The 893878-nt window shown below is 53.7% G+C and carries 954 protein-coding genes, 25 tRNA genes, 14 pseudogenes, 3 CRISPR repeat arrays and 1 riboswitch (2 of these 997 only partly in view); of the genes and pseudogenes, 600 read left to right on the top strand and 393 right to left on the bottom strand.

The window, feature by feature from the left end:
- On the top strand, positions 1-718 hold the 3' portion of the coding sequence (locus TEU_RS04450; protein ID WP_050002639.1) for an MBL fold metallo-hydrolase. 185 nt of this gene lie to the left of the window's left edge; only the last 718 of its 903 coding nucleotides appear in the window; its start codon lies off the left edge, out of view; it ends in the stop codon at positions 716-718.
- Here the strand turns inward: TEU_RS04450 and TEU_RS04455 are convergent.
- Positions 710-1498 (bottom strand): SDR family NAD(P)-dependent oxidoreductase, encoded by a 789-nt coding sequence (locus tag TEU_RS04455; protein WP_050003934.1) that lies wholly within the window; start codon positions 1496-1498, stop codon positions 710-712. The two genes, TEU_RS04450 and TEU_RS04455, sit on opposite strands and share 9 nt — an antisense overlap.
- Before the next feature lie 97 nt (positions 1499-1595).
- On the opposite strand from TEU_RS04455, the gene TEU_RS04460 reads away from it, so the two are divergent.
- Complete coding sequence (locus tag TEU_RS04460; RefSeq protein WP_050002640.1) at positions 1596-2768, top strand: nicotinate phosphoribosyltransferase; 1173 nt, start codon at positions 1596-1598, stop codon at positions 2766-2768.
- 95 nt (positions 2769-2863) lie between these two features.
- On the opposite strand, the gene TEU_RS04465 is transcribed toward TEU_RS04460, so the two are convergent.
- From TEU_RS04465 to TEU_RS04475, 3 genes are all read right to left on the bottom strand, one after another.
- Positions 2864-3055 (bottom strand): ferredoxin, encoded by a 192-nt coding sequence (locus tag TEU_RS04465; protein WP_050002641.1) that lies wholly within the window; start codon positions 3053-3055, stop codon positions 2864-2866.
- 132 nt (positions 3056-3187) lie between these two features.
- Complete coding sequence (locus TEU_RS04470) at positions 3188-3718, bottom strand: metal-sulfur cluster assembly factor (protein ID WP_050002642.1); 531 nt, start codon at positions 3716-3718, stop codon at positions 3188-3190.
- A 62-nt stretch (positions 3719-3780) separates the two neighbouring features.
- Positions 3781-4521 (bottom strand): ATPase, encoded by a 741-nt coding sequence (locus TEU_RS04475; protein ID WP_050003935.1) that lies wholly within the window; start codon positions 4519-4521, stop codon positions 3781-3783.
- Between the two features lie 112 nt (positions 4522-4633).
- Here TEU_RS04475 and bpsA point away from each other — a divergent pair, with 112 nt between their 5' ends.
- Positions 4634-5689 (top strand): N(4)-bis(aminopropyl)spermidine synthase, encoded by a 1056-nt coding sequence (gene bpsA / locus TEU_RS04480; RefSeq protein WP_050003936.1) that lies wholly within the window; start codon positions 4634-4636, stop codon positions 5687-5689.
- Between the two features lie 46 nt (positions 5690-5735).
- Here the strand turns inward: bpsA and TEU_RS04485 are convergent, their stop codons facing one another.
- On the bottom strand, positions 5736-7478 hold the full coding sequence (locus tag TEU_RS04485) for a prenyltransferase/squalene oxidase repeat-containing protein (RefSeq protein ID WP_050002643.1): 1743 nt from the start codon (positions 7476-7478) through the stop codon (positions 5736-5738).
- A 39-nt stretch (positions 7479-7517) separates the two neighbouring features.
- On the bottom strand, positions 7518-9518 hold the full coding sequence (locus TEU_RS04490; protein ID WP_050002644.1) for a S8 family serine peptidase: 2001 nt from the start codon (positions 9516-9518) through the stop codon (positions 7518-7520).
- 493 nt (positions 9519-10011) lie between these two features.
- Between TEU_RS04490 and TEU_RS04495 the strand changes: the two genes are divergently transcribed.
- A tRNA-Lys gene (locus TEU_RS04495) sits at positions 10012-10089 on the top strand.
- Positions 10090-11489: 1400 nt separating this feature from the next.
- Positions 11490-12572, top strand: coding sequence for an AAA family ATPase (locus tag TEU_RS04505; protein WP_050002646.1), 1083 nt, complete (start codon positions 11490-11492; stop codon positions 12570-12572).
- Between the two features lie 101 nt (positions 12573-12673).
- Here the strand turns inward: TEU_RS04505 and TEU_RS04510 are convergent, their stop codons facing one another.
- The 11 genes from TEU_RS04510 to TEU_RS04555 form a co-directional block, all read right to left on the bottom strand.
- Positions 12674-13816, bottom strand: coding sequence for an RNA ligase (locus TEU_RS04510; protein ID WP_050002647.1), 1143 nt, complete (start codon positions 13814-13816; stop codon positions 12674-12676).
- Between the two features lie 114 nt (positions 13817-13930).
- The gene (locus TEU_RS04515; RefSeq protein ID WP_050002648.1) at positions 13931-14479 is read right to left on the bottom strand and encodes a 50S ribosomal protein L16; all 549 of its coding nucleotides are present in this window, start codon (positions 14477-14479) and stop codon (positions 13931-13933) included.
- A gap of 194 nt (positions 14480-14673) precedes the next feature.
- Positions 14674-15033, bottom strand: coding sequence for a hypothetical protein (locus tag TEU_RS11860; RefSeq protein ID WP_227738767.1), 360 nt, complete (start codon positions 15031-15033; stop codon positions 14674-14676).
- A 92-nt stretch (positions 15034-15125) separates the two neighbouring features.
- Complete coding sequence (locus TEU_RS11865) at positions 15126-15314, bottom strand: hypothetical protein (protein ID WP_227738768.1); 189 nt, start codon at positions 15312-15314, stop codon at positions 15126-15128.
- 104 nt (positions 15315-15418) lie between these two features.
- Entirely contained in the window at positions 15419-16060 is a 642-nt protein-coding gene (locus tag TEU_RS04525) for a hypothetical protein (protein ID WP_050002649.1), read from the bottom strand.
- 49 nt (positions 16061-16109) lie between these two features.
- Positions 16110-16442: a hypothetical protein gene (locus TEU_RS04530; protein WP_050002650.1), complete on the bottom strand. Its 333-nt coding sequence runs from the start codon at positions 16440-16442 to the stop codon at positions 16110-16112.
- Positions 16443-16457: 15 nt separating this feature from the next.
- Positions 16458-17054, bottom strand: coding sequence for a hypothetical protein (locus TEU_RS04535; protein WP_227738769.1), 597 nt, complete (start codon positions 17052-17054; stop codon positions 16458-16460).
- A gap of 5 nt (positions 17055-17059) precedes the next feature.
- Complete coding sequence (locus TEU_RS11870) at positions 17060-17257, bottom strand: hypothetical protein (RefSeq protein WP_227738770.1); 198 nt, start codon at positions 17255-17257, stop codon at positions 17060-17062.
- A 103-nt stretch (positions 17258-17360) separates the two neighbouring features.
- Entirely contained in the window at positions 17361-18569 is a 1209-nt protein-coding gene (locus tag TEU_RS04545) for a hypothetical protein (protein ID WP_050002653.1), read from the bottom strand.
- Between the two features lie 7 nt (positions 18570-18576).
- Complete coding sequence (locus TEU_RS04550) at positions 18577-19995, bottom strand: hypothetical protein (protein WP_050002654.1); 1419 nt, start codon at positions 19993-19995, stop codon at positions 18577-18579.
- Positions 19996-20087: 92 nt separating this feature from the next.
- Positions 20088-21245, bottom strand: coding sequence for an MFS transporter (locus TEU_RS04555; RefSeq protein ID WP_050002655.1), 1158 nt, complete (start codon positions 21243-21245; stop codon positions 20088-20090).
- Positions 21246-21407: 162 nt separating this feature from the next.
- Here TEU_RS04555 and TEU_RS04560 point away from each other — a divergent pair, with 162 nt between their 5' ends.
- A complete protein-coding gene (locus tag TEU_RS04560) occupies positions 21408-22562 on the top strand; it encodes a pyridoxal-phosphate-dependent aminotransferase family protein (RefSeq protein WP_050002656.1) in 1155 nt (384 codons plus the stop codon).
- 19 nt (positions 22563-22581) lie between these two features.
- Positions 22582-23319, top strand: coding sequence for a hypothetical protein (locus TEU_RS04565; protein ID WP_050002657.1), 738 nt, complete (start codon positions 22582-22584; stop codon positions 23317-23319).
- Here TEU_RS04565 and TEU_RS04570 read toward each other — a convergent pair whose 3' ends face one another.
- Both TEU_RS04570 and TEU_RS04575 read right to left on the bottom strand, forming a co-directional pair.
- Positions 23320-23901 (bottom strand): P-loop NTPase family protein, encoded by a 582-nt coding sequence (locus tag TEU_RS04570; RefSeq protein WP_050002658.1) that lies wholly within the window; start codon positions 23899-23901, stop codon positions 23320-23322.
- Positions 23902-23933: 32 nt separating this feature from the next.
- Positions 23934-25313 (bottom strand): ATP-binding protein, encoded by a 1380-nt coding sequence (locus TEU_RS04575; protein WP_050002659.1) that lies wholly within the window; start codon positions 25311-25313, stop codon positions 23934-23936.
- A 212-nt stretch (positions 25314-25525) separates the two neighbouring features.
- On the opposite strand from TEU_RS04575, the gene TEU_RS04580 reads away from it, so the two are divergent.
- The 3 genes from TEU_RS04580 to TEU_RS04590 all read left to right on the top strand — a co-directional run bounded on the left by TEU_RS04580 (position 25526) and on the right by TEU_RS04590 (position 27928).
- Positions 25526-26428: an asparagine synthetase A gene (locus tag TEU_RS04580; protein ID WP_050002660.1), complete on the top strand. Its 903-nt coding sequence runs from the start codon at positions 25526-25528 to the stop codon at positions 26426-26428.
- Positions 26429-26574: 146 nt separating this feature from the next.
- Positions 26575-27246, top strand: coding sequence for a DUF257 family protein (locus TEU_RS04585; protein WP_050002661.1), 672 nt, complete (start codon positions 26575-26577; stop codon positions 27244-27246).
- Positions 27233-27928, top strand: coding sequence for a DUF257 family protein (locus TEU_RS04590; RefSeq protein WP_050002662.1), 696 nt, complete (start codon positions 27233-27235; stop codon positions 27926-27928). The genes TEU_RS04585 and TEU_RS04590 overlap by 14 nt, the downstream gene beginning before the upstream one ends.
- 168 nt (positions 27929-28096) lie before the next feature.
- Here the strand turns inward: TEU_RS04590 and TEU_RS04595 are convergent, their stop codons facing one another.
- Genes TEU_RS04595 through nuoE form a run of 3 tightly spaced genes read right to left on the bottom strand, consistent with a single transcriptional unit; the run spans position 28097 to position 33210 of the window.
- Positions 28097-30949: an NAD(P)-binding protein gene (locus TEU_RS04595; RefSeq protein WP_050002663.1), complete on the bottom strand. Its 2853-nt coding sequence runs from the start codon at positions 30947-30949 to the stop codon at positions 28097-28099.
- 1 nt (position 30950) lies between these two features.
- The gene (nuoF, locus tag TEU_RS04600) at positions 30951-32753 is read right to left on the bottom strand and encodes an NADH-quinone oxidoreductase subunit NuoF (RefSeq protein ID WP_050002664.1); all 1803 of its coding nucleotides are present in this window, start codon (positions 32751-32753) and stop codon (positions 30951-30953) included.
- Positions 32746-33210 carry an NADH-quinone oxidoreductase subunit NuoE gene (gene nuoE, locus TEU_RS04605; RefSeq protein WP_050002665.1) on the bottom strand — a complete coding sequence of 155 codons (465 nt, stop codon included), beginning with the start codon at positions 33208-33210 and terminating at the stop codon, positions 32746-32748. The genes nuoF and nuoE overlap by 8 nt, the downstream gene beginning before the upstream one ends.
- A gap of 127 nt (positions 33211-33337) precedes the next feature.
- Here nuoE and TEU_RS11875 point away from each other — a divergent pair.
- The 5 genes and pseudogenes from TEU_RS11875 to TEU_RS04625 all read left to right on the top strand — a co-directional run.
- Positions 33338-34089: pseudogene (locus tag TEU_RS11875) on the top strand (nickel-dependent hydrogenase large subunit); the annotation flags it as partial.
- Between the two features lie 98 nt (positions 34090-34187).
- Entirely contained in the window at positions 34188-34859 is a 672-nt protein-coding gene (locus TEU_RS04610; RefSeq protein WP_050002666.1) for a DUF257 family protein, read from the top strand.
- Positions 34859-35563 carry a DUF257 family protein gene (locus TEU_RS04615; RefSeq protein ID WP_050002667.1) on the top strand — a complete coding sequence of 235 codons (705 nt, stop codon included), beginning with the start codon at positions 34859-34861 and terminating at the stop codon, positions 35561-35563. The genes TEU_RS04610 and TEU_RS04615 overlap by 1 nt, the downstream gene beginning before the upstream one ends.
- Positions 35560-35874, top strand: coding sequence for a tRNA-binding protein Pbp11 (gene pbp11, locus TEU_RS04620; RefSeq protein WP_227738771.1), 315 nt, complete (start codon positions 35560-35562; stop codon positions 35872-35874). Before TEU_RS04615 ends, pbp11 begins: the two co-directional genes overlap by 4 nt.
- Before the next feature lie 9 nt (positions 35875-35883).
- Complete coding sequence (locus tag TEU_RS04625; protein ID WP_050002668.1) at positions 35884-36732, top strand: TatD family hydrolase; 849 nt, start codon at positions 35884-35886, stop codon at positions 36730-36732.
- Here TEU_RS04625 and rtcA read toward each other — a convergent pair.
- Positions 36729-37757, bottom strand: coding sequence for an RNA 3'-terminal phosphate cyclase (rtcA, locus tag TEU_RS04630; protein ID WP_050002669.1), 1029 nt, complete (start codon positions 37755-37757; stop codon positions 36729-36731). The two genes, TEU_RS04625 and rtcA, sit on opposite strands and share 4 nt — an antisense overlap.
- A 90-nt stretch (positions 37758-37847) precedes the next feature.
- On the opposite strand from rtcA, the gene TEU_RS04635 reads away from it, so the two are divergent.
- Positions 37848-38438 (top strand): hypothetical protein, encoded by a 591-nt coding sequence (locus TEU_RS04635; protein ID WP_050002670.1) that lies wholly within the window; start codon positions 37848-37850, stop codon positions 38436-38438.
- On the opposite strand, the gene TEU_RS04640 is transcribed toward TEU_RS04635, so the two are convergent.
- Positions 38419-39261, bottom strand: a complete 843-nt coding sequence (locus tag TEU_RS04640; RefSeq protein WP_050002671.1) for a hypothetical protein — start codon at positions 39259-39261, stop codon at positions 38419-38421. The genes TEU_RS04635 and TEU_RS04640 overlap by 20 nt on opposite strands.
- A 13-nt stretch (positions 39262-39274) precedes the next feature.
- Complete coding sequence (locus TEU_RS04645) at positions 39275-39787, bottom strand: metallophosphoesterase (RefSeq protein WP_050002672.1); 513 nt, start codon at positions 39785-39787, stop codon at positions 39275-39277.
- Positions 39788-39977: 190 nt separating this feature from the next.
- On the opposite strand from TEU_RS04645, the gene TEU_RS04650 reads away from it, so the two are divergent.
- From TEU_RS04650 to TEU_RS04700, 10 genes are all read left to right on the top strand, one after another.
- On the top strand, positions 39978-40472 hold the full coding sequence (locus TEU_RS04650) for a hypothetical protein (RefSeq protein WP_050002673.1): 495 nt from the start codon (positions 39978-39980) through the stop codon (positions 40470-40472).
- Positions 40472-45418 (top strand): LAGLIDADG family homing endonuclease, encoded by a 4947-nt coding sequence (locus tag TEU_RS11485; protein WP_081947202.1) that lies wholly within the window; start codon positions 40472-40474, stop codon positions 45416-45418. The genes TEU_RS04650 and TEU_RS11485 overlap by 1 nt, the downstream gene beginning before the upstream one ends.
- A 46-nt stretch (positions 45419-45464) precedes the next feature.
- Complete coding sequence (locus TEU_RS04665) at positions 45465-45893, top strand: translation initiation factor IF-2 subunit beta (RefSeq protein ID WP_050002674.1); 429 nt, start codon at positions 45465-45467, stop codon at positions 45891-45893.
- A 122-nt stretch (positions 45894-46015) separates the two neighbouring features.
- Positions 46016-47584 carry a carboxyl transferase domain-containing protein gene (locus tag TEU_RS04670; protein ID WP_050002675.1) on the top strand — a complete coding sequence of 523 codons (1569 nt, stop codon included), beginning with the start codon at positions 46016-46018 and terminating at the stop codon, positions 47582-47584.
- 9 nt (positions 47585-47593) lie between these two features.
- Positions 47594-47977: an OadG family protein gene (locus TEU_RS04675; RefSeq protein WP_050002676.1), complete on the top strand. Its 384-nt coding sequence runs from the start codon at positions 47594-47596 to the stop codon at positions 47975-47977.
- 2 nt (positions 47978-47979) lie between these two features.
- Entirely contained in the window at positions 47980-48438 is a 459-nt protein-coding gene (locus TEU_RS04680; RefSeq protein WP_050002677.1) for an acetyl-CoA carboxylase biotin carboxyl carrier protein subunit, read from the top strand.
- Positions 48439-48444: 6 nt separating this feature from the next.
- Positions 48445-49584, top strand: coding sequence for a sodium ion-translocating decarboxylase subunit beta (locus TEU_RS04685; RefSeq protein WP_050002678.1), 1140 nt, complete (start codon positions 48445-48447; stop codon positions 49582-49584).
- A gap of 347 nt (positions 49585-49931) precedes the next feature.
- On the top strand, positions 49932-50774 hold the full coding sequence (locus tag TEU_RS04690; RefSeq protein ID WP_050002679.1) for a CBS domain-containing protein: 843 nt from the start codon (positions 49932-49934) through the stop codon (positions 50772-50774).
- 36 nt (positions 50775-50810) lie between these two features.
- Positions 50811-51812 carry a homoserine dehydrogenase gene (locus TEU_RS04695; RefSeq protein ID WP_050002680.1) on the top strand — a complete coding sequence of 334 codons (1002 nt, stop codon included), beginning with the start codon at positions 50811-50813 and terminating at the stop codon, positions 51810-51812.
- Between the two features lie 46 nt (positions 51813-51858).
- Complete coding sequence (locus TEU_RS04700; RefSeq protein WP_050002681.1) at positions 51859-52383, top strand: ASCH domain-containing protein; 525 nt, start codon at positions 51859-51861, stop codon at positions 52381-52383.
- Here TEU_RS04700 and TEU_RS04705 read toward each other — a convergent pair.
- From TEU_RS04705 to TEU_RS04745, 9 genes are all read right to left on the bottom strand, one after another.
- Positions 52374-53090 (bottom strand): ZPR1 zinc finger domain-containing protein, encoded by a 717-nt coding sequence (locus TEU_RS04705; protein ID WP_050002682.1) that lies wholly within the window; start codon positions 53088-53090, stop codon positions 52374-52376. The genes TEU_RS04700 and TEU_RS04705 overlap by 10 nt on opposite strands.
- A gap of 62 nt (positions 53091-53152) precedes the next feature.
- Positions 53153-53551, bottom strand: a complete 399-nt coding sequence (locus tag TEU_RS04710) for a cell division protein SepF (RefSeq protein ID WP_050002683.1) — start codon at positions 53549-53551, stop codon at positions 53153-53155.
- Between the two features lie 51 nt (positions 53552-53602).
- A complete protein-coding gene (locus TEU_RS04715; RefSeq protein WP_050002684.1) occupies positions 53603-53884 on the bottom strand; it encodes a hypothetical protein in 282 nt (93 codons plus the stop codon).
- 27 nt (positions 53885-53911) lie between these two features.
- On the bottom strand, positions 53912-54730 hold the full coding sequence (rrp42, locus tag TEU_RS04720; RefSeq protein WP_050002685.1) for an exosome complex protein Rrp42: 819 nt from the start codon (positions 54728-54730) through the stop codon (positions 53912-53914).
- Positions 54723-55472, bottom strand: coding sequence for an exosome complex exonuclease Rrp41 (rrp41, locus tag TEU_RS04725; protein ID WP_050002686.1), 750 nt, complete (start codon positions 55470-55472; stop codon positions 54723-54725). Before rrp41 ends, rrp42 begins: the two co-directional genes overlap by 8 nt.
- Positions 55456-56229 carry an exosome complex RNA-binding protein Rrp4 gene (gene rrp4 / locus TEU_RS04730; protein WP_050002687.1) on the bottom strand — a complete coding sequence of 258 codons (774 nt, stop codon included), beginning with the start codon at positions 56227-56229 and terminating at the stop codon, positions 55456-55458. Before rrp4 ends, rrp41 begins: the two co-directional genes overlap by 17 nt.
- Positions 56226-56936, bottom strand: a complete 711-nt coding sequence (locus TEU_RS04735; RefSeq protein WP_050002688.1) for a ribosome assembly factor SBDS — start codon at positions 56934-56936, stop codon at positions 56226-56228. The genes rrp4 and TEU_RS04735 overlap by 4 nt, the downstream gene beginning before the upstream one ends.
- An 11-nt stretch (positions 56937-56947) precedes the next feature.
- Complete coding sequence (gene psmA, locus TEU_RS04740; RefSeq protein ID WP_050002689.1) at positions 56948-57730, bottom strand: archaeal proteasome endopeptidase complex subunit alpha; 783 nt, start codon at positions 57728-57730, stop codon at positions 56948-56950.
- A 52-nt stretch (positions 57731-57782) separates the two neighbouring features.
- Positions 57783-58007 carry a hypothetical protein gene (locus TEU_RS04745; protein ID WP_050002690.1) on the bottom strand — a complete coding sequence of 75 codons (225 nt, stop codon included), beginning with the start codon at positions 58005-58007 and terminating at the stop codon, positions 57783-57785.
- A gap of 54 nt (positions 58008-58061) precedes the next feature.
- Between TEU_RS04745 and TEU_RS04750 the strand changes: the two genes are divergently transcribed.
- Positions 58062-58511, top strand: a complete 450-nt coding sequence (locus tag TEU_RS04750) for an HIT family protein (RefSeq protein ID WP_050002691.1) — start codon at positions 58062-58064, stop codon at positions 58509-58511.
- Here the strand turns inward: TEU_RS04750 and TEU_RS04755 are convergent.
- Complete coding sequence (locus tag TEU_RS04755) at positions 58501-58818, bottom strand: nucleotide pyrophosphohydrolase (RefSeq protein ID WP_050002692.1); 318 nt, start codon at positions 58816-58818, stop codon at positions 58501-58503. The two genes, TEU_RS04750 and TEU_RS04755, sit on opposite strands and share 11 nt — an antisense overlap.
- Positions 58819-58827: 9 nt before the next feature.
- Positions 58828-59115, bottom strand: a complete 288-nt coding sequence (locus TEU_RS04760) for a hypothetical protein (protein WP_050002693.1) — start codon at positions 59113-59115, stop codon at positions 58828-58830.
- Between the two features lie 92 nt (positions 59116-59207).
- Between TEU_RS04760 and TEU_RS04765 the strand changes: the two genes are divergently transcribed.
- From TEU_RS04765 to TEU_RS04780, 4 genes are all read left to right on the top strand, one after another.
- Positions 59208-59465, top strand: coding sequence for a hypothetical protein (locus TEU_RS04765; RefSeq protein WP_050002694.1), 258 nt, complete (start codon positions 59208-59210; stop codon positions 59463-59465).
- 87 nt (positions 59466-59552) lie between these two features.
- On the top strand, positions 59553-61457 hold the full coding sequence (gene iorA / locus TEU_RS04770; protein WP_050002695.1) for an indolepyruvate ferredoxin oxidoreductase subunit alpha: 1905 nt from the start codon (positions 59553-59555) through the stop codon (positions 61455-61457).
- A 110-nt stretch (positions 61458-61567) separates the two neighbouring features.
- The gene (locus tag TEU_RS04775) at positions 61568-62488 is read left to right on the top strand and encodes a DUF4855 domain-containing protein (RefSeq protein ID WP_050002696.1); all 921 of its coding nucleotides are present in this window, start codon (positions 61568-61570) and stop codon (positions 62486-62488) included.
- An 11-nt stretch (positions 62489-62499) separates the two neighbouring features.
- Positions 62500-63873: a hypothetical protein gene (locus tag TEU_RS04780; RefSeq protein ID WP_050002697.1), complete on the top strand. Its 1374-nt coding sequence runs from the start codon at positions 62500-62502 to the stop codon at positions 63871-63873.
- A 66-nt stretch (positions 63874-63939) separates the two neighbouring features.
- Here TEU_RS04780 and TEU_RS04785 read toward each other — a convergent pair whose 3' ends face one another.
- Both TEU_RS04785 and TEU_RS04790 read right to left on the bottom strand, forming a co-directional pair.
- On the bottom strand, positions 63940-64173 hold the full coding sequence (locus TEU_RS04785; RefSeq protein WP_050002698.1) for a hypothetical protein: 234 nt from the start codon (positions 64171-64173) through the stop codon (positions 63940-63942).
- A 21-nt stretch (positions 64174-64194) separates the two neighbouring features.
- Positions 64195-64878 carry a DUF4152 family protein gene (locus TEU_RS04790; protein WP_050002699.1) on the bottom strand — a complete coding sequence of 228 codons (684 nt, stop codon included), beginning with the start codon at positions 64876-64878 and terminating at the stop codon, positions 64195-64197.
- A 65-nt stretch (positions 64879-64943) separates the two neighbouring features.
- Here TEU_RS04790 and TEU_RS04795 point away from each other — a divergent pair, with 65 nt between their 5' ends.
- A complete protein-coding gene (locus TEU_RS04795) occupies positions 64944-65318 on the top strand; it encodes a hypothetical protein (protein WP_050002700.1) in 375 nt (124 codons plus the stop codon).
- A gap of 6 nt (positions 65319-65324) precedes the next feature.
- Here the strand turns inward: TEU_RS04795 and TEU_RS04800 are convergent, their stop codons facing one another.
- The gene (locus TEU_RS04800; RefSeq protein ID WP_050002701.1) at positions 65325-65642 is read right to left on the bottom strand and encodes a hypothetical protein; all 318 of its coding nucleotides are present in this window, start codon (positions 65640-65642) and stop codon (positions 65325-65327) included.
- A gap of 47 nt (positions 65643-65689) precedes the next feature.
- On the opposite strand from TEU_RS04800, the gene TEU_RS04805 reads away from it, so the two are divergent.
- The gene (locus tag TEU_RS04805) at positions 65690-66727 is read left to right on the top strand and encodes an AI-2E family transporter (RefSeq protein WP_050002702.1); all 1038 of its coding nucleotides are present in this window, start codon (positions 65690-65692) and stop codon (positions 66725-66727) included.
- Here the strand turns inward: TEU_RS04805 and TEU_RS04810 are convergent.
- Both TEU_RS04810 and TEU_RS04815 read right to left on the bottom strand, forming a co-directional pair.
- Positions 66663-67199 (bottom strand): nicotinamidase, encoded by a 537-nt coding sequence (locus TEU_RS04810; protein ID WP_050002703.1) that lies wholly within the window; start codon positions 67197-67199, stop codon positions 66663-66665. The two genes, TEU_RS04805 and TEU_RS04810, sit on opposite strands and share 65 nt — an antisense overlap.
- Before the next feature lie 49 nt (positions 67200-67248).
- The gene (locus TEU_RS04815; RefSeq protein WP_050002704.1) at positions 67249-67647 is read right to left on the bottom strand and encodes a DUF2240 family protein; all 399 of its coding nucleotides are present in this window, start codon (positions 67645-67647) and stop codon (positions 67249-67251) included.
- Positions 67648-67698: 51 nt separating this feature from the next.
- Between TEU_RS04815 and TEU_RS04820 the strand changes: the two genes are divergently transcribed.
- The 4 genes from TEU_RS04820 to TEU_RS04835 all read left to right on the top strand — a co-directional run bounded on the left by TEU_RS04820 (position 67699) and on the right by TEU_RS04835 (position 70695).
- Positions 67699-68115 carry a PaaI family thioesterase gene (locus TEU_RS04820; RefSeq protein WP_050002705.1) on the top strand — a complete coding sequence of 139 codons (417 nt, stop codon included), beginning with the start codon at positions 67699-67701 and terminating at the stop codon, positions 68113-68115.
- A 49-nt stretch (positions 68116-68164) separates the two neighbouring features.
- Complete coding sequence (locus TEU_RS04825; RefSeq protein ID WP_050002706.1) at positions 68165-68452, top strand: PadR family transcriptional regulator; 288 nt, start codon at positions 68165-68167, stop codon at positions 68450-68452.
- A gap of 2 nt (positions 68453-68454) precedes the next feature.
- Complete coding sequence (locus tag TEU_RS04830) at positions 68455-69621, top strand: MFS transporter (protein ID WP_050002707.1); 1167 nt, start codon at positions 68455-68457, stop codon at positions 69619-69621.
- An 87-nt stretch (positions 69622-69708) separates the two neighbouring features.
- Positions 69709-70695, top strand: coding sequence for an asparaginase (locus tag TEU_RS04835; protein ID WP_050002708.1), 987 nt, complete (start codon positions 69709-69711; stop codon positions 70693-70695).
- On the opposite strand, the gene TEU_RS04840 is transcribed toward TEU_RS04835, so the two are convergent.
- The 3 genes from TEU_RS04840 to TEU_RS04850 form a co-directional block, all read right to left on the bottom strand.
- Complete coding sequence (locus tag TEU_RS04840) at positions 70679-70891, bottom strand: hypothetical protein (RefSeq protein ID WP_050002709.1); 213 nt, start codon at positions 70889-70891, stop codon at positions 70679-70681. The two genes, TEU_RS04835 and TEU_RS04840, sit on opposite strands and share 17 nt — an antisense overlap.
- Positions 70892-70999: 108 nt before the next feature.
- On the bottom strand, positions 71000-71254 hold the full coding sequence (locus tag TEU_RS04845; protein ID WP_050002710.1) for a hypothetical protein: 255 nt from the start codon (positions 71252-71254) through the stop codon (positions 71000-71002).
- Positions 71255-71301: 47 nt separating this feature from the next.
- A complete protein-coding gene (locus TEU_RS04850; protein ID WP_050002711.1) occupies positions 71302-73524 on the bottom strand; it encodes a DHH family phosphoesterase in 2223 nt (740 codons plus the stop codon).
- 173 nt (positions 73525-73697) lie between these two features.
- On the opposite strand from TEU_RS04850, the gene TEU_RS04855 reads away from it, so the two are divergent.
- The 4 genes from TEU_RS04855 (at position 73698) to TEU_RS04870 (ending at position 78321) form a co-directional block, all read left to right on the top strand.
- Entirely contained in the window at positions 73698-75926 is a 2229-nt protein-coding gene (locus tag TEU_RS04855) for a methyl-accepting chemotaxis protein (protein WP_050002712.1), read from the top strand.
- Positions 75927-76010: 84 nt separating this feature from the next.
- A complete protein-coding gene (locus TEU_RS04860; RefSeq protein ID WP_169741389.1) occupies positions 76011-76550 on the top strand; it encodes a DUF2391 family protein in 540 nt (179 codons plus the stop codon).
- The gene (locus TEU_RS04865) at positions 76551-77579 is read left to right on the top strand and encodes a DUF3226 domain-containing protein (RefSeq protein WP_050002714.1); all 1029 of its coding nucleotides are present in this window, start codon (positions 76551-76553) and stop codon (positions 77577-77579) included.
- A 40-nt stretch (positions 77580-77619) separates the two neighbouring features.
- Positions 77620-78321 (top strand): HAD family hydrolase, encoded by a 702-nt coding sequence (locus TEU_RS04870; RefSeq protein WP_050002715.1) that lies wholly within the window; start codon positions 77620-77622, stop codon positions 78319-78321.
- A 13-nt stretch (positions 78322-78334) separates the two neighbouring features.
- Here TEU_RS04870 and TEU_RS04875 read toward each other — a convergent pair whose 3' ends face one another.
- Both TEU_RS04875 and TEU_RS04880 read right to left on the bottom strand, forming a co-directional pair.
- A complete protein-coding gene (locus TEU_RS04875) occupies positions 78335-82273 on the bottom strand; it encodes a DNA polymerase domain-containing protein (protein WP_050002716.1) in 3939 nt (1312 codons plus the stop codon).
- Positions 82270-82539, bottom strand: coding sequence for a hypothetical protein (locus tag TEU_RS04880; protein ID WP_050002717.1), 270 nt, complete (start codon positions 82537-82539; stop codon positions 82270-82272). The genes TEU_RS04875 and TEU_RS04880 overlap by 4 nt, the downstream gene beginning before the upstream one ends.
- A gap of 80 nt (positions 82540-82619) precedes the next feature.
- Between TEU_RS04880 and TEU_RS04885 the strand changes: the two genes are divergently transcribed.
- A complete protein-coding gene (locus tag TEU_RS04885) occupies positions 82620-83975 on the top strand; it encodes an RsmB/NOP family class I SAM-dependent RNA methyltransferase (protein ID WP_050002718.1) in 1356 nt (451 codons plus the stop codon).
- On the opposite strand, the gene TEU_RS04890 is transcribed toward TEU_RS04885, so the two are convergent.
- Positions 83972-84589: a TIGR00296 family protein gene (locus TEU_RS04890; RefSeq protein ID WP_050002719.1), complete on the bottom strand. Its 618-nt coding sequence runs from the start codon at positions 84587-84589 to the stop codon at positions 83972-83974. The two genes, TEU_RS04885 and TEU_RS04890, sit on opposite strands and share 4 nt — an antisense overlap.
- Before the next feature lie 95 nt (positions 84590-84684).
- On the opposite strand from TEU_RS04890, the gene TEU_RS04895 reads away from it, so the two are divergent.
- From TEU_RS04895 to TEU_RS04905, 3 genes are read left to right on the top strand one after another with little or no spacing between them, the layout of a single operon-like run.
- The gene (locus tag TEU_RS04895) at positions 84685-85011 is read left to right on the top strand and encodes an MTH1187 family thiamine-binding protein (RefSeq protein ID WP_050002720.1); all 327 of its coding nucleotides are present in this window, start codon (positions 84685-84687) and stop codon (positions 85009-85011) included.
- A complete protein-coding gene (locus tag TEU_RS04900) occupies positions 84986-86152 on the top strand; it encodes a DUF373 family protein (RefSeq protein WP_050002721.1) in 1167 nt (388 codons plus the stop codon). The genes TEU_RS04895 and TEU_RS04900 overlap by 26 nt, the downstream gene beginning before the upstream one ends.
- Positions 86106-87182, top strand: coding sequence for a coiled-coil domain-containing protein (locus TEU_RS04905; RefSeq protein ID WP_050002722.1), 1077 nt, complete (start codon positions 86106-86108; stop codon positions 87180-87182). The genes TEU_RS04900 and TEU_RS04905 overlap by 47 nt, the downstream gene beginning before the upstream one ends.
- 10 nt (positions 87183-87192) lie before the next feature.
- Here TEU_RS04905 and TEU_RS04910 read toward each other — a convergent pair.
- Positions 87193-88500: pseudogene (locus TEU_RS04910) on the bottom strand (RNA-guided endonuclease InsQ/TnpB family protein).
- A gap of 136 nt (positions 88501-88636) precedes the next feature.
- Here TEU_RS04910 and TEU_RS04915 point away from each other — a divergent pair.
- Complete coding sequence (locus tag TEU_RS04915; protein WP_050002723.1) at positions 88637-89482, top strand: deoxyribonuclease IV; 846 nt, start codon at positions 88637-88639, stop codon at positions 89480-89482.
- Positions 89483-89522: 40 nt separating this feature from the next.
- Here the strand turns inward: TEU_RS04915 and TEU_RS04920 are convergent, their stop codons facing one another.
- The 4 genes from TEU_RS04920 to TEU_RS04935 form a co-directional block, all read right to left on the bottom strand.
- Complete coding sequence (locus tag TEU_RS04920; RefSeq protein WP_050002724.1) at positions 89523-90062, bottom strand: GbsR/MarR family transcriptional regulator; 540 nt, start codon at positions 90060-90062, stop codon at positions 89523-89525.
- A 3-nt stretch (positions 90063-90065) separates the two neighbouring features.
- Entirely contained in the window at positions 90066-90293 is a 228-nt protein-coding gene (locus tag TEU_RS04925; protein WP_050002725.1) for an Lrp/AsnC ligand binding domain-containing protein, read from the bottom strand.
- A gap of 81 nt (positions 90294-90374) precedes the next feature.
- The gene (locus TEU_RS04930) at positions 90375-91982 is read right to left on the bottom strand and encodes a B12-binding domain-containing radical SAM protein (RefSeq protein ID WP_050002726.1); all 1608 of its coding nucleotides are present in this window, start codon (positions 91980-91982) and stop codon (positions 90375-90377) included.
- Between the two features lie 120 nt (positions 91983-92102).
- Positions 92103-93158, bottom strand: a complete 1056-nt coding sequence (locus TEU_RS04935) for a DmpA family aminopeptidase (protein ID WP_050002727.1) — start codon at positions 93156-93158, stop codon at positions 92103-92105.
- Positions 93159-93242: 84 nt separating this feature from the next.
- On the opposite strand from TEU_RS04935, the gene TEU_RS04940 reads away from it, so the two are divergent.
- From TEU_RS04940 to TEU_RS04950, 3 genes are all read left to right on the top strand, one after another.
- The gene (locus tag TEU_RS04940) at positions 93243-94868 is read left to right on the top strand and encodes an ABC transporter permease (RefSeq protein WP_050003938.1); all 1626 of its coding nucleotides are present in this window, start codon (positions 93243-93245) and stop codon (positions 94866-94868) included.
- The gene (locus TEU_RS04945; protein WP_050002728.1) at positions 94862-95863 is read left to right on the top strand and encodes an ABC transporter ATP-binding protein; all 1002 of its coding nucleotides are present in this window, start codon (positions 94862-94864) and stop codon (positions 95861-95863) included. The genes TEU_RS04940 and TEU_RS04945 overlap by 7 nt, the downstream gene beginning before the upstream one ends.
- An 84-nt stretch (positions 95864-95947) precedes the next feature.
- Positions 95948-97321 carry an NCS2 family permease gene (locus TEU_RS04950; protein WP_050002729.1) on the top strand — a complete coding sequence of 458 codons (1374 nt, stop codon included), beginning with the start codon at positions 95948-95950 and terminating at the stop codon, positions 97319-97321.
- Between the two features lie 76 nt (positions 97322-97397).
- On the opposite strand, the gene TEU_RS04955 is transcribed toward TEU_RS04950, so the two are convergent.
- Positions 97398-97784, bottom strand: a complete 387-nt coding sequence (locus tag TEU_RS04955) for a metal-dependent transcriptional regulator (RefSeq protein WP_050003939.1) — start codon at positions 97782-97784, stop codon at positions 97398-97400.
- A 140-nt stretch (positions 97785-97924) separates the two neighbouring features.
- Here TEU_RS04955 and dph5 point away from each other — a divergent pair, with 140 nt between their 5' ends.
- The 57 genes from dph5 to TEU_RS05230 all read left to right on the top strand — a co-directional run bounded on the left by dph5 (position 97925) and on the right by TEU_RS05230 (position 128661).
- A complete protein-coding gene (dph5, locus tag TEU_RS04960; RefSeq protein ID WP_050002730.1) occupies positions 97925-98719 on the top strand; it encodes a diphthine synthase in 795 nt (264 codons plus the stop codon).
- A gap of 40 nt (positions 98720-98759) precedes the next feature.
- Positions 98760-98837 (top strand) — tRNA-Val (locus TEU_RS04965).
- 437 nt (positions 98838-99274) lie between these two features.
- Positions 99275-100042: a putative RNA uridine N3 methyltransferase gene (locus tag TEU_RS04970; RefSeq protein WP_050002731.1), complete on the top strand. Its 768-nt coding sequence runs from the start codon at positions 99275-99277 to the stop codon at positions 100040-100042.
- 1 nt (position 100043) lies between these two features.
- Positions 100044-101084, top strand: a complete 1041-nt coding sequence (locus TEU_RS04975; protein WP_050002732.1) for a 50S ribosomal protein L3 — start codon at positions 100044-100046, stop codon at positions 101082-101084.
- 10 nt (positions 101085-101094) lie between these two features.
- Positions 101095-101862 carry a 50S ribosomal protein L4 gene (gene rpl4p / locus TEU_RS04980; RefSeq protein ID WP_050002733.1) on the top strand — a complete coding sequence of 256 codons (768 nt, stop codon included), beginning with the start codon at positions 101095-101097 and terminating at the stop codon, positions 101860-101862.
- A gap of 6 nt (positions 101863-101868) precedes the next feature.
- On the top strand, positions 101869-102129 hold the full coding sequence (locus tag TEU_RS04985; RefSeq protein ID WP_050002734.1) for a 50S ribosomal protein L23: 261 nt from the start codon (positions 101869-101871) through the stop codon (positions 102127-102129).
- Positions 102130-102140: 11 nt separating this feature from the next.
- A complete protein-coding gene (locus tag TEU_RS04990; RefSeq protein ID WP_042692804.1) occupies positions 102141-102860 on the top strand; it encodes a 50S ribosomal protein L2 in 720 nt (239 codons plus the stop codon).
- Positions 102861-102862: 2 nt separating this feature from the next.
- Positions 102863-103264 (top strand): 30S ribosomal protein S19, encoded by a 402-nt coding sequence (locus TEU_RS04995; protein ID WP_050002735.1) that lies wholly within the window; start codon positions 102863-102865, stop codon positions 103262-103264.
- A gap of 10 nt (positions 103265-103274) precedes the next feature.
- A complete protein-coding gene (gene rplV / locus TEU_RS05000) occupies positions 103275-103745 on the top strand; it encodes a 50S ribosomal protein L22 (protein ID WP_050002736.1) in 471 nt (156 codons plus the stop codon).
- Between the two features lie 5 nt (positions 103746-103750).
- The gene (locus TEU_RS05005; protein ID WP_050002737.1) at positions 103751-104380 is read left to right on the top strand and encodes a 30S ribosomal protein S3; all 630 of its coding nucleotides are present in this window, start codon (positions 103751-103753) and stop codon (positions 104378-104380) included.
- Positions 104367-104567: a 50S ribosomal protein L29 gene (gene rpmC / locus TEU_RS05010; RefSeq protein ID WP_050002738.1), complete on the top strand. Its 201-nt coding sequence runs from the start codon at positions 104367-104369 to the stop codon at positions 104565-104567. The genes TEU_RS05005 and rpmC overlap by 14 nt, the downstream gene beginning before the upstream one ends.
- A gap of 36 nt (positions 104568-104603) precedes the next feature.
- Entirely contained in the window at positions 104604-104870 is a 267-nt protein-coding gene (gene yciH / locus TEU_RS05015) for a stress response translation initiation inhibitor YciH (RefSeq protein WP_265100837.1), read from the top strand.
- Positions 104756-105133: a ribonuclease P protein component 1 gene (locus TEU_RS05020; RefSeq protein ID WP_081947204.1), complete on the top strand. Its 378-nt coding sequence runs from the start codon at positions 104756-104758 to the stop codon at positions 105131-105133. Before yciH ends, TEU_RS05020 begins: the two co-directional genes overlap by 115 nt.
- Complete coding sequence (locus TEU_RS05025) at positions 105130-105474, top strand: 30S ribosomal protein S17 (RefSeq protein WP_050002741.1); 345 nt, start codon at positions 105130-105132, stop codon at positions 105472-105474. Before TEU_RS05020 ends, TEU_RS05025 begins: the two co-directional genes overlap by 4 nt.
- A gap of 4 nt (positions 105475-105478) precedes the next feature.
- Positions 105479-105904 carry a 50S ribosomal protein L14 gene (locus TEU_RS05030; protein ID WP_011250482.1) on the top strand — a complete coding sequence of 142 codons (426 nt, stop codon included), beginning with the start codon at positions 105479-105481 and terminating at the stop codon, positions 105902-105904.
- Positions 105905-105914: 10 nt separating this feature from the next.
- Positions 105915-106280 carry a 50S ribosomal protein L24 gene (gene rplX / locus TEU_RS05035; RefSeq protein ID WP_050002742.1) on the top strand — a complete coding sequence of 122 codons (366 nt, stop codon included), beginning with the start codon at positions 105915-105917 and terminating at the stop codon, positions 106278-106280.
- Positions 106280-107011, top strand: a complete 732-nt coding sequence (locus tag TEU_RS05040; RefSeq protein WP_050002743.1) for a 30S ribosomal protein S4e — start codon at positions 106280-106282, stop codon at positions 107009-107011. The genes rplX and TEU_RS05040 overlap by 1 nt, the downstream gene beginning before the upstream one ends.
- Before the next feature lie 11 nt (positions 107012-107022).
- Positions 107023-107574, top strand: a complete 552-nt coding sequence (locus tag TEU_RS05045) for a 50S ribosomal protein L5 (RefSeq protein WP_050002744.1) — start codon at positions 107023-107025, stop codon at positions 107572-107574.
- A gap of 1 nt (position 107575) precedes the next feature.
- Complete coding sequence (locus TEU_RS05050) at positions 107576-107746, top strand: 30S ribosomal protein S14 (protein WP_011250478.1); 171 nt, start codon at positions 107576-107578, stop codon at positions 107744-107746.
- An 11-nt stretch (positions 107747-107757) separates the two neighbouring features.
- On the top strand, positions 107758-108150 hold the full coding sequence (locus tag TEU_RS05055; RefSeq protein ID WP_050002745.1) for a 30S ribosomal protein S8: 393 nt from the start codon (positions 107758-107760) through the stop codon (positions 108148-108150).
- Between the two features lie 10 nt (positions 108151-108160).
- Entirely contained in the window at positions 108161-108715 is a 555-nt protein-coding gene (locus tag TEU_RS05060) for a 50S ribosomal protein L6 (RefSeq protein WP_050002746.1), read from the top strand.
- A gap of 10 nt (positions 108716-108725) precedes the next feature.
- Positions 108726-109109 carry a 50S ribosomal protein L32e gene (locus TEU_RS05065; RefSeq protein WP_050002747.1) on the top strand — a complete coding sequence of 128 codons (384 nt, stop codon included), beginning with the start codon at positions 108726-108728 and terminating at the stop codon, positions 109107-109109.
- Positions 109109-109561 (top strand): 50S ribosomal protein L19e, encoded by a 453-nt coding sequence (locus tag TEU_RS05070; protein ID WP_174412694.1) that lies wholly within the window; start codon positions 109109-109111, stop codon positions 109559-109561. The genes TEU_RS05065 and TEU_RS05070 overlap by 1 nt, the downstream gene beginning before the upstream one ends.
- 10 nt (positions 109562-109571) lie before the next feature.
- Positions 109572-110177 carry a 50S ribosomal protein L18 gene (locus TEU_RS05075; RefSeq protein ID WP_050002749.1) on the top strand — a complete coding sequence of 202 codons (606 nt, stop codon included), beginning with the start codon at positions 109572-109574 and terminating at the stop codon, positions 110175-110177.
- On the top strand, positions 110174-110881 hold the full coding sequence (gene rpsE, locus TEU_RS05080) for a 30S ribosomal protein S5 (protein WP_050002750.1): 708 nt from the start codon (positions 110174-110176) through the stop codon (positions 110879-110881). The genes TEU_RS05075 and rpsE overlap by 4 nt, the downstream gene beginning before the upstream one ends.
- 11 nt (positions 110882-110892) lie before the next feature.
- Positions 110893-111360, top strand: coding sequence for a 50S ribosomal protein L30 (locus TEU_RS05085; protein WP_050002751.1), 468 nt, complete (start codon positions 110893-110895; stop codon positions 111358-111360).
- An 11-nt stretch (positions 111361-111371) separates the two neighbouring features.
- Entirely contained in the window at positions 111372-111818 is a 447-nt protein-coding gene (locus TEU_RS05090) for an uL15m family ribosomal protein (protein WP_050002752.1), read from the top strand.
- 29 nt (positions 111819-111847) lie between these two features.
- Positions 111848-113299, top strand: a complete 1452-nt coding sequence (secY, locus tag TEU_RS05095) for a preprotein translocase subunit SecY (RefSeq protein ID WP_050002753.1) — start codon at positions 111848-111850, stop codon at positions 113297-113299.
- Between the two features lie 70 nt (positions 113300-113369).
- Positions 113370-113960, top strand: a complete 591-nt coding sequence (locus tag TEU_RS05100) for an adenylate kinase (RefSeq protein ID WP_050002754.1) — start codon at positions 113370-113372, stop codon at positions 113958-113960.
- Positions 113953-114477 carry a DUF106 domain-containing protein gene (locus TEU_RS05105; RefSeq protein ID WP_050002755.1) on the top strand — a complete coding sequence of 175 codons (525 nt, stop codon included), beginning with the start codon at positions 113953-113955 and terminating at the stop codon, positions 114475-114477. Before TEU_RS05100 ends, TEU_RS05105 begins: the two co-directional genes overlap by 8 nt.
- Before the next feature lie 42 nt (positions 114478-114519).
- Positions 114520-114792, top strand: a complete 273-nt coding sequence (locus TEU_RS05110) for a 50S ribosomal protein L34e (RefSeq protein ID WP_050002756.1) — start codon at positions 114520-114522, stop codon at positions 114790-114792.
- A 10-nt stretch (positions 114793-114802) separates the two neighbouring features.
- Entirely contained in the window at positions 114803-115369 is a 567-nt protein-coding gene (gene cmk, locus TEU_RS05115) for a (d)CMP kinase (RefSeq protein ID WP_050002757.1), read from the top strand.
- Positions 115370-115382: 13 nt separating this feature from the next.
- On the top strand, positions 115383-115634 hold the full coding sequence (locus TEU_RS05120; RefSeq protein ID WP_050002758.1) for a 50S ribosomal protein L14e: 252 nt from the start codon (positions 115383-115385) through the stop codon (positions 115632-115634).
- A 143-nt stretch (positions 115635-115777) separates the two neighbouring features.
- Positions 115778-115948 carry a type II toxin-antitoxin system HicB family antitoxin gene (locus tag TEU_RS11625; RefSeq protein ID WP_144244822.1) on the top strand — a complete coding sequence of 57 codons (171 nt, stop codon included), beginning with the start codon at positions 115778-115780 and terminating at the stop codon, positions 115946-115948.
- Positions 115949-116037: 89 nt separating this feature from the next.
- Positions 116038-117042, top strand: a complete 1005-nt coding sequence (locus TEU_RS05125; RefSeq protein WP_050002759.1) for an RNA-guided pseudouridylation complex pseudouridine synthase subunit Cbf5 — start codon at positions 116038-116040, stop codon at positions 117040-117042.
- Positions 117043-117852: 810 nt separating this feature from the next.
- The gene (locus TEU_RS05130; RefSeq protein ID WP_050002760.1) at positions 117853-118923 is read left to right on the top strand and encodes a hypothetical protein; all 1071 of its coding nucleotides are present in this window, start codon (positions 117853-117855) and stop codon (positions 118921-118923) included.
- Positions 118920-119633 carry an ABC transporter permease gene (locus TEU_RS05135; protein WP_050002761.1) on the top strand — a complete coding sequence of 238 codons (714 nt, stop codon included), beginning with the start codon at positions 118920-118922 and terminating at the stop codon, positions 119631-119633. Before TEU_RS05130 ends, TEU_RS05135 begins: the two co-directional genes overlap by 4 nt.
- The gene (locus tag TEU_RS05140) at positions 119630-120073 is read left to right on the top strand and encodes a hypothetical protein (RefSeq protein WP_050002762.1); all 444 of its coding nucleotides are present in this window, start codon (positions 119630-119632) and stop codon (positions 120071-120073) included. The genes TEU_RS05135 and TEU_RS05140 overlap by 4 nt, the downstream gene beginning before the upstream one ends.
- Positions 120070-120795 (top strand): ABC transporter ATP-binding protein, encoded by a 726-nt coding sequence (locus TEU_RS05145; RefSeq protein WP_320407207.1) that lies wholly within the window; start codon positions 120070-120072, stop codon positions 120793-120795. The genes TEU_RS05140 and TEU_RS05145 overlap by 4 nt, the downstream gene beginning before the upstream one ends.
- Positions 120796-120891: 96 nt before the next feature.
- A complete protein-coding gene (locus TEU_RS05150; RefSeq protein WP_050002763.1) occupies positions 120892-121560 on the top strand; it encodes a hypothetical protein in 669 nt (222 codons plus the stop codon).
- Between the two features lie 243 nt (positions 121561-121803).
- Positions 121804-122391, top strand: a complete 588-nt coding sequence (locus TEU_RS11490; RefSeq protein WP_081947205.1) for a class I SAM-dependent methyltransferase — start codon at positions 121804-121806, stop codon at positions 122389-122391.
- Positions 122377-122463, top strand: a tRNA-Ser gene (locus TEU_RS05155). The genes TEU_RS11490 and TEU_RS05155 overlap by 15 nt, the downstream gene beginning before the upstream one ends.
- Before the next feature lie 43 nt (positions 122464-122506).
- On the top strand, positions 122507-122956 hold the full coding sequence (locus TEU_RS05160) for a 30S ribosomal protein S13 (RefSeq protein ID WP_050003941.1): 450 nt from the start codon (positions 122507-122509) through the stop codon (positions 122954-122956).
- Between the two features lie 10 nt (positions 122957-122966).
- Positions 122967-123509, top strand: coding sequence for a 30S ribosomal protein S4 (locus tag TEU_RS05165; RefSeq protein ID WP_050002764.1), 543 nt, complete (start codon positions 122967-122969; stop codon positions 123507-123509).
- Positions 123506-123928 (top strand): 30S ribosomal protein S11, encoded by a 423-nt coding sequence (locus tag TEU_RS05170; protein ID WP_050002765.1) that lies wholly within the window; start codon positions 123506-123508, stop codon positions 123926-123928. The genes TEU_RS05165 and TEU_RS05170 overlap by 4 nt, the downstream gene beginning before the upstream one ends.
- Before the next feature lie 29 nt (positions 123929-123957).
- Positions 123958-124740, top strand: coding sequence for a DNA-directed RNA polymerase subunit D (locus tag TEU_RS05175; RefSeq protein ID WP_050002766.1), 783 nt, complete (start codon positions 123958-123960; stop codon positions 124738-124740).
- 1 nt (position 124741) lies between these two features.
- Positions 124742-124829, top strand: a tRNA-Leu gene (locus TEU_RS05180).
- Between the two features lie 60 nt (positions 124830-124889).
- Entirely contained in the window at positions 124890-125255 is a 366-nt protein-coding gene (locus tag TEU_RS05185) for a 50S ribosomal protein L18e (RefSeq protein WP_050002767.1), read from the top strand.
- Between the two features lie 6 nt (positions 125256-125261).
- Positions 125262-125690, top strand: a complete 429-nt coding sequence (rplM, locus tag TEU_RS05190) for a 50S ribosomal protein L13 (protein ID WP_050002768.1) — start codon at positions 125262-125264, stop codon at positions 125688-125690.
- Positions 125691-125700: 10 nt separating this feature from the next.
- The gene (locus tag TEU_RS05195; RefSeq protein ID WP_050002769.1) at positions 125701-126108 is read left to right on the top strand and encodes a 30S ribosomal protein S9; all 408 of its coding nucleotides are present in this window, start codon (positions 125701-125703) and stop codon (positions 126106-126108) included.
- 35 nt (positions 126109-126143) lie between these two features.
- A complete protein-coding gene (locus TEU_RS05200) occupies positions 126144-126341 on the top strand; it encodes a DNA-directed RNA polymerase subunit N (protein WP_050002770.1) in 198 nt (65 codons plus the stop codon).
- Positions 126342-126359: 18 nt separating this feature from the next.
- Positions 126360-126437, top strand: a tRNA-Pro gene (locus tag TEU_RS05205).
- A gap of 58 nt (positions 126438-126495) precedes the next feature.
- On the top strand, positions 126496-126669 hold the full coding sequence (locus TEU_RS05210) for a DNA-directed RNA polymerase subunit K (RefSeq protein ID WP_050002771.1): 174 nt from the start codon (positions 126496-126498) through the stop codon (positions 126667-126669).
- A 6-nt stretch (positions 126670-126675) separates the two neighbouring features.
- Positions 126676-127701 carry a hypothetical protein gene (locus tag TEU_RS05215; RefSeq protein ID WP_050002772.1) on the top strand — a complete coding sequence of 342 codons (1026 nt, stop codon included), beginning with the start codon at positions 126676-126678 and terminating at the stop codon, positions 127699-127701.
- A gap of 15 nt (positions 127702-127716) precedes the next feature.
- Positions 127717-128322, top strand: a complete 606-nt coding sequence (gene rpsB / locus TEU_RS05220) for a 30S ribosomal protein S2 (protein ID WP_050002773.1) — start codon at positions 127717-127719, stop codon at positions 128320-128322.
- 39 nt (positions 128323-128361) lie between these two features.
- Positions 128362-128449 (top strand) — tRNA-Leu (locus TEU_RS05225).
- A gap of 56 nt (positions 128450-128505) precedes the next feature.
- The gene (locus TEU_RS05230; RefSeq protein ID WP_014122450.1) at positions 128506-128661 is read left to right on the top strand and encodes a 50S ribosomal protein L40e; all 156 of its coding nucleotides are present in this window, start codon (positions 128506-128508) and stop codon (positions 128659-128661) included.
- Here the strand turns inward: TEU_RS05230 and TEU_RS05235 are convergent, their stop codons facing one another.
- Positions 128662-128991 (bottom strand): PadR family transcriptional regulator, encoded by a 330-nt coding sequence (locus TEU_RS05235; RefSeq protein WP_050002774.1) that lies wholly within the window; start codon positions 128989-128991, stop codon positions 128662-128664.
- Between the two features lie 107 nt (positions 128992-129098).
- Here TEU_RS05235 and TEU_RS05240 point away from each other — a divergent pair, with 107 nt between their 5' ends.
- Together TEU_RS05240 and TEU_RS05245 are read left to right on the top strand one after the other, a co-directional pair.
- Positions 129099-129398, top strand: a complete 300-nt coding sequence (locus TEU_RS05240) for an FUN14 domain-containing protein (protein ID WP_050002775.1) — start codon at positions 129099-129101, stop codon at positions 129396-129398.
- Between the two features lie 25 nt (positions 129399-129423).
- The gene (locus TEU_RS05245; protein ID WP_050002776.1) at positions 129424-130746 is read left to right on the top strand and encodes a lipopolysaccharide biosynthesis protein; all 1323 of its coding nucleotides are present in this window, start codon (positions 129424-129426) and stop codon (positions 130744-130746) included.
- Here TEU_RS05245 and TEU_RS05250 read toward each other — a convergent pair.
- The 3 genes from TEU_RS05250 to TEU_RS05255 form a co-directional block, all read right to left on the bottom strand.
- The gene (locus TEU_RS05250) at positions 130718-131479 is read right to left on the bottom strand and encodes a metallophosphoesterase (protein ID WP_050002777.1); all 762 of its coding nucleotides are present in this window, start codon (positions 131477-131479) and stop codon (positions 130718-130720) included. The genes TEU_RS05245 and TEU_RS05250 overlap by 29 nt on opposite strands.
- Before the next feature lie 105 nt (positions 131480-131584).
- Entirely contained in the window at positions 131585-131707 is a 123-nt protein-coding gene (locus TEU_RS11970) for a hypothetical protein (protein ID WP_265100834.1), read from the bottom strand.
- Positions 131708-132000: 293 nt separating this feature from the next.
- Positions 132001-132078, bottom strand: a tRNA-Arg gene (locus TEU_RS05255).
- A 67-nt stretch (positions 132079-132145) separates the two neighbouring features.
- Here TEU_RS05255 and TEU_RS05260 point away from each other — a divergent pair.
- Positions 132146-132595 (top strand): Lrp/AsnC family transcriptional regulator, encoded by a 450-nt coding sequence (locus tag TEU_RS05260; RefSeq protein WP_050002778.1) that lies wholly within the window; start codon positions 132146-132148, stop codon positions 132593-132595.
- Here the strand turns inward: TEU_RS05260 and TEU_RS05265 are convergent.
- From TEU_RS05265 to TEU_RS05285, 5 genes are read right to left on the bottom strand one after another with little or no spacing between them, the layout of a single operon-like run.
- Entirely contained in the window at positions 132578-132907 is a 330-nt protein-coding gene (locus TEU_RS05265; protein WP_050002779.1) for a hypothetical protein, read from the bottom strand. The genes TEU_RS05260 and TEU_RS05265 overlap by 18 nt on opposite strands.
- A gap of 1 nt (position 132908) precedes the next feature.
- Positions 132909-133625 carry a phosphoribosyltransferase family protein gene (locus TEU_RS05270; protein WP_050002780.1) on the bottom strand — a complete coding sequence of 239 codons (717 nt, stop codon included), beginning with the start codon at positions 133623-133625 and terminating at the stop codon, positions 132909-132911.
- A gap of 55 nt (positions 133626-133680) precedes the next feature.
- Entirely contained in the window at positions 133681-134169 is a 489-nt protein-coding gene (locus TEU_RS05275) for a YkgJ family cysteine cluster protein (RefSeq protein WP_050002781.1), read from the bottom strand.
- Positions 134166-134414 carry an Lrp/AsnC family transcriptional regulator gene (locus TEU_RS05280; RefSeq protein WP_050002782.1) on the bottom strand — a complete coding sequence of 83 codons (249 nt, stop codon included), beginning with the start codon at positions 134412-134414 and terminating at the stop codon, positions 134166-134168. Before TEU_RS05280 ends, TEU_RS05275 begins: the two co-directional genes overlap by 4 nt.
- Positions 134411-135757, bottom strand: a complete 1347-nt coding sequence (locus TEU_RS05285) for a signal recognition particle protein Srp54 (RefSeq protein WP_050002783.1) — start codon at positions 135755-135757, stop codon at positions 134411-134413. The genes TEU_RS05280 and TEU_RS05285 overlap by 4 nt, the downstream gene beginning before the upstream one ends.
- A gap of 421 nt (positions 135758-136178) precedes the next feature.
- Here TEU_RS05285 and TEU_RS05290 point away from each other — a divergent pair, with 421 nt between their 5' ends.
- The 5 genes from TEU_RS05290 (at position 136179) to TEU_RS05310 (ending at position 140994) form a co-directional block, all read left to right on the top strand.
- Entirely contained in the window at positions 136179-137033 is an 855-nt protein-coding gene (locus TEU_RS05290) for a damage-control phosphatase (RefSeq protein ID WP_050002784.1), read from the top strand.
- A gap of 78 nt (positions 137034-137111) precedes the next feature.
- Positions 137112-137321 (top strand): hypothetical protein, encoded by a 210-nt coding sequence (locus TEU_RS05295; protein WP_050002785.1) that lies wholly within the window; start codon positions 137112-137114, stop codon positions 137319-137321.
- A gap of 81 nt (positions 137322-137402) precedes the next feature.
- Positions 137403-138704, top strand: a complete 1302-nt coding sequence (locus tag TEU_RS05300) for a hypothetical protein (RefSeq protein WP_050002786.1) — start codon at positions 137403-137405, stop codon at positions 138702-138704.
- A 42-nt stretch (positions 138705-138746) separates the two neighbouring features.
- Positions 138747-139550 carry an S-methyl-5'-thioadenosine phosphorylase gene (mtnP, locus tag TEU_RS05305; protein WP_050002787.1) on the top strand — a complete coding sequence of 268 codons (804 nt, stop codon included), beginning with the start codon at positions 138747-138749 and terminating at the stop codon, positions 139548-139550.
- A 106-nt stretch (positions 139551-139656) separates the two neighbouring features.
- A complete protein-coding gene (locus TEU_RS05310; RefSeq protein WP_050002788.1) occupies positions 139657-140994 on the top strand; it encodes an NAD(P)/FAD-dependent oxidoreductase in 1338 nt (445 codons plus the stop codon).
- A gap of 184 nt (positions 140995-141178) precedes the next feature.
- On the opposite strand, the gene TEU_RS05315 is transcribed toward TEU_RS05310, so the two are convergent.
- Both TEU_RS05315 and TEU_RS05320 read right to left on the bottom strand, forming a co-directional pair.
- Entirely contained in the window at positions 141179-142498 is a 1320-nt protein-coding gene (locus TEU_RS05315) for a TROVE domain-containing protein (RefSeq protein WP_050002789.1), read from the bottom strand.
- A 462-nt stretch (positions 142499-142960) separates the two neighbouring features.
- A tRNA-Gly gene (locus tag TEU_RS05320) sits at positions 142961-143037 on the bottom strand.
- Positions 143038-143148: 111 nt separating this feature from the next.
- Between TEU_RS05320 and TEU_RS05325 the strand changes: the two genes are divergently transcribed.
- A tRNA-Arg gene (locus TEU_RS05325) sits at positions 143149-143226 on the top strand.
- 111 nt (positions 143227-143337) lie between these two features.
- On the opposite strand, the gene TEU_RS05330 is transcribed toward TEU_RS05325, so the two are convergent.
- Together TEU_RS05330 and udp are read right to left on the bottom strand one after the other, a co-directional pair.
- On the bottom strand, positions 143338-144405 hold the full coding sequence (locus tag TEU_RS05330) for a hypothetical protein (RefSeq protein ID WP_050002790.1): 1068 nt from the start codon (positions 144403-144405) through the stop codon (positions 143338-143340).
- 1 nt (position 144406) lies between these two features.
- Complete coding sequence (gene udp, locus TEU_RS05335; protein WP_050002791.1) at positions 144407-145240, bottom strand: uridine phosphorylase; 834 nt, start codon at positions 145238-145240, stop codon at positions 144407-144409.
- 62 nt (positions 145241-145302) lie between these two features.
- Between udp and TEU_RS05340 the strand changes: the two genes are divergently transcribed.
- The 11 genes from TEU_RS05340 (at position 145303) to TEU_RS05390 (ending at position 155700) form a co-directional block, all read left to right on the top strand.
- Complete coding sequence (locus TEU_RS05340) at positions 145303-146355, top strand: pyridoxal-phosphate dependent enzyme (protein ID WP_050002792.1); 1053 nt, start codon at positions 145303-145305, stop codon at positions 146353-146355.
- Positions 146356-146389: 34 nt separating this feature from the next.
- Positions 146390-147265: an MEMO1 family protein gene (locus TEU_RS05345; RefSeq protein WP_050002793.1), complete on the top strand. Its 876-nt coding sequence runs from the start codon at positions 146390-146392 to the stop codon at positions 147263-147265.
- A 37-nt stretch (positions 147266-147302) separates the two neighbouring features.
- On the top strand, positions 147303-147677 hold the full coding sequence (gene mntA, locus TEU_RS05350; RefSeq protein WP_050002794.1) for a type VII toxin-antitoxin system MntA family adenylyltransferase antitoxin: 375 nt from the start codon (positions 147303-147305) through the stop codon (positions 147675-147677).
- A 49-nt stretch (positions 147678-147726) separates the two neighbouring features.
- Positions 147727-148731 (top strand): mevalonate kinase, encoded by a 1005-nt coding sequence (locus TEU_RS05355; RefSeq protein WP_050002795.1) that lies wholly within the window; start codon positions 147727-147729, stop codon positions 148729-148731.
- On the top strand, positions 148728-149519 hold the full coding sequence (locus TEU_RS05360; protein ID WP_050002796.1) for an isopentenyl phosphate kinase: 792 nt from the start codon (positions 148728-148730) through the stop codon (positions 149517-149519). Before TEU_RS05355 ends, TEU_RS05360 begins: the two co-directional genes overlap by 4 nt.
- Positions 149520-149560: 41 nt before the next feature.
- Entirely contained in the window at positions 149561-150313 is a 753-nt protein-coding gene (locus TEU_RS05365) for a hypothetical protein (RefSeq protein WP_144244823.1), read from the top strand.
- 32 nt (positions 150314-150345) lie between these two features.
- Positions 150346-151464 carry a type 2 isopentenyl-diphosphate Delta-isomerase gene (fni, locus tag TEU_RS05370; RefSeq protein ID WP_050002798.1) on the top strand — a complete coding sequence of 373 codons (1119 nt, stop codon included), beginning with the start codon at positions 150346-150348 and terminating at the stop codon, positions 151462-151464.
- A 139-nt stretch (positions 151465-151603) separates the two neighbouring features.
- A complete protein-coding gene (locus TEU_RS05375) occupies positions 151604-152950 on the top strand; it encodes an RNase J family beta-CASP ribonuclease (protein WP_050002799.1) in 1347 nt (448 codons plus the stop codon).
- 67 nt (positions 152951-153017) lie between these two features.
- Positions 153018-154049 (top strand): polyprenyl synthetase family protein, encoded by a 1032-nt coding sequence (locus TEU_RS05380; protein ID WP_050002800.1) that lies wholly within the window; start codon positions 153018-153020, stop codon positions 154047-154049.
- Between the two features lie 337 nt (positions 154050-154386).
- The gene (locus TEU_RS05385) at positions 154387-155268 is read left to right on the top strand and encodes a hypothetical protein (protein WP_144244824.1); all 882 of its coding nucleotides are present in this window, start codon (positions 154387-154389) and stop codon (positions 155266-155268) included.
- A gap of 18 nt (positions 155269-155286) precedes the next feature.
- The gene (locus TEU_RS05390) at positions 155287-155700 is read left to right on the top strand and encodes a hypothetical protein (protein ID WP_050002802.1); all 414 of its coding nucleotides are present in this window, start codon (positions 155287-155289) and stop codon (positions 155698-155700) included.
- Positions 155701-155719: 19 nt separating this feature from the next.
- On the opposite strand, the gene TEU_RS05395 is transcribed toward TEU_RS05390, so the two are convergent.
- From TEU_RS05395 to TEU_RS05415, 5 genes are all read right to left on the bottom strand, one after another.
- Positions 155720-156523: a class I SAM-dependent methyltransferase gene (locus TEU_RS05395; RefSeq protein ID WP_050002803.1), complete on the bottom strand. Its 804-nt coding sequence runs from the start codon at positions 156521-156523 to the stop codon at positions 155720-155722.
- A 120-nt stretch (positions 156524-156643) separates the two neighbouring features.
- Entirely contained in the window at positions 156644-159547 is a 2904-nt protein-coding gene (leuS, locus tag TEU_RS05400) for a leucine--tRNA ligase (RefSeq protein ID WP_050002804.1), read from the bottom strand.
- A gap of 373 nt (positions 159548-159920) precedes the next feature.
- The gene (locus TEU_RS05405; protein ID WP_050002805.1) at positions 159921-161636 is read right to left on the bottom strand and encodes an MGH1-like glycoside hydrolase domain-containing protein; all 1716 of its coding nucleotides are present in this window, start codon (positions 161634-161636) and stop codon (positions 159921-159923) included.
- A 430-nt stretch (positions 161637-162066) separates the two neighbouring features.
- On the bottom strand, positions 162067-163137 hold the full coding sequence (locus TEU_RS05410; RefSeq protein ID WP_050002806.1) for a M24 family metallopeptidase: 1071 nt from the start codon (positions 163135-163137) through the stop codon (positions 162067-162069).
- A gap of 25 nt (positions 163138-163162) precedes the next feature.
- Entirely contained in the window at positions 163163-163810 is a 648-nt protein-coding gene (locus TEU_RS05415; RefSeq protein WP_050002807.1) for a phosphatase PAP2 family protein, read from the bottom strand.
- Between the two features lie 119 nt (positions 163811-163929).
- Here TEU_RS05415 and TEU_RS05420 point away from each other — a divergent pair, with 119 nt between their 5' ends.
- Entirely contained in the window at positions 163930-164514 is a 585-nt protein-coding gene (locus tag TEU_RS05420) for a 50S ribosomal protein L15e (protein ID WP_050002808.1), read from the top strand.
- A gap of 5 nt (positions 164515-164519) precedes the next feature.
- On the opposite strand, the gene TEU_RS11630 is transcribed toward TEU_RS05420, so the two are convergent.
- The gene (locus tag TEU_RS11630) at positions 164520-164840 is read right to left on the bottom strand and encodes a transcriptional repressor (protein WP_144244825.1); all 321 of its coding nucleotides are present in this window, start codon (positions 164838-164840) and stop codon (positions 164520-164522) included.
- 117 nt (positions 164841-164957) lie between these two features.
- Between TEU_RS11630 and TEU_RS05425 the strand changes: the two genes are divergently transcribed.
- Positions 164958-165866: an AccI family restriction endonuclease gene (locus TEU_RS05425; RefSeq protein ID WP_081947207.1), complete on the top strand. Its 909-nt coding sequence runs from the start codon at positions 164958-164960 to the stop codon at positions 165864-165866.
- 11 nt (positions 165867-165877) lie between these two features.
- On the opposite strand, the gene TEU_RS05430 is transcribed toward TEU_RS05425, so the two are convergent.
- The gene (locus TEU_RS05430; protein ID WP_050002810.1) at positions 165878-167632 is read right to left on the bottom strand and encodes an N-6 DNA methylase; all 1755 of its coding nucleotides are present in this window, start codon (positions 167630-167632) and stop codon (positions 165878-165880) included.
- Between the two features lie 201 nt (positions 167633-167833).
- Here TEU_RS05430 and TEU_RS05435 point away from each other — a divergent pair, with 201 nt between their 5' ends.
- From TEU_RS05435 to asd, 9 genes are all read left to right on the top strand, one after another.
- Positions 167834-168292, top strand: coding sequence for an RNA-binding protein (locus tag TEU_RS05435; RefSeq protein WP_050002811.1), 459 nt, complete (start codon positions 167834-167836; stop codon positions 168290-168292).
- Positions 168289-168948 carry a Ribonuclease P protein component 3 gene (locus tag TEU_RS05440; protein WP_050002812.1) on the top strand — a complete coding sequence of 220 codons (660 nt, stop codon included), beginning with the start codon at positions 168289-168291 and terminating at the stop codon, positions 168946-168948. The genes TEU_RS05435 and TEU_RS05440 overlap by 4 nt, the downstream gene beginning before the upstream one ends.
- Positions 168949-169171: 223 nt before the next feature.
- Positions 169172-170269, top strand: a complete 1098-nt coding sequence (locus TEU_RS05445) for a cystathionine gamma-synthase family protein (protein ID WP_050002813.1) — start codon at positions 169172-169174, stop codon at positions 170267-170269.
- Positions 170269-171327, top strand: coding sequence for a methylenetetrahydrofolate reductase C-terminal domain-containing protein (locus TEU_RS05450; protein ID WP_227738773.1), 1059 nt, complete (start codon positions 170269-170271; stop codon positions 171325-171327). The genes TEU_RS05445 and TEU_RS05450 overlap by 1 nt, the downstream gene beginning before the upstream one ends.
- Positions 171324-172253 carry a uroporphyrinogen decarboxylase/cobalamine-independent methonine synthase family protein gene (locus TEU_RS05455; protein WP_050002815.1) on the top strand — a complete coding sequence of 310 codons (930 nt, stop codon included), beginning with the start codon at positions 171324-171326 and terminating at the stop codon, positions 172251-172253. Before TEU_RS05450 ends, TEU_RS05455 begins: the two co-directional genes overlap by 4 nt.
- A gap of 1 nt (position 172254) precedes the next feature.
- The gene (locus TEU_RS05460; RefSeq protein WP_050002816.1) at positions 172255-173265 is read left to right on the top strand and encodes a methionine synthase; all 1011 of its coding nucleotides are present in this window, start codon (positions 172255-172257) and stop codon (positions 173263-173265) included.
- Positions 173265-174332, top strand: coding sequence for an aspartate kinase (locus TEU_RS05465; RefSeq protein ID WP_050002817.1), 1068 nt, complete (start codon positions 173265-173267; stop codon positions 174330-174332). Before TEU_RS05460 ends, TEU_RS05465 begins: the two co-directional genes overlap by 1 nt.
- Positions 174332-175207, top strand: coding sequence for a homoserine kinase (locus TEU_RS05470; protein ID WP_050002818.1), 876 nt, complete (start codon positions 174332-174334; stop codon positions 175205-175207). The genes TEU_RS05465 and TEU_RS05470 overlap by 1 nt, the downstream gene beginning before the upstream one ends.
- 9 nt (positions 175208-175216) lie before the next feature.
- The gene (gene asd, locus TEU_RS05475; protein WP_050002819.1) at positions 175217-176221 is read left to right on the top strand and encodes an aspartate-semialdehyde dehydrogenase; all 1005 of its coding nucleotides are present in this window, start codon (positions 175217-175219) and stop codon (positions 176219-176221) included.
- 16 nt (positions 176222-176237) lie between these two features.
- Here the strand turns inward: asd and TEU_RS05480 are convergent, their stop codons facing one another.
- Positions 176238-177563 (bottom strand): TrpB-like pyridoxal phosphate-dependent enzyme, encoded by a 1326-nt coding sequence (locus tag TEU_RS05480; protein ID WP_050002820.1) that lies wholly within the window; start codon positions 177561-177563, stop codon positions 176238-176240.
- A 248-nt stretch (positions 177564-177811) separates the two neighbouring features.
- The gene (locus TEU_RS05485) at positions 177812-179158 is read right to left on the bottom strand and encodes a hypothetical protein (protein WP_050002821.1); all 1347 of its coding nucleotides are present in this window, start codon (positions 179156-179158) and stop codon (positions 177812-177814) included.
- A gap of 117 nt (positions 179159-179275) precedes the next feature.
- On the opposite strand from TEU_RS05485, the gene TEU_RS05490 reads away from it, so the two are divergent.
- Positions 179276-180277 (top strand): TIGR00341 family protein, encoded by a 1002-nt coding sequence (locus TEU_RS05490; protein WP_050002822.1) that lies wholly within the window; start codon positions 179276-179278, stop codon positions 180275-180277.
- Between the two features lie 9 nt (positions 180278-180286).
- On the opposite strand, the gene TEU_RS05495 is transcribed toward TEU_RS05490, so the two are convergent.
- From TEU_RS05495 to TEU_RS05505, 3 genes are all read right to left on the bottom strand, one after another.
- Positions 180287-180535: a hypothetical protein gene (locus TEU_RS05495; RefSeq protein WP_050002823.1), complete on the bottom strand. Its 249-nt coding sequence runs from the start codon at positions 180533-180535 to the stop codon at positions 180287-180289.
- Positions 180536-180602: 67 nt separating this feature from the next.
- Complete coding sequence (locus tag TEU_RS05500; RefSeq protein WP_050002824.1) at positions 180603-180809, bottom strand: hypothetical protein; 207 nt, start codon at positions 180807-180809, stop codon at positions 180603-180605.
- A gap of 137 nt (positions 180810-180946) precedes the next feature.
- Positions 180947-181390: a hypothetical protein gene (locus TEU_RS05505; RefSeq protein ID WP_050002825.1), complete on the bottom strand. Its 444-nt coding sequence runs from the start codon at positions 181388-181390 to the stop codon at positions 180947-180949.
- An 81-nt stretch (positions 181391-181471) separates the two neighbouring features.
- On the opposite strand from TEU_RS05505, the gene nikR reads away from it, so the two are divergent.
- Positions 181472-181888 (top strand): nickel-responsive transcriptional regulator NikR, encoded by a 417-nt coding sequence (nikR, locus tag TEU_RS05510; protein WP_042693005.1) that lies wholly within the window; start codon positions 181472-181474, stop codon positions 181886-181888.
- On the opposite strand, the gene rqcH is transcribed toward nikR, so the two are convergent.
- Together rqcH and TEU_RS05520 are read right to left on the bottom strand one after the other, a co-directional pair.
- Positions 181885-183837 (bottom strand): ribosome rescue protein RqcH, encoded by a 1953-nt coding sequence (gene rqcH, locus TEU_RS05515; RefSeq protein WP_050002826.1) that lies wholly within the window; start codon positions 183835-183837, stop codon positions 181885-181887. The genes nikR and rqcH overlap by 4 nt on opposite strands.
- Positions 183838-183886: 49 nt before the next feature.
- Complete coding sequence (locus TEU_RS05520) at positions 183887-184141, bottom strand: hypothetical protein (RefSeq protein WP_050002827.1); 255 nt, start codon at positions 184139-184141, stop codon at positions 183887-183889.
- Positions 184142-184305: 164 nt separating this feature from the next.
- Between TEU_RS05520 and TEU_RS05525 the strand changes: the two genes are divergently transcribed.
- On the top strand, positions 184306-186327 hold the full coding sequence (locus TEU_RS05525) for a 1,4-alpha-glucan branching protein (RefSeq protein ID WP_050002828.1): 2022 nt from the start codon (positions 184306-184308) through the stop codon (positions 186325-186327).
- A gap of 60 nt (positions 186328-186387) precedes the next feature.
- Complete coding sequence (locus TEU_RS05530) at positions 186388-186705, top strand: P-II family nitrogen regulator (RefSeq protein ID WP_050002829.1); 318 nt, start codon at positions 186388-186390, stop codon at positions 186703-186705.
- 12 nt (positions 186706-186717) lie between these two features.
- Here the strand turns inward: TEU_RS05530 and TEU_RS05535 are convergent, their stop codons facing one another.
- The gene (locus TEU_RS05535) at positions 186718-187452 is read right to left on the bottom strand and encodes a 30S ribosomal protein S20 (RefSeq protein WP_050002830.1); all 735 of its coding nucleotides are present in this window, start codon (positions 187450-187452) and stop codon (positions 186718-186720) included.
- A 150-nt stretch (positions 187453-187602) separates the two neighbouring features.
- Complete coding sequence (locus tag TEU_RS05540) at positions 187603-189111, bottom strand: sodium-dependent transporter (RefSeq protein ID WP_394297637.1); 1509 nt, start codon at positions 189109-189111, stop codon at positions 187603-187605.
- Between the two features lie 659 nt (positions 189112-189770).
- On the opposite strand from TEU_RS05540, the gene gdhA reads away from it, so the two are divergent.
- Positions 189771-191036: a glutamate dehydrogenase gene (gene gdhA / locus TEU_RS05545; protein WP_050002832.1), complete on the top strand. Its 1266-nt coding sequence runs from the start codon at positions 189771-189773 to the stop codon at positions 191034-191036.
- Positions 191037-191126: 90 nt separating this feature from the next.
- On the top strand, positions 191127-191705 hold the full coding sequence (locus TEU_RS05550; RefSeq protein ID WP_050002833.1) for a thermonuclease family protein: 579 nt from the start codon (positions 191127-191129) through the stop codon (positions 191703-191705).
- Here TEU_RS05550 and TEU_RS05555 read toward each other — a convergent pair.
- Complete coding sequence (locus tag TEU_RS05555; protein WP_050002834.1) at positions 191702-192877, bottom strand: hypothetical protein; 1176 nt, start codon at positions 192875-192877, stop codon at positions 191702-191704. The two genes, TEU_RS05550 and TEU_RS05555, sit on opposite strands and share 4 nt — an antisense overlap.
- A gap of 103 nt (positions 192878-192980) precedes the next feature.
- Between TEU_RS05555 and psmB the strand changes: the two genes are divergently transcribed.
- The 6 genes from psmB to TEU_RS05585 all read left to right on the top strand — a co-directional run bounded on the left by psmB (position 192981) and on the right by TEU_RS05585 (position 197087).
- Entirely contained in the window at positions 192981-193589 is a 609-nt protein-coding gene (psmB, locus tag TEU_RS05560; protein WP_050002835.1) for an archaeal proteasome endopeptidase complex subunit beta, read from the top strand.
- 10 nt (positions 193590-193599) lie between these two features.
- Positions 193600-195546 (top strand): beta-CASP ribonuclease aCPSF1, encoded by a 1947-nt coding sequence (locus tag TEU_RS05565; protein WP_050002836.1) that lies wholly within the window; start codon positions 193600-193602, stop codon positions 195544-195546.
- Between the two features lie 50 nt (positions 195547-195596).
- The gene (locus TEU_RS05570) at positions 195597-195980 is read left to right on the top strand and encodes a hypothetical protein (protein ID WP_050002837.1); all 384 of its coding nucleotides are present in this window, start codon (positions 195597-195599) and stop codon (positions 195978-195980) included.
- A gap of 4 nt (positions 195981-195984) precedes the next feature.
- Entirely contained in the window at positions 195985-196674 is a 690-nt protein-coding gene (gene rpiA / locus TEU_RS05575) for a ribose-5-phosphate isomerase RpiA (RefSeq protein ID WP_050002838.1), read from the top strand.
- Between the two features lie 52 nt (positions 196675-196726).
- A tRNA-Leu gene (locus TEU_RS05580) sits at positions 196727-196814 on the top strand.
- Between the two features lie 195 nt (positions 196815-197009).
- Positions 197010-197087: transfer RNA gene (locus tag TEU_RS05585), tRNA-Pro, on the top strand.
- A 697-nt stretch (positions 197088-197784) separates the two neighbouring features.
- On the opposite strand, the gene TEU_RS05590 is transcribed toward TEU_RS05585, so the two are convergent.
- Together TEU_RS05590 and TEU_RS05595 are read right to left on the bottom strand one after the other, a co-directional pair.
- Positions 197785-197861, bottom strand: a tRNA-Thr gene (locus tag TEU_RS05590).
- Positions 197862-197892: 31 nt separating this feature from the next.
- A complete protein-coding gene (locus TEU_RS05595; protein ID WP_050003942.1) occupies positions 197893-198489 on the bottom strand; it encodes an RNA ligase partner protein in 597 nt (198 codons plus the stop codon).
- 58 nt (positions 198490-198547) lie between these two features.
- Here TEU_RS05595 and TEU_RS05600 point away from each other — a divergent pair, with 58 nt between their 5' ends.
- The 16 genes from TEU_RS05600 (at position 198548) to dnaG (ending at position 211174) form a co-directional block, all read left to right on the top strand.
- Positions 198548-199756, top strand: coding sequence for a hypothetical protein (locus TEU_RS05600; RefSeq protein WP_050002839.1), 1209 nt, complete (start codon positions 198548-198550; stop codon positions 199754-199756).
- Between the two features lie 72 nt (positions 199757-199828).
- The gene (locus tag TEU_RS11495) at positions 199829-200026 is read left to right on the top strand and encodes a class III signal peptide-containing protein (protein WP_227738774.1); all 198 of its coding nucleotides are present in this window, start codon (positions 199829-199831) and stop codon (positions 200024-200026) included.
- A 178-nt stretch (positions 200027-200204) separates the two neighbouring features.
- Positions 200205-201023, top strand: a complete 819-nt coding sequence (locus tag TEU_RS05605; RefSeq protein ID WP_050002840.1) for a D-aminoacyl-tRNA deacylase — start codon at positions 200205-200207, stop codon at positions 201021-201023.
- 114 nt (positions 201024-201137) lie between these two features.
- Complete coding sequence (gene ftsZ / locus TEU_RS05610) at positions 201138-202262, top strand: cell division protein FtsZ (protein WP_050002841.1); 1125 nt, start codon at positions 201138-201140, stop codon at positions 202260-202262.
- Between the two features lie 30 nt (positions 202263-202292).
- On the top strand, positions 202293-202478 hold the full coding sequence (locus tag TEU_RS05615) for a protein translocase SEC61 complex subunit gamma (RefSeq protein ID WP_050002842.1): 186 nt from the start codon (positions 202293-202295) through the stop codon (positions 202476-202478).
- A 10-nt stretch (positions 202479-202488) separates the two neighbouring features.
- Positions 202489-202947, top strand: a complete 459-nt coding sequence (locus TEU_RS05620; protein ID WP_050002843.1) for a transcription elongation factor Spt5 — start codon at positions 202489-202491, stop codon at positions 202945-202947.
- A gap of 34 nt (positions 202948-202981) precedes the next feature.
- Positions 202982-203473: a 50S ribosomal protein L11 gene (locus TEU_RS05625; protein ID WP_050002844.1), complete on the top strand. Its 492-nt coding sequence runs from the start codon at positions 202982-202984 to the stop codon at positions 203471-203473.
- 79 nt (positions 203474-203552) lie between these two features.
- A complete protein-coding gene (locus tag TEU_RS05630) occupies positions 203553-204203 on the top strand; it encodes a 50S ribosomal protein L1 (protein WP_050002845.1) in 651 nt (216 codons plus the stop codon).
- A gap of 5 nt (positions 204204-204208) precedes the next feature.
- Positions 204209-205228: a 50S ribosomal protein L10 gene (locus tag TEU_RS05635; protein WP_050002846.1), complete on the top strand. Its 1020-nt coding sequence runs from the start codon at positions 204209-204211 to the stop codon at positions 205226-205228.
- 76 nt (positions 205229-205304) lie between these two features.
- Positions 205305-205625, top strand: a complete 321-nt coding sequence (gene rpl12p, locus TEU_RS05640; RefSeq protein WP_050002847.1) for a 50S ribosomal protein P1 — start codon at positions 205305-205307, stop codon at positions 205623-205625.
- Positions 205626-205807: 182 nt separating this feature from the next.
- Positions 205808-205885: transfer RNA gene (locus tag TEU_RS05645), tRNA-Arg, on the top strand.
- Positions 205886-207003: 1118 nt separating this feature from the next.
- Positions 207004-207483 (top strand): dCTP deaminase, encoded by a 480-nt coding sequence (gene dcd / locus TEU_RS05650; protein ID WP_050002848.1) that lies wholly within the window; start codon positions 207004-207006, stop codon positions 207481-207483.
- 275 nt (positions 207484-207758) lie between these two features.
- Positions 207759-207962, top strand: a complete 204-nt coding sequence (hpkA, locus tag TEU_RS05655) for an archaeal histone HpkA (protein WP_050002849.1) — start codon at positions 207759-207761, stop codon at positions 207960-207962.
- Between the two features lie 70 nt (positions 207963-208032).
- Positions 208033-209307, top strand: a complete 1275-nt coding sequence (locus TEU_RS05660) for a TIGR04013 family B12-binding domain/radical SAM domain-containing protein (protein WP_050002850.1) — start codon at positions 208033-208035, stop codon at positions 209305-209307.
- A 74-nt stretch (positions 209308-209381) separates the two neighbouring features.
- A complete protein-coding gene (locus tag TEU_RS05665) occupies positions 209382-209783 on the top strand; it encodes a toprim domain-containing protein (RefSeq protein ID WP_050002851.1) in 402 nt (133 codons plus the stop codon).
- Positions 209780-211174 (top strand): DNA primase DnaG, encoded by a 1395-nt coding sequence (gene dnaG / locus TEU_RS05670; RefSeq protein WP_050002852.1) that lies wholly within the window; start codon positions 209780-209782, stop codon positions 211172-211174. The genes TEU_RS05665 and dnaG overlap by 4 nt, the downstream gene beginning before the upstream one ends.
- Position 211175: 1 nt before the next feature.
- Here dnaG and TEU_RS05675 read toward each other — a convergent pair whose 3' ends face one another.
- From TEU_RS05675 to TEU_RS05685, 3 genes are all read right to left on the bottom strand, one after another.
- Positions 211176-211406, bottom strand: a complete 231-nt coding sequence (locus TEU_RS05675; RefSeq protein WP_050002853.1) for a hypothetical protein — start codon at positions 211404-211406, stop codon at positions 211176-211178.
- A 101-nt stretch (positions 211407-211507) separates the two neighbouring features.
- The gene (locus tag TEU_RS05680; RefSeq protein ID WP_050002854.1) at positions 211508-212815 is read right to left on the bottom strand and encodes an RNA-guided endonuclease InsQ/TnpB family protein; all 1308 of its coding nucleotides are present in this window, start codon (positions 212813-212815) and stop codon (positions 211508-211510) included.
- A 1-nt stretch (position 212816) separates the two neighbouring features.
- Entirely contained in the window at positions 212817-213302 is a 486-nt protein-coding gene (locus TEU_RS05685; protein ID WP_050002855.1) for an ATPase domain-containing protein, read from the bottom strand.
- 117 nt (positions 213303-213419) lie between these two features.
- Here TEU_RS05685 and TEU_RS05690 point away from each other — a divergent pair, with 117 nt between their 5' ends.
- Positions 213420-215138, top strand: a complete 1719-nt coding sequence (locus TEU_RS05690) for a glutamate--tRNA ligase (RefSeq protein WP_050002856.1) — start codon at positions 213420-213422, stop codon at positions 215136-215138.
- A gap of 1 nt (position 215139) precedes the next feature.
- Here TEU_RS05690 and TEU_RS05695 read toward each other — a convergent pair whose 3' ends face one another.
- The 3 genes from TEU_RS05695 to TEU_RS05705 form a co-directional block, all read right to left on the bottom strand.
- Positions 215140-216447 carry a sodium-dependent transporter gene (locus tag TEU_RS05695; RefSeq protein ID WP_050002857.1) on the bottom strand — a complete coding sequence of 436 codons (1308 nt, stop codon included), beginning with the start codon at positions 216445-216447 and terminating at the stop codon, positions 215140-215142.
- Between the two features lie 130 nt (positions 216448-216577).
- Positions 216578-219076: a maltodextrin phosphorylase gene (malP, locus tag TEU_RS05700; RefSeq protein WP_050002858.1), complete on the bottom strand. Its 2499-nt coding sequence runs from the start codon at positions 219074-219076 to the stop codon at positions 216578-216580.
- Between the two features lie 107 nt (positions 219077-219183).
- On the bottom strand, positions 219184-221058 hold the full coding sequence (locus tag TEU_RS05705; protein ID WP_050002859.1) for a phosphoenolpyruvate carboxykinase (GTP): 1875 nt from the start codon (positions 221056-221058) through the stop codon (positions 219184-219186).
- A 165-nt stretch (positions 221059-221223) separates the two neighbouring features.
- Here TEU_RS05705 and TEU_RS05710 point away from each other — a divergent pair, with 165 nt between their 5' ends.
- Together TEU_RS05710 and tmk are read left to right on the top strand one after the other, a co-directional pair.
- Positions 221224-221934 (top strand): phosphohexomutase domain-containing protein, encoded by a 711-nt coding sequence (locus TEU_RS05710; protein ID WP_050002860.1) that lies wholly within the window; start codon positions 221224-221226, stop codon positions 221932-221934.
- A 68-nt stretch (positions 221935-222002) separates the two neighbouring features.
- Positions 222003-222623 (top strand): dTMP kinase, encoded by a 621-nt coding sequence (gene tmk / locus TEU_RS05715; RefSeq protein ID WP_050002861.1) that lies wholly within the window; start codon positions 222003-222005, stop codon positions 222621-222623.
- 1 nt (position 222624) lies between these two features.
- Here the strand turns inward: tmk and TEU_RS05720 are convergent.
- A tRNA-Thr gene (locus TEU_RS05720) sits at positions 222625-222701 on the bottom strand.
- 97 nt (positions 222702-222798) lie between these two features.
- Between TEU_RS05720 and TEU_RS05725 the strand changes: the two genes are divergently transcribed.
- Both TEU_RS05725 and TEU_RS05730 read left to right on the top strand, forming a co-directional pair.
- A tRNA-Asn gene (locus tag TEU_RS05725) sits at positions 222799-222874 on the top strand.
- A 6-nt stretch (positions 222875-222880) separates the two neighbouring features.
- Positions 222881-222958: transfer RNA gene (locus tag TEU_RS05730), tRNA-Ile, on the top strand.
- A gap of 188 nt (positions 222959-223146) precedes the next feature.
- On the opposite strand, the gene gcvPB is transcribed toward TEU_RS05730, so the two are convergent.
- The 3 genes from gcvPB to TEU_RS05745 all read right to left on the bottom strand — a co-directional run bounded on the left by gcvPB (position 223147) and on the right by TEU_RS05745 (position 227460).
- Complete coding sequence (gene gcvPB, locus TEU_RS05735; RefSeq protein ID WP_050002862.1) at positions 223147-224655, bottom strand: aminomethyl-transferring glycine dehydrogenase subunit GcvPB; 1509 nt, start codon at positions 224653-224655, stop codon at positions 223147-223149.
- Between the two features lie 10 nt (positions 224656-224665).
- Positions 224666-226027: an aminomethyl-transferring glycine dehydrogenase subunit GcvPA gene (gene gcvPA, locus TEU_RS05740; protein WP_050002863.1), complete on the bottom strand. Its 1362-nt coding sequence runs from the start codon at positions 226025-226027 to the stop codon at positions 224666-224668.
- Positions 226028-226164: 137 nt separating this feature from the next.
- On the bottom strand, positions 226165-227460 hold the full coding sequence (locus TEU_RS05745; protein ID WP_050002864.1) for a phospholipase C: 1296 nt from the start codon (positions 227458-227460) through the stop codon (positions 226165-226167).
- 116 nt (positions 227461-227576) lie between these two features.
- On the opposite strand from TEU_RS05745, the gene TEU_RS05750 reads away from it, so the two are divergent.
- The 8 genes and pseudogenes from TEU_RS05750 to TEU_RS11880 all read left to right on the top strand — a co-directional run bounded on the left by TEU_RS05750 (position 227577) and on the right by TEU_RS11880 (position 232878).
- Positions 227577-228260, top strand: coding sequence for an HAD family hydrolase (locus TEU_RS05750; protein WP_050002865.1), 684 nt, complete (start codon positions 227577-227579; stop codon positions 228258-228260).
- A 42-nt stretch (positions 228261-228302) separates the two neighbouring features.
- Positions 228303-228875, top strand: a complete 573-nt coding sequence (locus tag TEU_RS05755) for a hypothetical protein (RefSeq protein WP_050002866.1) — start codon at positions 228303-228305, stop codon at positions 228873-228875.
- A 74-nt stretch (positions 228876-228949) separates the two neighbouring features.
- A complete protein-coding gene (locus TEU_RS05760; RefSeq protein ID WP_050002867.1) occupies positions 228950-229627 on the top strand; it encodes a metallophosphoesterase in 678 nt (225 codons plus the stop codon).
- Positions 229628-229673: 46 nt separating this feature from the next.
- Positions 229674-230378 (top strand): PrsW family intramembrane metalloprotease, encoded by a 705-nt coding sequence (locus TEU_RS05765; RefSeq protein WP_050002868.1) that lies wholly within the window; start codon positions 229674-229676, stop codon positions 230376-230378.
- On the top strand, positions 230369-230584 hold the full coding sequence (locus tag TEU_RS05770) for a hypothetical protein (protein ID WP_050002869.1): 216 nt from the start codon (positions 230369-230371) through the stop codon (positions 230582-230584). Before TEU_RS05765 ends, TEU_RS05770 begins: the two co-directional genes overlap by 10 nt.
- Positions 230585-230811: 227 nt before the next feature.
- A complete protein-coding gene (locus tag TEU_RS05775; RefSeq protein ID WP_227738657.1) occupies positions 230812-231162 on the top strand; it encodes a hypothetical protein in 351 nt (116 codons plus the stop codon).
- Positions 231163-231231: 69 nt separating this feature from the next.
- Positions 231232-232544: pseudogene (locus TEU_RS05780) on the top strand (RNA-guided endonuclease InsQ/TnpB family protein).
- A gap of 52 nt (positions 232545-232596) precedes the next feature.
- Positions 232597-232878 (top strand): hypothetical protein, encoded by a 282-nt coding sequence (locus TEU_RS11880; RefSeq protein ID WP_050002871.1) that lies wholly within the window; start codon positions 232597-232599, stop codon positions 232876-232878.
- A gap of 153 nt (positions 232879-233031) precedes the next feature.
- On the opposite strand, the gene TEU_RS05790 is transcribed toward TEU_RS11880, so the two are convergent.
- The 7 genes from TEU_RS05790 to TEU_RS05820 all read right to left on the bottom strand — a co-directional run bounded on the left by TEU_RS05790 (position 233032) and on the right by TEU_RS05820 (position 240603).
- Positions 233032-233379 (bottom strand): DUF1667 domain-containing protein, encoded by a 348-nt coding sequence (locus tag TEU_RS05790; RefSeq protein WP_050002872.1) that lies wholly within the window; start codon positions 233377-233379, stop codon positions 233032-233034.
- Complete coding sequence (locus TEU_RS05795; RefSeq protein WP_227738778.1) at positions 233376-234638, bottom strand: NAD(P)/FAD-dependent oxidoreductase; 1263 nt, start codon at positions 234636-234638, stop codon at positions 233376-233378. Before TEU_RS05795 ends, TEU_RS05790 begins: the two co-directional genes overlap by 4 nt.
- Positions 234638-236128 (bottom strand): NAD(P)/FAD-dependent oxidoreductase, encoded by a 1491-nt coding sequence (locus TEU_RS05800; protein WP_050002873.1) that lies wholly within the window; start codon positions 236126-236128, stop codon positions 234638-234640. Before TEU_RS05800 ends, TEU_RS05795 begins: the two co-directional genes overlap by 1 nt.
- A 159-nt stretch (positions 236129-236287) precedes the next feature.
- Entirely contained in the window at positions 236288-237769 is a 1482-nt protein-coding gene (gene glpK, locus TEU_RS05805) for a glycerol kinase GlpK (RefSeq protein WP_050002874.1), read from the bottom strand.
- 86 nt (positions 237770-237855) lie between these two features.
- Positions 237856-239097 (bottom strand): hypothetical protein, encoded by a 1242-nt coding sequence (locus tag TEU_RS05810; RefSeq protein WP_050002875.1) that lies wholly within the window; start codon positions 239095-239097, stop codon positions 237856-237858.
- A 41-nt stretch (positions 239098-239138) separates the two neighbouring features.
- Positions 239139-239885: a glycerophosphodiester phosphodiesterase family protein gene (locus TEU_RS05815; RefSeq protein ID WP_050002876.1), complete on the bottom strand. Its 747-nt coding sequence runs from the start codon at positions 239883-239885 to the stop codon at positions 239139-239141.
- 1 nt (position 239886) lies between these two features.
- Positions 239887-240603: a glycerophosphodiester phosphodiesterase family protein gene (locus tag TEU_RS05820; protein ID WP_050002877.1), complete on the bottom strand. Its 717-nt coding sequence runs from the start codon at positions 240601-240603 to the stop codon at positions 239887-239889.
- A gap of 107 nt (positions 240604-240710) precedes the next feature.
- On the opposite strand from TEU_RS05820, the gene TEU_RS05825 reads away from it, so the two are divergent.
- The 4 genes from TEU_RS05825 to TEU_RS05840 all read left to right on the top strand — a co-directional run bounded on the left by TEU_RS05825 (position 240711) and on the right by TEU_RS05840 (position 244990).
- The gene (locus tag TEU_RS05825; RefSeq protein ID WP_050002878.1) at positions 240711-242033 is read left to right on the top strand and encodes an SLC45 family MFS transporter; all 1323 of its coding nucleotides are present in this window, start codon (positions 240711-240713) and stop codon (positions 242031-242033) included.
- A gap of 70 nt (positions 242034-242103) precedes the next feature.
- Positions 242104-243360 carry an MFS transporter gene (locus tag TEU_RS05830; protein ID WP_050002879.1) on the top strand — a complete coding sequence of 419 codons (1257 nt, stop codon included), beginning with the start codon at positions 242104-242106 and terminating at the stop codon, positions 243358-243360.
- Positions 243357-244217: an alpha/beta hydrolase gene (locus tag TEU_RS05835; RefSeq protein WP_174412695.1), complete on the top strand. Its 861-nt coding sequence runs from the start codon at positions 243357-243359 to the stop codon at positions 244215-244217. The genes TEU_RS05830 and TEU_RS05835 overlap by 4 nt, the downstream gene beginning before the upstream one ends.
- Positions 244218-244252: 35 nt before the next feature.
- Positions 244253-244990: a DUF2334 domain-containing protein gene (locus TEU_RS05840; protein WP_050002880.1), complete on the top strand. Its 738-nt coding sequence runs from the start codon at positions 244253-244255 to the stop codon at positions 244988-244990.
- Positions 244991-245244: 254 nt separating this feature from the next.
- Here the strand turns inward: TEU_RS05840 and upp are convergent, their stop codons facing one another.
- From upp to TEU_RS05895, 11 genes are all read right to left on the bottom strand, one after another.
- A complete protein-coding gene (gene upp / locus TEU_RS05845) occupies positions 245245-245910 on the bottom strand; it encodes a uracil phosphoribosyltransferase (RefSeq protein ID WP_050002881.1) in 666 nt (221 codons plus the stop codon).
- A 33-nt stretch (positions 245911-245943) separates the two neighbouring features.
- Entirely contained in the window at positions 245944-247410 is a 1467-nt protein-coding gene (locus tag TEU_RS05850) for an MATE family efflux transporter (RefSeq protein WP_050002882.1), read from the bottom strand.
- Between the two features lie 39 nt (positions 247411-247449).
- Complete coding sequence (locus tag TEU_RS05855) at positions 247450-248145, bottom strand: DUF2334 domain-containing protein (RefSeq protein WP_227738659.1); 696 nt, start codon at positions 248143-248145, stop codon at positions 247450-247452.
- A 198-nt stretch (positions 248146-248343) separates the two neighbouring features.
- Positions 248344-249765, bottom strand: a complete 1422-nt coding sequence (locus TEU_RS05860) for an MATE family efflux transporter (RefSeq protein WP_050002884.1) — start codon at positions 249763-249765, stop codon at positions 248344-248346.
- A 62-nt stretch (positions 249766-249827) separates the two neighbouring features.
- On the bottom strand, positions 249828-250241 hold the full coding sequence (locus tag TEU_RS05865; RefSeq protein ID WP_050002885.1) for a type II toxin-antitoxin system VapC family toxin: 414 nt from the start codon (positions 250239-250241) through the stop codon (positions 249828-249830).
- A 9-nt stretch (positions 250242-250250) separates the two neighbouring features.
- A complete protein-coding gene (locus tag TEU_RS05870; RefSeq protein ID WP_050002886.1) occupies positions 250251-250472 on the bottom strand; it encodes an AbrB/MazE/SpoVT family DNA-binding domain-containing protein in 222 nt (73 codons plus the stop codon).
- Positions 250473-250570: 98 nt separating this feature from the next.
- A complete protein-coding gene (gene ppsA / locus TEU_RS05875; RefSeq protein ID WP_050002887.1) occupies positions 250571-252925 on the bottom strand; it encodes a phosphoenolpyruvate synthase in 2355 nt (784 codons plus the stop codon).
- A 134-nt stretch (positions 252926-253059) separates the two neighbouring features.
- Positions 253060-254490, bottom strand: coding sequence for an ArnT family glycosyltransferase (locus tag TEU_RS05880; RefSeq protein WP_050002888.1), 1431 nt, complete (start codon positions 254488-254490; stop codon positions 253060-253062).
- Entirely contained in the window at positions 254468-255535 is a 1068-nt protein-coding gene (locus TEU_RS05885; protein ID WP_050002889.1) for a hypothetical protein, read from the bottom strand. Before TEU_RS05885 ends, TEU_RS05880 begins: the two co-directional genes overlap by 23 nt.
- Positions 255522-256514 (bottom strand): hypothetical protein, encoded by a 993-nt coding sequence (locus TEU_RS05890; RefSeq protein WP_050002890.1) that lies wholly within the window; start codon positions 256512-256514, stop codon positions 255522-255524. Before TEU_RS05890 ends, TEU_RS05885 begins: the two co-directional genes overlap by 14 nt.
- Positions 256511-257185 (bottom strand): TrmB family transcriptional regulator sugar-binding domain-containing protein, encoded by a 675-nt coding sequence (locus tag TEU_RS05895; protein WP_050002891.1) that lies wholly within the window; start codon positions 257183-257185, stop codon positions 256511-256513. The genes TEU_RS05890 and TEU_RS05895 overlap by 4 nt, the downstream gene beginning before the upstream one ends.
- A 212-nt stretch (positions 257186-257397) precedes the next feature.
- Between TEU_RS05895 and TEU_RS05905 the strand changes: the two genes are divergently transcribed.
- From TEU_RS05905 to cdr, 4 genes are all read left to right on the top strand, one after another.
- The gene (locus TEU_RS05905) at positions 257398-261912 is read left to right on the top strand and encodes a S8 family serine peptidase (RefSeq protein WP_081947209.1); all 4515 of its coding nucleotides are present in this window, start codon (positions 257398-257400) and stop codon (positions 261910-261912) included.
- Positions 261913-261988: 76 nt separating this feature from the next.
- Positions 261989-262288 (top strand): DUF424 domain-containing protein, encoded by a 300-nt coding sequence (locus tag TEU_RS05910; protein ID WP_050002894.1) that lies wholly within the window; start codon positions 261989-261991, stop codon positions 262286-262288.
- A gap of 42 nt (positions 262289-262330) precedes the next feature.
- Positions 262331-263494 (top strand): 60S ribosomal export protein NMD3, encoded by a 1164-nt coding sequence (locus TEU_RS05915; RefSeq protein WP_050002895.1) that lies wholly within the window; start codon positions 262331-262333, stop codon positions 263492-263494.
- Between the two features lie 57 nt (positions 263495-263551).
- Positions 263552-264877: a CoA-disulfide reductase gene (gene cdr / locus TEU_RS05920; protein WP_050002896.1), complete on the top strand. Its 1326-nt coding sequence runs from the start codon at positions 263552-263554 to the stop codon at positions 264875-264877.
- 7 nt (positions 264878-264884) lie between these two features.
- Here the strand turns inward: cdr and TEU_RS11715 are convergent, their stop codons facing one another.
- Positions 264885-265031, bottom strand: a complete 147-nt coding sequence (locus TEU_RS11715; RefSeq protein WP_158506636.1) for a hypothetical protein — start codon at positions 265029-265031, stop codon at positions 264885-264887.
- Between the two features lie 88 nt (positions 265032-265119).
- Between TEU_RS11715 and TEU_RS05925 the strand changes: the two genes are divergently transcribed.
- The 4 genes from TEU_RS05925 to TEU_RS05940 are packed head-to-tail and all read left to right on the top strand — an operon-like array spanning position 265120 to position 269314.
- Positions 265120-266556, top strand: a complete 1437-nt coding sequence (locus TEU_RS05925) for a potassium channel family protein (protein ID WP_050002897.1) — start codon at positions 265120-265122, stop codon at positions 266554-266556.
- A 4-nt stretch (positions 266557-266560) separates the two neighbouring features.
- Positions 266561-267691, top strand: a complete 1131-nt coding sequence (locus TEU_RS05930) for an ATP-NAD kinase family protein (protein WP_050002898.1) — start codon at positions 266561-266563, stop codon at positions 267689-267691.
- A gap of 52 nt (positions 267692-267743) precedes the next feature.
- A complete protein-coding gene (locus TEU_RS05935) occupies positions 267744-268649 on the top strand; it encodes a hypothetical protein (RefSeq protein WP_050002899.1) in 906 nt (301 codons plus the stop codon).
- A gap of 59 nt (positions 268650-268708) precedes the next feature.
- On the top strand, positions 268709-269314 hold the full coding sequence (locus TEU_RS05940) for a hypothetical protein (protein ID WP_050002900.1): 606 nt from the start codon (positions 268709-268711) through the stop codon (positions 269312-269314).
- 76 nt (positions 269315-269390) lie between these two features.
- On the opposite strand, the gene TEU_RS05945 is transcribed toward TEU_RS05940, so the two are convergent.
- Positions 269391-270587 carry a cysteine desulfurase gene (locus TEU_RS05945; RefSeq protein WP_050002901.1) on the bottom strand — a complete coding sequence of 399 codons (1197 nt, stop codon included), beginning with the start codon at positions 270585-270587 and terminating at the stop codon, positions 269391-269393.
- Complete coding sequence (locus tag TEU_RS05950; protein WP_050002902.1) at positions 270584-270877, bottom strand: hypothetical protein; 294 nt, start codon at positions 270875-270877, stop codon at positions 270584-270586. The genes TEU_RS05945 and TEU_RS05950 overlap by 4 nt, the downstream gene beginning before the upstream one ends.
- A 124-nt stretch (positions 270878-271001) precedes the next feature.
- Here TEU_RS05950 and TEU_RS05955 point away from each other — a divergent pair, with 124 nt between their 5' ends.
- Positions 271002-271736 (top strand): ATP-binding protein, encoded by a 735-nt coding sequence (locus TEU_RS05955; RefSeq protein ID WP_050002903.1) that lies wholly within the window; start codon positions 271002-271004, stop codon positions 271734-271736.
- On the opposite strand, the gene hypE is transcribed toward TEU_RS05955, so the two are convergent.
- From hypE to TEU_RS05990, 7 genes are all read right to left on the bottom strand, one after another.
- On the bottom strand, positions 271733-272749 hold the full coding sequence (gene hypE / locus TEU_RS05960) for a hydrogenase expression/formation protein HypE (RefSeq protein WP_050002904.1): 1017 nt from the start codon (positions 272747-272749) through the stop codon (positions 271733-271735). The genes TEU_RS05955 and hypE overlap by 4 nt on opposite strands.
- Positions 272750-272751: 2 nt before the next feature.
- Complete coding sequence (locus tag TEU_RS05965) at positions 272752-273144, bottom strand: HEPN domain-containing protein (RefSeq protein WP_050002905.1); 393 nt, start codon at positions 273142-273144, stop codon at positions 272752-272754.
- A complete protein-coding gene (locus TEU_RS05970; protein ID WP_050003945.1) occupies positions 273141-273467 on the bottom strand; it encodes a nucleotidyltransferase family protein in 327 nt (108 codons plus the stop codon). Before TEU_RS05970 ends, TEU_RS05965 begins: the two co-directional genes overlap by 4 nt.
- A gap of 43 nt (positions 273468-273510) precedes the next feature.
- Positions 273511-275829, bottom strand: coding sequence for a carbamoyltransferase HypF (gene hypF, locus TEU_RS05975; RefSeq protein WP_050002906.1), 2319 nt, complete (start codon positions 275827-275829; stop codon positions 273511-273513).
- A gap of 91 nt (positions 275830-275920) precedes the next feature.
- On the bottom strand, positions 275921-277048 hold the full coding sequence (gene hypD, locus TEU_RS05980; RefSeq protein WP_050002907.1) for a hydrogenase formation protein HypD: 1128 nt from the start codon (positions 277046-277048) through the stop codon (positions 275921-275923).
- 1 nt (position 277049) lies between these two features.
- Positions 277050-277310 (bottom strand): HypC/HybG/HupF family hydrogenase formation chaperone, encoded by a 261-nt coding sequence (locus TEU_RS05985; RefSeq protein ID WP_050002908.1) that lies wholly within the window; start codon positions 277308-277310, stop codon positions 277050-277052.
- 45 nt (positions 277311-277355) lie between these two features.
- Positions 277356-277610, bottom strand: coding sequence for a HypC/HybG/HupF family hydrogenase formation chaperone (locus TEU_RS05990; protein ID WP_050002909.1), 255 nt, complete (start codon positions 277608-277610; stop codon positions 277356-277358).
- 261 nt (positions 277611-277871) lie between these two features.
- Here TEU_RS05990 and TEU_RS05995 point away from each other — a divergent pair, with 261 nt between their 5' ends.
- The 23 genes from TEU_RS05995 to TEU_RS11760 all read left to right on the top strand — a co-directional run bounded on the left by TEU_RS05995 (position 277872) and on the right by TEU_RS11760 (position 298164).
- On the top strand, positions 277872-278459 hold the full coding sequence (locus TEU_RS05995; RefSeq protein ID WP_081947210.1) for a TetR/AcrR family transcriptional regulator: 588 nt from the start codon (positions 277872-277874) through the stop codon (positions 278457-278459).
- 135 nt (positions 278460-278594) lie between these two features.
- Positions 278595-280658: a formate dehydrogenase subunit alpha gene (fdhF, locus tag TEU_RS06000; RefSeq protein WP_050003946.1), complete on the top strand. Its 2064-nt coding sequence runs from the start codon at positions 278595-278597 to the stop codon at positions 280656-280658.
- A gap of 10 nt (positions 280659-280668) precedes the next feature.
- Positions 280669-281166, top strand: a complete 498-nt coding sequence (locus tag TEU_RS06005) for a 4Fe-4S dicluster domain-containing protein (RefSeq protein ID WP_050002911.1) — start codon at positions 280669-280671, stop codon at positions 281164-281166.
- A 46-nt stretch (positions 281167-281212) separates the two neighbouring features.
- Positions 281213-282598 carry a proton-conducting transporter transmembrane domain-containing protein gene (locus TEU_RS06010; RefSeq protein WP_227738661.1) on the top strand — a complete coding sequence of 462 codons (1386 nt, stop codon included), beginning with the start codon at positions 281213-281215 and terminating at the stop codon, positions 282596-282598.
- A gap of 6 nt (positions 282599-282604) precedes the next feature.
- Positions 282605-284599: a proton-conducting transporter transmembrane domain-containing protein gene (locus tag TEU_RS06015; protein WP_050002913.1), complete on the top strand. Its 1995-nt coding sequence runs from the start codon at positions 282605-282607 to the stop codon at positions 284597-284599.
- 10 nt (positions 284600-284609) lie between these two features.
- On the top strand, positions 284610-285530 hold the full coding sequence (locus TEU_RS06020) for a respiratory chain complex I subunit 1 family protein (RefSeq protein WP_050002914.1): 921 nt from the start codon (positions 284610-284612) through the stop codon (positions 285528-285530).
- A gap of 2 nt (positions 285531-285532) precedes the next feature.
- Positions 285533-287332: a hydrogenase large subunit gene (locus TEU_RS06025; protein WP_050002915.1), complete on the top strand. Its 1800-nt coding sequence runs from the start codon at positions 285533-285535 to the stop codon at positions 287330-287332.
- Positions 287332-287937, top strand: coding sequence for an NADH-quinone oxidoreductase subunit I (locus TEU_RS06030; protein ID WP_050002916.1), 606 nt, complete (start codon positions 287332-287334; stop codon positions 287935-287937). Before TEU_RS06025 ends, TEU_RS06030 begins: the two co-directional genes overlap by 1 nt.
- Complete coding sequence (locus TEU_RS06035; RefSeq protein WP_050002917.1) at positions 287937-288773, top strand: NADH-quinone oxidoreductase subunit B family protein; 837 nt, start codon at positions 287937-287939, stop codon at positions 288771-288773. The genes TEU_RS06030 and TEU_RS06035 overlap by 1 nt, the downstream gene beginning before the upstream one ends.
- Before the next feature lies 1 nt (position 288774).
- The gene (locus TEU_RS06040) at positions 288775-289092 is read left to right on the top strand and encodes a hypothetical protein (protein WP_227738662.1); all 318 of its coding nucleotides are present in this window, start codon (positions 288775-288777) and stop codon (positions 289090-289092) included.
- Between the two features lie 32 nt (positions 289093-289124).
- Positions 289125-289565 (top strand): hypothetical protein, encoded by a 441-nt coding sequence (locus TEU_RS06045; RefSeq protein ID WP_050002919.1) that lies wholly within the window; start codon positions 289125-289127, stop codon positions 289563-289565.
- 145 nt (positions 289566-289710) lie between these two features.
- Complete coding sequence (locus TEU_RS06050) at positions 289711-291198, top strand: hydrogenase 4 subunit D (protein WP_081947212.1); 1488 nt, start codon at positions 289711-289713, stop codon at positions 291196-291198.
- Positions 291195-293084 carry a complex I subunit 5 family protein gene (locus TEU_RS06055; RefSeq protein WP_050002920.1) on the top strand — a complete coding sequence of 630 codons (1890 nt, stop codon included), beginning with the start codon at positions 291195-291197 and terminating at the stop codon, positions 293082-293084. Before TEU_RS06050 ends, TEU_RS06055 begins: the two co-directional genes overlap by 4 nt.
- A complete protein-coding gene (locus TEU_RS06060; protein ID WP_050002921.1) occupies positions 293081-293365 on the top strand; it encodes a monovalent cation/H+ antiporter complex subunit F in 285 nt (94 codons plus the stop codon). The genes TEU_RS06055 and TEU_RS06060 overlap by 4 nt, the downstream gene beginning before the upstream one ends.
- Positions 293362-293820, top strand: a complete 459-nt coding sequence (mnhG, locus tag TEU_RS06065) for a monovalent cation/H(+) antiporter subunit G (RefSeq protein WP_050002922.1) — start codon at positions 293362-293364, stop codon at positions 293818-293820. The genes TEU_RS06060 and mnhG (TEU_RS06065) overlap by 4 nt, the downstream gene beginning before the upstream one ends.
- Positions 293817-294074 (top strand): hydrogenase subunit MbhD domain-containing protein, encoded by a 258-nt coding sequence (locus tag TEU_RS06070; RefSeq protein ID WP_050002923.1) that lies wholly within the window; start codon positions 293817-293819, stop codon positions 294072-294074. Before mnhG (TEU_RS06065) ends, TEU_RS06070 begins: the two co-directional genes overlap by 4 nt.
- Positions 294071-294838, top strand: a complete 768-nt coding sequence (locus TEU_RS06075; RefSeq protein WP_050002924.1) for a Na(+)/H(+) antiporter subunit B — start codon at positions 294071-294073, stop codon at positions 294836-294838. Before TEU_RS06070 ends, TEU_RS06075 begins: the two co-directional genes overlap by 4 nt.
- Positions 294831-295217 carry a sodium:proton antiporter gene (locus TEU_RS06080; protein ID WP_050002925.1) on the top strand — a complete coding sequence of 129 codons (387 nt, stop codon included), beginning with the start codon at positions 294831-294833 and terminating at the stop codon, positions 295215-295217. Before TEU_RS06075 ends, TEU_RS06080 begins: the two co-directional genes overlap by 8 nt.
- A complete protein-coding gene (locus tag TEU_RS06085; RefSeq protein WP_050002926.1) occupies positions 295214-295714 on the top strand; it encodes a Na+/H+ antiporter subunit E in 501 nt (166 codons plus the stop codon). Before TEU_RS06080 ends, TEU_RS06085 begins: the two co-directional genes overlap by 4 nt.
- 9 nt (positions 295715-295723) lie before the next feature.
- Positions 295724-297301 (top strand): proton-conducting transporter transmembrane domain-containing protein, encoded by a 1578-nt coding sequence (locus tag TEU_RS06090; RefSeq protein WP_050002927.1) that lies wholly within the window; start codon positions 295724-295726, stop codon positions 297299-297301.
- Positions 297298-297873, top strand: a complete 576-nt coding sequence (gene mobA, locus TEU_RS06095; RefSeq protein ID WP_050002928.1) for a molybdenum cofactor guanylyltransferase MobA — start codon at positions 297298-297300, stop codon at positions 297871-297873. Before TEU_RS06090 ends, mobA begins: the two co-directional genes overlap by 4 nt.
- 5 nt (positions 297874-297878) lie before the next feature.
- Positions 297879-298013 carry a hypothetical protein gene (locus TEU_RS11975; protein WP_265100821.1) on the top strand — a complete coding sequence of 45 codons (135 nt, stop codon included), beginning with the start codon at positions 297879-297881 and terminating at the stop codon, positions 298011-298013.
- A complete protein-coding gene (locus tag TEU_RS11760) occupies positions 297997-298164 on the top strand; it encodes a hypothetical protein (RefSeq protein ID WP_162473103.1) in 168 nt (55 codons plus the stop codon). Before TEU_RS11975 ends, TEU_RS11760 begins: the two co-directional genes overlap by 17 nt.
- Before the next feature lie 501 nt (positions 298165-298665).
- Here the strand turns inward: TEU_RS11760 and TEU_RS06105 are convergent.
- The 8 genes from TEU_RS06105 to TEU_RS11890 all read right to left on the bottom strand — a co-directional run bounded on the left by TEU_RS06105 (position 298666) and on the right by TEU_RS11890 (position 303098).
- A complete protein-coding gene (locus TEU_RS06105) occupies positions 298666-299148 on the bottom strand; it encodes a hydrogenase 3 maturation endopeptidase HyCI (RefSeq protein WP_050002929.1) in 483 nt (160 codons plus the stop codon).
- Positions 299149-299180: 32 nt separating this feature from the next.
- Complete coding sequence (locus TEU_RS06110) at positions 299181-299639, bottom strand: DUF3368 domain-containing protein (protein ID WP_050002930.1); 459 nt, start codon at positions 299637-299639, stop codon at positions 299181-299183.
- Positions 299636-299878 carry a UPF0175 family protein gene (locus TEU_RS06115; protein ID WP_050002931.1) on the bottom strand — a complete coding sequence of 81 codons (243 nt, stop codon included), beginning with the start codon at positions 299876-299878 and terminating at the stop codon, positions 299636-299638. The genes TEU_RS06110 and TEU_RS06115 overlap by 4 nt, the downstream gene beginning before the upstream one ends.
- Positions 299879-299952: 74 nt before the next feature.
- Complete coding sequence (locus tag TEU_RS06120; RefSeq protein WP_050002932.1) at positions 299953-300693, bottom strand: Mrp/NBP35 family ATP-binding protein; 741 nt, start codon at positions 300691-300693, stop codon at positions 299953-299955.
- Positions 300690-301109 (bottom strand): hydrogenase nickel incorporation protein HypA, encoded by a 420-nt coding sequence (gene hypA / locus TEU_RS06125; protein ID WP_050002933.1) that lies wholly within the window; start codon positions 301107-301109, stop codon positions 300690-300692. The genes TEU_RS06120 and hypA overlap by 4 nt, the downstream gene beginning before the upstream one ends.
- Positions 301110-301416: 307 nt before the next feature.
- A complete protein-coding gene (locus TEU_RS11885) occupies positions 301417-301695 on the bottom strand; it encodes a hypothetical protein (protein WP_227738663.1) in 279 nt (92 codons plus the stop codon).
- The gene (locus TEU_RS06130; protein ID WP_227738664.1) at positions 301632-302825 is read right to left on the bottom strand and encodes a radical SAM/SPASM domain-containing protein; all 1194 of its coding nucleotides are present in this window, start codon (positions 302823-302825) and stop codon (positions 301632-301634) included. Before TEU_RS06130 ends, TEU_RS11885 begins: the two co-directional genes overlap by 64 nt.
- 39 nt (positions 302826-302864) lie before the next feature.
- Complete coding sequence (locus TEU_RS11890) at positions 302865-303098, bottom strand: hypothetical protein (RefSeq protein ID WP_227738665.1); 234 nt, start codon at positions 303096-303098, stop codon at positions 302865-302867.
- 145 nt (positions 303099-303243) lie between these two features.
- Between TEU_RS11890 and TEU_RS06135 the strand changes: the two genes are divergently transcribed.
- A complete protein-coding gene (locus tag TEU_RS06135; RefSeq protein ID WP_050002934.1) occupies positions 303244-303561 on the top strand; it encodes a hypothetical protein in 318 nt (105 codons plus the stop codon).
- A 78-nt stretch (positions 303562-303639) separates the two neighbouring features.
- A complete protein-coding gene (locus tag TEU_RS06140; protein WP_050002935.1) occupies positions 303640-304110 on the top strand; it encodes a GbsR/MarR family transcriptional regulator in 471 nt (156 codons plus the stop codon).
- On the opposite strand, the gene tdt (TEU_RS06145) is transcribed toward TEU_RS06140, so the two are convergent.
- A complete protein-coding gene (tdt, locus tag TEU_RS06145) occupies positions 304097-305098 on the bottom strand; it encodes a TDT family transporter (RefSeq protein WP_050002936.1) in 1002 nt (333 codons plus the stop codon). The two genes, TEU_RS06140 and tdt (TEU_RS06145), sit on opposite strands and share 14 nt — an antisense overlap.
- Positions 305099-305252: 154 nt before the next feature.
- Here tdt (TEU_RS06145) and TEU_RS06150 point away from each other — a divergent pair, with 154 nt between their 5' ends.
- Positions 305253-305990: a sulfite exporter TauE/SafE family protein gene (locus tag TEU_RS06150; RefSeq protein WP_050002937.1), complete on the top strand. Its 738-nt coding sequence runs from the start codon at positions 305253-305255 to the stop codon at positions 305988-305990.
- On the opposite strand, the gene TEU_RS06155 is transcribed toward TEU_RS06150, so the two are convergent.
- Complete coding sequence (locus TEU_RS06155; RefSeq protein WP_050002938.1) at positions 305980-306396, bottom strand: 4Fe-4S dicluster domain-containing protein; 417 nt, start codon at positions 306394-306396, stop codon at positions 305980-305982. The two genes, TEU_RS06150 and TEU_RS06155, sit on opposite strands and share 11 nt — an antisense overlap.
- Positions 306397-306530: 134 nt before the next feature.
- Between TEU_RS06155 and TEU_RS06160 the strand changes: the two genes are divergently transcribed.
- Positions 306531-307235 carry an ATP-binding cassette domain-containing protein gene (locus tag TEU_RS06160; protein ID WP_050002939.1) on the top strand — a complete coding sequence of 235 codons (705 nt, stop codon included), beginning with the start codon at positions 306531-306533 and terminating at the stop codon, positions 307233-307235.
- Positions 307214-308191 (top strand): SufB/SufD family protein, encoded by a 978-nt coding sequence (locus tag TEU_RS06165; protein WP_394297630.1) that lies wholly within the window; start codon positions 307214-307216, stop codon positions 308189-308191. Before TEU_RS06160 ends, TEU_RS06165 begins: the two co-directional genes overlap by 22 nt.
- Positions 308192-308201: 10 nt before the next feature.
- Here TEU_RS06165 and tdt (TEU_RS06170) read toward each other — a convergent pair whose 3' ends face one another.
- Both tdt (TEU_RS06170) and TEU_RS06175 read right to left on the bottom strand, forming a co-directional pair.
- On the bottom strand, positions 308202-309206 hold the full coding sequence (gene tdt / locus TEU_RS06170) for a TDT family transporter (protein WP_050002941.1): 1005 nt from the start codon (positions 309204-309206) through the stop codon (positions 308202-308204).
- A 69-nt stretch (positions 309207-309275) separates the two neighbouring features.
- Entirely contained in the window at positions 309276-309668 is a 393-nt protein-coding gene (locus TEU_RS06175) for a NifB/NifX family molybdenum-iron cluster-binding protein (protein WP_050002942.1), read from the bottom strand.
- 146 nt (positions 309669-309814) lie between these two features.
- On the opposite strand from TEU_RS06175, the gene TEU_RS06180 reads away from it, so the two are divergent.
- From TEU_RS06180 to TEU_RS06190, 3 genes are all read left to right on the top strand, one after another.
- Entirely contained in the window at positions 309815-310345 is a 531-nt protein-coding gene (locus tag TEU_RS06180; protein WP_050002943.1) for a GNAT family N-acetyltransferase, read from the top strand.
- A 179-nt stretch (positions 310346-310524) separates the two neighbouring features.
- The gene (dmpI, locus tag TEU_RS06185) at positions 310525-310719 is read left to right on the top strand and encodes a 4-oxalocrotonate tautomerase DmpI (protein WP_050002944.1); all 195 of its coding nucleotides are present in this window, start codon (positions 310525-310527) and stop codon (positions 310717-310719) included.
- Between the two features lie 95 nt (positions 310720-310814).
- Positions 310815-311282: a flavodoxin family protein gene (locus tag TEU_RS06190; RefSeq protein ID WP_050002945.1), complete on the top strand. Its 468-nt coding sequence runs from the start codon at positions 310815-310817 to the stop codon at positions 311280-311282.
- On the opposite strand, the pseudogene TEU_RS06195 reads toward TEU_RS06190, so the two are convergent.
- Positions 311272-311812 (bottom strand): annotated as a pseudogene (locus TEU_RS06195) (nitroreductase family protein). The gene TEU_RS06190 and the pseudogene TEU_RS06195 sit on opposite strands and share 11 nt — an antisense overlap.
- A 57-nt stretch (positions 311813-311869) precedes the next feature.
- Here TEU_RS06195 and TEU_RS06200 point away from each other — a divergent pair.
- Positions 311870-312181: pseudogene (locus TEU_RS06200) on the top strand (ferritin); the annotation flags it as partial.
- Between the two features lie 131 nt (positions 312182-312312).
- Positions 312313-312666: a hypothetical protein gene (locus tag TEU_RS06205; protein WP_050002946.1), complete on the top strand. Its 354-nt coding sequence runs from the start codon at positions 312313-312315 to the stop codon at positions 312664-312666.
- Here the strand turns inward: TEU_RS06205 and TEU_RS06210 are convergent.
- Positions 312663-313253 carry a SagB/ThcOx family dehydrogenase gene (locus tag TEU_RS06210; protein ID WP_050002947.1) on the bottom strand — a complete coding sequence of 197 codons (591 nt, stop codon included), beginning with the start codon at positions 313251-313253 and terminating at the stop codon, positions 312663-312665. The genes TEU_RS06205 and TEU_RS06210 overlap by 4 nt on opposite strands.
- A 73-nt stretch (positions 313254-313326) precedes the next feature.
- Positions 313327-313623 (bottom strand): hypothetical protein, encoded by a 297-nt coding sequence (locus tag TEU_RS06215; RefSeq protein ID WP_320407189.1) that lies wholly within the window; start codon positions 313621-313623, stop codon positions 313327-313329.
- A 39-nt stretch (positions 313624-313662) separates the two neighbouring features.
- On the opposite strand from TEU_RS06215, the gene TEU_RS06220 reads away from it, so the two are divergent.
- On the top strand, positions 313663-313866 hold the full coding sequence (locus TEU_RS06220; protein WP_227738669.1) for a low molecular weight phosphatase family protein: 204 nt from the start codon (positions 313663-313665) through the stop codon (positions 313864-313866).
- Here the strand turns inward: TEU_RS06220 and TEU_RS06225 are convergent.
- On the bottom strand, positions 313856-314194 hold the full coding sequence (locus tag TEU_RS06225) for a helix-turn-helix domain-containing protein (RefSeq protein WP_227738670.1): 339 nt from the start codon (positions 314192-314194) through the stop codon (positions 313856-313858). The genes TEU_RS06220 and TEU_RS06225 overlap by 11 nt on opposite strands.
- Positions 314195-314332: 138 nt before the next feature.
- Between TEU_RS06225 and TEU_RS06230 the strand changes: the two genes are divergently transcribed.
- The 7 genes from TEU_RS06230 to TEU_RS06260 all read left to right on the top strand — a co-directional run bounded on the left by TEU_RS06230 (position 314333) and on the right by TEU_RS06260 (position 320258).
- A complete protein-coding gene (locus tag TEU_RS06230) occupies positions 314333-315172 on the top strand; it encodes a sulfite exporter TauE/SafE family protein (protein ID WP_050002950.1) in 840 nt (279 codons plus the stop codon).
- Between the two features lie 39 nt (positions 315173-315211).
- The gene (locus TEU_RS06235; protein WP_050002951.1) at positions 315212-315526 is read left to right on the top strand and encodes a hypothetical protein; all 315 of its coding nucleotides are present in this window, start codon (positions 315212-315214) and stop codon (positions 315524-315526) included.
- Positions 315527-315671: 145 nt separating this feature from the next.
- Entirely contained in the window at positions 315672-316706 is a 1035-nt protein-coding gene (locus TEU_RS06240; protein WP_158506637.1) for an arsenic resistance protein, read from the top strand.
- A gap of 260 nt (positions 316707-316966) precedes the next feature.
- On the top strand, positions 316967-317437 hold the full coding sequence (locus TEU_RS06245; RefSeq protein WP_050002953.1) for a hypothetical protein: 471 nt from the start codon (positions 316967-316969) through the stop codon (positions 317435-317437).
- Positions 317438-317498: 61 nt separating this feature from the next.
- Positions 317499-318506 carry an SLC13 family permease gene (locus TEU_RS06250; RefSeq protein ID WP_265100822.1) on the top strand — a complete coding sequence of 336 codons (1008 nt, stop codon included), beginning with the start codon at positions 317499-317501 and terminating at the stop codon, positions 318504-318506.
- Positions 318507-318598: 92 nt separating this feature from the next.
- Positions 318599-319525, top strand: a complete 927-nt coding sequence (locus TEU_RS06255) for an ATP-binding cassette domain-containing protein (RefSeq protein WP_050002954.1) — start codon at positions 318599-318601, stop codon at positions 319523-319525.
- Entirely contained in the window at positions 319518-320258 is a 741-nt protein-coding gene (locus TEU_RS06260; protein ID WP_050002955.1) for an ABC transporter permease, read from the top strand. The genes TEU_RS06255 and TEU_RS06260 overlap by 8 nt, the downstream gene beginning before the upstream one ends.
- Here TEU_RS06260 and TEU_RS06265 read toward each other — a convergent pair.
- Positions 320251-320664: an OsmC family protein gene (locus TEU_RS06265; RefSeq protein ID WP_050002956.1), complete on the bottom strand. Its 414-nt coding sequence runs from the start codon at positions 320662-320664 to the stop codon at positions 320251-320253. The genes TEU_RS06260 and TEU_RS06265 overlap by 8 nt on opposite strands.
- Positions 320665-320832: 168 nt before the next feature.
- Between TEU_RS06265 and TEU_RS06270 the strand changes: the two genes are divergently transcribed.
- From TEU_RS06270 to TEU_RS06290, 5 genes are all read left to right on the top strand, one after another.
- Positions 320833-321102 carry a helix-turn-helix domain-containing protein gene (locus TEU_RS06270; protein ID WP_050002957.1) on the top strand — a complete coding sequence of 90 codons (270 nt, stop codon included), beginning with the start codon at positions 320833-320835 and terminating at the stop codon, positions 321100-321102.
- A gap of 163 nt (positions 321103-321265) precedes the next feature.
- A complete protein-coding gene (locus TEU_RS06275) occupies positions 321266-322117 on the top strand; it encodes an ABC transporter ATP-binding protein (RefSeq protein WP_050002958.1) in 852 nt (283 codons plus the stop codon).
- Positions 322114-322812 (top strand): fluoroquinolone export ABC transporter permease subunit, encoded by a 699-nt coding sequence (locus TEU_RS06280; protein ID WP_050002959.1) that lies wholly within the window; start codon positions 322114-322116, stop codon positions 322810-322812. The genes TEU_RS06275 and TEU_RS06280 overlap by 4 nt, the downstream gene beginning before the upstream one ends.
- A complete protein-coding gene (locus TEU_RS06285) occupies positions 322809-323513 on the top strand; it encodes an ABC transporter permease (protein WP_050002960.1) in 705 nt (234 codons plus the stop codon). Before TEU_RS06280 ends, TEU_RS06285 begins: the two co-directional genes overlap by 4 nt.
- Before the next feature lie 162 nt (positions 323514-323675).
- Positions 323676-324122: a hypothetical protein gene (locus TEU_RS06290; protein ID WP_050002961.1), complete on the top strand. Its 447-nt coding sequence runs from the start codon at positions 323676-323678 to the stop codon at positions 324120-324122.
- Positions 324123-324237: 115 nt separating this feature from the next.
- Here the strand turns inward: TEU_RS06290 and TEU_RS06295 are convergent, their stop codons facing one another.
- Positions 324238-325941, bottom strand: a complete 1704-nt coding sequence (locus TEU_RS06295) for a prenyltransferase/squalene oxidase repeat-containing protein (protein ID WP_050002962.1) — start codon at positions 325939-325941, stop codon at positions 324238-324240.
- Positions 325942-326263: 322 nt separating this feature from the next.
- Here TEU_RS06295 and TEU_RS06300 point away from each other — a divergent pair, with 322 nt between their 5' ends.
- Complete coding sequence (locus tag TEU_RS06300; protein WP_050002963.1) at positions 326264-327166, top strand: cation diffusion facilitator family transporter; 903 nt, start codon at positions 326264-326266, stop codon at positions 327164-327166.
- A 62-nt stretch (positions 327167-327228) separates the two neighbouring features.
- Here the strand turns inward: TEU_RS06300 and TEU_RS06305 are convergent, their stop codons facing one another.
- On the bottom strand, positions 327229-328188 hold the full coding sequence (locus TEU_RS06305) for a tetratricopeptide repeat protein (RefSeq protein ID WP_050002964.1): 960 nt from the start codon (positions 328186-328188) through the stop codon (positions 327229-327231).
- Between the two features lie 108 nt (positions 328189-328296).
- Between TEU_RS06305 and TEU_RS06310 the strand changes: the two genes are divergently transcribed.
- The 7 genes from TEU_RS06310 (at position 328297) to glmM (ending at position 335211) form a co-directional block, all read left to right on the top strand.
- Complete coding sequence (locus TEU_RS06310) at positions 328297-329241, top strand: ribonuclease Z (RefSeq protein WP_050002965.1); 945 nt, start codon at positions 328297-328299, stop codon at positions 329239-329241.
- Positions 329238-329951 carry a TraB domain-containing protein gene (locus TEU_RS06315; RefSeq protein WP_050002966.1) on the top strand — a complete coding sequence of 238 codons (714 nt, stop codon included), beginning with the start codon at positions 329238-329240 and terminating at the stop codon, positions 329949-329951. The genes TEU_RS06310 and TEU_RS06315 overlap by 4 nt, the downstream gene beginning before the upstream one ends.
- Positions 329935-330117, top strand: coding sequence for a KH domain-containing protein (locus tag TEU_RS06320; RefSeq protein WP_050002967.1), 183 nt, complete (start codon positions 329935-329937; stop codon positions 330115-330117). Before TEU_RS06315 ends, TEU_RS06320 begins: the two co-directional genes overlap by 17 nt.
- 71 nt (positions 330118-330188) lie before the next feature.
- A complete protein-coding gene (gene pgiA, locus TEU_RS06325; protein WP_050002968.1) occupies positions 330189-330755 on the top strand; it encodes a glucose-6-phosphate isomerase in 567 nt (188 codons plus the stop codon).
- A gap of 189 nt (positions 330756-330944) precedes the next feature.
- On the top strand, positions 330945-332306 hold the full coding sequence (locus TEU_RS06330; RefSeq protein WP_050002969.1) for an ADP-specific glucokinase: 1362 nt from the start codon (positions 330945-330947) through the stop codon (positions 332304-332306).
- 93 nt (positions 332307-332399) lie between these two features.
- Positions 332400-333797: a mannose-1-phosphate guanylyltransferase/mannose-6-phosphate isomerase gene (locus TEU_RS06335; RefSeq protein ID WP_050002970.1), complete on the top strand. Its 1398-nt coding sequence runs from the start codon at positions 332400-332402 to the stop codon at positions 333795-333797.
- Between the two features lie 43 nt (positions 333798-333840).
- Entirely contained in the window at positions 333841-335211 is a 1371-nt protein-coding gene (glmM, locus tag TEU_RS06340) for a phosphoglucosamine mutase (RefSeq protein WP_050002971.1), read from the top strand.
- A 125-nt stretch (positions 335212-335336) separates the two neighbouring features.
- On the opposite strand, the gene TEU_RS06345 is transcribed toward glmM, so the two are convergent.
- The 5 genes from TEU_RS06345 to TEU_RS06365 all read right to left on the bottom strand — a co-directional run bounded on the left by TEU_RS06345 (position 335337) and on the right by TEU_RS06365 (position 337706).
- A complete protein-coding gene (locus TEU_RS06345; protein WP_050002972.1) occupies positions 335337-336137 on the bottom strand; it encodes a proteasome assembly chaperone family protein in 801 nt (266 codons plus the stop codon).
- Positions 336134-336313, bottom strand: a complete 180-nt coding sequence (locus tag TEU_RS06350) for an RNA-protein complex protein Nop10 (RefSeq protein ID WP_050002973.1) — start codon at positions 336311-336313, stop codon at positions 336134-336136. The genes TEU_RS06345 and TEU_RS06350 overlap by 4 nt, the downstream gene beginning before the upstream one ends.
- Positions 336314-336315: 2 nt before the next feature.
- Positions 336316-337137 carry a translation initiation factor IF-2 subunit alpha gene (locus tag TEU_RS06355; protein ID WP_050002974.1) on the bottom strand — a complete coding sequence of 274 codons (822 nt, stop codon included), beginning with the start codon at positions 337135-337137 and terminating at the stop codon, positions 336316-336318.
- An 83-nt stretch (positions 337138-337220) separates the two neighbouring features.
- Complete coding sequence (locus TEU_RS06360) at positions 337221-337418, bottom strand: 30S ribosomal protein S27e (RefSeq protein ID WP_050002975.1); 198 nt, start codon at positions 337416-337418, stop codon at positions 337221-337223.
- Between the two features lie 3 nt (positions 337419-337421).
- Positions 337422-337706 carry a 50S ribosomal protein L44e gene (locus TEU_RS06365; protein ID WP_050002976.1) on the bottom strand — a complete coding sequence of 95 codons (285 nt, stop codon included), beginning with the start codon at positions 337704-337706 and terminating at the stop codon, positions 337422-337424.
- A 166-nt stretch (positions 337707-337872) separates the two neighbouring features.
- Here TEU_RS06365 and TEU_RS06370 point away from each other — a divergent pair, with 166 nt between their 5' ends.
- Entirely contained in the window at positions 337873-338436 is a 564-nt protein-coding gene (locus tag TEU_RS06370; RefSeq protein ID WP_050002977.1) for a hypothetical protein, read from the top strand.
- Here TEU_RS06370 and TEU_RS06375 read toward each other — a convergent pair.
- Both TEU_RS06375 and TEU_RS06380 read right to left on the bottom strand, forming a co-directional pair.
- Positions 338426-339007 carry a lysine exporter LysO family protein gene (locus tag TEU_RS06375; protein WP_050002978.1) on the bottom strand — a complete coding sequence of 194 codons (582 nt, stop codon included), beginning with the start codon at positions 339005-339007 and terminating at the stop codon, positions 338426-338428. The two genes, TEU_RS06370 and TEU_RS06375, sit on opposite strands and share 11 nt — an antisense overlap.
- A complete protein-coding gene (locus TEU_RS06380) occupies positions 339004-339240 on the bottom strand; it encodes a hypothetical protein (protein ID WP_050002979.1) in 237 nt (78 codons plus the stop codon). The genes TEU_RS06375 and TEU_RS06380 overlap by 4 nt, the downstream gene beginning before the upstream one ends.
- 231 nt (positions 339241-339471) lie before the next feature.
- On the opposite strand from TEU_RS06380, the gene TEU_RS06385 reads away from it, so the two are divergent.
- On the top strand, positions 339472-340671 hold the full coding sequence (locus TEU_RS06385) for a pyridoxal phosphate-dependent aminotransferase (protein WP_050002980.1): 1200 nt from the start codon (positions 339472-339474) through the stop codon (positions 340669-340671).
- Positions 340672-340707: 36 nt separating this feature from the next.
- On the opposite strand, the gene TEU_RS06390 is transcribed toward TEU_RS06385, so the two are convergent.
- Both TEU_RS06390 and TEU_RS06395 read right to left on the bottom strand, forming a co-directional pair.
- Positions 340708-340911 (bottom strand): MoaD/ThiS family protein, encoded by a 204-nt coding sequence (locus TEU_RS06390; RefSeq protein WP_050002981.1) that lies wholly within the window; start codon positions 340909-340911, stop codon positions 340708-340710.
- Between the two features lie 11 nt (positions 340912-340922).
- A complete protein-coding gene (locus TEU_RS06395) occupies positions 340923-341834 on the bottom strand; it encodes a hypothetical protein (protein WP_050002982.1) in 912 nt (303 codons plus the stop codon).
- 81 nt (positions 341835-341915) lie between these two features.
- Between TEU_RS06395 and topA the strand changes: the two genes are divergently transcribed.
- Positions 341916-344063 (top strand): DNA topoisomerase I, encoded by a 2148-nt coding sequence (topA, locus tag TEU_RS06400; protein ID WP_050002983.1) that lies wholly within the window; start codon positions 341916-341918, stop codon positions 344061-344063.
- Between the two features lie 42 nt (positions 344064-344105).
- Positions 344106-344906, top strand: coding sequence for a hypothetical protein (locus TEU_RS06405; RefSeq protein WP_050003949.1), 801 nt, complete (start codon positions 344106-344108; stop codon positions 344904-344906).
- On the opposite strand, the gene TEU_RS06410 is transcribed toward TEU_RS06405, so the two are convergent.
- Genes TEU_RS06410 through surR form a run of 3 tightly spaced genes read right to left on the bottom strand, consistent with a single transcriptional unit; the run spans position 344890 to position 346971 of the window.
- Positions 344890-346077 carry a geranylgeranyl reductase family protein gene (locus TEU_RS06410; protein ID WP_050002984.1) on the bottom strand — a complete coding sequence of 396 codons (1188 nt, stop codon included), beginning with the start codon at positions 346075-346077 and terminating at the stop codon, positions 344890-344892. The genes TEU_RS06405 and TEU_RS06410 overlap by 17 nt on opposite strands.
- The gene (locus TEU_RS06415) at positions 346074-346277 is read right to left on the bottom strand and encodes a DUF362 domain-containing protein (protein WP_050002985.1); all 204 of its coding nucleotides are present in this window, start codon (positions 346275-346277) and stop codon (positions 346074-346076) included. The genes TEU_RS06410 and TEU_RS06415 overlap by 4 nt, the downstream gene beginning before the upstream one ends.
- Positions 346270-346971 carry a sulfur metabolism transcriptional regulator SurR gene (gene surR / locus TEU_RS06420; RefSeq protein ID WP_050002986.1) on the bottom strand — a complete coding sequence of 234 codons (702 nt, stop codon included), beginning with the start codon at positions 346969-346971 and terminating at the stop codon, positions 346270-346272. Before surR ends, TEU_RS06415 begins: the two co-directional genes overlap by 8 nt.
- Before the next feature lie 138 nt (positions 346972-347109).
- Between surR and pdo the strand changes: the two genes are divergently transcribed.
- The 9 genes from pdo to rpsG all read left to right on the top strand — a co-directional run bounded on the left by pdo (position 347110) and on the right by rpsG (position 357442).
- On the top strand, positions 347110-347790 hold the full coding sequence (gene pdo, locus TEU_RS06425; protein WP_050002987.1) for a protein disulfide oxidoreductase: 681 nt from the start codon (positions 347110-347112) through the stop codon (positions 347788-347790).
- Between the two features lie 242 nt (positions 347791-348032).
- Positions 348033-348281, top strand: a complete 249-nt coding sequence (locus tag TEU_RS06430) for a DNA-directed RNA polymerase subunit H (protein WP_050002988.1) — start codon at positions 348033-348035, stop codon at positions 348279-348281.
- Positions 348282-348300: 19 nt separating this feature from the next.
- On the top strand, positions 348301-351672 hold the full coding sequence (locus TEU_RS06435) for a DNA-directed RNA polymerase subunit B (protein ID WP_050002989.1): 3372 nt from the start codon (positions 348301-348303) through the stop codon (positions 351670-351672).
- A 5-nt stretch (positions 351673-351677) separates the two neighbouring features.
- Positions 351678-354395 carry a DNA-directed RNA polymerase subunit A' gene (locus TEU_RS06440; RefSeq protein WP_050002990.1) on the top strand — a complete coding sequence of 906 codons (2718 nt, stop codon included), beginning with the start codon at positions 351678-351680 and terminating at the stop codon, positions 354393-354395.
- 5 nt (positions 354396-354400) lie between these two features.
- Complete coding sequence (gene rpoA2, locus TEU_RS06445; RefSeq protein WP_050002991.1) at positions 354401-355576, top strand: DNA-directed RNA polymerase subunit A''; 1176 nt, start codon at positions 354401-354403, stop codon at positions 355574-355576.
- Positions 355577-355589: 13 nt separating this feature from the next.
- The gene (locus TEU_RS06450; protein WP_050002992.1) at positions 355590-355898 is read left to right on the top strand and encodes a 50S ribosomal protein L30e; all 309 of its coding nucleotides are present in this window, start codon (positions 355590-355592) and stop codon (positions 355896-355898) included.
- Positions 355898-356335, top strand: coding sequence for a NusA-like transcription termination signal-binding factor (locus TEU_RS06455; protein WP_050002993.1), 438 nt, complete (start codon positions 355898-355900; stop codon positions 356333-356335). Before TEU_RS06450 ends, TEU_RS06455 begins: the two co-directional genes overlap by 1 nt.
- A gap of 10 nt (positions 356336-356345) precedes the next feature.
- The gene (locus tag TEU_RS06460) at positions 356346-356789 is read left to right on the top strand and encodes a 30S ribosomal protein S12 (protein ID WP_011250029.1); all 444 of its coding nucleotides are present in this window, start codon (positions 356346-356348) and stop codon (positions 356787-356789) included.
- A gap of 5 nt (positions 356790-356794) precedes the next feature.
- Entirely contained in the window at positions 356795-357442 is a 648-nt protein-coding gene (gene rpsG / locus TEU_RS06465; protein WP_050002994.1) for a 30S ribosomal protein S7, read from the top strand.
- A 116-nt stretch (positions 357443-357558) separates the two neighbouring features.
- On the opposite strand, the gene TEU_RS06470 is transcribed toward rpsG, so the two are convergent.
- The 4 genes from TEU_RS06470 to TEU_RS06485 all read right to left on the bottom strand — a co-directional run bounded on the left by TEU_RS06470 (position 357559) and on the right by TEU_RS06485 (position 360537).
- The gene (locus tag TEU_RS06470; protein ID WP_050002995.1) at positions 357559-358680 is read right to left on the bottom strand and encodes an alkaline phosphatase family protein; all 1122 of its coding nucleotides are present in this window, start codon (positions 358678-358680) and stop codon (positions 357559-357561) included.
- Complete coding sequence (locus TEU_RS06475) at positions 358677-359012, bottom strand: type II toxin-antitoxin system PemK/MazF family toxin (RefSeq protein WP_050002996.1); 336 nt, start codon at positions 359010-359012, stop codon at positions 358677-358679. Before TEU_RS06475 ends, TEU_RS06470 begins: the two co-directional genes overlap by 4 nt.
- A complete protein-coding gene (locus TEU_RS06480) occupies positions 359009-359206 on the bottom strand; it encodes a hypothetical protein (protein WP_050002997.1) in 198 nt (65 codons plus the stop codon). The genes TEU_RS06475 and TEU_RS06480 overlap by 4 nt, the downstream gene beginning before the upstream one ends.
- Before the next feature lie 65 nt (positions 359207-359271).
- On the bottom strand, positions 359272-360537 hold the full coding sequence (locus TEU_RS06485) for an Nre family DNA repair protein (RefSeq protein WP_050002998.1): 1266 nt from the start codon (positions 360535-360537) through the stop codon (positions 359272-359274).
- A gap of 189 nt (positions 360538-360726) precedes the next feature.
- Between TEU_RS06485 and aor the strand changes: the two genes are divergently transcribed.
- From aor to TEU_RS06590, 22 genes are all read left to right on the top strand, one after another.
- Positions 360727-362544, top strand: coding sequence for an aldehyde ferredoxin oxidoreductase (gene aor / locus TEU_RS06490; protein ID WP_050002999.1), 1818 nt, complete (start codon positions 360727-360729; stop codon positions 362542-362544).
- 72 nt (positions 362545-362616) lie between these two features.
- Positions 362617-362868 (top strand): MoaD/ThiS family protein, encoded by a 252-nt coding sequence (locus TEU_RS06495; RefSeq protein ID WP_050003000.1) that lies wholly within the window; start codon positions 362617-362619, stop codon positions 362866-362868.
- Between the two features lies 1 nt (position 362869).
- Positions 362870-364015 carry a tungsten cofactor oxidoreductase radical SAM maturase gene (locus TEU_RS06500; RefSeq protein WP_174412697.1) on the top strand — a complete coding sequence of 382 codons (1146 nt, stop codon included), beginning with the start codon at positions 362870-362872 and terminating at the stop codon, positions 364013-364015.
- A 49-nt stretch (positions 364016-364064) separates the two neighbouring features.
- Positions 364065-364150 (top strand) — tRNA-Ser (locus TEU_RS06505).
- A 20-nt stretch (positions 364151-364170) separates the two neighbouring features.
- Positions 364171-364245 (top strand) — tRNA-Cys (locus TEU_RS06510).
- Positions 364246-364372: 127 nt separating this feature from the next.
- Entirely contained in the window at positions 364373-365113 is a 741-nt protein-coding gene (gene cas6 / locus TEU_RS06515; RefSeq protein WP_050003002.1) for a CRISPR-associated endoribonuclease Cas6, read from the top strand.
- Positions 365094-366797: a hypothetical protein gene (locus tag TEU_RS06520; RefSeq protein WP_050003003.1), complete on the top strand. Its 1704-nt coding sequence runs from the start codon at positions 365094-365096 to the stop codon at positions 366795-366797. Before cas6 ends, TEU_RS06520 begins: the two co-directional genes overlap by 20 nt.
- Complete coding sequence (locus TEU_RS06525; RefSeq protein ID WP_144244827.1) at positions 366757-367065, top strand: hypothetical protein; 309 nt, start codon at positions 366757-366759, stop codon at positions 367063-367065. Before TEU_RS06520 ends, TEU_RS06525 begins: the two co-directional genes overlap by 41 nt.
- Complete coding sequence (gene cas7i / locus TEU_RS06530) at positions 367065-368243, top strand: type I-B CRISPR-associated protein Cas7/Cst2/DevR (RefSeq protein ID WP_050003005.1); 1179 nt, start codon at positions 367065-367067, stop codon at positions 368241-368243. The genes TEU_RS06525 and cas7i overlap by 1 nt, the downstream gene beginning before the upstream one ends.
- On the top strand, positions 368243-369076 hold the full coding sequence (gene cas5b / locus TEU_RS06535) for a type I-B CRISPR-associated protein Cas5b (protein WP_081947217.1): 834 nt from the start codon (positions 368243-368245) through the stop codon (positions 369074-369076). The genes cas7i and cas5b overlap by 1 nt, the downstream gene beginning before the upstream one ends.
- Positions 369076-371682 (top strand): CRISPR-associated helicase/endonuclease Cas3, encoded by a 2607-nt coding sequence (locus tag TEU_RS06540; protein ID WP_050003007.1) that lies wholly within the window; start codon positions 369076-369078, stop codon positions 371680-371682. The genes cas5b and TEU_RS06540 overlap by 1 nt, the downstream gene beginning before the upstream one ends.
- On the top strand, positions 371679-372233 hold the full coding sequence (cas4, locus tag TEU_RS06545; RefSeq protein WP_050003008.1) for a CRISPR-associated protein Cas4: 555 nt from the start codon (positions 371679-371681) through the stop codon (positions 372231-372233). The genes TEU_RS06540 and cas4 overlap by 4 nt, the downstream gene beginning before the upstream one ends.
- Before the next feature lie 9 nt (positions 372234-372242).
- On the top strand, positions 372243-373223 hold the full coding sequence (cas1b, locus tag TEU_RS06550) for a type I-B CRISPR-associated endonuclease Cas1b (RefSeq protein WP_050003009.1): 981 nt from the start codon (positions 372243-372245) through the stop codon (positions 373221-373223).
- A 199-nt stretch (positions 373224-373422) separates the two neighbouring features.
- Positions 373423-373770, top strand: a complete 348-nt coding sequence (gene csa5 / locus TEU_RS06555) for a type I-A CRISPR-associated protein Csa5 (RefSeq protein ID WP_050003010.1) — start codon at positions 373423-373425, stop codon at positions 373768-373770.
- The gene (gene cas7a / locus TEU_RS06560; protein ID WP_050003011.1) at positions 373770-374717 is read left to right on the top strand and encodes a type I-A CRISPR-associated protein Cas7/Csa2; all 948 of its coding nucleotides are present in this window, start codon (positions 373770-373772) and stop codon (positions 374715-374717) included. Before csa5 ends, cas7a begins: the two co-directional genes overlap by 1 nt.
- 1 nt (position 374718) lies before the next feature.
- Positions 374719-375462, top strand: a complete 744-nt coding sequence (gene cas5a / locus TEU_RS06565) for a type I-A CRISPR-associated protein Cas5a (protein ID WP_320407190.1) — start codon at positions 374719-374721, stop codon at positions 375460-375462.
- Positions 375446-376693 (top strand): type I-A CRISPR-associated protein Cas8a2/Csx9, encoded by a 1248-nt coding sequence (gene cas8a2, locus TEU_RS06570; RefSeq protein WP_050003013.1) that lies wholly within the window; start codon positions 375446-375448, stop codon positions 376691-376693. The genes cas5a and cas8a2 overlap by 17 nt, the downstream gene beginning before the upstream one ends.
- Positions 376690-378255 (top strand): CRISPR-associated helicase Cas3', encoded by a 1566-nt coding sequence (gene cas3, locus TEU_RS06575; RefSeq protein ID WP_050003014.1) that lies wholly within the window; start codon positions 376690-376692, stop codon positions 378253-378255. Before cas8a2 ends, cas3 begins: the two co-directional genes overlap by 4 nt.
- The gene (locus TEU_RS06580) at positions 378252-378914 is read left to right on the top strand and encodes a CRISPR-associated endonuclease Cas3'' (RefSeq protein WP_050003015.1); all 663 of its coding nucleotides are present in this window, start codon (positions 378252-378254) and stop codon (positions 378912-378914) included. The genes cas3 and TEU_RS06580 overlap by 4 nt, the downstream gene beginning before the upstream one ends.
- Entirely contained in the window at positions 378886-379563 is a 678-nt protein-coding gene (csa3, locus tag TEU_RS06585) for a CRISPR-associated CARF protein Csa3 (protein WP_050003016.1), read from the top strand. Before TEU_RS06580 ends, csa3 begins: the two co-directional genes overlap by 29 nt.
- A gap of 159 nt (positions 379564-379722) precedes the next feature.
- Positions 379723-379797 (top strand): hypothetical protein, encoded by a 75-nt coding sequence (locus TEU_RS11980; protein WP_265100838.1) that lies wholly within the window; start codon positions 379723-379725, stop codon positions 379795-379797.
- Entirely contained in the window at positions 379798-380487 is a 690-nt protein-coding gene (locus TEU_RS06590) for a CRISPR-associated protein Cas4 (protein ID WP_050003017.1), read from the top strand.
- Here TEU_RS06590 and cas2 read toward each other — a convergent pair.
- Both cas2 and TEU_RS06600 read right to left on the bottom strand, forming a co-directional pair.
- Positions 380480-380737 (bottom strand): CRISPR-associated endonuclease Cas2, encoded by a 258-nt coding sequence (gene cas2 / locus TEU_RS06595; protein ID WP_050003018.1) that lies wholly within the window; start codon positions 380735-380737, stop codon positions 380480-380482. The genes TEU_RS06590 and cas2 overlap by 8 nt on opposite strands.
- Positions 380738-381252: 515 nt before the next feature.
- Positions 381253-386036: direct repeats of the CRISPR family, unit length 30 nt; unit sequence GTTGCAATAAGACTCTAGGAGAATTGAAAG.
- A gap of 58 nt (positions 386037-386094) precedes the next feature.
- A complete protein-coding gene (locus TEU_RS06600) occupies positions 386095-386793 on the bottom strand; it encodes an acetate--CoA ligase family protein (RefSeq protein WP_050003019.1) in 699 nt (232 codons plus the stop codon).
- Between the two features lie 142 nt (positions 386794-386935).
- Here TEU_RS06600 and TEU_RS06605 point away from each other — a divergent pair, with 142 nt between their 5' ends.
- Complete coding sequence (locus TEU_RS06605) at positions 386936-388201, top strand: DUF4139 domain-containing protein (protein WP_050003020.1); 1266 nt, start codon at positions 386936-386938, stop codon at positions 388199-388201.
- On the opposite strand, the gene TEU_RS06610 is transcribed toward TEU_RS06605, so the two are convergent.
- A complete protein-coding gene (locus TEU_RS06610) occupies positions 388198-388434 on the bottom strand; it encodes a hypothetical protein (protein WP_050003021.1) in 237 nt (78 codons plus the stop codon). The two genes, TEU_RS06605 and TEU_RS06610, sit on opposite strands and share 4 nt — an antisense overlap.
- Before the next feature lie 91 nt (positions 388435-388525).
- Here TEU_RS06610 and TEU_RS06615 point away from each other — a divergent pair, with 91 nt between their 5' ends.
- From TEU_RS06615 to trmBL2, 3 genes are all read left to right on the top strand, one after another.
- The gene (locus TEU_RS06615; RefSeq protein ID WP_050003022.1) at positions 388526-389026 is read left to right on the top strand and encodes a hypothetical protein; all 501 of its coding nucleotides are present in this window, start codon (positions 388526-388528) and stop codon (positions 389024-389026) included.
- Positions 389027-389066: 40 nt separating this feature from the next.
- Positions 389067-392741, top strand: a complete 3675-nt coding sequence (gene rgy / locus TEU_RS06620) for a reverse gyrase (protein ID WP_050003023.1) — start codon at positions 389067-389069, stop codon at positions 392739-392741.
- 289 nt (positions 392742-393030) lie between these two features.
- Positions 393031-393828 carry an HTH-type transcriptional regulator TrmBL2 gene (gene trmBL2 / locus TEU_RS06625; protein WP_050003024.1) on the top strand — a complete coding sequence of 266 codons (798 nt, stop codon included), beginning with the start codon at positions 393031-393033 and terminating at the stop codon, positions 393826-393828.
- Between the two features lie 52 nt (positions 393829-393880).
- Here the strand turns inward: trmBL2 and TEU_RS06630 are convergent, their stop codons facing one another.
- The 7 genes from TEU_RS06630 to TEU_RS06660 all read right to left on the bottom strand — a co-directional run bounded on the left by TEU_RS06630 (position 393881) and on the right by TEU_RS06660 (position 398684).
- Positions 393881-394810 (bottom strand): CGP-CTERM sorting domain-containing protein, encoded by a 930-nt coding sequence (locus TEU_RS06630; protein ID WP_050003025.1) that lies wholly within the window; start codon positions 394808-394810, stop codon positions 393881-393883.
- A complete protein-coding gene (locus TEU_RS06635; protein WP_050003026.1) occupies positions 394795-395856 on the bottom strand; it encodes a CGP-CTERM sorting domain-containing protein in 1062 nt (353 codons plus the stop codon). The genes TEU_RS06630 and TEU_RS06635 overlap by 16 nt, the downstream gene beginning before the upstream one ends.
- A 417-nt stretch (positions 395857-396273) precedes the next feature.
- Complete coding sequence (locus TEU_RS06640; RefSeq protein WP_144244828.1) at positions 396274-396747, bottom strand: hypothetical protein; 474 nt, start codon at positions 396745-396747, stop codon at positions 396274-396276.
- Between the two features lie 68 nt (positions 396748-396815).
- Positions 396816-397277 (bottom strand): hypothetical protein, encoded by a 462-nt coding sequence (locus TEU_RS06645; RefSeq protein WP_050003028.1) that lies wholly within the window; start codon positions 397275-397277, stop codon positions 396816-396818.
- A gap of 144 nt (positions 397278-397421) precedes the next feature.
- Positions 397422-397634 (bottom strand): ArsR family transcriptional regulator, encoded by a 213-nt coding sequence (locus tag TEU_RS06650; RefSeq protein ID WP_050003029.1) that lies wholly within the window; start codon positions 397632-397634, stop codon positions 397422-397424.
- Positions 397631-397954 carry an Sjogren's syndrome/scleroderma autoantigen 1 family protein gene (locus TEU_RS06655; RefSeq protein ID WP_050003030.1) on the bottom strand — a complete coding sequence of 108 codons (324 nt, stop codon included), beginning with the start codon at positions 397952-397954 and terminating at the stop codon, positions 397631-397633. The genes TEU_RS06650 and TEU_RS06655 overlap by 4 nt, the downstream gene beginning before the upstream one ends.
- A 4-nt stretch (positions 397955-397958) precedes the next feature.
- Positions 397959-398684, bottom strand: coding sequence for an arginase family protein (locus tag TEU_RS06660; RefSeq protein WP_050003031.1), 726 nt, complete (start codon positions 398682-398684; stop codon positions 397959-397961).
- Between the two features lie 138 nt (positions 398685-398822).
- On the opposite strand from TEU_RS06660, the gene hxlAB reads away from it, so the two are divergent.
- The 13 genes from hxlAB (at position 398823) to TEU_RS06725 (ending at position 410481) form a co-directional block, all read left to right on the top strand.
- Positions 398823-400043 carry a bifunctional 3-hexulose-6-phosphate synthase/6-phospho-3-hexuloisomerase gene (gene hxlAB / locus TEU_RS06665; RefSeq protein WP_050003032.1) on the top strand — a complete coding sequence of 407 codons (1221 nt, stop codon included), beginning with the start codon at positions 398823-398825 and terminating at the stop codon, positions 400041-400043.
- A gap of 8 nt (positions 400044-400051) precedes the next feature.
- Positions 400052-400816: a hypothetical protein gene (locus TEU_RS06670; RefSeq protein ID WP_050003033.1), complete on the top strand. Its 765-nt coding sequence runs from the start codon at positions 400052-400054 to the stop codon at positions 400814-400816.
- The gene (locus TEU_RS06675; RefSeq protein WP_050003034.1) at positions 400797-401432 is read left to right on the top strand and encodes a TIGR02253 family HAD-type hydrolase; all 636 of its coding nucleotides are present in this window, start codon (positions 400797-400799) and stop codon (positions 401430-401432) included. The genes TEU_RS06670 and TEU_RS06675 overlap by 20 nt, the downstream gene beginning before the upstream one ends.
- Before the next feature lie 5 nt (positions 401433-401437).
- Complete coding sequence (locus TEU_RS06680) at positions 401438-401617, top strand: hypothetical protein (protein WP_050003035.1); 180 nt, start codon at positions 401438-401440, stop codon at positions 401615-401617.
- Positions 401614-402435, top strand: coding sequence for a glutamate cyclase domain-containing protein (locus TEU_RS06685; protein WP_050003036.1), 822 nt, complete (start codon positions 401614-401616; stop codon positions 402433-402435). The genes TEU_RS06680 and TEU_RS06685 overlap by 4 nt, the downstream gene beginning before the upstream one ends.
- 39 nt (positions 402436-402474) lie before the next feature.
- Positions 402475-403095 (top strand): HD domain-containing protein, encoded by a 621-nt coding sequence (locus TEU_RS06690; RefSeq protein ID WP_050003037.1) that lies wholly within the window; start codon positions 402475-402477, stop codon positions 403093-403095.
- 92 nt (positions 403096-403187) lie between these two features.
- The gene (locus tag TEU_RS06695; protein WP_050003038.1) at positions 403188-403700 is read left to right on the top strand and encodes a KH domain-containing protein; all 513 of its coding nucleotides are present in this window, start codon (positions 403188-403190) and stop codon (positions 403698-403700) included.
- Positions 403701-403780: 80 nt separating this feature from the next.
- The gene (gene aspS / locus TEU_RS06700; RefSeq protein WP_050003039.1) at positions 403781-405097 is read left to right on the top strand and encodes an aspartate--tRNA(Asn) ligase; all 1317 of its coding nucleotides are present in this window, start codon (positions 403781-403783) and stop codon (positions 405095-405097) included.
- Between the two features lie 76 nt (positions 405098-405173).
- Positions 405174-407216 carry a BatD family protein gene (locus tag TEU_RS06705; protein ID WP_050003040.1) on the top strand — a complete coding sequence of 681 codons (2043 nt, stop codon included), beginning with the start codon at positions 405174-405176 and terminating at the stop codon, positions 407214-407216.
- A 35-nt stretch (positions 407217-407251) separates the two neighbouring features.
- Complete coding sequence (pth2, locus tag TEU_RS06710; RefSeq protein WP_050003041.1) at positions 407252-407614, top strand: peptidyl-tRNA hydrolase Pth2; 363 nt, start codon at positions 407252-407254, stop codon at positions 407612-407614.
- Between the two features lie 3 nt (positions 407615-407617).
- Complete coding sequence (gene truD / locus TEU_RS06715) at positions 407618-408868, top strand: tRNA pseudouridine(13) synthase TruD (protein WP_050003042.1); 1251 nt, start codon at positions 407618-407620, stop codon at positions 408866-408868.
- 51 nt (positions 408869-408919) lie between these two features.
- On the top strand, positions 408920-409642 hold the full coding sequence (locus tag TEU_RS06720; protein WP_050003043.1) for a phosphoglycolate phosphatase: 723 nt from the start codon (positions 408920-408922) through the stop codon (positions 409640-409642).
- On the top strand, positions 409639-410481 hold the full coding sequence (locus TEU_RS06725) for a GNAT family N-acetyltransferase (RefSeq protein WP_050003044.1): 843 nt from the start codon (positions 409639-409641) through the stop codon (positions 410479-410481). The genes TEU_RS06720 and TEU_RS06725 overlap by 4 nt, the downstream gene beginning before the upstream one ends.
- On the opposite strand, the gene TEU_RS06730 is transcribed toward TEU_RS06725, so the two are convergent.
- Positions 410474-411625, bottom strand: coding sequence for a M20 metallopeptidase family protein (locus TEU_RS06730; RefSeq protein ID WP_050003045.1), 1152 nt, complete (start codon positions 411623-411625; stop codon positions 410474-410476). The genes TEU_RS06725 and TEU_RS06730 overlap by 8 nt on opposite strands.
- A gap of 122 nt (positions 411626-411747) precedes the next feature.
- On the opposite strand from TEU_RS06730, the gene TEU_RS06735 reads away from it, so the two are divergent.
- From TEU_RS06735 to TEU_RS06795, 13 genes are all read left to right on the top strand, one after another.
- Positions 411748-411825, top strand: a tRNA-Ala gene (locus TEU_RS06735).
- Positions 411826-411836: 11 nt separating this feature from the next.
- Positions 411837-411914 (top strand) — tRNA-Val (locus TEU_RS06740).
- Between the two features lie 338 nt (positions 411915-412252).
- Positions 412253-412513 carry a 50S ribosomal protein L37ae gene (locus TEU_RS06745; protein WP_050003046.1) on the top strand — a complete coding sequence of 87 codons (261 nt, stop codon included), beginning with the start codon at positions 412253-412255 and terminating at the stop codon, positions 412511-412513.
- Positions 412514-412540: 27 nt separating this feature from the next.
- Positions 412541-412690, top strand: coding sequence for a DNA-directed RNA polymerase subunit P (locus TEU_RS06750; protein ID WP_050003047.1), 150 nt, complete (start codon positions 412541-412543; stop codon positions 412688-412690).
- 51 nt (positions 412691-412741) lie between these two features.
- The gene (locus TEU_RS06755; protein WP_050003048.1) at positions 412742-413392 is read left to right on the top strand and encodes a ribosomal biogenesis protein; all 651 of its coding nucleotides are present in this window, start codon (positions 412742-412744) and stop codon (positions 413390-413392) included.
- Positions 413393-413501: 109 nt separating this feature from the next.
- Positions 413502-414107, top strand: coding sequence for a Na+/H+ antiporter subunit E (locus TEU_RS06760; protein WP_050003049.1), 606 nt, complete (start codon positions 413502-413504; stop codon positions 414105-414107).
- Positions 414083-414355, top strand: coding sequence for a monovalent cation/H+ antiporter complex subunit F (locus tag TEU_RS06765; RefSeq protein WP_050003050.1), 273 nt, complete (start codon positions 414083-414085; stop codon positions 414353-414355). The genes TEU_RS06760 and TEU_RS06765 overlap by 25 nt, the downstream gene beginning before the upstream one ends.
- Entirely contained in the window at positions 414352-414666 is a 315-nt protein-coding gene (mnhG, locus tag TEU_RS06770) for a monovalent cation/H(+) antiporter subunit G (RefSeq protein ID WP_050003051.1), read from the top strand. Before TEU_RS06765 ends, mnhG (TEU_RS06770) begins: the two co-directional genes overlap by 4 nt.
- Complete coding sequence (locus TEU_RS06775; protein WP_050003950.1) at positions 414647-414877, top strand: hydrogenase subunit MbhD domain-containing protein; 231 nt, start codon at positions 414647-414649, stop codon at positions 414875-414877. Before mnhG (TEU_RS06770) ends, TEU_RS06775 begins: the two co-directional genes overlap by 20 nt.
- Positions 414874-415116 (top strand): hydrogen gas-evolving membrane-bound hydrogenase subunit E, encoded by a 243-nt coding sequence (mbhE, locus tag TEU_RS06780; RefSeq protein ID WP_050003052.1) that lies wholly within the window; start codon positions 414874-414876, stop codon positions 415114-415116. The genes TEU_RS06775 and mbhE overlap by 4 nt, the downstream gene beginning before the upstream one ends.
- Positions 415113-415520, top strand: a complete 408-nt coding sequence (locus tag TEU_RS06785; protein WP_050003053.1) for a Na(+)/H(+) antiporter subunit B — start codon at positions 415113-415115, stop codon at positions 415518-415520. Before mbhE ends, TEU_RS06785 begins: the two co-directional genes overlap by 4 nt.
- Complete coding sequence (locus tag TEU_RS06790) at positions 415513-415803, top strand: cation:proton antiporter subunit C (RefSeq protein WP_050003054.1); 291 nt, start codon at positions 415513-415515, stop codon at positions 415801-415803. The genes TEU_RS06785 and TEU_RS06790 overlap by 8 nt, the downstream gene beginning before the upstream one ends.
- Complete coding sequence (locus TEU_RS06795; RefSeq protein WP_050003055.1) at positions 415794-417281, top strand: proton-conducting transporter transmembrane domain-containing protein; 1488 nt, start codon at positions 415794-415796, stop codon at positions 417279-417281. Before TEU_RS06790 ends, TEU_RS06795 begins: the two co-directional genes overlap by 10 nt.
- On the opposite strand, the gene TEU_RS06800 is transcribed toward TEU_RS06795, so the two are convergent.
- On the bottom strand, positions 417258-417665 hold the full coding sequence (locus tag TEU_RS06800) for an ACT domain-containing protein (RefSeq protein ID WP_050003056.1): 408 nt from the start codon (positions 417663-417665) through the stop codon (positions 417258-417260). The genes TEU_RS06795 and TEU_RS06800 overlap by 24 nt on opposite strands.
- 96 nt (positions 417666-417761) lie before the next feature.
- On the opposite strand from TEU_RS06800, the gene TEU_RS06805 reads away from it, so the two are divergent.
- The 15 genes from TEU_RS06805 to TEU_RS06870 all read left to right on the top strand — a co-directional run bounded on the left by TEU_RS06805 (position 417762) and on the right by TEU_RS06870 (position 427935).
- Complete coding sequence (locus TEU_RS06805) at positions 417762-418907, top strand: cation:proton antiporter (protein ID WP_050003057.1); 1146 nt, start codon at positions 417762-417764, stop codon at positions 418905-418907.
- Position 418908: 1 nt separating this feature from the next.
- Complete coding sequence (pcc1, locus tag TEU_RS06810; protein ID WP_050003058.1) at positions 418909-419157, top strand: KEOPS complex subunit Pcc1; 249 nt, start codon at positions 418909-418911, stop codon at positions 419155-419157.
- A gap of 280 nt (positions 419158-419437) precedes the next feature.
- Positions 419438-419836: a hypothetical protein gene (locus TEU_RS06815; RefSeq protein ID WP_227738671.1), complete on the top strand. Its 399-nt coding sequence runs from the start codon at positions 419438-419440 to the stop codon at positions 419834-419836.
- Between the two features lie 96 nt (positions 419837-419932).
- Positions 419933-420286 (top strand): prefoldin subunit beta, encoded by a 354-nt coding sequence (locus TEU_RS06820; RefSeq protein ID WP_050003060.1) that lies wholly within the window; start codon positions 419933-419935, stop codon positions 420284-420286.
- A gap of 27 nt (positions 420287-420313) precedes the next feature.
- On the top strand, positions 420314-420622 hold the full coding sequence (locus tag TEU_RS06825; RefSeq protein WP_050003061.1) for a DUF3194 domain-containing protein: 309 nt from the start codon (positions 420314-420316) through the stop codon (positions 420620-420622).
- 33 nt (positions 420623-420655) lie between these two features.
- Positions 420656-420979 carry a nucleotidyltransferase domain-containing protein gene (locus TEU_RS06830; protein WP_050003062.1) on the top strand — a complete coding sequence of 108 codons (324 nt, stop codon included), beginning with the start codon at positions 420656-420658 and terminating at the stop codon, positions 420977-420979.
- A complete protein-coding gene (locus tag TEU_RS06835) occupies positions 420969-421352 on the top strand; it encodes a HEPN domain-containing protein (RefSeq protein ID WP_050003063.1) in 384 nt (127 codons plus the stop codon). The genes TEU_RS06830 and TEU_RS06835 overlap by 11 nt, the downstream gene beginning before the upstream one ends.
- Complete coding sequence (locus TEU_RS06840) at positions 421349-422332, top strand: DHH family phosphoesterase (protein WP_050003064.1); 984 nt, start codon at positions 421349-421351, stop codon at positions 422330-422332. Before TEU_RS06835 ends, TEU_RS06840 begins: the two co-directional genes overlap by 4 nt.
- Positions 422333-422337: 5 nt before the next feature.
- Positions 422338-422673 (top strand): hypothetical protein, encoded by a 336-nt coding sequence (locus tag TEU_RS06845; protein ID WP_050003065.1) that lies wholly within the window; start codon positions 422338-422340, stop codon positions 422671-422673.
- Positions 422674-422874: 201 nt separating this feature from the next.
- Positions 422875-423966, top strand: a complete 1092-nt coding sequence (locus TEU_RS06850; RefSeq protein WP_227738673.1) for a hypothetical protein — start codon at positions 422875-422877, stop codon at positions 423964-423966.
- 97 nt (positions 423967-424063) lie between these two features.
- Positions 424064-425185 (top strand): tetratricopeptide repeat protein, encoded by a 1122-nt coding sequence (locus tag TEU_RS06855; protein WP_227738674.1) that lies wholly within the window; start codon positions 424064-424066, stop codon positions 425183-425185.
- Positions 425112-425837: a tRNA-binding protein gene (locus TEU_RS06860; RefSeq protein WP_050003067.1), complete on the top strand. Its 726-nt coding sequence runs from the start codon at positions 425112-425114 to the stop codon at positions 425835-425837. The genes TEU_RS06855 and TEU_RS06860 overlap by 74 nt, the downstream gene beginning before the upstream one ends.
- 91 nt (positions 425838-425928) lie before the next feature.
- Positions 425929-426096 (top strand): hypothetical protein, encoded by a 168-nt coding sequence (locus TEU_RS11720; RefSeq protein WP_158506638.1) that lies wholly within the window; start codon positions 425929-425931, stop codon positions 426094-426096.
- A 10-nt stretch (positions 426097-426106) separates the two neighbouring features.
- Positions 426107-426358, top strand: coding sequence for a hypothetical protein (locus TEU_RS06865; RefSeq protein ID WP_050003068.1), 252 nt, complete (start codon positions 426107-426109; stop codon positions 426356-426358).
- Between the two features lie 290 nt (positions 426359-426648).
- Entirely contained in the window at positions 426649-427935 is a 1287-nt protein-coding gene (locus tag TEU_RS06870; protein ID WP_144244829.1) for a hypothetical protein, read from the top strand.
- A 521-nt stretch (positions 427936-428456) separates the two neighbouring features.
- On the opposite strand, the gene TEU_RS06875 is transcribed toward TEU_RS06870, so the two are convergent.
- The 7 genes from TEU_RS06875 to TEU_RS06905 all read right to left on the bottom strand — a co-directional run bounded on the left by TEU_RS06875 (position 428457) and on the right by TEU_RS06905 (position 437127).
- Positions 428457-430313, bottom strand: coding sequence for an aldehyde ferredoxin oxidoreductase family protein (locus TEU_RS06875; protein ID WP_050003070.1), 1857 nt, complete (start codon positions 430311-430313; stop codon positions 428457-428459).
- A 91-nt stretch (positions 430314-430404) separates the two neighbouring features.
- Positions 430405-432060: a hypothetical protein gene (locus TEU_RS06880; protein ID WP_050003071.1), complete on the bottom strand. Its 1656-nt coding sequence runs from the start codon at positions 432058-432060 to the stop codon at positions 430405-430407.
- Complete coding sequence (locus tag TEU_RS06885; RefSeq protein ID WP_050003072.1) at positions 432048-433190, bottom strand: hypothetical protein; 1143 nt, start codon at positions 433188-433190, stop codon at positions 432048-432050. Before TEU_RS06885 ends, TEU_RS06880 begins: the two co-directional genes overlap by 13 nt.
- Positions 433183-434088 (bottom strand): hypothetical protein, encoded by a 906-nt coding sequence (locus TEU_RS06890; RefSeq protein ID WP_050003073.1) that lies wholly within the window; start codon positions 434086-434088, stop codon positions 433183-433185. The genes TEU_RS06885 and TEU_RS06890 overlap by 8 nt, the downstream gene beginning before the upstream one ends.
- Positions 434051-434896 (bottom strand): Ntn hydrolase family protein, encoded by an 846-nt coding sequence (locus TEU_RS06895; protein ID WP_144244830.1) that lies wholly within the window; start codon positions 434894-434896, stop codon positions 434051-434053. The genes TEU_RS06890 and TEU_RS06895 overlap by 38 nt, the downstream gene beginning before the upstream one ends.
- 86 nt (positions 434897-434982) lie before the next feature.
- A complete protein-coding gene (locus tag TEU_RS06900) occupies positions 434983-435813 on the bottom strand; it encodes an aldo/keto reductase (protein ID WP_050003075.1) in 831 nt (276 codons plus the stop codon).
- Between the two features lie 78 nt (positions 435814-435891).
- Complete coding sequence (locus TEU_RS06905; protein WP_050003076.1) at positions 435892-437127, bottom strand: 2,3-bisphosphoglycerate-independent phosphoglycerate mutase; 1236 nt, start codon at positions 437125-437127, stop codon at positions 435892-435894.
- A gap of 92 nt (positions 437128-437219) precedes the next feature.
- Here TEU_RS06905 and TEU_RS06910 point away from each other — a divergent pair, with 92 nt between their 5' ends.
- From TEU_RS06910 to TEU_RS06920, 3 genes are all read left to right on the top strand, one after another.
- Positions 437220-438152 (top strand): calcium/sodium antiporter, encoded by a 933-nt coding sequence (locus TEU_RS06910; protein WP_050003952.1) that lies wholly within the window; start codon positions 437220-437222, stop codon positions 438150-438152.
- 41 nt (positions 438153-438193) lie between these two features.
- Positions 438194-438688: an HIT family protein gene (locus tag TEU_RS06915; RefSeq protein ID WP_050003077.1), complete on the top strand. Its 495-nt coding sequence runs from the start codon at positions 438194-438196 to the stop codon at positions 438686-438688.
- 78 nt (positions 438689-438766) lie between these two features.
- On the top strand, positions 438767-438985 hold the full coding sequence (locus TEU_RS06920) for a TRAM domain-containing protein (RefSeq protein ID WP_227738675.1): 219 nt from the start codon (positions 438767-438769) through the stop codon (positions 438983-438985).
- 6 nt (positions 438986-438991) lie between these two features.
- On the opposite strand, the gene TEU_RS06925 is transcribed toward TEU_RS06920, so the two are convergent.
- The 4 genes from TEU_RS06925 to thyX form a co-directional block, all read right to left on the bottom strand.
- Positions 438992-439426 carry a hypothetical protein gene (locus TEU_RS06925; RefSeq protein ID WP_050003079.1) on the bottom strand — a complete coding sequence of 145 codons (435 nt, stop codon included), beginning with the start codon at positions 439424-439426 and terminating at the stop codon, positions 438992-438994.
- A gap of 403 nt (positions 439427-439829) precedes the next feature.
- On the bottom strand, positions 439830-440081 hold the full coding sequence (locus tag TEU_RS06930; protein ID WP_174412698.1) for a hypothetical protein: 252 nt from the start codon (positions 440079-440081) through the stop codon (positions 439830-439832).
- A 154-nt stretch (positions 440082-440235) separates the two neighbouring features.
- Positions 440236-441864, bottom strand: coding sequence for a Na+/H+ antiporter NhaC family protein (locus tag TEU_RS06935; protein WP_050003080.1), 1629 nt, complete (start codon positions 441862-441864; stop codon positions 440236-440238).
- Between the two features lie 234 nt (positions 441865-442098).
- A complete protein-coding gene (gene thyX, locus TEU_RS06940; RefSeq protein WP_050003081.1) occupies positions 442099-442833 on the bottom strand; it encodes an FAD-dependent thymidylate synthase in 735 nt (244 codons plus the stop codon).
- A gap of 213 nt (positions 442834-443046) precedes the next feature.
- Between thyX and argF the strand changes: the two genes are divergently transcribed.
- Positions 443047-443994 (top strand): ornithine carbamoyltransferase, encoded by a 948-nt coding sequence (gene argF, locus TEU_RS06945; protein WP_050003082.1) that lies wholly within the window; start codon positions 443047-443049, stop codon positions 443992-443994.
- Between the two features lie 170 nt (positions 443995-444164).
- Entirely contained in the window at positions 444165-445097 is a 933-nt protein-coding gene (locus tag TEU_RS06950) for an NOL1/NOP2/sun family putative RNA methylase (protein WP_050003083.1), read from the top strand.
- Positions 445098-445101: 4 nt separating this feature from the next.
- On the opposite strand, the gene TEU_RS06955 is transcribed toward TEU_RS06950, so the two are convergent.
- Together TEU_RS06955 and TEU_RS06960 are read right to left on the bottom strand one after the other, a co-directional pair.
- Positions 445102-446076, bottom strand: a complete 975-nt coding sequence (locus TEU_RS06955) for a hypothetical protein (RefSeq protein WP_050003084.1) — start codon at positions 446074-446076, stop codon at positions 445102-445104.
- Positions 446076-446654, bottom strand: a complete 579-nt coding sequence (locus tag TEU_RS06960; protein WP_050003085.1) for a metallophosphoesterase family protein — start codon at positions 446652-446654, stop codon at positions 446076-446078. Before TEU_RS06960 ends, TEU_RS06955 begins: the two co-directional genes overlap by 1 nt.
- A 60-nt stretch (positions 446655-446714) precedes the next feature.
- Here TEU_RS06960 and TEU_RS06965 point away from each other — a divergent pair, with 60 nt between their 5' ends.
- The 10 genes from TEU_RS06965 to TEU_RS07010 all read left to right on the top strand — a co-directional run bounded on the left by TEU_RS06965 (position 446715) and on the right by TEU_RS07010 (position 455701).
- On the top strand, positions 446715-447788 hold the full coding sequence (locus tag TEU_RS06965) for a saccharopine dehydrogenase family protein (protein ID WP_050003086.1): 1074 nt from the start codon (positions 446715-446717) through the stop codon (positions 447786-447788).
- Complete coding sequence (locus TEU_RS06970; RefSeq protein ID WP_050003087.1) at positions 447766-448425, top strand: 16S rRNA methyltransferase; 660 nt, start codon at positions 447766-447768, stop codon at positions 448423-448425. Before TEU_RS06965 ends, TEU_RS06970 begins: the two co-directional genes overlap by 23 nt.
- Before the next feature lie 101 nt (positions 448426-448526).
- Positions 448527-449906: a sodium-dependent transporter gene (locus TEU_RS06975; RefSeq protein WP_050003088.1), complete on the top strand. Its 1380-nt coding sequence runs from the start codon at positions 448527-448529 to the stop codon at positions 449904-449906.
- Positions 449907-450028: 122 nt separating this feature from the next.
- The gene (locus tag TEU_RS06980; RefSeq protein ID WP_050003089.1) at positions 450029-450439 is read left to right on the top strand and encodes a translation initiation factor IF-5A; all 411 of its coding nucleotides are present in this window, start codon (positions 450029-450031) and stop codon (positions 450437-450439) included.
- 90 nt (positions 450440-450529) lie between these two features.
- The gene (locus TEU_RS06985) at positions 450530-451075 is read left to right on the top strand and encodes a hypothetical protein (protein WP_050003090.1); all 546 of its coding nucleotides are present in this window, start codon (positions 450530-450532) and stop codon (positions 451073-451075) included.
- An 11-nt stretch (positions 451076-451086) separates the two neighbouring features.
- Positions 451087-452367: an ArsB/NhaD family transporter gene (locus TEU_RS06990; protein ID WP_050003091.1), complete on the top strand. Its 1281-nt coding sequence runs from the start codon at positions 451087-451089 to the stop codon at positions 452365-452367.
- A gap of 10 nt (positions 452368-452377) precedes the next feature.
- Positions 452378-452827 (top strand): universal stress protein, encoded by a 450-nt coding sequence (locus TEU_RS06995; protein WP_050003092.1) that lies wholly within the window; start codon positions 452378-452380, stop codon positions 452825-452827.
- A gap of 39 nt (positions 452828-452866) precedes the next feature.
- Entirely contained in the window at positions 452867-453724 is an 858-nt protein-coding gene (gene speB, locus TEU_RS07000; RefSeq protein WP_050003093.1) for an agmatinase, read from the top strand.
- Between the two features lie 175 nt (positions 453725-453899).
- On the top strand, positions 453900-454394 hold the full coding sequence (locus tag TEU_RS07005; RefSeq protein WP_050003094.1) for a CBS domain-containing protein: 495 nt from the start codon (positions 453900-453902) through the stop codon (positions 454392-454394).
- Positions 454382-455701 carry a cation:proton antiporter gene (locus tag TEU_RS07010; protein WP_050003095.1) on the top strand — a complete coding sequence of 440 codons (1320 nt, stop codon included), beginning with the start codon at positions 454382-454384 and terminating at the stop codon, positions 455699-455701. The genes TEU_RS07005 and TEU_RS07010 overlap by 13 nt, the downstream gene beginning before the upstream one ends.
- Positions 455702-455717: 16 nt before the next feature.
- Here the strand turns inward: TEU_RS07010 and TEU_RS07015 are convergent, their stop codons facing one another.
- Positions 455718-456188 carry a hypothetical protein gene (locus tag TEU_RS07015; RefSeq protein ID WP_050003096.1) on the bottom strand — a complete coding sequence of 157 codons (471 nt, stop codon included), beginning with the start codon at positions 456186-456188 and terminating at the stop codon, positions 455718-455720.
- Positions 456189-456262: 74 nt separating this feature from the next.
- Here TEU_RS07015 and TEU_RS07020 point away from each other — a divergent pair, with 74 nt between their 5' ends.
- The 10 genes from TEU_RS07020 to TEU_RS07065 all read left to right on the top strand — a co-directional run bounded on the left by TEU_RS07020 (position 456263) and on the right by TEU_RS07065 (position 467751).
- Entirely contained in the window at positions 456263-457984 is a 1722-nt protein-coding gene (locus TEU_RS07020; protein ID WP_050003097.1) for a chloride channel protein, read from the top strand.
- Between the two features lie 17 nt (positions 457985-458001).
- Positions 458002-459264: a TIGR00375 family protein gene (locus TEU_RS07025; protein WP_050003098.1), complete on the top strand. Its 1263-nt coding sequence runs from the start codon at positions 458002-458004 to the stop codon at positions 459262-459264.
- Between the two features lie 31 nt (positions 459265-459295).
- The gene (locus tag TEU_RS07030) at positions 459296-460249 is read left to right on the top strand and encodes a thiamine-phosphate kinase (RefSeq protein ID WP_050003099.1); all 954 of its coding nucleotides are present in this window, start codon (positions 459296-459298) and stop codon (positions 460247-460249) included.
- Between the two features lie 17 nt (positions 460250-460266).
- Positions 460267-461145, top strand: a complete 879-nt coding sequence (locus tag TEU_RS07035; RefSeq protein WP_050003100.1) for a lysylphosphatidylglycerol synthase transmembrane domain-containing protein — start codon at positions 460267-460269, stop codon at positions 461143-461145.
- Positions 461121-462266: a glycosyltransferase family 4 protein gene (locus TEU_RS07040; RefSeq protein WP_050003101.1), complete on the top strand. Its 1146-nt coding sequence runs from the start codon at positions 461121-461123 to the stop codon at positions 462264-462266. The genes TEU_RS07035 and TEU_RS07040 overlap by 25 nt, the downstream gene beginning before the upstream one ends.
- Positions 462259-462981, top strand: a complete 723-nt coding sequence (locus tag TEU_RS07045; protein ID WP_050003102.1) for a polysaccharide deacetylase family protein — start codon at positions 462259-462261, stop codon at positions 462979-462981. The genes TEU_RS07040 and TEU_RS07045 overlap by 8 nt, the downstream gene beginning before the upstream one ends.
- A gap of 26 nt (positions 462982-463007) precedes the next feature.
- Positions 463008-464057, top strand: coding sequence for an AmmeMemoRadiSam system radical SAM enzyme (gene amrS, locus TEU_RS07050; RefSeq protein ID WP_050003103.1), 1050 nt, complete (start codon positions 463008-463010; stop codon positions 464055-464057).
- A 2-nt stretch (positions 464058-464059) separates the two neighbouring features.
- Positions 464060-464893, top strand: coding sequence for a hypothetical protein (locus tag TEU_RS07055; protein WP_050003104.1), 834 nt, complete (start codon positions 464060-464062; stop codon positions 464891-464893).
- 189 nt (positions 464894-465082) lie between these two features.
- The gene (locus TEU_RS07060) at positions 465083-466918 is read left to right on the top strand and encodes an S-layer protein (protein ID WP_050003105.1); all 1836 of its coding nucleotides are present in this window, start codon (positions 465083-465085) and stop codon (positions 466916-466918) included.
- A gap of 116 nt (positions 466919-467034) precedes the next feature.
- Entirely contained in the window at positions 467035-467751 is a 717-nt protein-coding gene (locus TEU_RS07065; RefSeq protein ID WP_227738676.1) for a hypothetical protein, read from the top strand.
- Here TEU_RS07065 and TEU_RS07070 read toward each other — a convergent pair.
- A complete protein-coding gene (locus TEU_RS07070) occupies positions 467738-469486 on the bottom strand; it encodes a radical SAM protein (RefSeq protein ID WP_050003107.1) in 1749 nt (582 codons plus the stop codon). The genes TEU_RS07065 and TEU_RS07070 overlap by 14 nt on opposite strands.
- Positions 469487-469577: 91 nt before the next feature.
- On the opposite strand from TEU_RS07070, the gene TEU_RS07075 reads away from it, so the two are divergent.
- Positions 469578-470126 (top strand): ferritin-like domain-containing protein, encoded by a 549-nt coding sequence (locus TEU_RS07075; RefSeq protein ID WP_227738677.1) that lies wholly within the window; start codon positions 469578-469580, stop codon positions 470124-470126.
- Between the two features lie 71 nt (positions 470127-470197).
- On the opposite strand, the gene rsmA is transcribed toward TEU_RS07075, so the two are convergent.
- The 6 genes from rsmA to TEU_RS07105 form a co-directional block, all read right to left on the bottom strand.
- Positions 470198-471019, bottom strand: a complete 822-nt coding sequence (gene rsmA / locus TEU_RS07080) for a 16S rRNA (adenine(1518)-N(6)/adenine(1519)-N(6))-dimethyltransferase RsmA (RefSeq protein WP_050003109.1) — start codon at positions 471017-471019, stop codon at positions 470198-470200.
- Positions 471016-471639, bottom strand: a complete 624-nt coding sequence (locus TEU_RS07085; RefSeq protein ID WP_050003110.1) for a DUF655 domain-containing protein — start codon at positions 471637-471639, stop codon at positions 471016-471018. The genes rsmA and TEU_RS07085 overlap by 4 nt, the downstream gene beginning before the upstream one ends.
- Positions 471640-471711: 72 nt before the next feature.
- On the bottom strand, positions 471712-472080 hold the full coding sequence (locus tag TEU_RS07090) for an RNA polymerase Rpb4 family protein (RefSeq protein ID WP_050003111.1): 369 nt from the start codon (positions 472078-472080) through the stop codon (positions 471712-471714).
- A 3-nt stretch (positions 472081-472083) separates the two neighbouring features.
- On the bottom strand, positions 472084-472380 hold the full coding sequence (locus tag TEU_RS07095) for a 50S ribosomal protein L21e (RefSeq protein WP_050003112.1): 297 nt from the start codon (positions 472378-472380) through the stop codon (positions 472084-472086).
- 185 nt (positions 472381-472565) lie between these two features.
- Positions 472566-474062: a hypothetical protein gene (locus TEU_RS07100; RefSeq protein WP_050003113.1), complete on the bottom strand. Its 1497-nt coding sequence runs from the start codon at positions 474060-474062 to the stop codon at positions 472566-472568.
- A gap of 57 nt (positions 474063-474119) precedes the next feature.
- Positions 474120-475280 (bottom strand): tRNA pseudouridine(54/55) synthase Pus10, encoded by a 1161-nt coding sequence (locus TEU_RS07105; protein ID WP_050003114.1) that lies wholly within the window; start codon positions 475278-475280, stop codon positions 474120-474122.
- A 44-nt stretch (positions 475281-475324) separates the two neighbouring features.
- Between TEU_RS07105 and TEU_RS07110 the strand changes: the two genes are divergently transcribed.
- The 5 genes from TEU_RS07110 to TEU_RS07130 all read left to right on the top strand — a co-directional run bounded on the left by TEU_RS07110 (position 475325) and on the right by TEU_RS07130 (position 480127).
- Positions 475325-475618, top strand: a complete 294-nt coding sequence (locus TEU_RS07110) for a transcriptional regulator (RefSeq protein ID WP_050003115.1) — start codon at positions 475325-475327, stop codon at positions 475616-475618.
- Between the two features lie 62 nt (positions 475619-475680).
- Positions 475681-477000: a Glu-tRNA(Gln) amidotransferase subunit GatD gene (gene gatD, locus TEU_RS07115; protein ID WP_050003116.1), complete on the top strand. Its 1320-nt coding sequence runs from the start codon at positions 475681-475683 to the stop codon at positions 476998-477000.
- A gap of 5 nt (positions 477001-477005) precedes the next feature.
- Positions 477006-478898 (top strand): Glu-tRNA(Gln) amidotransferase subunit GatE, encoded by a 1893-nt coding sequence (gatE, locus tag TEU_RS07120; protein WP_050003117.1) that lies wholly within the window; start codon positions 477006-477008, stop codon positions 478896-478898.
- Between the two features lie 31 nt (positions 478899-478929).
- Positions 478930-479433 (top strand): hypothetical protein, encoded by a 504-nt coding sequence (locus TEU_RS07125; protein WP_050003118.1) that lies wholly within the window; start codon positions 478930-478932, stop codon positions 479431-479433.
- A gap of 103 nt (positions 479434-479536) precedes the next feature.
- Entirely contained in the window at positions 479537-480127 is a 591-nt protein-coding gene (locus TEU_RS07130) for a hypothetical protein (RefSeq protein ID WP_050003119.1), read from the top strand.
- Here the strand turns inward: TEU_RS07130 and hmgA are convergent.
- Positions 480124-481344 (bottom strand): hydroxymethylglutaryl-CoA reductase (NADPH), encoded by a 1221-nt coding sequence (gene hmgA, locus TEU_RS07135; RefSeq protein WP_050003120.1) that lies wholly within the window; start codon positions 481342-481344, stop codon positions 480124-480126. The genes TEU_RS07130 and hmgA overlap by 4 nt on opposite strands.
- Positions 481345-481360: 16 nt before the next feature.
- The gene (locus tag TEU_RS07140) at positions 481361-482104 is read right to left on the bottom strand and encodes a MinD/ParA family ATP-binding protein (protein ID WP_050003121.1); all 744 of its coding nucleotides are present in this window, start codon (positions 482102-482104) and stop codon (positions 481361-481363) included.
- Between the two features lie 193 nt (positions 482105-482297).
- On the opposite strand from TEU_RS07140, the gene tdh reads away from it, so the two are divergent.
- From tdh to truA, 4 genes are all read left to right on the top strand, one after another.
- Entirely contained in the window at positions 482298-483347 is a 1050-nt protein-coding gene (gene tdh / locus TEU_RS07145; protein WP_050003122.1) for an L-threonine 3-dehydrogenase, read from the top strand.
- Between the two features lie 70 nt (positions 483348-483417).
- Positions 483418-484917, top strand: coding sequence for a phenylalanine--tRNA ligase subunit alpha (gene pheS / locus TEU_RS07150; RefSeq protein ID WP_050003123.1), 1500 nt, complete (start codon positions 483418-483420; stop codon positions 484915-484917).
- 6 nt (positions 484918-484923) lie between these two features.
- Positions 484924-486630, top strand: a complete 1707-nt coding sequence (pheT, locus tag TEU_RS07155) for a phenylalanine--tRNA ligase subunit beta (protein ID WP_050003124.1) — start codon at positions 484924-484926, stop codon at positions 486628-486630.
- A gap of 247 nt (positions 486631-486877) precedes the next feature.
- Positions 486878-487681 carry a tRNA pseudouridine(38-40) synthase TruA gene (gene truA, locus TEU_RS07160; protein WP_050003125.1) on the top strand — a complete coding sequence of 268 codons (804 nt, stop codon included), beginning with the start codon at positions 486878-486880 and terminating at the stop codon, positions 487679-487681.
- Here truA and TEU_RS07165 read toward each other — a convergent pair.
- Complete coding sequence (locus TEU_RS07165; protein ID WP_050003126.1) at positions 487628-489016, bottom strand: DEAD/DEAH box helicase; 1389 nt, start codon at positions 489014-489016, stop codon at positions 487628-487630. The two genes, truA and TEU_RS07165, sit on opposite strands and share 54 nt — an antisense overlap.
- 72 nt (positions 489017-489088) lie before the next feature.
- Here TEU_RS07165 and TEU_RS07170 point away from each other — a divergent pair, with 72 nt between their 5' ends.
- The gene (locus TEU_RS07170; RefSeq protein ID WP_050003127.1) at positions 489089-490354 is read left to right on the top strand and encodes a UbiD family decarboxylase; all 1266 of its coding nucleotides are present in this window, start codon (positions 489089-489091) and stop codon (positions 490352-490354) included.
- Between the two features lie 11 nt (positions 490355-490365).
- Here TEU_RS07170 and TEU_RS07175 read toward each other — a convergent pair whose 3' ends face one another.
- The 4 genes from TEU_RS07175 to TEU_RS07190 all read right to left on the bottom strand — a co-directional run bounded on the left by TEU_RS07175 (position 490366) and on the right by TEU_RS07190 (position 494008).
- Complete coding sequence (locus tag TEU_RS07175) at positions 490366-491283, bottom strand: ABC transporter ATP-binding protein (RefSeq protein ID WP_050003128.1); 918 nt, start codon at positions 491281-491283, stop codon at positions 490366-490368.
- Positions 491284-491288: 5 nt separating this feature from the next.
- Positions 491289-492173 carry an ABC transporter permease gene (locus tag TEU_RS07180; protein ID WP_050003129.1) on the bottom strand — a complete coding sequence of 295 codons (885 nt, stop codon included), beginning with the start codon at positions 492171-492173 and terminating at the stop codon, positions 491289-491291.
- 78 nt (positions 492174-492251) lie between these two features.
- Positions 492252-493043, bottom strand: coding sequence for an N-glycosylase/DNA lyase (locus TEU_RS07185; protein ID WP_050003130.1), 792 nt, complete (start codon positions 493041-493043; stop codon positions 492252-492254).
- Positions 493040-494008 (bottom strand): beta-ribofuranosylaminobenzene 5'-phosphate synthase family protein, encoded by a 969-nt coding sequence (locus TEU_RS07190; RefSeq protein ID WP_050003131.1) that lies wholly within the window; start codon positions 494006-494008, stop codon positions 493040-493042. Before TEU_RS07190 ends, TEU_RS07185 begins: the two co-directional genes overlap by 4 nt.
- A gap of 44 nt (positions 494009-494052) precedes the next feature.
- Here TEU_RS07190 and TEU_RS07195 point away from each other — a divergent pair, with 44 nt between their 5' ends.
- Both TEU_RS07195 and folP read left to right on the top strand, forming a co-directional pair.
- Positions 494053-494382, top strand: coding sequence for a hypothetical protein (locus TEU_RS07195; protein ID WP_144244831.1), 330 nt, complete (start codon positions 494053-494055; stop codon positions 494380-494382).
- On the top strand, positions 494357-495175 hold the full coding sequence (folP, locus tag TEU_RS07200) for a dihydropteroate synthase (protein ID WP_050003133.1): 819 nt from the start codon (positions 494357-494359) through the stop codon (positions 495173-495175). Before TEU_RS07195 ends, folP begins: the two co-directional genes overlap by 26 nt.
- Here folP and TEU_RS07205 read toward each other — a convergent pair.
- Genes TEU_RS07205 through sppA form a run of 3 tightly spaced genes read right to left on the bottom strand, consistent with a single transcriptional unit; the run spans position 495156 to position 497617 of the window.
- Positions 495156-496157 (bottom strand): AI-2E family transporter, encoded by a 1002-nt coding sequence (locus TEU_RS07205; protein WP_050003134.1) that lies wholly within the window; start codon positions 496155-496157, stop codon positions 495156-495158. The two genes, folP and TEU_RS07205, sit on opposite strands and share 20 nt — an antisense overlap.
- Positions 496147-496626, bottom strand: coding sequence for a PH1570 family protein (locus TEU_RS07210; protein ID WP_050003135.1), 480 nt, complete (start codon positions 496624-496626; stop codon positions 496147-496149). Before TEU_RS07210 ends, TEU_RS07205 begins: the two co-directional genes overlap by 11 nt.
- A gap of 4 nt (positions 496627-496630) precedes the next feature.
- The gene (gene sppA, locus TEU_RS07215) at positions 496631-497617 is read right to left on the bottom strand and encodes a signal peptide peptidase SppA (protein ID WP_050003136.1); all 987 of its coding nucleotides are present in this window, start codon (positions 497615-497617) and stop codon (positions 496631-496633) included.
- Between the two features lie 92 nt (positions 497618-497709).
- On the opposite strand from sppA, the gene TEU_RS07220 reads away from it, so the two are divergent.
- Positions 497710-498516, top strand: a complete 807-nt coding sequence (locus tag TEU_RS07220; protein ID WP_050003137.1) for a sugar phosphate isomerase/epimerase family protein — start codon at positions 497710-497712, stop codon at positions 498514-498516.
- Here TEU_RS07220 and TEU_RS07225 read toward each other — a convergent pair.
- From TEU_RS07225 to TEU_RS07240, 4 genes are read right to left on the bottom strand one after another with little or no spacing between them, the layout of a single operon-like run.
- The gene (locus TEU_RS07225) at positions 498511-498885 is read right to left on the bottom strand and encodes a ribonuclease III family protein (RefSeq protein ID WP_050003138.1); all 375 of its coding nucleotides are present in this window, start codon (positions 498883-498885) and stop codon (positions 498511-498513) included. The two genes, TEU_RS07220 and TEU_RS07225, sit on opposite strands and share 6 nt — an antisense overlap.
- Before the next feature lie 26 nt (positions 498886-498911).
- A complete protein-coding gene (locus tag TEU_RS07230; RefSeq protein ID WP_050003139.1) occupies positions 498912-499199 on the bottom strand; it encodes a DNA-directed RNA polymerase subunit L in 288 nt (95 codons plus the stop codon).
- Positions 499189-499818 carry a DUF2067 family protein gene (locus TEU_RS07235; RefSeq protein WP_050003140.1) on the bottom strand — a complete coding sequence of 210 codons (630 nt, stop codon included), beginning with the start codon at positions 499816-499818 and terminating at the stop codon, positions 499189-499191. Before TEU_RS07235 ends, TEU_RS07230 begins: the two co-directional genes overlap by 11 nt.
- A complete protein-coding gene (locus tag TEU_RS07240) occupies positions 499815-500408 on the bottom strand; it encodes an exosome complex RNA-binding protein Csl4 (protein ID WP_050003141.1) in 594 nt (197 codons plus the stop codon). Before TEU_RS07240 ends, TEU_RS07235 begins: the two co-directional genes overlap by 4 nt.
- A gap of 111 nt (positions 500409-500519) precedes the next feature.
- Between TEU_RS07240 and TEU_RS07245 the strand changes: the two genes are divergently transcribed.
- Positions 500520-502400, top strand: coding sequence for a threonine--tRNA ligase (locus tag TEU_RS07245; protein ID WP_050003142.1), 1881 nt, complete (start codon positions 500520-500522; stop codon positions 502398-502400).
- Here the strand turns inward: TEU_RS07245 and TEU_RS07250 are convergent.
- The 4 genes from TEU_RS07250 to TEU_RS07265 form a co-directional block, all read right to left on the bottom strand.
- Complete coding sequence (locus TEU_RS07250; RefSeq protein WP_227738678.1) at positions 502368-502928, bottom strand: hypothetical protein; 561 nt, start codon at positions 502926-502928, stop codon at positions 502368-502370. The genes TEU_RS07245 and TEU_RS07250 overlap by 33 nt on opposite strands.
- Positions 502929-503120: 192 nt before the next feature.
- Entirely contained in the window at positions 503121-503798 is a 678-nt protein-coding gene (locus tag TEU_RS07255; protein ID WP_050003144.1) for a TBP-interacting protein, read from the bottom strand.
- A 68-nt stretch (positions 503799-503866) separates the two neighbouring features.
- On the bottom strand, positions 503867-504661 hold the full coding sequence (gene uppS / locus TEU_RS07260; RefSeq protein ID WP_050003145.1) for a polyprenyl diphosphate synthase: 795 nt from the start codon (positions 504659-504661) through the stop codon (positions 503867-503869).
- A 5-nt stretch (positions 504662-504666) separates the two neighbouring features.
- Complete coding sequence (locus tag TEU_RS07265) at positions 504667-505191, bottom strand: gamma carbonic anhydrase family protein (RefSeq protein WP_050003146.1); 525 nt, start codon at positions 505189-505191, stop codon at positions 504667-504669.
- Between the two features lie 72 nt (positions 505192-505263).
- On the opposite strand from TEU_RS07265, the gene hjc reads away from it, so the two are divergent.
- The 6 genes from hjc (at position 505264) to TEU_RS07295 (ending at position 510417) form a co-directional block, all read left to right on the top strand.
- Entirely contained in the window at positions 505264-505662 is a 399-nt protein-coding gene (hjc, locus tag TEU_RS07270) for a Holliday junction resolvase Hjc (protein WP_050003147.1), read from the top strand.
- Complete coding sequence (locus TEU_RS07275) at positions 505652-507211, top strand: COG1470 family protein (RefSeq protein WP_050003148.1); 1560 nt, start codon at positions 505652-505654, stop codon at positions 507209-507211. The genes hjc and TEU_RS07275 overlap by 11 nt, the downstream gene beginning before the upstream one ends.
- Before the next feature lie 157 nt (positions 507212-507368).
- Positions 507369-508406 (top strand): lysyl aminopeptidase, encoded by a 1038-nt coding sequence (locus TEU_RS07280; protein ID WP_050003149.1) that lies wholly within the window; start codon positions 507369-507371, stop codon positions 508404-508406.
- Positions 508407-508470: 64 nt separating this feature from the next.
- Positions 508471-509034 carry an archaemetzincin family Zn-dependent metalloprotease gene (locus TEU_RS07285; RefSeq protein ID WP_050003150.1) on the top strand — a complete coding sequence of 188 codons (564 nt, stop codon included), beginning with the start codon at positions 508471-508473 and terminating at the stop codon, positions 509032-509034.
- The gene (cyaB, locus tag TEU_RS07290; RefSeq protein ID WP_050003151.1) at positions 509031-509567 is read left to right on the top strand and encodes a class IV adenylate cyclase; all 537 of its coding nucleotides are present in this window, start codon (positions 509031-509033) and stop codon (positions 509565-509567) included. Before TEU_RS07285 ends, cyaB (TEU_RS07290) begins: the two co-directional genes overlap by 4 nt.
- Position 509568: 1 nt before the next feature.
- Positions 509569-510417, top strand: a complete 849-nt coding sequence (locus TEU_RS07295; RefSeq protein ID WP_050003152.1) for a hypothetical protein — start codon at positions 509569-509571, stop codon at positions 510415-510417.
- Here the strand turns inward: TEU_RS07295 and TEU_RS11510 are convergent.
- Both TEU_RS11510 and TEU_RS07305 read right to left on the bottom strand, forming a co-directional pair.
- Entirely contained in the window at positions 510320-511153 is an 834-nt protein-coding gene (locus tag TEU_RS11510; protein WP_081947220.1) for an energy-coupling factor ABC transporter ATP-binding protein, read from the bottom strand. The genes TEU_RS07295 and TEU_RS11510 overlap by 98 nt on opposite strands.
- Entirely contained in the window at positions 511150-512628 is a 1479-nt protein-coding gene (locus TEU_RS07305; RefSeq protein ID WP_050003154.1) for a TrkH family potassium uptake protein, read from the bottom strand. Before TEU_RS07305 ends, TEU_RS11510 begins: the two co-directional genes overlap by 4 nt.
- Positions 512629-512718: 90 nt before the next feature.
- On the opposite strand from TEU_RS07305, the gene map reads away from it, so the two are divergent.
- Positions 512719-513606: a type II methionyl aminopeptidase gene (map, locus tag TEU_RS07310; protein WP_050003155.1), complete on the top strand. Its 888-nt coding sequence runs from the start codon at positions 512719-512721 to the stop codon at positions 513604-513606.
- Between the two features lie 171 nt (positions 513607-513777).
- Here the strand turns inward: map and TEU_RS07315 are convergent.
- Both TEU_RS07315 and TEU_RS07325 read right to left on the bottom strand, forming a co-directional pair.
- Positions 513778-513864 (bottom strand) — tRNA-Ser (locus tag TEU_RS07315).
- 789 nt (positions 513865-514653) lie between these two features.
- On the bottom strand, positions 514654-515250 hold the full coding sequence (locus tag TEU_RS07325; RefSeq protein ID WP_050003157.1) for a hypothetical protein: 597 nt from the start codon (positions 515248-515250) through the stop codon (positions 514654-514656).
- 208 nt (positions 515251-515458) lie between these two features.
- Between TEU_RS07325 and TEU_RS07330 the strand changes: the two genes are divergently transcribed.
- Positions 515459-516313 carry a hypothetical protein gene (locus TEU_RS07330; RefSeq protein ID WP_144244832.1) on the top strand — a complete coding sequence of 285 codons (855 nt, stop codon included), beginning with the start codon at positions 515459-515461 and terminating at the stop codon, positions 516311-516313.
- Positions 516314-516329: 16 nt separating this feature from the next.
- Here the strand turns inward: TEU_RS07330 and TEU_RS07335 are convergent, their stop codons facing one another.
- The 3 genes from TEU_RS07335 to TEU_RS11515 form a co-directional block, all read right to left on the bottom strand.
- Positions 516330-516641, bottom strand: coding sequence for a hypothetical protein (locus TEU_RS07335; RefSeq protein WP_050003159.1), 312 nt, complete (start codon positions 516639-516641; stop codon positions 516330-516332).
- Between the two features lie 4 nt (positions 516642-516645).
- Positions 516646-517032, bottom strand: coding sequence for a hypothetical protein (locus TEU_RS07340; protein ID WP_050003160.1), 387 nt, complete (start codon positions 517030-517032; stop codon positions 516646-516648).
- Positions 517033-517181: 149 nt separating this feature from the next.
- Positions 517182-517355 (bottom strand): AbrB/MazE/SpoVT family DNA-binding domain-containing protein, encoded by a 174-nt coding sequence (locus TEU_RS11515; protein ID WP_158506639.1) that lies wholly within the window; start codon positions 517353-517355, stop codon positions 517182-517184.
- A gap of 177 nt (positions 517356-517532) precedes the next feature.
- Here TEU_RS11515 and TEU_RS07345 point away from each other — a divergent pair, with 177 nt between their 5' ends.
- The 29 genes from TEU_RS07345 to TEU_RS07480 all read left to right on the top strand — a co-directional run bounded on the left by TEU_RS07345 (position 517533) and on the right by TEU_RS07480 (position 532946).
- The gene (locus TEU_RS07345) at positions 517533-517724 is read left to right on the top strand and encodes a hypothetical protein (RefSeq protein ID WP_050003161.1); all 192 of its coding nucleotides are present in this window, start codon (positions 517533-517535) and stop codon (positions 517722-517724) included.
- A complete protein-coding gene (locus tag TEU_RS07350) occupies positions 517721-518014 on the top strand; it encodes a hypothetical protein (protein ID WP_050003162.1) in 294 nt (97 codons plus the stop codon). Before TEU_RS07345 ends, TEU_RS07350 begins: the two co-directional genes overlap by 4 nt.
- Positions 518011-518205, top strand: coding sequence for a hypothetical protein (locus TEU_RS07355; RefSeq protein ID WP_050003163.1), 195 nt, complete (start codon positions 518011-518013; stop codon positions 518203-518205). The genes TEU_RS07350 and TEU_RS07355 overlap by 4 nt, the downstream gene beginning before the upstream one ends.
- Positions 518202-518507: a hypothetical protein gene (locus TEU_RS07360; RefSeq protein WP_050003164.1), complete on the top strand. Its 306-nt coding sequence runs from the start codon at positions 518202-518204 to the stop codon at positions 518505-518507. Before TEU_RS07355 ends, TEU_RS07360 begins: the two co-directional genes overlap by 4 nt.
- A 3-nt stretch (positions 518508-518510) precedes the next feature.
- On the top strand, positions 518511-518720 hold the full coding sequence (locus tag TEU_RS07365; protein WP_050003165.1) for a hypothetical protein: 210 nt from the start codon (positions 518511-518513) through the stop codon (positions 518718-518720).
- Positions 518717-519235 (top strand): hypothetical protein, encoded by a 519-nt coding sequence (locus tag TEU_RS07370; protein ID WP_050003166.1) that lies wholly within the window; start codon positions 518717-518719, stop codon positions 519233-519235. Before TEU_RS07365 ends, TEU_RS07370 begins: the two co-directional genes overlap by 4 nt.
- Before the next feature lie 45 nt (positions 519236-519280).
- Positions 519281-519775: a hypothetical protein gene (locus TEU_RS07375; protein ID WP_050003167.1), complete on the top strand. Its 495-nt coding sequence runs from the start codon at positions 519281-519283 to the stop codon at positions 519773-519775.
- A complete protein-coding gene (locus TEU_RS07380) occupies positions 519772-522531 on the top strand; it encodes a minichromosome maintenance protein MCM (protein WP_050003168.1) in 2760 nt (919 codons plus the stop codon). Before TEU_RS07375 ends, TEU_RS07380 begins: the two co-directional genes overlap by 4 nt.
- Before the next feature lie 18 nt (positions 522532-522549).
- A complete protein-coding gene (locus tag TEU_RS07385) occupies positions 522550-522747 on the top strand; it encodes a hypothetical protein (RefSeq protein WP_050003169.1) in 198 nt (65 codons plus the stop codon).
- Positions 522737-522964, top strand: coding sequence for a ribbon-helix-helix protein, CopG family (locus TEU_RS07390; RefSeq protein WP_050003170.1), 228 nt, complete (start codon positions 522737-522739; stop codon positions 522962-522964). The genes TEU_RS07385 and TEU_RS07390 overlap by 11 nt, the downstream gene beginning before the upstream one ends.
- 553 nt (positions 522965-523517) lie before the next feature.
- The gene (locus tag TEU_RS11895; RefSeq protein WP_227738679.1) at positions 523518-523754 is read left to right on the top strand and encodes a hypothetical protein; all 237 of its coding nucleotides are present in this window, start codon (positions 523518-523520) and stop codon (positions 523752-523754) included.
- Positions 523751-524053, top strand: coding sequence for a hypothetical protein (locus TEU_RS07400; protein WP_144244833.1), 303 nt, complete (start codon positions 523751-523753; stop codon positions 524051-524053). The genes TEU_RS11895 and TEU_RS07400 overlap by 4 nt, the downstream gene beginning before the upstream one ends.
- A gap of 4 nt (positions 524054-524057) precedes the next feature.
- Positions 524058-524333: a hypothetical protein gene (locus tag TEU_RS07405; protein ID WP_227738681.1), complete on the top strand. Its 276-nt coding sequence runs from the start codon at positions 524058-524060 to the stop codon at positions 524331-524333.
- Complete coding sequence (locus tag TEU_RS07410; RefSeq protein ID WP_050003173.1) at positions 524333-524971, top strand: hypothetical protein; 639 nt, start codon at positions 524333-524335, stop codon at positions 524969-524971. Before TEU_RS07405 ends, TEU_RS07410 begins: the two co-directional genes overlap by 1 nt.
- Before the next feature lie 131 nt (positions 524972-525102).
- Positions 525103-525804, top strand: a complete 702-nt coding sequence (locus TEU_RS07415) for a helicase HerA domain-containing protein (RefSeq protein WP_050003174.1) — start codon at positions 525103-525105, stop codon at positions 525802-525804.
- The gene (locus TEU_RS07420) at positions 525801-526049 is read left to right on the top strand and encodes a hypothetical protein (RefSeq protein ID WP_227738683.1); all 249 of its coding nucleotides are present in this window, start codon (positions 525801-525803) and stop codon (positions 526047-526049) included. The genes TEU_RS07415 and TEU_RS07420 overlap by 4 nt, the downstream gene beginning before the upstream one ends.
- 20 nt (positions 526050-526069) lie before the next feature.
- Positions 526070-526420, top strand: coding sequence for a hypothetical protein (locus TEU_RS07425; protein ID WP_050003175.1), 351 nt, complete (start codon positions 526070-526072; stop codon positions 526418-526420).
- Positions 526421-526903: a putative toxin-antitoxin system toxin component, PIN family gene (locus TEU_RS07430; protein WP_050003176.1), complete on the top strand. Its 483-nt coding sequence runs from the start codon at positions 526421-526423 to the stop codon at positions 526901-526903. It abuts the gene before it with no gap.
- A 5-nt stretch (positions 526904-526908) separates the two neighbouring features.
- The gene (locus tag TEU_RS12105) at positions 526909-527067 is read left to right on the top strand and encodes a hypothetical protein (protein ID WP_162473104.1); all 159 of its coding nucleotides are present in this window, start codon (positions 526909-526911) and stop codon (positions 527065-527067) included.
- Between the two features lie 257 nt (positions 527068-527324).
- Positions 527325-528269 carry a hypothetical protein gene (locus TEU_RS07435; protein WP_050003177.1) on the top strand — a complete coding sequence of 315 codons (945 nt, stop codon included), beginning with the start codon at positions 527325-527327 and terminating at the stop codon, positions 528267-528269.
- Positions 528270-528421: 152 nt separating this feature from the next.
- Entirely contained in the window at positions 528422-529093 is a 672-nt protein-coding gene (locus tag TEU_RS07440) for a hypothetical protein (RefSeq protein WP_050003178.1), read from the top strand.
- Positions 529094-529097: 4 nt separating this feature from the next.
- Complete coding sequence (locus tag TEU_RS07445) at positions 529098-530039, top strand: hypothetical protein (protein WP_050003179.1); 942 nt, start codon at positions 529098-529100, stop codon at positions 530037-530039.
- 111 nt (positions 530040-530150) lie between these two features.
- Complete coding sequence (locus TEU_RS07450; protein WP_050003180.1) at positions 530151-530342, top strand: hypothetical protein; 192 nt, start codon at positions 530151-530153, stop codon at positions 530340-530342.
- A complete protein-coding gene (locus TEU_RS07455; RefSeq protein WP_050003181.1) occupies positions 530339-530590 on the top strand; it encodes a hypothetical protein in 252 nt (83 codons plus the stop codon). Before TEU_RS07450 ends, TEU_RS07455 begins: the two co-directional genes overlap by 4 nt.
- Positions 530587-530934, top strand: coding sequence for a hypothetical protein (locus TEU_RS07460; protein ID WP_050003182.1), 348 nt, complete (start codon positions 530587-530589; stop codon positions 530932-530934). The genes TEU_RS07455 and TEU_RS07460 overlap by 4 nt, the downstream gene beginning before the upstream one ends.
- A 5-nt stretch (positions 530935-530939) precedes the next feature.
- Positions 530940-531170 (top strand): hypothetical protein, encoded by a 231-nt coding sequence (locus TEU_RS07465; protein WP_050003183.1) that lies wholly within the window; start codon positions 530940-530942, stop codon positions 531168-531170.
- A gap of 13 nt (positions 531171-531183) precedes the next feature.
- Entirely contained in the window at positions 531184-532071 is an 888-nt protein-coding gene (locus TEU_RS07470) for a hypothetical protein (protein ID WP_050003184.1), read from the top strand.
- Between the two features lie 108 nt (positions 532072-532179).
- The gene (locus TEU_RS07475; protein ID WP_050003185.1) at positions 532180-532485 is read left to right on the top strand and encodes a hypothetical protein; all 306 of its coding nucleotides are present in this window, start codon (positions 532180-532182) and stop codon (positions 532483-532485) included.
- The gene (locus tag TEU_RS07480; RefSeq protein ID WP_050003186.1) at positions 532440-532946 is read left to right on the top strand and encodes a putative toxin-antitoxin system toxin component, PIN family; all 507 of its coding nucleotides are present in this window, start codon (positions 532440-532442) and stop codon (positions 532944-532946) included. The genes TEU_RS07475 and TEU_RS07480 overlap by 46 nt, the downstream gene beginning before the upstream one ends.
- Here TEU_RS07480 and TEU_RS07485 read toward each other — a convergent pair.
- Positions 532943-533989: an integrase gene (locus TEU_RS07485; RefSeq protein WP_050003187.1), complete on the bottom strand. Its 1047-nt coding sequence runs from the start codon at positions 533987-533989 to the stop codon at positions 532943-532945. The two genes, TEU_RS07480 and TEU_RS07485, sit on opposite strands and share 4 nt — an antisense overlap.
- 174 nt (positions 533990-534163) lie before the next feature.
- Here TEU_RS07485 and TEU_RS07490 point away from each other — a divergent pair, with 174 nt between their 5' ends.
- Positions 534164-535339: a CBS domain-containing protein gene (locus TEU_RS07490; protein ID WP_050003188.1), complete on the top strand. Its 1176-nt coding sequence runs from the start codon at positions 534164-534166 to the stop codon at positions 535337-535339.
- Here TEU_RS07490 and TEU_RS07495 read toward each other — a convergent pair.
- Genes TEU_RS07495 through TEU_RS07505 form a run of 3 tightly spaced genes read right to left on the bottom strand, consistent with a single transcriptional unit; the run spans position 535332 to position 538470 of the window.
- Positions 535332-536447, bottom strand: a complete 1116-nt coding sequence (locus TEU_RS07495) for a DUF835 domain-containing protein (protein ID WP_050003189.1) — start codon at positions 536445-536447, stop codon at positions 535332-535334. The two genes, TEU_RS07490 and TEU_RS07495, sit on opposite strands and share 8 nt — an antisense overlap.
- Positions 536444-537700: a bifunctional sugar-1-phosphate nucleotidylyltransferase/acetyltransferase gene (glmU, locus tag TEU_RS07500; RefSeq protein ID WP_050003190.1), complete on the bottom strand. Its 1257-nt coding sequence runs from the start codon at positions 537698-537700 to the stop codon at positions 536444-536446. Before glmU ends, TEU_RS07495 begins: the two co-directional genes overlap by 4 nt.
- The gene (locus TEU_RS07505) at positions 537697-538470 is read right to left on the bottom strand and encodes an undecaprenyl-diphosphate phosphatase (protein WP_050003191.1); all 774 of its coding nucleotides are present in this window, start codon (positions 538468-538470) and stop codon (positions 537697-537699) included. The genes glmU and TEU_RS07505 overlap by 4 nt, the downstream gene beginning before the upstream one ends.
- A gap of 63 nt (positions 538471-538533) precedes the next feature.
- Here TEU_RS07505 and TEU_RS07510 point away from each other — a divergent pair, with 63 nt between their 5' ends.
- Together TEU_RS07510 and TEU_RS07515 are read left to right on the top strand one after the other, a co-directional pair.
- The gene (locus TEU_RS07510; protein ID WP_050003192.1) at positions 538534-539343 is read left to right on the top strand and encodes an MBL fold metallo-hydrolase; all 810 of its coding nucleotides are present in this window, start codon (positions 538534-538536) and stop codon (positions 539341-539343) included.
- A gap of 131 nt (positions 539344-539474) precedes the next feature.
- Positions 539475-540548: an NOG1 family protein gene (locus TEU_RS07515; protein ID WP_050003193.1), complete on the top strand. Its 1074-nt coding sequence runs from the start codon at positions 539475-539477 to the stop codon at positions 540546-540548.
- Here TEU_RS07515 and TEU_RS07520 read toward each other — a convergent pair.
- Positions 540532-541461, bottom strand: coding sequence for a zinc ribbon domain-containing protein (locus TEU_RS07520; protein WP_050003194.1), 930 nt, complete (start codon positions 541459-541461; stop codon positions 540532-540534). The two genes, TEU_RS07515 and TEU_RS07520, sit on opposite strands and share 17 nt — an antisense overlap.
- Positions 541462-541544: 83 nt before the next feature.
- Positions 541545-541937 (bottom strand): 30S ribosomal protein S8e, encoded by a 393-nt coding sequence (locus tag TEU_RS07525; RefSeq protein ID WP_050003195.1) that lies wholly within the window; start codon positions 541935-541937, stop codon positions 541545-541547.
- Positions 541938-542045: 108 nt separating this feature from the next.
- Here TEU_RS07525 and TEU_RS07530 point away from each other — a divergent pair, with 108 nt between their 5' ends.
- Complete coding sequence (locus tag TEU_RS07530; RefSeq protein ID WP_144244835.1) at positions 542046-542909, top strand: hypothetical protein; 864 nt, start codon at positions 542046-542048, stop codon at positions 542907-542909.
- Here the strand turns inward: TEU_RS07530 and pyrG are convergent.
- The 3 genes from pyrG to TEU_RS07545 are packed head-to-tail and all read right to left on the bottom strand — an operon-like array spanning position 542903 to position 545234.
- Positions 542903-544501 carry a glutamine hydrolyzing CTP synthase gene (gene pyrG, locus TEU_RS07535; RefSeq protein ID WP_050003197.1) on the bottom strand — a complete coding sequence of 533 codons (1599 nt, stop codon included), beginning with the start codon at positions 544499-544501 and terminating at the stop codon, positions 542903-542905. The genes TEU_RS07530 and pyrG overlap by 7 nt on opposite strands.
- A 57-nt stretch (positions 544502-544558) precedes the next feature.
- Positions 544559-544936: a DUF555 domain-containing protein gene (locus TEU_RS07540; RefSeq protein WP_050003198.1), complete on the bottom strand. Its 378-nt coding sequence runs from the start codon at positions 544934-544936 to the stop codon at positions 544559-544561.
- A 10-nt stretch (positions 544937-544946) separates the two neighbouring features.
- Entirely contained in the window at positions 544947-545234 is a 288-nt protein-coding gene (locus TEU_RS07545) for a DUF357 domain-containing protein (protein ID WP_050003199.1), read from the bottom strand.
- Between the two features lie 297 nt (positions 545235-545531).
- On the opposite strand from TEU_RS07545, the gene TEU_RS07550 reads away from it, so the two are divergent.
- Both TEU_RS07550 and TEU_RS07555 read left to right on the top strand, forming a co-directional pair.
- Positions 545532-546134 (top strand): DUF4352 domain-containing protein, encoded by a 603-nt coding sequence (locus TEU_RS07550; RefSeq protein ID WP_050003200.1) that lies wholly within the window; start codon positions 545532-545534, stop codon positions 546132-546134.
- A gap of 514 nt (positions 546135-546648) precedes the next feature.
- Positions 546649-546975 carry a DUF4064 domain-containing protein gene (locus tag TEU_RS07555; protein WP_050003201.1) on the top strand — a complete coding sequence of 109 codons (327 nt, stop codon included), beginning with the start codon at positions 546649-546651 and terminating at the stop codon, positions 546973-546975.
- Between the two features lie 106 nt (positions 546976-547081).
- Here the strand turns inward: TEU_RS07555 and TEU_RS07560 are convergent.
- From TEU_RS07560 to TEU_RS07580, 5 genes are all read right to left on the bottom strand, one after another.
- Positions 547082-547158, bottom strand: a tRNA-Val gene (locus TEU_RS07560).
- A gap of 44 nt (positions 547159-547202) precedes the next feature.
- Entirely contained in the window at positions 547203-548942 is a 1740-nt protein-coding gene (tgtA, locus tag TEU_RS07565; RefSeq protein ID WP_050003202.1) for a tRNA guanosine(15) transglycosylase TgtA, read from the bottom strand.
- A gap of 32 nt (positions 548943-548974) precedes the next feature.
- The gene (locus tag TEU_RS07570) at positions 548975-549901 is read right to left on the bottom strand and encodes an inorganic phosphate transporter (RefSeq protein WP_050003203.1); all 927 of its coding nucleotides are present in this window, start codon (positions 549899-549901) and stop codon (positions 548975-548977) included.
- Between the two features lie 128 nt (positions 549902-550029).
- Positions 550030-551088 carry a glycosyltransferase gene (locus TEU_RS07575; RefSeq protein ID WP_050003204.1) on the bottom strand — a complete coding sequence of 353 codons (1059 nt, stop codon included), beginning with the start codon at positions 551086-551088 and terminating at the stop codon, positions 550030-550032.
- A gap of 25 nt (positions 551089-551113) precedes the next feature.
- The gene (locus tag TEU_RS07580) at positions 551114-551422 is read right to left on the bottom strand and encodes a hypothetical protein (protein ID WP_050003205.1); all 309 of its coding nucleotides are present in this window, start codon (positions 551420-551422) and stop codon (positions 551114-551116) included.
- Positions 551423-551512: 90 nt separating this feature from the next.
- Here TEU_RS07580 and TEU_RS07585 point away from each other — a divergent pair, with 90 nt between their 5' ends.
- Positions 551513-554110, top strand: a complete 2598-nt coding sequence (locus tag TEU_RS07585; protein ID WP_050003206.1) for an ATP-dependent helicase — start codon at positions 551513-551515, stop codon at positions 554108-554110.
- Here TEU_RS07585 and pepQ read toward each other — a convergent pair.
- On the bottom strand, positions 554107-555153 hold the full coding sequence (pepQ, locus tag TEU_RS07590) for a Xaa-Pro dipeptidase PepQ (protein ID WP_050003207.1): 1047 nt from the start codon (positions 555151-555153) through the stop codon (positions 554107-554109). The two genes, TEU_RS07585 and pepQ, sit on opposite strands and share 4 nt — an antisense overlap.
- Before the next feature lie 91 nt (positions 555154-555244).
- Here pepQ and TEU_RS07595 point away from each other — a divergent pair, with 91 nt between their 5' ends.
- The 4 genes from TEU_RS07595 (at position 555245) to TEU_RS07610 (ending at position 558542) form a co-directional block, all read left to right on the top strand.
- Positions 555245-555910 carry an HAD family hydrolase gene (locus TEU_RS07595; protein ID WP_050003208.1) on the top strand — a complete coding sequence of 222 codons (666 nt, stop codon included), beginning with the start codon at positions 555245-555247 and terminating at the stop codon, positions 555908-555910.
- Positions 555911-555944: 34 nt separating this feature from the next.
- Positions 555945-556211 carry a 50S ribosomal protein L35ae gene (locus TEU_RS07600; protein ID WP_050003209.1) on the top strand — a complete coding sequence of 89 codons (267 nt, stop codon included), beginning with the start codon at positions 555945-555947 and terminating at the stop codon, positions 556209-556211.
- A 41-nt stretch (positions 556212-556252) separates the two neighbouring features.
- Entirely contained in the window at positions 556253-557386 is a 1134-nt protein-coding gene (locus tag TEU_RS07605; RefSeq protein ID WP_050003210.1) for a tRNA (guanine(10)-N(2))-dimethyltransferase, read from the top strand.
- 61 nt (positions 557387-557447) lie between these two features.
- Entirely contained in the window at positions 557448-558542 is a 1095-nt protein-coding gene (locus tag TEU_RS07610; RefSeq protein ID WP_050003211.1) for a VIT1/CCC1 transporter family protein, read from the top strand.
- Here the strand turns inward: TEU_RS07610 and TEU_RS07615 are convergent.
- The 5 genes from TEU_RS07615 to TEU_RS07635 form a co-directional block, all read right to left on the bottom strand.
- Positions 558539-558943: a type II toxin-antitoxin system VapC family toxin gene (locus TEU_RS07615; protein WP_227738684.1), complete on the bottom strand. Its 405-nt coding sequence runs from the start codon at positions 558941-558943 to the stop codon at positions 558539-558541. The genes TEU_RS07610 and TEU_RS07615 overlap by 4 nt on opposite strands.
- Positions 558924-559145: a type II toxin-antitoxin system VapB family antitoxin gene (gene vapB, locus TEU_RS07620; RefSeq protein ID WP_050003213.1), complete on the bottom strand. Its 222-nt coding sequence runs from the start codon at positions 559143-559145 to the stop codon at positions 558924-558926. Before vapB ends, TEU_RS07615 begins: the two co-directional genes overlap by 20 nt.
- A 47-nt stretch (positions 559146-559192) precedes the next feature.
- A complete protein-coding gene (locus TEU_RS07625) occupies positions 559193-560593 on the bottom strand; it encodes an MATE family efflux transporter (protein ID WP_050003214.1) in 1401 nt (466 codons plus the stop codon).
- Between the two features lie 113 nt (positions 560594-560706).
- Positions 560707-560895, bottom strand: coding sequence for a 50S ribosomal protein L37e (locus TEU_RS07630; RefSeq protein ID WP_042690131.1), 189 nt, complete (start codon positions 560893-560895; stop codon positions 560707-560709).
- 16 nt (positions 560896-560911) lie between these two features.
- On the bottom strand, positions 560912-561142 hold the full coding sequence (locus TEU_RS07635; protein WP_050003215.1) for an LSm family protein: 231 nt from the start codon (positions 561140-561142) through the stop codon (positions 560912-560914).
- Between the two features lie 149 nt (positions 561143-561291).
- Here TEU_RS07635 and glyS point away from each other — a divergent pair, with 149 nt between their 5' ends.
- From glyS to TEU_RS07655, 4 genes are all read left to right on the top strand, one after another.
- Positions 561292-563004 (top strand): glycine--tRNA ligase, encoded by a 1713-nt coding sequence (gene glyS / locus TEU_RS07640; protein WP_050003216.1) that lies wholly within the window; start codon positions 561292-561294, stop codon positions 563002-563004.
- A 46-nt stretch (positions 563005-563050) separates the two neighbouring features.
- A complete protein-coding gene (locus TEU_RS07645) occupies positions 563051-563563 on the top strand; it encodes a DUF402 domain-containing protein (RefSeq protein WP_050003217.1) in 513 nt (170 codons plus the stop codon).
- Positions 563553-563843, top strand: coding sequence for a DUF167 domain-containing protein (locus TEU_RS07650; protein WP_050003218.1), 291 nt, complete (start codon positions 563553-563555; stop codon positions 563841-563843). Before TEU_RS07645 ends, TEU_RS07650 begins: the two co-directional genes overlap by 11 nt.
- Positions 563844-563947: 104 nt before the next feature.
- The gene (locus TEU_RS07655) at positions 563948-565075 is read left to right on the top strand and encodes an aromatic amino acid transport family protein (RefSeq protein ID WP_050003219.1); all 1128 of its coding nucleotides are present in this window, start codon (positions 563948-563950) and stop codon (positions 565073-565075) included.
- A gap of 121 nt (positions 565076-565196) precedes the next feature.
- Here the strand turns inward: TEU_RS07655 and TEU_RS07660 are convergent, their stop codons facing one another.
- Entirely contained in the window at positions 565197-566207 is a 1011-nt protein-coding gene (locus TEU_RS07660; protein WP_050003220.1) for a deoxyhypusine synthase, read from the bottom strand.
- A 71-nt stretch (positions 566208-566278) separates the two neighbouring features.
- On the opposite strand from TEU_RS07660, the gene TEU_RS07665 reads away from it, so the two are divergent.
- The 4 genes from TEU_RS07665 to TEU_RS07680 are packed head-to-tail and all read left to right on the top strand — an operon-like array spanning position 566279 to position 569478.
- Positions 566279-567085, top strand: a complete 807-nt coding sequence (locus tag TEU_RS07665; protein WP_050003955.1) for an SDR family oxidoreductase — start codon at positions 566279-566281, stop codon at positions 567083-567085.
- 23 nt (positions 567086-567108) lie between these two features.
- Positions 567109-567741: an isochorismatase family protein gene (locus TEU_RS07670; protein ID WP_050003221.1), complete on the top strand. Its 633-nt coding sequence runs from the start codon at positions 567109-567111 to the stop codon at positions 567739-567741.
- A complete protein-coding gene (locus TEU_RS07675; RefSeq protein WP_050003222.1) occupies positions 567723-568547 on the top strand; it encodes an NAD(P)/FAD-dependent oxidoreductase in 825 nt (274 codons plus the stop codon). The genes TEU_RS07670 and TEU_RS07675 overlap by 19 nt, the downstream gene beginning before the upstream one ends.
- Complete coding sequence (locus TEU_RS07680; protein WP_050003223.1) at positions 568531-569478, top strand: radical SAM protein; 948 nt, start codon at positions 568531-568533, stop codon at positions 569476-569478. The genes TEU_RS07675 and TEU_RS07680 overlap by 17 nt, the downstream gene beginning before the upstream one ends.
- 42 nt (positions 569479-569520) lie before the next feature.
- On the opposite strand, the gene TEU_RS07685 is transcribed toward TEU_RS07680, so the two are convergent.
- Positions 569521-570663: an amidohydrolase gene (locus TEU_RS07685; protein ID WP_050003224.1), complete on the bottom strand. Its 1143-nt coding sequence runs from the start codon at positions 570661-570663 to the stop codon at positions 569521-569523.
- Between the two features lie 109 nt (positions 570664-570772).
- The gene (locus TEU_RS07690) at positions 570773-571672 is read right to left on the bottom strand and encodes a M48 family metalloprotease (protein WP_050003225.1); all 900 of its coding nucleotides are present in this window, start codon (positions 571670-571672) and stop codon (positions 570773-570775) included.
- A 596-nt stretch (positions 571673-572268) separates the two neighbouring features.
- Here TEU_RS07690 and TEU_RS07695 point away from each other — a divergent pair.
- The 3 genes from TEU_RS07695 to TEU_RS07700 are packed head-to-tail and all read left to right on the top strand — an operon-like array spanning position 572269 to position 575275.
- The gene (locus TEU_RS07695) at positions 572269-573318 is read left to right on the top strand and encodes a radical SAM protein (protein ID WP_050003226.1); all 1050 of its coding nucleotides are present in this window, start codon (positions 572269-572271) and stop codon (positions 573316-573318) included.
- A complete protein-coding gene (locus TEU_RS12070) occupies positions 573309-573611 on the top strand; it encodes a hypothetical protein (RefSeq protein WP_394297631.1) in 303 nt (100 codons plus the stop codon). The genes TEU_RS07695 and TEU_RS12070 overlap by 10 nt, the downstream gene beginning before the upstream one ends.
- Positions 573608-575275: an ABC transporter ATP-binding protein gene (locus TEU_RS07700; RefSeq protein ID WP_050003227.1), complete on the top strand. Its 1668-nt coding sequence runs from the start codon at positions 573608-573610 to the stop codon at positions 575273-575275. The genes TEU_RS12070 and TEU_RS07700 overlap by 4 nt, the downstream gene beginning before the upstream one ends.
- 194 nt (positions 575276-575469) lie before the next feature.
- Here the strand turns inward: TEU_RS07700 and TEU_RS07705 are convergent, their stop codons facing one another.
- Together TEU_RS07705 and thsB are read right to left on the bottom strand one after the other, a co-directional pair.
- Positions 575470-576348, bottom strand: a complete 879-nt coding sequence (locus TEU_RS07705; protein WP_050003228.1) for a zinc metalloprotease HtpX — start codon at positions 576346-576348, stop codon at positions 575470-575472.
- Positions 576349-576462: 114 nt separating this feature from the next.
- Positions 576463-578118, bottom strand: coding sequence for a thermosome subunit beta (gene thsB / locus TEU_RS07710; RefSeq protein ID WP_050003229.1), 1656 nt, complete (start codon positions 578116-578118; stop codon positions 576463-576465).
- A 176-nt stretch (positions 578119-578294) separates the two neighbouring features.
- Between thsB and TEU_RS07715 the strand changes: the two genes are divergently transcribed.
- Positions 578295-578960, top strand: coding sequence for a Kae1-associated kinase Bud32 (locus TEU_RS07715; RefSeq protein ID WP_050003230.1), 666 nt, complete (start codon positions 578295-578297; stop codon positions 578958-578960).
- Between the two features lie 124 nt (positions 578961-579084).
- Here TEU_RS07715 and TEU_RS07720 read toward each other — a convergent pair whose 3' ends face one another.
- Together TEU_RS07720 and TEU_RS07725 are read right to left on the bottom strand one after the other, a co-directional pair.
- Positions 579085-580344 carry a methyl-accepting chemotaxis protein gene (locus tag TEU_RS07720; RefSeq protein WP_050003231.1) on the bottom strand — a complete coding sequence of 420 codons (1260 nt, stop codon included), beginning with the start codon at positions 580342-580344 and terminating at the stop codon, positions 579085-579087.
- 108 nt (positions 580345-580452) lie between these two features.
- Complete coding sequence (locus tag TEU_RS07725; protein WP_050003232.1) at positions 580453-582186, bottom strand: P-loop NTPase family protein; 1734 nt, start codon at positions 582184-582186, stop codon at positions 580453-580455.
- 133 nt (positions 582187-582319) lie between these two features.
- On the opposite strand from TEU_RS07725, the gene TEU_RS07730 reads away from it, so the two are divergent.
- Entirely contained in the window at positions 582320-583039 is a 720-nt protein-coding gene (locus TEU_RS07730; protein ID WP_050003233.1) for a DUF72 domain-containing protein, read from the top strand.
- Positions 583040-583127: 88 nt separating this feature from the next.
- Here TEU_RS07730 and gyaR read toward each other — a convergent pair.
- A pseudogene (gene gyaR / locus TEU_RS07735) lies at positions 583128-584134 on the bottom strand (glyoxylate reductase).
- 30 nt (positions 584135-584164) lie between these two features.
- Positions 584165-585352: an aromatic amino acid transport family protein gene (locus TEU_RS07740; protein WP_050003234.1), complete on the bottom strand. Its 1188-nt coding sequence runs from the start codon at positions 585350-585352 to the stop codon at positions 584165-584167.
- Between the two features lie 131 nt (positions 585353-585483).
- Here TEU_RS07740 and cobB point away from each other — a divergent pair, with 131 nt between their 5' ends.
- Genes cobB through TEU_RS07770 form a run of 6 tightly spaced genes read left to right on the top strand, consistent with a single transcriptional unit; the run spans position 585484 to position 589065 of the window.
- Positions 585484-586236, top strand: coding sequence for an NAD-dependent protein deacetylase (gene cobB, locus TEU_RS07745; RefSeq protein WP_050003235.1), 753 nt, complete (start codon positions 585484-585486; stop codon positions 586234-586236).
- Positions 586233-586634: a DUF3783 domain-containing protein gene (locus TEU_RS07750; RefSeq protein WP_050003236.1), complete on the top strand. Its 402-nt coding sequence runs from the start codon at positions 586233-586235 to the stop codon at positions 586632-586634. Before cobB ends, TEU_RS07750 begins: the two co-directional genes overlap by 4 nt.
- Before the next feature lie 33 nt (positions 586635-586667).
- Positions 586668-587396: a TIGR02253 family HAD-type hydrolase gene (locus tag TEU_RS07755; RefSeq protein WP_050003237.1), complete on the top strand. Its 729-nt coding sequence runs from the start codon at positions 586668-586670 to the stop codon at positions 587394-587396.
- Positions 587353-587934: an ASCH domain-containing protein gene (locus tag TEU_RS07760; protein ID WP_050003238.1), complete on the top strand. Its 582-nt coding sequence runs from the start codon at positions 587353-587355 to the stop codon at positions 587932-587934. The genes TEU_RS07755 and TEU_RS07760 overlap by 44 nt, the downstream gene beginning before the upstream one ends.
- Before the next feature lie 43 nt (positions 587935-587977).
- Entirely contained in the window at positions 587978-588607 is a 630-nt protein-coding gene (locus tag TEU_RS07765; RefSeq protein ID WP_050003239.1) for a phosphatase PAP2 family protein, read from the top strand.
- Positions 588604-589065 (top strand): COG2426 family protein, encoded by a 462-nt coding sequence (locus tag TEU_RS07770; RefSeq protein ID WP_050003240.1) that lies wholly within the window; start codon positions 588604-588606, stop codon positions 589063-589065. Before TEU_RS07765 ends, TEU_RS07770 begins: the two co-directional genes overlap by 4 nt.
- Before the next feature lie 78 nt (positions 589066-589143).
- Here the strand turns inward: TEU_RS07770 and TEU_RS07775 are convergent, their stop codons facing one another.
- The gene (locus TEU_RS07775; protein WP_050003241.1) at positions 589144-590220 is read right to left on the bottom strand and encodes a DUF835 domain-containing protein; all 1077 of its coding nucleotides are present in this window, start codon (positions 590218-590220) and stop codon (positions 589144-589146) included.
- Between the two features lie 229 nt (positions 590221-590449).
- Between TEU_RS07775 and TEU_RS07780 the strand changes: the two are divergent.
- Positions 590450-591762: pseudogene (locus TEU_RS07780) on the top strand (RNA-guided endonuclease InsQ/TnpB family protein).
- Positions 591763-591813: 51 nt separating this feature from the next.
- On the opposite strand, the gene TEU_RS07785 reads toward TEU_RS07780, so the two are convergent.
- Positions 591814-593136 (bottom strand): TldD/PmbA family protein, encoded by a 1323-nt coding sequence (locus TEU_RS07785; protein ID WP_050003242.1) that lies wholly within the window; start codon positions 593134-593136, stop codon positions 591814-591816.
- A 417-nt stretch (positions 593137-593553) separates the two neighbouring features.
- Here TEU_RS07785 and TEU_RS07790 point away from each other — a divergent pair, with 417 nt between their 5' ends.
- Both TEU_RS07790 and TEU_RS07795 read left to right on the top strand, forming a co-directional pair.
- Positions 593554-594840: a radical SAM/SPASM domain-containing protein gene (locus TEU_RS07790; protein WP_050003243.1), complete on the top strand. Its 1287-nt coding sequence runs from the start codon at positions 593554-593556 to the stop codon at positions 594838-594840.
- 19 nt (positions 594841-594859) lie between these two features.
- The gene (locus TEU_RS07795) at positions 594860-595993 is read left to right on the top strand and encodes an MFS transporter (protein WP_050003956.1); all 1134 of its coding nucleotides are present in this window, start codon (positions 594860-594862) and stop codon (positions 595991-595993) included.
- Between the two features lie 28 nt (positions 595994-596021).
- On the opposite strand, the pseudogene TEU_RS07800 reads toward TEU_RS07795, so the two are convergent.
- The 9 genes and pseudogenes from TEU_RS07800 to TEU_RS07840 form a co-directional block, all read right to left on the bottom strand.
- Positions 596022-596951 (bottom strand): annotated as a pseudogene (locus TEU_RS07800) (TldD/PmbA family protein); the annotation flags it as partial.
- A gap of 155 nt (positions 596952-597106) precedes the next feature.
- A complete protein-coding gene (locus tag TEU_RS07805) occupies positions 597107-597400 on the bottom strand; it encodes a MazG nucleotide pyrophosphohydrolase domain-containing protein (RefSeq protein ID WP_050003244.1) in 294 nt (97 codons plus the stop codon).
- A gap of 21 nt (positions 597401-597421) precedes the next feature.
- Positions 597422-597498: transfer RNA gene (locus TEU_RS07810), tRNA-Arg, on the bottom strand.
- A gap of 62 nt (positions 597499-597560) precedes the next feature.
- Positions 597561-599573, bottom strand: a complete 2013-nt coding sequence (locus TEU_RS07815; RefSeq protein ID WP_050003245.1) for a CGP-CTERM sorting domain-containing protein — start codon at positions 599571-599573, stop codon at positions 597561-597563.
- A 73-nt stretch (positions 599574-599646) separates the two neighbouring features.
- A complete protein-coding gene (locus TEU_RS07820) occupies positions 599647-600225 on the bottom strand; it encodes a DUF447 domain-containing protein (protein WP_050003246.1) in 579 nt (192 codons plus the stop codon).
- A 45-nt stretch (positions 600226-600270) separates the two neighbouring features.
- Entirely contained in the window at positions 600271-601335 is a 1065-nt protein-coding gene (locus TEU_RS07825) for an ABC transporter ATP-binding protein (protein ID WP_050003247.1), read from the bottom strand.
- Positions 601336-601348: 13 nt separating this feature from the next.
- A complete protein-coding gene (locus TEU_RS07830; RefSeq protein ID WP_050003248.1) occupies positions 601349-603193 on the bottom strand; it encodes an ABC transporter permease in 1845 nt (614 codons plus the stop codon).
- Between the two features lie 162 nt (positions 603194-603355).
- Positions 603356-604804 (bottom strand): ABC transporter substrate-binding protein, encoded by a 1449-nt coding sequence (locus TEU_RS07835; protein WP_050003249.1) that lies wholly within the window; start codon positions 604802-604804, stop codon positions 603356-603358.
- Positions 604805-604875: 71 nt separating this feature from the next.
- Positions 604876-605952: a CGP-CTERM sorting domain-containing protein gene (locus TEU_RS07840; RefSeq protein ID WP_050003250.1), complete on the bottom strand. Its 1077-nt coding sequence runs from the start codon at positions 605950-605952 to the stop codon at positions 604876-604878.
- A gap of 123 nt (positions 605953-606075) precedes the next feature.
- Between TEU_RS07840 and TEU_RS07845 the strand changes: the two genes are divergently transcribed.
- From TEU_RS07845 to TEU_RS07860, 4 genes are read left to right on the top strand one after another with little or no spacing between them, the layout of a single operon-like run.
- The gene (locus TEU_RS07845) at positions 606076-607203 is read left to right on the top strand and encodes a tyrosine--tRNA ligase (protein WP_050003251.1); all 1128 of its coding nucleotides are present in this window, start codon (positions 606076-606078) and stop codon (positions 607201-607203) included.
- A 27-nt stretch (positions 607204-607230) separates the two neighbouring features.
- A complete protein-coding gene (locus TEU_RS07850) occupies positions 607231-607746 on the top strand; it encodes an Lrp/AsnC family transcriptional regulator (protein WP_050003252.1) in 516 nt (171 codons plus the stop codon).
- Positions 607747-607775: 29 nt separating this feature from the next.
- Positions 607776-609035, top strand: coding sequence for an RNA-guided endonuclease InsQ/TnpB family protein (locus TEU_RS07855; RefSeq protein WP_050003253.1), 1260 nt, complete (start codon positions 607776-607778; stop codon positions 609033-609035).
- 58 nt (positions 609036-609093) lie between these two features.
- Positions 609094-611595, top strand: coding sequence for a DEAD/DEAH box helicase (locus TEU_RS07860; RefSeq protein WP_050003254.1), 2502 nt, complete (start codon positions 609094-609096; stop codon positions 611593-611595).
- A 103-nt stretch (positions 611596-611698) separates the two neighbouring features.
- Here the strand turns inward: TEU_RS07860 and TEU_RS07865 are convergent, their stop codons facing one another.
- Together TEU_RS07865 and TEU_RS07870 are read right to left on the bottom strand one after the other, a co-directional pair.
- On the bottom strand, positions 611699-613360 hold the full coding sequence (locus TEU_RS07865; protein ID WP_050003255.1) for an S-layer protein: 1662 nt from the start codon (positions 613358-613360) through the stop codon (positions 611699-611701).
- 170 nt (positions 613361-613530) lie between these two features.
- A complete protein-coding gene (locus TEU_RS07870) occupies positions 613531-614343 on the bottom strand; it encodes a DUF63 family protein (RefSeq protein ID WP_174412699.1) in 813 nt (270 codons plus the stop codon).
- Between the two features lie 41 nt (positions 614344-614384).
- Between TEU_RS07870 and TEU_RS07875 the strand changes: the two genes are divergently transcribed.
- Both TEU_RS07875 and TEU_RS07880 read left to right on the top strand, forming a co-directional pair.
- Positions 614385-614744, top strand: coding sequence for a hypothetical protein (locus tag TEU_RS07875; RefSeq protein WP_227738686.1), 360 nt, complete (start codon positions 614385-614387; stop codon positions 614742-614744).
- A gap of 38 nt (positions 614745-614782) precedes the next feature.
- Positions 614783-615454: a hypothetical protein gene (locus tag TEU_RS07880; protein WP_050003258.1), complete on the top strand. Its 672-nt coding sequence runs from the start codon at positions 614783-614785 to the stop codon at positions 615452-615454.
- On the opposite strand, the gene TEU_RS07885 is transcribed toward TEU_RS07880, so the two are convergent.
- From TEU_RS07885 to TEU_RS07900, 4 genes are all read right to left on the bottom strand, one after another.
- Positions 615451-616761 (bottom strand): RNA-guided endonuclease InsQ/TnpB family protein, encoded by a 1311-nt coding sequence (locus TEU_RS07885; protein ID WP_050003259.1) that lies wholly within the window; start codon positions 616759-616761, stop codon positions 615451-615453. The genes TEU_RS07880 and TEU_RS07885 overlap by 4 nt on opposite strands.
- A gap of 70 nt (positions 616762-616831) precedes the next feature.
- Entirely contained in the window at positions 616832-617632 is an 801-nt protein-coding gene (locus TEU_RS07890; RefSeq protein WP_050003260.1) for an energy-coupling factor transporter transmembrane component T family protein, read from the bottom strand.
- Positions 617629-618408, bottom strand: a complete 780-nt coding sequence (locus TEU_RS07895) for an energy-coupling factor ABC transporter ATP-binding protein (protein ID WP_050003261.1) — start codon at positions 618406-618408, stop codon at positions 617629-617631. Before TEU_RS07895 ends, TEU_RS07890 begins: the two co-directional genes overlap by 4 nt.
- Complete coding sequence (locus TEU_RS07900; protein WP_081947223.1) at positions 618408-619145, bottom strand: biotin--[acetyl-CoA-carboxylase] ligase; 738 nt, start codon at positions 619143-619145, stop codon at positions 618408-618410. Before TEU_RS07900 ends, TEU_RS07895 begins: the two co-directional genes overlap by 1 nt.
- A 57-nt stretch (positions 619146-619202) precedes the next feature.
- Between TEU_RS07900 and TEU_RS07905 the strand changes: the two genes are divergently transcribed.
- A complete protein-coding gene (locus TEU_RS07905) occupies positions 619203-619721 on the top strand; it encodes a biotin transporter BioY (RefSeq protein WP_050003263.1) in 519 nt (172 codons plus the stop codon).
- Here TEU_RS07905 and TEU_RS07910 read toward each other — a convergent pair.
- Positions 619696-620304 (bottom strand): molybdopterin-guanine dinucleotide biosynthesis protein MobA, encoded by a 609-nt coding sequence (locus TEU_RS07910; RefSeq protein ID WP_050003264.1) that lies wholly within the window; start codon positions 620302-620304, stop codon positions 619696-619698. The genes TEU_RS07905 and TEU_RS07910 overlap by 26 nt on opposite strands.
- Positions 620305-620420: 116 nt before the next feature.
- Between TEU_RS07910 and TEU_RS07915 the strand changes: the two genes are divergently transcribed.
- Together TEU_RS07915 and TEU_RS07920 are read left to right on the top strand one after the other, a co-directional pair.
- A complete protein-coding gene (locus tag TEU_RS07915) occupies positions 620421-620741 on the top strand; it encodes a hypothetical protein (RefSeq protein ID WP_050003265.1) in 321 nt (106 codons plus the stop codon).
- 63 nt (positions 620742-620804) lie between these two features.
- On the top strand, positions 620805-621266 hold the full coding sequence (locus TEU_RS07920) for a DUF1931 family protein (RefSeq protein WP_050003266.1): 462 nt from the start codon (positions 620805-620807) through the stop codon (positions 621264-621266).
- A 19-nt stretch (positions 621267-621285) separates the two neighbouring features.
- Here the strand turns inward: TEU_RS07920 and TEU_RS07925 are convergent, their stop codons facing one another.
- From TEU_RS07925 to TEU_RS07955, 8 genes are all read right to left on the bottom strand, one after another.
- Complete coding sequence (locus TEU_RS07925; RefSeq protein ID WP_050003267.1) at positions 621286-621579, bottom strand: hypothetical protein; 294 nt, start codon at positions 621577-621579, stop codon at positions 621286-621288.
- A complete protein-coding gene (locus TEU_RS07930; RefSeq protein WP_050003957.1) occupies positions 621576-621818 on the bottom strand; it encodes a hypothetical protein in 243 nt (80 codons plus the stop codon). Before TEU_RS07930 ends, TEU_RS07925 begins: the two co-directional genes overlap by 4 nt.
- Positions 621819-621850: 32 nt before the next feature.
- Complete coding sequence (locus TEU_RS07935; protein ID WP_081947224.1) at positions 621851-622534, bottom strand: multidrug transporter; 684 nt, start codon at positions 622532-622534, stop codon at positions 621851-621853.
- Complete coding sequence (locus TEU_RS07940; RefSeq protein ID WP_050003268.1) at positions 622531-623406, bottom strand: ABC transporter ATP-binding protein; 876 nt, start codon at positions 623404-623406, stop codon at positions 622531-622533. The genes TEU_RS07935 and TEU_RS07940 overlap by 4 nt, the downstream gene beginning before the upstream one ends.
- A complete protein-coding gene (locus tag TEU_RS07945) occupies positions 623403-624821 on the bottom strand; it encodes a radical SAM/SPASM domain-containing protein (protein WP_050003269.1) in 1419 nt (472 codons plus the stop codon). The genes TEU_RS07940 and TEU_RS07945 overlap by 4 nt, the downstream gene beginning before the upstream one ends.
- Before the next feature lie 52 nt (positions 624822-624873).
- The gene (locus tag TEU_RS11725) at positions 624874-625038 is read right to left on the bottom strand and encodes a hypothetical protein (RefSeq protein WP_158506641.1); all 165 of its coding nucleotides are present in this window, start codon (positions 625036-625038) and stop codon (positions 624874-624876) included.
- 27 nt (positions 625039-625065) lie between these two features.
- Positions 625066-626976 (bottom strand): S9 family peptidase, encoded by a 1911-nt coding sequence (locus TEU_RS07950; protein WP_050003270.1) that lies wholly within the window; start codon positions 626974-626976, stop codon positions 625066-625068.
- Positions 626977-627042: 66 nt separating this feature from the next.
- A complete protein-coding gene (locus TEU_RS07955; RefSeq protein WP_081947226.1) occupies positions 627043-631620 on the bottom strand; it encodes a DEAD/DEAH box helicase in 4578 nt (1525 codons plus the stop codon).
- 62 nt (positions 631621-631682) lie between these two features.
- On the opposite strand from TEU_RS07955, the gene TEU_RS07960 reads away from it, so the two are divergent.
- The 5 genes from TEU_RS07960 (at position 631683) to TEU_RS07980 (ending at position 638341) form a co-directional block, all read left to right on the top strand.
- Positions 631683-633506, top strand: a complete 1824-nt coding sequence (locus TEU_RS07960; protein ID WP_050003272.1) for a tRNA-guanine transglycosylase — start codon at positions 631683-631685, stop codon at positions 633504-633506.
- A gap of 59 nt (positions 633507-633565) precedes the next feature.
- Positions 633566-635995, top strand: a complete 2430-nt coding sequence (locus TEU_RS07965) for a tRNA(Met) cytidine acetyltransferase TmcA (protein ID WP_050003273.1) — start codon at positions 633566-633568, stop codon at positions 635993-635995.
- Positions 635996-636060: 65 nt separating this feature from the next.
- A complete protein-coding gene (locus tag TEU_RS07970; protein WP_050003274.1) occupies positions 636061-636597 on the top strand; it encodes a TIGR00288 family NYN domain-containing protein in 537 nt (178 codons plus the stop codon).
- On the top strand, positions 636578-637081 hold the full coding sequence (locus TEU_RS07975) for a TIGR00288 family NYN domain-containing protein (RefSeq protein ID WP_050003275.1): 504 nt from the start codon (positions 636578-636580) through the stop codon (positions 637079-637081). The genes TEU_RS07970 and TEU_RS07975 overlap by 20 nt, the downstream gene beginning before the upstream one ends.
- An 84-nt stretch (positions 637082-637165) precedes the next feature.
- A complete protein-coding gene (locus TEU_RS07980) occupies positions 637166-638341 on the top strand; it encodes a thiamine ABC transporter substrate-binding protein (RefSeq protein WP_050003276.1) in 1176 nt (391 codons plus the stop codon).
- A gap of 306 nt (positions 638342-638647) precedes the next feature.
- Here the strand turns inward: TEU_RS07980 and TEU_RS07985 are convergent, their stop codons facing one another.
- On the bottom strand, positions 638648-639802 hold the full coding sequence (locus TEU_RS07985; protein ID WP_050003277.1) for a bactofilin family protein: 1155 nt from the start codon (positions 639800-639802) through the stop codon (positions 638648-638650).
- A 1-nt stretch (position 639803) separates the two neighbouring features.
- Positions 639804-641906, bottom strand: coding sequence for a coiled-coil domain-containing protein (locus TEU_RS07990; protein ID WP_050003278.1), 2103 nt, complete (start codon positions 641904-641906; stop codon positions 639804-639806).
- Between the two features lie 440 nt (positions 641907-642346).
- Here TEU_RS07990 and TEU_RS07995 point away from each other — a divergent pair, with 440 nt between their 5' ends.
- The 13 genes from TEU_RS07995 to TEU_RS08055 all read left to right on the top strand — a co-directional run bounded on the left by TEU_RS07995 (position 642347) and on the right by TEU_RS08055 (position 659986).
- A complete protein-coding gene (locus TEU_RS07995) occupies positions 642347-642877 on the top strand; it encodes a hypothetical protein (protein WP_050003279.1) in 531 nt (176 codons plus the stop codon).
- On the top strand, positions 642864-644690 hold the full coding sequence (locus TEU_RS08000; RefSeq protein ID WP_050003280.1) for a hypothetical protein: 1827 nt from the start codon (positions 642864-642866) through the stop codon (positions 644688-644690). The genes TEU_RS07995 and TEU_RS08000 overlap by 14 nt, the downstream gene beginning before the upstream one ends.
- A 33-nt stretch (positions 644691-644723) precedes the next feature.
- Positions 644724-645323 (top strand): hypothetical protein, encoded by a 600-nt coding sequence (locus TEU_RS08005; protein WP_050003281.1) that lies wholly within the window; start codon positions 644724-644726, stop codon positions 645321-645323.
- Complete coding sequence (locus TEU_RS08010) at positions 645320-645934, top strand: SNF7 family protein (protein ID WP_050003282.1); 615 nt, start codon at positions 645320-645322, stop codon at positions 645932-645934. The genes TEU_RS08005 and TEU_RS08010 overlap by 4 nt, the downstream gene beginning before the upstream one ends.
- A 187-nt stretch (positions 645935-646121) precedes the next feature.
- Positions 646122-648023, top strand: a complete 1902-nt coding sequence (locus TEU_RS08015) for a serine/threonine-protein kinase (protein WP_227738687.1) — start codon at positions 646122-646124, stop codon at positions 648021-648023.
- A gap of 19 nt (positions 648024-648042) precedes the next feature.
- Positions 648043-649236 carry an ATP-binding protein gene (locus tag TEU_RS08020; protein ID WP_050003284.1) on the top strand — a complete coding sequence of 398 codons (1194 nt, stop codon included), beginning with the start codon at positions 648043-648045 and terminating at the stop codon, positions 649234-649236.
- 359 nt (positions 649237-649595) lie between these two features.
- The gene (locus tag TEU_RS08025; RefSeq protein WP_050003285.1) at positions 649596-650735 is read left to right on the top strand and encodes a serine/threonine-protein kinase; all 1140 of its coding nucleotides are present in this window, start codon (positions 649596-649598) and stop codon (positions 650733-650735) included.
- Between the two features lie 47 nt (positions 650736-650782).
- Entirely contained in the window at positions 650783-652939 is a 2157-nt protein-coding gene (locus TEU_RS11905) for a PP2C family protein-serine/threonine phosphatase (protein ID WP_227738688.1), read from the top strand.
- A complete protein-coding gene (locus TEU_RS08035; RefSeq protein WP_050003286.1) occupies positions 652936-653418 on the top strand; it encodes a hypothetical protein in 483 nt (160 codons plus the stop codon). Before TEU_RS11905 ends, TEU_RS08035 begins: the two co-directional genes overlap by 4 nt.
- On the top strand, positions 653415-654179 hold the full coding sequence (locus tag TEU_RS08040) for a PP2C family protein-serine/threonine phosphatase (protein WP_227738689.1): 765 nt from the start codon (positions 653415-653417) through the stop codon (positions 654177-654179). Before TEU_RS08035 ends, TEU_RS08040 begins: the two co-directional genes overlap by 4 nt.
- Positions 654173-658513: a PEGA domain-containing protein gene (locus TEU_RS11520; protein WP_081947228.1), complete on the top strand. Its 4341-nt coding sequence runs from the start codon at positions 654173-654175 to the stop codon at positions 658511-658513. Before TEU_RS08040 ends, TEU_RS11520 begins: the two co-directional genes overlap by 7 nt.
- A gap of 81 nt (positions 658514-658594) precedes the next feature.
- The gene (locus tag TEU_RS08050; protein WP_050003287.1) at positions 658595-659548 is read left to right on the top strand and encodes an SPFH domain-containing protein; all 954 of its coding nucleotides are present in this window, start codon (positions 658595-658597) and stop codon (positions 659546-659548) included.
- Positions 659549-659566: 18 nt separating this feature from the next.
- Positions 659567-659986 carry an NfeD family protein gene (locus TEU_RS08055; RefSeq protein WP_050003288.1) on the top strand — a complete coding sequence of 140 codons (420 nt, stop codon included), beginning with the start codon at positions 659567-659569 and terminating at the stop codon, positions 659984-659986.
- Here the strand turns inward: TEU_RS08055 and TEU_RS08060 are convergent.
- A complete protein-coding gene (locus TEU_RS08060; protein WP_050003289.1) occupies positions 659973-661226 on the bottom strand; it encodes an amidohydrolase family protein in 1254 nt (417 codons plus the stop codon). The genes TEU_RS08055 and TEU_RS08060 overlap by 14 nt on opposite strands.
- A gap of 221 nt (positions 661227-661447) precedes the next feature.
- Here TEU_RS08060 and asnS point away from each other — a divergent pair, with 221 nt between their 5' ends.
- The 8 genes from asnS to TEU_RS08100 all read left to right on the top strand — a co-directional run bounded on the left by asnS (position 661448) and on the right by TEU_RS08100 (position 668371).
- The gene (gene asnS, locus TEU_RS08065; protein ID WP_050003290.1) at positions 661448-662740 is read left to right on the top strand and encodes an asparagine--tRNA ligase; all 1293 of its coding nucleotides are present in this window, start codon (positions 661448-661450) and stop codon (positions 662738-662740) included.
- A 1189-nt stretch (positions 662741-663929) separates the two neighbouring features.
- Positions 663930-664430, top strand: coding sequence for a hypothetical protein (locus tag TEU_RS08070; RefSeq protein ID WP_050003291.1), 501 nt, complete (start codon positions 663930-663932; stop codon positions 664428-664430).
- A gap of 83 nt (positions 664431-664513) precedes the next feature.
- Positions 664514-664774, top strand: a complete 261-nt coding sequence (locus TEU_RS08075) for a hypothetical protein (RefSeq protein WP_050003292.1) — start codon at positions 664514-664516, stop codon at positions 664772-664774.
- Between the two features lie 9 nt (positions 664775-664783).
- Complete coding sequence (locus TEU_RS08080; protein ID WP_050003293.1) at positions 664784-665545, top strand: 7-carboxy-7-deazaguanine synthase QueE; 762 nt, start codon at positions 664784-664786, stop codon at positions 665543-665545.
- 9 nt (positions 665546-665554) lie between these two features.
- A complete protein-coding gene (locus TEU_RS08085; RefSeq protein ID WP_050003294.1) occupies positions 665555-665989 on the top strand; it encodes a hypothetical protein in 435 nt (144 codons plus the stop codon).
- A gap of 126 nt (positions 665990-666115) precedes the next feature.
- Positions 666116-667471 (top strand): RuvB-like domain-containing protein, encoded by a 1356-nt coding sequence (locus TEU_RS08090; RefSeq protein ID WP_394297632.1) that lies wholly within the window; start codon positions 666116-666118, stop codon positions 667469-667471.
- 70 nt (positions 667472-667541) lie between these two features.
- The gene (locus tag TEU_RS08095; RefSeq protein ID WP_050003296.1) at positions 667542-668183 is read left to right on the top strand and encodes a hypothetical protein; all 642 of its coding nucleotides are present in this window, start codon (positions 667542-667544) and stop codon (positions 668181-668183) included.
- Complete coding sequence (locus TEU_RS08100; protein ID WP_050003297.1) at positions 668180-668371, top strand: hypothetical protein; 192 nt, start codon at positions 668180-668182, stop codon at positions 668369-668371. The genes TEU_RS08095 and TEU_RS08100 overlap by 4 nt, the downstream gene beginning before the upstream one ends.
- Positions 668372-668462: 91 nt before the next feature.
- Here TEU_RS08100 and TEU_RS08105 read toward each other — a convergent pair whose 3' ends face one another.
- Genes TEU_RS08105 through TEU_RS08120 form a run of 4 tightly spaced genes read right to left on the bottom strand, consistent with a single transcriptional unit; the run spans position 668463 to position 670865 of the window.
- Positions 668463-669470: a PIN domain-containing protein gene (locus TEU_RS08105; RefSeq protein WP_050003298.1), complete on the bottom strand. Its 1008-nt coding sequence runs from the start codon at positions 669468-669470 to the stop codon at positions 668463-668465.
- Complete coding sequence (locus TEU_RS08110; protein ID WP_050003299.1) at positions 669451-669942, bottom strand: hypothetical protein; 492 nt, start codon at positions 669940-669942, stop codon at positions 669451-669453. Before TEU_RS08110 ends, TEU_RS08105 begins: the two co-directional genes overlap by 20 nt.
- Positions 669936-670391, bottom strand: a complete 456-nt coding sequence (locus TEU_RS08115) for a hypothetical protein (protein WP_050003300.1) — start codon at positions 670389-670391, stop codon at positions 669936-669938. Before TEU_RS08115 ends, TEU_RS08110 begins: the two co-directional genes overlap by 7 nt.
- 12 nt (positions 670392-670403) lie before the next feature.
- On the bottom strand, positions 670404-670865 hold the full coding sequence (locus tag TEU_RS08120; RefSeq protein WP_050003301.1) for a DUF2284 domain-containing protein: 462 nt from the start codon (positions 670863-670865) through the stop codon (positions 670404-670406).
- Between the two features lie 72 nt (positions 670866-670937).
- Here TEU_RS08120 and TEU_RS08125 point away from each other — a divergent pair, with 72 nt between their 5' ends.
- A complete protein-coding gene (locus TEU_RS08125) occupies positions 670938-671492 on the top strand; it encodes a YbhB/YbcL family Raf kinase inhibitor-like protein (RefSeq protein ID WP_050003302.1) in 555 nt (184 codons plus the stop codon).
- On the opposite strand, the gene TEU_RS08130 is transcribed toward TEU_RS08125, so the two are convergent.
- Both TEU_RS08130 and TEU_RS08135 read right to left on the bottom strand, forming a co-directional pair.
- Positions 671493-671750, bottom strand: coding sequence for a hypothetical protein (locus TEU_RS08130; protein WP_050003303.1), 258 nt, complete (start codon positions 671748-671750; stop codon positions 671493-671495). It abuts the gene before it with no gap.
- 101 nt (positions 671751-671851) lie between these two features.
- Positions 671852-672307 (bottom strand): tetratricopeptide repeat protein, encoded by a 456-nt coding sequence (locus TEU_RS08135; RefSeq protein WP_050003304.1) that lies wholly within the window; start codon positions 672305-672307, stop codon positions 671852-671854.
- 96 nt (positions 672308-672403) lie between these two features.
- Between TEU_RS08135 and TEU_RS08140 the strand changes: the two genes are divergently transcribed.
- The 4 genes from TEU_RS08140 to TEU_RS08155 all read left to right on the top strand — a co-directional run bounded on the left by TEU_RS08140 (position 672404) and on the right by TEU_RS08155 (position 674975).
- Positions 672404-673009, top strand: coding sequence for a glutaredoxin family protein (locus TEU_RS08140; RefSeq protein WP_050003305.1), 606 nt, complete (start codon positions 672404-672406; stop codon positions 673007-673009).
- 62 nt (positions 673010-673071) lie between these two features.
- A complete protein-coding gene (locus tag TEU_RS08145; protein WP_050003306.1) occupies positions 673072-673797 on the top strand; it encodes an electron transporter in 726 nt (241 codons plus the stop codon).
- Positions 673798-673915: 118 nt separating this feature from the next.
- On the top strand, positions 673916-674614 hold the full coding sequence (locus TEU_RS08150; RefSeq protein WP_050003307.1) for a hypothetical protein: 699 nt from the start codon (positions 673916-673918) through the stop codon (positions 674612-674614).
- An 82-nt stretch (positions 674615-674696) separates the two neighbouring features.
- Positions 674697-674975 (top strand): hypothetical protein, encoded by a 279-nt coding sequence (locus TEU_RS08155; RefSeq protein ID WP_050003308.1) that lies wholly within the window; start codon positions 674697-674699, stop codon positions 674973-674975.
- Between the two features lie 22 nt (positions 674976-674997).
- Here the strand turns inward: TEU_RS08155 and TEU_RS08160 are convergent, their stop codons facing one another.
- Positions 674998-675384, bottom strand: coding sequence for a transcriptional regulator (locus TEU_RS08160; RefSeq protein WP_050003309.1), 387 nt, complete (start codon positions 675382-675384; stop codon positions 674998-675000).
- 187 nt (positions 675385-675571) lie between these two features.
- Between TEU_RS08160 and hcp the strand changes: the two are divergent.
- The 4 genes and pseudogenes from hcp to TEU_RS08175 all read left to right on the top strand — a co-directional run bounded on the left by hcp (position 675572) and on the right by TEU_RS08175 (position 679071).
- Positions 675572-676912 (top strand): annotated as a pseudogene (gene hcp, locus TEU_RS08165) (hydroxylamine reductase).
- 210 nt (positions 676913-677122) lie between these two features.
- Positions 677123-677257: a hypothetical protein gene (locus TEU_RS11990; protein ID WP_265100823.1), complete on the top strand. Its 135-nt coding sequence runs from the start codon at positions 677123-677125 to the stop codon at positions 677255-677257.
- Between the two features lie 84 nt (positions 677258-677341).
- Complete coding sequence (locus TEU_RS08170; RefSeq protein ID WP_144244837.1) at positions 677342-678229, top strand: YraN family protein; 888 nt, start codon at positions 677342-677344, stop codon at positions 678227-678229.
- Positions 678230-678276: 47 nt separating this feature from the next.
- The gene (locus TEU_RS08175; RefSeq protein ID WP_050003311.1) at positions 678277-679071 is read left to right on the top strand and encodes a hypothetical protein; all 795 of its coding nucleotides are present in this window, start codon (positions 678277-678279) and stop codon (positions 679069-679071) included.
- A 115-nt stretch (positions 679072-679186) separates the two neighbouring features.
- On the opposite strand, the gene TEU_RS08180 is transcribed toward TEU_RS08175, so the two are convergent.
- The gene (locus TEU_RS08180; RefSeq protein ID WP_050003312.1) at positions 679187-679666 is read right to left on the bottom strand and encodes a DUF1858 domain-containing protein; all 480 of its coding nucleotides are present in this window, start codon (positions 679664-679666) and stop codon (positions 679187-679189) included.
- 111 nt (positions 679667-679777) lie between these two features.
- On the opposite strand from TEU_RS08180, the gene TEU_RS08185 reads away from it, so the two are divergent.
- The 11 genes from TEU_RS08185 to TEU_RS08235 all read left to right on the top strand — a co-directional run bounded on the left by TEU_RS08185 (position 679778) and on the right by TEU_RS08235 (position 689630).
- A complete protein-coding gene (locus TEU_RS08185; protein ID WP_050003313.1) occupies positions 679778-681118 on the top strand; it encodes a DUF438 domain-containing protein in 1341 nt (446 codons plus the stop codon).
- Positions 681119-681246: 128 nt separating this feature from the next.
- Positions 681247-682323 (top strand): M24 family metallopeptidase, encoded by a 1077-nt coding sequence (locus TEU_RS08190; RefSeq protein ID WP_050003314.1) that lies wholly within the window; start codon positions 681247-681249, stop codon positions 682321-682323.
- A gap of 276 nt (positions 682324-682599) precedes the next feature.
- The gene (locus TEU_RS08195) at positions 682600-682827 is read left to right on the top strand and encodes a FeoA family protein (protein ID WP_050003315.1); all 228 of its coding nucleotides are present in this window, start codon (positions 682600-682602) and stop codon (positions 682825-682827) included.
- The gene (locus TEU_RS08200) at positions 682814-683041 is read left to right on the top strand and encodes a FeoA family protein (protein WP_050003316.1); all 228 of its coding nucleotides are present in this window, start codon (positions 682814-682816) and stop codon (positions 683039-683041) included. Before TEU_RS08195 ends, TEU_RS08200 begins: the two co-directional genes overlap by 14 nt.
- Positions 683038-685032, top strand: coding sequence for a ferrous iron transport protein B (gene feoB / locus TEU_RS08205; protein ID WP_050003317.1), 1995 nt, complete (start codon positions 683038-683040; stop codon positions 685030-685032). The genes TEU_RS08200 and feoB (TEU_RS08205) overlap by 4 nt, the downstream gene beginning before the upstream one ends.
- Positions 685029-685442: a hypothetical protein gene (locus TEU_RS08210; RefSeq protein WP_050003318.1), complete on the top strand. Its 414-nt coding sequence runs from the start codon at positions 685029-685031 to the stop codon at positions 685440-685442. Before feoB (TEU_RS08205) ends, TEU_RS08210 begins: the two co-directional genes overlap by 4 nt.
- Complete coding sequence (locus TEU_RS08215) at positions 685430-686617, top strand: coproporphyrinogen-III oxidase family protein (RefSeq protein WP_050003319.1); 1188 nt, start codon at positions 685430-685432, stop codon at positions 686615-686617. The genes TEU_RS08210 and TEU_RS08215 overlap by 13 nt, the downstream gene beginning before the upstream one ends.
- On the top strand, positions 686614-687651 hold the full coding sequence (locus TEU_RS08220) for an ABC transporter substrate-binding protein (RefSeq protein ID WP_050003320.1): 1038 nt from the start codon (positions 686614-686616) through the stop codon (positions 687649-687651). Before TEU_RS08215 ends, TEU_RS08220 begins: the two co-directional genes overlap by 4 nt.
- Entirely contained in the window at positions 687652-688626 is a 975-nt protein-coding gene (locus tag TEU_RS08225) for a FecCD family ABC transporter permease (RefSeq protein ID WP_227738691.1), read from the top strand.
- A gap of 12 nt (positions 688627-688638) precedes the next feature.
- Complete coding sequence (locus TEU_RS08230; RefSeq protein WP_050003321.1) at positions 688639-689403, top strand: ABC transporter ATP-binding protein; 765 nt, start codon at positions 688639-688641, stop codon at positions 689401-689403.
- Positions 689403-689630: a hypothetical protein gene (locus tag TEU_RS08235; protein ID WP_050003322.1), complete on the top strand. Its 228-nt coding sequence runs from the start codon at positions 689403-689405 to the stop codon at positions 689628-689630. Before TEU_RS08230 ends, TEU_RS08235 begins: the two co-directional genes overlap by 1 nt.
- Here the strand turns inward: TEU_RS08235 and TEU_RS11525 are convergent.
- Positions 689583-689708, bottom strand: a pseudogene (locus TEU_RS11525) (Lrp/AsnC family transcriptional regulator); the annotation flags it as partial. The gene TEU_RS08235 and the pseudogene TEU_RS11525 overlap by 48 nt on opposite strands.
- A gap of 115 nt (positions 689709-689823) precedes the next feature.
- On the opposite strand from TEU_RS11525, the pseudogene TEU_RS08240 reads away from it, so the two are divergent.
- A pseudogene (locus TEU_RS08240) lies at positions 689824-690814 on the top strand (RNA-guided endonuclease InsQ/TnpB family protein).
- Between the two features lie 28 nt (positions 690815-690842).
- Here the strand turns inward: TEU_RS08240 and TEU_RS12075 are convergent.
- Positions 690843-691034, bottom strand: a pseudogene (locus TEU_RS12075) (Lrp/AsnC family transcriptional regulator); the annotation flags it as partial.
- A 33-nt stretch (positions 691035-691067) separates the two neighbouring features.
- On the opposite strand from TEU_RS12075, the gene TEU_RS08245 reads away from it, so the two are divergent.
- The gene (locus TEU_RS08245; RefSeq protein ID WP_050003323.1) at positions 691068-692369 is read left to right on the top strand and encodes a uracil-xanthine permease family protein; all 1302 of its coding nucleotides are present in this window, start codon (positions 691068-691070) and stop codon (positions 692367-692369) included.
- Between the two features lie 93 nt (positions 692370-692462).
- Here TEU_RS08245 and nuoI read toward each other — a convergent pair whose 3' ends face one another.
- From nuoI to TEU_RS08315, 14 genes are all read right to left on the bottom strand, one after another.
- Entirely contained in the window at positions 692463-693158 is a 696-nt protein-coding gene (gene nuoI, locus TEU_RS08250; protein ID WP_050003324.1) for an NADH-quinone oxidoreductase subunit NuoI, read from the bottom strand.
- Positions 693159-693163: 5 nt separating this feature from the next.
- Entirely contained in the window at positions 693164-694348 is a 1185-nt protein-coding gene (locus TEU_RS08255; protein ID WP_050003325.1) for an NADH-quinone oxidoreductase subunit D, read from the bottom strand.
- A 10-nt stretch (positions 694349-694358) separates the two neighbouring features.
- Positions 694359-694943 carry an NADH-quinone oxidoreductase subunit C gene (locus TEU_RS08260; RefSeq protein ID WP_050003326.1) on the bottom strand — a complete coding sequence of 195 codons (585 nt, stop codon included), beginning with the start codon at positions 694941-694943 and terminating at the stop codon, positions 694359-694361.
- Positions 694934-695524 carry a NuoB/complex I 20 kDa subunit family protein gene (locus tag TEU_RS08265; RefSeq protein ID WP_050003327.1) on the bottom strand — a complete coding sequence of 197 codons (591 nt, stop codon included), beginning with the start codon at positions 695522-695524 and terminating at the stop codon, positions 694934-694936. Before TEU_RS08265 ends, TEU_RS08260 begins: the two co-directional genes overlap by 10 nt.
- Before the next feature lie 10 nt (positions 695525-695534).
- The gene (locus tag TEU_RS08270; protein WP_050003328.1) at positions 695535-696428 is read right to left on the bottom strand and encodes a respiratory chain complex I subunit 1 family protein; all 894 of its coding nucleotides are present in this window, start codon (positions 696426-696428) and stop codon (positions 695535-695537) included.
- A complete protein-coding gene (locus tag TEU_RS08275; RefSeq protein ID WP_050003329.1) occupies positions 696429-698273 on the bottom strand; it encodes a proton-conducting transporter transmembrane domain-containing protein in 1845 nt (614 codons plus the stop codon).
- On the bottom strand, positions 698270-699757 hold the full coding sequence (locus TEU_RS08280) for a proton-conducting transporter transmembrane domain-containing protein (protein ID WP_050003330.1): 1488 nt from the start codon (positions 699755-699757) through the stop codon (positions 698270-698272). The genes TEU_RS08275 and TEU_RS08280 overlap by 4 nt, the downstream gene beginning before the upstream one ends.
- The gene (locus TEU_RS08285; protein ID WP_050003331.1) at positions 699754-700098 is read right to left on the bottom strand and encodes an NADH-quinone oxidoreductase subunit K; all 345 of its coding nucleotides are present in this window, start codon (positions 700096-700098) and stop codon (positions 699754-699756) included. Before TEU_RS08285 ends, TEU_RS08280 begins: the two co-directional genes overlap by 4 nt.
- A complete protein-coding gene (locus TEU_RS08290; RefSeq protein ID WP_050003332.1) occupies positions 700095-700802 on the bottom strand; it encodes a Na(+)/H(+) antiporter subunit B in 708 nt (235 codons plus the stop codon). Before TEU_RS08290 ends, TEU_RS08285 begins: the two co-directional genes overlap by 4 nt.
- A gap of 2 nt (positions 700803-700804) precedes the next feature.
- Entirely contained in the window at positions 700805-701089 is a 285-nt protein-coding gene (locus tag TEU_RS08295) for a DUF4040 domain-containing protein (protein WP_050003333.1), read from the bottom strand.
- Complete coding sequence (gene mnhG / locus TEU_RS08300; protein ID WP_050003334.1) at positions 701086-701484, bottom strand: monovalent cation/H(+) antiporter subunit G; 399 nt, start codon at positions 701482-701484, stop codon at positions 701086-701088. Before mnhG (TEU_RS08300) ends, TEU_RS08295 begins: the two co-directional genes overlap by 4 nt.
- Complete coding sequence (locus tag TEU_RS08305; protein ID WP_050003335.1) at positions 701481-701735, bottom strand: monovalent cation/H+ antiporter complex subunit F; 255 nt, start codon at positions 701733-701735, stop codon at positions 701481-701483. The genes mnhG (TEU_RS08300) and TEU_RS08305 overlap by 4 nt, the downstream gene beginning before the upstream one ends.
- A complete protein-coding gene (locus TEU_RS08310) occupies positions 701732-702265 on the bottom strand; it encodes a Na+/H+ antiporter subunit E (RefSeq protein WP_050003336.1) in 534 nt (177 codons plus the stop codon). Before TEU_RS08310 ends, TEU_RS08305 begins: the two co-directional genes overlap by 4 nt.
- A gap of 340 nt (positions 702266-702605) precedes the next feature.
- A complete protein-coding gene (locus TEU_RS08315; RefSeq protein WP_050003337.1) occupies positions 702606-703106 on the bottom strand; it encodes an ACT domain-containing protein in 501 nt (166 codons plus the stop codon).
- A 189-nt stretch (positions 703107-703295) separates the two neighbouring features.
- Between TEU_RS08315 and TEU_RS08320 the strand changes: the two genes are divergently transcribed.
- Together TEU_RS08320 and TEU_RS08325 are read left to right on the top strand one after the other, a co-directional pair.
- Positions 703296-704555, top strand: coding sequence for a radical SAM protein (locus tag TEU_RS08320; protein ID WP_050003338.1), 1260 nt, complete (start codon positions 703296-703298; stop codon positions 704553-704555).
- A 36-nt stretch (positions 704556-704591) separates the two neighbouring features.
- Positions 704592-705275, top strand: a complete 684-nt coding sequence (locus TEU_RS08325; protein WP_144244838.1) for a hypothetical protein — start codon at positions 704592-704594, stop codon at positions 705273-705275.
- On the opposite strand, the gene wecB is transcribed toward TEU_RS08325, so the two are convergent.
- Together wecB and TEU_RS08335 are read right to left on the bottom strand one after the other, a co-directional pair.
- Positions 705261-706394, bottom strand: a complete 1134-nt coding sequence (wecB, locus tag TEU_RS08330) for a non-hydrolyzing UDP-N-acetylglucosamine 2-epimerase (protein WP_050003340.1) — start codon at positions 706392-706394, stop codon at positions 705261-705263. The two genes, TEU_RS08325 and wecB, sit on opposite strands and share 15 nt — an antisense overlap.
- Complete coding sequence (locus TEU_RS08335; RefSeq protein WP_050003341.1) at positions 706391-707662, bottom strand: UDP-N-acetyl-D-mannosamine dehydrogenase; 1272 nt, start codon at positions 707660-707662, stop codon at positions 706391-706393. The genes wecB and TEU_RS08335 overlap by 4 nt, the downstream gene beginning before the upstream one ends.
- A 292-nt stretch (positions 707663-707954) precedes the next feature.
- Here TEU_RS08335 and TEU_RS08340 point away from each other — a divergent pair, with 292 nt between their 5' ends.
- Positions 707955-709055: a DUF354 domain-containing protein gene (locus tag TEU_RS08340; protein ID WP_050003342.1), complete on the top strand. Its 1101-nt coding sequence runs from the start codon at positions 707955-707957 to the stop codon at positions 709053-709055.
- Here TEU_RS08340 and TEU_RS08345 read toward each other — a convergent pair.
- Both TEU_RS08345 and TEU_RS08350 read right to left on the bottom strand, forming a co-directional pair.
- Entirely contained in the window at positions 709002-709547 is a 546-nt protein-coding gene (locus tag TEU_RS08345) for a stage II sporulation protein M (protein ID WP_227738693.1), read from the bottom strand. The genes TEU_RS08340 and TEU_RS08345 overlap by 54 nt on opposite strands.
- Before the next feature lie 5 nt (positions 709548-709552).
- Entirely contained in the window at positions 709553-709831 is a 279-nt protein-coding gene (locus TEU_RS08350) for a lipoate protein ligase C-terminal domain-containing protein (protein WP_050003343.1), read from the bottom strand.
- A gap of 69 nt (positions 709832-709900) precedes the next feature.
- Between TEU_RS08350 and TEU_RS08355 the strand changes: the two genes are divergently transcribed.
- Positions 709901-711823, top strand: coding sequence for an arginine--tRNA ligase (locus tag TEU_RS08355; RefSeq protein WP_050003344.1), 1923 nt, complete (start codon positions 709901-709903; stop codon positions 711821-711823).
- Here TEU_RS08355 and TEU_RS08360 read toward each other — a convergent pair whose 3' ends face one another.
- Positions 711824-712894 (bottom strand): AAA family ATPase, encoded by a 1071-nt coding sequence (locus tag TEU_RS08360; RefSeq protein ID WP_050003345.1) that lies wholly within the window; start codon positions 712892-712894, stop codon positions 711824-711826. It abuts the gene before it with no gap.
- Positions 712895-713144: 250 nt separating this feature from the next.
- Here TEU_RS08360 and TEU_RS08365 point away from each other — a divergent pair, with 250 nt between their 5' ends.
- Both TEU_RS08365 and TEU_RS08370 read left to right on the top strand, forming a co-directional pair.
- On the top strand, positions 713145-713363 hold the full coding sequence (locus TEU_RS08365) for a DUF5646 family protein (protein WP_050003346.1): 219 nt from the start codon (positions 713145-713147) through the stop codon (positions 713361-713363).
- Complete coding sequence (locus TEU_RS08370) at positions 713360-713632, top strand: type II toxin-antitoxin system RelE family toxin (RefSeq protein WP_050003347.1); 273 nt, start codon at positions 713360-713362, stop codon at positions 713630-713632. The genes TEU_RS08365 and TEU_RS08370 overlap by 4 nt, the downstream gene beginning before the upstream one ends.
- A 1-nt stretch (position 713633) precedes the next feature.
- Here TEU_RS08370 and prf1 read toward each other — a convergent pair whose 3' ends face one another.
- The 5 genes from prf1 to TEU_RS08395 form a co-directional block, all read right to left on the bottom strand.
- Complete coding sequence (prf1, locus tag TEU_RS08375; RefSeq protein WP_050003348.1) at positions 713634-714881, bottom strand: peptide chain release factor aRF-1; 1248 nt, start codon at positions 714879-714881, stop codon at positions 713634-713636.
- Between the two features lie 64 nt (positions 714882-714945).
- Complete coding sequence (locus TEU_RS08380) at positions 714946-715191, bottom strand: pro-sigmaK processing inhibitor BofA family protein (RefSeq protein WP_050003349.1); 246 nt, start codon at positions 715189-715191, stop codon at positions 714946-714948.
- Between the two features lie 10 nt (positions 715192-715201).
- Complete coding sequence (locus TEU_RS08385; protein ID WP_050003350.1) at positions 715202-715759, bottom strand: HEAT repeat domain-containing protein; 558 nt, start codon at positions 715757-715759, stop codon at positions 715202-715204.
- A 105-nt stretch (positions 715760-715864) separates the two neighbouring features.
- Positions 715865-716056, bottom strand: coding sequence for a class III signal peptide-containing protein (locus TEU_RS08390; RefSeq protein WP_050003351.1), 192 nt, complete (start codon positions 716054-716056; stop codon positions 715865-715867).
- 65 nt (positions 716057-716121) lie between these two features.
- Entirely contained in the window at positions 716122-716310 is a 189-nt protein-coding gene (locus TEU_RS08395; RefSeq protein ID WP_050003352.1) for a class III signal peptide-containing protein, read from the bottom strand.
- Positions 716311-716432: 122 nt separating this feature from the next.
- On the opposite strand from TEU_RS08395, the gene TEU_RS08400 reads away from it, so the two are divergent.
- Entirely contained in the window at positions 716433-716993 is a 561-nt protein-coding gene (locus TEU_RS08400; protein ID WP_227738695.1) for a hypothetical protein, read from the top strand.
- Here TEU_RS08400 and TEU_RS08405 read toward each other — a convergent pair.
- From TEU_RS08405 to TEU_RS08415, 3 genes are read right to left on the bottom strand one after another with little or no spacing between them, the layout of a single operon-like run.
- Positions 716986-718269, bottom strand: coding sequence for a site-2 protease family protein (locus TEU_RS08405; RefSeq protein ID WP_050003354.1), 1284 nt, complete (start codon positions 718267-718269; stop codon positions 716986-716988). The genes TEU_RS08400 and TEU_RS08405 overlap by 8 nt on opposite strands.
- A 40-nt stretch (positions 718270-718309) precedes the next feature.
- Positions 718310-718702, bottom strand: a complete 393-nt coding sequence (locus TEU_RS08410; protein ID WP_050003355.1) for a DUF126 domain-containing protein — start codon at positions 718700-718702, stop codon at positions 718310-718312.
- A gap of 9 nt (positions 718703-718711) precedes the next feature.
- Complete coding sequence (locus tag TEU_RS08415) at positions 718712-719872, bottom strand: aconitase X catalytic domain-containing protein (RefSeq protein WP_050003356.1); 1161 nt, start codon at positions 719870-719872, stop codon at positions 718712-718714.
- 303 nt (positions 719873-720175) lie between these two features.
- On the opposite strand from TEU_RS08415, the gene TEU_RS08420 reads away from it, so the two are divergent.
- The 3 genes from TEU_RS08420 (at position 720176) to TEU_RS08430 (ending at position 721729) form a co-directional block, all read left to right on the top strand.
- Complete coding sequence (locus TEU_RS08420) at positions 720176-720400, top strand: hypothetical protein (RefSeq protein WP_050003357.1); 225 nt, start codon at positions 720176-720178, stop codon at positions 720398-720400.
- Between the two features lie 334 nt (positions 720401-720734).
- Entirely contained in the window at positions 720735-721577 is an 843-nt protein-coding gene (locus TEU_RS08425; RefSeq protein ID WP_144244839.1) for an SLC13 family permease, read from the top strand.
- A 74-nt stretch (positions 721578-721651) separates the two neighbouring features.
- Positions 721652-721729, top strand: a tRNA-Met gene (locus TEU_RS08430).
- 199 nt (positions 721730-721928) lie between these two features.
- Here TEU_RS08430 and TEU_RS08435 read toward each other — a convergent pair.
- From TEU_RS08435 to TEU_RS08450, 4 genes are read right to left on the bottom strand one after another with little or no spacing between them, the layout of a single operon-like run.
- Entirely contained in the window at positions 721929-722924 is a 996-nt protein-coding gene (locus TEU_RS08435; protein WP_050003358.1) for an SPFH domain-containing protein, read from the bottom strand.
- A gap of 1 nt (position 722925) precedes the next feature.
- Positions 722926-723420 (bottom strand): hypothetical protein, encoded by a 495-nt coding sequence (locus TEU_RS08440; RefSeq protein ID WP_050003359.1) that lies wholly within the window; start codon positions 723418-723420, stop codon positions 722926-722928.
- An 18-nt stretch (positions 723421-723438) separates the two neighbouring features.
- Entirely contained in the window at positions 723439-724335 is an 897-nt protein-coding gene (locus TEU_RS08445) for a zinc ribbon domain-containing protein (protein WP_050003360.1), read from the bottom strand.
- 4 nt (positions 724336-724339) lie between these two features.
- Positions 724340-725329, bottom strand: coding sequence for a hypothetical protein (locus TEU_RS08450; RefSeq protein WP_050003361.1), 990 nt, complete (start codon positions 725327-725329; stop codon positions 724340-724342).
- A gap of 259 nt (positions 725330-725588) precedes the next feature.
- Between TEU_RS08450 and TEU_RS08455 the strand changes: the two genes are divergently transcribed.
- From TEU_RS08455 to TEU_RS08470, 4 genes are all read left to right on the top strand, one after another.
- The gene (locus TEU_RS08455) at positions 725589-726044 is read left to right on the top strand and encodes a hypothetical protein (RefSeq protein ID WP_050003362.1); all 456 of its coding nucleotides are present in this window, start codon (positions 725589-725591) and stop codon (positions 726042-726044) included.
- An 83-nt stretch (positions 726045-726127) separates the two neighbouring features.
- A complete protein-coding gene (locus TEU_RS08460; protein ID WP_144244840.1) occupies positions 726128-728683 on the top strand; it encodes a hypothetical protein in 2556 nt (851 codons plus the stop codon).
- Positions 728683-729180, top strand: coding sequence for a hypothetical protein (locus TEU_RS08465; RefSeq protein WP_050003364.1), 498 nt, complete (start codon positions 728683-728685; stop codon positions 729178-729180). The genes TEU_RS08460 and TEU_RS08465 overlap by 1 nt, the downstream gene beginning before the upstream one ends.
- Positions 729181-729225: 45 nt before the next feature.
- On the top strand, positions 729226-730242 hold the full coding sequence (locus TEU_RS08470) for a M42 family metallopeptidase (protein WP_050003365.1): 1017 nt from the start codon (positions 729226-729228) through the stop codon (positions 730240-730242).
- 5 nt (positions 730243-730247) lie between these two features.
- Here the strand turns inward: TEU_RS08470 and TEU_RS08475 are convergent, their stop codons facing one another.
- On the bottom strand, positions 730248-730952 hold the full coding sequence (locus tag TEU_RS08475) for a nucleotidyltransferase domain-containing protein (protein WP_050003366.1): 705 nt from the start codon (positions 730950-730952) through the stop codon (positions 730248-730250).
- An 81-nt stretch (positions 730953-731033) separates the two neighbouring features.
- Between TEU_RS08475 and TEU_RS08480 the strand changes: the two genes are divergently transcribed.
- Positions 731034-731456 carry a hypothetical protein gene (locus tag TEU_RS08480; protein WP_050003367.1) on the top strand — a complete coding sequence of 141 codons (423 nt, stop codon included), beginning with the start codon at positions 731034-731036 and terminating at the stop codon, positions 731454-731456.
- Here the strand turns inward: TEU_RS08480 and TEU_RS08485 are convergent.
- From TEU_RS08485 to minD, 6 genes are all read right to left on the bottom strand, one after another.
- A complete protein-coding gene (locus TEU_RS08485; protein ID WP_227738696.1) occupies positions 731443-732648 on the bottom strand; it encodes a hypothetical protein in 1206 nt (401 codons plus the stop codon). The two genes, TEU_RS08480 and TEU_RS08485, sit on opposite strands and share 14 nt — an antisense overlap.
- 37 nt (positions 732649-732685) lie before the next feature.
- The gene (locus TEU_RS08490; protein ID WP_050003369.1) at positions 732686-733705 is read right to left on the bottom strand and encodes an L-threonylcarbamoyladenylate synthase; all 1020 of its coding nucleotides are present in this window, start codon (positions 733703-733705) and stop codon (positions 732686-732688) included.
- 40 nt (positions 733706-733745) lie between these two features.
- On the bottom strand, positions 733746-734777 hold the full coding sequence (locus TEU_RS08495; protein ID WP_050003370.1) for a glycosyltransferase family 4 protein: 1032 nt from the start codon (positions 734775-734777) through the stop codon (positions 733746-733748).
- A gap of 22 nt (positions 734778-734799) precedes the next feature.
- Entirely contained in the window at positions 734800-736239 is a 1440-nt protein-coding gene (locus TEU_RS08500) for an asparagine synthase-related protein (protein WP_050003371.1), read from the bottom strand.
- A 96-nt stretch (positions 736240-736335) separates the two neighbouring features.
- Positions 736336-737076 carry an ATP/GTP-binding protein gene (locus tag TEU_RS08505; protein WP_050003372.1) on the bottom strand — a complete coding sequence of 247 codons (741 nt, stop codon included), beginning with the start codon at positions 737074-737076 and terminating at the stop codon, positions 736336-736338.
- On the bottom strand, positions 737073-737810 hold the full coding sequence (gene minD / locus TEU_RS08510) for a cell division ATPase MinD (RefSeq protein WP_050003373.1): 738 nt from the start codon (positions 737808-737810) through the stop codon (positions 737073-737075). Before minD ends, TEU_RS08505 begins: the two co-directional genes overlap by 4 nt.
- Before the next feature lie 69 nt (positions 737811-737879).
- On the opposite strand from minD, the gene TEU_RS08515 reads away from it, so the two are divergent.
- The 3 genes from TEU_RS08515 to TEU_RS08525 all read left to right on the top strand — a co-directional run bounded on the left by TEU_RS08515 (position 737880) and on the right by TEU_RS08525 (position 745231).
- A complete protein-coding gene (locus TEU_RS08515; RefSeq protein WP_050003374.1) occupies positions 737880-741470 on the top strand; it encodes an LAGLIDADG family homing endonuclease in 3591 nt (1196 codons plus the stop codon).
- Between the two features lie 170 nt (positions 741471-741640).
- Positions 741641-742201: a Maf-like protein gene (locus TEU_RS08520; RefSeq protein WP_050003375.1), complete on the top strand. Its 561-nt coding sequence runs from the start codon at positions 741641-741643 to the stop codon at positions 742199-742201.
- 456 nt (positions 742202-742657) lie between these two features.
- Positions 742658-744834: a CRISPR direct-repeat array (repeat unit 30 nt; unit sequence GTTGCAATAAGACTCTAGGAGAATTGAAAG).
- Between the two features lie 49 nt (positions 744835-744883).
- A complete protein-coding gene (locus TEU_RS08525; RefSeq protein ID WP_050003965.1) occupies positions 744884-745231 on the top strand; it encodes a 6-pyruvoyl trahydropterin synthase family protein in 348 nt (115 codons plus the stop codon).
- On the opposite strand, the gene TEU_RS08530 is transcribed toward TEU_RS08525, so the two are convergent.
- The 12 genes from TEU_RS08530 to TEU_RS08585 form a co-directional block, all read right to left on the bottom strand.
- A complete protein-coding gene (locus TEU_RS08530; protein ID WP_050003376.1) occupies positions 745228-745701 on the bottom strand; it encodes a DUF192 domain-containing protein in 474 nt (157 codons plus the stop codon). The two genes, TEU_RS08525 and TEU_RS08530, sit on opposite strands and share 4 nt — an antisense overlap.
- Positions 745702-745841: 140 nt before the next feature.
- On the bottom strand, positions 745842-746393 hold the full coding sequence (locus TEU_RS08535) for a 2-oxoacid:ferredoxin oxidoreductase subunit gamma (RefSeq protein ID WP_050003377.1): 552 nt from the start codon (positions 746391-746393) through the stop codon (positions 745842-745844).
- Entirely contained in the window at positions 746390-747235 is an 846-nt protein-coding gene (locus TEU_RS08540; protein ID WP_050003966.1) for a 2-oxoacid:ferredoxin oxidoreductase subunit beta, read from the bottom strand. Before TEU_RS08540 ends, TEU_RS08535 begins: the two co-directional genes overlap by 4 nt.
- On the bottom strand, positions 747235-748383 hold the full coding sequence (locus TEU_RS08545) for a 2-oxoacid:acceptor oxidoreductase subunit alpha (protein ID WP_050003378.1): 1149 nt from the start codon (positions 748381-748383) through the stop codon (positions 747235-747237). The genes TEU_RS08540 and TEU_RS08545 overlap by 1 nt, the downstream gene beginning before the upstream one ends.
- Positions 748380-748586 carry a DUF2283 domain-containing protein gene (locus TEU_RS08550; protein WP_050003379.1) on the bottom strand — a complete coding sequence of 69 codons (207 nt, stop codon included), beginning with the start codon at positions 748584-748586 and terminating at the stop codon, positions 748380-748382. Before TEU_RS08550 ends, TEU_RS08545 begins: the two co-directional genes overlap by 4 nt.
- Entirely contained in the window at positions 748558-748902 is a 345-nt protein-coding gene (locus tag TEU_RS08555) for a DUF4258 domain-containing protein (RefSeq protein WP_050003380.1), read from the bottom strand. Before TEU_RS08555 ends, TEU_RS08550 begins: the two co-directional genes overlap by 29 nt.
- A complete protein-coding gene (locus TEU_RS08560; protein ID WP_050003967.1) occupies positions 748899-749411 on the bottom strand; it encodes a 2-oxoacid:ferredoxin oxidoreductase subunit gamma in 513 nt (170 codons plus the stop codon). The genes TEU_RS08555 and TEU_RS08560 overlap by 4 nt, the downstream gene beginning before the upstream one ends.
- Before the next feature lie 3 nt (positions 749412-749414).
- Positions 749415-750269: a 2-oxoacid:ferredoxin oxidoreductase subunit beta gene (locus TEU_RS08565; RefSeq protein ID WP_050003381.1), complete on the bottom strand. Its 855-nt coding sequence runs from the start codon at positions 750267-750269 to the stop codon at positions 749415-749417.
- A complete protein-coding gene (locus tag TEU_RS08570; RefSeq protein WP_050003382.1) occupies positions 750269-751459 on the bottom strand; it encodes a 2-oxoacid:acceptor oxidoreductase subunit alpha in 1191 nt (396 codons plus the stop codon). The genes TEU_RS08565 and TEU_RS08570 overlap by 1 nt, the downstream gene beginning before the upstream one ends.
- Positions 751460-751461: 2 nt before the next feature.
- Complete coding sequence (locus TEU_RS08575) at positions 751462-751731, bottom strand: 2-oxoglutarate ferredoxin oxidoreductase subunit delta (protein ID WP_050003383.1); 270 nt, start codon at positions 751729-751731, stop codon at positions 751462-751464.
- Between the two features lie 145 nt (positions 751732-751876).
- On the bottom strand, positions 751877-752851 hold the full coding sequence (locus TEU_RS08580) for an archaeosine biosynthesis radical SAM protein RaSEA (RefSeq protein WP_050003384.1): 975 nt from the start codon (positions 752849-752851) through the stop codon (positions 751877-751879).
- Positions 752852-752941: 90 nt separating this feature from the next.
- Complete coding sequence (locus tag TEU_RS08585) at positions 752942-754000, bottom strand: hypothetical protein (protein WP_050003385.1); 1059 nt, start codon at positions 753998-754000, stop codon at positions 752942-752944.
- Between the two features lie 219 nt (positions 754001-754219).
- Here TEU_RS08585 and surE point away from each other — a divergent pair, with 219 nt between their 5' ends.
- From surE to TEU_RS08610, 5 genes are all read left to right on the top strand, one after another.
- Positions 754220-754993: a 5'/3'-nucleotidase SurE gene (surE, locus tag TEU_RS08590; protein WP_050003968.1), complete on the top strand. Its 774-nt coding sequence runs from the start codon at positions 754220-754222 to the stop codon at positions 754991-754993.
- A 126-nt stretch (positions 754994-755119) separates the two neighbouring features.
- The gene (locus tag TEU_RS08595; RefSeq protein ID WP_227738698.1) at positions 755120-755671 is read left to right on the top strand and encodes a hypothetical protein; all 552 of its coding nucleotides are present in this window, start codon (positions 755120-755122) and stop codon (positions 755669-755671) included.
- 115 nt (positions 755672-755786) lie between these two features.
- The gene (locus tag TEU_RS08600) at positions 755787-756146 is read left to right on the top strand and encodes a C39 family peptidase (protein ID WP_050003387.1); all 360 of its coding nucleotides are present in this window, start codon (positions 755787-755789) and stop codon (positions 756144-756146) included.
- 5 nt (positions 756147-756151) lie between these two features.
- Positions 756152-756568 carry a hypothetical protein gene (locus tag TEU_RS11640; RefSeq protein WP_050003388.1) on the top strand — a complete coding sequence of 139 codons (417 nt, stop codon included), beginning with the start codon at positions 756152-756154 and terminating at the stop codon, positions 756566-756568.
- On the top strand, positions 756540-757025 hold the full coding sequence (locus TEU_RS08610; protein WP_144244841.1) for a hypothetical protein: 486 nt from the start codon (positions 756540-756542) through the stop codon (positions 757023-757025). Before TEU_RS11640 ends, TEU_RS08610 begins: the two co-directional genes overlap by 29 nt.
- Positions 757026-757335: 310 nt before the next feature.
- Here the strand turns inward: TEU_RS08610 and TEU_RS11995 are convergent, their stop codons facing one another.
- The 3 genes from TEU_RS11995 to TEU_RS08620 form a co-directional block, all read right to left on the bottom strand.
- On the bottom strand, positions 757336-757461 hold the full coding sequence (locus tag TEU_RS11995; RefSeq protein WP_265100824.1) for a hypothetical protein: 126 nt from the start codon (positions 757459-757461) through the stop codon (positions 757336-757338).
- A 169-nt stretch (positions 757462-757630) separates the two neighbouring features.
- Positions 757631-758617 carry a signal recognition particle-docking protein FtsY gene (gene ftsY, locus TEU_RS08615; protein WP_050003390.1) on the bottom strand — a complete coding sequence of 329 codons (987 nt, stop codon included), beginning with the start codon at positions 758615-758617 and terminating at the stop codon, positions 757631-757633.
- 135 nt (positions 758618-758752) lie between these two features.
- Positions 758753-759202 carry a hypothetical protein gene (locus TEU_RS08620; RefSeq protein ID WP_050003391.1) on the bottom strand — a complete coding sequence of 150 codons (450 nt, stop codon included), beginning with the start codon at positions 759200-759202 and terminating at the stop codon, positions 758753-758755.
- A 125-nt stretch (positions 759203-759327) separates the two neighbouring features.
- Here TEU_RS08620 and TEU_RS12040 point away from each other — a divergent pair, with 125 nt between their 5' ends.
- From TEU_RS12040 to TEU_RS08640, 4 genes are read left to right on the top strand one after another with little or no spacing between them, the layout of a single operon-like run.
- Positions 759328-760614 (top strand): BMP family lipoprotein, encoded by a 1287-nt coding sequence (locus TEU_RS12040; RefSeq protein ID WP_050003392.1) that lies wholly within the window; start codon positions 759328-759330, stop codon positions 760612-760614.
- Between the two features lie 43 nt (positions 760615-760657).
- Positions 760658-762193 (top strand): ABC transporter ATP-binding protein, encoded by a 1536-nt coding sequence (locus tag TEU_RS08630; protein WP_050003393.1) that lies wholly within the window; start codon positions 760658-760660, stop codon positions 762191-762193.
- Positions 762177-763223 carry an ABC transporter permease gene (locus tag TEU_RS08635; protein WP_050003394.1) on the top strand — a complete coding sequence of 349 codons (1047 nt, stop codon included), beginning with the start codon at positions 762177-762179 and terminating at the stop codon, positions 763221-763223. Before TEU_RS08630 ends, TEU_RS08635 begins: the two co-directional genes overlap by 17 nt.
- On the top strand, positions 763220-764131 hold the full coding sequence (locus TEU_RS08640; RefSeq protein WP_050003395.1) for an ABC transporter permease: 912 nt from the start codon (positions 763220-763222) through the stop codon (positions 764129-764131). Before TEU_RS08635 ends, TEU_RS08640 begins: the two co-directional genes overlap by 4 nt.
- Before the next feature lie 75 nt (positions 764132-764206).
- On the opposite strand, the gene TEU_RS08645 is transcribed toward TEU_RS08640, so the two are convergent.
- A complete protein-coding gene (locus TEU_RS08645; protein WP_050003396.1) occupies positions 764207-765190 on the bottom strand; it encodes a metal ABC transporter solute-binding protein, Zn/Mn family in 984 nt (327 codons plus the stop codon).
- 112 nt (positions 765191-765302) lie between these two features.
- Between TEU_RS08645 and TEU_RS08650 the strand changes: the two genes are divergently transcribed.
- Entirely contained in the window at positions 765303-767108 is a 1806-nt protein-coding gene (locus tag TEU_RS08650; protein ID WP_050003397.1) for a DUF4932 domain-containing protein, read from the top strand.
- Here the strand turns inward: TEU_RS08650 and TEU_RS08655 are convergent.
- The 6 genes from TEU_RS08655 to TEU_RS08680 all read right to left on the bottom strand — a co-directional run bounded on the left by TEU_RS08655 (position 767087) and on the right by TEU_RS08680 (position 772148).
- A complete protein-coding gene (locus tag TEU_RS08655) occupies positions 767087-767416 on the bottom strand; it encodes a hypothetical protein (protein ID WP_050003398.1) in 330 nt (109 codons plus the stop codon). The genes TEU_RS08650 and TEU_RS08655 overlap by 22 nt on opposite strands.
- 9 nt (positions 767417-767425) lie before the next feature.
- Positions 767426-768073, bottom strand: a complete 648-nt coding sequence (locus tag TEU_RS08660; protein WP_050003399.1) for a phosphoribosyltransferase — start codon at positions 768071-768073, stop codon at positions 767426-767428.
- Between the two features lie 114 nt (positions 768074-768187).
- On the bottom strand, positions 768188-769429 hold the full coding sequence (locus TEU_RS08665; RefSeq protein WP_050003400.1) for a sugar phosphate nucleotidyltransferase: 1242 nt from the start codon (positions 769427-769429) through the stop codon (positions 768188-768190).
- Positions 769430-769665: 236 nt separating this feature from the next.
- Positions 769666-769920 carry a hypothetical protein gene (locus tag TEU_RS08670; RefSeq protein ID WP_050003401.1) on the bottom strand — a complete coding sequence of 85 codons (255 nt, stop codon included), beginning with the start codon at positions 769918-769920 and terminating at the stop codon, positions 769666-769668.
- Positions 769921-769922: 2 nt separating this feature from the next.
- Positions 769923-771911 (bottom strand): ferrous iron transport protein B, encoded by a 1989-nt coding sequence (feoB, locus tag TEU_RS08675; protein ID WP_050003402.1) that lies wholly within the window; start codon positions 771909-771911, stop codon positions 769923-769925.
- Positions 771912-771920: 9 nt separating this feature from the next.
- Positions 771921-772148, bottom strand: a complete 228-nt coding sequence (locus TEU_RS08680; protein ID WP_050003403.1) for a FeoA family protein — start codon at positions 772146-772148, stop codon at positions 771921-771923.
- 202 nt (positions 772149-772350) lie between these two features.
- Between TEU_RS08680 and TEU_RS08685 the strand changes: the two genes are divergently transcribed.
- Genes TEU_RS08685 through TEU_RS08695 form a run of 3 tightly spaced genes read left to right on the top strand, consistent with a single transcriptional unit; the run spans position 772351 to position 774543 of the window.
- A complete protein-coding gene (locus TEU_RS08685; RefSeq protein ID WP_050003404.1) occupies positions 772351-772701 on the top strand; it encodes a DUF4870 domain-containing protein in 351 nt (116 codons plus the stop codon).
- 38 nt (positions 772702-772739) lie between these two features.
- Entirely contained in the window at positions 772740-773552 is an 813-nt protein-coding gene (locus TEU_RS08690) for a DUF7411 family protein (RefSeq protein ID WP_050003969.1), read from the top strand.
- Positions 773530-774543 carry an AIR synthase family protein gene (locus TEU_RS08695; RefSeq protein ID WP_050003405.1) on the top strand — a complete coding sequence of 338 codons (1014 nt, stop codon included), beginning with the start codon at positions 773530-773532 and terminating at the stop codon, positions 774541-774543. The genes TEU_RS08690 and TEU_RS08695 overlap by 23 nt, the downstream gene beginning before the upstream one ends.
- 42 nt (positions 774544-774585) lie before the next feature.
- Here the strand turns inward: TEU_RS08695 and TEU_RS08700 are convergent, their stop codons facing one another.
- Both TEU_RS08700 and TEU_RS08705 read right to left on the bottom strand, forming a co-directional pair.
- Positions 774586-775659 (bottom strand): mRNA surveillance protein pelota, encoded by a 1074-nt coding sequence (locus TEU_RS08700; protein WP_050003406.1) that lies wholly within the window; start codon positions 775657-775659, stop codon positions 774586-774588.
- Positions 775660-775699: 40 nt separating this feature from the next.
- A complete protein-coding gene (locus TEU_RS08705; RefSeq protein WP_050003407.1) occupies positions 775700-776458 on the bottom strand; it encodes a molybdopterin-binding protein in 759 nt (252 codons plus the stop codon).
- A 562-nt stretch (positions 776459-777020) separates the two neighbouring features.
- On the opposite strand from TEU_RS08705, the gene TEU_RS08710 reads away from it, so the two are divergent.
- Positions 777021-778028, top strand: a complete 1008-nt coding sequence (locus TEU_RS08710; RefSeq protein WP_050003408.1) for a phosphorylating glyceraldehyde-3-phosphate dehydrogenase — start codon at positions 777021-777023, stop codon at positions 778026-778028.
- A 37-nt stretch (positions 778029-778065) separates the two neighbouring features.
- Positions 778066-778422: a hypothetical protein gene (locus TEU_RS08715; protein ID WP_050003409.1), complete on the top strand. Its 357-nt coding sequence runs from the start codon at positions 778066-778068 to the stop codon at positions 778420-778422.
- Positions 778423-778484: 62 nt separating this feature from the next.
- Here the strand turns inward: TEU_RS08715 and tiaS are convergent, their stop codons facing one another.
- Both tiaS and TEU_RS08725 read right to left on the bottom strand, forming a co-directional pair.
- Positions 778485-779771 carry a tRNA(Ile2) 2-agmatinylcytidine synthetase TiaS gene (gene tiaS / locus TEU_RS08720; RefSeq protein ID WP_050003410.1) on the bottom strand — a complete coding sequence of 429 codons (1287 nt, stop codon included), beginning with the start codon at positions 779769-779771 and terminating at the stop codon, positions 778485-778487.
- 30 nt (positions 779772-779801) lie between these two features.
- Positions 779802-780248 carry an alpha/beta hydrolase gene (locus TEU_RS08725; RefSeq protein WP_227738783.1) on the bottom strand — a complete coding sequence of 149 codons (447 nt, stop codon included), beginning with the start codon at positions 780246-780248 and terminating at the stop codon, positions 779802-779804.
- Between the two features lie 32 nt (positions 780249-780280).
- Here TEU_RS08725 and TEU_RS08730 point away from each other — a divergent pair, with 32 nt between their 5' ends.
- From TEU_RS08730 to TEU_RS08760, 7 genes are all read left to right on the top strand, one after another.
- On the top strand, positions 780281-780901 hold the full coding sequence (locus TEU_RS08730; RefSeq protein ID WP_050003411.1) for an IS607 family transposase: 621 nt from the start codon (positions 780281-780283) through the stop codon (positions 780899-780901).
- Positions 780898-782211, top strand: a complete 1314-nt coding sequence (locus TEU_RS08735) for an RNA-guided endonuclease InsQ/TnpB family protein (protein WP_144244842.1) — start codon at positions 780898-780900, stop codon at positions 782209-782211. Before TEU_RS08730 ends, TEU_RS08735 begins: the two co-directional genes overlap by 4 nt.
- A gap of 250 nt (positions 782212-782461) precedes the next feature.
- Positions 782462-787516 (top strand): lectin-like domain-containing protein, encoded by a 5055-nt coding sequence (locus TEU_RS11535; protein ID WP_158506642.1) that lies wholly within the window; start codon positions 782462-782464, stop codon positions 787514-787516.
- 175 nt (positions 787517-787691) lie between these two features.
- A complete protein-coding gene (locus tag TEU_RS08745; RefSeq protein WP_050003412.1) occupies positions 787692-788921 on the top strand; it encodes an FprA family A-type flavoprotein in 1230 nt (409 codons plus the stop codon).
- Between the two features lie 132 nt (positions 788922-789053).
- Positions 789054-789569, top strand: coding sequence for a rubrerythrin family protein (locus TEU_RS08750; RefSeq protein ID WP_050003413.1), 516 nt, complete (start codon positions 789054-789056; stop codon positions 789567-789569).
- Positions 789570-789648: 79 nt separating this feature from the next.
- Positions 789649-789810 carry a rubredoxin gene (gene rd, locus TEU_RS08755; protein ID WP_050003414.1) on the top strand — a complete coding sequence of 54 codons (162 nt, stop codon included), beginning with the start codon at positions 789649-789651 and terminating at the stop codon, positions 789808-789810.
- 10 nt (positions 789811-789820) lie between these two features.
- Entirely contained in the window at positions 789821-790168 is a 348-nt protein-coding gene (locus TEU_RS08760) for a class II SORL domain-containing protein (protein WP_050003415.1), read from the top strand.
- Between the two features lie 26 nt (positions 790169-790194).
- Here the strand turns inward: TEU_RS08760 and TEU_RS08765 are convergent, their stop codons facing one another.
- Complete coding sequence (locus tag TEU_RS08765) at positions 790195-791178, bottom strand: DUF996 domain-containing protein (protein WP_144244843.1); 984 nt, start codon at positions 791176-791178, stop codon at positions 790195-790197.
- Positions 791179-791251: 73 nt separating this feature from the next.
- On the opposite strand from TEU_RS08765, the gene TEU_RS08770 reads away from it, so the two are divergent.
- From TEU_RS08770 to TEU_RS08780, 3 genes and pseudogenes are all read left to right on the top strand, one after another.
- Positions 791252-791851 carry a hypothetical protein gene (locus tag TEU_RS08770; RefSeq protein ID WP_144244844.1) on the top strand — a complete coding sequence of 200 codons (600 nt, stop codon included), beginning with the start codon at positions 791252-791254 and terminating at the stop codon, positions 791849-791851.
- Between the two features lie 32 nt (positions 791852-791883).
- On the top strand, positions 791884-792243 hold the full coding sequence (locus tag TEU_RS08775) for an iron-sulfur cluster assembly protein (protein ID WP_050003418.1): 360 nt from the start codon (positions 791884-791886) through the stop codon (positions 792241-792243).
- A 107-nt stretch (positions 792244-792350) separates the two neighbouring features.
- Positions 792351-792740 (top strand): annotated as a pseudogene (locus TEU_RS08780) (ferritin family protein); the annotation flags it as partial.
- A gap of 62 nt (positions 792741-792802) precedes the next feature.
- On the opposite strand, the gene TEU_RS08785 reads toward TEU_RS08780, so the two are convergent.
- From TEU_RS08785 to TEU_RS08815, 7 genes and pseudogenes are all read right to left on the bottom strand, one after another.
- Positions 792803-793105 carry a ferritin family protein gene (locus tag TEU_RS08785; protein ID WP_050003419.1) on the bottom strand — a complete coding sequence of 101 codons (303 nt, stop codon included), beginning with the start codon at positions 793103-793105 and terminating at the stop codon, positions 792803-792805.
- A 74-nt stretch (positions 793106-793179) separates the two neighbouring features.
- On the bottom strand, positions 793180-793935 hold the full coding sequence (locus TEU_RS08790; protein WP_050003420.1) for an ABC transporter ATP-binding protein: 756 nt from the start codon (positions 793933-793935) through the stop codon (positions 793180-793182).
- Positions 793932-794966: a FecCD family ABC transporter permease gene (locus TEU_RS08795; RefSeq protein ID WP_050003421.1), complete on the bottom strand. Its 1035-nt coding sequence runs from the start codon at positions 794964-794966 to the stop codon at positions 793932-793934. Before TEU_RS08795 ends, TEU_RS08790 begins: the two co-directional genes overlap by 4 nt.
- Positions 794967-794972: 6 nt before the next feature.
- Positions 794973-796088: an iron ABC transporter substrate-binding protein gene (locus tag TEU_RS08800; protein WP_050003422.1), complete on the bottom strand. Its 1116-nt coding sequence runs from the start codon at positions 796086-796088 to the stop codon at positions 794973-794975.
- Entirely contained in the window at positions 796085-796528 is a 444-nt protein-coding gene (gene tsaA / locus TEU_RS08805; protein WP_050003423.1) for a tRNA (N6-threonylcarbamoyladenosine(37)-N6)-methyltransferase TrmO, read from the bottom strand. Before tsaA ends, TEU_RS08800 begins: the two co-directional genes overlap by 4 nt.
- Before the next feature lie 342 nt (positions 796529-796870).
- Positions 796871-797072 (bottom strand): annotated as a pseudogene (locus TEU_RS11925) (rubrerythrin); the annotation flags it as partial.
- Positions 797073-797152: 80 nt separating this feature from the next.
- The gene (locus tag TEU_RS08815; RefSeq protein ID WP_050003425.1) at positions 797153-797968 is read right to left on the bottom strand and encodes a hypothetical protein; all 816 of its coding nucleotides are present in this window, start codon (positions 797966-797968) and stop codon (positions 797153-797155) included.
- Positions 797969-798161: 193 nt separating this feature from the next.
- On the opposite strand from TEU_RS08815, the gene TEU_RS08820 reads away from it, so the two are divergent.
- Positions 798162-799160 (top strand): TIGR01177 family methyltransferase, encoded by a 999-nt coding sequence (locus TEU_RS08820; RefSeq protein WP_050003426.1) that lies wholly within the window; start codon positions 798162-798164, stop codon positions 799158-799160.
- Between the two features lie 3 nt (positions 799161-799163).
- Here the strand turns inward: TEU_RS08820 and TEU_RS08825 are convergent, their stop codons facing one another.
- Positions 799164-799805 (bottom strand): alanyl-tRNA editing protein, encoded by a 642-nt coding sequence (locus tag TEU_RS08825; protein WP_050003427.1) that lies wholly within the window; start codon positions 799803-799805, stop codon positions 799164-799166.
- Between the two features lie 116 nt (positions 799806-799921).
- Here TEU_RS08825 and TEU_RS08830 point away from each other — a divergent pair, with 116 nt between their 5' ends.
- The 11 genes from TEU_RS08830 (at position 799922) to ndk (ending at position 809549) form a co-directional block, all read left to right on the top strand.
- Positions 799922-801817 carry a phosphoadenosine phosphosulfate reductase domain-containing protein gene (locus TEU_RS08830; protein WP_050003428.1) on the top strand — a complete coding sequence of 632 codons (1896 nt, stop codon included), beginning with the start codon at positions 799922-799924 and terminating at the stop codon, positions 801815-801817.
- Between the two features lie 98 nt (positions 801818-801915).
- Complete coding sequence (locus tag TEU_RS11930; RefSeq protein ID WP_227738699.1) at positions 801916-802131, top strand: hypothetical protein; 216 nt, start codon at positions 801916-801918, stop codon at positions 802129-802131.
- 50 nt (positions 802132-802181) lie between these two features.
- Entirely contained in the window at positions 802182-803216 is a 1035-nt protein-coding gene (locus tag TEU_RS08835) for an ATP-binding protein (RefSeq protein WP_265100841.1), read from the top strand.
- Positions 803217-803342: 126 nt separating this feature from the next.
- Positions 803343-804116 carry a hypothetical protein gene (locus tag TEU_RS08840; protein ID WP_050003429.1) on the top strand — a complete coding sequence of 258 codons (774 nt, stop codon included), beginning with the start codon at positions 803343-803345 and terminating at the stop codon, positions 804114-804116.
- Positions 804113-805930, top strand: coding sequence for a prenyltransferase/squalene oxidase repeat-containing protein (locus TEU_RS08845; RefSeq protein WP_144244846.1), 1818 nt, complete (start codon positions 804113-804115; stop codon positions 805928-805930). Before TEU_RS08840 ends, TEU_RS08845 begins: the two co-directional genes overlap by 4 nt.
- A 53-nt stretch (positions 805931-805983) precedes the next feature.
- Positions 805984-806598: an HVO_0476 family zinc finger protein gene (locus TEU_RS08850; protein ID WP_050003431.1), complete on the top strand. Its 615-nt coding sequence runs from the start codon at positions 805984-805986 to the stop codon at positions 806596-806598.
- Positions 806599-806806: 208 nt separating this feature from the next.
- On the top strand, positions 806807-807988 hold the full coding sequence (locus tag TEU_RS08855) for a V4R domain-containing protein (protein WP_050003432.1): 1182 nt from the start codon (positions 806807-806809) through the stop codon (positions 807986-807988).
- Between the two features lie 75 nt (positions 807989-808063).
- Positions 808064-808435, top strand: a complete 372-nt coding sequence (gene rpl7ae / locus TEU_RS08860) for a 50S ribosomal protein L7Ae (RefSeq protein WP_050003433.1) — start codon at positions 808064-808066, stop codon at positions 808433-808435.
- Positions 808436-808502: 67 nt separating this feature from the next.
- Entirely contained in the window at positions 808503-808715 is a 213-nt protein-coding gene (locus TEU_RS08865) for a 30S ribosomal protein S28e (RefSeq protein WP_050003434.1), read from the top strand.
- A 2-nt stretch (positions 808716-808717) separates the two neighbouring features.
- Positions 808718-808921, top strand: coding sequence for a 50S ribosomal protein L24e (locus TEU_RS08870; RefSeq protein ID WP_050003435.1), 204 nt, complete (start codon positions 808718-808720; stop codon positions 808919-808921).
- Positions 808922-809024: 103 nt separating this feature from the next.
- Positions 809025-809549: a nucleoside-diphosphate kinase gene (gene ndk, locus TEU_RS08875; RefSeq protein ID WP_050003436.1), complete on the top strand. Its 525-nt coding sequence runs from the start codon at positions 809025-809027 to the stop codon at positions 809547-809549.
- Here ndk and TEU_RS08880 read toward each other — a convergent pair.
- A complete protein-coding gene (locus tag TEU_RS08880; RefSeq protein WP_050003437.1) occupies positions 809546-810373 on the bottom strand; it encodes a hypothetical protein in 828 nt (275 codons plus the stop codon). The genes ndk and TEU_RS08880 overlap by 4 nt on opposite strands.
- 84 nt (positions 810374-810457) lie before the next feature.
- Here TEU_RS08880 and infB point away from each other — a divergent pair, with 84 nt between their 5' ends.
- Together infB and TEU_RS11790 are read left to right on the top strand one after the other, a co-directional pair.
- Positions 810458-812260, top strand: coding sequence for a translation initiation factor IF-2 (gene infB, locus TEU_RS08885; protein ID WP_227738785.1), 1803 nt, complete (start codon positions 810458-810460; stop codon positions 812258-812260).
- A 54-nt stretch (positions 812261-812314) separates the two neighbouring features.
- Positions 812315-812491, top strand: coding sequence for a hypothetical protein (locus tag TEU_RS11790; protein WP_169741391.1), 177 nt, complete (start codon positions 812315-812317; stop codon positions 812489-812491).
- 28 nt (positions 812492-812519) lie between these two features.
- Here TEU_RS11790 and TEU_RS08890 read toward each other — a convergent pair whose 3' ends face one another.
- On the bottom strand, positions 812520-813308 hold the full coding sequence (locus TEU_RS08890) for a hypothetical protein (RefSeq protein WP_050003439.1): 789 nt from the start codon (positions 813306-813308) through the stop codon (positions 812520-812522).
- 40 nt (positions 813309-813348) lie between these two features.
- Positions 813349-814611 carry a 23S rRNA (uracil(1939)-C(5))-methyltransferase RlmD gene (rlmD, locus tag TEU_RS08895; RefSeq protein WP_050003440.1) on the bottom strand — a complete coding sequence of 421 codons (1263 nt, stop codon included), beginning with the start codon at positions 814609-814611 and terminating at the stop codon, positions 813349-813351.
- Positions 814612-814732: 121 nt separating this feature from the next.
- Here rlmD and glyA point away from each other — a divergent pair, with 121 nt between their 5' ends.
- From glyA to TEU_RS08935, 9 genes are all read left to right on the top strand, one after another.
- Entirely contained in the window at positions 814733-816016 is a 1284-nt protein-coding gene (glyA, locus tag TEU_RS08900) for a serine hydroxymethyltransferase (protein ID WP_050003441.1), read from the top strand.
- Between the two features lie 77 nt (positions 816017-816093).
- Complete coding sequence (locus tag TEU_RS08905) at positions 816094-816585, top strand: immunoglobulin-like domain-containing protein (RefSeq protein ID WP_050003442.1); 492 nt, start codon at positions 816094-816096, stop codon at positions 816583-816585.
- Positions 816582-817064, top strand: coding sequence for an immunoglobulin-like domain-containing protein (locus tag TEU_RS08910; protein ID WP_144244847.1), 483 nt, complete (start codon positions 816582-816584; stop codon positions 817062-817064). Before TEU_RS08905 ends, TEU_RS08910 begins: the two co-directional genes overlap by 4 nt.
- 184 nt (positions 817065-817248) lie before the next feature.
- Entirely contained in the window at positions 817249-817581 is a 333-nt protein-coding gene (locus TEU_RS08915) for a transcription factor S (RefSeq protein WP_050003444.1), read from the top strand.
- The gene (locus TEU_RS11795; RefSeq protein WP_169741392.1) at positions 817578-817739 is read left to right on the top strand and encodes a hypothetical protein; all 162 of its coding nucleotides are present in this window, start codon (positions 817578-817580) and stop codon (positions 817737-817739) included. The genes TEU_RS08915 and TEU_RS11795 overlap by 4 nt, the downstream gene beginning before the upstream one ends.
- A 2-nt stretch (positions 817740-817741) precedes the next feature.
- Complete coding sequence (locus TEU_RS08920; protein WP_050003445.1) at positions 817742-818491, top strand: DNA polymerase sliding clamp; 750 nt, start codon at positions 817742-817744, stop codon at positions 818489-818491.
- A 31-nt stretch (positions 818492-818522) separates the two neighbouring features.
- Complete coding sequence (locus TEU_RS08925) at positions 818523-819101, top strand: DNA replication complex subunit Gins51 (protein WP_050003446.1); 579 nt, start codon at positions 818523-818525, stop codon at positions 819099-819101.
- A 2-nt stretch (positions 819102-819103) separates the two neighbouring features.
- Entirely contained in the window at positions 819104-821014 is a 1911-nt protein-coding gene (locus TEU_RS08930; protein ID WP_050003447.1) for a molybdopterin-dependent oxidoreductase, read from the top strand.
- 223 nt (positions 821015-821237) lie between these two features.
- A complete protein-coding gene (locus TEU_RS08935) occupies positions 821238-821888 on the top strand; it encodes a peroxiredoxin (protein WP_050003448.1) in 651 nt (216 codons plus the stop codon).
- 15 nt (positions 821889-821903) lie between these two features.
- Here the strand turns inward: TEU_RS08935 and TEU_RS08940 are convergent, their stop codons facing one another.
- Positions 821904-822437 carry a GNAT family N-acetyltransferase gene (locus TEU_RS08940; RefSeq protein WP_050003449.1) on the bottom strand — a complete coding sequence of 178 codons (534 nt, stop codon included), beginning with the start codon at positions 822435-822437 and terminating at the stop codon, positions 821904-821906.
- Positions 822438-822483: 46 nt separating this feature from the next.
- Between TEU_RS08940 and TEU_RS08945 the strand changes: the two genes are divergently transcribed.
- On the top strand, positions 822484-823440 hold the full coding sequence (locus TEU_RS08945; RefSeq protein ID WP_050003450.1) for a transcriptional regulator: 957 nt from the start codon (positions 822484-822486) through the stop codon (positions 823438-823440).
- On the opposite strand, the gene TEU_RS08950 is transcribed toward TEU_RS08945, so the two are convergent.
- A complete protein-coding gene (locus TEU_RS08950) occupies positions 823433-824680 on the bottom strand; it encodes an HD domain-containing protein (protein ID WP_050003451.1) in 1248 nt (415 codons plus the stop codon). The genes TEU_RS08945 and TEU_RS08950 overlap by 8 nt on opposite strands.
- 422 nt (positions 824681-825102) lie before the next feature.
- On the opposite strand from TEU_RS08950, the gene TEU_RS08955 reads away from it, so the two are divergent.
- Positions 825103-825330 (top strand): hypothetical protein, encoded by a 228-nt coding sequence (locus TEU_RS08955; RefSeq protein ID WP_050003452.1) that lies wholly within the window; start codon positions 825103-825105, stop codon positions 825328-825330.
- 6 nt (positions 825331-825336) lie between these two features.
- Here the strand turns inward: TEU_RS08955 and TEU_RS08960 are convergent, their stop codons facing one another.
- Both TEU_RS08960 and TEU_RS08965 read right to left on the bottom strand, forming a co-directional pair.
- Positions 825337-826527, bottom strand: a complete 1191-nt coding sequence (locus TEU_RS08960) for a molybdopterin molybdotransferase MoeA (protein WP_050003453.1) — start codon at positions 826525-826527, stop codon at positions 825337-825339.
- A 1-nt stretch (position 826528) separates the two neighbouring features.
- Positions 826529-827044, bottom strand: coding sequence for a MogA/MoaB family molybdenum cofactor biosynthesis protein (locus TEU_RS08965; protein WP_050003454.1), 516 nt, complete (start codon positions 827042-827044; stop codon positions 826529-826531).
- Positions 827045-827146: 102 nt separating this feature from the next.
- On the opposite strand from TEU_RS08965, the gene TEU_RS08970 reads away from it, so the two are divergent.
- The gene (locus tag TEU_RS08970; protein WP_050003455.1) at positions 827147-827755 is read left to right on the top strand and encodes an adenosylcobinamide amidohydrolase; all 609 of its coding nucleotides are present in this window, start codon (positions 827147-827149) and stop codon (positions 827753-827755) included.
- Here the strand turns inward: TEU_RS08970 and cobT are convergent.
- The gene (gene cobT / locus TEU_RS08975; RefSeq protein ID WP_050003456.1) at positions 827739-828731 is read right to left on the bottom strand and encodes a nicotinate mononucleotide-dependent phosphoribosyltransferase CobT; all 993 of its coding nucleotides are present in this window, start codon (positions 828729-828731) and stop codon (positions 827739-827741) included. The two genes, TEU_RS08970 and cobT, sit on opposite strands and share 17 nt — an antisense overlap.
- A 139-nt stretch (positions 828732-828870) precedes the next feature.
- Between cobT and TEU_RS08980 the strand changes: the two genes are divergently transcribed.
- Positions 828871-829599 carry a radical SAM protein gene (locus TEU_RS08980; protein ID WP_227738700.1) on the top strand — a complete coding sequence of 243 codons (729 nt, stop codon included), beginning with the start codon at positions 828871-828873 and terminating at the stop codon, positions 829597-829599.
- Positions 829600-829604: 5 nt separating this feature from the next.
- Positions 829605-831056, top strand: a complete 1452-nt coding sequence (locus tag TEU_RS08985; protein ID WP_050003458.1) for a cobyric acid synthase — start codon at positions 829605-829607, stop codon at positions 831054-831056.
- Here the strand turns inward: TEU_RS08985 and TEU_RS08990 are convergent.
- The 8 genes from TEU_RS08990 to TEU_RS09025 all read right to left on the bottom strand — a co-directional run bounded on the left by TEU_RS08990 (position 831053) and on the right by TEU_RS09025 (position 837402).
- The gene (locus tag TEU_RS08990; protein WP_050003459.1) at positions 831053-831265 is read right to left on the bottom strand and encodes a hypothetical protein; all 213 of its coding nucleotides are present in this window, start codon (positions 831263-831265) and stop codon (positions 831053-831055) included. The two genes, TEU_RS08985 and TEU_RS08990, sit on opposite strands and share 4 nt — an antisense overlap.
- The gene (locus tag TEU_RS08995; protein ID WP_050003460.1) at positions 831262-831801 is read right to left on the bottom strand and encodes an NTP transferase domain-containing protein; all 540 of its coding nucleotides are present in this window, start codon (positions 831799-831801) and stop codon (positions 831262-831264) included. Before TEU_RS08995 ends, TEU_RS08990 begins: the two co-directional genes overlap by 4 nt.
- A 4-nt stretch (positions 831802-831805) precedes the next feature.
- Complete coding sequence (gene cobS / locus TEU_RS09000; RefSeq protein ID WP_050003461.1) at positions 831806-832507, bottom strand: adenosylcobinamide-GDP ribazoletransferase; 702 nt, start codon at positions 832505-832507, stop codon at positions 831806-831808.
- On the bottom strand, positions 832504-832926 hold the full coding sequence (gene cobZ, locus TEU_RS09005; protein WP_081947232.1) for an alpha-ribazole phosphatase CobZ: 423 nt from the start codon (positions 832924-832926) through the stop codon (positions 832504-832506). The genes cobS and cobZ overlap by 4 nt, the downstream gene beginning before the upstream one ends.
- Positions 832923-834998: a hypothetical protein gene (locus tag TEU_RS09010; protein WP_144244849.1), complete on the bottom strand. Its 2076-nt coding sequence runs from the start codon at positions 834996-834998 to the stop codon at positions 832923-832925. The genes cobZ and TEU_RS09010 overlap by 4 nt, the downstream gene beginning before the upstream one ends.
- Before the next feature lie 138 nt (positions 834999-835136).
- Entirely contained in the window at positions 835137-836264 is a 1128-nt protein-coding gene (locus TEU_RS09015; RefSeq protein WP_144244850.1) for a hypothetical protein, read from the bottom strand.
- A 233-nt stretch (positions 836265-836497) separates the two neighbouring features.
- The gene (locus tag TEU_RS09020; protein WP_050003464.1) at positions 836498-837145 is read right to left on the bottom strand and encodes a PAB0415 family putative ATP pyrophosphatase; all 648 of its coding nucleotides are present in this window, start codon (positions 837143-837145) and stop codon (positions 836498-836500) included.
- Complete coding sequence (locus TEU_RS09025; protein WP_227738701.1) at positions 837142-837402, bottom strand: hypothetical protein; 261 nt, start codon at positions 837400-837402, stop codon at positions 837142-837144. Before TEU_RS09025 ends, TEU_RS09020 begins: the two co-directional genes overlap by 4 nt.
- A gap of 96 nt (positions 837403-837498) precedes the next feature.
- Here TEU_RS09025 and cbiB point away from each other — a divergent pair, with 96 nt between their 5' ends.
- From cbiB to TEU_RS09060, 8 genes are all read left to right on the top strand, one after another.
- Positions 837499-838383, top strand: coding sequence for an adenosylcobinamide-phosphate synthase CbiB (cbiB, locus tag TEU_RS09030; protein ID WP_050003466.1), 885 nt, complete (start codon positions 837499-837501; stop codon positions 838381-838383).
- Complete coding sequence (locus tag TEU_RS09035; RefSeq protein ID WP_050003467.1) at positions 838368-839336, top strand: aminotransferase class I/II-fold pyridoxal phosphate-dependent enzyme; 969 nt, start codon at positions 838368-838370, stop codon at positions 839334-839336. Before cbiB ends, TEU_RS09035 begins: the two co-directional genes overlap by 16 nt.
- A 31-nt stretch (positions 839337-839367) precedes the next feature.
- Positions 839368-840114, top strand: coding sequence for a class I SAM-dependent methyltransferase (locus TEU_RS09040; protein ID WP_050003468.1), 747 nt, complete (start codon positions 839368-839370; stop codon positions 840112-840114).
- Positions 840115-840204: 90 nt separating this feature from the next.
- A complete protein-coding gene (locus TEU_RS11730; protein ID WP_158506643.1) occupies positions 840205-840342 on the top strand; it encodes a hypothetical protein in 138 nt (45 codons plus the stop codon).
- On the top strand, positions 840339-841256 hold the full coding sequence (locus TEU_RS09045; protein ID WP_050003469.1) for a hypothetical protein: 918 nt from the start codon (positions 840339-840341) through the stop codon (positions 841254-841256). Before TEU_RS11730 ends, TEU_RS09045 begins: the two co-directional genes overlap by 4 nt.
- Before the next feature lie 102 nt (positions 841257-841358).
- On the top strand, positions 841359-841922 hold the full coding sequence (locus tag TEU_RS09050) for a hypothetical protein (RefSeq protein ID WP_050003470.1): 564 nt from the start codon (positions 841359-841361) through the stop codon (positions 841920-841922).
- Positions 841910-842329 (top strand): hypothetical protein, encoded by a 420-nt coding sequence (locus tag TEU_RS09055; protein ID WP_050003471.1) that lies wholly within the window; start codon positions 841910-841912, stop codon positions 842327-842329. The genes TEU_RS09050 and TEU_RS09055 overlap by 13 nt, the downstream gene beginning before the upstream one ends.
- A gap of 221 nt (positions 842330-842550) precedes the next feature.
- Entirely contained in the window at positions 842551-845223 is a 2673-nt protein-coding gene (locus tag TEU_RS09060; protein ID WP_050003472.1) for a valine--tRNA ligase, read from the top strand.
- 143 nt (positions 845224-845366) lie between these two features.
- Here the strand turns inward: TEU_RS09060 and trm10 are convergent, their stop codons facing one another.
- Positions 845367-846476, bottom strand: coding sequence for a tRNA (guanine(9)-/adenine(9)-N1)-methyltransferase (gene trm10 / locus TEU_RS12000; protein WP_050003473.1), 1110 nt, complete (start codon positions 846474-846476; stop codon positions 845367-845369).
- A gap of 111 nt (positions 846477-846587) precedes the next feature.
- Here trm10 and TEU_RS09070 point away from each other — a divergent pair, with 111 nt between their 5' ends.
- Positions 846588-848207, top strand: coding sequence for a glycosyltransferase family 39 protein (locus tag TEU_RS09070; protein WP_050003474.1), 1620 nt, complete (start codon positions 846588-846590; stop codon positions 848205-848207).
- Between the two features lie 36 nt (positions 848208-848243).
- Here TEU_RS09070 and TEU_RS09075 read toward each other — a convergent pair.
- Positions 848244-848321 (bottom strand) — tRNA-Glu (locus TEU_RS09075).
- 114 nt (positions 848322-848435) lie between these two features.
- Between TEU_RS09075 and trm5b the strand changes: the two genes are divergently transcribed.
- The gene (gene trm5b, locus TEU_RS09080) at positions 848436-849497 is read left to right on the top strand and encodes a tRNA (guanine(37)-N1)-methyltransferase Trm5b (protein ID WP_081947233.1); all 1062 of its coding nucleotides are present in this window, start codon (positions 848436-848438) and stop codon (positions 849495-849497) included.
- 43 nt (positions 849498-849540) lie between these two features.
- On the opposite strand, the gene TEU_RS09085 is transcribed toward trm5b, so the two are convergent.
- The 4 genes from TEU_RS09085 to TEU_RS09100 are packed head-to-tail and all read right to left on the bottom strand — an operon-like array spanning position 849541 to position 852725.
- Complete coding sequence (locus TEU_RS09085; protein ID WP_050003475.1) at positions 849541-850866, bottom strand: TldD/PmbA family protein; 1326 nt, start codon at positions 850864-850866, stop codon at positions 849541-849543.
- A 2-nt stretch (positions 850867-850868) separates the two neighbouring features.
- Entirely contained in the window at positions 850869-851096 is a 228-nt protein-coding gene (locus TEU_RS09090) for a DUF2283 domain-containing protein (protein WP_050003476.1), read from the bottom strand.
- Complete coding sequence (locus TEU_RS09095) at positions 851093-851365, bottom strand: DUF4258 domain-containing protein (RefSeq protein WP_050003477.1); 273 nt, start codon at positions 851363-851365, stop codon at positions 851093-851095. Before TEU_RS09095 ends, TEU_RS09090 begins: the two co-directional genes overlap by 4 nt.
- A complete protein-coding gene (locus tag TEU_RS09100; RefSeq protein ID WP_050003478.1) occupies positions 851358-852725 on the bottom strand; it encodes a TldD/PmbA family protein in 1368 nt (455 codons plus the stop codon). The genes TEU_RS09095 and TEU_RS09100 overlap by 8 nt, the downstream gene beginning before the upstream one ends.
- 334 nt (positions 852726-853059) lie before the next feature.
- On the opposite strand from TEU_RS09100, the gene TEU_RS09105 reads away from it, so the two are divergent.
- On the top strand, positions 853060-854010 hold the full coding sequence (locus TEU_RS09105) for a hypothetical protein (protein ID WP_144244851.1): 951 nt from the start codon (positions 853060-853062) through the stop codon (positions 854008-854010).
- 27 nt (positions 854011-854037) lie between these two features.
- On the opposite strand, the gene TEU_RS11545 is transcribed toward TEU_RS09105, so the two are convergent.
- Positions 854038-854280 (bottom strand): CGP-CTERM sorting domain-containing protein, encoded by a 243-nt coding sequence (locus tag TEU_RS11545; protein ID WP_081947234.1) that lies wholly within the window; start codon positions 854278-854280, stop codon positions 854038-854040.
- A 54-nt stretch (positions 854281-854334) separates the two neighbouring features.
- On the opposite strand from TEU_RS11545, the gene TEU_RS09110 reads away from it, so the two are divergent.
- The 3 genes from TEU_RS09110 (at position 854335) to TEU_RS09120 (ending at position 856648) form a co-directional block, all read left to right on the top strand.
- Entirely contained in the window at positions 854335-854679 is a 345-nt protein-coding gene (locus TEU_RS09110) for a cupin domain-containing protein (RefSeq protein ID WP_050003480.1), read from the top strand.
- Between the two features lie 2 nt (positions 854680-854681).
- A complete protein-coding gene (locus tag TEU_RS09115) occupies positions 854682-855380 on the top strand; it encodes a cysteate racemase (protein WP_050003481.1) in 699 nt (232 codons plus the stop codon).
- Between the two features lie 74 nt (positions 855381-855454).
- Complete coding sequence (locus tag TEU_RS09120; protein ID WP_050003482.1) at positions 855455-856648, top strand: redox-regulated ATPase YchF; 1194 nt, start codon at positions 855455-855457, stop codon at positions 856646-856648.
- A gap of 37 nt (positions 856649-856685) precedes the next feature.
- Here the strand turns inward: TEU_RS09120 and cyaB (TEU_RS09125) are convergent, their stop codons facing one another.
- The 3 genes from cyaB (TEU_RS09125) to TEU_RS09135 are packed head-to-tail and all read right to left on the bottom strand — an operon-like array spanning position 856686 to position 858223.
- Positions 856686-857204 (bottom strand): class IV adenylate cyclase, encoded by a 519-nt coding sequence (gene cyaB / locus TEU_RS09125; protein ID WP_050003483.1) that lies wholly within the window; start codon positions 857202-857204, stop codon positions 856686-856688.
- Between the two features lies 1 nt (position 857205).
- Positions 857206-857688 carry an Lrp/AsnC family transcriptional regulator gene (locus tag TEU_RS09130; protein WP_050003484.1) on the bottom strand — a complete coding sequence of 161 codons (483 nt, stop codon included), beginning with the start codon at positions 857686-857688 and terminating at the stop codon, positions 857206-857208.
- The gene (locus tag TEU_RS09135; protein WP_050003485.1) at positions 857666-858223 is read right to left on the bottom strand and encodes a UbiX family flavin prenyltransferase; all 558 of its coding nucleotides are present in this window, start codon (positions 858221-858223) and stop codon (positions 857666-857668) included. Before TEU_RS09135 ends, TEU_RS09130 begins: the two co-directional genes overlap by 23 nt.
- A gap of 66 nt (positions 858224-858289) precedes the next feature.
- Here TEU_RS09135 and TEU_RS09140 point away from each other — a divergent pair, with 66 nt between their 5' ends.
- Complete coding sequence (locus TEU_RS09140) at positions 858290-859087, top strand: DNA integrity scanning protein DisA nucleotide-binding domain protein (RefSeq protein ID WP_050003486.1); 798 nt, start codon at positions 858290-858292, stop codon at positions 859085-859087.
- An 18-nt stretch (positions 859088-859105) separates the two neighbouring features.
- Here the strand turns inward: TEU_RS09140 and pyk are convergent, their stop codons facing one another.
- Both pyk and TEU_RS09150 read right to left on the bottom strand, forming a co-directional pair.
- Entirely contained in the window at positions 859106-860542 is a 1437-nt protein-coding gene (gene pyk / locus TEU_RS09145) for a pyruvate kinase (RefSeq protein ID WP_050003487.1), read from the bottom strand.
- A 110-nt stretch (positions 860543-860652) separates the two neighbouring features.
- Positions 860653-861363 carry a zinc metalloprotease gene (locus TEU_RS09150; protein WP_050003488.1) on the bottom strand — a complete coding sequence of 237 codons (711 nt, stop codon included), beginning with the start codon at positions 861361-861363 and terminating at the stop codon, positions 860653-860655.
- A gap of 91 nt (positions 861364-861454) precedes the next feature.
- Positions 861455-861530, top strand: a riboswitch (Fluoride riboswitch).
- A gap of 23 nt (positions 861531-861553) precedes the next feature.
- Between TEU_RS09150 and TEU_RS09155 the strand changes: the two genes are divergently transcribed.
- The 6 genes from TEU_RS09155 to TEU_RS09180 all read left to right on the top strand — a co-directional run bounded on the left by TEU_RS09155 (position 861554) and on the right by TEU_RS09180 (position 865979).
- Positions 861554-862420, top strand: a complete 867-nt coding sequence (locus TEU_RS09155; RefSeq protein ID WP_050003489.1) for a prenyltransferase/squalene oxidase repeat-containing protein — start codon at positions 861554-861556, stop codon at positions 862418-862420.
- Between the two features lie 140 nt (positions 862421-862560).
- Positions 862561-862932: a fluoride efflux transporter CrcB gene (crcB, locus tag TEU_RS09160; RefSeq protein ID WP_050003490.1), complete on the top strand. Its 372-nt coding sequence runs from the start codon at positions 862561-862563 to the stop codon at positions 862930-862932.
- A gap of 4 nt (positions 862933-862936) precedes the next feature.
- Positions 862937-863317 carry a DUF190 domain-containing protein gene (locus tag TEU_RS09165; protein WP_050003491.1) on the top strand — a complete coding sequence of 127 codons (381 nt, stop codon included), beginning with the start codon at positions 862937-862939 and terminating at the stop codon, positions 863315-863317.
- A 93-nt stretch (positions 863318-863410) separates the two neighbouring features.
- Entirely contained in the window at positions 863411-863929 is a 519-nt protein-coding gene (locus TEU_RS09170; protein ID WP_050003492.1) for a hypothetical protein, read from the top strand.
- Positions 863930-863980: 51 nt separating this feature from the next.
- The gene (coaBC, locus tag TEU_RS09175; RefSeq protein ID WP_050003493.1) at positions 863981-865192 is read left to right on the top strand and encodes a bifunctional phosphopantothenoylcysteine decarboxylase/phosphopantothenate--cysteine ligase CoaBC; all 1212 of its coding nucleotides are present in this window, start codon (positions 863981-863983) and stop codon (positions 865190-865192) included.
- Between the two features lie 106 nt (positions 865193-865298).
- Complete coding sequence (locus tag TEU_RS09180) at positions 865299-865979, top strand: aspartate/glutamate racemase family protein (protein WP_050003494.1); 681 nt, start codon at positions 865299-865301, stop codon at positions 865977-865979.
- Here TEU_RS09180 and TEU_RS09185 read toward each other — a convergent pair.
- Positions 865957-867591, bottom strand: a complete 1635-nt coding sequence (locus TEU_RS09185; protein ID WP_050003972.1) for a carbamoyltransferase family protein — start codon at positions 867589-867591, stop codon at positions 865957-865959. The genes TEU_RS09180 and TEU_RS09185 overlap by 23 nt on opposite strands.
- An 83-nt stretch (positions 867592-867674) precedes the next feature.
- Between TEU_RS09185 and TEU_RS09190 the strand changes: the two genes are divergently transcribed.
- Positions 867675-868088 carry a pyrolysin gene (locus TEU_RS09190; RefSeq protein WP_144244852.1) on the top strand — a complete coding sequence of 138 codons (414 nt, stop codon included), beginning with the start codon at positions 867675-867677 and terminating at the stop codon, positions 868086-868088.
- Positions 868089-868143: 55 nt separating this feature from the next.
- Here the strand turns inward: TEU_RS09190 and proS are convergent, their stop codons facing one another.
- The gene (gene proS, locus TEU_RS09195) at positions 868144-869595 is read right to left on the bottom strand and encodes a proline--tRNA ligase (protein WP_050003496.1); all 1452 of its coding nucleotides are present in this window, start codon (positions 869593-869595) and stop codon (positions 868144-868146) included.
- A 117-nt stretch (positions 869596-869712) separates the two neighbouring features.
- Here proS and TEU_RS09200 point away from each other — a divergent pair, with 117 nt between their 5' ends.
- From TEU_RS09200 to TEU_RS09240, 9 genes are all read left to right on the top strand, one after another.
- Positions 869713-870714: a 2-hydroxyacid dehydrogenase gene (locus TEU_RS09200; RefSeq protein WP_050003497.1), complete on the top strand. Its 1002-nt coding sequence runs from the start codon at positions 869713-869715 to the stop codon at positions 870712-870714.
- Between the two features lie 10 nt (positions 870715-870724).
- Positions 870725-871183: a hypothetical protein gene (locus TEU_RS09205; protein WP_050003498.1), complete on the top strand. Its 459-nt coding sequence runs from the start codon at positions 870725-870727 to the stop codon at positions 871181-871183.
- Between the two features lie 183 nt (positions 871184-871366).
- A complete protein-coding gene (locus TEU_RS09210) occupies positions 871367-872131 on the top strand; it encodes a sulfite exporter TauE/SafE family protein (RefSeq protein ID WP_050003499.1) in 765 nt (254 codons plus the stop codon).
- A gap of 31 nt (positions 872132-872162) precedes the next feature.
- Positions 872163-872894: a sulfite exporter TauE/SafE family protein gene (locus TEU_RS09215; RefSeq protein ID WP_050003500.1), complete on the top strand. Its 732-nt coding sequence runs from the start codon at positions 872163-872165 to the stop codon at positions 872892-872894.
- A 32-nt stretch (positions 872895-872926) separates the two neighbouring features.
- Positions 872927-873208, top strand: a complete 282-nt coding sequence (locus TEU_RS09220; protein WP_227738703.1) for a hypothetical protein — start codon at positions 872927-872929, stop codon at positions 873206-873208.
- A 55-nt stretch (positions 873209-873263) separates the two neighbouring features.
- On the top strand, positions 873264-874496 hold the full coding sequence (locus TEU_RS09225) for a hypothetical protein (protein ID WP_320407197.1): 1233 nt from the start codon (positions 873264-873266) through the stop codon (positions 874494-874496).
- Between the two features lie 23 nt (positions 874497-874519).
- Complete coding sequence (locus tag TEU_RS09230) at positions 874520-875368, top strand: helix-turn-helix transcriptional regulator (RefSeq protein ID WP_320407198.1); 849 nt, start codon at positions 874520-874522, stop codon at positions 875366-875368.
- Positions 875369-875498: 130 nt separating this feature from the next.
- Complete coding sequence (locus tag TEU_RS09235; protein ID WP_050003503.1) at positions 875499-876422, top strand: hypothetical protein; 924 nt, start codon at positions 875499-875501, stop codon at positions 876420-876422.
- Positions 876419-877408, top strand: a complete 990-nt coding sequence (locus TEU_RS09240) for a helix-turn-helix transcriptional regulator (protein ID WP_050003504.1) — start codon at positions 876419-876421, stop codon at positions 877406-877408. The genes TEU_RS09235 and TEU_RS09240 overlap by 4 nt, the downstream gene beginning before the upstream one ends.
- 38 nt (positions 877409-877446) lie before the next feature.
- Here the strand turns inward: TEU_RS09240 and TEU_RS09245 are convergent, their stop codons facing one another.
- The 3 genes from TEU_RS09245 to cysS all read right to left on the bottom strand — a co-directional run bounded on the left by TEU_RS09245 (position 877447) and on the right by cysS (position 884709).
- The gene (locus TEU_RS09245; protein WP_050003505.1) at positions 877447-878820 is read right to left on the bottom strand and encodes an ATP-binding protein; all 1374 of its coding nucleotides are present in this window, start codon (positions 878818-878820) and stop codon (positions 877447-877449) included.
- 119 nt (positions 878821-878939) lie between these two features.
- Positions 878940-881168 carry a methionine--tRNA ligase gene (gene metG, locus TEU_RS09250; protein WP_050003506.1) on the bottom strand — a complete coding sequence of 743 codons (2229 nt, stop codon included), beginning with the start codon at positions 881166-881168 and terminating at the stop codon, positions 878940-878942.
- 575 nt (positions 881169-881743) lie between these two features.
- Positions 881744-883182: a CRISPR direct-repeat array (repeat unit 30 nt; unit sequence GTTGCAATAAGACTCGAAGAGAATTGAAAG).
- Positions 883183-883278: 96 nt separating this feature from the next.
- Positions 883279-884709 carry a cysteine--tRNA ligase gene (gene cysS, locus TEU_RS09255; protein ID WP_050003507.1) on the bottom strand — a complete coding sequence of 477 codons (1431 nt, stop codon included), beginning with the start codon at positions 884707-884709 and terminating at the stop codon, positions 883279-883281.
- A gap of 111 nt (positions 884710-884820) precedes the next feature.
- Between cysS and TEU_RS09260 the strand changes: the two genes are divergently transcribed.
- From TEU_RS09260 to mrtA, 3 genes are read left to right on the top strand one after another with little or no spacing between them, the layout of a single operon-like run.
- A complete protein-coding gene (locus TEU_RS09260) occupies positions 884821-885855 on the top strand; it encodes an FKBP-type peptidyl-prolyl cis-trans isomerase (RefSeq protein WP_050003508.1) in 1035 nt (344 codons plus the stop codon).
- 43 nt (positions 885856-885898) lie between these two features.
- Positions 885899-886801 carry a hypothetical protein gene (locus TEU_RS09265; protein WP_050003509.1) on the top strand — a complete coding sequence of 301 codons (903 nt, stop codon included), beginning with the start codon at positions 885899-885901 and terminating at the stop codon, positions 886799-886801.
- 3 nt (positions 886802-886804) lie between these two features.
- Positions 886805-887404: a CPBP family archaeomyxosortase MrtA gene (gene mrtA / locus TEU_RS09270; protein ID WP_050003510.1), complete on the top strand. Its 600-nt coding sequence runs from the start codon at positions 886805-886807 to the stop codon at positions 887402-887404.
- Positions 887405-887443: 39 nt separating this feature from the next.
- Here mrtA and TEU_RS09275 read toward each other — a convergent pair whose 3' ends face one another.
- From TEU_RS09275 to TEU_RS09285, 3 genes are read right to left on the bottom strand one after another with little or no spacing between them, the layout of a single operon-like run.
- Positions 887444-889387 carry an ATP-binding cassette domain-containing protein gene (locus tag TEU_RS09275; RefSeq protein ID WP_050003511.1) on the bottom strand — a complete coding sequence of 648 codons (1944 nt, stop codon included), beginning with the start codon at positions 889385-889387 and terminating at the stop codon, positions 887444-887446.
- Between the two features lie 38 nt (positions 889388-889425).
- Positions 889426-890709, bottom strand: coding sequence for a bifunctional hydroxymethylpyrimidine kinase/phosphomethylpyrimidine kinase (gene thiD, locus TEU_RS09280; protein WP_050003512.1), 1284 nt, complete (start codon positions 890707-890709; stop codon positions 889426-889428).
- A gap of 4 nt (positions 890710-890713) precedes the next feature.
- Complete coding sequence (locus tag TEU_RS09285) at positions 890714-891466, bottom strand: sulfide-dependent adenosine diphosphate thiazole synthase (RefSeq protein WP_050003513.1); 753 nt, start codon at positions 891464-891466, stop codon at positions 890714-890716.
- An 88-nt stretch (positions 891467-891554) separates the two neighbouring features.
- Here TEU_RS09285 and thiC point away from each other — a divergent pair, with 88 nt between their 5' ends.
- The 3 genes in view from thiC to TEU_RS09300 are tightly spaced (at most 4 nt apart) and all read left to right on the top strand, a layout consistent with a single transcriptional unit that may run on beyond the window.
- Positions 891555-892835, top strand: a complete 1281-nt coding sequence (gene thiC / locus TEU_RS09290) for a phosphomethylpyrimidine synthase ThiC (protein WP_050003514.1) — start codon at positions 891555-891557, stop codon at positions 892833-892835.
- Between the two features lie 4 nt (positions 892836-892839).
- A complete protein-coding gene (locus TEU_RS09295; protein WP_050003515.1) occupies positions 892840-893499 on the top strand; it encodes a phosphoribosylaminoimidazolesuccinocarboxamide synthase in 660 nt (219 codons plus the stop codon).
- On the top strand, positions 893496-893878 hold the 5' portion of the coding sequence (locus TEU_RS09300; protein WP_050003516.1) for a formate--phosphoribosylaminoimidazolecarboxamide ligase. 550 nt of this gene lie beyond the right edge of the window; the window shows 383 of its 933 coding nt (coding positions 1-383); its start codon is at positions 893496-893498; the stop codon falls past the right edge of the window. Before TEU_RS09295 ends, TEU_RS09300 begins: the two co-directional genes overlap by 4 nt.

Below are 893878 nucleotides of genomic sequence, written 5' to 3' on the forward strand. Positions count from 1 at the left end.
CGCGAGGAAGGCGGACGTTGTTGCAATCTCGCACTACCACTACGACCACCACACGCCGTTCTTTGAAGGCCTCTACGAGAGCTCCAGCGAGGAGTACGCGAGAGAAATCTATACCGGGAAGCTGATTTTCACCAAGCACCCCAAGGAAAACATAAACTTCAGCCAGAGGAAGAGGGCCTGGGCCTTCCTGAAGAACGCTGAGCCGATAGCGAAAAAGATCGAGTTCGCCGACGGGAGGAGCTTCGACCTCGGTGGGCTTAAGCTGGAGTTCTCGCCAGCCGTTCCTCACGGGAGCGAGGGCTCAAGGCTCGGCTTCGTGGTGATGGTTCTTATAGACGACGGCTCGAAGAGGTTAATCCACGCCAGCGACATCCAGCTCCTCAACAGGAAGGCCGTCGAGTGGATAATTGAGAAAGTTCCAGACATCTTAATAACCGGCGGGCCGCCTACATACCTTGGAAAGCGCGCCGAGGGGAGCTGGGAGACCGGCGTTAAGAACCTTAACGAGATAATCCGCGAGACGGGGGCAAAGATAATCCTCGACCACCACATCGTGAGGGACAAAAACTATCCGAGGTTCTTCGACGAGCTTGAGAAGAGGCCGAAGACGTTTGCTGGCTTTGTGAATGTCGGGGACAGGCCGCTTGAGGCATACCGCAGGGAGCTCCACAAAATCGAGAAGGGCGAAGAGGTAGAGCTTCCCTTCAGGTTAAGTTGACAGAAAGCCGCCGTCCACGGGAATTACCGCGCCGTTGACGTAGCTCGCCAGGTCGCTCGCGAGAAAGAGCATCACCCTCGCCACCTCATCGGGTTCCCCAAAGCGTCCCATGGGGAGGCGGGCGTTGAAGTGGAAGGATATTCCCATCTTTTCCACGTTAAACTTCATTATCGCTTCCTTCTTGAGTTTCTTCACTCCTTCCGTCTCTATACCGCCCGGAACCACCACGTTTGTCCTGATCTTCTTCCCGTACTCCCTCGCTATCGCCCTCGTTAAGGCGACCACACCGAGCTTGGCCGTATCGTAGTGAACCAAACCCCTCGCAAAGGGCAGGAAGGCCTCTATGGAGCTCACGTTGATTATCACGCCGCCCCTGTCCTTCCTCGCCCGGACGAAGTGCTGACACATCCAAAAGACGGAGTGGAGGTTTATCGCCATGACTTTCTCATAAAAGTCTTCGTCAACCTCAGTGAACTCCTTGAACCAGTAGACGCCGGCGTTGTTTATGAGGATGTCCGGCTCCCTTCCCCTCAGGGCTTCCCAGAGGAGGTCAATCTCGACCTTACGCGAGAGGTCAACGCGGTGGACGTTAACCTCGACGCCGAACTCCTCTGCGAGCTCCTTGACCCCCTTCAGCCCGAACTCGTCTACGTCCACAAGCTCAAGGTCTGCCCCGGCCTCGGCGAACCTCAGGGACGCTGCACGGCCAATTCCCGATGCTGCGCCCGTTATCAGGGCCCTCCTTCCCTTTAGGGAGATGAGTTCGGAAATGGGTTTCATCGCGGTCATGGTTTAATATTTCGACGCTTCTTCCCATAAGGTTTGCCATTGGAAACCCTTAAATCGGATTGCACGGACTCTCAATCAGGTGATCGATATGAGAGACTTCTACATCGCCCATGAGGAGGATATCAAAGCCGGAAAGACCACTGACGTTTACTTCATCAGGACGAAGAAAATCCTCGATGCGAAGGGCATCCACAGGAAGGTCTTCGCCGATGTGACCACCACATCTCTACCAAACGGCTGGAAGTGGGGGGTTTTAGCAGGAATCGAAGAGGTAGCGAAGCTCCTTGAGGGCCTGCCCGTGAACGTCTACGCGATGAGGGAAGGCACGATATTCCACCCCTACGAGCCGGTGCTCCAGATAGAGGGCTACTACGAGGAGTTCGGAATCTACGAGACTGCCCTGCTCGGAATGCTCAGCCAGGCGAGCGGAATAGCCACCGCCGCACTCAGGACGAAGATAGCGGCGGACTTCAAGCCTGTCTACTCCTTTGGCATAAGGCACATGCACCCGGCAATAGCACCTATGATTGACCGCTCGGCCTTCATAGGCGGCTGCGACGGCGTCTCAGGTGTCCTGGGTGCTGAGATGATAGGGGAGAAGCCCGTCGGGACGATGCCCCACGCGCTGATTCTCACCGTCGGCGACCAAGTGAAGGCATGGAAGTACTTCGACGAAGTGGTTGAGCCCGAAGTCCCGAGGACGGCTTTGGTTGACACGCTCTGCGATGAAAAGTTCGAGGCACTCATGGCGGCTGAAGCACTTGGAGAGAGGCTTGCGGCGGTGAGGCTCGACACTCCCAGCTCAAGGAGGGGCAGCTTCAGGAGGATAATCGAGGAAGTCCGCTGGGAGCTCGACCTGAGGGGCTACGAGCACGTTAAGATATTCGTGAGCGGCGGCCTCGACGAGGAGAAAATAAGGGAGATAGTGGACGTTGCAGACGCCTTCGGCGTCGGTGGCTCCATAGCTTCGGCGAAGCCCGTTGACTTCTCGCTTGACATAGTTGAGGTCGAAGGGAAGCCCATAACCAAGCGCGGCAAGCTCAGCGGAAGGAAGCAGGTCTACCGCTGTGAGAACGGCCACTACCACCGCGTCCCGGCGGATAAAAAGCTTGAGAAGTGCCCGATCTGCGGTGCCAAGGTCGAGCCGCTCCTTAAGCCGCTCATCGAGAACGGCGAAATAGTGGCAGAGTTACCAAAGGCACGTGAAATAAGGGAGTACGTGCTTGAGCAGGCGAAGAAGTTCGGGCTGAGCCTGGAGTGAGCTCTTTTTCTGTTCTTAGTCCTTATCTGTTCTTTCAAACTTTTTAGAACCTCTAGAAAAGCCAGCTCAACAATGAAGAGGAAAAAGAGAGGCCTTCAGACCTCCTCGAGGGTAATAGCGCCGACCGGGCAGGCCTCAGCGGCCTCCTTGGCGCACTCGAGGTCAGTGGTCTCAACTATTGGAACAGCCTTACCCTCGTCGTTCATCTCGAAGACGTCCGGGCAGAGGCTGGCACAGATAGCATCACCAATGCAGGTGTCCTGGTCGACGGTAACCTTCCACGCCATGGCAGCATCACCGGTTTTAAGTGGAGTCCGACGAATATAAACTTTTCGTCCCTAAAACCGGCGGTTCAAAACAAGAATCTGTGGAAAATGGCATGAAAGAAAGCAGAGATGGATATAAAAAGACAGAGTGGGTCAGTAAAGACCCAGCTTTTTCTTGTACTCGGGGCTTATCCTGTCCGGCGTCCACGGCGGGTCGAAGGTTAGCTCGATTTCGGCGTCCTTAACACCGGGGATTTCGAGAACCTTGTCCTCAACCGCGCGAAGAATCCACATCGTGAGCGGACAGCCTGGGGTAGTCATAGTCATCTTGACGTAAACCGTCCTGTCGGGCCTTACTTTTACCTCGTATATGAGACCCAGGTTAACGACGTCGATGCCTATCTCGGGGTCAATAACTTCCTTGAGCTTCTCAAGAACCAGCTCTTCGCTCAGCTCGACGTTCTCCTCAGCCTTTACCTCCCTCTCGCGGTTTATCGTTATCGTGCCAACCCCCTCAAGCTTTCCAAGCTCGGAGTGGAGCTTTATCAGAACGTCGTCGATGTTGGGGGTGTCCTTCGCTAGGGTGACCGTAACGTTGCCCTTTTCGTCGACCTCGATGGATTTTACGAACTTCTCGTCAACTACCTTCCTGATGACGTTTTCAACCTCTTCCTTTGTTACCATAATCACCACCTGTGTGAAGTTCAGGACGACAGATTTAAACCTTTTGGGCCAGAAGTGGGTAATCACCTGGACAGTATGTCGAATATAAGGGCCTCCGCTATTTCCGGGGTTATTGCCCTGGCCCTGAGCTCGCGGAGGACGCGCTGTATCGCAAAGCGCTTGACGCCCGGTGCCCTCCTGAACGTCTTCCATAGGAGGGGGCAGCCGAACTTGAAGTCGTACTTCCCACCAATCAGCTCGATTATCTCAGCTTTGTCAAGGGCAAGAAAGGCGGGAAAGTTCAGGACTACCAGATCGTCTTTTTTGTAGATTGAGATAAGGCCGGAGCTCAGCAGGTCGCCCGTCGCGAGAATTCTTACGCCAAGTTCCTTCACCTTCCTCTCAACGGCTTCCATAATCATTGAGTGACAGCGGCCGCATATCGGGGCGCCCTTGTTCATCTGCTCGGTTATCGCCTCAAGGTAGCCGGGGACTTCCACAAGAACCGCGCCGTGCCCCATGGCTTTCTCGATGACCTGCTCCTTCATCTGGGGGAGCTTTGCCATAATCGGAACAACCTCAAAGCCGGCCCAGCGGAGGATTTTCAGCGTGGCCGTGCTGTCCGAACCGCCGGAGAAGGCGAGGGCTATCTTAACGTCTATCGGCGAGCGGTCGAACTCCGTTCCGCAGAGGCGGTACTCTATCAGGGCCTTCATGCGGGAATAGGCTTTCTCTCCAATTTCTCCCCTAACCCGTTCAAGGGCCTCAAGGTTGTACTCAAGGCGGTAGCGCTTGACGAAGTCGTCTCCAACGGGTCTAATCATCGGAGGCGCGTAAGAGTGGTGGTTTATTAAATTTGCCACTTCTGGGAAAACCTTAAAAGAGGCCCACCCTAACCCCGTTTACGAACAAAAAATCCTTCTGGAGGGATTCATGATGAGGGAGATAGTGGAGAGGGTTAAGGAGAAGACGAGCATTCCCGTTTACGAGAGGACGATTGAGAACGTTCTGAGCGCCATCATGGCGAGCGGAGACGTCTGGCGCATCGTTGACCTCAGCGAGGAGCCGCTTCCGCTCGTGGTCGCGGTCATCACCGCCCTTCACGAGCTCGGCTACGTGGCCTTCGACGGCCCGAACGTCGTTCTCACCGAGAGCGGAAAGAGTCTGGTAGAGAAGTATGGAATCGGACCGAGGAGGGACTACACCTGCTCCCACTGCCAGGGCAAGACCGTCGAGCTCTCAGCTTTCAGCGACCTCCTTGAGGAGTTCAAGGAGATAGTCAAGGACAGGCCGCAGCCCAAGCACGACTTCGACCAGGCCTACGTCACCCCTGAGACCACCGTCGCCAGGATAGCCCTCATGCACACACGCGGCGACCTTGAGAACAAGGAGGTCTTCGTCCTGGGCGACGACGACCTCACCAGCATAGCCCTCATGCTCAGCGGCCTTCCGAAGAGGATAGCGGTCCTCGACATAGACGAGCGCCTCGTCAAGTTCATCGAGAAGACCGCCGACGAGCTCGGCTACGAGAACATCGAGATGTTCACCTTCGACCTCCGCGAGCCGCTCCCGGACTACGCGCTCCACAAGTTCGACACCTTCATCACCGACCCGCCCGAGACCGTCGAGGCCATAAGGGCCTTCGTTGGAAGGGGCATAGCGACGCTCAAAGGTCCCGGCTGCGCCGGTTACTTCGGCATAACCAGGAGAGAGAGCTCGCTCAACAAGTGGCGTGAGATTCAGAGGCTCCTCATTGACGAGTTCAACGTCGTCATAACCGACATCATCAGGAACTTCAACGAGTACGTCAACTGGGGCTACGAGGAAGAAACGCGCGCCTGGAAGCTCCTCCCGGTCAAGGTCAAGCCGTCCTACAACTGGTACAAGAGCTACATGTTCAGGATTCAGACCCTCGAGGGCTCAAAGGGATTCGAGGACAGGATTACCGTCGGGGACGAGCTCTACAACGACGAGGAAGCCTCGACCACCTGATTTTTCCTGTTCCTTTTCTCTTAAATTGGAGAAAAAATAAGCGAAATCAGCGTTTCTTCCAGACTGCCACTGCTATCAAAATCAGTACAACTGCAACGGCGACGTATGTGTAGTTTGTGCTCTTCCCATGCTCCATGGCAACTGCCTTGAATCCGCTTACCTTCTTTGCGGTTATTGAGAGCGGGTGCTGTGAAGGATATATCACGACGTAACCGTCCAGGCCGCCGACTTCCGCGCTGTCAGTTGAATTGCCGATGTACAGCGCGTCCTTCACGAGAATGAACGTCGCGTTGGCCAGCTTCACGGCGTCTCCACTCACCTCAGGCTTCGGTATCTCGGCGTAGAGCAGGTCTCTGAGGAACTGGACGCCCTTCTCGTACATCTGGCTCTCAGTAAGCCCCGCCTCCTGGAGCGCCCAGACGGCCTTCGCCGTTGAGGTAATTCCCGCCACCGAACCCTGGGTGTATGGGAACGCCCCATTCGGGTATTGCCTCTCCTTCAGGACTTCAAGGGTCTCGTTTAGCTCATTCTCCATTCCGAATTCTTTGAAGACGATAACCGCGTAAGCGAAGTAGTAGGTGGGGGTGTTGTAGTAGACGGGGTTTCCTGTTCGGGGGTCGGCAGTGGTGAGCATCCATGTAAGGTTCTCGCTGAGGTAGCGGAGCGAAAGCTCGTAGTCGTAGCTAACGTTGAGTGTCTTAAGCACCCAGACGACGTATTCGGTGTTATAGAAGTCCTTCCAGACTCCGTTTTTGCCCATTGAGAGGAGGTAACTGACTTCCCTGCTGTAGTCCTTCCCGAGAGCGGCCTTGACCCTCGCGAGCTCTGCCACCTGCCAGGGGAGCAGGTCGGAGATGTTTGAGGGCAACTTGGGGGTTAGGTTGCAGGTCAGGTAGTAATCCGCGAGGATGACCTTCTCCCATTCGGTTGTGGGCGTGATTTTCGAGATGTAGGGGCATGCTTCATGCTGGAGGCCATTGAAGCCCCGGATTTTAGAAACGCTGACCAGGTCGAGGGCGCGGTAGTGGAGCGTTCCCCAGAAGCCGAAGTGCTGTCTCCTGAGGAGTTCCTGCAGGTATTTTTCATCTCTCGTCGCGTAGAGGGCCATCGCCACCGCGACCGTTGAGTTGAACTCTCCACTGAGCGTGACTTTTTCCCCGAGATAAGCCAGGGCAAACGCCCTGTAGGCCTTTAGCTCTCCCTCAGCTTCCATCTCCTTCAGCTCTTTCTTCTTTCCTAGCGCCATGTAGCCGAATATCCCCTCAGCCTTGGTCTTGGGTTCTTTGTCCATAAGCCAGCCCTGAGCCCGCTCGATGGCTTCTTCGACCTGCTCCCTGAAGCCGGGGAGCTTTTCGTCGAGGTAGCCACCCTCCAGAAACTCCTTAAGGGCAATAAGGGAAAGGGCAGTACCAGTATAGTCCTCCCACGAGCCGTCCGGCTTCTGCTTGTAGATGAGCCAGTAGGCGGCGCTGTTCAGGGTCGCGTTGTACCTTCCCCTGGCTATCCTTTCGCCCCTCATGAGGGCCATCATCGCCATGGCGGTGTACTTGGCCTCGTGCTCCTCTCCGTACTTGTAGCCCCACGAGTCGAAGGGCGTTCTTATCGCCATCAGCCACTCGCACCCCTCAAGGACTTCGGCGTGGTTCCCGGTCTCGTAAAGGGCAATAACAGAGAAGGCAGTGTCCGGGACGGTCGGATTGTAGAGGTACGGCTCGATTTTAGCGCCCGCGAGGGGGATTGATGAGAGGGTGAGCATGAAGAGGAACACCGCTACAAGAACCCGCTTCATGCGTATCACCTCAAAAAAGAGAGAATGGGGGGTTAAAAATCAACCGTAGTAAACCTTAGCGTCGAGCTGGTAGTCGGCCCAGCCGTAGGTGTTGTAGGCATAGACGAGGAAGTACCAAGTTCCAGGGGCAGGGTTGCTGTACTCAACGTGCTCGTAGCTGTTGGAGCTCTCTGAGCGGTCGACGATGTTCTGGTTCGGGTCGTAGAGGTAGAGGTCGAGGTCGTGGTAGCTCGTGTCGAAGATGAGGTCGCCGGTTATCTTGGTGGCGCCGCTGTTGACGGTCATCGTGAAGGTGTCATAGTAGTCGTAGTAGTCGTGGACGGAGCCGGTGAAGGTCTTCTCGTCAACAGTCGGCTGGGGCTCCGGCTGTGGGGAGGGCTGGGGAGCGGGCTCGCTGTTGCCAGGCTGGCCGAGGGAGCCGTCGCTGACGACGTCGACCTGGTAGTTGGCCGAGCCGCTGTAGCTGACGACCTTAATGGTCCAGGTGCCGTCGGTTGGGTTGTAATAGCCGACCTTTTCGAAGCCGTAGTAGGCGGTGTAGGAGTAGTCAACCTGGTTGCCGTTCGGGTCGTAGAGGTAGAGGTCAATGTCGCTCTTGGCGTTGTCCCAGTAGAGGGTGGCGGTGACGAAGGAAGCGCCGCTTATGGTGAACTGGTGAGTCTGGCTGCCCTTGTCGGCTACGGAGCCGGTGAAGACAAGCTTGGCGTAGTTGTCGTAGTAGGCGGCCTTGTATGCATTGACCCTACCGGCACCGTAGGCGATGTCGGCTATCTCGTCGGGTTTGACAATGTCCGCCGTCTCGATGAGGGCCATCTTGACCTTGTCGGGAGTCCAGTCCGGGTGGGCCTGGAGGATGAGGGCAGAGATTCCAGCGACGTGCGGGGTGGCCATCGAGGTTCCGGGAGCGGCGGTGTAGTAGTCGTTTATCGGCTGTCCCATGCTGGTTCCGCTGGCGCGGGCGGCGATGATCCAGTTACCAGGAGCGACAACTTCAGGCTTGAGCCTTCCGTCGGCGGTCGGGCCCCTGCTGGAGAAGTCGGTTATAACGTCATACTTGTCAACGGCACCGACTGTTATGACCTTGCTGGCCGCGGCCGGGGAGCCGACGGTGTACTTGTCCGGCCCGCTGTTTCCGGCGGCTACACAGACGACGATTCCAGCGTCCCAGGCGGCGTTGACGGCCTGGCTGAGGGAGTCGGTGCCGTCGGAGCTCTGGCTTGAGCCGAGGGAGAGGTTGATGACCCTTATTCCGTACTTGTCCTTGTTCTTAACGGCCCAGTCAACACCGGCTATGATGTCGGAGATGCTTCCTGAACCCTCACCGCTGAGAACCTTAATGCCGACGAGCTTGGCGCCAGGGGCCATACCCTTGTACTTGCCGTTGCTCGCGGCACCGGTTCCGGCGGCTATGCTCGCGACGTGGGTTCCGTGACCGTTGTCATCGTATGGGCTTGAGCGGCCGTTCACATAGTCAACCCAACCAATGACCTTGCCCTGGAGGTCAGGGTGGGAGGCATCAATACCAGTGTCGATGATACCGATTGTTATTCCAGAGCCGTCGTAGCCGAGGTTCCACATGTTGGTCGCCATTACCTGGGCGGCGGACTCGTCGAGGCCCTCTGTGTCAACGTTGATTTTAACGGTGTAGTCCTCCTGTATGAACTTGATGCCGTTCATCTTGCTCTTGCCGAAGAAGCCGGTGTCAATCATTCCGGCTATCATGAGAACGTCCTTGACCTTCATTTTAACGGCCACAGCTGGTATAACGTCGTAGCTGTACTTGATTTCAGCGCCCAGGAACTTAAGAATGTCTATTGCCATGTCCCTGTCGGCGGGGTTGTCGAACATTATTACGGTGCTTACTTCGTCGTCCCAGTTCATGCGCTGAACCTTCTTGAAGAGGCCCGGGGTCAGGAGGCCGTAGTTCTTTTCCTGGTGGGTGTTCCTAACAGAAACAGGCTTGCTGGGAGCGGCAATAACGCTCCCGGCCATCAGGCCGACCAGCAATATTGCGAGCACCACCATGTTAAGCCTTCTCATGGTTGCACCTCCATACTGCGGTACGCCCGGGGGTACCCGGGCTTCCCGGCATTGAGGTATTTTGGATAAAAACTTTACGCAACATTATACATCTTAGTCATGTACATTGCTACGATGTACATTACATGGTTATCATTGCTCTTTATTTTGGTGGTATTGTGTGATGGGCTGTTTCCCGTCCTTGCTTTATCGTAACACATTCACTAATTTGGTAGGACTATATGCCCATGTGCTAAATATCCATTATTAGAGCGAGTATGTAACATGTTGGAAAATTTTTAGTGATTTGGGCATGGTTCAGCAGAGCTCTTTAATTTTTCGGTCTCTCTGCAGAGCGACGACCAACAATGTCGAATTGTTTTTTGGAATTACTCCAGAAGTGGGCCCCCTGAGATGTAGCATATTCAACGGCATGACACCTTCAGTTACGGAGCCGGGGAGCGAAAGAAGAGAGCAAAACTTATAAGGCCTCAGCTGGTTATCCCCTCGGGGTGGGCCGGTAGCTCAGCCTGGTTAGAGCGCGGGGCTTTTAACCCCGTGGCCGCGGGTTCGAATCCCGCCCGGCCCGCCATCAGCCCTTGCTTCGCAAGCGCTGGCGGAAGATGATGTGCCTTTTTAAGAGTGCAAGGTTTAGAGTGGGTTTTTATTAGGGTTGTTTCACTTCAGAGTGTTTCGCTCTAAGGAGGCGCCCTTTGGGCGCTGATAGGATGCTGAAACGACTTCAAGGGGTTTTATCGTAGTGTTAAACCCAGTATGAACTTGCTTTTCCATTAGTGCACGGCTGTTTTCTGTTCTTTGGTGAGAAGGACGCTCATTTCGCCAGCCTTTCTTAAAGGCTGTTGCAAAGTTTCATCAAGGTTTGTGATTCTCTTTTGAGTTGCTGTTCTTTGAGTGGATTTCTCATTGATTGCTCCTGTGGAAAGGTGAATTTCTCTAAGGGCGTCTTTTAACAAGGGGTTCAAGCTTTTAGGCGCTCCTTTGGAGCGCGGTTTAAGTAGAACTTAAGAAGAAAGTCTAAGTCATCAAGTGAATTCAGGCTTCTACCGACCAGCTTGGTTTTGAAATCATGTTACATAGGAGCTTTGAAGGGGAATCACGAGCTTTTGGTGAAGCTTTTTCCAAAAGCTTCCTGCGCAAGCGCTGGCGGAAAAGCGAGTGCCATTTTAAAATTGCTAGGCTTTTAATGTGGGTTTCTGTTTAGCCTGCTCATTTGCTAGTGTTTCACTGTAGGAAAGCGCCCTTCGGGCGCCAAAATGAATTTGAAACTGCTTGAGGGTGCTTGTTTGGAGAATAAACTCGCTTGAGAACTGCCAAAACCTATTGGTGCACAGCTGATTTTTGCTCGTTGATGAGGGGGCAATCTTTTGGTCAAGCTTTCTTAAAGCTTGTTCGCCTTCGCGAAGTTTGATCAAGGTTTGTGATTCTTTTCTGAAGTGTTCACTCTGGGAATGTTTGCACTTTCTTAGGGTTCTGGAAGTTTGGAATTCCAACGTTCAAAGACACCTGCATGAGGGTTTATCATTACTCGCGCTCCTCCGGAGCGCTTTCAAAGAGAAACCTTTTTCGAGTTATTATTGAATAAGGAATTCTCTGCAGAAAGCCCCCTTGAAAGCGCAAACACTCGCAAGAGCCCTCTACAGGAGTCACTAACTTTGATGAAACTTTGCCTAGCAAAGTTTCAGCGCTGGCGGAAAAGTGTTGTGCTTTTTTGAAGGTTTAAAACTTAGGGGGTTTTACTCGAAGTGCTCTTTTGCGAGTGTTTCACTTCCTCACGGCGTCCTTTGGACGCCAATAATGGGGTTGGAAACTGTTTGAGAGTGCTTGTTTAAAGAATAAACTCGCTTGAAGGTTTATGACTTTTTTAGCGCACGATTGACTTTCTGCCAGTTAGATGAGAGCTTTTCGCAAGAAAAATTTTGGGAAAGCCTTTTAACTTGCAGGGGTGCAAGTTACTTGTGGGGGTGCAAGTTAATGCTGTTCTCACCTTACCCGAAGACCAGGAGGGAAGAACTGTTTGATAGGGAGAACGAGCTAAAGGAGATTGAGGACGCGGTTAGGCGTGGAGAGAGGCTGATCCTCCTTCTTGGCCTCAGGAGATTGGGAAAAAGCTCACTCCTAAACGTTGCGCTGAGCGAACTTCCCAACCCGTCCATCAAAGTGGACGTGCGAAAAACGTACTCAGAGTTCTCCTCGGTCAACAGGTACGTAATCGGAAAAATGCTCCTGTCGGCGATGGGTGCGAAGAGAAAACTGCTCGAAGAGGCCAAAATTTTTCTCAAAAGGGTCAGGGGAATATCAATCTCTGGGTTTAGAGTGGAGATAACTTCAAAGGAATTCTCGATAACGGAGCTCCTTGAGGCCCTCAACGACTACGGAGAAAACGCCGGTCGGGTCGTAATAGCATTCGATGAGGCCCAGTATCTCCGCTTCGGCGGTGCGACAAGGTACGATGGGATCTTGGCCTACGCCGTTGACAATCTTGAGAACCTGACGTTCATTCTCACTGGCTCTGAGGTGGGTCTGCTCTTTGACTTTCTCAAGTTCAATGACCCCGAAGCCCCCCTCTTCGGCCGCTATCACCATGACGTGGTTCTCAACAGGTTCAGTCCAGATATGAGTGCCGAATTCTTAAGGAAAGGGTTTGAGGAAGCCAGCTTCCCAGTGACTGAAAGGGAGATAGATGATGCCGTGCGAGAGCTCGACGGAATCCCTGGCTGGTTGGCCCTCTACGGATATATAAGGGCCACAAGGAACCTCGGACACAACGAGGCAATAAACGAAGTCTTGAGGGAAGCCAAGAGCATGATCCAGACCGAACTGTCGAGACTCTTTGCGTACAGCCCAAGGTACAGGGTTATCTTGAAAGGAATAGCCCTTGGATATTCAAAGTGGAAGGATATCAAAGACTACCTCACCCTCAAGCTTGGCTACATCAACGACTCGAACTTTTCAAAGCTCCTCGAAAACCTCGTGAAGTCTGGCTACGTGGAGAAAGAAGGGGGAGAATACAAGATTCCAGACCCCGTGCTCCAGAGAATCTTTAGAGAACTTTAACTTGCAGGGGCGCAAGTTAGGTCTCTTTAGTCCCTTCACATTTCCATATGCCCCTCAATGGTTTGATAAGAATGAAGAATGTTGGGAGACTAGAATTAACCTCAGTCCACAAACGCCAGCCCGTTCCAAAGCTCTCTTATCTCGCGCGTCGCGTTGGGGTAAACCCTCTTGAAGGTCACCCTCCAGTAGCCGTTCTTCAGGTCTTCTATGTCCTCTATGTGTATCTTCACGCCGAGTCTCTCGAAGTGGGTGACCATTTTGTGTGCCGTGCTTATGTTCTTCACCCTCACCGTGAAGACCTCCTCGACCTCGCCGCCGTTGGCGACCTCGTGGATGCTCTCAACGAACGGCCGGAGGAGGGCCTTGCCGAGGGCTTTCGCGTACTCGTCGAACTCTTCCCCTTTAACGTGCTTTTCGGCCAAGTAGAACGCGAGGCGTTTAATCCTCCCCATGAAGTAGCCGTGCGGCAGGTCGAAGAATATGTGCGAGCCTATTTTGATGTCGTTGATGTTGGCGTAGGGCGTCACGTACTTCGCTACCCTTTTCATATCGGGCGTCTTCATGACGATGCCCTCTCTCCTCTCCCGGCTGAGCCTCTCTATAAGCTCGTAGAGCTCATCGATTTTCGAGCGGTCGTAGATGCCGAAGGTCTCAACGTGGGGGATTCCATACTCCTCGGCCAGTGTGAGCCTTTCATCAACTGGGAGGCTTCTCCCGGTGCCTTTCTCCTGGATATCAAAGAGGAAGAACTCAATATCTTCTTTCACGTATGGCGGCCCCTCAACGAGGTAGGGGCTCTCAGGGCCCGCCATCTCGCCCGCAAGGACGAGGTTGGGATAGTCCTTAAAGAACTCCTCGTTTATGAAGTCCAGAATCCTTTCGGTCGTAAATGGACACACAAAGCCGCCCCTTGTAAGGGCGAGAATCCTGTCCTTAACCTTGACGGCGCGGACGTTGTAGCCGTCCACCTTCTCCTCGACGTAGAAAGGCCGGCTTTTGAAGACCCTGTTTATCCCGTTCCTCAGCTGGACGATGCGTTTTATGTGGGGGAAGCCCAGAACGACATCACCGGTCTCGAAGACAACCGTCCCCCGCCGGAAGTTTCTGGCCGAGTCCCTAAAGCGGACGTATCTGATGCCCTCAAACTCGTCCTCCGTAATCCCGCCCTTGCCCTCAAGAACCGCCAGCCTGTCCTCCGGGACGCCGAGTTTGAGAAGCATCGCCCTAAAGCCCGAACTTACCATTGTCCCACCAGCATAGAGTTGGGCGGCATTGTTAATAATTATTATGATTCCTGAGAAACACTGTACATTAGGAGCATAGCAGAAGCAATTAGAAAATGTGAAAAACGGGGAGCTTCAGCGCTTCATCGTGGAGAGAACCTTGGTGGTAACGTCGTTGCCGTCCTTGTCGTAAATCCTGTAATAGGCGCTGTAGGGGAGCTTCATTTTGGCCCTGTGCATGGCGCCGAGAGCGAACTTAAGGTGCTGCTCGTTCACCCAGACGGTGAGTATCTTCTGGTCCTTCCTGACACGGGCGGCCAATCCAATCGGCTTTCCGAAGGGCCTGCGCATACCGTTTCCGTAACGGTCGGCCTTCCTTCCGGTAGCCATCGGGTTCTCACGGAGAACCTGGAACGGATAAACTCGGATCTTGAAGTGGTAGTTGCTCCTTCCGACGTTCTTCTGGAGGTACCTGTTAACCTGGATACGGATGGCCTCAAGGGCGTTCTGCCTTATCTGCATCGCCTGCTCAGCGTGAAGGCTGACCTCGTACTGGAACTCGGCGGAGAGGTTGCCCATGTCGAATATCGTTATCTTCGGTCCTGGGGCACCGCGTATGTATTCCCTCCTCGTGTAAGCGGGCTTGTCAACGTCCCTATCAATCTTCGCTGGTCTGAGTCCCATACTCTCACCTCCAAATGAGCGTAAGCTAAGCCTAAACTTAGGCGAGTTGAGTTCCTTATAAAAGTTTTGGAATGCCAACGTGGGATGATGGGTCTCGGCGCATGCTCTCCCGGTATATCCCCAGCGCCGGATAGTGAAGCCTCAGCTCGCGCTCGTCCCTGAAGACCTTGGGGAGCTGGATGACCCTCCCGGTTTTAGGCTCGACGATTTTCTGGCCTGAACTTCTTCTCGTACAGTTCCTCCACTTCCCTGTAGAGTTCCCAGAGGCTATCGTAATTATTAGGCTCTTCCCCGTGCTCAAGCCTGATTTTCTCGATGACCGGAGCATACTTCTCCAAGTACTCCCTGCTGATTTTCAAAACATCCTCAACGAACTCTTTGAGGGAAAGTTCGACGACCCCCTTGTGCTTGCCCTTGTATTCAGGACAGTCCGTGAATTTGAGAAAATCATTCTCATAGTAAATCCTTGTAAGGTCTCTTGTAGAGCAAAAGTAATACGTTCCAGCTGCCTCTGCAACAAGAGTAGTTTGGTACACAACAACTTCATTTCTCAATTCAAATCCATGTTCTTCCGCGTTTTTTCTGCCGTATTCTGTTAAGTCCCGAACGTGCGGGTGTTCTGGCTGTAGAAAGTAATAACAGGCAGTTAACAAACTCTCAAAAACCCGTAAACGTCCACGTTGGCTCCTTCAAATTCTCCTTCCCAGCAGGCTCCCAAGAGTAAGTGCTCATCTATCATAAAAATCAAAAAGAAAGGAGAGGGAGTGTTGATATATCTCTCAAGATCCACCTTAACAGTCAAGTGTTTTCCCTTCATTGTAACCCACATTCCCACCACCTCACTGCCAGCCACCCCTACCAGGAATATACGTCCCAACAGCCCAACCCTTCGTTGGGTACGCCGTCTTCAGCACGAATTCACCATTCTCGAACTTGAACTCAAACCACATTGCCTTCAAAAATTCTCAATTCTTTTTGGTGCAACTCTTTGATTTCTCGATATAATTTCCGGAGGACATCATGATTATATGGCTCCTCTCCCCGTTTCATCATGATTTGTTCTATTATACTTGCATAGTTTTTGAAATATTCCCCTGAAATCCTGAGCACATCTTCGACAAACTCCATAAGAGGCAATTCAACGGTGCCCTTTTGCTTCCCCTTGAATTCTGGACAGTCCGTTTCGTCAAGCAGTCTGTTGTAGTAATGCACCTTCACAGCATTCTTTGTTCTTTCGAGAAAAATGTAGACAGAGTCCGCTATGGATGTTGCGGAGTAAATTGGAGAGTCTTCTTCCATATGAAAGCCGTATTCCCTAACTGTATCCCTCTTCACACCCACAAGCTCCCCTGGTTTTGCCCTCATAAAGAATCTGATGCTGTCAAGCAAGTCCTGCACAATCCCGTAAGGGTCCCCAGGTGCCCCAGTCAGCTTTCCAGAACTCCATTTTTCCCAGCACATACCTACAACAACGTGACCATCCAGTAACATAACAACAGGAAACGGATACGCTCCTCCGTAAAATTTCCTTAAATCCGCTTCTACATGAAAGTGTTTGCTCGATAACTTAAGCGTGTCCATGCTATCACCCCCTCACTTACTCAATAGAAAAAATGAAATTGAAATGGGATTATCCGGCCACTATCCATTCACCACTCCATTCCCTGTATTCGAGAACTTTGTTACCTCTCGTGGGATACGCCGTTTTAAGGTAGTAGTTGGAGGAGCCCTTCTTCTTCAGGAACACTAATTCGACCTCATCGATTCCTTCCACATTTATGCCGAGCTTTTTAAGGTCGACTGTCAGTACAACCTTGCCACCACCATTGAACTTTCTCGCATAGTCAGGGTCTTTAAGCGCCCTCTTCACCACCTCATCAAGGAACTCCCTGAGCTCACGCTCATCCCTGAAGACCCTCGGCAATTGCTTCGCCTGACCGTTCACGACAATCTTCTGACCCAACGGCCAGAAGATTTATTAATGCTTAAAATCCAGCTCTGTTTTAATTTCGTGTATGAGGTTCTCTAAGTATCGCCTAAGCCGAGAAATTTCCTCTACAAACCCGTCATATTGCATGGCTTTAATCTCCATTTCTATTGGGAAGCATTTTTCAAGATACTCCTCGCTTATTTTGAGAATATCAGCGACAAAGGCCTCAAACGGTAACTCAATGGTGCCCTGAAGAGGGTTCTTTGAGGAAATGTACCTGGGAGCCTCATTTATGAAATGAAAACGCAACAATTCCCCTTTTCTTTCGAGATAATACGTGTTAAAATCAAGGTCAAGTATTGGCCCGCAGACATAACTATCAGGCAATAAATCAAAACCGTCATTCTCAGCGTTTTTCCTTTTGTTAAAACAACTTTCAGGGTACTTTAGGAGATCTCTCGTACAGAGAAGTAGATCCTGAAAGAGGGCATATAAGTCACCAAGCCATCCCTCATTGTGGTACCCACCCACTTCATGCCCAGCCACCAAAAAAAGAATGGGAAAACGACCAGGAAATGGATCTGGCTCAAAGGATTCCAAATCTATTTCAACCTCAATGAATTCTCCACGAAGTCTGCACCTCATTGAAGTCACCCCATACGTATCCATTTACCAGATTGTTTTTCTCTGTCCCACACGTACCCTAAAACTTTCCTGCCTTTTGAGGGATACGCTGTAATGATCTCGTAGGCACCCTTAGTAGCTTGGTTGTATGAGAACTGAAACTCCACCACATCTATTCCATCTATGTGCATGCCGAGTTCATTAAGGTTAACCCTTAGCTTCACAAAGCTCTGTCCCCTAAATTCTGTGTAGTACGTCTCCTTCTGAAGTGCCCTCTCCAGTACTTCATCAAGGAACTCTCTGAGCTCTTTCTCGTTCCTGAAAGCCTTAAAGAGCTGATATAGCTCCAGTAAGTCTCAGATATTTCCTTAGGGTATATTTGTAGTTACTCCACAATTCATTGCACGCATATTCTTCCGGTTTTTGACCGTGACTGGCTCTGATTTTCTCCACAATGTCCATGTACCTTGTCAGGTATGCAAATACACATTTCAGCAAATCTTCAATGAATTCCTTGAGGGGAACCTCAATTGTCCCATTGGGCAACTCATCACAGTTCCTCAGCGAGTTATGGTAGTGAATCAACAGATTATCATTTTCACGCTCAAAAACTATAGTGCTACAACAACCAAAGGAAACTAAGTAGAGTGGATTCTTATTCCCAACTGAAAAGCCGAGTTTTTGAACATATTTTCTTAATTCGCCAGCGTATAAACCCCCTTCTGAGGAGTCCGGCTCCATAATCCATGAGACCGCATAAAGAAGTTCATTGAATACATACAAAGGCTCCATTGGTATTCCCATAACCTTCTTCTCCCCGTTAGTCTCTTGGCATGCCCCTACCAAAAGATAATTGTCAAGCCAGATTGCCACAGGAAAGGGATTAAACGTTTCGCCCACATTGAACTTATTTAGGCATATCTCAAAGTGCAGGTGGGTGGTTGTAATAGAGACTTTATCGTGAATGTCCCTCAGAGTTTCGTTATTCCATTTTCGCGAGATCCACTTATAAAATTCGAGTACCACCGAGGCCTCATTGAGATGGGAATGTAGCATATTTTCTTTTGATGCATGTTCAATCAAATGTTTCTTTGCTATCCTGAGCAATTCATTAACAAATTTGTCGAATTCGAATTCAATCGTACCTTTGGACACTCGTGAGTTTTGGAATTCGGCGTAGTAGTGGATCCTCAACCTCCTGCCCGAGCGTTCAAGGAACAGATTAATTCCGGCGGGTATTTTCGCGTGATATACTGAGCTTTCTTTTTGAATTTCAAATCCAAGCTCTCTGGCTAATTCTATAGACCCCACGGGTATTTCAACGCGCTCTGACAACATTAACCAAGAAGTTCCAGTAAGCAAAACGTCAATTATCCTTAGCAGATTTTCATACTGTTGCTTCTCAACTTTTGCTCCCTTTTTACTTAGGAGAAGAATGTTAGTATCACGCAACAAGAAGGAAAAAAAAGAAATAAAGTCCTCACTAAGGCCTGCTTTATCGTGTTTGGATATGTCGTTAATGCTCCCCTTCTTCATGAGTTAATCACCCCAGCCAAATCCATTCTCCTGTCGTGCTTCTATACTGCCAGACGGCCCACCCTTTTGTTGGGTACGCTGTTTTAGCAACGTATTTCCCGTTTTCAAGCCTGAGTTCTATGACTATCTCTTCAATGCCATCAACATTGATACCGTATTTTTTCAGGTCAATTTTTAGGGGCACGTTACTTTTCCAAGCTCCCCATTTGTTAATTAGTTGCTCCCGTATTAAGTCTTCATCATTGCTTACACGTTTTAGAACTTCATCAATGAACTCTCTCAGTTCTTTTGGACTGTCAAAGACCTTCGGCAACTTTTTCTTTTGACCATTGACTATTATTTCTTGACCCATCGGCCAGAAATTAGTGACCGGTTTATTAGACATGTCTTCCATAGACACTCCAAGTACGTGTCTTAGCCATGTGTGAATAAGACCACCATCTCTTTCAGAGCCTTTCTCAAAAACAACTTCTATGCTCTTAGTAGTGCTTCCAACTCTGACTGAAAATTTCGTTTTAATTTCCTTCTCTGCAAACTTCTCAATCCCTTCCTTCACGGCTTTTACCGTTGCCCCGTGCTTGACGGCCTCCTCAATTGCCTCCGTTGAAACTCCAGCACTGACGAGGTCGTCGAGGGCCTTCGCGGCGTCATCACCGTGCCTTACAATATCGTCGAAGATTCCAAAGAACTTCTTAACGACACGCTTTGCCCTATCTATAACCCGTGCCCTCTTGAGAACGCTGTAAATTTTCTCGGACACTCCAAACTTCTTGCCGAGCTTTGAGACAAGCCTTATCCCCTTATCACTCGCGCCAGGAATAGCAACTCCAACGATGAGGAGCGTACTCTGAACTTTACACTCCATAGACCCTATGCCGTAATTCTTGCACGCATTGTACGCATCATAAGCATCCTTTAGAGTAGTCCCCACAATAACTATAGTTCCTATAATCGCCGGAACGAACTGGGGCTTTATCTCTTCCCCATTGGTGGTGTCCCGCTTGGTTCCGTAGGCCTTGGGGAGAACTGGAAACTTGAAAGCCGGTTCAAGCTTTACCCACGAGCTCATGAAAACGCCGTTTCCCGAGGTAATGCGCAGCTTGACGTAAATCGGCTCTCTAACGTTGAAGAAGACCGCAACCTTCTTGCCCCAGGGCTTCAACCGGCCAAGGCTGACGCGCTCGGTGACGCTCCTGCCGTCTTTACTTATAAGGACAGTCCCATAGCCGGAGATGCAGTTTGGTGGGACGTCCCAGGTAATGACCGCGATGTTGCCGCTTTGCTCAACCCCGCTGAGGTGAATCGGATACGCTCCGACGCTCGTCTCGAGGATTTGGGTTCCCGACCAGGGGAAAGAAAGGGCAGAGGCCCCGGGCAGTGTCAACATGAGTAGGAACACCAGAACTCCAACCCACCGGCGGTTCAACGTTACCACCTCCGGAGGGTTTCAATTAGGCTGAATAATCCAGACTTAAAAAAGTTTCGTAAACACGAAGTTGAAAACAAAAAGTAAAACCCTCAGCTCTTCAGGCGGGCCCCTTCCAGGATTAACCCAATCGAAAACGGCAGGAACGCCAAAAGAGCCAGATTGAGGGTAAGAAGCGAGTGAATCTCGCCGAGGGAATACGCCACACCGAAGAGCATCCCCCCTATGAAGGTCGAGAGGTTCTGCACCGCGTTCACACCGCCTATCGCGAGCGAGGAGCGGTGGTAGCTCGCCAGCACCTTTCTGGAAATTGGCCGGAAGCTCTGGAAGGCAAAGAGTGCCAGGAAAATCCCGAAGAAAACCGTAGGGGCAGTCTTTATTGCGGCAAGGATGGGTGAAACTGCGGCCATCATGGAAGTCAGCTTCACCATCTTGGCCTCGCTCCTCACGTCCGCCGCCCATGAGACGAAGTAGCTCAGCAGGGAAGATAGGAAGCCCGTCCAGCCGAGGAGAACCGCAGTCCTTTCCTTGCTTATCCTCAGCGCCTCCGAGACGTAGACGTAGGTTATCTCGCCCGAGGTGAAGGCCACTATAACCGCCATCAGCGAGGCAATCGTTAGAACTCTTTTCGGGTTCAGGCTCGGCCTCTCACCGTCCGGCGTTTTCTTCCTCTTCGGTGTTATTTCGTCGTAGAGGAGGTAGTAGCTGAGGAGCATTATGAGGCCGGTCAGAACGAAGAACGCCGATGCAATCCACATCTGGCCGGCGAGGCCGAGCTTAACCGTGTAGGCGTAGACGTAGTTTCCAAGGAGGGATGCGATACTCCCAAAGAAGAAGTACACTGCCGTAACCCTCGCCCTTATCTCCCCCGGCGTCGCCACCGCAATGACGAACTGGGCCATCGGCCAGCTTATCCCGTTGAGGAAGCCGTTTAGGAGCTTTATTCCAACGACCTGAAGCCAGCTTGAGGTGAGCGGGTAGAGCTGAACAGCTACAGCGTTCCCCATCATTGCAATGGCGCCGAGGTAGACGAGCTTCTTTCCCCTCTCAAGGACTAAACCGCCGAGGACTGAGGAGAATGCCCTTGCAAGGACAAACGACATCGAGACGAGGGAGACCGCGAACATGCTCGCCTTGAGCACGTCCCTCGTGTAGAAAGCTATGGCAGGAGTCGCGAGGCGGAAAGCAATCGTGCCTGTAAAGGCGGATATTATGAGGAGTATGATTCCAATGAGCCTTCTGCGTTCCATTGAACCACCTTCTGAACGCTATGCGGTCTACTTAAAAGGCTTTGTTCCCCGAAAGTCTTTCAAAAATCGAACCAACATATGCATTTAGTTTCAAATTTTTTCGAGAATTTTCGAGCGAAGGATTTATTACCTTCCACATCAACCCGCTTCGAGGTGATTGGAATGGAGCTCCACTTTGACATGCAGTACGAGGACGCTTATAGGGAAGTCTACGAGATGGTGAAGCCGAAGTACAAGCTCTTCACCGCCGGCCCCGTCGCCTGCTTCCCGGAAGTCCTCGCGATAATGAGCGTCCAGATGTTCAGCCACCGCTCGGCCGAGGCAAAGGAGGTTCACGTTGACACCCTCAACAGACTCAAGGCCTTCCTTGAGGCCGACAAAGGCGAGATAATACTCTTTCCGAGCTCCGGAACCGGCTTCATGGAGGCAGCGGTTAGAAACGCCGTCCCGCACGGTGGAAAGGTTCTCGTGACCGTTATCGGGGCCTTCGGAAAGCGCTTTGCTGAAGTCGTCGAGGCCAACGGAAGGAAGGCCGTAATCCTTGAGAAGGAGCCCGGCTATGCCATAAAGCCTGAGGAGCTCGACGACGCCCTCAGGAAGAACCCCGACGTCCACGCCGTCACGATAACCTACAACGAGACCTCAACCGGTGTGCTTAACCCGCTCCCCGAGCTGGCCAAGGTCGTGCACGAGCACGACAAGCTCCTCTTCGTTGACGCCGTTTCAGCCATGGGCGGCGCTGACATCAAGTTCGACGAGTGGGGCATTGACCTCGTCTTTGCGAGCAGTCAGAAGGCCTTCGGCGTCCCGCCGGGACTGGCAGTCGCCGCTGTGAGCGAGCGCGTCTTCGAGATAGCCGAGAAGATGCCGGAGCGCGGCTGGTACTTCGACCTTCCGCTCTACAAGAAGTTCAATGCGAAGAAGAAGGGAACGCCCTCAACGCCTCCACTTCCGCAGATATTCGGTCTCAACGTCGTCCTGAGGATTATAGAAAAGATGGGCGGCAAAGAGGCCTGGCTCGACATGTACAGGAAGAGGAGCGAAATGATACGCGAGGGCGTCAGGGAGATGGGCCTTGGAATCCTTGCGGAGCCTGGCTACGAGAGCCCAACGATTACAGCCGTCGTCGTCCCCGAGGGAATGAAGGGCGTCGACGTCTACAACGCCATGCGCGAGCGCGGCTTCGAGCTTGCCAAGGGCTACGGAAGCGTCGCCGAGAAGACCTTCAGGATTGGAAACATGGGTTACATGACCTTCGACGACATCCGCGAGATGCTCGACAACCTCAGGGAAGTCATAGAAAAGCTTAAGGCCTGATTTCTCTTTCTTTTCAACTATGCGAAGGAGAACGGTTCTGGTAGTCCTGTGGCTCATCGGAAACGTCTTCGTCTTCTGGGCGATTGCCTTAACCGCGAGCGGTTACTCCCTGGAGGGTTACCTTCCCTGGGAGAGCTCCAAGGTTTTTACTTATTCTCCGGTTCTTCACTCCAAGCCCGGTGACGAGCCGACTGAAATCCTCTACATGGTCGGGCGGAACGGCGAGCTGTACTACTACATCGTCTGGCACGACGAGCATTTTGGCAATGCCCTCTTGGACAAGCTCTACCGCGTCATGAGGGGTTTAATCTACGGCACCACAGAGGACATAGAGGTCTTCGAGATAGACCCCGAAAACGGCTCCTTCTACTTCCAGACCTACGACCACTCGCCCGTTCACGGAAAAATATTTCCGGACGGCTCGTGCCTGTGGCTCGAACGCGGGCTGACTGTTCCCAACTGCACCGTCAACGGAACCCATGTGAAGCTCTACGTGGTCACGTGGAACCACATGCTCTCACTCCTCCCAGAGAACGGCACGGTTCGGGTTTCGCCAGAGATGAGGCACATGACCCCCGAGGACTACGTGGCCCTCGGTATGGTGAAGAGGACGAAGTACAGCATCGCGGGCATAACCTTCGGCTCGCTAACGGCTTCCCTCGTCGTTACGGTTCTCCTGAATCTCATACTCTTCGCCCTCTGGAAGAGAAAGCTTCTCCTGAGGGGAGGAAGAAGAAACGTGAGAAACCGATGGTAGCTAAACTATCGGTTCGAGCTCCCCGTTCTTAATCCTGTAAATCCTGTTTATCTTCTTCATTCCGGTTCTCCAGTCCCTGCTCAGCTCGACGAGGATATCAAAGCGGTCGAAGGTCTTCTCGTCTATTCCAAGCCAGTGCATGACTTCAGCCTTCAGGTCATTGGTCATCACAAGGGAAGTGATGATAAAGGCGTAGTCGTCTATCAACCTGTCCAGAATTCTCGGGACGCTGACCGTGTGGAGGGTGTCTATCACCACGTAGTCCGGGTGGAGCCTTCTGAGCTCCTTGATAACCTCGTTGGTTCTCTCCTCCGTCGAGCGCTGGTCAAAGGCCGTATCAATGACCTCGATGTTAGGCTTGAAGGGCTTGAACTCGCCGTAGGCAGTTACGACCGCTATCCTCCAGTCGTCGGGGACGTAGTGGAGCAGTGCCTCGACCAGCTTCGTCTTTCCGCTCCTGCTCGTTCCGACTACGAGGATGTCCTTCTTTCCGAGAATCTTTTCCTTCAGGAGCTCCATCTGCTCGGGCCTTGCCGAGCCGTACCGTATCAAGTCCTCGGGCTTAAAGATGTAGACGCCCATTCGGTTCACCATTAGGTAGTTCTCGCCGGGGGTTATAACGGTATCTTTTGCTGGGTCTCAAAGTCGTTTAAGTCCCAGGCAAACCAACCCTCCTTTTTCAGCTCCTCTTTCCCTTCCAGACTCTTAGCTATAAACCCGTAGTTTTTCTCCCAGCCTTCAAGCCCCACCAACTCTGCTTTCCGCTCCAAGTCCTTCAAAACTCTCTGCGCTTCCCGCTCGCTTAAGTCCTTCCACTTCACCTCGACGAAGAGCGCCTTCTTCTCCCTCTCGTTCAAAGCGACTAAATCAATCTCCTCACCCCTGCGCCACCACCTGCCGATTTTCGTGAACTTAAACGGCAACTGTCCAACCTGGTTCAGCTCGATGAGGAACTGCTTGGCAATATTCTCAAAGACCCACCCGAGGTAGCGGTTGAAGTTCCTTTCAAAGTGCTCCAGCGCCTCATCCGGCATTCCAATCTCTATCCCTTCCCTGAACGGATAAACGAACGTGTAGTAGAAGGCGAAGTAGTTGTCCCGTATGAAATACCGCGAGTTTCTTGCCCGTTTTTTCGGCTTTTCCGTAACGGAGGCTTCCCTGCCGACTATTCCTAGGTTTATGAGTATGCTGAGGTAGCGTGTCAGCTTTGACCCGTCGAGTCCTGTAATGTTCCTCAGCTCGTTGAACGAGCGGTGGCCGTAGCTTATGGCCTCAAGAATCGTGTTGTAGGTGCTTAAATCGCGGAGCTCGTAGCGGAGCAGGTATTCTGCTTCGTCATAGAGGACGCCCCTTCCGAAGAACTCCTCCCGCGCGTTCTCCTCGGGCGAGAGTGACGGGTCGAGGCGGAGCAGGTACTCCGGGATTCCATCCACCATGCCGTAGACCTTGACGAGGTCTTCGAGGCTGTAATTCGGAAAAAACTCGCCGATGTGACGGAACTTCAGGGGTTCGACCCTGAGCGAGAGGGTTCTCCTCCCATAGATTGGACTGCCGTAGGAAACGAGCTCTTCCATCATCGAGACGCTCGAACCGCAGAGGACGATGCTCCCGCTTCCCCGGAAGTCAAGGTGCTCCTGAAGGACGCCGAGGATTCTGGGGTGATTTTTGGCCAAAATCTGGAATTCGTCAAAGATGACCACGACGTCTTCAGGCAGTCTCTCGAAGAATTCATCGAACGAGTGTACTGGATGCCTCAGCAGTGATTCATCACTTGTGAGCGAGAAGAGCTTCGCGTTGAGCGTTCTCAGGGTCTCGCTAACTTCTTCCTCCTTGCAGAGGTGGTAGAGGGTTCTGAACCCCCTGGAAGCCTCAACGAGGAGTCTCGTCTTCCCAACCCTTCTCCTACCGTAGACGATAATCAGTGCGCCCTTTTTGAAGGCCCTCCTCAGGGTCGTTAATTCTTCCTTCCTGTCAACGAACTTTTGCGTAATCATGATTATATAATCGCTATTATACCACTTAAAGGTTTTCGCTCCACGCGCTGTTTTCCATGTCCTACTTTTTTCAGGATGTTAAAATTCTCTAAAAATTTGGTCCAATTTTCAAAGAATCTCAAAAATTCATGTTAAAATTTGACTTCCGTTCAAAATTTTCTGCACAAATGCAATAAACCCGAAGGCACTCTGACGAAAATTGGGTGATTGATATGAACGCTCTCCAAATCGTAAGCAGGAAAATTGACCCGATTGCAGAGGTTCAGACGAGGGCCATAACTTATCTCACAGGCGAGCTGTCGAGGAAAGGCTTCCGCTGGTTGCTACCGGTGATGCTCAGCTCGATAACCGACCCGCTCTGGCCCGAGCCTTCCTCCGAGGAGGCCCTGAGACCGCCGGAGGTCGAGGTCTACGGGGAAAAGCTCAGGCTGATGCATAGCATGATACTCCACAAGCAGATGGCCGTCGCGATGGGGATAGATAAGCTCTTCGTCCTCTCGCCCAACATACGGCTCGAGGGCAGGGAATCAGACGACGGAAGGCACGCCTACGAGTTCACCCAGCTCGACTTCGAAATTGCCCGCGCGAGCATGGACGACGTTATGAGTCTGATAGAGGAGCTCATCGTCGGCCTCTTCCGCGAGCTCAGACCTGTCGTCTGGGAGTCCTTCGAGAGGGAGCTTCCAAAGCCGAGGAGGCCATTCAAACGCTTCACCCTTGAGGAAATCCGCGAGGAGTTCGGGAGCGAGGAGGAGGCGAGCAGAGAAATGGGAGAGCCCTTCTGGATAACTGGAATCCCGAGGGAGTTCTACGACAGGGAAGTTGACGGAATCTGGAGAAACTGCGACCTCTATTTGCCTGAAGGTTACGGCGAGGTCTCGAGCGGTGGCGAGCGGGAGTGGGAGTACGAGAAGATACTGGCGAAAATACGCGCCTCTGGCCTGAGCGAAGAGGCCTTCAGACCGTACCTTGAGGTAGCCAAGGCCGGTCTCCTTAGGCCCAGCGCTGGCGCGGGAATCGGCGTCGAAAGGCTAATCCGCTACATCGTCGGAGCGAAGCACATAGCCGAAGTCCAGCCCTTCCCAAGGATTCCGGGTGTTCCTGCGGTTATTTAACCTCCGTTATTTCTTTAACGGCACCTATTAGTTCTGTGGCAGTTTTTTTGTCCTCCCTGCTGTTGTGCAGTCTTGTGCGGGTTCTTGGTAGAAATCGGTAGAAAAGGTTTTATTCTCCTCATTACAGCCCTGAATAGGGGGTTGTGATGAAAGCAGAAGTTTCAGAACTCCTTGAGTTAGTAAAGCATGGAGAAATGGTAATAGTTGAACACGAGACGTCTTACGTTTCGGAGTTTTTACTCAAGCTCCTTGCGGACTACACACGGGAAAGCGGGGTTCCCTTCGTGATTGAGGATTATTTTGATAGTCTTTACACATTGCTTGTTCACAGTGATATCCTCGGTCTTGATGTTGATATCGGCCACTCTTACGTCCTGAAGGTTGGGGGCAGACATAAGGTGGGGGGCACCGTCAGGCAGGTGGAGTTCCACCCGGACCCGAGGGTTTTCCTCAGAAACTACGATGGGGCGTCTCCCCAGTTGGGGGGGATAGATGGCCCGGCTTTGCACCTGGTTCTTGGTTTTGAAAACGTCCTTTACTTCGTGCGGGACGTCCGGGACTTCTACCGTCTGCTCCTCGGTATCCAGCGCTACGTGGGCAATAACCAGAGAAAGACATTGTATCTTCTTCCATCAGGGTTCTTCGCAAACCTGCCCCGCTACATTCTCCCCGAGCTACGGAGGATAGCCACTGGACTCTGGGCCGCTGAAACTCTCCCCATGGGTCTTTCCGTGTCGATTCGGAAGAGCTCTGACCTGACTTTAACTGGCATGAAGTTTGAGGTAGAGCTTGGGGGTGACCTCAGTGAAAGACGCTAAACTTGCCGTTGCAACGGCAAAGGACATCGAGAGGATCCTCGACGAAGTCAGGTTCGGGGGCTTCACGCTGGTCAAGAACTACTCAATGGTGGGTGCTGAGCTCATGCTCTACGCTCTCCTCAACTACACCTACGGGCACAGTTTGCCGGTCATTGTGGAGGACATATTCGATGCTTTTGTCGGCTACGTGAGGCACTTTGATGTCATGGGGCTTGCCCCTCCGATGGACCACGTTGGGGTTCTGAAGGTTGGCGGTATTGATGAGGTTGGGAACGTCTTTGGTAAGCTCCAGTTTGAGGCAGACCCCTTGCTTTATATCAAGAAAAAGGAGAGGGCAGTAAAAGAGGCGATAGGGGACGACCCCCACGTGTACATTATCACGGGATTTGAGAGACTTCTTGGGTTCCAGCGTGATATCAAGAGCGTCTATGCCATTGCCAGCCACATGCGCGAGGAGCTGGGGAACGAGAAGAGGCTGGTAATCAGCATAGTCGAGGGGCACGTTATTGAGGGCTTTCCCATGAACCCGCTTCCCCTGCTTGAAGGTGTTGCCACTTCGGTCATCGAACTCCACGACCGTGAAGACTTAGTCTGTCTTGACCTCAAAAAGTCCGTATTTAACATCCTCGGGGGGACGAACAAACTATTTATAAGGCCCGCAGACGTTGTTGGCTGGTGCTGACCTCCTCCCCGCCGTGAACGGCGAGGCTTTCAAAAGAAAAAAGTAAAGTCTTCTCGAGTTTTCTGTGTTGTCATATCAATGCTTTCTTTTTCAAGTGGCCTTCAAAAAGATTCCCGGGCCTTCTTCCGGCGTTGTTGGGTTTTGAGGAGAAAAGGAAAATCAAAAGCGCTACAAAAAGACTTCCAGCGGCGAACGGCCCTCGCGCGCCTTCTCCACCTTCAGCTCCATTCCAAAGGCGTTGGTTACCGTCCCGCTCCTCTCGGCCCAGAGGCCGGTCGGGACTACCAGCACGTCCCCGTCGAGCTCCAGCTTTGTCCTCCCCACCACGACGTAGGCTTTGCTCTCCGGGATTCCAGTTACCCCTGCCTTTAGAAGTCCGACAGCATTGACGCCCTCGTGGAGGATTAGCGTTGGGACGTCGAGAGGTTCTCCCCCTTCGAGGATTGCAACCTCGTAGCCCTCCTCAACGATTTCCTTGCCCCTCAGGAGTATCTTGAGCAGCGGGAACTTCTTCGGGTCTGCCTTCAGGAGGACGCGCTTTGCCTTCCTGATGTCCTCAAGTGTGGCAGTGGAGATGCCGCCGCTCACAGTCGAGCCTATTGGAATGCCCTTCTCCTCTGCAAAGGCCTTGAGCCGGGCGATTTCCTCGTTCGTCAGCTCTGGTGTCAGGATTAGGGCATAGTCGCCCTTCTCAATGAATTGCTTCGCCTCCTCCCAGCTCACCGGCTCGCCGTTGAGGAGCGGGCCGGCAAGGTCTTCGGCCCATGGCCTGGCGAAGCGGCAGTAGTCGCAGAGGTGGCCGTTCCATGAGTTCTCCACCCTCGAAGCCCTCACGAGCATGCCGTCGTAGACCTCTATCCCCATTTCACATGCGAAGGAACAACCGTTGCAGACCGTCTTTACGGTTTTTGTCTTCCACGGGCCGGGCTTGACGAAGGGGAGCTTCTCAGTTATCGCCCCGACAGGACAGAGGTCTATCATCTCGCCGATGAACTTACCCTCCACCTCCCCAAGGCCGTCTCCAGGCGGCGGAGAGACCCTAGTCTTGAACCCGCGGTAGAGGTAGTCGAGGACTCCCTCTCCGGCTATCTCGTGGGTGAAGCGGACGCACTGGCCGCAGAGGACGCACTTGTTGTTGTCGAGCGTTACCCACGGGTGGCTCTCGTCTATCTCGAACTTGTTCCCCTCGCCCTCGAAGGCGTCCTGCCTGGCGTTGTAGAGCGTGGCGTACTCCCTCAGCTTGCAGCGGAAGACCTCCATACAGCCGCAGCTCATACAGCGCTTCGCTTCTTCAAGGACCTGCTCCTCGGTTAGGGCCGGCTCGACCTCCTCGAAGGTTCTCTTCCTCTTTTCCGGATCGAGGAGCTTCACCTTCGCCCTCGGCTTTCTTTCGACATGCTCATAGTCCTTCTCGGTGACCCTCTTCCAGTGGTTGTAGGGTCTAAGGTCAAAGAGAACGTTATAGAGGTCGTCGTCGCTTAGGACTTCCTCTATGTGCTTCTCGGGCTCGGTGAGAACGGCTTTGGCCTTCTCAAGCTTGCCTTTAAGATACAAGTCTATCATTATCGCGGCCCTTCTTCCGGTGGCTATGCTCTCGATAACCGTTGACGGCCCGAGGACGAGGTCGCCGCCGGCGAAGACACCGGGAACGCTCGTCTGGAGCGTCACCTCATCAACGAGGGCCTTTCCGCGCCTCGCCTCAATGCCGAGGCTCTTCAGGAACTCCTCGTCGCAGTACTGGCCTATCGCCAGGATAACGTTGTCGGCCTTGACCCTGAACTCTGAGCCCTCTATTGGTATCGGCCTCCTCCTTCCGCTTGAATCTGGCTCGCCGAGGCGCATCTTGACTAGCTCTACCTCCTCGACCTTCCCGTCTCCGATAATCTTCACCGGATTGGTCAGGAACATGAACTCGACGCCCTCTTCCATGGCCTCCTCGACTTCCCTCTCGTTGGCGGGCATCTCTGCCTTCGAACGGCGGTAGACGACTGTGACCTTTGCACCGAGCCTCAGAGCCGTCCTCGCAACGTCCATGGCCGTGTTTCCGCCGCCGACGACTATGACGCGCTCCCCGAGCTCGACCTTTTCGCCCATGTTAACCTTCCTGAGGAACTCTATTCCGTGCATGACACCTTCAAGCTCCTCGCCCGGAATCCCCATTTTCCTGCTTCTCCAGGCCCCGACGCCGAGGAAGACGGCATCGTACCTCTCGCGGAGCTCCTCAAGGCTTACGTCCCTTCCGAGGGCGGTGTTGGTCTTCACCTCTATGCCTGTGTTTATCACTGTCGCAATGTCCCTGTCTAAGACGTCCTTCGGGAGCCTGTAGGGCGGAATGCCGTAGCGCATCATTCCTCCAAGTTCCGGCATCGCCTCGATTATCGTGACCTCGTGGCCCTTAAGGCGGAGGTAGTAGGCGCACGCTAATCCAGCGGGCCCTCCTCCGACGACGGCAATCCTCTTTCCGGTTGAGGGTGGAATCTCAGGCATCCACGGGCCGTGCTCGAGGTCGTAGTCAGCGGCAAAACGCTTGAGCTGCCTTATCGCCAGCGGTTCATCAACGAGGTTCCTCCGGCAGGCGTCCTCACAGAAGGCCGGGCAGACCCTTCCGAGAACAGCCGGCAGGATGTACTTCTCCTTCATCAGCTTGACCGCCTCGTGGTACTTGCCCATCGCTATGAGTGCGAGGTATCCCTGAACGTCGCTGTGGGCCGGACAGGCATCCTGACAGGGACCGATACAGTCGCCGTAGTGGTTGGATAAGATGAGTTCAAGCGCCGTCTTCCTCATCGAAACGACTTCATCGGTGAGTGTCTCTACCTCAAGCCCCTCCACTGGCTTGAGGGTGCACGAGGTGGTAACCCCTCTCTTAGTGGAGATGAGGCAGAGCCTGCAGGAGCCGTAAGGGTCAAGCTCTTCATTGTAGCAGAAGCCGGGCACGTGGCCCATCTCGCGGAGGAGCTCTATGAGCGGCCTCCCTTCAGGGGCCTCGACTTCCTTTCCGTTGACCTTGATTTTGACCATCTCACTCACCCCCTGCATCGACTATCTCTATGGCGTTGAACCGGCAAACCTCGTAGCACGTCCCGCACTTGATGCACTCCTCCTGGTTGATAACGTGGGGCTTGAGCTTCTCGCCTTTGATAGCTTTCACCGGGCAGAATATGGCACATGCAGTACAGCCGGTGCACCTGTCTGCGATGATGACGTACTTGATGAGCGGCTTACAGACCTTGGCCGGGCACTTCCCTTCGATGTGCGCCAGGTATTCGTCCCTGAAGTAGCGGAGCGTCGTGAGGACGGGGTTTGGAGCAGTCTGCCCGAGACCGCAGAGAGAGCCGGCTTTGACCTGATAGGCGAGCCGTTCGAGCTTCTCAAGATCTTCTTCAGTTGCCTCGCCCCTCGTGAACTTGTCAAGGATTTCCCACATCCTCTTGGTGCCAAGGCGGCAGAAGGTGCACTTTCCGCAGGATTCCTTCACAGTGAAGTCGAGGAAGAACTTGGCAACGTCCACCATACAGGTGTCCTCGTCCATGACGACCATTCCACCGCTCCCCATTATCGCACCTGTCGCCGTAACGCTCTCGTAGTCAACGGGCGTGTCGAAGAGATATTCGGGAATGCAGCCTCCGGAGGGGCCGCCGAGCTGGACGGCCTTAATCTTCTTACCCGTCTTCGTCCCACCGCCTATTTCGTAGAGTATCTCCCTCAGCGTCATTCCCATCGGAACTTCGACGTTTCCGCCGTGCTTTATCTTGCCCGACAGGGCAAAGACCTTCGTTCCCTTGCTCTTCTCGGTTCCTATCGAGGCGTAGGCCTCCCAGCCGTGCTTGATTATCCACGGCACGTTCGCCCACGTTTCCACGTTGTTGATGTTGGTGGGCTTGCCCCAGAGGCCCTTCTGGGCCGGATAGGGCGGCCTCGGCCTCGGCATCCCGCGCTTGCCCTCTATGGAAGCTATCAAAGCTGTTTCCTCACCGCAGACGAACGCTCCAGCACCTTCCTTAATGACGATGTCGAAAGAGAAGCCAGAACCAAGGATGTTCTCACCGAGGAAACCCCTCTCGCGCGCCTGCTTCAGCGCTATCTTCAGCCTCCTTATGGCCAGCGGGTACTCGGCACGGACGTAGATGAAGCCCTTCGTCGCTCCAATCGCGTATGCACCGATTATCATACCCTCAATGACGCGGTGCGGGTCGCCCTCAAGGACGTTCCTGTCCATGAAGGCTCCGGGGTCGCCTTCGTCGGCGTTGCAGATGACGTACTTCTCGTCTCCTGGAGCTTCCCTCGTGAACTTCCACTTCAGCCCGGTCGGGAACCCTGCACCGCCCCTTCCCCTGAGGCCGGACTTCGTAATGATGTCTATAATCTCCTCCGGCTTCATCTTGAGGGCCTTTTTGAGGGCTTCATAGCCTCCAACAGCGATGTACTCGTCTATGTTCTCGGGGTCGATGTAGCCGGAGTTTTCGAGCACTATCTTTTTCTGTTTGGCGAAGTAGCCGTCAACGTCCCACGTCTTCCTCTCGCCGTTCTCCCACCAGTCGCGCTTGACAATCCACTCTTCTATGGGCTTTCCGTTGATAACGTGCTCCTCTATGATCCTGGGGACCTTCTTGGGGTCAACGTGGCCGTAGGTGATTATCTCCTCATCGGTGATGATGTCCACGAGGGGCTCGCGGTAGCACATGCCAACGCAGCCTACTATCTTGAGCTTGATGTCGAGGTTTCGCTTCTCAAGCTCGGCCTTTATGGCAGCGTAGGTTTCCCTCGCGCCCGCCGCTATTCCGCAGGAGTTCATGCCGACTGCAATGGCCTTAATTTCAGACATCGAGCTTCCCCTCCCTGAGCTTTCTCATCAGCTTCCTGACCTTCTCGGGCGTGAGCTTGCCGAAGACCTTGTCGTTTATCATTATGACCGGCGCTAAACTGCAGCATCCGAGACAGGCGACGCGCTCCAGCGTTACGAGACCGTCCTCCGTCGTTTGCCCTTCCTCAATCCCAAGCTCCTCGGTTATGGCCTGGGATATGTTCACGGCGCCGTTTACGTGGCAGGCCGTCCCGTGACAGATTTTGACGACGTACTTCCCGAGGGGCTCGAAGCGGAACTGGGCGTAGAAGGTGGCGACGCCGTACACCCTGCTGAGCGGGACACCGAGGTAGTTCGCAATCTCCTCAAGGGCCTTCCTGGGAAGGTAGCCGAACTTTTCCTGCGTTCGCTGGAGAAGAGGAATGAGGGAGCTCGGTTCCGGGGGATATGAGTGGATGTAGCTAAGGTCATCACCCATCTGCATCACCACGGAGCTTTAGTCGGAAAAAACTTCGACTTCAATGTTTATAAGGGTGCATCAAAGTACAAGTTTGTAACAAATGGTTGGCAACCATCTGTTTAGAAGCTTCGCCTTTCACGGCGGAGAGGAGGTCAGGGACGAAGGCTTGAGACACCTCAAGAAGTTCGAGGAGAAGCGCGCGAAAGCCTTCCAGAAGGAGCTCCCGCAGGAAGGCCCCGCCGACATGCTCGATTTAGCGTACAACAGCCAGGTGTGAAAGAAGTACGCCGAGGTATGCCTGCCCGCGACAACGGCAACATGGTCTGTCCGACGTGCCGCTGCTACGAGGTCTGCGACCGCTGGTTGACGCGTACAGCTCCGCCAGGGGGAGGTGCTACGACTCGTGCTTTATGGTCGGTTCACTGGCAAGACTACTCCTCAAGTCGGAGATGCTCACCCCTGAAGCAAAAGGCTATTCGAGGAGCACAGGGAGAAGCTTGCCACTGGATACGTCAGCTACAACAACCTGGCCCCGGCGATAGAGCTGGTCTATGCCCTTGAGCGGGCTAGGAGATAGCGAAGACTCTCCTGGATAGAGGCATCGAAGGGGAGAACGTCCCCGTTGAACCCAGGGAAGGCGAGGGTATCGGCTACGTTGAGGCACCGAGTGGAGTCCTCATACACCACTACCGCACCGACTCGGACGGCAAAATAGCGTACTCAAACATCATAACGCCCACCGCCCTAAACCACGCGATGATGGAGGCCAGCCTGCTGGAGGAGGCGAGGAAGCTCTACGGAGAAGTCGATGAGCGGGCCATGATGCATCGCCTTGAGGAGACTATAAGAGCCTTTGACCCGTGCATCTCCTGTTCTGTGCACCTGGTACGGCTTTGATGGGGGATATTTTGCAAATTTTTTATTTTGCAAATTTTTACAAATTCTTGGAAAACATTTATATCCGCTCACGACAACTCTATAGCAAGGTGAGAGGTATGGAATGGAAAAAGGTGGCCGAGATAGTTGATGCCATCTTTCCAGGGGAGACTGTTCTCGTGAAATATTCGACTTCATATATCCCAGAGTTTCTCCTGAGGTTCTTTGTAGAGCACACTTCAGAGCGGAACATATCCTTGGTTATAGATGATGACTTTGATGCCCTTTACAAGATACTCACCCATGCGGAGTGCATTGGCCTAACGATAGACCTGAACAGGGACAATGTTTATGTCCTCAAAACCGGTGGAAAATTCAAGGTCGGAAACGTTGTGGCAAACGTCCCCTTCAACACGGACTCTAGGGTATACCTAGCCAATTATGCTGCAGCAAGCTCTAAAGTCTTTCAGGAGATACCTTCGACATCAATAAACCTGGTTCTCGGCCTGGAAGACCTGTTTCTATCCATGGAAAGTCCCCTCGATGTGTATCAGATGGTGCTCCGCGTGCAAAAGTTCCTAGGAAACGAGAAAAGGAAAGCTTTCTACATAGTAAATGAGGAAGTCATGGAGAGCCTTCCTGTGAAAATTCTAGGAGAGCTCGAAAGGATTGCTACCACAGTCATAAGACTCATCCCGTACCACACAGGTGCCCGCGTCCAGGTTCTGAAGAGTATAAACCCGCACTTAATGGGGGTGGAAGCTGGGATAGACATAAGGGGGTGGGACTGATGAACTCTCTAGAGCGGCGAGTTATGATAACAAAGGAGAACATTGACATCATATTTGATTACTTACTGTCCGGAGACGTTGAAGTAATAGAAAACAGTGCCATTCTCGGAGTAGAATTTGCCCTTCACATGTTCATGGAGTACTCCAAGCGTCGGGGCGTTCCCTTGATAGTGGAAGATATCTTCGATACCCTACCTGTGTATCTCACTCACTTGAGATTCTTGGGAGTTAACTTTGAAGACCTGGACATGAAAGTCATAAAAGTTGGTGGAAGCCAAGATGCCGGCAACGTGGTCGCGAGGGTTCGTTTTGAAACAGACCCATTGATTTATCAGAGGAAAATCGACCAAAAGTTGCAAAAGATAATCCCAGACGGGAAATACATACACCTCGTGCTCGGCCTGGAAAGGCTTCTCTCCATCCAAAACAACCCCCACATGATCCGCGCTGTCTTGTCTTCGATACGGCAGAAATTAGGTGAGAAAGACGGAATGAGCGTTTATATCCTGGAAAAGCCTTTGGCCAAAAACCCACTCTTTAATCCACTTCCTATGCTGGAGGACCTCGCTACCTCTGTCATAGAGCTGGTGGATGAGGGAGCTGGGATTATCGGAGTCTATCTAAAGAAGTCCCGTCTGGCTCTGCTGATGAACACCCAGCGTCTCCTAATCTCCCCTCGGGATGTCGTTGGGTGGTGGGAGTGAGCTTCCTGAAAAAGTTCTTTGGGAGGCAGGGGAAGGCGGAGGAAATCAAAATAGTATCCAGAAACCCTGTCGGAAAGTTTAGGGTCGAGCAAAGCCTCAACGTTCTCGGAAAGGAGATGCTGATTGGAGAGGTTGAGGGCATAATGTACCCCGGATACAAGGTCAAGGGGGAAAGCGTTGCCATAATCCGAGAAATCCAGAGGGACAGGAAAAAAGTCGACTTCGCTGTTGACGGTGATAGAGTCGCGCTTGTTCTTGAGGGGAAGACAAACGCTAAAAAAGGAGACGTCCTTGAGGTCTACCAGTCGTGAGGTGGTGGTATGATAATCTGGGACAACCACTTCCACGTTGACCCCTTCAAAGGCCTCTTCCTCGAGGCGGTTAAGCAGTTTCACAGGGCTGGAGGGACGCACCTCGTCGTGGTCTACAAGACGGCCCACGACTACGGCTTCCCGGGACTAAATGCGGAGGACTTCATGAAGGCGATGGACTTCCACATCGAACTGGTTGAGAAAATAAACAAGGAGACGCCCGTTAGGGCCTACGCCGTCGTCGGTGTGCATCCGGCGGAGTTCGTTTACCTCGCGGAGCAGAAGGGCCTTGAATACGCCAGAAACGAAGTCATGAAAGCCCTCGAATACGCCCAGAGGCTCTGCCTTGAGGGAAAGGCCATAGCCATAGGCGAGATAGGCAGACCGCACTACGAAGTTCCGCCGGAAATCTGGGATGCGAGCATCGAGCTGATGAAGTACGGGATGAGCTTAGCGAAGGAAGCCGACTGCGCGGTTCAGCTCCACACGGAGAGCTTCGACGAGGCCAAGTTCAGGGAGCTCGGCGAGTACGTGAGGGAAGTTGGAATAAAGCCCCACCGCGTCGTCAAACACTTCTCCCCACCCCTCGTGAAGGTCGCCGAGGAGGTGGGAGTCTTCCCAAGCATCATAGCGAGCAGGAAGAACATCCAGGAAGCCATAAAGCAGGGCAACCGCTTCATGATGGAGACGGACTACATAGACGACAAACGGAGGCCGGGAGCGGTTCTCGGGCCGAAGACCGTGCCAAAGAGGACGAAGGCCTTCCTTCAGAACGGCATATTCACCGAGGAGGACGTTTACAAGATACACGTGGAGAACCCGAGGAAGGTCTATGGGGTAGAGGTGGAGGAGGACTAAATCTCCACCCCCCTCACTACCTTCACAACACCAGGCTCTCCGACTTCTCCCTCCACCTCGAAGGTTTTGCCCAAGAACTGCTCCACGACCCAGACGTTCGTGACGAGGTGGTTGGTTATCTCGGTAACACCGATTTCTCCGCCAGCAAAAGCTAAAAACGGTATCAGCTGGTCGCCTAAGAACTTGTCGGCGGCCTTTCTCAGCGTCAGTGCTTCAATTAGCTCATCAGCCGCTTCCCTGCCAACGGCCTCCGCAGGTTTTCCGCGCTTTCCGAGGGCGTCCCCGCCGAGCCTCAGCGAGTCCGTCTCGGCCCAAACTACGATACCGCTTCCTGGCCCGAGGGAGCGGGACACTTCTGTCTCTATCTCAGCCGGGGCGCTGTAGAGATCCTCCAGCCTCTCTTTGGCAGCCTTAGCCTGCCTCTCAGCAACGTGGGCAGGCAAGTTGGTGGCGTGGCTTATCCCGCCAAAGCGCTCTATTCTTCCCCACTCAAGCGCCACGAGGGGCTTCCTCTCCTCCCAGGGCTCGACCCTTCCAGTGACGAGGCCACCGCCCTTGGGGTAGTGCCCCCTGCGCTTTAGCTCGAGCTCGACCTTCAGACCCATCTTTTCGAGTGCAAAGAGGGTCACGTTCTTCAGGTAGTCCACCGGCGGGCTCCAGGGGACGTCTGTTCCACCAGTTATCTCAAAGCTCCCGCCCGTGAATGCCATCGCCGGAAGAAGGGCCTGAAGGGCGAGGGTTATGCTCCCGGCGGTCTTTACCGGCACGCGGACGTGCTTGGGCTCGGCCTTTCCGGGTATGAACTCAAGGGCCGTGGAGCCGACCTCCGCGCCCTTGACCTTCGCGTTGCTCAGCTCCTTTAGGGCTAGAATCCCGTGTAGATGCTGGGGCCTTAAACCCGGATTCGGCCTGTTGGCGCGGATTTTAATTATCTTGACAGGTTTTCCGGTGATCACCGAGAGGGCCACGCTCGTCCTCAGTATCTGACCACCGCCCTCGCCGTAGGAGCCGTCTATGACTATCATTCCTCTCACCGGAACTAAGTTCCCGGCACGGACTAAAAAGCTTCGCCCAAATGCTTTTACCCTCAAGTCCTAAGTTACAACGGTGAGAGTATGGACGAGCTTGAGTTCTGCGTGAAAAGCCTGAGCTATCCCCTCGGCATGCTCCTTGAAGGAATGGAGAGAGCACCTGGGAAATCCGTCCGGGTAACAAAGAACCGCATCACACTCCCCGACGTTCCCTTCGCCGCGCTTTGCTACCTGACGGGGATAGCACTCTACGACTCTCTCGACTTGGTGGACAAAAAGCGCCTCCAGAACGACTACGAGGCCCTTGAGCGGTTCCGGGCGAAGCTCCTGGGCTCAAAGCTAGGGGATAGGCTAAGGCCCTACCTGGAAAGTCCCGGACTTTACGTATCTCCCGGGGAGAGACTGGCGGTTGACTGGCTTGAGTTCGAGGCGAGGATGGAGGCAGTTGAGCCCTATCTCAAAAGGTTTCTGGAGCTGAAAGAGACCGTTGGGAGCAGGGATTCTTTGCTGAGAGAAGCGGGATTTCTCGGCGAACTCAGCCCCGACCGGGGACTCCTGCTAATCTACCTCGCCGAAGATGAGAACCTCAAGGCGCTGATAAACGCGGCGTTGGGAAAGCACAACCCCGAGTTCAGGGCTATGGCGCTCAGGCACTTCAGAGCTCTCCGAGGTTGAGGCGGACTGCCAAGGGCAGGGCGTCTTTTTCGTCCAGTCCTTTTTTCTCCATCAGGGCCTTAACGAGCCTTGCCAAGGCCTCGACGTTTCTGAGGCTGAGCTTTTCGGGGGGATACTTCCTAAAAAGAGATGGACTTACCTGGAACCCAACTCTTTCTGAGAGCTCCGCCGCGAACTCCTCCGGCGAGAGCGGGGGGAGTCGTAAGGTAACGGGGAAGTCGAAACCTAAATATTTTGAGGCGCGCTTCGTCTCAACGATTAGCTGGAAGTCTCGCTCTGGATTTTCCATGATACCGAGGAGCTCTGGGGGCTCCGGTTCCCTTAGGAGCTTTGCATTTGGGGGGAGGTACTCAGAAAGGTCAACGCCCCTCAGGTTTTCAACGAGGACATCTACACCGAGCGAGAGGACTTCGTTGAGTTCAATGGACGGCTCTTCATTCTCTTCAGCTTCTCCCCCTCTGACGACCAGCTTCTCGTAGAGGGACTCGCTCACGAGCGTGAGCTGGTAAACCGTTTCCCTGCCTTCAAGGTGGAGGACGCCGTTTGAGAGGAGCTTCAGCCCGAGCCGTGCGAGGGCCGAGCTGAGTGATAATTCTGTCCGGGTTGTTATGGCGCTTTTGCCCCTGACGCTCTCAGTTCCACTGCTCACGAGGCGGTAATCGGCAGGAAAGAGGCCCTGGGCGTTAAAAAACTTCTCAAGGGCCTCTTTCGCCGTCTCTTCGCTGACGGCGTACACCTTGACGAACTCAACGTTATCTGTGGAATCCACACCGATGAAGACGACCGCGTCCCGGCGTTCCCGCGGAAGGAGTATATCGTCCATGGCCCTTGCCTCATCAGAGGCTCATGGCTCCGAGAAGCTCCCCGGTCTCTATGTTGAAAATCTCGACGACCCTCTTCCTCGTGTCCAGCAGGGCGACGCTCTTGATGCCGGTTATGTAGCCGCAGACCTCGCCGGGGTTTACGACTATCGTCCTGCCCTCTTCCCTTATCTCGTACCTGTGGGTGTGGCCGACCACGACGACGTCGTAGAGCCTGCTGCGCGCCAGCGCGCGGACGATTCTCTCATCTGTTCCGTGGGTAACGGCAATCTTCATCCCGTCGGCCTCGATTTCGAGTATGTCATCGTATATGCCGAGGGCCTCGTATAGGCCTTTTCTCTCGCCGTCGTTGTTGCCGAAAACCCCCTTGAGCGGGGCCCTGAGCCTTCCCAACTCCCTTGCAACAAATGGTGCAACGTAGTCTCCGGCATGGACTACAAGCTCAACGTTCCTCTCGTTGAAGAAATCGACTGCCTTCCTTATAGCCGGGAGGTTGTCGTGTGTGTCACTCATTATACCAATCAGCATTACGCTCACCGTATCCAACTGTCCGTTCAAGTTTAAAGGGTTATCGAGACCAAAACCGTCCCCGCGTCCATTTGTATTCATGAATGCCTTCGAGTGGAAATAGAACTGGCACGGGTCCGCTCAACATCGTCCTAACGTGTTCCGACAAGGTTTATTAGCTTGAGACCGTTAGGTCGTTCAAGGTGGTGGCATGTTCACAGGCAGGGCGCTCATAGCGGTCAAGGTATTAAAGCCGTTTTCGGACTGGAATCAGGGCGACATAGTCCTGGTTGAGGACTGGAAGGCGAGAGAGCTGTGGGAAGCCGGTATCGTCGAGATTGTGGACGAGACCGACAAGATAATCGGTGAGATAGACAAGGCCATCGCCGGAGAGATGGAAAGCGAGCCCCTGACGGCCCTTCCTGCTGGACTCTATGAGAGGGCCGAGTTCTACCAGTATTACCTTGAGAACTACGTCCGCCTCAACCCTAGCGAGAGCGTTGAAACCATAAACGTCAAGCTCACGAAGCTCGCCAACCTCAAGAAGAAGCTGAGGGACTTGAAGATGATACGCTTTAACAAGATACTCAAAGCGGTCATGCTGAGGCCCAACAGCCTTGAGCTCCTCTCACGCCTATCACCTGAGGAGAGAATGCTCTACCTCCAGATGTCCAAAATAAGGAATGAATGGCTCGGTGATGCCTGATGGACAGGGAGGAGATGATTTCACGCTTTGCAAAGTTCCTTCGCGAGTACGTTGATGATGACGGCAATGAAGTCTACATTAACCGCCTCAAGGACTTGCTGACGGTCACACCGAGGCGCTCTCTGGCCATAGACTGGGCACACCTCAACTCCTTCGACCCCGAGCTGGCAGAGGAACTCCTCAACAACCCCGAGGAAGCGATAGCGAGCTGTGAAGATGCCATCCAGATTATCCTCCGCGAGCCCCCGCTCCTCGTCGAGAGGGATTTGAAGGTTCACGCGCGCTTTTACAACCTGCCCCACACGCTCCTCGTCAAGGAACTGGGGAGCGAGCACATAAACAGGCTGATTCAGGTCGAGGGAATCATCACGCGCGTCAGCGAGGTCAAGCCCTTCGTCCAGAGGGCAGTTTTCGTCTGTAAGGACTGCGGAAACGAGATGATTCGCCTCCAGAGGCCCTACGAGAACCTTGTTAAGCCAGCCAAGTGCGACGCCTGTGGCTCAAGAAATGTCGAGCTCGACGTCGAGAAGAGTCGGTTCATAAACTTCCAGAGCTTCCGCCTCCAGGACAGGCCCGAGAGCCTCAAGGGAGGTCAGATGCCGAGGTTTGTTGACGCAATACTCCTCGACGACCTCGTTGATACGGCCCTCCCAGGCGACCGCGTTCTTGTAACCGGAATCCTGCGCGTTATCCTCGAGCAGAAGGACAAGAGGCCGATTTTCAAGAAAGTCCTCGAGGTCAACCACATCGAACAGCTCAGCAAGGAGATAGAGGAGCTTGAGATTACCCCCGAGGACGAGCAGAAGATACGTGAGCTGGCCAAGAGGAAGGACATCGTGGACGCGATAGTGGATTCGATAGCCCCCGCGATCTGGGGCCACAAGACGGTCAAGAAGGGCATAGCCCTAGCTCTCTTCGGCGGCGTCCAGAGGGTTTTGCCAGATGGGACGAAGCTTCGCGGTGAGAGCCATGTTTTACTGGTTGGAGATCCTGGAGTGGCAAAGAGTCAGCTCCTCCGCTACGTGGCCAACTTGGCTCCGAGGGCGATTTATACGAGCGGTAAGAGCTCAAGCGCCGCCGGTCTGTGCGTTGCGCCCGGCTCTCTCGTGGTATCTGATTCAGGTATCCATCAGATAGGCCCGCTAACTGAAAGCTGGATGAAGGAACTTGGTTCGATTAGGTATTCAGAGGGAGCAGAGTACTCGCCGTATCTCGGAGCGAGCCTGTCTGCTGAGGGTGGAAGCGTAACAAGCGCCCCCCTAAGCAGAGTCTGGAAGCTCAAAGCACCGGGAGAACTCGTGAGAATCAAAACGATAACCGGTAAGGAGCTGGTGTTAACTCCGGAAACAAAGCTCCTGACTGTCCTAGATGGGAAGCTCAAGTGGGTTGAGGCCAAGGAGTTCAAAGAGGGCGACTACGTTGCGACGCTGAGGAAGCTAACCGTAGAGGAGAAACAAACCCCCGTCCTTGAACTCCTGAAGGACCTTGATGACCTTGTCCTATACGGGATTGAGGAGCAGGTCGGTGAGCTCATCGAGGAGACCCTTAGAAAGCTCGATATCACCAAGAGGGAGCTCACGAAGAGGCTCGGAGTCAGTGAGGGCATGCTGTACTACAACTGGGTTAACCCAGGGGCGAGGGGCAACATAAGGATGAAGCATCTCCGCAGGCTCGTTGAGCTTGCCGAGTGGGACTGGGAGAGAATAAACGTCGAAGCGGTCTCACTCCAAGCGGGAACAAGGGTGAGGATTCCCAAGTACCTCGATGAGAGGCTCGCTTACTTTGCAGGGCTTGTTGCGGGAGACGGCGATGTCTCAAGAGCTGGTTGGGGAGTCGCGATAAGGTTCTCCAACAAGAACCCTGAGATGAGACGCAGGTTCACTGAGCTTGCAAAGGAGCTCTTTGGAGTTGATGTTACGGAGCAGGTTAAGGACGGAGTCCCCTCACTGCGCTTCCACTCGAAGGTTATTGCTCACCTGCTTGAGAAACTCGGCATTCCGCAATCTCCGAAGTCCCACCGGCTGGACATACCAAACGAGCTCTTTACCGCCCCGAAGGGTGTCCTCGCGTCGTACATCAGGGGGCTGTTTGACTGCGACGGCACCGTTGTAATAAGGGAAAGGGGCTCTTCCTACGTCGAGCTTGACACTACCAGCGAGAGGCTTGCCAAGAAACTCCAGCTGGCCCTGCTCAGGTTTGGCATAGTGGCTCACTTAAGAAAGCGGAAGCGTGCAGGTCGCACCTCAAAGTCCAAAGGCAGAGAGATAACGTCGAGACACGATAGGTGGGAGCTCAAAATCTACGGCGAGAACATCCTGAAGTTCGCGGCGGAGATTGGCTTTGGGCATCCGGAGAAGGCGAGCAAGCTCGATGCTTTAGTCGAAAAGATGAGGGGTCAGAAGTACGACACCAATGTGGACGTAATACCCGGCGTCGGAGAACTGATACGGGAGATTAGAACCTTCTACGGTTTGAGCATCGAACAGGCATACGGTTCAAACTTCGGGGCGCTCGTGGAAAAAGGAAAGCCCATATCAAGAAGGGGCCTTCTCAGAGTCGTGGAGAACCTCTCGAATGCAAAAATAGAGGACTCCCCTGTGGAGCTTCCAGAGAGCCTTAGGGTTGCAATAGGGAAAGCACTAACACCGGAAGAGCTGGGAATGACGTACAAAGAGTTCTACGAGCTGTTCCTGAGGAAGAGACCGCGCCGGCTTAAGTTTGGACTGCTCGTCGAGGTTGCGAGGGCCATCGAAAGGAAAGACAAGTCCCTGTACTCCCAGCTCATTTGGCTTCTCAGCGAGCATTCCACGAGAGAAGAGGAGATTAGAGCAAAGCTTGAGAGATTAAAGGCACTCGCCACATCGGACTTCCTCTGGGAAAAGGTCAGACTCACCGAGAGAATAAGCTCCCCCTACGACCACGTCTACGACCTCACGGTTGAGGGCTCCCACAGCTTCATCGCCAACGGCTTCGTCGTCCACAACACCGCCGCAGCCGTGCGCGACGAGTTCACAGGCTCTTGGGTTCTGGAAGCGGGTGTTCTTGTTCTCGCCGACGGTGGGTTCGCGTTAATCGACGAGTTCGACAAGATGAGCGACAGGGACAGGAGCGCGATACACGAGGCGCTGGAGCAGCAGAGCTACCACCACGACTTTGAGATCCTCCTAGCTGACGGCAGGAAGGTGAAGATAGGCGAGCTGGTGGATTCGCTCATTGAAACCAACCGCGATAAGGTGATAATCGGCAAGGACACCGAAATCCTGCCGGTTGACGACATAGAGCTGCTCGCCTACGACCTTGAGAAGAAGGAAGTGGTCAAGGTCAAGGCGGACCGTGTGAGCAGGCACAAGGCCCCGGAGAAGTTCATAAGGCTGAGATTCTCGAACGGCAGGGAGATAACAGTAACGCCGGAGCACCCGATAATGGTGTGGGAAAACGGCGAGATAAGGGAGAAACCGGCCGAGAAGGTCACAGTGAACGATGTGGTGCTTGGGGTCTCCAGGTACCCGGTAGAGCTCCAGCCCCCTGAGGGCAGAGTCTTTAAAGACCCTGTAAGCGCGTGGCTCATACAGGATTACCTCTACTCCCGTGGTATTGTGTCGAGAATAAGAAAGGGTTCAGCCGGCTACGAGGTCCTTCCCACGGAGAGAACCTTCCCAGGGGAGCTCCTGAGGACTCTAAGGGACGCAGGAAAAGAACTGCGTTTCAAGCTCTCCAAGTGGTACCACGCGAGAAAACCCCTCGTTTCAGAAAACCTCCTGAGAGAGGAGATAGAGAGGCTTAAGGGCCACATCAAGCACGTCAGGGAAATCGCAGAGAAAGACCCCCTTGAGGCCTTCAACTATCTCATCAAATCGAGGGTCGCCTCCAAGTACGGGCTCACTCCCCAGACCCTTGAACACCGGGTGGCGAGGGGAGAGCCGCTCGCCATCTCAATAGTAAAGAACGAAGTGGAGATGGCTGCTGGAAGAATTGAGAGGGCCATAAGACGTGTGGAAGACCTTATAAACGCCAACGTAAACTTCCTTGGCGTAACAGGGGTTGAAGAAATCTCCAACGACGGCTGGGAGTGGGTCTACGACATAACCGTCGAGCCCCACCACCTCTTCGTTTCCCACGGGCTGGTTCTCCACAACACGATAAGCATCTCCAAAGCTGGTATAACCGCGACTCTAAACGCGAGGACAACCGTCATAGCCGCTGCAAACCCAAAGTTTGGCCGCTTCAACAGACACAAGAGCCTTCCGGAGCAGCTCGACCTCCCACCGACCCTGCTGAGCCGTTTTGACCTGATATTCCTGCTCCTTGACGAGCCCGACGAGAAGATAGACGCGAGCATAGCAGAGCACATCCTTAAGGTGAGGAGGGGTGAGGCAGAAGTTGTCACTCCAAAGATACCCTACGACCTGCTCAAGAAGTACATAGCCTACGCGAGGAAGAACGTCCACCCCGTCCTCAGCAAGGAAGCCATGGAAGAAATCAAGCGATACTACGTCAAGATGAGAAAGGGACTCAGGAGGGGCGACGAAGAGGGCGTCCAGCCGATTCCAATCACGGCGAGACAGCTTGAGGCCCTTATCAGACTGAGCGAGGCCCACGCGAGGATGAGATTGAGCGAGACGGTAACGAGGGAGGACGCGAGGGCGGCGATAGAGCTCATCGAGGCAATGATGAGGACAATAGCCGTTGATGAGGAGGGCAACATCGACGTCTCGATACTGGAGGTAGGAAAGAGCTCGAAGAAGCTCAACAAGATAGAGAAGCTGGTCGATATAATCAAGAACCTCGAAAGCGAGGGCGACTACGGCGCTCCGGCCGATAAGGTAATCGAGGCGGCGAAGCAGGCAGGGGTCGGGAACAAGCGCGAGGTTGAGAAGATAATCGAGGAGCTCAAGGCAGATGGCAGAATCTATGAGCCGAGGGCGGGGTTCTACAAGGTGCTCTAACAAAGGTTATAAAGCGAAAGTAAAAAACCCATGAGGGGGTGAGAAAATGAGTGAGAACATTGACTTTTACGACTTTGAGAAGCTCCTCGATAAGGCTTATGAGGAGTTGCCCGAGAACATAAAGTCCCACAAGTCCCGTTTCGAGGTGCCTGCGGCAGTTGTCACGATTGCCGGTAACAGAACCATCATTGAGAACTTCGTTGACATAGCGGAAGCGATGAACCGCGACCCGAACCACCTGCTCAAGTTCATTCTGCGCGAGGTGGCTACGGCTGGAACCCTCGAGGGCAGGCGCGTAATCCTCCAGGGGCGCTTTACACCGTACCTCATAGGCAACAAGATGAAGAAGTACCTCAAGGAGTACGTCATCTGTCCTGTCTGTGGCTCGCCTGACACCAAGATACTCAAGAAGGGCCGCTTCCACTTCCTCAAGTGTGAAGCATGTGGTGCCGAGACGCCTATCCAGCACCTCTGAGGCCCTTATTCTTTTTTCTCCAGTTGTGGATAAATTATCCATTTTTGAATGAAACTATTCTCTCAAAAATCCTTTTAAACTTTACAAATTACAACCCCCGAGAACTCAAGGGGGTTACTCTTATGAGCATGGAGGAAAAGCTCAAAGAACTCTATGAGAGGAAGGAAAAAATTCTCGCAATGGGCGGTGAAAAGGCGGTAGAAAAACAGCACGCCAAGGGCAAGCTCACCGCCCGCGAGAGGATTGAGAAGCTCCTCGACCCCGGAAGCTTCGTGGAAATAGGAATGTTCGTCAAGCACCGCGGAACGGAGTTTGGCCTCGACAAAAAGGAACTCCCCGCCGACGGTGTCATCACTGGCTATGGAACTATCGATGGAAGGCTCGTCTTCGTCTACGCCCAGGACTTCACCGTCATGGGCGGTTCCCTCGGCGAGATGCACGCGATGAAGATTAAACGCGTTATGGAGCTGGCCCTTGAAGCAGGGGCGCCGGTTATAGGCCTCAACGACTCCGGCGGTGCCAGAATCCAGGAGGGCGTTGACTCCCTCAAGGGCTACGGTGATATCTTCAAGATGAACACGATTCTCAGCGGTGTTGTTCCGCAGATCACCGCGATAATGGGCCCCTGCGCCGGTGGAGCCGTTTACAGCCCGGCGATAGGAGACTTCATCCTCATGGTGGACAACCCGGCGAGCTTCATGTTCATCACCGGCCCGCAGGTCGTTAAGGCCGTCACCGGTGTCGAGGTTACACCGACCCAGCTCGGCGGAGCGATGGTTCACGCTCAGAAGGCCGGGCAGGCCCACCTCATAGGGAAGAGCGACGAGGAAGTCTTGGCGCTAATAAGGCGCCTCGTGAGCTACCTACCGTCGAACAACATGGAGAAGCCCCCGCGCGTCAAGAGGAACGACCCGCCCTTCAGGAAGAGCGAGAGGCTCTACGAGATTGTCCCGGACGACCCGAACAAGCCCTACGACGTCAGGGAGGTCATCTACGAGATAGTTGACCGCGACGAGAACGGCAACCCGGACTTCCTGGAGATTCTGCCCTACTTCGCCCCGAACGCCGTCGTCGGCTTTGGAAGGATGAACGGCCAGACCGTCGGTATAGTCGCCAACAACCCCAAGTACTTCGCAGGCGTTCTCGACATAGACTCAAGCGACAAGATAGCGCGCTTCGTTAGAACCTGTGACGCCTTCAACATCCCGATAGTTACCCTCGTGGACGTTCCCGGCTATTTACCGGGCGTTGACCAGGAGAGCAGGGGAATAATCAGGCACGGCGCGAAGGTTCTCTACGCCTACGCAGAGGCGACCGTCCCGATGGTAACCGTGATTCTGAGGAAGGCCTACGGTGGTGCCTACCTCGCTATGGGAAGCAAGCACCTCGGTGCCGACTTCGTCTTCGCCTGGCCCATTGCGGAAATAGCCGTTATGGGTCCTGAGGGAGCGGCGAACATCATATTCAGGAAGGAAATCGCCCAGGCGGAGAACCCTGAGGAAATTAGAGGGCAGAAGATAGCCGAATACCGCGAGAAGTTCGCCAACCCGTACGTCGCGGCCGCGAGAGGTTACATCGACGACGTCATCGACCCTGCAGAGACGAGGGCGAAGGTGATTATGGCGCTCGAAGCCCTTGAGAGCAAGCGCGTCAAGCTCCCGCCGAAGAAGCACGGCAACATACCGCTGTGAGGTGAAAGCATGAGCCAGTTTGCCGAAGGCGGATGGATTACTGTAATCGGCGTCACGATAGTCTTCGCGATACTGAGCATACTCGCCATCGTCATGTACGCCATAGGCGCCTTCGAGCGTGGAATGACAAGGAAAGCAGAGGGCAAACCCAAGAGCGAAGCTAAGGAGGCACCCGTTGAGGAGAAGAAAGAGACTGGGGCTCCGAATGAGGAAATCCCCCCGAGGGATTTGGCCATTATTACTGCCTCAATTTTGGCCTACATCGCGAAGAAGGCGGAAGTCGCCAGACCCGTCCCGTTTAGGAGGAAGGTCTCCGATGCCTGGCGCCTTTACGGCGTCCAGACCTACATGAATGAAGTTGAGAACTTCAACTACGAACTCAGGAAGTGGTGAAGATGAAGGTTAAGGTCATCGTTGAGGGTAGGGAATACGAGGTCGAGGTTGAGGAGCTCGGTGGTGGAAAGTTCAGGGTCAGCTTCGATGGCAAAAGCTACGAGGTCAAGGCAGAGGGGCTGGGGATACCGCTTCCGAGCCTTCCTGAAGCGCCTGCAAGTGCTCCGGCTCCTGTTCCTGCGCCTGCTCCAGCGCCTGCCCCAACACCAGTTCCAAGCGCCCCTTCGCCGGCCCCTGCGCAGGCTTCGCCGAATACTGTTACGGCCCCGATGCCTGGCAAGGTTGTTAGGATACTCATCAGGGAGGGCGAGCAGGTTAAGACTGGTCAGGGACTGCTCGTGCTTGAGGCCATGAAGATGGAGAACGAGATTCCAGCACCAAAAGACGGCGTCGTAAAGAAAATCTACGTAAAAGAAGGCGACGCCGTAAACACCGGCGACCCACTGATAGAGCTTGGGTGATGGAACATGACAAGCTTCGTGGACTTCATCAACACCATGGGCCTGCTCCACCTCACGGTAGGGAACCTCATCATGATTGCAGTGGGCCTGACGCTCGTCTACCTCGCGATACGCTACGAGATGGAGCCCCTGCTCCTCCTTCCGATAGGCGTTACGGCCGTGCTCGTCAACCTCCCCCTCAACGGTATAGCGAACTGTTCGACCATTGGGGGCCTCTGCGAACACCCGGGACTGCTTGACATAGTCTATCACTATCTCATCAAAACGGAGATAGTGCCGCTCCTCATATTCTTCGGTCTAGGTGCAATGACCGACTTCGGACCTCTCATCGCCGACCCCAAGACTGCCCTACTCGGCGCGGCGGCGCAGATTGGTGTGTTCATAGCGATGCTCACGGCTCTTGCCCTCGGCTTCAACCTCCACCAGGCGGCCTCGATAGGAATCATCGGCGGTGCCGACGGGCCGACGACGATATACTTGACCACAAAGCTCGCTCCAGAAATCCTCGCCGCCACCGCCGTCGCCGCTTACAGCTATATGAGCCTCGTCCCGCTGATTCAGCCGCCGATTATCAAGGCCCTAACGACCCCAGAGGAAAGGAAAATCAGGATGGAGCAGCTCAGGCCTGTGTCAAAAAGGGAGAAGATTCTCTTCCCGATTGTCAGCATGATTGTCATCGGCCTTCTCGTCCCCAGCGCAGCGCCCCTTATCGGAATGCTCATGATGGGCAACCTCTTCCGCGAGAGCGGTGTCGTGCCGAGGCTCACGAAGGCGGCTCAGGAAGAGCTCATGAACATCGTCACCATCTTCCTCGGCCTCGGTGTCGGCTCCACCATGAGGGCTGAGAGCTTCCTGACCCCTGAGACCCTCAAGATACTCGCCCTCGGTGTCGTCGCCTTCGCCAGCGCAACAGCTGGAGGAGTGCTCTTTGGGAAGCTCATGATGAAGCTCTCGGGAGGCAGGATAAATCCTATGATAGGAGCGGCTGGAGTTTCGGCGGTTCCGATGTCGGCCAGGGTCGTCCAGAGAATAGCGAGCGAGGAAGACCCAGGAAACTTCATCCTCATGCACGCGATGGGGCCGAACGTGGCAGGAGTTATAGGAACTGCCGTCGTCGCGGGCGTTTTCCTCGCCCTGCTGGGCTGATGCCCTCTTTTTAATCTTACCCTCTTGCTTTTGGTAGCTGGGCTAAGATAGAACGAATTGGACTTTCTCATCGTCATGAATGGCCCGAAAAGAGAAAAGCAGTGGCCTCTACCGTTAGATTACTGTTAGTTCTCTAGTCAGTGCCGCCCACTCGCCTTTTTCCACCCGTCAGGAGTCGTGGCTATCAGGACTATCAAACCGGCCAGTATTGCGTGGTCGCGTATGGTTGAGACGAACTTGAAGAACCTTTTGAACCGTTTTCAATTGCTAGGTATTTGAGTCCTATGCAATAATGAAAAGCTTAAAATAGGAGTAGGGCGCCTTAATGTAAAGCGGTGGTGAAGGAAATGCGTGTGAAAACCTTGATGACCAAAGACCCGGTGGTCATACAGCTCCCCGCCACGAGGGAGTACGCCCTTGAGCTCTTCAGAAAACACAACGTAAGGGCGTTCCCTGTTGTAAACAAAGAAGGAAATCTTGTTGGGATAATAAGCATCAAACGTGTCCTCCTCCACCCTGACGAGGATCAGCTCGCCATGCTCATACGTAGAGAAGTCCCCGTTGTCAGGCCGGACGACGACCTGAAGAAGGCCGTCAGGAAGATGCTTGAGATGGAATACCGCCGCGTTGTCGTCGTGGACGATGAGGGAAAGGTCGTTGGCATACTCACCGTTGGCGATATTGTGAGGCGCTACTTGGCAAAGAACGAGAAGCTCAGGGACGTAACGATTGAGCCATACTACCAGAGGAACGTCGGTGTTGTGTGGCAGGGCACCCCACTGAAGGCCGCGCTCAAAGCGCTCCTCCTGTGCAACGCGATGGCAATCCCTGTCATAGACGACGACGGAAACCTTGTTGGCATGGTGGACGAAACCGATATCCTCAAGGACAGCGAGGTCATAAGGGTCATGAAGAGTACGGATCTGGCAGTCTCAAGCGAGGAAGACTGGATTCTTGAGAGCCACCCAACGCTCCTCTTTGAGAAGGCCGAGCTCCAGCTTCCCAAGAAGCCCGTCAGGGACATCATGAACACAGACCTTATCGTTGCAACGCCCCACATGAGCGTCTACGACGTTGCCCAGAAGATGGTGAAGTACCACATCGAGCAGCTGCCGGTGATAAAGGGTGAGGGGGACCTCGTCGGCATCGTAAGGGATATGGACATAATCAAGGTTATCCTCAACAAGTGATTTAAGGCCTTTCTCCCCCTTTCTTCTGGTGGTGGCATGCGGGAGGTCAAGGTTCAGCTTTTCGGCTTTGGTAACGTTGGGAGGGCCGTTGCCCGCGTTCTCCTCGAAAAGGAGCGCTTCTTCAGGGAAAAATACGGGGTGGAGTTCAGGGTCGTGAGCATAGCAGATACGACCGGGACAGTGTGGCTTCCTGAAGGTATAGACCTTAGGGAGGCCCTCCTCGTCAAGGAGACCTTTGGAAAGCTTTCCGCCTGGACGAACGACTACGAGGTCTACAGCTTTTCCCCTGCCGAGATCGTGAAAGAAGTTGAGGCGGACGTTGTGATAGATGTGACGAACGACAGGGGCGCCTACGAGTGGCACATGAAAGCACTCAACGAGGGTAAGGCGGTCGTTACGAGCAACAAGCCGCCGCTGGCATTCCACTACGCGGAGCTCATCGGCGAGGCCGAGAGAAAGGGCCTTCCCTATCTCTTTGAGGCGACAGTGATGGCCGGGACGCCGGTCATCGGGCTCCTCCGCGAGAACCTGCTCGGCGACTCGATGAAGCGGATTAAGGCAGTTCTGAACGCGACGACAACTTTCATACTCAGCAGAATGGAGCAGGGGATTGACTTCGATGGTGCCGTGAAGCAGGCCCAGGAGCTGGGAATAGCCGAGAGGGACCCGAGTGGAGACGTTCTTGGAATTGACGCGGGCTACAAGGCCACGATTCTTCACTGCGTGGCCTTCAAGCCGATTACCTTTGATGAGATTTCAGTGAAAGGTATTGCTGAGGTCACGGTTGATGAGGTTAAGAGGGCCCTCTCGAAGGGGAAGAGGATTCGGCTCGTCGCGACCGTGGAAGATGGGAACGTGAGGGTCGCCCCTGAGGAGGTATCTGGGCCATTGGCAGTTTCAAGCAACGAGAACGTTGCAGTGGTTGAGAGCGACCTCCTCGGCGAGCTCCTCATTAAAGGGGCCGGCGCCGGGCTGAAGGAGACCGCGAGCGGAGTTGTCAGCGATCTGGTGAAGGCGTCGCTGAGGCTTAGAGAGTAGGCCAAACCTTTTTATTCCCTCCTTCGAGGGTTCGCCAGGTGAAAGCATGGAGCACGTCATAGCGCTCCACCAGGTGTATGCGGAGCTCATATTCCGCGGACTTAAGACCGTTGAGGTTAGGAAGAGGAGGGCATTTGAGGAGGGCGACCTGGTTTTCCTCTATATAGCGAGGGGCAACCCATACGAGCTGAGGGACACGCTCAGGAGGCTTAACCTTCACGAGGAGCAGACGCTGACCCAGAGGGGGACGATAGCTGGCGGCTTTGAGGTCGGAGAGGTCATAAAGGCAGACCTTGAGACGCTGTGGGAGATGGCAAAGGACACCAGCGGGCTGACCCTCGTCCACGGCGAGAACGGGAAGAAGTGGCTGGGCAACTACATCAAGGACTACGGCTACGTATTCACGATAGAGAGGCCGTTCCTATTCAAGGAGCCGATGAGCAGGGAAGAGATGAAAGAACGGTACGGAATCCATGTAGAAGGCATAATCCACCTATCGAGAAAAACGAGAAAGCCGTGGGTTAGGGCCCTAATCGAAGACCTGCTGGCGAGGGAGTACTTTTACCCCTGAGCCTCTTTGTTTTCGTTGGTCTTCTCTGAGCTGGCTTCTTCTGACCCGTTTCCAGAGCCCTCAAGCTCTTCCGGGTTGATTATCTGGTACGGCCCAAGGCTGAGCTTCTTTATCTCTTCCTCGGTCAGCAGTCTGCTCTTGACCTTCTCGCCTATCAGCGCGCTGTTGCCGAGTGGGTCTGCTATCCTCACAGTCAGGGGCTTCCTCCCTTTCTTGACGTCTTCTATGTAGCTGAGTATCTCGTCGGCCTTCTTCACGGCCTCCTCGTCGCCCTCCTGCCTCCTGAACTCCCTGGCCATGAGGAGCGTCTCGCGGACGCGCTCAAGGACGCCCTCGACGTTGGTGATGAATCCCTCTGCCGCAGGCCCTGGCTCAATCTTGACGCCCATCTCCTCTAGCTCTATGGTTCCGCTCTTGCTCCTCACGACGCGGGTGAAGAGGTCCTTCTCCCCCTCGACCTTCACAGTGTAGAGCTTTGGCGGTCTGTCCTCAAGTATCATGACGTCGGCATTGCGGTAGCCGCACTTCTCGCAGATGATGGTGCTCTCCATGACCTTGCCGAAGTAAGGTATTTCGTGAATGTGCTGTATGGCCTTGAGCGTCCCTTTTCCACCGCAGATGGGACAGTCCCCGAGGCTTATGACCTGGACGTCGCCAACTTCAGGGTCAGCATTAACTCTCTCGCCATTCTTCTTAATCTCACTCATGAGCATCACCGAGAAAAGAACCTGTGTTGCCTTTATAAAGGCATGGTAGGTAGAAAAAGAAATCACTTGGCAATCTTTATGTCCTCGGGGAGTATAATGAGCTTAACCTCATCTTTGCATATCTTCGCGGCCTGCCCGCCGAAGGCGTTGACCATACCCTTAATCTGCTCGGCGACCTTTTCAAGGACGTCCGGCCGCTTGAAAAGGGGAGTCAGGTCAACTATGACTATGTTGCCCTCCTGAAGCTCGCTGGAAATCCTCTCGAGGTCTGAGTAGCTGGTCACCGATATCTTTTTCAGGTAGCGAATTTGAGGCTTGAGAAGCTCCTTAGCAAGAACATCCTCCTCAATCGGTACAACATCGATGTCATGCCTCGGAGCGGCGGCCTCCTTCTTAACGCTTGAGGGAGGCTTCATTTTAGGTTTGCTTTCCTTCTTTTTGAGGCTGTCAAACAGTCCCATAACGGTTCCCCCCGATTAATCGTAAAGCTGTTTAGTCTTATCCCTTATCCTTTATAGCTCTTTCCCAAACTCTTTGGGGCTTTCCTCACGGAGCTTGAACAGGCCAAAGAAAGACAGGGCAAATGCTACGATGCCTGAGAAGATTACGATGCCGTTTGAGACGTTCCACCCTTTCCTTCCCGAGAGGTACAGGCCCCACACAAACAGCGCCAGACCCCACAGCGCGGTTGTGAGGAGCAGGTCTTTCTTGCTGTCTTCCCTGGTGAGCAGGTAGACGGTTCTCACCGCGAAGCCTGCGAAAATCACTGCCGCAATGACCGTCATGAAGTCCATAGCCATCACCGAAAAAGAAATGAAAGCTCAGGCCCTTCCAACGGCCTCTAAGACTATCTTCCTTATCTCTTCCGCCTTCTTGAAGGCGGTCTCAACGGCGTACATGACTTCCTCGAGCTTGAAGCTTCCGCCCTCACCCTTCTGAACCGCGGAGATGTGCCCCGTCTCGTCGGTGGTTATGGTCAGCCTGCCGTCCATGACGCGCTCCTCGTCGAGGTTGGGGTCAACCACTATGGTGTTGCCTATCTTGGCGAAGGTGACCGGTATCGGAACGCTTCTGACTGGAAGAGGCTCGTACTCGTCGAGTACCTTCACCTCTCCGCTCTCCTCATCGTACTCAATCTTCGGAATCTTGGTGCTCAGCAGTGCCGCTATCGCTCCGATTCCGCTCGCGTCAAGGAGGTTTCCGTCGTGGTCGAGCACGTGGACGTCAATGAAGATTACCCTGACGAGCTTGCCCGGGACAATGACGAGCTTCTCAAGCTCGACGGCCCCGCTCTCTCTGATTCCTCTGTCCACGACACGGGCGAGTTCTATGGCGTTCTCGTCGGGCGGGCCGGGTTCAAAGGTCGGCGAGGCAAGGGGAACGAGCTCGACGTTGGTCGTCATGACGCCCTTGTCGGGCAAGTCCGGGAACGGCTCACCGAGATCGGCTTTTATGCCGACGAGAACCTGCGTGTTCCCGAGCCGGACCCAGGCGGAGCCCTCCGCCTTCTCAATCACGTTGACCTTTATCTCGAGGTCGCGGTAGTCCTCGAAGGAACGACCGTCGGTCCTCTTACCCTCTCTGAGGAGGTTTATGATGTGATCGCGCATTATGCTGGCCATTACTTCCATATCACTCATTTCCCGCCACCTCCTGGGCTATGCGGAGGTATTTTTCTTTGAGGGCTTCCCTCTGCTTCTGATAGACGGCCTTGGCACCCTTGATTGCGAGCTTTACCGCCTCCATGAACTCTTCCCTGGTCAGGTAGCCGTCCATCTGGAGGAGCGTTATGTCGTTCTTGAGGGGCATTATGGCGACCGGAACGTCGGCCTCACCGTAGTTGTCCTCGTCCTTGTTGAGGTCGAGGACTATCTCACCGTCAATCTTTCCCGCGGCACAAGCCGCTACCAGGTCCCTCATGGGTATTCCCGCATCTGCGAGGGCGAGGGAAGCGGCCGTGATGCCCGCCACACGGGTTCCGGCGTCGGCCTGGAGAACCTCTATAAATACGTCTATGGCGGTTCTGGGAAACATCTGAAGGATAAGGGCCGGCTCAAGCGCGCCCCTTATGACCTTGCTTATCTCGACGCTCCTCCTGTCCGGTCCGGGCTTCTTGCGCTCCTCAACGCTGAAGGGAGCCATGTTGTAGCGGACGCGCAGGATTGCCCTGTCCGGCCTCTGGAGGTGCTTGGGGTGTATCTCCCTCGGGCCGTAAACGGCCGCCATTATCTTGTTCTTGCCCCACTCGACGTAGGCCGAACCGTCAGCGTTCTTCAGGACGCCGACTTCCATTTTAATGGGCCTAAGCTCGTACTTCTTTCTGCCGTCAACCCTTCTACCGTTCTCGTCGATGAGCTTTAAACCCTCAGGCCTGCCCATCATCATTCTCACCTTCCTTCTCCCCAAGCTGGGGGATTTCGGCAATAACTCCCTGCTCCTTTAGCTCCCTGAGCCTTGAGAGCAGATACTCCTTGACCCTGTCGGTTAGGCCCTGGGTGTGGCTCTCGCGGTCCACCTTGAGGATGGCCTCTATCGCGAGCTTCTCAAGCTCGTCGTTCTTTCCGCTCACCCAGACCCATCCGTTCTGGCCGACTATAATCCTCGTTCCCGTCAGCGTCTTAATCATGTTGATCATTGAGCCGCCCTTACCGATGAGCCTCGGCACCTTTGAGGGCGTTATCGTGACGAGCTGTCCGCCTCTGAGCGGGCCTCCCTTGAAGGGCATCCCTTTCGTCGTCAGGTCAATCTGGTTTATCTCGTTGAACGCCTTGACCTTGGCGTAGATTATGTCTCCTATGTCGTATATCTTCCTCAGGTCCGTCTTGAGCAGGTCTATGCGCTCCTCGACTGCGTCCTGGACGCGGAGGTTTGCCTGGTACGGTGCGCCGATGTCCACTGTCCAGTTCGAGAACTTGACGTCCACTATCTTTCCGAGGACGTTGTCTCCAACCTCGGGGATGTAGGGCCCTTCAAGCGGTATGACCCTTATGAGGTCGCCCCTTATCTCCACAAGGCCTATCACTGTCGAGTAAATCCTGTTGCCTTCTCTAAAGGTTCCTCTTCCGTTCTTAAACGGCCCCTGGGCGAGCAGGGTCCCAGGGACGACGAGTTCCCTTGGTTTTACAAAAATCCGCCTCATAGTCCCTTCCTCTCTACAAGTTTAGTAAGGGCGGTGCCCTTTGTGAGGGCGTTGAGCTTCTCATAAAACTCTTCCTCTACTCCTCCGGGTATCTCGATGAGGAACATCCAGGAGCCGTCGCTGGCCCACTCTTCCCTCTTTATGTTGCCGAACCTTCTGACCTCACCGTAGGCCTTTCCGACGTAGTCGCTTGGTATCTTCACCGCTATGACCTTGACTTCAAGCTTTATCGGGAGCAAAGGCCTAATCGCCTTGATGACCTTTGGAACCTGTTCTTCCGCGTCCTTGAAGATATCAACGTGGACTCCAGCCTCTTCCATTGCCCTCAAAATCCTGTCAACGGGGTGAGGATAGCCCGTCCTCGGGTCAACAGCGTGCCTGTGGATTACCGTCGCTATGTAGCGCTTCTTCTCCTCAAGCATCTGTCTCCTCTGCTCCGCTGTGAGCTGGACGTCGCCCTTTCGGAGGATTATCTTCGCAACCTCATAGGGGTCGCTGGTTCCAAATATTTTCTCCATTTCGTGTTCGCTCGCCTTGTCGCCCTTGTGGGCGTCCTTAAAAACATAGGGAGTGGCGAGGATCTCCTCTATGGGGACGTCCTTGCCCTCCTTGAAGTCCCTCGCCAGGTACGGGTCAACGAGTATCTCGAAGGTCTCGCCGTGGGTCTTGAGACGGGCGATGACTGCCTTGTCAACGCTTATCGGCATCGCCCGTCACCTCAGTAGTTCTGGTCGAGCTCGGAGTAGTCCTCGGACTTCTCCTCGACTTCTTCCTCTTTAATCTCCTCAAGAACCTCGGAGAGGAACTTCTCAAGCTCCTCCCTCGGGAGCTTCTTCCAGCGCTTGTCCTCGGTGGTTATGTAAGCTACTTCTATCGAATCGGCGGTTGGCTCCTCGAGGGTCTTTGCCAGGGCGAGTATGGCGAGCTTTATCGCCCCGTCCCTGTCGAGGTTGTCGTCGTAGTGCTCCTCGAAGATGGCCATCGCCACGTTCCTTCCGCTTCCTATCGCGACTGCCTTCCACTCGAAGTAGGCACCGCTGGGGTCGGTCTCGTAGAGCTCGGGCTTGTCGTTTATGCCCGCCATGAGCAGGGCGGCACCAAAGGGCCTCACACCGCCGTACTGGGTGTGGGCCTGCTTGAGGTCGCATATTTTCTTCACCAGAACGGTGAGCGGGACGGGTTCGCCGTAGGTGAGCCTGTAAACCTGGGCCTCCAGCCTGGCCCTGTCCACCAGAACGCGGGCGTCGGCTATTATACCGCTCGGGGCGGCGGCTATGTGGTCGTCAATCTGGAAAATCTTCTCATAACTTCTCGGCTCGATAAGCTTGCTGGTAATCCTCTTCTCAACGGCCAGGACAACGCCGTCCTTCCATTTTACTCCTACGGCCGTTGCACCTCTTTTTACAGCCTCCCTCGCATAGTTCACCTGGAACAGCCTTCCGTCCGGGCTGAAAACGGTTATCGCCCGGTCGTAACCGGCCTGTGGTGGTACAAACGCCATCTTACATCACCTCTCTTTCTCACTTCCTTTTGGATAGTTGCCGGGTTTTCTATTAAGCTTTTCTATCTCCCTTGAGGGCTATAACCGCCATCTTCCTTGCGGTTCTCTTTGCGATTTCTAGGGGTATGAAGGCCACTGCAAAAACAGCGAGCCCAACGTAGAGGGACGCCTGGCCAATGGGCTTGAATATCAGGAGTGCGAAGCCAAGCAGGAGCATGATCAGTCCGACTGAAAGGAACTTTTTGTAGATTTTCCCCATCTCTTCAAGTTCTCCCATACCACCACCGGGAGATTTTTTAGGCGGGGGGATTTTAAGCCTTTGGTGTTTGCTATGGAGTGCCCATTCTGCAGACCTCCAAAAGAACAACTACTCTACGAGGACGGGCTCATCAGAATCCTCATTGATTCGTATCCCGCAAGCAGGGGTCACCTCCTCGTCGTTCCTAGGAGGCACGTGGAGAGCTGGGGAGAGCTGAGCCGGGAAGAAAAATCGGCCTTAATCCGGGGGATGGAGCTGGCGATGGAAAAGCTGACTGAAGTCCTTAAGCCTGATGGCTTCAACGTGGGAATGAACCTCGGAAGAGCGGCCGGTCAGACCGTCCCGCACCTCCACCTGCACGTGATTCCCCGCTATACCGGAGACTGCGCCCGCCCAAGGGGCGGCGTCAGGAAGGCAGTCCTCGACGTGGAGGACGAAAACCTCAGTGCAGAAAGCCGGTGGGAGAAGAACAGAATGGGCGAAAAAGAAATCGAAGCGCTGGGGAAGGCCTTCAAGTCCTGAGCGGGTACTTTTTCCCGTTCTTCTCGATTTTTTCTTCAACGGCCCTGTCAAGGTCTATGCCCAGCTCGTGGGCGAGGAGCGTGAGGTAGATGATGACGTCGGCTATCTCGTCGGCTATGGCCTCCTTCTTGGCCGGGTCTTTAATCGACTCCAGTATTTCCTCGTCGCTCTCCCACTGGAAGTGCTCAAGCAGTTCCCCCATCTCCACGGCGGCGGATATGGCCAGGTTCTTCGGCGTGTGGTATTTCATCCAGCCCCTCGCGTCGCGGAAGGCAACGAGCTTTTCCTCAAGCTCCCGGAAGTGCATGGTACCACCTCAGTAGGCGTGGGCATCGGCTTTCCTCAGGAGCTCCAGGAGCTTCAGAAACTTCTCAAGCTCCTCCCTGGGGAAGTGGTTCTCAACGTCGTCTTCAGGGTCAAGCCCCGCCAGAAACTCCCGGACCTTCAAAAGGTCATCGAGGTCTTCCTGGAGCTCAATGGCCCTTTGAGTAAATTCGTAGCTCGTGTAGGGGCTCTCAAGGGCCCTCTGCTGGTTGGAAACTATGGCTATCTTCACTTCTGCTATTGTCTCGTCCAGAATATCCAAAAGCTCGCGGACTTTCATTATTACCACGCCCTTATTATGTGCGAATACGTATTTAAAGTTCTCGAAAAGTTTTTATGTTACAGTTGCTAAGGCAGTATGCGGTGGTCTCAATGGACTTTGCCCTCTTTATGGAGAGGTACGGGTACAAGATACTCTTCGCGATATTTGGGGGCATTGTTCTGCTGATATTCGGGGTTGTTCTGCTCTCCGTGTACTCGTTCCTGAAGCTCTACGGGCTCCTGCTCGGGGGGCTGCTCCTCATCAGCATAGCGGTGTACGCGTTCTTTGCCAAGCGCAGATACCTCAACGCTTACGGAGAAGCCCTCGGGAAATACTTCTACGACCCGAAATACGGAAAGAAACCTTGAGAGTTTTATGAAAATTCTTTGACTTTTTCAGCTTTCTTCCGAGCCACAAGTTTTATACCGACAAAACGATGCTTTTCTGGTGGTGGTATGGAAGCGGCTAAGGCTTACCCTTCTGACTCGGCTGGAGTGAAGACCGAAAAGCGCGAGAAGAAGCTTCTCATGGGAAACGAAGCGATAGCATACGGCGCCCTTGAGAGCGGTGTCGTTTTTGCCACCGGTTACCCCGGAACGCCTTCGACCGAGGTTGTAGAGACCATAGCAAGGCTCAAGCCAGAAGTTTTTGCCGAGTGGGCCCCCAACGAGAAGGTCGCCCTTGAGGAAGCGGCCGGAGTTGCCTACGCCGGCCTCAGGGCGCTCGTCACGATGAAGTGTGTCGGCCTCAACGTCGCCGCCGACCCCCTCATGAGCCTTGCCTATTCTGGCGTTGAAGGCGGCCTTGTAATCCTCGTGGCGGACGACCCAGGGCCGCACACCAGCCAGACCGAGCAGGACGACCGCTACTACGGCAAGCTCTCGCTTTTGCCCGTTCTTGAGCCAGCCGACCCGCAGGAGGCCCACGACCTCATCAAGTATGCCTACGAGCTGAGCGAGAAGTACAAAGTCCCTGTCATATTCAGGACGACCACGAGGGTGAACCACACGACGAGCGACGTTGAGGTCGGTGAGTTCGTCGAGCTCGACAGGGAGCCCGTCTTCAAGAAGGACATTGAGAGGTATGTGCGCGCGAGCATGGAGGGCAACAGGAAGCGCCACAGGTGGCTGAACGAGACGCTGAGAAAGATTGAGGAGGAGTTCAACACGATGCCCTTCAACTGGATTGAAGGCAAAGATGACGCTAAAATCGGTATAATCGTCGAGGGTGCGCCCTACAACTACGTGCGCGAGGTCGTTCCTAAGCTAAACGCTGAGTTCAAGATTCTCAAGCTCTCCACGCCGCACCCGCTCCCGAAGAAGCTGGTCACTGACTTCCTCAAGACCGTTGACTACGCGATTGTGGTCGAGGACGGCGCGCCGTTCCTTGAGGAGGAGGTCAAGATAGCCGCCTATGAGGCGGGCCTCAACGTCCCGATCTACGGCAAGAGGACCGGACATCTCCCGCTTGAAGGCGAGCTTACCCCAAGCCTCGTGAGGAACGCCCTTCTGAAGCTCCTCGGCGAGGAGGGAGAGACCTACGAGAAGCCGGAAGAAGTGAAGTTCGCCGAGAGCCTCGCACCGAAGAGACCACCCGTGATGTGCCCCGGCTGTCCGCACAGGGGAAGCTATAGGGCCGCTTTGGACGCCCTCCGCGACCTCAAGCTCGGCCGTTACAAAATCCCGATACATGGCGACATAGGTTGCTACGCCCTCTCGCTCCTCCCGCCGCTTGAAGCCATCTGGACTGAGTACGTGATGGGCGCCAGTATAAGCCTCGCCAACGGCCAGAGCGTCGTGATGAACAAGAAGATAATAGCCACCATAGGAGACTCCACGTTCTTTCACAACGGAATCCAGCCGCTGATTGATGCAGTCTACAAGAATCTGAACGTCCTGGTTATGATACTCGACAACAGGACGACGGCGATGACAGGCCACCAGCCCCACCCCGGAACCGGCGGAAGCGAGACTGGCAGGAAGTTCAATGAGATTGACATCGAGGCGCTCGTCAAGGCGCTCGGAGTGAAGTACGTGAAGACCGTTGACCCATACGACCTCAAGGCTACGAGGGAGGCAATAAAGGAGGCAATGGGGGTTGAGGGGCCGGCCGTCATAATAGCGAGGCGCGAGTGTGTCATACCCGTCATAAGGCGTGGTGAGATAGGTGAAATCCCCGTAGTCATCGAAGACAAGTGCACCGGCTGTAAGGCCTGCATACTCCTGACCGGCTGTCCGGCGCTCGTTTACGACCCGGAGACGAAGAAGGTCAGGATAGACGGCCTCATATGCACCGGCTGCGGCCTCTGCAACCAGCTCTGCCCCTTCGAGGCCATAAAGTTCCCGAGCGAGCTTAAGTAAAGACTATTCATGAATGCTATATGTTGCCTGGTATATTATTTTCCATTTATATTAGTACGCTAGTGGAAAATTTTTTAAGTAGTATATTATACAAACGACAGGGTGATATTATGTCGAAATATGGTCTATGGTATTATATGCCATATGGTGGGAATTACCAAACGTTCCCAACCAATAAAACGGGCGCTCTTTGTGAGCTTGGGTTCGATTACCTGATAGCATTGCATACAAGTGGGAAGAACAATAGGTACGGCAACATGCCATACGGCACAACTTTTACTGAGGGATTAAAGAATGGAGGTAACTTTGGGAAGTGGCTTGAAGAACACGTCGGGACAAAAATATCTGAAAGATTAAGAGCCGATGGGTACGCCCCCATACCATACATCGCAGAGATTCCTGTAAAACATAAAGAGATTCCCCCATTGGATTATCTCCTCGGATGGATTGAAGGAGTGTATCTCAATACAAGCGGGCTGTTAAGGGGTTTCTATTGGTATTACGAGTATCCCTGGCAGGTTTCAAATGGCATCACCCCAATGAATTATGTTAAGGAGATTTCAGACCAAGTAAAAACATGGGGCCTCCAACTTATATGGATTCCATATCTCCACATCTCAGAAAACAGTGAAGATTTCCAAAAACTTATGAGCATGTATGAAAACAAGATAAAGTGCATACACTACATAGTTGATCACACTGACATCCCCAAACTCTCCAAGCACTTCACCAAAATTTTCATTCAACCAAATTATTATCAGAAAAAGACTATACTGAGAGACGATAATGGCAAGGTTAGTCTTCGAGTTTGGTTTGAAGGCGTCATCGAGTACCTCAGGGAGTACCACAAGATGAATAATATCTACATGGAACTGGAATGTGACGGAGCAGTAAAGGGAAGCTCGGAAAGCCTCAAAAAGGCTTGTGAATATACCAAGTACGCCAATAAACTTCAAGATAGAGCATATTACTTTGATGTCAATGTAAGTAATTTATACGTGCTCAGGGATAAATGTCCAGGGTACGTATAGAGGTGCCTACCATGGCAAAAAGGAACAACGTCTTTGGTTTTCTTATCATTTTCATTGTGCTCCTCGAATATACCCTGCCAACCCCGGATGTCGTCGCCTCAAAGGATTGTGGCCCCCCGGACGTCCTGTTCATAAAGTCAGCTGCAGTGGTGGGGGAAGACGATGCCTTCGTCATCGTAGGCGTTGCCGGTTACATACCACCTCTCCCAATGAATCTGACTTTAACCAGGGAGTTCGTACTCAGCTACTACATGAACGCCACCGAGATGCTGGAAAACTACACCTCCAGAGGGCTGGAAAAACTGAAAAGTCCCTACTCCTACGACCCAGACTACGGAGCGTACGAGAGTCTGTTTGAGAACACGTATCTGTTTTACATCAACGTGAGTGGCGTTTATCTCGTGTATCCTCACCGGTTTGCGTATCCCTTTTCGTATCCGTTCATCCAGTACTCCGAGGGAGATAGAATCATCTATGAGGGCGAGGATCTGTGGTATCTGGGGCTACCAGCCCCTATTCCGAGCATACAATGGGATGAAGGCACTGCATATCCCTACCAATACAGCTTTTATATCCTAAACCGGTCGTGTATAGAACCGGCTAACAAGCTCGCCCTTCACCCCTTAAACCCATACATAGGGGAGCCCATGGAATCTGCCATGTTAAATGGAAGTGTTTATAACTTTAACACGGGATTTGCATGGGTGAGCGTCAGCGTTCAGAACCCGTCCTGGGTAGCATTCTCGTGGAACGTTTCAGAAGCAATTATCCAAGGTGGGCTTGGATATTCGCCAGGGGAAGTTGAATTTGTCACGGCGCCTGTTGAATACTGCTATCCCGATCTCGAAAAGGGTGCGAGCTTCTGCCGTCCCGTCGTCCCCAACCTGACCGTAGCATACCTGGGAAACCTGCAGATCTGGGCAATTCCAGAAAAGAGCGGAGACACATGCAGTTTCCACTACTACGTGACCACAGTGGTTCAGAGGGAAAATGGCACTTATGCCGCCCAATTTCTGTACAACACCACAGATACCCGTGATATACCTCCGTACAGCATTTTGCTTCTCAACATGACCGGCTGGACACGCCATGAACCGGAACTCATCTACACCGGCAATGTCAGAGATTACCGAGTCATTAAGCTCCTCAGATACACCTACAACCCCGAGGCATGGGACAAACTGAACGTTAAACCTGCAGAGAACTTCACAGTATTCTCACCCGTTGAATGTGGAAAATCAACCATCAACGCCACACGGGGGAGCAACACAACATGCATCTCCTATAACTCCGGGAAGAACTCTCAAACCGCCCCTGCGGTGATGTACGCTTCCATCGGATTCCTGGCAGGGTTTATAGGAGCAACAATTTGGAGAAGAAGGTGACGGTTTATTCGCTCAGCACTTTCGCTAATCGGCGTTTCAAAGAGGTAGCTGTACATGACGTTCGCGTCAATATAGATCACTGAACTCAGCCTCCAGCTCGTATGCCTTAAGCTCCCCAAACTCCGCCTTTCCCAAAATCCTCCTAAGTTTTCTGAAGTCGCCCTTTGGTCGTTTTTTCTCCTTTACAAGCTCTTTGCGAGGCAGTTCAAGCTCCAAGAGCCTCTTCAGTTCTTCGGGGTCAGTGTTTTGGGGACATTCACCCTGATAGTAATGACTGGCATATGACCACCCAATAAACATTGGAGGGGGAAGTTAAAGCCCTTACTCCTTCCACACCTCTAAAACCATGAACCTCCTAACGAGCGGGTTCGGGTAGAGCTCCCAGCCAATACCTTCCGTCCCCGCTTCAATTTCCCCGTAGAGACCGCCCTCGCGCGGGTCTAAGCTTTCTCCGTAGATTTTTCCGGGGTGAATTTCCACCTTCATGTAGCGGGGGAGACCGACGATGGCCCTGCCGTGCTCCCTCGCGTAGTCAATCGCCCACTTGGCCGTGTATAGTCCTGCGTAAATCTCCGCTATCCTGACCGGGACGCTGGACTTGCCGATGGCGATTATTTCTATCCCGGTTTCCTCCCAGAACTTCTTGGCGAGGGGTTGCAGGTCTTTGGCAAGGTCCTTCCAGACTTCCTTTCCCCTGTCCGTTATTGTCAAAGCATCAATGGTGGGCTCATCGAGCTTTCTGACTTCCACCCCTCCTATGGTGGAGTCGAGGTGGACGACGTCGGGCTTGACTTCCCTCGCGAACTCCACTGCAAGGAAGGCCTCGTCCCTTATCGCCTGTCTGCCGCTCATGTCGTAATCGAAGGGGTTGGCGTACCTCACCCTGCTGAGTGTCGCCGTCCTGTAGGGCTTCTCGACGAGCACCACCGCAGTTGCTATCAGGCCAATAGGCTCATACTCCTCCGTTAAGAGTGCTCCGCCAGTGTCAGCCGCAACAATCCTCATGGTGATCACCGGTAACGACCAATTACCAATATACGACCCCGCTTTAACTCTCTTGGTGTGGGCCAATGGACGACACGATTTATGAAGCTTTGGGGAAGTACGTGGACAGCCTCTCAAACTCCCTGTACCTCGGGACGGCGCGGGGCAGGGTCTATCTCGACGGCAGACCCATAACCCCCGACGGTGTGAAGCTCTCCCTGTTCTTCTCTGGAAAATCAATAGAGGTAAGCTCCCTCTGGGGGAAGCGGGAGCACGGGGCGCTCTACCTGAGGGGCTCTCCAGAGGTGAGCTTCCATTCTGGCCGTGTTGAGCTGCTTTTCCTGACGAGAAAGGGCAGGGTTCTCGTCCGGCTCAGGGCAGGGAAGGGCTTTGCCAGGGTTCTAGCAAACACGGCCTCCCTCTGCGTTGGCGGTATTGGCTCGCTCTGGGTCAGAGGCTGAGTCTCGTCACCGCTCGGAACTCGGCAAACTCATCATCCCCTTCAGTTTCTCCAGCTCCTCCCTTAAAGACCTTGCCGTCTCCTCATTTCCCGTCAGCGATGAATACTTTTTCACCGCTTCTTCAAGCTCCGGGTACTTTCCAAGGAAGCCCACCAGCCTCTCGGCCGGGACGAGCATCCCCGTCTCCCTGTAGACTATCAGGACGCCGAGGGCCTTCAGGGCGTCGAGGAAGGCCTCAAAGGCCTCGTCGTACCTGCTCTCGCCCATCAGCCTCTCGCCCCTCTCAATGTAGGAGTTGAACCTTTCGATGAGTGCCTCCTCCATGTTCCCACCGACGGGTTTTTATAGGACGTTTTAATAAACGTTCTGAAATGAGGGCAGAGGAACTGGTCTGGGGCGCGGTCGTGGCAGTTATTCTGTACGTTGCGTGGAGGGTAGTCCACCCTCTTGTGACGCCCCTGTTCTTCGGGTTCGTTCTTGCCTACGCCTCCTACCCGCTTCAGCGGAGGCTCTCGCCGAGGCTCGGAAATAAGCGCTCCGCCCTCCTGATAAGTCTCTCGGTTCTTCTCGTTGGGGGATTTCTGACGCTTTATCTCCTCCTTGTATCAGTCCAAGTCGCCATGTCCTTCTATGACAGCGTTGTAGGGGCTTTCAACTGGCTCCTTACCCTTCCGCTCCCGGAGGACGTTCTCCAGTTCCTCCAGAACTTCCAGGGCCAGGTCGTTCCGAAAATAGCGGACTACCTCTCCGAGCAGGCGTTCTCCCTGCCCTCCTACCTGCTCCAGCTCCTCGTGTTCTTCTTCACCTACTACTACGCCCTTGCCTACGGGGAGGAAATCCGGGCCCAGATATACGCCCTCCTGCCCGAGAAGAACCGCGAGCTCGGTGAGGAAATTCTGACGAGCGTGAACAAAACGCTCTCAGCGCTCATCAGGGCATGGCTTCTCCTCAACGTGGCCAAGGGAATCCTGATGACAATCGGCTTCATAATCTTTCGCGTCTCAGACCTCTACACCGCCATAGTCGCCGGCTTCTTGACATTTGCCTTCTCATTTGTCCCGCTCTTTGAGGGCTGGATGATTTGGCTGGCCGGAGCGATATATTTTGCAATCAACGGGGCTTACTTCCACGCCGTTGGCATAGCGCTCTACGGCTTCTTCCTCGTCTCCCCGATGCCGGACTACACGATAAGGCCGATGATGGTCGCGAGGGACACGGAGCTCGACGAGACCCTCGTGTTCGTAGGAATGCTTGGGGGCACGTGGGCAATGGGTCTGAAGGGTCTCATAATCGGCCCGATAGTCCTCAACGTCCTCCTTGTCCTCCTGAAAGAATGGAAAAGGTTCACAGAATCTTCACGCCGGCCTTCTCAAGCTCCTCAAGGGCCTTCTTCTCGTCCTTTGGGTTAATTCCCTTGACCGCGTCGCTCAAAAGGTAGACTTCAAAGCCGTGCTTCACCGCGTCGAGGGCGGTGGCCTTAACGCAGTACTCAGTCGCAACACCGCAGATGTAGACGCGCTTGACGCCCTTCTCCTTCAGAATCTCGGCGAGATTCGTTCCCTCGAAGCCGGAGTAGGCTTCCTTGTCCGGCTCGGTGGCCTTGGAGATTATCACCGCGTCCTCGGGTAGCTCGACGACGAACTCAGCTCCCTCCGTCCCCTGAACGCAGTGCTTCGGCCACGGCCCGCCCTGTTCCTTGAAGCTGATGTGGTTTTCCGGGTGCCAGTCGCGCGTCGCCACGATGAGCGCTCCCTTTTCCCTGAACTTCCGTATGTACTCGTTGACCTTCGGGATTATCTTGTCTCCCTCGGGAACGGGCAGGGCTCCCCCTGGCATAAAGTCCCTCTGCATGTCAACAACGATTAGTGCCTCCTCGGACATGGGCATCCCCCATATTGAGAACCGTGAAAGGTGTTAATAAGTTTAGAGTTCAGACGTCAAGCCTGTCCTTGAACTTTGACATGTCGACGCCCTTCTCAAGGCCGAAGAGGTAAGCCAAAATCCGTTCATCAAGGTCTCCGTAGCGCTCGCGGAGTGCCTTTATTCCCTCCATTACCTCCATCTCGCTCCAGCCTAGGGAGCGGGCTATGTGGACGACCATCTCTCCCAGAAGGTCTTCGGGCTTTTCCGTTTTTTCGAGGGCCTCGATTTTCACGTGTAGCTTCCCCTCGCGCTCCTCGAGCAGGCCCTCCTCCAGCCACTCCTCTATGAGTTCCTTCGCCTCACTAACCGAGAAGCGCCTCAGCCTGAAGGTGAGTATCCCGACCAGCTCGCTCCTCGTGAACTCGGTTGAGCCCTTGACCTGGACTGCTTCCTCCAGCGGGTGCATGGCCATCAATCTTTTTATGTCACGGGGATAGATAAACTTTTGGTGTTGGAAATGGAGCAGAGGACTCACAGGCGCACCTCGGAGAGGCTCGTCGGAAAGCCGGTAAAGATAGAGCCCGGAAAAGCCGAAGTTGAGCTTCTGACAACGGAGGAGATGGCCGTTGACGAGTACGGCCTCGTCCACGGCGGCTTCACGTTCGGGCTGGCCGACTACGCGGCGATGCTCGCGGTAAACGAGCCCACAGTTGTGCTCGGAAAGGCCGAAGTGAAGTTCCTCAAGCCCGTGAGGGCAGGCGAAAAGCTTGTGGCCAGGGCCAAAATAATGGAGGAATCTGAAGGGGGTGTGGGGGACGGGACGTCCCCCCGGAGGAAGAAGCTCGTTAAAGCCGAGGTCTTCAACGAGAGGAACGAGAAGGTCTTTGAGGGGACTTTCCACTGCTACGTCCTCGAAAAGCACGTGCTCGAGTGAACTAAAAATTTTTAAACTCAAATATCAAAGTTCGATATCGGTGTTCGATATGAAGTACCGCGACTTCCTGACCCTTCATGTCCTCCACCATGCTAGGGAGGGCATTACCGGTAGCTTCATGATGAAGGAATTGGGAAGACACGGTTACAAACTTAGTCCCGGCACGATTTACCCCCTCTTGCACGAGCTGGAGAAAAAGGGGCTTCTGGAGAGCAGGGAAGAAATCAGGAACGGGAGAAGGGTTAAGGTCTACACGATAACCGACGCGGGCTTAACTGCTCTGGAAGAAGGGAAAGAAAAGTTAAGGGAGCTCTGCGAGGAACTTCTGGGGGAGTAAATATGGAGAAGGAGCGGAAGGTTTTCGGAATCAGCTGGAACGTCTTTCTCCTTGGCCTCGTCAGCTTCCTCAACGACATGAGCAGTGAAATGATAGCGCCAATCGTTCCCGCTTATCTGACCGAGGTTCTCAAGGTCGGGAAGCTCGCGGGCGGTTCTATAATGGGCCTCATCGAGAGCGCGAGCTCGCTCTTCAAGGTCGTCTTCGGCTACTTCAGCGACCGCTTCAGGAAGAGGAAGGTCTTCGTCTTCACGGGTTATGCGCTCTCTACGGTCGCCAAGGGCGCTCTCGCATTCACACAGGGCTGGCTTGACTTCCTCGCGCTGAGGCTCCTCGACAGGACGGGAAAGGGGATAAGAACCGCCCCCCGCGACGCGCTCATCGCGGAGTCCAGCAACGGGAAGACAGGCAAATCCTTCGGCTTTCACAGGATGATGGACACACTCGGAGCAGTCGCCGGCCCTCTCATTGCCGTCCTTCTGCTCGGCCTTCTCTCATATCTGCCCAAGGAGGTGCTCTACCGCAGGATTTTCTTGATTTCGGCCGTTCCCGGGATTATCTCACTTATCATAATCGCCCTCTTCGTGAAGGACAGGGGCGGTGAGGTAAAAAAGAAAATAGCGGGTGTTTCATCACTGAGGAGCCGTTCCCTCCAGCTCTTTCTCGCTGTTGTTGCCTTAGGAACCCTCGGCAGGTACAGCTACGCCTTCACCCTCTGGAAGGCCGAGGAGCTCGGCTACACGGTTCTGCAGGGTTCGGCGTTTTACGCCCTCTTCAACCTCATCTACGCCCTCTCCGCGTACCCGATAGGCGTTTACTCTGACAGGGTCAGCAAGAAGGCGCTAATCGGCGCTGGCTTCCTGCTGTCTGCCCTTGCAAGCATATGTTTCGCCTTTGCCCAGAGCTTGCCCCTCCTCGTCGTCGCTTTCATTCTCTATGGCCTCCACATGGCGGTGATGGACACAGTGCCCAGGGCTTACATGGCGGAGCTGGCGGGGGAGGGTGAGAAGGGGACTGTCATAGGCGCTTACCACACCGTTGTCGGCGTCTTTGCCTTTCCAGCGTCCCTTATAGCCGGCTACCTCTGGAACACCTACTCCCTAACGTACAGCTTCCTCTTCGCTTCCGCTATGGCCTTCCTTGCCTTCATTCTTCTCCAGTTTGATTGACATTCTGTCAATTTTTCCCGTCTATTTTTGTTCATTTCCCGTCAAAAAGACTAAAAACTGCTGAGCGTATCTCTTCCGGTGGTCGGAGTGAGAATCCTCATCATCGGTACCGGCGGCACCATCGCGAGCGCGAGAACCGAGAAGGGCTACAAGGCCAAGCTTACCGCGGGAGAGATACTTGAGCTCGCTGGGATAAGCGGAAACGGCGTTAAAATCGAGACGCGTGACATACTCAACCTCGACAGCACGCTCATCCAGCCAGAGGACTGGGTGACGATTGGAAAAGCTGTTTTTGAGAGCCTTGGCGACTACGATGGCATCGTCATAACCCACGGGACCGACACGCTCGCCTACACCTCTTCCGCTCTGAGCTTCATGCTCAGGCACGTCCCAATTCCAGTCGTCTTGACGGGCTCGATGCTCCCAATTACGGAGTCCAACAGCGACGCTCCCAGAAACCTGAAAACGGCCCTGACCTTCGCCATGAAGGGCTTTCCTGGGATATACGTCGCCTTCATGGACAAAATCATGCTGGGCACGAGGGTCTCAAAGGTGCACTCTCTCGGCCTAAACGCCTTCCAGAGCATCAACTACCCGGACATCGCCTACGTCAAGGACGAGGAAGTCGTGGTAAGACACAGGCCTGAGCTACCAGAGGGAGAGCCTTCCTTTGACCCTAGGATAGACCCGAACGTTGTCCACATACGCCTAACACCAGGCCTTTCCCCAGAAGTCTTCCTGGCGGTTGCGGAGAAGGCTCACGGGGTAGTCCTTGAGGGCTACGGTGCGGGAGGAATCCCCTACCGCGGAAGGAACCTCTTCGAGGCCGTCTCAAGGGTCGCCGGCGAGAAGCCGGTTGTGATGACGACGCAGGCCCTCTACGGAGGCGTTGACCTCACTCGCTACGAGGTCGGAAGAAGGGCCCTTGAGGCAGGTGTCATACCAGCGGGGGACATGACGAAGGAAGCGACGCTCGTAAAGCTGATGTATGTCCTCGGTCACACAAAGGACGTTGAAGAAGTGAGAAGAATAATGGGAAGAAACCTGGCCGGAGAACTCAGCTCAGCTTTTTGAGCTCCTCGTCGCCGACTATGAGGGGCCTCTTTGCCTCTATGACGTAGCTGAACTCCCACTTTACTTCTCCCCTGTTCATAAGCTCGGCGTAGCGCCTGGCCTTCTCCTCGGCCTCCTGGAGAGAAGAGGCCTCTATAATCCTCCTGACGTACCACTTTCTGTCTCCAAACCTGAGCTTGAACTCGGCCATGAACATGGGCATCACCGTAGGATATTGGGCAATGCCTTTTAAAACGTTGGCCAAGTTCTGCGGGTAAACATGAACGGTGGAAAAACAAAACGGGTTCGTCTCAAAGCTCTAAATTCAAAGCTCGGCCGCCATGTACCTTCCGTCCCTCTCGAAGGCCTCGAAGACCTTGTCCCCTTCTTTCGTCTTCAGCTCGATGAGGACTTTCTTCGGAGTCTTTTCGACATCGGCTTCGACCCTCTGGTCGCTTAAAACTTGAATGAACGCATCTCCAAGCCTTTCAAACTCGAAAACGAGGTTTTCGCCATCCCACCTTGTACCGCGGAAGCTGACTCCACCCATCCTAAAAGTTACTTCAAGAACCACTTTCAAAGCCTTCACCGAGTGGAATATGAAAGAGGGGGTTAAAAAGGTTGGCCTCAGGCCTTCTTCAGCTTCACTATCTCCTTGGCGAACTCCTCAAGGACTTCCTTCCTCATGCCCTCGAAGAACTTTATCGAGCCTGCGTAGCTGTGGCCGCCACCCTCGATTCCAGCAGAGGGTAGCTTCTCCTGGAGCCTCGGGATTATGGCGTTGAGGTCGAAGTTGTATGCTGCCATCCCGTCGCTGGCCCTGACAACCGCGAAGTCCGGCCCGTAGGCGAGCGTGAGTATCGGCGAGTCCTCACCGTACTTCTCCTTGAAGTGGTCGTGGATGAGGCCGGAGAGCTTGCCCGGGCTCGGGTAGCTGAACTTCGGTGCGAAGAGCTCCACGTCTATTGTGTTGAACCTTACCCCGTTCGGCAGGACGACGCTCTTGACGTGCGGCAGGGACGCCTTCAGGGCCTTCTCCTGCTTCTCCTTGACCTCCGGGTAAATCGCGTTTATCAGCTGGCGGTGCCTCTGCAGGTTGCCCGTGAGGAGCAGAATCTCGTCTATTATGCCGTGTCCGTCCATGAACTTCCAGTAGAAGGCCTCGTGGTCTATGACCTCGGCGATCTTCTTCAGGTCTTCCTCGGTAAGGCCCTTAGCCTTCTTCGCTATCTCAAGGTACTGGTAGAACTCTGGAGCTTTGCTCCTGTCGCCGGTCCCGGCTATCGCTGGCAGGTGCTTTATCCTGTCCTCGACCTCTGGGTTGATGAAGCGGGCCACTTCAGTTGCAAGCATTCCCGCGGTGAGTTCGTAGTAGCCGCGCTTTATGTGGTGCGGGTTGACGTGGACGTCAACGTAGTCATCGACCTTGGCCTTGTCCTCGCTAACCCACTCGCGCGGGTCGTGGTGGTCTATGACAACTATCGGGACGCCGTAGGCCTTTATTCTCTTGTAGGCAGGAATGTCCTCGCTCGTTCCTCCGTTGTCCACTATCACGACGAGGGGGAGAGGGTCGCCGAACTTCTCGTGGTCTTCGACCATGAAGATTATGTCCTTGAGAACGTCCTCCAGTTCGTAGAACGGCGCCCTGCTGGGCCTGCGCTTGAAGAGCTTCCACCTGGCCTGCGGGTCTGGGGAGATGCTCTCTATCAGCGGGACTATCGCATATTCGAGGGCAAGCCCTGCGGTGTAGCCGTCGGCATCGGCGTGGTGCCTTAAAAGGATTGGCCTGCCCTCGTAGATGGCGCGCCTTATCATGAAGGCGGCCTTCATAATCTTCGGCTTGAGCTTCTCTAAGACCTCGCTCTGGACGAGGAAGCCAACGTCCTGCGGCTGGGCGCGCTTGTCGAGCTCGGCCTCTATCTGCTGCTTAACCCTCGCCGCATCGGGGCCCCAGAGCCTCGCCATGTCGCTGACTTCTATCTGGATTTCGCCGGAGTGGAACGCTATCTTCCCTACCACTTCCACGATGTCGCCGACGTTTATGTTCGGGTACGCCCTAACGCCCGGCGCCTCAAAGGCGGCCGCCCAGGTTATTCCGGTTCCGTCGGTTATCGTGAAGACCGTCGGTCCGCCGGTGACCTGTATCTGGGTAACCCTACCCTGCACCCTCACGGTCTTGCCGGCCATGTCCTTGCTGAGCTCGGCTATCGGGGTAACCGGGAGCTCCTTCTTAACGACAACTGTCTTGTAGTGCCTCTGCGGGGACTCGATGAGGTCTATCTCCCTCTTGTCTGGCCTCACGTCAAGGACCTGGACGATGATTTCGTCGCCGGGCTTGTACTCTCTCCCGCCGAGGAGGTCCTTTCTCTTTATCAGGCCAACGACGTGTGGGTTAAGCTTGACGAAGACGCCAAAGCGCTCTACCCTGTCAATTGTTCCCTTGTAGAGGCTTCCGACCTCAACGTCCTCGTAATCACAGGTCTTGTCGAGGATGTAAACGACCTTGTACTTCCTCAGGCAGTCCGGGCAGACCCATGTGGTCTCCATTCCGGGCTCCCAGGGCTCCTTTATCTTGCCGCAGATGTCACAGACGAGCACTTTGCCTGTCCCACCGCACGTCGGACAGGTCTCGTAAACCGGGACGGTGCCTTTGCCGTGACATTCAGGGCAGGGTATTTCATCTACCTCGTCCTCAACACCAAGGTAGTCCAGGTTCCTGTAACCCTTCAGCTTGTCTCCTATCTTGAAATCAGCCGGAACGTAGCCCCATCCCTCACAAACGGGGCACTCCTTCTCGCCTGCTTTTACCTTTCCAGTCCCGTGGCACTCAGGACAGTCCTTAACCGCCATCTTCTCACCCGGCTAAGGTTGAGGTTTCAGCTTAAAAACGTTAAGCAGGTTCGGACTGTTTTCATCTTTGTTTGGTGGTTCGAACCTACACAATGTCCTACACAAATCGCTTAAAAAATTTCATGTATTATTTCTCATTAGGTGGTGACAGTGTGCCCGTGGGGTGATTGGCTTTGAGGTTCAGACAAAAGTTGTACCTGGTCGTTTTTGGGACTGCCATAGTCATAATGCTCATCATGGCACTTGCACAAATTCGGGGAATCGAAGCGATGGGGGCCTCGATGGAGAAAACAATGGGACCGACGATGAGGGAGCAGGCCAGGAAGATTGCCCTCCTTGAGAGCGAGAAGTACGCCCTCATGATAGACGAAAGGCTCCACCCCCTTAAGCTTGTGGCGGATTCTTATGCCAGTGCAATAGGAACCGAGTATATGATGGAGGAATACATACCCCACTACTCGCAGACGGATAATTTCTGGAACATCGTTAAGAAGAAGCTGAATGAACTCAAGGCCTCGGACGATTCCATAATAAATGCTTATTACGCCGATAGGAATGGGAGGCTGGAGATAGTCCCTCCAGCAGAGCTTCCTCAGGATTTCGACGCGACGAAATCTGTTTGGTATCAGCGGGCCGCAGAGGAGGGCCAGTTCTGGATGGAGCCGTACACAGACATAATCACGAACAAGACTGTCATAAGCTACATAACACCCGTCCACTACAACGGTGATTTGAAGGGCGTTCTGGGTGTTGATATTGACTTCTCAGCCCTCTACAAGGAAATGACTTCCACCAGAATCGGCGAGACCGGTTATCTTTTTGTCATAAGTCACAACGGAACCGTTGTAATTCACCCCAACGCTGAGCTTATTGGCAGTGTGAACATCTTTACCGATGAGAAGTATTCCGGGCTCGCCAGTGCGGTGAAGGGCAATGAGAAGGGCGTCGTTGAGGCTGAACTCGACGGAAAGACCATGGTGATGGCCTTCGCGAGGAGCGAGGTTACCGGCTGGACGATAGTTGCAGTTGCCCCAGAAGACGAGCTTATCGGTGCACTGGTGACATCCCTTGACAACGCTAAGTCCGAGGCCTCGAAGAACCTCATTTTCAGCATCGGCCTTGCCTCGCTTATAGCCTTCGGCCTCGTGCTCGCGGGCGTTCAATACCTCAGAAAAGCGTTGAAGCCAATAGAAGAGCTCACGAACGCAGCGGAGCTGATAGCCCAGGGCAGGCTCGAGGAGGCAAAGGAGCTCGTTGGTTCCATTGACTACCCCTACCGCGACGATGAGATTGGAAAGCTCCTTACCGCTTTTGAGGCAATCTCGCGCGACGTTATTGGAACCCTCAACGGCGTCATCCAGAAGCTCGAACGCCTCGCTGAGGGTGACCTGAGCAACGGTTTGAGCGTCGAGGCCAAGGGGGACTTGATGGAAATAATAACGGCTCTGCGAGAGACATCGGCTAAGATGAGGACGCTGATAGGTAACATCCGCCATATCGGTTTGTTACTTGACCAGCAGGCAGGCGAACTGGCGCAGATTGCTGAAAACGTTCGCGGTTCGATGGAGCAGGTCGGTGAGGCCATAGAGCAGGTCAGCGTCGAAGCCCAGAGACAGCAGGAGAGCATCAACGAGATTACAGAGGGAATGCGTCTCGTTGCCCAGGTCACCGAGGAGACTTCGAGCATAATGGAGGAGTTTGAGAGGGCCGTCGAGGAGGTAACGAGGACGGCATCTGAGGGTGGACGGAAGGGCGACGAGGCCATACGGGACGTTGAGAGCATCAAGCGCTCGATGGACTTCATTGACGAGGCAGTTAGGGCTGTAAGTGAGATGAGCAAGAGGATAGGTGAGATAACCCAGACGATAGGGAACATCGCCGAGCAGACGAACCTTCTGGCTTTGAATGCCGCGATAGAGGCGGCACGTGCTGGGGACGCAGGAAAGGGCTTTGCGGTAGTTGCCCAGGAAATCCGCGGTCTGGCCGAGGAGAGCAAGGAGGCCGCCGAGAAAATACGCGAAATCATAGCCGAGATGGACGAGAAGGTCAGGAGGGCCGTTGAGGAAACGAAGAAAGGCGTTGACACGGTTTCAAACTCGACCGAGACCCTCAAGGAGAGCCTCGGCTACCTCGGATACGTAGCGGAGATGATTGGCTCGATAGGCGAAAGGGTCTCTGAGGTAAAGGAGCAGGCCGAGAGGACGAAGGAGGAAGTCGAGAAGGCCCTTAGGGCCCTTGAGAACCTCGCCGCGAGCGCCGAAGAGACAACCGCCTCTGCCGAGGAGGTCAGCTCGGCGATGCAGGAGCAGAGGGCTGAGATAGAGGCCCTGAGCGAAGAGGCCAGGAAGCTCAAGGAGATAGCGCGGGAGCTCCGCGAGAACGTGGAGCAGTTCCGCCTTTGATTCTTTATGTTTTCCCTTTGGAGTCCTGGTTTTGTTTTCCGTATTGTTAACCTTTATAACCTCCCCCGTGAAGTGATTCTCGCGATGATGAGTGAATCCAATGCTGATGAGATGATGAGCCCCAAACCTGAGCACTGGATTGACGAAGAGCGGCAGGCGAGAATGGAGATGCGTCTTGAGGAGTTGTACTCGAGTATCGAGGAGCTAAAGAGAGAAAACGAAGCCAGGAATGCCCCGGATAAGCTCGGCTGGGACGACATTGCGCAGGAGATAGTCGGTGCCGTTACCTTCGCCCTCCCGTTCCTCTTCACGGCGGAGCTCTGGGACATAGCCAAGGATATATCAATCGAGCGCTCCTTTCTGGTATTCCTTATGACTCTCGGCCTGGCATACCTGTTCATAGTTAAATCCAGGATAGGGAACCTGAAGAAGGAGGAGCTCTTCCACATCCCCAAGAGGCTCCTGACTGTCACGGGGATATCATATTTCATATCCGCCGTTCTGATATACATTTATGGGATAAACGGCCTGGCGCACTTCACTCCCGGCCAGTACATCAACGCGACCATACTCGTAAGCACCTTCGCCGTGATAGGAGCAATAACAGTGGATATGGTGAAGTGAATGAAGTTAATAACCGGAAAAAAGTGGGAAGGCTTTGCTGGTGAAAACGCCGTTCTGTTCCCCGAATACCAAAAGAACAGGGACGAGCTCGCCGATTTCGTGAACTCCCTTACGGGAGATGAGACCGTCGTTACAGCGAGCCTTGAGCTGGTTGACTTAATCGCCTGGAAGTTCAGGAAGGGCGATGAAAACGTTCTGATATACTCCGACACGAGCAAAAGCCTGACCCTCAAAGAGGTCTATGAGCTGAGGAAGTACCTCGACTTCGACGTCCGCGGCGGTTTTTCCGGAGAAAACGCCCGGACGGGCGTCCTCTTCGTCGAGGGAAAGACCGACTCCAAGTTCTTCAAGGCCGTCTTCAAGAAGCTCTTCGAGTTCAGAGAGAGCCGGGAAGTCCCCTACAGCCTGCGCTTTATTGAGCGGGTCTTTGAGCGCGACAACTTCGACCTGCTGGGGCGCGAGGACGGTGTTTTTCTCGCGGTTATCCCCAGTGAGGGCAACTCTGGGGTGATAAGGAACCTCGGCAACTTCCTCAGGGCTATGGAGGTCTTTGATTTCACGGTCGAGAGGCTCGGCGTGGCGATAGACATAGATGAGGACAGGGAGGCGGCCCTGGCGTCCATAGCCGGAAAGCTCTCCGGGTTCGAGCATCAGAAAACTCCCCTCGGCTACCTCGTCGGAAAAACCGAAGTGATTCCGCTGATAATCGGTCTCCCCTTTGAGGACGAGCTGATAGAGTGGAAAAAGCCCACAGTCGAGGACTTGATGCTCCACCTCATATCGAGGGAGGGTCTGCTTGAGAAGATAAAACCGGGGCTCAGGGCCCTAAATGAGAGCCTCGGGAGGAAGCTCAGGCCGAAGGAGGTAATGTACCTCGCACTCTCTGCCTACGGCCACTGGGGCAACCTTGAGGGCTTCTACGAGCTGTTCGTCATGCGCTCCCGCTTCAGGAACCTCAAGGCAGTTTTGAGAGAGGCGGGCCTCATGGAGGGTCTCACATACCTCGCATGGAGGGAGAGGGGCCGTTGAGTTTTTAATTTCCGGCGGGGAATTCAGACCGGTGGTGGAGATGAAGCTCGTTTCATTCGACGTCTGGAACACCCTCTTGGACATCAACGTCATGCTCGACGCGATGGCCGTTGAGCTGTCCAAGCTTATGGGGACGTGCATCGTCGACGTCGTCGAGGGGATGATTGCCACCCGCGAGAGGATAAAGCGCATGAGGGCAGAGACCACTGGAGACCCGGCAAGGGCCCTTGAGGAGAGCCAAGAGATGCTGGCTGAGCTTCTAGGAACGGACATCGAGATTGTGAGAAGGGCTGCTGCGAGGGCTACCCTCAACGTCGGCGATGAGATAGTCCTTCCGGGGGCGAAGAAGGCCCTTGAGGGTGTCAAGAAGAAGGGCCTAACGGTCACGGTTACCGGCAACGTGATGTTCTGGCCGGGCTCATACACGCGCCTCCTGCTGGAGCGCTTCGGGCTGATGGGCTTCATAGACAGGACTTTCTTCGCCGACGAGGTTTTCGCCTACAAACCGATGCCGGAGATGTTCGGAAAGCCGCTGGAGACCTTCGGCGTGAAGCCGGGGGAGGCGATTCACATCGGGGACACCTACGCCGAGGACTTCGAGGGTGCGCTGAGGGCAGGAATGTGGGGGGTCTGGATAAACCCCGAGGCCGAAGGGGTCAGAAAAATCCACGAGAGGGGCTTCGAAGTGCCGAGTGTCGAGGGGATTCTAAAGGTGCTGGAAAAAATAAATGAAAAAGGTTGATAGTGGTTTGCTTTCACTTCTTTCCCTTCGGCTTCAGCCACGCGCTCAAACCCACCTGCTTCGTCTTCTGGTAGCGCAAATCCTCCTTCCTGTAGCCGAAGGCCCTGAGAATCCTCTCAACGGCGGGAAGAACCTGGTTTTCGATGTAGTATTCGGCGTCGTACTTGTGCTTCGTCGGGTCGAACTCGTCAGCCGGAATCGCCCTGTCGCCTATCCTACCAGAGCCCTTTAGGACGATGTAGCTTATCACCGTTCCAGGACGGATTTTCACTCCCCTCGCCGCGAGGCGCTTTGCTACTGCAACGTGTGGACCTGTGGCTTTGTAATCCTTCAAATCGCGTGTTATCTGCTCGTGGATTACGAGCTTCTCGGGCGGGACTTCATACTTGCTCAGCTTTTCGGTCACCTCCTTGACTATCCTGACTGCTTTTTCGACGTCACCGTGCTTAAGTATCGCCTCAAGAACCCTCGCCTGCGTCTCCTTCGCTATCTCGCTCCAGTCACGCCTCACAATCTCCAGCCCGCGCGTGGTTATCTTGCCCTCCTCGTCTATGACCGCGTACTTCTTCTTCGTGACGAAGAACCCCCTCACGTAGAAGCCCTCGTACTCAAGTTCGAGCAGGCCGGGCAGTTTGGCGTTGATGTACTTGAGGAACTCCTTGGCCTTCTTTTTCACAGTTTCTGCATCTGCTCCTGGTATTGTGGCAAAAAATCCATCAGTGTCTGCGTAAAGCACTTTGAAGCCAAACTTTTCCTCTATTTCATGAATTGTGGTCTCTATGTACTCCCTTCCCCACGCGGTCACGCTCTCGGCGCACTCCCTGCAGTACCAGCGGGCCTTGGCGTAGCCGTAGTAGCCGTAGTAACTGTTGTGCGCGTAGAGGAATCCAAAGCCCGCCAGAAAGTTCTCGTCCTCCTCAACGCTCAGGTCGTAGACGTAGCCTTCATAGTTCATCTTTTTGACTTCCACGACCTTATCGAGGATGATGTCCCCACTGATAAGCCATTCTATTCTCTTGGCCTTCTCCCCCTCGAGTTTTTCACTCTCAACGAGCTCTTGGAACTTTTCGTAGCTCATATTCCTTTGGAAGACCTTACCGAACGTTTCCTCAAGCACTTCCTTTGGAATAACGTGGGAGTAGTAGGCGTTTTTCTTCTTTTTGTACCCCGTGAAAGGAAGTTCCTCGTTCACGTAGACCCTGTAAACTCCGCTGTCGTGCCCGAGCTTAACCGCTGAAACGCCGAGCGAATTGAGGAGAAGGACGAGACCGTTTGCAAGGAGCTCGCTTTTCGTTGAGAGCCTGACCCTCTTGCTCGGGTGGACGTCCCCGTCTCCTATGAAGTACCCCTCAAGGAACGCCCACCTGACGTCTTCCGGCGACGTGAAAATTACCTCTGGAACCCTCTTGTTCTCGGCCAAGGTGCCGCAGAGGCTCTCAAAGATTATATAAGCCATCTTCCTTGGGATTTCAACGTAGTTCCTTCCGCGCCGGGCCTTTCCAAAGAACTCCCTCGCGAGGTTCTCCATGTCATCAAGAACTCTCTCGTCCTCGTTGTAGAGCTTCACGGTGTAGCTCCACCCGTTTTTCTGGTTCCTCTGCTTGCCCGCGTAGCCCTCGCTCACGTAGTAGCCGAGGAGCTTTGCAAAGTCTTCGTCAACCTCAATGAGTGACTTTATTCTGAAGCCGTTCCTTGTCCCCACCTGCCACTCATTGAGTTCTTCCTCTGGCATAAGGGAAATAACATCGCGAACGGCGTTGAATTCTATAAGGTATTCTCTTTTGTTGCCATTGTAACGAACGACCTCAGCTAAGCGCTCGTAAAGTTTCCTGTACCTTTTGAGTCCTTCTCTATCAATGATCTCATAGCCGATTTTTCTCAGCTTTACGTAGCCGAGGCCTTCGAGGTGTCTCAGGTAGCGCCTCGCAGTTCTCGGTCTCTTTTCCTCCCCAAAAATCCAGCGAAGGGTTCTCAGCATTCCCTTGAAGAAATTCTTTCTGCCCTTTGCTGGAATCGTAAGGATTATGTCCTCCGTTTCTTCCTCAGGCAGTTTTAGGAGGAGTTCAACAAGGTCCAGCCGTTCATACCTCTCGGGCAGGTGCACGCGTCTTGGAACCGCGAGGAGGTCTCCAGCCTTAATTTCTTCACCAGGCACTTCGACGAGCTCTCCATTTCTGTACGCGAAAAGGCTGTGGCCTTTGGTTACTGTTATCTTCCTTCCTGAACTCAGGGTTATTTTGTAGACATCTCCTGAATAGCGGTGCCTTATCACGGCCTTCACGGGCATTAAGCGGGCTTTCTTCGTCTTCCTGTCAAAGGAGACCGCGCGAATTCCGCTGACTTCAAGAACCTCAGTGTTTCCGTCCCTTTTGGCCCTTCCCTTTTCGTCCTTCATGAGTCCATCCACGAACTCGCCAATCCTGACGAGCTTGACTTTTCCGTTCTCAACTACCGGAATCCATTCCTCTGGCAGGAGGCTGTTCGCCAGGATTTTGATAGCCCTCTGCCTGTAATCGAGGATTTTCTTCTCCAGCGGGTCTATTGTGGCCTTCATCTTTTTCTTTATCTTCTGTCTCTCCTCAAGCAGGTCGCCGAGGAGACTTGGTATGAAGCCTGGAAAGTCCTTACAAAAGCGGTGCCCAACCTCTGGGGCGACGTCGTACTCTTTACAGCCCTCGCGGTTGAGGGTGTCCGGCGAGACGTTGTGGGTTATGATGATTGAGGGGTATAGGCTCATGAAATCTAGGTAGACAATGTTCTCCCACAGCCCGCGCTCGGGCTCCTTAACGTACCCACCCGCGTAGCTCTCGCGCCGTCTCGCGAGCTCCCTCTCGTCGGGCTTGTTTGGGGCCAGTTCGTTCCTCTCGTAGGCCTTCCGCAGAAGGAACCACTCGACGAGGTTGCCCGTGCTCGAGCGCGAGACGTCCCAGAGGCTCTGACCTATGAGCCTTGAAAGCTGGGCCTCCATCGGAAAGAACTCCCTTCCGAGCTCGTAGGTCACCTTCGCGTCCTCCATCGAGTAGCGGGCAACCCTTTCAAGGCCCTCCCCGCTCTCCCAGGCCTCTGTTATCTCCTCGGCGTAAACCTTCTCCTTAGGCTTTCCAAAGACGGCCTCGTACACTGCCTCAAGGGTGTAAGTCGGGAGGTTTATCGTGCGCCTTATGACTGGATAGAGGTCGAAGTGAATCCTGCCCTTTACCTCGACGGCAAAGCGGTCGCCCATGCGCTGGATTTTCGGCTCGCTTCCGTCTCTCCCGAGCGTGAACTTTATCCCGAGTTTCTCACAGCGCTTTTTTAGATAAGCGAAGTCGAAGTTGTCGCCGTTGTAGGTGATGAGCACGTCGGGGTCCTTCTCCTTGATGACGCGGAGGAAGCGCTTAATCATCTCCTTCTCGGTCGAAACGACCTCAACGTACGGAAGGTCAATCCTCTTCCAGGTTATCACCCTTGCCTCGTTCTCGTCGGCGTAGCTTATCATGAGAATCGGTCCGGTTCCAAACTCCTCACCCTCATGGTAGAGCGTCTCGATGTCGAAGGCGAGCATCGTGAGCTCCTCGTCGCCCTCCATCGGAATCAGGCCCTTGTCGATGAGGTAGCGCTTGGCGAAGGGTATGTCGTACTCGTAGATGTCCACAACGGCCGGATGCTCCCTAATCTTGTCTCGAATCGCTGGAACGTCCTGAGGGTGCGTGAAGTAGAGCTTCCAGACCTCTATCGGCCTGCCGAGGAACTTCCTCTGCACCTTCTCGGCGCGCTTCACCTTCACGACCGTCCCATGCCTTTTGGCGGTTACTTTCTTCACGTCTTCTATTGCTGAATCGTCCTTCAGGAGGGCGTAGAAGTAGGGCTCGAAGGTTCTGTCGTACTCGATTTTAAACTCGCCGTTCTCCTTCTTGAAGACCCTTATCACAGGCTTCCCGTTCTCGGTGATGTAGTCGGTATCGAGAATCATGACAACTCACCACGCAGGTTGTTCAAAATCCGGTGGGCGCTCTCACTCTCAAGCCTCGCCTCCTCCTCATCGAGAAGGGAGTACTCAACGCCAAGCTTGTCAAGGAGAAACGCAAGTTCATCTAACCTCATATCGAGCAACTCTGCGGCTTTCTCAAACGTTATCTGGTGGCTTACGAGCAGTCCAATCACCTTTAGGAAGCGCTCTTTCTCACGGTAGTCTTTGAACAGGGGAAAGTTAAAGACCAGCCTGTCAACCTCTTCCATGCTCCCACCGTTATGAAATTGCACTCGGGACTAATAAACCTCACCGCCACCTTTTTAAAGCGCCCCGCGAAGGGCCGAGCATGGAGCTGTTTTACAGGGTGAGCTTTCAGGAAGTCGTGGCCGATGCTCTAAGCTTAGTTGAGGAGCGCGAGCTTTCATCGAAGCACGCCCTTGAGCGGGTCTTCCGGAAGGTTGCCGGAAAGGACAGGGAGAAGGCGAGGGGATTGGCTCACGCCTACGTATTCGAGATTGAGAAGTGGAGGGCCAAGATAGACTTCATAATCAACTCCGTGCTGAAGGGTTCGAAGGTGGAAGACCTTGACCCCTACCTTGCTAATCTCCTCCGCATAGGGACATTTGAAATCCACTTCCGGAAAGTCCCTCCGGCCATAGCCACCGACTCGATAATCCGCGTCGTCAAGGAGCGCTTCGACTTCTCCCGCGCCAAGTTCGTCAACGCGCTGATGCACTCGATAGAGAAGTTCGACGTGGAGAGGGCCTTAAAACGGCTCAAGGAGAGGGATAGAGTTGAGTGGCTCTCGGTTCGCTTCTCCCACCCGCGCTGGTACGTCGAATACGTGATAGAGCTTTTAGGCTACGACGAAGCTGTAAGGCTTCTCCTCAGCAACAACCGACCGCAGAGGTACTACGTCCGCGCGAACACCCTCAAGACCGACGTGGACTCCCTCCGAGATTACCTTGAGGAGAACGGCGTGAGAACAGCCCTAACACCCGTTCCGGACGTTCTGAAGGTTCTTGACTATAAGACGCCGGTGACGAGGCTCGACTGGTACAAAGAGGGGAAGTTCGTCATTCAAGATTTGGCCTCTGCCTACGTTGCCCACGTTCTGGCCCCGGAACCAGGCGAGAGGGTTCTCGACCTGGCGGCCGCGCCGGGGAGCAAGACCTTCCATGCCGCCGCATTGATGGAGAACAAGGGCGAGATAGTCGCGGTGGACTACTCCTACGACAGGTTGATGCGCATGAAGGAGAAGATGAAGCTCCTTGGAATCAAAAACGTCAAGCTCGTCCACGCGGACGGCCAGAGCTTTAGGGATAAGGCCAAGTTCGACAGGATAATCCTCGACGCGCCGTGCTCGAGCTCGGGGACCTACAGGCAATTCCCCGAAGTCAAGTGGCGCTTCGACGGGGACAAGATCAAGCGCATAATAAGCGTCCAGAGGAACATGCTCCGCAACGCGTACGAGAACCTCCGCGATGGCGGTGAGATGACCTACTCGACGTGCTCGATTAGGGTTGATGAAGACGAGGAGAACGTGCTCTTTGCAATTGAAAAAGTTGGGCTTGAACTGCTGGACTACGATTTCAGCTGGGGCGATAGGGGCTTCCTCGAAATCGGCGATAAAGTCTTCCGCGCGTGGACGCACAGGCACGACTGCAACAGCTTCTTCATAGCGAAGATGGGAAAGGGTTAAACCACCGGCTTCCTCCTCACCTGCCCCCTCGGGTACTCCTCCTCAAAAATCTCCGCGGTGAAGCGGTAGACCTTTGTATCTGGATCGAGCCAGCAGTCGGGCGGTAGACCGGCCTTCCAGCAGGTCTGAGCTAAGAACTCCTCCTCGTCCCAGCCCCACTCCACCGGCACCTGCGGGAGAAGTAGGCCGGAGTAAATGCCCTTCTCGATTATCAGGCCGTCCCTGCCGACCTGTATCTTCCTCGGCCTCTCCTCCGGGGGCCCTTCCACCGGCTCCGGTGGTGTTAAAACACTGACTTCCACCGTCAGCTCGTCGAGCTCCTCAGGCCTAACCGGCGGGAACCGGGGGTCTTCGACGGCGGCATGAATGGCCGCTTTAATCGTCGCCTCGACCAGCGGATAAACCGGCAGTGGGAAGCCTATGCACCCGCGGAGCGCCATCTGTGGCGGGACGTTGTGGCGGTTGAGGGTCACGAAGACTCCCATCTTCTCCCAGAGCTCCGGCGGTGTGTCCTCTGGAGGTTCGATTACTCTTCCGTTCCTCACGTACTCCTCGATGGCTTTCCTCGCGAGCCTGACGAGGAACTCGCCCCACTCGTCCTTAATCCTGTACATCAGCACCACCCTAACTGGTATTTGGCGTAAAGAGTTATTTAACTTTCCCGCAAAGTTTAAAAAATTGCCGAAAAAAGATAAGTCGGGTGTCGAAAGTGGTGATAGTCGAGTTCGTCATCGTGCCCCTCGGCGAAAAAAGCCTGAGCAGGTACGTTGCAGAGGTAGTAAAGCTTTTAGAGAGGAAGGGAGTTAAGTATCAATTGACGCCGATGGCGACCATCATAGAGGTTCCAACCGTGAAGGAGGCATTCGCAATAATCGAGGAGGCCCACGAGCTCATGTTCAGGCTCGGCGCCGAGAGGGTCTCGACGACCGTGCGGATTGACGACAGACGCGACAAGGAGAGGCACATGGAGGACAAGGTCAAATCCGTAATGGCCAAGGTGAGGGGTGAGGATGAGGGTTCTCGTTCTGGCCATTGACCGTGATGACGATTTCGGCAAAAAGGCGGGCGTTAAGGGGCCCGTCATAGGGCGAGACGCCTGCTTAGACGCTGCCCTAAAGCTCAGCCTGGCCGACCCGGAGGACAGCGACGCGAACGTCGTCTATGCGGCCGTTAAGCTGAGGGACGAGCTTGAGGAGAAGGGGGAGTTCGACGAGGTTGAGGTTGCGATAATCACCGGCCACCCGAAGGTCGGCCTGAAGAGCGACATGGAGCTTGCAAGGCAGCTTGATGAAGTCCTTAGGGTCTTCCCGGCTGACGGGGTCATTCCTGTCACCGATGGCGCTGAGGACGAGCAGATTTTCCCGATAATCTCGTCCAAAGTCCCGATAATAACCTCTCACCGCGTCGTCGTCAAGCAGAGCCCCGGCATCGAGACGACGTGGTACATCATCGCCAAGTATATGAAAGAAATCCTGAGCGACCCCGAGGTCGCGCGCGTTGTCTTCGGTATTCCGGGCCTGATGGCTCTGCTCTACGGAATGGCAAAGCTCGTTGGTGTATGGTACCCCGAGAGCGAAAAGATAGTCTCAACCGTGATATGGGGAACTATCCTCCTGATAATTGGCGGGATATTCTTCTCAAAGGGGTTCAATATCAGTCCCGGGCACATATTTACAGCTCTCAGACAAGCTGTCGTTGAGCAGTTTATTGTAGTGCTGTCATTTGTCTCCGGCCTGCTCATTATCGTCAGCGGTGCAATTAACGCGTACCTCAACCTGGAGAGCTATTCGCTCAAGCTGATTGGTAGTTACCCGGGGACGTCCCTCTTGGCGACGCTGATTTACCTGAACGCTCTCTCATCTTCAATTGCCATAGGCATCGCCGTGATGATGAGTGGCAAGGTTATCCACGCATACCTCAAGAGGGATCGCCACATCTGGTACTACGTCTCGGCCCTGCTCATGACCCCCGCGCTGTGGGTGACCGTAGACCTCACCACACGCTACGCGCTGGCGATACTGACGATATCGGACATAGACGTCTTCCAGAAACTGCTGTTTGCGATATTTGACGTCGCGCTGGCGGTTGTGGTCGGCGTCTACCTCCGTGGAAAAGTTAAGGGATGGATGGATGTTGAAGCTAAACGAAGCAATACGCGAGTACGAGCTAAGGCGTGAAGAGGGCCTGAAAGAGGCCGAAAAGCTCCGGAAAAAGTACGACAAATGGCTCGGCAAAAAGAAGAAAGAGCTCCTCAAGGCCGTTGAGAAGCTCGAAAAGGCCAGGCCCCCAAAGAAAGTTGATGAGAAGCTCCTTCAGATAGTTGAGACGGATAGAAGGAACTACGTAAACGCGATAAGGCACGCCCTTGAGGGCATACAGACGATAGACGACCTTGGAAAGCGGCTCCAGGATCTGGCGAAAGTCCACTTCGACTACGGGAAGCACGTCATAATCCTTTTTGAAAAAGAGGTTTACGCCATCAACTCCCTTTTGAAGGAGCTCACTGAGGGCTACGCCAAGTTTAGGAGCGAGCTTGAAGAAAGCATTCCGCCAAAGATTGATGTCGTTGCAAAACTTGAGGAGCTCAGAGAGACCCACAGGGAATTCCTGGAGAAAAGGGAGGCCATTTCTAGGCTCGCACGCAAGCTCGAGGAGCTGAGGAGCAATCTTGAGTATGTTGTATCGTCCGAGGAGTTCGTGGAAACAAACAGGGAAATCCAAGATATCTCCAAAGAAATCCGCTCGGTTGAACTTGAGCTCCGCTCAAAAGTCTCGAAGCTCCAGAAGCCTCTGAAGAGAATGCGTCTCGGCGGGATAGCAGACGAGGTCGCCAGGGACAGCGGGGTTGCCCTTGAAAGGCCGAACGAGTTCCTTTCGCTTCTCAAGGCGGTGTACCCAAAGCTCGACGGCAAAGCCCAAAAATCCGCCAGGTGGCTGATGGAAAACTTTGAAGAAAGGCTCTCCGAGATGTCAGCCCTTCGTTCAAAGCTGGAAGAGCTCAGCAAAAGGCGGGAAGAAATTTTGGGGGACACCGCGCAGGTTCAGGCCGAGTTCCAGGCCATAGAGCGGGAGCTGTCCATTCTGGCAGAGGACGTCAAGAAACTTGAGAAAAAACTGCTGAGGCTTGAAAATGAGCTGAAGGCGGAACTGGAAAAGCTTGAGGCTTACCTGGGGGAGCGCATCGAGCTGACCTCCTCCCCGCCCTGAAGGACGAGGGTCAGTCCCTCGCCATGGACGGAGAGGTTCGAGGGGCCTCATTCAGGCCCAATTCAAAGCGGGCTTTCAGCCCCTCTGGCCGGGCCTCCGGCCAATTACCCCTACCTGCCGTTAAACCCTGCAGGCTTAGGGTTATAGTTTTCACAACCTTCTTTAAAATGTTGAAAGCTCCAACCAAGTCAGCGTTAAAAACAAGCCCCGTTGCGGGACACTTAAACAAACCGCGGACGAAGCGAGCCCCTTCGTGAGGCCTCCCGCAAGCAGGGCAAGTCCGAGAAGTGAAAGCCTCATCAACAACCACAACCTCAATACCATACTCTTCAGCAACCTCAGTCAAACGTTTAATCACGTGATTAAACCGCCAAACGTGGGAGATGATGAAATTCTGCTTTTTACCTCTGTCGGAGTTTCTGGCAATCCCCCTCGGGTAGCCAACGACAATTCTTGAAACTCCTAAGTCGTAGAGTTTCCTAACCGTTTGTCTTACTGCCGTGTTGATGTAGTGTTTCGCCTGAAGTTTAGCCTTCCCGTGCATTCTTTTGAGTTTTCTGCTCGCTTTAGCTCCAGACTTGTTGAGTCTTGACTGGTAATCGGCAATCCGCTTTTGCCAGTAAAAGTCAATACTCTTCAACGGCCTACCGTTAACGAGGAAGCTTTTCCCGTTTTCAACGTAAACGGCCATTAGGTTGTTTACGCCCAAGTCAATCCCCGCTGAAAGGTTTCCTTTCGGCTTTCTTGGGAGTTTAACCCATTCCCTACCCTCAAGTTTTTCCTTGACAGTAAGGCTGATGTGAGCATACCACTTCCTTTTCACGTCGTCATAGGTTATTTCCAAGCGTCCTTGCTTACCCTTCAAGTGTATCCTGCCCTTGAACTGAACTTCCAGCTTTTTGAATTTGCCAAGGCCTTTCAGAATCAGCTTGTTTCCCTCGATTCTGTACTGGTCGTTCCGGAGGACGATTAAGGGCTTTCTTCTCCCATCTTCCTTCAAGTAGTTTGGTGGTTTTGGCTTAAGTCAGTTGGGGAGTTCTCCGTTCCGCTTTTTTCGGAGGAGGGAGAAGAAACTCCACCAAGCTTCGGCGTTTTTCCTCGCTATTTGCTGGACTGTTGCAGAGCCGATTTCGTGCTTAAACTCCCCATAAACGGTTTTCTCAGTCTTGTTAAAGTCCACGATTTTGTTTTGGAAGTATTGTTGGCGCCTCAAGTAGTTTACTCGGTTCCAAGCCTTGGCCCCAAGGTTGGCTAACTCAAAGAGTGTCTTCTCCTGTTCTTTTGAGGGCTGGAGTTTGAAGGTTATTGAACGCTTCATTTCAATTGATAGTATGAATTTTAGGCTTTAAACTAGTTTCGCTCGTTGGGTTTACCACTTCCCCGCCGTGAACGGCAAGGCTCTCAAAAGAAAAATGTAATAAAATAGGTTTACCTAATTCCTTTTGGTGGTGGAGATGTTCAAGGTTGACAGGCTCCGCTTTGGAACCGCGGGGATTCCCCTTTCTGCCCCGAAGCGCTCAACGATAGACGGCATCATCCACGTGAGGAACCTCGGGCTCGATGCAATGGAGCTAGAGTTCGTCCGCGGTGTGAACATCAAGCCCGAGCTTGCCAAGAAAATAAAGTACGTCGCCAAAAAGCACGACGTCCTGCTCACAGCTCACGCGCCCTACTACATCAACCTCAACGCGAGCGAGAAGGCCAAGGTCGAAGCCAGCAAGAGGAGGATAATCCAAAGTGCGGAGAGGCTTCATCAGGCGGGGGGCTGGAGCGTCGTTTTCCACGCCGGCTACTACCTGAAGCAGGACCCCGCGAAGGTCTACAACAGGATTAAGGACGCGTTGAAGGAAATAGAAAAGGAGCTCATGGACAGGGGGATAGAGGTGTGGATACGGCCCGAGCTGACAGGGAAGCCGACGCAGTTCGGTGACCTGAAGGAGATAGTGAAGCTGAGTGAAGAGCTGGAGATGGTTCTGCCCACGATAGACTTTGCCCACGCCCACGCGAGGAACAAGGGCAAGTGCAACTCGGCCGAGGAGTGGCGCGAAATGCTGAGCTTTATGGAAGACAGGCTGGGCAGGGAAGCCCTCGACAACATGCACATCCACGTGAGCGGCATCGAGTACACGGATAAGGGCGAGAAGAGGCACCTGAACCTCCAGGAGAGCGACATGAACTGGGAAGACCTGCTCGGAGTCCTCAAGGAGTTCCGAGTTAGGGGTGTCGTCATAAGCGAGAGTCCCAACATCGAGGGTGATGCGCTCTTGATGAAGAAGAAGTACGAGGAGATAAAGGTCTAAAGCCCAATTCCAGAAGTCAGACCTTCGGGAAAAGCTCTGTTTACCTGGAGCTTTTTTGTGCCCTTTTCTGGCCTCTTGTTTTGAGGCATTCGATTAGGGCCTTTAGAATCTCATCGTCACCCTCTGAAAGGATTTCGGCGATTCTCTCGGCTATAAGGTTCTTCTGAAGAATGGCCTCTATTCTCCTTTTGATTTTTTCCGCTTCCTCGCTCTCGTCCCCTTCAAGCTTCTCAAGGGCCTTCAGGAGGCTTGCCCTCATCTCCTTTACGTCTTCCTCGATTTTCCGGTAATAGGCCTCGCGACGCCAGTCCTGAATGTTCTTTGTGGCGGTGTAGTAGGCCTTCCTGTCTCCAGGCTTTTTTATTCTCGTCACGAGCCCGATGCTCTCAAGAAACTTGAGGGCGCTGCTGACGTGGGAAATGGAGTATCCCGTTCTCTCCGCTATTTCTCTAAGGCTCATGGGTTCTTCCTCAAAGAATAGCAGACCGTAGATGTAGCCGTAAAGCTCGCTAAGGCCAAACTTTCGCGCGGTTCTCGCGAAGTGCTCCATCATTATGCGCTTGGCTTCCTTCACACCCACGCATCATTCCCCCGCGATGACCAGGGTGTCAATGGAAAGAATCTGGCCGCCGTTTAAAAGTTCTCTTTCGAGGGACGAGAGCTCCTCAAGGTCGTTTACCCGAACTTTAAGGAGCATGTCGTATTCTCCATAGAGCCGGTGCACCTCAAGGGTCTGGGGGAGGCTTTTTAGGGACTCCAGAACTTCAAAATCGTGCCTCGAATCTGTCACGAGGAGCATGAAAGCTTCCATAGGGGTCACCGGTTTATGTAGGAAGTCTCAACATATAAAACTTTCGGAAATTTCCGAAAGTTGTGAAAAACAAAAATGCTATCAGTAGGCCTCGACAAGGCTCGGCTGGCCGTGCCACCTGTGCTCCTCAACCTCGATGCGGACCTCCAGGGGTTCGAGGGGCTTTACCTCGTATCCCTTACTCCTGCCCCACTTCTCTATCTGCCTCAGCACGACCCTCGTCCCGATGCGGGCGAGCGGGTAGAACGGAATCAGGAACGGGTTGCCCTTCATGACCATCGGTAGCCCGCGTATTACCTCGTCCATCATGTGTTTCCATGCGTAGTACAGGTGCAGGAACTGTCCGTAGGTTATCATCTCGTCTATGCGGTAGAACTCCTGGTCTCTGAGGAGCCCCATTGGAATGAAGGCCAGCGGGGTCACGGTAAAGTGCGCTCTGTTGCCGAGCTTCGCCTTGAGCTCCTCCTCCATCGTGATTATCAGCTGGGCAGTCATTATCTCGTCCTCATCGGTGTCTCCAGGAAGGCCCAATATCGTCGTGTAGGCCGGGAACCAGTAGTTCTTGTTAAGGACGTAGGTTCCGTTGAGCAGAACCCAGGGCCACTCCTCGGGTGAGAATGGCTTCATCTTGTTGTTCATGTACTTTCCAATGAGCCTCGGCGAGGCCGTCTCAAAGCCCACCTGTATGCCAATCCAGTGGTTCGGCCCTGCCTCGACTATTTCTGATATGCGTTCTATCATCCCCGGGTTCGCTAAAGCGCCTGCCACCGCGCCGTGGGTCGGGTTGACGTTCCTTGTGTATCTCCTGGCCATCTCGAAGAGCTCTACAACAGCTTCGGCGTTCGGATAGAAGTTCCTCTTGTCCTCGACCTTGTAGAGGAAGATGTCCTCGCTGTGGAGCCATGCGTGGTCTATGCCCGCTTTTACGTTGAGCCTTATCTCGGCCTCGATGTTTTCAAGGGGTATGTAGCGGGCCACCCTCAGGTTCGGCTCGCAGAAGCGGCAGCCCCTTCCGCAGCCGCGCATGACCTCGATGAGGCCCTTGTACGAGGGGGCAACTATAGTGGGAATCTGCTCGACCCTCGGCCAGCCCTTTATGAATATCGTTTCGTCGGCGCTCCCGGATTCGATGTCCCTGAAGAGGTCGCCGGCAACGTGGTCGACCTCGCCTATAACGACGTGGTCAATCCTGAGCTTTTCCCGCTCTTCCCTTCTGAAGTCCACCTGCCAGGCTCCCGGGCCTCCGACGACGAGCTTGAAGTCCAGCCCCTTCGCGTCCCTGATGCGGTTTATCCTCTCGACGAGCTCCCTGAACTTGACCTTGGTGTAGTTCGTCCATTTCCCGCCGTTCGTGAACATCATGCTCACGGGGCCGAGTCCGAGGGGGTCCATCTCGTATAGGGCCACAACGGTTGTGTCCCTGCCGATGAACTTCTCTATCCTGCGCGGGTGGGCGACGACAACTTCGTCCCGCCTAAAGCCGTCTCTGAGGAGTGCCGCCTCGACCTTCCTGAGACCGTAGGGAGCCTGCGTTAAAACGCCGTTCTCGTCTGGAAGCTGGGTGTCAAGGAGCCTGAAGACCCACTTTGGAAGCTTGTCGTAGGGTGCACAGCCCAGGAAGTCCAGCAGGGGGACGTCGTGGTACGTGCTCGTCAGCGTTTCGTCGGTCGTCAGCACGATTCGAGTCATTTTGGTCACCATAGGTATGAAAGAAAAACTGCATATTTAAGAGTTTCCATTTTCTTTAATACCCAAAGTGCCAATTTGGAATATGTCGGTATCAAACTATATAAAAAAGTAAAAAAACGTCTAAACCGCCTGGGTGTCCAACTGAATCCGGTTATATTTTGATAGTATCTCCTTGACATTGTCAATGGGCAAAGCGTACCTCACGTGTCCGTTGCCCTCAACCGTTCTCGCCTGGAGAAGCGCGTTGATTATGGCCTCCTCAGTCGCCTCGGCGGTTGCCTTGAAGAGCCTGCTGAGGGCGTTGTCGGGCAGGAAACTGAGCAGGTGGGGCTCTTTATCCAGCGGGGCCGTCTGCGCCGTTGAGAAGGCAAGGACTACGTCCCCGCTCCCGTGGTACGCGTAGCCGCCGGTTCTCGCGAGGCCGACAACTGCCCTTTTCGCGACCCTCTTCAGCCCCCTCGCGGTCAGGGGCGCGTCCGTTGCCACCACCATCGAGATGCTGCCCTTCGCGGAGGGCCCCCTTCCGGGGTAGTCCTTCAGCTCAAGGCCGACGGGGACGCCGGCTATTGTGAGGTCTTCCCTCCTGCCGAAGTTCGCCAGGACGAGCGACGCGACCGTGTACTCCTCGCCGCCGATTTCGACGACCCGTGAGGAAGAGCCTATTCCGCCCTTGAACTCGAAGGCGCTCATTCCGGTTCCAGCACCAACGGCACCTTCCTCAAAGTCAAGGCTCGCGTTTTTGACGGCCTCGAAGTAGTGCTCCTCCCTGACGGCCATCTTCCTGATGTTGTTGAGGTAGGAGTCGTTGCACTCCATCACGACCGGAGAGACGCTCTTCAGGTCTGGGTTGAGCTCAATCATGTGCTTTACCATCGCGCTTGCGACCGTGTAGACGCTCAGCGTGTTGGTTAGGGCTATCGGCGTCTCAATGTAGCCGAGCTCATCGACCTGGACGAAGCCTATTGGCTTTGAGAAGCCGTTCATGACGAAGGTCGAGGCAAAGAGCTTTTCCTTGAAGGGGTTCTTCACCGGCGGGAGCAGGACAGTAACCCCAGTCCTCACGTCGTCGCCCTCGATGAGGGTTACGTGGCCGACCCTGACTCCCAGGTCGGCTATCGAGTTCCTCTTTCCGTGCTCGAAAACGCCTATCTTTATGCCCAGCTCCGGGGCCTTCATGGTATCACCGGTGATAAATTGTATGCCGGGCTTAACAACCTTGCCCAATCAAGGCTTATAAAGGGCAAAAACCGAGTTTTGGCCATGAGGTTTAAGGTCAGCTACCTCGCTTTCACCCTCCCACTGGCGTTCCTGTTCGTTTTCTTCTACCTGCCTATGGTGGATATCATGAGGCTCGGCCTGTGGGAAAACGGCCCGACCCTGAAGTTTCTTTCTGCCGTCTTGGGAAACTCTTACCACCGCTGGGTCATAGGGTTTACGATAGGCCAGGCCCTCGCCTCGACGGCCCTGACGCTCCTCATAGGGCTCCCCGGGGCGTATATTTTTGCCCGCTATGATTTTCCAGGGAAGAGGGCAATCAGAGCCCTTCTGACCGTCCCGTTCGTCATGCCGAGCATAATGGTGACCCTTGGTTTCCTCCTGCTGTTCGGCAGGGACGGGTTCATAGCCGGCATAATCGGGCGTGACCCCGGCATAGTCTACACCTGGAAGGCCATACTGCTTGCCCATGCCTTTTACAACTTCCCCATCGTTGTCAGAATGGTCTCGTCCCTCTGGGAGAGGGTCAATCCTCACTACGAGGAGATGGCCAAGACCCTCGGTGCGAGGGGCTTCAGGCTCTTCTGGAAGGTCACCCTGCCCCTGATATCGCCTGCCATTTTTGCTTCCGCGATGCTGACCTTTATATTCTGCTTCCTGAGCTTCTCAATCCCGCTCGTCCTTGGGGGATACAGATACGTTACAATAGAGGTTGATATCTTCTCGACCGTCATGACGCTCCTTGACTTCAGGACGGGCTCGGCGCTGGCGGTCATACAGATAACCCTTAGTGCGCTCTTCATGTACATCTACCTCCGCTCTCTCGATGCCTATTCAAAGAGGGAAGAGCAGAAAGTGCTCCAGACGCCGGCGAAGCTTGGACTCCGCGACCTTTTGAGCCTCAAGGGGCTCGGAATAGTCCTCTACTCCCTCCTCGTGCTCGTCTTTATAGTTGCGCCCCTCCTTGCTGTGGTCTACGACTCCCTTCTCTTCAACGGCCACCTCAGCCTTGAGAACTACAGGAGGGTCTTCTCACCCGAATACAACCCCATGTTCGGCATCTCGACGTTTGGGGCGGTTCGGAACTCAATCCTCTTTGGCTTCACGACGGTCGTGGTCTCGACGCTCATAGCACTCCCCCTCGCGTACCTCCTCAACCGCTGGGACTTTAAGGGCAAGAGACTCCTCGACGTCCTCGTCATGCTCCCCCTGGCTAGCTCCCCTGTTACGGTGGCCTTGGGGTACATCATGGTATTCCAGTCCACACCCCTCTACTACACGTTCTGGATTATCGCCATAGCGCACTCCATCATAGCGTATCCGTTTGTCTTCCGCTCCCTCTCCACAGGGCTCGGCAAGATAAAGCGGAACCTCCGCGAGGCCGCGCTGGCGCTGGGGGCAAACGAGTGGAAGGCGTTTGTGAAGGTCGAACTGCCCCTCGCGGTCGGTAGCTTCATAGTCGGGGCGATATTCGCCTTTGCGATGAGCATAGCCGAGCTCGGTGCGACCTATATGCTCGCCCCGCCAGAGTACACGACCATGAGCCTGGCCGTCTACAAGTTTATCGGGTCGAGGCAGTTCGGTAGTGCGTCTGCCCTCTCCGTAATTTTGATGGCTGTCTCGGTTATAGGATTCCTAATGATAGAAAAGGTCGGTGAGGACGTATGGTGAGTGTTGAGTTACGGGGCGTGAGCAAGCGCTGGGACAACTTCGAGCTTCAGGTTGATCTCTCAGCCCGGGACGGCGAGTTCCTGACGCTTCTCGGCCCGAGCGGGTGTGGAAAAACGACGACCCTCAGGATAATAGCCGGCCTCGAAAGGCCCGACTCTGGGAGGGTCTTCTTCGACGGGAAGGACGTCACTGACCTTGAGCCCTACGAGAGGAACATCGGCATCGTCTTTCAGGACTACGCCCTTTTCCCGCACATGACGGTGTTCAAGAACGTCGCTTTTGGGCTGGAGATGAGGAAGGTATCTAAGGTGGAGATAGAGCGGAAGGTCAGGTGGGCGCTTGAACTCGTGGGTCTGGAAGGCTTTGAAAACCGCTATCCGGAACAGCTGAGCGGTGGACAGCAGCAGAGGGTGGCCCTCGCAAGGGCCCTTGTTGTGGAGCCCGAAGTCCTTCTCCTCGACGAGCCCCTCAGCAACCTCGACGCCAAGATAAGGGAGCGCCTCCGCGCTGAGATACGGCGCATTCAGCGGGAGCTCGGCATAACGACGATATACGTTACCCACGACCAGGAGGAGATGGCAGTGAGCGACAGGATTGCCGTCATGAACGTCGGCAGGGTTGAGCAGATAGGTGAGCCCCTGGAGCTTTACTACCACCCAAAGACGGAGTTCGTGGCCAGGTTCCTTGGAATAAGCAACATACTGGAGCTCGATGCGGAGAACGGTGTGGCAAGGCTGGGGGGCATTGAATTCAACGTTGGGGTTGATGGGAAGGTCAGGGTGTTCTTCAGGCCGGAGAGCGTCCTCGTGACTCCCGGTGGTGATGCCCGTGTTACGGGATATGAGCTCCTTCCGGGGCGGATTAGGCTTTACCTCGACGTTGAAGGTCACACAATCATAGCGGAGCGCCCACTTCCGGATTTGCCCTTTGAGCCTCACAGCGTCCCTCATAAGGTAGGCCTTGTGGTAAGGTCTTTCTCACTCCTCACTTTATAACATGTTTATGTCAAAAAAAGTTTTATAAATTGCTTTTATCGCCGTTTCTATGTCAACTAAATGTCAGTTACTGGGGGGACGCTCATGGGTTGGTTCGAAAGGTACTTCGAGTTCGAGAAGTATGGAACCGATATGAAAACCGAAGTGCTCGCTGGAGTGACGACATTTCTGACTATGGCTTATATCCTCTTCATTAACCCTAAAATCCTCAGCGATGCGATGGGCCCTGAAGCCTTTGACTCGCTCGTCGCCGTCACAGCCCTTGCAGCTGGTTTTACAACGATACTCATGGGTATCTACGCCAAGAAGCCCTTCGCCCTCGCGCCCGGTATGGGCCTCAACGCCTACTTCGCCTACACAGTGGCCCCGAAGTACGGCTGGAAAGTGGCCCTCGCGGCGGTTTTTGTTGAGGGCCTCATCTTTATAGCCCTCACAATCACAAAGGTCAGGAGCGCGGTAATCCACGCGATTCCCAGGAGCCAGAAGTATGCAATCGGTGCCGGAATCGGGCTGTTCCTCACGCTCATAGGGCTCAACGATGTCGGGCTCCTCTCTGCGCAGGTTGAAGGTTCCAAAGATGCCGTCATATCCCTCGGCAAGACAGTTCTCCTGAGTGGAACTCTCAAATTAACCGGTCTGAACACGAATGTTCTATTATCAAAGCAGATACTACTTTTCTTTTTTGGAGTTCTCCTCACTGGTATCCTCATCTCCCTGCGCATAAAGGGTGCTCTTCTGATTTCCATACTGACTACGAGCGTCCTCGGCTGGGTCACCGGAGCGGCGCCCTGGCCCGAGAAGCTGTTCTCGACTCCAACCATAAGCTACACTTTCATGCAGATGGACCTCCACGGCCTCATAAGTGCTGGAGCCCTTGGAGTCGTCTTTGCGTTCTTCATGGTGGACTTCTTTGACACCCTTGGAACGATAACCGGTCTGAGCGCCAAGGCCGGCTTCCTCACAGAGGACGGCAGGGTTCCCGACGCCGAGAAGGTGCTCCTGACGGACGCTATTGGTACGACCGTCGGAGCTGTCCTTGGAACCTCAACAGTCACCACCTACATAGAGAGTGCGGCGGGAATAGAGGAGGGCGGCAGGACTGGAATGACTGCCCTCGTCACAGGATTCCTCTTCCTCGCCATTGGACTCTTCATAGCCCCGCTTGCTCAGGCAATACCGGCCTTCGCAACCGCCCCTGCCCTCGTCGTGGTCGGATATTACATGCTCAGTGCCCTCAAGGAAGTCGACTTCAGCGACCACACCGAGGCACTGCCCGCGTTCCTCGTCCTCGTCACGATACCATACACTTACTCGATAGCCGACGGAATCGGCGCGGGCTTTATAAGCTACACCGTCCTAAAGGTCTTCAGCGGCCGCTGGAGGGAAGTTCACCCGCTCATGTACATACTCGCGATGGTCTTCGTGGTTTATTTTGCCTACCTCGGAGGCCTCTTCTGATTCTTCTCTTTTCTCATTTCAGCTAGTTTTTTCTCGGGAAAGACAGTTCAGAACAGAGTTAATGATGGGAAAGAATTCATTTCTTCTCACGTTTCTCTTTGAGGAACTGCTTGAGGACGTAGGGGCACTGCTCCTGGATAAACTTCGCGAACTCCTTCATCCTCTCCACGGTTATTTCGCTGACGTAGTGCTCGAACTGGCAGGCGTCCTGCTCGGCTATCTCCTCGGGTATGCCGAGGATGTCAACGAAGAACTTTGTGAGGGCCAGGTGCTTTGAGTAGGTCTCCTTTGCTATTCTCTCTCCTTCCTCGGTGAGCAGAATTCTGTCGTACTTCTCGTACTCGACGAGTCCCTTCTCGGCGAGCTTCTTGAGGGCGTCAACGACGCTTGGCGGCTTGACGTTCATTATCTTCGCTATGTCCTTAACGCGGATTACACCCTTGTTCTTGTGAAGGAGGTACATTGTCTCAAGGTACTCTTCCTCTCTCTTACTGACTCTCTTGCTGACTTTCACACTCCTCACCGGGTTAGGTTGGCCAAAAACCTTTAAGTAGTTTTCCCAAAACTTAAAAGTTTTAGGAGAACCCCCTATCGGTGGTTGAGATGGCGCTCTATTTCATAGGACTTGGGCTCTATGATGAGAAGGACATAACGCTCAAAGGTCTTGAAACAGCCAGAAAGTGCGACAAGGTATTTGCCGAGTTTTATACGTCACTCCTCGCGGGAACAACGATAGATAAAATTGAGGAGCTCATAGGCAAGCCCATCATGAGGCTAAGCCGGGAAGACGTCGAGCTCAATTTTGAGAGGATAGTCCTCCCGGAGGCCAAAGAAAAGGACGTCGCGTTCCTCACTGCAGGAGACCCGATGGTGGCGACAACCCACTCGGACTTAAGAATCCGGGCAAAGAAAGCGGGCGTCGAGAGCTACGTCATCCATGCGCCCAGCATCTACTCTGCCGTGGCGATTACGGGTCTCCAGATTTACAAGTTCGGGAAGAGCGCCACCGTAGCTTATCCAGAGGGAAACTGGTTCCCGACGAGCCACTACGACGTAATCAAGGAAAACAGGGAGCGCGGCCTTCATACACTCCTGTTCCTTGACATAAAGGCTGACCAGAACCGATACATGACCGCCAACGAGGCGATGGAGATACTCCTCCAGGTTGAGGGCATGAAAAAAGCGGGAGTGTTCACGCCGGAGACGCTCGTCGTTGTCCTCGCCAGGGCCGGTTCTCTGAACCCGACGATAAGGGCGGGCTACGTTAAGGAGCTGATAGACGAGGACTTCGGAAGACAGCCTCACGTTCTCATCGTGCCGGGTAGGCTCCACATCGTCGAGGCGGAGTACCTGGTTGAGTTCGCCGGTGCACCCAAGGAACTCCTGGAGGAAGTTTAGCGAAAGCTTTATATTTCCCCCCGTTCCCCATACTTTGGGCGGGCCCGTGGTCTAGTCTGGTTATGACGCCGCCCTCACGAGGCGGAGGTCCGGGGTTCGAAGCCCCGCGGGCCCACCATCGAAACTTTGCCTTCGCAAAGTTTCATCAAAGTTGGTAGCTCCTTTTGGAAAGCTAAATTTTAAGTGGTTTTCTCATTGAATTGTCGTTTTGAGTGTGAGAATCTCTATAATTGCTCCTTTTGTATAGGTTTACTTTTTGAATCGACGCCCGAAGGGCGTCAAAAGAGAGTAAACCCCCTTTATATGTGTTGTTTTGGCTGGTTTCTCTTTTGTAAAGTGGGATTTTACAGGTAAAATCTACTCTACTTGGGCCGTTATGTAAAGAGCTACGAACTTTTGGTGAAGCTTTTTCCAAAAGCTTCCGCGAAGTTCGCTTTGCAAAAATTTTACACACTTCTCAGCATGAAAAAGGGTTGCAAGGTTCGAAAGCCTTTTAAATAGTCTCCACAAGCTCCCTTCAGCTTAGGGGAGACAGTGGGGGCAGGATGAGGGAAAATGGCTTGGCATGTCTTCATTCCCGATTCCCTCCTTGAAGAGACCGACGACCCAAAAATCCGGACGTACAAGGTTGGGCAGGTTGCGAGGGCCTGCGCAATCTTCGGCGTCGAGCACATCTGGATTTACAGGGCAGGCGGAAGGGACGGGAAGTTCATCAAAACGGTCCTTGAGTACATGGAAACCCCGCAGTACCTCAGGAAGAGGCTGTTTCCGATAATGCCAGAGCTCCGCCACGTCGGTGTCGTCCCCCCGCTCAGGACGCCCCACCACAAGCTCAAAGGGAAACCCAAGGTCAGCGAAATCCGCGAGGGCTATGCCTTCCGGAAGGGAAGACGGGTGTACGCTGACATCGGGCTCGACGAGCTGGCCCTGGTTGAGGGGGACGTTGAAGGGCGCGCAACGTTTAGGATTGTCTCGACGAAGCCTCTCAAAGTCATTCCAGCGAAGCCAGAAGGGTACTGGGGCTACAGGGTTCACCTGAGCAGAAAGCCCCTGGCGAAAACACTTAAAAAGGCTCACCTGGATTTGGCAATCGCGACCTCGCGGAAGGGTCGCGACGTGAGAGAGGTCAGCCTTCCCCCGCTGGAGGGGGAGGTTGGTATCGCCTTTGGCTCGCCGAGGAAGGGCGTTATGGAGCTCCTCGGCGGCGAGTACGAGTTTGATTTCGTGCTCAACACGATTCCAAATCAAAAAACTAAAACCGTCCGCACCGAGGAGGCGCTCCTCGCCACGCTGGCGATATTCAATCTCATGAGGAGGGATTGAGATGGGAAAGGTTCACAGACCAAGGAGAGGTTCACTCGCCTTCAGCCCGAGAAAAAGGGCTAGGAGTGTAGTCCCGAGAATCAAGAAGTGGCCAAAGGACAGTGAGGTCAGGATGCTGGGATTCGCTGGTTACAAGGCCGGCATGACCCACATCCTCATGATAGACGACAGCCCCGGGCTCACCAAGGGCAAGGAGATATTCGTGCCCGTGACCATAGTTGAGGTTCCGCCGCTCTTTGTCTACGGAATCAGGGCTTACAAGCAGGGCTATCTTGGCCTCGAGACCGCCACTGAGGTCTGGTTCCACGAGCTCAACGACAACGTCAAGAGGCGCATAAAGACCCTGCCGAAGGACTATAACGAGGAGGCGTTCCAGGCCAAGCTCGGCCAGCTTGAGGACCTCGTTAACGACGGCGAGATTGTTGACGTCAGGCTTCTCGTCCACACCCAGCCCTGGCTCATCAAGCTCAAGAAGAAGCCCGAGGTCATGGAGTACGCCATCGGTGGCGACGACGTCAAGGCCAAGTTCGACTACGCCAAGGAGAAGATAGGCAAGGAGCTCCGCGCTAGCGAGGTTCTCCACGAGGGAGAGCTCCTCGACGTCATAGCCGTCACCAAGGGTAAGGGCACTCAGGGCCCGGTTAAGCGCTGGGGCGTCAAGGTTCAGTTCCACAAGGCCCAGAGGGCTGGAAAGGGCAGGCACATCGGTAACCTCGGTCCCTGGCACCCGGCCCGCGTCATGTGGACCGTTCCGCAGGCCGGTCAGATGGGCTTCCACCACAGGACCGAGTTCAACAAGAGGCTCATCGCCATAGGCGAGAACGGAAAGCTCGTGCTCGACGGCAACGAGATTGAGATAACTCCGAAGGGTGGCTTCCCGCACTACGGAATCGTCAGGAGCGACTTCCTCATGATTGAGGGTAGCGTTCCGGGTTCCTTCAAGAGGATAATTCGTGTTAGGCCCGCTATAAGGCCGCCCAAGAAGAAGCCGCCCGTTGAGAGGCCCCAGATAACCTACGTCAGTAGGGAGTCCAAGCAGTGAGGTGAGATAGATGAAGGTTAAGGTCTTCAACCTCGAAGGCGAGCCCGTTGAGGAGATAGAGCTCCCCAAGGTGTTCAGCACTCCTTTCAGGCCCGACCTCATCAGGAGAGCTGTCATCGCTTCCTGGACCCACAGGATACAGCCCCAGGGAAGGGACCCGCTCGCTGGAAAGAGGCGCGTTACTGAGAACATCGGTAAGGGCCATGGAATGGCGAGGGTCGAGAGGATAAAGACCCCGCCGAGGTTCGCGGCCTTCGTTCCCTTCGCGAGGGGTGGAAGGAGAACCCACCCGCCGAAGGTCGAGAAGATAATCTGGGAGGACATCAACAAGAAGGAGCGCAGGCTTGCCATAATGAGCGCAATCGCCGCCACCGCCAACCCTGACCTCGTGAAGGCGAGGGGACACGTCACCGACAACGTTCCAGCCTTCCCGCTCGTCGTCGTTGACGACCTCGAGAAGGTCTTCAAGACCGCCCAGACCAGGGAGATATTCAAGAAGCTCGGTGTCTGGGACGACATTGAGAGGGCCAAGAGGAACACCAAGATAAGGGCCGGTAAGGGCAAGATGCGCGGAAGGAGGTATAAGAAGGCCAAGGGCCCGCTCATCGTCGTTGCCAAGAACGAGGGAATCGTCCAGGGAGCGAGGAACCACCCGGGCGTTGACGTCGTTACCGTCGACAACCTCGGTGTTGAGCTCCTCGCTCCGGGTACCCACCCTGGAAGGCTTACCATCTGGACGAAGGGCGCTATAGAGAGGCTTAGGGAGCTCTACGGGTGATGAGAGATGGACCCATATAAGGTTATCATAAGGCCGCTCGTTACCGAAAAGGCCGTCTCGCTCATTGAGAAGGAGAACAAGCTCACCTTCATAGTGGACAGGAAGGCCACCAAGCAGGACATCAAGAGGGCCGTGGAAGAGATGTTCAACGTCAAGGTCGAGAAGGTCAACACCCTCATCACCATGAAGGGCGAAAAGAAGGCCTACGTCAAGCTCAAGCCCGAATACGATGCGAGTGAGGTTGCCGCAAGGTTGGGATTGTTCTGAGGTGATGTGAGATGGGAAAGAGTCTTATACAGCAGAGGAGGGGTAAGGGAACCACGACCTTCCGCGCTCCTTCCCACAGGTACAGGGGCGCTGTTAAGTACGTTCCTCTCAACGTCGTGAAGGAGAAGACCCTCAGGGGAGTCGTTGAGGAAATCCTCCACGACCCTGGAAGGACTGCCCCCGTCGCTCGCGTTAAGTTCGAGGACGGAACCAAGAAGCTCATCCTCGCCCCCGAAGGAGTTCTCGTCGGCCAGGAGGTCTACATCGGACCCGAGGCCCCGATAGCCATAGGCAACACCCTCCCGCTTGCCAAGATACCAGAGGGAACCTACGTCTACAACATCGAGGGCGTTCCGGGCGACGGCGGAAAGTACGTCAGGGCTGGAGGAACCTACGCCCTCGTCGTCAGCAGGGAGAAGGACAAGGTCATCGTTCAGCTCCCGAGCGGTGAGCTCAAGCAGTTCAAGCCCGAGTGCAGGGCAACAATAGGTGTCGTTGCGGGCGGTGGAAGGCTCGAGAAGCCAATAGTCAAGGCCGGTAAGGCCTACTACATCGCCAAGGCCAGGAACAGGTTCTGGCCGAAGCCGAGAGGTGTCAAGATGAACGCCGTCAACCACCCGCACGGTGGTAAGGAGCACCACATAGGTAGGCCCTCGACCGTTTCCCGTAGAGCTCCGCCCGGAAGGAAGGTCGGTCACATAGCCGCGAGAAGAACCGGTAGGAGGAAGTGAAGATGGCGAGAAAGAAGGAGTTTAGGTATAGGGGTTACACGCTCGACGAACTGCTCAATATGTCCCTTGAGGAGTTCGCCAAGCTCCTCCCGGCCAGGCAGAGGAGGAGCCTCAAGAGGGGTCTCTCCCCGGAGCAGAAGAAGCTCCTCAGGAAGATAAGGCTTGCCAAGAAGGGCAAGTACAACAAGCCCATAAGGACCCACAGCAGGGACATGATAGTCCTCCCCGAGATGGTTGGCATGACCATCCACGTCTACAACGGCAAGGAGTTCGTCCCGATTGAGATAAAGGAGGAGATGATAGGCCACTACCTCGGTGAGTTCGCCCTCACGAGGAAGATAGTCCAGCACGGCTCACCTGGTGTCGGTGCTACGAGGTCATCAATGTTCGTGGCAATCAAGTGAGGTGGTTTAGATGAGCAGGGGCAGGTTTTCCTACTCATTCCAAAATTTTGACCCCGAGAGGATGGCTCGCGCGAGCGGAAGGGACCTCAGGATTTCACCCAAGCACAGCGTCGAGCTCCTCAGGGAGATTAAGGGCATGATGCTCAACGACGCCCTCCGCTACCTCGACGACGTCATAGCCAAGAAGAGGCCGGTTCCAATGAAGCGCTTCAACGACAGCCAGGGCCACAAGCCGGGTAAGGGCTTCGGTCCAGGTCGCTACCCGGTCAAGGTCGCCAAGGCCGTCAAGAAGATACTCCTCAACGCCAAGAACAACGCCGAGCAGAAGGGCCTCGACGTCGACAGGCTCAAGATAATCCACGCTGCTGCCCACAGGGGCCCGGTCCTCAGGGGATACATCCCGAGGGCCTTCGGAAGGGCCACACCGTTCAACGAGCAGACCACCCACATAGAGATAGTTGTCGAGGAGATTAGGAGGTGAGACCCTTGGCCATTGAGAGGTACTTCATCAGGGAAGGCGTTAGGGAAATGCTCATTGACGAATACCTTGAAAAGGAGCTTAGGAGGGCCGGCTATGGCGGCCTTGACATAAAGAAGACCCCCCTTGGAACCAAGGTCATCATCTTCGCGGCGAGGCCCGGCTATGTCATCGGAAGGGGCGGCAGGAAGATAAGGGAGCTCACCAGGATCCTTGAGAGGCAGTTCGGCCTTGAGAACCCGCAGATTGAGGTCGAGGAGATCAAGAACCCCTACCTCAACGCCAAGGTTCAGGCCGTCAGGCTCGCCCAGGCCCTTGAGAGGGGCGTCCACTTCAGGAGGGCCGCTTACTCAGCTATCAAGGCCATCATGAGGAACGGAGCAAGGGGTGTCGAGATAAGGCTCAGCGGAAAGCTCACCGGTGAGAGGGCCAAGAGCGTCAGGTTCTACCAGGGCTACCTTGCAAAGGTCGGAAACCCTGCCGAGACCCTCGTCAGCAGGGGATACGCCCAGGCCCTGCTCAAGCTCGGTGTTATCGGTGTTAAGGTCTCCATCATGCCGCCCGACGCGAGGTTGCCAGATGAGATTGAGGTTAAGGAGGTAGTCGAGGAAGAGGTGAGCGCCAATGAAGCCCAGTGAGATTAGGGAGATGAGCATTGAGGAGATCGAGCAGAAGATAAAGGAGCTCAGACTTCAGCTCGCCAAGGAGAGGGGTATGCTCACCATGGGGGCTTCCATAGAGAACCCCATGGTCATCCGCAACCTCAGGCGCGACATAGCGCGCCTGCTTACCATAAGGAATGAGAAGCTTAGGGAGAAAAGGTGAGGTTAGGTGCCGAGGATTGTGAACCCTCTGGATGAGATGCTCTTTAAGGAGGTCCTCAAGGAGCAGCAGAGGATTAGGGTCTACATCGAGAGGGCCCGCTACGGAAAGCTTAAGACCATAATCGAGGGTATAGACGAGAAGGAATTCGACCTCGAGGATATAGCAAAGAAGCTGAAGGCGAAGCTGGCATGTGGCGGAACCGCAAAGAAAGGAAGGATAGAGCTCCAGGGCGACCACAGGGACCGTATCAAGAAGTTGCTGGCAGAGCTTGGATTTTCAGAGGAGCTCATAGAGGTCGAGTGACGCGGAAGAACATAATCTGGCACGAGCTCATAGGCCTCAAAGCAAAGATTATAAGGGCATCTCATCCAGAGCTGGTCGGCATCGAGGGCTACGTCCTTGATGAGACGAGGAACACCCTCACCATAGGTGGGGAGAAGGTTTGGGTCGTTCCAAAGGACGTGGTCGAGATTGAGTTCGACCTCGGCGATGAGAAAATCCGGATCCATGGTAGTGATTTGATTGGAAGGCCTGAGATGAGACTCAAGAAGAGGTGGAGGAAATGAGAGAGATTGGATTGAGGGTTCAGCCTCCCGCTGAGGTGTGTGACGACCCCAAGTGCCCCTGGCACGGGAACCTCAAGATACACGGGAGATACTTTGAGGGTATCGTCGTCAGCGATAAGGGTAAGAAGACAGTAGTTGTCGAGAGGCAGTACTACCACTACCTCAAGAAATACGAGCGTTACGAGCTCAGGAGGAGCAAGGTCCACGCTCACAACCCGGAGTGCATCAACGCCAAGACCGGTGACAAGGTTCTCATAGCCGAGACCAGGCCGATAAGCAAGACCAAGAGCTGGGTGGTTGTTGCAGTCCTTGAGAGGGCCGAGAGGAAGGAGGAGGTGTGAGGCAATGGCCAAGAAGGGTGCCGGTGCGACCAGGGGTATAAGCCCCGTCAGGCCAACTCGCGCTCTTCCGATCGGTGCTTACCTCAAGGTTGCTGACAACAGCGGTGCCAAGGTCATCCAGATAATTGGTGTCGTTGGCTACAAGGGAACCAGGAGAAGGCTCGCCGCCGCCGGTGTCGGCGACATGGTCGTTGCCACCGTCAAGAAGGGAAGGCCTGACATGAGGCACCAGGTCGTTAGGGCCGTCGTCGTCAGGCAGAGGAAGGAGTACAGAAGGCTCGACGGCATGCGCGTCAAGTTCGAGGACAACGCCGCCGCGATAGTCACTCCGGAAGGCGTCCCGAGGGGAACCGAGATTAGGGGTGCCATAGCCAGAGAGGCCGCCGAGAGGTGGGTCAGGCTCGGTAGCATAGCGAGCATTGTGTTGTGAGGTGAGAGTAATGAAGCTTGATATGAAGCAGCCGAGGAAGCAGAGGAAGTTCCTCTACAACGCTCCCCTTCACCTCAGGGGCAAGATAATGAGCGCCACCCTGAGCAAGGAGCTTAGGGAGAAGTACAACGTTAGGAACCTCCCCATCAGGGTGGGGGACAAGGTCAAGGTCATGCGTGGAGACTTCAAGGGCACCGAGGGCAAGGTCGTTGAGGTCGACCTTAAGAGGTACAGGATTTACGTTGAGGGCGTTACCCAGAAGAAGACCGACGGAACCGAGGTCTTCTACCCGCTCCACCCGTCGAACGTTATGATTGTCGAACTCAACCTTGAAGATGAGGAGAGAAAGAAAATAATCGAGAGGAGGGCTGAGTAATGGCGAGAAAGGGTCCGAAGAGGCACCTTAAGAGGCTTGCCGCCCCAACTTCCTGGTACATCCACAGGAAGGAGTACATGTGGGCCGTCCGCCCGAGCCCCGGCCCGCACAGCATGAGGACTTCCATACCGCTCCTCTACATAGTCAGGGACTACCTTGGCTACGCGAGGACCGCGAGAGAAGCCAGGAAGATACTCAACGAGGGCAAGATACTCGTTGACGGCAGGGTCAGGAAGGACTACAAGTTCCCGGTCGGAATCATGGACGTTATCTCCATCCCGGACACCGGAGAGCACTACAGGGTCCTTCCAAACAGGATTGGCAAGCTCATCCTCCACCCGATAAGCGAGGAAGAGGCCAAGATCAAGCCCTTCCGGGTTAACAACAAGAGGATGGTCAAGGGTGCGAAGGTTCAGCTCAACCTCCACGACGGAAGCAACCACCTCGTCAGCCTTGCTGAGAAGGACGCCTACAAGACCTCCTATACCGTCATCATGCAGGTTCCGGAGAGGCAGATAGTCAAGATACTGCCCTTCGAGGTCGGCGCCTACGTCTTCGTTACCCAGGGTAAGAACGTCGCCAGGAAGGGTAAGATAGTCGAGGTCAGGCACTTCCCGATGGGCTGGCCCGACGTCGTTACCATCGAGGACGAGAACGGCGAGCTCTTCGACACCCTGAAGGAGTACGCCTTCGTGATTGGTAAGGACAAGCCGGAGATTTCCCTTCCGTGAGGTGAGATGAGATGCAGATTAACAGGGAGGCTATCCTCGCAGACTGGGAAGCTCACCCAATGAGGAAGCCCAGGATCGCGAAGGTCACCATAAACATCGGTGTTGGCGAGAGCGGTGAGAGGCTTACCAAGGCCGAGAAGATGCTCCAGGACCTCGTCGGCCAGAAGCCGATAAGGAGAAGGGCCAAGCAGACCAACAGGGACTTTGGAATCAGGCGTGGCGAACCCATAGCCGTCAAGGTCACCCTCCGTGGAAAGAAGGCCTACGAGATGCTTGACAGGCTCCTTGAGGCCGTTGATAGGAAGCTCCACGTCGGCAACTTCGACGAGCACGGGAACTTCTGCTTTGGAATCCAGGAGCACATAAACATCCCGGGCGTCGAGTACGACCCTGAGATAGGTATCTTCGGTATGGACGTCTGTGTCACCCTTGAGAGGCCTGGCTTTAGGGTTGCCAAGAGGAAGAGGCAGAGGAGGAAGATACCGACCAGGCACAAGCTGACGAAGGAGGAGGGTATAGTCTTCGCTATTGAGGAGTTCAAGGTCAACGTGGAGGGATTGTGAGATGGCGAAGGCTGATTACAACAAGAGGAAGCCGAGGAAGTTTGGTAAGGGCGCGAGAAGGTGCATGCGCTGCGGCCAGTACGGCCCGATAATCAGGATACACGGCCTTATGCTCTGCAGGCACTGCTTCCGCGAGGTCGCTCCAAAACTCGGCTTCAAGAAGTATGAGTGAGGTGAGAAGCGATGACTCTGCTTGACCCGCTTGCGAACGCTCTTTCCCACATGACCAACAGCGAGAGGGTTGGAAAGAAGGAGGTTTACATAAAGCCGGCCTCAAAACTCATCGGTGAGGTCCTTAGAGTTATGCAGGAGAACGGCTACATCGGGGAGTTCGAGTTCATAGACGACGGGAGGGCCGGCATCTACAGGGTTCAGCTCATAGGAAAGATCAACAAGGCTGGAGCTATTAAGCCGAGGTTCCCGGTCAAGGCCAGGGACTACGAGTACTGGGAGAAGAGGTTCCTCCCGGCATACGAGTTCGGTATCCTTATCGTCTCGACCTCCCAGGGTGTCATGACCCACAAAGAGGCCATCGAGAAGGGAATCGGCGGAAGACTGATAGCCTACGTCTACTGAGGTGAGAACGATGCCGATAGACGCGTGGGTAAGGGAAGAGGTTGAGATTCCAGAGGGAGTCGAGGTCACCGTTGAGGGGAACACCGTCAAGGTCAAGGGCCCCAAGGGCGAGCTTGAGAGGGAGTTCAAGTACCCCGGCGTTCAGATCTTCACCGACGACGGTAAGGTCGTCATCTACAAGGAGTTCCCGAGGAGGAAGGACGTTGCCATAGCCAGGACGTTCAAGGCCCACATCAGCAACATGATCAAGGGCGTCACCGAGGGCTTCACTTACAAGCTCAAGGTCGTCTACAGCCACTTCCCGGTCACCGTCAAGGTCCAGGGCGACGAGGTCGTCATCGAGAACTTCCTCGGTGAGAAGAACCCAAGGAGGGCCAAGATACTGCCCGGCGTTACCGTGAAGGTTAGGGGGCAGGAAATCCTCGTCGAGGGCATAGACAAGGAGGCCGTTGGCCAGACCGCGGCCAACATCGAGCAGGCCACGAGGATAACGAAGTGGGACAGGCGTGTCTTCCAGGATGGTATTTACATAGTTGAGAAGGCTGGCAAGCCGATAAAGTTCTGAGGTGTGAGCAATGGACGAGAAGGCGAGACTCCTTAGGGTGAGGGCCAGGCTCAAGAGGAAGAAGCCCCGCTTCCTTAGGCAGGAGTGGTGGAGGTATCCAAAGTTCAAGAACGACCCGAAGTGGCGCAGGCCGAAGGGAATAGACAGCAAGATGAGGCTCAAGAAGAAGGGCAAGCCACGCTCACCGAGCATCGGATGGAGCTCACCGAGGCTCGTTAGGGGGCTCCACCCGAGCGGGTACGAGGAAGTCCTTGTCCACAACGTCAAGGAGCTTGAGGCAATCGACCCGACTAGGCAGGCAGCGAGGATAGCGAGGACTGTCGGTGCGAGAAAGAGGGAACTCATAATCGCGAGGGCCAAGGAGCTCGGTATTAAGGTCCTCAACGCGAGGTGATGCTCATGCTTAAGATGCAGAGAAGGATTGCCGCTGAGATTTTGAAGTGCGGTGAGAACAGGGTCTGGATTGACCCCGAGAGGATTGATGATGTTGCCGCCGCTATCACCAGGGAGGACGTAAAGAGGCTCATCCACGACGGCGTCATCAAGAAGAAGCCCATCAAGGGCCAGAGCAGGGCCCGCGCGAGGGCTTTCCACGAGGCGAGGAAGAAGGGACGCCACAGGGGCCCCGGAAGCAGGAAGGGTAAGAAGACCGCCAGGATGGGCAAGAAGGAGCGCTGGATGATGACCATAAGGGCCCTCCGGAAAGAACTTAGGAAGCTCAAGGCCGAGGGCAAGCTCGACGCCCACACCTACAGGAGGCTATACATCAGGGCCAAGGGCGGTCAGTTCAAGAACAAGAGGCAGCTCTACCTGTTCATGCAGGAGCACGGCATCTTGAAGGAGTGAGGTGAGATAAATGGCGAGAGGACCGAGGTATAGGGTTCCCTTCAGGAGGAGGAGAGAGGGTAAGACCAACTACCACAAGAGGCTCAAGCTCCTCAAGGGCAAGAAGCCGAGGCTTGTCGTGAGGAAGACCCTCAACCACCACATCGCCCAGATCATCGTCTACGACCCGAAGGGCGACAGGACTGTGGTTTCAGCCCACACCAGGGAGCTCATCAGGGACTTCGGCTGGAAGGGGCACTGTGGAAACACCCCAAGCGCTTACTTACTTGGCCTGCTCATCGGTTACAAGGCCAAGCAGGCCGGCATCGAGGAAGCCATCCTCGACATAGGCCTTCACCCGCCGACCAGGGGTTCAAGCGTCTTCGCAGTCCTCAAGGGTGCGGTTGATGCGGGCCTCAACGTCCCGCACAGCGAGGAGATATTCCCAGAGGACTACAGGATAAGGGGCGAGCACGTGGCTAACTACGCCAAGGCCCTCAAGGAGGAGGACGAGACGCTCTATAGGAAGCAGTTTGGTGGCTACCTCGTCAGGGGCCTTGAGCCCGAGAAACTGCCGGAACACTTTGAAGAGGTTAAGGCCAAGATAATCAAGAAGTTTGAGGGGGCGAGAGAATGAGCGACCCGAGAGAGATCGCCCAGAGGGTTCTTGAGGAGTGGGAGCCGAGGACCAAGCTCGGCAGGCTCGTCAAGGAGGGCCAGATAACTGACATTCACGAGATATTCAGGAAGGGTTACCAGATAAAGGAGCCGGAGATAGTTGACGTCCTCCTTCCGGAGGTCAACCTCAGGGAGAACCAGGAAGTCCTTGACATCGCTCTCACCGTCAGAATGACCGACAGCGGTAGGAGGATTCGCTTCAGGGTTTTGGCTGCCGTCGGCAACAGGGACGGTTACGTTGGCCTCGGAATCGGCCACGGGAGGGAGGTTGGTACCGCCATCAGGAAGGCCATCAACTACGCCAAGATGAACATCATCGAGATCAAGCGCGGCTGTGGAAGCTGGGAGTGCAGGTGCAGGAGGCCGCACTCAATCCCGTTCGCCGTCGAGGGCAAGGAAGGTAGCGTCCGCGTCAAGCTCATGCCCGGACCGCGTGGACTTGGTCTCGTTATCGGTGACGTCGGCAAGAAGATACTCACCCTCGCTGGCGTTCAGGATGTCTGGTCCCAGACCCTCGGTGAGACGAGAACCACCGTTAACTTCGCCAAGGCAGTTTTCAACGCGCTCTACAACACCAACCGCGTTGCCATACAGCCAGGTATGGAGGAGAAGTACGGTATCGTCGTTGGCAGGGCGATGCCCCAGAGCTTCACCCTTGAGTGAGGTGAGAGAAGATGGCAAAGCTTGCACTCATAAGGCTTAGGAGCGGGATTAGGGCGAGGGGCGAGGTTAGGGACACCCTCGCCATGCTTCGCCTTCACAGGATTAACCACCTCGTCATAGTCGACGACACCCCGAGCTACCGCGGAATGATACAGAAGGTCAAGGACTACATCACCTGGGGCGAGATAGACAAAGAGACCCTCGTCAAGCTCCTCAGGAAGAGGGGCAGGCTCGTCGGCAACAAGCCGATTACCGATGAGTACGTCCAGGAGAAGCTTGGAATTAGCCTTGAGGAGTTCGCCGAGAAGGTCATCAACGGCGAGATGAAGCTCAGGGATTTGCCAAACATCAAGCCCGTCTTCAGGCTCCACCCGCCGAGGGGAGGTCTCAAGGGAAGCAAGAAGCGCTCCTTCAAGGAGGGCGGTGCCCTCGGCTACAGGGGCGAGAAGATTAACGAGCTCATTGAGAGAATGCTCTGAGGTGGCGAGAGATGATTAGGAGGAGGAAGAAGGTTAGGAAGCTTCGCGGGAGTCACACTCACGGATGGGGGTGCAAGAAGAAGCACCGCGGCGGCGGAAGCAAGGGCGGTAGGGGTATGGCTGGTACCGGTAAGAGGAAGGACCAGAAGTTCACCTGGACCATCAAGTACGCCCCCGACCACCTCGGCAAGCGCGGCTTCCACAGGCCCAAGGCCGTCCAGTACATCCCCAGGGTCATCAACCTGAGTGACATCGACGAGAACTTCGAGCTCTTCAAGGACATGGGCGTCATCTACGAGGAGGAAGGAAAGCTCGTCTTCGACGCCACCCAGCTCGGTGTTGATAAGGTTCTCGGTACCGGAAAGCTCACTAGGGCCATAGTCGTCAAGGCCCACTACGTGACTCCCAAGGCCGAGGAGAAGATTAAGGCCGCTGGCGGCGAGGTTCTCCTCGCCTGATTTCTTTCAACTTTTGGCGGGTGTCGGCTATGGGAAAGGTAAGGGACATTGTATACGCTATTGAGCGCTATTTCCCCGAGGTTGAAAGGCCGAAGAGGCACGTTCCGCTCAAAGAGAAGTTCATGTGGACTGGAATAGCACTGCTGTTGTACTTCATACTTGCTGAAATCCCGCTGTATGGAATCCCACCCAGGGTTCAGGATTACTTCGCAACGCTCCGCTTCGTTCTCGCCGGTAAGAGCGGTTCGCTTTTAACGCTGGGTATCGGTCCAATCGTTACCGCGAGTATAATCATGCAGCTTCTCGTTGGTTCTGAGATAGTTAGGCTCGACCTCTCAAATCCTGAGGACAGGAGGTTTTACCAGGCCGCCCAGAAGCTGTTCGCTGTGTTCATGAGCTTTTTCGAGGCGGCTATCTACGTCTTCGCCGGTGCATTTGGTAAGGTCAACACCGGGATAGGTGCGTTCCAGACCGTTACCACTCCCAGCGGGTTAGTCTACATTGGGCTGGGCCTTGCAATCCTGATAATCCTCCAGCTTGGCTTTGCGTCCACCATGCTCATACTCCTTGACGAGCTCGTTAGCAAGTGGGGAATAGGCAGCGGTATCAGCCTCTTCATCGCCGCTGGAGTTTCCCAGACCGTCATTTACAAGGCTCTCGCTCCTATACCGAGCACTGAGTACATTGACCCGCTCACCGGTGAGCCTGCACTGGTCGGTGCAATTCCCGCCTTCATCCAGCACTTGATCCACGGCGACATAACCGGTGCAATATACCGCGGAGGAACCCTTCCCGATATCGTCAGGCTACTTGGCACTATAGTGGTGTTCCTCGTGGTCGTTTACCTGGAGAGCATGCGCGTTGAGATACCGCTCAGCTACGGTCGCGTCACCGTCCGCGGGAGGTACCCGATAAGGTTCATGTACGTCAGCAACATCCCGATTATCCTCACCATGGCACTCTACGCAAACATCCAGCTCTGGGCCAGGCTCCTCAACAACTACGGCATAACCGTACTGGGAACTTTCGGTGAGAACGGCTACCCGGTAAGCGGTTTCGTGACCTACCTCTACCCGCCGAGGGACATCTTCCACGTCGTAAACGACCCCGTAAGGGCCATTGTCTACGCAGTGATGACGATATTCTGGGCACTCATCTTCGGTTTTCTCTGGGTTGAGCTGACCGGCCTCGATGCCAGGAGCATTGCCAGACAGCTCCAGCGCGCGGGACTCCAGATTCCGGGCTTCAGGCGCGACCCGAGGATACTTGAGAGGGTCCTTCAGCGCTACATCCCGTACGTTACATTCTGGGGTTCGTTTACCCTCGCACTGGTCGCAGTGCTCGCGGACTTCCTTGGGGCCTTGGGTACCGGAACCGGAATCCTCCTTACCGTCGGTATACTCTACAGGTTCTACGAGGAAGTAGCCAGGGAGCAGGCAACTGAGATGTTCCCGGCCCTGAGAAGGTTCTTTGCCAAGTGACCCTTTCTTTTTTGCAAAACCTTTTAAGCCCGCTTTTCCTTACCTTACCAGAACTCCCTGGGTGAGAGCTATGCCCTTTGTAGTCATGATCACAGGCATTCCAGGAGTTGGTAAGAGCACCATCACAAAGCTTGCCCTCAAGAGAACCAGGGCCAAGTTCAGGCTCGTCAACTTCGGAGACCTAATGTTCGAGGAGGCGGTTAGGGCGGGCCTTGTCAAGCACAGAGATGAGATGAGGAAGCTTGACCCAGCGACCCAGAAGGAGCTCCAGCTCAAGGCCGCGCAGAAGGTCGTTGAAATAGCCCGCGAAGAGCCCGTTTTGCTCGACACCCACGCGACAATCAAAACGCCAGTTGGCTATCTCCTTGGTTTCCCCAGGGAGGTTATTGAGGTTATAAACCCCAACTTTATCGTGATAATTGAGGCGACGCCGAGCGAGATACTCGGAAGGCGTCTCCGCGACCTCAAGAGGGACAGGGACGTCGAGACCGAGGAGCAGATTGAGAGGCATCAGGACCTCAACAGGGCGGCGGCGATAAGCTATGCGATGCACTCTAACGCCCTCATAAAGATAATTGAGAACCATGAGGATAAGGGTCTGGAGGAGGCCGTTAATGAGCTCGTCCAAGTACTTGACCTGGCGGTGAGCGAGTATGATTGAGGGGATATACCAGTTCCTTGACAGCATTTTTGGGCCGTTCATACTGAACTACCACCCAATCTGGGTAATCACGGTAGCTGGCGCAATAATCGGTGGTTTCTATACGCTGATCTACTACTTCTTCACGGACATCGAAAAGCACAAGAAGCTCCAGGAGCTTGCCAAGGAAGTCCAGAAGGAGATGAGAGAGGCCCAGAAGAGCGGTGACGAGAAGAAGATTAGGAAGGCCCAGCAGAAACAGCTGGAGCTCATGAGAATGCAGAGTGAGCTGATGAAGCAACAGATGGTGCCGATGTTCCTCACGATGCCACTCTTCATGATATTCTTTGGCTGGCTCAGGAGATGGTATGTGGAAGTGGCAATAGCTAAGGCACCGTTTGACTTCTTCGTCTTTGACCTCTTCCACAGGTGGCAGCACTCCGCCCTTCCCCCGAGCGAGCTCGGTTACGTTGGATGGTACTTCCTTACCAGCTACGCTGTGGGTATGATACTTAGAAAGCTCCTTGACATGGGATAAATTTAAAAACGCTCCGCTAAAAAGGGTTCCGAGGTGAGAGATATGAAGCCGATGTACCGCTCAAGGTCATGGAGGAGGAAGTACGTCAGGACTCCGGGAGGAAGGACTGTAGTCCACTTTGAGAGGAGGAAGCCCAAGGTTGCCCACTGTGCTATGTGCGGAAGGCCCCTCAACGGCGTTCCGCGCGGAAGGCCGAGCGAGCTCAGGAAGCTTCCGAAGACCGCAAAGAGGCCCGAGAGGCCGATGCCGCACCTCTGCCCGAGCTGCATGAGGAAGGTCATGAAGGCTCAGGTAAGATCCGCCATAGCCCTCTGAAGGTGTGCCTATGCCGAAGGGCTGCCTCGTAATAACCGTCAGCGGTCTGGCCGGTTCCGGAACCACCACCCTCTGCAGGAACCTGGCCAGGCACTACGGCTTCAAGCATATCTACGCCGGACTGATATTCCGGCAGATGGCCGAGGAAATGGGTATGACCCTCCAGGAGTTCCAGAAGTATGCGGAGCTCCACCCTGAGATAGACCGCGAGGTTGACAGGAGACAGGTCGAGGCAGCCAATGAGTGTAACGTCGTTATTGAGGGTCGCCTCGCTGGGTGGATGGTCAAAAACGCTGACCTCAAGATATGGCTCGGTGCTCCCATGATGGAGCGCGCCAAGAGGGTCGCCCAGAGAGAAGGCATCTCCGTTGAGGAGGCCTACATCCAGATTGCCGAGAGGGAAAAGCAGAACAGGAAAAGGTATTTAAACCTCTACGGTATCGACATCGAGGACAAGTCCATTTACGACTTGATTATAAACACTGCCAAATGGGGTCCCGATGGGGTCTTCGCGATTGTGAAGGCCGCCATCGACCACCTTTACCCCGACGGTGACGCGGGGTCAAACAAAAATTAAGGAGGTGGGATGAATGCCAGCTATTGAGGTCGGAAGGATTGCTGTCGTTATAGCCGGAAGGAGGGCCGGTCAGAAGGTTGTCGTTGCTGACATAATCGACAAGAACTTCGTCCTCGTTACCGGCGCTGGCCTCAACAAGGTCAAGCGCAGGAGGATGAACGTCAAGCACCTCGAGCCCCTTCCGGAGAAGATTAACATTGAGCGCGGTGCCTCCGACGAGGAGATAAAGAAGGCCCTCGAAGAGGCCGGCGTAAGCCTTGAGTGAGGGCTTTCCCTCACTCTTCTTCCAATAAGTTTCTTGACGGCGTTTTCCCCTTTTCTGGAGGTCGTCGGTTTGGTTAGTTTTCAGCTACTCCTTCATTAGGTGGATTTATTAAGTCTGGACTCGAACTCCATGGGGGTGATGAGATGCAACTCCACGCCGTCATCTGGGAGGAAGAGGGCGTTTACGTCATCCGGGAGGTCTTCACAGGGGTTACCACTCAGGGAGAGACGATAGAAGAGGCAATTGAGAACCTCAAAGAGGCCGTTGAGCTGTACCTTGAGGAGTTTCCAGAGCTGAGCTTCACAAAGAGTTAAAAGCCGGTACGTTGATGGGAGTCCTGAGACTTGCTCAGATAAGCAAGGAGGACTTTATCAAAGCGCTGGAAGACCCGTAGGTGATGCTCATGGCGAGGGACGAAGTGAGGAGAATCCTTCCCGCTGACATAAAGAGGGAGGTGCTCGTTAAAGACGAGAAGGCCGAGACGAACCCGAAGTGGGGCTTTCCCCCTGAGAAGAGGCCCATTGAGATGCACATGCAGTTCGGCATAATCAACCTCGACAAGCCCCCCGGACCGACGAGCCACGAAGTTGTCGCGTGGATTAAGAAGCTCTTCAACCTCAGCAAGGCCGGCCACGGCGGAACCCTCGACCCCAAGGTCAGCGGCGTTTTACCGGTTGCCCTCGAGAGGGCTACGAGGGTCGTCCAGGCGCTCCTCCCTGCCGGTAAGGAGTACGTGGCCCTGATGCACCTCCACGGTGACGTTCCCGAGGACAAAATCTTCGCCGTTATGAAGGAGTTCCAGGGGGAGATAATCCAGAGACCACCTCTGAGGAGTGCCGTCAAGAGACGCTTGAGGACGAGGAAGGTCTACTACATCGACGTGCTTGAGATTGAGGGCAGGGACGTGCTCTTCCGCGTTGGTGTCGAGGCCGGAACCTACATCCGTTCGCTCATCCACCACATAGGCCTGGCCTTGGGCGTTGGAGCGCATATGGCCGAGTTGCGCCGTACCAGAAGCGGTCCCTTCAAGGAGGACGAGACGCTGGTGACGCTTCACGATTTGGTGGACTACTACCACTTCTGGAAGGAGGACGGCATCGAGGAGTACTTCAGGAAGGCGATACAGCCGATGGAGAAGGCGGTTGAACACCTGCCCAAGGTTTGGATTAGGGATTCCGCCGTTGCGGCGGTAACGCACGGCGCGGACCTGGCCGTCCCCGGAATAGTCAAGCTCCACAAGGGCATAAAGAAGGGTGACCTCGTTGCGATAATGACCCTCAAGGACGAGCTGGTTGCCCTCGGAAAGGCCACGATGACGAGCGGTGAGATGCTCCAGCGGAGCAAGGGCATAGCGGTTGACGTTGACAAGGTCTTCATGCCGAGGGACTGGTATCCGAAGCTGTGGTAGCGACCCTTGCTGATGCAAGCGCCGGCGGGAGATTTAGTGCTTTTTTAACTTGCGCTAAGTTTCTCAGTGGGTTTTGTTCTCAACTTTGCTTTTTGGTGAGTGTTCCGCTTTTTAAACGGCGTCCGAAGGACGCCAATAATGACTCGGAACCGCTTTGGATTTTTTAATAAATGTAACCCCCTGTTTGAGAGTGCATCCTTATCAGGCACCTGCTATTGTTTTTGCTTCTTTGGAGGGGATAGCGTTCTTTTCGCCAGCCTTTCCTAAATACTGTTTTAAATCTCTACCCATCTTAAGCTGTTCTTATTTGTATTTACCACATAAGCACATGATTGAGTAATCTATCATAAAATTTATATATAATAATTGCGAAGTTTTTTTTGGAAACCCTTCGAGAGGTGATAAAGTGCGCCGAGTAGTTGTATTGTTGGTGTCTCTTTGGGTGGTGCTGAGTACCGCAGCAATGGGCATGGCATGGGGAGCAGGTCGGAGTATGGAAGAGGAATCCTCGGCAGAGATAGAAGAAGCCCTAATAAGGGATCCAGTAGTCTGTGATCATGATTATGTCTCTAATGGTATTGGTACCTCCCACTTGACTCTTTGTGGAAAAGCCAGTTAGAGTAATCCACCCTGGCTTTATGCCATAAATGTTGATGCATGGACGACAGGTAGTTGTGGCATATACTATGTGTCTCCAGTACCCAGTAAGGCGTATCTCTACGTTGAAGTAACGGCATACTCTGATTGTGGAAAGTTAAATGCAATGATTAATTGGATAGAGGGATATTAATTGGATGAAAAGGTGAGAACATGAGGCGGCCTACCCTCCTCTTTCTGTTTTTCCTTTTGATACTGCTGTCCCCACTAACATCCGCTCAGCCTTACTGGCTCAAAGAGGGCGTTTATTTTAAGTATGTGGCTGAAGGAGAGCATTCCGTGGCTATAACCCAGGATTCATCCACTTACAGGGGCTCCTATGGTGAGCTGTTCTGGAGGGTGGTGAAAGTTGAAAATGGCCTTGTCACCGTTGAGGCTGTTTTAAAAGCGGAGAACCTGACTGAAGAGCGCTATACTGAGCTCCCACACGAAGAAGCCCTCAAAAGATTAAATGAGCTAATCTCCCTTTACGAAGGAAAAGAGCCCTCAACAACTATGGGCTCCTGCAGGCTGTATCCCGTGGAAAACGAGACGTGGGGAAAGGGCATAGCAAGAATCTGCAACGAAACGGCTTCCATCGAATTCTCGAACTATACATATGCTGTTTTGGTTGAACGAGATAGAGGTGTAGAGTTCATCAGAAGGGCCGTTCCAAAAATTGTGAGAAGGACAGTCTTTGAGATTGACCTGAGAGATAACGTCTTAGTCTACAATGGAACTCCTCTGGGAAAAAACCTTCTTTTTATACTTCCCGATAAAATTCCACAGGAAGGAGAGGTTCTGTTTAGTGTTCTTGGTCAGGAAGTGAAAGTTACAAAGAGCATAATCCTTAACGATACCGTAATTCATACACCTTTCAGGACATTCAAACCCCCCATACTGTTTATTCGGACAAATATGGTGGCTGGCAATGGGTGGCAAGGTATGAGCGGCATCTACTACGATATGTCGAGTGGAATTCTGGTGACGGGTTTTATGCCAGTATCACCGCTCTGGGAAGCGTTTGGGTTCTCATCGGTGGCCCTATTTGATGAAGACTCCAAAAGAAGCAGGGGGGAGATGGGAGGGTTTGGAATGGTTCTGGCAGACACAAACGCGGAGTTAGTCCTGACAAAACGTCTGACTGGGGTGGAAATCCCGAAGCTCTCTTTCATCGTCTTTATCCTTTCCGTGTTTCTGCTCGCCGTTTGTGGGGCGGTAAAAATCAGGAGGTGGGATGCATGAGAGCGCTCGTTAAGCATGAACTCCAGGAGCCCACTAAACTCTCAGTCCTCCTCCTTTTTAGCGTCCTTATCTCAGCCGCATATAAAGCATTTCTCATTGGTTACAAGAGTAGCTTCTCCTCCACTTATCCTCACTTCCACTTACACAGGGTTTTCGTGGAAATGGGCCACTCTAATATGACCTTTTACCTTTTTGCAACTCTTATGGCCTCATCTATTGTAGGAATATCCACGAGAACTGAGAGGGACACTGGAGTTGCACTGAGCATCTATGCCCTCCCGTATTCAAGGAAGGCCATTTTGACGGCCAAGTTCTTTTCGAATTTCCTCCTGATTTTTGTGTATTCTCTGGCACTTCATGTTGTTGTGTTTGTCCTTCACTTCTCCGGGACTCTTGAAGGTGTCTTGAATGCCTTGCGTGAAGGTATTCCTTTTGTAATCATCTTCTACATCATCGTTACGTTCTATGTCGTGTCACTGTCATCTTTCGTCGCCATTTCATCTCCAAACACATACGTGGCAATCATGGTATCATTTTTGGCCCTATATTTCCCTGTTCTGGCTAACATTAAATGGCTGATGCCAGCCCTCACTGAATGGTGGGAAGCAGGGCTTAGCACCTATGCAACGTCCTTCAAGACCCTGATTTTTCTCTCCACCGTGCTTTTCATTGCCTATATCATCATAGGGGAGCGGAGGGATGTTAGATGAGGACTCTGAAATTCTTCCTTTCGTCAGTCTTAATCCTGATTTTTGTCTCCCTGCTATTCCAAGTGAGGTTTTCCACCGATGACCTCGTGTATCACTCAATCGGTATAGGGGGAAGTGAATACGGGGGCGTTTACTCCCCCTCCGCAGCCTCGGTTGAGGTGTCTCTGTCCTGCTCCAATAAAACTCAGGTATTTGTCAGGGACGTAGAAGAGAATATCCCCATTTATACCATAACGGTTTATGGGAGCGATTTAGTCCCCATGATTTTTCCACATCCCGGTCACTATGAGTTTTCTTTGAATTCCACCGAGACACACTGCTCAATAATTATAAAACCCATAGAGGTCGGGTTCCCTACTGAAAACTGGAACGCTCACTTTATTTTGGGCTCGCTAACTGCCCTTTCGCTGGCCTTCCTGATCTGGAGGGATGGACGATGATAATTGAAGCAAAAAACCTCCAGAAAAGGTTCGGCCCAATCGTAGCTCTCGATGATGTGAATATTAAAGTCCTCAAGGGCCTAACCCTGCTCTTGGGGCCCAATGGGGGAGGGAAATCAACGTTCATGAAGCTTGCCCTGGGTCTTTACAAACCGACCAGGGGAGAGATAAAGCTCCTAGGAAGGAACCCGTGGAAAGACGCGAACGTACGAAAAAATGTGGGCGCCTCTTTTGATCCTCCCGCACTCCCAAAGTTTGTGAGCGGCAGGGAGTGGCTGTCTTTTCTTGCGGAGGGCAAAGGCGTTGATGCCGAAGAAGAGATAGCCAAAGTCTCTGAAATGTTCAATCTGGAAGCCTTCCTGAACAGGAGGATAGATAGGTACTCCTCAGGGATGCTCAAGCGTCTGAGCATAGCCCAGGCCTTTATCGGAAATCCCAGGGTGGTTTTTCTCGACGAACCTCTGGCCAACATAGACTTTGACAGTGTTGCGCAGATTGTCTCAGTTATCGCCCAAGAAAAGGAAAAAGGGACGAGCTTCGTGGTAATTTCCCATATATGGGAGCCCCTGCTGCCACTGGCGGATTACGCGGTGGTGCTAAGCGCGGGCAGGGTTTATCTAGCAGGAAGGGTGGGGGATGTGAAAGAAGGTTTGGAAAACCTATTTAAATCTAGCAACTTCTCTATTAGGCATTTCTCGAAATCACCCGGTTCGGATCTTTAGTAGCAGCAGAAAAATCTGTGTGTAGTAAAATTCTTGATAACGATTAATTAAGGTGCTGTCTGAAGCGCTGGCACGATAAATGCTGAGGTGGTTAGCGTGAAGCGCTCTAAGACTCTATACTCTGCCCTTCTTCTTGTTTTTCTGTTAATTGCTGGTGGAACTTATTACCTCCATGTTCGAGATTCTGGTAATACGATGGAACCCCAGATAAAGTTCAATGCAACGGGTCTTGACTCAATAGGTCCGAACATGACTCTCGTATACAAAGCCCGAGAATACTCTGGGAAGACACTCGTCCAGAACTCGACGAGAACCTTCATCATAACCCGGGAGGGAAACACTACTAAAATCCTTGAGAGGTTTAAAATCGAATGGCGGGCGCCCGATTACTCGATTTCTAAAGGAGAAAACCGAGCTGAGATAGTTGGCTCAAACTCCATTGTCTATCAATCTGATGGTTCAATCTTCGTTGAAGGGGAACGGGCTGAGGTCGAGCTCTTTAGGATTGGATACCCCTACTCTCCCGTATTCGAGCGACTAAAGGCTGAAAAGGGCTACACCCTAAGGCTATGCTGTGCCAATCTCACTGTGGAGGATGTGAGGACTATAAACGGGAGAGAATGTATCATAGTGAAAGCGGAAACTGAAGATGCCACTCTCAAACTTCTCATCGACTCCAAGACTCGCCTGCTCCTGTGGGATTACGGGGTTTCCAAAGACGTGAAGGGTTCATGGTGGGAGGACTGGCTGGTTTCCTCTAAGTGAGAGATCCCATGGAAGCTTTCCAAAAGCTTCAGCGCCGGCGGAAGAGTTAGTGTCTTTTTAGAATTTTTTGCTGATTTTTATTGGGGTTTTCTGTGTATCTCAGGGTAACTAGTTTGATTTAACCCTCTCAGATTGCTCTTTTGTTAGTGCACAATTGACCTTTTGCCCATTAATAAGGAGGACACTCTTTGGTCAAGCTTTGCGCAAGCAAAGGTTGATAAACCCCTCAACGAAGCACCGCATATGAGCCACTACTACTCTGAGGAGCCGAACGTCCCTCTGAAGACGAAGACCATAGAGGTCTGCCTTAGGGGTTACTGCTTCAAGTTCATCACGGCGAGCGGTGTCTTCTCCTTCGGGAAGCTCGACAGGGGCACGGAACTTCTCATAGAGAACATGGTTCTCGATAGGAACTGGCGCGTTCTGGATTTAGGCTGTGGATACGGGGCGATTGGCATAGTTGCATCTCGCTTCGTGGACTACGTTGTGATGACCGACGTGAACAGGCGCGCGGTTAGCATAGCGAGGAAAAACTTAAAAATCAACGGCGTTAGAAACGCCGAAGTTAGATGGGGCAGTCTCTACGAGCCCGTTAAAGGCGAGAAATTTGAGGCAATCATCACCAATCCCCCCGTGCACGCGGGAAAGGATGTGCTGAGGGAAATAGTTATAAACGCTCCCCGGCATCTCAACGATGGTGGCCTCCTGCAACTGGTGATTAAGACGAAGCAGGGGGCAAAGTATATTAAGGCCCTCATGGAGGAGACCTTCACCGAAGTGAGAGAACTCGCCAAGGGGAGCGGTTACCGCGTGTACGCCGGGATTGCCTAGCCTGGGAAGGCGCGGGCCTTGAGAGCCCGTGGGCGTTTGCCCGCCGGGGTTCAAATCCCCGTCCCGGCGCCAAAATCCCTTTGATTCCCAAGAGGGATTGGGAGGTGTGTTGATAATGACCGAGAACTTCAGGCACATAGTCCGCGTTGCGGGCGTTGATTTGGATGGACACAAGCAGTTGAGATGGGCACTGACAGGGATTAAGGGAATAGGGATAAACTTCGCAACGATGGTGCTCAGGGTTGCAGGACTCGACCCCTACATGAAGGCCGGATACCTCACCGACGAGCAGGTCAAGCTGATCGAGAAGATACTTGAGGATCCCGTTGCCCACGGAATCCCGGCTTGGGCCGTCAACAGGCCGAAGGACTACGAGACCGGTAAGGACATGCACCTCATTACCGCCAAGCTCGTTATGGCCTGGCGTGAGGACGTCAACAGGCTCAGGCGCATCAGGGCTTACCGCGGTATAAGGCACGAGCTCGGACTGCCGGTTCGCGGTCAGAGAACCAGGTCGAACTTCAGGCACGGAACTACGGTCGGTGTTAGCAGGAGGAAGAAGTGAGGTGGTGTAAATGGGAGACCCGAAGAGGCAGAGAAAGAAGTATGAGACTCCCTCTCACCCGTGGATTAAGGAGAGGCTTGACCGCGAGAGGGTTCTGAAGAGGAAGTACGCCCTCAAGAACAAGAAGGAGCTCTGGCGCCACGAGACCCAGCTCAAGGAGTTCAGGCGTAGGGCGAGGCGCCTTCTCGCCGCCCGCGGTAAGCAGGCCGAAATCGAGAGGCAGCAGCTCCTCCAGAGGCTCCACAGGCTCGGCCTTCTCCCGGCCGACGCCGTTCTTGATGACGTTCTCTCACTCACCGTCGAGGACGTCCTTGAGAGGCGCCTCCAGACCATCGTCTACAAGAAGGGGCTCGCCAGGACCATCAAGCAGGCCAGGCAGCTCATAGTCCACGGCCACATCGAGGTCAACGGCCAGATAATCCGCTCACCTGGCTACCTCGTCCTCCGCGAGGAGGAGGACACGATAACCTACGCTAAGAACTCACCCTTCGCTAAGGAGTCCCACCCGGAGAGGGTTGTTATTGAACAGGCCAAGCAGGGTGGTGAGGCATGAGCGAGGAGCAGACCCAGCAGGTTAGCCTTAAGAAGAAGGAGAAGTGGGGAGTTGCCCACATTTACTCCTCTTACAACAACACCATCATCCACATCACCGACATAACCGGCGCGGAAACCGTCTCCCGCTGGAGCGGTGGTATGGTCGTCAAGGCCGACAGGGACGAGCCCTCTCCCTACGCGGCTATGATTGCCGCCAGGAGGGCCGCCGAGGAGGCCATGGAGAAGGGCTTCGTTGGAGTCCACATCAAGGTCCGCGCCCCCGGAGGAAGCAAGAGCAAGAGCCCCGGTCCGGGTGCCCAGGCCGCCATTAGGGCCCTCGCCAGGGCTGGCCTTAAGATTGGGCGCGTCGAGGACGTCACGCCCATACCGCACGACGGAACCAGGCCCAAGGGCGGTAGGCGCGGAAGGCGCGTCTGACCCCTACAACTTCTTTTTTGGTGATGCAAATGGAGCCGAAGTTTGAAATTCTTGAAAAGAGGGAGGACTCGATAAAGTTCATCGTCAGAGGCATAGATGTTGCCTTCGCCAACGCCCTCAGGAGGACTATTTTGGCGGAGGTTCCGACCTTTGCGGTTGACGAGGTCGAGTTCTTTGAGAACGATTCCGCCCTTTTCGACGAGATAATCGCCCACAGGCTGGCTATGGTTCCGCTCACAACGCCCGTCGAGAGGTTTTCGCTCGATTCGCTTGAACTTGACGACTACACTGTCACGCTCTCCCTCGAAATTGAGGGGCCGGGTATGGTCTACTCCGGCGACCTTAAGAGCAGTGACGAGGGGGTAAAGCCCGCGAACCCGAACATACCGATAGTCAAGCTTGCTGAGGGGCAGCGGCTTACGCTCAACGCCTACGCCAGACTCGGCCGCGGTAAGGACCATGCCAAGTGGCAGCCGGGCTTTGTCTACTACAAGTACCTCACGAAAATCCACGTCAGCAAGGAAGTTCCCGACTGGGGGGAGCTCAAGGAGCTCGCAGAGAGGCGCGGCCTTCCCGTTGAAGAGACCGAGGACGAGCTGGTCATAACCACCACGAAGGCTTTCTATCTGCCGAGGAAGTTCGAGGCCTACGAGGGCGACAAGATCCGCGAAGAGATAGTGCCCGGGGCATTTGTCTTTACGGTGGAGACAAACGGAGAACTCCCCGTTGAGGAAATCGTTAGCATAGCGCTCAAGATACTCATGAGGAAGAGCGATAGATTTATAAACGAACTCCATAAATTAGCCGACTGACGCGGGGGTAGCCGAGCCTGGCCAAAGGCGCGGGATTCAGGGTCCCGTCCCGTAGGGGTTCCGGGGTTCAAATCCCCGCCCCCGCACCATAATGCTCACCCCGTCCACCTGTCGGTTTCCCTGCGAGAGCGTTGAGAGGAGGTATGTTCATGGTCAAGAGAACCGGTCCTACTGACATCAACCTGAGAAGGCTCATTCGGGCACTCAGGAAGAAGTCGAACGAGGAAGGAGTTAAGATTTGGAAGGACATCGCCTGGCGCCTTGAGAGGCCGAGGAGGCAGAGGGCCGAAGTTAACGTCAGCAAGATAAACCGCTACACCAAAGAGGGCGACACCGTCATCGTTCCGGGAAGCGTCCTCGGTGCAGGAAGGCTTGAGCACAAGGTCACCGTTGCCGCCTGGAAGTTCAGCGAGACCGCCAGGAAGAAGATTGTCGAGGCCGGTGGCGAGGCCATCACCATCGAGGAGCTTATGGAGAGAAACCCGAAGGGTAGTGGAGTAATCATAATGGAGTGATGGGCCATGAGGATTATTAACGCTGAAGGACTCATACTCGGAAGGCTCGCCTCGAAGGTTGCCAAGATGCTCCTCGAGGGCGAAGAGGTCGTCATAGTCAACGCCGAGAAGGCCGTCATCACCGGAAACCGTGAGGACATCTTCGCCAAGTACAAGCAGAGGACCGAGCTCAGAACCAGGACCAACCCGAGGAGGGGTCCGTTCTACCCGAAGAGGAGCGACGAGATAGTCAGGAGAACCGTCAGGGGCATGCTCCCCTGGAAGACCGACCGCGGAAGGAAGGCCTTCAAGAGGCTTAAGGTCTACGTCGGCGTTCCCAAGGAGTTCGAGGGCAAGGAGCTTGAGACCATAAGCGAGGCCCACATGTCGAGGCTTGCCACGCCGAAGTACGTCACCGTTGGTGAAGTGGCTAAGTTCCTCGGTGGAAAGTTCTGAGGTGAGAAAGATGAGGGTCATCCAGACTGCTGGAAAGAGGAAAACCGCTATAGCGAGGGCCACCATAAGGGAAGGAAAGGGAAGGGTGAGAATCAACCACAAGCCCGTCGAGATAATCGAGCCCGAGATAGCGCGCTTCACCATCATGGAGCCGCTCATCCTTGCTGGTGAGGAGATTGTGGGCAAGGTTGACATCGACGTCAAGGTCGAGGGCGGAGGCTTCATGGGCCAGGCCGAGGCCGCGCGCGTCGCCATAGCCAGGGCCCTCGTTGAGTGGACCAACGACATGAACCTGAAGGAAAAGTTTATGAAGTACGACAGGACTATGCTCGTTGGCGACAGCAGGAGGACCGAGCCCCACAAGCCCAATCGCTCCACCAAGGGCCCAAGGGCCAAGAGGCAGAAGTCCTACCGTTGAACTCTCTCCCTTTAACAATTTGGGGTGTATGAAAGATGATAGTCCCCGTCAGGTGCTTCACCTGCGGAAAGGTGCTGGCCGACAAGTACTACGAGTTCAAGAAGAGGGTTGAGGCTGGGGAAGACCCCGCCAAGGTCCTCGACGACCTCGGCGTCGAGAGGTACTGCTGCAGGAGAACGCTCCTCAGCCACGTGGAGCTCATCGACCAGGTAATGGTGTATAGAGTCTACTAAAAAACCGCAATTCTGGGCGGGGCCGTGGGGTAGCTTGGTCTATCCTCCCGGCTTGGGGTGCCGGAGACCCGGGTTCAAATCCCGGCGGCCCCACCAACATTTAATCTCACTGAAAAAACCTCTCTTGAAGGTATGGAAGAAGGGGTGGTAGAGTATGTTCCAGTACACCCGCTTTGAGAAGGCCCGTATCATCGGTGCGAGAGCGCTGCAGATAGCCATGGGAGCTCCCGTGCTGATAGACGTTCCCGAGGGAATAACTCCCCTCCAGGCGGCCCTCATGGAGTTTGAGAAGGGAATAATCCCGCTCACCGTAATAAGGCCGAGCTGATGAAAGATGACGGTGATAGAGAACGTAATCGGCAGGGTTGCTGTCCTCAAGGGGGGCAAGTATTCGGTTGAGGTGGACGTCATAACCAGCTCGGGCTTTGGGCGGTTTGCCTCACCGATAGACGAGAACCCGAGCCTCTACATAGCCGAGGCACACAGGGCTGTGAGCGAGGTTGACGAGATTATCGGGCCCGAGCTGATAGGGTTCGACGCCACCGAGCAGGAGTTAATAGACAGCTACCTGTGGGAGATAGACGGGACCGAGAACTTCGGTCACATTGGAGCAAACACCGCGCTGGCGGTTTCGATAGCGACTGCAAAGGCCGCCGCCAGCGAGAAGAACCTCCCCCTCTACAGCTACCTCGGGGGAACCTTCACCACCGAGTTGCCAGTTCCAATCCTCGAGCTCGGTCGCGGTGAGGAGTTCGACTACTACGTCATGGTTCGCGACTTGATGGAGATTACCGACGTCGTTGACGCATTCAACAGCGTCCTTGAGAACGTTGAGGGCAACACCGTTGAGGCCTACTCGAAGGCCACCGAAAAGGCCACTGACGAGCTCGGCCTTGAGGTTGCCCTCGGGCTCGTCCAGAAAAAGGAGCTCGACATGGAAACTGTCCTCTCAACGGTCGAGGACAACAACGTCGCCTACATAAAGCCCATCGGAAGTGAGGAGCTCTTCCTTGAGCTCATAGCTGGGACTCATGGCGTCTTCGTTGATGGAGAATACCTCTTCCGCGAGAAGGACATACTCGACAGGCGCTACTACAACGCGCTGTCCATAAAGCCCATAAACCTGGGTACGCTCACCGACTTATACAACCTTATAAATGACGCCAAGTCGGAGAGAATAGTCCCAATCCTCTCGGAGGCTCGCTACGAGTCCTCCGATGAGGCCCTCGCCCACCTCGCGGTGGGCTTCCGTTGCCCGGCGATGGTACTCCACTCAAACTCCATCGCCAGGCTTAACGAGCTGATAAGAATAGCCGAAGATTTGGGTGAAAGGGGTAGGATAATAACCTTTGAAGGATGAGGAGGTGTGAAGGAAATGGAGGAGTATCTCGTTCCACTCGACCAGTATCTGGCAGCGGGTGTCCACATCGGCACCCAGCAGAAGACCCAGGACATGAAGAAGTTTATCTACCGCGTCAGGCAGGACGGCCTCTACGTCCTCGACGTTAGGAAGACCGATGAGAGGCTCCGCGTTGCCGGCAAGTTCCTTGCCAAGTTCGACCCGGAGAGCATCCTCGCCGTTAGCGTCAGGCTCTACGGCCAGAAGCCGGTTAAGAAGTTCGGCGAGGTTACCGGTGCAAAGGCGATCCCCGGCCGTTTCCTTCCCGGAACCATGACCAACCCGCAGGTCAAGAACTTCTTCGAGCCCGACGTCATCATAGTCACCGACCCGAGGGCCGACCACCAGGCCATGAAGGAGGCCGTTGAGATTGGAATACCGATAGTTGCCCTCGTTGACACCGAGAACTTCCTCAGCTACGTTGACGTCGCTATCCCGACCAACAACAAGGGTAGGAAGGCCCTCGCGCTTATCTACTGGATACTCGCCAGGGAGATACTCTACAACAGGAAGGAAATCGAGAGCAGGGAGGACTTCAAGATTCCGGTTGAGGACTTCGAGATGAGGATTGTGAGGACCTGAGGGGAAGGTTTTTAACTTTCCCCCTGTATTTCCCCTCGCGCGGGGGTGCCCGAGCCTGGCCAAAGGGGCCGGACTTAAGATCCGGTGCCGTAGGGCTTCGCGGGTTCGAATCCCGTCCCCCGCACCAAACCTTTAAAAGTTCCCTGATGAACCAAACCCGTCAATGTCATTGAGGTGGTTGAGATGGCGAGATTCCCCGAAGCTGAAGCAAGAATCTTCAGGAAGCTTATCTGCATGCGTTGCGGCGCCACCAACCCGTGGGGCGCAAAGAAGTGCAGAAAGTGCGGATACAAGGGGCTCCGCCCCAAGGCCAGAGAACCGCGCGGTGGCGGACGCTGATTAGGTTTTCTTCAACTTTTTCAGCGTTTTTTCTAAAAACTCTATTCCCTCTTTTAGGAGCTCCTCTCCCTTCGGCGTTAGCTTGTAGTACTTTCTCGCAGGCTTCCCCGTTTCGCTCTCCTGCCACTCAGCGGTGACGTAGCCCTCCTTCTCAAGCTTGTAGAGCACGACGTAGGAGCTGACCGTTGCGGGCTCGAACTCAAAGGCCTCCTTTATCCTTTCCTTGAGCTCGTAGGCGTACATGGGCCTCTCCTGGAGGAGGCGGAGGATGTATAGCCAGAGGACTTCTTTCGTTATCTTATTCTTCAACCTCTCTATCGGCGTCGTCATGTTCCCACCTGTTTTATGTCCTGTAAATATTTTGAAGGCGTATAATTTAAGTCTTTTGGGAAAGGTTTTTTTACTATACTGTTCTAAGAACTTCTCAGGGGATGACTATGGAGTTCAACACGGGTGCCATGTTTGGTGATATGGGCATTGGGGCACTTGTCGGCTTTATCACGGGCTATGCGCTCAAAAAGTTCATGAAGCTAGTGATTGCTATAATCGGTGCCTACATCGTGAGCCTGTTCTACCTCCAGCAGAAGGGCGTCATAACGATAAACACCGATAAGCTCTTTAACCTAGCGGGGGACGTCACTCAGCAGGTAACGAGCCTTGGCCAGAAGGTTCTTGGTATACTCCCGGGCACCAGTGCGTTTGTTGCGGGGTTTTACCTCGGCTTCAAAAAAGGTTAAAATGCCTTAGCTTTTCTCTATTTCCATGAAATACGAAAAAAGGATTCTCGTGAGGCATTCGGTGGCGTCGGTCATTGCCCTCGGGATTATGGGAATAACTAGGTTTCTGTACAGCGCTGTGGTTTCACGGCGTTTTGGTGTTGAGGAGCTCGGCCTTGCGAACGCCCTGATTTCCAAGGCTTTCTTAGTGGCTATCCCGCTCAGCTTCTTCGCCGTTGCTCTGGGGAAGTATGCGTCGGAGTTCCTGGGAAGTGGCAGGGAAAATGAAGTTCGCTCGCTGGCTTTGCCTTCTTTTCTCTTACCTCTCGTGGGTCTAACCCTCCTTCCATACAGCCCGCACCTCGCCCTACTCTCAACGTTTAGGGCGGTCCAGCTTACCCTTAGGAGCTTCCTCTACGGCATCCACAGGGGAGAACACTACGCCTATGCAATCCTGGTCGCATTTGTAGGGTTCATCGTTGGGCTCTTCTTACCTGACCTCTTTGCTCCTTACCTGCTGTTCCTGGGCACTGTTACGGTTATAGCCTTCGCATACCTGCTGCATTTCGGCTACTTTGGAAAACCTGATTTAAGCCACCTGTTGCTTCTGGCATCGTATTCCGCGTACTCTTTCTTGGGGACTCTCTCGGGGATTTTTCTTGTCCAGGGCCCGTATTTCATGGCGGAGATTCTCGGAAATGCTGAAGTGGCTGGAGTCGTTTCCGCGGTTCTCTCCACGGCTTTTCTGCTTACTTACCTCCCGCAGGTTCTCCAGTCTGCTATAATGCCCCTGTTCTCATACAAGCATGGGGAAGGTGATGAGTCATACGTTAAAGAGCTCGCCGAAAAGACAACCGTTTTCCTGTCCTTTGTGACGGTTTCGGCGGTTTTTGTCCTGATGATTGTCGGCAGAAAACTGCTGGAGCTGGTCTTCAATTTTGACGTTGGGCCCTCTTTTTACATCGCCCTGATGGCCGTGGAAGTTTACATCGCCTACAACCCGAGCATAGTCGCTTTGAACTCGACAGCTTACGTCAAAACCGGGACTGTAATATCTACACTGGGCGCCCTCGTTGCCCTGGCTTCGTGGTATGCATTAATCCCAAAAACGGGTGCAGAAGGAGTAATGGTCGGCCTTCTCATGGGCTATGGGGCGATTTTAGTTGGGACTGCAATCAACGCTTCTAGACTCTTGAACGTGTCCCCACGCATCTATGCGCACCTTGTTGTGGGGCTCCTCCTCCAGTCCTCTGTCTTTGTGTCAAGCTACGCTCTGCTCCCTGGCTTTGCAGCCTTCCTCGCCTACGAGTGGAAAACGATAAAAGAAATTGTGGGGCTTATCAGACCTTCCCGTGGTAGAGAACCTTAATGAGCTCCTCCGGGAGGCCCTCACTTCTGATTTTCTCCTCTATGAGCTTCTTCTCGTCCTCGTAGTCAACTTCGATGAACTTGGTGTGGAGGGTGTCCACGTCCACCAGGGCAAAGGTCGCCTTGTGGTTCTTGCCGGGCGGGTAGCCTATGCTTCCGGGGCAGATTACCCTTCCGTACCTCGTCATCGCGTTGACCGGATACCTGGGTGATGCGACGAAGAGTATCTCGTACTCCTTAACCGGCCTCATTATGGCCTCGTAGTAGCTGGTTGGCTGGTCAGGAAGAACCTGGCCCTCGAACGGATTGAGTGGGCTTCCGTAGACGCCGAAGATGTCGTTTTTGCCAATCCTGTCCACGAGGTAAATCGGCAGGTCCCTTATGAACTCCCTGCCCTCGTGACCGAGCTTCTTCCAGGTGTACTTGAGGGCCTTCTTGGTGTAGTCCAGGTAGTTGAGCCTGTCAATGTAGTCAGGTCCCTCGGCGTGCGGGTCGCTCGCGGCTATGGCCTGGTCGAACTCACCGCGGATGACTTTAACGACGTTGTTCCTGATGAGGTCGTCAAGCGTGTCGAGAACCTCCTTCGGGTACGGGAACAGACCGACGACGTTTCCAAGGACGTAGTACTTCTCAATCTCATAACCCTCCTCTTTGAGCTCTTCGATTTTCTCAAGGGCTTTCGCAAGTGCTGGAAGGTTCCCGTTTATGTTAGCAAGAACCGCCACGTACACCATAATCCACCACCCCCATTTTTTCTTACCTAAAGAAACTAAAAACTTCAAGGTATTTAAATGTTTCGGGGGGTCAGCCGACCAATGTGGACGTGAGAAAAGGTTTGGTCAGAGGGAGAGGAGCTTTTTCTTTTTCTTGGCCTTCCTCTCTCTGTGCATGCTCTCAAGGTAGAGCAGGAGTGCGTCCTCTATCACCTCCTTTTGTTTTTGAATCTTGATGTACCTGCTCAATGGAACTCGTTTGTCAAACTTCGCGCTCAGCCTTTGGGAAATGCTGGCGAAAATACTCTTTCTCTTTTAGGCAGAAGTCAGTTGTGCACTGTTCGAGTGCAATTTGACTGGGGTTTGACACTAAATGAAGCCCTCTTGAGTAGTTTCGACTTTGTTTTCGGCGCCCGAAGGGCGCGCATTCTTAAGTGAAAAACTAATCAAGGGAGCAAATAGAGGGAAACTTGCTTGAAACAAGGACACGCTCGAGAAAGGCACATCTTTTCCGCCAGCGCTTGCGCAAGCAAGGGCTGTAATGGCGGACCGGCGGGGCTTCGAACCCCGGACCTGCGGCTTAGGAGGCCGCCGCCCTATCCTGGCTAGGCTACCGGTCCACTGCCCGCTATTCCATCGCGGAGAAGGGTATTTAAAGTTTACGGTTTACTTTGGGTGGTGAGGTGCATGGTCGATGAGCTGGACATCAAGATAATCTCGCTACTCCAGAAGAATGCCCGCCTCTCGTTCAGGGAGATAGCCAGGGAGCTTGACGTTGCCGTCGGCACCGTTTACAACCGCATCAAAAAGCTGGAAGAGAACGGGGTCATAAAAGGCTATGCCCCCGTCCTAGACTACGAGAAGCTCGGCTTTGGGCTGACTGCCCTCATTGGGGTCAAGGCGCAGGGCAAGAAGATACAGGAGATAGAGCGGAAAATCGCCGAGAAGAGCCGGGCGATGATGGTCTACGACATAACCGGTGAGTTTGATATCTTCGTTATCGCAAAGTTCCGGGACAGGGAGGACATGAACCGCTTCGTCAAGTGGCTCCTTTCCCTCGACGGCGTGGAAAAAACGAACACGAGCGTTGCAATGCAGGTCGTAAAGGAAGAACCGAGGTTAGCCCTTGAAGACTAAGACCTCTTCGAGAAAGCGCCTTGCAAAGTCCTCGAAGCTCTCGACCGGGAGCTCCACTTCCCTTCCGTTTACCTTTCCCCTGAAAACGTACTTTCTGGCAGTTATTTCCTCAATCTTTTTGAATTCGGGATTGTCCCTGACGACCTCTTCGAGAACCCTGCTGAACTCGGTGCTCTCGACTTCAACGACTGTCCCTTCCAGAACGATTTTCTTGCCGCACTCCTCTTCCGTGCACTCAAATTTGAAAGGAACGCCGGGGGTGAACTCTATCGGTAGGCTCAGCCCCTCGGCGTTGTATACGAAGCCCTTCATATCAACCCAACCTTATGAGGCTTTCAACAGGGAAATCATACTCCTCCCGGAGCTTCTCAACGATGTCCCCGACGCTCACGAGGAAGAACATTCCCACGGGCTTTGCCCCCGCCTGGTGGGCCATCTCCACGAGCGCCCTCTGCGTCTCTCCGCTCCTTATAACGTCGTCAACGATGAGGACGTTCTCCCCCTTCCTGAGCGCCCACTGGGGCAGGTAGAGGGTCATGACGGTTCCAGACGCGCTCGGAACGTAGCTGACCTCGTAGAACTTCTCGACACCGACTTCCTTCTTCTTCTTGGCGTAGACTACGTCAACGCCGAGCTCTCTCGCTATGTGGACGCCGAGGGCAATACCGTCGGTTGCGGCTGTCAGCACCTTGTCAACGTCCCTGTCGAAGTACCTCCCCGCCACTTCCTCAGCTATGAGGCTCATCAGGGCTGTGTCGCTGAGCACGGGCATGTTGTCGAAGAAGCCCCTCTCGTCGAACTTTATCCTCTTCTTGACTTCTTCCTCAATGTTTATGTACGGCGTGAGGAGCTTTAGCAGTTCCCTTGTCCTCTCGGCGCTGGGCAGAACCTTGCCCCTGACGTACCTGTTCAGGACGGTTATGGGCAGTCCGGTTATTTTGGATAACTCTTCGTAGGTGTAGCTCTTCTTGAGGAGCCTCAGCACCCTGATGAGTCTAAGCTTCTCCTGGACGGACTTTAGCTGGCTCATCTTATCACCTCCGCGTGCCCCCTGTTTAACAAAAAAATGTATAAATAAGTTTCGGTCATCCCAGGACTTTCTGTCTGTAACTTTGTATCACATCGCCGTATTCTTGCAGGAGGAATTCCTTAGTTATAGGCTGGCCCTCGGGGTGGTTTAACCCTGGACAGAAGGAGTCCTCTTTGACGTAGATTTCCATCTTCTTTCCGTGCTTGACAAAGATGAAGGGGTAGAGCCTGCATGCGAGGGGGCGGTGGCCGTAAATACGGCACCTCTTTGTCTCTGGGTCGAGGAAGACACACGCGTCATCGAAGGACCTCTTCTTGAGGGCGTAGCCGAGGAACTTGTCCCCCCGGTAGAAAAGCTTCTCGTAGTCCACGAATTCCCAGACGTTGTAGCCGAGCTCCTCGATTGCCACAATGTCCTCGTCCCTCAGGGGAATTTCGAGCCTTTCACAACAGATCCCGCACCCTTCAACGCACTTAAATTTGAAGGAGGGGTCGGACTCGACCTCGAGGGTTTCGAGGTCTATAGTCGCGACCCACTTCTTCACCCATTCACCCCCCGGTAAGTGCTCGCTATCAGCGTCTCGGTCATCTCTATGTCGGGAATTCTCCTGAGGGTCTCGTCGTGGAATCTGTCAAGCTCCTCCATTGTGGGAACCTCGACGCGGAGGATTATGTCGTACTCCCCGTAGACGCGGTATACCTCCTTGACGCGCGGGTTCTTCTTAACCTGCTCGTAGACTTTTTCCTCGTTTCCGGGCTTAACAACAACGAGGACGAAGGCCTCGATCATACCCCAAACCCCCCGAGGTTGAACTTCCTGGCCATCTTGGCCAGCTTCCTCTTGTTCATGCTCTTGAACATCTTCTTCATTTGATTGTACTGATTCAGCAGCTCCCTGACTTCAGCCGTGCTGGTTCCGGAACCGCGGGCAATCCTCTTTATGCGGGAATAGTTGATTATATCCGGGTTCTCAAGTTCTTCCTCAGTCATCGAGTCCATTATGACACGGTAGCGCTTGAGCTTCTCCTCTCCCACCTTTACGACGTCGTCGGGCAGGGAGTAGCCGAGTCCAGGAATCATCTGGAGTATCTGCTTCAGTGGGCCCATCTTCTGCATGGCCTCCAGCTGGGCGTACATGTCCTTGAGGTTGAACTTGCCCCTGAGGAACTTCTCGACGTCCTCTTCCTTGAACTCCTGCTGTTTCTGGAGCTCTTCTATCTTCTCAAGGAGGCCCTGGATGTCCCCAAGCCCAAGGAGCCTCGACACAAAGCGCTTGGGGTCGAATGGCTCAAGGTCGTCTATCCTCTCACCGACACCGATGAACTTTATCGGGGCCCCCGTCGCGGCAACGGCCGAGAGGGCTCCACCGCCCTTGGCGCTTCCGTCGAGCTTCGTAACGATTATCGAGCCTATCGGCGTTGCCTCCTTGAAGGCCAGCGCCTGGTTGTAAGCCTGCTGGCCGATGGTTCCGTCTATTACGAGAATGACCTCGTGGGGCTTTATGGCCTCGCTTATCTGCCTCATCTCCTCGATGAGTCCTTTCTCTTCCTTGTGCCTTCCGGCAGAGTCAACGATGATTACATCAACGCCCCTCTCGCGGAAGTGCTCAACTCCCTCGCGGGCAAGCTTGACGGCGTCTTTCTCCTCGGGGTCTCCAAAGACCTCTATTCCATAGGGGTCGAGGAGCTGTCTGAGCTGGTGGTATGCACCGGGACGCCACGTGTCTGAACACACGACGCCTACCTTGTAGCCCCTCTTCTGGAGGTGTCTCGCCAGCTTCGCAACGCTCGTGGTCTTTCCAGAACCCTGGATACCGACGGTTAGAATGATGGTTGGCTTCTCCTTTATCTCAAGGGGCTTTGCCTCGGTTCCGAGGAACTTTGTGAGCTCTTCATAGACTATCTTGATTATGTGCTCCTTCCTGCTGACCCCGGCGGGGGGCTCTTCCTCAAGGGCCCTCTTCTGTATTGCCTTTGTGAGCTGGAGGACGAGCTTGACGTTTACATCTGCCTGGAGGAGCGCCCTCTGTATGTCTCTAACTATCTCCTTAATCATCGCTTCATCAACGGTCCCCGCGCGTGCCAGCTTTCTGAGGGCGTTGTTAAGGGCCTTTCCAAGTTTTTCTAGCGCCATCTCACCACCGTTACTATGAGGACAGGGGAGTTTATAAACGGTTGGGTGTGAATTCAGCGTATTAATGTGTCCATTTTTCAAAAGAACTCCGATTTAACCATTTTTCTTTGAACAGTGTTGTTCATTGAAGCCCAAAGAAAGCCCTCCGGCATTTTTTGCGAGAGTATGGCTCTGATGAGGTCATTCCTGCTGAAATCGGCGCTGAAAATCTTTTTAAACCCAAAAAAACCCAGAACATCATGGAGATGACAAAAAGGAGGTGAGAGAGATGATGTGGCCGATGTCAATGTTCACCATCTATGAGTACCTGCTCACGCGCGAGAAAAAGAAGAAGGTCAGGTCCGTTCCGGACGAGTTTGACTACCTCGAGAGGCCTCAGTGAATATTTTTAAATGCCCTCCTTATTTTTCCTGGTGATGCTATGAGGATTCACCACGAGTGCATTGCTTGTGCAATAAACCAGTGCCAGAAGATTGTGGAGATGGGTCTTTTTGAAGAGTATTCCCGCAGGGACGCAATGCTGTTTTCGCTGAGGCGGGCCTCAGAGCTGTTTTCAAAGGACTCGATTCCAGCAGTTGCCGGGGGACTGCTTTTCCTCGACCTTTACAAAGCAATCGGAAACGACGATCCGTTTCAGAAGTACAAGCGGCTCTCAAACGAGATTGCCAGAGAACTCGTGGGGCACTTCAGGGATTCAGACCTCGGGACTGCGCTGAAGCTCGCGATAGCAGGGAACGTCGTGGACTTTTCTGTCGGATACGACCCCCAAAAGCTTGAGGACGACATAAAGCAAGTTGTGAGTGAATCTCTTGCAATAGACCACAGCAATGAGCTCTTTGATAGATTAAAGTGTGCTAAAACCCTTCTCTACCTCGTGGACAACTGCGGTGAGATATATTTCGACAGGCTGTTCATTGAGAAGCTGAGGGAGAACTTTCCGAACCTCCGGATTATCGTTGCGGGTAAAGAGGAACCAATAATAAACGACGCCACAGTTGACGACCTGGTTGAGGCTGGTTTCGGTGAGGTTGCCGAGGTTGTCTCAACGGGCTCAAGACTGCCCGGTGCCCCCTTGGACCACGTCTCGGAGACGTTCCTTGAAATCTTCCGTTCTGCCGATGTCATCATAGCCAAGGGACAGGCAAACTTCGAGACCCTTAGCGAGACTGGTGACCCCAGGATTTTCTTCCTCCTCAAGGCAAAGTGTCCCCCTATAGCGAGGGAAATTGGAGTCCCCATTGGCTCTCTCCTCTGTTTCAACCCTCTTCTTCGCTGATTGTCGATATTATTTTTAACGAATGTCTATCAGAAAGCTTTTTATACTTTGAAGTTGTAGGTAATAATGGTGATAGCTATGACAACTGTGCTGAAGCGTGACGTTGATAGGTTTTTGAAGGAGATGAAGGTCCACTACGGTGACGTCTGGAAGATACCGTCGAGCAAGTACCTAGTAAGCCCCGATTTTGTTGTTGTGGACCCCAAAACTGGCAAGAAGACTAAGGTAAGCTTCGTGTCCCTTGACGACGGAGAGGTTGTTGGCATCGTCTACGATGAAATGGGATGATTTCGTTTTTTGCCTTAACCGTTTCTAACTTTGGCCGGAAGTCATAAATATGAGTTCGCTTTTATTCAACCGGGTGGGAGTATGTCGGCTGAGCTGTATAACGAGGTTCTTTACCTGACAAGGAGTATTAAAGACCCCTATCTCAGGGCAATAACGTACGCTAGAATCGGGTACTACATGCACAGGGCCAAGAACCCCCGTTACAAGGACGCGTTTACCCGGGCCCTCAAGGCAGTTGCTTCAATAGATAACCCGCTCCTCCTCGTGAGGGCTCTCATTGAAGTTGCCACGTACCTCGGAAAAACCGGGTCAAGGAGTGTCAGCAAGACGTTCGTCCAGGCGTATGAGTCCATTAAAACATTCCCCCAGCCTCTGAAAGACGACATGCTCGGAGAACTCGTCCGCAGGCTCCTTGAGCTCGGTAGAACCGACGACGCTTTCTTTTATGCGAAGGAGATAGAGAACAGCATAAAGCGGAACGACGCTCTTCTTAAAATCCTTCACCGCTACATAGAAAAGGACAGCCTGAGAAAGGCACGGCTTATACTTGAGCTTATTGAGGACGAGCCCTGGCACTCGATAGCGGCGTACGAAGTTTTGAAGGAGCACCTCAAGCGTGAGGAGTTTGGCACTGCAATCCGCGTGCTCTCAGAGTTCAAGAGCGATTACTGGCTCGGAGAAGCTATGAAAACCGTTGCTGTCCACCTGAAGAAGGCCGAGGTTCCTGAGGGGACTTACGAGAAGTTCGTGGACGTGGCCCTGAGCATCTCATCGAGTGTTGGCTTTGAGGCGCTAACGTCTTTCCTCGTGGGTGTGGCGTCTCAGGGGGAAATAGACTTTGTGGTGGAAGTCCTCTCAAGAGTCCCCCGCGAACTTCATCCCGAACTCCTTGAGTCCATAGTCCTGGCGATTCTGGACAGGCCGGAGCTTCTGGAGAGGTTGCTCGACGGCCTTGTAGGGGACGAGAAGGAGCTCGCCATGAACTTCATTCTCGATGCCCTTCTCGAGAGACGGCCTGATCGCGAGTGCCGTGAGCTGGTAAAGAGGATTGGCTCAGAAACCGATAGCGAAAAGCTAATCGTCAAGGTGGTTCGCTACCTCTCAAAGCTCCATGCATATGAGGACGCCGCGGAGTTTGCCTCAAAAGTCCTTGACCCATACCTCCGCTCCCTGGCGTTTGGAAGTATAGCGGTGGAGAAGCTTAAGGAGAGCGACATTGACGGGGCCATAGATGCGGCGCTTGAAGTAAAAGACCCGCGCTGGGGCTCGTGGCTCCTCAGTGAAATCCTCGCCAAAATCCTTGAGATTCACGTTGGAGGGGAGGTCAAAGAGGACATTGAGGAACGTGCCGAGGCACAGCGGAAGCTCTGGGAGGGTAGCTAACGTTTTTAAAACCCCTCTTGATTTTTCTTTTCAGGTGATACCATGCCGAGGATAGCAATTATTGGCGGTTCAGGTGTCTACGACCCGAAACTGCTTGAGAACATCAGGGAAGAGACGGTGGAGACACCCTACGGGAGCGTCAAGGTCAAGATAGGCACCTACAAGGGGGAGGAGATAGCGTTCCTGCCGAGGCACGGGGAAAAGCACAGCGTCCCGCCCCACAAGATAAACTATCACGCCAACATCTGGGCGCTCCACGAGCTCGGCGTCGAGAGGATTCTTTCGACTTCTGCAGTCGGTTCCCTCAACCTCGACATGAAGCCGGGCGACTTCGTTGTCCTCGACCAGCTCATGGACTTCACGAAGACCCGGCACTACACATTCTACGACGGTGAAGATAGCCCCCACGACAGGAAGTTCGTCGCCCACGTTGACTTCACCGACCCCTACTGCCCGGAGCTCAGGAAGGCCCTCATCACAGCTGCCAAGGAGCTCGGCTTCACCTACCACCCGACCGGAACCTACGCCTGCATGGAGGGACCGCGCTTCGAGACGAGGGCGGAGATAAGGGCGCTCAAGATACTCGGTGCGGACGTCGTTGGCATGACCCAGTGCCCGGAAGCCGCTCTCGCGAGGGAGCTTGAGATGTGCTACGCCAGCGTTGCCATCGTGACCAACTACGCCGCCGGAATAAGCAGGGAAAAGCTGACTCACACCGAGGTCGTAGAGCTGATGGCGCAGAAGAGCGAGGAGATAAAGCTCCTCCTTATGAAGGCAGTCGAGCACATTCCAAAGGAGCGCCGCTGCCCATGTAAGGACGCTCTCAAGGGCGCAACCGGTGAGTGATGCCCTTTTTTCTCCATTTCTCGCCCCAAAAGTGCCTATGTTTAAAACCAAGGGTTAAAGAAAGCGTTTAATAGTCAAATGCCTCTAATTCTTGTGGTGGTGCAAAATGAGGTACGATGTCGTAATTATTGGTGCCTCCGCGGGAGGACTCACAGCGGCCATGGCGGCCAAGAAGTTCTACCCCGACAAGAGCGTCCTCGTCATCAAGAAGGAAAAAGTGGGAATGATTCCCTGCGGAATCCCCTACATCTTCGGGACTCTGAAGAGCGTTGATGATGACATCCTCCCCGTCGAGAAGTTCCTGGAGCCCCTCGGTGTGGACATACTTGTGGACGAGGTCACCGAGATTGACCCCACGAAAAATGTCGTTAGGACCAAGTCCGGAAAGGAAATAGCCTGGGAGAAGCTGGTTCTGGCGACCGGTTCGAGGCCGGCCAAACCGGACTTTCCGGGCGTTGACCTCGATGGGATATACACCGTCCCCAAGGACTACGAATACCTGAAGAAGCTCCGCGAGAGGGTGAAAGAGGCCGAGAAAATCGTCATCGTTGGAGGAGGCTTCATAGCCCTTGAGGTCGGCGACGAGATAAGGAAGCTCGGCAAGGACGTTACCCTCGTTGTCAGGAGCAGACTGCTGAGGAGCTCCTTTGACCCCGAGTTCAGCGAGATGATTGAGAGGAAGCTGAAAGAGGTCGGCATCAATGTCGTTTACGGGCAGGTCGAGAGGTTCCTCGGCGATGGAAAGGTCGAGAAGGTCAGGCTCCTCGACGGGAGCGAGATTCCGGCGGACCTTGTAATCCTCTCAACCGGCTACAGGCCGAACGTCGATCTTGCAGTCAAGGCAGGCCTGAAGGTCACCCGCTACGGCATCTGGACTGACGAGTACATGAGGACTTCCCACCCCGACATATTCGCGGTCGGCGACTGTGTAGAGCACAGGGACTTCTTCACAGGCAAGCCCTACCCGCTCATGCTCGCCTCAACCGCCACCTTCGAAGCAAGGATAGCCGGTGCGAACCTCTTCAAGCTCCAGATCGTCAGGGAGAACAGGAGGACGATAGGTGCCTACTCGACTCACGTGGCTGGCCTCACCCTGGCCGCGGCGGGTATGACCGAAGAAACCGCGAAGAAAGAGGGCTTTGAGGTCATAGTCGGCAGGGCATCAGGCCCAGACAGGCACCCCGCGAAGTTCCCGGACACTTCAATGGTCACGGTGAAGCTCATATTCTCCCGCGACAGGGGCGCGATACTCGGGGCGCAGATAGCGGGAGGCAAGAGCGTCGGCGAGATGATAAACATCTTGGCCCTTGCGATACAGAAGCGCCTCACGGCCAGCGAACTCTACACCCTCCAGATAGCGACGCACCCGCTCCTCACGGCTTCACCCGTCGGCTACCAGATACTCAAGGCTGCAGAGGACGCGCTGGCGAAGTTGAGGACATAATGATAAAAATATCCGAGGGGGCCTCAGAGGGACACCCTTTCGTTTATTACTTCTGCTATTCTATTTCCGTTTTCTAGGTACTTCACGAGGTCAAAGACCTTCTCCGTGAAGCCGCCGATGTATATGTTCCTTATGTCACTGTCTTCTAGATAAACCTGGCCATAGCCTGCGAGGTCCCACGTGATTACCTGAGTTCGGGGTTTATTCTTTTTCTGTATTCGGCAACGGCCCTCTGGAAGTCGTTAGCGCCCCATCTATCGGAATAGACGACCATGTCCGTGAACACGAACATTCTGTCGAAGTACTCTCCCCTCTCAAGGATACTTCTCACTGGCCTGTAGGCGTAGGTCGCATAGCCGACGTTGCTCTTGAGTATGGTATCCGCCGTCTCGAAGACACTTCCCCCATTGGGTATCCAGCGATAGTCGTCGGCGAAGACGCCTATGATCGTGTCGTATTTCTTGGCGAGTATTGCGCCGTAGAACGCCGCCAACATCTTCAGAGTCACCGCACTCCTCCTGCTGAGCCAGAAGTCCATTGAACCGCTCACGTCCACGAGGACTAGGTTTCTTCCATCAAAGTCCGGGAGCATTGCGGTACTTTCTTCTATGGCCTTCCTTATTGCATTGAGCGCGGTATCCCTGAGTTCGGCCTGGGTTGGGGAGCTTACTTTCATTTTTCTGAGTATTTGATACGCAGTGAGATACCTGTACGGGTAGACTTTTGCCCTGCGCATTTCCCTCGGGTCGGCGAGTATTTCCATTGCCTTCTTGAACTTCTCTTTGTCTACCTCGTTTTTTATGAGGTTGCGGAGGTTCCTGAGGAGGGCGAAGACCTGCTTATACTTGATGAACTCGTCGAGCACTTCGTTCCAGGTCTCGGTTGTAGAGCCCTGGGTGGAGACTTCGGCTTCCCACGTGCGGGTGTTCTTGAGCCTGCCCTCGATTAGCGCCTTGAAGGCCTCTTCCTGCTCCTTGTTCTTCGGCTTTGGGTGGGTGAGCAGGAGGGCGTCCTTGAGTTTGACCTTGCAGTTGTCGCAACGGTACTTGGCGAGCTGGTATGTGTCGAAGTGGGTGAAGCTGTTCCTTATGGCCTTCTTGAGGCTGTTGGGGATCGGCTTCCCGTAGAGGGCGAACTGTATGGCTAGGACTTCCGTGAGCATATCCGGCCTCGTGAGGACTCTCTCACCGACTTTTCTTGGTATGCCCGTGCCTTTGTACTTTTCGTGGTTGGCGAGGAGGACGGTTCCGAGTGCCGGGAGGGAGCGGAGAAACATTTCTTCGCGGGCGTAGACTATGAGCTTGGCGACGTATTCGGGATTTGTCGTTATTGCGCGCTCAAACGCCTTGAGAAGACCCCTGAAATCCTCGTCTGGCTCGGTGTAGAATTTTGGTTCCCTGACGAAGTTGCTTGCGACCCTGAGGAAGAGCTCAAGCTCCGGGCTTGGGCGGTAACTTCTTCCCCCTTCGAAGTTGAGAACATTGGCACGGGTGTTGAACTTCACAGTATCACCTCGGCGGAGAAAATCGGCGGGGGAGGGGGAACGTCCCCCACCGGCCCCTGACCGGCGCCACGAGCTAAGCGAAGTATCCCCCGCCTGCACTCCCGCCGTAGTGCCTTTGGTCGCGGACTTTATAAGTTTTACTGTGTCGAAAAGTAATAAGGCAATAGACGAACAGCATTCACGCTTTGAAATTTTAAGTGTTAATTTGTCGAACAAATATTCCTTCGTGGGTTGAATCTAAAAGTTGCATTTTTCTTTTGAAAACCTCACCCTTCGGGGCTGGGGGAGTCAGTTGCAGGCACGGTACACTATGCGGAGCTTTTGGCTGGGTAGAATTTCCCCTCGTGCTTCCAGACGCCCAGGCGGAACTTCCTGTAGGACAAACATTTATACAAACATTGCATCTTTGAGGCATCGGCGTCTTAAGAAAGGTGTGGTGAAACCCCGTCCAAAAACGAAGTTTGGTGCGGTGGCCGGGATTTGAACCCGGGCCAGCGGCGTGGCAGGCCGCTGTCCTAGCCAGGCTAGACTACCACCGCATCAGCCCCATCAGACCCGTTACTAACTCAACTGCGGACCCTTTATAAATTTTTCGGTTCTGGACAACGGTTAAATTTATAAAGCGTTTTCGAGAAGGGTTAGCGGGCAGTGCCCCGGTGGCCTAGTCTGGATAGGGCGCGAGGCTGCGGACCTCGAGGTCCGGGGTTCAAATCCCCGCCGGGGCGCCAAAATTTTTATCAGGCTTTTCTCATGGCTTTTAGTGGCACTTTGTCCAAAGGTGGGTAGTGCCTTCTTAAGCCAGTGAGTTTCCAGAAGCCAGCAGAAATTTTGGTGGTGCCTCAGGCGGAGCTCCATTCCAGCTGCTTCCCCAGCTCGAAGAGGTTTCTGGCAGTCTTTCTTAGCTCATCGTTCCCCGTCTTCTTGGCTTCCCTCAGCATCTCAAAGGCGAGAAACTTCAGTATCCTGCCCCTCTTCCACTCGTCCGCCGCCCATATCAGGACGTTCCGCAGAAAATCGGGGTCAACGCCCCTCTCTTTAGTAACCTCGTATGCGACCATCAACCTTGTCGCCGGGTTGTGGGTCTTTTCGAGGTACTTTAGTACCCTCTCCGGGCTGTCAAGGTGTCTCCTTGCGAGCAACGCCCCCAAAACGTTGGAGACTTCGAGCTCCCGGAACATCTCCTCCGCCCTGACCTCGTCCCCGGCTTCGAGGAGCCTCACGCCGATTTCCTCCAGGTAATAGCTCCTGAACGGCTCCGGAAGCCCCCTAGCAAGCCTTTCAGCATCCTCCAGCTCACCCTTTTCAAGGAGCTTCTCTATGTAGTCTACAACGTACTCTTCGGGTCTGGAGTCCTTTATTTCGAACTTGGGCTTTGGAGGTCCTCTTTTTGGTCCTTCCTCCGACCTGTCGAGCACCCCACCTGCGACTTCCCCTTTAATTCTGTGGAGAACTGAGCCTGGCATCAGCTTGCCGTCCTTGTAAACGATACCGTAGGGGAGAGGTTTGAGGTCCTCGAGGTCCCTTTCATCGAGCCTTAGGTCGCTCAGGCGGAGCTCGACGCCTTTCATGGCTATTGCCTTCGCCAGAAAGTTGCTGACGGCTCTAAGCGCCTTCTTTCTCAAAAACTGGTTTTTGATTTTCCGCGCGGTTTCGATAGCCTCTTTGAACTTTTCGTTCTTGGAAAAAATATAGGCGAGGGAGCGGAGCGTTTCGTCCTGGATTGACGGCTCCTCTATGGACTGGGCGACTTCAAGGGCCCTCTCGGGCTTACCGGCCAGCGCCTCGGCGACCCACCTCAGCGCATAGGAGCGCCAGTAGGGGTCGTCTATGCGCTCCGCCTCTTTCCGCGCCCCGGCAACGTCCCCCTCGCTGAGGAGTTTTCTGACGAGCAGGAGCCTCTCGTCCATTTCAACCCCTCAGCCCGGGGAACCAGACCTTCTTACCGGCTTTCTCCTTCTCCTCGTCCCACTCGGCGAGTATTTTCACGGCCTCGCTGGCAACCAGGGCCGCTTCCTTCTCTCCGGCCTTGCCGAACTCGTTGGTGACGCGGTTAGCGAAGACCGCACAGACACAGCCGGCTCTGAGTCCGTAGATGTTGGCGAGCGTGTATAGGGTAGCGGCCTCCATCTCGAAGTTGGTGACCCTGGCCTGCCTCAGGTCGTCTATTATGTTCCTCGCGAAGCTCGGGAAGTATCCGTTAAGACCCGGCCTGCCCTGGCCGAGGTAGAAGCTGTCCGTCGAGGCCGTGATTCCGAGGTGGTAGCGCACGCCGAGGGTCTCGGCGGCCTCGATCAACGCGAGGGTGACCTCGAGGTCTGCGCTAGCTGGGTACTCGACGCGCACATACTGCTTTGAGGTGCCCTCAAGCCTCACAGCCGCCTTGGCTATTATCAGGTCGCCGATTTCTATTCCCGGCTGGATTGCACCGGTGGAGCCGACCCTTATGAACGTGTCAGCCCCGATGGCGGCGAGCTCCTCTATCGCTATGGCGGTTGAAGGCCCGCCTATTCCGGTCGAGGTGACGCTTATCGGCACGCCCTTGTACTTCCCGGTGTGCGTCCTGTACTCGCGGTGGAAGGCTATTTCCCTGGCCTCGTCCCAGAGAGAGCTTATCTTGGGCACCCTCTCGGGGTCGCCCGGCAGGAGGACGTAGCGCGCAACGTCGCCGGGCTTGCAGGCTATGTGGTACTGGTAACCCTCCTCAGTCTGGGGCCTCTCAGCGGATACGAACTTCTCTCCCATGGCGACCACCTTTTTAAGTCCGGTGTCATATGTTCAATACCAGCCCTAAAAAAGGTGATGGTATGCTGCGCTGTTCCCGGTGTGGAAGGACATATCCTGAGGCATTTCGCTTAACCTGCGAGTGCGGTGGGACACTTCTCGTCGAGAGACCTCCAGAGACCTTCACTCCGGAGCCGTTTCTCGATGCAAGGCGCTACCTCAACCATCTGCCCATCGAGAACTATGTAATCCCCGTCCCAACGATAACTCCAGTCAGTGAGATGGAAATAAACGGCGTTAAAGCGATTTTCAAGCTGGAATACCTCCAGCCGAGCGGCTCTTTTAAGGACAGGGGGGCGTGGGTCACGGTCTCAAAGCTACTCGAAGAAGGCATCAGTGAAGTTGTGCTCGACAGCTCCGGTAACGCCGCTCTGAGCCTTGCCCTCTACGGCCTCTCTGCGGGAATCAAGGTGCACACCTTCGTCTCCTACGACACGAGCCCCGGCAAGCTCTCGCTCCTTCAGCAACTCGGTGCCGTGGTTCACTACGTCGAAGGCGACAGGATGACCGTCCACGAGCGCACGGCCGAGTTCTCCGAGCGGAGCGGAATCACCTACGTTTCCCACTGGCTCAACCCCTACTTCCTGGAGGGCACCAAGACGATAGCCTTTGAAATTTACGAGCAGGTCGGCGTCCCGGACTGGGTCTTGTCTCCTGCCGGGAGTGGAACCCTCTTCCTCGGCCTCTGGAAGGGCTTTTCCGAGCTGAAGGCCACGGGCGAAATTGAGGGACTTCCGAGACTCGTTGCGGTTCAGGCCTCCGGCTACGAGAGCCTCTGCGGGCGCTCCCATGCCAGAAACGCCCTCGCGGAGGGGATAGCGATTCCAGAACCGCCGAGGCTTGATGAGATGAAGCGGGTACTCCGGGAAACGGACGGGCTCTGCGTGAGCATCAACGAGCTCGAAACGATGGGTGCGCTCAACTGGCTCAAGAGGCACGGCTTCCTCGTTGAGCCGACCTCAGCGGTTGTGCTCTCGGCCCTCTGGAAGCTCATTGAAATGGGCGAAATCAAGCGGGGTGAAAGGGCAGTCCTGCCCCTGACGGGGTCGGGGCTTAAACTAACCCAAGGTATTTAAACTCCTGCACCAACTAATTTTGGAGGTGGTGGCGGTGATAAGGTATCCCGCTGTTGCAGGGAGCTTTTATCCATCTGACGAGGCTCTCATCGAGATGCTGGAGGAGTTCTTCAGTGACCTTAGAGAAGATGGGAGCGAGAGGAGGATAACTGCCGGAGTAGCGCCTCACGCTGGCTACGTCTTCTCGGGCTACACCGCGTCGAGGACATACAAGGCCATCTTTGAGGACGGCCTTCCTGAGACCTTTGTAATACTCGGGCCGAACCACACGGGCCTCGGTTCGCCGATAGCTGTCTATCCTGAGGGCGAGTGGCTGACACCGCTCGGGAGCATAGAAGTTGACGCCGAGATGGCCAAGGCGATAGCGAAGCTTTCCGGAATAGCCGACCTCGATGAGCTCGCCCACAAATACGAGCACTCCATTGAGGTGCAGGTGCCGTTCATTCAGTACCTCAGCGAGCTGGCCGGTAAAGACGTCAGGATAGTCCCCATAACCCTCGGAATCCAGGACGAGGACGTTTCGAAGGCCCTCGGAAAGGCTATCTTCGAGGCCAGTGAAGAGCTCGGCAGGGATGTAGTCGTCGTAGCGAGCACGGACTTCATGCACTACGGGCCGGTCTACGGCTACGTTCCGTTCAGGGCGAGGGCCGATGAGCTCCCGCACAGGATAAAAGAGTGGGACTTCAGGCTGATAAGGAGAATCCTCGACTTCGACGTTGACAGCCTGTTTAGAGAGCTCCGCGAGATGAACCATACGATGTGCGGGCCCGGGGCTGTTGGGACGGCGATAGTTTACTCTCGCCTTGCCGGGGCTCTTGAAGCGGAGCTCCTCCACTACACGACGAGCTTTGAGGTAAGCAGGAGCACTGAGGCTATAGTTGGCTACGCGAGCATCGTGATGAGGAAGTGAACGAAAAGGCCATAAGGGGATTTTTCCATTTTTATACATGAAACTGGAAGAGGCCGTGAGAAAAATCCTTGAGCTCGGCGGGGAGAGGGTTAAGTTCATCATTCTCTTCGGCTCCCAGGCGCGTGATGAGGCGGGGAAGGACAGCGATATAGACCTGTGCGTTTACTACGAGGGAAGCCCCAAAGAGGCCTTTAGGTTCAGGGAACTCGTTCTTGGGTATCTGTCCGACAAATACGACGTTCAGGTGTTCCAGCTCCTCCCAGTTTATTTAAAGAGGGAGTGCCTCAGGGGGAAGGTTCTCTTCTGCAGGGACGGGACTGTTCTCTACGACCTTGCCTATGAAACGCTAAAGGAGTGGGAGGACTTCAAACGCTATTATTACGACTACCTCGGTCTGGAGGCGATAGAATGAGGGTCGAGCTTATACGCTCCAAAATCGAAAAATTCCTGGAGGGTCGAAGATGAGGGTTTTAGCATCTGCCCCGGCTAAAATTATCCTCTTCGGCGAGCACAGCGTGGTCTACGGAAAGCCCGCTATAGCGGCCGCAATAAATCTCAGAACCTATGTCTGGGCAGAGTTCAACGAGAAAGGTGCGATAAAGATAGAGGCCAAGGACATACGCGTTCCCGGTCTTACTGTGTCCTTCTCCGAGGACGAGATTTACTTTGAGAGCGACTACGGAAAGGCCGCAGAGGTTCTGAGCTACGTCCGTCAGGCAATAGAGCTGGTTAGGGAGGAGGCAGACAGGAGAGACAGGGGAATAACCGTCTCGATAACATCCCAGATTCCCGTCGGGGCGGGCCTCGGTTCATCAGCAGCCGTAGCCGTCGCTACAATTGGCGCAGTCTCAAAGCTCCTCGGCCTTGAGCTGACAAGGGAGGAGATAGGGAAGCTTGGCCACAGGGTTGAGCTCCTCGTCCAGGGCGCTTCGAGTGGCATTGACCCAACCGTCTCAGCAATAGGCGGCTTTATCCACTACGAGAAGGGGAAGTTCGAGCACCTGCCCTTTATGGAGCTCCCAATAGTTGTTGGCTACACCGGTTCTAGCGGTTCGACGAAGGAGCTCGTTGCGATGGTGAGGAAGACGAAGGAAGAAATTCCTGAGATAATAGAGCCGATACTCCTCTCGATGGGCAAGGTCGTTGAGAAGGCCAGGGAAATCCTGCTCTCCGACCTCGACGAGGAGGTGCGCTTCGAGAGGCTCGGGAAGCTGATGAACATCAACCACGGCCTCCTCGACGCGCTCGGCGTCTCGACCAAGAAGCTCAGCGAGCTCGTCTATGCGGCCAGGACTGCGGGGGCCCTCGGGGCAAAGATAACTGGTGCAGGTGGCGGAGGCTGTATGTACGCCCTCGCGCCCGGCAGGCAGAGGGAAGTCGCGACCGCCATAACCATAGCCGGCGGGACGCCGATGATAACCGAGATAAGCAGGGAGGGCCTCAGGATAGAGGAGGTGATTCCGTGATAATCGTCAAGATTGGTGGCAGTGTCTTCAGCGACAAAAGGGGCGAGCCCGAGAACTTCAGGGAGAACGTCGTCCGCTCAATAGCAGGGGAGATTAAGGATTTTTACCCCGAGGAGGACTTTATAATCGTCCACGGCGGCGGGAGCTTCGGGCACCCCTATGCCAAGGAGTACCGCATAAGGGAGGGCCTTACCGGGCTTTCGGAGGCGGCCCTGTTCTGGCGCAAGAAGGGGTTCTCTCTCACCCACCACGCCATGCTCAGGGCGAACATGAAAATCGTCGAGACGTTCATTAATGCCGGTCTTCCGGCGGTTTCCGTCTCAAGCTCCTCCGTTTTCCTCATGGACTCGGACAGGGTTGTTTACGGGGACGTTGAGCCCATACGGAAGCTTATCGAGACCGACTTTATTCCCGTCCTCTTCGGCGACGTGGCCGTTGATCTCATGAAAGGAATAGACATACTATCCGGGGACCAGATAGTCACGTACCTCACCAAGCTCTTTACCCCGAAAAAGGTTGTTTTCCTGATGAGCGTTGACGGGATTTACGACGGGGTTCCCGGGGAGGGCACACTCCTCCAGGAGATTCCTGCGGACAACATTGACCACATCATAAAGCGCATCTCCGGTTCAGCCGGGACTGACGTGACCGGCGGGATAATAAACAAGCTGAAGGAAGCAAAAGAGATAGCGCGCTTTTCCGAGGTCTGGTTCGTCAACGGCCTCGTTCCCGGGAGGCTGAGCGGAGCGATTAGGGGAGATGGCTTCGGGACGAGGATTGTGCCTTAGCAGGGACAAAATCTTTTTATTTTTCTTTGACATTGGTAACTTTGATAACTATGTTGCGTAAGACTTTAGCCTTCGTAGTGCTCTTTATCCTCGCTCTCTGGGGGCTTCAGAAGGCATCTTCCAGTGGCTACCTGAGTGCTTTCGATGCATCTCCTGAGAACCTGAACCTAAGCGTTCAGTCGGAGAACAACACCGTTATTGTTGAATGGGAACTCCAAGGTGGAAGCATAGTTAGAACTCTCGCCGGCGGAAGGGACGCGGTTATTCTGGTTTATCCAGGCTGGGTGGAGGACGGCGAGGGCTCGTGGCTTGTGCTGGGTGATGCCGAAAACCTGTCCGTGGCATTGAACGGTGAAAGCCCGAGGAATCTCACGATTATTTACCACCCGTTCCAGGTCTTAGCTTCCAATGGGAGCGCTCAGGCTAAATTGAGAGTCTTTGTAGTTCCCGTCGGCTTCCCATCAACGGTTCAGTCTGGAAAAATCGAATTTAACCTGGTAACCTACTACGGAATCTGCAACAACATCACTCTAAACGTGATTTATTTCCATAACACGGGTGAGGGGGACTACCGGGACCTCGTGCTCCTCCTCTCAGTTGACTTTGGCAAAGGATTCCCCATACTTCCCGGTTTCAGGTCGAGGTTTAACCTCACAATCGGGGCATCTGAAGTGCCGAACTTCCTCAGCTCGGCCGTGAACGCCCGCTACCTGGGCAACTGGATTGATGAACCGAAGGGCTGGCTGGTCGTGAAAACCGTGAACGTCACCGTCTGCCCACCCAAAACCTCTTAACTTTTTTCGTCTTCTCTTTCCCGGTGGTCTTAATGAAGGTTTTTGACAAGGAGGAGCTCACCATCATTCGAAAGTTTGAGCACATCGAGCACTGCCTGAAGAGGAACGTTCAGGCCCACGTTTCAAACGGTTTTGAGGATGTGCACCTCGTCCACATGAGCCTTCCCGAGATAGACAAGGGCGAAATTGACATGAGCGTCGAGTTCCTTGGTCGGAAGTTTGATTACCCGATTTTCATAGCCGGAATGACCGGTGGGACGAGGGGTTCACAGCTGGCCGGAAAGATAAACAAGACCCTTGCTAAGGCTGCCCAGGAGCTGAACATCCCGATGGGTGTCGGCAGCCAGAGGGCCATGATAAGGAACCCGGAGACCTGGGAGAGCTACTACGTTCGCGATGTTGCCCCGGACGTCTTTCTCGTCGGCAACCTCGGTGCACCTCAGTTCGCCGAGACAATGCCCGACCGCTATGGCATTGAGGAGGCGCTGAAGGCCGTCGAGACGATTCAGGCCGATGCCCTTGCCATACACCTCAACCCGCTCCAGGAGAGCGTCCAGCCCGAGGGTGACACCCAGTACCGGGGCGTTTTAAAAGCTCTGGCAGAGCTCAAGGCCGAGTTCCCCTACCCGCTAATAGCGAAGGAGACCGGTGCGGGGGTTTCCAAAGAAGTCGCTGTGAGGCTTGAGAGCATTGGGATTGATGCAATAGACGTCGGCGGTCTCGGCGGGACGAGCTGGAGCGCCGTCGAGTACTATCGCGCAAAGGACGAAATGGGACGAAACCTCGCGCTCAAGTTTTGGGACTGGGGCATAAAGACCGCGATAAGCGTCGCAGAGGTTCGCTACGCCACCGACCTGCCGATTATAGCCACTGGCGGAATGCGCGACGGGATAACAATGGCCAAGGCCCTTGCAATGGGCGCTACCTTCGCGGGCGTAGCCCTGCCGCTCCTCAAGCCCGCCGTCAAGGGCGACGTCGAGGGCGTGATAAAAGTCCTGAGGCGCTACATCGAGGAGATAAGGAACGCCATGTTCCTCGTTGGGGCAAGAAACGTCGAGGAGCTGAGAAGGGTCCCGCTCGTTATAACGGGCTTCACGAGGGAGTGGCTTGAGCAGAGGATTGACCTGCCAGCATACCTCAGGAGGAGGTGACATTCTCGGCCGTTTCTTTGCCACCTTTCTATGTTTCTTTTTCTCTAAGCAAATGCACACCTTTTTAAACCCTCGTTCAGAATAATGCCCAACGCAGCCCCGTGCCTCAGGAGGGGCCCGGGGCGGGAGGTTGATTGAGATGATAAAGGTCTACACAATCAGCGGTTACGAAGAAGTCGGTAAGAACATGACCGCCGTTGCCTACTCCGACGGCAAGCGTGAGGAAGTTGTGATAATAGATATGGGTATAATGCTCGACAGGGTAATGATTCACGAGGACACGAGCATCCAGAAGTTCTCCGACAAGGAGCTTCAGAGGCTCGGCGCGATTCCCGACGACAGGATTCTCTGGAAGAATAAGGGCAACCGGAAGGTCGTTGCGATTACCCTCACCCACGGCCACCTCGACCACATTGGGGCTATAGCGAAGCTGGCCCCCCACTATCCCGATACACCCATTTACGGGACTCCCTACACTATTAGGCTCGCCAAGGGTGAAGTCAAGAGCGAGGAGTACTTTGAGGTCAAGAACCCGATGTACGAGACCCAGTTCGGCGAAATCGTCCAGGTTAGCGAAAACCTCGCCATCGAGTTCATACGCATCACTCACTCTATTCCCCAGGCTTCTATGGTGGCAATCCACACCCCGGAGGGTGTTGTCATCCACACCGGCGACTTCAAGTTCGACAACAACAACCCGCTCGGTGAAAGGCCCGACTACAAGAGGCTCAGGGAACTTGGAAAAGAGGGCGTTAAGGTTCTCATCGCGGAATCAACGCGCGTCTCCGAGCCAACAAAAACACCAAGCGAGGCAGTGGCTCAAATGCTCCTCGAGGACTTCTTCCTCTACGAGGGCATGGACGAGAAGGGATTGATAGCAACCACCTTCGCGAGCCACATCTTCCGCCTCCAGGAGCTGATATGGATAGCCAATAAGATGGGCAGGCAGGCCGTTTTGGTCGGTCGCTCCCTGGCGAAGTACACCGGCATAGCCAAGCAGCTGGGCCTCATAAAGATGAAGGGGGCCCGCGCCGTTAGAAGCCCCAACGCCGTCAGAAAAGTCCTCAAGGAGGTCTCCCAGGCAAGGGAGAACTACCTGCTCATCGTTACGGGCCATCAGGGTGAGCCAGGGGCTGTTCTCACCAGAATGGCAGACGGCGAGCTCTACGACATCGGCAAGGACGACACGGTAGTGTTCTCCGCTGGAACGATACCGAACCCGCTCAACTACGCCCAGCGCTACAAGCTCGAAACGAAGCTCAAGATGCGCGGTGTGAGAATGATTAAGGACCTCCACGTGTCCGGTCACGCCAGCAGGGAAGACCACCGCTACCTCATAAGGCTCCTCAACCCGGAAAACATCGTCCCCGCCCACGGCGAGTTCAGAATGCTCACCCACTACGCGGAGCTCGCAGAAGAAGAGGGCTACATGATTGGAAAGGACGTCTTCGTTTCGAGGAACGGCTACGTCGTCGAGATTCCGTGAGGGCAAAGCTGATAAAGACTTACCACTTTTTCCCTTTGGTTGCTCTCATTACTCACGGGGTGATAAGATGGGCAAGTACGATGAGCTGTTTGCACAGGTTAAAGCCAAGGCCAAGGACGTTGATGCCGTTATCTTTGAACTTATCCCTGAGAAGGAGCCGAAGACGCTCTACGAGGCGGCGAGGCACTACCCTCTCGCCGGCGGAAAGCGCGTCAGGCCTTTTGTTGTTCTCCGCGCGGCCGAGGCCGTCGGCGGCGACCCAGAGAAAGCCCTCTATCCGGCTGCCGCGGTCGAGTTCATCCACAACTATTCGCTGGTTCACGACGACATCATGGACATGGACGAGCTCAGGCGCGGAAGGCCCACCGTCCACAAGCTATGGGGCGTCAACATGGCAATTCTGGCCGGCGACCTGCTCTTCAGTAAGGCCTTCGAGGCGGTAGCCAGGGCAGAAGTAAGCCCAGAGAAGAAGGCTAGAATCCTAGATGTCCTCGTGAAGACCTCCAACGAGCTCTGCGAGGGCCAGGCGCTCGACATAGAGTTCGAGACGAGGGACGAGGTAACGGTTGACGAGTACCTCAAGATGATTAGCGGAAAGACGGGGGCGCTCTTCAACGGCTCGGCAACGATAGGTGCAATCGTCGGAACTGACAACGAGAAGTACATCCAGGCGCTCTCAAAATGGGGAAGGAACGTGGGAATCGCCTTCCAGATATGGGACGACGTGCTCGATTTGATTGCCGACGAGGAGAAGCTTGGAAAGCCCGTCGGGAGCGACATAAGGAAGGGCAAGAAGACGCTCATAGTCAGCCACTTCTTCCAGCACGCGAACGAGGAGGACAAGGCCGAGTTCCTGAAGGTCTTTGGAAAATACGCGGGAGACGCCAAGGGGGACGCTCTCATCCACGACGAGAAGGTCAAGGAGGAAGTTGCCAAGGCCATCGAGCTCCTCAAGAAGTACGGCAGCATAGACTACGCGGCCAACTACGCAAAGAACCTCGTGAGGGAGGCCAACGAGGCCCTGAAAGTCCTCCCCGAGAGCGAGGCGAGGAAAGACCTTGAACTCCTCGCCGAGTTCCTCGTCGAGAGGGAGTTCTGATTTTTCTCTTTTGGATAAATTAGTATCTGATAGATATGGTAGATTTAAGATTCTTTCCCTGTGTTGTGTTTCTTATGCTGTGGTGTATTTTGCTTGGGATGTTCTACTCGATTGCGTCATCATGCAACTCTTTTACTTGGGCTTCTTTTGGACAAAAATGGCAGTAAAATCTAACTCTACATAAATTTATCTCCCTAAAAAAGAAGAAAGATATCTTAATAGTAGCAAGTAGTAAAGCTTATAAGGGTGAAGTGTGTATGCTTCATTGCAAAAACTGCAAGGTGGTGAAACTCCTATGCGGTGGAAGCCATTATTCGCAGTTCTATTGGGACTGCTGATGGTTGGCGTGACGGCAGGGAGTACCAACGCGCAGGTTTTCAGACCTACTATCTCTGAAACTTTGAGTGTCAGTGGAGTGGTCTTTGCCAGTGTCTCAGCGTTATCAACACAGATACCCTGTCCAACTAAAACAGTCTCTCCACAGGACAGAGCCTACTATATGAACTGGATTAGCACCCACACATTCAAAGCTAAGGTTTACGAGCGTAAAATCCCAATAGGGGACACAATTTATATCACAAGGACTATCATAATTCCTCGGCTTAACATAAAGTTGACAATGACTTCAACTGAGAACATTCGCAAGTTCATTAACGCCCCTTCAATGGATAACACGCGATCTCTGCTTATCATAGACAGAATCACGTACTATGAGACCAACGTAATAGTAACAAGAAACGATGATCCGTTTAAATGGTGGGCAGTGAGTCCCTATTTACCAAGATGGACTTGGGAAAGAAGTGGGGATTACTATGTTGCCGTAGACCCTATAAACCTCGTTTGGGGAGCGCCGAAGAGCATGGTTAAAGATACTCTTTCAGAGCACTCTTGGCATGACTATACAAGTTACGGTGGCAGACAATATATTTATATCCCAAGTAGGGGGTGGGTAGAAGCTGATGATATGTTCAAGGGTTTTTACTTTGGAACCCAACGACATGTAAGACTGTGGCAGCTTCCTAATGGGATAACTGTGGGTTCTGTTCATCTAGAACACTGGTCTTGGACTAAATTTGACCATGTAGTGGACTCTTATGAGAAACCAGAAGTTGAGATGCTCTCAACGTTTAGCTCATGGAACAAAGAATATGACTATTATAATCTCAACAATCCCAAGAAAGATGGAGATGGGAAAGCTACTTATATTTGGAAAACGTAATCTCAACGGGTGATTATCATGAGAAAGAGGATAACAAGAAAAGTAGAAGTCTCTGTCATCATAGTCTCTCTTTCCTTTTTGGCAGGCTTCCTCCTCGGGATTGATGCTAGGGGGCTCCTTCCGCTTGCACTCTACTTAACAGGACTCCTGCTGGGCTCACTGTTTGTTGCATTCGTTGCCTTTAGGCTCGGCGTTAAGCCGAGAGAACTCGCAAAGACTTCTCTAATTGCGGTTCCAGTCGTTCTCGCTGCCCTGCTGGTACTGATAAGGTTCGTGGCTTCCTTCATTGAAGCGCCTGCATCGGGCCCCACCGATGGCGACGGGTTTATGATAGTGCTGCTCTTCCTCCTGCTACCGGCTATTCTTCTCGGCCTACTTGGAAGTCTTTTCGAGCTATCCCTGTGGGGGCGGGACGGCAACCTCTCGGCCTGATGTTTCTGGTTTTCTCTTTTCAGCGCTTTGCAATCAGCCATCCAACCGGCGGGTGATCTGCTCCGGCCTTCCACTTTCCATAGGCTTTTTCCCACCTTCTCAAAAGCTCGGCGCGCTTTTCCTCGTCTTCTACCCTCTCTACGTACTCGCGAGGAATATATGCGAGGTAGTGAGGCAACTTAGGCTCGAAGGTCCCGCTCTTGATTACTCTCCCTCCAGCCTGCTCAACGAGCGCCTTGAGCTTCTCAAGCGTCGGGTAATGAAGGTCGTCCTTCTCGCCGAACAGCGCCTCAAAGATTTCCTCGCGCAGATTGTAGAGTTCGAGATGCGCTCTCTGCCTCTCATTGTTCGCCACTGGAAGGCTCTCCGCGATGAATACCCGCTCCGAGACTCGAAGCATCTCCGAGATGACCTTCACCATGGTTTCTTCACTCTTTAAGCTCCTGACCCCATGGACGAGAACCGCCAAGTCGAAGGCTCTGAACGGGAACGGAAGCTCCCTTGCATCAACCTTGAGCGGGATTATCCTGTGCTTTAAGCCTGCTGAAGCTGTTATCTCCTCGAAGAAGCTCCAGCGGGAGCGGTCAATCGTGACTACCCTCCCGGTTTCTCCGACCAAATACGCCAGAGGTACTGTGGTTAGCGCGTGGGCACCGCAGCCAACTTCGAGGACGTTCATTCCCTCCCTGATGGGAGCGAACCTGAGGACGCGGAGGCGTTCGAGCATCTCCGTGTGAAGCCAGTCGGGTGGTAAAGGTGGCTCGTTCCGGGGTGGGATTTTTGAAAGGACGCCTTTCTTGAAAGTTTCTTCGCTAACGGGCATGGAAAACACCAAAAATGGTTAAAGGCCTTCTATTTAAGGCGTTTTCGGAGAAAAGGTCTTATAAGTCGAGGACGAATTGATAGCTGGACTGAATTTTTAAAATGAAAAGAGAATAGTCCCTCACTCCACAAACACAGCGGGCTTCAGCGGCATCGCCTGCTTCTTCTTTCCTCCCCTGTCCTCCTCGGGGTTGATTATCAGCTCGACGCCGAGCTCCTTCTCTATGAAGTCCTTGGCCTCCCTCAGCGCCTTTTCCTCGTCTATTCTCTTGACCTCGAAGGCCCTCTCCTTGATGAGCCTCTGTATCAGCTTGCTTATCTCCTTGCCGTGCTTCCTCATCTCCGGGTCCTTCATGAGCTCCGCCATCGCCGACTTGAAGTCCCTCTTCTCGGCAACGACCTCAACGACCTTCCACTTCCACTCGGGGGCTGTGTAGACGTAAACCCTGCTCGGGTTCTCTATCTTCGCAACGCGGATTATCTCCTTGACGTCCTCGATGAAGGCCTTGACGAACTCTTCCTCCGCTTCAACAGTCTCGTCCCACCACTCGGGGACTGGCTCTGGCCACTTCGCCAGGCTCACGAAGCCCTCTCCTCCAAGCTTCTCCCAGAGCTCCTCGCTGATGTGCGGTGTGAACGGTGCCATCAGCCTGACCCAGACGTCGGCGAGTTTTCTAAGGACGAAGCGCTTTGCCTCGTCGTCCCTGCCCTCGGTTCTGCGCATGTACCAGCGCAGGTCGTTGAGAACCGTGTAGAACGCCCACTGGACGGCAGTCCTCGTCCTGAACTCCTCAAGGGCCTTGGTGGTTCCCTCGATGGCCTTGTTAAGGCGGTGGAGCATCCAGCGGTCAATGGCTTTGAGCTCGACGCCCTCTTTGGCTTCATAGCTTGAGAACTCGCTTATCAGCTCGTAGAAGCGCTCGACCTGTCTGCGGAGCTTTCCGACCTCCTTCCTGCGCCAGTCGAAGTCGCTGTCGTGCTCGGCAAGGCCCATTATGTAGAGCCTCACAACATCTGCCCCATTCTCCTCTATGGCATCTATGAAGTTCAGCACGTTGCCCTTGCTCTTGCTCATCTTCTGGCCCTCGAGCGTTCCGAAGCCGTTCACAGCTATGCCCTTCGGCCAGTGCTCCCTCTTGAATATGGCCGTGTGGTTGAATATGAAGAACGTCAGGTGGTTCGGAATGAGGTCTTTAGCTGAACAGCGCCAATCGAGCGGGTACCAGTACTCGAACTCCTCCTTCATCTCGTGGATTATCTCGGCTGGAATTCCAGTCTTCTCGGCAAGCTCCTTCTCCTTCTCCTCGCTGAAGTCCTCGCGGAAGATGTAGTCGAAGAACTCCCTCGTGAGCTTCTCGGGATCGAGTCTGCCCTCCTCGCGGAGCTTGTTTATGTGCCTGCTTATCGTGTAGTAGGCCATGTAGATTGTCGAGTCGCTCAGGCTCTCGATTACCCACTCGGGGTCCCAGGGCAGGGGCGTTCCAAGGCCGACCTTTCTGGCACAGGCCTTCTTGTCGAGCCAGTCTATAACGGCCTCGAACTGCGCGCGCCTGCTCTCAGGGTAAATCGTCATGCTGGCGAGCGCTTCCCTCGCCTTCTCCTTCCACTCGGGGTTCCCGTAGTCTATGAACCACTGGTCGTGGATTATCTTGATGACGGCCTGGTTGCCGAAGCGCGAGATGACGGGCTTCTCCGCGAACTCGTACATTATCTCCGCTATTCCCTTTTCCTGGAGCTCCTTTGCAATGAGCTCTTTGACCTCCTGGACGGGCTTGCCTTTGTAGGGCTCAATCTTGAATACTCCCTTGTGGTACTCGGCCTTGTAGATGTTCTTTGTGGCCTCTTCGAGCTTCTCCTTGTCCCTCTGGCTCTTCACGCCGAGTTTCTCAGCCTCCTCAACAGCTGGAAACTCGCCGTAGCCCTCAAGCTCTATCAGCGAGATGTAAGTGATGTCCTCTAAGACGCGCGGGTCGATGTCGAACTTGAGTAGCAGTTCGGTTTCCTTCTTTAGGTCTTCGAGGGCTATGTGGTCAAAGGGGGCATGCGCTGGAACGCTCATGACTACTCCCGTCGCGTTGTCCGGGTCAACGAACTCTGCAGGAAGGATAATGACCTCGTCGCCCGTTACTGGGTTCTTAACGTACTTGCCGATGAGCTTCTCGCCCTTGAACTCCTCTATGACCTCAATCTCCCTGTCCTGGAAGGAGAGCTTGTAAGCGGCCTCCTTGCTGATTATCCATGTCTCAACTTTATCGCCGCGCTTGACCTTTGCCTTGACGTACGTGGCGTTTGGATTCAGCCACATGTTGGTCACGCCGTAAACCGTCTCGGGCCTAAGCGTCGCCGCTGGAAGGTAGATTTTCTCGCCGTTCTCCTCCAGGATGAACTTGATTATCACGTATTCGAGAATCTGGACGTCCTCACCCTCCATTATGTCGTGGTCGCCGAGGGGGGTTCCAACAACGGGGTCCCAGCGGACGCGGTGGGCGCCCTTAACGACCAGCCCCATGTCCTTGAGCGTCCAGAACTGCCACTCTACGAACTTGCTGAAGGGCGGGAAGAGACTGGTAGTGTGGAACTCGCGCGTCCAGTCAACTGAAAAACCTGCCCTGATGAACGTCTCCTTCGCGGCCCTCATGAAGTACTTGACGATTTCCTTGGGGTCCTCGAACTTCCAGAGTATCTCCTCCGGAACCTTGTAGACGTCGCGGTAGATGTGTATGGTCTTCGGGTCGCGGTTCTTTATGCGCTCTGCTATGCCCACTATCGGAGCTCCCGTGATGTGCCAGGCCATCGGAAACAGCACGTTGTAGCCCTGCATCCTCTTGAAGCGTGCTATCACATCGGGAATCGTGTAAGTCCTCGCGTGGCCGACGTGGAGGTGCCCCGAAAGGTACGGGAAGGCGACGGTGATGTAGAACTTTTTCTCCTTGGGCTTCGCGTTTCTGTCGGGTTCGAAGACCTTCTCCTCAAGCCAGCGCTTCTGCCACTTCTCCTCAATGGCCTTGAAGTTAAGCTCAGCCATGGCCATACCTCCTCAGAATTTTTTCAAAAGAGCATGAGCGATACTCCAGAATAGGGGAGTCTTTCAGGAAATCAGGCGCTTTGCAACCAGCGGTGGAGAAGACACTCCCCCCTCATTGGCATCGGAGCGAGTAGGGTTTTTGATATTTAAATCTTTTGGAATCCTGGCTGGGCGGAGCGGGCTGCATCGGGGCACGTTGGGGTAAAGTATAAAGAAGAAGCAGAAGAAATCCAAAAACAGAGGCCGAGCCTAAAAGGTGGGCTCTTCCACGGGGTTCAGCTTCAACCTCTTCTCCCGCGCGACTGTGCCGTAGAAGCGGGCGCTCTCCCTGGGGATTCTCCGGAAGTTCGCCCCTACTTCCACCAGCCCGAACTTAGGCTCGAACCCGCTGTTCTCTGAATTTTACCTTTCTTCCACCTCCCAGTACCCTCAGCATCGCGAGCGCACCGGCGGCGCTCCACGCCTGCGGGCAGTTTGCGTACGGAACTGGCACCGGTTCGCTGAAGCCTGCAAAAAGCTCGGGTATCTTTCCGAGCGCCCGGAAGGCCTTCACCTGCGCCCTGGCGAGCGCCTTGGCCTCCCCCACCTTTCCTGCCCTGAGGAGGCCGAGGCATATAATGGCGTTGTCGTGGGGCCACACGCTCCCGTTGTGGTAGCTCATCGGGTTGTAGGCCCTCTCCTCCGTGCCGAGCGTCCGCACCCCAAGGCCAGAAAACAGGTTCGGCCTGAACAGCCTCTCCGCGGTCTCGTCTATGCGGTCTGCTATCCCGGTTATGAGGACGTGTCCCATGTTTGAGGAGGCGACCCCTATGGCCCTGCCCCTCCCGTCTATGGCGAGTGCGTAGTATTCACCCGTCCAGAAGTCCCTGTTGAACCTCTCCCTCAGCTCCCTGGCCGTCTTCAGGAGCATCTCCCCATCAAGGCCGGTGAGCTCAAGCTCCCCCGCGAGCCTGAGCGCCCAGTATGCGTAGGCCTGCACCTCCACGAGCGCGATTGGGTGGACTGCCTGCTCCCCGCTCTCGTCCGGTATGCTCCCCTTCCAGTCCTTCCAGCCCTGGTTCTCAAGGAGGCCCCTCCCGTAGCGTATGTAGCCTTCCCCCTCCCCAAGCCTGCGGAGTATCCAGCCAACCGCCGAGGTCAGGCTCTCCCTGAGCGTGCGTACTGTCCCCCTGTCCCCTGTCCTTGTCAGGTACTCGCCGGCCAGGGCTACGTAGAGGGGGGTGGAGTCAACGCTCCCGTAATAGGGGGAGAACGGGATTCTGCCGGCCTGGCACAGCTCCCCGAACCTGTACTCGTGGGGTATCTTTCCGGGCTCCTCCTCGCTCCTCTCGTCCCATTTCCTTCCCTGGAGTCTGGCCAGGGTCAGGAGGACGCCGCGCGCAAGCTCTGGGAATACATCGAGGAGGAAGAACGAAGTCCACAGGCTGTCCCTGCCGAAGATGGCGGCGAAGTACGGGATTCCGGCAAGCGGAAAGAGGTTCCCGTCCACCCTCACGAGGAGGCGCTCAAGGTCTCTCGCCGCCATGCCCCCGATGTAGGGTTCTGCCCTTGGAACGAGGAAGTCGAGCTTTATACCAGCCGGGAGCGGAGGAGCTATTTGGTGGCTACCCTCGACCGAAGGTGTTGCCCGCAGGAAGCACGTCTCGGTGCTCCTCGGCGCGACGGTTATCTTTCCGCTCTTCTCCTCTATCTTCAGCCGCCGCACCCTGCCGTCGGCCCCCTTCCAGACGAGGGTGTTGCCCTCCTGGAGCGGGTGCCTCTCGACTCTCCCCCAGTCAGCTTCAAGGATGTCCTCAAAAGGCGTGGAGTAGCTGAACGCTACGTCCAGTTCAACCGGGGAATGGGTGGGGTTGAAGACGAGCACCCCCTCATGGTAGCCGTTTCCGGTTGTTATTCTCCTGATGACGTAGCACTTTCCGGCCCGGTAAACTGCGGTTATGCCCTCCCCTCCTGACACTTCAAGGAGCTTTGCCCCCTCAATGGAAACCCCGACGCCCCGCAGAAAAATTGTATCGTAGGCTATGTAGTCCGCTTCCCCCGAAATTTCGTTTAGAATCGCGATTTCGTGGCCATAAGAAGCCGTGAGCACGCCGTTTCACCCGTAGTGTGTATCTTGGGGAGTATAAAAGGTTTTTCGGCACCATGGCCGTCGTGAGGCTGTTAAACAGCATGCTCACGGCTTCTTAAGTAGGTGCAGAAAGGCACTGATGCGATACCAAAACAGCCGTTTTCAGGCTTTAAGGGATAAAAAATAAAGAAATCCCTCATCTCTTCCTGTCCATGCACGAGCCCAGCCCGCACAGGAGCAGTATCGGGACGTCCTCAAGACCGATTTTGCCCTCGATAATCTTTTTCTTGACGACCTCTCTGAGACTCACCATTGCTCTCACCTCTCCGGCGGGGAGGGCCATCGCTTCTTAAATTTTTGTGACTGAAAACAAGTATCAATGGATACAAAAGTGCATTGAGAAATGGAAAATGTGTTGAGTAGTGCATTCGGCCGCTTCCCGGCCACGGGTTCAAAGCACTATTAGCTCCCGCTCCGCCTTTGTTAGCCTCTTTCCCCTACCACTCAATACAACAACGTCGTCCTCTATCCTGACACCTCCGAGACTGGGGACGTAGATGCCGGGCTCTATTGTGAAAGTCATGCCGTTTTCGAGGACTGTCTCTTCGGTGGGGCCGATGTACGGCTCCTCGTGGACGTCCAGGCCAAGACCGTGCCCGGTTCTGTGGGTGAAGTATTTGCCGTAGCCGGCCCTTGCTATCGTGTCCCGCGCGGCCCTGTCAACTTCCTTTGCCTTTACTCCTTCCCTTACGGTCTGAAACGCGTTTTCCTGAGCCTCCCAGACAACCTCGTAAATCTTGATGAGCTTTTCATCTGGCTGTCCGAGGGCTATCGTCCTCGTTATGTCCGAGCAGTAGCCCTTCCATTTTGCACCGTAGTCGAGCACCACCATGTCTCCTTTCCGTAGTTTTCTGTCCCCCGGCTCGTGGTGGGGATTGGCACCGTTCTCACCGGAAGCGACTATCGGCTCGAAGGAGATTCCGTCCGAGCGTTCCCTTATCGCGAGCTCTATCTTTAGGGCGAGCTCTCTCTCAGTCATCCCAACCAAATCCCAGCTCAGGATTTCGTTGAAAACCTCGTCTACGACCTTTGCCGCCCTCTCCATGAGCCTGATTTCATCGTCGTCTTTTCGCATTCTCAGTTCCTTCATAACGATGCTGAGGGGATAAGGCCTCATTCTGACAGTTCTGCTGATTTCTATGAGCCAGTCTGCGCGCATTGTGTTCTCAATCAGGAGTTTTCCATCGCTCAGGCTCAGGTCGTGCATAATCGTTGCGAGCTTTGCATAGGGGTTCTCCCCGTCGCGCCAGAACGTAACAGGAACGTCCTCAATAACGTTCTCGTAGAGGCTCGGTGCGAGGATGTGGAAGTCCCCTTTCGGGTTTACTGCGAGAATGGTCGGCCTCTCGCCTGCTTCGTGGATTCTAATGCCAGTCAGATAGTAAAAGTTCGAGCCGGGACTTATAAGCGCCCCATCGAAGTCTCTCTCTTTCATTACTTTTGCGAACTTCTCGATCCGCATACGACCACCTTTTAGTTATTTCTCTTCAGGCCTTAAACAATTTTCTGCCATCTTTCTCAATCTCTACCGCGGCAAGTGCCACGAGAAGGCCTGCCACTGCGTCCCATACCCAGTGCTCCCCAAGGAAAACCGTCGAGGGTGGGACGAGCGCAAGAAAGATTGCCAGGGGTATTGCGTCCTTTCTTTTTGTCTCCAGAACCGAAAACAGGCCTATGAACGCCAGTGTGCAGTGGGGCGACGGGAAGACGAACTCCGGTCTTGCCGTCCAGTCGTTGGGCGCGTAGCGTTCCGGGAGGACGTAGACGACATGGGGGGCGTGGACGTGGAATATCAGGAAGGATATTGCCAGTATCCCGAAGCCGAGTGCGAACCTGGTGGCGAGCCGTCTGGCTTTCTCCTGCTGGGTGAGGACAAAATAGAGCGCCGGCAACCAGAAGCTGCCTGCAAAGCCCGCCCTGTAAATCGCCCTCATGAAGGCGTGGAATGCCCTGTGTGAGACCGTCCAGCTGACGAGGGAGTACTCGAAGTGGTATGACGTCAGCGGGAGCTTGAGGAAGTGCGGGAGTATATCAACGCTCCAGCGACCTATGTACGGGTAAACCAGGGCGTAGGCGTACCAGGAGATATAAACGATAATGAACGGGACGAGGCGTCTGAGTTTTTCTCTGACCATCATATCCAGTTAATCCGCAACCCTTAAAAACTAACCCTCGAAACTCGACCGACTGGGCGGGTTCGCCCGCGGGATGTTCCGCTCTGCGGAGAACCACAAACAGGGAAGAGGTGAAAGAGATGGGAATGTACAAGTACATTAGGGAAGCCTGGAAGAGCCCCAAGAAGAGCTACGTGGGAGAGCTCCTCAAGAAGAGGATGGTTAAGTGGAGGAGAGAGCCCGTTGTCGTTCGCGTTGAGAGGCCGACGAGGCTTGACCGCGCCCGTTCGCTCGGCTACCAGGCCAAGCAGGGCTACGTCATCGTTCGCGTTAGGGTTAGAAGAGGAGGAAGGAAGAGGCCCCGCTGGAAGGGCGGAAGGAAGCCGAGCAAGATGGGTATGGTCAAGTACTCGCCGAAGAAGAGCCTCCAGTGGATAGCCGAGGAGAAGGCCGCGAGAAAGTTCCCGAACCTCGAGGTTCTCAACTCCTACTGGGTTGGCGAGGACGGAATGTACAAGTGGTTTGAGGTCATAATGGTCGACCCGCACCACCCGGTCATAAAGAGCGACCCGAAGATAGCCTGGATTGCCCTCAAGCCCCACAAGGGTAGGGTCTTCCGCGGACTCACCAGCGCCGGCAGGAAGAGCCGCGGCCTGAGGAACAAGGGTAAGGGTGCCGAAAAGGTCAGGCCCAGCGTGAGGGCCAACAAGGGTAAGGGCAAGTGATGTTGTTATTCTTTTTTTGAGTTTTTTGAAATTATTTCAACATGTACACCTTTTTCTAGCCGAATTACCAAGGTGTTGATGGTTGTATAATATAGAATTTTCTTCGAGCGTGTGCAATATTTTTTGCTCAAAACCCCTGTTTCAACCATTTTTTCGAGTTCTCTGTATATGCTTTCCCTGCGAAGAGGTTTATAGCGCTGTGAGTACTCTCTAAATACTTCTGCGGCGGAGAGCTCACCTTTCTCGGATATTATTTCCAAAAGCTCTATCCGCGTTTCAGAGGACAATGATTTTAGTAATCTAGCTATAGTTTTTGCATCATTCATACTACATCAATGTTCTTTCTTATTGTGACCTTTTTGTAATTTTGTTGTTTTTCTTGTTAACATGTTTCGTGCATTGTCAAAAAAATCTCATATAATCCCTTTCGCACATAGTAATATATGACGACTCGAAAAAACAATGCTCCCAAATTTAGAAATTCTGGATTTGCAATACGTTGGCACCAGGGTAGATGGGCAGAAGAAAAAGTCTACGAGTCAATAAACAGTACTGGTACCCTTGTGGCACTGTACTATGGCCGTTCGGGGGTAGGCCCTTCAGATAAGTCGAAAGTGTCTGAGTATTGGCAGGAGTATAAGTCTATAGAAAAATATGGAAAACGTCCCGACATCCTCGTATTCAAACGAGAAGTATATGAGGATCTAAAAAATGAGCTCCCCGAGGATCTAACTGTTGTTCCTGAAGATGACATTGAAGATATTGTTAAAAAGAGTCTTGGTGGGATAGAGGTCGAAATGAGCATGTGGATATCTTCTAAAATGCCGGACTATGGAAAACCAATCACAAAAAAGAACATGACACTGCCAACAATTTGGATTAAGGTAGAAGATTTACCCGGATTAGTACAATGGAAAGAACACTACAACAAGCCCATTTATTCGGTTCAGGTCTTCTTGGATCAGGCATTCATGGTGTCTTTTGATTGGGTATTGGATACACTAAATAACTATGGAGTCCCTATCCTTAACGACACAAAACTCAGGGAACTATTCCAGCGAGAGAAAGGCAAACGGAATGGAGTACTGTCACAGTTATGGAAAAACAAGGGGATACTCTTAACTGTTCAGAAGTATGGTGATAGACCTGCAGACTCTTCGGAATCTCTTAAAGCCGTTTTGAGGGTTGCATATAGCTCGGGGGTTAAATTTGGTGTTTTCACGAAGAAACCTCAATTTAAGGCTGGTATCATTGAACAGTCGAATGGTCAGATTATACCCTTTGTAAAGCCTGTAGGGGGTATTTTAAAAATGACAGAAGAAGCAGAAAAAGTGTTCTTAGGGTGTGGTTAGATTGACAAGAACTACATTTCTTTGTTATTCAACTTTTTGTGTTTTTCAAAAATTTCAAATAATGTTTTTTGATTAGATTTTTGTTTAGAGGAGATACTATTGTCCAAAATTTCTGGGGGCAGTAATATCTTATCTAATTCACGAGGCTCAAGTTTTATCGTATTCTCTCCATAATTTTTACTAGTAGCTCTGAGTTGCTCTTGAACTTCTTCTCCATTTAAGAATTTGACAATATTAACTAACGTCTCGCGAGACAATTTAATCTTGGGATATAGGCATAGGAACGAATTAAGGGGCACGACTTTGGCATCATTCAATACAAACTTTGGCCTGCCTCTGGAGAGGTACGATACGAAAATCGCGGGGGGATCCCTTTTTTCGAGTTTATACCAAGGATTCCTAGTTTTTACTAGGCTTCTTTGAGGAATCCCTTCCTCTTCGCCTCGTTTGATGTATTTTCTAACGTTTATGTCGTGTTCCCCTTTTGTTAAGTCAATTAAATATACTTTTTTCCCCTTGTTTTTTAGATTTTCCCAATCTTCTTTTGTGAATATCATACCCTTAACGTCTCTTGATCGCGAGATTGCAGGGATTGCTATATCACGTGGGAGACCAAATTTTCTCAGTTCTTCCTCAGACAACAAAAAGTAAGAATTTGCTCCTGTAGCCACTCCGCGCATTATTTTAAATACTTCTTTAAGCGGAATACCCTCAAAAGAAAGGTTGGCTTCATATACGAGCATAGTCCAGTATGCATCGTTGGATAATTTTTTTACGTCAATGTTCTTTTTTAGTTGTATCTCTATTTTATTATTGATCTTGCACAAATTCATTGATATCTTATCTGGCTTATTTAAAGAATCAAAATACGAAATAACTGCTCCCACGTCGGCATCGGGAAATACATTCTGGTTATCAAATATGTCGAGTCTCTTTGGATACATTTCTGATGTTATAATGAACTTTTTGACTCTTCTCGCAGAAATTGAGTCATATATAAGACGAGGAGTAATTATAGTAGCATACTTCCACAGTCTTTGATGTCCAAGTATGTTAAGAACAAAATACACAAACAAGCTAGATTTTTTGGGGGGTGTAATTCTGATTTTGTTTTTAATGTTTTCCAAATATACCTCTTTCAGATCCCCTAGGGCATGATGTCTGGTATAGGGGGGATTAGAGATCCATAAATCTGCAGAAGGGAGATCTTTTTTTAGCAGGAAATCTCCAAGAATTAACTTATATTTTCTGAATGGATATTTAGTTAGTTGGTATCGCAAAATATCTAGTAAAATTGGTGATTTTTCAATACCATAGTAGTGTTTAATGCCTAATGTATATCCCTTCTTCAAAAATGCACCTCCTCCAGAACCGACATCAAAAATCGAGGTTATTTTCTCAGAAGACTCGGCTATAGTTTGAGCTATCATCCATTCCGCAATCCTATCCGGGGTCCAGAACTGTCCCCATGCTCGCCTTGACGTCACGTTTAGAATGTTTATGTACAAATCTGCAGGATCGACATTATGTATCCGTGCTTTTATCTGTTCTACACTCGTTCTGTCAACTATTGCTGGGAGTTTTTTCCTAATTTCTAGTAGCTCTAAAATATATGGGCGTTCTTGTTCATGAAATGATTGAAGATCGACTTCAAAATCTCTTATTCCATAGTTATCTGCAATTTCTTTAGACACTAACCACAAAGATAATAGTTTAGGATTGCTCTTTACTGCTCTGTACGCTTCAGGTACTTTTGATGTGGTCATTGTACCTCACAGCGAGGAATGCATTATGGCATTTAAATGTTGTTGTTTTATTTGTACTATCTTCTTCTGAAGCCGTTCTTGGTGTTCTTCTGAAAGTTTTGATGTCTCTCGATAGGTATGTATTTAGGCTGACCGTCCGTGCCCCCGGAGTGCCACTCACCTTTTTAAATCCCTCCTCCAAAGGAGTTCTGGTGGGAGAAGATGACGCTCAGGGCACACCACGTCAGGATTACCACGTTCATCCAGGCAACTGAAGATGAGGACAAGGTTCTTGAGGCGATAGGGACGTTCATTCCCGAGGAAATCGACGACGAGGACATTCACTTCGACATCCTTGAGACGGAGGGCTTTTTCGGGAACCCGATTAAGGTCGTTAACGTCGAGATAAAGAGGAGCAAAGCTGTGAGGGCTTTCCTCAGGCACTTCAAGGAGCTCCTTGACGAGGAAGCAAAGCGCTACATCCTTGAGAACCTTGAGGAGAAGGTTGACGAAGAGGGGACGCTCTACGTCCGCTTCAACAAGCAGAAGGCGTACCTCGGCGAGCCCGAGATAGACGAGGGCGGCGACACGATTCAGGTCAAGATAAAGGTCAAGGCCTTTCCGATGAGGAAAGAGGCCGTCGTTAAGTCAGTCATGGAGTGGCTGGAGGACGGGGAATGAGCGAGGAAGTCTCGTTTTCAAGGGACTACTTCATCGAGATGGACGTGAGAAGCGAGGAAGCCTACGAGCTGGCCAGCGAGTGGTTTGACGAGGTGGTCTTCACCAAAAAGCTCGTCCTCGACCGCGAGCCCGACTGGGACTCGCTCAAGGAGGAGCTCCGGGAGCTGAGGAAGGCCTACGGGAAGGTGGCCGTCCTGTTGGTCACCAAAAAGCCGAGCCTCGTGCGCGAGTTCAAGAGCAGAAACCTGAAGGCCCTGCTCTACGTTCAGGGCGGGGACATGAGGGTCAACAGGATGGCAATAGAGGCCAAGGCAGATGCCCTTATAAGCCCCTGGCTCGGCAGGAGGGACTACGGCTTCGACCACACTTTAGCGGGAATGGCCGGGAGAAGGGGCGTTGCCATAGGGTTTTCGCTCTCCCCGCTTTTGCGGGCTGGCCCGTATGAGCGGGCGCTGATGCTTCGCTTCATGGCAAAGGCCTGGGAGCTCGTCAGGAAGTACCGCGTGCCCCGGTTCATCACCAGCTCGGCGGAGAGCAAATGGGAAGTCCGCGGGCCGAGGGACTTGATGAGCCTTGGAATAAACATAGGAATGGAAATTCCGGAGGCCAGGGCGAGCCTGAACTTCCATCCGAGGAAGATTTTATCCGGGGTCTGAGCCGGGGCGGATTCTGCTTCTCATGCCTTCATCACCAAATTGCAATTTTGGCAGAAATTATTTCTAATTTTGGCATTTGTGTGTTAAAATCCAGTGGGAAAAGAAAGCTTGACTTGTCTTTTCTGTGACTTTTCAAAGTTGTATAACTCTCAAGAATATTTAGTGTCTAAGAATATGTCGAAAAATATATAAATTGGGCCCCTTATTCTGTGTCGGTGATTGCATGAGACCCCTCCACGAGCCGGTCTACGTTACGGCGGTGTTCAGGCAGGCAGGTGAAACGGAGCTCTCAGACAGGGGCTTTGACCTGAAGTACAGCAGGGAAGAGAACCCCACCGTCAGGGTTCTCGAAAAGAGCGTCTCCCTGCTTGAGGGCGGGCGCGATGCCCTGGCTTTCAACAGCGGAATGGGGGCAATAAGCTGCCTCTACCTGTCCCAGCTTTCAGCGGGAAGCGAGGTCGTCGTCCCGATGGAGGCCTACGGCACGACGGTTCAGCTTGCGGAGGAGCTCGGCAAGTTCGGGGTTCGGGTCAAACTTGCCTATCCGAGTGCAGAGGCCATAGCCGAGGCGATTGGGGAGAACACGTCCCTCGTGCTCCTTGAAACGGTGACAAACCCTACGCTGAAGGTGATAGACGTCCCCGAAGTCATAAAGAGGGCGCGGGAAGTTGGGGCGAAGGTCGTCGTTGACAACACATTCTCGCCTACAGTCTTCCACCCGCTCAAGGCAGGCGCCGACGGGGTCGTCCACAGCCTCACGAAGTACATCGCCGGCCACAACGACGTCCTTGGAGGGGCGATAGTCCTCGGGAGCCTTGACGTCTCCGGACTCTGGCACTGGCGCAGGAGGCTGGGCTCAATAATCCAGCCATTGGATGCGTGGCTCGTCGTGAGGGGTATGAAGACCCTTGAAGTCCGCTTTGAGAGGCTGAGCAGAAACGCACTTGCAGTGGCCGAGTTCCTGAGCGAGCACCCCAGGGTGCGGGAGGTGCACTATCCCGGCCTTAAAGAAGACCCCCACCACGAAACCGCGCGGAGGCTCTTTGAGAGGCCCCTCTACGGTGGTGTGGTCTCTTTCAAGCACGCGGGCGGAAAGGGGGGTGCGGTGGGCTTTCTCCGCTCCCTGAGAAAGATATTCCCGTCCCCCTCACTTGGGGGCGTTGAAAGCATTGCTTCCTACCCCGTCATGAGCGCGGCCAAAACAATGCCCCCGGAGCGGAGGGAGCTTCTCGGAATCACAGACGACCTTGTGCGTCTATCAATCGGCATTGAAGATGTCGACGAGCTGATAGAAGACATTGACAGAGCGTTGGGGAGGTGATGGAGCTCAGGGTGTACACTTGTCCAAAGAAGCTCCTCAACGGCCCCTGCGGGGGAGTTGTTGAGGGGAGGTGCGAAGCAACCGGGGAACCCTGCCCTTGGAAGGGCGTAATCGAGCGCCTATCCCCGCTTGAGCAGGAGATGCTCTTTGACGAGCACCCCCTCCTGGCCCAGCTGGAGAGGCTGGTTGACTCCGACCCAGGGCCCGCGGACTCGTCCCTCTGGGAGAAGGTCACCCGCGGCAAGGTGCTCACGGTGGAGTTCCCGGTCAGGGCAGTACGCTCGGAGGGGGACATACGCAGGCTCGCCGCCGCGGTGGAGGCCGACCTCTTTACCGTGCCCGACAACCCGCTCGGCTACCCGCACTTCGACCCGGTGGCCTTCGGCACCCGCCTGAAGGACGTTGCCCCCTGCCTCGGCGTGATGCCTCACATAACAGCCAAGGACAGGAACCTGTCGGCGCTGGCGTCGGAGCTCAGGACCGCTCATGTCTTCGGCTTCGAGGCGGTTCTGCTCACGACGGGCGACTGGCCAGGCCTTTCAATGCCCAGCAGGCCGGTCTTTGACCTGGACTCGGCCAACCTGATCAGGCTTGCAAGGATAGTCTTTGCCGGTGTGCTTCCCCCAGGGGAGCGCGTTCCGGTGGGGGGCCGTCCGATAGTCGCGGGGGCGATGAACCCGCACTACCGGCCGAGGGTCGAGGCGAGGAGGCTCCTCAGGAAGCTAATCGCGGGTGTGGAGGTCTTTTTCACCCAGGTGGTCGCGAGGAAGGAAAGCGTCTGGGCGGTCTCAGAGGTGCTTGAAGAAGTCAGAAGGGTCTACGAATCTGACGTTCCGGTCGTCGTCTCCCTAGTCTACCCCCTGCGGCAGGATATGAAGCCCTTCCTCGAAAGAATGGGCATTCCAACGGGAGACGACACGTTTGAGGGGCTCCTTGAGGAGGTCAAGGCGCTCGACGTGAAAGGGGGAATCAACCTGATTGTGGTTTCGAGGACCGCCGATGAGTGGGTCGAGCTCTGGGGCGAGGCAAGAGAACTGGTTAAGGAGGTGTTGGAATGATAGTCCCCGCTCTGATTGGTAGCCTTCCGAGGCCTGTTTCACTGGCAAAGAAGATAGAGCAGTACTCAATAGGCAGGCTTAGCGAGGAGAAGCTTGAGGAGGCCTACGTGGAGCACACAAGGCGTGCGTTTGTAAAGCTGAAGGATGCAGGCATAAAGGTAATCACCGACGGCCTCTACCGCTGGGACGACATATTCAACCCGCTGATAGGGTTCATAGACGGCGTTGAGGTCAACGGGCTCTTCAAGTTCTACGAGAACAACTTCTTCTACCGCTCCCCGGTGGTTAGGGGCGAGCTCTCGCTGAGGGAGAACCCGATTCCTGAGTGGCTCAACACGGCGCTTGGAATAAAAGAGGAGGTCTACCCTGAGGCCACCCTCAAGGCGGTTTTGCCCGGCCCAGTGACCCTGGCGTACCACTCCATAAACGAGGCCTACAAGAGCCTTGACGAGCTGGCCGAGGCCTACGCCGGAGTCCTGGCCGAGCTCATAAAGGAGCTGCCGGTCGGGCTCGTTGAACTCCAGGAGCCCGTCCTGGCGGCCGAGCTCTCAAGGGCCACGAGGGAGAAGAGCGATTCCGTGTCCAGAGAAACCGCGAAGAGGCTTATAGAAGACCTCTCCCGCAGGAAGGAGCTGTGGGTGGTTACCTACTTCGGAACCCCGCGCGTTCTGCCGGAGGGTGTAATCGTAAACTTTGACCTCGTTGAGGGCTCGGTTCCGGAGAGGTTCCAGGGACGGCCCGCCCTTGGAATAGTGGACGCGAGGAAGACGAAGATGGAGCGGCGTGACAGGCTCGTGGACAAGCTCAAACCGTTCCTCAGGAGGTATCGGGAGCTTTACGTCACTCCGAACACGCTCCTCGACTTCCTCCCGGAGAGCGTCGCATGGAGGAAGCTGAAGCTCCTTGGAAAGCTCGGAGGTGAGTGAGGTGGAACTTCCAATCCTTCCCACAAGCGTCATAGGGAGCTATCCAAAACCGAGGTGGCTCCTCAGGATATACAGCCTCTACGAGCTCGGCAGGCTCCAGGAGGAGGACTTCAGGGAGGCGATAAGGGACGCGAGCGTTGCCGTACTGAGGGAGCACGAGAGGGCCGGTATAGACATCCCCTGGGACGGTGAGATGGGCAGAAGCGAGATGACCGAGCACTTTACGGCCAGGATATCGGGCTTCAAGTTCTACGGCCCGGTGAGGGTCTGGGGCAACGCCTACTTCAACAAGGCGGCGGCCGTCTCAAAGCTTGAGTACAGCGAGCCCCTTGTGCTCGACGAGTTCCGCTGGATTAAGGCCAACACCACGAGGGAAGTCGTCAAAGTCCCGATAACCGGCCCGTACACGATAGCCGAGTGGAGCTTCAACGAGTACTATTCGAGCAAGGAAGAGCTGGCCTTTGAGCTCGCGGGGATACTCAACAAGGAATTCAAGCTCCTTGAGAGGGAGGGGGCGAAGTTCATTCAGCTCGACGAACCCGCGATGCTCAACCACCCCGACGAGGTTCCGATAGCGGTTGAGGCTATCAACAGGGCCGTGAAGGGCGTTAACATGAAGTTTGGACTCCACGTCTGCTACTCCAACTACAACCTCCTCGCCGACTACTTCGATGAGATTAACGTCTCCCAGTTTGCCCTTGAGTTCGCCAACAGGGGCTTCCGCGACATGGAGTTCCTGAGGAAGCTCACCCACGGGGAGCTTGGTTTCGGTGTCGTTGACGTGCACAACCCGCGCGTTGAGAGTCCCGAAGAGGTCGCGAGGGCAATCAGAAAGGTCATGGGGTACGTCGAGCCTGAGCGGCTGTACGTAAACCCAGACTGCGGACTGAAGCTCCTCGACAGGAGGATAGCGTACCAGAAGCTCGTGAACATGGTCAGGGGCGTTGAGATAGTCAGGCGGGAGCTTAAGAGGGCTGGGAGGGAAACAATCCCCTTCAGGAGGTCCGCCTGATGCTCTGCTCCGGAAAGAGGCTCGTGGTCAAGTTCGGTGGGAGCTCGGTGGCGGGTCATTTTGACTCGGCGGTCTCCTTCGCCGCCCGCCTGTGGGATGCGGGAGAGGTGGCCGTGGTCGTCTCCGCTCTGAAATGGGTTACCGACGCCCTCATCAGGCTGGCAAAAACTGGGAAGGGCCTCGATGAGATAATCCAGAGGCACAGGGAATTCGCGAGGGCGCACGGCCTTGACCCCTCCATTTTTTCTCCCTTCTTCAGGGAGCTGAAGGAGGCCGTTAGGTCAAGGGGCTCGTTTCCCGGCGAGAGGGCCTTTCTCGACCACGTGCTATCATTCGGCGAGCTGCTCTCCGCGAGGGCCTTCGCAGAAGCCCTCTCCGCGAGGGGCGTGCCCGTTGTCATTTTCGCCCCGTGGGAGGTCATAGCTACGGACGGCAACTTCGGAAACGCCAGGGTCAGCCTGAGGGGGACCCTGTCCCGGAGCGCCCAGGTGAGGGAGGCCGTAGAGGAGGGGTTTGTGGCCGTGGTGCCGGGTTTCGTCGGTGGCTACCGCGGCTACAGGACTACCCTTGGGAGGAACGGAAGCGACTACACGGCCTCCGTCCTGGGGGAGGCGATAGGCGCGGACGCTGTTCTAATAATGGGCGATGTTGATGGAATCTACACCGCCGACCCCCGGAGGGTTCCCTTTGCCCGTCCAGTGCCGTTTGTCTCGAAGGAAAAGGTGAGGGTGGCCTCCGCCCTTGGAATGAGGGCACTGCACCCAGGCGCTACCGAGTTTGGAGTCCCCCTGCTTATCGGGAGAACCGAGGACTGGGTCTTCTCCACAATCGTGGGCACCTCCGACTCTGGGATGCCGATTATAACGTACACGGGAGATGACGGCCTTTTCAGGGTCTCGGTCGTTGGGGCGGATGCGGTTTACGGGTACAGCGGCGAGACCTTCGAGATTGACGGTGTAAGGGTCGTGTCCTTCTGGGTTGAGGGCCGCTCCCTTGGAGGCTTCCTGAACTCCCTCCACTGGAACCTGCTGGGTGCGAGGAGACCAGTGCCTCTGGAGGTGGTGTAATGCGCGTCCGCGTCCACGCGAGCATAGCGAACTTCGGGCCGGGGTTCGACGTGTTCGGCGTCGGTGTTGGGGCTCCCTATGACGAGCTCACCTTCAGGGAGTCCAACGAGTGGGAGGTGAGAGTTAATGGGTTCAGTGTCCCCTCAGATGGCAGAAACGTCGCGGTGGTCTCCGCGAAGGCCCTGGCTTCTCTCGTCGGGGAGGAGCTTGCGCTCAAACTGGAGCTCAGGAAGGGTGTACCTCCTGCCGGTGGCCTTGGAAGCTCCGGGGCCTCGTCCCTCGCGGGGGCCCTGGCGGCTGCCAGGACGCTGGGCGTCGAGGACGAGCGCCTTATCCTGAGGGCGGCAATGGAAGGCGAGAGGCACGCCGCGGGAAGCGCCCACGCCGACAACGTTGTTCCCGCCTACTACGGGGACTTCACGCTCATAACGTCAACCGCGCCCCTCCAAGTGATGAGGGTTCCCGTGGACTTCGACGTTGTCATCGTCCTCCCGCACCTCAAAATCCCCACCAGAAAGGCCAGAGAGGTTCTCCCGGGGAGCGTCCCGCTGGATACCGCCGTCAGGGCCATCTCACTCGCCAGCTCCCTCGTTCTGGCGCTTAGGGAGGGGGACCTTCCCGCCGTGGGCCGCCTCCTTGACGACCCGGTGGCGCTTCCGTACCGGAAGAGGCTCATGCCGTGGTACGACCGGGTTAGGGAAGCGGCCCTCGAAGCGGGGGCGTACGGGCTTTCGGTCTCGGGCTCAGGCCCCGCAGTGTTCGCGCTTGGGGAGGATCCGGAGGACATAGGTGAGGCCGTTGCGGGGGCTTTTGCGGAGATGGGTGTTGCTTCGGACGTCTACGTTACGAGGGCAGGTGTTGGAGCAGTGTGGTAGGTGATGCCCGTGAAGGTCGCCGTCCTTGGTGCGACGGGAATGGTTGGAAGAACGTTCGTGAGGCTCCTTGAAGGTCATCCCTGGTTCAGGGTCGAGAAACTCGTCGCGTCGGAGCGCTCTGCGGGGAGGCCCTACGGTGAGGTCGTTGAGGACTCCCCGGACGAGTTCAGGGGGCTCGAAATAGTCTCCCTTGGGGAGTTCCTTGAAGACCCCGGCGTTGACCTCGTCTTCAACGCCCTTCCCGCTTCCCTCTCGCGGGAGGTTGAAGAAAAGCTCGCGGAGGAAATCCCGGTCTTCACCAACGCGAGGGCACACCGCTACGACGAGGACGTGCCGATACTCGTCCCCGAGGTCAACCCCGACCACCTGGGGCTCGTTGAGGTTCAGCGCGAGAGGCGGGGCTGGGAGGGCTTCATAGTGACGAACCCAAACTGCTCCACCGCGGTTCTGACGGTCTCCCTCGCTCCACTTCGGGAGTTCGGGATACGAAGAGTCCACGTGGCCACGATGCAGGCGGTGAGCGGTGCCGGCTTCTCGGGCCTCCCCGCGCTGGCAGTTCACGACAACGTGATTCCATTCATAAGCGGTGAGGAGTGGAAGATTGAGAACGAGAGCAGAAAAATCCTCGGGCGGATAAAGGGTGGAAAGATAGAGCCGGCGCCCTTTGAAGTCTCCGCAATAGCGACGCGCGTTCCGGTTCTGCACGGCCACACTGAGGCGGTCTTTGTAGAGCTTGCTCGCGGGAGCGTAGAAGACGTGAGGGAAGCCTTTGAGTCGTTTGACCCTCTTGGGAGGCTCGGCCTTCCGAGCTACGAGAAGCCCCTTATCTACACGGAAGTGCCCCAGCCGAGGCTCCACAGGGATCGGGGCAGGGGGCTGACCGTTGCCGTGGGGCGGCTGGAGAAAAGCGGCCGGGTCTTCAAGTACGTTGTTACCGGTCACAACCTCGTCCGCGGGGCGGCGGGAGGCTCTCTGCTCAACGCGGAGCTGGCTGTGAAGCTTGGATACATTTGAGAAAAAAAGGAAAAGCTCAGCCTTCCAGCGCCGGAAAGTAGTCCGGCTCATAATCCTGGAGCCTTCCATCAAGGTAATCTTCGTAGCCCTTCAGGTCGAGCAGACCGTGACCGCTCAGGTTGAAAAGTACTACCTCCGCCTTTCCTTCCTCCTTCGCTTTCAACGCCCTGTCTATGGCAGCCTTTATGGCGTGTGAGCTCTCCGGGGCGGGGATTATTCCCTCCGTCTTCGCGAACAGCTCGGCAGCTTGGAAGACCTCGTTCTGGTGGTAAGCGACTGGCTTGACGATGCCATGATTTATCAGGACACTCAGCGTTGGAGCTAAGCCGTGGTAGCGAAGCCCTCCAGCGTGAATCGGTGGGACGTAGTAGGTGTGGCCGAGTGTGTGCATCTTCATCTTTGGAGTGTAACCGCCGGAGTCGCCGAAGTCGTACTTGTAAACCCCGCGCGTCATGCTTGGGGCGGCCCTCGGCTCGACCGCTATGAACTCGTACTCTTTTTTACCGCTCAGAACGTCCCTCACGAAGGGATATGCTAATCCCGCGAAGTTGCTTCCACCTCCGACGCACCCGACTATAACGTCCGGCTCCTCGAACTCCTTCATCTGCTCCTGGGCTTCGAGGCCGATGACGGTCTGGTGCATGAGCACATGATTGAGAACGCTTCCGAGGGCGTAGCGGGCTTTTTCGTCCTTTAAAACGTCCTCAATGGCCTCGCTTATCGCTATTCCAAGCCCACCGGGGTGGTTCGGGTCTTCTGCGAGGAACTTCCTCCCGATCTCCGTCCTGTCGCTTGGACTTGGATAGATTTCGGCTCCATAGAGGCGCATTATCGTCTTCCTGTAGGGTTTCTGCTGGTAGCTCGCGCGCGCCATGTAAACGCGGACTTTCAGACCGAGAAGCGCCCCGGCGAGGCTCAAAGCAGTCCCCCACTGGCCGGCTCCAGTTTCAGTTACGAGCCTTTCGATGCCCTGCTCTTTAGCGTAGTAGGCCTGGGCTAAGGCCGTGTTTATCTTGTGGCTCCCGGTTACGGTTGCCCCCTCGTACTTGAAGTAAATCCTCGCGGGCGTTCCGAGGACCTTCTCGAGGTTTGTCGCGCGGAAAAGTGGTGTCGGCCTTCCAATCTTGGCGTAGAGCTCCCTGACTTCCTTCGGAATCTCAATGTGCCTTTCCGTGCTCATCTCCTGCTTCACGAGCTCCTCAGCGAAAATCCTCAACAGCTTCTCCGGCTCCATCGGCTCATCGGTCTCCGGGTCGAGGGGTGGAGCCAAGGGCTCAGGGAGGTCGGGTAGTATGTTGTACCACCTCTTGGGTATCTTCGAATCGGGCAGAACGGCTTTCATTCTACCACCTCCTCCGGTTTTAGGGTTTTGAGAAGTCCCAAAAGGCGAGGGAATAAGAGCGTGAGGACTAGGCCTGTGATGAGAGGACTTTCAGAACTGCCAAAAGCAACCCCTCCTCAGCTCAGCGCCAAAAACAATCCCGCCCAGAAGTTTTTGGACTAACACTCATCTCGAAGGGGAACCCGTCAAAGCCAAAAACAATCACTCCTGGCAATCATGGTGCATCGAAGTATGGGGATTGGACTGTCTTAAGTTCTTTTCGGTCGTTTTATTGATGATAAGACGAAGCTCACGTCTTTAGCTTCCCCTTTAACTGCCACGGCGACAAAGTATCCATCGCGTTCGAGGCAAATGGAAGTCGTTTCCTTGTTGGAAGTGTCGAGCAGGTAGCGGGCGTAGTCGCACTGTCCGCGAATTCCGTACACGAGAAGGGTCACGCTGACGTTCTTCTCACCCACAGATGTCAAAAACTCTTTTCCAGCGAGGGCCCAGAGCGCGGGTTCTCCGACAGGTTTCACGACAAAGCTCCCGTTGAGTTCCTTAATTACGGAGTTGAGCACCTCTTCAGGCGTCGGCTCGTGGACTTCGCGGGCGTTCTTCGTTCCACAGGGCGAAATCTTCTCCGCGGAGTTCTCAACTTTTCTGGTTTCCCCGCTTATAACGAGGATTTCCTTCCCCCTCAGGGAGACGTAGTGCGACTTTTCACCCCTCGTCCAGAGAGACCACCTGCAGTCCCCGCTTTCTCCCTCCGCCCTCTTGACGTATCCGGTTCCTTTGAGCTCGATTTCTATGGCCTTGTAGGTGTTCTTAACCCACTCGCCGGGCCAGTCAGATAGGTCGAGCTTTCCAACTCTGACGCTCCCGCTTGAGCTCCAGTTGAAGCGGTATCTCTCAAGGATTGGCGGCTCGCTGGCGTTCCAGAGGTAGTCGTCGTGCCAGCGGAGTGCGAACCTCTTGACGCCCCTGCAGGGGCCTCTTGCCGAGACTACCGCAAGACCGCCGCCGAGAATCCTTGTTTCGACCAGATATATGCATTCCTCGCCCTTGGCGAAGAGGGCGTCTCTCAGGATGTGGGAATACGTTCCGTAATCCTCCACAAGCTTGAGGTATCCCTCCGATTCGACGCGTTCCGTGGCCTCGCGGTAGGCATTGTCAGCCTTCTCCCGCGGTTCGTGGAGGGTAACAAAGTGGCCGATGAGGGGGAGCTCGACTATTGCCGACTTCCAAGCGACCCCATTGATGCTGATTGTTGAGCCTGCAAAGGGCTTGTTACATGAGTAAGCGAGCTTCCCACCGCTCAGTGGCCAGGTATTGCCCTCTCTCCCCCAACAACCAGTGACAAAGTGGAGACCAAACTCGACGTTCGGGCCCGTCACCGGGGGAGGTGTCAGTAGAATCACCAAAACGAACGAGACCGCAAAAAACGGCACGAGCATGCGGGGCCGTTTCGTGTAGTATCCCCGAAAGAGAATGGGCGGAACGAGGAAGGCGGAGATGAACAGAATGACGCCGATGAGGTGGTGGAGCTGAACCGCTATCCAGGCGAAAAACGATATGAGGGCTGAGGCCCCTACGGAGACGGCGAACTCCCTCATACACACCCCTTTATTTTCTACGACGGCTGGAGTTATAAGGTTTACAATCGCTTCAAATTACTTTGAAGCGTTCCACAAGGGTTATTAGTCGTGGGGGCGTAGTCAGTAGGGTGAGCTATGCTCAGGCTGGAACTCTACTGCGACGGGAGCGAAGGTGAAAAAGTCCGGGAAGTCCTGACGAAGTGGAACCTCCAGTTCTACGCGGAAGAAGTTCAGGGGGGCGGAAAGGGGGTGCTCAAGTTCACCGCCCTGGTGCCCGATTTTGTGATTAACGACGTCGCCGACGAGCTCATGAAAGCGGTAGACTTGAGGCGGGCCCATTCATCGATAACGTGGGCACCGGTCACCGGGAAGTCCGTGAAGTACGAAAACTCCGTTAAATCACTCAAGAAGCTCAAGGGACAGTGGAGCCTGGCGGCGATAGAGGGCCTCATCGAGAACGCCAACAGGCAGGCCAGGGTTGACCCCATACAGCTCACGCTCGGCGCCGTTGCCTCGATAATAGCTCTCTTCGGTCTGATCAACGATAACGTGGTGATGATAATCTCCGCCATGCTACTCTCGCCGATTCTCGGCCCCCTCTACGGGTTCTCGCTCAACGTCGTCATGGGCAGGGGCAGAGATGCCCTCGATGCAGTGGCCTCAATTCTGAAGCTTATCGGTGTCATATTCCTGTCCGCTCTCCTTATGGCCATTGCACTGAGGTTTGCGGGAGCAATGCCCTCGGAGCCGACCGGTGAGATACTGGCCCGTGGTGATTCCGGCCTCGTTTACATCGTCCTTGCGATAATCCTCGGCTACGCGGGGATAGTTGCGATAGTGAGTAAAATCCCGGAGATTCTGGCGGGTGTTTCAATAGCTGCGGCGCTGGTTCCGCCGACGACTGTCATTGGAATTTCCCTCGCAATGGGCTGGCGGGGAGTCTTCTTTGGCTCCCTCTGTCTCACCGTTGAGAACGTCCTTGGTCTCCTCAGCGGCTCGCTCATTGGACTCTACGTCCTCAACGTCTCCCCCAGGAGCTACTATGAGAAGAGGGCCGCAAAACTGTATACAAAAAGGACGATGCTGGTGCTGGCAGTTATGCTTGTTGCACTCGCCCTCTTGGAAATAATGAAGTGAGGGAGAGGCTCAGCGGAACATCTTCCAGCTGTCCATCTCGTCGAGTCTTGGGTATGAACTTGCCATGAGAACCGCATCTGTGACCTGCAACGCCATCTCCACCAAATCCTTTCCGCGTTTGTAGTCAATCAGCCGGGCTATGTCCGTGCCCCTTGCGTGGAAAACTCCGACGTTTATCTCGGGGTCTTCGAGGAGGAACTCGGCGACGCCTTTTGCGAGGGTTTTCTCGCTGACTATCCCGTAGGTCACGGTCTTCATTGTTAGCAGTGTCCAGAGTGAAACGGCGTCAAAGGTGAGCTGCTGACCTCCTCCCCGTCGTGAAGGGTTAACCCTCCGAGGGGGCCTCGTCCCATGTTCTGACCGGGATTATCCTGGGGGCTTTTCCTTTGACCCCTGTTATCTCATCTACAAGGGCCGAGAAGCTTTCAAGGGCAGTGTTCACGTTCTCGGAAAACTCTTTTTCATCTTTCGACGTCAGAAACGCTTTGAGAACTTCCATCTCCACCGACCGCGAAGGCGGTTCGTCGTCCATAGGGAATCACCATAAAATTTATATGTTTGAGGATAGATAAAAAGCTTCTGCGTGCCAAAAAATTCAGTGCTGTTTTAAAGTGTGCCGTGATGGAATAAAATGAATCGTGGGACAAAAATGGCCATTGATCCTTCGCATCATGCAACCTCGGTCTGCTCGTAGGGGCTCTTGCCCTGGCGGTGCTTCGCGAGGATTGAGTAGAAGAACTCCTTCAGCTCCGGAGACATGCCGTCGTCGAGGAGTATGTCCGCCTTCCCCCGGTACTCCTTTTCGGCCTTCGTCACGAGCAGGGCGATCTTCGGCGTCAGGTGCTCCAGGAGCGCCTTCCCGACCCCGGCGTATTCCTCCTCGTCGAGCTCTTCGTCGCTCTCTATGGCTATGTAGACGATGAACCCCTTAACCTGGACGGCGAGCACGGTTTCGGTCTCGGTCACCTCGAAGAACGAGAAGTTGTAGCCCTCTCTATCCGCCCTGGCTATCAGCAGGCCCTTTATTGATAGCACGACTGACCTGTCCCCGATTTCGAAGATTAAATCTTCCGCGAACTCGCTCCTTGCTATCGAATAGAGTTCGTCCCTCATGCTAGGGGATATCCCCGGCCGAATAAAAGGCTTTTGGGACAGGTTTATAACTCCCGTGCTATAGTTTTGTGAGGTGGTGTTATGAAGGTCGTCCGTTTTGGCGTCTCCGTGCCCGAGGAGCTTCTTGAGAAGTTCGACAGGATAATCGAGGAGAAGGGCTACGTGAACAGGAGCGAGGCTATAAGGGACTTGATGAGAGACTTCATAATCAGGCACGAGTGGGAAACCGGAGACGCGGAGGTTGCCGGGACGATAACGATGCTCTACAACCACGACGAGGCGGACGTCGTTAAAGAGCTCCTCGACCTCCAGCACGACTACCTTGATGAAATAGTTTCCAGCATTCACGTCCACATGGACGAGCACAACTGCCTTGAGGTCGTCATAGTGAAGGGAAAGGCGAGCAGAATAAAAGAGATAGCGGACAGGCTCCTGAGCCTCAAGGGGGTCAAGCACGGCAAGCTCGTGATGACCGGAACTGGAAAGGAGCTGGTCTAACCCACCACCTCAACTATTTCTCCACCTCCCGGAGGAAGGATTGCGTTGAGGTCTTCTTCCCTGACCTTGTAGCCCCACTTCTCAAGGATTCCGCGTATCTTCTTGACGAGCTCGCCCTTCTTGAGCTTTCCCGGCCTTATAATGATGTACTTGTTCGTGTGGGCCTTAATCGCGTCAACGGGCGCGCAAACGACGTAATCCTCGCCTTCGTAGTTTATAACTCCCACCGCCAGCTTGAGCGGAAGCCCGCGAAGCCAGTTTCTCTTTCCGTAGACCATGAAGGCGCCCTTCCCGAGGTACTCACCGCTGGGGGCCTGCTTCGTAACCTGATTTGGATGGGCCCAGTAAGCGTCGGCTCCGTAAAGGCCCTGACCCCAAGCCCTGCTCATCGAGACCGCGAACTGGCAGGCCTCGAAGATGGTCTTCTCTCCTGCCTTCTGTCCGTCCTTGATGACCACGTGTGGCGCTCCGTAAATGTCGGCGTGGCAGTAGAGGTCGTTCTCGGCCATGTGCTTCTTTATCAGGGTTTCGTTTGTGCTCGCGTCCTTTCCCGCCAAAACCAGAAAGCCCTCACTTGAGACAAACCAGCGGAACTTCTCGAACCACTTCTTCTTTCTCCTCTCGATTTTCTTCACGTTCAGTTCCTTCTTCATCTCCTCCTCGATGAGCTTCTCGACCTCGTCGAGCTTCCTCTTCGTGTCCTCGTAGGCCTTCAGAGCTCCCTCGTACTTGTGGCGGAACTTTTTGGCCTTCTCGTAGTAGAGCTCGGCGTTCTCGCCTATGCTTTTGTTGAGGTAGAGCTTGACCTTCTTCCCCTCGAGCTCAATCGTTACAGATTTTTCTTTCGGGTCGATGGATTTTACCATCAGTGCGACCCTGTTTCCTGCCTTCTTGCCCTCCTCTATGCGCTTCTTGAACTCGTCCCAGCCGAGCTTTTCAGTTGCTTTCCTGAACTCTTCGAGAAGTTTCTCTACGAGGGCGTAGTTCGCGTAGATCAGGTCGCCTATCTCCTGGTTCTCGTTCATGGCCTTTTCGAAGCCCTTGAGCATCTCCTCCTGCTTTCTGAGGGTTGCAAGAAGTTGTCTTTTCTTTGACTCAAGCTTCTTCGTCTGCTCGATTTTTGCCTTCTCGATGGTGAGCTTTCCAAAGTACTCGTCAAGGGCCTCGCTGAAGGTTTTAAAATAGCGCTTCTCAAGGCCCTCGTAGATTTTCAGCTCTATCGGAACGACGTCGTGCATGCTGCCGTCCTTGTAGACGATGTTCGGCCTCGGCTCGTCGTTGAACGTTCTCATCATAGCCTCGTAAACCTTCTTCAAATCCTCATCGCTCAGCTCCTTCACCGGCGTCGTCTTCTCGAAGCCCGCCCTGAGGGAAATCTCCTCTGCGTACATGCCGCCCATGTTGAGCTTCCTGGCTAAAGCACGGACGAGCTCAAGCTCCTCATCTTCCCTCATCAGTTCAAGAAAGCGCTCGAAAGAGACCTCAAGCGGGTTTTCCCTGGCGGGTGGAAACTTGTACTCCGCCTTCGGCTTTATCGCCCTGTCTTTGTACTCCTCATAGCGGAGAGCGGCAACAATTCTGTTCTCGGAATCAACGAGGACGATGTTTCCCCTCCTGAAGAGCTCGCCGATGAGCGTGTAATCACCAACCCTAATCTTGACAATCCTGTCGAACTGGTGCTGTTCTATCGCGTCTATGAAGCCCCCGCCTAGGTGCTTCCTGAGGAGCATGGTGAAGCTCGACGGCTGTTTCGGGGCCTCCTTGACGTAGCTCGTGAGGTGGAACCTCTTGCCGGCCTGCAGGATTAAATCCGCCCTCCCTTCCTTCGTGCGGAGCTTAATCCTTATCTCGTCGCCGTCGTGATAGACCTTATCAACGCGAGAGCCGAGGAGCCACTGGAGCTCTCTCACGACGTAGCGTATGTCAACGCTGCTCATTTCTTCCTTCATTCTCTCACCCAAAAAAGAGTCAAAAAAGGGGTTTAAAGCGTTGCCTTCACTACCAAGCAAAAGCTATGAGCACTGCCACGGCTATCGCAAGCGCCGCCTTATAAACGTCGCTCCCGTCGCCTTCAAAGAGCTCCTGCATGAAAACCCAGATTGCTCCAGCGATGCCTATGTCAAAAATCACCCTTCCAAACTTTACTGCATCGTCTATGGGCATTCCGAGAACCGCTATTATCTCTCCTAACAGCAGTATCCCCACTATCCCCGCTAGGAATCCACTTCCGGACTCTCTTTTTAGGACCTCCACCCTGACCACCTTCCCAACTTATTGGAGTACCTCCACTTTAAGATACGATACTTCTTTGCTTAAAAGTAGTTTGCTCCTCCAATGTACACTTTTTAGTCGACGACCAGGTGGGGGCACGCTAACGTTAAATACTCCCCGCTTGATAACACTCTGGGTGATACTAAATGAAAGGCTACTTCACGTTCGTCCTCCACACCCACATCCCGTACGTTAGAAAGCACGGGAAGTGGCCCTTTGGGGAGGAATGGCTCTACGAGGCAATGGCTGAGACCTATCTGCCCCTTCTGATGGAGTTTGAGCGCCTCCGCTCCGCAGGAGTTCGGTTCCAGCTCGTAATCAACATAACGCCCGTACTGGCGGAACAGCTTGCCGACGACTACATCAAGGCCGAGTTTGAAAAGTACCTCCTCAGGAAAATCAAGGCGACTGAGGCGGATCTAAAATCAGGCAAGTACGATGAAAAGGCTGTTAAGGCTTCCCTTGACCACTTCAGAAAGGTTTACGACTACTGGAAGGCCATAAATGGAGACATCATCGGCAAGTTCCGGGAGTTTCAGGACGCCGGTTACATAGAGGTAATAACCTCCGCCGCGACCCACGGCTACCTCCCCCTCCTGGCCAGGGACGAGGCGATAAGGGCTCAGCTCGCCAATGGAGTCGCCACTTACGAGAAGCACTTCGGCAGGAGGCCGAGGGGGATATGGCTGCCGGAGTGCGCCTACCGGCCGGCCGGAGAGTGGGAGCTCCCCGACGGGCGGAAGGTTAAGAGGCGGGGCATAGAAAAGTTCCTTGAGGAGTTCAGCCTCGAATACTTCTTCGTGGAGAGCAATCTGATCGATGAGGGTCCGGTGACAAGGGGCTACGGTGAGATTCCGCTCTACAAGGGAGAGAAGAGCACGCTGAGGCCCTACTGGATTAAGGGCTCTAAGGTTGCTGTATTTGCCCGCAACAGGGAGACGGGCCACCAGGTCTGGAGCGCGCACTACGGCTACCCCGGCGACTTCTGGTACAGGGAGTTCCACAGGAAGGCCCCGAAGAGCGGCGGCCAGTACTGGCGCGTTACCGGTAAGGACGTTGACCTTGGCCGGAAGGAGGTCTACGACCCTGACAAGGCTATGGAGCGCGTGGAGGAGCACGCGAGGCACTTCGTCTGGCTGGTAAGCACTTTGCTAGAGGCCCACGAGGAGAAGTTTGGGGAGAAGGGGATAATTATCGCCCCCTATGACACCGAGCTTTTCGGCCACTGGTGGTTCGAGGGCGTCAGGTGGCTCGGCAGGGTTCTTGAGCTTATGGCAGAGAGGGGAATAGTCACCACGACCATCTCGGCTTTCCTTGACAACTATGCGGGAGAGAGGTACGAGGTCGAGCTTCCGGAGGGCTCTTGGGGGGCCAACGCAGACCACTCGACGTGGTGGAACGAGGAGACCAGATGGACCTGGGACCACGTCTACCGCGCTGAGGAGAGAATGGTGGCGCTGGCGAGCAGGTACTACGGAAGGGAGGGAACCGCCGATAGAATCCTTGAACAGCTCGCGAGGGAGCTTCTGATACTTGAGGCAAGCGACTGGCAGTTCCTTATAACGACCGGGCAGGCGAAGGAATACGGGAAGAGAAGAGTCCTTATACACAGCAGGGACTTCCACAGGCTGGCAAATGAGCTCGTGAAGTACGTGAAGACCGGAAGCTTCGACGTTAAGCTCCTTGAGGAACTTGAGGAGAGGGACAACGCATTCAGGCCGGTTGTGGTTTCCTACTATGTGAGCGAGAACCCACCCGAGCTTGAGGAGTTTGTGGAGCCCCCCGAAGTTCCGCCGGAAGAGTCCGGTGAAAAGGAAGAAGACGCTGAAGTGCTGAGGGACGGTGGGAGGTTCTACGCGACATCTTTGGCCTTTGTGAAGAGGAGAAGGCCAAAGGTTCCTCTGAGGGAGAGAGTTGACACAAGGCTCACTAAGAGACTTGATAGGGATCCAAAAAAGACCAAAAAGCCCGAATCTGGAGAAAAACCGACACCGAAAGTGAAAAGTCTCATAGACATCAAGGGCATCGGCCCCAAAACGCTCGCAAAGCTGAACGATGCCGGCGTAAAGACGCCCGAAGACCTTCTTAAGGCCGACCTTGGGGAGCTGGCCAGAAAGACCCGCATCTCCATCAAGAGATTGAGGAAGTTTCTGGCCCAGATTTCCTGAGTTTTCTTTTCCTTTCGAAAGTCTTTTTTGGACTTTTAACAAATTATTTATGTGGTTGCCATGAAGAAGGTAGAGGCGATTATTAAGGGGAACGATTTTGAGCGGGTAAAGAACGCCCTCAAGCAGGTCGGCATCGTGCCTCTAACTGCTTATCCGGTTCAGGGCAGGGGAGTCCAGGGTGGAGTCCCGCCCTATGACCTTCTCCCGAAGATAAAGATTGAGCTCGTCGTCAAGGACGAAGACCTTGAGAATGTGATTGACGTCATCATCATGAGCGCAAGGAGCGGGACACCGGGCGACGGTAAGATATTCGTACTGCCCGTTGAGGACGCGATAAGGATAAGAACGGGAGAAAGGGGGAACGAGGCCCTCTATTGACTGCTTTTCTTTTCAGAGGAAGGCGTGCCTGTGCTTGTAGAGACCTACCAACGCGCTTCCCAGCAGGTAGAGCTCAACCGCCGCGAGGATTATCAGAAAGGTGAGGTATCCTTGCGCGAAGGTAGTGCTCTTTCCGAGGGCCTCTGCTATTTCCTGGACTTTCTGTGGGTCAATGAGGCTGGCGAGACTGTAGCGCAGTACCATAACACCGGCGATAATGGGAATCGGCATCGCGGAATACGCCAAGAGAAGCCCGGTGTAGCCCCTCCTCTGGAGGGAGAGCATTGAGAGGATTATTGGGATTGCAAGGATTAGGGCTGTTACCGCAAGGAACGGGTTAAGGTAAGCGCCGGTGAGCACGAAGAACGACGTCATGCCGAAGATGTACTTCCTGTATACCTTCTTTAGCTCGGCTAGTTCTCCCGGCTTGAAGTCGTACTTCGCTGAGCGGGAATACAGGAGGGTTTTGCTTACGGCCTTCAGGTAGTTCTTTTTGCCCTCCTTTTCTATGTTTTTGTCTGTGCTCATCACTTTTAGCTCCTTGGCCTTCTTGTAGAAGAACTCGGCGAGCTCCTCGTTGTCATTTTCGACCTGGGAAGCAAGCTCGCGGAGGTTCTTCGCGGCTTCTCTGAGGGCCTCTTTGACCCTGGCCTTTTCCTTTTCGTTTAAGCTGCTTAGCCTCTCAACCCTTTCAATAGTTGATTCAAGGACTTCGGCAGTTTCAAGAAGTATCTTTTCGCTTTTCACTTATACACCCCCAAAAGAGAAAGAAAAAAGGTTTAAGATACTTGCCCCTGTTCCGCCTTGAGGAGCCTGCTGATGCTCCAGCCCATCATGGCAAATATTACCAGCCATGCCAGCAACATGTAGATTGCCCAGCTTTCCATCGTCACCACCTCAAACCTTTATTATGACCTCGTTCTTCTCGAGCTCCTCGCCGTACTTCTTCTTGATGGAGTAGTAGCTCTCTACTGCACCGATGATCCACATGATGATTATTGCAATCCTGGCCGGCCACTCGAGTGTAGCCCCTACAAGGGTGGTGACCATTCCGACGAGCGGTATCAGGAGGAGTATTGGGGCTATGTAGAGAATTATTGGCTTGTACCACTCTGGAACCTTCATGTAGGCTCCCTTGTGGAGCTCCTCCCAGAAGTTGTCCGGCTTGAAGAGCCACACCGCAACTATAACGTCAAAGAGTGCCAGCAGTGTGAGCTGGAAGCTGACCCACGCATCGACCTGATCCATGTAGCCGTCGATGAAGACGACGGGAAGGCCTGCTATGAGGTAGATTACGAACACTATCCAGGTTCCGACTTTTCTGTTGATGTTGAGGTCCTCTTCGAGGAGGGCGGCGAGGTAGTTGTACATGGCTATAGCTGAGGTGAAACCAGCGAACCAGAGGAGGAGGAACCACATTGCTCCGAAGATCCTTCCTATGTCTCCCATGCTGACGAAGACGTTCGGCAGGCTGGTGTATGAGAATCCAAGGCCGAACTCCTCGCCTATCCATGAGAGGGCCTCAGTCTTGCCCTGCTGGAGAACCTCTGGCGGGACGATCTTGGGGGCGTAGGCCGTTGCCAGGGGGATGGCTAGTGAGCCACCGAGGACTACCTCTGCGAACTCGTTCAGGGAAACCGTTGCAAGACCGCTGAGAGCAACGTCGTCATCCGGACCGAGGTAGCTGGCGTAGTTCTGGATGATACCCATACCGAGCGAGAGCGTGAAGAATATCTGTCCTGTTGCGGCAAGCATAACGGCCGCGAAGTGGTCTTTGAGGTACGCCCAGTTGGGGGTCCAGATGAACCTGAATCCGTCAATGGTGCTCCAGTTGGGGTCTACTGGTGAGCCAAGGACGAAAACGTAGCCGATCATTATGATCGCAAAGACGTAGAGCAACGGCATCATAACCTTGACCCAGCGCTCGATACCCTTGCTAACACCCTGTCCGACTGCTATTGCAAGGAGGACAACTGTTACGCCCCAGAACAGCATAACCTGGCCATAGTTGCTGAGGTAGCTGCTGAAGAAGTCTCCCGGGTTCTGGCCGAAGTAGGCCCCTGTCACGCTGAAGTATGAGTATGCCGCTGACCAGCCAACGATGTGGAGGTAGTAGCTGTTCATGAGGACCGTCAGTGAAAATGCCAGCATTCCGCTGATTATACCAAAGATGAACGCTGTCTTCGGCTTGACACTTTCCCTGGCCATGAGGTAGTAGGTTGGGCCGAGGGTACCGTGGCCATACTTGCCACCATAGCGACCAGCTACCCATTCAATCCACATCACTGGAATTCCAAGGAGGAACAGTGCTACGAAGTACGGCACCATAAAGGCGCCGCCACCATTCTGGGCAACCTGAGTTGGAAACCTTACGAAGTTACCAAGACCGACGGCATTTCCTGCCATCGCTAAAATCAAACCAATCTTGGTCGCCCATTGATCCCTTGCCTGCTCCACTTTTAATCACCTCGGACTGCATATTGTATTGAATTGCAGTTGAATGTCCCAAATAGGGACACTTATGTATAAGGGCTTTCAAGGTATAAAAAGCTTTTTGAGAGCGCTTTTCGACGAAAGACGATTTACGTTTCCGTAAAATAATTTTGGAGGGCTCTCGTCATTTTTTCGGTGATGTCGAGTTACCTCTGGTCATCGTGAGTCATTGTGGCAGGGGATTTAAATAAGATATCGTCAATGTGTCAATGCATAAATTGAACATGTGACAAAAGAAATGGGAATAGAAGGGTTTTTATAACGTCTCCCCGGACATAAACCCCGCCCGATGATTGGAACGAGAGTGAGCTGACGGGATGATGACCGACTTCTCGCTGAGGGTTTATTTTTCTTCTTCGTTGCATTCCAATGTTCATCAATGTTCATAAAATCTTGGATGTACATCGTTCTTTTTGGCCAAAAATTTTGGGAGCTCTTTTTATTTCTCCGAAAATTTGAGAGAGTAACTTTATGTTGAAAACTAAGCCTTCTCCTGCCTCCTTTATCGAAAGGTTTATATATGCAAAGGTCGTAGGGGATATCGCAAATTAGCGAAACCTGAGGTGATATGAATGGTCGAGATTGACCCGTTTGAGATGGCCGTTAAGCAGCTCGAGAGGGCTGCCCAGTTCATGGACATAAGTGACGAGGCCCTTGAGTGGCTCAAGAGGCCCATGAGGATTGTTGAGGTCAGCGTCCCCGTTGAGATGGACGATGGTTCTGTTAAGGTTTTCACCGGTTTCCGCGTTCAGCACAACTGGGCCCGCGGCCCGACCAAGGGTGGTATAAGGTGGCACCCGGCCGAGACCCTCAGCACCGTTAAGGCTCTCGCCACCTGGATGACCTGGAAGGTCGCTGTCGTTGACCTTCCGTACGGTGGCGGTAAGGGTGGTATCATCGTTGACCCGAAGAAGCTCAGCGAGAGGGAGCAGGAGAGGCTTGCTCGCTCCTACATAAGGGCCGTCTACGACGTCATCGGCCCGTGGACCGACATCCCGGCCCCGGACGTTTATACCAACCCGAAGATAATGGCCTGGATGATGGACGAGTACGAGACCATAATGAGGCGCAAGGGCCCGGCCTTCGGTGTTATCACCGGTAAGCCGCCGGGAGTTGGCGGTATCGTCGCCAGGATGGACGCTACCGCCCGTGGTGCCGCCTTCACGATCCGTGAGGCCGCCAAGGCCCTCGGCTGGGACGACCTCAAGGGCAAGACCATCGCCATCCAGGGTTACGGTAACGCCGGCTACTACCTCCACAAGATAATGAGCGAGGAGTTCGGCATGAAGGTCGTCGCCGTAAGCGACAGCAAGGGCGGCATCTACAACCCGGACGGACTCCCGTCTGCTGACGAGGTCCTCAAGTGGAAGAAGGAGCACGGCTCAGTTAAGGACTTCCCAGGCGCCACCAACATCACCAACGAAGAGCTCCTCGAGCTCGAGGTTGACATCCTCGCCCCGAGCGCCATTGAGGGCGTCATCACCAAGGACAACGCCGACAAGGTCAAGGCCAAGATTGTCGCCGAGGTTGCCAACGGTCCGGTCACCCCGGAGGCCGACGAGATACTCTACGAGAAGGGTATTCTCCAGATCCCGGACTTCCTCTGTAACGCCGGTGGTGTCACCGTCAGCTACTTCGAGTGGGTGCAGAACGTCAACGGATTCTACTGGACGGTCGAGGAGACCAGGAAGAGGCTCGACGACAAGATGACCAAGGCCTTCTGGGACGTCTTCAACACCCACAAGGAGAAGAACATCCACATGCGTGACGCCGCCTACGTCGTCTCCGTCCAGAGGGTCTACGAGGCTATGAAACACCGCGGATGGGTGAAGAAGTGATTTCTTCTCCCTTACTTTTCTGTTCATATCCTTTTTGGAGGGTAGACGAAACTTTATAACGGGCATTTTCTCGGCTTTTCTGGTGGTGGTATGAAAGATAAGCGGCAGATAGTCCTGTTGCTGTCCATAATAATCGTGGTTGTTTCGGGCTGCATCTTCTCACAGCCAGGTGATTACTCATCAACGTCCCCGTCCCAGAGTTTCACTCCCACGAACTCTTCGTGGGTTCCCGCTTACGTCACTAGGGTGGTTGATGGGGACACAGCCTGGGTTAGGTTTTCCAATGGGACCGAAGAGAAAGTGAGGTTTCTGGGGGTTGATACCCCTGAGACTGAGGAGGAAAGAAACAGGCCCTACGAATACGGCAACATAACCGATTTGCGGTGTCTGAAGGTATGGGGCCTGAGGGCCAAACAGTTCACGAAAGACGCTATAGAGCACAAGAACGTTTACCTAGTCTTTGACCCAATCTCCCCTAGAAGGGGATACTACGGGAGGCTCTTGGCCTATGTCTATCTCACAAACGGCACCGATTTCACTGCCGAGCTGATAAAGAGGGGCTACGCCCGCGTTTACGTCGAGGGGACGTTTGAGAAAAAAGAAGAGTATCTGAGATACCAGCAGGAGGCAATGGAAAACGGACTGGGCCTCTGGGGGGCGTGCGGTTAGCCCTTCGTCCAGTAGTCTCTCTCTTCAACCATTGCCCTTATCATCTCGTCTTCATTTTTGAACATCGTCCTCCTCGACGGGTTCTGCATGCCGTAGAACTCCATGAACGGGCTCGGGCGCCTCTTGAACGGGTAGTAAAGGTATATCGCCGCGAGCGTCCTGTAGGCCTCGGCCATCTCGCTGACGACCCCGGCGGAGACGCCCTCCGCGTAGTGGTAGACGGCTATTGCCCTGCTCACATCGACGAGGTTGAAGTCCCTCTCGACGAGCTGGCGTCTCAGTATCTCAGTGGCCTGCTCGATGTCCTCCCTGTCGAGCTCGTCCACTTCGTTTCCGTCGAGGAGGTGCTTTATCCTGATTTTCTTCACGTTCGGGTTCTTCGCCACTTGGTTGTCGTACTCGGCGACGACCCACCAGTCGTCGAGCGCTCCGGGGTCGAGGACTGTGAAGTGCTCGCTGAGCTTGTTGTAGAAGCCCCTGACGCGGTGGTAGTACTCCTCCTCGTGGCCGGTCATCGGATAGCTGAGGTAGACGAGTGGCTTCTCCTTCTCCCTGAACAGCAGGTCGAGGAAAACCTCCGATGGGTGCCTTATGCCGAACTGGAGGACGTAGCGGACGTTTATTCCCTCCTTCTTGAGCTCGTGGACCAGGGTTTTCACGTGGTTTATTGCATCTTCGCGCCACATTACAAGGGTCGTCAGCTTTATGTTGTCCGGGTCGTTGCCGAAGCGCTCGAACCACTCCGGGTCGTTGATTATCCTCCTCCTGACCGAGAGCACGTCGTCGAGGACGATGATGACCCTGTTCGGCTTGAGGAGCTTGAGGTTGCTGAGGGTGAATCCTATGACGCTCCCGCTTCCCCAGCGGAAGAGACTTGGCGTCGAAACGAGGTGGAACTTCCTGTCGCTTTCGTCTATCTCCCGCCTAATTCTCTCAAAGGCCTCGTCGCGAATCTCGTTCATCAAATCCTGGTGGTTTATCGCGAAGTCAAGGACGTTCTTGCGGGTTATCTTAACACCCCTCTCCTTTCCGACCTCCTTGAGGTAGTCGAAGACGTGGTAGTAGGCGTAGCTCTCTCCGTTGGCCTTTTCAAGGGCCTCCTCAAGGTATTCGTCGCGCCCGTTGAGAGGCGGGCCCGTCAGCAAAATTACCTCTTTTTCTATGTTTTCCATGGCAACCACCTATTGTACGTGGGGCGAAACCTTTAAATACTCTTTCTCCAAGCGGGGTTCAGAGGTTCTTCTATTCTAAAAACCAACTCCAGGGGTGTTGTAATTGACTGAGAAACTAAAGGGAACCACTACCGTCGGAGTAGTTTGCAAGGACGGTGTAGTTTTAGCGGCGGACAGGAGGGCATCGCTCGGCAACATGGTGCTTTCAGAGAGCGTTACGAAGGTCTTCCAGATAGATGACCACCTTGCCCTGGCAGGGGCGGGGAGTGTTGGGGACATACTGAGTCTTGTAAGGCTTCTAAGGGCTGAGGCGAAGCTCTACCGGGCGCGTGTTGGGAAAGAGATGAGCGTCAAGGCCCTCGCCACCCTAACGTCGAACATACTGCACGGGAACCGCTTCATGCCTTACTACGGCTGGTTTCTGGTCGCCGGTTACGACGAGAAACCGGGTCTCTACTCGATAGACATGGCCGGTGGCGTTACAGAGGATAAGTTCACCGCCGCCGGTTCGGGTATGGAGTTTGCCTTCTCAATCCTGGAGGAGAACTACCGCGATGACGTGTCATTAGAAGACGGGATAAGGCTCGCCCTTAAGGCGATCCAGGCCTCAACGAGGAGGGACGTCTTCACGGGTGGTGGCGTTACCCTCGTGACTGTCACCAGGGAAGGCTACCGTGAATGGAGCGAGGAGGAGCTTAGAGCACTTTTCTGAGGTGATGGCCTTGATTCGGAGGGAAACATACGTTGACGAGATACTCAAGGAGATTCGCGAAGTCATAGCACAGATGGTTCCACCAAACGCCAAGATTACAGAGGTTGAGTTCGAAGGGCCAGAGCTCGTCATATACACCAAGAACCCCGAGGCAATAATGAAGGACGGCGAGCTCATCAGGAACCTCGCAAAGGTTCTGAAGAAGAGGATAAGCGTGCGTCCGGATCCGGACATCCTTATCCCGCCTGAGAAAGCTGAAGAGATGATTAAGGAACTTGTCCCCGAGGAGGCCGAGATTACCAACATCAGCTTTGACCCTTCTGTGGGTGAGGTTCTTATAGAGGCCAAGAAGCCGGGCCTCGTTATCGGAAAGAACGGTGAGACCCTTCGCCTCATCACGCAGAAAGTCCACTGGGCGCCTAAGGTCGTTAGGACGCCCCCGCTCCAGAGCCAGACGATTTACTCGATAAGGCAGATTCTCCAGACCGAGAGCAAGGACAGGAGGAAGTTCCTCAGGCAGGTGGGCAGGAACATCTACCGCAAGTCCGAGTACAAGAGCAGGTGGATCAGGATTACCGGTCTTGGAGGCTTCCGCGAGGTCGGTAGGAGCGCCCTCTTAGTCCAGACCGACGAGAGCTACGTCCTCGTTGACTTCGGTGTGAACATCGCCGCGATGAAAGACCCGCTCAAGGCCTTCCCACACTTCGACGCTCCAGAATTCCGCTACGTCCTCGACGAGGGCCTTCTCGACGCGATTATCATAACCCACGCTCACCTCGACCACAGCGGGATGCTCCCCTACCTCTTCCGCTACAAGCTCTTCGATGGGCCGATTTACACCACTCCCCCGACGAGGGACCTGATGACCCTCCTCCAGCAGGACTTCATTGAGATTCAGCACATGAACGGCGTCGAGCCCCTGTACAGGCCAAGGGACATAAAGGAGGTCATAAAGCACACCATAACCCTCGACTATGGCGAAGTCCGCGACATAGCCCCTGACATAAGGCTGACCCTCCACAACGCGGGCCACATCCTTGGTTCGGCCATCGTCCACCTCCATATAGGCAACGGCCTCCACAACATAGCCGTAACCGGAGACTTCAAGTTCATACCGACCAGGCTCTTCGAGCCCGCCGTGAGCAGGTTCCCGCGCCTTGAGACCCTGGTCATGGAGTCCACCTACGGCGGAAGCAACGACTATCAGATGCCTCGTGAGGAGGCCGAGAAGAAGCTCATAGAGGTTATAAGAGAAACCATCAAGCGCGGTGGAAAGGTGCTCATCCCGGCGATGGCCGTTGGAAGGGCTCAGGAGATAATGATGGTTCTCGAAGAGTACGCGCGCGTCGGGGGAATAGAGGTCCCGATTTACCTCGACGGAATGATTTGGGAGGCTACCGCCATCCACACGGCTTATCCAGAATACCTGAGCAAGAGCATCAGGGAGCAGATATTCCACGAGGGATACAACCCGTTCCTCAACCCGATATTCAAACCCGTCGCCAACTCGCGCGAGAGGCAGGACATCATAGACTCTGGAGAGCCCGCGATAATCATAGCCACCTCGGGCATGCTCGTCGGCGGACCGAGCGTTGAGTACTTCAAACAGCTCGCCCCCGACCCGAAGAACAGCATCATCTTCGTCAGCTACCAGGCAGAGGGCACCCTCGGAAGGCAGGTGCAGAGGGGACTGCGCGAGATACCGCTCATCGGCGAGGACGGAAGAACAGAGGTCGTTCAGGTCAACATGGAGGTCCACACAATAGACGGCTTCTCCGGCCACGCGGACAGGAGAGAACTTATAAGCTACGTCGCCCGCGTCAGGCCGAGGCCGGAAAGGATAATCACCGTCCACGGCGAGGCCCACAAGTGCCTCGACCTCAGCTCCAGCATACACAGGAAGTTCGGCATAAGCACGCGCGCACCCAACAACCTCGACGCCATAAGGCTTAAGTGACGCCCTCTTTTCTTTTCGCTTTCGATAATGTTTTAAATCTCTCTCCCGAGATGGCCCTTAGGTGGGAGGACGTGAAGATAGAGTACAAGTTCTCGTTCGCAGTCTACCTGTGGGGCATTATCACCGGCATAATTAGTGGAGTCCTGGCATCGTACAACAGAAGCGCATGGATACTGGGCTTTCTGCTGTACTTCCTGGTTGACAAGTTCGTCATGGCAGTGATCAAGGAGCTTCCGCCGGACGTTCCAGAGGAGCGGGCGATACTCAAGAAGGCCTTCTGGGGCTGGCTGTTGTTCTGGCTCTACTTCACGATGCTCAGCTACTCAGTGGCCACTGACTTCCAGCCGGTTTGCTACTCAAACCAGAGCCTCCTCTATCAGGTCGTTCAAAACGGAACCGCTAGGATAAAATGCGTGTTTAACGTAGTGGGGTGATTGTATGAACGTTGAGGAAATGAAGAAGGCCGTCGCTAAAGAGGCCCTCAAGTTCATCGAGGACGAAATGGTCGTTGGCCTCGGCACGGGCTCAACAACTGCGTACTTCATTAAGTACCTCGGAAAGCTCATCATGGACGGTGAACTTGAGGAGGTCTACGGCGTCCCTACATCATACCAGGCGAGGCTTTTGGCCCTTGAAGCCGGCGTTCCGGTTGTGGGCCTCGACGAGGTTGACGCGATAGACATAGCGGTTGACGGAGCGGACGAGGTTGACCCGCAGATGAACCTCATCAAGGGACGCGGTGCCGCGTTGACCATGGAGAAAATCATCGAGTACAGAGCCGGAATGTTCGTTGTCCTCGTTGACGAGACCAAGCTCGTCGAGTGGCTCGGTCAGAAGATGCCCGTGCCCATCGAGGTGGTTCCCGTTGCTTGGCGCGCCATAGCGGAGGAGCTGGAAGTCTTTAACGCTACCGCCCAGCTCAGGATGGCCGAAAAGAAGGACGGGCCGGTCGTCACCGACAACGGCAACTTTATCCTTGACGCCAAGTTCCACCGCATAGAAGACCCGCTCGACCTTGAGATAGAGCTCAACAACATTCCAGGCGTCGTCGAGAACGGTATCTTCGCGGACATAGCTGACCTTGTCCTCGTCGGCACGAAGGATGGAGTCAAGAGGATGGAGCGCTGAAGCAAGGTTTATAAACTCAGCCCTTTTTCACTTCTTCGGGAGTCCCGCGAGCGCGGGGGTTGCCGAGCCTGGTCAAAGGCGGTGGACTCAAGATCCACTCCCGTAGGGGTTCCGGGGTTCAAATCCCCGCCCCCGCACCAGCTTTTGTTTTGTGGTGGTTTGTTGTATGCTGACTGGATTGTGGCATTTTGCTTAGTGGTTTTTTGTAGATATCCTGCAAGACTCCCCCTGAACAGAGGTTCTGCAGTATGCTCGGGGTTGCCATGCATCTAAATGGGGCATCTCATTTCCCAAGCGAAAAACTTAATAAGGCAACTCGTGATGCACCTACCGCTGGGGCCGTAGGGTAGCTTGGCCCATCCTGCGGGCTTTGGGAGCCCGTGACCCGGGTTCAAATCCCGGCGGCCCCACCACAAGAAACTTTTGCCAAGCAAAAGTTTCATCAAAGTTCGTAGCTCCTTTTGAGGGTTCAAATTTTGAATGCTTTTCTCGTTAGATAATTGCTCTTTAAGTGAGAACTTCTTAAATTGCTCCCTTATTGTTGGTTTAACGTTGGAATAGACGCCCGAAGGGCGTCATGAAGGAAGTAAACCCTCTGGTAAGGCTGGCCTAAATGCCTTCTCCTTGGAGCAAGAACTTGTTTTGAGTAAAATCTTGCATTACTGCCTTTGTGGAAGGAGCTACAAACTTTTGGTGAACCTTTCTCCAGAAGCTTCAATGCAGTTCTCACTATCGTCCGAATGTCTTGACGGATGGCGGGAAGATTGGGTGCTTCTTAGAATTACTCAGTTTGAGTTGCCCTTTGGGGAATTGGTCAAACTTTGTGGGGGAAAGTTAGTGATTCCCTAAAGAAGTTCCTTGTGAGTGTTTGCACTTCCCCAGTGTCCTAGGAGCTTAGAATTAAATGCTCAAAGACCCTGCGTAAGGGGTTTACCTCACTCGCGCTCCTCCGGAGCGCTTCCAAGAAGAAACCCCATTCTCGGGTTGTTATTTGCAATAAGGAATTCCCTGCAAAAAGTCCCCTTGAAAGCGCAAACTTTCTCCAGAACAACACTCCAGAAAAGAATCACGAGCCTTGATCAAACTTCGCGCAGGCGAAGTTTGTGAGAATGGAGCCCCGGGCGGGGTTTGAACCCGCGACCTGCCGCTTACCAAGCGGCCGCTCCACCAGGCTGAGCCACCGGGGCAGTCGTGACGTTGATACGATGGAGACAGCCTTTATAAATTTTTCCCTCCCAACTTCTCGACGAGACCTTCAAGGACGTCTTTAAATGCCGGCGCGTCAATCCACTTGATGCCCATCTTCTGCGCCCACGTCAGTATTCCGACGTCGGCCGAGACTATGGTGGCGTCCAGCTCCTTTGCGAGCAGGATTAGCTCGAAGTCTTCCTTGCTGTCCACTATCCCCTCCCGGAGGGCCTTGCGGTAGTTCCTCCTGAGCTTCTGGATTATTTTGTCCACGTTGTCTGTCTCAATGACGCTCTCGCGCACGGCCTTCTCGGCGACCCGGAGTCCCTTATCAATCCTGCGCCTTATGTCGTCTATCAGCTCGTAAACTACAAAGGCGGGGATTTTAATGTCATGGACGTTGGGGGGCTTTTTGATGATGTACAGCTCGACCTCTGGAAGAAGCTCGTCCTCACCGACGAAATGCATGACTTCCCGGTAGATGCCGGGGGGCATGTAGAACTCGACTTTTCCGAAGAGCTTCTCCGCGTATTTCAGGAAGCCCTTCATGGCCTCAGTAGGGCTGTCCCCGAAGTCCTTCCGGATTTCGGGGTTGACGAATATGCTCGTGTCAAGGACGAACTTCAGGGTCATCTGCCACCACAAGATTATTTAGGGCTTGAACTTTAAAAGGTTGGGTGAAAGCATGAAAGTAGGCGTCGTCTTTGGGGTTAGTGAACTTGCAAATCCCAAGGCCTTTGAGAAGAGAGTCTCAGAGTTTCTGACGGCCCTTGCGAAGGACTTTGAGGTCGTTGGGGGCTTCGTTTTGAGCTCAAAAGGTGACTTCAAGGAGGCCAAAGGGGAGCTCAACTTCAACGAAGTTGATGCACTCGTTCTGTATCCTCTGACAGGAGGCACTGAGGGCTTCCTCAAGGAGTTTTTCGTCTTCAGGAGACCCACCGTCATCTTCGGCGACCCGTTCAACAACTCCACCGCCGCGGGGATTGAAATCAGGGAGTTCCTCCGCGAGAGGCTCGTTCCCTCCACCCTAGTCAAGACTATGGACGAGCTCAAGGCCGCGCTCCTTGCCTATGACGACTCCCTTGAGACGCTGGAGCCGTTCCTCAGGGCCAGACTCGGCCTCATCGGCAGGATTTCCCCCTGGCTGGTCAACGAGAAGTTTGACCTACCGTATACGAAGATTAGCCTTAAGAAGTTCTACGAGTACTACGACAAAGTGCCAGATGAGGAGGGCTGGAAGGTCGTTGAGGAAATCTTTGAGAGGGCAAGCGAAATAAAAGAGCCAGGGAAAGAGGCCTTAACAAAGGCCGGTAAGATGTACCTTGCTATCAAAGAAATCCTGCACGACTACCGGCTCGACGGCTTCACAATAGGCTGTTTTGACCTCATAGGCAAGCTTAAGGCAACCCCGTGTCTGGCGCTTGCCATGTTCAACGCTGAAGGTATTCCCGCAGGTTGCGAGGGGGAGCTAAACTCCCTTCTCGGAATGTACATCATCAGGAAGTACTTCGACAAGCCCGCATTCATGGGCAACGTTGCGGACTTTGGGGAGAACCACATCACAATAGCCCACTGTACTGCGCCCCTGCTGTGGAAGTACAGGCTCAGGAGCCACTTTGAGAGCGGCATGGGCGTCGGTGTTGACGTGGAGTTCCCCACCGGGAAGGCGGCCCTCTTCAAGATTCGCGGAAGGCGTGCCGTTGTTGCGGGAGTCGAGGTCGCCGGCAACGAGCACCTTGAGAACCGGTGCCGGACGCAGGTTAAGCTCAAGATTGATGATGCTCCAGAGTTCCTTGATGGGACGCTCGGAAACCACCATCTCTTGGCCTACGTTGACCCCGAAGAGCTGGCCGATTTGCTCAGTGAGCTTGGATTTGAGGTTATGCTGTACTGATATCCGAATGCCTCTTTTTCTACTATTTTAGAGCACTCGAAATGTTTATTAACCTTAAGTTATTTAATCGGCATGGAAGAGGGGGTGATACCCATGAGGCGGGCCCAGGCCGCAATAGAGTACCTGTTTATGATAGCCGTTGCGTTGGTTGTTGTGCTTATCACTATTAGACTCCTGCGAAGGACAAGTCAAACAGCCGCCGAGCAGATAGACAGAGCCAGTGAAGAAGTGCTTGAACTGCTTCGGAACATGACCAATAATCAGAGCTGAGTAGCTTATGTTAGCACTCCTGCAGTTTGTCTCAGGGAGGCTTTTCTGTCGAAACGGTATGCACGTCCTCTGTCAATGTTAAAATGGTTGAATGTTAGATCTACACCAAAGCTTTTCAGGCTTTTAAGGTCCACAACGTTTTAAACTTCTCCCCAAAACCCCGCCCTGGTGGAAAGTCATGAAAGTCATCATGACAACAAAAATCGACAAAGCCTCGATGAACATAAAGGAAAAGCTCGTCGAGAACTTTGGGTTCAAAGAGACTGAGCTGGTTTTCGACGGCAACCAGGTCTATAAGAAGGGGGATACCTTAATCCTAACGACCAATGAGGAGATGATATACTACGACAACCTCGACAGGACCATAGAAACCCAGCTCGGGTTCAGGCCGGAACTCATAGCTTTTGCCTCCCGGCACTCCAGCAAACAGAAGCTCCCCGCGCTGACGACCCACGTTACCGGCAACTGGGGCAGCGCTATGTACGGGGGAAAGGACGAAAGCCTTGCCGTTGCAGTCCCCAGCGCGATGAAGCTTGCCCTCCTCACGATGAACGAGCTCAACGACCTCGGCTGGACAGTCTGCTACGAAGCAACGCACCACGGGCCGAGTGAGCTCGATGTGCCGAGCTTTTTCATCGAGATTGGCTCAAGTGAGGAGGAATGGGTGAACGACCGGGCCGGTGAAATAATAGCCGAGACGATTGTTTACGTCCTTGAAAACTACAAAGATGCTAAGTTTAAGACAGCCATTGGAATTGGCGGTGGCCATTACGCGCCCAAGCAGACCAAGCGTGCCCTTGAAGGGGACATGGCCTTTGGTCACATTGCACCGAAGTACGTCCACCCTCTCTCCAGGGAGATGCTGTTGAAGGCGATTGAGAGAACCGCTGAGAAAGTTGAGGCGATATACGTGGACTGGAAGGGGAGTAAAGGTGAGACCAGACAGCTGGCCCGTTCCCTGGCGGAGGAACTTGGACTTGAGTTCATTCGTGACTGAGCCGAAACCTTTAAAGATATAGTCGGTCAGTTAAGTTCAGTTTCGGGTTAGCTAAGTTTATATACTCTCCATCTCAAACTCCCAAGGGTGTTAAACTCTTCGGAGGGTGAAAAGATGCTGAAGCTGATTGAAGATGCCCTTGAGAGAACCTCTGCGGCCCAGCCCAAGGCCGCTCCAGAGGTTCAGCCCCGGTCGGACATAGATGAAGAGCTTAAGAAGCTCCTTGAGCAGATTCAGGCCAAGATATACGTTGTCGGTGTCGGCGGTGCCGGCTGTAACACCGTTAACAGAATGATGCAAGTTGGAATAGAGGGTGCCAAGATAATTGCAATCAATACTGATGCTCAGGACTTGCTGAAAATTAAGGCTCACCAGAAGATACTCATCGGAAAGGAGCTCACAAGGGGCCTTGGGGCAGGCAACAACCCCAAGATGGGTGAGGAAGCCGCAAAGGAGAGCGAGAGGGAGATAAGGGAGGCCCTCGAAGGGGCTGACATGGTCTTCATAACCTGCGGTCTCGGTGGTGGAACCGGAACCGGTGCGGCCCCTGTGGTCGCTGAGATTGCTAAGAAGATGGGTGCCCTTACCGTTGCGGTTGTTACGCTCCCGTTCACCGTTGAGGGAATAAGGCGCATCAAGAACGCCGAGTACGGCCTTGAGAGGCTCAGGAAGAACACCGACACCGTTATCGTCATCCCGAACGACAAGCTCATGGAAGTCGCACCGAACCTCCCAATCCACATGGCCTTCAAGGTCGCCGACGAGATACTCGTCCAGGCCGTCAAGGGTATCACCGAGCTCATCACCAAGCCGGGTCTCGTCAACCTCGACTTCAACGACGTTAGGGCAGTCATGAAGGACGGCGGCGTTGCAATGATCGGTATCGGTGAGAGCGACAGCGAGAAGAGGGCTTTGGAGGCCGCCCAGCAGGCCCTTAACAGCCCGCTCCTCGACGTTGACATCAGCGGTGCCAAGGGCGCTCTGATAAGCATCAGCGGAAGCGACGTCAAGCTCGAGGAGGCCCAGCAGATTATAGAGCTAGTCACCAGCAAGCTCGACCCGGAGGCCCAGGTTATCTGGGGTATCCAGCTCGACGAGGAGCTCGGCAAGATGATTAGAATCCTCCTCGTTGTTACGGGCGTCAGCTCCCCCTACTCGGTTGCTGAGGAGGAAGAAGAGAGACCGTACTTCGGGGAAGAGGAGAAGAAGACCATCAAGCTCGACCTTGACGAGCTTTGACTCCTTTAAACTTTTAGAGGGGTGAAAGAAGTGGCAAGTGCCGTCGAGAAGATAAGGGACTTCCTGTCAGAGTCGAAGAGAGTGCTCCTGGTTACAAGAAAGCCTGGAATGAAGGAGTTCAAGATGGCTGTCAAAATTACGGGCATTGGAATGATCTTAATAGGCCTAATTGGGATGCTCATCAGAATAGTTGGCTACTTCGTCACCGGTTCGTGAGGGTTGCGCCATGGCTGAGGGGAAGATATTCACAGTCAGCGTTACCGTTGGTCAGGAAACAACGACGGCAAACCTAGTGTACAGTAAGGCCAAAACGTACAACATTCCGATTCAGGCGATACTCGCGCCGAGCAAGGTCAAGGGCTACATCTTTGTTGAGGCTCCTGACAAGAGCACAGTGGACGAGGCCATAAGGGGAATCCGCCACGCCAAGCGTGTTCTCCCCGGGGAAATTCCCTTCCATGAGATCGAGCACTTCCTCGAAGAGAAGCCTGCCGTAAGCGGCTTCGAGCCTGGCGACATCGTTGAGCTCATAGCCGGCCCGTTCAAGGGCGAGAAGGCCAAGGTCGTCAGAGTTGATGAGGCCAAGGACGAGATAGTCGTTGAGCTCATCGGCTCAATCGTCCCGATACCGGTCACGGTTAGGGGCGAATACGTTAGACTTATAAGCAAACGCCAGAAGGAGTGACAGGTTCGAGACAAAAGTGAAGGTGGTGAGATGAATGGCACAGGTTGTCGAAGTCCTCGTTGAAGGTGGAAAGGCTACCCCTGGACCCCCGCTTGGTCCGGCAATCGGTCCCCTTGGACTGAACGTTAAGCAGGTCGTTGACGAGATAAACAAGGCCACCAAGGAATTCGAGGGAATGCAGGTTCCCGTCAAGATTATCGTTGAGGATCCCAAGAAAAAGACCTTCAGGATTGAGGTCGGTATCCCGCCGACCAGCCAGCTCATCAAGAAGGAGCTTGGAATCCCGAAGGGCTCAAGCGAGGCCGGCCACACCCCGGTCGGAAACCTCACAATGGAGCAGGTCATCAAGATAGCCAAGATGAAGATTGACCAGATGCTCGCACCGAACCTCAAGGCTGCAGCGAAAGAAGTCATCGGTACCGCCCTCAGCATGGGCGTTACCGTCGAAGGCAAGGACCCCCGGGAAGTTCAGAGGGAAATTGACGAGGGCGTTTACGACGAGCTTTTTGAGAAAGCCGAGGAGTGAGGGAAAACTTTAAAAATCCCTCCTTTTAGGCATCTTTGACTTTTTCGGCTCAAATCGAAAACAAAAGGGAGGGCTGTAAATGGCCTTCGACAGGCAGAAACTCGTGGAAGCGGTGAAGGAGGCGAAGGCCCGGGCTAAGCCGCGCAACTTCACACAGACCGTCGAGATAGCAGTCAACCTCAAGGATATAGACCTCCGCAAGCCGGAGAACAGGTTTAAGCTTGAGGTTGTACTGCCTCACGGTCGCGGGAAGGAGCCCAAAATCGCGGTCATCGCTGATGGTGCCGTGGCTGAAGCGGCTAAAAAGCTCGGGCTTGATGTGATTAGTGGAGAGCAGCTTGAGGAGCTTGCAAAGAGCCCGAGGGAAGCGAGAAAACTGGCCAAGCGCTACGACTTCTTCATAGCTGCTGCACCGTTGATGCCAAAGATAGGTAAGTACCTCGGTAGGTACCTCGGTCCGAGGAACAAGATGCCGCAGGTCGTTCCGCCGACAATGACCAACCTTGAGCCGATAGTTGGGAGGCTCAAGAGAACCGTCAGGATACAGCTCAAGAACAACCCGGTGGTTCACGCTCCGATCGGAACCGAGAACATGGACGACGAGAAGCTCGCTGAGAACGCCGAGGCAGTTCTCAACGCCATCATCAACAAGCTTGAGCGCGGCGAGAACCAGGTGAAGTCAGTGTACGTGAAGACCACAATGGGCCCGGCCGTTAAGGTTGAGAGGTGAGGGAGATGGCCCACGTAGCCGAGTGGAAGAAGAAGGAAGTTGAGGAGCTCACCAAGATTATCAAAAGCTATCCAGTGATCGCCCTCGTTGATGTGGCCGGTGTCCCAGCTTACCCGCTCAGCAAGATGCGTGACAAACTCCGCGGGAAGGCTCTCCTCAGGGTTAGCAGGAACACCCTCATCGAGCTGGCCATAAAGAGGGCGGCCCAGGAGCTGAACAAGCCCGAACTCGAAAAGCTCGCCGACTACATCGAAGGCGGAGCCGCCATACTGGCCACCGAGATGAACCCGTTCAAGCTCTACAAGTTCCTCGAGGAGAGCAAGACTCCGGCTCCGGCCAAGCCTGGAGCTGTGGTTCCCAAGGACGTGGTCATCCCAGCTGGGCCGACTTCAATCCCGCCGGGCCCGCTCGTCGGTGAGATGCAGGCCCTTGGAATCCCGGCGAGGATTGAGAAGGGTAAGGTCAGCATCCAGAAGGATTACACTGTCCTTAAGGCGGGCGAGGTCATAACCGAACAGCTCGCGAGAATCCTTAACGCCCTTGGTATTGAGCCCCTCGAGGTGGGTCTCAACCTCCTCGCCGCCTACGAGGACGGTATCGTCTACACTCCGGACGTCCTTGCGATAGACGAGCAGGAATACATCAACATGCTCCAGAAGGCCTACATGCACGCCTTCAACCTGTCCGTCAACACTGCGTATCCGACCAAGCAGACTATCGAGGCCATCATCCAGAAGGCCTTCCTCGGCGCGAAGAACGTCGCTGTGGAGGCTGGCTACATCACCCCAGAGACCGTCGAGGAGGTCTTTGGCAGGGCTCTGCGCGCTGTCCTGCTCATAGCACAGCAGCTGCCTGAGGACCTGCTCGACGAGAAGACCAAAGAACTTTTAAACGCTCAGGCCCAAGTGGCCGTTGCCGCGGCCCCTCAGCCAACCGAGGAGAAGGTTGAGGAGGCCGAAGAAGAGGAGGAAGAGGAGGCATCCGAGGAGGATGCGCTCGCTGGGCTGGGCGCCCTCTTCGGCTGAACTTTCAATTTCCCTCGTATCCTGAAAACTCCACGTGAAAATGAATAAAAAATGAAGATGATTGGAGGTGCAAAAAATGGAGTACGTGTATGCCGCTCTGCTGCTCCACGCCGCTGGTAAGGAGATAACCGAGGAGAACCTCAAGGCCGTCCTTGAGGCCGCTGGAGTTACCCCGGACGAGGCTAGGATAAAGGCTCTCGTTGCCGCCCTTGAGGGCGTCAACATCGACGAGGTCATCGAGAAGGCCGCCATGCCGGTCGCCGCCCCGGTCGCCGTTGCCGCCGCTCCGGCTCCCGCCGAGGGCGGTGCCGAGCAGGCCCAGGAGGAGGAAGAGGAGGAAGAGGAAGAGGCCAGCGAGGAGGAGGCCCTCGCCGGTCTCGGTGCCCTCTTCGGCTGAACCCCTTTCCTCCTTTTGTCCGCCTTTGGGCGGACGTTCTTACAACTTTTCTCGCGGTTCTTGGAGACTAAAAATGCCAAAATTTCTGGGTGTGTGGATTGGAGTAGAATAATCTTAACTGGCCTGCGGGACTTTGGAGACCGCAAGGTTTATGTTTGATGAGCCAAACCAATCAGGGGGACGGGCCGGTGGCCTAGCCTGGATGGGGCGTCGGCCTTCGGAGCCGAAGGTCGCGGGTTCGAATCCCGCCCGGCCCGCCATAAGAAACTTTTGCCAAGCAAAAGTTTCATCAAAGTTCGTAGCTCCTTTCTGAAAGTTCAAATTTCACAGTGATTTTCTCTTGGATATGTGGTCTTGGAAATGAGAACTTCTTAAATTGCTCCTTTGGTGTGGGTTTAATGTTGGAATAGACGCCCGAAGGGCGTCGGGAGGAGAGCAAACCCTCTGACAAAGCCTGTATAACTGTGTTCTCTTTGGGAACAGGGGATTGTGAGGGGGTAAAAATCCTGCATTACGGCCTTATGGGGAGAGCTACGAACTTTTGGTGAAGCTTTTTCCAAAAGCTTCCTGTACTCTCAAACCCCCGGAGTGGGGCTTCGCCCCACAACCCCGTTTTCTTCCAAACCTCCGGGGAGCTAACTCCCCCACACCCCCCAAACTTTATCTGCACAAAGTTTCATCGAAGTTTGTGATTCTTTTACCGGGGCGTTTTGGGAGTGTTTGCGCTTTTAACGGCTTTTGTAGATTGTGAATTAATTCCCTACTTTTGGAAGCTTTCTCGTGCGGGTTTACTCTTGAAAATACCACATCTTGAGAGTGCAAACTCTCCAAATTATGCCCCCAAAGAAGAATCACGAACCTTAGTCAAACTCTGCGGGCTGTCGTCCCTCCGCGTCGAGCAAAGCTCAACGTCGCACAGGCAACTTTTTGGGGTTATGAGACGAAGCTCCACTCCAGGGGTTTGAGAGTACAGGAGGCTTTTGAAAAAAGCTTCACCAAAAGCTCGTGATTCCTCGTTAAAGCTCCCTTTGTAAGGGGATTTCAAACTCAAGCCCGCCATTGAAAGTTTGAATTCATTGGATTAGAGTCTTCCACGCGGGTTCTGCTTGAACCGCACTCCAAAGGAGCGCAAAAAGGCTTGAACCCCTTAAAAGGTGCACTCAAAGGGATTCACTCTCCAAGAAAACAACTCGGGAAGAAATCCACTCAACAAACAGCATTTCAAAAGGAATCACGAACTTTGATGAAACTTTTCGCCAGAAAAGTTTCCTGGCCTCAGAAGTGGTGGCCCTCCGCACCCCTCGGTGCCGGGCCAACCGCTCATCATCGGCAGGATTGTTTTTATACTCCCCCCTTAAATCTTCAGCGGTGGTATGTGATGATGCTCCCTGACTGGAAGATAAGGAAGGAGATTTTAATCGAGCCCTTCAGTGAGGAGTCCCTCCAGCCGGCTGGCTATGACCTGCGCGTCGGGAGGGAGGCTTATTTGAATGGAAAGCTGATCGACGTTGAGGAAGATGGAAAAGTCGTGATTCCACCCAAGACCCACGCTCTCGTCCTGACTCTGGAGAGAATTAAGCTTCCTGACGACGTTATGGGCGATATGAAGCTCAGGAGCAGTCTCGCCAGGGAAGGCCTCATCGGGTCATTCGCCTGGGTTGACCCTGGCTGGGACGGGAATCTGACGCTGGCAATCTATAACTCCTCTGATGAGCCTGTAGAGCTTCATTACGGCGAGCGCTTCGTCCAGATTGCCTTTATTCGTCTCGAAGGGCCTGCCAAGAATCCCTATCGGGGAAGTTACCAGGGAAGCGTTAGAATTGCCCTCTCCAAGAGGAAAAAAGCGGAGAAAGTGTAATCTCTGCTGAGGCATTTTTTTCATATTTATGCTCTCCGTGAGCAGTTCCGATGGCGTTTTTATGGCATGACCTGGGTGGTGTCTTTTTCACTCTATTTGGCAATTGTTGTGAATTCTAATATCCCTGTGGCTATTTTCCAATTTTCCACGTCCAAACGGCATGTATATTTAGGTTCACGCTAGATTTGGGGGCAGGATAGGCCCTTTTTCCGAAAGGTTTATATATTTTGAGCCTCTTAAAAAGCACTGAAAAACCCATTGAGGAGGTGTTGTGGATGGCTGAGCTTCCAATTGCTCCGATTGACAGGCTTATAAGGAAGGCCGGCGCTGAGAGGGTCAGCGAGGAGGCTGCCAAGGTCCTCGCCGAGTACCTTGAGGAGTACGCTATCGAGCTTGCCAAGAGGGCCAACGACTTTGCCAGGCACGCTGGCAGGAAGACCGTCAAGGCCGAGGACATCAAGCTCGCCATCAAGGCCTGAAGGCCTTTTTGGCTTTTCTACCCCTTTCTAGACCGTTAGCGTTTTAAGGCCTCTTTTCGCGCTTTTCAACATGCCCGAAATAGCAGTCAGGATGACAAGGCGCAACCACAACGCATTCGTCCACCTTCTCGGCGCCCTTGAGAGTCAGGGCTTTGATTTAAGTGAGCTCTTAATCACCAAGGACTTTAAAGAAATTCTAAAGGCAAAGCCAAAGGCGGTTCTCTACTCATTCTTCACTGAGGAGATATGGGGCTCTCTGCCTGAAGAAGTCAAAATGTTGAAGGAGAAGGGTGCCCTTCTTGTTGCGGGGGGATACCACGCCATAGCGATGCCAAAGCATACCCTTAACGCCCTTGGCTTTGACATAGTGGTCATTGGGGAGGGGGAAGAGGTAATATACCAGCTCCTAACGACCCTGAAGAGGACAAACTACAGAATAACCCCCGAGCTTGCCAAGGTGAAGGGTCTCGCATTCTATCTCAACGGGGAGTTTACCTTTACCGGCTTCGCGAAAGTCGAGGACTTCTGGCGTTTTCCTCCGTATCCGGAGAGCGTCAGGCTGATTTCTCCGATAGAGATAAGCAGGGGCTGTCCTTTCCGCTGCTACTACTGCCAGACGCCATACATCAAGGGCTTCAGAATGAGGCACAGGCCGATAGACCAAATCGTAAAGTACTCCCGCAGAATGAGGGACATGCGCTACATAACCCCTAACGCCTTCGCCTACGGCAGTCCTGGGGCGATACTCAGGCTCAACAAGCTCGAGGCCCTGCTCAAGGCCCTCCAGTCCCTTCGGAAAGATGGCAGAAGGCTCTACTACGGCACGTTCCCAAGCGAGGTTCGCCCGGAGTTCGTCATCCCGGAGACGCTGGAGCTTCTCATCAACTATGCAGACAACAGGAGGCTGGCCATAGGGGCCCAGAGCGGGGACGATGCCATGCTCAAAGCCATGCACAGGCTCCACCGGGTTGAGCACGTTCAGCGGGCGGTGGAGTACATGGTTGAGTACGGTTTCGAGCCTGTGGTTGATTTCATCGTGGGTCTGCCCAACGAGACCCCTGAAAGCCAGAGGAAAAGCATCGAGCTCATGAAGTGGGTCATGAGAAAGGGCGGCAAGGTTCGCGCCCACTACTTCATGCCTCTACCCGGAACGCCCTGGGCGCGCTGTAAGCCAAGCCCGCTGAGCGAAGAGATGAAGAAGTTCCTCGGCCGGATGGCGGCGAAGGGCAAAATTGAGGGCTCGTGGGGCAAACAGATAGAACTGTCGAGAAGGCTCCAAAAACTCATCGAGGAGTTCTACGAGGAGCCGATGAGCTACCACGGGCGCGTGGTTTCGGTCTGTTGAGTCTGGAATTCTCTGGCATTGGAACCGCAACCCAAAAGCTTTTAACTTCAGGGAGTATCCGATGACGGGGCGTCATGTACGCCGAAAACTATAAAAGATTCCTGGAGCTTATAGACGAACTGCGAGAGTTTGAAGGGGCCCTCATCGTTGAGGGCATGCGAGACGAGGTGGCTCTAAGAAATTTGGGGGTCAGAGCGGAGATAATTAGGCTCTCCCGTCTGCCTCTGGCGGAAGTCGCACTCATCGCCTCATCCTACGGCGAAGTCAAGATACTTACCGACTTTGACAGGAAGGGGGAGGAGCTGGCCAAGAAGCTCCTGAACTACTTGGCCGGCTATCCCTGCAGGGTGGACATAAAGACGTGGAAGAAGCTCAGGAAGCTGGTGAAGAAGGACATCAAGGGCGTCGAGGATCTCTATGGCCTCTATTTGAGGGTAATCTCCGTTTCTGACCCCCGGCTGGAGGGAACTAGATGAAAAGGAAGAAGACGGTGCTCCAGCAGGTTTTGGCTGAAAAACGAAAAAAGGCTAAAGAGGGTGGTTTTATGTCAGGAAAGGACGAATTCGGAACGACCAAGTACGTCATCTATGCTGAATTTGAGGCTAACGGCATCGTCGAAAGGCCTGATGTTGTCGGTGCTATTTTTGGACAGACTGAGGGTCTTCTAGGAGACGACCTCGACCTGAGGGAGCTCCAGAAGACCGGAAGGATCGGCAGGATACGCGTTGAAGTCCACAACAAGGCCGGCAAGACCTACGGAACCATTACCGTCCCATCGAGCCTCGACAGGGTCGAGACGGCAATCCTCGCCGCGGCGCTTGAAACCATCGACCGCGTTGGTCCGGCCGAGGCCAAGATAAGGGTTCTCCGCATAGAGGACGTCAGGGCGACCAAGAGGAAGTACATCATCGAGAGGGCCAAGGAGATACTCGAAACCCTCATGGAGCAGGAGATTCCGGAGACCCAGGAGCTCACGGAGGAAGTCAAGAAGGCCGTTCGCGCCAAGGAGCTCATCGAATACGGTCCGGAAAAGCTTCCCGCTGGGCCCCACGTCCCGTTCTCGGACTCCATCATAGTTGTTGAGGGTAGGGCCGACGTGCTGAACCTGCTCAAGCACGGCATAAAGAACGCGATAGCCGTGGAGGGAACCTCGATTCCAGAGACCATAATCAAGCTCAGCAAGGAACGCATTGTCACGGCATTCACCGACGGCGACCGCGGTGGAGAGCTCATCCTCAAGGAGCTCCTGCAGGTTGCGGACGTTGACTATGTGGCGAGGGCACCGGAGGGCAAGGAAGTCGAGGAGCTCACCAAGAAGGAGATAGTCAAGGCCCTGAGGAGCAAGGTTCCCGCCGAGCAGGTCATCAACGAGATGTTCAACAAGGGCAAGAGCTTCTACGAGCTGATAAGGGAAAGGGAAGAGAGGAAGCCAGAGCACAGGAGGGTCGAGCCCAGGGAGCCCAGGGTAGTCCCGGTTAAAGTCGAAGAAAAGAAACCTGAAGCTGCTGGAAAGGTCGAAAAGGTCGAGAAGCCCGAGCCCAGGGAGGAGAAAATCATCAAGCCCCTGGAAAAGGCCTCCGTCCCCGAGCTCAAGGAGTTCGGCGAGTTCATCGAGCGCGTTAAGAAGGACGGTGTAGCCCTGCTCCTCGATGAGAACAAGAACGTCATAGCCGAGATACCCGTCAGGGAGCTCACCAACCAGCTCAAGGAGCGCAAGGACGTCTATGCTGTCGTGTTCAACGGGGTCATAACGCAGAGGCTCATCGACACGGTCAGCGAGACCGGCGTCCACTACCTCATCGGTGCCAGGAAGTACAACGTCGTTAGAAGGCCGGTTCAGCTCAAGATAATAACCTTCGCTGAATGATCTAGCCGAGAATTATTCCCCTTTTCCCTCTTTTTAATGGGATTCCGTCCTCTTTTGGCGTGTAGAAGAGGGGACTTTTCCTCACGTAGAGCCTTTCTTCTATTCCCTCCCTTGACACAACTTCAAGGACGTAGTGGGCGTAGAGCGAAATCCACGAGAGGAACTTTCTCGACGTCCTGTCCCTGTTGAGGATCCATATGTTTATTGATTCTCTCTCCTCATTTTCACTCAAGGCGATGAACTTCTGGAATATCCTCAGCGTGTTCCTCTCGCCCAGGAAGAAGGTAAAGCCGTCGAGGCTGACCTTCTCCCCAGCTAAGGCGAGGGTTTGGCTTAACCCCTCGCCACGGACGGGGAGGTTTGAGGGGCTTCATTCAAACCCGCTGAAAAGCGGGTTTTCAACCCCTCTGGGAGGGTCTTCCCCCCGTTACCCCTACCCGCCGATAAACCCGGCAGGCTCGGGGTTATGGTTTTCACAACCTTTTTTAAAATATTAAACGCTCCAACTAAATCCGCGTTAAAGATAAGCCCCGTTGCGGGACACTTAAACAAACCCCTAACAAAGCGAGCCCCCTCGTGAGGCTCCCCGCAGACGGGACAAGTCTTAGAAGTGAAAGCCTCACCAACGAGCACAACTTTAATACCATACTCTTCCGCAACTTCCGTCAAGCGTTTGATAACGTAATTAAACCGCCACACGTGGGAGAGAATAAAATTCTGCTTACTGCCCTTATCAGAGTTCCGAGCTATACCCTTAGGATAGCCAACGACAATTTTGGAAACTCCCAACTCGTAGAGCTTCTTAACCGTTCCTCTTACGGCAGTGTTGATGTAGTGCTTGGCTTGAAGCTTAGCCTTCCCGTGCATTCTTTTAAGCCTTCTACTCGTCTTAGCTCCAGACTTGTTGAGTTTAGACTGGTAATCAGCAATCTTCTTCCTCCAGTAGAAGTCAATACTCTTTAATGGTCGCCCATTCACGAGGAAGCTTTCACCGTTCTCAACGTAAACGGCCATTAAATTGTTCACTCCAAGGTCAATTCCCGCTGAAAGGCTTCCTTTTGGCGTTCTTGGAATGCTTATCCATTCCCCACCCTCAAGTTTTTCCCCGACAGTAAGGCTAACGTGAGCATACCATTTGCGTTTAACCTCATCGTAGGTGATTTCTAATCGCCCCTGCTTGCCCTTCAGGTGAATTCTGCCCTTAAACTGAATTTCGAGGCGTCTGAATTTCCCAAGGCCTTTGAGGATTAGTTTATTGCCCTCAATCTTATATTGGTCGTTTCTCAGGACGATTAAGGGTTTTCTCCTTCCATCTTCTTTCAAGTAGTTCGGTGGTTTTGGTTTGAGCCAGTTGGGGAGTTCTCCGTTCCGCTTTTTCCGAAGGAGTGAGAAAAAGCTCCGCCAGGCTTCAGCGTTTTTTCTCGCTATTTGCTGGACTGTGGCTGAGCCGATTTTTCTCTTGAATTCTTCATAAACGGTTTTCTCGGTTTTGTTAAAGTCCACGATTTGTTCTTGGAAGTATTGTTGTCTCCTCAAGTAGTTTACTCGGTTCCACGCTTTAGCTCCAGTGTCAGCTAACTTGAAAAGGATTCTTTCAGCTTCTTTTGAGGGTTGGAGTTTGATGGTTACTGTTCGCTTCATTTTAATGAATAGTATGAATTTTAGGCTTTAAAATAGTTTTGCTTTCCTGTTTGATTGCTCGTTGAGTGTCTACCACATCCCCACCGTGAACGGCGAGGCTTGAGAAAGAAAAAATGTCAAACAGCATCGAGTACTTTGGGACGAACGTATCCACTGAAAAATGGTTCCCAGAATGGACGAAATCCTCGTTGTACCGTATTCCATGGAGGGAGCCAAATATATCTATGACTGCTAAATTTCCGCTTTTTCCAAGGGCCTTTATGTCCACCCCGACCGGAATTAGCTCAATCTCCAGCGATGACAGAGGCACTGCGGTGTTCGTGATGACGCCGAAGTCCCCCATTTGAACTCTGTTTTTCAGTATCTCAAACGCTATGGCCCAGCCTGTTGAGTAAGTGTTGTTGAGTATCAGGACGTTGGTGTTCGGGAGGATGCCCCCGCCTATTGCGCGGTCAAGTTTTTTAATTCCGGTGCTGAGGAGCCGCATGGTCATCCCCATAGTAATGTTCGCAAATTGAATCCTGACTTTTAGGTTTATTTTTCTTTCGCATTTTCGGACTAACATTTATAACTGCTCTCTACCTTTTCCCACAGGTGGTTAAAGATGGTCGAGGAATTAATCTGGAAGTACGCGCTCATCAACGCCTACACCCACAAGGGAAAGGCGAACCCCAAAGCGGTGATAGGGAAGGTTCTCGGCGAGAACCCTGAGCTGAGGCCGAGGGCAAAGGAGATAATCCCGCTCGTGAACGAGATAGTCGCGAAGGTGAACGGGCTTTCCCTTGAGGAGCAGGAAGCCAAGCTTAGAGAGCTCTACCCCGAGTTCTTTGAGGAGAAGAAGACCAAGAAGGAGGAGAAGAAGGGCCTTCCCCCGCTTCCCAGGGCGGAGAAGGGGAAGGTCGTTACCCGCTTTGCCCCTAACCCCGACGGTGCCTTCCACCTCGGAAACGCGAGGGCCGCTATTCTGAGCCACGAGTACGCGAGGATGTACGACGGCAAGTTCATACTCCGCTTCGACGACACCGACCCCAAGGTAAAACGGCCGGAGCCGATTTTCTACGAGTGGATTAAGGAAGACCTTGAGTGGCTCGGCTTCAAGATTGACGAGATACACATAGCGAGCGACAGGCTTGAGATATACTACGACTACGCTGAGAAGCTGATAAAGATGGGCAAGGCCTACGTCTGCACCTGTGAGCCCGAGAAGTTCCGCGAGCTCAGGGACAAGGGTATAGCCTGCCCCCACAGGGACGAGCCGGTCGAGGTTCAGCTGGAGCGCTGGAGGAAGATGCTGGGCGGAGAGTACAAGGAGGGCGAGGCGGTCGTCAGGATAAAGACAGACCTCAAGCACCCGAACCCTGCAGTTAGAGACTGGCCAGCGCTCAGGATTATAGACAACCCCAACCACCCGAGGACTGGGAACAAGTACCGCGTCTGGCCGCTCTACAACTTTGCATCAGCGATAGACGACCACGAGCTTGGCGTCACCCACATCTTCCGTGGACAGGAGCACGCCGAGAACGAGACGAGGCAGAGGTACGTTTACGAGTACCTCGGCTGGGAGTACCCGGTCACCGTCCACCACGGCAGACTGAGCATCGAGGGAGTTATCCTCAGCAAGTCCAAGACGAGGAAGGGAATAGAGGAGGGCAAGTACCTCGGCTGGGACGACCCGAGGCTCGGAACGATTCGTGCTTTAAGGAGGCGCGGCATAAGGCCTGAGGCAATAAGGGAGCTCATCATCGAGGTCGGCCTTAAGAGGAGCGACACGACGATAAGCTGGGATAACCTTGCGGCCATAAACAGGCGCATAATCGAGCCGATAGCCAACCGCTACTTCTTCGTTGCAGACCCTATCCCAATGTACATCGAGGGTTACGATGAGGAGTTCGTTGCCGAGATACCGCTCCACCCCGACCATCCAGAGCGCGGGGTCAGGAAACTGAAGTTCGTTCCAGGAAAACCGGTCTATGTTTCAAAAGATGACATGGAGCTCTTCAAGCCGGGCAACTTCGTCCGCCTTAAGGACCTCTTCAACGTTGAAATCCTCGAAGTTAACGAGGACGGCATAAAGGCAAGGTTCCACAGCGTTGAATACGAAATCGCCAGGGAGAACCGCTGGAGGATGGTTCACTGGGTCACCGAAGGGAAGCCCTGCGAGGTCTGGGTTCCGGAGGGCGAGGAGCTGATAATCAGAAACGGCCTCCTCGAGAGCGACGCCAACGTCAAGGTCGATGACGTCGTCCAGTTCGAACGCTTCGGCTTCGTGAGAATCGATGAGGTAAAAGATGGAAAGGTCAGGGCGATATTCGCCCACAAGTGATTCATTCCTCTTCTTTTTTGACTATCTTGTCGCCGAGGATTCCCAGTCCAACAACGGTCACTGCGAACAGTGCACCAATCAGGTTAACACCGCCGGACTTTGCCGTGGTGTACAGTGAATACAGCCCCATCGGTACAAAGATTGCGAGTAAGACCGCTCCCGTAGCCATCTGGAGTGGAGTCGGCTGAATCCCTGTGACCTTTCCAACTTCCCTAGAGATTATGGGAAGGTACTCAAAAATCGCAGTGAAGAGTGTCGCTGTAGTAACCCCGAGAACCAGGGCTTGGGCCAGGCTCGGTACTGAGCTTGGGATACCAACTAGCAGCACTAAGAGCAGGAGGTACATGGCGGCTCTGTTCCTTCCAACTCTGGTGTTGAACTCTATTATCTGTAGACCCACCTCAGAGGTCGGCAGAATGCTGGTAAGTCCTGCGAAGAACAGGGAGAGTGCTATCAGCACCAGAAGCCTCGGGTAATCAGCGAGGATTGTTGGGAGCTTCCCCATGAAGCTAATTGCGGCCTCTTCTCCCCCACCGACGTACCTTAGGAGCTCCTCGGGGGTTGATGGGGCTATTGCGTAGATTATAGTTATTGTGGATAGGATACCGATGATGACCTGGATGAGGACTCCGGTACCGACGATGAGTTTAACGTTAAAGCGCTCGTTCATAAAGCTTCCGAGCATCAGATAGAACGCGAATCCAAGGCCTGAGGCGTAGATGGCCCTTTCAAGGGCTTCAACGATGAGGTCTGCGGTTATTGGGTGCCTGCTTGTTATCATGTGTTTGGCCATGCCAAGGAATGCTGCCGTTGAGGGTATCTCAGAAACGAAAGCAACCGTTGTGATGATGACTGAGGCAACGAGTATCATTGAACCGGCTGCCATTATCGTGAACGTCTTTTCCTTTGCCCTTGTCAGGATTACGAAGATTATTGCAATCATGATGAGCTTGGCTACCAGCCTTCCAAGGGTTCCCGTGCCGACCACTGGAGACAGCAGAAACAGCATTGAGTTGGCCGTGTAGTACGAGAGGAACACTATTATCACTGCCAGCACCGCCAGCATCATGGCGGGCTTTTTCAAGATTCTGTTGTACAGCTCGACGAAGTAGTACCCTGACTTGATTATCTTCTCGGCCTCAGCTATTGCCACGTATGTGAGGATTGCCAGGAAGACCAGGTGAACTATCAGGCCTGTCATTCCGTACTCAAGCCAGAACTGCGGAAAGAGTCCTATTGAGCCTATACCCGTCGTGAATCCCGCGACTAGGAATATCAGATAGAGGGTCCATTTCTTTGTTTCGTCCACTTTTGCCACCTCCGGCGTTTTCCGTTCGTTGGTGTGGGGCGGTGATTAAAAATTTTTACCACTGGCTCCTGCCCAATTTGGATATTTGTTAAGAAATAGTCTGAAGAGAAAACAGACAGGAAAAAGGAATTCAGTCGAGGCCAACCCACTTCACGAGGCCAAGGAGGAACCTGTGCGGGAGCTTCTCGTGGTGGGGGTGAACCCTGACCGCGTAGTGCCAGCACGGGTCTCCGAGGTGCTTCAGAGCGCTTCCGTGATAGGCGTAGAGCCACTTGCCGTCTTCAAGCTTTTCTGGGTGCCTGAGCTCGACTATGTTTGGTCTCTCAACGGTGTTGCCGTCCGCACGGACGCCGTAGTAGAGCTCGACGCGGACGTCTTCCGGCTTGAGGCCGTCGAGGTCAACGGTGACCTCCAGGCCGGAGTTGTCGTCGAGGACTTTAACGTCAACGAAGTCCACCTTTGGCCACGATGCGGTGACCCTGTCCTTCCATGCGGCTATCTCCTTCGCCCCCCTGTAGTTGTCCCTCGTGAGCCAGATGTAGTTACTCATGGCCTTGGAGTAGAACTTGTCCATGTACTCCTTGACCATCCTGTGGGTGCTGAAGCGCGGGGCGATGCTCTTTATGCTCTCCTTCATCATATATATCCAGCGCTCGCGGTTGTTGTAGTAGGTCGGAATGACTTCCTGCTCAAGGAGGTCGTAGAGTGCCTGTGCATCCTTGGGGTCGTCCTCCTCGCTCTCCGGCTCCGTGCTCTCCTCGCCTATCACCCAGCCGTTCTTGCCGTTGTAGCCTTCGACCCACCAGCCGTCGTAGATGCTGACGTTCAGGACGCCGTTCAGGCCGGCCTTCATTCCGCTCGTTCCGCTGGCTTCCATAGGCCTGCGCGGGTTGTTGAGCCACACGTCAACACCGGCAACCATGAGCCTGGCACTTCCCATATCATAGTTCTCCATGATGAATATCTTGCCCCTGAACTCCGGCATCTTGCTGACTTCGTAGACCCTCCTGAGGAACTCCTTACCGCCCTCGTCCCTTGGGTGGGCCTTTCCGCCGAAGACTATGTAGACCGGCCTCTCCGGGTTGTTGAGGATTTTCTTCAGCCTCTCAAGGTCGCTTAGAATGAGAGTGGCGCGCTTGTAGGTCGCGAAGCGCCTGGCAAAGCCGATGATGAGGGCGTTTTCGTCGATGTCCGGAATTGGGTCGTCTATTCCGAGGCGCTTGTTCCTCTCCATGGCCTTTCTCCTGAGGAGCTCGATGAACTGCCTCTTGGCTTCGAGGTGGGCTTCCCAGAGCTCCTCGTCAGGAATTCTCTCGACCGCGTACCAGATGCCTTCAAGGTTCGTGTGCTCGCGCCACACTTTGCCGATGTAACGGTCGAAGAGCTTCCTCATCTCGTTGTGGACCCACGTCATGGTGTGAACTCCGTTGGTGATGCCCTCTATTGGTATCTCGTCGAGCGGGACTCCCGGCCAGAGGTTCTGCCACATCCTCTTGCTCACTTCGGCGTGAAGCTTGCTAACCCCGTTCACATAGCTCGAAGTCCTGATGGCGAGGAGCGTCATGTTGAGCTGGTCGCCCTCCCTGCCGAGCTCCAGGAGTTCTTCCCTTCCCTCGAGGAACTTGGCGAGCCTCTTCTTGACCTCCTCAATCGGGAACCTGTCGTGGCCCGCTGGGACAGGCGTGTGGGTGGTGAAGATAGTTGTCCCCCTTACGACGCTCAGTGCCTCCGTGAAAGTGAGGCCTTCCTCCATGAGCCATGCTATCCTCTGAAGGTTGGCGAAGGCCGGGTGACCCTCGTTGAGGTGAATAACACCGGGCTCTATTCCAAGAGCCTTGAGGAGCCTCATTCCGCCGATGCCGAGGAGTATCTCCTGCTTTATGCGCTTGTCTATCTCGGCGTTGTAGAGGTAGTCGCATATAGTCCTGTCTTCGGGGCTGTTCTCCGGAACGTCGGTATCGAGGAGGTAAATCTTAACCCTTCCGACCTGAACCTCGAAGGCCCTCGCGTAGACAATCCTGTCCTCTATCGGGATTTCGATGAGGAGCCTCTCGCCGTTGCTGTCCAGTATGGGCTTAATCGGCATCTCCTCTGGCTTGTATTCGGGGAAAATTTCAATCTGGTTGCCTTTCTCGTCGATCTCCTGACGGAAGTAGCCGTGCTTGTAGAGGAGGCCGATGGCTATGAACGGAAGGCCAAGGTCGCTCGCGGTCTTGACGTGGTCGCCGGCGAGGATTCCCAGGCCGCCAGAATAAATCGGTAGGCTCTTGCTTATGCCGTACTCCATACAGAGATAGACTATGGGCTTGTCCCACTTGGGGTAGTTCGTCGAGAACCAGGTGGAGCGCGGGTTCATGTAGGCGTGGAACTGGTCCATGACGAGTTCGTAGAGGTTCATGAAGTCATCGTCCTTTATGAGCTCCTTGAAGCGTTTTTCGGGCGTGTCAAGAAGGAGCTTAACGGGGTTCTTGTATTCCCTCCAGTGCTCCGGGTCTATGTGCTCCCAGAGCTTGGAGGCCCTCCTGTTCCAGCTCCACCAGTAGTTGTAGGCTAGGTCAGCGAGCCCTCCTAACGGATATGGGAGCTTTTTCCTTATTGAATCCTGGGTGCAGGTGTCTATCTTGGCCATAGCAACCACCATGTATCATCTCTGGTGATACCTACTTGGTCTCTGCATTTAAAACCCTGTCGTTCGGCGTTTGACGAAGATAGTGGAAAGAAAAGTTGGGGGAAAACTCACTTCTCCAGGACAAACGGGCTTATGTAATCGCCGTACTTCTCCCTGGCCTCAAGAAGGCGCTTCCTTTCCTCCTCAAGAACCTGGAAGAGCTCCTCCGGGACTTCCTTGACCTGCTCGCGGTAGATCTTCTCGATGCGCTCAATCTTCGCGAGCAGTTCGGGCACACGTATGGTGAACTGCTTCTCGTAGTCCTCCCTGCTGTAGTCCTTGTTAAGAACCTGCTTGAAGAGCCTCTTCAGGTCTTCGTACTTCGGGATGTAGCCTATCGGCGTCTCTATCGCATCAACGTCGCCGTGGACTCTGAGCTCCATCCACTTGAGCCAGACGGCCTTGTCGAGCTTGTGGTTCAGCCAGTTGCCGTTCTCATCGCGGAGGAAGTAGTTCACGGCGAATATCTTCGGGGTCTTTCTAAGCCTCTTCTCGAAGTCGAGGTAGTTCCTGAGGTAGTCACCGAGCGGGACGCTCATGAAGTCTAGTATGGCCATCGGGTTGAAGGCCCTCACTCCCTCCTTGCCGAGGGTGGCAGCGGTCGTCTCGCTCTCAAGGGCGGCGCCCATCGTTATTACTCCATGCTTCCAGTCGAAAGCTTCCCTGACCGGCGGCCAGGTGTCTTTATCACGACCACCGAAAATCATCCCGCCGACCTCAACGCCGCACGGGGCGTCAAGGGCTTCTAAATCCACGTTCGGGAAGTGCTCTAGGCTGACGGTAAAGCGGGCGTTCTTGTGGCTCGGCGGTATCTCGTTTCCTTCTTTGTCTCTCTTGCCCCTCCACCACTTTCCGCTGTGGTTCTCACCCTCATCGGGTATCGGGACGCCCATCTCGTTCCAGTAGGGCTTTCCGTCCTTGACGAGGACGTTTGAGAAGATTATCTCGACCGGCGAGTGAAGAACCTGCCAGATTATCGGGTCGTCCTCTGGGTTGACGCCCTGAATTATGCCGAAGACCCCCTTCTCGACGTTCGCCCCTCTAGCAACGCCGTTGAGGGGCATTATGAAGGTCAGGTCATCGCCGACGATGTTCTCCCATGGAATCATGGCGGTAGAGGTCTTGCCACACATGCTCGGGTAGGCACCGGTGAAGTAGGTCTTCCTGCCGTTTGGACCGTTGACGCGCATCAGGAACATGTGCTCGCTGAGCCAGCCCTCTCTGACTGCCTTCTGGATTGTGAGCCTGAAGGCGAGCTTCTTCAGACCGATGGTGTTGCCGCCGTACTGGGTGTTGACGGAGTAAACGGTGTCGTCAACGAGGTCTATGTAAATCCTCCTCTCCTCGAGGTTCTTGCTGGTCTTCCTCTCGTCGAGCTCCCCTGCGCTGTGGACGAAGCGGAAGAACTTTGCATCTCTTCCAAGGCGCTTGAACTCCTCGTAGCCCTTCCTGTAAAGGATGAACTCCGAGTGGGCCACGTAGGCCGAATCGGTGAGCTGGACGGCGGGAATCGTGAAGACCGAGTTCTTGGGTCCGAGGACGAAGAAGCATATAAAGAGCTCCTTTCCGCGCATGATTCCCTTCATGAGCTCTTTAATCTCCTTCAGGCCTTCGTCGCGGTCCTTGGTGTTGAGGAAGGGGATTTTCTTTCCGCCGGGCACGAGGAGCTTGGTGTTTGCCTTGTCCCTCGCCTGGTCGTAGTAGCTGTCGTAGTGGACGGTGTGGTTCGGCGTTTCGAGCATCTTCTCCTCTCCGTAGTAGAGGGCCTTCCATTTGACATAGGCCTCGTCTTCCGGACTGTCCGTGCAGACGAAGACTTTATCCGGTTCGAGCCACTCAATCCATTCCGCCAAAAAAGCGTGGAGCTCCGGGTTGTCTATTGCCTTGATTTTCTCAAACTGTTCTTTAGGGAGGAGTTCCTTAAGCTTTTCAAGAGCCTCCATTTTTACCGCCTCCTGTTTCTGTTGGCCAGTGTATTAAAATAGTTTGCCAGTGGATTTAAGTACTCCGAAGAATATTTAAGGACATCAGCAGACAGATTTTTGTTGGGCTGTGCCGGGGAAACTTTGAAAAACGATAACACTTACGGTGATATGGGAGGTGGTACCGTGGAACTCTACCATTCCGAGAAGTTCAACCCCGAGGAGCTGGCTCTTCTAGGGAGGGCCATAGGAACAGTCGCCCATGGAACGACAATAGTTGGAAGGGACGGCAGGGCAATCTCGCGCTACGGAAAGAGGGCTATGGTCGTTGGCATCCTCAGTACAGGTTCTACGATAATGGACGTCCGCCTTATCCCCCTCATAGCGCTTAAGGACTTTGCCCACAGGAAGGGTCTCCCGCTCGTGTACGTCTACTACCACGGCGGCGTTCGCGTTTACGTCAGCGGGCTCGACGTGGACGAGATAAAGGCGATCCTTGAGAGCAGGAGCTTCATCGAGGCGCACCCGAATGACATAGGTGCGACGGTATACTACCCCAACGCCCTCGACGACTTTATGAACGACCTCTTCAAGCACTATAACTTCAAGATTGGCGGCAAGGCCCTCGTGGACGCGATGAACACCCCCGCGGTTCTGTTCTTCCCCAGGCTGAGCGAGCACTTTGGCTTTGAGGTCGAGCTCATGAACGACATGATGACGAGCTACCTGCCGCCGAAGCCGAAGGAGGTCTTCCTCCACAAGTTCAACAAGGGCGACTACGACTTCGGAATGCGCTTCAGGCCCGATGGCGTCGTGGAGCTGTACACGGGCGGGGAAGAAAAGGAGTTTGGAAGCATGTGGTCGCTCGTTGATTACCTGAAGAAAACTTTCGCCTGACGTAGCGGCAATTTTATAAGCCCCTCGTCGAGGGGTCTACACATTCTTTCATTTTGGGGGTGACGGGTTTGGGGATATTCATTGTGCTTGAAGGCATAGACGGTGCTGGTAAATCAACGCAGGCGAAGCTGCTCAAACTGTGGCTTGAGGAGAGAGACTATGAGGTAGTCCTGACCAAGGAACCAACGGACACACCCTTCGGAAAACTCATCAGAAAGCTCGTCCTGACGGGTGGAAGGGAGGGAATAATAGACGGCGCTAAAATAAGCCACGAGGCGGAGGCCCTCCTCTTCGCGGCGGACAGGGCGGAGCACGTTGACAAGCTAATAAAGCCCGCCCTCGAGTCCGGAAAGGTCGTGATTTCGGACAGGTACTTTTACTCTTCGCTGGCCTACCAGTGGGCCAGGGGGCTTGACCTCGAGTGGCTGATAGACCTGAACCGCTTTGCAATAAAGCCCGACCTCGTTCTGCTCCTCGATTTGCCCGTCAAGGAGAGCATGAAGCGCATAAGGACGAGAAGCATAAAGAGCGAGTTCGACAAGATAGTGGAGCTCCAGAAGAAAGTCCGCGAAAACTACCTCAAGCTCGCGGAGCGCTTTCCGGAGATTAAAATCGTTAACGCCATGGAGGACATTGACGGAGTCCACAGACAGATTGTTGCCCTCGTTGAGAACTTACTTGAGAAATGAATGGAGCCCCGGGCGGGATTTGAACCCGCGACCGGCGGATTACAAGTCCGCCGCCCCGCCAGGCTAGGCTACCGGGGCAGGCTCGCTTTAGGGAATTCCTTAGGGGTTATAAATCTTTTCCCTCTCCCAACCGCAAAATTTATAAATGTACCCAGTATCCCCTACATTGGGTCGAGCCGCCGTAGCTTAGCAGGTAGAGCGCCGGACTGTTAATCCGGCGGTCCCCGGTTCGAATCCGGGCGGCGGCGCCATCAAGTGGGCCCGTAGCTCAGCCTGGTCAGAGCGCGCGGCTCATAACCGCGTGGTCGGGGGTTCAAAGCCCCCCGGGCCCACCACAAGAAACTTTTGCCGAGCAAAAGTTTCATCAAAGTCCGTAGCTCCTTTTAAGGGTTCAAATTTTGTGTTTTCTCTTTAGACGATTGCCCTTGAAGTGAGAAGCCGACATTAGAAGGGTGTCGGGAGAAAACCAGACTTTCTCGGGAACATATATTTGCGCCAAAAACTGTGAAAAATAGAGGAAGAGTCAGTAGTCAACCTCTCCCTTCTCCTTGAGCTCTCTGTACATGCGCCAAGTTATTATCGGCTTCTTCGCCGCCAGGACGTCGTCCACGCGCCTAACTGCGGTGTTGTGCGGGGCGCTCTTGACAACCTCTGGGTTGGTGTAGGCCTCCTCGCTTATTCTCTTGAGGGCCTCAACGTACGCGTCTATCTCCTCCCTGCTGACGGTCTCGGTCGGCTCAATCATCAGCGCCTCGTGCACTATGAGCGGGAAGTATATCGTCGGTGCGTGCAGGCCGAAGTCGAGGAGCCTCTTCGCAACGTCCAGGGCCTTAACGCCGGTCTCCCTCTTCATGGGCTCGGCGCTGAAGACGACCTCATGCTTCCTCAGCTCCTTATACGGCAGTTCATAACCCCTCGTCCCCTTGAGCTTCAGGGTGAGGTAGTTTGCGTTGAGAACGGCTACCTCGCTGGCCTCCCTCAGGCCGTCCCTGCCCATTATCTTGAGGTATGTAAGGGCCCTAACCATAACCGCGAAGTTGCCGTAGAGCTCCTTTACCTTGCCTATGCTCTTCGGCACGTTGTAGTCGAGGTAGTAGCGGTCGTTTTCCTCGTCGTAGCTCACGAGCGGAACCGGGAGGTAGTCCTTGAGGAAGTCCTTAACGCCAACGGGCCCGCTTCCAGGACCGCCGCCCCCGTGCGGGGTAGAGAAGGTCTTGTGCAGGTTGAGGTGGACGATGTCGAAGCCCATGTCGCCGGGCCTTATCTTTCCGAGGACGGCGTTGAGGTTGGCCCCGTCGTAGTAGAGCAGACCTCCTGCTTTGTGGACTATCTTCGCAATCTCGAGTATCTCGTCCTCGAAGATGCCGAGGGTGTTCGGGTTGGTGAGCATTAGTCCAGCAGTCCTCTCGCCCACGGCGTTCTCAAGGGCTTCCAAATCAACGGTGCCGTTCTCGTTGGAAGGAATCTCGATGACCTTGAAGCCGGCCATGGCGGCGCTTGCTGGGTTCGTTCCGTGGGCCGAGTCCGGAACGAGCATCTCGTCCCTCTGCGGCTCGCCGTTGTCGAGGTGGTAGGCGCGGATTATCGAAACGCCCGTGAACTCACCGTTCGCACCGGCCGCCGGCTGGAGCGTGAAGCGGTCCATGCCGGTTATCTCCCTGAGCCACTGCTCCAGCTCCCACATTATCTTCAGCGCGCCCTGGACAGTCCTCTCGTCCTGGTAGGGGTGCACGTAGGCGACGCCTGGGTGGGAGGCTATCTCCTCGTTTATCTTGGGGTTGTACTTCATGGTGCACGAGCCGAGCGGATAGATGCCGGAATCGACGCCGTAGTTCATCTCGCTCAGGCGGGTGTAGTGCTTCACGACCTCGGGCTCGCTCAGCTCCGGGAGGTTGAGGGGGCTCCTGCGCCTGAGCTTTTCGGGGATTTCAACTTCTATATCCTCAATCGGTTTGGGGAGGGTGTAGCCGACCCTTCCGGGCCTTGAGAGCTCGAAGATGAGGGGTTCATCCCATTTAGCCTGACGGAACATCTTTACCACCTCACAGCTCCGCCTCGTTTATTATGTCCTTCAGAGCCCCTACGAGGGCCTCAACCCACTCTTTCCTCGTCGTTTCCGTCGCCGCGAAGAGTGCCGTCTCGCCGAGCTCTGGGAAGTGCTTTCCAATGTAGTAGCCGCCGTGGATGTTCCTCTCAAGAAGCCTCTCGTGTATAACATCGTAGGGAACCTCGAACCTCGCAGGCACGTCCTTGAAGTAGAGACCCTCGAACGGGACTTCAGCAACCTCAGAGAGGCGCTTCTTGAGGTAGGTGGTGTTCTTGAGGATGACCTCTCCAAGCTCCCTCAGCCCCTTTGGTCCAAGGCTCGCGAGGTGTATGGCAGATGCAACCGCAACGAGAGCCTCGTTTGAACAGATGTTTGAGGTAGCCTTGGCGCGCCTTATGTGCTGTTCCCTCGTCTGGAGCGTCATGACGAATGCCCTCTTTCCGTCGGCGTCCTTTGTCATTCCGATTATCCTTCCGGGCATCTGGCGAATCAGGTTCTTGTCGTTTCTGATCGCAAAGACTCCAGCCCTCGGCCCGCCGAAGTTCATCGGGTTGCCGAGGTATGCGGCTTCACCAACGGCTATGTCAGCGCCGAGCTCTCCGGGGGCCTCAAAGACTCCGAGCATCGTCGGGTCTGCCCCTACAACGAAGTAGGCTCCGGCTTCCTTGGCTATCTCGCCTATCTCCCTCACGTCTTCCTCGACCAGGCCGAAGAAGTTGGCCATCTCAACGTAGACGCCGGCCGCGTTTTCAACGGCTTCCTTGAGCTTCTCTATGTCAAGCTGTCCCCTTTCGTCCCACGGAACCTCGACTATCTCAAGCCCGGCCCCGCGGGTGTATGTCTCTATAACGGCCTTTTTCTCGGGGCTCATGGCCTTCGGGACAACGAAGCGCTTCCTCTTGCCCCTGTGGAGCCTGACCGTCATCAGGGCGGCCTCGGCTATTGCAGTTCCCCAGTCGTACATGGAGGAGTTGACGACAGGCAGGCCGTAGAGTTCAGCTATCATGCTCTGGTACTCAAAGAGGGCCTGGAGCATTCCCTGGCTTATCTCTGGCTGGTAGGGGGTGTAAGCGGTCAGGAACTCGCTCCTTTCGATGAGGTACTTCACGTGGGCCGGAATGTAGTGGAAGTACGTCCCGGCCCCAAGGAAGCTGGGCATCTCAAGGACGGTCTTGTTCTTTGAGAGGACTTCGTTGAGCTCCGTGAAGACCTCGTACTCACTCTTCCCCTTGGGCAGGTTGAACTCCTTGACCATGCCCTCCGGGACGTCTGAGAAGAGGTCTTCGATGCGCTCAAAGCCTATCTCCTTGAGCATTTCCTCCTTCTGCGGGAGGTTTGGGAGGTAGTGTTTTCCCATACTCATCACCTTCTGAGCTTTAAAATGCTCATTGAAAGTTAGGTCTGGGGGATATATGCTTTGTGCTTGGGATTGGGGGACAGAAGGGGTACGTGCTGACAAAAATAGCTGTGATGAACAATGAAAAGGTAGAAAGGTCAACCGGTAACACCAACGTCCTCGAAGAACTTCTCCATAAGCCCGGCGACGGCCCTTATGTCGTACTGCATGACCTCATAAACCGCCCACTGGACTTTGGTGTACTCCCTTCCGTCGAGGGTCTTGAAGCCGCTCGGTGAGTTCACGTCAAAGTTGGCGTGGAGCTCTATGTTCCTTATAGCCCAGCCGTCCACGTCATCATCGAGCCAGTCGTCCTTGTCCACGTGGGTGTATATGTAGACCGTGTCGCCTGGCACGGTGACGCGGGTGTCTTTAAGCGGGTTCGGGTCCTGGGAGTAACGGGCTATGAGGTTCCAGTTCTTGTCGTAAATCTCGACGTAGCCAAGTGTCTTGAAGTAGGAGTTCTGCATGTCTATGTCCTTGAAGACGAGGGTTATCGAGCTGGCTCCCTTGAACTCCAGCTTGAGGACGCTCTTATCGCCCTTCTTGAGGGTCTTTGTCCAGAAGTAGCTTCCGAGGTGACCGCGCTCGCTCCAGAGGTTGATGTCCTTGCCGGTTGAGTAGAGCATGTAACGCCAGGAGTTGTGGGCTATGAGGTCTGCATAGGCCCAGGCGACGCCGTGGGAAAGGTCCATGTGGCCGTTCTCGTTGTCGGCTATGTATATGTCCGCACCCATGATGAACTTCTGTTTCTCCTGCGGAATCTGCCACCACTTTATCGGCGTGAGGTCGAGGGGAACGCGGTCGTTGAGTATGTCGTCGGCAACGGCGGGGGATACCTCGTTCTCGACGAAGTCGTGGGCTTCTTCTGCATACGTGAACTCATCAAGAGTCTCAAACAGGTGAGGAGTCGTGTGGGCGATGAGCATGCTCATGTCCTCAAGGATGTGGACGGCCCTCCCGAGGTAGAGCATGGCCTCCTCCCTGTTGCCCTGCTTCCAGAGCTGGACAGCCTGCTCGTAGAGCCTCTGGGCCATGTCGGCGCCGGAGCTCTCGCGGTCTCCGAAGAGATCGACGGTTATCAGCTCGGCGTGGTCCATCGGGTCGAGGAAGTGGTACTGGCTCTGGAGCGTGTATATCTTCCCGTTGAACTCAATCTGGCCGCCGCGCCAGTCCTCATCGTAGGCGCCGTAGAGGAGCTTGTCCTGGTACTGCATGAGTATCTTACCGAGCTCGGGGTTGTCATTGTAAACGGCCTCTATGGCTTTGTAGGTCAGCTTCTGGTGGACGTTCATTGGGTTGTCGAGGGTCGGCCCATCGGTCGGCCAGGCGCCTGCGGTTCCGACTCCCAGCAGAACGGCCAGGATAACCAAAGCTGCTTTCAGCCCCCTCATTTTATCCCCTCCATTTTACACCTTTGCAGGCAGATGTGTTGTCTCTCCGGGGTTAATAAGTGTTCCCCCTGCAAAAGCTTTTAGAGGCACCCAGCGATGGCTTTGGGGGGATTATCATGATAATCGCGTTTGACTTCGACGGGACGCTCGTGGACAGCTACTCATGCATTGAAGAGGCATTCAAGAGGGCGCTTGAAAAGCGCTACCGCTGGCTACCAGGGAAAGCGCTGTGGGCTAAACTCCTGACTAAAATCGAGCTCCAGTTTGAGAGGCCGAGCCTTGGGGGCCACAAGAAGACCTACAAGCCACCCTTCTTCCTGAGGACGAAGTTCTTTGAGACGTGGTTCATCGAGAGGGCCAAGCTGAGCAAGCCAATCGACGACGCCCCGGAGCTCCTTAAGAGGCTCAAAGAGGAGGGGCACACCGTCATCTCGTTTTCAGCTGAGGACTTCATAGACGGCATGAAGGTCAAACGCTTAAAGATGGCGGGCATGTACGACCTCTTTGACGACGTCATCGTCTTCGGCAGGGAGATGACGCTCGACGAGGCATTCTGGCTCGTCAGGGAGAAGTACGGGGACGAAACATTCATCTGGGTGGACGACAAGCCCTGGCGCTTCATCGGGAGGGGAGACGAGAACACCGAGTTCGTGTGGTACTACTTCCCATTCACGGCCAGGTTCGTGGAAAAGAACCGCGAAAAGCTCGCGCTGATTCCACACCTCCACGTTATACGGGATTTGTGGAGCCTGTTTGATGTGATTGAGAACGTCCGGAAAGGAAAACGGCTGGAACGGTAAAGTATTTCTATGATGACTTCTTATTATTTTCGGGGGGTGCCGATGGGAAACTTTTTCCAGAGCAAAGCGACGATTTTAGCGTTGCTCGCGTTTGTCGCCATTGTAATCCTCTCAGTAGGCCCCTGGCGTGAGTACCTCGTGGGTACTATACAGCCCCCAGTTCCACAGGTGAGCGAGATATACCTTGGAACGTCTCCCCCTGAGGGAGACTGGCAGTTTGTCGTCAGTGACCAGTTGATAAGCGACTGTGCAGTTGCATACGTTTACAGCTTTGATCAGATGGGAGTTTTGGAGGTCTATGAGCTTGATTCCGGCACGCTAGAGGCCGTGGGCTTTTCCGGGATGGATGTGAACTGCACCGGAAGCGTTGTTCCCGGCTACCTCGCCGTGAACTTCACGAAGGAGCCGGGTATACTCTCCATCGTTGTCTGGGTGAGCAAAACCCCCTCGAGCGGGGCCGATGTCTACTTCACTGGGCTCGGAAGCTGGAAGTTCATAGAAGGCTCTTACAAAGGCTACGTGCCCCCTTCCATGGGGAAGGACTACCTGCTTCTGCCCCGCGAGGACGTTCTGGACATGATAAACGCGACCGGAATTCACTACATTAACCGCTAGATTTCTTGGTATTTACCTAAAACCTGTTTGGCTCCCCTAACAAACCTTAAAAAGAGCCAAGCGAAGCTCCGAGCATGAAGCCAAGACCCCTGCCTGAAAAGGCGTTGCTCCTTGGTAAGAGTCTCATAATAGCCGATGTTCACCTCGGCTACGAAGTAGCGATGGCAAAAGAGGGTTTTTACCTTCCCCGGGTCTTTCATGACGTCGTCGGGAGCTTGAAATCCCTCCTAGAGCGGGAGAAGCCCAAGCGGCTTATCGTGGACGGCGACCTGAAGCACTCATTTATTCCAGAGTGGCGTGAAAGGGCCGAGCTAAAGGCGTTCTTCGATGAGATAAGCCCGCTTGTGGAAGAGGTTGTCCTGGTGAGGGGCAACCACGATGTTGGAGTCCTCTGGCTGAGGGAGCTCGGCGTTGAGGTCGTTGACGAACTCGAACTCAATGGATGGAAGCTTGTCCACGGCCATAAGGTAGTTGAGGGCGAGCGCTTCATAATCGGCCACGAGCACCCCGCGGTGAGGCTGAGGGACGAGGTCGGTGCGGTCATCAAGCTTCCCGCGTTTCTGCTGGGCGAGAAGCTCATCGTCCTCCCCGCTTTCAGCCCCTGGGCCTACGGAAACGACGTCCTCAGGGAAATTGTCTCGCCCTTCCTGGGGTTCTACCGGGGAGATTTTAAGGTCGTGGTGCCCGCTGGCGATGAACTCCTCAGCTTTGGTAGGCTCTCCCGCCTTAGAGAGGTTCTCTCAAGACTCTGACGAAAGGTTTAAACTCCCCAAGGATTACATCCATAGGTGAATGCCAATGGACGTGCTTACGGCCCTCGTGTTTTTTGCATACGCTCCGGCACTCGCGGTGCTCTGGTACTTTTATCATAAGGACAGGTACGAGCCAGAGCCCAAGAGCTACGTCATAATGACCTTCCTGCTCAGTGCAACAGTATCCGTCGGAATTGCGTACGTGCTCGAGAGCGTTCTAACAATCGGGGGTTTAATCAAGCCGATACTCCCCGCAACGGCCTTCTATATGGCACTCGTTGCGGGTGTGGTCGAAGAGCCTGCCAAGGCGCTTGCACTCAGGCTTCCGTACCGGGCAGGGCAGATGGACGGCATCATGGACGGCCTTGTGTATGGTGTCGCCGCGGGCCTGGGCTTCGCAGCCACAGAGAACTTCCTTTACGGCCTTGGCTGGGGTCTGGGGGTAACTCTCGTCAGAGCCTTTCTAACGCCCTTCGCCCACGCTACATGGACGGCAATAATCGGAGTCGGCTACGGCCTCCTAGCGGAAGGCAAAACCTACTCACTGGCCCAGTTCTATGCCCTTGCGATAGTTCTCCACTTTGCCTGGGACTACTTCGCCTTCCTGAGCTTGACCGTCCCGGCGTACAACATAATGCTGATATTCCTTATCCTGGTGAACATCTCAATCATCAGGTACTTCCTCATCCTCGGTGAAGAAGAGGACAGGCAGAAGGCCTGGTACTACCTGTGGAGGAGGGGATGGCGGTGAACGAGGAAAAACTTGAGCAGGCGCTCTTCGAGGCCCGCCCCTACGTTGAGTACTGGTACAGGCTTGAGGCCCTCGTCAGGGAGCTCTGGAATGAGGCGACGGACGAGGAGAACTTCCTTCAGCTCCTTAATGAGGAACTTCAAAGGGCGGAGGAACCGTTTAAGACGGATTTGAAAATTTTCATACAGAAGTTTGAGGCGCTCTGAATTGTGTTCCTGAATGGATTTTTGTTTATAATTTTTCACAAAGGGAACTGGGAGGTTCTGAGATTCTTGATCCGTGGAGAGCTCATTAAGCTGTTCAGGCCTGAGGGGAGTTAGGGAGACTTTCCACTTTTTGCAAACTTTTTTAAGTAGTGTGTAAAATCTGCATACAAAAAGGTATTTAAACCAACTGTCTTATCTACATTAGAAAACAATTGGAGGTAGTTATAATGAGGCGTGCAATCGCCTTCATTGTGATTGCCATTGTAGTGCTGGCAAGCGGATGTATCGGGGACAGCGTTGGTCTCACCGAGGAGAAAGTTCTTGAAGCAATCCAGAGCATAGAGACCGGGAAGTACGACCAAAACTTCTCAGTGAGCATGCAGTTCACAGACCCGGACACCAACAAGGAGATAACTCTCACGATGTCTGGCCGCTCTACCGGTGTTTTCAACAACACTGCCAGGCTGGAGAATGGGACGATGAACCTGACTGCCCATATGATGGGACTGGACGTTGGTATGAACTGGCCTTACATTTTTCTTTTGAAAGCCTCGCCCTTAAGGGCGGGGATGCAGTAAACAACCCAACAAGCCTCCAAACAGGAAAGCAATCTTTTTTAAAGCCCAAAAACCATACCATTCCTTAAAATGAAGCGAACAGTAACAGTAAAACTCCAGCCCCCAAAAGAACAAGCAAAAATCCTCCATCAGTTAGCCGATACTGGAGCTAAAGTCTGGAACCGAGTAAACTACCTGAGAAGACAACAATACTTCCAAGAGCAAATCGTGGACTTCAATTCAACCGAAAAAACCGTTTATGAGGAGTTTAAACGGGAAATTGGCTCAGCCACGGTTCAGCAAATAGCGAGGAAAAATGCTGAAGCCTGGCGTTCGTTCTTCTCACTCCTTCGCAAAAAGTGGAACGGAGAACTACCAGACTGGCTCAAACCAAAACCCCCAAACTATCTCAAAGAAGGCTGGCAGAGAAAACCCCTAATCGTCCTCAGGAACGACCAATACAAAATTGAGGACAATAAACTAATCCTCAAAGGCCTTGGAAAGTTCAGACGCCTCGAAGTCCAGTTTAAGGGGAGAATACACTTGAAGGGCAAGCAAGGACGCTTAGAGATAACCCACGACCCCGTTAGGAGAAAATGGTATGCTCACGTGAGCTTTACAGTCGAGGAAAAACTCGAAGGCGAAGAATGGGTAAGCGTTCCAAGGCAACCTAAAGGAAGCCTTTCGGCAGGAATAGACCTTGGAGTGAACAATCTCATGGCTGTTTACGTGGAGAATGGGGAAAGCTTCCTAGTGAACGGAAGGCCTTTGAAGAGCATTGATTTTTACTGGAGGAAGAAAATCGCCGATTACCAGTCAAAACTCAACAAGTCTGGAGCCAAGACGAGTAGAAGGCTTAAAAGAATGCACGGGAAGGCTAAACTCCAGGCTAAACACTACATTAACACGGCGGTAAGAGGAGCGGTTAAGAAGCTCTACGAGTTGGGCGTTTCCAAAATCGTGGTTGGTTATCCAAAGGGAATCACCAGAAACTCTGATAAGGGCAGTAAGCAGAACTTCCTCCTCTCTCATGTGTGGCGGTTTAATTATGTCATTAAACGTTTAACTGAGGTTGCGGAAGAGTATGGTATTCGGGTTGTGGTTGTTGATGAGGCTTTCACTTCTCAAACTTGCCCCGTTTGCGGGAAGCCTCATGAGGGGGCAAGGGTTGTTCGTGGTTTGTTTAAGTGTCCCGCGACGGGGCTTGTCTTTAACGCGGATTTAGTTGGAGCTTTCAACATTTTAAAGAAGGTTGTGAAAACCATAACCCCGAATCTGGGTGGTCTTTATGCTCAGAGGAGGGGTAACTGGCCGGAGACCCGGCCAGAGGGGTTCTCCGAACCCTCTTTTGGGGTTCGTTTTTGAGAACCCCTCAAACCTCCCTGCCGTTGGCGAGGGGTTAAGCCAAACCCTCGTCCTAGCTGAGGAGGAGGTCAGGTTCCGCCCAGTGAGGAATTGTCCTCGAAGGCTAAGGTCTCCCTCAATGTTGACTACATTCGAAATCTCCTTGAGGTCAAGAACGTCACCATAAAGGAGCTTTCCAGCGGGTATGCCTTCCGCGTGAACGTGACGTTCTGGGAGTTCATGAACGCCACAAACCAGAGTGAATACGTGGACGAGCTTTGGGGCGTGGATGGAGAGAGATTGGTTAACGTCACGACGAAAGCCGGCTGGGTCGAAGTTCACCTGACAAAGGACGGCATGCCGACCCTCATCGAGAAACAATGGAACTCGTGATAACTGTGGGGTGTATGGCGGAGAAACTACAGATATTCACATGACCATTCATGAAACCGTTGCCCTGTGGGGCATCAACGAGCCGATTAAAATAAAAACGCCAGAGGGAATAGAGAACGCGGGGAACTTTAAGAAAATATCCTGGTAAGGGGGCTAAGCCCCCCTCGTGGCCACTATTTTTATTCCTTCCCATTCGGCAACCGTTTCTCCGGCCTTCACCGGCGCCTTGAGTTTTAGATTTGCCAGGAACTTCATGAGCTCGGGAATCTTCTCCTTCGGCACCGGCTCGGCGGTCTTGACGCTCACCGTGGGCAGGGCGCCGCCTTCCACCGGCAAGACACTCATCACTACCCTCTTCGGGTTCGTGACCTCCTGAACCGCCCACTCCTTACCGCGGGGGCACCTGCATCCCTTGACGTCCTTGACCTTCCCGTTCTCCACCTCGACTTCTATTGAACAGCCGAGGGGACAGACGATGCAGGTAAAGCGGTAGGTCGTCATGCCTTCACCACCTCCACGGTGAGCTTCTCGGTGTTTTTGATTTCCTCCGCCTTCAGCTTTATCCTGAGCATCTCCGCCGGCTTGACGACTGGGAGCCTCATCTTCTTGCCTATCTCTGGGACTCTCAGCTCAACGTCCTCCATCGGCTTGGACACGCGCAGGTAGAGGTAGACGTCCCCCTCGCCGCTGAGGTAGTGGGGCGCAAGCAGGCGGACGTTTTCGCCCTTCTCCACTTTAATCCACTTTTTGCTCTCTATTCCCCCCTTCTCGATGAATTCTTTAGCTCCTTCAGCCGCCAGTTCACCCTGCTCCGCGACGTAGTCAACGAGGTCGTTTATCAGGAGCGAGTTCCCGGCAACGAATATCCCCGGGACGCTGGTTTCCAGCCTGTCGTTCACGACCGGTCCGCCCGTTGCGGGGTCAATCTCAACCCCTATCTTCTTCAATTTTTTAACGCTCGGGACGAGACCTGCAGATATTATCAACGTATCCGCCTCAATCCAGAACTCGCTTCCCGGGATTTCGTTGAGGTTTTCGTCGACTTTGACAACCTTTACCCGCTCAACGCGGCCTTTTCCGCGGACTTCCACGACCTTATGGCTCAGGTAGAGTGGAATATCGAAGTCCCTGAGTATCATGACGTTTCTGGCGAGTCCGCCCGGATATGGCATCAGCTCTATGACTGCCTTGACCTTCGCACCTTCGAGGGCAAAGCGGCGCGCCATTATCAGGCCGACGTCTCCGGAGCCGACGATGACGATTTCCTTCCCGGGCAGAACCCCGTAGATGTCCATGAGCATCTGGGCTTCTCCAGCGGTGTAGATTCCCGCAACCCTGTCGCCGGTTATGCCAATCTCGAAGGCGTGCCTTTCCCTCGCTCCCGCCGCATAAATAATGGCCTTAGCCCAGACCTGGTAGACTCCACTCGGTGAGGTGAATATTACAACCTTTTCTAGGTCGGAGTAGTTCTTTATTTCCAGAACCCTCGCGGCCGTTTTATACTCAACGCCCAGCTCGACAAGCTTCCTGGCGAGACGCGAGGCAAACTCAGGCCCGGTCAGCTCCTCCTTGTAGTAGTGAAGCCCGAATCCTGGGTGAATGCACTGGGGGAGTATTCCGCCGAGATAATCATTCTCATCGAGTAAAAGGACGTTAAGGCCGAGCTCCTTAGCCCTCACCGCGGCGGCCATTCCAGCAGGTCCGCCGCCTATTACAACGACGTCGTAGCTCAGCATCGGAATCTGGGGGAACGGCTCCATCATGCTTCCTCCCCCCTGAGAAGGGCCTTGACGTCTCCTATTCCAATCTCGCTTCCCTTACCCTTCAGCGTGACCTTCCACGGCTCGACGCCGTACTCCCTGGCTAGGAGCTGTATTATCTTCGGCCTGCAGAAGCTTCCCTGACAGGTTCCGGTTGTTGCCTTTGTCCTGAACTTGACAGAATCCACGCTCGGTGTTTTAACGCCGATGAACTTCATCCTCTCGATGGCCTCCAGAATGTCCCCCTCGCTGACGTTGTTGCACCTGCAGACGATTTTTCCATAGGCGGGGTTCTTCTTTACGGCCTCGTTCGCCTGCTCTGGTCTCATCATGAAGAAGTGGGTAATCTCCTTCCTGTAGGGGTTCCACTTCTCCTTTTCCTTCAGCTCGATTCCTAAGGAGTTCTCGATTATGCCCGCCACCTCGTGGGCTATCGCAGGGGCGCTCGTCAGGCCGGGTGAGCGTATTCCAGCGACGTTGATGAAGCCCCAGACTTCTTCCTCGGCTTTGATTATGAAGTCCCCTCCAGTCGGCTCGGGCCTCAGACCTGCAAAAGTCCTGATTACCTTGCTTCTTGGGGGCAGCTGCGGCCAGAGCTTCTTGGCCCCCTCCCAGACCTGCTCAAGGCCCTCCTTGGTCGTGGCGAGGTTTTCTTTCTCCTCGGGCGGTAAATCCTGGGCGTTCGGCCCTATCATCAGGTGTCCAGAAATCTCGGTGGTCACGACTATTCCCTTGCTTATCGGCGTCGGCGTCGGGAAGAGGACGCGCTTCGGCCCGGGAACGTCGTCGTCAAAAATCCAGTACTCACCTTTCCTCGGGTGGATTTCGAAGTAGTCTATGCCTGCCATTCTCGCTATTCTGTCCGCGTAAAGACCCGCTGCATTGATAACGATGTCCGCCTCGATGAAGCCGTTGTTTGTTTCAACACCCTTAACCTCGCCGTTCTCGACCTTTATCTCCCTGACCTCGGTCTCAAGGTGGGTCTTGACTCCGTTAGCCACAGCGTTCTCGACGAGAGCTATAACGGCTGGAATCGGCCCAATCTGGCCGACTATCGGAACCCAGAGGGCACCTATTGCTTCCCTCGTGAGGTTAGGCTCCAGGTGGAAGACCTCCTCCCGGTCAACGAGCCTCATCTCGGGGACGCCGTTCTGCCTCCCACGCTCAAGGAGCTTCTCAAGCTCGTCGAAGTCCTCTTCCTTCAAAGCGACTATCAGAGCCCCGTTCCAGACGTGTGGAATCTCAAGTTCCTTAACCCACTGGTGCCAGAGCCTGTTTCCCCTTATGCACAGTTTCGCCCTCATCGGGTACTTCTCGGGGTCATCGTCGTAGCCACCGTGGATTAGAGCCGTGTTGGCCTTGCTCACGCCCCAGCCAACATCGGGGGCCTTCTCTATTAGGTGGACTTCAAGGTTCTCGTATTTACTCAGAACCCTTGCTATGCTCGCACCGCTAATACCCGCGCCTATTATGGCGACTTTCGTCTTCATAATACTCACCTCAATCTTACTTCAGAAACGGTGTTGATGTTTTAAAGCTTTCCTTAACCTTTAGTTTGCTGAAAAAAGCCTGGAAAGGACTTTTTAGGACATTAGGAAAAAGGACAGAGGCGAACAGGAAGCAAATGCATATAGTTGTTCATTCGACTGTCAGACTCCAACTACCTTCGCCCAGCCCATCGCCCTCTTTACTGCCTCTTTCCAGCCGTTGTAAAGTCTCTCTCTGGTCTCTTCGTCCATCCTCGGCTCGAAGACCCTCTCAGCCTTCCACAGTTCCTTTATCTCCTCAAGGCTCTCCCAGTAGTCGACGGCAAGACCTGCCAGATAGGCCGCACCGAGTGCGGTCGTTTCCTTGACGACTGGCCTTACAACGCGCCTGTTAAGTATGTCCGCCTGGAACTGCATGAGGAAGTCGTTCTTGGTTGCTCCCCCATCTACGCGGAGCTCCTTTATGCCCACGAGCTTCTCCATCTCCTCTATGACGTCGCGCGTCAGGTAGGCTATCGCCTCAAGCGTCGCCCTCGCGAGGTGCTCCCTTCCGGTTCCGCGCGTTATGCCGATTATCAGGCCCCTCGCGAACTGGTCCCAGTACGGTGCTCCAAGCCCCACGAAGGCCGGGACGAAGTAAACTCCTTCGTTGCTCTCAAGCTTCTCCGCAAGCTCTTCCGTCTCTGCGGCGTGCTTGATTATCTTTATCCCGTCGCGGAGCCACTGCACTGCCGCGCCTGTAACGAAGACACTCCCCTCGAGGGCGTAGGTAACTTTTCCGTCAAGCCCCCAGGCTATGGTTGTAAGTAGGTTGTCGGAATAGCGGACGGTCTTGCCGGTGTTGACCAGAATGAAGCTCCCCGTCCCGTATGTGGCCTTCACCATCCCAGTCTCAAAGCCAGCCTGGCCGAAGAGCGCCGCCTGCTGGTCGCCGGCGTCTCCGCTCACGGGAATCTCAGCGCCCAAAAGCTCTTTCTTCGTGTAGCCGTAGACCTCGCTTGATTCTCTAATTTCGGGGAGGACTTCTTCGGGAATGTCGAACAGCTCAAGGAGCTCCTCGTCCCAGTCGAGCTTCCTTATGTTGAAGAGCATCGTCCTTGAGGCGTTGGAGTAATCTGTAACGTGCTCGCCAGTAAGGCGGTAGATGAGAAACGTGTCAACGGTTCCAAAGAGAACCTCGCCCCTTTCAGCCTTCTCCCTCAGGCCGGGGACGTTGTCGAGGAGCCACTTCAGCTTGCTGGCCGAGAAGTAGGCGTCCGGCACGAGGCCCGTCTTCTCCTTGATTACATCGCCGTATTCCCTCTTTATCTCTTCCACCATTTCGGCCGTTCTCCTGCACTGCCAGACTATAGCGTTGTAGAGGGGCTTTCCGTTTCTGTCCCACACGATTGTAGTCTCGCGCTGGTTGGTAACACCTATAGCCGCTATCTGGGTCGGTTCGATCTTGGCGTTCTCGATGGCCGTCTTTATCGCTCTGAACTGCGCGTCCCATATCTCCTCCGGGTCGTGCTCCACCCAGCCCGGCTTTGGGTAGTGTTGGGGGAACTCGTACTGGCCCATTCCCATGACGTTGCTCTCCCTGTCAAAAATTATGGCACGGGCAGAGGTGGTTCCCTCGTCAAGTGAGAGGACGTAGCGCTCCATAACACCACCAAAATAAAAGTAAAGCTGGTAGGTATTAACGGTTTCGCCCGCTTTTTTCTGGGTGGTTATATTGATGTCCTCCAGAACTACCTCCTCAGAGTGGCCGCCACTGTCATGCCCGCTACCAGCAGGGCAACCTTTGCGAAGAAGTCTGACAAATCTTTGTAGATGTAGAGGAACGCATCAGGAGTGCTGGTTACGACTTCAATGCATGCAAACCGATTTCTGGCCATGTCCCTCCGAATGGTGTTGTTGAGGCCTTCGATGTACTCTTTTACCTCCTCTCTCTCGTCACTTGGGAGCAGGGGAAGGTATTTCAGTAGCGTTTGAATTGTGCCGTTGAGCCTCTGCATCTCTTCGGGCGGTGTGCGGAAGGCTGATGGGTCAATCTCTATAGCTGATATCTCCCACCCTCTTCCCTCGAACTCCTTCAGTAACTCCTTGTAATTGTCGAATGGGGCCGAAACGCTTATCCTGACGGTATAGTCCTCCCACTCCACTGAGGTGATTGAGGAGTTCTTTTGCTCCACCGTCATTATGAACCATGGGATGTCCTCAGGTTTGAAATCTGCAGAAACACCCGCCATTATCATGCCGCACTCCCCGCCCGTCGAGTTCAGGGCGAGTACCTGTTTGAACACCTGTTCCTTTTCCTGGATATGCCGTTCATCTTTAATGTATTCTCCCACGAAAAGGGCTCCCAGCACCAGCAGGACTAAGAAACCCACGAGGACGATTTTATCCCCTCTGATGTTGAGTAGAACTCCAATGAGGCTCAGCACAGCGACGCCGGCCCATACTGCCGCGAAGGGGCGCTTAAATGCCACCATCACGTCCGGGGCGAGAACGGTGATGCGGGCGAGCGTCCAGTTGCCGGTGGGTGCAGGGTCGTGTTCGGCATACTCAAAAAACGGCTCCAGCTTTGCGTAGTCCTCCGTCCCGGCGGTGATGTTTTTGAGGCGGAGCGCCGCCGAGTGAAGGGGGCTGTTCTGACCCAGGTCGTGTGCCTCAACGACTCCACAGCCGTAGGGGATTTCTTCATAGAAGCTTTTCCAGTCTTTCACTGCTATCCAGGTCTTAAAGTATCCGGGCCTCGAAAAACCGTAGTCGTGGGGGTACGTGAGCGTCCAGTTCACCACGTGGTGGTAGTATGATGGAGTATTTACGAGGCACTCAATGTAGGCGCTCCCCGAAGGGTGCTCCTCGAAAACGTGGAAGTTGCTGTTAACGAATTCCGTGGCGGGGGGCGAGTATGAGTACTCCGGAATCAAAAATGAAGCGAGCAAAAGCGCTGCTATAACCCCGAGCGGGCAGACTTCCCGTTTCATGGTATCCCCGTGGGTTGTAAAAAGTAAAACTTTAAAAAGTTTCACCTAAGTCCAATGCTGTGGAGATACTTAATCACGCCTTCAACGTCGTTCGCTATGACCACCTCGAAGAGGCCCTTCAGCCTTGCGAGGTTGTCGTCTTTGTAGAAGAGCTCATCGTTCTCCGTCCACAGGACAACTTTAAGGCCGAGAGAGCGGGCCCATTTAATCGCCTGAACCGTCTTCTCGAAGCCGATTATGGGGATTGCTTCCATCGGGACGTTTATTGACCAGAGGTTCAGCTCCCCCTTAAGCTTTGGAATCATCGGGACGACGTCTTCTCTGTCTATGAGAAGGCCCATGACGGTGTCCCTGTCGAATTTGCGGTAATCCCTAAGTGCATCAATCTCAAACGAAGAGATCATGACCTGCTCCGGGTTGTTCTCGCTGACAATCCGGGCGACCTCTCTCGCGGCCTCCTTGTCCTTAAGCTCGATGTTGACCAGTGCGTCCTTCGGGAGAACCTCGAAAACTTCCTCAAGGGTAGGAATTCTCTCGCCGCCGCCAATGTCCGCCCTCTTCAGCTCTTCAAGGGTCATGTCCTTCTGCCTTCCCGTTATGTTGCTCGTCCTGTCTATGGTCTCGTCGTGCATGACGATGACCCTTCCGTCCCGGGTCAGCCAGACGTCGAGCTCTATTCCATCTGCCCCTGCTTCAATTGCCTTTCTAAAGGCCAGAAGGCTGTTCTCGGGGTATTTGCCGATAAAACCCCTGTGGCCGAGAACTATCACTCTATCCCGCTCCCACATATCAGGTCGCCTCAGTCCAGGTGAGTCGGGAGAATATAAACCTTTTCAGCCTCAGCGGGTCGTCTGAGATTACCGCGTTTGCGAGCCCAATAACTCTGGGGACTATCTCAATCTCGTTCATCATGTAGTTCCAGAGCCACACCTCACTGTTTTTCCGGTAGAGGTTGAGGAGGGCAACGAACCCCTCAAGACCGAGGTATTCAACGAGGTCAAGCGGGACGTGGACGGAGTACACCCCCGCGCGGAGGCTTCTGACCAGACCCATTGCATTTGTTATTGAAAACCCAACTCGACAGTCCGGACACTCCCTATGGATAATGGGAACCCATTCCCAGACGTCCGTCGAGATAACTGTCCTTTCAAGCATCTTTTTCCGCTCAAGGGAATCGATGAGGGGGATTAGAGCGTCCAGGTCTTTAAGGTCGGCGTTTATCAGGCCGGGCCGCAGTTTTAGAATCTTCCCCACGGTTGGGATAAGCCTTCCCCGTGGGTGGAGCCTTGTAAGCTCCCGGTACGTCAGGGACTTGACTATGTATTTTATTCCCCCGACCTGAAACTCTCCATCGTGTATTGCCACCAGTTTTCCATCTGCCGTAACCCTTACATCAAATTCAATGCCGTCGCAGTGCCTGAGGGCCCTCTTAAAGGCGGGGAGAGTGTTCTCAAGCGGCCCCTTTAGACCCCTGTGTCCAAGGACGATAGGCCTTTCACTGTCCATATCTGTCACCTCTCCCGGCGTTCGAAAATGGTCTCACAAGTCTTAAAAGTTTCATCCGTGTATTTTTCCGTTAGCATGGCCTGTAATTGAAAACGGGGGTGTGTAAGTTGGAATTTAAGTATCGCAGGATATTCCTCCTCGGCTTCGGTTTCTTCGGTATAAGCATAATATGGTCCCTGTACAACGCATACATACCGATTTTCCTGCAGGACACCTTCAAAATGAGCAGGACTGTGACGGGCTTCGTAATGACGATAGACAACCTCTTTGCGGTTCTGCTGTTGCCGTTTCTGGGGGCGCTGAGCGACAAAACGCGGACGCGCTTGGGCCGCAGGAAGCCGTATATCTTGATGGGTGCTCCTTCCGCCGCCCTGATGTTCGCCCTCATTCCGGTGGCAAGGGCGTATGAAAACCTCGCCCTCTTTATGGGAACTATAATCCTGATGAACTTCTTCATGGCACTCTTCCGCTCGCCGGTCATAGCGTTCATGCCGGACATAACCCCGAGCGAGAAGCGTTCACAGGCGAACGGCATCATCAACTTCATGGGTGGTGTAGGTGCCTTGCTGGCCTACTTCGGCGGCAAGGTGCTCTACGACATGAACTACGCCTACCCGTTCTTTGTAGGCGCGGCCATAATGCTCCTCGCAAACTTGCTCGTCGTCCTCTTCGTGCCGGAACCCGAGGAGTACCGCGTCTCGGGTGAAAAAATCAGCCTGCGGAAGCTCCTTTCCGAAACTTCCAAGAAGAGCTTTGGCGAGCTGAAGGAAAACCTCAAGGACGTTTTTGCCAGCCACGAGAAAAGCCTGTTCTTCATGCTGCTCTCCATATTCTTCTGGTTCGTCGCCTTCAACTCCGTGGAGACGTTCTTCACGAGCTACGCGAAGTACCACCTCGGCATCGAGGAGAGCACCGGCGCCTTCATGATGGGCGTCGTTTCACTCAGCTTCATGCTCTTTGCCATTCCCGCTGGTCTTCTAGGCGGCCGTGTGGGGAGGAAAAAGACCATCACGGCAGGGCTGATTATTGTGGGTGCCGCCATGCTGGGGGCCTACCTCCTCGGGGAGACTTCAAAACCTGGAAGTAGTGCCTTGACGGACCCGGTGGTGCTGAAGTTCATGGTTCTCTTTTTCTTTGGTGGCATTGGATGGGCGATGGTCAACGTCAATTCCCTTCCAATGGTTGTGGACATGACGACCGAAGAGAAGCTTGGAGGTTACACGGGCCTCTACTACTTCTTCAGCCAGGCGGCTAACTTAGTTGCTCCCCCGCTGGCAGGGGCATTCCTCGACGTGATAGGGTACAAGACTCTCCTGCCGTTCGCGGTGGCATTCTTCCTGATGGCGACGATAACGATGCAGTTCGTTAAGCGTGGAGACATCGTCAGGTACAAGGGCGATGCGCTGGACTATGTACCGGATATGGATTGATTGAGTGTCTCTGGTTTTGATTTCATTTTATGCCATATTAACCTTGAAAACTCAAATGGGGGTGGATACAATGGAAAGGAGAAAGTTTGACTGGGGCGTGGTTCTCGGTCTTGCCCTCTTAGGGTTCAGCAGGAGCATGGGGTGGGCACTCAACAAGGGATTCTCGTTTCCTCTACTCTCCGACTACACGAGCTCTGCCTTTGTGAAGGGAAGCATTCTGGCGCTTGAAGGGGTTATAGGGTTGATAGTCCCCCCTCTCCTCGGCTATTACAGCGATACCCTCCGCTCAAAACATGGACGGAGGAGGCCCTTCATATTCGTCGGCGGAGTCCTAGCCGCTATCGCGACGCTGATGATATGGACGGCCTACAAGATTGGGGCTCCCCTATGGGCCTTTGCCCTCACGCTGGGCTTCCTGTACCTCTCGCTCCACCTCTACACCGCGCAGTTCAGGGCGTTGATGCCTGACACAATTGAGAGCGGTCAGCGCGGGAAGGCGAGCGGGGTAATAACCCTCCTCGAGTGGGCCGGCAACCTCTTCCTCTTTGGTCTTGGTGGTTTTATGGTCGCAAAGTACGGGAAGGACCACATCGGCCCCTTCGGTCTGACTGCCATCTTCCTGTTCCTCGCGGCGGTTTTCGTCTATTACAGGGTCAGGGAGCCGGAGGCCCCAGAGATAAAGGGCAACGAGAGCCTGTCCGAGTACGTGAAGAGTATATTCGCCACGAAGGACTTTCTCAAGTTCTACACGGCTCAAATTCTCTGGTGGATGAGCTTCGAGTTCATAGCAATATTCCTCTACGGCATAATAGCCTTCATCCTCAAGGGCGCAGCCACCAAGGAAAACATTGACGCGGTTACCTCGATGGGCCTCTACCTCATGGCGCTGTTCAACGTGGCCGTGCTCGTTGGTTCTCTGCCCGGAGGATACATCTACGACAGGGTCGGCAGGAGGCTGAGCATAATCATCGGAGGCCTCATATTCGCCCTCCCCCAGCTCTGGGGCTGGTTTATTCATACTGAGACCCAGATTTATGCGGCACTGTTGATAGCGGGCGTTGGCTGGGGTGCCCTGATAGCGGCCTCCTATCCGGTCGTCGGCGACCTGCTCACCAAGTTCGAGAAGGAGGCCTTCACGGGCCGCTACTACGGCGTCTACGAGGCCACCAAGTCAATTCCCGTGCTCCTCGCGGGAACAATTGGCGGGGCCATCGTTGACCTGGCCGGCGGCAACTACAGGATCCTCTTCCCGCTGGGAGCGTTCTTGGTGCTCCTCGCGATGCCGTTAATATGGAGCATGAAGGAGCTTGAGGTGAGGAAAGAATGATGCTGTGGCTTATCCTTTTTATTCTCCTGGCCTTCCTGACGTTCTCTGCCTTTGTGGGCTACAAGATGGTCAAGCCGCCGCGCTTTGTCGGCGACTGGACGCCCAGAGACCTCGGCTACGACTACGAAGATGTCACCATTGAGACGAGGGACGGGCTCAAGCTCAGCGGCTGGTGGATTCCAAACGGCGACAAGACGGTTATCCCCCTTCACGGCTACACGAGGAGCAGGTGGGACGAGGTATACATGAGGCAGACCATCGAGTTCCTGCTTAACGAAGGCTACAGCGTCCTTGTCTTTGACTTCCGCGCCCACGGAAAGAGCGAGGGCAACTACACGACGGTCGGGGAGAAGGAGCTTATTGACGTCATCTCCGCCATAGACTGGCTGAAGAAGCACCACCCGGAGAATGCGGAAAAGATAGGGCTCGTCGGCTTCTCGATGGGGGCAGTCGTCACGATAAGGGCACTCGCAGAGGACGAGAGGATTGCCTGCGGCGTAGCCGATTCACCGCCCATCTACCTCGACAAGACCGGGGCGAGGGGCCTGAAGTACTTCGCGAACCTTCCTGAGTGGCTCTACCACTTCGTCAAGCCCTTCACGAAGCTATTCACCGGCGGAAAGGAGCTCAACATGGTCGAGTATGCCCACAGGGTGAAAAAGCCCCTGCTCCTCATAGCTGGCGAGAAAGACCCGCTCGTCAGGCCGGAAGAGGTCAGGGAGTTCTACGAACGGAACAAGAAGGTGAACCCGAACGTCGAGCTCTGGGTCACCGATGCGCCACACGTCAGGACTTTGAAGCTCCACCCGGAGGAGTGGAAGGCGAGGGTGGAGGACTTCCTCAGCAGACATCTTTAGAAACCTTTTTACGCCGCCTTTCTTTTCCCTTTCTGATGAGGAGGTTGGTTGCCCTTGCGACGCTGTTTCTGGTTCTGGTGTCTTCGAGCTCCCTATCCAGCCCGGCCTACGTCCCTTCCTTCGGGCGCTTCGCAATTCTCATTCACGATGTCAGCCCGGCCTATCTGCCCCAGCTGAGGGAGATAACGGCAGTCATTGACGAGTACGGCCTCCAGAACCAGACCTATCTCTTTGTAATCCCGAACCACGGCGGGAAAATGCCCATATGTGAGCACCCGGAGTTCGTGGAGTTCATTTCCGGGCTCAGGGCTAAGGGCTACCACGTCGAGCTCCACGGGTACGACCACATCGGGGACGAGTTTGACTGTGGCGCTGATATGGCCAGGAGAAAGCTTGAGCTAGGCCTGAAGGCCCTCTCATACCTCAACGCCACGCCCGAATACTTCATCGCCCCCCGCTACTCCCTGTCGGGCGGTGCGCTTGAAGTTTTGCTGGACTACAACCTAACTGTTATAGGGGAGGACTTCATAACCTTCCCGGACGGCACCTCAAGCCCCGTGCTCAACAGGGAGTACACGTGGTACCTCCCGGAGTTTCTCCTTGGATACAACCTGGAAAGCGCCAAGTCCTCATACCTCCACACCGAGGGGACTTTCTTTCTCTCGGTTCACCCTGGGGCCGTGAACAACAAAGCAGGAATGGAGTTCCTGAGGGAGTTTTTTGGGTTTGTAACGACCCATGAAAAACAGACTTCCGGAAGTGGCCTCGGCTAACCCTCTTTTCCTCACCGTTCAGCGTGGCTAACGCTCGTCATCGGCCAGAGGAATTTTGAGGGAACCTTTTAAAAAGCAACCGCCGAGAACGGGTGGGGGATGAAGAGCGTTTACCGGTCTGAGTCGCTACCAAATGATGAGACTGGCACTGGCCGACCCCATCTCAATGTTGGGCCCTTCTGCCCGTTAATGGAGAAAGCCCACTACATCGGGCGGGAATTTTGAAAATGATATAAGAAGAGCAGATAATCCAATCAAAGCTTGATGGGGGCACCGAAGGCCCTGTCTCCAGCGTCCCCAAGACCAGGTAAGATGTAGCCCTTGTCGTTCAGCTCCCTGTCAACCTTTGCCACGAACATCTCGACCTCTGGGTGGGCCTTTTTTACCCTCTCTATCCCCTCGGGGGCCGCCAGAACGCCGACGACAACAAGCCTCTTCGGCTTCCCGTAGCGCTTGACTTCATCAATGACCTTTATCAGCGTCGAGCCCGTCGCTATCATCGGATCCGCTATTATTACGGTGTCCTCGGGCCTTATCTCCGGAATCTTGACGTAGTTCATCTCAATCTCGAACTTTGGGGCCTTTCCGCGGGAAGCAGAGACTATGCCGACGCGCGCGTGGTCGAGCACCTTGATGAGGCCTTCCATAAGCGGTATGGCTGCGCGGAGGACTGTTATTATGACGACGTTGCGCCTGTCCCTGACGATTACGCCCTCGGTTTCCTCCAGCGGGGTCTTGACGGGAACCCTCTCGGTTTCCATCGTTTTCGTCAGCTCGTAGGCCATGTAGCGGCCGAGCTTGACGAGACCTTTCCTGAAGGCTATCGGCCCTGTCCTCTCGTCCCTGAGCTCCGTCAGAATCTCCATGATGAAGGGGCTGTCCTCGAAGGAGTAAACACCTTCCCACCTTTCAGCCTTCATGTTCTCACCGAAACCCGTTCGGCGAGGGGTTTATTAGCCTTCCGCCTGATAACCTGAACTAGTTTTGTCCCCAGTTTTTGCCTCCTTTTCGATTATGGATTTCATCCAGCTGCCGCGGAGGAACCAAGCGAGCGCTATGACCGCCGCCACAAAGTTGCTCATACCCATGCCGAAGAAAACGCCCTTGCTAGTGTAGCCAAAGAGCTCTGCAAGCGGTATGGATATTCCAAGTATCGTGATGCCCCTTATGTAGCCGAAGGCATAGCTCAGCGGTATCCTGAGGCCCCACAGGCGGAGTATGCCGAGGAGCATGCTCTTCTTAGTGTGGCCAGCTGAGCTGAACGTCCTGTTCACGACTATGAAGATGCCGTTGAAGAAGGGCACCGAGATGAGGAAGTACTCCAGGACGATTTTGCTCTCGGCTATGACCTTCGGGTCGTCGAGGAAGACTCTGAAGATTGGGACGCGGAAGATTCCAATTATCAGAACCGCCAGGCTCGCTATTGCGAAGTTGACGAGCATCGTCCTCTCGGCTATCTTCTTCGCCCTCTCAAACTTCCCTGCCCCAACGTTCTGGGCTATCATCGTCCCCATTGCCATGCTTATACCCCTCGATATGCCGGTCAGGAAGTTCACGAGGCGGGTGGTTATGGTGTAGGCGGCGTAGGTAACGTCGCCGAAGCCGAAGATAATCCTTGTGAGTATCACAAATCCAAAGCTGTTTGCGGACTGGCCTATACTCGATGGGAGGCCGACCCTGAAGAGCTTTCCGTAAAATTCGAAGTCGGGCTTGAGGCTCTCAATGCTCAGGCTTATCCCAACGCGGTCTGTGAAGAGGAGGTAGAGTCCGATGGCCGCTCCGACAACGTTGGCTATAACCGTCGCCAGCGCCGCCCCGGCCACGCCGAGCTCAGGAAAGCCCAGCCAGCCGAAGATGAAGAGGGGGTCCAGGATTATGTTTATCATCACTGTGAGGAGCGTTATCTTGACGGGCGTCTTTGTGTCGCCCGTGGCCCTCATGAGGGCACCAAAGGCCATGAACGCGAAGGAGAACGGCAGTCCAAGGAAAACTATGGTGGCATAGGTTAGGGAGTAGGGGTAGACGTTCTCGCTCACGCGCATGAAGCGGAGGGCGTAGGGGAGAATCAGAAGGGCCACTATGGCTGTGGCGACCGAGAAGAACGTCATGAGGGAGTAGAGTGCCCCTGCCGAGCGGTTCGCCTTCTCGTATTCGCCCGCCCCGATGTACTGCCCGACGAACGCAAATCCGGCCGTCGCAAAGCCCATGCCCAGCGCCATGAGCGTCCCGATTATGGGCCACGTGACGCCCGGAGCGGACAGGGCTTCCCTGCCCAGCTTTCCAAGCCAGAAGGTATCGGTTATGTTGTAGAGCACCTGGACGAGGTTGTTGACTATTAACGGGCCCGCGAGAACCAGGAGGGTCTTCTCTATCGGGCCGTTAAGTATCTGCTCTCTCATTCTCTGGATTTTCTCGCTCATCTTCGCTCAGACCGCAGTCGAAACGCTGTTATAAAAAGTTTATGATTTTTCTGGACGACAGACCGTATCCAGGAACTCTCTCAGAAATTCGAGCCCGCCCCCGTAGTTGATTACCCCCGGGTGGACTGACAGGTAGAAAGGAATTCCTTCCTCAATGGCCTTTCTGTAGTCGTGGAGGGCAACTGAGAGCCTGCCCTCGACTTCATTCCGCTCTATGTACCAGGTGTACTCCCGGTTCCATATCCTCTGCCTGGTTCCGTTGGGGAAGATGAGCCAGTCGGGCGTGACGACGGTGAGGTTGTGCTCCAGAATTGCCTTGAGGGACTCGTTGTTGAGCGCCCACGCTGGCGGGAGGAAAAGTGTAAGGTTGCCAAAGCCCAGCGAGGTCATCATGGCCGTTGCGTTGTCGAGCTTCTCTTTCGCAGTCTCATAGGAGCAGTTGAACTCGTGGTAGGTGTGCCCGTACCCGTGGAGCTCCACCCTATAGCCTCTCATCTGGAGCTCGTGCAGGTATTCCACAAAATCTGGGTGGTTTCTTAGGCTCCACTCGTCACCGTAGTGGTCGGGGTCAAAGACGGGGATTACAAAGAGAACAGTCCTGTTGGAGTAGTTGTACTCATCAAGAACGGCTACGATCTCTCTCAGGTCATCGAAGTAGTACGGAGTAACGTCGTGGACAAAAACTAACGGGGGCTCTGGGCTGTTCTTTTGTTTCTCTTCCTTCTCCTCAGTCATTGATTCATGGATACCCTCATTTTGGGGTCGGGGGTGAGAAACCTCTTTGATCTGGGGTGAGATATTCGGGGGGCTCCGAAGAATGCTCCCCACGATGATTCCCAAAAGTCCTATGGTCACAAGCACGAGACCGAGGCGCCGGATTTCCAAGCAATCCACCCGATAATCTTTTGCACATGTGTGATAAAAAGTTTACCCTTATGAAGGGGGTTCCTCTTCGATTATCGCCTTCATCCAGCTGCCCCTGAGGAACCAGGCCAGCGCAACGAGGGCACCAAGGATATTGCTCAGACCCATTCCAAGCCACATTCCAGCAGTATCCCTCATGATGACTCCAAGCCCGTAGCTCAGCGGGAGCCTGAGCACCCACAGGCGGAACATGTCGAGTATCATACTCTTTTTGGTGTGTCCCGCGCTCCTGAAGACGTTCTCCACAGCGGCGAAGATTCCGAAGAACGGGAGCGATATTGAGAAGTACTTCACGACCTTGGCGCTCTCGGCTATTATTGCCGGGTCGTTGATGAAGAACCTGAAAATCTGAACGCGGAAAAAGACGAAGAGGAGTGTCCCAACGCCAAGGATTGTGAAGTTTATTGCCATGGTTTTTTCCGCGACTTCCTTGGCCCTCTGGTAGAGCCTCGCGCCGACGGCCTGGCCGACCATCGTTCCCATCGCCATGCTTATTCCATCTGAGAACGCGAACATGAAGTTGGTAAGCCTGTTGGTTATCGAGTAGGTAGCGAAGGCAATGTCCTCAAAGTTCTCAATGCCGTGTGTCTGGCCGTAGAGCTCTCCTATGGTGAAGATTATCCTCGTGAGGATTACAAAGCCAAAGGCCGTTGTTGATGAGCCTATGCTTGACGGTATGCCGACGCGGAAGATTCTGGAGTAGAACGGCCAGTCCGGCTTGAGGTTGTGGGGTGTAAGGTGTATCCCGACCTTTCCACTGAAGAGGAGATAGCCACCCACGAGGGAGCCGAGACTGTTGGATAGCATCGTTGCAACAGCCGCTCCGACAACGCCGAGCTCCGGGAACGGCCCCCAGCCGAAGATAAAGAACGGGTCAAGGACGAGGTTGAGGAGGACTGTTCCTATGTTTATCTTGACCGGCGTTTTGGTGTCGCCTATCGCCCTGAGGAGGAAGTTGAATGCAAAGAGCGTGAACGAGAAGGGTATCCCTGCGAAGATAATGCGGGTGTACTTTAGGGCATAGGGGTAAACAGTATCGCTAACGTTCATGAACCTGAGGAGATACGGGGCTGAGATGACACCGAACACCCCCACTCCAATTGCAAAGAACATCATGAGTGAATAGAGAGCTCCAGCGGCGCGGTTGGCCTTTTTGTAGTCCCCGGCCCCAACGTACTGGCTCACGAAAGCGAAGCCGGCAGTTGCGAAACCCATTCCGATAGACATGAAGAACCACACCAGCGGCCACGCCGTCCCCGGTGCCGCCAGCTCTTCCCTGCCGAGCTTACCGAGCCAGAACGTATCGGTGAGGTTGTAAAGAACCTGGACGAGCTGGTTTATTATTATGGGGTATGCTAACACGAGGAGCGTTTTCACTATCGGCCCGTTGAGAATCTGCTCGCGCATTCTCTGAATTTTCTCGCCGTCCATGGGCCATCAGATGCCTATCGAAACGTTAGTATAAAAAGTTTATTGTGGATAAAAGAGCCAGCTCAGGGAAGAACGCGAACGTCGAGATTCAAGAAATGTTTATCGAATGTGTAGATTTCGTTGATGTCCAGTTCCTTCATCTTCAAATAAGCCAGGGCGTCGTTTACGCTGATTCTCTTCTCGGATGCCACGAGGGTGGCCTTTAAGTAGTCCTCCGGAGTGACTGGAAGAATATGAACATTGCCCGCCGTGAGCAACTCCTCAATGAAAGCCAGTGCCGTGGAGAGGTTTACTTTGGCTTCTATTATGTTGGCAACCTCACTTAGATGCACAACACTGGTAGCTACCTCCTCCCCGTCTTCAATTCTCCTCAGGATTTTCATTGCCCGCGCTTTTCTTTCAAGAACCTCTTCCGGAAGGTCCGGTTTTGGCTTCAGCAGGGCGTACAGGAAGACGTTGGCGTCTATGAACCTCATTTTAACACCTCAGTAGAGGCTTTCCAGGAGCTCTTTTTCAATGTCTGTTCCTTTGATCTCGGCATCAATTATGTTGAAAAACCTGGAGAGTCTTGGTTTCTTCCGGGGGATTATCTCGATCCTGTCATCAAGCTCAATTAGAATGACCTCATTTCCCCACCTCTCACGCCAGCTCTTTGGCAAGACAAGTCTTCCCTGGGGGTCAATTTTTTTGACTTCCACAGTGGTCATGTAATCACCATTAGCCTATACGAACTGGGACAAAATAAGGCTTTTGGTATGGGAAAACTTCAACCTCAAAAACGAATGAAGAGAAAAGGGAAGAAAGCTCACTCGCGGAGGGCCTTCCTGGCGGCCTCGAGCTGGATCCTGGCCTCCTCCCTGGCGACGGTCTTCCTGACGAGCTCGACAGCATCGGGGTTGGCGCTGACGCTGTCGATGCCCATCCTGACGAGGAGCCTGACCATCTTCGGGTCGCTACCGGCCTGGCCGCAGATGCTGGTCTCAACGCCGTACTTCTTGCAGGTCTTGATGACGTTCTCGATGAGCTTGAGCACTGCCGGGTGCTTCTCGTCGTAGAGCTTGAAGACCCTCTCGTTGTCCCTGTCGATGGCGAGGGTGTACTGGGTGAGGTCGTTGGTGCCGAAGCTGACGAAGTCAATGCCCTCCTTGATGAGGTCCTCGATGATGAGGGCTGAAGCGGGAGTCTCGATCATGACACCCCACTCGACGTCCTTGTGCGGAATGAGACCGACCTCCATGGCGATCTCCTTGGCCTTCCTGATCTGCTCCGGGTGGCTGACGAGTGGGAGCATGACACCGATGTTGTCGTAGCCCTCGTCAACGAGCCTCTTGATGGCCTTGAACTCGGCCCTGAGGAGCTCCGGCTGGTCGAGACCGCGCCTGATTCCGCGCCAGCCGAGCATCGGGTTCCTCTCTTCCGGCTCGTCCTCGCCGCCCGGAAGCTCGCGGAACTCGTTGGTCGGGGCGTCGAGGGTCCTGTACCAGACGCGCCTCGGGTAGAAGGCCTCGACGACCTTCCTGATGCCCTCGACGAGCCTCTCGACGAGCTCCTCCTCCTTGCCCTCCTTGATGAACTTGACCGGGTGGGCGCCGATGCCGAGGATCATGTGCTCGGCCCTGAGGAGACCGACACCGTCGGCGCCGGTGGCGGCGGCGCGCTCAGCGACCTCCGGCATTGAGACGTTGACCTTGACCTCGGTGGCGGTGACGAGCGGAGCGCCGGCAACGACGACCTTGCCGCCCTCGGCCTTCTCTTCCTCCTCCTTCTTGACGAGGCTCTTGACTATGCCCTCGTAGACGACACCCCTTGTACCGTCGACGGTGACGAGCATGCCGTCCTTGAGGACCTTGGTGGCCTCCTTGGTACCGACGACGGCCGGGATACCGAGCTCCCTGCTGACGATGGCGGCGTGGCAGGTTCTTCCACCCTCGTCGGTGACGATGGCGGAAGCCCTCTTCATGGCCGGAACCATGTCCGGGTTGGTCATGGTGGTAACGAGGACGTCGCCCTCCTTGACCTTGTCGATCTCGCTGGCGTCGAAGATGACGACGACCCTACCAGCGCCGACACCCGGTGAGGCACCGAGACCCTTGAGGAGGACCTTCATCTCCTCGGTCATCTCGGTCTCCTCGGCCTTGGTCTCTTCCTTGAGGGTGGTGATCGGCCTGCTCTGGACGATGTAGAGCTTGCCGTCGTCCTTGTCGTAGGCCCACTCGATGTCCTGCGGCCAGCCGTAGTGCTCCTCAATCTTGGCGCCCATCTTGGCGACCTCAACGATCTGCTCCTCGGTGAGAACCTGCTTCTCAACCCACTCCGGGCCGAGGAAGTCGGCGACCTTGACGTAGACGGTGCCCTTGCCGGTCTCCGGGTTGCGGACGACCATAACCTCCTTCTTGGCGATGAACTTCTCCTTTATCTTCCAGGTGCCCTTCTCGACGATGTACTCGTCGGGGGTGACGCTTCCGCTGACGACGGCCTCACCGAGGCCCCATGCGGCGTTGATCATTATCTCGTTCCTGTCGTTGGTGACCGGGTTGGCGGTGAACATAACACCGCTCTTCTCGCTGTTGACCATCTTCTGGACGACGGCTGAGAGGTAGACCTTGCTGTGGTCGAAGCCCTGCTTGGCCCTGTAGAAGGTGGCCCTCGCGGTCCAGAGGCTGGCCCAGCACTTCTTGACCTTGTCTATGACATCATCAACGCCGTAGACGTCGAGGTAGGTCTCCTGCTGGCCGGCGAAGGAAGCCTCCGGAAGGTCCTCAGCGGTGGCAGAAGAGCGGACGGCGACGTAAACGGCGTCCTTGTTGAACCTGGCGCTGAGCTCCTTGTAAGCCCTCTCAATCTCCTCGGCGATCTCGGGGAGCATCGGGAGCTCGATTATCTTCTGCCTTATCTTGGCGGTGTTCTCTTGGAGCTGCTTGCTGTCGTCAACGTTGGTGTTGCTTATGACCTCCATAATCCACTCCTGAAGGGTCTTACCGTCCTCAAGCTTGACGTTTTCAACAAAGTACTTGTAGGCCTCAGCGGTGACACAGAACCCAGGCGGAACCGGTATTCCGGCCTTGGTAAGCTCACCAAGGTTGGCTCCCTTACCACCGACAAGGGGGACGTCCTCCTTGCCGAGCTCCTCGAACCACCTTATAAACCTGTATTCGCTCATGGCATTTTCCCTCCGTTTTGATTACTGCGGGTGATATGTCTACTGGCTATTTTTAAAATTAACTATCCAGGGCTGTTCGCCAGTGTATAAGGTTGAAAAAGAAAAAGGATGTGCTCATTTGCCAATAGGCGTCTCTAATACCCACTTTTGAGGCGTTGTCGTCTTACAAAAGTTTTAAACCTTTTGTTATGGAACTCCCTGACTAGTTCATACTTCCCGCTTTCGAGGACGTTAAGGTAGGATTCTGGCTCTCTGAGTATAATCACATCATAGTAGCCCCTGCTTATCTTCTCCACCACGTCCTTGCGGTTGAGAATCATATCTACCTCAGCGCCCGGGTAGTAAAATCCTGCCATAGTATAGAGGCGTGGGGATACCAGGAGCTTTTCACCGGGATAATTCTCGCTCGCGTACCTGAGCACGTGGGACTCATACTTTCCTGTGCCGTTCCACCGTTCCTTAAGGTCAAATGCGCTCTGGCCAACGGGCAACAGAAGGAGCAGGGAAAGGAAAACCGTAATGGCCTTTTTCCGCGGGACTGACGGCCTGCCAACAAGTTCAAGCGCTTTTTTAATGCAGTCCTCAATCAAGGAGATTCCCTCAACGGCGAGGATTGCTATGGCGGGGGAGAGGAACGTTATGAACCTCGCCTCCTTGTGGGTCACCATCATTATCATTACAAACCCTATCAGGGGCCAGCTGATTAAAAGCCAGCTCTTTTCGTCCTGCCTCTGTTTTATGAGCCCCAACACCGCGAGGGCTGGGAGGACATGGCCTATGTCTTTTAGGAGCAACTCAACGAAGGTTGACACTGAGACCGGCCTGTCAGCGGTAACGGTTCTGTTTGCAATCTCAAATGGCCGTAATGCGCCACCGTAGTACAAGTGCCCCATGTAGAGCCAGGGGGAGAGTGTTATCAGCAGCAGGGCGAAACCTATAATGTATTCCCTCCTTTTGAGCCAGTCCCAATACTCGGTAATCCACAGATATGCGATAAAGACTGCTATCAACGAGAGCCCAGTGTAGCGGGTTAGTATTGCCAAACCCGCCGATATGAACGCCAGGTAAATTCTCGACGAGCTCTTTCTGGTTCTCCCTGTGTAAAATAGATAAACGGCGAGAGTGTAAAAGAACGTAAACTCGCTGTGGACGAGCTCCCTGGCGCCCATGGTGAAGGCAAACGGGTTGAACACGAAGAATGCAGATGCTAGAACGCTCTTGAAGGTATCCTTAAGGAGTTCCCTTGCAAACAGGTACACCAAAACGGCAGTTAGGGCAAAGAACACCACAGACACGAGCCTTGCGACGGTTAGCTGGCTGAGCGGTTCGTGGATGAAGTGATAGAACAGCGAGAGGGTGTACGGATACAGAGGGGGCCTGTACATCACGTAGATTCCCTGGTAAGTAAAGTTCGTAGGGTCTGTAGCCAAGTTCCTTGCTATGTTGATGTAGAGCGCCCCGTCATATGTTAGGGCGTCCCACGGCGGGAAAGTGGCAAGCTGCACGCCGAGGGCTACCAGGAATATGATTCCCGGAAGGACTTTAGTTATAACTTTCCTGTTCATTTCTTTTCACCCCTGCCAGGTATGCCATCAGGGAGATTGCAACGAGAAACTGTCCCTCAATTCCAATGTCGAGGGCAAGGATTGCAACGGTGAAGGCGAACGTCCCTGTGAATGGATTTTTTGAGGCCCTTCCCAGCGCCAGGCCGAGGACTACGGCCTCAGCGAGCCCAAAGATTCCAAAGTCATAGGCCGGCTGTCCAAAGAGGGTATAGGTGTATCCGATATCCTTCCCAAAGAGCTTTCCAACGTAACCGGTAGGGCCAGGATTAAAGAGGAGCTCTGCCTTTCCAAAGGGCATCCCGAGCTGGAAAAGCCTCTCGTAGACTGTGTAAGATGATGCCGGTCTGTGGAGAAGGCTTCCGAGGAACCCCAGCTTCCAGACGGGGTATTCCTTCAGTGTCACATAGTGCCTGGCCAGGAACACAGCCAGGAGGAGGGCAACCGCAACTAAAACCGTTTTCTTGTGCCTTTTGGCCTCTTCCAGTGTAAGCTTGTCTTCGTATGCGAGCCTGAGGAGGTAAGCAGCTGCCACGCCCAGGCCAACAGTCCTCGATGCGCCGATGATTCCTATGATTTCTCCCACCACAAGCAGGCGAAAGTCCGGGTAAACGGCTACCGCCCCCATAATGATGTCCCCCGCAACGAGGAACGGAACGCTTGCGATTGTATATCGTAGCTCTGGCTTCAGCAGGGGAATTCCCCATTTGAGGCATGCAAGAAGGGTTATAGCGACCGCCAGCGCCGTAGCAGGCAGGACTGCTCTTCCCAAGAGGTTCCGCCTCAGAGCAAAGAAAACGACTCCAAAGCTGATCAGCCCTCCAAGGACGTATTCTGGGCCGAGTGGGATAAGCAGAAGAAAGGCGGGGAGAAAGACCTCTCCCCTCAAGTTCCCTCCTAGCTTTTCCCCAACAAAGATGAGGATGAGAAAAACAACTGCGTAAATCGCTGGGCCTATCTCTATCGGCCCAAAGTAGAGGGCCTTCCCCAGCCAGGCCATGGCAAGGTAGGCCCCCGCCGCTAAAGTGAAAAGTTCACGGGGCTTCACGTTCTCCCATCTCCTTTCGTCCTTTATGGATCAGGTACGCCCCCGCAAGGAACAGGAGGTAGACGGGGAGGTCGAGGATTCCCGTCTCGACTCCAACTACTCCATATGCGAGCGTTGAGTAGTATATCGCCTTTGTAACCGGGTGGGTGGCCCTTGAGAGTGCCCCATAGTAGAGCCCCAGAAGGAACCCTTCCGCAACTGCAAAGACCCCAAAGTCCAGGTACATTCCGCCTAGGAGCGTTGCCGTTATCGTGGCGCCTGTATGGACGTAGAGGAACTTCGCTATGAGGCCCCTCGGGGAGTATCCACCCTGCAGGTATGATGTGACTCCCGCCCACTGCAGTCCCCCTAGGTATGTTCCGTACCAGTCCCCGCGCCAGACTATGACATCAAGCGCGGATACCGTGCTCTGAAACCTTACCCAAAGGCTCGCCAGAGTGTTTCCCCTGAGGAATGTAATGAGAAGGAACAGGGCAACACCACCCGCGAGGAGTCCGGCGAGCTTTTTGAGTTCGAGCTTTCCTGCCCTCTTTGCGTTCTCATAGTAAGCCGAGCCAAGAGCTATTGCTGAAACAAGAACCGGCGTCCTGTATGCGTAGAGGGAGACGGCAACCGGGTAAATGAGGGCGTATCTCCTGCCCCTGAGGAAGAGGTAAACGCTGGACGGAACGCCGAGGAAGTAAGTCAGCGCCGTCAGCCTTGGATTGAGGCTCGTTCTTATCGCAGGGTGCAGGAGGGGGACGTTTCCCAGGCGTATAACTTGGTATATGATTATTCCAATGGCCGCCCAGAATGCATATGTTATGTATCTCTCATTGATTTCAATGTTGCGGTCTTTCCATTTGATTCTCTCACCTCTCTGTATTCCCTTGAGTATTGCCAGTGAAAAGAGCAGGCCCACCGCTATCGTCTTGGGCCGGGCGAGACCTGCCGTGAGGTATGCCATAAAAAGAACCGGCACCAGAGCCGGGAGCTTCATGGGCTTCTCACCTCAAGGAGCTTCAGGGGAAGGTTTCTCTCCTCCGAGTTAACGTTGAGGGTACCGTATGTGTAGACGGTGTAGTTGCCGAGATGTTCAATCAGGTACTGAACCGGGACCATATTGGCGGTTATTATTGCTCCATTGCTTCCGAGGTGATCTATTGTTATTGAGCCGTATGTCATGTAGTCCGCCTGGTATTTCAGTCTGCCTATCTCAGTCGGCGTTATGTTTCCGTCTATGTAAATTTTTCCGGAGTAGCGGACGGAGTAATACTGTTCGGGTATTAGCTTTGAGAACACTTCAGAGCCCCTGCCCGTGAGCGGGTTGACTTCATAGAGGTACACTTTTCCGCGGTAGATTACCCGTATCATTTTTGCCCGTATGTCCTCCTTTGTTGCCTGTGGCCCCCCCACTGTGTAGGTCGTTCCGTTGATGACTACGAAGATTGTGGAGCCCCTCACACTGAGAAGAGTGCCATCAACTGTCCTTCCGTCTGTTGTTTTGGCTGTTATGGTGACGTTAAACCCCTTAACAAGGAGGCCGTAGGCGTGGTTCGCGGCCTCGTATATCTCGCCCCCCTGGTAGTGCCGGACGTATGAGTTAATTGCTATGCCCGTTAGGGCAAGTCCGATTAAAATTACTACAATGAGGTTTGTTTTTATCCTCATTCGGGCTCACCTGCGTTCATCGTGGCTCTATTGGTTCGCATTTTGATTTGCAGTGAAGTTAAAAATCTTTTTAGCAGTTAAAACGGTATTTAACACATGTGCTTTCGTATCCAGTATTGTCCTTTAGATGTTTTTTCTGAGCATCTGGGTCGAAATATTTATATCCGGGCACCCAGTAGAGGATTATGATGTACCCCAAAGGAGGTGTTTGAATGAATAAAAAGGCGTTGAGCCTTTTAATCGTGGTAGTGATGCTGCTTGCAGTAGTGCCAGTAGCGTATCCGGGAGCCTCGGCCATGGGATTCCCCCAAACTCTGAACGACAAAATCAAATCGCTCTCAGAGAAGATGCCGGTAAGCAGAAAAACATCTACAGTTATCCCCAAGTCTGTTATTTCAGAGATAGTGTATGCAAAGGCCATTGGGGCAAAATACGTGCCGTTGGTCGTGCAGTTAAAACCAGGGTACTCACCTGAAGTACTCAAGAACTTTGGATTTACCATCAGGAAGGACTTTAAACACTTTGGCTTGGTAGCGGTCTCAATTTCTCCAGATGACATTGGATCCTTATATCAGGCGAGCAGGTACCTTGAGCATGTTTGGGTAAGCAGGACTTACAAACTTGTCCCGCCTGCACCACACCCCAACTGGTTTGCTGGCAATGTCACATTAAATCTAACTGAAGTCAAAGAACTTGCTGACATTAGTACCGAAACTACAGGGGCAAAAGACATGTGGGCATTGGGATATGATGGAAGGAATGTCACCATAGCTGTGATAGACACCGGTGTTGACCCAGGACACCCGGATTTACTGTGGACAACTGATGGGAAGCCAAAGATAGTTGATTACGTTGATCTGAGTTACTGGGACGACCTTTTAGAGGATTATCCGTTTCTTCCGAATAAAAACGTCTCAGGATGGTTCGATACTTCCATGGTAGTCAAAGCTCAGGACGGCGTAGTGACGTATGCTGGTAGAACCTTTGAGCTTCCGAGCAATGCTGTTTCAAAGAGTGGAAACTATCACATCGGGCACGTGGAAGAGTGGGGTGTTGAGCTGGACGGTGATTGGTTTAACAATCCTAAAAAGGACCCTTACGATGGTTCTCACCATGACTCATGGGCAGGGGCGATTCTCGTCGTTGACAACCAGACTCCAGGTGTATACGACCTCGTCTACGTTGACACTGACGACGATGGAAGCTTTGCGGATGAAAAGCCCCTGAGAGTATACAGAACTGCTCCCGGCCCTGGCAACGTTGGTGCGTGGATTTGGAATGAAACCATCGGACAGAAGAAGAACTTTGTTGTATCTGAGCTTGACTCTCATGGCAACTGGGTAGTCTTAGGTTACGACATGGGTGACCACGGAACCCACGTTGCGGGAACTATAGCGGCAAACGGCTTCATCAAGGGAGTTGCCCCTGGCGCCCAGCTGATGGTGATAAAAGTTGGAACTGACTTCAAGGGGTACATCCCAACTGAGGCAATCATCGACGCGTTCCTTTATGCAGCGTTTGGCCCAGACGACGAACCCAACACTGGAGACGAAGCTGATGCTGTCAGCATGAGCATTGGGTGGACACCAATATTCCAGGGATGGGCTCCTCTCGAGGACGATGCAAACGTTCTCGACTACGTGGCAGAGCTCACGGGGATTCCCTTCTCAATATCAGCCGGTAATGAGGGACCTGAGATAAACTCCATTGGAAGTCCTGCAGATGCGTTTAATGCGATAGCCGTTGGCGCGTACATCGAGAAAGAGCGCATGGACTGGCTTGACCAGCACATGTTCAACACGCCGGAGTACGGAGAAGAGTTCTTCAGCGTTGCCTGCGCTGGGTGCAACGTCACGGGAGATCCAGTATCCGGCTTTGGAATGACCACCGATGCTGTTGTTGGCTTTAGCTCAAGAGGCCCCACTGACACTGGGCTTCTAAAACCGGAGATAGTGGCACCGGGAGATGCTATAATGTCAACCATGCCCCTCACCATGCTTGGAAGCTATAACCCCCAGGGATACCACAACGCTGAGCCCACTATTGCCTACCAGTATATGCAGGGAACCAGTATGGCTGCTCCACACGTTGGCGGTGCCCTGGCAATATTGATAGGGGCCTACAAAGAGAAGTATGGAGTCAAGCCGACTGTGGACATGATTAAACTCTCCCTTGAGCTCGGTGCGGACGATTTAGAACTGCCATTCTCGGATCAGGGATTCGGTGCCCTCAACATAACTGGCGCTTGGAACATTCTCGATTCCTTCAACGGGGAGGTTGTCAACGAACCGCTTGTTTACTCGGGATACTACGCCAGGAACATTTACTACAAGGATTTAATCTTCGGCGATCCAGCTTTTATTGACTTCGCGACTGAGTGGGAAAACGAAACATTCAACGACACTGGTCTGGCCCTTGCTCCAGACTACGACTTCCCATTTGGAGCGTTCTGGATAAAGAACAACGGGGACAGGAACATCACCCTTAAGTTAGTAGACGCTGTTCCGCGTGCCGGCGACGGGCAGACTATCCTAAACGACCTGAGATTTTTCAATATGTTAAAGTTCTTTGTATACCAAGAAGTTGAAACGCTAAATCCGTCTAACCTTACAGTGCCTGCCGGTGGTTTCCTCTGGCTGGGCTTTACCACGCCATATGCCTTTAAAGATACTCTCCCGCCGGGACTCAACGAACTCATACTCTACTGGGACGACCCTGATACACCTCTCCCAGTCGACGTCATAACCCCGATAAGCATTGTAGTTCCGGAGGACATAGGTACCGGAAACATCGTCAAAAACGTCCACATCAATAAAATGGACGTCCCACCAACCAGGATATTCTTTGATGTCCCCGAAGACGTTGATTTAGTCGGTGTCACAATAAATCAGACGGCTGGCGGAGACTTATGGACTGGAATATACTACCCAGTAGCCAGTAGCTTAATTTACGACAGTTTAACAACTACGGGACCAGGTTATCCATGTAACTGCACCTACACCCCAAGCAACCCCACAAATTGCTCTGACTATGGAGGCCCGTTTGAAGCAACCAGTATTAGCAGAGAGAGTGTAAATAGCCCGGCACTTATGTATGGAACATGGGAAATCTTCCCGAGCACCTCAAGGATAACAGCTTGGCCACAGACTGGATTCTTCCCAGTTTTAACGGATGTTGACGCGACATTCAACATAACTTACTATGGTATCACCGCTGCACCAGTTACTGGAGAGATACCTGCTGTAGAGTACTCCAGTGGTGTTCAGGAGTTTAACTACACGATAATTAACAAGTACTACAGCATCCAGGGTAACGTTTCAGCGGTCGGAGTTGGGCCGTACAATGCAACTATCGAAAACATAGAAGAAGCGGACTTCGCGTATCTGTACTTTACAGTTCCTGAGGGAGCTGTAAATGCCCACTTTGAAATCCAGTACGTGAACGATTCAACAGCGGACCTTGACCTCTACGTGATGGCTCCAGACGGAACCAGGTATAAATCGGCGACTCCCAGTGCCAACGAGGTAGTGGACATACCCAATCCAACGCCGGGAGTATACAAAATAATAGTTCACTGGTGGGTTTCCAACCCGGCAAGTGTTGAAGTTCCAAAAGTTGCAAACTTCCAGTTTGTCCAGTATGCAATAGTTCCAGGCACCCTCAGCACCAAGCAGACTAAGGTTAGCTTAGACACTGGAGGAAGCGCTAACGTAACCTTGATGCTCAACGCGACTTCCAACGTGTTGCCCGGACTTAACGTCGGAAAGATTATCATAACGCCAGACATACCGTGGCTTAAGGGCAGTGTTACTACAACCGTGCTTGTGAAGGTAGGCGGTTCCTCCTTTGCAGTGGGTCTTGAAAAGGACGAGATTAAACTTGGTAAGGAGACTCCAGTCATCATTGTTAAGGACGCCCTTACAGGAGTCCCGGTACCGGGTGCTGAGGTATACATCAACGGCACCTATCATGGAGTTACGAACGAAAACGGAAAGCTCACGCTTGACGTTGGACCAGAACTGCTCAAGCTTGGAGAGCACACCCTAAACGTCACAATAATGAGAGCCGGATATGCAACTTACAACGGAACCCTGAGGTACACTGTCATAGACCCCATTGAGTCTCAGGTAATTTCACCATGGGACACAGAGGAAGTTGAGCCAGTAGTTGTTGGCCCCGGAGAGGTCACCCAGGTTACTGTGAGCAGCGTGGAGATAGAAGTTACAGTCGATGGACCGAGCGGGGCGACTGCCTACGTTATCATGCCGCTCCCAATAGAGGCCACTAACATCAGAGTTTACGGAGACCACGTGGTGGACTGGCACATTGAAAAGGGCGAGAATGCAGTATACGTCATCGTTGAAGTCCAGTTTGCATCCCCAGTCACTATCAAGGTGAATTACTATCTGCCCAAGAAGATCTCAATCCCAACCCTAAACTTCCTCGGCTACCGCTGGTACAACATGTATAAAGAGAAGTTCGACGAGCTCTACCAGAAGGCCACTGAGCTCGGCGTCGACAACGAGACCCTTCAGAAGGCGCTTGAGTACCATGAGACTGCTGAGGAGTACTACAAGACCGCAGAGGAGCTCGCAGGCGGCAACGTACTGGTGAGCCTTGCGGACGTCAAACTGCTCAGGCCGCTGAGGCAGGCGTACCTCCACGAGATGAAGGCAGTGAAGTTGCTCCAGGAAGCCATCGAAGAACTCGAGAACTCCGGGAGCTGACGCCCTCTTTCTTTCCTCTTGATTTTTCTACCCAAGACTTTTAAACAGGTTCATGGTTCTCTTCTCGGTGACGCTCATGATATATGTCAAAGTTTATCGCGTTCAGGGAGAAGTCCTTCTCGCGGCGTGCGACGAGGAACTGCTGGGAAAGACGTTCCGTGAGGGGGAGCTGAAGCTTGAGGTCAAGGAGCGCTTTTACAAGGGCGAGCTTGTGGAGGAGGATAAGCTCGAGGAGCTCCTCAACGAGGCCACGATAGCGAACCTGACGGGCGAGCGCTGTGTCTCCAAGGCCATCGAGCTCGGCTACGTTGACCCCAACAGGGTGCTCAGGATTGAGGGGATTCCTCACGCCCAGATGGCGAAGCTCCTCTTCTGAGACTTTTTAAACCCCTGACCAAACTCAAGGACGGTGAGAGAGATGAGCGAGAGGTTCTGTTACAGGTGCGGGATAAGCGAGAGCGAGGGCGGCCCGCTTATAGACGGCCTATGCCAGGTCTGCTACCGCAAAGAGAACCCAGTCCTTCTAATCGAGGACGAAATCAACACCGAACTCTGCCAGAACTGTGGGAGCTACAAGAAGAGGGGCGTCTGGGTCGACCCGAAGAGCTACGAGCTTGAAGAGCTCATCTTCGAGGTCGCGGAAAACGCTCTCCTCGAGACGCTTGAAGATTCCCTCAGCGACAAAATCAGGGAGTACGAGGTCGTTCCCCCGGAAGAGCTTGACGAAATAGAGGACCTGCCCGTCGGCAGGGCGGCTGTTTCATTTGAGCCCGTGGACTTTCACATCGAATACTTCCCGGCGATAATCGTCTATGAAGTCCGCGTCAAGGCCAAGACCCATGAGCTCCAGAGGGAGCTCCACGACGAGAGAAAGCGCGTTACGGTGTACGTCCGCCAGACTGTATGCCCCCGCTGTCAGAAGTTCCTCGGCGGCTACTTCGAGGCCATCCTCCAGGTTCGCGCCGAGGACAGGCCGCTGACCGAAGAGGAGCGGAAGGCAATAGGAAAGCTCGTCGAGCAAAAGGTCGACGAGATAATGAGAAGGGACAGAATGGGCTTCATCCAGGACACTATAGAGAAGGAGGAGGGGCTGGACTTCTACATGGGCTCGACAAGCTCTGCGAGGAAGATAGCTCAGGCAATAAAGGAGCGCTTCGGCGGCACGATAAGCGAGGCCTACGAGCTCGTTGGCATTGACAGGCAGACGAGCAAAGAAGTTTATCGGACGAGCGTGAGCGTGAGGATTCCAAAGTTCAGAAGGGGCGACATAGTGGCCGACAGGAAGGGCAACGTCTACGAGGTCGAGCGCGTTGACGGCAAGGGCCTGACGCTCAGGAACCTTGAGAACTGGGAGAGCGAGCACTTTGACTGGAAGACCGCGAAAAGGGAAGCCATTGACACCGTTGAGCACGAGGATAGCGAGGCGATGGTGACCAGCATGAGCCCAAGGGAAGTCCAGCTGATGGACATGGAAAGCTACGAGACCTACGAGCTGAACAGGCCGCCCTTCGAGGTGAAGGAGGGTGAGGTCTATAAGATGGTTGGGGTAAAAGGCAGGAAGTACTTCAGGGGCAAGAAGTGACGCTTTTGCCCACCAACCTTTTTAACCTTAGGTTTTGAACCTCACCCGGTGATTCTCATGAAGAAGACGGTAGTGATAATAGGCGGCGGTGCCGCGGGAATGAGTGCCGCATCGCGCGTCAAGAGGCTCAAACCGGAGTGGGACGTCAAGGTCTTCGAGGCGACGGAGTGGGTCAGCCACGCCCCCTGCGGAATTCCCTATGTTGTGGAAGGACTTTCGCCGAAGGAGAAGCTCATGCACTACCCGCCCGAGGTCTTCATCAAGAAGCGCGGCATAGACCTCCACCTCAAGGCGGAAGTCATCGAGGTCGAGCAGGGTAGAGTTAGGGTTCGTGAAGAGGACGGGGAGCACACTTACGAGTGGGACTACCTCGTCTTTGCCAACGGCGCCTCGCCCCAGGTTCCTGCGATTGAGGGAATCGACCTCCCAGGGGTCTTCACCGCAGACCTTCCCCCTGATGCAGTTGCCATAACTGAATACCTGGAGAAGCACGACGTTAATGACGTCGTTGTCATCGGCACTGGCTACATCGCCCTTGAGATGGCCGAGGCCTTCGTCGAGAGGGGCAAGAAAGTGACGCTCATAGGCAGGAGTGAGCGGGTTTTGAGAAAGACCTTTGACAAGGAGATTACCGACATCGTTGAGGAAAAGCTGAGGGAGAACCTAAACCTCCGCCTTGAAGAGCTTACCCTGCGCTTTGAAGGCGATGGCAGGGTTGAAAAGGTTGTCACGGACGCTGGGGAGTACAGGGCGGACCTCGTCATAGTGGCGACTGGAATAAAGCCGAATACCGGGCTCGCGAGGGAGCTTGGAGTTAGAATAGGCGAAACAGGTGCAATATGGACGAACGAGAAGATGCAGACGAGTGTTGAGAACGTCTACGCCGCTGGAGACGTCGCCGAGACGAAGCACATCATCACAGGCAGGCGTGTCTGGATGCCCCTGGCCCCCGCCGGCAACAAGATGGGCTACGTCGCCGGGAGCAACATCGCGGGTAAGGAGATTCACTTCCCGGGAGTTCTTGGGACGAGCGTAACGAAGTTCCTTGACCTGGAGATTGGAAAGACTGGCCTCACCGAGGCGGAGGCGATTAAGGAGGGCTATGACGTCAGGACGGCGTTCATAAAGGCCAAGACGAAGCCCCACTACTACCCAGGTGCGAGGAACATATGGCTGAAGGGAGTTGTGGACAACGAGACGAACAGGCTCCTCGGCCTCCAGGCCGTTGGCGCTGAAATCCTTCCGAGGATTGACACCGCCGCGGCAATGCTCACCGCTGGCTTCACCACAAAGGATGCGTTCTTCACGGATTTAGCCTACGCACCGCCCTTTGCCCCAGTGTGGGACCCGCTCGTAGTCCTCGCGAGGGTCCTAAAGTTCTGACTTTTCTTCACTTTTTCATTAGTGCTATGCTCCTCCCATTAGGGGTGAGTGTGAGGCCAAATGCCGCCTCAAAGCCCAATGAGGAAACAATTGCACCGCTTATAGCACTGCCCACAAGGTAACCCGCTGAACTCACGACGTTGTATGTCTCCATGGCGCTACCCTGTCCCCGAAGGCCGCACCCTCATATCTGTTCTGGGTGTGTAGAAAACCTTAATAGTCGCCCAGGTAAACTCAAAACGATGTGCGAGTACGTCTACGAAAACGGTAAAAAGTGCCGTCTAAAGGCCGTCGAAGGGTCGAAATACTGTCCGCTCCACATCCCCTATGAAGAAGGCGAGTCCTTAATGGGGGAGGAGATAAAAAACCTCAAGGACAAGACGTTTCAGCGCAGGCTTAACCGTGGTCAGAGCTATTTTGAGGGCGTCTACCTCTATGACGCCACTATAAAAGAATACCGGAGCGAGAAAATGCTTGTATTCAAGAACTCCCAGATTAAGAGCCTAGTAATCGAGGACTCCGAGTTCAAGGGGCTCATTCTCATTAACTCTACCGTCGATAGGGTGATACTCTTTCATTCCAAGATTGAGGTTCTGCTCGTCAAGGGCTCCACAGTCTTTGGGCTTAACGTCCTTCAGGTTGACTTCTCCAGCAACATCTCGGTCAGGGATTCAAGCGTCAAGTACCTTATGCTGAACTCGACGCAGTATGTTGGTGAAAAGGCCGAGGAGAGCTACGGAGAGAAGAGCGCAAAGGGCGTGGTCGAGATTGCCGGACTCCGCGACGTGAGGAGGATTGGAATAAACACCCGCTATCCACTTCTCAGAAAAATCCTTGAAGAGCACGGGGTCAACGTCTCGGAAGGCGGCAGGAGGACCGTAAAAGTCAATTCTCTGATAATCCGGGACGTCTCTTTTGACGCCGCACCCAGATACAAGCGTCAGGTCAGGCTTTCAATAGGCGGGTTTTCTGGGAATCTTGTTCTTGAGAACCTCGATGTGTTTGGTCATATTGAAATCAGCTGGAGCAACCTGAAGAGCCCGGAGTTCGTTCACGTGCTCATTCACAGCAACCTGATAATCAGGAAGTCCCACATTACCGTTGGGCCGACGTGGGCAATGACCGTTCTCCCGAGCCTGCCCATTGAGCTCACCGTTAGCGGGTTCATGATAATAGAGGACTGCCATTTCAACAACCCGTACGCCGAAGAGGTATTCTACCGCCTCGCGAGGACGAGCTGGGAGCGCAGCGGGGACTTTGAAAGGGCCGACGAGTACTACTACCTTGAGATGGTCGCCCGGAGGAAGGCCCGGCTGAAGGCAAGGAGAAAAGGGCTGAGAAAGCTCTTTGACCGTTTCGAAGTCCTCTTTGAGTGGCTCTTTGCCGACCTGACGTGCAAGTACGGGACTGACTGGAAGAGACCAATACTGATATGGCTCTTCATCGTCAACGTCTTGTTTCCTGTCTTGTTCTTCGTGACGAAGAGTGTTCAGGGGCTTTCCAGCAGTCTAAGCTTCCTCGACTACGAGTACTTCAGCATCGTTACTGCCACGACGCTCGGCTACGGTGACTACCACCCGATAGGCGTGGGGAGGATTATAGCCTCAGTTGAGGCGCTTTTCGGAATGTTTATGTGGGCGGTATTCCTGACGGTGTTCGCGAGGAAGTACATGAGGTGATAAAATGCGCGTCGGGCTGATTGTTAACCCCATAGCGGGCATGGGGGGAAAGGTCGCCCTCAAGGGCACCGACGGGGTTGTTGAGGAAGCTATCCGGCGTGGAGCGAGGCCAGTTTCGCCCGACCTCGTCAGGCTCTTTCTGCGGGAGCTGTCCCACTACCCTGGGGCCAGGTCCATAGTTTTTCTCACAGGGCCCGGGCCCCTCGGTGAGGACTACCTGCGGGAGTTAGGCTTTAAGTTTGAGGTCATCCCCCTTGAAGTCCGCTACCGGGAGGTTGATGGAGTTGTAATACCCGACACGGGCCCGGAGCACACAAAGGCGCTGGCCCGTGAGATGCTCGACAAGGTAAGTCTGATACTCTTCGCGGGCGGTGATGGGACTGCAAGGGACATCGTGAGCGTCGTCGGTAAAAAAGTCCCAATCCTGGGGATTCCAACCGGAGTTAAGATGTATTCCGGCGTTTTTGCCGTCTCCCCTGAGAAGGCGGTGGAAGTGCTTGTCAAGTTCCTGCGCGGGGAGGCCAGGCTGGAGGAGCGTGAGGTTAGGGACATAGACGAGGACTCGTTCCGCCGTGATGAGGTCAGGGCAAAGACCTACTGGACTGCCCTCGTCCCGGTCGTGGAGAACCTCGTGCAGGGGAGTAAGGAGGCCGTGAAGGCCGACGAGAGTGAGGAGCTTGAGGCCCTCGCCGAGGCAGTCGCCGAGGAAATTCTTGAGAACGACGGTATCTACTTCCTGGGCTCAGGCTCGACAATAAAGCGCATAAAGGACAGTCTGGGCATAGAGGGAACGCTCCTCGGCGTTGACGTCGTCGAGGTGAAAGACGGCAGGGCGAGGCTCCTTGTCAAAGACGCGACGGAGCGGGACTTGCTGAGGTTCGTGGACGGGGATCCTAAGGTCGTCGTCACCGTCGTGGGCGGTGCGAACTTTCTCTTTGGGCGGGGCAACCAGCAGTTCTCGGCGGAAGTCCTGAGGAGGATTCCCAGAGAGAACGTGCTCGTGGTCGCCACGCCCGACAAGGTTAAGGGGCCCATTAGAGTGTACACCGGGGACAGGGAAGTTGACGACAAGTTCAGGGGCTACCTGAGAGTTCGCGTGAGTTCGTGGATGGAGAGGCTTGTCAAGGTCATTTAGGCCCGCCGGAACCCATTTATACTTTCCCTGCTTTATTTTTTCGGGGATTCTGATGAGGCACAGTAAGATAGCGTTTAAGGTTCTCGAAGCCGGGGAGCCGGTCTTCTACGACCCCGTTTACCACGGCAGGACGCTTAAGGTCTTTGGAATGGACGATTACCCGGTCAGGTTCATCTCCTATGCGGTCGGCGAGTACCAGAAGCTCGGGTATTCGGCGGTCGTTTTCGACACGACGGGAGAAGTTAAGGGCGACTTCGATACTGTGATTGAGGTTCGCGACGGTTCACCGCTTGGGCTCGACCCGATAAAGCTCTTCCGTGTGGGCTACTTTGACCCTTACACCGCCGTTTCCATAGTCCAGACGCTTTATGGCCTCGATAGGTCATTAACCGACAGGCTCTACGTTGACGTGCTCCTTAGGAAGGTCTCAAGCGTTCCTGAGGCCGTTAGAAGAGATGAGAAGTACTCGGAAGTCATACTTGAGAGCTACACACCGCTAGACGAGGCACTCTACACGGGTGAGCTCCCTGAACTCAAGGGGAGCGTCCTTGTTAACCTCGGCGAAGCGCACAGTATAACCCTGGTTGGTGCCGTGTTCCTCACGCTCGCGGCGGCCTTTGAGAAGAGGCGCGAGACGGTTCTTGGCCTCGTTGACGGCGCCGTTCTCGCCTACACTCCCGCAGGGAGCGCCGCTCTGTCGCTCCTTACAAGGCCGCTGAGGACTAGGGTTACGGTCGTTGCCAGCCAGTATGCTACCGATTCGCTTCTGAACGTAGGGGGCCCAACTCTCCTTTTGTACCACGACCCCGACGTCCAGTTCCTTGTCTACGAGTCGAACGGTATCCCAATGGGCCCCGTGCGGAAGTACGTGAGCAAGGGAGATGGAGCATTGATATTGGTGAGTCCGGAGAGTGTTGACGTTATTTTTGGTGAGTTGCCCGAGGATGTACTCCAATGAGTTTTTTTGTCCCTTAAAGTTTTTAAGTGGTTCTTCAAACTTTTACTGGTGAGTAAAAAATGGTGTATTATGAGCATGCCACAGACCCGGTTACGTTCGGGACGCTCTTTTTGGCATACTACCTCTCAATAATGGTGGCCGTACTCCTATGGTTCGCCACCTCGTACGAGTACATCAGAAAGGGTAACTACCGGCTGAAGCGGCTTGCGGGCTTTCTTGCGGTTGCTGTTGTCATAACGTCGCTTTCAGGGGCTGAACTGCTCGACGAGTACCTTTACCTCCACATGCCCTATGATGAAAAGATAACGTGCCTTTCGTCTTCCTGCATAATGTCTTCGGCCCTCATAACCGAGTATGGCTTCAGCAGGGAAGAGTTGGAGGCTTTGGGTGTTCCCTCTTTTGGGGTCATCAACGTCTACCGTCTTGTTGATACGGGCATTTCCCACGACCTTAAACTCCCAAAAAGGCTGAATCACATCGTCATGACGCGGCCGTGGCTGGTTCTGCCGGTGGTTGACGTCTACGTTTACGAAGTCTCGGAAGTCAACGGGACAAAGCGGATTGTGGACAAGGAGCACTACTATCTCGTGTGGCCGACGTCCCCGGGAGGGCTCCTGACTGAGAAGCTCAACTTCGAGTTCAGTGTGATGATTCACAGCGGATAGATTTAGCGTGAAGTCCTTCCTCTAGTTTTCTCAGTTCTCGTCTTTTATTTCCGGTTTTTAAAAAGAAAAAATTGAATCACCGAAGACCCCTGACAAGCTCTTCCATGACGCCGAGGAAGGTCTCGACCTCTTCGATGCTGTTGTAGACGTGGAAAGAGGCCCTGACCGTGCCGTTCACGCCCAGCTTCTTCATCACAGGCAGGGCGCAGTGGTGGCCGCTCCTAACCATGATGTTGTGCTCGTCGAGTATGGCCGCGACGTCGTGCGGGTGCAGACCGGGCACGTTAAAGCTCACAACGCCTGCGTGCTTCTTCAGGTTCCTCGGCCCGTACCACGGCACTTCTAGCTCGTCAAGGCCCTCGGTAATGCGCTTCACGAGCTTGTGCTCCTGTCTCTCGATTTTATCTATTCCAATTTTTTCGATGTACCTTATTCCCGCGGCAAGGCCTATCGCACCGCCTATGTTGGGGGTACCTGCTTCAAACCTCTCAGGAGGCTCGGTCAGCTTGTAGCCGTCGAGGTCTACGTCCTCAATCGTCCCGCCGCCTATCATGGGCGGCTCGAAGGCGTCAAAGAACTCCTCGCTGATGTAGAGGACGCCTATTCCCGTCGGCCCCATCGGCCCCTTGTGGCCCGACAGCCCTAAGAAGTCCGCGTGGAGCTTTTTCACGTCCACTTCCATGTGGCCGGCGCTCTGGGCGGCGTCAACGACGAATATCGCCCCCTCTTCCTTTGCCATCTTCCCGAGCTCTTCAACCTCGTGGATAACTCCGAGGGCGTTCGAGACGTGCTGGACCGCGACGAGCTTGGCGCCTTTAACTTTCCTTTCCGCATCACTTAAATCGAGGTTTCCCTCGTCGTCACCGTCTATGAACTCAAGCCTCAGCCCGAGCTTTTTAGCTAATCTCTGCCAGGGGAGTAAATCCGAGTGGTGCTCGTAGGGGGTCGTTACTATCTTGTCTCCCCGCTTGAAGATGCCCTCAAGGCCGAGGGCGACCAGGTTGAGGCTCTCGCTCGTGTTCTTGGTGAAGACTATTTCTTCAAACTTCGCGTTTAGGAAGTCGGCAACTACCTTTCTGCTCTCCTCGTACTTGTGGGTCGCCATCTGGGAGAGCCTGTGAATGCCGCGATGAACGTTGGCGCGGTACTTGAGGTAGTACTCGTCCATCGCCTCTATAACCGGCTTCGGCGTGAGCGAAGTGGCCGTGTTGTCGAAATAAATCACCTCGCTCGTCAGCGGGATATCCTTTCTTACGTCTTCAGGAATCCTCATGAGACCACCTCCAGAACTCCGGCGCAGTCGTAAATTATCCTGGCCAGTTCTTCCCCCTTCTTCGCGTCCTCCAGAAGCTTGATGATTATCTTCCCGCTCGGATAAACGCTTACCTCGTAGCCGTCCATCTCGGCGATGAGCATCATGTTCGGGAGAAGTTTCTTTACGGTGTAGCCTTTCTCCTTTAGACACTGTGCAGTCTTCGTTAGGTCGAGCTGTATCTTCTTCTCCCACGAATAGGCCCCTATAACGACGCCCTTCATCGTGACGCAGGGTTTTGAGATAATCATACTTCACCACCGGCCTTATCTTTGCAAGAGAACTTTATACCGCTTTCCTGAACCAGAGGTTAGAAACAAGAATGAACCAAAGCCCTTATAAGTCGTGCTACTTTTTTGCCAAATGGTGATACCAATGAAGGTTCTCGTAAGCGGTAAGGGCGGCTGCGGGAAGAGCACGATAAGCGCTATGCTCGGCAAGTACCTCGCAGGTAAAGGCTACCGCGTTCTTATCATAGACGCCGACGAGTCCAACCCTGGCCTCTACAGGATGCTTGGTCTTCCGAAAGTGAAAACTTTGGCCGAGCACCTCGGCGGGAAGAAGAGGGCCAAAATCCTCATGGCGGCGGAAGGAAAAGGTGAGCTCGATGAAGAGCTCTTCAACTGGACGCTTGACGATATCCCCGGGGAGATTCTGGCCAAAAAAAGAAACCTCGCCGTCCTGACCATCGGGAAGATTGAAGAGGCCGAGGAAGGCTGTGCCTGCCCCTATGGATTCCTGGCGAGAAAGCTCCTCGAAGGCATAACGCTGAAAGACGGCGAAATCATCATAGTTGACACCGAGGCGGGCATAGAACACTTCGGCAGGGGCATTGATAAGTACGTTGACGTTGTCATTGATGTTGCAGAGCCCTCCGCTGAGTCTATAGAGCTCTCAAAGAAGATAGCCACTCTGAGCGAGAGCCTTGGATTGAAGCACATTTTGGTTCTCAACAAAGCCCTGCCCGGCGTCGAGGAGGAGCTTCCGGTCAAGCCCGATGTTGTCATACCCTTCGACCAGAACTTCATACTCGGGAGCCTGAAGGGCAGGGAGATTGAGCCGATACCGCAGATAGAAGAGCTGTGGAAAAAAGTGGAGAGCTCCCCTTAACATATCCTCGGCACGGGGTCTCCGGCGGGGGGCTCCATGAAGCGCTTTCCGCCGATTCCAGTCTCTAAGAGAACTTTCCCCCTGTATTCTTCTATTACCTCCCCTATTATCGCCGCGTCCTTGCCCCTCTTCGTTTTCCTCATTGCTTCAAGTGCCTCTTCCGCATACTCCTTGGCAACAACCATGACGACCTTGCCCTCGTTCGCAACATCGTAGGGACTGATTCCCAGCATCTCGCTCGCGGCCTTCACCTCTGGCTTCACGGGTATATCTGCTTCCCTCACGAGGATTCCGACGTTGCTCTTTCTCGCTATCTCGTTGAGAGCGTTGCTCAACCCTGCCCTGGTTGGGTCTTTCATAGCGTGGATGTTCTCCCAGCCGATGGCCTTTGCAACTGCCTCAACGACCTCCCATATGGGAGCTACGTCGCTCTTCAGCTCGGTTTCGAAGGCTATGCCCTCCCTGTGGCTCATCAGCGCTATCCCGTGGTCGCCTATCGTCCCGCTGACCAGAACAACGTCGCCGACCTTCGCTCCAGCGTCGCTTATCGGCCTCTCCGCGATTCCAACCCCTGCGGTAATCACGAACATCTCTATGGGGTCTTCGACCACCTTGGTGTCGCCCGTGACTATTGGAACGGGAACTTCTTTGGCGGTTTCGTCCATCGAGCGGAGAACCTTCTCAAGGACTTCCATGTCGAGGCCTTCCCCGATAATCATCGAGTTTGCTAAGGCTAAAGGCTTCGCGCCCATCACCGCCAAATCGTTCACCGTCCCGCTAACCGCGAGCCTTCCTATGTCTCCACCCGGGAAGAAGAGCGGTTTGACCGTGTGGCCGTCTATTGTAAACACAAGGTGCTTGTCTCCAAATGGTATCGTCGCCCCGTCGTCGAGCGCGTCCAGCCCTATTCCACCCGCGCTCTTCAGGGTCAGAGTTTTCAATATAACGTCCCTGAGGAGTTCCTCCATTATTTCTCCGCCGGCCCCGTGTTCGAGCTTTATCTTTTCGCTCATTTTCAACCCTCCAGAAAGCCTTTCGAAGTTAGATAGCGCCTCGTAAATTCGAGGAATTCTTCGGCACGCCTTATGTTTTCGCGCGCCTCCTCCTCGGTGATGTCCACAACAAAGGAGTAATCGGCGGTCTGTCTGAGATTAAATGCGGTTCTTAGGTAAGTGAAAAACTTGTGGGGGATCTCTCCCGTCTTGACGAAATCTCTGCCCAGAAGTGCTATGACCGCAGAATGCTTCGAAACGCGTATGTTTTTGGTCATAAGAATTGCCTCGGCGCAGTAAAACATAGAGTAGTACGCTCTTGAAAGTGCAAAGGCGTAGAAACCGTTTTCAAACAGTGTCCTGGCGGCCTCGATGCTCTTCCTGGCTTTCCTTAGTATCTCCGCGTACTCCCTCATATCTTGATGCCCTCCGTGTGAACCGTTTGAATTAGCGGATCGTGCTCCATTTTCGCGTTTGTGGGATAGACAATAACCGAAATAACAAGCCCCCTGTCAAGGAGATACTTTTCAGTAACCTCGCTGAGCCTGTCGTATTCGTCGAGCGTCAACCTCCTCTTGACTATGATGAGGACGTCAACGTCGCTGTCTTCCCTCGCCTCTCCCCTAGCGTAGGAGCCGAAGAGTATGACCTCCACTAAGTCATCGCCGAGTATTTCTTTGGCTTTTTCCTTAACCTCCCGAAGGATATTAAGGAGTTCCTCTCGTGGTATCGTGGCCACCACTCTCCCCCCTACGGCTTTCTGCGTTTCACCACTTAAACCTTCACAGCATCAGGTCTTCCTTCGTAAGGTAGCCCTCTAGGTAGAGGCCACCCAGGAATGCTTGGCCAACGTTTATCCCGTTGTCCCCCCTCGGGACTTCGGTTGTGACGTGGAACCTAAGGCCCGACGCCTCCACAGCCTTCCTCACCGTCTTGACGATGAGCTCGTTGTAGGCAACGCCGCCGCTCATGGTGACATCTTTCACGCCGAACTCCCTTGCCTTCTCAATCGCGACCTCTGCGAAGGCCCTCGCAAGGGCGAGGTGGGCGGAATAGGCTATGTCGGCGGGCGGAGCTTTCTCAAGAACGCCGAGAATCTGTGCAAAGAGCTCTTCAACTTTTATCAGCTCTCCCTCAACTGGAACCTCGAACTTGAGGTCGTTCTTGCCCTTCATGGCAAAGCTCTCAAGCTTCATCGCAGGCTCTCCCTCGTAGTGCCTCCTGTAGGCGACGTTTAGCAGGACTGCCAGGGCGTCGAGAACCCTTCCAGTCGAGGAGGCATAGCTCGTGTTGATGCCCTTCGCCAGCTGGGTCAGTACGACGTTGAACTCAACCTTTCCGTAGCGGAGGCTCTCGATGGCCTTTGGACAGCACTTGGTTATGATTCCCTCCAGCTCCTCAACGCTGTATATATTGCTCAGAATTCCCATTAAAGCCCTGAGCGGGTAGTAGCTCGCCAAATCTCCGCCGGGGAGCGGGTAGTAGTCTATGTGGGTCAGCCTTTCAACGTCCTCATAACCGAGGTAGAGAACCTCACCGCCCCACGTGTTCCCGTCGGTTCCATAGCCGACTCCGTCCACAGCGATTCCAACGGCGCTCTCAAGGTTCTTCTCGGCTAAAACGCTCGCTATGTGGGCGTAGTGGTGCTGAACTTGGAGCAGCTCCACGTCGAGCTCGTTCGCCAGCTCCATGGCGAGCTTCGTGGTGTTGTAGCTTGGGTGGAGATCGGCTATGATTAAATCGAAGTCCTTCACGCGAAGGATTTTCCTGAAGTGCTCTATTGCTTCCCTCATGAACTCAAGAACCTCGACCTTCCCCGTGTTGCCGATGTACTGGCTTGGGTATACCTTCCCGTTCTTGGCCACTCCGAAGGCATTCATCAGCTCGGCCCCAACCGCCAGGCCACGGTAGTTGAAGGGAATCTCTATCGGGAGCGGGACGAAACCGCGGGAGCGCCTTATAACGGCCCTCTTTCCGTCTACAAACCGGATCACGCTGTCATCTGCTCTGTTGAGTATCTTCCTGTTGTGCAGGAGAAGGTAATCTGCCATCTCTTTCAGCTCCTCGAATGCCCTATCGTTGTCCTTGACCATGGGCATTCCTGGATAGTTTGCCGAGGTCATCACGTAGACCTTCGTTTTGCTCCAGTGAAAGAGGATGTAGTGGGTTCCCGCATAGGGGAGCATGACACCGATGGTATGCAGACCGGGCGCAAGGTTCTCTGGGAGGGGGAAGGGCTCCCTCTTGCGGAGCGTTATGATTGGCCTCCTGTAGCTCGTCAGCTCCTCTTCCTCCTCTTTGCTCAGGTAGGCGAAGGTTTTGACTGTTTCAAGGGAGTCCGCCATTATCGCGAAGGGCTTCTGCGGCCTGAAAGTTCTCCTCCTGAGTTCTGCAACGGCCTCCTCGTTGGTGGCATCACAGGCGAGGTGGATTCCACCTATTCCTTTGATTGCCACGATGTAGCCCTTGTCTATCAGCTCCGCCGCCTTCCTGAGTGGGTCTCCGGTTATCTCCTCGCCGTCGTTTGTGTAAAGGCGGTAGGTCGGCCCGCAGACTGGACAGCAGACGGGCTCGGCGTGGTAGCGCCTGTTGAGCGGGTCTCTGTACTCGCTCTCGCAGTAGTCGCACATCGGGAACTCACGCATGGTCGTGTTCTCGCGGTCGTAGGGTAAATCCTCGATGATTGTAAACCTGGGTCCGCAGTTGGTGCAGACGATGAAGGGGTACATATAGCGCTTGTTCGTCGGGTCGAAGAGCTCTCTTAAACAGTCTTCACATATCGCTATGTCCGGCGGGATTATCGAGTCCCCGCCGCTTCCGCCCTTCGAGCTCTTCTCGATGTAGAAGCGGTCAAAGCCCTGTGGTAGTATCTCCTTTCGCTCAATCTTCTCAATTCTCGCAAGGGGGGGCTTTTTGCGGTATATGTCACGGATAAAAGCCTCTATATCCCCTTCCCTTCCCTCGACTACTATCTCAACTCCGGCGTCGCTGAGGTTCTTGACGTAGCCCCTGAGGTTGTGTTCGTGAGCTATTCTATAGATGAACGGCCTGAACCCGACGGCCTGGACGATGCCTTGAACGTGAATGCGGTAAGCCTTCATAGCTTCCACCGCTTTCCTTTTGCATTTGGAACCTTTATAGGTTTTCAAAACCAAAAGTTGAAAACGAGAGGGGAGTTTTGAACCTTTGGTGTTAGAACAACGCCCCGTACTTGTAGAATATGTGGCATGTCCCCTCGTACGACACCATGCACGGGCCGACGGGGCTCCTCGGCGTGCATGTCTTTCCGAAGTGAGGGCAGTCGGTTGGCATTGCCAGACCCCTCAGCACGGCACCGCAGAGACAGCCTTTCTCAAGGTCGGGCAGGTTCTTGGGAACCTCGACGTGGTAGAAGTTCTGGATTTCGAGCTCCTCCCACTCCTTTCTTACCTCCAGCCCTGTCCTTGGAAGAATTCCAAGGGCACGCCACTTTGCGTCTTTGACCTCAAAGAACTTCTCAATCAGCCGCTGGGCGACGACGTTCCCCTCGTATTTGACGGCGCGCTTGTATTCGTTGACGACCCTCGCATCGCCCTCCTTGTACATTCTTATCAGGAGCAGGATTGCTAGAAGAACATCGTTTGGCTCGAAGCCGGCTATGACCTGCGGAATCCCGTATTTCTCGCTCAGGAACTCCCAGCCCCTGACGCCTATTATCGTCGAGACGTGGCCCGCATCTATAAGCGCGTCTATCCTGCTCTTCTGCTTTATGAGGACCTCTATTCCCTGGGGCGTGAGCCGATGCACGGAATAAATCTTGAAGTTCTCAAGGCCCTCGTTGACGACGGCGTTGAGCATTCCCGCCGTTGGGGCGGTTGTCGTTTCGAAGCCAGGGCTGAAGTGGACCACGGTTTTCTCCGGGTTCTCCTTGGCCATCTTATAGGCGTCGTAGATTGAGTAAACGACCCTAACGTCGTAGCCCTCGCTCTTCAAGTCGGCAAAGCTTCCCATTGGAGTGGGGATTTTGTACATGTCACCGAAGGTCGTGAGAATTATTTCTTCCCCCTCCTCGCGGGCCTTTTTCATAATCAGCTGCATCGCCACGATGTCTTCAACCGGCGTTATGCAGACCGGACAGCCGGGTCCGCTGACTACTTTAACGTTCTCGGGCAAAAGAGAGCGGATTCCTGAGCGGGTAATCGTGTCCTCGTGGGTCCCGCATACGTGCATTATTCTTATCTCGCCGTCGAGGGTTTTTGCCTCTTCTTTAATCTTCTCCACGAGCTTTTGGGCTATTCCCCTGTCTCTGTAAGGAGCCACAACTGATTCAACGCCTTCCATCTCAATCACCCGGGTAGTAGTAGCCTCCAAGTGCGTTTTCCTCGGCTTTGAAGACCTCCTCCCAGGCACTCAGTATCTCTCTGGCCGTTTGCTCGTCTACTCTCTCTATTATGAATCCGGTATGAATTAGCACGTACTCGCCGGGCTTGACGTCGGGCATCAGATCAATCCTCGCCTCCCTCTTAACTCCTCCGAAGTCAACCCAAGCGGTTCCCTTCTCCCTATCAACTTCCAAAACCTTCGCGATGGTTGCTAAACACATGAGCTTCACCTACCTTGGGTTCTCAAGAGGGGCTATTTAGCTTTTCTAAAACCTCCGGTTTGAAACCGTGAAGGTCAGTTCAAGCTTGCTTGAGCGGTGATAAGAGCACCTCGCGAGGGTCTCCTTGGCCTCTTCTCTGCTGATCTTCTCAAGGACTATGCCGTAGTAAATCTTCACGTAGTCCCCAGGTTTTATATCTTTGATGAAGTCCAGCCTTGCTTCCTTTAGGCGGCCGTCAACGTCCACTATTGCCTTTCCGTCCTTTACTTCAACGACCCTTCCCGCGAGCATCAGGGCCATGATTACTGACCAACTCTGGTTAGAGTACCATCTGCCTAATATATTTTTTCCTGACTGGTCAGTCAGATGGGGCATGTTGTGAAAGGCTGGCATGTGCCTGCTAACTTATCCTAAATCCTAGAAATGAGGTTAGATGCGTCCCTTGAAAGTCGGAATTTATGGGGTTTGATCAACCATATCCCTGAGGCGGAAAGTTTAAATCCTTGTTGGTATATCCTCAATGAGGTGAGTGACTAATTAGTCATGAGTGAGGGTTTGTCCATGAAGTCCCCTGGCAAGACCCGCGAGAAACTCGTTTCCGCGGCAATGGAGCTCTTTGCAAAGAAGGGCTTCGATAAGGCCACTGTAGATGAGATAGTGAACCGCGCCGGGGTTGCAAAGGGCACGTTCTACCTCTACTTCAAGAGCAAGGACGACTTAATAAAGGAGATTGCCGTTGATGCTATGCCCATAGCTGCATTTCCCTCTCTCCAAGATCCCTATGTCACTGTTTCGTATCCCACACTCAGGGAATTTCTTCTGGCCCTGGGCAGGGAATTTTTGGAATTCTACGGCAAAAACCACCGCCGTGAGATACTTTTCAGCCTCCTGGCCATGAGAAAACGTAGTAAATCTCTTGACCTGCTTTATAACGAATCATGCTCCGAACTTCTCAGAACCGGAGCCCGCAGGATAATGGTTTACACAAAAGTCGGGTTTGCCCAGGCCCTCGTCGCCTTCCAGGTCTTTATAGGGTCTCTGCTCCACTATCTGCACGCGAAGGAATGCGTTGGTTTCAGTGACGAGGAGTACCTGAACCACTTGGTGGATGTCGTTACATCTTACCTTAAGCTCTCCGCTGAGATATAAACCCTTTTGGGATAACTTCTGTGAAACACTTTACGTTTTATCTTCCTTTCTGTTTACAAGAGTGTTTAATTGTGTGCACGAAAGGTATTTAAGGTACAAGGGTAAATGACTAGTCAGTCAATGTACTTAGAGGTGATGGACGTGGCTGAAAAGCTCGTGCCCGTAGTGTGTCCCTGGTGTTCAGTCGGCTGTCGCTTCTATGCGGTCAGCGTTAACGGATACATCAGGAGGATTGAATTCGACTACGACCACCCCACCGTCAACCGCGGAAAGCTCTGTCCAAAGGGCGTTGCTTCCTACCAGTTCATCAACAGCTCCAAGAGACTCAAGAAGCCCCTCAAGCGCGTTGGTGAGAAGGGAGAAGGAAAGTTTGAGGAGATAAGCTGGAGCGAAGCTTACAGAATAATCGCCGAGAAGATTAAGGAAATCAAGGAGACCTACGGCCCAGAGGCGATAGCCTTCCTCGGAAGCGAGAAGATAACCTTCGAGGAGAACTACCTCGTCCACAAGCTGTCTAAGGCGATAGGAACTAACCACCTCGACTTCCCGGGAAGGTACTGCCAGTACTCCAACAGCCCCGCGAGAACGGCCGTCTTCGGAAGCGCGGCTGCCACCAACCCCTTCGAGGACGTCGCCAAGGCAGAGCTGATAGTCATCTGGGGTCACAATCCAGCGGAGACCGCTCCCGTTTTCTTCGGCCAGTACATCGAGAAGGCCGTCCTCGACAACGGTGCCCAGATGGTCGTTATAGACCCGCGCGAGACGAGGGGCCACAAGTATGCAAGCATACACCTAAAGCCCTACCCGGGAACCGACCTCGCGATAGCCCTGGCCATGCTCAACGTCGTCATAAGCGAGGAGCTCTACGACAGGGACTTCGTCCAGGAGAGAACCGTTGGCTTCGAGGAGCTCAAGGAGGCCGTTAAGGAGTACACCCCCGAGTGGGCGGAGAAGATAAGTGGCGTTCCCGCCGAGGAGGTAAGGAAGGTCGCGAGGCTCTTCGCCACCAAGAGGACCGCTCTTCTCGTCAACGAGGGTCTCAACCAGCACGTCAACGGTTTCGAGTTCGCTCTCGCCCTCGCGAACCTCATAGCAATCACCGGCAACATCGGCAAGGAAGGCGTCTGGAGCGGTGTCTTCCCGGGAGCGCAGTGTGGATTCTGTGCGGCAATGAGCGGCATCGCCCCCAACAAGCTCCCGACAGGAAAGCTCGTTACCGACGAGGCCGCGAGGGCCGAGCTTGAGAGGCTCTGGGGCTTCAAGATACCCGACTGGGTCGGTCTTGACCTCACCAGCATGATACGCGAGATGGGCAACAAGATTAAGATGATGTACATCGTCGGCGGCAACATCGCCAAGTCTGCCCCGAACAGCAGGTGGGTTCGGGAGCAGCTCAAGAAGCTCGACTTCCTCGTTGTGCAGGACATATTCCTCACCGAGACGGCTAAATACGCCGACATAGTCCTCCCGGCCGCGGCCTGGTTCGAGAAAACTGGAACCGCTATAAGCGCCGAGAGAAGGGTTCAGAGGAGCTACAAGGCCGCCAATCCGCCTGGGGAGGCCAAGCCCGACTGGCTCATCCTGGTTGAGCTCGCCAAGGAGCTCGGCCTCGGCGAGTACTTCAAGTACGAGCACCCCGATGAAATCCTCAGGGAGATAAACAGCGTCATTCCGATGTTCAAGGGCGCGACTCCAGAATACCTCGCCGAGCACCCCGAGGGATGCTTCTTCCCGTGCACAGAGCCCGGCGAGGGAACGAAGGTCCTCTTCAAGAAGGGCTTCAAGACGGCAGATGGAAAGGCACACCTCCAGCCCGTCAAGTGGCGCGAGCCGCCCGAGATGCCCGACGAGGAGTACCCGCTCTGGCTCACAAACTTCAGGCAGGTCGGTCACTGGCACACCGGAACAATGTCCTTTGAGAGCCCCAGCCTGAAGAAGCGCTGGCCCGAGGAGTACGTCATGATTAACCCGAAGGACGCCGAGAAGTACGGCATAAAGAGCGGAGACCTCGTCAAGGTCGAGACCAGACGCGGAAGCGTTCTCGTCAGGGCAGAGGTTACCGAGCACGTCAGGGAGGGCGTCATAGCGATGCCGAACCACTGGAACATCAACGTCCTGACCCTTGAGGTTACCCACGAGAAGACCAAGATGGCCGAGCTCAAGGCCGTCGCGGCCAGGGTTAGGAAGGTGGAGGAGTGAGGTGGTTGGAATGAGCAAGAAGATTTTCCTCGACTATAAGCGCTGTATCGGCTGTAAGGCCTGTGAAGTGGCCTGTGAAATGACGCACGGCGAGGCAAGGATAAGGGTCTTCGAGTTCCCCGACCTCTTCACCGTCCCCTTCAACTGCCGCCACTGTGAGAAGGCACCCTGTATGAACGTCTGTCCGACGGGGGCGCTCTTCAGGGACGAGGACGGCGCGGTGGCCTTCGACCCCCTCAAGTGTATCGGCTGTCTCATGTGTGCCGTCGCCTGTCCCTTCGGAGTTCCGAAGCTCGACGAGGAGAACAAGATTATGGACAAGTGCGACCTCTGTGCCGACAGAAGGGCAGAGGGTCTGCTTCCGGCCTGTGTCTCGGCATGCCCAACTGAGGCCCTCAAGTTCGGTGAGATAAACGAGATACTCTGGAACAGGGAAGGGAAGATAGTTGCCAACCTGAAGGGCTCGGCCGAGAAGGGAGAGGGCGAGAAGGCCTACATCGTCCTCTGACCTTATTTTTTTGCGAGGGAAACCTAGGGTTAAAAACCAAGGGGTGATGGTGATGATTGAACTGGTGCTAATTTCAGCGCTCATCCCCTTCGCGCTCCTGCTCATCTGGAAGCTCGAAGGAAAAACCGCCGACCTGATAGCGAGCTCGGTCCTCGGCGTTTCCCTGCTCCTCAATGGTGTAGCAGTCTACGACTTCTTCTCAAAGGGCTCCGAGAAGGTCTATCATACGAGCTACGTCACCACCAGTAACCTCGGCGAGGTCTTTGGGATAAACCTGGACGTCGCTTCAATCCTCATGGGCTTCGTCTCGATATTGATTGCGTTCTTGATGGCCGTTTACGCGAGCAGGTTCCTTGACTCAGGAAAAGGACAGTTCTACGCGCTCTTCGGCCTGCTCACAGGGGCCAGCATGGTATTCATATACTCCACAAACCTCGTCCAGTTCGCCGTTGCGCTTGAGCTGATGGCGATAGCGATGCTCTTCTTAGTTGAGCTCGGCGGTGCCAAGACCGACGCCCTCAAGGCCTTCCTCGTCCTCAACGTTGGGGTGCTCCTCATCCTCGGAGCGGTTGCCGTTCTCGGCACAGGACAGGACCTCACCACGGCCACTTATGACGGTACGGCATTCCTCCTGCTCATCTTCGCGGCCTTCATGATGAGCTCCCAGTTCCCGTTCTACTCATGGCTCCCAGATTCAACCGCCTCACCGATTCCAGCGAGCGCCTACGTTCACTCTGCCTCAATTGTTCCGCTCGGTGCGTACATGCTCTTCAGGGCAATCCAGTACATGAAGCCGAACGACGAATACTTCTGGGTTCTTGGAGGTCTGACTGTTGTCCTGATAGTCCTCATGATGATATACTACCCGCTCCAGCGCGATGCGAAGAGGCTCATAGCATACTCCACAATTGGGCAAACTGCCGTTGCCTACATAACCCTTGCCTACGCGCTACTCGGCCACGTGGCAGGGATTCAGATTGCCCTATACCAGGTCGTCAACCACGCCGTCGTTAAGGCCCTCGCCTTCGCTTCCGTTGGTGGGCTTGCCCTTGCCTACGGCACCACCGACCTCAAGCTCATTAAGGGTATGAGAAGAACCGTCCCGTGGACGAGCATAGCCTGGTTCCTCAGCTTCCTCGGTCTCTCGGGTGTCCTACCGCTCGGACTGTTCTTCAGCAAGGCCTTCACCATCATGAGCACCAGACATGCGAAGGGAATAGCATCGTGGCTCTTCCCTGCGGTTGTTTTAATAGACGCCGCAATACTGCTCGTGGTCGTTCTCCTCTGGTTCAGGGAGAGCTTCTTCGGCGAGGGTGAGCCCAAGAAGGAGCCAAAGGTCATCGTTGCGGTGCTCATCGTCCTCATAATCGTCGGCATAGTGATGCCCTGGGTCAGCCTCGACGTTGTGATGAAGATAGGCTTTGCGGGGTGATGTGAGATGATACTCGAATACGCGATTGGGGCTTTCATCCTCGGTGGTCTCGTCGGCCTGCTTAGGGACTACAAGGCCACGGTTAAGGCGTCAAGCTTCATGGCTTTCCTCGGCTCACTCGCCCTCCTCTGGCAGGTTTACGAAGTTTACACCAGCGGCCCTGTCTCGGGCGACCTCTTCGGAATCCCCATCAGGATAAATGACCTCTCGATAGTGTTCCTCCTCATAATTGGCCTCGTCGGAGCGGCGGCTTCGCTCTTCGCGATAAACTACATGGAGCTCTTCGAAAAGGTCGGCAAGGGCTGGGTCTACGCGATAGCGTACAACACCTTCCTTGCGAGCATGGCCCTCATCGTTACCGCGGACAGCATGGAGTACTTCGTCATGGGCTGGGAGCTTATGACCCTCAGCTCGTTCGTGCTGGTGTTCTTCAGCGAAAAAGCGAGGGATGTCAACGCGAGCGTCAAGTACTACATCACCATGCACTTCCTCGACACGATTCCGCTCTTCCTCGCCCTGGGAACCGCTTATTCTCTGATTGGAAACTTTGAAGAACTTACCTTTGAGAACATAGCGAACGCGATGGCAACCGCCCCTGCCAGCACCAAGGCCGTCTTCACGGCGCTCCTCATGGTGGCGTTCATGGCAAAGTCGGGTATGGTGCCATTCCACTTCTGGGTTGCCGAGACCTACAGGGCCGCTCCAACCAGCATTTCGGCTGTAATGGCCGGTGCAATGGAGAAAGTGGCCATCTATGGCCTCATAGCCCTCATCTGGAGAACCGTCGGAACGAGCTACAACCTCGGCCTCTTCGTTGCGGTGATAGGCGCGATAACCCTCACCGTCGGAACCCTCTACGCCCTCAGGGAGACCAACGCCAAGAGGCTCTTGGCTTACTCGTCCATCGGCCAGATGGGCTACGTCTGGTTCGGCCTCGGAGTAGGAATGGCCCTCATCCCGAAGGGTGGCTTCCTCGGTGCCGTTGGAGCGCTTGGGGCCTTCGCGGGACTCTTCCACGCCCTCAACCACGCGATATTCAAGGCCTCGCTCTTCCTCTCGACTGGGGCAGTTGAGTACAGGACTGGAACAGTTGAGCTCAACGAGCTCGGTGGCCTCGGTAAGGCGATGAAGGTAACAGCTTTGGCGGCGCTCTTCGCCTCGCTCGCCATAAGTGGTGTTCCGCCCTTCAACGGCTTCATAAGCAAGTGGCTCATCTACGTCTCGGGCTACTATTCCGACAGTTACATCCTGGCCCTCGGCGCCGTCCTCGCGGCATTCCTCAGTGCGGGAACTCTGGCGTATTCAATAAAGCTCTATGGTGCCCAGTTCGGCGGTGAGATGAAGCGCTACGAGAACGTCGAGGAGGTTCCAGCTGGGATGCTCGTTGGCCAGTGGGTTCTCGCAGGCTTAACGCTCCTCATAGGCGTCTTCCCTGGAACTGTAACGGGAATCCTCAACGTCTTCAACGCCCCGATAAACGAGAACCTCTACAAGATTGGCTTCCAGTCGGTGATGTTCTCTCCAGTGCTCTTCGTGATAGTTCTCGGAATACTGGCCTTTGGACTCTACCTCGTCTTCAAACCGGAGTTCGGAAAGGAAGCCAAGCCCTGGGACTGCGGTGCAACGAAGCTTGACGAGGACGAGTACAGGATAAACGCCGAGGGCTACTACCTCAAGTACGAGGAGAAGATAGGCTCGTTCTATAGGTTAGGCGACTGGTTCTACCGCGTCGGAGCTGGAGCAATTCACTACATAACCAAGGCTTACCTCTGGATGGCGAGCTACTTCACCAAGATAGTTGACACACCGTACACCAAGATAGAGACCCTCGACGACCTCCGCGAGAGGGAGATAATGCACATAGACGAGGAGGTCTTCAAGCCACTCGTCAGGTTCCTTAACATCGCCAGGGACGTCCTCCCAGGGATGAGGCTTGGAACCTTCGTCGTGCTGGCCCTTGTGGTGGTGGGAGCGATTGTTGGAATACTGATAGCACTGTGAGGTGAGGGAGATGGAGATAGACGCGGTCAAACTTGGATTCAGCCTTGCGGGCATCGTCCTGTTCCTGTTCCTGCCTCCTCTCCTAGACGGTATAGCCAGAAGGGTTAAGGCGAGGCTCCAGTACAGGCGCGGACCACCGCTCATGCAGACATGGTACGATCTCAACAAGCTCTTTGCCCTCCCCTCGGTCAAGCCGACCAAGAGCGCGCTCTTCACATGGGCACCCTATTTGGCACTCGCTTCGGCGATGTCGGCGGCCCTGCTCCTCCCCTACGGCAATGTAGTCCCCGTGGACTTTGGATTCAACTTAGTGGTGTTCTTCTACGTGGTGCTGATGGTCAGCGTCTTCCTTATCCTGGCTGGCCTCAGCGTCCAGAACGCCTTCAGCCACATAGGTTCGTCGAGGGAGATGCAGATCGTCCTCACCGTCGAACCGCTAATAGCGATAATCTATGGCGTCCTTGCTTATAACGCAGGCTCGCTTAACATAGCGGACATCGTGGCCAATCTCCACTTCACCCCCTCGTTGCTGTTGGCATACATAATCCTGGCGTACGCGCTCTACGTTGAGAGCGGCTTCGTGCCCTTCGACATAGCCGAGGCGGAGCAGGAGGTCATAGGTGGGCCTCTGGCAGAGTACAGCGGAAGGCTCCTTGGAGTCTTCTACTACGCCATCTACATCAAGCGCTTCGCCCTGCTGTGGTTCTTCGTCAGCCTGCTGACCCTTCCGTGGGTCGGACCAGTAGACACGGCAGAGAAGGCAGTACTGGTGCTGGCCCTCCAGTTCCTGCTGACGATAGCGCTCTACCCCGTTATATCGGCTCTGGAAGCCACCAACGCAAGGCTTAGGGTAGACCACGTTGTCAAGATGAACGTTAGAATGTTCTTCGCAGGTCTGATAGTGTTCGCGATGGCGTTCATGGGGTGGTGAAAATGGTTAGGACGAAGGATTTGGAAGCTCACTCCGAGTTTGAATGCAGGGCATGTGAAAAGGGCCACTGCAGAAGGGCGGACGTTAACGAAATCCTGGCTGAAAGGAAGGGTCTGAGGGAGTTTTACGAGGCCTTCAAGGAGCACATTAGAGAGTGCAAGAGGATGAGCTACGGCCAGTATCAGTTCGTGATTGATAGGGAGGTCCTTCCCGAGGCGGTGCTCTGGTGGCACAACCACCCCGAGTTCAAGGAGACCCACCTCTCGACCGCCGTTGGAACCGACGAGAGACCGCTCAACGGCAAGTTCGTCTACATGCCTTTCCTCAACGTCCAGGTTGAGCCCTTCAACATGGACGAGAACTATTACGTCTTCCTCAGAGCCTATCTGCCCGCTGACGACCCCAGCTTCCCGAGTGTGGCCGAGAAGCTTCCAGCGGCGCTCTGGATAGAGAGAGAAGTTAAGGACTTGCTCGGCTTCAACCCCGTTGGCCACCCAGACCCGAGGAGGCTTATCCTCCCAGAGGACTGGCCGGAGGGAGTTTATCCTCTTAGAAAGGACATGGATTACAGGCACTCTCCCGTCACTGAACCGAAGACGGAGTTCAAGGAAACCCCTAAAGGTACGTCGCTCGTCCCGATGGGTCCGGTTCACGCTGGCATAGAGGAGCCTGCCCACTTCAGGCTCTTCGTCAAGGGCGAGGAAATAGTGGACGTTGACTACCGCGGCTTCTACTCCCACCGCGGAATAGAGAAGACCGGTGAGGGAAGACTTACCTACAACCAGGTGCTCTTCTTGGCGGAGAGAATATGCGGAATCTGCGGCTATCAGCACTCGGTCAGCTACGCAATGGCGGTTGAGCGCCTGGCCGATGTGGAGATTCCAGACAGGGCGCGCTACATAAGGACCCTGTTGCTTGAGCTGGAGAGGATTCACAACCACCTGCTCTGGGTCGGCATTGCCGCTCACCTCGTCGGCTACGACACGGGCTTCATGCACGCGTGGAGAATTCGTGAGCCAGTCATGTGGCTCGTTGAGAGGCTCACAGGAAACAGGAAGCAGTACGGAATGAACATCGTAGGTGGCGTCAGGAGAGACCTCCTGGACTACCGCAAGGAGGAAGTCCTGAAGGTCGTCAAGCAGATACGTGAGGAGACCAAGAAGTTCATCGACATCGCTCTAAACACCAACACGTTCATCAAGCGCGCCGAGGGGGTTGGAATCCTGCCCTACAAGGTTGCCAAGGCCTACTCCGTCCTCGGGCCTACTGCAAGGGCCAGCGGAAGGAGGATTGACACGAGGCTCGACCAGGCGACGAAAACAGCAACAGCCTACAACGAGGTTGACTTCAAGGTTCCGGTTTACAAAGAGGGCGACGTTTTGGCCAGGGTTCTCGTCAGGATGGACGAGCTCTTCGAGAGCATCTGGATTGTTGAGCAGCTCATAGACCAGATGCCGGGTGGCGACATATTCACGCCGATAGGAAGCCTGCCCGAGTACGAAGAAGCTTTGGGCTTCACCGAGGCCCACCGCGGTGAGGTCGTCCACTACGTCATGACCGGCGAGAAGAACAAGGTCTACCGCTGGAAGGTTAGGGCTCCGACCTACAACAACCTGCCCGCCGTGCCGGAGATGCTCAGGGGCTACCACGTTGCAGACGCACCGCTCATCATAGCGAGCATTGACCCGTGCTACTCCTGTACCGAGAGGGTTCAGTTCGTTGACGTGGAGACGGGCAAGGTGAAGGTTCTGACCGAGGCCGAGTTCAACGAGCTCTCAATCAAGTACAGGGGGGTGTTCTGATGGCCGAGAGCCTCTCCTACACCGAGAAGCTCAAGAAGTGGAACAGGATGGAGGCAGGGAAGTTCAGCGAAAAGGCCCCGGTCACCACCCTTTATCCTTTTGTTGAGGTTGAGAAGCCACCCGAGTACAGGGGAATCCCGCACATCAACCCCGAGAAGTGCATAGGTTGTGGAGCCTGCGTCAACGCCTGCCCGCCCGATGCCCTAATCCTTGAGTGGGACAAAAAGAGGGGCGTTAAGAGGCTCACCTTCAACGCGGCTCGCTGTATAAGGTGCCACCGCTGTGTTGAGGTCTGCCCGACTGGAGCCATGGAACCGACTAACATCTTCGAGATAGCTACCGACAACAAGGAGGACCTCGTTGAAGTAGTGGAGCACAAGCTGGCCTACTGCGAGGAGTGCGGTGAGTACCTCGACTTCACCGAGAGGCAGATTGAGTACGTTAAGGCGATTCTGCCCAAGGAAATCCTCGACATGTACGCGCTCGAAGATAGGATTGGCCTGACCCAGGAAGCAAAGATGCGCAAGACCGTCGAGAAGCTGAGGGAAACCGAGGGCAACGCATATCCAGCGTTCATACTCGTAAAGAAGGGAGGTGAGGAGTGATGGGAAGAAGGCTCAAGTCCGTCTGGGTCTATCACGTTGATGCGGGCTCATGTAACGGCTGTGACATCGAGGTGCTCGATGTGCTCAGCCCCTACTACGACCTCGAGAGGCTCGGTGTCAAGGTCGTCCCCAACCCGAGGCACGCGGATGCGCTCTTCATCACCGGCCCGCTCACGAGGCAGACGAGGATAATGCTCAAGAAGGCCTACGAGGCCATGCCGCCGAAGCCGAGGATAGTGGTCGCGATAGGGACGTGCGCCTCGAGCGGTGGAATCTTCTACAACAGCTACGCCCTCTACAACACCTCTCCCCAGCGCGGAAGGGACAGGCTCAGGAGCGGCGGGCCCGAGATGATAGTGCCGATAGACATGTACATCCCCGGCTGTCCACCGAGTCCGGAGGAGATACTCTACGGCGTGGCCCAGCTCCTCGGCATCAAGGAGAAGAAGATGAAAGGTGAATACTGGATTGCGCTCCCGCCGAAGGAGACGCCCAAGGCCGAGAACGAGGTTGAGTTTAGAATCCCGAACAGGCCGATACCTCTCCGCTACTGGCTTACCCTTCGCGAGGAGCTCAGGCGCGTCATAGGCTACTACGACAGGGAAGCGGTTCTCAACGACTTCATCGAGCTCGTTGATAGGGCCTTCAAAGAGAGCCCCGAGAACCCGAGGGAGAAGCTCCACGACCTCGTCACAGGATACTTCCTCAAAGAGAAGGACTCCAGGGTTGGCTTTGCAATGCGTTTCCTTGAGAACGAGTTCTGGCGCCTCTACGATGAGTACCGCTCCCTGGGAGAGGCCCTCAGGAAGAAATACCCCGTTACGGCGGGTGTCTGAGGTGCCCTGGAAGCTCTACCGCCTCAAGTACGTGGACTACCCGGAGTACTCGGCGAGGATTACGGGACATTACGCGGGCGATCTGCTGCTGATAGAGGAGGAAGGGGAGCTCAGCGAAGAGGCAGTGAAGGTTATTAAGAGCACGCTGGGGGTTGCCGATGACGCAAGGGAGTTCGAGATAACGCCAAGGGACATCATGAAGCTGCCGATTGAGAAACTACCGGAAGGGGACAGGAACCTCCTGCTGGAGGCAGCCGGAAAGCTCGACGCGGAGAGCCGGCTTCACGTGGAGTACCGCTACCGGCCGAGCTTCGATTGAGATCTTATCTTTAACTTTTTGGAGGTGAAAACGTGAGGAGGATTGATGAGGCGAAGAAGGAACTTCTCAGGAGGCTGAAGGACTTCTACGGGGATAATCTCGTTTCGGTGGTGTTCTACGGCAGACACCTTAAAGACCCGGAGTTCCCTGAGATAGACGTTATGGTCATCATCGAGCACGCCTACGACCCGGTGAAGATGAACCGCGTCGCCGACTTTGTCGAGAACATCAGGGACCCGATAGAGGAGAAGTACGGCTACCATGTCTCATTCGAGCTATACACGCGTGAGGAGGCGGAGAACTTCCACTCCGGCTACCTTGACGTCGTGGTGAACTACGAGGTTGCCTACGACAGGGAGGACTACTTCCAGAATCTCATAAGCGATATGCTGAACCCAAAGAAGGCGATGGACTACGTGAAGTACATCAGCACTATTGAATACATCCAGCTGGACGAGGAAGGGAAGGAGTAAAAATCAGTCAAAAGGCCTTTGGGTATTCCTCAGATTTTGGTCCTAATTTAACTTTTGCCTAAAGGCCTTTCGGGGATAAACGAAAAACTTTAAAAAGGTTCGTTAGACAAACCGAATGGACTTTAACCCGACTGGGGGGTCAGTCATGATAGACCTTCTCGTAACATTAGCCTTCGTAGTCCCGCTCATCGGTGGGTTAATCCTCTTCAAGCTCGACGAGAGAAAGGCCGACATCGTGATGCTAGGTTCATTTCTCACTGCGATGATAGCCCAGCTTGGGGTCGCTCTCCTGTATCTTAAAACCCATGAGGAACTAATCCACATAACCTACCTAAGAAGCACCCAGTTCGGCGAAGTCTATGGCATAATAATAGACCCCATGAGCGTTCTAATCGGAACGGTCGTTGCAGTTGCTGGCTTCATATTCATGTTCTACGGCGTCGAGTACATGAGCGAAAGAAACGTCGGCCACCCCGGAGGAAAGGGAAGGGGCCTCTTCTACGCCTGGATGACCCTTTTCGAGGGGGCAACACTCGGCTTCATATACTCCTCGACCTTCCTCGGCCTGCTCATCTTCTTCGAGCTTATGGGACTGGCCTGTTGGGGCGTCGTTAGTTTTTACAACACTCCCGCAGGCAGGAGGGCGGGCTTCAAGGCCTTCATAATTCCGAACGTAGGGGCTATGATAGGCTTCTACACGGCCATTTACATCGGCCTCACCCAGCTCCACGATTTGAGCCTGTTTTCGCTTTCCAAGGTCTCCCCCGACGTCAAGCCATGGCTCTTCCTCGCCCTGCTCATAGCGGGATACACCAAGAGCGCCCAGTTCCCGACCTACTCGTGGATTCCGGACGCGATGGAGGCGCCGACTCCAGCGAGCGCTTTCCTCCACGGCGCGGCGATGGTTGAGATGGGCGTTTACCTCGTCGCGAGGGTTATCCAGTTCATAGGGCCTTTGCCAGTCTGGATTTTCTACTTCATGGCCGTAATGGTCTCCCTCACGCTCCTAATCCCGATACTCAACTACCCCGTCCAGAAGGACGCGAAGAGGCTTTTGGCATACTCAACGGTGGCAGAGGCGGGAATAATGTTCGTTGGCCTGACCTACGCCGTCCTCGGCCTTACTGGAAAGGCCCCTGGGTTCGACATCGGCCTCAAAGCCGCGATGTTCCAGCTGACAACCCACGCCTTCGTCAAGGGCCTTGCCTTCCTCACCGCTGGAACCTTCACGTACTCCCTCGGAACCCTCGACCTGAGGCGGATAAGCGGTCTCAGGGAAATACTGCCGATAAACGGCCTCGCTTGGACGGTGGCACTCCTCGGTTTAGCGGGCCTCCCCCCGATGGGAATAGCATTCAGCAAGGCAGAACTGCTGACTAACCTGAGCCTCATCAGGGTCTCCGCTCTGGCCTGGCTCCCGATACTGATGGTGCTGGCTGATTCGGCCGTCTTCCTCTGGGTCGGCCTCAAGTGGATAACGAGAAACGTCTTTGGCAGGCCCAGCGTTGAGAGAGCCCCAACCCACCCGATAATAACGGCCTCTCTGGTCACCCTCATCGTCCTGACGCTGGTCTCGGCTTACCTCGCCTACCCGCTCGTTGAGGAGATAACATTCTACGGGGTGGTACCATGAGCCTCTACTTCCTGGAGCTGGCCCTCGGACTGCTCTTCATAGCGGCTCTGGTCGGCCTCTTCACCGGAAAGAGAGTAGCTTACGCCTTCACGTTCCTCTCTTCACTGGCACTCTTCGGAGTCTCAATTGAAGGCCTCAAAGGCCTTGAGGGCGAGATTATACCTTTCCTCCCTACGACGGTTAAAATAGACTCCCTCTCGGCCCTTTTCCTCTTTGTCGTAGCTTTCACGGCATTGGCTCTTTCACTCTACGTCCCCTCCTACGAGGTCAGGGGCAACGTCAGATTTCTGACAATGGCCACCAACATGGCCCTCCTTTCGGCGGTTCTCTTCCTTGTAACTGACAACCTTGAAAGACTTACTCTCGCCTACGAGCTCTTTGCGGTGTTTACCGTGGTCATGGTGCTCGCCTCTGAAACGAGAGGTTCAAGGAAGGCCACCTGGCGTTACCTGGTTCTCACGCAGGTCTTCGGGATAATCCCCCTTCTGGTGGTCAGCGGGCTTGCCTACGGTGCAGTGGGAGATTTGCACCACTTGACTTTCCACGCCCTCCACGAAAACCTTGGAAAGCTCCCCATGGGCCCTGCATTCCTCGTGGCCCTCTTCCTCTCGGCTTCCCTCGTCAGGAGCGGGGCGTTTCCGTTCCATGTCTGGGTTCCGAGGGTTTACCGCTCACTTCCAAGCCCATTTATTCCGGTCTTCCTCATCGGTGAGGGCCTTGGTGTCTACCTGCTCCTGAGGGTTGCCCACTTCATCATTCCGACGGGTGAGGCCTTCGGATACGTCGTTGCGTTCGTAGGGACGGTAACGGCCTTTGCCACCCTCTACTCCTTCAGGGAAATCAGGCTCAAGCGCAAGTTCGCATACCACAGCGTTATGGACGTTGGAATAGCCTACTTCGCCCTCGGTAGCTCCCTCGTTCTCAAAGGAAGTTTCCTCGGAACCGTTGCCCTCCTCGGAGCGTTGCTTCACGTCCTCTACCAGATCCTCTACAAGAGCGCCTTCTTCTTCGGCCTCGGCGCAATAGAGCACTACGGCGAGGAGCCCAACATATGCTCAATAAGGAAGCTCCTTAAGGGCCATGTCATGGCTTTCCTCGTCTCGCTCTCCGTGTTCTCAATGGCAGGAGTCCCGCCGCTTTCGGCGTTCGTGAGCAAGTGGCTGATCTACACCGCCTCGATGGGCACGACCAACGTCCTCCTCTGGCTCATGGTCGTCACGGTGGCTTTCCTTGGGATATTCCCGCTGGCTTCGATAATCCAGGTCAGGAGGGTAAACAGGCTCCTCTGTAAGAGAGAGGTAGAGAGGGAAGAGGTTCCCTTTGTGATGAGGGCGGTAACCGGAGCTGTTGCACTTGTAAGCTTCACCGTGGCGGTGTTTCCGTTCATTCTGCTTCCCTGGCTGACGGGATCGGTGGAGGGGCTCGGTTACCCGTTGCCCGAGAATCCTGTGGAGCTATTCTTTGGAGGACCTAGCTCCTTCATCGCACTCGCTACGCTTATCGCTACCGTGTACACGGGCTTGAGGATAGGCAGAATGCCAACCGAGCGTGTAAGCGAGCTCCTCCTCATATTTTACAACATGGGCGACATTCTCAGATTCACGGCCGACTACTTCATCTCAGCGGGCAAGGACTTTTACCTCAAACGCATACTCCCCATCATAAAGGTCGTTCCGAGGCATGAGTTACCTCTCATCAAGGACTACGACGATGCCCTCGATTACCCCATCAGACACCTCGACGAGGCCATGTTTATGCCCATCATAAGGGCCGTTGGGAAACTCGCCCAGTGGGGTAAATCACGGAACCCCGACATGAACACGCTCATGAGCGGTTTTGCGATAGCAATGGCCGTGGTAATAATCCTCCTGGGGGTGTTTGCATGAACGTTGAGGCCGTTTTCCTTAACGTCCTGTACTTCGCCGCTGTCATTTACACCCTTGCCTTCGTCCTCTACGGAATTAGGGCAATTAAGGGGCCGACAACTGCTGATATTATCCTTGCCGTTGACTGTCTCTCATTTGATATGGCCGCCTTCATGGTTGTGCTGGGGATTTACTTCAAGTCAATAATGCTCGCGAGCGGTGCGATAATACTCACCCTCTGGGCCTTCATGCTGGACATCTACTACACGAAATACGTCCTCTACGGGGAGGTGGAGGTATGATCCTAGAGAACATCGTCTTCATAATCGGCTCAATAGCCATACTCCTCGGGGCGGTTTACGACCTAATAGCGGCTATAGGCCTGCTCCGCTTCCCCGACTTCTACATGAGGACTCATGCAGCTACCGTTGGGACGATTGGGGGTGCGGTGTTGCCCGTCTTCGGGGCGGGACTGGTGGCGCTCGTCTACCACCCCCTTGGCTCCCAGAGGTTCTTTATGGCCGGAATAGCGTTTACCGTGGGTGTCCTTATCCTTCTGATAGCGCCCACCGGAACGCACTCAATAGTTTCAGCGGTTTACTTCGGAAGGGTCGGAAAGAAGCCGCCGCTGGTCGTCGACCAGCTTGAGGAAGACCTGCCGAAGAGAGAGGACGTTGCAGAGCTTGTTCACGAGCACGAGGAGCTTCCGGGTGAGGAAGAGGAGCCGAAGTTCACATTCAGGAGGTTGATGAAATGATTGAGCTACACTTCCTAATCTTGGCGATAGTTGTTTCCTTCGGCTTCGTCTTCAGCTACCTGGCAATGAAGGAGCACGACCTGCTAAAGGCCTTAGCTTTGAGTTCAGTACAGTCAACCTTCTTCGCCCTCGGCTTCTACATACTGGCCGCGCCCGATATAGTCCTGGCATACCTTGCGATAGCCGTCGGTGCATATACGGCTCTTGTGATCCTCGCCATAAGCAAAACGGAGCGCTACGAGGTGGGAGAATGAAGAGGGACGTCGTAGTCGCCGTCTCATTCCTGCTTGCCTTCCTGTTCATAGCCTACGCGGTGACTGTGGAGAATGTCCTCGGTTTGGGGGGAGCCGAGCTCAGGCCCCTCGGGGAGTTTTATCTAAGCCATTCCTTCGCCCACGAGGGCCTGACCAGCCACAGCCCGGAGGTCGTCACCGCGATAGTGTGGAATTACAGGGGCTTTGATACCCTCTTCGAGACATTCGTTTTCTTCCTGGCGATTATGGGGGCCTTCAGCGTGCTGAGGCTGACGAGCGAGCAGGAGAAGATAGTAAAGGAGCTTGAGGCCAGTGAACCGCACAGGCATATGGATTTGATAACAAGGGCAATTACCAAGCTAGTGGTTGTCATGATAGTGGCCATATCTGCCTCGATAGCGCTCCACGGTCATTTAACTCCCGGTGGTGGGTTCCAGGGCGGTTCGGCAATGGCCGTTGCCTCGCTGCTCCTCTTCGCGGTCTTCTCGAAGTTCACCATTGAGAGAAAGGGCCTCACCGTGAAGCACACGGTTTCGGCTTACGCCCTCGGCCTGGCTTTAATCCTAGCCACCGTCCTCGCCCCCCTCTTCCTCTACGGCGGTAAGGTGCTCGAAATAAACCTCCTGCCTGGGGAAATGGGTCTCTTCAACCTCGACGTCGGCGAGTACTTGGCGGTGACCTTTGGCTTTCTCACGGTGTTCCTCGTGCTCGGCGTTTCGGAGTGGATATTCAAGACAGTCCTCAGGGGGGAGATGAATGATTGACCTTCTCCTTGCCTACATTACACTGACGCTCTTCGGCATGGTGTTCCTTGGGATATACGGCGTGGTTACGCGCTCCAACTTAATCAAGAAGATCATAATGCTCAACGTCCTGGGCGACGCGGTGAACATGCTCTTCATCCTGATCGGCTACCGCCTCGTCTTTCCAGTGTTTCCCCCTATCTACGAGGAGCACTTGAGCTTTGAAGAGTTCCTGAGCAGGGCAGTTGATCCCGTCCCCCAGGCTCTGGTTCTGACGGCGATAGTCATTGGAATGGCAATGAACATACTGCTTACAACCTACGCCATACAGTTCTACCGCCTTCACGGGACGGTTGACGCGAGGGACATAGCTGAGATAATGGGGGGTGAGAACGAATGAACGTGAGGAGGTTTTCTCCAGCGACCTTCTTTATAGTCCTTGCCACCTATCTGTTCTACACTGGCTCGGCGACGGAGTACGACCTGATAACAGGCAGTATAGTTGCGTTTATAGTTTCCGTAATAGTGGGCCACTGGCTCGTGAAGAACGAGCTCAAGTTCTTCTCGCCGAAGAGGTGGCTCTACGCAATCGTATACTTCCTCCGCTACTTCTTCATCGAGGAGACCAAGACGCACATTGACGTCGCGAAGAGGGTCTTCACCCTCAAGGCCAACCCTGGCATCGTGAGAATCCCTCTTGAAGTGGAAAACGACTACGGAAAGGTTCTCGTTGCGAACTCGATAACCAACACGCCTGGAACGGTTGTCGTTGACATAAGCGACGACGGTAAGTGGCTCTACGTCCACTGGATTGACGTTTCCACGCTCGACGAGAAGGAAGTGAAAGAAAACGTGGTTGCTTACTTCGAGGACTACGCGAAGAAAATCTTCGACTGAGGTGATAGCATGCAGGTCGGAATAGTCCCGATTATCCCACTCGGCTTTGCGTTCTTCCTTCCCTTCATAGCCTTCATAACGGGCAGGAGAAGGGGCGTTGTAATAGCCTATTCCTTGGTGGGCCTGTTGGCGACGTTCATATCCGCCCTGTGGCTGTTCAATGAGGTCTACTCCTCAAATGGGCCCTTGGTATATGCCTTGGGCAACTGGATAGCCCCAATCGGCATAGTCCTCGAAGTTGATTTAATGGGGGCAATCCTGGTTCTTTTAACGGCCTTCCTTTTCCTCATGGCGGGAATTTACGCCGTCGAGTATCTTTCGCACGACCACGGCATTGAGTTCTTCTATACTTCCCTCCTCGGCCTTGAAGCAGGACTCATCGGCCTGTTCATGACTGGAGATGCCTTCAACACCTTCGTCATGCTCGAGGTCACGGGGGCGAGCGCCTACGCCCTTGTGGGCTTTTACAGGAGCAGGAGTGAGGCGGTTGAAGGTGCCTTCAAGTACGGTATAAGCGGTGCAACGGCCACTACTCTCTACTTCCTTGCCCTCGGCTTCATCTACGCCTCCTTTGGGACCCTCAACATGGCCGACTTAAGCGCCAAGTTCCACGGGATTTCCTTCCCGGTAACTACCAAGCTCTTCGGCGACCCGACGCTTGCGCTGGGAATTTTCTTCGCCTTAACCCTTGCAATGGTGATGATCAAGAGCGCCATCTTCCCCGGCCATTACTGGCTTCCCTACGCCCACTCGGCGGCTCCTTCTCCAGTTTCGGCTTTATTGAGCGGACTCGTCGTCAGCGGTGGGGTCTATCTGCTCGCGCGCTATCTCTACACGGTTTTCTATGGCCTCCCGTTCTGGAAAACTCTTTCGGTAGTTCTCCTAGCCCTCGGAGCCGCTTCGGCCCTGCTATCCTCAATAATGATGGTGGTGCAGAAGGACGTGAAGAGGCTGGTGGCGTACTCGACAATACTCCACATGGGATACCTCATCATGGGTCTGGGCGTCGGGACTCAGCTGGCGCTTACGGCGGTTCTCTACCACACAGTCAACCATGCAATCGCCAAGGGTATGCTCTTCCTCTCAGTGGGGGCCTTCATACACCATGCGGGAACGAGGAAGATAGACGAGCTCGCCGGAGTCGGCAGGGAGATGCCGCTCACAACGGCGCTCTTCGCCCTAGCAACGCTCAGCCTCATCGGTGTTCCACCCCTCAACGTCTTCTTCAGCAAGATGCTGATTTTCAACGCCCTCCTCCAGGTGAACCCACTGGCTGCTTCGGTGGTGGTAATAACGAGCGCTATAGCCGCGTGGGCTTACTTCGGGCTCTTCGTGACCCTCTGGCGCGGAAAGCCCGTAGAGAGTCACCACCACGAGCACGAAAAGCATGAAGGCGAGGAACCGGAGAGGCACGATGTTCCGCTCTTCGTGGCTGTGAACTTAGTCCTCGGAATCCTGGTGATCGTCCTCGGCGTTCTGGCGCCGGTGATAATAGACAAGTTCTTCAACCCTGCCGCAGTTCAGGCAATGGATTACCAGAGCTACATCGAAGCAGTGCTTAACTACTCGAAGGTGGTGTTTGGATGATCGGGGCAGTCCTTGCGGGTGGAAGGGGCAGACGCTTCGGCGACGATAAGCTACTCTACAAAATCAATGGTAGGCCTTTGATTCTTTACACAATCGAGAAGCTTGAAATGGCCAAGACGATGGACGAGATAGTTTTAATCGCGTCAAAGAACAACGCGGAAAGGCTAAGGAAGCTGGGCTACCATGTGGTCGTTGATAACCTGCTGATAGGCCCGATGGGAGGAGTTTACACAGCGTTGGGCCTTGGAGACGCCTTTGTAGTTGCTGGGGACATGCCCCTTCTAGTCCCGGAGTTCGTTGATTTCATTGTCTCTAACTTCAAAAAGAGCGGAAAAATCGCCTGCGTGCCGAGGTGGGAGAACGGCTACCTCGAACCCCTCCACGCCGCTTATTCCAGGGCCTTCCGCGAAGTCCTTGAGGAGAAGATAAAAGCCGGAAACTACGCCCTCAACAGGGCAATCCGCGAGGTTAATCCCTGCTACCTCCCGATAGAGTCCCTCCCCGAGGAGTGGCGCGAGAGTTTCTTCAACGTGAACACGAGAGAGGATTTGGGGAGGCTACAAAAGGGCTAAATATCATGCTCTCCAAAGTTTGGTGTGAGACCCATGGGCATGAAGATGCTTTCTTCCTCTACGAGCTGTTCAAAGAGAAAATTGACCGGAGGGCGCTCAATGACTACGCGAGGAGGCTCGGTGTTGAAGTTCCGTTCTAAGCGCGATTTGGAGGAGAGGCTCGCATTCATCAGGCTTTACGTGAAGAGGCTGAAGGAGAACCCCGATGAGGTCTTCAAACAGCAGGTGAGGCTTGTGAACTCTTTCCTTGCCTCCGCCAAGAGCTTCCCGCTGAGCAGGAGGAGTACCTGAAGATAAAAGGGGAACTGCGGAAGAGCTGACCTCCTTCCTGCCTTGAAGGGGGAGGGTTCGGCTTAACTCCTCGCCAGTGGCGGGGAGGTTTGCGGGTTCATTACCTACTCGTGTTGCCACTTTCGGCTCAGCCCGCGGGCCCGGTCTTGGGTCCATTACCCCTACCGGCAAACCCGGATTGGGGTTATAGCTTGAGGCCACCATTCAGAGTTTCCAATCACTCAGGGGCGGTTTTTTGAAGGACGCCTACCGGCATCAGCCCTCCAATGCTGGAGGGTAACGTGAAACCCCTCCATCCCACCGGGTTACCTTACGATGGTCTCATTGAGGCTCCATTACGCTGGCAAGACTTAAAAGGGTTTCCACTGTTTAATGCCCGTTGGGTTGTTTACTGCATCCCCACCCCAAAGGACAATGCTCTCAAAAGAAAAATGTAAAGCGGAGAGAGTAAAAATAACTTTAATGTTTCCTGCTACTCGAAAATTGGCAACCCGACAATCGTTAACCTGCCCCTTCCTTTCCCAGAATCCCCGCCAGCAGTTCCGCTAACCTCTCCGCACGCTTTTTTATGAGTTCGCTCGGCTCCTGAAAGAGGCCTGTCGAGCCTGGCTGACAGCCTATGAGCACGAACTCCGCCTTGACCATCGTCTTCATGAACTGGGTGACGAACTTCAGGGGGAGGCCGTGAGTGGAGACCGCTTCGCCGAGCGTTCCCTTGGGGTCGGCTATGACGTATTCTCCAACTTCACCACCAAAGTCCACCGCATCTACGAAAACCACTAGATCTGGATTAAAGCGCGCTATTTTTCCAGTGCAGTTCTCAGGAACCTCCCCGCAGTTCAGCACGAGGACGTTGGGGTTGTCGAGCAACTCCTTCAGCCTCTCCGCTACTAGAACTCCAAAGGCGTCGTCTCCCCTAATGTCGTTCCCGATTCCGCAGATAACGACCCTTTTCGCGTTCTGGAAGAGTTCTTCGAGGTTCATGTTTTCACCCCCATTGACAGTTTGATTGGCTATCACTCATTGAGTTCTCCTGCCGCCTTGAGGATTACCCGTATGACGTCATCGGAGATTCTAAACCCTTTCTCAACAAGCAGTGTGAGAAGTGGCTTTATTTCATCAACAATACCCCGCTTCTTTGCGAGCAGTAGAACGCCCGCCGTTCCAATTACGTTGATTCCGAGTTCCCTCGCGATTTTTCGAGCCTTAAGGTCATCGAGTATCAAAAAGTCCGCCCCGAGGTCAATTGCGAGGGCTATTGCCTCGGATTCACCGGCTCCGAGAAGCTTCGAGAGGGCGCTGACAAGGGGTCGGTTCTCCGGAGGCGTGACTTCTATCCACTTCGGAAGCTCCCCCCCGAACTCTCTGCGCACAGCTGGTGGAATGAAAACCTTTCCAAAAACTTCGTGGAGAATCCCGAGCTTTCCGATGTTGGACAACCCTATTGGGGGACTCGTGTTCGATACCACCTTCATTCCAGACCCTCTATGGTCTTTATATCTGCTTCTGCCTCTTTCATCGTGTAGTTTATTGGGACGTCCCTCTTTCTCAGCTCGTAGAGGAATTCCCTTAGGTTCAGGCCCGCGAATTCCGCGGCCTTCCCGAGGCTTAGCCTACCCTCGCGGTACAGTTCTATGGCCGCGAGCAGAAGAAGCTCCCGCTCAGGTTTCGGGCCGAGGAACTCGCGAAGCGTGGTAGAGGTTACACCCTCCATGTTCTCACCTGAAGTGTAGTCTTTGGAGAAATATTTAGGGATTTTGCCTCCCTGAAATGAATGGAAAAGAAAACTCACAGCTTCTCAGCAAGCTCCCTGATCTTTTCGGCGAACTCTGTCTTCATGAGCTCCTCGACGTTGCCAATCTTCGCGTCGAGGCCCGGATAGAACGGTATGCTGATGAGGTAGGGCACGCCGTAGCGCTCGGCCAGCTTCCTAACGTCCTCTTCTTCGTCCATTTGCTCCGAACGGAGAATCATGTTCTCGACGAGGCCGAGGACTTTGTGCTTCTCCTCAAGAAGGAGCTGGATGAGCTTTTCCACGACGTTGAGGGCGAGCTTTGACGGAGTTGCAACGACCAAGAACTCCCCCCTCCTGAGGAAGCGGAGGACATCTAACAGCTGGTCGCCGAGTCCCGGTGGCATATCGATGACGAGGTAGTCAAGCTCGTCCCAGCGCGTTATCGTCAGGAGCTCGATGAGGGCGTCGCTGATTTCCTTCCCGCGGAGCGGTGTGGGTCTGTTCTCGGTGTAGTAGGCGATGCTCATGAACTTTATCCCGTGAACGGTAGGCGGAACTACTCCCCTGTCCTCCTCCGGGAACTCCTTCGGCTCGAAGCCGAGAATCACGTGGTCACTTGCCCCGTGAAAGTCGAGGTCGAGCAGGCCGACCCTATAACCCTTCTCGGCCAGGGCCAGTGCGAGGGTCGTCGAGACGAGCGATTTTCCAACTCCTCCCTTTCCGCTGACGACGGGGATTATCCTCTTGACATTCTCAAGCCTTGCGCTTATAGCAATCTCGCGCGGGTCAATCATACCCCTCCCTCCTTCTCAATCATAATCCCCGCGACGTAAACGCCCCTTCCCTGGACGACCTCAAAGTCGTGGCTCCCGCACTTCGGGCATGCCAGAAACGCGTGAACGACCTCAGGAATGAAGTGGATGTCCTCCTTTATGCGCTCGTCAAAGCGGTCCTTGACCTCCTTGAGCTTCCAGGTGTGCCCGCAGTTGCGGCACTTGAAGACTGCCTCTTCCTCCTCGAAGATTATCTCAGCGCCCTCTGCAATCGTTCCGGCGAACATCTGCTCCATCGCGAACTTCACTATGTCCTCGGCAACGTCCTGGAGCTCGCCGAGAACGACCTTAACGGCCTTTACCCTCTGAGCGCCCTCCTTCTGGGCGTAGTCGAGGACTGTCCTGACTATGGCATCAGCGAGAGCCCACTCGTGCATGGTATCACCGATGAAAATTAGCGTGCTACCTTAAAAATGGTGGGGTTTGGAACCGATGGTGAATGATTGGGGAAATCTTTCATTTGTCCAGAGGAGACTACGAGTTTCCTCAACGACATCACGAAAGGGTAGAAAGTCTTCTGCATATCCTCGCTCTTGAAGGTTGTTAAATGGCCAAAGGTAGTGGAGGTTCGTCTGTCAGCTGGGACGGTATATGGTTGTACTGGAACATCAGCCAAGAAATGAGGGAAGAGTAAGGTGTCAAGAGCCCTGTTCACAGTAAATTTCTCCCGTTCGGGTTAAAGCTTTATGCATGAGCCTTCTGCCCATCGTAAGTCCCCCCAAGGCCCTTCTCAACTGCAACCTCAACCGCCCTGTAGTAGCTCGGCACGTAGAGGCTCGGCTCGCGGAGGACGACACTCTCATCGACCCAGCTGACCTCTGTGAGCCCCTTTGGCTTGCCGTGTTTGACTATTTCCTCCCAGAGGCGTTTGTTTATGATGCAGCCAGGGTCGTCGCCCTTCAAGTAGAGCGTGTAGTGGTAGGCCTCGCACGACAGCCGCCGCAGATGTACTTGTAGGGGCACCTTCCGCACTGGCCCTCCCAGCTGTCCCTGTCGCGGAGGATGTTGAATATCCTACTGTTCTCCCATATCTCCTTGAAGGGTCTGTGCCTGACGTTCCCGACTGGCAAAGGAAGGAAGACGCAGGGAACGACGCTTCCGTCGGGCTCTATCCCCGCGTAAATCCTGCCGGCTCCACATCCTCCTATGAACTCTGCGAGAGTTTTCACGGCGTTGTTCTCGCCTATGTAGAAGTGCGCCGGCGTGACGCTCTTTCCCTGACTCATGAGCAGGGTAACGCGCGCGTACTGCGGCGCCGTTGTGAGTATCTCAAGCTTCCTCTTCTTCATCTGGCGGTAGACTTCCTTCATGAACTCCTCGCGCTCCTCCGGCGAGAGGTCCACCTTGACCATGTCCTCTGCCCTTCCCGTCGGCACGAGGTTGAAGAATATGACGCGCTTGACGCCTATGCTCTCCGCCAAGTCGAGTATGTCGTCTATCTCCTGATAGGTTTCCCTGTCCATTATCGTGGCCATCCCGTGGCTTATCCCAAGTTCAACGGCGTTTTCTAAAGCTTTTACCGCGTGCTCCCACGCGCCAGGAATCCCGCGAAACTCATCGTGCTTCTCGGGCTTTGCGGAATCAACGCTGACCTCAACATACTTTATTCCCGCCTTAACTGCCTTCTCAAGCTCCTCCTTCCTAGCGAAAGTCCAGCCGTTCGTGGCAACGGAGGTGTGTATCCCCCTGCTCGACAGCTCCCTGACGATTCTGAGGAAGTGCGGGTGTATCGTCGGCTCGCCGCCGCTCAAAGCCACGGCCGCGACACCGGCTTTGTCGAGCTGGTCAACGAGGTTCAGCTTCTCTTCGAGGCTGAGCTCGCTCGGTAGCGGTTTATCCGCCCTCTGGTAGCAGTGCTGGCAGCGGAAGTTGCACATGTTGGTGAAGTTCCAGACGATGAGGAAAGGCCCAGCGAGGCGCTGGGGGACGGTTACTCCGTACTTCGCTATGCCCTCGAGGACGACCCATATTCCGCGCCTTATGTGCGGATCTCTCAGCAGTGCCTCCTTAACGGCCTCCTCGTCGCCGTGGGCGAGCTTTATGCCGAGTTTGAGCAGGAGCTTTATCGTGTCCGCCTGGAAGCGAACCATCATCGGCGCGTTTATGCTCTCCCCCGCGTAGATGCTGAGGGCCTAGTACAAAGCAGGGAGCTCACGTCCGTTGATTTTGTACTTTTTGAGGCTCGGCCTTATGAGTGCCCTCGCTATTGGATTCCCGAGGATGAGCTTGAAGGCCCTCAGCGCGGTGGTGAGCGAGTTCCCTTCGTTTTCTTCGGATTCAACCTCTTCGACATCTATTGAAGGATTCATAGCTTTTGGAAACGGCTCTTTTATCGTTTTCGGAGCCTTCACCTCCACTACCTCCAATTATGGGTTTGGCAAGATGTGTTTAAAGGTTTCGATATAAATGATTTGTAGTTTATGTTAATTTTTTCTGATATGTTTAATATAACTGAAAGATTTAAATACTTGTCATTCCATTCATCGGTTGAAGAACCTGGAGGTGAAAGCCATGGCGTCCGCGAAGACTGGAATGTGGACCGCCCTGCTGGGTGCCCTTTTGATATTGATAGACGGAATAGCCGTCTTAACCACGGGAAACTTCTACGGCTGGCACTACGGCAGCGCATCAACGGTCGGCTGGGTGGAAATAATCCTCAGCCTGATAATGATGGGGCTGGCGTACTACTACAAGAGCAACAAGAGCCTTGTGGGATGGAGCGTAGTGATTTTAGCGCTGATAACGATGCCCTTCGACGGTGGCTTCTGGCTGATAGGTGCAATTATTGCCCTGATAGGAGGAATCATAATAGCAACCGCCAAGGAATGAATCCGGGCCCTTTTAGTTTTCTGCTTTCGTGCCTTTACACTTATAAGCCCTTTTTCAATTTTTTAAAGGGGGATGAGCATGAAGGCTAGAACGGAGCGCAGGAAGTTCATAGAGATTGTCGAGCGAATCATGGTTCGCTGGGGTTACACGGCGACCGATGGAAAAGTGTACGCAATCCTACTGCTCTCTAACAGGCCGATGACGATAGCCGAGCTCGCGAAAGAAACGGGTTTGAGCCGCTCTTCGATATCCGTCGCCCTAAGCCGTCTCGTCAGGGAATACCTCGTAACCTGCAGGAGAGAGGGAAGGACGAAGTATTTCACCGCGGTTCCCGCGTTCCTTGAGAAGTTCCTCCACCAGCCAAGGGAAACGCTTGAACGCGAGGTCCGCCCTCTGGAAAAAATCGTTGAGTCCATGATTGAAAAGAGTGACGACGAGATGAGAGGCAGGCTGGAGGCGGTTCTCAGCGACCTGAAAAAGCTTGAGTGCGTTCTCGAACGCATAATCCGTCTGGAAGAAGAGGAAAGTGAGTGCCTCACGAACGGGTGAGGCTCATCTTTAAAGTTTTTACGAACGTCACTGACCAGAGGGCGAGCAGTAACCAAAGCAGGCAGTAGCCGAAGAGCCTCATCAGCTCAAGCCCGAAGACACTTCCCAGGTCCATTGTTGCGTTCGTGAAGGCTCCGAGCGGGAAGATGAAGGCCCACCACGAGAGGCTATAGGGCAGGCTCATGTTTCTGATGTAGTGGAGAGTTAAGGCCACCGCCATAATCAGCCACCAGAAGCCGAGCCCCCACAGGAAGAAGGCGAATATGAAGAGCGGGTCCTTCGAGGTCGCTATGCTCGAGTTGTTCACGAGGGCAAAGAGGGCCGTGATGCTGGCTCCGATGGGTCCGAGGTTCATCCATATGAGCGGGGCCATCTGCGGTGGCATCAGCTCGTGCCTTATGAAGCGGAGCGTCACGACGGCATAGAGGACGAGGTACAGGAAGAAACCCGCGCCCCAGCCGAGGTAGTTAACGATTGTGACGAACTCCTGAGTGTAGCCCGTTGTCGTTCTCGTGAAGGCCGCCCCGAAGGGGAGTATAACGAGGGCAACGGGCGGAATGTACCAAGCGGGTGAGAGGTGCCTGAGGTCAACTTCACCCGCTATGAAAACCTCGTAGGACATCCAGAACGCGAAGATGAACGTCAGGACAAGCCCCCAGAGCCAGAGGTACCACGCCACAGTCTGGTTGTGCAGTACCGCCAAGAACTGGGCCGCTAAAACAATCGTGGCCGCTCCACTCGTTCCGTAGAAGTGCCCCTTCGATGGGTGTCTGAGGTCTTCCAAGGCGTCCTTCCTATATAGAATCCACCTCAGAATCCACGGGATGAGTAGAGCTACGTAGAGGACGACGTTCAGGTACGTCAGGGCGATTCCCACTTCCTTCAGGGGGCTCCAGTATGAGGAGTACTTGTAGGAGGCAATTGCCACTGCGCCGGTTCCCATGACGCTCGCGAACCATGCGGGGTTGAAGTTCCTAACTCTCTCCATATGAACATCCCTCCATTCTTTTTCCTAATCCAGAATTAGGATAGCTTAAAAATTTTTGGTCCCAAAATATTTGATGTGTCGGATTCACCGGACACAAAAGCTTATAAACCGCTTTTCTTTCATTTGGGTGGCAAAAGAAAATGAGGTGAGTCTAATGAACTACCCAGAGCTGGCGCTCATAGCCTTCATCCTGAGCATCGTCTTTTCAATCGGTGGGGTAGGTTCAGCGATAGCGATAGTCCCAGTCATGGGCTGGCTGGGAGTACCTCTTATGACTGCCAAGCCCACTGGTCTCTTCATAAACACGCTCTCCATGTTTTCAGCCACCCTCAAGAACATAAAGCACGGGAAGCTCGACCACCGCTTCGGGCTCCCGATTTTAATCGTCGCAACGGCGATGGCCCCTGTTGGAGCCTACACGGGCAAGTTCATTCCCAAGGTCCACGTCCTCTGGGTTTTTGTCGCGTTTCTCATCTATTCGGGCACGATGATGATTTTCTTCAGGCCCAGAAGAAGAGGGGGCGGTGGAAACCACATTGTCGAGGGCTCTCTCATCGGAGGAATAGCGGGCTTCCTCGGCGGCCTCCTCGGCGTCGGCGGGGGCGGGATAATCAGCCCCGCCCTCATAATGCTCGGCTACGAACCGAAAAAAGTCGCCGCAACGACCGCGCTGGTCGTGTTCTTCTCATCGCTGAGCGGGTTCCTGACCTACTGGGGGATGGGAACGCTGGACTGGGAACTGCTCCTCTGGGTTTCGATTCCAGCTATAGCGGGAGGCTGGCTGGGAACTCATCTCATGCACTTCAAGATGAGCTCGGAGCAGGTAAAAAAGGTGATAGGGGTCATAATGTACCTGATAGCCCTGAAAACGCTCCTCGTGGCTATGGGTTGAACTCGCTCTCGGTTCCCTCCACCTTTTCCTCCTTTTTCTCCCTCAGTGGCTTCGTTATATCGAAGGCCTTTCTTATTATGTTGTTCTCGATGATGAGCTTTTTGACATACTCCTTCGGCGGGAACTCTATCGCGTCGCAGGGGCAGAGCGTTGCGCACGTTGAACAGCCGACCATACAGTTGTAGGGCCTCGCAACGACGGGCTTCCCTTTCTCCCTGTCCCAGTCGAAGACGCGCCTTCCACAGGTTATAAAGCAGATTCCACACCCCGCGCATCTGTCGTAGTTTATCTTCGGGTACCACTCTATATCCTTCCTGTCAACGCCCCACCAGGGGATGACGCTCAGGTCTTTGACTGGCCTTCCAAGGGCATCTTTCCCTATGACGGGAGCTTCTCCTCCGGACATTTTATCACCTCCATAGGGAGTTGTCCAAATTGGTTTAAAATAATTTTCATATGTTATTGTTTTCAACTAAAAGTTCTGGACGAAGTTGTCCAGAAAAATTTAAATTATTTTCACATGAAAGCTTCTTGATAGAAATGCTCTGCCTGAGGAACGTTGAATACTCTCAAAACGGCAGGAGAATACTACGCTCGATAAACATGACCTTCAGGGATGGAATGAGCTACTCGATACTCGGGCCAAACGGCGCGGGGAAATCAACGATAGCCCGTATTTTGATGGGGGAGCTTAGACCAACCTCGGGTCAGGTTCTCCTCGATGGGGAGGACGTAACAGGGCTGAGCGTTACGGAGAGGGCAAAGCGGGGAATAAGCATGGCCTGGCAGGAGCCGGCCCGATACGAGGGGATAACCGTGAGGAACTACCTCACCCTTGGCGGGAAGCTCAAAATTGGCGAGGACGAGATAAGGGAAGTTCTTGAGCTCGTTGGCCTTCCCTACGAGCGCTACGCCCATCGTTTTGTGGACAAAAGTCTGAGCGGTGGCGAGAGGAAGAGGGTGGAGCTTGCGTCACTCCTCCTACTGAAACCGAGGTACGTCATCCTTGATGAACCCGACTCGGGCCTCGATATAACGGCGGGGAAGCTGATAGAGGTAATCCTCGACCGCTTCCGGAAGTGCGGAACCACGGTAATCCTAATCACCCACCACGAGGGGATTGCGCTCAAGACGGACTTCGCCTATTTCGTCTGTGGCGGGAGAATCGTCAGAAAGGGCTTCTCGCAGGAGGTTGTCGACTACTACCGGAAAACCTGCAGGAGATGCTCCTTTGCGGAGGGCTGAGGATGGCGATAAAGGTTGACCTCACGAAGGAATACGAGGCGCTGGTTGAGGCCTACCAGCGGGAAGGTCTCGATACATCTCTTTTCGGGGACAGGATAGCGGCGATAATCATCAGCGGGGACAGGGTCATCGGCCTCAACAACGTCCCAGGGGTTGAGATAAGGGGCGAGGAGATTGAGAACGGGGTTAGGGCTGAAGTTAAAATAGCTGAGGGCGTTGAGCTCCCATTCCCAATACACCTCTGCACGGGCTATTTGAAGAGCGAGGGCTACCAGAGGGTTATCTTTGACATAAACGTTGGCAAAAACTCGAAGGTCAGGTTCACCTCCCACTGCATCTTTCCCTACGCCAAGGACTTTACCCACGAGGCAATAACGAGGATAAAAATCGGGGAAGGTTCGAGCGTGCTCTACGACGACGAGCACGTTCACGGCGAGGGCGTGAGAATGATTGGTAAAACAGAGGTCGATGTCGGCAAAAACGCCCGCTACACGGGGAAGTTCACCCTGACGAAACACAGAGCGAAGGAGCTGAAGCTTGAGATGGTAGCGAGGCTCGGTGAGAGGGCCATCCTTGAGCTTGAGACGAAGGTCAAGGCCGTTAAAGATGATTGTGTTGAGATGAAGGAAGTCGCCTATCTGGAGGGGGCCCACTCGAGGGCGAACCTGAGGAGCACGGCCATAGCCTTCGACAGGGCGAAGGTAAACGTCATAAACGAGGCCTACGGCTTCGGTGACTACGCGAAGAGCCACGTCGAGTGCCACGAAATCGTTAAGGGCAACGCCGACGTCCAGACCGTTCCCCTGCTGAGGGTGAAGAACGATAAGGCCGAGCTCACGCACGAGGCCTCGATAGGCAGGATAAACGAGGCCCAGCTCATTCAGCTCATGGCCAAGGGCCTGACCGAGGACGAGGCGGCGGAGCTCATAATAAAGGGCCTTCTTGGAGAATGGTAAAAGAAAAAAATCACTCAAGTAGCACGTGCTTTGCGGTTTTTAAACCCGTTACCAGCCATATGGTGAGGAGAAGCCAGTAGAGGGCGAAGCCGAAGCCGTCTATTACCCCTATGCCAAAGGCCGTGCCAACGTTGTGGGTGGCTCCCACGTAGGCCCCGAGCGGGAAGATGAAGGCCCACCAGGCGAGACTGTAGGGCAGGTTGAGCTTCCTGATGTAGTAGATGGTCATTATGATGGCCATCGCCAGCCACCAGACACCGAAGCCCCAGAGGATTAGACCGAAGGCGAAGAACGGTTCTTTGACCGTCAGGAAGTCGCTGGCCTTGACGAGCGCGTAGAGCGTTGAGGTTCCCGCTCCAATGGGACCGAGGTTTATCCACACCGCCGGGGCCATGCCGCAGGGCATCGGCTCGTGCCTTATGAAGCGGAAAAACACTATCGCGAAGAGGCCGAGGTAGAGGAAGAAGCCCGCTCCCCATGCGAAGTAGTTAATCGCGTAGGCAATCTCCCTGGCCGTTCCCGAGAAGCTCGATATCAGAGGAGCACCGCTCATGGGGATCACAATCAGTCCTACGGGAGGAATGAACCAGGCTGGGGTAACTGACTTGAGGTCTATCTCCTTCTCCACGAACATCAGGTAGGGGATGAGCAGGGCGAAGAATATCGTTAGAACTGCCCCCGGAATCCAGAACGCCTTCGCTATTGCAGTCTTCTTGAGTATGAAGAGGTAGTCCGCCGAGAGGACGAGCATGGCCACGGCTATCGTCCCGTAGAAGTGGCTCACCATCGGATGCTTGAGGTCTTTCAGGGCGTTTTCCGTGTGCTTCACCCACCTGAGGAGCCAGGGGATTAGGAGGACGAAGAAGAGGAGCGTGTTGAAGTAGACGAGGAACTCCGCCAGCCCACCCAAGGCTGAAATCCTCGATGAATAAGCTTTGCTGGCCAGGGCCAAGGCCCCCGTTCCCATGACGCTCGCGAACCAGCTCGGTGCGAAGTCCTTTATGCTCACATTCATTTGCTTCACCAGAAGAAACGATCATATGAAAAAATTTAAATGTTTTCTAAACCAATCGTTGAGAACCCTTCAATGACCGTGCCTCTCGCCTTCTCTTTCCTTTTCGCGCTCTATCTTCTCCTTCCAGTAGGGGTCAACCTCAAGGACCTGATGGATGAACGCCTCGACGACGTCCCTTATTTTTCCATAGGCACCAGTAACGACCTCTATGCCGAGCTCGTTGAAGAATGAGATAGCTCTCTGACCCATCCCGTAGGCGAGGACGACCTCCCCGCCGTGCTCCCTAACGAACCTCGGAAGGTCGCCAGGGCCGTGCTCCTCGAAGGGAACCTCAACGACCTTGAAATCCTTTATTTTGCCGTCTTCAACGTCCACGAAGACAAAATACCTTGCCCTGCCGAAGTGTCCGCTCACTTCGCTTTCCAGGCCCCTGTCGTCCACGGCTGGAACAGCTATTCTCATGCGGCACCACCGATTTGATTGAAAATTTTTCCACATATAAGCTTTGTGCATAAGCACAAAAGGATTCAGGCTGCTTCTCTGGAAGATACGAGTGACACTCAGCAACTCTTTTTAGACAGAGGTGTCTAAACAACTTGGGGTTTGATATGGAGACTGTAAAGGTCAAAAATCCCCTCTCGCTTAAGGAAGAGCTACTTGCATTTGTCTTCAAGGTCTATCGGGGTACTGGGGGCGCTTACCCTGCACTTGAGTGGGTAGAAAATAAGCCATCGCCGGACGATTTTGAGGGCTTCACGAGGGTTTACGAGCCCTTCCTTGAGTTCAGGCTGAAAGACGAGTTCGATGAACTCTACGTCCTCAGGGACGAAAACGGGAGAATAATCGGCACAGTGGCGCTGGTCTACAACCTTGAAGGCAAGAACGTGTGGTGGGTTCCAGAGGAGATTACAAACGAAAAGACAGGCCTCATCGAGTTCTTCATGGTTGATCCTGCCCAGAGGGGCAAAGGCTACGGCTCAAGGCTCCTAGAGTTTGCGGCCAACCGCCTTAAGGAGCTTGGAAAAGAGCCTTACGTTATAACCTTCCCCCAGCTTGAGGCGTACTCCTACTACCTCAGGAGAGGCTTTGAGAAGATTATGGACTACAAAGAGTTCGTGGTGCTGAAGAAAAATGGTTAAGGTGTGTTTTAGAAAAATTAGAGCTCAAAAGAGCTCAGAAGTTGAAGTTTATGTCCTTCATGAGCTGGTCGTAGAGCCCCTCCTTGTATATGTTTGGGATAACATATTGTTCCTACCCAAGCCTAGGCTTGTTCACAAGGATTTTAACGTATGAAGCAAACACCATATTGGTGGTTCCCATGCCGACGGTGATAATTGAGGGGCCAAAGGCAGATACCGAGACCAAGAGGGAGCTCGTGAGGAGGATAACCGAGGTAGTTAGGGAAGTCTACAAGGTGCACCACGTGAGCGTGGTAATCCACGAGAACGAGCCTGAAAACGTCGGCGTTGACGGTGAGCTCCTCTCAGATGTTCTGGCGAGGAGAAAGAAGTAGTCCAGGCAGTTTATAACGAACTCTCCCAGAGTTTAGCTTTGAGTTATATTGAAATTGCCAAGGACATCTGTTAGTAGCGTTTAATGGTGATGCCCATGAAAACGCTCGTTGTCTTTTACTCAAGGAGCGGGACGACAAAACGGGTCGCCCAAGAAGTAGCTAAGGTCCTCAATGCGGACGTTGATGAAGTCGTAGACAAAAAGCCCCGGAATGGGATTCTTGGCTTCCTCATAGCGGGCTACGACGCGACGAAGGGCAAGACCACGGAGATAGAGTTCCAGAAAGACCCTTCCGAGTACGACCTCGTGGTTATTGGCACTCCGGTCTGGAACGGCCGCGTGACTCCTGCCATAAGGACTTACCTGCTCCAGAACAGGGAGAAGATTAAGAACGCCGCCTTTTTCTCCACGTGCGCGGGAAGGCCCGGAAAGTGTCTTGAGCAGATGGAAGAAATCCTCGGAAAGAAGCCTGTTCTCAGCAAGGTTTTGGTAAGAAAGAGGCTGGAGGAAGGAGTGAAGGAACTAGTTGAGAGGCTGAAGGCCTTAAGTGGCCCTATTCCTTAAACTTCCTCCCGAACTCGTTATAGCTGACCTTCTCCCACTCGAAGACCTCTTCCCCGTGCGGTTCTTTATTCTCTGCCGGATAACCGACCCCTGATGATGCAGAGGACGCGGTAGTTCTCCGGGATTTTAATGAGCTCTCTCACGTAGTCCTCAGCGGTCTTGCTCTCATCGTGCATCCTGTTCCGTATCTGCACCCAGAAGGCTTCGAGGCCGAGGTCGAAGGCGGCGAGCTGCATGTGCTCTGCCGCTATGCTGGCATCTTCAACCCAGACGTCGCTCCTGCTCTCGTCAGCAGTTACAACTATCGCGAGGGGCGCCGTCGCCAGCCCCGCGGCCCCGAGCTTTGCCTTTGAGAGGGCGAGGAGCTTTTCTCCCTCGTCCACTACGATGAAGTGCCAAGGCCTCTTGTTGAACGAACTCGGTGAGAGGAACGCCGCCTCAAGGAGCTTTTCAACGAGCTCCCCCGGCACGGGCTTGTCCTGGAAGCGCCTGATGCTCCTCCTCTTTCTTAGGACTTCAAAGAACTCCATGCTATCACCCAAGGCGTTTTGGAAAGGGCTCTTAATCCCCTTTCCTTCGGAAAGATGGAGATTCAGAAGCCCCCGAAGGAGTGGGAGTCTCCGCTAGCTGCCTTTGAGGCCGCCTACGAGCACGAGAAGTTCATAAGCAAGTCCATAAATGAGCTCGCGGCCCTTGCGGAAGAGGAGAAGGACTACGCGACGAGGGCGTTCCTTGAGTGGTTCATAAACGAGCAGGTCGAGGAGGAGGCCAGCGTCAAGAAGGTGCTCGACAAGCTCAAGTTCGCCAAGGACAGCCCGCAGGTTCTCTTCATGCTCGACCAGGAGCTCGGCCAGAGGGTTCCAAAGCTTCCGCCGCTTCTCATTCCGCAGGGAGAGTGATTTTTGCTTTCTGTTCGCTTTTTGGGGAGTAAGAGAATTATAACGTAGAGCTCGCGGGGTTAGCTTCAAACGGGTTTGAAGCGTTCACAACCCTTTTATGTTTTCAAAGCGATAACAGACTGGTGGGCGCTATGAAGAGGGTGTTTGCGGTTTTGGCCCTAATCCTGCTGGCGGTCGCTGGAGGGATCTATGCCCTCGGCTCCACGGAGAGCGACAAGTACATCACCCTCAGGGCGACCTTTAGAATGGGTGGGGCCGTCTATAAGGGCTACCAGCTCGAAGGGGACACGCTCGTCTTCAAGTTCGAGAGGAATGGCGACTTCTTCACCCAGGCGATGGAGGTTAAGGAGTTTACCACTGATGAGAAGCTGTCCCCCAAGAAGGTCGTCATGGAGGTAAGTACCAACGGGGAGATAAGGCGCTACGAGGCAAAACTGGTAAAAGAAGAGGAAGACAGGCTAATTTACGGGGCCAGCGAGCTTTAATCCACCGGAACCCCGACCGGGAAGATGTACAGCGGGTCTCCAGGCACACCTAGTATCTCTTTTACTTCCTCGTCCCTGAAGGCCCCCACTGCAACCGTCCCCAGTCTCAGGGCCGTGACCTGCAGGTAGATGTTCTGCCCCATGTGGCCGGCGTCTATGTGGACATAGCGATAGCCCCTTTCACCGTATCTCCTCGTCGTCCTCTCGTAGTGGGCGACGATTATGATATTTATCGGCGCCCTCTCAACGTGCTCTTGGTCGAGACAGGCTTTCGCCAGTGGGCCGTTTAAGTTCCCTTCGCGTGCCAGTTCACGGGTGTGGCTCTCGCCGTCGTAGTGGTAGAGGCCGGGCTCAAGACCTTCAACGTTCGAGACTGCCACGTAGACCTCGAAGGGGTAGCACGCGCCGGCACTCGGAGAAGTCCTCTTTCCGTGGGCGTTTACCCCGTAGGCGGCCCAGAGTATCTGGGAGACCTGTTCAAGTGTTAGAGGCTCGTCTTTGTACTTCCTAATGCTCCTCCTAAGGTTTATGGCTTCTTCCACACTTATCTCGCCCTTACGCCTCGGAGAAGGCAGTTCAACCCTCATGGCACACCCCTAGGAATTAATGAATGTGTCTTCATGATTAAGTTTTTGCCTCAAAAGAAAAAGTGGGGAGACATCACTCCTCAGAAAGCGTCGGCACGGCTCCTCCGGCTTCAAACTCCGCCGTAAGGAGGTACCTCTTCCTGTTTGCAATCCATACGATGTTGAGCATTATAGGAACCTCTTCGAGGACACCGACAACCGTCGCCAGCGCGGCCCCGCTTTCCAAGCCGAAGAGCGCTATTGCAACTGCTACCGCGAGCTCGAAGAAGTTGCTCGCTCCTATGGACGAGGCCGGGGCGGCCACCTTGTGCGGGAGCTTCCAGAGCCACGCACACCCGTAGGCGATGGCGAAGATGAAGCATGTCTGCATTGTGAGCGGGATGGTGATAGGGCTTACGTCCTCATAACGATGGGCTGTCGCGACAGGTGCCCCTACGCTCCCCCTGAGAAGACATGGGACTGGGGGCTTGAAGACCCTTACAGGAAGCCGATAGAGAAGTACCGCGAGGTGAGGGACGAGATAAAGAGGAGGGTCCTCAAGCTCATTGAAGACTTGAAAGCGGGCAAGGGCAGAGAGGAGATAATTGGGAGAAAGGGTACTTTCACTCCCTGAATATCTCCCCCGTGACGAGGTCTATGCCGACCTTCCTGACCTTAAGCTTCCAGAGCTTCTCGGGCGCTCCACCACCCACCTCTCTGTACCCTGCCATCTCGATTATCCCCATGTCCTCGAGGGCAGAGAGGTGGTAGTAGAGCGTTGAGCGGGGCATGTTGAGGCCCCTCTCCTGAAGGGCCTGGTATATCTCGTTTGTCCCTTTTATACCATCGCTCAGGATTCTTATGATGCTCCGCCTCGGTTCGGCCATCAAGGGCTTGAGGGTCATCATGAGGTTCTTCAAAACTGCCATGTCACCCATCATCCACCTCGGCACCTTCACCACCGTTGATTATTGCTCCCCTATCTTTATAAAATTACCGCTTTCGGGCGAGTTTAGCTCGAATGTTATAGAAAACTTTATAAAGACTTTTGTGATATTACAAAATGAGAAAGATGAGATAAAAGATGGAGGTGATGGAGGATGTTTGGGATGGTGATACTCACCTACATCCTCGCGAGCGTGTTCGCGATAGCTGGAATGGGAGCGGCTGGAGTGCTCATACCCAACTACATAGCCATGGGGCTGGGCGTTCACGCGGCCATGCTGCTCGGGCTGACGCAGAACACGGCGGAGCTGACCGTGGCAACCGCGATGAACTGGAAGAAGGGCCTCATAGAGTGGAGAAAGGTTGCGAGGGTCTTCGTCCCCGCGGCGCTCTTCGTGCCTTTGGGGGCGTACGTGAACGTCCACATTCCGAGGGTCCTCGTGCTGGTGGCCTTTGCGCTGTTCCTGCTCTTCGCCCTCTACCGCATGCTCTCCAGCGGAATGGTGGAAGGCGGCGACGGCTGGAAAATCTACGCGCTCGGGGCAGTCGAGGGCTTCACCGCAGGACTCATAGGCATGGACGCGGCGCCAATAGCGCTCATAGCCTTCTCGTACTTCTCCAGAAATCCGAAGAAGGTCTCGGCGAACACGGCGGCAACTGCACTCGGAGTTTCGAGCGTTACCCTGCTGACGTACACTATCATGCTCCCGAAGATACCCATAGCGATGGAAACCCTCGTGGCGGTGGGGACTGCTGGCTTCCTCGGCGGGATAACGGGCTCGCTCCTGATGCACAGGATAAAGCCACTCTACGTCCGCTACACGATGCTGGCAATACTCTCGCTGGCCCTCGTTGAGATTGTGAAGAAGATATTCGAGGCGAACGTGCCCGAGACGCTCCACGTACTCAGCGTAGGGGTCGTGGTGGGCGGCTTCCTGGCCTTCCTGTACGGAATGGGAAGGCACATGGCGAGAAGGCCCTCCCCTGCCCCTTGACCCTTTCGTTGTTTGAGCAAAAAGTAGGAGGTGGTTGGGATGCCGTTCGGTGTTCCTGGATGGAAATGGAAGGTTGGAAGGTTTGGCTACGTGATGGGAAACGAGCCGAGCTACGAGGAGATTAGGGCAAGGGCGAAGGCACTGCTCGAGAAGGCCACGAAGGGGCCCGCGTGGCACTGCCGCTGCGGAACCTTCCACGTCCCCCTGCTCGTTGACGGAGAGATAGTTGGGGAGCTCTGGGAGGACGTCGAGCCGAGAGAACTCGAAGTCGGCGCCTACTGGCACGGGAAGTGGGGAACGAAAGTCCAGCTCGTGAAGGACGGAAGGGTGGTGGGCCTTCTATGGCTCGCCTGAACCTTTGTCTTTCTGTTATCCCAGAAGGAATTGCCTCTGGCTCCGCACCATACCTGTACCCATTCCTGTCCAGTAATGTTTTTAAATGTCATGACAAATTTCATGCGAAAATATGTTCATATGAAATAAACAAAATATGAAAGGAATGATGCCCATGTTTGAAAAACTTGCTAAAAACCTTAAGAAAAACCTCCTCTGGTACTCACTCATTGCCATAGGCTTAGGTTGGGCCCTCGGGCTTGCTTTTCATGACTTTGCAATGGTTCACAAAACCCTACTCAGCAACCTGACGACGGTTCTTGTGTTCCTCATGATATACCCGATGATGGTGAACCTCAACCTGGAGAGGATACCAAAGGTTCTGAAGGAACCGAAGCCAGTCCTCTTAAGCCTCGTCTACAACTTCGTGCTGACTCCACTCATAGCTTTCCTGCTCGTTAAGGGCTTCATCCACGACCCAAACCTTGCACTCGGCTTCCTCCTCGTCATGCTGGTTCCGGGGTCTTCGATGAGCATAGGCTACACGGGGTTAGCTGGGGGAGACCTCGAAGTTGCCACAGTTGCATTGGGCGTTAACTTCCTGTTAATACCCCTAATGCTTCCACTCTGGGTAAAGCTACTCGGAAGTGCCTATAACGTCCCGGTTCCGCTCTCCCTGCTCCTTAAGACTGTCTTTGTAGTTCTCATACTGCCGATGTTCCTCGGCGACCTTACGAGAAGGCTCCTCATAAGGAGACTTGGCGAGAAAGGGTTCTCAAAACTAAAACCCCTCTTTGGCTCAATTACCATGACAACAATGCTCCTGCTCGTTGGCTTGATATTCTTCATGAAGGCACAGCTGTTACTGAGCAAGTGGTTCATTCTCGTCGAGCTGGCCGTTGTGAACACGGTTTACATGCTCCTAATGCTCGCTCTAATAACGTGGCTGGACAGAGCCCTTGGCCTCAGCTATGAGGAGCATATGGGAATAGTCTTCCTTAGCGTTGGGAAGAACAACGGAACGGCGATAGCTATAGCCACGCTCGCGTTCCAGCCACTTGTAGCGATTCCTGCGGCGACTCTACCGATATTCCAGATAATCTTCCTAATCCTCTACCTGAGGCTCGCGGAGAGGGTAAAATGTTTCTTTGAGGTGAACATGTGTTCCAAAGGGACAAGCGGAGAGCCCGAGGTGGGCTAAAGAAGTCCGTTCTGATAATAAAAACGCATGAGGACGGAAAGCTTTGAACTCGTTTTAACTTTTGACCTCCACAACATAATGATGTACCAGTTTTGAGGCTGAATTTAGTAGGAATAAAGGGTTCCGACTACAGCATGTTCGACGAGAGATGACGGGCATCGTCACGAAATGGCCAACCTACAGAGATAGAAGAAGGGGATAGAGAACGCGCTAGGGAGGATTTTTAACTTTTGAATCTTAACACATAATTGGGTGATCCTATGACTGCTCCATTCCCTCCGATCCGGGGAGGGCCTAGGGCTGAGTACAGGCCCCTGAAACCTGAAGACGGCAAAAAAGCGGTGGAGCTCGTCAGGGAAGCGCTTCCCTTCTTTCGAGCTGGAGAACCGATAACTCACCCCGATCACATTGACGTTCCCGTCCTCTACATGAATTTTGGCATAGATAGGATTCACTACGACGGGAAGGCCAAGATGCCCCGCCCTAAAGGTGCCCCGCCTCACGGATCGGCGACCACAAATCCCAAAGAAGCTCGCGAGGTCATTGAAAGAGTGCTCAAAGAAGCGAGGGTTCTCGATGCCGCCGAGTTCAGGGAGCCTGAGGACTGCTGGATAATTCCTGTTGCATGGAAAAGCTTTATAATCCTCCACGTACGCGTCTCCCGCGAAGGGGAGGAGCTCATCCCTGACTACGGCCTGACGGAGGAGGTAAGGCGCTACGGGACGCTTTAAAAATTTCATCCGGCGCGAATGGTTTCTCACGGCTCTCCTAATACTCTATCCAGCTCTGGCCGTGGTTGACCCGGGCCTTCCACGCAGAACCCCCGAACTTATAGACTGGGAGAGCCTTTCGGTCATAACAGCACTTATAATGGCCTCCAAGGGGCTTGAACTGTCCGGTATCTTCTCAAGGCTCGCTCCCCACCTGATACGGGCCGCCAACCACTCGGAAAGACGCCTCATGGTGCTCTTCATCCTGGTGATTTCTCTTTCCTCCGCGGTTATCATGAACGACACGGCCATGCTGGTCTTCATCCCCCTCGTCGTTGCAACATCTAAGATTGCTCGGGTGGACACAGCGAGGGCAGTAACGCTCTCCGCCATCGCGGCCAACGTGGGCTCTGCCCTCACCCCCATAGGCAACCCCCAGAACATCATAATATGGCACAGCTACGGCCTCGGGTTCATGGAGTTCGTCCGTTCGATGTTTCCCTTCGTGTCCCTCTGGCTCGTTATCCTCCTTGCGTTCTCCATAACCATAAAAAACCGGAAGCTCTCGGTTGAATGGATCCCGCCGGTTGCCCTTAGAAAGACTCTCCTCGTGGTTTCTCTTGTCTCTTTGGTCGCGGACATACTTCTGACCGAGATCGGGAAGGCTCCGCTTGCTTTCATTTTCACACTCTTTGCTTTTCTGTTGTTGGGTAGGGAAGTGCTTAAGGGTTTTGACTGGGCGCTGGTTTTGACCTTTGCCTTCATATTCATTGATTTCAACGAGCTCGCTTTCCTTCTGAGGAACGCCGATTTAAAATTCCCAACTGGGGGCGTTGGACTCTTCTTTGTCTCCGCTGTCTTGAGCCAGCTGTTCAGTAACGTCCCTGCGACGGTTCTCCTTTTGGCCAGCAAACCGGAGTGGCTTCCACTCTCTCTGGGGGTCAACGTAGGGGGAAGCGGCATAGTTGTGGGTTCTATGGCTAATCTCATAGCCCTCAGGATAGCGTGGGTCAGCGTGAGGGACTTCCACCGCTATTCCATTCCCTACTTCCTCGTGGCCCTTTTGGTATCCGCGCTCTTTCTCTTATAGCGCGTGATTTCCCCAAGCCTCATATGGCGGTTCTTCACCCACTCCCAAAGGGTTTTAACCCATGAACCCTACTTCATCTGGGTGCTGAAGACATGAAGGCCATAGAAGTCGTCGGGCTCACCAAGTACTACGATTCATTCCTCGCCGTTGATAACTTGAGCTTCTCTGTACGGAAGGGAGAGATTTTCGGTTTTCTCGGCCCGAACGGGGCGGGAAAGACGACAACAGTCAGGACGATTACAGGTGTTTTGAGGCCGAATTCAGGGGAGATAAGGGTTCTCGGCTACGACATGCTTGACGAGAGGGAAAAGATAAGGGCGAGGGAGAGAACGGGAATAGTCCCAGAGATGGCCAACCCCTACGTGGATTTAACGGCGATGCAGAACCTCAGGCTCATGGGCGAGCTCTACGGGATGGGAAGGAGGGAGATAGAGAGGCGCTCGGTTGAGCTTCTCAGGCTATTTGACCTCTACGAGAAGAGGAACGTGAAGGTAAAAGCTTTTTCCAAGGGCATGAGACAGCGTCTAATCCTCGCGATGGCGATGATAAGCGACCCGGAGCTTCTAATCCTCGATGAGCCAACGAGCGGGCTCGACGTCCTGAGCGCACGCCTGATAAAGGACGTCATCCGCGAGGAGAAGAGGAAGGGAAAGACGATATTCATGACGACCCACAACATGGTTGACGCAAACGAGCTGTGCGAGAGGATTGGAATCATAAGGAGGGGAAAGCTAATAGCGATTGACACGCCCGAGAAGCTAAAGCAGCTGGTCAAAGGAAGTGTTTCGGTCGAGGTCAGCTTTGAGCCGATGAGGCTTGAGCCCTCGGAGATAGCCTCTGCAACGAGGGTCGAGCTGATGGGGGACAAGGCGAGGGTTTTCACGAACGACCCAGATGCAACGGTTAGGGAGCTCGTCCACTACGCCGAGAGAAATAACCTGCGGATAGTGAGCCTCAAAACGCTGTCGCCCTCGCTGGAGGACGTCTTCATCAAGCTGGTGGGTGAGAGAAATGATTGAAACGCTCAAACGCTCCTTCGCCATAGCGAAGAAGGACATGCGCATCTTCTACCTCAAGGGTCCTGTCGTGATAATGGGTCTCATCTTCCCCTTCTTCCTGTTCTTAGCTTTCATGATAGGGCGCAACCTCTCTGGGGCTCATCTCCTCGTTGCTCTAACAGCTATGACGGCCTTCTTCACGTCAACGGCCGTCGGCCCCACGATAATCCCGTGGGAGTGCAGGGGAAGGACGTTCGAGAGGCTCATAACCGCTCCAGTTTCACTGACGACGGTGCTCCTCGGCGACTTTCAGGCTTCCCTCTACTTCGGGCTTGCGATAACGTTCGCGATAGCGGTTCCCGCAATGCTCTACCTCTCAGTTCACCCCTCCATTTGGCTCTTTGTCCTGTCCACGCTCCTGGCCGTTGGGTGCTTCTCCGCAATGACAGTGTTAATGTCCTCCTATCCGCCCACTGACGTTCCAGCCGACGTCATGATGCTGTCGTCGCTCGTCAAGTTCTCGCTCCTCTTCATCAGCGGCATCTTCGTCCCCATAGAAAACCTGCCCGCCTACGGCAGGTGGATTTCCCTCGTCTCTCCGCTGACGTACTACGTTGACGCCCTGAGGCACTCCCTCGGTAGTGGATATTTGCCAGTGTGGCTCGACCTTCTGATGCTGGCCCTGTTTGGCCTCGCGTTCTTCTTCACGGGCACTGCAATCCACAGAAAAGTCCTGGAGAGGAGGTTCACTTAGGCCTGACCATCTCCACTTCTCCCTTTATCTTCTCCGCCCCTACCGTGTTGAAAACAGTTCCGTACTTCTCGGCGAGCTCCTTGACGCGGAGTATCTTCTTCTCGGGCTCGTCCGTCACAATTCGGATTCTGTAGGTAATCTCCCTTAGCTGGGGCTCTTTTCTGTCCCTCCACCCCGAGACGGTTATCTCCATGCCCCCAACCTTCAGGCGCATCTTCTTGATTAGCCTTCCCCAGTTTACGGTTAGACAACCGCCTATGGCGGCGAGCAGGTACTCGGTCGGGTTGGGCCCGGTGTTGTGTCCATCAGTATTCGTGTCTATCCTGAAGGAGAACTCCCTGACCTTTACCTCGCTCCCAACGTTCCCGTCCCACTTGAGTTCGGCGTTGTATTCAAGGCGCTCCATATTCATCCCCACCTGCTATGAAGTTCCCTTCAAATAAAACCCTTTTCTATGTCAGAAGTTGCACGGTGGAAAGGGCGTACAAAACCTAATAACCTTATCCTTCAACCTCTTTTCCGGATTCTCATAGACAGAATCAACTATGAGTTTTTTGACGCCTTCAAATGGTTCATGGAGCTGGTCGAGTGGGGCTACGGGGACACCTACTTCTTCCTCGGGAGCGACGTGATAAAGCTCGTGGAGATCAAGTTCAAGGAAGACGTAAATCCCGAGGAAATAGCTGAAAAACTCCTTGGAATCCACCACGTCAAGGACGCAAAGCTCATCAGAAAGCAGCTTGAAACACTGCTCCTGGCATACAAAAGCGGCTACTTCGACAGTCCGAGGAGGGTTACTCTAAGAGATCTCGCCGAGATGCTGAACTCAGCCCCTCAAAGGTGAAGGAGCACCTTCCTTAGGATTCCTTCGGGGGTTGGCTCCTGTTATCCTAGAATTTTGGGAAATTCACTATTCCCTAACAAATTTGCTATTGGGTCATATACTCCCGCACATGTGCAGGACTAACTATAACTACTTTGAGGCCCTATTTTAAATTGGTGAAAGCATGCCGGTGATTGAGGTTGCGAACGTTAAGAAGTACTACGGCGAAGTCAGAGGTGTTGATGGACTGAGCTTCTCCGTAGAGAAGGGCGAAATCTATGGCTTCCTTGGGCCGAACGGGGCCGGAAAGACGACAACGGTGAAAATCCTCGTGAAAATCTTGAGGGACTACACTGGAGAGGTCAGGGTGCTCGGCAAAGATTTGAGGGAGTGGGGGAAGGAGTACTACAACAAAATCGGCGTTTCCTTCGAGTTCCCGGCCGTTTATTCAAGGCTCACCGCCAGGGAAAACCTCGGGTTCTTCGCGAGCTTCTACAAAAAGCACCTCGACCCCACCGAAGTGCTCAAGATGGTCGGCCTGGAGGAGAAGGCGGACGAACTTGTTAGTGGCTTTTCGAAGGGCATGAAGAAGAAGCTCGACCTCGCGAGGGCTTTACTGCCGGATCCGGAAATCCTCTTCCTCGACGAGCCGCTCGAAGGCCTCGACCCGGCGAGCGCGAGGAGGATAAAGGACCTGCTCCTGGAGATGCGTGAAAGCGGAAAGACGGTCTTCCTGACCACCCACAACATGTACGTGGCCGACGAGCTCTGCGACAGGGTGGCCTTCATCGTGGACGGCTCCATAAGGCTGGTGGACAATCCCGGCGAGCTGAAGGTGAAGATGGGCAAGCGGCTCGTTAAGGTGGAGTACGTCGCCAACGGCAGTGTTGCCGTGAAGGAGTTCCCGCTGGAGAACATCGGCCAGAACGAGGAGTTCCTCAAAATCATCCGGGAGCACGAAGTCAGGAGAATAAACACGGAGGAGCCCACCCTGGAGGAGATATTCCTAAAGGTGGCGGGGAGGAGGCTCGTATGAGGAATATCGTCAGAACGAACATTGTTCTCGGGATGAGGAGCTACGTTTATCCCATATACCTGCTCGTGGCCTTAGCTTATGGCCTCATGCTCCTTGCCTTCCCGGAGCGCTACCTTCCGACGATGGTGCCGATCTTCCTCCTTTTCGAGCCGGGGCTCGTTGGCTTCATGTTCGTTGGCACGGAGATATTCGCCGAAAAGAAGGACGGCGCGATAGGCGCTCTGGCGGTCACGCCGATAGACTGGAGGAGCTACATCTTAACTAAAACACTCCTCCTGAGCCTGCTCTCAGTCATCGGCGCGGTGCTCATAATGGCAATAGGCACCCGCTCCCTCAACGGGCTTCCGTATGTGGTTGTTGGGACCTTTCTCGTCTCCATAGTTTACACGCTCCTTGGAATAGCGGTCTCGGCCAAATACCGCGACCTCGACGACTACTTCATCCCGATACTGGGGGTTCTGGTGGTCTCGCTCCTGCCCTTCGCGCACTACCATGGCTATCTGACGGGTGACGTCTGGAAGGTTCTCTATGCAGTCCCGAGCTATCCGGCGATATACTTCTTCAAGGCGCCCTTCGAGGAGATAGCAAGGAAAACGCTGGCCTATTCAGCGGCGACCCTGCTCGCCTGGTCTGGAATAGCCTATCAGCTCGCTAAAATCCGCTTTTACAGGTATGCTGTGGAGGGATTGAGATGAGCTTTGTGAGGAAGTTCCTTTCCATCTACAAGACCGACCTCAAGCTCCTCCGCAGGGACCCCATGTTGGTCTATTCCGTGGCAATGACCCTTGTGCTCCTCCTTATCGTCCGGTACTTCAAAGACCGCATTGGAGTTTACTACCCGCTGCTCGCCCTGCTGATGATGCTGTTCATCCCCATGATATTCGGCATGGTGCCCGGTTTCATGATGGCGGACGAGAAGGAGGACAAGACCATACAGGCCCTTCAGGTGATTCCAATATCGAGCGAGGCTTTCCTCGCCTACAGGCTTACGTGGGCCTCTGTGGTTACGGTGGTGATGACCGGCCTCGCACCCACAATCCTCGACATTGAAATCTCGCGGAACGGCCTGCTGGCGCTCATGGCGCTCTTCGTGCTCGAGGTCTGGATTTACGGACTGCTCATCACGGTGTTCTCGGAGTCGAGGATGCAGGCACTGACTGTATCAAAAGTCCTGGGCTGGCTCCTCATGCTACCGCCGCTGATAAAGCTGGTCGTGGAGTGGAGGGATCTCTCAACCGACTGGAGCAAGTTCACAGCTTTCCTCCCGACCTACTGGCTCTACAAGGTGTTCGAGGAGATTCCGCTCAACGACTACAGCGACTTTCCTGTTGCTATAGCCGTCCACCTGGTCTGGCTCGTCCCGCTGGTGGTGCTCTTCAAGAAGAGGGTGCTGTAACGTATTGAACATTCTCTTCGTCTTCGCTCGTTTACTTTTCTATTTTTATCTGGAAATACTTAAAAGGGTATTGTACCAAAGAATACACAGCAGGAATCCCACCGATGGCGAAACACATGAATGCCCGCTTGAGGCTTATCAACTGGATATGGGGGAAGTACCGTGAGCGTATTTAAGAGGAGGGTCGTTCAACTCTTGGTTCTCATTGTCTTTTTTTGGGGCTTAATCACGTTTGCTTACTCGCAAGAACCAAAGCAATGCCCCTCTAACGGTACGTGGATAGATCCGCATGGTTTTACAACAATATGCAACGTTCCCGACTGCTATGAAGCAATGGGAAGAATCAGTGAGTGGGTTTCATTTACGTTGGCGATACTGGTCGCTTATCTTGTGGGACTTAGGGCAAAAAGTGGACTTAATGCGAACAAAGCGCTGTTTCTGATTGGGGTGTATCTGACATTCATAAGCGTTATATTCGCATCGGAACTGTCAAAGGTGCCGGAAGGGGTCTGTCTGGATTTGAAGCCAGTAGCCTACCCACTTGCGGCCCTTGGTTCCTTCCTGGTGGTCTGGTTCCACGAAGACAAGAATAGAAGTAAAAGCTCTTGAGAGGACGTCTTCGAGGTGCGAAGGCTTCACGCTTTTATTTCGCCCATTCGTGTACCCCTAGTTTAAACGGATGCTGGCCGAGGGATAAACAGAAAAAGAAAAGACGCGGAGACTGTCAGTTTTCATCGATGAGCCTTAGGATTTCAAGCACCTGAAACGTCGCCATGATGTCCCCGGACTCCGGGTTCTCGCATGAACCGTAGGAGAAAAAGCCGTAGGGACACTTTGCCAGCTCAAGCGCGTTTATCATTTCTTCTTTTCTGTCAATCTTCGCTCCCAGCGAATTCAGGGCCAGCAGAGCGTACCTGGTTGTCGGTAAAAACCGCCACAGCGCGCCGTCTCTCTGCGATTTAATGAACTCAACGGTCTTCTCGTCCCTGTACCCGTACCCAAGTTCGTTGAGAACCAGGACGGAATAAAGAGTTGTTTCGAGCCGGATTGTCTCCACTGACGTTATTCTGCTTCCGAAACCTCCATCATCGTCCCTCAGGCTTAAAACGAGAGATTTTACTGTCCCATTCCACTGCGGGTCAATTTTGATGCCCAGTTCGTTGCTGGTCAAAAGAAGGTAGTAGATGTCCCTCAGGAGGTAGTGGTTGTGGTAGATTTCTGAAAGGTTCGTGCTGGCGATGAACTCGCGTATCCGGGGCTCCGCGGCACCCCTAAGCTCTTCCCTTGGAACACCGAGCTCTTTAAGGGCTCTGTACTCTACCCACATCACGGGCGGCTCGTCCTCCGTTGAAAGCCTTGTGAGCAGGTACTCCTTGACTTTCTCCTCCTTTGGCACGGTGGAGTTCAGGTACCTCAGCACTATCACCGAGAAACCCGTGTTCACGGGGTTTGGAACTATGAAGTTGGGGATTTTAATAAAACCGCCCAAGGGGCTTTCCCTGGAGCGAAGGTAGCAGACGGTGTCTTCCCCAACCTTGCCTCCAAGATAGGTTATGGCCTCTACGGCCCAGTGAGTGGTGTCAATGTGCCCCCTTTCTTCCCCCACCATATCCGAGTACGACCCGTCCGGGCACTTGTATTTGAAGATTGCCTCAAGGAGATGCTTCTTGAGAGTTTCATTCTGGATGTTCTCTTCTTTTATAAAATGGGCGAGTATGTAGGCGTCATAAAAGCCTGGGTCATCGAGCTCACGCGACGCATCGTTAAACACGGCGAGGGCCAGGTTGTGCATTTTTGTGTAATTCGGTATTTCGTTAATTGAATATCCCGACTCCAAAAGAAGTTCCCGGTACTGAAGGAAGCTCCACACGAACTCCAGCGAATGTTCGGGCTCCAGAGAAAGCCAGAGCGACATGGAGACGTTCCGCGCTAGGGTGGAATTAAGCAGAATAAGGCTCCTGGCGTGGATAATGCTGGGCTCTGACTCCTCCATGTCCTTAATAATTAAGTGCTCAAGTGTCCTCCCGTACTGAGGAGTCAGGTTGAACTTGTCGAAGAGCACTAGGAGGTAGTAAATGTCGAGGACGTCCACGTTGGAGCGGGAGTTTTGGCCGGCGTAAACCTTGGTCTCGTAGTCCCGCAGGAACTCCACCGTCTTCTGGGGGTCTTTAGGGGTGAGGTTCAGCAGCTCCAGCGCCAGAGTGCCGTGGTAGGTCGCGTAAATCGAGGGGGTTATCGTAAAGTGCACACCGCTCCAGCCGCCAGTGACTGGGTCCTGGGCAAGTTCAAGCCGTTTTACAGTCCAGTTTTTCCAGGCGGGGTCAACAAACTTTTGAATAACGGGCTCGGAGGGGCTATTCCAGGTTAGTGCCGCAACGGCCAGAATGCTGGCCAAAATTAAAAGGACGGCAAGGAGCTTCTCCCTCATGCAACCACCTCTAAACTTTTGTCCTTAGTAATTACTTCTGGGCTTCTCTCACAATCTTTATTTATAAGCATTCGTTTTTCATGATATCGCTTTTTGAGAGTAACTCTGGCCAAAAATGTGAATGAGTGAGTATCCTGGTAGCAGGTGCTCCAGTCAATCCCAAAATTGGGCCCCATGTTGCTGTCTTGCTTATCGCTGGCCCCCGCTGTTTTGGAGCATATCGGGAGCTTGCAACGTTCATTCAGGTTACGTCCTTTCTACCAAAATCTTAGCGTTCGAAAACATTTTATGTCCACAGCCAAACATTGTCACGGGGGTTGAAATGGGCCACCACCATCACCACCACGCTCACGGGGTAAAAGGAAGGGTGCTCTTCTCGTTCGCGCTCAACATCGTCATAACCCTCGCCGAGGTAGTCGGGGGTATCCTTTCAGGCAGTCTGGCGCTCCTAAGCGACTCCCTCCACAACTTCAGCGACAGCATGAGCCTGCTCGCGAGCTACTTCGCAATAAAAATCGGCGAGCGGAAGGCCAACGAGAAGTACACCTTCGGCTACAGGCGTGCCGAAGTCCTCGTGGCGTTCATCAACTCGGCCGTCCTCGTGGGCGTCTCGCTCTTCCTCCTCGTTGAAGCCTACAGGCGCTTTAGGAGTCCAGAGCCGATAGACGGCCCTCTGATGCTCGGCGTGGCCTTAATCGGCCTCCTTGCAAACCTGTTCTCTGTCCTACTCCTCCACGGGCACGCGCACAGCCTCAACGTCCGCTCCGCCTACCTTCACCTGCTGACGGATACCCTCTCATCGGTGGCCGTCGTCGCCGGCGGAATCGCGATAATCAAGTGGAACGCCTTTTGGGTTGACCCGCTCGTGACTGTCTTCATATCGCTCTACATCCTCCGCGAGGCGTATGGAATCCTCAGGGAGAGCATTGAGGTTCTCATGGAAGCCTCCCCCGACCTCGACCTTAAGGCGATAAGGGAGGAGATTGAGGGCATTCCGGGCGTTAAGAACGCGCACCACTTCCACGCCTGGCGCGTCGGAGAGAACGAAGTCCACTTCGAGTGCCACGTTGAGGTTGACGACATGCCCCTCAGTGAGGCGCAGAAGATTATTGATGAGGTCGAAGACAGACTGGAGAAGTTTGGCGTAACCCACGTTACAGTCCAGCTTGAGGTGGACAGGTGTGAGGGCAAGAACCTTCTGTGCCCTAAAAAGGACAAGAAATGATGCGAGATTGTGTTCGCCAGATGAATGGGGCTAAAAAGGGATAGAGGGCTCTGAAGTCCCCTCTAAAGCTCCGCCTCCCCGAGGACTTTGAGCATCTCAATAAGCCTCGGGTCTTTGACCTTCTCGATTGCCTTCTTGGCCTCCTCCTCTTCGATCTTTCCGTCTTTGAAGAGCGCCAGTGCCTTCACGGCCTCAAAGAAGTCCTTCATGTCCGGGAACGCGTTGGCGAACATGTCTATGTTGAGGTATACGGTCTCGAAGTCGTCGTCGAGGAAGAGCTGCCACAGCACGTCCATGAGGGCGCCGAAGGCTATGTCCTCGTAGTCCGTCCCCCTGGCCCTTATGAGGGCGTAGAGGCACTCCTGCAGGGCCGCGTCGTAGTTCTCTTCCTCCTCGAACATCTCCTCGAAGCTGAGGTGGGCCTCCACGAGGAGCTCGTTGTCGTTGAGGATCTTGGGCAGGACACCGGCGATTATTGCCTTGGCCTGATAGGTGTCGCCGGCCTCGAAGGTTATGTAGCCCCTGTGGATTTCGACCCTCAGGAGTTCCCTCTCGTCGCCTAGCTCCTCGTAGAGCTCCTTTACCTTCTCAATGAGCTCAAGTGCCTTCTCGTACTCCTGCAGTTCCTCGTGGATGGTCGCCATGCTGTAGTACACCTTCGCGGCGTTCTCGACGTTGCCCTTGGCGACTTCCTCTTCAAGCAGGGCCCTGAACAGCTCAAGGCTCTTCTCAAGCTCGCCTATCAGGAAGTAAAGGTCGGCCAGGTGGAACTTCGCCTCAAAGCCCCCTTCCTTCTCCGCCAGCTTCTCGAACTCGGCTATCTTATCAACACCGAGGAACTCGTGGTAGTAGTAGACGACCAGCTTGTAGAGCTCGTAGTCCTTCTTTTCGAGGGCAAGCTTTTCGGCCCCCTCAAGAACCTCCTTGAGCTCCTCGTCGCTCAGCTCGTCAACCTTGTAGTAGAGCAGGTTGGCCACCTTTTTGGTGTCCTTTTCTTCCAAAGCCTTCAGAAGCTCTTCCATTAGAGTCACCATACCTACTACGCCGTTGTGGTTTTAATCCTTTCCTTGTTTCCCTCGCGGTGCTCCCGGCGAGCCCACATTTTTAAACCCTCCTGCGGAAGGGGATATATGCTTGAAGTGGTTTTTCTCGGTACCGGCGGGATAATGCCCACGCGCGAGAGGAACGTGCCTGCCGTGGCCATCAGGTATAAGGGCGAGATTCTGCTCTTCGACGTGGGGGAGGGCACGATACGGCAGATGAACACCGCGAAGCTCAGCCCCATGAAGGTTGACAGAATTTTCATCACGCACTTTCACGGCGACCACTACCTCGGCCTGGCCGCGTTAATTCAGACGATGAACCTCTGGAACCGCGAAAAGCCCCTCCACATCTACGGCCCGAAGTACACATTCGAGTTCGTCCAGCACTTCCTCAACAGCGGCTTTTTCAGGCCCGGCTTCGACATCCACGTCCACGAGCTCGGCGAGACGAGGCTGAAGTTCAAGGATTACGAGGTGTGGAGCTTCAAGGTGGAGCACGGGATTCCGGCTTTAGGTTACGTCTTCAAGGAAAAGGACAGGCGCGGAAAGTTCCTCCCCGAGAAGCTGAGGGAGTACGGCCTTAAGCCGGGCCCCATCCTCGGAAAGCTTGAGAGGGAGGGCAAGATAGAATGGAACGGCCGGACAATCCGCCTCGAAGACGTCACCGGGCCGAGGAGACGGGGGGTTAAGATAGCGTACACGGGCGACACAGAGCCGTGCGAGAGGGTGAGGCTGTTCTCGGAGAGGGCAGACCTGCTGATTCACGACGCGACTTACCTGAGCGGTGAAGACCGGGGCGAGAGCTACCATTCGACGGTTGAGGAGGCCTGTGAGGTCGCAAAGAAAGCCAGGGTGAAGCTCTTAGCGCTCCTCCACAGGGCCTTCCGGTACAGCTACGAGGAATACCTGAGCGGGGCTTCGAGGGCGTGCCGTGAATTCGGAGTGGACTTCGTGGTTCCGAGGGACTTTGACGTCCTGACGTACAGGTCTGGAGCCTGGCACAAGTCAAACCTGCTGGAGGGAGAGAGATGAACTACCTGCGCTACGTCAAAATCATAGGGACGATGCACGTCTCGCCAAGGAGCAGGGAAGAGGTAATAAGGACGATTTTGAGCGAAAGGCCCCACGCCGTTGCGATTGAGCTTGACAGGGCCCGGTTCCTTGGAATGGAGCAAAAGGTAGAGCTGACGCTGGAGGAGTCCCTGAAGCTTGGGAGGAGGGGGCTCATAAACTACGCCCTCGCCAAGGTTGAGGAGAGGCTCGGGGAGACCTTTGGAATGTCGCCGGGGGAGGAGATGAAGGCGGCAATCGAGTCCGCGAGGCTCCTTGGGGTGCCCGTGTATCTGATCGACGAGAACATCGGGGTAATCCTTGCAAAGATAGCATCTGCCCCCTTCAGGGAGAAGCTCCTGATGGCGCTGGAAGGCCTGAGCGTTTTTCTCCCCCTTGGAAAAGCCGAGATTGGAGACCCAATGGAGGAGTACAGGACGATGATGGTCGAGTTCAGGCGCCGCTACCCGTACCTCTACCGCGTTCTCGTCGAGGAGAGGAACGTGGTGATGGCCAGAAATCTAATCGCGATAGTTGACTCGCTCCTGGCGAGGGGAGTTAAGAAACCAAAGGTTATAGCGGTCGTGGGTCTCGGCCACAAACCTGGAATAGAGAGACTCCTGAACGGACGTTACGTTTATATGGTGCGGGACAAAACATCTCAGGGGATTGGCCATGAGGGACAGGCTTGAAAAGATGCTGAACGTGGAAATACTCGACATTGAGGAGACCGACGATAAGATTGTCGTCTACGTTCCCGCTGACAAGGTGAGGATAGCCGTTGGGAGCGGCGGTGCCGCCGTTAAGGCCGCCGAGCTTGTAATCGGGAAGAAGATTGAAGTCCGCGCCAAGGAGTGACTAACACTCCCGGTGATACAAAAGGGGAAAGGTTAAATAAACCTAATGTAGTGTTTTCTCCGGTGGTGCCAATGGAGTACAAGAAGCCCCTCGGTGTTAAGATTGAGGAGAACGGGGTAATCCCCGGCGCCAAGAAGCTCGTTAGAAGGCTCAGCGACATGAAGGGCTACTTCCTCGACGAGGAGGCCTACGAGGAGCTCCTCAAGGAAGACCCGGTCGTCTATGAGGTCTACGCCGTTGAGCAGGAGGAGAAGGACGGCGACCTCAACTTCGCCACGACCGTTCTCTATCCCGGCAAGGTCGGGAAGGAGTTCTTCTTCACCAAGGGTCACTTCCACGCCAGGGCCGACAGGGCCGAGATATACTACGGCATCAAGGGTAAGGGCGGAATGCTCCTCCAGACCCCGGAGGGAGAGGTCGAGTGGATTCCGATGGAGCCTGGAACCGTCGTCTACGTCCCGCCGTACTGGGCCCACAGGACAGTTAACACCGGTGACGAGCCCTTCATCTTCCTGGCGATATACCCCGCCGACGCCGGCCACGACTACGGCTCGATAAAGGAGAAGGGCTTCGCCAAGCTCGTGATTGAAGAGGACGGCGAAGTCAAGCTCGTTGATAACCCCAGATGGAAGGAGTGACTTTTCTGCTTCCCCACTATTTTTAGTGCCGTGTTCTGGGCTTAAAGTCCGGCGCTACCTTTGAATAGTCAAGCCAATGAGTTCTCGCCGTTTCTTATTTTTCGTTTGAAAGCCTCGCCCTTCAGGACGGGAGGAACTCAGCGCAATCCTTATTAACTTTGGATAGTTACATCACCCCCGGTGATACAAATGACGTGGGACTCTCTTTATTCGTCGGCCTTTGAGGGGATTCGGAAGAGCATTGAAAAGGTCGGTGGAGTTCTCCTCGCATACAACACCAACATAGACGCAATAAGGTACCTCGACCCGAAAGACCTTGAGGAGAGGGTCGAGAAGGCCGGGAAGGAAGAGGTCTTCCGCTATTCTGAAGAGCTCCCGAAGAAGATAACCTCCGTCCAGCACCTCCTTGGGGGAATCCTCTGGAGCGTCAGGAGAGGAAAGGCCGCTGAGCTCTACGTTGAGAGCTGTCCCGTCCGCTTCTACATGAAGGGGTGGGGATGGGACGAGCTCAGGATGGGCGGCCAGGTCGGAATAATGGCCAACCTCCTCGGCGGTGTTTACAACGTCCCTGTTATAGCTCACGTTCCCCAGCTCTCAAGGCTCCAGGCTGAGCTCTTCAAGGACGGCCCGATTTACGTGCCCAAGCTTGAGAACGGAGAGCTCAAGCTCGTTCACCCCAAGGAGTTCCAGGCCGACGAGGAGAACTGCATCCACTACATCTACGAGTTCCCGCGCGGGTTTAGAGTCTTCGACTTTGAGGCGCCGAGGGAGAACCGCTTCATAGCTTCTGCCGACGACTACAACCCGAACGTCTACATAAGGCCCGAGTTCAAGGAGGCCTTTGAGGAGATTGCCGGAAAGGTCGAGCTGGCGATAATAAGCGGCCTCCAGGCCCTCACCGAGGAGAACTACCGCGAGCCAATGGAGACGATAAGGGGGCACCTTGAGGTTCTCAACGAGAAGGGAATTCCTGCCCACCTTGAGTTCGCCTTCACGCCGGACGAGAAGGTCAGGGAGGAGATACTCAAACTTTTACCTCACTTCTGGAGCGTCGGCCTGAACGAGGTCGAGCTCGCCTCGATAATGGAAGTCCTCGGAGAGAAGGTCATCGCTGAGAAGCTCCTTGCCCATGACCCCGTTGACCCGGTAGCGGTCACCGAGGCAATGCTCAAGCTCGCCGAGAAGACTGGAGTGAGAAGGATACACTTCCACACCTACGGCTACTACCTCGCCCTGACCGAGTACAGGGGGAAGTTCGTTAGGGACGCACTCCTCTTCGCGGCTTTAGCTGCTGCCGCCAAGGCGAAACTCGGTGATGTCAGCTCGATAGACGACGTTGTCAAGGCGATGGACGTCCCCGTGAACGAGAAGGCCAGGGCCGTGGAGGAGAAGCTCGTCGCGGAGTACGGCATGAAGGACGGCATCGCGGAGGTCAACGGTTACCAGCTCGCATTTATCCCGACGAAGATAGTCGCGAAGCCCAAGAGCACCGTAGGAATCGGCGATACCATCTCAAGCTCCGCCTTCGTCGGCGAGTTTGCCCTCCGCTGATTCTCGGTTTCGTTTTTTCTGTTCCTTCCAATTTCTACGCCAAAGTTAAAAGTGATGGCACCCCATTACCCTTAGGAACAAGGGGTGGTGACTGTGAAGACCGTAATCTTAGCGGGCGGAAAGGGAACCCGTCTGTGGCCCCTGAGCAGGGAGCTGATGCCGAAGCAGTTCGTCCGCTTCCTCGACGATAGGAGCCTGTTCCAGAAGACCGTTGAGAGGGCCCTGATGTTCTCGAAGCCGAGCGAGATATTCATCGTAACCAACAGGAACTACCGCTTCCGCGTTCTGGACGACCTTAGGGAGCTCGGTGTTGAAATCCCCGAGGACAACATCCTCCTCGAGCCGAGCGCAAAGAACACCCTGCCCGCCATCCTCTGGGCGACGCTCAGGATAGAGGAGGAGTTCGGGGACTCTGTCGTCGCTGTCCTGCCCAGCGACCACCTCATAGAGGTCAACGAGGCCTACGAGAGGGCCTTTGAGAACGCCGAAAAGCTTGCCAAAGATTATCTCGTCACCTTTGGAATCAAGCCTACCAGGCCCCACACTGGCTACGGTTACATAAAGCCGAGCGAAAAAATCAAGGAAGACGGAAAAATAATCGGCTACCGGGTAGACGAGTTCAAGGAGAAGCCCGACCTCGAGACCGCCAAGAGGTACGTCGAGAACGGCTACTACTGGAACAGCGGCATGTTCGCCTTTTCGAGCTCGCTATTTATCGAGGAGGTCAGGAAGCACGCCCCCGAGGTCTGGGAGGCCTTTGAGGAGAGCGGCGACATCGAGGAAGCCTACAACCGCGTCCCGGAGATAAGCATAGACTACGGCGTCATGGAGAAGACGGACAAAGCCGCTGTGGTGCCGCTCAACATGAAGTGGAGCGACCTCGGCAGCTTCGACGCCATCTACGAAGTCCTTGAGAAGGACTCCGACGGAAACGCGGTAAGGGTTCGCGGGAAGAAGGGCTACCATGTTGGCGTCGACTCCAGAAACAACCTCATCATGACGGAGAGGCTCACTGCAACGGTGGGCGTTGAGGACTTAATCATCATTGACACCGGAGATGCCCTGCTCGTGGCAAAGAAGGGCGAGAGCCAGAAGGTCAAGGAGGTGTACAAGGCCCTGAAGGGGCTCGGAGACGAGCGCGTCATTGTTCATAGGACAGCCTACAGGCCCTGGGGAAGCTACACCGTCCTTGAGGAGGGCGAGCGCTACAAGATAAAGCGTCTCACCGTCCTCCCCGGTAAGAAGCTCTCCCTTCAGATGCACTACCACCGCTCCGAGCACTGGGTCGTTGTCAGGGGCACAGCGAAGGTGCTCGTGGGCGACAAGGAGATACTCCTCAGGCCGGGAGAGAGCACGTTCATTCCGGCCGGCGTTAAGCACCGCCTTGAGAACCCCGGCAGGGTAGTCCTTGAGGTTATAGAGACACAGATTGGTGAGTACCTCGGCGAAGACGACATAGTCCGCTTTGAGGACGACTTCGGCAGGGGATAAAGTTTTAACGCTGTATATCACTGGGAGTGATAGGGGTGGTAATATGGGAAGGCTCTTCGGAACATTCGGCGTCAGGGGGATAGCGAACGAAAAGATAACCCCGGAGTTCGCCCTTAAGATGGGCATGGCCTTCGGAACGATGCTCAAGAGGGAAGGAAGGGAAAGGCCCGTCGTCGTTGTCGGCAGGGACACGAGGGTAAGCGGTGAAATGCTGAAGGACGCTCTAATCAGCGGGCTCCTCAGCGTCGGCTGTGACGTCATCGACGTTGGGATCGCCCCCACTCCGGCCATACAGTGGGCGACCAACCACTTCAGGGCCGACGGTGGCGCCGTTATAACCGCTTCCCACAACCCGCCCGAATACAACGGCATAAAGCTCCTTGAGCCGAACGGCATGGGGCTGAAGAAAGAGCGCGAGGCGGTTGTTGAGGAAGTCTTCTTCAACGAGGACTTTGAGAGGGCGAAGTGGTACGAAATCGGCGAGGTCAGGAAGGAGGAGGTAATCAAGCCGTACATAGAGGCGATAAAGAGCAGGGTCGATGTGGAGGCAATAAAGAAGAGGAGGCCCTTCGTTGTCGTTGACACTTCAAACGGTGCTGGCTCTCTCACCCTGCCCTACCTGCTCAGGGAGCTTGGGTGCAAAGTCGTCAGCGTGAATGCCCACCCGGACGGCCACTTCCCGGCCAGAAACCCCGAGCCGAACGAGGAGAACCTCGGGGAGTTCAAGGAGATAGTCAAGGCCCTCGGCGCGGACTTCGGAGTTGCTCAGGACGGTGACGCGGACAGGGCAGTGTTCATAGACGAGAACGGACGCTTCATTCAGGGTGACAAGACGTTCGCTCTGGTTGCCGATGCAGTCCTGAGGGAGAATGGCGGTGGGCTCCTCGTCACGACTATAGCAACTTCCAACCTTCTCGACGACATAGCCAAGAGGAACAACGCGAAAGTCATGAGAACTAAAGTCGGTGACCTCATAGTCGCGAGGGCTTTGCTTGAGAACAACGGAACCATCGGCGGCGAGGAGAACGGTGGAGTCATCTTCCCGGACTTCGTCCTCGGAAGGGACGGCGCGATGACCACCGCGAAGATAGTCGAGATTTTCGCCAAGAGCGGGAAGAAGTTCAGCGAGCTGATAGACGAGCTCCCGAAGTACTACCAGTTCAAGACGAAGAGGAAGGTGGAAGGCGACAGGAAGGCGATTGTGGCAAAAGTGGCCGAACTCGCCAAAGCGAGGGGCTACACCGTTGACACCACCGACGGAACAAAGATAATCTTCGAGGACGGCTGGGTTCTGGTTAGAGCGAGCGGAACCGAGCCGATAATCAGGGTCTTCAGCGAGGCAAAGAGTGAGGAGACGGCCAAGGAGTACCTTGAGCTGGGCCTCAGGCTTCTGGAGGAAGTTCTTGGGGCTTAGTTCCTCTTCCACTTTTCCAGCAGTTTTCCTCTACTCCTAATCTCCCTTCTCAGAAGCAATGTGCTTTAGAACGAGTTAACTGGTTAAAAGCCGACACAAAACATGGAGAAAAGAAAGGAATGGCCTCAGAGATAACCCCTGTCCTCTTCCTCCGGAGCTGGGGGCATTGTCTGCTCGAGCATCGCCCTCTGCATCTCCTGAACCTTCTGGAGTATCTCCTCTGTCTCCTTTGCGCGCTCCTCGAGGGCGGTCATGTCGAGCTCTATTCCGAGTATCTTCGTGACCGCCGTCAGGACGGCCTTGGCGGCCTTAGCGTCAACGATGTAGCCGAGGCTCTCGCCGAGTATGCTTATACCGTACATCGAGCGGAGCTTGCCCATTCCGAGGAGAAGACCAGCCGCACCAACTATCGCTCCTCCCTCGTCTTCCCTCCAGACCACCTCGACGGAGCAGTCCTTGAGCTTCTCCTTGTAATAATCCACAAGCTCCTCATGGGTTACTGCCGCTAAGACCCTCGGCTCACCCTGGAGCTCCGGCACCTGGTAGCCACCCATCGTTATTATCTCCCTGACGCCGAGTTCCTGAACGAGGTCGAGCATTTTCCCAACCACCTCATAGTGGCCGGGACTGTCCGTCGGCGGAACCTGCTGGTCGCCGGTGATGATGATTAGGTCCCTTCCGTTTTCGTCGGGGTTCACCCAGTAGTAGAACTCGTTTTTCATGAGCTCGACGATTGAGCCCTTCTTTATAATGACCTGGTGCATGAAGTGCGGTGAGTAAAGTTCGGCGAACTTTACCGCGTTGAGCTCCTGGATGAGGTGCTCCGCGGCGAGCTTTCCAACGAGGCCTATGCCAGGGAGGCCCTCTATGAAGACCGGATCCCTGAGCTGGGGCCTCTCGAGCAGGTAAATCATTGTTTCTTTCATTCTCTCACCCCTATACCGAGGACTTCCCGCTTCCACCTGCGCCTGTACTCGCCGTACGGGTCTTCTGGCGAGAAGCGCGGCGGGTGGGCTACCTTGGTCTTGGCCCCGCAGAGGGGGCAGGTCTCCTTAAGGGTGTAGCGCCCGCATTCGGGACACTTCCTTATGCGGAACCTCATCTTTACCTCCTCTTTATCTTCCTTATGCGCTTCTCCTTCCTTATGAGGGTCGCTTCGCCGCCCGCTTCCTTTATAACGCGGAGTATCTCGTCCGCTATGCTCTCAAGGACTTCCTCGGCCTTGTAGTAGTCTGGTGCAGTTATGTCAATCCTGTAGCGCGGGGCGCCCTGGTAGGTGAACTTGACGTCAATGTCCTTCTCTTCGTTTGCCCTGTCGCGGGCCCTTATGAGGGCCTCCTTGATTATCTCGATTCCGTTGGGCTTCGGGACGGTTATCTCGAACTCGGCATCGATGGTGACCGTCGGAATCTCGACGTAGGCCTCGATGATGGGCTTCAGGGCCTCAATCCACTCATCTGGGATAAGTCCCTGCAGAACCTCGATGCCGTTCTGGGCGGCGTCCTCAAATGCGGCGTAGACCTCACCGTACTCTTCTTCGAGGGGAACCCAGACCTCTCTCCAGGCCGTCTCGAAGTCCTTGCCGAGCTTTTCGGCCGCCATCTTGAGAAGGTTCTCGGCCTTCTGGGCCCTCTTGTACTCCTGGAGCTTGGCCTTCCTCTGCTGCTGGTTTACCCTCTTGAGGCTCAGGTCTATGTGGCCCTTCTCGGGGTCAACGCGGATGACCTTGACAACTACCTTCTGCCCCTCCTTCACGTAGTCCCTGATGTTCTTGACCCAGGTTGGAGCGACCTCGCTTATGTGCATGAAGCCCTCTTTACCGGGATACTCGTCAAGGGAAAGGAACGCTCCATACGGGTGGATGTTCTTGACGGTAGCAACGACAAACTCTCCCTCTTCGGGAAACTCCTTGGCTTTCCTTGGCATGAGAATCACCTCTAAATTTTTCTCTCCGAGAGGTTTACAAGAAGAGGTTTTTAAAAGTTTGGCGGAAGGAAAAAGGAAGGGAATCACTCAAGGACGTCGAGAATCTTCGCCTTGATGACGCCCTTACCGCCGGTCGGCTCGACGAGCGTTGCACCGCAGACCAGGCACCTGACCTTGGTCGCCGGGTGGCTGAAGACTATCTGCTCGTTGCCGCAGTCTATGCACTTGACGCGGAGGAACCTGCTCCTCGGCATCGGGATGAGGTTCTTCGGGAGCGCCATGCGTCACACCTCCACGAGCTCGAACTTCTTAACACGGAAGCCCTTTCCTCTGGTGTGGGCCTTGCCGCAGACGGTGCAGCGGAAGCGGAGGTCGAGCTTCTTGACCGGCTTCTCCCTTCCGGCCGGGTTCGGCCTCGGGAAACCGCGGTAACCCTTGAGGATTCTGCGGAAGCGCCTCTGACCCTGGCTGAGCTCGCTCCTTGGCCTCTTCTTGACCTTCTCTACCTTGTGGATGGTGTGCTTCTTACAAAACGGACAGTAGGTTCTTATCTGCTTCGGGTACTTCATCTCACCCACCTCCACGAACGGCCCGGTGGGTTCCTTCTTGGATACCCCCGAGCCATGAGCCGATGATTAGCTCGGATTTCCCGTTTGAGGTGGTGTTTAAAAAGCTTTTTCTCATCTCCGAAACTTTTAAATACTAAATGTTACTAAAAAGTAGCGGTGATGGAAGATGGGGAGGATTATAGACACGGTCAGGGAAGTGAAGAAGGTTGAGGAGAGGGCCGAGAAGGACTACAAAAAGCTTCTCAACGAGCTCAACAAGCCAGAGTACGCCGATTTGAGGGGTCTCATTCTGAGGCTTACCATAGACACAATCTTCCACAAGCGGCTGATGGAGGCCCTTGAAAAAGCCCACGAGGAGGCCATTGAACTTCTGGAGGAGTATGCCGCTGAAAGGTCTAATGAGGACTTCGTGTTAATCCCCGGTGTCCCGACTATCAGCATGCCCCTGGGGTTCGGCCCGATCGGGGCCAGGGTTCCGCCTGAGGACGTAATCGAGGAGTACCTCAAGGACTTTCCGACCGAAGTTGTCCTCCCGCACAACGCCAAGAAGCTGGTCGAGCTCCTCAAAAAGTACGCAGATGAAGAAAAGAAGATGAAGGATCTCTATGACAGGATAGCGAGGACGGCCTTCCACCCGGTCGTGAGGGAGCTGGCGAGGGAAATCAAGAGGAACGAGGAGCAGCATGAGACCCTCGTCAGGGGCCTGCTTGAGAAGTGCTCTAAAGGCTGAGCACCAGGGAGACGGCAAAGGGGACAACTGCGGTTAGAATGAAACCGTGGACGAAGGCAACCAATGCCACCTCCCTTCCCCCGAATTTCGTTATTAGCGGCAGGGTCGTGTCCATTGTCGTTGCACCACCCATTACAACGGCCTTTTCTGGGTCGACCTTCTTTATGACGACCGGATAGAACAGAATCGTCAGGATTTCCCTCATCAGGTTGGCAAGAAAGCCGACTGCACCGTAGACCGCCGAGTACTGGGCTATCAGCGGGCCCGTCAGCGAGTACCAGCCGCACCCGGCCCCTATTGCCAGCCCCCAGCGGGGGTTTATCCCAAGGAGTAGAGATGCCAGAAGGCCCCCAAGTACTGAGCCAGTTAGGGCGACAATGGGTAAGATGAGGGCCTTACGCCCGACCTTCCTGAGCTCTTCAGCTTTGAAGTTCAGCCCGATGTCTATGCCGATTAGGAATATCAGGACGTAGAGCATCAGTTCGTAGGCGTTCCCGAAGTCCGGGGCGAAAAAGTGTCCAACTAGTATTCCTGCCACGAGGGACGTGAGAACCGGGTAGAGAAACCTCATTTGGCCACCTCCGCTAAAAGAAGGCTGCCCGCCACAGTGAAGACGGCAAAGATTGTGGAGACTCCGAAAAGCCAGAGGCCGTCAACGTGAACTTCGCCGGTCTTAACACCCAGGAAGAAAATCATCGCGAGTAGGGCGACGCTTGTAGGTATCTCCAGGTTGGGCTTCTTTCCGGCCCTTTTGAGCAGGTATCCCAGCAGGAGACCGGCGAGGAGCGGAATGAATATGTTCATGGTCGTGAGTCCTTCTCCGGGGTTGATAAAAGTATCGAATGGGCTCGGAGGGTGTTCACGTCATCATCTGTGAGCCCTCAGTTTGCTTGCTATTCTTCATCGCCCTTGGTGGCTTTGGAAGGGGGGTTTTAAACGTTTCCCGAAAATTCATCGCCGTTTGGCAGTTTTTGATGAAACTTTGAGGCCCAAGGTTTTTATGATGTGGACTTCAACATTCAACCGGTGATCCTAATGGTCCGTCCAGCCGAGAGGGCTATGGGTGTTGAGTACGCTATCAGGGACGTCGTCCTACCCGCAAGGGAGCTCGAAAAGAGGGGAATAAAGGTCATCAGGCTCAACATAGGCGACCCCGTGAAGTTCGACTTCCAGCCGCCGAAGCACATGGTAGATGCTTACTGCAAGGCCCTCCAGGAGGGCCACAACTACTACGGCCCGAGCGAGGGCCTGCCCGAGCTTAGGGAAGCGATAGTGGAGCGCGAAAAGAGGAAGAACGGCGTTGATATAACCCCCGACGACGTCCGCGTTACCGCGGCTGTTACCGAGGCCCTCCAGCTCATATTTGGCGCGCTTCTGAACCCCGGAGAAAACATACTCGTCCCAAGCCCGAGCTACCCGCCGTACACCGGCCTCGTCAAGTTCTACGCTGCCGAGCCGAGGGAGTACCTCACCGTTGAGGAGAACGGCTGGCAGCCTGACATAGACGACATGAGGAAGAAGATTGACGAGAAGACAAAGGCCATAGCCGTCATAAACCCCAACAACCCGACCGGAGCGCTCTACGAGAAGAAGACCATCAAGGAGATCCTCGACCTCGCGGGCGAGTACGGCCTGCCCGTCATAAGCGACGAGATATACGACCTCATGACCTACGAGGGCAAGCACGTTTCCCCCGGCTCGCTCACCAAGGACGTCCCTGTCATCGTCATGAACGGCCTCTCCAAGGTCTACTTTGCCACAGGCTGGCGTCTTGGCTACTTCTACTACGTTGATCCAGAGGGCAAACTCGACGAGCTCAGGGAGGCGATAGACAAGCTCATGCGCATAAGGCTCTGTCCAAGCACTCCAGCCCAGTTCGCGGCAATAGCCGGTCTTACCGGCCCGATGGACTACCTTGAGGAGTACATGGCAAAGCTCAAGGAGAGGAGGGACTACGTCTACAAGCGCCTCACCGAGATTCCGGGAGTCAGCACCGTCAAGCCGCAGGGAGCGTTCTACATCTTCCCGAGGATCGAGGAGCGCTCGAAGTGGAAGAACGACAAGGAGTTCGTTCTCGACGTCCTCAACGAGGCCCACGTGCTCTTCGTCCACGGCTCTGGCTTCGGAGAGGCCGGCGAGTGGCACTTCAGGATAGTCTTCCTCCCGCCGGTCGAGATACTCGAGGAGGCCATGAACCGCTTCGAAGAGTTTATGAGAAAGAGACTCGCGGAGTGAACCTCCAATTTTCCTTTTCTATTCATAAAAATGAGATTAACCGCCGGAAACGACTGGAATTACCTCGACCTGCGCCCCGTCTTCAACTCTCTCGTCTTCGAGGGCTATTCTTCCGTTGACCCTTGCTATGGCGCTCTCGGTGTTGAATCCGACCTCTTTGAGCAGGTCCTTGACAGTCATGCCCTCTCTCCACTCGACTTCCTTCTCAATCCCCCTTCCCAAGACTTTCACCTTAATCATCGCGCATCACCTCATGTGTAGAGCACAGTCCGCTTAAAGATGTCCCTGTGGTTTCCAAAGGCCTCAAACATTCTCCCTGAGTACGTCTCGACCGCTGATTCGAGGAGCTTGTTGAGGTTGTAGTTTATCTCTTCGCCCATCGGCATGTAGAGCGGTGCTGGCTCGTAGTAGTCCATTCCTTTAAGGAGCGACGTTGAGAAGTACCAGAGCGTTTTCTTAATTTTTCTGCCTCTAACAGGGGAAAAGCTGGCCTCACCTCCTCCGAATGACGCGTGGAGGACGATAATCTTTTCGACTTCTACTCCCCTGTTGAGGAGCCTCCTCCTCTCCGTGCTCTCCAGGTCAACTATCCTGTACCCGCTTCTAGTTGTTTCGTCGTAGTCTACTGAGACGCCGTAGATGTCCTCAATCCTAGGGTCGTAGACTAGAACCTCCGTCCCTCCGATGACGTAAATTTTTCCCTCACGGGCCTCAACTACAGTGTTCTCTGTGCTGAGGACGTCCAGACCTTCCGAGACTGCTATTGCTGACATAGTGCTCTTTCCGGTGTGGGGGTAGCCGACGAAAAGGACTGCCCTTCCGTCGGGGTTCATAACGCTTACAGAGTCCGTCATAAAAATTCTGCCCTTGCGCGCGCCGGCCCTTGCGGCCGCCTGGAGGAGGAAGAACACCGGTGCCTCGTTCTTGTATGCCGCGGGAACCCCCGACTCAAGCTTGTAGCGGTCCTTTCCGTTCACGTCGTACATGGAGCTGAAGACCCTGAAGGATTCCCCTTTAAAGCGCTCTATGAGAATGTCGGGCCTTATCTCCGCCCTGAGGACGTCCGGGAGGTAGCGCCGGGCAAAAAGTGTCCTAAAGCCGTCAACGAAGCCGTCGTCGAGCTCTCCACTGAAGAGAACACCGACTCCTCCGATGCTCAGCATTGTCATCAGCGACCCTTGGGCGGGAAGGTTATAAATCCTTCGTCGGAGAATTTTTATAGCCAGTCGTCAATCAGAGAGAGTATGGCAACTCTCATCATAGCTGAGAAGCCCAACGTCGCGAGGAAGATTGCCTACGCGCTGGCAGAGGGCAAGCCCGTGAGGAAGACGATAGGAAAGGTTAGCTATTACGAGTTCACCCGCGACGGAAAGAAGATAATAGTCGCCCCTGCCGTTGGCCATCTCTTCTCACTCGCTCCGAAAACGAAAACCTACGGCTATCCGGTTTTTGATATCGAATGGGTGCCAGTTTACGTCGCTGAGAAGGGCAAGAGCTACGCGAAAGACTACATCAAGGCCTTAGCTACCCTCGCGAAGAAAGCTGATGAGTTCATAGTCGCCTGCGACTACGACACCGAGGGAGAGGTTATCGGCTACACCGCTCTGAAATACGCCTGCGGTGTTGATCCTTCAAAAGCAAAGCGCATGAAGTTCTCCGCTCTCACCAAAAAAGATCTCCTCAAGGCCTGGTACAACCTCGAACCGACGATAAACTTCGGGATGGCCGACGCTGGAATAGCGCGCCACGTTTTGGATTGGTACTGGGGCGTGAACCTCTCAAGGGCCTTAACCTCGGCAATAAAGCGCGCCAGCGGAAAGTGGATGGTTCTCTCGACTGGTAGGGTTCAGGGGCCGACGCTCAAGTTCCTCGTCGAGCGGGAAAAGGAAATCCAGAACTTCAAGCCTACTCCATACTGGGTCATCAAGATGCTCCTTGAGAAAAATGGGGAGCAGTATACGGCCGTCTATGAGAAGGAGCGCATTCTTGATGAAAACGAGGCAAAGCGCATCGTCGAGGAGGCGAAGAAGGGCCCGGCCTTTGTTGAGAAGGTTGATGTAAAACAGCAGAACAGGAACCCGCCCGTCCCCTTCGACCTCGGAACTCTCCAGAGGGAGGCATACTCCGCCTTCGGCTATTCCCCGAAGAAGACTTTAGAGCTCGCGCAGAAGCTGTATGAGAAGGGTTACACGAGCTATCCGAGGACAAGCTCCCAGAAGCTCCCCAAGAACCTCAACTTCCGCTCCATTATCCAGAACCTTGCCAAGCTTCCTGAGTACAAGCCCTTCGCCCACGAGCTTTTGGGCAAGGAGAAGCTCAAGCCCGTCGAGGGCAAAAAGGAAGACCCTGCGCACCCTGCAATATATCCGACGGGGGAGCTCCCCAAGCAGGGTGAGCTTACGAAGGACGAGGCCAACCTTTACGACCTCATCGTCAGGCGCTTTTTAGCCCTCTTCATGGAGCCGGCCGTTAGGGAGATAATGAAGGTCATAATAAATTCAAACAACCACCGCTTTATCCTGAGCGGGGCAAGAACCCTTAAAGAGGGCTGGCTGAAAGTCTACGGCAAGTACGTCAAGTTCGATGAGGTAATCCTCCCTCCATTCAATGAGGGCGAGCCGGTTAAGGTAATCCAGATAAAGCGCGAGAAGAAGAAGACGAAGCCGCCGGCGAGGTATTCTCCAGCGGCAGTTATAAAGAAGATGGAAGACCTCGGCATCGGGACTAAGGCAACGCGCGCGCAAATCCTTGAGACCCTCTACCAGAGGGGCTACATCGAGGGCAAGAAGAAGATAAAGGTCACCCCCCTCGGCATGCGCGTCGTGGAAGCGCTTGAGAAGAACGTGCCGGACATAGTGAGCGTCGAGCTGACGAGGGCCTTCGAGGAGAAGATGGAGGAGATAATGGCCGGGAAGGCGAAGAGGGACGAAGTCATTGAAGAAAGCAAGGAGCAGCTCATCAAGATACTCAAGGTCTTCAAGGAGAAGGAGCTCGACATCGGGGAGATGCTCCTTGAGACCACAGGAACGGGAGTCACCACGTCAAAAACTAATGCCAAAAAGGCCGGTGCGGTAAAAGAGCTCACCGAAGAGGGAGAGAAAGCAGTTGAAAAAGCCGTGGATACAGGGAAGCGGAAAAAGCCCCTTGTGGTTGGAAAGTGCCCCAAGTGCGGCGGCGACCTAGTAATCCGCTACAACAGGAAGACGGGCAAGCGCTTCGTCGGGTGTTCCAACTGGCCGAAGTGCAACGTCACCTATCCAATCCTCCAGCGCGGAGAGGTTATCCCGACCAACAAGACCTGCTGCAACGGTGCCCCGGTCGTGAAAATCCGCGAGAAGAACCGGGAGTATGAGATCTGCCTCGATATGAACTGCAAGGACTGGAAGCGATAGCCTTATCTCATCTTACGGAGAGTCTGTATTATGTGTGCCGCCATGGAAGACTGGGAGAGGACTGCCAAAGTCCTGCTGGCCAACGCCCGCGAGTTCCTTGAAATGCTCCGATACGAGGTTCGGCTGGACGAGGTGACGCTGGAGAGCCTGCTCGAAGTCCAGTCCACCTTCGTCCTCGGCCTGGCCGATGCAAGCCTCTACGCATTCTCCCTGGAACGCGACGAGCTGGTCGAGAGGGCGTACAGGCTTTTCTTGGAGGGGCTTGACGTCCTCAAGGTGGGGCACCTCTTCATAAACGAGCCGGAGCTCGACCTCTGGCTTTCCCCGCTGAGGGACATGGACCCCGAGAAGGGCTTTTCGCTCGACAGGCGCTTTTCCCTGCTCGGCGAGCTGAAGCCGACGATGGTCTGGGCAAACCGCGTGGTCAAACTCAGAAACGCCCTCCACGGAAGACCAGTCAAAGATCCGCTTAGGAACATCGGCTACGGGATAGACGAAAACGACAGGCGCTTTCCAGCCCTCCTAAGGGTAGTTAGGAGGCTTTACACGCTTTATCCTGCCCCAATTGATGAGACTGCCCGGTTTCTGGCCCTTGAGCTCGGCATTGGGCTCGATGAAAAGCCCCTTGAGTGCTCGGACGGGACGTGTGAGGAGATAAGGGAACTGCCGGACGTTTCGGACTTCAGAAAGACGGTCTCCGGTGACCTTGAGCTCTACTACCTCATCGAGAACCCCAAGGGAATAAACTCGCCGTGGGGGAGCGTGAGCGTCGGAAGGGCCAGGGAGATAGTTGTGTTCTCAAAGAAGAAGGGAAAAGGGTTCAGGCTCAGAGAAGGCTTTTGAGGAGCTTTATCCTCCTCGGGCTGAGGATGACCTTCGGGTGCCTGAGGAGAGCCTTTATGACCTCCCCGTAGTCACCGCCGGCTATCTTCTCGGTATCGGCACCGCTAAGCACCTGTATGAAGATGTCTAAGTCTTCGTCGGTGAGCTTTTCTGTAACGCGCCTGACCTTGAGGACTTTCTCAAGCCTCTTTCCGTCGGTCTCCCACCACTCCCTGGTGTAGTTCTGGAGGAGGGAGATGTTCTCCTCTTCAAGGGCCCTGACGATCCACTTGCTCGCTATCGTTGCGGCGTTCATCGCTTCACCCATTCCACCGCCGTGCATCGGATTGACCTGTCTTGCCGCGTCGCCAACAACGACCACGTTGTCCTTTGCGAGCTCCTTAACGAAACCGCCGACCGGGACGATGCCGACGTTTACCTCGAGGAGCTTCTTTGCCGGGATGTTGTTCTCCTTAAGCCATTTGTCGAGGTAGTACTTTGCAGTCTTCGGGTTGTCGGAGTTGATGCCTATGCCAACGTTTGCCCTGTCTTCGTCCTTCGGGAAGACCCAGACGTAGCCCCTCGGAGCGATTTCGTTGCCGAACCAGAGGTGTATCAGGTCTGGGTCAAACCCCTCGATGAGCATCTCGTACTCGTAGCTTGAGTCGAACTCGTGGGGCGGGGCGTAGGTGTTTATGCCCGCTTTCCTCGCTATCGTGCTCTCCACACCATCGGCCGCGACAATAACATCAGCGTAAATCTCAACGGGCTCGCCCTCGTGCTTGGCTTTGATTCCAGCTATTTTTCCGTCCTTCCTTATGACGTCCGTCGCCTCAGTTCTCGCGAGAACGTCGGCACCAGCCTTGGCGGCGTAGTAGGCGAGCATCTTGTCGAAGACCTTCCTCTCCAGAATGACGCCGCTAACTTCCTTGTACCTCATCTCGAGCTCGTATCCGCTCGGGGAGTAGAGCTTTGCACCGTAGATTTCACGGTTGATGAAGCGCTTATCGTAGGGGATGTCATACTTTTCAAAGACCTTGATGCTTATGCCCTCGGCGCACTGCTTGGGGGTGCCTATCGCAGGCTTCTTGTCGATAAGGAGGACAGAAAAACCGGCTCTGGCTACGTTCCTCGCCACTATCGGGCCGGCGATTCCGGCACCGACAACGACGACATCGTATTTCCAGCTCATTCGCTCACCTCCAAGGGTTCGGCACTGAGCGCCCCAACCGGACAGGCGTCTATGCATATCCTGCAGCTTATGCACTTGTCCGGGAGGAACTCCCAGCCGCTTGAGTGGACTTCAATCGCGAGGGCGGGGCACACACCGGCACAGCCCCCGCAGAGATAGCACTTGTCTTCGTTCACGATTATTTTAATTTTCTCAGCCATCGCTTTCACCGCCGAGCTTTTGTCTAAGTCTTTCTCTGTCGATTTTAATAGTGTTGTCTTTTATTATTAACGGCACGAACTTATCCAGCTCCTGGGCCTTGACCAGGACTTCCCTCTCCTTGAGGTTGAGCCTGTCGCTGAGCTCCTCAACGGTGGCCTCCCCGGAGAGGAGGATGTAGTGCAGTATTGCGAGCTGGGTCATGTCTCCTATTTCCCTGAGGTAGTGCTCCTTAAGCTCCTTCATGAGCCTGTCGCGCCTGCTTTCCACAGCCTGGAGAACCTGGAGTATCTTTTCAAGCTCTCCTGTCAGCTCAAGGAACGAGTCTATTATCTGCGGAATGTTCTCGTGCTCTGTTGGTATGTGTGTCAGGTCAATCTCCGCCTTTTCAAGGGACGGCTCCCCGAGGTCAAGCCCACGGTACCAGAAGATGTTTGGGGTTACGGTGGTAACGTAAGTCTTTGAGATTGCAATGTCGTAGTACTTTCTCGCTGGGCCTATGAATGGGCCCTCCTTCTCGTATGACTTCAATATGCCCTCGCGCTCCATGATTTTAAGGTGCTTGGCGACAGCCGTTGATGACACGCTAACTTTACTGCTGAGGAGGCTGAAGTAGCACTCGGTGCAGGTGAGGTGACTGAGCAAATCGCGCCTCACCTTATTTCCTAATATGTAAAATATGTCTGGTTCAGTCATGACCTACACCACCCAAATTTGTGACGTAAAGCTTATATAGTGAACATTTAACCTTAGGTTGCAAACCTGGAGGTTAAACCCTCTGGCGGGTATTGTGCTCGAAACGTTATAAACCTTTAGCTATGGAGGTGTTTGGAGATGGGACTGATTAGCGACGCTGACAAGAAGGTTATAAAGGAGGAGTTCTTCTCCAAGCTGACCAACCCTGTCAAGATTATCGGGTTCATAGGCAAGGACCACTGCCAGTACTGCGACCAGCTGAAGCAGGTCGTCCAGGAGCTCAGCGAGCTCACCGACAAGCTCACCTACGAGTTCCACGACTTCGACAGTGAGGAGGGCAGGAAGGTAGCCGAGCAGTACAGGATTGACCGCGCTCCAGCGATTACTATAACCCAGGACGGCAAGGACATGGGCGTCAGGTACTTCGGTCTCCCGGCCGGCCACGAGTTCGGTGCTCTGCTTGAGGACATCGTTGATGTCAGCAACGCCACCACAGACCTCATGCAGGAGACCAAAGAGGCCATCGCCAACGTTGAGAGGGACGTCAGGATACTCGTCTTCGTCACCCCTACCTGCCCGTACTGCCCGCTCGCCGTCAGGATGGCCCACAAGTTCGCCATCGAGAACACCAACGCCGGCAAGGGCAAGATACTCGGTGACATGGTCGAGGCCATCGAGTATCCGGAGTGGGCCGACCAGTACAGTGTCATGGCCGTCCCGAAGGTCGTCATTCAGGTGGACGGAGAGGACAAGGTCCAGTTCGAGGGTGCCTACCCCGAGAAGATGTTCCTTGAGAAGCTCCTCGCGGCTCTGGAGTGAGCCCTCTTTTTATCCTCTCCTCGAGAGTAAGCCCGAGGAAGGTGTCTTTTCGTACTCGCGATTCCGAATGAACAATCAAATACATCAAGGAACCGAAACGGGCCAAAAACCGGTTCTTAAACTTTACGCAACCAATATAAAGCCTCCTGACAGAGATAATTCTCGAAAAGCTTATATACCCGAACCTTCAGGTGGGGGTAGTGATATCGTTCTAATAAAAAACGTTAAGGGGGCAATTCTCGGTGGCGGCGAAAAAAGAATTTAACATATTTGATCACGTGCTGGTTCCCGAGCACAGAATACTGAGCGAGGAGGAGAAGGAGGAGCTCCTCAAGAAATACAGGATTAGGATTTCCCAGCTCCCGCAGATCAAGGCTTCTGATCCGGCAGTCGTGGCCCTGGGGGCCAAGCCGGGCGACGTCATTGAGATAAGGAGGAAGAGTCCCACGGCGGGTTACTACTACTATTACCGTCTTGTCGTGGAGGACTGAGTTTTAGGGGTGAGAGTTTATGGGTAGAGGAGTTACTGTTAACGAGTCCACTCTAACTCCGGACGAGCTCTGGCTCGTTATGGAGTCCTACTGGAAGGAAAAGGGTCTCGTGAGACAGCACCTCGATTCTTACAACGCGTTCATTGACCACGGCCTTCAGGAAGTCGTAAACGAGTTTGGCGGGGTCAAGCCAGACATCCCCGGCCTTGAGGTCAAGTTCGGAAAGATTAGGATCGGCAAGCCCGAGTTCCAGGAGGCCCAGGGCCAGAGAAGGCCGCTTTACCCCATGGACGCCCGTATCAGGAACCTCACCTATTCGGCACCGCTTTACCTTGAGCTTATCCCCGTCGTCAATGGCATCGAGCAGGAGCCAGTCGAAGTTCGCATTGGGGAATTGCCGATAATGCTCAAGTCCAAGGCCTGTAGGCTCTACGGCCTCAGTGACGAGGAGCTCATAAAGCTCGGCGAGGACCCGAAGGACCCCGGAGGATACTTCATTATCAACGGTTCTGAGAGGGTTATCGTCTCTATCGAGGATCTGGCCCCGAACAAGACCCTCGTTGAGCGCGACGAGAGACAGAACAAGGTCGTCGCCAAGGTGTTCTCCTACAGGCACGGTTACAGGGCCCTCATAACCGTTGAGAGAAAGAAAGATGGAATCCTTTACGTTTCTATCCCGAACGTCCCCAAGCCGGTCAAGTTCGTCTACGTGATGAGAGCCCTCGGTCTCCTCAGCGATAAGGAGATAGTCGAGGCAGTGAGCGACGACCCGAGGATCCAGCAGGTTCTCTTCGACAACCTTGAGGACGCCAGCGACATCAGGACTCAGGAGGAAGCTTTGGATCTCATAGGAAGGCTCTCCCTTCCGGGCCAGCCGAAGGAGTACAGGCTCAAGAGGGCCGAGCACATTATAGACAACAACCTTCTGCCCCACATGGGCGTCGAGCCCGAAAACAGAAGGGCCAAGGCCTACTACCTCGGTATGATGGCCCTCAAGGTTCTGGAGCTTTCCCTCGGCCTCCGTGACGAGGACGATAAGGACCACTACGCCAACAAGAGGCTCAAGCTCGCTGGAGACCTCCTCAAGGACCTCTTCCGCGTCGCCTTCGGCCAGCTCGTCAAGGACATGCAGTACCAGATGACCAAGACATACCAGAGGAAGGGCGAGCGCTACACCTTTGAGAACGTTCAGCGCTTTGTGAGGAACTCGATAAGGCCGGACGTCCTCAGCGAGAGGATTGAGCACGCGCTTGCGACCGGTGCCTGGCCCGGCGGAAGGACCGGTGTGAGCCAGCTCCTTGACAGAACCAACTACATCTCAACGCTCTCCCACCTGAGGCGTGTGACCTCACCGCTCAGCAGGGACCAGCCGCACTTCGAGGCCCGTGACCTGCACGGAACCCACTGGGGAAGAATCTGTCCGACCGAGACTCCTGAAGGTCCGAACTGTGGTCTCGTCAAGAACCTCGCCCTCATGTCCCAGATTACCACCGGAATCCCCGAGAAAGACGTCCGCGAGTACCTCATGAAGCTCGGTGTTGTTTCAATCGAGGAGAAGAGGCCGGCTCCAGGTCTCTACCGTGTGTACCTTAACGGTGTCCTCATCGGAACGATTGAGGACGGTAAGTCCCTCGTCGAGAGGATTAGGGACGACAGGAGAAGCGGTAAGATAAGCGACGTCATCAACGTTGCCCTCTACGAGGACGAAGAGGTTAAGGAAATTTACGTCAACAGCGACGACGGTAGGGTTAGGAGGCCCCTCATCATAGTCGAGAACGGCAAGCCCAGGCTCACCCGCGAGCACATCGAGGGCATAAAGAACGGCCAGCTTACCTGGAGCGACCTCGTAAAGATGGGAGTCATTGAGTACCTTGACGCTGAGGAAGAGGAGAACGCCTACGTTGCCACCTGGCCGTGGGAGGTCACCGAAGAGCACACACACCTCGAGCTGATGCCGGCCGCGATACTCGGTATACCTGCTTCGATCGTCCCGTATCCGGAGCACAACGCCGCTCCGCGTAACACCTACGGTGCCGGTATGGCCAAGCAGAGCCTCGGTCTCGGATGGGCCAACTTCAGGATTCGCGTTGACACCCGCGGTCACCTCATGCACTACCCGCAGGTTCCGCTCGTCAACTCGAGGATAATGAAGGCCGTTGGTTTCGAGGAGAGGCCAGCCGGTCAGAACTTCGTCGTTGCCGTCCTCAGCTACGGCGGTTACAACATGGAAGATGCAATCATTATGAACAAGGCCTCCATCGAGCGCGGTCTCGCTCGTTCGACCTTCTTCAGAACCTACGAGGCCGAGGAGAAGAGATATCTGGGTGGTCAGAAGGACACCTTCGAGGTTCCAGACCCGACCATCCAGGGCTACCTCGGTGAGAAATACTACCGCCACCTTGACGAGGACGGTCTCATCTTCCCTGAGTCCAAGGTTGAGGGCAAGGACGTCCTTGTCGGAAGGACTTCACCGCCGAGGTTCCTTGAGGAGCAGAGCGGTCTCGGCGGAATGGCCCTCCAGGGGAGAAGAGAGACCAGCGTCACCGTCAGGCCGAGCGAGAGCGGTATAGTTGATAAGGTCATCGTGACTGAGACCGGAGACGGAACCAAGCTCGTCAAGGTTACCGTCAGGGACCTCCGTATCCCAGAGCTCGGTGACAAGTTCGCTTCAAGGCACGGTCAGAAGGGTGTCATCGGTCTCATCGTCCCGCAGGAGGACATGCCCTGGACCGAGAGCGGTATCGTTCCAGATTTGATAGTCAACCCGCACGGTATCCCGAGCCGTATGACCGTCGGGCAGCTCATCGAGGCAATAGGCGGAAAGGTCGCGTCCCTCACAGGAAGGAGAGTTGACGGTACCGCGTTCATCGGTGAGCCGGAGGAGAGGCTCAGGAAGGAGCTTGAGGAGCTCGGCTTCAAGCACAGCGGCAGGGAGGTCATGTACGACGGCATAACCGGAAGGCGCCTTGAGGCTGATATATTCGTCGGCGTCATCTACTACCAGAGGCTCCACCACATGGTCGCCGACAAGATGCACGCGCGCTCAAGAGGTCCGGTTCAGGTTCTCACCAAGCAGCCGACCGAGGGTAGAGCGAGGGAAGGTGGTCTCAGGTTCGGTGAGATGGAGCGTGACGTCCTCATCGGACACGGAGCGGCAATGCTCCTAATCGAGCGTCTCCTCGAGGAGAGCGACAAGACAGAGGTGCTGGTCTGTGAGAACTGCGGACACCTTGCACTTGAGGACAAGCGCAGAGGAAGGGTCTACTGCCCGGTCTGTGGCGAAGAGGAGAGAATAAGCAAGGTCGAGATGAGCTACGCGTTTAAGTTGCTCCTCGACGAGTTGAAGGCTATGGTGATTAGGCCGTCCCTCAGGTTGAAGGATAGGGTGTGAGAGCCATGCAGTCGATGAAAAAGGTCATCGGGAGTATCGAGTTTGGAATACTCTCACCCCAGGAAATCAGAAAGATGAGCGCCGCCGAGATCACAGTTCCAGATACCTACGACGATGACGGTTACCCAATAGAAGGCGGCCTTATGGACAAGAGGCTCGGTGTCATTGACCCCGGTCTCAGGTGTGAGACCTGTGGAGCAAGGGCCGGCGAGTGTCCGGGCCACTTTGGCCACGTCGAGCTCGCGAGACCGGTCATTCACGTCGGCTTCGCCAAGACCATTCACCGCGTCCTTGAGAGCACCTGTAGGGAGTGCGGCAGGATAAAGCTCACCGACGAGGAAATAGAGGAGTACATGAAGAAGTTTGAGGTAATGGGCGACCGCAAGAAGGCCAAGGACAAGCTGATCAAGGAAATCCACAAGAAGGCCAAGGAGAGAATGGTCTGCCCGCACTGTGGAGCGCCGCAGTTCCCGATTAAGTTCGAGAGGCCGACCATCTACTGGGAGCTCAGGAAGGACGAGGAGGGCAACGAGTACAAGCACAGAATGATGCCGAGCGAGGTGCGCGACAGGCTTGAGAAGATACCCGACAAGGACCTGCCGCTCCTCGGCCTCCACCCGGAGAAGTCCAGGCCGGAATGGATGGTTCTCACAGTCCTCCCGGTTCCGCCGGTCACAATGAGGCCGTCCATCACGCTTGAGAGCGGTATCAGAGCCGAGGACGACCTCACCCACAAGCTCGTTGACATCATCCGTATCAACAACAGGCTCAAGAGCAACATCGAGGCCGGTGCGCCGCAGCTCATCATCGAGGATCTTTGGGACCTCCTCCAGTACCACGTCACCACCTATATCAACAACGAGACCTCCGGAATTCCGCCGGCAAAGCACAAGAGCGGAAGGCCCCTCAAGACCCTTGCCCAGAGGCTTAAGGGTAAGGAGGGCCGCTTCCGTGGAAACCTCAGCGGTAAGCGTGTTAACTTCTCGGCCCGTACTGTCATCAGCCCCGACCCGATGATAAGCATAAACGAGGTCGGTGTCCCGCTCGCCGTAGCTATGGAGCTCACCGTTCCGGAGAAGGTCACCGAGTTCAACTACGAGAAGCTCAAGAAAATGGTGCTCAACGGTCCCGAGAAGTATCCTGGAGCCAACTACGTCATCGACCCAGAGGGGAGGAGAATCCGCCTCATGGAGAACAACCTTGAGTTAATAGCCGAGAAGCTCGACATCGGCTGGACTGTCGAGAGGCACCTCCTCGACGGAGACATAGTCCTATTCAACAGACAGCCGTCCCTCCACAGGATGTCCATCATGGCCCACCGCGTTAGAGTAATGCCGTACAGAACCTTCCGCCTCAACCTCGCCGTCTGTCCGCCCTACAACGCCGATTTCGACGGTGACGAAATGAACCTCCACGTGCCCCAGACCGAGGAGGCCCAGGCTGAGGCCAAGATACTCATGGAGGTTCAGAACCACATCATCTCTCCGAGGTACGGTGGCCCGCTCATCGCTGGAATCCAGGATCACATCTCCGGTGGCTACCTGCTCACCCGTGAGGGCGCCTACTTTACCCGCCTAGAGGTCGAGCAGATGCTCATGTTCGCCGGCATTGATGTCAAGGAGCTCCCCAAGCCGGACAAGGTTGAAAACGGCGTTGAGCTCTGGAGCGGGAAGACGATATTCTCACTCCTGCTTCCTGAAGACCTGACTATCTGGTTCCGCAACAAGCTCTGCGACGAGCCGGAGCGCTGTGAGGCCCTCGAGAAGCTCATCGAGGAGAAACTCATTCCAAGCGAGGAGGAGGTTAGGGCTTTAGCGTACGACGGCTTTGTTTATATACAGAACGGAAAGCTCCTCAGCGGTGCCATAGACAAGAAGGCCTACGGTAGAGAAGACGGAAAGCTCCTCGACATCATCGTCAGGGAGTACGGCGTCGAGAGGGGCAGGCAGTTCCTTGACCAGGTCACCAAGCTGGCTATCTGGGTCATCACCCACAAGGGCTTCACTACTGCCATAGACGACGAAGACCTCCCACAGGAGGCCCTCGACAGGATTAGGGAAATCATTCGCGAGGCTGAGGAGAGGGTTAACAGGCTCATTGAGGCATACAAGCGCGGCGAGCTTGAACCGCTCCCGGGTAAGACCCTTGAGGAGACCCTTGAGAGCAAGATTATGGCAGTCCTGGCCGAGGCGCGTGACAGTGCCGGTAAGGTCGCCGAGAGGTACCTCGGTATGAGCAACCACGCGGTCATCATGGCCAAGACCGGAGCGAGGGGTAAGATACTCAACATCACCCAGATGGCGGCGATGCTCGGTCAGCAGTCCATCCGTGGTAAGCGTCTCTACCGTGGCTACCGCGGAAGGGTTCTCACGCACTTCAGACCGGGTGATTTGGGAGCGAGGGCGAAGGGATTCGTCATCAACTCCTACAAGAGCGGTCTTACGCCACAGGAGTACTTCTTCCACGCAATGGGTGGACGTGAGGGTCTCGTTGACACCGCAGTTAGAACTGCCCAGAGCGGTTACATGCAGAGGAGGCTCATCAACGCACTCCAGGACCTCAAGGTGGACTACGACGGAACGGTCAGAGACCCGACCGGAATCATCGTCCAGTTCCGTTATGGTGAGGACGGAGTTGACCCGATGAGGAGCTGGGGAGGCAAGACGGTTGACCTCGACAGGGTTATAATAAGAACCCTGTTGAAGACCCGCGCCAAGGGGTGATGCTCATGGTATCCGACAAGACCATAAGGAGCCTTGTTGAGCGTGCTGACCTTCCAGCGAGCGTTAAGGAAGAGCTCTACCAGAAGCTCGTGAAATACAACGAGAAATACAAGCTCAAGAAGTCAGAGGTTGAAGCGATAATCGAGGAGACCGTGAAGGAGTACCAGAGGGCCCTCGTTGAGCCCGGAGAGGCGGTGGGTACCGTTGCGGCGCAGTCCATCGGTGAGCCTTCAACGCAGATGACCCTCAACACCTTCCACTACGCGGGTGTCGCAGAGATTAACGTCACTCTCGGTCTGCCAAGAATCATCGAGATCGTTGATGCCAGAAAGAACCCGTCAACCCCAATCATGACCGTCTACCTCGACGAGAATCACCGCTACGACAGGGAGAAGGCCCTCGAGGTTGCGAGGCGCATTGAGGGTACCACCCTTGAGAACCTCGCGAGGGAGGAGACGATAGATATACTTAACTTCGAGTACGTCGTCGAAATTGACCCCGAGAGGCTTGAGAAGGCTGGACTTGACATGGAGAAAGTTAAGAGGAAGCTTGAGAGCTCGTTCAAGAGCGCCGAGTTTGAGGCTGAAGGATACACGCTCATAGTAAGGCCGAAGAAGGTAACGAAGCTCTCAGACCTCAGAAAGCTTGCCGAAAAGGTTAAAAAGCACCGCCTTAAGGGTCTCTCGGGCGTCGGGAAGACCATCATAAGGAAGGAAGGCGACGAGTACGTGATATACACCGAGGGCTCAAACTTCAAGCAGGTGCTCAAGGTTCCTGGCGTTGACCCGACCAGGACGAGGACGAACAACATCCACGAAATCGCCGCAGTGCTCGGAATCGAGGCCGCGAGGAACGCCATCATCGAGGAAATCGTCAGCACCATGCAGGAGCAAGGTCTTGAAGTTGATGTCAGACACATCATGCTCGTCGCTGATATGATGACCCTCGACGGTGTCATCCTGCCGATAGGCAGGCATGGTATCGTCGGGGAAAAGGCTAGTGTACTCGCCAGGGCGGCCTTCGAGATTACAACACAGCACCTGTTCGAGGCCGCCGAGAGGGGAGAAGAAGACCCGCTCAACGGTGTCGTTGAGAACGTCCTCATAGGCCAGCCCGTCCCTGTCGGTACGGGAATCGTCAAGCTGGCAATGAATCTCCCCCTGAGACCGAAAAGGGAGTAGGGAGGTGTAGTTAATGGTTGACTTCGCCTTTGAGCTTAGGAAGGCCCAAGACACTGGTAAGATAGTTATGGGAGCCAAGAAGAGCATCCAGTACGCCAAGGTCGGCGGTGCCAAGATGATTATCGTGGCAAGGAACGCCAGGCCCGACATCAAGGAGGACATCTACTACTACGCTAAGCTTAGCGGGATACCGGTTTATGAGTTCGAGGGGACGAGCGTTGAGCTCGGAACCCTCCTCGGAAGGCCCCACACCGTCTCAGCCCTCGCGATAATCGATCCGGGCGAGAGCAAGATACTCGCCCTTGCCGGGGGTAAGGAGTAATGCCGCTCAAGCTCAACACTGACCAGATCAAGTTCATAGCGCTCTTCGAGAGCATGACCGGAGCGACAGTGATGGATTGCCTCATAGACACCAACAGGAACAGGCTCATCTATGTCATCAAGAAGGGTGAAATGGGACTCGCCCTTGGAAAGAAGGGCGCGAACGTCAAGCGCGTCCAGAACATGGTCGGAAAAGACATTGAGCTCATCGAGCACTCAGAGAACCCAGAGGAGTTCCTGAGGAATATTTATAAGAGCCTTGGAGTTAAGGTTAAAAAGGTTCACATCACGGAGAAAAAGGACGGTAAGAAGGTCGCCCTCCTCGATATTGGCCCGCGCGATAAGCCTCGCGCCATCGGAAGGGGCGGCCAGAACATAAACCTCGTGAAAGAGTTGATGGAGAGACACCACGGCATCCATGATGTGATTATAATTTGAGGTGATGTTCATGGCTGGAAAGAAGGCCCCGTATGGAGAGTTTGCCGGAAGGAAGCTCAAGCTCAAGAGAAAGAAGTTCCGCTGGAGTGACATCAGGTACAAGAGGAGAGTCCTCCGCCTCAAGGAGAAGAGCGACCCGCTTGAGGGCGCTCCGCAGGCAAGGGGAATCGTCCTTGAGAAGATTGCTGTCGAGGCTAAGCAGCCGAACTCGGCTATGCGTAAGGCAGTTAGAGTTCAGCTCATCAAGAACGGTAAGGTCGTTACCGCCTTCACCCCTGGTGACGGTGCTATCAACCACATCGACGAGCACGACGAGGTCATCATCGAGGGAATCGGTGGTCCAAAGGGCGGTTCGATGGGTGATATCCCAGGAATCAGGTACAAGGTCGTCAAGGTGAACCGCGTTAGCCTCAAGGAGCTCGTCAAGGGAAGGAAGGAGAAGCCGAGGAGGTGAAGTGAATGGCCAAGCCGCTTACAGAGCGCTTTTTCATCCCGAAGGAGCTTAAGGTCATGGGCAGGTGGAGCGTTGAGGACGTTACCATCAACGACCCGTCCCTCAGACCCTACATAAACCTCGACGCGAGAATCCTCCCGCACAGCCACGGAAGGCACGCCAAGAAGCCCTTCGGCAAGGCCCAGGTTCATATCGTTGAGAGGCTCATCAACAAGGTCATGAGGAGCGGTGCCAGTCACTACAAGGCCGGCGGCCACTTCATGAGGAGGGAGCACCGCTCGATAATGAGCAAGAAGATGAAGGCCTACGAGGTCGTCAAGGAGGCCTTCATGATAATCGAGAAGAGGACGAAGGAGAACCCGATCCAGGTTCTCGTCAGGGCCATCGAGAACTCCGCCCCGAGGGAGGACACCACCACCATTGCCTTCGGTGGAATCCGCTACCACATGGCCGTTGACGTCTCCCCGCTCAGGAGGCTCGACATAGCCCTCAAGAACATCGCCCTCGGTGCTAGCATAAAGTGCTACCGCAACAAGACCACCTTTGCCCAGGCCCTCGCCGAGGAAATCATCGCTGCCGCCAACAGGGACCCGAAGAGCTTCGCCTACAGCAAGAAGGAAGAGATTGAGAGGATTGCCCAGTCCTCCCGCTGAGGGCTGGTTTCTTCTACCCTCTTCTCAATTTCCTCTCTGCATCTGCGTTCTGGAGAATAAAAAGAAGTGTCCGGCAGTATTGTGTTCTCTTACAGAACAGAGGCCGATTCAAGTTTTCAACTTATCAGGCTTTTCCCCACCATGTTGGCCGGCTTCTCCACGCCAAAGAACATCAGCACTGTCGGGGCTATGTCCATCAGGCTCGGTTCTTCGAGTTCCACGTTCTCAAAGCCCCAGAGGATTAGCGGAACCTTCACTACGGGCTCGTTCATCGAGCCGTGCATCCCCTTGACCCAGTGGCTCACGCCCTTTACACCCCTGCACATCCTGTGGGAGCAGAACCAGTAGCCCGGCCTGGCAGAGACTATCAGCTCGCCGCTGTTCGGGCTGTTTAGGTGCTCTAAATCCTCGCGGAAGAAGACCGCCCCAACGCCTGGTGCCTTTCTGAGGACTTCAAAGGCTTCCTCTGCCTCGTTCGGGTTTCTCAGATAGACGTGAACCCCACCCCCCAAGGAAACGCGGAGCGTCTCTATGCCGTGTTTTCTTAGGTAGGCCTTCAGGTTCACCCACGTGTGGACTTCTTCCTGCCCATGGTCGGCGAAGATAATGAAGGCGTACTCGTCTTTAAGGCGCTCCCAGAGGGTTCTAACAGCGGTATCAACTGTCTCAACGGCCTTGAGCGCGCCCTCGCTCAGGGGCCCGTGGTCATGGCTCATTCCGTCAATCGAGGCGAAGTGGACGAGTAGCAAGTCGGGTCTGCACTCCTCGTAGAGGTAGATTGCCGAGTTGAGAACCCACAGGTCTTTTCTCCAGTCACGGCCGTGCTGTCGGTACATCTCGTCGCTCGCGAAGAAGGGCGGGAATATCCTGACGTCCGTCCCGCTGAAGGGGGGCATGGTGTAACCTGAAACACTCGCCGTCCTGACGCCTCGCCCCCGGAGTATGTCAACTATGGTAGGGGCCTTAATGACCCTGTGGGGGTTGAAGGCGACCTCATAGTCGTAGAAGTTCACCTTCCTGTCGGTTAGCCTGTCGTAGTAGCCGTTCTCGACGACGCCGTGGTCTTTTGGCCAGACCCCCGTCATAACGCTCGTGTGGACTAAGTCAGTCAGCGTCGGGAAGATTGAATCCACTACCGCGAAGCTTCCAGTCTCAGCTAACTCGCTGAGAAACGGCATATGCTCCAGGTTGTAAACACCGTTGCCGTCGAGGCTTATGAGGGCGAGCTTTTTTCTCATGGTTCAAACCCCAAAAGTGAACATATCTTTTGATTTATCTCCCTTTTGAGAAGCGGCCCAATTTCTCCAAGCTCACCGATAAGGATATCCTTCTGAACTGTCGCTATCTTTGTGAGCCGAACAAAAGATGAAACTTTAAGGCCAGTTAAGTGAAACTCGGGATGGGACTGCTCAATTAGAACGTCCGTTTTGGGATTATAATGCTCAACTCTTGAGGAGATAAAGGCTAATGTAACGTCGTTTCTGTCCTCAAACAGCACAAGGGCGGGACGAAGTTTAGTGCCCTTTAGGCTTGTAAACGGAAACGGCACGAGGACTACCTTTCCCTTCATCTGTATCTCACCTTAAGGTCTTCCTCAGAATAAATGTCCGGTTCGTCTTCAAGGAAGTCCCTTAGGGATTCTTCAGAGAGCTTCATTATGGCATAGCCCTCCTCCACCTCAAGCAACTCGTTCAGGAGCCGCTCTATATGCTCAAGCTTCTTCTCAATCCGCATGAGTTCCCTAACAACGTCAACCCCTTCCACACAATCACCCCCAGGTGGTGTCAGCCTGACGTGCACTCATCATCTTCAGTGGGATGGAGTGGTCATCATCCACCTGCTTTCTCTCTGTTGAGGCGGTATAAATTCTTTCCGAGCCACTCGTCTAAGGTTTTCTGCCTCGCGAGACTTCCTAAGATGTAGCTCCTCTTGAGGTACTCCTCGAACGGGTGCTCAAGGCGTCTTTTTATGGCATCGAGGGCCTCGTTGAGCGTCTCAAAACGACCGATTGGATTGTTCAACGCTTTCTTTATGCCTAGGCGAATCTGCCAGACGCCGACGGGGGCGTAGTACTCGGGCGTGACTTCCCTAAAGACGACAGCCCGTGCCTGCCTCCTTCTCGCTCTGAGAGCTTCGAGGACGCTTAAGCGGGCGGCGTGGTATGCGCCGGCCGTTTCCTTGACGTACTCTTTTCTCCCCCTGAAGTCCTCGTAGTCGTGTATGACGCTCGGCCTCTCACTGCCGAAGAGAGAGCCCTTGAGCCAGACCTCAAGGAGCTCAAAGGAGTAGCTCTCAGGCATCAGCAGGACGGCGTAGCGGTTTCCAAGGAAGCGGTAGAAGTAGACCTCGTAGTCATTTATCCCCGGATAGTGCAGAATCTCGCGCCGCAGGTTCTTCCCAATCGTGTCCTGGACGGCCGTTATACTCCACCTCGTCGGGACGAGCTTTCTCTCAATTCCAAGGAGACCTGCCGAGAGGAGCCTTATGATGTAGTACTCGTCAAAGCCCCAGTTATAGAGGCGCATTATGGCCTGCTCCGCCTTCAGTTCATCGCTCACAACGTAGTCGGTTCTCTTCGGTATCCTTGGGTTCTCTGTCAGCTCGAAGTCGAGGAGCTCCGCTTTAGGCCCGATGGGCGGGGCGAACTCGCTCGGCAGAACCTTGAGGACGGGTTTTCTCTTTAGTATTATCTCGCTGTCCACGGGTTTTATTGACATCGCCAGCTCCTGAACCTCGCCCAGAATCCTACCGCTTTTCCTCACGCTGACGTCTGCCTTTGTCTCGCCCATAACGAGAAGGGAGCGGTAGTAGAGGATGTCCTTTATCGTCTTGTTCTCCCACTTAAGAGGATTGTCGAGGTGGCTGGTGTTACCTTCAATCGGAGGCACAAGGGGGCCTACCCTGACCTTTGGGTAGCCGTACTCGCCGACGAAGATGCTCGGTGGGGAGGAGCCGAAGAGGTGGCGCTTGTTGAGCTTCTGCTCCACACTTCTGACTACCCTAAACCGCTCAAGAATCGGGCAGGTCGGCCTTCCGCAGAGGAGCTTCCTGCCCTTGCAGACCGCACAGAGTTTTGAGTTGAAGAGTTCGACCATCGCTGGTAGCTCAGCTTGCTCTGTTTTATTCTTTTCTGTCCCATTTTCTTCCGGAGCAGTCCTTGAGAGGCCCCAATTGGTTGTTGTTTTAGTTAAGTTATTCTGTTTAACTTCTACTCCGGTGAACATAATGGTGTTTTCCCCAACTCTTATATACGACAATGTACTTATTTGTCGTGAGGTGGTTTTATGTACGGAAACTGGGGCAGGTTTCTGCGAGTGAACCTCTCCACGGGAGAGGTCAAGGTTGAGGAGTACAACGAAGAGCTCGCCAAGAAGTGGCTCGGGAGCAGGGGTCTGGCGATATACTTCCTTCTGCGTGACATGGACCCGAAAGTTGACCCGCTCAGCCCTGACAACAAGCTCATAATAACCCCCGGCCCGCTCAGCGGAACCAGCGCGCCCACCGGTGGCAGGTACAACGTCGTCACCAAGAGCCCCCAGACCGGCTTCATAACCATGGCCAACTCCGGCGGTTACTTTGGAGCGGAGCTCAAGTTCGCCGGATGGGACGGCATAATAGTCGAAGGAAAGGCCGACAACCCGGTTTACATCTACATCAAGGACGACAACGTTGAGATTAGGGACGCCTCCCACCTATGGGGCAAAGTAGTGAGCGAGACCGAGAAGACCCTCAGAGAGGAGGTAGGCAGTAAGAAGGTCAGAATTCTGAGCATAGGCCCGGCCGGTGAGAACCTCGTCAAGTTCGCGGCTATAATGAACGACGGCCACAGGGCGGCCGGTAGAGGTGGCGTCGGTGCAGTCATGGGAAGCAAGAACCTCAAGGCTATAGTCGTCGAGGGAAGCAAGAGCGTCCCGATAGCCGACAGGCAGAAGTTCATGCTCACCATCAGGGAGAAGATAAACAAGCTCAAGAACGACCCCACCGCCGGAGGAGGCCTTCCGAAGTACGGAACAGCTGTCCTCGTCAATATCATCAATGAAAACGGCCTCTACCCGACCAGGAACTTCCAGACCGGCGTCTTTGAGCACGCCTACGAGCAGAGCGGTGAGGCGATGGCCAAGAAGTACCTCATAAGGAACCAGCCGTGCTACGCCTGTCCGATAGGCTGTGGGAGGGTCAACAGGCTCCCGACCGTTGGCGTCACTGAGGGGCCTGAGTACGAGAGCATCTGGGCGCTTGGTGCCAACCTCGGCATAAACGACCTCGCGAGCATTATCGAGGCCAACCACCAGTGTGATGAGTTCGGTCTCGACACAATCTCGACCGGCGGAACCCTGGCCGCTGCGATGGAGCTCTACGAGAAGGGCTACCTCACCGACGACGAGCTCGGCGACGCTCCGCCCTTCAGGTGGGGCAACACAGAGGTTCTCCACTACTACATCGAGAAGATAGCCAAGAGGGAAGGCCTTGGAGACAAGCTCGCTGAAGGAAGCTACCGCTTCGCCGAGATGTACGGCCACCCCGAATTCTCAATGAGCGTCAAGAAGCTTGAACTTCCGGCCTACGACCCGAGGGGTGCCGAGGGGCACGGCCTCGGTTACGCCACCAACAACCGCGGTGGATGCCACATTAAGAACTACATGATAAGCCCCGAAATCCTCGGCTACCCATACAAGATGGACCCGCACGACATCGGCGACGACAAGATCAAGATGCTCATAGTCTTCCAGGACCTCACTGCCATCATTGACGCCGCGGGACTCTGTGTCTTCACGACCTTCGGCCTCGGTGCGGACGACTACCGCGACCTCCTCAACGCGGCCCTTGGCTGGGACTTCACCACCGAGGACTACCTGAAGATAGGCGAGCGCATCTGGAACGCCGAGAGGATATTCAACCTCAAGGCCGGCCTCGACCCGGCGAGGGACGACAGCCTGCCCAAGCGCTTCCTCGAAGAGCCGATGCCAGAGGGCCCGAACAAGGGCCACGTCGTCAGGCTCAAGGAGATGCTCCCGCGCTACTACAAGCTCCGCGGCTGGACCGAGGACGGGAGGGTTCCAAAGGAGAAGGCGGAAGAGCTCGGAATTGCCGAGTTCCTTTGACACTTTTCTACCCATTTTTGCCCAGCAACTTTTTAATAGCCTCTCGCCCATGAGCCTGTTTAAGGTGATCATATGGTAAAGGTCAAGGTGTTTGCGACGCTCATCGACATCGTTGGAAAACGCATGCTTGAAGTCACCGGTGTTAGAACCGTGCGAGAACTTCTGGACGAGCTCGATAAGCGCTTCCCCGGCTTCAAGAAGGAGCTTGAGCGAGGCTTCATTATCCTCGTGAACGGGAAAAATATAGAGCACCTCCAGGGTCTTGAGACCCCAATAAGCGATGACGACACGGTCAGCATTTTCCCGCCGGCAGGTGGTGGTTAAAGTGGCCAAGGAAGTCGGCAAGGAGTACACATTTAGCCTCTGGGACGGAAAAGTCATAGTCAGGCCGAAGCTTGATATGAAGTACCTCTACATCGAAATAACCAGCAGGTGCAACCTCAAGTGCGAGATGTGCTTCAAGCAGTACTGGGAGGACGAAGAGGGTGACATGGACTGGGAGCTCTTTCTCAAGATACTCGACGATGCAGAGGAGTTCCCCAACCTGAAGATGATTTACTTCGGTGGAATAGGAGAGCCCTCCGTCCACCCGCGCTTCATGGACATGGTCAGAGAAGTCAAGAGGCGCGGCTTTGCGCTGGGAATGAGCACCAACGGGACGCTCCTCACGGACGATATGCTGGGGGAGTTTGCGAAGCTTGGGGTTGACCTCGTATATTTTTCCATGGACACTGTTCCGACGGCACAGAACGCCATAACCCTCGGCCACATCGCCGCGGCGGTCACAGCGGATAAAATCAGGAAGCTTGTAAAGTACAGGGAAGAATACGGGACGCACAGGCCGAGCATTGGAGTCGAAGTCGTTGTCACGAAAGAGAACTACAGGGAGCTTCCTGAGCTCGCCCGTTATCTCCTCGACCTCGGCGTTGATTCCATGCTTGTATCAAACCTTCTGCCACTAACAGAGGAACAGACAAAGGACATAGTCTACGACGGGAGCGTTGACATGAAGCCCATACTTGAGGAGCTTTATAAGGTAGCCCACAACGGGCTTTACATAAAGCTCCCCTACTTTGAACTGAAGACGGAGAGGCAGTGCGAGTTCGATGAAAACAACGTTGCAGTGGTCAGATGGGACGGTGAGGTTGCCCCCTGCTACCGCTTCCTTCACAGCTACTACGAGTACATCTTTGGAAGAAAGAAGAAGGTGAACGCCTACTCCTTCGGAAACGTCAGGGAAAAGAGCCTTGCGGAAATCTGGACGAGTGAAAAGTACACCTGGTTCCGCTTTACGATGAAGAACTACATGTACCCGTCCTGTACAGACTGCCCTCTTGTTGATGCCTGCGACTTCGTTAAAACGAGCGACGTAGACTGCTGGGGCAACGAGCCGAGCTGTGCCGACTGCCTCTGGGCCAGGAGAATCGTCCAGTGTCCCATCCCACAGCACAACTTTGGGAAGTTCTATTAGCAAAAAGCTTAAAAACCCTCCCAGGCTCATATAAGTCGGGCGTTGGAGTGCCGCGGTAGCCTAGCCTGGTAGGGCGCCGGCCTGCTAAGCCGGTGGGCGGTGCCCACCGGGGTTCAAATCCCCGCCGCGGCGCCATTAACTTCTCTTGGGTCAATGCCGGGATAGCCTAGAGGCGAGGCGAGGGACTGCAGATCCCTTTCACCCGGGTTCAAATCCCGGTCCCGGCTCCAAACCTTTTTGGCATTCTGTTCCTTCTGGGTGGTTCACTGTGTTCTGCTTGGGTTCTCGAAATCTTTATAAGGTTCTACTGTGCACATTCTCATGATTTCAATCCTCCGTTGTAGCAGGGGTGATACTTTGAGATTTTCAATACGACTAACATCCCAAAGTGAGCCGTTTAAAGTCCCGTTCAATCATCTCCACTACCTCCAGGGGTTGGTTTACAGGAGAATACAGCGTATCAACCCGGAGCTCAGCCTCAAGCTCCACAATCCTAAGATTCCAAAGTTTTTCACGTTCTCCCTGTTCATGGCCGAAAAGAGAGAATTTCTCGACGGCAGGCCGTATTTTCATGGCTACAATGGGGCATACTTCTACTTCTCCACGGCCGTCCCTGAAATCGCGGAGGCGTTCATTGGAGGGCTTCTCCAGGAACCTCTGGTCGAGCTGTGGGGCGAGAGGTTCTTCGTCAAGGAAGTGAAAGCGGTTCCAGAGCCAAAGACCTTGAGCGGCAGAAAGCTGGTGACCCTCTCCCCCGTTGCGGTTACGACTCTAAAAATGCAGTTTGGAAAGCTAAAACGCTACGACCTTGGCCCAACTGAGCCCGAGTTCTATGACAACCTCCGCGAAAACCTGCTTGAGAAGTATGTGGCCCTTTACGGGAAAGAGCCTGAGGAGAAAGATATCGAGCTGGACGTTATCCTCGCCAAGCCCAAGAGGCTTGAGGTGAAGCCGGGTATTTACCAGAGGGCGTGGCACTTGGTCTTCAGAGCGAGGGGAAGTGAAGAGCTCCTCCGCGTCGGCTATCAGGTCGGCTTCGGCGAGAAGAACTCGATAGGGTTCGGGATGGTGAAGGTTGATGGGAGGAGAAGAACTTAGGTTCACTGGAAACTGGTTTATAGATGCCGGCATTTTAGGCTTTGTTAATTTAATGGAGGAAGTTTACGGCTGGGATTTGGAATGGCTCCAGAGACGCATTAAGGAGGAGCCAGAGAAGATTTATTATGGATATTTTCCGCTGGCTTATCTGTTCCATCATTCCGTATATCATCAATATATCAAGAATGTTCAAGATTTGAACTCCAAGATATTTGAGGTTAGAAAGAAGCTCAGTGAACTCGAGAACTCCCTCAATACATTAAACAAGGAACTTTCAAAAAGTTCTGGAAGAGAAGGGAAAAAGTTGAGAAAGAGAATTGAAAAAAGCGAGAGAAAGATTGAATCCTTGAGAGCTGAAATGGAGGAGCTCTTCAAAAAAATTGATTGGGAAAAGCAAGCCCTGGCTACAGAACGGAAAAAGCTCCAAGAGGCATCGGACGGTCTTGTTGATGAAATACTCACGGATTCAAAAAACAACTTTGAAAACGTTAAAACACTTCTCGTACAAGTAATTGGAAACTATAAGCTCCAGATACCCAAGGACCACAGGAACTTCTTTCTCTACAATCCCAAGAAAGAACCAGTTCTCGCTTTTCAGTATCTGTTTTGGCTTCTTAAGATGGATTACGGAAAGCTGAAGGAAATCAAGGGTGGAAAATCCCCAACTTACGAGAGAATTCCCGATTCCACAATAAATCCTTTCCTTTACTCCCCTGTGGAATTCCCCAACGTGAGCTACACGAGACCCTTGACTACAGAGCAGATAACAAAAATGCTCCCTGCAGGGATACCCGCGTATATTATTTTCTTGTCCTTCTTCAACGCCTTCCAAAGAATTCCGGGGAGTTACATAATGGTTTATGTCCCTGAACTCCAGAGCTGTTATGCAATAAACAAGAGGTTAAAGGTTCGTATTCAAAGTTCTAATGGCAATGCTGGACTCTTCAAACTAACCTGGTCTGCGATAATAGATGAGATTGTGGAGACAAAGGCGAGGTTTTCCCTTGAGAACCTGTACATTATTGAGTTTGAAAACATCGAGAACCAGAAGCTCAAGGGCGTTGAATACATTGGCATCCCAAAGCTTCATGCCTCGATAATCCTCGACGACAAGATACGAGACGCTCTAAACACTTCATTACCGACAGGTGACTCAAACATCTGGCTTCTCGGTGAGTTCATAAAGCAGAAGCCCCTCTACCCGCTGATTTCGAAACACATCTGGAATGTCGTGAGGAAAAACAGTTCTCCTAAATGGAGAACCAGCCTCTATGCTCTCGCCGTTGATGCGAAGTTGAGGAGCGAAGGGAACTCAGGTCTGTTTGGCCGGGCTTTCCTTGACCGTCCAAAGAGAGCGGCTGTCGAGGTTAAGGACTTCCACAGGGATATGAACGGCGTTGCCATGACAATCAAAGAGCTTTCGCCTGAAATCGGCGGGAAGAACCTGATTCACCCTCTATTCTCAGCACTGAGAAGGCACAACAGAGACGCCTTTGTCAATACACTCCTCAAGGCACTTCTCCAGGCTAAAAGCAGAGACAAAGTAGCCATAATTAACTCCTACCTCTTTAGGCGTGTTTTGAACAACGATTCCTCCTGGGAGGATTTTGCCCTTGCCCTCGTTATAGGTCTTGTTGGAGGCGGTGGAGATGCAAGTTCAGGACAGGACATTGTGGAAGATTAAAAGCCTTAGTAGAGAAGTTCTCGGCGGGGCCGGTTCCGAAAACTACCGGCAGAAGCTCGTTTTCGATCTACTCAACGCCGTCAAGGCAAACGACCAGAACAGGTTTCTATGGGTCCTCTTAAGAGCAATCAACGCCCACTCCAAGGACAATCCAAAGGCCAGAGAGCTTTCTTCCGTGCTCATGGAGGTCTTTCCTTCTTCGGAGTCTGACTTTGAAAAGGTTGCCTACTCCGTAATACTTGGGATAATGGCCGGGGGTGAAAGCTGATGGGCAGGTTTTTGGTTATGGACGTGGTCTTTTATGGAAGTTCCCTCAACTACGACCAGGGGAGCGGCAACTATCAGGAGCTGAAGAAGATAACCCGCTGGGACGGGAGGCAGTACACACTGGTTAGTCGCTATGCGCTCAGGTACAGTCTCCTCGAAACCGGAAGGAAACTCGGTCTGTGGGAAGTTGCCGAAGGCGAGAAGCTCCACCGTGCCGGAAGTGGTGACAACACAGTGATACAGCCCGCGACGGACCTTCTCCTCACGGGAGAGATACTCCTCTACCCCGAGTTTGACCTATTTGGGTACCTCATAACCTCCACGACACCGCAGAACTTCAGGAGCGCTCCGGCGAAGTTAAGCCACGCGGTTTCGATGACGCCCTTCAACTACGACGCCCTCTTCAACGCCAATCTCGGCATGGCCAACAGAATGAGAAAGGTTCACGGTGAGATGAAGCCAAACCCTTTCACCGCGGAAGAGCACGAGACGTTCTACCTGTACTCACTCGTCGTTGATGTCGATGAGGTCGGCACCATTGACGTTTTTGTAACCCTTGGTAGTGAGGTTACCCTTGGGAGAGACGAGAAGAACAAGGAGATAAAGATGAAAATCGAGGACGTTATCAATGAGAACGGCAGGACCAAGTTTATTCTCAAAAACAAAAAGGAGACACGGGAACTGCTTCAGAGCGAAAAGGTTGAGCTTGAGTCCTTTGAGAGAATCAACAACAAACTCGTTCACATCAGATACTCTCTATCCCCAGAGGAAAAGAAAAAGCGCGTGGAGAGACTCGTTAGGGGGCTATTAAGCTTAAAGCGCTCAATCAAGGGCAGGGAGGAAGACCTTAGGCCGAGACTCCTCGTTCTCGGAATTTACAATGACGCATCTTACCAGACGTTCAAGGACAGGATTCAGCTTATCGACGAGTACAGCGAGGAGGAATACGATGAAATCGAGGAACGAGAGGAGGACGGGAAGAAGGTCGTCAGGATAAAGCACGTTGTCTCAAAGAGCAGGAAGCCAATATTCCAGATGACGGGCCTTTCAGGGGACATCGACGTGGCCGAGCTCAACGAGTCTGCCGTTCTATCTGCCGTTGAAAAGCTCTTCCAAGGGAAGAGGCTCTCAGAGGTGAAGATCTTCAAAGACCCGAGCGTAGAAGTGAGGCTCAAGTGATGGCTATGGCCAAGAGAACTCTCCTTATTGAGCTGTTTCAGCCCTTCGCCCAGTACCGCAATCCTTTCACCTTTTACTACGCTCAGACCTATCCATTACCACCAAAGTCCACCATAATCGGCATGCTCCAGAACGCGCTCAACGACTGGTACGGCAACGACAGGGGAGTGGAAGAATGGTGGAACCTCAGAGTCAGCGTCCACGGGGGCTTTGAAAGCGTTTTCTGGAACTACCAGCAACTGATAAAGGCCACCAAGACTGGAATATCCCTCGTTCGCTTCAGGGGCAAGCCTGCCCTCTGGAACCAAAACTTACCTCTTTACGGTTTCCCCATGACCTCTCAAAGAAGTCCGGTTCTCCAACAGGAGCTCTTCAACGGCTGGCTCTACATCCTGCTTAGAGGGGACGGGGACTTTCTCCATGAAATTAAAGCGTCGCTTGAGAAGCCTGAAAAAGTTCTGTCACTCGGAAGGAGTGAGGATGTTATCTTCCTGAGAAGAGTTGAGTTCGTTAATGGAAAGGAAAAGATGGCGCGGGAGATAGCGATTAAATACCCGACCTACGTTGACGTGCCAGTTGAAATGCTGAGGAAAAAAGAGTACCCCACATACTCAATCCCTATCAGGGTGGTCTTCAAAAACAAAGGAAAGCCCGTGAAGCACAAGGCAGAGATAGGCACTGAAACTTTTAGGGATGTTGAGTTCAAGTCAGTGGTCTATGTTGGTGCCTGGACGTTCTTGAAATTCGAGGATAAAGTAAAGTTCGAAGAGTATTCCTTTGATGGGGTCCTCCTTAAAGTGGTTGCAGATAAAAAGGCGAGCGGGTGGTTGTGATGCCTCAGACGAGTATTGATGAATTTCTCAAAGAAGGTAACGACACCAAGAAGGTTCCGCTGTTGTCCCTTCTCAGGGCGAAGAGTGGTGAAGGCGACGTTCTGCTCATCGATCACGTAAAATCTGCTCTGAAGAGATGCGTTGAACTTTATGAGTTCATTGAGAACCTGAACGGAACGGTGACCTATCCGGCCCTCAGGAACCCGGAGGAGCGTTTTAAACTCTTCAAGAGCCTTGCGAAGGCAATAATCATTCACGATCTTGGCAAAATAAGCCTCGACTTCCAGAGGAAGCTTTATGGAAAGGGGGAATTTCCCGCGGAACTAACCCAACTCCTAAAAGGGAGTGGAGGAATAAATGCTCGCCATGAAATTCTGTCGGTTCTCTGGAGCGCTGGGTTAATTGGAGATTCCATTTGGGACAAGAAAATCAGAACGGCGGTTCTGCTTCACCACTACAACGAGTTCTTCTCTGATGATAAGGACTTCTCCCACATAGTGGAGCTTTATCCCGATGACGTCGAGAAGTACTTGGGTTTTTTGGTCTCGAAGAGAAGGGAGCTCGAAAGATTTCTCAAGGACTATCTCATGACCATAAAGAGTGAGTTTAGAGAGCGCTTCATACAGGAAGCCGTGGCCGAGATTAACGTGAATTTCTCAAGGGTAAGGATGCTAAAAGAAAAGGTTGAAACCTGGGACGACGATTTGTCAGAGGACGTTCCTCTTTACACTCCTACGGGGCTTGATGTTGATTTTCTTGTATTCCTTGGCATGCTTAGGAGATGTGACTATTCCTCAAGTGGAGACTTCAAAATCGAGGGCTCGCTCAATCTCTCGGAAGTTTTTGACGATGTTGATGAAAGGATAAGGAGAAGAATTGCTGAAAAGCTGAGGAACCAGAAAGCCAACTTTGGAAGGCTCTGGCAGGAGGAGCTGTTGTCAGAACGGGATTCTGACTACCTCGTCGTCGTTGCCCCCACAGGTTCAGGAAAGACCGAACTGGCCATCTTCTGGTCGCGGAGGAGGGGTAAGCTAATATACACGCTTCCGCTCAGAGTGGCCTTAAACGACCTCTACAGGCGACTGTCAGAGGAGTACTTTGATGGGGAGCACGTTGGTTTATTGCATTCAACCGCTTTCATGGAGTACGTGGAAGGCTCTGGAAGCGACATCGAGGTCGAGAAAAAGGTGAACTCGGCAGGACTTTTGGCGATGCCAGTAATGTTATCAACACCTGACCAAGTTTTCCTCACCGGTCTCAACTACTACGGCTCGGACAAGGTTATTTCGGTTTACCCAGAATCGGCGATAGTCGTTGATGAGGTTCAGGCCTACACTCCAGAGATGGCCGCTGTCTTCCTGAAAACTCTCCGACTTATAAAAGAGGCCGGCGGAAAGGTGCTCGTGATTACCGCAACACTGCCACCCCATATCGAGGATTTCCTCAGAAAGGATGGGTTTGAAATTGTTGATGTTCTTGAGGAGTCAAGGAAGCACGGACTTGACGTCAAGAACCTTCACCTGAAACGGCATCACGTAAAGCTCGTAGAAGGAAATCTTTTCAGGTACACCGATGAAGGGCCTGAATTCGAAGGCCTTGAAAAAGTCCTTTCAGCGATTGAGGAGTTCGAAGGACGTGGCTTTAGGAGCGTCATGGTGGTTCTCAACAACGTAAAGAAGGCAATTGAGGCTTACAAACGCATTTCGGAGCTGGTTGGTAGCTGGGATGTTTACCTCCTCCACTCACGCCTGCCCGAGAAAAAGAAGGCAGAGGTTGTCCTCGAAGTTAAGTCCAGTCTTGAAAAAGGCAGGAATGTTGTTCTCATAGCAACTCAGGTCGTTGAGGCCTCGGTGGACCTTGACTTTGACGCCATGATAACCGAGATCTCTCCAATCGACAGCCAAGTTCAGAGGTGGGGCAGGGTTTACAGGAACAGGGAAACGGATTACGAAGGTGTCCCCAACATCATCGTGTTCTCTGGCATTGATAGGGGAACAAGGGCAGTGTACGGAGGGGGAATTAGTGATGAGGTGCTTCAGAAGACTGCAGAAGTCATCGACTCACTTGAAGGAAGACCCCTCAACTATGAAGACGAAAGGAACGCCATAAAGGACGTCTATCGGGGCAAAATCCTTGAAGCGTACATGGGGCGGATTGAAGAACTCTTGGCAAAGCTCGACTACTTCACCCTCGAAAAGAAGAGCGAAGCCCAGCGCGTTTTCCGCCAGATGGGTGGAATGTATTTCGTTGTGCCCGCGCTGATGGTGGAATACGGTTACACCGAAACCGTGAGGGAGTTCGGGGAGTTGCTGAGCGACCCTAAGAATTTCAAACTGGGCTGGAGTGATATTACGCAGAAGCTCTCTCAGGAACTCGGGCGCGAGGTTGGCAAATGGGAACTCAGGAAGATACTCCAGGAGTTTTCAGTTAACGTGCCTATCTGGTTTGTTCTCAAGGATGGGAATCTTCAGCATGCTCTACACAACACGTTCAAGGGCTACCCAGTGATTGTAACGTGGGGCAAAGACAAGGCGGAGAAGCTCTGGAAGTTTGGAGTTGATGAGGTTGTTAATAGGGACCTCGATGAGTCGGGGGACATTCTATGAGTTATGACCCAAACTGCAATAATGAAAACTGTAACGCCAATAGAGCAGAATACCCCCTAACCGACCTCCTCATCACCGGCACCGAAATCAACTACCTCTTCATCTGCCCGACTAAGCTCTGGTACTTCGCCAAGGGCATCACGATGGAGCAGGAAAACGAGTGGGTTGACCTCGGCAGGTTTCTCCACGAGCAGCGCTACGCCAACGAGGAGAAGGAAGTCCTCGTCGGAAGCATAAAGATTGACTTCATTCGGCGGGGCGACGTCATAGAAGTCCACGAGGTCAAGCTGAGCAAAAGCATGGAGAAGGCCCACGAAATGCAGGCGCTCTACTACCTTTACTACCTCAAAAAGCTCGGCATCAAGGCGAGGGCCGTTCTCCACTACCCGAAGCTCAACGAAACAAAGGAGGTAACTCTCGACGGAAGGGAGGGTGAAATCGAGAAGGCGATAAAAGAGGTTGAGCGAATTAAATCTCTCCCGGCTCCACCGAAGCCCGTTAAATTAAAGAAGTGCCTCAAATGCGCCTACTACGAACTCTGCTGGGTTTGAGGTGGTCACATGAGGAAGCGCTCCCTGACCCTGCTCTCTGACGGAACGCTTTTCAGGAGGGAGAACACGCTCTACTTCGAGAACGAACTTGGGAGGAGGCCACTGGCTGTTGAGGGAATTTACGACATCTACGTCTATGGTCACGTGACGATAACCTCCCAGGCGCTCCACTTTTTGGCTCAGAAGGGGATAGCGGTTCACTTCTTCAACCACTACGGCCACTACGACGGCAGTTTTTACCCGAGGGAGAGCCTTAACTCGGGAGATTTGGTCATCAGGCAGGCGGAGCACTACCTTGACGGGGAAAAGCGCCTTAGGCTAGCGAGGCTCTTCGTCAGGGGGAGCGCGCTCAACATGGAGCGTAACTTAAAGCGCTGGAAAGTTAATGATGGCTTCTCTGAGGAGCTGAGGGAACTCCTGGAGAAACTTGAGGGGGCGCGGAAGATAACCGAGGTCATGAACGTCGAGGCAAGGATTAGAGAGGCCTATTACTCGAGGTGGGACGGCCACCTTCCCGAGGGCTTCAAGATAGTTAAGCGCACTCGCAGGCCGCCGGAGAACGAGATGAACGCGCTGATAAGCTTTCTGAATTCGAGGCTTTACGCGACCATTGTGAGCGAGCTCTACAACACCCAGCTTGTCCCTACCGTCAGCTACCTTCACGAGCCCGGGGAAAGGAGATTCTCCCTTGCCCTCGACCTGAGCGAGATTTTCAAGCCGATTGTAGCGGACAGGCTCGCGACGAGGCTCGTAACCAAGAGAATGCTCTCAAAGGGGCACTTCAGAGAGGAGCTCAAAGGTGTCCTCCTGACGAAGGAGGGAATGAAGAAGGTCCTTTCCGAGTACGAGAAGGAGCTGTCCAAAAGCGTAAGGCATCCGGAATTAAAGAAGAACGTGACAAAAAAGAGGCTCATTCGCCTTGAGGCCTACAAGCTCATCAAGCACCTCATTGGGGTGAAGGAGTACGAACCGCTGGTGGCTTGGTTCTGAGGTGTTCAGCTATGGCTAAACACGCTCGGGACCTGTTTGGAGACTATACAAAAACACCCCCAAGCGGAAACGTCCACGTATTCTACCCACTGGTTCCATTTTATGTTTAGCTTTTTCTAAACAATCTGTTGTTCCTACTAAACGATTCTAATCGTAAAACTTATATGTAGATGTGTGCTACTATTATCGAGGTGATCCAATGTCCGAATACGAAGGAATAGTAAAAATGCTGAGGTTCTTCGTACAAATGAAGAACTTCGGCTATGTGGACAGGATTGGAAACGCCCTAAATCCTGAACCTGTGGAAGTAACGCTCCACGAGGCCCTGAGGGCCTTCAGGTCAGTACGCGAAAGCGCCCCCGTTGACGAAAGTGGAAGAAGGTACGTGGAGAAGGACGGGAAGAAGATTCCGGTTCCAGGCATACCCACTGAGGAAGAGATTAAGGCTTTTCTCGACGATGTACGCTCCGATATTGGCGTTGCAAAGCGTGTTGCAACCCTTGCCCTTGCGTATCCCTCAAAAAATGAGTCTGGAGGGGATGAGTGATGTTTTTGAGCGTTGGTGTTAGGTTTGAGGCGAACGTCGAGGCTTTGAACATGGTTGAAACGGCCGGAAACTACAGCAAGCACAGGCGCGTTCCCTACCTCGTTGAGGAGGACGGCAGGCTCAAGACAGTCTACGTTCCGGCGCTGAGCGGTGAGAGCCTCGCCCATGCCTACCAGGAGCACCTCGTTAGGGAAGCTCTCGGCCTGGGCCTGCCAGTCTGCGACGACTGCAGGAGGGACGAGTTCTACAAGTCCATGAACAAGGTTCACCTCAAGAAGAAGGTCAACCCGATTCCCGACGACCCGAGGGATATTGAAATTGCCATAGTAAGGTCCTGTGTTGTTGAAGACGTTGGCGGTTTCCTCTACGCGGAGAAGCCACCGGTCAGAAGGAGCTCAGCCTTTCAGGTCAGCTACGCCCTGCCCGTCAAGTCTGTTGCCCTCTTCGCGACTTCAGAACCCCAGCTCCACGCGAGGCACGCCCAGATGGACTCCTCAAGCAAGAAGGGCAACGCCTCTGAGCAGATGATATACTACGTGGAGACCGGCACTGCTCTCTACGGCTTCACGTTTAACCTCGACCTCGATGCCATAGGTGTGAGCGCCATAACCTCGGAGCCGATTCTCGACGAGGACGAGATAAAGACCAGGCGTGAGGCCGCCTTGAGGGCTCTCTTCAGGATGCTCTCCTCCGCGCAGTTCGGAGCAAAGCTCTCCCGCTTTTTCCCGGTGGGAGGCATAACCGAGGTGGCAGTAGCCGTCACAGAACACCCGTTTGTCGTCACATCCCCGATTTACGACGATTACATTGCCAGAACGGAGAGAAGGCTAAAAGTTCTTGAGGGCCTTGGAGAGAATTACCTCTTCGCCGTCGCGACTGGAGAGAAGGTTCCGGAGGAAGCCCTGAAGGAGGCGATGGACTACCTCAGGGAGCAGGGAGCGTTCTGAGGTGGTTCCCTTGACTTTCTTTTTAAAGGTCATGATGAGACCAACGGGAATAGTGGCCCTCCGCGCCCTGCCGCAGAGCAAGATGAGAACGGCACTTCGCTACGTTCCCCCGACGACGCTTATTGGGGCGATATCCTATCCACTCCACCACCTCTCAGGAAACAGGGCCGAGACTGTATATGACAGGAAAACGGTCAAAAGCACCGCAGACGGGATTAGGAACCTGTTCGAGTGGGTGACCATTAAAACCATTGGGAAGCCAAGACTATACGGAGCACTGCTGAAGATTAACAAAACACACAGGGGCGAGCTCCAAACGGCCGTCACATCATTTCCCTTCGCGGTGATGTACGGTTCAGGGGACTCCACAATAACTGCGGTCTACCTCGTGAACGGGGAGGAGCTCTCCAAAGGGCCTTATACGATGAAAGACCTCGAAAGGGCGGCGTGGGGAATAACAAGGCTTGGTTCAAGGGAGTCAGTGGTCAGCGTTGAGAACGTTGAGACGGGTAAAGCCGAGATATCCGAAGCTTCCAGTGCTGAGACATCATACGCGTTCCCCTTCAAGGGATTCGAAGTGCAGGGCAGGGGCACACTGCAGTCTGTAGTGGACTGGCGCTCAGGGATTGGTGACTATTCCAGCGCGAAGCGCATCGTGATGTTCTACCCTGAGGATACTGTCAAGGTAAGAGGAGAGCTGAGAACCGCTACCGTAGGGGGTGAGACCCTTGTCCTCGCTCCTTGAGGCGATTGCAAATTACCCCTACGAGGGCCTGACAAGGGAACTCCTTTCCCTCGGGATGTCATGGGTAGTTATAAATACCGGAACCCTTGAACCGGACGCGAACGAGCTGGCGGATTCCCTTGAAGGCGCCCTCCGTTCACTCGGCGATAGGGCTAAGGCGCACACTTCCAAGATGGGCCGGAACGACGGGAGCTCCTTCGATAAGGTTCTCAAGGTCTGGTTCAACAGGAGCGCTCCCGAAACCTATGGGGAGCTTTTCGAGCTGGTCGTCACTGAAACAGTTAAACTCCTCAGGAAGGGACTCCTCGACCCCAGAGCCTCTCTAACGTCCGTTAGAGTTGATAAGAACGGGACATATCTTGGCGTTGAGTTTGATGGCCAAACATGGAAACAGCCCGGAAAGAAACCAAAAGCGGAATATTACGCGATACTGCCTGCAATAATCAAGCAACCAGAATACTACGAGCGTCAGAGCGGTTTTCTCATCCCAACTACAGGTCAGAAAGCACAGATACGTCTTGACCCGCTGTGGTTCTCTTTCGTTGCCTTGGGGTTCTTTACGGGTTTTGCAGGCTTTGTCGGCGGCAGGTATTACCTGATAACAAAGCCAGGGATAGAAGGGTTCTGGCCGTATGAGGTTGAGGACATAGTTGTTCAGGGATTGTTACCGATAACGGAGGCAGGAATCCGCGGGAGGCTTTCGCTGAGCACGGAGGAGCTCTACGAGATGAAGCTTGCAATGAAGCTTGCCGAGGAAAACAGGGACGTTCCCGAGGAGGCTTACCCCGTTGTCCTCCACGTGATTAGCCTTGAGGGGCAGGTGTACACAGAACTCAAAACGGTCCAGCTTGACCTCTCAGGCCTTAGTAGATACCTGAATTCCTACGTGGGGCGCATCAAGGCCCTTAGCACGGGGGGAGTTCCCCTAACCGTGGAGCTGAAGGAAGGAAAGGCCACGGTTCACAAATATCCCCTGTGGGCCCTCGTTGACGTTGCCGAGAAGGAGTTGAGCAGGCGGGTAACTGGTGACGGGGAGATGCTCGCTTACATCTTCGTCAAAGACCTTTATCGTGCCATCAACAGCGGGAACAAAAGGCTCATTGAGGACTCCCTGTTCAGACTATTCCGCCAGGGCAGGGCTTTGCTTGAAGGAAATGCGAGGGCAAGCGGCGAGCTAAGGAAAGTTCTGAGGGCGTTCATGTGGAAACCCCACATGGAGGTGCTCCTGTGAGGCCCTATGAAGAAGCCCTCAAAAGGCTCGCAGATGTCAAGGGCTTTATGCCCGAGAGGAGGCCCCTCCTTGAGGAGGCGTTTAGCTTTTTGACCTCCTCCCCAAAGCCGTTTCTCATTCTGAACGCTCCCACGGGTTACGGCAAAACCCTCCTCAGCTACGCCCTCGCGCTTCACTCCCTAAATGATGCCTCTCTCTTTGACAGGGTCATCCACGTCCTCCCCATGAGGTCAATTATTGAGGACGTTCAGAGAACGGCCGAGGAGGCCTTCGGTTTTTCAAGGACGAAGATGATGGGGTCGAGCGGCGAGTTCATGCACCTCTTTCCCCTGAACATCACAACCGCCGACACGTTCACGTGGGACTTACTGAAGCTCAACACAAAGAGAAGGCACCTCGTGAAGGCGGGAAGGGAGTTCGGCTACGACTACCTCACCCAGGCTTCGATTTTAACGTCTCTCGTTGTCTTTGATGAGGCCCACTTTCTGCTGGAAGATGAATCCATGGCGACGGCATTCAGCTCGGTTGTTGAGTTTCTGACCTCTCAGGGAGTTCCAATCGTCGTGATGACCGCCACTCTTTCCAGTGGCCACGTTGAGTTCTTTGAAAAGCATGCGAGAAAAAACGGCTACGAGTTTGAAGTGCTCAAACCCGATGAAAACGACCCCTTCATAAGGAGGGAACTCCAGAAGGACATCTCGATGACGTTTGGTAATGGCAACCCGCTTGAGTTCGTTGAACCCGGGAAGAGGAACGCCGTCATAGTTAACACCGTTGAAAGGGCGGTTGAGCTGTACAATCGGGCCTTAGATGAGGATACTGGGTTCGGGAAGGACCGAATAGTCCTGATTCATGGCAGAATGAAGCCAAGCCACAAACAGGCCCTCATTGACCGCCTCAGAAGGCTCAAAAATGAAGAGTTTCTCCTGATTGGAACTCAAGCGGTTGAGGCCGGCGTTGATTTTTCGAGCGATGTAATGGTTACCGACAGGGCACCCATCAACTCCCTCCTCCAGCGCCTTGGAAGGCTCGCCAGGCATGCCCGGGACAGTGAGGGCCAGGTGGTTATCATGGAAGACGCACCTACCGGACCGTATCCTTCCGAAAAGGTTGAACTCACCGTTAACCTTCTGAAGGAGGAGGGGATTCACCCCAGGGTTCCCCAGACCTATGAGCGGATAGTGAACGAAGTTCATGGCTCAAGTCTTGTGTCCGTTACAAAGCTAATCAACAAGTCGTTGAGCGGAAAACTCGTCAAGTTCATGGCTGAACCCTCCAAAAGAGCACCCCAAGTTCTTGGAGAAATCGAGAGGCTTATCCAGCAGGGAATCCCGATTATGAGAGGTTTTCTTATTCCGCTTTCCGTTGAAGGTGAGGTCGTGCTCATAAGCCCGAGGAAGCTCCTTGACCTTTACTCAAAGGGCCTCGTCGAGCTGAAAGATATTAAATTTGAGCTACGCGGAATCAGCGATGCCTACCGCGTTGCAAAGAGTTTAGCGCTTGGTGAAGATGTTGAGGTTATCTACGTTGGGGATTACGACCGGGAGCGTGGTATACCATGAGGCCTTGCGCTTACTTCAGCAACGGAAAGTGCATCGAAACGATGGAAGCCCACATACGGAGAGGTCTCGAGCTGATTGATTGCCTTTATCTCGCGAGGAACTACGGGGCCTTTCTCGGAAGGCTCCTTGAACTTAACCCCACTGCCGCAGGGGACCTGTTGAGAAAGGCGTACGTTCTACACGACGTTGGGAAGTGCCTTGAGATGTTTCAGAACAGGAGAGGGGGTTTCGGCTACCACGAGTTCTACTCATACCTTGTAGCGCGAAAAGTCTTGGCAGGCTTTGGAGAAGCCGGAGATATTGCTTCCGTCGCAATTCTACTCCATCACCACGACTGGATACGGAAAACAATCGTCAAAAGACCTCCAAGTTTAAGACTGGCTGAAGAGTGCCCCGGACTAATACAGGCACTTTCAGGCCTCGAAGTTCCTGATAAAATACCCTGGAGTGAACCCGTTGAGGAATACTCCTGCGTCGAGAAAACTCTCAAGAGAAGCCTTCGGGCAGTTTATACCCTCCTTCTGCCGATTGTGGTGGCGGACAACTACGCCGCGGCGTGTAACAGGGGAGGGAAGGGGAGCACTCTTGGGAAGGAAATCCTGGAGACCCTGAAGGTGAGGGGGTGGGACCTTGCTGGTTGTCTTCCCGGTGGGCTTTGATGAGAAGTTCATACTCAGGGCGTTGATGAGAAAGAGAGAAGAGATAGACGGTCTCGGCAGGGGAGACAAACTCATTGCCGTTTTACCAAAGGGCTACAGAGAGGAACAAAGGACGGTGAATGCCCTGAAGGCAATAGAAAGCATAGTTGGGCCGATAGTAGGGGAGGAGAACATCATTCACTTGGAGGTTCCTTCAAATGGCGATGAGATGGTAGTCACAATAAAGCGAAGTGTGGAAGACAACATGACCAGAGACAGGGTTGTCCTTGCAGTTCTCTCGGGGGGAATGAGGCCCCTCGTTGTTGGGACTTTACTGGCACTCATGAGCCTAAAGAGCACGCGGGTCATCGTTGAGAGCGACTTCGAGAACCTCTCAGGCCACATCTCCCTTGAGCTTGGTTCGTTTCTGGCTCCCTACAGCAGGAGGTGGGCTATGATTTTGTGCGGTTTGATGAAGGGAAAGAGCGTTAGAGCAATAGCGGAGGAGCTTGGCGTCTCTCCAGCGACGATAAGCAACGAGTTGAAGAAGATGGCGGATTATTATTTAGTTAGGAGCGAACGTCCCGATGGTCGGGCCCCGAGGTATCAAATCACGCGGGCGGGTAAGACGTACATTAAGCTGATGGGGGTCAGTTGCAATGAGACTTGAACTCCTGCTCCACTTTAAGGTTTGTTGCAATGAGACCTAAGGAAAATTGAAAGGAAAGCGCAGGGAGCAAGATGTTTAGAATAAAGCACGACGGCAAAACCGGGATACAAACAGGTCCGCGCTTGGGAGTTCCACTTTAGAACGGGGGGCGATGAGGAGTTGCTCCGCGTTGCTTGGGACACTGGACTCGGAATGAGGAATGCTCACGGTTTTGGGATGATTGGGGTGGTCTGAATGAACCTCCCGGAAGAAATCAAATCCTTCAACGAGAGAATTAAGAACGCCATAAACGGCAACCACAGGCCCGAGAGAAGGATATGGGTAACCTCTCTAAGCTACTGCCTCAGGAAGACCGCCCTTGACATATACCTCAACGCGTACAGTCCCTCGCGTAGCTGGGAAGCCAGGATAGGCTCCGCCCTGCACGGCTGGCTGGCGGAGGTCGTTGGGAGCGCGGAGTTCGAAGTGCCGGTTGAATACGAACTGAAGGAGGGCTGGAAGCTCGTTGGGCGGGTTGATGCCGTTAAGGGCCCCTACGTTCTTGAGTTCAAGTTCAAGGGGTTTGAGGGCAACGGGGAAGGGATTCCGCGAAAAAATCACGACCTTGAGCACGCGGAGCCATCGCGGGAGTGGGTCGAGCAGATTAACGCCTACATGGGGATGCTCGGAAAGGAGAAGGGATACATCTACATCTTCGACAGGAACGGGCTCGACTTCCGGGTGTTTCCTGTCGAGTTTGATGAGACTCTCTTCAGGAGGTTCCTGGGGAGGGCCAAAAGGGTTATTGAGGCCGTAGAGGAGCTGGAAAGCGGGAAGTTCCCAAGCTGGATATCGACGGTTGGGCGGAAAGGCTGGGTATGCAACCGCTGTCCCTATAAGCCGATTTGCGCCGAGATTGACAGGGAGGAGCTAAAGGTCAAATGATGTTCTCCATCGGGTTCTTTTCCGTTCCAAGGACGTCGCGGAGGGGCTGTGAGCGAAGGCGGTAGATTACCACCGAATCTTCGCTTTCGTCTATTATCTCCTTCAGCCCTGCCTTGATGCGCTCGTACTCTGCCCCCGTGACTTCTCCCTCGAAGACGCTGTTCTGGACCCAGTGGAGGTGCTGGCGGAGGAACTTCTTGACGTGGTTGACGCGCTTCACGTTCACATCATAGACCACGATGATGTACATGGAACCACCGTAAGGGTTAGGAAGTCCTGAATTTAACCTTTTCTGGCCTATCACGCTAAAAGTGCCTCAATTTCCAAAAAGGGCTGTTTGAGAGGAGGAAAAGTAAAAATCTCTTCTCGAATGCGGCAGGAAATCAATTTTTGTTGTTTCAAAATTATTACTTATTGTTATATGCTCTCGCTTGAACTGTAACGAATTTTCTTTGGGAATTAAAACAGAGCTCGTCAATCCCCTGAATAACGCCATAGCCTGTGGAAAATGATGTTATTTTAGATTCGACCTTTTTAATCTTCGATTTTGGAGTTTAACAACATCACACGGGTTTGCATTTCTTAAACCGTTTCACCAGCATTACTGGGAAGAGTCCTTCCAACCACCATTTTGGAAATCTGGAGATTCACGACGACTCCGATTGGAGAATATCTGTGCATTCTTTCTTGAGGGGTTTCCAGAAAAGCTTAAATATATAAGAACGTACAACTCCCTGTTGGGCGAACAGACAGAAAATCCGCCCTGTTGCAATAAGACTCTAGGAGAATTGAAAGGACAACGAGGACATCTACGCCATGCTCTCCTTCCACGGTTGCAATAAGACTCTAGGAGAATTGAAAGAGTATGCGCTCTGCGAGGGCCGGCGCGTGAAGCTCAGCGTTGCAATAAGACTCTAGGAGAATTGAAAGCCATCATGTTCTTCACTATGCTATATGTTTAAACACAGTTGCAATAAGACTCTAGGAGAATTGAAAGACAACAACAGTTGGTTCTTGCTCGGCATACTTGCGAAGTTGCAATAAGACTCTAGGAGAATTGAAAGATAGACAGACCTGTCGGGCCTTGCTGACATTACTACGTTGCAATAAGACTCTAGGAGAATTGAAAGCGAGATAAGGATGCTGGGTCCGACGACGGTCAAGCTCGTTGCAATAAGACTCTAGGAGAATTGAAAGCGATTCCACTACTCATAGGTTTCACCTCCTTGAACCTCGTTGCAATAAGACTCTAGGAGAATTGAAAGGGAAATTGTCCTGAGAAGGACGTTCAGGCTACCGGAGGTTGCAATAAGACTCTAGGAGAATTGAAAGAACTATGGGACGGGAAAGGCTTTAGGGACTTAGCCTTGTTGCAATAAGACTCTAGGAGAATTGAAAGTGTGTCTATTAATCTCATTGGAACTTTGGCGGTGGTGTTGCAATAAGACTCTAGGAGAATTGAAAGCTATCGTTTCTTCGTCTGGCAAAACGGCGACCTTGGGGTTGCAATAAGACTCTAGGAGAATTGAAAGGGATAAGGCCGATAAGAATACCCCAGGCGGCCCACGTTGCAATAAGACTCTAGGAGAATTGAAAGTGTTCTGGTCGCGTTGTCGGAGCGCGTCGCGGTTGTGGTTGCAATAAGACTCTAGGAGAATTGAAAGAGGTCGAGCTCCTCCGGCGCCAGCTCGGGGGGTGACGTTGCAATAAGACTCTAGGAGAATTGAAAGTGTTCTTTTGAAGGCCAGGACTAGCAGGAGGTTCTACGTTGCAATAAGACTCTAGGAGAATTGAAAGAGTTCTGGAGAGACATCAAGATAAGAAGAAAGGTCAAGGTTGCAATAAGACTCTAGGAGAATTGAAAGGCAAATCAACAAAATCAACGCCATCTTTTGCGTTCATGTTGCAATAAGACTCTAGGAGAATTGAAAGGAGGAGATACTGTGCAAATTCCTCCAGCTCGGGAGGGGTTGCAATAAGACTCTAGGAGAATTGAAAGTGAGCGGGCGAAGAACAGAGCACTGACGAGAGAAGTAGTTGCAATAAGACTCTAGGAGAATTGAAAGCGCGCTTCCTGAGCTTGACCTTGTACGCTTTAGGCGGTTGCAATAAGACTCTAGGAGAATTGAAAGAGGGGGTGGTAAACGTGCGAAGAAGAGGTAGGGGCTTGTTGCAATAAGACTCTAGGAGAATTGAAAGGATGAAAAAAAAGATATTATAGCTGTCAGAGTGTGCGTTGCAATAAGACTCTAGGAGAATTGAAAGTGCAAATTGGAGGTATCTTGGATGGTACTATCATCCAGGTTGCAATAAGACTCTAGGAGAATTGAAAGACAGACGGAACAATTGTGTCTGGCCAAAACCCTATGGTTGCAATAAGACTCTAGGAGAATTGAAAGGAGGCACCCTGTCATTACTCATCTTCGGATCCAGGCCAGTTGCAATAAGACTCTAGGAGAATTGAAAGTAGTCTAAGGTTCCTACTAAGTTGTCGTCTATGTAGGTTGCAATAAGACTCTAGGAGAATTGAAAGAATGTGGGGAGAGGGTGAAATCAGGTACACCGTTACGTTGCAATAAGACTCTAGGAGAATTGAAAGGGGCTATGTGGTGCAGGTCTCTGGTGGGATTAAACACGTTGCAATAAGACTCTAGGAGAATTGAAAGGCTGTGAATTCTGAAACAGTTACTGATTTATCCCCAGTTGCAATAAGACTCTAGGAGAATTGAAAGTTATCAATCAGCACAACATCAGAGGCCCTGGTAACATGTTGCAATAAGACTCTAGGAGAATTGAAAGGGGCAGCCCCAGCAGCCCCAATAAGCAACAGGTTGTTGTTGCAATAAGACTCTAGGAGAATTGAAAGCTCCAAATACTTGTTCACCAATATGTTTCTCCCCATGTTGCAATAAGACTCTAGGAGAATTGAAAGCGAAAAAATCAATGACGAACTGCACGGGGTCGGCCCGCGTTGCAATAAGACTCTAGGAGAATTGAAAGAGTAATAATCTCTGAGGTTTGTTTCCGACGTGCTCAGGTTGCAATAAGACTCTAGGAGAATTGAAAGCTCGTGTATTGGCTCCATCTTCGCCATCCAGACCTCGTTGCAATAAGACTCTAGGAGAATTGAAAGAAAGAAGATGGCGAAACTCTACCGGCAATACTACGAGTTGCAATAAGACTCTAGGAGAATTGAAAGACGCTGAGCGGGAGCTGATACAGCAACTCATAGAGGGGTTGCAATAAGACTCTAGGAGAATTGAAAGTAAATCGTGCCGTCGTTCCCGTTGCCGCTCTTGTCCGTTGCAATAAGACTCTAGGAGAATTGAAAGCAACAGGCGCCGTTTACCTCTGATATCCTCACCCTCGACGTGTTGCAATAAGACTCTAGGAGAATTGAAAGCCGTGTGTTCTTCACTATATATTATGCTCTTATCCTTGTTGCAATAAGACTCTAGGAGAATTGAAAGGATTAAGCGCCTCGATATCAGACCGACGACGATGCGGGTTGCAATAAGACTCTAGGAGAATTGAAAGACAATAATTGATTGTGAACCTTAATTAAAATACTAAAGTTGCAATAAGACTCTAGGAGAATTGAAAGGAACGTACTCAACAATTGAATCCTCGTAGTCAGAAAGTTGCAATAAGACTCTAGGAGAATTGAAAGAAAGAAGGACGCCAAGAAGTGGGACGAGTTCGTCACGTTGCAATAAGACTCTAGGAGAATTGAAAGAGTGGTTCGTCCGCCACACTTCATACGCCCGGAGCACGTTGCAATAAGACTCTAGGAGAATTGAAAGTGCGATGTCTTCAGTCAGGAATTCCTTATTAGTAATGTTGCAATAAGACTCTAGGAGAATTGAAAGGAACCTTCCTAGCCGCCCACCTCGTCCTGGCTTCTTCGTTGCAATAAGACTCTAGGAGAATTGAAAGGAACGTGACTGCCGCATCCGCAAAGCTCCTGTCAAGGGTTGCAATAAGACTCTAGGAGAATTGAAAGTTGGGAAAACAAGAATAAGAATGGACAAGCTAACTGGGTTGCAATAAGACTCTAGGAGAATTGAAAGACACGGATAACGACGTTCTTCATCTTCCTTCACCCCGGTTGCAATAAGACTCTAGGAGAATTGAAAGTGCAGAACAAGATAGACGACGCAAAGCAGCTCGAGACGTTGCAATAAGACTCTAGGAGAATTGAAAGAAAGTAGCAAATACAATACTTATTTTTAAACATTAAGTGTTGCAATAAGACTCTAGGAGAATTGAAAGTTTGTTGTTAGCGTTGTGTTGCCGACCTTCAGAGACTTGTTGCAATAAGACTCTAGGAGAATTGAAAGTCAAAGAGATTGATAAGACGCTTAGCGAAGTGCTCGGTGTTGCAATAAGACTCTAGGAGAATTGAAAGCCGGAGGTGGTGTTGAGATGGCGAAGATAAGAGCCCAGGTTGCAATAAGACTCTAGGAGAATTGAAAGACGAAGGTCTGGAGAATGAACCTCTGCTGTTCGGGGTGTTGCAATAAGACTCTAGGAGAATTGAAAGCGGTGGGGGCTGGGCCTAAACGTTCTCCAGCACTTTTGTTGCAATAAGACTCTAGGAGAATTGAAAGTGGCATTCCAGATGAGTTCGAGTGAGTTCCCATTTACTGTTGCAATAAGACTCTAGGAGAATTGAAAGAACTGGAAATACGTCCTTGCGGCTTTGATGAGAGATAGTTGCAATAAGACTCTAGGAGAATTGAAAGCGACTGTGGCGACGACAACAGCCGCAGGAGGGTCTACGTTGCAATAAGACTCTAGGAGAATTGAAAGAATTGTTTGACACTTGAAGTTTTTTAAGTAATAGAAAGTTGCAATAAGACTCTAGGAGAATTGAAAGGCTTCGGGCCGTCTCTGATCGCGTAGTCGTTGCTGAGTTGCAATAAGACTCTAGGAGAATTGAAAGAAAGTCTGCGAATACGCTCCGATATAAGCTGAGTTAGTTGCAATAAGACTCTAGGAGAATTGAAAGTTGGATAGATGGTCAGGGCAGATTTTGTATAAGACGGTTGCAATAAGACTCTAGGAGAATTGAAAGCTGAGGCCGATAGAAGAGAGCACGCCCTCCGCAAGCCGGTTGCAATAAGACTCTAGGAGAATTGAAAGGAGAAAAATAGAGATAGAAGAATAACCAAAGGGGTAGGTTGCAATAAGACTCTAGGAGAATTGAAAGCGGAGATTGTCATACACATACGGCAACGTCGGCGCAGTTGCAATAAGACTCTAGGAGAATTGAAAGCCGAGATGGACGTAAACCAGCTTCACCCGCGGTGCCTGGTTGCAATAAGACTCTAGGAGAATTGAAAGGCGTGGTGAGATACTGCAACGCGGTCATAATCTGAGAGTTGCAATAAGACTCTAGGAGAATTGAAAGCCTTCTCCGGCTTGAGTGGGCCGAGCGGGTCGCGGACTGTTGCAATAAGACTCTAGGAGAATTGAAAGGATTGAGGTTTTCCAGAACCTCGGCGAATTCGCTCGGTGTTGCAATAAGACTTGAAGAGAATCAAAAGCTCCGTGCCCTTTGAGCTAAGTTCTAAAATCTGGGCAGAGAGAAAAGGGCAAAAGCCCTCAGAGAAGCATCCTCGCGTCGACGGCGACAGCGCCGTCTTCGTAGGCGAAGATCGGGTTGATGTCGAGCTCCTTAATCTCCGGAAGCTCGAGGGCGAGCTCGCCGACCTTGACTATGATGTCCGCTAAGGCGTCTATGTCTACCGGCTTCTCACCGCGGGCTCCTGCTAAAATCGGGTAGGCCTTGATCTCCTTGATCATGTCGAGGGCCTCGTCCTTGGTTATCGGGGCAACGCGGAAGCTGACGTCCTTGAGGATTTCAACGAAGATACCACCGAGACCGAACATGATGGCAGGGCCGAACTGCGGGTCGCGGATCATACCGACGATGACCTCCTTGCCGAGCGGGAGCATCTTGTAGATTATGACACCCCAGAGGTCGGCGTCCGGCTTGTAGTTCTTGGCGTTCTCCATGATGGTCCTGAAGGCCTGCCTGGCCTCCTCATCGTTCTTGATGTTGACCTTAACGCCGCCGGCGTCGCTCTTGTGGATGATCTGCGGAGAAACAATCTTCATAACGACCGGGTAGCCAATCTCCCTGGCGAACTGAACGGCCTCTTCCTCGTTTGTGGCGACCTTGAAGTCCGGAACCGGGACGCCGTAAAGCTTGAGTATCTCCTTCGCCTCAGGCTCGACGAGCGGCCTATTCTCGGCCTTGGCCTTCTCGATTATTTCCCTAGCCTTAGCAATCCTGTCCATACCAATCACCTCATCAGCTTGACAGTGTTCAATCCGACCGGGCAGTTAAAAGGGTTTCCATTTGCAAAGTTTTGGTTCAAATCCAGTTGAAGCGGTAGGAAGTTATAAATAGACCAAATAACAATAACAAGTGGTGAGCAACATGAATAAAAAGTTCTTTCCATTGTTGGTCTCGTTTTTTGTAGTTCTTCTCGTCGCGGTGTCTTTCCAGACTGAGAAGGCCTCTACCAGTGATGTTACCATCGCCCTTTACAACTCCGCCAGCGTTGGCGTTGTTGAGGAGACCTTTGAGGTCGAGCTTGAGGAGGGCATCAATGAGGTGCCCCTTGAGGGGCTTTCGGGCTTTGACCTGGCGGAGGTCAGCGTCAGGCCGCTTGACGACGGCGTCTCCGTGCTGGGCATCTTTGGGAGAGATGAGAGCAGAACCGGGAGCGAAGTTGAGATAGGCCTTAAAGGTGGTAACGTGATAGCCGGAACGTACCTCGGAACCCGCGATGGCAAGATTGCCGTAGAGAGCGACGGCTACTACCTGATAAACCCAGAAGAGGTCGTGTATTTCAAGGTGAAAGACCTTGACGAGTCCAAACCCTACGTCTCGCTCAGGTCGGAGGAAGCGGGAAAGTTCAGGGTGAGCGTTACCTACCGGGTTCAGGGGATAAACTGGGAGAGCAGGTACAGGCTTTACCTGGGTGATGAGGCCGAACTGAGGGGTTACGTCGTCATCAAGAACCCTACAGATAAGGATTTTAGGGACGCGGAAGTCCTGCTTGTTGCGGGGGACGTGAGCTTCTACTCCCAGCCCCGGCCGAAGACGCTCTACGAACGGGTGGAAGAGGCTAGCGGAGTTGTCGTGAGCTCTCCGGAGCGGGCCGAGGCCTTTTACGTCTACCGTCTCGGAGTGGCCGACATAACCTCAGGGAGCACGATGGTCTACCCCTACGTTGAGCTGAACACCCCATTCACAAGGGAGTATCTCTACGAGAGCTGGCCATACAACGGTGAGAGGCCCGTCTACGAGTCCGTTTCATTCAAGACCGATATGGTTCTCCCCGCGGGAGTTGTTGAGATTTTCAAGGACACTGATGACGGGAGGCTCTTCATAGGCGAGTCGAGAATCGAGCACACGCCAAAGGGCGACACGGTTAGGATAGGCATAGGCAGGGACTACGACGTCAAGGGCACCACAACGGTCCTCGAAAGGGACAGCGAAGGCAGGCACTACAAGATTAGGATAACCCTGCAGAACTTCGGCGACGAGGCAAAAACCGTGGTTGTAAGGCACTACAAGAGGGGAGAGGTGTCCCTCGCCAGCGTCCAGCCCACGGCGGAAACGGCGGACTACGTTGAGTTCCTCGTGACCGTGGGGCCCGGCGAAAAGAAGGAAATAACCTTCGAGTACGGGAGTTAGCTCTTCCGCAGGGTAACCTCGAAGCTCTTGTCTCCTTTTCTTACTTCTATGACAAGGCTCTTGTCGTAGTCTATGAACTTCGTGCTCACGAGGCTGTAACCCTCGTCCTTCAGGAAGTTCGCCATCTTAAGTCCGAGGTCGTCGAAGAGCTCCGCCGCCATTGTGGCCAGGCTCGGCTCCTTTATTCCAAGCTCGTCGTGATACCTCCGTGCCAGCTCAAAAACGTCCGCCATAATGACCACCAACAATAGTATTCTCCGGCCTTAAAAACCCTTTCGCCGAAAGGCTTAAATCCACCGAGTCTAACCCACGTTAGTGGTAAAAATGGCAAGGGTTCTCTGGGTTCTCAAGGCGGGAGACAGGCTCTACTCCAAGGTTCTGGACGAGTACCCCTACTACGTCGAGCTGAACGTCTCAACGGGAGAACACATCTGCACCTGCCCTAGGGGAGGCGACTGCCCCCACGTTTCGGCAGTGAAAGAGGCTTACGAGAAGGGCATCTACTTCGACGCCGGGGGCTCGGAACCTCTGAACCCCGAGGCACTTGCGTGGTCGTACCTCTCGGAAGTCCCGAGGCTGGCGCTGGACGTTGCTGTGGCCGAGCTCTTCAACTCCCTCAAGAGGGACGAAAGCGGGAGCGAGAGTGCTATGCTCTTTCTCCGCGCCTTAAGGCTCGTCCGCGAAACGGGAGCGGAGGAATACCTCCACGTGCTCGGTGAGGCCCTCGACGAGCTGTCTGCTGTTTTTCATGACTACCCCCTTGTTGAAAAACTGCGCGAGGGGTACGAGCACACCCGAAGGGCCCTCGAAAAGGAACCCTTATAAGAGCTTAAATCCCGAAACACCAACTTAGAGGGTGGGAATAATGAAGGCCCTGTACAGGGAGATGTGCCCAAACTGCTCAGGTAGAATTTCTGACGAAAGGCTAGTAATGAAGAACCCGTGCGATGACTGTATCGATAACCCCGTCACCGCTGAAAGCTATTTCGAGCTCGTAAATGCTGTTAGAGAGGCCCTGAAGTCGAGAGGGAAGCTCAAGGCCTGGGAGGACATTTACTCCCTTGAAAAGGGCCTCCGGGAGATTGAAGAGTTCTTTGAGAAGGCCACGGGCTTCACATTCTGGAGCGCCCAGAGAACCTGGGTCAAGAGGCTACTCAAGGGCAGGAGCTTCTCCATCATAGCCCCAACGGGAATGGGCAAGAGCACCTTTGGGGCCTTCATGTCCGTCTACTACGCCGTGCAGGGCAAGAAGAGCTACATTGTCGTCCCCACGACGCCCCTCGTCGTTCAAACGGTCAAAAAAGTCCAGGCGATAATCGAGAGAACGGGACTGGACGTCAAGCTGGCCTACTACCACGGCAACCTCAAGAAGAAAGAGAAGGAAGAGATGCTCGCTAAAATCGAGTCTGGGGACTTTGACATCCTCATAACGAGCGCCCAGTGGCTTGCGAGGAACTTTGACGAGAAGCTGAGGGGCAAGCGCTTCGACTTCATATTCGTTGACGACGTCGATGCGTTCCTCAAGGCGAGCAAGAACATAGACCGCTCCCTCCTCCTGCTCGGCTTCACCGAGGGGATTATAGACAAGGCGTGGGAGATTATAAGGCTCAAGAAGCAGATGAGCAAGTACCTCAACGGCAACGCCGAGGATAGGGAAGAAAAGCTCAACGAGCTCAACGGAGACATAGGGAAGCTCCAGCGCGAGATTGAGGAGTTCAAGAGGAAGAACAAGGTCGGAGTAATGATTATCGCTTCCGCCACTGGGAGCGCGAGGGGCGACAGGATAAAGCTCTACCGCGAGCTCCTCGGCTTTGAAGTTGGCTCGGGAAGGAGCGCGCTGAGGAACGTCGTGGACAGCTACCTAAAGCCGACCAAAGACGTTAAGGAGCACGTGGGGGAGCTCCTCAGGAGACTTGGAAAGGGCGGTCTCGTCTTCGTCCCCATTGACCAGGGGCTGAGCTACGCGGAGGAGCTTGTCAACTATCTCAAGGAGAAGGGCTTCGCGGTAGAGCTCGCGAGCTCAAAGAACAAGAAGGCCGTTGAGAAGTTCGAGAACGGCGAGGCAGACTACCTCGTCGGCGTTGCGACCTACTACGGCTCAATCGTTAGGGGTCTTGACCTGCCGCACCTCATCCGCTACGCGGTCTTCACCGGCGTTCCGAAGTTCCGCTTCTCGATTGACCTTGAGAGGCCCACAATCTACCGCGCCCTCGGTCTGCTGAGCGAGATAATGGACTTCCTGGACGAGGAGGACAGAAAGCAGGCCGAGAAGCTTCACGCAAGACTTAGAAGGCTGATACGGAACATCCCCCAGTTCGAACTGATGAAGATAGAGGAGGCCCTGGCTGAAGGGCTCCCCCTCGAGAACGACTTCCACAAGACCGTCCTCAACGTTTTCAGGGAGCTGGTGGAGTTCCTGCGCAGGGTTTTGAAGAAGGAAGACGTTCTCCAGAGGCTCGCTGAAGACCCGTTCGTCAGCCTCGTGAAGGAAGAGGGCAAGTGGTTCATCGAAATTCCCGACGTCAGGACTTACATCCAGGCAACCGGAAGGACGAGCAGGCTGTTCGCGGGCGGAATCACCAAGGGTCTCAGCGTCCTCATAGTGGACAACGAGAAGGTCTTCAACGGTTTGGTCAGGCAGATGCGCTGGCGCTTCACGGAGTTCAAGATGGTGCCCTTCGAGGAGCTCGACCTTGAGGAACTCCTGAGGGAGATAGACGAGGACAGGGAGAAAGTCCGCCTCGTGATGGAGGGCAAGATAAGCTCGAAGGTCAAGGACCTCGTTAAATCAGCTCTTATGATCGTCGAGAGCCCCAACAAGGCCAGGACGATAGCCAACTTCTTCGGCAGGCCGAGCAAGAGGCGCATCGGTGATTTGGTCGCCTACGAGGTGAGCATAGGCAACAGACAGCTGACGATTCTCGCGAGCGGGGGACACATGTTCGACCTCGTCACCGATGAGGGCTACCACGGCGTCCTAATCGAGCGCAATGAAGATATGCTCAGGTTTATTCCCGTCTATGACACCATAAAGCGGTGCCGTGACTGTGGCTACCAGTTCGTTGACTGGGAGAAGAAAGGAGTTTGTCCGCGCTGTGGCTCAACGAACGTTCGCGACGCCCTTGAGAACGTCATCGCGATGCGCGAGATTGCTCAAGAGGTCGACGAGATACTCATCGCGACCGACCCTGATACTGAGGGTGAGAAGATAGCCTGGGACATAAGGAACATTCTGAGCCCCTACACGCCGAACATCAAGAGGACAGAATTCCACGAGGTCACGAGACCGGCCATACTGAAGGCCATTGAAGAGGCAAGGGACGTGAACGAGAACCGCGTCGGGGCCCAGATTGTTAGGCGCATAGAGGACAGGTGGATAGGCTTCGAGCTGAGCGGTGAGCTTCAGAGGGTCTTCGAGAACAGGAACCTCTCCGCCGGAAGGGTTCAGACCCCTGTTCTCGGCTGGATTATTGAAAGGTATAAGGAGTTCAGCGAAAGCGAGGTCTACTTCCTCGGCCTGACCCTTGAGAACGGCCTCCAGGTCACGGTTGAGCTCGGGAAGGGCGGTAAGGACGTCGAGCCACCCGAGTACGTAACCGTTGAGGAAGTCCAGCTTGAGGAGAGGGAGCTCAACCCCGCACCGCCCTACACGACTGACGCAATGCTCAAGGACGCCTCGACCTTTCTCAAGCTGTCCGCGCCGGAAACGATGCGCCTTGCCCAGGACCTCTTCGAGATGGGTCTCATCACCTACCACAGGACTGACTCTACCCACGTCAGCAACACGGGAGTAGAAATCGCAAAGGAATACATAACCCAGGAGCTCGGCGAGCAGTACTTCAAGCCGAGGCCGTGGGGAGAAGAGGGGACGCACGAGGCCATAAGGCCGACGAGGCCCATCGATACCGGACGCCTGATGCAGCTCATCCGTGACGGCATAATCCAGTTGCCGAAGAGCCTCACGCGCAACCACTACAGGCTCTACGACATGATATTCAGGCGCTTTATGACCAGCCAGATGACCCCTGCAAAGGTTCTCTACGAGAGGGCAGTCATCAACGCCGGCGTCGGAAAGGTTAAGCTTGAAGGCTACGTAGAGATACTGGAAGAGGGCTGGACGAAGCTCCGCTCGCCGTCCCTCAGACAGCTGCCGAAGCTGGAGCCCGGGATGAAGCTCAAGGTCGTTGAGTCAAAGAAGTGGAAGGCCCCGAAGGTCCCGCTCTACACCCAGGGTGACATAATTGCGTTGATGAAAGAGCGCGGCATAGGAAGGCCCTCGACGTACGCGAAGATAGTCGAGACCCTTATACGGCGCGGCTATGTGATAGAGACAAAGGGCAGGAAGAAGCTTGTTCCTACTGAGAAGGGCATAAAGGTGTACCACTACCTCGTCAGCAAGTACCGCGACCTCGTCAGTGAGGAGCGCACGAGGGAGCTTGAAAAGCTCATGGACCAGATTGAAGAAGGAAAGGCTGACTACATTGAGGTGCTAAACGACCTCTATTCTGAACTGAGACGTTACGTGTATGGGGAAGGTTAAGGGCGTGTTTTCCTTTACTTTATGTGACACTTTTTTGGCAATTTTCACCCATTGATAACCAGATATTAGAACCTTAGTTTACGGTTGTTGTTTTATTTGGAGGTAAAACCAAAAACCTTAAAACCCTTCTTGGAGTAATCCCCTTGCGTGCCCATGCAAATTGAATTTTATCCATGTTAGTCACCTGTTGCAATCACGGGGTATTTACCCCGACCATTCCCAATGTGTGGAAAAAGTTTATAATGGGTTACGTCAGAAATAGTATATAGAAAATTAGGTGGTGGTAAGGATGGTTAAGGACAGGATGGTGGAACTCCTCCAGGAGCACTTCGAGTTGAACCTCTACGAGGCAAGGGCGTACGTTGCCCTCGTTGGCTTCGGCGTTCTCACCCCTGCCGAGCTCGCCAGCGTCTCGGAGGTTCCCGCGCCGAGAACCTACGACGTCCTCAGAAGCCTTGAGAAGAAGGGCTTTGCCATTAGCCAGCCGGGCAAGGTCAACAAGTACAGACCCGTTCACCCGGAGAACATCCTCGAGAAGTTCATCGAGGAGTGGCAGGAGCGCGTCAAGGAGGAGCTTGAGGCCAAGAAGAAGGCCAAAGAGGAGCTCCTTGAGCTCATGAGGCCTCTCATCGAGACCGAGATTCCGAAGTACGGCGTCGAGCGCGTCTGGGTTGTCAGGGGAATAAGGAACGCTACCCTCAAGACCAAGGAGATGTTTGAGGAAGTCAAGGAGCAGATACTCCTCGCCGACGATGGCTACATAGCAATCAACCTTGAGAGCGACCTTCTCAAGGCCATTGACAACGGTGCCAAGGCCAAGATAATCGTTACCGAGCCCGTCCTCAAGAGGCTTGAGGCCTCCTCGAAGATACTCGACTACGCCAAGAAGGGCAAGCTCGAGCTCAGGGTTCTCGACAAGTTCGAGCTTCCGATGCTCATCTGCGACGACGAGGTCTTCTTCGCCCTCGAGGACATGGCCGCTCGCTACTTCAACTACGAGACCCAGGTCTGGATCAAGGACTTCAGGATCAAGGCCCTCTTCGAGGCCAAGTTCAACGAGTACTGGGAAAATGCCAAGAAGGTCTGAGCTCCTTTTCTTTTCTGCTTTTCTGAGGTATTAACAAGGAAAGAATTAAAGACTAGCGCCTTCTTAACATTAAAGGAACCAACGCGAGTAAGCCAACCAAGCCAGGCCCGCAGATACTTGTTTCGGGGTTCCCCGTGTTGGTTGCTGTTTCCGTTTTGTTGGGCCGCGTCTCCCTTGTTGGAGAAGTAAGGTTAGCCTCAGCGGGCGTGCCGGTTGGGGTGTTCGCGCTTGTTTTCTCGCAGACTGTTATGCTGACGATTTTAACGTCATCGGGAAACCAGAAACCCTGTACAAGTCCCAGGGGGTTGTTGGTTGTGTTAACGTAGATGAGGGTTATATTTCTCGTGACATTATCCTTTTTAAGCGTGAAATAAACCGGAAAAAAGCCCGAATCTGGAATGATGGGGGGCACGGGAGACCACTCGCTGGCGTTTTGGTTCAGAGCAATAAACACATCGCTAACGTTCATATAGCTCCACTCACCGGGACCGGGTGACTGAAGTTCTATCTTCCAGCCGTTTATATCGTCTCTAGCTTCTTCCTTTGGAACGTAGAACCAGCTAACGTTCACCGGCTCAATGCAGAAGTCTCTGGTATCGAGCCGGTAAATCTTGCCCACCTGTGTTGAGCAGTCCGGTGAGTAATAACTAACCTCCAAGTACCAGCCCCCGTTTGTGAACGCCGCCCCCTTGTAGTCCACGTAAGGGGTTTTAAACAGGGGGGTGAAGTTAAGGAGGTACAACTGAGAGCCATTGAAGTGAAGGAGAAACTGACGGCCACCGAAAACCGCCGGCCAGCAGGAAGTCATACCACAGTCAAGGCCCCACTGAAGGACTTCCAGATGGATTAGGGACTCGGTTCCGTTTGAGAGAACCGAGTATTTTACCTCGTATAGCTGGCCGGGTCCTCTCACGTAGTGAACCGCGGAAACGGGAACTGTGAGGAAAAGAAGAATTAGGGCGGGAATCACCAGTCGGGACATTTTGATCTCCACCTCTTTGGGGTTTTTCTTGGGAGCAAACCCACGAATGCAAGAAGAACAATGAACCCTGGTCCGCAGATACCACTTTTGGTTTCTTTTGTGTTGTTTGGTGTTTTCATGGTATTTGATGAGATTGTTGTTCTGTTGGGGACGGTACTAGTCTCAGCGGCCGTACTGATGGACGTAGTCACGTTCGCTTTCTCGCAGGCGGTCACGTTGGCTATCTTAATGCTGTCCGGAAACCAGTAGCCGGCAACTCCAGATGTGTTTGGGGGAACGAAGTCCTCTCTCGTAACGTTTAGATTGAGATAAACGAGGGTGATGTTCTTCACGTGACCCTCCTTTTTGAGGAGGAAGTAAATCGGAAAAACGCTCGAATTGACGACTTCAGTTGGGCCAGGAGACCACCTCAGCGCGTTCTCGCTCATCGTGACCCACACGTCGCTCATGTTCGCGTAGTCCCATTTTTGAAAGCTCTGGGACTGAAGCTCAATCCGCCAGCCGTTTATCTCATCACTGATTTTTCCCCTTGGAAGCTTGGACCAGCTAACATTGACGGGTTCAATGCACATGTTTTCTGAATCGAAAACGTAGACACCGCGGACGTGAGTCATCGGGGGGCGGAACGTGATATCCAGGTACCAGCTTCCGTTTATGAAGCGCGCACCGTTAAGAGAATGGTCGAGGGGGGTGCAGTGGTAGAGGGTCTCGAACCTGTCAAGGAGCGTGCTGTAGTTCGGATAAAGGGCTCTAAATGCTGGCGTGAGGTTTAGAAGGCATAGCTGAGAGCCATTGAAGTAGAGCAGATGCTCTTCTCCCCCAATAACCTCCCCCGTGGCCGCATTGGCGCAGTCTATTCCCGAAAGTGGAGGGCAGTATGGCCCGTAGGTGAGGATTAGAAGGGGAATAAAAGCCTCGCTTCCGTTGGAGATAACGGAGTACTGAACGTTGTAGACAGAACCGCTCGACCCAGCTGAAACCACGGCCTTGGATAAGAGTGTGAGGGCGAAAAACAGGGTGATAGCTGTTCTAAACGTACGGTTCATTGAGCTCCCTCCGGCAGCGTTCTTGGAGCACGTCTATCACTTTGAGGTCAATGCTGAAGTAGTAGGCCAAGTCCGATGGTTTCCATCCTGTGTCGTCTGACCTCCTTCCCAGCTAGGGCGAGGGTTCGGCTTAACTCCTCGCCAGTGGCGGGGAGGTTTGCGGGTTCATTACCTACTCGTGTTGCCACTTTCGGCTCAGCCCGCGGGCCCGGTCTTGGGTCCATTACCCCTACCGGCAAACCCGGATTGGGGTTATAGCTTGAGGCCACCACTTGGAGTTTTTAACTGCCACAAGGGGCAGTTTGAAAGGACGCTTAACAGCATCAACCCTCCAACGGCAGAGGGTAACGTGAAACCCCTCATCTCATCGGGTTACCTTACGGTGGCCTCTTCGAGGCCCTATTACGCTGGCAAGGTTTAAAAGGGTTTCGAGGATTTAGTGCTCGTTGGGCGGTTTACTGCATCCCCACCCCAAAGGACAAGGCTCTCAAAAGAAAAAGGTAATGCTCTCATGTAATCCAAGGCGCAGTTTATTGCTTTTTCGTATTCGTGCTCCCTACAGTTCTCATAACAGATTTTTAATGTGTGGTCACACCTCATATTTTCAGGGCATCTGCCCGAATATCTGCACGGAATGCCCAGGACTGTCCTGTCTGCTTCCATCTCTATTGAGACTACCGTGTTTGGATTTTGTTTCCTGACCTGTTTTTGTAGCCCATCGTGAATGTACCTGATTTTCTCAACGAGTTTCTTATAGGAGTACGGGAACGTTTGTTCAGTGCCGTTAATGTTCTCTATGCAGTTTTTGTTCTGATAATAGTTTGGCTGGACGAATACGTAATCAAAGTAGCCGCCAACTTTGAGAATCCCGTCAAACGCATCATCGCTCAAATACGACACGCCCCTCTCCCATTAGTCGCCGGAATCCAGATCAACTCCTGCCATGGTCGTGAATGTAATCATACATATTGGATGAACTCCCTGGAAACGTTCTTGCCATAGTTGCCAGTTTGGAGACAGCTCTCATAACTCCAGTAAAAGCCCCTGAGGTTGCTGTTGTCAATGCTCAGAACTCCATCAATCCAGCCCTTATAGTACGAGTTCACGCCGGAGTATTTAAATGAAATCAGTGCCTGATCCCTTTGGCTCCCGTCGGGACGCTTAAAGGGTATTGTTATATATAGGGGGACCCCGGAGATGTGATCTGCCACCCACCTCGCGAATTCTTTCCCATCATTTCGTCCGGAATCATAGTACGGACCGGTATAGTGAGAACCTCTTCCCTCTCCATCAAGTACAACAATCTTATCAAAACCCCTCTCCTTGAAGTCTTCGACGGTAGCTTTTCTACTTCCAACGGTCATCCTCGACTCGTAGTTAGAACCGTTCCACTTAACCCACCACAGTGTGAACTTCGCCACAGGACATCACCATTATGGATTATCCCTGGAGACATAAGAGCATTTTTGGATTTCTACTTGTCAAAATTGCAACGAAGTGATTCAAAAACAAAAGGTAAAAACGGATTACTCAGTCTCCAATTGGATACAAAAGTCGAAAAGGTCTCAGACGTACTTGAACTCCTCTTCGAGCTCGTCCCTCTCCTTCAGCTTCCAGTAGAGCTTGCCTTCCTTTTCAAAGGCCTCGACCTTTCCGTTCTCGGCGAAGCGGAGAAGGTAGCGCCTCACTTCCATCTGCTTGAGACCGGTTTCTTTGGCTATCTCCTCAACGGTTTTTGGGCTGCTCTCAAGTGCCTTGAGGACTCTCACGTTCTTCATTCTCCCCCCTCCAGAGACCTGTATCTTTCCAACAGGTCAATTATCAGCCCCATCACCCTTAAGTGTTTCTCAAGCTCGTCGAGGTCGTCGGGCATTGAGTTGGCAAGCTGTGTCAGCTTTTCCATCAGCCTCTCCTCAACTCCTTTCATCTCGCCCGCCATCTGCTTCTTCCTGTGCTCGCACACGGGGCAGAAGACCCTCCCGTCCTTCTCGAAGAGGGGGGAGCCACACTTGGGGCAGTGTTTGTCGAGCATCTTCGCCCCGGACAGCATGAGCGGCATGATTATCTTCCTTATCTCCTCGTCGCTGATCGTCGGCATCGAATCACCCCATCAGGAGCTGGAAGACCTCGAAAAACGCCTTCTTTCCGAGCCGGGAGCGCCTCAGCCTGTCCGAGACCTCTGCAATGTCGAATGCGACGATGTTGAAGTTCTCCTTTATCGCCTCGAGGATTTGAAGGAGCTCCTCAAGCGTCAGCTCGCCGTGCTGGAAGCGGGCTATCTTGTACTCTGGCCTTAAGACGTCCATGTCCACGGTAAGGTAAACGTCTTTGCCGAGGTACTTCTTCGCCTCACCCATTATCTCCTCAATTGAGTTGGTCTGAAAGTTCTTGTAGGCCCTCCACTTCCCCCTTACTTTCCTGCTCCTTAGCGTGGCCGGGAAGACCTTGACACGCCTCGTCCAGAGCTGGGTTCTCTCCGTAGTGGGAATCATGAGAACCGGTGCCATCACGGCGGCCCTCTCCACGAGCCTCTTTTCAAGGGCATAGGCGAGCCATGAGCCGTGGTCGAGGTAGTCGTGCATCAGGTCTGTGTGGGCATCGACGCTTATTAGCGCTGGCGGTCTGAGCTTCTCGACTATGCCGTAAGTGGCGAGGTGTTCACCTATGATGTATGCCCTATCTCTGGGTACTCTTTCGGGAAGGAGTTCGACCCTACTGGCTTCAACGATAATGTAGTCATCGATCAGCTTGTTCCGCTTCAAAAGCTGGAGCGCGTAGATTACACCGTCCCTGTTTGGCCTCTCACCGAAGGGAATGAACGTTACCATTCAGCCCACCAGATGGGGTTATGTGCTCCTTTTTTAAATCTTGGTGAAAACCTTTGGCACTTCCGTGTAAATTTTTAAAGCCAAACTTTAAAAAGTCGACCCGAAAGTATAAACCGAAAACTTTCCGGAGGTCTCGCCATGATACTCCAGGTTGCCCTTGACTTAACTGACATTGAGCAGGCCATTTCTATCGCGGAGAAGGCCGCCCGCGGGGGTGCTCACTGGCTTGAGGTTGGAACTCCTTTAATCAAGAAGGAGGGCATGCGCGCTGTTGAAATCCTCAAGAGGCGCTTCCCTGACAGGAAGATCGTCGCTGACCTCAAGACCATGGACACCGGTGCACTAGAAGTCGAGATGGCGGCCCGCCACGGGGCAGACGTCGTTTCTATCCTCGGTGTCGCAGACGACAAGACCATAAAGGACGCAGTTGAGGTCGCAAGGCGCTACGGAATCAGGGTGATGGTAGACCTCATCGGTGTCAAGGACAAGGTCAAGCGCGCCAAGGAACTCGAAAAGATGGGCGTGCACTACATCCTCGTCCACACGGGCATTGACGAGCAGGCCCAGGGCAAGAACCCCCTCGAAGACCTTGAAAAGGTAGTCAAGGCCGTCAACGTCCCGGTGGCCGTTGCCGGTGGACTGAACCTTGAGACCATTCCAAAGGTCATTGAGCTTGGTGCAACGATTATCATCGTAGGCGGTGCCATAACAAAGGCAAAGGATCCGGAGAAAGTGACGAGACAGATAATAGACCTCTTCTGGGGCGAGTACATGATGACGATAAGGAAGGCTATGAACGACATACTCGACCACATCCACAACGTCGCCGACAGCCTCAAGCTGGAGCAGGTCAGGGGCTTCGTTGATGCGATGATAGGCGCCAACAAGATATTCATCTACGGCGCCGGAAGGAGCGGCCTCGTCGGAAAGGCCTTCGCCATGAGGCTCATGCACCTCGACTTCAACGTCTACGTCGTCGGCGAGACCATAACGCCGGCCTTTGAACAGGGAGACCTTCTGATAGCAATAAGCGGTTCGGGCGAGACCCAGAGCATAGTCGAGGCCGCCAAGATAGCCAAAGACCAGGGCGGAAAGGTCGCCGCCATAACCTCCTACGCAAACTCGACGCTCGGAAAGCTCGCCGACGTCGTGGTCGAGATACCGGGAAGAACTAAGACGGACATTCCAACGGACTACATAGCGAGGCAGATGCTCACCAAGTACAAGTGGATAGCCCCAATGGGCACCCTCTTCGAGGACTCGACCATGATATTCCTCGATGGCATAATAGCGCTCCTCATGGCGACCTTCCAGAAGACCGAAAAGGATATGAAGAAGAAGCACGCGACCCTTGAGTGAGGGTTGCGATGCGCTCTTTCACCCATCTTTTTGTCGGGATTGGCAACGCAGGTGCTAGAATCGTAGACAGGATAAGCGCTGACGGCGTGGTTAGGGTAACAATCAATCCCGGCCACTACTTACTCCGCAGAGGACACTATGAGGAAAGGATAAGGGAGTTCTTCTCAAGGCTTCCGAAGGACACATTCCTGTGGCTTGTGTTCGAGGACAAGCCCGTGAACCTTGAGCTCGTGGACTTAATCCTCGAATACAGCCCCTCCGATGCAATAAGGATAGCCTACACCCTCACTCCCCAGCGGGAGCTGATTCACGAAAAGCCCCCCTGGGCCGATAACTTTGAGACCGTCTTCTACGACTCCCTGTGGGACTTCCTGAAGGACGACATTCCCCTGGGAATAGCCTTTGAGAGGGCCTCAGTCTCGATAGCCGAGCTGTTCTCAAGGCTCTACTACTACCTGGAAAACCAGATGCTCGTTAACATAGACTACGCGGACTTCTTCAACATGGTGCGCGGCGGAAACGTTGGCATAATGCGCCTCCTCGATAAGGTGGACTTCAGCTGGCACTGGGGGATTTGGGAGCGCGGCCTCATAGGAATCCTCGTTGGCAACGACTTCCCTCTAAAGGACGCCCACGAGATACTTTCGCGCTTCCAGGAGCTGCTGGCCAAAAAGGATATAATCTGGGGCATTGTGACCGATGAGGACATCAGGGGCGTTGAAATACTCGCCCTGCTCGTGAAGGGGTGGGAGAATGAAGGCGGTGCTCTTTGACATCGACGGGACTCTGTTAACTGAGATGCCTCTAATCCAGCTCTTTCTCCCCTGGGTCTACGATGAGCTGTCAAAGAGGCTCGGCATCACGAAGGAAGAGGCGCGAAACAGGTTCCTGCATGAGATTATGGTTAGAAGGGACACCTACGACTGGCACGACTGGAACTTCTTCTTCAGGCTCTTTAACCTCGACCTCAACTACGAGGAACTCCTGAGGAAGTACCCCCACAAGCTCCACGTTTATCCCGACGTCATACCGACGCTGGAATGGCTGGAGGAGGAAGGCTATCTCCTCGGTGTCGTCACGAGCGGGCCCGAGTACCAGAGGCTTAAGCTCGACCTTACGGGGCTCAGCAAGTACTTCGAGGCAATAGTTACGAGGGAAGACGTGAAGGCGATAAAGCCGGAGCCAAAGATTTTTCTGTACGCCCTCAAGGAGCTCGGCGTTGAGCCTTCCGATGCGCTCTACGTCGGTGACTCCCTCACCCAGGACGTTTACGGGGCAAAGCACGTGGGAATGAAGGCCGTGTGGATTAACCGCGACGGTTTAGACGGCTACCATATGGCCGACTACGAGATTAGAACCCTCCACGAGCTCAGAAAAATACTGGGGTGATGAAAATGAAGGAGCTCTTTAGTGCGGAGGGAGTTTTTATCGAGTACTCCGAGAAGGAGGTAGAGATAAGGCCCGGCGACAAGCTTGTCCACAGGAGCGAAACGCCAACGGAGCTCTGGTGGAAGCTCAAGGAAGCAGTCAAGGGCAAGAAAGTTCGGGTGGTAGTCTACGAGGTGGAAGAATGATCGCCCACCTGATAAACACGGACGCAGGCAACAGGGGGAGTGGTAAGTTATACTTAGACTTTAGGCGGAAAAACTTTAATTTTTTACATAATTCTGCAAAGCTGTTTTTAGACAATTATGGAAAAGTGTTGGTAATCACTGGGTTTCCGATTCCCCCGGCAAACGTCCCCGAAACGGACGGCCCGCCCGGTGCTCTAGCAATATCCAGGGCGGTTACAGAGCTCGGAGGGAGCGCTGAAATCCTCACGCAAAAAGAAGTTGTCAGGGCAATGGCTCCCCTCGGGAGAACCTTTTCTCTGAGTTTCACCGAAAGGCCCGATGTGTCCAACTACGAGCTGGTGGTCTTCGTTGAGACTCCCGGAAGGGCCAGAGATGGGAACCACTATTCCATGTCCGGCCTGAAGATAGAGGGAGAGACCTTTGACTGGGTCGCCGAGAATGCTAAGGACTATGGAGTCCCCACGATTGGGATTGGCGACGGTGGCAACGAGATTGGAATGGGGAAGATTCTTGATCTTGTCGTCAGGCACATTCCGCACGGGGAGAAGATAGCCAGCACCGTTGAGACCGACGAGCTCGTTCTCTCCGCGGTCTCCAACTGGGGAGCCTACGGGCTCGTGGCCCAGGCCTCGGTTGAGTTTGGAAAAAACCTCCTTTCGGGCTGGGACGAGGCCCTTGTCGTTGGGCTTCTCGCAGAAAACGGCCTCATAGACGGTGTGAGCAAGAGGCGGGAAGCCAGCGTGGACGGCATTCCCGTTGATGTGCACGTTGCCCTGGTGGAGCTCCTGAAGAAAATCGTTGATAACCGGCTGGACTAACCTTTTAAACCTCTTCCTGTTTCTCCAAGCGGTGAGGTCATGAACCTTGAGGAGTTCATACCGGATCCTAAAACCCGGGCGCTCATAGAGAAGACGAGAGACTTTGCCATGCACTTCTTTGAGAGGGAAGGGACGCACGGCTTCAGCCACGTGGAGAGGGTCTTCAACCTCTGCCTGCACATAGGGAGGGAGGAGGGAGCTGACCTCGAAATTCTCGCTCTGGCCGCGCTCCTCCACGACATAGCGAGGCCCCTTGAAGACGCGGGCAAAGTTGAGGATCACGCCGCAGAGGGGGCAAGGATTGCCAAACGCTTCCTGCTGGGCCTTGGCTACCTGCCTGAGAAGGCCGAGGCCGTTGCCCATGCAATAGAGGCGCACCGCTTCTCCCGCGGTCCGGAGCCCCAAACACTGGAGGCAAAAATCCTGAGCGACGCCGACAAGCTGGACGCTATAGGAGCCATAGGGGTTGCGCGCGTCTTCATGTACTCTGGCGAGCACGGCAGGGACATAGAGGCCTCGCTTAAGCACTTCGAGGAGAAGATTCTCAAGCTCAAGGACTTGATGTACACCGAGACCGCAAAGCGCATGGCGGAGGAGAGGCACCGCTTTACGGTCGAGTTCATCGAGAGGATACGCCGGGAAATCGAGGGGGAACTGTGAGTTCTTCCCTTTTCTGGCGCCCATAATAACCTTTTTAAAGGGCTTCCTGAATTAAGGGTTAGCCATCAAGGTCATTCTAAGGAGGTGAGAACGTGAAGGCGCCAATCTGTGAGGTTTGTCTCAAGACCGACGACATTCTGTGCCCCGCTGACGAGAAAAAGCTTCAGGACGGTGTGATCTCCGAGCTGGACGTCAAGGTTGCGCGTCTACTCTACAAGCTTCTCGGTGACGTTGATATCGAGTTCAAGAAGGCCGTCGAGGCGGGAGACCTCATTGTCATAGTTGTTGGTGAAGGTGACGTCCCGATTACCATCGGCAAGGGCGGAAAGAACATAAAGACCCTCATAAGGGAGCTCGGAAAGCGCGTCAGGGTTATAGAGGGCATGAAGGCCGAGACTGCTGACGAGCTCAAGAAGCTTGCATCTGACCTCCTCTACCCGGCGGGGGTCTTCGGCGTCAACGTCGTCTACAGGCCTGGAGGGGACACCTACTACAAGGTTCTCGTCTTCGGCAGGGACAGGAAGAAGCTCCCAGAGAAGCCGGAGATACTTGAGAGCGTCCTGAGCCAGATAGTCGGAAAGGACGTTAAGATTTCGTTCGTCTGACGTCTCTGGTTCTCTATTTCTACCTCCCGTGCGAATCGAATACCTTTAAAAGCCCACCACTACTCCTTCTGGGGATGCCCATGTACAGGACGCATTACTCAAGCGAGATAACTGAGGAGCTGAACGGCCAGCGTGTCAGGGTTGCCGGCTGGGTGTGGGAGGTCAAAGACCTCGGAGGAATAAAGTTTCTGTGGATTAGAGACAGAGAGGGGATAGTCCAGGTCACCGCCCCGAAGAAGAAGGTTGACCCCGAGCTGTTCAAGCTCATTCCGAAGCTCAACGCGGAGGACGTTGTGGCTGTTGAAGGAATAGTAAACTTCACCCCGAAGGCAAAACTCGGCTTCGAAATTCTTCCAGAGAAGCTTGAAATACTCAGCAGGGCAGAGAGCCCGCTCCCACTCGACCCGACGGGGAAGGTAAAGGCAGAGCTCGACACTAGGCTGGACAACCGCTTCATGGACGTTAGAAGGCCCGAGGTAATGGCCATATTCAAGATACGCTCAAGCGTCTTCAAGGCAATACGCGACTTCTTCCACGAGAACGGCTTCATAGAGATACACACCCCGAAGATCATCGCCACCGCGACCGAAGGCGGAACAGAGCTCTTCCCGATGAAGTACTTCGAGAAAGATGCATTCCTCGCCCAGAGCCCCCAGCTCTACAAGCAGATAATGATGGCGAGCGGCCTCGACAGGGTCTATGAGATTGCCCCGATATTCCGCGCCGAGGAGCACAACACGACCAGACACCTCAACGAGGCGTGGAGCGTTGATGCAGAGATGGCCTTCATCGAGAACGAGGAGGAAGTCATGGGGCTCCTTGAGAGGCTCGTCGCCTACGCAATAAACTACGTCCGCGAGCACAACGCAAAGGAGCTTGAGACCCTCAACTTCGAGCTGGAGGAGCCGAAGCTGCCGTTCCCGAGGCTCAGCTATGACAGGGCCCTTGAAATTCTCACCGACCTCGGAAAGGAAATCCCGTGGGGCGAGGACATAGACACCGAGGGTGAAAGGCTCCTTGGAAAGTACATGATGGAGAACGAAAACGCCCCGCTTTACTTCATATACAAGTATCCGAGCGAGGCGAAGCCCTTCTACATAATGAAATACGATGATAAGCCTGAAATCTGCAGGGCCTTCGACCTCGAGTACAGGGGCGTGGAGATGACCTCCGGCGGCCAGAGGGAGCACCGCTACGACGTCCTCGTTGAGCAGATAAAGGAGAAGGGCCTCAACCCGGAGAGCTTCGAGTTCTACCTCAAGGCCTTCCGCTACGGTATGCCGCCCCACGGAGGCTTTGGCCTTGGCGCAGAGAGGCTTATAAAGCAGATGCTCGACCTGCCGAACATCAGAGAGGTTATCTTGTTCCCGAGGGACAGGAAGAGGCTGATACCGTAAGGCCTTTATACCTTCCACCCTTTCATTGTGTTAGCGGTTGTATGTGCATTAGTGTTGTGGAGGGAGGTAGAGAATAATGAAGAAACTAGCGGCTTTAATCTTGGTGGGGCTGTTCCTCTTTGTTGCCCCTAATGTCCCCGCTGTGAGTGCTGAAGAGGTCCTGTATGCAAAAATATCCTCCGTGAACCTTGGGCTTGGGGACAAGGCCGTTCTCGGGCCGTACACTTTCACGTTCGCCGATGTCAGTCCTGACTTTACCACCGCTAGAATCTCCGTTTCGGCGGGCAGGGAGTCTTCGCCTTTAATCCTTGAAGAGGGCAAAACCGTATATTACCCATCTGAGCAGAACCCCACGTTTGCCCTCAGCGTGGTTATATGGAATATCAAAAATAAACCAGTCGTATACCTCGACATAATGTCTCCGCTCAAACTAATCGACACGGTGACCCTTCAGGAGGGGAAGTACTACACGCTACCGTCAAACTTTCCAAGAATCAAGGTTAAGCTAACCCGCTCAACGAACGACTACGCAACGTTCGACGTATACTTCCCGTATTCATCCATCCCCACCACGGTCAGGGTGTCCAAGGGAAGCGGCAAGGGTGTTAACTACAAACTCAGCAGTGAGTATTACTACCAGAATTATCTGTATATCAAGGTCACCGACTCGGACTCAAGCAGTGCGACCTTCGAAGTGTGGCTTCCCAAAGTTGCTTCAACTGACTTCAAGATTATAAAGTCAAGTCAGAGCGGGGGAAGCAGTGGGGCCACGGCTCAGAACGAGACCCTCCTCGTGTACAACGGCCTCATGTACGCCGGGGAGAGGCTGCCCCTTAAGGTAGATGATACCACATACTACGTGAAGCTCATCTCAGTTGTTTCCACCAAAGCCAGCGTTGAAGTCTATAAAGGTTCAGCGAAAGTCGGTACGTACTTCGTCAATGTGGGAGAGGTTAAGCCGATACCGGACACCCCGCTGAAGGTCTCAATCCAGAAGACCGAGCCCCAGTACAGCCGCGCCACAATGCTCGTGTACGCGCCGGACGGCACGCAGGTTACCCCAATACTCCGTCCGGCGGACATAGTGGCAGAAATTGACGCAATGCCCAAGGAGATAATGCTGGGAGACAGCCTTGTTGTCGTCGTCTCCGTTGAGAACCAGGGTAAGGGAGACGCCTACGACGTTGCCGTAGCGGCGCCCGTGCCCGATAACTTCGAACTGGTGAGCCTGACCAAGTCGTGGACTTTCAAGACTTTCCCGGCTTTCACCAAGATGCCCGCCTTAATCTACGTCCTTAAGCCCACTAAGGTCGGTGAATTTGACATCGGAAAGGTGACGGTAACGTTCTACGACGACAAGAGCCTGGAAACCGGCCAGAAGAAGACTGTATACTCCAAGTCGCTCACCGGAATTAAAGTCTACAACATTCCCTCAATAAAGGTTGCGGCTCAGGCTTACAACGGCACCGTCTGGGGCGAGTATGTAACCGCCAAAGCCGGAGAAGCCGTTAGCGTTAAGTTCACCCTCCGCGCCTCCGAGGGCAACCCCGACTACGAGTTCGTCAGGAACGCTACCCTGATACTCGACATGCCCGATAGCATCAGCGGCGAAGCCGTGGTTCCGGTCGGGACAGTAAAGGCCGGCGAGACCAAGACCCTCCAGGTGAAACTCAACGTGCTTAAAGAGAGCCTGTCCAACGTAAGGGCAACCCTGGTGTACCTCGACCCGCTCGGAGGGAAGCACAGGATTGAGCTCGGCAACCTCGTCACTATAAACAGCATCCCGCCGAGGGTAATCACCAAGGAGGTTAAGGTGTGGCCGGCTCCGGAGGAGCTTCCGACTTACGTCAACAAGACCCTCTCTGAGCTGGACGACCCGACGCCGCTGGCAGAAGAGCTCGCCAACATCACCGCTGGCTACCTCCCGCCGGAGAGCAACCCCTGGAAGCCCCTTGCAATAGTGTTCCTCCTGGCGGCGGCGGTGCTCGGAGGAGTTGCCTACAAGTACTGGGACGAGGCGGAGAAGCTCAGGGAGAAGCTTGAAAAGAAGAAGCAGAGGCGCCCAGGAGGACTTCCGAAGAAGGACGAGGAGGAAGAAAAAGAGGAAGAGCAGCTTTAGTCAAGTTTTTAAATTCCTTCCCTCTCTTTTCTCCCATGAGCGCCTTTAAGTACAAGCAGGTTATAGTCTCCAGGAAGGACTTAAAGCTCAGCAAGGGCAAGTTCGCAGTCCAGGTCGCACACGGGGCAGTGACGGCGGCAATAAAAGCCCAGAAGGAGAAGCCGGAGTGGTTCAAGGCCTGGTTCCACGAGGGCCAGAAGAAGGTCGTTGTCAAGGCCGAGAACCTTGAGGAACTGTTCCAGCTCAAGGAGAAAGCCGAGAAGCTCGGACTGCCGACGGCCCTGATCCGGGACGCTGGACTGACTGAGATTCCTCCTGGAACTGTTACAGTCCTCGCCGTAGGGCCCGGGCCGGAGGAGCTCGTTGACAAGGTCACAGGGCACCTAAAGCTGGTGTGAAGCATGGACTACCGCGAGTTCTTTTCCCAGTTCCCCTACCTCAGCGAGAAGCCCGGGATAGGGGGCAGAATCAAGGTCTTTCCCGAGGACTTCGTTGTCATCGAGGAGCCCCTCCCACAAATCTTCGAGGGGAGAAAGCACGCAATCTTCCTCCTCAAGAAGCGCAACTGGGACACGATGGCGGCCGTCAAGGAGATAGCCAAGCGGGCGGGGATAAGACACAGAGATATAGGCTTCGCAGGGACTAAGGACAGGCACGCAGTCACCTACCAGTACATAAGCGTCCCCGCCGATGCGAAGGAGAAAGTCGAAGCAGTCCAGATCCGCGACATCGAGCTCAAGTTCGTCTCATACGGGCGCTTCATCAAGCTCGGCCACCTGCTTGGCAACCGGTTTAGGATAATCGTCAGGGACGTTGGGGAAGATGCGTTTGAAAAGACAAAGGCTATTGTGAGGGAGCTCCGAGAGAAGGGTGGCTTCCCCAACTACTTCGGCTACCAGCGCTTTGGGGAGAGGCGCGTCGTGAACCACCTGATAGGGAAGCTCCTCCTCCAGGGGAAGTTCGATGAAGCCGCGAGGCTCTTTTTGGGCTACGCGGACGGGAGCATGGAGGGCGACGAGGCGCGCAGGGCCTTCTGGGAGACGGGCGACGTCGAAAGGGCCCTTGAGGAGTTCCCAGGTTTTCTCCGCTATGAGAGGACGCTTCTCTACACCTACAAGAAGACAGGGAGCTGGAAGAGGGCCTTCCTTTCCCTGCCCCTTCCAATAATGCGCATCTTCATTCACGCCTACCAGAGCTACCTCTTCAACCTCTACCTCTCGAGGAGGATTGAAGAGGGGCTCCCACTAAATGAACCCCTCGTCGGCGATATCGTCGTCCAGGTTAAGGGGGGCATCCCCTACCGCGACAGGACTTACCGCGTCACCGAGACGAACATCGAGTTTGTCCTTGAGAAGGTTGGGAAGGGCCAGGCTATGGTCTCGGGCCCGCTCTTCGGCTTCGCGATGAGGCAGGCAAAGGGGCTTCCTGGCCAACTTGAAAGTGGAATTCTCGAAGAGGAAGGCATAACACTTGAGACATTCAAGAAACTGCCAAAGCTGATGGCAGAGCCTGGCGGGAGGAGGGAGCTTTTGATTCGCCCGATTGGCATGACTTATGGCTACATTCCTGGAACAGGTATGTGCTTCCGCTTCTTCCTGCCGAAGGGTGTCTATGCCACTAGCGTGCTCAGGGAGATAATAAAGGACCATTAATGGGTAGAAAGCCTTATATTTGCACATTCTTTCTCATTTTTGGGATGAAAAATGGGCAGGATTAAGGCGATATCGCTTGATATAGATGGCACAATAACTTACAGGGACAGAACAATCAGCATTGATGCCCTGAAGGCGGTAAGGCTCGCCGAGAGGCTTGGCGTCCCTGTCATGCTCGTCACAGGGAACTCTGTTCCTTTTGCCGAAGTTGCTGCGGTCTTCATCGGCACGAGCGGGCCGGTCATCGCTGAGGACGGCGGGGCGCTCTCACTGAAGGGTGAGGGGACGATGAGGGAGCGCGTTTTTCTCACGGACATGGACGAGGAGTGGATACTCTGGAGCGAGCTGAAGAAACGCTACCCCGAGGCAAAGCTGAGCTACTCGATGATGGAGAGGAAAGCGGGCCTCGTCGTTCTCCGGACGGTTCCCGTGGAGGCTGTCAGGGAAATCATCGAGGAGCTTGGGCTCAACCTCATCGCGGTTGATTCTGGCTTTGCAATCCACGTGAAAAAGCCCTGGATTAACAAGGGCACCGGCATAGAGAAGGCCTGCGAGTACCTCGGAATAAGCCCCAAGGAAGTCGCTCACGTCGGCGACGGCGAGAACGATTTGGACGCCTTCCGCGTCGTCGGCTACCGCGTTGCAGTTGCCCAAGCCCCGGAGAGCCTCAAGGAAAAAGCGGACTACGTGACCCAGAAGCCCTATGGTGACGGTGGGGCGGAGGCTATAACCCACATCCTGAAAAAGTTCGGCTATCTGGGGGGAGGGCGATGAGAATCCGCTGGGCGACCCTTGAGGACGTTCGCGGGATAGTTGAGGTTCACACTGCCGACGAGAAGTTCAGCGGCGGCATTTACGACCGCTATATCTGGGGCGGGCCGTGGACGGCAATCGAGACACTCGCAATTCACCTCAACAACTTCCTGCTCGACGACCAGCTCGTGGCCGTTGCGGAGCTTGACGGAAAACTCGTCGGCGAAGTCGAGGTTCTATTCTCGGAGGAGCCTATCGGGGGAAAAGTTAGAAGAATCGCCCACATTGACGTCATCGAAGTCCACCCTGATTACAGGGGCAGGGGAGTTGGAAGAGCGCTTATGGAGTTTGTCGAGGACGTGGCCAGGGAACAAGGGGCTGAGATGCTGACGACCCAGCCAGATGAAGATGCGAGGGGCTTCTACGAGAAGCTTGGCTTTGACCTTGAGCTCTTTAAGGGTAGGACGGTCTGGATTCCTGCGGGGGACAGGGTAGAGGATGCGAAGGTAAGACCTCTTGATTTCGGTTGGAATGAGGTTAAGGATCTCGAACTGGTCGCCGGCCGCTTCCAAAGCTCTTACAGCATGTACTTTTCGGCGTTTAAAGACAACATAGCTGGAATTCACTACACCGTTGAAAGCGGAAAAGTTGGCGACTCATTCTATGCCCTCAGGAACCTCCCAGGCAGAGATGGGGTCTCCCTTCTCCTCTGGGGAATGGTTGAGGACTTGAGGGCAGTTCTCGGTAGGGCAAAGCTCCTGGGCTTCGAGAGGGTACTGACGGTGCTCGCGGAGGATTTAGAAGTCGCAGGCACGAAAGAGGTTGGAAAAATAGAGATACTGGGGAAAAAGCTCACTTAAGGAACTCGAGGGCAAGGGCGACCTCCATCGCAGTCCCAAGGTAAAGGACATCCTCGTCGACGTCGAACTTTGGATGGTGGTGGGGGTAGATTATTCCCTTCTCCTCGTTCCTTATTCCCAGGGCCAGAAACGCGCCCGGAACCATCTGGAGGTAGAATGAGAAGTCCTCTGCTCCCATCGTGGGCGGAACCTCGCAGTATTTCAGGCCGTACTTCTCCGCGACCTTCCTCGCAAACCCTGCCATTTTGGAGTCGTTGATTGTTGGTGGCGTCAGCTCGTCAATCTTAAGTTCGTACTCAAGGTTGTGGGCGATTGCTGTGCCCTTTGCAATCTCGTCCATTCTCTTCTTTATCAGCTCGCCTATTTCCGGCTTGAAGAACCTGAAGGTGCCCTTGAACTCGGCCGTCTCCGGGATAACGTTAAAAGCCGTCCCCGCGTGGACTGACGTAACACTCACAACGCCTGTCTCGAGGGGTTTGATGTTTCTGCTGACTATTGTCTGGTATGCCAGAATTAGCTCGGCGAGCGCCGGCACTGGGTCTTTTGTCTCGTGCGGTGATGCCCCGTGGCCTCCTTTTCCGATGAGCTTCCCGCTAAATATACCGGCACCCGCCAGGAATGGCCCGTCTCTTATGCCGATCACACCGCTTGGGAGATTCATCCAGACGTGGAAGCCGAAGATTGCATCGACACCCTCCAAGGCTCCTCCTTCGATCATCTTCAGTGCCCCGTTGCCTCCTTCCTCTGCCGGCTGGAAGACGAGCCTCACCCTGCCGTTGAACTCATCAATGTGCTCGGGGATTATCTTGCCCGCGCCGAGGAGCATGGCAGTGTGGGCGTCGTGACCGCAGGCGTGCATCTTCCCGGGAACGCGGGACTTGTATGGGACGTCGTTTTCCTCTTGGATGGGGAGGGCATCCATGTCAGCCCTTAGGGCTATTGTCTTTTCTCCTTCTCCGATGTCGGCGATTATTCCAGTCCCGACGCGCTTTATCCTGTACCCCCATTCGCGGAGGTGTTCCTCAACAATCTTCGAAGTCCTCTCCTCTTTGTACTTAAGCTCGGGGTACATATGGAAGTCCCTTCTCCAGGAGATTATTTCTTTCTCGATTTTCTTTGCTTCCAGAACCGGGTCAAACCCCATGGGCGTCACCACATGATTGTATGCAGAGGAAGATATTAGCTTTTCGATGGGCGTCTAAAAGAGTGCACCAACCGTAAAATTTATAAACCCCTATCTAAAGGGAATATCGGCGTCACTCAGGTGGGCCGGTAGCTCAGCCTGGTATGAGCGCCGCCTTGGCAAGGCGGAGGCCCCGGGTTCAAATCCCGGCCGGTCCACCAACATTTGGGCTGGGCCCGTGGTCTAGACTGGTTATGACGCCACCCTGACAAGGTGGAGGTCCGGGGTTCGAATCCCCGCGGGCCCACCATTCAAACTTCGCCTGCGCGAAGTTTGACCAGGGTTCATAGCTCCTTCTGGAAAGCTAAATTTCGAGTGATTTTCTCATTGAATTGCTGTCTCAGGAAAGCGTCCAAAGGATGCCGAAGATACAGGTGGGAACTAAAGGTGAAGTGGGCGCGCATAATAGGAACCCCACAGAAAGCTTTAAATTCTCAGAGTGCACGCACCCGGTTCGGAGTTTAACTGGCGTATAAATCCCTTTGGTCAAGCTTTGCACAAGCAAAGCTTGTTATGCAAAGGTTTATAAAACGTCTCCGGAAACACTTTCCAGTCGTGAAAAGCCGTTGGTAATTAGGGGTGATGCTCATGGGAAGGACTACCAAGGTTGGTTCCGCTGGAAGGTTCGGTCCAAGGTACGGTCTCAAGATAAGGAGAAGGGTTGCGGCCGTTGAGGCCAGGATGAAGCAGAAGCACGTCTGCCCGGTCTGCGGAAGGAAGGCCGTCAGGAGGATTAGCACCGGTATCTGGCAGTGTCAGAAGTGCGGCGCAACCTTTGCCGGCGGTGCTTACCTCCCGACCACTCCGGCCGGAAAGGTCGTGAAGCGCGTCGTCGCTTCCAAGGCCTGATTTTTTATATCCTTTGAGGTGGTTCCTATGGTCGTTGCTGTTTACCGCTGTGCAAAGTGCGGTAAAGAGGTCGAGCTCGACCTCGCCACCACAAGAGAGGTTCGCTGCCCCTACTGCGGCAGCAAGATACTCTACAAGCCCCGCCCCAGGATTGCGAGAAGGGTTAAGGCCATCTGAGCCTTTTCTTTCGAAAGGCTTTTATCAACTAACTCCGAATGAGTGGTTGCCATGATGCTGATAACGACTTCCCACAGGCCGACAAGGAGAACGAGGAGCTTCGGTCACGACCTTGAGAGGGTGTTCCCCAACTCCCTCTACCTGACCAGAGGAAAGAAGACTATCCAGGACCTTCTCATGGAGGCCTACGACAGGGACTACGAGCGGCTTCTCATCATCAACGTCTGGAAGGGCAACCCGCTCAAGATGACCTTCATCAAGGTTGACCCAGATGATTGGGGCTACCTCGGCTACCTCTACCTCCACGGCATAAAACTCCAGCGCGAGATAGGCTTCAGGAACCTCAGGCCAATCCGAGAGGAGATGCCCTTTGTCGTCACTACTGCCAAGCGCGTCGGCATAGACCACACGGCCTTTGCCCAGGTCTTTGCGGAGCTGACAGGCGGAAAGTTCGTGCCGAGGGGCAACAAGAGCCTCCAGACGATAGCCGACAAGAACAACACCGACGTTATCGGAGTAATCGAGAACTACCCAAGGGGGATGGCTGTAAACTTCTACCGCTTCGACGTCACGAAGGAGAGGCCAGTCGGCCCGCTGATCCTCGTGAAAATCTGGATTATGGAAGACGGGCGGAGATGGGACTACAAGGAAGCCCTCTTAAAGAAACCGGCCAAGCAGCAAAAAGACGAGAAAGACGAGTGAGCGGGTTTTCTTCTAACACTCCTCATGTTGTGCCTGCAGTTTTCTGGCCCTTCACCGGTCTGAGAATCCTTTCAAAAGGCTTTTTAGGTTGAAGGCATAAATAAGCAATATGAGCCGCATCCACTTCTATCTTCGAAGCCGCCTTGAGGAAGTTCGAAAGAGGGTTCTCTATGAGAGCTACGAGGCAAAGAAGCTCCCCGCCTGGGAGAGGGTGGGCATCACCTGGCTGGCGCTCTTCGCCTTCTGGGTGGTTGTGAGCGGAAAGTTCTCGCCTCCCCATCTCGCTACTGGAGCGGTGGTTACTTTCATCGTGGCCCTCATTACGAGGGACTTCCTGACCGACGACATAAGGCAGACAGGCCATCTGCTGTCCAAGGCGCTTTACATATTCCTTTTCCTGATTTCCCAGTACCTCTTCATCATGGCGTTCCGCCTCCTCGAGAGCAACCTCCGCGTTGTGAGAAACGTCATCCTGATGGACATAAACCCTGGGATAGTGAAGGTAAAGACTGACCTCCACTCGAACACAGGGCTCACCGTCCTGGCGAACTCAATAACCCTCACCCCTGGGACGCTCACCCTCGACGTTGACAAGAAGCTCGGAGAAGCATATCTCTACGTGCACTGGATTAATGTTGAAACTCTTGACCAAGAGAAGATTGGAATGAAGATTAAGGGGGAGCTGGAGGAATGGCTGAAGAAAATCTTCTGGTGATTCTGCCCTATGCAATCGCCTTCCTGATATTCACGGCAACGCTGGTCAGCTATCGCGTCCTGTTCGGTCCAACCCTTGCAGACAGGGCTGTGGCGCTGAACACCGCCACGACGAAGGCCGCCGTCATAATAGCGATGCTCGCGCTCCTCTACGACGCCCCTTACCTCCTCGACATAAGCATCGTGCTCCTCATGGTCAACGCGGTGGGAGGCCTCATCATAGCCAAGTACATGGAGGTGAGGTCGTGATAGAAGCCCTCTTCCTCCTCTTTGGGCTCTTCATAATGTTCTTCGGGACGCTCGGCCTCCTCAGGTTTCCCGACGTCTACACGAGGCTCCACGCCACGGCCAAATGCGACACCGGGGGTGCGATAAGCATACTCACAGCGCTCGCCATGGCCTCAGATTTCCCCCTCGTCGTGAAGCTCAAGTTCTTTGTGATGGCCCTCACGATAGCGATGATAAACCCCATGGTCAGCCACGCGATAGCGAGGGCGGCCTACAAGAGCGGGATAAAACCCAAAGCGACGGTGGATATGTATGCCTGGGATAATCCATGAAGTGCTCCTCCTGGCGATAATACTCCTCGCCATTTCAGTGGTGGAAGCTGAGAGGCTCATCTCGGCCGTCCTCCGCTACGGCCTGCTCGGGTTAGTCTTCACGGTGGTGCTCATCCAGCTCAGGGCCCCCGATGTTGCGCTCTCGGCGGTCGTCGTCGGGGCGATAGTGACGGGCCTTTTCCTCTACACTATAAGGGAGGTGGGGGAGTGAAGCGCCTCTTTGCCCTGCTCCTCAGCGGGGGTCTCCTGGTCGAGCTCCTGAGCCTCGACTACACCAAGGCCGTGGGGAGCTACGCCTACTACGTGGCCCACTGGAAGGAAGTGGGGATTCCCAACCTGGTTACGGCAATCCTCGCCGACTGGAGGGCCTACGACAGCCTCGGCGAGGCGACGCTCCTCTTCGCGGCAGTGACCGGGTTCTACCTGCTCCTAGGGAGGCGGAAGATATGAAGATGAGCCTCGTGGTCAGAACCACTACAAAGCTCATCGCCCCGTTCCTCGTCACTTATGGGGCCTGCCTGACGATATACGGCTACGAGAGCCCTGGCGGCGGCTTTCAGGCGGGTGTCCTCTTCGCCGTCAGCGTCATACTTCTCATGACCGCCTATGGATACCGGAGAACGAAGAAGCACTTCCCGCTCAGAACTGTCCAGCTCGTGGAGTCCGCTTCCGCCCTCTGGTTGGTGGGGGTTGCCCTGGCAGGGCTGGCCTTTGGGGCGTTCTTCCTGAACTTCCTCCGCCCATATATCCCAGGGGGCACTGTAATGACGTTCAACATAGGCGTCGCCCTGAAGGTGAGCACGTCCTTTATCCTCGTGTTCTACGTCCTGTCGAGGTGGGTTGACCGTGATTAACGCCGAAACCGCTGGAATAATCGTGATGCTCATAGGCCTCTACGGGCTGATTTCAAAGGAAAAGCCTCTCAAGCAGGTGCTCTCAATCAACGTGCTCTCTATCGGGTTAGTGCTCTTCTTCGTCGGGGCCGGCTACGTCGAGGGTGGAGATTTCCCAATAATGCCCTCGGATCCCGTTGACCCCCTCCCGGCCACGCTGATGCTGACGACGCTCGTCGTCGACGTCGCGATAACCGCCTTAGCTCTGGCGATGATACTGCGCAACGGGGGTGAATGGGCTTGATAGTCCTCCTCGCCGCGTTACCCCTCTTCTTCGCGTTCCTCACTGCCCTCACTGTCCCGCTGAGGCTTGAAAAACTGGCGAAGTATCCATTTCTCGCAGGGGCTGTAGCTCCATGGGCGGTTTTCCTCTTTGAGAGGGCAGGAAATGAAGTGGTCGGGGGCTGGCCCCGGATCGGGGGCATAGAGGTCTCGCTCAATCCCCACAACACCCCCATAGTCCTCGCCGAGCTCGTCCTTTTCACCGCGGTTGCCATTTACTCGTTGGACTATTTTAAGGAAGTGAAGGCCTTCGTCCTGCTCCTACTCCTCCACGCCGGCCTCCTCGGGGCCTTCATAAGCAGAGACCTCTTTAACTTCTACATCTTCATGGAAATCGCCTCTGTTTCCTCATTTGCCCTCGTCGGCTCGTCCGGCGAGAAGAAAGCAGTCAGGGCGGCTTACAAGTACCTGATGCTCTCCCTGCTTGCCTCCTACTTCTTTGTCTTCTCGATTGGGGTAATCTACCTCAAGACGGGCTATCTAAACCTTGAGCTCATCTCGGAGAGCGTGATGTCCTCGAAAGAGATAAACGTCGCCATCGCGATAGCCTTCGCCTCCCTCCTCCTGAAAGCGGGTATCTTTCCCCTCCACGTCTGGCTGCCGGACGCCCACTCCCTCGCGCCAACCCCTGTGAGTGCCCTCTTGAGCGGTGCCGTCGTCAAAGCGCCGGTCTACGGGATGATACTCATATTCTCGGCCCTTCCCGTCAGCGAGGGCCTTAGTGAAACGGCCATGGTTCTGGCAGTTGCCTCCGTATTTTTCGGCGTCGCCATGGCGCTCCTCCAGAAGGACGCTAAGAGGCTGCTCGCATACCACACGGTCTCCCAGATGGGTTACGTCCTCCTCGGGATAGCGAGCATGAACTTTGTGGGGGCGGCCTACTATGCCATGGCCCACTCCCTCTTTAAGGGCGGTCTCTTCCTGAGCGTCGGGAGCCTTGGAAAGAAGTCGAGGAAGCTGGGCGAATTTGGGTATAAAAACGCCCCTCTCATGGCGCTCTCCGTGCTGATGCTCAGCCTGGCAATAGGAGGGGTTTCGCCCTTCATAGGCTCATACGCCAAGGGGCTTATCTCCTCCGGCCTCGCAGGGGCATGGAAGTGGGCAGTCCTGGCCGGAAGCGTTGGGACTCTGGTCTCGTTTACGAAGCTCAACTACTACCTGGCGAAAGGGGAGGCCCCCGCCCTTCCGCTCTCGTGGAAGTTTGCCTCGTTTGCCCTGGCACTGGTCACTCTAGTTAGTGGCCTCGTCTTGGGTGTTGTTCCCAAGGTGAAGGACATCTATCCGCTCCCGGTGGCTCTTACAATCTTCCTGCTCCTCAAAGCGGCGGGCGTCTTTAACTTGGTGCTGGAAAAAGAGGACGTGAAGCCCAGCGAGGTCAACACAGGGGCAATGCTATTCGCGCTCTTTTTGCTCCTGCTACTCTATCTCGCGGAGCTTTAGCTCTTTGACTTCTTCAACCTTCATAAGCCCCTTTTCAAGCTCTTCGAGCGATATCCTGCTCCCGCTGACGTCAACTATGGTGACTATGGCGGAGAGCCCGAGCTCGACTAACTCTTCGCCCTCGCTGAATAGTATGTTTATCCCGTGTTTTCCCAAGAGCCCGCTGACCTTGGAGAGAACTCCTGGCCTGTCCTCAACTACGAGTTCAACCTCTACGAGCTTCTTCCCGGGGAGAGCAACGCGCTCAAGGTGGGCCTCCTTAAGGTCGGTGTCCACTTCTACGAGAAAATACGCCCCCTTAACGAGCCCGAGTTCATACGCAAGTTCAAGGGGAAGCTCCAGCTTTCCGTCTTCTTTAATTTTGATTAACTCGTAGTGTCTCATGTTATCCGGTTTTTTTCATTCCTAAAAAGCCTTTAGTTTATATGCTCCCAAAATATTTAAACTTGCTAGTGCCATAACACATGGGGGGAGCTTTCAGTGGCCTTCGACGTTATAGGTTACGTCTTCATCATAATCGCCGTTGCTAGAGTGTTAGCCGAGATTGCAGAGCGCTTGGGCTATCCTGGCTTTTTAGGTGAGATTTCCGCAGGTCTTCTTCTCGGTGTCGTTCTCCACGACCTCCCTAGGGAGGAACTCAGTCTCCTCGCTGAGCTTGGAGTGTTTTTTCTCATGATGTACGCGGGCCTTGAGCTCACTCCAGAGGAGGTTCGCCTTGGTGGCAGGAAGAGCTTCCCGATATACGTGGTTACTCTCGCGACGATGTTCTTCCTAACTCTTCCTTTCACAGATTACCAAATTAGAACAGACAACTTCATAGTGGCCGCAATCCTCGCGGTGGCTTCGGCACCAATAGTGCTCAGGCTCACGCGCTTCTTTGGGCAGGAGTTCCTCCACGTTGCACTCTCCTACGCGGTGATAAGTGAGGTCGGCGCCCTTGTTATTCTATACCTTCTCATAAACTTCGAGCTCCACCACCTGAGCTACCTTGAGATAGCCTTTGAGCTCGTGAAGGACGCCCTCTTCTTGGGTGCTGTTCTGGGAATAAACTACGTCCTCGGCATAAAGCACCGGGTTTGGATTATCACTCACCTTCGCAGGCTGAGGAGCGACGAGGCGGTCTTCGGCCTGGTGATGATACTCGCGACCTCCCTGGCCCTGATAAGCGAGGAGCTTGGCCTCCACTTCAGCATCGGGGCTTTTCTCGTCGGGCTGATGCTCCACAGCGACCTTATGGGGACGAGGCAGTTTGAGAGAGTACACACGATAATCTCCGGTGTTACCTACGGCATCTTCGCCCCGATATTCTTCGCATGGAGGGGCATAAACTTCGAGACTGAGTTCTCCCTTGAGGTGGTCTACTTCTTCGTCGTGATATACCTCGTGAGAATCCTCCTTACCACCGTGCTCGTCTGGGAGAAAGACTTAAAGGTCTCACTCACTAGAGCAGCGGGGATAGCGAGCTTTGGAGTGCTGGGCCTGCTCGTTGGTGAGGTCGGCTATTCCTACGGCGTCCTGAGCGAGCACATGTACGCACTGGCTTCCCTTGCAAGCATACTCGGTATATTCGTCTCTGCCAGTATCGGGCTCATAATAAGCAAAATCGGGGGTAGCGAAAGTGGATAATGTGGAAAAGCCTCCAGTTGAGGGCTACATCAGGATTGAGTTCCCGAGCGAGGAAGTTGCGAGGGTCGTCTATGAGAGCGTGAGGCTGGAGCATGAAACCGTGCCGTACCGGAGGAGCGAGATAGACTTCCGAAGGGAAGGAAAGGCAATCATCTTGGAGTTCAAGGCCACCGACAACTCAGCCCTCAGGGGGACGCTCAACTCATACCTCAGGTGGATTAAGGTCGCGATGGACTCTTTTGAGGTCTGATTCCGGTCTCTTCTCGCTGCCTGCCAGTTTTTAGATTTACATTTTTCTTTCTCAAGCCTCGCCCTTCAGAGCAGGGAGGAGGTCAGGTCTCTACAACCCGGCTTATTGGCTTCTCATGGCCAAAAACGACAGTAAAACTCAACTCTGAAAAAATTTATCCGTTCAAAAAAAAAGGAAGGCCACTTAATCGTGGCAGGTAGTAAAACTTATAAGGATGAGTAGTGTATAATGTATTGCAGAAGCTCAAGGGGCGGCCGTAATCCGGAAGGGGTGATCCATGATGAACCGAAGCATGGCATCTCTCCTCCTTACTCTCCTCATTTACCTCTCCATAATTGCTGCCATAAGGCTCCTTCCGCCCTCTGACGAAGGGCCCAGCACTGTCGAGGAGTTCCTTCAGGTCAGCATCATCATTGCGGTACCCGCCCTCGCGTCGTTCCTATTCCTTCGAAAAGTGAAGGTTGATCCAGGGGCTTTCTGGGTGGCCTCAACAATTACTGTAGTGCTCGCATCCATCGTTACCTACGCTATCCTCACAAGAAACTGCACTCCAACGACCTGTGATGACGGTGTGGTCTGGTTTTTCCTAACTGCCCTCGTTATCCTAGGCTTCCTGATCGGGGCTCTCCTGCACAAGCTAACCGAGAAGCTCGGTTCCAGAAGCTCCCCTCCTACTTAAGTTTGGGTTTTTGAGGGGTCGGTGTTATCCCTTACCTAAACTATTTAAAGCCCGCCCCTTATTCTAACCTGGCATCACGGTTACGGAGGTGTTGTCATGCAGAACATTCCGCCCCAGGTTCAGTCTATGCTTGCCCAACTTGAGAGCTACCAGCAACAGCTCCAGCTTCTCGTTCAGCAGAAGCAGAAGGTTCAGCTTGAGCTCAACGAGGCCAGGAAGGCCCTTGAGGAGATCGAGAAGCTCCCCGACGATGCCGTCATCTACAAGACCGTCGGGACGCTCATCGTCAAGACCGAGAAGGCCAAGGCCGTCGAGGAGCTCAAGGAGAAGGTCGAGACGCTCGAAGTCCGCCTCAATGCCCTTGAGAGGCAGGAGAAGAAGCTCAACGGGAAGCTGAAGGAGCTCACCGCGAAGATTCAGTCCTCACTCAAGCCGCCCGTCGCGGGCTGACTCTCCTTTTCTCCTTTGGTGGTGGCCATGGAGCAGAGGGGCGTTATACACATAGGTCTCCCTGAGCTCAGCGAGGAGGAAATAATAGCCATCGGCGAGCTCGCCCAGAACGTCATAATAAAGCACGTCTTCAGCGAGCTGAACAGGAGCGAAGTCAAGGACATAGAGGTCACGACGAGGATAAACAGAGACGACACGCTGAACCTTGAAATCGAGGTGTACCTTGAAGTCCCGGTCTTCGTCAAGGTGGACGTGGAGAGGCTGATTGAGGAGGCCCTTGAGAAGGCCTACGATGCAGTGGAGAAAAGGCTGAGGGAGATTGCGGGTAAGGGTTAAATTCAGTTTTGACAACATCTTCTCGGTGGGAGAATGAGGCACAGGGAAGTAGCCGAGGCCTTCGCAAGGGACGTCAGGAGGCTGCTGGGAGACAACGTCGTCGAAGTCATACTCTTCGGCTCCGTCGCAAGGGGAGAGGCCAGTGAGGAAAGCGACGTTGACATTCTCGTGATTGTTAAGAAAAACTCCTGGGAGAGCCAGAAGAAGCTTGCCGACCTTGTAGTTGATTACCTTCTCAAGTACGGCATCTACGTGTCCCCCAAAGTCCTGAGCGTCAAGGAGTTCGAGTTCATGAAGGGCATAAACTCGGCGTTTTACATCAACGTGAGCAGGGAGGGGGTTAGGGTTGGTCACTGAGGTCGAAATACTCCTTAATGATGCCCACGAATCTCTCGAAGCGGCCAGAGTTCTTCTTGAGAATGGATTTTACAGGGACGCGATTAGCAGGGCATACTATGCGATGTTCTATGCGGCAAGTGCCCTCCTGCGTGCTAAAGGAGTTGTTACAAAAAGCCATAGGGGAGTTATTGCAAAATTCGGGCTTGAATTTGTGAATACCGGTATCGTTGAGAAATACTACGCAAAGGCGCTTTCACTTGCCGAGACAAGCAGGGAGCGGGCTGACTACGATCCCACTTATCGCCCAAATGAAGAAGAGGCCGAGAGCATAGTAGAAGATGCAGAACGCTTTATTGAGAGGATTGAAAAGGCCTTGGAGGAACTGAAATGAAGGGAAAGATTAAGCTCAAGCGCTTCCTCCAGCGTTCGCTTGACAGGTCCTACCTGCTCCTGTGCCACCACAACGCAGACCCGGACTCACTGGGCTCTGCCATAGCCTTCGCCCGCTATTTAAAGTCCCTTGGCGTGGAGAAGGTTAGGATAGGCGTTGCCCAAAGTGTCTCCTCCTATGCGAAGAGACTTCTAACCCTCTCGCCCGTCCCCGTTGAGAGGGACCCAACCGTTGACGAAGATGTAATTGTGATTTTCGATACCTCTTCCCTTGAACAGCTCGAACCAATTGAGATTCCCAAAGGAAAGACCATCATACTGGTTGACCACCACGTCGAGAAGGAAAGGCCGATTAAGGCCGACATAGCTGTCGTTGACTCCTCCAGAACTTCGACTGCCGAAATCGTGTGGGAACTGTTCAAATACTTCGGATTTCTTGATGAGGAAAGCGCGAGAGCCCTCCTGGCCGGAATCGTCACCGACACGGCTAACTTCCGCTTTGCCAACACGAAGACCTTCAAAGCCGTGGGTGAGATTCTGGAGAGGTTTCCACTCCAGATGGGTGAAATCTTCAGCCTCGTTGCCCCGGTAGTTGATGAGAACACCGATAACGCTAAGAGGATGGCCGTCCTGAAGGCCTGCCAGAGGCTCGAAATCAGAAAGTTCAGGAAGTACATCATAGCGGTTTCGAAGGTCTCGGCCTACGAGTCCTACGCCTGCAAGGTCTTCCTCCAGCTCGGAGCAGACATCGCGATAGTCGGGAGCGAGAAGAAGGGCGTGAGAATTTCGGCGAGGGCCAAGGAGAGCCTCGTGAAGAAGGGTCTCCACCTCGGAAAAATCATGGAGAAGGTCGGGCCCGTCATTGAAGGCTCTGGTGGAGGACATGCGGGAGCCGCCGGGGCAAACGGAAAGGCCAACCTTGATAAGGCCATAAAACTAATCCTAAAGGAGATTGAGAACTTCCTCAGGGAGAACGGGTGATTGAGATGGCGAAGTGCCCGCTGTGCGGAAAGCCCCTCGACTGGGGCGAGCTCATTGAGCAGATGCTGAACATTGATAACGCCGAGGAGATAACCAGAGACCGCGAGAAGTTTATGGAGGCCATTGAGGGTTTTGCCTTTAAGTGCCCCCACTGCGGGGAGGAGTTCTATGGTAAGTACCTGCCGAGGGAAGAAGCAGAGAAGGTCTTTGAGCTCCTCAACGAGTTCAAGGGCTCGATAGACTGGGAGAACAGGAAAGTCCGCCTGAGGCTGAACAGCCTTCTGGCCCTGGACAAGATGCTTGAGAACTGGGATAAGAAAGTGAAACGAGAAGTGCCGTGAGGCGCTTAATTTTTCTTCTCGAAGCTCCTGAACGCCTTGCCATTTAGACATAAGCCAAGTTTGGCCACTGCCGATTACAAACCAAAAACTTAATGTGGGCTTGGCATTAAAGTTTTGTCCGGTGGGGTTATGAAAAAAGTAGCCGTTGTAACGCTTGTTGTGGTGGGGGCTCTGCTCATCATTGCTGTGAATGACTGGCGCGTGCCTTATATCATGAACCTTGCACTCATCAACGTTCAGGACTCGGGAGAAGCACACGTCTTTATTTCAGCCCTTTATCCGGAAGGGTTCAGACAGATAGCCGAATACGACGTCAAAAACAACCGCAGGATTGTTCTGGATCTGGGTGAGCTCAGGAAGGCCTGGATGGACGAGTACAAAAAGAACAAACGGCTGTCCCAGCCGCTGGTTCTCCTGACAATAGTCACAGAGGACGGAAAGGTCTCCGTTGAGGCCGTCGGATTTGACTGGGACGAACTGCCCCAGTCCAAAACGGTAACTCCAAAGTTCCGGCCGCTGAAAAACGCTTCAAATGCCTCCACCGGGAAAACAGACAGCACTCAATCCCAACGCCACCGCCGCACGCTTGTGGACTCCTACGAGTGGACGGCACCAGTGATAGTGGCCCAGGTGACTCCTGACAGTTCAACCTCCGGGTACATCTCATACACGTACTTCCCAGAACTTAAAGTCGGGTTCAGCGTCAACGCCTTTGTGGATTCAGAGTGGGTCAGGCTGGGTTCCTACAACATAATCCAGAAGGGGGAGGGCGGCAAGCACGCCGGCAGTTTTGGTACGGGTACCCCCTACTACATCTGGATGAACGTCACATACCGCTACGAAAAATGGCGGGTGTCCAGCGGGGGCCGGGTGTGGCACGAGGAGTATGTCTACATCAAGGACGCTTATCCCGATACCCTAAGGGGAGGAACGTCGAAACCGCCAGAGGCCCAGACTCCACCCATTGACAGGTGGGTAGATGAAGGGGTCTATGAGTCTACCAATGTCATTGGATACTACGCGTTCAATATATGGGGCATGGGCGCGGACAATATTGCCGTAGATGCTTTGAAGTTCATCGAAGCCCTTGAGGATACGGGGAAAATAAGCAGAGCCGCCGCCGAAAAAGCGAACATTATCGGCATCTTTATTGATGTTAGGTTCGAGTATGGCATGAAGGCCTTTGACTTTGACCTCGCTTTGTATTCAAACAGGCAGGAGACTCACCATGTCTGGATGGGGGAGAGCACCGACACAACGACCGCTCCTGTTTTGTGTTTCAGGGTTGAGTGAGGCCTCCCTTTAATTTCCCTGCTTAGACAGTGCTAACGCCGAGGTTGTCACCTTAGCGATAGCCTTTTTTACCCTGCCTTCCTATTCTCATCGACTGGTGGTTCTCGTGGAGGCCGTGGAGCGTCACCTCTCAAAAGGAGACTACAAGAACGCCCTGAAAAGTGCGCTGGCAATAGCGGACGAGATACGAAGGCTACTTGCTCTGAGCGAAGTCCTGACGGCCTTTCCACGGGACGAAGTCTTGAGCCACATGCTCGATACGCTTGAATCAGTGAAGGGCACGCCCGAGAAGGCCCTTGCGTACTCAATTCTTGGACGGGCCCTCTATACCCTCGACAGGGATCACGACGCGGAGGCCTACTTTGAAAACGCCGTGCAAATAGCCGGGACAATAGACTCTCCACGAGTGAGGGGGGAGGTTCTGGCCGGGATAGCGCGGAACCTCATGCTCTCCGAGCGTTATAGGGACGGACTGGAGCTGTTTAAGGAAGCCGTAGACCTCCTTCAGACGTCGCGCGGGCTTTCCTCGGCGACAACGTCGTCGCTGATAAAGGTCGCCAGGCTGATAGAGAGGAGTGCCGATGAGACGCCAAATGAGACTGCCCTTGAGTTCTACGAGCTGGCCAGAAATGTCTATTCCTCGATATTCTTCAAGCTCCAGGCAAAGCACCTCGACGATAAAATCAACCTTATCCGGGACGTCCTTAAGAGGGGCAGGTCCGCCGTGGACGAGCTCCTTGAGAAAGGCCTGGTTGAGTCCGCGGTCTCCGTGATGCGATTCCTCCCCCTGAAGGACAGGGCCGTTGAAATGCTCCGCCTGAGCTACTGGCTCTTTCTCCACGAGAGGCCCCGCCTTGCCAGGCAGGTATTCAACGATGCCCTTGATTTAATCCTCGTTGGCAAGTTCCGGCCGAGGGACGGGGAGATTTTCTCGATAGCCAGAAAGATGCTTCGGATTGGCCGGCTTGAAGAACCTCTTATTCTGGCTGGAGTTATCATTGACACTGCCCTCTCCTCTGAGCTCCTTGGGGAGGTTGCCCTAGCGTACTCCAGGATAGACCCGGCCAGGGCGCGTTCAATCGCTGAGGGAATCCGGGACGAAAGCGTTAAGAGACGGGTTTTGAATGTCCTCGAAGGTGGTGAAGATGTGGGACACGAGCAAGGACTACCGCTTACTGGTGGCGGAGAAGGCGATAGAGCTCTTCCTGAAGACGATTGAGGGGGCGAAGTTTAAGGGTCATTGGGACAAGAAGAAAGCGATAAAGCTCGGCAAGGAGATGCTCCCCGAGATACAGGCGATGCGCTACAGCTACATAGAGCCGAATGAGCTAATCGAGACCCCCCAGATGAAGGCCCTGAAGGAGAAGGCCCTTGGAATTATCGAGGCCCTTGGAGGGGAGGACTGGCACCACAAGTTCATAAGCAACGCCTCAAAGGACGAGCGCGAGAAGGTTGAGGAGCAGGTTGCAAAGATTCGCTTCTTCCTCAACACTATACTCGGCCTCGACAAGCGCCTCGCCCTCGGCAAGATAAACGACCCTGTCATAGCCGTTGACATTAAGGTCGGCGAGGTTATGAGCGTCGCCAAGCACCCTAACGCCGACAGGCTTCTCGTCACCAACGTCAACATCGGCGACAGGGCGATAACTGTCGTCACCAACGACCTGACAGTGAAGGAAGGAAACCGCGTGGCGGTCGCGTTGCTCCCGCCGGCCAATTTCAGGGGAATAGTCAGCGAGGGCATGTTCCTTGGCGCTGGAGAGGGCGTTCTCAAGGACGTTAAGGGCGAAATCGGTGGTCTGCCCAAGGGCATTCCGCTGGAGGCCTTAAACGAGACGAGGAATTTAGTCGAGGCGTTTTTGAAGGGGTGAGGTGTTCTGCAATCATTTTTGCTCGCTTTCCAACTTTCTTCTGCCAAAAGTTATAAACGTTTATCCCCAAACATGATAACGGTGGCTAAGTGTGGGGTGGAGCAGACTCTTCCAGATGAAGGACCCGAGCTGTCTCTGCTACGTTATACCCGGTTGGGGTAGGATTGACGAAAACGGCTGTGCTGTATTCGGCCTCTACGACGGCGAGGGGAGGTACTGCAACGGGGAGTTCACCTACGTAGCCAACACAACGGGGTGAGGTGAATCGAATGAAAATTGAAGACGCTATCACGGCCATTCTCTACGGTGTCTTCCTCCTCTTCGCCGTTCCCTTCTTCCTCTACTGGAGCTCGGCCATCGTTGACACGCTCGGAGTTGACCGGCACCTTCCTTTGGAGGCCACACCCATTCTCGTGGTTGCCATGGCGTCGTTGGCTTTCACCGGCGTCGCTCTGATACCCGGATTGCGTTTAGAAGCAGGAAGAACCTTAAAAAGCCCGCCGTTGCGTTTTTCTCGGTGAGCTTTGCCTTTGCCCTCTTCCTCCTCTGGCTCGGCTTTTTGAGCACAAAATAACCTTTTGTTTTCCGGATGTATTCATCAGCGTACTTAATTACTCTTCTTTCTTTTAACCACTCGCCCTCATAAAACCCAACTCCAAATAAATTTATACTCGAAAAAAAAAGGAAGAAGTTTTACTTATAGTAAAAGAAAAAGCTTATATATGCTAACGTTCGTAAGTGTTATGAAAACTCTCAGAAGGTGAACCACTTGAGATGGAAACCTATGTTGGCAGTCCTCCTGGGTCTGCTGATGGTTGGAGTGACGGCAGAGACTGGAAGTGCAAGCACCATCCCCAGTCCAGCAGAGGATGATAACCCTCTGGGATATGTAAGGCTTGATCAAGGATTCAAACTCCTATTAGATGATGGGACAATGTTAAATCTAGCCCAAAAGCCTGCAAGCACTAATATCGTGAGGGATAGCAGCTTTACAAAAATTGTCAAAAAATACCACTTAAGGAAACTATTTGTTTCGGAGATAACCTTTGTTGAAAGAAACAAACTAAAAACCATTCTCGTTATCAGTTCTAATGAGACTACGAATCTAACAATATTGTGGGATGTGCATTCTCCCGCTTTCAGAGATCTTAATGGTGTGAGCACTAAGGAAACTCGCCCCTATGGGACGGTCCCATCAGCAATCATAGGCCAATATGGTAATACTAAATTTGCTTTGCTGTATAGTGATGTTTATTCAAAATTTAAGTCCTCAACCATAACGGGGCATGGAATCTCTCTGACCTTTGGAACATTTAGTCTGGCTCAAAATGAAACACTGAATATAGGAGAGTTTGAAGTCTCTATTCAAAGAGTTCCTTCCACTAGTATGGTTCCCATGAGGAGAACCGAGTATTATTACCCATCGCCTGACACTTACCCGATAAAAAGGTATTTCGACATCTATGACCACGATGGCAATGTAATCGGGAGAACTGTTGTGACAATCTATGGAAGTAGGAAAAGAGGGAGCAACTATGCATATCTTGAAGATGGAGTTGAAGGAGTTACATCGGTTGGCTATGCAGTAGCACCAAAATACGGGAAGTTCCACTCACTATACACCAAATTCGAATTCTGTGGGGGTTATTTCGGTTCAGGATATCCAAATGTTCCAATAAAACTCAATTATGATGCTATCGGAGGGGATCGTACTAGTATACAATTTACTGAAGTGCACAAAACGCTCATTGACCTTGTTTCTAATTACATTGAAGGTGGGGGATTTGTAGGTATTTTGCTAAATGGTCTGTCTGCAGAAAGCAAGAACGACCGGGGTACAAACGTTTTGACTAAGTATTATAGAGGACCAATCTCCATATCATCGCGGGGAGTAATATTGTACTATCTAGGGGCGGATGAAATAGGTCAGTATTATACATACACAGTTCATTTGCCATATGAGCTAGACGAAGACATGGTAAAATTCTGCCTTACGGTAAAACCTGGGATTGCAGTACCTCACCCCTCATTTCCGACAGACAGACTTTATACAAGGGAATACTCAATACCAATATGGATCTCATTACAAAGGCCTTAATCTGGAGGTAATTGTATATGCAGTTGAGAGGCAGTACATTGAGTAACCTTAGAAGGTTCTTGACCTTCTATTTCATTTATGCCCTTCTTTTTAATTTAGTAGTCTCCCAATCGTCATTATTGACAGAACAAAACCATGAGCTTACTCACGGGAGGGAGATTAGTATAACTGGAATAACCTATAGCAGCGGTCTAACCTGCTGGAACTCGACCAAGGAAGCCACTAACTACCGCTATTTGATCTGTCGCTTCAGCGTATCCAGAAAAGTTCCCATAAGCAGGGGGCTTAAAGTTGATTTCTCAGCTGAGTCGCTGGACTTATTTGAACTTGAGCAGGTCAGAGAGGATGTAATAATCAAACTTCCCTTTGGGTTCAAAGGACGCAAAACACTAAAACTCAAGGTACAGCTCTATGACGTCTGGTGGATTGGGGTTATTGTGCCACATCATGTGGAAGTCGTTCTAACTTTTGAGTGTACGGATGAGGAGTGTCACTTGCGGAAAATTGAAAAAGGGGCGAGTTCACAGTCCCATTCTCTTCTTCACAACTTCCAAAGCCCTCTCAGCATCGCTCTTGAACTCCGGATACCCAAGCTCCTCCATAGTCTCTGGCAACGGAACGCCGAGCTCCTCGTGCCAGCCTCTGAGCCTGTAGAACTCCCTCCTCGCCTCAAGGAAGTCATTGTAGTCGATGAAGGCCGCGTTGCCCTTGGCCGGCCCGTCCGGCTCGGGTTCCCACCAGCGAGGCGGAATCGTATCGTCGAGTGGAGGCGTCACCCAGTCGAGGGTATCGTGTATCCTTGCTATGCTCTCGACGGCCCAGGCGACCTTCCTGAGCCCCTCAACCGTCCACTCCTCGCCGGTTGCCAGCGAGTAGAACCTTGCAAGGTCTTCCATCTTGTAGGGGACGAACTTGCAGACACCGAGCATGTCGGTGATGTAGCTCTCGTCCCTGCCCTCGATGAGTGACGGGACGAGCTCCTTGGCCGACCCCTGGTTCGGCAACTGGTGAGGCCTCGGCCAGCCCCTCAGGTGGCTCGCTCCCACATCTGCTGTGGCGTAGCTGAGAGCGTAAGTCCTCCTTCCGCGCGGGTCCCAGGCGGGGCTCTCCATGCCCTTGACGTGAACCGCGAACTCACAGCCCCTGCCGAGCCTCTCACAGGCCCGCTTTACGCCGTCTGCTAAAATCGCCCCAATGCCCTTCCTCTCGGCCATCAGCCTGATGAGCCTCTCCTCGGCCTCCTCGTCGCCGAAGCCCGTGACAGGGAAGCCTATCTCCTCCTCGCTTATGAGACCCCTCTCGACCAGCTCGAAGAACCAGGCTATTGTGTTGCCCGTCGCTATGCTGTCGAGGCCGAGGTTGTTGACGAGCCAGTTGAAGTAGGCAACGGCAGGGAAGTTGAAGACGCCCGTTGCCGCTCCGAGCATCGCGATGCTCTCGTACTCGGGCTTGACGCGGATTTTCCTGCCCTTATACTCGACCTCTACGTAGCGGGCGCACTTAATCGGACAGCTCTTGCCGTGGACGAACCACTCGGGCTCTACCTCGTACTTCTTAATCTCATCACCCCCGAGTTTGCTGGCAAGCTCATCGGGGATGTAGGGCCTTGAGAAGTTGTAGGCCGGGCTCATGCCGAGCGAAGCCGAGCTCCTCAGCCCATCACTCGTGCCGTAGTTTCTTGTATGCTCGTACTTCGGGTCGGTCGCGAAGTGCTCGTAGAACTCCTGCCAGAGCCTCTGGAACTCCTCCGGGCTGGCAACCCCTGGTTTCTCCCCGGGCTCAACTACAATTGCTTTAACCTTCTTGCTTCCGAGGACGGCCCCAAGGCCACCCCTTCCGCTCGCACGCTCGGTGTCGTAAATCACGTTGGCAATCCTGCTGAGCCTCTCTCCAGCGGGACCGATTAAAGCCAAGCTCGCCTTCGGGTGTTCCTTCCAGAGTTCCTTGGCCACCTCATAGTTTCCTTTACCCCAGAGGTGCCCTGCGTCCCTAATCTCCACCTCACCATCATGAACGTAGAGGTAGACGGGCTCCTCGGCCTTACCCTCGATGATGAGCGCATCGAAGTGTCCCTTGAGCTTTGGACCGAAGGCGTCTCCACCGCTGGAGTCGCTGATTAATCTGGTTTCGGGGCTCTTGCTGACCGCTATGACCTTGCTCGAACCCGGAATTAACCCGGTCAAACCGCCAGTTGCAAATACGAACTTGTTGGCCGGGCTTAGCGGGTCAGTCCCAGGGGGAACCTCCCGATAAATCAGGTAGTATCCGAGTCCCTTTCCGCCGATGAACTTCCTTATCACCTCGTCGGGCAGTTCCTCGTAGGTGACCTTTCCCTCGGTCAGGTTCACGCGGGCTATTCTGTTATGGTATCCGTGCATGTTAATCCACCTCGAACCATTAAGAGCCTTGTATTAATGGAGTTTAACAGAAGTGCTTATATAAGTTGCGCAGATTTCGCAAGGTTTACAGCTAAGATACTTGAATCAGTTTTCTATTTTCAACATCCACTGTGAAAACCTTGACCCGGTCTCTATATTTTGTCGAAGTCCACTTTATAAACGCATGCACTTCGTTCTTGAAGAGCAGGTAGGAAGAGGGAGGCAGTACTATCCACAACTCGGATTTGGTTGCCAGCCTGCTCTCAACGTCCTTTCTTAGTTTCAGGAGGGGAAGGGCTTCTCCGTAGAAGGTCTCGATTTCAATTGCAATGTCTTGAGGTTTGTTTTGGTTTCGGATTTTGACGTACACGTCTATCCTTATATCTCCCTCGGGATACTCGGTTTCTATGTCGTCAGGACTAACGCCGTAATCCTCCACCAACCGTTCGAACACAAAGGCCTTCAGGGCGTAATGAGTCAGGCTTTCCCCCGGGTTGCCTTCGATGTACAGGGCCGATGGAATGGCCTTGCCCTTTATGCGGATTGTTCTCGTGTAGCTCTCCACGAACTCACGGTATTTGCTTTCAAGATATGGGGCGAGATAATCAAACTCGATGTTTGCAACCTTATGCTCCTCATGGAACCCCCAGAAATTGTGTATGAGCCTGCATAAACTTTTGGGGGAGTTTAACTTGATTCCTACCCACTCTTGAACTAGAGACACCCGAATGCTATTTGAGTTTGAAACGTGCGTCACTAACCCGAACACCTTCTCTTTCACCCAGCTGAGGAACTCCTTATCACCGTAAAACACCAAGAATCCAAAACTCTGGGAGAAAAGCTCCCTAACCTTTTCGGTCATTGCTTGTAGATGTTGTTTTCCCAGTTCTTCTTCCGGTTTCTTTCCTACTTCCCAATCAATGACAAAGATGGAGTTTCCTGCCCTGAGAGACTGCAACCTCTCCGGGTCTCCGGGCAACATAACGTGGTACGCAGTTGGCAACCCACCGACCCTTACACGATACAGCTCTCTGAGGAGGCGCTTCAGGAATTCTATGTATCCAAACTCCTTTTCTTTGGGCTTTTTAGCGAGGATTATAACGGGCCCCTCTGGGAGGAACGACACCCCTAAGCCAAAGGCCTTTGAAAACACGTCCTCGGCAGGGAGCTCTATCTCCGGAACTTTTCCCCCGGACTTGGTGGCGGTGAGCAACTCAACTTCTGTGGTTATTGAGTAACCAACGTTGCCGGACGATTTCAGGAAGACCGGCGTTATTACCGGAATGGAAAACGAACTCAGGTCTCTCCCCTGTGGGGTTCTAACATCTTCAGTGACGTTTAAGGTCACTGGGTTGGGCTCCTCAAAGTGGACCTCTGGAAGTTTTTTGGTGATTGCGTCAAGTAGATGCACGGAGTGAGGGGTGAAAACTTCCGTTCTAACGTCTATGGCTCCAACTTTCTCAGCTTTAAGAAACACCAGCTTCTCAATTGGCCTGATTTTGGTGAGGTCAAACGGCTCTGGGGGTGATACGGTCTCCGTGATTCGGATGGTAACGTCAGCAGGCTTCTGAAACACCGGTATGAGCAGGGGGACTTTAATGGTTCGCTTTTTGATGGGGGTAGTTTTGGTGCCCTCTTCCTTTGATACCATTGCACTTGGAGTGGCCTCAGTAACGATGATTTCTTCCTCAGTCCACCATTTTTTCTTTGTTTCGACTTTAACTTTAGTCTTCGTTAGCTCTCCCATCCCATAATCACCTGGCAGTTGATTTTATTGTCCTGTCCCTCCAGGACTGCAAACCCGCAGAACGCAAGAGGGGCTATGAATGCTATGAACTCGGTATAGTTTACTCCATTTTGCGGTCCGGATTCGAACTTTAATTTGCCCCCATTTATCGTGGCGTTTCTCTTATACACTCTGAACGGGTCAGGAACTCTGAGGGAGTTGAAGTCATCATTGTAGGAATAGCTGGAGGTTATTGCCCGGTACACATTCTTCAGTTCGTCCAAGGGTATCGTATCCTTCAGCCTTTCCGAGTACACCTTCAGATACTTCTCAAACTCGTCCTCGACTCCGAAGAAGTCTCCAAGCTCCCAAATCTGGAAGAGCCTGTAGCAGTCGAGGATTACCTTGTAAATTCTGTGCCCGACGGTGCCCGGTTTTAGCCCGACGACCGCCCGCCTTTTCCTCTCCCGTTCCAATGGCAGGTCGGGTAAAATAACGTCCTCCAAAACGATGCCGTATTGACGTAGGAGCTCCTGAACGTCTTCAGTGAACAATTTGGAATAACTCTTTTCCAGATAAAAGCGGGGTGTTGAGCAGATGGAGACTATAAAGCATGACATTGGGTTAAAGAGTGGCAGGAGCTCCTTTGCCGCCGAGAGGAGTTCGCCAACGACCTGCGGCCCGGTCATCGGGGACGACAATGAAATCTCACCCACCGTTGGTGGTTTCCTCCCAAGTTCATCAAAGATTTCCACGAGGTTCTCTCTCATCGAGCGAAGTAAATCCGTGAAATTCGTCCTAACAAGCTTTGGCTTGACCCCGGAGGACGCGCTCTCAAGGTCTATGCCCTCCTTGAGGTAGGAGACTATCCTCTCCATATCCTCTCGGGTTATCCCGAATCCGAGAATCTCGGAGTAGAACCTGGCGAGGCCGTTTTTCGCTATGCCATCTTCGTTCAGACCCCCAAACAGAACCTTTTCCCAGATTTTGTTTTCTTTGAGGAGAGCATCAACGGTTCTGTCGCCTGCTTCCTCAAGCAGCCAGTCCCTCAGCCTGAGAACCCCCTCGATTTTCACGTAAAGGTGGGAGAGCTGGGCTATGTACTCTTCCCACGCCTTTTCATCATGGTAGGGTATCCTCTCTTCAATCATCGTATCCCCTCCATGACAGTATCGTCCTAACCCTCTCTACGACTTCAGGCGGTACGTCCGAGATTATCCCCCTTATATTGACGGCGTTCTTCCAGATGTCGAGTGCGAAGGGAGGGACGATGTTTTTATCTGCAGATGCGATGAGACCAGCTTTGTATAGCTCTTCCCGTAGCCGCCATTTGTCTGTTTCTGGTATGTGTATTGTTCCCTGAGAAACGATATCACGTAGCGTATCAAGGACTCCCAAGTCAAATGAATAACCTTGGAATATTCTTGGGTATGCTGACAAAATAACGACAGTAAGTTTTGCGTCAGATGAAAGAACTCTGATATTCTCCATAATCTCCTTTTCAAAATATTCAACGACCTCTGGGGTATTCCCAAGGATGAACCCTGCCGCCTTTGAGAGTATCTTTGCTGGTTCAATGTAAACAGATTTATAACCAACTTCAAATTCAAGCGTGTCTCCTTGGTTTTCAACGTATTTCCGAATACCATCTCCAAGACTGTTAACTGTGCTGTTGTAAATCTGCCTTGCAGTTATCTTCTCATCTATTGAACTTGGATTCTTAATAATGGTGTCAAGGGCACTCCGAGCACTTGCTATGATGTCAGATTCGTGAGATTTCACAGTCTGCTTGGTGATTGCTATGAGGGTTTTGTATTCAAGTATCCTGATGTTCCCGACCCCACAGTATTCCCGACGGTGGCATTCAACCTCAAGTATTTTTGGATAACTGTACAACTCTGGATGTGCAATCAACCAAACCGCCAATAGCTCCCGGTACCTTTTCTGCTCAACGAATTCCTTTGTGAGGAACTCACGAAAGATGTCCTCCAGCTTTTTCTCCACGGCATCCTTAACTCTGTCCCTTATTATCTCCCTCACGTCGCTCATCTTCTCCAACCTCCGCCAGCGAGGTTAAGATGAGTTCCTCAACTTTATCCTCGCCAAGGACATCGCAGAGGAGCATGAGCTCCTGAATCAGCTCCTTCCGTTTTCTGACCTGCTCCTTGAACTCTCTCAGGGCCTCTTCGTTTATGGCGCCGAGGGCTACTTTTCCGTCTTCAACTCTCATGAGCCAGCTCTCGCCGACGAAGGGGCCGACTGAGGGGTCAATTTCGCTGACCATGTCCACTATGAACGTGGAAAGCAGGCCCCAGTTAAGTTCTACTCTCGGCGAGTAGCCAAGGAGTCTAAGGAGCAGAAGGCCGCCGGTTATAGAGCCCGAACCAATTATTGCGAACCCGGGAGTGTCGTGAACAGGCTCCGCGAGTCCCCTGCTGTCGAAGTGATATATCGAAGCCCTCCCATTCGGGTCTACACTTGACAGAATCATGTTGAAGCTCACGTCAATTCCCATCTCCCTAAGCTCTCTGAACCTCTTAATCAGGGCTTTTTCCACCTCACCGACAATCCACCGAAACTCCTCCTGAGTTGGCGTTGTGTTCTCGCCTTCAGTCTCTATGTATTTTTGGGTGACCGTATCAACAACGTGATACCCGTATTTGACAATCGCGGCGTCTCCGGAACCGCCGGCTATCGCCACGGGGATGCCATTGACGAATACCGGGTGAATCTTCTTGGCCTCGTACGTTACAGGGCCGTACGTGACTCTGGAGTCCGAGACCATCAAAACGGCATCGTGGTTTTTCTCCCTGTCCCAAATCCATTTCAGAGCCAAAACTAATGTCATCCAAAACACTAATATTAGGGAGAAGTGTTTCCCAATTTAAGGTTTACCCTTTGTGGACAGAACAAGCTAAAAATCTGTTCAAGAAAAAGTAAACATTATACCACGCATAACTTTGCCCTCTCCCTATCTTCCCTGCTCAGCCTCCACCCCATCGCTCCCGCGTTCTCCTCTATGTGCTCCTTTCTGCCGGCCTTGGAAATAGCGATAACGTTCTCCTCCCATATCAGGTAGTTGAGCGCGACCTGGGCCGATGTTTTTCCATATTTTCTTCCAATCTCGGCCAGGCAGGGGTTCCTCGCGAGCGAGCCCTTCTCCAGAGGGGTGTAGGCTATGAGGGCAATCTTCTCGCGCTTCATGTAGTCTAGCAGGCCGCTCGTCTCGGGCCAGCGGTCGCGGAGGGAGTACTTCACCTCGTTGGCGACTATCTCATACTTTCTCATCGCCTCCTGAGACCGTTTCAGAAGCTCCAAATCGAAGTTGCTGACGCCAATGTAGTGAATGAGTCCCTCATCAACCAGCTCCTCAAGGGCGTGGAGGGTCTCTTCTATTCTTTTCCACTCCGTCCCGGGCCAGTGGAGGAGGTGAAGGTCAATGTAGGTGCCGAGCCTCTTGGCGCTCTCCCTTACCGCTCTCTTCGCCCTTTCGTAGCCAAAGTTCGTGGGCCAGACCTTGCTTATGATGAATAGCTCGTCCCTATCAAAACCCTCAATGGCCCTTCCGACGAGCTCCTCGGAATGACCAGCGCCGTAGAACTCGGCGGTGTCTATGAGGTTAATTCCCAGCTCAAGGCCGTAGCGGAGAACCTCGACGCTCTCCTCGTCCCTGGAGTAGTCGGGGCTCTCATAGCCACCTATTCCCCAGGTGCCGAGGCCTATCGCGGTTACCTTATCATCCCCAATACCTTTCAGGTCTCTAAAAGTGCTCACGCTATCACCTGATAGAATATGAGTGCTGGCTCTTTTAAAGTTTCAGTCTGAACGCTAAGATGGACAAAAATGAGAAAATCAGGCCCCAAACTTCTCGGAGCGGTTCATGAGGTCCATCATTATGGGCACTATGTCGTGACCCCTTATCCTACCGAGCCCGCCACGCATGCACTCGCGCTCGCCGAAGCTCTCGGTGTGGTCCGGCCTGACACCACCGCCGGCTATGAGGAGCGGAACCGGGTCTCCGCTGTGGTTCATGACCTCACACGGTGTGCTGTGGTCGCCCGTTATCGCTATGACCACGTCCTCTAGGTTGATATGCTCGATGATGTAGCCTATCATTCTGTCGGCCTTTTCAATCATCTCCGCCTTGAGCTTCGGGTTGTTGTCGTGGCCGGCGGCGTCGGTCGGCTTGAAGTGGAGGAACACGAAGTCGTACTCCTTGAGCAGTTCAACGGTCTTCTTGGCCTTGGCCATCTCGTCGGTATTGTACTCGCCGGTTGCTCCCTCGGGGGTGTAGACGTCGAAGCCTATCGCCCTTGCGACGCCCTTGACGAGCGAGACCGCTATGACAGCTCCAGCCCTGACCTTCCACTGCTCGGTGAACTTCATCGGGATATCCGGGTAGGTTCCGGCTCCCCTTATCAGGAGGTAATTGGCTACTGGCTTGCCCTCCTTCCTGCGCTTCTCGTTGACTGGGTGCTTCTCAAGAACCTCGTGCGCCTGTCTGACGAACTCCTCGAGAATCTCGGCGACCTTCCTGCTCTCCTCGTCCTGGTAGTCAAAGCGATGGGGCGGCTTGCCGGCCTCGTGCGGGTCATTCTCGCCGACGCGGTAGCCCTTGGCCATGCCCTTGAGGACCAGAACGGCCCTGTGCCCGGTGGCTCCAACGAAGATGAAGTCGACGGGCAGTTTGACGTTCTCCTGTATCGCCTTTGCAAGCTCGTGGGCTTCCTCAGTGCTTATCCTTCCCGCCCTCCTATCAACGATTATCCCATTCTCGATGGTTGCGAAGTTCACACGGAAGGCCAGGTCGTCCTCGTCGAGGTCGAGGCCGACACCGAGGGCCTCAAGGAAGCCCCTTCCGCGGTAGACCTTGTAGGGGTCGTAGCCGAAGATGCTGAGGTGGGCGGTGTCGCTTCCGGCTGGCTGGCCCGGCTTTATGGGGTCCTGCTGGCCGAGGATTCCGAGTTTCGCAAGCCTGTCCATGTTCGGGGTATTGGCGTACTCCAGTGGGGTCTTTCCTCCAAACTCTTTAATCGGCCTGTCTCCGAGTCCGTCGAGGATTATGAGGAGTCCCTTCCTCTGCTTCATATCTATCACCAGGGGTGATTAGTCCGGTCGGTTAAAAAGCTTTGTTGGGCAACCTTTTAAAGGGCCCGGAGAAGGCAACAGGGGGGAGAAAGATGCTTGAGTTCGCAGTATGGACGCTCTCAATAATCATCGGAATAGCGATTCTCGTGCTTGCAGGGGACAAGCTGTCGGACAAGATAATCGAGGTCGCGAGGAAGGCCGGAATCTCGCCCCTCGTCATAAGCATCGTCCTCGTAAGCCTTTCAACGACCCTTCCCGAGATAACGACGAGCGCCCTCGCGAGCTACCAGGGCGTCAATGGAATAGCCCTCGGAAACGCTCTTGGCAGTATTTTCGCGAACATAGCCCTGATCCTCGGCTTGGCCTCGATGATTAAACCCCTGACTGCTGGTAAATCCGCGTATGAAAACTCTCTCGTTATGCTGGCCTCTCTGGTGCTCCTCATACTGCTCTCCCTCGACGGCACCCTCAGCCGGCTCGACGGACTTCTGCTCCTCCTTGCCTACGCGGTCTACCTCCGCTGGCTTCTCAAGAAGCACGCGAGAAGCGAGGTCGATTGGGAGCCGAGCGGGAACGTTACGCCCCTCGACTACGTTCTCCTAATCGTCCTCGGCCTCTTCCTCGTCGGCGGTGCTGAGGCAGTCGTTTTCGGTGGCAAGAACATTGCCCAGGCCTTTGGAATCTCGGACTTCGTGATAGGGGCGACCATCGTCGCAATTGGAACGTCCCTCCCCGAGATGACCAACGCCCTCTACGGGGCGATAAGGGAGCGCGGGAGCATAAGCGTCGGCAACATAATCGGTGCCAACATAATGAACGCCCTCGTCGTTTTGGGGGTTGCGTCGGTCATAAGGCCCCTCCCAACTGGAGCATCGGTGCTGACAATCCTGCTGGTTCTCCTTGCAATGCTTCCGATGATAGTTTCGCTGAAGAGAACAAGCGGGATAGACAGGCGCGTCGGGGCTTACTTTCTGGCCCTCTACGCTCTCTACCTCGTGCTGATGTTCTCCGGCGTGGAACTGTAAGGTTTTTAAGCCCCCTTTCTCTCTTCTTCCGGTGGTGAGAAATGAAAGTCCTGTGGGCACCGTGGAGAATCGAGTACATACGCTCACCCAAGCACGACGGCTGTATCTTCTGCGACTTCCCGAAGGAGAACAGGGACAAAGAGAGACTAATCCTCTACCGAGGAAAGCACGCCTTCGTCATAATGAACAACTACCCCTACAACCCAGGCCACGTCATGGTTGCGCCTTACAGGCACGTCGCCAACTGGGAGGAGCTGACCGACGAGGAGTTGCTCGAGATAATGAAGCTTACCCAGCTCATGATTAGGGCGATAAAGAAGGCCATGAACCCGGACGGCTTCAACCTCGGCGTGAACCTCGGCAGGGTAGCGGGGGCAGGAATAGACAGCCACGTTCACCTCCACATAGTCCCGCGCTGGAACGGCGACACGAACTTCATGCCGGTAATAGCGGACACCAAGGTTATCCCCGAATCGCTTGAGGAGGCCTACGACGAGCTCAAGAGGGCCATAGAGGAAGTCGAGAGGGAAAGTTGAGCTCCCATATTGGCTCTCCTTCTTCTGACAAGCTTTTTATAGTCCCTCGCCACTTCTTCTCCCGAAAACCCTCTGGTGGTGTCTGGATTGGAGGGAAAAGCATTACCTCCAGGAAGCCCCGTAAAGAGGGGCGAGCGCTACAAGGTTCGGATTGAAACCCTTGGAAAAGATGGAGACGGCATCGCCAGGATTAAGGGCTTTGTGGTTTTTGTGCCAAACACCGAGGTTGGGGAAGAAGTCCAGATCGAGATAAAAAACGTGAAAGAGCGCTTTGCCTTTGGGGAGGTCGTCGGCTGACCTTCCTTATATCTTCCTTGCCCTGATTCTGAACTTCTTCTCAAGGGGCAGTCCTTCGAAGAGTTCACTGCCAAGCTCCACAACGGGTATATCAGCTTCGATTATGGACTCCTTAATCCCCTGTTTAACCCTCAGCTTTCTAAGACTGCCGTTCTGAACTTCGGCCGAAAGGTAGGTTCCGTCTTCACCCTCGCCTTCAATGACGAAGTCCCTGCCGAGTTCCATTGCGATCCTTTTGACGATAGCTGGAGCCGTTTCGGGCGTCACGTGCTCTACTTCCCCTCTGCTTTCGCTGAGCCTCACCGTTGGACAGGCCATTGAGGAGCAGAACTCCCTTATGGCCTCTGATATGCCCTCCACGAAGTTCTCCAGCGGTTTTCCCATTAGGGATTCACCAAAGCCTGCCCAGCTTGCGGTGACTTTCAGCTTCCGTCTGGCCATCTTGAATCTGACCTCCTCCCCGCCTTAGCTGAGGGTTCCAACGGATTAACTCCTCGCCAGTGGCGGGGAGGTTTGCGGGTTCATTACCTACTCGTGTTGCCACTTTCGGTTCAGCCCGCGGGCCGGGTCTTCGGCCCGTTACCCCTACCGCGCAGAGCGGTTTGGGGTTATGGTTTAGAGGCCACCGTTCAGAGTTTTCAACCGCTCGAAGGCGGTTTTTGAAGAGACGCCTAACGGCGTCTTCCTCCCACCGTAGGGAGGACACAGTGAAAACCCCTCATCTCATCGGGTTGTTCTTTGATGGCCTTTTCAGGGTCTTATTACATTGCAAGAGTTCAAAAAGGTTTCTATTCGAATGCCGAATTTTAGAATCTCTGCATCCCCACCCTAAAGGGCGAGGCTTTCACGAGGTAATCGTCAGGATTCCCCGCTCCCCTCTGAACGTGTATATGGCCTCGTTCCGGCCCATGCCAACGTCGAGTTCAAACTCGTAGTCGAAGTTAAAGATAAACCTCGGGACTTTGAACCTGACCTTGCCGTCCTGAAAGCTCTCGAAGTACGGGAAGAAAGGCAACGTCTTCTGGGGTTCACTTAGCACCGCCTGGAGGGTTTCCCATCCGTAGGGCAACTCAACCTCATAGCTCTTCGCTCTCATGATATGCCCCCTAAGGGCGTTAAAAAAGCCTAAAAAAGAGTTTCTTGAACTTATGGTTTAGAACCCCCTAATCATCGTACCGGCCCCTCAGGTGCTTTTTTGGAAATATGGGGATGTAAACGGAAAGGGAGAAACAGAAAAGAGAGAATACAGCTCAGTCTTCCACGACGTATATCGGAACCTTACCGTGGGGAATGCCTGCCTTTCCTCCATACCATTCACTGAGGAAGTAGTGCGCAGCTATTAGGAGGGGCACTGCTATCACCAGCAGAATCCACCCGTTTGTTATGCCTACCGCGAACAGTATGAGCATTAAAGCGCCCACTGCGGCCGCTGTGACCGAGTAGGGAATCTGGGTGGCCACGTGGTCAATGTGGTCGCAGCCTGAGAACATGGAGCTCATGATTGTCGTGTCGCTTATCGGGGAGCAGTGGTCGCCGAAGACACCGCCGGCGAAGACAGACGCTATGCTAGCGTAGACCACCGGGCCGAAGCTTCCGCTCAGCTCGTAGGCCAGCGGGACTGCGATGGGCATCATTATGGCGAAGGTTCCCCACGATGTTCCTGTAGTGAACGATATAAACGCCGCCACGAGGAACACGACGAGCGGAACAAGCCCCGGTGAGAGGACGTTCGATGCGACGCTCACAACGTAGTCCGCAGTTCCAACGGCGTCGCAGGCCCTCTTAATGCTCCACGCGAGGATGAGAATCATCATTGCAAAGTGCATCTGCTTCATACCTGCAACTACGGTCTCCTCAACCTCCTTAAGGCTCATAACCTTCATACCGATGACGAGCGCCATTGCGACGACGACCATGCCGAATGAGCCCCAAACGAGCGCCCATGTCGAGTCGGCGTTGGAGAGGACGGCCTGGAAGCCTCCTTCCGCGTAGGTTGCGCTTCCACCGCCGGTGACCCACAGCCCGAGGAAGGTCAGCGCCACCAGCGTTATCACAGGGAGCGCGAATACCCAGACACTTTCCTTTCCTTCGATCGGCATTCCGACGTCGACTTCGGTCGTCATCATTGGCTGTGCGCCGTCGCGGAGAATCTTGCCCGTTGTCCTGGCGCGGTATTCAGCCTTGAGCATCGGGCCGTAGTGCCTGTGGGTAACGGCCACGAGGTAGACAAGGATAATCGCAAGTATTGGGTAAAACCTGTACGGCCAGCTTGCAAACCACGCCGAGTATGCGCTCACGTTGGCCCCGACTTCAGCTATTGCGTCTTTTAGAAGCCCAAGCTCGTACCCTATCCACGTCGAAACTACCGCCAGAACTGCCACCGGCGCGGCTGTGGAGTCGTCAGCATAAGCTAAAAACTCCCTGGAGACCCTCGCCCTGTCGGTTATGGGCCTCATGGTGTTTCCAACGATGATTGTGTTTGTGTAGTCGTCAAAGAAGATTAAGGTTCCAAAAATCGCCGCCATGAGAGAGGCCGCCCTGCTGGTTCTAATTTTCTTGGTGACTGCCTTTGCTATTGCGTTCATTCCGCCCGCTTTGTAAATCAGCGCGACACCTGCTCCAATAAGTGCATCGAAGAGGAGAATCCTCGTGTTCCAGAGGTCGGTGACTATCTGCCCATTCTCTTCCTTTGCAGACGCTATACTGAAAACAATCCACTCCAGCGTCTTTGTAGTTGCGCCTATCGGGTCTCCTCCCGCTACCAGCAGTCCGCCGACCCATACTCCAAAAAACAAAGCGAACAAGACCCTTTTTGTAAGTATTGCCATCCCGATGGCCACGAGGGGTGGCAAAAGAGACAAGATTCCATAGTCGGTCATATTGTTGCCCCCCTATTGCACTAAATGCAACATTCTTTCAATAATATTGCATTCATATCCTATAAAAGGCTTTCTTGACTTTTTTTGGTTAATTGTGGTCATGACAAGCCTTTATAGGTCGAGATAGATTATAAGAGACTATAATTTTAGCACTAATGCAGTTTTTTAGGGCTCATTCCACAAGTATTTTTCCCAATAGATTTGGGGATGTTCTAAAAAATATGAAATAATTGCTCATACTTTCATGACATTTTCCCATTTTTCCTTTGTCTTTTTTAAACAGCCAGGGGGCATCAGCTCCCGCTCCGGGCAGTAGCCGAGCTGTATGCACCTCGGCCCGAGCTTTGCCCACCTTATAATCGGTCTGAGTTCGTCGTTCTTTGCGATTTCTTCGAGCATCTTCCAGGCGACTTCCCTTATCTCCCATTGAGCTCTCTCGCAGAGCCTCAGGCCGAAGAAGTGCTTAAGCTCGCGCAGGTTCATGGTCACGACTATCTTCGTTCTGACTGCCTGCGGAAGAACGAAGCGCGCGTCCTCCTGGTGGACTCCGGCTTCGTAGCTCTCCTCGTAGAGCTCGATGGCTTCGCGCATAAGCTTCCTCCACTTTTCGTAGAGTTCAGGCTTTTCTTTAACGCTCTCTGGGATTACGAAGGTCTCCTCAACGTCATTTGGGTTCAATTTTATATAGCGCATTGATTGCTGGGTGTAGCTCGCTATCCTATGACGGACAAGCTGATGACTACACACACGAGAACAGCCCTCAATCGAGAACGTCAGAACCGCGTGTTCGAGTATTGACTCGTGGCCGTAGCCAAGAACCCTCGGCAGATGCATCTCGACGTCCTTCTCGGTCATTCGCTCGAAGGCCTCACTCTCCCATTCGTCCCAGTAGCTTATAAGGGCCGACCATGTGACGGTTTCAAGGGGCTTTTTCGTATAATTGACGAGCTTGACCTTGATTCCGCCCATATCCAGAATCACCGATGACCTGAAGAAGTCCGCTTTATTAGATTTGCTGTGGGGAAAAAGCTTAGTGGGGTTTCATTAATGTACTCTTTTGGAGGATAAAATATACGTTTGCAAAGGTGCCGACGAGATGGCTTCAAATAATTTCAGGAAAATCGAGAGTCTTCCGACGAAAGGGTTATTAAATTCAGGGGTCAGGTTTAAACGGTGATGCACATGGTGGTTAGCCTTGCCGGAAGAGACCTTCTCTGCCTCCAGGACTTCACGAGGGAGGAGATTGAGACTATTCTCAAGACGGCCGAGATGATGAAGATTTGGAACAAGATTGGAAAGCCGCACCGCGTTCTTGAGGGCAAGACCCTCGCCATGATATTCCAGAAGCCCTCCACGAGGACGAGGATTTCCTTCGAGGTGGGAATCTACCAGCTCGGTGGCTACGGCCTCTACCTCAACGCCAACGATTTACAGCTCAGGCGCGGTGAGACCATAGCCGACACCGCGCGCGTCCTCAGCAGGTACGTTGACGGAATAATGGCCCGCGTCTTCGACCACAAGGACGTTGAGGACCTCGCCAAGTACGCGAGCGTCCCGGTCATCAACGGTCTGTCCGACTTCTCCCACCCGTGCCAGGCTCTGGCCGACTACCAGACCATACTCGAGAAGAAGGGCAGGATTCAGGGCCTCAAGATAGTCTACGTCGGTGACGGAAACAACGTGGCTCATTCCCTCATGATAGCCGGAACCAAGCTTGGAGCGAACGTCGTCGTTGCAACTCCAGAGGGCTTCGAGCCTGACGAGAAGGTCATCAAGTGGGCCGAGCAAAACGCGGCCGAGAGCGGTGGCTCGTTCGAGCTCCTCCACGACCCGGTTCAGGCTGTTAAAGATGCTGACGTCATCTACACCGACGTCTGGGCGAGCATGGGTCAGGAAGCCGAGGCAGAGGAGAGGAGAAAGATATTCCAGCCCTTCCAGGTGAACAAAGAGCTCGTCAAGCACGCCAAGCCCGACTACATCTTCATGCACTGCCTCCCCGCCCACAGGGGTGAGGAAGTTACTGACGACGTCATAGACAGCCCGAACAGCGTCGTCTTCGACCAGGCCGAGAACAGGCTCCACGCCCAGAAGGCTGTTATGGCCCTCGTCATGGGCGGGATAAAAGTTTGAAGCTCTTCTTCTCTTTTTGACTATCAATTGAAAGTTTTTCGCCCGCTGTGAAAGCGGTCTTTCATAAACCGTGCAATTTATGAAAGTGGTCTTTCACAAAAGGTGCAGTTTGTGAAAGTCTGGTTTCACAAACGAAGAACCTTTTAAACCTCTGCTCCAACCTTCCCCCCATGCTCGAAAAGCTGTTCAGTCTCGGCTATTCCAAGGCCTTTGCGGAGCGCTATTACGAACTGTGGGGTGAGCGGGCACTGGCGATTGCTGAGGCTATGGAGAAACCCCTGCCGAGATGCTTCCGCGTGAACACGCTCAGGATAGAGGTTCCCAGGCTAACCAAGCTCCTCAACAAGAAAGGCTTCCAGTTTAAGAGGGTTCCCTGGGCGAGGGAAGGATTCTGCCTCACGCGCGAGCCGTTCTCGATTACATCAACGCCCGAGTATCTGAGCGGTCTCCTCTACATTCAAGAGGCCAGCTCGATGTATCCTCCCGTGGCGCTCGAACCGAAGCCCGGTGAAGTCATTGCGGACATGGCGGCGGCACCTGGGGGTAAAACTTCCTATCTCGCCCAGCTCATGGAGAACGAGGGAATAATCTACGCCTTTGATGTTGGAGAAGACAGACTGAAGGAGACCCGCCTGAACCTCTCGCGTCTTGGCGTCACCAACACCGTCCTCTTCCACAAGTCGTCGCTTCACATAGATGAGCTCGGCGTTGAGTTCGACAAAATCCTCCTCGACGCCCCGTGTACGGGCTCCGGCACAATCCACAAAAACCCGGAGAGAAAGGCGAACCGGACGATGGACGACATAAAGTTCTGCCAAGGCCTCCAGATGCAGCTCCTTGAAAAGGGCTTAAGTGCCCTCAAGAAGGGCGGAGTCCTCGTCTACTCGACCTGTTCCCTTGAGCCCGAGGAGAATGAGTTCGTAATCCAGTGGGTTCTGGACAACTTTGACGTTGAGCTCCTCCCACTCCGCTACGGCGAGCCCGCGCTGACGAGGCCATTTGGAATCGAGCTGAGCGAGGAGATAAAGAAGGCGAGGCGCTTTTATCCCGACAGGCACGGGACGAGCGGGTTCTTCGTGGCAAAGATTAAGAAACTTGAGTAGCTGTCTAATCCTTCGACTCTAAGGCAAGTTTTTCATCAAGCTCCCGTAACCTTTCAATGACGTCCTCGCTCAGGTTCTTCTCCAGCTCTTCCCTCGCGGCCTTGGCAAGCTCGAACTTTGAGTCGTACTTCCCGAGGGCCGTCCAGTGGATTTTCTTCCCCTCTACAAAGACGTCTATGTCGCAGAGGCGCTTGTAGCCGTGGTATTCGAGGCCTTTGAGCAGGAACTTGACCCGCTCCGGCTTCTCCCAGGTTAAGAGCTTAAGCTTGTAAACGGGGATGCGCATGAGGGGTCTCGGGTAGTCCCAGTCCCAGCCTTCCCCGACGATAAAGCCCAGGTCTAGGTCTTCAATCACCATCATGAGGCGCTCTACGTTCTCCTCGTAGCGTTTTGAGGTGTCGTAGATTTTAATCGTAATCTCTTTCCACTCCGGCATCAGTTTCAGCAGCAGGATAGGTGCATCAAGGCTCAGCTCCCGGTAGACTTCTAGGAAGTCCCTGCGGATGAGGACTGCGCCCTCAATGTCCTCCGGCCCTATTGGAGAGTTCAGCTTCTTCCTTGTCAGGCCTATTATGGTGTCTCCAGCTTCGCCCTCGTCGAAGGCCGTTCTTATATCCATTATCTCCCCGCCGTACTTTTCAGCGATGAGCCTCAGTCCTTCCTCAATCTTGTCCGGGACGCGCATCAGTATCAGTGTGCTCTCCACGTGGACTTTCTCAACGGGAAGTTTGCTGTTGATTATCCTGCTCAGGACAACGGGGGCGTGGTGTCTTACCAGAAATGCCTGTTTAGGGGGAATCGTTTCCTTTTTCCACTCCTCGGTCACAAAGACCACGGTTTCGAACTCGTTGCTTTTCCTTATTGCCTCATCAGTAGGGATTTCCTCAACACCAAAAATATCCCTGAGAGCAGACCTTACGGCGTCCTCATGGGACGTCCTGAGGAAGATTATCGAGGGCCCAAACCTCAAAACGCGCATCACAGTCCCCTCCACATCTTGTATCCCCTATCAAAGTCCGTCCCGCTCGGATACTTCACACGGTACGTCTCTCCGCTCGGAAGAAGAATGAAGTTAACACCGAGAACCCCGTTCAGTCCCCTCTCTATCAGCTTGAAACTGTGGCCGTAGAGCTTGAAATCTGCCTCTAAGCCCACCACATCTTTCCATGTGTGGCCGAGGGCGAACCTTTTACCCTCTATCTCAACAACAGTTCCTGGCTCAACAACGGAATCCTCAAAGAACTCCCCAACTACCTCCGGGTCGTCCTCGTTGCCTGGGACTATATACAGCACCGCCCCGGAGTTCTTGAGGACTCTCGCCAGCCTTCTCACGGCCCCCACGTAGAGCGGCTTCAGCTCGGGCCTGCGCTCCAGCTTTATGTTGTCGGCAAGGTCGCCCGTGTGGATTATGTAGTCGGGCTCTGTCTTTTCAATCAGGCCGTTGAGGAAGCGGTAAACGCTTTCGGGGGTATCGCTTACGTGCATTATCTTGGTTTCCTCCGTGGAGGACAGTTTTTCCATGACCTTTTTCCGGAAGATTGGGAGTCTTATCGGCATTAAAAGGAAATGGGGGGAGGTCTTATATATACCTTCTCCAAAGTTGATATGGGTGTTACAATGAAGGTTCTCGTTCTCGGTGCCGGAAACGTCGGCAGGGCAATAGCCTGGGATTTGAAAGATGAGTTCGATGTCTACGTCGGAGACGTCAGCGACGAGGGGCTGAACGCCGTCTCAGAGTTTGCAACCCCCATGAAAGTTGATGCCTCCCGCTTTGATTCCCTCGTTGAGGTCATGAAAGGCTTTGAACTCGTTGTAGGGGCGCTCCCCGGCAGGTTTGGATACCAATCGGTGAAGGCCGCCATTAAGGCGGGCGTTGACATGGTTGATGTCTCGTTCATGCCAGAGAACCCGTTAGAGCTCCGCGACGAAGCTGAGAGAGCACAGGTGACAGTTGTATTTGATGCTGGCTTCGCTCCCGGACTGAGCCACATCTTAATGGGACGCATTTGGAACGAGCTCGACGACATGAGAGAGGGATATATCTACGTTGGAGGCCTCCCAAAGGAGCCAAAACCACCACTTTATTACAGAATTACATGGTCACCTAAAGACTTAATTGAAGAATACACCAGGCCAGCGAGGGTCATAAGAAGTGGGAAAGTCACGGCAGTGGACCCGCTCTCAGAAATTAAGACGGTGGAAATTGAGGGGTACACCTTCGAAGCCTTCCCCAGCGACGGCCTGAGGAGCCTGCTTGAGAGCGTGAGAGTGGAAAGGCTTGAGGAGTGGACGCTACGCTGGCCGGGACACCTTGAGAAGATGAAGGTTCTGAGGGAGCTTGGCTTTTTCAAGCCCGAGCACCTCGACAAGACCCTGGGAGTCATAACACCGCTCATGACCTACGAGAGCCCCGACTTCTCCATAATGCAGGTAATGGGGGCAGAGCCCGATAAAGCCATAAGCTACACCCTAATTGATGAGGAACGGGAGTTCACTTCAATGGCCCGCGTTACTAGCTACACTGCCTCCGCTGTTGCGAGGCTCGTCGCTGAGGGGAGTTGCATCTATGGAGTTATCCCACCAGAGATATTGGGAATGAGGATTGATACTTTCAAAAGAATCCTCGACGACCTTGAAGAGAGGGGAATAAAGCCGAGGAGGGAGGGGAATGCTCCACCTGGTAATAGCTGATTCCGAGCTTGAGCTGGTTCCACAGTCAATAGCTGACCACCCAGCAGTGGTGAACTACGCCAAGAGGAGGGGCAAGAAGCCGGAGGAAGTAGTACTCGATAGTAGCTACCACCACTCAGCTCTCAGGAAGCTCAAAGACGGCGACAGGCGGGGCAGACCGGACATAGTGCACATCTGCCTCCTCAACGCCCTTGAGAGCATAGCCAACAAGGAGGGGAAGCTCCGCGTTTATGTTCACACAAGGAACGACGAGGTTATTTACATAAAGCCGGAGACGAGGCTTCCGAGGAACTACAACCGCTTCCTTGGCCTCATGGAGAGTCTCTTCAAGAACAAGGTAGTCCCGCAGGACTTGGAACTCCTCCGCCTCGAAGAGAAGACCCTGAGCGAGCTGGTTGAAGAGATTGGGCCCGATGAAGTCTTTGTCATGCACGAGGGCGGGGAGCTGATGAAACCCCGGGACTTCGGAAAGGTTTTGGCTGGGTTTGAAAATCCTCTAGTCATAGTCGGCGGCTTCCCCCACGGGGACTTCAGGAGCCAGGTTGAGGGGAAGAAAGTCAGCCTCTACCATGAGCCCCTGATGGCCTGGACTGTTGTGAACGAGTTAATCACCAACTTTGAGCATTGGGTTCTTTGAAGAGCGGCAAGGGACTACACAATGTTTTTATATTTTGAGGTTGTTCGCTCCGTGTATCACCACTGAATAATGCCACAATCAACAATAGGGAGGGTAAACCCATGCGGAAAATAAGCTTCCTTATGGCGTTTTTAATCGCGGGCTACATTCTGGGAATATGGAACTTCCTGGTTCTGCCAAAGTACTACATAAACTTCGGACTCAAGGGCTTCATTGTTTCGCTCGTTCCAACCCTGGTTGCGATGTTCCTGATATACAGCGAGGCTGAGAGCACCAAAAAGACCCGTTACCTCATATATGAGTTGTTCTTTAAGATATCCAGAACTCCTGCGCTGATATTCAGCCTTCTGATGTTCCTGCTGGTAATCCTCGGCGTCACCACTTACTATTCCTCCTATGGCCTGGCCCTCATTCTTGGAGTGGGGTCAAAATACATTCCCATTCTCGCAGCTGGAACTGTGGCACTCTCAATCCTGATGCTCCTGCTTGCAAAGGGAAGAACCCTTGAGTTCATCTCAATTTTCTCAATACTCTTTATCCTCTTCGCACTTGTTGCGGCACTCCTAATAAGAAACGGGGCGCTCGCCACGGTTGTCTCCCCGCAGGCGGTTCAGTACATGGAAAACGCTGTTTCCTCAATAACTTCATTCAACATGCCGCTAACGGCAAAGGGAGTAATCTACATGCTCGTTTCGGTGCTCATATCCTTTGGGCTTGGCACCGGGGTCTACTATGTTATAGGTAGCTTCGCTCCAGAGGAGCTTGACCTGAGAAAGGTTCTTGCGGGCGTCTTTGTTCTCCAGATAATCCTGAGCTTCGCCGCCGCTTTCACAGTGGCCTACTCCCTCGGTGCCGCCTACCAGGCGGTTGAAGAGGCCTTCCAGAACCCTGACATTTCGGCAGAGGAGTCCCTGGAGCTCTTCACGAGGTTCGACGACCTCAAGCAGTACACCACAAACAGCGATGCCAGTCCTGTGGACTCCATAGAGGTCTTTTACTCGATACCCACGGTTTTGAAGGGCAACCTATCCAACGATACGACGCTCATAACGCTGCTGATGCTGTCCCTATATCTCGCCGGCCTCACGAGCATAATTGTCCTGATTGAAATGGGTAGTCATATACTTTCTGAGGTCATGCAGCTCAGCAGAAACGGGAGCCTGGGCTTGGTAGGCTTCATCGGAATGATGCTGGCCGCGGCAATGGTTGTCGGCGATATCAGAACTATGTTCGTCGTCGTGCCCTTCTCAGTTGCTACCATTATGGCCGCGATAGAGAGCTATCCGCTTATACCCTCAGAACTGGCACCAAATAAAGGGGCGGTCTTGGCCATTGTTCTTGTACTGCTCCTTAGCGGGCTAGTAACCATTTACTACGCCCTCACGGCCTCTGCAGTGCAGGTCAAGATGGGTGCAGTGCTTGGCCTCGTTCTATTGGTGCCCCTCCTCATGAACAAGGTACTGTTGAAGAGCAGGCGCTGACTCCTCCCTGCCATGAAGGGTGAGGCTTTCAAAAGAAAAATGTAAAGTCTTTTTCGCCCTTTCAAAAATTTTTTAAACGGCTTTCCCAACACAACCCAGAACGCTTATAGGAGGTCTGAAAGATGGGAGACAAGACCAAGGTTCAGGTCAGCAAGCTCAAGCCCGGAAGGTACATAATTATCGACGACGAGCCCTGCAGGATTGTGAACATAACCGTTTCTTCCCCGGGAAAGCACGGTTCCGCCAAGGCAAGGATTGAGGCCGTTGGAATCTTCGACGGCAAGGTCAGGAGCATCGTCAAGCCGACCAGCGCCGAAGTTGACGTCCCGATTATCGACAAGCGCGTCGGCCAGGTCATCGCGATAACCCCAGACACCGTCCAGATTATGGACATGGAGACCTACGAGCTCTATGACGTCCCGATCGAGGGCGGCGTCGAGGAAGAAGTCAAGGACCAGCTCAAGGAAGGCATCACCGTCGAGTACTGGGAGACTCTCGGAAGGATCCAGATCAAGAAGGTTAGGGGCGAGTGAACGGGGGTTTTATTTTCGCCCAATTTTGGTTTTTTCATTAAACAAAACTCATATAAATGGGCTTTTCTTCTGTGGCCACTGGGGGTTGCAATGCCAGATTTCAAAAAGCTGATACTTAGAAAGTTCAACTACATCGCGGGCTCACGGTACGAGGAGATAATGAAGGCATACCGGGAGTTCCTTTTAACTGAAGAAGAAATGGAAATCCCCGTGATTTCGTCGGTTCTCTTGGTCGTTGACAGGTTCTCCGAAAAACCTCCCGATGAAATTTATGATGTTCTGACATCGTATCCAGGAGCCTTCATCAAGGTCACTTACCTGATAGACGGTCGGCTCTGCGCCCTTATCCGGGAAACGCTGGGAGAAGAGGCGGCAAAGAAATTCCGCATAAACGAGAAGAGCATGGGGGAGGAGTTCATTAGGGACATTTCAGGAAGATTGTCCCAGCTTGGGGTCAACTTCAGCTCGGAGATACTCTTTGAGGACAAGGCGTCCTTTGTGGAGGACGCCATTGAAAACTACGATTTGCTCGTGATTTCGAAGCATTTCGGTTCCGAGGGTCTCAAAACTTACAACATAACCCCCCTGGCCTTTAGGATAGTCCAGAGAATCGAAAAGCCGGTAATACTCTATTAGAGGTGGTACACATGAACACCCCAGAGATTATAGCGCTGTCGGTGTTCCTGGGCACCTATGCCTTCATAATAACCGAGAAAATCCACAGAACGGTTGCCGCAATGGCAGGTGCGTCGGTCGTTCTCTTAACGAACGTAGTCCCCTGGGAGAAGGTTCCAGAGTACCTCGACCTCGACACGATACTGCTCCTAGCCGGTATGATGGTGGTCGTCAACGTTGCGCGGGAAAGCGGACTTTTTGAATACATCGCCATAAAAACCGCCAAGTTCTCGAAGGGAAAGCCGATGCGCGTCCTCCTGCTCTTTTCGGTGGTCACAGCGGTCGTTAGTGCGTTCTTAGATAACGTTACAACCGTTTTGCTCCTCACACCCATGCTGATATACATAACGAGGAGAATGAACGTCAATCCAATTCCCTTCCTCCTGTCTGAGGTCTTTGCCTCCAACATAGGCGGTGCGGCAACCCTTATTGGAGACCCTCCCAACATAATGATAGGCTCGGCCGCAGACCTCAGCTTCAACGAGTTCATAGCAAACATGGCTCCTATTTCCCTCCTCGACCTCGCTGTCACCGTTGGGATAATCTACCTCGCGTACAGAGGAGCCATAAAGGTCAGTCCCGCAAAAGAGAAAGAGATACAGACACTTATAATGGGGCTGAAAGAAGAAGATGCAATCAAGGACATGAAGCTCTTCAAGAAGTCCCTGGCTGTTATAGGTCTTGTAATGCTCGGATTTTTCTTCCACGACAGGTTGGGGGTTGAGCCCGCGGTTATAGCCCTTACAGGGGCCTCGTTGCTCCTGCTGTGGAGCGGGGCATCGCCAGAACACGCGCTGGAAAAGGTTGAGTGGGCGACCCTCTTCTTCTTCGGGGGCCTGTTCATACTCGTCGGCGCCCTGGTGGAGACGGGAGCCATAGCCCAGGTTGCGGACTGGATGACGGGCCACATCAACTCCGAAAGCGAAGCCATATTCATGATATCCTGGTTCTCCGCCCTTGCGAGTGCCGTGGTTGACAACATACCCTTTACGGCCACGATGATTCCCCTGATAAAGGCCATGGGCTCGACGCTCAACACCTACCCGCTGTGGTGGGCCCTTTCCCTGGGGGCATGTCTCGGTGGAAACGGGACTGCAATAGGGGCGAGCGCCAACGTCGTCGTCATAGGAATTGCGCACAGGGAGGGGATTGAGATAACCTTTGGGGACTTCCTCAAGGTGGGAATGGTTGTTATGATTGCCACAGTTGCCCTTGGGAGTATAGTCCTGTGGTTGAGGTACGTGGTGCTGTGAGGTGGTACGTATGAAGATACTCGTCCTCGTTGACGGCTCGAAGTGGAGCCAGAAGGCGGCCCTGCACGCATTCGCAATAGCCCGGACAAAGAAGGCAAAGGTCGTCCTGTTCTCCGTCCTTGACAGGAGAGAAGTCCGTGCCATCGCCTTCCACACCAGCTTCAGGAGCGGAAACCTTGAGGAAATTCAGAACTTCGAAGAGACTCTCTGGAAGGAGAACAAGAAGGGCATAAAGGACGTTCTCACAACGCTCCTCGAACTCGGTCAGAGTGAGGGAATAAACTGCTCCTTCAAAATCGTAGAGGGGCCGGCAAAGGATAGAATCCTCGAAGAGGCGAATTCAGGCAACTACTCCCTCGTGGTCATGGGGGCCTACGGAAAGAGCGGAAAGACGAGGATAGGCTCCCTCCTTGAGGACGTCGTCGGCCACATCAAGCCACCGGTCATGATTGTGAGATAGCTTTAAAACCCCGCTTCCTCTCTCGGGCTGGGTGGTGGTATGGAGTTCCTGTATACGCATGAGACCTTGAAGCTTGAGTTCCCGCTCGTCAGGCCGGAGGAAGCGAAATACGTTATCCTGGGCGTCCCCTTTGATGGGACAACCAGCTACAAGCCGGGCACGAGGTTCGGACCGACCCTGATAAGGCAGGCCACCCTGAACCTTGAGAGCTACATCCTCGACTACGACATCGACATAGCGGAACTGCCCATAGCGGACATAGGGGATATAGCAATCGTCGCCGGCGACCCAAGGAAAACGGCCGACAGGGTTCGGGAGACGATTGAAGAGCTCAGGCGCGTTAACCCCGATGCGATACCGATACTCCTCGGCGGCGAGCACTCCCAGACACTTGGGGCCGTCGAGGCCCTCAAACCGGCGAGCTACGTGGTCTTCGACGCCCACCTCGACCTGAGGGACAGCTACGAGGACAACCCCTACAACCACGCCTGCGTCGCGAGGAGGATAGCGGAACTCGGAATCAGAGAGGCCCTGTTCGGGATAAGGAGCGGCACGAAGGAGGAAGTTGAGTTCGCGAAGGAAAACGGCATTTCCTGGGTTCACGCGAGGGACTACGACTTCGACTCCTTCATAGAGCTCGTGAAGCCTCTCCCCGAGCCCGTCTACCTGTCCATTGACATTGACGCCTTCGACCTGTCGCTGGTTCCCTCTACCGGGACGCCCGAAGCGGGGGGCCTGCGCTTCTGGGACGTCATCGAGGCTGTGGAGTGGCTCGTGGAGAACAAGAAGGTGGTGGGCGTTGACATAATGGAGGTCGGCGGGACGGAGCTGGGGAACGTAACCGCCCTCACTGCGGCAAAGCTGTTGTTCTACATAATCGGAGCCCTCGCCCGTTAATCTCTACATTTTGTTCCCCTTTTGTTCTCTCGTTATAAAACGGAGTCTGCTTTCTCCAACGATTGTTTAGGGGTCAAATTAGCTAACCTGATGCTCTAAAAGCTCTCTCGGTGCACATTTTCCCCCACAAAGCCTTAAATATCCCCTCCTAAAATTTTTAAGGGGGTGATGGGGAATGGAGCTTGAGAACGCGCTTGAAGTGTTCCACTCTATGAAGATTGAGTCAATCATGCCGAAGCCTGAGACGCTGCCCGTAGTTGAGAAGGACGCTGAAATCATAAACGTGCTGAAGCTTCTCAGGACAAGACACCACGTGTGGGTTGTGGAGAGCAGGGAAACCATGAAGCTTGTAGGTGTAATCAGGCTCCTCGACGTTATAGATGTCCTCCTCCCGCCGGACGCGTACAAGTTCAAGCTCGGCATGACGAGAGGGACGCTGAAATCGCTCCTTGGTGGTGCAACGAAGGCCGAGGACGTTGCGGAAAGAAACCCCCTCACCATCGAATGCGATGCAACGGTTCTTGATGCGCTCATGAAGATGAAGAAATACCGCGTGCAGGTGCTTGCGGTCGTTGATGGGGACAGGCTCGTGGGCGAGGTCAGCCTGAGGATACTCATAGACGAGCTGTTGAGACTGCTGAAGGTGGGTGGTGTAACATGGAGACAGTGACGTGGCTGTTGTTTACCCTTGGAATCTCCCTGATACTAGCCAAGATTGGAGACAGCCTCATAGAGCGCTTTGAGCTTCCAGGAGTCCTTGGAGAGCTCATAATGGGAATACTCCTGGGCAACCTTGTCTACTTCGGGATTGTGGCGCCGCAGTACCTTCCAATAGTGAGCGGGGAGGGCTTTACAACGGACGCGACCCAGGTTCCTGAGTTCCTTGCCAAGCTGGGCATAATATTCCTCCTGTTTCTGGGCGCTTTGGACACCGACGTTGAACAGCTCAAGAAAACGGGACTGACGGCAACGGTCTCAACGCTTCTCGGCGTTTTTGTCCCCCTGATAATGGGCTGGTTCGTCCTGATGGAGATGGGCTACCCGAGCAAGGAGGCCTTTGCGGGGGGTGTTCTTCTCACCGCCACGAGCATAGGCCTAACCGTCAGGGTCATGATGGACCTCGGCGTCCTCAAGAGCGAGGTTGGGGTCGCCTCCCTGAGCGCGAGCGTTATGGACGACTTCCTCGGAATAGCTCTAATCATATTCGCCGTCGGCACTGGGAGTCTGATAGACCTGTCCATCAAGATAGTTCTGTTCTTCATAATAACCGGCGTTATATGGTGGTACCTCGTTGACCACTACGTCAGGTTCGCCGAGAGGCTCCACGTCGAAAAGGGAGTCCTTGGAATGGTCATCGGCATGATGTTCCTATTCGCTGCCCTCGCCGAAGGGTGGTTTGCCGCCGCGATTGAAGGTGCCTTTATGATGGGTCTCGTGCTCTCGAAGCTCCCAGAGGGCAGGCGTCTCATGGACGACCTCCGTGCAATCGGCTACGGCCTGCTGGTACCGTTCTTCTTCGTCCACACCGGGGCGATGCTGAACCTCACCGTCTTCGAGAACGCTGACGCGCTGGTTCTTGCGGCGGTTCTCACAACGGTTGCCGTCGTTGGAAAAGTCCTTGGAAGGGGATTCGGTGCTTGGATAACGGCGTGGGGCCGCGGAAGGGAGTTCCTGTTCACCAAGGAGAACCTCTGGATGTCCCTCCAGATGGGCATAGGCTCAATTCCGAGGACTGAAGTTGCCCTCGTCAACCTGATGGTCGCCATACACGGCGGAGCGATTCCTCCCGAAGACGCTCCCAAGTTCATCGCCGCGACGCTGATATTCATAACGGTATCAGTGCTCATAACCCCGCCGCTCCTCAAGTGGGCGTTCAAGCACGAGATAGAGAAGGCGAGGTCTTCGAAGGCCTCAAGAAAGGTCGAGCGCATAATGGAGACCAAAGAGAAGATAAAGGAGCTCAAGGGCTCCCAGTGAATGCCCGGCGACGCCTTCAGCCGAAAAACGCTCCCATCATGTCCATCTGCTCTTCGCTCATTGACTTTATTTTGAACTCGGGCATCTTGTCTTTCAGCTCCTCGTACTCTTCCCCTGTTATCTCCTTGGCTTCGCCGTTCTCTACGAGGTAGAATATCCCGTAGTCCGGGTCGCGGTAAGCGACGAGGAACTTCTCCACCTCGATGTCGTCGAAGTTAACGAAGATGACGTTTCCACCTGTGTACGGCCTCTTGCACTTGAACGGGAAGCTTGAGGAGTTCAGCATGGCATCGCCAAGGGCCTGGTTGGCCTTCTCACCGTTTATCTCGGTCCAGAACCTCCTCCCCTCAAAGTCGCCCTCAACGACGATGAGAAACCTCTGGCCGTCGAGTTCGACGAGGGGGGCACCTTTCTCCTGGAGTATCTTGAAGAGCTCGCCAATAGTCTCCGCGTTTTTCAGGGAAGCAACGAATCCTTCAACTTTCATAGTTTCCACCGGTGATGGTTTGGGCGGGGGGTATAAAAGCTTAAGCTTTTTATTACCCGGACAAACTCAGTGTGATGACCCCGAAAGACGTCCAGTACCTCAGGAAGTGGGGCATCGTAATTGCGTTTTCAATCCTGGCCGGTCTAGTTGGGGGCTTGGGCGCCATAGCCCTAAGGGTTCTTGTGAACGCCGTCCACAGCGTCTTTTTTGGGTGGTTTCTTCCGAGGGCCTCCTACGAAGCTGGAGGCCTCAACCTTGGGTATCTGCTTCTCCCGATGCTCGGTGCGTTCATTGTGGCCTTCTTTGTAATCAGGTGTCCCGAAATCAAGGGGAACGGTATTCCTGAGGTCATAGAGGCGGTCATATTTAAGGGGGGCAACATCCCCGGGAAGTTCGCAGTCATGAAAACAATGGCCACCGCCATAACCATTGGTTCCGGCGGGAGCGTTGGGCGCGAGGGGCCGATAGGGTTCATAGGTGCAGCTTTAACCTCAATTCTCGCGCGCTGGTTCAAGATGTCAAAGGAAATGAAAAAGCTCCTCGTAACGTGCGGCCTCGCCGCGGGCATAGCCGGCACATTCAACACACCACTCGCGGGGGCAATGTTCGCCCTTGAGGTCGTCTACATGGGGGCGTTTTCGATAAACCTCGTGCCCATTTTCATCGCGGCCGTTACCGGAAACGCCGTCACGCTGGCAATCCTGAACAGGGCGGTTGAGATAGACATTCCTGAGAATATAGGGCACACTCTCCCAGAGCTCCCCCTCTTCTTCCTCCTCGGCCTGGGTCTCGGCCTCCTCGCGGCGTTCTACGCGCGGTTCCTCTACCGTGTAAGCGACGGGTTCTCGAAGGCAAAGGTGCCCGAAATCGTAAAACCTGTAGTAGGGGGCTTTGGTGTCGGCGTTCTGGGGATGCTGTTTCCGGAGTATGGTATATTCGGCGTTGGCTACGAGGGCATGAAGATGGCGTTCTATGACGAGCTGGCCCTGGGCATGCTGATAGCACTCGGCCTTGTCAAAATGCTGGCAACTGCACTAACAGTGGGTTCCGGCCAGAGCGGCGGCGTCTTTGCACCCAGCCTTTACATAGGCACTATGTTCGGGGCGGCCTTCGGGAAGGCCGTGAGGCTTGTTCTTCCAGGCATTGGGCCGGATCCCGCGGTCTATGCTCTCGCCGGAATGGCGGCCTTCTTCAGCGGCATGACTCAGGCCCCCATCTCTCAGATATTAATGGTAACCGAACTGACGAGGAGCTATGCAGTCCTGCCCGCGGTGATGACCTCGGCAACGATAGGGTTCCTCACGGCCAGGTTTTTCCTCAAAGGGGAGTCCATCTACACCCTCAAGCTCCTCAGGAAGGGCTACCGTGTAAGGACAGGAAAGCCCGTCGTGCTGGAGACAATCTCCGTTGGAGAGATAATGACCCGCGAACCAGTTTACGTCACCGAAGACAATACGCTCTTTGACGTGGAGCACCTCATAGGTGAGACCGGTCACGACTGCTTCCCGGTTGTTAATGAAAACATGGAGGTCGTGGGCATAATCGGCGTGAAGGACCTCCTGAAAAAGCCTTCGAGCGTTAAGAGGTTGCCCGTAAGGAGGTTCATCCGCAGGCCATACGCTGTGACGTGCCCTACAGAGACAGCCGAAGAGGCCTTTGAGAAGCTAATGGCCTATGACCAGAACCTGCTACCCGTCACGGAAAGCAAAGAGAGCAGGAAGCTCGTCGGCGTCGTGACCAAAAGGGACATATACCGCGCCTACTACCGCGGTCTGGAGGGAATGTACATAGACTGAGAGACCGAGGTGATAAAATGCAGGTCGATGCCGACCTTCACATACACTCGCGCTACTCAAAAGCTGTTTCAAAGTCCATGACGATACCGAATCTGGCTGAAAATGCACGCTTCAAGGGGCTCGGAATAGTTGGGACGGGCGACATACTCAACCCGAAGTGGGAAGAGGAGCTTTTGAAATATACCAAAAAAGTTGATGACGGGACTTACGAAAGAAGCGGCGTCCGCTTCATTCTCACCGCCGAAGTTGAAGACAGCAGGCGCGTCCACCACCTCTTAATCTTCCCGAGCGTTGATGCCGTCCGCGAGATGAGGGAGATACTGAGGAAGCATTCGTCTGACATCGAGACGGAAGGGAGGCCCCATCTGGGTCTATCTGCTGCCGAGATAGCAGAGATAGCCAACGACCTTGGTGTCCTTATTGGCCCCGCGCACGCTTTTACGCCGTGGACTTCCCTATACAAAGAGTACGACAGCCTGAAAGATGCCTACGACGGGGCGGAAATCCAGTTCCTTGAGCTCGGCCTTTCTGCCGACAGCGAGATGGCGGACAGGATAAAGGCCCACCATCGGCTCACATACCTCAGCAACAGCGACGCCCACTCCCCAATGCCCCACCGCCTCGGGAGGGAGTTCAACCGTTTTGAGGTCAAAGAGCCCACCTTTGAGGAAATCAGAAAGGCGATTCTAAAGCGGGGCGGAAGGAAAATAGTTCTCAACGCCGGCCTTAATCCCAGGCTCGGAAAATACCACCGGACGGCCTGCTCCCGCTGTTACACGCAGTACTCCCTCGGCGAGGCTAAAGCCTTCAAATGGAAGTGCCCCAGGTGCGGCGGCAGGATAAAGAAAGGCGTCCGCGACAGGATCCTTGAGCTGGCCGACACCGGGGAGAGGCCGAAGGACAGGCCGCCGTACCTGCACCTCGCCCCCCTCGCGGAGATAATCTCGATGGTAATTGACAAGGGAGTCGAGACAAAGGCCGTCAGGCTAATCTGGGAGCGGTTCCTGAGGGAGTTCGGGAGCGAGATTAAGGTTCTTGTGGACGTCCCGGTGCAGGAGCTGGCTAAAATTCATGAAGACGTTGCCAGGGCCATCTGGGCCCACCGCAACGGCAAGCTAATCGTAATCCCCGGCGGTGGCGGAAAGTACGGGGAGATAAGGCTTCCAGAGGAGATAAGAAGCGCGAGAATTGACGAGCTTGAGAGCGTTGAGGTGTCCCTGCCCCCGGAAGAAAAGCCAAAGCAGAGGAGCATAACGGAGTTCGTGAGGGGTGCCCGATGAGGCCCGAAACGTTTGAAGGTGGTGAGCTCAAATGAGGGAGTCCGAGATAATAGACCTCTTCCTCAGGCATCTCAAAAGACAGGGCGACCTGCCCCTTGGTGATGACGCCGGGGCGCTCAGGTTTGGGGATAAGTGGCTCGTCGCCACCAACGACATGCTGGTGAGGAAGACCGATGTCCCCGACGTAATGACGCCTGAGCAGGCCGGTTTTAAGGCGGTCACGATGAACGTCAGCGACGTGGCGGCAATGGGGGCAGAACCGGTGGGATTTCTCTTCTCTCTCGGTGTCCCCCCCGGGCTTGATGCCGATTACATGGAGGGGATAGCGAGGGGCATAGGCGAGGCCCTCAACTTCTACGGCATTCCCGTCCTGAGCGCCGACACGAACGAGGCGGACGACCTGATAATTGACGGGATAGCCCTTGGAGTCACAGAGCGCCTTCTTACCCGCTCGGGGGCGAGGCCGGGTGACCTGGTGTGCGTCACCGGCGATTTGGGAAGGGCACTCGCGGGCCTTCTTGTGTGGAAGCACGACATTGAAGTTTCCGAAAAAACGAAGAAAGCCCTCTACGATAAGTTCCTGGAGCCGAGGGCGAGGGTGAGTGAGGGAGTTTCTCTCTCCAAAGTCGCCAGCTCCGCAATAGATATCAGCGACGGCCTTGCGAAGGAGCTCCACCTTATCGCGAAAATGAGCGGGGTGGGAATAGAAATCAGGCCAGAGAGCATTCCTATCCGTGATGAGGTCGCGGAAGTCGCTGAAATCCTCGGCTTGAGCCCCCTGGAAATCGCCCTCGCCAGTGGTGAGGAGTTCGAGCTCGTGTTCACGGTTTCGCCAGAACTTGTTGATGCCATGGATTTCAAGTTCTCTGTCATGGGGCAGGTCATGGAGGGTAACGGCGTTTATCTAGCTTCAGACGAGGAGAGAAGACCCCTTCCTCGGCTCGGCTGGGAGCACCTGGGTGACCAGAAGATTTATAACAGATAGCAGATAGCAGTTTCCGTATGCTGGGTAGTATTAAAATCGAATTGCTTGCAGGAATACAGCAGGTAAGATGCGCAAGCCTGCGCTACTTTATCCTAGCCGTTGCCACGTACTACCTAAGCGTCCTGCTGTTTGCCCTGCGCTGGAAATACGTCCTCCGGGGAACGGGGGTTGACCTCCCCATTAACGACCTTTTTAAGGCGAACCTGGCGGGCCTCTTCGTGAACAACATAACCCCAATGAGCCGCGGAGGGGGCGAGTTCCTCAGAATGCTCTGGATTTCCAGGCTCAGGGGAGTGCCTCTCGGCATCTCTGCAATCACGATAATATATGAGAGAATCCTGGAGTCAATACCCGTTATGGTCATGGTCGCTGTGGGCTTCCTGTACTTCGCGACGTCGGAGTCCCTCGTTCTGGTGCCCCTCCTGGCCGGACTGCTGATTATCTGGCTCAAATGGGAGCGGTTCATTGAGCTGACGCTGAGGCTCTTTCGCGTTAATCTTTCAGATGAAGAGAAGGCCAGGTTAATCTCCCTGCGGAGTTGTGGCACCGCCAACCTGGTTGGAATCACTGCCAGCTCCCTCGTCTGGGTTCTCGACGTTGCCCGGCTGAAGCTACTTACCCTGGCGGTGGGCCTTGAGGTTTCAATCCCGGTCCTTGTCTTTGTGTCCGTTGTCAACCTCGTTCTCGGAATAGCCGCGTTCACCCCAGGTGGCGTCGGAATAGTCGAGGGCGGTTTAGTGGGAACCCTCACCTACGTCGGACTTTCGCCTGCCCTGGCGGTTTCGGTTGTGGTACTCGAAAGGTTTATCTCTTATGTTCTGAGCAGTCTGTCCGGACTGGCAGTACTTTTAACGTCCGGGGGAAGGGAAGTATGGAGAGCCTTAAAATCACGTTAGTGAGCGACTGGTACTTTCCAAAGCTGGGCGGTGTTGCCGTCCACATGCACGACCTCGCGTTTCACCTGAGGGCTTTGGGACACGAAGTTGCTATAATCACGAACGACCGTGAGACGAGCAAAGAGGCGGAGCTGAAGGAAGCGGGCATAGATTTAATCAGGGTCCCCGGCCGTGTCCTGGGGGGCGTAGGAATAAACGTGGGTGCCTTTGCCCGGGGTGCCCGTGAGCTGATTCCATATATAAGGGAATACGACGTTGTCCACGGTCACCACGCTTTTACGCCCCTCTCACTCAAGGCAGTCTCGGCTGGGAGACAGATAGGGAAGGCGACTCTGATCACGACCCACAGCATCAACTACGAGAACTCAAAGGCAATACGGGCCGTTGCTAGGCTCACGTTTCCCTATTTCAAGTACCACCTTCACAACCCGCACAGGATAATAGCCGTCAGCAGGGCCGCGAAGGAGTTTATAAAGCGCTTCACCAGCGTTCCCGCTGAGGTCATCCCGAACGGCATAAACGTGGACTTCTTTGACGTGCCGCTCTCAAGGGAAGAGGCCAAGGAACGGCTGGGCCTCGGCGAGAACGTTGTCCTATACGTCGGCAGGATTGAGCCCCGAAAGGGAGTCGGCACGCTCATAAGCGCGATGAAACACGTTGACGGGACGCTGTTGATAGTTGGCAAGGGGAGCAGGCTTTCCTTCCTGAGGGAGAGGGCCAGGCTCCTCGGCGTCGCGGAGAAAGTCCGATTCCTCGGCACTGTGGAGTACTCAAAGCTCCCCCTCTTTTACCGCGCCAGCGACGTCTTTGTCCTTCCGAGCCTGAGCGAGGCCTTCGGTATAGTCCTGCTTGAGGCAATGGCCAGCGGGACGCCCGTTATCGGGACGACGGTTGGGGGAATCCCGGAGATAGTAGACGGCTGCGGCCTGCTCGTCCCGCCGGGGGACGCAAGGAAGCTGGCCGAGGCCGTAAACCTCGTCCTGAACAACCAGAACGTTGAGAAGCGCCTGGCCCGTCTCGGAAAGCGGAGAGCTGAGGCGGTCTACGACTGGAGGGTCGTCGTGAGGAAGATAACTGCCCTCTACTACCAAGTCCTTGATGAGGTGGCGGAGAATGGCTAAGGTGGTGATGCTCACCTTTGATGTTGAGGAGGACTGCCCGCCATTTGCAGAGACAAGGAGGGGCATGGAAGAGGGGCTGCCAAAGGTCATGGACGTCCTTGAGGAGTTCAAAATCAGGGGAACGTTCCTCTTCACTGGCAGGATTGCCGAGGAGTTCCCGGAGCTGGCGGAGCGCGCAGGGAAAAAACATGAGCTCGGCTGTCACGGCCTTGAGCACGAGCGCTTTGACAGGCTGTCCCACGAAGAGGCGAGGCGCAGGCTGGCCGAGGCAAGGGAGATACTCTCCCGCTTCGGCGACGTCACCTCTTTCCGCGCCCCAAACTTCCAGTTCCCTGATAAGTACTACAGGATTCTCGCCGACCTAGGCTTCAAGGTCGATTCCAGCAAGGCCAGGCACAAGGGCTGGCGTGGGGGCGTCGCTGAAATAGACGGCGTCCTTGAAGTCCCCGCGACCACAACATCTATCGTAACGAGGCTCCCATGGAGGCTCCAAGAAAGGTTCCACCGCGGTTTCGAAAGCCCCATCGTTTACATATTCCACCCATGGGAGTTTGTGAGAATGCCAAGACGCTTAAGGCCAGACTGCTGGTTTGGCACGGGCGAGGGGGCACTTGAGAAGTTGAGGGCTCTCATCGAGTTCCACCTCGAGGGCGGCGCGAGGTTCATGACACTCCGCGAGTTCTATGGGAAATACCAAAAGCTTAAACGGGGATAGCCGGACTTTCTTCTATGGTGGTGGCTATGAGGGAGGCTCTTTACTGGGAGCCCCTGGAAGGGGGCAAAGTCCGCTGTAAGCTCTGCCCGCTCAACTGCATTATCAGTGAGGGAAAGAGGGGCTCCTGCAGGGTGAGGAAGAACATAGGTGGAAGGCTCTACACGCTCAACTACGGGAAGGTCTCGGCCATAGGCGCTGACCCGGTCGAAAAGAAGCCCCTCTTCCACTTCTGGCCTGGCTCCTGCGCGCTCTCGATAAGCTCAGTTGGGTGCAACATGCACTGCAGGCACTGCCAGAACTGGGAGATAAGCCAGGCAGACGAGAGCTTTCCGTACCTGCACGACATGACGCCGGAAATGGTTGTGGCGATTGCCAAGCGCTACGGCTGTGAGAGCATAGCATACACCTACAATGAGCCAGTAATCTGGTACGAGTTCGTCCTCGACACCGCAAAGCTCGCCCGGAGAGAGGGCATCTACAACCTCCTCATAACGAACGGCTACATCAACGAGGAGCCCTTCAGGGAGCTCGCGCCATACATAGACGCAATGAACATAGACATCAAGGCCTTCAGCGACGAGTTCTACATGAAGATAGCACGCGTTCCGGGTGGTGAGCCTAGCAGGAGGACAGCGGTAATAGCCAAGAAGGACTTTGGAATCCACGTCGAGCTTACCTACCTAATAATTCCAACGCTTAACGACAGCGAAGAGGAAATCCGGGCCTTTGCAAGGTGGGTGGTGGAGGAGCTCGGAGACGACACGCCCGTCCACTTCTCGCGCTTCTTCCCGCACTACCAGCTCACGCACCTGCCGCCGACGTCTCTTGAGACAATTGAGATGGCCTACCGCGTGGCCAGAGAAGAGGGCCTGAAGTTCGTCTACATCGGCAACGTGCCCGGACACCCAGGAGAGAACACCTACTGCCCGAGGTGTGGAAAGCCTTTAATAGTACGGTATGGCTTTGAGATTACCGAGTACAAGGTCACCGACGATGGAAGGTGTAAGTACTGCGGTGAGAAGATACCGGTAGTTGGCACGTATACAAAAAAGGATTATCCTGGAATGTGGTGGTGAAAATGGAAACGATTGAGGCTATTTTTTACATTGAAGGTCTCTCCAACGACAGGAAAGCTTTAGAAAGCGCTATGGCCCAGACTGTGGAGAGGCTTAAGTCCGAAAAGGAGGCGAAGGTTAAGGATATTCGCGTGGAGGACATCCTCGAAGACCCTGAAAACGAGCTGATGCGGTACTCCGGCATGATAGAGGCAAGAATAGAGGCGCCTTTTGACGTTATGGCTGACCTAGCAATCAGATACGCCCCTGCGGCAATAGAGGTCCTCACGACGTCAAAAGTCGAGCTTGAGGCAGAGAAGCTCACCAAAATTCTTGGTGGGGTCTCGTACCTTATGAGCCAGCTGATTGACCGCTTTGGGGCCCTGGCTGCGTATCCCCAGCTCGACGAGCTTGAAGAGCCAAAGATTGGGTACTCCAGGGAGGAAATTGAGTCAATGATTCTGGAGGACAGAATGGTGCTCTACCGCTTTGTCGTTGAGACGTTCAGTAAGGACGAGGAGACCCTCAAGAGGGACTTCTCAAAGGCCCTCGCCTATGAAGGGTGCAGGATTAACAAGTTCATCTATAAGGAGCAAGGTACCAGCGAGAAGACCGGTCTGAAGTATTTCCTTGTCGCGACAGAGCTAATATCCGATGTTGAAACGCTTTTCCAGCTGACTGCCAAGTACTCTCCGGTAGCAATTGAAGTCGTGGAGCCCGAGATTGTTGACATAACGCCTGCGGAGATCCAGGGCGTTCTCTCAGACTTGGCGGGGTTTTCATACGAGCTTGTGTCGAGGCCACTCAAGGCAAAGGTCCTCGAGAAAGAGAACACTTCATTCCGGCTGATGAGATAATATCGGCAAAAGGCGAATTTGTCATAGGCATTTAGTTAAGCTTTCTTTTAATCTTTACGGCAATCGGCGAGCTTCTTTTAAGCTGTGAAAGGGTCTGAAAGCGAAAAGTATATATACCCCTGGGGGCCAGAATGGTATGACAACACTTTAGAGGGGTTAATCCCCACAAGTTTAAGGAGGTGTTGTGGCATGAAGGTGAAGAAGATCGCGGCACTTGCAGTTGGTGCCGCAATGGTTGGTGCCACCGTTGGCTTCGCCAGCGCTCAGCCGACCGTCCCGGAGATCCCGAAGGATTTCTTCGTTAAGAACGGAGAGCCGAACGTTAAAATCGTGGTCGGTAGCCAGGGTGCTGCTCTCGACGTTGCCAGCGCCGCTGACATAGCCGTCGCTATTGGTAGCATGCTCTACACTGAGAAGGACGTCAAGGTCACCGATACAAGCGTCGTTGTTAAGAAGGACACTGCCTACGACCCGGACGACATTCCGGTGTTCGACAACACCTACACCGGCGAGTACAAGGTCGGTGATGACATCACTACCGAGCCCTACTGGTGGAACGGAAGCTTTGACGAAGATGGCGACCCGTACTTCAACACGGACCTCGACCACTCCGCCTGGGCCGACGGTGTTTTTGATGATGGATGGAAGGTCACCATCTACGATGCCATAATCTGGAAGGACGGCAAAAACAACAACGACTGGCAGGACCCGAACAAGACCTGGCACGACCTCTCAGAGGTGAAGATTCACTACAACGTTACGATCGGTAGCGTCACCCTTAAGCAGCTCAACGAGGGAGAGGTTGACGCCGAGGACATAGACGACTTCAGCGACTTCACCCTCGTTGTTGACAACGTCGTCGCCAACGTTACCTTCAAGCTCAACGCGTACAGAAAGGAGCTCAAGGATCCGGTCCTCGGCACCCTGAGCGAGTACAAGTACACCGTCAGTGACACCCAGCCCAGTGGATATGAGTTCTATAAAACCGTGGTCGAAGGCGTTGAGAAAGGCGACACCGTTGAGCTCTTCGGCAAGACCATCAAGGTCCTTGACATTGGAGTTGACGATGGCACCCCGTATATCGAGTACGGTAACGACTGGGGCGACACCTACATTGACTCCGGTAAGAGCAAGACCTTCGGCGACTACACCATCAAGGTTCTCGACATTGACGTCAACCAGGAGAAGGCCCTCCTCGAGGTCTCCGGCCCGACCGGAACCGAGACGGTTACCCTCAACACCGAGAAGAGCCCGACTAAGACCCTCTTCAACGGCGGCATAAGGGTTACCCTGCTCGACACCTTCATCGGTATAGGCGGAACCACCAGCGTCAAGGTCGAGGTTCAGACTGACATTGACCGCATCTACGACGAAGATGAGTTCATGCCGGGATGGATAGCCCACCTCGGCGTCGACAACGGCAAGCTCCTGTGGTTCGCCCTCACCAACGAGGAGGAGCTCGAGGGCAAGGAGATTAAGCTCTTCGACACCTACGTCATGGACTACACCGCTGACATCATGAAGAAGAAGAACCCAGACAACGATAAGACCTACGCCGCCATGGAGGCATGGGTCAAGATTGACCCGATCGCACCCAAGTGGGAGTACACCACCTACAAAGAGGGCGACGAGATCGACGACACCGACTACATAGTTGACAACATCAAGGCCTCTGCCAGCCCGGCCAAGGCCGCCGTTGTCAGCAAGATAACCACCCCGATCACCGTCCTTGACACCGAGCTCATGGAGCAGGGTCTTGACAAGGTCGACAGCAACCTCATCCTCGTCGGTGGTCCGGTCGTCAACACCGTTACCGCCGCCCTCGCTGAGAAGCTCGGCGTCCCGACCGACTACGACGGCTGGAAGGAGCAGTTCGGCACCGGCAAGGAGAGCGGTGTCGTCAAGTACGTCGCCGAGTGCGAGACCATCAACGGCCACGGTGTTGTCCTCGTCGCCGGTACCGACAGGGAGGGCACCAAGGCCGCTGCTGAGGCCCTCATGGAGTACCTCGCTGGCCTCCACTGAAGGCCTTTTCTTCTCTCTTTACTTTCAGCACTTCTTGGGAGGTTTTTAGGGTGTCAAGGAAGTTCTTAGTTGTGCTAATTTTGGTAGTCATTATTCTCACACCCGCTGGTTACATTATGTACGGCTACTCTCAGTATGACGTTTCAGTGAGCCCGAACAAGTCGGCCCCCGAGCACACGTATATAGTCATCAAGTTCCCAGATGGCGGATACGGTGTCTTCACGCTCCCCCAGTACGTCAACCTAACACTCCACGGCTTCAAGGCACCAGAGGGAGCGAAGGGCTACGCGGTCAACGTTACCGGCTACATCACGGGAATACCCGAAGTTGATGTAAACCTGACACTGAACGCGCCATATCAGCGCTTCACAATCATTGTTGGAGACCCCAGTGCCAAGAAATGTTCGTCAAATCCCGAAGAGTTCACTGGGAGCTGTTCGGACCGCACGGCGGCGGTTGCTGAGATAAGTGCATTTGTTGCATCTATGTTTAAGCGCTACTACTACCTTGAAGCCTTAAAAAAGGGAATGGACGAAGCCGGCGCAAGACAGTACGCCTATGAAGAGACGATGAAGCGCCACGACACCAGGTATCTCTCGTTCATGACAAAGGTCGCATTGGGGCTTAAAAGAATCGGTAACAAGGAGCATCTTGCCATCGTGCTGCTGGGTCCTGCTGAAGGTGCTAAAGAAAATAGAATCATCGTCCCCAGGCCCGGGCTAATCATCCTTGAGGGCAAATCCGACGGGGCACTTAGGGCTGAAGTTGTGCTCCTGGAAAAAATTATGGAGTTTAAGTGGCCCACAGAGAACCAGACCTCTACTTCAGGGTGATCAAGTCCCACATGGCCTTTTTCTTTTCCTCTCCCATGACCTTGAAAAACTCTTCTTTGCTCGCAAATGGCCTTTTGGCCATTATCTTTACCGCCGTTTTCTTCCCAATTCCTGGAATGAGCTGGAGAACCCTCGGGCTCTCGCGGTTCACGTTTATTGGGACGGGAATCCCCGTTATGCTCCTGAAGCCGTGGTCGACTATGAGGACGTCGTAGAACCTGTTAAGGGGAATCTCCTTCGGGATTCCAACGATGAGGGGGTAACTCCCTATCTGCCTTCCGTAAGTCAGCCCGTTGTCAAATACCTCTGCCCTGACGTCTTTCAGGACTGTCCCAACTGGAACGACTCTCTTGAGCATGGGCAGGTCAATCTCGTGCCTTATCTTGTGGCGGTAGTGCTGGATTAGCCGCTTGTGCTTCTCCGTCTTTACCTTGTCTCTCATGTGCCACAGTGGCGTTCCCGGAAAGACGACGACCTGTCTGATGTTTATCCTCCTTACCATGAGACCATCGTCGAGGAGCCGCTTGAGGAACTGGAAGGTTATCTCATAGCTCTTCTTTGTCTCGCCCGGCAGGCCGAAAATTATGTTTATCCCCGGCAGGAGCCAGGGCATTCCGTTGTAGCCTCTCCTCGCACCGATCTCGTTGAGGATTTTGACGGCCTCATAGGTCTCCTCAGCGGTGGCGTTCAGGTTGTTGAGCTTCGCGACCTTCGGGTCGGCGCTCTCAAGACCGAAAGCAACAACGTTTCCTGGAGTCCCGTACTTTATGAGCGCCTTGGCAATCCTGATGCTCTCCTCTGGGTAGTTCGCTATCACCGCGGGGTTGGCGTTGTCCACGTGGAGGGTCTTAACATCGGGCGCAACGGAGCGGATTCCGGCAAAGAGCTTCTCTATTGCCTCTGGATTCGGGATTGGCACACGGCCGTTAGGCTTTGCCATGTATGAGAATATACAGCTCTGCCTCCCAACGCGGAAGTGCCTAACACCGAGGTCGTAGAGGGCCTTGACCTCGGCAACTACATCCTCCACCGGCCTGTCCTCGACGGTTCTGTAGCGCACCGGCTCGGTGCAGAAGGAGCAGCCCCCTATGCCCATGGCCTTTGGACAGCCCCTCTGGGTCTCGATTTCAACGATAACGAAGTCGGGGTAATCCGGAAACTGCCTTACAACTTCCGTACCAATAATTGCATAATCACGTAATTCTGCATAGTTTCTGAAGCGGAAGGGGTCGGGGTCCTTGGGATTGCTCAGGTAGTCAAAGAGGAAGGCCTCAAGGTCGCCGTAAACAACGTAATCAAAAACGCTCTCCGCGAGCTGGAGCTCCCTGCTCGTGATTTTAACGCCACCCATAGATGCGGAGCCCATGAAGGCCGGCCCGCCGAGGATTTTCGTGGCATTGACGTCCCTCAAGAAGCGGGCGACCTCTTCAACACTTCCCGGGACTGCGGAGAGGTATTTGCCGGGAGTGTGCAGTCCTCCGATGTAAACAACCAGGTCGGCCTTCGCCAGAATATCCCGAACTTTCGGAAAGTTGGGCGTCTTGTTTTTGGTCTCCACTCCCCTCTCACCAAGGAAAGTTGCCCTCAGGTCGTCTATCGTGAGGTAGAAGACCTGAGCGTCTTTCCTCGCCTTTTTTATCGCTCCGTATGCGTAGCGGGGATATATGCCCAGGTATGGTGGCACTCCAAGGCCCGCGGGTTCGTCTGTGTAGCCGTCTATGATGGCGACTATCATGGTTGGGAAGTCCGTTTTGGCTTTTAAAAACCAATCGCATGTCAAAAGGTATAAAATGCTGGAGACACTAAATTACCTGTGGTGGCCAGCAGTGGAGCGCTTTAAAACCGAGGAAGAAAAATCAGAGTTCAGGCGGATTCTTGAAGCAATATCGAAGCTCGGCATCAAGGAGCTTCTCGCATACTGGATGAATCAGGAGATGGAGGAAGCCGAGATGTACTACAAGCTCTCCGCAATGAGCAAAGACGTCAACTGGGACGAGCGGATTTCAAAGCTTTTCATGGAGATGTATAGGGAATCTATGGAACACGCTGAGACACTGTTGAAGCTGTATCGTGAAATATATCCTGATGAAGAAGTACCCAAAGTAGACCTTCCCTCCCTCGAAGTTGAGCTGTCAGAGGAGCAGTTAAAGGATTTGGTTTATCACGGAAAGCTCAGGGAAATCCTCAAACACCTGATGGACACGGAGAAGATTGCACGCGACGTTTATCTATATCTCGCGGAGCACACCTCTGATGAAAAAGCGAAAGAAACTTTCCTCTGGCTGGCGGACATTGAAAACGGACATTATGAAAAGCTGAAGAGGCTCTACGTGGAGCTCTTTGGTGAACCCCCTGAAGAGAACGGCAAAGGATAAAAGAAAAGCTTACATTTTTCTTTTGAAAGCCTTGCCGTTCACGGCAGGGAGAAGTCAGGTTCCGCAGGTTTTCACGGGAGTACACTGTTGGCCTTCAGATAGGCCTCTATCTCCTTAACTTCTTCGGGAGAGAGCTGGAAAACCCGTTTTTCGGCGTATGGAACTGATGAAATCACGTCCTTTATGTTTTTGAATTCTGTCTTCGTTAGCCCCAGCATGTGGTGGGACTTCTTCAGCGCCGCCACAACCGTGCTCCTCCGGTGCTGGAAGAGTGCCTTAACGAGGTCTTTATTCAGCTCTATGCGCTCGTCCCGCGGTTTTGGCTTGATTACGACGACAGCTGAATCAACCTTTGGCCTCGGCCAGAATGCACCTCTGCCTATTCTCTCGACGACCTCAACGTTTGCCTTCGCCTGAACCATCAGCGAGAGGCGGGAATAGTTTTTGTCCCCGGGTTCTGCCACCATTCTCTCCGCGAACTCGAGCTGGTAAATCAAAACCGCCCTCTCGAAGTCGTGCCTTAGGAGCTTGAATGTAACCGGAGAGGAAATCTGGTATGGGAGGTTGGAGACCATCTTGTCAAACGACGGCCACTCAACCCTCACGGCGTCCCCCTCGATGAGCTCAACGTTTGGCCACGCATATTCATTCCTGAGAATTTCAATTATCCTTCTGTCCTTCTCGATGGCGTAGACTTTTCCCGCCCTTTTGGCGAGCTCCTTCGTGAGAACGCCCAGTCCCGGCCCGATTTCAAGAACAGTATCCTTCTCGCTAAGCTCCGCTCTCTCAACGTTTCTCTCGATTATATCGGGCACGATTAGAAAGTTCTGACCGAGGTCGCGGTTTGGCCTGAGGTTGTATTTGTAAATAAGGGAGAAAAGTTCGTCCCTCATCCCCTAAAAATCCTCCTGTGGCCGACGAAGAGCTTGTATCTGTCTTTATCCTGGAGCTCCTCAACGATTCTCTTGGCTATCATCTTGACCGGGTCTGGCAGCCCCTTGACGCGCTTCTTCAGGTCTTCGAAACTCTTAAACGGTTCTTTCTGCCTCTCCTCTATAATCTCCCACATGTGCTTCTTCCCGATGCCCGGCAGGAGCTCAAGGCTGTGGAGCCTGTTGGTTATCGGTGGGGCAACGTTGAAGAACTGGACGAAGCGCTCCTCGTTGTTCTTCACTATCTCCTCGACGACGTACGGAAGCTCGGCCTTCGCGGTGTCCGTAAGGTCGTTGTAGGCTATCTTCTTGTTGATGAGGAGGATTTTATCGCGGTGCCCCTTCCCTATGAAGACTCTCTCGTAGAGCATGAGGTCTTCCTTGGGCGTGACCTCAAGGAGGGTAAAGGCCTTCTCACCGATTACCTGGGCGACAGGCTTACCCGTCCGCCTGCCCGTTGTGAGATCAACGTAATAACCTTCCGGAAGGTAGTCCAGCACGTAAGCGTACTCCTCATATTCGAGGTTCCTCTTCTTTTTTTCAATACTTTCGCGGTAAGAATGCCTCCGGTACCTATCCATCATCTCTCCCCCAGAACTTATTTTGGCCTGAAGTTTTTATACTTTCCTCTACGTCAAAGAAAAAGGAGAAAATCAGTCAAGGGGCCGGTACTCGTCAACGAGCTTTATTATCTCCTCGGCCTCCTCGGGCGAGGGCATGTACTCCTCCTTCGCAAAGATAACCCTGATGTCGAGGTAGTCGTTGGGGAGGATGTCCACTATCTTGGCGGCGAGCCTCTCGTCGATCCAGTCGAAGAGCCCCATGAGCTTCTCCTTGAGCTCCTTCGCCTTCTCGGGACTGAGCTTGGCGAACTTCTCCGCGTGCTCAAGGCTAACCCTGGCCTCGTAAAACATGGGCTCTTCGGGGTTCTCAGCCATGCCCTCCTCCTTTCTGCGCTCGAGGAGCTCCTTCGTCTCAGCTATGGTGAGGTAGTGCTCCTCGAGCTTTTTGCGGCCGATCATTCTTCATCCCTTCTGGGGCCTGAGGTGGACGGGGTGTATGAAGAACGTCTTAACCTTGCCGCCGTCCCTAATCTGGACGACGTAGGCATCGCCGCGCTTGCCGACGACGGTTCCGGTCCTTCCGTGGAACCTCGGGTCGGGCATGCCCTTGTGGTAGCTCGGCTCTATGACGATGTGAACCCTCTGCCCGACCTCAAACTCCTGGAGGAACCTAGTGAGCGGGGGAAGGCCCCTCTTTCTCGGCTTCTTACTGAGCTTACCCCTGGTCTTCCTCCTAAAGCTGTGCGCCTTCTGAACCATTTCCACCACCTCTCAACTTTTATGGGCCCGAACGGGCAAATCCAGGTTTACAGCACGGAATTTTTTCAAGGGGGAAACGCTTTTCGCTCCGTTTAGACTTAGGACTAACCCCCTAGGAATCACTAAAACCTACAAGGGCCCCTTTATAAATCTTTCACTCCAAAGTGCAAAAGCAAAAAGAAAAGCTACCTGCGTCTCAGCAACAGTACCGGGAGCGAGAGTATCAACAATATTCCGAGTCCGCAGATGCCTTCACTGGGTTTGTCTTCCAGGGCAATCACCGCAACTGGAGCTTCCTTGGTTTCCTCTACCTTAACTGGCGACTCTACGATTTTTATACTAATACTGGTGGAAACAACCTCTGGTCCGGGTACGAGTTCAAAGTCTGCGGGGGCAGCTTTGACCTTAACGTCTATCGGTCTGAGATTGGGCCCGATGGGCTCTGCGTCAAAATGCGATACTATTCCGAGCCCCTGGAATTTCAAGAATGTTCCTGAGGATATATCCTTTCTCCAGAGGGCTATAAAGTCATCATCTTCTGTGCTTATCCCTAAAGGCTCGATTAGCCCGTCAAAGTCATCTTTAGAGGACACCATTGCAAATATCTCAACCACGTTCCCTTTTTTGTCGGTTTTAATCACGGCGTAAGTTGTATTGACCCCGCCATCACACTCCAGTTTAAAGGACTCCGTGATGGGGAGCTGAAAAATGATATGGCCTTCGGAGGCCGTTAGTATCGGGGCAGGCTCGGTTGAAAATGAGCTGGAGCTCACTGCCGTTGCGTTTTCGCCTGTTTCTGTGCAGATTCTCTCAGGAATTAGCGTGTAGCTCTTGGCCCATAGCGTTTTATTTCCGAGTATTGCCCCCATTACCGTTCCGTTCGAGGAGCCGCCCAGGAGATAAACTGTCTCCCCAAAAGACCGTGCCGACTTTATGAAAAACTTCCTGAGGGAACTTTTAATCTGCCAGTTTTCAAGCGGCTGGCCGTCCTTGTTGAGCCGTATATAATACCAATCCTCCATGGTGTGGACTATCAGGTAGTAGCCACTGCCGGTTTTTCCGACCGCCGTGCTGTAGAGCTCTCTCAGGTGGGACACCCTGTATTCCCGAGCCCAGAGAATTTCCCCGTCCGCATTCAGGGCCAGAACCAGTGGAACAGAGACATGCCTTCCCTCGATGAAGCTGTCCACATGGGTGGCGATGAGTATTTCGTCTCTCTCAATTGCCACCGAGTCTATAAACGGGATCCAGCCCTGGCCTACATCGAGAAGGTAGTCTTTAGACCAGAGAACTTTTCCCTTTTTGTCCAGTTTAATCACCCATATGTCGGTGTGGTTTCCCCTGTTACTCTGGCCGACGAGGACTATTGAGCCGTTGGCGGCCGCCTTGAGTACTCTGGGAGATGGGTAAAGCGGGGCACCCTTTACGTTCTCCCCCCACTTGAGGGAGCCGTTTGGATAGAAACTGCCAATCCATGCCCCCGGAACCACGGGGGTTCCGTTAGCGGTCATGTTAAACGGGACGACCACTACGAAACCTCCATTCCCATCACTTCCAACCCCTGCTACCACCTCAGGGTAGGTTACCATTCCCTCTGGTGGAGTCACTATTACCGCCGAACCCGCCACAAGCCCAGCAAACAGCAATATCGCAAGCGCTGGGGGAAAAGCTCTCCTGAGCATTCAACCACCGATTCAACTTCGAAGGGGAAATATAAAAGGATTTCTAAAGAAAACCTGCTACTCATCAAGGATGTTAAGGACATCAAGCCTCTCGCACCACGCGTTCTTTCCGAGCAGGTCAGTTACAGAGGGCTTTGTGCGCCCTTTGTCGCCGGAGATTAATTCCTTGATGTAGAGCCCGCCGTCGGTGACGAGGCGGAGCTCAAAGTGCTTCCCGTCAACCCACCTCGCCTCGGCCTCGTGAACCTTCCTCACCCGCACCCTGTCGGCCCTCGCCTTTCTAACGCGCCAGGGCGTCCTCTGGTGGATTTCAAGGCCGGTGAGCTTTTTCGCAACTTCCTCGGCTTCCTCGGGAGTGACCCCTTCCTCGACGAGGACGAGCGCGAGGTATTCTTTCCTGTGGTTCTTCGTGAGCACTTCCTCGGCTTCCTTTGCCGAAACGAAGCGCAGGTTGAGCACTTCTACCTTCCCGCTCGCGTTTATCTCTTCCGCTACATTCTCAAGGTTAACCTTTCTCCTCTTCGGGCTCTTAACTTCAACTATGAAGGGCCTCCCGTTGCCGAGCATCCTTACGTCAACGTCCTCCCTTCCGGCGCCCTTAAAGACGCACTTCCCCACAAAGGCCCTCGAAAACGCCCTGCAGATTATAGAAGCGACGCTATCCTCGAAGTCCGGCAGGGGCGTCTGTGGAATCCCGCGCACGAGCTTTCTGTAGCGACCGTAAACGTAGATGGGATTAATCTGGAGCTCAACATTACCTGAAAACGGTTCCACGATGAAGACGACGTCCGGTTCCTTGGAGGTTTCCTTCCCTGTGGCCCGGCCAAAGGCCTTTCCGAGCTCGCGGTTGAACTCCCTGTTTATCGGCTCGGCGGTGTCAATCCCGAACTCCCCCCAGATGGCTCTCTCTTTCTCTCTGATTTCCTCCGGGAAGCGGGAACCCACAAGAAACGTCTCGAACTCAATACCCTCGCTCGCCTTCTTCATAGTCTCCACGAGCTCGGGAATCCTGTCAAAGACGTTGTGGCAGAGCCCGCACTCATCTGGCTCCTTTATGGGTTCTAAACCCTCCGCAGAACGCTCCATGTTGAGTACAAACCTTACCGCTCTCCCGCGCTCCTCGTTGGTGCCCTTGCCGAGCTTGGCGAAGAGCCTGCCGAGGCAGTGGTCGCAGAGCCTGTATTTTTCAAGGACTTCGCCGGCCTTCTCGACTATCATTGTCTCACCCTAAAGCTTTTTATTTTCTCGCCCAACTTCCTCCGATGGCCACTCGGCGGGAACGGATAATAAGCCTTTTGGAGGAGAGGGACTATTCCGTAAGCGAGCTAGCGCAGGTTCTCGGCATCAGGGGAAAGGGGAGCAAGAGGCTAATCCTCGAGGACATCAGGGCCATTCAAAAAGTCCTTAAACGCGAGGGGAAGGTTCTCCTCATAAAGCCCGCTGAATGCAGGAAGTGTGGCTTCCGCTTTAAACCGGAAATCAACATCCCGTCCCGCTGTCCCCGCTGCAAGTCCGAGTGGATTGAGGAGCCGAGGTTTATGATAGCCGGGCGGTGAAGCAAAAGGCCTTATAAGCTCGGCCCTTATTCTCATCGGTTGAAGTGAACGAGGGGATGCGCATGAGAAAGGTTGAGGAATTTATGAAGAGACATAACCTTGAAGTGGGCGACCTAATCAGGGTCGTCAAGAGGGAGGGGGACGAGAGGATTACCTTCGAAGGCCTCGTGATGCCACCCTACGAGCTTTCTCCTGGGGAGACGCTGACGATAAAGCTCGACAACGGCTACAACGTCGGCGTTCTAATTGACGCCATTGAGAGCGTTGAAGTCATTGAAAAGGCCGTCGAGAAGCCGAAGATGGAGTTCAAGGAGGTTCTGCCGAGGAGGGAAGGGCTTCCGAGCGTCACGATTCTAGGAACTGGAGGGACGATAGCGAGCAGGGTTGACTACAAGACCGGTGCCGTCCACCCGGCTTTTACCGCCGAGGAGCTGGCGAAGGCCGTCCCTGAGATATTCGAGATGGCGAACATCACGCCCAAGCTCATTATGAACATACTCAGTGAGGACATGAAGCCGGCCTACTGGGTCAAAATCGCCGAGGAGGTTGCCAAGGCCCTCAACGGGGATGAGGACGGCGTTGTCATAGCCCACGGAACCGACACTATGGGCTACACGGCCTCTGCCCTGAGCTTCATGCTGAGGAACCTCACGAAGCCCGTTGTCCTCGTCGGTGCCCAGAGGAGCTCCGACAGGCCGAGCAGCGACGCGGCCATGAACCTCACCTGCGCGGTCAAGATGGCGACGAGCGACATCGCCGAGGTCATGGTGGTGATGCACGGCGAGACGAGCGACACCTACTGTTTGGCCCACAGGGGCACAAAGGTCAGGAAGATGCACACCAGCAGGCGCGACGCCTTCAGGAGCATCAACGACGTCCCGATAGCGAAGGTGTGGCCAAAGGGCGAAATCGAGTTCCTCAGGAGCGACTACAGGAGGAGGGGCGAGGGAGAGGTTATAGCTGATACCAAGATGGAAGAGAAAGTCGCCCTCCTGAAGGTCTACCCGGGAATCAGCGGTGAGATACTCGACTTCCTTGTGGACAAAGGTTACAAGGGCGTTGTCATAGAGGGAACAGGCCTCGGCCACGTCCCGCAGGACTTCATCCCGCACGTTGAGAGGGCAGTTCAGGAAGGCGTTGCCGTCTGCGTCACGAGCCAGTGCCTCTACGGCAGGGTGAACCTCAACGTCTACTCGAACGGCAGGAAGCTCCTGAGGGTCGGGGCTATTCCATGTGAGGACATGCTCCCGGAGACGGCCTACGTCAAGCTCATGTGGGTTCTTGGCCACACCAACGACCTGAAGGAAGTGGAGAAGATGATGCTTACGAACTACGCCGGCGAGATTACGCCTTACACAAGGTACGACACGTTCCTGAGGTGATGAAGATGACCGAGAAGTTCGATTACAGGGAGCTCGGCATTAAGGTCGGCCTTGAGATTCACAGACAGCTCGATACCAAAAAGCTGTTCTCTCCAGTTCCGAGCGAGCTTACCGAGGAGGTTGATTTCACCTTTGAAAGGCGCCTCAGGCCAACGATGAGCGAGCTCGGCGAGATAGACCCAGCCGCACTCGAGGAGTTCAAGAAGGGGAGGAAGTACATCTACGAGGGCAGCTACGAGCTGAGCGACCTCGTTTACATGGACGAGGAACCGCCGAGGGGGCCGGACAGGGAGGCTTTAGAGGTCACGCTCCAGATAGCCTATTTACTGAACGCCAAGCCCGTTGACGAGGTCCACTTCATGAGGAAGATAGTCATAGACGGCTCTAACGTCTCCGGTTTCCAGAGGACTGCTGTTATAGCGCTCGACGGGAGGGTTGACACGCCCTGGGGAAGCGTTGGAATCCCGACGATATGCCTTGAGGAAGACGCCTGCAGAATCGTCGAGAGGAAGGAGAAGGAGGTAATATACCGCCTCGACCGCCTCGGAATTCCACTGGTGGAAATAAGCACGACCCCCGACATACACCACCCTGAGCAGGCCAAGGTCGTCGCCAAGTACATTGGAGACGCGCTCAGGGCCACGAGGAAGGTCAAGCGCGGTCTCGGAACGATAAGGCAGGATTTGAACGTCTCGATTAAAGGTGGAGCGAGAGTTGAGATTAAGGGAGTGCAGGAGCTCGACATGATTCCGCTTATCATCGAGAGGGAAGTTGAGAGACAGCTCAACCTGCTCAAAATCCGCGACGAGCTCCGCGAGAGGGGCGTTAAGCCCGAAGACATTAAGGAGGAGTTCTACGACGTCACCGACGTCTTTGAGAACACTGAGTCCAAGATAATCGCGAGGACGATTAAGAAGGGCGGAAAGGTTCTCGCAGTGAAGCTGCCGAAGTTCCGCGGGCTCATAGGCAGGGAAATCCAGCCCGGCAGGAGGCTCGGCACCGAGATGGCAGACAGGGCGAAGAAGTACGTGAAGGGCATCTTCCACATTGATGAATTACCGAATTATGGAATTAGGGAAAAAGAGGTTAATGGAGTTATTGAAAAACTTGGCCTCGGCGAGCTTGACGCCTTTGTCCTCGTCGCGGCCGACGAGGAGACCGCAAAGAAGGCCCTCGCGGAAGTCGTTAAGCGCGCGAGGGAGGCCATTGAAGGCGTCCCCGAGGAGACGAGGAGGGCCCTGCCCGACGGCAACACCCAGTACATGCGCCCCCTGCCCGGCAAGGCTAGGATGTACCCGGAGACGGACATACCCTCGATATTCATCCCGCCCGAGGAGAAGGAGAGGATTAAGGCCAACCTCCCGGAGCTCCCGCAGGAGAGGGTCGAGCGCTACGTGAAGGAGTATAAGATTGACAAAAGCCTGGCAGAAACCCTTGTTAACGACGAGCGCGACGAACTCTTCGAGGAGCTCGTGGAGAAGGGTGTGAAGCCCTCGCTGGCCGCTTCAATCCTCGTTGTCGTCCTCAAGGGCCTCAAGAAGGAGGTTCCAATTGAAAACATCACCGACGACCACATCAGGGAGGCCTTCCAACTCTACACCGAGGGCAAGATAGCCAAAGAGGCCTTCGAGGAGATATTCAAGGAGCTCGCACTCCACCCGGAGAAGAGCGCCGCCCAGGTGGCAGAGGAGAAGGGACTCACCCTGCTCAGCGAAGAGGAAGTTGAGCGCATCATAGACGAGGTCGTCCAGCAGAACATCGAGGTCATTAAAGCGAAGGGCATGGGCGCCATGGGCATGGTAATGGGTCGCGCCATGGCGAAGCTCCGCGGAAGGGCCGACGGAAAGCTCGTCAGCACCTTGGTGAGAAAGAAAATTCAGGAGCTCAGCGGAGGCTAACCTTTTAAGTCCCTTCTCTTACTTTCCATATATGGTCAAGGCAAAGTTCGTGGTTCACTACCATGAGGTTGATGACGAAGGCGAACCGAGAAAAGCCCTCAAAAACTACATTGCACTCTTCTCTCCCGATGTGGGTACTCTGGCAGACGCCGTTCTGCAGGCCTCGTATTTAAGCCCCAAGATAACCGTTGTGAGAACTCCAAGTGTAATCTATGTCGCTCCAGGTGAATACGAGATTGAGGGAAAGGCCTACGAATTCCTCGTCGGGAAAGAAGGCGGCCTTAGAAAGGTCGCTGAAGAAATCCTCGGCGTGAAGAGGCTCAAGCTCGACACCGTCGTTAACATCGTCCAGGCCGTTCTCTGGGGTCTGGTTCTCCTCCTTGGATACCTTGGCTACAGAAACGACGTCCTCAGAGAGGCCTCATCATATATGATAGTCCTTCTCGCCCTCTCCTGGGCGATTGAGAACTTTAGAAGGGGCTACAAAAAGCGGGAGCGGGTCAGAGCATCGGCTCCTCATCACGACTCAGAGTGAGGGAAACTGCTCATCATCCCCAATGTCCATTCAGCATGCTCTTTTAAAGTCTGTTCTGCCCAAAAGCAAAAATTCTTTAACGTATAAGGTTGCTCTATCCCTTATGAAGCTGATAAATGCGGTCTCGGTTCTTTATTATCAGCTGAGTGTCCCCCCAGAGCGGGTCAGGGAGGCCTTTTCATCTGCCATTGAGTTCAAGAACCCGACTGGGGAAAGCTTCTCAATAGTCGAGCCCCCAAAAGGGAATGCCGGGCTTCTCGTGATTGACCTTAAGGGAGAAAACCGCCACGTATTCGTCCTTCCCGTTGGAGAGGACCTGGTCTTAATCAATGACAGTCTTCCGAGGGTTTTTGTAGTGCCTCGTGGGGGCCTTGGCGATTTCTTCAGGGCACTTGCGGAGGACAACCCCGATGAAATCCTCGATAGGGGGCTGGGAAAGAAGGGCAAGAAGTGGCGCTTCCTCATAGACTTCATTGCAACGCTCGCAGTGGTCTCCATTGGGGAATACTTCAACCTCGAGCTGGGAGTCTGGGGCGCCGTGCTCCTCGGCGCAGTTTTTGGGGTCGTTGAGTATCTCCTTGGCCCTAAAAAGGGAAACTTTCGAACTCTGGCAACGGAGCTTAATGAAAAGACCGTCAAAAAGGTATACGAAGTCTCGGAAAAGAAGGGAAAAGTCGTGAGGGTGTCCCTTTAGCGCCCCAGCTCCTTGTGGGCCTTTGCCAGGTGCTTTGCAGCTATCGCCGCAAGGAGCGAGAGCTCGCCCGCTAGGACAGCACCTGCCACTATCTCCGCGAACTTCTTGGCGTTCGTTCCGGGCGGGTCTCCGCCGCCGGCGACGCCCATGATTGAGAGGGCCTCCCTCTGGGTCGGGACGCGGGTTCCACCGCCGACGGTTCCGATTTCAAGGCTTGGCATCGTTACGCTGATGTAGAGGTCTCCCTCAGGGGTGACCTCTGCCAGGGTTATGCCATGGGAGCCCTCTGTAATCTGGGCCTCGTCCTGTCCGGTGGCGAGGAAGATTGCACCGACGATGTTTCCGAAATGAGCGTTGAAGCCGTAGGAGCCGGCCTGTGCGGAGCCGACGAGGTTCTTGCGGTAGTTCACCTCGGCTATGAGCTCCGGCGTGGTCTTCAGCTTTTTCTCGACGATTTCGCGCGGGACTATCGCCTCCGCTATGACGGTCTTCCCGCGCCCGTTGATGAAGTTCATGGCGTTCGGCTTCTTGTCAACGCAGAGGTTGCCTGAGAGCGCTAAATAGCGAACGTCCGGGAACTCCTCCTCGATGACCTTCATTATCTCCTCGCTCGATATCGTGACCATGTTCATGCCCATTGCATCGCCGGTCTCGAACTCAAAGCGCAGATAGAGGTTGTTGCCGACGATGTAGGGCTTAACATCCCTCAGCTTGCCGTGTCTGGTGACCTTGCTGACCGCCTTCTCCTGGAGGTAGTCTATGTTTGCTTTAACCCACTCGGCAACCTCCCTGGCGCGCCTTGCGTCCGGGCACTTGAGGAGCGGTGCCCTCGTCATCTTGTCGTCTATGAGAGTCGTCTTAACCCCACCGGCCTCGGTCAGGGCAGAACAGCCGCGGTTAACGCTTGCAACGAGCGCGCCTTCAGTGGTCGCGAGCGGTATGTAGAACTCGCCCTTGGCGTATTCGCCGTTTATTTTAAGCGGCCCGGCGACGCCCATCGGTATCTGGACGACGCCTATCATGTTCTCGATGTTCCTGCCTATGAGCTGCTCCGGGTCTATGCTGTAGTGCCCGATGTGCTCGAGCTTGACGCCGAGCTTCTTCTCAAGGGCCTTCCGTCTGACTTCGGTCGCCCTTCTCTTGTCGGTGTACTTTTCGACCTGGTGGAGTTTTATCTCTCCCTTAACGACTTTCTCAACGAGCTCTTCAAACTCCATTTCAACACCCCCAGAATCAGCCGAATATCCACTCTTCAAGGACTTCCCCGATTTCTTTAAACGCGACGGCGGCGTCGCTGTTGGGACGGTATTTAACTATGGGGATTCCAACGTTGATGGACTCGGGGACGTTGTAGTCAAAGGGAACCCACCCGAGAACAGGGACATCGAGGTCGGTTTCAATCGCCTCGATTATCTTGTCCACAACGTCCGCGCTCTCGCGAACCTTGTTAAGGACAACACCTATGTTGAGGTTGTACTTCTCTCCAAGGGCCTTCAGCTTCTCTATTTCGTTTTTGACCATCGTCTCAAAGGAGTAAATCGGTGAACGCTCTATTTCGACGACTATAATCTGGTAGTTAGCGACCTGGAACGTTGGAAGCGTGTCAAAGGGAACACCAGTGGGGGAATCTACAAAAACGACGCCAAACTTGTACTTTACCCTCTCAAGGATATCAACCAGCTTCCTCGGCGATATCCCGAGGACGTCCTGGAGCTGGGTGCTCCCGGGCATTACGTAGACTCCGGTTTCATTGTGGCGGTATATGGCCCACTCGGGGTCTATATCGGGGTTCTTCAGAAGGGTGTGGACTGTGTACTTAACGGTATCAAGGGCAAAGTGAAAGCCGAGGTTCGGGAGATACAAATCTCCGTCAACGGCCAGAACTCGATACTCTTTCATGGCGAGGTACGAACTTAGGTTTGCCGTTGTGGTAGTTTTGCCGGCGCCTCCACGCCCTGTTACGACGACTACCGCCATCACTCTCCCTCTAAGTTTCTCTTCTTGACGTTGAGGATATAAGGTTTTCCTCTGAATACCTGCCGGAGCTCTGATTTCTGGCCCTCGTGTACACAGTTCTGTCCACTCATGAGCCTCTTAGCTTCGATGAACACAAAAGGTTTATATCATTCCGCCCTTAGATTTCCGTTGTAAGGTTAAGGAGATGGTCGCCATGGCCGAAAAAATGCCCGCTATTATGAAGACTAAACCCGCTTACGGAGCTGAGCTCGTTGAAGTTGACGTCCCCAAGCCCGGGCCGGGCGAAGTCCTCATCAGGGTTCTCGCCACCAGCATCTGCGGTACGGACCTCCACATCTACGAGTGGAACGAGTGGGCGCAGAGCAGGATTAAGCCGCCCCAGATTATGGGCCACGAGGTGGCTGGAGAAGTCGTTGAAGTCGGCCCCGGTGTTGAAGACCTTCAGGAGGGCGACTACATAAGCGCGGAGACGCACATCGTCTGCGGAAAGTGCTATGCCTGCAAGCACAACCGCTACCACGTCTGCCAGAACACCAAGATTTTCGGCGTTGATATGGACGGTGTCTTCGCTACCTATGCCATAGTCCCCGCCCAGAACGCCTGGAAGAACCCCAAGGACATGAAGCCCGAGTATGCCGCCCTCCAAGAACCGCTCGGCAACGCCGTTGATACCGTCCTGGCCGGCCCGATAGCTGGAAGGAGCACGCTCATAACCGGCGCCGGCCCGCTCGGACTGCTCGGCATAACCGTTGCCAAGGCCTCTGGAGCCTACCCGGTCATCGTGAGCGAGCCGAGCGACTTCCGGAGAAAGCTCGCCAAGAAGGTGGGTGCGGACTACGTCATCAACCCCTTCGAGGAAGACCCTGTTGAAGTCGTCATGAGCATAACAGACGGCGCAGGTGTAGAGGTCTTCCTTGAGTTTAGTGGTGCACCGAAAGCCCTTGAGCAGGGACTTAAGGCGACAACCCCCGGAGGAAGGGTCTCACTCCTCGGCCTCTTCCCGCGCGACGTCACGCTCGACTTCAACAACCTCATAATCTTCAAGGCCCTCGAAGTCCACGGTATCACCGGAAGGCACCTCTGGGAGACCTGGTACACGGTCTCAAGCCTCATCCAGAGCGGAAAGCTCAACCTCGACCCGATAATCACCCACAGGTACAAGGGCTTCGACAAGTACGAGGAAGCCTTCGAGCTCATGCGCGCCGGCAAGACCGGCAAGGTCGTCTTCTTCCCTAAGGAGTGATTTTTCTTCCCTTTTTCTCCCACCGCAATTCTTAAGTAAACCATCTCTCATTTCGAGCGGAGGTGTTGGAATGGAGCTGAGCTATCAGGAAAAGCTCACCCTCATCAAGCTCAACGAACTGAAAAAGTCTAAGTTCGAGGAGCTCGTCAAAGAAACTGGACTCGAACAGGTAGCGGTCATGAGGGCCGTTCTCGGCCTGCAGGCGAAAGGTCTGGCCAAACTCCACGAGAGGAGCGAGAGAGTCGTTAAGCTCACCGAGACTGGAAAGAGGTACGCCGAGGTAGGCCTTCCCGAGTGGAGGGCTCTAAAGGTTCTCCGCGAGAAGAAAAAGGTGACCCTCGACGATCTCAGAGAAGTCCTCAGCGACGACGAGCTGAAGCCCATAGTCGGCCTCCTCAGGAAGGAAGGCTGGGCAAGCGTTAGGAAAGAAGACGGAAAGCTCGTCCTCGAAATCACCGAGAAGGGGCTTAAAGCTGAGGAAAGACCCATTGACGGGGCCTTAAAGCTCCTCGTCGAGAGGGAGATTGTTCCTGTTAAGGAAATCGAGAAGCTCGTTCCCGTTAAGGAGCTCAAGAGGAGGAAAATCGGAGAGGAGGAAACCATAACCGAGAGAACCGTCGAGATTACCCCGGAGGGCGAGGAGTTAGCTCCAAAAGTGGAGCTGAAGCGGGAGGTTTCAGTTTTAACCCCCGAGCTCATAAAGTCGGGCAAATGGCGCGAGGTCGAGTTCAGGAAGTTCGACATAAAGGCCCCCGTCAGGAGAATCTATCCCGGCAAGAAGCAACCTTACAGGGCGTTCCTCGACAAGATAAGGAGAAGGCTTATCGAGATGGGCTTCATAGAGATGACCGTCGAGAGCCTCATCGAGACTCAGTTCTGGAACTTTGACGCGCTATTCCAGCCCCAGAACCACCCGGCGAGAGAGTGGACTGACACTTACCAGCTCAAGTACCCGAAGACCGGGTTCCTGCCGGAGAAGGAGCTTGTCGAGAGGGTTAAGGCCGCCCACGAGCACGGTCTGGCAGGCTCACGCGGTTGGGGCTACGTCTGGTCTCCAGAGAGGGCGATGCTCCTCATGCCGAGGGCACACGGCACTGCTCTAAGCGGTAGACAGCTCGCCAAAGGCGTTGAGATTCCCGGAAAATACTTCACAATCCAGCGCGTTTTCCGTCCGGACGTCCTCGACAGGACGCACCTCATCGAGTTCAACCAGATTGACGGCTTCGTCGTTGGGGAAGACCTCAACTTCAGGCACCTGCTCGGAATCCTCAAGCGCTTTGCAGTTGAGATTGCAGGAGCAAAGAAAGTCAAGTTCCTGCCCGACTACTATCCGTTCACCGAACCGAGCGTCCAGATGAGCGCCTACCACCCTGAACTCGGCTGGGTCGAGTTCGGCGGTGCCGGAATCTTCCGCGAGGAGATGACCAAGGCCCTTGGAATAGACGTCCCGGTCATCGCGTGGGGAATCGGAATCGACAGATTAGCTATGTTCAAGCTCGGGATAGACGACATACGCTACCTGTTCAGCTACGACCTCCGCTGGCTGAGGGAAGCGAAGCTGGTGTGGTGATGGGAGATGCCAAAGTTTGACGTGTCAAAGCGGGATTTGGAGAGGCTCGTTGGCAGAGAATTCACGGTCGAGGAATGGGAGGACCTCTTCCTCTACGCCAAATGCGAGCTGGACGACGTCTGGGAGGAGAACGGTCAAATCTACTTCAAGGCCGACTCAAAGGACACCAACAGGCCTGACCTCTGGAGCGCTGAAGGAATAGCGAGGCAGATTCGCTGGGCGCTTGGATTCCAGAGGGATCTGCCGAAATATGAGGTCGAGAAGAGCGACGTTACCGTTTACGTTGACGAAAAGCTGAAGGACATCAGGCCCTACGGTGTCTACGCCATAGTCGAGGGCCTCAGCCTTGACGAGGAGGCCCTCAGGCAGATGATTAACCTCCAGGAAAAGGTCGCCCTCACCTTCGGAAGGAGAAGGAGAGAAGTCGCAATAGGAATCTTTGACTTCGACAAGGTGAAGCCTCCTATATACTACAGAGCGGCGGAGAAGACCGAGAAGTTCGTCCCGCTGGGCTTCGAGGAGGAACTTACGCTGGAAGAAATCCTTGAGAAGCACGAGAAGGGCCGTGAGTACGGCCACCTGATAAAGGACAAGCCCTACTACCCACTTCTCGTTGATTCCGAAGGTAAAGTCCTCTCAATGCCCCCGATTATAAACTCCGAGATAACCGGAAGGGTAACGACCGAAACGAGGAACGTCTTCGTTGACGTTACGGGCTGGGATTTGAACAAGGTCATGCTTGCCCTTAACGTTGTCGTCACAGCTTTAGCGGAGCGCGGAGGAAGGATTAAGAGCGTCAAGGTGGTTTACCCGGACTTCGAGGTCGTGACCCCCGACCTCACCCCGAAGGAGTTTGAGGTCGAGCTGGACTACATAAGGAAGCTTGCGGGCCTCGACCTGAGCGACGAGGAAATCAAGGAGCTCCTTGTGAGGATGATGTACGATGTCACCCTGGAGGACGGCAAGGCGAAGCTCCTCTACCCGGCTTTCCGCGACGACATAATGCATGCGAGGGACGTTTTGGAGGACGTCCTCATTGCCTATGGCTACAACGAGATTGAGCCGGAGGAGCCGAAGCTCGCCGTCCAGGGCAGGGGGGACAAATTTATCGAGTTTGAAGATGCCGTGAGGGAGCTTATGGTCGGCTTCGGCCTGCAGGAGGTCATGACGTTCAACCTGACGAACAGGGAGGCCCAGTATGGAAAGATGAACCTCGAATACGGAAGGGACTACTTCAGCAACCCGCCGGCTGAGCTCGTCGAGATAGAGAACCCGATAAGCCCCAAGTGGTCTGCCCTTAGAAGCTGGCTCCTCCCAAGTCTGCTCGACTTCCTGAGCCAGAACACCCACGAGGAGTACCCGCAGAGGCTCTTTGAGGTCGGAAAGGCAACGCTCATCGACGAGAGCAGGGAGACCAAGACTGTCAGCGAGAGTAAACTAGCGGTCGTCCTGGCCCAGCCGAGGGCAACCTTCACCGACGCGAAGGAGATACTTGAGGGTGTTATGCGCCACCTCGGCTTCGAGTACGAGCTCGAAGAAGTTGAGCACCCAAGCTTCATATCGGGCAGGGCCGGAAGAATAATCGTGAACGGAGAGACCATCGGTGTCATCGGGGAGATACACCCTGCGGTGCTAGAAAAGTGGGGAATTGAGATGCCCGTTGCGGGCTTTGAGCTGTTCCTCAGGCCACTCTACACGGAGCCCTACCTCTAACCCCCGCTTTTCTTCTCCTTTAGTTTCTCCAGCCCCACGCACATCAGCTCGTAGTTTGTGATGCTGAGCAGGACTTCAATGTCGAACACGTCCTTCATGCTCTCACCCCAATTTCCCCTTCTCAACTCTGTTTATCAACGTTTTGGGAATTCTTTTGTATTTTATTCGAATCTATGATTTACAAACATCAAGAATCTTGGACAATGTTCAAGGAAGGCTTTTTATACTCCTGCTCAAAGCGCCAACCATGAAGCTCGCCCTGCGCGTGGCCTATGATGGGACGGCATTCTACGGCTTTCAGAGACAGCCCGGGGTTAGAACCGTTGAGGGGGAGCTTATCCGGGTTCTGACAAAGCTTAAAATCATCGAGAGTCCTGAAAAAAACGACTTCAAAGGTGCTTCCCGGACCGACCGGGGGGTCTCAGCCTTCTTTAACGTCGTTTCCTTCCTCCCCGGTGAGAGAGCCGATTTAGCGAGGCCGGAAGTCCTAAACCACCACCTCAAAGACCTCTGGGTTCTCGGAGTCGCTGAGGTTCCCCTTGAGTTCCACCCGAGGTTCTGGGCCGGCTCAAAGACCTACCGCTACTACCTCATTGACGAGGGCTTTGACCTTGAGAAGGTCCTCGAGTGTGCCCGGCTTTTTGAGGGCGTCCATGACTTCTCGGCCTTTGCAAAGCTTGAGCCGGGGAGGGACCCCGTAAGGGAAATAAGGGAGGTAAGGGTAATCCCGATGAACGGCTACTACGTTGTGGAAATCACGGGCAAGAGCTTCCTCTGGGAGATGGTGCGGAGAATAGTCAACGCGCTCCGCTTCTGCGGGCTCGGTCTTCTTGAGAAAGGGGACATAGAAGCTATGCTCTCCGGCACTTACCGGAAAAAAGTTCCGCCGGCACCGCCTGAGAACCTCCTGCTCTGGCACATAGAGTATCCCGGAATCAAGTTTGAAACGGACAAAAAAGGCCTAGCCAAGGCAAAACGCGACCTCTTTGAGCGCTATTCAAGGGCCCTTGCGCGTGCGGCGCTTTTTGGAGACTGCCTCGTCGAGCTTTGATTCCCTGTCGTAGTACTTTCCGTAGTACTGCTTCAGCGCCTTCTGACGCTCTATGAAGTGCGTGTAAAGCAGCGGGTCGTCGTCGGCGACGTCAACGATAACGGCCCTCATGCCTTTCTTCGGCCTCAGCGCCCTCCCTATGGTCTGTATCGTCATGATATCGCTCTTTCCGCCGCCGGCCAGTATTATCGCCGAAATCTCAGGGATGTCAACTCCCTCCTTTAGGAGGGTCGAGATTAAAACCGGAATCTCGCCCTTCTTGTATGCCTCAAGGACCTCCCAGCGGTTCTGGCTCTGTGAGCTGAGAAACTCAGCCTTTACGCCCTCCTTTTCGAGCATCTCTTTCAGGATTTTGCCGTGTTCGATGCGCTTGACGTCTATGAGGACGCGGTGACCCTTTTTAACGAGCTCTTTGGCCTTCTCCGCTATGGCCCTGTTCCTCTCGTCGTTGTTCATCACAACGTCCTCGTAGAGCTCTTTGTACCTTTCGCTGAACGAGGGCATGCTTGACTCGTACGTTATGACCTCAAACCTGGGCTTCGCCAGAAAGCCCTCCCTGATTAAATCTTCTGCCTTGACCTCGTAGATTATCGGGCCCACGACGGCCTCAATCTTTATCTCCTCACCCCTGACGCGCCTCCACGGCGTTGCTGAGAGCCCGAAGCGGTAGACCTGGGGGAGGCTTATTCCCAGCTGGTAGAACTTCTCTGCGGCGGAAGTGCGGTGGCACTCATCGAACATGACTATCGCGTAGTCGTTCTGGAGCTTGTCAGCGCCCCTTGAGAGAAGGGTCTGTATCATAGCGACAGTTACGTTCTCCTCGTTCCACTTGTTGTCGCCGACGATTCCGGCTTTAACGCCGAGGAGCTCCTCGACCTTCTCTGCCCACTGGTAGAGGAGCTCCTTCGTGTGCACCACTATGAGGGCGGAGAGGTCAAGCTCGTGGATAATCCTCAGCCCGACGACGGTTTTTCCGCTTCCGACGGGCAGGGCTAAGACACCCATCTTCTCCTTGAGCGCCTTTTTGACGGCCCTCTGCTGGTATCTTCTCAGAGAATAGTCCTCGTTCCATGTCGAGTTGAGCTTGGTCCCCCTAATTTGCCTCTCGTCCTTTACCCTGACCCGGTAGCCCTTGGAGTTGAGGAACTTCTTGACCCTTGGGAGCAGGCCCACTGGAAACGTCTTCTCGTAGGGGTCATAGAGGCTCTCAGGCTTCTCCCATTTGCCGTAGTCCTTCTTGTAGGTGAGCAGGTCGTATATCTTGAAGTAGACGCTTGGGTCTGCCTTCTCAATCTTGACCAGTGCGGAACCGTCTGGGATTCTGAGGACTACCATGGGCATATTCAATCAAAGCAAATCTGGAAAAAGGCTTTATAGCCCTTTTGGAAGAAAGGGTCAGGTGGTGTTATGCTGAGGGACATCCTTCAAAAGTTCGATGATTTGGTTGTCATAAAGGAGCCCGTGAGCAAGGAGCTTGAGATAACCCGCTACCTCCTCAAGTACAGGGACAGGCCCGTCCTGTTCGAGGACGTGGGTGGCTGGAAGGTGGCGGGCAACATATGGAGCACCCGCGAGAGGATAGCCTCTTTTCTGAACACGGAGAAAGAAAGGCTCGTGCACGTCCTTACTGAGGCCATAGAGAACCCCTCGCCCTACAGAACCGTCGAGGGCGCACCATTTCTGAAGAACTCCACGCGCGACTTCTCGCTGATAGAGCTTCCGATTCCAAAGTACTACCCGAAGGACGGCGGTCAGTACTTCACCTCTGCCATGGTGATAGCCAAAGACGAAAGCGGCTTCGTCAATGTGTCTTTCCACAGGATTATGGTGCGAGACGAGAAGACTGCCGCGATAAGGCTCGTCCCAAGGCACCTCTACGCCATGTGGAAGGACAGGGCCGAGCACGGGGAAGAGCTTGACGTCAGGATTGTGGTTGGAAACCCCGGCCACCTGCTCCTGGCTGGGGCAACCAGCGTGGCCTATGGCGTGAGTGAGCTTGAGATAGCCTCAAAGCTGAGTGAAATGGCCTTCGGAAAACCGCTTGAGGTCGTCGAAGTCGGCGGAATACCCGTCCCTGTCGAGAGCGAGTTCGTCTTCGAGGCAAGGATAACCCCGGAGCTTGTTGATGAGGGTCCGTTTGTTGACATAACCGGAACCTACGACTACGTGAGGAAGCAGCCGCTTGTCGTGTTTGAGCGCATGTATCATGTGGACGAGCCGATATTCCACGCCCTCCTGCCTGGAGGATATGAGCACTTCATGCTCATGGGCCTCCCCAAGGAGCCCCAGATTTACGCGAGCGTCAAGCGCGTGGTTCCCAAGGTTCACGGCGTAAGGCTGACTGAAGGCGGTGCAATGTGGCTCCACGCCGTTGTTAGCATAACCAAACAGCACGACGGCGACGGCAAGAACGCTATTCTTGCCGCCTTTGCGGGCCACCCGAGCCTGAAGCACGTGGTTGTCGTTGACGAGGATATTAACATCTACGACGACCGCGAGGTTGAGTGGGCGATAGCGACGCGCTTCCAGGCCGACAGAGACTTGGTCATAGTGCCTAACGCCCGCGGCAGCTCCCTCGACCCCTCCGCCGAAAAAAGCCTCACGACGAAGTGGGGCATTGACGCGACGAAGCCGCTGGAAAGAAAAGAGGAGTTTGAGAGGGCGAGGGTTTAGCCCTCCCCCTTTTACTCCACCAACTTCAGGAATATCTCTTCGAGGCTGGGTTCTTTGACCTGCATTGCGAGTATCTTGGCGCCCTGGGAAGCCACGTAATCGTGAAGCTCCTCGCGAATGTCCTCGGGCGAGACGACACGATACCTGTTCCCCCCAAGGGGAGTGACACTCCAAGGAGCAGAACTCCAGTCAACAGGCCTGTTAGTCTCGATTATGATGGTGTAACCGGCCTCCCTGAGGAACTCGCGCTTGATGTTCTCAATGCTGTCCTCCAGCACGAGCCTGCCCTTCACGATCACGCCAACCGTGTCGCAGACTTCTTCAACGTGCGCTAAAATATGGCTCGAGAAAAAGACAGTCTTCCCAGCCTTCCTCTGCTCCCTGATAATCTCCTTGAACTCCGCAATACCAGTCGGGTCGAGGCCCGTCATAGGCTCGTCCAGAATCAACAAGTCAGGCTCATTAATAAGCGCCTGGGCAAGCAAAAGCCTCTGCCGCATACCCTTAGAGAACTTACCGACTTTCTTGTTCCTGACGTCCCAGAGGTTAACCATTTTGAGAATCTCCTCGGCACGCTTCTCCCGCTCGGCTTTGGAAATTCCGAAGGCCTTGCCGATTATGTGGAGGGTTTGCAGGGGGGTTAGGAACTCCCAGAGGGTGGCGTGCTCGGGCATATAGCCGATTCTGGCTTTTGCCTTAACGAGCTTACCCTCGTCGAACCTTCCGTTCTGGAAGACTTCCTCGCCGAGGAGTTCAATGCGTCCTTCTTGCGGGAAGACGAGGCCAAGGAGGCTCAGTATTGTCGTGCTCTTCCCGGCACCGTTGGGTCCAAGGAAACCGTAAACAACACCCCTCGGGACTCTCAATGTGAGCCCATCAAGGGCCCTGACGTCCTTGTAAACCTTAACCAGGTTTTCCACGGTAATCATTGCTATCACCTCAGATCCATCCTGAGGAAGCGCCAGGTCGCAACGCCGAGGTAGACAAGGGTCATAACTACCAGAAGGGCAACGTTCAGCGACCTCTTCTTAATTGCCTGGCCAACGCCGGCGTATTCGACTTTGTAGTCAGTGATGGTGTGAGTTTCCCCGTTTATTTCAATGGTCTCAGTTACCTCATGGTAGTCGTTTACGGAGTCCGCGATGATGGAAAACTGAGCGCTGGGTGAGTAGAAGAGATATTTCGCATAGTAATCCGCCCTATAGTCCAAAGATTCTGTGATGCTCATATCTTCAGGAGCCCCTACTTCGTACGAAACTACAACCGGAAGAAGCAAGTGGAGCAGGAAGAACACACCAAGGGCGACTCCCAGTGACGCTCCCGACGAGCGGACGAATGTTGAAATGATGTATCCGATGGCAATGAATTCGAGCATCGTGAGAAGGAGGAGCAGGTTGAGCAGAAAGACGTCGGCGGTTATCTTCCCAACTGAAACCCCGGCCCACTGAAGGCCTGCGAGTGTAACCACGCTCGTGAGAACGACCGCAACGCCGAAGACTACGAGCTGTCCGAGGTACTTACCGAGGATATAGCTTAGCCTCGTCACGCTCTTGCTTAGGGCTATTCTGATGGTTCCATCTTCAATCTCCTTGTTTATCGCCCCCGCGCCGATGACCACCGCGAGGATCCCGAGAAAGAACAGTGCCATTCCGCTGGAGAAATTTATAACCTCTCCTATGGCTTCAAGATCATTTGTGATTCCTTCCCGTTTCAGTGCGTAAAAGACTGGGACGTAGAGGGTGATTATTATCGCCAGTACTGCCCAGAGCTTCTTCGTCCTAAGTCCCTTCATAAACTCAACTTCAAACCCCCAGAACATTTGAAACACCTCCTTCGTGTATCCTTGTGAAACTAACATAGAGAGTATAAAAAATTTGTCCTCCAGGTAAGAATGAAATTAGAGTCTCGTAAGTTCAAGAACCAGCTCCGCCCTGGAACAGTGCTTCCTCAGCCTTTCAAGAACCCTTTCTTTTCCCCCGAGGGCCGGCCACAGTATCGAGTCAATGTGGAGAGGAGAAATTCCAGTTTCCTTCGCTACCCTGCTCCAGAAGCTTACCGGTGGCTCGCTGGTAAAGCGCTTCGTGTAGGCGTTTATCCTCACGTCGTCAGGTATCTCGATGGCCATTGGATACGGCACGAACTCGCCAAAGACTATCCTCCCCGCGTAGCCGAACATCTTCACTGCGAAGACCATCGTTTTTGCGCTCTTCTTCGAGCCGAGCGTTTTAGCAAGCTTGTCGCGAAGGCGCTCCATTCCTTCGAAGTAGTACTCCCTCAAGTCTTCGAGAGAACGCTCCTCAAGGAACGGCTCAAGCCTCTGCAGTCGCTTGAGCTTCCCCGCAACGAGGCGCCTGTTAGTCTGGGAGTTGGGGAGGAAACGAGAATACGCTTCGGCAATGCCCCCCTCCGGCGGGTTTTTGGAGAAATACTTTGAGAACTCCCACCACCAGTCCTCGCCCTTTCCGCTGAGCTGGTAGCTGACGATGGAGTTTGCTATAACGAGCTTGACGAAGAGTTCGTCGTCCCCGAGGTTTTCCCGGAGGTTTTTGAGCGCGTCGAACTGCAAATCGACTTTCTCCTCTATCAACCTCGCGCAGTCGATGCCCAGCTCGTTCAGGATTTCGATGAGGCGCTGGACTTTCTCCCCATCTTCCCGGTATTTTATCCTCACGAAGCGGTCGAGCGTCACCCTGCCACGCTCCTTATCAACCTTTCCAAGAAGGCGTTTTCTGTGACGATTTCCGCCCCAATGTTCCTTGGGAGACCGAGCTCGACCTTGGCCCTTATCCCGTGCTCCCGTAGATAGTCACTCAGCTCCGCAGAGAGCCTCTGGAACTCCCCTTTCAGGATTAGCCCATAAACGGTCGGCCCCCAGCTGCTCTGGCCCGCGCCGTAGGTGTGCTCCCTGAGCCACTCAAGTATCAGTCTCACGTCTTCCCTGAACTCCCCGCCCTGGAACTCGGCGAAGTGCTTCCCGACGAGCGTCTGTACCGCGGAGAGGTGTCTGCCAAAGGTCTTTATGTTTCTCTCCTTCAGGGCGGGCAGGAGGCCTAGCAGAATGCGGTGGCTTATCTCCATCGCGGCTCTGACGTCCCCGAACTTCCCCCCCATTATGGGCTTCTCTTCCTCCTCGTCGAAGCCTGGCCTGGTCTCCGGAATAACGAGCAGGAAGGCCCATTCCTCCGGGAAGTCCCCCCTGAATATCAGCGGGGGAACTCCTTCCTCAACGCCCCCGTCGAGGACAAAACCGCCGTGGGCGAAGGCGTAGATTCCCGCCCCGCTGTTCTTGCCCCTCCCAAGGGCTTCGGCAAGCTTTTCGACGGGAGTATTCAGGCCGCTGAGCTTCGCTACCGCAGTCCCCACAGCGAGGCTGAGCTGGGTGGTGGAGCCCAAACCGACGTGCCTTGGAATCGCCTTCCTCACCTCAACCAGGTAGCCGGTGCCGGTTCCAAAGGCCGAGTTCATTCTGGCGAGGGTCTTCTTTATTGTCTCGACGTCCTCCCCCTCCGCCTTTATTTCCAGGCTCTCCGAGGGGAGGACTCTGACCTCGTACCCGCCTTCCAGAGCAACGCCAAGGCTCCCGAAGCGTCTTCCAAGCGAGCCCGTTGGGTCTATAAGGCCGAGGTGGAGCCTTTTTGGTGTCCGGATTATCATCTTCTCCCACCCAATAAAGTTTTTAACGATTACTCCCAGTGGTGATGGGTGATTATATGGCCAAGGAGGGGAACACGCTTGAACTCGTCCTCTACTTTGTGGCGGCGTTCCTGGGGGTAATCGGCCTCGTTACTATCCCCGCCCTTGTTGCGGAGCTCTACCTGCTCCACGCAATTTCGAAGCGGAACCTGGCCGTTACGGGGGAGGCCGTCCTTGCGACTTTTACCGCCTTAAACGGCGCCTTTGTTTTTGTCATCTACGCGATGGACGTCGACCCGTTTCTGCCAGTCGTCTTATCAACTCTAACGTTTTTAGTCTTGGCGGTGCTTATTGAAGGGGGTGTTTGCTGTGAAGTTTGCGGGAATCGGCCTTGACGAGCCGAGGATAATGGGCGTGATAAACGTCTCGCCGGAGAGCTTCTACAAGGGGAGTGTGAAGAGCGATGAGCGGGCGTTAGCCGAGACCGCCGTTAGAATGGTCGAGGAAGGTGCGAGCTTCATAGACATCGGGGCAAAGTCAACGGCCCCTTACCTTGAGACCCAGATTCCGCTCGAAGAGGAAATCAAGAGGGCCGTCTGGGCGGTTAAAGTGGTTAAGGACAGCGTTGATGTCCCGGTCAGTATAGACACCACGAGTGCAAGGGTCGCCGAAGAAGCGCTGAAAGCAGGGGCGGACATAATAAACGACGTCACAGGCCTCAAGGGTGACCCCGAAATGGCGAAAGTGGCTTCTGAGTACAGTGCTCCCACCGTTTTGTGTGCTCACGGGACAGTGCGCGACTTCTCTGACCCCGTTGCAACGGTTGTTCACTTCCTTGAGGAGAGCCTCGCAATAGCAAGGGAGCACGGGGTTGAAGACGTGGCCGTTGATCCTGCCATAGGTTTCCTAAGGCCTAGGTACCCGCCTTGGTACGAATGGGACTCAAAGGTCATAGCGAACCTCAACCTCCTCAAGCTCCTTGGAAAACCGATTCTCGTTGGGGTCTCACGGAAGTCCTTCATAGGTGCCATAACGGGCAGGGAGAACCCCTCGGAGAGGCTTGCGGGCAGTCTCTCGGCAACCGCAGTGGCGGTCTTCAGGGGTGCAAACATCGTCAGAACGCACGACGTTAGGGAGACCCTTGACGCCGTTAAAATGGCAGGCTTCCTCAGGCGGTTTTCCATTTAGCGCCTTTTGCCCTCTTCCATTCCTCCAGAAGGGTTATCAGGAGCGAGATGGAAACCGGCCCTATAATGATTCCTACGAACCCAAAGGCTATGTAGCCGCCGAAAATTCCGACGAGGCTGACGAGAGCATTGACGCCCCACTTTTTCTTCTCCAGCTTTTTGGAGAGTGCTATATCCGGCAGGGGGGATATTAGGGCAAAGCCGAGGATACCCATTACAAGGGCCTTCCCATAGAGGCCCGACTTGAAGAGGTAGACGGCACTCGCCACCCAGACTGCCCATCCCCCCAGGACTGGTAGCAGCTCAAGGACGACGACCAGTATGCCGGCCGCTATTGAACCTCCAGCGTCAGATATTCCGAGGAGGTAAAATAGGACTGAGAGCACGACACCCTTGCCGACGCTCACGAGCAACCATCCGCGCAGGAGGTGGTGGAGCGTCCCTGCCGCACTGTTTATGAGCTTCATGGCGAGCTCTTCCCTGCTGGGCGGTAGGAGGGCATAGACCTCGTCCTTGATAGCTTTTGCGTTTATAAGGGCGCCGTAGAAGGCAAAAACCATGACGATGACCTGAAGGGCAAGCGTGGGCAGGGAATAGGTGTAGCCCAAGACATACTCGTTGAAGCGCTCCTCTATTGCATACGAAAGTCTGTGCAGGAGGTCGTATATCCCGCTGGGGAGGTTTAGGCCGAGAAGCCACCCGAAGAAAGTTTCAACGTAGTCTGCGAGGGAGTACTTTACGTCGTTTATCCAGAGGGCAAAGCCGAGTATGAAGAGGAAGGAAAAGATCGTTAAAAGCCCCGTAAGGAGGAACACAGACCAGCGGTTCCCGATTTTGAGGCTGAGCCTTTCGTGAACCGGATAGAGAATGTAAGCCAGGGTTGCGGCCACGATTAGGGGGGAAAGAACCGGACTAACCGTCTGCCAGGTAAGGTAAAGGATTACCAGTGAGACGGCTATCCATACCCCGGTTTCAATCTCCATCGAGCATCCCCAGATACTTTAGAACCAGCTCCCTGGCGCTCGGTTTGTTGAATATTACAAGGTAACCCCTCTCGTCAAGGAGGAAGTCCTTTCCGAGTGCGAGCAGGCCTTTCTTGAGCTTTACGATTTCTGCCTTATCCAGGTCTATCCGTTCCTTGATTTCCTCCGGCGCGTTGATGCCCTCAAGGGCCTTTTCGAGCCTGTTGAGGACGCTCCTGTTGGTGAACTTGACGGGGCTGAAGTTTGGCTCCTCTGCGACTATCTCACTGGGGTCGAGGTATATTCCCCAGAACTCCTTGGCGCACTCAAAGGGGTATACGTAGTCCGGCCCATAATCTGGGAGGTAGAGCTCCCTTATAATCGCGAGGAGAAGCCTCCTGGCGTCTTTTCCGTAGTACTCAACCCTGAGCTTAAACTTCCCGTCCTCAAAGCCGTTTTCAAAGACCTCAAGCTTCTCCTCGCAGAGCACGGTCTCACCCCCTCAGATAGGGCCCGACATAGTCCGGGTCGAGGTAAAGGGCCCTGCTCCCAACGACACCGAAGTCGCTGGGGGACTCAAGGTTCTTGTATATCACTACCTCTGCGCTCGTAACGTTCATTAACTTTTCGAGGGCCTCGATGGCGGTGTCCATGCCGCCAACCTCGTCCACGAGCGTCCCGGTAACGTTCTGGGCGAACCACGTCCTTCCTGTGGCAAACTCCTCAACCTCGGACACGTTCATGTTCCTCCCCTCACTGACTGCCTGCAGGAACGCCTGAAAGTACGTGTTCACCATGTTGCCAATTATCTTCTTTTCCTCCTCCGTGAGACCCCTCCACTCTGCACCCATGTCCTTATGTGGCCCGGTCTTGAAGACTTCGACCTCCACGCCGTTCAGCTCGTAGTTTTTCTCGTAGTTGTAGTGGACGTAAAGGACTCCGATGCTCCCGACCTCCGCAAGGGGGCTGGCAATGATTTTATTGGCCCCAACGGCTATGTAGTAACCTCCGGAGGCCATAATACCCCCGGAGTATGCCACAACCGGTTTGACAAGGGCGAGCTTCTTGACTTCCGAGTAGATGTCTATAACCGGCCCAACTTCACCGCCGGGGCTCTCAACCCAGAGAAGGACTCCCCCAATCGACTCGTCGCCCGCGAGCTTCCTCAGCAGGGGGATAACCTCAAGTGCGGTATCGCTGGTTATTATTCCAAAAATCGGGACGACGGCTATTGTTTCTCCCCCCGTGCCGTTGATGAGCGAGCGGAGGTATGCAACTTCCTCCTTCAGCTGGGCTATCTGATAGTCCGAGGCTCCCTCGCACGTTACGTTAAGGGGAGTCTCCACCGTTATCGGGGCCGTAACGTTCCGGGGAACCTCTATCGGCGACGTTGCCTGGTAGAGCACTGCGATTGCCACTGCTGAGAGCACCAGAAGGAGCGTGAGAACTGCCGAGATGTACTTCCAGATGTCCTCCCTCATTCTCTCACCTTAGACCCATTTTCCCTGCAACTTTTAAACCTACCTCGCTAAGCTTTTATATCACACTGAGAAAATTCGGGGCAGGTGATTGCATGGAGATTGGGGTAACAATCTATCCCCATTTTGTCACAAAGGACAAGGGCCTCGCGTCAATCCTGGCCGACGTCAAGATTAAGGACTATGACTTCGTCTCGATTTTCCCGCACACGCTCGGGTTAATCAAGAACGGTGTCGTCGTGGAGAAGAGCCTCAGGAACATCGAGACGACCCTCAAGGGAGTCGGGATAAACTACATCGTCAGAATGCCGACCTCGGTCAATCTGCGCGACCACATATACTACACGAGGCACTTCAGGGTCGCCAAGGCAGTCGCGGACGTCGCGATAAAGCTCGGCGCAAAGGTCATCGTAATGCAGAGCGGAAGGACGGGAAGGCTCGACCTCGAAATCGAGGCCATCCAGCAGCTGGCCGACATGGTTGCGCCTTTCGACATAAAGATAGCCCTTGAGAACACCTTCAGCGTTAAGGACACCCTCTACGTCGTCGAGAACGTCAGGAGAGACAACGTCGGCTTCGCCCTTGATGTCGCACACGCGTTCCTCAGCGCCCAGGGCAACGAGGAGAAGCTCCTTGAGGACGTCAAGCTCGGCACCGACAAGACGGTCATTTTAATGATACATGACAACTTTGGAAAGCTCTTCCCGCAGGTGGAGCCAGAAGATGCTCTCGCCTACGGTGTCGGCGACCTGCACCTGCTCCCGGGAGAGGGGAGCATCCCGTTCGGAAAGATCCTCCGCCTGTTCGGGGACGTTCCCCTGCTCCTGAAGGTCAAAGACCCAGAAAAGTTCTCCAAGATACCGACCAAGCGGGGGCTAATAGAGCTTTTGACGAGCCTATAGCTCCAGCCTCTCGCCAACTACTTTGAAGACCTCGGCAAGGGCCTTACCTATCACTTCTTTCTTCCTTGTAAAATGGGTGACGTCCTCGCTCAGGTTCTCGCGAATGATTTTGACCGCTTCCTCAATCGTTATTGCACCTTCGAGCCAGGCGTAGGCGAATATTGCCTCCGCAACGTCCCCCCGCGCATGTTTGTCGCTGCGGGGTGGGGCCAGCTTTCTCAGTCCTGACATTTCGAGGGCAAGGGCGAGGGAAGCGTTTGGAACCCTTTCCCCGGTCGGCCTGCCGAGGTATTCGCTCAGGGCCAGGGAAAATACGAAGTTGAGGAGCGAGTCGCCGAACTTCGACAGCCCCTTGTCCGTAAAGTCCATTGAATAAGAAAATGTGGCCAAGGGCTTCACCCTTCGAGGGCCTTCTTCCATGCGTCGAGGACAGTCCTTGCGCGGTCGAATATCTTCTGCGCCGCCTCCTCAAGGACTTCCTCCGGCTTGACCTTGCCGTCGGTGACGACCCTGAAGCGGGGCTTTCTAGCCATAAGTATCGGGTGCTCGATGGTGTAGCCGGCGAACTTGACGTGCTCGTTCTCGTGGAGCACCTCGGTGAGCAGGTTGGCGAAGGTGTGGTCTTCTCCCTCAAGATAGAACTCAAGCGTGTTCTCTTCGCGCTTTATGACCTCAATCTTCATCGGCATCACCTTCTAAAGCTTTCAACAGCTCTTCCAGGGCCTGCTCCTTGTTCTTTATGAGTTCGTATTTAAACTTATCCTCCTTCCACTCGGCGAGGCCGAGCTCGACCAGCTTGTCCAGCACTTCCTCGGGTTCAAGGCCGAACGCGACGCTGACAGGGATTACTACCTCCCTAATCTGCCTCGTGGTCTGGAGTGCGATTTCTGAAAGGACGTCTCCGAGCTTCCTCACGAGCTCGACTGCCTCCTCCCAGGGCATAGATGTAATTAGCTCGCCCTCCTTCAGCTCTGCCGTTTCACCGAGCAGTTCGAGGGTCTTCAGGATTACCGGAGTTGATACGCTCGTCCCAGCTTCGCGGAGGAGGTCGTCTACCATGTGGTGGTAGAACCCGCGTCTGTCGGGATAAAGCTTGGCCCTGACCCTATGGTGAATCTCGCGTATCTTCCTTATCGCTTCCCTGATTTCGTCCTTTGTGCCCTGGACGTTTATCTTAATGGAGTCAAGCCGGCCGTGGACGTAGATGAAGGCCGGCAGGCGGAGCCTCTGGAGCTCCTTCATGAACTCCTCCTTTTCGATATCGCTTTTGACGTGAATGGTTATTACCTTCTTGGCCCTCATAGCGACACCTTCATCTTTCTATAGTAAGGGGAGAGCTTCCTCGTCTCGACGTTTCCACAGCGCGGGCAGATGAGCTTGTCTCCGCGCCTTATCAATGGAGTCCTGCACTTGGAGCAGAGGGCGTAAACGACGCCGAGGTCCTTTCCGCGCGTGGTGAGCTGTATCGGGCTCTTCTCGTTGGCTATGACCTTTGCCCTCACGACGTCGCCAATCTTGAACTCCTTGGTTATGTCCTCGACGAAGCCATCTTTAACCTGCGAGATATGGATTCCGGCCAGTTTTGAAGTCGCTATCTCCCTGTCGTTTTCTCTGCCCTCTATCTGGAGGAGCTGGACGATTACTGCCTGTGGCTTGACCTCTATGACCCTCGCGAGGACTATGTCCCCGACCTGTGGAAGTGGTGGCGTGTCGGTTACTGGCTCGACGCTTATCTCCATTTTCTCCGGGTTAATCCTGACTCTGCCAGCCCTCGTGGCGTAGAGCTCGCCGTTCTCTTCTCTAACACCCTCGCCGGGCATGAACTCCTCTATGACACCGAGGTAATCTCCAGGAAGCACCAAGTCGCCGTTTTTGACCTTCCTATCCTCCATCCCCTCACCTCCGAAGATTTTCCTACGCCTTCTTTTTAAGCGTTCCCCAACGTTTATAGGCCGAAGGAAAAAGTTTTAGTAATTCGAAACGATGGAAGGGTGGTGGTAGGAATGAGAATGCTTCTGATACACGCCGACTACCTCGAGTACGAGATCAGGGATAAGGCCCTGAAAAACCCCGAGCCGATAAGCGACGAGCAGAGGAAGGGCAGGCTTGACGAAGTTCTGGCGGTTTTCATAAGCGTCGAGAAGGTTGACGAGACAAACCCCGAAGAGGTCGTCGAGGAGGCGGTAACCGAGATAGAGGACGTCGCGAAGCAGGTCAAGGCCGAGAGGATATTCGTTTACCCCTTCGCCCACCTCAGCAGTGAACTGGCGAAACCTGACGTTGCCCTCGAAGTGCTCAAAAAGATAGAAGAGAAGCTCAAGGAGAAGGGCTACGAGGTCAAGCGCGCTCCCTTCGGCTACTACAAGGCCTTCAAGCTGAGCTGTAAGGGGCACCCGCTGGCCGAGCTCAGCAGGACGATAGTCCCGGAGGAAGGAGTCAGTAAGGAGGAGCGCAACATAGCCCTCGAGAAGGAGGAGAAAGAGTTAGTCAGCTACTGGTACATCCTCACCCCCGAGGGAGAGCTCATAGAGGTTGATAAGTTCGACTTCACCGGCCACGAGAACCTGAAAAAGTTCGTCAACTACGAGATAGCCAAGAACAGGATTGCCGACAGGGAACCGCCTCACGTCAGGCTCATGCTGGAGCACGAACTCGTTGACTACGAGCCGGGAAGCGACGGCGGAAACCTCAGGTATTATCCAAAGGGCAGGCTGATAAAGGGCCTCCTTGAGCAGTACGTCACCGAGAAGGTCGTCGAGTACGGAGCGATGGAAGTCGAGACCCCGATTATGTACGACTTCGAGCACCCGGCCCTTGAGAAGTACCTGAACAGGTTCCCCGCGAGGCAGTACATCGTCAAGAGCGGTGACAAGAAGTTCTTCCTGCGCTTCGCGGCATGCTTTGGACAGTTCCTCATAAAGAAGGACGCGATAATCAGCTACCGCAACCTCCCGCTCAGGATGTACGAGCTCACCCGCTACTCATTCAGGCGCGAGAAGAGCGGTGAGCTTTCAGGTTTGAGAAGGCTGAGGGCCTTCACGATGCCCGATATGCACACCGTCGCCAAGGACCTCAAGCAGGCGATGGACGAGTTCAAGAAGCAGTACAAGCTCAGTATGGAAGTCCTTAGGGGAGTCGGTCTCACTCCTGACGACTACGAGGTGGCGATAAGGTTCACCCGCGACTTCTGGGAGGCTAATAAAGACTTCGTCGTTGAGCTGGTTAAGATAATCGGCAAGCCCGTCCTCATCGAGATGTGGGACCAGAGGTTCTTCTACTTCATACTCAAGTTCGAGTTCAACTTCGTTGACAACCTCGACAAGGCGGCCGCTCTAAGTACCGTCCAGATTGACGTCGAGAACGCCGAAAGGTTCGGTATAACCTACTACGACGAGGAGGGCAAGGAGCGCTACCCGCTCATACTCCACTGCTCGCCGAGCGGAGCCATCGAGCGCGTTATGTACGCAATCCTTGAGAAGCAGGCGAAACTGCAGGCCCAGGGCAAGAAGCCTATGTTCCCGCTCTGGCTCAGCCCGATACAGGTTAGAGTGATTCCGGTCAGCGAGGAGGTCATGGACTACGCGCTCTACGTGGCAGGCAAGCTCGAGGGCGCGAAAATAAGGGTGGACGTTGACGACACCAACGACAGGCTCAACAAGAAGATAAGGAAGGCCGAGAAGGAGTGGGTTCCCTACATCATCGTCGTCGGCAAGAACGAGAAGGAGCAGAACACAGTCACCGTCAGGAGGAGGAGCGACGGCAAGCAGGTCGAGATGCAGCTCGAAGACCTCATCAGGGAGATAAGGAGCCAGGTCGAGGGCTTCCCGTACAGGCCGAGGCCCCTGCCCCTGCTACTCAGCAGGAGGCCCAAGTTCAGGGGCTGAAAGCTTTTTCAGCATTATCTTTTCTCTTCCCCTGCTAACCTTAAGGGAGTAAACAACGGGTTCAAAGTCCGCGTAGGGGGCTTTTATGAAGTAAAGGAGTTCCTTAACGTGGTCTTCACGAATCCAGGACTTGGCGAGGAGGACGTAGTCGCTGACGTTGGATACCCACGCGACGAAACGTCTCGAAACAATGTCTGCATTGAGGGGCATGAGGAGTATCGACTCTGGAAAGTTAATGCTTTTGGTTGCTATCGTCTGGTTGAGCAGTTTTAGTGTCTGCTCCTCACCGAGCATGAGTGAGGCCCCATCGAGGGTGTAAATCATTCTCACGGCCTTTTCGGATTTAAGTTTGTCCCTGAGGGGCCCACAGTATATCCTGTCAATCTTGGGGTTTATGGTCTCGGCCTCAACCTTGTCGAGGTAGAAGACGTTTTCCATCTCCATCCTAAGAGGAGAGTACCGAGAGCCAAAGACGTCTATTATGGCCATCTTCGAGCTCTCAATGGCACTCCCGGCATCAAGCCCCACACTATTACACCTATGGAGCAAACTCCGAAGAGGGACACTATAATTTGATATTACCGTAAAGTAACCGCGCTCAATTGCTTTTCTTATGAACAGGAAGAGAATCTGCCAGGCGGATGAATAGGCGTCGTAGATAACGGTAACCGTGGAACCCTTCATCTCGGAAAGGGGAAAAACATCCAAGAGGGTCTTCATTCATTGCCCTCCCGCAGGTACTCCTGAAAGAACCTCTTTTATGAATTCCCTCGCCTCTTCGCTGAACTTGTCGAGCTCGACCTCTTTGCCGGACTTATCGTAGACCTTGCCGTCCCTGAAGTTTATCTCGAATATCTCGTAGCGCTCCTCGCTCTTCTCGTGGAGCTTTATTCCGTGGCCTTTGAGGTGGTTCTCAAGGTTCTCGATGTCCACGTACTTGCCGCACTTCTCGCACTTGTAGAACTGCCAGAGGATGTAGTCCTGGCCAGCTAGGACGTTGGCCTTTATGTGGTCTATCAGCATGCCGCCGAGGTACTCGTAGATGTCCTCCTGGACGAGCTTCCCGCCGTCTTCAACTACCTTAAAGCCGGCCCAGACTATGTGGTCGTTTATATCCGCGAGGGTGGCCTTGAGGTAGCGGTACGTGAGTATGAAAGTGCCGTTCCTTATGTAAAAGACTCCCTTGTCGGGAATCGCCACGATGTGGATTCCATCAACGTCCCTCCCGGCAAGAGACTCCGCCTCGCTCTTGTCCTTGGCCACGTCTATGAAGACCTTGACGTTGCTCTTCTTGTGGGTTCCAACTATAGTGCTCCCCTCGATTTCCCAGTGGTAGTCGTCGAGGTAGCGAACCTGTGCGTACACCTTCTTAACGCCGGGACTCAGCTCACTGTACATCCTCACCACCTGAGAAGGTTCTCTCAAACGTTAATAAGCTTTAGCGAAAAAGCTTAAAAACCACAAAGCTACCGGCCAAAGCGCCTCTGCCTCTTCTGGAACTCGCGGATTATTCTCAGGAAGTCTATCTTCCTGAACTCCGGGAAGTACACATCAACGAAGAAAAGCTCGCTGTAGGCTATCTGATAGAGCAGGAAGTTGCTTATCCTGACCTCGCCGCCGGTTCTTATCACGATGTCCGGATCGGGCATATTCGGGTAGTAGAGGTAGCGCTTTATCAGCTCCTCGTCTATGTCTTCCGGCCTCAGCTTTCCGGCGAGGGCATCATTCACTATCTCCTTGGCGGCATCGACTATCTCGCTCCTGCCCCCGTAGGCTAGCGCTATGTTGAGGGTGTAGTTTGAGTACTTCCTCGTCACGCGCTCGGCTTCCTCAGCGGCCTTCCTGACGTTTTCCGGCAGCATTTCCTTTCTCCCAAGGACGTTGACCCTTATGCCGTACCTGTGAACCCTTTCGTCCTTCACGAGCTCATTGAACTTCTCCTCGAAGAGGTTCATGAGGGCGTTTACTTCCTCGGGCGTCCTCTTGAAGTTCTCGGTTGAGAATGCATAGACCGTCAGCGTCCTTATTCCAAGCTCCCTGCACCATTCGAGGATTTCCTCAAGCTTCTTGGAGCCAAAGAAGTGGCCGTACCACGGGGGCTTCTCCAGCTTCCGCGCCCACCGTCTGTTTCCGTCCATGATTATTGCAACGTGCTTGGGTATGTTCCCCAATTTAACCCTCTCGAGCAGGTAGCGTTCGTAAAGGTCGTATGCGGGCTTGAATAAAATATGTGGGACGTGGGAAAGAACCCTGTAAATCATTTTCCTCACTCAAGCCTCTTTCTTGACTTGAGGTGCTTCTCGGCGAGCTCCACGTATATCTCGGCGTTCTTCTTCGTCCACTCGATTTCCTCCTCGCTGAGCTGCCTGACGACCTTGCCAGGGACACCAACGACGAGGCTGTAGTCCGGTATCTCCTTGCCGGGCGGAACGAGGGCACCGGCACCTATGATGACGTGCTTTCCAATCTTGGCCCCGTCGAGGATTATGGCACCCATGCCTATGATGGTGTAGTCCCCTATCTCGGCGCCGTGGACGACGGCGTTGTGGCCTATCGTGACGTACTTGCCGATTATCGTGGGCTGGTTGTGGGAGGTGTGTATGCTCACGTTGTCCTGGACGTTGGAGTAGGGGCCAACGTAAATCTGCTCGATGTCTCCCCTGAGAACGGCCGAAGGCCAGACGCTGGTCTTCTCCTCAAGGACGACATCGCCTATGACGGAGGCGCTCTCATCAACAAAAGCGGTCGGGTGAACCTTAGGCTTCTTCCCGTTGAACTCGTAAATCGCCATTTCCCATCACCGGGGAATAGTCCCGGGGAGAACTTATAAAGATAACCGGACAACTTAGCGGGGGAGAGAACTATGAGGTACAGGAGAGGTGCCAGTGCCGAGCGGGAGCTCATCCGCCTCCTTGAAAGGGCCGGCTTCGCTGTCCTCCGTTCGGCGGGCAGTCACAGGGTTGACCTGGTAGCGGGCAACGGGAAACGCTACCTGTGCATCGAGGTCAAGAGCACCCGCTCGGAGAGGGTTTACATACCCTCTGAAGATATAGAAAAGCTCGTTTCCTTCGCCGAACGCTTTGGGGGGAAACCCGTCCTAGCGGTCAAGTTCGTGAACGTTGGGTGGCACTTCTACTTCCCCCACGAGCTCAGAAAGAGCGGTAAGAACTACAGGGTGGACGCCGGCGACCCGTTCCACACCCTTGAAGAGCTCGTTGGGAGACAGAAAACCCTTGATGGGGTGATTGCCGATGAAGCTTAAATTGTTCGCATTACTTATGGTTCTGTTGCTTGTAACCCCCCTGCCCCTCGCTTTGTCGGAGGAGTCATCTCTGCTGAGCGTCGAAGTCCTCAACGACAACATCCCGGCACTCCCTGGAAGCACCGTGGTTGTCCCGTTCACCATCACTAACCTCGGGAACGAGACAATAAGCAACGTCACAGTCTACGTCACGGGCCCCGCCGAGGGCTTCCAGTACAGCGTCAAGGTGATAAGAACCCCGATAGAGCCCAGGGAGAGCGTGAACGACACGATAACTGTCAAGGTTTTGAATCCAGACGCGGGGCTTTACCTTCTGACTCTGGTCGCCAAGAGTGGAAGGGCCTACGCCACGTCGAAGTTCGTCGTGGACGTAAAAAGGATAATTGACTATTCCATTTCAATCAAAACAGCCCAGAAGTATATTTACGGCCGCAGAATAACTGCCCTCCTTGAGGTCACTTCCCGCTCGAACACTATACTCACTGGGAGAATAGGATACGCTGTTCTGAGGAGCGGTGTCCCCCTCTTAAATGAGAGCACCGTTACGTTTGTTAAGCCGGGTTCGAACTGGGTTAAGGAGCTCTCCTGGGAAAGCCTGCCCGTAGGCAACTACACGGTTCTCCTGTGGGCCAACTTCAGCGGGCTCTACAAGTCGGCCAGTGCCTCCTTCGAGGTCTATCAGAGAAACCTCTACTACGATGTCGGCTTCTGGAACGGGGCCATCCACATCAGGGTCTACAACGCCACGGGAGGTGTCCCGGACATCCCTGTTGAGATAAACGGGCTGAGGTTCACCACCGGACCCGACGGCACCTTAACTTACTCCGTCTCTTCGCCGGGGCGTTATACTGTCGTTTTGAACCTCGATGGAAAGATTGTCACGACTTTCGTGGATGTTAAGAAGCTCATAGTCACTCCCGAAGTCATTGACGGTGCCCTCGCCGTCAAGGTAGTGGACTCGACGGGTGTTCCGGTCTCGAACGTGACCCTGATGGCGTCGGGTCCGAGCGGCACGGACTACGCCGTGACCAACTCCTCTGGTGTTGGAGTGGTGAACCTGAGCAAGACCGGCTGCGGGAGCATCGTGATAAAGGCCACGAGCGACCGCTATCTCCCGGGAGAGGCTGTGGTGACAGTCCAGAAGCCGCCTACCCCGACGACTTCAAACACCACCCCTGCGGAGACTTCCACCAGCACACCCCTCCAGTCGAATGCGACAGTTCCATCACCCTCGGAGGTCGAAGAGAAACCGGAAGGCTCAAACTACCGGGGGGTAATTCTGATTCTCGCGGGGGCTATCTTCGCGGCTACCTCCTACCTGGCGCTTGCAGTCCCCACAGTCCAGGAAGAGACGCTTGACCGCTACTACTTCGTCAAAGTCCGCGCCCCAAGACTTCGCCCGCTGAAGAACTACCGCGTTGAAAGGCGAGTAAGCGCGGTCGAGGTGCGTGCGACCAGGGGGGAGGCAAAGCTTGAGGACGGAAAGCTCGTCTGGGAGCTCGACCTTGAGCCGGGGGAGGAAGCCTACCTGCAGGCAGTCCTCGGGTGACATTTTTCTTTTTTCAAGCCTCGCCCTTTAGGGCGGGGAGGAGGTCAGCGGTCGTGTACTACCTCTTTTATCGTTTTTCCCTTTTAATCCAGCAAAAGGCAAACCTTATTAAGCCAGCCGAACACATTTAGATGACTATCTAAAGGAGGCGAAAGCCATGGTGAACCTCGAACTGCTCAAGAAGGTTGTCGAGGCCCCGGGAGTTTCCGGCTATGAGTTCCTTGGAATAAGGGACGTCGTCATTGAGGAGCTGAAAGACCACGTGGACGAGATCTACGTCGACAAGCTCGGAAACGTCATAGCCCACAAGAAGGGCAGCGGGCCGAGGATTATGATCGCGGCCCACATGGACAAGATAGGCGTCATGGTCAACCACATCGACAAGGAGGGCTACCTCCACGTCGTTCCGGTTGGAGGCGTTGACCCGAGGACTCTGGTCGCCCAGAGGATTCGCTTCTTCACCGAGAAGGGCGAGCACTACGGAGTCGTCGGCCACATACCGCCGCACCTCCAGAAGCCGGAGGACAGGAAAAAAGCAGCGGACTGGGACACAATAGTTGTTGACGTCGGTGCTGACAGTAGGGAGGAAGCCGAGGAGATGGGCTTCCGCGTTGGAACCGTCGGCGAGTTCGCTCCGGCCTTCGTCCAGCTCAACGAGAACAGGATTGCCACGCCCTACCTCGACGATAGGGTCTGCCTCTACGCCATGATAGAGGCCGCCAAGGCCATTGAGAACCACGAGGCGGACATATACTTTGTTGGAAGCGTCCAGGAGGAGGTCGGCCTCAGGGGCGCCCGCGTGGCGAGCTACGCCATCGACCCGGAGATAGGCATAGCCATGGACGTCACCTTCGCCAAGCAGGTTGGCGACAAGGGCAAGATCGTGCCCAAGCTCGGCGGCGGCCCGGTCATGGACGTCGGCCCGAACATCAACCCCAAGGTTCGCGCCTTCGCCGACGAGGTCGCGAAGAAGTACGAGGTACCGCTCCAGGTCGAGGCCAGCCCGAGGCCGACGGGAACCGACGCCAACATAATGCAGATCAACCGCGAGGGCGTTGCCACCGCCGTCCTCAGCATACCGATACGCTACATGCACAGCCAGGTCGAGACCGCTGACCTGAGGGACATCGACCTCACGATAAAGTTCGCCAAGCACTTCCTTGAGGAGCTCAGGCCGATGAACCTCACTCCGTGAGCGATCTCACTCCGTGAGGGGAAAGGTTTATTGGCTTTTCTTTCCTCCTATATTTGGTGACCCGATGATTGCGGTTGTTTCAATTGGGACTCTTAAGAGGTCGCTCATTGAGGGGGTTGTTGGGTTCCTCAACGACTACCACTCCCGCTTTGGGATTAGTGTTGAGTTTTCGGGGGAAATCCCAACTGAGCCATTCTCGGTAGCTTTCAACCCTTTAAGGGGCCAGTACCTTGGGAGGGTCTTCCTGCCGACGCTCTCCGCCCTGAAGGAGAGGCTTAACGCTACTGCCGTTCTGGGCATTACCGAGCTTGACCTCTACGAGGAGGGGCTGAACTTCATATTCGGCCTTGCAAACCCCTCCCTGAAGAGTGCAGTTGTTTCCGTTCACCGGCTGAGAAACGAGTTCTACGGCCTTGAGCCTGACGATGAACTGCTCATAGAGAGGGCAATCAAAGAGGCCATGCACGAGCTGGGGCACGTATTCGGGCTGAGACACTGTCCAAACCCGAGGTGCGTTATGCATTTCTCAAACTCACTCTATGACACGGACGTAAAAGGGCCCCTCTACTGCCCCGTCTGTGAAGAAAAGCTTGAAGCAAACCTGCGGAAACTGGGGGTGTTTCCATGATTGAAGTGGAAGTTAAGGGCTACGCGGACGACTCCATCTTTGAGAGGGTTCGTGAAGAGTTCGAGCTGATGAGGAAAGAGCACCACGAGGACACCTATTACCAGCACCCCTGCAGGGACTTCGCGGAGACCGACGAGGCCCTCCGGATAAGGATACGGCGCTTTGACGGCCATTTTGAGGCTTTTTTGACCTACAAAGGGCCGAAGCTGGATTCCACCTCCAAGACAAGGGAAGAGATAGAGGTTCCGATAAACGACCCCGACGAACACACCCGCATCCTTGAGGCCCTCGGCTTTAGAGAAGTCCTTACAGTCGAGAAAGTCCGTGAGAAGTACTACGTCGAGAAGGGCATAACGATAACGCTCGACGAGGTTGAGGGCCTCGGCAAGTTCATCGAGGCGGAGGCCGTTACGGAGGACAGGGATAAAGTCCCTGAGCTCGTTGAAAGATTGAAGAGGCTCCTTCTTGAGCTTGGAGTCACGCGCTTCGAGAGGCGCTCTTACCTCGAACTGCTGCTGGAGAAGGAGGGCTGAGATGGGGAAGCTAGACGAGCTGTTTGGAACCCTCCGGGGAAAGAGGCCGGAGACGGAAATACTCACTGAGATAGAGAACAGACTGCTGGTGGACGACGTTCCAGGGGCCATAGCCCTCATAGAGGGACTTGAGAAAGAGCAGAACATCGTCATAGCGGTTAGGATGACTCTCCGGAAAATTCTCAGGATGAAGGAGTCGGAGGGAGGGGAGGTTCGCTTGCTTCCCCTCCTCAAGATGTTAGTTCCCCATATTAATGGCATAAAAAACGAGCGCTACCGTGCGTTACTCCTTGGTGAGCTTGCGGTGGGGTTTTATACTCTCGGGGCCGAACTGGAGGGGGATTTTGCCCTCAAGACCGCGATAAACCTGGCCCTGGATCACCCGGACGTGCTGAGGGACGTAATAATGAACCTGATTAACTCTGGCCTGCTCCATAAGGCCGCCTACGCCATGAAGTTCGTTAAGGACAAAGAAAAGCTCGACGTTGTTCTTGTTCACCTCGCAGAGGTTCTATACGAAAGGGGCGAGGTAGAGAAGGCCCTCGCAGTGGTGGGCCACATAACGAGCAACTTCCACCGCGCCGTTGCGCTCTTTCATCTGGCCCAGTCTGAAATGGAGAGGGACAGGGGGAAGGCACTCCAGTTCGTTGAGTGGGCCATAAAGCTGGCGGAAAAGATAGAAGACCCTGAGGCAAGGTTTGAGCTCATGCTGAAGCTTTACGACCTGAAGCACGAGATACAGGGCGATTCCCTCAGCCTCTTCGAACTGTTGAAGAGGAAAACTCCCGAGGAGACAGGAGGGGCGGAAGACCAAGGGCCCTTGACAGGAGGAGGGAGTGAGGCACCTTGACGCCAATCTCGATTAGCTCTTCCACCTTCTCCGCGATTTCTCTTGGGGTTCCCTGAAGAATAACCTGGCCCCTGTCCAGAACCACCAGCCTGTCCGCCTTTCTGAACAGGAAGCGGGAGTCGTGCTCCACCATAATGACCGTTGTCCCGGCTTTGTGGAGGTCTTCTATGACCTTCAGGACTTCCTTTTTCCCCTCCGGGTCAAGCTGGGACGTCGGCTCATCGAGAACGAGATGGCTCGGCTTCATCGCTATTACCGACGCTATGGCCAGCCTCTGCTTCTCGCCGCCGCTGAGGTTCGGAGGGAACTCTTCTTCAAGGCCGCTGAGGCCGACGACTTTTAGGGCCCACTCCACCCTCCCCGCTATCTCCTCCCGCGACAGGCCGAGGTTTTCGAGCGCAAACGCGACCTCGTCTTCGACCGTCATGTTGAACAGCTGGCTTTCCGGGTTCTGGAGGACGAGGCCGACGATAGTTGAGAGCTTCGAGACCGGAGTCTCCGTCGTTTTGAAGGTCTCCCCGGTGCGGGGGTCTCTGACTATGACCTCCCCCGAGAACTGCCCCCGAATTGAGTTTGGAATTATCCCGTTCAGCGTCAGTGCGAGAGTTGACTTCCCGCTCCCGCTTGGCCCGAGGATTCCCATGAACTCCCCGTCTTTTATTGTAAGGCTCACACCCCTGAGGGCGGACCTCTCCGAGTGGACGTACTTGAAGGAAACATCCCGCACTTCAATCATTTTCTCTTCACCCTCGGGAGCAGGAAGACAACGCTGATTATGAAGACGAGGGTTGAGAATATCTCCAGCCTGCCAATCCACATGAGGAGTATGTACAACACCTTGAGGTCGGCGGGCATTGCTGGGGACGTTATCCCGATGCTAAGGCCCACGTTGCCCTGCGCTGAGGCTACCTCAAAGAGCGCGTCTGTAAGGCTAGCTTTGACGCGGAGCATTGTGTATACAGTACCGAAGAGCAGGAACGCAAGGTAAGTCATGGTAAAACTCATGACCTCCTGTATGTCCTCCTCGCTGAAGACGTAGTTGCCGACCTTTCTCTTAATGACTGCACCCCTCGGCAGGATTGCGCTCTCTATCGTCCACTTCAGGCTTTCGTACATCAGGGTGACGCGGATGAGCTTTATTCCGCCCGCCGTACTTCCAGCACCTCCACCGATTACCATCAGGATTGCAAGTATGAACTTCGCGACCTCGGGATAACTTGAGAGACTCGCTATCTGGAACCCCGTACAGCTTATGGCTGAAACCGCGTGGAACACTGCCTCCTGGATAACCTCTCCGAGGGCTTTCCCGATGGAATAGAGGCTGTAACCTATTATCGTGACAGCGGGGATAAGAAAAACAAACATGTACCTAACCTGAATATCTTCAAAAAAGGGCTTGAGGGACTTGTTCTTGAAGAGTTTGTAATGAACCGTGAAGTTAACGGCGCCCATAATCATCAGGAAAATCGTGACGGCGTTGATTGCCGGGCTGTGGAAGAAGCCTATGCTCTCGTCGTGGGTGCTCATACCACCGGTTCCAAGGCCTGTCATTGAGTGCGTGAGGGCGTCGAAAAGGTTCATGCCGTTGATGTAGTAGAGGTACGTGCCCACGAGCGTGAGGACGAGGTATATCTCGAAGATGACCTTTGAGGTATTGACGAGGTTCGGAAGGATTCTCTCGCTCCTGGCCTCGGCCCGGTAAAGCCTCGCGGCGGCAACACCCGGGCGGATAAGGATTGTCAGGGCAACGAGGACGATACCAATGCCACCGAGCCACTGCATCCACGCACGCCAGAACAGGAGAACCTTGGGGTAGCTCGACAGGTTGCTCATCATTGTGAGGCCCGTTCCAGTCCACGCGCTCATGCTCTCGAAATAGGAATCCACGAAGCTCATGTCCGCTATTCCCATGAACGGGACAACGCTCACAAGGGACGCAAACAGCCAGGTAAACGCGGCCGCGACCATGGCCTGCCTCAGGTTGACGTCCTCAACTTTATCCGAGTGTCTGCTCCACCAAGCGCCGAGGAGAATGCATGCCATTCCGGGAAGGGCAAAATACGGGACGTATTTAATTTGGTCTGGGTAAAACCACACGAGGAGCACGGGAACGAGGTAGGCAAGGCCAACTCCCTGCAGGATTGCCCCTATGAGGTTTCTAACAACGAATATATCATCTGACACGTTGATTCTCTTCCTGAATTCGAGCATCGCCTCACCGTCTCGCCTAAGGGTGGCGAAAATAAAAGGTTTTTCGTAAGGTTTAAGGGGAGCCTAACGCCACCTACCTCGGTGGTAGTAGTGGACGAAAGGGCAGCGCTGATTAAAGCCGGTGAGATAGCGAGAAAGGTCAAGGAGGAAGTCGCCGACCTCATAAAGCCAGGTGCAAAGCTCTACGACATAGCGGAGTTCGTTGAGAGGAGGATAGTGGAGCTCGGCGGAAAGCCCGCATTCCCCTGTAACCTCTCGCTCAACGAGATTGCGGCGCACTACACGCCGTACAAGGGCGACGATACTGCCCTCAAAGAGGGCGACTACCTCAAGGTTGACATCGGCGTCCACGTTGACGGCTACATAGCTGACACTGCCGTGACTTTCCGTGTCGGAATGGAAGAGGACGACCTCATGGAAGCGGCTAGGGAGGCCCTTGAGAACGCCATAGCGACGGTTAGGGCGGGCGTGATGGTAAGGGACGTCGCGAAGGCCATCGAGGACACGATAAGGGAGAGGGGGTTCAACCCCATAGTGAACCTGAGCGGGCACAAGGTCGAGCGCTACAAGCTCCACGCAGGGGTCAGCATTCCCAACGTCTACAGGCCTGCAGACACGTACGTCCTCCAGGAGGGCGACGTTTTCGCCATAGAGCCCTTTGCAACGACGGGCGCGGGCCAGGTCATAGAAGTCCCGCCGGCGCTGATTTTCATGTACCTCCGCGACAGGCCCGTCAGGATGCTCCAGGCGAGAAGGCTTCTCATGCACATCAAGCGCGAGTACAAGACACTTCCCTTTGCTTACCGCTGGCTCCAGGACTTCATGCCCGAGGGACAGCTGAAGCTGGCGCTGGCCCAGCTTGACAGGGCGGGGGCTATTTACAGCTACCCGATACTGAGGGAAGTCCGCGGCGGCCTCGTTGCCCAGTTCGAGCACACGGTCATAGTCGAGAAGGACGGCGCCTACGTGACGACCTGAAGACCCCTTGGGAGAAGTAGGCTGTTTTCTTTTCTGTTTCTTACGGTTTTCCCTGTTTCACAGAGGGTTACAGGTTTGCAACTTCTTAAGTAAGAATCTCTGAGGCAAACTACAGACGGCAGAAGTATAGAGTAGGGGAAGTGGAACCCCCTCTCGGGCTCGGCAGTTGGTTGGCGCCGGGGCAGGGATTTGAACCCTGGTGGGCGGACGCCCACGGGATCTCGAGTCCCGCGCCTTCCCAGGCTAGGCTACCCCGGCGCTCCCCAGCAACCAACACTCCCCTACGGAGGAGCGTTACGGCCGTCACGACCTCCTCAACCGTCAAATCCTCAGCCAAAGCCACCTCAAGCAGGCTCGCGACCACTCGGCTCACGTTGTTCCAGCGCTCCTTTGCCTTCCTGTACACTTCCGGCGGTAGCGTAATGTGCAGACGCGGTGAAAGGCGCCTCTTCTTGCCTCGCTTCCGCGCTCCGGCCTGCTCCCGCTCCTCCGCATGGGAGTGTCCGGACACACCACCCGATTTTACCATGACGAAAACCCCCACTGAACTTTATAAATTTTTAGGCTAAAAGCCTTTTCCATTGAACGGCCACAACTCGACGCCTGCCGTAACGCTCATTCTTGAGCACTAAAACGGCCTTCTCGTGCCTTCTTCCAACTCCGAGCTCGTCGGGATCCTGCTGAAGGACCTTCGACTAGGAACGACAAGTGACGATGTTTTTAGTTCGTTAATCTTAATAACCACGACTCAAAAGAAAGGGAAGGAATACTACCAAAAAGGAGGTTACCCCATGAGTCCCCATCAAGAGGATAGGCTTAGGTATTATAATCCTTTTGATGTTGCCACGCAGGAATATGAGAAGGAGATGAACAAAAGATATGCCACAAAAATCGTCGTGGAAGTGCTATTAGGTTTATTCCTTACCGTTTTCGTCTATAGCGTGGTTAAAATAGCGGGTATCAATAAATATGCAGAAACAATGTCATTTTTGACCTTCTTAGGCTCCTATTGGCGGTTTCGTTGCTGGTACTCTCCGGGACACCCATTCACTTCCTAAGTGAAGCAACCAGCAGTGCAACAACTACCCCAACAGGGGACCCGAATGAAGTGGATTTAACATTAAACTCCGATTCTTTCCCAGACTTGGAAAACAGTCTGACAATAATTTTCACCACGATGACCATTAACCATGCGACAGTAAAGTACTGTAAAACCTTGCGCTCCCCGGAAATCACAGTAATCTCCCACCACATCAGGAAAAACGGAATCCATACGGCAACTTCTGGACTTACCCACCGGGTCAAGATCCACCCAATAAGCGGGTACACAATGAATAGAACGTTCGTCAGGATAATGGAAACCCCAATCAGTGCCTTTATTGAAACCTTAGGGTCTCTAATAAGCTCCGTTATCTCATTCAAATTCTTCAGGTTCACAGAGAAATTGAACACCGCATACCCGACGAACGCTGTAATGTAAAACTGCCTCGGAACTCCAATAAGGTATAGTACACCCTGAGCTGGCAAGCTAATCACGAAAGCAAGGAGCGTAGTCCACAGGAAGAACAGAACTGCCTTACCCAACGCTTTGAACGCAGTATCCCACCGGTCCAAATTTCCAGCGACAGTTTTGGTCGGCTCCATTCCTCATCGGGATTATATACTATATAATAGCTAAAAAATTAACTGACCACATCTGGCCAGAGACAACCGCAACTAAAAACCTATCGAAGAAGAAAACCCAAAACCCCCCGAGACCTCACTCCACAGGAACAACCTCAACCCTCGCCTTCTTGACTATTAACCGTGAGATTTATATGCTTACTTTTTATATCAAATGCGGTGACTTCCGATGGTTGCCCTCAAGAAACTCTATGTCGGAGCTATCCTACTTTTGGTTGTTTTTGTAGCGGGATGTGTTGGAACGACTACAACTACCAGCTCCAGCCAACCTTCAGCGTCCTCATCATCAAGGCCATCCCCAGTCGAAACAACGTCCTCTTGGACACCCGCATCCTGGGTAGCCTATGATGAGAATATGATACTAAATGCAAGTTGGTCTCTTGGAGATTTGGAGATAACGCACACATCAAAGGTCATAATGAAACTCAACATAATCTCAGGAGCTAACAGCATTTCATACCTCGCAATAATCCCTGCTTCCGAGCTTGAAAAGTGGAAGGAAGACTCACCAGACATCACTTACGAGTTCATAACTCATCATGCCAAGAGTGGAACCTATACTGCGACACTCTCACCAGGAACTTATTATGTTCTCGTAGGCTACGCCGACCCAATTCATGAGACCCTTGCACAGGGGACGGAGGTCATTAAGGCGGGATACTACGTGGGAATACCAATTGACATGTCAAACATCGTTTATGCCGAGAACGTACAGGCTACAATTGATATCAGAGAAGACTTGGATATAACCTTAGGCTTCCTCAACGAAAATGAGTTCAACGTTTATCAGGAAGGGGGAACTGCCAACTTCATCGCTAAATATGAAAAGACCGAAAGTGGAACCTACAGCATCACAAATGCTCCTCCAGGCTACAAGACTATACTACGCCCAAGCTTCTACTACCTTATTCTTGACAATGGCTATTCATGGTTCACTGATAAGACAGTAGACTACACAGTCACAGCAGACGTCGTTTATCCTGCAAGAATCCACCTGACTATAAAAGTAGAAGAAACCGGGTGAATTCACTTCTTCTTTTTCATTTTACCGGAACTCCCCACTCGCCGTGAATAAACTTCCCCGGAATATAGTCCTTCTTCACCATCGCACGGTACAGCTTGTAAACCTCAACCGTCGCGCGCTCCAACCCAATCGTGGACAAGAACAACGGGACTGGCTTCAACCCATACGTCCTCGCCAGCACCGAACCCCAGAAAGCACCAATCAACGGCGACCTCCAAAACGTCTTCTCCTTGAACCCCTCATAAGGCGCGTCCTTAATCGCACCACCCAACGCCACAGCCAGACCCGCCAAGAAACCAATCACCGCACCATTAGCCTCCCTGCTCACACTCTCACCTCCTCAAGAGGAAGCCAAGCACCACTAAAACCGCGAGGACTCCAACCAAGATTTCAAACACCTTCTTCTCGCCGTCTGTCCCCCCGTCAGATGAACCTGTACCTCCAGAAGAGAAATCAGCGGGGAGATGTTTGTATGTCGGGAGATGTTTGTATGTTGGCTTCCATCTTGGAGCCGGGTCTGGCTTGAACTTCTGATAGTTATCATCCACCTTAACCTCCTTCACAAGATTGAGGTTAAGCTGGTTCTTCTCAACCATCTCCCTGAGCTCCTCAACCTTCACTCGAAAATCAGCACCATTCGTAAGGTAAACCCTCACCCAATGGCCTTTCCACTTCTCACAACCCTCGAGAATCAACCGACGCTTCTCGCTCACGTCCATCAAGCCTCACCAGAGAAAATAGCACTTCACTACCTAAAAACACTGAACCAGAAAACGGGAGAAAACAGCAGAAAACGGGAGAGACCACCAAAAACCCAAAACCCCCCGAGACCCCCGAAGACCCAGCCAAGGAAGAGAAAACGGAAGAATCACTTTTCAATAACTTTTAGAATTTTCAGCTTAACAATGCTACCTCGCTTAATTTCCAATTTATCCCGAAGCTCCTTTGGTATTGTTATGTGGCCATCTCTCCCAACTATAACAGTAAACTCGTTGTTTCCAGTTATTTTAGCCGTCTTCCTACCTCTCCCCACTACCACCACCATAAAAATCTTGGCTTAATAATTTATAGGCTTTTTGCATTTTCACGTTTGTCGTTTTTGTCATAAAAACAGAAAAATGCTATTATCATAATCGCATATCCAAAATAATGACAAAAACGTTTTTATGATTTTATGATAATATCATTTTCGCATAATATCCCTTAGAGGTGAACCGCCATGCGTGTGGTTTCCATCTATGACCTCCGGAGGCTTCCTCGTGGGGAGGCTTTGAGAAGGCTCAGGGAGGCGGAGTGGGTTCTCGACGAGGGAGCGACCTTCATACCATCGGGAGAATTCTCCCGAATTCGGGAGAATTCTGGTTCAGTGCATAAGAGGCTGACACACAAACACAAGGTGGTGAGAGCATGATGAGAATTGAAGTGGATGGCTATGGGAGCATTGAAATAACGCAAGAGGCAATTCGGAAGCTCTTTGAGGACGAACAGATACTCAAAAAGCTCATCGAGCTTGACATTGCTGAGAAAGAACGCATACTTGCGAGAATGAGAGAATTCGTCAGAGAGTATCCCCCTGAGCTAATCGAGAAGCTGAGAGTTGCAGAAGAGCTTGATGAAGAAATCTATGAGCTTGAAGAGGAGATTGCCGTTCTGAATGAGATTCTAAAGGCTCTCAGGGAGAACAGGGAGGCCGAGCAATGACCAAGCGCGGAAGGCCACCAGTCATGAAGGCCTGGCGCGTGAGGATAACCCAGCCAGACGAGGAACCCCTCGAATTCACCATTTTTGCCAAGACGCAGGAGGAAGCCGAGGAAATGGCCCGCTTCATGGTCAAGCAGAGCTTTCCTTTTGCGAGCTACTCCGTGAAAAAACTCGGGAGGGTAAGAGCATGAGGAAGTTCTACGCGAGAGTCGGCGATGAAGAATACATCCTCCTCGACAAGTCTTTTGAGGACGCAGCGGTTACATTCTGGTTCTGGAACGCCATGAGGGTCGAGAAAGGCGAAATCCCGCCCGGAACGAGGATAAAAGTCATGCCTCTGGCCCTTGCATACCACCAGGGAATCCTCGAAAACGCGGAGGTCGCCCTCCTTCCAGTCCTCAGGGGGGACAAGCTCAGGGATGAGCTCAGAACCTACACCAGCAGGCCGGCCGCACAGACCACCCTCGACAACCTCATCAAGGTGGAGGGATGAGGGATGCCTCTTCTAATCGCATGGTTCGAACTCAGCCAGCTCAAGGCCTTCCGCCAGGCCCTTGAGAAGGTGGAAGAGCTGAGACTTGCTGTGCCTGTCGAGGTCGCGAACATCGAGATGGAGGGAGAGAAGGTTAAACTGGTCGTCAGGGTGCCAGCCGACTCCCTCAAGCTGGTCCGCTCGGCCTTTCCCGAGGGGGTGCTGGTGGCATGACCGACGGCGACAGGAGGAACCTCATCACCGACAACCGCGCCCTCAGGAGAATGAGACGCCAGACGATACACGCCATAATGAACCAGCTACACGGCTTCGACGCTCACGAAGAATTCTCGGACCTCCTCGAGGAGGCGAAGAGGAGATACAGCATCACCCGCGTCGGCCTCTTCGACATTGACCTTGTCCTCTACGACTTCAAGCTCGGCATGCCGAAGGCCTTCTTCGAGGTCAAGAACAGGTACCAGGTCAGGGGCGGCGACGGCTACGCCATCTTCGACGAGCCACAGTACACCTTCCTCGAGGACCTCGGCCACTACCTCGGCGTGCCCGTTTACTACATCATCAAGACCAAAACCAAGTGGCTCGTCTGGAAGGTCGAGAACGGCCTCGCACAGAGGCGCCAGCTGGCCGACGGGAGGACGGTAGTTTTACTTCCACTGGAGAAGGCCCGGCCTTACAATCACGGGCAAATGGTGAACCGCTTCCTCAGGGAGCTGTTGAGGAGGTATTGAGATGACCATTTCTTTTCTTCCCCCCGCGAGACGGAGGTGGTTGGAATGAGCGAGACCCACGTTGAGCAGATAATAGACCTTCTCGGAAAGTACGGCCTCAGGGAAAAAGACTGGGAGGACCTCTACGTAGCAATCATCAACCTCGGCATCAGGGACAAGGCCGAGATAACGCGCGAACTCTACAACTACCTGAGCTCGAGATACCCCCGCCACGTGGCCATGGGAGTCCTCACAGTTATACGCGCCAAACACTTCGACGACCTCTTTGACAAAGCCAAGTACGTGCCAGGCTACCACATCAGCGCCACAGGGATAGAGGTATTTGACAGGTTAAGAGCTGATCGGAGTTCTACGATCACTGACGATCACTGCGATCGGGAAAAACAAGACGAGGAAAATGGCGATCACTCATTGATCGGTATGATCGCCTACCGTTCGGTCAAAAATAAGCTGATAGAACCCGCCAAGCCGGCCGAGGTTAAACCCGTCGAACCCGACCCGACCACGATAGCCTACTGGCTCACGGGAGTGAGGACATGAGCGAGGCAGAGAAGGTGAGACGAGCCAGCGACAAACTCAAGGATAAACTCATCGAGGAGATAGAGAACCTCCTCAGGCAGATGGACGAGGAAGGCCTCGAACACCTCGACCCGGCCGTCCTGAGTCCCATGCTGAGGATATGGATAAGGGGACAGTACGGCTTCCTGCCGACATCAATCACAAAGGACCTCCTCAATGCCTACAAGGTAGTGCTTGAGAATTATAGAGCTGTTCCCAGAAGTAGGAACACCGAGGAACAGAGCGTTCCCGACAATCAGAGCGAGGAACATCGGGAACATTCAATGTTCCCAACGTTCCGATACCGTTCCGTAAAAAATAAGCTAGGTTCAGAGAAATTTGAAGCGTTGCTTAAATCCCTTAAGGAAACCTATGGCCTGCCTCGGCCGGTTCATGCTAACACTATACTCATCATGATGGACATAATGGAGGACGGCATTGAACTGATTCCCTTGAGTCTTATCGAGAAAAAGCTTGGAGAAGACGTGGGATTCACGAAAAGCATGATTGCCAGAATGAGAAAAGATTTCTTCGGCAGTGGCAATACTGCCAAGAGCCTTCAGGCCGTCCTCTTTGATGCTATCGGCGAGGTGAACGGTGAGCCTGCGTTCAGGCTGAAGGACTCGGTGGTGAAGTTCGTCAAGGCGAAAATCCTTGAGCTCCTCGGTTATGAGCAGGAGGCCGAGGATTTACTGGACTACACGAACAGCGCCAAGGACTTCCTCAGGAACTTCAAGCGGGACGGCGAGGAGGTTTACCTTGAGAAGGTCAGGGAACTGGTGAGGGAAGGCGGGAAGGACTTTTACGTGGACTACCTTGACCTGGTCAGGTACGACCCGAGGCTGGCGAAGGCTCTCTTCGATGAGCCTGACCTTGTGCTGGGTGCTTTCGAGAACGCGGTGAGGGAGCTTCAGGAGGAGGTTTACGAGGAGATTGCTCGGCTTGAGCCTGAGCTGTTCGATGATGAGTTTGAGCCTGTGGAGGTCAGGGTTAAGGTCGGGAATTTCCCGAGGGTGTTCAGGCCGAGGGATATGAGGCCGGACCTTGTGGGTAAGTTCGTGGCGGTTGAGGGTTACGTCACCTCGGCCTCGAAGGTGGTTCCGTTCTTTGAGGTGGCCATGTATGTGTGCACCAAGTGCGGTCATGAGCTTGGTCTCTTGAACAGGCCGACGAGGGAGCCTGCGAGACCGCCGTCAAAGTGTCCTTCCTGTGGTGCTAAGCGGGCGTGGGATTTTGACGTGAAGAAGTCGAGGAAGGTGGAGATTCAGCATTTCGTGGTGAGGGATGCTCCGGAGAGCCTTCACGTTGGCGAGAACCCGAAGGAGCTGAGCGCGTACATTCTCGGCTCTGGTGCTGGTGCTGTGGACGTTGGGGATAAGGTGGTTCTCTACGGCATTCTGCGGGTGAGGGAGACGTTGAGGAAGAGCGTGGCCGAGTCTGATTACGTGCTCGAGGTGATTCATGTGGAGCAGTTGAACCGAGGCTTTCAGGTGGAGCTTAGCAAGAAGGACGTGAAGGAGGTTCTCCATCTGAAGGACCTCTACGGGGATGACTTACCTGACGCCGTCGCGAGGTCCATCGCTCCCTGGATTGGGGGGTATGAGTCGGTGAAGAAGGCTCTTGCATTGGCGGTGGTCTCGGCTGAGGGTCTGTGGGATAAGAGGACGACGATTCACGTTCTCCTCGCGGGAGACCCTGGCGTTGGTAAGTCGAGGCTGGCGCTGGACCTTGAGAACATTGCTCCGAAGGTCCTCACGGCGGAGGGTGGTGGGTCGTCGCGTGCTGGCTTGACCGCGAGCTTTGAGAAGGACGAGCTGACTGGGAAGTTCACGGTCAAGGGTGGCCTGCTGGTCCTCGGGAGTGATGGTATTGTTATAGTTGATGAGTTCAGCAGTTTGAAGAGGGAGGACATCAACGCGTTGAAGACGTGCATGGAGCATGGGTTTGTTGCGCCGGCTAAGGCAGGGATTTCCAACATGAAGCTGAGGGCCACTGCCACAATCATCGGCACGGCGAACCCGAAGGCTGGGAGGATTGACAGGAGGCAGTTGCTCATTGACCAGCTGGACGTTCCGTTTCCGGTCCTGACGAGGTTTGACCTTATCTTTGCGTTCTTCGATGAGCCAGAGAAGGAGAAGGATGAGGAGATTGGGTGGAGTATCCTCAGTGAGGTGAAGAGGAGGAAGAACCGGAAGCCTCCTAAGAGGGTTATTGAAGCGGAGCTTTTGAAGAAGCTGTTCGCTTACGCGAGGTTCAATGTGTTTCCTGAGATTGACGATGAGGTCGGCCGGCTGATGGTGGAGGAGTTCAAGAGGATTAGGAGGAAGACCAAGCAGAGTGGAGCGCCTGTGAGCAGGCGTGTGATGGATGCAATCGTGAGGCTGGCTTATGCTCATGCAAAGCTTCGCCTGGCCGAGAAGGTTGAGAGGATTGACGTTGAGGAGGCCGTGAGGCTGGTATGGGAGAGTCTTGAATATGTCGCCTACGACCCGGAGACCGGGGAGATTGATGCGAGCATTCTTGAGGTTGGTGTCCCGTCGAGGGAGCGTGAGAGGTTTGAGCTGTTTGTGAGGGTGATGGAGAGGCTGGCGAGGGGGTATGATGGTATTCCGCTTGAGGTTGTTTTCAGGACCTTGGAGGAGAAGGGTCTCCAGGAGGATGAGATTAGGCTGTTCCTTGAGAAGGGTGAGAGGTTGAACTACCTCCAAGTGGAGGGTGAGTTCGTGAGGTGGCTGTGAGGCGAGGCGGGATGAAGGATGATCGACAAAGTGAGTGAGGCGATTATTTTACTGAGGGTTGCGAAGTCTATCATCGAAACGGCGGAGAGTCTCATCGCAATGGCAGGGGACGAAGATTCAGCCTATGAGGTCTTCAATGTGGGAAGAGAGTTAGAGTGCATCATTGGAGAGCTGGAGAAGCTGGAGGCTTGTGAGGTGAGGCGAGATGAAGACTAAGACGGTTTCGGCGAGGGTGGAGTTGGAGTTTTATGAGAGAGTCCAGGCCTTGGCTGAGGGACGTGGCGTGACCGTGAGCGATGTGGTGAGGGAGGCCTTGGAGAATGAACTTGAGGAAGCGGAGGTTCTCGAGCAGGTGAATGGTATGGAGGTCCATTATCCTAGGGAGCCGTGGTGGCGGAGGCTTGGACTGCGCATTCGTGCTTTGATTCCCTGATCGGGAGATTTCTCCCGATTTCTTCAGTTTTCTGGTTCACTGCTTAAATACGGTGGGTGAATAGGGTGAAATTGGGGGATTCACCCGAAATCCCCCGGTGAAAATTGGTGAAATTGGGTGAAATGGGGTGAGACTGGTGGGTGAAGTGCGAGAAAAAAAGCTTTACGTCTGCCTGCGCTGTGGAAACAAATTCTGGAGTCGCGCTAAGAAACCTCAGTGTTCTGTCTGCAAGTCAAAGCGCGTGATTCCTTACGAGGAGTTCTTACAGCTTCCGCAGGAAGAGCAGGAGCGGATTTTGGGAAAGAGGAGCGAGGAGAAGGAAGAAAAGGTAGAGGCTGCGGGGGTGAAGGAGGGTGAAAACGGGGGAAATTCGGTGAAAATCGAGGAATCCCCCGAGGGTGAGAGGGTGAAAAGCGGTGATTCCCCCGGTGAAACTGGGGGAAAATCGGTGAAAACTGGTGAATCACCAAAAATCACCCAGGGTGAAGGGGTGAAATCGGGTGATTCACCCAAAATCACCCGGGTGAAAAAGGGTGAAAAATCTGGTGAGAAGGTGAAGGGTGAAAGGGTGAAGAAGGGGTTCAAGGTTCCCGTGCCGAGGCTGAGCTGGAAGGCGTGGAGCGTCATCATCGGGGTGGCCTTCATCTACTACCTGTACAAGGTCGGCTGGTTTGATGAGATGTTCCGCCAGGTCAAGCGCCTGGCGGGGAAGGGTGATGAGCCTGTCAAGGCCTACGGGGAGAGGCGTTCCCCTCTTCTTGGAAAGATTGAGAGCAACCTGAGGGGGTGAGTGAGATGGTTGAAGGTGGTGAGTCTGAGAAGAAAAAATACTTCTGTCTCCACTGTGGGCACGTCTTTGACAGTGATAGGGACGCGCCAAAGTGTCCGAACTGTGGCCGTAGGAAAGTTATTCCGCTTGAGACTCTCGGTGAGTCTCTCAAGAAGCATAAGGATAAGCTGAAGGAGCTCGGTGTTCTTCCTGAGCCTGACCCTGAACCTCAGAAACCTGTTGTCGAGGTGCAGGGACATAATAAGGGGTGTTGTGGGGTTGAGATTACCATTTTGATAAAACCCGCATGTGGGAGGTGAGACTGTGGAGAAGGCTAAGATGGCGATGGCCATGATGAACCCGGCCACTCAGCTCAAGCTTTCAAAGATTTTCGGCTGGGTTGAGGACCTGGTCGAGGCTGTTCGCGAGACTGGGTTGGAAGTTGGCGAGGTAAAGAATGGCGAGGACCTTCAGGAGGTCCTGTTGAAACTCCTCGGCAAGGCGAATGTCAAGCACCTTAGGGACAAGAACGCGCTGGTTCTTGAGCTGGGGAAGGAGAGAAAGGTTCGCTTAACGCTGAGCTTCAAGGAGGTTGAGTGATGAGCGAGGAAGCCGAAGTTAAGTCCGTCGAGCTCGATGAGAAGGACATCACTTCTCTCGTCGAGGACGTTGAGCGGGACCTCGAGGAGATTGACGAGCTGGTCGAGGCCGAGGAAGAGGACCTCGGCGTTAGCGAGACCGGTGGCCTGATGAGTGAGGAGGAGTTCAACGCGAGGCTTGATGAGTTCCAGGAGCGGGACCACAGCCTCACAATCTTCGCGAACTATTATGTCAAAATGCTTGAGAAGAAGGCCAAGGAAATCGGCGCGGACATTGACTTCAGCATTTGGTGGGACGTTGGCCGTCCGAGCTTCAACGCTGGCCTCTGGTACATGGAGAAGGTGGAAGGCCAGAGCCTTCAGGTGAGCGGGAAGTTCGGCCTGGTCATCGGCGCTGGAAGCCTTCTCATGCTGACGTGGATGTACAGGAAGGCGGTGAAGGAGGCGAAGGCCAGGGGACCTCGGGAAGTGAAGGACCAGGGGAAGGTTGAGAAAAGGACCTCCCGCCAGGAGGCCAGGACCGAGGACAGGCCTGTGAAGACGGAAACGGAAAGGCTGAGGGAGAAGGCGAAGCCGAAGGAGCCTGAGCCTCCGAAGAGCGAGGTCCTCGCGAAGATTGCGAAGAACCTTGGATCCTGACTTTCAACTTTTTGACTGAACAATGTTCATGGAGAATGAACAAAGATGTTCGTTTTGGGTTCCGAACTCGGGGAGATCTCAGCTGCCAAAAGAGTGTGAAAATGAACGGATGTTTAAGGTGGTGATGTGGAGTGGGGATTCTGGACATTGACATCCCGTCCTGGTCTATTGACCTCATCTACGGGAACACTGGGAGCGGTAAGAGCTACTTTGCCGGCTGGCTGATTGAGCAGGCGTGGGAGAAGGGAAGGAGGTTCATCGTACTGGACACGAAGGTGAAGAACCACCTCGGCTTGGTGCAGTTGAGAGGTGTCAGGCTCCTCAAGATTAAGGTCGGCACGAGGTACAACTGGCGGAAGCTCCTTGAGTTTGACCAGGTGCTGGCTGTCCCGACTAGGGGGACGATTAACCGGCTGGGTGTTGAAGGCCTGGTCGAGCAGTACTACAAGCCTCTGCTGGACGAGATTTTCAGGAGGGATCGGGACAGGATTATCGTGGTGGAGGAGGCTCACCGCTACAATCCTTCATCGAGGAGGCCGGGGAAGGAGTTAGAACAGCTTTTCCGTGAAGGCCGTGATGGGAAGCTCTACACGGTGGCGATAACTCAGTCCATCGCTGATTTCCCGAAGCTCCTCTTCCGTCAGGCGCAGAGGCACTTCATCTTCCAGCACTACGTGCCAAACGATGTCATCTACCTGAACAGAATGATTCCTGGCTTCTCGGAGCTGAACGACCAGCTGAGGGAGCATGACCTGATTGAGTTCATTCCGCCGAACAAGACGAGGATCATAAAGCGTGAGCTGGTGGTGAGGAGGACGAGGCATTTTGGGTGATAGCCTTGGCGAGGCTGTACCTCTATGATGATAAGAGGTCTGTGCTTCACACGGTCCTCGGCTTCGCCTCGGCCTTTCTCCTCATCTATGGTCTGGCAGTGTTTCTCATTTACCTGGTCTATGAGGTCCGCGAGAAGGAAGCACCGGTAGCGACGGTTGGGGACGTGGTGGAGTTCCTGGTCGGCTACGTGGTCGGTCTGGCGGTCCTCTTCTGGCTGGCGTTAGGGTTTTATAATTCGCCGTAGAGATTAGGACGGGGGAGCTTATGGCGTCTGATGTTGAAAAGGTCGTGAAGCTGTTTCAGAGGAGAGAGACTCAGGAGGCGTTTGGGGAGTGGATTGTCCAACTCGCGAGAAAGATTCACGAGAGGCCGGAAGACATAGTGTGGTTTTTTGAGGAGATGAGAAAAAGGGAAGGGTGGGACGAAAAGCTTGAGGAGTTTGAGAGGATTACTAAGGACTTATCACCAGAGGAGCTTTTTGAACTTGCAGTTAGGGAGGCTGAAAACGCTCCTGAAATCAGAGAGAGCACTGAGAAGCTCATAACAGATGCGAGAAGGAAGATTGAGAAGTTCAGGAGAATCGAAGAGAAGCTAAAGCGCATTGGAGTGATTTGAATGACCAGCGGTAAAATAAGGGTAGTTCTTGACACTTCAATTTTAGTTAGTGCGCTAAAGTCAAAGAATCCCGAGCGTTCTCCAGCTTGGCGAATTCTAAAGGCTCTTGTCAGTGGGGAAGTGGAGAATTATCTCAGCGATGAGATTTGGGAAGAGATGAGCCGGGTTCTAATGGAAATCGCAGAGGGGACAAAAAGGGAAATCCTTGCTCTCCAAATACTCACGTTGGTAAAGAGGAAGAGCATCGTCGTTCAGCCTGAGCCGAAATTTTCTGGGGATGCAAAGTTCATCAAAAAGCTGAAGGACCCGAGCGATGCCAAGTTCTTTGATGTGGCGTACACGGCTAAGGCTGACTATATTATTTCAGAGAACACGAAGCACATTGTTCAAATGAGGGATGAGGCAACAAAAACTTATCGTTTCGACGGTAGAAAGGTTAAAATCTTGAAAGCTGGAGAGTTTGTGAGAGAAGTCTTGAGGTGAGGCCGGTGGGTGTTTACCTCGACCGTGAGGCGCTGGAGATTTTGGACGAAGTGAGAGAAAGCCTGGCGAGACAGCTGGGAGTGAGGAAGGAGAGAATCTCGCGGAGTATGGCGGTTAAGCACCTCTACCACTTGAGCAAGCAGGTGCTGAAAAAATCGTCGTGAGGAGTTTTCTCCCGTTTTCTGCCGTTTTCTCCACTTTTCTGGTTCAGTGCTTAAATACTCTCAGGCCTTATTCTATGCCGAGGCCTCACGGCCTCAAAGCGAGAGCTTGAGAGGTGAGGAGAGATGGATTGGAAGGAGATCTTTACGGGAGACTTCCTCGTGAACATGCTGAGCGTTCTGGCCGCGCTGTGGATATGGAACAAGTTCCTGAAGAACAAGGTCTGAAGGCGAGGCAGTAAAATCAGGAGGTGAGACGAGTGTATAAGGTGAAGGAGACCCTTGATGACGTTCTTACCCTTCAGGTGAAGTCCATCGACCTGCCGAGGAACGGCGTCATTGACAGCATGGCGCTTCTGGCTAAGATTCCCCTCCACAACGGCGGAGGTTCTGACGCTACCGTCAGCATGGAGGACGTTCTCAAGGCCATCAACGAGATTCGCGTCGTCAGCGATGGAAACGTCATTCACTACGCGCTCAGGGGAACCGACATCGCTTACCTGAACATCTACGACACGCACGGGAAGGCGCTTAGCCTCGACGGACAGATTACCGTTCCGGCCGGAGGGACGAAGGACGTCACGTTCCTCATAATGCTGGACGCCGGCCAGATTCACGCGCTTCTTAAAGACCAGCTTCAGATTCGCGTGGACTGGAACACCAGCATAAGCACCAACGTTAGCGTTAGCGACGCTTCCATCAAAGTCACTCTCGACAAGAAGGTTTACGAGAGTGCTCAGGAGTACGTCATGACCTATCCGGCCGGCGAGTATGGTGAGGTCTTCATCGAGGAGCCGAAGGTCTATGCAATCGAAAAGAGCTTTAACGCGCTCGGCGAGCTGACCGAGGTCTTTGAGCTTCCGGTCGGTTCGGTCCTCAAGCGCGCACTCCTTGTGTTCTACAACGATGCCGGGGAGAGAGCTGACATTGTGGACAAGTACGCGCTTGTCAGGACGAGGCCTGCTCGCATACAGCTTTACAAAATTGACTATGAGACCAGCAGAGAGCTTGATAAAGTCCAGTATAAGCTTCCGGCAGTTCCAGCCGGCATGACGATGTTCGACTACGACCGCGAGGTCGTCTTTGGAGGCCTTGACCTCAGGGAATCTCCTTCAGGTACTTTCAAGATTGCGCTTAAGACCACCGCCAGCGGCAAGCTCCGCTACATAAGCCACGAGATTGTCCCACAGGTCATCAGGGTTTGAGGCGAGGGGGATGGCGCGGAGGAAGAGGCGGAAGTCCCACAGACGGACTTCCCACAGAAGGAAGACGCGGAAGAGCCGCAGGAGGAAGTGATTTCCTCTTTTCCTTTCATTGAATCACTGGCTGAAATCAGCGGCTTTTTCGAGGTGGTGATATGAGATATGTTATAACTTACGTGAAAGATGGGAAGGTGATACACAAATACACAAGCAACCCCGCTGTGGTAGAAGAATTGAAGCGGTCTGGAGCAAAAATAATTAGTGCGGAGGAGTACGTTTATACGAAAAGAGGAGTCAAGATAAAAAACATTGCTGTGGACAAAATCACTTCATCTGGGGACAGGCTGAAACAGAAATACGGTGTGTCCCTAGAGGAACTACAGCGGATTGTCGCGACCTCTCAGAGCCAGCCTGAAGCCATCGCAAAGCTGAGGAAGCGCCTTCACGGTTCTACGAAATATGACCCGCGTTATTTTGAGGTTGAAAAGCTTCTAACTCAGCTTTACGACGCGAAAGAGCATCCGAATATCCCTGATGCGCAGGAGAAAGCAAAGAAAGCAATGATAGAGGTTGCACATCGGACAGGAGTTCCAACTATTCCAAAGCCTCGGCCGCTGCCAGCTCCGGCGCCAAAGCCGAGCGTTGTGGCCAGGACGGGGAGCATAACCTCAGTGGCCGAGAAGGTGAGCATAACATCAACCACTCCAAAGCCGCAATCGGCTACCGTGCACATTTCCCAGGCCAAGTCCACAGACTACAGGAAGCTAGGCATGTACGCGCTCGGCGCGGTGGTCGCTTTTCTGGTTCTCAAGAAGATCCGGAGGTGAGAAAATGGCCGTGCCGGTTGTTGTGAACAGGGACAACGTTTCAGGGATTCTTCAAATCGTCCTCTACTTTCTCGCGTTCCTTATGATACTCTACGCGCTCTATAAACTCTTTGGACTCTTCAAGGACCTCGGTGGGAACCTCGAGAAGAAACTTAATGACCTGAAGAACACCCTCAAAGACCTTGACCTCAACCCTTCGGACGCGCCGGGAAAGTTCAAGGAAACTGGGGAGGACATTTGGACCATACTCAAGGGGACCTTCACTGGGGAGCAGAATACTCCTGAGTACAACAAGGCCATGACTGACCTCCACTATGGTGGACCTCAGTGGGGTCCCGGAACTGGCTTTGACACTTCAAAAATCAAGCAGGGGATTCTGAAAAAATATGGTCAGGACATCATGCCAGGCGAGACCAAGGTCTTCGCGGGAGGGACCTACACTGAGACTGTTGTGAATAACATGGTCAAGTGTCAGTACGCCGGTGGCGAGGTCCTCACGAAGGAAGATTGTCTCGCGAGAAAGTACGGCTTCATGACCTACGCGCAGTTCAACGCCTGGCTGGAAGGCGTTAAGGCCAGATTGAAGGCAATGGGGAAAGACCCGAACGCTATGAGCATTGACGAAATCGTAGAGTGGGGGAGGAAGTTCGAAAATGAGAAAGAGAAGTGGAAGAAGCAGAACCCGGACAAGGCAACTCCAGTCCTTGAATCGTGGAACAACACCGTTCCGAGCTACTTAAAACAGTTTGAGCTACCGATGGAGAAGTCGGACGAGCTACTCAAGAAGATATACCCAAAGACGCCGGGAGGAGGAATAGAGATTGGTTACACGCCGATAGAAGAGATTATCAGCAGAAAGAAGGGATTGCCTAAACCGATTGGTAAGCTCCCTGGCTGGGGTGACCGTCATATTCTCCCGATAGACAGACCGGCTTATATAATTTGAGGTGAGGCCAATGAAGATTGATGGAGACCTTCTCCTTGACGCTATCATTCTTTTCGCCATCTGGATGGCCTTCATGATTTACCAGGAGAAGTTCAGGAGGAGGCTGAGAGTGTGAACGTTCCGACTGAATTCGTTGCGACGGTCGGAGCGTCAGTGGCGACCATGTTCATAGGCCTGCTTTCGAGGATTAAAGCAAACGAGGCAATGATTGACGACCTCTTTGAGAGGATTCAAGAGGCGGAGGAGAGAATCTACGACCACGAAAGGAGAATCAGCAGGCTTGAAAACGGGTGGGTGAAATGACCGGCGTGAACCTCATTGACTTCACCATGCCGTCCGCCGTGCCGGCTCCGGCTGGTGGGAAGGCTGAGACCAGGAATGTTGGCGGAATGAAGCTCGTCATGCCAAAGAAGGCTGAGGCAGAAGGGAAGAAGCCAGTCGAGAGTACCAAGGAGAAGAAGGTGAACTGGAAGGCAATCATATTCCTCGTTGTTGCCTTCTTCCTCTTCCTCAAGCTTGTTACCGGCCACGTGAGGAGGTATGGAAAATGAGCGAGATGAAGGTGAACGCGTATTTTGAGCCAGCGGATAACGTTGTTGTCGAACTGACCAACAGCGAGCGGAGCGTTACAGTGGACTTTGGTAGTCCAAGCCACATCACGGCCATAAGCGTCAGCCACGGGAATGATGATTACGTCATCGTGAGGCTGAGGAAGGTCGAGGACACCAAGCCGTTTTGGTCGGCGAAGTTCTACAAAGGCCTCAACGGCCAGGTCTTCATCCAGCCGATTCCGGGGAATCCTGTTAGAAAGGTTGTGGTGGAGGTCGAGCCGGGAGGCTCGCTAACTTCCATATCTGACAGCGTTCTCGTGAACATAAGCCACATCCAGGGGTGAGAGCTGTGCTGCTGAAAGGGGTTGGGGGAGGAGTAATTTCCCCATTTAAAGTGCGATTCATCGGGAGCAGGTTTCACGCTGATGTGCAGTCCCAGGAGGTCTTGAGAGCATTCCACATAAATGCTGACATTCAGACCCAGCGTGTTTTCAGAGCTCTCAGGGTAAATGCTGACGTTCAGAGCCAGAAAGTTTGGTGTGCTTTCCACGTCCAGACGGGGATAAGTTTTAGCGCGTGAGGAGGTGATGTGAATGCCGAGTTCAACCTCAGATTTTACGGTCGCTGTGAATGACGTGCTGTATGTTGACAGGTGGGGAATCTCGACACTAACGACGTTTAACACAAACTTGAATATCCAAGTGTGGAACCAGTCACCACAGCCTATCTATGTTAAGGCCGTCATAAACGATCCGAACGGAAACTGGAAGTTTAACGACGATACGACTGCAAAACAGCTGGGAGGAGTTGGGGGGTTTGATTACGCTAACTTCAAAGCGGTGCTGAAACGAGCCGTTCCTTCGTCCGATATCGAGGATGAGCAGTTCACTATCACGTTCGAGTTTTACAAAGATAGTTCATATTCTACGAAAATTGACCAGATAACGAAAACAATTACTGCGAATATAATAGATTTCCATGCTTCACCGTCCGGATGGACGGTCAACATAGACGATTTTGACGATGGAACGGCACAGGGATGGAGTGGAGACTTCAGCGTGAGCAACGTTGCGAGTGTCAAGTCAAACGGATACTCGATGTACTACTACTTGAGCGGGACAACTGCAACTAAACTCCCGTACATCTCAAAAAGCATCAGCGTCCCCTCAGGAGTCTTAAAAGCGACCCTAATCTTTTACTACGGAGCGCACTTGTTTTCTGGATGGAATGGACGTTATGCACGGCTAAACTACGTGAGGGTGTACGTGAATGATACAAAAATATACGAGGACCACATCAACGCAAAAGTAGACTATGACCCAACCCATAAATATGTCGGATGGAACCAGGTAGGGATTGACCTTACACCATACGCTGGACAGGATATCACAATCAAAATCGAGTTTGAAGAAAAGCTTGACTATGCTTCAGTAATGTACATAAAAACAGCTGTTGACGAAATTATTTTTGCTTACAAGTGACTTTTCTCTTTTTAGAGGTGATGCTCGTGGCGAGTAGGGTTAAGCGCGAGAGTGGGAAGCGGAAAAGTTAATAACATTTCCCTCCTCAACTTTTTCAAGGTGTGAAGAATGGCCGTCAGCGTGAGGAACTCGGAAGGTGTTAAGCTACTCATAGAAGAAGTCGCCAAGGCCGTTGGAGTCTCCCCCAGGGAACTTATTGAGTACTACGAATGGAAGGCCAACCTGGAGAAGCTCAAAAAGGCCAGGACAAAGAAGATGACAAAGGAGGAAGCCAGAAAAATCATCGAGGAGTGGGGTAAGAAGGAACCCCTCATGAGTGAAGAGGACGCAATTAAACTGTACTACGAGGCCAGGGAGGAGATAAAGAAATGGGAGCAAATAGAAAGAAGGCTAAAGAAACTCGGCCTCGAATAGTCATTGATACCTCGGTTTTAATCGCCGCACTTCTTTCTCCGAAGGGATATGCCTTCGAGGTAATAAGCCTTCTCGCAGAACGGAAAGTTCAACACTACTACTCAAGCTCAACTAAGAGCGAGTACTACCGAGTCACAACCTATCCCAAAGTTGTCAAACGAATTCCTCCTGCAGTCTCAAGGATAAGAATTGATGCCGTTCTGGCAATGTCTACGAGAGTGACAATAAAGCGCTCCTTCCAAAACTCAAAGGCTCTTCTTGAGAAGGTTCGGGATCCGAAAGACATTCCGTTCCTCGATGTGGCCTACAATTCAAAAGCTGAGTTCCTGATAACCTACGATCGAAAACACCTGCTGAAAATCCGCGACAGGAACAAGAAATTCAAGTTGAACGGCCACGAATTCTACATCCTGACTCCTGAGGAGTTCATCAGGCTGTATAAGAAGAGGAGGAAAACCTAAAGCTCCAAGATTCCCAGCTCTTCTTTTAACTTATCCACCATGTAATAATAGATCCTCACCGCATTCTGCACGTTCCAGCGGTAGTTCCTGCCACCGACGTTCTTGGGAGCTCTACCCTGAAGGAACTCGATGAGATGCCAGGCGTCGGCCGGCGGGTTCGGAACCGTGCTCATCACGTTGTCGTTCATGAAGTTCTGGAAGAACTTCCTGAAAAGTGCGAGATCCTTATGCCGCTCCGGGTGCTTCAGCATGGTTCTCTTATAGGTGTTGTCCTTCCTCAGCTTGTAGCCAGATGCCTTGAACTTCTTGAGGTCCTCGACCAGCTCAATAGGGAAGACGGCTATGTAACCCCTCTTAGTCTGGTGCTTCCTATGAGGCAGTTTTACCCTTTCCATATCATATACCGCAATTTTTGTTTTCCATTCCTCTGGCAGGCCGAAGGCCTTGAAGGTATCATCAATCACCCTCGGGTCAAACTGGTTCATCAGCTCTCTGACTTCATCAGCGCGAAGGCCAGTGAAGGCCAAGAGCTTGAGGTAAAGCTTGCGCGCGTGAATAATCTCAGGCGTTGAACCCTTCACGTCCTTGATAATCTCCCTAATATCCTCGGCGCTGATAACCTTAGCCGACTCAGGCCTGGCCTTGGTTTTTATGTTCGGGATAACTGCCTTGAAGTCAATGGCCTCACTCTTCCGTATCCTGCCGGTGGAAACGAGGAAGTTGATGTAACTCCTGATCGCCAGGTAAGCCTTTCTATCCGGGGTGCCTGCCGAGGTCGGTGGAATTGACTCAACAACCCTCCTCAGCTCTTCGGGAGTATTTGCCTTCTTTCCCCAGAGGTATTTGTTGAGTTTGTTAATGTAGTCCCTTGCCAGAGAAGGAGACTCCCTTTGTATCCATTTGGCGTATTCTTCACGGTCACGACCATAATGGATCTTGGCTGTGGAGTCAATCAAAGCCTTTCCTGTAAAAACGTCTTGGGTCTCTGGCTCGCTTTTTGTCGTTGCGTCAAGGAGAGGCCTTCTTTCCTCAAAATCCGTCATCTCGAGTCCCGCGCCTTCCCAGGCTAGGCTACCCCGGCGCGGTCTTTGGTTTGCTTCTCGGTTTTATAAATCTTTCCGCGAAAAATTTATTAACCCAAATTAATTAAAATGCCAACGGTTGCAAAGGTTTAAATCCTAGAAGAACCAAATATATAATTGCAGGAGGTGACAGCAATGGTCGGAATTCCGGTTCAGGAAGTAATGACGGACAGGTTCCAGAAGATCGACATCGACGCCCCGCTTTCTGAGGCAATAGGAATCTTCGAGAAGGAAGACCCCGACCTCATTCTGGTGTTTGATGGAAACCTGTACAAGGGTGTCCTCACCCAGGACCTAATCATTCGCTCCCACCTCAAGTGGGACCCGACGAAAGCTAAGGTTAGGGACGTTTACAAGCCGGCCCCTGTTATAAAGCCTGATGAAGACCTCAGCAAGGCCGCCAAGCTCATGATTGAGGTTGACCTTCGCTCCCTCCCCGTTGGGGAGAGCAAAGCTGAAATCATCGGCGTTATAAACGATATAGCCGTCCTTGAAAGGGTCGCCGAGACCGAGTTCGGTAAGAAGCTTGTTGAGGAGTTCATGACTAAGGACGTCATAACCCTCAAGCCCGACGACACCGTCGCCAAGGCCCTTGCGACCATGCGCGACCACGCCATATCAAGGATTCCTGTGGTCAACGACGAGGGCAGGCTTGAGGGCCTCGTAACCCTGCACGACCTCATCATAAGGTTCATCAAGCCCCGCTTCAAGGCCCAGTACGGCGAGGTCGCGGGTGAGAAGATACCGCCCTTCAGCATGCCGCTCCGCGACGTCATGATCAGGGGCGTCATAACCATACTGCCGGACGCGAAGGTCAGGGAAGCAGTGGCAACGATGAAGGACAACGACATAGACGGTCTCGTGGTCGTCAACGAAGACAACAAGGTCGTTGGAGTCCTCACGGTGAAGGACCTGCTCCTGCCGATTTCAAAGATGACCGAGAAGGAGGCGAAGTTCTACCTCCAGCTCGGCGGTGACGCTTCGATACTCAGCGACTTCACGAGGGAGAGGATAATCAGCGACATAAAGCGCTTCGTCGAGGGCTATGAAGACCTCCTGGGCCAGGAGGGCATAATCTACCTCTACATCAGGCGCTTCCCCGAGAAGTTCAGGGGGGTCCACCTCTACCAGGCAAGGATGAGGGTCGTCACCGACAGGGGCGTCTTCGTGGCGACGGGAGAGACCTGGGGTGCTATCCAGGCAGTCCACGACGCCCTCAGGGCCATCGAGAGGCAGCTCCTCCAGAAGGCAGAGCTTGAAAAAGACCTCAGGTACGCCAAAAGGTTTATGGAGAAGCTGGGTCTCAGCTGAACTCTCTGAACTCCCTCTCGATTATTTTTCTCTGCTTTTCGTTCAGGGTCTCGGGGTTCAGGACGAGTACCATTGTACCACCTTCTGCCAGAACCCGGTCCTTTATGTTCAGCAGGAATTTAACCGCCTTCTCAAAACCGTTCTCAAGCATCAGGTACTCAAAGGCCTCGATGTACACTGTCTTATACCCCTGGGCCAGTGCCTGGGCAATAAGGTCCGTAAGGATGTCTATTTTTGTTGGAGCCATCGCATAAATCTGGGGTCTTTCCTCCAGCTTGCCTTCTTTTGCTCTGGTAATCCAGAAGACCAAGGCTTCTGGGTTGAGCGAGCTCTTGAGGGTTCTGAGGTCTTCCCTTGTTATGACGACGGTTCCGGGCCTCGACCACAGGTCTCCGAGGACTTTAAAGGCCTCCTCCCTGGACGAGAAAAAGAAAACCCCCTTCTCCGCGGGGGGCTCTCCGTCCATGCTGGGGGGAACAACCGAGTAGAACACGAACTTAACCGCTCCAACAGCCGCCATGAACCGGGATATTGCCCCAAGGAAAAACCCTATGGGGGCAAACCAATCTACGAACCTCGTTACTGGATATGTAATGTTGAGGACACCGAGAAGCAATAGGCCCGCGGAGAACATCATCTCCACAACGCTCTTGTAAATGACGTGATGATATAAGACCAAGGCCAGGTACACGAGGGAGCCGCCAAAGACCAGTGAGGGCAGGAGTAACCGCTGGGTGGGAGTCTTGAGGACGTTAGTTGCCACGAGAAAAATCCACACATATACGATAACGGGTAAAAAAGACATATAGACCGTGTGCTTGAACGTTATCTGGCCGTATTTCAGGTGTAATGCTGCCAATATCGCCAGGACTCCAACGGCAAAATTTGGGATAATTGATGCGATGTCATAAACCTGTGGGGGAATAGTGATTCCAAAAGTTGATAAAATATAATTTTCAATATCAAGAGCTCCAATGAAAAGGGCGGCACTTAAGAAGACCCAGCCGTTTTCCTTGGTTTTGTATGCCTTGTAAGTGACCGCTATGAAGAGGACCCACCTCGAAATAAAGTTGAGGTAGGGTATGAGGTTGCTTCCCGGAATGCTCATTTCTCCATCACCAACTTCTCCTGCCTCACTACCACGAGGCTGTTTGGCGGGACGTTGCGGTCAAGGATAACACCCGGCCCTATAAAAGAGTTGCTCCCAATCTTCCTGCCCGGATAGATGCTGACGTTGATACCAACCTTTACGTTGTGCCCGATTATCGCCCCGAGCTTGTGTCTGCCGCTGTCCTCGAGCTTGCCCTTAACCTCGACCTTCACATTGCCCCTGTCGTGCCTTAAATTAGCGGTTATCGTCCCTGCACCGAGGTTGGTGTTCTCACCTATTATCGAGTCGCCAACGTAGTTGAGGTGGGGAGCGTTGCTATTGTCCATTATGATGGAGTTCTTGACTTCAACCGCGTTGCCGATGTGGCAGTTGTCGCCAATGCTCGTGTAGGGCCTTATGAAGCAGTTCGGCCCTATCCTGGAGTTCCTGCCAATCTTCACCGGCCCGATTATATATGCCCCGCCCCTCACAACAGTCCCCTCACCGATTTCAACCGGCGGGACTATCGTTGCTCCTTCCTCGACGGTGCCCCTTATCTCGTGCCTGAGCTTGTTCTTCAGCAGGTACTCGTTCAGCTCCAGCAGGTTCCAGGGCCTCCCGATGTCGTTCCAGTAGCCGTCGTAGGGAACGGCTATGACTTTCAGCCCGGAGTCAATCATCAGGTTTATTGTGTCGGTTATCTCATACTCGCCCCTCTCACTTACTCCCGTCTTCTCAATGAACTTAAAGACACTCGAGCGGAAGGCGTAGATGCCGAGGTTGGCGTAGCCGGCCACTTTTCCAGGCTTCTCCGCTATCCGCATGACCTTCGGCCCTTCAACCTCCACCTTGCCGAAGTGGCTCAGGTCATCGAAGTGCTTGACGACCATCGCGGCGTCGGCCCTCTCCCTCCTGAACGCCGAGACGAGTTCCTTGACGGCCTCTTCCTCAAAGTAGATGTCACCGTTGGCCACTATGAACTCGTCCTCCACGCTCTCCCTCGCGCTCTCTATGGCCTTCGCCGTTCCTTCACCCGGCAGCTGCTCGACGTAGGTCACAGGCTTGCCCCTAAACTCGTCTCCAATGGTGCCGATAATCTTCTCCTTCTGGTATCTGACCACAATCACGAACTCATCAACGAACGGATATAGGTTTTCCATAACGTACTCGATTATCGGCCTGTTGGCGACCTTAAGGACGACCTTCGGCCTGTCGTCCGTTAGCGGGCGCAGTCTTTCACCCTTTCCAGCGGCGAGGATTACACCCTTCAAACTATCACCTCCAGAGCAAAGACGATTATAGGCACAATTCCGAAAGCAGTAAGGGCGAGTCTGGCCCTTTTCTCAGCTAGGGACTCAAGGAGATAAATAAGCACAAGGCTCACAAAGAATGCAGAGGCAAAGGCAGTGAAGGGAATCCACACTGGGCCCTCCGGCTCCCAGCTTCCGAACTGAAGGAGACGTAGGATAAAGTACGCCGGCGCCACCATAAAGCTCCACTGGAGGGCCTTTCTGGCACTATAGCCTGGCAGGAGGAGTGCGAGGGTTATAGCGCCGGTTCTCGTGAGTGGGCCCAGGAGGGCAACACCCTGGAGGACTCCCGCTGAGAGTGAGTCAAGTATGCTCGGCTCTTCGGACAGCTTTCCGTCGAGTTCACGGATCGGGTTTCTCCTGGGGGTGGCCAGTGAAAGGAGGACTATGAGGGCACCAATAAGGGCGTTGACTGCCGAAGAGATTTTGGCTGAAAGGCCCCAGGAGAACTTGGAGAGGGGGAGCCCGATAAGGGCAGTAAACAGGGTCGCAAAGAAGACGTATTTGAGCTCTGCTTCATAGATTCCCTTCATAGCCTCGATGAGAAGCCTTGAAAACTTTTCTCTATAATGGAAGAAGACGGCGAAAGTTACACCCAAATAGGCTGGAACAAGGAATGATTGGTAGTTCCCAACGAGGACAGAAGCAACATCCCCCTCCGGGCTCAGGGGAAACCAGGACGTCAGCGCGAATATTAGCCCGGAGAGGAGTGCTTCAACCAGTGTGCCCATAGTTATCACAGCATTTATTTACGGCCCGGAAAAGATAAACTTTTCGAGGTGGGGGTGGTTTATGTGAAGGTCACCATACTGTATGAAAACCACTCGGGCTTCATAAAGGGCCTCTTGGGTGGGCACGGTTTTTCAGCACTTGTGGAAAGTAATGGCATAAAGGTGCTCGTCGATACTGGGACAGATGGAGGGGTTCTCCTCAACAATATGGAAGCCCTGGGAGTCGAACCCGACTCGATAGACTACCTCTTCATAACGCACGGCCACTACGACCACACCGGCGGCCTGAAGGCGCTCCTCGAAGCCCGCTCGAAACCGCTAAAGGTAATCGCCCACCCTGGAATCTTCCAGAGAAGAATCGCGCTGAAGCCCAAGAGGCGTGAAATAGGGATTCCCTTCACGAGAGAGGAGCTCGAGGGGCTGGGTGCCGAGTTTATCCTGGGGACGGATCCCTTTGAGTTCGCCAGAGGGTTCATGAGCTCCGGCGAGGTTGAGCGGGCCACATGGGACAGAGCTGTCGGATACCTCCCCGATGGGACGAAAGACCCCGTTAAAGACGACATTGCCCTGGTTGTAGACCTCGGCGATTCCGTTGCCGTGGTAACTGGCTGTGGGCATTCTGGCGTTATCAACATAGTAAGGCACGCCGAGAACGTTAGTGGAAAGCCGGTTAAGGTTCTGCTCGGGGGACTGCACCTCGCCGGTGCAAAGGAGGAGCTCCTTGAGGACGTGGCCAATAACATCAGCGCAAAGCTTTACGCCGGCCACTGCACGGGGCTTGAGAGCTTCGCCTACCTAAGGTGCAGGCTGGGAGAAAGAGTGGAGCCGCTGCACGTGGGGAAGGTGATAGAGCTTCAGGCTGTGTCTTTGTAGTTCGCTAAAAATGATAACTCACTCGGAATTCCTCAGCTTCAGTCATCGCCTGCTCATAGCCAGCTCGGATTAAATACCTTTTTAAATCCCATCTCCAACCTTTTCTCCGCGAGACGAAGGGAGGTGTGAGAATGAAGAACCCGTTTGAGAAGATGCCGACAGTCCTTACCGCTGATGAGCTCATCGATAAGGCCTTCAGAAGGGCCGAGAAGGCGGCCTCCGCCTACAACCCGCCGGGCGGGAAAGTGGCCAAGGCGAGGCAGAGGGAAGAGCTCCGTGTCAGAACGGTCTCCAACGTCGTCCGCGACAACCTGAGAAAGATACTCGACAGGACGCCAGGAGTTTCGACGCTTCCAAAGTTCTACCAGGAGCTCGTTGACACGCTCGTTGACAGAGACCAGTTCCACAAGTCCCTCGCGAGGGTCAACTGGGCTGTAAAGACCATCAGAAACCTTGAGCAGAGGCACGTCGAGAAGATACGCTTTGAGAGAGACCCCAAGGAGATAGCCAAGCTCAGGAGGGCCTTCTACGGCCGTGTTGCAGACATACTCCACGAGATTGACGACGACCTCCGCTACCTCAACCAGGCCAGAAACGTGCTGAAAGAACTCCCGGTGGTTGACCTGGAGCTCCCGACGGTGGTCATAGCGGGCCACCCCAACGTGGGCAAGAGCACCCTACTCAGGGCGCTGACCAATGCAAGGCCGGAGGTCGCGAGCTACCCCTTCACGACCAAGGGCATAAACGTCGGCCAGTTCGAGGAGCACTACCTCAAGTACCAGGTCATAGACACGCCGGGACTGCTTGACAGGCCACTCAGCGAGAGGAACGAGGTGGAGAAGCAGGCGATTTTAGCTCTGAAGCACCTTGGAGACGTCATCATCTACATCTTCGACCCGAGCGAGTACTGCGGCTTCCCAATTGAAGAGCAGATGCACCTCTTCGAGGAGATTTACAGCGAGTTCGGCGAGTTCCCGTTTATCGTGGCCATCAACAAAGTCGACATTGCAGAGGACGAGAAGGTCAGGACGGTTGAAGAGTTTGTTCGGGTAAAGGGGCTTGAGCCGGTTAAAATTTCGGCACTGACCGGGGAAGGCCTGGAAGAGCTCAAGAATAGGGTTATCGAAATCGTCGAGCCGAAAGCCAGGGAGCTCGCGAAAAAGATCATGGAGAAGGAGCTCTCAAAGTTCAGGGAGGGGCTCTAACTTTCTCCCTTCTTTCCGGCTCGGCACCGCAGTATGGGCAGAACTTAAGGTGGATGGGCTTTAGAGCACCACAGCTCTCGCACTTTTCTTTCAGCTCTGCACCGCAGTTGGGACAGTACAAGTAGTCGTCCTTTACGGGGAACCCGCAGTTGTAGCACCTGTCCTGGGCAATCCTCCTCTTGTAGACTCTTTCGGGCTTGAAGTACTCCTTTCTCAGGTAGTGGAGAGCCAGGAGTGTCGAGAACGCTCCGAAGAGACTAAGTCCGATAAGCTGAACCGTGCCCCATATCGCGGAGAGAAGAAGGTAGATGAGCAACAGCGACGAATACGCCACGAGAGAGGAGGTGTAGATGTTCTTGTATCTCCTGAGGAGCAGAAGCGACGCCATGAACAGTGGCACTGCAAACAAAAGCTTCAGCATGAGAACCTTGAGTTTGTATACCTCATAGGCCCTTCCGTACTCCTCGTTTGCCTTCTCCCTGAGCTCCTGGATTTGTGAGCTGATTTCTTCAAGCTTCTCGTGGGTCTGCTCATAGGCGCTTTTTGCCCCGAGGTACTGACGGTAGGCCGTTTCATAGGCCCCCTTCGCTTTCAGGTACTCAGTCTTCAGCTCCTCGGTAACGTTGCCGCTCTCAAGTGCGACCCTGTACTCTTCCCTTTTGAAAAGGTAAATCCTCTCCGCCTCGGTCAAATTGCTTTTGGTCTCTTGATACGCCTCGAAGAGCTGTCTGTCAAGCTCTCTTAGGCGACTTTGATTTTCAAGGAGTGCATTCACACCGTATTTTTCCTGATAATACTCATAGTTAGGCCGCTGGGGAATGTTCTCAAGCTCCCTCAGGAAGTTTATGCTCGCCAGAAGGAGAAACACAACAAACAGGCTCGCGAGAATTTTCTCGATGCGTGAATATTCCATCTGTCTACACCAAAACAAATAGGGCGCCAAAGTATAATAAGGCTTGCATAAAACTACGAAAAACTTCGGGAAAAGAAAGGAGTTCAGGCGTTCTCCTCCTTGAGGAGAACAGCGTTTACAACCCCGTCCTGGCCGGGCCTGCTGGTGACGACGGCCCTGCCGATTTCGGTCTCGATAATGGCACCCTTGGTGATTATGTTTCTCCTCGCGTACTGCCTGTTGGCCGGGTTCTCGACGACGTTGAGTATCTTGACCTTCTTGCCCTTTCCGCCGTCGAAGACGTTGGCGTAGAGGGCCTCGATGAGCCTGACCTTCCTGTTTCCGCCGTAGGTCCTGATTATCTTCCTCTTTTCCCTCTCCTCGGCGACTCTGGTGTTGGCGGGCTCCCTACCGAGCTCCCTCTTCCTCTTCTTCCTCGCGAGGACAATCCTTCCACCTGAGGGCTTTTTAAGTGACCTTCCCTGCCAGATAGCCATTTATCTCACCTCGATTAGCCTGATGAACCCATCGCCACTTTCGGGGGTTCGTTTATAAGCTTTTCTTAGGGACAACGCTTTTAAACGCTTCCGTCGTTACTAACTACGGTGGTGTTTATGGGAGCTCTTGATGCATTCTCCAAGGCCTTTTCACTCGTCGCCGAGAACAGGGGGGCGTACCTCCTCGTCCTCGTGGTGTTTCTGGCCCTCGCTATCCTCAATTCCGCTTTGTTCCCAGGGATTAGGGGAGGAGCCGTCCCGAGAGAGGAGATACTGCCGGACGTCGTTTTCGAAAAGCATGGAATGACTCACGAGTCCACAGATGAGCTGGTTCGCTACGTTGAGATTCGCCTTCTCTGGATACTCATTGTGGCCATTGTCCTCGCGTTTGTTGAGTACAGCATCGTCAGGACCTATTTCCTCTCGCTAGATGGTAAGGAGTACTCCATCTCTGAACTAATCGCAGAGGCCCTTCCCAAGATCCCTGTAATGATAATTGTAAACGTCCTTGCGTATCTAACCGGAATTTTGGTGGCATTGGTGCCGGCCCTTGTGATGATCGTGGGTGGACTAACACTGAATCCCTTCCTCGCGTTTTTCGGGCTTGTGCTGGTGCTCTTGGTGATTCCAATCCTTATAACGTACTACCCTCTTGTCGTGACCACGTATGTGGACACAGGGAACCTCGGGGCGTTCATCGAGGCCCTGGGCCTTGTCTTTAGGAGGCTCCCGAGCAGTCTGGGCTACGGGCTCCTGACAATCCTTCTTGCCTTTGGAGTCTCCATAGTCATGGCACCCCTTGTGCTCCCCTTCACGTTGAGCAGCGAGCCCAGTGTTCTCGTGATAAGTCTCTTGGAGGCACCGTTTGAGGCGTTTTTCGTGTGCTTCCTCCTGGCGGGAGGGGTTCTGCTCTACAAAGAATTCAAGGGGATTGAAGAAATTGAAGAAAGAACAGAAGAGCCCGTTTACTGATACCTTTTCTTTTTGGCCGCCTCGACCAGCCCCCTGAATACCGGCGCGGGCCTCATGGGCCTTGACTTGAACTCGGGGTGAAACTGGGTCGCTACAAAGTAGCTGTGGTCGGGCAGTTCAAGTATCTCCATCCTCCTCTCATCGTCGCCAGCTATTCCGCTGAAGACGAGGCCGGCCTCTTCGAACTTTTCAACGTAGTCCGGGTTCACCTCCCAGCGGTGCCTGTGCCTCTCGTAGACTACCTCCCTGCCATAGAGCCTCTTTGCTAGGGTGTTCGGCTTTATGTGAACCGGATACGCACCAAGTCTCATAGTCCCGCCGAGCCTGTCCAAATCTCTCTGCTCCGGCATCAGGTCAACGACCGGGTAGGGTGTCTGCGGGTCTATCTCCGTTGAGTGGGCACCCTTGAGCCCGAGGACGTTCCTGGCGAACTCGACAACGGTGAGCTGGAAGCCGAAACATATTCCGAGGAACGGGATGTCGTTCTCCCTCGCGTAGCGTATCGCCATAATCTTGCCCTCGCTTCCGCGCGCTCCGAAGCCCCCTGGGACGATTATGCCATCAACGCCCTCGAGGAGCTTGACGCCTTCCCTCTCGACGTCCTCGGCCTCTATCCACCTTATCTTCACCTTGACGTCGTTTGCCACGCTTGAGTGCTTTAAAGCTTCCTTGATGCTGAGGTATGAGTCGGCGAGCTTGACGTACTTTCCAACGACCGCGATTTCAACTTCCCTGTCAAGATTCTTGTACTTCTCGACCATCTCACGCCACTTCTCAAGGTCGGGCTCTCTCTCGGGAAGTCCAAGCCTCTTCACGAGGTACCTCGCGAGCCCCTCCTTTTCGAGCATTAAAGGCACTTCGTAGGTGTCCTCGACGTCGTAGGCGCTGATCACGGCCTCTTCCGGGACGTTGGTGAAGAGGCTTATCTTTCTCCTCGCGCTCTCCTCAAGGGGCTCCTCTGAGCGGGCGACTATGGCATCTGGCTGGATTCCGAGCGAGCGGAGCTCCTTGACGCTGTGCTGGGTCGGCTTGGTCTTCTGCTCACCCACCACTTTGAGCTTGGGCACGTAGGTCACGTGCACGAAGGCGACGTTCTCCCTGCCTTCTTCAAGCTGCATCTGCCTTGCTGCCTCAAGGAACGGCATTCCCTCGATGTCTCCAACGGTTCCACCGATTTCGACAATAACGACGTCGTAGTCCCTCGCGATTCTCCTGATGCGCTCCTTTATTTCGTTGGTGATGTGCGGGATGACCTGAACGGTCGCTCCAAGGTATTCGCCCTTCCTCTCTTTCTCGATGACGGAGGAATAGACCTTTCCTGTGGTTATGTTGTGGTCAAAGCTCAAACTCGTGTCGAGGAAGCGCTCGTAGTTGCCGAGGTCGAGGTCAACCTCACCGCCGTCGTCGAGAACGAAAACCTCTCCGTGCTGGTAGGGGTTCATGGTTCCCGCGTCGTAGTTGAGGTAGGGGTCAATCTTGATGTTCGTAGTCCTGAAGCCCCTCGCCTTCATGAGCATGCCGAGAGAAGCGCTGGTAATCCCTTTCCCAAGACCGCTAACAACACCACCCGTAACAAAGATAAACTTCGTCATGGTAAAACCTCCAGAGGTTATGTGGGGCTTTGATGGAAAGATGTTTAAAAAATTAACTCAAAGCTCGACCTCGACGCCGTCGTCCTCATCTTCCTGGAGCTCCCTTATCTCATAGACCTTCAGGGGGACTTTCTTCAGTGCTTTTCCAACGACGGCCTTGGCTATCCTCTCCGCGTGCTCTATCGTCTGGGCGTTGTAGACCTTGAGGGTAAGGTACATGCCGACCAGGCCGACGTTTCCGATCACGAAGGCGCTCTCGAAGTGCGCCCCGCAGACAGGACACTGGGAGTAGCCGAGCTCAACGCGGACGAAGTCGAGCTTCTCCCTGTTGAGCGCCTTTGTCACCTTGCTCACCGCCACGTTTATCGCGTCCTCGCTCGTCTCAACGTCCCGCACAATTATCGGGGCCTCCAGAACAACTAGGTAGTCTCCCATCCCTCTCACCTCACCCGAAGGCGAAGAGCCTGTCGTCTTCACCCTTAAACACACCGAGCCTCACACCGGCGTCTATGAACCCGTGCGCGTAGTTCAGGGCCGCGAAGGCCGTGACGTAGTCGCCTTTCTCGTAGTAGTACTTGGCGTCCTCAAAATAGCTCCTTGCCATAGTCAGGAAGTCCTTGGCGACTGCGTAGAGAAGGCTCTTCTCGTGGACGGCGACCTCAAGCCGCCTGAGTGCTTCTTCGGTGATTCTAAAATATTTCTGGAGCTTCTCATCGGTTACCTCGCGCCCCACAACTCTCGCCTCGGTCGTGGTTTGAAAGCCCTCTTATAAACCTTTACCCCGGAACTCTTAGAGGGCACTTTGACTAAGGCTTGGGAATGTTTTTGCGGAGTCGCCCTGGTGAAAACTACAGAAATCCACAACAGAAGGGTGTAAAGTCAGGAAAACCTACCATTTAATTGTGACAAATAGTTATACACACTATTATAAATGGTGCGTTATATGAGATCATACCAAAAATTAATTGTGGCAAAAGTATTATATACATCTCCTGTATATTATAGTTGAAATCTACTTGGGGGTAATAGAATGTCCAAAAGAAAATTGCCCACAATCGTCGTTAGCCTGGTTTTGATTCTTATGATAGTTAGCATAAGCGGATGCACAAGCGACACATCTTCAACAGAGGAAGCAAAAACTACTACAGAGACAACTTCAACACAAAGTCCAACACCGGCCGGGATATCTAATCCAGCAAAAGTTAGAGAGCCAGTAAGCGTTAAAATACGGAGTTACGACGATACCAAAACCGTCGAGGTGACTGTAGTAGATTACATCAGAGGAGAAAAAGCTAATGCAATGATAAAAGATGCTAACATGTTTAACGATGACCCTAAGCCAGGGCATGAGTACCTCTTAGTGAAAGTTCGAGTAAAATACACCGAGGGCAGCGAAACGCTAAGTGTGAATCCATTGGACTTTAGGGTAGTAATTGACGGGGCAATGCATGACTATGAATGGGTAGTTCTACCCGAGGAAACTCCCAAGTTAGATTCAGTTGATCTGCTTCCAGGTGGTAAGGTAGAAGGATGGTTGGCTTTTATGGTTCCGGAGAACCAAAAAGTACTCATAGCGTACCAAGAGAACATGTTCGATGATCCCCTTGCGTACATTGAAATACCCGAACGTTGATTGTTTGTTAGACTTGGACGAACTTTGTTTTTGTTATCTACATTTTTCTAAAAGGCCCATGAAAAGACTGTGAAAATACTGTCCACATGATAGACGAAAGCCTGATCCTGGCGTTGATGGATTTAACGCCATCTGACATTAACTCAGAATAGTCTTGGCAACCTCCAAAGCGAGTTTAACCTCAAACTTTCAAAATAGTTTCTAATCCCATTATTAGCGTCCAGCGGACGCCATTGGAGACTGAAACACTCATCAAAAATAAGCAAAAAGGTAAAGATTCACACCTAGCAATTTTGAAATAGTACCTACTATTTCCGCCAGCGCTTGCTTTGCAAGGGCTGTTATGAACCTTCACATTAATAGACCTATTGCATGTTAATTGAGACCGTTAAATCCGAGTCAAATCTACGTTACATACGAATTCAATCAAAATTAATTTGTAACCAAAAATAATATAACAAGTAGAATACAAAACAAATACGCCAATTGTTCCCATTGCCCATGAGGTGATAGCATGGGTAGGACTGGTGAAATGATATTAGGAATTTTAGGAGGAGTGTTTGGAATAGTTGCAGCGTTACTTGTGCTATTTATTGGGGGGATTGGAGAAGCATTGGAGGTTTCAGGCGCCGAGACAGTGACGGAACGTGGGCTGGGTGCGCTGTTTATGGGAGTTCTTGGTATAGTAGGGGGAGCAATAGTCGACAAAAACAATAAAGTGGCTGGGGCCCTAATGCTAATAAGTGCCGTAGTTGGGTTAATCTTGGTAAGCGGGTTTTGGGTCTTGTCATTTATCTTGTTACTTGTAGGTGGAATCTTAGCTTTGAAAAATACAAGCTAATTATGTTTTTCCGATTTTTAATTTTTAAATGGCAGAAGGTTCCAATGACAATTGAGGGCGCCAGGACTGACTCTCAAAGAAGTATTCTTGGAGAATTTTGGGTTTTTGGTGGGCCCGCGGGGATTCGAACCCCGGACCTCCACCTTGTAAGGGTGGCGTCATAACCATCTAGACCACGGGCCCGCCCAGAGTAAGGAAAAGGGGGGGAGGTTATAAAATTTTCGAAACTACTTCTCAACGCCCCTCCTCACTTTCACCGCCAGCCCGCTCTCGAAGGCCTTCAGCTCCTCGCCGTTGAGGAGTGTCTGTCCAGTCGCGAGAAGCTCGTCCTTCTCGTTCACGACCAAAACCTCGTCGTAGGGCCTTATCGCCGGGTCTGCATCAAGGACGAACTTGGCAAAGACGTTCTTTCCGCGCCTCGCGAAGGGCTCTGCATCTTCGTTGACTACAACGCGCATCCTCGGGAACGGCAGGATTTCGTGGAGTCTCTTTGCACCCTCGATGCCAAGGGTCAGCAGGCCGTCCTCCGCTCTGAAGGTCGCGAGGTGTTTACCTTTGGCCTTTATCTGCCTCGGCATGCCCGTCTTTCTCGAAAGCTCAACGAAAGCGTCCTTGAAGGCCTCGCCGGCGCCTTCTCCGAACTGGTACTCCGCGACGGCCATCACGTATTTCCTCGCCTCTCTCTTCTCCGGCTTCTCTATCGTGAAGTCCTCCTCGCCCTCGCTCTGGGCGAAGGGGTAGCTGAGGCTCAGGTACTTCGGAACCTCACCGAATATCGGGTGCTTCACTTTCTCGGGGAACTTCTGGGCGACGCGCTCGGCCCTCTCCTTGGCGCGGTAAACGATGGGCCAGCGCGTGGCTTCCTCGCTCACCTTGAAAAATGCTGATGCCTTTGTGACCGGCTCGTTCTTCTCCAAGTAGTCCCGGTACTCCAGCAGTCTCTTGTAGGCCGCGTAGAGCTTCGGGTGACTCCTTGCCCTCTCGTCAACGAGGCGCCAGAGTTCACCTTCCTTTATCGCCTGCTTCACGCGGTTCAGCTCCTCGCGGATTACCCAGAGGTTGTGGAGGGCGAGAAGCCTCGTCCTCTCCTCCTTCGGCATCTCACGGAGCTCCTGCGGGGTGTAGCGGGAGCAGACCGGACAGGAGCAGGGGAAGTACTCAAGCTCTTCGAGCCTCTTGGTGCCTTCAGGCGTTAGGTAGCGGTCGTCCTTGGCGTAGAGGGCGTAGCTGGCGGAGTCGAAGAGGTCTATTCCCATGGCCACGGCGAGGGCAAAAATCATCGGGTGTCCGGCGCCGAAGAGGTGGACGGGCCTGTCTGGCCTCAGGCCGAGTTTCGAGGCTATTACGACGTCCACAAGGTCTCTGTAGCGGTAGCTCTCCATGAGGGGGACAACCGCGCCGATTGGGTGGATTTCAAAGTTCATTTTGCTGAGCTCCCTCGCGGCGTATGTTCTCAGGTCTGGATACGTGGAGCCCTGCACGGCGGCGTTCATGGCAATGTTCTTGACTGCCGCCGCTTCCCTTGCCCTCTCCAGTGTTATTCTCAGGTCTTCCTCGGCCTTCTCCCTCGGCGCGTCCGGTGGGGTCGGTATGTCGAGGAACGTGCCGATGTCAACGCCGATTTTCTCCTGGAACTCGATTATCTCGCGGTTCGTGACCTCGACTTCTCCGTAGCGCATGAGCTGGAAGGAGCCGGAATCGACCTCTATGACGCCGTCGTAGTCGAGGAGCCTGTGAATTCCAAGCTCAAGGGCCTTTTCCCTCAGTTCAGGCGTCTTGTAGATGATGTAGGAGTTGGTTATTATCATTCTAAAGCCCATCTCCTTGAGCTCCTTCGGTGTCACGATGAGCTGTTTGGGGTTGATGACCGGCATTATCGCCGGAGTCTCTATCGTCTTTCCGTTAACGGTCAGCTTTCCTATCCTTCCGGCGGCGTCCCTCGCCTTTACCTCAAACCTGAACTCCATGTTCTCACCCCTTCGGAGTCCGAAACTTGCCCTTAAAAGCCTGCCGAGAAGAGTCTGACAAGGACAAACGCAAGGAGTCCAGAGAAGAAGGGGGCCCGAACCCAGCTCTTCACGATGTCCAGAAGGAGTTTTTTGTTTACATGCTCCCCCTTGTAGAGGCTCAGCCCGCTTATAGCCCCTACTATTGCCTGGCCCGAGCTGACAGGGAGCCCGAAGACGTTGGCAACGCTTACGGCTATCGAGGCCCCGAACTGACTGGCAAAAGCAGAGGTTGGGCCGAGAGGAGCAAGGTTCCTTCCGAGGGTCATCATCACCTCGTAGCTGAATGTGAGTGCCCCAAGTGCCGCAACGAGGGCTAGAACGGCGTTTGGGCCGGCAATCCCTCCGGCCTTCGCAAGGCCTGTGACATTGGAGACCTCATTCGCTCCTAGGTTGAAGGCCGAGAAAGCGGACGCCAGGAAGACCAGCCACTTCTGGGTAAGCTCGAGGCTTCTGAGGCACTTTATGCGCTTGAGCACAGGTTTGTAGAACTTGTATGTGGCTATGGCAAGGACTGAAGCAAACACAGGCGACACGAACCACGCTGAAACGATTTTCCCGACTGTCCACCAGTCAACAGAAAAACCGAGCGCGAGGGAAGAGCCAACGAGGGCGCCTATTATGGACTGGGTCGTTGATATCGGCTTCCCCCAGAGGCTTGCAAGTGTGACCGCCGAAGCGGAGCTGAATAAGACCAACGCTATTTCAGCGGGGGAGAGTCCCCTTGCGAGTGCTGTTATCGTTTCTGAGACGCCGGAGCCGCTTAACGTTGCCCCAAGGGTCGTGAAGACAGCTATTATGAGCACTGCCCTCCTAAACCCCACTATCCCGGAGCCGACTGCCGTTCCCACAGCCTTTGCACTGTCGTTTGCACCTATCGCCCATGCCATGAAGAACGCCGCCGCGATGACCCCAAGCATCTCCCCACCTCTCTATATTCTATATAGTCTATAGTGGGTGGTTTAAAAGGCTCTGCCCTTTAAAAGCATTTTGGTGCCTGAGCCAGGACGGGACAGAAAGAAGTCAAAAATTCGGGAAAAGTGCTGTGCTACAGTTTTTCCGTGAGGAGCCTAACGTAGCCGTACACGTGAAGCGAGAAGTAAAAGAGCGCCCAGAACCAGACCATCAGTGGGAAAATCAGGGCGTTCGAGAGCTTTCCGCCCTCGACAAGCGTTGGTACGAGCATCGTGATTGTCTCAAAAACCCACCAAAGGCCAAAGAGAGCAAAGTTCGAGGTTGTGAGTAGAATGAGGGGCACCGTGATGTCGAGGGCGGCTATAAAATCGCCGAGCAGGAGAAACCCCCAGTCCTTGGTGAAACCGCCCCCGAGGTTTTTCAAGTCCCCCAAGAACCAGCGCTTCCTCTGGCGCCAGAGAACGGCCAGGCTCTTCGGCATCTCCGTCCACACCCTCGCGTGGGGGGCGTAGACCACCCTTCCAAATCGCTTGACCGCCTTTGTGGTGGCGTAGTCCTCAACTATATCCTCGACGAAGCCGCCGATTCTCTCAAGGGCATCCCTGCGGAAGGCAGAGATAGGGCCAGGGGCAAGGCTGAGGTCTTCCAGCTCTTTGGCCCTGCGGAACATGGCTATCCTCAGGTGCTCCGCGTCCTGGGCTTTTTCGAGGAAAGACGAGCCGAGAACCCTTACCTGTCCACCAACGCCGAGAACATCATCGGAATAGAGGCGCCTCACCAGTTCCTTTACTGCAGTCGGTTCGAGGTAGCTGTCAGCGTCGGTGGTCACCACAACCTCACCAGAGGCCTTCGAGAGGCCGAAGTTGAGGGCCTTCGCCTTCCCGCCGTGTTCTTTTCTGTAAACCCTCAGCCGGGGGTCTTTCACAGATGACACAATCTCAAATGTGTCGTCACTGCTCCCGTCATCAACCACAATCACTTCAAAATCCGGGTAGTTCTGGCCGAGAGCAGACTCTATAGCTCGGAGGACTCTCCTTCCCTCGTTGTACGCGGGAATTATGATTGAGACCTTGGGTCTCCATTCCCTAACTCTGTAATTCCTGAACAGACCAATTATGTAATTAAGGAAGAAGTAGCCGTCCCAGATGAAAATGACTGCAAGCGCTGTGATAAACGGGATTGATGTGTTCATGGATTAAAAGGGCTTCTCAAGGGTTTTAATCTTTACTGCTTAGCGCGATGACGGGTTTTTTACTGAGCTTATACTTAACCACGTAGCGTCCGTGTTCAAAATCGTCCTCTTCTGCCTCCAGGACTTCAACGGGTTCAAGCCCAAGGCCGAAGCCCATGGCCTCCCACTTGATGTCATCGAAGTAGTCGTAGAGACCACAGGTTGCGCAGAACGAGCCTTCAAACTCTAGGATAACCTCATCACCTTCAAGCTTTAAAACCCTGGCCCGGGCCTCGCTCCCGTGGAGCCTGTTGAACTCCTCAAGCACCCTCTGGAGTTTCTCTTTCGCTTCCATTCTCCCACCGTTTTTAGTTCGTAAACCCCACTTAAAAAGTTTGCTTAACCAACCGAATGGTTTAAAAACCGGAAAGCATAACGGCCCCCGATGACGGAGCAGAGGATAAGGTGGGCAATAAGGGAGTACTCAGACGAGGAGATATTCTCAATCCTAAGCGAGCCGGTTAGGGAGTGGTTTAAGCGGAAGTTTGGGAGCTTCACGCCCCCACAGCGCTATGCCGTTATGGAGATTCACAAAGGCGAGAACGTTCTAATCTCTTCCCCAACAGGCTCTGGAAAGACTCTCTCGGCTTTTCTCTCCGCAATAAACGAGCTGATACTTCTCGGTAAGGAAGGCAAGCTTGAGGATAAAATCTACGTCCTGTACGTCTCCCCGTTGCGAGCGCTCAACAACGACATAAAGCGGAACCTCGAGGGCCCCTTGGCTGAAATCAAGGAGGTGGCAAAGGAGCTCGGGCACGATTTACCTGAAATCCGCGTCGGCATAAGGACGAGCGACACTTCAAGCTACGAGAAGAGCAAGATGGTGAAGAAACCACCCCACATTCTAATAACCACCCCCGAGAGCCTCGCCATCGCTCTGAACGCCCCCAAGTTCCGCGAGAGGCTGAAGACCGTCAAGTACCTCATAATCGACGAAGTCCACGCCCTTGCTGAAAACAAAAGAGGCTCGCACCTCGCGCTCAGCGTCGAGAGACTTCAAGAGATGGCCGAGAACAAGTTCGTGAGGATAGGTTTGAGCGCGACGATACACCCGCTCGAGGAGATAGCAAAGTTCGTCTTCGGCTTTGATGACGACGGGGAGCCGAGACCTGGCCTTATTGTTGACGTCAGCTTCGCCAAGCAGACGGAGATAAGGGTCGAGAGCGTCGTCGAGGACTTAATCTACACTCCAGCTGGGGCGCTGAGCGAGGCCCTATACAGGAGACTGGCCGAGCTTATCAGGGAGCACAGGACGACTCTCATCTTCACGAACACGAGGAGCGGTGCCGAGAGGGTAGCATATAACCTGAAAAAGCGCTACCCCGAGTTTGAAGGCCTTATAGAGGCACACCACTCAAGCCTATCGCGTGAGGTTCGGTTGGACGTCGAGGAGAAGCTGAAGAGGGGCGAACTCCGTGCGGTAATCAGCTCGACCAGCCTCGAGCTCGGGATTGACATCGGAACGATTGACCTGGTGGTTCTAATCGGCTCGCCAAAGAGCGTGAACCGCGCCCTGCAGAGGATTGGAAGGGCCGGCCACAGGCTCCATGAGGTCAGCAAGGGGGTTATTCTGGCCCTCGATAGAGATGACCTGGTCGAAGTTACCGTTTTGGCGCACAACGCGAGGAACAGACGACTCGACCGCGTCAGAATTCCAAGGAACCCGCTTGACGTCCTCGTCCAGCACCTCCTCGGAATGGCCCTCAACAAAGTTTGGGAGGTCGGAGAGGCCTACCGCGTCGTCAGAAGAGCGTATCCATTCCACGACCTGCCGTTCGAGGACTTCATGAACGTCCTCCGCTACTTGGCGGGTGAATATGCGGGCCTTGAGGAGCGGAAGGTCTACGCCAAGATATGGCTTGAGGACGGGAAGTTTGGAAAACGCGGGAAGATGACGAGGGCAATCTACTACATGAACGTCGGCACGATTCCGGACGAGGCGAAAATCCGAGTTTACACGATGGACAAGCAGATGATAGGAACCGTCGAGGAGGAGTTTGCGGAGAGGCTCATGCCCGGAGACATATTCGTTTTAGCCGGAAGGACGTACGAGTTCGTCAGGAGCAGGGGCAACAAGATATACGTCGTCCCGCGTGAGGGTGCTAAACCTACAATCCCCGCCTGGTTCTCGGAGATGCTCCCGCTAAGCTTCGATTTAGCACTCGACATCCAGCGCTTTAGGAGGGAAGTTAAGGGCCTCCTAAAGAGGAAGGACGTAGTTAAAAGGCTCATGAGGAAGTACGGGATAGACGAAAGGGCGGCGCGGGCGATTGTAGCATATTTCCGCGAGCAGGGGAGGTATTCCACCATTCCTGACGACGAGACGGTTCTTGTTGAATTCGTGCCCGGGGAAAAGAGAAACCGCTACTTCTTCCACACCCTCATAGGGAGGCGCGCGAACGACGCGCTCAGCAGGGCCTTCGCCTATCTCGTGAGCAAGAAAAAGAACTGCAACGTCGGGGTGGCGATAAACGACAACGGCTTCGCCCTCCTCCTTCCGCCAGAAGTTGAGCTGAGCGAGGAGGAAATGATGGAACTTTTCGAGGTTGATGACCTGAGGGAAACGTTAAAGCGGGCCCTCGACAACACGGAGCTTTTGAAGAGACGCTTCCGCCATGTCGCCAACCGCGGGTTGCTAATCCTGAGGCGCTACGTCGGGAGGAGCAAGAGACTCGGGAGACAGCAGGTCATGGCGGTTTCCCTCCTCAAGGTGCTCAAGGAAAACCACCCGGACTTTCCGCTCCTGAAGGAGGTCTACCGCGAGATTATGGAGGACAAGATGGACGTGGAAAGCGCGGAGCTGTTTCTGAGCTGGGTCAAGGAGGGGAAAATAAAAGTAGTCTTTGAGACCCACAGCGTCCCGAGCCCGTTCGCATTCAACCTTGAGGCGATAGGGTCAAGCGACGTCGTCCTGATGGAGGACAGGAGGGAGCTCATCAAGCAGCTCCACAGAAAAATAATTGGAATGATAGGAGAGACTTAGATAAGCTCCCTTTCAGTCCTTGTCAGCCTCTTTGCCCCGTTTTCCGTTATTACGATCGTGTCCTCTATCCTGACGCCGCCGAACTTGGGGAGGTAGATGCCCGGCTCGATCGTTACGACCATTCCCGGCTTGAGGACGGTCTCGTCGCTCTGGTTCACGCCGGGCCACTCGTGTATTTCAAGGCCGACGCCGTGTCCCGTCGAGTGGATGAAGTAGTCTCCGTAGCCGTACTCGGCTATTACGTCCCTCACGATGGTGTCGAGCTCCTTCGCGGTCATTCCGGGCCTCGCCATCTCAACGCCCTTCTTCTGGGCCTCAAGGACTGCTTGATAGATGTCCTTCTGCTTCTCGTTCGGGCTCCCGACCACGATGGTCCTCGTCGTGTCTGAGTTGTAGTGGTTGTAAAGGGCCCCCTCGTCTATGACGACGAGCTCTCCCCTCTCGATCCTCTTGTCGCTCGCGACTCCATGGGGCAGGGCGGAGCGCCACCCGCTGGCGATTATCGTGTCAAAGGCGGGCTTTTCGGCGCCTTTCATCTTCATGGCGTACTCCATCTTTGCCGCTATCTCCCTCTCGCGCTTTCCCTCGCTGATTTCCTCTATCGCGACGAGCATAGCCTGGTCTGCTATCTCACAGGCCTTCTGGATAACCTCAAGCTCCTCCTTTGTCTTGACCATTCTGAGTTCCTTGATTACCTCGTCCACCATGAAGAACTCCTCGGCGCCGAGCTTCTCGCGGTAGTTCTGGACTGTTGAGTAAGCTGTTCTTCCCTCGATTCCAAGCCTCTTCAGGTTGAACGGCTTGAGCTTCTCAAAGAGCTCCCCTCCACGTTTGAATGCCTCAACCGGGACGCGTGAGGTCTCTCTGGCTTCCTCATACTCAAGCTGGGGAACGAGGAAGAGCGCTTCGTCAGGCGTCACGAGGAGGTAACCGCCGAGAACGGGAGCGGAGCCCGTGAAGTAGTAGAGGTTTGGCTTGTGGGTTATTATCACACCGTCAAGCTCCTTTTCGGCTATGTATTCCCTGAGCTTTTCGATTCTCATGGTGACCACCGCTGGGAGTTGACCCAGGGAGATAAAACGGTTTCGGAAGGGATATAAACTCCGGGGCGGGATATGATAACAGGTGTCGAGCGTGACGGTATACCTCTTCGACTTCGATGGAACGCTCGTTGACAGCACGGGGGCTGTCGAGAAAGCGCTGAGGATAGCAATCGAGAAGACAATCCCCGCTGTAATCGAGAGCGACCTCTATGATGAGTACTACAAGGCCCTGTTTCTCTTCATAAAGGGCAAACTGACCTATGCCCATCTTGGAGTTATTCACGAGCTCGTAGCCCAGGGCACGATTCACGAGTACTACAAGCTCATGCCGCGCTACATCAAGGACTTCCCATTTGCCCGCGAGGTGGTCAGGGAGCTGAGGAAGCGGGGCAGGAAAGTGATAAGCTTTTCGGGAGAACACACCTATCCGGGAGGTAAGGTCATATTTATGAAAAAGACCAACTGGTATGAGGAGTTCGATGACGTGATAACGTTCAAGGGCACCAAGGACATGCTCAAGAAGTTCCAGACCCTGAGGGAGCTCTACCCAGATGAGCCATTCGTGTGGGTGGACGACAGCCCCGCGCGCTTCACGTACGTCCTGGACGAAAACACGCTCTTTGTGCAGAAGGCTTCCCCCTACAAGAGTGACGTCCCTCTCCTCTTTGAGAGGCTGAACTTCGTAAAGATAAACTCCATCAGGGAAGTCCTTGAGATAGATGACGAGCTGAGCGAGTTCCTGGGCGATAAAGCTTAAAAATCCTGGGCCTAACTAAGGCCGGGTGAGGGCGATGGCGAGGGTGAAAGCTGTCGTCCTCTCCTACGCGGGTTCTCATGAGCACCAGGACAACTACAGGATGATTCTCAAGCCCCTCGGGATTGACGACAGGGCCAGCGCGGCAAGGCTGATCGGCAGGAAGGTCGTCTGGAAGACCCCGACCGGCAGGAAGATGTTCGGAAAGATTATCAGGACTCACGGCAACAGGGGCGAGGTCAAGGCCTACTTCAAGCCGGGCCTTCCGGGCCAGGCCCTCGGCGACATCGTCGAGATTCTCTAAACCTTTAAAGCCTCCCACCCCTTTTCTTTACGGGTGAGAGAATGGAACTGGTTGAGGTCAGAGAGGGCTCTGCAAGGTTTCTCGTGCCAAAGGCTGAGAGGATTTACGACGCCCCCGTGTTTTACAACCCCGTGATGGCGCTCAACAGGGATATAAGCGTCCTAACCGCGCGTGTCCTGGATCCAAAGCGGGTTCTCGACGCGCTCTCGGCGACGGGAATAAGGGGAATCCGCTACGGTCTTGAAAGCCACGCTGAAGAAATCTGGCTCAACGACATAAGCGAGGAAGCCTACACCCTTATGAAAAAGAACGTTCTCCTGAACTTTGAGGGGGAGCTCTACGAGGAAGGCGACCGCTCGTACCTCTGGGGGGAGAAGCTGGTTGTTATCAACAAAGGCGACGCCAACAGGCTGATGGCGGAGAACTTCCGCTACTTTGACCTCCTTGACTTGGACCCCTTCGGCTCGCCTATGGAGTTCCTGGACACCGCCCTCCGGAGCGTGAAGAGGAGGGGAGTTCTGGCAGTCACCGCCACCGACACCGGTGTCCTCTGTGGGGCCTACGCCAGGGCCTGCCTGAAGAACTACCTCGCCCGTCCGATAAGGGGTGAGCTCTGCCACGAGGCCGGATTGAGGATACTGATTGGAACGATAGTCAGGTACGCCGCCAAGTACGACCTCGGTGTGGAAGTCCTGCTCGCCTACTACCGCGACCACTACTTCAGGGCGTTTCTCAGGTTCAGGAGCGGGGCAAAGAAGGCCGAGAAGAGCCTTTTCCGGCTCGGCTACCTCTGGCAGGACGAAAGCGGGAAGTTCACCTATGAGGAGACTTTCCTCCCCGAGAAGCCCAAAGCTTTTGGCCCGATGTGGCTCGGCCCTCTGAAGGACGAAGAGTTCATGGAGGGACTCACCAAGGAGCTCGAAGACTTCGCTCCCGCACACAAGAAGACCCGGCCGTTTGTTGAGCTCATGAGGGAGGAGCTTGACGTCCCGTTTCACTACGACACCCACGCCCTCGCGAGGAGGCACAACCTCCAGGTCGGAAAGCTCGCCGGCATCATCGAGGCCCTCCGCGAGAGGGGCTACCGCGCAACGAAGACGCACTTTTCGCCGACGGCCGTAAAGACCGATGCGCCCTTCGAGGAAGTGCTGGACGTCCTGAAGTCCCTCCAGTGAGGCTAAGCCTCTGCCTCGATACTTATTTTAACTCTTTTGTGGAATTTTAGTGGGTGAGAAGATGGACGAGATGCTGGAACTGGCTAGGGACTTCTATAAAGACGAGTACGCCGATTCGGTTCTCTACGCCCAGCTGGCGAAGGTTGAGAAAGACCAGCGGATAAAGGAGGAGTTCCTCAGGCTGTCCAGCATAGAATCGAAGCACGCCCGCTTCTGGCACGACTTCATAAAGCGCCACGGGGGAGAGGTTCCAAAGCCCTCCGTGAAGAGGTTCACGGTATTCGGCGTCAAACTCCTCAGGAAACTCCTCGGGCCGGGCTCCGTCGCGTCGCTCCTTGAGATGGGTGAAAACAGCGCCATACAGAAGTACTTCAAATACCTGACGGCGTACGCCAATAACCTCAGCGAAGAAGAGCTTGAGGAGCTGAAGGCGGTTATACTCGATGAGATTGAACACGAGAAGTTCTTCTACGAGAGCAAGAAGAGGTTCCATGCCGAGAACGTCAGGGACTTTGTCCTGGGGATGAACGACGGTCTTGTTGAAATCCTTGGTGCGGTTACCGGTCTCTCCGCCGTCTACCCCACCAGCCCCAAGCTGGTCGGTATAAGCGGCCTCATCGTTGGCGTTGCCGGGGCGCTCTCGATGGGAATAGGCGCGTTTATCTCGGTCCGCTCCCAGAGGCAGGTGAACGAGAGCATACGCGGGAGAATGGAGGTTCTCTTCAGGGTCTCCCCGGAGAAAATCGTGGAGGAGATTAAGGGAAGGCTGGTTGAAGGTGGTGTCCCGGAGGAGATAGCGGAGAAAACCGCCAGGGAGCTCGCCAGCAAGGGGGAAGCCGTGATGAAGCTCCTTGTACCTGAGAGTGAGGAGAACGAGCTCCGCTCCGCGCTCTACACCGGGCTGGCATATCTCCTTGGAGTCGCATTCCCAGTAACGCCGTATTTCCTCGCGTCCAGCTCGCTCGTGGCGCTCCCGTTCTCTATACTGCTGGCGGGCTCAGCGCTCGCGATAGTGGCGACGCTTATTTCGCTCCTCTCGGGAATCTCCGTAAAAAAGAAGGTCGCAGAGATGGTGGTTACTGGCCTCGGCGCGGCGTTCCTGAGCTACCTCTTCGGCAGGCTCATGGAGGCCCTATTCCATGTCTCGGCGCTTTAAACGTAGAGCACCTCGACGCCGAGCCTCTCTGCTGTCTTTCCCTGTTTTTCGTCACTCGTGGCTAGTGTTCCATATCTGAGGGCTTGAGCTAAATAGAGGGCGTCGTAAATGGTGATTTTGTGGTTGACTGCTATCTCCCTTGATTTCTCTAAATACTGTATTCCGCTCTCAAAAACGACGACGTTTGGGAGGGCGTCTATAACCTTCGACCTCTTTTTGAACTCCTCGTGGGATATCTCACCGTAAAGGACGTAATGCTTCCAGAGTGCGTTTGAAACCTCCGCCAGGGCGTAGTCAAGGGAGACAACGTCCCTCAAAAGCAAATCCTCCACTTGTTCCCACCCAGGTTCGAGGAGGACGTACTTTGCAAGGACGGAGGCGTCAATTACTATCACGGTCATCCCTCACGTATCTCTTTGCGGTTCCCTCTTTGGCGGGGGTTCCCCCAGCGAGCAGCTTGTGCATCATCTCGATGGTTCTCTTCTTTTCTTCCTGGCTTATCCTCGAAGCTATGAACTTCCTTATCTCCTCGCTCCAGTTGATATCATACTTTTTCATCTTGGCCTTTAGTTCATCGGGAATACGGACGCTTATCACAGCCATGCAACCACCATTTACATCATCGTATTACAGAGATATAAACATTACTGTCACACCTTCACGTACTTCCAGTACCCCTTCTTAAACGCCCACCAGAAGAGGGCCGCGGTGGTGAAGGTTTCGAGGCTCATTGCTATCCAGGCCGCTATAACGCCTAAGCCCTCAAAGGTGAAGCCCGGAAAGGCTATGCCGAGTACCTCGAACGGAGGTATGGTAAAGCCAAAGCCGAGGAGATAGGCGGGCACTATGCGGAAGAGGAGCTTGCTGACGGCGGTGATGTACATCGGCGTCTTGGTGTCTCCCGCCCCCCTAAGTGCACCGCCGAGGACGAAGACCCAGCCGAGGGGAATCTCGCTTATGCCGACGATTATGAGGTAGATGCTCGCCAGCCTCAGGACTTCACCGTAGTTCGGGTCGCTCGGGCTTATGAAGGGCATGACCAGGTAGCGCGGGAACGCTATCAGGACGAACGCCATGACCGCCATAAAGACACTGACCATCTTGAGGGCCTCGTAAACTGTTCTCTCAGCCTTCTCCGGGTCGCCCTCTCCGAGGCTCTGGCCGACCAGAGCTGAAGCCGCTACGTTGAAGCCGAAGGCTGGCATGTATGCTATGCTCTCAACGCGGAGGCCGACCTGGTGTGCAGCGAGCGCAACAGTCCCAAAGCGGGTCACTATGCTCATGTAGAGGAAGTTGTAGAAGCTGAATATTCCGCGCTCGATCATGGCGGGGATTCCTATGCGCAGTATCCTCGCCACCATCTCCGGGTGGAAGCTCCAGCTCGGCTTGAACTTGAGGACGAGCTTCCCGCTCCAGAGGAGGTAAAGGCCGATGAGGAATGAGAGGGTTATCCCTATGCCGGACGCCCAGGCCGCACCGACTGGGCCGAGTCTGGGGAAGCCGAACTTTCCGAACACCAGGAGGTAGTCAAAAACCGCGTTTATCACGTTCATAAGGATGCCAAGCTTCATGGGTGTCTTCGTGTCCCCGGCGCCCCTCAGGGCCGAGAAGGCAGTAAAGCCCGCAAACCGGATCGGGTAGAATGCGAACAGCACCTTGATGTACTGGTATCCGAGCTCAACAACGTCCTCGCTCGCGCCCATTATCCTCAGGATATCGTCGCCGAAGAACCAGCCGAAGAGCATGACCGGGACACCGAGGAGAACCGACAGGTAGAGGCTTTGCTCAAGGGTAAGGGTGGCGCTCTCATCGTCTTTCGCTCCAACGAACCTCGCCACAAGCGCGAGGGTTCCAGTTGCGACTGCTGTCATAATCGGCATCATGAACCAGCTCACCTGCCCGCCGAGGCCGACCGCGGCCAGGGCAAGCGCTCCGAGCTGGCCGACTATCATCATGTCCACTAGGTTGAGGAGTGTCTGGGATATGTTGCCCATTATCGCGGGCCATGCGAGCTTCCAGAGGCGGCGCTGGTTCTCGTTGAGGTGCAGCATTAAGACGTCCCTCTAAACGATAAAACAGACATACGAACTTAAAAGAATTGCGGTCTGCTAGGCTATCGGTTACAAGAGCTAGAAGAGGCGTAACATTAGGAAAAGAAAAAAGTTCAGAGAAGGTTCCTCTTCTTCTTCCACTTGTGGGACCAGCTGTACTTCCTCATGCGCCTGCTCCTGCCGAAGCCACAGGCGGCGCAGTAGCCCTTCTTAACGTTGAAGGCCCTCCTACCACAGCGCCTGCACCTGATGTGGGTAGGAGTCCTGTTGCGCTTGCCCTTCGGCGCAGTTCCGGCTCCCATGGTATCACCCCGCCAATCACTCTATCTCGACCGGGGAGATTGCCAGAACGTTGTCTCCCCTGATGACGATTTTACCGTACTTCTTAACCTCCTCGCCGTCCTGCATAAGGGAAGCGTCGGCGAGGACGACGTTCAGGTGGATGTCGTAACCGATAAGCTTACCCCTGAACTCGCCACCCCTCTTGAGGAGCACGAGGACGTCCTTGTCAAGGGACCTGTGGATAACATCGAGTGGTCTTTCCGCCATTTTCACGCACCTCCAAATAATCAAAGCTCATAGCCTAAACGACGGGAACGGTTTATAACTCTTTCCGTTTTCATGCCCCTTCAAATTTTCAACTCGTACCCCAAAATCTTTTTATGAAATTGCTCCGCTCAACTCTCAGGTGGTGAGTAATGGGAGAGAAGCCCGACAAATACGAGATACTCCAGGACTTGATGAGGAGAAGGGGCTTTGCGTGGGGTAGCTTTGAAATCTACGGCGGCTCACGCGGATTCTACGACTACGGCCCGCTCGGCGCGACGATAAAGAGGAAAATCGAGCGGAAGATACGTGAGGCCTTCCAGAGGGAGGGCTTCTTCGAGCTGGAGACACCTGACATAACGCCTGAGAAGGTCTTCATAGCGAGCGGTCACGTCGAGAAGTTCGTTGACCCCCTCGTCGAGTGTAAGAAGTGCGGCGCCAGATTCAGAGCCGACCACCTCGTCGAGGAAGCCCTTGGCATGGACGTTGAGGGCCTTTCGGCTGAGGAACTCACAAAAGTAATTCGCGAGCATGACATAAGGTGCCCCGAGTGCGGCGGCGAGCTGAGCGACGTCTGGTACTTCAACCTCATGTTCGAGACCAGAATTGGCCCCTACGGTGACCAGAAGGGCTACCTGAGGCCAGAAACTGCCCAGGGCATCTTCGTGAACTTCAAGAGGCTGAACGCCTTCGCGAGGAACAGGCTTCCCTTCGGCGTCTTTCAGATAGGCAAAGCCTACCGCAACGAGATTTCGCCGAGGCAGGGCATGCTCCGCCTGAGGGAGTTCACCCAGGCAGAGGCCGAGATATTCTTCAACCCGAATGAAACTGAGCACCCGCACTTCGACGAGGTCAAGGACGAGGTTTTGAGGCTCTACCCGATAGAGCACCAGCTCAAGGGCCTTGGCGAGATTGAGCTCACCGCTGATGAGGCGGTAAAGAAGGGCTACATCATGAACACCTTCTTCGCCTACTACATGGTCATGGTCAAGCGCGTCCTCCTCGACATCGGCATCCCCGAGGACAAGATACGCTTCCGCCAGCAGTTGCCCGAGGAGCGCGCCCACTACTCCCGCGACACCTGGGACGCCGAAATCCACAGCGAGCGCTTCGGCTGGGTGGAGTGCGTTGGAATAGCCAACAGGGGAGACTACGACCTGAGCAGGCACATGCGCGAGAGCGGGGCAGATTTGACGGTGCTAATCCACTACGAGGAGCCGAAAATCGTGAAGAGACTCGAGGTTTCCCTCAACCTCAAGCGCGTTGGTCCAAAGCTGAGGAAAGACGCCAAGAGGATAAACGAGCTCATCAAAGGCTGGAACGAGGAGAAGAAGCGCGAGCTGGTCGAAATCCTTGAGAAAGAGGGCAAAATCACGATAGAGGGCTACGAGCTTGAGAAGGACGACTTCATAATCAGGGAAGTCGAGGAGAAGATTACCGGCGAGAAGATAGTTCCGCACGTCCTCGAGCCGAGTTTTGGAATAGACAGGCCCTTCTACCTGCTCCTTGAGAACAGCCTCGTCATCGAGGAGGACAGGACGTATCTCAAGCTCAAGAAGGACATGGCGCCGATTGAGGTTGCAGTGCTCCCGCTCGTCGCCAAGGAGCCCCTCAAGAGCATCGCCTACGACGTCTTCAGGAAGCTCCAGAAGGCGGGCTTCATAGCCGTCTACGACGAGAAGGACACCATCGGAAGGCGCTACATGCGCTACGACGAGATTGGAACGCCCTACTGCGTGACCATAGACAACCAGACTCCAGAGGACAACACGGTGACGATTCGCGACCGCGACACGAGGGAACAGACGCGCGTGAGCATCGAGGAGCTTCCGGAGAAGCTCAGGGAGCTGATTTTCGGGGAGTGAAGTGCTGTCCTCGCTTTTTCAACTACTCTTTTTGCTGGTGTTTCCCATGAAAATCCACCTCATCTACCGCCGTATCCCAAACAGGGTGCTGGAGCGGGAAGACGAGCTCATGGCCGACTTAGGCGACGTTGTAGTCGCGAAGTCCCGCTTCGAGGGTATGCTCGCGCCCCTGAGGGTGGAAGGCATCGAGGTCATCAGGAACGGCTACACCATGGTCTACTTCGCATTCATCGGGGAGAACTACGACGTTTTGAAGGTCTACGACGAGAGGGGCAACTTCAGGGGGCTTTACGTAGACGTTCTGGCATACACAAAGCGCGATGGGAACACTATAGAGATGCTCGACCTTTTCCTCGACATTTTCATCTTTCCCGATGGAAGAGCTTTCCTCCTCGATGAGGACGAGCTTGAGATGGCCCTCAACTACGGGCTGATTGACAAAGAGACCTTCGACTTCGCCTACCAGGTCGCGAGGGATATAATGGAAAAGATTAAACGGAGAGAGTTTCCTCCCAGTGTCGTATGGAAATACGATTGGAGGGTCGAGGATGGGCGCTAAGTTCCTGAAAGACACCAAGGACGGGGCACTCCTACTTATATACGTCCAGCCGAAGGCAAAGAAGAACGGGATTGAAGGCGTTGATGAGTGGCGCGGGAGGCTTAAGGTTAGAATCCAGGCCCCTCCCGTCGAGGGAAAGGCGAACAGGGAAGTAGTCAAGTTCTTCTCCAAGATGCTGGGGGCCGACGTCGAGATAGTTGGGGGCGAGACTTCCAGGGAGAAAACCCTTCTGATCAGGGGCCTTTCGGCCGAAGAAGTTCGTAAAAAACTTGGACTTTAATGTTATCTTGTGTTCTCCGTTCTTTCATTGATGTCAGTGATGAACATCTTTTTCTGGGGCAACGTTTAAATTCATGAACGTTCCTTCACCCATCGGTGATCCGTATGAAGAGGCTCACACTGGCGGAGGCGAGTGCAATACTCATCGGGACTCAAATAGGGGCGGGGGTTCTGGGCCTTCCGTACGCGCTTAAGGACACCGGCTTTGGGGGTATTGCAATCATTGTCGCGGTTGGCGTCCTCACGCTCTTAACGGCCCTCTTTGTGCTCGAACTGGCCGTCCAGGGGGAGGGAACTCTAACCTCACTCGCGCGCGAGACGCTTGGGACGGCCGGCGGCTGGCTGATGCTCGCGAGCATATCCGTCCTCAGCTACGGCGCGCTGATAGCGTACATTGCTGGAAGCGGTGACATTCTGTCTTCCCTGCTTGGAATAGATAAGTCAGTCTCCGCACTGATTTTCTGGGCGATTATGAGTGGTATCGTGCTGATGGGCCTCAAGGCCTCAGGTGAGGCCCTCAAGGCCTCAGGTGAGGCGGAGCTGATGCTCAACTTCCTGCTTCTTGGCGCGCTGACGGTTGCCGTGGCCCTGATGCTCCCAAGGGTTGATGTTGGCAACCCGACTTCCGTTAATACTTCCACCCGGGTCTCGGGAATAGGCGTTGCAATCTTTGCCTACGTCAGCCACATGGTCGTCCCCGAGATGTACAAGGGGCTTGGAAGCGCCGAGAAGACAAAGAAGGCCGTCCTCATAGGCTACCTCGTGCCGATGGCCTTCTACTCCCTGTTCATCTTCGCTTTCGTCGGCGCCCTGGGAGGTGATACCCCACAGCTAGCCACCGCGGCCCTTGAAGACTACTACGGCAACGTCGGGAAAATCCTCGGCCTCGTCCTTCCTCTCGCAGCAATAAGCACGAGCTACATCGGCATAGGCTTTGCCCAGATGGACAACCTCAGGGAGGCTTTCAGGCTTGACAAGAGGAGTGCATGGCTCTTGACCGTTGTTCCGCCACTGCTTGTGTACTTCGCCGGCCTGAAGAGTTTCGTCAGCGCCCTCTGGCTCGCGGGAACGTTCGGGGGCCTCCTCTACGCTGGAATCCTTCCGGTGGCGATGTACGTCAAGACGAGAAAAGTCTGCCCCCCGAAGTGCGTCGCTGTCCCTCATGAGGTTGCGTACTTTGCCGGAGTAGTCTTTTTCATGGTTTTCGTGTATTCAGTGGTCTCGCTGGTCTGAATTTGCTCTGTCTTCTTGTTTTTTCTAGTCTCTGACCCATATTAATACCTATTGCGAATACCTGAGACTAGGACTAAATGTGGAAAAATTACCGTGGGATTCCGGCCATGAAACGGCCGGACTAACCCTTCATAACCTTCCACACTAACAGGGGGAAGACGAGCGTCGCGTCGGCCCAGATTTCGACGTAGTCGGCCTTAGCCCGTATCTTGCCCCAGCTGACGCCCTCGCTCGGCGGCGCACCGCTCAGCGAGCCGTCCCACGGGACTGCAGTGGTGATGTAGATTGCGTAGTCGGTTCCTCCGCGGAACAGGTTGGCGTTGATTATTGCGTGCTTTGGCAGGGAGCCACCGAGGATTATTGAGGCGGTCTCCTTTGCGGTAACCGCTAAGTTGTTGAGCTTAACTATGTCGTTGGCAATGTCTATAATGAGTTCTCTATCCCCGCGCTCCTCCTTGAAGAAGTATAACATGTCGCCGATCGAGCCATCGGTTATGGCGGGGCAGAATATCGGGACGTTTCTCTTGTATGCCCAGTAGATGACGCTGCGCTCCTTTTCCTTCCCGAGCTTCTCGTCCATGTATCTGCCCATCTCGTAGATGAACTCGCTCGCCGTCAGGGGCTTTCCGCGCTCTTTCTCAACCTCAAGGATCCGCTCAAAGAACGGAATCATGTACTTCTCGAACTCGATGTAGCGGTCGTTTGGCACAAAGATGTTGCCTATCCTGTTGATGCCCTTCTCGCGCATAAGAGCGTCGTTCACGTGCCAGTCGCCGAGGATGAAGGACTTGAGGGCCTTTATGAAGTCCTCCTCGATTCCGCCTGCAGTCGTGACGATGACGTCAACCTTGCCCTCCTTTACCAGCCATGCGACCAGCTCGCGCAGGCCAGAGGAGATGATGTTGGAGGTGTAGCCGAGGAAGACTCTAACCTCGTCTCCCCTGGCGCGCTTCTCCTCAACCTTCCGCCAGATTTCTATCGCCCTTCCGAGGTGCGTCGCCTGGAAGCCTATGCGCTCGTAATAATCCAAAACCTCCTCGAGGCTTGAAACGTCGTCGAGCCACGGCCCCTCAACAGGTATTCCCTCGACCTCTTCGCTCTCCTTAAGCACTATATCCTTCGGCTCGGTCATGGTTGGCACTTCGAAGGTGGACGTATAAAGTTTTGGGAAAGCGTTTTATTCTTCAGCCCCAACTCCCCTACATGCAGGTGAAGATAGACCTGAACGGCCTCGGCGTCATCGTCACGGCATCATCCCGCGGCATAGGCTTCAACGTTGCAAAGGAGCTGTTGAAGAGGAACGCGAGGGTTGTTATAAGCTCCAGGAGTGAGGAGAACCTGAAGAAGGCCCAGGATGAGCTTTCAAGCTATGGTGAGGTTTATTCAGTTAGAACCAACCTTTTTGACCAGCGCGACCTTGAGAATCTCGTGAAGGAGAGCTGGGAGCTCCTTGGAGGGGTTGATGCCCTCGTCTGGAACGCGGGGAACGTCCGGTGCGAGCCCTGTTTTCTCCACGAGGCAAGCTACATAGACTGGATTGAGGCTTCAGCACTACACACCGTCGCGCCGGGTTATCTAACGACGCTCCTAGTTCAGACGTGGCTTGAGAAAAAGATGAAGGGCGTCCTCGTTTACCTCAACTCGGTCTCGATAAAGGAGCCGATGCCCCCGCTCGTTCTGGCCGATGTTACGAGGGCCGGTCTGGTTCAGCTGGCAAAGAGCGTTTCGAGAACCTACGGAAAGAGGGGGATACGGGCATACAGCGTTCTGCTCGGCAGCTTCGACACGCCCGGCGCGAGGGAGAACCTCAAGGCAGTTGCCGAGGCTAGGGGAGAACCCTTCGAGGAGACGTGGGAGCGAGAGGTGCTTGGCAGAACGCCCCTTCACAGAACCGGGAGGTGGAGCGAACTCGGCTCTCTGGTGGCTTTTCTCCTGAGCGAAGAGGCGGAGTACATGCTTGGCTCGACGGTGGTCATAGACGGCGCGATGACGAGGGGGATAGACATTTAAGCCTTTCCTCCCTTTTCACGCCCATGAAGGAGGACTACTTCACCGAAGAATTCATAGCCGGGATGAGGGGGAGGTATTTTAGACCCCGGAAATGGGACAGAATTAGGCCGTTCCGAAAGGCAGCGGTTCTGGCGATAGACCTTCAGAGGTACTTCCTCACGCCCGAGAGCAGGGCGTTCCTGCCTTCAGCTCCCCGCTTCGTTCCCAGACTCCTGGAGTTTTACGGCGAGGTTGAAAAGCTTGGCGTCCCGATAATATTCACCCGCCACTTCCACCAAAACGACATAATGACCCGATGGTGGGGTGGCGATATGCCAAAGGATGACCCGCTGAATGGGCTTCTCGGCGAGTTTCAGCCCTTCGCGGGAACGGTGGTCGAGAAGAGGACCTACAATGCCTTCTACGGAACCGAACTTGAAGGGGTTCTGAGAAAACTCCACGTGGAGACCGTAATCATCACCGGCGTCATGACGCACCTCTGCTGTGAGACGACGGCAAGGGAAGCCTTCGTGAGAGGCTTCAACGTGGTCTTCCCGGTCGATGGAACGCTGACCCAGAACAGGCACTTCCACGAGGCAACCCTTAGAAACCTCTCCCACGGCTTCGCGGTTACGCCGCTCCTCTCGGAGGTGTTGGAATGGCTCTCGTCGGAATAATCGGGGCTGGAATCGGGGGAATCGCGACTGCCGTCCAGCTGGCGCGCTACGGGATAGAGAGCGTGATTTTCGAGCGCGACCGTATAGGCGGACTCATAAGGAACGCCTACTCCGTCGAGAACACGATGTTCTTCCCCGACGGAATCAAGGGCGAGAGGGTCGTCGCAATCCTTGAGGAGTACGTGAGGAGGTATAACCTGAAAATCGTCTACGAGGAAGTCAGGGCCGTGAGAAAGATCGATGGACGGTTTGAAGTCGAAACCACGAGTGGAACTCACCACTTCAAGTATCTCGTGGTGGCAACGGGGACGAGGCCGAGGAAGCTCCCCTTCGACGGGATAATCTACCACGTCGCTGAAGTTCCGAGGGGGCACTACGGAAGAGTTCTCATCATCGGCGGCGGCGACGTGGCCTTCGACTACGCCTTGACCATGGGCGAGATTAGCGATGAAGTGATAATCCTCATGAGGAGCGAGCCGAAGGCTCTGTCCTACCTCCAGGAACTTGTGAAGAGGCGTTCAAACATCAGGACGCTGATGGGACAGGTGTGGGAAATAAAGCCTATAAACGGAAGGAGAAAGATTTTAGCTAAAACCAGCGCTGGCGACTTTGAGGCTGACCTGGTGCTCGGTGCCATCGGCAGGGTGCCAAACATCGAACTGGTGGAGGGCATCGAGGACGATAACCTTTTCCTGGTCGGGGACGTTAAGAACGGAATCTACCGCCAGACGGCTTTGGCGATAGCTGATGGAATCAAAACGGCGATGACGATATGGAGGAGGGAGAGGTATGGAGATACTGAGTGAGGTTGGCGACCCGAACGTTGCCGTCGTTTACATTGGAAAGACCTCGAAGGGCAACATAGTGGAGTTCGTTGAATCAATCCCAACCTACAATCCGCAGGAAAAGTGGGTGCTCATCGTCTCATCGCTCAACGGCTGTCCGGTCGGCTGTAAGATGTGCGACGCCGGCTTCTTCTACAAGGGCAGGCTTACAGTTGATGAGCTGATGGAGCAGATAGAGTACCCGATAACCAGGCGCTGGAACGGGAAGCCGAAGACCAGGAAGTTCAAGGTGCAGTTCGCGAGAATGGGCGAGCCGAGCTTCAATATGGCCGTCATCGAGGCAATGCGGCTTTTGGGCGAGCGCTACGACAATTTACACCCGTCGCTCTCGACAATAGCCCCGATAGGAACCAATAAGTTCTTCGAGGCACTGCTGGAGCTGAAGAAGGAAATGTTCCCAACCAACTTCCAGCTCCAGTTCTCGATACACTCCACGAACCCGGAGCAGAGGGACGAGATAATCCCGGTCAGGAAGTGGGACTTCGAGAGAATAGCCGAGTACGGAAAGGCCTTCTACGACGAGGGCGGCAAGAAGATTACGCTCAACTTCGCCTTAGCGAGGGAGAACGAGGCCGATGCAGAGGTCATAGCCGAGTACTTCCCAAAGGAATACTTCCTCATCAAGATAACGCCGCTCAACCCGACGGTGAGCGTTCTTAAGAATAAGCTCACCAACGACGTGGACCTTGAGACCGGCCTTCCGATGAAGCACAGGAAGTTCGTGGATGACCTCAGAAGGCTCGGCTACGATGTCATTATATCTGTCGGCGACACGAGGGAGAACCTAATCGGCTCGAACTGCGGCCAGTATATTCTCAGGTTCCTGAAGGAGAGGCCGGAGCTTAGAGAAGCCTACACCTTCGCGAGAGGGTTTGAGTTTAAGGTGAGCTGAAGGCCTTTCTTCTCATTTCTTCAAAATTAGGAAAAAGAAAACTCACCATCCAGCCTCGTGAACCAGCTCGCCCTCAGCGAAGACGTGCGTCGGGTAGTTCTCCATGTGGAATGGATCGCCGTTCCAGACCACCAGCGATGCCCACTTGCCCTTCTCGATGCTTCCGAGCCTGTCGTCGACGCCGAGTATCTTCGCGTTGTTGTGGGTTATGACCTTTATCGCCTCTGCCTTGCTCATGCCGAGCCTTATGAAGTGCCTGAGCTGTAAATAGAGGTTCGCCTGGAGCGTAACGGGGTGGTCGCTCATGAGGCCGAAGAGGGGCCTGACCTCAAGCAGGTAGCGGGCGTTCTTCCAGTCCTCGTGCTTCAGCTCGACCTTGTAGGGGTGGCTGTCGAAGGGGCCGTAAACTACTGGAACGCCCTCGGCCTTAATCTTCTCGAAGGTTTCCCTGCTGTGGACGTCGCCGGCGTGCTCGATGGTTATCTTGAGCCCGAACTTCCGCTTTATCATTAGCAGAGCCGCGATGTCGTCTTCCTTGTGGACGTGGACGCGGAGCGGGAGCTCTCCCTTGAGAACCGGAATCAGGGCTTCAACGGTGGGCTCGACCTCCTCCGGCTCCTTCTTGCCTTTCTCTAGGAGAGCTATCGTCTTCTGCGTCTTAATCAGCCAGTTGAGGAGAATCCCTATCGCGCCCATCCTCGTGCTTGGCCTCGTTCCCTTCCACTCCTTCGTTGAGCGCGGGTTGTAGCCAAAGGCGGCCTTAACGCCCGCGTACTGGATGAAGGCGTCCTCTATGTCGCGTCCGTAGTTCTTGATGAAGACGGCCTTTCCACCGATGATGTTCCCGCTCCCCGGCAGGACGGAGGAGTAGAGCACTCCGAACTCGATGGAGTGCTTGAATGCCTTGTCGTCCATGTAGATGGAGTAGAGCGCATCGACGAGCGGCAGAACCGCGTCCATCTCCTCGTTGGCCTCGCCCTCCTGGTAGGGTTCCCCATACCTGTCCATTCCTATGTGGCTGTGGCCGTCTATGAAGGCGGGAGTAACAACACCTTCGGCTATTACCTCAGCTTCCTTCGGTTTCTCTTTGGTTACACCCACAATGTTTCTATCAAAAGCGACGTAGACGTCCTTCAGAACGTTCCCCAGACCGTCGTAGAGAAGATTGGCCTTGACGGCTTTCACGTTCATCACCGTTAAGAAATGTGCACTAACGTTTAAATGCCTGCCGATTAAAGAATTCTGCAATTATGCAATTCAACAATTATGTAATAATTGAAAAGCGGAGAATCGCTCAGTAGGGGAACTCGACCCCCATGTCCTTCGCGACCTTGCGGAGGTTCTCTATCCTCTGCTCGGTCGGCGGGTGTGTGGCAAAGAGCTGGGAAACCCCCTCGCCCTCGAAGTGGTTCACTATGAAGAGGTGCGCCAGTCCGGGGTTGCCGAGGGGCTTTTTCTTCTTGACCTCAGCTTCTTTTTGAAGCTTTTTAACCGCCTCATCAAGCTTGAGCAGTGCACTCGCGAGGGCCCAGGGTTTTCCGCTGAGTCTGGCGCCGCCTTCGTCGGCCGCGAACTCCCTCCGTCTGCTTATAGCCGAGCGGATTATTATGGCCGCTATAGGGGCTGTTATGGCGATGAGGATGGCGTAGATGAAGCGATCGAGGCTGAGGTCGCCGAAGATGGCCTTGAAGAAGGCCAGGTACTTGGTTACGTAGGCTATGTAAACCACCGCTCCGGTCAAAGCGCCGGCTATCGTGCCGACCAGTATGTCGTGGTTCCTTACGTGGGTCAGCTCGTGACCCAGGACACCCTCAAGCTCGTCCCTGTCCAGGAGTTCGAGAATGCCAGTCGTTACCGTTACTAGGGCGTGCTTGGTGTTTCTGCCCGTGGCGAAGGCGTTCGGTGTCGGGTCATCGATTATCGCTATCTTTGGCATCGGGAGGCCGGCCCTTTTGCTGAGCTTCTCGACTATCTCGTAAAGCTCCGGCGCCTCGTCCCTGCTCACTATCCTGGCCTTCATCATCTTGATTACGAGCTGGTCGCTGTACCAGAAGGAGAGGAAGCTCATTCCGACGGCGAACCAGAACATGTATGTCATCCACCTGGCGCCGCCGAGGAGGTAGCCCATGGCCATCAGAACTCCGGTCAGGAGTCCCATCATAAAGGCAGTTCTCAGAAACAGCACCAACTTCACTTAAATTCATCTTCTGCTTTGTACTTCAGCGGGTCCCTTTAGAAACCTTTCGGTCGCTTCAAACGAACCATAAATTGAGGGAAAAAGAACCTCAGAAGTAAATTCCCATCTCCTCGGCTAGAGTTCAGTGGTAACTGCAACAACAGCGTGCTTCGCACTTCTTCCTTCGGCATCGAGAGATGGCTCTCTCTGTCTAGCTGCCTCTTGATTGGTTGTTTTCCTTTCATCAGCTTCTTTCTTCGTAGGGCCAATACGTATCACAATTCCTGATCTTTGTCTTCAATTATAACTTCAGCTGTCTGCTCTTACCCAATTGTCGTATCCCGAAGGATCCGGCAAAATTAAAGGTTTTAAACTATAATTTTACGAAAATGTTAAATCCAACCAATTAGTAGTATTTTTTGCCGAGTATATGCGATGAGGCAAATGACTAAGGGGAATGTGCAATGGAGGTTCTCGAGTTGAAGGCTATTATTCCCCCGGTAACGCCGAGCTCGGGAGGTTCTGGCAACCACTGCTGCTGCAATGTTAGCACGACTTGATTGCAGCTTCTATTTGTTTTTAATTTTTACATGTACTGCAATGGGGGGATCTACATGAGGTTGGGGATCCACATTGTGTCATATCCGGTTGGTAACGATAAATACGTAGCGTTCGATCCATTAAGCAGAGCGATTATTATATTAAACAAAAATGAGAAAGAAATTCTCGAAAAATTTCAGAATAATGAGAAATGTCTGCTATCTGAATATGAGAAGCAGGTTATTAAAGACATAGAAGAAGTAGTACGTAAGAAGCGTGAGGAGACTACTACTAAGGCTCTATCATTTGAGTCACCGAATCCAGTTATGATGGTTCTAATGGTATCTCAAACCTGTAATCTAGCATGTAAGTATTGCTATGCCCACAGTGGCACCTACAACAATCCTGGTCTCATGAAGTTTGAAATTGGAAAAATGGCATTGGATGTTGCTGATGAATTAGGGATAACTAATATTCAGTTTTATGGGGGAGAACCTTTAATGAATTTCAGATTGATAGAAAAATTGATTGAATATGCAGATAATGCGGGATATACATTCAAATATGGGATAATTACCAATGGGACCTTAATAACCGAAGAAATCGCCGAGTTTTTTAAACAGCATGAGTTTGACGTTACTATAAGCATTGATGGGCCCAAGGAGATTAATGATATTAATCGTGTTTATCCTGATGATACTGGCACACATGATGATATAATTCGTGCTATTGATCTTTTAAATGAGAGGGAAGTTCCTCTAGCACTTGAAATTACTTATGCTAGGAATTATGTTAAAATACACTCAATATCAGAGATACTAGATTGTCTTAGCAGATTCTCTAAGACTTTCATAGTAGGTTATGTATTCCCCACTATAGATGGAAAGAAACAAGAATATGAACCAACAGAGCAGGAAGTTGCAGATATGATGGTGGAGCTTGTAGACTATTTGTTTTCAAAGTGGGAACAGGGTATCCCTATAAAAGAAATGGGAACCTGCATGATTCTTCGGGAGCTTCTTAGTCTCACATATTACATAAAAAATGCATATGTCCTGAGCTCCCCGCAAGACTTACTGTGTTTTATGATGGAAAAGTGTATCCCTGCCATCAAGTGTACTTAGACCACCGATTCTATTTGGGAGAGATTGTAGATAAAGATTTTTCCAAAATGCTGGAAAATAGATTTGAACGTGTGATAGGGAATTTCTCGATATCAAAACTATCTCTAAATCCTGGAGATAAGTGGATGGCTAGTGTTTGTAGTTTCTGTAAAGCTCATTTGGATGAAATTGGAGGCAAATACTATCTAAGATATGCCAAAGCCTATCAAAAATCACTGGACCGCATAATATATAATATCGCCACCCGAGATATGAATACAGTTATAAAAACGTTGGGTGGAATGATAATATGAATAACAATGTCCATAGGGTTCTCCAGATTGGGCTCGCACACAAGCGCTACACTGTTCTTCTGATAGTCCTCGGAGCGCTCTCGACCCTCCTCTCGGCGATGGTGCCCTTCTACCTAAGGAACCTGTTGGCAAACCTTGAAAATCTGAGCACGCGGGAGATTCTCGGCTATATCGGGATAATCGTCCTTCTCTACACGGCTTCGACAATCGTTTACCTCTACGGCGGTTTCGTGAGTAACTTCGCCGAGACTAAGGCGGCCGCGTGGCTCAAGCGGAAGCTCTTCATCTCAACGCTCCTCTCCGAAAACCTCGACACGGGGGATGCACTCTCTCGCATTCAGTCCGACACAGAGATAGTCGGTCGGATGGGTATGTCTCTAATTCCGGCTGTGGTTATCGAAGCCTTCTCGCTCCTCGTTTCGGTCATCGTCGTCTTCAGGCTGAACTTTTACCTTGGGGTCATAACTCTCCTCACCCTGCCGGTCTACGGCTTCTCGCTGAGGACCTTCGTGCACGGGCTCAAAACGGCCTCTGCCGAGGAGAGGAAGCGCTACGCAGAGACGGTGGAGTACTTCAAGGAGGGGCTCGACGGCAGGCTCGATGCAAAAACGCTGAACGCCTTCGATTACCTCGTGGACAGGGTCTCGAAGAAGCTCGACGAATGGGTCGAGGCATCGAAGAAGGTGGCCTTTTACAGTTCGGCCAACTACGGCCTTCAATCTTACCTCTCGACGATTCTCCCGCTTCTGGTCCTCCTCTCCGGAGTTGTTCTCGTCAAGAACGGCATGGCGACGCTCTCCTCCACCGTGGCCGTCTTCTCCTACCTCGGAAGGGTCTACTACCCGGTTGAGCGCTTCGCCTTCCTCTGGAGCAGCTACCACCGCGCCGTTCCAATCATTGAGAGGATATGGGACGTCATTGAAAGGGAAACACCGAAACTCGAAAAGCCCTCCTGCTCGCCGAAATCCTACGATATTGAGCTGAAAGACGTTTCCCTGTCCTATGAGGATTCAAAGGTCCTCGACGGAATAAGCGGGAGAATTCCGGAGGGCAGAAAGGTCGGCATCGTCGGGGCATCGGGCGTTGGGAAGACTACGCTCGCCCTGATTATGGCGGGAATCATCGAGCCAACCGAGGGGAGCGTAAGCGTCGGGGGCTGTCCTCCCTTAGCCCTTCTCGGTGATTCGCTCATCTACGTTCCTTCTCACCCCTACCTCTTCACGGGAACTCTGCGCGAGAACCTGACCCTCGGCAGGGAAATCCCGGACGAGAGGTTGAGGGAACTCCTGAGGGCCGTTGAACTTGAGGAGCTCGACCTCGACTACCGGATTGAAGAAGGGGGTAAGAACCTCTCGCTGGGGCAGAGGCAGAGGATTGGCCTCGCGAGGGCCCTCGCTCGAGACCCGAGGATTCTGATACTCGACGAGGCGACGTCGGGCATGGACTCCGAGAGGGAGGCGAGGATTTTAGAGCGGCTGATGGAGAGGGATATGACGTTAATCGTCATCTCCCACAGGCTCTCGACTGTCCGCGGAATGGAGGAGATATGGGTCCTCGATAACGGAGGAATCGTCTGCAGGGGAACTCACGGGGAGCTGTTCGAGGACTGCCCGCGCTACCGCGAGCTTTTCAGGGAGCAGGAGGAAGCAACAGGACTCCTATAAAATTTCAAGGATGAAGCTGTGGGCATTTGTTCATACCGCTTAAACATGCTTATGAAAAAATCAAACACCTTCAAATCCAAGACCAATGGGTTAAAGACCTCAAGAGATAGCTTTGGGGTCTTAAGGACCAAGTCAAAAGATTTGTGCAAAAAGAAGCTCAAAGTAGTCATTCTCGATAGCAAAACTAAGAAAATTCAGAAGACGGGCGCGTAGCCCATTTCCTCCGCTATCTTCCTGAGCCTCTCGATTCTCTTCTCGGTCGGCGGGTGCGTTGAGAACAGCTCTGCAATGCTCATGCCCCTGAATGGGTTCACGATGAACATGTGGGCCGTTGCAGGGTTTCCTTCCCTCATCGGCCTGTACCTGACGGCCTGCTCAATCTTCATGAGGGCCCTCGCGAGCGCCCAGGGCTTTCCGCTGATCTTTGCACCGCCTTCGTCGGCCAAGAACTCCCTGGAGCGGCTTATGGCCGCCTGAATGAGCATCGCCGCTATCGGGGCTAGAATGGCCACCAGTATTGCGGTGAGCACGTTGTTCGCGTCGTCCTCGTCCCTCCCAAAGCCGCCAAATATTGCTATCCACCTGGCCCAGTAGGCGAGCTGCATTATGGCTCCGGCCATCGCGGCCGCCACAGTCCCGATGAGTATGTCGCGGTTCTTTATGTGGGTCAGCTCGTGGCCGATAACGCCCTCAAGCTCGTCCCTGTCGAGGATTTTGAGCAGCCCCGTGGTCACGGCGACGACCGCGTGCTTCGGGTCCCTTCCCGTGGCGAACGCGTTAGGCGTCTCGGTCGGGATTATCGCCACCTTCGGCATCGGAAGGCCCGCCCTCTCAGCGAGGTTCCTGACTATCGCGTATAGCTCCGGGGCTTCCATTTCATCAACTATCCTCGCGTTGTACCAGCTGAGGACGATTTTATCGCTGTACCAGTAGGTTATGAAGTTGAACAGCATTGAAAAGAGGAACATCATGAAAGCCACATTTGGCCCGCCGAAGAGGTAGCCTATACCCATGAGCAGTCCCGTGAGGATGGCCATCAGCAGGCCGGTTCGAAGCCACATCACGAGTCCCATTCTCTCACCCCCGAACTAAAATAACTATATGGTATTAAAAATTTTGGCTTCCAAGAACCGCAGGATGCACTGAAAAGGCACCTCTCAGGGGTTAGAAAGAGAATAAGAGGGGCATCACATGCCCATGTCCATGCCACCCATTCCACCCATACCGCCGGGCATTCCTCCGCCCTGGCCGCCCTCGGGCTTGCTGAGCTTGGCGGCTATGACGTCGTCGATCCTGAGGATCATGATTGCCGCCTCGCTGGCGCTCTTGATGGCCTGCTTCTTAACCCTCAACGGCTCGATGATGCCCTTTTCGAGCATGTCGGCGGGCTCGCCCGCAAAGACGTCGATACCAATGGCTTTGCCCCTGTTCTTGTGCTCGCTGATGACCTTGACGAGCATCTCGACGGTATCGAGACCGGCGTTCTCGGCGAGGGTCTTCGGGATTATCTTGAGGGCCTCGGCGAAGTTCTCGATGGCGAGGGCCTCCTTACCACCGACCTCCTTGGCGTACTCGTCAAGCCTGATGGCAAGTTCAATCTCAGGAGCACCGCCAGCCGGAAGGACGTAGCCGTCCTCCATGACGTCCTTGACGACCTTGATGGCGTCCTCAAGGGCGCGCTCAACCTCATCGATGACGTGCTCGGTGCCGCCGCGGATGAGTATGGTGACGGCCTTCGGGTTCTTGCAGCCCTCGACGAAAATCATGCTCTCGCCGGCGATCTTGCGCTCCTCAACGAGGTCGGCGTGGCCGAGATCCTCAGGGGTAAGGTCCTTAACGTTGGTGACGATCTTGGCGCCGGTGGCCTTGGCGAGCTTCTCCATGTCGCTCTTCTTGACGCGCCTGACGGCGAGGATACCCTTCTTGGCCAGGTAGTGCTGGGCGAGGTCGTCAATACCCTTCTGGACGAAGAGGACGTTCGCACCGGTGGCGGCGATTTTGTCCACCATCTCCTTGAGCATCTTCTCCTCCTGCTCAAGGAAGCTCATGAGCTGGTCGGGGCTGGTGATGTTTATCTTGGCATCGGTCTCGGTCTTCTTGACCTCAAGGGCCTCGTTTATGAGGGCGATCTTGGCGTTCTCAACCCTCTTCGGCATCCTGGGGTGGACGCGCTCCTTGTCGATGACGACGCCGCGAACGAGCTCGCTCTCCTCAACGCTCTCGCCGGCCTTCTTCTCAATCTTGATGTTGTCGATGTCCACGGTGAACTTTCCGTCCTTCTTCTCGGCGACCTGCCTGACGGCGTCAACGGCAAGCCTGGCGAAGAGCTCCTTGTGGCTCTCGGCGTTCTTGCCGGTGATTGAGGTCATGGCTATCTTCATGAGGGTCTCATCGTCGTCCGGAGTGACCTCTATGGCGATGTCCTGGAGTATCTCCTGGGCCTTCTCAGCTGCAAGGGCGTAACCCTTGATGATTATGCTCGGGTGAATGTTCTGGTCGAGGAGCTCCTCAGCCTTCCTGAGAAGCTCACCGGCGATGACGACGGCGGTGGTGGTTCCATCGCCGGCCTCCTTATCCTGAGTCTTGGCAACCTCAACCATCATCTTAGCGGCAGGGTGCTGGAGGTCTATCCTGTCCAGAATAGTGGCTCCATCGTTGGTGACAACGACGTCACCAAGGCTGTCAACGAGCATTTTATCCATTCCCTTCGGGCCGAGGGTGGTCCTAACAGTCTCGGCTATAATCCTTGCAGCCAGAATGTTAAGCCTCTGAGCGTCCCTACCGACATACCTCTGGGTTCCCTCAGGCAGAATAACAACCGGCTGTCCACTAAGCTGTGCCATTTGACATTCCTCCAAACGTTTTACCTTATTGCAGGGACGCTTCGTCAGTGCTCTATTTAAAGTTTTTGCTCAAATTGTTCAAATTTTCGCTTTTGCTTTAGTCGGTTGACAGAAAAAGCTGGAAAAAACTATAGAAAGGGCTAAAACGTTAAGCGAGAGCTGAGAGTGGTGGTAGAATGAAGCTCATAGCCCAGGGTGCCGAGGCAAAAATCTACGAGGGAACCTTTGAGGAGGTCTTCGGCGTCCCGCTCCTCGGCGAAAAGGTAATCGTGAAGCACAGGGTTCCGAAGCGCTACAGAATTCCTGAGATAGACATAAAGCTCAGAAAGGAGCGGACGGTCAGGGAGGCGAGAATCCTCCACCGTGCAAAGGAATTCGGCGTGAACTGCCCTTACATCTACGAGGTCAACCTGCGGGACATGATAATAGTCATGGAGTTCATTGAGGGGAAGAGGCTGAAGGAGCACCTCGAAGAAGTTTCAATGGACGAAAGGCTGGAGCTCTGCAGGGAAATCGGAAGGCAGGTTGCGAGGCTCCACAAAGCCGGCATCGTCCACGGCGATTTGACGACGAGCAACATGATCCTCCGCGAGGGGAAGGTTTACCTCATAGACTTTGGCCTAGCCGACTTTGACTCAACTCTGGAAGCGAGGGGCGTTGACCTCCACCTCCTCAAACGCGCCATGGAGAGCACGCACTACACGTGGTTCGAGGAGGGTTTCAGAGCCGTTCTTGAGGGGTACGGCGAGGTTCTCGGCGAGGAAGTGAGGAAGGAAATCGAGGAGAAGATAGAAGAGATAGAGAGCAGGGGGAGGTACCGGGAGCGGAGCTGGGTGAAATGATTCACCACCGGCTGTTCTACATATTTTAGATGCCCGGAACCCCAAGAATGCGCCTGAACAACAAAACGAGATGATGAATCTCAGAGAAAATGGGGGCTGAAATCAAAAGGTAGAGGATAGAAAATCAGACCTTGAACTTACTGACAGCTTCCACGAGCTTCTGCACAACCTTATCAAAGTCAGACATGGTTGCCCTTACCTCCTCCAGTGCGGAAGTCTGCTCCTCCGCCGCGGCGCTGACTTCCTCCGCAGCTGCAGTGGTCTCTTCCGCAGAGGCAGCGAGGTTCTCAAGGAAGCGCAGGCCCTCGTCTATCTTCTCGCCCTCCTCAAGCACCTTGTTCTTCAGCTCATTGGCCTTGACTTCCATCTCCTCCATGAGCTCCGCTATTTGGGTTAGATAGGAAACGCTCTCCTTGAGGACTTCGGTTGAAGTGGATACGGTCTCCACGCTTTTGCCCGTGACCTCAACGCTCTCCTGTATTCTCTCCATTATCTGGTTCACGATGTTGCGTATGTCGTCGGCGGCGTTCTTGCTTTCCTCCGCGAGGTTTCTAATCTCATCGGCAACAACTGCGAACCCCTTTCCAGCCTCGCCGGCACGGGCGGCTTCAATGGCCGCGTTGAGGGCGAGCAGGTTGGTCTGCTCTGCAATGCCCGTGATGACGTTGGTGATGTTCGCGATGTTCTTGCCCATCTCCGCGACGCCCTTGACGGTCTCCTCTATCATCAGCATCATGTTCCTTATCTCTTCAATCTGACCAACAGCCTCTTCTCCTTTCTGGCCGCCCTCCCTGGCAAGTCCGACAACCTCACTCATGGACTTCTCAAAGTCCTCCATTGTGGTTATGGTCTCCTTGCCAATCTCGTCTATGTAGCGCATTGTTTCCGTCATGCGGTTGATGTTCTCCTGCTCGCGCTGGGCCTCTATGCTGACCTGGTTGATGGCCTCTGCAACCTGGCTGATTGCATCGCTGATCTGCTCTATGTTCTCCTTGATAACTGCGCTCCTTTCTTGGACAGTGATTGCCGCGTCTTTGATCGCCACGACCATGTCGTTTAAGTTATGGCGCATCTTCTCTATCGCTTTTCTTATCTCCCCCAGGTGCCCGTTGAGCTTCGTGTCTTCGACCGAGAGGTCGCCCTCTGCAATTCTGTCAAGGATTTCAATGATTACTCTCATCTGCTCCTCTATTTCCCTGCGGTACTGATCAACCTCCGGTGGGATTGTGGCCTTTTTTGCTATGTTCTTCGTCAGCATTATCCCGGCGCCGACTCCAAAAATGCCTCCGACCAGACCGGCAAGGGGGCCCGCCAGAAAAGCGGGCACGATAGTCAGGCCGAAGGCCAGAACTGGTGATGCTATGAGCGCGGCTTTCTCGTTCATGGCGGATTCCCTCCAAAGGAATAACGCGCAGGATATACTTAAAGTTTTCTAATTAAACAAAGTAAGAACATAACGCTCTACAAGTGTAGTAACTACCTACACAGAGACCTACACACCCCGTCCGAAGGAGACCAGAATCCGCTCATATATCTCCCTGTCCTTCCCCCTCGATGTCCTTGCAAGCCTCTCAACTATCAGCTCGGGAGTGCTCCTGCCGAGCTTTCCAAAGATGGGCTGCCTGTCAACGATCAGGTTGAGGTTCTCGTCGAGGCCCTTCGCCTCTATCCCGTCCACCCTCGCGAACGGGAGCTCCTTCTTCAGGTCTTCTCCAAGGTGGGAAACTATGACAACCAAGAAGCCCCTTTCCCTTGCCACCTTGAGGAGTTCACCGATTATCTTCACCGCCGCGCCGGGCTCGGTTATTGCTTCAAACTCGTCGATCAGGATTAGCTTCTTCCCCTTGCCCCTCAGCGCCCTCACAAACGACCTCAGCGCCGTTTCAAACGCCCCTGCGCCGTAAACGCTCTTCTTACGCCTGAAAAAGAACAGCTCGTCAAGGGGTTCAATCCAGGCTTTCTGGGCAGGAACCGGGAAGCCCATGTGGAACAGGATTTCTATCTGGGTTATCAGCTCAAGCAGGCTCGTCTTTCCACCGCTGTTTGCCCCGGTGAGGATTACTATGCCCTCGTCCCTAACCGCGTCTGCACCCGGAACGTTGAGCTCCTCGGGCTTCTTTCCCACCACATAGCTGACCGGCTGGGGGTTCTCGATGAACAAGTGCCTTCCCTGAAGGAACGCTATGCCCCCTTCCCAAACCCCCGGGAACGAAAAGCCCTCAGTGAACTCCCTAACGGCCAGAAGGAAATCGAGTTCATGAACCCTCTCAATCTCATATCTGAGCTTTGGTATTAGGGGACCGATTTTCTCAAGGGTCTCCCTAGCTGCCAGGTAGCGTTCGAGGGCAAGCTCCCTTTCAAGGAGCCTCCTCAGCCCCTCAATGCTTTCGGGCGCCACGCGGACGGGGTAGAGCTCTTCCCTGGAAAATACCTCAACGGCTGTGCCCAGCCTCTCGGAGAGCTCGTGTTCCGCCCTGTTTATCAGCTCAAGGATTTCTTCCTCAATTCCGCTGAAGTGCCGGAATATGGCGTCGTAGTTCCCCTCGCGGAGCTGGGTGAGGAAGTTTAAGAGCTCCTTGCCGCTCAGGGTCAGGCTGAAGTTCTCAAGCCTTTCCCCGATTTTCTCGTTGAGCTCGTGCTCCTTCTCGGCTATCAGCTCGTCAAGCGATTCGAGGACGCTCTCCCGCTCCATTACCTCGCCGAACTTTTCAAGCGCGTCCAGGATATCTGGAGCAACGCTTCTCTCCCCAGTCATCTCCCCGATTCTCGCCAGGGCTTCAAGCGTCCCCCTGTTCTTCCAGAGGGGCAGGAGGTAAAGCTCGGGTGCGATGTCCTGGGGCTTTAACTCCACGTCAACACCGTAACCAAGCGTGCTGAGGACTATCGGGTATTCCTGGGCTTCCGTAGGGTCCGTGGTCACGTGACAGAGGCCCAGGGACTCGGCCCTCTCGACCTCGGACTCGTCAATGAGAAGAACCCTATCGCTCAAGAACTCCTTCTGAAACCGGATTGGCCTTACCTTTGAGATGAGGCCCCTCATTTCCGGCCTGACTTTGGGCAGGTTTGTCCTCAAGTACTCCTGTCTCTCGCGTATCTCTCCCGGGTCGTTTGTGAGTGAGAACCTCTCAAGATGGGCCTCGCTACCCGGGAGACTCAGCCTCTTTTTAATCTCCGCAGTTATTGCCCTGTAAATGGCCTTGGCCTCTGGGTTCAGCTTCGGCTTCATCTTTCGAGGCTACACCCCGGAGTTTATAAGGTTGACCTGCACTGATTAATTTATAAGATGAAGCGCGATAGTGGGCAAGACGAGAGTTACTCAATTTCATGCGCTGCCGTAGAGAGCATCTGGAGTGATGAAAATGATTAACGTGGGAACCTGCGGATTCTGCGAGGCCCGCGCGAAGTACTTTATGAATTTCGATGCCGTTGAGGTTCAGCAGACGTTCTACAGGATACTGCAGGAGAAGACCCTCAAACGCTGGCGCAAGGAAGCTCCTGAGGACTTCACCTTTGCCATAAAGGCATTCCAGGGGGTAACCCACCCGCCCAACAGCCCGACATGGCGCAGAAGCAACGTAAGACCCGGCAAAAACGTCGGTCTCTTAAAACCGACCAGTGAAGTCCTCCACTTCTGGAGGATAACGCTGAAGGAAGCCGAGGCCCTCGGTGCGCGTTTTATCCTGATACAACTGCCCAAAAGCTTCAGGGAGAGCGAGGAGAGCTTTGATAACGCCGAGAAGTTCTTCAAGATGGTGGAGAGGAAAGACTTTGAGATTGCCGTCGAGCTTAGGGGCTGGAGCGAGAGAGGCATCAAGCGCTTCGTCGGGGAATTCAATGTTATAGACGTCACGGATCCGCTCGTGAGGGTTCCCCTCCACAACGGCGAGACCAGCTACTACCGCCTGCACGGGCGCTACGAGAACGGAAGGATAATCTACAGGCACTCCTACAGCGACGAGGAGTTGGAGAAAATCAGGGAGCGCGTCCTCGGCTGGAACCGCGGGGAGAGCTTTGTCTTCTTCAACAACTCGGACATGTGCAGGGACGCGAAGAGGTTCAAGGTGATGGTGAAGGAGTGAAGGGGGCGCCGCGGCCCCCTTAAAAAGTCAGGCACGGGTCCAGCTCATCACGCCTCAGCCGAGGGTGTCTTCATCATCCGTCCGGTTTTCAATCAAACCCTGGCTTCCTGGCGTTTACAACTTCTTTGTTCACGAGGGTTGGCGGAACCTCCCCGTTCTTGAATGCTATGAGGTTCCTCGCCACGAGCTCAGCCATTCCCTCCCTCGCCCCGTAAGTTGCACTCCCTATGTGGGGCGCGAGGACAACGTTTTTCAGGCTGAAGAGCTCCTCGTTGTAGTATGGCTCCTCCTCGTAGACGTCAAGTCCAGCCCCGGCTATCCAGCCCTCCTTCAGGGCCTTTATCAGCGCTTTCGTGTCCACCACCTTTCCACGCGCTATGTTCACGAGTATCGCCGTGTTCTTCATAAGCCTGAGCTCCCTCTCACCTATCATGTGGTAGGTCTCTTTTGTTAGTGGAACTGCCAGAACCACGAAGTCGCTCTCACCGAGGAGCTCGTCAAGGGGTTTGAACTCGCGTTGAGTTCTTTCTCGGCCTCAGGCTTCCTCGTGCGCGAAGTGTAGAGAATTCTCATTCCAAAGCCCCTAGCGCGCCTCGCAACGGCCTGGCCAATCCTGCCAAAGCCCACGATACCTATCGTCTTCCCGTAGACGTCGTAGCCGAGGAACCAGCGCGGGTGCCAGGCTATTCCCCGTCTCTTCCACTCACCGGAGCGCGTGAAGCTCTCGGCCTCGATGAGGCGCCTCGCCGCTGCGAGCAGAAGAGTCCATGCGAAATCTGCTGTTGCATCTGTGAGGACGTCGGGGGTGTTGGTGACGTAGATTCCCCTCCTTGTCGCCTCCTCGACGTCTATGTTGTCGTAGCCCACTGCATAGTTAGCCACAATCCTGAGCCTCGGGGCGGCGTCAAAGACCTCAGCGTCAATCCGCTCGCTGAGCATGGTCACCAGCGCATCGACATCGCGAACCTTTTCAAGCAGAACCCCTCTGGGGATTTCCCTCTCCTCGGGCCAGACCTCGACCTCAAAGTGCTCCCTCAGCATCGCGATACCGTTCTCAGGAATGGCGCGCGTGATGAAAACCTTTGGCATTGGCATCACCGGATAAAGAAAAGAAAAGGGGTACTTTTAGCGTTTTCTCAGCTTATCAACGAGCCAGATGAGTATCGGCAGGACTATGAAGGCCATCATATCCCCGGTGTCTCCTGCAAATGCCAGTACGTCTGCAAAGTTCTTGACACCTGCAAAGTACACCAGAGCTGGTGGGATAACCGTTAAACCCCAGGCTATCGGCCTCTTGAGCCCCACGAACTCCTCGTTGTTGCTCTGCTGTGCCAGTGCTATTCCTATGTAGCTCGTGGTTATGGCCAGGAGGGGAATAAGGTTGCCGACGATTTTTCCAGTGCGCCCGTAGAGAAGCTCAAGGCCCTGAGTGGCTATCTGTGGAGTGTTTCTGCCGAAGGCGAGAAGGAAAGCCACCATGAATATCGCGTAGATAACAGTTGGAATGACGAAGGCCCAGACGAGAATCTTCTTGGTCTCTTCGTAGCTTCCGAGCCCCTTGTAAACGTCCGGAATGACGGTGTGGCAGCCGAGGGCGAAGATTGCAACACCCGTCATGCTGAGAATTCCGGAGAGGTCTGTGTAGAGGCCGTTGCTGAGCTTTGCATGGGGGACGAGCATTACTGTGACCGCTATGAAGAGCGCCAGCATGGCGTAGCTCATTGCCAGCTCGGTCTTTCCGCTCGCTTCAAGACCGCGGTAGACCACCAGCGAGGCGAGAACCCAGAAGATGAGCGCTCCTACCGTCTCGCTTACCCCAAAGAGGCCCGCGAAGACGCTCCCCATTCCGGCTATGTAGGCCAGGACTGCACCAAAGCTCATTATGGAGATGCTGAGATACATCAGCCAGCCGCCGGCCTTCCCAAGGACGCGCTGGGCCACCGTGCTCATCTGTGCCCCGCCCATTCCTGCCGAGAACTTAAGGACGATGAGACCCGTCCAGAGCATGAGGAACATCACACCAATGAGCACTGCCAGGGCGGGTATAAGGCCGACCTTGCTGGCGGCGTAGGGCAGACCGAGCACTCCAGCACCTATCTGTGTCCCCACGAGGATAGCCAGAGCCTCCCCCTTTGTTATGTGCTTCTTCTCGACCTGTATTATGTTCACCCTGAGTCCCCGGGTGGCCTTTCTCTTCCTTACGTTCTGGATTATCACGAGCTTCTTTCTTCTCTGGGCCGCTATGCGGGCCGAATAATAGCGGCCGTGAGAAGTGGTGACCTTTTTCCTATCAACTCCCTCAGAGACCGGCATCTCTCTCACCAGTTCAGTGGCAGGACAAACCCAATTTAAATCCTCGCTCGGAAGGTTGAAGGGAATTTCCAATATCCTTCGATGGCCTCCCAGGTAGGTAGAATTTTTAAGCTCCCGATCAAAGTATTACCATGCTGAGCCACGCCGCTAAAATTCTTGCCAGGTCTAAGTTTGCGATAGCGTTTACCGGTGCAGGAATAAGCGCTGAAAGCGGCATCCCCACGTTCCGGGGCTTCAACGGCCTGTGGAAGAGGTACCGGCCGGAGGAACTTGCCACCCCCGAGGCCTTCAGGAGAGACCCTCACCTCGTCTGGGAGTTCTACAGGTGGAGGATGCGCAAAATTCTCAGAGCAAAACCAAACCCCGCGCACTACGCCCTCGCAAGGCTTGAGGAAATCGGCGTTCTTAAGGCGGTGATAACCCAGAACGTTGATGACCTGCACAGGGAAGCCGGGACGAAGAACCTGATAGAGCTTCACGGGAACATCTTCAGGGTTCGCTGTACCTCCTGCGATTACAGGGAGAACCTGAAGGGGAGCGGCCGCGTCCATGAGTTCGTGGAGTCTAGAGAACTCCCGAGGTGTCCGCGTTGCGGTTCTCTGCTCAGGCCTGACGTTGTGTGGTTCGGTGAGCCTCTGCCGAAGGAAGCACTGGAGAAGGCGTTTAACCTCGCCGAGAGGGCGGACGCGGTCATAGTTGTCGGGACGAGCGGTGTGGTGTACCCCGCCGCCTACATCCCATACATCGTGAAGGAAAGGGGCGGCAGGGTCATAGAGGTCAACGTGGAGAGGAGTGGGGTAACGCCGGTGGCGGACGTCTTTCTGCGTGGAAAGGCTGGAGAGGTTCTCCCAAAACTTGTGAAGCTCGTGGAGGGGCTGATATGAAGGTACTCCTTGTCGGTTTCACGAGTGAGGAGGTTGAGAAAGTCAAAGAGCTCGGCTACCCGGTTCTTCCAGTTCCCGAGCACTTCAGGGGCCTCAAAGTTTCGGAAATACTTGAAAAGGACTTCGAAGAGGGGAAGCTGGACTGGGCAGGCGGAAAGTTCCTCATAATGCACGGACTCAGCAACGAGGACATCAAGAGGGTAATCCCCGCAGTTAGGGAGCTCGCGGAGGGCAGAGTAATATTTGCGACGACAACTGAAACGAACCTGGGGTGGACACTCGAAGAACTTCTCGCGGAGCTCAGACAGGAAGACGAATACTTCCGGGCCATGCGGGAAGTGAAGAGACAGATAAAGGAACGGAAGGGCCCGTTCCTCGACATCGGCAACGTTAAATAATGGTTTAGTGTAACCACCAGTGAGGGTGGGGTCATGATAAAGGCCGTCCTGTTCGACTTAGATGACACTCTCGTTGATACGACTAAACTTGCCGAGATGGCGCGGCGCAACGCGATAGAAAACATGATACGTCACGGTCTTCCCGTTGGCTTTGATACCGCTTACAACGAGCTCCTTGAGCTGATAAACGAATACGGGAGCAATTTCAACAGGCACTTTGACTACCTCCTGAGGAGGCTCGAACTGCCCCAGAACCCCAAATGGGTGGCCTCTGGAGTCATAGCCTACCACAACACGAAGTTTGCTTACCTGCGGAGCGTCAGGGGCGCGAGAAAAGTCCTCCTTGACCTGAAAAGGGAGGGGTACGTCCTTGCAGTGGTCACCGACGGCGACCCGATAAAGCAGTGGGAAAAGATACTCCGCCTTGAACTCGACGACTTCTTTGACGACGTCTTCATATCGGATTACCTTGGCGTCAGGAAACCGCATCCGAAAATTTTTAAGCGGGCGCTTAAGAAACTGGGCGTGAGACCAGAAGAGGCCGTGATGGTCGGGGACAGACTCTATTCGGACATTTATGGAGCTAAAAGGGTCGGAATGAAGACCATCTGGTTCCGTTATGGAAAATACCGCGATAAGGAGCTTGAATACCTCGATTACGCGGACTTCGCCGTTGATAGTCTAGAAGAAGTGCCGAAAATCGTGAGGGGACTTAACAATGAGGAGAAAGAGCGTTCGGATTCGGAAGTTCATGCTGATTGACAGCGCCTACAAGTCCAGAATCCTCAGGGGGGATAAAGTCACGACAATACGATATGGCCTCTACGAGGCGGAGCCGGGCAGTGAGGTCTATCTCGTGATAACCCCCAGCGATACTGCGGTAGCGAAGGTAAGGATAACCCGCGTCGAGAGAAAGAAGGTGAAGGAGCTCACCAACGAAGACGCAAAGCTCGACGGCTTTTCCGACGTTAGAGAGCTCCTACGTGAACTGAACAGGATTTACGGGGAGCTCTACGGGGACGACGAGGTAACGATTATAGGGTTTGAGGTCATCAAGCGCTTTGAGGACGGGATTCCCCTCAAGTGGCTCAAGGGCCTCAACTACCGCGAGCCGGAGGAAATAGCGAGGCTCTACCTAGAAAACCAGGACAGGCTCAACTTCAACCGCGAGACCGACTTCATAATGCGCCGCATCTACAACGAGGGGCTCGGGAGAGCGGTCAGAACCTTCGGGCCCAAGAAAGTCCAGGGGGCGCTCCTCAAGGTCTACCACGGCCTCTACGGGGCGGGACTGATTTAGGGCAGGAAAAGCTTTTTTACGGCTTCTTCCTTCTTTAGACGCAATGAAAAAAAGCAAGTTTGACACCCGGTTTACAGCACTCACCGCGGGGGTTTTCTTTGTCCTGACCCTCCAGACGACGGGGCTACTCCGTGGGATAAACGAACTTGTCAATTCACGGCTTCCCCTCCTCGATACCCCTTTGATGAACTTCCTCACGTGGCTTGGTGATGGCCTCTTTCTCGTCCTCTTCGTGATTTTTGCGGTTCTGCACGACTGGAAAAGAGAAAGACGGCTTTCTGACAGAACCCTGGCCTTTGTAGCGTCGGCAGTGGTTGGACTTGCGGTGGTCGGGGTGCTGAAGTTCGCCTTCGCCGAACCGAGGCCGAGGCCACTCCCCGGAGCGCACGCACTTAGCGCCGGGGCCTTTCCCTCGGGGCATACCTTCAGGGCTTCGATAATAGCGGGCTACGTGGCCGACCGCTGGAAAAGGTTTGCCCCATTTGCATGGGCCTACGCAGTAGGAATAGCCCTCACAAGGCTGTTTCTTCACTACCACTGGCTTGGCGACGTCTTTTTCAGCCTCATCTTCGCCCCCTGGCTCTACCGCCTGTTAATTCTGACAGAGGACATCTGGCTTCCTTTTGCGAGAAGAATACTCGAAAAGTTCAAGGTGGGGGTCGTTGAGGTATGAACGGCATCATCGAGGTCTTTCTGCTCTCGCTCGTCCCGACGTTCGAGGGGCGCTACGCCATAGTCTACGGCATCGGCGGGGGTTATCCCCTATGGGAGACGCTTTTGACGGCTGCCCTGGGTGTTTTGCTCCTCTCAATTGCCCTTCCAGCAGCCCTGCCGTACATAGACAGGATTATGCTGTGGCTGGAGAATACCCCCTTGAAGAAGCTCGCGCGCCTGTATCTCTACTACGTCGAGCGCGTGAGAAAGAAGGCCCGCCCCTACGTTGAGAAGTGGGGTTTCCTTGGACTGATAGTGTTTGTCGCGATACCCCTGCCAGGGACGGGAATATGGACGGGTAGCCTCGCGGCTTACCTCCTGGGAATCGGGAAGAAGCAGACGGTTCCCGCCCTGGTACTCGGAGGACTCCTCAGTATGGCGATAACGGTACTCCCCGCGCTGGGGCTGTTTGGATAAGGCAAAAAGGAAAGACTCAGGCGGGCTTCAACATACTAGCCTTCCTTGATGTCCACACCTTTTGGAGCTCAAATGTGCTTAGACCTCAAGCCTCCCAAGTTCCTTCTCAATGAGCCTCCACTGCTTCTCCAAGTACGTGGAGGGGTCTGTGGCCACTATTAAGGTGCCTCCCGCGTTGAGGACGTGGTCTTTCAGTGATAGCAGGAACTTGAAAGCGCGTTCAAAGCCGTTTTCCAGCGCGAGGTACTCAAAGCAGTCGAGCACGACGATTGAATGTCCCATTTCTAGGTGCCTTTTGACCAGGTCCACAAGTATCCCCATATCGGTTGGGGGTATTATCGTCACGTTCTCAGAGGAAGCACTTGAAGAGACGTTGGTGACCCAGAAGACTGGAAACGTCGGTGTTCCGCCCTTAGGCGGGCTCCTGGTAATGAGAACACCGTTCCCAGCGGACTCCATTTTCTGGAGTATTGCCTGCAGGTGCCTCGGGTTGTCCACGTAAAACGCTCCCTTGGGGATGTTTACCACCGTGGTTTTGGGGGGCGTGACCTGGAAAAGTGCGTATTTTGCCATGCCGATTAGCATCATCGTCCTGAACAGCGCCCCCGCTCCATAAAAATAAGAGGAAAGCGAAGTGTTTATCGTCACAGGGTACGTGAGGTTAATAACACCTAGAAGGAATGCGCCGAGGGGAAAGAGGACTGCAATGTTTTTGATTCCTATGCTTCTCTCAATCAGAACATAGCTAAGGGTCATGAGGGACAGCCCAACAAACGACACGGGAAACGCCATCAGAACTGAGGGGGACAGACTGTATATCGTCGTGATAAGGACGTAAGCGGAGCCTCCTGCGACAATTGCAGTGAGCAAGACTTGAGCACGCAGACTTTCAAGCCGTTCAAGAATGGCAAGAGAAGTGACCAGTAAAAGTACCCCCTGGATCACGGCCAGCAGGGCCATGAGGGGCATTAATGCAGTTACTTCAGGGTTTACCCCCAGCTCTTCCAGTATCGGCCCCTGGGCAAGTGCGGCCAAGACATCAATCCATAATGCTAGGCTCAAGAAGAGCATGAACTTCTCCTGCTTCCTGACCCACCTGTAGAGGGCAAACCCCCACGTAAAAAGCCTCATAATCACATTTAGAATCTCCAGCACGCGCCTCACCCACTTAGTATTATTGCTTCGTGTGGGGGCTATTAACGTTTTGGTTTTTAGAGCTAGTTTAGAGGAAACTTTCGACAGAATTTTGAGAAGATTTTTAAAAAATTACATTTTTCTTTCTTAAGTCTTGTCGTTCACGGCTGGGATGCAGTAAACTACTCAACGCCTTTCAATCAGGAAGGCAACACTTTTTTAAAGCCTAAAAATCCTACCATACTTTGAAATGAAGCGCTCAGTAACAATAAAACTCCACCCCTCAAAAGAACAAGCGAAAATCCTCCACCAGTTAGCCGATTCAGGAGCCAAAGCCTGGAACCGAGTAAACTACTTGAGGCGACAACAATACTTCAAAGACCAAATCGTGGACTTTAACAGAACCGAGAAAACCGTTTATGGGGAGTTTAAACGGGAAATCGGTTCAGCAACCGTCCAGCAAATAGCGAGGAAAAACGCCGAAGCTTGGCGGAGTTTCTTCTCCCTCCTCCGAAAAAAGCGGAATGGTGAACTTCCCTCTTGGCTTAAGCCCAAACCACCAAACTATCTCAAAGAAGGCTGGCAGAGAAAACCCTTAATCGTCCTGAGAAACGACCAGTACAAGATTGAAGGGAACAAACTAATCCTCAAGGGTCTTGGCAAGTTTAAACGCCTCGAAGTCCAGTTTAAGGGAAGAATTCACCTGAAGGGCAAGCAGGGGCGGTTAGAAATCACTTACGACCCCGTTAGGAGAAAATGGTATGCTCACGTGAGCTTTACAGTCGAGGAAAAACTCGAAGACGAAAAATGGGTAAGAGTTCCAAGAACTCCAAAGGGAAGCCTCTCGGCGGGCATAGACTTGGGAGTGAACAATCTCATGGCCGTCTATGTCGAGAATGGAGAAAGCTTTCTGGTCAATGGAAGACCGCCTAAAAGCATTGACTTCTACTGGAGGAAGAAGATTGCTGACTACCAGTCAAAACTCAATAAATCGGGAGCCAAGACGAGTAGGAAACTCAGGAGAATGCACGAAAAGGCTAAGCTTCAGGCTAAACACTACATCAACACTGCCGTAAGAGGAACGGTTAGGAAGCTCTACGAGTTGGAGTTAATAGAATCGTCGTTGGTTATCCAAAGGGCATGGCTCGGAATTCTGACAAGGGTAAAAGGCAGAACTTCCTCCTCTCTCACGTTTGGAGGTTTAATTACGTTATTAAACGCTTGATTGAAGTTGCGGAAGAGTATGGTATTCGTGTTGTGGTTGTTAATGAGGCTTTCACGTCTAAGGTTTGTCCCGTTTGCGGGAAGCCTCACGAGGGGGCTCGTTTCGTTCGTGGTTTGTTTGAGTGTCCCGCGACGGGGCTTGTCATGAATGCTGATCTCGTTGGTGCTTTTAACATTTTGAGGAAGGTTGTGAGGACCATAACCCCGAATCTGGGCAGGCTTTATGCTCAGAGGAGGGGTAACGGGGGGAAGGCCCGGCCAGAGGGGTTCGAAGAACCCTTTTCAAGGGTTGCCCTAATGAGAACCCCTCGAACCTCCCCATCACTGGCGAGGGGTTAAGCCAAACCCTCGCCCTTCACGGCGGGAAGGAGGTCAGCAAAGAACGGGGCGTCACTTCGTCGCCCTCGTTATCCCGACGTCCTCCACGAGGACGTAGGGCGTCGAGACCGGCGTGCTGACCTCCCACCAGTGGATGTGGTAGCTCTCCTTTCCGAGGGCCCTGATGCCCTCAAGGATTCTCTGCAGGTTGTCGCTGACGCGGACGTTCCTTATCGGCTTCAGCTCGCCGTTTTCAATGAGGAATATCCCGTCCCTCGGTATCGTCGAGAAGTCCCCTGCAACGTAGTTCTGGAAGCGCGTGTACCAGACGTTGGTGATGTAGATGCCCCTCTTGACCTCGCTGAAGAGCTCCTCCTTCGACCAGTCGCCCGGTTCGAGGACTATGTTCCAGGCGTGGGGCATTATCAAGCCCGCGTTTGCCGTGGTCTCTGTGCCGTACTTCCTGGCAAGGCTCGTGTTAAGGAGGAACGTCTTGAAGGTTCCGTTCTCGATTATCGTCGTTTCCCTTGTCGGGACGCCCTCGTCGTCGAACTTTCTCGTTCCGTAGCCGTTGGGCATGTTGCCGACGTCCTTTATCGTGACGAGCTCACTCGCGACCTTCTGGCCGAGCTTGTCCACGAGGAAGCTGAAACCGGCCTCTGCCGCGTAAGCCGAGGTCATGAAGCTCATGTAGCTGAGCAGGTTCGCAAACGCCAGCGGGTCGAAGATGACGTCGAAGCGTCCCTCCGGTCCCTGCTCCGGGTTCTGCGCCATTCTTGCTATCTCTCCTGCTTTTCTTCCAGCGGATTCTGGGTCGAACTTCTTGAGGACGCGGACCGAGTTCGTCCCGTGGCCGCTCTCAAGGTCTCCGATGAAGGCCCTAACGCTTATCTCTATCCCCGTCCCCTCGTCGAAGGCCTCAACGCCGTTGCTCGTGGTGAGGTAAAGCTTGTTGTGGTCGGTGTAGAGGACACCTGCAACTCTCTTGGCGCCCTCCTCGAGGGCGGCGTTGATGGCTCTCTCCACGTACTCGTTCGGCTCGTCGAGCTCAACTATGGCCTTGTCAAAGGTCTCTGGAATGTCCCTGTACTCAAACGGACCCTCGGCGATTCCATAGTAGTCCTCCTTCGGCGCCATGCCCTTCATGTTGCTCAAGAGTGTCTTTAGAGTCCTCTCGATGTTCTCCTCGCTCAGCTCGGTTATGGTCGTGCTCGCTACCCTCTTGTCCTTCTCGACGAAGAGCTCCACCTTCCTCTCGTGCCAGTTCTTGGCGACGGTTATCTCGTTGTTGGCGAAGCGAACCTGTCTCCTGTCCATCTCGTAGCCCAGAACTACGACGTCACCGAAGCCGAGCTCCTTGGCCTTCTTAAGGATGAACTCATTAACGTCGAACATCTTCACCACCTCACGGCCTCCTAAGCGGTATGTCCCTGAGCCTCGCGTGTGATCCACCCATCCACACCGGGACTCCCTGACTGGGCTCGCCCTTACCGCAGGTTCCAGGATAGAACTCGACGTCTTTACTGTGGAATTTATATTAACTGAAAGTTAATAACCTCTTGTCTTAAAAAAATTTATAAATTCATGGTTTTGTAATTGTACTTGAAAAACACTTGGAGGTGTGAATTGTGAAAATAGAAACACTTTACACCACAAAGGAGGAGATAACCAGCGGATGTCAGGTACCTCCGAATTTTTACGGATGTCCAAATTTGTGCATAACAATAAATGACGAGGAGTCTGAGTGAGATTTTAGATTAGAATTTTTTATTTTTTATATTTGATTTGAGGTAATATACAAGGTGATATACAATGAGATTAAATAAACTTGTACACTTTATTAAAAACGATGATGGATACATTGTCATAAATCCCCTTATCGGAGAGATCGATGTCATTGACTCTGAACTATACAATATGCTAATATCAGCAAATTTCAATTTGATTCCCCAAAAAATATTTGAGGTGTTAAAAGATAAATTAATTATAGTCCAAGATAATTACAATGAATTTTATGCTTATGAAAATCTTTTGAAAAAATTGAAATTTGATGTATCCTTTCAAACATTCACAATACTTGTCACTAGATCGTGTAACTTTGAATGTGTATATTGTTATGAACATACTAATCAAATTTTACTCCAAGAAAGACACATGAACAGGCGCATTGCAGATGAAGTCATTGAGTTTATCAATAGGATGTCATATAACTCAAAAAAGATAAAGGTGATATTCTATGGTGGCGAGCCACTCCTAAATATTAATGTACTCACATATCTTATGGACGAACTAGAAAGTCATCAGGGTCAAAAAATTACGTTTGAGCTGATAACTAATGGTTATCTTGTAAAGGATCTGTGGGAGAGGTATAAAAAATACTTCAAGAAATTTAAACAAATTCAAATAACGTTGGATGGTCCTCCAGAAATTCATAACAAGCTCCGCCCATTAAGAGGAGGGCTCCCTACATTTGAGACAATAATTACGGGAATCAAATTGCTGACAGATAATGGAGTTCATGTTGCTTTAAGATCTAACTTGTACCTAAAGTACATTAAGGAATATCCAAAACTGCTTGATGAGTTAGATAGATACGGGATAAACAAAAAGTATCTTCATATAGGAATAGGATTTGTTCACCCAGATGAAATTAAAAATTATCCTCTGATTTCAAAAAAATTTCTTAATTTATATTTGCAAATTAAGAGAAGAGGTTTTAGTATAACTCTCCCGTTCTATGTACAGAGAATACCCTGTGGAGCAATAACAAACAATTCATTTGTTATTGATTATAATGGAGATATTTATAAATGTTGGGCTTTAGTGGGATTAAAACAATTTAAAGTTGGGACTGTACAAAAGGGCATCTCAGAAAAAACCCACAGAAAGTTCCTTAGTCTTAATCCGCTTAATAATTCAAAATGCAGGGATTGTCCAATGTTAATGTTTTGTGGTGGTGGATGTATATACAATAACTACTTGCATTCTGGCAAATTGGATCTTGGTTTTTGTCCCTTTCAAAAATACAGTTTCAGGGAGTACCTACAACTATTCATTAAGGAGTTAGGAGACAAATATGCAAGTAAGAAACAAATTTAGCGAGTTAGGAGGCGAGACCATGAACTACGTTAATCGTTTCTACATTTCGAGTCTTCTTCATATAGTTTTCTATTCTGGTTTCTACTTAATCTATCTTCAGAGTCTTGGCCTTTCTAAAACCCAGATGGGATTTTTAATGAGTTTATCTCTAATTCTAGTTGCTTTACTTGAAGTCCCTACAGGAATCGTTGCTGACAAGATTTCAAAGAAGGTAAGTGTCTTACTTTCAAAGATCCTCACGATACCGAGCGTGCTTGCATTGTACCTTGCGCATTCCTTTCCAGGGGTTCTCCTTGCGACACTCTTCGGCGCGCTTTCAGTTGCTCTCATGACCGGGGCAGAAACTGGGTGGATTTACGAACTTCTCAGCAAGAGTGGTAGAGCCAAGGATTATCCAAAGGTTTATGGTAGGCTTAGATCTTTCGAGATGATAGGAGGTTTCGTTGGAACCATGATGGGCGGATTCCTCGCTGATTTTGTCGGCATGAGATTAACGATACTCTTAACTATACCCTTCGTCGTCGCATCCTTTCTTGTTCTCGCCACGATTCCTGGAGATGAAGCAAAGAGTGGGCTTTCTTATAGTCTCCACCTTCTTGAAAGCTTGAAATTCATAAAAAAACCTCCAGAAGTCATTTGGCTCTTCCTATATGCTAACATCATTGGACTTCCAGTTACAGCCTTCACAGCTTTTATGCAACTCTACTTTTATAGGTTCCTGGCATCCCTTATAGCAGTTTCGGCAATCTCTGCATTCCATACGGTCATCAACAGCGTCTCATGGTGCCTTGACGTTGGTAAGTACAGAGATGTTTTCTACCGTCATGCGGGAATAATACTACCCCTCCTTCTTCTCCTTGCAGGGCTTAATAAATGGCTCGGTTTTGTTACCCTAATCCTTGGCACTTTCACATTTGCCCAGGCCTTCAAGGAGTGGCAAGGGAAGTTCCAAGGTGCGATTCCTGACGAAAAGAGGGCAACATTAGGGTCTCTTTACTCACTCACTGCGGCGATAACCAATGGCATCCTAAACGCTCTCCTAGGATGGCTCTTTGACTGTATCGGTATAATGCACGGGCTTATTATTATAGCCTCATTCTTCCTTGGGATAGGCTTTTTATTCTCAATTATTAGTAGGAAGCACGGCTATTAAGGTCTTTTTGGCTTTATCCTTCGAAATGGGCTTTAACGCCCTCGTCATCGTAGAGGTAGAAGCCCCAGCTGTTCGGAATCGTCGGGTCGTCTATGACAGTGACTACCTCGCTCCCGATTCTCTCGCCGAGCATGTCGGGCTTGACAAAGCTCTCTCCCGCCTGGGCGGCTTCCCTACCAAAAATCCTGTCGGACTCGTAGGGGTGGCCGACGCTCTCGTGAACCGCTATGCCAGCGACTTCAGGGCTTATGACGAGGTCAACCCTCCCTTCCGGTGGCTTCTTGCCCTCGGTTATGAGCCTCTTCAGGGCTTTGACGTCCTTCACCGCCCAGTTCCAGGGCTCGTCCTTCTCGATTAGCTCGAAACCACCGGAAAAGGCCCTCTGGACGAAGGGCGCCTGCTCCATCTGACCGTTCTCGAAGACAACGAGGTTATAAGTTACCGAAACGCGCGGGATTTTGCTCTTTACGTAGGCCCCCTCGCTGTTTACGAAGACCTTCTTCCATAGCTGGTCGGAGTACATCAGGTAGCGCATGGGAACGTTCACGCCGGTGGCTTTAACCTCCTCCTCGATTTTCCGGAGGATTTCTAACTTCTCTTCCGGGGAAACGTCCCTGAAGTCCTTCTTCATCTTGACCTTGTAGGAAACGCGGTGGAAGTCCTCTTCTGAAAAGCGAATTGGCTCGTTTCTCACCTTGGAGGCCGCTCTGGCTAGCTTAACGGCCTTCTTGACGGCCTCAGCGACGCTCTCCTTCGTGAGGACGTTGGTGCTTGCGAAGCCCATGCCTCCCCCGACTAAAACCCTGATGCCAATCCCCCTGTCGGCGAGTATCTCAAGGCCTTCGGGATTGCCGTTCTTCATGGCCAGAGAAGTGCCGTTCTTCTCCTCAAAGCGAGCCTCGGCATAGCTTGCCCCCAGTTCGAGGGCTTTCTCAACGGCAAATTCCAGAAGTTCCATGCACACCACCTCGGATTAATGCATATAATAGTCCATAGAAGAGTATAAAAGTCTTTCCGTTTAGATGGATATCGAAAAGAAGAGAAGGCTTAAGTGTTCTTCTCATCATTAAATTCGGAAAGAGAGAAAATGTGTACGAATGAGAGATGCCCAAGCTAAAACTTCTCCTCGCACTCGCACGGCTTCTTCCCGCAGTAGGGACAGACGCCGGGGTACTTCTTCTTAGCCGCTTCCTCAATATCGATGTCAAGCAGGTTGGCCAAGCTGGCGAGCCACGCTAAAACGTCGGCGAACTCTTCCTCCATCGCCTCGCGGTCTCTCTTCCTTATCGCCTCGCTCAGTTCACCGACTTCCTCCACGAACCAGAGAAAGGTTCTCTCAACGCCCCTCTTTGAGTCCTTGTGGAAGTAGATTTCCTTAATCATCTCCTGGAATTCCCTGAGCTCCATGTTCACCACCAAAAAGAGTTCTGGCGGGCCCGGCGGGATTCGAACCCGCGACCTCCGGCTTAGAAGGCCGGCGCCCTATCCTGCTAGGCTACGGGCCCTCGCTCCTAAGGTTCCGGGGTGCTCTTATAAAAGTTGCGGTGGGGAGGAAAAAAGAGAAAGCTCAGCGCCTCCTCCTGAGGAGGAGTGGCACCACGGCCAGTCCAACCACCGCGGCCGGGCCGCAGATTCCGCTCTCCTCTCCAGCGGTTGAGGTAGCGGTTGGGGGCTTGCTGGGGGTCACATTGAGCTCCTTGGTGACAACGGCCTTGTTTCCGTAGAAGTCCTCGGCCACTATCTCGAGCCTGTACTTGCCGGACTCAAGCCCGGGCAGCTGGACGATGTAGAACGTGTCGCCAGGCTTTCCGCTGGACGGCTCGGCCGGGAACCTGTCAACCTTGCCGTACTTGACAGGGTTTCCGTCGGAGTCATAGATGACCGCGTAGAGGTCCCTTATTCCGAGGTTGTCCTGGGCTGTGAAGTAGACGACAAAGTTTGAGTTGGGCCTGGGGTGGCTGGGCTGGAGGTAGGCAATCTGGACGACCGGCTTCTCGGTGTCCTTACCCGTGTCAATAACGAGCTGGGACACTCCCTGCGGAATCGTCACGTTGAGGAGCATGTAGTACCGGCCCGCTATCTCCCTGGAGGTGATGACCTTGTATGTGATGTTGGTGGCGTCGGGGTCGACCTCGGCGTTGGTCGGAACCTGGACGGCTATTGGGCCGGTGACGCTGTGGTCAAGGTCGTTGAAGAACTTGAGCGCCGTTCCAAAGTCAGTCTCGTGCTTGAATATTATGAACCTCTGGGGAACTGGGACGCTCATGAAGTCGCTCTTGACCTTGTTGTCTTCGATGTCCACGGAGACGTAGGGCATCTCAACGTTGCCGTTCTCGTCCACGACGACGAGGTTGCTTCCGTACCAGGTCGGGCTGTACCTCGGGTTGGCCGGTGGGTTGGGCTCCTTATCGGGGGCTCCAGTCGAGGTAAGGGTCAGGAAGTAGTGCTTGTTTCCGTTCTTGTCGGTGTAGAGCCAGTACATGTCATGGTGGATGTGGCCGCTCAGGGTGAGAACCACGTTGTACTTGACAACGTCCTCAAGGAAGCGCTTGGAGATTTCCTCCTGACTGGCCCAAGATGCCCTGAGGAGGCCCTTAATCTCGTCCCAGTCGGCGTTTGGGTCGAGGTTCTCTATAACGCCTCCGAGGTAGTTCCAGCGGGGGTTGAAGAAGTACGGGTGGTGGTAGAGGATTATCGGGATGTAGTCCCTGTGCTCCTCAAGAACTTTCTCCATCCACTCAATCTGCTCCATTGTCGGGTAGCCCTGGTCGCCTCCCGTGTCCAGGCCTATTATGAGGAACTTGCCGATGGTCACGTAGAAGTACCTCGGGCCGATGACCTGGGTGTAGATGGTCGGCGGGTCGTCGTGGTTGCCCTTGATTCCCACGATTGGAAGTCCCGATGCGGAGGTAAGCCTGGTGATGTCATAGATTATGTTGTACGCGGTCGCGTCACCGCTCGTGTCGACCTCGTCACCGGTGTTGACGAGGATTGTAGCGTCGTTCATGGCCCAGTACTGGTAGGCGCTGTAGGTCGCAACGACGCTGTGGAGCGGAATCGGGTTCGAACACATCTCTTCGAGCTTGTAGATGCTACTCTGGAAGTAGTTTTCGCAAACGTACCCGACCTTGGCACCGGTTGTAATGTGGGTGTCGCTGACCCACGCGATCTTGAGGGTCTTGGGCCACTCCTTGAAGACCTTGAGGCCGTTTGGGAGAACGAGGGTTCCCTTGTCCGTCTTTATAAGGAGGAAGTAATCGTCGGGAGCAACGTCGTTGGGGACACCGACAACAACCGTGCTCATGTCATTGCCTGCTGGTGCCGTGGCACTGAGTATTGGAAGCTGGTAGGGGCCATGAAGAATTGAGACGGCCTCTATACCTTTCACATCGAGGTCATTGCCTTTCATGTATAGGGTGAAATTACCCCCGGGCACTGCAAACGCTGGAACGGCTGGAGCTGGTTGATAAAGGAACTCGCTATAGGTCGTAGAGTACTCCTCGGCAAGTGCTGGGACTCCCCCAAGCACAGAAACCGCAGTTGCAAAAGCCATCAGCAGGGCTAGTAATCTTTTAACCATGCTATCACCGTCAAAATGGGGGAGAAAACGCTTAAAACATTTCCCGTTCGGAATCTGTTCAAGAGGACTTCCATCACTTCCTGTTTTGAGCTTTTCCCGTCAAGAGCTCAACGATATATTGGGCTGTGGGGGAACTGCCACCAAGGTGGTTGTAAAGGGAGTGCATCTTAAGGATCTCTTCCCTCAGCGATTCCCCAGGTCTCACGCGGTAGCGGGTGAACAGGACGGCCATCTCAACGAGTATGCAGTCCGCCCTGCTGAAAGGCCTCAGGGGAAGTTTCCCTTCGATTTCTCCCTCGGGAATAAGCTCGCAGAGCAGGACTTCGGTCTCGCCGAGTTCATCTTTCCAGCGCTTGACCCTGCTCTCAACCCGGCCGTAGAGGCCGGGCAGGCCCTCAATCCAGCGGTAGCCGTTTTTCTCGACGAACTCAAGCGTTACGGGCAGATTTAGTGCAGTCCTGACGAGCAGTTCCGGGTCGTTGGTGGACTGGATTGAGGCTTTACCGGTCTCAAGAACTTCTCGGAAGCTCCTCCCCGGAAAGAGCTTGAACCTGAGCTTCTCACCTTCTCTAACAACCCCCACCGGGGTGACGTTCGACTTGGTAACAAGGATAACCTCGTAAACTTTCCCTTCATCAAAGTAGCTCAGCATACCTACCACCGGCCAGGTAAGGAAGAGAAAAGAGAGTTTAAAGGTTTAGAGGTTCTGCTTGGGCAGGACTATTATGTCGTCCCTGTCTATGTAGAACGTAACCGGCTGGGTGGGCCTGAGGTTGGCTATCTCCTTGTCGCTTATGGCCCTGGCTATGATTCTCGTCTCGCCGAAGAGGCCGACGACCTCGGTGAAGAAGCCGTAGTACTCAATGAGGTCTACGGTTCCCTCAAGCGAGACTGTGTTCTCGCCGGGCCTGAACTTTATGCGCTCCGGCCTTATGACGAGGACGACGTTGTCGCTCTTCTCGGTGTAGTGGAGGCCCTCAAGGCGGAAGCTCTCGAACTCAACCGTAACGCGGTCGCCGTCCCTCTCGACGACTTTGGCCGGAATAACGTTGGTCTTGCCCATGAAGCTGGCAACGAACTCGGTCTTCGGCCTCTCGTAGATGTCCCTCGGGGTTCCGACCTGCTCGACGGTTCCGACGTTCATGACGGCAATCCTGTCGCTTATTGCCATTGCCTCTTCCTGGTCGTGGGTAACGTAGATGACTGTTATTCCGAGCTCGCGCTGAATCCTTCTGATTTCCGAACGCATCTCAAGCCTGAGCTTTGCGTCGAGGTTGCTGAGCGGCTCGTCAAGGAGGAGAACCTTCGGCTCGACAACGAGAGCCCTCGCGATTGCGACACGCTGCTGCTGTCCGCCGGAAAGCTGGGTAGGATAGCGGTTCTCGAAGCCCTTGAGCTTGACGAGCTCAAGCGCCCACTCGACCCTCTTCTTGATTTCCTCTTTCGGAACCTTCCTTATCTTGAGGCCGTAAGCGACGTTGTCAAAGACCGTCATGTGGGGCCAGAGGGCGTAGTTCTGGAAGACGAGCACGGCACCGCGCTGGTAGGAGGGGAGGTAAGTGACCTCCTCGTCGCCGAAGTAGACGTGTCCGCTGTCGGGGTAGTCGAGACCAGCTATGATTCTCAGCGTCGTGGATTTTCCACACCCGCTCGGGCCGAGCAGGGTGAAGAGCTCCTTGTGCTTTATGTGAAGGCTTATCCCCTTTAACGCGGTCGTTCCATCGAAGGTCTTCACGATGTTCTCAAGCTTAACGTCAACCATCTCAATCACCACCTCAGGTAAGACCAATGAAGGAGTACCTCTGCTTGGTTATTACGTTGGCTATAACAATCGCCGCTATCTGCACGAGCATGAGGAAAACGCCGAGTGCAGCTGCAAGGTTGGCACTTCCAACGGCGCCTATGATGAGCTCCCTCATCTTGGCCGTTATCGGGTACCACGTTGAGTTGATGGAACCGAGGGTAATGCCGACGCTGGTTTCACTCATACAGTAGACGAAGCTTAGCATCGCTCCGCCGAGCAGGTTGAGTGAAATCATGGGCAGGAGTATGCTGGTGAGGGCCTTCCACCTGCCTGCTCCAAGGTTCATCGCGGCCTCTTCAAGCGAGACGTGAACCTGCTGGAGGCCGGCGGAGATTGAGCGTGCCGCGAAGGGCAGACGCCTGATGGAGTACGCCAGTATCAGCGCCGCTCCCGGGAAGAAGTACAGCAGGTTCGTTGGGTCGAAGATGGTGCCCTTGAACGGCGGAACCGTCGAGAAGAAGAAGAAATAGCTCATTGCTATGACGATTCCGGGGACGGCTATAGGTATTGTGGCGAGGCTGTCGAGTATCGGGGCGAGCTTGGCCTTCTTGAACCTACTCGAGGCGTAGGAGGCCGTCAGGGACAGGAGGATGATAATGATTATTGCGACCGTTGAGTACATCACGCTGTTGATGATGACGCGCTCTATGTCGGGCTGGGTCACTATGGCTTTCATGTTCTCAAGGGTGAACCCACTCGGCCAGGTGCCGTACCACGTCTTTGAGAAGGCAAGCAGGACAACACCAATCTGGGGGAAGATTGTTATCAGCAGGAGAGGAACGGCGACGAAGGCTATTATGAGGGCCTGCCACCACTTGGGCTTGGCGACCCTCGGCTTCCACCTGCCGCCCTTGCTGAGCATCGCGTACTGCTTGAGGCCGACGTACCAGCGGACGGCGAGGAACATTACGACGGCTATAGTAAGCATTATCAGGGCCAGGGCGGCCATCTGCGGGTTGCCGACTGCAAAGCCGGAGACGAAGGAGCTGTAAATCTGGTAGGACATGAGCTTCTTGGCTATGGCGCTTCCCTGGAAGACGATTGGGGCCGCGAGGTCTTCAAGGCTGAAGATTCCGACGAGGATTGCACCCGCCATTATTCCAGGCATTGCGAGCGGAAGGGTTACCGTCCTGAAGAGGTGGAAGCCCTTGCTGCCGAGGTTCTCGGCCTGCTCTTCGAGGCTGGGGTCTATGTTGATGAAGCTCGCGTAGGCGTTGAGGTAGACTATCGGGTAGTAGGTTATCGTCTGGGCGATTATGACACCGACGAGACCGTCAATCCATATCGGCTTCGGGAAGAGGTGGAGGTGCTCGTGGAAAATCCAGTTGATGATTCCGTCTGGGAGGAACATCTTCTTGACAACGACGACGTTGACGAACGGGGTGACGAGGAGCGGGATGAAGAGGAGGACGCGCATTATGTTCTTGCCCGGAAAGTCATAGCGGGCCATTATGAACGCGAAGAACGTTCCGAGAAGCGTTGTCAGAATCATGACGCTTATTGAGACTATTATTGAGTTGAGGACAACGCCGAAGTCCCAACCGTAGAAGTGGTAAACTTCTCTGCCGCCGTACTCGATGGTCTTTACCAGGTATCCCCCGGGATGGGGGTTGAAGTAGTAGTTTGACTCGAAGATGCTCTTGAACCAGTAGAGGGAGAAGTGCTCGTTGTACTTGAAGGCAGTTCCGAGCATCACTAGAACCGGAATCACCAGAAAGCCCACCAGGTAGAGCAGCGGGAACAGGAATGACACTATGACAACTGGGTCCGGCAAAGGCGTTCCAAAAAACCTTTCACTCCACTTGCTGACCTTCATCAGTGTTACCTCCCTGTGGTTTTTGAGTGTCCACAATTATCTTAAGGTTTGGCCACTTGTTTTAAAAGTTTCTGAAAAGATTTTGAAAATCCTTGGAAAATCTGGGAAGTTTTTCTTGACATGGCTCTGTTAAATCCAAAAAAATAGAATATGAAATTGGAGTCAGCCGGTTACTTTCTTGAGCTCATCGAGAACCTTCTGGTACTTATCCTGGGCGGCGTTCCTCCACTCCTGCATGAGCTGGCTCTGGAAGCCCGCGTCGGTGGCAATCCTGTCGTTTATCTTGGCGGCGTACTCTTCAGTGAAGGTGACCATCTCGCCGGTATCCGGGTCCTTGAACTGAATTGGGGCGGTGAGCTCGTCCTTGAGCTTCTCGAACTGCTCCTCTGTTATCTTGCCGTCCTTGTAGGCCTTGACAAGTGCCATCCAGGCCTGGTGGAGCGGGCCGTTGACGTCAACGAGGGTGGCCTTGAAGTAGTACTGGAGGGAGTTAACGGTCTTGAGGGCCCTTGCATCGTCGAACGGGATTCCTTTGCTTGCAACGGAGATCTGATAGGCCTTGAGGAGGGCCGGGCGGGCCTCGGCGAAGGTCTTGCCCGCATATTCGCCGTTGAAGATAATCTTGGCCTCCTCCTCTGTGATGGTCTTGTTGAATATCTCGGCGTTAATCGGGAGCCTGTTTATGTCCTGGCTCATCCAGACAGCCTGTCCCTCGGTCAGAACCCAGTAAATGAAGGCCTGTGCCGCCTCAGGGTGCTGGGCGTTCTTGAGGAGGGCAATCGGGTCACCGTTGATAATACTTTCGCCTTCGGGGATGACGTACTCACAGTTCGGGTTCTGCCTCATGGCAGTGTAACCGTAGAAGTCGATGGTGTTTCCTGCGGCGATTTCACCGTTGATGACCGCATCTCTGACGGCGTCACTAGCCTCATAGACCTTGGAGTTCGCCGCGATGAGGGTCATAATCCTCCACCCTTCCTCCCAGCCGAAGGCCTGGAGGATAATCTGGTAAATCCTCGTGTTGGAGGTGCTCCTCGTCGGGTCTGCGATGCCGTACATCGGCGGGTCGCGGGCCCAGTCAGGGGAGGCTATGTCTTCCCACTTCTTGGGGAACGGGAGCCCCTGCTTTTCGAGAACTTCCTTGTTAACGGTGAAACCGAAGGACGAGAGCGCGGCGGCTATCCAGTAGACGTTACTCCCGTCTTTTCTAACCATCTGCATTCCTGCGAGCTCCTCCGGAATCTGCTTGCCGATGAGCCCGAGTATCTTCTCGTCGGTTATCGGTGCGAGGTAGTCCATCTTGTACAGGTCATCGAAAAGGGTCGGGCCTCCACCCCAGCCAACGTCGGCGCCCTTCTCTATGTAGCTCGGCCAGAGGGACTCCGGGACGCCTATGAACTTCAGGTCAACGATGTTGTACTGCTTGGCTATGTCGCTCTTGAGGAAGAGTTGCTTGACCTTGTACTGGATGGTCGCGTCGTGCCTCGTGACGATTACAAGGGTTACTCCACTGGTTCCGCTGCTTTCACTTCCACCGCTATTAATACAGCCGCTGGCCACAACGCTGAGGCCCAAAACGAGTATCAGGAAAATTCCAAGCGCGCGCCTCATGGCAATCCCCACCCCAATTCGATACCCATCTTAAAAAAGGTGCTGGTGAAGAAGACTAAAAGAATGGAAAATCACTTCCTCCTCCTGATGAGGAGCGGGACGACTGCAAGGCCGACGAAGAGCGCCGGACCGCAGATTCCACCGCTCTCCTCAGCAGTGGTCATCTCAACGCTCCACTCGAGGATGTTGGAGACGACGGCCGGGCCGTCGAGCTTGACGTCGTAGTACTGGCTGGCCCACATTGGCTCGTGACCTCCAACGGGGGTCTCACCGCTGACTATGATGACGTTGTTCTTGTCGTTGACCTTGACAATCTGGGCGGCAACGATCGGGAACTCTCCCTGCTCACCAGCCTGGTAAGCGTTTGCAGCCGGGTCGCTGTTCTCCTTGATTATTGCATTGGGGCTGGAGTGGACAAGGACGTAGGTCTTCTCAGGCTTGCTGTCGGGTGTGAGCTTGTGCCACTCACCGCTCCCGTCTTTGCCGTCAACCCAGGCAATAAGACCCGGGCCGTGTTCAAGAACCTTACCATCGTACTTGAAGTTCTTAACGAGGATGTCTCTCTTGGGGGTGTCCTTCCACGGGTCGGCGAGTGCGACGACACGGTACGGGGCCCCTGCGTTGCTGACCGGGTCTTCAACAGAGGCGAGCTCAAGGCGGAGGTTGGTAACGCCGAGCTGGTCAAGAAGGCTGTTGATGAACTGCTGGGTTCTGTCACCGTTCGGGTAGTCAGAATCACCGGCGATCCAGAGAACCTTTCCACCCTCCTGGAGCCACTGCTTTATGGCCTCGATTTCCTCGGACGGGAGCGGGCTGGTCGGCTGGCCAAGGATGAGAATAGTAACGTCGTTATTCTTGAGCGCATCGTATGTGATTTTGTCACCAAGCCTCTTGATTCCAAGGTCGCTTTCATACTTGGGGTCACCGAAGTAGACGAACGTATAGTCCGTCAGAACCTTCAGCATTCCTTCAGTCAGTGTCTGGTTCTTGTACGTGACGTCTTCAAGACCGTTGGCGTTTTCGCCGTGGGCGAGGTCTATGGCTATGACAATCTTTCCGCTTTCGGCGGCGCTAACCGCTGGGCTGGCAACCACCCCAAAAACAGACAGCAGAACAACGGCTACCAGGAACATTGCGGCCTTCTTCATGGTATCACCGTTTCATTTAGTCATAATAAAGTTATAAACCTTATCGCTCGAAAGTTTAACGGGCCAGAAAAACTTCCGCAAAGCCCTTAAAGTTTCCCACCCTTTCGGCCTTAGGTGGTGGAGATGGACATTGAGGAGAAGATCCAGCTCATAAAGCGCAAGCCCACGGAGGAGCTCCTGACGGAGGAGAACCTGAGGCACCTCTTCGAGGTTGGAATCCCAATGCAGCACTACATAGGATTCGAGATAAGCGGTTACATTCACCTCGGTACCGGTCTCATGGCCGGCGCAAAGATAGCAGACCTTCAGAAGGCTGGAATCAAGACGAGGATTTTCCTCGCCGACTGGCACAGCTGGATAAACGACAAGCTCGGCGGCGACCTTGAGACCATCCAGAAGGTCGCGCTCACCTACTTCAAGGAGGGCATGAAGCAGAGCATAAAGGTCATGGGCGGCGACCCGGACAAGGTCGAGTTCGTCCTCGCGAGTGAGATACTAGAGAAGGGCGACTACTGGCAGACGGTCATAGACATATCCAAGAACGTGACTTTAGCGAGGATGATGCGCTCCATAACGATAATGGGCCGCCAGATGGGAGAGGCCATAGACTTTGCCAAGCTCATATACCCGGCAATGCAGGTTGCGGACATATTCTACCAGGGCGTCACCATAGCCCACGCAGGAATGGACCAGAGGAAGGCCCACGTCATAGCGATTGAGGTGGCTCCAAAGCTTAGATACCACCCGCTTGAGTGGAAGGGCGAGAAGCTCAAGCCGGTCGCTCTGCACCACCACCTCCTGCTCGGCCTGCAGGAACCGCCCGTCTGGCCCATTGAAAGCGAGGAGCAGTTCAAAGAGCTCAAGACCCAGATGAAGATGAGCAAGAGCAAGCCCTACTCGGCCGTGTTCATCCATGACAGTCCTGAAGAGATTAAGCAGAAGCTCAGGAAGGCCTTCTGCCCCGCGAGGGAAGTTAAGTACAACCCCGTTCTCGACTGGGCTGAGTACATAATCTTCCGCGAGGAGCCGACCGAGTTCACAATCCACCGCCCGGCCAAGTTCGGAGGCGACGTCACCTACACGACCTTCGAGGAGCTCAAGAGGGACTTCGCAGAGGGCAAGCTCCACCCGCTCGACCTCAAGAACGCCGTCGCCGAATACCTCATCGAGCTCCTCAAGCCTGTCCGGGACTACTTTGAGAAGCACCCGGAGCCGCTGGAGCTCATGAGGGAGATAAAGATTACCCGGTGATTTCCCTTTTCCTTTGTCGGTGATAGAATGCCAGGGATTGATGAGAGGGACAGGGAGATTCTGAGAATCCTCCGCTCAAACGGCAGGATTACACTGACCGAGCTCGGAAAAAAGGTCAACCTCTCCCCCGCGAGCGTGAAGAGCAGGCTTGAGAAGCTCGAAAGGCTTGGGGCGGTTAAGGGCTACTCGGCGGTGATTGACCCGGCTTTCCTCGGGAATCCCGTTACGGCCCTAATCTTCATCAGGCTCAAGGACGTTGACCCCTACACGAGGAGCATGCTCCGCGAGCTTGCCTCGCTCGACAACGTCGAGTTCCTATACCTAAAAACCGGAGACCACAACGTACTGCTGAAGGGAGAATTCAGGGACATGGACGAGCTCAGAGAGTTCCTGAAAAGCTTAAAGAAGACCTTTGGAGTGAACGCGCTCTCAATCGAGGCGAACCTCGTCGTCGAGGAGCTCAAGAACTGCTGGCTCGCCGATACCCATTATGATAGCGACTGTGGAAGGGAGAAAGATTATGGCAAGCGTCAAAGAAGCTAAGGGACAGACTCAGTAAAACGGTGAAACATATGGGGACGTCATCTGGGAACTCATTGAAAAGGACAAAAAATGAAACCATTGTTAGAGCATACTCAATTCCAATACGAATTGACGAGGTTATTCTGGAGTTTATTGAAAAGTATCACGAAATAGCAAAGACAGCTCTTCAAGAAATCCTCAATACCAAAAAATTTACAAAAGTCGAAAGAAAACGACTTCGAGACACACTTTTAGAGAACTGGAATTATGCAGCCCATTACGTTGACTCCGCAATAAACCAAACGCTTGGGCTCGTAAAATCCTACAAGCGAAAACTCAAAAAGGGAAAGAAAGCTCGAGAACCAAAGCTGAAGAAGAAATTCGTTTACGTGAAATCAACACTCTTTGGGCTAAAAGGCTCTATGTTGAAGATAACAATAATTCCGAGAGAGTATTACCTTGAAATAAACCTTGCTAATTATCCATATATTCTGCTATTTTTGAAGGAGGTCTGGGGTGGGAAACTCAAACTCGGCGGATTATTCTTGTTCCCTAACAAACTCGTCCTAACCTTTGTGAAAACTGTAGAATACTTTGAGCCAAGAGACTGGATGAGCATTGATATAAACCTAACTAACGTTACAGTCCTCGCCGGTTTAACAGTCTACCGCTTCGACACTCGTGAGTTGTACCACGTTCACAGGGTTTACGAGTTAAAGAGGCGAAAGATTCAGAAGATTTCAGCGTGGAACAAAAGATTGAGTAAAAAACTGCTGGAAAAGTATTCAAAAAGAGAAAGAAACAGGACAAAGAATTTTCTACACAAGTTGGCGAATAAAATCGTTGAAATTGCAAGGGAAAGGCGGATGGGTATAACTTTGGAGGATTTGAATAGCATAAAGGAGAGGGTTTTGAACGGTTCAAAAAAGATGAATAGAAAGCTTTCCAAGTGGAATGCTCGTGAATTACAAAGGCTAATCGAGTACAAGGCGAAGTGGCTGGGTGTTCCTGTTGTTTACGTCAATCCAAGGAATTCTTCTCGTATTTGCCCCGTATGCGGGGGTCAGTTAATACCCCGAGAGGGGCGTTTAATGAAGTGCTCAAACTGTGGTTTGATTGAGGACAGGGATTTTGTCGCTGTGTTAAACCTTCGGATGTGGGGCTCAGGGGTTACCCCGAAAGGGTTGGAGGCTTCGAGGGCTTCAACGCCCGATGAAAGACCAATGAAGACCAATCCCTACGGGATTATGGCAGTAGAGAAACAGAGAATGGGAATGAAACTCCACAAAATCACACTAACGCCCCCGTAGGGGGAACCCCTCCCGACTCTGAGGTGTGGTGAGTGGACGGCTGGCCGAGGCGGTGACGATGCTGTTCGTAATAAGGCCAGGAAGAAAGAAAAACGAGCTTGAAGCGTTTTTCATCGAGAACGAGCCGGAAAAGCTCAGCGAGATGAAGAACCTCAAGGCCGAGAGGATATACCGCTTCATAATGCGGGAGGGAAGGCTCTTCAAGGTTCTGGAAGGAAGCCAGTACCGCAACCCGAAGGAGATTGAGAAGCTGTTGAGGCAGGCGAGAATCGTTCTCGTCAACGCGGACGAGTGGGAGGACTACTTTAAGAGAAGGCTCCAGAACAAAAGGGTGGAAAAGGCCGAGCTGTGCCGTCTCTGCCTCCTTGAGGGTAGGATAACAGTCCTAACGCCAGGCAACAGGATAAAGTACCGCAACGAGTACATCTGCGAGCGTTGTGCGGAGGACGAGCTGAAGAGGGAGCTTAGATTCAGGTTCAACAGCACAGCGATGTTCGAGCAGGCGAAGAAGCTCCTCGACAGGTTTAGGGACCTGGATAAGGTTCTCTACGCATTCGACCCGCGCTTTGACCCGACCAAACATCCAGAAGTCACCAAATGGGACGAGCTGAAGGCCAAGCACATCAAACTTGAAAAAATCCGCGTTGACGAGCTCCCTCTACCCGAGAAGTTCAAGGAAGTTCTGAAGGGGGAGGGCGTGAAGGAGCTCCTCCCGGTTCAGAGCTTAGCCGTCAAGAACGGCCTCCTCGAGGGAGAGAACTTACTCGTCGTTTCCGCGACTGCGAGCGGTAAAACGCTGATAGGCGAATTAGCTGGAGTTCCCAAGGCGATGGAGGGCAAAAAGCTCCTCTTTTTAGTCCCGCTCGTTGCTTTAGCAAACCAGAAGTACGAGGACTTCAAAAGGCGCTACTCCAAACTCGGCCTCCGCGTGGCGATAAGGGTAGGTATGAGCAGGATTAAGACTAAGGACGAGCTCGTTGTTGTTGACACCGGCATAGACGCGGACATCATAGTTGGAACCTACGAGGGAATAGACTACCTCCTGAGGGCCGGTCGGAAGATAGGCAACGTTGGAACCATCGTGATAGACGAGATACACACCCTCGACGACGAGGAGCGCGGGCCCCGCCTTGACGGCCTTATAGCGAGGCTGAGGAAGCTCTACCCGAAGGCTCAGTTCATAGGCCTGAGCGCGACCGTCGGGAACCCCGAGGAGCTTGCCAAGGAACTCGGCCTCAAGCTCGTCCTCTACGACGAGAGGCCGGTTGATTTGGAAAGACACATCATCATAGTGAGGAACGAGTCCGAGAAGTGGCGCCACATAGCAAACCTCTGCAGGGCGGAGGCGATGAGGAAGTCGAAGCAGGGCTATAGGGGCCAGACGATAGTCTTCACGTTCTCAAGAAAGCGGACGCACGAGCTTTCGGCTTATCTAACGAGCAAAGGCCTCCGCGCTAAGCCATACCACTCCGGGCTTCCATACAAGCAGAGAAAGCTCACCGAGATGGAGTTTCTGGCCCAGCGCCTGGACGTGGTGGTTACCACCTCCGCACTCGGAGCGGGCGTTGATTTCCCCGCCAGTCAGGTCATCTTCGAGAGCCTCGCCATGGGCAACAAATGGCTAACCGTCCGCGAGTTCCACCAGATGCTTGGCCGTGCTGGAAGGCCCCTCTACCACGAGAAAGGTAAGGTTTACCTCATAGTCGAGCCCGGAAGGAAGTACTCCGCCCAGATGGAAAGCTCTGAGGACGAGGTTGCATTCAAGCTCCTGACTGCACCTATAGAGCCCGTAACGGTTGAGTGGAGCGATGAGCTTGAGGAGGACAACGTCCTGGCCCACTCCTGCGTCTTCAAGGGGCTTGACGTCATTGAAGAAGTCCAGGCCAAATGCCTCGGCGCCAACCAGAGCGCCGAGAAAGTTCTTGAAAAGCTGGAGGGGTTTGACCTCGTGAGGCTCAAAAAGCCCATCGTTGAGGTCACCCCCTACGGAAGGGCCGTCAGCATGAGCTTTCTCCTGCCCAAGGAGGCGGAGTTCATAAGGAAGAACCTCCGCGAAAAGCCCGCCCGCTGGATTGCCCTAAAGCTCCACCCCTTCGAGAACCTCTACCTGAGCGGGACGCTCCAGAGGGAGCTTGAAGGGGCAGTAAGGGGAAGGCTGAGCGCCAACGTCTTCTCGCCGAGCTTTGCATCCATCTTAGAAGAGCTCGACAAGGTGATTCCCGAGCTCAGCCCCAACGCTGCCGAGAGGCTGTTCACAATCTACCAGGAGTTCTTCATGTGTGGGGAAGACGACTGCACCGAGTACGCGATGGAGTGCGTTGGGAACCTCATAATCGAGCTCCGCAGGAGCGGGAAGCACCCGACACAGATAGCGGAGCACTTCAGGAAGCTTTATGGGCTGATAGTCTATCCTGGAGACGTCTTCACGTGGCTCGACGGCATCGTGCGGAAGCTTGAGGCGGTGGAGAGAATCGCGAGGGTCTTCAGGGTGAGGGGTGCCGAGGAGGAAGCCAAAGTTCTGAGGAAGGAGATAGAAGAGGGGAGAAAGCTGAAGCCTTAAAACTCTCCGTTACCAACTCCGATTGCAGTGAAGACGATTCGGCTATAATCCCTCTTTTTGACCTTAGCTTTTAGCTTTCGTTTACAGGGAGGCGTCATAGACTTCACCTGGTGTACTGTTTATAGAACCCTAATTCTGTGTAGTTGTTTCCAAAGATTATATAGCCAGCTCCAAAGCCCGGGTTCCTAAGAATATTCCTTGTCCCATATCTTGTTAAGCCTGCAAGTACTATAATAAAGTTCTTTTCATTCCACGGGTTCCTAATAGTCTGCAATGCTCCTATGGAGCCATCATAGGGAATCGTGCTGTCCAAAGGAATCTTCATAATGTCCCCATTCGCGACTAAGAAAGCATGAAAGTCTTTAACAGCCCCCGGATTCCGTTTTAGACTCCAACCGTTCTCATCCCGAACGAAAGTTATGGGGAGCTTATCATTAAGTTCTCTGGTGATTTTATTGGCCACAGGCCCGCCGATGAGAATCAGGTTTTCCTTCAAATCATTCTCTGTTAGGTTTACATCCGCCTTAACTATTATCTCCGGATCACTCCCATGGTACAGGATAAAGAATTTCTCAAGGTCTCTCTTATACTCCTCTGCAGTCTCCCTATCGTATTCTGTTCCGCTCTTATCTGGGTTTTGAGTGCCGTAGACAATGATGACCTTTCCCATGTATTTTATCCTGTCCGCCGCCCAACCTCCCGTGATTGGAGTTCTCATTTTGAAGTATTCGCTGATGTTCTCCGGAGTCGCCCATTTTCCCATGTGTTCAGCCATGATTGGGGCGTAGTCAAACAGAGTTTCGTTCTCCTTCCTTGTTTCTTCAAAGTGCTCATACTCCCCTAGAAAATCTTGAATAGGGTATAACACTGTGGACATTTGAAGGCTTCTAAATTCAACAAAATCCTCTGGAACTCCACTTTTTAGAGCAAAGTATTCTGCAAGACTCTCTGTTAAAATCTCATCAAGATACATACTGAATGACCCAAAATGATCGTAATCGTATGAAGTGGTCACAGGCATCTGGTTTCTGACCTCATCTAGGTAATAGCTCTTGTTTTCGAAAAACTTGAAGTTTTCTCCAAGGAAATCCTCAACAGGTGGATGTGTAAACTCGTGGAATATTGTGGTGACCTGCTGGAACATTGGTTCCTTGTATTTACTCGGGAGGGCGTATCCAATGCAGTACGCTGTCTTCCCCTCAAGTACTGTATGGGGATGGATTCTAACTGAGTAAGACAGCTCAACACGGTATTCCTGATATGTAAACCCAAAGAACTTCCTGTGTAGTTCTGGAACATTTTCCAGGTACGGCGTTACTCTCAAAGTGTATTCGAGGTAATCCTCCCTGTGGGCTTTGTAAAATTTCATAAAATTGCTCTCGTTGGCGAATTCCGCCAAGGGCTTTAAATCTCCAAGGTTTGTTTCGTTGGGGAGGTAATCAAGCAGTGCCAGCCTGCCGCCCAAATCCATCATCGCGCTGTCTCGGGAATAATACTGAAGGGACTCGTCCAGAACTTCTCTAATGTATTTAACTGCCTCATGCTCTTTGTAGGGAGCGAAGTACGTTAGAACGTCCTGAATGTAATCTTGAGGAGCGACTATAAAGGGGTCGCTCCCGTTAAATGCTAGAATATAAATCACTGAAAAGAGCTCTAAATTAGGATTTACCTCCACTACCACCTGGGGTTCTTGGGCTTGGGTTGTTCCTAAGGGGAGTGAGGAGAGAAATATCAGCGTGATAATGAATGCCCCAACTTTTTTCATATCCTTCCCCCACTATTTCCCTAGACTCCTCGGTGTATTTTTAGCAAGACAATATATAAGAGTTTTTTATCATATTTACCACGCCAATTTGTATTTCTTGGGCTGGAGTTTGAACTAAAACACAGTATTGCACAATTCGGCGTTAGCTCAGAGAAAAAAGCTGAGAGAGATTAACCCCCTATCTGCAGTATCATCTGCGCCGGGTCCCTTATTGCCGGGCCCAGCCCGAGGATGTAGATGGCTAGGTACCAGAAGTGCCTCTCTTCCTCGTCCGGGACGAGCTCCCGAAGGGCGTAGTAGACCGCTATGAGAATTAGGGTTATCCAGGGGTAGTAGATGTAGGCTCCGAACCACTGGACGAGGTGGTGCTCAATCCAGTGCACCTCGCGGTAGCCGTAGAAGTGAATGGCCACAACCGTCGAGGCAACATCGAAATAGTGGGCCAGAGCCGGATACAGGTAGAGCCTGTCAAAGGGCTTCCACTTGTAGAACGCCAGAACGACTGCAAACGAGACAACGGTGTGAACCATCGTCAGCATGTAGGGCTCCCAGCTCTTGGCGTGGGTGATGAGGAGGTAGTTTGCCCAGGCCGCCAAAACGGTTCCCCAGGCTATTGTTATTTTGGGATACGTCTTCAGCCTGGCATCCGCGACGAGGGAGGGAAGTATGAGGAAGAACGCCGTGAAGAATATGCCCGGCGTCAGTATGAGGGGGTGCTTCGGGAGAACTCCGCCGTCAACGAGCGCCCTAACGGTAGACCCGAAGATTACCATCGGAGTCACGGCCCAGAAGAGCCTCTCATCGACCTTGATTTTCAGCGGCTTGATTATGTAGCGGTAGGAATATATGACACCGAGACCGAAGAGCAGTGCGTAGACAAAGGTATTGACAGCGTTGTAACCGCTCCTCGTGAACATCGGCTCCCAGAAATACCTGTAAAAGAAGTCCCACAGTGCCTCACCAGCGCCCATTTTAACCACCATGGTTCGTTTGAGTCCCCCCTTATAGGCCTTTTGGGACAACCTTGGTGTGGACTCCTCTCTGTTATCTTCGTGGGAGGGTTAGTCTAGCTCTCAGCGCAAAGCTCGTCGGGATAAAGGATACCTCCATAGTCGGCGCAATGGTGGCAATAGTCGGTGGAGGGATCCTCGGGGCGATAGTTGGGGGAACAGTGGCGCTGGTATTCTCAATAGTGGGTCCGATGGGAATAATGCTCGGCTGGCTCGCCTTTATGATCACATACATCTGGGTAATCAAAGTAGTGTTCCATACTGATTGGCTCAGGGCGTTCATGGCATGGCTGATAGCGATAGTCGTTGAGATGTTTATAGCGGGTCTGCTTGCCCTCGCGGGGGCTGTGACTAGGGAGGTTCTCCTCCCCTGATGGAAAAGGATAAATAGAACTTCCGCCAAGGATGAACGATGCCAGGCTTTTTCCAGCCAGTCGAAGAAATCAGCGGGATAAAACCCTTTGAGGGCTTCCCGGTCGAGTTCAGCCGGGGCTCTCTATCTGCCCTAGTCTCGACGGACGAGCTAGCCGGTTCTATCCTCGCCCACACCCTCCTCAGCGAGGCCCTCCGCAGCGGAAAAGCCTACCATGTCGGGCCTAAGAGGATCTTTTCGCCTTCCATACTCAGGACGTTTGGGGTTGAGCCTTCGAGCCTGCTCTCAGCAAACGTTTACAGCGCCGAAGACCTGGTGAAGGCCCTCGACTATGTCGAAGAAGGCTCCACCGTCCTCGTGTCCCAGTTTCCCACCCTTACGGGAGTATCCCAGGAGACCCTCCTTGAGCTGAGAAAGAGGGCCGACGAGGGCTCGCTCACCCTGGTTCTCCACCACGGGACGCTGAGCTTCAACGAGCTCGACCTGCCAGGGGAGTTCGCTAGGTTCTTCCTAGTCCCAGAGCTTTTCGATTCCCTCATCGTCCTCAGGACTAACTCCTACCGCGGCCACTACAAGCTAAACGTCACAGTTCTCAAAGCCCCCCCTGAACAGATAGCCAGCCTCGGCGACCACTCAATCCCAGTGGACTCAATAGTCAAGACGATCACCGCTGACCTCCCCCCAGCCAAGGCGAGGGTTTCAACGGGTTAACCCCTCGCCACGGACGGAGAGGTTCGAGGAGTTCTCATTAGGGAACCTGTTAGAACGGGTTTTTCGAACCCCTCTGGCCGGGTCTCCGGCCAGTTACCCCTACCCGCCGTCAAACCCGGCAGGCTCGGGGTTATGGTTTTAACCGCCTTCTTCAAAATGTTAAACGCTCCAACCAAATCCGCGTTAAAGACAAGCCCCGTCGCGGGACACTTAAACAAACCACGAACAAAACGAGCCCCCTCGTGAGGCTTCCCGCAGACAGGGCAAGTTTTTGAAGTGAAAGCCTCATTCACAACCACAACCCGAATACCATACTCTTCCGAGACTTCCTTCAAGCGTTTAATGACTGTATTGAACCGCCAAACGTGAGAGAGGATAAAATTCTGCTTTTTACCTCTGTCGGAGTTTCTGGCAATCCCCTTCGGGTAGCCGACCACAATCCTTGAAACTCCTAAATTGTAAAGTCTTCTAACAGTCTGTCTTACAGCAGTATTAATGTAGTGTCTCGCCTGAAGTTTAGCCTTCTCGTGCATTCTCCTGAGTTTCCTACTCGTTTTAGCTCCGCTCTTGTTGAGTTTCGACTGGTAATCAGCAATCCTCTTCCGCCAGTAGAAGTCAATACTCTTCAAGGGTCTACCATTGACCAGAAAACTCTCCCCATTCTCGACATAGACGGCCATCAAATTGTTCACTCCCAAGTCAATTCCCGCTGAAAGGTTTCCTTTAGGTTCTCTCGGAACTTTAACCCAAGAATTGCCTTCGAGTTTTTCCTCGGCTGTGTAGCCAATGTGAGCATACCACTTCCGTCTTACTTCGTCATAAGTTATTTCTAAGCGTCCCTGCTTGCCCTTAAAGTGTATTCTGCCCTTGAACTGGACTTCCAGCTTTTTGAATTTGCCAAGGCCTTTTAGAATTAACTTATTCCCCTCAATCCTGTACTGGTCGTTCCGGAGAACGATTAATGGTTTTCTCCCCCCATCTTCCTTCAAGTAGTTTGGTGGTTTTGGCTTAAGCCAGTTGGGGAGTTCTCCGTTCCGCTTTTTCCGAAGGAGGGAGAAGAATGAACGCCACGCCTCAGCGTTCTTCCTCGCTATCTGCTGGACGGTTGCAGAGCCTATTTCACGCTTAAACTCCTCATAAACGGTTTTCTCAGTTTTATTGAAGTCCATGATTTGCCCTTGGAAGTATTGTTGGCGCCTCAAATAGTTTACTCGGTTCCAAGCTTTAGCTCCGAGCCCGGCTAACTCGGAAAGGGTTTTCCCTTGCTCTTTTGAGGGCTGGAGTTTAAGGGTTACTGCCCGCTTCATTTCAATTAATGGTATGAATTTTAGGATTTAAAATAGTTTTGCTTTCCTGTTTGATTGCTCGTCGGGTGGTTTACCGCATCCCCGCCGTGAACGGCGAGGCTTCCAAAAGAGAAATGTAAATGACCACGTGCCCGATGCCGAGGACAAAGCGGAGGTAAACAAGCACCGCGAATGAAACCAGAACGGCTCCAAGTGCCACGTAGTCCCTTCCGGTCATCCCTATGTCCCGGTAGAATGTTCTCTTCCTGCTCGCCCCGAAGGCCCTGCTCTCAAGGGCTATGCTGAGCTCGTGGGCTGTCTTAAGGGCGGCAACAATGAGCGGTATCAGGATTGGGACGGTCTTTCTGGCCCTCTCCAGGAAGTTTCCTTTGTCGAGCTCAAGCCCCCTGCTTTTTTGGGCGTCCATTATCGTGCCCGCGATGATGTAGAGAGTCGGGATGTAGCGGAGAGCTATCGTGAGGGTCAGGCCGAGCTCGTAGGGGAGGCCCAGCTTAACGAAGCCGAGTATGAGCTCCCTCTGTTTTGTCGTCATGAGGAGCTGGAAGGTTATCAAGCCAAAGCCGAGCAGGCGGAGGGAAAACGAGAGGCCGAAAACAAGGCCCATAAGCCGGGGCCTGTAGATAATGGGCCAGGCTATGACCGTCAGCACGACTATGAACATAAGGGGCTTCAGGAGCCTGAGCTGTTCACCGATTCCAAGCTTTCCGAGGAGTTTTCCAGAGAGGAGGACGAGCAGAAAGAACGGTACAAGGACTTTCGGGTCGTTGAAGAACATCAGAGAGACTATCCCGGCCAGCATCCCGATTATCTTGACACGCGGGTCGAGCGAGTGGAGAACCGAGTCCCTCTCAACGTAGAACTGGTACATCACGGCCGGACCCTCCGCACGATTTCATCAACCGTCCTCACGAAGCCTACGTTAAGCCTCTCCGCGAGTAAAAGCACCTCCGGCTTTTCGAGGCCGTACTCCTCAAGGTTTAGGGCAAAGAAGTCCTCAACGGGGCCATCAAAGACCTTTCTGCCTCCCCGCAGGAGGACGACGCGGTCGGCAAGCTCAAGCACCAGATCCATATCGTGGGTTATGAGCAGAATCCCGTGGCCCCTCTCCCTCAGGGACTTTATGACCTCCACGACGCTCCGCTCGGCCTTCCAGTCGAGGCCAGTCGTTGGCTCGTCGAGCACGAGGTACTTGGGCCTCATGGCCAGGACGCAGGCTATTGCGAGCCTCTGCTTCTCGCCTCCGCTCAGGGAGTAGGGCGTCCTCTCCTCAAATCCCCCAAGGCCGACTGCCCCGAGGGCCCAGCGAACCCGCTCTTCGACTTCTGCCTCGCTGAGGCCCAGGTTTTTCGGGCCAAAGGCGACCTCCTTGAAGACGGTCTCCTCGAAGAACATGTGCTCGGGGTTCTGGAAGACGTAGCCGACCTTCCTGCTGAGTTCGGCAACGGTGTGCTCTCTCGTGTCCATCCCGTCCACGAGGACTCTGCCCCGCGTCGGCTTGAGGAGCCCGTTTAGGTGCTTAGCCAGCGTCGTTTTCCCGCTCCCGTTTGGGCCGACTAGGGCGAGGATTTCCTGGTCGAGGGTCAGGCTTACCCCCCTGAGAACCTCGCGCCCGCCGTAGGAAAAGTGAACGTCTTCGACCGTTATCATCAACCGGAATTTCCCGAGGTCTTTAAAAGTCTTCTCAGGCCCTCCTCGACGGCGGGGAGTGTTTTCCTCGCAACCTCAAGGAGCGAAACCTTGCCGAGGAGCATCTGAAGGGACACCGCGCCCTCCGGGACGGGGTTGTTCACGTTAATGCCAACCCCCACGACGGCGCGCTTTATTCTCTCCATCTCTCCAGATATCTCGACGAGAACTCCCCCAAGCTTTCTGTCCCCTACGTAAAGCGCGTTCTCCCTTGGCTCTGCCTCGACACCGAGGTCGTGAAGGACTTCCACGATGCTAGAGAGTACGGAACTTAAGATTGAGTCCGTCTCGGATAGTGGGAGGTTCGGGGAAACGGCCACCGAGAAGTACAGGCCGCCGGGCGGTGAGAACCAGCGCCGACCGCCCCTCCCGCGTCCCGAGCGCTGCGTCCCCGCTATGACGAAGGTCCAGTCCTCAAGCTTCCACGCGACGTCCATTGTGGAAGCCGTCTCTGGAAGATAAACCGCCCTGACGTCCAGCTCCCAGGGGTATGGGACGTCCGGCCTCCCTTCAAGGAGGTAGCCCTTTCCTGTTGAGCGTATTGAATAGCCCAGCCTTCTCAGCTCCCTGACGTGCTTCCAGACCACCACCCGCGAGATTCCAAACCTTTTTGCCAGCTCTTCTCCAGAGATTGGGAACGGCCCTTGGAGTATGGCCCTCTTTACAGGACTGTCGTGGAGCATTCTTCTCCTGGGCATGGAGTTTTGTTAACCTAAACCATTTAAAGATTAACTAAAGCGCCCTCTGGTGGTGGCATGAAGGCTAGGGAAGTGGCACTTGCGGGCCTGTTCGTGGCTTTAACGGCGGTAAGCGCCCAGGTTCAAATCCCCCTTGGGCCGGTTCCGTTCACGCTCCAGGTTCTGGTGGTTCTCCTTTCGGGCCTTATCCTGGGCCCCAAACTGGGCTTCGTGAGCCAGGCCCTCTACGTCCTGGCGGGCGCCATCGGGCTCCCCGTCTTCGCGGGTTTTACCGGCGGGTTCGTCCACCTCTACGGGCCGACTGGAGGCTACCTGCTCGCGTTCCCGGTGGCGGCCCTCGTGGCGGGCGTCTTCTCAAAGGGTTGGGAAAATCCGGTTATGTGGGCCGCCGGCAGTCTGCTCGGGCTGGGGGTAATCTACCTCCTCGGCTGGCTGAGGCTCGGCCTCTACCTTGGGGGGGACTTCGGTAAGGCCTTTGCTGTCGGCGTGCTTCCCTTTGTGCCCGTGGACGTGGCAAAGGCTGTCCTGGCCGTCGGAATAGCAAGGGCCGTTAGAATGGCTCTCCCCTGGCTCTGAGCTCTTCAATTGTTTTTTCTGCAAAGGCAACGTCCATGGAGCTCCTGACGCGGAAGAAGCTCAGCGTGACCTTCGGGTTCTTCTTCGCGAGCTCCTCTATCGAGACAGGTTCGTAGTCAAGGAACTCGGCAATCCTTGAAAAGCTCTTGTAACCCTCCGCGAGGGCCGATTCTATCGCATCCCTCAGCGCGTCCGGCTCATAAACCGCGTGAAATACCTCGGCGCTTCCGTCGTTCCAGACGGGGATTAGCGCCTCAGGCTCGTTCTCGTAAAAGAGACCCACAAGGTAGTTCACGAGGAACGGCATTACCAGCGGCATGTTGCCCTCGACCAGGAAGAAGGGTTCGTCGGGGAGGGCTTTGAGGAGCGCCTCCATCTTGCCCCTTGCCGTTACTGGAATGGGCTTGGAAACGTGGAGAGAGTAAGTCTTCAGCTTGTCCTTTCTGACGATTGTGTTGACCTCGTGGATTCTTTTGGCGGTTAAGAGCCTCCTCTCCGTGAGCCTGACGATGGGTTCTCCGTTCATGGGCAGGGTGTAGTTTTCCCACCTCTTCTCCGGAAACGCAAGTATAACGCCGAGCATGTTCACCAGAACGACAACGGCGTTAAAAAAGCTTTTGGCAAATTTCAACACTTTTACAGTTTTTCCGAGAAAAATCTTAAAGTCCCAGCAGGGTTTTAATGTTAGGGGGACGAATCATGCTCGCGGAGGCACTCTTCGGGTTCCTCTTCACGGTCGCCTGGGCGCTATCCTACGCCCTCGTTATCAAGCAGAAAAGCACGGTAAAGGCTCTTCTCGGCGTTTTTCTGCTTTTCGGAGCGATGCTCGCCTTCAACTCCCTCCGGTTTAAAGGAAGCCTCCTTGGCTGGTTCATTGGTATAGTTTTGGGTTTCTTCGCCGGCCTGTGGCTCGTCCAGAAGTACGGCCCGGAAAAGCCCACAGAGGAGTCGGCGGTGGCGGTTCTCCTTTTCGGCCCCCTGATTATGGTCGGACTGCTCGTGGCTCTCCTGCTCCTCTGAGCGAAAGTTTTATATACCCTGGGTTACTAAAAAATCACGGCAAGAACGCGGAGGTGATGGGAGATGGCAGAGATGATAATACCCTATCCACAGCTCCAGAAGATTCTGGAGAGAACCTGCGAGCTCGCGGTCATCAAGCCGAGAGCGGAGGAGATGATGGAGATAGTCGAGAAGAAGCTCGCTGACCTCTTCGAGGTCGCCTACGAGAACGCCAAGGCCGAGCGCTCCAGCACGATAAAGATGCGCCACATACCGATTACCAAGGGCTTCAAGAACAGCCTGAACCTCTTTAGAGCGGTCATCGAGGACGAGAAGGTCGAGATTGAGCCCATCAGGAAGTACGTCCTCAAAAAGATACCGGGCGACATTCCGCTCGAGGAGGACGTCGTCAACGAGCTCCCGATTATCGCGGGAACCCTCTTCGTGCTCGTTGGAAGGGTCATCAAAGCCCTCCACCCCGAGATTAAGAACGTCTACCCCGAGCACATCGAGGAGGCCAAGAAGGTTCTGGATTATACGCTCTGAAGTTTCAGCCCCTGAACTCTTATTTTATCCACTCGAAGTGTTCCTCCCTCGTAACAAGCGTTAGCTCTCTGTTAACCGCGACCGCGGCAACTACCGCATCGACCGCCGGAGCGGGCGTTCCTCTTTTGACCATTACCTGCGATATCCTGACCGCGAGCGGGTAGTCTTCGAGGCTCGGCGTTATCACGGTCAGGCCAAGCTCAAGCGCCCTCAGGAACTCCACGATGTTGAGAACCGTTGTGTACTCTTCGAGCTTCCTGCGGGATTCTACGGCCTCAATCAGGACGGTGGTGTCGTAGAGAGTCTTTTTCATTCGGCATCCCTCGTTTTCTTGAGCGCCTTCTCATACTCCTCAACGGGCGTGCTCTCAAGCTCTTTCCTGAATTCCTCGCCGAGAAGCGAGAGTAACTCGTCTGAGCTGAGTTCCTCAGCCTCTATTTTGGCCAGATACTCCGCTATAGCCTTTCTCGCCACCTCGCTCCACTTTATCTCTGGGTGTTTCTTCATACGCCTGTAGAGGTCAGGCGGGACTGAGAGGGTTATGTTCGGCATGTCATCCCCACACAGGATTCCAATGACTTTCATTACTCCTTCCACTCAGCGATTAAGAGAACCAAAAAGCCCACTGCCAGCCAAGACGCCAAGGAGATGATTGCAATTTCAGTTACATTACCGCTCATGACGCTTGAAGCACTAACAGTTGGAATCAGGAGCAGGAGTTTTCTTAGCTGATATGGGACAATGTCTAGGGGGTAGTAAACGGGTGGAAAAACCGTTAAGAGAGTTGTCAGGATGGTGGAGATTCTCATGACAGTGAGAGGTTCCTTTATCTTGGTTCCAAGGTATGTCCCAAGTGAAATGCTCCAGAGCCAGAGGGCACTCAAAGCAAGGACTACACCAAATAAACGCTGAAAACCACCGTTAATGATAAGGATAGTTGTTAAAACTGCAATATAAGGGAACGCAGGAAGACTTATACCAATTGAGATGCCCAGAGTTTTTTCGATTCCTCTTCCGGGGAGGGCCATAAAAATGTCGTAGAACTTTGAACGAACTTTCATACCTACGAGCTCTATCGAGAGGTCAGCTATACCCACACCAACGACAAAACTAACTACCGCACCAGATAAAGCAGAATCAAGGAACTTCCCACCGCTGATTACATAGACTATAAAAATAAATGATATTGGCTGTATTGCGAAGCTGAGCATCGAGGCTTTGCTCTTCATCAGTGCGTTGTAGTAGTACTCAACTATAGCCCAAATCATTCCAGCTCCCCCACCAGAAAGACGTCCTCAATTGTAAGCTCCTCTCTCCTGAATGGGATCCCAAGTTCTTCCAGGAGTGTTATTGCCTCCCTTTCCTCGGCCTTTGATCGAAAGTAAAGGATAGTGTTCCTACCAGCCTTTTTGGAAATAAATTCTCCACCAAAGTCCCCAAAGACGACCAGCTTTGAGACAAAATCTGATAGGTAGCGTTTTGCTATCTCCTCAGGCGGGCCAAAGGCGAGAACTTTATTCTTAAGGAGAAGTACTAAATCAGATACCGTTGATATCTCATTAAGGTAATGGCTTGTTAGGATTATCGTTGAATCCTCAGCTCTTTCCCTTAGCACTTCCCATAGCTTTAACCTACTCTCAACGTCAAGGCCAACAGTGGGTTCATCGAGGAAGTAAAGTTCTGCATTGGCTGATAAAACCATTGCAAGCAACGTTTTCCTAACCATTCCTCCAGAGAGCGTTGACATTATTCTATTATGATACTCGATTCCAAACTTCTCCATAGCACGATTTGCACGATTCTTGGCTTCATTCCTTGACAGACCACGCATTCTGAGATAATGATAAACATACTCAAAGGGTGTCAGCGTGTAGAAGTGGGCCCTCACCTCTTGGGGAAGAATTGCAATTTTCCTCTTTATCTTATTTCCACACCTTTTTACTTCCATACCAAAGAGCCTAACTGTCCCACTGTCATAACTCAGCAGACAACTCAAAATCCTGATAAGTGTTGTTTTTCCTGCTCCATTTGGTCCAATAACCCCTAAAATGACTCCATCAGGAATCGAGAAGGTTATTGCGTCAAGGGCTTTAATTGCTCCATAAGTCTTTGTAAGGTCTTTGACTTCGATAACGTTCATAGTTTTCTGCCCCCACTCAATGAGATGTACATCTCATTCAAGGGGGAGCCAGCTATGTCTCTAGTGCAATACTTATCTCTGGGAATAGCTTTGCAAAATGTGTTACAGTATCCTTTCTGATACAGAATGCAGTTGCGACATTTTGGATCAACCAAGTTATACTTATCTTGCTCTGGATTGTCTATTCCCACTCTAAAGTACTCTGCTAACGGTGAGGATAATATATCCCTTAAAGACTGTTGGAATATATTACCCAATTTGAATCTTTTTTCTCTGAGAAATACACAGGGATACACATCCCCATTGGTATGGATTTGAATTTGAAAGTTAACCGCACCACAACGGGCCGTTGGTTTGCTTAATGGAGGATTTAGGGGGGTTACTCCTGCTAAAGATTTTAATACTGTGACATTCTTTGCGAACTTGGAGCCGTTGAGTATCAATTTATATGCTTTTACTAGATCCTCCGGGGAAAGTCCCTCCCACTGGATAAACTTTCCTCTGCCTATTGGAATTAGTGCACCATAAACCCAATAATCAGCTCCAAGTGAATCTACTAATCTAATTATCTCGGGTATCTCATTTAAGTTTCGTTTACCAAGAGTTGTGCCAACAGCAACCATTGTTCTGTGCTTATCTTTGTCTTTTGTTAAATTCTTAATAGACCATATTACTTTTTCATATGTTCCAGGTCCTCGATAGAATTCATGAGTTTCTTTCCTTGCACCGTCTAAATCAATTTGAATTTCATCGACATAGTTTTTGACTATAGACAGCAATCTTTCATTCTTATAAAGAGGAGTCCCGTTAGTAGCCACAATGACGTAAAAACCTCTATTCTGAGCCTCTTTGAGTATTTTCTCAATTTCTGGATGAAGAAGGGGCTCACCTCCGGTAATCCAAAGGATTGGTATTTCCATGACTTCAAGCTCATCAAATACATGTTTAATTTGTTCTAGGTTCATATACATTTGAGAATGTGGGCCAGAATTTGCGTAACAATAATTACAGCTTAAGTTACAATGGGTTGTTATCTCCACAGCTGCAAGATGGGGGGCTGAGTATGAGTAGGGGTGCCCCAGAGGGTATGGGGATATGATTTTAGTATTGAACTCCAGAAGTTTATGCAGGCGTTCATGAAGAACAGATTCCGCTTCTTCTGAACTCATACCAAATGTGTTCTCCATAATGGCTACAAGTTGTTCATATGGAACATGTAATTTTACAAGAACATGTAATTTTACAAGCTCTAGTAGTGCTATAGTTCCCATGTCAGTATAGACCTCGAATCCTTTTGTATCCTTTTTGTTGTTGATTTTATGCAATATCAAGCCTCTACCATTTTCTTTTCTCCAGTAGAAGACCTTCGAATCAACAAGCTCCTGGAGTTTAAGGTACATTTCTTTAGTGTTCATCAATACACCCCCCATTGCACTGCAGACTTAAGTACAAACAAAGATAAAAACATCAAAACCCAAAAATTGCCCATGCTGAGGAATTACACTCCCTGCCCGCACAAAGGGGTGGAAGCTGTGACTGATAGAACTCCATACGACTCTCAGCAAGATCTCTAACTAACTTTACTATGTATTTTTCATTTTCTGTTGTAGGTCCACGATCCATGACGACCACCAATAGTTTTTTTTTTTCAACAAGAATTTAAAAAGTTTGTGGTGCTTTCAGCCACCTCTCCATCCACCCTGCTATCAGCTCAAGCCTCTTAACCCTGTGCTTCGGCTTTCCGCTCCTGCTGAGGTCGTGGTTTTCACCCGGAAAGAGCGCCAGCTCAACGGTCTTGCCGAGGTATTTGAGTGCCGTGTAGAACTGAAGGGCCTCCGGAAGCCAGCAACGGTAGTCCTCCATCGAATGGATTATCAGGAGTGGCGTTTCAACGTTCGGCGCGTACTTAAGCGGGCTTTTCTTCCAGTAGCCCTCGGTGTTGCTCCACGGGTCGCCGCCTATCTGGTCGGGAGCGAAGTAGTAGCCTATGTCCGTCGTGCCAAAGAAGCTCACCCAGTTGGAGATTGAGCGCTGGGTAACGGCCGCCTTGAACCTGTTCGTGTGGCCGACTATCCAGTTGGTCATGAAGCCGCCGTAGGAACCGCCGGTGAGGCCGAGTCTCTCCCCGTCGATGAACTCGAAGCGCTTCAATGCTTCATCAACGACCTCCATGAGGTCCTGATAATCCCTCTCCCCATAGTGACCCCTTATATCGGCGAACTCCTCACCGTAGCCGTCGCTACCGCGCGGGTTGGAGAATATTACCACGAAGCCCTTGGCCGTCAAAACGTGAAACTCGTGCATGAAGGCGTAGCCGTAGGCCGTCTTCGGCCCGCCGTGGATTTCGAGAACCGCTGGATATTTCTTTCCAGGCTCGAAGTCAACGGGCTTCATAATCCAGGCGTCTATTTCAACGCCGTCGCTGGCCTCGACCTTGAAGTGCTCCGGCCTGGAGAGCCTGTAATCCTTAATCCAGCCGTTGAAGTCCGTGATTTTCTTCTCATTGCCGTCGCGGAGGACGTAAAGCTCCAGTGGAGTGACCGCGTCCTGGGCGGTGAAGGCTATGTAGTCACCGATTGCGAAACTCTCAACGCTTCTATCTCCTCCGATGACGCGCTCTATCTTCCCCTCAAGGTTTACCCTGAAGAGGTTCGCCCTTGGACCGTCGGTCGCGACGTAGTAGACCCAGCCGTCCCTGAAAACCAGCTCGGCCCTCTGACTTCCGCGGACGTCGCTGTTGAGGGAGTTGTAGGCTGAGCGGTCAAGCTTAGCTGTGAGCTTCCTCAGCTCGCCCGTCTCGGGGTTGTAGTGGTAGATGTGAGTGTTCGTAGGAATGCCCCTCTCCCTCGTGTTGGCCTTTAGAATGAAAGTCCCGTCGTCGAGCGGAATGAAGTCGCTCACGCTCCACTTTCCGGGAGTCAAACGCTTGGCCTTCCTGCCTTCAAGGACGTAGAGATCGCTCACCATCGGCTTCCGCTCGCGGTCTTCTTGAGCTATAAAGTAGAGCTTCCCGTCGTGGAAGCGGACCCCCGAGACGTCGAGGTTCTTAGGCGTTACACGCTTTTTCCTGCCGGTTTCAACGTCCACCAGATAGACGACGCTCCTCTTCCCGTAGACCCAGCCGACACCGTTGAACCAGAAGGGGAGCTCCTTGATGATGTGCACGTCGTCCTTGGGCTTCTTCTCGATGTCTATCGGCGTTATAACTGCTACACTCTTGCCGTCCTCGGTGAAGCGAAGGTTTTTAATCCCGTACTTGAACTTCGCTAAGAGTCTCGCCTCACCGCCGTCGGTTGGAATAACGTAGAGCTCGGACTCTTTGCTCTCCTTATCACGCTTGGAGGTGAAGGCTATCAGCTTCCCGTCCGGGGAGAAGCGCGGGTTTGAGTCCTTCTTTCCGGAGGTGAAGGGCTTAACTCTTCTGCCGTCGTAGAGGTAGAGCCTTGAGAAGTAATCGTCCTTCTCGACGCTTATCTCGGTAACCTGGAAAACGACCTTCCGCCTGAAGGCGTCGAGGTTTCCAACGAGCTTGAATTTTTCGAGGTCTTTAATACTCAGCCCTTTGGCCATAGAAACCACCAAATCTGGATTGGCCTTTTCGTATAAAAGCTTAGCGTTTCGACAAGCATCTAAAAATCATGGACTCTTAGGCCATTCGTTTATTCCAAAGACTTCCATGTTAATAGCCTTGTATTTATTGAGTATTCTTTGATATATATCCGCACTGGTATCTAACTCTCCAACAAATTCCTCCAGAGTTCCACTCCATAATTTTTCTCCATACGCCCGTATCTTTCTGAATAGGGTTCTCCAGGGTTCTATTAGTTCTTCAAATTTCTGGATATCTTTAGTTGTTGCATTAAACACTTCCTGGGATCCAATCAGTATGAGTTTCTCTTTCATTCTACTCATAGCAACATTGAGCCTATTGGGGTTAAATAGAAACTCTAAAACTGCACTTATATATGAGGGGTCACTTGCCGTGAGGGAGATAATTATAATGTCCTTTTCTCCTCCTTGGAATCTTTCCACGGTATCAACTTGAACGTGCTCTAACCCAAGCTCTCTAAGAAGGCTTTTAATCTGAGCTCTCTGCGCCTTGAATGGCACAACAATTCCTAACTTATCCTCAGATGTGTATTCTTTTGGAAGCTTTTTGACAATTTCACTAATGATAATTTTTTCAACTTCGTTGACTTTAGTTGATCTGTTCTCATCGTGAAGTACTAAGGTTACAGGATATTCGGGATCGATTATGCTTGCTATGGGAATTGTATCATGATTATCCCTTAATCTCTCAATGTGTTTTAATAGTCCTTCTTTGAATTTCTCCGATTTCTCTTTTAGTTTTTCTATTTCGTGTTTCTTGCTCTTAAGTTTAATATTGTCATGTATATAGAACAAATCTGTGAGCATATCAGCGACAATCTGAGGCAATCGGTATGTCTCATTGAGTCTATGGAACGGTAGAATATCTTTTTTCAGGTTGTTATCTTTCCACAAAGGAGGGTTCCTATAAAGAACTCTCTTGAAATCTTCTCTTTCCGATTCTGAGAGTTCTCCACGTAAAAATCTTATGAAATTGATAGCAGACAGGAATGGTGTATGCTGTTCAATTGTTTCACGATCTTCATGTTCCCAGTCATGTTGCTGAATAGGCTGCATTTGTCTATGATCACCAACTAGTAAGACTTGTCCATTTTCTTTGAGAAATGAAGTTGCTAAGAGAAACATGGGCAAATCCATCATACTTGCCTCATCAATTACAATTAAATCTGCGGCTATGTTGATTTTATCTCTATTGGGGAGTTTCTTATTAGATAGCCCTGAGATTGCACCGGTAGTTCCAAATATTATAAATGCTTGTGGCTGCTGTATAAGTTCTGTTAAAGACTTATTGCCCTTCTTGGGGGAGCTAAAGGGGATTGAGTCTTTATTGTAGTTAAGGAATTTGACTTTACTAAGCAATTCTTCTGGAAGTTTGTTTTTTTCATTTTTAACATCCTTTTGTATTTTGTCTCTTTGCTCGGAGCTGTTTACAAGCCGATATATGTTAATGTTCTTACCTTCAAACTCCCCTTTCAGGGAGCTAAATAGCCTTAGGAAACTAGTTAGTGCCTCATTAACTGCCCGGTGGGAAATTCCTGTTACCAAAACTAAAATATCATGCCCCTGTTTTAAAGACGAATACACCCTGCTCAGAATGGCAGGTGATACGGCCCACGATGTTTTTCCTGTTCCTGGAGGTCCTTGGAGAGTTACTAAACTCTTATCCCAATTTAGTATAAAACTCCTTTGTTCATCGTTTACTTTTTCAATCAAAAAGGTATTAACGAATTCTTCAATATCATTCTTAGTCCATGGAGGTTTAATCTTCATTAAATCAATTTTGTCCTGTGTTATTCTTTGGGACTTGTATAAGGAGTCTAGTTTAGAATAGAATGGGTGTGTACCTGCATTTTCCCGTAATGTGTTTAAGGTATCATAAGCTCTTGAGGAATTTATGTCATCAATAGTCTCGTCTATTACCAAGTACCCCTCGGGCTGTAACGTTATATCCCCATTTCCCAATCTTCTTACCTTATTTTCTTCCACATATAAATGCCCCTCTACAACAAATTCATAGTTCTCAATACCGAATGGTTGTAGCAGTCTTATAGATACTTTACCAGAACTTTCATCAAAGAATTGAATAGTTGCAGGTATTGAGTACTGTATTGATTTGGGATCCTTATACTTTGTTATCTGTCTAAATCCGCCATTTTCTTCAATTACTGGAGTAACAACAACAAAGGAGTCTTCAGAAAGAGAAATTGGTGGGGCACTCTCCAAGTCCCATCTTTGCCCATCAGGGAGGAGTGCATAACCGTGTATTATTGTGGTATCATTATCTGGTCTTTCTATTGATTCGATTTTAATTAGGAGAGACTTCCCAGTACTGCAGCGTTCTTTAAGCGGGAGTCTGTAGTATTCTTCCATAAGCTCTTTTTTAGTATGATGCTCTAGCTTCTGATACTCCATCAACACCTCCGCAAGGGGTATTTCCTCAAATCCTTGGTCTTCTAAATCATCTATCGGGATTGGTTCCTTTCTCACGGTGGCATCTTTGTACCATTCAGGAACGCTCCTCTCTAGATGTCGGAGTGCAAGTGCAAAATATTTTGCAAGTTCGGCTAATTTAAACCGACCTTTTTCATCCTTGATGTCTTTCCACAGATGTTCTAATGGTATTTGCTCTAAGTCTCGGTTAATAACTGGATAAATCTCACCCGAGAACTCTAATCCACTAGCAACAATCAACCGATTTAGATTTATATGCACACTTTGATCTTCTCTAATTTCTTTCTTTGCGGCAATCTTGAAGATGTTTTCGAATCTACTCGTTAGGGAGCTGTCCCACCGGAACCATAAATCGTCTCCACGACCTGGAATACGGTGTTGGGCAGTTGTAACAATTATGCCGAGTCCGGGAAACCTTAAAGCTTTTCTTCGTTTTATATCCTCTTGTATTATAGAAACCGTGTCTTGCTCACGGGGCTTAAAATCAATAGCCGATCTTAATCCAAGTATCCATCTAATTCCCTTATAGTATTTTAGCTTGTTAGAATGCCGCTTTATAGCGTCCATTAGTGAATCCCTTTGGAATCTGCTATAAAAATAGAGGTGTACATAACCATATTTTTGGGATTCTTCAGGGGATTTCCAAGGCTTCTTATCGGGTTCTCTATTCTTAAAGAATTCATCAAGGTTCAATTCCTGTGGTTTTACTTCTTTTATTGCTCGGAACAGTTCTTCAAAGAACTCATCAAGTAGCTGTCTTTCGAACACGTCCATTTTATCTTCATCTTCAGAGAACTCTTGAATAATCTTGACAATCACTTTCTGCTTATTGGAGAGAGTGTTTTCCACGACTGCACTCAAGATTGCTATTCTGTCGTAAATCGGGTCATGCTGGACAAATATATACGTCCGAATAAGGGATCCTGATGGATAGTTAGGGGTTATAATATCATCTTCTCTGTAAGTGTCTTTAGGTAAGTTAAATCCGGAACCTTGTAGCCAGTCTGGAAAGTAATCTGGCTCTCCAGCTCTGCGATTTATCTCCCTTAGAAGCCTGTATGCACCTTGGGAAAGTTTCTGGAGGTTTGTTATGTTCAGGCGTTTTAAGATAGCATTTACTTTTTCGCTATCCTTAGGTTTAAGAGGTTCAAAATTTTTTGGGCTTAATTTTTCCGGATAGTCATATAGATTCGCTAAGTCCTCTAATGTTTTAATATCCATTTCTTCAAGAAGCTCTTGGTCTCCAGGCAGGATACCCAATAATCCTAGACTCCGTTCTTCCACAGCTTCTTTGATACACAGGGCTTCATATGGGCAATTTTGACATCTCTTACTGATCCAAAACCTTGGGATTTCTTTCCCTTCTATTAGTTTACTAAATGTCCCATCTTTTTTTAGGTGTTGTTTTAAAATCTCAATATATGTTCTCGTTTCTTCGGGAAATTTAAGAGCTTTTAGGCAGCCTTGTTCTCGGAGTTCATTTAAAATATCAGCATTTGGTCTAATTTCTTCTGAAAATCCACGTTTTTCCAAACAATCGTATGCAGAGTTGAGATTGTTCTTTTTTGTGAGAACTGCAACATAGACATTAATGTCCCGATTTTTTATTGAAGTCCTGACTGCATTGTAAATTAACATTGCATATGCTACTGCTTGGATTCTATGATGGAACTTTTCTTGATTGGTAAACTTTGCTTCAAAAATCCAGATTTCGACCTTGTGGGGCAAATGCCTTACTAAGATGATATCGGCCTTGCCTTCAAGTTTGTATATTCCAATTTGACTCTCTATGTGTGGCTGGAAGAAAATACGTTGCTTCTCTTTGTAGAACTGAGGATTCAATATATACCAGATTAAGTTTGCAAATTTTTTCTCAGACTTAATTATGTCATTTTCAGGAATACCAGTCATTTGACTCAAGATATTCAATTGTGCTAATTCGAAGTTTTCTCCCTGTTCTCTCAATATCTCGTCAATTTTTCCTTTTAATTTGTTTTGTATCTTTTCGTCTAACTGAGAAAGCTCACTTTTAAGTTCCTCTTTCTTACTCAGCCAGTAAATATATCTCGGACATTTATCAAGCTCAAAATATTTGGCAATCTCACTTGGATGTAGCGTTAAGCTTACTCTATTCATAATAACTGCCACCTTCATTTTATGAGAAAGTACTAAATATTTTTAAATCTAACGTGATGCTTGGAGATTAGGGATTAAACATGTCTGCCCGTCCAAAGCCACCACGAGAATTCACATTTTTTCCCGTAGTCAATTTCATAACAGGCCCTCCGGGAGTTCTCCGAAATGGGGGTATATGGAAATCGATTAAAAGAGGAATAATACACGAGCTAAAATTGTCTACAATAATGACTCAAGTTCTTCACTTTGTGGATTTTAATCTCAATGAAAAGAGCTTTAATGAATGGTTTAAGGATGGAAAGACATTAAAAGACTGGATTATACAAGAGAATCCAACTTATTCCCCTATTCTTTTCGCAGATAGTGGTGGTTTTAAACTTCTGTATAACCGGGAGTATGATTTGTCAAAGTACCAACTTAAAGCAACACCCGAAAGCGTTTTGGATTTGCAACTTAAACTTGGTGCTGACTACGTTGCATCTTTGGATTATCCAATACCCCCCGGACTAAATAAGAAAGAAACTAATGAAAGAATGGAAAAGAGCATTATGAATGCTGTACGCCTGATGGAATTAGTATATGATTCACATGATGTGGATGTTTTTCCGTATCTTGCTGTCCATGGCAGATCCTACGAAGAAATTCAGTATTATGTCAAAAGATTGTTCAATCTCCTTGAGGAAACCGGATTTAATGAGTATTCCCACTATCCTTTTGGGTTGGCCATTGGTTCAATGGTTCCAATAAAGAACCATTATGAGCTAATCGTTGAGATAATAAAAGCTCTCAAGGACACATTACTTGAGATACATTCTGACCCAGAAAAAATTCCCATACATGTTTTTGGAATTTCTGGAAGGATAACTCCTTTCATGTATTATTTGGGAGTAAACAGTTTTGACAGTAATACATATGTCAAAGCTGCCCAAAATCTTCAGTTTTTTGTTTCATACACTCAAAAAAAGAAATTTTACACGATAACCAACAGAGATTTGGATTTATGCCCATTTTGTGATTGCATCAGAGGACGAAATCTTCAGAAAGCAAAAAAGATACTAAAGAGCAAAAGTTACTCTCGATATATCCTCAATGGGAAAGAAGTAATCAAGTCGGATATCTATGGTATAATTGCACTTCATAATCTATCTGTTCAATTGAATCTTATAGGAGAACTGAAAAAGTACAATCCTAAATCTCGCGAGTTTAAAGAGTGGCTTGTTAGATATGCAAATAGTGACAACAAGCTTTTGAAAGTAGTTGCTAAGTTATCAACGATTGACGAAGACTTCATCGATATTGCCACTAAATTTAAGTTGAAACTTCCAAAACTCTCCAAGGGCCAGTTTTATGCCCAGAGAATTTCCTTAAAGCGTGATCCCACCAAGTTTGACATAACAAAAACACCGTATAGTGTCTCCCCAGAGAAGAGAGTTATTTTAATCTTATCCTGCACTCCAAAAAAACCATACTCAAAATCTACAACACACAAGCTTATTTTTAGATATCTTCAGGAGCATGGTGTTGATATTAAAAAAATTGAAAAGGTTACTCTCTCTGGAATGTATGGTCCGGTTCCCCAGGATTTTGAAAAAGAAACTTCGATATTGGAATACGACTTTGTACTATCTTCTCGTACTCCAGAAGAACAAATAACTCTTGTATCCACTAGGCTGAAAGAGTTTTTGGAGGTTCATGCAAAAGATAAATGGGTCATTGCATACATCGGGGGTGGACCATACAGGAAAATTGTCCAGAGAGTTCAAAAAGAGCTGAACGGGAAAGTTTCTATAATCCTTCTTCCAGATGAAACTCAACTAAAAAGAAGAGTTAATTCAGAAGTCAGGAAAAAGACTCATTTAAAGACTCTCGTAGCGACACTAAAGGGACTATTAAAAAATTATTAAACACAAGTACTGAACCTTTTTAAATCCCTCTTCTCCCTTTCTTCCGGGGGGTGACGGCCGTGACCGTCAAGGTCCGCTTTGACAAGGAAGTGAGAGAGTACGCGAAGGGCGAGAAGGTTAAGGACTCGGTTCTCAAGCTCACTGAGACCGCTTTAGCCCAGGCCCTTGAGAACTTCCACAGGAGAATGATCCTAATCGAGGGCGATACCCTGAGGAAGGCCGAGCTGGCCGGAATACTCGCGGGGGCCTCCGCGAGGGTTTTGAGTGGAGTTCTCGACGAGCTGATGAAGAAACGCCTCCGCGACGAGAGCGAGGACAAAATCGAGGTTCTCTACGCCACCGACGCCCTTGGCGAGGAGACATTCGGCAGGAAGCGCTACGAGGCCTTCAGAAAGCACTTCGACGTTCTGGCCGGCTCGAACGTCGAGGTAAAGGCCGTGACCTTCAAGCACACCCGTGACATCCTTGGAAGGACTTACGACCTGCTGGTTCTCGACATGAGCTACGACTACTCGCCGAACGACCTCGGAAGGATCATCGAGACCGTGCGCGGTGGTGGGCTAATATTCATACTCGCCCACCCGTTTGAGAAGTGGAAGGACATGTGGACGGGCTTCCACAAGAGCCTCGTAACGCCACCTTACACCATAGACGACGTCAAGAAGCGCTTCAACAGGCGCCTTATCAGAAAGTTTACGGAGCATGACGGTATCTACATCATCACCGAGAACGGAAAGGCCAGGAAAAAGCCGAAGAGACACAAGAGCCAGGCCAAGATAAAGGGCCGAAAGGGCGTGCCGATTCCCGAGGAGACCCTCTTCCCGAGGGAGCTCTACGAGATGGCCTTAACCGAGGGCCAGGTTGAGGTCTTGAAGGCCTTCGAGGAGCTCGTTGATGGCGGAATGCTCGTTCTGACTGCAGACAGGGGAAGGGGCAAGAGCGTTTCCGTTGGAATAGGCGCAATAGGTCTGGCCTTGGCTCTAAAGAAGAGGACGAGAATCGTTGTTACAGCTCCAGAGCTTGAGAACGTCCAGGCTCTCTTCCGCTTCGCCAAGAGGGCCCTTGAAAAGCTTGGCTTTAAGCCCCACGTCGTTGAGGAGAGGGGCCTGATAAAGGAGCTCTACGCGAGGAAAATCGGCCTCCGCTATTACCCACCGGCCGAGGGCTACAGGAAGAGCGCCGACCTCTACATTCTCGACGAGGCCGCGGGAATTCACGTGCCCATACTCCACAAGTACCTCAACAAGGAGAGAGTCGTCTACTCCTCAACAATCCACGGCTACGAGGGAGCGGGAAGGGGCTTCTCGGTCAAGTTCCTCAAGAGGGCGAGAGAGAAGAGGGAGTTTAAGGAGCTCCACATGGATGAGCCAATCCGCTACGCTGAAAACGACCCGATTGAGCGGTGGCTCTTTGACGTCCTGCTCCTTGATGCTGAACCAGTGGAGCTCACAGAGGAGGACTTCGAGCTGATCAAGAAGAAGGAAGTCTGCCTTGAGGAGCCAGACCTCGACGACTGGTTCGAAAACGACAGGGAAGACCTCAGGCACTTCGTTGGGATCTACATCCTCGCCCACTACCGCAACAGGCCAAGCGACGTTGCCCTGCTGGCCGATGCGCCCCACCACGAGGCCCGCGTGCTCAGGCTGAAAAACGGCAAGATTGTTACGGCAGTCCAGATAGCCAAAGAGGGCGGAATTCCCAAGAACGTCATCGAGAAAATGGCCAAGGGCTACAAGCCGAGGGGCAACATAATCCCCGATATGATGGTCAAGCACCACTACCTGAAGGAGTTCGCCAAGCTGAAGGGCTACCGCATAGTCAGAATTGCGACGCACCCGGACGCGATGGACATGGGGCTCGGAAGCAAGGCCCTTGAGCTCCTTGAGAAGGAAGCGAGGGAGAAGGGCCTCGACTGGATAGGCTCCGGCTTCGGTGCGAGCGAAGAGCTCGTCCGCTTCTGGGTCAGGAACGGCTTTGCGGTGGTACACCTCAGCCCTGCCCGAAACCCGGTCAGCGGCGAGTACACTGCGATAGTCCTCAAGCCAATAAGCGAGAGAGCGAGGAAGCTCATCAAGAAGGCCAACGACGAGTTCAGGATAAGGTTCACGGAGTGGCTCGGGGACACCCACAGGGAGCTCGAGCCCGAGATAGCGCGCTGGCTCTTTGAGACACCTTTCGGCGAAGCCGTTGAATACCCTGTTCACCTCACGGACATCCAGAAGAAGAGGCTGGATGCGTTCACGGGCAAGGTTCTCACCTACGACACCGTGGTTGACGCAGTCAGGCCAATCGTCAAGCTCTACTTCCTCGACGGCTGGATGAAGCCCTACCTCGATGAGAGGCAGATACAACTCCTAATCTACCGCGTCCTTCAAGCTCATAGCTGGGAGGAGACGGCGAAGCTCATAGACAGGACAGAGACCTTTACCATGATAGAGGTAAGGGACATCATAAGGGGCCTCTGGTACTACTACAAGAGGCTCCTTTGACAAATATTTTTATAGCATTATCTCGTAAAGGGTCCTTGATTTTAGCAGTTTCAATGGTGACACTTATGCCCGGGGGAAGCTGGGAAAGGATAATTTCGATGACAAAGGATGGAATCAGAAGCATAGGGATGATAAAGAAAAAGGTCAAGCGGGGGAAGAGGATAGCCCTCCTCATCGACGGCCCAAACATCCTTCGAAAGGAGTTCGGGATAAAGCTCGAAGACATCGTCGAGGCCCTCGAGAGGATAGGGGATATCCGTGTCGCTAAAGTCGTTCTCAACCAGTACGCTCCCCAGGGGCTCATCGAGGCCGTCTCGAATCAGGGCTTCGAGGCGATTGTTGTCTCGGGGGAAACAGGAGTCAAGCTCGCCGTTGAGGCCATGCGTGAGATTTACAACCCGAACATAGACGTCATAGCGCTCGCGACGCGAAACGCGGAGTTTCTACCGGTAATTCTGAAGGCCAAAGAAAAAGGAAAAGAAACAGCAGTCATCGGCGTTGAGCCGGGTTTCTCGGCCGCATTGAAGCACGCGGCGGACTACACCATTACCCTTGAGCCGAAGAAAGAGGGAGGGACAAAGAATGAAGGAAACGCTCATTAAGGTGCTCAGGCGCGAGAAGGAACAACCGGAGCAGGAAGTTGAGAAAGTTGAAATAAAAGGCAAGAGCATCGGGCTTATCGTCGACGGGCCCAACATTCTTCGAAAGGAGTTCGGGATAAAGCTCGAAGACATCGTCGAGGCGCTTGAGAGAATTGGTAAAATAAGGGTCGCGAAGGTCGTTCTCAACCAGTACGCTCCCCAGGGGCTCATCGAGGCCGTTGTCAACCAGGGGCTTGAGCCCGTGATAGTCGCGGGGGATACCGATGTTAGAATCGCCATCGAGGCCATGGAGCTGATTTACAACTCCGACGTCGATGTCATAGCCCTTGCCACGAGGGACGCAGACTTCCTCCCCATAATCCAGGAGGCCAAGAGGAAGGGGAAGGAAACGATAATCATAGGTGTTGAACCCGGCTTTTCTGTGGCCCTCCAGAACGCGGCGGACTACGTCATCAAGATGGTCGGCAGGGAAGAGCAGACCTGAGGGCCAAATTTAGGAAGCAAACTTTTTTTACCCTCCCAATTATCGAGTTATGGAGCAAAACAACTTGTTAATGGGGGTGGTCTGATGAAAAGGCTAGCGTCACTGCTGATTGTGGCAGTCTTTGCCCTCTCGCTCTTTGGGGCTGTGCCCGCTACGGCGAAGGAAACCCCAACGCTGACCGTCTACTCCTACGAGAGCATTGAGCCCTGGATGAAGGAAATCATACCCATCTTTGAGAACGAATACGGGGCCAAAGTGCGCCTCGTAACGTTCGGCGACGCCGGTGAGGTGCTCAGCAAGTTGATACTGGAGAAGGACAACCCCCAGGCGGACGTCGTCATCGGAATTGACAACAGCTACCTCCAGAAGGCCATTCAGGCGGAGGTTCTGATACCTTACAGGCCCGAGAACGCTGGCTACATCCCGGAGTGGATTATAGAGGACTTCGACCCGACGTTCCACCTCACTCCCTACGACTACGGTGCAATAGCCATCGTCTACAAGAAGGACGTCGTGAAGAACCCGCCGAAGACCTTTGAAGACCTTACGAAGCCCGAGTGGAAGGGCAAGCTCATTGTCGAGAACCCGCTCACGAGCTCAACGGGAATGGCGTTCTTCCTCTGGACTATCGGCGTTTACGGGGACATGTGGCCCTACTACTGGGAGAAGCTGAAGCAGAACGATGTAATAATCGTCAAGGGCTGGGGAGAAGGCTGGGAGATGTGGGACAAGAACCAGGCCCCGCTATTCGTCAGCTACGCCACAGACCCCGCTTACTCTGCCTGCAACTACAATGACACCAGCATAGGGGTCGTGTTCCTCAACAACACCGCCTACGTCCAGATTGAGGGCGCCGGAATCGTTAAGGGCACCAAGAACCTTGAACTCGCCAAGAAGTTCATAAACTTCCTGATAAGCAAGGAGGCCCAGGAGAAGCTCCCGCTCAACCAGTGGATGTACCCGGTGAACAAGGAAGTTGAGCTTCCGCCCTGCTTCAGCTATGCCCTCGACGTCAGCTCTGCCAAGGTTATCTCAATCACCTCGGAGGAGCTCGCCAAGAACACGGACAAGTGGCTCAGGGAGTGGAGGGCCCTCATGGTGGAGGGCAAGAAGCCGGAGGAAATCTCACCGACGCAGACCGCAACCGCATCAAACACGGGCGAGACTGAGAGCCAGGGCGGTGAGGGGTCTGGAATCTGCGGCCCGGGCGCTGTAATTGGCCTCGCGGTTCTCCCCCTCGCTCTGAGGAGGAGGCTCTGATTTTTCTATTTTTCTTTAGCTCTTGTGCAGACCCTCCGAATCTTGAAGGGGTGAAAGCCGACAATCACCGCAAGCTCCACACTATACTGCATGCAGGGAGCAAATTAGCGGGTTTTTGCATATGGACGAGAGTTGACCTCCGATTATCTCGTCGGTACCTGGAGGCTTCAATCCTGCCGCTTACTGTCTGCAGAGCTTTAGGGTGGAAAATGCAAACCAGTGGTGCAAAGGTAGCTGTTTTTGACTGTACCTCGGTATTCTCTTGTTGCGACAATCACAGCTTAGAGAGCTGGAAAAAATAAAATGTCACACCTTAAGCAGTTTGTTGTAAGCCGCATCTAAAAGCGAAATCAAAACCTCCTTCAACTCTTCGTTGGCCACGGTTACCCCGCCCCTTATTCTGTTTTTAATGATACTCAGGGCCTCTTCGAGCTCTTCCGGCACGTTGCCTTGCTTTAAAGCAATTTCCCTAATAGAAACCAGCTTGGAGTAAGCTTTTGGTAGGCTTCCCTCCATGATGCTATTCTTGGCCTTCTGGAAGAGCTCTAGGAGGTTCACAGTTAGATGCTTGTCACCTTGGCCAGCGGCGACCGAGACAACGTTATTGTTGCCAACTGTTATCGTTACCGGGGCGTTCGCGTTGGTTATTGTAATGCTTGGAGAAGCGAGTGAAAGAGTCTGGGCTACTTCAGAGAGTGCTTTCTTAATGGTGTCATAAAGGGGTTTGCTCTGGAACTCTTTTTCCAATTCTCCTATGTCTACGTTATGCTTCTTGAGATACGACTTAATGTCCATGATAGAATTTAAATTGTCCTTCAGGTACTTCAAAGAAGCCTTTGGGTTATACTGTGTGAGCACCAAAACTGAGAGCAGATTTAGGGAGTTCTTGAACATTATCTCCTCGGGAGAATTAATAGAGTACTCTCCGAGTGATATTTTTCCTTTGACATTAACCCCCCCAGTGCCTCCGTACACTGAATAGTCCATTATATGAACGTCCTGCCCGAGGGATATCCCCGAATTTCCGAATATATCAAAAACTTCCACGTTATCATCTGCTTTCACTGTTCCATGTATTGACGCTGCGTACCCTCCGATTTTTGAGCCCGTTCCAATAACCACTTTATTCACAGCAATTATGTTTCCCAACACATTAACGTTGGTTCTGACAGTTACTTCTCTGCCGACCACGTTCCCAAATACCACAGAACCATCTCCAATCGTAATCTTTCCATTACTCTGAACATTCCCTACAATTGCTACGTTTCTACCCACGACCACTCTGTCTTTCCCGAAGAGGGAAGATGTTATTACCCTATCATCATCTGTGGCATCGTCCACTTCTATGCTATTGGCCAGAACAAAGTCCAAAACTATTGCTGGCCTTTCAATTCTGACGCTTTCTTCAAGGTGACTATTTTGAGGAAAAATCGGCTCTCTCACTACCCCCCTGAGTAACATATCAACCACCCAGCACCTTCCTTATTTTTGCGACATCTTTCTCGGTCAGGAGGCCCCTCTCCACGAGCTTGTCCAAATTTTTCAGTCCTTCCCTTATTGCCTTGGTTGGATTGTCCCCCTCCGCTTCTATAAGAATATCGAGCCTGAGAGCTGTTACGATGTCCTTAAATGCTGGGTCTAGAGCTGGGTGTGGGCTCAGTAATTCGTTTCTCTTGCCTCTGTTGACAATCGATGGGGGAATTAGTTTCTCTTCTCCCTTCTCGGAAACTATAGCCCACACTGGGATATAGACTACTGTTGGTTTATTTACCTGCAGGTTTAGAGCCAGACCTCTAATGGTGTTTAGGAAAGCTGTGTGCCTGTTTCTCAGGGCATTAATCGCATCGAGAACACTGGAATACGCGTCTTGGAGTGCTTTGAGGCGGTTTTCAATAGGTGCCTTTTGATAATTCAGTTCGGACTCAATAACTGTTTCATAGAAGGCATCAATGATGCTCAAATGTTCATCTCTGATATTAATAAATCTGTCCAAATCCTCGCGAACCCTTTGTATTTGCTTCGTGTAATATTCCTGAATTTCCCGGACTTTCTGGTCGCCTTCAAGTTTTAATCTTCTAATCTCCGTCTCCATTTCGTTTTCCAGCTCCTCTTTTTCCATCTTAAGCTCTTCGAGTCTCTCAATGTTTGCCTCATACTCTGCTTTTATTTTCATACCCCGTTCGTAGAGTTTTAGAACATTGTTGTGCAACCGGTCTGCCTGTTTTCTAATCTGATTTGCCCGGCTTAAATAGCTCCGTCTCTCAGAAGCTGTTTCTGCCCATTGGGCGCGTGATTCATACTCTTCTGCTTCGGATTGATAATTCTTAATTTGGGCTGAGAGGGCCTGGATCTGATTGTTGATAGATATTAACATCTGTTTTTGTTTTTCTATTTCATGGTTTAATTTCTTAATCTGGTCTTCTTTTCGCATTATTTTCCGTTTGTAGTCCCTTTCTGTTCTCTCTATACGCCGCTGGGTCTCTTCCCTGGCGGTTCTGATCTCTCTGTTCATCTCAAGGACGTACTCTGAAATTTTGCTCCGGAGTTTTTCTTCAGTGGCATCAATGTGTCTCTGAAAGATTGCTATCAACGATGTGGTCGGGTACTTCGAATGCAACCTTATGTGATATTTATGATTCACATACGCGTACCCGTATTTTTCGAGCTCCTCTTTTGTGGGCTTTGCATTAATGTTAACACCGCCAAGAAGGTTCTTTTTCAGAAGTTTTCGTATCTCTGAGAAGTACTTCTCTATTCCCTCCAGCATAGCTTGTAGCCCGCTGACAAACAAACTGGTGCTCCTGTTCACGCTCCTTTCAATGTCATCAAGAATCCCAATCTCGGTCTCCGCCCGGGTATCGAGGTTCTCAAGTGTTTTGACAACAGAAATGCCCTCCTTAATCTGCTCCGTCTCAAAAGGCAAACTCCTCGAGGGTCTGTCGTTGACGAAGACGGGGCCAAATGCAACGAGGAGGGGCTCCATAACGTTACTACTGACTGCAACCACATTAAAATTCAGCGCAGATTTTGGAGTTAGGGAATTTTTAATCTCGTTAAGTTTGTTTTGAAAGTCTATCTCGGCGTCTAGGGACTCGTGAGTGGTGGGTAGTTGCCGGGAAATCTCGAAGGCAGTTTGAATATTAGCATCATAAAATGTCAGAGCTTGCGTTATCACTCCCGGAACGTTTTTTTCGGAGAAGTATGGTGGTACTATGGCCAAGCTGTCTCCCTTGTACGGAACCAGCAAAGTTGGAATGTGGACTTTTGAGAAGAGTTTTATTGGATGTGGCCTTATCGTCAATTGGGCCAACACTGCGGTTCCTATTCCAGCCCCCACTAGGCCCACACCCAACATGGGGTTGGCCGTTTGCAAGAGCGCGATAAGTCCCACACCTGCTGTGGTTATTCCAGCTAACGTTGCTAATTTTTTCTTTTTCAACGAGCTTTCCGCGGATATCCTGTATGCTTCAACGGTTAAAAGGGCCTTTTCTTCCTCTTCGTCTAGTGGAAAGTCATCAATAAAAACACTGGATTTAAGGGTTAGATGGTGTAATTCTTCTCCCATTTTGCCCCCTCCCGTTGCAGAATCTAATTAACAAACCTGCTTGAGGATAAATAAATTTTATCCTTTGTTTCTCCTAACGTTTTACAAATTTCTTAATTGTATGTACCGTATTGCCCAGCTGAGAAGAATACAATTATGGAACTCCAACCGGGGGCTACTTCTGAAAAGTACAACCTACTGTATCTTCCAAAAGAGGCATTTACCATTTTTAAGGCGCTGATAGGAGGCACCCTTAACCAAACGAAAATAATTTATTCCATAACCTCACTGCTCATATGTAGCGCAATTGTACCACAAAAATATTCAGCGTAATCGGGGGTATCACATGTCCACTGTGTGGGACACAAAAATTCAGTGAGGATTGTAGAGAGACTTAACATCTCTCCATATTGGAGAAAACTTTAAATAAGATAGACGACTAATCCCCGGCAGTGGTACGTATGGGATATATAATCTTTGTCACGTATGATAATGATGCGGAGAGAAAAAGGATAGACTATCTTCTTGATAAGTGGTCCTCCCAGGCCACCCTGAAAAAGCCCCGGGGAACAGTATTCTACATCGAAACGGATAATACCCGGGATTTTCTGGAGGAGCTGTTCTCAAGGCTTGAGGGCAATGCAGAGGAGAAAGTGGAAGTTTATTATGCAAAGAAAGTCGAGAGTAACGTCAAGGCAAGGAGGAGGGTTCTTGAATACACTATAAACGAGGAGAAGAAAGTTGTTGAGAAATTCATTGACTATCTGCTATCTAAGATAAACTCCAGTTATTCCCATTCGGAAGACGACACCAAAATATACAACGTGTACACTAGGAAGGGCAGGGCCACGATAAGGGCCACCATTCATGGAGACAGGAGAACCAGGACAAGTTTGGAGATTGAGGGTTACGGTGATGTGGTAGATTTTCTAGCTGAACGGATAGACGAAGAGCTTAAACTGTTTGCAGGTGGTGGAGATGGGAATATTTGAGGAAGGAAAAACTGACTGTGTTAAGGAACTGCTCCGCCCCGCAGAGAGTGTCCTGAACGAAGGCCTTGACATTGCAGTGGAAGATTTCAGGATGAGAGAAAAACTCTGGCAGTCAATAGAAGAGAACTACTACCGCTACCGCAGGGGGGATTGCGGCACCTTCCTGAAAGACCTGGACGTTCACTTTAGAAGCAAGTTCGAGGGGGCTCTAGCTATACTTGCTTGGAGCTTCTGGCAGAACGGAGAGACTTATCCACCCGCCACCAGAAGGTACAGCAACAGGGAGCTTACGGCCATTGAGCGGATTCTGCGCTACAACGTCTTTGAGCTGTACTCCAAGGAAGACATACTAAAGAATATAATGCACAGAGACACCAATGTTCTTACCCTGCTGAGGGACTACTACCGGGGAACTGACCGCTGGATAGACGAGTTCCTCAACGATTCAAACGTGAAGCTCTACCTGAGGTACTTCCTCAAGACTAAGTGGGACTCATACAAGGAAAAATTAAACTCGGCGATAGCTGAGGCAATAATCCGCTTTGACTGGATAAGGGACTACCTCTTAATGGAAGACGAGAGAACTGAGGCCGTAGCAGAGGCATACCGGCACCAAGTTGAGAACCTGAGGCGGCAGATGGTGGAGCTGAGAAGGAACTTTGAACGGGAGAAAGAAGAGCTTAGGAGAAGACTTGAAACCGCCAAGGAAGCTGAAATATCCCGGCTTCTTCGTGAGAAAGAAGAAATGAAGAAACAGTTCGAGGAAGAAAGACAGAGACTAATAGACGAAATCAGCAAGATGAAGGACGAGGAAGCAAGACAAATGCTTGAGGAAGAGCTCAGCAAGATGCAGAGAGAGATGATGGCAAACATAAAGGCAATGGAAGAGGAGATACGGAGGAAGGAGCTTGAACTTCAGCAAAAAGAAATGGAGCTTCGCAGAAAAGAGCTGAAACTGAAGGAGAAAGAAGATGAAGTTTCAAAGCGGATCAAACAGGTAATGGAACTTGCAGGCAAAGTCGAGAAGGGTTCGCGCTTCGTTAAGCTTGATGAGGCGAGAATGCTCGAGATAAACTTTGTTGGAAGGATGAAGAGCAAGTTCAAAGACGAAATTAAGCTCTTAAGCAGGAACTTCAAGGCCACCAGCGTTGAGGAAAAGGGAACATTTGATAAGAGCGGTTACGCTGGCAAGCTGAGTGAAAGAGACCTCAAGAACGTCCCGGACAACAGGATGGTGGAAGTCAGGCTCAAGGAAAAGAAGCTCTTCGGAAAGAAGGAAGAAATAACAGTGCGGGCACTCTTCTATGGAAGGCCCGAGCGCTACGCTGAAGCCGGCTTTGATACCGACCCCCTCGAACTGGCTGACATCAACGCTCTCTTGGTCGATGCCCGCGACGAAGCAAAGAACGGCAGGATAGTCCTTCTGGTTGCATCTCCGACTGGCTTCGAGAAGAGAATAGCAAACTACGTTAATTCGAACGACTTCCACAGAAACTTCATTTCTGAGAACGTCTCCTTGGCCCTCCTTGACCTTGAGAGTGGCGAGCTTATCTACAACCCACATGACGAATACGCGAAGGCCTTCGAACCCATACTCCGCCTTGAGCGGGACAACGAGCTCATCTCCAAGGTCAAGAACTTCCTTGAGGAAAGGATACTGCAGAAAGGATACGTCCGTCTGGAAGAGGCCGCTGAGGAATTCACGGAGGACATGGTGAAGCAGGCCTTCCACGAGCTCTCGAAAGAGAGAGGGTACATAACCAAGTTTGTCGATGGCGTGGGTTACGTCCTCGTTAGGGAGGGGTTCCTCTGACTTGGTCCTCTTACGTATTTGGAGGTGTATGGTATGAAAATACGTGATATATTCGGAAGGAAGAACACCATCGAGAAGCTCTCCCTTAGGGAGCTTCAGGCCGAGGAGATAAGGTTGAGGAACAGGCTGGAGAGGCTCAAGAGGGAACTCAACCAGATAGAGAAGAAAAAGAAGCAGCTCTTCCAAGAGGGAATCGGGGCTGACAAGCTCAAGAAGAAGATGCTTGCCCAGGAGATAAAGAGCCTCGATATGGAGCAGAAGCTCAAGCTCAAGGACTTTACGACCGCACAGAGGCAATACACCCTCATAAAGAACCTCATTATCGTAAAGAGGTACGAGAAGGAACTTCGGAAAGTTGGCATCTGGGAGAAGCTCAGCAATGTCGAACCCGAGCAGCTCGAACAGGCTCTGATAAAGATAAACCTCGACGGCAAGGAATTCGATGAGATGGTCGAGGGCTTGAACAGGGTCTTTGAGATGGAGATTGCCGAGTTCGAGGAGACTGAAGACCAGACCGAGAGGGAACTCATGAAGGCCTGGAGCCAAGTCGAATCGGGGGAGGCCGATGTGGAAGACGTAGCCGAGAAAGTTGTCTCCATCGACCGCAGACTTGAGGAGGACGAGGAACTATGACAATTCTCTCCCGCTTTTTTGGAAGGAAGAACCCCCTTGACATCCCCCTCTCGAAGCTCAGGGAGAGCCAGATAAAGCTGGAATATCAAATTGAGAGGATAGAAAAGGAATTAGTTTCCACAGATCAGGAAATAGCGAGACTCTTTGAGCAGGCAAGGAGAGCCAGAAGCAAGAGCGAGGAGCTCACGATAGCCACCAAGATAAAGACCCTCAACCAGCGCAAGAAGAACCTCCAAAAGACCCACGTGCAGCTCAACAAGCAGCTTATGCTCATAAGCAACCTCGTGATAATCAAGGAGAATGAGGCTTTTCTGAAAGGGACACCGACATGGAACCTTCTCAAGAATATGTCGCCGGAGGAGCTTGAAAGGCACCTCACGGAGATGCAGCTTGACGCTCAGAACTTCAACGAGAACCTCAACCAGATGCTTGGCATGACTGACCAGACAATCGGTACTGGTGTGGACTTTGAGGAAGATGAGGAGCTGGCGGAGATTATGAAGACAATACACGCGGTCAAGGAGGGCGAGCTTGAGCCGGAGGTCGCTGCTGAGAAGGTGGCAGGGGAGAAACACGAGAAGAAAAAGGAGGACTGGCTGGAGGAGCTGTGAGCCCGGGGGTTTGATCTTTTTCTTTTAAATTCTCACACGGTTAGAATACACCAAGCCGGCATGCAGTACACCCCGCTGAAGTCAATGGCAGGGCCTTCGGAGTGAAAAGATATCCTGCCCGTTGGGAAGACCCAAGCAGGAAAAGAAAATGGTAACCCTATGTGAGCCGAAAAGCCCGTCAAGGGGTGTGATTGACTTGGACAAACTCGTTGCCAAGATAAACTGGTCTTTTAACCGCTGGAAGGGTTTTGACTGGGAGGCGTTTAGGAGAAGGCATGAATCCGGGTTTGAATTTGTCAGAAGGACAGGATATGCCCATGAATGGTGGAATTTCTACGAAAAATTTTCGCGGGATAATTATTACGGTTCCATCATCACGAGGCCTCAAAAGTTCGGCAGAGGGTTTGTGTTTTTCATAAGCAGAAATCCCTTAGATGGCAAATGGTATTTTGTTGGATTTTACAGCGACGCGGTAATGCCTCCTGATTACGTTTCCACGGGGGTACCCATGAGGGACCTTCTTCCAGAGGTCGTCGTAAAAGACATTGAAACACTAGTTAAATCCTCCAACTGGAAGGATAGACACCTGGCCTATTTATCGCGGGTACTTTCTGGAGAGGAATATCGCACAGTGTTTGTTGCTCCAAAGGAGTGTTCTGCCTCCTTCTTGCCCGAAGCCTATATCGAAGTGCACCCCGAGGACATAGGCGTTGGACGGGTCGAGGGTCAGTGGAAGATAACGTACAAAATAACAAGAAGCCAAATTGAAAGGCTATTAACTGAAACGAAGAGGAGACACGAAGCAATTGGCAGCGAGGAAGCAAAAGAAATAGTGCGGAGAATAGACAGGGCATTGGCGAAGCTAAGGGTTCTTGGCCCAAAAGGTGAAGAGAAAAAGAAGAGAGAAACCCAGATAAAAACCATTTCAGACGTCTCCACTGTGCCCATGAGCTTTCCAGAAGAATTGCTCGAGAGCTATGAACCAGTCGAGTTTCTTGGCGAAGGTGGCTTCGCAAAGGTCTTCAGGGCCAGAAGAAAGGACGACGGCACCATCGTTGCCATCAAAATACCGCACATTGACAGGAAAACGAGCGCACTCTTCATCAAGGAGGTCGCCGCCTGGTACAATCTCAACCACGAGAACATAGTCAGGCTTTACAAAGCTGATATCCTGCCCAGGCCATACCTGGAGATGGAGCTCGTTGAGGGTGCTGAAGTAAATGGAAAGCTCATTAGAAATCTCGACGAGTATCCAAAGCCTGTTGATGAAAAAACCGCTTTAAGTATTGTTAGAGGTATCGCCAAGGGTTTAGCCCATGCCCACTCAAAGGGAATTTACCACCTTGACCTCAAGCCTCTGAATATTCTTCTCAAGGCCAACTTGACTCCGAAGATAACCGACTGGGGCCTGGCGAAGATAAGCGCTAGGAGCTCGCTGAGCAGGCACTACGGCTACTCGCCGCTCTATGCGGCCCCAGAACAGCTCGACGAGGAAACATTTGGGACTCCCGACCACCGGACAGACATCTACCAGCTTGGCCTAATCTTCTACGAGCTCCTGACCGGTAAGTCCCCGTATGAAGCAACGTCCCCGGCTTCCCTCTTCGGGAAAATCCTCCAAGCAAAACCAATGCCTCCCTCAAGGGTTAATCCAGCCCTTGCCAAGTACGACGGTATTTTCGAGAGGCTTCTGGCAAAGCAAAAGGAGGAGCGTTACCAGAGTGTAGATGAGTTCATAGAAGCACTGGACTCCCTTGAAGAGCTGAACAACGAACTCGATGAGTTAAAGAGAACAAAGGAAACCCTCAAGCGGAGCCGCTCTGGAAAGGAAATACAGAGGCTCCGGAGAGAGATAATCGAAAAAACCGCCGAAATAGCGGTTCTAAGGGCCAGGCTTAACGATAAGGCAGGGTTGCTGAATGCTTTGGAAGACTTGAAGTTCTACACGTGGAAGAACCTTGACGACCTGCTCAATGCCATCGCCCAGGTGGAGATGCTGCTGGAGGAAGGAATTCCTGTTGGCAATGACCTAATTGAACGGCTTACAGTCTTACTGCATAGGATTCAGAGAGAAAATGATGTATTTTAGATGGTAGGAGGTGTTTAAAATGTCCGTCGACCTTTCCGGCCCCCTGATGTCCGCCTTTAGAAAGGCCAAGAGGGAGTTTGAGGATGCCATAAAGAAGGGGGATAAGGAAACCGCCAGAAAGAAAGCCCTCGAATGCTCACGCATACTGAAACAGCTCTCAAAGTATGATGAGTTCAACCGCGAGAGCTACCTTCAAAAGTCCAAAAAGTGGAAAGCCATAGCCAAGGACATTGAGGCTGGTCGCTACGGAGTGAGACAGAAGCACCGGCCGATGAAGGAGGGCGGAAACGGAAGAAACGAAGATGGTGTCGAGGAGGAAGACAAGTTTAAACAGTACGTTGAGAACCTTATAGTGAAGTCAAAAGTCAGGTGGAGTGACATAGGCGGCCTGGAAGACGTAAAGATGCTGATGATGGAAACGATAGTAATCTCCGCTCTGCAGAGGCCAGAATCAATCCAGCCCTGGAAGGGCATCCTCCTCTTTGGTCCTCCGGGAACGGGTAAGACCCTCCTGGCGAGTGCCGCCGCCGGCAGTTTGAACGCGACTTTCTTCAGCGTCAAAGCCAGCAACGTGCTGAGCAAGTACTTCGGCGAGTCCACCAAGATAATCTCGGCCCTCTATGAGGTGGCGAGGGAGAGGGCTCCGAGCATAGTGTTCCTGGACGAGATAGACGCGCTGACGACGAAGCGCTCCGGAGACCAGAGTGAGGCGAGCAGGAGAATGCTTGCAACACTCCTCACCGAGCTTGACGGCTTTCAGGACAAGAAGAGCGACCTGCTCGTTTTAACGCTTGCCGCCACTAACACGCCATGGGATCTGGACGAGGCCGTTCTCTCGCGCTTCCCGCGCAGAATTTACATCCCACTGCCTGACAAGAGGGCCACAAAGGAGATTATCAAGATAAACACGCGCGGGCTCGACATAAGCAGACTTGACCTTGACGCCATAGCGGAGGAGAGCGTCAGGAGGCTGTACTCAGGCAGGGACATCAAAAACCTCTGCCAGGAGGCAATATGGAACATGATAAGGGAAGAGAACAGAGACCTGCACAAGCTCGCTGAGCTCCCGTTCCAAGAGCTCAGGAAGCGCTCCCTTAAAACCAGACCGCTTGAGATGAGGGACTTTGAGGCCGCTTTCAAGAGGATTAAGAGCCCGCTGACGAGGAAGGACATCGAGCGCTATGAAAAGTGGGCGGAGGAGTTCGGGGGATAAATTTTTGATGAGAATTTGAGTTTAGGGAGGAACGTGATGTGAGTGCCGCTGAATTTATCTTGGTTGGGGTGTTTTATCTGGGATACTTGTTCTCAATCATTATAACAATAAGAGACATTGCACAGCGAAAGGATATGGGATTAATAAGAAAGGTTGTATGGGGTTTCTTTTCAGTACAACCCCCTATATTTGGCGCGGTTGGATATTGGTTGTTTACCGGGGCACTTGAGCGAAAACTAAAACACAAAAAAGGCAACAAAAAGGGGTATGAAAAATCTACAACTTCTATTGGTACTAAGGCAAAAAAGCCCAAACTAGAGAAACACACAAGACCTCCATTAAACTTTCCACCCGAGCTCTTGAATAAGTACGAGCCCTTAGAATTCCTCGGTGAGGGCGGTTTCGCCAAGGTCTTCAAAGTCAAGAGAAAATCCGACGGAAAAATCATAGCCCTCAAGGTCTCCAGACTGGATGAAAAGGCGAAGAGGTTCTTTCTCAAGGAGGTCCAGGCCTGGCGCCTGCTCAATCATAAAAACATTGTCAAGCTCTACAACGCCTACGACGAGCCATTACCGCACCTCGAAATCGAGTTCGTGGACGGAATCCAGCTCGACGGTGAAACCATCAGGGACCTCGGTAAATACCCGAAGCCAGCCAACGAGGAGACCGCCCTAAAGCTTGTTAGGGGCATCGCCGAGGGTCTTAAGCACGCCCACAGCAAGCAGGTCTACCACCGCGACCTTAAGCCACAAAACGTTCTTATTACCTCAGACCTAACGCCCAAGATAACCGACTGGGGTTTAGCGAAGGTTGGAGCCGTCTCAACTACTGCCACCACAACCAAGGGATTAACTCTGCTTTACGCTACTCCTGAACAGCTTGATGATGAAACTTACGGCCACACCGACCAGAGGACGGACATCTACCAGCTCGGCCTCATCTTCTACGAACTTCTAACGGGCAAACTCCCATATCAGGGGACTTCACCGGCGGTTGTGATGGCTAAGGTGATCAACCCCGCCGTGAAGCCAAAGCCGCCGAGCCACTTCAACAAGGCTTTGGCAAAATACGACGGCATCTTTGAGAAGCTTCTCGCGAAGAGGAAGGAAGACCGCTACCAGAGTGTCGAGGAGTTCCTCAGGGATTTAGGACTGGTGAAGAAGCTCGAAGAGGAGAAAAAGGCCCTTGGGAAGGAGATAGAGAAGACAAAGACTACGATGAGTATAACCACCGACAGCAAGGAGCTCAAGAAGCTCATGAGCCAGCTCGTGGAACAGCTGAGCAGGAACGCCCTTCTCCACGCCCAGCTAAACGACAAGGCCGGACTCATCAATGCACTGGAGGATCTGAAGGCCTTCTCTAAGGAGCACAGGGAGGAGCTAGAGAGCGCAATACGGCAGTTCAAGCTCATGATGCGCGAGAGCGTGCCGATAAGCAAGTCCACGCTGGACGAGCTTAGGGTTCTCCTCCACAGGGTGGAGAAGGAGGCCGAGGGATGAAGAGGGTCTTGCTCGCCTTTTTTCTTACCCTCCTCTTGGTGATTCCCGTGAAAGCCTGGGAGTTCAGTTTCCCTCCTCAGGAGCACCACGCAGGGAAGCTCAGCGACGCTGCAGTGCTCGATGGGTTCATATACGCAATCGGCGTTGAGACTTACGTAAGCACCTTTGAAACGGTCCATTTAGGCCAATGGGTCGGCAACACCACCCTCTTCAAGATAGGTTCGGATGGGACTCCGCTGGCAAAATACACGATTCTCGGTGGGTTCTGTGACGAGGAAACCTGGCCGAGCTACGGAGTTGAGTCATTCGGCGATGAGGTAATCGTGTCCGGGATGTCATGCGTTCCGAGGTTTAAGAACATGACCTCATGGGTTATGGCCCTCGACGGGGATGGAGATTACAGATGGGGAACCTCACTTCCTGGCTACATAACCCATGTAAAAGTTTGGAACGGCTCCGTTGTGGTTGCGATTGCCTACGGGACGGAAGCAATGCGGAAACCCGTAATCCTGTGGATGGACCCTAAAAGCGGGAGAATCGAGAGGGCGTACTCACTTCCCCAGAATCACGTGATACTCACGTTCGAGATAGATGAAAACGGGGAGGTAATTGCCGCTGGTTACGACGAGCACATGCTCTCTTGGGCCGGAATAATCTACCCGAACGGCACGGTTAGGTTGTGGGAAACCGGCCTGGAGGCGTGGGACGGCCCCTCAGTGTGGGCCGTTGGAAACAGAAGTAATTTCCTAATCGCCGTTGGGTGGAGCAACGGAACGTACCTCATCAACCCGATAACCGGCGATTCGTCCTTTGTGGAGGATGTTTACCCCTATTATTTTGCCCTGATGAACGGCAGTCCCGTTATGGCCACCTACTACAGAATCAACGAATCCATTCTCGTCAGGCTGAACTGGAATGGGAGCGTTGGTGGAACGCACTTCCTGGGGAACTTCACAGTTCAGTTCGTGAGCGATGGACTGATGGGAGGGCATAAGGGATGGCATTACTACCTGGCCCCGTTCCGGCTTGGACGTGAGACCTCTTTGAGCTTGGGAACCCTGCCCGTCGAAGCTAAAATCGTGGAGAGAACGTACTCCCTTGAGCCCATCAATGTGAGTGTCGAGTCCTTTGAGCCGGTAATAATAACGGAGAACCTGAACGGACGGCTGAAAGATATGAATAATTCAACGCCCTCCAACCTGACCGCCGTTTTACCCGGTGCTAATCTCACTGAAAACTGCACAACCACCGCCCCCTCGTTGGGCCGCAACTCAAGGGCGACGCTCGTTCGTAACGTATCCCTTGAATCGTCCACCGGAACGCCAACTCAAGCCCCTGTTGGGGATGGCTCCTCACATCTGCCGTTGGTTCTCGGGTTTCTACTCGTTGTGGCCGTTGGCGTGGCCTATCTCTACCTGAGCAGAGACAAAGGTGGAGGTGGAATCGAGATGAGAACCCAAACGGGGGAGATAACCAAGGTAAAAGCCGGTAGAGCTTTCGGGATAAGCCACGTTGGGGCTAGGAACAACAACGAGGACAACTTCCTAATCATGAAGCTTCCCGATGCGTACCTCCTTGCGGTGGCCGATGGCCTTGGTGGCCACAACGCCGGTGAGGTTGCGTCTCGTATGGCCGTTGAAACCCTCAGGGAAGTCTTTAGCGGGGAATACCAGAAGGGGATGAGCGACGATGAAGTTAGGGAGCTCCTGAAGAAAACCCACAGGCTCGCCCACAACCGGATAAAGGAGAACGCCGTCGGCGAAAGGGAGGGAATGGGGACTACCCTTGTTTCCGCCCTCGTGAGGGGCGGAAAGGCGATAATAGCGAACACAGGCGACAGTAGGGCTTACCTAATAAGGGACGGAAGAATCGTCGAGAGAACCAAAGACCACTCCCTCGTCCAGGAGATGGTTGACAGGGGCGAGATAACCCCTGAGGAAGCCAAGAGGCATCCATTAAAGAACATAATCACAAAGGCGCTGGGTATTGACTTTGGAGTTGACACCTACGAGTGGGAGCTCGGGCAGGGAGACGTTCTTCTTCTCAGTAGTGATGGACTGCACGATTACGTGGACGAAGAAAGAATAGTGGAGATAGCCTCAACCGGAAAAACAGCGGAGGAAATAGCCACGAAGCTCGTTGGGGAGGCACTACCGGTTACAAAGGATAACGTGACGGTTGTCGTGTTGGTGATGGAGAAATGAGCAGAAATCACGTTTCCGCGATACTCCTCTTGGTTTTCATTATGATGGTCATCCCATACGCCAGTGCAACAACAGTTGGGATAGACCTCGCTCACGGCGAGAATCCAAACTGTCTCGTCCCAGTGGTTTATAAAAACCAGACGTACCAGCTCGACTTAATCTTCTATGAACTCCTGACAGGAAAGCTCAAGAAAGCCATCCAAGTAACGACGGACCGGTCGGAGGTTCAAAGGCTCGTCAGGAAACTCGTTGAAGGACTCGGAAGGAACGCGGTCCTTTCGGCGAAGCTCAACGACAAGGCAGGCCTGATTAGTGCGCTTGAGGAGCTCAAGGAGTTCACTCGGGAAGAAAGGGGCGAGGTTGAGCGGGCGATTGAAACCGTCGAGCTCCTCCTGATGGAGGGTCTTCCGATTTCCCCGGAACTCGTTGAGAGGGTGGAGGTTCTCGTTGACAGGATTAAACGGGAGGTGGAGGGATGAGACTGATACTGCCCGAAAGCCCACACATGGAGTTCAGCGGGGCCGGAACTGACTTCGTTTACGGGATAACCCATGTTGGGGGGCGGAAACACAACGAGGACGGCCTGCTCATCATGAAGCTCCCCGACGGCTACCTGCTCGCGGTCGCGGACGGACTGGGCGGTCACAACGCCGGGGAAGTCGCTTCTAGGCTGGCCCTGGAAACCCTTGCGGAGGTCTTTGAAGGGGAGTACGTTGAAGGCCTTGAAGAAGACCTTCTCGCGATTCTCCTGAAGAAGGCCCATGAGGTTGCCCACTCCGTTGTTAGAGAACGGGCAAGGGGACCACTTGAGGGAATGGGGACGACCCTCGTCTCGGCTGTAGTTAGGGGAAGGACCGTTATCGTTGCCAACACCGGCGACAGCAGGGCGTACCTGGTTTCCGGAGGGAAACTCGTCGCGAGGACGCTCGACCACTCTCCTCTTCAGGAGCTCGTCCTCATGGGGCAGGTCAGCGAGGAGGAGGTCATGTACCACCCGCTCAGGAACAGGGTGAGCTCAGCCATTGGAAGGCACCTAATGGTTGACCTCTACCGCTGGGAAGCCGGACCCGGCCACATCCTCCTTCTCAGCACGGACGGTCTTCACGACTATGTCTCAAAGGAAGAAATCCTGCGGACGCTCATCCCTGGGAAAACGGCACGTGACCTCGCCAAAACCCTCGTGGAAAGGGCCCTGACTGTCACTGAAGACAACGTAACGGTGGTGGTGTGGAGATGGTGAATGCAAAGGCTATGCTCGTTATCGTGTTGCTGTTATCTTCCCTCTTTCCGCTAAGTCCAACCCTTGCTCAACCTATCCAGGGGGATGAGCTTAAAATCGCGTACCTTGCCGCCCAGGGTAGCCTCTTCATGGGTGTCTTCAACCCGTCCCCGAGCGGAATGACCGACGTTTACACCCACCGCATCTGGTACTTCCTCAACGACCCGCCCTACGTGATGGGACCCGACGGAAGCTATCACAGCTACCGCTGTCAGCTTGTCAGTGTCAATTACAACGTTCAGGTTCCGGGCGATGCCGTAATCTGGAATGACACCCTCGGCGAGTGGACCTCCCCATACGCCGGCAGAACAGCCAGGAGTGCCGTCACCTGGAAGTGCGGTCTCGGAACCTGGGTTGACGGTCAGAAGATAACCCTCGCCGACTACTTATTCGCCTACGCAATGGACTGGGAATGGAGCCATGAAGGGGGAGCGTACTACGACCAGAGCTGGAGCGCCAGCGAGGCCGGCAAGCTCCAAGGAATCTACGGTCTCGAGGTGAAAGCCGTCACATCTGATTACGTTGAATTCACGGTCTACCAGGATTATGCAGTTCCATACAGCAGGTGGGCCACCGCCGTTAACTACGTCCCATACCCGGAGTTTCCCTGGCAGCTCTATTATGCAGCCTCCGAGCTCGTGGCAAAGGGATACGGCGGCAAGATGTTCTCGTGGAGCTCGAAGTCCGTCAACGGATACCAGCTCAACCTGATAGACGAGGAACAGATGGAGTACATTTCGGGCATGCTCTCAAGGCTAAAGGATGAAGCTCCTATTCCGGGCCCCCTGTCGGAGCTTTCAAGCGTTCTCGGAAAATGGGGTCTGGACTACTACCACTCCGGCCTTCAGGATGCAGAAAGCGGGTACTCGGCCCTGATAGGCTGGATTTCAAACCACAAAAATGCCCTCGTGACCAATGGACCGTACTACGTTGAGGACTACGACGCTGAGGATATGAAGCTCGTCCTCAAGCTCGCGAACAACAGAAGGGTCGGGTTCCCAGACACCGTTAACGGTAAGACCCTTCCCTGGGAGCCGTACTGGAGAGAGATTGACGTTTACGGCGTTCTCAACGACTACACGGCTATTCTCTCCGTGGCTAAAGGCGAGTACGACCTGTACTGGTTCACCAGGCCGTATAGTACTTTGTCCAGTGTGGTTCAGGAATACGGCAAGAACATCAACCTGATTAAGGCTATCTTCACCTGGTGGAGCATCAACCTCAACCTCGCAGGAGACTCCACGACAGGCCTCGTGGAAACCTCCAACGGAACCCGCTTTAACCCGTTCGCGCTCCGTGAGGTCAGGTTTGCTATGAACTGGCTCATCAACAGGCAGTACATCGTCAGCCAGATCCTCCAGGGAAGCGGTGCTCCAATCTACGGCCCAAATCCAACGGGCCAAGTTAACGCACACGAGAATTACGTAACCGTTGCGAAGGCTATGGGAATAACCTCTCAGGGTGACGAGAACTATGCCATCAAGATGATTGACGAGGCCATGACCAGGGCATCCTCAGAACTCTCAGACTTAGGACACACCCTTGAGAAAAGGGACGGTGTCTGGTACTTCGACGGTCAGCCGGTTACCGTGAAGATTATTGCTCGTGTTGAGGACGAGAGGCTTGATGAGGGCAAGTACCTTGCCCAGATACTCCAGAAGGCGGGCTTCAAGGTTGACCTCCTCCAGTGGCAGAGGAGCCAGGCCAGCAGGATGGTTTACAGTAGCGACCCCAAGGAGCTTCAGTGGCACGTTTACACTGTGGGTTGGGTCGTCAGCGGAATTCAAGACATCACGGACCTCGCCTGGGACTTCTGGTACTACGGCAGTTACGTCGCTCCAAATTGGGGTTCCAACTACCACAACCCAGTAACGGTCAGAGACGTTCTCAACGCTATCGCCAGCGGTGACGTTGCCAGGTTCATCAGCGAACTAAACCTCAAGTACTACAACACTCCGAATAAGCTCAAGCCTCTCCTCGACTGGACAGGCTACGACCTTGCTAACTTACTCGCCTACGCTAAGTGGACAAAAAACGGATGGACAGTGAGCGTATGGAGCATTGACCAGTTCTGGGACCTCTACAAGCTCGCCTACGCACTCCACCTCTACAACGCCCCCAGAATCTACACGGCCGAGGTGTGGAACTTCTACATCACCAACAAAAGGGTGAAAGTTGGAATCCCCGACCCAGTTACAGGACTTGGAAGCTTCCTTGCCGTCCGTTCGCTTGAGCCCGCTGAAACATCGGTGTCAGGAGGAACAACAGGAACAGAAACAACGACTTCGGCATCTCCACAGGTGCAGGGTGATATGGGAACAATCGAAGTAGTCTCCATACCTGCAGGCGCTGAGGTTTACGTTGACGGAGGCTACCAGGGAATAGCACCAATAAACGTCAGTGTATCCCCTGGGACGCACAGGGTTCAAGTGAAGATGCCTGGCTATGAGGAGTACTCGACGACGGTCACGGTAGATGCCGGAAAAACCGTTGTTCTAAACGTAAACCTGGAACCCAAATCCGGAACCCTCGTAGTTGACTCAACACCCTCGGGAGCCAGCGTTTACGTGGACGGCACCTACCGCGGGACTACTCCCCTGACCGTTGAGCTACAGCCGGGCCAGCACACGATAAACGTGACTCTCGAAGGCTACAAGCCATACTTGGCAACGGTCAATGTTCCTCCAGGTGAAACCGTAAAGATAACGGCGAAGCTTGAGAAGAAAATCGCGACGGGGACGGTTTGGATAAATTCTCAGCCCACAGGAGCGGACGTCTACGTTGACGGCACGTGGCGCGGGACAACACCGCTGACGCTCACCCTTCCACCGGGTACCCACACGATAGAAATCCGGAAGGAGGGCTATCCACCGACCAGAAAAACGGTTGAGGTTGCCCCAGGAGAAGAAAAGAAAATAACGCTAACCCTCGCGGTGGTGACCTCTCAGGATACCCAACCGAAAACGACCAGCGAATCCACGCCGGCCAACGCAGTTCCAAGGAAGGCCATCGCAGTGGTTCTGGCCGTGTTCATCCTTGTTGGGGCAGTGCTCCTCCTCAAGCGCTCGCGCTCTGGAGGAAAGACCCAAAATGAGCCCTCCAAGGGTTCAATTGAGGGCTTCCCGGCCGAGCTCTTGGACAGGTACGAGCCCCTTGAGTTCCTCGGGGAGGGTGGTTTTGCCAAAGTCTTCAAGGTCAAACGCAAAAAGGACGGCAAAACAGTCGCCCTAAAAATCCCGAGGATTGACGAGAAAACCAGCAAGACCTTCCTCCGTGAGGTTTCAACGTGGTTCCAGCTCAATCACCCCAACGTCGTCAAGCTCTACGACGCGGACATTTTACCCGTTCCCCACCTCGAGATGGAGTTCGTTGAGGGTGCTGAGGTTGATGGAAAGCTCGTTAGAACGCTCGAGGAACTGCCAAAACCCGTTGATGAGAAAACCGCACTGGGACTCATAAAGGGCATTGCGGAAGGCCTAAAACACGCCCACTCAAAAGGCATCGTTCACCGCGACTTAAAGCCCGGAAACATCCTCCTAAAGGCCAACTTAACGCCAAAGATAACCGATTGGGGATTAGCCAAAATCGGAACGATGAGCTCGGGAAGGAGCGTGATGGGCTATACCCCACTCTACGCCGCGCCGGAGCACCTGATGCCAAGCAGGTTTGGAAGCACAGACCACAGGACAGACGTATGGCAGTTGGGGACGATTTTCTACGAGCTACTGACCGGCAGGGTTCCGTTTGAGGGCTACACATACGAGGAGGTCTTCGGCAAGATAACCGACGAGAACTACCGCCATAAGCCGCCCTCCGATTTCAACCCGGCATTGGCAAAGTACGATGGGCTCTTCGAGAAGTTGCTGGCGAAGAGGAAGGAAGACCGCTACGGAAGCGTCGAGGAGTTTCTGGAAGACCTTGAGAAGCTCAGGGAGAGCGAGAGGAGAAGGGAAGAGCTTGAATCCCAGGTTGATGAGCTGAAGAAAACGCTCACAAGAAGCGTGGAGGCTCTAAAAAAGAGTAGGAGTGCGGATGAGACCCTAAAGAACCGCCGGTTAGTTGTCGAGACCCTCGGCAGGCTGGCGTTGGCCTACGCGGAGCTCAACAGGAAGGCAGAGCTTCTCAACACCCTCAACGACCTCAAGTTCTACACGGTGCAGAACATTAACGATTTGACGAAGGCAATAACCATAGTTGAAACTCTACTCCGGGAGAACCTTCCGGTGGAGAAAGACTTCGTGGAGAGGCTTAAGGTTCTCGTGCACAACATCAAAAGGGAAAACGAAGCGAACTGATGTATTCTTTTCAATTTTATACAGAAAACTTTATAAGAACTTTTATTTCCACTAGTTTGAAAACTAACCGGGGGGATGGTAATGTCTTTTGCCGGTGTGGCCCTTGTTATCCTTGGAGTGTTTCTTTTGATAATGCTCCTGCTGAGCGTGAAGGTCATCAGGCCGTACCAGAAGGGCCTCGTCGAGAGGCTCGGAAAGTTCAACAGAATCCTTGAGCCGGGAATACACTTCATAATACCCTTTATGGAGCGTGTCAAGGTCGTGGACATGCGCGAGCACGTCGTCGATGTGCCGCCGCAGGAGGTCATCTGTAAGGACAACGTCGTCGTCACCGTTGACGCAGTCGTTTACTATCAGATTATTGACCCTGTAAAGGCCGTTTACAACGTCAGCAACTTCCTCATGGCAATCATCAAGCTCGCGCAGACCAACCTGCGTGCTATCATCGGTGAGATGGAGCTTGATGAGACCCTGAGCGGCAGGGACATAATCAACGCCAGGCTCAGGGAAGAGTTGGACAAGATAACCGACCGCTGGGGCGTCAAAATAACGCGCGTTGAGATACAGCGCATAGACCCACCGAAGGACATCCAGGAGGCCATGGCAAAGCAGATGACGGCAGAGCGTGAGAAGAGGGCGATGATACTCATCGCAGAGGGCAAGAAGGAGAGCGCAATCAAAGAGGCCGAGGGACAGAAGCAGGCGGCCATACTAAAGGCGGAGGGTGAGAAGCAGAGGCAGATACTCATTGCCGAAGGTCAGGCCGAGGCCATCAGGAAGGTTCTCGAAGCGCTCAAGATGGCGGACGAGAAGTACCTTACCCTGCAGTACATCGAGAAGATGCCCGAGCTCGCCAAGTACGGCAACCTCATAGTCCCCTACGACACCGAGGCACTGATAGGCCTGCTCAGGGTTCTCCAGAAAGTCAAGGACACACCGCTACCCAGGCCCCCTGAAAACGAGAAGAAGCCCGCTGAGGGGAGTGAGGATCAAGTCAATGAGCAACTCGAAAAACTTAAGGAGGCTATGGAGTAACGGCCAGCGGTGAGGGGCATGGACGTCTTCCCAATCTTTCTCTTAATTTTGGGACTTCTGGTAATAGTGCTCGACATGATGGTCTCTGCTTTCATCACGCCTGTAGGAGTCGCCTTTGCAGTCCTCGGACTGCTCCTCGGCTTCGGCTGGAAATTCATAGAGAGCTTTGTTGTCTCGCTGGTGGCGGCGGTAGTTTCATACATTGCCATAGGGAGGTATATCAAAAAGGACGTCCAGGATATGGGAAAACAGAAGTACACCTTCGAGCTCAAAGGCAAGAGAGGGAAGGTCGTCGAGGTCGGGAAGGAGCACTACCTCGTAGAGCTTGAGGGCGACAAGTGGATAGCATTAAGTGAGAACGGAGAAAAGCTGAAAATAGGGGACACCGTCGAAGTGGTTGACGTCGACGGCGTTAAGCTCATTGTCAGAAAGGTCTGAGCCATTCCCAAAGCTCTTCAACTGTTTTTCCGAACTTTGTAAACGCGCCGTTTTTATAGACAACTTCTCCGTTCACGACGACGAGCTCAACGTCGCTTCCCCTGGCGGAATAGACGATGTCCGAGTACGGGTTTTCCCCGGGCAGGAACTGGGGCTTCCTTGAGTTCACCAGCACGAGGTCCGCCAGGTAACCGGGCTCTATGAGTCCTGCCTTCAATCCAAGGGCACGGGCGCCATTGGCCGTCGCCATTCCGAAGACCTCTCTTGCGGGGACGGCGTGTGCCTTCCCCGATGTGACGTTGGCGGCTATTCCAGCCGTCCTCATCTCAATGAAGGGGTCAATAATGCCGGCCGGGTTGGGAGAGTCGTTGCCGAGGGCGACGTTCAGTCCGATGTCTAGGAGTTTCCGCAGGTTCACAGTCCCTGCTTCAAGGCTGATGTTGCTCGTCGGGCAGTGGACAAGTGTTGAGCCTGCTTCGGCAAGCTTCTGAAACTCCGATGCTTCCAGATAGACTCCGTGCACCCCTAAGAGCCTCTCGTTCAGGAGTCCAGCCTTTTTGAGTAGGCCAACCGGCGAAAGGTCGTAGCGCTCTCTGACCTCCTTGACCTCCGCCCTGCTCTGGGCAAGGTGGGTGTGGACCCTCGCGCCAGTTTCGGCTGATAACTCCGCTATTTCTTCCATAAGCTCAAGGGAGACTGTGTTGGTCGCGTGGGGCGCGAGAGTTGGAGTCACGAGGTCGCTCTTACCCCACCACCTCCTGAAGAAGCGGCGTCCCTCCTCTGGGCTCGCCAGGGGGAAGTCAACCTCGTCCATTACAGTCTGTCCAATAAAGGCCCTCACGCCGAGTTTTTCGGCGACCTTTGCAATCTCGTCCGCGAAGAAGTAGTGGTCGTTTATTGTGGTCGAACCGTTCATCAGGGCCTCTCCGATTCCAAGCTCTGCCCACCTGCGGATTTCCTCTCTCGTCCATTCTCTCTCCATGGGCCAAATAATCCTTTCAAGCCACTCTTCCGTGGGCAGGTTTTCACCCAGCCCTCTGAACTTCGCCATCGCAACATGCGTGTGGGCGTTAACTATGCCCGGAATTACCATATAACCCGATCCGCCGTAGATTTCATCAACACCCCACTCTTTGAGTTCTTCAGCCGGGACAACGGCCCTGACAATATTGTCCTCAACGATGACGGCACCCTCCTTAACGGAGCGGTAATCAACGAGCCTTCCAACCAGCGCAAACATCTCTCCCACCGTCGGACATATGCCAGGTTGCAACTTAAACCTTTTGACGTTATGACATCAAAAAGCCCGAAGGATTTAAAACCCGAAGAGGAGACCCTCAACCATGCCCCAGCTCTTCAGGATTGAGTCGAGGCAGATAGTCCTGTCGCTCTGGCTGAATAGTCTCTTCTGATTGGGTTAGCGTTATAAACTCAACTGAAAAGCTTTTGGAGGTGGTAAAGGTGATTGATAAGGTTTACTGTGCCGATGTTAAGCCCGAACTGGAAGGACAAAGGGTTAAGCTCGCCGGATGGGTTTACAGGAAGAGGGAAGTCGGAAAGAAGGTGTTTATCGTCCTTAGGGACTCGAGCGGAATCGTCCAGGTGGTCTTCTCAAAAGACCTCGGCGAAGACACCTATAGAGAGGCCAAAAAGCTTGGAATCGAGTCGAGCGTCATCATAGAGGGAACCGTCAAGGCAGACCCGCGCGCGCCGACCGGGGCCGAGGTTCAGGCCGACAAGCTTGAAGTTATCCAGAACGTTGACTTCTTTCCGATAACCAAGGACGCGAGCCCTGAGTTCCTGCTCGACGTCAGGCACCTGCACCTCCGCTCGCCGAAGGTCGCGAGCATAATGAAGGTCAAGGGCACTCTTATGCAGGCCGCCCGCGAGTGGCTCATCCAGAACGGTTGGTACGAGGTCTTCCCGCCGATACTCGTAACCGGTGCCGTTGAGGGCGGCTCAACGCTTTTCAAGCTCAAGTACTTCGACCGCTACGCCTACCTGAGCCAGTCCGCACAGCTCTACCTTGAGGCGGCCATTTTTGGCCTCGAAAAGGTCTGGTCGCTTACGCCAAGCTTCAGGGCCGAGAAGAGCAGGACGAGGAGGCACCTCACAGAGTTCTGGCACCTGGAGCTTGAGGCCGCCTGGATGGACCTCTGGGACATCATGAAGGTCGAGGAGGAGCTCGTGAGCTACATGGTGCAGAGGACGCTTGAGCTCAGGAAGAGCGACATCGAGACCTTCAGGAAAGACCTGACGACCCTTAAGAACGCCGTCCCGCCGTTCCCGAGGATAAGCTACGACGAGGCGATTGACATACTCCAGAGCAAGGGCGTCCAGATAGAGTGGGGCGAGGACATGGGCGCTGACGAGGAGCGCGTCCTTACCGAGGAGTTCGAGGCTCCGTTCTTCGTCTATGGTTATCCAAAGCACATCAAGGCCTTCTATATGAAGGAAGACCCCGAGGACCCGAGAAAGGTGCTCGCCGCTGACATGCTCGCGCCAGAGGGGTACGGCGAGATAATCGGCGGCTCCCAGCGTGAGGACGACTACAACAAGCTCGTCCAGCGTATTCTGGAGGAGGGCATGAACCCCGAGGACTACCAGTGGTACCTCGACCTGAGGAAGTACGGAAGCGTCCCGCACAGTGGCTTCGGTCTCGGCCTTGAGCGTCTAGTGGCGTGGGTTCTCAAGCTCGACCACGTCCGCTGGGCAACACTCTTCCCGAGGACGCCGAGCAGGCTGTATCCGTAGCAACCTTTGCCTGCGCAAAGGTTGACCAAAGTCCGTAGCTCCTCACAACGGGCCTGTGTGAAGCTCGATTTTCTTTTAGTTTTCTTTGAGCCCCAAAAGGGGAATAACCTTAGACTCCAGCTACAGTGTCGGTTTGCTCTCCTCTTGACGCCCTTCGGGCGTCTATGCCAATGTTAAACCCACACAAGCAGGAGCGATCCAAAAGTTCTCACTTCACGGGACCGAGTCATCCAACGAGAAAATCACTTTGAGTTTTAGTTTTTCAGAAGGAGCTACAAACTTTGATGAAACTTTTGCTTGGCAACAAACTTTTGGGAAAAGTTTGATCAAAAAGGTTCCATCTCCCACCAACGGGTAGAAATCAGTCGTGCATTAAGGGATTTGCCGATTCTTGGGCGAGTTTACTCTCCAAGCAAGCACCTTCAGGTAGTTTCAAATTCGTTTTGGCGTCCAAAGGACGCCGGGGAAGTGAAACACTCACCAAGCAAGCTTTTGGGAAAAGCTTGACCAAAAGGGTCAAACCCTCACAAGGGGACAAAGATAAGTCGCATGCCTACTAAACAGTCCGTCAATGAGGGGTTTACATTTACACCCGCTTGAGGGAAGGTGTTTAGCTTGTAACGCGCCCAAAGGGCGCTAATGGAGGAAACACGCTCAAAGATGGCAACTTTGATAATAAACCCTCAAAATCAGCCCATCTCAAAAAGCATGTTCCCCTTGTGATGAAACTTTTCCCCAGAAAAGTTTCCCCGCCAGCGCTGAAACTTTGCCTTCGCAAAGTTTCATCAAAGTTTGTGATTCTTCTAACAGGGTGTTTTGAGAGTGTTTGCGCTTTTAACGGCTTTTTGGAATGCGAATTCCTAAATTTTGGAAGCTTTCTCACGCGGGTTTACTTTTCATCGCGCTCCGAAGGAGCGCCTCTTAGAGAAACCCCTCCTAAATAGCTCCTTTGAAGAGAATTCTTTGAGAGTACTGGCACTTGAGAGTGAAAACCTCTTAGGATTGCATTTTTGGAGAAGAATCACGAACCTTGGTCAAACTTCGCGTAGGCGAAGTTTGTAAGGGGGGGCAGTTTGGGGCTGTCGCCCCCCTGGGGGTCCCGACGTCATCGCAACCCACTACTCGTCGGGCGGAGGGAGTAGGGTAAAGGTCTTATAACCTTCACCCCAACCCAGGGCAGGTGCGAAACATGACTGGAACCGTGAGCAAGATAATCCACTTCAGAGACGAAGAGGAGTTTATAGAGGACATGGACTTCGCCCTTGAGAGGTTCTCATACCTGGCGAGCAGGTACGGCCACAACCCCGTTGAGGGAATAGTTCTCTGGGACAGCATAGCGGTTAGGGACGACGAGGGGGTAAAGCTCTTCCGCGTCGGCGAGTTCCCGTACTTCGAGGGGACGCTTAAGGTTGACCTCGAAACACTTCGCATCATGGAGCGCTACTTCGATGAGCTTGAGAGCAGGTGGGACGAGCTCACAGTGGAGGAGATAAACTACTTTGTGGAGATGCTCAACGAGGCTCTGGGCGAAGAGCGCGTCTACTACGACGCCTACTCCCTAGGCCTTGACAGGAACACTGCCTACATAATCCTCAACTTGGTCGCTCTCAACTACCTTGAGGGCATCCTCGATGGAAGGGACAAGGAGCTGTTCGAGGAAGCGGTGGATGTTCTCCTCAAGTACATCTAGGCCACACGACTACCTAAGCGCATATTCACATAATTGTGCAATTACATAATTGTTTGTCCGCATAATGCTGTGAGGTGGTGGCGGTGCTGTTTAAGAAGAGAGGCGTTTTCACCGAGGAGGACGCGAGGAAGGTAATCGAGTTCGTGAGCCAGAGGGCCGACGAGCGGGAGATAATAGTCATGGCTGAGGCCGTAACCGACGAGGCAAAAAGGCGCCTCTGGGACTACGCAAGGGGCGTTCAGCTGATGGCTGACATGACCGGGGAGGACAGGAGCGTAAGGGTCGAAATCCTTGAGGGCTACGTGAGCGAGCACGTCAAGGGCGTTGACGTTGACGAGCTGTGAGGTGTTTGTATGAAGCTCATAATGGCAGAGGTCTTCAACAGCTGGCAGGGTGAGGGGGGCAGTGTCGAGGGCTCTGCATTCGGAAGGAGGCAGATATTTGTCCGTTTTGCAGGGTGCGACCTTCATTGCCAGTGGTGCGACTCAAGGGAGTACATAGATGCCTCCCGCGTTTCACGCTGGCGCTACGAGGTAGAACCGTTTACTGGAAAGTTCGAGTACAGACCAAACCCTGCGGAACTCGATGATGTCGTCAACGCGGTTCTCCGCCTCGACACTGGGGATATCCACTCGATAAGCTACACCGGCGGCGAGCCGACGCTCCAGGTAAAGCCCCTGCGGGCCCTTATGGAAAAGATGAAGGAGTTCGGCTTCGACAACTTCCTTGAGACCCACGGCGGGCTCCCGGAGCTCGTTAAGGAGGTCGCCCACCTCACTGACTATGCGAGCGTGGACATAAAGGACGAGACCGCCAAGGCAACTGAAGACTGGAAGTCGCTGGTGCTCCGTGAGGTGGAGAGCATAAGAATTCTGAAGGAGACCGGTGCAAAGACCTACGCCAAGCTCGTGGTGACAAAGGACACGAAGATTGAAAACGTCCGCTGGTATGCTGAACTTATGAAAGACCTTGCCCCGCTCGTAATCCAGCCAAGGGAGCCGATAGACATCACCCAGGCGAGGTTAATGGAGCTCTACCGTGAGGCGGCCAAGATAATGGGGAGAAAAAATGTCGGCCTGAGCTTCCAGGTGCACAAGTACCTCAACGTCCTGTGAGGTGAGCTCATGAAAAGGGCCCTCTTCCTCGTGGCCCTTTCAGCAGTCTTTGTGTTTGTCTCTCTTTACACTCAGGACTCCAACCCCATGGCTTCGCAGATAAGCGCTGTCCTGTCACTCCTGAGTCTTCTGACGGGCTCGGTTTATATCAACCGCTGGGAAAAAGCTGGTAAACTCGTTCCCTGGGCAGGTTCGGTTTTGTCCGTTCTTCTCTTCCTGAACTATGGAAATCCACTCTATTTACTCGCCGGCCTTTTACTTGGAATTGGCTTTCTCTGGAAGTCCGAGCTCTCGGTAGTACCCCTTGTGTTTGCTGGTCTTATCCTGGGCTGGCTCGCCTTCCAGGAGGAGGCATACCTTGTAAGAACCATAGGCTCGTTTATCCTCGCGGTGAGCATAATAATCGGCACTGCCTCACTGTACTTTGCCGTTAAGTTCAGGTGAGTTTTTAAGCAGAGGAGCCAACTACTACCGGCGATGATGACATTGGCCTTTGGGGTCATTGATGCCCGGGATCGACGGCCTGAGCCTCCGTCAACTTTTTAAACCTCCGTCCTCTTTTAGTAACTCATGGAAAGATTAAAGGCAGGGGGTGAGAGGGTGCCAGCGGGGATAGAGGAAGTCGCAAAGGTCTCTTTTGACAGGGTTGGCATGCACTCCCACATAAAGGGCCTCGGCCTCGACGAGAACGGGAAGGCCAGGTTCATCGCCGACGGCATGGTCGGGCAGGTTAAAGCGAGGGAGGCCGCTGGAATAGCCGTTGAGCTCATCAAGCGCGGAAAGCTCGCAGGTAAGGGGATTCTGCTCGTCGGCCCGACCGGGAGCGGTAAGACGGCCATAGCAATGGGAATAGCCAGGGAGCTCGGTGAAGACGTCCCCTTCGTCCAGATAGCCGGGAGCGAGATTTATTCCGCCGAGGTCAACAAGACGGAGTTCCTGAAGCAGGCCATGAGGAGGGCGATAGGCGTCAGGATAAGCGAGGAGAGGAAGGTCTACGAGGGTGAGGTCGCCAAGATTGAAATCAAGCGCACGAGGCACCCCTTTAACCCCTACGTTGAGGTTCCCGAGAGTGTCATCATAACCCTCCGCACAAAGGACGACGAGAAGACCGTCAGGGCCGGCAGGGAGATAGCGTACCAGCTCATGGAGATGGGAGTTGAGGAGGGCGACGTCATACAGATTGACGCCGAGACGGGCAGGGTCTCAAAGATAGGAACCACGAAGGAGGAAGAGGGGCTGTTCTTCAAGCGCAAGGTGAACCTCCCAAACGGCCCGGTTCTCAAGATAAAGGAGTTCACTTACACAGTCACGCTCCACGACCTCGACGTGGCGAATGCAAGAGGAAACATCTTCGGCCTGCTGTTCAGCACCGGGGCGGAGATAAGCGACGACGTCAGGAGGCGCGTTGATGAGACCGTCAAGAGCTGGGTCGAGGAGGGAAGGGCCACCCTCGTCCCCGGAGTGCTCTTCATAGACGAAGTCCACATGCTAGACATCGAGGCCTTCTCGTTCTTAGCCAGGGCAATGGAAAGCGAGCTAGCGCCGATCCTTATCTTGGCCACCAACAGGGGAAGGACGAGGATAAGGGGCACCGACATAGAGGCCCCGCACGGCATACCGATTGACATGCTCGACAGGCTTCTCATAATCAACACCGAGCCCTACAGGAAGGAGGAAATCAGGGAGATAGTGAAGATAAGGGCCAAGGAGGAGAAGATTGAGGTCAGCGAGGAGGCCATAGAGTACCTCGCCGAGCTTGGAGAGAAGACGAGCCTGCGCTACGCCGTCCAGCTCCTCGCACCTGCTAGCGTCCTGGCAAAGGGCGGAAGGGTTGAGAGGGAGCACGTCGAGAAGGCCAAGGAGTACTTCGCCGACCTCAAGAGGAGCATCGAGTTCGTTGAGAAGCTTGAGGGCATGCTTAGCTGATTTCTCTCCCTTCCTGGTTTTCCACAACACTTTTAGGCTTTTAGTTCTCTAACACTTTTGGTGGTGGAATATGCATAAAGCCAATATCCTCCTTCTCCTGCTGGTTCTTCTCGGGGCCATAGCCAGCGGGTGCATCTCTTCGGACTCAGCCAGTACCAATACCCAAGAACTTGATGGTGGTGCCACCACAACACTCGCAGTTAAAAGCGCCGATATAAACGGCACATTTTCGGGCTGGGTGACAGTGCCTGCATCGGTTTTTGAAGATGTCCTGGCGCTCTTCAGAGATATGAACGCCACTCTGTCCGCATTTACGGTTAAAGTGGTTGGAAGAGACCTCAACGCCAGCATAGTGGTCTCAGCGCTGAAGCTTGTCCCACCCTTCGTCCCTAAGGACTTCAACGTCACGGTCAACGGCAGGCCCATTATAGGCACAGTCTGCGTCCCATACGCAGAGAGAATTCCCATCTTAATCGAGGTGCCACAGGAGAACTTCAACACGACTTCTTATCTGAGCGTGAGGCCCCAGAAGGTGTTGAGTATTGAAGGTATGTGGGACACTGAGAGGCTCGATGAACTCAACGGCTCGACGATAATGAGGAACGGCGACATGGAGCTCAAGGTCATGGTCAGGGCGCCCGGCGACTACATCTTCACCGTCTTGTGCAACGGCACGGAGGTCTCTTCAGGCGGGCTGGAGGTGAGTGAATGAGGAAGCTGTTCTACGCCCTCCCATTTCTCGTCTTCGGGTTATGTGTCTTGATGATGGAGCCAACGATTTCCCGGCTAATCGTTGTCGGGCTGGCCTGGTTGACCTTTCTCATCGAGTACCGCTATGGAGGAGAAAGCAGAGAAGGGGAAGAGCTGGTCGCGCTCGGCGTCTCAACTGCCTCGTCCTGATGCCCCTTTACAGGGCAATCTCGTTAATACTGGCAGTCTCAATATTCCTCCTCGAACTGGCGGCGCTGTTCATAAAATTCAAGCTGAAGGGCTAACCTCCCATTATCTCCATCAGCTTCCGGCACAGCTCAAGGTGGAATCTGAACTGCAGATAAAGATTGTCCTCTGCCGGGAACACCAGCTTGAGCTCGTCAATGTTTACCTTGCCCCCGAACTCGCCGAAGACGAGAACTCCGTTTACATCAATCACCCCGAAGACTGCAGCAAGGTTGAAGAGGAGCGTCCTGAGCTGGTATGCACTAACGACGTGCCTTCCAAGTTTTTCTCTGGGGTACTTAAAGAGGAAGTACTCCAGCCCTTCCATCTTGGCGACGTCGGTTATGGCGATGTCGGCGGTCAGGAAGACGAGCAGGGAAGGCGTCATGTTGTCGTACCTCTTGAGGGTCTTGACTATAATTTCGTCGTTGTTGTGGGCCGGCTCGTCCACGCTCTCGGCGATTATCACCCTCGGCTTCAGCCTCTCGAACTCCTTAAGGGCTATGTACGCCGCTTTCCTGCTCCTCTTGGTTCTCCTGTTGGTGAACTCCCTGAGAAGGTGGGCGTTTAGAACCCTTCTGGCAATCTCCCCCAGCTGTTTATGGCGGTACTTGTAGTTCATAGCGTCCTCGATTTCCTTCTTCACACCCTCTGCCACGACTATCTGGTACTTGTCAAGGGGCCTGTACGAGGAGATGAAGCGGTGGTAGAACAGGTTCGTATCGGGCGCAAAGGCAACTCCCCTTTTTAGCCTCTCGTAGAGCTCAAGCGTCTCCTCGAACTCGGCTATGTTCTCGTAGCGGAGGATTCCGGAGGAGATGAAGCACTCGTAGAAGTCGCCCCACGTCGGGAGCTCCGAGGCGAACCTCTTCGGGACGCGGGAGTTGATAGCCCGCTTATCGGCCAGAACTTCCACGATGTAGCCCCTTCTGGCCGGCCTTGCTTTGAGGAGCGGGAGCCCATAGAGCGGGTAGCCCACCTCAAGTTCTCCTCCCTCCGTGAGGAGGTTGATGAGAACCTGCAGTTCCGGCTTGGTTATGACCTCAGCGGGACTCATCGCCATCACCGAGGAAGTTCTTGAGGGGCTGCATGTGAACCGGAATCATCATATGGGGCCTGTCCGGGAAGTCCCTATCCAGGAGGGCCATATAGACTATGAACGAAACCGGGAACTCCCTCGCCTGCACTATCGCGGCTGCGACGAGCGCTTTTCTGCCGGAGGTGATGTCCAGCCCTATCGTGTATCCCCCGTCTCTAAGCTCCGAGAACAGCTCTCTGAACCGCCTGTCGGCCTCAAAAAAGCTGTCGTCGGGTATTACGACGGCCTCAATCCTGGGGGTGAGACCGTAGGCCTTGGAGATGGCCCTTAGAGCTTTCTTAACCTTCGGCAGGACGGCCCTGTATCGCTCTTCCGTGAAGATGTATATGCGCTCAATCCCTCCACTCACTCTCTTCTCCTTCAGGATTTTGTAGTAGGTGTTGACCGCCGCCCACGGCGAGCGGCCGAGCAGGGTCACGTAGGCAATCTTTACCATGGCACGTTCACCCATAGATAAGCGGTGATGCCGTAGAGCACCGCCAAGATGAATGGAACGGCCAAAACACGCCCCTTGACCAACTTGTGGGCAACCGCAAAGGGCACGAGGGCCAGTACCACGTACTCAATGCCATACGTCTCCCGAAGTCCAGCCCCGCTTAGGGCGAAGAGACAGAGGAGCAATGCAACGACTCCGGCCGGAACCATCAGGAGCGTGAGCACGAGCAGGTTTAACGCGGGGAAAGGCTTCTTCTCGGGGATTGCGACAATCCAGAAGAGAAAGCTCAGAAACAGGAAGTGAATAAACAGTCCCCGGAAAGTCACGTCCAGGTTTGGTTCTCCCCGTGCGGGAGCGTAGTAAAACCACGCGGCTCCAACGGCGTAGGCAACGGTCAGGGCGAGGGCAACCGCCAGATGGGACAGTGGAGAGGAGCGGGCGTTTTTCATTCCCTAACACCACTACTCTATTAGCACCATTCCGTACAAAACGCTTTCGGAGAAGTCTATCTTGACGAGGGAGCTTATCTCAACCCCAACCGCGTCAATGCTCGGCCTGACTTTCGTTGGGAGCCTGCAGGGCTCGCCCCGCTCGAAGGGGCAGTCGGGGCAGAGGTTGCAGTTGCCGGGGAAGAGGGCCATCGCGTAGAGCTTTCCCTCCCTGAAGAACTCGGCCTCTTTTTTGAGGAGGTAGAGGATAGCTTCCCGTTTTTCCTCTTCAAAGCGCTCCATGTCTATCTCGAACTTGATAAGCAGGGCCCTCTTGAAGTGGGACACCCATTCCCTGGCCTCTCTCCAGTCCGGGGCGTGGGGCGGACAGCTCGGCCTTTTGCCGTACATAGGACACGCCCGGCACTTCCAGACCGGCCTCGGTGAGACGACTATCTTCTCCGCCGGTATCTCCTTCTCCCAAACCACGCGCATGGTTGTTTGAACGCTCCGGGGTATTTAACCTTTAGCAAAAGCCTTTTACGGGGTTGAGCGCAATATTTAACTATGAGGGCCATAGTTCCTCTTCTAATAAGTGCCCTATTAATCGGTGCAGGCTGTATAGGCGGTGGGGGTGAGAAGATGACCGCGCCGAAGACCCTTGAGGTAGGCTCCGTCTTCCACGACGGGGACTACATTCCGGCCAAGTTCACCTGCGAGGGTGAAGACATAAACCCGCCGATATTCATCGGGCACATAAGTGAAGAAGCGAAGAGCCTCGTCATCATAATGGACGACCCTGATGCACCTTCAGGGACTTTCACCCACTGGATTGCCTGGAACATTCCGCCCGCGGGTGAAGTTCCTGAGGACGTTCCCAAGGTCGAAAAAGTTGAGGGCCCAATTCCGATGGTTCAGGGCAAAAATGACTTTGGAAGGATAGGCTACGGCGGGCCCTGTCCGCCGAGGGGACACGGGGTGCACCACTACCACTTCAAGGTCTACGCCCTCGACACAATGCTGAACCTTCCGCCGGGGGCAACAAGAAAAGAATTGGAGAAGGCCATGGAAGGCCACGTTATCCAGTGGGGAGAGCTCGTGGGCCTCTACGAGCGGAAGTGATTACCCTTTCTTTTCCGTCAGCTTCACGACGAGGTTTATTGCGCTCTGGAACGCCGACAGGAAGTTCAGGGTGAAGAATATCCAGTCTCCTATCAGGTAGGAGTATATCGTCAGCAGGGTCGCCGCTGTCACGTAAATCACTATGAAACCCATGTTCAGCGGGCACTTCCTCGTCCTTATCGTCTCCAGCGTCTGTGGAACCCACGAGCTCACGAGGAGCAGCATTCCGATCAGTCCTATTATTTCTCCCCCGTTCATGGTCTCACCTGGGGGTAACAGCGGGAGGCCGTTAAAAAAGGGTTTTGGAGGGATTTTTGTTAAAAAACCGTGGCAAAGCTTTTCTTTTTAACTCCTGCGAGCTAAAGTTCGCTCGCGAGCATTGAGGTTGCCCACGTCTTGACGTCTTCATCCATTATGTCCTCTATCAGCTCCATAGCCCTCTTTACGTCCCCCTTCCGGGCGAACCTGAGTGCGACCTCTGCCTGCACCTTTGAGCGGTTGGGGAGGTCGGTTATGTGCTCCGCTATGTACAGGGCGTCATCGAACTTCTCCATCTCCAGAAACTCAAACGCCAGCCCCATCAGGTTCTTCGTTGGATTCTTTGTCTCAAGGGCGGTCTCTATGGCCCTATCTAGGGCCTCCCTATAGTCCTCGCCCATCTTCGCCATCTCGATTACTATCTCATTGACAGCCTTAGAGCGGACGCTCCCGTCGGGTATTCCCTCGGCGAGCTCCATGGCCTCGTCGAACTTCCCCGCCTTCACGAGCTTCATCACGGCGTCGTAAAGGGCCCGTGAGCGGTACCACGCCTGCATGAAAACCCCCATATCATTACGACCCCGAGGGATTTAAGGGTTCTGGTCGTGTGTTAAATTTATAACCCCCGACCCCGATAAAGGGCAGGTGGTCTGATGAAGAAAGTAGGAGTGCTTTTGCTGTTGTTATTTCTCATAGGCTTTTCCGCTGGATGCATAGGAAGTGATAATACGGATACGACCTCTTCAACGTCCACAGCCGCTCAACAGGACTACGTTGACGTCAACGGCACTAAGATATACCTCGATAAGGTTCACTTCTACATGTACGGTGCAAAGACCTGCCCCCACTGCCGGAACATGAAGGAGAAAATACCTGCGAAGTATGGAGAGGAGGCCTTCACATACTACGAGCTCGTCAACAACCAGACCAACATGGAGCTATTCAACCAGCTGGCGCAGCTCACGGGCATAACCGGCGTCCCTGCGATAGCAATCGCCTACAACGGGACGCTCTACGCCGTCATTGAGGGAGAGTTCGACGTGGAAAAAGCGCCCGAAATCATTGCAACGGCCATGGAAAACAACGGGGTATTCCTCATCGTCGGTAAGGTATACCTCCTACCCCGCGACGAGCCCAAATGGAAGCTCGTTATTGACGCCCTCCACACGCTGTTCGTTGAACACGAACCCGTTGACGTCCAGGAAATACTCGACCAGCTGAAGGCCAATTCAACCTCTGCCGGAAACTCGACGGGTTGACCTTTTGTTTTCAACTTTTTGTTTCGGAAAGCGTAAAAAGCCACCATGTGTACTCTTCTACCATGAGGAGTGAAATCAAGGCCCTCACCATAATCCTGCTGGCGTCATTCGGCTTAAGTGCCGTCGTTCTGTACCTCCTAGGCATTCCGGACTTTATCCCCAAGTTCTACGCCCTGGCCATGAGCGACTCGATAAACCCGTGCACCTTCGTGATTTACACGATGCTCCTCATCGCGATATCTGTTAGGGAAGTCTCGCGGAGGAGGCTCTACGTAATCGGCTCCGCGTTTATACTGGCGGTCTACATCTCCTACTACCTCCTCGGCGTCGGCCTGCTCTTCCTCGGCCAGTACATTCCCCTCTGGGCGGCAGGTGTTTTTGCGATAGGCTTTGGGATATACACTATAGTCACGGGGATAATGGAGCGCTCCAGGATAGGGGACAAGGGGAGGATACGGAAAAAGATATTCAGCGCCGACGCGACCTTTGTCGGCTCCTTTGTCCTCGGTGTCGTTGTTTCCACGACACTTCTCCCCTGCTCGGCCGGCAGTTACCTCGTCTACGCGACGATAATAGCCCACAGCAGCAGGGCTCTCGCCTTCTTCCTCCTGGCGCTCTACAACATCATCTTCGTGCTCCCCCTCGTCGTAATCCTGCTCGCCATGGGGGGCGTGAGCGAGAGCAAGCGCTTCTCCCAGACAATGGTCAGGCACAGTGCGGAGCTCTCCGTTGTGGCAGGGCTTTTGCTGATAGGAATAGGCGTCTGGGTTCTTGTATGGGGCCCGTAACCAATAAACTTCTGAAAGTGGCTCTATTTTAACCAATTTTTTCCAGCGCTCGACCAGGTAAGCTTCTATGTCATAATGCGAACAAATAAACATAGCCTCCCAGGTGGGGGAAGAGCTTATGTCGGCTACCGAAACCCAAAGATACGACCCAACGTCATGGAGACCGTCACGCCTTGACCTGGCGATATCCGCCGTAGTTGCGGTGGCGTTCCCCTTCATCGCCGGCTGGCTGTACGGAAAGAAGGGCGCGCTGATACCGATTATTCTCTACTACAGCCTGGCATGGGGCCTCGCAAAGCTCCGCCGTGGAGTCGTCGGCTACCGCACCCCGATGCCGCCCCGCCCGCCGGTATGGTTCTACGTGAATGTGGGGGTAATCCTCATCGGCCTGGTCTTCGCGTACCTCGCCCCAGTCAAAGTGGACGATCCCTGGCTCCCAGGCGTGGTTCTTACCGCCCTCCTATGGGCACCGGCAAACGCGGCCAGCGAGCAGTTGCTCTGGCTTTACATATTCGACTCCTGGGGCCTCTATCCCGGAAAGAAGAGCCTCCCCTACCGCGTGGCAGGCCTAGTCTTCTTCGCGGCATTCGTGGGGCTTATCCATACGATGTTCTGGACGAAGTTCCTGACGGTCGTGGAGCCTGGAACGGTATTCGGCGCGCTCTTCGTGCTGGCAACGACCATCTCCGGCTTCCTCCACATAGTCGTCTGGCGCCAGTCCGGCCAGATGGTCTTCACCTTCATACCGCACCTGCTCCTGAACCTCGGCCCACTGCTGTGGACGGGCTACAGTATCTTGCCGTACCTTTGGAAGTGAGGATTGGAGCGGTTTTCTGTTTTTTCTATTCAAAACCAAAACCTTTTAAGTTTTGAGTTCAAACTATATTCGGTGATATAAAATGCCATTTGTCGGATTTGCGAAGACGGACAAGGGTCCACTTCAGACTTACGAAATTATACTGGAAGAGCTCGCCAGAAGGGGCTTCAACGTGACGTTCTCCAAACACCACTGGGCCGGGGACATGCCCTTTGGCCTGATAATCGCGGAGACCGATAAAGGGCCCCTCGCAGTGAGGTGGGGCCTTGGCAAAAAGTTCGAGCTCAGGATTGAAGAAATTGATGAGGAAGCTTTCGAGGACTTCATTGAGGAGACGCTTGATTACATAGGGGGAGACTAAAAAGCGTGAGGGAAAAGAGAAATCACCCAAAGAGGTCAAGGCACACGTTGCATTCCGAGGGATTTATTTCAGGGTCAATTTTTGCATGGAATGAGCAGACATAGCCCTTTCCCAACATTTCTACTGAGATCTCCACGAGCCTCCTGTGTATCTCGTACTCCCCGGGCTTTTTCTCAATAATCTCTTCGGCAAACGAGCGGAGCTCAGCGTCAATGTCTGGAAACTGAGAGATGTCTATTAAAGCCCCCCTATCCATGTGGAGGTAGCGGGAAACGGCAGACTGGGTAATGTGGAGGAGCCTCGCTATCTCGGTCTGCTTCAAGCCTTTCTCGCGGAGGTGTTCTACAAGTCTCCGCCTGAGTGAGGGATAAACATAGCGTGAGGCAACTTCGAAAGCGCTGACCTTCATGGTGGTAACCATGACAGGCGGAATATTTAAGCTTTTTGGGATTTGTTATGACATAAGTCATAACCCTTCTTTAAGTTAAGAAACCGCAACGCTTTTATGAAGATTTTTCCAATAAACAACCGCATATGACACCTGTCATGAATTGGGGGTGTGGGAAATGGCGATAAGAACCCCGGAGAGGTACGGAATGCTCTGCAACCAGTGCTCGATGAGCCTGGCGGGAGGATGCACGATAAGGGGAGTGTGCGGAAAGGACCCGGACCTCAACTCCCTTCAGGAGGCCCTCATCTACGGAATAAAGGGAACCGCAGCTTACTACTATCACGCCCTTGAGGTTGGCTACGACGACCCAAAAATAGGGCACTTTCTGGCTGAAGCGCTTTACTCGACTCTGACCAACGTTAACTTTGACAAGAACCGCTTCCTTGAGCTCATCCTCGAAAACGGAAGGGTTCACCTTGAGGCTATGAAGCTCCTCGATAAGGCCTACGTCGAGACCTTCGGCAGGCCAGAGCCGGTCGAAGTGCCCACCGGAACCGCCGAGGGTCACGGAATACTCGTCACCGGCCACAGCTACAAGGCCCTCTACGAGCTCCTCAGGCAGATCTAGGAGATGGGCCTTGAGGACGAGCTCAAGGTTTACACCCACTCGGAAACGTTTCCGGCTCACGCCTACCCGGAGCTGAGGAAGTTCAAGGCCCTCTACGGCAACTGGGGAGGTTCGTGGCTATACCAGAAGAAGGAGTTCGCCGAGTTCCCGGGCGTTATCCTCGGCACGAGCAACTGTGTCCAGCAGCCAACGAAGGCATATCAGGACAGGATTTTCACAACCGGAATAGCCGGCCTTGAAGGAGTCCCCCACATCGAGGACTACAACTTCGAGCCCCTCATAAAGCGCGCCCTTGAGACGCCAAAGATGGAAAAGAGGGACGACGGCTACATCGTCACCGGTTTCCACCACACCAACGTGCTCCCGCTCATGGATAAGCTCATCGAGCTGATAAACGAGGGCAAGATAAGGCACGTCTTCGTCATAGGTGGCTGTGACGTCCCCAACCCGAAGATGAGCTACTACGAGAAGCTTACCGCGATGGTGCCCAAGGATGCCATAATCCTCTCGGCCGCGTGCGGTAAGTTCCGCTACAACAGGCGCGACTACGGCGAAATCGAGGGAATACCGCGCTTCATGGACTTCGGCCAGTGCAACAACGTCTACTCGATAATCCAGATTGCAGGGGCGCTCGCTAAGGAGCTGGACGTCGGCCTCAACGAGCTCCCGGTCAGCATAGTCCTCAGCTGGATGGAGCAGAAGGCCATAGCGATACTCTACTCACTCCTCTACCTGGGCATTAAGGGCATCTACATCGGACCCAAGGCTCCTGAGTTCTTCACGCCGAACGTCTTCGAGACCCTCGGGAAGAAGTTTGACCTCAGGCTCACCGGTGACCCGGAGGCCGACCTCAGGGACATGCTGAGCAGGGGAATAAAGGTAGAAGAGGGTTCGCCCCTCGCTGAGGAGCTTGATTAACCAAGCTCTTCTTTCTCTAATTTAGCTGTTGGGGCTTGAATTTCCGGCGGTTTCCGGCCCCTGGGAGTCCCTTGATTGCCCTGTTTTGGCGGTTGTAATTTCAAGCTTCTGCAAGACAGTAATCTTCTTTTGATTGCTTTTTCCTTGTTAAAACTTCTAATGGAAAATTTTTAAGGTTTGGATTTATTATCCATCTGAACAACATTGGAGGTGATCCGCTTGGGCTGGAAGAGGGTTCTCGCCTTGGCCCTCGTGTTGCTATTCCTTGGGATGACCGTCAGTGGAGCGAGCGCCGCGGCAAGCTTCGTTAACGCGACGGCGAACAACACAGTAGCGGTTCCATAGGAGTTCAGTCCTGAGAAGAAGCCAGGGGGTGAGGTTCAGCCCCAGGCTGTTCCGGGAATTGTCCTGGTAATAGGCGCAATCCTCGTGGACAATGCGTTAAGTCTTGCTATCGAACATTACGTCTCTCCTGAGGCAGCAATGGCGTATGATGCACTATCCACTATTCTTGCTCCAGATCCAACAGACATCGTTCGCGGTGGGAAATGGGGGATCAAGATACTCGCGAAGGACGGGGACGAAATATCCAGATTTTCAATGGGCATCGTAAAGGACTACCTGGGACGTAAAATAATGGTTAGGGAATTCACGAAAGTCAGCAGAGAAAACGCCAGGTGGGTCGTAAATGAACTGGGCAAGCAGTACCTCGAGGAGATAGGCGAGAAATACGTAAAAAGGCGTGGCATGGACTTTGATGAGGTTGTTGATAGCCTCAAAAGGATCAGGAAGTGGTTAACTAACAAGAATGCATTTAAGGAGGTTATTCGCCGAGACTGGGACGTTGAGAAGCTTGAAGAAGTACTTAACGATGCAAGCAGCGTTAAACACGGAGGGCGCGAGCTTATCAGCAAGATTAATCAGGAATTGGCGAGAGGCCAAATTAAGTCAGGTGCCCTTTATGAGGCAGAGGTCGTCAGCCACCTCAAGAGGAACGGGTGGACGATAAGGGAAGTCGAGAAGAGGGTGATAACATCAATTGATAAAAACACCGAGATTGACATAATTGCGGAGAAGGGGTCGGAGACCGTGCTGATAGAGTGCAAGAGAAACGCACATAAAATAAGCGAGGAACAGCTTGCAAAGTACGCTGAGTACGCCATCAATAGGGGAATCAGAAAGATTGAGGTGTACTATGCCGGAGGCATTGAGAACATAAGGGACTACTATTACTACACCCAGTACCTGCCAAAGGAAATAAAGTCCCGGTTTGGTGTGGACGTTGAAGTGCGTTACCTAGCCTCGGAATTCGACTGAACATGTTTCTTTATTTTCATTATGTAATGAATCATGGGGGGAGTGAAATGGGGACTACTTATTATACCGTTGCCGTGTTTGATAAATCCTGGAAGGAAGTGCTTGATAAGCTCTCGCGCGAGTTCAAGTACACTCGTGAACTCGCGTACCAGCGGGAAAGACGAGAAGAGCACCTGAAGTTCATCTTTGATATGAGGGGATTTAGGCTGGTTGCAGTGGGAGAACTGCACTACGAGCTGAAAACCACTGAGGGAGATTCCTTTGACTGGCTTGAGGTTGAAACGTACTCAAAGGAGAACATGACGCTCCTCCAGATTGGAGTCTCCACCGGCAGGTGGCTGTTCGTCCTGAGCCCCGAACTTATGAAGTTCCTCGGAAAGCTGATGAGGGTTGGGGCGGTCCTCATCTGTGGTTACACGGACGACCACGACCTCAGAGATGCAGGCTTTGAAGAAAACAACCAGTTTCTTTTCTACGAATGGTTAGTTGAGACTGTGAAAAGGAAAAAGCTTGAAATCGTTCCTTCGGACGTTACCATAGTGAAGAAAGAACTCTTAGACTTGGAGGACGGTCTCTACGAGCTGATTGAAAGACCCGGAAGGGAGGAGGAAGAGTATGTCCTAATCAAGAGATTGGATAGTTATAAAATACTTGTTTCAGTAAGAGAAAGCGATTTAACCGATGAAGAGAGCTACCGAGAGCTAATTGAAGACAAAGCATGGTTCGGCGGAGACATAACCACATTGATCTTCAAGCGTATTGGAAAGAAAATTAAAAACGAATTCTTAATCAAGAGGGCCGAGGAATACTTTAAAGCTCAAACGGGGGCTGAACTATATTGAGCGGGCAACGGCCTCGCCAAAGTCTAGTGGCTTTAAGAATTAACAAAAATAAATCCATCGTAGGTTGAGATTACTAAAAAACAAATAAACCTCAATGGAAATGTTTTGAACTGAACTATCTACCTTCTTCCAGCCCTTTCAGTTCTTCCATCATTTCCCTGAACTTCTCGTCGCTCATCCCAATGAGCTTCTTTGCCCCCCTCAGGGTTATCGTCCTCGCGAGGGTTTTCCTCATCACGGGGTTCTCAAGGGGCGAGAAGCCGTACTTCACCAGTATTTTGATGGATTCAGGATAGGCCTTTAGGAGCTTGCCCACGTTGGTTTCCTCCGTTATTTCGTCCAGCTTATCGTCGCACTCCTTGACTTCCATCGTAAGCTCCTTGGAGTTCTCGGTCTTGGTTATCCTGAGCACGAATGACCCGCCAACTTCTTTCAGTTCAACCCGATAACCGGCTTCCTCAAGCTTTCCCAGCATGTCAACGAAGGGCTTATCGCCTATGACCTCAAGCGTTTCCCCCACTTGGAGCTTTCCAAGGCTTTCTATTATCATAAGCGCCGGCTGGGGTGCCTTCAATCCACGAACGTCAAGCATCATTTTTCATCACCGCTCCCAATTATGACATGCGGCATATAAAGGTTATTGGGCAAATTTGCCCAGAAACGCTTAAAAGTACTCAATATGACACTCGTCATGAAGGTGGTAAAGATGACTGAGTTGTTGAACAATCGCGAATACAAGAAGGAGCAGCTGAAGAAGCTTCTCCTTAGAATCCACGAGGGCGAGGACGTGAATAAACTCAAGGAAGAATTCCGCAGGGTTTTGAGCGGTATATCTCCCCTTGAGATTCCAATCATAGAGCAGGAGCTCGTGAAGGAAGGCGTTTCCGCCAAGGACATAGCGAAGATGTGCGACCTCCACGTTGAGCTGTTCAGGGAAGCGGTTGCCGGAACGGAGGAGCTTGAGGAGAAAGACCTGCCCGACGAACACCCGCTCAAGACGCTCTACCTCGAGAACAAGGAGATAATGAAGGACTCCGAGATGCTCAACCTCTACGCGAGGACTTTGGCAACAACCAAGGACGAACGCATGAGGGAGGAAATCCTCGGTGTCCTGGAGGAGATAGTGGGCAACCTCAGGAAGGTCGGCTTCACCCACTACAACCGGGAGGAGATGCTCACCTTCCCCTACATCGAGCGGAGGGGTCTGACAGCAATAGCTACCGTCCTCTGGACGAAGCACGACGAAATCAGGTTTATGGTAAAGAGGCTTGCCGAGCTTTTGAGGAAGAGGAATGAGATGCCCTGGGAGGAGTTCGTTGAGCGCTTTAAGGAAAAGGCGGGCGAGGCTTCGTTCGCGCTGAGCGACATGGTCTTCAGGGAGAACAACATCTACTACCCCACATTAAAGGCCCTGCTGAGCGATGGGGAGTGGAAGGCAATAAGGATGCAGGAGGACGAGATTGGCTACTACAAGGTCAACCCTCCAGCCTGGGACCCCGGGGAGGACGTTAAACCGCTCCACCCCTGGGAGATCGACCCAGAGCTGAGTGTCGAGGAACTTTTGAACCTTCCAAAGGAAGTTCAGCAGGCATTGAGGGGCCAGCCGTTGGAGTTCGACAGGTCAGAACTCGAACGCGAGGGAGACATAGACCTTGGAACCGGCTATGTGAGCATTGAGGAACTAAAGGCGATATTCGAGGCCCTTCCGGTGGACGTGACCTTTATAGACAGGGACGACCGCGTTCGTTTCTTCTCGCCGGGCGAGAGAATATTCGCCAGGACCCCATCGGTGCTCGGAAGGCCCGTCCAGCTCTGCCATCCCCCGAAGAGCGTCCATATAGTGAACAAAATCCTCAAGGCCTTCAAGGAGGGCAGGAAGAAGGAGGCAGCCTTCTGGCTCCGGCTCGGGCCGAAGTACGTTTACATAAAATACGTGCCCCTCTTTGACGAGGAGGGCAACTATCTAGGAACCCTTGAAATGACTATGGACATCGCCCCCTACAAGGAGATAGACGGTGAGAAGAGGTTGCTCGACTGGAGGGATTGACACGTTTGTAGTTAATGGGGAAAGCTTGGAAAACATGGGCATCTGTCACGCCAGGTTCCTCGTGGTGAAGCTTGGGTGGGGGAAGGTGTTTTAACGTTAAATAGGGGAGAAGTTATGGGGGTATGTACATGAGAGGAAACCCTGAAATTTTCAAAAGGCGTGTGGAGCGCTTTCAGGAGCTCCTTAGGGAGAACGGCATAGACGGGGCAGTGATAAGGACGCTCTCAAGCTTCATTTACTTCACGGGGACGAAGTGGTTGAGGCCAAGCCTTCTCATCCCCGCGGAGGGAGAACCAATTGTTTATGTGGTCAAGGGCGAAGCAGAGCTTTTCAGGAAGAGAAGCTGGATAGAGAACGTCGTGGAGTTCCAGCGCGTTGAGGAGCTGATGGCCGGCATCGTGGGCTGGATACGCGGGAACGGTATGAAGAAGGTCGGCCTTGAGTTCGGAGTGGAGCGCGATGCTTACCTGATATTCTACAAAATCTTCCAGAGGCTCAATCCAACTGTGGAAATAGTGGACGTCCTTGACCTCACGATGGGCCTCAGGATGATAAAAGAGGACTGGGAGCTGGACAACATAAGGAAGGCCGGGAAGATCGCGAAGAAAGGGATGAATGTCGCTGAAGAAGTCATAAAGCCCGGCAAGAGCGAGCTTGAGATAGCGGCTGAGGTCGTGAGGGAGCTCATGCTCAATGGGAGTGAAGACCCCAAGGTCTACGTTTCAACGACGCCCAGGGCACACGCCGAGCCTTTTCGCGACCTCAGGGTTCCGGAAAACGGCGTCGTTACCGTCGTCATTGGGGCCGACTGGAACAGCTATTACGCCAACATGGCGAGGACGTTCGTCGTTGGGGAGCCGGGCGAGAGAGTGAGAAAGGCTATCGAGGTCAAGGAAGAGGCCCGCAGGATTGCGCTTGAGGAGACAAGGGTTGGCGTTGCCCTAAACGCCGTCGAGAAGAAGCTCGCGAACTTCTTCAAGGAGAAGGGGTTTGGGGACACCTACCTGGCCGGCTACACTCACGGCGTTGGTCTCCTAATCGAGGAGCCACCGATAACCACGATAGTCGTCCCCCAGAGGGCCGTTAGGGTTCAGGAAAACATGGTACTGAGCATAATACACCCGCCCCTCATGATTCCGGAGGGCGCGATAAAGCACGAGGACACCTATATCGTCAAAAAGAATGGACTTGAGAGGGTGACCTGAGGGACATTCTCTGTCCATTTTTCTCCTGCAGGTTCCGGCACCGTACGCCGATGTGGCCCAAATTTTGCAAAGGCACACATTACCCCCCGCTTCTTTATAAACCCTGGTTTTTCTTTTTTGCCTGCCGAGTTTGATTAGGTTGGCCTAATTATCACTTATTTTAACTTCAAAGGTTACTTTTACAAATAGAAAGACTTTTAAGGTGCCCTAATTCATATTGCCACGTTGTTAGGAGAGCCTAACTACAATCGCCAGCCCTGTACAGGAGGTGGTTCGATGCGGCTGGACGAAGTTCCCGTCGGTTCGACCGTCAGGGTAAGGAAGCTCTGCGGGGGCCCGATACTGAAGTTCATGGAGATGGGGGTGCTCCCAGGAACTGAAGTGAGGGTTCTCAAGAAGGCGCCGCTCGGTGACCCGATAGAGGTGGAGCTCCGGGGCTACCGTCTGTCGCTCAGGAAGGAGGAAGCGGAGTGCCTGGAGGTGGTTCCCTGTGGTTCCCCTTAACTTTATCGAGCCGGGGAGGCGCGTCAGGCTCATCAGGGTCTGGGGGAGGGGAATATCCGAAAGGCTCGCCGAGATGGGCCTCCACCCAGGAAGCGACCTCAGAGTGGTAAGAAACAGCTTCTCCGGCCCCCTCGTTGTCGAGGTCAAGGGCGTTCAGGTGGCGCTCGGCGGGGGCGTTTCCTCAAGAATCTACGTTGAGGTGATCGGGGAATGAAGGAAGTCACGATAGCGATAATAGGCAATCCCAACGTCGGAAAAACGACAGTCTTCAACGCTCTGACCGGGATGAGGCACAAGGTGGCCAACTGGCCCGGTGTCACGGTGGAGAAGAGGGAGGGCCACTTCACCCACGGAGGGGTTGAGTTTCACATCGTTGACCTGCCCGGGGTCTACAGCCTCTCCGCCCGCTCCGTTGACGAAAGGATTGCGAGGAACTTCATACTCAAAGAGAGGCCTTCCCTGATAATCGACGTTGTGGACGCATCAAACCTCGAAAGAAACCTCTACCTCCTTCTTCAGATCCTTGAGATGGGTGTGCCCGTGGTCGTGGCACTCAACAAGATGGATTCCGCTGAGGAGAAGGGGCTGAAGATAGACCCCAAAAGGTTGGGGGAGAGGCTCAGCATTCCGGTTGTCCCGCTCGTGGCCACGAGGGGCGAAGGGATTGAGGAGCTGAAGGACGCGGTTTTGGAGTCATGCCGGGATGGTAAAAGGCCCGAACCGCCGGAATACCCCGGTTTCGATGGGCATGTGAGGCGCCTGTCGGAGCTCCTCAACGGAAAGGTGGAAAACCCCACTTTGATCGCGTTAAGGCTCCTTGAGGACGATGATGAAGTCAGGGAAATTGTGAAGGAAAGGGCGCCGGAGGCGCTCGATGAGTACAGGAAAATTCTGAGGGAAGAGGGTAAAACGGAGGAGGAGCTCCTGCTCGCGCTTGCGGACGCGCGCTACCGGCTCGCGGCGGAGATTGCAGGGTATGCCATCCTTGAGAGAATGGAGCGAATGACGGTCTCGGATATGCTCGATGAGGTATTCCTCCACAGGTGGCTCGGGATACCAGTCTTCGTCGCCCTTGTGTGGATGGCGTTCAAGTTCGCCTTCGACATAGCCGGGCCCTTTGTGGATGCTGTCGATGCGCTGTTCGCATGGCTCGGGGAGGTTGCCGGAGAGCACATAGGCAACGAAATGCTATCCTCGCTCGTGGCCGATGGAATAATAGCCGGCGTTGGGAGCGTCCTCGTTTTCGTCCCCCAGATAGCCTTCCTGTTCCTTGCCTTCGCGTGGCTTGAGGACTCCGGCTATATGGCGAGGGCCGCTTTTGTGATGGACAGGGTCATGAAGAAGTTCGGACTTCACGGCAAGTCCCTGATACCTCTGCTCCTCGGCTTCAGCTGCAACGTTCCGGCGATAATGGCCACGAGGACCATCGAGGACGAGAAGGACAGAATCCTCACCGTGCTCGTCAATCCGCTTATGTCCTGCTCCGCGAGACTTCCGGTCTACGCCCTCTTCGCAGGTGCATTCTTCGCGGGCAGGGAGGGCAGCGTTGTCACCGCGATGTACTTCCTCGGGATAGCCCTTGCGCTCGTGATGGCTTGGCTCTTCAGGAGGGTCATTTTCGGTGGCGAGTCCTCCTACTTCGTCATGGAACTCCCGCCCTACAACCGGCCCAACTGGGGCTTAATTCTCGGGGTGACATGGGAGAGAACAAAGAAGTTCCTCGCCAAGGCAGGCACGGTAATCTTCGGCACGGTCGTCCTGATATGGCTCCTGAGCGTTTTCGGGCCCGGCGGCTACATCGGGCCGGAGGCCTTTGAGAGCGGGGAGGCGCTCTCGAAGTCATGGGTGGCCTGGATTGGCCGCGCCCTTGAGCCGCTCTTCAGCCCCCTTGGATGGAACTGGAAGGCCGTGGTCGGCCTCGTCTTCGGACTCCTTGCCAAGGAGGTGGTCGTGGGAACCCTTGGCATCCTCCACGGGGTCGGCGAGGAGGGCCTCGGGGAGGTGCTTGCCGCGAGCGGTGACTTCACTCCCGTTTCGGCCTTCGCGTACATGGCCTTCGTTTTGATTTACGTGCCCTGCATAGCCACCATTGGAGCAATAAAGGGCGAGATAGGCGGCAAATGGGCGGCCTTTGCGGTGGCCTACGGGATAGTGCTGGCCTACGCAGTTGCCCTTCTTATAGTTGCGGGGGGTGCTCTGATATGAACACGAAGAACACCGGAATAACGTGTGCCGTACTTGGCACCACATTCCTGCTCGCGGGGGTTGCTGAGATGCTGGCCTTCGCAGGGGCTGTTACTTCAGAGGCCCCCACCCTCAGCGGGGACTTTTTCACCGGCTTTGTCCTGCTGACGATAGGGGCCGTCTTTCTGACCGGTGTCCCAAAGGCCCGGAAGGGGGAGAGCAGGAGCGTTGCCTACCTCTACTCCGGCCTGCTCCTCGGTCTCGGTCTCCTCGCGGTGGGTGCCTTTTACACCCTCGCCGATTTCGTCGGCACCGCCGTGGTTGAGGGCCAGCCATGGAGCCCCCGTGTGCCGCTCTACCTGCTGCTCGGCGTTGTTTCGGGCCTAATCTACATCCCCGTTAGAAAGGGGGTGAGGGAATGGACTGGATAAAGACCCACCACAGGGCCCTCTCCCCCCTGCGGCCCTTTTTCAGGGACGTGGACGTCTCGGTTCCCAGGCTCTACCGGAACAGGAAGGGGTTCCTCTACGTCCACGTCCCGTTCTGCACCGGCAACTGCACGTTCTGCATCCTCTACCGGGAGAGGCCAACGGTACCCTATGAGAGGTACGTGAACGCCCTCCTCAGGGAGCTCCGGAACTGTCACTCCTTCAAACCGGTGGTGGTGTACTTCGGTGGGGGCACACCGACCCTCCTTCCCGCGAAGGGGTTCGGGGAGATACTCGACGAAGTCACCTCCAGGACATCGCCGGGGGAAGTCACCGTGGAGAGCACAGTGTCCGAGTTTGACGAGGAGAAGGCCAGGGCCCTCTCGGAGCTTGGGGTGAACAGGATAAGCTTTGGCATCCAGACGTTTGAGGGGCGGAAAAGGGCACTCCTCGGCAGACGTTCCGGGGCGGAGGAGGCCTTTAAAAAGCTCAAACTCGCGATGGAGTACTTTGACGTTGTATCAGTAGACCTCCTCTACGACCTCCCCTTCGGAAATACCCTCTTAGAGGACGTTGAAACAGTCATAAAGCTCGATATCGACGGGCTCTCGATATACCCCCTTGAGCACACGCCACTGACGGCCAAATACCCCCACCCCTCCGTGGAGGAGAACCTGAGGGACTTTCTGTCCGCGGTAACGTTCCTGTACGAGCACGGCTACCGGCACCTCTCGATGAACCACTTCACGAACGGGAGGGACGGTTTCCTCTACTCTGTAACGTTCACGAGGCCTGAGGTGCCCCTCCTCGGTATCGGGCCCGGAGCGGGAGGCCACGTAATGGGGCACCGCATCTTTCATTCTCCGGGAGTGGGGAGGTACCTCTCGAATCCCTACTCGGTGAAGGCGGTTCTTTCCGGGGCTTTCGACTTTGAGCGGTTTGTATCGCGGCTTTTCGAGGGGAGGCTTACCTTTGACACCTTCAGGCTGGAGGACTTCCCCTCGCTGGCCATCGCGGAGGAAAGGGGATGGGTCGAGGTAAGGGGCAAAACCGCCCTTTTAACGCCCCTCGGCCTCTTCTGGGCGAACACCCTCGCCTACCTGATGTGCCTCGACTACGTCCGTACGAGGCTCGAAGCGGCGCTCGGTGAGGCTGAAGTCGGGGGTGAAGCGGCGTGAGGGTTAGGGCACACCTCTCGGTCCTCCTAATCTCCCTCCTGATCGCGGGCTCCTTCGGGTGCATCGGGGGCGGCAACGGAGGAAAAAACGCGTCCCTGGTCGACATGGCAGGCAGGAACGTCAGCGTGGAGTTGCCCGTGAAACGTGCGGTAGTTCTGCCCTCGACGGCCCTTGAGATTGTCCACATACTCGGTGCCGATGAACAGGTTGCTGGCGTATCCAGTGCGGTCGATTCCAACGGGCTTATCCCCGAAGACCTGAAAAGACTGCCCCGCGTGGCCCGCCCTGTAGAGATAGACAACTGGGAAAAGGTCCTCGAACTGGGACCGGATGTAATAGTATCGGTCCGCATCGAAGGCGTTCACAGACCGGAGGAGCTGGAGAGAAAGGCTATGAACCACGGAATCCCCGTGGTTTTCCTGAGGGAGGGCTCCATTGACGACATCCCCGGGTCCGTTGAGCTCCTTGGAAAGCTGTTCGGAAGGGAAGAAAATGCGAGGGAGTTCACGGGCTACTTCCGGGAGCAGGTCGGGGCGGTTCAAAAGATAGCTGCCGGAATCAGAGAGAGGAGGAAGGTGCTCATCGTTCAGTCCATAATGGGCAAACTGTACATCGTGAACGGGAACGATATCCTTGCAGACGTTGTAAGGCTCGTTGGTGCCGATTACGCCGCCAGCATCAGCGTCGGTGGGAGGATGCCCGTTAGGGTATTGACGGATAGGGAAAGGCTGGTGAGCGAATACCGGGATGTGGACGTCCTCATCCTCGCCAGCAGCCCGATGACAAAGCCAGAAGAGGTGGAGAAACTCAGGGAGCGCATACTCAAGGACGAGGTGTGGAGGGGCATGAAGGCCGTCAAAAACGGCAGGGTCGTCTTCCTGAGGGGCGACCTCGGGAGGGGCTCCTACTTCCGCTGGGGCCCGAGGATGGCCGTGGGGATGTGGCAGCTGGGGAAGGCGGTCTATCCGGAGGAATACCCGGACTGGAAGGGAAAGGAAAGAGAGTTCCTCGAAAGGTTTTTTGGAGGTGGTTGAATGCAGAGCCTCAGGAACATGAACCGGGCTGGAGGCATTCCCCTCGCAGGGCTCCTGCTCGCCCTGCCAGCCATCTCGCTCCTCGCGGGGGCATTCGCGGGGACATACAAAACCAGCCCCTTCCACCTCGACCCCCTCGGCAGGGCCATAATCCTTAACGTCCGGCTTCCGAGAACCCTGATGGCAGTCTCGGCGGGAGTCGGCCTGAGCCTTGCGGGGATGACGTTCCAGGCGATATTCAAGAACCCGCTCGTTGAGGGCTCGCTCCTGGGCGTCAGCTCCGGTGCGGCCTTCGGTGCTGCCATTGGCTTCGCTTTCCTGCCACACATAGGGATAACCCCTCTTGCCCTCGCCTTTGGCCTCCTGGCCGTTTTCCTTGCCTATTCCCTCGCCAGGGCCTGTGGAAAAGCGTCGCCGGTCTCCCTGATACTCGGGGGAGTCATCGTCTCGTCCCTCTTTTCCGCGGCCCTGTCAGTACTCCTCGTCCTGCTCCCTGACGAAGGGCTCTCGGGCATAGTTGTGTGGATGATGGGGAGTTTCTCCGGGTCGGAGTGGTGGATGGTCGCCTACTCCCTGCCCGCGGTCGCAGCGGCCTCCCTGGTTCTGTACCTCCTGTCCTTCAGGCTCGACGTCATGAGCCTTGGTGAGGAGGCGGAGTTCCTCGGGGTCAACCTCCAGAGGTGGAGGGCCATCTTCGTTTTCCTCGCCTCGGCGATGGTGGCCTGCGTGGTTGCCTTTGCAGGTATAATCGGCTGGGTCGGTCTGATAGTCCCCCACGTCGCGAGGATGCTCGTCGGGCCGGAGCACGGGAGGCTCGTCCCGGCAGTCGCTTCAATAGGTGTTACCACAACCGTGGCCGCGGACGTTTTCGTCAGGATTCTGCCCTTCGACCTCCCCGTCGGCGTTGTGATGACGCTGTTCGGGGTTCCGTTCTTCGCGTACCTGCTCAAGAAAACGGGCGGAGGGTGGAGTTAGGGAGGTGGTGCTGTGCTTTCCGTTGAGAACCTGAGCTTCACCTACGGCGGGTTCGGAGTAGAAGAGGTGACCATCTCCGTGGAGAAGGGTGAGGTGCTGGCGCTCATCGGGCCGAACGGTGCCGGTAAGAGCACCCTCCTGAAGCTGATGTTCGGAAAGCTGAGGCCCCTTAACGGGCGGGTAACTGTGGATGGAAAGGACGTCCACAGCCTTTCTCCGGGGGGGCGGGCGAGGCTCCTCGGTTATGTCCCCCAGAACCACGTGCCGGCGTTTCCTTTCAAAGCCATCGACTTCGTGCTCCTCGGGGCGGTGTCGGAGCTTGGTACCTTTGGCTCACCGGCCAGAAAACACCGGAGGCGTGCCATGGAGCTCCTGGGACTCTTTGGCCTATCCAAATTCAGCGACAGGCCCTACACCAGCCTGAGCGGGGGGCAAATCCAGATGCTCCTGATTGCCCGGGCACTAATGACCTCACCAAAGTTCCTGCTCCTCGACGAGCCTACCAGCCACCTGGACCTGAGGAACAGCGTGAGGGTTCTGAGCACCGTGAAGGCCCTCTCCAGGGAGGGCGTTGGTGCCGTAATAGTCATGCACGACCCAAACATGGCGGCGCTCTTCGCCGACAGGATTGCGGTGATGAAAAACGGCAGAATAGTCCACACGGGGGAGCCGGAGGAGGTGCTGAGGGAGGAGACCCTTGAGATGGTCTATGAGACCAGGTTCAGCGTCATCGACGCTGGCGTGAGGCTTGCCGTCCCGGTGCTGGAGGTGGTCTGATGATTGCTGAAGTCCTCGACCTCCTCAGGAAGGGGCTGAGCCCTGGAGAGGTGGCGGAGAGGCTGGGCGCCACAAGGGACGAGGTCGATGGGGCCATAGCGGTTCTCTCCTCCCTTGGCTACGTGGAAAAGTTTGAAAAAGCGCCCTGCCAGAGTTGCCCACTCAAAGGGCTCTGCAACCTAGAACACCCTCGCGTAGCCCCACTTCCGCACACTCGTGAGGATTGAGGTTTCGGTGCTCCTCAGCCTCTCTATTCTTCCAAGTTTTTCTATGAGGAAGTTCTCCAGCTCCTGGAGGTCCCTTACATTTTTCTTTCTTAAGTCTTATCGTTCACGGCGGGGATGCAGTAAACCACCCAACCAGCCTTTAGGCAGGAAGGCAAAACTATTTTAAAGCCTAAAATTCACACCATACCTTGAAATGAAGCGCTCAGTAACAATAAAACTCCACCCCTCAAAAGAACAAGCGAAAATCCTCCATCAGTTAGCCGATTCAGGAGCCAAAGCCTGGAACCGAGTAAACTACTTGAGGCGACAAGAATTCTTCCAACACAAAATCGTGGACTTCAATTCAACTGAAAAAACCGTTTATGAAGAGTTTAAATGGGAAATCGGCTCCGCCACAGTCCAACAAATTTCTCGCAAAAACGCTGAAGAATGGGTTAAACTCCCAAGAACACCAAAGGGAAACCTCTCGGCGGGCATTGACCTGGGAGTGAACAATCTCATGGCCGTTTACGTGGAGAATGGCGAGAGTTTCCTGGTCAATGGAAGACCGCTTAAAAGCATTGACTTCTACTGGAGGAGAAAAATTGCTGACTACCAGTCAAAACTCAACAAGAGTGGAGCTAAAGCGAGTAGAAAACTCAGGAGAATGCACGATAAAGCGAAACTTCAGGCTAAACACTACATTAACACTGCCGTAAGAGGAACGGTTAGGAAGCTCTACGAGTTGGGAGTTAATAGAATCGTCGTTGGTTATCCTAAGAGCATAGCTCGGAATTCTGTAAGGGCAAGAAGCAAAACTTTATTCTCTCTCACGTCTGGCGATTTAATTATGTCATTAAACGTTTAACTGAGGTTGCGGAAGAGTATGGTATTCGGGTTGTGGTTGTTGATGAGGCTTTCACTTCTCAAACTTGCCCCGTTTGCGGGAAGCCTCATGAGGGGGCAAGGGTTGTTCGTGGTTTGTTTAAGTGTCCCGCGACGGGGCTTGTCTTTAACGCGGATTTAGTTGGAGCTTTCAACATTTTAAAGAAGGTTGTGAAAACCATAACCCCGAATCTGGGTGGTCTTTATGCTCAGAGGAGGGGTAACTGGCCGGAGACCCGGCCAGAGGGGTTCTCCGAACCCTCTTTTGGGGTTCGTTTTTGAGAACCCCTCAAACCTCCCTGCCGTTGGCGAGGGGTTAAGCCAAACCCTCGTCCTAGCTGAGGAGGAGGTCAGCTGCATGAGTATGTCGTGCGCCCCGGTGGCTATGCCAAGAACGTCCACTTCAGGGAGCTTGCTCGGCTCAACATCGACGGCTATGAAGGGAACTATTGAGTAACCTGCCTTGAAGTACCGTAGAAATGGTTCAGGGTTAGTGATTAACATTTTTCTGTCTATTTCTCCCACTCCCGAAAACTTTTTAAACAAACTTTCACACAGCTGGAGCGGGCTTTAATGGAAACCTACGAGGCGATGAAAGAACCCGTCCTCAAGGTCGGAATTGAAGATAAAGTCGAACCTTCCAAGGCTTTGGTTTTTGGCCTTCAGCACGTTCTCGCGATGTTTGGAGCGACCGTCACCGTGCCCCTGGCCGTCGGTGGTGCAGTGAACCTCAGCGGCTCGGAGATTGCCATGATGATACAGGCAGTCCTTCTCGCGATGGGCATTGCCACACTGCTCCAGACGACGATAGGCTCCCGCTATCCAATAGTGCAGGGCTCAAGCTTTGCTTTCATTCCGGGGCTGATAGCAATCGGCTCGAGCCTTGGAATGGCCGCGGTTCAGGGGGCACTCATAGTCGGAGGGCTCATCGAGGCGGCGATAGGCTGGCTGGGGATTATCGGAAAGGTCAGAAAGCTCTTCACTCCGCTGGTCACTGGGGTCACAATAACCCTCATCGGGTTCAGCCTCGCAGACGTTGCCGTCAAGAACTTCTTCAACTTCTACGCAGACCCCGCCGGGGAGACGATTGTCCGGTCTACCTTGGTGGCGCTCATAACTTTCCTCACGACTGTCTTCGTTGCCCTGAAGGGCAGGGGAAGCCTGAAGGCAGTGGCCGTTGTCATTGGAGCAGTAGTCGGATACCTCGTGAGCGTTCCACTCGGCCTCGTGGACTTCGGGCTTGTTGAGAGCCTGCCGGCGGTGAGCGTTCCCAAACCGCTCCCGTGGGGCCAGCCGGTCTTTGACACAACGGCGATAGTCCTCCTCCTGTTCGCCTTCATGGTGAGCATAATCGAGAGCGTCGGGGACTACCACGCGATAGCGGCCGTGACCGGATCGGAGATAACCGAGGAGAGGATAGCGAGGGGCATCGGCAGTGAGGGCCTGGCCTGCTCGATAGCCGGCCTCCTTGGTGCATGCGGAACGACGAGCTACTCCGAGAACATAGGCGTCGTGGCACTCACCAAGGTGGGCAGCAGGCACGTCGTCCAGGTTGGGGCCGTTATCCTGATATTCCTTTCCCTCCTGCCAAAGTTCACGGGCATCTTGGCTTCGATGCCTGCACCTGTCCTCGGTGGCCTTACTCTGGCCCTGTACGGTATGATAAGCGTCACCGGTCTGAGGCTGATAAAGGAGAAGGTTGAGTTCAACGACAGGAACACGCTGATACTCGCCGCCGCCCTCATAGCGGGTCTCGGCGCACCCCAGCTCCCACCGGAGTTTTTGGAGCAATTCCCCAAGCTTGTGGCCAGCATCCTTGAGTCAGGAATGGCGGTTGGAGCGCTAACGGCGATAATTCTCGATAGACTCCTCTGATGTCTCTAATCTTTTCTTTTTGGAAAACGGTTGAAGAACACCCTTAGGTCCTCAGAAGACCATTGTGGGAAATGTAGAAAAGGAATAAAAGGTTCACACAGTCTTCTTTTCCTCGGGCTTGGCTTCCTTCTTCTCGGCCGGCTTGGGGGCCTCTTTCTTCTCTTGAGCTGTGGCGGGCTTTGTTGCGGGCTTCGCAGGTGGCTTGGGCGGCCTGATGCCGTAGCCGAGTATCTTAAACTCTATCTTGTCCCCGTCGCGGAGGTGGTAGACGTAGGTTCCGTCGGCCTTCTTCTCAATCTTGACGACCGGGAAGCGGTAGTCGCCGAACTTCTCGTTTATCTCCCTGACCTTGTCGGGGTGGATCGGCACCCAGTTGAAGAGCTCAAGGTCTTCCTCTGAGCCTCCCGCGGCAAGGTAGTAGTTCTCGCTGAAGCCAAGGGCCCCGGTCGGACAGACATCAACGCAGAACTGGCAGAAGGTACACCTTCCGTAGTCCACCTTCGGGTGCGGCCTCTTCTCCATCTTGCCGTCCACTTCGAGCCAGGTCATCTCTATGGCTCTGGCCGGGCATATCTGACCGCAGAAGTTACAGCCGACACACTTCTTCCAGTCGAGGGTGTGGAACCCCCTGTACTTTGGAGCGGGCTCTATCTTCTCGAAGGGTATCTTTATCGTGACCGGCTTCTTGAAGAGGTACTTGATTCCCAGCCATGGCTTGACGAATGACTTCTTGAGCTTGACCTTCTCCTCGCCGACGACCCTAACCTTTGGCTTCTCAACGTTCTCCATCTTCATCACCTGTCTATGTCCGGCGGGCAGTTGTCAAGGGTCTTCAGGATGACCGGAACGTCTGCAAGGCGGGCTCCCTTCAGGAGCTCTTCAAGAACCGTAACACCGTGGCTCTGGCTCGGCCCGCGGAAGTGAGCTCTGTAGGGCTTGTGGGTTCCGTCGCTGACGACGTATGCACCGAAGTCTCCCTTGGTGCTCTCGACGTGGGCGTAGGCGTCTCCGGCCGGCGGCTTGAACCTTGGCAGGGCCTTGAGCCTTGCGTCCTGCACCATGTAGGGCCCGCTCGGCGGCCCCATGTCAAGGAGTTGCTCTAGTATGTAGAGGTCCTGCTCCATCTCGTACCTCCTAACGAGGACTCTCGCCAGGCTGTCGCCCTCCTTCAGGACGGGCACCTCAAACTCAAGCTCCGGGTAGAGGTAATACGGGTCGTCCTTCCTGACGTCGTAGGGAACGCCAACGGCCCTGAGGTTCGGACCGGTGACGGCATGCTTGAGGGCGAACTTCTTGTCCATGACGCCTACTCCCTCAGTCCTCTCGAACATTATGTAGTTGTCGAAGAGTATCTCGTCGAAGTCCTTCATCTTGCCCTTGAGGTACTCGACGGTGTCGCGGAGCTGGCGGAGCCACTTGTCGCCCGGTATGTCTCTCCTGACTCCTCCGGGAACGGTGTAGATGTGGTAAACCCTTCCACCGGTGAGCTCCTCGAAGAGGCGCATGAACCTCTCACGGTAAGCTGCTGCCCACTGACCCGCGGTGTAGAGACCTATCTCATTTCCAAAGCCCATAATCCAGAACATCCACGCGCTGAGCCTTGCCATTTCGAGGACTACAGTCCTTATCCACTGGGCCCTCTCCGGAACCTCCCAGCCGACTATCTCGTCAACGGCCATTGAGTACACGTTCTCCGGCACGTCGCTCTCCGGAACACAGATACGGAGGATGAGGGCTATGTTGCTGAAATAGGGCCTCTGCTCGGCCAGCTTCTCGAAACCGCGGTGGAGGAATCCGGGGTTAACGATTGCCTTTTCTATCCTGTTGCCGTCCATCTTGAGGATTATGCTGAAGTTCTCGGTAGCCATGTGCTGTGGACCAAAGAACAGCTCATAGGTGTCCTTGTCTATTGGGTGGAGGTACATGTCGTGGGCCTTTGCCTCGGTTTTAAGCTCCTTCGGGACTTCCAAATTCGCCATGATCATCACCTCATATTACGTAATTGGTTTTGCTCTCATCGTATCTATCGAAGTCCTCACCGTAGATGGTCTTGGCGTAGGCGAGTGTGTTGAAGTCCTTCCTGAGCGGGTGCTTCTCGTACTCCCTCGGCTCCAGGATGAATGGACCGAGCCTCGGGTTGCCCTCGAATATTATTCCAAAGAACTCATGGGCTTCTCTCTCGTATGTCTCCGCAACTGGCCAGATGTCCATGACCGTCGGTAGCTTTGCGTTCTCCCTCGGAACCCTCGTCCTCACAAAGGCATGGACGCTCTCACTAACGCTCCAGAGCTGGTAGACGAGCTCAAACTCACCCTCTTTAATCCAGTCAACGACGCTTATCTGCATGAGCATCTCAAACTTCTCGCTCGTGAGTTCGAGGAACTCCTTTATCCTGTCGGCGGGGACTTTGAACTCGACGCGCCTCGCTCTCCTCACGCTTCCCTCGGCGTAGGGGGCCTTTCTAAGTATCTCTGCCACAAGCTTTCCTTCCTTGGTCTCGGGGAGCTGTTGGGCCTCCACCTCGGGAACCTCCTGGACTTTTTCCTCGACCTTGGGCTTCTCGTTCATATCCATGCCAGCCACCTCCTGGCGTCCTTCTCGCGCCAGCCTTCACCAAACAGCTCGTCCTGGTTCTTCTTGTACCACTCATAGTTCTCCTTATACCTCTTCCAGCCGTCCGCGGTTCCGTCCTCTATCTTCCTCATTATCTCCATGATTCCTTCCATGACTGCCTCAGCCCTTGGCATGCAACCGGCTATGGCCACGTCAACCGGGATATACTTGTCGAGCTGCTTGACAACGTTGTAGGAGTCCCAGTAAACTCCACCGTTAATGGGGCAGGAGCCGTGGGCAAGGACGTACTTGGGGTCCTGCATCATCTCGTAGGTTATGATTATCCTCTTGAGGGTCTTTGGCGTTACGTAGCCGGTGATGAGGAACAGGTCACCCATCCTAGGGGCCGGGTTGGGCATTATTCCGAAGCGCTCAAAGTCGTATCTGGCGGTGGCCAGGGGTGGCATCTCGATACCGCCGCACCCTGTACAGAAGGCTACTATCCAGAGGCTCTTCTTTCTGGCCCACCTGAACAGTGGCTCGAAGAGCTTGAACTCCCGGAGTTCGTAGTTTACGAAATCGTCATTTTTCATCTCACTCATCCACATCACCTCACATCGTCAGGAGCACGGCTATTATTCCCAGTATGGTCGGCCACTTCCAGAAGAACTTGGCCGCCTGGTCGATGGTAAAGCGCGGGTAAATACTGGCAACGAATATCGCTATGAAGAGCACCGCTATCTGCTTGACCAGCAGTTCGAGCAGGTTGCTGGCCCCCCCAAGGAAGAGCACCGCAAAGAACGCAGTCTCGGCGAAGAGCTGAACCGCGTGCTGGGTGAAGAGCAGTGCCGCGTGCTTACCCCCGTACTCGACCATCGGACCCATGGAGATTTCAGCCGGGGCCGAGACTATGTCGAAGGGCTCAAGGCCGAGCATTGCCTGGAAGACTATGTCGAAGACTATCATCGCAAGGAAGAGTGCTGGAACGAGGATGCTCCATCCCTGGGTCTGCTGGAGGGCCACTATCTCGCCCAGCTTGAAGGTGCCCCAGTGCTGGACGAGGGCTATCAGAGCCAGTCCGTAGGGGAGCTGCATGGCGACCATGGTGAGCAGACCACGTTGGACACCGAGGGCTGAGTAGGGGTTGCCCGAGCTCATGGCACCGAGCATTATGCCGAGCATGGGGATTTCCAAGAGGTATGCAACCACGATGAGGTCGGCGTTTGAGCTGAAGAGCTGGAAGTTGGCAATGGGTATAAAGAGGAGCGCGGCTATGCTGGCTCCAAGGGCGAACACCGGCCCAAAGTCGTAGATGAAGCCGTGGCTGACGCTCTCCTTCTTGCCGAGGAGCTTAAGCGTGTCTATTATGGGCTGGTAGATCGGCGGCCCAACACGGCGCTGAATCCTTGCCATTGCTTTTCTCTCTATACCCATGAATATGAATCCCATGAACGTTGCATAGATAATCATTCCAATGACTTCGAGTACCAGCTTCCAGTCAGTCATTCACAACACCCCCCACAGTGCAAGTATGAGCAGCACTATAGCCAGATACCATGAGTAGCTCTGTACGTTGCCGTTGTAGAACGCCTGCCTGAGGGAGTCCGCAAAGTCCTCCGCTATCCCTGCTAGGCGCTCGTAGAACCTGTCGAAGCTGTACCTGAGCCAGAACCCAAGGGCTTCCGCCAGCGGCCTGTAGAAGTTTCTCCTGATGCTCAGGTTGAACTCCTCGGTGACGGGGTTACCTGACTGGTAAGTGTTGGTAACCGGTATCCTCCGGGTTCTGGCACCGTAGATGTAGATGAGCCCGGCTATCGCGAGGCCGAGAACAAGCACTACCGTCACGAGCAGGGCATTGTAGGTTCCGGTCGGGGTAACTAGCTTGTAGTAGTCGCCGCCCACTACTTCGCCGCCGAGCATCTTGTTGAGGTAGTCGGTAACTATGCCGGGGGCAATTCCAAAGACGATGTTGGGTATCGCGAGTATCGCCATTCCTATGAGGAGCGGGAGCGGGGCCTCCTTGACGTCCTCAAGGTCGCTCGGCCTCTGGCCGAACCAGACTGCGTAGAGGAACCTCACCACGTATGCGAAGGCCAGAGCGCTTCCAAGGAATATCGCACCGGCGACGAGCGGCATGTGCGCCTGTATCGCCGCCTCGTAAATGAGCCACTTGCTCGCGAAGCCTGCCATCGGCGGGATTCCGGCAAGGCTGAGGACGGCTATGAGTCCCATCGCGAAGGTGAACGGCATCTTCTCGGCGAGGCCACCCATGTCCTTGAACTGGGTCTTGCCGGTCTGGAGTATTATCGCCGCCGTGACGAGCCAGAAGAGGCCCTTAAAGACCGCGTGGCTAAGCACGTGGAACAGGCCTCCCGCGAATCCGAGGGAAGTCCCGAGGCCAAACGCCAGCAGTATGTAGCCAACCTGGCCGACTGATGAGTAAGCGAAGAGCTTCCTGATGTCCTCCTGAAGAACCGCGAGGAAGCTGGCTATAATGACGGTCAGCGCACCTATCCAGGCGATTATGTAAGCGAAGACCAGGTGGTCGTGGAAGGTTCCGAATGCGGCGTAGAGCTTGTAGCCCATGAGGACGTAGAGCAGGAGGAAACCATAGGCTCCAGCCTTGCTGAGGGCACCGCTGAAGAATGCTGTATAGCTCTGGTCGGTCTCGCTGTAAGCTCCCGGAGCCCAGACGTGGAGCGGGAAGGCACCCGCCTTAACGCCGAATGCGGTCAGGAAGAGCGCGAATATTATTGCAGTCTCCCTGGTCGTTATCGTGCCCATGGCCGCGTCCAGGTAGAGTGCCTGTCTGATTGATGCAAAGTCAAGGGCACCGGTCTTTGCGTAGAGCATTCCAATGGCTATGAGCATCGCGTAGGCGCCGATGACGCTCAGCACGAAGTACTTGAGGGACTCGTGCCTGTTTCTCTTAAGCACCATCATGAAGCTTGCGAAGGTCATGAGCTCCCAGAACAGGAAGAAGCCCACGAAGTCCTGGCTCAGGAAGACGCCGAGCACTCCGGTGAAGCTCATGAGGGCGAAGAGCCACTCATAGCTCTCCCTGGAGGTGACCGCCATTCCAAAGGCCATCGCGAGGCCGACGAGGGAAGCGACGGCCGCGAAGTACCAGCTCATCGAGTTGAGCTGGAACTGGAGGGTAAACCCGCTGATAGTGATTGAGTGGTTGATGGCCCCGTCAAGCACCTGGGAGTACAGCTTGGCCAGCATTGCCAGCGGGACGGCCGCACCGATTATCCCTATCGCTTCCCTAATTCCCCTTATGTCAAGCGCCCAAGCGATGACGCCTGCGACCAGAGGTGCAAAGAGGATTATAAGCAGCTCGTTAATCATGCTCCCACCCCCATCAGTGGAACGTTCTTAACGTACTGGGCCACGTTGAAGATGTCGCTTCCAGCCTTCTGGGCTATGCTCCAGGCGTAGTCCGGGTAAACTCCGATGACTATCACGAGGGCCACGAGGACGAGGAGTATAACGCTGACGGCAACTCCCTCGCCAATTCTTCCGCCCTCCCCGGCGAACCACATCGTGTGTATCAGCCTGAAGTAATAGACGGCCTCGACAACGCTTGCTATGAGCACGAGGGCGGCGGCCCATGTATAGCCTGCGCCGAGGGTGGCAAGGAGAATCCTGAGCTTGCTCCAGAAGACGTTGAAGAGCGGTATTCCGACGGCGGCCACAGCTCCAACGGTTATGGCGAACGCCGTCAGGGGCATTCTCTTTCCAAGGCCCTCAAAGTGCTCCAGTGATGTGCCGCCAAGGGTTACCGCGACGTGTCCTATGGCTAGGAACAGGAGGGCCTTGACGATGGCGTGGTTGACCATGTGGAAGACTCCGGCATCAACACCCGCCTGGGTTCCGAGGGCAAAGGCGAGGGCTATGAGTCCTATCTGGGCGATACTGGAGTAGGCTATCATTCTCTTGACGTTCCTCTGCCTGAGTGCCGCGAACTCGGCGACGAAGACGGTGAGGGTGGCCATTATTACGAGCATCTTGAGGACTGAACTCCAGCTCTCGGCGGCCTGCATGATGTAGAGCAGCCTGGCCATCGCGTAGAGGCCGGCCTTGACGACGAAGGCTGAGAACATGGCAGTTATCGGGTGCGGCGCGGCCTGGTAGGCGTCGGGTGCCCAGGCGTTGAGCGGGAACAGCTCCGCCTCGACGGCCAGGCCGAAGACTATAAGCGCCAGCCCGACCTGGGCAACCGTTGGGTCAATTGCACCCGCAAGCTGGGCCAGGTGGGCCATGTTGAGCGTTCCTGTGGCACCGTAGATGAGGGCAACGCCAATGAGGAAGAAGCTTGAGCCGATTCCTCCCAGGATGATGTACTTCATTGAGGCCTCCGCAGCTTCACCCGTCTTGTTGTAGGCTGTGAGGGCGTAGGCAGTTATAGAGGTTATCTCCATGAAGACGAAGAGGTTGAACAGGTCTCCCGTCGCTATCATACCGGTTGCTCCGAGCATCAGCAGGAGGAACAGCATGGCGTACTTGTCTATAGGTTCGACTTCAACGGCCCTGATGCTGAAGACCGCCATCATGAAGCTTACAGCGGCAACGATGAGCACGAAGAGCGCCGCGAAGTGGCCGATGTAGAGGTTGATTCCGACGGGCGGCTTCCAGCCGCCTGCCATGACTATTATCGGCTCTCCGGAAGTGTAAACCTGCTGGAAGACCCACGCCGCGATTCCGGTCTGGAGCGCGGTGATTGCTACGAGGTAGTACTTAACGGCCTTCTTTCCAAGCCCCTTTATCAAGGGCACGAAGAAGGCGCTTATGAGTGGTAACGCTATGAGGAGTGAAGCGTACTGCCCGTTCATCCTCTCAACCTCCTTATCTCCTCAACGTTGAGGGTTCCATACTTTTCGTGGAGTATTATGGCGACGCTAAGGGCCATAGCGGTCGTGGCAACGCCTATGACTATCGCAGTGAGAACGAGGGCCTGCGGGATCGGGTCAACGGCCTGGGCGGGCCCGATTCCCTCGCTGAGTATGGGTGCGCTCTTTCCGGCGACGTAGCCGACGCTGACCAGGAGAAGGTTAACGCCGGTCTCCATTATGCTGAGGCCGATGAGTATCTTAAGGAGGTTCTTCTTAACGAGAACCGCGTAGAGGCCTATCAGTATGAGGGTGATGGCACCGAAGTAGTAGACTGAAATCATTCGCTCACCTCCTCCTTGAGCATGTTGTCTATGATTCCGCTCAGCTCGGTGCCGACCTTGAGGCCGATGATGGTGTAGATTATCGGGATGAACCCGCCGCTGAAGAGCCTGCCGATGTTGTCAGCGCCGAACTTCCAGTCCTGCCATATCCAGTCGTAGAGGAAGTAGCCGCCGATGGCAAGGCCGATGAGGCCGACGAGCACGTAGGCCATTCCAACGATGCCCTCTGTCTTCTCGAAGGCCTTGTGCGGTATCTCGTAGGTGATGAAGGCCATGTAGAGCAGGAGGAACGCCGTTGCTATGGTGGCTCCGCCCGGGAATCCTCCACCAGGGGTGAGGTGTCCGTGGATGAAGATGTACACACCGAAGAGCATCACGAACGGCACGAGAAGCCTGGTTCCGGTGGTGAGGACTATCGAGCCCTCGGTCTTGGCGGTCCTCTCCCTCTTCTTCCTCCAGAGAAGGGCACCAACGCCGGTTGAGGCTATGAAGAGAACCGTGACCTCACCGAGGGTATCGAATCCACGGTAGTTAACGACTATTGCGGTGACGGCGTTGACCGCGCCGGTCTGTTCCTTAACGTGGTCGAGGTAGTACTGGCCGACGAGCATCTTGTCCTCGCCGAAGGGGACTCCTGCAAGGCCCTGGGCGAGCCAGTAACCGATTATGAGCAGGGAGATTATCGCGAGAGCGCGCTTGAGCATTTTCACCACCTCACCCACCAGCCAGGCTTCTCCTCTTCCTCGGTCTCAAAGCGCTGGGTTCTCTTGATTGCGAAGATGAATATCGCACCGCTGAGCGCCGCGCCTATCGCCGCCTCGGTCATTGCCACGTCCGGCGCCTGCAGCATGAAGAACAGTAACGACGCGAACAGGCTGACTGCAGCACTCCCAACCGCCGCTGCGAGCAGGTCGCGCCACTCGACGGCGAGTATTGCGGAGAGGATCATAAGGCCAACGATTATGTATTCAATGCAGGTTATGCAGTTCATTCTTCACCACCCTCCTCTGCGGGTGCCTCCTCGGCTACCTTCTCCTTGGCCTCCAGGTGCTCGCGGTACTTGTCAACGACGCTGCCCTCCCAGAGGGGGATTCCGCTCTTGTAAGCGGCCCTGATGAGGGCGTGGGCGCTTATCGGGTTGGTGAGCAGCAGAAAAGTTGCTATAGCTATGGTCTTGACGAGCCACGCGGCGCTTCCAAAATCGGTGCCGAGCGCCCAGATGCCGACGCCGACCATGACGCCGAGGCTTCCAAGGGTAGCGCTCTTGGTCGAGGTCTGCATCCTGTTGTAAACGTCTGGCATCCTAATGAGGCCAAGGGCCGAGAGGAAGTAGAAGAATGTTCCTATTAACACGAGAGCTTCTCCTATTGCTGCAAGGGCGTTCATAGGCCTCCCTCCATGTAGCGAGCGAAGGCTATGACCCCACCGAAGGCAAGCATAGCGTAGACCAGGGCCACGTCGAGGAATATCATCCTCTCGTAGTAGAGCGCGAAGAGCACCATGAGGCCCGCTGTAATGGTCGTCATGATGTCAACGGCAACGAGCCTGTCGACCGTCGTTGGTCCCCTGAAGACGCGGTACATGCTGAGAAGCGTTGCTATCGCTATCAGGGCGAGATAAACGTTTATCCCTATCATCCGAAGATCACCTTCAGGAATTTTTCAAAGGGCCTGGTTATGGCCTCTGAAGCCTTCTCAACGTGCTCGGAATCGTCCTTGGCACCGAGAACATCGTCCTGAACCCATATCCAGTGGATGAAGTAGTCCTCTTCGTCAACGTCGAGGGTTATCGTTCCAGGGGTGAGGGTTATCGAGTTCGCGAGCGCGAGTTTTCCTGTGTCGCTGGTGAGAACGGTCCTGCACTTCACGATTCCAGGCCTTATGGGCCTCGCCGGGTGAAGAACCCTGTAAGCGACGTCAAGGTTGGCCATTATCATGGCCCACAGGAAGTAGGGAATGTAGGCTATTGCGTAGGCAATTCTCTTGGGGTGAAGGTTTGCCAGTCCTGCCTTGGTGAATACATCGTGCGTCAGTGCCGCAACTATCAGAGATATAACCGCTCCAGCTACCAGTTCCTGGCTGTCGAGGCTTGCAGTAACGACAAGCCACAGAATAAACAGTACGATAAACGTGTACGCAAATTTGCTGGCTCGACTTGCTTCTTCCATACTCAACCCTCCGGAGGTTGATGTACTCATTTGAATTAACTATCAATGGTTACCAACCATAACTTATAAACCTTACTTATAAAGAAGGACAGTTTAGAACTTTTGGTTAAAATTGGGGCACCATATTTGTCCTTTAATGCCAAGAGGGGTTCTTTGGGCCCCACTGAATTATATGGGCCAATATATCAGTTTGCCAAGACCACACAGCGAGGTGAGAGTGCTCGACAAAGCGCATTGAAGATTTTTACACACATCGAGAATTTAGCCCCCAAGGCAACGAGAACTGCAGGTTTTAACCTCATCAAACCCTACAAGAGTATAAAATAAAACTGTGGGGCAGTCAGTAGATTGATATCCTCTTGACGCCCTCGAGCTTGGACAGCTCGTTGATGAGGTCTCCCGGAATCGGCTTCTCGGTGATTATCGTGAGTGTTGCCTCCGGGTAGAGCTCCGGGTCTTCTGCAACGACCTGGACGATGTTTATTCCCTTGTCCGCTATCTTCTGGGCGACCCTTGCCAGTATGCCGACGGCCCTCGGCTCTGGCTCGATCTCGATGACGCCGTAGCCGACGTGCCTTCCGACGTACTTCATGTGGACGGTCGGCTCAAGGTTGGTGAAGATATCCCTGAGCTCCGGAACCTTAAGTATCATGGCGACTGTTTCTTTGACAACGCGTCTGTCAACGTCGAGGGCCTTTGCTATCTTGGTGTACGGCACTTCAATGTCTCCTGCTTTGATCTTCATGTCATCGGAGACCTTTAGGCCGTACTTAAGGAGAGTCTTGGCTATCTGCTTCCTCACAGGGTATTCGTCAAAGTAATGCTCAATCTTTCCCCACATATGCTACCCCCCAGTTAAGTTCACTAATAGACTATTTAATTCAACGATATTAAAATGTTTCCATGCCCGCATGATTGCGACAGTGCTTACCTTAAAAAATTTTTGGACGAGACGTGCCGTCAGAACGCCCCAGGGCTGGAGGTTTTATCCATCGTCGGATTTTTAAGAGCGAGCCCAAACTCCCGAAACATGATTGAGATTCGCCTTCCCCACGTCGTCTTCGAGGACACAGGTGATAGTATTAGGCTAATCTGGAGGGAGACCCTTTACGCTGACTTTCCAAAGAAGGAGCTGGAGAGGGTCATACGGAAGAAATACCGTGTCTCTCCCCAGATTACTGCCCGTGAAGGGGCGCTTCTCATTGACACTGACTACGAAAAGGTTGAGAACTTCATAGCGGTCTACATCCAGAACAACCTCGGTGGCCTGCTGAGAAACCGCTACACAAAGAGAAAGGTTCTCTACGTCCATGAGGGCCTCGACGTCCCGCTCCTCGGCTACAACGCCTTCGGCCTGATTGACAGGGGCACCAATCTAATTCAGGTTCGCGGTGTCAGCGGGTGCAATCTGAGCTGTATCTTCTGCTCCGTTGATGAGGGCCCCTACTCTAGGACGAGAAAGCTCGACTACGTGGTTGATATTGACTATCTCATGAAGTGGTTTGATGAAGTCGCCCGGATAAAGGGCAAGGGCCTCGAAGCCCACCTCGACGGCCAGGGTGAGCCGCTCATATATCCCTTCCGCGTTGAGCTCGTGCAGGCACTCAGGGAGCACCCTAACGTCTCGGTCATATCGATGCAGAGCAACGGGACGCTTCTCAACGACAAACTCGTCGAGGAGCTGGCGGAAGCTGGCCTCGACAGGGTTAACCTATCCATTCACTCCCTCGATTCAGAGAAAGCGAAGATGCTCATGGGCAGAAAGGATTACGACCTTGAGCACGTCCTCGATATGGCCGAGGCTCTAGTAAACGCCGGCATTGACGTCCTTATTGCACCGGTGATAATATTTGGCGTGAACGACGACGAGGCCGAGGCATTCATAGAGTTCGCGAGAAAAATCGGCGCAGGGAAGCGCTGGCCTGCTCTTGGTTTCCAGAACTACGTCCCATACAAGTTCGGGAGGAACCCGGTCATAGCGAAGCCCGTTCCGTTCAAGGAGTTCTACTCCTGGCTGAGAAAGCTTGAGGAGAAGACCGGCATGAAGCCCCTCGTCCTGAAGCCGAGCCACTTCGGAATGGAGAGGCGCGAGTTTATACCTCTATCCTTTAGGCCTGGAGAGGTAGTTAAGGCGGAAGTCGTCCTCCCTGGCAGGATTGAGGGGGAGATGCTCGCAAAGGCAAGGAACAGGCTCATCGAAGTCGTCGGCACCAATGCCCAAGTTGGGGACAAGATAAGGGTAAGAATCGTCAGGACGAGGCACGGGATTTACATTGGAACTGAGGTCTGAAAAACTTTTTAAAGTAATTTTTTGAACCATTCTTGGGTGGGGCTAGTGAAACGTATCTTTCTAGTGTTGGGCATCGTAGCGCTAATTGTCCTCTCTATTGTTGGAGTTGCCCTTGCCCGGGATTCATACGTGTTATCTGCCCTTTCAGGTGCATCTCAGAGTGGTGGAACACTAATAACATACAAAGACTACAACTGGACGTTCGCCCCAGAAAACCCTAACGTCGTTTACGTAGCCGTGTGGGCACCGGACCCGTACAGGGACTACATCGAAAAAGCCCTCGTGGAAGTAATTGGGAAGCACAGCCTCACGCCCGTAATTGTTGATGATGTCCAGAACTATGACTTAAAGGGGAGGTTCGTCCTCTTTTACGGGCCCGTTGTTGAGGAAAATGATGGGCTCATATACAATGAAATTTCGATATCTGGGATCCTCTACTATTCCTACGCGGGCGACGTTGAATCCGCGGTTGAGACGATAAACCGCGGGCTGGCGTTTTCAGAAGCTGAGATTGATAAATCCGCGGAAACGCTCCGCAAGGCATGCATAGAAAGACTCTTAGAACTCAGAATAGCAAACCAGACCTGTGACGTTGCCTACTGGTGGCATCTAAAAGGAAAGGTGGGGAAACTCGCAGAGGGCGACCCCTACGAGATGGTTGCCAGCGAGATAGCGTCCCAGCTTGACCAGTTTCTGAGGATTGATTCAGATGAACCTTGAGCTCCTGACTTTCAGCTCTCCCTTTTTGTAGAGCTCCAGCAGTATCTCGGCTATCCTCTCCCCTGCTTTTCCGTCGCCAAATGGGTTCGGCGCTTCGGCCATCTTTCTGTAGAACTCTCTGTCCTCCAAGAGCCTCTGGAGGTATCCCAGGGCGCGCTCCTTTTCGAGACCCACAAGGACGTTCCCGCCCGCCTCGACAGTCTCAGGTCTCTCCGTGTTGTAGCGGAGGGTCAGGCAGGGAACGCCGAGGATTATCGCCTCCTCCTGGATTCCGCCTGAGTCTGTCATTATCGCGAAGGCGTTCTTCTCCAGCTTGAGGAAGTCAAGGTAGCCAAGGGGTTTGGTTACCGTCAGGTTCTCTATCGAGCTTACCCTCTCCCAGAGGCCGAACTCCTCAAGCCTCTTCCTCGTCCGCGGGTGCATCGGGTAGACGGCCCTCATCTGGAGGGCCTCAAGCATCTCAACGAGCCTTGTCAGGTTCTCCCTGCTGTCGGTGTTCTCTGCCCTGTGGGCCGTTATGAGCACGTATCCCTTCGGCTCCAGTCCGAGCCTCTCAAGTATGCTGCTCTTCTTCTCGGCAACCTCAGCGTTCTGGAGAACGGCATCAACGATGGTGTTGCCGACCACGTAGACGTTCTCGGTTATACCCTCGCGCTCAAGGTTTTTCCTGGTCTCCTCTGTTGGAGGGAAGAGCACCTCGCTCGCGTGGTCGGCCAGAATCCTGTTTATCTCCTCCGGCATCGTCCTGTCAAAGCTCCTCAGGCCAGCTTCAACGTGGGCCACGGGGATTTTGAGCTTGACGCTGGCCAAGGCACCTGCCAGAACCGTATTGGTGTCACCCTGAACGAGCGTCACGTCGGGCTTTTCTTCCATCAGAACTCTCTCGATTTTTATCATCGCTTTCCCAGTCTGCTCGGCCTGAGTTCCGGAGCCGACTTCGAGGTGGTGGTCTATTGGTGGGAGCTCAAGCTCCTCGAGGAAGACCCTGCTCATCTCGTAGTCGTAGTGCTGTCCGGTGTGAATTAAAAGGGGCTCAACGCCCCTCTCAATGAACGCCCTAACAACCGGTGCGAGCTTTATTATCTCTGGCCGGGTTCCAAATACAAAGGCCGGCTTCAATACTCTCCCCTCCCAACGCCCTTGAAGAGGAAGCCCCTCGGCGGGTTCTCGACTACGTGCCTGCCGTCGATGAGAATCCTCGTCCTCATGAGCCTTCCAAGGTGCTCCCAGTCAATGTTTTTGAACTCTGAGTGATCTGTTGCTATAACGACGGCGTCGGCGTTTTCAACTGCTTCCTCAACGCTCCCGCTCGTTCCCGGAACGAAGGGGTCATACGTCCTGACCTCCTTTACGTCTTCCTCAATCTCCCCGACGAATGCCAGCGCCGGGGAATTCCTAGTGTCGTCGCTGTCTCCCTTGTAGGCCAGCCCCAAAACCGCTATGACGGCATCTTCCGGCGGGACGTTCAGCTCCTTAAGCGCCGAGAAGAGCAAATCCTTTGTGAAGAGGGGCATGGAGTCGTTTATCTCCCTCGCGAGCTTTATGAGCCCGAAGTCCTCTTTGGCTGGCCAGAGAAGCAGGTGGGAGTCCTTTGGAAGGCAGTGGCCCCCAACCCCTATTCCAGGGGTGTGGATTTTAACCCTCGGGTGGGTATTGGCCAGCTCTATCGCCTCAAAGACGTTTATACCGTACTGGTGGGCGAGGAAGGCGAACTCGTTGGCAAGGGCGATGTTCACATCGCGGAAGGTATTTTCCATAAGCTTGACGACCTCGCTGACGGTTGAGCTCGTCTTGAACGTCTGCCCCTTGACAAAGGAGCGATATAGTCTCTCAGCCATTTCAGCGCTCTCAGGGGTTATACCTCCAAAAATGCGGGAGTTGTAAACGAGCTCCTTGAAAATCCTCCCCGGCATAACCCTCTCCGGGGCGTGGACCATGTAGAAGTCCTTCCCTGCCTTGAGTCCGGTGAGTTCCTCTATGAGCTCTGCCATTCTAACCGTCGTGAGCGGCGGGACCGTGCTCTCTATGACCACAAGGGAGCCGGGCTTCATGGCCTTCGCGACGATCCTAACGGCGCTCTCCAGGTAGCTCAGGTCGGGGGTCTTGTCCTCCCTCAGCGGGGTCTGGACGCAGATTATGTAGGCGTCCTTTCCCTTGATGTCATCGGGGTTGGTGGTGGCCCTGAGGTTGCCGCTTTCAACGGCCTTTTGGAGGAGTTCGTCTATCTCTGGCTCAACGATGTGGGCCTCGCCGGAGTTTATTTTCTTAACGACCTCTTCCCTTATTTCATAACCGGTGACTTTGAAGCCAGCGTTCGCGAACATTATCGCCGTTGGAAGGCCAATGTATCCAAGGCCTATCACCGCTATCTCATTCACTCCGTCCATCGCTTCCACCGAAGCGGGTTGAAACAGCCGAATAAAAGCCTTTTTGAGGTAACGATTTTGAAAGCTTTGAAACCGTTCTGACACGCACACCGGGAAATTTTTTCGTGTTCCCTCTCACTCCAATTCGAGCCGGGAGATATAACCTGTTGCAACCGGTGCCATTGAAGGAAAGCGTTAGAAAGCGTTTTTTGTTGATTGGACTCTTCTGGAGTGTCCTAAAAAACGCTTCCAAAACCGTTTTTCGGAAAGCCTTATATTGGACAGAACCGTCCATTTGTTGGTGGGTGGTAGAATGAAGGTATGGGTAGATATCACGAACGCGCCTCACGTTCACTTTTTCAAGGGCCTGATCAAGGAGCTTGAGAAAACCGGCCACGAGGTTTTAATCACAACGAGGGAATTTGACGGCCTCACCGGAATTCTCGACATGTTTGGCTTTGATTACTACGTTGTCGGAAAGCACGGCGGTTCTACCCTTGAAGGCAAGCTCCTCGCGAGCGCTGAACGAGTATACAAGCTCAGCCGGCTGATAATCGAGGAAAAACCTGACCTCGCCGTCTACAAACACTCAGTTGAGGCCCCCAGGGTGGCATTTGGCCTTGGAATTCCCAGCATAGGTTTCGTGGACAATGAAACCGCCATTGCCCAGAACAAGCTCATCCTGCCGTTTACCAGGCTCTTGCTCTTTCCGAAGGCTATAGACGCCTACGAGCTTCTCAAGTGCGGTGCCGACCCCAACGGCATGAAGCCAGTAAACGGCTTCTCAGAGCTGGCCCACCTCTACGGATTTAAGCCGGACAGGAGGGTATTCCACGAGCTCGGCCTCAAGAAGAACGGCTACATCGTGATGCGCACCGAGCCGGTTAAGGCCAACTACTTCAACGGGCCGGAGAGAAGCGTGCTCGAAGACGTCATTCCGTTCCTGCCAGATATGCCTATAGTCCTTTTCCCACGGACTGAGGAGCAGAGAAAACGCTTCGAGCACTTTGACAACGTGATAATGCCTGAAAAGCCCGTGGACAGCCTCAGCCTCCTCCACTATGCAAGACTCATGATAGGTGCAGGGGGAACAATGAACAGGGAGGCAATAGCGCTCGGGACACCTACAATCTCCACCTATCCGGGAAGGCTCCTGTCGGTGACCAGGTGGCTAATCGAGCTCGGCGTCAAGTTCCACTCCACCGACCCGCTCGAAGTCGCTGAGGTCGCCGAGCGCATGATAGAGGCCAACGGAAGCTACAGGAGCTACATACGGAACGTCGTCAGCGGACTTGAAAACCCGATGGAGGCGATATTGAGGGAAATAGAAACGTACGAGGAGAACGGAACCTTCGAGGTATCAGAGGCCGGCAACCTTGGGAGTTACGTACGCCTCGATGAAGGCCGCAATTAGGAGCATTCCAACGGCCACTGCATAGAGCTTCAGCGCCTTTTTTATCCCCTCTTTGAAGCCGCTTGCAGGTTTTTCAGCTTCACGGATGTTCCTGTACCAGACAATACCGGCGGTTCCCGCAAGGACGAATGCCGGGATTTCCACGACGCCGTGGGGGACTATGCCCAGGATAATCTGACTTAAGGGCGCCCCAATCTTCGCAAAGAACCCCACCACGATTCCAACGACGGCCCCATTGAACAGCATCATTAACCAGGGGCCAATTCCAAAGAACAGCCCGGAGGCAAGGACGAGCAGGGCGACGCCGGCGTTGTGGGTAAAAATTTTGACGAAGTTATCGAAGGGATTGGGCGAAAGTCCCCCGAGCTCTTCCGCTAGCTTAAGTACGTATTCTCCTGCCTTCTCCGGTTGAACGTAAGCATACGCTACACCAAGGACTATTCCCATCAGGAACGTCCCAAGGAGCATCGAGAACGTCTTCCGGAGTTCCACACACCTCACCCTTCGAGGGCCTTCTTGAGGGCAATCTTGAAGTCCTCAACGTTAACGTAGGGCATCTCAACGTCGAGCCTCATGGCGAAGAACTCATCAATCAGACTTTCAAGCTCCTCGATTTTATGCCCTTCGAGCTTCTTCTCGAGGTCGTGGACTGCCTCCTCGGGGTGCATGAAGAAGTCTCCCGTAATCTTAACGTGCTCGGCAACTCCGTCCCTCTCGTCGAACTCAATCCTTATGAGGCCCTTCTTGGCCTTGTGCTCACCGACGTGGTGCTTCATACCCATCCCCGTTGTAAGCTCGCGGGAGAACTTTTTAAAGGTTGGGTTAAAGTGGGAGCGGTGGTGAAGATGGTCTATAAAGAGATACAGGAGAGGGCAAGGCTCGCACTCAGGAAGGCGCTCGATGAAATGCTCACCGAGGCTGGGAAGGAGTGGGACGGAGAGATAACCTTTGACGACACACCGAGCCTTGAGCTCGGTGATTTTGGAACTGCGGTAGCTTTCCAGCTCGCGAGGGTCTTCAGGAAGGCACCGAAGCTCATAGCCGAAGAGCTCGCTGAGCGGATTGAAAAGCCAGAAGGGATAACTGATGTTAAGGCCGTGAACGGCTACATAAACTTCTACGTGGACTACGCCTACTTCGGGAGGGCCCTTGTGAAGGAAATCCTTGAAAAAGGCGCCAGCTACGGTGAAAGCAACGTTGGTGAGGGTAAGAAGGTCATCGTCGAGCATACCTCCGTGAACCCAACGAAGCCCCTCCACATGGGGCACGCCAGGAACGCGGTTTTGGGCGACACGATGGCGAGGATTATGCGCAGGCTCGGCTACACCGTCGAGGTGCAGAACTACATAGACGACCTTGGAGTACAGTTCGCGCAGGTTCTCTGGGGCTACCTCAACATGAAAGAGGAGTTCGAGAGGATTGAGGCCGAGCTGAGGGAGAAAGGCCTGAAGGAGGACTTCATAGACCACGTAATGGGCCTGCTCTACGTCGAGGTGAACAAAAAGCTTGAGGAAAACCCCGAGGTTGACAGGGAGATACGCGAGCTCATGAAGAAGCTCGAAGAGGGGGACAACGAGATAGCCGAGATTGGCAGGAAGCTGGCGGAGCGCGTTGTTAAAGCCCAGATGCTCACAACCTACCGCATGGGTATCGCCTACGACCTGCTCAGCTGGGAGAGCGACATAGTGAGGAGCGGAATCTTCGAGGAGGCCTACAGGCTCATCGAGGCCAACGAGAACTTCTTCTGGGCCACAGAGGGCAAGTACAAAGGGGCCTTTGTAATGGATTTAAGGAAGCTCTTCCCTGACATGAAGAACCCGTTTTTGGTTCTCAAAAGGAGCGACGGAACGGCAACTTACACAGGCAAGGACATAGCGTATCACCTCTGGAAGTTTGGCAAGGTCAAGGCTGACATGCTCTACAAGGTCTGGGACAGGATTGAGAACCACGAGACCTGGACAACTGCCCCTGATGGCGAGGAGATGCCCGGCAGGTTCGGCAGAGGGGACATAGTGATAAACGTCATCGGAGCGGAGCAGAGGCACCCCCAGATGGCGATTAAATACGCCCTCCAGCTCCTCGGCTTTGAGGACTCAGCTGAGAACTTCCACCACCTGGCTTACGAGCACGTTGTGAGGCCTGAAGGCAAGTTCTCAGGCAGGAAGGGAACTTGGGTCGGTTTTACCGTTGACGAAGTTCTCAACGAGGCCGTCCAGAGGGCGAGGGAGCTGGTCGAGCAGAAGAACCCGAACCTGAGCGAGGAGGAGAAGGACGAGATAGCTGAAGCGGTCGGAGTTGGCGCGGTTCGCTTTAACCTCGTCAAGTACAGCCCAGACAAGGTCATAACCTTCCGCTGGGACGACGTCCTCAACTTCGAGGGCGAGAGCGCACCCTACATCCAGTACGCACACGCGCGCTGTGCATCAATCCTGAGGAAGGCAGGGGAGAGCGGCGTTGAGACTGACTGGAGGGCACTCCTTGAGAAGGCCGACTTCTCGAAGCTCACCCTCCGCGAAAAGGAGCTCATCAAGCTCCTTGCCAAGTTCCCTGAAGTGATAGAGAGCGCGGGCGGGGACATCAAGCCCCACCTGGTTCCTGCCTACCTCAATGAGCTGGCTTCGCTCTTCAACAAGTTCTACATGGACCATCCGGTGCTCAAGGCCGAGGACGGAATCAGGGAAGAGCGCCTGCTCCTCGTTTTAGCTGTGAAGCAGGTTCTCAGGAACGGGCTGGAGCTACTCGGAATAGAGGCGCCGGAGAAGATGTGATTAGCCCTTCAATATTTTTTCCACGAGGGGATCTATTATCCGGTACTCCCCGCTTTCTTTCCTCACCCAGCTCATCTTCTCAAGGTTCTTCAGGAGCGCGGACAGTCTCGCGTTCGTTATGGGCCCGCCTTTAGCCTCCACGTAGTCCTTGATGTTCTTCCACCGGTGGAGGCCGATTGCTATCGCCCTGAGGATTAGGGAATACCTTGGAGAGCGCTTTTCAAGCTCAAGAAGCTCTTCCCGTATCATCGCCCGGGCCCTCTCGACAGTTCTCTCCATGGCCATCTCAAAGCTTCCGCTCTTCCAGTAGTTGAAACCGAACTCCACAAGCCAGCCCGGAATGCCGTTGAGCCCATCGACAGCTCTCTTTATCTCCTCGTCCGGAACTTTCAAGCCTACCTCCTCAAACCCCACCCGCAGGAAAGCCTCCGAGAGCCCTCTCGGGAACGGCTTAACTTCAACTTCCTCGTAGACCCTGCCGAATAGTGGACTCGAGTAGTCGTCGATACCGATGAAATCATGGAGGAGGCCGACCTCTGAACCCGTGAACACGAAGCCGAGGTTCGGGAGAGAGTCATAGGCGTAGGCTATTCCCGCCAAAAGGTCTTTTCCACCCCTCGGCCCGTAGAAGCGGAGGTACTGGGCCTCGTCGAAAGCCAAGACGACCCTCCCAAACCTCTCCCCGAGGCCGTTCAGGAGTTCGAAGACGTCTATTATGGTCATCTCCTTTGGTGTGATTTTTACTCCCGCCAGATTAACGCTCTCCAGCTTTATTCCACTCAGAAAGCCGAACCTGCCCTTTCCAAGGAGTATCTTTCTAATCTCGTCCACCAGAACGGCGGGACTTATCGTGCCGCCCCCTGCTGCGTAAAGCCTCCTCGCATCGAGGTAAAGGCCAAGACCGTCAAATTCATTCAGGGTTACCCTCAGGAGGGAACTCTTCCCCACCCTCCGGATTCCGATGAGAACCGTTATCGGGTACTCTTCCATTCCTTTAAGCAGAGAGTTTAGCTCTTTCTCCCTGTCGAAAATCTCCTCCCTCCTGCTCTTCGGCCGTGGGTCAAACAGCATAGGTATCGCCCCCGATACTTAGTATCGGTACCGATACTTAAAGGTTTCCCAAGTCATTCGGAGTCTTAAAATACCTCCTTCTCCAAGAACTCTCGGTGGTTTTATGCGCGGTGTGATAGTTCTCCATTTCAGACGGGACGATGATTAGAAAACTGCTCGTTGAGGTGCTGGGCTGAGTTCTGAAGGAACTTATCAGGCCACTAAGCGAAAAATAGAAATAGTTCCGTGAGAACCACAGGGAGGTGAGATTATGGAGAGGGTTAGTGAGGCAACCGTAAGGCACGTTATGGAAGAGCTTGAGCGTCTAAAGGTAGAAGTTCAGCGTCTTGAAGCTCTGCTTGTTCCATTGGTCAAGAACGAGCTCTCGGCCGAGGAAGTTGAGGAGATAGAAAGAGAAGCCCGGGAGTTCCACGAGGAGGAATGGGTTAACGCAGATGACCTCGAAGATCTCTTGGAGGACGACTTATGACCTTTGAGGTCAAAATAAAGCGGGAAGTAGTTAAAGCTGTTAAATCTCTCCCAAAGGCCAATCTGAGGAAGTTCTTGGAGTTAAAAGAGGCCCTTAGATACGAAGCAGTTCCGAGGGACAGGTTTGATATTGTTAAGATAAAGGGTTCCGCTGATTTGGACATATATCGGGTTAGAATCGGAGATTACAGGGTGATTTATTCTGTTAACTGGCAAAAACGCTTGGTTCTGATACATCGTTTAAAGAAGAGAGAAGATGCGTACAAGTAGCTCACTGAATCTTGTACCTCAGGAACGCTCCAAGTCCACCAAAGGCCTTGTAGAACTGCTGGCCCTCCTCGGTGTCGAGGGAAATTATCTCGACCTCTGCACCGCTCTCCTCTGCCATCTTGATGAGCTCCTCCGCGACGTCCCACTTTTCGAAGGTTATGTTCTGGCTGCTGCACTTTGGACAGTGGGTCAGCTTCTTCTTGTAGACTTGGAACTCCCCCTCACTCATTGTCTTCTCTTCTTCCCAGCCGCAGTTGTTGCACTTAGCCTTGACCCTAACCTTGTTGTAGCCCTCGCTGATGAGGAGCGTGTCAACGGCTCCGAGCTCAAGGGCTTTCCTGACCTCCTTCTCACCGTAGGTTATCATTCCGGTGTCCTTGACGAGGTGCCTGAAGAAGTCCTGGATGAGCTTCCTCTCCTTGACTGCCTCGTGGTCCCTCAGTATGTCGCTGGCCTTCTCCACGAGCTCCCTGAGCCCGTACTCGCCGTGGTAGCTGATGTCAACGACACCGATAACCTTCTTCCTGAGCTCGTGGTGGAGGTAGTCGCCCTCGACGAACTCCTCCTTGGTCGGTCCGGGGCCGCCGATGATGATTCCCCTCAGCTCACCCTTCTCAAGAAGCGGGAGGAAGACCTTGTTGGCGTGCTCGCCTATCCTCTTCATGAACTCGTGGGTCTCCTGCTCACGGATTCTCTCGTAACGCCTCGCCGACTGACCACCGGCGCGGGTCTTTCCGGGGACGTTTGAAGTAAGCTCCTCAACGACTTCTATCCTCTTGCCCCTCAGGAGGCCTATCGTGGCCTCGTTCTTCTCGACGGTGATGAGGCCGTAGGCGTCCTTAACGCGGAGCATCTCCTCAAGGGGCTCGGTAACAAAAGTCTGGTCACATCGATACAGCCTGACGTTGAGGGGCTCGGGCGGGACGATCGCCCAGAGCTTTATGTCGCTGACTCCCTCCTGCTCACTCACGTTTCCGACGAAAAGGGCGAGACCGTTCTCAGGGGTCTTTCGGTAGAGCTTGAGGTGCTGCATTGCCCTTTCGAGGGCACCGAGGACGTTCTTTCGGGTGGACTTGCTCTTGATGTTCTGGGCTGTTCCGTACTCCTCCCTAAGCTGCTGCATGACCTTGTTTATGTCGTAGCCTGCCGGGATGTAGAGGCTGACGAGCTCGGTTGCGCGGCCTCGATAGCCCTTCAGCTCCTCGACCTTTTTCTTGAGCTCATACATTTCCGCAGACTTGTGAGACATGAGCATCACCCCTACCTTCTCTCGCTGAAATAGGCAAGAAAAGGGCCTTTATAAAGGTTTGGAGTTAGAGGAGGGAGATGAGTATGAGGATAAACGCGCCGACCACTCCCCCAACGGCGAGTATGAGGAGTGTCAGCCAGTTTATGGGGACGTGGGTGACTCCCAGGAAGTTGAGGACACCCACTATTATGAGGCCGGTAATCGCGTTGACCGCGAGCCACTTAAGGACTGCTATTGTGAGTTTAAGCACTATCCACCCGACGATTGCGAGGAGAAAGAGAAAAATCACAAAGAGAATCAGATTGGGCATTAGCACCACCTCAGAGCTTTTCAAGGGTTTCCCTCGCTATCTGGCCGAGGGGTACCCACTTCTTGCCCTCGAAGGGGAGTATAACCTTGTCCTCAACGTCCACGAGCTCCTCGGCATAAGGTCTGGCCTCTTCAGCTTTGAGCTCGCCGAGCATTATCAGGGCAAAGGCCTTGGTGTTCTTGTCACCTTCTTTAAGCTCGTCTATAAGGTCATTGAGAATGGTGTTTTTCAGTGCACTCGCCTTGGTCGGGAACCTGAGGACGAGCTCACGGGAGAGAACCATCGCGTTCTCCTTAACGTAGGGGTTCCTGTTTTTGGTGAGCTCCACGGCTTTGGGGAGTATCTTTTCTATGTGCGGCCCCAGAACTTCCCTATTCTGCTGGGCGATCATTCCAAGGATTAGGAGAGCATCCCCCCGGATTCCGGGCATGTTGTCATCGAGGAGCTCAATGAGGCCTTCAAGTGCCTTTTTATCCTTGATTGCCAGCGCCACGGCCTCATCGAAGTGCTCTTCTTCAATGAGCTTTTTTATTTTGCCTTTTTTTGAGCCGAAGGAGAGGAACGCCATAGGAGTCACCTCTGAAGAACTCTTGAGTCATTTGTTATAGTTAAACTTTTTGTCTCAAATGCTCCAAACATTAGGAAGGACAGCCTCTAAAACGATGGCCGGGCATTAATCTTGCTCGTTAATAACTTTATCCATCTCATCGGAGATTTTAGCCTCAGTATCATTCTGGAATTTCCCCACCTTGCGGACGGTACCAGTGCGGGGATCAAAGAACGTGCGCAGGAACAAGAGTATCAAGACTAAGGCGATGGCCACCATAAAAACGTACTCTATTGAAGCCTGAGCACTCCTTTTCATTGCTGGCACCTGCCATTAAACAAATCAAAATCATTAAAATGTAAAAGAAACGACACAATCATTTCTTAGGTAGTGGTAGTGTTGTTCCCCATCATCTGGTTAAGGGTGTTGTTTATCTCGGTTTCAGCTTGGTTAGCAGTATCCTTGGCACTCTTGCCCTTGCCCTGGAGCTGCTTAACGACTATCAGGATTATAACCAGCGCCGCGGCGATCATAAACAGGTACTCAATTGCACCCTGGGCCTTCCTCTTCATGGCAAACCACCTCCAAAGGGTTACTTCAACCATAAATTGCCCAAAAAAGCTTATATATCTTTCTCCCCAATAATGGGGAGAACCATACCCAACACTGCAAGGTTTCCAAGGGGTGTCTATTGATGCTACTAAGCTTCCACTGCGAATCTGCAAGCATTGAGGATTGCATCGAGGAAATCAACAAAAAATCAGAAAATGTTTTACGCGACGTGCCCGGTTTTGTAAATTCTGCAAAGATACAGCTGAGCTTTGGAGCCTTTATGAACCTCGGTGTTGTCCTGGCGATTGACCACTCTATCAACGCCTGCAAGGTCGTCCGTGCCGAGTTCTCCTCAGGAAAAAACAGGGAGGACGCCATTAACAAAACCCTTGAAAAGCTGAACTCCACCATGCCGGAGGGGGCCAAAATCGTTGATTTTGACGTGAAAACCTACACCACGCCCGTGACAAGGAGGACTTATGCCGTTGGGGTCGTTGTCTACAACGTTTTTGAGGAGAAAAAACCCGTTGGCAAGTACACCCTTAAGGAAAGGAGAAAGCTGATAGCGATGGTTCTTGAGGCCTTCGACTACAACCCGAAGGTTCTCAACATCTCCGAGCTCGCGAGGGTCTTCGGGGTCTCCAGGGACAGCATATACTACGACATCGAGCAGATATTGAAAGAGGCGGGGAAATCTAAGTAGTCCATATTGGCACCGGTGTCGCCGTGAGCACGAATATAACCGCCACGAGCACCGCAAGGAGTATTCTCGTCCTTGATATTGGCGACACCTCGTCCAGTGCCCCGGGGTTCCCGGCAGAGCCTATGAACAGCACGAGGAGGCCCCAGATGAACCACCCGCTCCACAGGTAGCTCATTCCGATGAGAATGAACGCGGCCGCGTAAGTTACTATCCTGTGGGCCCTCTCGCTTATGAAGGCCCTTAAGATGTGGCCCCCGTCGAGCTGGGCAACCGGGATTAGGTTGAGGAACGTGACGAGCAGTCCAACCCAGCCTGCCATTGCAATTGGGTGGAGGAATATCACGTAGTCCTCAGGAATCCCGAGCACGGCCTTGGTCATAAGCTCAAACAGGAGGTTGGTCCCGAAGTAGACGCCTCCCTCCGTGGCAGGCACCATCTCCGGAGGCACGACCACTGAGAGCTTGAGGCCTATAGCCGTGACGGGGAGCGCGACCAGAAAGCCAGCTATCGGCCCGCTGGCCCCCAGGTCTATCGCCGCGTTCCTCGTGGGGAGGGGAGACTTGACCCTTATGACAGCACCCAGAGTCCCGATGAGGCTGAAGGGGAATGGTATGAAGTAGGGCATCGTCGCCCGGACGCCGTGGTACGCCGCGGCAATCTTGTGGCCGAGCTCGTGCGTCCCAAGGATTGCCATAACGCTGGCCGAGAACGAGAGCGCTATGAGGTATGGGTTCCTCATGCCGGGCAGGTTGTAGTAATCAAGGACTCCAATGTAGTTCAGGGCCAGGAGGTAGCCCGAGAAAAACGTCGTGACGAGCGTCGCAAGCAGAAAAACCCAGGGAAGCCAGCGGTTGTCGGGTTTAACCTCGCCGGCCGGGAAAACCAGGAGGAGAACCTTTCCGTGGCGCTTTTTAAGGGCGCACCAGTAGCCGAGCTTCTCCATCTCGCTCAAAACGACCTCAAAGTTGGATTCAAGGATTTCATCAACCTCAAAGACGAAGACCCTGCCGTCGAACCCCGCAAACCTGAGGTTATAGAACGTCCTGAGTTTGGACTCGACTTCAGGCGGCAGGTGCGGAACTTCCCTCTCAGGGGCCGGGCTGGGCTGTACCGGCTTGGACAACTGGCTAACTGCCTCTCCGGCCTTCTCTTCCACATAGCCCACGAGGATCATATCGCCCCCACAGCGGGGGCACGAGCCTTCGAGGAGGGGCTCCCTGGAGTCCCTCTCTTCGCGGTAGCCGCAGTTTAAGCACTCGTAGATTCCCCTCGGCATCGCTATCTCCTGGACTAAAATGGAAAGGGCAGTTAAAAAGTTACTCCTCGACCTCAACTTCCCCAGAATCCGCGTCCACCCTAACTTTCATCCCGCTCTTCAGCTTCGAGACGTCTATCCCCTGAACCATCGGGATGCCCGCTATTATTGCGCCGGTCGCGACTATTGTTTCTGCCTCTTCCACGATTATTGCCTTTGGAGCCTTTCCGCTCTTCTTGAGGGCGTAGATTACGTAGGAGCCAACGGTGGAACCCTTCCCGCGCGGAAACGCAAGGATTTTGCCCGCTACGCTCTGGCCCCTTATGTCGCTCTCGGCGTCCGTAACGATGCCGGTCTCGGGGTCAACCCCGCCGAGGAAGGAGAGCGGTTTCTGCGAGACTATCAGCTCGCCCTCAGCCTTTCCGCCGACCACTTTCTTCCCCTTCAGCTTCATGCTCCCACCTCACGGGGCCTCCTTTATGAGCCTCTCGGCGTCGTCGAGCCTCACGCTGAAGCCGAACGAGCGGAAGTAGAAGGCACTCTTCCCGCTGTTGGTCGCTATGCCCCTGTACCAGCCCTTAATCGGCGACACAACAAAGCATGAGTCCGCGACAATCCTGCCGTTGTAGCGCTCTATGACCTCAGTATAGCCGAGAGAATCCGCCAGGGCCTTTACGGTTCTGCTCGCGGTAATGAAGAGCGGAATCCTGAGGGGTTTTCCGCGCATTCTGAGGAGCTCGGCTATCTCCTTAATCTCCACCAGTGAGGCGTGAGGACAGCCGATTAGAATCATGTCTATTTCGCTCCAGTCGTCCGAGAAGCTCTCTCTGACGGCCATAAGGTCTTTCTCCTCCACGGTCAGGGTCTCAATCTTGTCATCAACCGCGTGCCTGTATTCCGGCGTCTCGCCCTCGACGTGGTACAGCGCTATCGAGCCGGTCGCGGCCATAGATGCCCCAAGCTCCTTGAGGTGGTCAACGCTCTCAGGCCTGAGCCCCGTTAGGTATGGGACGTCGTTCCCGAGGGCCTTCCCGAGGTGGTAGCCGAGGGCCGAGTAGTCAACGAAGCGTTTCACGTTCGCTTCCACTTTAACCGCTATCGTGGCTTTTCTGTTCTCGTCGAGATGGAGGCCGTACTCAGGGGTCTTCCCTACTATAGCTGCAGCCAAACTCGACGGCCCGCCCTCCCTGTTTGTCCTCGCCCCGATTATGGAGTTTGCAAAGCTCACCGCCGAGCTCTCGCTCCAGGCCAGGTGGTCGCCGAACTTCGGCAGGTTTGCGCCGTAGTAGGGCGTGCAAGTTGAGGTTACCTCTATCCCCATCGCTCGGTAGAGTTCGAGGACTTCCCTCTGCTTCTCCATGAACTCGTCATCGCCTATTCCAGCCGGGTTGAGGGTCGTGTAAACGCTTACCTTCGCACCTGCATCAGCGAAGTCCCTCAGAAACTCAATGCCGGCGTCGCCGATGTTCTTGTAGGAGACGCCCGCAATCTGGGCGCTCTTTATTGGTATCAGGCGCTCTGCACCGTAGATGTCCCCAAGGGCGACCAGGATTTCCATAGCCTTCTGGAGCGCGTACCCATACTCCCCTGCCAGAATGAGCTCCTCCTCCTTTGTCAGGTACATAGCACCACCTGAAATAACTGGGGACCTGAGGGTTATAAAGTGTTGTCTGTGTTGTTGGTGAGTTCTCACAGCAGACCGCGGGCAGTAGAATGCAGAGGTTAGCCGATGGCACTCTCCCAGTTCCATTCTGGTTATCCGCTACTTTTAAAACATGCGAAACTATCGTAGCGGACAACTTTCCCACCCTCATCTTCATCGTGGGGCTTTCGGGGCCCTGCGAGAAAGCCTTATAACCCACCGCTTCCGTGCTTTTCACAAGGAACAAGATGAGGCCCCGCGGCTCAGCAGGCGGGAGAGTGAGTCATGAGACGCTTTAAATGTATAATCCCGCGTGAATGGTTCCTCCTGGCGCTTATTGGACTTTACTTAGTCCTGACTGTATTCGACCCCGGCCTCCCACGCAGGACTCCACAGCTTATAGACTGGAAGAGCATCTCCGCGATAACGGGGCTTCTGACCTCCTTCCCAGCTAGGGCGAGGGTTCGGCTTAACTCCTCGCCATTGATGGGGAGGTTTGCGGGCTCATAATCTACTCCCGTTGCCGGTTTCGGTTCAGCCCGCGGGCCGGGTCTTCGGCCCGTTACCCCTACCGGCAAATCCGGATTGGGGTTATTGCTCAAAGGCCACCTTTCTTTCAATGTTTTTACGGCCACACCAGTCAGCGTGGAATGTGGACGCCTAACGGCGTCGCCTATCCAAACGGATAGGCACTAACGAAACCCCTTCGAGTAGGGTTTTTTCTCGGTGGCCTCTTCAAGGCCCTATTACGCTGGTAAGGTTTAAAAGGGTTTCGGGGATTTAGTGCTCGTTGGGCAGTTTACTGCATCCCCCCTAAAGAGCGAGGCTTTCGGAGAAAAATGTAATGCTCTTCATTCTTGTGATTTCGCTTTCCTCGACCGTTATCATGAACGATACCGCAGTGCTGATTTTTATTCCTCTCGTCGTTGCGACCTCAGAGCTCGCCAGTGTGGACACTGGAAGGGCCGTGGCGCTCTCCGCTATCGCCGCAAACGTGGGTTCCGCTCTGACTCCAATAGGCAACCCCCAGAACATCATAATATGGCAGAACCACAGCCTCGGATTCGTGGAGTTCACCAGTTCGATGCTCCCCTTCGTTTCGCTCTGGCTCGCCGTCCTTTTTGCGTTCGCTCTGAGGATCAAAGACAGGGGGCTCTCGACTGAATGGGTTCCGTCAGTTACTCTCAAAAAGGCCCTCCTTGGCGTTTCCCTTGTCTCGCTGATAGCCGATGTGCTCCTGATTAGAACAGGGAGGCCAGCACTTGCGCTAATGTTCACGTCCCTTGCGTTTCTCCTAGTTGGCAGGGAAGTGCTCAGGAAGTTCGACTGGGCGCTTGTTCTGACCTTCGTCTTCATATTCGTTGATTTCAATGAGCTTGCATTTCTACTAAAGGACGCGGGCCTGCAGTTTCCCCGGGAGGGCTCTGAACTCTTCCTCGTTTCCGCCGTCCTCAGCCAGCTGTTCAGCAACGTCCCTGCAACGGTTCTCCTTCTGGCCGGCAAACCGGAGTGGCTTCCGCTCTCTCTGGGGGTCAACGTTGGAGGCAACGGCTTCGTCATAGGTTCCCTGGCAAACCTGATAGCACTCAGGATAGCAAGGGTTAGCGTAAAAGACTTCCACCGCATCTCCATCCCGTACTTCTCCGTGACCCTTTTGCTTTCAGGGGTTCTTCTAGCCCTTTTTTAATATCTCGAATCCTGCGAAGTTATGAACCGTAAACTTTATAAATCAGCTTTGGGGTAGTAAATAACGGGTCGAGCAGCGGGGTGGGGCAGCTAGGAGTGCCCGCCGGGCTCATAACCCGGAGGTCGGAGGTTCAAATCCTCCCCCCGCTACCAGATTTTCTTCAGCTGTGTGCTTAAGTGTTTGGGGTTTATTCTATAAGTGCCAACTCACGGTTTTGTGCTTTTTAGTAGGATCACGCAAAGTGGTCACTACAGCTCATCATGTGGTCTTCTCAGGAAAGAAGACAAGGCCTACTCTCCGATTCTTAAAGACCGACAGATGGTAATGTAAAAAGAGTGTAAAAAGGAAAACTCACTCAATCTTTGCCCCGCAGACCGGACAGAACTTCGCTCCTTCCGGAACTATGTGGCCGTTGGGGCAACGCTTGATTTCGTGTCCGCAGTACGGGCAGAAGCGCGCTCCCGGTGGAATGGGCTTGCCGCAGTAGGGGCAGATTTCCTGCTGCGCCGCCGGCTGGGCGGGAGCGGCTTGCGGGGGCTGCTGAGGAGCCGGAGGAGCGCCGGCGTAGGGCTGAGCCGGCTGGGCCGGTTGGGCAGGTTGCTGGAAGAGCTGGGGAACAAGAACCATACCTGTCCCCATTCCGGCACCAGGGCTCTTGCCGAGCTCGGCCGCGACTTGCTTTACAGTGTCCATTTGCATAACCGCTTGAGCGTTGCCAGTCTGCATGAGCCAGAAGAGCCTCTGGCGCCACTCGTCAGTGGTGTTTACCCCTTCAATCTTCACATCAACCAGTTCAAGTCCCAGCCTGCGGAAGTCCTCCATGAGCTTGACCTTGACCTGCGTGCTCACCATGTCAAGGTTCTGGAAGAGGTCAACTATCGAATAAGCCGAGAGATGCTTCATCATGCCCTCGTTGAAGTATGCCCTGATGAACTTGGTGACGTCTTGGGTGTCGTAGAGACTCTGGCCACCAACGACTTCGGTTATGAATAGCACCGGGTCAGCGACCTTGAACCAGTAGACACCGTAGTACTTGACTGGGGCAAGCTCCCTAGTCTGGGTCTCTCCTCCGTAGCGTCCCTGGAACTGCTTCATGCTGACGAAGATTACCGTTGCCTTGAAGGGGCTGTTTGAGCCACCAACGAGCTTGTAGAGAAGCGGTAAGTTCTGAGTGGTCAGCGTGTGCCTTCCGGGCCCGAGGACGTCGTAGATTTTACCGTCGCGCATGAAGACTGCCACTTCGTACTCATGGACTATCAGCTGGGCACCCCACTTTATGACCTCGTTGGGGTAGCGCCAGATTATCTCGTCTTCTCCTGGGTTGACCCACTCTATAACCTGAACCATTTCACTCACCCGCCGCGAAGCTCATCCTCCGGCTCAAAACTTCCTCAAAGTTCACGAGCTTGTCGTCAAGGTTCAAAAGGGCCATTCCCAGAGCTTGGGGATTGGCAGCCTGTGCGTTTATGTTCTTGGCTTCGTTTAGTATATCCTCCGCCATTTCAATCATCTTTGCGTCGTATTCGAGAAGCCGTTCGAGCTCTTTCTCCTTGAACTTGACCCTGTCGAAGTAGCCCCGATAGCCCGCCTCGGCATGTCGTATCCTGCTCTCAAGCATCATGAGCTTCTTTCTTAAGTTCTCAATCCCCATCAGTTGCTGGCAATTTACCATTGCACACCTCTGGAGTGCCCTTTCGAGTTCCCTCTTCGCCTGGGCCAAGGTGTCGGCGACCTTTCCCCTGACTAGCATATCGTCTTCTCTTATAAGCTCCTTCTTCTTGTAGCCGTGAAATCCGGGGATTATGAGCTCAAGCTTTTCAACTATGGAAGTTTCTTTCCCCATACGGTTCACCTCCATACTTCATACCGGTTGGAAATAAACGTTACCTCTACCGGCCTTGATTACTTCGCTTATGGTTCTCTTCTTAACAGAACCTTTCGTAAAGATTCCAGCTCCGCCTGCAAACCCACCTGCCAGTCCTCCGACCAAACCCCAGAGGCTTCCTGTCAGCGCTGATGCAAGAAGACCAAGCACAAATCCGGTACCTATCACTCCGGCGCCAAGGAGCGTTGCTTTCTTTCGGGCATCGCTCATAAGGGGGTACTCCCCTCTAATGACCCTTCCATCAGTCCCGTCCACGAAGTTGACAAAGTTCTCGCCCCCGTACTCGTAGTGGATTTCCCAGAGGGGATAGTGCACCAATCCTTGGAACTTCACGGTTAGCTCCAGCTCACCGGCGTATGAGTTTTCTTCGCTGGCTTCCTTTTTCAAAGCGCTCTCAAGCCTTGAGCGTGCTATCGCTTCGGCTTTTTCCCTGTCCAGGTCGGGCTCGTAGTACTTTCCCTTCTTCACTATACTATCATCGAAGAAGCGCTTTCCCCTGATCGGGAACGGATACTCTGTTAAGAGAGCTACAAAGGGCGACCCCGCCGGAATGCCAAAGAACTCGACTTCCTCGACTGTCTCATTGCTCTTGCTCCTCCCGTGGAGGTAGAAGAAGTACACTGGAACCCAGTGGAGCTCCTTTTTCGTGACCTTCGCACCCACTATGTCAGCAGGGGCCCCGTACTGTCTCGAAAGGAACTTGAGGAGCCGCCCTGCCGGGTCTTCCCTCATGGGCGGGAAGAAGAAGTGGTCAACCCGACTCTCTTCACCGGTGTGAACGTGGAATGTGGTTCCGCAGTAGGGGCAGGTGGCAACGCTCACCGTGTCGGGAACCTTAAACTTTGCAGAGCATGTGGGACAAGTGACCTCCATGCTATCACCCCAGGACGCCTTTCCGCTCCCGTTCAATTCTCTGTCCTTCCAGCACCTTGCTACCCGCGAACCAACCCAGTGCCGAGCCGCCAGCTATGGCCAACACCGCGAAGACTGGGGAGCTTGAGAACAGCGCCGCCCCAAAGGATGCTATTGCAATCCCCACCCCTGCACCTGTAAGGTACTGGGCCTGCCTGAAGACGTTCATCGGCTCGGTCGCGGCGACCCTCTTCCCGTCCCAGCCCGCGAAGACCGTCTGGAATATCGAGTTCCCATAGCGGTAGTAGACCGTCCACATGGGCAAGAGAACCAGCCTGACGTTCTTCGGCTCATCGGCATGGATATTGAAGCGCTCTATCTTGTCAGACTTCGCTAGAAAGCGGTTTCTGATGACGTCTATTGCATCCTCACGCATTATCAGCTTTGCCTGCTGTTCGTCCATTTCCGTGTTCAGGATCTCAAGTTTTATGCGCTCCCATTCCCCCTCTTCGAGGTCCAGAAGCCTCCTGTCGTCGGGTCGCGTTTTGGAGTAGTGCATAATTAGGTCATCGACACCAAAGCTCTTTACCTGCCGTCTGGCCGATCCGAGAAGACGGAGGTTCTCGTCAACCCTCTCCGTATAGTGCCTTTCTACCGTTTGACAGTGTGTGTTTCCCTTTGAATCTGTGTGACACTCCTCCTCACGTTTCATGTACCTTACGGTTCCATAGACGTGCACCAAACCCGTCCAGTGGGGGGAATAGTGGCCCTCTATACCGACTATCTGGATTTCGTCCTTAATACTCTTGAGGTCGAAGTCATCATCAACTGCCCTCCAGAAGGCCCGTGCTATGGCGTTTTTATCGATGGATGGGACAATGTATATCTCCTCGGTCTTGATGTTGCCGCTGACGTGGTTTGGAAAGCCACAGTAGGGACAGACAGCTACAATGGTTTCGGGTGACACCTCAAGGGGTGCACCACACCTTTCGCACTTAAACGCAAGGGCCTCCATGTCAACCACTTCTTAGTAGTGTAGTGTGTCTTAGTATTTAGGATTTGTGCAAATCGAGCAATGCCGAGATTAAAAGCGGGGAACATCATACAGATATCAATAGGATGATTAAGAGAAAAGGTAATATAGCACTAATACACTAAAAAGATTAACATAGGGGAATATACCCTGAGCTCAATCATATTGTTTAAACCACAAAGTTATGCTCCGGCCTCTTTTGCTATTTTGAGGCCGGTTACCCACTAAGGGGGCGTAGAAAATGGGGTTTATGGACTCCCTGAAGAGTGCCGCTTCCAGCTTTGTTAAATCCGTACGCCACAAGACCTTCAAGATACCGGCCGAGGAACTGGCCGAAAAGTGGGAGAAGCTCAGGCCTTACGGAGTTGAGATAGAGGCGGACACAAAATACGGAGGAAAGTACAGCACCTCAGCCTGGTTCGCCATAGAGGACGTCACCGTCAAAGAGGTTGAGGTTGGGATCTTCAGGAAATCGCGGAAAAAGAAGATCATTGTTAAGTGCTACCGCGAAATAGAGCCCTACGATGAGTATGGCGAGGAAGAAGAGGAGATAGACTGGTTCGATTTCTCAAGAGAGGAGGAAGAAACGATAGAAAGAAAAGAGGTGACGTTCTGGGAGGGGGACAAGGTCAAGATACGCATGACCGAGGCGGACTACGAGAAGATGCTGGCCGAAGTGGGGGAGATTCTAAAGTAAAAAGTTCAGGTCAGCAAGCAGGTTGGCCATCTTGGAGATAATGTGCTTTCTTTTCTTTCCACTCACCGTTGGGGGTGGGCAGATTGAGGAAAGCCCTAATAGCGTTGTTGATAGTAGGGGTGGTACTGGTAGCGGGTTGCATGGGCGGAACGAGCGAGAAGTCCACCGGGGGAGGGCAAACTGGAACTTCTCAGCAAACAACGGCCGGGGGAAATCAAGGCACAACGGGGGAATCGCCGTCTGAGAGCGGGGGGACGGTTAGCAGTCCTGAAGAAATCGGCCAGAGGGGACACGTTGAGCTATTCAACGAGAACGGCCTCAAAGGAATAACGGTCCACGTTGACGGCTCTTCATGGATGAGCAATGGCAACGCCTACAACACACTCTTTGACTACGCCCCGATGTTCTACTCGGGAGGGAACCTTTACATCTATCAGTACTCTGACGAGAGCTTTTCACAGGTGTATACGGACGGCACCTTAGAGGTCTACCCCTTCATCGTGCTCAAGATGCCAGTTAAAGGAGTGGAGTTCACCTTCGCCGGCCCGCAGGACTCGATACTAACCGTTGGGGCCGACGGAAAGCTCTACCTCGTCGTGTACGACCTGGACGAGAGGAAAAGCTGGCCGAGCGAAGATGACAGGAAGGTCGTCTACTTCTACAAGACCAAACGGGTCGAGAGCTGGGATTTGAACGTTAAACACGTGGCGGCGGGTTCCGAAAAGGACGATGAGTACGTCTATTACGTCGCATGGAACGGCAACGAGGTTTACGTAATTGGCTGGGACTACGAGAATCTCCTCGACTTCACGAAGGGGGAAGGCCAGAAAGCCGAAGCCAAAAGGTTCTCATTTGACAACGTAAGGGACGTGCTGGTTGGAAAGCAGGGCATCTACGTCCTGAGTGGCGGAAAGCTCTACGTCATAAACACCGTTGATGGCCCGGAGGGAGTTAAGGTCTCAGCGGAAGTTGACGTCGGTGAAAACGCCCAGCTATCGCTTGATGAGGGAGGTGACTACGACCTTGTTTCGGTCTACGACGGGAAGACCCTCAAGCTGATGGTCTTCGAGGACGGAAAACTCGACGATGATTATCAGGCTGAGATTAAGCTCGAAGGGTACGAGAGCGTTTATGTCTACCTCCCGAGCAGTGGGGTTGAATTCGTGGCGCTGAAAGGAAACAGGGCTTACTTCTACACCTTCGACTTCACTTATCACGAAACGACCCTGGTCGGGTATCTCGACCTCCCAGTCAAGCCGGTGTGGGCCTCCGGCCACATTGACGGCTGGGACGTGGGGGTCATAGCCTTCTGGGGCGATGATGGGAAGTACTACAGGCTGTTCGAGGTTCTAAAGACCGAGCAAACGGGTGAATCTCAGAGTGGTGAATCCGAAGGCACGGCCGAAGAGTCAGGGGGCTCGGGAACTTCATCAGGAACCTCAGGAGAATCGGGAGGGAGTACTTCAACAGGAACTTCGGAAAGCGGGCAGGGAACAGAGGCTTCTTTTGAAGACCAGCTCAAAAACTTCCTTGAAAACGCCTACACGGTGGAAGGGCTCGTTTACGCCAAAGAGGGCTACAGCTACCGCGGGATAAAGATAACACCAAGGACAGGCAGGCTCTACTACTTCCCGTACGGCTATGAAAACACCTTATTCCTCCTTGACGGTGATAAGGTCATCCGGATAGTCCCCTGGGACCAGGACTTTTTCGACGGGAAAACGGATAACCCCAACATAGACCCGCACGATACCGGGAGTGTGAGGATAACCGTCCTCCCCACAAAGACTAAACTATACTACGCGATACCTAACGGAGACTACGCGGCTATGGTTGACGAGAACGGAAAGCTCCACGTACTGATGGGCCTTGAGTGGCACTCCGGTAATGATGTAGAATGGAACACCTTCAAGAGTGACGTCGTTTACGACTTTGACGCCTCTGGAGTGCTCGTCCAGTACTTCTGGTCGAACTACCTCTTCTATGCATGGAAGGACAACGAGCTCAGAATTTATGTCTATGATTCTGATACGGCCTACAAGATGTGGGATGAAGGGGCCAGCATAACGGTCGAGCCAAGGGTTTACAGCCTGCCAGACAGGATAAGGGAGGTCAACCCATACATAGCGGAGGACTTCATTGTCGTTCTAACCGATGAGGGAACCTACCTCGTCCCGAATCCCGTTGGCCACTATGGGGAGGACACCAACGTTTACAGAATAGACGACCGCGTGGATTTGATTGGTGCCTACCACTACTGGTACCTGAACGAACTGCTCGCCTACTCAAACGGTCAGCTCTACGGCCTTGCGCCGGACTACTCGGACACCGAGAAAACGATGACCGTCGAGAAGGGATCCTACGTTTCCATATCAAACGTCGTCGGCCTCTACGGGGACTACGGTGGTGAAGAATTCATAGCACTGTCGCTCAGTGACGGAAAGCTCCCGGTTTACCAGCACACGTGGAACGACCAGAAGCGGGCCTATGAGTTCGCCCTCAGGAAGACGTTCTACCTCCCGGCACCGCTTGTGAAGTTCACCTTTGACTACAGGCCGGAATGGGACTGGATTAAGGTTCTTGGCCTGGGAGCTGATGGCTCCTTCTACAACTTCGAAATACAAGGAGGTGGTAGCTGATGGATGCCCAGTTAATAGTTCCCGTACAGGAAATAGCAAGGGGAAAGCCCAAGTTCGGAATATGGGCGGTAGTAGGGGACAAGGTCTACTACATCAGGATGAAGGAAGGGACGTGGGGCGACGCCCTCAAAAGGGGCCTGATGTACGGGGGAGCGTACATCTCAACCTACACCGCCGCCAAAGCTAGGGAGGAATACGAAGAGGCAGTCAGGAACTACCTGTCGTCCCTTGAGCTTCCCCCAAACTTCGTGGAGCACATAGACGACTACGCCAGGGAGAGCGCCAGAAGCTTTGTGGCAAGGGTTGAAGAGACCTCAGTAAAGCGAGGAAAGGGCCTTCTGGGCAACGAGGCCAACGGCCAGACTCCCGTCGAGCTTAAAGCCCCCAATGGCTCGATAAAGTTCTACGTCGCCACGGAAACGTTTGAGAAAATAAAGCCCACGCTCCAGGCAATACCTTTCAAGGAGTACAAGGAAGCGAGGCTCTGGGTCTTCTGAGATAGCTTTTTATCCCTTTCGATTTTTCTTTTAATGGTGGTTTCGATGGAGCGCGTCGTTGAGATTCTGAGAGAAATCCTTGAAATTCCTTCCCCGACCGGCTACACTAAGGAGGTTCTCGCACACATTGAGAAAACGCTCGACAAGGCAGGGATAAAGACCCGCTACACCAACAAGGGGGCCCTGCTCGCCTACAACCACCCAGAGCCGGAGCTCGTTATAGCGGGCCACGTTGACACCCTCGGCGCGATGGTTAAGGGGATCCTGTCGAACGGGCACCTGAGCTTCACGAGGGTAGGCGGCCTCCACCTCCCGGCCTTCGAGGGCGAGTACTGCACGATAATCACCCGCTCGGGGAAGAAGTACCGCGGAACGCTTCTCCTCAAGAACCCCAGCGTCCACGTCAACAAGGAGGCCGGAAAGAAGGAGCGCAAGGAGGAGAACATGTACATCCGCCTGGACGAGCTGGTAGAGAAGAAGGAAGATACAGAGAAGCTCGGCATAAGGCCGGGCGACTTCATAGCCTTCGACCCGAAGTTCGAGTACGTGAACGGCTTCGTCAAGGCCCACTTTTTAGACGACAAGGCGAGCGTGGCTGTGATGATTGACTTAATGCTCGATTTAGGTGCCGAGACCCTCGAAAAGCTCCCCGTGGCGTTCTTCTTCTCGCCCTATGAGGAAGTCGGTCACGGCGGCTCCGCGGGCTACCCGCCGACAACAAAAGAGCTCCTTGTCGTTGACATGGGCGTCGTCGGAGACGGCGTTGCCGGCAAGGAAACGGCCGTTTCAATAGCGGCCAAGGACTCAAGCGGGCCCTACGACTACGAGATGACGACCAAGCTCATAGAGCTTGCAGAGAAGAACAACATTCCCTACGTGGTTGACGTCTTCCCCTACTACGGCTCAGACGGTTCCGCGGCCTTAAGGGCCGGCTGGGACTTCCGCGTTGCCCTCATCGGGCCCGGCGTCCACGCGAGCCACGGGATGGAGAGGACTCACGTCAAGGGTCTGCTCGCTACGAAGGAGCTTATACGGGCGTATATCCAGGAGAAATGGGCCTGATAGCGCTATACGCCCCCCCGCTCTCTCACCTTTTTCCTCACGTTCGGGTCGCGGTCGGCGATTATTTTTAGGGCCTCCTCAAAGCTCATCCAGTCCGGGACTTCCTCGTTGAGGTAAATCCCCGTCCTTCCAATTGAATCTCTCCTCGTGAGAACATGGACGCGTTCGGTAACTATATCCACGCTCACGCCGAGGATTTTAGCGACCTCGCTCTCCCTCCCAACGACCTCGCGCTCGATGTGGCCCTTCTCGGTGGGAATTATCAGAATCAGCTTCTTGTTGACGCCTGGGACGCGCTCCTTAGTCTTGACACCCCATAAATCAATCGCCCCTCCCCAGCGGTAGAACTCAAGCTCCCTGTCGGTCGGCTCGATTAGGGGGAACGTTACCGTCGTCTCCTCGTCTATCTCAATTACTCCCTTTATCAGGTGCCAGGGGGTTGCCATGACTATCCTCCTTCTCCCCACGAGGCCCTCAAGGGCGAGCTCGATGAGGTAGCTCGGAACCCGGATTGGAATGAAAATGTCAATGTCGCTGTCCCGCCTCACGTCTCCCCTCGCTACGCTGCCGTAGAGCAGGGGGTCGAACTGGCTCAGGCGCTCCATTACTTTCAGGGCCTTTTCCCTTTTCTCCCAGAGGTAGCGCCACCTCTTGGGGGTGTAGACAACTTCCCTCTCGTCCCACACACGGACTACTTTTTCCCGCGGCATCAACTAAACTATGTCTGAAACTTTTAAAGGCCTACCGATAGCGTTTTATACAGCCCGGTAAACTTCGAGGTGGTGAAAAAGATGCCGGTGTTAGGGTACAACATAACCAAGGTTGATGTTGAGAGGGATGCTCAGAACATTGCATCCGGACAGGTTGAGGTTAAACTCTCACCAAGGATCAAGGAGCTTCGCCTCGGCGAAGTGAGAACGCCCACTGGAAAAGTAACTGGAATCGAAGTCCTGTTTGCCTATGAGATTTCATACAACCCCCAGATAGCCCGGGCAGTTATTGAAGGCTCAATACTATACCTTCCTCCCCAGAAGGACAAGACTGATGAAATCCTGAACATATGGGAAGAAGAGAAGAAAGTGGACTCCCGTCTCTTTGTGGAAGTTATTAACTTCCTTTCAGTCCAGCTATTGCCCATGCTGACCGTCATCGCCAAGGAGATGCGCCTTCCGTACCACATCCCAGTTCCGAGGGCGGAACTCAGAACTCAGTGATTCCCTCTGCTTCCAGTATTTTTCTTCTTGCTTCTGTAAGCTCCTCTTTCTCAAGGAGTATTCCATCAACGATGTCAAATGCCTTGTGGAGGTTGTTCTTCTTCAGGTGGAACTCCACCAAGTCAACTTTTTCAAGAACTTCCTCCGAGCCCTTTTGAGAGGCGTAAACCTTGGCAACCGCCAGCCTGATGCGGGTTCTGTGTTTGAGCCCACCCTCGAGCTCAAGGGCATTCTTGTAGGCACCCATGGCTTCTTCAAGCTTTCCAACCCCAATTAACGCCTCTGCAGTTTCCATGAGCTTTTCAGACGCCATCTTGTCGTTTCCAGAGGCGCGGTGGGCGCTAATGACCTGGTTGAGCATTCTGACAGTGTTTATTCCTATCAGCTTTGCCCTCCCGCTGTTTCCGGCCAGAAGGTACGCATACTGGGCCTTGACGAGATAGCTCGTGGTTCCGTTGAGGTCTCCCTCAGAGTAGGCCAGCTTGCTCGCCCTCTCGTAGTTCCTCGCGGCGGTGTCCATCATCTCCTTGAAGTGGGCATCGTAGCCAAATATGACCCTCGTATAGCGCGCCAGCTCGTAGAAGGCATCTGCCGCCGCCCCAATGTCGCCCTCACCGAGCTTTGCCTCCGCTATCTGGCCGTAAAGGCTGATGAGCTTTTCAGTTATCTTCCTGGCCCCGTCTTCCAGACCCGCAAGCTTGTAGTACCTGAAGGCCGACTCATAGGCTCTGATTGCAAAGGTTACGTCTTCTGCACTCTCGTAGGACTCCCCGAGGTCTTCGTATATGCCGGCGAACTCGGAGGCATACTTGGTGAGTAGGCGGGTGTCGTTTAGCATTGCAAACACTTCAAGGACGCGGAAGCAGTACTCGTCGAGGACGTCTATGTCCACTTCAGGTTTTGAAATCTCCTCCTCAATGAGGTCTATGTAGAGGTAAGTGCTCTTGAGGAGTGAGGGCTTGGCCTTCTCGATTCCAACGCGCCTGGCAAGGAAGTAGCCGAGATAGCGGTACAGCCTCGCGGCGTTCTCCTTATCGTCTTTCTCTTCATACCCCTTGGCCGCCTTGAGGATTAGCTTGAGGCCCTCCTTCGTTTTTCCCTCATCTATATATTTGAACCCCAACTCCTCAAGCTCTTCAGGTGAAGAGTCAATACCCGGCGAAATCAATATCCTCACCCCAACCCAACTCACTCAGAGTGATTTAACCCAGGCAATATTTAAGGGTTGCCTAAGCCCGGACTATCCGGTAGCCCGCGGCTTTCCTGAGCCTGTTCATGACCGCAAGGCCGAGGCCCCTCTCCTCGACGCCCTCCGCGATTATGACGTCAACTCCGCGCCTGTCGAGCTCCCTGAGGGCCTTGAATAAGTTTTTGGCCACATCTTCAACCGTCCTTCCGAGGTGGTAGAACTCGTCGGCCTCGAACTCTTCTGTCGCCATAACCCCAACGCGGTAGCCCTTCGAGCGGTACTCTCTGACGAGCTCCCTGATTTTTTCTCTGACCATTTCCTTCGGCCCTTCAACAACTATGACCTGGGCGTTTGGAGAGTAGTGCTTGTACTTCATTCCGGGGGCCCTCGCGAGGTCAGCGTTCTTTCCCTTGACGGCGGGGTGAATCTCAACCGGTCCTATGACGGCCTCAATCTCTTCCAGGGGGAGACCTCCGGGCCTGAGGAGCGTTGGCCTCTCCGAGCTGAGGTCTATGACTGTTGATTCGACCCCAACCTTTGTCGGCCCTCCGTCTATTATTGCCCCAATCCTGCCGTAGAAGTCGTCAACAACGTGCTCCGCGAGGGTCGGGCTCGGCTTCCCGCTTATGTTGGCGGAAGGGGCCGCAACGGGAGTGCTCGCCCTTATCAGAGCGAGGGCTATTTCGTGGGCCGGCATCCTCACAGCGACGGTATCAAGACCACCGGTGGTTACGAGCGGGACTTCGTCCTTCTTCGGCAGGACGATGGTCAGGGGGCCTGGCCAGAACCTCTCGGCGAGAAGCTTTGCCTCCTTCGGGACCTCCCTCGCGAGCTTCTTCAGGTCGTTGAAATCAGCTATGTGGACGATGAGGGGGTTGTCAGCTGGCCTTCCCTTGGCCTCAAAAATCCTTTTCACTGCCTCTTCATTCAGCGCGTCTGCTCCCAGGCCGTAGACGGTCTCGGTCGGAAACGCGACGAGCTTTCCTTCGAGGATCAGCCTTGCAGCGACCTTAATCTTTCTCTCGTCAACTCCGTCTCGCATGTTTATCACAATCGTCATGCTCCCACCCAGCGAGATGCCGGAAAAAGTTGTTAAAAACCTATCCCGTGAGGGACTTGTAAAGGCTTTCAACTTCCCGGGCAACCCTTTTCCACGAGTAGAGCCCGGCGACGTGCCTTCCTATCCACCCAGCCTTCCGGTTTCTCTTGGGTTCGAGCATTTTCCTCACAGCATCAACGAGCTCATCAAAGCTCTCGAACGTCAGTCCGTTTTTACCATCCCTTATGAGCTCCGGAATTGCACTCACGCGCCTTCCGATGGCAGGAACTCCAAGGGAAGTTGCCTCCAGGATTACGAGGCCGAAGCCTTCTCTCTTCGAGGGGAGGACGAGCAGTCTGCTCTCGGACAGAATTCTGTTGATGTCCCTCCGATAGCCGAGGAAGCGGACGTTATGGGGTGCGTCCTTTTCGAGCCTAGCCCTTAGGGGGCCGTCCCCAGCCACGAGGAACTCTTCCCCCGGAAAGTGTCTCGCGAGCTCGATGAAGGTCTCCGGGGACTTGTACTCCCGCAGGGCGCCGATAAACGTGATGTAGCGCCTTTTTGCGGGGACTTCTTCCATTTTCTCGACGCCGTTTGGGATTACCCTGACCTCCCCCGCCCCCAGCCTCTCGGCGAGCTTCGCCAGGTAGTGGCTGACGGCCACAACCGCGTCCGCCTTTTCAAGGCTCTTTCTGACGTAGAGCCTCCCGAGCGCCAGCTTCGCGGTGTGTTCAAGGTCGCTCCCGTGGGTTGTTACAACGAACGGGATGTTCAGCCTCTCCCTGGCAAGGGCGCCGGCGAAGCTCGTTGTCCCGACGAAATGGGCGTGTATGATGTCGAAATTAAACTTCCGGTGGAGCCTGACAAGTTTCCTCGCCCCAAGAAAGGCGAAGCTCGTCCCTCGGAATCCATAAACCGGGGGCACTCTGACCTGGTGCACGAACTCCCTCTCAAAGTCCCTCGGCTTCACGGGGCCGTATGTCAGGACGTGGACTTCGTGTCCCCTCTCCCTAAGCTCCCTCACCAGGTTGTCGAGATGCCTCGCAACGCCCCCGCCGTGGGGCGGGTAGTGGCCAACCATTATAACGCGCATGTCCGGGAATTGGAAAGGAAGGTTAAAAAGCGTTTGGAAACGCCTCGCGGAACAGCTTCTCGGCAAACTCCCTCAGGGACAGCCCTCCCTCTTTTGCGAGTTTTTCGAGGAGCTTCTGGGCCCTGCTGCCGTACTGGGCCGCTTTTTTCTCCCTCTTCGCTACCCACTCCGGGATTCCGAGCTTCAGCGCGAGCTTTCTCAGGATAACTTTCCGCTCGTCCCCGGAGATTTTAAGCCCCATTGGAGTCCTGAGCGCGAGGGCAACCACGGGCAGAGCAAGGAACGGGAGCCTTCCCTCGACACCGTTTAGCATTGTTATCTTGTCGTCCCTCGCAAGGTTCCGCTCCGCCATGTTGAGGATGTCGTCCCACATGAGCTCAGGTCTGTCCAGGTACTTCGCGTAGCCGCCGAACAGCTCGTCCGCACCCTGTCCGCTCAGGAGAACCTTCGTCCCCTCCCTACCCGCGAGCTCGGTGGCGAAGTAGATGGGCAGTCCAATGGCCAGGTTCATCGGGTTTGGCTCTTCGATTGCGAAGATTACCCTTTTCACGGCTTCCCTGACGTCGTCGAGGGTAAAAATCCTCTCCCTCAGCTCCCAGCCAAAGTGGTCTGAGACCTTCCTCGCCCACTCAAGGTCGGGGCTGTCCTCAGTCCCGGCGGTGTAAAGTATGACGTCCGAGTGTCTCGAAGCTAAGTAAGCTACGAGGGTGCTGTCGAGACCACCGGAGAACAGAACGCCCGTCTTCTCGGCGCCCCTGAGCCTGACCGTGTGCTCAAGCACGTTTCCAAGGCCCTTAAGAAGGCTCCCCTCGGGGTGGTATCTTCCCCTGAGCTCTTCAAGGGAGAAGACCCTCGCCCGGCTGACCCCGTCGCCAAGAACAACGAGTTCGCCCGGCTCGACTGGAACTGCCTTTTCCCCGATTGCCCAGAGGACTTTCTTCTCGCTGGCAAAGAACCCGTTTGGCGAGAAGTAGAGCGGCCTTACCCCCATCGGGTCGCGGAAGAGGTAAATCCTCTCGCCGTCCGAGAAAGCGACGGCATAGTCTCCTTCAAGCCAGCGCATTGCGTTTCTGACTGCCTGGGGGACGCTCAGCCCCCCATCCCTCAGGAACTCGATGAGCCTGAGGATTACCTCGGTATCAACGTCGCTCTCAAATGAGACCCCCTTCCCCTCAAGGAACGCCCTAATCTGAGAGTGGTTGTAAATTTCGCCGTTGTGGACGAGGGCAAGTTCGTTTACAAAGGGCTGGGTGAACTCCTTGGAACCGGTCATCGCCAGCCGGCACTGGAGGACGCCTATTCTCCCTCCAGGAATCCCACCTAGCCTTGAGAAGTCGTTAGACTTGAGAACCCCCTCGTCGGTCCAGACACCGAAGCTCTCAGGCCCGCGGTGTTTACCTGCCAGCGCCATCTTGATGAGCCTTCCCCTAATCTCCCCGATTCCTCCCGCAATAAGGCACATGCTCTCACCAAAACCTTTTCTCTGGCGAGGAAAAAAGCCTTAGCCCTTCCCACTTGAGAAAGTTTGCAGAAACCTGGCGGAACTTTGAATGATTGTTCACGTTAAATCTCCGCAGGTGCAGTAATGCTCATACGCTACTGTCTCAAGCTCATCGAAGCCCTCACGGGTCTTCGCCGAGAGATAGAGAACCCTCGTTGGCGGGGCCAGCTCGGGAAGCACCGAACAGAGCTTGTAGGCGAGCAGACCCTGGGTGGACGGCTCCAGCTTTAGCCTCGTGGTCAGGTACTCAATGTCGTCGAGGTACTTTCTCAGCTCGTCAACGTTGGCAGTGTCCACCTTGCTCAAAGCGGGGACGGTGGTTATACCGAGCCTGAGGTCGATCATGAGGCCAAAGAACCGCGCGAAGCAGAAGTCCGTCGGCTTCCTCAGTATCTCGGGCGAGAAGAGGTAGACGCCGAGGGCGTCGGGGAATGCCTCCATGAGTCTTACTCCGAACTCGTGGAAGAGGAAGGTCTCCATCTGGCCGGGCGTGTCTATCAGCACGTAGTCGTTCTTCCCGTCGAGCTCCCTTATTTTGTCCGCACAGTTGCTGACCTTTGGAATCAGCAGGTCGTAGCTCTTCACTATCGCCCCGTTCGGGCCGAGCCCCTCTTCCATCAGCTCCCAGGCGGTCACGTCCTCGCGGACGTCAACGTCCGGGGTGTAGGGAAGCTTTTTGACGCCCGTGTCCAGATTGACGTAGGCCACGGAGTATCCGTTCTCCTCAAGGTACTTCCCGAACTCGGCCGTCAGCGTTGTCTTTCCGCTCCCCGCGGTGCCTATAAACGCCAGAATCATCCCATCACCCTCGCCTTGAAGCCGGCTATCCTCACGACGGTCTCAGCCAGTTCATAGAAGGCCTTTGCACCGTCCGAGTCAGGGGCGTATTCAACAACGGGGATACCTTCAAGGGTCGCTTCTCTAACTTTGGGGTCTTCCGGGACGACGACGAGGAGCGGGACCTCCATGACCTCCTCTGCAACGTCGGGGGGTATGTCGTTGTCGCTCCTGCCGTAGCGGTTAAGGACGAAGCCCAGAACTGCCAGGCCGGCCTTTTTAAGGACTATCCCCACCTTCATAGTGTCGGTGATGCACGAGATTTCCGGGTTCGTTACGAGGATTACTTCTTCTCCGCTCATCATCGCGTTCATCGCGTCCATCTGGAGGCCGGCGGGGCAGTCAATTATGATGAAGTCGAAGTAAGGTTTGAGGGGCTTTATCACGCCGGGCAACCCCCTAGGGTCTGCCCTCAGGACGTGCTCCCAGTCAACGGCACCGGGAACGAGGTGGACGTTCTCAAACCTCGTGGTGTATATCGCGTCCTTAATCTCGGCCGTGCCGGCCAGGACGTCGTGAATAGTCTTCTCAGCATCGTCTATCCCCATGACAAGGCTCAGGTTTGCCATAGTCAGGTCAGCGTCGATTGCCAGTACCTTGTAACCCATTTTACCCAATGCTATTGAGAGGTTCGCGGCGGTCGTCGTTTTGCCGGTTCCTCCCTTCCCGCTCGCGATGGAGATTAGCCGGCCCATTCTTTCACCCATTTGATGTTGGCCTAAACCTTTATGAACCTTTAGCCTCACCGAAAACCGGTGAGAGAGATGAGAGTGTTCGTTCCAGATACGAGCGTGATAGTTGATGGCAGGCTGACCCAGTTCCTCTCAACCCTTGACGAGAAGGTCAAGGTAGTGGTTCCCGAAGCGGTCGTGGCCGAGATTGAGCACCAGGCTAATGAAGGAAAGGCGATAGGCCACACCGGCCTTGAGGAGCTCAAGAAGCTCCGCGAGATGGCAGAGGGCGGCAAAATCCTGCTGGAGTTCTACGGCGAGAGGCCGGAGCTCTGGCAGATTAGGAGGGCTAAAGCCGGCGAGATAGACCACATGGTGCGCGAGACCGCCAGGGAGCTCAACGCGACCCTCATAACCGGCGACCAGGTTCAGCGCGACATCGCGATAGCCAAGGGCATAGACGTGATATACCTGACCGCCAAGCGCGGGGTGAAGCACCGCCTTGAGGACTTCTTTGACGAGACCACGATGAGCGTCCACCTCAAGGCCGGAGTTAAACCCCTCGCCAAGAAAGGAAAGCCCGGTGAGTGGAGGCTTGTCCCGATACGCGACGAACCGCTCACCGACGAGGAGCTGGAGGAGATAGCCGACGACATAGTGGAGAGGGCGAAGAGAGAACCCGACAGCTTCATAGAACTCGACGAACCAGGAGCTACCGTCGTTCAGCTCAGGAACTACCGTATCGTCATAGCCAAACCCCCCTTCGCGGACAGGATAGAGATAACCGCGGTGAGGCCGGTCAAGAAGCTCAGCATAGATGACTACGAGCTCAGCGAGAGGCTCCTTGAGAGGCTCAAGGACAAGGCGGAGGGGATACTCATCGCCGGAGCGCCTGGAGAGGGTAAGTGTTTGCCCCCTGAAACTCCAGTTCTGTTGGCAGATGGAACTTTTGTACCAATTTCAAGTCTTAAACCCGGAACGAGAGTCATAACGCTATCTCACAACAAGGTTGATGTTCAGGAAGTTGCCAAAGTCCACAAGAGGAAAGAAACAAGGTTAATCAAGCTGAAAACCTCTACCGGAAGGGAGATAACACTCAGTCCAAATCACCCAGTCTTAACGATAAAGAACGGCTTCGTCGTGTGGGAGGATGCAGGCAACCTTGAGGTGGGCTCTCCGATAGCTGTTCCAAGAAAAATCGCCGTGAAGTCTGACCTTCCAGAGAAGCTTTGGGTTGGCGAACTGGTTGGAGAGGGCTTCTTTGCGAGACTCAAGGACGGAAGCGCTGTCCCCATAGACAAGGCTATCCCAGAGGGGACCGTTGGAGTGTTTTACAGGGGAAGAAACCACAGGAGTTCTCGGGAGATACCCCCATTTATCAAGCTCAACGAGGAGTTCTTCGAGTTTCTCGGCATGATGTGGGCTGAGGGCTCTGGGAGTGTCTTTGAATTCAACAACTTCGATGAGGAACTTGTGGAGCACTTCAAGGGACTTGTGAAGTCCCTGTTTAACGTGAGCGAGGAGGAATTCTACTTTGTCTCACCCGGAAGATTGCGCGTTAGGAACTCGAAGACTATAGAAAAGCTCTTGAGGGCTCTTGGCTATCCCGAGAGAGAAAAGGCAAAAACAATAAAGGTTCCCAAACTTGTTCTCAGAGCGGACGAGAGGAGAATAGCTGCCTTCCTCAAGGGGGTTTTTGAGGGGGACGGCTACATCGGTAAGGAGCTTGAGATAGCCACCGCAAGTAGGGATTTTGCCCACGGGATTCATTATCTTCTCCTGCGCCTTGGAATTCCTTCGATAGTCTCCGAGAAGATGATTAATGGACGCACTTACTACAGGGTGCTCATTAAGAATTCAGAAGACATCAGGAAGTTTTACGAAATCGTTAGGCCCCGATTCAGGGTTAAGGGCTTTGAAAGGCATTTCTATATTAAGGCGAATCCCAACGCAGGCACGATTCCAGCGGGGGAAACCATAAAGACGCTTGGACTTCTTCTCAGGAGACCAGTTAAGAACCCGCTCAAGAATTCGTATTCCCCTGATAGGCTCAGAAGGATTTACCAGGAATACCTCCAGATTTACAGGGACTACGTTGGAGTTGAGAGAGACGCTAAGAGCCTCATAGATTATATGAACGAGCTGAACCGCTGGAGGGAAATCGTTGAGTTCATCAGTTCTCGCGTATCCAGAGAGTTCTACATACGGAATGGAATTGACCCGGAGGGGCCAAAGCTGTGGCTGGAGGGCAAAAGAACGCCAATGCCCTCAACGATAGCTAAGTTGGTAAGTGCGTTCCACAGAGAGACAGGCCTGCTCGAACGGGAGGCAAAAATGTGGGTATCACTTAGCGATAACGTCAGGGTATTGCTCGCTCGCATCTTTGACAGGATAGGGCGTTCGACGTACGGCGTAATGTCTCAGCCGATGCTGAGTCTGTTCCTTTCGGGAGCAGAGGTTAGAGTTACAACACTAAAGGAGCTCATCGAAAAGGCCGTGGAGGATTACTACACCAAGGCCGAGTTCATAGAGGAGTATCTCGCCCACCTGCGTCTCATGCTTGATGAGAACATATTCTGGGACAGGGTCAAGGAAATCGCGGTGGTTGAGGGCGAGTTCGAGGTATATGACATAACCGTTCCCAACCACAACTTCATTGCTGGCAATACTCCAGTGTTGGTTCACAACTCGACCTTCGCCCAGGCTTTGGCCGAGTGGTACGCGAGCATGGGCAAGATAGTGAAGACTATGGAGAAGCCGAGAGACCTGCAGGTCAGCGAGGAGATAACGCAGTACACGGCTTTAAGCGGCAAGATGGAGCTAACTGGTGACATACTGCTCCTCGTCAGGCCGGACTACACGATATTCGACGAGATGAGGAAGACCAGCGACTTCAAGATATACGCCGACCTCCGCCTGGCCGGAGTTGGAATGGTCGGTGTCGTCCACGCGACGAAGCCGATTGACGCCATACAGCGCTTCATCGGAAGGGTCGAGCTCGGAATGATACCCCAGATAGTAGATACAGTGCTCTTCATCAAGGCCGGAAGGGTTGCAAAGGTTCTGACCCTTGAGTACCTCGTCAAGGTTCCGAGCGGAATGAAGGAGGAGGATTTGGCGAGGCCAGTCATAGAGGTTCGCGACTTCGAGACCGGCGAGCTGGAGTACGAGATCTACACCTACGGTGAAGAGGTAAGCGTCGTCCCGGTCAAGAAGGAGGAGAAGGCTCCGGCATTGAGACTCGCCGAGAAGAGGCTCAAGCAGGAGATTAAGAAGTTCCTGCCCGACGTCTACACCGAGGTCGAGATAGTCAGCCCGCACAAGGCGGTAATCTACGCGGACGAGTTCGACATTCCGGCAATCATCGGCAAGAAGGGCAAGCGCATAACCGAGCTGGAAAAGAGGATAGGCATAAGCATAGACGTCAAGAGCTTCACCGAGAGGGAAGCCGAGAAGCCCAAGGAGAAGATACCCGTCGAGGTCGAGGAAAAGAAGAAAACGATAGTCCTGAGGGTCTCGCCGGACTACGCGAAGAAGCCCCTCAAGTTCTACGGCGGTGAGCAGTACGTCTTCACGGCAACGCCGAGCAAGAAGGGCCTCGTCAAGGTCAGCAAGAGCACGCCGATAGGGAAGGAGCTCAAGAGGCTCATCGATGCGGGCATACCGATATGGGCGAGCACCTGAGCTTTCCCTTTCTTATATCCACTTTCCCCAGCAAGAATCTGAGGGACTGGAATATAAAAGAGGACTGCCAGGCTCGGTTGCGAGGGTACTCATCACTGGTCAGCTAGCGAAATTGTCGTCATCGCCCCTCTCAGTTGGGCCCTTTCCTTTTAACGTTTGGGGGTGGTCTGATGCTGGTTCTTGCCTCTGCATCGCCGAGAAGGAGGGAGATACTGTCGCGTTTCATTACGGACTTCCACGTGGTTCCGAGCAACATCGAGGAAGAGTGCTCCAGCACGGTTCCGGAGGAGTGCGCCGTCGAGCTCGCGAGGCTGAAGGCGCGGGAGGTCTACTCGCGCGTCGGCGGCACGGTCATCGGTGCCGACACGGTCGTCAGCATTGACGGCCATATACTCGGCAAGCCGCGGGACGAGCAGGAAGCCTACGAGATGCTCAGACTTCTCAGCGGGAGGGTTCACTCCGTCACGACCGGCTACTGCATAGTCCGCGAGGGAGAGGAGATAACTGGCTCGGTCACGACCGAAGTCAAGTTCCGCGAGCTGGACGATGAGCTGATATGGGCCTACCTAAGAACCGGCGAGCCGATGGACAAGGCCGGGGCCTACGGGATTCAGGGAAAGGCTGGCCTCTTTGTCGAGTGGATTAGGGGCGACTACTACAACGTCGTAGGCTTCCCGATGGAGATAATATGGAAGCTCAGGGAGCTAGGTTTTGACGTTCTATCACGATGAGCTCCCTTTGATTTGAATTTTCTGCTTTATTGGACCATGTTTTATCCGTTTCGACGACATAAGGCTCCTGGAAATCGATTTTCGTAGGTCTAAGAACATCACAAATTGTCACAACTTAGCTTGGATTTTGTAACGAAAATTCTCTGGAATGCTGAACGGGGCTGTTCTGGTAGGGCTTTAGTCTAAAACCCTGCTTAAATTGAATCTTTTTGAGTTTCGAGCAACTAAACGGCTAAAATTTTGAATTGGGGTGTTATCTTTTCTCCGGAAATCACTGAGAGGTTTTCACCCATGTAGGAAAAGAAACGACAAGATGGCCCCAGCGGTGCACAGGGGAACTTCTCAAGGCCCGAATTCAGAGTGCCTCCCCTCTGCTTTTGCAGGGGTCTCCAGAAAAGCTTAAATATCTGAGTGTTTATAGGTCTCTGCTGGACGAATGGGCGGATTTTCCGCCCTGTTGCAATAAGACTCTAGGAGAATTGAAAGGCAGGTCGCTGAACTCATAGAAGAAGTGTTGAGCGGTTGCAATAAGACTCTAGGAGAATTGAAAGTGAGAGCTTCTAAGAGGTCGTCGAGCTCGTTGAGGTCGGTTGCAATAAGACTCTAGGAGAATTGAAAGCTGTCCAAAGTGCCCCTTGCAAAAATTCTCCATTTTCGAAGTTGCAATAAGACTCTAGGAGAATTGAAAGGGAGGAACGTGAGAAAATCTTCGGGAATGTCGGCGATTGTTGCAATAAGACTCTAGGAGAATTGAAAGACCTGGTAAGCGAGCTGTGCTCTCTTGAAGCCGACGTAGTTGCAATAAGACTCTAGGAGAATTGAAAGAGGACGGAGCGACGGTCGGAGGCGATAGCCTTGACGGGAGTTGCAATAAGACTCTAGGAGAATTGAAAGAGCTCCCGGTTGAAAAAGCGGACGCGGACGAAAGCGCGTTGCAATAAGACTCTAGGAGAATTGAAAGGGCTCCGACGAGGGCCTCAACGTACTCCTCCTTGTCCTGTTGCAATAAGACTCTAGGAGAATTGAAAGAAATCTCATTAGCATCAATAACCAGCGGGTAAACTTCGTTGCAATAAGACTCTAGGAGAATTGAAAGTTTAGTATTCGGTTGCCGGTATATATATCCTTCGCAAGTTGCAATAAGACTCTAGGAGAATTGAAAGGTGGGCTTCCACACGCCCTCCTCAAGGAGGACAATCCGGTTGCAATAAGACTCTAGGAGAATTGAAAGATGCCCAGTTCGTTAAAGCACCCCAGACCGTCGAATAGGTTGCAATAAGACTCTAGGAGAATTGAAAGTAACTCCCCACATTTCCAGCGACATGGCTCGCGGTTGCAATAAGACTCTAGGAGAATTGAAAGAGCGCTAGGCCGGCCAGCCCGCCGAAGAACATCAGCAGTTGCAATAAGACTCTAGGAGAATTGAAAGGGCTCCTCGTGAGCAGTTGGCCGTCAACGAGGGTTGCAATAAGACTCTAGGAGAATTGAAAGGTCTTTTCTGAACAGATCATACATCTCATACCTCACAAGTTGCAATAAGACTCTAGGAGAATTGAAAGCAGGTAGAAGGCTCGGTTTCGCTGAGGGTTTACGCTGGAAGTTGCAATAAGACTCTAGGAGAATTGAAAGTTGGTTTACGAGAAGACTTATTCGAACTTTGAGACGGTTGCAATAAGACTCTAGGAGAATTGAAAGAGCGTTGATACTGTTATGAGGGCACACCAGCAAGTATGTTGCAATAAGACTCTAGGAGAATTGAAAGAGTTTCCCGTCCTGCTGGTTGACTACAACACGGTGGTGTTGCAATAAGACTCTAGGAGAATTGAAAGTGCTCCGAGACAAGGAAGGCCTTGACCCACAGATGCGAGTTGCAATAAGACTCTAGGAGAATTGAAAGTTGGTTGACAGAGTGTTACATGCGCCCCGCGGGAAACTGTTGCAATAAGACTCTAGGAGAATTGAAAGATAAGTGACCAACAAAGAGTAATACTAACAAAACTAAGTTGCAATAAGACTCTAGGAGAATTGAAAGGTAGATCCTGAAACCTGGACGGTCTCAGTTTTCAGCAGTTGCAATAAGACTCTAGGAGAATTGAAAGCGACGTAGTCAGCGCCAATTCTCCTCGCCAGGCGCCAGGTTGCAATAAGACTCTAGGAGAATTGAAAGTGAGGTTGACGAGGCGAACGGGCAGGTTTACTTTGACAAGTTGCAATAAGACTCTAGGAGAATTGAAAGTTACCTGGGTCGGTCTGCTGGCGTAGACCTTGAGTTGCAATAAGACTCTAGGAGAATTGAAAGTACTCTCCAATTCCCATTTACTGCACCAACCCACTACGTTGCAATAAGACTCTAGGAGAATTGAAAGAAAAGCTTGGGAGAAAATGGATTGGAATAGAGATTAAGTTGCAATAAGACTCTAGGAGAATTGAAAGTCCTTAAGCTCAACCTTTGTGAAAGGTGGAGCGCAAAGGTTGCAATAAGACTCTAGGAGAATTGAAAGTTCTGCGAAATCGGCGGGAACTCTATCCTTGAAGCGGTTGCAATAAGACTCTAGGAGAATTGAAAGCCGGCGGTAAAAGGCCCTTGTGTCGTCGTAGGTTGAGTTGCAATAAGACTCTAGGAGAATTGAAAGGAGGAAAACCCTTATCAGCAGGGGCGGCCTTTCCCCTCTGGTGGTCGGAATGAAAGCTAGGGTGGTAGAACGCTTCAAGTTTGAATCAGCGCACGCGGTTGTTATTAATGGAGAACCCGAAGAAATTCACGGGCACACATTCATACTTGAGGTCGCAGTCGAGGGCCCCATGAGGAACGGCTACGTCATTGACTTCCTCGAACTCAGGCGCATCGTGGGTGAAATAGTCGGTAAGCTTGACCACCGGAACCTGAACACCATCTTTGAAAACCCCACGACCGAGAACGTCGCCCTGTGGATAGCGGAGGAGGTTAAAAAGAGGCTCCCCCAAGGTGTCGAGCTCAGAAGGCTGGTTCTCTGGGAAGGGGACGAAAACGGGGTCGAGCTGGAGTTTTAAGGCTTCTCTGCCTTTACCTCCTTGACGCTCTCAACGAGCGCCACCCCATTGGTGCCCTTCTCAAACGAGATGCCGTCGGGCAGGGACAGCCTTACGGGGATTGCCCCCCTCTTCTCCTCGCTGGGGGTCCAGCTTATCAGGTCGCCTTCCTCCACGTCGAGCGCTTTTATCAGCCCCACCGGGCCCTCGATTATATACCTGGCAGGTGCCTTCGGTGCATATACGCGCCACTTCCTCGCCCTTCTGAAGTCCACCACCCGCTTCGTGGAGTCCAGCCAGACTACGTCTATGTCGCTCAGCATGAAGAACATGTGAATTGAGGCGTTAAGCCTGCTCTCGACCGGGAGCACAAAAACGAGGGCGTAGTTCACATTGCCCACAAGCATCAGCCCCCTAAACCGCTTGAGGAATGTGTCAGCAACTTCAACGTGTCCCTGCCAGACTCGTCCCTTCGTTTCGTTGATTATCATGTTTCTGTGTTCATAACTTGGCTTAATAAGCCTTGTTGGTAGAGTGCCGCAAACAAAAACGATGCCCGTCCTGCAGTCATGATGTCAAGAGAAATAGGACATGAGAGAAGATGAGAGAAAACAGCAGAAATTTCATAGGCTCAGCCCTTGAATTCCTCAGCGAGCTCGAACCCCCTGTGGAGGGCCCTAACGTTTATCTCCTCCGTGCCCTTCGGGACGGAGTCGCGGACGGCCTGTTCAATCGCTTCCCTGCTCACTATTCCCGTAATCCCGACGAGCAGTCCCAGGGCAAGGATGTTCATCGTCAAGCTGAGGCCGGTTGTCTCCTCCGCTATCTCCGTCAGGGGGAGGGCTATGACGTTAAGCTTTTTCTCGAAGTCAAGGTCTCTGTGGGGGACGAGGTCTTTCTCGATTATTACCGTCGCGCCCTCCTTTACTGTGCGGAGGTACTTGTTGTAGGCCTCCTGGGAGAAGAAGACCGCGTAGTCCGGCTGGAGCGTCTTGGGGTAGTCAATCGGCTCGTCGCTTATGACGACCTCCGCCTTGCTCGCGCCGCCCCTGGACTCAGGGCCGTAGCTCTGGGTCTGGACGGCGTAGAGGTTCTCGTAGACAGCGGCCGCCCTGCCGAGGATGACGCTCGCGAGTATGACACCCTGGCCGCCAAACCCGCTGAAGAGGACTTCCTTCCTCATTCTTCCCACCCCATCATCTTCTTGGCCCTCTTTATGTACTCTCTGTATTCCCTCACGAGACCGGGCCTGTCTCTGTCTGCGAACTCTCCGATGACTATCTTGCCCTCAAGTTCTTCTGGCTTCATCTTCTTGGCCTTCGCGAGCGGGACGGTTATCTTCTGGTACCAGCGGATGAGCTCCGGGGAAGTCTTCATTCTGTTCCTCCTTCCGAAGCTTATCGGGCACGGCGAGAGGAACTCCACAAGCGTGAAGCCTTCTTTGCTGAGGGCCTTCTTGATGCTGTTGATGCCCTGGAGGTAGTTGAAGACTGTCCACCTTGCAACGTAGTTAGCGCCGGCGGCAACGGCCAGGCCGGCTATGTCAAATGGGTTCTCAAACTGGCCGTATGGCGCTGTAGTTCCGCGCAGGCCCTTCAGGGCGGTGGGCGCGACCTGGCCACCGGTCATTCCGTAGGTGAAGTTGTTGATGAGAATAACCGTGACGTCGAGGTTCCTCCTTATGGCGTGGATGAAGTGGTTTCCACCGATAGCCGCGGCGTCGCCGTCGCCCATGAAGGCGATTATTTTGAGGTTGGGGTTGGCGAGCTTGATGCCTGTAGCAAAGGCCAAAGCCCTTCCATGGGTCGTGTGAAGGCCGTCGAAGTTCACGAAGCCGGGCACACGTGAGGAACAGCCTATTCCGCTCACCCATACAATCTCGTCCTGGTTGAGGCCGAGGTCGTCTATAGCCCTTAAAGTGAACTGGAGGACGCTGCCGATTCCACACCCGGGGCAGAATATTGTGGGGAGCATGTCCTTTCTGAGGTACTTGTCACGAATCTCGTAAGCGGACTTCATGTACATCATCCCACCACCCTTTCAACTATCTCCATCGGCGTGTGCACCTCACCGCCAATCTTGGCTATGAGCTCGACCTCGGCTTTGCCGTTTGCTCCCTCCTTGACGAGGTGGTAGAGCTGTCCGAGGTTCATCTCGGGCACGTATATCTTCCTGACGCGCTCCGCGAGCTCCTCGATATAGTCAAAGTCGAAGGGCCAGACGGTGTTGAGCTTGAGCAGACCCGCCTTAACGCCCCTCTCGCGGAGTATCTTAACGGCCCTTATGGCAGAGCGCGAGACGATTCCGGTGGATACGATTGCTACATCGGCGTCGTCGAGCATGAACTCCTCGTAGCTTATTATCTCGTCCTTGTGGTCGAGTATCTTCCTGAAAATCCTCGTTATGAGCTTCTCGTGGACTTCAGCATCAACGGTCTTCGGCCTCCCGCGCTCGTCGTGGGTGAGGCCTGTCACGTAGGTGCGGTAGCCCTTCCCGAATATCGGCATCGGCGGGACGCCGTCTCCGTGCGGGTCTCCAAAGGGGAGCTTGGCCTCTTCCTCGCTGGCGGGAAGCTTTCTCTCAACGAGCTCGATCTCCTCTGGGCTGGGAATGTAAACGCGCTCGCGCATATGTGCTATCTCCGCATCGGTGAGGAGAACCACCGGCGTCCTGTACTTCTCAGCGAAGTTGAAGGCCAGGATTGTGAAGTCGAACGCCTCCTGGACGGTCGAGGGGCTGAGGACGATGAGCATGTGGTCGCCGTGGGTGCCCCATATAGCCTGCATTATGTCGCCCTGCGCCGGAAGGGTCGGCTGGCCCGTTGAGGGGCCTCCGCGCTGGACGTCGACGACGACTATCGGCGTCTCGGTCATAACCGCGTAGCCGAGGTTCTCCTGCATAAGGCTGAACCCCGGACCGCTCGTCGCTGTCATCGCCTTCGCACCGGCCCAGGAAGCACCTATTATCGCCGCTATGCTCGCTATCTCGTCCTCCATCTGGATGCTTACGCCGTCAACAAGGGGCATGTAGAGGGCCATAGCCTCAAATATCTCGCTGGCAGGGGTTATTGGGTAGCCCGCGTAGAAGCGGCAGCCGGCAAGGATTGCGGCCCTTGCTATTGCCTCATCACCCTGAATGAAGTCTGACTTACCAACGGGAAACGGGTACCTCATGCTACCACCCCGCTCGGAATCCTGAGAACGAGCTCCCTGAAGTCGACTGACTTGGATGCGTCGAGTATTTCAATTTCCACGACTTCTCCTTTTTCGTTCAGGTGCGCGATGACACCTTCACCAAGGTCAACCGAATCCACGATTTCGTCATCTCTAAGGCGGATAATCAAGACGTCAGCATCTTGCGAGTACTCTATCTTCATAAACACCACCACCCATAAAGTAACGCTCTTTACACGGTCTATACACCGTTACGACCACGGGAACGCCATGCTCGTACTCATAGATAACCCGAATAATATGGTCGTTCTCTGCTTTATGCGCTATAAACCTGTCGTGATGTCCTGTTAGAACCTCTTCGGGATATAGTACTGCCTCAATAAGCTCCTCAAGGGAAAGTTTCCAGCGCCTTGCGCGGGAAAGTGCGTGATGTGTTATCAGGATTTTGCACTTTTTCTCGTCTGTCTGAATTACTATGATTCTGCCTTTAGGGTGGTCCCTATCCTCGACAACCTTCACTTCAGCCCCTCCTCATAGCCTGCCATGAAAGCCTTGATGTTCACATCCTCAGTCCCCTTCGGGACGCGCCTCCTTATGGCCTCCTCAACGCTTTCCTTTTTCACAACACCCGTCTTCGCAACAAGGTAGCCGAGAGCGACCATATTCACGGTCAGGGCAAGTCCAGTGGTCTCCTCGGCGATTCTGGTGAAGGGCGCGCCGACGTAGTCCCTATCGGGCCTGACCAAATCCGTCTCGATGATTAAAAGCCCGTCCTCCTTGAGTGAGTCCTTGACGGTGTCGTAGCCGAGCTGGTGGAGCGCAACGAGAACATCAGCCCTGGTGACCATGACGTCGTAAATCGGCTCCTTCGAGATTATGACGTCCGCAATCGAGTGGCCGCCCCTGCTCGCGGAGCTGTAGTCCTGCGTCTGGAGGACGTTCAGCCCCTCTATCGCGGCGGCCTCGCCGAGTATTACCCCCGCGAGCACAACGCCCTGACCGCCGATTCCGGCGAGCCTAATCTGCATCATTCACACCTCCTTAAGGCCGAACTGCTCCTGAACCTCGTCAATCAGCTTGTTGAGCTCCTCGGTGAACTCGGGCCTCTGCCTGTTGACGAACTCCCCGATGACGAACTTGCCCTCGAGCTCCTCCGGTGACATCTTCTTTGCCTTGCTTATCGGGACGCTGTTCTTCAGGAACCAGCGGAGCATCTCTGCTGGCTCTTTCATTTTGTTCCTCCTTCCGAACTGGACCGGACACTGCGAGACCACCTCGACGAGGGAGAAGCCCTTGACCTGGAGCGCCTTCTTTATGCTCTCGATGAGCTGATAGACGTGAGCGGTCGTCCATCTCGCCACGTAGCTCGCCCCGGCGGCGGCCACGGTCTCTGATACGTTCAGAGGGTGCTCTATGTTCCTGTAGGGGCTTGTGGTTGTCTTGGCGCCGAAGGGCGTCGTCGGAGCGACCTGTCCGCCCGTCATTCCGTAGATAAAGTTGTTGACGAGAATCACCGTTATGTCGATGTTCCTCCTCGCGGCATGAATGAGGTGGTTTCCGCCTATGCTCGCCAAATCGCCGTCCCCGCTTATCACGACGACCTTCTTGTCAGGTAAACCGACCTTCACGCCGGTCGCGAAGGCTATCGCCCTTCCGTGCGTCGTGTGGAGGGTATCTGCCAAAAAGTAGGGTGAGGCTATCCATGCGGAACAGCCTATTCCGCTCACGACAACCAAATCCTTCGGGTCGAGCTTGAGCTGGTCAACGGCGTTTGCAAATGCGTTGAGGACGGTTCCACCGCCGCAGCCGGGACAGAGGGCAGTGGGAAGGGCCTCCTTGCGGAGGTACTTAACCATCGGGTAAGTGGAATAGATTTCTTTTGCCATCAGGCAACACCCCTTATTTCGCGCAGGATTTCCTCAACTGTGAGGGGCACTCCGCCGATTTTGTTCACGCCCTTGAGCAGAACGTCGTCGTTGACGAAACGCTGGACTTCGAGTATCATCTGGCCGAGGTTCATCTCCGGGACGAGTATGGCTCTAACGCGCTTTCCGAGCTCCCTCATTCTTTCTCCGGGGAACGGGTGAACCGTTTTCGGCACGAAGAGGCCGGCCTTTATGCCCTCTTCCCGTGCCTTGAGGACGGCTCCGAGGGCGGGCCTTGCCGTCACTCCCCAGCTGACGACCAGTATCTCTGCGTCGTCCGTGAAGTGCTCCTCGTACTTCTCGTAGACCTCGCGGTTCCCTTCTATCTTCTTGTGGATTCTTCTCACGAGCCTGTCGTGGACTTCCGGCGTGTAGACATCGCGAAGGCCGTTCTCTTTGTGGGTCGAACCGGTGACGTGGGTAAAGTAGCCGTGTCCGAAGAGGGGCATCGGTGGAACGCCGTCTCCGTGCGGGTCGCCGAAGGGGAGCTTAGCTTCTTCCTCGTTCTGGGGGAGCTTGCGGTAGGTTATCTCCACCTCATCAACGTCGGGAATCTTGATGAGCTCCCTCGTGTGGGCGAGAACACCATCGAAGAGAACCACCACGGGAGTCCTGAGCCTCTCGGCGATGTTAAAGGCCCTTATTGTCTCCCAGAAGGCGTCCTGCCCGCTGATAGGAGAAACCGCCACAATCGGGTGGTCGCCGTGAGTTCCCCACCTCGCCTGGAAGAAGTCGCCCTGCGCTCCCTTCGTGGCCTGGCCCGTTGAAGGCCCGCTCCTCTGCACATCAACGAGGACGAGCGGGGTCTCGGTCATCACGGCGTAGCCAAGGTTCTCCTGCATGAGGCTGAAGCCCGGCCCCGCGGTTGCCGTCATGACCTTGAGGCCCGTCCAGGACGCCCCGACCATCGCGGCTATGCTCGCTATCTCGTCCTCCATCTGGAGGTAGTAGCCGCCGAGCTTCGGAAGTTCGCGCGCCATCGTCTCCGCTATCTCGCTCGATGGAGTTATTGGATAACCTGCGTAGAAGCGGCAGCCCGCAAAGAGCGCGCCGTATGCAACGGCCTCGTTGCCCTGCAGGAAGTAGTTGCCGGGCTTGTAGAGCTTTCGAATGAGCCTGAGCTGTTCAGGCTCGTCGCCGCGGATTATCATACTCACCACCTTACTGATATCGCGAAGTCCGGGCAGAGGAGCTCGCAGAGCTTGCACTTAACGCACTTTTCGGCATGAACCGGAACTGGGTAGTGGACGCCTTTTTCGCTCAGCCCCTTGCTCCACTCAAAGACCTTCCTGGGGCACATTTCGACACAAATTCCACAGCCCTTGCAGAGAAACGTATCAACGTCAATTTCAACGACACCTTCCGCCTTCCCGACGACGAGATAGCCGTTTTTTTCAATGACTGTGTTCGCATTTTCGGCCATGGGAATCACCTCTTAGCAGGGCCTTTTACGTTTGTCAACATTTAAAGCTTTCGCGGGGGGACATTGATGTTCAGAAGGAGGCCATTCGGGAACAGGGGGTATTCAGAACAAAAGTTTCAGGAGAAGAGGGCCTCCTCCCGAAGAATCACCACGTCAGCAGCTGCCAGTCGAGGAGGCCGTTCTCGACTATGTACTCCCACCGCTCCCTGCACTCCGGTTTCAGGTTCTCGATGTACTTCATGTCTTGGGTTGCCGAGAACTTCTTGATGGCCTTTCCAATGACCTTGTCGTAGTCGGTGAGACAGTTGTGGGGGCCGCGCTTTGAGCCCGCACCGACCGGGTCGCTCAGGATTCTCTTGTTCGGGAACTTCCTCTTCGCCCAGATGAGGACTTCAACGGCGCTCCAGAGCCAGGGAGGGCGGTACTCGTTCTTCTCCCAGAGCCTCTCGTAGAGCGTGCCCTTCTGGATGTCCGTTATGTTTATTGAGAAGGTGTCCGTGTAGGGCTCGGCCTTGATTATGCTTTCCTTGGCGTCCTCTATCCCGTCGCGCTCGGAGAGGAATATCGGCTTCAGGAGGAGGTACGTCTTAACCTTCGCATCGGCTTCGTGTACTATCTCCGCCGCCCTTACGAAGTCCGCGAAGGTGTTGCCCTTGTTTATCGAGACATCAGCTACATCGTCGTTAGCTGTTTCAAGTCCTATTGCAACTTCAAAGTGCTTGTCTGGGACGAGCTCGGCAAGCTCTTTAACAGCATCGTAGCGGACGAGCTCGCTCCTGCTCTCGATGACGATTTCCTCAACGTTGTCCATCTTAGCTAAGAGCTCGAAGATTTTCCTCCTCGTCTCAGGTTTGAGCTCTCCGTTGTCAAGGAACGAGCCCGAGGTGAACATTCTCACCGCGAAGGGTCCCTTCTTACCTTTGATTTTCTCCAGCGCTTCCCTCACGTAGTCCACTATCGCTTCCTGGCTCCACTTCACCTTCGGGGCGGCAGTGGGGTAAGCGCACATGTAGCAGGCCTTTCCAATCCTGAAGCGGTAGCACCCAATGGTGGGGAGTATTATGAAGAGTGCCGTTCCGGGCTTTCCGGCGACGTTGTCTTCGCTTGTCCAGTATGTCATGCTCTCACCAAGGGCACGTTGCAGGGTTCTCTTTTAAGGGTTTGCAGGCCCCGCCGTGAAGAGGGTACCAAAAAGAAAGGTCAGTAAAAGTCAGTATATATCGCGCTCGATAACGATGTAGGCCTTTTCGATTCTGGCGCCTCTGCCTAGCGCATTTATTCCCTCCTCAACCCGTTTTAGTGCCCCCTTGGCGGTTTCTTCGAGTTTACTGTCGCTCAAGCTCTTGGACGTCCTGTCCACGCCGACCACGACCCGATAGCCAGAGGGGGCCTTCACGACCTCCACCCAGTTCACTGAAATCCCGCGGACGGCCGAAAACTGGTTCAGAACCTCACGTTCAATCTTCCCGACGTCTGTCTCTCCGCTCTCATGGCCTCCGTCCCCCTTTGCCGCCTCCACGAACTCCTGTGAAATCCCAGCCTCCCTCAGGAGCTTCTCAACCTCCGCCTCAACCTTTGCCCTGTCAATCTTCAGGCCTGCCCCTTTCCCGGCGTGGAGGGACACCTCGATTATCCTTCCGCCCTTGAAGTCCACCGCCTTTCTCCTGAACTTCACGAGCGGGAGCCTGGGAACGACCCTGAAGTTCGCCTCCTTCACGTGGACGCGAGTCTTAAAGCCCACCGCCCTCTCGATGATGACACCCATTTCACGCGCAATGACATCCAGCGGGACGTCTTCAGTGGCATAACCCTCCGCAGAAACGCTGAGTGCCAGGATGTTGGTTCCGGTAACCCCCTGGAGCACCCTGCCGTCCGCCCTGATTGATGCCACCGCCACCCTGCCTCCACGGGAAAGCTTTTTAACAAAGTCAAGAACCGCGTTCTCGACCTTCAGCATAAGCTCCGGGGGCAGGTCAAGGCTCATGGAGAAATCCACAACCCTAGGGACAGCCTCAGAAGGGGTTCCGGCCGTTTGAGGGAGCTCAAGCTCCCCATGAATGAGATCGAGCAGCTCCCACTTGTCAATTCGGTAGAGGGTTACGTCCCTGAGCACCTCGGGAACCTCGACAGGAGAGTACACGGGCTCCCCGTTGGAAAGAGCAGCAATGGGTCTGCCGCCCGCTACTACTAGCATCAGACCGCCTTCTTTCCTTGCATACTCCAAAAGCTCTGATTTGTTCACCTCTGGGATTGATTTTAGGGCCCGCATATGTATCACCCCGAGTGTCTACTATATAATACCGGGTCTCATATTAAAACATTATCCTCCACATTTGGAGCAGAGACCAACTATGAGCAGGCATGCCAGCCCAAACGTTTTATATTGCCTGCCTTCACAATGCAGTTAATGGGCTATGTTTGGCATGAAGGAATGTAGAAAAACTATATGAGAACCCTGACAATAAACACTGACGCGGAGGGGTTCGTTTTGAGGATTCTCCTGACGAACGACGATGGAATCTACTCCAACGGACTGCGCGCCGCTGTGAAAGCCCTGAGTGAGCTCGGCGAAGTTTACGTCGTTGCCCCCCTCTTCCAGAGGAGCGCGAGCGGCAGGGCCATGACGCTCCACAGGCCGATAAGGGCCAAGCGCGTTGACGTTCCCGGCGCAAAGATAGCCTACGGAATAGATGGAACTCCTACTGACTGCGTGATTTTCGCCATAGCCCGCTTCGGGAGCTTTGGTTTAGCCGTGAGCGGGATTAACCTCGGCGAGAACCTGAGCACCGAGATAACAGTCTCAGGGACGGCCTCCGCTGCCATAGAGGCCTCAACTCATGGAATTCCGAGCATAGCGATTAGCCTTGAGGTGGAGTGGAAGAAGACCCTCGGCGAGGGTGAGGGGGTTGACTTCTCGGTCTCGACTCACTTCCTCAAGAGAATCGCGGGAGCCCTCTTGGAGAGAGGTCTTCCTGAGGGCGTTGACATGCTCAACGTCAACGTTCCGAGCGACGCGACGGAGGAAACGGAGATAGCAATCACCCGCTTAGCCCGGAAGCGCTACTCCCCAACGGTCGAGGAGAGGATTGACCCCAAGGGCAACCCCTACTACTGGATTGTCGGCAAACTTGTCCAAGACTTCGAGCCAGGGACAGATGCCTACGCCCTGAAGGTCGAGAGGAAGGTCAGCGTCACGCCGATAAACATAGATATGACTGCGAGGGTGGACTTTGAGGAGCTTGTAAGGGTTCTGTGGGTGTAAAACTTATATTTACATATACGATGAGCAATTGAACTCATTAAATCTAATCTAAACAAGAGTAATGCTATGCTTATTAATTTATGTTCACACAAAGTTTATTAACGTCAATGGAGAATATATCCAACGGTGGTTTCACTTGAAGGAGTGGGTGAACTGAGGCTCTGGAACTCATCTCGTCAAAATAGTCCCCAAGAGGAGGTAAATCCCATGAAACTTCGCTCTCTCCTTTACCCCTTTCTTTTTCCGGCATGGGAGTTCCTGCTGATAGTTTTACTTCCCCCGGACTACTACGTTGGAGCTTCCTGCCTTCAGACTCATCCACATCCAATTTGTAGCTTTCACTTTAGGCCCTCACCAGCGTTTATTCTCCTCGTGATAGCGCCGTTTATAGTCTCAATCCTCCTCGGCCTGTGGAAGAAATGGGATGAACCCATAGCGTTTGGAATCCCTGCGCTTGCCGTTGTCTTAGTAACTCTCCTACTCCTGTATATCTTCGAAAAGTCTTGGATTCCCTTTACCGGAGCGGGAATCGCCTCGGTGGTTTTGTATGGTGGCCTCTACAGAAGAATAAACTGTTCCGCAAAAGGAAGGGAAAAATGGGTGTGGCTAACCGTGTCACTCATAATCTCGTTTATCCTCTGCATTATGGTTTGGAGTGGAATATCTGGTGCAGTATAAAATCACAAATCTCAACTCGGGAGGAGATGAGTCAGAGTAATGCCGATAAACATAGATATGACGGCGAAGGTGGACTTTGAGGAGCTTATAAGGGTCCTGTGGGTGTAAAACTTATATGTACAAGGAGAAAAGAATAGTCTCGTGGCCCCTCATGCACAGCTACGACGCACAGCCAACATGCACATGGGGTTTGTGCACATTGTTTTATGCACCGTATATACATGAGGATGATGTCATTGAAGAAGTTGATAACCACAGACCTGTACTACTCCAGTTAGACAATGGAGGCAGTGTAGTAGATAAACAAAAATCATACGACGACCATAGTGTTGTCATAGTTGGATACGTTGGAAACAGCCACACCATAGATTACGTAGTGATTCATGATGGATGGGACATGTACGAGCACTATTTGGCGTGGGGTAACTGGGGCTCAGATACATACTTAGTGAAAATTACTCCAAAACAGGGGTGAGCCCGATGAAGCTCCGCTCGCTCCTCTATCCTTTCCTCTTTCCCGCATGGGAGTTCCTGCTAATGATTCTGCTTCCCTCAGAATATTACGTTGGAGCTTCTTGCCTTCAGACGCACCCATACCCCATTTGTGACTTTCACTTTAGTCCATCGCTGGCTTTCGTTGTTCTCGTGATGGCACCGTTCATGGCCTCAATCCTCCTCGGCCTCTGGAAGAAATGGAGTGAGTTCATAGCGTTTGGAACATCTTCACTTGCCGTTGTCTTAGTAACTCTGCTCCTTCTTTATCTCTTAGAAAAGTCACCGGTACCCCCCATAGGGGCAGGAATCACCTCGGCGATACTATACATTGGCGTCAGCAGGGGGAAACTACCCCACAGAAGGCGGGGGAGAAATGGATATGAGCAACCATGTCACTTATAGCTTCAATTATCCTCTGTATCATGGTGTGGAACGGCATTTCCGTCAAAGTATAAGGTATGGGAGTGAGCTTATGGAACTAAAAAACCTCCTTCTCCACCTTTCTGTTATTGCTTTCTCAACGGCCTGGGAACTTATGCTTGCCTACAATAGTCGGTCCGTCGGTGGATATTATGTTGAAAAAAGCACAATTTTCTTTGAGAACTGGACGGCTGGGGCAGGAAGACCCTGCGTTTCCTGGAGCAAATACTCTCCATCATTGGAGTTCGTTCTCTTGGTCCTTCTTCCTGCACTCGTCCTGCTCATCTTGTACCTCTGGTTTAAGGTTCCCACCCTAATGAACTCAGCAATCTCAGTAGGGTTGCCCGTTTTGTCAGTGATTGTGGTCTATTTTAAAACTACTGGGCCGGGCGTTTTGTTGGTTCTACTTGTCGTGTCGGCTGTGGTCGGGGGGCATTAGGAAAAGACAAGTGGGAAAAAGTGCTGCTCAGCATTGCGGGCTTTCTGCCGGGCCTTATAGTAGGCATGATGATAGTGGCTGAACTCACAGCTGCATCGTGTTAACATGGGGTGGTAAACCATGAAGCTCCGTTCACTCCTTTATCCTTTCCTCTTCCCTCCATTGAATTCGTGCTCGCTTTCGCCGTTCCGTGGGAAGACTACGTGAAGGCCGTCTGCTGGTCGAGGAACCCTCCAGCCTGCTCCTTTGAGTTTTCTCCATCACCGATCTTTTTCCTTGCCGTTGCGCTTCCGTTTCTCATTCCTACCGTTTACGCCCTCTGGAGGAAGCGGAGAGAAACAGCCCTGCTTTCGGGTTCCGCAGGGATTGTGGTGCTCGCGTGAACGGCGCTCATGACCTTTGACGAGGGAATCGCCCTGCTCGTCGTTCTGCTCATCGCGCCCCTTCTCCAGTGGGCTGGAGAGAAGGTTTTGGAGATACAACCTGATAGAAACGATGAAACACGATGAAACCATATGGGCCGTCGCAGCCGTTCTGAGCTTCCTCGCGGTCTGGATTGTTGTTCGTATGGGGCTCGCGGTCAGCGTGTAAGAAAAGGGAAAAGCTCACTCCTCCCCGAAAATCCTCTCCACGAACCACTTCTCGTCGAACGGCGTAAGGTCGTCGTAGCCCTGACCGACGCCCACGAAGAGTATAGGCGCGCCTATCGCGTGGCTTATGCTCAAGGCCGCTCCGCCCCTCGCGTCGGCGTCCAGCTTCGTGAGAATTACCCCGTCTATTCTAACCGCTTCGTTGAACTGCTTCGCCTGCTCGACGACGGCGTTTCCGCTCAGACTGTCGCCGACGAAGATGACCAGGTCGGGCTTGGTGACTCTCACAATCTTCTTCATCTCGTCCATGAGGTTCCTGTTGAGCTCGTTCCTTCCCGCGGTGTCCACGAGAACGACATCAACCCCCCTCGCCTTCGCGTGCTGTATGGCGTCATAGGCAACTGCCGCCGGGTCCGCCCCGTAGTCGTGCTTGATGACCTTGACGCCGACGCGCTTGGCGTGCTCCTCTATCTGCTCTATAGCTCCAGCTCTGAAGGTGTCGCTGGCCGCTATGACGACGCTCAGCCCGTTCTTCTTGAGCCAGTTGGCGAGCTTGGCGATGGTTGTTGTCTTCCCCGAACCGTTGAACCCGACGAAGACTACGACGAAGGGCTTCTCTTCCTTCGAGCGGATCATCTCAAGGAGGTCGAGCTTCTTTTCGGGCGTTAGGATTTCAAGAATGGCATCTCTTAGTGCCCCTTCAATGAGCTTGGCCTTGTTCGTTCCGATGCGAACTTTTTTGCCGACGAGCTTCTCTTTAATCTTCTCCCTGAGGGCTTCAACGGTCTCAAGGGCAACATCTGCCTCAAGGAGCTCAAGCTCCAGCTCGTCGAGTGCATCTTCGACGTCCTTCTCCTTTATCTCGACCTGGAGGAGCCTCTCCATCAGGCCGGGCTTTTTCTCGGCCTCGGCCCCTTTCTCCACCTTTTTCTCTTCCTCCTCGATTTTCTCCTCGACCTGCCGGGTGAACCTCTTGAGCTTCTCCCTCAGCTTTCCAAACATGCTCCCACCCGGAGAAAAGATTGAGGAAGCCTATAAAAAGCCCTCGGCGATAGCTGGTGTCATCACTCCTCAGACCCGAAGCCACTCGTCATCGGGCGCTGGTCTCTCTACCTCACAGTTTATAAGCCACGTGCCTCAGCGCCTCCTCACGTAGGTCTTGCCCCCCACTACCTTTCCGCCATCCAGGCGCATCACGTCAACCCTCTCGAAGCCAACAGTTTCCCTCTTGTACGCTATGAGGTAGTCTATGAAGTTCCTCAGCTTGTAGCGCGTTATCGAGTCCTTCACATACTTGCTTTCATACAGCAGGACAAGCTTATCCCTGTGCTCTTTCAGCCACTCGGTTAACTTTTCCCGCTCTTCCTTCGGGCGTGAGAGGGGGTTGAGTATCAGGTACACGTCGAAGTCGTCACCCTCAAAAGGTGAACCAATGTAAACATCACCGTCCACCTTAAATGGGAGGTGTTCCGCAAGTATGCGCTTGCCCCTACTGCCCCATACATTCAAGTATATTTCCGCGAGTCTCTTCCCGTCTCCAGTTATTAAAACCGCTCCCGAATCCATTTCGGCTATTTTCTTCAACATCGTCATCACAAAAAACTTTTCCACGAAGGTTTAAAGTTTTTCCCAAATTTTCGGTTTTTTCCAGACCGCAAAGTATATATTTGCGTTACACTTTAGATATTTTCAGAACTCGTGAGGTGTTAGGCATGAGAAGATTGCTTGCTCTGTTCCTGATAGGCGTTATGGCCTTTAGCGTAGTGGCCAGCGGTTGCATCAGCGGTGGGGAGGAGAAGACCGGAATAAACATCCTCTACACCTACACTGGCTCTTTTGGTGACCCTGCTAAGGGCAAACAGGCCACTCAGGCTCAGCTCCAGCAGGGTGCCTGGGTAGTCTACCAGGTTGCCGGTGGAACCGGTCTCGGTGTCTTTGAGGCCATAGGCGACTACCTGAAGGCCAACAACAAGAAGATGGGCCCGCCGTTTGCAATCGGTGTTGACTCCGCCCAGGACTGGATTAAGCCGGGAGCAATAATTGCGAGCATGATGAAGCGCGTTGACCTCGGTGTTTACAACGCCGTCAAGCAGGCGGAGGAGAACAAGTTCGTCGGCGGTGTCGTCGAGCTCGGCCTCAAGGAGGGCGGTGTCAAGCTCTCAGACATCGAGGACGTCAAGGCCATGTTCGATTCTCTTCCTGAGGATATCAAGCAGAAGAAGCTCAGCGAGCTCGGATTCAAGAGCGAGGACGGGCTCATCAAGTTCCTTGAGCAGACCAGGAAGCAGGTTCCAGACTGGATATGGGGGGCCGTTGACGAGCTCCAGAACCAGATAGTAAACGGCCAGATTGTCGTCCCGAAGGCCACCGCCAAGGACCAGATTGAGGCCCTAAGGAAAGCCGAGGACTGGAAGACCATGGAGGAATACGCCAAGAACTGGAGCGCCAACGAGCCCGCTCCGGAGACCCACTTTGATGAAAAGCTCAACCAGAGGCAGAACACCAAGAAGATAGCCGTCGTTTACGATGTTGGAGGCAGGGGCGACCTGAGCTTCAACGACATGGCCTACCTCGGTGCCAAGAGGGCGGCCGATGAGTTTGGCCTTGAGGTCACCGAGGTTCAGAGCAACAGCGAGAACGACTACCTCCCGAACCTCAGGAGCCTCGCCAAGAGCGGTGAGTACGACATCATCGTTGCCGTCGGCTACATGATGACCGAACCCGTCAAGCAGGTTGCCCAGGAGTACCCGAACCAGAGGTTCGTCATCATCGACGGTTTCGACCCAGAGATGCCCAAGAACGTCCAGATGGTGCTCTTCAAGGAGAACGAGGGCTCGGCCCTCGCCGGAGCCCTTGCGGCCCTCATAGCCCTCAACGACGGCAAGGATACCATCGGAATCGTCCTCGGTATGGAGATTCCGGTGCTCTACAAGTTCGAGGGTGGATACCGCTTCGGTGCCTACTGGGCCCTCGACTACTACCAGAACCACAAGCAGTGATTTCTTCCCTTTTTTGTTCTTCTTTCCCTGGGGGTGAAAAGCGATGGAAGAGCGGACTCCAGTGCTTGAGATGAGAGACATTGTTAAGGTTTATCCGGACGGTACAAAGGCCCTCAAGGGCGTCACCGTTAAGGTCTACGAGGGCGAAATCCTCGGCCTTCTCGGGGAGAACGGTGCCGGAAAGACGACTCTGATGAAGATACTCTTCGGAATGCTCAAGCCCACAAAGGGCAAAATCTTCCTCAGGGGGAAGGAAGTCCACTTCAAGAGCCCCGCAGATGCGATAGCCAACGGAATTGGAATGGTCCACCAGCACTTCACGCTCGTGGACGTCTTCAACGCCCTCGAAAACATAATCCTTGGCATGGAAGGACACGGCCTCCTGTCCAAGATTGACGTCGAGAACGCTAGGAAGAAGCTCCAGAAGCTCATGGACGAGCTCAACTTCCAGGTGCCCCTCGACGTCCCGGTTGAGAACCTGCCTGTCGGCGTCCAGCAGAGGATTGAAATCCTGAAGATGCTCTACCGCGACGTTGACATACTCATTCTCGACGAGCCCACGGCAGTCCTCACCCCGATAGAGGTGAAGGAGCTCTTCGCAGTTCTCAGAAAGCTCAAGGAGCAGGGGAAGACGATAATCTTCATCAGCCACAAGCTCAACGAGGTCATGGAGATTACCGACCGCGTTACCGTCATCAGGAGGGGTGAAGTAATCGGAACAGTTAATACCAGCGAAGCAACGCCAGAGCTCCTCGCTAAGATGATGGTCGGCAGGGACGTTGTGCTGAGGATTGAGAAGCCTCCAAAGGAGCCCGGTGAGGTCATTCTCCGCGTTGAAGACCTGTGGGTCAAAGGCGACAGGGGGGAAGAGGCTGTTAGAGGCCTCACCTTCGAGGTGAGGGCAGGCGAAATATTCGGAATAGCCGGTGTCGAGGGCAACGGCCAGAGCGAGCTCATAGAAGCTATCTCCGGGCTTAGGAAAGTTGAGAAAGGTAAGATTTATCTCAACGGTGTGGACATCACCAGCAAAACGCCGAGGGAGCTCTACGACATGGGAATGGCTCACATCCCAGAGGACAGGACTCACATGGGCTTGATTCTGGACATGAGCGTCACAGAAAACTCAATCCTCGGAATGCACTGGAGGAAGGAGTTCTCAAGGGGCTTCCTCCTCGACTGGAGTAAGGTTGAGGAGCATGCGAAGAGGCTCATAGAGGAGTTCGAAGTCAGCGCGCCCGGAACCAAGGCCCCTGTGAAGAGCCTGAGCGGTGGAAACCAGCAGAAGCTGATAGTTGCGAGAGAGGTCAGCAAGAAACCAAAGTTCATCATAGCGGCTCAGCCGACGCGCGGTGTTGATGTAGCATCGACGGAATACATCAGAAACTACCTCGTCAAGCTGAGGAACGAGGGTAAGGCCGTCCTTCTCGTCTCTGCAGACCTGGACGAGGTCTTACAGCTCAGCGACAGGATGGCGATAATGTACGAGGGCCAGTTCATGGGCATAGTTAAGCCGGAGGAGGTTACCGAGGAGCAGATAGGACTCATGATGGGAGGTGTTAAGGGTGAGCCTCAGGAGTGAGCTCAGGGGATACACCAAGCCCCTTGCCGAGAGCGTCCTGGCGATACTCATCGGCGCCTTTGTTGGCGCCCTCGTCCTCTGGTTCAGCGGCTACAGCCCGGGTTCCGCTTACTACTGGCTCATCAAGGGGTCTCTAGGGTCAGCTGACGGCATTGCCGAGGCCCTCAGCAAGGCCGCCCCGCTAATCCTGACCGCCATAACCTTTGCAATAGGTGCCAGAACTGGACTTTTCAACATCGGAGCCGAAGGGACGGTTTACTTCGGCGCCATAGCGGCGATAATCGTGACCCAGCACCTCCAGAACCCGATAGCCGGCCTCCTCGCTGGCCTTCTCGTAGGTGCCCTCTGGACCCTACCGGCGGCAGTCCTCAAGGTCTTCAGGGGAGTGCACGAGGTCATATCCACGATAATGTTCAACTGGATTGCCTTCTTCGTCGTCAGCTGGCTTGCGGTCAGCGTCTACTACAACCCGAAAGACCCCAACAGCACCCTGCCAGTTCCACCTTCGGCCAGGCTTCCGCTCCTCATGAAGGGAACGAGCCTTTCCTGGTCTTTCATAGTCGCAGTGCTCACGGCAGTGATAATCTTCATCGTGATGTGGCACACCAAGCTCGGTTACGAGCTCAGAACCAGCGGTCAGAACCCGAGGGCGGCAGAGTACGGCGGAATTAACCCAAGGCGCTCTGCAATATGGTCGTTCGTTATCGGCGGCATGAGCGCGGGACTCGCAGGGGCTGGACTCGTCATGGGAGTTCCCCCGAGCTACGCGATAACCCAGGGACTGGCCAACGTTTACGGCTACGGCTTCGATGGAATAGGCGTTGCCCTCGTCGGAAGGAACCACCCGCTCGGCATAATCTTCTCCGGAATCCTCTTCGGAGCGCTGAACGCAGGAGCTACAGCAATGCAGCAGCATGCCCACGTCCCGCTTGAGATGGTCAAGGTCATTGAGGGAATAATCATCATAGCGGTCGCCGTCCCCGGACTGCTCGACCTCGTTACCAAGGTGTTCAGGAGGGGTGAGGCATGAACGAGACAATGATAATCAGCCTGCTCCTCGGTTCGCTCGCCGCAATGGTTCCGATAGCCCTGACCAGCATAGGCGCCGTGATAAGCGAGAGGGCCGGTGTCGTTAACATCGGCTACGAGGGAATACTGATGTTCTCAGCGTTCTTCGGCGCGATGTTTGCAGAGCTTGCGGGAAACGGCTGGGTTGGACTCCTCGGCGGAGCCCTCGTCGGCATGCTCCTCGGAGCCCTACACGGAATACTGACGGTCTACCTGAAGGGAGACCACGTCATCCCAGGTATCGGCCTCAACCTCCTCGCCGCTGGAGCCGTGGCCTTTGGAATCTTCGCATACTGGGGAACCGCCGGTCAGCACCAGGTTCCGAGCAACGTCCAGATTGAGCCCCTCTGGATGGACGCCTTCGGAAACTCCCTCAGCCCGATGGTGCCCATAACGATAGTCATCGCCATAATAGCCTGGTGGGTGCTCTTCAAGACCCCATTCGGGCTGAGGATTAGGGCGGTCGGTGAGAACCCGGAGGCGGCAGATGCCCTCGGAATAAACGTCGAGCTCTATCGCTTCACGGCTGTTCTGATAGCGAGCGCCCTTGCAGGAATAGCTGGAGCCTACCTGAGCGTTGACTGGCTCGGCACGGTCACGAAGACGATATCCGCTGGAAGGGGTTTCATAGCCCTCGCCAACATGGTCTTCAGCGGCTGGAACCCGCTCGTGGCGCTCGGAGGAGCGTTCCTCTTCGGGTTCTTCGACAACCTCGCAATCTACATCCAGAACAACCCCTGGCTCGCGGGGACGATACCCTGGCAGTTCATAGCGACGCTACCCTACGTCGTGACCCTGGTAGTGGTCGCGGGAATAATAGGAAAGGCGAGGCCGCCGAAGGCCGACGGAAAGCCCTACAAGAGGGAGTGAGCTCCCTCTCCGTTTTTATCTTCTCTTCCATTGCCGACTGCAGATAGAAATGAAACTGACGGGAAAAAGAGGAAGTCACTTCTTGAGTATGACCCCAAGAGCAACCCCAAGCACTATTCCAGAGACCAAGGAAAGCACCACATAGCGTCCCACGTCGTTTTCCTGAACATTCCCGGCTTCCTGGCGCTCACCGCCGAGGGCCTTAATCACGGCGGCGCTGTTCTCTATCAGAACTTCGGTGTAGGGCTTCTCACTCCAGAAGACACGTATTCCAGCCAGGGGCTTCCCGCTCTTCCTGGCCAGCTCGCTCGCCGCGTCCTTCATCTGCTCAGGGCTGTCTACTGCATAGATTACAAGGTCTGCCCCTCTGGCCGTTTCGACGAGTTCGTCAACGGCTATGGCCGGAACCTCTTCCTCAGGCTTTATCGAAGCGACCGCGGTAATTCCAAGCCACTCAATGGCGTACTGGTTCGAGGGGAGCTGGATTACGGCTGTCCTGTTCTCATCAACAAGCGCCTTGTAAGCTTCAACTATGGCCCTAACCCTGCCTTCAAAGTCCGAGTACAACTCCCTATAAAGTCCCGCGTTCACCGGGTCAGCCTTTTCGAGCGCCTTCTCCACGGCCGATGCTATGGCCAGGGCGTTGTAGGGATCGAGCCAGACCCCGTGAGGGTTGTCCTTGCCGTTGTACCAGTGTTCGGGCAGGTAGCGGAAACCTTCCTCCCTGTAATCATCAAAGAAAAGTGTCTCCCCGGTAATGGTGCCTTCCTCCTTGAGCTCTGATATTTTCTTTTCCATGGGCAGGTGCCCGCCGGTGGTCACTATGACGTCCGCACTCCTCAGGAGTTCAATCTGGTCCGCAGTCATCTGGTACTCATGGGGGTTTGCACCCGGCGGAATCAGGTACACGACTTCCACTGCGTCGCCGAAGGCGTCCTGGACTATTGAGGCAATAGGAGCTATGCTGGCGACCACTAGGGGCTTTTCCTCTGAAGCGCCGGTGAGCGGAATAAACGACGCGATTAGGAGCAGTGCTATGAGCAGAGTTCCCCTCTTCATTTTCGGTCACCCTAACTTAACTCAACGCACATCTTTTAAACGTTGTTCGGGGAATCTTGCAGATTACAGAAGTCTTATAAACCGCATCACTTCTGTACTATGGGGTGTCGTCATGAAAAAGTTGGGAGCTTTAATAATCGTGTTGCTGTTTCTGAGTAGTGCACTCCCGGCGGGTGCCTATGACCCCAGCCCCAGGGTTCTCGTGACAATAAGCCCCAACACGGAGCTGCTGAGTGTTGTCTACTACCTTGCCTTCGGAAGGGGCGACCCATTCGTCATAGACCGTGGAGGCTATCTCGACGAGGTGGACTCGTACTTCGCACCTTACAGGAACCACCGCGCGGTCAAGATGCTGAGGGAGCACCTCGACGGGGCGTCATCAATATCCGAAAAGGACATGCTGCTGTATTCCCTTGAGTACTACCTCCTCCTCTGTACAGAACCCCCGGAGCTCCAGCCCTGGGCCCCCATCGACGATCCATGGACTCTAGACTTTATCGGGGTCCTTAGGGACTTCGCGCGGGAGAGCAACTTTATGGCCTTCTACAGAGACCACCAGGACTACTACACGGAAGACCTTGAGATATACGAGAACGCCCTCTCACTCCTCCCGCCGGACGAGTTCATGGGGCGCTACATGGGCGTCTCCAACGTCAGCTTCGAGTTCTACCACCCGTTTCTTGTTGCAATCCACGGCCACAGCTTCAGCCCAGTCCGCGACGGCCTTCAGGTCTACGGCGCTGGCGGAATAATCCCCCTGGTGAGGCGCGACCCCCAGAGGACGCTTTGGAGCTACAAGACAGCGAGGGACACGATGTTTGGCCTTCCCCTCAACAGGGACTACATCAAGAGCAGGGAGCTCAACGAGCTCATATACCTCACATTCATCTACCATGAGCTCGGCCACGACCTCACAATTCCCGGTCTCAACGCCCACTATGACGACCTCACGTACAGCCTCAGGTACCTTGAGGACACGATAGAGGAAGACATGCCGTACCTTGCACGCTACGATATACACTTCTGGGGCCCAACCGGGATGATATATGAAGGCTTCGCCGACGGCTGGGCCGACTTTGCGCTTAAGGAAGTCACCCCCGCGTACGCAGAGCTGGAGATGTGGATGCAGAAGGCCTGGGGAGAGTTCTGGATAGAGGACACCCTCGAAATCTACGAAAAATACGCCGAGATAAGCACAAAAGAAGGAAAACCCCTGGACGACTACGTTGATGATATGATGGACGAACTGAAGGCCGCAGTACCGTCTCAAAATGCAGAGGAGCTCTACCAGAAGCGTGTCCCAGTGACCCCCTTGAAGGCATTCGACAAAGGAGCCGTTGCTGGAAGAGTCGTTGTGGTGTACGGCACCCAGAACCCCGACCCCAGCGGGACAGAGTACGACAAGAGGACAGCCAAGGCCATAGCCGAGAACCTCAGGGCCTTTTACTCCCAGTGGCCGCATTACGTTGATGTAGTAGTTAAAGCGGACGTTAACGTCACCGACGACGAGCTGAGGGAGAACATCGTCCTTGTTGGAGGCCCCGTGTCGAATATGCTGGTCGAGGAGCTTGACGATAAGTTCCCGCTCCACTTTGAGAGAGTCAACGGGACATGGGTTCTGGCACACGCCACAGACGTCACGAGCTTTGTCCTTCTCGACGATAAGAGCCCGCTTAGGGGACTCTACGGCGATTCAAGTGTTGTCGCTGGAAGTCTCGGGGACGTTGTTAATGCGAGCGTCGTGATGGCGGTTAGAAACCCCTACAACCCGGAGAACTACATCGTCTGGGTTGCCGGCGAGAACAGGGAGCTAACGGCGCTGTTCCAGAATCCGACCTACTACCTCAGCAGCTATGAAATATGGAGTAAAAATGGAATAGAGCTGGGCTTCTACGTTCAGCCGCTCGCCTCTTCCTGAGCGGGGTCTGCTTCTTCTCCATTTTCCTTTCCGTTCCCGTTGCTCTTGATGTGGGGCTTGCCGATGGCAATTGTGAAGCCCTTGAAGCTGTCGTCCTTCCTGTTGAACTCTATCGCCAGGGGGAGGCCGTTGTCCTCGTTGAAGACTATCCTGACAATCCTCGCCCGCGAGTGGTCGCTGAGATAGTCCTCCTTCAGGCTCTCGTAGTTTTCTATAACGCTGTCTATGCTCTCGCTGTGCATTTCGTAGATTTCACGGGCGTAGACGCTGTGGTTGCGTATCTCCTCGACTTTCTTTTCCCTGTCCATGGTAGCACCTCAGGCTTTGCGCCACTTCCCGTCACGGAACTTAAAAACTTTCCTCATCTCTGCCATCCTGAGGGCCTCTTCGAGCTTGCCCTTTGGGACTTCCATACCGTGAAGCTCCTTGAAGAGCCCAACAATCTCGTCGGTGCTCACAGCTTCTTTCTCCTCAAGAATGTTGCCCACGAGGTTAATCATGTCTTCGACGAAGTTCCACGGGAAGACTATCCAGGCCCAGTCGATTTCCTCGCCGTAGTAGTCCGGCTTGAAGCGGGAGCCCTTGATGGTAAGGAGCGTTGCGACCCTTACCTCTGCGGGCTTCTGGCCTTCGACGTAGTTCTTGGCCAGGGTCAGGCTCTCTCCGGTGTCGCTTATGTCGTCCACGATGAGAACCTTCTTGCCGCCCAGGTCGTAGTTGGTGCCGTACCTGAGCTTCGCCTTGCCGTCAGGTGTAGCTGTAACGCCCCAGTGCTCGACCTTCAGGCTGACGAGGTCTTTGACGCCGAGATAGTCGCAGTAGAGCCTCGCCGCAACCCAGCCGCCCCTTGCGAGTCCAACCACCACGTCTGGTCTCCAGCCTCCTTCCAGAATGTTCCAAGCCCCTTCCTTTGCCCATCTTTCTATGTCGTCCCAAGAAGCAAGCTTAGCAGGAAACTTCTTCATTGGATTTCCCTTAACGGAGCAAAAACAGCATGTTATTTAAGGTTTTTGGCCAAGAAGTTTGACAAGTTCGTGTCATATGAGTGGTGTTACGAATAGTTAAAAAAGTGGGAGGAATCAGAATAGCCACTGGTTCTCGATACACTCATCGCACGGCGGTTTCTCGCCGGCTATTGCCTTGAACTTCTTGTAGATACACTCTGGAAGGCCGAGTGGACAGCGGTCTGGGTACTGGCCGGGCCTGACCTTCGTCGGGTCGAGCTTTATCTTGATGTAGGCCTCGTACTCCTCGACCTTCTTCCAAGGCAGGACTTTGGCGCCGTAGATGACAAGCCCGTCGTAAATCTTGGCGTAGTCTCCGATAACGGCGTTCTCCTTTACGATGACGTCCTTGCCGACGACAACTCCCTCGCCGAGGATTGCGTCCTTGAGCTCGGCCCCTTCCTTGATTATGTCGTTTCCGATGAGGACGGAGCGCTTGATGTAGGCCTTGTCCTCTATCACGGTGTTTGGCCCGATGTATGAGTAGGCTTTTATCTTTACGCCATGCCCTATCTTGACGCCCTCGTCAATGTAGACCGGCCCCTGAATCTCAACGTCCTCAGGGACTTCTGCCGTCTCTGCTATGTAGAAGTAGCCGTTCTCCCTCGCCATCTCATCGAGTGCAATCTGGTGGGCGTAGAAGAAGTCCTCAGGAGTTCCGAGGTCTACCCAGTAGGTTCCCTTCGGCATCTTGTAGGCGTAGACCTGGCCGCGCTCGACGAACCTCGGAAGGATTTCGCGCTCGAAGTAGACCTCTTTGCCCCGGGGGATTTCCTCGAGCACCTTCTTGTTAACGACGTAGATTCCCGCATCGACGAGGTTGCTCTTCGGCCTCTTGGGCTTCTCTTCAAAGTGGAGCACCTTTCCGCTCTCGTCCATCTCAAGGACTCCAAAGCGCTCCGGGTCGTAGACCTTGGTCGCTGCAACCGTTATAAGGCCCTCGTTCTCGCGGTGGGCCTTTATGAGCTCGCGGTAGTCGAAGTTGGTGAAGACGTCACCGTAAATCACAAGGAAGTCCTCGCTCACGTAGTCCTCAACGTTCTTCAGCGCACCGCCCGTCTCAAGGGGCATCGGGTCGTTTACGAAGCGTATCTCCTTGGGATAATCTGGCATCTTTTCGTCTATGAACTCCCTTATCTCGCCCCTCATGTAGTGGACTGAGAGAATAATCTCGTCAATCTCCTCGACCTTCTCAAGGGCATCGAGGATGTACTGGAGGTTGGGCTTTCCGAGAACAGGAATCATCGGCTTCGGTCTCGTTGATGAGAGCGGCCTGAGCCTCGTTCCAAAACCGCCTGCAAGGATTACGGCTTTCATGGTATCACCATTTATGGCTACCACCTGCGGGCTTATATATTTTACGGCTGTAAAATATATCACCCCCAGGGAGATGTACAACAATAGTCAGAAACATGTCAAGATTTGACGTGGAAAACTCAAAATGCCTGCAACTCAAAGGCAGTACGCAATGTTGCCCGTTTTGGGGTGAACAGCCCCCAGATTTGTGATACAATCAAAAGCGGAAAATGTTTAAAAATGAAGCCAGGCCCCGCTCACTCCCCCTGCACCTTAAAGCTGGGCCTGAGCACCTTCACTCTCGGCACGAGGCACTTCCCATAGCAGATTTTCCTGAGCGGACAGGTTTCGCAGGACGGCCCCTGCTCAATCTCCTCGATGTATCCGAGACTTTTAAGGAGCTCAATGATTCCCTCGACTTCCTCGACCTTAGTTCCGAGCTCCTCGGCAATCTCCTGTGGAAACCGCTTGCCCTCGTTGATTAACCTCAGCACTTCTTCCATCTTGCCCATCTTCACAACCCCAGCACCGTTCCAACGTGCCAGATGATGACTCCAACGAGGGAGGCAACAGTTATCATGTAAACCGTGACTGCTAGTGCCCACTTCCAGTTGCTCTCTGCCCTTATGGCGCCTATCGTTGCTACACACGGGATGTAGAGCGTCGTGACAACAGCCAGGACAAAGCCCTGGAGGGAGCTCATCGCACCCATAATGGCTTCTCTGAGTGCTTCACCGCTCAGACCGCCGTAGAGTATGCTGTACGTTGATATAACGTTCTCCTTGGCGATTATTCCAAATATCAGGCTCACTCCAGCCTTCCAGTCAAGCCCCATGAGGTGAAGGTATGGCTCAACGAGGTGCCCGAGCCTCTCGGCGTAGCTCTTCCCGGTTCCAATGGGCACCGGATAGTTGCTGAGGTACCATATCACTATCGAACCCACGAGGATCACGGTTCCCGCTTTCTTGACGAACTCCTTGCTCCTCTCCCAGGAATGAAGGAGCAGGCTCTTCCAGCTGGGGAGAAGGAACTCCGGTAGTTCAATCACGAAGGGGCTCTCCTCACCTGGAACGAACCTGCTGACGAGCTTTGCAGAGAGCAGGGCCACGCCCAAACTTATCAGGTAGATTGCCAGCGCAACGAGCGCGTCCCCCCCAAAGAACGTCCCGACGAGGAAGCTGATGACGCTCAAGCGGGCGGAGCATGGGATAAACGGGTTCACGAACATCGCGACCAGCCTGTCCTTTTCCTCGTCGAGCGTCCTTGTGGCCATCACCGCCGGGACGTTGCAGCCGAGGCCGAGGATGAGCGGTATTATGGCCTTTCCGGGGAGGCCGAACTTCCTGAGTATTCCTTCCATGAGCACCGCTACCCTCGCCATGTAGCCGAGGTCTTCGAGGAACGAGAGGGCGAGGAAGAGAAGGAAGACCAGCGGGAAGAAGCTGAGCACCGAACCGACGCCGCCGATTATACCATCAACGAGCAACCCGCGGAGCGTCTCGTCAGCTATGTGCGGTGCCACCCATTCTCCCAGCCTGCCGAACGCGTCATCGAGAACCCCCTGGAGGGGGAACCCAAACGTAAAGACAAACTTGAAGACTAGGTAGAAGACGAATGCCATGGCTATGAAGCCGTAAACCGGGTGGACGAGAATCCTGTCGAGCTGGTCGGTGAGGGTCTCCTTTGCACTGCCGTAGCTCATGAACTCGTGGGTCAGGCCGTCGATGAACTCGTACTTCTGGCCGGCTATGATTAAGTCCATCGCGCGCCCGTAGCGCGCTTCGGCCTCGCCTATGTGGGTCATTATCTCCTTCAGCTTCTCTTCGCCTATGTGCCTCAAAACGAGCTTCATTATCTCATCGTCGCGCTGAAGGAGCTTTATCGCCAGCCAGCGGAGCGGGTAGCGCTCGGCCAGCTCGGTTCCCGCGAGGCACTTTGAGATGTGCTCTATCTCCCTCTCGACTTCGGGGTCGTAGCGTGGAAGCACGGGGCTGGTCTTTATCATGCCGTTGGCCATCTCCCATATCTTCTTCTTTAGCTCGTCCAGGCCAGCCCCTTCTTTGGCGTTGAGCGGGACGACGGGAACACCGAGAACCTTTGACATCTTGAGTGGGTCTATCCTTATCCCCTTCTTCTCGGCGAGGTCCATCTTGTTGAGCGCGATGACCACGTTCTTCAGACCCATTTCAAAGATTTCCATAGTGAGGTAGAGGTTTCTAAGGACGGAAGTCGCGTCAACGACGTTCACAACGACGTCGGGGTTCCCGTTGAGGAGAAAGTCCCTCGCAACGAGCTCGTCGATGGAGTGGGCCGTGAGAGAGTAAGTTCCGGGCAAATCAACCACGAGGAAGCGCTCCCCCTTGTACTCGAAGACTCCCTCCTTCTTCTCCACCGTGACACCCGGCCAGTTGCCGACGTGCTGGCGCATTCCGGTCAGGTCGTTAAATATCGTGGTCTTCCCCACGTTCGGGTTCCCAGCCAGAGCGACGACCTTCATTGCCATGCTACCACCTCAGAGCTTTCTTACAAAAACCCTTGCAGCCATTCCTTTGCCCAGTGCAATCCTCGTTCCGCCGACTTCAACTATGAGGGGGCCTCTGGGGTAGTTCTCTAGAACCCTGACGACGGCCCCGGGGGCTAATCCCATTGCATATAGCCTGCTCCTGAAGTTCGGGCCGCCCCGCAGGTCGACCACAATTCCCCTCTCTCCGGGAAGCAGTGAGAGTAAAGGCACAACCATGTTCATCACCATTAGGTTATCCTAATTCTATCTGAACTCCTCCCTGCCCTTAATAAATCTTTGGTGAGCCTAACAAAACTAAGGGGTTCGAACTCGGGCTGTGTGAGGTTGGAAAAACGCCCTGTTTTCGGAACGCGGATTCGTCCCCACGACAGGCTAAGGCATTTATATAAGATAAGCGCAAAACCGCGGGGGTGATACCATGGAGGGCGAAGTCAGAAAGACATCGCTAGGAATTGACGAGAACCTTGAGGGACTGCTCGCGTACCTGCTCTGGTGGCTCACGGGAATAATACTGCTCCTGCTGGAAAAGGAGAGCTACTTTGTCCGATTCCACGCCATGCAGTCGACGGTGACATTCCTGTTTTTCACAGTGGCAATAAGAGTTTTTGAGGCTATACCCATCATTGGGGGTCTTATCGCCTACCTGCTGTCGCTCGTCGCCCTCATAGCATGGATTGTGGGCATGGTCAAGGCCTACCGGGGGGAGCTCTACAAGTTCCCAATCTTCGGGGACCTCGCCGAGCAGTGGGTTGATAAGGTCAACCTCTGATGCCCAAGTTTTTTAAGCTCCCTCTTTTACGTTTTTTTATGATTGAGAGGGCCGTCAGGGAAATCAGGGACTTCGCAGAGGAGACCGGGCTCACGGAAAAGAGAATCCTCGTCCTTTTCTCAGGGGGAAAGGACAGTTCTCTAGTCCTTTACTTGCTTAAACAGGCCGGTCTCGACGTTTCAGCTCTGACTTTCTTCCACCGCTGGAGCTGGAAGGAGACGCTCAACTGGGCGATGAAGTTCACGAAAGGCCTCGGAGTTGGGCATTACCTCGTTGACATCACGGACGGCCTTCTCCGCGAGGCAGTTGGGAGAAAGGGGCCGGTATGCATACACTGCAAGAAGGTGATGCTCTGGAACGCCAAGTGGTTCGCCCTCAACAACGGCTTTGAAGTCCTCGCCAAGGGCGACAACGCCAACGACAAAATCATAGGGGCATTACTCGACCAGTGCGATGGCGACATAAGGCTCTGCGGGATACCGAGGATAGGAGTGCCTTTCTTCAGGCCCCTCATAAAGTACACCGCCGAAGAGGTCGAGGCACTGGCGGAGGAAGCCGGCATAAGGCCGTACCGCATGTACGAGCACGCGAGGAGGAGGCAGTGGCGTGAGGGCTGTCCGCTCCAGTATATCGACAAAGAGGAGACCATAAGGCCGGAGCTCATGGATCTGGCATACCGGGTGAACTACGAGGTGAGCAAAATAGCGAGGAGGCGGAAGGTAAGGATTAGCGTCCGCGTCCCCAGCTTTGAGGTGATGGCCTGGAACCCAGATGAGGAGACCCTCCGTGGGATTGGTGAAGTTGTCAGGCGCTTTAAGGGTGGTTCCGATGCTTCCGTCCGGAAAGCTTAGGAACGACGTCCTGCGCGAGGTTATATTCCCGAACCTCGGTGTGGAGGACGCTAAGGTCATCTACGGGCCGAGGGCAGGTTTTGACTCCGCGGTCCTGGAATACGACGAAGAAAACTACCTCGTCGTTGCAACGGATCCCGTGATTGGCGTTCCCAAAGAAGCCTTCGGGTTCTTCGCATACCACTTTGCGGCCAGCGACGTTGCGGTTTTCGGTGCCGAGCCAAGATGGCTTGTGCTGAACCTTCTATTTCCGGAGGGCACATCAGAGGAATACGTCAGGGAGGTAATGACCGACGTAAACGAGGAGTGCCTCAAGTACGGGGGGTCTGTTATAGGGGGGCACACTGGGGTTTACCCCTCCATCCCCGAACCAATGGGCACCTCAGCGGTTGCAGGAATAGTGCGGAAGGACAAGCTCAGGTTGCCGATAGCGAGACCGGGCGATAGAATAGTCGTGACGGCCAAGGTAGGCCTTGAGTTCGCGGTCTCTGCCGCATACTTCAGGGGGAGGGAACTCCTCGGCGTGCTGACCAAAAAGGAATTGATGAGACTAAAGCGCTCCTTTTACTTCGAGACCGTCGTTCCGGATGCCCTGATAGCGAGGCCCTTCGCCAGGGGAATGCACGATGCGACGGAAGGTGGTCTAACCGCTCTTCACGAGATAGCGGACAACTCAGGAGTCGGCTTCAGGGTCTACGCGGATAAGCTCCACCTCGACCCACTGGTCAAGAAAGTCCTTGACTTCTACGGGCTTGAGCCCTGGAGCGTCTCCTCGACGGGGACGCTGATAGCGATAGTGCCGCCTGAGAAAAGTGATGTTTTAATTACAGAATTGCTTAAAAATGGAATTCTGGCATTTGAGCTCGGCGGGTTCACTGAGGATAAAGAAAGGGTGCTCATAGAGAACGGCGACGAAAGGCCCTTCCCGGAGTTCAAGGGCGACCCCTACGTGGAGCTCTACGGTAAGCAGGAGGACAAGCCAGGGAAATAATGGCAAAACAGGGAAGATGGCTCTCCTTCTTCCCCTTTAAACTCACTTCACCCTGAACCTCAGCAGAGCCGCGAGGCCGCCCAGAGCCTTCAGCTTCTCACCGCCCTCGTGCTCCGAGCTGACGATGACCACTTCGCCCCTCGCGTACCTCACGGCGTCCATGAGCTCCTCAATCTTCTCTCTGTGCTCGCTCTTCAACAGCTCGTCGAGGACGAGGAGCGTCTCAACTGCGCCGTAGTTCACAGCCTCTTCAACTTCCCTGAGGCCGTAGGCGGCTAATCCGTTGTTCTTGGCTATGTTCTCAAGAACCTTCTCGACGAGCTGGACTTCCTTGGCGACGCGGTTCTCGTGGTATACCTTGTCCACTGTCCCGCGCTTGATGACCTCGTAGATGCCCGTCCTGCCGGTCACGCTCGTGTCCTCGATGACGACCTTCTTGGCCAGCTCCGGGTAGTTCTCGCGCAGGAACTTGTAGAAGTCCTCCTTGACGAAGCCGGGGCCGGCAACTATTGCCCTCTCAATTTTCTCCCTCTCCATGAGCTCCGTCACGGTCTTTGCTAAGTCGTGGAAGAACTTCTTCTCCTCACTCTCCCTGTCGGTGTTGTAGCGCTTCCCGCCGAGGTTCCTCCTTATGCTCGCGACCATCTCGACGCCGTACTCCCTCACCAGCGCTATGTCTGCCTCGCCGTCGTCAACGACGACTATCATCACTTTGGCCCGCTTTGAGGCCTCTATCGCCTCCCTGAGGCGCTCGATGTGGTGCTCCTTCCAGCGGGGCTTCTGGATTGTTACAACCGTTCCTTCCTCAATCGTTATCGTGTGGTACTTGCCAAGGGGCACGTCGTCCCTGCTCGCGTAAACTATCGGCCCTGTAACGCGAACCTGGTTCGCAAAGCGGTGGAAGTTTATCTTCTCGGCCCTAACGCCGAGGTAGACGGGTATTACCTCGACCTTCTCAGCGCGGAGCGAGTCAGCTCTCTGGGACTGCTTTCTCAGCGTCTTGGCGTAGACTACGTCGCCGGGGTCTATGACGTGGTAGAGGTGCCAGAGGTCGTCAAGGGTCTCTGCTTTAACCTTCACTATGCCCTCCTTGGGCTTCTCTTCGATTATCTGCACCCTCTCACCCCTAATGGACTTGGAAGGGAAGATTTAAAGGTTACCAGCCCTCCCCAAAGCGGACCCCCATTTCCTCCATAAGGGCCTTGGCCCTCTCTATCTCCTCCTCGCTCTCGCCAAAAATTATTATCCCGATGTACTTGCCGAAGCCTTTGGGCGAGGAATGAATTCTCACCTTGAAGCGCTTCAGCGTCTCGTTGAGTATCGGCGCGAGCTTGCTCTCGTCGGTTATCTCGGCCAAAAGCTTTCTCTGGACGAACTTCCTCTCACCGAGCCTCGGCAGGACTTCCCTTTCTAGCATTGCCCTCATTTCGCGGGGCATCCCCGGGAGGACGAATATCCTGACCCCTCCGTGCTCGATGTAAGCCCCAGGGGCGGCACCTTCGGTGTTTTCAAGGGGCACTGCACCCTCTGGGAGGTAGGCCATTTTCCTCCTCGCGTCGTTAAGTTCCGGGTCGTCAATCAGGCCTTTCTCGTAGAGCCCGCGGTAAAACGCTTTAATCCTCTCAAGGCACCCCTCGCAGAGAACGAGCTTCCTGTTGAGGGCTCCCGCTACGGCAAGCATCGTAACGTCGTCGTGGGTTGGCCCGAGACCGCCCGAAATCACCAGAACCTCCGGTTTCCTCGCAAGGACTTCCTGAACCGCGCTCTTTATCTCCTCGACGTCATCGCCAACTGTGGTCTTCCTCTTCACCCAGTATCCCTTCTCGGTGAGCTTCTGGGCGATGAAGGCGGAGTTACTGTCCACGGTGTTTCCGGTGAGGAGCTCGTCCCCTATGGTCAGTATCTCGGCGAACATTCCCACCACCGGACAAGTTTCGGCGCGGGCCCTTATAACCCCAGCGGAAGCCATTTGCACGGAGATCTGACCTCCTCCCCGTCCTTAAGGGCGAGGGTTCCAACGAGTTAACCCTCGCCAGCGACGGGAAGGTTTACGGGCAATCATTCCCTACTCCCGTTGCCGGTTTCGGGTTCGCCCGAAGGCCGGGTCTCCGGCCAGTTACCCCCCACCGGCAAACCCGGATTGGGGTTATGGTTTAGAGGCCCCCTCAGAGTTTTTAACCGCTTGAAAGCGGTTTTGAAGGGACGCTTAACAGCGTCAACCCTCCAACACTGGAGGGTAACGTGAAATCCCTCACCCCATCGGGTTATTTTACGGTGGCCTCTTCGAGGCCCTATTACGTTGTTGAAGCTTAAAAGGGTTTCGACTGTTCAATGCCCGTTGGGTTGTTTACTGCATCCCCGCCCTAAAGGGCAAGCTTTCAAAAGAGTAAAAGTTCAACTTCTCCATAGATAGTTTTCACCACGAGTGAAAACAAGGCTTAAGTATTTTATGGCCATAAAACTTTCTGGTGGTGAGTATGGCTAAGGTGAAGGTTGGGATTAACGGTTACGGGACTATAGGTAAGAGAGTGGCCTACGCGGTCACGAAGCAGGACGACATGAAGCTCGTCGGCGTCACCAAGACGAAGCCGGACTTCGAGGCCTACCGCGCGAGGGAGCTCGGAATTCCCGTCTACGCGGCGAGCGAGGAGTTCCTGCCGAGGTTTGAAAATGTAGGCTTTGAAGTCGCCGGAACCCTGAACGACCTCCTCAACGAGGTTGACATCATCGTTGACGCCACGCCCGGAGGAATGGGCGAAAAGAACAAGCCCCTCTACGAGAAGGCTGGCGTCAAGGCCATCTTCCAGGGCGGCGAGAAGGCGAGCGTCGCCGAGGTCTCCTTCGTGGCCCAGGCGAACTACGAGAATGCCCTCGGCAAGGACTACGTTAGGGTTGTCTCGTGCAACACGACGGGCCTGACGAGGACACTCTCTGCCATTCAGGACTACATCGATTACGTTTACGCTGTGATGATTCGCCGCGCCGCCGACCCAAACGACTCGAAGCGCGGACCGGTCAACGCCATAACGCCGAGCGTCACTGTTCCGTCGCACCACGGGCCGGACGTCCAGACGGTAATCCCGATAAACATCGAGACGAGCGCCTTCGTCGTCCCAACAACTCTCATGCACGTCCACAGCATCATGGTCGAGCTGAAGAAGCCGGTTGAGGCAAAGGACGTCGTAGATATCTTCGAGAACACCACGCGCGTGCTCCTCTTCGAGAAGGAGAAGGGCTTTGAGAGCACCGCCCAGCTCATAGAGTTCGCCCGCAACCTCCACCGTGAGTGGAACAACCTCTATGAGATTGCAGTCTGGAAGGAGAGCATAAGCGTCCGCGGAAACAGGCTCTTCTACATCCAGGCCGTCCACCAGGAGAGCGACGTTGTGCCGGAGAACATAGACGCGATAAGGGCCATGTTCGAGCTCGCCGACAAGTGGGAGAGCATAAAGAAGACGAACAAAAGCTTGGGGATTTTGAAGTGACCCCAACGCTTTTATTCCCTTTTACAGACGTTTTTGCATGGACACCGAGGAGTATGTACTCGTCCTGGGCCTGCTCTTAATCGTCGCGTTCCTTCTCTACCCTAGCGAGGCAATCTCCGGAACTTTCTGCGAGGGGAGCTCCGGGGAGCTCGGGGGCTACAGTGTTGGCGTTCAGAACGGCTTTCTGAGGGTGTACCATAGGGGAGAAGAGGCCCTCGTCGCGAAGGGCGACCGCGTGCTCCTCAAGAGGGAAAACGTGGAGTACTCCTACTCCGAAAACTGCTATCGCCTTGTGGTTAAAGAAAAGCCCGAAGAGGCGCTCTACATCTTTGTCCTAGGCGTCGTCCTGATTGGGGTGGCTTTCTACTACATGCTCTTCCTCAAATACCGGTAACGACACAGCGGCGAACTATCAGTGTCACGTTGTGATAATCACGATTATCATAACGGCGATTATCATTTCAGAACTTCCAGCGCCTCCAAAATCCTCTCTTCCCCACCCGGCAGCACCAGCGGCCTCGACAGGTGCTTTCTTGCATCGGGCGGAACCTCGTAAATCTTCCTCTCCAGCTCGCGCGGGACTTCAACCGGAATGAGCTTCTTCGGCATCTTATAGCCACAGCGCTTGCACTTGAGGTAGTCGCCCTTGCTCTTCATCGTCCCTCCGCACTTCGGGCACTTCGGCTTCCGGTACTCGATTTGAGGGACGAGCTTCACAGGGTAGAACTTTTCGAGGTTGAGCGTCAGGATTCCCTCGTGCTCCTTAACTCCTCCGGCGGCTATGATTTCATCGCCCGGCAGGAGCTTTCTGACCCAATTTCTAAACTTCTTCGTCGGCTCAAAGGCCGCGACGCGTATCTTCCCGGTCTCGTCCTCAAGCTCGAAGAAGACGTGCCTCCCGCGCTCCCAGTACGGGCGGGCAACCCTTCCCCTCACGACGGCGCTGTCGTAGGTCTTTAACTCCCCGATTTTCTTGGGCGTCAGGTGGTCGTCGGTGTTCTGGTTCGTCTTGTAGAGCTGGTAGAAGGCGACGGGCTCTTCAAACTTAATCATCTCGAAGGTCTGGAGGACTTTTCCCCTGTCAATCCCTCTGATGCCAACGAGGACGGGGTCTTTGCCGTGGGGCGTTATCAAGACCGTCCTCTTGTAGGGGTCAACGTTGTCGTAGGTGAAGGGGTAGCTCCATTTGTCGGCGAGGAAAACGCTCTCCTCGTCAACCCGCCTCGGCGTCCCCCAGTTTTCACGCTCGCGGTAGGCCAAAAGCTCGTAGGTGAAGCGCTTAAGGGGGTAGCCGATTGCGCCGAGGGAGCCGATTATCCCGCGCCCGAGCTTGAACTTGAAGAACTCCGCTCCAACTGTTCTAGCGACCTTTTCGGCCTCTTCAATGGTCACGTGCTCTCTAAGGGCTTTAAGCGAGAACTCGCGGAGCTCTTCGGGAATTTCGCCCTCAAAAAAGACGACTCCGGGGTTCGTGTTCTCGTGGGTGAAGTCCGCGAGCTGATTCACGTAGAAGAGGACGGTGTTCTTAATCTCTGGAATAACTTCTTCGTCGGCCTCGAAGGTCATCGCCACCGCTCCATTGCCCCTTGTCTTGTACGGGACGTTCGGGTTCAGCCTGATGAGCCTCGGCAGGTCTACGGGCTCCGCTATCCTGGAAAGCTCGCGGTAGAGGAGCGCGCCGAGGTAGGTGGTGCACATGCCGTTTGGTGAGTCGGTGTCGTCAATTCCGATGTGGAGGAGCATGTTTGAAGAAAAGGGAAGGGGGTTTAAAAATCAACCGCCGAAGAGCCAGAGCACCGCGTCCGGGAAGCGCCTCGACCAGTAGTACTCGCTGTGCGTTGCCCCATCGTCCTCAACGACGAGGAGGTTTTCGCCCTCCAAGTAGCCCCTTTCCTTCAGTACCTCCGCCATCTTCATGTTGGTCTCTATCATTTCACTGGGGTCGCTTCCCTCAATGGTTCCCCAGTCGATGTAAATCCTCCCCGGGCCCTTGGGGGCGTTCCTCACGAAGTCGTAGATTTCCGGGTTGAACCAGAAAGCCGAGCTCATGGCCCCGATGTAGCGGAAGGTCTCCGGATACTTGAAGCCGGCGTAGATAGATATGAGCCCTCCGAGCGAGGAGCCCATTATCCCGGTCTCGTTCGGTAGGGTTCTGTAGTGGGAGTCTATGTACGGTTTAAGGCTGTTCTTTAAATAGTGACATTCAAAAGGTTTAAATATTTTCGTTGCATATTCTTACTTAGGTGTCAGTAATGCCCAAGTTTTACAAACCTTCAGAGGTTGCGGAACTCCTCAATTACAATAAAGTCACCATAATCCGCTGGATTCATGCAGGAAAAATCAAGGCCATCAAAATAGGCCGAGACTACAGAATTCCAGAAGAAGAAGTCCAAAAACTACTCGGCAAAAAGAAGGAAACAACAAGAGCAGTCCTCTACGCCAGAGTTTCAGGAAGAGACCAGAAAGAAGACTTGGAAACCCAACTCAAAACCCTCGAACAATACGCAGTTAGCAAAGGCTACCAAATCGTGGATGAGGTTAAGGAAATTGCCTCTGGATTGAAAGAGAACAGAAAGGGGCTCAAAAAACTAATCAACCTCGCCAAGAACGGCGAGTATGACATTCTCATCGTAACTTACCCCGATAGGCTCACCCGTTTTGGATTCAAATACTTGGAAGAACTCTTCACAGCCTACAACGTGAGGATTGAAACAGTCTTCAAGAAGGATAAAACACCAAAAGAAGAACTCGTAGAAGACTTGATTGCAATAATCACCAGTTTCGCAGGCAGACTCTACGGGCTGAGGAGTCACAAGAACAAGAAGTTCGTTCAAGGATTCAAAAAACTCCTCACGGAGGTCGAGAACGAGTGAAACTGACCAAAACAGTAGTCCTTGAGAGTCTCCCACTCACAAAAAAGAAGTTCAAGGCAATGAAAGAAGTGTATGATGAATACTTGGAAATTTTGGAGTTTCTGACAGATTATGCTGTTGAGAACAGGGTAAAGAGCCACCTGAAACTCCGCAAACTCTTTTACAAGAAACTCAAGGAAGAACACGACTTACCAACCCATTACTATTACACTGTCTGTCAGGATGCCACGACAAGGGCGAGGAGTTTTCTCGAACTGAAGAAAAAGGGCAGGGCCAGAACAGAGAAACCAGTAATTAGAAACGTTTCACTCTGGCTGGACGACGTTCTGTGGGATTACAAGAGATTCCCACAGTTCAACACGCTCAGAAACGGAAGGAAAATCCTCGTAATTGGATTAACTACAAAGAGAGGGAGAATTAAACTCCCCCTAAAACCTCACAAACTCTTCTTTAAATACCTTGATGATGGTTGGAAGGTAAAGGCTGGCGTGAAACTCCGTATTATCGAGAAAGAGCGGAAGGTTCTTGCGTATTTCGTCTTCGAAAAAGAGTTTGAGGAAAACAGATTGACTGGAAGTTTCCTTAGCGTGGATTACAACGCTGACAACGTTTCCTTTGGAACTGGAGAGTTCCTGATTCAGGTTCGGACTGAGTTGGGAAAGCTAACGAGGTTTTATTCCGACGTGCGGAAGAAGATTCAAGAGTCCCACTTGGTTGGCTGGAAGAGAAAACTTCCCTCGAAGAAGGGGAGGGAATTCCTCAGGAAGTTTGGACAGAGGAAGATGCACAAGAGAATTGATTTGCAGAGGAAGTTGGCGAAGAGGCTCGTTGAAGTTGCTAAAGAGTCGAATACTACTATTGTCCTTGAGGCTGTCCCCAAGAACTTTAATCAGAAGATTACAGAGAAGAGAAGGGAGAACGAGAAGAGGTTGAGGAATACTCTCCATAATATTGGTATGAACGGGTTCCAGCGGTTTGTTTTCGAGAAGGCAGTAGAGTTTGGTGTTCCCGTGGTTTTCGTCAATCCTTTTTATTCCTCTCAGGTTTGTCCTCGTTGCGGTGCGTTTAAGATTAAACCCAATGATGACGCTCTGCGTCAGAGGGTTTTCGAGTGTCCTGTTTGCGGGTTTTCTGCAGACAGGGATTTTGTTGCTGTCTTGAACTTGTTAGGGCTGTTTCCGTTCAGCCCGAAGGCCCGTGAACCGTTAAGGGAGGAGCCGGTGGTTCCGGTAAACTTAACGGTTGAGGCCAACCTCCTGCACCACAAGAACTCATTAGTAGTGATTAGTCAGTGTTTAAAACAAAAATAGGTGCAGGAGGAAACGGTTTCAACGATGAAGCGGACATAGGCGTCTCCTTCCCCGCCCCCTCCGTAGGCCTCGTTCCTCCACGGTGAATACTCGTCTGTCCTCTTCTCACCGCCGTTGTCTATGCCGACAACGGGGTCGAGAAGCCAGGTTCACTCAGATGACATTATTATTCCCGGACAAATTTTAAATAACTATTCATGACTCGTAATACCGAGAGACTTTAACTGCCATGGTACTGGGGGGAACGTCTGTGAGTATAAGGAAGAATGCACTCAATGAGAAAGTGGGAATAATCATGGTGCTCCTAGTACTCACCGCAGTGCTTTCTCCTCTGCAGGTGATAGCTTCCGAGGCTTCTCAGGAGATTACGGGCACCCATTATGACCAGTGGCATTATGTGGGAACGGCCCAATATGACCCCACAACAGGGGGAATAATATTGACTCCAGCCAGTGCCAGCTGCGCCGGGGCGGCGTGGTTCAACTCAAGGGTATCGCTAACGGATTCTTTTGACTTTACGTTTCTCGTCTATTTGGGTGATGATGATACGGGTGCGGATGGAATTGCATTCGTTCTCCAGGCAACTGGGACTGATGTTGTTGGTGGCACAGGTGGAGATGTTGGCTACATTGGTATAGGGCCAAGTGTCGCCGTAAAGATAGACACTTGGGGAGACTCTGAGGATTATATTGTACTCATGATTAACGGCACTGAAGTGGGGGACAAAACATACATCGGGAACATTGAAGATAGCAGAGAGCACTTAATGAGAATCTCGTGGGATCCATATTCAGAGACTCTCCACGTCCAGCTCGATGGCATTTCGGTTACATACAACGTGAACATTCTCAAGAACCCCGGCATACTAACTGCGTACTTTGGATGGACGGGGGGCACTGGCTTGTCGTACAACCTCCAGTACTTCAAGGTAGTTTCCATGACCGGTCTGTTCCCGGATCCCCTCGCCCGGAACATATTCCCCCCTGAGGACTGGAAGCTTAACGGGGACGCGTCCATTGCCGGAGACAAGTTCATACTTACCAAGTCTCAGGCCAATTCAGTCGGCGCAGTATGGTTCAAACAACCCCTCGACCTTTCAGAAGACTTTACAATGCGGTTCAGAGTTTATATAAGCAATAACGCAGGAGATGGAATGGCATTTGTTCTCCAGAGTTACGGGCTCGACGCAGTTGGAGCCTGGGGATTCAACCAGGGCTACGTGCCAATTTCCCCAAGCGTCGCAGTTAAAATAGATGCAGACTATGCTTTTGATGTCCACAGGGGATACTACGCCGTCTTAATGGTTAATGGCATCGAGATTACGGATCCCGTCCCAATCGCAATCAAGGACAACAAAGAACACAATATGGAGATATCATGGGGCAGTTATTCAAAGACACTTTCAGTATACTATGATGACAAAAAAATCATATCCGAGAGAGTGAACCTTGTAAAAATCCTCGATTCCCCCACGGCATATTTTGGATTCACTGGGGCAACTGGAGGAGGCGACGTTCATCAGTACGTCAAACAGGTTGACCTTAGATTCAGTGAGGGAACTTACGTAAAGAAACACTCCTTCGTGGACCCCATGGACTGGCAGTATTGGGGCACTGCAGAGTATAAACCAGAATATGATGCAATAAAGATTGGAAAATACACCACATCGGCAGAAGGAAGCGTCTGGTATAAAAATCCCCTTGACTTCAGGAAACCCTTCAATCTTACCTTCCTCATAGGCGCCGATTTTTATGAAGACCGGCGTAGTAGACTTTTGGCATTTGTCTTTACCCAGGATCCCGGAAATACCGACCCATGGAGCGGGTTCGTTGTAAAGTTCTATCCCGGCAATATGGGCACCACATACGTTGAGCTGGACTGGAAAAAGCAGGAACTTTACAAATCGACTATTCAGGGAATGTACTCAGGCGTAATGGCTGATGTGACGTTCAGCTGGAATCCCTCAACGAGGAGTTTCCGTGTAACAGCGAATGGAAACCCCGTTGCCGACTTTAAACTACCGGATACCACAGTTGCTTACTACTTGAACCGCCCAGTGTACTTTGGATTTATGAAAAATAGGGACTGGGGAGCAATGCTCATAAAACCAATCAAACTTGACTTCGAAACATTCAACACCACGGCCTTTTCGGAAAACTGGAATCTCGTTGGGGACGCCAAATATATGATGGGCAATTTTGTGCTTACGGAAGACCGGGAGTATCAGAGGGGAGCAGTTTGGTACACTAATCCCATAGACATCACCAAACCGTTTAGCGTAGAAACATCAGTTTATCTCGGCTCGAATGACAGGGGTGGCAGCGGATTAGCCGTTGTGATTCAAGCTCAGTCCAACAATGTAGTCGGACTTGACGGGGGAAACGTTGGTTATGTGCCGATATCTCCAAGTGTCGCCGTAAAAATCGATACATACGATAACTCGATAAGCAGTGATTATATCGTTCTAATGGTAAATGGAAGGGAGATACCCGAGACAATCAGACCAATTGATAACGTGGAAGATAGCCAGGAGCACCATCTTATAGTTTCGTACGATGGTGAAACAATGAGGGTAATACTCGACGGGGATAAGCTGATAGACTATCCGATAAACCTCGAGACCGTGCTTGGCTCCACGAGCGCATACGTTGGTGCGACGGCAGGGACAAGTTCGATACACAATACACAATACATTAGGTTTGTGGAAATTAACGCTGCCCCCAGCAATTCGACTCCCCAGATGCAGGGGGCCTCTCTGTACAACAATCTTACCTATGATGGCTCTGCATTTTATGACCCTGATGCAGACCTGATTATTCTCGGCAAATACTCTCAGGAAGGATCCGTTTGGTTTTCCAATCCCATCTCCTTAAACGGCAAACTCCAGTTTGATCTCCTGGTGAAGCCGCCCTATGGCAACATAGCTGTTATTTTACAAAGAGGGGGCACCAATGTAGACTTAGATCGCGTCTTTAAAGGCGAGATTTATCCAAGTATAGTCATTGGAATACGTACTGACCAGAACTCAGGGAGTAAGATTACTATCGTCCAGAACGGCAATAAGTTGTATGAAAAAACTCTCTCCATCAAGAACGTGTGGTCAGCTATATCCCTGGGCATTGGGTGGGACAACCAGACCTCAACCCTAACATTGAGCATTGATGAGACAACGATTCCTATTAAGCTTTCATCTGACCCCGTTGACATATGGACCGGCGATTTCTATCTGGGCGTGGGCGCAAAGATCAACGGAGATGTTGCGGCAGTCAAGTTCCTAAACGTCTCATATACCCCAGGCAATTTAGAAGAAGCCGCCAGTGAGTGGATTCCACTCGGAAATTCGGAGATACGGTCGTCGGGTGAAATCCTCCTGGTTCCGGGCATATCATCAAAGGGGGCGGTATGGCTCCGTACCCCAGTGAATCTAAGCATGGATTTCGTTGGAAAGTTCCTCCTCCGCGGCAAGTCCTCCAGGGCAGATGTCATCTCCATAGTGTTTCAAAATACCGGGCCCAGTCTGTTTTCCAATGAACCAAATACTGTGCACATTGACTTCAACTATGGCAGCCAGGAAATAAACCTCTACAATAATAAGACCAAACTGTTCCGTGGAGGGCTCCCGTCTGTAAACGATGGAAAGATGCACACCCTTACAGTTGGATGGAACGCTTCCCTGGGTGAACTCTGGCTTGAGATAGATGGTTCCAGGATATTCACCCAGAAGGTGGACATGAAAAATCTTCTCGGAGAAACGGCGTATGTAGGATTTTACGCCTCCAACGGGTGCTGTGCAAATGAAAAGTATGTCGTTCCCCTCAGCGTCAAGCAGATGGAGCCAGCGGTACTTCTTTCAAAAACTCCGGACGCTCCACAAGGCTCACCTTCCGACAGTCAGACGGAGGTATTAGCGACAACATCCCCCACCCACACCGCGTCTGCTGGCTCAAACCTAAACCCTGTTACCCTAGCGGGCGCGTTGGTTGGGTTGATTCTCGCAGGCGGGATTGTAGCGAGGGTCAGAAGCAGGAAAGGTAAACCCTCCGCTTCATCAAGAGTTGCAGAAAACCCCGCTTCGAAGGTAGCTAGGCCATCATTACCTCCCGAAAAGCCGACCTCTGCGAAAAAGCCCGAATCAATGAAATATCAAAAAACATTCCCAGGTTTTCCATCTGAACTCTTGGACGAGTATGAGCCTTTGGAATTTCTTGGTGAGGGAGGTTTTGCTAGGGTTTTCAAGGCTAGGCGTAGGAGGGATGGTAAGATAGTTGCCCTCAAAATCCCGCGTATTGACGAGAAGACCAGCAAAACCTTCATTAAAGAAGTCTCAACATGGCTTCATCTCAACCACCCAAACATCGTAAAACTCTACGACGCAGACATCCTACCAATTCCACACCTCGAAATCGAGTTTGTTGAAGGAATAAATCTCAACGGTGACGTCATAAGAGACCTTAGCAAGTATCCAAAGCCTGTTGATGAGAAAACAGCGCTAAAGATTATTGAAGGTATCGCTAAAGGCCTTAAGCATGCCCACTCGAAGGGAATCTATCACCGCGACCTTAAGCCCCAGAACGTCCTTATAACATCTAATTTAACACCAAAGATTACCGACTGGGGGCTAGCTAAAGTGGGAGATATTTCAACCACGACGACCAGGGGATTGACCCCCCTATATGCTGCTCCAGAACAGTTTGATGAAGAAGTTTATGGTCCTACTGACCATAGGACTGACATTTACCAGCTTGGATTGATTTTTTACGAGTTGCTGACTGGTAAGCTCCCGTACCAAGGTGCTTCGCCGGCGGCTGTGATGGCTAAGGCAACTAACCAGGATATAAAGCCCCTGCCACCGAGCCATTTCAACAAGGCCTTATCAAAATACGATGGGATTTTCGAGAAATTACTGACGAAGAGAAAAGAGGACCGCTATCAAAGTGTTGATGAATTTCTATCGGCCCTGAAATCCCTTAGAGAACTGAAGAGAGAGAAGAAAGAGCTTGAGAAGACAAGTCTGGCTATGAGGAAGAGCCACTCGCGGGAGGAGTTTGAGAGGCTAAGAATCGAAAGCATTCACAAGACCGTGAAGATTGCAATCCTAGCGGCAAAGTCCAACGACAAGGTCGAGCTTATCAACGCGCTTGAGGACTTGAAGGAGCTTTCGAGAAGACATAGGAAGGAGCTCGAGAATGCAATAAACCAGTTGGAAATAATGATGCGCGATGGCGTGCCAATAAAAGAAGGCACAATAAATGAACTCAGAGTCCTCCTCCACAGAATACAAAAGGAGGTGGAAAAACGAAGGTAGTTATGAAGGGCTGATGCTTAGCAGTTTTTCCATTCTGTTTTTTTCCATTGTGGACACCCTTGGTAATCCAGTTCCGGGGGTACTCAAAGGTATAGCCCGCGTATTATTTGGTCTCTAACTTTTGGTTTAGAAAACCTTATTTACGTCTTCGCACCAAATAGGTTCGGGGATAGAAATGCCCGCAGTTAGGGTTGAAAGACTTCTTGAGGAGCCAGAACTTTACATCATAAGGGTTGACGACGACCGTATTAAGTACTTTGAGGCCACTTGGGATATCCCAGAGGGCATAACCTACAACTCCTATCTAATGAAGCTGAAGGACGCGGTTGTTCTGTTCGATGTGACAAAGGCCGAGTACGCTGACCTCTTCCTCGAAAAGCTCAAAGAGCTCGTCAATCCCGAAGAGATAACCCACATAATAGTCCACCACACCGAGCCCGACCACAGCGGAGCCCTCCCGAAGGTTCTTGATGCCAACGGGTACAGGGCACAGATAATAGGGACAGCCTTTGCGAGGAACCTCCTTGAGGGCTTCTACGGGAAGGAAGTCGTCGAGAACTTCAAGATCGTCAAGGACGGTGAGGAGCTCCAGATCGGCAGGAGAACCTTCCGCTTCATAACCGTCCCCTGGCTCCACTGGCCCGACACGATGATTACCTACGTGGTCGAGGATAAGCTGATCTTCTCCTGCGACGCCGGCGGTGGCTACGGAATCCCAGAAACTATTGATGACAGCGATGAAGAGGTAGTTCAGAAGTACCTTCCGCACGTGACCAAGTACATAGTCACCGTCATCGGCCATTACCACAAGTACATAGTCCAGAATATCAAAAAGCTGAGAAACCTAGGAATAATTGATAATGCCAAGATGATACTTCCCGGCCATGGGCTTATATGGAGAAAGAACCCGGCCAGGATATTCGAGTACTATGAGGCAGTCGGAGCCGGAAAGGTCAAGAAGGGCAAGGTTCTCGTCATCTACGACTCCATGTACGGCTTCGTCGAGAAGAGGATGGAAATCGTGATAGACGAGCTCAAGAAGCACGGCTACAACCCGGTGGTCTACAGGTTCACCGACAAGGAAGCGCCGGCCGTTAGCCACATACTCGGAGAAGTCCCGGACAGCGAGGCCCTGATAATCGGCGCTTCCACCTACGAGGCCGAGATACACCCGCGCATAAGGTATGCCCTCTACGAGATCGTGGACAAGGCCAACTACGAGAAACCAGTTCTTATCGTCGGCGCCTTCGGCTGGGGCGGCGTCGCCGGAAGGAAGATAGAGACCCTCATAACCCGCAGCAAGTTCGACCACGTTGACACCGTCGAAAGCAAAGGCGCTCCCGGGCCTGAGGACGAAGAGAAGCTCAGGGAGGCAGTTAGGAAGCTCGTGGCGTGGCTCTCCTGAACTTTTCTCTTTTAAGAAGTGCGGGGTGGTCATAGGAAGCGTGAGAATACTATCTTTAAGCTTTCAATTCTAGAAATCATTATATACTTTAATGCCTAGGTATTAATGCAACAACGTTTGTAGGTGCTAGATATGGTAATTGAAAAGAAAATGACCCGCAAGTTTCTGGAAGACGCTTTTGCCGGCGAAAGCATGGCGCATATGAAGTACCTGATTTTCGCCGAGCAGGCTGAGAAAGAGGGCTTCCCCAACATAGCCAAGCTCTTCAGGGCCATCGCTCACGCTGAATTTGTTCACGCCAAGAACCACTTCATAACCCTCGGAAACCTCGGCAAGACCCCGGAGAACCTGCAGGCGGGTATAGAGGGGGAGACCTATGAAGTCGAGGAGATGTACCCGGTCTTCAAGAACGCCGCCGAGTTCCAGGGCGAGAAGGACGCTGTAAGGACGACCCACTACGCCTTGGAGGCGGAAAAGATACACGCCGAGCTCTACAAGAAGGCCAAGGAGCTCGCCGAGAGCGGAAAGGACATGGAGATAAAGAGGGTCTATATCTGTCCGGTCTGTGGATATACAGCCGTTGATGAGGCACCCGAGAAGTGCCCAGTATGCGGTGTCCCAAGAGATAAGTTCGTGGTCTTTGAGTAAACCTTTCGCTTTTCTACCTTTTAAGTTTGAACCACAAACCTTATAAGGTCGGACTGATAATATTAAGACGGTGAAAGAAATGGCGAAGTGGAAGTGCACAGTTTGTGGTTACATCTACGATGAGGACGAGGGCGACCCGGACAACGGGATAGAGCCCGGAACCAGGTTTGAAGACCTTCCCGAGGACTGGGTCTGCCCGCTCTGCGGTGCGCCCAAGGACCAGTTTGAAAAGATAGAGTGAGGTGGTTGAGATGCTGAGCGAAACCATAAAGAGTGGAGACTGGAAGGGGGAGAAGCACGTCCCCGTTATAGAGTACAAGAAGGAAGGCGACCTCGTTAAGGTCGAAGTCAGCGTGGGCAAGGAGATACCGCACCCGAACACCCCAGAGCACCACATAGCGTGGATTGAGCTCTACTTCCACCCGGAGGGGGAGAACTTCCCGATTCTCGTCGGCAGGGCCGAGTTCAGCAACCACAGCGACCCGCTGAGCGAGCCAAGGGCAGTCTTCTTCTTCAAGACCCAGAAGAAGGGCAAGCTCTACGCGCTCAGCTACTGCAACATCCACGGCCTCTGGGAGAACGAAGTCGAGCTCGACTGAGCTTTTCGTTTCTGCCCCAACCCCCGTTATTTTTCTCCCGAGAGCTGGAACGGCATGTTTTTCCAGTCCTCGACCCATTCCTGAGCGTAGCCTTCTAGGGTGTGCACGTACTTAACGTCTCGTACGCATACCATAACCGTCACGTTTTCAGGGCTCTTGAAGAGCTCTATGTGGTACCTTATAACCTCGTCACCGGAGAGGGCGAGGATGGACTGAAGCGGGCCCCAGAATGTCATTGACTCGTACTTTTGCCCAACTTTAATGCCATCAACGTAAACCCCGGCCCCGCAGAAGTTCCCGGGAACCTTGATGAGAACGTCCACGACCGCAGGGGAACCAGATGTACTCCAGTAAACGGCAACACCATTTGAGCGCGCCGAGCCGTCGTAGTTCGGGAAGGGAACGTTGAAGAGAACCGGTGAGAGAATCAGGGAGGCCACGAAAACCGCGAGGACCTTCCTCTTTGAGAAGTTGAAGGGAACGTCCTTCCTGGCGGCTAGGGGCAGATTCCAATAGGAGTAGGCCTCCACGAGGCGGGCGATGCTCATTAAAACGACGCCAATCAAGACGGGGAACAGCAGGGCACCAACGAGATACAGGTTCCCGACTAGGTTGAAGTTCAGCTCCCCTGTGGACTCCGCGAACAGGCCCATCCTGAGTCTATAAACGAGCGCGCTGGCAACAAAGGCAGGATACGCCGGCGCCAGTAAGTTAATGAGCTTGTAAATGCCCCAGGAGGGCTTGAGGAGAACCCACTCCAGGGCGAGACTGAGAAGGAAGACGGCAACTAGGAATAGAGCCGCTTCAAGCAGGAACAGCTTCAGGGGCCTCGAGTCAACGTCCACGCTCCAGAGGTAGAGACCAATCAGGTAAACCACGAGCCCGAGCCCAAAGGCTATAGGCGAGAAAAGGCCTAAGAGATTGGACAGCGTCATCAGCAGACTCCCGGCGAGCAGGTATTCCCTGCCACCAACCGGAGCAAACTTTCCTTTAACTGTCACTAATATCACCAATAAAACTTTGAGTTTTAACACTTAAAGCTTTTGGGCAAGGTTTATATCCCCTGCCTTCTAAGTTCTATGGTTGAGAACTATGGATTCGTATACCCTTGTAATGGCCGTTAATGGCTCTCTTGTGCTGGTGGGAATTTTTCTCACATGGCACTTAACGAGGCTTGTGGAACGATACAGACTCGGAAAGGAAAAACTATCCTGGTTAATCCTTTTAGGAGGTCTCATGACATCTCTGGGGTTCGTTGGAGGCCTCGCTGGTCTTGATTTAAGGATACTCGTTATCCTCGGTCCTGCGTTGATAGTCTATGCCCTCTCGATGAGTGGCCTCGTTGGAGCAAAGCTTGAAATGCTTTTCCAAACCGGCCTGGTTGTCCTCTCCGCTGGCATCAGCGACGATCCAAAAACATACATTGTTTTGATGTTCTCTGACATTTCTCTGCTTCTCTTGATGGACGCCGTGGCCTTTTATTCAAATTCGCCAATAAAAGCTGCCACAATGGCAAGGCTTTCTGCTTGGCTTCTTGTAGCTTTCACGACCGTAAACGCTCTCTATCCGCATTCCTTACCCGCGATTATGCTCTACACTGCCTCAGTGTTGCTGTGGATGGCCTCGTTGACTCTTTCATATCCAGCGGCAAGGGTTCTCAAATTTGCCCAGGAAGGCTTATAACTGGCCATTCAGATGTTAAAACGGTGAGAAAAATGAAAGTTTACAGCCCGGATAGGGAGTGGTCCGAGCACTACAAGGCCGTCATCGAGGAGCTGAGGAAGATAACCGACCCCGTTACCGGGGGAGACATCCTCGACTCCGGCGTTGTGGCGGGCCTTGAGGTTACAGAGGATACCCTAAAAATCTGGCTCCGCTTTGAGAGCCACGCGGAATACAACATCATCGGAGAGAGCCCCATTGCGTACTCCAAGATAATCGGGGACATAATGGAGCGCTTCGCCCTTGTGAAGTTCCAGAACGTCTACGTCTACGACCTCAAGAACAACCCGGTCGGAGTTTTTGAAAACAAGAAGGGCTACACTGCTGATGACATCAGCACTGAGAGGGTCTGAGCCTTGGGACTTCTCGAAATTTTTAAACCAGAAAAGAAGCCCATGGAAGGGCCTAAAAAAGACCTTCCCCCGGAGGTTCTAAGGTAATCGAGATCTTGAAAAGGGCTGATATAGAGGAGCTGAAGAGAAAGATAAGCTGGCTCGCAGGGGAAGAGAAGAAACACGAGGAGCTCCTGAGGAAGATTTATGCCAAGATGTTCCCAGGTAAAGAGGTCGTTTTTCCGGAGGAGCACATCGGACCTGAGCTCAAGCCCGTTGCCCGCGAACTCCAGGGCGTTCAGGACATAATAGACCTAATCCGCTGGGCCATGAAGGCCGAGGAGATGGCGGCGAAGTTCTACGCCGAGCTTGAGAACATGGTCGAAGGCGAGGACAAGAAGAGGCTCATGCGCTACCTCAGCGACATGGAATGGGGCCACTACTACACGCTCAAGGCCGAGTACGAGCTCCTGCTCGACTGGGAGATGTACAGCCAGATGATGCACGTTGGGCCGTGAGTTACTTTCCCTTTTGTCACTAAGAAACCGAGGACAGTAGAAAGGGCGGGAAAGAGAAAAGCTCAGAGTTCGACCTTTATGCCTGTCTCTTCCTCGACTTCTTCAAAGCCCTCTTTCATGTACTTCGCAAGCTCCTTGTCAACCTCAAAGAGAGCCGCGAGGAACTCCCCAAAGTGCTCCTTCTCCTCGTTGGCAACGTCGTAGAATACGTGCTTTATCCTCTCGTCCTCAATGTGCTCGGCAAGCTGTTCGTAGAAGTTTATGGCATCGAGCTCGGCCTCGATGGCCCAGCGCAGGGCCTGGGCGATTTCCCTCTTTGAGAGGGGTCTATCCTTCGGAATCTCAAACGGGTATTTCGCAAGCATGGTATCACCGGTGTACAGTACACTCCAGTGTTAATAACCTTTTAGGGGGTCGTTTTTGAGGAACTTCCCGTGCGTCAGTCCACCAAGTCCGGAACCACCACAGGAACGCCCTGAACTTCCGCAATGACGCCCCCGACCCCATAAACTTCCTCAAAAAGCCCCGGAGTGAGGACGTTTCTGCCGCCATCTTTTATTATCCTGCCGCCTTTCATAAATACAAACCTGTCCGCGAAGCGCAGCGCCAGGTTGACGTCGTGCATTATAATCACGGCCGTTTTGCCAGACTCAACGAACTCCCGCGCTATTTTCATCACTTCCACCTGGCTCCTCAGGTCGAGGTTGTTGGTAGGCTCGTCCATCAGGAGTATCTCAGGTTCCTGCGCGAGCGCCCTTGCTATGTTCACCTTCTGCAGTTCTCCCCCGCTGAGCCTGTTGATGGGTTTCAGGGCCAGGTGGTCGATTTTCAGCATTTTTAGAGTGGATTTAACGGCCTCAATGTCCTTTTTTGAAGGCTTCAAGCCCATGTAGGGCCTCCTGCCCAGCAGAACCGTGTCAAATACCCTCATGAAGCCGGGGACAATGGCCTGAGGCACGTAGCCGATGATTCTCGCGAGCTCCTCGCGAGAGTACTCGTTTATGGGCTTTTCAAAAACCTCCACTCCATTACACTTGAAAACTCCGGCGAGGCACTTCATGAGGGTGCTCTTCCCGGCACCGTTCGGCCCCAGTATCGCCACCAGCTCTCCCCTCTCCACCTCCAAGGAGACGTTGTGCAGTATCTGTGAGCCGTTATAGCCAAAATTCAGGTTTTTAACCTTCAGAACTTTCATCTGCCTCCCTCCATGCGCACCAGTAGGTAGATAAACATCGGAGCTCCTAGGAACGACGTTACAACGCCAACCGGCAGAACTATCGGCGAAAAGAGAAGCCTCGCAACTGTGTCCGCGGTAAGGAGCAGGAGGGCACCCATCAAGGCGGAGAGAGGTATCAGGAACCTGTAGTCTCCTCCAAAGATAAGCCTGACAGCGTGGGGCGCCACAAGTCCGACGAAGCCGATAACACCAACAAAGGAGACGCTTACGGCCGTCAAAAACGTCGCAAGAAACGTCGAAATTATTCTCGTCCTCTCAACTTCGACGCCGACGGATTTTGCGACCTCATCTCCGAGGGCCGAGGCGTTCAGATCCCACCTCTTCATGACAAAGTAAGCGAAGACCACCGCGAAGCTCGCCCCGAGTATGAGGTCTTCCCTCCAAGTCGCCCTTCCGAGGTCTCCGAAGCTCCAGTAGACCATCGCGGCGAGCTGGAGCTCGTCTGCAAAGTACTGCACGAGGGTGGTTAAGGCCGTGAAAAGCGAGCTCATCGCGATTCCGGAGAGGATTATTGCTTCAGGGCTCAGCCCCTTAAGCCTCGCCAGGAGCAGGATTGTGGTTGCAGCGCTCATTGCCCCGATGAACGCGAAGAGCACAACGGAATAGGGATTGTCCACGAATATTCTCCCCGAGCTCTCGGAATAGCCGGCCCCGAGCAGGATAGCAATGGAAGCCCCGAACATGGCCCCGTGGGAGACCCCCATAGTGAACGGGCTCGCGAGGGGGTTCCTAAGGAAGCCCTGCATAACGGCCCCAGAGATTGACAGCGAAGCGCCCACGAGGATTCCGGCAAGCACCCTTGGGAGGCGGATGTTCCAGATTACCATGTGGGTCCTGTAGTCGCCTCCCCAGATCAGTGCTCGGAAGACCTCCCCCATCGAAAGGGAATAACCCCCGTGGGAGATGGAGAACACGCTAACCAAAAATATGAGGGCTAAGAGGAAGATTCCCGCCCCAATCCTGGTTGCAACGTACCTTTCGTACTCCATACCACATCACGGCGAAGTCGGTAGTGAGTTTTCCGCTTCCTCTGTGGAGAGGTCTATCTTTTTAAACCCGCCGAACTGCCTGGCAAGTTCTTCATAAACGGGCCTGCCGACGAGGAACTCGTATATCTCGTTTGCCTTCTGAACAGGGTCAACGTCCTCAAAGCGCTCCGGGTAGAGAACCTTCCCGATGAAGTACGCGTCCGCCATTGCTGTGCCGATGTTCGTGGAGTAGTAGTTGTACGGCAGGACTCCGTAAACGTTGCCGTTTTTTACAGCCTTCAGGGACTCATAAAACTCTGGGTTCTTCTTGTAGTCATCGAGCACCAGCTTCAGCCCACCCTCGTCAATGAAGATGTAATCCGGGTCCCACTCCAGGAGCTTCTCTTTGTCTATGAACTTGTGGCCCTCTCCAAGCTCGTCGGCGACGTTTTTCGCGCGGAGCACGACGAAGGGGGGATATTTGGCCTTCGTGCTCTCTATCCCATGGGCCCCTCTGTAGCCTATTCCACCAACGTAAACGCTCGGGCTCTCTGCATTTTCCGTCCTCCTGAGGAGGTCCTCCTGAACCGACTTTATGAAGTCAATGACCTTCCGCGCCCGGTCTTCCTTTTTCAAAATCTTCCCGGCCAGCCCAAGGGACTCGAAGAGCTTTTCGTCCTCGAAGCTCGTCAGCTCCCCGTAGCTGAGCACCACGACTGGAATTCCGGTTTTCTCCTGTATGTCCTGGGCGGTCTTGGCATCAACATAAGTCATGAAGATGACGTCTGGTTTGAGTTCTATCAAGGCCTCAAGATCGGGAAGCTTTCCCGGCCCGCCGGGGCCTATGCTCGGAAGCTCCTTGAGCTCAGGGTGGGCCATAATGTAGGGCCTGCCCCCAGGGTGTTGCTTTTCAAAGTCCTCGACACCCACTACCATGTCCGTCGCGTTGAGGTAGACCATAATCCTCAGGGCGCCGGGGCCAGCTGCTACCACCCTCTCAACGTTCTCTGGAACGGCCACTTCCCTGCCGGCGAGGTCTTTCACGACCATCGTAGCTTTCCCCGTGGTCTGACCCTGCAGACAGCCGGACACGAGGACAAGCAAGACCACGAGCGAGAGGACTTTCAAGAGAACCCTCTTCATTTTCTATTCACCTCCTCGAACCACCCAACTTTTGCGTTCTCCACGCAGTCTATGGCGGAAGAATACGGCTTGATATCAAGCACGAGAGTCCCATCCACGGCGTCGAGCCACTTCACAACAAGCTCCCTGCCCCTCCGTTCCAGGAGCTCCACAACGGCGAACCCTATCGGGTTCGGCCTGTGGGGGGAGCGGGTCGCAAAAACTCCGTGCTCCCTGCCGTCGTGCGGCGGAATGGCTGTTAAAACGTTCCTTCTGGCCCGGTCAAGCCAGTACAGGATTATCAGGTGCGTGCAGGTTTCTATGTCCTTCAAGCCCTCTTCAAACTCGGGAAAGACCTCCACCACAGACACTTCATCCGAGAGCCTTCCCTGTCTGGGACACTCAGATGGAGTCTTGTAGGGTGACCGTATCACCCCAATCGGCCTGAGGTTAAGCTCCATTGCCAGACCCTCCGACTTTAACGATTCCCCTTCCAATCACCGCGTGGTATGGGGGTCTACCTGCTCGCGAAACTCCCTCGCGTATTGGAGTATCCTCTCCAATTTACCCTCCTTGACCAGTCGGTTAAGGGTTAGCATTGTATTACCAATTCTAAATATGATAGCACGCTTTAAACGCTTTCCGAATATTAGTGTTATCAACCAAAGGTTAAAATGTTGGCTGATGGCACGAACTCTGGGATCGACAAAAACCGGAACGGCATTTATTTCTCCCGGCCCACGCCGGGAGACATTGCCCAGTATCAAATACAAAAATAGTTGATGGGGGATTCAATTAGTCCATCAGTCCACCTCAAGGCTGAAGTCCTGGTAGTCCATCCATATCCCCGTCTTCATCACCGAGTCGTACTAGGCCTTCTCTATCTTTGCTAGCTCCTCGAAGATTCCCCTAACGGACTCGTGCCCCGCTTCCTTCGCCGCTTTCTCACAGCTCCTAGGTGAGCTTCTCCCGCTCCATGCCTATTCTGACGGCATCAACCTCGCTGTCAAGTCTTCATCACCAAAGAGACACTGAATGCAGGAAAACTCCCCACCGTTAGGGTGGCCAAATCTAAAAATGAAAGTTTAAAACGCCCCACTTCCGACGCCGCATATCTTCGCGAACGGGCAGATGGAGCAGTCCTCGGTGTACGGCTTCAGCGGGGGTTCGCCCTTGACGGCCTTTGTTATCTCTCTGGCTTTCTCCATGTCATCGTCCTCGCCTTCAAGGACGAGCGTCACGCTGCCCTCCGCACCACCGGCACCGCCAGCGGCTATCGGTATCGCCTCGACACCCGCCAGTATCCTGTAAGCCTCGACTTCCGTCACGGGGTGGGCGTGCGGTATCGGCACAAGGGCCGCGTAGAGGCCGGTTCCCCAGTCGAATGAGTAAATTCCCGTGAGCTTGGCGCTCTCCTCAACAGGGGTCGGCACGAACTTCTCAAGGCTTATGGGCGTTATCGTAAAGACGCCCTTGGTTATCGTCCAGCCGAAAGTCCTGCCGATAGTCCCTCCGTCGGGGGCCGCGGCAAAGACCGCAACGTTCCAGTTGATGTCAATCGCGTTTGCGCCCTTGATGAAGACGTCCTCCCGTCCCATTTCCCTGAGCGCCTCGACGGGCTCGCCCTCGAAGGGCTTACCCTTGTGGAGGACGAGGTGCTTTGGCCACGTCTTCTTCGCGGTTACACAGGTTCTCCCCCTGCTTATAGTTCCGACCGTCCACTTCTCCTTCTCCAGTTTCTCCCCGAGTATCTCCTCAGCAATGTAGGCCGCTGTCGTGCCCGTTGCTATGTAAACGAAGCCGTGCTTGAGCGCGTGCTGGACTTTGGGCATCGCCACAACTGCTTTGGCAATCAGGCGCTTGCTCTCGGACGGTGTGAGAGTAACGAGGGCCCTCTTCATGTGGAATCACCGGTTAAAATTTTCATCTTATCACTATCTAAGCATACCGGAGCGCTGTTCTGGTCATAGAAAGTTATTAGAAAAGCCGAACTAGCGCCCGCGCCCGTAGGCAGGCAATTTGAAAAGTTATCCCGCCAGCAACTCCCATGCGGGAAGGGCAAACTCTTTTAACGGGGGGCCACAACCCAAAACCATGCTCTACGTGGAGATACTGGGAAACCTTCCAGAGATGGCAAGGGACGAAGTGAAGGCCATGCTTGAGCTGGCGGGGGGAGAGATAGTCGGGCAGGACTACCTCTTCCTGAAGGTTGAGGCCGGCAAAGATGCGTTCCCCTACCTCGACCGTCTCGGCCTCGCCCACGAGTATGGGGAACTGATAGTCGAGGCCGAGTCCATTGAAGAGCTCCTCCAGAAGGCTGAAGAAGTGGATTGGCCGATTAAGGGGGCGTTTAAGGTTGATACCGAGACGATGGCCAACTGCAGGCACGACGTCCTTGACCTTCCCCGGAAGCTCGGCGCGGTCATTCACTCGCAGGGCTTCAAAGTGAACCTCTCAAAGCCCGATACGCTTGTAAGGGTCTACTGCGGCGAGAGGGTCTACGCTGGAATAAGATACCGCTTCTTCGACCCCAAGGACTTTGAGCGGAGAAAGGCCCACAACAGGCCGTTCTTCAGGCCGATTTCGCTCCACCCGCGCGTTTCGAGGGCGCTGGTAAACCTCACTAAGGCAACACGGGAAATCCTCGACCCCATGATGGGCGCCGGCGGGATACTGATTGAAGCGGGCCTGCTGGGGCTCAAGGTCTACGGCGTGGACATAAAGCCCGAGATGGTGGAAGGGGCCGAGACGAACCTCAGGCACTACGGCGTGAAGGACTACGAGTTAAAGCTCGGCGACGCCACGAGGCTTGAGGAGCTGTTCCCGGGCAAGAAGTTCGAGGCAGTTGCCACTGACCCACCCTACGGAACCGCCGCGACGCTCGCGGGAAAGAAAAGGGACGAACTGTATGGGGAAGTGCTGAGGTGCATCTACAACGTCCTCGAAGACGGCGGCAGGCTGGCGATAGCCTTCCCGACGAGCTTCGACGGAAAGAGCGAGGCGGAGAAAGTCGGGTTCAGAATGCTGGGGCGCTACTACCAGCGCGTACACAAGAGCCTTGAGAGGTACTTCTACGTGTTTGAAAAAGAATAAAGCTCAGTCCTCAAGCCAAATCCCCAGCCTCTGCTTTCCTTTCCCGAGGCTGGAGCGCTTGAGCTTCTTGAGGTGGCCGATTTCCTTTATGTCCCTCACGTGGGTGCCGCCGCAGGGGATTACCTCAAAGTCCCTTATCTGTGTGAGCCTTGTCTCGCCTTCCCACCATATCTTTACCTCTCCGCCTTCGTCCACGAGCCTGTTGAAGGTCTCAATAATCTCCTGCTTCCACTTGTTCACGTTCTCGGGATAAACGATATCCAGCCTGCCCTTCTCTGCGCTCATTCCGCTTCCGTAGGGCTCCCACTTCTCGGGCAGGACGACGTTGAGGACGTGCTCAAGGAGGTGCATCGCGGTGTGGATTCTCATGAGCTTGTACCTGTAGTCCCAGTCTATCCTGAGCTCGACCTCGCCCCCCGGCTTGAACTTCTCGGGCTCGGCGACGACGTGCCAGACGTTTCCGGCCTCGTCCTTGTAGACGTCCAGAACCTCTACGCCGTTTATCGTCCCCCTGTCGTGGGGCTGTCCGCCGCCGGTCGGATAGAAGATTGTCTGGTCGAGGAGAAGGGCGTTGTCCCTGATTTCCAGGACTCTTGCCCTCGCTTCTTTGAGGTATGCGTCCTCGTAGTAGAGCTTGCGTGTCATTCAAATCACCATAGAATGGGGCACAGGGAAGTTTAAATGGGTATCGAAACCCCGCTCCCATGCCCTTCCACCGGGTTTATAAACCCCTCCACCTTTCCCGCCTCAGGTGAGAGAAAATGGGGAGGCCCGTCTTCCTGGGTAAGGCTTACATAAACTGGTGTGAGGAGTGCAACGTCCCGCTCATCGGCGATAGCTGTGCCGTTCATGGAAAGGAGAGAGTGTTCAGGCTGGACATCACGCCCCCAGGCGACCTCAGGTTCGCCTTTGAGAAGGACATCGAGTTCATACGCTCCGTCTTCAAGGAGCACTACGGCGTCGACATCGGTGAAGTCCTCGACGGAAAGGTTGTCCTGCTCAACAAGCTTCCCAGCGAGGACGACGCCTACGAAATCATAGTTGACGGCTACGTCTTCGGCTACGTCAAGTTCAACCCCATTGAGCTCCGCTGGCGGGCTGGCCTGAAGGTCGAAGGAGCGATAGCTCTCTGGAAGCGCTTCGGGAAGGAGATGAAGAAGTGGATAATCGTGGACAAAGGCGCCGTCGAGCCGATAAAGAAGGGCGCTAACTTGATGGCAGTCGGGGTCCTTGAGGCGGAGCCGAGCATAAGGGTGAACGACGAGGTAATCCTCGTTTCCGAGGACGGCGAGGTCTTTGCGACAGGGATAGCGAAGAAGGACTATGAGGCCCTGATGAGAGGCGAGCGCGGGACGGGTGTAAAACCGAAGAGGCAGAAAAAGGTCAACTACCGCGAGGGCAGGAAGGCCACGATGGAGGACGTGCTGAGGGCCAACAGCATAGCGCTTGAGGACAAGGTCGTTAAGAGCAGGGAGTTCATGAGACGGGTCGCGAACAGGTACTCGGAGCTTCCCGTTGCGGTCGCGTTCTCCGGCGGAAAGGACAGCTTGGCGGTTCTTGGCTTGGCTTTAGAGGAGTTTGGAGGGGACTTCACAGTCTTCTTCAACAATACGGGTATAGAGTTCCCGGAGACAGTTGAGTACGTGGAGAAGCTCAGGAAGGAACTTGAACCGAAAGGAATCCGATTCATAGTGGCCGACGCTGGAGACGCGTTCTGGAGGGCTCTCTACGTCTTCTCCCCGCCGGGCAGGGACTACCGCTGGTGCTGTAAGGTGACGAAGCTCGGCCCGATAACGCTCGCCATAAAGGAGAGCTATCCCAAAGGCGTCCTTATGTTCGTCGGCCAGAGGAAGTACGAAAGCATAAAGCGCTTCAAGCAGCCGCGCGTCTGGAGAAACGAGTGGGTGCCCAACGAGATCGGCGCGTCGCCGATATTCCACTGGCGCGCGGTAGAGGTCTGGCTCTACATCTTCAGCAGGAAACTGCCCTACAACCCGCTCTACGAGAGGGGCTTTGACAGGATAGGCTGCTTCCTCTGTCCGAGCGCGTCGCTGGCAGAGTTCGAGAGGCTCAAGCGCGAGAAGCCGGAGCTCTGGGAGAAATGGTTTAGGGCTTTGGAGCACTGGAGAAAGCGCTTTGGTTTCCCCGAGGAGTGGATTACCTACGGATTCTGGCGGTGGAAGAGGCTGAGTAAGGGTGAGAAGTCCATAGCCAGGAAGCTCGGCGTCGAGATTCCGGAGGAGCGCTCGTGGGAGCCGGTTAAGGTTAAAATTGAAGAGACCGAGGACGGCTACGAGCTGGAGTTCAACACCGTCCTCAACAAGAAGCGCCTCCTTGAGGTCGCCCCGATACTCGGCGAGGTGGGCGTTGAGGGGGACGTGATAAGGGCAGGCGAAGTCGAGTTCTTCACAGGGACGAGGAAAGCACGGGCACCGGACGAGAGAGAGGCAGTCAGCGCCTACCACCTCGTCAAGAGGGCCTACGAGTGCGTCGGCTGCGGCGTCTGCGTCGGGAAGTGCCCCGAAGAAGCGCTCAGCATAGACGAGAGGAGCAAGAAGATAGTCGTTGACTGGGACAGATGCGTCCACTGCAGGGAGTGCATGGAGGTCTGCCCGTTGCTGAAGATTAAGAACCCCGAGGAAGGGAGCCAGCTCTGAGGCTGGGAATTTGGTAAACTCTACTTTACAATTTTTGCATGATTTGGTAAAGTCAAGTTGACCAAAATCCTTAAATCTTGGAAAGTTGAGTTTCACACATGGCGGGTACGATGGAAGTCCTTGAGGAAGTCATAGCCGAGTTTCACGAATTCGGGGTTCCAGAGGCCAAGGAGAGGGAACTAACCCTCCCCCTTAACGTTGACGTTGCGGTTTCTGTTTACGGTCTCCGCAGGACGGGAAAGACCCATCTCCTCTATCTGGCAATGAGGAAACTAATTGAGAACGGCCTCCCAATCGAGCGGATTTTTACGTAAACTTCGAAGACGAGAGGCTCGCTGGAATCTCCGCCAGAGACCTGTCCACGATAGTTCAGCTCTACTACAAGCACAACCCCGATGCTGATGTTATGTACCTCTTCCTCGACGAGGTTCAGGTCGTTGAGGGCTGGGAGATGTTCGTAAGGCGTCTGCTCGAAGGGAAGAGGGCGAGGGTGTTCATAACGGGCTCGTCTTCAAAACTGCTCTCTCGTGAAATAGCGACCTCGCTTCGGGGAAGAACCCTGGGCTTTCGGCTGTTTCCACTCTCGTTCCGTGAGTTTTTGATATTCAAAGAATTCGAGCTGAGAAAGCCCTTAACCGAAAGGAAACGTGGAATTCTCCTGCGCCTTCTTGAGGAATACGTTGAGTACGGCGGTTTCCCGGGAATCGTTGATTACTCGCCCCTGCTGAAGATTAGAACCCTCCAGGAGTATCTCAACCTGATAGTTTACAGGGACCTCGTTGAGCGCTATGGAGTGGAGAAGGTCTCGGCTTTGAAGGCCCTGATACGTGTTCTGGCCAGGAACTTCGCGAGAAAGGCCTCACTCAGAAAGCTCCACTCCCTCGTCTCTTCAACTGGCGTTAAGGTCAGCAGGCCGACGCTTGCGGAGTATCTAAGTTACCTTGAGGACGTCGGCTTCGTGCTCCCTGTCAAGAAATACCATCCAAGCGACGTTGAGTCGTTGAGAAGTCAACCGAAGCTCTACATAGCGGACGTTGGCCTTGCAACGGCCCTTGGAGTCGAAGACGCCGGTTACAGGATTGAGAACATCGTTGCCATCGAGCTCCTGAGGAGAAAGAGCTACTTCGAGCCGAGGCTTGAGGTTCATTATTGGGAAGATGAAAGAGGCGAGGTGGACTTCGTGGTTTCGCTTGGGGGGAAGGTCAGAGAGCTGATACGGGTAAGCTACGCCCTTGATGAACCACAAACTCGTGAAAGGGAGCTCAGGGCACTTTTCAGGGCATCGAAGGCCCTCAACTGTCAGAATCTGACTGTTGTAACGTGGGAAGAAGAAGGGGTTGAGGAAATCAACGGGAAGAAGGTTCGCTTTGTTCCCCTCTGGCGCTGGCTCCTTGGATAGCAATTTTACTGTTTAGTATTGTATATTTACAACAATGTTTAAAATTTACACATTAATATCTACAAAACGAAAGATTTAAATACTTAAATTGTAAAGTCTATTTGACCATCCTCTGGAGGGAGGTGAATGCGGAGTTATATAGTGTGGCTTGTTGCCATTTTAATCCTCGGGGCAACTATTCAGGAAGCAAGTGCTACTGCTGTTTACAAAGATCCGTCTGATGTTCAGAATTACAATGTGCTCGTGAATGGAAAGCCCGTCCCGGTGACGGTGAAGAATGGCATTGTCACGATTCCAGATACCCCTGGGATGGACAGGAAGAGCGTTTTTATGGCAGTCAACCGGTACTTCACAGAACTTCATAGACGTGGTTCTACAGAGAATGCTGTCCCTAAATCTTATTCTTCTAAAAGCATCACTAAGTTCTACGGGCCGGACTTTGATTATAGGGAAAGAAAAGTATTCAGCGTTTCCGATAAAGGCGATGTATATATTTCTGCATATGCGTCTCTTAGCATTGAGAAGGATCAGTTCTCAGTAGTCAGCGTTGGTGGATTCTCTTCGGGTGCCTGCTGGATAGAGCCCTATGACTACTGGTGGTCCCAAAGTTATCCCGCAAAGACTATTTCACTCGGCGTTGAGCTAAAGTTCGTTGGCATAAGTGTTAGTGTCTCGGTCCCGTTGGGAGCAGGTTTTACCGGGAACTCTGATAGGGCAACGTATTCGGGGGTGCTTCACGATACCGATAATATAGGAAAGGACTTCTCAGGCATAGAGGCCGCTTCAACTTGGGGAATACTGAGGGTGGAGGATCATACCCTCAGCTCATTTTACTTTGGAGGAACAGTATCCTACGATCAAGGTGCCAACCTATACAAAGTTAGGGGGCAAGGAAATTGAAAAAAAGCCTTTCTCTTCTCTTAATTTTTATTCTCCTTGGAGGGTTATCCATTGGTATTTACCACTACAAAAAGCCAACCCAGAGAGCAAATCCGCTAGAAACTTATTCAAGATTACACTGCACCGGCAGGACTCTGAACCTATCAGTGTTTCTGGGAAATGAATGGATGAATTACACGGCTAAGCGGTTGAACCTATCCAAATGTCCCGACGGAGGATTCACTGAGATTGTTGACACAATTACTCCAGATGTACATTCAACCTATTACTTTGTGGCTGCACTTAGGACGATCAACGAAACACCTTCCAACAGGATTCAAACCATAGCTTGGCTTCATACTCAGGAAGATGGCATGTTCAGAAACTCATCAAAGGTGAGATACAGCTTCAAAAACGTATACCATGGGATTATGACTTTGGTGATGTTAAACTCGACTCCAAGAGACCCGGATAAAATCATCGATTTTGTTATGAATGTCACAAGGGAAAACGGTGCCTTTGTATACGATGGTCTCGATGTAACAGAACAGGCTATTGAGATACTCCACGTTCTCGGATACAACGTCAGCAATTTGAACGATACTGTAAGGTATGAGCTCGCAAAATTTAAGAATTTAACGCCACCCCGTGAGGGCGATAGGCTCGAAGCGTTAAAGTTTGTTTCAGAGTTTAATAGATATACAAGGGCAATGGATTTGCTCGGAGTCAACTATACAGCAACACGGGAGTATAAGGAGGACATTTCCTTCATAGAAAACATATCTAGGAACGTTAGCAGCATTCTGATGACTCACCCTCCACTCTTTCTGGTTACGGAGTTGGCACAGGCCTTGAGGAAGAACGGCTTTATGAAATCCAGTAGCTCAGAAGCGATTTATGTGTACGTTAAATCACACGAGCTTCCCAATGGTGGGTTCAATCTGTTTGGACAGGACTACGGTGAGTTCCAGGGCACATATTATGCTGTAAAGGCACTTGCACTGGCAGGGAAAAAGCCTGACAATAAAACAATAAGGTTTATTCACAGTTGGGAGAGCCCCTTGGGAGGATTTGCCTTTACCTTCCAGAAGTTTGGTGGCCCAATATTGACGCATATGGGTGTCTACGTTGCCAAGAAAATAGGAACAAGCATCAACAGAACTCAGATAAAGAACTACTTAGAAAAAGCCCTCCACGACAGGTGGCCATATTCCCAAGATGACCCAGAGCCACTGTATTCTATATACCTGACATATAAGGAACTTAACATGAGCATGAATCAAGATGACGAAGAATACCTGAAAAATGAGACTGTCCGGTTAATGGAATTGTATTCTCGCAGTCGAGTCAACTCGATCCTATCAGATACAGGCTGGATATCACTTATTAAGCTTGGAAACGCGCTTGGGGTAACCTTCAGTTCAAGGACTAAGGAGAATTTAATCAACGTTATACTCTCAAAGCGAAATCCTAATGGGACGTTTGGAGCATATACAAACAGCACCCCCCTGACTCTTTTCCAGACAGTGAATGCAGTTATACTGCTTCATGAACTTGGGTATGATTATAGAGACGACAAAACCATCCAGTACCTCAACAGCCTGATGCACGATGGGGGCTGGGGCGGGCCGGACATCTATAACACATACAGGGTTGTGCAAGCGCTGGCATATATGAACTGTTGTCCTGAAAAGGTTGATGATATCGTAACATTTGTTGGCTCTCTAAAATACAGATACGGGGGCTTCAGGTTTTATAGGGGTGACACCTCCCATGGGGGACTACAGGAGACATACTTTGCCCTTAGAATTTTAGAGTTGTTGGATGCAATATGATTTTTGGCACCACCTTTATAAACGCCTTCCCTTTTCCCCTTCTGGTGAGAGACATGGAGGAGTACTTCATCTGTCCCGAGTGCGGTAGCGATGACGTTGAGGTCATCAAGGAGCGCGGGAGAGAGCTTACCCTGCGCTGTAACGAGTGCGGTAACGTCTGGCACGTGACGCTCCCAAAGCTGGTCAAGGTTCCTCTCATCGTCAGCAAGCACGAGAGGAGCTTCAAGAGCGAGGCAGAGCTTCCAGAGGGCGAGGAAATTCGCGTAGGCGACATAGTTGAGACCGAAGACGACGAGGTCAGGATTACCGGGATTGAGCTCGAAGAGGGCAAGAGGGTGAACAGGGCCAAGGTCGGCGAGATTAAGACCCTCTGGGGCGAGAGCTTAACCTACCCGAAGGTCATAAAGGTGTCAATCTACATGCCCAAAGGCATCACCCAGTCCTTCCGCGTTAAGGTGCCCCGCGAAGAAGAGTTCGCTGTCGGCGAGGTCGTCGAGGTCGGCGGTTACACCTTCAGGATTGAGAAGATTAAGACCGAGAGGAAGATGCTCCACCACGGGAAGGCCCAGGCCGACAAGATAGTCGCCCTCATGGGACACCACATTCCGCGGGCGAGGGCCAGGAGGAGCCTTGAGATATACAGAGGTTATGATAAAGAGTCCCAGTGAAGGTCTGTTTGTGGCCCGTGATGAAAACCGGGGAGTCCTTCCCCCGTTCTTTCCCTGACCCTTTCTGGGATGATGAGCTTGGCCGCTACTGACAGTTTTTATCGCTTTCTGTTTGTTCTCAGATCATAATGCAACATTTTTAACACCGTTGCGACACTACACGCAAAGGTTATAAAAGCAATCACTGAAAGTGTCACAGGGGGTCGCGATGTTATCACTGGGACTGAGAGAGCTCGACGAGATGCTGGGCGGTGGGGTTGAAGAGGGGTCAAGTGTAGCGTTCATCGGTTCAATCGAGTATGACAATATCATCCTAATGCACCAGGCAGTCCTTGAGGCGCTCAAGGACGGCAAGAAAGTCTTGCTTGTCAACTTCAGACAGCCCCCACAGACGTTGCTAAGGGAGCTCAGAAATTACGGCATTGACTACGAGCCTTATCTTGATGGGCCCCTGACATTAATGGACGGGTACTCCAACCTCTACGGCACAGGGGGACAGGGCGGGAAAAACGTCATTCCAAACCCGCTCGACCTTGGAATCACAACCGCAATCATAAAAGACGTCCTCCAGAAGGAGAACTACGATATCCTTGCCATAGACGATGTTACTTCACAGTACACGCTCCAGTCGAACCCCAAGACGTACATAAAAGCCGTAGTGAGGCTTATTAACTCCGTAAAGTTCTTTGGCAAGGCGTCTTTCGTAGCGGTCAACACCGAAGTCTTCGAAAAACCCGACCTGGCCGCCGTGCTGATACCCTTTGACTATGTAATCGAGGTGGCCAGGGGAATAATCAAGGTCAAGCGCTCCTTCCAGCCCCTCCGCGTTGCCGAGCCCAAAGTCCCGTATATCCGGACTCAGAGGGGAATATGCTCGATGAGGGAGCACCACCAGAGCATTGAGGGGATAAAGGCCCAGCTCAAGGCAGGAAAGAACGGGACGCTCTGGCTGGGGAATGCTCGCGTCCAGATAGTTGATGAAGAAACTGAAAGGAGCCTTATAGAGACCATTTACGGGTTCCTCGGGCCGGAGAAGGGTAAGGGACTGCTGTACACCTGGGGCAAGAAGCAGTTTATAGGCTATGGCGAGTATGCGAGAAAGTATGAGGCAGATCTAAAGAAGTCGCTTGAGGACATCTTCAAGTTCACCCTCGCGAGCGGCGGGGGACGGCTTGAGCTGGTTGAGCTGTCGGACTCCGTGGTGGTAGTCCGGGGCACGAGCCTGTTTCCGGGAGGAGAAGGCTACCCCCACCCAATCCACGCCCACTACGCAGGTGCACTTGCCCAGTTCCTCACGGAGTTCACGGGTGAGCGCTGGGAAGGGGAGGAGACCAAGTGTGAGGCGATGGGTGCCAGGTACTGCGAGTTCGTGCTGAGGAAAGTCGGCTAGCGAAATCCTTTTAAATTCTCCCCCAAACTCCCCTCGCAAAACTGGATGAACGATGAAGTTTCGGAGGGATGAAAGATGGCGAAGCCGAGCTACGTGAAGTTTGAGGTTCCCCAGGAGCTTGCCGAGAAGGCCCTCCAGGCCGTTGAAGTTGCTCGCGACACCGGAAGGATAAGGAAGGGCACCAACGAGACCACCAAGGCCGTCGAGAGGGGTCAGGCCAAGCTCGTTATAATCGCTGAGGACGTTGACCCCGAGGAGATAGTTGCCCACCTTCCGCCGCTCTGTGAGGAGAAGGAGATTCCATACATCTACGTTCCGAGCAAGAAGGAGCTCGGTGCCGCCGCTGGCATCGAGGTTCCGGCCGCTAGCGTTGCCATCATCGAGCCGGGCAAGGCCCGCGAGCTCGTTGAGGAGATCGCCACCAAGGTTAGGGAGCTCATGAAGTGAGCTCCTTTTCCTTCCTTATCACGAAAGGTTTAAGGTTCATTTCGCGAGTCTTTACGAGGTGTGAGGTATGAGCGACGAAGGTTACCCCGCTGAGGTTATCGAGATTGTCGGAAGAACCGGTGTCACCGGTGGCGTTACTCAGGTCAAGGTCAGGGTCCTCGAGGGACGCGACAAGGGGCGCGTCATCAGGAGGAACATCAAGGGCCCCGTCCGCGTCGGTGACATAGTCATCCTCAGGGAGACCGAGCGTGAGGCGAGAGAAATCAAGAGGAGGCGTTGAAAATGGCCCGCTGGAACGTCTGCTCCTACTGCGGAAAGGAGTTCGAGCCGGGAACGGGTAAGATGTTCGTCAGGAACGACGGCAGAGTCCTGTTCTTCTGCTCCAGCAAGTGCGAGAAGTACTACTTCATGGGCAGGAACCCGAGGAAGCTTAAGTGGACCAAGGCCTTCCAGGAGGCCCGCCTCCAGAGGGCCAAGAAGGCATGATTTCTTTCTTTTCCATTATGTTTCTAACTTCGGCGCTTCTTCCGTCTCATGCATTCTCCAAAAAACCTATTAACCACCAGTACAATAAGTTCTGGTGTTGCCCATGGCGGACAAGAAGATAGAGAGGACCCTCGTTATTCTGAAGCCGGACGCCGTTGTTAGGGGACTTGTGGGCGAAATCATAAGCCGTTTTGAGAAAAAGGGCCTCAAGATAGTCGGAATGAAGATGATATGGATTGACCGCGAGCTGGCGGAGAAGCACTACGAGGAGCACAGGGGAAAGCCCTTCTTTGAGCCCCTCGTAGACTACATCACCAAGGCCCCGAGCGTCGTCATGGTCGTCGAGGGGCGCTACGCTATAAGCGTCGTCAGGAAGATGGCCGGCGCCACCGACCCGAAGGACGCCGAGCCGGGAAGCATAAGGGGCGACTACGGCCTCGACGTTGGTGATGCCATCTACAACGTCATTCACGCCTCGGACAGCCCGGAGAGTGCCGAGAGGGAGATAAATCTCTACTTCAAGCCCGAAGAGCTCTTTGAGTACTGCAAGGCCGCCGACTGGTTCTACCACACGCACGCAAAAGGAAAGAAGGAGTACCTTGACAGCATGGACTGCCTTGAGCGTTAAACAGCTATGTCTAGTTTTCTCTTCCTTTTCCTGATAAACTCCCGGTATTCTTCTGCAAGTTCCGGGCACTGAGTGGGCCTTCTCCTCGTGGACAGCGCGGCGCCGATGAGCACGGACGCGTAAGCTACCGCCAGGCCAACGAAGATAGTAGCATCTCCCCGGGGAAGTAAGACGGTTAAGAGGGGTAGCAGGGAAACGAAGAATATTGCCACTCTCCTCAGCCTGGAAAGTTTTCCTGTATGCTTTAGACACTCCACGAGCTCCTTGGCCTTAGGGAACTCTTTGAGGACTTTCCCACCAACGAGGAGAGTGTCCCTAACCCTTGCGCTCATTAGACTGTCATCGTCCGTCAGACAGTCCCCCACCTCCGGCGGGCAGGGTCTCACGTCCAGCCCTCTGAGTGGATTCCTGCGAGACATTGCCACCATGAGGCCGATTAAGATGAGTCCTGCCACGATAAACCCTGGCCAGAACTGGCCCGCAAGGGCGATTCCAAAGGAAGTGTATGAAAGCGAAGTAACGCTTATTTGAATGAAATCGTCTATTCTCAGCCCTTTTCTCGTCCTGAGAGACACATAAGCCAGGGCTACGACTAACCCCAAGAAGACTTCAAGCCCCGCAAAGAACTCCGGTGAAGCTCCCCCTACAGAGACCGAAAGAGTCTGGCCGGCAAAATACCCGGACTCGTACAACGCAACGGCGTAGGTTATTACTGGAACTCCCACGAGGGCAACAAGCACTTCACTGGCCCTTCCAAGTACCCTTCCAAAGATGAAGGAAACGGGTATCCCCACGGCAACTCCCAGTAAAAGTCCCGCTATCATATGACCACCGTTGGAAGTTACTACTGGCCTTTTAATCCTTGCCCCGAACCCTTTAAAAGGCCAGCCATGAGTTATGCTCAGGTGATGAAGATGGCAAAGAAGATTAGACAGCCCATTATAGCGGTTCTCGGGCATGTTGACCATGGAAAGACGACGCTCCTTGACCGAATAAGGAAAACAAACGTTGCAGGCAAGGAAGCCGGCGGAATAACCCAGCACATCGGAGCGACGGAGGTTCCGATTGACGTCGTCAAACAGCTTGCCGGCCCTCTCATCAAGATATGGAAGGGCGAGATAAAGCTTCCAGGGCTTCTCTTCATTGACACCCCCGGCCACGAGGCCTTCACAAGCCTGCGCGCGAGGGGCGGAAGCCTGGCTGACCTCGCCGTTCTCATAGTAGACATAAACGAGGGCTTCCAGCCCCAGACGATAGAGAGCATCGAGATACTCAGGAGGTACAGGACGCCGTTCATAGTCGCCGCCAACAAGATAGACAGGATAAAGGGCTGGAAAGTTGCCGAGGACGAGCCCTTCCTTGTGAACATCAAGAAGCAGGACCAGAGAGCCCAGCAGGAGCTTGAGACCAAGCTCTGGGAGCTCATCGGCAAGTTCTACGAGCTCGGCTTCCAGGCGAACCGCTTCGACCGCGTTCAGGACTTTACCAGAGAGCTGGCGATAGTCCCGATTTCGGCCAAATACGGCATAGGCGTTCCGGAGCTTCTCGTTCTCATCGCTGGTCTCAGCCAGAAGTACCTCGAGCAGAAGCTCAAGATAGAGGTCGAGGGGCCGGCGCGCGGAACAATCCTTGAGGTTCGCGAGGAGCTGGGCCTCGGAACAACGATAGACGTCATCATCTACGACGGAACGCTGAGGAAGGACGACACCATCGTCGTCGGCGGAAAGGACAAGGCGATAGTGACCAAAATCCGCGCCCTCCTCAAGCCGAAGCCCCTCGACGAAATTCGCGACCCGCGCTTCCGCTTTGACCAGGTTGACGAGGTCACCGCCGCTGCGGGTGTGAAGATAGCCGCCCCTGGTCTTGAGGAGGCCCTGGCCGGTTCGCCAGTAATAGCCGCAAGGAGCGAGGAGGAAGTAGAGAGGGCCAAGCAGGAAATCCTGAACCAGATACAGAGCGTCGTCATAAGCACGGGTAAAATAGGTGTCATCGTCAAGGCAGACACCCTCGGAAGCCTTGAGGCCCTGAGCAAGGAGCTCCAGGAGAAGGGCATTCCGATAAGGAAGGCCGACGTTGGAAACATCAGCAAGACCGACGTTATGGAAGCTTTGAGCGTCAAGGAGGAGGAGCCAAAGTATGGCGTCGTCCTGGGATTCAACGTCAAGGTGAACGAAGATGCCGAAGAGGTCGCCAAGGCCAAGGGAGTGCCGATTTTCGTCGGGAACATCATCTACAAGCTCATAGAGGACTACGAGGCCTGGGTCAAGGCGGAAGAGGAGAAGAAGAAGCGCGAGCTACTCAAGAACGTCACCTTCCCGGGAGTCATAAGGCTCTACCCAGATGAACGCTACGTCTTCAGGAGGAGCAAGCCGGCAATAGTAGGTGTCGAGGTGCTTGAGGGCAGGATAAGGCCGGGGGTAACCCTCATCAAGGAAACGGGCGAGAAAGTCGGCGTCATTAAGTCCATCAAGAACAAGAACGACTTCGTGCAGGAGGCCAAGAAGGGCGACGCCGTTGCGATAGCGATTGAAGGAGCTATCGTGGGCAGGCACATACACCCCGGCGAGACACTCTACGTTGACCTGAGCAAGAACGACGTCATCATACTCGCCAAGCAGCTCAAGAACGAGCTTGAGGAAACAGACATAAAGGCCCTCAAGATGACGGCAAAGGTGAAGGCTAAGGAAGACCCGTTCTGGAAGGCGGTCTGACTTAATTCCGTCACGTTTTTATACCTTTATTTCCTATTCTAAGTGGTGATTTTTGTGGAGCGGAAGCAACTGAGGTGCCCCCTCTGCGGTGGGACGGACTTTGACTTTGAGGAAGGAAAGCTCGACAGCAAGTGGGGCTTCACGGCCCACAAGGTGAAGATAGCCATCTGCAGGAACTGCGGGTACGTAATGATGTTCTACAAGGGCAGGACGATATGGGACTTCGACTGAAGAGCCCAAACAAATTCAAAGAGAAAACTCAGAGCGTCCCCTGGAGCCAGCCTGCGAGCATCATGCTCGTCCCTTTCTCAATTTCTCCCTTCAGGTTCTTCTTCAACACAAATGCCCTGACTTTTCCAAGGGGCTCGTTGCTGAGGAGAAGTACGTAGCCGTCCCCGCAGGGCGTCGAGACCTCCCGGAAATCAAGCACGTGGGCTGTCATCACGTAGTCGTCAATGAACGCGCCCTGAATGCTGATGCTCGCCGGGAGGAGTATCTCGGCCTCGTTGAGGTCAATGACGACATCTTCCCCCGTCGGGAGCTTTGCGGTCTCCCTTTTGAGCTCTTCGGCGGTTCCGGTGTAGGCCAGGAAGGCCAGCTTTACGTCGAGCTTTTCGGAGTTGACGTATGCCTCTTTTCTCTCGATGTAGTCTGCCGCGTAAAACGCAACCGCAGGGGAGTGCTCGTTCACCACTGCCCCAGAAACGTCGGCCTCAGGCCACTTCTTCCACTCCAGGACTTCTTCCACCTGGAACCTCACCCCGACCCCTTCAAGAACCGGAAAGGCCGTTACCGGCTCCATGTCGCGCTTTACCACCCGGATAACGAGTCCCTCCGCCAGGGGAACGTCCACTACCTCGTAGGAGAGAGCCTGCCCGCCGAACAGCTTTTTCTTCTCGAACTTAACGGCTCTCTGCGGGTACTTTCCGATGACCGCGTCGTTAATGAGCTCCAGGCCGCGCCTCTGGGACAGGCAGACTGTATCAAGGTGGCTCCCATGGTGAATTCCATTTATGAATTTTAATCTCTTATTCCTGCCCAGAACCATTGAGTCCCACCGCGGTTAGTATAAAAGGGGATTTAAAAACCTACCGCCTCCTCACGAGCTCGACCACAGCCTCAACGTGCGGTGTGTGCGGGAACATATCAACCAGAACTGCAACCCCTATCCTGTAAGCCCTCCCCAGGTAGTTCTCGTAGTCGAGTTTGAAGGCTTTAGGATTGCAGGAGACGTAAACGACCCTCTCAACCCTGCTCTTTACAAGCAACTCCGCCGCCTCCTTCAGACCCCTCCGCGGCGGGTCAACTATCACAGTGTCGTAGTCTCCGATTGGGGTTTCTTCGGCCCTCCCAACGTGGAATTTGGCGTTTACGCCGTTCAGCTCGGCGTTTCCCTTGGCCATCTCGACGGCAGAGGGGTTTATTTCGACTCCTTCAACATCAAAGCCCCTTCTGGCAAGCCAGACACCGAACGTTCCGACTCCCGAGTAGAGGTCGAGGACTCTCCCGCCCTCGGTAAAGCCTTCAACGGCCTTTAGGAGCAGTCCGAGGGCGTAGCTGTTCGTCTGGAAGAAGCTGTTAGGGTGGATTAAATACCTCACGTCGCCTATTTTCTCAGTTATAAGGGGCTTTCCCCCGACCAGTTCAGGCTCTCCGTGAGGGTCGTCTCTTTCATCGCTCTTAATGCTCCAGTATAGCGAATCGGCGAAAGAGAAGTAGTCCTTAAATGCCTCAGCGACTTCCTTAGAAGGCCTTGTATGGGCGATGAGGTTCACCATGACCTCTCCCGTGAACTTGCCCTCCCGTATCTGGAGGTAGTGGACGTCACCGCTCCTCTTCCGCAGGTTCAAGGGCTTCAGTCCGGTCTCGGCCAGAAAATCCCGGAGCGAGCGGAGGTATTCGGGTGTCCTATTAGAGAAGACGGGGCACTCCCTAACACTGACCACGCCGAGGGGATTTCCGTATTCCTTGAGGCCTACTCCCGCCGTGGTCACGATGAAGTTGCTGACGTTCCTGAAGCCCCAGATTTTGGGCGAACCTTTGACCGGCGCGCTTATCCCCGTTATCCGCTCGAAGAGCTCCGCCTTAAGCCCCAGCTGTTCCTTGTATTTCATTCCCTGCCAGAGACAGCCGCCGCACCTCCCGAAGTGTGGGCACCTCGGGGCCTGCCTCAGGGACGAGGGCTCGATCAGCTCGAAGTCCCTCGCAATTAGCCGCCCAAAGCGCCTCCTCTTTGAGCTAACACTGACGAAATCGCCGGGGTAAGCGAAGGGGACGTGTATCTCCCTGCCCCCGCCGAGAAGGACTCCAAGGCCGTCGTCGCTGAGCGTCTCTATCCTGCCTGAAAGCATGGCCGGTGTTTACTGAGGGCTCTTAAGAACCCTTCGGTGCCTGATGGACAACTCTGAACGTGTGGACATATGTGGTAAGGTTTATATTCCCGTCGTTCAAAGCACAACCGAGGTGTCCACCATGAGCTACCGTGAATACCGCGACAAGGTTCTGAACTTTATTGAGGACCACGAGCACTGGAGGAAGCACACGATAAACCTGATAGCGAGCGAAAACGTGACTTCTCCGAGTGTCACCCGCGCCGTTGCGAGCGGCTTTATGCACAAGTACGCCGAGGGCTGGCCGAAGCAGCGCTACTACCAGGGCTGTAAGTACGTTGACGAGGTCGAGCTCATCGGTGTCGAGCTCTTCGTCAAGCTCTTCGGAAGCGACTTCGCCGACCTGAGGCCGATTTCCGGAACCAACGCCAACCAGGCGGTCTTCTTCGGCCTCACCCAGCCGGGTGACAAGGCGATAGTTCTCCACACCAGCCACGGCGGCCACATAAGCCACATGCCCTTCGGTGCCGCCGGAATGCGCGGCCTTGAGGTCCACACCTGGCCCTTCGACAACGAGGAGTTCAACATCGACGTTGACAAAGCTGAAAAGCTCATCCGCGAGCTCGAGCCTAAGATAGTCGTCTTCGGCGGCTCGCTCTTCCCGTTCCCGCACCCGGTCAAGGAGCTCGCCCCGGTCGCCAAGGAGGTCGGCGCTTACGTCATGTACGACGGTGCCCACGTCCTCGGACTCATCGCCGGAAAGCAGTTCCAGGACCCGCTCCGCGAGGGCGCCGACATAATCACCGCCTCGACCCACAAGACCTTCCCCGGACCTCAGGGCGGTGTCATAATCTACAAGCGCTTCGGCGAGACCGAGGAGATAGCCAAGCTCCAGTGGGCCATCTTCCCCGGTGTGCTTAGCAACCACCACCTCCACCACATGGCCGGAAAGGTCATCACCGCGGCGGAGATGCTTGAGTACGGTGAGAAGTATGCGGCCCAGGTCGTCAAGAACGCCAAGGCCCTTGCCGAGGCCCTTGCCGAGGAGGGCTTCAAGGTCATCGGCGAGGACAAGGGCTACACCGAGAGCCACCAGGTCATAGTTGATGTCAGCGACCTTCACCCAGCTGCTGGAGGCTGGGCCGCACCGCTCCTCGAAGAGGCCGGCATAATCCTCAACAAGAACCTCCTGCCGTGGGACCCGCTTGAGAAGGTCAACGAGCCGAGCGGTCTCAGAATAGGCGTCCAGGAGATGACCCGCGTTGGAATGTTCGAGGACGACATGAAGGAGATTGCTCACTTCATCAGGCGCGTCCTCATCGACAAGGAGGACCCGAAGAAGGTCAGGCGCGACGTCTACGGCTTCCGCGCCGAGTTCCAGAAGGTCTACTACTCCTTCGACCACGGCCTCCCGCTCAGGGAGTGATTTCTTTTCCCTTTTCGCTACAATTCTTTTTGAAACCATCAAAACGTTTAATAACCACAAGTTTGAAGATTGATACGATGAAGATGAAGCGCGTGGTACTTGTGATGTTGCTCATATTCGGATTGGTGCTCGCTTACCAAGTATTCCTCACTCCGAGCAACCTTCCGGAGGACTGGGGCAATGGAAAAGGCCAGATTAACCTCAACGAAACCCTCGGCCCCATAGTGTTCGTCGAGGGCACCTCCATCGTTATCCACCTAGATAAACGCGTGTACTCGCCGGGGGATACCATGATTCTAACCGTTGCCAACCACCAAAATTCCACCATCCGGACAGGTTACGGATTCAGGCTTTACCGTAGAGAAAACGGAGGTTGGGTTGAAGTCCAGCTGAACTTGGTCTTTCCCGCCGTGGTGGTGGAGGTGGAACCAGGCAAGAGCTGGGAACAGAAGATAGACCTTCCGCTGAACCTCGAAAGCGGAAGTTACAGGATCGAGAAGCAGGTATGCTCGGAGAAGATCTGCATCTACAAACATGCCGAGTTCGAGGTGAGAGGGGAAGACAGATGAATCGGAAACTGATTTGTGTCATTGGCATCATTCTCATTGTCTCGGCCGTTGTTTGTCTTGAAAGATCGGGGGAGAGCACTTCCCCAGAAAATACTGGAGTCTCTCAGACTTCCGCCCTCATGGTTCTCGATAGAGAAGTTTACCACGCCGGCGAGACCGCCACCCTCACGATAATCAACAATGGGAGCGAGACCCTTCTTGTCGGCGTGGCTTACAGGCTCTACCGGCTTGAGGGTGGGAAGTGGAGGGAAATCCCTCTGGGCCTCACATTCACAATGATCGGTTATATGATACCGCCCGGCGGCAACTGGAGCCAGAGGATACGGCTGGCCACCAAAAGAGAAAGCACCGTAGGGACTCTGGAACCCCTGCCTCCGGGGAAGTACCGTATAGAAAAAACCGTCCTCATCTACAGAGAGGGTTTCAGAACCGGGAACGATGAAATAACGCTCTCGGCCGAGTTTGAGGTAGTTGGATGATGTTGAAGGCCGAAACTGGACTGATACTGCTCATTCCACAGAGACGCAAGCCCATAAAGAGAATCTGCGGCTTGCCCACCGATTGCAGGAACCCGGTATGGAGTTTAAGATAACCGGCTGGGCTTGGCAAAACTTTTTATTCTCCTCCCACATACCGACCCCTCGGCTACAGGGGGTGAGGCTCATGAAGTTCTGTCCGAAGTGCGGTAACATTATGCTTCCAGATAGAAAGAAGAAGGTCTGGGTCTGCCGTGTGTGCGGTCACGAGGAGCCTTTTGATGAGGCCAAGGACAGGGAGAGGACGAAGATTACACAGAAGGTTGAGCACAAGCCCGACGAGGACATAGTCGTCATCGAGCAGGACCTTAAGACCCTCCCGACCACTAAGATTACCTGTCCGAAGTGCGGCAACGACACCGCCTACTGGTGGGAGATGCAGACGAGGGCCGGAGATGAGCCGAGCACTATATTCTACAAGTGCACCAAGTGTGGGTACACATGGAGGGCCTACGAGTGAACGAGCTTGAGCACGAGACCCTCAGAAGGCTCGCAGAGAAGGCCCTGAAAGAGCTTGAGGAAGCCTACCGTAGGATTCCTGATACTGACAATGGAAAAGCTTATTTATTCCGCGGGAAAGAAAGGGTTAGGCTCATGCTTAAAATACTGGAGGGATGAAGATGCCGTTCGAGGTCGTTTTTGATGGTGCCAAGGAGTTTGCCGACCTTATAGCGACAGCGAGCAACCTGATAGACGAGGCCGCCTTCAAGTTCACTGAGGAAGGCATAAGCATGCGCGCGATGGACCCGAGCAGGGTCGTCCTCATAGACCTCAACCTCCCTGAGAGCATATTCTCCAAGTACGAGGTCGAGGAGCCCGAAACCGTTGGAATCAACATGGACCAGTTCAAGAAGATACTCAAGCGCGGAAAGGCCAAGGACACGCTCATCCTCAGGAAGGGCGACGAGAACTTTCTTGAGATAACCTTCGAGGGAACGGCAAAGAGAACGTTCCGCCTTCCGCTCATAGACGTTGAGGAGCTTGAGCTTGAGCTCCCGGAGCTCCCGTTCACAGCTAAGGTCGTCGTCCTCGGCGAGGTTCTCAAGGAGGCCGTTAAAGATGCCTCCCTCGTCAGCGACGCCATAAAGTTCATCGCCACCGAGAGCGAGTTCGTCATGAAGGCAGAGGGAGAAACGAATGAGGTCGAGATTAAGCTCACCCTTGAGGACGAGGGCCTGCTCGACCTCGAAGTCGAGGAGGAGACCAAGAGCGCCTACGGAATCAGCTACCTCAGCGACATGATAAAGGGCATCGGAAAGGCCGATGAGGTTGTCCTCCGCTTCGGCAACGAGATGCCCCTCCAGATGGAGTACATGATTAGGGACGAAGGAAGGCTCGTCTTCCTCCTCGCCCCGCGCGTTGAGGAGTGATTTTCCCCTTCTTTTTCTATGAGGTGGTCCCATGGACATCGTCAAGCTCAGGGAACTGCTGGAGGCAGAGCTTTCGAGCATCGAGCTCACGGAGCTGGACGACGACTTCTACAAGGAGTTTGACAGCCTGATTAAGGCCCTCAAGCTGAGCGCCGAGAGCTCCCGTGAGAGGGGCGAAAGCGTTGAGGAGAGGCTTTATCTCACCCAGCTCAAGATAGCCGAGAGGCTCATGCGTGAGATAATCAAAATCAGGCTCCACAAGATAGTTGACCTCGCGGTTGAGGGAGTCCCCGGCGAGCTCACCAGTGAGGAGAAGAAAATTTTCGCGGTTCTTAGGGCGTTTATCGAGCGCGAGGAGCTACCTGAAGTCGGGGAAGAATTTGGTTCTGAGGAGTTTGAAGTCATCCAACAGGAGGAAGAGGAATACCCCCGGCGGGAAGCCCCAAGAGCCGCCTACATCATCACCACAGAGCTGCCAACGATTCTAGGGCCGGACCTGAGAGAATACGGGCCGTTTAAGGCGTGGGACATGGCGGTTCTGCCAGAGGAGATTGGGAAGGTTCTCGTTGAGAGAGAGGTCGCGTTTAAGGTAAAAATCTCACCGGGATAACCATGCCGTTCTCCGTCTGCATGCGCGACTGCTACGACACCTGCGCAATGGTAAGTGAGCTTAGGGACGGAAGGCTCAAAGTAAGGGGCAATCCGGAACACCCGATAACGGCCGGTTTCCTCTGCCCAAAGGGTGCGCTTCTGCCAAAATGGTTCCACTCGGAGAGCAGGCTCAAAAAACCGCTCATTAGAACGGGCGAGAGGGGAAGTGGAGAATTCAGGGAGGCAAGCTGGGAAGAGGCAATTAACCTCGTCGCCAAGAAACTGAGGGAGACCATTGAGGAATACGGGAGTGAGAGCGTTCTGGTTTACCAGTACGCCGGTGATAGAGGAGTTGTGAACTACGCGTTTCCACTTAGGCTCTTCCACTACCTCAACACCGCTATGCTCGACTACGGCGTCTGCGACAGGGCTGGGCAGGAGGCGTTAAAGGACGTCTACGGCACAGCGGTTGGCCTCGATCCTGAGGAGCTGAAAAACCAAAAGCTGCTCGTTTACTGGGGCATAAACGCCTTCTGGACGAACCTCCACGGCTTCGCCCTCGCCAGAATGCACAACCTCGAAATCTGGACGGTTGACGTCGTGAGAACCGAAACGGCCAAGAGAAGCGACAGGTTCTTTCAGATTAGACCCGATACCGATGTCCTTTTAGCCCTCGGAGTTGCTAAAGTCATTATCGAAGAAGAGCTTTACGATAAAGATTTCGTCCGCGAGAACGTTTATGGTTTTGAAGAATTCAAGAATTATGTAAAAACATTATCGCTTCATTATGTGAGTAGCGAAACGGGCTTGAGCGTTGGGGAGATAGAGACCTTCGCCTGCGAATTTGCGGAAAAGAAGGGCGTAATCCACATCGGCTACGGCTTCCAGCGCTCCCTTGCAGGAGGTGAGGCTGTCAGGGCGATAGCAATCCTCCCCACTCTCGTCGGCCACAGCTTCGGCTTCATTTACGACATGAAAACGATAGACAAGAGCTACGCCGAAGGTGCATTCCTACGGACGAAGCCGGCCAGAAGAGTTCCCCAGGTAAAGCTCACCGAGTACATCGAGCGGGGCGAGATAAAGTTCCTTTACATCTACAACTCCAACCCGCTCGCGAGCCTTCCTAACCAGAACAGACTGAGGAGAGCTTTGAAAGAAAGCGACGTCTTCGTCGTTACGCACGACATCTTTCTGACTGACACTGCCCTCTACTCAGACGTCGTCCTTCCGGCGAACACCTTTTTCGAGCGCCTCGACATAGCGGAGGGCTACTACCACCGCTACGTGGCCCTAAATGAGCCGGTTGCAAGGCTTTACGGGAAGAGCAACAGCGAGGTCACGCGCCTTCTGGCAAAGGCACTCGGCATCGAAAACCCATACCTCTATGAGAGCGACGAGGAGGTAATCCGGAAGATTCTTGAACTCAATGGCCTGAGCTTTGAGGAGCTAAAGGCCAAAGGCTTCGTGAAAGTTCCCGAAAAGCCCAGGACGTGGGAGACGCCGAGTGGGAGGATTGAGTTCTTCTCGCGGAGGGCCGTTGAGAGGGGGCTGAGCCCGTTCCCGAAGTACAGGAAGTTCGGGGGCAAATACCCGCTCCGCCTGCTAACGCCAACCCACAGAATGACGATAACGAGCCAGTACCACAACACCCACGGCATGATTGACCCCAAGCTCTACATCAACCCGACCGACGCTAACGAGAGGGGAATCAAGGACGGCGAGGCCGTTGAGGTCTTCAACGAGTACGGCAGGGTAAGAACGAAGGCCAAGCTCAGTGAGGACGTCCCACGAGGAGTCGTCCTCCTGTACAAGGCCTTCTGGCCGTCCCTGCTCGGCTGGAACGCCAACGTCCTGACGACGGACGAGACCGTAGAAAAATACGGCAACGCCTCTGCTTATCACTCAACTTGGGTTGATGTGAGGAGAGTTTGAGGCAAAAATAGCCTTTTCTTTCAAGCTTTTTGACGATTCTTTTCTGGTTGATCCTTCATTCTGACAACAAACTGTGCAAACTTTTGCATGTCTGCCCAGTGACACCTTAAACTATCTTGAAATTCGACAAAGATAATAGCGCTGAGCGAACCGAAAGGCTTATATATTCGAACCATTCAAGTTTATAGTGAAGACGACACACAAAAAGAAGAGGTGATGGAAGATGGTCGTCATAGGAGAAAAGTTCCCAGAGGTTGAGGTCAAGACCACCCACGGAGTGATAAAGCTCCCGGACTACTTCGCCGAGCAGGGCAAGTGGTTCGTTCTCTTCAGCCACCCGGCAGACTTCACCCCGGTCTGTACGACCGAGTTCTACGCCATGCAGAAGCGCGCTGAGGAGTTCAGGAAGCTCGGCGTCGAGCCGATAGGGCTGAGCATTGACCAGGTCTTCAGCCACCTCAAGTGGATGGAGTGGATAAAGGAGAACCTCGGCGAGGAGATAACCTTCCCGGTCATAGCCGACGACCGCGGTGAGCTCGCCGAGAAGCTCGGCATGATCCCGAGCGGTTCAACCCAGACCGCGAGAGCCGTCTTCGTCGTTGACGACAAGGGCGTCATCCGCGCGATAGTCTACTACCCGGCCGAGGTCGGCAGGGACTGGGACGAGATACTCAGGCTCGTCAAGGCCCTCAAGGTCAGCGACGAGAAGGGAGTCGCCCTCCCGCACAAGTGGCCCAACAACGAGCTCATCGGCGACCGCGCCATAGTCCCGCCAGCCGGAACCGTCGAGCAGATCAAGGAGCGCGAGGAAGCCAAGGCCAAGGGCGAGATCGAGTGCTACGACTGGTGGTTCTGCCACAAGAAGCTCGACTGAGCTTCTTCCAGTTCTCTATTCTTCTCTAAACCTCTCAAAAATCAGCTCGTCCACGAAGCCGTAGCCTGGAACGTGGTGGTGCTTTTTCAGCCTGCCAACCAGCTTGAAGCCGTTCTTTTCGAGAACCTTTATTGATGCCGTGTTAGGCTCGTAGACCCTTGCGTAGACCTTTCTCAGGTTGAGCCACTGGAAAGCGTATTCAAGGGCGAGCTTCACGGCCTCACTCCCGTACCCGTGTCCCCAGTGCTCTTTCCCGATAAAGTAGCCAAGCTCCGCGTTGCCGTCGCGGTGGTCTATCCTGTGTAGGCCAATAAAACCAACGAGGGAAGAAGTTGAGTTCTCGACTATAGAGAAGACCTTATCGCGCTCTTTTGCTTTTCTTATCCTTTCATACCACTCCATCTCGTCCTCAAAGAAGAAGACTTCCTCCGGAGCAGTCAAAAAGAGCCTCACATTCCTGTCGTTGAACCAGAGCCATGCCTTTCTGATGTCCTCCCTAACCGGAACGGCGAGGGACACAAGCTTACCTTTGAGAACGACCGGCCTCATAGGGTGCACCTTAACTTTATTAAGCGGTTATGAATATTTAAATTCGATGGAGAGGGAAAAGCTGATTAAAACCGTCGAGGCAATACTCAGGAGTGCGGGCTACAAAACCGCCCGTCTTGAATTTAGGGGCTCATGCTTTGACCTGGTCGCAAGCCGGTTAGTGGTTCTTCTGTTCATCAAGGTAGTCTCAAATATAGATACCGTAACGGAGGAGCAGGTAGAGGACCTGAAAAGGCTCGCGAAGTTCTTCAACGCCTCCCCGCTCATAGTCGGCGTCCGCTCGAAGAACGCGGAGCTTGAAGAGGGTGTCGTCTACGAGCGCTTTGGGGTGTACGCCCTTAGGCCTGAGACCCTGTACGACGTTCTGGCCAACAACGAGCTTCCAGCAATCTTCGCCGAGCGCGGCGGGTTCTACGTTAGGGTGAACGGCGAGCTCCTCCGCGAGCTCAGAGAGAGGCACGGCTATTCCGTGAACGAACTGGCCCAGCTTTTGGGGGTTTCGAGGAAGACCGTCCTCAACTACGAGCGCGGGGAGCAGGCGGTGTCCCTTGAGGTGGCAATCCGGCTCGAAGAGCTCTTTGATGAGGCCCTGGCGGAGCCCATTGACGTCCTAAACACGCGCGTTGAGGCCAAGCTTGACGTTAAACCCGAGAGCCCGCTTGAAAAGGAAGTCTTTGAGAGGCTGAAGCGCCTGGGGTTTGGCCTCGTGAAGGTGAAGAAGGCCCCGTTCAACGCCGTGTCAAAGGGTGACGAGTTCAGAATCCTGACCGGTCTCGACGAGAGGAAGACCCGCTCAACCGTAAAGAGGGCGGAGATGGTGGCGGAGGTCGGGAGGATAATCAACTCCGATGGAGTCTTCATACTTGAGAAAACGAAGACCGAAGTCGTCAAGGAAGTCCCCCTGATTCCGAAAGAAAGCCTTGAAGAAGTGAGGGACGCTGACGAGCTCATCGAGATGATTGAAGAACTCAAAAAGGAGATAAAGGCAAAGCTCTTCAGCTGAAGAGCACCTCTTTCCAGCCCTCGCGGAGCTTGTCAACGTACTTCTCCGGTGAGGCTATGAGGACGGCCCACCTGGGGGTCTGGCGCCTCTTGAGGGCGTTTGCTAGAGGAGTGACCTTCGACAGCGGCTGAACCTCACCGTTCTCGAGGAGCACCTTTATACCGGTCTCCTTAAGCCTCGGCTCGCTGACCATGAGGTCTGCTATGCTGAACTCGAGGATTACCTCACCCTCACTCGCGCCAACGGCCTCGGCCAGGGCCCTTTCGAGCTCCTGCCTCTTCTTGACGTTTCTGTAAGCAGAGAGGAGCTCCCGCTTCTCGTCCGGGCCGAGCTCCTCGGCGCTCGCGAGAACCGCGGCCTTGTAGAGCTTCCTGTAAAGGACGCGCCTCGTGAGCTCCGAGGAGAGGCCCTCAAGGTCCTCAAGCTCAACGAGGACGCGGCAGTCTGTCATCTTCCAGAAGTCCCACAGGTGGCCCTCCTCAAGGGCGAACTCCAAAGCCCTTGTGAGCATGCCCTCAGCAATCTTCACAGTATGGTGGAAGTAAACTCTGGAGTACATGAGCGAGCGAGCGACGAGCATTCCCTCAACAGCTTCGACGCCCTTCTCATCAACCACCAGCTCCCCGTTGTGGATTTCAAGGACTTTGAGGAGCCTTTCGAGGTCTATTATTCCATAGGCAACGCCGGTGTAGTAGGCGTCCCTGATGAGGTAGTCGAGCTGGTCAACGTCCACTCCCCCGTGGAGCATCTGGCCGAGGTAGGGCTTCTCCGCCTTTCCAAGTAGGAGGTCAGCAACTTCCCTGGGGTCTATTCCGTGCTTTTCCAGTATCTCGGGGATCCTGCCCCCGTCCTCGTCGCCGGTGATGTTTATCTTGCCCGTGATGATGTCCTGGCCGAGGCGCATGTGGTCGTGCTCCTTGACGTAGTGGCGGTAGATTCCCTCGAAAGTGTGGCTCAATGGACCGTGGCCGATGTCGTGGAGCAGTGCCCCAACCTGGAGGAGAAGGCTCTCGTCCTCGCTCAGCCCGACCTCACTCGCGAGCCTCTTTGCCAGGTGCCATGTTCCAAGCGAGTGCTCGAAGCGGGAGTGGTTTGCGCCGGGGTAGACCAGATACGCCAGGCCGAGCTGTCTTATGTGCCTGAGCCTCTGGAACTCTGGCGTTTTGACGAGTTCGAGGATTGGGCCCGCAACTTTCATGCTCCCATGTACTCCGTCGTGGATAATCTTCGCGTCCTTCATTTTACCTCACCGGCTGAAAATTTGAGAGTGGCCTTAAATAACTTTTCGGCATTATGACAAAGGATAGGGTTATAAATGATATACCTCAACCAACAATGCCCCCGCGCGAGGACCCCGGGGAGAATGAACCGGGGGGCGATGCGGGGGCGACAGCCCGGCCTCAGCGAGGTCCCCGCGGGAGGGCCTTCCGCGTCCCGGAGCGCAATGACCGCGGGAAACCCAGGCCGGGCACACTTCTCGCCCGCCTGGGTTAACCCGCCCAAGCCCGCCGTCTGGCACCGATGAGGGCGGGCGTTACGGGCGGGCGACACACTACATCTCAATCCTAAGCTTCAATGCAACGTTCCGCCCGGTTACATTTTTCTGTATGTAACCCGGGGAATAGAAAGAGTTATTAGTTCTAACGTGTAGTTAATAATGCCATGACTGCGAGTGGTCTTATCGAGCCTCCCGAACGAGATGTTAAAGAAATTATTCCATGGCTTAAGGATAATCCAGTCCATGATGTATTAGAGCAAAGAAGGCGCGAGGCCATGGAAATCATCATAGATATTGCACAAAAAGAATTGAGCATCATTGGTGAACTTCCAGAGGACGTTAAGGAAATTATAAAAGTCCCAGAAGGTAAACTCCTGAGCGAGGACTTTTAGCGATTCTCAGTACAGGGTCACCCAGACCTCTTCCCCTTCGAGGTACCCCTCACTGTCCTCAGGGATTTCTATGTACCCGTTGCTCTCCACTAGTGAGCTTATTATCCCGCTGCCCTTCTTCTTGATGGGCCTCGCTTCCCCGTTCTCGTACCACACTTTCACAAACTCGTACCTTCCGAGCTGGCTTGAGACGCGCTCGGTTAGTCTCGCCCGAACCCTGACCTCGTAGTTTCTGGCCCCAACGAGCTTTGCCAGGGCGTGCTTGACGTAGAGGTGGAACTGTGTAAAGACCGCCACCGGATAGCCGCTCATTATGAAGACCCTCTCGCCGTAGCCTATAGGCCTTCCCGGCTTTATCGTCGTGCCGTGGAAGAGCACCTTGACGAAGCGGTGTGCGAAGTCCCTGTCGCCGAAGGCAGAACCGCCGGTAACGAGAACGAGATCGTTCTCGGCTTTCGCCTTTTCAATTGCTTCCCCTACCGCCTTTTCATCGTCGGGGATAACGCCGTAAAAGACCGGCTCGCCGAAGTACTGCCTAACCAGGCCGGTAAGCATAACCGAGTTGCTCTCAAGTATTTTGCCCCCCTTTAACGCCTCCTCGTCAAACTCCTCGATTAGCTCGTCGCCGGTGATGATTACCCCAACGCGGGGCTTCCTCTTGACTTTAATGGTCTTGAAGCCGAGGCTCTTGAGCAGGGCCAAGTCCTGGGGCCTCAAAACCTGGCCTTTCTTAAGAACGACTTCGCCCTTCTTCACATCCTCCCCAGCGAACGCGACGTTCTGTCCCGGGGCGACCGGCCTGAGAACCCTTATGATGTCTCCTTCGCGCTCTGCCATCTCCTGCATCAAAACTGCGTTCGCTCCCTCGGGCATCTTTGCCCCGGTCATCAGCTTCACTGCCGTGCCCGGCTCGACCTTTGCCCTGCTCTCCTCACCTGCGGTAATCTCGTCTATGACCTTCAGCCCAACGGGACTGTACTCCCTCGCCTGGAAAGTGTCCTCTGCGCGGAGGGCATAGCCGTCAACGGCGGAGCGGTCGAAGGGCGGGTTGTCTATGGGGGAAACCACGTCCTCGGCCAGAACCCGTCCGAGGGCCTCGCTCAGATGGAGCTCCTCGGTCTCTTTTATCTCGCTCAGGTCGTCTAAGAGGAGCTTCAGCGCCTTCCTGTAGGGCGTGAGAGTCTTGAACTCCCTCATCTCACTCCCTCCCGTGCTTGAGGACATGGCCCGCCTCTTTGAGGATTATCTTGATTCCGGTCTTTGCCGCCCCAGGACTGCCGGGCAGGCAGAAGACGGCCATGGCCCTGCCGGAGCTCCTGATTATTCCAGCAGTTGCCCTCGTCATAACTGCCGCTGTGCCTATCTCCTCGTAGCTGAGGAGCCTGAATATCTCGCCAAAGCCCGTCAGCTCCTTGTCGAAAAGCGGCCTGATGCTCTCTATCGTGACGTCCCTGCTCGCTATCCCGGTTCCTCCGGAGGTAACTACAACCTCGGCCCCCTTCTCAAAGGCCTCGACGACCGCCCCGATTATCGCCATCTTCTCGTCGGGGACAACTTTGTAAAGAACCCGCTCGTGCCTGGCCTTTTCAAGTTCTTCCAAAAGAAACTTTCCGCTTTCGTCTTCCTTCTCTCCCCTGCTCGCGGTGTCGCTGACAGTTATGACCGCGAACTTAAACTTCTTCGGGGCCTTTTTCTTGTGCTCCTCAGCTCCCATACTACCACCCGAGTAAGCTCGTTCCTTGAACTTAATAACCTTTCAGCAAACGGAAGCGTTTAACTGCGCAAGCGTTATATTCCCCTAGAGGAAGGTGAACGCATGGAGTTCGAGCACTTCATTCATCCCTTCGACGAGCCGATGATAGCTCTCAGCAACGCCCCTCACAGGGGAGGGCTTACTGAAGCGAACGGCTTCTTCTTCATGCAGGTTCCCAAGAATTACTCCGGCAACTACAGGGAGGACTGCCTCGCCTTCGAGCGCGAAAACGGGCTGAGCAACTTCGTCGGCTTCATGACAGCCGCCAGCGTGAGAAAAGTCCTCGCGACTGCAACAAGCGGGAGCGTCAGGGCCTACATCACCGCAGGGGTCACGAACCCCGCTATAGCCGGGGAAGAGCCGCCGTGGAGGCCTGGAACGATAAACATAGCCCTCATCATTAAAGAGGGCCTCACGGTCGGGGCGATGGCCAACGCGATAATGACGGCCACGGAGGCAAAAACCTACACCCTGATGAAGCTCGGCTACAACGCCACCGGGACGACAAGCGACGGCATCGGGGTTTTTGCGTTCGAGGGCGAGACCGAGTGGGCTGGAACCGCAACCGAGCTCGGAATAAACATTGGGAAGACCGTTAGGAAGGCCCTCGAGGAGAGCCTGAGAAAATGGAAGGGAACAAAAGAACGGAGGAGTCTCACCTCATTCCCATGAGCCTCCTGTAAAGCTCCTCCACCTTGGCACTCACTTCCTCCGGCGAAAAGCCTGCCTTAACCGCCAGCCAGGTCGCTCCGCCCGCCCCAACTCCCTCTTTAACGTAGCCCTTCTCATAGTCCCTCAGCCCTTTGAACTCGCTGTTTGAGAAGTCTAAGTCTGCAGCGTAGCTCATAATGCCGATTTCCTTGGCCGTCTCAATGAATGTGGCGCTTTTGTCATTGACCACCCATTTGGTAGTAGCCACCATGAACCTGCTCAAGTCCTCCCCAAGGGCCTTAAGGAGTGCTGAAACGGCCAGCATCTGGGTTCCGCCGGCCAGGACGACCTTCCTTCTGAACCCAAGGGCTATGCCGACCACCGTTGCCATCATGGGGTCGCCGAACTGGCGAAGGGCTTCGAGGGGGTTGTCTTTAAGCCCGCCGTGTTCGATTCCAGCGCGCTCAAATCCCTCCCGGATAACTTTTTCCTTCAGGCCGCGTGGGTTGTCGGGGGAAGCCGAGCTCGTCTTAGCGTTGTAGCCGAGCGCCCACAGGACTGCCTGGGCGGTCGTCGTTCCCCCCGGAGTCGATTCCCCTATCACAAGCTCCTTTATCGGCGTCTTGTTGAGCTCCTCGCCGAGCAGTTTGGCGCGCTTGATTATCTCTCCAAACTCTGGGAGCGCCGGTTCCCTCCTGAAGTCCCTTCCGACGGCGCCGCTGATGTGGACGTGCGGGATGAGGGGAGAAAGATAAGTCCCTCCCCTCACGATGAGAACCGGGAAGTCCGCGAGCTCCTTCGCGGCCTTCGTGATTATGGCGGGAGTCGGGTGCCCCTCTGGTGTCACGGGGACGGTGTCAATCGTTAAGGGCTTCTCATGGAAGAGGTATTCGGCATCGGCCACCGGCGTGAGCTTCGTCAGCTCTGGCGTGGCACCTGCAACGCTTATTCCTGGTACTGTGGATATCTCGGTGTTTCCCAGAACCACGAGCATCATAAATACCACCTCTGGGCAAATTATCCAATGGGTTTATATATCCTTCCAACTGGACAGATTATCCAGTAAGGGACAACTGAGGCACGCGGGTGCCTTTGGATGGGTCGCAAGGCTGAGATTGGCCCTTTTCGTTCGAGGGGTGAGGGACGTGACAAACGTCTATCATATCGTCCAGTTCCAAAGCGGGGACGCGTACGCGTTCTTCCACGGCTGTCACTGGAAGTGTTCTTACTGCGTGCGGACGCTTGGACTGTGGGACCTGGGTCTCCCCGAAGATGTAAGAAATGAGCTCGACAAACTGTGGCTTCAGGGCCGTGTTAAATTCCTGAGCATCGAGGAGGTCGTCGCGATTTTGAAGGAAAGCGGCGTTAGGCTGGCTTTTTTTGGAGGAGGGGAGCCCACGATTGACAGGGAGCTTAAGCCACTGATAAAGCGCCTGAAGGAAGAAGGCATTGACGTGTGGCTCATTACCAACGGCGAGCTTCTGGACGAGGAGCTCGTTGGCATGGTGCGGGGGATTACGTTCAGCATAAAGGCCCTTGACGATGGGCTTCACAGGAGAATAACCGGCCGCTCCAACCGCACCGTTCTCGAGAACTTTAAACGCTTCGTGGGGAGCGGGAAGGTAGTGGCCGAAACCGTCTACGTCAAAGGGCTCGTGGAGTGCGATGAGGTGCTGAGGATAGCGAGGTTTATAGCATCGCTGAACCCGGAGACCACATTTAGAATTGACCCCCTCGTCCAGAATCCCCCTTACGAGGAAGTTGACAGCTGCATAAAGGAGGTTATGAAAATTCTGCCCAGAACTTACAGAATTATGGCGACGAAGGGCGAGCCCCCCAATTTGCTATACCCCAGAATCGGGTGAGGAAAATGGGAAAGGCGATTATGGTTCAGGGAACATCTTCGGGAGCCGGAAAGTCCCTGCTGGCACTTGCGCTCTGCAGAATTCTCACGAACCTCGGCTATGATGTCGTCCCCTTCAAGAGCCAGAACATGAGCCTCAACTCGGCGCCGAGCGTAGAGGGTGGGGAAATAAGTCGGGCCCAGTATCTGCAGGCCCTGGCATGCCGCAAAAAGCCCTCCGTGAAGTTCAACCCGATTCTGCTCAAGCCTGAGGGGAACATGCGGAGCCAGGTCGTCTTCATGGGGAAGCCCATTGGGAGCGTTTCTGCGAGGGACTACATGCTGTCCAAGAAGGAGGAGCTGTTCAGAAAGGCCATGGCGGTGCTGGACGAGCTCAAGGAAAAGCACGACCTCGTGATAATTGAGGGGGCCGGGAGCCCCGTGGAAATCAACCTGAAGGACTACGACATTGCCAACATGCGCGTTGCCAGACACGCCAACGCCAGGGTTATCCTGGTCACCGACATAGACCGCGGGGGAAGCTTTGCCTCAATAGTCGGCACGATGGAGCTTCTAAGCGAGGAAGAGCGGGAGCTCGTGATGGGCTTCGTCTTCAACAAGTTCCGCGGGGACGCTTCACTGCTTGAGCCTGGCTTCCAGTACCTCGAAAGGCGATACGGAAAGCCGACGCTGGGAGTCATCCCCTACACCGAGCACCGCCTGCCAGAGGAGGACTCCCTGACAGAGTTCCCGAAGGTCAGGGGCGACCTCCACATTCAGATAATCAGGCTCCCACACATAAGCAACTTCACGGACTTTGAGCCACTTCACTGGGCGAACGGCGTTGACTACGTGACGAAGCCGGAGGAAATCAAAGGCGACGTTATTATAATCCCCGGGAGCAAGAACACTGTCGAAGACCTGCTGTGGCTGAGAGAGAACGGCTTTGAGGAGGCGATAATCGAGGCCCACCACGAGGGCTCTTTCGTCGTTGGAATCTGCGGCGGCTTCCAGATGCTCGGGGAGAAAATCATTGACACCGTCGAATCGGGGCGCGGGGAAGTTAAGGGCATCGGCCTGTTGCCAGCCAAAACCGTCTTTGAGCGGAACAAGCGGACGAACCACCTCAACGCCGAGGTTCTATGGGAACCTGCTAGGGGAATGGCCGTCGAGGGCTACGAGATACGCTTCGGAAGGAGCGTCTCGGAAAGACCGTTCTCGGTAATTAAGGCGATCAACGGTGCCAGAACCTTCGAGCCTGAGGGGGCGATAGGCGAGAGGGCCTTTGGGACTTACCTCCACGGAATATTCCACAACTTCGCCTTCACGGAACGCTTCCTCAACTTCCTGAGGGCGGAAAATGGCCTTGAGCTGGTTTCAATCGAACGCTGGAGCATCGAGGAGGAAATCGAGAGGTTCGCAAAGCTTGTTGAGGAGAACCTCAACGTGAGGAGGATTTTAGGGGAGCTTGGACTTTAAAAATAATCCGCAGGCCCCTCAAGCTCCTTCGGCGGGTGTCTCCTCGCCCACCAGAGCTTCAGGTGAAGGTAGATGTAGAACCCGATGAAGACCAGCAGGCCAACCGCGATTAAAACCACCGCGAGGAGCAGGAAGCCAGAGAGGAACAGCACGGCAAGTATCAGGAAGAGGACGAACGCCACCGTCCCTTTAATCTCGCTCTCCCTCACCTTCCCACCAACCTCGCTATCCTATTGGCAAGCCTTAACTCTTCCGGCGTGTTCACGTTGAGGGCCAGCAGGGGGTTGCTCAGCTCGAAAAAACTTTCTCCTCTCGTCCCGACGGCGTTCAGACCAACGATTGCATAGCCATTGTATGTTAAGGGCTTTAAGTCCCTCGGAACCAGCCACAGCGGGAGGACTCCCGTCAGGTTCGTCTCGCCGTCGAAGGCCTGTTTTACTGCCGCAATGTCGCCCGTCGTAACAAACGGCAGGTCGGAGGAAACGCTGACGAAGGGCCCGAACTCGCAGAGGAGCCATTTAATATCCTCAACGTAGCCCTTCCCGGGAGTATCAAAGAAGGGAACTCCCTCGCGGAGGCAGAGCTCCCTCGTCTTGGGGGTGTTCCGCGAGAGGGCCACCACAGTCTCGCCGGCTTTTTCGGCCTCGTAATAAACCCGCAGGAGCATCGGCACTCCTCCAACCCTCAGGATGGGCTTCTCCCGGCCCATTCTGCTCGACCTTCCGCCGGCCATTATGACTATCATGCTCTCAGCCCCCAAAGTAGCTCCAAACCATCGCCATCCCTAAGAGCACCCCCGCTCTCGTTATCTCCGCCACAGCACCGATGCAGTCCCCATTCAGGCCGCCGAACTCCTTAATGGAGAGGCGAACTACGTAAATCCCGGCCACGAGGCCGGCGAGTGAAGAGAGTGAGCGCAGGTCAAAATAAGCAAAGGGCAAAAGCAGCGCTAAGTAAAGGGCAGTTCCGAGGACAAGCTGTTTCTTATTAAGACCTTCCATAAAGTAGGCTCCAAGTCCCTGGCCGAGTGGCTTTTTCGTCGCCAGAGCAATGAGCATTGCGAACTTTGAGTTCAGCTCCGCCAAAAACAACGCATAGAACGGGAGAAGCGGTAGCGAATAGACCTGCAGGAAGAGAACCATAATGACGGCAAAAAGTCCCGCTATCCCGGTGTTGAGGTCTTTCATTGCCATTATCTTCCTCTCGCGGTCGCCCTTGACCATCACCCCATCGGCCCAGTCGGCTAAGCCGTCGAGGTGGAGCAGGCCTATCGTGAGGTAAAGGACCAAAACCGCCAGGACGTTCGCGAGGGGGAGGTTTAAGTAAAGAACTAGAGTCCCTAGGGCAGAAGTCAGGGGTGCGAGAAGGGGGAGCGCCCACAGCTCTTCTCTAATCTTCTCAAAGTCTCCCCTTACTGGAATCCGGGTGAAGAAGGGAAGCAGGTTCTTCATGGCTTTTCACCCGTCTCTTGAAAGAGCCTCGTCATGCAACCCGCTATGAAGCCGCCGATGGCGTCGTCGAGAAAGGGCGGGAGCTCGGCCAGGATTCCTGGCTTTTTCGTGTCGTAATAGAAGAAGTTGAAGAGCGCCATCTTCCCGCCGATGTACTCTGCGATGTCTATTCCAATAAGTTCATCGGCGACAAGGTTGACAGGGTCGCCCTCGACGCTGAAGTTCTCCTCAAGGAGCAGGGCCGAGAGGAGCAGAGCTTGAACGTTGATGTCCCCAAGATAGCGGAGCATCAACTCTCGCAGTTTCTCCCGGACTTCCTCTTCTCCGTCGCCGATGTAGAGTCCCAGCGCGGTGTCAAGCATCTTTTCAAGGGTTATACCTCTGGATTCGAGGCGAGAGAGAAGTTCTTCGGGGGTCACCGCGCTTCCTCCGTTCTATGCTTTGATATCTCTTTGAGGAACTTTCTCAGCTCTCTTAGGTAGGATTCTAAGTCCAATAACCTCTCTTTTTCAACATCAAAAGTGTAGAACCTGACGTCAAGTTCCCCGAACCGGTTCCCCTTCTTTATAAGCTTAATCAACGTCGAGAACTCGTTCATATGGAGGAAAGCTGTTATGGGCTCCACAACTATTCTGACTTTACTGTTAGGTGCGTACTTGTGGTATTTTTTCAGAGTTTTCCCACTTATCTTAGAGAATCCCTCGCCGAAGAGGGTCTCAAACTCGTAGTGTTCTCCCTCAGGAACAAATGTGACGTCAGGGACAATCTTTTTACTCTCGTCCTTTACTTTAATGGGAGTTTCAGTCCAAATGTATTCTCTCTCCACTTTATCCCATTCTATCTCGTTAAAGTCCTTTGAAATTTCCTCTTCCTCCTGAAGCTTCTTAATAAGGTAGTTAACTATGAAAACCTTACCAGCATAGTGCTCGGGACTTTCATTTTCGGTTCCTTTTTTATCTTCGGCCTCGTTAATAATACCAACGATGGAGTACTTCCCAACGAGTTTCTTAAGCTTCTTCTCGTATTCCTCTTTGGACATGTTAAATATGCTGTCCGTGAAAGTCATAATGTCGATGTCTGGAAGCTTAATTTTTATTCCATATCCATAAATTAAACTTGCAAGTTTGCGCTTTTCGTTGATAGAGAGCTTTGGTGAATGAACTTCAACAATTCTTAACTTGAAGTGTAAATCTCTCCAGTTGATGCCGCTTGGACTTGTAAGCATGCGCTTATATTTCTTGAACTTCTCCATATCCCTTGTGTAGAATATTACAATTCCTTTCCTTTTCGAGAAAATTGCCCATAGTCTATCAGCCAGCAACCGCTCGTTTATTTTGGCATCTTCTCCCCCATCCAAATCAATTAAAAATATTTTTCCTTCGTCGAGCCACCGTTCGATTTCCTGTTTGTTCCATTCCTCATCTAGGCTTAACTCTTTAACTTCTGGATAACCACCATGTTTTTCCCTGTATATCCTTAGCAAGAGCTCCGTAAACGTATCCTTATAACTATCATCCGGTAGCTCCTCGAACAATATCACGAGAGGCTCAAGGTCGCGGATTTTCCCAACCCCTGCACCAAACAGAACCTCAAGAGGATCCTTAAGTTCAGAAGAACCCTCTCCTGAACCAACCTCTGGGTTAGATGTAGCTTCAACCTCCACAGGCCTAACAGAAGAATCTTGCTTTATTCTCCTTGAAACTAATTCTCTCCGTTCTTGGGTGAGAATTCTGGCTGTTCTCGGTTCAGTTTTTGGAGTTATCTTAATCTCTGCGTCTATGGCCACATTGTCAGCCCCCCTCGTGGTATCCTCAAGTGAACGTAAGCGGAGATAGGGAACTATGGGCCCACGTGGCGCATGGAACTTTACCTCAGTAGTAACATTTACCACTTGGCCAATCTGCGGTGAGGATAAGGGATTGATATTAAGTAATGGCACCGAAATAGAAAAATCCACAACAGGTATTTCACTGTCCAACTCAACGCTCAGTATCTTAAACTTCGTGAGCGAGAGCCTTACCTGCGGTATAACTGAGGCATGCCTAAAGTCTGAAATTTCCGACTCTACTTTAACCTCAATGTTGAGATTGGGTCTCTCATCAAGCTCAAGTTTAGGTATGGAGAGTTGCCTCCTCATAACGTGGGGCTCGAAGTTGATTTCACTTGAAATTTTAGCCGAGGGCAATTCAATGGGAGGTACTAATATGGTCGTGTGAAGTGGAGTATAAACATTGGAATCAACTTTGATAACTGGAACCTCCTCACTTGGGGAATCAAGGGAAATAAATGGAACAAGGACAGGATTGTGTCTTTTCTCAAAAAGAGAATCATTTAGGACGGCTAAGGCCAAGGCATGGGGCTCTTTGAGCTCAACCTGTGGGAGGGGGGAGGAGTTTAATTCAATGTCCCACTTCACTTTGGGGGTAATGCTAACCCGATACATCAAAAACGAAAGCTCTGGTACTGAAACCATGCCTTCATCTATGCTCATATGGTGCTCCATTGTCGTTGGTTTGGAACCCTGTTGTCCTTTTTCATCGTGGTGTTTAAGTCGTCTTATGCGCTCTCGTCGCTCAAGGGAGGCAATACTTTTCGTCAGTACCCGCTCGTTAGACATGAGTATCCCCCATCACACTTCAACGGGTTTGTATACCAGAGTGTTAGGTTCTGACCCACGTTCGAGCTTTCCCAATCCCAGGAAAAGCCAGGGACCAATAGTGTTAAGGAACAGTGGCAAGGACATGGTTCTCTGGAACCCATATTTGTTCCCAACAGTCACAGAGAGGTCGTTGATAGTAATTGTGAGCTTATTGGTATTGAACTGATGGTACAATTTTGCTTCTACATCGGCTACCACTTTCTCCAAGGCATCCTTCGCAAGCTGGTAGTAAGTTAGCTTCAAGTCTTCCGGTTCCTGAATTGCATACTTAAGTATCCTCTTAATCCTGTGCTTTCTGTTTTCAGGAAAGTTGAATGTCTCCATGACGAGTTCATTAAGGGAGTAAATCTTATCTGCAAGACCACCTTTGGAGTGAGTCCAGATTGTGTATTTCCTCCTTAGTGATTCAATCTCAATGGAAGGCTCGAACATTGGCTCAAGCTTCAGAAACTCCCTTACTACCCCAAAGTTAGTCTCAAGCCTTGGATATGCGGTTAGCAGATACTTGTAGTGAATGTTCCTCGTGCTGATGATAAAGAACGTGTAGTAGTTGTGAGCTGCACTAAAGTTTGCGGATGCCAGATATAGTTCCCCGATAGCTTTTACAAACTCACGGGGGTTCCTAACGAGGTCATATGGAGAAAAACTCGTGGGTACCGTGATAAGAGCCTTTGAAAGGATATCTTTCGAAAGGTGGTTTGCTTTTTTGAGGAATTTCAGAAACTCAACTGAGTCCTCATCAATAAAGCGAACTTGACAAATTTGGAGTGCACCTTCATGTTCATTGGCTTTTAGCATATCTCTGAGCTTGTCAAATTCTGTAATCCCTGCTCCATATACCGACCACACAAGCCATGAAAGAGCATTTTCAGAGGGCCCCTCCTCTGTTACTCCCCCTATGAAAAACTTTCTGTATTCTTCAGGAACCTCAGAAAGCCTTTCTCCCTCCCATGTCTTAAGATGCTCCCTAAACTGTAGCAACGCTTCAGTAATGGTGTATATCCTGCCAATGTACTTCTCTATGTACTTCCTCCAAGCACTTACATCCCAATAGCGGAACTCAGGTACATTGTCATAGTAGCTCTCCATGTCTCTCACCATGGTGGGGTTCGTAAGTTAAGTTTTAAACATTTATTCTTGCTCAGAGATATTCTAAGATAATCACGAAGTTGGTCTTTGCGTAACATTCTCTTTGGAGCTCTCGCAACGTCCACGACAAGTCTTCGCTCCTAGGGCTCTTCTCATCTCCTCACTCCAACCCTCAGGGACGGTTATCCTGAGCAATATCTCGCCCATTCCATCACCCACCGTATTTTTTGCCCTGCCCCTATTTACCTTTTCTCCTTTCTTAGCCCAAACCTAACCCAGTAATACCTCCTGCTCTCCCCTCTGGACAGGACTTCGATGTCAAAGCGCCCCTCAAAGAGCGGAGAAGCCAGGACGACGGTGTGGAACTCCCCGAACTCGCCAATTGGGTCAGCATCGGGATTCCGCTCAAGGAAGCGCTCCAAATCTCCGAGGGAGCGGAAGGTGTAGCCGAGCCACTCTTTGCCGAGCTTCTCCTGGTTCACGGCTATAATCGCGTACTCAAAGCCAGCCCCCAGGATTTCCCCGGCCAGTCTCTTAGTATCCTTGCCCCATAAGGGCTCAAGGGCTTTAACCCCAGCTTCCATAGCAAGGCGCTCAACCCAGCGATAGTGATCCTCAAGGAGGACGTCCCCCGCGATGAGGTAGTCAACGTCGAGCGAGGAGATAAACTCGGCCAGCGCTCCGCTACCCCGCGCCATGTCAAACGTGAGGAGTTCCTTCCCCATGGCCCTCGCTAACGCCTCAAGGGCCGAGAAGTTCTCCCAGTGGGGGGAGGCTCCTATCGTCGTTTTAAGCGCAATTAAGTATGGGACATCTATTCCGCTTTTTTGGGCAAGGTGGAGCGCGTAGAGGCCATCTTTCCCGCCCGAAAAGAATGCTACGCCCTTCAAATCCTTCCCTCCAGCTTTAACTGCTCGTACTCCTCTCTAAGCTTTGCAACCGTCTCGGCATCAACGTAGGGTATCAACGCCCCGCAATCGAGGCAGAGCCAGCCCTTCCCGTAGACGGCACCCTTCAGCAGGCCCGTGGTCTTGCTCTTCCAGGGCGGAACCCAGAAGTAAGTGGAATACCCGTGGCTCTCAGTTTTGCTCGGCACCATCGTCCCTCCGCAGAACGGACACTTCCTTGTCTCAACCACCGGAACCACCAAACCTATAAACCCCCCGGACTTTTTATCCATTATGCCCAACTCGTGAAGGAAACACAATACCAAGAGTCACCATTAAACAAGGGAGGCCACAAAATGGAGCCAACTGCCATTTTCCTCCTTGCCCTGCTATGGGACTTTCTCCTCGGGGAGCCGCCGGCCAAACTCCACCCCGTAGTGTGGTTCGGGAGCATAGCGGGCTTTCTAGACAGGAGATGGAAGAGAAGAGGCCCAGTTCTCGATTTCCTCGCAGGAGCTTTTACAACCCTCATTGTGGTGGCCTTTGCCCTTGTGCTCTCAACAGTCCCATTTTACCTCCCGTTCCCTCTCAACTACGCCCTTGCGGTTTACCTCCTCAAAAGCTCCTTTGCAGTGAGGAGCCTGTACAAGCACGTCGCAAGAACAGTAACAGAGGACATTGAGGAAAAGCGGAAGGCCGTCTCGATGATAGTGAGCAGAGACACCAGCACCCTCGACGGGGCCCACCTGAACTCGGCCGCGATAGAGAGCCTTGCCGAGAACCTCAACGACTCCGTTGTTGCCCCGCTCTTTTACTTCCTCCTTTTTGGTCTTCCAGGGGCATTAGTTTACCGCGCTGTGAACACCCTCGATGCCATGCTCGGGTACAGGAACGAGCGCTACGAGTTCTTCGGCAAGTTCCCGGCGAGAGTTGACGACGTCCTCAACTTTATCCCTGCTAGGCTGACGGTTCTCCTCTACCTCCCGCTCGGCGGAAGGAAGGTATTCGGGCACTACCTCCTCGCGAGATTCAAACTCAACTCCGACAAGCCCATTTCAGCCATGAGTGCCGTCCTCGACGTGTGGCTTGAAAAGCCCGGCCTCTATCGGTTTCCTGGCAGGACGCCGAAGAACGAGGACATAAAGCGGGCGTTGAAGGTTTATCTGATCGTTGTTGGAGAATGGGTCGCGATCGTCCTGATACTTCTAATGCTGGAGGTGGTTCCATGCTTGAGCCCGTGAAGTTCTCGGCCTATCACGGCGGTGCGAGGGAGGAAGGACTGCTCGACTTTTCCGCGTCGCTGAACCCCTACCCCCCTGAGTGGCTCGACGAGATGTTTAAGCGCGCGAAGGAGATAAGCAACCACTATCCCTACTACAAGGGGCTTGAGGAGGAACTGGCTGAGCTTGTAGGCGAGCCGCTGACGGTCACCGCGGGCATTACTGAGGCGCTCTACCTCATTGGAATCCTAGCGCTACGGGGTAGAAAGGTCATAATCCCCCGCCACACCTACGGCGAGTACGAGCGCGCGGCGAGGATTTTCGGGGCGGAGGTCATCAAAGGCCCGAACGAGCCCGAAAAGCTGGCCGAGCTCGTTGAGAGAGATTCTGTGGTGTTCTTCTGCAACCCGAACAACCCTGACGGGAAGTTCTACCGCGTTAGGGAGCTCAGGCCGCTCCTCGATGCGGTGGAAGAGAAAGAGGCGCTCCTCGTCCTGGACGAGGCCTTCATAGACTTCGTGCAGAAACCGGAGAGCCCAGAAGGGGAAAACATCGTGAAGCTTCGAACCTTCACAAAGAGCTACGGCCTGCCGGGGATAAGGGTCGGCTACGTCACCGGCTTTGAGAAGGCCTTCAGGAGCGTGAGAATGCCCTGGGGCATAGGCTCGACGGGGGTTGCTTTCCTTGAGTCCCTTATCAAAGATGGCTTCGAGCACCTCAGGAGAACTATGCCCCTCATCTGGCGCGAGAAGGAGAGACTTGAGAAGGCACTCGGCGTGAAAAGCGACGCGAACTTCTTCATCAAGCGTGTTGGGAATGCGGGAGAGTTCGTGAGGGCGATGAAAAAACGGGGAATCCTGGTGAGGAGCTGTGAGAGCTTCGGCCTGCCGGAATACATCAGATTTTCAGTCAGGAGGCCAGAGGAGAACGGCATCTTAATTGAGGCCTTCAGGGAGCTTGGGGAAAGGTTTTAACCTGAACCACGTTTCAAGTTTTGGTGGTGCGATGCACGAGCTCTACACCGTTCTGGCTGAATACTACGATGCGATTTACAGAAGGAGAGTGGAGCGGGTTTCCAGGGAGATAGACTTCGTGGAGGAGCTCTTCCAGAAGGAGGCAGAGCGCGAGGTGAAGAAAGTCCTCGACCTCGCCTGCGGGACGGGAATCCCGACGCTTGAACTCGCGAGACGCGGATATCAGGTCATCGGCCTTGACCTCCACGAAGAGATGCTCGCGGTTGCGAGGAGAAAGGCCGGGGCGGAGGGACTCAACATCGAGTTCGTTCAGGAGGACGCTCTCGAAATCGGCTTTGAGGAGGAGTTTGACGCCGTGACGATGTTCTTCTCATCAATTATGTATTTCGATGATTCTACAATTCAGGAATTATTTAATTCTGTAAAGCGGGCCATAAGACCAGGCGGGGTCTTCATAGCAGACTTCCCGTGCTGGTTCTACGGCGGGAGCGACGGCCCGATAGTATGGGACGAACGGAAGGGCGACGAGCGGCTGGTGATTACCGACTGGCGCAAGGTTGAACCCGCATTCCAGAAGCTCCACTTCAAGAGGCTCGTGCAAATTTTAAAGCCTGACGGGAGCGTTAAGGCCTTCATGGTGGACGACGAGCTCAACATCTACACCCCGAGGGAGATGAGACTTCTGGCGGAAAAGCACTTCAGGAAGGTCAAAATCTACGGGGACGGGCACGAGCTGAGGCCCAACGACCGGCGTTATTGGTTGGTGACGGTGAAATGATGCAACTTTAAAAAGTAATCTCCTTTTGATTGCCTTCACCGTGTTAATATTTTCGATAGAAAACTTTTAAGATCTGGATTTATTATCTGCATGAACAACATTGGAGGTGAATCCATGGGTGGGAAGAAGTTTTTAGCCTTGGCTTTGGTGGTCCTCTTCCTTGGAATGACAATCAGCGGGGCAAGTGCCACTGCCACCTTTGTTAATTCAACCGCTAATAGCATGTGAAGCTTCCGTCAAAACCCCATCCAAAAAAGCCAGGAGACGAGATACGGCCTCAATTTGCGTGGATTCCAATAATAATAGCAGTGGGATATTTAATATATACTTTCACTGTCCATGATGACGTTGTAAAATGGTTAAAGGAACACTTCGGTGATAAAGTCGCAAAAACTTATGACCTAGCAGTGTTTGCGTTGGGATTCGTTATACCATCGGGTGAAATCAGATGGGAGGCAGAGATAGTAAAGGACGGGAGCAGACTCACAAAACTTATAATCAAAGCAAAGAATACTGCTGGGGAAGTACTAAAAACCGTATCTTTCTCCAAGGGAGCAATCGACAATCTAGCAAAGGCAGGGTTACTGCAGGAAACTGCAGAAAACAAGCAAATATGGATAAATCTCGTAAAGTATTCTGAAAAGTTCAGGCTATCCACTGACAAAACTGCCAGGATAATATCAAAAATTTCCGAGAAGGGAGTCAAAAAAGGATATATACGCGCAATGTTGCGGAGAGGTACAAATCCAAAGGCGCTCGAAAAGCTCGCAAATGAATATTTGCCATACTGGAGAGGTACTGTCTCAGGAGTCCATCAGATTGTGGACGTTTTTGAGGCCAAGGGTATAACAACTAAAGTCGGTGGACATAAAATCCAAAACTTTGCTGTACTCAAGCAGGGCAATTATAAGTTTGGGGGGATTCACATATTCCAGAAACATGCCACAGATTTTGATAAGGTGTTTTACACACAGACTGGAGATGACATTATAAACTTAATCCGCAAAACACTCGAGAACCCTGACGAAGTTAAATACCTCCCCAATGAAGTCCAAGTAACGAAGAAGTTTGGCCTGTACTTCGAGAACGGCAAGGCTTATGTCAGAGAAGTCGTAGTTTCTATTAACAAAATGGGAGTATAACAACGGCGTATCCTAAACTTGAGAAAATACGAGGGCCCACTCCACGTTCGTACAATCCTTATGGAATTAATGGAAAATGACAGTTCCCGGAGGGTTCGCACCATGTACGAAAACTTTATAGTGCCCAGCAGGCTTTTGCTCCTTTCTTTTACCTCATTTAGAGATTACAGTGGGACAATTCACTCAGGAGAAGCAGTGTTCCTTGTAGAACCGCTAGGCGTCAAAATAAGCATCTTCATCCCAGTTGGAGAGCACGCTGAAAAACTCTCAAAACTTGAAGGCCAGTACGTTGATATGGAAATCGACCCGCCCTACTTTGAAGCCTTCGGGCCAATGAACGCTGAAGAGCCATTTATCACTTTGGAACCGTCCGCTTCCGGGACTACGGCACTGCGCTACCGTTTGATAGGTCTTTTCAAAATCTTTGAGCCAGAGTGGGGCATCTTTGAGTGTGGAAACCTGAGGTTTCCAATCCAAGGGCGGTTGGAGACTCAAAACGGTAAGGCCCTCTTTGTGCGCGATGCCCTCAGGATAGACCTTTCGGATATAAAAGAATGGCCCAGGAAGCCAGAACCTGTGAAAAGTGCGTGGGTTGAGCTGAGGAAAGTTAGGTTTTATGGTTACGTGTTGGAGGACTTCAGGAGGGTTAAGATATGGAAATCATAACCAGCAGGCTTAAACTGATATCTCTGCATCCTTTTAAGGACTATACTGGAGTTGTTCACTCCGGCGATGCCCTTTTCCTCGTGGAGCCCGTGGGAAAGATCCTGGTGGCGTTCCTGCCCGATTCAGAGGACGTTTTAAGACTTGTTGGGCGGGAAAACTCGTACGTGGATGTAGTGATTGATTTGCAGTATTTTGAACTCGCAAGGCCTGCAAGAGAAAAGAAATTCTTGTTGGAGGAAGAACAACAAGAACGATACCGTATAACTGGACGCTTTAGAAAGGTTAAGGGAGACTGTGGTGTATTTGAGTGCGGGAACCTGAGGTTTGAGGAGTGTTTTAGCGAAGAGAGTGAATGGATTGAAATACTTGGGGCACGGTTCTATGCCTATCTACCTGAAAGCGATTGAGAAGTCCTTTCGCTCTTTGACCCCAAACTTTTTAAACCCCCGGTCCGTTTTTATACCTCGGTGGTGCATATCGTCCACCGTAACGCTGATTTCGACCTTTGAATTCCACGCGTTCCGCGCTTCTCGGTTAGCCTTTACTCCAGCACCACCGGCGTTGCTAAGATTTTTAAGGCTCCCTTCTGAGGGTATCCCATCTTTAGAAAACCGAAAGGGTGATGCCCATGCTCCCGAAGAACTACGACCCGAACGAGATTGAGCCCAAGTGGCAGAAGTTCTGGCTGGACGAGAAAATCTACAAGTACGAGCTCGACGAGAAGAGGCCGAGCTACGCGATAGACACTCCGCCTCCGTTCACGAGCGGAACGCTCCACCTCGGTCACGTGCTCAGCCACACCTGGATCGACATCATAGCCCGCTACAAGAGGATGACCGGCTACAACGTGCTCTTCCCGCAGGGCTTCGACAACCACGGGCTTCCAACGGAGCTAAAGGTCGAGAAGGAGTTCGGAATCAGCAAGGATGAACCGGAGAAGTTCCTCCAGAAGTGCGTTGAGTGGACATGGCAGGCCATTGAGGCCATGCGCAACCAGTTCATCCGTATAGGCTACTCCGCCGACTGGGACCTTGAGTACCACACTATGGACGACTGGTACAAGGCCGCCGTCCAGAAGTCCCTCCTTGAGTTCTACAAGAAGGGCATGCTCTACCGCGACAAGCACCCGGTCTACTGGTGCCCGCGCTGTAGGACTAGCTTGGCCAAGGCAGAGGTCGGCTACGTCGAGGAGGAAGGCTTCCTCTACTACATCAAGCTCCCGCTTGCTGATGGTTCCGGCCACGTCCCGATAGCCACCACGAGGCCAGAGCTGATGCCCGCCTGTGTTGCCGTCTTCGTCCACCCGGAGGACGAGCGCTACAAGGACGTTGTGGGTAAGAAGGTTAAACTGCCAATATTCGAGAGGGAAGTACCGGTTATAGCCGACGAGGACGTTGACCCGAGCTTTGGAACCGGAGCGGTCTACAACTGTACCTACGGTGACGAGCAGGACGTCGTCTGGCAGAAGCGCTACAACCTCCCGGTCATCATAGCCATCAACGAGGACGGCACGATGAACGAGAACGCCGGGCCGTACGCTGGCCTCAAGACCGAGGAGGCGAGAAAGAAGATAGCCGAAGACCTCGAGAAGATGGGCCTCCTCTACAAGAAGGAGAAGATAAGGCACCGCGTCCTCAGACACACCGAGAGGAGCTCCTGTATGGCCCCCATCGAGCTGCTCCCCAAGACCCAGTGGTTCATCAAGGTGAGGGACTTCACCGACGAGATAGTGAAGGTCGCCGAGCAGATCAACTGGTACCCAGAGGACATGTTCTTAAGGCTTAAGGACTGGGCCGAGAGCATGGACTGGGACTGGGTCATAAGCAGGCAGCGCGTTTTCGGCACGCCGATTCCCTTCTGGGTCTGTAAGAACGGCCACGTGGTTCCGGCAAAGGAGGAAGACCTCCCCGTTGACCCGCGCTTCGACAAGCCGCCCGTCGAGAAGTGTCCGGTCTGCGGTGCCGAGCTTGAGCCGGTCACCGATGTCCTCGACTGCTGGGTCGACTCAAGCATAACCCCGCTGATAATCAGCAAGTGGCACGAGGCCATCAAGGGCAACGAAGAGGCCAAGCGCTGGTTCGAGCACAACTTCCCGACCGCCCTCAGACCGCAGGGAACCGACATCATCAGGACGTGGGCGTTCTACACGATATTCAGGACTTACATACTCACCGGCGAGAAGCCCTGGCACGACGTCCTCATCAACGGAATGGTGGCCGGGCCTGACGGCAGGAAGATGAGCAAGAGCTACGGCAACGTCGTTGCCCCGGACGAGGTCATTCCGAAGTACGGCGCCGATGCCCTGAGGCTCTGGACTGCTTTAGCGCCGCCCGGAGAGGACCACCCGTTCAAGTGGGAAACTGTAGACTACAACTTCCGCTTCCTGCAGAAGGTCTGGAACATCTACCGCTTCGCCGAGAGACACTTAGAGGATTTCGACCCGGCCAAAGCGCCCGAGGAGCTCGAACCGCTCGACCGCTGGATTCTCTCAAGGCTCCACAGGCTCATCAAGTTCGCCACCGAGGAGATGGAGCGCTACCGCTTCAACCTGCTCACGCGCGAGCTGATGACCTTCGTATGGCACGAGGTCGCTGACGACTACCTTGAGATGATCAAGTACCGCCTCTACGGCGACGACGAGGAGAGCAAGCTGAAAGCCAAAGCGGCGCTCTACGAGCTGCTCTACAACATAATGCTCCTGCTCGCTCCATTCGTTCCGCACATCACCGAGGAGCTCTACCAGAACCTCTTCCGCGAGAGGATTGGTGCCAAAAGCGTCCACCTCCTCGACTGGCCGAAGTTCAGGGAGGATAGAATCGACGAAGAGGCCGAGAAGCTCGGTGAGCTCGCCCGCGAGATAGTCGGTGCAATGAGGCGCTACAAGAACTCCCACGGCTTAGCTCTCAACGCCAAGCTCAAGCACGTGGCCATCTACGCCACCGAGGGCTACGACAGGCTCAAGGCCATCGAGAAGGACATCGCCGGAACAATGAACATCGAGAGGCTGGAGATAATCAGGGGTGAGCCTGCTCTGGAAGAGCGCATCACCGAGATAAAGCCCAACTTCAGAACGGTCGGGCCGAAATACGGCAAACTCGTTCCGAAGATTACCGCCTACCTCAGGGAGCACGCCGAAGAAGTTGCCAGGGCCCTCAAGGAGACCGGAAAGGTCGAGTTCGAGGTCGATGGAGAGAGGGTCGAGCTGAGCAAGGAAGACGTCGTACTCAGGAAGGCCGTCTTCAGCGAGGGCGAAGAGGTAGAAACGGCGGTTGTCGAGGACGCGGTTATAGTGTTCTTCTGAACCTCTTTTCTATTGTTCCCCCATTTTATTTGGTGGTACCGTAAGTTACCTACGGGAGCATAAGTCGGGAATCAGCTTTTTAACACAGTTGCCACCACGGGATCCGCTATTTTGTATCTCTCGTGAAAAATTAGATGATTGACTCAGCAGTTGTAGCACAGCATCGCGGCCTTCTTGAGGAGGATTACCCTGTAGAGCTTGCCGTTGATTACCCTCGCGTTTGAAATCTTGTTGAGGTGGTGCATTCTCTTCCTTTCGAGGGCAACGAGGTCTAGCTCCCTAAGCACCTTCACGAAGTCCTCCCAGCGGATTTTGAGCCAGCTGGAGTAATATTCGAACAGCTCCTTCTCCACGACGCGGTAGGTCTTGCCGTCCACCTTGTACCTGACTGCCCTCTTTGGAAGCTCCTTCCTCAGGCGCCAGCGGGCGTGTAACGGTTCCTGGAGCTCGTAAACGGCCTCGTCCATTGACTTGCCCTCAACCATCATCTTGAGGATTATGCCGAGGATGCGGTTTATCCTGTCCGGGACGCCGATGACGTCCCCCCTGAGGACGATCTTCCTCCTCCTGACGCGGATTCCAGCGCTCTCAAGCTCCTCGCCTATCTTAGGCGTCAGCTTCTTGTCCCTGCCGGTGTCAACTATCCCGCCGATTACGAAGGCATTAACCTCAAAGTCCTTCTCGCTCAGAACCTCGTCCGCCCAGGGGTCGAGGAGGACAACTTCGTCAATCCCCTTCTCCTTCAGGAACTCGGCGGTTGGGCCTTCGTAGGTGGTAATTCTGTCAAGCGGGCCGTGGAACATTGACCTGAACTCCTCGCCGGCCCAGGTCACGGCCAGCTCTCCGCCGGTGAAATAGTCCCTCAGCAGGCCGTAGCTCTGGTTTATCTGGAGGCAGACCTTGCCCTTCTCCTTCCCGGTGTGCTTGTCCCAGAGCTGGAGGTCTATTATAAAGTAGGGCCACTCCGGGAGCCTGGAGCGGAGCTCCTCAGGGGTAAGAACCGGCTCGAACTTCTCCATCATGCACAGCGGGGCGTAGGCGTAGTATGAGCCCTCAACGCGTTTCCCGCTCAAGTCCCACGCGACCGCGGTCTTCTCGGGGACGCGAAAGATTGCGCCCTTGCCGTGGACTATCTCAACCGCTATGTCCTGGAGCTTGTTCTTTGACTTCCTGAAGCGCTTGGAGAGGGTTCCTATGCTCTCGATGCCCTTCTCCCTCAGGGCTTCCCTGAAAACATCGGCGAGCGTCTTCATGGCCATCGGGCGGGGGAAGCGGGTAGGGGGTTAAAAGGTTTTTGTGTGGGTATGAGGAGATAAGTCTTAAAAGATTGTAAATAAATACCACAAATCTGGGGGAATAAATCCATGAACAGGGTGTTATTTTATGCGATAGTTCCCGTCCTCTTAGTTATGGTCCTTGTGATTAACCTGAAATCTATTCCAGGACCTCCCTACGGTGGTGACCTATACTTCCACAATGGAATCGCTGAAGCAATATTCCATGGCACTCCCGTCTTTCATGACCCCACAAACTATGAAGGCTATGCTTTTTACCCTTGGCTCTATCATTCCATTGTAGCGCTTCTTGGTCATATTGTTGGGGCTGTAATGCCAGTAACAGTCTATATAATGCCAATTCTCATACTTCTCCTGTCAATTATCATAATATATCTTCTCGTAGGTGAATTGACATCAAAACATGCGGCTGTGTTGAGTCCTTTGCTTCCCCTTGCGTTCCATTTCCCGGATCCACATCCTCATACTCTTATGTTGATGGTGTTTGTTCCCCTCTTTTATCTTGCTCTTATTCGTTATTTAAAAGAACCATCCATTAAAAATGGAATATTCCTAGGTACTACATGGGCTCTTGCAGGTCTAACTCATGTTTTAGGGACCTTTGGAATTGGAGCTGTGATTGTTGTGAATGTGATTTGGGACGTTGTCCGAGATAGAGCCCTCTCTGCAGTAAAAAGATGGATTGTACCGTTTTTTGTTGGCATCCCCTTACTGTTCCTCTATTGGGGGCCTCTCCTGTTTGTGTACCACGCTCAAACTCCCAATCCATATCAAAGCTTAGTCTGGGCTCATTACACAATTGTTGACTTCACAGTGGATATGGCAACATTTTTTGTATTTTACTCTTGGAAGGGAATACTCTCCCTTCTTGCCATTGTCGGTTTGTACATCATTGTAAAAATCCAATCTCATCCTGCGCGTAGAATCATTGTTTCATCACTCCTTGGCATGTATATAGGAGGAGTCATATTCATATTGCTTGGAAATCCACTAATTGCAAAAAAGCTGAGCCTATACTTCTTTACATTAGATATTATTTTGGTATCCCTTGGGGTTGCATACATTACCTCCAGATTTCCCAAAGGAAAAGCACTAGCCGCGATAACCGTTATGCTCTTGGCAATCTCTGGAGTCACTGTAATAGAGTTCGCATCTAGTCCATGGGTTCAGATTGGTTTTCATGAGTTTCCCTTTGACGAACTTCGAACATGGCTTATTGAAAACACTGACGTTAACGATGTTATTTTGAGCAATTATGAGGCATCATTCATGCTGTTTTCTATATCCGGAAGGAAAACGGTACTGTTTAGAAGAACCCATGCATCTCCTTTTGTTGACTACAATAAGAGAAGTGCCGATATAATGGTGGCATTATTAGGAAATAACACCACAAAAGCCCTTCAAATCTTAAAGGAATACCATATAAAGTATGTTTACATAGATAAGTCCACTTCTGCTGATCCTCTTTGGGTTCCTATCTCCTATAGAAAATACCTTGAAAACAATGGTGTCCCCTGTCACATTGAGCAAGTGAGATACGATCCAGCTGATCCTAAAAGTGTGAAAATCGAAGCGTGTGTCTCAGAGTTTAACATTTCCAAATTGATGCCATATCTCGAAGAGAGATTCAATAAACGTGATTCTGTGTTATTTGAGATACACTATCCTGACGAACTCGCAGAGATGTAGATGAGATACCAAAACAGAAAAACAGAAACAGAATTCTGGTGCCCCGGCCGGGATTTGAACCCGGGGCGCGGGCTCGAAAGGCCCGCATGTTTGACCGGGCTACACCACCGGGGCTCGATATTAGGGAAGGAAGAGCGTTTAAAAATCTTTCGCCGCTGGGGCCCGGGTGCAGGGCCCACCTGGAGCCAGAACGGCAAACCTTTTGAACCCCCCGCTTAACTAGTCCCGATGCTCGCCGTCAGAGTCCCCAAGAGAGAGGCCGAAAAAGCGAGGAGGAAGCTCATCGAACTCGGCGTTCTGGCTAAGGGATACGCCGTTAAGCGGGAGGGTGAGTTCATACTCTTCCCAGTCACAGGGCCAGCGGAGGGTTTTGAACTCGTAGAGGCCGATTTTGAGAGACTTGAGAAGAGGCCCCACAGCTACCGCGAGGTCGTTGACGTCCCCGAAGAAGTTAGACCGCTCCTTCCGAGTTCTTTCGATATAATTGGCGACATTGCCATAATCGAAATCCCCGAGGGGCTTGTGAAGTACGGAAGGGCCATTGGGAAGGCAATCCTCAAAGTCCACCGCCACATAAAGGCCGTCTTCGCAAAGGGGAGCAAGGTCTCCGGCGAATACCGCGTGAGGGAGCTGATCCACCTCGCGGGAGAAAAAAGGACTGAAACCCTCCACCGCGAGAACGGGATAAGACTGAAGCTCGACGTAGCGAAGGTCTACTTCTCCCCGAGGCTCGCCACCGAGAGGATGAGGATTTTCGAGAAGGCCCGGCCTGGAGAGGTAGTCTTCGACATGTTCGCCGGCGTCGGCCCGTACGCGGTGCTCTTAGCGAAGAAGGCAAAGCTCGTCTTTGCCTGCGACATCAACCCCTGGGCGATACGCTACCTTGAGGAGAACATCAGGCTGAACAAAGCCAGCAACGTCGTGCCAATCCTTGGGGACGTGAGAAAGGTCGCCGGAAAACTAGAAGCCGACCGCGTCATAATGAACCTCCCCAAGTTCGCCGACCGCTTCCTGAGGGAGGCCATGCTGAGTGTTAAGGACGGAGGAGTTGTCCACTACTACGGCTTCGGCCCGGAGGAAGACCTCTTTTCGGAGCACGAGGCGAAGATTAAGGCCGTAGCGAGGGAGCTTGGCTTTGAGGTCGAGTTCCTTGACCGGAGGAAAGTCCGCCCCTACGCCCCGAGGCAGTTCAACATCGCGATTGACTTCAGGGTCTTGAAGTCTCGAAGCGATGTTTTGTGCGGAGAACATGAGCTTAAAAGCGAGTGTTTTCTTGATAAAACACCCTAAAAGTTAGAAAAAGGAAAGACTGAGAGTTAAAGTCAAGTCAAAGTTACTTTCCAGCGATTTTCACGTTTTCGAACTTGATGAACGGCGTTATGATTGTGGTGCTGGAGGGCATTACAGTCTGCTCCTTCGTAACTTCACTGGCCTGCCCGAGGAGCTCGTAGACGTTGCCGGCTATAAGGAAGACACTTGAACCAACTACTTCCCCGTCCTCGATGAGGAATGCCGGGTTCGCCGTGACTGCGAAGTTTCCGTTGTCCGGGTTGCTTGAGTGCGCACCCTGCACACCGTCCACGAGGTAGCCGCGCTCGATTTCCGCTATGATGTCCTCCAGCGAGCGCTTTCCGTTCTCGATGACCATGCTGTGGAAGCCAATGCTGATTCCGCCGCTGTTCAGGTCGCGCTTGCCGTTTCCGGTGCTCTCCGTGCCGTAAACCTTTGCCCAGTAGTTGTCCCAGACGAAGCCCTTGAAGGTACCGTTCTCGACAAGGACGTTCTTCCTCGTCGGAACGCCCTCGCCGTCGGCTATGACCGGATTAAGCGAGAGCTCGTGGAACGGGTCGTCGTAGAGCGTTATTATCTCGCTCGCCACCTTCTCGCCGACCTTTCCGGCGAGTGGAGTCGTCTCTTTGACTAAGCGCTCACCGCTGAAGGCCGGGAAGAGCGCGTAGCTGAAGAGGCCCGCTATCGCCCACGGGCCGAAGATTACCGGCACTTCCTCGTTCCTGCTCGGCTTAACGCTGTAGGCCCAGCCGACCTTCTGCACGGCCCTCTCCACGACGCCCTCCACGTCGAGGTCGAGGCTGCGCTTAGCGTCGAAGTCGAAGATTCCCGGCGTCACGACGCCCTCTTTCCTGCCGACAAGCTCAAGGAAGAAGAACGCCGCACCGCCTTCCTGAAAGACGTCTATCCCGTGGGAGTTGACTATATGCCTCTCCTCCCACTCCACGCCACCCTCTCCACCGGCGACGATGGCGTTCTTGTCCTTCTCGCGGGCGAGCTTTATGCCGCGGACGAGCATCTCAACGAGCTGGTCTGGAGAAGCCTCCTTGAGCTCGTAGTTCGGCTTCGGCTTTTCGCGGTACATGCCGGGCTCGGGCAGGGAGACCCACTTCTCGTCCCTGGTGTTCAGCTTTGCCATCTTCGCCGCCTGCTCAATCGCTTCCTTAACGCGATTCTCCTCGTCGCTGTCCACTATAGCTAAACCGAGGCGCTTGTCCTTTATACCGCGGATTATCGTTACGGCACCGCTCCTCGTCGAGGCCATCGAAATCTCGTTGAGCTCGACGCTCGCGCTGACCTCCCTCGAGCGGTAAACTGCAATCTCAACCTCATCGAAGAGCTTCTCAGCGTAGTGTATGAGGTTCTCCATCTTTAACCCTCCGCTTCAATTTTGCCAGATTCAACTCCCAATTCCTTCAAACGCCTCATAATTTCTCCGAGGAGAACTTCACGGGCACGCCATATCTCGATTCCCACGATGTTGCCGCTTTCATCGTAATCCACGAGGATATCTTCGTCAATTTCAACGGTCTCGGCTACCTTTGAGGGGGAGACCTCGATGTAAAGGATGTCCCCCTGCGGGTCGTAGCGAACCTTCATACTCTCACCCACCTGCCCTTTCTTAGGCGGTTTTCTATTTGAGCCTTTCTCGATGCCTTGTAAACGGTCACCACTTCTATGCCTCCAAGCCGGGCGTCATAAACAACTACCAGGGCTTTACCGTTGCCCTTCACTGCAACGAAGTGTCCCGTGAGCGTGTCTATTGCCTTGATGTCCGGGTCTTCAAGGGTTTCAATGACTTCCTCTGGCTTGATGTTCCTCTTTTTCATTGACTCAACGGCGTGCCCTGTGAAGTGAACCTCAGCCAATCAGTATTCCCCCGTCAAACCTCATGTGCGGGCCACCTGAGCTGACAAAGGCGGTCTGTCCCTTGCCACAGAAGCCGACCTCGAGGCCGAAGTCCTTTCCAACGGCGCTTATCTTCTTCAGAGCCTCTATGGCAACGCCGGTAATCGAGGTGTCCCTTATCGGCTCGGCTATCTCGCCGTTCCTGATGACGTAGCCCTCCTGGATGCCGACCTGGAAGGCGCTGTTGAGCTGGGCCTGGCCACCGCGGAAGTCAACGACGTAGTAGCCGAACTTGATGTCCTCGATGAGCTCTTCGAAGGAGTGGTCGCCTGGCTCGAAGACCGTGTTGCGCATCCTGATTATCGGCGGGTAGCGGTAGCTTTCAGCTCTGGCATGGCCGTTCGGATCCATTCCCCACTTCGCCGCGTACTCGCGGTTGAGCATTATCTCCTTCAGGATTCCGTTCTCGATGATGTGGATGTCCTTAACCGGAACGCCCTCGTCGTCGTACTTGTCGTTTCCAAAGCCGCCCTTGACATAGCGCTCGCTCATCGTGACGTACTCCGGAGCTATCTGCTTGCCGATGAGGTCTTTGAAGGGCGAGTTTATGGTAAGGTCTGCCTCCGCGAGGTGGCCCAAGGCCTCGTGGGCGATGATTCCGACGACTATCGGGCCGGCAACGATGGGCCACTCACCGCGCTTCGGAGCCACTCCTTTCAGCTGGCTGTGCATCTTCCTGAGAAGCCTCTCCTTCACCTTCTCGTTCGGCTCTATCTCGGTCATCAGCTCCCAGCCGTAATCAACGGCTCCAATGCTGTCCCTCGCCATCGCGAGCTTCCCGTCGGCCTTTCCGGTTACGTATGCCCCCTGGTAGAGGTAGTTGTAGTCCCACTCTATCCTCGTGCCCTCATTTGTGAGGACGGCCTTTTTCCCGCTGCCGTCCTCGTAGCGAATCTGGACACTCTTTACAGCGTTATCCTCCCTGAGGAGCCTCTCAAGCTCCCTGAGGTGGGAAACTTTCTCCTCGATGTCCACTTCCCTTGGCTTGAGCTTCATCCTGCTCTTCACGAAGTCCTCGACCGGCTTTATCTCGGCCAGCTGGATTTTCTCCTTCTTCGTCTGTGCGGCCGCCTTAGCGAGCTTGTAGGCCTCTTCAATCTTTTTCTCGAGGTTCTCAAGCTCGCTTGTCGAGGCGAAGCCCCAGGCGCCGTCCGCTAAAACCCTTATGGCAACGCCCCTGTGGAGCTTCCCCGTGAAGCTCGTGAAGACGCCGTCCTTGAGGCCGAGCGTGGTCTTTCTCAAATCCTCGTAGCGTAGCTCGATGTACTCGGCCTTCAGGTTTTCCTCAGCCCACTTAAGGGCCCTTTCAAGTGCCTCCATGTCCACCACCGTTGACGTTTGTCCAATCCATTGTGGGATGGACAACTATAAAAGTCTTTTGAGCCTTTCGATGGGGGTCGAAAAGAATCCCAGTCTGGTTTTAAACCTCTGGTTGGAGTAACACTTATATATTTTGGCTATTATATCCGGTAATGAAAGAACGGTACATTGAGGGAAAAGCGGCGTTCGAGCTGGATGGAGACAGGAACTGGAGGCTTGGGTGAGCGGCATGAAAAAATACTCCGTGGTGATTTTCTTCTTTCTCATCCTCCTGGTCGCGATTTTTAGCGAGAGTTCTCATAACACCCCGGGGCCAAACACTAAGACTGAGGACGTGGAGTTCGCGGGTGGGGTGTATTCAAAATCCCTTGAAGTGCTCGACAGCACGGGGTACACCATCCACATTCTCCTGTGCTCACTGGCCGGCGGAAGGGTGTCCGTCAACATAACCCCCCGGAAATGGATAGATGATAGAGCCGCTACCTATGTCCTTCTTCCACCCGGCGCGTATCCGCCGGGGTTTCTCGAAAATATCCCCAAGGAAGTAGGAAAGTTTCGTATGGCCAACACCACAATCTCCGACTTCAGCTATGAAAACGGGACGATAAGGTACAGGGGATACCTGAGAAAAGGTGAATGTACAGTTCTGTCCATAAGGGCAGTGTTCAGGGAAACGGGTCTCCCGCAGAGGATAGAGGTCAGCGGGCTGAGTGCTAACGAGCTCACACTACCCGATGCCGCTCTCGGGGGAGAGAACGGCAGTTATACCCTTAAAATCTCGGTTCCCTGGGATTACGGCAACTGGTCGCTGTCCGTGCTGGTCCCTAAGAGGCTCGGGAGAAACAAGACCTACCGGCTGGAGCTCGAAGGCTATATATCCTCGATGCTCGGCGGGCTCAAAAAGGGCATCCACCCCCTGAACGCCCTGAAGAGGCCGGACTCAAAAGGCCCCGAGCCGCCCGGTAGCTACTGTGCTGAGCTCTCCGCTCCCGGGGATTTGGTGTACACACAGCGCCCGCTCGACTTCTCAGGCCTCTACAGCGACGGGGCCTACTACGAGAAGGACTTCTCGGGGAACTCGTCGGGACAGCTGCGCCTGAACCTGACCGCAGGAGGCACCTGTGAGCCGGCCGTTTGGATAAAGTTCCACGGAAGGGTGCGGAACATGCTCACGGGGCCCCTCCTTTCAGAGGTGGCCCTGTCCGGGGCGAGTGGCCGGGGGGTGGTCTTCGACTCGGAGCTTGACGTGGTTGAGGATTTGGTCGTCGAACCGGATACGGGGTGATTGGGCCGCATAAAGAAAGGAGAGAAATCACCGGCGCCTTGAGAGGGCCGCCGGGAGAAGCGCGAGCAGGGCCATCAGGGCCGGTCCGCAGAGGCCCTTCTTTTCCACCTTCGCCTTGGCGTGGATTGGATGTTTGGAGGCCGTGTAGAGGTTCCAGTGCCACTCGGCCCTGTTCCCCTCGACGCAGCAACAGCGAGGAACACCAGGCCCGGCACGAGAAGCGGGAGGTGTTTTCCCACCGGAACCACCTGAAAATATACGCAGGAGCACTTCAAAAAGTTACCGTCCCGTCATGTTTTTATTCTCCGCCCCCATCCAACAATCATGAAGGCCGAAATCAAGAACCTCATAGACAGGGGCACCTACAGGAAGCTTCCGCTCTTCGAGGGCGAACTGCCCGAGGGGAGCTACGCCCAGATAGTCGAGGTGAAGCCGGGGCAGACGGTTAAGAAGCACTATCATCTCCACCAGTACGAGCTGTTCTACATAATAAGCGGCGAGGCGAAGCTTGGTATCGGCGAGACCGAGTACCATGCAAAGCCCGGTGATATATTCCTCGTCAAGCCTAAGACTGTCCACTGGGTCGTCAACGAGCGCGACGAGCCCTTCAGGCTCTTCGTCGTGAAGCTGAACTACTATGGCGACGACTCCGTCTGGCTGGAGGAGTGAGGATGGCCGAGAAAATCATCGGCATCCTCGGCGGAATGGGCCCCCTCGCGACGGTCGAGCTCTTCAGGAGGATAGTCGAGAAGACGCCAGCAAAGAGGGACCAGGACCACCCGAGGATAATAATTTACAACAACCCCAAAATCCCGGATAGGACGGCGTTTATCCTTGGAAACGGCGAAGACCCGAGGCCCAAGCTGATAGAGGGCGCGAGGAAGCTTGAGAGCTGGGGGGCAGACTTCATCATAATGCCCTGCAACACGGCCCACTTCTTTGCAGAGACAATACAGAAGGCCATAAGCATACCCCTCGTCAACATGATAGAGGAGACCGCGAAGAAAATCGAGGAGATGGGGCTCAGGAAGGTTGGCCTCCTGGCAACTGACGGGACGATAAAGGGCCTCATCTACCACCGTGCGCTCCTCAGCAGAGGAGTCCAGATAGCGGTGCCCAACAAAAATGACCAAAAACGCGTCATGGAGGCCATCTATGAGGGCGTTAAGGCAGGAAACCTTGAGCTGGGGAGGAAGCTCCTTTTGGAAGTCGCCAGAAAGCTTGAACGCAGGGTTGATGGAATCATAGCTGGCTGTACTGAGGTAAGCGTTGCGCTTAAGCCTGACGACCTGAGTGTTTCCCTAATAGACCCCCTCGACGTGATAGCCGAGAAGGCTGTCAGACTCGCACTCGGCCTTGAGGAGCTCTGAGCCTTTTTCTTCTCCCATAGGTTTCTGGCCGAAACCCCTTAAAACCCTCCTTCCAACTTGGCCCGGTGGGAGAAATGGAGATAGGTGTCGTCGGAAAGCCAAACGTTGGAAAGTCGACATTCTTTTCAGCGGCCACCCTCGTTGACGTTGATATAGCCAACTACCCGTTCACGACGATAGACGCGAACGTCGGTGTCACCTACGCAATAGCGGAGCACCCCTGCAAGGAGCTCGGCTGTCAGCCAAACCCCCAGAACTACGAGTACAGAGACGGAAAGGCCCTGATTCCAATAAAGATGATAGACGTTGCCGGTCTCGTCCCTGGAGCTCACGAGGGGCGTGGACTGGGCAACAAGTTCCTCGACGACCTGAGGATGGCTTCCGCTCTAATCCACGTCATCGACGCGACCGGCAGGACAGACGCCGAGGGTCAGCCGACAGACTACCATGACCCAGTTGAGGACATCGAGTTCCTTGAGAGGGAGATAGACTACTGGATTTACGGGATACTCAAGAAGGGCTGGGAGAAGTTCGCGAAGAGGATAAAGCTCCAGCACATGAAGCTTGAGCAAGCGATAGCAGACCACCTCTCGGGCATTGGGGTTACCGAAGAAGATGTCTGGGAAGCGGTTCACAAGGTTGGCCTCCCAAGCGACCCGACGAAGTGGAGCGATGAGGATTTACTCGCCTTCGTCCGCGAGCTCAGGAAGACCAACAAGCCGATTATCATAGCGGCCAACAAGGCCGACGCCGCAACCGACGAGGGGATAAAGAGGCTCGTTGAGGAGGGCAAGAAGAGGGGCTATATCGTCATTCCAACTAGCGCCGCCGCTGAGCTCACCCTTAGAAAGGCTGCCAAGGCGGGCTTTATTGACTACGTGCCGGGCTCAAGCGACTTCAAAATCCTCAAACCGATGAGTCCCAAGCAGGAGAAGGCCCTCATGCTCATAAAGGAGAAAGTACTCGACCGCTTTGGCTCGACCGGAGTCCAGGAGGTCATAAACAGGGCGGTCTTTGAACTGCTCAACCTCATACCGGTCTACCCGGTTCAGGACGAGAACAAACTCACGGACCAGTTCGGCAACGTCCTGCCGCACGTCTACCTTCTCCCAAAGGGCTCGACGCCCAGAGACTTGGCCTACAAGGTTCACACCGACCTCGGAAAGACGTTCCTCTACGCAGTGAACGCCAGGACAAAGAGGCGCGTCGGAGAAGACTACGAGTTGCAGTTCAACGACATAATCAAAATCGTCGCAACGGCAAAGTGAGGCCTCTGAACTTCCTTTGTGTCTCCCGTGCTCGGCTTCACTTTTTCCCGCTTTTGGCTTCCCTCAGGAGCTCCTGGTAAAGCCTCGGCTCGACGTCCTCCTCGCTCAGGCCGAGTTCCCTAGCGACTTCCCAGATTTTTCTCTTGGCATCGTTCACGTCCTCAGAAATCACCTCTATGTCGAGGAAGCCGCCGAGGCCCTCAACGTCGTTGAGCTCAAAGGTGACATCGCCGAGCCTGTAAACGAGCCTCTTTTTCTTTACAACGATATCCTCTTTGAAGCCGAGGCGCCTGAAAATCTCAACGGTTCTGTCAAAGTCCGAGACCTCGACCTCAATCTCGTCGAACTCCTCGTTTCTGCCGGGGTCTTTAATCTCCTTGTACGTTAGAAAGGCCTTTCCAAGGTTCCCAAGCTTCCTCACGCGGAGGAGTTTTGGGAGGGGCAGGGAGAAATAGATATCCTCCTGGAGCTCCTCTCGAACGAAGGCGGCACCAAGAGACTCAATTTTTTGCTTCGCGTCTTCAAAATCGACTCTGAATTTGACCTCAACTTCCATATCAGACCCTCACAAGGAACCCAATAACGTCGCCGCCCTTGACGAGCTCCGTTAGGGGTATTACTTCCACGCGCTTCAGCGTTGGGAGCACCCTTATGGTCTCGTCAATGAACTTGTTGAGCTTCTCCTCGTTTTCCTCTCCCACGAGCGCAACGAGGCTGTCTTTAGTGCTCCTTGCAACGGCGAGGACGTTGGGCAGAATCGAGAGGGTCTTCATGATGTGGTTGATGTACTTCTCAAGGAAGTCCTCGATGATTGGAGTCTCCACCTGGATGTAGACCAGAGCAACCGCTTTGGGCCGGAGAGCCTCTCCAAGGACTATGGTGTACCTGTCGATTATGCCCCTCTCCTGGAGCTTCTTGATTCTAAAGTGAACAGTTGATTCTGGTCTGTTTAGCCGCTCCGCTATCTCTGAGATTGTCAGGCGAGCGTCTTCCTTTAGCAGTCTGAGTATGGCCCTGTCAAGGTCGTCTAGCTGCACCATGGGGAGTCCCCCAGCGCTTGTAAATTTCGTTTTGTATTCCCAGAACGTCTAAGATTTTGCCGATTATAAAGTTTATTATATCATCTACAGTTTTTGGTTTTGTATAAAATCCAGGCGACGCTGGCATTACAACAGCACCTGCACGGGTTGCCCGGAGCATATTTTCAATGTGTATCAGGTTCAAAGGAGTTTCCCGTATGAGGAGCACAAGCTTTCGTCTTTCTTTCAACGCAACGTCCGCCGTCCTCGTTATCAGGTTGTCAGCGTAACCGTTGGCTATCGCGGACAGGGTCTTCATGGAGCAGGGTGCGATGACCATGGCGTCGAAGGGATAAGAGCCCGAGGCAGTTGGGGCAAACAGGTCATCTTCATAGTAGTCGGGCTCGATTTCAACACCGAGCTCGTGCCTGGCAACTTTTATCCCGGTTTTAGTTGCAAGGAGAATAACATCATGGCCGAGCTCGCGGAGAACGCTGGCCAGTCTCACACCGTAAACGGCCCCGCTCGCACCGGTTATTGCAACAACTACCTTCATGAAACCACCGCTCCCACTTCCCCGCTAGCTTTTTATACTTTTTTGGGCCAAAAGGGCTGAAGGGTCATGAAGACGTATCAAGTCCTCATAGAGAGCGCCCTGAAGATAGCTGAGAAGCTCGGCGCCAAGGCACTCGTGATAATGAAGGAGATAGAAGAGGACAAAATACCTGAAACAGACCTGTCAATCATTATCGTCGGCTCCTCCTTCGACGTCGAGGACGAGAAAATCAAGAGGGTCTCCGTCCCCCAGAACCTCGACCTGAACAACGTGCTCAACCTGATTTCAGCGTTTCTCATAGAGCAGGACATCGTAAAAGAGGGGGACTCATTTGTCTACGTTACGGAGGACGCGATAGGCATCAAGACGGTCAAAAAGGGAATTCTGGCAATGAAGAGCTTTTTTGCCCAGAACCAGAACGTCCTGCAGAGAATGCTGGAGATTGCAATCGAACTCAGCATCGAGGGCAGGGAAGGGAACCCCGTGGGGACGATATTCGTCATCGGGGACACGAGGAGAGTCCTGAAGCACTCCCACCAGCTGATTCCAAACCCGTTCAAAGGGCATAAAATAAACGTCATGGACAGGGACAGCAAGGAGATAATAAAGGAGTTTGCCCAGCTCGACGGGGCCTTCATCATAAAAGAGGACGGGAGAATTGTTGCGGCCGGAAGGTATCTGGAAGTTGAGCCGAAGGTAATCGACCTCATGCTGCCCCCCGGCCTTGGGAGCAGACACATAGCGGCCGCGGGAATAACAAAGCTCACAAAGGCGATGGCGATAAGCCTCTCCGAAAGCGGGACGATAAGGATTTTCAAGAACGGGCTCATGCTGCTGGAGTACAACCCTAGGCTAAAATATTAAATGGAGAGCAGGGAAGGCTCAGACGTTGAAAATACGTATCGTGTTCGTTCCTACCGTTTTTCCTATGGGGGTTCCCTTGGTCAGCAGCACTGTGTCCCCTTCTTTTACGAGTCCAAGGCCCGTTATCACACGGATTATCTCCTCTTCACTAGTCTCTTCCACTTTGAACGGGTAGACTCCGTAGGAGAACATCAGCGTGTTGGCGACCCATTCGTTGGTCACAAAAGCCAGAATCCACTGCCTAGGTTTGAACCTCGCGATGAGCCTCGCCGTTTGTCCAGTCCTTGTCGGCGTCAGTATGTACTTGATGTCGAGGGAGTTGAGGGCCTCGATGATGCTCCTTGCTATCGCGTCCTTTATGGTGCCTTTGGCGGGCCCGCGTCCCTTCAGCTCGTTCATCTTCCACTCAACCGTCCTGCTGGCCCACATGCTGTCAAGGTAGGCCTCGGTTGTCCTGGCAATCTTTGCCATCATCTTCACGGCCTCAACCGGGTACTTTCCGACGGCAGTTTCCTCGGAGAGCATGACAGCGTCCGTTCCGTCGAGAATGGCGTTGGCCACGTCCGTAACCTCTGCCCTCGTCGGGAGCTTCTCATGGGTCATGCTTTCGAGCATCTGGGTGGCCGTGATGACCGGCTTGCCGGCGCAGTTGGCCCTCTTGACGAGCTTCTTCTGAAGTATTGGGAGCTTCTCAATCGGCATTTCCACGCCAAGGTCTCCCCTCGCAATCATGACACCATCGGCGGCGTTTAAAATCTCGTCAAAGTTCCTGACCGCATCTGGGCGCTCTATCTTGGCGACGAGGAAGAGGTTGCCGTTGTGGGAGTCAACGAAGCGTCTCACCTTAAGAACGTCGTAGGCCGAGCCGACGAAGCTTATTCCAACCGCGTCAATACCTGCTTCGAGGGAGAACTCAATGAACTCCAGGTCTTTCTTCGTCACGGCGTCTATTGCGAGCCTCGCCTTCGGAATGTTTATGCCCTTGTGGGAGAACAGCGTTCCCCCAACGAGGACCTTACATATCACGTCCTGATCCCTGACCTCCTCGACACGGAGCGCTATGAACCCGTCGCTGAGGTAGATGATATCTCCCTTCGAGACGAGCTTCGGGAAGTCTTTGAACTGCACCGGGATTACCGACTCGTTTCCGGTGACGTTCCTCGTCGTCAGCGTCACAGTCTGCCAGCGCCTGAGGTTTACCGAACCGCCCTCGATTTCCCCAACGCGAATCTTGACACCGGGAAGGTCGCCGAGTATCGCAATAGGCCTGTCAAGCTTCTCTGAAACCTTTCTGACGAGCTTTACCGCCTTCTCATGCTGTTTTAGGTCACCGTGGGCAAAGTTGAGCCTTGCGACGCTCATTCCTGCACGAACCATCGCGGACACTGTCTTCTCCTTGAGCGACGCGGGGCCGAGTGTCGCTATAATCTTTGTCTTCTGCCCTGGGAGCCTCATGCTACCACCTAAAAGAGACTACGTGCTTCTGCTAAAAAACGTTTCCGGGCGCGTCACTGCTTATTGTTTGGGGGCCTGAGAGGTCGCAGTGGCACGTGTTGTAGAGAACCTCAAAGCTTTCGAGGCTCAAAAGAAAAAGTCAAACTCTCCCTGAGCTTTTTCATGCACGAGCCGCAGAAGAACGCCGGCCGGGTGTCCCACAGGGCCATCGTGCCGGGGGAATTCATAACGCAGTAGCCGGAGCAGTGTTCAAGACCAAAGGCGTGGCCGACCTCGTGAAGGATACCCTTGAGCAGGCGCATCTTGAACGTTTCAAGCTCGCGGGAGAGGACGCGCCTCGCAAGGCGCTTGACGTCTTCATCAACGTGAGGGCTCTCAAGGGCACGCAGAGCCATCTTGAGGGCATCGGACTCGAAGGGCTTCATGGATAGCACCATTATCTTCCTGCCGAGTCTCTCGGTCTCGAACCCCAGAAAGCTTTCGTAGAAGTCCAGATACGGGTTTCGTGATGCGAGAGGGAAGCTTATCAGGCCGAGTATCTTGTTCATAACAAAGCCATTGTCCTTCTCCATCTCGACCTTGAGCCTGTAGTCGAGGAAGTCAATGAGAACTTCGAGGGGATAGAGCCTCACGGTCTCCTCTGGGGTCTTTACGCTGATAAGGTAGCCCGGCTCAAGAGTAAGGCTGTCGAGGTAGAGAAACCGTACTCCCAAGTCCCAGTCCCTGAGAAGTCTGTTGGCCTCGTCAACTACTTCGAACATAGCTTCCTTTAGGGTGTTTTCAAGGAAATTAGTGACGTATGTGAAGCCTATGAACTCCATGTTTTACCCTCTCTCAAGTGTAGTGAGTGCGGAATTTATAAGCGTTCTTTTAGGAGGGCAACCGAGAGGTTTTTAAATCCCTTCCCAAAATGGAGCCCTGGGCGATGGCGTCCGCCCGGGGCTTCGAGCCCGAACCGCCCGAAAGGGCTGATGACGCCTGTTCTCCGCTAAAAGCTTGGGAGGCGGTAGAATGGGCTCGAAGCTTCGCAGACTTGGACGTTACGTTAACGTCAATGCCGTCTTACGCTACGTTGAGGAGAGACGGCACGAGGACGGTGGGTACTGCTTCGTGAGCGTACTCAGTGACACCAACGTGAACGACACCTACTACGCGGTCAAAATCTACAAGCTCCTCGGTCTAGAGTTCCCCAAACCTGAGAAAACGATTGAGTTCCTGGCCAGCGCAATTCAGCCGCAGACGGCCGTGGTTGCGATAGCGATGGCCCTCGAAGGCCTCGCCCTGCTTGGGGCAAAGGACACAGCGAGGGAGAAGACTGAGATAGTCTTCACCAAGTACAATCCTTCAGAAGGCAAGTTCGCCGTTGGGCTGGGTGGAAGCGAGGAGTTCGGGACGGCAACGCCCCTCGAAGCCACCTACTGGGTCACTAAGGCTTTTGATGCAGTTGGCTTGAAGTTCAACCCAGATGAGAGAGATGCCATAAGGGAGTTCGTGATGAAGTTCCGCAACGGAAACGGCTACGGCGTCAAGCAACCAACGACGACGATGACATACCAGGCGCTCTTCACCCTCTATATCCTCGGCTACCGGCCGCCCAAGAGCCCACACTTCAGGAACTGCGAGCTCTGCGGTGACTGGGGCGGCTTCACCGAGGTGCCCTACAGCCTTCCCCCGTACCTTGAGCCAACCTTCTACGCTACAAGGGGACTGGAGCTTCAGGACGAAACGCCAACCTGCCCAAGAAGGCACGTCTGGTTCATACGCCAGCTTTGGAACTCCAACGGCGGCTTCAGGAGGAGCCTTGAGCTCGGAATATCCAACTTTCAGAACACCTACCGCGCATTGGCAGTGGTTGACTTCATGAGCAGGTTCGTGTGAGGAGAACTGCCCTACCCACTCAGGAGAAATAAGACCAAAGTAAAAACCCGCGATGAAACCCAAAAATTTAAATGTTCCATCTTCGCTGGAGATGAGAGTCTTCTCAAAAGAGCGAGATAAGCAAAAGGAGAGGTGAGACAATGAACCCGAAAATAGCGACCGCAGTAATGCTCGGCGGCGCTCTCGGTGCACTGGCGAGGTTCTACATCTCGGGGCTGCTCCCAGTGTATAAAGACTTCCCCGTGGGAACCCTGCTAGTGAATTCCATGGCCAGCCTCATACTAGGCTACCTCTACGGCCTGCTCTTCTGGGGAGTGGACGTCCCGGCTGACTGGAGGGCTTTCTTTGGGACTGGCTTCTGCGGTGCGCTGAGCACGTTTTCCACGTTCTCCTACGAGACATTCTCACTCCTCCGCGAGAGGGAGTACATCATAGCCGGCCTCAACGTCCTGGCAAACGTTTTTGTAACCATAAGCCTAGTATTTATAGGGTTTATCCTGGCCCGGAGGTGAGTCAATGGTCGAAGTTGAGCACTGGAACACGCTCCGCCTTCGCATCTACATAGGTGAGAACGACCGCTGGAACGGAAGGCCCCTCTACAAGGTGATAGTTGAGAAGCTCCGCGAGATGGGTATGGCGGGGGCCACCGTTTACAGGGGCATATACGGCTTCGGAAAGAAGAGCAGAGTTCATTCAAGCGACGTCATGAGGCTTTCAACTGACCTACCAATCGTCATTGAAGTAGTTGACAGGGGTTATAAGATAGAAAAGGCAATATGCGAAATCAAGCCGATGATTAAAGACGGAATGATAACGGTCGAGCCGACCATTGTTGTGTGGGTCGGAACACAGGAAGAAGTCAAAAAGTTTGAAGATGACGCCGTTCATGAAGAGTAAAGACATAACCTAAAGATTAATAAGACTGCTAGACTATTACATGACATACTAAATGACATACTAAATGTAAGCTGTACATGTGGGGGGTCAAATATGGTGTTACTGGAGTTCGAAGTACCCCTAAAAAGACTCAACGACGTCATGGACGTCATAGTTAGAGAGGACTCCAAGCTCCAGAGAGTTTACTACCGCGAGGACACGAACAGCGTTATTATACGGACGGTGGTCTCAAAGAGCGCCCTCCAGGTGTTCCTCCTCAAGCTCGCCGCAGTCGTTGATGTCCCCGTTGAGGTTACAATAGTCGATGAGAGGGAAGTCGGCAAGGCAATTCACGAGGCCTTCCTTGTCAGGGTGGATGTTGCAGAGAAGTCCTACCCCGTCGCCATACTGCTCCTGTACAACATCAGCAAGTTCTATCCGGACACCCTGATAGTGGGCACCTCCGCAGACGCTCCCCGCGAGCTTATAGACGCAGTCCTCAACCTGACGATTGGTAAAATCAACCTTCTCAAAGCAGAGAAGGTCAGGAGCTCAATAATCGAGGACGGGCTTTTCGTCCAGTTCAGAACCAGCGTGGCAAACGCCTCTACTAATGGTGTTGTCTTTGTGTGACACAGTCAGAAGTTTCTTAACTTCCCCTCCCAACCTTTTCTGGTGGTCGTGATGCTTCACCACGTCAAACTTATCCACGCAACGAAGAGCAGGAAGCTCGTCGGTAAGAAAATAGTCCTCGCTATTCCAGGAAGCATAGCGGCAGTGGAGTGCGTCAAGCTCGCTAGGGAGCTGATAAGGCACGGCGCCGAGGTTCACGCGGTCATGAGCGAGAACGCCCAGAAGATAATCCATCCCTACGCGATGGAGTTCGCTACGGGGAACCCGGTAGTGACGGAAATCACGGGCTTCATCGAGCACGTTGAACTGGCTGGAGAACACGAGAACAAGGCAGACCTGGTACTCGTCTGTCCAGCAACGGCCAACACGATAGGGAAGATTGCCAACGGCATAGATGACACGCCGGTTACGACCGTTGTAACGACGGCTTTCGCCCACACACCCATTATGATTGCCCCAGCAATGCACTCCACAATGTACCAGCACCCGATAGTCGTTGAGAACATTGAGAAGCTTAAGAAACTTGGTGTAGAGTTCATAGGGCCAAGATTTGAGGAGGGCAAGGCGAAGGTCGCTTCAATAGACGAGATAGTCTACCGCGTTATCCGGAAGCTCCACCCCAAGACCTTGGAGGGTAAGCGCGTCCTCGTGACTGCGGGTGCAACGAGGGAGTACATAGACCCGATCCGCTACATAACCAACTCGAGCAGCGGGAAGATGGGCGTTGCCATCGCCGAAGAGGCAGACTTCAGGGGGGCCGAGGTAACGCTCATCAAGACGAAGGGAAGCGTTCCCAGCTTCGTGGAGAACCAGATTGAGGTTGAGACCGTCGAGGAGATGCTCCATGCTATAGAGGACGAGTTGAAGAGCAAGAAGTACGACATCGTTGTCCTAGCCGCGGCGGTGAGCGACTTCCGTGTCAAGAACAAGGCGGACAAGAAAATCAAGAGCGGAAAAGAACTAACCCTTGAGCTCGAACCCACGCCGAAGATAATAGACCGCGTCAAGGAACTCCAGCCAGATGTCTTCCTCGTTGGGTTCAAGGCGGAGACGGGCCTCAGCGAGGACGAGCTCATAGGGGCCGCGAGGAAGCAGATGGAGAGGGCGGGAAGCGACCTGGTGGTGGCCAACACGCTAAAGGCCTTCGGAAGCGACGAGAACGAGGTCGTACTCGTGGGTAGGGACTTTACGAAGAAACTGCCCAAGATGAACAAGCGCGAGCTCGCCGAGAGGCTCTGGGAAGAAATCGAGAAGCTTCTTTAGCATTTCTGTTTTTGCAATCTCTCTTTGCTCAACGTTATTCCCAACCTTTTGTTTCAAACCAAAAGGTTCATAATTGCATTGCGTCTACTTTTCCCGGTGGTTCGCCATGAAAAAGATAGGCCTCATAGGTGGAACGACGCCGGAATCAACCTGTTACTACTACCGGAACTACATCAGGCTGAGCAGAGAAAAGTTCGGGCCGTTTACGTTTCCGGAGCTGATAATCTACTCGATAAACTTTGATGAGTTCAAAAACAACCCGCGTGGCTGGGAGGGGCGGAAAGAGATACTGATCAAGGCCGCGAAGGCCCTTGAGAAGGCTGGAGCTGAGATAATAGCCTTGACCGCTAACACCCCCCACATCGTCTTCCCGGAGGTTCAGAAAGCCGTCAATGTGCCAATGGTGAGCATAATCGACGCCCTCATAGAGGAGATGAAAAGGAGGGGCGTCAAGAAGGTTCTCCTCCTCGGGACGAAGACGACGATGACGGCGGACTTCTACAAGAACGCCCTCCGCGAGGCGGGCTTTGAGGTAATAACCCCCAACGAAGAAGAGATTGACGAAATAGACAGGATAATCTTCGAGGAGCTGGCCTTTGAGAACCTCAAGAGCAAATCATATCTAATCAATCTTGTTAAGAGGTACGCACAAGAAAAGGGCGTTGAGGGGGTCATCCTCGGCTGCACCGAGCTCCCGCTGGCCATAAAGCAGGGCGACGTGCCGGTCGAGGTCTTTGACACGGCTGAAATCCACATGAGGGAGCTCATCGAGCTCGCGGCCGAGTGATTTCATTCTTTTTCCACACTGCAAACCCTTCGACCACAAGGACGTCCAACCCGGCGTTTCTGAACGTCTTCAGCGCGTCCTCCGGCGAGCATACTATCGGCTCGCCGTGCATGTTGAAGCTCGTGTTCAGGATTGCTCCAAGGCCAGTCTTTCTCTCGAAGGCCTTGATGACTTCGTAGTAGCTTGGGTTTATCTCCTTCCTTACCGCCTGTGGCCTCGTCGTGCCGTCAACGTGCACAACCGCAGGAGCAAGCTCCCTGAAGACATCGCTGGCAGTGTAGCTCATCGTCATGAACTCGTTCGGCTTCCCCCCGAGGTCTTCGAGGTACTCCTCAGCCCTCTCCCAGAGCATTGACGGTGCAAAGGGCTGGAAGACGTCCCTCTTGAGCGCTAAATTGAGCCTCTCCTTGACGCCCTCGTCAGAGGGGTCTGCGAGGATTGAGCGGTTGCCTAAAGCCCTCGGCCCGAACTCCATCGCCTCCTGGAAGAAGCCTACGAGCTTCCCTTCGGCAAGGGCGTCAGCGACGAACTTCTCATCTACCTCCTCGAATTCAAGGCCTTCTTTTCTCAGGAAGTCCTCGACATAGGCCTCATCGTAGGAGGGACCTATATAGACGTGCTCAAGCTTGAATGGCTTCCATCCGCCGTCGAGCCTCTCAAGCTGGGCTTTCACAAATGCCGCCGCACCGAAGGCCAGCCCCCCGTCGTCCATAGCCGGAAAGACCCAGAGGTTGTCGTCCCCAACGATGTTCCTCAGTACGGCGTTGGCCTTGACGTTCTGGGCAACACCGCCGGCGTAGGTCAGGGGAAAACCTTTCGATTTGAGCTTCATGCCCAGCTCCTCGATGAGCTTCTCAAGGTGCGCCTGGGAGCTCGCGGCTATCTCGATGGCCTTCCTCTGGAGCTCGCCGTCAAGCTTTCCGCGCTTCATCTGGTTCGCAATCTCCTTTGCCTGGGAGAATGGATAGCCAAAGAAATCCGCCAGTTTTCTTGTCGCTTCAACGCCGATGACCTTCAGGTGGTTTTCAAAGCTCAGCCCGTTGAGCTCTATTATCGCGCTCAGGTCGTAGGTGGGTCTTCCATATGCCGCTAAGCTCATGACCTTGCCCTCGTGGCGCATCGGCCTGAAGCCCAAAAGCTCTGTCACAGAGGCGTAAAAGTCGCCGAGGGAGTCAATGTAGGTGCTCTGGGCTATCCGTATCATCTCCCCGTCCCTTGCAACGTAGATTGACGAACTCAGGCCGTCCCCTGCTGCGTCTATGCTCAGGGCCAGGGCCTCGCGCCAGCCGGAGGTATAGTAGGCGCCAGCGGAGTGGGCGAGGTGGTGCTCCACGAAAAGCACCTTCCTCTTGAATTCCGGCCCAAAGATCCCCTTCAGCCCCGCCTCAAGCTCCAGAAGCCGTGACTGCTTCCTGAAAATCCCCGCGACAGCTATCACATCAACGTCCTCGGGGCTGGCACCGGCCATGTTGAGAACCGCCTTGATGCTGAGCTCGGGGAAGCCCCTGTACTTCTTAACCCTGTTGAGGCGCTCCTCGTTGACCGCGAAAATCCTTTCGCCGTCTATCAGCACCGCTCCCGCGTCGTGGCCGTCGTGGACTCCGAGTATCATGGTGGCGTGTTTGACGTTCATTTTTTAAACGTTGGGGCGAAGGGAAGAGTTTAAAAACAACCCAATGGACACATTTAGCGGAGGTGAAGACTATGAAAAAGGTCGCAGCATTCTTTGCCGTCCTGATGGTGATGCTGGTCCCGCTCTCCGGGGCGGTGGCCGCGGAGGACGTCCAAGAACAAAAGAACAGCATGAACAGTGTGATATGGCAGGCCAAGCTCTGGTACTACCTCTATATCGGAAGCGAGTCAAAGCTCCAGGAACTCCACGAGAAGAGCGTCAGCGCGGGCGTTGACGATGCCGTTATTCAGAAGGCCATGGAGCTCTACGAGAACGCCAGCGCCGAATACGAGACCGCCATGTCCTACGGTAACCCCCTCCAGTCCAAGACCATGGCCTGGCTCCCGTTCATCGTTCACATGAGGCAGGCCGTCATAACCCTCCGGGACGCCGTCTCCCTGCTTGAAAACGCCCTCACCGAAGCTCAGAGCGCCTGAGCTCTATCTTTTCTCTTTTCATAGTGCAAAGCGGAAAGAAAAGGAAGAAGTTTGCTCAGTAAGTCCTGGCAAAGCGTGCTATGAACTTGGCCTCCCTACCGCAGACCGGGCACTTCTTGCCTTCGATGCCTTCCCTGGCTTTCTCCTCAGGGTAGGGCGTTCCGAGCATCTTGGCGTCGAGTTCCTCCTCCATTTTAAGCCCGCACTCCTCGTCACCGCACCAGGGAATCTCGACTATACCGCGCCTGTCCTCGAAGACTGCCTTGGCTTCCTCAATCGTGTCAACGCGCTTGATGTGGCTCTCAAGGAACCCCTTGGCGCGGTTGTAAAGGTTCTCGTGAATCGCGTCGAGGGTCTTCTTCACCTCCTCGACTATAGCGTCGCGCTCGACGGGAATCTTTTCAAAGGTGTCACGCCTGGCAAGGACTGCCTTTCTGCCCTCGACGTCCCTCGGGCCGACCTCTATTCTCAGGGGAACGCCCTTCAGCTCCCAGTCGTAGTACTTCCTGCCCGGCCTTATGTCGCGCTCGTCAACGTGGACACGGAAGCCAGCCTTCCTCAGCTCCTCCGCTATCTCCCTCGCGTAGGCGAAGACGTCAACGCTCGCATCTTTCTTCGGAATGGGTACGATAACGACCTGAATCGGAGCTATCGTCGGCGGGAGAACCATTCCGCTGTCGTCGCCGTGAACCGCTATAACTGCCGCGAGAAGCCTTTCGCTCATTCCGAAGGTCGTCTGGTGCACAAATTCGTGGTCGCCCGTCTCGGTCTCGTACTGGATGTTGTAGGCTTTGGCGAAGTTCTGCTTGTAGTTGTGCATCGTGCCAATCTGGAGCGTCCTCCCGTCGGGCATCATTATTTCCGCTCCCAGTGAGTAGAAAGCTCCGGGGAACTTGTCCCAATCGGGCCTCTTTGAGATGATGTAGGGCAAAGCAAGGAACTTCGCGAGGCGGTCGAATATCTCGAGGTCCTCCTTTATCTGCCTCTCGGCGTCCTCGAAGTCAACGTGAGCTGTATGCGCCTCGAAGAACCTGCTGATTTCCCTAACGCGGATGAGGGGCCTCGTGTGCTTGGTCTCGTAGCGGTAGACGTTGACTATCTGGTAGACCTTGAAGGGCAAATCCGCGTGGGAGCGAATCCAGAGGGAGAACATCGAGTACATCGCGGTTTCGCTCGTCGGGCGGAGGATGAGCCTCACGTCGAGCGGGTCGAGGCCCGCATGAGTTACCCAGTAGACCTCGTCCTCAAAGCCCTTTATGTGTTCGGCCTCCTTCTGGAACTCGGTTTCAGGGATGAGCGCTGGAAACAGAACCTCCTCATGGCCGGTTCTGTTCATCTCGGCCCTTATGAAGGCCTCGATGTTGCGCATGATTTTCAGCCCGTACGGAAGCCAGACGTTCATTCCCTTGACGGGGTAGCGCTTGTCAATAATTCCGGCGGTCTCAAGGAGCTCGTTGTACCACTCGCTGAACTCGTTGCTCCACCTCTCACGCTTTACCTTCCCCATCTGCACCACCTAAAGGGAGAACTGGAAGGAGTTTTTAAGCTTTCTCAGGTGAGATTTGCCACTTCATCAGGAGAAACCTTATTAGGTTCGTTTCGATATGGGTCTTAAGGTGATAGCATGAGGCCGAAGGTGGCCGTTCTCTTTAAGATGAAGAGCAAACCCCTTGAGGAACTCAAGAAATGGGCGGACGTTGATGTGATTCTGTACCCAAGCGTTGAGGAGCTTAAAGAGGTCATCGGCAAATACGATGGGGTGATTATTTCCCCGACAAATCCCCTCCCGAAGGAAGTCCTTGAGAGGGCCGAGAGGCTCAAGGTCATAAGCTGTCATTCAGCAGGCTACGACCACGTTGATATTGAGACCGCAACCAAGAAAGGAATCTACGTTACCAAGGTCTCTGGAGTCCTCAGCGAGGCCGTTGCCGAGTTCGCCGTTGGCCTGACCATAGACCTCCTCAGAAAGATTCCCTACGCGGACAGGTTCCTAAGGGCAGGAAAGTGGGAGTCACACAACACCGTCTGGAGCGGTTTCAAGGGGATTGAGACGGTCTACGGCAAGAAAGTCGGAATCCTCGGAATGGGCGCGATAGGAAAGGCCATAGCGCGGAGAATGAAGGCTATGGGCACGGAGATACTCTACTGGTCGCGCTCGCGGAAGCCAGACATTGGGAATGAAGTGGGTGCGAAGTACCTCCCGCTCGACGAGGTTCTGAAGGAGAGCGACATCGTTATTTTAGCCCTCCCTGCGACCAAGGAGACGTACCACATCATCAACGAGGAGAGGCTGAAGCTCCTTGAGGGGAAGTACCTGGTGAACATCGGGCGCGGAACGCTGGTGGACGAGAAAGCCCTCACAAAGGCCATCGAGGAAAGAAGGCTGAAGGGCTACGCGACCGATGTCTTCGAAAACGAGCCTGTTCAGGAGCACGAGCTCTTCAAGTACGAGTGGGAGACTGTTTTAACCCCCCACTACGCGGGCCTCTCGAAGGAGGCGATGGAGGACATGGGCTTCCAGGCGGTTAGGAACCTGCTCGCCGTCCTCCGCGGCGAGGTTCCGGAGGCTCTGGTGAACCGCGAGGTTCTCAAAGTCCGCTCACCTAAGGAGGTAAAGATGCTCTGAGGTGGTGGAGATGGAATGGAAGGAAAAGCTTAAGGCCCTTCTCGAACCGTACGGCGAAATTACTGAAACCGAGAAGGGGTTAATCTTTGAGTTCGGCGACGACGAAGGGGACTTTTCGGACAGACTTGCCTTCATCATTGAGAAACCTGAGGAGTGGCCGCTGGTAGAAGTTGCTGTAAAGGCGATAGCGGATTTAACGGACCACGACGTCCCGGGCAGGAACCTCTTCGCCTTCGGATTTACCCCGGACTTCAAGGGAACCGTTCTTAGACTCGGTCTTTTTGACGGAAAGCCCGGGGCGGGCCCCGTGATTGGGGACGTCCCTGAGAAGGCTGTCAAAATAGCGGAGCGCAACGACATTGAATACCAGCGCGGAAGCGGTGACGGAATCGGCCTTCCGGGGAACTTCACCGAGAAAGACTTCGAGGCTTTGATAAAGCTCGTGGAGGCGATAGCCTTCGAGTGGTAACCTTGTAAATACCCGGAACCAATGCAGAAATGATAGGGAATGGAAACAGGGTTGCGAAAAAACAATATTAGATTATTAGATTAGTGTTTAAACTTTCCGCTAGCGCTTCGTGGGAAGCGAAGCTTCCCGACGTGTTGGGGCTTTGTCCCAACATGCGGAGCAAAGGGCTCTGAAGGTGATTCCATGCTGAAATATCTTGGCTACTTCGCGGTTGGAATCTTCATCGGCATCCTCGCGGCCATGTTTGGCCTCGGGGGTGGGTTCCTCGTAGTGCCAACGCTCAACCTGCTCGGCGTTGAGATACACCACGCAGTCGGAACGTCGAGCGCGGCGGTGGTCTTCACATCGCTCAGCTCTGCAGTAGCGTACGCAAGGCAGGGAAGGATACACTACAAGGCCGGTCTCCTGCTGGCCTCAACCGCAGTAGTCGGTGCCTACATCGGCGCGTGGATGACGGGTTTCATAAGCTCTTCCCAGCTGAAGGTCATCTTCGGTCTCGCGCTGGTCGTCGTTGCAATAAGGATATACCGCAAGAAGACCGCGGAGCCAACCGAGGTAAGGCTTGAGGACGTTGAGATTAACTACAAGCTGGTACCCGTCGGTGGTTTCTTCGCAGGGATAGCGAGCGGCCTCCTCGGCGTCGGGGGTGGAATAATCAACGTGCCCTTCCTGACATACCTCGGCCTGCCGATACACCACGCAGTTGCCACCTCAAGCTTCGCGATAGTCTTTACGGCAACGGCTGGAGCGCTCAAGCACTACATGATGGGCAACGTTGAAGTTCAGTGGCTCGTCCTCCTCGTGCCGGGTCTCATCGTCGGCGCCCAGCTCGGCGCGAGGATCGCGAAGAGAACGAAGGCCAGCGACCTCAAGAAGGCCTTTGCGGTCGTTATGGCCCTGCTCGCGCTGAGAATGGTCCTAAAGGGGCTCGGATTTGGGGTCCCGTGAAGCTTTTAAACGGCCCTTTCCACCCTTTTTTATGCTCCAGTACCTCCTCGACCTCATCATCGGCCTCGGCATCGGGTTCATAGCCGGCCTCCTCGGCGTCGGCGGAGGATTCCTGATAGTGCCGACTCTCGTCCTCTTAGGTGAGCCCATACACCTGGCCATAGGGACGAGCCTGGCCTGCATCGTCCTCAGCTCGCTTTCCGCTTCAATAACCCATATTAGAAGAGGCGCCGTCCTCTACCGCGTCGTCCTTCTCAAAGAAATCTTTTCGGTACCCTTTGCAGTTCTCGGCGCGTACTTGTCGTCACTAATTGCGGGGGAGAAGCTCAAGCTGATTTTTGCGCTTCTCCTGCTGTATTTGGCCTACAAAATGGCCAGAAGAGAGGGGGGCATTGAGGAGAACGGTGGCGAAATCCACAACTCCCGCGTTCCAATTGTTGGAATCCTCTCCGGCCTCGTGAGCGGACTTCTGGGGATAAGCGGGGGGGTTCTCAACGTTCCGCTCTTCCATACGTTCGTGGGCATGCCAATGAGATACGCCGTCGGGACATCGAGCTTTGCCCTGTTTTTCACCGCCCTGGCGGGGGCAATTGAGCACTACCAGCTCGGACAGGTGGACGTCCACACGGCGGTTCTGCTCGCCCCGGGCCTCATAATCGGCGGGAGGCTCGGCGCTCTGACGGCCCACAGCGTCCACCCTGAGACCCTGCGGAGGGCCTTCGCAGGTGTTCTAATTCTGGTCGCTCTCAAGATGCTCCTGTGAAGGTTTATTAACCGCCGTGCAAAGTTTGGTCGGTGAAAGCGGTGAGGGAGCTAATTGAGAAAGTTCGTGAGAAGTTTGGTTTTGAAGTCAAGGACATGGCCGACGCCTGGAGGCTCGTTGAGTGGCTTGAGGAGAGGGGTTGGGTCGTCTACATCATAACTGCCAAAGGAAGAAAGCAGGTCGATGCGTGGCACCCAAACTATGGGACGCTTTTTGCCCAGTTCGGCGAGAGTCCGAACTTTGAAAGCATATTGGAGGGCATATTGACTGTATCTCTGCTTGCAAAGGAGCTTGAGGAAAAAGGAACGCTCTGAAACGTTCGTTTCACCGGAGTCCTCAAATATAACAACGCCCCAGTGTTCATCGGTGATGGCGATGGTGGGAACAAGGGGCCTGGCAATGGCCCTTGTGATACTGCTGGTTAGTAGCGCACTGCCCCTCAGCCTTGCGGAGGGCAGCGACGCGGGGGCAAACGGCACCGCTCCAGAGCCCTACGGAGACCTGGCCCTCGACAACAGCACCAGAGAGATGGTGATAGCGGGCCAGCTGATTGAGCAACTCCAGAAGCTCAGCAAGCTCGCGGAGAACAAGATAGAGCCCATAAAGGATAAACTTCCTGAGAACTCAACGATACTGACCCACTACAAGCTTGCAGAGGAGTATAAAGAGAGAGCAGTTAGTGAGTACGAGGCCAGCGACTGCTACAACTCCATCCGCGATAGCCTAACGGCCATGCACCACTACAAAGTTGCTCTTTCGGGCCTCAAGGAAGCAAAGGGCAGGGGTCAAGACGAGTGGGCGCACATAAGGCTGGAAATCGAGCGCATGGCGGAGTACTTCAGGTTCGTCGAGAAGACAATAAGGCTGGCGGAGAACCAGGGAATAGACGTGGGCAACCTCAAGGAGCTCTACAACGAGACTAGAGATGCGTACAAAGCAGTGCTGGACGACCTCAAGGCCAGGGACTACGAGAAGGCAAAAGAGGACTACGAAACCGCCCGGGAAAAGAAGGCCCTCCTCGATGGGGAGCTGAAGAAGGTCCGCGAGGAGCTCGCCTATGCAAACGCTGATAAAATCGTCAAGGACTTCCTGGCCAAGGGCGGGGAGGAAATTGAGATAGCCCAGAACGCCATCGAGAAGGGGATTGAGAACGGCTACAACGTGACAAGACTTCAGGAAAGCCTCAACGCGTTCTTGGACGTCTACAACGAAGCCAAAAGCTTGGCAGAGGAAGGCAAATGGGAAGAGGCCTTGAAGGCCATACCGGACAACAGGGAGACGATAGCCCAGTTCCACAGGGCCGTCGAGTTCGTTCTCAGGAAGGCCCGCGAGGGGGAGCTCGAAGAAAAGCTGAAGGACGTCCGTGCCTTCATCAGGGAAATGAGCGACAGGGTTCAGAAGGACTGGAAAGCGCTCCGCGAGCTTAAGGGCAGGGGCATAAACACCCAGAGGGCCGAGGCCCAGCTGAGGGCGGCCGTCCAGGAGCTCAGAACCGGCCTCCACCTCCTCAAGACGGAGAAACCGCTTGGGGCCAAGCCCCACTTTGCGAAGGCATTGGACATGCTCCGCAGGGTCGAAGAGTTTATCTCCGCCCACTCCTGACCTTTCCTTTTTCGTTGGGAGGGATGGCCAAGATGAAATCCAGGGCCCTGCCCATCATAATGATCGCGTTGCTTCTCCTGCCCCAGGTTAGTGCCTATACCATCTCGTCGCTCGTTCTGGCCGTCTACCCCGACGGTTATGTTAAGACCGAATACGAAATACTGCCTGAGGATTACTCCTCCCAGATTGAGCTCCCCCTCATCGGTGGGCATTACGAGAACGTTATTGTTGAAGACGAGAACGGAAACCCCCTTGACTTCAGGCTCGAAAACGGAACTCTTTTCATCTATCCCGGGGACGCTGAGATCGTTACGGTGTCCTATTACACCCCCGACATCACCTCCAAGGAGGGGATAGTCTGGACGGTCAACGTTTCTTCCGGGGTTCCCTTTGAGGTCGTCCTCCCTGAAGGCACCGTTGTCGTCGATTTAAGCGATGTGCCCCTAGAGATAAACGGGACTTCAATAACAATGCCCCCCGGAAACCAGAGCATCTCCTACGTCCTTGGGGAGTCTCGTTCCTATGAAGGCACTACAGACGAAGACACCAGCGGTAGTGGCATTCCCGTTAAGGCCCTACTGGCAACCGTGGCCGTTTTGGCCGGTGGGGCAGTGGCAGGTTACTGGTTCAAAATCAGGGGAAGGAAAATAGACGTTGAAGCCCTCTTGGAGAGTGATGAGCTCAGAGACGAAGAGAAGCAGGCGATTAGATACCTCCTGGAGCACGGCGGGAGGGCCAGCCAGGCGGAGATAAGAGACGCCCTTGGGCTTCCGAAGACAACGGCCTGGAGAATGTTCAGGCGCCTTGAGGAGAAGGGGTTTATCAAAATCATCAGGGGCAGGAAGGAGAACTGGGTGGAGCTGAGGCGGTAGAGAAAACGTTATATCTTTTCTCCCCAACTTTATCCGTCTGAAATCAAGAGGAACTTGAGGAAACGTTTTAAGCCCTCCGTTCCACCGCTTCCCTAATTAGGTGCGGGGGCAACTTAACACGGTGATAACGGTGAGGAGAGCCCCACTCCTGCTTATCCTGGTGATGCTCATCTCCACCATTCCCCAGACCGGCGGGGTTAGTTCCGAGACCGCCTCGGCCTCAGAGCGTGCAAACGGACTTCTCATGGCCCTGGAGAGGCTGGCGAACTACACCCACCAGATTGGATGCATTTCCGACGAGGCTGATGCCCTGCTGGAAAGGGCAAAGGAGCTCTATTGGGCCGGTCAGTACAACGAGAGCATTAACGAGGCCCTCCAAGCAATGCGCCTCTACCGCTCTGCACTAAAGGCCTGTGGGGGGGAGAGAAGCGACTCAGAAAGCGGGGGGACCAACTGGGTATCGGTTGCCGAGAGCGAGGTTGAAGTTACTGCCAACGTCCTTGAGTACGCCAGAAAGCTCATCGAGTCCGGCGAGCTGAGTGGGGAAGACCTGAAAAATCTCGAAGCATGGTACAACCAGACCCTCTTCGCTTACAACGCCGTGAAAACGTCTCTTGAAAAGAACGACACCCAGGACATCGTTCACAAGATTGCCTTCCTCGTAACATCGAGGGAAAAGCTTGAGAAGGCGATAAACCTCGCGGTCAAAGGCGCTGTCGAGAGGAAGGCAAAGCTGCTGGGAGATGCCCAGCTCCGCAGAATTGATATACTCATCGAGAGAGGCGCCAATACAACGGAGCTCCTCACCCTAAAAGTGGAGCTTGAAGAGGCCATCAAGAGCGGCGACACCGGGGAAATCCTGAGGATCCTCAAGGAAGTCCCGAGAATTATGAGGGAACTGAAGCAGAAAGGCGGGATTGGTGGAGCGGCCCGGCGCGGCCAGGGACAGTCACCTCAACCAGGAAACAGCGACAGAGGCCCCAACGGCGCCCCTCCACAGAACGTCTCCAATCAAACTCCAGGAAAGGGAAGAACGCGGGGGGAAGGTAGTTGAGAAAGCTCGCGGCAGCGGTGCTCCTGATGGTATTCCTGCCCCTTGTTGCTGGACAGGCCACCGTTGAGATAGTTTTGGTCGAGGTCTATGAGAGCGGTTACGTTAAGGTGACGCAGGTCGTCCTCCCCTCGGAGTATTCGGTGGCGGTTGAAGTCCCTGTTCTGGGTGGGAACATCACGGGGCTTTCCGTTCTGGACGAGAGTGGAGACCCCCTGCTCTTTGAGGTGAACGGGAGCTCTCTAACGGTCTACGCCCTCAACTCCACGACAAAGATTAGAATCACGTACTTCACGGCCTCTCTCACATCAAAGGAGGGGGAGCTCTGGAACCTGAGCTACAGCTTTCCCTATCCCGTAACGGTAAAGCTCCCCACTGGGGCGGTCGTGGTCGACCTGAGCGACCTTCCCTTCACGATAACCGCAAACACCATAACTATGCCCCCCGGAAACCAGTACGTCTCCTACATTCTCCCTGCCCCCACGTCCACGCCGGAACCGACGCCGACCACGACAACCACGACATCGGACACGCAGTCCACCCCCACAAACACGACCTCCAGCTCGACCTCTTCAACTACCTCAACGCCCCAGCCGACCTCAACAACCCCTGAAAGCACGACGCCCGAAAGCCCCGACACGTCCTCAACGGCAGGTATAAAGAGCCTGCTCCCGCTGATTGGCCTCATTGCCATCGTTGGGGTCAGTGCACTCGCATACTGGAGCAAAAAGAAAACGGGCACCGGAGACCTGCCGGTCTCAAGGGACGAGTTCAGGGAGAAGCTTGAGTCGCTGGGACTCACTGAGGGGGAAATCAACGCGCTCCTCTACGTTTACGACCAGGGCGGGAGGGCCAAACAGGCGGACGTCAGAAAGGCCCTTGGGATTCCGAAGACCACGGCGTGGAGGATGTTCAAGCGCCTCGAAGAGAACGGCCTCGTCAAGGTCTACAAAAGGGGAAAGGAAAACTGGGTGGAGCTCAAGTTTTAAAGAATGGGTTTGTTTGGGCTTTGCTTTTCCACTATACCTCACTCTTTGCGGGCAAACCTCTTGAAATCTTCCAAGTCCCAGGTGAAGTGGCCTCTCTCCCTAAGGCGTTCTTTGTTCTCAACTCTCCGTGCCACTATCCCGTGGTTTGCCTCCCATCCCTTCAACCCCACAAGCTCGGCCTTTCTCTCCAAGTCCTTCAGAATTCCCATGGCTTCCCTCTCGCTCAGGTCTTTCCACTTGACCTCGACGAAGAGGGCTTTCCTACTCCGTTCGTCCAGTGCAACTAGGTCTACCTCTTCACCCTTCCGCCACCACCTGCTGATCTTGGCTAAGCGAAACGGCAGCTTGCCGGCTCTGTTAAGCCTGAGGATGAATTCCTTTGCAACGTCCTCAAAGACTCCTCCGAGGTAGTGGTTGTAATCCCTCAAGAAATCGTCCCAGAAGCTGAGGTCCTCAAGCTCTATCTCGTTCCTGTAACGCTCGACGAAGCGGAAGTAGAAAGCCAAGTAGTTGTCGTCAATCCTGTAAAGGGTGTTTTTAGTCTTCGGCTTCGCTGTTATCGGGATTTCCCGTTTAAGAAATCCGAGCCTCTCAAGAACCTCAACGTACTTAAAAAGGTTTGAACGCGGGATTCCTGTATAGGTGCTTATCTCGTTGAACCTCCTCTTCCCTTCAGCTACTGCCTTGAGGATGAGCCTGTAGACCCTCGGCTCCCTCAGCTCGCTTGAGAGAAGGAAGTCGCCCTCGGCATAGAGAAAGCCCCTCTTGTCAAAGGCCAGCCTCTTCACGTCCTCGAACCTCTCGAAAAGCTCAAGGTACGCCGGAATTCCGCCGGTTACCCCGTATATTTGAACCGCCTCTTCAACGTCAACCCCGAGGAGCTTCCATGAGTCAAAGAACCCGAGCGGGGAGAGCTTTATCTGCCCGTCCCTCCGGCCGTAGAGCGGGCTCTTCTGGCTCAGTACGTGCTCCTCCATCATGCCGACGGATGAGCCAACGAGTATCAGGTGGAGGTTTGATGTCCTGACTATCTCGTCCACTATGTACTGGAACTCGCTCAGAACCCTTTTGTCGGACTGGATGAGGTAGGGGAACTCGTCTATAACGACCACGACCTTTCCCTTCTCTGTCAGGTATCTGAAAACGTCCGAAAAGCTCGAAAACGACGTTTCGCTCAGAAAAGCTAAGGGAAATGCCTCAAGCACCGCCCTCGAAAACTCCCTCAGGTTGTCGGAGTAGGTGCTGTTCCGAGCAAGGTAATAAACGGAGGGCTTGTTCCGCATGAACTCCTTGATGAGCCTCGTCTTCCCTACCCTTCTCCTCCCGTAGACCGGGAGGAAGGAGTTCTCCTTCTCCCACAGCTCCTCGAGGAACTCAAGCTCCCGCTTTCTGTCCACGAAAGTTATTGCCATGGTATAATACTCTGCCTATAACTTTTTAAGAGTTTCGGAGCCTAAGCCCTGATGAACCTTTCAAGGAAATTTTCAGCCCTCTGAAGGTTACGGAAGAAAAGAAAAGGGTTTCGAAGGCCTCACCTTATCCTCGCGCCGAGCTTTATCTCCTTGTCCGGCATGAGCAGGGCGACGTTCTCGCCGTCGTCGGCGGCAAGGAGCATTCCCTGGCTCTCTACCCCCCTGAGCTTCTTGGGCTCGAGGTTCGCTATGATGACGACGTAGCGGTTGAGGAGTTCTTCCGGCTTGTAGTACTTCTTCAGACCGGCGACGAGCTGCCTGACCTCGTCTCCGAGGTCGACCTTGACCACGTAGAGCCTGTCGGCGTTCGGGTGGTCTTTGACCTCGATTATCTTTCCAACGCGGAGGTCGAGCTTCGCGAAGTCGTCAAAGCTAACGTACTCCATGCTTTCACCACCTTTTTCCTTCTTTACCTTCTCCTTCTTGGAGGCATTTCCGGCCTTCTCGGACTTGGCCCCGATTTCATCACCGTAGATGCTCTTAAGGATTGCCATGGCCTCTTCCCTGCGCTTTTCGCCAAACTTTTCGAGGGTCACCCTCACAACGTCGTCCTTCTTGTAGTATTTGTTAAGGAGCACCCTGGCACTCTCGGGGTTGCCCCTGGCTATGTAGTTGACGATGAAGTAGATTATGTCCTCGTCGGTGACCTTCCTGAACATCGGGGTGGCCTTCCTAACGCGGTGACCTGCCGGAAGCTCGGTGAACTCCCAGCGCTTGAGCTCCTCCAAATTGAGGAGGTGCCATATCTTCTCGCTGGCGTCGGGCAGGAACGGCTCAAGGATGATTCCGAGGGCCTTGACGATCTGGAGCGAGACGTTCACGGTTGTTGCCGTCCTCTCGCGGTCGGTCTTGGCGGTCTTCCACGGCTTCTGGTAGTCGAAGTAGCGGTTGCCGAAGATTGCCAGCTCCATGACACGCCTGAGGGCGTCCTTGAAGCGGTACTGGCTTATGAGCTCGCCGACCTCCTCGAAGGCCCTCTCAATCTCTTCGAAGGCCTGTTTGTCGAGGTCGTTCAGCTCACCCCTCTCAGGCACGACTCCGTCGAAGTAGCGGTTCACGAACGTTAAAGCCCTGTGCACAAAGTTTCCGAGGTTGTTCACCAGCTCCTCGTTTATCTTGCTCTTGAAGTCGGCGAAGTTGAAGTCGCTGTCGCGAGTTTCAGGCATTATCGCGGTGAGGTAGTAGCGGAGGTAGTCTGCCGGGAACGCGTCAAGGAACTCGTGAACCCATATGGCCCAGTTCCTGCTCGTTGAGAACTTCTTGCCCTCAAGATTTAGGTACTCATTGGCCGGGATGTCGTAGGGCAGGTTCCACTCAGCCTCGACTTCCCCGTCCTTGTATTTGCCGTAGGCCATCAGGAAGGCCGGCCAGAATATCGCGTGGAAGGGTATGTTGTCCTTTCCGATGAAGTGTATGACCCTCGTCTCGCCGTCGATGTTGAGCCAGAACTTCTTCCACTCGTCCTCTCTTCCGGCGCGCTTGAGGGCCTCGATGGTTATGGAGATGTATCCTATTGGTGCTTCAAACCAGACGTAGAGCACCTTGCCCTTGACATCCTCGTCGTCGAGCGGAACCGGGATCCCCCAGTCGAGGTCGCGCGTGATGGCCCTCTCCTCGAGTCCCTCGTTAATCCAGCCGAGGACGGTGTTCTTGACGTTGGGCTTCCAGGGCCTGCTCTCAATCCACTTCTTGAGCCTCTCCTCGAAGTCCTGCATTTTGATGTAGTAGTGAGCCGAGTCCTTGAAGGTTATCGGGTTGCCACAGATGTTACAGCGCGGGTTGATGAGGATTTCCGGCGTTAACGGCCTCCCGCAGACCTCACACTGGTCGCCGCGCTGGTTCTCGGCACCGCAGTAGGGGCAGGTTCCGATGACGTATCTATCTGGTAAAAACATCTTGTCGTGCTCGCAGTAGGCCTGCTTGGTGACCTTCTTGACGAGGTGGCCGTTTTCAAGCGCCTTGAGGAAGAACTCCTGGCTTATTCTATAGTGAACTGGCAGTTCAGTCCTTCCGAAGTAGTCAAAGCTTATCTTTGCCCGCTCAAAGGTTGTCTTTATGTGCTCGTGAAACTCGTCAACGATTTCCCTCGGGCTCCTGCCCTCCTTGAGCGCGCGGAAGGTTATCGGCGTCCCGTGCTCGTCGGTGCCGCAGATGAAAAGCACTTCCTCTCCCTTGAGCCTCAGGTACCTGACGAAGATGTCCGCCGGGAGGTACGCTCCGGCCAGGTGGCCCGCGTGAATCGGCCCGTTCGCGTAAGGGAGTGCAGAGGTTACCATGTACCTAACCATTTTAACCACCGATGGCCGTTGTTTCCTGCGCTTATAAGACCTGCGGGTTTTAAGCATTACGGTAGGTTATTAAGTTGAGGACAAAATATGCAAGGTTTGATATAAAATCAACCAGCACTCTTTCCAAGATATCACGATGAGAAAAGGCCGAGACTCGAAAGGCCCCTTCTGAATGGAAAATTCGGAGAGAAATGATGGAAGAGGCTGTTGGAAATCGAATTCAATGAATTTGAAAATGTGACATAATGTTCCAGATTCACCGATTAAATGTCACGAAATTTTTTCGGAAAGTGGAAACACCACTGGAGAAAACGACTTTCGGGAAGAACCCAATTGAAACTTGACCATTCCTTTAAACATGTGCAGAGAAGAGGCTAAGTAAGAATTAAAGGGCCCTTAGGTGTTTGGAAGTCGCGGGTAGTTTCTCCAACGGGCCCTCAAAACTGGTTATCACCAATCCAAGAGCTACCGTGAGGCCGAGCAGAGGTCGCGATGATGAGGGGGATTTCCAGAAAGGTTTAAATATTGGGACGTTCTTCTTTCTCCATTAGGCTAAAGGGCGAATTTCACGCTCTGTTGCAATAAGACTCGAAGAGAATTGAAAGCTTTTCAGGAGCACGCCCCACACGCTGAGGAGCATTGCGTTGCAATAAGACTCGAAGAGAATTGAAAGTGGAAGCCTCGCGAAGGCTCTCGAAGACACGTACCAGGTTGCAATAAGACTCGAAGAGAATTGAAAGTCAGCGTGGTGAACGGCAGGTCGAGGAGCCTCGCCTCGTTGCAATAAGACTCGAAGAGAATTGAAAGAGGTTATGCTTTTGTTGTCAATTGTTGACGAGTTTAAGGTTGCAATAAGACTCGAAGAGAATTGAAAGGGGCTTCGGCGACGACGTGGGCTTTTTGTCGAGGGCTGTTGCAATAAGACTCGAAGAGAATTGAAAGAACTTTTGTTTAAGGTCCAGGTCGTGTATAAGCTCCTCGTTGCAATAAGACTCGAAGAGAATTGAAAGTCATGTGCAATCATATACGTAATAGATAAATCTACCAGTTGCAATAAGACTCGAAGAGAATTGAAAGAATTGTTCGTGGCGTCGTAGGCCTGCACCCTTGGGAGTTGCAATAAGACTCGAAGAGAATTGAAAGGTGGACATCTTTATGCTCGCGGCCCAGCACGACGAGGTTGCAATAAGACTCGAAGAGAATTGAAAGTGAACGGTGGGCCTGTCGTGGCGGGCGAAGTCCACGTAGGTTGCAATAAGACTCGAAGAGAATTGAAAGAGCGGTATCGCCTGCGTCATCACAATGTGCTTACGTGGTTGCAATAAGACTCGAAGAGAATTGAAAGTTCTGAGCTGGAAATACGGTGCTCCACGTAGCTAACTGTTGCAATAAGACTCGAAGAGAATTGAAAGCCTAAACGGGTTGTTGTCCTTCGCATACGCCTCGTCGAGTTGCAATAAGACTCGAAGAGAATTGAAAGGTACTCACCCCATAAAATGAGGCAGAGGGCGGCGAGGTTGCAATAAGACTCGAAGAGAATTGAAAGCGCGTAGTTGTCACCTTTGTGGTTGTCGTGGTTGCCTGTTGCAATAAGACTCGAAGAGAATTGAAAGCTTACCTCCGCCGTTATACGCACAGCCCGTCCGCTCTTGTTGCAATAAGACTCGAAGAGAATTGAAAGCCTTCATTCGATTACCTCCTGTGCCTCCTTTTTCAGGTTGCAATAAGACTCGAAGAGAATTGAAAGTTTGTAGTGAAACTTTACCATACTTCTTGATTACCAAGTTGCAATAAGACTCGAAGAGAATTGAAAGCAGCAAAAAATTTCAAAACCCGGAATAGGACATACCCGTTGCAATAAGACTCGAAGAGAATTGAAAGTAGTGTTTAATGTTTTCAAGAATTTCTTTTGCGAGTTGTTGCAATAAGACTCGAAGAGAATTGAAAGTTCAAGAGATTCTCAGCAACGCCGAACCGCCGAGGTGTTGCAATAAGACTCGAAGAGAATTGAAATAAGTTTGAATTCCCCGCTTGAGGTATCAAGTTAAACGCTACAATAAGACCAAAGATTTCTCAGAACAAAAATGGGACATTCAAGGAAAAAGAAACCTCAAACCTTAATCCTCTTCCAGACCGTTCCCTGCGGTGTGTCCTCCAGCTGGATTCCGAGCTTTCTTAGCTCCTCCCTGATTTTGTCGGCTAAATCGAACTTCCTCTCCTTCCTGAGCTGGGCGCGGACTTCAACGAGCAGGTTTATTAGTTCCTCCTCGTTTCCGGCCTTCTGCTCCTTAAAGTAGTCCTCGAACAGACCAAAGACCTCGCCGACGTCCTTGAAGAACTCCCAGGCCTTCCTAAGGATGCTCTCCTTGGGCCTCTCGACCTCGGTGAGGTAGCGATTTATTGCGTTGCTGACCTCGAAGACCGCCTTTAAAGCCTCGGCCGTGTTGAAGTCGTCGTCCATCGCCTCGTAGAACTTCCTCCTCGCGTCCCTTATGGCCTCGTAGGCCCTGAACTCGGGCTCGTCCCAGCGGAAGGAAATCTCCGCCTTGCTCATCGCCACGCGGATGTTTTCAAGCGTGTTGTAGAGCCTCTCAAGGTTGTTCTTGGCGTGCTCAATGCCCTCCTCGCTGTAGTCGAGGGGCGAGCGGTAGTGCCTCTGGAGGACGAAGAGCCTGATTACCTCCGGGTCGTAGCGCTTGAGGAGCTCCCTAACGGTCACGAAGTTGCCGAGGCTCTTGCTCATCTTCTCGCCGTTCACCATCAGGAAGCCGGTGTGCATCCAGTAGTGAACCCACTCGTGGCCGAAGCAGGCCTCGCTCTGGGCTATCTCGTTCTCGTGGTGTGGGAAGATGAGGTCGTTTCCTCCGCCGTGGATGTCGAAGCTCTCGCCGAGGTACTTACTGCTCATCGTGGAGCACTCTATGTGCCAGCCGGGTCTTCCCTCTCCCCAGGGGCTTTCCCACTTGGGCTCGCCCGGTTTGGCCTTCTTCCAGAGGGCGAAGTCCTCGGGGTTCTTCTTGCCCTCGCCGGGCTCAACGCGCGCGCCTTTAACGAGGTCCTCGAGCTTTATCTTGCTCAGCTTTCCGTAGTCCTTGAACTTCCTGACCTCGAAGTAAACGCCGTCGCTACCTTCGTAGGCGTAGCCCTTTTCCTGGAGCTTCTTCACGAAGTTAATGATGTCATCCATGTGCTCGGTGACGCGGGGATAAACGTCGGCCGGCTTGACCTTTAAAGCTTTCATGTCCTCGAGGAAAATCCTCAGGAATTTCTCTGCCAGTTCCTTTGGGTCTTCCCCTGTCTCGTTGGCGCGCTTGATGATTTTATCGTCTATGTCAGTGAAGTTCATGACCATGAGGACGGTGTAGCCCTTGTGCTCGAAGTAGCGCCTTACAACGTCAAAGGCTATGTAAGTCCTAGCGTGGCCGAGATGAGGGTAATCGTAAACAGTCGGACCGCAGACGTACATTCTAACCTCGCCTTCTCTCAAGGGCTTGAACTCCTCCTTCTGCCTCGTCAGGGTGTTGTATATCCTAATCGCCATTCCCACCACCAGGCCATGTTGGGGGCGCCTTTTTATTAGCTTATCGTTGCGGGAAAGCTTAAAAACCAACTCCACAACTCGGTTTAGAGCCCGAAAGAGGAGGGTAGAAAGATGGTCAAGGTTGAGAAGGGAGACGTCATAAAGCTCCGCTACACCGGGAAGATTAAGGAGACCGGCGAGATTTTTGACACAACCGAGGAGGAGGTCGCCAAGCAGGCTGGCATCTACAAGGAGAACGGCGTTTACGGCCCCGTCCCAATCGCGGTTGGAGCGGGTCACGTCATCAAGGGGCTCGACGAGGCCCTTGAGGGCCTTGAGGTCGGCAAGAAGTACGAGATAGAGGTTCCACCCGAGAAGGGCTTCGGAAAGCGCGACAGGAAGCTCATCAAGACCTTCACCCTTGGCCAGTTCAGGAGGCAGGGCATAATCCCGTTCCCAGGAATGCCGGTCGAGATTGAAACCGAGAGCGGAAGGAAGCTCAAGGGAAGGGTTCTCACCGTCAGCGGAGGCCGCGTTAGGGTTGACTTCAACCACCCCTACGCCGGCAAGCACCTCGTCTACGAGGTCGAGGTCGTTGAGAAGATTGAAGACCCGATAGAGAAGGTCAAGGCTATGATTGAGCTCCGCCTCCCGAGGGTTGATGCCAACAAGGTCATCATCGAGGTCGGCGAGAAGGACGTCGTCGTTGACTTCACCCCCGTCAAGGACGAGGTTGATAAGGGAACCATGGTCCTCGGCGAGATACTCCTTGAGAGCGACCTGAAGTTCCTCGGCTACGAGGAGATAACCTTCAAGCCAAGCGTCGAGGAGCTCCTCAAGCCACCGGAGGAAGCCGAGAAGGAAGAGGCCGCCGAAGAGGAGAAGGTTGAGACCAGCGCTGAGGAGACCGCCGAGCGCACAGAGGAGCAGAAGGAGGGGCCTGCAGAGGAGAAGACTGAGAAGACCGAGGAAACCGGGGAGCCCGAAGCAACAGAGGAGCAGGAAAAGACCGAAGAAGCAGAGGGGCAGGAGAAAGAGGCCGAGAAAAAGACCAAGAAGAAGACCACCAGAAGGAGCACGAAGGGCAGGAAGACCAGGAGGACTACCACCAGGAAGACCACCAGCAAGAAGAAAACCAAGGCCGCTGAGAAGGAGAGCTCTGAGTGAAGTTTTTAACTTCCTCCTTTTCTCTATTCATTAGGGGATACTCATGGACAGCCGCCTTGAAATTCTGCTTAAAGACTTGGAAAGTCGGTTCAGCAGGGAAGACGTACCCAAGATTAGGGATGCACTCCTCGCCCTGAGGCGCGTTATGGAGCTCCCGGTATCGTACCTGAACCCATCAAGCGGTTATCACCCTGTTGTCATCTTCAAGAAACGCTTTGGACGAATTCAGAAGGAAGTTCCAGTCTCTCTCCTCGACCTTAAGGTGCTCAACCGCTACAACATGCCCGGCTGGAGGAGGGAAGTAGAGTTCTGGCTCGACAACGACGTTGCCGTCAAGGACACAATTAGCGGTATTGAGACCCTCCTGATTGGGGACCCTAGGGGTCTGAACAGGCTTTCAGACGTAATAAGAAGGCTCGTCCAGTACATGAGAATACGGCCATCAAAGCTGGCTCTTTTTTACAACACGATTTACCTGGACTACGGGAACAACCGCTACATCCAGCTCCTCCTCAGGGGCAACGACCTCGAGGTCAGGCTCATAAGGATGAAGCTCAGCGAGGCCGCGAGCTACCTCGGCAAGGCCATCGAGTACATGGACTCGGCCTTCGGCAACAAGAACGTTGAGTTCTACAAACTCCTCTTCGCCTATGCCTCCGAAACGTACAGCTCATTCGACTGGTTCTTCCACCGCTACCTATACCCCAGGCTAAACCCGGAGCAGAGGGAATTCTTAGAGGAGATGCAGGACTACCGGAACTTCCTCAGACTGCTCTACGACTATATCAACAGGCTCAACAAGGACAGAATCGGTGAGGAGATCGGAATCCGCGTCATTAGAAGGGCGAACCCCAAGAGGCCCCTTGAAATAGGAATAGCCTTCACCAACCGCGGAATAGAGATTAGGCGCTATCCCACTACCGTCCAAATAAGCTTCATGGTGTGAGGGATGAGAAGGGCTTTGCTTCTCTATTCCATTCTCTTTCCCCTAAGCTTCGTCCCCCCGTTAATCCCCGCATCCTTCTGGGAACACGTTTTAATCGTCTTCACTGCTTACCTTCTCGTCCCGGCCGTCATCTCAACTGCGCTCGGGTTCAGGCCGGAGGAGCTTGGGCTGAAGCTTCCGAACCGGAATGGGCTCAAGCTCTTTGCACTCCTGTTTGTCCTCTCAGTCCCCCTGAGTATCTATGGGACAACCGTTCCTTCAATGAGAAGCTACTACCCCGTGTTCCCGTATTCAGGCGTAGTTGGCTTCGTTCTTGGCGAGCTGGGCATGGGCATAATAATGCTCGCCCACGAAGCGTTTTACAGGGGCTTTCTACTCTTTCCACTCGCAAGAAAGAACGTGTGGCTGGCGATATTTCTCCAGAACGTCCCCTACACAATAGTCCACAGAGGAAAACCGGCGATAGAGGTGCCGTATGCTTTCATCGCGGGAATAATTTTCGCAAAAATGGACTTGGAAGGTGAGAGCTTCGTCCCGAGCTTCCTCCTCCACTGGCTCGGCTCGGCCCTCTTCGACGTCCTGTGTGTCGTCGTAACCCCTTAACAGCAGTGCACTCTAATGGGGAAGAAAGAATAAAACCATTCAACCGATGCCGGCCAGGCTACTCCGATTTCCTGCCTTTTCGGATTTTCCTTTGTCCTCGACCCTTGCCGTGCCGTAGCCGACAAACAGCACCCTGTCCGGGTCGAGGGCCTTCAGCACTTCTGGCCTGTGGGTGATTATCAGGGCAGTTATGCCGGCCTCGCGGATTATCTCCGCAACTTTCTTCGCCACGCGCATCGCCGTGAGCGTGTCAAGATGTGCCGCGAACTCGTCAATGAGGAGGAGGTTGGGCTTTTCCGCAAGGAGGGATGCTATCCTTGCCCTCTCCTTCTGGCCGGTGCTCAGCTCGCTGTACCTAGCACGGTAAAGGACTGCATCGCTCAGACCGGCCCTGTTGAGAACCTCCACCGCGGCGTTGAGGTCGCTTATCTTCCTGTAAACGTGCTCCAAGATGCTCTCCGTCCCGAAGGTCGGCTCGAACTCACCGGGAATCATGACCGAGACCTTGGCGTTGTTTGGAACCTCAATCTCACCCTCCGTCGGTCTAAAGCGCTCCTCCCACCAGCCGTTGGCCGCTCCAAGAATTAGCCTGAGAAGTGTCGTCTTTCCGGCCCCGCTCGCTCCGACAACGGCTATTAGCTCGCCCGGCTGGATTTCGAAGTTTAAATTCCTTAAAATTGGCCTCTGGATGACGCGGTGCCTGACGCCGAAGGCCTTTAGCAGTTCCTGAATCTCCTCGGGCAGGCCCTTGATGTCAAGCTCGCTCTCGAAGACCTTGCCCACGTTCCTGAAGACTATCGGCCCAGCTAAAGGCTCAACCTTCCCGTAGCTCGGCTTCCAGAGCTTACCCTCAGGAGGCGCGTAGGGGTCTTCGCGAAGGAAGCGCTCGATGTACTCCTTAGCTTCTTCCGTCAGCGGGTAGAAGAGGACGGGCCTCCCGCTCGCGGTCTCCCAGAGGAACTTGAAGCCTACTTTCTCGAAGAAGGGATTGTAGCGGGCCATCTGGGCTATGGTCTCGACGACCTGCTTCCTCTTCCTCATTTCGGGAATCCTGCGCTCGGCTATCCACTCGAGGGCCGACTTGACGCTTAACTGTCCCAGCCCGTCGGAGCGGTAGTCCGGGTGGACCACAACCCTCGCAATCCTCGCGCCTGCCGTATTGGTCTCTGCTAAAGCTTTCCACTTGGCCTGCTCCCAGAGGTAGGAACGGGCTATTCTCCTCTTCCCGTACTTCCTCTTCAGCTCCTCATAGAGTTCCTTCATTATGCGCTCCGGCCAGAAGGCGGGGTGGAACCACTCCTCGGGAAAGACCTTCTCGCGGATGTTCTTCTCAATTTCCCCGTTCAGAAGCCGGCGGTGCATGAGCGGTATCGGCGGGTCAACGCGGACGTAGCTGAGAATCCTCGGCTCGTATTCTTCCCTCTCGACGAGCTCGAAGATGAGGAAGCGCGACGCTGGAGTTGAGCCCTTTATCTCGAGTATGTGGCTTTCAGCCCCGCAGATTGGGCATCTCTGCCTGGTGTTGGCCTCGAAGATGTGGCCGTTCTCACAGCGCCAAAGAGCGACTTTCTCCTTCTGGCTCGCGTAGTGGTACTGCTCCAGCTCGGCTATCGCCTCGAAGTCGGACTCGTATTTTGCCTCCCTCGCCCTGATTTTGTAGGTGTAGAGGAGCTCGCCCGTCAAAGGTGAGTAGCGCTTGGCCTCAACGGTTTTCTCAAAGAGGGGCCACACAGGAATCCTGTCGCCCTCGTAGAACTTCCACAGCTTATAATCGTCGAAGTCGAGAACCTTAACGCCGTCCTTCCCATTCGGTTTGTTGAGGATTTCAATTTCCACCTCATCACCGTTCAGAAACCACTGGGCGACGTTGCCCGTCATGTAGAGGCGGTATTTCTCCCCCTCGGCTTCAACTTCGAGGATTCCGAACCAGCGGTGCTTGAAGCGCGGGATTTCGCTACCCGTAACCTTTCCCCTTATGAGCATGGGACCACCAGGATAAATAGGAAAAAGGAGTTAAAACGTTAGCCCAAAAGCTTCCGCACCCTCTCCACGACCTCCCCCGCGTCCCTCCCGAAGATTAGAACCATTGGCTCCTTGCCCCAGTCGCCGAGGTGGTAAACCATGTCGGGCCTTTTTCCTGCCCTCTTTACGGCCGTCTCGATGCCCCATTCCATAGTTCCCCTCTCTGCCCTCTTCACCTCCTCGGGCTCCTCCCTGCGGTCATAGAACGAAACGACGAGGCCGAGTTCCTTCGCCTTCTCTATCAGCTCCTCCGAGTAGCGGAGGTTCAGCACGGCCCTGACCTCGGGGTAGAACTCGCGCATCTTGAGGAGGGCTCTCCTGAGGTGGTCGCTGGCGTTGAGCTCAACGGGGCCGACGGGCTTTACGGTCTTCCCGTAGCGGACGATTCTGCCCTTAACGGCGAAGACCTCTCCAAGGGGAGTTGCTAAGGCGAAGTTCGTCCCGACTTCGGCGACGTGAGGATTGAGCTTCTCTCCAAAGACCACCAGCTTCTCAACAGCTTTTTCAAGCTCTTCCTTAGCCCTCCAGCGATAAGAGTTTCTCTCCAGCTCCCAGAGGGGGTTAACAGCCTTCGCCTCTGCATTGGAGAACCTTATCGAGCCTTCAACGAAGCGCTTGGCCCTCTCAACGGCTTTAGGGAGCTCAAGTCCTTTGGCAAGGAACGTCGCCAGAGCCGAGGAGAAGGCACAGCCGGTTCCGTGGGTGAAGCCCTCGGCCTTTTCTCCCGGAAACTCGTAGAGCCTCCCTTTCCAGTAGAGGACGTCGGTAAAGTTTAGGTGTCCCCCCGTTACGACCGCGCCCTCGGCGCCAAGGTTTTCCACGAGAACCTTTGCGGCTTTTCCCATATCTTCAACCGAGCGGATTTCGATGCCGGTCAGCGCTTCGGCCTCGTGGACGTTTGGCGTGACTATCGAGCCCTCGACGAGTGTCCTGAGGGACTCAACGTCATCAATGAGCCTAGAGCCAGAGCTTGAGCTCAGCACCGGGTCGAAAACCCTGATAAAGCCCGAGGTCTCTTCCTTAACCACCTTTGCAATCTCCCCGCTCCCGAGCATTCCGATTTTGACGGCTTTGATTTCAAAGCTCGCCTTAACGGCCCTTATCTGCTCCTGCACTGCCTCTGAAGGGAGGGGGTAGTAGCCCCTCACCTCGGAGGGGTTCTGGTAGGTCACCGCTGTGAGAACCGGAAGCGGGTGCTCGCCCAGGGCTGAGACCGTCTCGATGTCGGCCTTTAAACCGGCCCCGCCACCCGTGTCGAGGCCCGCTACAATCAGGACGGCCATTCCATCACCTCAGCTTCTCAAGGATTTCGAGGGCCGCTTTTCTTCCGCTCAGGAACATCCCGCCGAATATTGGCCCCATTCTCGGGGCCCCAGCGAGAGCGTTCGCGGCCATGCCGGTGACGTAGAGACCCGGGAAGACCTCCCTCGTGTTCTTCACCGTCAGCTCCTCGCCCTTCTCGGCCCACATCGGGCCCTCGCCCGGAACCTGGAGGAGGCCGCGCTTCACGAGGTGCCCGCTTACCTGCGCCCCGTGGCCTGTCGAGTCAACTACAAACTTCGCCTCAACGGTGAGCGGGTCGACGTGCAGACCTGTCATCATCACCGGCGTCCAGTTGATCACTATTCCGGCGACGCGGTTCTCTTTAAGGACAAGGTCTTCAACCTCTACCATGTTGAAGAACTTAACCCCCGCCTTCACTGCCCTGCTCGCTATCGTCGTTGCCGTCTCGATTGCGTCAGCGACGTAGAGCCCGTTTTTAAAGGGCCTGTAATCTATCCCGAACTCGTCGAGGATTTCCTTCGCCTCTTCCTGGACGACGATTTTGTTGAAACCCATTGCACCGCCCCAGATTCCACCACCGATGGAGAGCTTCTTCTCGAAGATGGCAACCTTTGCGCCGTTCTTGGCCAGGTAGTAGCCGGCGACCATTCCAGAGGGACCGGCACCGACGATAGCGACGTCGAGGCTCAGCCTCTCAAGAAGCTCGTTCATGTAGGTCTCGATTATCGCCCTGCTTATCTCAATCTCCTTAAGCATCGCCACCACCCAAAACCTTTTAAGTTGCGTTCAAAACTTAGTTTTGGAATTTAAAAACTTTGTTATAAACAGGTTATCGGTGGTAAAAATGACCCAGCTGGAAGAAGCCAAGCGAGGGGTAATTACCGAGGAGATGAAATTTATCGCCGAAAGGGAGGGCATAAGCGCCGAAAAGCTCAGGCGGAGCGTGGCTAAGGGCCACACCGTAATCTTCCGCAACGTCAACCACGACTGGGTAAAGCCCGTGGCAGTTGGCAACGTCGTCCGCGTCAAGGTGAACGCGAACATCGGAACCTCCCGCGACATAGTTGATGTTGATGCGGAGATAGAAAAGGCTAAGGTCGCTGTCAAGTACGGCGCCGATACCATAATGGACCTCTCCACCGGCGGTGACCTAGACTCTATAAGGAAGGCCATAATGCACGCCGTTGATGTGCCCATCGGAACCGTTCCAATCTACCAGGCCGCCGAGGAGATGTTAGCCAAAGGGAAGGCCATCATCGAGATGACCGAGGACGACATGTGGAAGGCCGTCGAGAAGCACTTCAAGGACGGCGTTGACTACACCACGATTCACGTTGGAGTGACCAAGGAAGTCGTCGAGAAGATGAAGCGGACGAAGAGAGTCGTCGGCATGGTCTCGCGCGGTGGAACTTTTCTCGCGGCGTGGATTCTCCACTGGGACGAGGAGAACCCGTTTTACAAGGACTACGACTACCTGCTTGAGCTCGCGAAGGAGTACGATGTCGTTCTGAGCCTTGGTGATGGTTTAAGGCCCGGTGGACTTCCCGATGCCGGAGACGAGCTCCAGATCGCCGAGCTCTACACCCTCGGAAGGCTCGTGAGGCGCGCGAGAGAGGCCGGAGTCCAGACAATGGTCGAGGGGCCGGGCCACGTGCCCATTGACCAGATTCCCGCCCAGGTGAAACTCGCCAAGATTGCAACCGACAACGCGCCCTTCTACGTCCTCGGTCCGCTCGTCACGGACATCTTCCCCGGCTACGACCACATCACCGCGGCGATAGGCGGTGCTATAGCGGCCATGAACGGCGCAGACTTCCTGTGCTACGTCACTCCGGCGGAGCACCTCGGACTGCCGACGGTCGAGCACGTCCGCGAGGGTGTCATAGCGGCGAAGATAGCCGCCCACGCGGTCAATTTGACCCGCTTCGAGGCCGACTTCAAGAAGGACTACCTCATGAGCCTCGCGCGCGGAAGGCTCGACTGGGCGGGGCAGTTCGAGCTGAGCGCCGACAGGGACAGGTTCATCGAGATAAGGAAGGAGAGGCCCACAAAGACAGAGGCATGCTCGATGTGCGGTGATTTATGCGCGATAAAGCTCATCAACGACATGCTCAGGAAGGGGTGAGAGCTTGAGGCTCGTCTATTCAGGCAAGACGAAGGACGTCTACGAGGACGGTCCCTACCTCGTCTTCCACTTCAAGGATACCGTTCTCGGTAGGGAAGGCAGGGAAGACAGCGGGGGCAACGAGGTTATAGGAGAGAAGGAGGGAAAGGGAAGCCTCGTTTTAAAGCAGACAGAGTTCTTCTTCAGGCTCCTTGAGGAGAACGGTATAAAGACGCACTTCGTTGAGCGGATTGACGAGAGGCGGGCGCGCTTCCTGAGGGCGGAGAGAATCCCGCTTGAGGTCATCTACCGCGAGCTTGCCTACGGGAGCTTCCTGAGGCGATACAGAGGGTGGGCAGAGCCGTTTCAGAGGCTCGGGATAGTGGAGTTCACCCTCAAGGACGACTCGCTTGACGACCCCATAATTGTGGAGGAAGCCGTTAGGGCCCTTGGAATCGCGAGCAAAAACGAAGTAGATGAGATGAAAGAGACCACCAGGAAGGTCGCCGGGGTTTTAAGGGAATTCCTCTCATCGAAGGGGCTCCAGCTCGTGGACTTCAAGCTTGAGTTCGGAAGGCTCAACGGCGGTCTAATCATCATAGACGAGCTGAGCGGGGACACGATGCGCGTTGCGAAGGACGGGAGGATTTTAACGCAGGAAGAGCTGTCGGGGGTGATAAGGTGATACTTTCGACGATAGCGTCTCACTCCTCCCTCCAGATACTACTCGGAGCGAAAGAGGAAGGATTCAGGACTCGGCTCTATGTAAAGCCGGAGAGGAAGGCCTTCTACGCATCAACCGGTCTTGCAGATGAGCTTGTAACAACAAAGGACATGAGCGCAATCCTCAATGACGACGGAATAATAGTCCCCCACGGCTCCTTTGTGGCATACCTCGGTCTTGAGGCAATAGAGAATGCAGAAGCGAGGTTCTTCGGCAACAGGCGCTTCCTCAAGTGGGAGACGGCCTTTGAGCTCCAGGACAGAGCCCTCGACGAGGCCGGAATCCCAAGGGTGAGGGTCATCAAGCCCGAGGAAGTCGAACCAGAAGAGTTCTACTTCGT

The organism is Thermococcus eurythermalis (genome assembly GCF_000769655.1).
Lineage (GTDB): Archaea > Methanobacteriota_B > Thermococci > Thermococcales > Thermococcaceae > Thermococcus > Thermococcus eurythermalis.

Bases quoted from the DNA above. Each gene is read 5' to 3' on its own strand.
- TEU_RS08090 (WP_394297632.1), top strand. From the start codon at position 666,116: ATGGAAAGATTAAAGGCAGGGGGTGAGAGGGTGCCAGCGGGGATAGAG.
- TEU_RS06935 (WP_050003080.1), bottom strand. From the start codon at position 441,864: ATGACCGACTATGGAATCTTGTCTCTTTTGCCACCCCTCGTGGCCATC.
- TEU_RS06705 (WP_050003040.1), top strand. From the start codon at position 405,174: ATGAAGAAACTAGCGGCTTTAATCTTGGTGGGGCTGTTCCTCTTTGTT.
- TEU_RS09055 (WP_050003471.1), top strand. From the start codon at position 841,910: ATGGAAATCATAACCAGCAGGCTTAAACTGATATCTCTGCATCCTTTT.
- infB (WP_227738785.1), top strand. From the start codon at position 810,458: ATGAAGATGGCAAAGAAGATTAGACAGCCCATTATAGCGGTTCTCGGG.
- TEU_RS05810 (WP_050002875.1), bottom strand. From the start codon at position 239,097: ATGAAACGGGAAGTCTGCCCGCTCGGGGTTATAGCAGCGCTTTTGCTC.
- TEU_RS07495 (WP_050003189.1), bottom strand. From the start codon at position 536,447: ATGAGCATTCCGGGAAGCAACCTCATACCCTACCTCAACTTTATTTCG.
- TEU_RS08775 (WP_050003418.1), top strand. From the start codon at position 791,884: ATGAAAGTTTACAGCCCGGATAGGGAGTGGTCCGAGCACTACAAGGCC.
- TEU_RS06375 (WP_050002978.1), bottom strand. From the start codon at position 339,007: ATGAGGTTTCTCTACCCGGTTCTCACGTCCCTCGTGGCAGGAATACTA.
- TEU_RS07205 (WP_050003134.1), bottom strand. From the start codon at position 496,157: ATGGAGATTGAAACCGGGGTATGGATAGCCGTCTCACTGGTAATCCTT.
- pyk (WP_050003487.1), bottom strand. From the start codon at position 860,542: ATGAGGCTCCCAGGGCAGAAGACAAAGATTATAGCGACACTCGGCCCC.
- TEU_RS07345 (WP_050003161.1), top strand. From the start codon at position 517,533: ATGCGTGTGGTTTCCATCTATGACCTCCGGAGGCTTCCTCGTGGGGAG.
- mrtA (WP_050003510.1), top strand. From the start codon at position 886,805: ATGAGAAGGGCTTTGCTTCTCTATTCCATTCTCTTTCCCCTAAGCTTC.
- TEU_RS05290 (WP_050002784.1), top strand. From the start codon at position 136,179: ATGAGGATTCACCACGAGTGCATTGCTTGTGCAATAAACCAGTGCCAG.
- TEU_RS05850 (WP_050002882.1), bottom strand. From the start codon at position 247,410: ATGAGCGAGAAAATCCAGAGAATGAGAGAGCAGATACTTAACGGCCCG.
- TEU_RS04890 (WP_050002719.1), bottom strand. From the start codon at position 84,589: ATGTACAGGATTAAGGACGAGTGGGGCGAGTTCCTCGTCAGGCTCGCG.
- TEU_RS06820 (WP_050003060.1), top strand. From the start codon at position 419,933: ATGCAGAACATTCCGCCCCAGGTTCAGTCTATGCTTGCCCAACTTGAG.
- TEU_RS06580 (WP_050003015.1), top strand. From the start codon at position 378,252: ATGAGGCCTTGCGCTTACTTCAGCAACGGAAAGTGCATCGAAACGATG.
- rrp41 (WP_050002686.1), bottom strand. From the start codon at position 55,472: ATGATGGGCAGGCCTGAGGGTTTAAAGCTCATCGACGAGAACGGTAGA.
- TEU_RS06215 (WP_320407189.1), bottom strand. From the start codon at position 313,623: ATGCAGACATGCTTCATCTTCGCCATCGCCTACGGGTGTGCGTGGCTC.
- TEU_RS04455 (WP_050003934.1), bottom strand. From the start codon at position 1,498: ATGAAACCCATTTCCGAACTCATCTCCCTAAAGGGAAGGAGGGCCCTG.
- TEU_RS04700 (WP_050002681.1), top strand. From the start codon at position 51,859: ATGGAGCACGTCATAGCGCTCCACCAGGTGTATGCGGAGCTCATATTC.
- TEU_RS04840 (WP_050002709.1), bottom strand. From the start codon at position 70,891: ATGTTCATGGCCGAGTTCAAGCTCAGGTTTGGAGACAGAAAGTGGTAC.
- gatD (WP_050003116.1), top strand. From the start codon at position 475,681: ATGAGAAAGGTTGAGGAATTTATGAAGAGACATAACCTTGAAGTGGGC.
- yciH (WP_265100837.1), top strand. From the start codon at position 104,604: ATGCTCTTTAAGGAGGTCCTCAAGGAGCAGCAGAGGATTAGGGTCTAC.
- TEU_RS06380 (WP_050002979.1), bottom strand. From the start codon at position 339,240: ATGAACATATTCATTCCGCTCCTCGCCGGTCTCCTGCTGGGATACCTG.
- TEU_RS07905 (WP_050003263.1), top strand. From the start codon at position 619,203: ATGAAGGCTAGGGAAGTGGCACTTGCGGGCCTGTTCGTGGCTTTAACG.
- TEU_RS04955 (WP_050003939.1), bottom strand. From the start codon at position 97,784: ATGTACCTCCTTCACAAGAACAAGGGTGTAATCCGCGTTAAGGACATA.
- TEU_RS08095 (WP_050003296.1), top strand. From the start codon at position 667,542: ATGCATAAAGCCAATATCCTCCTTCTCCTGCTGGTTCTTCTCGGGGCC.
- aor (WP_050002999.1), top strand. From the start codon at position 360,727: ATGTACGGAAACTGGGGCAGGTTTCTGCGAGTGAACCTCTCCACGGGA.
- cbiB (WP_050003466.1), top strand. From the start codon at position 837,499: ATGGAGCCAACTGCCATTTTCCTCCTTGCCCTGCTATGGGACTTTCTC.
- gatE (WP_050003117.1), top strand. From the start codon at position 477,006: ATGACCGAGAAGTTCGATTACAGGGAGCTCGGCATTAAGGTCGGCCTT.
- TEU_RS08440 (WP_050003359.1), bottom strand. From the start codon at position 723,420: ATGGGGAAAGAAACTTCCATAGTTGAAAAGCTTGAGCTCATAATCCCC.
- TEU_RS08265 (WP_050003327.1), bottom strand. From the start codon at position 695,524: ATGAGTGAGATGAAAAATGACGATTTCGTAAACTACGAACTCCGGGAG.
- TEU_RS08005 (WP_050003281.1), top strand. From the start codon at position 644,724: ATGAAAATACGTGATATATTCGGAAGGAAGAACACCATCGAGAAGCTC.
- rpl4p (WP_050002733.1), top strand. From the start codon at position 101,095: ATGAAGGTTAAGGTCTTCAACCTCGAAGGCGAGCCCGTTGAGGAGATA.
- TEU_RS06060 (WP_050002921.1), top strand. From the start codon at position 293,081: ATGAACGTTGAGGCCGTTTTCCTTAACGTCCTGTACTTCGCCGCTGTC.
- TEU_RS08365 (WP_050003346.1), top strand. From the start codon at position 713,145: ATGGAGAGGGTTAGTGAGGCAACCGTAAGGCACGTTATGGAAGAGCTT.
- TEU_RS05815 (WP_050002876.1), bottom strand. From the start codon at position 239,885: ATGTGGGAGCGGGATAGAGTGATAGTTCTCGGCCACAGGGGTTTTATC.
- TEU_RS06785 (WP_050003053.1), top strand. From the start codon at position 415,113: ATGAAGATGAGCCTCGTGGTCAGAACCACTACAAAGCTCATCGCCCCG.
- TEU_RS07065 (WP_227738676.1), top strand. From the start codon at position 467,035: ATGTACGGCTACTCTCAGTATGACGTTTCAGTGAGCCCGAACAAGTCG.
- TEU_RS05620 (WP_050002843.1), top strand. From the start codon at position 202,489: ATGGCTGAGGGGAAGATATTCACAGTCAGCGTTACCGTTGGTCAGGAA.
- TEU_RS08745 (WP_050003412.1), top strand. From the start codon at position 787,692: ATGCCCGCAGTTAGGGTTGAAAGACTTCTTGAGGAGCCAGAACTTTAC.
- TEU_RS06030 (WP_050002916.1), top strand. From the start codon at position 287,332: ATGGCCGAGAGCCTCTCCTACACCGAGAAGCTCAAGAAGTGGAACAGG.
- TEU_RS05020 (WP_081947204.1), top strand. From the start codon at position 104,756: ATGTGGCGGAACCGCAAAGAAAGGAAGGATAGAGCTCCAGGGCGACCA.
- TEU_RS08385 (WP_050003350.1), bottom strand. From the start codon at position 715,759: ATGGCGTTCCTCTCCTTCGGCTCAAAAAAAGGCAAAATAAAAAAGCTC.
- TEU_RS06350 (WP_050002973.1), bottom strand. From the start codon at position 336,313: ATGAGGTTCCGCATAAGGAAGTGTCCCGAATGCGGGCGCTACACCCTT.
- TEU_RS05175 (WP_050002766.1), top strand. From the start codon at position 123,958: ATGGAGCCGAAGTTTGAAATTCTTGAAAAGAGGGAGGACTCGATAAAG.
- rlmD (WP_050003440.1), bottom strand. From the start codon at position 814,611: ATGCTTTCAGGCAGGATAGAGACGCTCAGCGACGACGGCCTTGGAGTC.
- dmpI (WP_050002944.1), top strand. From the start codon at position 310,525: ATGCCGACGGTGATAATTGAGGGGCCAAAGGCAGATACCGAGACCAAG.
- TEU_RS08210 (WP_050003318.1), top strand. From the start codon at position 685,029: ATGAACACGAAGAACACCGGAATAACGTGTGCCGTACTTGGCACCACA.
- TEU_RS07555 (WP_050003201.1), top strand. From the start codon at position 546,649: ATGGGTAGGACTGGTGAAATGATATTAGGAATTTTAGGAGGAGTGTTT.
- hypA (WP_050002933.1), bottom strand. From the start codon at position 301,109: ATGCACGAGTGGGCTCTCGCTGATGCCATAGTCAGGACAGTCCTCGAC.
- trm5b (WP_081947233.1), top strand. From the start codon at position 848,436: ATGCTCGCCGTCAGAGTCCCCAAGAGAGAGGCCGAAAAAGCGAGGAGG.
- rsmA (WP_050003109.1), bottom strand. From the start codon at position 471,019: ATGAGGGACGAACTTTTCTCCCTTATTTACAAATACAACCTCAGGCCA.
- TEU_RS08995 (WP_050003460.1), bottom strand. From the start codon at position 831,801: ATGATAGTCATAATGGCCGGCGGAAGGTCGAGCAGAATGGGCCGGGAG.
- TEU_RS08100 (WP_050003297.1), top strand. From the start codon at position 668,180: ATGAGGAAGCTGTTCTACGCCCTCCCATTTCTCGTCTTCGGGTTATGT.
- TEU_RS05085 (WP_050002751.1), top strand. From the start codon at position 110,893: ATGGCAAAGCTTGCACTCATAAGGCTTAGGAGCGGGATTAGGGCGAGG.
- TEU_RS07225 (WP_050003138.1), bottom strand. From the start codon at position 498,885: ATGGACTTTACGGACAAGGGGCTGTCGAAGTTCGGCGACTCGCTCCTC.
- TEU_RS09100 (WP_050003478.1), bottom strand. From the start codon at position 852,725: ATGGAGGCACTTGAAAGGGCCCTTAAGTGGGCTGAGGAAAACCTGAAG.
- TEU_RS06950 (WP_050003083.1), top strand. From the start codon at position 444,165: ATGCTCGAAAAGCTGTTCAGTCTCGGCTATTCCAAGGCCTTTGCGGAG.
- TEU_RS09265 (WP_050003509.1), top strand. From the start codon at position 885,899: ATGGACAGCCGCCTTGAAATTCTGCTTAAAGACTTGGAAAGTCGGTTC.
- TEU_RS07490 (WP_050003188.1), top strand. From the start codon at position 534,164: ATGGTCGGAATTCCGGTTCAGGAAGTAATGACGGACAGGTTCCAGAAG.
- TEU_RS07325 (WP_050003157.1), bottom strand. From the start codon at position 515,250: ATGGAGCCGACCAAAACTGTCGCTGGAAATTTGGACCGGTGGGATACT.
- cyaB (WP_050003483.1), bottom strand. From the start codon at position 857,204: ATGGAAGTTGAGGTCAAATTCAGAGTCGATTTTGAAGACGCGAAGCAA.
- TEU_RS09285 (WP_050003513.1), bottom strand. From the start codon at position 891,466: ATGCTTAAGGAGATTGAGATAAGCAGGGCGATAATCGAGACCTACATG.
- TEU_RS05185 (WP_050002767.1), top strand. From the start codon at position 124,890: ATGGTCAAGAGAACCGGTCCTACTGACATCAACCTGAGAAGGCTCATT.
- TEU_RS05135 (WP_050002761.1), top strand. From the start codon at position 118,920: ATGAGAGCGCTCGTTAAGCATGAACTCCAGGAGCCCACTAAACTCTCA.
- TEU_RS04745 (WP_050002690.1), bottom strand. From the start codon at position 58,007: ATGGGAGAACTTGAAGAGATGGGGAAAATCTACAAAAAGTTCCTTTCA.
- TEU_RS07425 (WP_050003175.1), top strand. From the start codon at position 526,070: ATGGCGTCTGATGTTGAAAAGGTCGTGAAGCTGTTTCAGAGGAGAGAG.
- TEU_RS08540 (WP_050003966.1), bottom strand. From the start codon at position 747,235: ATGTACATGAAGTCCGCTTACGAGATTCGTGACAAGTACCTCAGAAAG.
- TEU_RS08730 (WP_050003411.1), top strand. From the start codon at position 780,281: ATGCCCAAGTTTTACAAACCTTCAGAGGTTGCGGAACTCCTCAATTAC.
- rpsE (WP_050002750.1), top strand. From the start codon at position 110,174: ATGAGCGACCCGAGAGAGATCGCCCAGAGGGTTCTTGAGGAGTGGGAG.
- TEU_RS08120 (WP_050003301.1), bottom strand. From the start codon at position 670,865: ATGCGCGTGGTTTGGGAGAAGGAGATACCGGCGGAGAAGATAGTCGTC.
- TEU_RS06055 (WP_050002920.1), top strand. From the start codon at position 291,195: ATGAGCCTCTACTTCCTGGAGCTGGCCCTCGGACTGCTCTTCATAGCG.
- TEU_RS07790 (WP_050003243.1), top strand. From the start codon at position 593,554: ATGAGATTAAATAAACTTGTACACTTTATTAAAAACGATGATGGATAC.
- TEU_RS05160 (WP_050003941.1), top strand. From the start codon at position 122,507: ATGACCGAGAACTTCAGGCACATAGTCCGCGTTGCGGGCGTTGATTTG.
- TEU_RS04930 (WP_050002726.1), bottom strand. From the start codon at position 91,982: ATGACTCGAATCGTGCTGACGACCGACGAAACGCTGACGAGCACGTAC.
- TEU_RS07865 (WP_050003255.1), bottom strand. From the start codon at position 613,360: ATGAAAAAAGTTGGGGCATTCATTATCACGCTGATATTTCTCTCCTCA.
- ftsZ (WP_050002841.1), top strand. From the start codon at position 201,138: ATGCTGAAGCTGATTGAAGATGCCCTTGAGAGAACCTCTGCGGCCCAG.
- rpmC (WP_050002738.1), top strand. From the start codon at position 104,367: ATGAAGCCCAGTGAGATTAGGGAGATGAGCATTGAGGAGATCGAGCAG.
- TEU_RS07750 (WP_050003236.1), top strand. From the start codon at position 586,233: ATGAAGGTACTCCTTGTCGGTTTCACGAGTGAGGAGGTTGAGAAAGTC.
- hypE (WP_050002904.1), bottom strand. From the start codon at position 272,749: ATGAGCGAAAAGATAAAGCTCGAACACGGGGCCGGCGGAGAAATAATG.
- TEU_RS08175 (WP_050003311.1), top strand. From the start codon at position 678,277: ATGGGGACTACTTATTATACCGTTGCCGTGTTTGATAAATCCTGGAAG.
- TEU_RS05235 (WP_050002774.1), bottom strand. From the start codon at position 128,991: ATGACGACGCCGATAGAGAGGTTGAAGAATAAGATAACGAAAGAAGTC.
- TEU_RS07665 (WP_050003955.1), top strand. From the start codon at position 566,279: ATGCAGGTGAAGATAGACCTGAACGGCCTCGGCGTCATCGTCACGGCA.
- TEU_RS05625 (WP_050002844.1), top strand. From the start codon at position 202,982: ATGGCACAGGTTGTCGAAGTCCTCGTTGAAGGTGGAAAGGCTACCCCT.
- TEU_RS05915 (WP_050002895.1), top strand. From the start codon at position 262,331: ATGAGCGAGAGGTTCTGTTACAGGTGCGGGATAAGCGAGAGCGAGGGC.
- TEU_RS06150 (WP_050002937.1), top strand. From the start codon at position 305,253: ATGAACTACCCAGAGCTGGCGCTCATAGCCTTCATCCTGAGCATCGTC.
- TEU_RS08815 (WP_050003425.1), bottom strand. From the start codon at position 797,968: ATGAAGAGGGCCCTCGTTACTCTCACACCGTCCGAGAGCAAGCGCCTG.
- TEU_RS04865 (WP_050002714.1), top strand. From the start codon at position 76,551: ATGAAGTTAATAACCGGAAAAAAGTGGGAAGGCTTTGCTGGTGAAAAC.
- TEU_RS08390 (WP_050003351.1), bottom strand. From the start codon at position 716,056: ATGAAAAGGAGTGCTCAGGCTTCAATAGAGTACGTTTTTATGGTGGCC.
- ndk (WP_050003436.1), top strand. From the start codon at position 809,025: ATGGCGGACAAGAAGATAGAGAGGACCCTCGTTATTCTGAAGCCGGAC.
- TEU_RS11715 (WP_158506636.1), bottom strand. From the start codon at position 265,031: ATGGAGACATACAACGTCGTGAGTTCAGCGGGTTACCTTGTGGGCAGT.
- TEU_RS05125 (WP_050002759.1), top strand. From the start codon at position 116,038: ATGGCGAGGGACGAAGTGAGGAGAATCCTTCCCGCTGACATAAAGAGG.
- TEU_RS05170 (WP_050002765.1), top strand. From the start codon at position 123,506: ATGAGCGAGGAGCAGACCCAGCAGGTTAGCCTTAAGAAGAAGGAGAAG.
- fdhF (WP_050003946.1), top strand. From the start codon at position 278,595: ATGGACGTGGCTGAAAAGCTCGTGCCCGTAGTGTGTCCCTGGTGTTCA.
- crcB (WP_050003490.1), top strand. From the start codon at position 862,561: ATGAACCCGAAAATAGCGACCGCAGTAATGCTCGGCGGCGCTCTCGGT.
- TEU_RS07955 (WP_081947226.1), bottom strand. From the start codon at position 631,620: ATGAAGGTGGCAGTTATTATGAATAGAGTAAGCTTAACGCTACATCCA.
- TEU_RS08080 (WP_050003293.1), top strand. From the start codon at position 664,784: ATGAAGCTCATAATGGCAGAGGTCTTCAACAGCTGGCAGGGTGAGGGG.
- TEU_RS07980 (WP_050003276.1), top strand. From the start codon at position 637,166: ATGAAAAGGCTAGCGTCACTGCTGATTGTGGCAGTCTTTGCCCTCTCG.
- TEU_RS05250 (WP_050002777.1), bottom strand. From the start codon at position 131,479: ATGGTGTACGTGGCGGTTCTTGCTAACATAAACGGGAACCTTCCAGCA.
- TEU_RS05765 (WP_050002868.1), top strand. From the start codon at position 229,674: ATGGACGTGCTTACGGCCCTCGTGTTTTTTGCATACGCTCCGGCACTC.
- TEU_RS07705 (WP_050003228.1), bottom strand. From the start codon at position 576,348: ATGGGACTCGTGATGTGGCTTCGAACCGGCCTGCTGATGGCCATCCTC.
- TEU_RS05795 (WP_227738778.1), bottom strand. From the start codon at position 234,638: ATGGAGCCGTTCCCCCAGATTCCGATGCTGAGCTACGACGTCGTTGTA.
- TEU_RS09275 (WP_050003511.1), bottom strand. From the start codon at position 889,387: ATGCTCATAAGGGGAAAGGTTACGGGTAGCGAAATCCCGCGCTTCAAG.
- cas5b (WP_081947217.1), top strand. From the start codon at position 368,243: ATGGCTATGGCCAAGAGAACTCTCCTTATTGAGCTGTTTCAGCCCTTC.
- TEU_RS08355 (WP_050003344.1), top strand. From the start codon at position 709,901: ATGGTCTATAAAGAGATACAGGAGAGGGCAAGGCTCGCACTCAGGAAG.
- TEU_RS08535 (WP_050003377.1), bottom strand. From the start codon at position 746,393: ATGAGGAAGGAAGTCCTCTTCAGCGGGTTTGGCGGCCAGGGTGTCATA.
- TEU_RS04990 (WP_042692804.1), top strand. From the start codon at position 102,141: ATGGGAAAGAGTCTTATACAGCAGAGGAGGGGTAAGGGAACCACGACC.
- TEU_RS08340 (WP_050003342.1), top strand. From the start codon at position 707,955: ATGAAGGTATGGGTAGATATCACGAACGCGCCTCACGTTCACTTTTTC.
- TEU_RS06320 (WP_050002967.1), top strand. From the start codon at position 329,935: ATGAGGGACAGGCTTGAAAAGATGCTGAACGTGGAAATACTCGACATT.
- TEU_RS09205 (WP_050003498.1), top strand. From the start codon at position 870,725: ATGGAATGGAAGGAAAAGCTTAAGGCCCTTCTCGAACCGTACGGCGAA.
- TEU_RS05525 (WP_050002828.1), top strand. From the start codon at position 184,306: ATGAAAGGCTACTTCACGTTCGTCCTCCACACCCACATCCCGTACGTT.
- TEU_RS06910 (WP_050003952.1), top strand. From the start codon at position 437,220: ATGCTTGAGTTCGCAGTATGGACGCTCTCAATAATCATCGGAATAGCG.
- TEU_RS08785 (WP_050003419.1), bottom strand. From the start codon at position 793,105: ATGCTTGCGAAATACCCGTTTGAGATTCCGAAGGATAGACCCCTCTCA.
- TEU_RS06220 (WP_227738669.1), top strand. From the start codon at position 313,663: ATGGGCTGTCGCGACAGGTGCCCCTACGCTCCCCCTGAGAAGACATGG.
- TEU_RS06305 (WP_050002964.1), bottom strand. From the start codon at position 328,188: ATGGAAGAGCTTCTGAAGGCTTTGGAAGAAAAGGACACCAAAAAGGTG.
- TEU_RS09130 (WP_050003484.1), bottom strand. From the start codon at position 857,688: ATGGTGCAGCTAGACGACCTTGACAGGGCCATACTCAGACTGCTAAAG.
- TEU_RS08050 (WP_050003287.1), top strand. From the start codon at position 658,595: ATGTCTTTTGCCGGTGTGGCCCTTGTTATCCTTGGAGTGTTTCTTTTG.
- TEU_RS08055 (WP_050003288.1), top strand. From the start codon at position 659,567: ATGGACGTCTTCCCAATCTTTCTCTTAATTTTGGGACTTCTGGTAATA.
- TEU_RS07165 (WP_050003126.1), bottom strand. From the start codon at position 489,016: ATGGTAGTCCTCAGAATCCCAGACGGTTCCGCACTGGTCAAGATTGAG.
- TEU_RS09010 (WP_144244849.1), bottom strand. From the start codon at position 834,998: ATGAGCATAGATGAAGGCATGGTTTCAGTACCAGAGCTTTCGTTTTTG.
- TEU_RS07730 (WP_050003233.1), top strand. From the start codon at position 582,320: ATGATTAACGTGGGAACCTGCGGATTCTGCGAGGCCCGCGCGAAGTAC.
- TEU_RS08660 (WP_050003399.1), bottom strand. From the start codon at position 768,073: ATGAAGAAGTTTCCTGCTAAGCTTGCTTCTTGGGACGACATAGAAAGA.
- TEU_RS07255 (WP_050003144.1), bottom strand. From the start codon at position 503,798: ATGTACAGTGAGCTGAGTCCCGGCGTTAAGAAGGTGTACGCACAGGTT.
- TEU_RS09245 (WP_050003505.1), bottom strand. From the start codon at position 878,820: ATGGCAATAACTTTCGTGGACAGAAAGCGGGAGCTTGAGTTCCTCGAG.
- rrp42 (WP_050002685.1), bottom strand. From the start codon at position 54,730: ATGAGTGATATGGAAGTAATGGCCAGCATAATGCGCGATCACATCATA.
- TEU_RS07390 (WP_050003170.1), top strand. From the start codon at position 522,737: ATGAAGACTAAGACGGTTTCGGCGAGGGTGGAGTTGGAGTTTTATGAG.
- hjc (WP_050003147.1), top strand. From the start codon at position 505,264: ATGAGGTACAGGAGAGGTGCCAGTGCCGAGCGGGAGCTCATCCGCCTC.
- TEU_RS05865 (WP_050002885.1), bottom strand. From the start codon at position 250,241: ATGAGGTTCATAGACGCCAACGTCTTCCTGTACGCCCTGCTGAAGCCA.
- TEU_RS04935 (WP_050002727.1), bottom strand. From the start codon at position 93,158: ATGAAGGCCCCGGAGCTGGGCATAAAGATAGGCGTTTTCGAGCACGGA.
- TEU_RS05270 (WP_050002780.1), bottom strand. From the start codon at position 133,625: ATGAGCCAGCTAAAGTCCGTCCAGGAGAAGCTTAGACTCATCAGGGTG.
- TEU_RS08145 (WP_050003306.1), top strand. From the start codon at position 673,072: ATGAGGAGTGAAATCAAGGCCCTCACCATAATCCTGCTGGCGTCATTC.
- TEU_RS07915 (WP_050003265.1), top strand. From the start codon at position 620,421: ATGCTCGCGGAGGCACTCTTCGGGTTCCTCTTCACGGTCGCCTGGGCG.
- TEU_RS05385 (WP_144244824.1), top strand. From the start codon at position 154,387: ATGGTTGGCGTGACGGCAGGGAGTACCAACGCGCAGGTTTTCAGACCT.
- TEU_RS08855 (WP_050003432.1), top strand. From the start codon at position 806,807: ATGTTATCACTGGGACTGAGAGAGCTCGACGAGATGCTGGGCGGTGGG.
- TEU_RS05425 (WP_081947207.1), top strand. From the start codon at position 164,958: ATGACGACTCGAAAAAACAATGCTCCCAAATTTAGAAATTCTGGATTT.
- TEU_RS06110 (WP_050002930.1), bottom strand. From the start codon at position 299,639: ATGAAGGTGGTATCGAACACGAGTCCCCCAATAGGGTTGTCCAACATC.
- TEU_RS05890 (WP_050002890.1), bottom strand. From the start codon at position 256,514: ATGAAGCTCCCGGCTCTGGTGCCGGTTCTTTTTATGGCATACCTCACG.
- rplX (WP_050002742.1), top strand. From the start codon at position 105,915: ATGAAGCTTGATATGAAGCAGCCGAGGAAGCAGAGGAAGTTCCTCTAC.
- TEU_RS04635 (WP_050002670.1), top strand. From the start codon at position 37,848: ATGGACGAGCTTGAGTTCTGCGTGAAAAGCCTGAGCTATCCCCTCGGC.
- TEU_RS07295 (WP_050003152.1), top strand. From the start codon at position 509,569: ATGGGGAAGCTAGACGAGCTGTTTGGAACCCTCCGGGGAAAGAGGCCG.
- TEU_RS04810 (WP_050002703.1), bottom strand. From the start codon at position 67,199: ATGTCCGAGGAGGCACTAATCGTTGTTGACATGCAGAGGGACTTTATG.
- TEU_RS08710 (WP_050003408.1), top strand. From the start codon at position 777,021: ATGGCTAAGGTGAAGGTTGGGATTAACGGTTACGGGACTATAGGTAAG.
- cas7a (WP_050003011.1), top strand. From the start codon at position 373,770: ATGTTTTTGAGCGTTGGTGTTAGGTTTGAGGCGAACGTCGAGGCTTTG.
- TEU_RS06720 (WP_050003043.1), top strand. From the start codon at position 408,920: ATGGGCAGGATTAAGGCGATATCGCTTGATATAGATGGCACAATAACT.
- TEU_RS07935 (WP_081947224.1), bottom strand. From the start codon at position 622,534: ATGATTTGGGCTATAGTTGAGTACTACTACAACGCACTGATGAAGAGC.
- TEU_RS11520 (WP_081947228.1), top strand. From the start codon at position 654,173: ATGGTGAATGCAAAGGCTATGCTCGTTATCGTGTTGCTGTTATCTTCC.
- TEU_RS05990 (WP_050002909.1), bottom strand. From the start codon at position 277,610: ATGGCCCTGATGCTCGCGGGAAGGGTCGTTGAAGTAAAGGACGGAAAG.
- TEU_RS04545 (WP_050002653.1), bottom strand. From the start codon at position 18,569: ATGAAGAAGGGGAGCATTAACGACATATCCAAACACGATAAAGCAGGC.
- TEU_RS05690 (WP_050002856.1), top strand. From the start codon at position 213,420: ATGGTCGAGGAATTAATCTGGAAGTACGCGCTCATCAACGCCTACACC.
- TEU_RS05605 (WP_050002840.1), top strand. From the start codon at position 200,205: ATGAAAGTCATCATGACAACAAAAATCGACAAAGCCTCGATGAACATA.
- TEU_RS07765 (WP_050003239.1), top strand. From the start codon at position 587,978: ATGAAAAAAAGCAAGTTTGACACCCGGTTTACAGCACTCACCGCGGGG.
- TEU_RS08640 (WP_050003395.1), top strand. From the start codon at position 763,220: ATGAACGAGACAATGATAATCAGCCTGCTCCTCGGTTCGCTCGCCGCA.
- TEU_RS07785 (WP_050003242.1), bottom strand. From the start codon at position 593,136: ATGTTCGACGTTAATGAGTTCATCCTTAAGAAGGCCAAGGAGCTCGGC.
- TEU_RS06255 (WP_050002954.1), top strand. From the start codon at position 318,599: ATGAAGGCCATAGAAGTCGTCGGGCTCACCAAGTACTACGATTCATTC.
- TEU_RS06410 (WP_050002984.1), bottom strand. From the start codon at position 346,077: ATGAGCTGGAAATACGATGTCGTCGTTGTCGGTGCCGGAATCGCCGGC.
- TEU_RS09150 (WP_050003488.1), bottom strand. From the start codon at position 861,363: ATGGAGTTCATAGGCTTCACATACGTCACTAATTTCCTTGAAAACACC.
- TEU_RS04615 (WP_050002667.1), top strand. From the start codon at position 34,859: ATGAACTCTCTAGAGCGGCGAGTTATGATAACAAAGGAGAACATTGAC.
- TEU_RS06130 (WP_227738664.1), bottom strand. From the start codon at position 302,825: ATGATGGTTCGCTTCCAGGCGGACACGATAAAGCTCCTGCTCAAACTC.
- TEU_RS06005 (WP_050002911.1), top strand. From the start codon at position 280,669: ATGAGCAAGAAGATTTTCCTCGACTATAAGCGCTGTATCGGCTGTAAG.
- TEU_RS08870 (WP_050003435.1), top strand. From the start codon at position 808,718: ATGGCCCGCTGGAACGTCTGCTCCTACTGCGGAAAGGAGTTCGAGCCG.
- TEU_RS06370 (WP_050002977.1), top strand. From the start codon at position 337,873: ATGGGGAGGATTATAGACACGGTCAGGGAAGTGAAGAAGGTTGAGGAG.
- TEU_RS04470 (WP_050002642.1), bottom strand. From the start codon at position 3,718: ATGGTAACAAAGGAAGAGGTTGAAAACGTCATCAGGAAGGTAGTTGAC.
- TEU_RS09035 (WP_050003467.1), top strand. From the start codon at position 838,368: ATGCTTGAGCCCGTGAAGTTCTCGGCCTATCACGGCGGTGCGAGGGAG.
- dph5 (WP_050002730.1), top strand. From the start codon at position 97,925: ATGGCGCTCTATTTCATAGGACTTGGGCTCTATGATGAGAAGGACATA.
- TEU_RS07700 (WP_050003227.1), top strand. From the start codon at position 573,608: ATGAATAACAATGTCCATAGGGTTCTCCAGATTGGGCTCGCACACAAG.
- TEU_RS08150 (WP_050003307.1), top strand. From the start codon at position 673,916: ATGTCGGCTACCGAAACCCAAAGATACGACCCAACGTCATGGAGACCG.
- TEU_RS07340 (WP_050003160.1), bottom strand. From the start codon at position 517,032: ATGGACGTGAGCGAGAAGCGTCGGTTGATTCTCGAGGGTTGTGAGAAG.
- TEU_RS08450 (WP_050003361.1), bottom strand. From the start codon at position 725,329: ATGGAGGCCCTTGCGTTTAAGTGCGAAAGGTGTGGTGCACCCCTTGAG.
- TEU_RS05530 (WP_050002829.1), top strand. From the start codon at position 186,388: ATGAAGAAGGTAGAGGCGATTATTAAGGGGAACGATTTTGAGCGGGTA.
- TEU_RS06240 (WP_158506637.1), top strand. From the start codon at position 315,672: ATGATGCCCATGTTTGAAAAACTTGCTAAAAACCTTAAGAAAAACCTC.
- TEU_RS07970 (WP_050003274.1), top strand. From the start codon at position 636,061: ATGCCCGGGGGAAGCTGGGAAAGGATAATTTCGATGACAAAGGATGGA.
- TEU_RS07470 (WP_050003184.1), top strand. From the start codon at position 531,184: ATGCCGAGTTCAACCTCAGATTTTACGGTCGCTGTGAATGACGTGCTG.
- TEU_RS06745 (WP_050003046.1), top strand. From the start codon at position 412,253: ATGGGAAGGACTACCAAGGTTGGTTCCGCTGGAAGGTTCGGTCCAAGG.
- TEU_RS06965 (WP_050003086.1), top strand. From the start codon at position 446,715: ATGAAGGTTCTCGTTCTCGGTGCCGGAAACGTCGGCAGGGCAATAGCC.
- TEU_RS08195 (WP_050003315.1), top strand. From the start codon at position 682,600: ATGCGGCTGGACGAAGTTCCCGTCGGTTCGACCGTCAGGGTAAGGAAG.
- TEU_RS06140 (WP_050002935.1), top strand. From the start codon at position 303,640: ATGAAGGCTAGAACGGAGCGCAGGAAGTTCATAGAGATTGTCGAGCGA.
- TEU_RS07910 (WP_050003264.1), bottom strand. From the start codon at position 620,304: ATGCTCGGCGTTATACTTGCGTTTCCGGAGAAGAGGTGGGAAAACTAC.
- TEU_RS11630 (WP_144244825.1), bottom strand. From the start codon at position 164,840: ATGAATGATGCAAAAACTATAGCTAGATTACTAAAATCATTGTCCTCT.
- rpiA (WP_050002838.1), top strand. From the start codon at position 195,985: ATGAACGTTGAGGAAATGAAGAAGGCCGTCGCTAAAGAGGCCCTCAAG.
- TEU_RS09185 (WP_050003972.1), bottom strand. From the start codon at position 867,591: ATGATACTCGGAGTCCACGACGGCCACGACGCGGGAGCGGTGCTGATA.
- TEU_RS07505 (WP_050003191.1), bottom strand. From the start codon at position 538,470: ATGGGCACACTGGTTGAAGCACTCCTCTCCGGGCTAATATTCGCGCTG.
- TEU_RS07675 (WP_050003222.1), top strand. From the start codon at position 567,723: ATGGCTCTCGTCGGAATAATCGGGGCTGGAATCGGGGGAATCGCGACT.
- TEU_RS07925 (WP_050003267.1), bottom strand. From the start codon at position 621,579: ATGAAAAAGACTCTCTACGACACCACCGTCCTGATTGAGGCCGTAGAA.
- TEU_RS07375 (WP_050003167.1), top strand. From the start codon at position 519,281: ATGAGCGAGACCCACGTTGAGCAGATAATAGACCTTCTCGGAAAGTAC.
- TEU_RS08950 (WP_050003451.1), bottom strand. From the start codon at position 824,680: ATGAAGGACGCGAAGATTATCCACGACGGAGTACATGGGAGCATGAAA.
- TEU_RS08245 (WP_050003323.1), top strand. From the start codon at position 691,068: ATGGAAACCTACGAGGCGATGAAAGAACCCGTCCTCAAGGTCGGAATT.
- TEU_RS08290 (WP_050003332.1), bottom strand. From the start codon at position 700,802: ATGCTCAAGCGCGCTCTCGCGATAATCTCCCTGCTCATAATCGGTTAC.
- thiC (WP_050003514.1), top strand. From the start codon at position 891,555: ATGACCCAGCTGGAAGAAGCCAAGCGAGGGGTAATTACCGAGGAGATG.
- TEU_RS08180 (WP_050003312.1), bottom strand. From the start codon at position 679,666: ATGATGCTTGACGTTCGTGGATTGAAGGCACCCCAGCCGGCGCTTATG.
- TEU_RS08575 (WP_050003383.1), bottom strand. From the start codon at position 751,731: ATGGCCGAAAATGCGAACACAGTCATTGAAAAAAACGGCTATCTCGTC.
- TEU_RS08060 (WP_050003289.1), bottom strand. From the start codon at position 661,226: ATGTTTGCGCTGGTTGGAAGGCTCGTTGATTACCGCTCCGTTAAGGAG.
- TEU_RS08970 (WP_050003455.1), top strand. From the start codon at position 827,147: ATGGAGTTCGAGCACTTCATTCATCCCTTCGACGAGCCGATGATAGCT.
- TEU_RS08155 (WP_050003308.1), top strand. From the start codon at position 674,697: ATGCCATTTGTCGGATTTGCGAAGACGGACAAGGGTCCACTTCAGACT.
- TEU_RS04830 (WP_050002707.1), top strand. From the start codon at position 68,455: ATGGAGAAGGAGCGGAAGGTTTTCGGAATCAGCTGGAACGTCTTTCTC.
- TEU_RS07940 (WP_050003268.1), bottom strand. From the start codon at position 623,406: ATGAACGTTATCGAAGTCAAAGACCTTACAAAGACTTATGGAGCAATT.
- TEU_RS06655 (WP_050003030.1), bottom strand. From the start codon at position 397,954: ATGCCGACGATCAGCGACGAGGAGATAAGGAAGATAATCATGCCGCTC.
- TEU_RS08275 (WP_050003329.1), bottom strand. From the start codon at position 698,273: ATGATTAACGAGCTGCTTATAATCCTCTTTGCACCTCTGGTCGCAGGC.
- TEU_RS08110 (WP_050003299.1), bottom strand. From the start codon at position 669,942: ATGGTAAAGATTGCCTACGTGACCCTGCTCGGCCGCTCGCCGTGGGCG.
- TEU_RS04795 (WP_050002700.1), top strand. From the start codon at position 64,944: ATGGACGACACGATTTATGAAGCTTTGGGGAAGTACGTGGACAGCCTC.
- TEU_RS07130 (WP_050003119.1), top strand. From the start codon at position 479,537: ATGAAGCTGATAAATGCGGTCTCGGTTCTTTATTATCAGCTGAGTGTC.
- TEU_RS11640 (WP_050003388.1), top strand. From the start codon at position 756,152: ATGAAGCTCCGCTCGCTCCTCTATCCTTTCCTCTTTCCCGCATGGGAG.
- TEU_RS08395 (WP_050003352.1), bottom strand. From the start codon at position 716,310: ATGAAGAGGAAGGCCCAGGGTGCAATTGAGTACCTGTTTATGATCGCC.
- rpl7ae (WP_050003433.1), top strand. From the start codon at position 808,064: ATGGCGAAGCCGAGCTACGTGAAGTTTGAGGTTCCCCAGGAGCTTGCC.
- TEU_RS04750 (WP_050002691.1), top strand. From the start codon at position 58,062: ATGGAGTGCCCATTCTGCAGACCTCCAAAAGAACAACTACTCTACGAG.
- cobS (WP_050003461.1), bottom strand. From the start codon at position 832,507: ATGAAGAACCTGCTTCCCTTCTTCACCCGGATTCCAGTAAGGGGAGAC.
- TEU_RS04475 (WP_050003935.1), bottom strand. From the start codon at position 4,521: ATGATTAGACCCGTTGGAGACGACTTCGTCAAGCGCTACCGCCTTGAG.
- TEU_RS11625 (WP_144244822.1), top strand. From the start codon at position 115,778: ATGCAACTCCACGCCGTCATCTGGGAGGAAGAGGGCGTTTACGTCATC.
- ppsA (WP_050002887.1), bottom strand. From the start codon at position 252,925: ATGAGCGAATACAGGTTTATAAGGTGGTTCGAGGAGCTCGGCAAGGAG.
- TEU_RS07990 (WP_050003278.1), bottom strand. From the start codon at position 641,906: ATGGGAGAAGAATTACACCATCTAACCCTTAAATCCAGTGTTTTTATT.
- TEU_RS07895 (WP_050003261.1), bottom strand. From the start codon at position 618,408: ATGATAACGGTCGAAGACGTTCACTTTTCCTACGGCGGGCGCGAGGTT.
- TEU_RS06955 (WP_050003084.1), bottom strand. From the start codon at position 446,076: ATGCGCGTTTTGAGGTTTGGGCCCTCGATAATCTTCCTCAGGACGTCC.
- TEU_RS07095 (WP_050003112.1), bottom strand. From the start codon at position 472,380: ATGGTTCAGAAGGCGCACAGCTTTAGGAGGAAGACCAGGGGTAAGCTC.
- TEU_RS05355 (WP_050002795.1), top strand. From the start codon at position 147,727: ATGAGGGTTTTAGCATCTGCCCCGGCTAAAATTATCCTCTTCGGCGAG.
- TEU_RS07630 (WP_042690131.1), bottom strand. From the start codon at position 560,895: ATGGGAGCCGGAACTGCGCCGAAGGGCAAGCGCAACAGGACTCCTACC.
- TEU_RS04665 (WP_050002674.1), top strand. From the start codon at position 45,465: ATGAGTGAGAACATTGACTTTTACGACTTTGAGAAGCTCCTCGATAAG.
- hpkA (WP_050002849.1), top strand. From the start codon at position 207,759: ATGGCTGAGCTTCCAATTGCTCCGATTGACAGGCTTATAAGGAAGGCC.
- TEU_RS07055 (WP_050003104.1), top strand. From the start codon at position 464,060: ATGGAAACGATTGAGGCTATTTTTTACATTGAAGGTCTCTCCAACGAC.
- TEU_RS04760 (WP_050002693.1), bottom strand. From the start codon at position 59,115: ATGAAAGTCCGCGAGCTTTTGGATATTCTGGACGAGACAATAGCAGAA.
- TEU_RS06630 (WP_050003025.1), bottom strand. From the start codon at position 394,810: ATGTCCCGACTGGTGATTCCCGCCCTAATTCTTCTTTTCCTCACAGTT.
- TEU_RS06080 (WP_050002925.1), top strand. From the start codon at position 294,831: ATGATTGACCTTCTCCTTGCCTACATTACACTGACGCTCTTCGGCATG.
- TEU_RS06915 (WP_050003077.1), top strand. From the start codon at position 438,194: ATGAAAGTCCTGTGGGCACCGTGGAGAATCGAGTACATACGCTCACCC.
- TEU_RS07190 (WP_050003131.1), bottom strand. From the start codon at position 494,008: ATGATAATCCGGACACCAAAAAGGCTCCACCTCGGCCTTATAGACCCA.
- TEU_RS07755 (WP_050003237.1), top strand. From the start codon at position 586,668: ATGATAAAGGCCGTCCTGTTCGACTTAGATGACACTCTCGTTGATACG.
- TEU_RS05540 (WP_394297637.1), bottom strand. From the start codon at position 189,111: ATGGCAGGAAATGCCGTCGGTCTTGGTAACTTCGTAAGGTTTCCAACT.
- TEU_RS06990 (WP_050003091.1), top strand. From the start codon at position 451,087: ATGAACACCCCAGAGATTATAGCGCTGTCGGTGTTCCTGGGCACCTAT.
- TEU_RS08760 (WP_050003415.1), top strand. From the start codon at position 789,821: ATGCTGAGCGAAACCATAAAGAGTGGAGACTGGAAGGGGGAGAAGCAC.
- metG (WP_050003506.1), bottom strand. From the start codon at position 881,168: ATGGTTAGGTACATGGTAACCTCTGCACTCCCTTACGCGAACGGGCCG.
- glyA (WP_050003441.1), top strand. From the start codon at position 814,733: ATGAGCTACCGTGAATACCGCGACAAGGTTCTGAACTTTATTGAGGAC.
- TEU_RS05870 (WP_050002886.1), bottom strand. From the start codon at position 250,472: ATGACCACTGTGGAAGTCAAAAAAATTGACCCCCAGGGAAGACTTGTC.
- iorA (WP_050002695.1), top strand. From the start codon at position 59,553: ATGGAAGCGGCTAAGGCTTACCCTTCTGACTCGGCTGGAGTGAAGACC.
- TEU_RS04570 (WP_050002658.1), bottom strand. From the start codon at position 23,901: ATGGGCGTCTACATCTTTAAGCCCGAGGACTTGATACGGTACGGCTCG.
- rqcH (WP_050002826.1), bottom strand. From the start codon at position 183,837: ATGAAGGAAGAAATGAGCAGCGTTGACATACGCTACGTCGTGAGAGAG.
- TEU_RS05045 (WP_050002744.1), top strand. From the start codon at position 107,023: ATGCAGATTAACAGGGAGGCTATCCTCGCAGACTGGGAAGCTCACCCA.
- TEU_RS06885 (WP_050003072.1), bottom strand. From the start codon at position 433,190: ATGATTGAAGAGAGGATACCCTACCATGATGAAAAGGCGTGGGAAGAG.
- TEU_RS08960 (WP_050003453.1), bottom strand. From the start codon at position 826,527: ATGAGGGAGTTCAAGACTCTCACGCCCTACAGGAAGGCGCTGAAGCTC.
- tdt (WP_050002936.1), bottom strand. From the start codon at position 305,098: ATGGAGAGAGTTAGGAACTTCAACCCCGCATGGTTCGCGAGCGTCATG.
- TEU_RS09135 (WP_050003485.1), bottom strand. From the start codon at position 858,223: ATGAAGGTAGTTGTTGCAATAACCGGTGCGAGCGGGGCCGTTTACGGT.
- nikR (WP_042693005.1), top strand. From the start codon at position 181,472: ATGAAGGTCGTCCGTTTTGGCGTCTCCGTGCCCGAGGAGCTTCTTGAG.
- TEU_RS08335 (WP_050003341.1), bottom strand. From the start codon at position 707,662: ATGGACGGAGTGAATGAGATAGCGGTGATAGGCCTTGGATACATTGGC.
- TEU_RS06165 (WP_394297630.1), top strand. From the start codon at position 307,214: ATGCTCCTTTGCGGAGGGCTGAGGATGGCGATAAAGGTTGACCTCACG.
- TEU_RS05940 (WP_050002900.1), top strand. From the start codon at position 268,709: ATGGTGTATTATGAGCATGCCACAGACCCGGTTACGTTCGGGACGCTC.
- TEU_RS06840 (WP_050003064.1), top strand. From the start codon at position 421,349: ATGAAGGGAAAGATTAAGCTCAAGCGCTTCCTCCAGCGTTCGCTTGAC.
- TEU_RS06245 (WP_050002953.1), top strand. From the start codon at position 316,967: ATGACTGCTCCATTCCCTCCGATCCGGGGAGGGCCTAGGGCTGAGTAC.
- TEU_RS08915 (WP_050003444.1), top strand. From the start codon at position 817,249: ATGAAGTTCTGTCCGAAGTGCGGTAACATTATGCTTCCAGATAGAAAG.
- TEU_RS06610 (WP_050003021.1), bottom strand. From the start codon at position 388,434: ATGGCGGACGTTTTTGAGCTGGCACGGAGGTATCACGACGAGCTTGGA.
- TEU_RS05570 (WP_050002837.1), top strand. From the start codon at position 195,597: ATGGCCCTTAGGTGGGAGGACGTGAAGATAGAGTACAAGTTCTCGTTC.
- TEU_RS09170 (WP_050003492.1), top strand. From the start codon at position 863,411: ATGGTGTTACTGGAGTTCGAAGTACCCCTAAAAAGACTCAACGACGTC.
- TEU_RS05755 (WP_050002866.1), top strand. From the start codon at position 228,303: ATGGGAAACTTTTTCCAGAGCAAAGCGACGATTTTAGCGTTGCTCGCG.
- TEU_RS08035 (WP_050003286.1), top strand. From the start codon at position 652,936: ATGAGCAGAAATCACGTTTCCGCGATACTCCTCTTGGTTTTCATTATG.
- TEU_RS04800 (WP_050002701.1), bottom strand. From the start codon at position 65,642: ATGGAGGAGGCACTCATCGAAAGGTTCAACTCCTACATTGAGAGGGGC.
- TEU_RS06520 (WP_050003003.1), top strand. From the start codon at position 365,094: ATGGGAGGAGAAGAACTTAGGTTCACTGGAAACTGGTTTATAGATGCC.
- amrS (WP_050003103.1), top strand. From the start codon at position 463,008: ATGAGGGAGGCTCTTTACTGGGAGCCCCTGGAAGGGGGCAAAGTCCGC.
- TEU_RS06475 (WP_050002996.1), bottom strand. From the start codon at position 359,012: ATGAAGGGAAAGGTAGTCCTCGTGCCGTTTCCGTTTACAAGCCTAAAG.
- TEU_RS05140 (WP_050002762.1), top strand. From the start codon at position 119,630: ATGAGGACTCTGAAATTCTTCCTTTCGTCAGTCTTAATCCTGATTTTT.
- TEU_RS06260 (WP_050002955.1), top strand. From the start codon at position 319,518: ATGATTGAAACGCTCAAACGCTCCTTCGCCATAGCGAAGAAGGACATG.
- sppA (WP_050003136.1), bottom strand. From the start codon at position 497,617: ATGAGGGAGGACATCTGGAAGTACATCTCGGCAGTTCTCACGCTCCTT.
- rpl12p (WP_050002847.1), top strand. From the start codon at position 205,305: ATGGAGTACGTGTATGCCGCTCTGCTGCTCCACGCCGCTGGTAAGGAG.
- TEU_RS04580 (WP_050002660.1), top strand. From the start codon at position 25,526: ATGAACGCTCTCCAAATCGTAAGCAGGAAAATTGACCCGATTGCAGAG.
- ftsY (WP_050003390.1), bottom strand. From the start codon at position 758,617: ATGTTTGGAAAGCTGAGGGAGAAGCTCAAGAGGTTCACCCGGCAGGTC.
- TEU_RS08505 (WP_050003372.1), bottom strand. From the start codon at position 737,076: ATGATTCTGGCGTTTATAGGCACCGCGGGGAGCGGAAAGACAACGCTG.
- TEU_RS07245 (WP_050003142.1), top strand. From the start codon at position 500,520: ATGAGAATGCTTCTGATACACGCCGACTACCTCGAGTACGAGATCAGG.
- TEU_RS07950 (WP_050003270.1), bottom strand. From the start codon at position 626,976: ATGGCCAAAGGGCTGAGTATTAAAGACCTCGAAAAATTCAAGCTCGTT.
- TEU_RS07365 (WP_050003165.1), top strand. From the start codon at position 518,511: ATGCCTCTTCTAATCGCATGGTTCGAACTCAGCCAGCTCAAGGCCTTC.
- TEU_RS05685 (WP_050002855.1), bottom strand. From the start codon at position 213,302: ATGCGGCTCCTCAGCACCGGAATTAAAAAACTTGACCGCGCAATAGGC.
- TEU_RS05880 (WP_050002888.1), bottom strand. From the start codon at position 254,490: ATGAACAGGAAAGTTATAACTAAAGTCCTTCCGGGAATCATATTCCTG.
- TEU_RS06075 (WP_050002924.1), top strand. From the start codon at position 294,071: ATGAAGAGGGACGTCGTAGTCGCCGTCTCATTCCTGCTTGCCTTCCTG.
- TEU_RS06485 (WP_050002998.1), bottom strand. From the start codon at position 360,537: ATGGTCGAACTCTTCAACTCAAAACTCTGTGCGGTCTGCAAGGGCAGG.
- glmM (WP_050002971.1), top strand. From the start codon at position 333,841: ATGGGAAGGCTCTTCGGAACATTCGGCGTCAGGGGGATAGCGAACGAA.
- TEU_RS07230 (WP_050003139.1), bottom strand. From the start codon at position 499,199: ATGAAGATTGAGGTCATAAAGCGCGAAGAGAACACGCTTGAGTTCTAT.
- TEU_RS08500 (WP_050003371.1), bottom strand. From the start codon at position 736,239: ATGTGCCTTATTGCGGGAGGAATCGGGGAGATTAGGGGAAGGCTCATC.
- hypD (WP_050002907.1), bottom strand. From the start codon at position 277,048: ATGGAAGGCGTTGAATCAGTTGTGGCTCCTTACAGAGACAGGGGAATA.
- TEU_RS06230 (WP_050002950.1), top strand. From the start codon at position 314,333: ATGTTTGGGATGGTGATACTCACCTACATCCTCGCGAGCGTGTTCGCG.
- TEU_RS05630 (WP_050002845.1), top strand. From the start codon at position 203,553: ATGGCCTTCGACAGGCAGAAACTCGTGGAAGCGGTGAAGGAGGCGAAG.
- TEU_RS04695 (WP_050002680.1), top strand. From the start codon at position 50,811: ATGCGGGAGGTCAAGGTTCAGCTTTTCGGCTTTGGTAACGTTGGGAGG.
- TEU_RS04675 (WP_050002676.1), top strand. From the start codon at position 47,594: ATGAGCCAGTTTGCCGAAGGCGGATGGATTACTGTAATCGGCGTCACG.
- TEU_RS06675 (WP_050003034.1), top strand. From the start codon at position 400,797: ATGAAGGCGGTGCTCTTTGACATCGACGGGACTCTGTTAACTGAGATG.
- TEU_RS08020 (WP_050003284.1), top strand. From the start codon at position 648,043: ATGTCCGTCGACCTTTCCGGCCCCCTGATGTCCGCCTTTAGAAAGGCC.
- TEU_RS04950 (WP_050002729.1), top strand. From the start codon at position 95,948: ATGGGTTGGTTCGAAAGGTACTTCGAGTTCGAGAAGTATGGAACCGAT.
- pgiA (WP_050002968.1), top strand. From the start codon at position 330,189: ATGGAGTACAAGAAGCCCCTCGGTGTTAAGATTGAGGAGAACGGGGTA.
- TEU_RS08955 (WP_050003452.1), top strand. From the start codon at position 825,103: ATGACTGCGAGTGGTCTTATCGAGCCTCCCGAACGAGATGTTAAAGAA.
- TEU_RS06070 (WP_050002923.1), top strand. From the start codon at position 293,817: ATGATTGAGCTACACTTCCTAATCTTGGCGATAGTTGTTTCCTTCGGC.
- TEU_RS05230 (WP_014122450.1), top strand. From the start codon at position 128,506: ATGGCGAGATTCCCCGAAGCTGAAGCAAGAATCTTCAGGAAGCTTATC.
- TEU_RS08930 (WP_050003447.1), top strand. From the start codon at position 819,104: ATGCCGTTCTCCGTCTGCATGCGCGACTGCTACGACACCTGCGCAATG.
- TEU_RS07635 (WP_050003215.1), bottom strand. From the start codon at position 561,142: ATGGCGGAAAGACCACTCGATGTTATCCACAGGTCCCTTGACAAGGAC.
- TEU_RS07605 (WP_050003210.1), top strand. From the start codon at position 556,253: ATGGAACTGGTTGAGGTCAGAGAGGGCTCTGCAAGGTTTCTCGTGCCA.
- TEU_RS05310 (WP_050002788.1), top strand. From the start codon at position 139,657: ATGAGGTACGATGTCGTAATTATTGGTGCCTCCGCGGGAGGACTCACA.
- TEU_RS07830 (WP_050003248.1), bottom strand. From the start codon at position 603,193: ATGAAGGTCAGCAAGTGGAGTGAAAGGTTTTTTGGAACGCCTTTGCCG.
- TEU_RS07995 (WP_050003279.1), top strand. From the start codon at position 642,347: ATGGGATATATAATCTTTGTCACGTATGATAATGATGCGGAGAGAAAA.
- TEU_RS11485 (WP_081947202.1), top strand. From the start codon at position 40,472: ATGGACAGGGAGGAGATGATTTCACGCTTTGCAAAGTTCCTTCGCGAG.
- TEU_RS06315 (WP_050002966.1), top strand. From the start codon at position 329,238: ATGAACTACCTGCGCTACGTCAAAATCATAGGGACGATGCACGTCTCG.
- TEU_RS05195 (WP_050002769.1), top strand. From the start codon at position 125,701: ATGAGGGTCATCCAGACTGCTGGAAAGAGGAAAACCGCTATAGCGAGG.
- TEU_RS05930 (WP_050002898.1), top strand. From the start codon at position 266,561: ATGCGCGTCGGGCTGATTGTTAACCCCATAGCGGGCATGGGGGGAAAG.
- TEU_RS08945 (WP_050003450.1), top strand. From the start codon at position 822,484: ATGGAGAGGGAAAAGCTGATTAAAACCGTCGAGGCAATACTCAGGAGT.
- TEU_RS08850 (WP_050003431.1), top strand. From the start codon at position 805,984: ATGGAGGAGTACTTCATCTGTCCCGAGTGCGGTAGCGATGACGTTGAG.
- TEU_RS08310 (WP_050003336.1), bottom strand. From the start codon at position 702,265: ATGGAAGAAGCAAGTCGAGCCAGCAAATTTGCGTACACGTTTATCGTA.
- cas2 (WP_050003018.1), bottom strand. From the start codon at position 380,737: ATGTACATCATCGTGGTCTATGATGTGAACGTGAAGCGCGTCAACCAC.
- TEU_RS08655 (WP_050003398.1), bottom strand. From the start codon at position 767,416: ATGGACAGGGAAAAGAAAGTCGAGGAGATACGCAACCACAGCGTCTAC.
- gcvPA (WP_050002863.1), bottom strand. From the start codon at position 226,027: ATGGGAAAACACTACCTCCCAAACCTCCCGCAGAAGGAGGAAATGCTC.
- TEU_RS07280 (WP_050003149.1), top strand. From the start codon at position 507,369: ATGGTGAACCTCGAACTGCTCAAGAAGGTTGTCGAGGCCCCGGGAGTT.
- TEU_RS11995 (WP_265100824.1), bottom strand. From the start codon at position 757,461: ATGAGCAGAACGACGAGCAGGGCGATTCCCTCGTCAAAGGTCATGAGC.
- TEU_RS05470 (WP_050002818.1), top strand. From the start codon at position 174,332: ATGCGCGTCCGCGTCCACGCGAGCATAGCGAACTTCGGGCCGGGGTTC.
- TEU_RS05380 (WP_050002800.1), top strand. From the start codon at position 153,018: ATGGGCAAGTACGATGAGCTGTTTGCACAGGTTAAAGCCAAGGCCAAG.
- dcd (WP_050002848.1), top strand. From the start codon at position 207,004: ATGATGCTCCCTGACTGGAAGATAAGGAAGGAGATTTTAATCGAGCCC.
- TEU_RS07725 (WP_050003232.1), bottom strand. From the start codon at position 582,186: ATGAAGCCGAAGCTGAACCCAGAGGCCAAGGCCATTTACAGGGCAATA.
- TEU_RS06760 (WP_050003049.1), top strand. From the start codon at position 413,502: ATGAGCCGCATCCACTTCTATCTTCGAAGCCGCCTTGAGGAAGTTCGA.
- TEU_RS07645 (WP_050003217.1), top strand. From the start codon at position 563,051: ATGAAAATCCACCTCATCTACCGCCGTATCCCAAACAGGGTGCTGGAG.
- tiaS (WP_050003410.1), bottom strand. From the start codon at position 779,771: ATGCTCCTCCACATCGGAATTGACGACACCGACTCACCAAACGGCATG.
- TEU_RS08490 (WP_050003369.1), bottom strand. From the start codon at position 733,705: ATGACGATTGTGATAAACATGCGAGACGGAGTTGACGAGAGAAAGATT.
- TEU_RS07005 (WP_050003094.1), top strand. From the start codon at position 453,900: ATGGAGCTTGAGAACGCGCTTGAAGTGTTCCACTCTATGAAGATTGAG.
- TEU_RS04870 (WP_050002715.1), top strand. From the start codon at position 77,620: ATGAAGCTCGTTTCATTCGACGTCTGGAACACCCTCTTGGACATCAAC.
- TEU_RS07350 (WP_050003162.1), top strand. From the start codon at position 517,721: ATGATGAGAATTGAAGTGGATGGCTATGGGAGCATTGAAATAACGCAA.
- hypF (WP_050002906.1), bottom strand. From the start codon at position 275,829: ATGAAGGCTTACCGCATTCACGTTCAAGGCATCGTCCAGGCCGTCGGG.
- TEU_RS06590 (WP_050003017.1), top strand. From the start codon at position 379,798: ATGAACCTCCCGGAAGAAATCAAATCCTTCAACGAGAGAATTAAGAAC.
- gdhA (WP_050002832.1), top strand. From the start codon at position 189,771: ATGGTCGAGATTGACCCGTTTGAGATGGCCGTTAAGCAGCTCGAGAGG.
- feoB (WP_050003317.1), top strand. From the start codon at position 683,038: ATGAAGGAAGTCACGATAGCGATAATAGGCAATCCCAACGTCGGAAAA.
- TEU_RS08750 (WP_050003413.1), top strand. From the start codon at position 789,054: ATGGTAATTGAAAAGAAAATGACCCGCAAGTTTCTGGAAGACGCTTTT.
- TEU_RS05435 (WP_050002811.1), top strand. From the start codon at position 167,834: ATGACGCTCAGGGCACACCACGTCAGGATTACCACGTTCATCCAGGCA.
- TEU_RS06115 (WP_050002931.1), bottom strand. From the start codon at position 299,878: ATGGAGGGTGTAACCTCTACCACGCTTCGCGAGTTCCTCGGCCCGAAA.
- TEU_RS05660 (WP_050002850.1), top strand. From the start codon at position 208,033: ATGCCCGAAATAGCAGTCAGGATGACAAGGCGCAACCACAACGCATTC.
- TEU_RS05090 (WP_050002752.1), top strand. From the start codon at position 111,372: ATGATTAGGAGGAGGAAGAAGGTTAGGAAGCTTCGCGGGAGTCACACT.
- TEU_RS05835 (WP_174412695.1), top strand. From the start codon at position 243,357: ATGATGCTGTGGCTTATCCTTTTTATTCTCCTGGCCTTCCTGACGTTC.
- TEU_RS09155 (WP_050003489.1), top strand. From the start codon at position 861,554: ATGGGCTCGAAGCTTCGCAGACTTGGACGTTACGTTAACGTCAATGCC.
- TEU_RS09230 (WP_320407198.1), top strand. From the start codon at position 874,520: ATGGCCAAGATGAAATCCAGGGCCCTGCCCATCATAATGATCGCGTTG.
- TEU_RS08040 (WP_227738689.1), top strand. From the start codon at position 653,415: ATGAGACTGATACTGCCCGAAAGCCCACACATGGAGTTCAGCGGGGCC.
- TEU_RS06435 (WP_050002989.1), top strand. From the start codon at position 348,301: ATGGGTAGAGGAGTTACTGTTAACGAGTCCACTCTAACTCCGGACGAG.
- rtcA (WP_050002669.1), bottom strand. From the start codon at position 37,757: ATGATAGTCATAGACGGCTCCTACGGCGAGGGCGGTGGTCAGATACTG.
- thiD (WP_050003512.1), bottom strand. From the start codon at position 890,709: ATGGCCGTCCTGATTGTAGCGGGCCTCGACACGGGTGGCGGGGCCGGT.
- TEU_RS05600 (WP_050002839.1), top strand. From the start codon at position 198,548: ATGAAAGTAGGCGTCGTCTTTGGGGTTAGTGAACTTGCAAATCCCAAG.
- TEU_RS08795 (WP_050003421.1), bottom strand. From the start codon at position 794,966: ATGGAGTACGAAAGGTACGTTGCAACCAGGATTGGGGCGGGAATCTTC.
- TEU_RS06025 (WP_050002915.1), top strand. From the start codon at position 285,533: ATGGTTAGGACGAAGGATTTGGAAGCTCACTCCGAGTTTGAATGCAGG.
- TEU_RS04710 (WP_050002683.1), bottom strand. From the start codon at position 53,551: ATGGGACTGTTTGACAGCCTCAAAAAGAAGGAAAGCAAACCTAAAATG.
- TEU_RS07220 (WP_050003137.1), top strand. From the start codon at position 497,710: ATGGAGATTGGGGTAACAATCTATCCCCATTTTGTCACAAAGGACAAG.
- TEU_RS08965 (WP_050003454.1), bottom strand. From the start codon at position 827,044: ATGGGAGCTGAGGAGCACAAGAAAAAGGCCCCGAAGAAGTTTAAGTTC.
- TEU_RS04785 (WP_050002698.1), bottom strand. From the start codon at position 64,173: ATGTTTATTGGGTGGTCATATGCCAGTCATTACTATCAGGGTGAATGT.
- TEU_RS05430 (WP_050002810.1), bottom strand. From the start codon at position 167,632: ATGACCACATCAAAAGTACCTGAAGCGTACAGAGCAGTAAAGAGCAAT.
- trmBL2 (WP_050003024.1), top strand. From the start codon at position 393,031: ATGGTTAAGGACAGGATGGTGGAACTCCTCCAGGAGCACTTCGAGTTG.
- TEU_RS07430 (WP_050003176.1), top strand. From the start codon at position 526,421: ATGACCAGCGGTAAAATAAGGGTAGTTCTTGACACTTCAATTTTAGTT.
- TEU_RS07020 (WP_050003097.1), top strand. From the start codon at position 456,263: ATGACCCCGAAAGACGTCCAGTACCTCAGGAAGTGGGGCATCGTAATT.
- TEU_RS05245 (WP_050002776.1), top strand. From the start codon at position 129,424: ATGAAATACGAAAAAAGGATTCTCGTGAGGCATTCGGTGGCGTCGGTC.
- TEU_RS05495 (WP_050002823.1), bottom strand. From the start codon at position 180,535: ATGAAGACCGTGACCTACGGGATAGTCAGCGAGAAAACCCTCGCAAAA.
- TEU_RS06275 (WP_050002958.1), top strand. From the start codon at position 321,266: ATGCCGGTGATTGAGGTTGCGAACGTTAAGAAGTACTACGGCGAAGTC.
- TEU_RS07795 (WP_050003956.1), top strand. From the start codon at position 594,860: ATGAACTACGTTAATCGTTTCTACATTTCGAGTCTTCTTCATATAGTT.
- TEU_RS07580 (WP_050003205.1), bottom strand. From the start codon at position 551,422: ATGGAAGCGAAAGAGAAACTCCAGAGGGTGCTTGAGGAGTTCAACAGG.
- TEU_RS07835 (WP_050003249.1), bottom strand. From the start codon at position 604,804: ATGAGGCGCGCGCTTGGAATTTTCCTGATACTCGTTTTGGGCCTCAGC.
- TEU_RS06160 (WP_050002939.1), top strand. From the start codon at position 306,531: ATGCTCTGCCTGAGGAACGTTGAATACTCTCAAAACGGCAGGAGAATA.
- TEU_RS09165 (WP_050003491.1), top strand. From the start codon at position 862,937: ATGGTCGAAGTTGAGCACTGGAACACGCTCCGCCTTCGCATCTACATA.
- TEU_RS04490 (WP_050002644.1), bottom strand. From the start codon at position 9,518: ATGAGAAGGCTTAACATGGTGGTGCTCGCAATATTGCTGGTCGGCCTG.
- TEU_RS09060 (WP_050003472.1), top strand. From the start codon at position 842,551: ATGCTCCCGAAGAACTACGACCCGAACGAGATTGAGCCCAAGTGGCAG.
- TEU_RS08645 (WP_050003396.1), bottom strand. From the start codon at position 765,190: ATGAAGAGGGGAACTCTGCTCATAGCACTGCTCCTAATCGCGTCGTTT.
- TEU_RS07650 (WP_050003218.1), top strand. From the start codon at position 563,553: ATGGGCGCTAAGTTCCTGAAAGACACCAAGGACGGGGCACTCCTACTT.
- TEU_RS07840 (WP_050003250.1), bottom strand. From the start codon at position 605,952: ATGAAGAAGGCCGCAATGTTCCTGGTAGCCGTTGTTCTGCTGTCTGTT.
- vapB (WP_050003213.1), bottom strand. From the start codon at position 559,145: ATGGCTGTGATAAGCGTCCGTATTCCCGATGAACTAAAGGCCAAGATG.
- TEU_RS06750 (WP_050003047.1), top strand. From the start codon at position 412,541: ATGGTCGTTGCTGTTTACCGCTGTGCAAAGTGCGGTAAAGAGGTCGAG.
- TEU_RS08480 (WP_050003367.1), top strand. From the start codon at position 731,034: ATGCCGGTGTTAGGGTACAACATAACCAAGGTTGATGTTGAGAGGGAT.
- TEU_RS05895 (WP_050002891.1), bottom strand. From the start codon at position 257,185: ATGAGGATAAAAACAAACCTCATTGTAGTAATTTTAATCGGACTTGCC.
- TEU_RS06815 (WP_227738671.1), top strand. From the start codon at position 419,438: ATGAACCGAAGCATGGCATCTCTCCTCCTTACTCTCCTCATTTACCTC.
- TEU_RS05770 (WP_050002869.1), top strand. From the start codon at position 230,369: ATGGCGGTGAACGAGGAAAAACTTGAGCAGGCGCTCTTCGAGGCCCGC.
- TEU_RS04755 (WP_050002692.1), bottom strand. From the start codon at position 58,818: ATGCACTTCCGGGAGCTTGAGGAAAAGCTCGTTGCCTTCCGCGACGCG.
- TEU_RS07070 (WP_050003107.1), bottom strand. From the start codon at position 469,486: ATGATAGTCGCCATCATAGACGGCTACACAGACGAACCCGCGGGCCTT.
- TEU_RS06155 (WP_050002938.1), bottom strand. From the start codon at position 306,396: ATGTCCGGAGGAGAAGCTCCCGTCATAGGGAAAGATGCCCTTGGAAGG.
- TEU_RS05485 (WP_050002821.1), bottom strand. From the start codon at position 179,158: ATGAGGGAGTTCGCCGTCTCCGTAGGGGCCTCAGCCCTCATATCGTTT.
- TEU_RS06345 (WP_050002972.1), bottom strand. From the start codon at position 336,137: ATGAAAGAAACAATGATTTACCTGCTCGAGAGGCCCCAGCTCAGGGAT.
- TEU_RS05300 (WP_050002786.1), top strand. From the start codon at position 137,403: ATGTCGGCTGAGCTGTATAACGAGGTTCTTTACCTGACAAGGAGTATT.
- TEU_RS08495 (WP_050003370.1), bottom strand. From the start codon at position 734,777: ATGCGCGTTATAATGGTTGGCCACTACCCGCCCCACGGCGGGGGCGTT.
- fni (WP_050002798.1), top strand. From the start codon at position 150,346: ATGAAGGTTTTTGACAAGGAGGAGCTCACCATCATTCGAAAGTTTGAG.
- TEU_RS05375 (WP_050002799.1), top strand. From the start codon at position 151,604: ATGATAAAGGTCTACACAATCAGCGGTTACGAAGAAGTCGGTAAGAAC.
- TEU_RS05950 (WP_050002902.1), bottom strand. From the start codon at position 270,877: ATGATTATCTCAAAACCCTGCGTCACGATGAAGGGCGTCGTTATAGGG.
- TEU_RS07805 (WP_050003244.1), bottom strand. From the start codon at position 597,400: ATGGAGCTCAGGGAATTCCAGGAGATGATTAAGGAAATCTACTTCCAC.
- TEU_RS08130 (WP_050003303.1), bottom strand. From the start codon at position 671,750: ATGAACGGGGGAGAAATAATAGGACTGATCGGAATGCTGCTCCTCGTG.
- TEU_RS08315 (WP_050003337.1), bottom strand. From the start codon at position 703,106: ATGTGGGGAAAGATTGAGCATTACTTTGACGAATACCCTGTGAGGAAG.
- TEU_RS05830 (WP_050002879.1), top strand. From the start codon at position 242,104: ATGGAAAGGAGAAAGTTTGACTGGGGCGTGGTTCTCGGTCTTGCCCTC.
- TEU_RS05265 (WP_050002779.1), bottom strand. From the start codon at position 132,907: ATGAAGGGCTTCGTATACAACGCCGAGGGGCTGAGCCTACCGATAGAG.
- TEU_RS08670 (WP_050003401.1), bottom strand. From the start codon at position 769,920: ATGGGCAAGATGGAAGAAGTGCTGAGGTTAATCAACGAGGGCAAGCGG.
- TEU_RS06930 (WP_174412698.1), bottom strand. From the start codon at position 440,081: ATGAGAGCGAAGAGCTATGAGGTTGAGTTGCCCTACGGATGGGAAACC.
- TEU_RS07100 (WP_050003113.1), bottom strand. From the start codon at position 474,062: ATGCTCAGGAGAGCTTTTCCCCCAGCGCTTGCGATATTGCTGTTTGCT.
- TEU_RS11490 (WP_081947205.1), top strand. From the start codon at position 121,804: ATGAGCCACTACTACTCTGAGGAGCCGAACGTCCCTCTGAAGACGAAG.
- TEU_RS04680 (WP_050002677.1), top strand. From the start codon at position 47,980: ATGAAGGTTAAGGTCATCGTTGAGGGTAGGGAATACGAGGTCGAGGTT.
- TEU_RS09210 (WP_050003499.1), top strand. From the start codon at position 871,367: ATGCTGAAATATCTTGGCTACTTCGCGGTTGGAATCTTCATCGGCATC.
- TEU_RS04625 (WP_050002668.1), top strand. From the start codon at position 35,884: ATGATAATCTGGGACAACCACTTCCACGTTGACCCCTTCAAAGGCCTC.
- upp (WP_050002881.1), bottom strand. From the start codon at position 245,910: ATGAAGGCTGAAAGGTGGGAAGGTGTTTACTCCTTCGAGGACAGCCCC.
- TEU_RS05055 (WP_050002745.1), top strand. From the start codon at position 107,758: ATGACTCTGCTTGACCCGCTTGCGAACGCTCTTTCCCACATGACCAAC.
- TEU_RS07600 (WP_050003209.1), top strand. From the start codon at position 555,945: ATGGCGAGGGTGAAAGCTGTCGTCCTCTCCTACGCGGGTTCTCATGAG.
- TEU_RS07720 (WP_050003231.1), bottom strand. From the start codon at position 580,344: ATGAACGAGAAAGCCGCGCTCATAGCATCACCAGTTCTGGCCTTCGGC.
- TEU_RS08425 (WP_144244839.1), top strand. From the start codon at position 720,735: ATGCTCTTCATTCTTGTGATTTCGCTTTCCTCGACCGTTATCATGAAC.
- TEU_RS06390 (WP_050002981.1), bottom strand. From the start codon at position 340,911: ATGATTAAGGTGAAAGTCTTGGGAAGGGGGATTGAGAAGGAAGTCGAG.
- TEU_RS11495 (WP_227738774.1), top strand. From the start codon at position 199,829: ATGGAAGAGGGGGTGATACCCATGAGGCGGGCCCAGGCCGCAATAGAG.
- TEU_RS07655 (WP_050003219.1), top strand. From the start codon at position 563,948: ATGAAGAGGCTCACACTGGCGGAGGCGAGTGCAATACTCATCGGGACT.
- TEU_RS08600 (WP_050003387.1), top strand. From the start codon at position 755,787: ATGTACAAGGAGAAAAGAATAGTCTCGTGGCCCCTCATGCACAGCTAC.
- TEU_RS05075 (WP_050002749.1), top strand. From the start codon at position 109,572: ATGGCGAGAGGACCGAGGTATAGGGTTCCCTTCAGGAGGAGGAGAGAG.
- TEU_RS06270 (WP_050002957.1), top strand. From the start codon at position 320,833: ATGGAGCTGGTCGAGTGGGGCTACGGGGACACCTACTTCTTCCTCGGG.
- TEU_RS05165 (WP_050002764.1), top strand. From the start codon at position 122,967: ATGGGAGACCCGAAGAGGCAGAGAAAGAAGTATGAGACTCCCTCTCAC.
- TEU_RS06685 (WP_050003036.1), top strand. From the start codon at position 401,614: ATGATCGCCCACCTGATAAACACGGACGCAGGCAACAGGGGGAGTGGT.
- TEU_RS05240 (WP_050002775.1), top strand. From the start codon at position 129,099: ATGGAGTTCAACACGGGTGCCATGTTTGGTGATATGGGCATTGGGGCA.
- TEU_RS08685 (WP_050003404.1), top strand. From the start codon at position 772,351: ATGGAGGGCGAAGTCAGAAAGACATCGCTAGGAATTGACGAGAACCTT.
- TEU_RS05440 (WP_050002812.1), top strand. From the start codon at position 168,289: ATGAGCGAGGAAGTCTCGTTTTCAAGGGACTACTTCATCGAGATGGAC.
- thsB (WP_050003229.1), bottom strand. From the start codon at position 578,118: ATGGCACAGCTTAGTGGACAGCCGGTTGTTATTCTGCCTGAGGGAACC.
- TEU_RS06210 (WP_050002947.1), bottom strand. From the start codon at position 313,253: ATGAGGGTTGAACTGCCTTCTCCGAGGCGTAAGGGCGAGATAAGTGTG.
- bpsA (WP_050003936.1), top strand. From the start codon at position 4,634: ATGAGGGAGATAGTGGAGAGGGTTAAGGAGAAGACGAGCATTCCCGTT.
- TEU_RS04765 (WP_050002694.1), top strand. From the start codon at position 59,208: ATGGACTTTGCCCTCTTTATGGAGAGGTACGGGTACAAGATACTCTTC.
- TEU_RS06870 (WP_144244829.1), top strand. From the start codon at position 426,649: ATGGTTGGAGTGACGGCAGAGACTGGAAGTGCAAGCACCATCCCCAGT.
- TEU_RS05925 (WP_050002897.1), top strand. From the start codon at position 265,120: ATGTGCGAGTACGTCTACGAAAACGGTAAAAAGTGCCGTCTAAAGGCC.
- TEU_RS06395 (WP_050002982.1), bottom strand. From the start codon at position 341,834: ATGCTGAGCATCGGAGGAGTCGGTGTTCTCTTCAGTGGAGAGCTCGAC.
- TEU_RS06975 (WP_050003088.1), top strand. From the start codon at position 448,527: ATGCGGAAAATAAGCTTCCTTATGGCGTTTTTAATCGCGGGCTACATT.
- TEU_RS09050 (WP_050003470.1), top strand. From the start codon at position 841,359: ATGTACGAAAACTTTATAGTGCCCAGCAGGCTTTTGCTCCTTTCTTTT.
- TEU_RS07240 (WP_050003141.1), bottom strand. From the start codon at position 500,408: ATGGAGGATAGGAAGGTCAAAAACGGCGACTTGGTGCTTCCTGGAGAT.
- cmk (WP_050002757.1), top strand. From the start codon at position 114,803: ATGCCGAAGGGCTGCCTCGTAATAACCGTCAGCGGTCTGGCCGGTTCC.
- TEU_RS08465 (WP_050003364.1), top strand. From the start codon at position 728,683: ATGGATGCCCAGTTAATAGTTCCCGTACAGGAAATAGCAAGGGGAAAG.
- TEU_RS07285 (WP_050003150.1), top strand. From the start codon at position 508,471: ATGATTGCGGTTGTTTCAATTGGGACTCTTAAGAGGTCGCTCATTGAG.
- TEU_RS05060 (WP_050002746.1), top strand. From the start codon at position 108,161: ATGCCGATAGACGCGTGGGTAAGGGAAGAGGTTGAGATTCCAGAGGGA.
- TEU_RS05450 (WP_227738773.1), top strand. From the start codon at position 170,269: ATGGAGCTCAGGGTGTACACTTGTCCAAAGAAGCTCCTCAACGGCCCC.
- TEU_RS05025 (WP_050002741.1), top strand. From the start codon at position 105,130: ATGAGAGAGATTGGATTGAGGGTTCAGCCTCCCGCTGAGGTGTGTGAC.
- TEU_RS08910 (WP_144244847.1), top strand. From the start codon at position 816,582: ATGAATCGGAAACTGATTTGTGTCATTGGCATCATTCTCATTGTCTCG.
- TEU_RS08630 (WP_050003393.1), top strand. From the start codon at position 760,658: ATGGAAGAGCGGACTCCAGTGCTTGAGATGAGAGACATTGTTAAGGTT.
- nuoF (WP_050002664.1), bottom strand. From the start codon at position 32,753: ATGTCTGAAATTAAGGCCATTGCAGTCGGCATGAACTCCTGCGGAATA.
- rplM (WP_050002768.1), top strand. From the start codon at position 125,262: ATGAGGATTATTAACGCTGAAGGACTCATACTCGGAAGGCTCGCCTCG.
- mobA (WP_050002928.1), top strand. From the start codon at position 297,298: ATGATCGGGGCAGTCCTTGCGGGTGGAAGGGGCAGACGCTTCGGCGAC.
- TEU_RS06765 (WP_050003050.1), top strand. From the start codon at position 414,083: ATGGCTGAAGAAAATCTTCTGGTGATTCTGCCCTATGCAATCGCCTTC.
- uppS (WP_050003145.1), bottom strand. From the start codon at position 504,661: ATGATTTACAGGGTTCTTTCCCACGTCCCACATATTTTATTCAAGCCC.
- TEU_RS04825 (WP_050002706.1), top strand. From the start codon at position 68,165: ATGAAGTACCGCGACTTCCTGACCCTTCATGTCCTCCACCATGCTAGG.
- TEU_RS08085 (WP_050003294.1), top strand. From the start codon at position 665,555: ATGAAAAGGGCCCTCTTCCTCGTGGCCCTTTCAGCAGTCTTTGTGTTT.
- TEU_RS08890 (WP_050003439.1), bottom strand. From the start codon at position 813,308: ATGGTTCTGGGCAGGAATAAGAGATTAAAATTCATAAATGGAATTCAC.
- TEU_RS05465 (WP_050002817.1), top strand. From the start codon at position 173,265: ATGCTCTGCTCCGGAAAGAGGCTCGTGGTCAAGTTCGGTGGGAGCTCG.
- TEU_RS08000 (WP_050003280.1), top strand. From the start codon at position 642,864: ATGGGAATATTTGAGGAAGGAAAAACTGACTGTGTTAAGGAACTGCTC.
- TEU_RS09180 (WP_050003494.1), top strand. From the start codon at position 865,299: ATGAAAAAGATAGGCCTCATAGGTGGAACGACGCCGGAATCAACCTGT.
- TEU_RS05260 (WP_050002778.1), top strand. From the start codon at position 132,146: ATGGTCGATGAGCTGGACATCAAGATAATCTCGCTACTCCAGAAGAAT.
- TEU_RS08565 (WP_050003381.1), bottom strand. From the start codon at position 750,269: ATGGCAAAAGAAATCTATTCCACTTACCCGATGGTTAAGTACCTCCGC.
- TEU_RS06995 (WP_050003092.1), top strand. From the start codon at position 452,378: ATGAAGATACTCGTCCTCGTTGACGGCTCGAAGTGGAGCCAGAAGGCG.
- TEU_RS06905 (WP_050003076.1), bottom strand. From the start codon at position 437,127: ATGAAGCAGAGGAAGGGACTCCTCATAATCCTCGACGGACTCGGAGAC.
- TEU_RS09140 (WP_050003486.1), top strand. From the start codon at position 858,290: ATGAAGACGTATCAAGTCCTCATAGAGAGCGCCCTGAAGATAGCTGAG.
- TEU_RS07920 (WP_050003266.1), top strand. From the start codon at position 620,805: ATGGCAGAGATGATAATACCCTATCCACAGCTCCAGAAGATTCTGGAG.
- TEU_RS07850 (WP_050003252.1), top strand. From the start codon at position 607,231: ATGCCAGGGATTGATGAGAGGGACAGGGAGATTCTGAGAATCCTCCGC.
- TEU_RS08360 (WP_050003345.1), bottom strand. From the start codon at position 712,894: ATGCTGTTTGACCCACGGCCGAAGAGCAGGAGGGAGGAGATTTTCGAC.
- TEU_RS06010 (WP_227738661.1), top strand. From the start codon at position 281,213: ATGGTGATGATTGAACTGGTGCTAATTTCAGCGCTCATCCCCTTCGCG.
- cas7i (WP_050003005.1), top strand. From the start codon at position 367,065: ATGGGCAGGTTTTTGGTTATGGACGTGGTCTTTTATGGAAGTTCCCTC.
- TEU_RS05635 (WP_050002846.1), top strand. From the start codon at position 204,209: ATGGCCCACGTAGCCGAGTGGAAGAAGAAGGAAGTTGAGGAGCTCACC.
- TEU_RS04735 (WP_050002688.1), bottom strand. From the start codon at position 56,936: ATGCCGATAAGCGTTGACAAGGCAGTCATCGCCCGTCTCAAGACCCAC.
- TEU_RS08570 (WP_050003382.1), bottom strand. From the start codon at position 751,459: ATGATAATCCGCGGCGACGAGCCTGAACAGCTCAGGCTCATTCGAAAG.
- TEU_RS06495 (WP_050003000.1), top strand. From the start codon at position 362,617: ATGGTAAAGGTCAAGGTGTTTGCGACGCTCATCGACATCGTTGGAAAA.
- TEU_RS05945 (WP_050002901.1), bottom strand. From the start codon at position 270,587: ATGAGGATTCCTGAAGACGTAAGAAAGGATATCCCGCTGACGAGCGAG.
- TEU_RS07170 (WP_050003127.1), top strand. From the start codon at position 489,089: ATGCTGAGGGACATCCTTCAAAAGTTCGATGATTTGGTTGTCATAAAG.
- pth2 (WP_050003041.1), top strand. From the start codon at position 407,252: ATGAGCGCCTTTAAGTACAAGCAGGTTATAGTCTCCAGGAAGGACTTA.
- TEU_RS06875 (WP_050003070.1), bottom strand. From the start codon at position 430,313: ATGCACGGATACCATAACAGAATAGCCCGCGTGAACCTGACCGAGGGA.
- TEU_RS09085 (WP_050003475.1), bottom strand. From the start codon at position 850,866: ATGGAGAACCTCATACACTACGCTGAGAAGCTCTTCGATGAGGTTGAG.
- TEU_RS06180 (WP_050002943.1), top strand. From the start codon at position 309,815: ATGGAGACTGTAAAGGTCAAAAATCCCCTCTCGCTTAAGGAAGAGCTA.
- TEU_RS04505 (WP_050002646.1), top strand. From the start codon at position 11,490: ATGCTGTTCTCACCTTACCCGAAGACCAGGAGGGAAGAACTGTTTGAT.
- TEU_RS05750 (WP_050002865.1), top strand. From the start codon at position 227,577: ATGATAATCGCGTTTGACTTCGACGGGACGCTCGTGGACAGCTACTCA.
- TEU_RS07575 (WP_050003204.1), bottom strand. From the start codon at position 551,088: ATGAACACATCAATCCCGTTTATCACAGCGCTTGCAGTCATTTTCATC.
- TEU_RS05820 (WP_050002877.1), bottom strand. From the start codon at position 240,603: ATGGACAGTGAAAGGCCTATCGTCCTTGGACACAGGGGTCTAAAGGGG.
- TEU_RS07125 (WP_050003118.1), top strand. From the start codon at position 478,930: ATGGTCAAGGCAAAGTTCGTGGTTCACTACCATGAGGTTGATGACGAA.
- TEU_RS06890 (WP_050003073.1), bottom strand. From the start codon at position 434,088: ATGAGCGACGTGAGGGAGATAATAAGGGACAGAGTTAAGGATGCCGTG.
- TEU_RS08560 (WP_050003967.1), bottom strand. From the start codon at position 749,411: ATGCAGATTAGGCTCGCCGGAATCGGCGGTCAGGGCGTTGTGCTCGCG.
- tgtA (WP_050003202.1), bottom strand. From the start codon at position 548,942: ATGGAGTTCAGGTTTGAGGTAAAGGCGAGGGACGCCGCCGGAAGGATA.
- TEU_RS06795 (WP_050003055.1), top strand. From the start codon at position 415,794: ATGGGCTTGATAGTCCTCCTCGCCGCGTTACCCCTCTTCTTCGCGTTC.
- TEU_RS08800 (WP_050003422.1), bottom strand. From the start codon at position 796,088: ATGAAGAGGGTTCTCTTGAAAGTCCTCTCGCTCGTGGTCTTGCTTGTC.
- TEU_RS09115 (WP_050003481.1), top strand. From the start codon at position 854,682: ATGGCCGAGAAAATCATCGGCATCCTCGGCGGAATGGGCCCCCTCGCG.
- TEU_RS04685 (WP_050002678.1), top strand. From the start codon at position 48,445: ATGACAAGCTTCGTGGACTTCATCAACACCATGGGCCTGCTCCACCTC.
- TEU_RS06285 (WP_050002960.1), top strand. From the start codon at position 322,809: ATGAGCTTTGTGAGGAAGTTCCTTTCCATCTACAAGACCGACCTCAAG.
- trm10 (WP_050003473.1), bottom strand. From the start codon at position 846,476: ATGAAGACGCTCGCCGATGTTTTCAGGGAAGCCCTGAGGGAGAAGGGC.
- mnhG (WP_050003334.1), bottom strand. From the start codon at position 701,484: ATGAACGCCCTTGCAGCAATAGGAGAAGCTCTCGTGTTAATAGGAACA.
- cas4 (WP_050003008.1), top strand. From the start codon at position 371,679: ATGAGTTATGACCCAAACTGCAATAATGAAAACTGTAACGCCAATAGA.
- TEU_RS05665 (WP_050002851.1), top strand. From the start codon at position 209,382: ATGTACGCCGAAAACTATAAAAGATTCCTGGAGCTTATAGACGAACTG.
- TEU_RS06725 (WP_050003044.1), top strand. From the start codon at position 409,639: ATGAGAATCCGCTGGGCGACCCTTGAGGACGTTCGCGGGATAGTTGAG.
- TEU_RS06365 (WP_050002976.1), bottom strand. From the start codon at position 337,706: ATGAAGTACCCGAAGCAGATAAGAACCTACTGTCCGTTTTGTAAGAAG.
- cdr (WP_050002896.1), top strand. From the start codon at position 263,552: ATGAAGAAGACGGTAGTGATAATAGGCGGCGGTGCCGCGGGAATGAGT.
- pdo (WP_050002987.1), top strand. From the start codon at position 347,110: ATGGGACTGATTAGCGACGCTGACAAGAAGGTTATAAAGGAGGAGTTC.
- TEU_RS08830 (WP_050003428.1), top strand. From the start codon at position 799,922: ATGGGGAGGCCCGTCTTCCTGGGTAAGGCTTACATAAACTGGTGTGAG.
- TEU_RS04885 (WP_050002718.1), top strand. From the start codon at position 82,620: ATGGAGCTGTTTTACAGGGTGAGCTTTCAGGAAGTCGTGGCCGATGCT.
- TEU_RS05760 (WP_050002867.1), top strand. From the start codon at position 228,950: ATGAAGCCAAGACCCCTGCCTGAAAAGGCGTTGCTCCTTGGTAAGAGT.
- TEU_RS08370 (WP_050003347.1), top strand. From the start codon at position 713,360: ATGACCTTTGAGGTCAAAATAAAGCGGGAAGTAGTTAAAGCTGTTAAA.
- TEU_RS05555 (WP_050002834.1), bottom strand. From the start codon at position 192,877: ATGGAAAACATAGAAAAAGAGGTAATTTTGCTGACGGGCCCGCCTCTC.
- TEU_RS06690 (WP_050003037.1), top strand. From the start codon at position 402,475: ATGAACCTTGAGGAGTTCATACCGGATCCTAAAACCCGGGCGCTCATA.
- TEU_RS07625 (WP_050003214.1), bottom strand. From the start codon at position 560,593: ATGCTGCACCTCAACGAGAACCAGCGCCGCCTCTGGAAGCTCGCATGG.
- TEU_RS05445 (WP_050002813.1), top strand. From the start codon at position 169,172: ATGAGACCCCTCCACGAGCCGGTCTACGTTACGGCGGTGTTCAGGCAG.
- argF (WP_050003082.1), top strand. From the start codon at position 443,047: ATGGTGGTTAGCCTTGCCGGAAGAGACCTTCTCTGCCTCCAGGACTTC.
- cysS (WP_050003507.1), bottom strand. From the start codon at position 884,709: ATGGCGATTAGGATATACAACACCCTGACGAGGCAGAAGGAGGAGTTC.
- TEU_RS07880 (WP_050003258.1), top strand. From the start codon at position 614,783: ATGCCAGGCTTTTTCCAGCCAGTCGAAGAAATCAGCGGGATAAAACCC.
- TEU_RS07380 (WP_050003168.1), top strand. From the start codon at position 519,772: ATGAGCGAGGCAGAGAAGGTGAGACGAGCCAGCGACAAACTCAAGGAT.
- TEU_RS04610 (WP_050002666.1), top strand. From the start codon at position 34,188: ATGGAATGGAAAAAGGTGGCCGAGATAGTTGATGCCATCTTTCCAGGG.
- TEU_RS06385 (WP_050002980.1), top strand. From the start codon at position 339,472: ATGGTCCGTCCAGCCGAGAGGGCTATGGGTGTTGAGTACGCTATCAGG.
- TEU_RS07680 (WP_050003223.1), top strand. From the start codon at position 568,531: ATGGAGATACTGAGTGAGGTTGGCGACCCGAACGTTGCCGTCGTTTAC.
- TEU_RS08585 (WP_050003385.1), bottom strand. From the start codon at position 754,000: ATGCGGGCCCTAAAATCAATCCCAGAGGTGAACAAATCAGAGCTTTTG.
- TEU_RS05455 (WP_050002815.1), top strand. From the start codon at position 171,324: ATGATAGTCCCCGCTCTGATTGGTAGCCTTCCGAGGCCTGTTTCACTG.
- TEU_RS04485 (WP_050002643.1), bottom strand. From the start codon at position 7,478: ATGAAGCGGGTTCTTGTAGCGGTGTTCCTCTTCATGCTCACCCTCTCA.
- TEU_RS07515 (WP_050003193.1), top strand. From the start codon at position 539,475: ATGAAGAACCCGTTTGAGAAGATGCCGACAGTCCTTACCGCTGATGAG.
- TEU_RS04985 (WP_050002734.1), top strand. From the start codon at position 101,869: ATGGACCCATATAAGGTTATCATAAGGCCGCTCGTTACCGAAAAGGCC.
- TEU_RS07540 (WP_050003198.1), bottom strand. From the start codon at position 544,936: ATGGGAGACTACCTAGTTGTTCTGGAGGCCCCGATAATTGTGCGGGAC.
- TEU_RS08935 (WP_050003448.1), top strand. From the start codon at position 821,238: ATGGTCGTCATAGGAGAAAAGTTCCCAGAGGTTGAGGTCAAGACCACC.
- TEU_RS09200 (WP_050003497.1), top strand. From the start codon at position 869,713: ATGAGGCCGAAGGTGGCCGTTCTCTTTAAGATGAAGAGCAAACCCCTT.
- TEU_RS12040 (WP_050003392.1), top strand. From the start codon at position 759,328: ATGAGAAGATTGCTTGCTCTGTTCCTGATAGGCGTTATGGCCTTTAGC.
- TEU_RS06845 (WP_050003065.1), top strand. From the start codon at position 422,338: ATGGCGAAGTGCCCGCTGTGCGGAAAGCCCCTCGACTGGGGCGAGCTC.
- TEU_RS08530 (WP_050003376.1), bottom strand. From the start codon at position 745,701: ATGATAATCAACGAAACGAAGGGACGAGTCTGGCAGGGACACGTTGAA.
- TEU_RS08185 (WP_050003313.1), top strand. From the start codon at position 679,778: ATGACTGAGTTGTTGAACAATCGCGAATACAAGAAGGAGCAGCTGAAG.
- TEU_RS08105 (WP_050003298.1), bottom strand. From the start codon at position 669,470: ATGGCGATGAGTCCCGCTGAGGTCATAACCAAGCCGGAACTGCAGGTT.
- TEU_RS05330 (WP_050002790.1), bottom strand. From the start codon at position 144,405: ATGGACGAGAGGCTCCTGCTCGTCAGAAAACTCCTCAGCGAGGGGGAC.
- TEU_RS08665 (WP_050003400.1), bottom strand. From the start codon at position 769,429: ATGAAAGCCGTAATCCTTGCAGGCGGTTTTGGAACGAGGCTCAGGCCG.
- TEU_RS08445 (WP_050003360.1), bottom strand. From the start codon at position 724,335: ATGGAGGTCACTTGTCCCACATGCTCTGCAAAGTTTAAGGTTCCCGAC.
- rpsG (WP_050002994.1), top strand. From the start codon at position 356,795: ATGGCCAAGCCGCTTACAGAGCGCTTTTTCATCCCGAAGGAGCTTAAG.
- TEU_RS04595 (WP_050002663.1), bottom strand. From the start codon at position 30,949: ATGGTCAAAATCAAGGTCAACGGAAAGGAAGTCGAGGCCCCTGAAGGG.
- TEU_RS07355 (WP_050003163.1), top strand. From the start codon at position 518,011: ATGACCAAGCGCGGAAGGCCACCAGTCATGAAGGCCTGGCGCGTGAGG.
- TEU_RS06680 (WP_050003035.1), top strand. From the start codon at position 401,438: ATGAAGGAGCTCTTTAGTGCGGAGGGAGTTTTTATCGAGTACTCCGAG.
- TEU_RS07235 (WP_050003140.1), bottom strand. From the start codon at position 499,818: ATGAGGGCCAAGAAGGTAATAACCATTCACGTCAAAAGCGATATCGAA.
- TEU_RS05680 (WP_050002854.1), bottom strand. From the start codon at position 212,815: ATGAAGCGAACAGTAACCATCAAACTCCAACCCTCAAAAGAAGCTGAA.
- proS (WP_050003496.1), bottom strand. From the start codon at position 869,595: ATGGGGAAGGTAAAGCGTGAGAGGTGGAGCAACGAGTTCAGCGAGTGG.
- TEU_RS05040 (WP_050002743.1), top strand. From the start codon at position 106,280: ATGGCGAGAAAGGGTCCGAAGAGGCACCTTAAGAGGCTTGCCGCCCCA.
- mtnP (WP_050002787.1), top strand. From the start codon at position 138,747: ATGCCGAGGATAGCAATTATTGGCGGTTCAGGTGTCTACGACCCGAAA.
- TEU_RS06985 (WP_050003090.1), top strand. From the start codon at position 450,530: ATGCCAGATTTCAAAAAGCTGATACTTAGAAAGTTCAACTACATCGCG.
- TEU_RS07930 (WP_050003957.1), bottom strand. From the start codon at position 621,818: ATGCCGAACATAACCCTCTCAGTCCCGCCTGACCTCTACAGGCGTATG.
- TEU_RS07615 (WP_227738684.1), bottom strand. From the start codon at position 558,943: ATGACCGTGATAGTAATTGACGCCTCCGTCCTTGCAAAGTACGTCCTC.
- TEU_RS07195 (WP_144244831.1), top strand. From the start codon at position 494,053: ATGGGTGATTATATGGCCAAGGAGGGGAACACGCTTGAACTCGTCCTC.
- rgy (WP_050003023.1), top strand. From the start codon at position 389,067: ATGAAGGCCCTGTACAGGGAGATGTGCCCAAACTGCTCAGGTAGAATT.
- TEU_RS05285 (WP_050002783.1), bottom strand. From the start codon at position 135,757: ATGGCGCTAGAAAAACTTGGAAAGGCCCTTAACAACGCCCTCAGAAAG.
- TEU_RS07455 (WP_050003181.1), top strand. From the start codon at position 530,339: ATGACCGGCGTGAACCTCATTGACTTCACCATGCCGTCCGCCGTGCCG.
- leuS (WP_050002804.1), bottom strand. From the start codon at position 159,547: ATGGCTGAGCTTAACTTCAAGGCCATTGAGGAGAAGTGGCAGAAGCGC.
- cobT (WP_050003456.1), bottom strand. From the start codon at position 828,731: ATGATGCTCGTGGTTCTGGGAAACACCGAGATATCCACAGTACCAGGA.
- surR (WP_050002986.1), bottom strand. From the start codon at position 346,971: ATGACTGAACCAGACATATTTTACATATTAGGAAATAAGGTGAGGCGC.
- TEU_RS06120 (WP_050002932.1), bottom strand. From the start codon at position 300,693: ATGATTGACCCGCGCGAGATTGCTATAAGCGCAAGGCTTGAGAATGTC.
- TEU_RS04565 (WP_050002657.1), top strand. From the start codon at position 22,582: ATGCGAAGGAGAACGGTTCTGGTAGTCCTGTGGCTCATCGGAAACGTC.
- TEU_RS06470 (WP_050002995.1), bottom strand. From the start codon at position 358,680: ATGAGAAAAAAGCTCGCCCTCATAAGCCTCGACGGCAACGGTGTTTAC.
- TEU_RS07740 (WP_050003234.1), bottom strand. From the start codon at position 585,352: ATGCCGGTCTCTGAGGGAGTTGATAGGAAAAAGGTCACCACTTCTCAC.
- TEU_RS05790 (WP_050002872.1), bottom strand. From the start codon at position 233,379: ATGACGACCTACCGCTTTACCTGCATCGTCTGTCCCCTCGGCTGTTCA.
- TEU_RS11510 (WP_081947220.1), bottom strand. From the start codon at position 511,153: ATGATTGAAGTGCGGGATGTTTCCTTCAAGTACGTCCACTCGGAGAGG.
- truA (WP_050003125.1), top strand. From the start codon at position 486,878: ATGAAGCTCGCCCTGCGCGTGGCCTATGATGGGACGGCATTCTACGGC.
- TEU_RS08865 (WP_050003434.1), top strand. From the start codon at position 808,503: ATGAGCGACGAAGGTTACCCCGCTGAGGTTATCGAGATTGTCGGAAGA.
- TEU_RS07670 (WP_050003221.1), top strand. From the start codon at position 567,109: ATGAAGGAGGACTACTTCACCGAAGAATTCATAGCCGGGATGAGGGGG.
- TEU_RS08160 (WP_050003309.1), bottom strand. From the start codon at position 675,384: ATGAAGGTCAGCGCTTTCGAAGTTGCCTCACGCTATGTTTATCCCTCA.
- TEU_RS08285 (WP_050003331.1), bottom strand. From the start codon at position 700,098: ATGATTTCAGTCTACTACTTCGGTGCCATCACCCTCATACTGATAGGC.
- TEU_RS05215 (WP_050002772.1), top strand. From the start codon at position 126,676: ATGACGGTGATAGAGAACGTAATCGGCAGGGTTGCTGTCCTCAAGGGG.
- TEU_RS06405 (WP_050003949.1), top strand. From the start codon at position 344,106: ATGGAAGACTGGGAGAGGACTGCCAAAGTCCTGCTGGCCAACGCCCGC.
- TEU_RS07085 (WP_050003110.1), bottom strand. From the start codon at position 471,639: ATGGATAGGTACCGGAGGCATTCTTACCGCGAAAGTATTGAAAAAAAG.
- TEU_RS06860 (WP_050003067.1), top strand. From the start codon at position 425,112: ATGTGGGACACGAGCAAGGACTACCGCTTACTGGTGGCGGAGAAGGCG.
- TEU_RS08140 (WP_050003305.1), top strand. From the start codon at position 672,404: ATGAAGAAAGTAGGAGTGCTTTTGCTGTTGTTATTTCTCATAGGCTTT.
- TEU_RS08985 (WP_050003458.1), top strand. From the start codon at position 829,605: ATGGGAAAGGCGATTATGGTTCAGGGAACATCTTCGGGAGCCGGAAAG.
- TEU_RS05705 (WP_050002859.1), bottom strand. From the start codon at position 221,058: ATGGAGGCTCTTGAAAAGCTTAAGGAACTCCTCCCTAAAGAACAGTTT.
- TEU_RS04650 (WP_050002673.1), top strand. From the start codon at position 39,978: ATGTTCACAGGCAGGGCGCTCATAGCGGTCAAGGTATTAAAGCCGTTT.
- TEU_RS11975 (WP_265100821.1), top strand. From the start codon at position 297,879: ATGCTCTCCAAAGTTTGGTGTGAGACCCATGGGCATGAAGATGCTTTC.
- TEU_RS08070 (WP_050003291.1), top strand. From the start codon at position 663,930: ATGACTGGAACCGTGAGCAAGATAATCCACTTCAGAGACGAAGAGGAG.
- TEU_RS05110 (WP_050002756.1), top strand. From the start codon at position 114,520: ATGAAGCCGATGTACCGCTCAAGGTCATGGAGGAGGAAGTACGTCAGG.
- TEU_RS05480 (WP_050002820.1), bottom strand. From the start codon at position 177,563: ATGAAAGCCGTTCTGCCCGATTCGAAGATACCCAAGAGGTGGTACAAC.
- TEU_RS07770 (WP_050003240.1), top strand. From the start codon at position 588,604: ATGAACGGCATCATCGAGGTCTTTCTGCTCTCGCTCGTCCCGACGTTC.
- TEU_RS04460 (WP_050002640.1), top strand. From the start codon at position 1,596: ATGAGAGACTTCTACATCGCCCATGAGGAGGATATCAAAGCCGGAAAG.
- TEU_RS07760 (WP_050003238.1), top strand. From the start codon at position 587,353: ATGAGGAGAAAGAGCGTTCGGATTCGGAAGTTCATGCTGATTGACAGC.
- TEU_RS06090 (WP_050002927.1), top strand. From the start codon at position 295,724: ATGCAGGTCGGAATAGTCCCGATTATCCCACTCGGCTTTGCGTTCTTC.
- TEU_RS07570 (WP_050003203.1), bottom strand. From the start codon at position 549,901: ATGCTTGGGGTCATCGCGGCGGCGTTCTTCATGGCATGGGCGATAGGT.
- TEU_RS08880 (WP_050003437.1), bottom strand. From the start codon at position 810,373: ATGATAGCGGGACTTTTACTGGGAGTTGCCGTGGGGATACCCGTTTCC.
- TEU_RS06825 (WP_050003061.1), top strand. From the start codon at position 420,314: ATGGAGCAGAGGGGCGTTATACACATAGGTCTCCCTGAGCTCAGCGAG.
- TEU_RS09070 (WP_050003474.1), top strand. From the start codon at position 846,588: ATGAACAGGGTGTTATTTTATGCGATAGTTCCCGTCCTCTTAGTTATG.
- TEU_RS05935 (WP_050002899.1), top strand. From the start codon at position 267,744: ATGAGGCACAGTAAGATAGCGTTTAAGGTTCTCGAAGCCGGGGAGCCG.
- TEU_RS06775 (WP_050003950.1), top strand. From the start codon at position 414,647: ATGCCTGGGATAATCCATGAAGTGCTCCTCCTGGCGATAATACTCCTC.
- TEU_RS04715 (WP_050002684.1), bottom strand. From the start codon at position 53,884: ATGGACTTCATGACGGTCATTGCGGCAGTGATTTTCGCAGGCTTCGCG.
- TEU_RS06650 (WP_050003029.1), bottom strand. From the start codon at position 397,634: ATGAAGAACGTGAGAGTCCTCAAGGCACTTGAGAGCAGCCCAAAAACC.
- TEU_RS06670 (WP_050003033.1), top strand. From the start codon at position 400,052: ATGCGCTCTTTCACCCATCTTTTTGTCGGGATTGGCAACGCAGGTGCT.
- TEU_RS08690 (WP_050003969.1), top strand. From the start codon at position 772,740: ATGATTGAGAGGGCCGTCAGGGAAATCAGGGACTTCGCAGAGGAGACC.
- TEU_RS06235 (WP_050002951.1), top strand. From the start codon at position 315,212: ATGCCGTTCGGTGTTCCTGGATGGAAATGGAAGGTTGGAAGGTTTGGC.
- TEU_RS08435 (WP_050003358.1), bottom strand. From the start codon at position 722,924: ATGGTTCAGGTTATAGAGTGGGTCAACCCAGGAGAAGACGAGATAATC.
- TEU_RS05905 (WP_081947209.1), top strand. From the start codon at position 257,398: ATGAATAAAAAGGCGTTGAGCCTTTTAATCGTGGTAGTGATGCTGCTT.
- speB (WP_050003093.1), top strand. From the start codon at position 452,867: ATGGAGTTCCTGTATACGCATGAGACCTTGAAGCTTGAGTTCCCGCTC.
- TEU_RS06980 (WP_050003089.1), top strand. From the start codon at position 450,029: ATGGGAGACAAGACCAAGGTTCAGGTCAGCAAGCTCAAGCCCGGAAGG.
- TEU_RS06455 (WP_050002993.1), top strand. From the start codon at position 355,898: ATGCCGCTCAAGCTCAACACTGACCAGATCAAGTTCATAGCGCTCTTC.
- TEU_RS04945 (WP_050002728.1), top strand. From the start codon at position 94,862: ATGGTGAGTGTTGAGTTACGGGGCGTGAGCAAGCGCTGGGACAACTTC.
- TEU_RS06970 (WP_050003087.1), top strand. From the start codon at position 447,766: ATGCTCCACCTGGTAATAGCTGATTCCGAGCTTGAGCTGGTTCCACAG.
- glyS (WP_050003216.1), top strand. From the start codon at position 561,292: ATGGGAGAGAAGCCCGACAAATACGAGATACTCCAGGACTTGATGAGG.
- TEU_RS05745 (WP_050002864.1), bottom strand. From the start codon at position 227,460: ATGAGGGGGCTGAAAGCAGCTTTGGTTATCCTGGCCGTTCTGCTGGGA.
- TEU_RS04535 (WP_227738769.1), bottom strand. From the start codon at position 17,054: ATGAGGTGCAGACTTCGTGGAGAATTCATTGAGGTTGAAATAGATTTG.
- TEU_RS05390 (WP_050002802.1), top strand. From the start codon at position 155,287: ATGAGAAAGAGGATAACAAGAAAAGTAGAAGTCTCTGTCATCATAGTC.
- TEU_RS07870 (WP_174412699.1), bottom strand. From the start codon at position 614,343: ATGGTGGTTAAAATGGGCGCTGGTGAGGCACTGTGGGACTTCTTTTAC.
- TEU_RS07820 (WP_050003246.1), bottom strand. From the start codon at position 600,225: ATGCTGAGCTACTTTGATGAAGGGAAAGTTTACGAGGTTATCCTTGTT.
- TEU_RS04850 (WP_050002711.1), bottom strand. From the start codon at position 73,524: ATGGCGGTTAAGGACTGTCCTGAGTGCCACGGGACTGGAAAGGTAAAA.
- TEU_RS08305 (WP_050003335.1), bottom strand. From the start codon at position 701,735: ATGATAGGGATAAACGTTTATCTCGCCCTGATAGCGATAGCAACGCTT.
- TEU_RS05965 (WP_050002905.1), bottom strand. From the start codon at position 273,144: ATGAGGGAGTACGCGGAGATACTAAGGAAAGCCAGGAAGAGCATCGAG.
- TEU_RS06015 (WP_050002913.1), top strand. From the start codon at position 282,605: ATGATACTCGAATACGCGATTGGGGCTTTCATCCTCGGTGGTCTCGTC.
- rpsB (WP_050002773.1), top strand. From the start codon at position 127,717: ATGGAGGAGTATCTCGTTCCACTCGACCAGTATCTGGCAGCGGGTGTC.
- TEU_RS08255 (WP_050003325.1), bottom strand. From the start codon at position 694,348: ATGGCGAATTTGGAAGTCCCGAAGGAGCTTAAAACCGAGGCAAAGGCC.
- TEU_RS05120 (WP_050002758.1), top strand. From the start codon at position 115,383: ATGCCAGCTATTGAGGTCGGAAGGATTGCTGTCGTTATAGCCGGAAGG.
- TEU_RS08125 (WP_050003302.1), top strand. From the start codon at position 670,938: ATGAGGGCCATAGTTCCTCTTCTAATAAGTGCCCTATTAATCGGTGCA.
- feoB (WP_050003402.1), bottom strand. From the start codon at position 771,911: ATGGCAATGAAGGTCGTCGCTCTGGCTGGGAACCCGAACGTGGGGAAG.
- rd (WP_050003414.1), top strand. From the start codon at position 789,649: ATGGCGAAGTGGAAGTGCACAGTTTGTGGTTACATCTACGATGAGGAC.
- topA (WP_050002983.1), top strand. From the start codon at position 341,916: ATGGCAACTCTCATCATAGCTGAGAAGCCCAACGTCGCGAGGAAGATT.
- cas1b (WP_050003009.1), top strand. From the start codon at position 372,243: ATGAGGAAGCGCTCCCTGACCCTGCTCTCTGACGGAACGCTTTTCAGG.
- TEU_RS05100 (WP_050002754.1), top strand. From the start codon at position 113,370: ATGCCCTTTGTAGTCATGATCACAGGCATTCCAGGAGTTGGTAAGAGC.
- TEU_RS05855 (WP_227738659.1), bottom strand. From the start codon at position 248,145: ATGACTGAGGAGAAGGAAGAGAAACAAAAGAACAGCCCAGAGCCCCCG.
- TEU_RS07090 (WP_050003111.1), bottom strand. From the start codon at position 472,080: ATGATCGGCCGCAAAAAGCTCGAGGAGCACTACCTCACCATAGCTGAG.
- TEU_RS06295 (WP_050002962.1), bottom strand. From the start codon at position 325,941: ATGAGGGAGAAGCTCCTTGCCGTCCTTTTAATTTTGGCCAGCATTCTG.
- TEU_RS06280 (WP_050002959.1), top strand. From the start codon at position 322,114: ATGAGGAATATCGTCAGAACGAACATTGTTCTCGGGATGAGGAGCTAC.
- TEU_RS07960 (WP_050003272.1), top strand. From the start codon at position 631,683: ATGTCTGCCCGTCCAAAGCCACCACGAGAATTCACATTTTTTCCCGTA.
- TEU_RS05295 (WP_050002785.1), top strand. From the start codon at position 137,112: ATGACAACTGTGCTGAAGCGTGACGTTGATAGGTTTTTGAAGGAGATG.
- TEU_RS07825 (WP_050003247.1), bottom strand. From the start codon at position 601,335: ATGGTTGACGTTAAGCTTGAGAACATCGTGAAGACCTTCGATGGAACG.
- malP (WP_050002858.1), bottom strand. From the start codon at position 219,076: ATGGCCAAGATAGACACCTGCACCCAGGATTCAATAAGGAAAAAGCTC.
- TEU_RS05505 (WP_050002825.1), bottom strand. From the start codon at position 181,390: ATGAGGGACGAACTCTATTCGATAGCAAGGAGCGAGTTCGCGGAAGAT.
- TEU_RS06135 (WP_050002934.1), top strand. From the start codon at position 303,244: ATGGCGTCCGCGAAGACTGGAATGTGGACCGCCCTGCTGGGTGCCCTT.
- tdt (WP_050002941.1), bottom strand. From the start codon at position 309,206: ATGAATGTGAGCATAAAGGACTTCGCACCGAGCTGGTTCGCGAGCGTC.
- TEU_RS07060 (WP_050003105.1), top strand. From the start codon at position 465,083: ATGAAGGTGAAGAAGATCGCGGCACTTGCAGTTGGTGCCGCAATGGTT.
- TEU_RS06800 (WP_050003056.1), bottom strand. From the start codon at position 417,665: ATGAGACACTACGAGTTAATCAAAATTAAAGAAGACGGAAAGCTGGAG.
- TEU_RS07610 (WP_050003211.1), top strand. From the start codon at position 557,448: ATGGACGAGATGCTGGAACTGGCTAGGGACTTCTATAAAGACGAGTAC.
- TEU_RS08115 (WP_050003300.1), bottom strand. From the start codon at position 670,391: ATGAAAAACGCCCGCTCCTCTCCACTGTCCCATCTGGCGGTTGCCCTC.
- pepQ (WP_050003207.1), bottom strand. From the start codon at position 555,153: ATGAGAATCGAAAAGCTCAGGGAATACATAGCCGAAAAGGAGCTTGAC.
- TEU_RS08260 (WP_050003326.1), bottom strand. From the start codon at position 694,943: ATGGATATGAACGAGAAGCCCAAGGTCGAGGAAAAAGTCCAGGAGGTT.
- TEU_RS05395 (WP_050002803.1), bottom strand. From the start codon at position 156,523: ATGCCCGTTAGCGAAGAAACTTTCAAGAAAGGCGTCCTTTCAAAAATC.
- TEU_RS06600 (WP_050003019.1), bottom strand. From the start codon at position 386,793: ATGGACAGGATTGCTAAGGCTAGGGAAATAATCGAGAAGGCCAAGGCC.
- TEU_RS07975 (WP_050003275.1), top strand. From the start codon at position 636,578: ATGAAGGAAACGCTCATTAAGGTGCTCAGGCGCGAGAAGGAACAACCG.
- TEU_RS08550 (WP_050003379.1), bottom strand. From the start codon at position 748,586: ATGAAGATAGAGTACTCGCAAGATGCTGACGTCTTGATTATCCGCCTT.
- truD (WP_050003042.1), top strand. From the start codon at position 407,618: ATGGACTACCGCGAGTTCTTTTCCCAGTTCCCCTACCTCAGCGAGAAG.
- TEU_RS05030 (WP_011250482.1), top strand. From the start codon at position 105,479: ATGGCCAAGAAGGGTGCCGGTGCGACCAGGGGTATAAGCCCCGTCAGG.
- TEU_RS04880 (WP_050002717.1), bottom strand. From the start codon at position 82,539: ATGGAAGAGGTTGACAGGCTGGTCTTTAACTTTCCCCTGTTCAAAGAC.
- TEU_RS07520 (WP_050003194.1), bottom strand. From the start codon at position 541,461: ATGGAATATTCACGCATCGAGAAAATTCTCGCGAGCCTGTTTGTTGTG.
- TEU_RS07460 (WP_050003182.1), top strand. From the start codon at position 530,587: ATGAGCGAGATGAAGGTGAACGCGTATTTTGAGCCAGCGGATAACGTT.
- TEU_RS08380 (WP_050003349.1), bottom strand. From the start codon at position 715,191: ATGCCCAATCTGATTCTCTTTGTGATTTTTCTCTTTCTCCTCGCAATC.
- TEU_RS11930 (WP_227738699.1), top strand. From the start codon at position 801,916: ATGGCGGGTACGATGGAAGTCCTTGAGGAAGTCATAGCCGAGTTTCAC.
- TEU_RS08695 (WP_050003405.1), top strand. From the start codon at position 773,530: ATGCTTCCGTCCGGAAAGCTTAGGAACGACGTCCTGCGCGAGGTTATA.
- TEU_RS09260 (WP_050003508.1), top strand. From the start codon at position 884,821: ATGGTCAAGGTTGAGAAGGGAGACGTCATAAAGCTCCGCTACACCGGG.
- pheT (WP_050003124.1), top strand. From the start codon at position 484,924: ATGCCAAAGTTTGACGTGTCAAAGCGGGATTTGGAGAGGCTCGTTGGC.
- TEU_RS04790 (WP_050002699.1), bottom strand. From the start codon at position 64,878: ATGAGGATTGTTGCGGCTGACACTGGCGGAGCACTCTTAACGGAGGAG.
- TEU_RS06355 (WP_050002974.1), bottom strand. From the start codon at position 337,137: ATGCCAAGGAAAGCCAAGGAGTTTCCCGAAGAGGGAGAGTTTGTCGTT.
- TEU_RS08405 (WP_050003354.1), bottom strand. From the start codon at position 718,269: ATGCCGAGGGGAATCTACGAGTGCTTAAACTGCGGCTACCGCGAAGAG.
- TEU_RS06035 (WP_050002917.1), top strand. From the start codon at position 287,937: ATGGGAAGAAGGCTCAAGTCCGTCTGGGTCTATCACGTTGATGCGGGC.
- TEU_RS08010 (WP_050003282.1), top strand. From the start codon at position 645,320: ATGACAATTCTCTCCCGCTTTTTTGGAAGGAAGAACCCCCTTGACATC.
- TEU_RS07040 (WP_050003101.1), top strand. From the start codon at position 461,121: ATGGAGAGCCTTAAAATCACGTTAGTGAGCGACTGGTACTTTCCAAAG.
- TEU_RS07440 (WP_050003178.1), top strand. From the start codon at position 528,422: ATGAGATATGTTATAACTTACGTGAAAGATGGGAAGGTGATACACAAA.
- TEU_RS07550 (WP_050003200.1), top strand. From the start codon at position 545,532: ATGTCCAAAAGAAAATTGCCCACAATCGTCGTTAGCCTGGTTTTGATT.
- coaBC (WP_050003493.1), top strand. From the start codon at position 863,981: ATGCTTCACCACGTCAAACTTATCCACGCAACGAAGAGCAGGAAGCTC.
- TEU_RS08455 (WP_050003362.1), top strand. From the start codon at position 725,589: ATGGGGTTTATGGACTCCCTGAAGAGTGCCGCTTCCAGCTTTGTTAAA.
- TEU_RS08905 (WP_050003442.1), top strand. From the start codon at position 816,094: ATGAAGATGAAGCGCGTGGTACTTGTGATGTTGCTCATATTCGGATTG.
- TEU_RS04860 (WP_169741389.1), top strand. From the start codon at position 76,011: ATGATGAGTGAATCCAATGCTGATGAGATGATGAGCCCCAAACCTGAG.
- TEU_RS06020 (WP_050002914.1), top strand. From the start codon at position 284,610: ATGGAGATAGACGCGGTCAAACTTGGATTCAGCCTTGCGGGCATCGTC.
- TEU_RS07695 (WP_050003226.1), top strand. From the start codon at position 572,269: ATGAGGTTGGGGATCCACATTGTGTCATATCCGGTTGGTAACGATAAA.
- TEU_RS06175 (WP_050002942.1), bottom strand. From the start codon at position 309,668: ATGAGAATAGCTGTTCCAGCCGTGGACGACAGGGGCCTGGAAAGCGAA.
- pheS (WP_050003123.1), top strand. From the start codon at position 483,418: ATGGAGCTGAGCTATCAGGAAAAGCTCACCCTCATCAAGCTCAACGAA.
- TEU_RS04640 (WP_050002671.1), bottom strand. From the start codon at position 39,261: ATGGACGATATACTCCTTCCGCGGGAACGCCGGGACGCGGTCGTCTTC.
- minD (WP_050003373.1), bottom strand. From the start codon at position 737,810: ATGGGCCGGCTAATCTCCATCGCGAGCGGGAAGGGAGGAACCGGCAAA.
- TEU_RS07660 (WP_050003220.1), bottom strand. From the start codon at position 566,207: ATGACCGAGCCGAAGGATATAGTGCTTAAGGAGAGCGAAGAGGTCGAG.
- TEU_RS06310 (WP_050002965.1), top strand. From the start codon at position 328,297: ATGCTTGAAGTGGTTTTTCTCGGTACCGGCGGGATAATGCCCACGCGC.
- TEU_RS04940 (WP_050003938.1), top strand. From the start codon at position 93,243: ATGAGGTTTAAGGTCAGCTACCTCGCTTTCACCCTCCCACTGGCGTTC.
- TEU_RS04465 (WP_050002641.1), bottom strand. From the start codon at position 3,055: ATGGCGTGGAAGGTTACCGTCGACCAGGACACCTGCATTGGTGATGCT.
- TEU_RS07015 (WP_050003096.1), bottom strand. From the start codon at position 456,188: ATGAAAGTTGAAGGATTCGTTGCTTCCCTGAAAAACGCGGAGACTATT.
- TEU_RS04775 (WP_050002696.1), top strand. From the start codon at position 61,568: ATGTCGAAATATGGTCTATGGTATTATATGCCATATGGTGGGAATTAC.
- TEU_RS04805 (WP_050002702.1), top strand. From the start codon at position 65,690: ATGAGGGCAGAGGAACTGGTCTGGGGCGCGGTCGTGGCAGTTATTCTG.
- udp (WP_050002791.1), bottom strand. From the start codon at position 145,240: ATGGGAGAGAAGTTCGTATCCGCTGAGAGGCCCCAGACTGAGGAGGGT.
- TEU_RS08420 (WP_050003357.1), top strand. From the start codon at position 720,176: ATGAGACGCTTTAAATGTATAATCCCGCGTGAATGGTTCCTCCTGGCG.
- TEU_RS08920 (WP_050003445.1), top strand. From the start codon at position 817,742: ATGCCGTTCGAGGTCGTTTTTGATGGTGCCAAGGAGTTTGCCGACCTT.
- TEU_RS08225 (WP_227738691.1), top strand. From the start codon at position 687,652: ATGCAGAGCCTCAGGAACATGAACCGGGCTGGAGGCATTCCCCTCGCA.
- TEU_RS06415 (WP_050002985.1), bottom strand. From the start codon at position 346,277: ATGGCTGAGAAAATTAAAATAATCGTGAACGAAGACAAGTGCTATCTC.
- TEU_RS05410 (WP_050002806.1), bottom strand. From the start codon at position 163,137: ATGCGGATCGAGAAGTTCGCAAAAGTAATGAAAGAGAGAGACTTCGAT.
- TEU_RS07275 (WP_050003148.1), top strand. From the start codon at position 505,652: ATGAAGCTTAAATTGTTCGCATTACTTATGGTTCTGTTGCTTGTAACC.
- TEU_RS08135 (WP_050003304.1), bottom strand. From the start codon at position 672,307: ATGCAGGCGTGGTACCGCTCACGGGCCCTTTACGACGCCGTGATGAAG.
- TEU_RS04780 (WP_050002697.1), top strand. From the start codon at position 62,500: ATGGCAAAAAGGAACAACGTCTTTGGTTTTCTTATCATTTTCATTGTG.
- TEU_RS06540 (WP_050003007.1), top strand. From the start codon at position 369,076: ATGCCTCAGACGAGTATTGATGAATTTCTCAAAGAAGGTAACGACACC.
- TEU_RS05500 (WP_050002824.1), bottom strand. From the start codon at position 180,809: ATGGACGACGAACCGCCTTCGCGGTCGGTGGAGATGGAAGTTCTCAAA.
- TEU_RS07265 (WP_050003146.1), bottom strand. From the start codon at position 505,191: ATGGCGATTTACGAGTTCAACGGGAAGAAGCCTAAGGTTCACCCGACC.
- TEU_RS08650 (WP_050003397.1), top strand. From the start codon at position 765,303: ATGAAAAAGTTGGGAGCTTTAATAATCGTGTTGCTGTTTCTGAGTAGT.
- TEU_RS08825 (WP_050003427.1), bottom strand. From the start codon at position 799,805: ATGACACGCAAGCTCTACTACGAGGACGCATACCTCAAAGAAGCGAGG.
- TEU_RS06730 (WP_050003045.1), bottom strand. From the start codon at position 411,625: ATGGGGTTTGACCCGGTTCTGGAAGCAAAGAAAATCGAGAAAGAAATA.
- TEU_RS06660 (WP_050003031.1), bottom strand. From the start codon at position 398,684: ATGGTAACGTTCATTCCCTTCGGTGAGAGGCCAAACAGGGACGGTGTA.
- TEU_RS08715 (WP_050003409.1), top strand. From the start codon at position 778,066: ATGGACACCGAGGAGTATGTACTCGTCCTGGGCCTGCTCTTAATCGTC.
- TEU_RS08680 (WP_050003403.1), bottom strand. From the start codon at position 772,148: ATGGTTGTGCCTTTACTCTCACTGCTTCCCGGAGAGAGGGGAATTGTG.
- TEU_RS08940 (WP_050003449.1), bottom strand. From the start codon at position 822,437: ATGAGGCCGGTCGTTCTCAAAGGTAAGCTTGTGTCCCTCGCCGTTCCG.
- TEU_RS06265 (WP_050002956.1), bottom strand. From the start codon at position 320,664: ATGGAGCGCCTTGAATACAACGCCGAACTCAAGTGGGACGGGAACGTT.
- TEU_RS07945 (WP_050003269.1), bottom strand. From the start codon at position 624,821: ATGAACACTAAAGAAATGTACCTTAAACTCCAGGAGCTTGTTGATTCG.
- TEU_RS07815 (WP_050003245.1), bottom strand. From the start codon at position 599,573: ATGGTTAAAAGATTACTAGCCCTGCTGATGGCTTTTGCAACTGCGGTT.
- TEU_RS08520 (WP_050003375.1), top strand. From the start codon at position 741,641: ATGCTGGTTCTTGCCTCTGCATCGCCGAGAAGGAGGGAGATACTGTCG.
- nuoI (WP_050003324.1), bottom strand. From the start codon at position 693,158: ATGGAGAACGTTGAGAAGCCAAAGGTTAGGGTCGTCGGCGAGGAGAAG.
- TEU_RS06635 (WP_050003026.1), bottom strand. From the start codon at position 395,856: ATGAACCGTACGTTTAGAACAGCTATCACCCTGTTTTTCGCCCTCACA.
- TEU_RS07330 (WP_144244832.1), top strand. From the start codon at position 515,459: ATGGTTGCCCTCAAGAAACTCTATGTCGGAGCTATCCTACTTTTGGTT.
- TEU_RS09215 (WP_050003500.1), top strand. From the start codon at position 872,163: ATGCTCCAGTACCTCCTCGACCTCATCATCGGCCTCGGCATCGGGTTC.
- TEU_RS06605 (WP_050003020.1), top strand. From the start codon at position 386,936: ATGAATAAAAAGTTCTTTCCATTGTTGGTCTCGTTTTTTGTAGTTCTT.
- TEU_RS04670 (WP_050002675.1), top strand. From the start codon at position 46,016: ATGAGCATGGAGGAAAAGCTCAAAGAACTCTATGAGAGGAAGGAAAAA.
- TEU_RS07885 (WP_050003259.1), bottom strand. From the start codon at position 616,761: ATGAAGCGGGCAGTAACCCTTAAACTCCAGCCCTCAAAAGAGCAAGGG.
- TEU_RS07900 (WP_081947223.1), bottom strand. From the start codon at position 619,145: ATGCCCAGGAGAAGAATGCTCCACGACAGTCCTGTAAAGAGGGCCATA.
- TEU_RS04975 (WP_050002732.1), top strand. From the start codon at position 100,044: ATGGGAAAGGTTCACAGACCAAGGAGAGGTTCACTCGCCTTCAGCCCG.
- TEU_RS06050 (WP_081947212.1), top strand. From the start codon at position 289,711: ATGATAGACCTTCTCGTAACATTAGCCTTCGTAGTCCCGCTCATCGGT.
- TEU_RS05985 (WP_050002908.1), bottom strand. From the start codon at position 277,310: ATGTGTTTAGCAACCATCGCGAAGGTTTTGGAAGTTGATAGGGAGAAG.
- TEU_RS06205 (WP_050002946.1), top strand. From the start codon at position 312,313: ATGAAGAGGGTGTTTGCGGTTTTGGCCCTAATCCTGCTGGCGGTCGCT.
- TEU_RS08925 (WP_050003446.1), top strand. From the start codon at position 818,523: ATGGACATCGTCAAGCTCAGGGAACTGCTGGAGGCAGAGCTTTCGAGC.
- TEU_RS09040 (WP_050003468.1), top strand. From the start codon at position 839,368: ATGCACGAGCTCTACACCGTTCTGGCTGAATACTACGATGCGATTTAC.
- TEU_RS05860 (WP_050002884.1), bottom strand. From the start codon at position 249,765: ATGGACGGCGAGAAAATTCAGAGAATGCGCGAGCAGATTCTCAACGGG.
- TEU_RS04510 (WP_050002647.1), bottom strand. From the start codon at position 13,816: ATGGTAAGTTCGGGCTTTAGGGCGATGCTTCTCAAACTCGGCGTCCCG.
- TEU_RS04915 (WP_050002723.1), top strand. From the start codon at position 88,637: ATGTTCAAGGTTGACAGGCTCCGCTTTGGAACCGCGGGGATTCCCCTT.
- TEU_RS07485 (WP_050003187.1), bottom strand. From the start codon at position 533,989: ATGACGGATTTTGAGGAAAGAAGGCCTCTCCTTGACGCAACGACAAAA.
- TEU_RS04515 (WP_050002648.1), bottom strand. From the start codon at position 14,479: ATGGGACTCAGACCAGCGAAGATTGATAGGGACGTTGACAAGCCCGCT.
- TEU_RS07370 (WP_050003166.1), top strand. From the start codon at position 518,717: ATGACCGACGGCGACAGGAGGAACCTCATCACCGACAACCGCGCCCTC.
- TEU_RS06300 (WP_050002963.1), top strand. From the start codon at position 326,264: ATGGGCCACCACCATCACCACCACGCTCACGGGGTAAAAGGAAGGGTG.
- TEU_RS04900 (WP_050002721.1), top strand. From the start codon at position 84,986: ATGAGGGTTCTCGTTCTGGCCATTGACCGTGATGACGATTTCGGCAAA.
- TEU_RS07035 (WP_050003100.1), top strand. From the start codon at position 460,267: ATGCTGGGTAGTATTAAAATCGAATTGCTTGCAGGAATACAGCAGGTA.
- TEU_RS04705 (WP_050002682.1), bottom strand. From the start codon at position 53,090: ATGAGTGAGATTAAGAAGAATGGCGAGAGAGTTAATGCTGACCCTGAA.
- TEU_RS04525 (WP_050002649.1), bottom strand. From the start codon at position 16,060: ATGGACACGCTTAAGTTATCGAGCAAACACTTTCATGTAGAAGCGGAT.
- TEU_RS09110 (WP_050003480.1), top strand. From the start codon at position 854,335: ATGAAGGCCGAAATCAAGAACCTCATAGACAGGGGCACCTACAGGAAG.
- TEU_RS07985 (WP_050003277.1), bottom strand. From the start codon at position 639,802: ATGTTACTCAGGGGGGTAGTGAGAGAGCCGATTTTTCCTCAAAATAGT.
- TEU_RS08620 (WP_050003391.1), bottom strand. From the start codon at position 759,202: ATGTTGAAGAAAATAGCCGAAATGGATTCGGGAGCGGTTTTAATAACT.
- dnaG (WP_050002852.1), top strand. From the start codon at position 209,780: ATGAAAAGGAAGAAGACGGTGCTCCAGCAGGTTTTGGCTGAAAAACGA.
- rrp4 (WP_050002687.1), bottom strand. From the start codon at position 56,229: ATGAGGCGGATTTTTGTAAAACCAAGGGAACTCGTCGTCCCTGGGACC.
- TEU_RS05280 (WP_050002782.1), bottom strand. From the start codon at position 134,414: ATGATCGAGGCCTTCGTCCTCGTTGTTGTTAAGCCCGGAAACGAGGAA.
- TEU_RS05050 (WP_011250478.1), top strand. From the start codon at position 107,576: ATGGCGAAGGCTGATTACAACAAGAGGAAGCCGAGGAAGTTTGGTAAG.
- TEU_RS05840 (WP_050002880.1), top strand. From the start codon at position 244,253: ATGAGGAGGTTGGTTGCCCTTGCGACGCTGTTTCTGGTTCTGGTGTCT.
- TEU_RS04690 (WP_050002679.1), top strand. From the start codon at position 49,932: ATGCGTGTGAAAACCTTGATGACCAAAGACCCGGTGGTCATACAGCTC.
- TEU_RS07360 (WP_050003164.1), top strand. From the start codon at position 518,202: ATGAGGAAGTTCTACGCGAGAGTCGGCGATGAAGAATACATCCTCCTC.
- cyaB (WP_050003151.1), top strand. From the start codon at position 509,031: ATGATTGAAGTGGAAGTTAAGGGCTACGCGGACGACTCCATCTTTGAG.
- TEU_RS07410 (WP_050003173.1), top strand. From the start codon at position 524,333: ATGAGCGAGGAAGCCGAAGTTAAGTCCGTCGAGCTCGATGAGAAGGAC.
- TEU_RS06450 (WP_050002992.1), top strand. From the start codon at position 355,590: ATGGTTGACTTCGCCTTTGAGCTTAGGAAGGCCCAAGACACTGGTAAG.
- csa5 (WP_050003010.1), top strand. From the start codon at position 373,423: ATGTCCGAATACGAAGGAATAGTAAAAATGCTGAGGTTCTTCGTACAA.
- secY (WP_050002753.1), top strand. From the start codon at position 111,848: ATGGGAAAGGTAAGGGACATTGTATACGCTATTGAGCGCTATTTCCCC.
- TEU_RS04995 (WP_050002735.1), top strand. From the start codon at position 102,863: ATGGCGAGAAAGAAGGAGTTTAGGTATAGGGGTTACACGCTCGACGAA.
- TEU_RS06615 (WP_050003022.1), top strand. From the start codon at position 388,526: ATGGCAAGGGTTCTCTGGGTTCTCAAGGCGGGAGACAGGCTCTACTCC.
- TEU_RS08350 (WP_050003343.1), bottom strand. From the start codon at position 709,831: ATGAAGCACCACGTCGGTGAGCACAAGGCCAAGAAGGGCCTCATAAGG.
- TEU_RS05955 (WP_050002903.1), top strand. From the start codon at position 271,002: ATGAAGGTTCTCGTAAGCGGTAAGGGCGGCTGCGGGAAGAGCACGATA.
- TEU_RS05070 (WP_174412694.1), top strand. From the start codon at position 109,109: ATGCTCATGCTTAAGATGCAGAGAAGGATTGCCGCTGAGATTTTGAAG.
- TEU_RS06755 (WP_050003048.1), top strand. From the start codon at position 412,742: ATGATGCTGATAACGACTTCCCACAGGCCGACAAGGAGAACGAGGAGC.
- mntA (WP_050002794.1), top strand. From the start codon at position 147,303: ATGAAACTGGAAGAGGCCGTGAGAAAAATCCTTGAGCTCGGCGGGGAG.
- glpK (WP_050002874.1), bottom strand. From the start codon at position 237,769: ATGGAGCGCTACGTCCTCTCACTTGACGAGGGAACCACCTCTGCCCGT.
- TEU_RS05065 (WP_050002747.1), top strand. From the start codon at position 108,726: ATGGACGAGAAGGCGAGACTCCTTAGGGTGAGGGCCAGGCTCAAGAGG.
- TEU_RS07175 (WP_050003128.1), bottom strand. From the start codon at position 491,283: ATGATTACCGTGGAAAACCTGGTTAAGGTTTACAAGGACGTCAGGGCC.
- TEU_RS07045 (WP_050003102.1), top strand. From the start codon at position 462,259: ATGGCTAAGGTGGTGATGCTCACCTTTGATGTTGAGGAGGACTGCCCG.
- TEU_RS06330 (WP_050002969.1), top strand. From the start codon at position 330,945: ATGACGTGGGACTCTCTTTATTCGTCGGCCTTTGAGGGGATTCGGAAG.
- TEU_RS06190 (WP_050002945.1), top strand. From the start codon at position 310,815: ATGAAAACGCTCGTTGTCTTTTACTCAAGGAGCGGGACGACAAAACGG.
- pyrG (WP_050003197.1), bottom strand. From the start codon at position 544,501: ATGACGAAGTTTATCTTTGTTACGGGTGGTGTTGTTAGCGGTCTTGGG.
- nuoE (WP_050002665.1), bottom strand. From the start codon at position 33,210: ATGGGTGATGACCTTAGCTACATCCACTCATATCCCCCGGAACCGAGC.
- TEU_RS06880 (WP_050003071.1), bottom strand. From the start codon at position 432,060: ATGGGAGAGCTAACGAAGACTAAAGTTAAAGTCGAAACAAAGAAAAAA.
- rplV (WP_050002736.1), top strand. From the start codon at position 103,275: ATGAGCAGGGGCAGGTTTTCCTACTCATTCCAAAATTTTGACCCCGAG.
- TEU_RS05130 (WP_050002760.1), top strand. From the start codon at position 117,853: ATGAGGCGGCCTACCCTCCTCTTTCTGTTTTTCCTTTTGATACTGCTG.
- TEU_RS04905 (WP_050002722.1), top strand. From the start codon at position 86,106: ATGTTGAAGCTAAACGAAGCAATACGCGAGTACGAGCTAAGGCGTGAA.
- TEU_RS08410 (WP_050003355.1), bottom strand. From the start codon at position 718,702: ATGAAGCTGAAGGGGAAGAAAGTGGTCGGCGGAAAGGCTGAGGGCGAG.
- TEU_RS05210 (WP_050002771.1), top strand. From the start codon at position 126,496: ATGTTCCAGTACACCCGCTTTGAGAAGGCCCGTATCATCGGTGCGAGA.
- TEU_RS07010 (WP_050003095.1), top strand. From the start codon at position 454,382: ATGGAGACAGTGACGTGGCTGTTGTTTACCCTTGGAATCTCCCTGATA.
- TEU_RS07845 (WP_050003251.1), top strand. From the start codon at position 606,076: ATGGACATTGAGGAGAAGATCCAGCTCATAAAGCGCAAGCCCACGGAG.
- TEU_RS07180 (WP_050003129.1), bottom strand. From the start codon at position 492,173: ATGTTCTGGGGGTTTGAAGTTGAGTTTATGAAGGGACTTAGGACGAAG.
- TEU_RS08475 (WP_050003366.1), bottom strand. From the start codon at position 730,952: ATGCCGCGGGAAAAAGTAGTCCGTGTGTGGGACGAGAGGGAAGTTGTC.
- TEU_RS07715 (WP_050003230.1), top strand. From the start codon at position 578,295: ATGAAGCTCATAGCCCAGGGTGCCGAGGCAAAAATCTACGAGGGAACC.
- TEU_RS07855 (WP_050003253.1), top strand. From the start codon at position 607,776: ATGGGGACGTCATCTGGGAACTCATTGAAAAGGACAAAAAATGAAACC.
- TEU_RS06830 (WP_050003062.1), top strand. From the start codon at position 420,656: ATGAGGCACAGGGAAGTAGCCGAGGCCTTCGCAAGGGACGTCAGGAGG.
- TEU_RS08280 (WP_050003330.1), bottom strand. From the start codon at position 699,757: ATGAACGGGCAGTACGCTTCACTCCTCATAGCGTTACCACTCATAAGC.
- TEU_RS08470 (WP_050003365.1), top strand. From the start codon at position 729,226: ATGGAGCGCGTCGTTGAGATTCTGAGAGAAATCCTTGAAATTCCTTCC.
- mnhG (WP_050002922.1), top strand. From the start codon at position 293,362: ATGATCCTAGAGAACATCGTCTTCATAATCGGCTCAATAGCCATACTC.
- aspS (WP_050003039.1), top strand. From the start codon at position 403,781: ATGTACAGGACGCATTACTCAAGCGAGATAACTGAGGAGCTGAACGGC.
- TEU_RS07860 (WP_050003254.1), top strand. From the start codon at position 609,094: ATGCTGTTCGTAATAAGGCCAGGAAGAAAGAAAAACGAGCTTGAAGCG.
- TEU_RS07480 (WP_050003186.1), top strand. From the start codon at position 532,440: ATGGGAGCAAATAGAAAGAAGGCTAAAGAAACTCGGCCTCGAATAGTC.
- TEU_RS07025 (WP_050003098.1), top strand. From the start codon at position 458,002: ATGCAGGTCGATGCCGACCTTCACATACACTCGCGCTACTCAAAAGCT.
- TEU_RS04815 (WP_050002704.1), bottom strand. From the start codon at position 67,647: ATGCACCCGCTGGAGGAAGCAGTCCAGGTCAAGGGCTCAACCGAGTTC.
- prf1 (WP_050003348.1), bottom strand. From the start codon at position 714,881: ATGTCTCACAAGTCTGCGGAAATGTATGAGCTCAAGAAAAAGGTCGAG.
- TEU_RS08840 (WP_050003429.1), top strand. From the start codon at position 803,343: ATGCGGAGTTATATAGTGTGGCTTGTTGCCATTTTAATCCTCGGGGCA.
- TEU_RS05105 (WP_050002755.1), top strand. From the start codon at position 113,953: ATGATTGAGGGGATATACCAGTTCCTTGACAGCATTTTTGGGCCGTTC.
- tsaA (WP_050003423.1), bottom strand. From the start codon at position 796,528: ATGGAGCTTAACCTCAGGCCGATTGGGGTGATACGGTCACCCTACAAG.
- TEU_RS06440 (WP_050002990.1), top strand. From the start codon at position 351,678: ATGCAGTCGATGAAAAAGGTCATCGGGAGTATCGAGTTTGGAATACTC.
- TEU_RS04970 (WP_050002731.1), top strand. From the start codon at position 99,275: ATGGCTTGGCATGTCTTCATTCCCGATTCCCTCCTTGAAGAGACCGAC.
- TEU_RS05490 (WP_050002822.1), top strand. From the start codon at position 179,276: ATGCTCAGGCTGGAACTCTACTGCGACGGGAGCGAAGGTGAAAAAGTC.
- TEU_RS07525 (WP_050003195.1), bottom strand. From the start codon at position 541,937: ATGGCTATCTGGCAGGGAAGGTCACTTAAAAAGCCCTCAGGTGGAAGG.
- TEU_RS05995 (WP_081947210.1), top strand. From the start codon at position 277,872: ATGAAGTCCCCTGGCAAGACCCGCGAGAAACTCGTTTCCGCGGCAATG.
- TEU_RS08545 (WP_050003378.1), bottom strand. From the start codon at position 748,383: ATGAGGTACCCGTTTCCCGTTGGTAAGTCAGACTTCATTCAGGGTGAT.
- TEU_RS07475 (WP_050003185.1), top strand. From the start codon at position 532,180: ATGGCCGTCAGCGTGAGGAACTCGGAAGGTGTTAAGCTACTCATAGAA.
- TEU_RS05910 (WP_050002894.1), top strand. From the start codon at position 261,989: ATGATATATGTCAAAGTTTATCGCGTTCAGGGAGAAGTCCTTCTCGCG.
- TEU_RS05145 (WP_320407207.1), top strand. From the start codon at position 120,070: ATGATAATTGAAGCAAAAAACCTCCAGAAAAGGTTCGGCCCAATCGTA.
- TEU_RS08415 (WP_050003356.1), bottom strand. From the start codon at position 719,872: ATGTACCTGACAAAGGAGGAGGAGCTCATTCTGGCAGGGGAGTATGGG.
- TEU_RS08400 (WP_227738695.1), top strand. From the start codon at position 716,433: ATGCTACTAAGCTTCCACTGCGAATCTGCAAGCATTGAGGATTGCATC.
- TEU_RS06085 (WP_050002926.1), top strand. From the start codon at position 295,214: ATGAACGTGAGGAGGTTTTCTCCAGCGACCTTCTTTATAGTCCTTGCC.
- TEU_RS08610 (WP_144244841.1), top strand. From the start codon at position 756,540: ATGGATATGAGCAACCATGTCACTTATAGCTTCAATTATCCTCTGTAT.
- TEU_RS06925 (WP_050003079.1), bottom strand. From the start codon at position 439,426: ATGGCCAGACGGAAGCTGAAAGTCACCGCAAGCTGGGCAGGCTTTGGT.
- rpoA2 (WP_050002991.1), top strand. From the start codon at position 354,401: ATGGTATCCGACAAGACCATAAGGAGCCTTGTTGAGCGTGCTGACCTT.
- TEU_RS07105 (WP_050003114.1), bottom strand. From the start codon at position 475,280: ATGATAGTCGAGAAGGCCGGCGAAGTCCTTGAAAAATACAGGCTCTGC.
- TEU_RS04560 (WP_050002656.1), top strand. From the start codon at position 21,408: ATGGAGCTCCACTTTGACATGCAGTACGAGGACGCTTATAGGGAAGTC.
- TEU_RS08320 (WP_050003338.1), top strand. From the start codon at position 703,296: ATGATTGAGATTCGCCTTCCCCACGTCGTCTTCGAGGACACAGGTGAT.
- TEU_RS04585 (WP_050002661.1), top strand. From the start codon at position 26,575: ATGAAAGCAGAAGTTTCAGAACTCCTTGAGTTAGTAAAGCATGGAGAA.
- TEU_RS11730 (WP_158506643.1), top strand. From the start codon at position 840,205: ATGAACAACATTGGAGGTGAATCCATGGGTGGGAAGAAGTTTTTAGCC.
- TEU_RS08215 (WP_050003319.1), top strand. From the start codon at position 685,430: ATGGACTGGATAAAGACCCACCACAGGGCCCTCTCCCCCCTGCGGCCC.
- cobB (WP_050003235.1), top strand. From the start codon at position 585,484: ATGCTGAGCCACGCCGCTAAAATTCTTGCCAGGTCTAAGTTTGCGATA.
- TEU_RS07385 (WP_050003169.1), top strand. From the start codon at position 522,550: ATGATCGACAAAGTGAGTGAGGCGATTATTTTACTGAGGGTTGCGAAG.
- gcvPB (WP_050002862.1), bottom strand. From the start codon at position 224,655: ATGTTCCGTCAGGCTAAATGGGATGAACCCCTCATCTTCGAGCTCTCA.
- TEU_RS07585 (WP_050003206.1), top strand. From the start codon at position 551,513: ATGACGGAGCAGAGGATAAGGTGGGCAATAAGGGAGTACTCAGACGAG.
- TEU_RS07030 (WP_050003099.1), top strand. From the start codon at position 459,296: ATGAGGGAGTCCGAGATAATAGACCTCTTCCTCAGGCATCTCAAAAGA.
- TEU_RS08235 (WP_050003322.1), top strand. From the start codon at position 689,403: ATGATTGCTGAAGTCCTCGACCTCCTCAGGAAGGGGCTGAGCCCTGGA.
- TEU_RS06865 (WP_050003068.1), top strand. From the start codon at position 426,107: ATGAAAATTGAAGACGCTATCACGGCCATTCTCTACGGTGTCTTCCTC.
- TEU_RS07445 (WP_050003179.1), top strand. From the start codon at position 529,098: ATGGCCGTGCCGGTTGTTGTGAACAGGGACAACGTTTCAGGGATTCTT.
- TEU_RS07140 (WP_050003121.1), bottom strand. From the start codon at position 482,104: ATGGCGGTAGTCGTCGTAACAGGGCGTGGAGGCGCCGGCAAAACTACC.
- TEU_RS05340 (WP_050002792.1), top strand. From the start codon at position 145,303: ATGCTGCGCTGTTCCCGGTGTGGAAGGACATATCCTGAGGCATTTCGC.
- tdh (WP_050003122.1), top strand. From the start codon at position 482,298: ATGGCCGAAAAAATGCCCGCTATTATGAAGACTAAACCCGCTTACGGA.
- TEU_RS06360 (WP_050002975.1), bottom strand. From the start codon at position 337,418: ATGGCGCTCCCGAAGAACCTCATCCCGATGCCGAGGAGCAGGTTCCTC.
- TEU_RS08820 (WP_050003426.1), top strand. From the start codon at position 798,162: ATGCTCTACGTGGAGATACTGGGAAACCTTCCAGAGATGGCAAGGGAC.
- TEU_RS09120 (WP_050003482.1), top strand. From the start codon at position 855,455: ATGGAGATAGGTGTCGTCGGAAAGCCAAACGTTGGAAAGTCGACATTC.
- TEU_RS05775 (WP_227738657.1), top strand. From the start codon at position 230,812: ATGAGGCGTGCAATCGCCTTCATTGTGATTGCCATTGTAGTGCTGGCA.
- TEU_RS08270 (WP_050003328.1), bottom strand. From the start codon at position 696,428: ATGACTGACTGGAAGCTGGTACTCGAAGTCATTGGAATGATTATCTAT.
- TEU_RS07110 (WP_050003115.1), top strand. From the start codon at position 475,325: ATGGCCACTCGGCGGGAACGGATAATAAGCCTTTTGGAGGAGAGGGAC.
- TEU_RS08515 (WP_050003374.1), top strand. From the start codon at position 737,880: ATGAGAGTGTTCGTTCCAGATACGAGCGTGATAGTTGATGGCAGGCTG.
- hxlAB (WP_050003032.1), top strand. From the start codon at position 398,823: ATGATACTCCAGGTTGCCCTTGACTTAACTGACATTGAGCAGGCCATT.
- TEU_RS05415 (WP_050002807.1), bottom strand. From the start codon at position 163,810: ATGGTCAGAGAAAAACTCAGACGCCTCGTCCCGTTCATTATCGTTTAT.
- psmA (WP_050002689.1), bottom strand. From the start codon at position 57,730: ATGGCGTTTGTACCACCACAGGCCGGTTACGACCGGGCGATAACCGTT.
- TEU_RS09090 (WP_050003476.1), bottom strand. From the start codon at position 851,096: ATGAAGGTTCGCTACGACCCGCAGGGGGACATCCTTTACATCGAGGTC.
- TEU_RS08525 (WP_050003965.1), top strand. From the start codon at position 744,884: ATGAAAGCTAGGGTGGTAGAACGCTTCAAGTTTGAATCAGCGCACGCG.
- TEU_RS04820 (WP_050002705.1), top strand. From the start codon at position 67,699: ATGGAGCAGAGGACTCACAGGCGCACCTCGGAGAGGCTCGTCGGAAAG.
- TEU_RS04555 (WP_050002655.1), bottom strand. From the start codon at position 21,245: ATGGAACGCAGAAGGCTCATTGGAATCATACTCCTCATAATATCCGCC.
- TEU_RS08705 (WP_050003407.1), bottom strand. From the start codon at position 776,458: ATGTTCGCCGAGATACTGACCATAGGGGACGAGCTCCTCACCGGAAAC.
- TEU_RS04645 (WP_050002672.1), bottom strand. From the start codon at position 39,787: ATGCTGATTGGTATAATGAGTGACACACACGACAACCTCCCGGCTATA.
- TEU_RS08790 (WP_050003420.1), bottom strand. From the start codon at position 793,935: ATGAAAGTTCTGAAGGTTAAAAACCTGAATTTTGGCTATAACGGCTCA.
- TEU_RS05420 (WP_050002808.1), top strand. From the start codon at position 163,930: ATGGGAATGTACAAGTACATTAGGGAAGCCTGGAAGAGCCCCAAGAAG.
- TEU_RS06460 (WP_011250029.1), top strand. From the start codon at position 356,346: ATGGCTGGAAAGAAGGCCCCGTATGGAGAGTTTGCCGGAAGGAAGCTC.
- TEU_RS04925 (WP_050002725.1), bottom strand. From the start codon at position 90,293: ATGGAAGCTTTCATGCTCCTCGTGACAGATTCGAGGCACGATTTTGAA.
- TEU_RS07305 (WP_050003154.1), bottom strand. From the start codon at position 512,628: ATGCTCGAATTCAGGAAGAGAATCAACGTGTCAGATGATATATTCGTT.
- TEU_RS04575 (WP_050002659.1), bottom strand. From the start codon at position 25,313: ATGATTACGCAAAAGTTCGTTGACAGGAAGGAAGAATTAACGACCCTG.
- TEU_RS05200 (WP_050002770.1), top strand. From the start codon at position 126,144: ATGATAGTCCCCGTCAGGTGCTTCACCTGCGGAAAGGTGCTGGCCGAC.
- TEU_RS08580 (WP_050003384.1), bottom strand. From the start codon at position 752,851: ATGACATACTGGACAAGCGAAGACAACGTCGCCGGAAAGCCCGGAACG.
- TEU_RS08190 (WP_050003314.1), top strand. From the start codon at position 681,247: ATGAGAGGAAACCCTGAAATTTTCAAAAGGCGTGTGGAGCGCTTTCAG.
- TEU_RS06960 (WP_050003085.1), bottom strand. From the start codon at position 446,654: ATGCCGATAAGACTCCCAATCTTCCGGAAAAAGGTCATGGAAAAACTG.
- TEU_RS09225 (WP_320407197.1), top strand. From the start codon at position 873,264: ATGGCGATGGTGGGAACAAGGGGCCTGGCAATGGCCCTTGTGATACTG.
- TEU_RS08295 (WP_050003333.1), bottom strand. From the start codon at position 701,089: ATGAACTGCATAACCTGCATTGAATACATAATCGTTGGCCTTATGATC.
- hmgA (WP_050003120.1), bottom strand. From the start codon at position 481,344: ATGGAGTTTGAAGAGCTCGTTGAGAAAGTCGTTAAGGGAGAGATAAAA.
- TEU_RS05550 (WP_050002833.1), top strand. From the start codon at position 191,127: ATGAAAGATAAGCGGCAGATAGTCCTGTTGCTGTCCATAATAATCGTG.
- TEU_RS06105 (WP_050002929.1), bottom strand. From the start codon at position 299,148: ATGAACCTCGAAGAACTCTTCCAGAACGCGAAAAGGGTCGTTATCTGC.
- TEU_RS05800 (WP_050002873.1), bottom strand. From the start codon at position 236,128: ATGAAGACGAAAGTCGCCATAATAGGCGCGGGTATTAGCGGTGCGAGC.
- thyX (WP_050003081.1), bottom strand. From the start codon at position 442,833: ATGGGCGGAATCAAGGTCAAGCTCGTCAATTATACGAAAAAGCCCCTT.
- TEU_RS04875 (WP_050002716.1), bottom strand. From the start codon at position 82,273: ATGATTCTCGATACCGACTACATCACCGAGAACGGGAAGCCTGTGATA.